The organism is Nocardioides kribbensis, from assembly GCF_015070375.1.
Taxonomy (GTDB): Bacteria; Actinomycetota; Actinomycetes; order Propionibacteriales; family Nocardioidaceae; genus Nocardioides; species Nocardioides kribbensis.
Genome location: NZ_JADCLL010000001.1, coordinates 172,354 through 1,093,193, shown reverse-complemented (window position 1 = coordinate 1,093,193; position 920,840 = coordinate 172,354). Strand labels below are relative to the sequence as shown.

Here is a 920,840-nt window from a genome sequence, read left to right as displayed (position 1 = left end):
GCAGCTCGTCGGGACGCCAGGTGGCGTCGAAGGTGATCGAGCGGCCGCGCCGCGTCAGGGCGGAGTGGTAGCGGTCGTGCTCGTCCTCGAGCTCGCCGATGAGCTCCTCGACGAGGTCCTCCATGGTGACGATGCCGGCGGTGCCGCCGTACTCGTCGGTGACGACGGCGATCTGGAGCCCGCCGCCGCGCAGCTGGTCGAGCAGCGCGGTGGCGCCCAGGGTCTCGGGCACGCGCAGCGGCTCGATCATCAGGTCGGCGGCCGTGGTGGAGCCGCGGGCCTCGAGGTCGACGGCGAAGGCCGCCTTGACGTGCAGGAAGCCGACGATGTCGTCGGGGCCCTCCTCGATGACCGGCAGCCGGGAGTGACCGGTGGCCGCGGCCACCGCGATCACCTCCGCGGCGCTCGCGCCGGCCTCGACCGACGACATCCGGATGCGCGGGGTCATGACGTCGGAGGCGTCGCGCTCGGTGAAGCGCAGGCTGCGGTCGAGCAGCGTCGCGTCGTCCTCCTCGAGCAGGCCGGCCGAGGCGGAGTGACGGATCAGGTAGGTCAGCTCGTCGGCGCTGCGCGCACCGCTGAGCTCCTCCTGCGGCTCCACGCCCATGGAGCGGATCAGGCCGTTGGCGGTGTTGTTGAGCAGCATGACCACCGGCTTGAACACGGTGGTGAACGCCGCCTGGAAGGGTACGACGGCCTTCGCGGTGGCCAGGGGCACCGCGAGGGCGAAGTTCTTGGGCACGAGCTCGCCGATCACCATCGAGAACAGGGTGGCGAGCAGGATGCCGATGACCGCGCCGACGCCGACGACGGCGGCGTCGGGCACCCCGAGGCCGCCGAGGGGCTCCTCGAGCAGCGAGCTGACGGCCGGCTCGAAGGTGTAGCCGGTCAGCAGCGTCGTCAGCGTGATGCCCAGCTGCGCGCTCGACAGGTGGGTCGAGGTGATCCGCAGGGCCTTGATGGTGGTGCCCAGGCGCTGCTCACCGCCGGCCTGGCGCTTCTCGAGGTCGTGCCGGTCCAGGTTGACGAGGGCGAACTCCGAGGCGACGAAAAGCCCGGTCCCCACGGTCAGGACCAGGCCGATGCCCAGCATGAACCACTCGTTCACGCGCTCCACCTCCTGACATCCCCAGGGCTCGGGACATGGTCGTCAGGAGGGTTCGGACTTCGTGGTGTGTCATCCATGGTGGGCCCAGCCTAACGGGCCGCGGCGGCTCAGCCGATGAGGCCGCCCATCCAGTCCTCGACGTCGCCCGAGGAGCGCGGCAGCGCGGCGGAGAGGTTGCGCGAGCCGTCGGCGGTGATGAGGATGTCGTCCTCGATGCGGATGCCGATGCCGCGCAGCTCCTCGGGCACGAGGAGGTCGTCCTCCTGGAAGTACAGACCCGGCTCCACGGTCAGCACCATGCCCTCGGCCAGGTCGCCGCGGGGGTAGACGTCGACCGAGGAGCGGCCGCAGTCGTGGACGTCCATGCCGAGCATGTGGCTGGTGCCGTGGAGGGTCCAGCGCGAGTAGACCTTGCTCTGCGGGTCGAGCGCCTCCTCGGCGCTCACCGGCAGCAGGCCCATGTCCTCCAGGCCGTGGGCCAGCACGTCCATCGCGGCCTCGTGGGCCACCAGGAAGCGCGCTCCCGGGCGCAGCGCGTCGATGCCGGCCTGCTGGGCGGTGAAGACGAGGTCGTAGAGCTCGCGCTGCACGGTGGTGAAGCGGCCGTCGACGGGCAGGGTGCGGGTGACGTCGGCGGTGTAGAGGTTGCTCCCCTCCACGCCCATGTCGAGGAGCACCAGCTCGCCGGGGGTGATCGGCCCGGAGTTCTCGATCCAGTGCAGCGTCGTGGCGTGGCGGCCGCCGCCGACGATGGAGTCGTAGCCGATGTCGTTGCCCATGGCGCGGGCCCGGCGGAAGAAGGTGCCCTCGATCCAGCGCTCGCCGTACTCCTTGACCTGGGGCCACTCGCGCACCGAGTCCTCGAACCCGAGCGTGGTGATGTCGCACGCCTCCTGCAGCTGGGCGACCTCCCAGTCGTCCTTGACCAGCCGCAGCTCGGAGGCCACGCGGGCCAGGTCGTCCTCGAGGGCGGTCTCGGCGGCCAGCATCCGGTCGACGGCGGGGGAGACCCCGCGGTGCACCCGGGTCTTGGTGGTGCCCTGGGTCAGGTCGCCCTGGAGACGGTCGATGTGGCGCACCTCGAGGCCCAGCGACGACGACATCTCGTGCAGCGAGGGACGGCGACCGGCCCACAGCTCGCCGTACTGCCGGTCGCGGAAGAACTCGTCGGTGTCCCGCGAGGAGCGGGGGCGGGCGTAGAGCACGTGCTCGTCGTCGTGGACCACCAGGACCGCGTCGCTGGTCTGGTTGCCCGAGAAGTAGGTGTGGGCGGTGTCGGGCCGGAAGCGGTAGTCGGTGTCGTTGGAGCGCACCTTGAAGCCGCCGGCCGGGAGCACCAGCCGCTCGCCCGGGAAGGCCTCGGCCAGCCGGGTGCGGCGCTGGGCGGCCAGGGCGGCCACGGGGTGCAGCGGCAGGTCGAGCTCGCGGTCGCCCCAGCCGGTGCGCATGAAGGCGGCGTAGGCCTCGGGCACGGCCGGGTCGTGCGACTCCGTGGCGGGCGTCGCGGTCGCGGTCTGCTCGGGGCTGGTGGTCTCCTCGCTCATGGGCTCACCCTACGCGCCGAGGGAGGGCGGAGCGGCTGCCCGATAGGCTGCGGGCCATGCCCGGAGCCCGTCGCGACAGTGTCGCCTTCACGGTGCTCGTCACCGTGCTGGTGGTGCTCGGCGCGCTCCCCGTGCTGCTGGTGATCGCCCTGTCGGGAGCGCCCTCGTCGCTCGTGCTGGCCACCGCGCTGGCGGCCCTGCCCGTGGTGCCCCTGGTGGCCTGCTACCTCTGGCTCGACCGCTACGAGCCCGAGCCGCGGGCCCTGCTGCTCCTGGGCCTGCTGTGGGGCGGCTTCGTGGCCACCGCGGCGGCGCTGCTGGTGCAGGGCGTCGGCGGGCTGGTCGTCGGGTTCACCGACGTCGCCAGCCTGGCGGTGGTGGCTCCGCTGACCGAGGAGGCGACCAAGGGCGCCTTCCTCGTGCTGCTGCTGTGGTGGCGCCGCGCGGAGCTCGACGGCGTCCTCGACGGGATCGTCTACGCCGGCATGGTCGGCGTCGGCTTCGCCTTCGTCGAGAACATCCTCTACCTCGCGGCGGCCTACGACGGCACCGACGGCACCGGCCCCGGCGGCACCGAGGCGCTGACCACGACCTTCGTCCTGCGCTGCCTCTTCGGCCCCTTCGCCCACCCGCTCTTCACCGCCTTCACCGGCATCGGGGTCGGGCTCGCGGTCGGCTCGCGCCACGGCGCCGTGCGTGTGGTCGCCCCGGTGGTCGGCTTCTCGCTGGCGGTCGTGGCGCACGGCGTGTGGAACGGCTCGACGCTCTACGGCTTCGGCGGGTTCGTCGTGGTCTACGTCGTGCTCATGCTCCCGGCGCTCGTCGGCCTGCTGGTCCTCGCCGTGTGGGCGCGCAGCCGGGAGTCGCGCATGCTCGCCGCCGCCCTCGGCGACGCCGCGAGCCGCGGGCTGGTGCCGGCCACCGACATCGGGTGGGTCGTCGACCTGCGGGCCCGGCGCGAGGCCCGCGCCTTCGCCCGCCGGCGCGGGGGAGCGCAGGCCGAGCGGGCCATGCGCGACTACCAGCAGGCGGCGATCGAGCTCGGTTTCCTCCATCACCGCTTCCTGCGCGGCACCCCACCGCCAGACTTCGCAGCACGAGGACAGCACTACGTCGCCCGCATCGGCGCCGTCAGGCCGTTCATCGCCTTTCCAGGACAGGTGGTTCCGACCCGATGACAGCCCCGACCGACCCCGGCGCGACGCCCGGCGGCCCCCGCCGCGGCGGATCCGACGACGCCCAGATGCTCACCGCGCTCGTGCGCCTGCGGGGTGCCCTCCAGGCCGCCGAGCTGCCCCTGGAGGTGCCCGGCGTGGAGGCGCAGCGGGCGGCGCGACGCGAGATGGTCGACCAGCTGGAGGACTACGTCATCCCGCGGGTGATGACGATCGACGCGCCGATGCTGACCGTCGTCGGCGGCTCGACCGGCGCCGGCAAGTCGACGCTGGTCAACTCGCTGGTCGGCACCCGCGTCACCCAGCCGGGGCTGCTGCGCCCGACCACCCGCTCGCCGGTGCTGGTGCACCACCCCGACGACGCCGAGTGGTTCGGCCAGGACCGCCTCCTGCCCGACCTCGCCCGGGTCGCCCACAGCACCGACGACCCCGACGCGCTGCAGCTGGTGCCCTCCGAGCTCATCCCCTCGGGCCTGGCGATCCTCGACGCGCCCGACGTCGACTCGGTCGAGGAGCGCAACCGGACCCTGGCCGCCCAGCTGCTCGCCGCGGCCGACATGTGGCTCTTCGTGACCTCCGCGGCCCGCTACGCCGACCAGGTGCCGTGGGACTCGCTGCGCGGCGCGGCCGACCGCGCCACCGCGGTGGCGATCGTGCTCGACCGCACCCCGCCCGAGGCGGTGCAGACGGTCGCGGCCCACCTGGCCCGGATGCTGGCCTCGCGGGGTCTGAAGGACTCGCCGATGTTCATCGTGCACGAGGGCCCGGTCGACGAGGCCGGCCTGCTCCCGCCGGCGCACGTGGCCGACATCCGCGGTTGGCTCGACTCGCTGGCCCACGACTCCGAGGCCCGGGCCGCGGTGGTCAAGCAGACCCTCGACGGGGCGATCCGGGCGCTCACGCACCGCGTGCACCCGGTGGCCGACGCCGCCGCCGAGCAGCTCGCCGCCGCCCGCACCCTGCGCGAGGACGTCGACCGCGCCTACGACGCCGCGGTGCTCGCGGCCACCACCGCCACCGCCGACGGCACGCTGCTGCGCGGCGAGATCCTCGCGCGCTGGCAGGAGTTCGTCGGCACCGGGGAGCTGCTGCGCTCGCTGGAGAACCGCGTCGGGTGGATCCGCGACCGCGTCGTCAACGCCGTCAAGGGCAAGCCCCAGCAGGCCGAGCGGGTCACGGTGGCGGTGGAGTCGGGCCTGGAGATGCTCGTGCTCGAGCACGCCGAGGCCGCCGCCGAGCGCGCCGAGACCGCCTGGAAGCAGCTCAACGCCGGTCAGGGCCTGCTCGACCGGCCCGACGTCGACCTGGGCCGCGCCTCGCGCGACCTGCGGCGTCGCGCGGAGGTGTCGGTGCGCGAGTGGCAGGACGAGGTGCTCGCGATGGTGCGGGCCGAGGGCGCCGACAAGCGCTCGACGGCACGCTTCCTGGCCTTCGGCGTCAACGGGCTGTCGGTGGCCCTCATGGTCGTGGTCTTCTCCAGCACCGGCGGCGTGACGGGGGCCGAGGCCGGCATCGCCTCGGGCTCGGCGGTGCTCGGGCAGAAGCTGCTCGAGGCCGTCTTCGGGGAGCAGGCCGTGCGTGGCCTCGCCGAGCGGGCGCGCCGCCGTCTCGAGGAGCGCGTGCGCACGCTGCTCGAGGGCGAGCGGGCGCGCTGGGTCGCGGTGCTCGAAGGGCTCGAGCTCGTGCCGGGCGCCGGCGAGGGCCTGCGGGTCGCCGCCCGCCGGGTCGACGACGTGCGCTACTCCGCGGCGCAGCCCCGGTCCTGACCTACTCCGCACGCGGGCGGGTGCGACCCCCTAGGGTGGTGGCGGAGTTCGACGAGACCGTGCGGGTGAGTGGGAGAAGATGACGTCCTTGCTGGAGGGGGCCAAGAAGCTGGCCACCCGGGGCACCGACATCGGGGCTCGGATCGAGGGTCTCGCCGAGGCGGCCGAGGCCGCGCGCGGCAGGCTCGACGACGCCCTGGTGCGGGAGACCGAGAAGGTCGTCGAGCGCGCCGCGGGCCGGCTGCGCCTCTCGGCCACCCACACCGTGGTCGGCATCGCCGGGGCCACCGGGTCGGGCAAGTCCTCCACCTTCAACGCCCTGACCGGGCTGGAGCTCTCCGCCGTCGGGGTCCGCCGGCCCACCACCTCCTGGGCCACCGCCTGCGTGTGGGGCAGCGACGGGGCCGAGGAGCTGCTGTCGTGGCTCGGCATCCCGCCGCGCCACCAGACGACGCGTGACTCCATGCTCGACACGCGGCGCGAGTCCAACGCCCTCGACGGCGTGGTGCTGCTCGACCTGCCCGACCACGACTCCACCGAGGTCGCGCACCACCTCGAGGTCGACCGCCTGGTCAAGCTGGCCGACATGCTGGTGTGGGTCCTCGACCCGCAGAAGTACGCCGACGCCGCCATCCACGACCGCTACCTCGCTCCGCTCGCCACCCACGAGGGCGTCATGGTCGTCGTGCTCAACCACATCGACAGCGTGCCGGTCGAGCGCCGCCAGTCGATGCTCGACGACGTGCGGCGCCTCCTCGACGCCGACGGCCTGCCCGGCGTGCCCGTGATCGGCATCAGCGCCCGCGAGGGCCTGGGGGTCGACGAGCTGAAGGCCGAGATCGGTCGGCGGGTCTCCGAGAAGGCCGCCACCCGCACCCGGCTCGAGGCCGACGTGCGCGCCGCGGCGGCCCGGCTGGAGGCCGCCGGCGGGAGCGGTCGCACGCGCGCCCTGCCCGCGGCGCGCGTGGAGTCGATGGAGTCGGCCCTCGCCGAGGCCGCCGGTGTCACCACCGTCGTCGACGCCGTCGAGCGCTCGACCCGCCTGCGCGCCGCGGCCGCGGCGGGCTGGCCGGTCGTCTCCTGGACCCACCGCTTCCGCAAGGACCCCCTCGCCCGGCTCGGGCTCGAGCTGGGTGCCGACGCCGCGGCGCTGCGCGGCAGCCGCCGGGCGGTGCCGGAGGCCAACGCCGTGCAGCGGGCCCGGGTCGACAACGAGGTGCGCGCCCTGGTCGACGACGTAGCGACCGGGCTCCCGCAGCCCTGGACGGAGTCGATCCGCCGCGCCTCGGTGGCCCGGCTGCCGGAGATCGGCGACCGTCTCGACGCCGCGGTCGGCTCCGTCGACCTCGACGCCGCCCGGATGCCCGCATGGGCCGGGGCGGTGCGGGCCCTCCAGTGGCTCCTGCTCCTCGCCGCGGGGGTCGGACTCGTGTGGAGCGTGGCCGCCGGGCTGTCGGGCTCGCTGCCCGACACCGTGGCCGTCGCCGGCATCGCCCTGCCCCTCGTGCTCCTCATCGGTGGCGTGGCCCTGGGCGTGCTGCTCGCCCTGGGCTGCCGCGGTCTGGTCGCCGGCACGGCCCGCAGTCGCGCGGAGGCCGCCGACCGGCGGCTGCGCGAGGCGGTCTCGGGGGTCTCCACCGAGCTGGTGGTGCGCCCGGTCGAGGCCGAGCTCGCGGCCTACACCCGGCTGCGCCACGGGCTCGACGCGGCCCAGCGCTGACCACGAGTCGTCCACACGGGCGCGTGACGGTCCGTCCGTCCCCAGGCCCGGCCCGAGGCGCTGCGGCGGTCGGCGCCGCGGCGTTCGCTTGTCCCCACGGGCCGCCCCGAGGCGGCGGCCACCGAGGGACGAGGAGACTGCCGTGCTGAACGAGACCATGCTGACCCTGCAGGGCTGGGTCGGGGGCGAGGTGACCCTGCGCCACGCCGGTGAGGCGCCGGTGGCCGGCTTCCGGCTCGCCGTGACCCCGCGACGCTTCAACCGCCGGTCGGGGGAGTGGGGCGACGGGCCGACGGTGTGGTACTCGGTCAACGCCTGGCGCGGCCTGGCCGACAACGTCGCGACCTCGGTGCGCCGCGGCGACCCGGTCGTGGTGCACGGGCGTCTCACCACGTCGTCGTGGGTCAACTCCGCGGGCGTCGAGGTCACCTCGATGGAGGTCGACGCCGTGCTCGTCGGCCACGACCTGACCCGTGGCACGAGCAGCTTCGCCCGCACGCCCCGCCCGGCCTCGGGCGCCGCCGGGGCCGAGGAGGCCGCGGCCGGCGACGGCGTCGCGGCCTGAGCCGCCGGCGGGGCCCGGGGTGCCCGGACGCCCGGGCGACCCCGTAGGCTCGGGGACCATGGCGGAATATGTCTTCACCCTGCGCAACGTGCGCAAGGCCCACGGCGACAAGGTCGTCCTCGAGAACGTCACCCTCTCCTTCCTCCACGGCGCCAAGATCGGCGTCGTGGGGCCCAACGGCACGGGCAAGTCGTCGCTGCTCAAGATCATGGCCGGTCTCGACCAGCCCAACAACGGCGACGCGATCCTCGACCCGCAGGCCACGGTCGGCATGCTCCAGCAGGAGCCGCCGCTGAGCGAGGGCAAGACGGTGCTGGAGAACGTCGAGGAGGCGGTGGCCGAGACCAAGGCCAAGATGGCCCGGCTCGACGAGCTCTACATGATGATGGGCGACCCCGACGCCGACCAGGACAAGGTCGCGACCGAGGCGGGCGACCTGCAGACCGAGCTCGACGCGGCCAACGTGTGGGACCTCGACAGCCGGCTCGAGCAGGCCATGGACGCCCTGCGGTGCCCGCCGCCGGACGCGATCGTCGACAACCTCTCCGGTGGCGAGCGCCGCCGGGTGGCGCTGTGCAAGCTGCTGCTCCAGCAGCCCTCGCTGCTGCTGCTCGACGAGCCCACCAACCACCTCGACGCCGAGTCGGTGCAGTGGCTGGAGGGGCACCTCAAGGACTACCCCGGTGCCGTCCTGGCCATCACCCACGACCGGTACTTCCTCGACAACGTCGCCGAGTGGATCCTCGAGCTCGACCGCGGCCAGGCCCACGGCTACGAGGGCAACTACTCCAAGTACCTCGAGACCAAGAAGGAACGTCTCAAGATCGAGGGACAGAAGGACGCCAAGCGCGCCAAGATGCTGGAGAAGGAGCTGGAGTGGGTCCGCTCCAACGCCAAGGCCCGCCAGACCAAGAGCCGCTCCCGTCTCGCGCGCTACGAGGAGATGGCGGCCGAGGCCGACCGGATGCGCAAGATCGACACCTCCGAGATCAACATCCCCGCCGGCCCGCGGCTGGGTGACATCGTCCTGGAGGCCGACCACCTCACCAAGGGCTTCGAGGGGCGCACCCTCATGCACGACCTCTCCTTCTCGCTGCCGCGCGCGGGCATCGTCGGCGTCATCGGCCCCAACGGCGTGGGCAAGACGACGCTGTTCCGCATGATCACCGGCGGCGAGGAGCCCGACGAGGGCGCCCTCAAGGTCGGCACGACGGTCAAGCTGTCCTACGTCGACCAGAGCCGCGGCGGCATCGACCCGAACAAGAACGTCTGGGAGGTCGTCTCCGACGGCCTCGACTTCGTCAAGGTCGCCAACTTCGAGATGAACTCGCGCGCCTACGTCGCGTCGTTCGGCTTCAAGGGCCCCGACCAGCAGAAGAAGGCCGGCGTGCTCTCCGGTGGGGAGCGCAACCGGCTCAACCTCGCGCTGACGCTGAAGATGGGCGGCAACCTGCTGCTGCTCGACGAGCCCACCAACGACCTCGACGTGGAGACGCTGTCCTCGCTCGAGGACGCCCTGCTCGACTTCCCCGGCTGCGCCGTGGTCACCTCGCACGACCGGTGGTTCCTCGACCGCATCGCCACCCACATCCTCGCCTGGGAGGGCGACGACGAGGACAGCGCGAAGTGGTTCTGGTTCGAGGGCAACTTCGCGGCCTACGAGGAGAACAAGATCGAGCGTCTCGGCGCCGAGGCGGCCCGGCCCCACCGGGTCACCCACCGCCGCCTCACGCGCGACTGACGAGCGACCCACCGGGTCGCCGGGCTCAGCGGATGTCCATCTCCGGGTGCCCGGCGACCAGGTGGTCGGCGACGACGTTCATGACCCGCCCGACGGCGGCGAGGTCGTCGGCGTCGGCGAGGTCGACCAGGTGCTCGCGCACGCCCGCGACGTGCATCGGGGCCGCCTGGCGCAGGACGTCGAGGCCCCGCTCGGTGAGCGAGGCGAGGATGCCGCGGCCGTCCTCGGGCGAGGACACCCGCTCGACGAGCCCGGCGCGCTCCATCCGGGCGACGGTGTGGGTGACCCGGCTGCGGCTGTGGGCCATCGCGTCGGCGAGCTGGGCCATGCGCAGGCGTCCGTCGCGCTCGGAGAGCCGCACCAGGATCTCGTACTCGGTCAGCGACAGGTCGAAGCCGCGTCGCAGGTCGTCGTCGAGCCGCGCCATGAGCAGCGTGTGGCCGACGAGGAGGGCGCGCCACGAGCGCTGCTGCGACTGGTCGAGCCAGCGCGGCTCGGCCGTCACGGGATCGCTGTCGGGCGCGGTGCGGTGCTCGGTCGTCATTCGACGGAGTCTAGGAGAGCCGCACCGCGGCCGCGGCACCCGAGACCGACTCGTGACGCACGAGCCGGCCGGGTGCCGCGGACCGGGGCGGGTCAGACGCGCTCGAGGATGAGGGCCATGCCCTGGCCGCCGCCGACGCACATCGTGATGAGGCCGGTGGTCTTGTCGTGCCAGTCGAGGCTGTTGATCATCGTGTTCTGCAGCCGGGCCCCGGTCATGCCGAAGGGGTGGCCGACGGCGATGGCGCCGCCGTTGACGTTGAGGCGGTCGATGTCGATGCCCAGGTCCTGGTAGGACGGCACGACCTGGGCGGCGAAGGCCTCGTTGATCTCGACCAGGTCGATGTCGCCGATGCTCATGCCGGCGTACTTCAGGGCGTTGCGGGTGGCCTCGACGGGGCCGAGGCCCATGATCTCGGGCGACAGGCCGCTCACGCCGGTGGAGACGATGCGCGCGAGCGGGGTGAGGCCGAGCTCGGCGGCCTTGGTGTCGGACATGATGACGACCGCGGCGGCGCCGTCGTTGAGCGCGCAGCAGTTGCCGGCGGTGACCACGCCGTCGGGGCGGAAGACCGGCTTGAGGTCCTTGATCGCGTCGTAGGTGACGCCGGCGCGGGGGCCGTCGTCGGTGCTGACCACGGTGCCGTCGGGGGTCGTGACGGGGGTGATCTCGCGGGCCCAGAAGCCGTTGTCGATCGCCTTCTCGGCGAGGTTCTGCGAGCGCACGCCGAACTCGTCGAGCTCCTGGCGCGACAGGCCGCGCAGGCGGGCGACGTTCTCGGCGGTCTGGCCCATCGCGATGTAGGCGTCGGGGAGCAGGCCGTCCTCGCGCGGGTCGTGCCAGTCCACGCCGCCCTCGGCGGTCTTCGCGGTGCGCGACTGCGCGTCGTCGAAGCGCGGGTTGACGGTGTGGGGGATGTGGTCGGAGGTGCCCTTGGCGAAGCGGGAGACGGTCTCCACGCCGGCGGAGACGAAGATGTCGCCCTCGCCGGCCTTGATGGCGTGGAAGGCCATCCGGGTGGTCTGCACCGAGGAGGCGCAGTAGCGGGTGACGGTGGCGCCGGGCACGGCGTCCATGCCGTTGAGCACGTTGACGACGCGGCCCATGTTGTTGCCCGACTCGCCGCCGGGCAGGCCGCAGCCGAGGTAGAGGTCGTCGACGGTGTTGGGGTCGAGCCCCTCGATCTTGTCCAGCGCGGTCTTGACGATCAGGGCGCTGAGGTCGTCAGGACGGAAGTCCTTGAGCGAGCCCTTGTTGGCGCGCCCGATGGGGCTGCGGGCGACGGAAACGATGACGGCCTCGGGCATGCGGGACTCCGGTCTGGTGTGGGTTACTGGCGGGTAATGCTGCCGGATCCACCCTAGACCCCTCGTCCAGCGCTCACGCGCAGGTGAGCGCGTCGGTGACCAGCGTGAGGGTGCGGGCCAGCCAGGCGCGGCGCTCGTCGTCGGGCCGCAGGAGGGCGGCGGCGAGGATCCCGTCGTAGGCCGCGACCAGCGCGTCGGCCCGCTCGGTGCTGTGGGGGCGCCCCGCCGCGGCCAGGATGGCGTCGACCACGTCGACGAGGCGGGCGCGCCAGGGCGCGAGCTGCTCGGCGATCGCGGGGTCGCGGGTGGCGGCGGTGGACAGCTCGAGGCTGACGACCACGAGGTCGCGCCGCTCGACCCAGCGCTGCATCAGGGCCATCGCCAGGTCGAGCGCCGGTCCGGGTGGTGCGCCCTCGGTGCGCGGGGGCAGCGCGGCCACCTGCGCCGCGAGGTCCTCGACATCGGCGGCCATGCTGCCGGCGACGTGCTCGGTGAGGGCGTCCCGCAGGGCCCTGCTGGTGCGCAGGTAGGCCGAGCAGCTGCCCTCGGCGATCCCGGCCTCCCGGTCCACCGCCCGGTGGGTCAGGCCGCGCAGGCCCTCGCGGGCGACCACGGCGGTCGCGGCCTCCGCCAGCTGCCGACGCCGCGGGGTCGGGTCGGGCATGGCGGCTCCTGCGGCGGGTGGTTGCTGCGGGTGGGTGTGGCGGGTGAGCGGCGACACTACCCGGCACCGTTGCGGGCCGCGGGGCTGCGGCGTACCTTCTACATCAGTAGAAGTTCTACACCTGTAGAAGGAGTTTCCATGGAACTGCTCAGCCCCGCCGCCGTCGCCGTCCTGTGGGCCGTGGTCGCCGTCGGCGTCCTCGGCGGCCTGCTCGCCGTGGGCGTGCTCGGCCAGACCGTCCTGCGCCACCGCCACGTGCGGGTCGCCCGCCACCTGGGCCTGCGCGAGTACTACGGCGGGCTCGTGCTCAGCCACTGAGCGCCGCGTCTGGCAGAGTCGCCCCGTGCGTCACCTCTACGAGTGCCAGCTGCGCTGGGCCGACCTGGACCTGCTGGGCCACGTCAACAACGTGGTCTACGTCGACTACCTCCAGGAGGCCCGAGTCGACATGCTCCGGACCCACCGCCCCGCGCGGGAGGACGGCGCCGACGCGACCGCGGGCCTCGTGGAGGGACTCGTGGTGGTGCGCCACCGGGTCACCTACGTCGAGCCGCTCACCTTCCGCTTCTCCCCCGTGCGCATCGAGTGCTGGGTCACCGAGGTCCGCGCGGCCACCTTCACGATGGCCTACGAGGTCTTCGACGAGACGCCCGAGGGGCGCCGCGTTTACGTGCGCGCCACGACCGTGCTGACGCCGTTCGTCTTCTCCGAGGAGCGACCCCGCCGTCTCACCGCCGCCGAGCGCGAGGTGCTGGCCGGCTTCCGGGAGGAGGGCGACGCCGGCGAGCGGCCGGCCCGCACCCCGGCGCGCGAGGAGGACCTGGGGCACTTCCCGCTCCAGGTGCGCTTCAGCGACGTCGACGTCTACGGCCACGTCAACAACGTGAAGTACTTCGAGTACCTCCAGGAGTCGCGCATCGCTGTGCTGGCCCGGTTGTGGGGCGCCGCGCCGGGGGAGGACTCGCGCGCCAGCCTGGTCGTCGCGCAGATCGACGTCGACTACCGCGTGCCGATCCTCTTCCGCCCCGAGCCCTACGACGTGTGGAGCTGGTTCTCCCACGTGGGACGCAGCTCGTCGGTGGTGGAGAGCGAGATCCGCGACGGCGACACCGTGCTGGCCCGGGCCCGCGTCGTGCTGGTCTTCTTCGACACCGCCACCGGTCGCTCGGTGCAGCCGAGCGAGGAGGTGCGAGCGCCGTTGCTCGCCGCCCTCGACGGCTCCTGGACCGCGCGCCCGACCGGCTGAGTCCGCCCGGGCCCTCAGCCGGCCGCCCGGAGGTCGGGCGCCGGGGCCGAGGGGGCGGGGAGGCCGATGCTCGCGTCGTGGCCGCGGAAGTTGCGCAGCCACCACGCCCAGTCCGCCGGCACCAGGCCGAAGGGGTCCTCGTGGCCCAGCTCCCGCGCGGCCCAGACCGGCCAGTGCGGGTTCGACAGGGCGGGCCGGCCCAGGAAGGCCAGGTCGATGGCCCCGCTGGCGATCGCGGCCGCGGCGTTCTGCGGCACGCCGAGGTTCCAGCTCGTGGCGACGGGGATGTCCACCTCGCGCTTGATGCGGGCGGCCCGCTCGAGCATGAAGCCCCTGTCACCGAGCGGGGGCTCGACCATGTCGTCGGTGTTGAAGCCGATGCTCACGTCGGCCAGGTCGAGCCCGTGCTCCTTCATCCAGCCGATCGCCTCGATGGAGTCCTCGAGCCGGATGCCGTCGGGGTGCAGGTCGTCGACCCCCAGACGCATGGTGAGCGGGTACTCCTCGGGCCAGACCTCGCGGACGGCGTCGAGGGCCTCGAGCAGGAAGCGCGCCCGGTTGCGCACGCTGCCGCCGTACTCGTCGGTGCGCTGGTTGGCCAGCGGGGAGAAGAAGCTCGCAGCCAGGTAGCCGTGGGCGAAGTGCATCTCCAGCCACTGGTAGCCGGCGTCGAGGGCGCGCCGCGCGGCGTCGGCGTAGCTGCGGTGCAGGTCGGCGATCTCGGCGACGGTGAGCGGGTGGACGGGGTAGGAGTGGTCGCCGCCGTAGGGGATCGCGTCGGGGGCCACACAGGTCCAGCCGTCGGGGTGGTCGGGCGGCAGCGCCTTCCACGAGCCCTGCTCGTTGACGCCTTTGTGGGGCGGCAGCTCGCTGCCCTTGCGTCCGGTGTGGCCCAGCTGGATCCCGGGCACCGCCCCCATCCGGCGGATCATCGCGGTGACCCGCGCGTGCCCCTCGACCTGCTCGTCGCTCCACAGGCCCGCGCACGACGTCGTGGTGCGGCCGTCGGGGGTGATGGCGACCTGCTCGGGGAAGACCAGCCCGAAGCCCCCGGCGGCCCGGGCGCCGAGGTACATCGTGTGGTAGTCGTCCATGCGGCCGTCGACGGAGTTGTACATCGTCATCGGTGACATCACGATGCGGTTGCGCAGCGTCACGCCCTTCAGTGCGTACGGCGAGAACAGGTCGGCCATGGGTGCCCCTCGGTCCGGCGGTCGGTGGACCTGCAGTCGACCACCCGTGCCGCCGCCCGGGTGTTTCGCCCGTGGCCGGCCCCCGTCACGTTTCCCTCACGGCCTCACGGCCTCACGGGCACAGCCCCCGGCCGGGGTCGCGCCCGGGGTGACGGGTGGGTCAGGGGCGCGGGCGGACGCCCGCGAGGTCGGACTGGTCGCGCAGCCGGCGCAGCCCGCGGTGGCGGGCCACCCGCACCGCGACGGCGCTGATGCCGAGGGCCTGGGCCGTGGTGGCGACGTCGAGACCGACGACCTCGGTGCAGGCCACGACGTCGCGCTCGCGCGGCGGCAGCCGCTGGAGCACCTGCCGCGCCCAGTCGATCGCCACGCGCGACTCCTCGGGACCCTCGTGGTGGCTCGTCTCGGGCGGGGCCTCGGTGGGGGTGGTGCCGCGGCGGGCGCTGCGCCGGTGGAGGTTCAACCCGACCCGGCGCGCGATGCCGAAGAGCCAGCCGGCGAACTCCTCGTCGTCACCGTCGAACTCCGCGATCCGGCGCGCGGCCACCAGCCAGGCCTCCGCCGCGACGTCGTCGGCGCTGACGGCGGCGTCGCCGGTGGGGCGGGTGCCGAGCCACACCACGAGCCGCCCGGCGTGGGCGCGGTAGAGCGCACGCCAGGCCTCGGCGTCGCCCGTGCGGGCACGCCGGACGAGGTCGTCGGTGGGGGTCGTCACCCGAGCGGTCCCGCGTCGCCGACGGAGGCCCGCAGGGAGCCTCGGACGGAGGCACTGACCGAGGCGCTGGCCGAGGCGCCGATCGACGGCTTCCCGGTCGTCTTCCCACCCGGCGTGCGGCTCCCGGCCCCGGGAGTGATGTCGGAGGGCGTGGGGAGGTCGCTGGGCGTCGGCACCGACGAGCCGGGCACCGACGTGCCGGGGGACCCGCCCGATGACGTCGGCCCCGACGACTGCGGCGACCCGGCGCCGTCGTCCTGAGACTGAGACGGCGGCGCCGGGCTGCTCCCGCTCCCAGGTCCGGCCGGACCGCCTGGGCGCGTCGCCCCGCCGGTGGTCGGCGACGGGGACGGCGTGGTGCCGGGCGTGCCCGGGGCGCTCGGCGACGGGGACGGGCCGGGGTCCGGGTCGCCGAGGGGTGAGCCACCCGGGAGCGCTCCGGCGAGCCAGGCGGTCGCGGTGAGCACCGCGGCCGCCAGGGCGGTCACGACCGCGACCCGCCAGCCGCTGCGCGGCAGGTCGCTCGTGCCCGTCGCCCCGCTCTCCCGGGCGAGGAGGGCCAGCTGCTCCACGAACCAGTCCTCGGGCTCGAGGTCGGGCGCCGGGACCCGCAGGTCGCGTCGGTCCATCTCGCCTCCTCGGCTCGGGCTGGGTGGTGCGCCGGCACCCTCTACCTGTCACGGCGACGGGGCGGCGTTACACGGTGCGGTCCCCGAACCTAGATCGGTGGTGCGCTCCCGCGTGGGACGTCACTCCAAGGTGTTGACCATGAACTGGGCGGCGTGGGTGACGTACTCCCAGAACTGCGCGTCCTGCTCCGGGGTGAGGTCGACCGCGTCGAGCCCGGCGCGGAAGTGGGTCAGCCAGTGGTCGCGGGCCTCGGGGGTCACGGCGAAGGGCGCGTGGCGCATGCGCAGGCGCGGGTGACCTCGGGTGTCGGAGTAGGTGGTCGGGCCGCCCCAGTACTGCACGAGGAAGAGCAGGAAGCGCTCCTCCGCCGGCCCGAGGTCCTCCTCGGGGTAGAGCGGGCGCAGCACCTCGTCCTCGGCGACGCCCTCGTAGAACGTCGCCACGATGCGCCGCATCGTCTCGAGGCCGCCGATCTCGTCGTAGAACGTCACGGGACCATCCTCGCGCCTCGGGCCGGCGGGCGGCTCACTCGGGGGCCTGCTGCCCCGCCGCGGCCGCCTTCTGCTCCTCGCGGTGCCACACCACGCGCTGGGGGAAGGGGATCTCGATGCCCTCGTGGTCGAAGCGCGCCTTGATCCGCTGGCGCATCTCGCGGGCGATGGCCCACTGCTCTCCCGGGGCGGTCTTGAGCGCGACCCGCACCGAGATCCCGTCGATCCCGAGGTCCTGGACACCCCAGACCGACGGCTCCTCGATCACGCGCCCCGTGAAGTCCTCGTCCTCCCACACGTCGTGGGCCACGTCCTCGAGCACGCGGCGGACCTTGACCAGGTCCTCCTGGTAGCCGACCTGGATGTCGAGCACCGTGCGCGCCCAGTTCTGGCTCATGTTGCCCACGCGCAGGATCTCGCCGTTGCGGACGTACCAGACGGTGCCGTTGATGTCGCGCAGTCGCGTGACCCGCAGGCTGACCGCCTCGACCACGCCCACGGCCTCGCCGAGGTCGACCTCGTCGCCCACGCCGTACTGGTCCTCGAAGATCATGAAGATGCCGGACAGGAAGTCCTTGACCAGCGACTGGGCGCCGAAGCCGATGGCGACGCCGAGGATCCCGGCGCTGGCGATGATGGGGGCGATGTTGACGCCGATCTCGCTCAGCATCATCGTGCCGACGACGGCGAGCACCAGCCCGGTGATGATCGACTTGAGCAGGCTGCCCATCGTCTTGGCCCGCTGCACCCGGCGCGTGCTCGCGGCCACGTCGGTGCGGGTGGGCGCGCCACCCGCCTTGCCGCCCCGGCCGTGGATGCGCGAGAGGCGCCCGACCCGGTCGGGCAGCACGCCGTCGGCGGCGCGCAGCACGATCCGGTCGACCGCGCGGTGGGCCAGCCAGCGGATCACCAGGCCGAGGACGAAGAGGCCGACCAGGGCCGAGGGAGCCCCGATGAGGATGTTGGCCAAGTAGGCGAGCGTGTCGTTGTCGGTCCAGTCGAGGACCGCGTCGCAGACCTGTTGTCCAGTGGCGCAGGGAGGATCGGGAGCGAAGTCGAACATGGCGCCCAGTAAACACACGTCACCGGGAGTCCTCGACCCGGCGGAGGGGGCTCGTCACCACCCCACCCACCCGTACGCCGTGCCTGCGGCCCGCGCCGCCGGCGGATGTGACCCAGTCGACCCGGTCCGCGTCCGGGTCGGCGTCGGCGAGCCGATATCCTCGTGGTGTGACGCATCACCTCGCCGCCCTGCTCCGTCGGTCCGCCGTGGTCGGCACGACCGCCCTCGTCGGTGTGCTCGGGGGCGTGGCCCTGGCCGGCCCGGCCTCCGCCGACGTGCCGGTCGGCTGGTCCGACCCCGACGCGGTCGACCCGCTGCACGCGATCCTCGTGCTCGGCGGCATCCCGCTCCTCATGCTGATCGCCCTCGTGGCGATGATCTACGTGCCGCCGCTGGTGCGGGGCGAGCGGATCGCCCCGGGGGCCCCGCCGGTGCAGAACCAGTGGATCGGCGGTCCCCGCAAGACCACCGCCGAGCTGGCCGCCCCCGACACCGACGAGTCGCAGGCCGGTGGCGCACGTGCCCGCTGGTGACCCGTTCTCCCACGCCGAGCGCGCGGCGCTCGACGAGGCCGTGCGTCGTGCCGAGGAGCTGAGCAGGGTCGAGTTCTCGGTCTTCGTCGGCAACGTCGAGGGCGAGTCGCGGGCCTTCGCCACGCGGCTGCACAACTCCCTGGTCGCCCCCTCGCGCAGCGTGCTGATCATGGTCGACCCGACGCTGCGCGTGCTGGAGATCGTCACCGGCGGCTACGTGCGCCGCACGCTGTCGGACAAGCAGGTCGAGCTGGTGGCCCTGCACATGCAGGCCGACTTCGCCACCGGCGACCTCGTGGGCGGTCTGCGCGCCGGCATCCGGATGCTCGCCGACTACGCCCGCCCGCAGAACACGCTGCACGCCGGCGCCTGAGCGCCGCTCCAGCACGGCTCGAGCACGGCTCGAGCAGCACCTGAGCACGCAGAAGGCCCCCACCGCGACGCGGTGGGGGCCTTCTGCACGCTGGCCGGGGGTCAGCCCCGGGCGTCGCGCTCCTGGGCGGCGAGGGCGCGGGCGACGTCGGCGCGGCCCTCGGCGACGTAGCGCTTGGCGGCCGGGGGAGCCGGGGTGCGCGCGAGCCAGGCGTCGGCCCGGTCGAGCAGCTCCTGGCTGGCCAGCTGGCGGGGGAACATCGCCTCGAGCGCGGTCGACGCGCGCTTGTTGCCCAGGCGGTCCCACACGTCGTCGGCGGCGGCGAGGTAGCGCTCGACGTAGGGCGCGAGCACGTCGTCCTGGCCCGAGCGCTGGAACGACATGGCCACCGAGCGCTGCGTCTCGTTGGGGGTCTCGGTGGAGACCATCGCGACCTCCCAGGCCTCGGCCTTGGCCTCCGCGGTGGGCCGGGCGGCCCGGGCGGCGGCGGCGTGCTCCTGGCCGGAGATCGTGCGGTCCCGCTCGAGCTCGGCCTCGATGCGCTCCCCGGCGTTGCCGGAGGCGGCCAGCGAGGTGACCAGCGACCAGCGCAGGTCCTGGTCGACGGCGAGACCGTCGATCTCCAGGCCGCCGTCGAGCAGGGCCTCGACGTCACCGACGGCCTGCTCGGAGCGGGCCGCGGCGGCGTAGGAGCGGGCGAAGGTGAGCTGGGCGTCGCTGCCGGGCTCGGCGGCCAGCACCAGCTCGCGCAGGCCCGACTCCCAGCGCGAGCGCAGCTCGTCGCGGTGCTCGGGGGCGGAGAAGGTCGACACGGCCTGGGCGGCGTAGGTCGGGATCCGGCTGACGCCCCAGGCGTCGGTCTCGGCGCCGATGTTGGCCAGGACCAGGGTCACGAAGTCGCGCGCGGCCATCTCGGCGTCGCGCGTCATGTCCCAGGTCGCGCCCCACACCAGCGCACGGGCCAGGGAGTCGTCGAGCTTGGAGAGCCCGTCGACCACGGTGGCCAGGGAGCGCTCGTCGAGGCGGATCTTGGCGTAGGTGAGGTCGCCGTCGTTGAGCAGCAGCAGGTCGGGCTGGGTCTCGCCGACGAGCTCGGGGATCTCGGTGAGCTCGCCCTCGACGTCGACCTCGACGGTGCGGCGCAGCACCAGGCGACCGTCGCGGTCGTCGTAGAGGCCGATGCCGAGGCGGTGGCGGCGCAGGGTGGGCCAGTCGGGGTGGGCGCTCTGGCGCACGGCCAGGCGGGTGTAGGCGCCCTCGCCGTCGAGCGCGAACTCGGGGGTCAGCGTGTTGACGCCCGCGGTCTGCAGCCACTCCTTGGCCCAGCCCGCCAGCTCGCGACCCGAGGCCTTCTCGAGCGCGGCGAGCAGGTCCTTGAACTCGGAGTTGCCGTAGGCGTGGTCCTTGAAGTACTGCCGCAGACCGGCCATGAAGTCGTCGAGCCCGACCCAGGCCACCAGCTGCTTGAGCACCGAGGCGCCCTTGGCGTAGGTGATCATGTCGAAGTTGACCTCGACGGCCTGCAGGTCGACGTTGTCGGCCGCGATCGGGTGGGTCGAGGGCATCTGGTCCTGGCGGTAGCCGGTCTGCTTGCGCGCGTTGGCGAAGCCGGTCCAGGAGTCGGTGTACTCGGTGGCCTCGACCTCGGCGTGGTAGCAGGCCCACTCCGCGAAGGACTCGTTGAGCCAGAGGTCGTCCCACCACTTCATGGTCACGAGGTCGCCGAACCACATGTGGGCCATCTCGTGCAGGATCACCGAGCAGCGGAACTCGTAGAACGAGCGCGGCTGGCGGCTGCGGGGGAGGTACTCGTCGCGCAGCGTCACGCAGCCGGCGTTCTCCATCGCGCCCATGTTGTACTCCGGCACGTAGAGCTGGTCGTACTTGCCGAAGGGGTAGGGGAAGTCGAAGGCCTCCTCGAAGAACTCGAAGCCCTGCTTGGTCAGCTTCACCAGCTCCTCGCGGTCGAGGTGCTCGACCAGCGACTGGCGGCAGTAGTGGCCCAGCGGGATGTCGCCGTGCTTGCCCTGGTAGACGTCCTGGACCTCGTGGTACTCACCGGCCACGAGCGCGGTGATGTAGGTGGACATGCGCTTGGTGGGCTCGAACTCCCAGCGCGCCGTGCCGTCGCCGAGGGCGGTGGGGGCGGGCGTGGGGGAGTTGGAGACGACCTTCCACTGCTCGGGAGCGCGCACGACGAAGGTGAAGACCGACTTCAGGTCGGGTTGCTCGAAGGTCGTGAAGACCCGGCGGGCGTCGGGCACCTCGAACTGCGAGTAGAGGTAGACCCGGTCGTCGACGGGGTCGACGAAGCGGTGCAGGCCCTCGCCGGTGCGCGAGTAGGTGCAGTCGGCCACCACCACGAGGGTGTTGGTCGCCGCCAGCCCGCTGAGCGCGATGCGGCTGTCGGCGTAGGCCGTCGCGGGGTCGAGCGACTCGCCGTTGAGCGTGATGCTGTGCACCGTCGCGTCGACGAGGTCGGCGAAGGTCTCGGCACCGGGCTCGGAGCAGGTGAACTCGATCGTGGTGGTGGAGGCGAAGGTGGTCTCGCTCGTCGTGAGGTCCAGGTCGACGGAGTACGACGAGACGTCCAGGAGGGCGGCGCGGGTGGCGGCCTCGTCCCGGGTCAGGTTGGTTCCAGGCATGCGCCGCATCCTGCCACCGGCGCGCGGGGTGACGTGCATCGCACCGTGCCGCGGGGTGCTCCACCACGACGCGGGAGGGGCCTGAGAGGCCGCCGGGACGCATGGGACGAATGTGAAAATTTGTGACGCACCGGCGTGTCGGTGCTTGACGTGGTGTTACATAGCGCCCCGTGACTCGGCTGCTGCTCCACCTCCGACCCGTCCTCGTGGGGTTCGTCGCGCTCGCGGCGGCCCTGGTCGTGCTCCCCGCGGTCTCGGTGCCACCGGCCGCGGCGGCCTCGACGTACCTGTGCACCGGCTACGCCGCGTGCAAGGACGCCGGCTACTCCCACCACGGCTACCGCACCGAGGGCAAGAAGATGTGGTGGCAGATGTACTCCGGCCACAACTGCACCAACTACGTCGCCTACCGGATGGTGCAGGCCGGCATGTCGACCACACGGCCGTGGGTCGGCGGCGGCAACGCGGAGTACTGGGGCGAGCACCTCGCCGGGCGCACCGACCAGACCCCGATGGTCGGCGCCGTGGCGTGGTGGAAGGCCAACGTGCCCGGGGCCGGGTCGGCCGGCCACGTGGCCTACGTCGAGCGGGTCATCTCCGCCACCGAGATCGTGGTCTCCGAGGACAGCTGGGGCGGCGACTTCCACTGGCGTCGCATGACCAAGGGCACCGGGTGGCCCTCGGGCTTCATCCACCTGGCCGACAAGGCCGTGGAGACCACCACCCCCGTCGACACCGAGGGGGCTGCACGGGTGGGGGAGCGGCTCACCGCCCGGACCGGCACGTGGAAGCCCGCGGCGTCGGTGGCCGTGCAGTGGCTGCGCGACGGCAAGGCCATCGCCGGGGCCACCTCGCGCACCTTCACCCCCACCCCCGCGGTGCTGGGCCACCGGCTCAGCGTGCGCGTGACCGCGAAGAAGCGCGGCTACAAGACCGGTGTCGTGCGGTCGGGGTCGACGATGAAGGTGCGGCGCGGCATCCTCGCCAACCCCTCCGCGCCCGACCTGGCGGGCACGCCGCGGGTCGGGGAGACCCTGGCCGCGGTGCGCGGCTCCTTCTCCCCGCGCCCCGACGCCACGACCGTGCAGTGGTACGCCGACGGCAAGCCGCTCGCCGACGCCACCACCGGGCGCCTCGAGCTGCGCCCCGGCCTGGTCGGTCGCACGGTCACCGCCAAGGTGCGGGCCGTGCGCGAGGGCTACCGCCCGCTGGTGGTGGCCGCCGACCCGACCACGGTGCAGCGCGGCCGGATCGGGACCGACGGGACCTTCGCGGTCACCGGCACCACGCGGGTCGGCGAGCGGCTGCGCGTGGAGCGCGGCGCCACCACCCCGCGCGACGCCGACGTCACCTACACCTGGGTGCGCGACGGCCGCCCGATCGACGGCGGCAAGGGCGCGTCGTACGCCGTGCGTGCGGCCGACGCCGGGGCCACCCTGGCGGTCCGTGCCCGGGTCACCCGCCCCGGCTACGAGCCGCGCACCCTGACCCTGCCGGCGCCCGCGCGCATCACCACCCGACCCGGGGTCGACGTCGACCCGGTCGGCGGCCCGCGCCGCGCGGTCGTCGCGGTGCGCGTGGCCGCCCCGGGCGTGCCCCGGCCCGGCGGGCGGGTGACGGTGAGGATCGGCACCCACGAGGAGTCGGCGCGGCTGGTCGCCGGGCGGGCCAGGCTGGTGCTGACGGGACTCGGCGCGGGGCGCAAGCGGGTCCGTGTCCTCTACTCCGGCACGCCCGTCGTCGAGGCGCGCCGCGTGGTCGACGCCGTGCGGGTCACGCGCTGAGCCCGCGCGCGGCCGCAGCGCGGCGGAATGTTTCGGGCGCCCGGCGCCTTGCCCCGTCATGACCACCAAGGCTGACTTCTGGTTCGACCCGCTGTGCCCCTTCGCCTGGATCACCTCGCGCTGGATCCTGGAGGTGGAGCAGGTGCGCGACATCGAGGTGACCTGGCGCGTGATGAGCCTGGGCTACCTCAACCAGGACAAGGACATCCCCGCGGAGTACCGCGAGGCCCTCAAGGACGCCTGGGGCCCGGTCCGCGTCGTGACGGCGGTGGAGCAGGCGCACGGTCGCGAGCAGCTGCTGCCCCTCTACACCGCGATGGGCACCCGGATCCACAACGAGGGGCGCGGCGTCAGCAAGGAGGTCGTCTCCGAGGCCCTGGCCGAGGTCGGGCTGCCGGCCGAGCTGGTCGAGGCCTTCGACGACGCCGGCTACGACGAGGCGGTCAAGGCCTCGCACCACCTGGGCATGGACCAGGTCGGCGACGAGGTCGGCACGCCGACCATCGCGATCGAGGGCGCGGCCTTCTTCGGGCCCGTCCTGTCGTCGATCCCGCGCGGCGAGGAGGCCGGGAAGATCTGGGACGGCGCCGTCGCGATGGCGTCCTACCCCTTCTTCTTCGAGCTGAAGCGCTCGCGGACGGCGGAGCTCGACTTCAGCTGATCGTCCGGCGGGTCGTTGGGCCTGTCGGCTCGACCTGTGGTGCGCGTGTGACGCATGATGTTTCGTGATGTCTCACGCTGATGCAGGTCGACGCAAGCTGCTCATCGCCGCCGGAGCGGGGGTGGTGGCCGTGCCGGCCATCGCCGCCCTCGCCCGCTGGGGCCCCGGCCAGGAGCCGACCACCCCGGACGGACGGCTCATGCTCTCGGCCGACGACGGCTCCGACGTCGGCGAGCTCGAGGTCGCCCTCGACGACCGCCGGCTCCGCCCGGTCGACGCCTCGGGGCGCGTCGTGCAGGACGACGGCGGTGGCGGCGCTCCCTCGGGACGCCGCGTCGCCGGCGCCGAGACCTGGAGCACCGGCCCGCTGGAGACCACGTCGTTCGCGATGCTGGGCCTCACCTGGCGCGGCAGCGACCCGGTGCTGCGGGTGCGGACCCGCAGCGGTGGTGCCTGGGCCCCCTGGCGCTCGACCCCCGCGCTGGCCGACGGCCCCGACGCCGGCGTCGAGGGCGACAGCTCGCTGCGCGCCACCGACGTGACCTGGGTCGGCCGTTGCGACGGGGTCGAGGTGGCCGTCGACGGCCCCCGCCCCGAGGACCTGCGCCTGGTGCTGCTGGACCCCGCCGGTCGCCCGACCGACGCCACCGTCGTGCCCGACGAGCCGCCCGCGACCGCCTCCGGCGGGTCCTCCGGCGCCTCCACCGTCTCCGCGACCGTCTCGTCGACCGTCTCCGCGCGGGCCGACGACGCCGCCGACGACCCCGCCGACGACCCGGGCGTGGTGCCCGCGGCGAGCACGGCCACGCTGTGGCCCAAGCTCTACTCGCGCAAGACCTGGGGCGCCGACGAGTCCTGGCGCAGCGGCACGCCGACGCGCAACGCCACGCTCCAGCAGGTGCACGTGCACCACACCGTCAACGCCAACGACTACTCCAAGGCCGAGACCCCGGCCCTGCTGCGCGGCATGTACCGCTACCACACCAAGTCGCTGGGCTGGTCCGACATCGGCTACAACTTCCTGGTCGACCGCTTCGGCCGGATCTGGGTCGGCCGTGCCGGCGGCCCGGGCCGCAACGTGCGCGGGGCGCACACCCTGGGCTTCAACGACACCTCCACCGGCGTCTCGGTCATCGGCAACTTCGAGACCGCGCGGCCCTCCAAGGCGGTCGTCTTCGCCGTCACGCGGGTCGCGGCCTGGAAGCTGGAGATGCACGGACGCAAGCCCGCGGGCACCGCCACGGTGCGCTCCACCGGCAGCGACCGCTACTCCGCGGGCGCCACGGTGAAGCTCCCGGTGATCGACGGCCACCGCGACACCAACGACACCGCCTGCCCCGGCTCGCTCCTCTACGCCCAGCTGCCGCTCATCCGCAAGCGCACCCGCAAGCGGATCGCGCGCTTCAAGGACGGCACCCTCGGGGCCTGACCCCGGCCCCGGGCCGGGTGCTCCCTAGGATCACCCCATGAGCACCGTGCTGTCCGCAGTCGCCTGGCCCTACGCCAACGGCCCCCGCCACATCGGCCACGTCGCCGGGTTCGGCGTGCCCTCCGACGTCTTCTCCCGCTACATGCGGATGGCCGGCCACGACGTGCTCATGGTCTCCGGCACCGACGAGCACGGCACCCCGATCCTCATCGCCGCCGACGAGGCCGGGGTGAGCCCCCAGGAGCTCGCCGACCGCAACCACCGCGTGATCGCCGAGGACCTCTGCGCCCTCGGCGTCAGCTACGACCTCTACACCCGCACCAGCACCCGCAACCACCACGCGGTGGTGCAGGAGCTCTTCCTCGGCGTGCACGCCAACGGCTACTTCGTCGAGCAGACCACCTACGGCGCCATCTCGCCGTCCACCGGCCGCACGCTGCCCGACCGCTACATCGAGGGCACCTGCCCCATCTGCGGCGCCGGCGGGGCCCGCGGCGACCAGTGCGACACCTGCGGCAACCAGCTCGACCCCCACGACCTCGTCGACCCGCGCTCGAAGATCAACGGCGAGACCCCGGAGTTCGTGGAGACCCAGCACTTCTTCCTCGACCTGCCGGCCCTGGCCGAGGCCCTGGGGGAGTGGCTCGACGGCCGCGAGGCCACGGGCCTGTGGCGGCCCAACGTCATCCGCTTCAGCCAGAACATCCTCAAGGAGATCCGCCCCCGCGCCATGACGCGCGACATCGACTGGGGCATCGCGGTGCCCCTCAAGGGCTGGCGCGACAACCCCACCAAGAAGCTCTACGTGTGGTTCGACGCCGTCATCGGCTACCTCTCGGCCTCGATCGAGTGGGCGCGGCGCACCGGCGACCCGGAGGCCTGGCGCCGCTGGTGGAACGACCCGGAGGCGCTGTCGTACTACTTCATGGGCAAGGACAACATCACCTTCCACAGCCAGATCTGGCCCGCCGAGCTGCTGGCCTACTCCGGCAAGGGGAGCAGGGGCGGCGAGCCGCGCGAGTACGGCGAGCTCAACCTGCCCACCGAGGTGGTGAGCTCGGAGTTCCTCACCATGGAGGGCCGCAAGTTCTCCTCCTCCCAGCGCGTGGTCATCTACGTGCGCGACCTGCTCAGCCGCTACCAGCCCGACGCCTTCCGCTACTTCGTCGCCGCCGCGGGGCCGGAGAACCAGGACTCCGACTTCACCTGGTCGGAGTTCGTGCGCCGCACCAACGACGAGCTCGTCGCCGGGTGGGGCAACCTGGTCAACCGCACCGCCACCCTCATCGCGAAGAACTTCGGCGAGCTGCCCGCGGCCGGGCCCCTGGAGCCGGCCGACCAGCGCCTGCTCGACTCGGTGGAGGCCGCCTTCGGCGTCGTGGGCGACCTCATCGGCCGGCACCGCCAGAAGCAGGCCATCGGCGAGGCGATGCGCACCGTGGCCGAGGTCAACAAGTACGTCTCCGACACCGAGCCGTGGAAGCTGAAGGGCGAGGAGCAGCGCGAGCGCCTCGCCACCGTGCTCCACGTCGTGGCGCAGTGCGTGGCCGACCTCAACCTCGTGCTCGCCCCCTTCCTGCCGTTCTCGGCCAACGAGGTCGACAAGGCCCTCGGCGGCGCCGGCACCGTGGCCCCGATGCCGCGCCTGGAGGAGGCCGAGGACCTCGACGGAGGCGCGGGCTACCCCGTGCTCACCGGCGACTACACCGGTGTGCCGACCTGGCGGCGCCACCCGATCGCGGTCGGCACCCCGGTGGCCAAGCCCTCGCCGATCTTCACCAAGCTCGACCCGTCGGTGGTCGACGAGGAGCTCGGGCGCCTCGCGCAGGCGTGAGCCGCTAGGTTTCCGGGCATGACCGCGGGCATGTACCTCCCCACCTTCTTCGTGAAGCAGAAGTTCGCCATGACGACGAACCGCTACGAGCTCTACGCCGCCGGCCCCGACGGCTCCTTCGGGCAGCTGATGGGGCTGGCGGAGCAGAAGCGGATGGCCTTCAAGGAGGAGGTCACCTTCTACGAGGACGCCTCGAAGTCGCGGGCGGTCTTCAGCTTCAAGGCCCGCAAGCGCATCGACCTCGGCTCGGGCTACGACATCGTCGACGAGGCCCGCCAGCCGCTCGGCTTCTTCAAGAAGGACTTCGGCGCCAGCCTGATGCGCTCCACCTTCCAGATCGAGGGCCCGGGCTACGCCGGCACGGGGCAGGAGCGCAGCCAGGCGATCGCGCTCATCCGCCGCTTCACCGACATCCCCTTCCTGCCGATCCACTTCGACTTCACCACCGCCGACGGCCAGCCGCTGCTGGGCGTGGAGCGCCAGGGCTCGGTGCGCGACAAGTACACCGTGCACGTGCCCGACCAGCGCGTCGACTTCCGCGTCGCCGCGGCCGTCGCCGTGGGCCTCGACGCCCTGATGCAGCGGTAGGTCCCGCGGTGGTGCTCTTCCCGCAGGCGCGGCGCGCCGTCGAGGCCGCCGCCGGTCAGCCGCGCGTCTTCGAGGCCGGCTTCGACGTCGCCGCCGCCCGGCTCGAGGCCCGCCGGCTGGCCGCCGCCCAGCCGCGCGAGGACGTCGCCGAGGTGCTCGACGTCGACGCCGGCGGCGTGCCCTGCCGGCTCTACCGACCCGCCGGGGCCCGCCCGGGCGTCGTGGTGCACGTGCACGGGGGCGGCTTCGTGATGCACGACGTCGACGTCCACGACGCGGTGGCCCGCCGCCTGGCCGACCGGTCGCGCACCGCGGTGCTCAGCGTCGACTACCGCCGACCGCCGGAGCACCCCTTCCCCGCGGCGCCCGACGACGTCAGCACCGCGCTGGCGTGGCTCGAGGAGCAGGCCGCACGGCCCGGCGACCCGCTGGGGGTCGCGGGCCCGACGTACGGCCACGGCGACAGCGCCGGCGCCAACCTCGCCCTCGTCGCGGCGCTGCGCCACCCGGGACGCTTCACGGCCCTGGCGCTGATCTACCCCTTCCTCGACCCGACCGCGTCCTTCGACAGCTACGCCACGGCCGCCGACGGCTTCGACCCCCGCGAGGCGGCCTGGTACTGGGAGCAGTACGCCGCGACCCCGGCCGACCTGGAGCACCCCGACCTCGCACCGCTGCGCTCCGAGGGCCTCGGCACCCTGCCGCCGACGCTGGTGGTCACCGCCGAGCACGACCCGCTCCGCGACGAGGGCGAGGAGCTGGCCCGCCGGCTGGCCACCGAGGGCGTGGCGGTCGTCGCCACCCGCTACCTCGGGCAGGTCCACGGCTTCTGGCGCCACGTCGACGTCTTCGACGCCGCCGAGCCGCTCATGCGCCAGGTGGCCGCCTTCCTCGAGCAGCACCGCCCCGACCAGCACCGCTAGCCCGGCGACGGGGCCGGGAGCCGCTCTGGGAGGATGCGGCCCATGCGCGTGCACCTCGGCTCCGACCATGCCGGCCTCGACCTCAAGGACCACCTCGTCGCGTGGCTGCGCGACCACGGCTACGAGCCGGTCGACCACGGCCCCTTCGTCCACGACGCCCTCGACGACTACCCCGTCTTCTGCCTCCGCGCCGCCGAGGGCGTCGCCGACGACCGCGAGCGCGGCCTCGACAGCCTCGGCGTGGTCGTCGGCGGCTCCGGCAACGGCGAGCAGATGGCCGCCAACAAGGTGCTGGGCATCCGCTGCGCGCTGGTGTGGTCGGAGGAGACCGCCCGGCTCGCGCGCGAGCACAACGACGCCCAGGTCGTCTCGGTCGGCGGGCGGATGCACACCCTGGAGGAGATGACCCGCTTCGTGGAGGTCTTCCTCGCCGAGCCGTTCAGCGGCGACGAGCGCCACGTGCGCCGCATCGGCCAGCTCGGCTCCTACGAGCAGACCCGCGAGCTGCCCCCGCTGCCGGAGTCGGCGCAGGGCCTCGGCCCCTCCGATGCCGCGCACTGATGCCTGAGGGCCACACCCTCCACCGCCTGGCGGCCGACCTCGGCGCGGCCTTCGCCGGGCGCGCGGTCGCGGTGGGCAGCCCCCAGGGGCGCTTCGCCGACTCGGCCGCCCTGCTCGACGGCCGGGTGCTCGCGGGCGCGGAGTCGTGGGGCAAGCACCTCTTCGTCGCCTTCCCCGGCGAGGTCTTCGTCCACGTCCACCTCGGGCTCTACGGCACCTTCGCCGTGCACCCCGACGTCGCCGACGTGCCCGACCCCGTGGGCCAGGTGCGCCTGCGCCTGGTGGCCGACGACGCGCGCGGCGCGGCGTACGCCGACCTGCGCGGGGCCACGACGTGCGAGCTGCTGACGCGGGCCGGGCGCGACGCGGTCGTGGAGCGCTCGGGGCCCGACCCGCTGCGCCCCGACGCCGACCCCGACCGCGCCTGGCAGCGGATCCGCCGCAGCAGGGCCCCCATCGGCGGCCTGCTCATGGACCAGACGGTGCTCGCCGGCGTGGGCAACGTCTACCGCGCCGAGATCCTCTTCCGCCACCGCATCGACCCGCTGCGGCCCGGCAGCACCCTGCGGGTGGGGCAGTGGCAGGCGATGTGGGACGACCTCGTCGTGCTCATGGCCGAGGGCGTGCGCACCGGTCGCATCGACACCGTGCGACCCGAGCACACCCCCGAGGCGATGGGGCGTCCCGCCCGCGTGGACGACCACGGGGGAGAGGTCTACGTCTACCGCCGTCACGGCCAGGACTGCCTGGTGTGCGGGGCGCGGGTGAGGACCACCGAGCTGGCCGGTCGCAACCTGTTCTGGTGCCCGGGGTGCCAGCGACGGTTCCGCTCGCGCGCGGCCGCGGCGGGCTAGCGGCGGGCGCACGGCGGTTGGGGCGTGGCGGGCGCGGTGTGGCACGATGTGGCCCGGTCCGACGGCGCTCCACCCTGCCCAGCAGAGGGCGTCACGGCCACGCGGATGTAGCTCAATGGTAGAGCCTCAGTCTTCCAAACTGATTACGCGGGTTCGATTCCCGTCATCCGCTCTCAGGGAGCGTCACGGTCCGCCGGGGCGCCTCTTGGCGGGGCGTAGCGTAGTGGCTAGCGCGCCTGCTTTGGGAGCAGGAGATCGCAGGTTCGAGTCCTGTCGCCCCGACGACAGCCACACCCCTCACCGTCCGGTGAGCAGACCCCCGATTGATAGAGGAGACACCCTGTGAAGAGCGCCGTCGAGACCTTGAGCCCGACCCGGGCCAAGCTGACCGTCGAGGTGCCCTTCGAGGAGCTCAAGCCGAGCCTCGACGCGGCGTACAAGCAGATCGCCCAGCAGATCAACGTCCCCGGCTTCCGCCGCGGCAAGGTCCCGCCGATGGTCATCGACCGTCAGGTCGGCCGTGGCGCGGTGCTCGACCAGGCCATCAACGACGCCCTGCCGAAGAAGTACGTCGAGGCGCTGCAGGAGAACTCCCTCGAGCCGCTGGCCCAGCCCGAGATCGAGGTGACCCGCCTCGAGGACAACGAGCTGGTGGAGTTCACCGCCGAGGTCGACATCAAGCCCGCCATCGACCTCCCGGCCTACGAGGGCCTCGAGGCCGAGGTCGACGACGTCGAGGTCAGCGACGAGGACGTCGAGGAGCAGGTGACCGCCCTGCGCGAGCGCTTCGGCACCCTCAGCGACGTCGAGCGCCCGGCCGCCGACGGCGACTTCGTGGTCATCGACCTCAAGGCGACCAAGGACGGCGAGGTGCTCGAGGGCGCCGAGGTGTCCGGCATGTCCTACCAGGTCGGTCGCGGCGGCATGCTCGAGGGCCTCGACGAGGCGCTCACCGGCATGTCGGCCGGCGAGGACAAGACCTTCTCCTCCCAGCTCGTCGGCGGCGACCTCGTCGGCGAGGAGGTCGAGGTCGCGGTGACCGTGACCCAGGTGCAGGAGCAGGAGCTCCCCGAGCTCGACGACGACTTCGCCCAGGAGGCCTCGGAGTTCGACACCGCCGAGGAGCTCACCGCCGACGTGCGCGAGCGGCTCGGCCGCGGCAAGCGCCTCGAGCAGGCTGCCGCCGCCCGCGACGCCGTGCTGGAGGCCCTGCTGGAGAAGGTCGAGGTGCCGCTGCCCGACAGCCTGGTCGCCGACGAGCTCACCGCGCGCCGGCAGAACATCGAGCAGCAGCTCGCGATGGCCGGCATCACCATGGCCTCCTACCTCGAGGACGAGGAGCAGACCCAGGAGGAGTTCGAGGCCGAGCTCGAGCGCCGCGTGCGCGACGCCGTCGCCGCGCAGTTCCTGCTCGACGAGATCGCCAAGAAGGAGGAGCTCGGGGTCAACCAGGAGGAGCTCTCCCAGCACCTCGTGCGCCGCGCCCAGCAGTCCGGCCAGGACCCGCAGGAGTTCGCGAACCACATGTTCCAGCACAACCACATCCCCGACCTGGTCCAGGAGATCCTGCGCGGCAAGGCGCTCGCGACCCTGGTCGAGTCGGCCGTGGTGAAGGACGCCTCCGGCAACACCGTCGAGCTGAAGAACCTGCGCCCCGACGGCACCATCGGTGAGCCCGAGGCCGAGGTCGAGGCCACCGACGAGGCCACCGAGGCCGACGCGGAGAAGTCCGAGGCCTGAGGCCGACGCCCTCGCCCGGCGACGGCACCACCCGCTGCACCCCGAGAGCCCGCCGGTCGCGACCGGCGGGCTCTCGGCGTACCCCCGTCCCCCCAGGAGAGTGCACAGGTGTGCACTGACGGGTAGCATGGGCGCCATGAGCCCCGTCCCCGTCACACCGGCGCCCGGCCCCTCGGTGCTCGACGCCGCCTCGCTGCTGTGCGAGGTGGCCGACGAGCTGGTGGTGCGCAGCGTCCGCGACACCCACGTGGCCGTGCTCGACCGGGTCCACGGCATCGGCCGTGCGGTCACCCACGGCGGGCCGGGGGTCGTGGAGCGGGCCCACCGTGGCATCGCCGGCGGGATCTACGGCGGCCTCAGCGCCGGGCTGCGCGCCGCGTCGACCGGGCTCGACCGGGTCGCCGCCACCGGGGCGGGGCCGCGCCTGGAGTCACGGCCCGAGGGCCGCTTCCTCAGCGCCGCGGTCAACGGCCTCATCGGCGACAAGCTGCTGCGTGAGCGCCCGCAGATGGCCATCCCGCTCGCGGTGCGCCGCGACGGCAGCGACGTCGAGGTCGACGAGGCCGGGCTGTCGGCGGCCTTCCCCGACGCCACCGGGCGCCTCGTGGTGTTCCTCCACGGACTGTGCGAGGACGACTCCTACTGGGACCGCGGGCGCGACGAGGGCCGCCAGACCTACCCCGAGGCGCTGGCCGCCACCGGGTGGACCCCGATCGTGCTGCGGGCCAACACCGGCCTGCCGCTGCGGGAGAACGGCGTGGCCATGACGGCGCTGCTCCAGCGACTCGTCGAGGCCTGGCCCGTGCCGGTGACGCGGATCGCCCTGGTGGGCCACTCCATGGGAGGGCTGGTCATCCGCGCCGCCGGCGCGGTGGCGGCCGACCACCCGCAGCCGTGGACGGGCCTGGTCAGCGACGTGGTCACCCTCGGCACCCCCCACCTGGGGGCGCCGGTGGCCAAGGGGGTCGGCCACGGCAGCCGCGGGCTGGGCCTGCTGCCCGAGACCGCCGCCTTCGGTCGGATCCTCGACTGGCGCTCCTCGGGCGTGCACGACCTGGTCGCGGGGCTCACCGACGACGTGCCGCCGCTGCCGCACGCCCGCTACCACCTCGTCGCCGCCACGCTGAGCGGGTCGGAGGGCCACCCGGTGGGCCGCTTCGTCGGCGACCTGCTCGTGCGCCCGCGCTCGGCCTACGGCCGCGACGCCCGCGGACGCACCCTCTTCCCCGGCGCCGACGTGCTCCACGTCGGGCGCACCGACCACTGGGGACTGCTCAACCACCCCGACGTCCACGGCGCTCTCGCCACCTGGCTGTCGTAGCCCCGGTCGGAGGGCTGACGCCGGGGCCGCCGGCGTGGCAGGCTGCGCGTCATGGATGCCGAGGCCAGCACCGCGACCGGCGCCGCCCGCGAGCTGCGCGCGGAGGCCTTCGTCGCCGCCCCGCCGGAGCGGGTCTGGGCGCTGCTGACCGATCTCGGGGCCATGGCCCGGCGCAGTCCCGAGCTCGTCAGGATGCTGCCGCTCAAGCCCGGGGGCCTGCGCCCGGGTCAGTGGTACGTCGGCGTCAACCGCCGCGGCCCGGTCGTGTGGCCCACCCGGTCGGTCGTCTCCACCGTCGAGGCACCGCGCGTGCTCGCCTGGGACACCCCGTCGAGCGGCGCGCGCTGGATCTGGGAGCTGGCCCCGGAGGCGGGTGGCACCCGGGTGGTCCACCGTCGGCCCGTGCCGCGTGCGCTGACCCGGGTCAGCGGGCTGTTCGCGAGTGCCCTGCTGGGGGGCGCGGCCGGGCACGCCGACGAGCTGGAGGCCGGCATGCGCGAGGGCGTCGAGCTGCTCCGGGTCGCCGCCGAGGGCGGCTGAGGCCCCCGCCGGAGCCCGCAGGACCCCGTCGGGTGGTCATAAATCCGCTGTCGGCGAACAGGGGTGGATAAGGCGTGGATGTGTCCGTGGCACGGGCTAGGGTCGCCAACGTGAACCAGAACTCCAGCTCCTCGGCGCACGGCCCCACGATGGGCGGGGCCGGGCTCAACGTCCTCGACGACCACATCTACCAGCGCCTGCTGCGCGAGCGGATCGTCTTCCTCGGCTCGGAGGTGCGCGACCAGAACGCCAACGCGATCTGCGCCCAGCTCCTGCTGCTCTCGGCGGAGGACCCGGAGGCGGACATCTTCCTCCACATCAACTCCCCGGGTGGCTCGGTCGACGCCGGCATGGCGATCTACGACACGATGAACTACATCCCCAACGACGTGGCGACGGTCGGCATGGGCCTGGCCGCCTCGATGGGCCAGTTCCTGCTCTGCGCCGGCACCAAGGGCAAGCGCTACGCCCTGCCGCACGCGCGCATCATGATGCACCAGCCCTCCTCGGGCATGGGCGGCTCGGCCTCCGACATCAAGATCCAGGCCCAGCAGTCGCTCCACATCAAGAAGGTGCTCCTCGACCTCATCTCCGAGCACACCGGCCAGCCGGTCGAGCAGGTCATCGCCGACGCCGACCGCGACCGCTGGTTCACCGCCGACCAGGCCCAGGAGTACGGCCTGGTCGACCAGGTCATCAAGAGCGCTCGCGAAGCCGCCGACGACGGCCGCCCGGCCCGGCAGAAGGACTGACGACATGAACTACTACATCCCGCAGTGGGAAGAGCGCACCTCCTACGGCTTCCGCCGCATCGACCCCTACGGCAAGCTGTTCGAGGAGCGCATCATCTACCTCGGCACGCCGATCAGCGACGACGTGGCCAACGCCGTCATCGCCCAGCTGCTGTGCCTGCAGTCGATGAACCCCGACCAGGACATCAGCATCTACATCAACAGCCCCGGCGGCTCCTTCACCGCGCTGACGGCGATCTACGACACGATGCGCTTCATCAAGCCCGACGTGCAGACGGTCTGCCTGGGTCAGGCCGCCTCCGCGGCCGCGATCCTGCTCGCCGCCGGCACCCCGGGCAAGCGGATGGCGCTGCCCAACAGCCGCATCCTGATCCACCAGCCCTACACCGAGGGCACCTTCGGCCAGACCTCCGACATCGAGATCCAGGCCAACGAGATCATCCGCATGCGCGAGCTGCTCGAGAAGATGATCAGCGACCACAGCGGCAAGGACATCGAGCAGGTCAGCCGCGACATCGAGCGCGACAAGATCCTCACCGCCGAGGCCGCGGTGGAGTACGGCCTGATCGACTCGGTGCTCGAGTCGCTCAAGAGCCCGGCCCTGGCCTGAGCCACCCCGCTCCACCCGGAGCGACCCGACGGCCACCCTCGTGTCACCGCCCTCGTGGCGGCGGCGGGGGAGTACCGTCGTCGGGTCGCCCCGCCCGGCCCCGCCCGGCGCCCGACCCAGCAGCACACCGCTCCACCCAGCACCCGGCAGACAGCACAGGTAGGACCCCGGCCCCGGCGCCGGCAACGAGGAGGATGACCCCGTGGCACGTATCGGTGACGGCGGCGATCTGCTGAAGTGCTCCTTCTGCGGCAAGTCGCAGAAGCAGGTCAAGAAGCTCATCGCAGGCCCCGGCGTCTACATCTGCGACGAGTGCATCGACCTGTGCAACGAGATCATCGAGGAGGAGCTCAGCGAGGGCGCCGAGGTCAGCCTCGACGAGCTGCCCAAGCCGCGCGAGATCTTCGAGTTCCTCAACTCCTACGTGATCGGCCAGGAGCAGGCCAAGAAGTCGCTGGCCGTCGCGGTCTACAACCACTACAAGCGGGTGCAGGCCGGACTCCAGCCCGTCTCGGGCAAGCACAGCAAGGACGAGGCGGTCGAGGTCGCCAAGTCCAACATCCTGGTCATCGGCCCGACCGGCTGCGGCAAGACCTACCTCGCCCAGACCCTGGCCCGCATGCTCAACGTGCCCTTCGCCATCGCCGACGCCACGGCGCTGACCGAGGCCGGCTACGTCGGCGAGGACGTCGAGAACATCCTGCTCAAGCTGATCCAGGCCGCCGACTACGACGTCAAGAAGGCCGAGACCGGCATCATCTACATCGACGAGATCGACAAGGTGGCCCGCAAGGCGGAGAACCCCTCGATCACGCGCGACGTCTCCGGCGAGGGCGTGCAGCAGGCCCTGCTCAAGATCATCGAGGGCACCACCGCCTCGGTCCCTCCGCAGGGCGGGCGCAAGCACCCGCACCAGGAGTTCATCCAGATCGACACCACCAACATCCTCTTCGTGGTGGGCGGCGCCTTCGCGGGGCTCGAGCACATCATCGAGCAGCGGGTGGGCAAGAAGACCCTGGGCTTCACCGCCGAGGTCCGCACCCAGGCCGAGCGCAAGGAGGAGGACCTGCTGGCGCTGGTGCGCCCCGAGGACCTCACCAAGTTCGGCCTGATCCCCGAGTTCATCGGCCGCCTGCCCCTCATCGCCAGCGTCAACAAGCTCGACCAGGCCGCGCTCGTGCAGATCCTCACCGAGCCCCGCAACGCCCTGGTCAAGCAGTACCAGAAGCTCTTCGAGCTCGACGGTGTCGAGCTGGAGTTCACCGACGACGCCATCAAGGCCATCGCCGACAACGCCATGGAGCGCGGCACCGGCGCGCGCGGCCTGCGCGCCATCATCGAGGAGGTCCTCCTCCACGTGATGTACGACGTGCCCTCGCGCGGCGACGTCGCCAAGGTCGTCGTCACCGGAGCGGTCGTCACCGGTGACGAGGCACCCACGCTGGTGCCCCGCGAGAGCGAGACCAAGAAGAAGAAGTCGGCCTGATCCAGGGTCGCACCCCGACGCACGAAGAACCGCCCCGGACCGTCGGTCCGGGGCGGTTCTCGTCGTGCGTGGGGCCCGCTCAGCCTTCGGTGGGCGCCGCGAGCTCGGCGCGCACCGAGATCGCGGTGGCCTCGGGGTCGCTGCGGAAGACCAGCTCGCCGGTGATGCGTCCGGTGCGGCGCAGGTCGTCGGCGGCGCGCTCGGCGGCCACCACGAGGGCCTCGGGGCCCACGACCTCGACGCGGGAGAGCTCGGCGCGCATCGAGACCTTGGCCTGCGACTTGGCGCCGCGCACGCCGATCAGGGCCTGGGCCACGGCGTCCAGCGTCGACGGGTCGGCCGCGGCCGGTGCGCCGAGGTCGAGGGCGGTGGGCCACGGCGCGTGGTGGATCGAGCCGTCGGCGTCACCGCGGGGGTGCCACCACGACCAGACCTCCTCGGTGACGTAGGGCAGGAAGGGCGCGAGCAGGCGCAGCTGCACCTCGAGCGCGAGGGCGAGCGCGGCCTTGGCCGAGGCCGCGCCGGCGCCGCCGGACTCGTCGTAGGCGCGCTCCTTGACCAGCTCGAGGTAGTCGTCGCAGAACTCCCAGAAGAACTTCTCGACCGTCTCCAGCGCCGTGGTGTAGTCGTAGGCCTCGAAGGCCTCGGTGGCGCGCTCGACGACGATCGCGAGGCGACCGAGCAGCGCGCAGTCGACGGGCTCGGAGACCTCGAAGGCGTTGAGGGTCGTGGCGCCGACGCCGCCGAGGACGAACTTCGAGGCGTTGAGCACCTTCATGGCCAGGCGGCGCCCGACCTTCATCTGGCTCTCGTCGAAGGGCGAGTCGAGGCCGGGGCGGGCCATGGCGGCGCGCCAGCGCACGGCGTCGGCGCCGAACTTCGTGAGGATCTCGTCGGGCACGACGACGTTGCCCTTGGACTTCGACATCTTCTTGCGGTCGGGATCCATGATGAAGCCGGAGATCATCGCGTGGGTCCACGGCGCGGCGTGGTGCTCGAAGTGGCTGCGCACGACGCGCGAGAAGAGCCAGGTGCGGATGATGTCGTGGGCCTGGGTGGCCAGGTCCATCGGGAAGACGCGCTGCCACAGGTCGTCGTCGGACTCCCAGCCGCCCGCGATCTGCGGGGTGAGCGAGGAGGTGGCCCAGGTGTCCATGACGTCGGGGTCGCCGATGAAGCCGCCGGCCTGGCCGCGCTGGGCCTCGTCGTAGCCGCGGGGGGCGTCGGTGGAGGGGTCGACGGGCAGCTCGGCCTCGGTGGGCAGCAGCGGGTGGGCGTAGTCGGGCTCGCCGGAGTCGTCGAGGGGGTACCACACCGGGAAGGGGATGCCGAAGAACCGCTGGCGCGAGATCAGCCAGTCGCCGTTGAGGCCGCCGACCCAGTTGTCGTAGCGGTGCTTCATGTGGGTCGGGACCCAGGTGATCTCGCCGCCGCGGGCGATCATCTCCTCGCGGATGCCGGCGTCACGTCCGCCGTTGCGCACGTACCACTGGCGCGTGGCGACGATCTCCAGCGGCTTGTCGCCCTTCTCGTAGAAGTTCGTCATGCGCTGGGTGGGCTGGGGCTCGCCGTCGAGGTCGCCGGACTCGCGCAGCTTGGCCACGACGGCCTCGCGGGCGCTGAAGGCGGTCTTGCCGGCCAGGTCGGCGTACGCCGCGGCGGCGGGCTCGCTCGCCAGCCACTCGGGGGTCTCGCGCAGGAAGCGTCCGTCGCGACCGACCACGGTGCGCACCGGCAGGTCGAGCTCGCGCCACCAGGTGACGTCGGTGAGGTCGCCGAAGGTGCAGCACATCGCGATGCCGGCTCCCTTGTCCATCTCCGCGGCGGGGTGGGCCAGCACCGGCACCTCGACCCCGAAGACGGGGCTGGTGACGTGGGTGCCGAAGAGCGGCTGGTAGCGCTCGTCGTCGGGGTGGGCGATGAGGGCGACGACGCTGGGGATCAGCTCGGGCCGGGTGGTCTCGATGTGGACCGCCTCGCCGGGCGAGCCGTCGGCGGCCACGGTGCGGAAGGCGACGCGGTGGTAGGCGCCGGCGTACTCGCGGGCCTCGAGCTCGGCCTGGGCGACAGCCGTCTGGAAGGTGACGTCCCAGAGGGTGGGGGCCTCCTGCAGGTAGGCCTCGCCGCGGGCGTAGTTGCGCAGGAACGCGCGCTGGCTGACGGTCTGGGCCTTCGGACCGATGGTCGTGTAGTGCTGCTTCCAGTCCACCGACAGCCCGAGGGTGCGCCAGAGGGTCTCGAAGACCTTCTCGTCCTCCTCGACCAGCCGCTCGCACAGCGCGATGAAGTTGGGCCGGCTGATCGGCACCTGCTTCTTGGCGTCGGGCTTGGCCGGCGGCTCGAAGTCGGGGTCGAAGGGCAGCGAGGGGTCGCAGCGCACGCCGTAGTAGTTCTGCACCCGGCGCTCGGTGGGCAGGCCGTTGTCGTCCCAGCCCATGGGGTAGAAGACCGACTTGCCGCGCATGCGCTGGAAGCGGGCGACCAGGTCGGTGTGGGTGTAGGAGAAGACGTGGCCGACGTGCAGGCTGCCGCTCACCGTCGGGGGCGGGGTGTCGATGGAGAAGACGTTCTCGCGCGGCTGGGTGCGGTCGAAGGCGTAGGTGTCGTCGGCCTTCCACCGCTGGCTCCAGGAGGCCTCGAGACCCTCCAGGGCAGGCTTGTCCGGTACGACGACGGCGCGGGTCGCGCTCGTCGTGTCGGGGGCCTGGGGCGACTGGGTCTCGGTCATGGGCCCAGATTACGGGTGCCGGTCGTCACCCTGAAATCGGTTCCCGAAACCATTAGCGCTGGTCAGCGGCACCGTCCTAGCCTGCCGGGCATGTCCGACGCGAGCGTCCGCACGACGGTGGAGCTGCTCACCGACCCCGCCGCCTTCCTCGCCGCGGCCGAGCCGGTGCTCGCCGCCGACCCGGTGGTGGCGACCGTGGTGGCCTCCGTGACCCGCCGGGCCGTCGAGGCGGCCGAGCGCGGCGAGCCCTGGACCGGGACCGGCCGGCCGTGCTGGTGGGCGCTCGTGCGCGAGGACGGTGCGGTGGTCTCCGCCGCGATGCGCACCGCGCCGCTCGCGCCCTGGCCGCTCTTCGTGCTGCCCATGAGCGAGGTCGCCGCGCGGGCCCTCGCCGGCCTGCTGCTCGAGGGGGGCGAGGAGGTGCGCGCGGCCAACGGTGCGCTGCCGGCGACCCGGGTGCTGTGCGAGGTGCTGGCGGCCGGGGGCGGGGGAGAGGTGCGGGTGCACGAGCAGACCCGGCTCTTCGAGCTGCGCGACCTCGTGGCGCCCCGGTCTCCCGAGGGCCGGCTGCGGGCCGCGACGTCGCGGGACCTCGACCTGCTGGCGGGCTGGTTCGCGGCGTTCCACGTCGACGCGGCGGCGCAGGCGGGCCGCACGCCCGAGCACGACACCGTGGACGTGGTCGACCGCGCCGAGGTGGCCCGCCGCACGGAGGCGGGTCTGCTGTGGGTCTGGGAGGACGCCGAGGGGCGCGTCGTCCACCTCACCGGCCACAACGCCCCGGCGCACGGGGTGCTGCGCATCGGCCCGGTCTACACCCCGGCCCCCCACCGCGGCCACGGGTACGCCGCCGCCGCGGTGGCCGCCGTGGCGGCGCGGGCGCTGGACCACGGGCACCGGCCCTGCCTCTTCACCGACCGGGCCAACCCGGTCTCGAACCACGTCTACACCGCCCTGGGGTTCGAGCCGGTCGTCGACATGGCCAACCTGCTGGTGGAGCCCGACGCGGGCCCGACCCGGGGCCCGACCCGGGGCCCGACCCCGGGCCCTGCGGCGGGCGGCGATCCCACCGGGGCCACCTCCTAGACTGGGAGGGCGATGACCCAGACCCCTGCGACACCCGACGTCCCCCGCCTCGCCGAGACCTTCTCCGAGGTGGAGGACGCCCTGCTCTCGCGCTGGCCCGAGACCCGCCTCGAGCCCTCGCTCGACCGGATCGCCGCCTTCACCGAGCTGCTCGGCGAGCCGCAGCGCTCCTACCCCGTCGTGCACCTGACCGGCACCAACGGCAAGACCAGCACGTCGCGGATGATCGACACCCTGCTGCGCAAGCTCGACCTGCGCACCGGCCGCTTCACCAGCCCCCACGTGGAGCGGATGAACGAGCGCATCAGCATCGACGGCGAGCCGCTCGACGACGAGGCCTTCGTGCGCGCCTTCAACGACGTGGCGCCCTACACCCACCTCGTCGACGAGGACCAGCTGCACCCGCTGTCGTTCTTCGAGACCGTGGTGGGCATGGCCTTCGCGGCCTTCGCCGACGCCCCGGTCGAGGTCGCGGTGCTCGAGGTCGGCATGGGCGGGGCCTGGGACGCGACCAACGTCGCCGACGCGGCGGTGGCCGTGGTGCTGCCCGTCGCCGTCGACCACGCCAAGTACCTCGGCGACCGGCCCGACACCATCGCCGCCGAGAAGGCCGGCATCATCAAGGCCGGCTCGCGCGTGGTGCTGGCCCAGCAGACGCCGGAGGCCGCGGCGGTGCTGCTCGCGCGCGCCGCCGAGGTCGGTGCCGAGGTCGTGCAGGAGGGCCTCGACTTCGGCGTGGCCGCCCGCACCCCGGCCGTCGGCGGCCAGGTGCTCTCGCTGCAGGGCCTCCGGGCGCGCTACGACGACGTCTTCCTCCCGCTCCACGGCGCCCACCAGGCCCAGAACGCCGCCGTGGCGCTCGCGGCGGTCGAGTCCTTCGTCGGCGGCGAGCAGCCCCTCGACGCCGACCTCGTCGGCGCGGCCTTCGCCGAGGTGACCTCGCCGGCGCGTCTCGAGGTCGTGCGCCGCAGCCCCACCATCGTGCTCGACGCCGCGCACAACCCCCACGGCGCCGAGGCCCTGGCCGCCGCGCTCGACGACTCCTTCACCTTCTCCCCGCTCATCGGGGTCGTCGGGGTCATGGGCGACAAGGACGCCGAGGGCCTGCTCTCCGCGCTCGAGCCGCACCTCTCGCACGTCGTGTGCACCCAGAGCTCCACCGACCGGGCCCTGCCCGCCGAGGACCTCGCCGAGATCGCGCGCGGCATCTTCGACGACGACCAGGTCACCGTCGTGCCCCGCCTGGCCGAGGCCCTCGACGCCGCCGCCGCGCTCGCCGAGGCCGGGGAGGCCTTCGGCGACCCGCTCGGCTCCGGCGCGGTGCTGGTGACCGGGTCGGTCGTCACCGCCGGCGAGGCCCGCGGCCTGCTCGTCAGCGAGCGCGGCACGCAGGCCCAGCGGGTGGCCCGCCGCGAGATCGACCAGCAGCTCGAGCAGGAGGACGACCAGTGAAGCGCTCGCCCAAGCGCGGCATGTGCGCCGCGATCCTCAGCCTCGAGGCGATCACCCTCGGCCTCACCACCCCGGTGCTGCTGACCCTGACCGACGTCTCCACCGGCGTCGGCCTGGCCATCGGCCTGGGGCTAGCCGTCGCCTGCGTCCTGCTGGCCGGGATGCTGCGCGCGGAGTGGGCCTACACCGCCGGCTGGGTGGTGCAGGCGGCCGCGGTGCTGCTCGGCTTCGTGGTGCCGATCATGTTCTTCCTCGGCGCGGTCTTCGCGCTGCTGTGGGGCACCGCCGTCCTTCTCGGGGTCAAGATCGAGCGCGAGCGCGCCGCGGCCTACGCCGCCCTGGAGCGCGACGGCGGACCCGAGCCGGTCTAGCCCTCCCGGGCGTCACCCCCGGGCCGCACCCGCCAGCGCGGCCAGGGCCCGGTCGAGCTCGGCGTCGGTGCAGCCGCCGAAGCCCACCACCAGCCCGGTCGCCCCCGAGCCGCGGGCGTAGTCGGCCAGCAGCGGCACGTCGAAGCCCGCGGCCCGCGCCGCGTCCTGGGCGGCCTGCGCGCGGTCGGCGTCGAGCGGCACTGTGACGTACATGCCCGCCGGGGGGCCGGCCGGCTCCCCGAGGGGCGCGAGCGCGGCCACGACGCGGGCCGCGCGCTCGGCGTACGTGCGGCGCGCGGAGCGGACGACCTGGTCGACGTAGCCGTCGCGCAGCAGCGAGAGCAGGGCCCGCTGGGCGGGCCAGGAGGCCGCGTCGTGCGTGGCGGCCCGGCGCTCGCACACGGCCGTGACCAGGTGGGCCGGCGGCACCAGCCAGCCCAGGCGCAGGCTGGGGGCGACGGTCTTGCTGGTGGTGCCGAGGTAGGCGACCCGGTCGCGGTCGAGTGCGGCCAGGGCGGGGATGGGCGCGACGTCGTAGCGGAACTCGGAGTCGTAGTCGTCCTCCACCACGACGGCGTCGGCGCGCCGCGCGGCCTCGAGCAGGCGCAGCCGGTGCGCGGCGGGCATCGGCGGACCGAGGGGGTGCTGGTGGGCGGGGGTGACGTAGGCGGCGGCGCAGCCGGCGAGGTCGTCGACGGGGGCGAGCGCGGGGAGGTCACGCACCTCGCGGCCGGTGCCGCGCACCGTCTCGACCGCGGCGCGGTAGCCGGGGTCCTCGACGCCGACCGGGCCGGGCGGGAGGACGCCCAGGAGGTGGCGGAGCCCGTCGGTGGTGCCGGCGGTGACGAGCACCTCGTCGGGGTCGAGCACCAGGCCCCGCGTGCGGGCGAGCCGCTCGGCCAGGGCCTCCCGCAGCTCCGGCAGGCCACGCGGGTCGTCGTAGCCGCGGGGCGGGAGGCTCGCCGACACCTCGCGCCACGCGCGCCGCCAGGCCGCCCGGTGGCGCGGGTCGATCCACGGGGTGCCGGCGTCGAGGCGCACCAGCGCCGGGCCGGGGGGTGCGGGAGCCGGCCGCGCGGGCGGCGGTGCGACCCGTGCGTGGAGGGCGGTGACGAAGGTGCCCGACCCGTGGCGTCCCTCCAGCCAGCCCTCGGCCACCAGCTGGGCGTAGGCCTGCTCGGCGACCGTGCGCGCCACCCCGAGGTCGGCGGCCAGGGCGCGGCTGCTGGGCAGCCGGTCGCCGGGGGAGAGGGCTCCCCGCGCGACCAGCGCCCGCACCTGGTCGCCCAGCTGCACCCCGAGCGGGTCGGCGGCGCGGCGGTCGAGGTGCACGGGCAGTGTCGTCGTCACGAGTGGCCTGCCGATCTGGTCGAGGAGTGGCACGTGTGCGAGGGCCATTCAACGGCGAGGCTGGACGTCGTGTCCACGCCTGCCCCTGCCGCCCCGCGCTCGCCCACCCCGCTCTCGCCCACGCCGCGCACCACCGTGACCCGCGGTCGCAGTCGCGCGGTCGAGGACCGCGCCGCCATGCACGCGCTGCTCCAGGACGCCCTCGTCGCCCACCTCGGCGTCGACGTGGGCGACCACCCGCTGGTGCTGCCGGTCGCCTTCGCCGTCGACCTCGACGGGCCCGACCACGACGGCACCCTCTACGTGCACGGCTCGGTCGCGGCCCGCTGGCTCACCCGCTCCGAGGGGGCGACGGTCTGCGTCACGGTCACCGAGGTCGACGGCCTCGTCACCGCCCGCTCGGCCTTCCACCACTCCATGAACTACCGCTCCGTGGTCGTGGTCGGCCCCGCCCGGATCGTCACCGACCCCGCCGAGAAGGCGCGTGCCCTGGACCTCACCGTGGACCACATGGTGCCCGGTCGCGCGGCCACGCTGCGGCCCAGCACCCGCAAGGAGGTCGCCGCCACCGCGGTGCTCGCCGTGCCGCTGCACGAGGCCTCGATGAAGGTGCGCGCCGAGGGGCCCGTCGACGACGAGGCCGACGTCGAGGCCGGCACGTGGGGCGGGCACGTGCCCGTCGTACGCCGGTTGGGGGAGGCCGTCAGCGACCCGCTCACCGACGCCCCGGTGCCCGCCGACGTGCTCCGGCGGGTCGCGGCGGGCCGGGCCTCGCTAGGGTGCGGAACATGACCCAGCGCACCCTCGTCCTGCTCAAGCCCGACACCGTCAAGCGCGGACTGGTCGGGGAGGTCCTCTCCCGCTTCGAGGCCAAGGGCCTGCGCATCGTGGCCATGGAGCACCGCCTCATCGACGCCGCGAAGGCCGACGAGCACTACGCCGAGCACGTCGAGCGCGACTTCTACCCGCCGCTGCGCACCTTCGTCACCAGCGGCCCGCTCGTCGCGCTCGTGCTCGAGGGCGACGAGGCCATCGAGGTCGTGCGCGCCCTCAACGGCGCCACCGACGGCCGCAAGGCCGCCCCCGGCACCATCCGCGGCGACCTGTCGCTGTCGAACCGCGAGAACCTCGTGCACGGCTCCGACTCCCCGGAGTCCGCCGAGCGCGAGATCGCGATCTGGTTCCCCGGCCTCTGAGCCCACCGGGGTCGCCACCCCACGAGTCACACACGCACCACGCGCCTCGGCGTGCCTGCGCCGAACCGGGCGGGGTCGTCCTTACCCTCGGGTGAGGGTCGACCCGTCCGTCGTGCCCTCCTTCCCCTGCACGGCACGAGCGCACTGCGAGGCACGAGTCATGGCGAACAGCTTCTTCGGCCGGGACATGGCCGTGGATCTCGGCACCGCCAACACGCTGGTCTACGCCCGCGGCAGGGGCGTCCTGCTCGACGAGCCCAGCGTGGTGGCCCTCAACGCCTCGACCGGCGAGATCCTCGCGGTCGGCCACGAGGCCAAGCGGATGATCGGGCGCACGCCCGACAACATCACCGCCATCCGCCCCCTCAAGGACGGCGTCATCGCCGACTTCGAGGCCACCGAGCAGATGCTGCGCTACTTCATCCAGCAGGTGCACCGGCGCCGGTCGTGGGCCAAGCCCCGCATGGTCATCTGCGTGCCCAGCGGCATCACCGCGGTCGAGCAGCGCGCGGTGAAGGAGGCCGGCTACCAGGCCGGCGCCCGCCGGGTCTACATCGTCGAGGAGCCCATGGCCGCCGCCATCGGCGCGGGCCTGCCGGTGCACCAGGCCACCGGCAACATGGTGGTCGACGTCGGCGGCGGCACGACCGAGGTCGCCGTGATCTCGCTGGGCGGCATCGTGACCAGCCTGTCGATCCGCACCGCGGGCGACGACCTCGACGCCGCGATCGTGGCGTGGATGAAGAAGGAGTATTCGCTCATGCTCGGCGAGCGCACCGCCGAGGAGGTCAAGATGACCCTCGGCTCGGCGTTCCCGCTGCCCGACGAGCCCGAGGCCGAGATCCGGGGCCGCGACATGGTCTCCGGCCTGCCGCGCACCGTCGTGGTCTCCAGCGCCGAGGTGCGCCTGGCCCTGGAGGAGCCGCTGCACGCGATCGTCGACGCGGTGCGCGCCACCCTCGACCAGACCCCGCCCGAGCTGGCCGGCGACATCATGGACCGCGGCATCGTCCTCACCGGCGGCGGCGCGCTGCTGCGCGGCCTCGACGAGCGGCTGCGCCACGAGACCGGCATGCCGGTCCACGTCGCGGAGGACCCGCTCACCTCGGTGGCCCTCGGCGCCGGCAAGTGCGTCGAGGAGTTCGAGGCCCTCCAGCAGGTGCTCGTGAGCGACCCGAGGCGCTACTGATGAGCCTGCTCGAGCGCGTGCGCACCCCCGACGGCTCCGGCCAGCCCGGCGCGTCCGGCCTGCCCGGCCGCTCCGGGTCGACCGTCCGCTCCCGCTCCGAGCGCGAGCGTCGCTGGAGCGCGGGCCGTGGGCCGCAGCGTCGTCCCTCCCGCGCCCTGCTGCTGGCGCTGGTGCTGGCCAGCACCAGCCTGATGGTGCTCGACCGCACCGGCGGCGAGGACTCCCCGCTGGAGCCGGCACGCCGCGTGGTGGGCGAGGCCCTCGGCCCCGTGGAGACCGGCGCCACCGCGGTGGTCCGCCCCTTCGCGAGCATCCCGGAGTGGTTCCGCACGCAGGGATCGCTGCGCGACGACCTCGACGCCCTCGAGGCCGAGAACTCGCTGCTGCGCGGCGAGCTGGCGACGGCCGGCCTCGACGCCAACCGCCTGGCGGAGTACGACGGGCTCACCCGCACCGCCGAGGACCTGGGCCACACGCTCGTCCCGGCGCGCGTGGTCGGCGTCGGGCCCGCCCAGTCCTTCTCCAGCACCGTCACCCTCGACGCCGGCTCCCAGGCCGGGCTCGCCCCCGACATGACGGTGGTCAACAACGACGGGCTCGTGGGCCGCGTCCTGCGGGTCACCAGCACCACCGCCACGGTCGTGCTGGTCATCGACTCCGAGTCGACCGTCGGCGCCCGCGCGGGGGAGAGCATGGAGGTCGGCTTCCTGCGCGGACGCGGCTCCTTCGGCGACGGCGGTCGGCTCGACCTCGAGCTGGTCGACGACCAGTCGGTGCCGGCGCGCGACGACAACGTCGTCACGTGGGGCAGCGACGCGGGCGCGCCGTACCTCTCCGGCATCCCGGTCGGCCGTGTCACCCAGGTCTACAGCTCGCTGCGCGACACCTCGCAGCGCGCCGTCGTCGAGCCCTTCGTCGACTTCAGCTCCCTCGACCTGGTGGGCGTCATCGTGCCCGCCGGCACCGACAGCGACCGCGCCGTCATCGACGCCGAGGGGGAGCTGCGATGAGCGCGCTGCGCGCGGCGGTGGCCGGCCTGGCCGTGCTGGTCGCCCTCGCCCTCCAGGTCGCCCTCTTCCCGCACCTGGCCTGGCAGGGCATCGTGCCCAACCTGTGCCTGCTGGTCGTCGTGGCCGCGGCGCTGACGCGGGGTCCGCAGTTCGCGATGGTGCTCGGCTTCGCCGCCGGCCTGCTGCTCGACCTGGCCCCGCCGGCCGACCACGTCGCCGGCCGCTGGGCCCTCGCGCTGCTCGTCGTGGGCTACGTCGCCGGGCTCGTGCGCCAGGACGTACGACCCACCGCGGTCACCGTGGTCGGCACCGTCGCCGCCTCGTCCTTCGTCGGCACGTCGGTCTTCGCGATCAGCGGCCTGCTGCTGCGCGACCCGGTGCTCGGGGTCGGCGACATGATCCAGGTCATCGGCGTCGCCCTGGTCTGGGACGTCCTGCTCACCCCCTTCGTGCTGCCGCCCCTCATGGCCGCCTTCCGCCGCCTCGAGCCCGGCCGGGCGGCCCTGCTGTGAGCGTGCGCCCCGGCCGTCCCACCGGCCTGACCGTCAACGGCGAGGAGCAGGCCGGCACACGGCGCAGCCGGCTGCGCCTCGTGGTCATCCAGGCCCTCGTCTTCTCCCTCTTCGCGACCCTCGGCGTGCGCCTCTACTACCTCCAGGTCGTCAGCGGCGAGCAGTACCGGACCCAGGCCGCCTCCCAGTCGGTGCGCGACATCGTCGTGCAGCCCCAGCGCGGCCTCATCGTCGACGACATGGGCCGACCCCTGGTGAGCAACCGCACCTCGTGGGTGGTCTCGGTCGATCGCACGCTGCTGGGCAAGCTGCGCGCGCGCGACCAGCGCACCGTGCTCGAGCGGGTCGCCGAGGTCAGCCGCACCCCGGTCCGTGACATCCGGCGCGCGCTGCTGACCTGCGGCGACCCCGGCAGCGTCGAGGGCTCGTGCTGGAACGGCTCTCCCTACCAGCCGGTGCCCGTGGCCGAGGACGTGCCCAAGCGCACCGCGCTCATGATCCTCGAGCAGCCCGAGGACTACCCCGCGGTGCTCGCCGAGCAGCAGACCGTGCGGTCCTACCCCTCGCCGTACGGCGTCAACCTGGCCCACGTGCTGGGCTACCTCAGCCCGATCACCGAGGACGAGCTCGACCAGGCCGAGGCCGACGACGACAGCTCGGTCAACGGCGCCTCCTCGGTCGGTCGCGCCGGCGTCGAGAAGCAGTACGACGCCTGGCTGCGCGGCATGCCCGGCTACAAGTCGGTGGCCGTCGACTCGATGGGCCGCGTGCTCGGCGACGACGGCGAGGTGCAGGCCCGCCCCGGCGACACCCTCGTCACCTCCATCGACGCGCGCGTGCAGGGCGTGGTGGAGCGCCAGTTGGCCCAGACCATCACGACCGCCCGCTCGACCTTCGACACCGTGACGGGCAAGAACTACGTCGCCGACTCCGGCGCCGCGGTGGTGCTCGAGGCCGACACCGGCCGCGTCGTGGCCATGGCCAGCCAGCCCACCTACGACCCCGAGGTCTGGGTCGGCGGCATCACCCAGAAGCAGCTCTCGCGGCTGTTCTCCGAGGCGGCCGGCACCCCGCTGCTGGGCCGCGCCACCCAGGGCCAGTTCGCCCCGGGCTCGACGTGGAAGCCGTTCATGACCGCGGGTGCGCTCACCCACGGCTACTCACCGAGCACGTCGCTGAACTGCTCCTCCTCCTTCCGCGTCGGCAACCGCGACTTCAAGAACTACGAGTCCGGCGCCTACGGCTTCATCTCCTTCGCCAAGGCCCTCGAGGTCTCCTGCAACACCTTCTTCTACCGCGTGGGCTACGACTACTGGCAGCGCTTCGGCTCCGACGTCAGCGACGTCGACGCCAAGGACCCGCTCGTGGCCGAGGCGCAGGCCTTCGGCTTCGGCTCCGAGACCGGCATCGACCTGCCCGGCGAGGCCTCGGGCCGCATCGCGGACCGGAAGTGGAAGCTGGCCTACTACGAGTCGATGAAGGACTACTACTGCGGCATCGCCGACAAGCCGCAGGACGCCGAGACCTCCGACTTCGTCTACACCTTCGCCGGGGAGTTCTGCGTCGAGGGCTTCGCCTACCGCGCCGGCGACGCGGTCAACTTCGCCATCGGCCAGGGCGACACCATCGTCACCCCGCTCCAGCTGGCCCGCGCCTACGGCGCGCTGGCCAACGGCGGCACCCTCTACGCCCCGCGCGTGGGCAAGGCCGTCGTCGGCCCCGACGGCAAGGTCATCCAGCGGATCCCGCCCCAGGTGCAGGGTCGTGTCGACCTGCCGGAGGAGACGCTGCGCTACGTCGACGAGGCCCTCAAGAACGTCACCCGCGTCGGCACGATGGCCTGGCGCATGGTCGGCTTCCCCCTCGACGAGGTGCCGATCCGCTCCAAGACCGGCTCCGCGGAGGTCTACGGCAAGCAGTCGACCTCGTGGGTCGCGTCCTACTCCGACGACTACGTCGTGGTGATGATGGTCAGCCAGGGCGGCACGGGCTCGGGCACCTCGGGCCCGGCGGTGCGCAAGATCTGGGAGGCGCTCTACGGCGTGGACGGTGAGTCGGTCGTGGCCGACGACGCCGCGATCCCCGGCACCACCCCGCCCGCGGGCCTGCCCACCTTCGCCGACGACGGCTCGATCCTGCCGCCGGTGCGGCCGACCACGGAGGAGTCCCGGTGAGCACCACCGTCCGCCCGCCCGTCCGACCGACTGTCCGACCGAGCATGCGTCCGGGCCTGCGCCCGGCCCCGGTGTCGGCGACCACGCGTCCCCGGCTGCGCTGGGCCGGCGTCGACTGGGTCCTGCTCGGCGCCGTGCTCGGCCTGGTCACCCTGGGCACCCTGCTGGTCTGGTCGGCCACGATCGGTCGTGACGACCTCACCGGGGGCGACCCCACGGCCTACCGCGACAAGCAGCTGGTCAACGTGTCCATCGGCCTGGTGCTGATGGCCGGGGTGGCCGTCTCCGACCACCGCTGGGTCCGCGTCGCGGCGCCGCTGGTCTACCTCGGCTCGGTCCTCGGCCTGGTGCTCGTGCTCGTCATGGGCACGACCATCAACGGCTCGCGCTCGTGGCTGATGCTCGGCGGCATGTCGGTGCAGCCCTCGGAGTTCGCCAAGCTCGCCGTGGTCATCGGCATGGGCCTCGTGCTCGCCGGCCGGGCCCGCGGCCGCTGGCGCTCGCGGGTCGGCGGGGTCGAGGTGGGGCTGATGCTCCTCATCGCCGCCGTGCCCGCCGCGCTCATCCTCCTCCAGCCCGACCTCGGCACGATGCTCGTGCTGACCGCGACCGTGTTCGGGGTGCTGGCGGTCTCCGGGGCCCCGCGCCGGTGGCTGGCCCTGCTCGCCGGCGGCGGCGTCACCGCCGCCGCGGTCGCGGTGGCGGCCGGGGTGCTCAAGGACTACCAGGTCGACCGCTTCATGGCCTTCACCAACCCCGACCTCGACCCGCGCGGCGCCGGCTACAACGTCGAGCAGGCCCGCATCGCCGTCGGCAACGGCGGCCTCGTCGGCGAGGGCCTCTTCGACGGCTCGCAGACCCGCTCGGGGTTCGTGCCCGAGCAGCACACCGACTTCGTCTTCACCGTGGCCGGCGAGGAGCTCGGCCTGCTCGGCGCCGGCCTCGTCATCGCCCTGCTGCTCGTCGTGCTGTGGCGGGCGCTGGTCATCGCCACCCGCACCGAGGACGTGTTCGGCCGCGTCGCCGCCGCCGGCATCGCCTGCTGGTTCGGCTTCCAGGCCTTCCAGAACATCGGCATGTGCCTGGGGATCATGCCCGTCACCGGCGTGCCGCTGCCCTTCGTGTCCTACGGCGGCTCCTCGATGTTCGCCGGCATGCTCGCCGTCGGCCTGCTGCAGAACATCCACCTGCGCGCCAGCGCGCCCCAGCCGCAGCGCTACACCGCCTCGCCCCGGGTGCGGGCCGTCCGCTGAGCCCGGTGCGCCCCTGGGGCGGTGCGGCTCAGGGCTGCACGGACAGGAACAGGAACGTCGCGAGCAGCACCAGGTGCACGAAGCCCTGGAGCGACTTGGCCCGGCCCTGCGCGATGGTGAGGCTCGAGACCACCACGGTGATGGCCAGCAGCACCATCTGCGTCGGCTCGAGGCCGAGCACGAGCGGGCCGTCGAGCCAGATCATCGCCACCGCGATGGTCGGGATGGTCAGCCCGATGGAGGCCATCGCCGAGCCGTAGGCGAGGTTGAGGCTGATCTGCACCCGGTCGCGCGCGGCGTTGCGCACGGCGGCGATCGACTCCGGGGCCAGCACGAGCAGGGCGATGAACACGCCGACGACGGCGTAGGGGAAGCCCAGGGCCGAGACGGTGTCCTCGATGGTGGGGGAGAGCAGCTTGGCCAGGCCGACCACCGCGACCAGGGCCCCGACCAGCAGGCCCAGGCTCAGCCACGCCTCCCGGGCCGGCGGCGGGTCGGCGTGGCCGTCCTCGTCCTCGTCGACCAGTCCGGTGACCCGGCCCTGCTCGTCGCTGGTGACCGGCACGAAGAAGTCGCGGTGGCGGATGGTCTGGGTGAAGACGAAGGCGCCGTAGAGCGCGAGCGAGGCGACCGCGGCGAAGCCCAGCTGCGAGGCGGAGTACTCCCGACCCGCGCCGGAGGTGGTGAAGCTGGGCAGCACCAGGCAGACCGCGGCGAGCGCCACCACCGTGGAGAGGGCCGAGCCCGTGCCGGAGGCGTTGAAGCTGACCAGGTGGTGCTTGACCGCCCCCACCAGCAGGGCGATCCCGGCGATGCCGTTGAGGGTGATCATGAGGGCGGCGAAGACGGTGTCACGGGCGTAGGTGCTCGTGCCCTCCCCGCCGCTGGTCATCAGCATGACGATCAGCCCGACCTCGATCACCGTCACCGCGACGGCCAGGATGAGGGAGCCGAAGGGCTCGCCGACCTTGTGGGCGACGACCTCGGCGTGGTGCACGGCGGCCACGATCGCCCCGACGAGGACGACCGCGATGAGCACCAGCACCGGCCACGCCTCGTGGCTGGCCCAGGTGGCGGCGAGCACCACCAGGGCGAGGACGGGCACCACGACCGTCCACTGGAACCGGCCGCGGACGCTCGTGTCGGTCATGGCACGAGCCTAGACGCGCGGACTCGGTCGGCTCCGCGGGGCTGACGTACCCTGAGACCTTGTCCGGAGCGCGTCCGGGGACCCCCGGACGCCACCACGACCCGCTGTGAGGTTGCTGCATGTCCCCGACCCTGGGCTCCGCCGGGAGCCGCGTGCTCGGCGAGAGCGTCTTCTCCCGTCTCGAGCCCTTCCTGCCGAGCGTGTCGAAGCCGATCCAGTACGTCGGCGGCGAGCTCAACTCCACCGTCAAGGCCTGGGACTGCGCGGCCGAGAGCACCGACGGCGGCGAGACCGTGCGCTGGGCGCTGATGTACCCCGACGCCTACGAGGTCGGCCTGCCCAACCAGGGCGTCCAGATCCTCTACGAGGTGCTCAACGAGCGTGACTGGATCGTCGCGGAGCGCACCTACGCGGTGTGGCCCGACCTGGAGGAGATCATGCGGCGCGGCGACGCGCAGGGGCCGATCCCGCAGTTCACCGTCGACGCCCACCGCCCCGTGCGCGACTTCGACGTGCTCGGGCTGAGCTTCTCCACCGAGCTGGGCTACACCAACATGCTCAACGCCCTCGACCTCGCGGGCATCCCGCTGCACGCCGCCGACCGCACCGACGGCGACACCATCGTGCTCGCCGGCGGCCACGCCGCCTTCAACCCCGAGCCGATCGCCGACTTCGTCGACGCCGCCGTGCTCGGCGACGGTGAGGAGGTCGTGCTGGCGATCTCGGAGGTCGTGCGCGACTGGAAGGCCCAGGGCCGCCCGGCCGGCGACATGGCCTCGGGCCGCGACGAGCTGCTGCGCCGGCTCGCGGTGAGCGGCAACATCTACGTGCCCCGCTTCTACGACGTCTCCTACGCCGCCGACGGCACGCTCGAGGCCGTCGTGCCGACCGTGCCCGGCGTGCCCCACCGCGTGCGCAAGCACACGCTCATGGACCTCGACGCCTGGCCCTACCCCGCCAAGCCGCTGGTGCCGCTGGCCGAGACCGTCCACGAGCGCTTCTCGGTCGAGATCTTCCGCGGCTGCACCCGCGGCTGCCGCTTCTGCCAGGCCGGCATGATCACGCGCCCGGTGCGGGAGCGCTCCATCGAGACCATCGGCGCGATGGTCGAGAACGGCATCCGCTCGACGGGCTTCGAGGAGGTCGGCCTGCTCTCGCTCTCCAGCGCCGACCACACCGAGATCGGCGAGGTCGCCAAGGGCCTGGCCGACCGCTACGAGGGCACCAACGTCTCGCTCTCGCTGCCCTCGACGCGCGTCGACGCCTTCAACATCTCCCTGGCCAACGAGTTCTCCCGCAACGGCCGGCGCTCGGGCCTGACCTTCGCCCCCGAGGGCGGCTCGGAGCGGCTGCGCAAGGTGATCAACAAGATGGTCACCGAGGAGGACCTGATCCGCACCGTCGCGGCGGCGTACTCCCACGGCTGGCGGCAGGTGAAGCTCTACTTCATGTGCGGCCTGCCCACCGAGACCGACGAGGACGTGCTCCAGATCGCCGACCTGGCCAAGCGGGTCATCGCCAAGGGCCGCGAGGTCTCCGGGCGCAACGACATCCGCTGCACGGTCTCCATCGGCGGGTTCGTGCCCAAGCCGCACACCCCCTTCCAGTGGGCCGCGCAGCTCGACCACGAGACCACCGACGACCGGCTGCGCCAGCTGCGCGAGACCGTGCGCGCCGACAAGAAGTTCGCCCGCGCGATCGGCTTCCGCTACCACGACGGCAAGCCCGGCATCGTCGAGGGACTCCTCTCCCGCGGCGACCGCCGCGTCGGCGCCGTCATCGAGCAGGTCTGGCGCGACGGAGGCCGCTTCGACGGCTGGAGCGAGCACTTCTCCTACGACCGCTGGATGCAGGCCGCCGCGCAGGCGCTGGCGGGCACCGGCGTCGACGTCGACTGGTACACCGTGCGCGAGCGCGGCTACGACGAGACCCTCCCGTGGGACCACCTCGACTCCGGCCTCGACAAGGACTGGCTCTGGGCCGACTGGGAGGACGCCATCGACCCCTCTTCCGACGTCGAGGTCGAGGACTGCCGCTGGACCCCCTGCTACGACTGCGGCGTGTGCCCCGAGATGGACACCGAGATCCAGATCGGCCCCACCGGGCGCCAGCTGCTGCCGCTCGCCGTCGTCTGACCCGGCGTCCTCGGAAGCGGGGTCAGGAGGCGGCGCCCAGGAGCGGGGCGTCGAGGGAGGACCCGTCGGTGATGTAGGCCACGCAGACCACCCGGTCGCCGTCCTGCGGCGGGACCTGCTCGGAGATCGGGATGAGGGTCATGCGGGAGATGTCGACGTTGGTGCCGTCGTAGCCCTCGGCGCTGGCCAGCTCGGCGCAGCCGGTGGGCTCGCCGTCGACGACCTCGGTGGCCACGACCTCTCCGTCGTGGGCCTCGGTGCAGTCGACCTCGCGGATGTCGGTGACGTTCTCCTCGGAGTCGTCGGTCAGCCCGTCGGCGGTGAGGCAGGTCCCGGCCTCGAGGTCGTCGAGGGTGGTCAGGCTGGTGCCCACGGTGACGAGGGCGACGATGCCGCCGATGAGCGCGAGGGTGCCGAGCAGGCCCACGACGATGGCGGTGACCGCGGCCCAGCGGCCCTTGGCGCGGCCCTCCTTGGTGCGGCCCAGCCCGACGAGGCCGAGGATCGCGCCGACGAAGGACAGGCAGCAGGTGAAGCTCAGCACCAGCGCCACGACGGAGAGGGTGTCGGTGCCCTGCGAGCCGGACGGGCCCGACGGGCCGCCGGGGTAGCTCTGGCCGTAGGGCCCGGCGGGCTGGGCCCCGGGCTGGCCGTACGGCGACCCCGCAGGCTGGCCGTACGGCGACCCCGCCGGCTGGCCGTAGGGGGTGGGCTGGCCGTACGGCGACGGCGGGCCGGCCGGGTCGCCGTCGGCGCCGCTCTGGTCGCCGGGGCCGTGGGGAGGTGTCGTCACGCGCTCACTGTAGGGCGCGGCGCGCCGGCGGGAGGGCGTCCTCGAGAAACACCGGACGGGCGACGTAGGCCCCCAGGACGGCCATGGGGAGCACGAGCGCGGTGAGCACGAGCAGCGGCACGGTCCAGCCCCCGGTGGCCTCGTTGAGCAGCCCCACGGCGAAGGGGCCGAGGGCGGCGAGCAGGTAGCCGACCGACTGGCTGAAGGCCGAGAGCGCCGCCGTGCCCTCGGGGGTCCGGGCGCGCAGCCCGATGAGCGTGAGCACGAGGGGGAAGGTGCAGGCGCCGACGCCGGCGACGACGGCCCACAGCGGTGCGGTCCACCACGGGCTCAGCACCATGCCCAGGTAGGCGACGGGGTAGGTGCCGATCACCCCCAGCAGCAGGGCGCGGGGGCGGCGGGTGGTGGCCATCAGCCGCGGCAGCCACAGCGACAGCGGGATGCCGGTGCCGGCCAGCAGGCCCACCAGCGCCCCCGCGGCGGTCGGCGACCAGCCGGCGTCGCGCCACAGCTGGGCGAACCAGCCGAAGATCGCGTAGGCCTGGAGCGCCTGGAGCCCGAAGCAGCCCGCCATCGCCCAGCCCAGTCGCGTGCGTGCGACGTCGAGGAAGGACACGCGCGAGCCGCCGCGCTCGACCGCGCGGTCGCGTCGCACCAGCGCGACCCACGGCAGCGCCGCGATCACCGCCAGCAGGGCCCACGTGCCCAGGCCCCAGCGGAAGCCGCCGCCGGCCTCGGAGATCGGCACGGTGAGGGTCAGCGCGAGGGTGAGCCCCACGGCGAGGGCTGCGGTGTAGAGCGAGGTGACCGGTCCGATGCGGTCGGGGAAGTGCAGCTTGACCAGCGACGGCAGCAGGACGTTGGCCATCGCCATGCCGCCCACCGCGAGCAGGGAGGCGGCCAGGAACACCACGTCGTCGTCGGTCAGCACCCGCGCGACCAGCCCGGCCGCCGCGGCGAGCAGGGTGAGCAGGGTGGTGCGGTGCAGTCCGACGCGCGCCGCCGTGGCCGGTGCGAGGGCACCGAGCACGGCGAAGGCCAGCACCGGCAGCGAGGTGAGCAGGCTGGCCTCGCCGGCCCCGAGGCCGAGGCCGCTCCTGACCTCGGCCAGCACCGGGCCGACGCTCACGGCGGCGGGGCGCAGGTTGAGCGCCAGCAGCAGCACGCCCACGAGGACGAGGGGCACGGTGCGAGCGACGCGGCGGGTGGCGGGGCGGGTGGCGGGGCGGGGGGAGCTCACCGGGCCCATGCTGGCACCGCACCCACGACGCACGACGGGCGGTGGGGGCAGGATGGGGTCGTGCTCCACGTGAGCGACCGGCAGCGTCGCGACCGCATCGCCCTGCGCCACGGCATCGACCCGGCGCGGCGTCGCGCCGACGCCGAGGACGCCACCCGTGCGGTCGCGGTGCTCCACGCCACCGAGCCCGCCACGGTTCACCTGTCGCTGCAGGCGCGGGTCGACGGGCTGCGGCGCTCCGACGTGGAGCGGGTGCTCCACGAGGAGCGCACCCTGGTCAAGCAGCTGGCGATGCGCCGGACCCTCTTCGTGCTGCCGCGCGACCTGCTCCCCGCGGCCTGGGGGAGCGCCTCCGCACGGGTGGCCGGCACCGAGCGGGCGCGCCTGGCCAAGGACGCCGAGGCCCACGGCCTGGCGGACCCGGGCGGGGGCGCCGCCTGGGTCGAGCGTGCCCGCCGGGAGGTGCTCGGCGTGGTGGCGGGCTCCGTGGAGGGTCGGCAGGCGGCCGAGGTCAGGGCCGCTGTGCCGGCGCTGGCGGCGCCGGCGCCCGTGGCGGGCGCGCCCTCGTCGTCGGTGCCCCCGACGGTGAGCCGGCTCCTGACCCTGCTGGGCGCCGAGGCCGAGGTGGTGCGGGGGGTCAACACGGGTCACTGGCGCGTCTCCCGGCCGCGCTGGGCGCCGATGGCGGCGTGGCTGGGGGAGGAGCCCCGACCGTGGTCGGCCTCCGACGGTTGGGCCGAGCTGGTGCGCCGCTGGCTCGGCGCCTTCGGGCCGGGCACCGAGGCCGACCTGGTGTGGTGGCTGGGCTCGACCAAGGGCATCGTGCGGGCGGCGCTCGCGCGCCTCGAGGCCGTGGAGGTCGCCCTCGACGGCGGAGCCACCGGGTGGCTGCTCCCCGACGACGACCTCCTCGACCACCCGCTCGACGGGGCCCGGGGCCAGGAGGTCGGGCCCTGGGCGGCGCTGCTGCCCGTGCTCGACCCCACGGTCATGGGCTGGAAGGAGCGCGCCTTCTACCTCGGTCCGCACCGCGACGCGCTCTTCGACCGCAACGGCAACGCCGGCACCACCGCGTGGTGGGACGGTTGCGTCGTGGGCTGCTGGGTGCAGGACGAGGCGGGGCGCGTGCTCGTGCGCCTGCTCGAGGAGGTCCCCGCCGCCGGGCGCGCCGCGCTGGAGGCCGAGGCCGACCGGCTGTCCGACTGGCTCGCCGGTGAGCGCGTCGGCACGGTCTACCCCTCGCCGGCGATGCGGGCGCCGGCCTGACCTCTCGTAGCCTGTGCGGGTGCGAGAGCAGCCCGAGCAGCAAGCCCCTCCGGTCCAGCGCCTGCGCATCCGCTACGCCAAGCGCGGACGCCTCCGCTTCACCAGCCACCGCGACTTCAGCCGCGCCTTCGAGCGCGCCGTCTTCCGCGCCCGCGTGCCGATGGCCTACTCCTCCGGCTTCAACCCCCACCCCCGCATCTCCTACGCCGGGGCAGCACCGACGGGATCCGCGAGCGAGGCGGAGTACCTCGAGATCGGGCTCTCCGAGGTCGTCGACGTCGCCGCGGTCCGGGCGTCGCTGGAGGAGGCGCTGCCCGACGGGCTCGACATCCTCGAGGTCGCGGTCTCTCCCGGGGGCTCGCTCGCCGACCTGCTCCAGGCCAGCCACTGGCGTCTCGACGTCGCCGCGGAGGAGTCGGACGCCGGGGCTGCGGTCGAGGCCTTCCTGGGGCAGGAGTCGGTGGAGGTCGAGCGGATGACCAAGAAGGGTCTGCGCACCTTCGACTGCCGCGCCGCCGTGCTCAGCCTCGAGGCCGGCCCCGTGACGGGTGCGGGGGTGGGGGCGCGCTCGACGCTCGACCTGGTGCTGCGCCACGGCGTGCCCTCGGTGCGGCCCGACGACGTGCTCACCGGCCTGGCGGCCGTCGGCGGCCTCCATGCGGGGCCCGCTCCGCTGCTGACCCGGCTGGCCCAGGGTCCGCTGGAGGAGTCGACCGGCACGGTCGGCGACCCGCTCGCAGCGCGGACATGACCTGGATCGACGGCCCGTGTGCGATACTCGCCACGGTCGTCGCACCGGTGGAACCTGCCGCGGACGACGACCCGACGACGTTCTCGCCGGCCCGCACTCTCGGGGTCGGCACAGTGGGTGCGACGTCGGCGCCAGACCGCGACGCGGCCCGGCAGGCTCGGTGACAGCGAGTCGGCCCCCGGCTCCGGGATCCTCCCGGGGCAGGCCCAGCGACCGCGGCAGGCGACGACGACGCGTCCAGTGACGCACCGCGGAGGGTGTCGCCGCCACCGAAGGCTTACGCGTCGTGCCCCGGACCTCCTGCGGGCCGACGTCTGACACGTCCGGGTCGCCAGTGCGCCGCCCGGGCAGAGGAGCACCACATGCCCGACGAGAACCTGGGCGAGGACGTCACCACCGACACGGGCGCCGACACGGCCCCCACCGTCACCGTGACGACCCGCAAGGCCGCGGCCAAGAAGACGACCGCGAAGAAGACGGCCGCCAAGAAGACCGCCGCCGACGCCCCCACGAAGAAGGCCGCCGCCAAGAAGGCGCCGGCCAAGCGCACCACGAAGAAGGCAGCGGCCGCCGAGCCGTCGACCCCGGACCCGGCGCCCGCCGACGTCGCCCCGGACGCCCCCGCCGAGGTGGCGGTCGACGCGCCTGCCGAGGCTCCGGGCGAGGCGCCCGCGGAGAAGCCGGCCAAGAAGGCCGCCGCCCGCAAGAGTGCCGCCAAGAAGGCACCGGCCGCGAAGAAGGCCACCACCACGACCCGCACCCGCAAGAGCGCGGCGACCAGGGCCGCGGAGGCGGCCGCCGCCGAGGCGCCGGCGCCCGAGGCCGTCGTGACCGAGGCCCCGGTCCAGACGCCCGCCGAGACCGAGGTGGCCGCGGCGCCGGCCGTGCTCTTCCAGGCGCCCGACGCCGCGAAGGCCACCAAGGCGACCGTGACCCGCCGCACCCGGGGCAGGGCCGCGGCTCCGGTGCGGACCGAGCCCACCCCCGAGCCCACCCCCGAGCCCACCGACGCGGAGACCACGGTCGCGGAGACCCCGACCGAGGTCGTGGCCGAGACCCCCGACGAGGCGGCCAACGACGCCCCCGCGCGCACCCGCACCACGACGACCACGCGCAGCCGCGGTCGCAGCCGCTCGGCCGGCGGGACCCGCACCGCCGCGCCGCAGGGGGCGGCACCCGAGGAGGACGAGCTCGAGGCCGTCGCCGCGAGCGTGGCTCCCACCACCGGGCCCGCCGACGAGGCCGACACCGCCCGGGGCGGCGCCGACGCCTCGGCCGACGACACCGACGAGCCGGACGACGCCGACGAGGCCGACGAGTCCGAGGACTCCGACGAGGACCGCTCCGAGGGCGGTGGCGGCCGACGTCGTCGCCGCCGCGGTGGCCGTCGTCGCCGCAAGTCCGGCGACGGGGGCTCCGGCCGCTCCGAGGACGACTCCGAGGACGACTCCGAGGGCCAGCACGCCAGCGGCGACGCGGAGAGGGACTCCGACCAGGACGCCGACGAGGGCTCCGCCCGTGACGGCGGCCAGGGGCGCCAGGGCAACCGGGGCGGCGGCAACCAGGGCGGCAACCAGGGCGGCAACCAGGGCGGCGGCCGAGGTGGTCAGCGCCAGGGTGGCGACACCGGCCCCCAGGAGCAGGGCGCCAAGGACGACACCGAGTCCGGCGAGGGCTCCTCGCGCCGGCGTCGTCGCCGGCGCCGCTCGGGCGACGACGGGGGAGAGCAGGGCGACGACCCCGACAACACCGTGACCCGGGTGCGCAAGCCGCGCTCGGCCGAGGACGAGATCACCGCGATCTCGGGCTCCACGCGCCTCGAGGCCAAGAAGCAGCGCCGCCGCGACGGTCGCGAGGCCGGCCGTCGCCGCGCGCCGATCGTGTCGGAGGCCGAGTTCCTGGCCCGTCGCGAGGCGGTCGACCGGACCATGGTCATCCGCCAGCGCGAGGACCTCACCCAGATCGGCGTGCTCGAGGACAAGGTGCTCGTCGAGCACTACGTCGCCCGCGAGTCGCAGACCTCGATCATCGGCAACGTCTACATCGGGCGCGTGCAGAACGTGCTGCCCTCGATGGAGGCCGCCTTCATCGACATCGGCAAGGGCCGCAACGCCGTCCTCTACGCCGGCGAGGTCAACTGGTCCGCGCTGGGCCACCGCGACGGCCAGCCCCGCAAGATCGAGTCGGTGCTGTCCTCGGGCCAGCCGGTCCTCGTGCAGGTCACCAAGGACCCGATCGGCCACAAGGGCGCCCGGCTCACCAGCCAGATCAGCCTGGCCGGCCGCTTCCTGGTCTACGTGCCCGACGGCACGACCAGCGGCATCTCCCGCAAGCTGCCCGACACCGAGCGCAACCGCCTCAAGACGCTGCTCAAGGAGATCGTGCCCGAGGGCGCCGGCGTCATCGTCCGCACCGCGGCCGAGGGTGCCTCCGAGGACGAGCTGACCCGTGATGTCGAGCGGCTCAAGGCGCGCTGGGAGGACATCGAGAAGAAGTCCAAGGGCAGCGCCCCCCAGCTGCTCTACGGAGAGCCCGACCTCACGCTCAAGGTGGTCCGCGACCTCTTCACCGAGGACTTCGCGACCCTGGTCATCCAGGGCGACGACGCCTGGGACACCGTGCAGAGCTACGTCTCGCACGTCGCCCCCGACCTCGCCGACCGCCTGCAGCGCTACGAGCCCGCCGAGCACAACGGCCACGACCTCTTCACGACCTACCGCGTCGACGAGCAGATCGCCAAGGGTCTCGACCGCAAGGTCTGGCTGCCCTCCGGCGGCTCGCTGGTCATCGACCGGACCGAGGCGATGACCGTCGTCGACGTCAACACCGGCAAGTTCACCGGCTCGGGCGGCAACCTCGAGGAGACCGTCACCAAGAACAACCTCGAGGCGGCCGAGGAGATCGTGCGCCAGCTCCGGCTGCGCGACATCGGCGGCATCATCGTCGTCGACTTCATCGACATGGTGCTGGAGTCCAACCGCGACCTCGTGCTGCGACGTCTCGTGGAGTGCCTCGGGCGCGACCGCACCCGCCACCAGGTCGCCGAGGTGACCTCGCTGGGCCTGGTGCAGATGACGCGCAAGCGCATCGGCACCGGACTGCTCGAGGCCTTCAGCGACAACTGCGAGCACTGCCAGGGTCGCGGCATCGTCACCCACGACGAGCCCGTCGAGCCCAAGCGCGACGACGAGGGTCGGCGCGGTGGCAACCGCAGCGGCGGCGGCAACGGCGGCGGCAACGGCGGCGGCAACGACGGCGGCCAGGGCGGACGCCGCTCGCGCGGCGGTCGCGGCCGCGGCCAGGACGACCAGGCCGAGCAGAGCGGCGGCCAGGGCGACGGGGGAGCCTCCAAGCCCCCCACCCCGCCCTCCCCGAAGGACATCGCGGCCATGGCGCGCCCCGAGCCGACCGAGGCGAGCGAGCCCACCGAGACGGACGAGGCCCCGGTCGCCGCGGCACCCGAGCAGCCGGTCGCCGAGCAGCCGGTCGCCGAGCAGCCCGAGGCCGAGCAGCCGGAGGCCGAGCAGCCGGAGGCCGAGCAGCCGGAGGCCGAGCAGACGACGGTGGTCACCCGCAGCCGTCGCCGCGGTGCGAGCCGCACGGCGCCCACGGTGACCGAGCCGGTCGCGGCCGAGGACCCCGTGGTCGCGCCGGTGGAGCCGACGCCGGCCCCGACGCCCGAGCCGGTGGCCCCGCCGGAGCCCGACGCGGTGAGCGAGGCCCAGGCCGCGCAGGCCCCCGCCACCACGGTGGTGACCCGCACCCGTCGTCGTACCGCGGCCCGGCCCGCCGCAGCGCCTGAGCCGACGTCGGCGGCGGAGCCCGCACCGCAGTCGGCCCCTGACCCCGACCCGGCGCCCGCGCCGGAGGCCGACCCGGAGCCGCCCGCGGCGCCGGCCGAGCCGACCGTCGTGACCCGCACGCGCACCCGCCGCGCCACCCGCCCCGCCGGCCCCCCTGCCGGTGGGACCGCCGGTGAGGCCGCTGGTGAGCAGGCCGAGGAGTCCTCGGAGGAGGGCTCGGCCGCGCACGTGCCGGTCAAGAAGAAGGGCACCCGCAAGCGCTGAGCCGGCCCGTCCGGCGCCACGGCCCGCCGGGGCGACACCGAATTGCTGTCGCCCCGGCGGGTCCGTACTATGGGTCCTCGGTGCGCTGATGCGTGCCCTTCTGTGTGGCACCACCCACGACGCCCGGCCGGTCAGGCCCGGTGCGGCGGCACGGGAGCCCCAGACCACCGACTTACCTGTCAACTGACACAGCACAACCCGACGAAGGAGACCGCGGTGTACGCGATCGTGCGCGCAGGCGCCAAGCAGCAGAAGGTTGCCGTGGGCGACGTCATCGAGATCGACAAGGTGACGACCGGGGTCGGCGAGACGCTGACGCTGCCCGTCGTCCTCGCCGTCGACGGCGAGAGCGTCACCTCCGACTCCTCGGCCCTCGACAAGGCCTCGGTGACCGTCGAGGTGCTCGGCGCCACCAAGGGCCCCAAGATCATCATCCAGAAGTACAAGAACAAGACCGGCTACAAGAAGCGCCAGGGTCACCGTCAGAAGTACACCCAGGTCAAGGTCACCGACATCTCCCTCTGAGCCTTCCCGGTCTCAGGCTTCCTGCAGCGCACACCAAAGGATTCGACATGGCACACAAGAAGGGCGCGGCGTCCACCAAGAACGGTCGCGACTCCAACTCCCAGCGCCTCGGCGTCAAGCGCTACGGCGGCCAGCTGGTCAACGCCGGCGAGATTATCGTGCGCCAGCGCGGCACCCACTTCCACCCGGGCAGCGGCGTCGGCCGCGGCGGCGACGACACCCTGTTCGCGCTGCAGGCCGGTGCGGTCGAGTTCGGCACGCGCCGTGGCCGTCGCGTCGTCAACATCGTCCCGGGCGAGTGAGCTGACGCTCCCACCTGGCACACCAGGCTCTTCCACGTTGGGCGTCCCGGACCTCCGGGGCGCCCTTCGTCGTCCGCAGCACCCCGCAGCAGCACCCCTGAGCACCACCTCTGAGCACCACCTCTGAGCACCACCACCGAGAGAAGGCACCATGGCTGTCCCCACGTTCGTCGACCGGGTCACGCTGCACATCAGCGCAGGCCGGGGAGGCAACGGTGTGGCCTCGGTGCACCGTGAGAAGTTCAAGCCCCTCGGCGGCCCCGACGGCGGCAACGGCGGCCCCGGCGGCTCGGTGATCCTGCGCGTCGACCCCGACGTGACCACGCTGCTCGACTACCACCACAGCCCGAAGCGTCGCGCCGAGCACGGCGGGCACGGCGCCGGCGCCCACCGCAACGGCGGCCACGGCGCCGACCTCGTGCTGCCGGTGCCCGACGGCACCGTGGTGGCCGACCCGCGCGGCGAGGTGCTGGCCGACATGGTCGGGCCCGGCACCGAGCTGGTCATCGCCCAGGGCGGGCGCGGCGGTCTCGGCAACGCCGCGCTGGCCTCCTCCAAGCGCAAGGCCCCCGGCTTCGCGCTGCTCGGGGAGCCCGGCGACGAGCTGGAGATCGTGCTCGAGCTCAAGGTCGTCGCCGACATCGGCCTCGTGGGCTTCCCCAGCGCCGGCAAGTCGAGCCTGATCGCCGCGATCTCGCGGGCGCGGCCCAAGATCGCCGACTACCCCTTCACCACCCTGGTGCCCAACCTGGGCGTCGTCACCGGCGGCGACACCACCTTCACCGTCGCCGACGTGCCCGGCCTCATCGAGGGCGCCAGCGAGGGCCGCGGCCTGGGCCACGACTTCCTGCGCCACATCGAGCGTTGTGCGGCGCTCGTGCACGTCATCGACACCGCCTCCATCGAGCCGGGTCGCAACCCCGTCGACGACCTCGACGTCATCGAGAACGAGCTGAGCCGCTACGGCGGCCTCGAGGACCGCCCGCGCCTGGTCGCGCTCAACAAGATCGACGTGCCCGACGGCCGCGACCTCTCCGACATCACCATCGACGACCTGCGCGAGCGCGGCCTGCGCGTCATCCCGATCTCCGCCGCCTCCGGCGAGGGCCTGCGCGAGCTGACCTTCGCGATGGCCGAGATCGTGGCCGCGGCGCGCGACGCGAAGCCCGCGGTGGAGACCACCCGCATCGTGCTGCGGCCCCAGGGCGCCGACGGCAGCGGCGACTTCACCGTCTCCCAGACCGTCGACGGCTGGCGCGTGCGCGGCACCAAGCCCGAGCGGTGGGTGCGCCAGACCGACTTCAGCAACGACGAGGCCGTCGGCTTCCTCGCCGACCGCCTCGACCGGCTCGGCGTGGAGGAGAAGCTGCTGTCGATGGGCGCCCAGGAGGGCGACGCCGTGCTCATCGGCGACCCCGACAACGCCGTCGTCTTCGACTTCAAGCCCGGCATGGACGCCGGCGCCGAGATGCTCGGTCGCCGCGGCGAGGACCAGCGCATCGACCACTCCCGCCCGGCGGCCAGCCGCCGCCGCGAGATCGACGAGGCCATGGAGCACCGCGCCGAGGGCGAGACCCGCGCCGACGTGGCGCGCCGTCTCGACGCCGAGCGCAAGGGCCAGACCTACGGGCCCTCGTCGTACGAGATCGGCGGGAGCGAGGACCCGGACTGGTCCGAGCAGGACCCCGGCCGGTGAGCGGCGGCGCCGGTCGCGAGGTCGTGCTGGCCGCGCGCCGGATCGTGGTCAAGGTCGGCTCGTCGTCGCTGACCACCGCCGCCGGCGGGATCGACCCCGAGCGGGTCCGTGCCCTGGTCGACGCGCTGGCCGCCGCCCGCGCCCGCGGCGCCGAGGTGGTGCTGGTGTCCTCAGGAGCCATCGCCGCCGGCCTGGCGCCGCTGGGCCTGGCCCGTCGTCCGCGCGGCCTGGCCGCCCAGCAGGCGGCCGCGGCGGTCGGCCAGGGCCTGCTGGTGCACCGCTACACCGAGGAGCTGCGCCGCCACGACCTCACCGCCGGCCAGGTGCTGCTCACCGCCGACGACGTCACCCGGCGCTCGCACTACCGCAACGCCTACCAGACCTTCGCCAAGCTCCTCGAGCTCGGTGTGCTGCCCATCGTCAACGAGAACGACACGGTGGCGACCTCGGAGATCCGCTTCGGCGACAACGACCGCCTCGCCGCCCTGGTCTCCCACCTCGTGCACGCCGACCTGCTCGTGCTGCTCTCCGACGTCGACGGGCTCTACGACGCCGACCCCCGCGAGCCCGGCAGCGCGCTGGTGCCGGAGGTCCACGGACTCGACGACCTCGGCGGGGTGCGGATCGGGTCCACCGGCGCCGCGGGCGTCGGCACCGGCGGCATGGAGACCAAGGTCGAGGCCGCCCGCATCGCCACCGGCGCCGGCATCCCGGTGGTGCTGACCTCCGCGGCCCGGGCCGGCGAGGCCGTCGCCGGCGAGCCCGTCGGCACGCTCTTCCACAGCACCGGCAGGCGCCGCCCGACCCGGCTGCTGTGGCTGGCCCACGCCACCGAGCCCCGCGGCACCCTCGTGCTCGACGCCGGCGCCGTGCGCGCGGTGGTCGAGCGCCGCGCCTCGCTGCTGGCCGCCGGGGTCACCGGTCACACCGGGGTCTTCCACGCCGGCGACCCGGTCGACCTGGTCGACCCCGAGGGCCGCCCGGTGGCCCGCGGGCTGGTCAACGTCGACGCCACGGAGGTGCCCGGGCTGCTCGGACGCTCCTACGAGCGCGAGCTCGTGCACCGCGACGCCCTCGTCGTGCTCTGAGCACCCACCGGCCCACGTCGCCGGTCCAGGTCGGGCTGGGGCCCGTTGCTACCTTCGGCCCCGTGCGGTGGCGAGGCGCGGTGTGGTGGCTCCTGCTGGTGGCGACCCTCGGGCCCGCCCTGCTGCTCACCGCGCTGAGGTCCACCGACCCGAGCCCCGGCTGGGCGGTGCAGGCGGTCGCCTTCACCCCCCTCGCCCTTCCCCTGTACGCCGCAGCCCTGCTGCTCCTGCTGGGCCGGGCGCTCACCGGCGGCCGCAGCGGCCGCCGCGGCCGGGCCGTCGTCGCGGCCCTCGTGGTGCTGGGCCTCGGCGGGCTGCACGCGTGGTGGTGGTCGCCGCTGGTGGCGGGCACGCCGCCCGACGCGGGCGACGGGGCGCGGGTGACGGTGATGACGGCCAACCTGCTCAAGGGGCGGGCCGACGGCGCCGAGGTCGTGCGCGCGGCGGTCGACGCCGACGTCGACGTGCTGGTGCTGGAGGAGGTCACCGACGACGTGCTGGCCGACATGGAGCGCGCCGGGCTCGACGAGCTGCTGCCCGAGCGGATCGGGGAGACCGGTGCCTCGATCGACGGCACCATGGTCCTGTCGCGGGCGCCGCTCGGCGAGGCGACCGCGGTGGACACCTTCACCCAGACCTGGGGCGTCGAGGTCGACCTCGGGGACGCGACCGTGCAGATGCTGGCCGTGCACCCCGCCGCCCCGGTCGACCCCGAGCGCTGGCACGCCGACCTCGACCTGCTGCGCGACGTCGCCCGCGACACCGACGCCGACGTCGTCGTCGGCGACTTCAACGCCACCCTCGACCACGCGCCGATGCGCCGCCTCCTCGACGACGGCTACGCCGACGCCGCCGCCGAGACCAACGCCGGCTGGCAGCCCACCTGGCCGGCCAATGGGCTGTTCCCGGTGCTCGGGGTGCCGCTTCCCACCTCGGTGGCGATCGACCACGTGCTCGTGGGCGAGGACGTGCTGGCCCTCGACACCCGCACCGTGGAGATCGGGGGCACCGACCACCTCGCCCTCGTGGCCGACCTCGTGGTCGTGGGCTGAGCGGCCCCGCCGTACCCTGGGAGGGACATGACCGCCACTCCCGTCTACCTCGACCACGCCGCCACCACCCCGATGGTGCCGGCCGCGATCGAGACCATGACGCGGCAACTGGCCGACGTGGGCAACCCCAGCTCGCTGCACGCCTCGGGCCGCCACGCCCGGCGCGTGGTGGAGGAGGCCCGCGAGCAGATCGCGCACGCGCTGGGCTGCCGGCCCGGCGAGGTCGTCTTCACCTCCGGCGGCACCGAGGCAGACAACCTCGCGGTCAAGGGCATCTTCTGGTCGCGCCGCAGCGCCGACCCGCGCCGCGTGCGGGTGCTGGCCACCGCGGTGGAGCACCACGCCGTGCTCGACCCCGTGCACTGGCTGGGGGAGCACGAGGGCGCCGAGGTCGAGCTGCTCGCGGTCGACGGCGAGGGCCGGGTCGACCTCGACGCGCTGCGCGCCACCATCGAGCGCGACCCCGCCTCGGTGGCGCTGGTGTCGGTGATGTGGGGCAACAACGAGGTCGGCACCCTGCAGCCGGTGGCCGAGGTCGTCGCGCTCGCCGCGCCCCACGGGATCCCGGTGCACAGCGACGCCGTGCAGGCCCTCGGCGCCGTGCCGCTGGACTTCGCGGCCTCCGGGCTCGACGCGATGACCGTCACCGGCCACAAGGTCGGCGGCCCCTACGGCGTCGGCGCGCTGCTGGTGCGCCGCCAGGTCGAGGTGACCGCCCTGGTGCACGGTGGCGGGCAGGAGCGCGACATCCGCAGCGGCACCATCGACACCCCCGCGATCGCGGGCTTCGCCACCGCGGTCGCGCACGCTGTGGAGCACCAGCCCGCCCACGCGGAGCGGGTGGCGGCCCTGCGCGACCGTCTCGTGGCCGGCCTGCTGGCCGCCGTGCCCGAGGCGGTGCTCAACGGCGACCCGGTCGAGCGGCTGCCCGGCAACGCCCACCTGTCCTTCCCCGGCTGCGAGGGCGACTCGCTGCTCATGCTGCTCGACGCGCGCGGCATCGAGTGCTCCACCGGCTCGGCCTGCTCGGCCGGCGTGCCGCAGGCCTCCCACGTGCTGCTGGCCATGGGCCACCCCGACGACGAGGCCCGCAGCTCGCTGCGCTTCTCCCTGGGCCACACCTCCACCGACGCCGACGTCGACGCCGTGCTGGAGGCCATCGGCCCCGTCGTGGCGCGGGCCCGGGCGGCGCGGCTGTGAAGGTCCTCGCCGCCATGTCGGGCGGCGTCGACTCCGCGGTGGCCGCGGCCCGCGCGGCCGAGGCGGGCCACGACGTCACCGGCATCCACCTCGCGCTGTCGCGCAACCCGGCGTCGTACCGCTCGGGCGCTCGCGGCTGCTGCACCATCGAGGACGCCAACGACGCCCGCCGCGCGGCCGACGTCATCGGCATCCCGTTCTACGTCTGGGACCTCTCCGAGCGCTTCCACGCCGACGTGGTGGAGGACTTCATGGACGAGTACGCCGCCGGCCGCACGCCCAACCCGTGCCTGCGGTGCAACGAGCGGATCAAGTTCGCCGCCGTGCTCGACCGGGCCCTCGCGCTGGGCTTCGACGCCGTCGCCACCGGCCACTACGCGCAGCTGCGCACGGGCACCGACGGCCTGGTCGAGATGCACCGCGCCGCCGACGCCGGCAAGGACCAGTCCTACGTGCTCGGGGTGCTCGACCAGCAGCAGCTGGCCCACTCGCTCTTCCCCCTCGGCGACACCCCCAAGCCCGCCGTGCGCGTCGAGGCCGAGCGACGCGGGCTGCTCGTGGCCGACAAGCCCGACAGCCACGACATCTGCTTCGTCGCCGACGGCGACAACGCCGGCTGGCTGCGCGAGAAGCTGGGCGACCGCGCGCCCAACCACGGCGGCGCCATCGTCGACGACGCCACGGGGGAGGAGCTGGGCCGCCACGACGGCACGTTCGGCTTCACCATCGGCCAGCGCAAGGGGCTGCGGCTCGGGGTGCCCGCCCCCGACGGGCGGCCGCGCTTCGTGCTCGACATCGAGCCGGTGGAGGGCACCGTGCGCGTCGGGCCGCGCGAGCGGCTCGCGGTGAGCGCCCTGGAGGCCGACCGCCCCCGCTGGTGCGGCACCGTGCCGCGGGTGCTGGAGGGCCCCGCGGTCACCGTGCAGCTGCGCGCCCACGGCGCCGAGCACCGCGCCCGGGTCGAGGTGCACGACGGCGACCGGGTGCGCGTCGAGCTGCTCGAGCACGCCTCCGGCATCGCCCCCGGCCAGGCCGCGGTCTTCTACGACGGCACCCGCGTCGTCGGCTCCGCCACCATCACCGCGACCACCCGGGTCGCCGCGTGAGCGCCGCATGACCGCCGCCACCGGCATCGGCTCGATGCCCGGCGACGACGCCGCCGCCGTCGCCGAGGCGACGCGCACCGTGCTGGACAGCCTTCCCGACCTGCCCCACCTCGTGGAGCTGCCCGGCCGCGGCGCCACCGCCTCGATGACCGGGCGCGGCCTCGCGGTGCTGGCCGAGCTGGGTGCCGACCTCCAGCCCGCCGGCTGGCGCCTGACCGGCGGCGGCGCCGGGGTGGACCACCGGCGCGCCCGCAGCCTGCTCGCCCAGGACCTCGACGTGCTGGAGGAGCAGGCCCAGGGCCTGTCGGGCTCCTTCAAGATCCAGGTGGCCGGGCCGTGGACCCTGGCCGCCACCGTGGAGCGGCCCCGCGGCGACAAGCTGCTGGCCGACGCCGGGGCGCGCCGCGAGCTGGCCCAGGCGCTGGCCGAGGGCGTGCGCGACCACGTGCGCGACGTGCGGCGGCGCCTGCCCGACGTCACCCGGCTCGTCGTGCAGGTCGACGAGCCCGCGCTGGCCGCGGTGCTCGACGCCCGGGTGCCCACCGCGTCCGGCTTCGGCCGCCACCGCACCGTGCACCCGCCCGAGGCCTCCGACGCCCTCGGCTGGGTGCTCGGCGCCGCGACCGAGGCGGGCGGCGAGGCGTGGGTGCACACCTGCGCCGCCGGCACACCTCTCGGACTCCTGCGCGGCGCCGGGGCCCGCGGCCTCGCCGTCGACCTGTCGCTGATGACCGCCGCCGACCACGACGCCCTCGGCGAGGCGCTCGAGGCCGGCGACAGCGTCGTGCTCGGCGTCGTGCCGACCACGGCCGCCGCGGCCGGGCCCGAGGCGGGGGAGAGGGCGCTCGTCGAGCGGGTCGAGCGCTGGCTCGACATGCTCGGGATCGACCCCGGCAGCGTCTCCGGGCAGCTGCTCGTCAGCCCGGCGTGCGGCCTCGCCGGCGCCGACGTCGCCTGGTCGCGCCGCGCGCTGGCCCTGTCGAGCGACACCGCGCGCCGCCTGAGCTGAGGGCTCCGCCGTACGACGGCCGCACCCGGGCCGCACCCGGGCGGCACGGGCAGTGACGCCACGGGCCCGGTCACCGAGGTGACCGGGCCCGTGGCGTCGAGCGGTGGGGTGCGGGCGTCAGCCCAGGTGCACCGGGGCGCCCTCGGGGCCGTCGGTGGCGAGCTCCTCGTGCTTGACGTCGAGGAAGAGCCACACGATGAGCGAGCCGACCAGGATCATCGCCGAGCCGACGAGGAAGGCCGCGGTCGCGCCGTCGGTGAAGGAGCCGAGCTGCGTGGCGGCGCCGACGACCTGCGGGATCTGGTCGCCGCTGAGGCCCTGCTGCTGCGCGGCCGCGAGCAGGTCGGGGGAGAGCTCCTCGCCCCGGCCGCTGGCGAAGTGCAGCGACACGGTGGCCAGCACGGCGAGGCCGAGGGCGCCGCCGACCTGCTGCATGGTGTTGAGCACACCCGAGCCGATGCCGCTGTCCTCGGCACGCACGTGGTGCACGGCGGTGAGGGTCAGCGGCACGAAGACCATGCCCATGCCGAAGCTCATCAGCACGATGAAGGGGAAGATCGAGGCCCAGTAGTTGAGGTCCTCGCCCACGGGCTGGCCGCCCGGCATCACGGCCTGGAGCAGGTTGGCGCTCGACTCGTCGACCGAGAGCCGCGAGAAGCCGAAGAGCGCGATCGCGGCCAGCAGCGTGCCGGTGCCGGCGATGAAGCGCGGGTCGATGCGGTTGACGAGGTTCGACGACAGGCCCGCGCCGATCACGATGCCCACCGAGAACGGCAGGAACGCGAAGCCGGTGTGCAGCGGGCTGTAGCCCACGACCTGCTGGATGAAGAGGCTGAGGAAGAAGAACATCGCGAACATCGCGGCCGGCACGAGCATCATCACCAGGAAGCTGGCCGCACGGGTGCGGTTCTGGAAGATGCGGATCGGCAGCAGCGGGTGGGCCGCACGCGACTCCACGAACGCGAAGGCCACCAGCAGCGCGACGCCGGCCACCAGCGAGGCGATGGTCCAGGTGTCGCCCCAGCCGTGGGCCTCCTCGCCGGCGCGGGTCAGGCCGTAGACCAGGCCGAGCAGACCCAGGGTGCCGGTGACGGCGCCGGGCACGTCGAGCTGGCCCTCGGTGCCCTCGGACTCGTTGAGGAAGCGCGGGGCGAGGGCGGCGGCGACCAGGCCGATCGGGACGTTGATGAGGAAGGTGAGGCGCCAGCCGTCGACGTCGACGCCGAGCAGCTGCGGCGAGATGCCGGTGAGCCAGCCGCCGAGGATGAGGCCCACGGCCGCGCCGGCGCCCGACATGGCGGCGTAGACGGCGAAGGCGCGGTTGCGCGCGGGGCCGGCCGGGAAGGTCGTGGTGATGAGCGCCAGGGCGGCGGGCGAGGCGAGCGCCGCGCCGAGGCCCTGGAGGCCACGGGCCGCGAGCAGCAGCGGCTCGTTGGTGGCGATGCCGCCGAGCAGCGAGGCGACCGCGAAGACGACCAGGCCGATCATGAAGACGCGGCGGCGGCCGTAGAGGTCGCCGAGGCGGCCACCGAGGAGCAGCAAGCCGCCGAAGGCCAGGGCGTAGCCGGTGACGATCCAGGTGAGGTTGGCCTGGTCGATGTCGAGGTCGGCCCCGATGAAGGGCAGGGCGATGTTGGCGATGGTGGCGTCGAGCACGACCATCAGCTGCGCGATCGAGATCACGACGAGGGCCCAGCCGAGGCGGAGCTGGCGCGGCTCGTGCGCCCCTGCCTGCTGGTCGGGCGGTGCGGTGTCGGTCATGGGATGTCCTTGGTCTGGTCGAGACGTGGTGGAGACGTGGTGGAGCGGGCGGGCCCGGTCAGGGTCGGCGGGTCGCCGCGGGGAGGATGATCTGGTCGATCACCCGCGTGATGGTGTCGGCGTCGGGCGCTCGCCCGAGCAGGAAGACGCGGTGCATGACGATGCCGGCCAGGGCAGGCTCCATGAGCTCGAGGTCGACGTCGTCGCGCAGCTCGCCCCGGGCGCGGGCCCGCTCCCAGATCGTGCGGGAGCCGGCGATCTTGGCCTCGAGGACGTCGCGGCGGAAGGCGGTGGCGAACTCCGGGTCGACGCTGATCGCGGTGAGGATGCTGGTGAAGTGCGAGACCGTCTCGTCGTCGGTCAGACCGCCCATCCCGCAGAAGGCGGCGCGCAGGTCCTCGCGCAGGCTCCCGGTGTCGGGCAGGTCGGGCTGCTGCTTGGCCGCCTTGAGGGCGTCGATGACCAGGGCCACCTTGCCCCCGCCCCAGCGGCGGTAGAGCGTCGCCTTCGACGCCTTGGCCCGGGTGGCGACGGCGTCCATGGTGAGGCGGTCGTAGCCGACCTCGCCCAGCAGCTCGAGGGTGGCGTCGAGGATCTCCTGCTCGCGGTCTCCCTCGACGCGCGGTCGGGTCTCGGCGGGGGTCATGGCTGCTCCACGTCTGGTCGTGCGGTCCGTTCACCTGGATGAAACGAAACGGTTCCGTTCCATCCCGAACAGCATGGCACGCCCAGGTGTTCCCGCGCCAACGCGCGGATGTCGGTCCGGCGTCCCGCGGGGGGAGGGGGGAGGGGCGGGGTGCGCGCTCAGTCGGGGCGGCGGTGCTCGGTGCGGTGCTCGGGCCGGTGCTCGGGCCGGTGCTGGAGGAGGTCGAGCACGCCCTCGGTGGCCACGCGGTTCCAGTCCTCGACCCGGCGGAACATGTAGTGCCCCACGCGGCCCATGTCGACGAGGCGGGCCGACGCCGCGACGCGGGCCGCGCGCTCGACGTACGCCGCGGTCTGACGGGCCGAGGTGATCTTGTCGCTGCGGCCGTGGGCGGCGAGCAGGTGGCGGCCCGTGAGGGCGCGCACGGGCTCGTCGGGCGGGAGCCACGGTGCGAGCGCGACCACGCCGGCGACCCGGTCGTCGTCGGCGACGTGCACGGCGGTGCGCGCGCCCATGGAGTGACCGAGCAGCACGACGGGGGTGTCGGCGAGCTCGGCACGGGCCCGGGCGAGGGCCCACCGGGCGTCGGCGATGGCGCCCGCGCCGTCGAGGTTCCACCCGCGGGCGCGGTAGCGCAGCAGCCAGGTCGACGCGCCGGCCTCGTGCAGGGCGGGGGTGATGGCCCGCTGCAGGGCCGCCACGCGGCGCCACGACGCGCTGCGACCGTCGACGACCTGCTGCGAGGTGGGCTTGCCGCCGTGGAGCATCAGCACGAGCGCCCGGGGAGCGCCCTCGACGTCGAGCCGGGTCAGCGAGGGTGCGGGGCGCTCGGCGTGCGGGGTGGTCACGGTGCTTCTTCGGTGCCGCGGCGGGGGGTGGATGGGCCCGGGGCACCCCGGACCGGAAGGGGGTGCGCCGCTGTCGGCGCGACCCGGCAGGATGGCTCCCATGACCGAGCCTGTCCCCGTGAGCGACGACGCCCGCGACGAGCACCGCCGGCTCAGCGAGGAGGTCGAGGACGCCCGCTGGCGCTACTACGTGCTCGACTCGCCGACCCTCGACGACGCCGCCTTCGACTCCCGGATGCGCCGGCTGGAGGAGCTGGAGGAGCAGTTCCCCGAGCTGCGCACCCCCGACTCGCCCACGCAGCGGGTGGGCGGCGCGGTCAGCACCGAGTTCACCGCCGTCGACCACCTCCAGCGCATGGAGAGCCTCGACAACGCCTTCTCCTACGACGAGCTCGCGGCCTGGCACGCCCGCCTGGCCCGCGACGGCGTCGACGACCCGGCGCTGCTGTGCGAGCTGAAGGTCGACGGGCTGGCCATCAACCTGCTCTACGAGCAGGGCCGCCTGGTCAGGGCGCTGACCCGCGGCGACGGCAGCACGGGCGAGGACGTCACCCCCAACGTCAAGACCATCGACTCCATCCCGCACCGCCTGGTCTTCGCCGAGGGCTTCGCGGTGCCCGAGCTCGTGGAGGTCCGCGGCGAGGTGTTCCTGCCCACCGCGGCCTTCGAGCGGCTCAACGCCGCCATGACCGACGCGGGCAAGCCGGTCTTCGCCAACCCGCGCAACGCCGCCGCGGGGTCGCTGCGCCAGAAGGACCCGCGGGTCACCGCCACCCGGGCGCTCGGCATGGTCTGCCACGGCATCGGCGCTCGGCGCGGCTTCGAGCCGGCCTCGCAGTCGCAGGCCTACGACGCGCTCGCCGCCTGGGGCCTGCCGACCAGCCCGCGGGTGCGGGTGCTCCCCGGGCTCGCCGAGGTCCGCGCCTTCATCGAGCACCACGGCGAGCACCGCCACGACGTCGAGCACGAGATCGACGGGGTCGTGGTCAAGGTCGACGACGTCTCGCTGCAGCGACGGCTCGGCTCGACCAGCCGGGCGCCGCGGTGGGCCATCGCGTTCAAGTACCCCCCGGAGGAGGTCAACGCCGAGCTGCTCGACATCCGGGTCAACGTCGGCCGCACCGGGCGCGCCACGCCGTACGGCGTGATGGTGCCGACCCGGGTGGCCGGATCCACGGTCGAGAACGCCACCCTCCACAACGCCCACGAGGTGCGCCGCAAGGACGTGCGCCCCGGCGACACCGTCATCCTGCGCAAGGCGGGCGACGTCATCCCCGAGATCCTGGGGCCCGTGCTCGCGCTGCGGCCCGAGGGGCTGGCGGAGTGGGTGATGCCCACACGCTGCCCCGCCTGCGACACCCCGCTGGCGGAGCAGAAGGAGGGCGACAAGGACCTGCGCTGCCCCAACCACGAGCACTGCCCGGCCCAGGTGCGCGAGCGGGTCTTCCACGTCGCGGGCCGCGGCGCCTTCGACATCGAGGGGCTCGGCTACGAGGCGGCCTCCGCGCTGCTCGACGCCGGGGTGATCGCCAACGAGGGCGACGTGTTCTCCCTCGGGCCCGACGACCTGCTGCGCACCGACCTGTTCACGCGCGCGGCGAAGAAGGGCGAGGAGGGCGAGCGGGTGCTGTCGGCCAACGGGCAGCGGCTGCTGAGCCACCTCGGCGAGCGCAAGCAGGTCCCGCTGTGGCGGGTGCTGGTGGCCCTCTCGATCCGCCACGTCGGCCCGACCGCCGCACGGGCGCTGGCCCAGGAGTTCGGCTCCATGGCCGCGCTGCGCGCCGCCACCGAGGAGCAGCTCGCCGCGGCCGAGGGCGTGGGGCCCACCATCGCGGAGGCCGTCATCGAGTGGTTCGAGGTGCCGTGGCACGCCGCGATCGTCGACCGCTGGGAGCAGGCCGGCGTGAGCATGGCCGACGAGCGCGACGAGTCGGTGCCCCGCACCCTCGAGGGACTCACCGTGGTCGTCACCGGGTCGCTGGAGGGCTACAGCCGCGACTCGGCCAAGGAGGCGATCCTCTCGCGCGGCGGCAAGGCCGCCGGGTCGGTGTCGAAGAAGACCGACTTCGTCGTCGTCGGCGCCAACGCCGGCTCCAAGGCCGACAAGGCCGAGCAACTCGGCCTCCCCGTCCTCGACGAGGAGGGCTTCACCCGCCTGCTCGCCGAGGGACCGCCACCCCCGGTCGACGACCAGGACGCCACGTCCCAGGCTCCGGAGGGTGCCGACGACGACGGCTGAGCCCCGGAGGGCTCTGCTCCGGCGCCGAGCCCCGGTGGTGGAGGGGGGACCGCCAGCCCTGATGGTTGAGGAGGGAGCGCCAGCCCTCTGGTGGTTGAGGAGGGAGCGCCAGCCCCCGGTGGTTGAGGAGGGAGCGCCAGCGACCGTCTCGAAACCACGGCGCCACGTGGTGCTCGAGCCGGAGTGCGAGCGACCGTCTGACAACCACCGACACCCGCGCCAGGTCCCTCTCACGCCCGCCACGCAGGCGAAGCACCTCGCGTGCCCGGCCAGCCCGCCCGAGAAGTGGCGGCATACGACCGGCCGACGGCCGCCGACGGTGTCGTTTCCCGCCACTTACCGCACGGTCGGTCCTTGCGTGCGACGCCAGCATCGGCCGCTCCCGCGGGGGCGCCGCGCGTCGCCGGCCGGCCGAGAAGTGGCGGCATACGACCGGCCGACGGCCGCCGACGGTGTCGTTTCCCGCCACTTACCGCACGGTCGGTCCTCGCGTGCGACGCCAGCATCGGCCGCCCACGCGGGGCGCCGCGCGTCGCCGGTCGGCCCGCCCGAGACGTGGCGGCGTACGACGGTTCGACGGCCGCCGCATGTGTCGTCTCCCGCCACTCACCGACGCCGACGACCGACCGCGCCGGCCAGGCGAGTCCCCGTCACGCGGCGAGCGCCGCCCCACGGCTGTGGGACGGCGCTCGCGAGCGGGTGGAGCGCAGGCTCAGGCGTTCAACTTGTCGCTGACCGAGAGCACGCGGGTGACCAAGTGGTCGAGCGCGCTGCGGTCGGTGTCGTCGAGCTCGCTGGTCTGGCCGGTGACCTTGCCGACGCCGTAGGGGTTGCCGTCGGCGAACTTCACCGGGTCGGTGTAGCCCGGGGGCACGATGATGCCGCCGAAGTGGGCGAAGGTCGTGTGCATGGCCTCCAGCGTCGTCTCCTGGCCACCGTGGAGGGTCTGGCTGGAGGTGAAGGCGGCGTAGACCTTGTCGGCCAGCTTGCCCTCGCCCCACAGCGGGCCGAGGGTGTCGATGAAGGACTGGAGCTGGCTGGTGACGTGGCCGTAGCGGGTGGGCGAGCCGAAGAGGACGGCGTCGGCCCAGTCGAGGTCGTCGGGGCTGGCGGTGGGCTTGCTCGCCTGCTCCTCCACGTGCTGCTTCCAGGCGTCGACCGACTCGACGGCCTCGCGGGGCGCGGTCTCGGCGACGTGGCGCAGCCGGACCTCGGCGCCGAGTCCCTCGGCGGTCTGGGCCAGGCGCTCGGCCATGGCGTGGGTGCTGCCGAAGCCGGAGTAGTAGATGATCGAGAGCTTGCTGGGCACGGGTGGTACCTCCGTGGGATCGCGAGTCGGTTGACCGTTCAACTTCCACGGTAGCCATCGCTCGGCGCCCCACAAGGTCCCTGCGGGTGACCCGGGGCGACGGCCCTAGGATGAGCGCCATGCCTGAGATAACCCGAGACGAGGTCGAGCACTTGGCGAACCTCGCCCGGATCGACCTGTCCGACGCCGAGCTCGACCACCTCGCCCCGCAGCTGTCGGTGATCCTGGAGTCGGTCGCCTCGATCAGCGGCGTGGCCGGTGACGACGTGCCCCCGACCTCCCACGCGCTCCCGCTCACCAACGTCTTCCGCGAGGACGTCGTGGTGCCCGGGCTGGGCGCCGAGGCCGCGCTGGCCGGTGCCCCCGAGTCGGAGCAGCAGCGCTTCATGGTGCCGCGCATCCTCGGGGACGAGCAGTGAGCGCCGACCTGACCCGCCGCACGGCCGCCGACCTGGCCGCCGACCTCGCCGCGGGCACGACCACCTCCGTCGCGCTGACCCAGGCCCACCTCGACCGCATCGCCGCGGTCGACGGCGGACCCGACGCCGGCGTGCACGCCTTCCTCCACGTCGACGCCGAGGGTGCGCTGGCGGCGGCCGCCGCCTCCGACGAGCGTCGCGCGGCGGGGTCGCCGGCCTCGGCGCTCGACGGCGTGCCGATCGCGGTCAAGGACGTCCTGGCCACCCGGGGGCTGCCCACGACGTGCGGCTCGAAGATCCTCGAGGGCTGGGTCCCGCCCTACGACGCCACGGTGGTCGCCCGGCTCCGGGCCGCCGGCCTGCCGATCCTGGGCAAGACCAACATGGACGAGTTCGCGATGGGCTCCTCCACCGAGCACTCCGCCTACGGCCCCACCCGCAACCCGTGGGACCTCGAGCGCATCCCCGGCGGCTCCGGCGGCGGCTCGGCCGCGGCCCTGGCCGCCTTCGAGACTCCGCTGGCCCTCGGCACGGACACCGGTGGCTCGATCCGCCAGCCCGGCGCGGTCACCGGCACCGTGGGCGTCAAGCCGACCTACGGCGGGGTCTCGCGCTACGGCCTCGTGGCCATGGCCAACTCCCTCGACCAGGTCGGCCCGGTCACGCGCACGGTCCTCGACTCCGCGCTGCTGCACGAGCTGGTGGGCGGGCACGACCCGCTCGACTCCACCTCGGTCGACCAGCCGCTGCCGTCGCTGGTCGACGCCGCCCGTCGCGGCGCGGAGGGCGACCTGTCCGGCGTGCGCGTCGGCGTCATCACCGAGCTCTCCGGCGAGGGCTACCAGGCCGGGGTGCAGGCGCGCTTCGAGGAGTCGCTCGAGCTGCTGGTCAAGGCCGGCGCCGAGGTCGTCGAGGTGTCGTGCCCGACCTTCGTGCACGCCCTGGCGACCTACTACCTGATCATGCCGTGCGAGGCCTCCTCCAACCTCGCCAAGTTCGACGCCATGCGCTACGGCCTGCGGGTGCTGCCCGAGGGCGTCGACTCGCCGAGCGCCGAGCAGGTCATGCGGGCCACCCGCGACGCCGGCTTCGGCGACGAGGTCAAGCGCCGCATCATCCTCGGCACCTACGCCCTGTCGAGCGGCTACTACGACGCCTACTACGGCACGGCGCAGCGGGTGCGCACGCTCATCGCCCGCGACTTCGCCGCCGCGTTCGAGAAGGTCGACGTCCTGGTCTCACCGACCGCGCCGACGACGGCCTTCAAGCTGGGGGAGAAGCTCGACGACCCGCTGGCGATGTACCTCAACGACCTCGCCACCATCCCGGCCAACCTGGCCGGCGTGCCCGGCATGTCGCTGCCCAGCGGCCTGGCCGACGAGGACGGCCTGCCGGCCGGCTTCCAGATCCTGGCGCCGGCCCTGGCCGACGACCGGATGTACCGCGTGGGCGCGGCCCTCGAGGCCGCCCTCCACGAGCGGTGGGGCGGCCCGCTGCTCGACCGCGCGCCCGCCCTGGCCGCCCAGGCCGGCCCGACCGACGCGAACGGAGCCTCCGCATGAGCACCTCCACCACCGGCGACGTCCTCGTCGACTACGACGAGGTCCTCGCCGCCTACGACCCGGCGATGGGCCTGGAGGTCCACGTCGAGCTCAACACCGCGACCAAGATGTTCTGCGGCTGCCCCACCGAGTTCGGCGCCGAGCCCAACACCCAGGTCTGCCCGACCTGCCTGGGCCTGCCGGGTGCGATGCCGGTGGTCAACGCCAAGGCGGTGGAGTCGGCGATCCGCATCGGCCTCGCGCTCAACTGCGACATCGCCGAGTGGTGCCGCTTCGCGCGGAAGAACTACTTCTACCCCGACATGCCGAAGAACTTCCAGACCAGCCAGTACGACGAGCCGATCGCGTTCGAGGGCTGGATGGACGTCCTGGTGCCGACCGCCGACGGCGGCACGGAGACGGTGCGCGTGGAGATCGAGCGCGCCCACATGGAGGAGGACACCGGCAAGTCGCTGCACGTCGGCGGCTCCACCGGCCGCATCCACGGCGCCGACTACTCGCTGGTCGACTACAACCGCGCCGGGATCCCGCTCATCGAGATCGTCACCAAGCCCATCACCGGGCTCGGTGCGCAGGCCCCCGAGGTCGCCAAGGCCTACGTCGCGCAGCTGCGCGAGCTGATTGTCGCCCTCGGTGTCTCCGACGCCCGCATGGACCAGGGCTCCATCCGCGCCGACGTGAACCTCTCGCTGGCCCCGAAGGGCTCCGGTGCGCTCGGCACCCGCACCGAGACCAAGAACGTCAACTCGCTGCGCTCGGTCGAGCGTGCGGTGCGCTACGAGATGCAGCGCCACGCCGCCGTGCTGGGCGAGGGCCGCTCGATCCTGCAGGAGACGCGCCACTGGCACGAGGACACCGGCGTGACGACGTCGGGGCGCGAGAAGTCCGACGCCGAGGACTACCGCTACTTCCCCGAGCCCGACCTGGTGCCGGTGGCACCGTCGCGCGAGTGGGTGGAGCAGCTGCGCGGCACCATGCCGGAGAACCCCCGCGCCCGCCTGGCCCGGCTGCAGGAGTCATGGGGCTTCACCGACCTGGAGATGCGCGACACCGTGGGCGCGGGCGCCCTCGGCCTGGTCGAGGAGACCATCGCCGCCGGCGCCGCACCACAGTCCGCGCGCAAGTGGTGGCTGGGTGAGATGGCGCGGCGCGCCAACGACTCCGGGGTCGAGATCGGCGCCCTCGGCGTCACGCCGCAGCACGTCGCGCGCGTGCAGGCCATGGTCGACGCCGGCGAGCTGACCGACAAGCTGGCCCGCCAGGTCTTCGACGGCCTGCTGGCCGGCGAGGGCACCCCGGAGGAGGTCGTCGCGGCCCGCGGCCTGGCCGTGGTCTCCGACGAGGGCGCCCTGTCGGCCGCGGTCGACAAGGCCATCGCCGAGAACCCCGCCATCGCCGACAAGATCCGCGACGGCAAGGTCGCCGCGGCCGGTGCGCTCATCGGCGCCGTGATGAAGGAGATGCGCGGCCAGGCCGACGCGGCGCGGGTCAAGGAGCTCGTGCTCGAGAAGCTGTCCTGAGGCGGCGGCGGGGGCGGTCCCGGGTTACGCTGCCCCCGCACCACTCATCACGCCCGCACGTGGGGGAAGCCGGTCGGAGTCCGGCGCTGACCCGCAACCGTAGGCCGTGCCGGGACCTCCCCGGGGCGGCGAGCCGGAGCACCTGCTGCGACGCGTCCTGATCATTCGCTGTCGAGGAACACGGCGGGTGGCCCGCCCCGGATCAGCTGGGGCGCCTCCCGCCGTGCGCAGCGGGAAGGAAACCCCATGCGTCACCCCCTGCGCCGCGCGAGCGCCCTCGCCGCCGCTCCCGTCCTGTCCCTGGCCCTGCTGGCGGTGCCCGGCCTCACCACCCCGGCCCAGGCCGCCGCCGGCGACCTCGACCCCGTGGCCGCGCAGCGCGCCGGCGGCTGGCTCGCGGGCCAGGTCGACGACGGCCTGCTGACCTACGACAGCTTCGGCGCGCCGTTCACCGACTACGGGCTGTCCATCGACGCCGAGCTCGCGCTCGCCGCCGTCGGCGGGCAGGACGCCACCGTCGACGCGATCGCCGCGGCCGTCGCCGAGGACCCCACGGTCTACACCGACTACGCCTACTCCTTCGACGGCGCCCAGTACGCCGGGCGCGCGGCCGGCGCCGTGGCCAAGGCCCTCGTGGGCCTCCAGGCCGCGGGGGTCGACCCGGCCACCGTCGAGGAGATCGACCTCGTCGGCGCGCTGGAGGCCCAGACCGCCGACACCGGTGCCACCGCCGGGCGCATCGCCGACGTCGCCACGAAGGACGGCGAGCCCGACCCGACCGGCGACTTCGCCAACACGCTGGGCCAGGCCTTCGCCGTGCGCGGCCTCCAGGCCGCGGGCAGCGACGAGGCCGACGCCGCCACCGACTTCCTGCTGCTCCAGCAGTGCGGGGTCGGTTTCTTCCGCCAGGACTTCGCGCCGGCCACCGCGACCGACCAGGCCTGCGGGAGCGGGGCCGACGCCAGCGTCGACGCCACCGCGCAGGCCGTGCTGTCGCTGCTGCCCCAGGCGGGTGACGCCGAGGTCGACGCCGCGCTGGCCGACGCCGCCGCCTGGCTGGCCGGCTTCCAGAACGCCAACGGCTCCTTCGACTCCGGCACCGACGCCACCGCCTTCCCCGGCAACGCCAACAGCACCGGCCTGGCCGGCTGGGCCCTCGGCGACCTCGCCGACCTCGGCGTGGGCGCGGCCAGCGCCGGCGCCGCCGCCGACGCCGCGGCCTGGCTGCGGGCCCGCCAGGTCGCCGGTGTCGGCGACTGCAACCGTTTCGACGACGCCGACCTCGGCGCCGTGGCCTACGACGACGCGGCGCTGAAGGGTGCCCGCACCGACGGGATCGTCGCGGCCGACCGTGGGCAGTTCCTGCGCGCCACCGCCCAGGCCGCGCCCGCGCTGGCCTCCTCCACCGACGCCGGCGAGGACGCCGTCGCCGCGAAGGACCTCGCCCGCAAGGGCCGCGCCCTCACCGTGAGCGTCACCGGGCTGGTCCCGGGCGCCAAGCTCTGCCTCACCGGCCGCGGCGAGACCGTGGGCGCCACCGCCGGTCGCGACGGCTCGGCCGACCTCACCGTCAACCCCGGGCGCGCCGGCACCGCCACCTACGAGGTGCGGGGCGAGAGCGGCCTCGTCGGCTCGGTCGACGTGCGCGTGCTCGGCCCCAAGACCCTCGGCGTCGACACCGCCCGGCGCGCGGAGCGGGGTGGGTCCCAGGTCGTGACCGTCTCCGGTCTCGTGCCCGGGGAGCGCACCGTGGTGACGTTCCGCGGCGCGAAGAGCGTGGCCCGCGCCGACGCGGAGGGCCGTGTCGTCACCGAGGTGCGCATCAGTGGGGCGCTGGGACTCGCGACGCTCCGGGCGAAGGGTCAGTTCGTCGACCGCTCCGGCGAGGCGACCGTCCGGGTCGTGCGCTGACCGTGCGCGCCCACACCGTCCTGCGCGCCGTCGCCGCCGCCGTCCTGACGGCGGTGGCGACGGGCCCCGCGCTGGTGCCGGCCCCGGCCTCGGCCGCGTCGTGCACCGGCGGCGAGGGCGCCAGCGCCGTCGTCGACTTCAAGGAGCTCGGCGGCGGCATCGCCCAGCTCTGCGTGCCCGGGGGCGGGGGCGACTCCGCCCAGGAGGTCCTCGAGGCCGCCGGCGTCGACCTGGCCTACGTCGCGGGCCAGGGCGACTTCGTCTGCACCGTGCAGGGCAAGCCCGCCGAGCAGACCTGCCAGCGCACCCCGCCGGCCACCGCCTACTGGTCGCTGTGGGTCTCCGACGGCACGTCGGGCTCGTGGACCTACGCGACCCGCGGCGTCTCCGGCCTCACCGTGCCCGAGGGCGGCTCGGTCGCCTTCGCGTGGGTCGACGGCAGCGGCAGCGACCAGCCCGGTGTCGCCCCGGCCCGGTACGACGGCCCCGAGGGCGGCTCCGGAGGCGGCGCCGGCTCCGGCGGGAGCGGCTCCGGGGGCTCCGGCGGCGGTTCGGCCGGCGGCGGCGCGGGTGGCCCCGCGCCCTCCGCGCCCGCGGCCACCCCGACGCCGAGCGCCACGGCCGACCCCGACGGCCCGTCCGGGACGACCGGCGCGGCCGGGTCCGACCGCTCCGGGCGCACGGGCGACCGGCGCCCCGACGAGCGCGCCCGCGACGAGGACCGCGCCGGGCGCGAGGGTCGCGGCGGGCGCGGCGAGCGCGACGACGCCTCCGCGTCGCCGAGCCCCTCGGCGAGCGGCTCGGCCGAGCCCTCGGGCGCCGAGGTGCTGGCCGACGCCGCCGCCGACTCCGCCGACGACGCCGATGCGGCCGCCGACGCGGACGGACTGCCCGCGTGGGTGGGGCTGAGCGCCGTGGCCGGGCTGCTGGCCGTGGCCGGTGTCGTGCTCGCCGTACGCCGCCGCTCCGCCGGGGGGCCGCAGGCGTGAGCCGCGGCCGTCTCGCGCGCGACCTCCATCCCGTGGCCTGGTGGCTGTGGGCGATCGGTCTCGCCGTGGCGGCCTCGGCCACCACCAACCCGCTCAGCCTGCTGCTGCTCGTGGGGGTCGCGGCCCTGGCGGTGGGCCTGCGCCGCTCCGACCAGCCGTGGGGGGCGTCGTTCCGGCTCTACGTGTGGCTCGGCGTCGCCATCGTGGTCATCCGCGTGGTGTTCCGGGTCGTCTTCGGCGGCGGGTCCAACGGCACGGTGCTGCTCGACCTGCCCGCGGTGCCGCTGCCCGAGGCCGCGGCCGGCATCGTGCTGCTCGGGCCGGTGACGCTGGAGTCGCTGCTCGCCGGCGCCTACGAGGGCCTGCGCCTGGCCACGATCGTCATCTGCGTGGGCGCGGCCAACTCCCTGGCCAACCCCAAGCGGCTGCTCCGCTCGGTGCCCCCGGCGCTCTACGAGGTCGGCACGGCGCTCGTGGTCGCGGTCTCGGTGCTCCCGCAGCTGGCCGACAGCGTGCAGCGGGTGCGCGCCGCGCAGTCGCTGCGCGCGGCGCCCGCGGCCGGGCGGGTGGGGTCGCTGCGCCGCTTCCTGGTGCCGGTGCTGGAGGACGCGCTCGAGCGCTCCCTGGCCCTGGCCGCTGGCATGGACACCCGCGGCTACGGCCGCTCCGGTGACGCCTCGCCGGCGCGTCGCCGGGTCACGGGTGCCCTCATGCTCACCGGCCTGTGCGGGGTCTGCGTGGGCGTCTACGCCGGCCTCGACCAGGAGGCGCCCCGCTGGCTGGCCACGCCGATGCTCCTGCTCGGCGTCGCGGTGGCCGTGCTCGGCACGGTCAGCGCCGGCCGGCGCGTGGAGCGCTCGCGCTACCGCCCCGACCGCTGGCGCACCCCCGAGCTGCTCGTGGTCGCCGCGGGCGTGGTCGTGGCCGTGCTCGGCCAGTGGGTCGCGCGCCAGCAGCCGCTGGTGGCGCTGCCCCGCCTCGACGCCGTGCCGACGGTGAGCCTCGCGGTGCTCCTCGGCGCCGGGGTGGCGCTGCTGGGCGCCGTGGCCAGCCCGCCGACGCGGGTCTCCGCCCCCCGGGTGGTGACGGCGTGATCGTGCTGCGCGACATCGGCTTCGCCTACGACGGCGCCGCCCAGCCCGTGCTCCACGGCGTCGACCTGGAGGTCGAGGAGGGCGAGCTGGTGCTGGTCTCGGGCCCGACCGGCGCGGGCAAGTCGACCCTGCTCGGGGTGGTGACGGGTCTGGTGCCGCGCTTCTCCGGCGGGGTGCTCTCCGGCGACGTGCTGCTCGAGGGCCGCTCGATCGTGCACGACCCGCCCCGCGAGCGCGCCCACGCCATCGGCTACGTCGGGCAGGACCCGGCCGCCGGCTTCGTCACCGACACCGTCGAGGAGGAGCTGGCCTACGGCATGGAGCAGCTCGGCCTGCCCGGCGAGACCATGCGCCGCCGGGTCGAGGAGACCCTCGACCTGCTCGGCATCGCCGACCTGCGCGGGCGCGACCTGCGCACCCTCTCGGGCGGCCAGCAGCAGCGCGTCGCCATCGGCGCGGTGCTCACGATGCACCCGCGGCTGCTCGTGCTCGACGAGCCCACCTCCGCCCTCGACCCCACGGCGGCCGAGGAGGTGCTGGCCACCCTCACCCGCCTCGTGCACGACCTGGGGGTCTCGGTGCTCCTGGCCGAGCACCGCCTCGAGCGGGTCGTGCCCTTCGCCGACCGGATGGTGCTGCTGACCGGCGACGGCGGGGTGCGGGTGGGGGAGCCCTCGCAGCTGCTCGCCACCTCGCCCGTCGCGCCCCCGCTCGTGGAGCTCGGCCGTGCCGCCGACTGGGACCCGCTCCCGCTGAGCGTGCGCGACGCCCGGCGGCGGGTGCGGGCGCTGCGCGAGCGCCTCGCGGAGCCGCCGGCCGCGCCGGCCCCGGTCGCCCCCTACGCCGCGCGCGCCGCCCGGGCCCGCGGGGTGACCGTGACCCACGGCCAGACCGTCGCCCTGCGCGAGGTCGACCTCACCCTGCTCGGCGGACGCGTGGTCGGCCTCATGGGTCGCAACGGCGCCGGCAAGTCGACCCTGCTGTGGACCCTCCAGGGCAGCCGCGCCCGCCGCGGCGGCGACCTGGAGGTCGACGGCGTCGACACCGGCCGGCTGCCGGCCGACCGGCGCCGCGGGCACGTCGCGATGCTGCCCCAGACCGCCGCCGACCTGCTCTACCTCGAGACCGTGGTCGAGGAGTGCGCGGCCGCCGACGTCGACGGCGCCCCGGGCGACTGCCGCGCGCTGCTCGACCGCCTCGTGCCCGGCATCCCCGACGACTCCCACCCGCGCGACCTCTCCGAGGGCCAGCGCCTCGCGCTCGCGCTCGCCGTGGTGCTGGTGGCCCGGCCCCGCGTCGTGCTGCTCGACGAGCCCACCCGCGGTCTCGACTACGCCGCCAAGCACGTGCTCGCCCGGGTGCTGCGCGACCTCGCCGCGGGCGGTCAGGCCGTGCTCGTGGCCACCCACGACGTCGAGTTCGTGGCCCAGGCCGCCGACGACGTGGTGGTCCTGGCCGAGGGCGAGGTCGTCTCGGCCGGCCCCGTGCGCCGGGTCGTGGCCGAGTCGCCCGCCTTCGCCCCGCAGGTCACCAAGGTGCTCGGCGCGCCCTGGCTGCGCGTCGACGAGGTCGTCGCCGCGCTGGCCGCCGGCCCCGGCGAGCCGGTGACGGCGTGAGCTCCTCGACGACCCCGCGGGTGCGCGCTCCGCAGCCGGCGCGGCCCGCCGCGGTGCCGGTCTCGCGGCGCACGGCGGCGGTGCTGGTCGTGGCCGGCGTCGCCGGGCTGCTCATGCTGCTGTGGCCGCTGCTGCTCGACGCCCCCGCGGGCGAGCGGGTCGACCCGCCGTTCGTCTTCCTGGTGCTGCTGCCGGTGGTGGTGGCGGTGGTGCTCGCCGAGGTCAGCGAGGGCGGTCTCGACCCCCGGGTGCTGGCGGTGCTCGGCGTGCTCAGCGCGGTGGTGGCCGTGGTGCGGGGCGTCTCCCCGGGCACCGGCGGCGTGGAGCTGGTCTTCTTCCTCATCATCCTGGCCGGGCGGGTCTTCGGGCCGGGCTTCGGCTTCGTGCTCGGCTGCACCTCGCTCTTCGCCTCCGCGCTGCTCACCGCGGGCGTCGGGCCGTGGCTGCCCTTCCAGATGATCTGCTCGGCCTGGGTGGGCATGGGCGCGGGGCTGCTGCCACGACGGGTGACGGGCCGCGGCGAGCTCGTGCTGCTGGCGGTCTACGCCGCGGTCGCGGCGTACGTCTACGGGCTGCTGATGAACCTCTCCAGCTGGCCCTTCCTGACCGGCGTCTACGTGCCGGGACAGGAGCTCCAGCTCGCCTTCGAGCCGGGCGCACCGGTGCTGGAGAACCTGCACACCTTCGCGGTCTACACGCTGCTCACCTCCACGGCCGGGTGGGACACCGTGCGGGCGGTGACCAACGTCGTCGCCGTGCTGGTGCTGGGCCCCGCCGTGCTGACCACGCTGCGCCGCGCCGCGCGGCGCAGCCTCGTGACCGGCCGGGTCAGCCGCTGACGCGGGACAGGAACTCCCGCAGCAGCGTGTGGACCCGGTCGGGGTGCTCGAGGGGCAGGAAGTGGCTGCCGGCGATCTCGGTGTAGGTGGCTCCGGGGATGCGGGCGGCGGCGCTGGCCATGTCGCGGGCACCGGCCAGCACGTCCCAGGTGCCGGCGACGAAGGCGGCGGGCACGCGGATGTTGCGCAGCGAGACCCGCCCGTGCTCGGAGGTGCGCAGGGCGAGGTGGAAGTACCAGCCCAGCGGGGTGGTGAGGAACTCCTTCACCGTGAGCGCGGTCGCCTCGAGGTCGTGCACCGGCAGCATGAAGCCGCTGTGGCTGAGCAGCGCCACGGCCTTCTCGCCGATCGGCAGCCGCGTCGAGATCGGGGTCAGCAGCGGGCCGGCCAGGCGCATCGCGCGCGAGACGTTGACGGTGAGCAGGCGCGCCAGCGGGTGGGGCAGGTGCAGCGGGCCGAGCATGGTGGCGAAGGTGTCGCCGGGCACGCCCGCGACGGCGAAGAGCCCCGCGACCCGCTCGGGGTGACGGAAGGCCAGCTCGTACATCGTGTTGACGCCCATCGACCACCCCATGAGCACCGCGCGGTCCACGCCGAAGTGGTCCATCACCGACAGCCCGTCCTCGACGAACTCCTCGATGCCGACGCGGTCGGTGTCGACGGGGCGGGCCGAGCCACCGGTGCCGCGGTGGTTCCACGAGATGACCCGCACGCCGCAGTCGGGCTCGAGCAGCGCCGGCCACGACCAGGGGTTGGTGCCCAGGCCGTTGCACAGCAGCACGGTGGGCCCCGGGAAGGCGCCCTCGGCGTCGTTGGTCCACGCCCGCAGGCGCGTCCCGTCGTCGGAGAGGACCTCGTGGAAGCTCAGCGAGGAGGCGGTCCCGGTGCGGGCGCGGGAGATCGGCATGACCCGATCATGCCGCAGGATCGCGCGGTGCGGGGCGTGACGTGCGACGCGCGGTTAGGCGTGGCGGGCGCCGGGACCGGCCTCGGCGGCCCGGGCACGGGCGGCGAGGAACTCCTCGACGTCGTCGCGCTCGGCGCGGGTGCGGGCCAGGGCGGTGCTCGCGACCATGGCGTTGCGGCAGGCCCGCTGCTGGGCCTCGACCGGCCAGCGGCGGGCGCGGGCGAGCGGCTGGAGGACCTGGTGGGGGATCCGGGTGCGCATGGGCGGCTCCTGTCGACGAGTCCTGCTGACGAGTCCGGGGCGGTGGGTCCGAGGCTAGTGCGGGCTCGCGACGGCCACGTCAAGGCCGTGTGTCGGGGGGATGAACCGTGCCCGCGACACGGTGTCAGGCCTTGGTCAGGCCTTGGTCAGGCCTTGGTCAGGCCTCAGTCGGGCACGGGCGCCGGCAGCGGGCGCCCGCTGCGGGTGGCGCCGATGCTGGCCACGACCACGCACGCCATGGCCAGCCACTGCGGCGTGCTCAGCAGCTCGCCGAGCACGACGATGCCGGCGAGCGCCGCCGCGGCCGGCTCCAGGCTCATCAGGATCCCGAAGACGGCCGGGCGCAGCGTGCGCAGCGCCACGAGCTCGCAGCTGTAGGGCACCACCGAGCTGAGCAGCCCCACGGCGGCGCCCACGGCGAGGACCCAGGCGCGGTCGAGGTCGCCGCGCCCCGGTCCCACGACGTACGGCGTCAGCAGGAGCGTCGCGACCAGGCTGGCCACCACCAGCCCGTCGACGCCCTCCCAGCGCCGTCCGGTCTGCGCGCTCAGCAGGATGTACGCCGCCCACGCGGCGCCGGCCAGCAGCGCGAACCCGGCGCCCGCCCAGGTGACGCCGTCGGTGTCGAGGCCGAGCAGCGCCACGCCGGCGGCGGCGAGGCCCACCCACGCCAGGTCGCGCACCCGCCGCGAGCCGAGCAGCGCGAGGCTGAGCGGCCCGACGAACTCGATGGTGACCGCGATCCCGAGCGGGATGCGCGCGAAGGACTGGTAGATCGCCCAGTTCATGGTGCCGAGCGCGAGGCCGAAGCCGAGCACCACCAGCCAGTCGCCGCGGCTGTGGCCGCGCAGGCGCGGGCGCACGACGGCGGCGAAGATCAGCAGGCTCGAGGCCAGGCGCAGCCACACCAGCGTGGTGGGGGAGACCTCGTCGAAGAGGCTCTTGGCCACCCCTGCGCCCAGCTGCACCGAGGCGATGCCCACCAGGACGAGCAGCACGGGCGAGGTCGCCACGCGCCGCACCGATGACTTCCGCCCGCTCACCGGGTCACGGTAGTGACCGACCCGTCGACGAGAGGAATCCGAGCATGTCCGAGACCGTCCTGATGGTGGGCACGCGCAAGGGGCTGTGGATCGGCCGCTCTGACGCCGAGCGCGAGGAGTGGCGCTTCACGGGGCCGCACGTCGAGACCGACGAGGTCTACTCCTGCCTGGTCGACACCCGCGAGGGCCGGGTGCGGCTGCTCGCCGGCGCCTCCTCGATGTGGCTGGGCCCGCGCGTGATCCGCTCCGACGACCTGGGGGCCACCTGGCAGGCCGCTCCCGACGGCGGCGTGCGGTTCGAGGAGCGGCGCGAGGCCGCGGTGGAGCGGGTCTGGCAGCTGGTGGCGGGCAGCGCACCCGGCGTGGTCTGGGCCGGCACGGAGCCGGGGGCGGTGTGGCGCTCGCACGACGGCGGCGAGACCTTCGCGCTCGTCGAGGGGCTGTGGGACCACCCCCACCGCGAGCGGTGGCGCGCCGGCTTCGGCGGCCAGGCCTTCCACACCCTGCTCCCGCACCCCGAGGACCCCGACTCCCTGGTCGCCGCGATCTCGACCGGCGGGGTCTACCGCACCCGCGACGGCGGTGCCACCTGGGAGCCGGCCAACCAGGGGCTGCGCGCGGAGTTCCTGCCCGAGGGCGAGCAGTACCCCGAGTTCGGCCAGTGCGTCCACAAGGTGGCCCGCCACCCGGCGCGGCCCGAGCGGCTCTACCTGCAGAACCACGGCGGGGTCTACCGTTCCGACGACGAGGGCGCCCGGTGGACCCCGATCGCCGACGGGCTGCCCTCCGACTTCGGCTTCCCTGTGGTCGTGCACCCCCACGACCCCGACACGCTCTTCGTCTTCCCCCTCGGCGGCGGCGACGGCCGCTTCCCGCCGCAGGGCCGCGCGCTGGTGTGGCGCTCGCGCGACGCGGGGGAGACCTGGACCGGTCACGGCGAGGGCCTGCCCGCGCCTTTCTGGGTCGCGGTGATGCGCGACGCGATGTGCACCGACACCCACGAGCGCGCCGGGCTCTACATCGGCGCCCGCAACGGCACCGTCTTCGGGTCGCTCGACTGCGGCGAGACGTGGCGCCCGGTGGTCAGCGACCTGCCCGACGTGATGGTGGTCCGGGCCGCGGTGCTCCCCTGACAGGACAGGCCCCGGGAACAGACACGCCCCAGGAAAGACAGAGACCCGCTCGGCCGGTGGCCGAGCGGGTCTTCTGATCTTGGTCCTGGTCGCCCCCCGGCGACCTGTCGGACTCCCCCCGGAGTCCCGGACCTGTTCACCTCGGCGTCGTGACCGCGTTCCCCCCAGAATCGCGGTGCTGCGTCGCTTCGGATCGTGGTTGTCGGTGCCGGTCCCCCCGGACCGCTCCGACAAGAAGAACACTAGGGCCGGCGGGCGAACAGGACGTCCAAGCGAAATCCACAGTTCGGCAACAAAATCGGGGGCCGGGCGGGGGAGGGGTGGCTCAGATGAGGGTGGCGCCCTCGCCGCCGCCGGCCTGCTCGTCGAAGGTCTCGTGCTCGAGCAGGTGCAGCACCGGCACCCCCAGCTTGCGGCGGGCCTGGGAGGACCAGTCGACGTGGAAGAACTCCGCGACGGCGTGGGAGCTGGTGAGGATGATCGCCTCGCGGCCGTCGACGGCCGCGACCTTGGCGGCCAGCGCGTCGACCGGGGGAGCGGTGACCAGCTCGCCGTGCACGGTGACCCCGGAGGCCCGCAGGTGGGCCAGGGTGTCGGCGAGCTCGCGCTCGCCGCGGCTCAGCGCCTCCTGCTCGACGACCTCGAGGTCGTCCTCGTCGAGGACCACGGCGGGCGAGGCGAGCGGCTCGGCGCCGCCGAGGGAGCCCATGGCCGCCTGCACCCGGGCCGGGGCGTCGTCGACGGGGAGCAGCACGTGGTAGACCACCGGCTCCTCGAGGGCCTCGTGCAGCGACCTGACCTGGGCGGCGTCGGCGGCGCTGAGCGCCTGCTCGACGAGCAGCACGACGTCGTAGTCGGGGTGGACGGTCTCGTCGGCGGGTGCGCCGCCCGGGGTCTGCGTCATCCTGCGACTCTAGTGGTCCCCGCTCAGCCCTGGAGCACGCTGTCGAGGTCGTAGCCGACCGGCTCCTCGAGCTGGTCGTAGCCGCAGGAGGCCGGGTCGCGGTCGGGGCGCCAGCGCAGGAAGTGGGCGGTGTGGCGGAAGCGGCTGCCCTCCATGTGGTCGTACTTGACCTCCAGCACCCGCTCGGGGCGCAGCGGGGTGAAGGACAGGTCCTTGCCGGCGCTCCAGCGGCTCTGGGTGCCGGGCACCCGGTCGGGGTTGGCGACCGCCCACTCCTGCCACTCGCCCCACGGGTGCTCCTCGACGGGGCACACGAGCGGTCGGAGCTCCTCGACCAGCGCGGCGCGGCGCGTCGCGGTGAAGCTGGCGCTGACCCCGACGTGCTGGAGGCGGCCCTCGTGCCACAGGCCCAGCAGCAGGCTGCCCAGCAGCGGCGCCTCGGGGGTGGAGGTCTTGTGCTCGCGGTAGCCCGCCACCACCACGTCGGCGGTGCGCACGTGCTTGACCTTGAGCATGGTGCGCCCGTTCTCGACGTACGCCGCGCCGAGCGGCTTGGCCACCACGCCGTCGAGGCCCGCGCCCTCGAACCGCTCGAACCAGCCCTGGGCCTCGGCGCGGTCGGTGGTGGTGCGGGTCAGGTGGCAGGGCCCGCCGCCGCCGACGAGGCCGGCGAGGGCCTGCTCGAGCGCCGCGCGGCGCTCGCGGAAGGGGCGGTCGACGTAGGAGTCCTCGCCCAGGGCGAGCAGGTCGAAGGCGACGAAGGAGGCCGGGGTGGTGGTCGAGAGCAGCTCGACGCGGGAGGCGGCGGGATGGATGCGCTCCTGGAGCACCTCGAACTGCAGCCGGCCCCCGGAGGCGACGAAGAGCTCGCCGTCGAGCACGCAGCGCGGCGGGAGCTGCTCGCGCGCCGCGGCGACCACCTCGGGGAAGTAGCGGGTGAGGGGCTTGGTGTTGCGCGAGGTCAGCTCGACCTCGTCGCCGTCGCGGAAGACCAGGCAGCGGAAGCCGTCCCACTTGGGCTCGAAGGAGAGCCCGCCCTGGGAGGCGGGGTCGGGCACGCCGGTGACGGCCTTGGCGAGCATCGGCCGCACGGGCGGCATCACGGGCAGGTCCACCGGGCCACCGTAGCGAGACCGGCAGGTTGTGACGCTCCTCGGCGGGGGCCCTACCCTGTGGCACCTATCCCCGGTTGGTCTGCCGGCAGGGCCCGCCTGACTTTGAATCAGGACTAGCGACGTAGGTTCGACTCCTACCCGGGGAGCATGGAGGCACCGTTGAACGACGTCACCGTCATCGTCCTCGCCGCAGGCGGCGGCACCCGGATGCGGTCGAAGACCATGAAGGTCCTGCACCCCATCGGGGGTCGCTCGATGATCGGTCACGTCCTGGCCGCGGTGGGCGCGCTCGAGCCGCGCCAGGTCGTGGCGGTGGTGGGCCACCAGCGCGAGCAGGTCGGGCCCCACATCACCTCGATCCACCCCTCCGCCGTGCTGGCGGTGCAGGAGGAGCAGCACGGCACGGGCCACGCCGTGCGGGTCGCGGTCGACGCCCTGGTCGCGGCGCAGGCGCGCCCGCAGGGCACGGTGCTGGTCGCCTACGGCGACACCCCGCTGCTGAGCGGGGAGTCGCTGCGGCGCTTCGCCGCCGACCACGAGGCCGCCCAGCGCGCGGTGAGCATCCTCTCGGGCCTGGTGCCCGACCCGTTCGGCTACGGCCGCGTCGTGCGCGACGCGCTCGGCGACGTGGTCGCGGTGGTCGAGGAGAAGGACGCCACCCCGGAGCAGCGGGAGATCGGCGAGATCAACTCCGGCATCATGGCCTTCGACGGCGACTTCCTCGTCGAGGCCCTGCCCCGGCTGCGCAACGACAACGCCAAGGGTGAGTACTACCTCACCGACCTGGTCCAGATCGCCCGCGACGGCGGGATGATGGTCGGTGCCTACGCCATCGACGACGTGCGCCAGACCGAGGGCGCCAACGACCGCGTGCAGCTGGCCGCCCTGGGCCGCGAGCTGAACCGGCGCATCGTGGAGCGCTGGATGCGCGAGGGCGTCACCGTCATGGACCCCGAGACCACGTGGATCGACGCCGACGTGGTGCTCGAGCCCGACGTGACCATCCTGCCGGGCACCCAGCTGCTGGGCGCCACGGTCGTCGCCGAGGACGCCGTGGTGGGCCCCGACACCACGCTCAAGGACTGCGAGGTCGGCACCGGCGCCCGGGTCGTGCGCACCCACGGCGAGCTGGCCGTCGTCGGGGCCGGCGCCACGGTCGGCCCGTTCTCCTACCTGCGCCCCGGCAGCCGGCTCGGCGTCGAGGCCAAGGTGGGGGCCTTCGTGGAGACCAAGAACGCCGTGCTCGGCGACGGCGCCAAGGTGCCCCACCTGTCCTACGTCGGCGACGCCGAGATCGGCGAGGGCACCAACATCGGCGCCGGCACGATCTTCGCCAACTACGACGGCGTGGCCAAGCACCGCACCACCGTGGGCCGCCACGCCCGCACGGGCTCCAACAACACCTTCGTCGCGCCCGTGAGCATCGGCGACGGCGCCGCCACCGGCGGCGGCACCGTCGTGCGCGGCGACGTGCCCGCCGGCGCCCTCGCGGTCAGCGCCGGGCCGCTGCGCGTGATCGAGGGCTGGGCCCGGCAGCGCCGCGCCGGGACCGCCCAGGCCGAGGCCGCGGAGGCGGCGCGGCCCGAGGAGCCCTGAGGCGTCGCCGGGGTGAACGAGAGGTGTCGCACACGCGCGAGGACCACGGTGGACCCGGGGTTGGGGAGCGGGGCCGGTCTGGGCCAGACTGCTCGTCGTCCCCCTTCCCGCGAGACGAAGGCAGCGCCGTGACCGGAATGAAGAAGACCACCGAGAAGAACCTGATGGTCTTCAGTGGGCGGGCCCACCCCGAGCTCGCGGCGGAGGTGGCCGAGATCCTCGGCACCGACCTCGTGCCGACCTCGGCCTACGAGTTCGCCAACTCGGAGATCTACGTCCGCTACGAGGAGTCGGTGCGCGGCTGCGACGCGTTCGTGCTGCAGAGCCACACCGCGCCGATCAACGAGTGGATCATGGAGCACCTGATCATGGTCGACGCGCTCAAGCGCGCCTCGGCCAAGCGGATCACCGTGGTCATGCCGTTCTACGGCTACGCCCGCCAGGACAAGAAGCACCGCGGCCGCGAGCCGATCTCGGCACGCCTGATGGCCGACCTCTTCAAGACCGCCGGCGCCGACCGGCTGATCGCCGTCGACCTGCACGCCGACCAGATCCAGGGCTACTTCGACGGCCCCGTCGACCACCTCATGGCGCTGCCGATCCTCACCGACTACGTGATGGAGAAGTACGGCGACCAGCAGCTGTGCGTCGTCTCGCCCGACGCCGGGCGGATCAAGGTCGCCGAGCGCTGGTCGGCCAAGCTGGGCGGGGCCCCGCTGGCCTTCATCCACAAGACCCGCCGCACCGACGTGGCCAACGAGGTCGTCGCCAACCGCGTCGTCGGCGAGGTCGCCGGCAAGATCTGCGTGCTCACCGACGACATGATCGACACCGGCGGCACCATCGTGAAGGCCGCCGAGGCCCTCATGGCCGACGGGGCCGCCGGCGTCATCATCGCCGCGACCCACGCGATCCTCTCCGACCCCGCCGTCGACCGGCTCAAGAACAGCCCGGCCGCCGAGGTCATCGTCACCAACACCCTGCCGATCCCCGAGGACCGGCACTTCGACAAGCTCACGGTGCTCTCGATCGCCCCGCTGGTCTCGCGCGCCATCCGCGAGGTCTTCGAGGACGGCTCGGTCACCTCGATGTTCGACGGGCACGCCTGAGCCAGCCCCCGGGGCGTCGCGGCTAGGGTCGCGGCGTGCGGCAGCGTGACCTCGAGACGGTGGACCGGTGCGTGACACCGGCCCGCCTCCCCGGGGCTACCCCGGGGACCACCGGCACGTCCGGGCACGGCACCGCGCGCGAGTCGCTGCGCTCCGCTGCAGGACCCCGCGCGCACGACGGGACAGGTCGAGCCACGCTGCCGCACCCCGGCGCCTCGAGCGCCGCCACCGGGTCGGGCCGGTGAGACCCGACCTGGCGAGGGCGCTGGCCGCGGGGTTCCTCGCCGGCGAGTGGAGCACCGAGGGGCTGGTGGCCAGCGGCGCCGCCGTGCTCGGGCGCCGCCCCCGCTGGCTCACGTCGCTGGCCCGCCAGGTCGTGGCCCTGCACCCGCGCCCGCCGCTCGACCGCCCCCGCGAGCTCGCGACCCTGGTGGCGAGCCGTCCCGCGGCCGCCCGGGCCGGGCGGGCGCGTCCCGTGGCGCGGCCGGTGTCGCCGACGCGGATGCTCACCAACCGCTGGCGCCTGCCGGTGCTGCACGACCTGGCCGACCTGGCCGCCCTCCTCGAGCTCGACGCCGGCGAGCTCGACTGGTTCGCCGACCCCAAGCACTGGGCGCGCACCGCCGGCGAGGCACCGCTGCAGCACTACCGGGTCTCCCACCGGGTGGCGGCCAGCGGGGGCATCCGGGTGCTCGAGGCGCCCAAGCCCCGCCTGCGCCGCCTCCAGCGGCGCCTGCTCGACGAGGCCCTCGGGCTCGTGCCGCCCCACGACGCAGCCCGGGGCTTCCGCGCCGGCGGCTCGGTGGGCTCCCACGCCGCGCCCCACGCCGGTCGACCCGTGGTGCTCCGCCTCGACCTCGAGTCGTTCTTCGCCAGCGTCACCGTCGGCCGCGTGCACGGGATCTGGCGCACCGCGGGCTACCCCGAGCCGGTCGCCCACGCGCTGGCCGGGCTGACGACCGCGGTGCTGCCGCTGGCCGCCTGGCGCGGGGTCCCGCGCCCCGCCGACCCCGGCCTGCTCGACGCCCACTGGCGCCTCGGGCGCCGCCTCGCCGCACCCCACCTGCCGCAGGGCGCCCCCACGTCGCCGGCCACCGCCAACCTCGCGGCCTTCGGGCTCGACGTACGGCTCACGGCCCTGGCCGCCGCGTGGGGCGGTCGCTACACCCGCTACGCCGACGACCTGGCCTTCTCGGGCGACGCCGGCTGGGGCCGTGGCACCAGCCGCCTCCTCGACGCCGTCGAGGAGATCGTGCGCGACGAGGGCTTCCGGCTCAACCCCCGCAAGACGGCGGTCATGCCGCGGGCAGGGCGCCAGAGCCTGGCCGGGCTGGTCGTCAACGACCGCCCGCGCGTGGCCCGCCACGAGGTCGACCTGCTCCGCGCGATCCTGCACAACTGCCGCCGCCACGGACCCAGCACGCAGAACCGCGACCAGGTGCCGGCCTTCGCCGAGCACCTGCGGGGCCGGATCGCCTGGGTGGCCCAGCACGACCCCGCGCGCGGCGCCCGCCTGCTGGCCGAGCACGGCGCGATCGACTGGACCCGCTAGCGCGGCTGCCAGCGACGGCGCAGCTCGGCCAGCTCGTGGCGCTCGCCCGAGGCCAGCGCGAGCACCAGCGACAGGCGCCGCCCGGAGCCCCAGCGCACCCGGCGTACGGCGAAGCGCGCCGCGCCGGCCTCGGGGCGGTCGGGGTGGCGGCGCCCGAAGCCGGCCGAGGCCCGCCCGGTGTCGGCCTCCTGCTCACCCTCGTCGGAGACGACCAGCAGCCGCGTGCCGTCGGCGGGCACGCCCGCGGCGAGCAGCAGCAGCCCGCTGACGCGGACCTCGGGGGCGAGCAGGTCACCGGCGTCGAGCTCGAGGGCGCTCACGGCGGGGCTCGGGCGCACGACGGTGTCGACGACCTCCTCGTGGGTGGCGGCGACGTGGTCGGCCACGAGCCCGCGCAGCAGGCCGGCGAGGGCGGTGACGTCGCGGTGGCCGGGCTCCCCGGTGCGCAGCAGCAGGTCGAGCCGCGTGTCGTCCCAGCTGGTGAGGCGGGCCAGCTCCTCGCGCTGGTCGGGGGCGAGGTCGAGCCGGCCGGGGGAGACCCGCTCGCTCCAGGCGGCGCGCTCCAGGGCCACCGGCACGGCCGCCGCGTCGAGTACGGCCTCCAGCCCGGGCCAGGCCGACCGGGTCTCGGGGGCGACCTGGGTGAGCTGGCGCAGCGCCTCGGTCTCGCAGGCGTCGAGCCCGGTGTTGGTGCGCGCGTGGGGGCCGGGGTCGAAGGGCAGCCCGAGGTGGGCGAAGAGGTCGGCGGCGGTGTCGGGCGCCTGCTCGTAGGAGCGCACCTCGAGGCTGCCGCCGACCGCGTCCAGCGCGGCGTGCAGGGCGCGCAGCGCGGCGACGGGGTCGAGCAGCCGCTGCTCGCCGGCCACGAAGTCGTCGAGGTCGCGCACGTGGGCGCGGCGGCGCACCAGCTCGCGGTGCAGGCTGCGGGCGTAGGAGAGCCGGTTGCGCAGGTAGACCACCGCGCGGACCTCCTGCACGGCGCCGGCGTCGCGGAGCCGGGTGAGCAGCGCGGTGAGGGAGTCCTCGGCCCCCGGGCGGCTCCAGGCCTCCGACGACAGCAGCACGCGGCGGGCGGGGGAGGCCACGACCTCCGTGACCAGGTCGTCGACCAGGGCCTCCCAGGCGGGGCGGTCGCGCCAGCGGTAGACCAGCGGCGTGTGACGCACCCCCACCTCGGGCTCGTCGAGCGAGAGCCCTGCGCGCGGGTAGAGCCAGCCGGCGTCGAGCAGGGCGTCGCGCTGCTCCCAGGCGTGGGTCTGGATGCGCGAGGAGCCGGTCTTGAACGCCCCGCAGTGCAGCCACAGCACCCGCCCGGTGCTCACTCCGTGACGTCCTCGGCGAACTCCGGGTGGGCGGCCACGAAGTCGGGGAAGCGGGTGCGCGCCCGGGCCCAGTCGAACTCCCAGGTGGGGTCGGGCCGGCGCCACGCCGCGCCGTAGTTGCTCTCGAGGAAGGGCTCGGGCTCGGCGGGCACCGGCACGGTGCCCGCGGAGGTCTCGCGGGAGGCCAGGGGCAGCAGGGCGGCCGCCGGCACGTCGCCCGCGGTGTGGGGCCAGACCCAGGCGCGGTCCTCGAGCACCCAGGCCGGGAAGAGGTCGATGCGGGTGCCGCGGGCCCCGATGACCTTGGAGTGCAGGGCGTTGCGCTGCTCGAAGTCGGCGTCGGTGACGCCGTCGGCGGCCAGCCGCGCGCGCAGGTCGGCCCAGGCCGCGACGACCTCGGCGAGGGTGTCGCCGGGCAGCAGCACGCCGAGGTCGGCGTCGTCGTCGTCGGCGATGACGTCGCCCTCGCGCACCAGCCCGAGCAGCGTGCCGGAGTTGGCGAAGGCCCGGTGCCCGGCGGCGTCGAGCAGCGCGGTCAGCTCGGCCACGTCGGCCCACACCGCCGGTCCCTGGTCGCGCAGGGCGCGGCGGTAGCCGTGGCCGCCGAGGGTCCAGCCGTCGAGCAGCGCGACGCAGCGGGCCCAGAAGGCGTCGAAGCGGTCGAGGGTGTCGGCCTTGCGGTGGTTCTCCCGGATGATCGACAGCTGGGCGTGGGCGCGCTTGGCGCGCTTGCGGAAGGCGAGGTCGAGCAGCACGCTGGTGCGCCGCCACGCGCTGGTGCGCTCCTCGGAGGGCACGTCGTTGAGCCGGGCACGCAGGTCGTCGTAGAGCGCCTCGTCGCGCCCGGGGTCGGCGCTGAGGGTCTCCAGGTGTCCCTGCACCTCGGCCACCAGGGCCTTGACCTGCTCGCTCATGCACCCCACCCCGTCGCCTCGATCATCGGGACAATCTAGGTGCTCGGGGCCTCGGTCCCCGCACGCAGGTCGTCGAGCCGGTCCTCCCAGTGCCGGCGCAGCACGGTCGGGAGCGACCCGGTCAGGGCCGTCTCCAGCTGCTGCACCTGGGCCGGGGAGAGCGCCACGCGGGGGAAGGAGCGCAGGCCCACGACCGCGCCGAAGGCCTGGCCGCGGCGGGCGGCCAGCAGCGGCCCCTGCTCGAGGTAGCGCGAGACCCACGGCGCGAGCAGGTCGGCCTGCTCCGGCGACCACATGCCGCCCACGAGCGCCTCGAACATCCGGTTCGAGACCCGGTCGTCGTCGGCCGCGGCGGCCCAGGCCTCCGCCTTGGCCTCGGCGGTGGGGCGCGCGGCCAGGGCCGCGGCGGCCCCCAGCTCGCCGGCCACGCTGGGGTCGGCGCGCCGCTCGGCCGCCACGAGCGCGGCGTCGGCGGCGCCGAGCGCCGCGAGACGGCCGACGACGCTCCAGCGCAGGGCCGGGTCGAGCTCGACGCCCTGGGCGGTGCGACCCGCGTCGAGCCACGCGCGCAGGAGCCCCGGGTCGTGGCTGGTGGCGGCCAGCCCCTCGGTGAGCACGATCGCCCGCTCGAGGCCCGCCGCGCCGTCGGGCGCGCCGCCCTGCGCCAGGGCGTCCAGCCCTGCGCGGCACGCGGCGGCCACGGTCTCGACCGCCTCGGCGGCCCGTGCGGGCGGCACCGACCGCACGACCACGGTGTCGAGGGTGCGGCGCAGCACGGCCTGCACCAGGGCCACGTCGCGCTCGACCGGCAGGTGGCGCGCCACCAGGGCGAGGTAGTCGTCGACCGGCAGGTCGCGCGCCTGCACCCGCTCGAAGGCCGTGGCCCACAGCACCGCGCGGGTCAGGGGGTCGGGCAGCGCCCCCAGCCCGGCGGCCACCGCGTCCCAGGAGCGGGCGTCGAGGCGCAGCCGCGCGAAGGTCTCCCCGTGGGCGTTGGGCACGACCACGTGGGCGCCCCAGCCCTCCAGCCGCACCGGGTCGTCCTCGAGGTCGACCAGGCGCGTGGCGACCTCGGCCCACGTGTGCTCGTCGTAGGCCGTGACCCTCAGCCGGTGGGGGCGCACGCCCTCGCGCCGCAGCAGCGGGTCGCCGCCCTCCTCGGGTCGCTCGACGAGGACCGTGTCGAAGCCGGGTGTGCGCAGCCACCGCTCGGCCCAGCCGCGCACGTCGCGCGGCGAGGCCTCGTCGAGGGAGGCGACGAGGTCCGCGAGGGAGGCGTTGCCGAAGCGGTGACGGGTCAGGTGGGCGTCGACCCCGCTGAGGAAGTCCTCGTCGCCGAGCCAGGTGACCAGCTGGCGCAGGCAGGAGTTGCCCTTGGCGTAGGAGAGGGCGTCGAAGTTGGCGAAGGCGCTGTCGACGTCGGGGACGTCCTCGGCGAGCGGCGCGACCGGGTGGGTCGAGCGGCGCTGGTCGGCGTCGTAGGCCGCCGGCTTGCGGCCGGCCTCGTGGGCCACCAGCGCCCCGGCGAAGCCCGCGCCCGCCTCGGCCACGCGGTAGCCCAGGTAGTCGGCGAAGCTCTCGTTGAGCCAGGTGTCCTCCCACCACCGCATCGTCACCAGGTTGCCGAACCACATGTGCGCCATCTCGTGGGCGATCACGGTGGCGCGCTGGGCGGTGGCCCGCGCGGTGGTGCGGCCGCGGGGGAGCAGCTCGTCGCGGTAGGTCACGCAGCCCGGGGTCTCCAGGGCGCCCCAGTTCTGCCCCGGCACGAACACCTGGTCGTAGGAGTCGAAGGCGTAGGGCTCGGCGAAGAGCCCGGCGTAGTGGTCGAAGCAGGCCGTGGTCGTGGCCACCAGCTCGGCGGCGTCGCGGTCGAGGTCGGCGGCCAGGGAGGCCCGGGCGTGCCACCCGAAGGGCAGGCCGGCGTGCTCCCACGTGACCGAGTGCCACGGCCCGGCGCACACGACGAGCTGGTCGAGCGGCACCGGGGGCGTGGTGGCGAAGCGCCAGCGCACGGCCGTGCCGCCAGCGTCCTCGCGCTCCTCGAGCCGGCCGTTGGCGAGCACGGTCCACCCCGCCTCGGCGGTGACGCTCATGCTCACCGGCGCCTTGAGGTCGACCTGGTCGAAGCAGGGCAGCACCCGCTGGGTGACGTCCATGCCGAGGTAGGCCGAGGCGTAGGTCGCGCCGTCGGCCGGGTCGGTGGCCAGGTGCATCCCGTCGCCGTCGCTCACGTAGGGCACCCGGGCGGTGACCCGCACCTCCACCGGCACCCCGGTGGGCAGGCCCGCGAGGGTGATCCGGCGACCGTCGTACGCCGGCTCCCGCGCGACGCCGTCGACGGCGACCGTCACGTCCTGGGCCGCGGTCAGCTCGAGGAACGTGTCGGGGGAGGCGGTCCGCAGCCGCACGGTGGTGTCGACGCCGAAGGTGCCGGCCTCCCACCCCGTGAGGTCGAGGTCCACGGTGTAGGACAGGTCGGACAGGGCGGCCGCGCGCGAGCGCGCCTCCACGAGGGTCAGCGACATGCCCGGACCCTACGACGCCGTTCTTTACGAAGGCGTGCGGAGCGGCGCCGACTCGTGGTGGAATCTGTCTAGACCAGGTTTGCCCACCCGTTGGGGTGGACACACCACGGGTCGACCCCCCGCACCAGGACCGTCACCACGGGCCGGCCCGACCCTTCGCCGCGCCCTCACGAGGAGAGCCATGTCTGTCGCCCGTCACTCGGCGAGGAACCACCCGAGAGCGGTCCGCCGCACGGCCCAGTCGGCGGTGGTGGTCGCCCTGGTCGGCGGCCTGCTCTCGGCGGCCACGACCTCGGCCGAGGCCGCGACCGAGCAGACCCTCCAGGCGGTCGACGTGCAGCTCGGCCCCGACGGCAGCATCGGCTCGCTCTCGGGCACCACCATCACCCAGGACTCCGACGGCGGCTCGGCCAGCGAGAGCCAGGACTTCGACGCCGCCGACGCCGACGACCTCCCGGTGCGCGTCTCCACGACCTACCGCCTCGACGACCGGGCCGGCACCGACCTCTCCGACATCGAGGGCGAGAGCGGCCGCGTCGTCATCGACGTCACCGTGCAGAACACCACCGTGCGGCCCGAGCGGGTCAGCTACGACGCCGAGGGCGTCTCGCGCACGCAGTACGCCCTCATCGGAGCGCCCCTGACCGTCGTGGCCTCCGCCGACCTCGGCGACGAGGGCCTGACCCAGGTGCTGACCCGCGGCGAGGACGGCACCAACGGCGTGCTGAGCCAGTCCGCCGACGGCGCCGCCCAGGTGCAGTGGGCCTCGATGCTCGCCCCGCCGCGCCTCGCGCCCAGCGCGACCTTCCGCCTCGTGATGAAGTCCGACTCGCTCAGCGTGCCCGACTTCGATCTCAGCGTGCAGCCCGGCCTGGTCACCGACACCTCGGTCGCGGCGCTGCTGGAGCAGGCCTTCGCCGACGACGCCGGCAGCACGGTGTCGATGGAGGCCCAGACCATCCAGCTCGTCGGCGACGTCAACGCCGTGCTCACCGAGGCCAGCGGCGTGCTGGGCGAGATCGAGAGCCGCCTCGGCGCCTCGGCCGACCAGCTCGGCGCCCGCACCATCGCCGAGCTGCAGCGCTCCTCGCAGGAGGTCACGGCCTCCCTCAGCGGCCTCACCACCGACCTCGACGCCCTGCGCGAGCAGGTCGGCGGCGAGCTCGGCGGCGCCACCGACTCCGCCAACGCCGCGCTCGCCCGCAGCATCGACGCCGTCAAGGCCAAGCTCGGCGACCCCGACCGGATCCCCGCTCCCCAGCCCGCCGGCACCGGCGGCGGCTGCGGCGTCGTGCTCGGCGGCAGCCTCGCCTCCGACACCGTCTACGGCCAGCTCGTGGCCGTGGCCAGCCGCCTCGAGACCCTCGGCGAGGCCGGCACGGAGTGCAGCGAGCGCATCGTCGACTCCCTGCGCGAGCAGATCGGCTCCGCCGCCGACGTCGCGACCTGCACCGAGGAGTCCACCTCCGCGGTCTGCGTGCTCTCCGCGGCCAGCCGGGCCGTCGGCGACCAGGGCGAGGTCCTCCAGGCGCTGGGCGACCGCCTCGGCGGCCGCTTCGACGAGAGCCTCGTCGACGACCTGGGCGTCCAGGTCGCCGGGGTGACCTCCCTGGTGGAGTCGGTGAAGAAGACCGCGCTCCAGGTCGACCCCACCAACCCGGGCAACCCCCTCGAGCCGCTCGACGCCGTCCTCGGCCAGCTGAGCGTCACGCTGACCAACCTCAAGAACCTCCTCGGCCCCGACGCCACCTCCGGGCTGCGCCGCCGCTTCGAGACCATCAACGCCCAGGCCGTCTCCCAGGCCGCCACCGCCCGCAGCCTCCAGGCCGACCTGGCCGCGCTGCGCGGCACCGTGTGCGCCATGGACCCCGCGGCCACCGCCGACGCGACCCTGGCCGGCCAGATCCAGACCGCCCGGGACCAGGCCGGCTGCGCCACCCCGGGCTCGACCGTCGACGCGCGCCTCGCGCCGGTCGTCGCGACCCTCGACAGCATCGCGGGACTCTCGTCGAAGGACGCCGTGGCGGTCGACTTCGCCGCGATCCAGAGCGGCGTCGACCAGGCCCTCGAGCGCGTCACCGCCGCCACCAACGCCTCCGCCGGCTCCCTGGCCGGCCGGCTCTCCAAGCTCACCGAGAGCGTCGTGTCGCTCAGCGACTCCTACGCCGCGCCCTCGTGCGAGGACGTCGACGACGCACCCGCGCTGAGCAAGCCCGTCGACCGCCTCGTCCTCACCTACACCAAGGTGGCCTGCAACCAGGACGGCCTCGAGGCCGACCTCGACGCCAGCATCGACGCGATCACCGACGGCCTCTCGGGCTCGGGCGGCGCGCTGGGCGAGGCCATCGCCGGCACCGACGCGGCCCGCATCCAGGCCAGCGGCAAGGTCAGCGAGCTCTTCGGCCGCCTCGGCCGCGGCGCCCAGCGCACCTCCGACCGGATCACCGGGCAGGGGGCTGAGCGCATCGAGGCCCAGCGCACCCAGCTCGACGCCACGGTCCGCGCGTCGGGCCTGGCCCTCGACGGTGCCGTCGGCGACGCGCTCTCCGTGCTCGACTCGACGGTCTCGGCGGCCAACCGCAGCGTCGCCGACTCCGAGTCCCGCCTGACCGAGGACCTCGGCAACGTCCTGGCCGACCTCGGCACCCGCGAGTCCGGCGGCACAGGCATCCTGGGCTCGCTGGTCACCGGGGCCACCCAGACCGCCGTGGCCAACGAGCAGATCTCCTCGGCCAACGCCCGGGCCACGCGTTTCCGCAGCGTGCGCAGCCAGGCCCTGGCCGACGTCTTCCTGCAGCAGGCCCAGATGGCGCGTGCGCTCGAGCTGCAGGAGGCCCTGCCGGCCTTCGGCCTCGACGTGCCCGAGGGCAGCGACGTGCTGACGGTCTACTCCTTCCACCTGGGCCAGGACTGAGCGTGCGCACGACCCCGCCCCGCGCCCGTCGCGCCGCCGGACTGACCCTGGCCGCCCTGGCGCTCACCACGCTGGTCGCCTGCAGCGGTGACGACGGCGGCGAGGAGCCGGCCGCCCCCGCGTCCGGTGCCGCCGGTGCCGCCCCGGCCGTCGAGCTCGACGCGGCCGGGGCCCTCGCCGAGGTCGGCGAGCCGTTGCGGGTCGGGGTGCTGGTCTCGCTGCGCTCCGCGCCGGGGGAGGGCCAGGACGTCCTCACCGCGGCCGAGGGCGCCCGCGTCGCGGCGTACCGGCTCGGGCTGGGCGGGGCCGACGTGGAGCTCGAGGTCGTCGACGACGCGGGCACGAGCGAGGGCGCGACCCGGGCGGTCGCCGACCTCGTGGACGCCGGTGTGTCCGGCATCGTCGCCGCCAGCACCGGCGAGCACCTGCAGGCCGCGGTCGACGCGGCCGCAGGGGCCGGTGTGCCCCTCCTGCTGCCCTACGAGCGCGAGCTCACCGCCCTGCCCGACGGCGTGTGGGCCACCGGCCCCTCAGGCGACGCCGTCGACCAGGCGCTCCTCGCCGCCATGGGGGAGCGCGGCCTCGAGCAGCCCTTCGTGGTCAGCGGCGACGGCGTCGACGTGGACGGCGTCGGCTCGGCCGACCGCGAGGACTACACCGGCGACGACCTCGGCGCCGTGGTGGCCCGGGCGACCCGCGCCGTCGAGGACGGCACCGCCGACAGCGTGGTCGTCGCGGCCTCGGCCACCAGCCAGGCCCAGGTCGTGGCCGCGCTCCAGGGCCGCGGCAGCACCGCGCCGGTCGTGCTGTCGCCCGAGGCCCTCAGCCCGGGCTTCGCCACGGGGCTGACCGAGGCGGGGGGCACCCCGGCCGGGGAGTTCCTCACCGTCGGCGTGGACGCCTCCGACGCCACCACCCTCGGCACGAGCCAGCGCGCCGAGGCGACCGCGTCGTACTTCTCGGCCCTGCGCCTGGCCGCCGGCGACCCGGAGCTCCAGGACCTCTTCGGCAGCGTGCCCTTCGCCGACGTGGCCGAGGGTGCCGACACCGCCAGCCACGACGCGGTGCTCGCGCTCGCGGCCGCCGCCGTGGAGGCGGGGTCGGTCGAGCCGGCCGACGTCGCGGCCGCACTCACCGGGCTCACCGTCGACACCTCCGACGGCCTGGCCGGCCCGGCCCTGGACTTCGCCGACAGCCAGGCGCTCGCGCCCGACGCCGTCGTCGCGCTCGAGGCGACCACCCAGGACCCGCAGGTCCGCCCGGTCGCGGCCACCGAGGAGGAGGCGGCGCCGCGCCTGTACTGGTTCGCGACCGCCGCCGCCGGTCGATGAGAGCGGGCCGGTGAACCGTCAGGCCCTGGGCAGTCGCTACGAGCTCGTCGACGAGCTCGGCGAGGGTGCGATGGGCACCGTGTGGCGCACGTGGGACCGCGTCGGCGAGCGGTGGGTGGCCGCGAAGGTGCTGCGTCGCGAGCTGGCCCACGACCCGCAGATCGTCGGGCGCTTCATCCAGGAGCGGGCCATCCTGCTCGCCCTGCACCACCCCAACATCGTCGAGGTCCACGACCTCGTCGTCGAGGGCGACGCGCTGGCGATCGTCATGGACCTCGTCGAGGGCACCGACCTGCGCAAGCACCTGCGCGACGTCGGCACCCTCCGCGCGCGCGACGCGGTGCGGCTGACCGCCGCCGTGCTCGACGCGCTCGACGCCGCCCACCAGCAGAGCTGCCTGCACCGCGACGTCAAGCCCGACAACGTGCTCCTGCGCGGCGTCGACGGCGACTACGACGAGAGCGACCTGCTGCTCACCGACTTCGGTATCGCCCGCCTGGCCCAGGAGTCGACCGTGCAGGCCACCGGCCTGCTCGGCACCCCCGGCTACATGCCGCCCGAGCTCTTCGTGCAGGGCAGCTTCAGCGCCGCCTCCGACGTCTACGCCGCGGGCATCCTGCTCTACGAGCTGCTCGGCGGGCGCACTCCCTTCTCCGGCTCCGGCACGGCCCACACCGTCGGCTTCCGGCACGCGTCGGTGCAGCCGCCGCGCCTGCCGGTGGCCCCTGCCCTGTGGAACGTGCTGGCCACGATGTTGGCCAAGGACCCCACGACGCGCATGACCGCCGCGGCCACCGCCCAGGCGCTGCGCCAGCTGCCCGACGAGGTGCTCGACGCCCCGCGCCTGGAGGTCCAGCCGGCCCCCGAGGAGTGGGACATCGTGCAGGGCACCATGCTGCGGGCGCCCGCGGTGCAGATCGACGCCAGTCCCGCCCACCTCGACGTGGGCGCCACCAACCTCCACGCCGACCGACCGGCCGCGGCCTTCGCCGCACCCACGAGTCCGCCCCCGTCGGCCCCGCCGTCGACTGCGCCGTCCACCCCGCCGTCCACCCCGCCGCGGCGCCGTGCCGCCCGGCCGGGCTGGGTGCCGTGGGCGGCCGGCGCGGTGGCGCTCGCCGCGGCGGCGGCCGTGACCCTGGGCGTGGTCACCGCGGGCGCCGACGACGGCGGCGGCGACGCACCGGAGGTGCCCGTCGGCGTGGCCGCCGAGGCCTCCCTCGACGGCGACCCGCTGCCGACGGGGCTGAGCATCGACCGCGAGGCCAGCTACGACCCGGCCTCCTCCACCGTGGAGCTCACCGTGACCTACTCCGCGGGTGGCTCGCCGCTCACGGGGCCCTTCCTCGAGGTGCTACCGGCCGCCGACGGCGGCGAGTGCCCCGGATCGATCTCCTGGTCGGGCGCGCAGGCGCGCGCCAACAACGTCGCCGACACCGGCGTGCTGGCCGACTGCGGCTGGGCCGTCGACGTCGGGCAGGTGCCCGCGCGCGGTGAGGTGGCCGTGACCGCGCGACTGCCGCTGGAGCTGGGCGTCGACAGCGAGGAGGAGCTCCAGGGCTGGCTCGAGGGCGCGGCCGAGGCGGGGGAGACCGCTCTGGCCCGCCAGACCAGCGACGACGCCTACCCGGTGCAGCGGCTGCGCGGCGTCGAGGTCGACGTCGCGCCCCGCGTCGACCTGCGCACCGCGGGCGGCGCGCCGGTGCAGTACACGCTCTACCCGCTGTGGGGAGGTGAGCCCGACCTGGCCCGGCCGCTCCTGGCCGCCCCCGTGACCGGCTCGGCCACCGGCGTGCTGACCGCGGTGGCCGGCGGCCTCGACGGGGTCGAGCTGGAGGGCTGCAGCGCGCTGCGCTTCTCCGGCGACGGGCTCACCGTGGTGGCCTCCTTCACCGGGCCGTGCTTCCTGCGGGCCCAGGTCGGGGAGCTGAGGGTGAGCCCCCGGGCCCGCTTCAGCGTCGAGTCGCGCGGGAGCTGACCCGCCCCGTGCGCGTCACCGTCACGCTGCAGACCCCCGCGCGGGCCCTCGACGTGCTCGTCGACTGCGACGAGTCCGGCCCCGCCGCCGAGCTCGAGCGTCGGCTGCGCGCCCTCGCCGGGGCCCCCGACGCGCCCATGGTGGTGCCGCGCGGGGGACCCACCACGCTCGACGGCGGCATCCCCACCGGACGCGGCACCGTCGCCGACCTCGGCCTCCTCGACGGCAGCCGGATCGGCTTCCTCGGCGCCGACGTCTCGCCTCCCCGGCTGGGCCGCGGTCTCCAGCTGCACGTCGTGAGCGGGCCCGACAGCGGTGCGGTCCTCCCGCTGCCGGCCGGCACGCACGAGATCGGCCGCAGCGGCGCCCTCTCCTGGGCCGACCACTCGCTCTCGCGGCGCCACTGCCGGGTGGGGGTGACGTCGGTGGCCGTCACCGTGACCGACCTGGGCTCGAGCAACGGCACCGCCATCGACGGGCGGGCCTGCCCACCGCAGGTGCCCGTGTCGTGGCGCCAGGGCGAGTCGCTGGCGGTGGGCGACTCGCTGTGCGAGCTGCGCGTCGGTGCGGGTGCGGCCGCCCTGACCGAGCCGGCCGCACCCGGCTGGCTCAGGCTCCAGCGGCCCCCGCGCGTGCGGGGCGCCGCCCACCCGCTCGCCATCGACCTCCCCCCGGCCCCGCGGGGGCGGGGGTGGCGGGGAGGTCGCACCGGGCCCAGCGACCTCGGCGACGACGTGCGGCGGCTGCTGCGCGAGGCCGTGCTGCAGGAGCAGAAGGAGGCCCGCGGGCTGCTGCCCGACCCGGCGAGCACGGTGGCCACGGTGCTGCAGCACGGTCGGCGGCTGTGGGAGCGGCGCCCCGAGGACGACGACTTCCTGGTGCTGCGCGTGGGCACCGGCCCGCGACCGGCGGGCATGGAGCTGCGCGGCGGCACCCCCGCCGACCGGCCCTGGCTGCGCGACGTGCCGGTGGCGGTCTCGCTGCGCGGGACCCCGGTCCTCGGGGTGGCCGGCCCCGGCGCGGTCGGCGACGCCGTGCTGCGCTGGCTGCTGCTGCAGCTGTGCGCCGCCCACGCTCCCGGCGACCTCGGCCTCACCGTGCTGAGCAGCCGCGCCGACGAGGCCTGGTCGTGGCTGCGGTGGCTGCCGCACCTGCGGCCCGCCGGTCCCGCGGGCGGGGCGGCGCGGGTGGGGGTCGATCCCAGCGGCCACCAGGCCCGCCTCGGCGACCTGCTGGCGACCGTGCGCCGGCGCCGTGCCGGTGAGCGCGGGGCGGCCCACGTCGTGGTCGTCCACGGCCACCGCGCCCTCGCCGACGCCCCGGGCGGGTCGGCCGCGCTGACCGAGCTGCTGCGCGACGGGCCCGCCGTCGGCGTCCACGCCGTCTGCGTCGACGAGCGCGAGGCCGACCTCCCCGAGCGCTGCTCGGCGACCCTGCTGGTCGACGCGGCCCAGCCGTCGTACGCCGCCCTGGCCCGCAGCGGCCAGGAGCGACTGCCGCGCGTGCGTCTGGAGGGCGTGGCCCCGGCGCTGGTCGACCGCGCCGCCCGGCGCCTCTCGCCGGTGCTCGACCCGGTCGCGGGTCCGCTCCTGCCCGAGCGGGTGCGCCTGCGCGACCTGCTGCCCGCCGACGCCCTCGGCGAGGCCGCCCTGGCCCGGGCGTGGGACGAGCGCGACCGTGGCGCCCCCGCGGGTGCGGTGCCGGTCGGGGTCGGTGGCGACGGCCCGGTGGACCTCGACCCGCTGGCACCCGGCGCCCACACCGTCGTGGCCGGGCTCCCCGGCACGGGGCGCACCGCGGCGCTGCTGACGATGGCGGGCGCCGCGACGCTGTCGCGCTCACCCGACGCCCTCGCCGTCGTGCTCGTCGACGGCGGAGCCGCCGCACCCGGGCGGGCGACCCTCGCCGGACTCGCGGCGCTGGCCGGGCTCCCGCACGCGCGACCCGCCGACGCCGCCGCGGGGGAGGGCCCGGTGCGCGCCGCGGAGGCCGCCCTGCGCACCGCCCGGGAGGTCCTCGTGGTGGTCGACGACCTCGACCTGCTGGAGTCGGCCTCGCCCGGCACGGCCGAGGCGCTGGCCTGGCTGGCCGGCCGCGACGCCCGGCTGCACCTGCTGGCGGCGACCGGTCGACCCCGCGCGGTGCCCGCTGCGGTGCGCTCGGTGGTGACGCGTCGCATCGCGCTGCGCCTCGACGAGGAGGGCAGCCTCGACCTGCTCGGCACCACCGCGGCCGCGGTCCTCCCGGCCGCGGTGCCGGGCCGCGCCCTCGTCGCCGGCGTGGGCGCGGGCGCCGGGGAGGCCGGCGACGAGGTGGCCGTGCAGCTGGCCTGGGTGGGCGGTCAGCCCCCGGGCGCTGCGGCGGTCACCGCCGCGGTGCACGTGCAGCCGCTGGACTGGTGGGGGCTGGGCCGGCCCGTGCCCGAGCCGCCGCGGACGGACACGACGCCCGTGCGCACCGACCTCGACGACCTCGTCGACGCCGTCGACGCCGCGGCGCGATTCGTGGGTGGCCGGGAGCCGGGCTAGACTGCTGCGGTTGCCTCGGCGAGGGACGGTCTGGAGACAGACCTCCGTGATCGACGCGGTCGGCTGCCTCATCGCGCCGTGCTGTGCGTCTCGGTCCCGTCCTCCGGGCGACCACACGCACGCACCACCTCCACACCGCACGAGCCGACCGCACAGGAGAAGCAGCATGTCTGCCGAGAAGATCACCGCCGAGTCCCGCACCGAGTTCGGCAAGGGCGCCGCCCGCCGGATCCGCCGCGAGGACAAGGTCCCCGCCGTCGTCTACGGCCACGGCATGGACCCCCAGCACATCACGCTGCCGGGCCACGAGACCATGATGGCGCTCAAGCACGGCGGCGCCAACGCGCTGCTCGAGCTCTCGATCGACGGCAAGACCCAGCTCGCGCTGACCCGCGAGGTGCAGATCGACCCGATCAAGCGCCACCTCGAGCACATCGACTTCGTCGCCGTCACCAAGGGCGAGAAGGTCACCGTGCAGGTGCCCGTCACCATCGTCGGCGAGGCCGGCCCCGACACCCTGGTCGTCACCGACACCACCGAGATCGAGCTCGAGGCCGAGGCCACCAACATCCCCGAGACCATCGAGGTCTCCGTGGAGGGCCTGCCCGCCGGCACCCAAATCCTCGCCTCCGAGCTCACCCTCCCCTCGGGCTCGACCCTGCTCCTCGACGGCGAGACGCTGGTCGTCAACGTCACCGAGCAGATCAGCGCCGAGGCCCTCGAGGCCGAGCTGGAGGAGGCCGAGGCCGAGGCCGGCATCGAGCGCGAGGAGTCCGACGAGGAGCAGGCCGAGGCCGAGGCCGCCGAGGGCGACTCCGCCGAGGGCTCCGAGGACTCCTCCTCCGAGGAGTGAGCGAGACCTCCGAGGTCTGGCTGGTCGTCGGGCTGGGCAACCCCGGCCCGACGTACGCCGGTCACCGCCACAACATCGGCTACCTCGTCAACGACGAGCTGGCCCGTCGCATGGGTGCGTCATTCCGCGCGCACAAGACCGGGCGCGCCGACGTCGTCGAGGGACGACTCGGTGCGCCCGGCACCCCGGCGCCGCGCGTCGTGCTCGCCCGGCCGCGCTCCTACATGAACGAGGTGGGCGGCCCGGTCAAGGCGCTCGCGTCGTTCTACAAGGTCGCTCCGGCGCGCATCGTGGCGATCCACGACGAGCTCGACATCGCCTTCGACACGATGCGGGTCAAGCTGGGCGGTGGCGACAACGGCCACAACGGCCTGAAGTCGATGCGCTCCTCGCTGGGCACCGGCGACTTCCACCGCGTGCGGGTCGGGATCGGCCGGCCCCCGGGTCGCCAGGACGTCGCCGACTTCGTGCTGTCGAACTACTCGACCGCGGAGCGCAAGGTCCTGCCCTTCGGCGTCGACCTGGCCGCCGACGCGGTCGAGAGCCTGGTCACCGAGGGCCTCGAGCGCACCCAGCAGCGGTTCAACTCCTGAGGCGGGCCCCGGTAGGGTCACGGCCGTGACCTTCGACCCCGGTACCCCGCCCGCCGCCTCCGCCACCGACGACCACGTGCTCGCCACCTGGCTGGCCGAGGTGGCGGGACGCCGCCTCCTCCAGGTCCGCCAGGAGGGCCTCGAGGGTCGCGAGCTCAAGGACGCCGGGGACCGGGCGGCCCACGAGCTGCTGATGAGCCTGCTCGCCGAGCTGCGGCCCGGCGACGCCGTGCTCTCCGAGGAGGGCAAGGACGACAAGGCCCGCCTCGAGGCCGACCGGGTGTGGATCGTCGACCCGCTCGACGGCACCCGCGAGTTCTCCGAGCCCCCGCGCGACGACTGGGCCGTGCACGTGGCCCTGTGGGAGCGCTCCGCCGACGGCGGCGACCTGACCGCCGGCGCGGTCGCCCAGCCGGTGCTGGGGGAGACCTTCACCACCGGCGAGGCCCCCGCCGTGCCCGCCTCGAGCTCCGAGCGGCCCCGGATCGCGGTCTCGCGCAGCCGCCCGCCGGCCTTCGTGCAGGCCCTGGCCGAGGAGATCGGCGCCGAGCTCGTGCCGATGGGCTCGGCCGGGGTGAAGATGATGTCGGTCGTGCGCGACGTGGCCGACGCCTACGTCCACGCCGGCGGGCAGTACGAGTGGGACTCCGCCGCCCCGGTCGCCGTGGCGCGGGCCGCGGGCCTGTTCACCTCACGCGTCGACGGCAGCCCGCTGGTCTACAACCAGGACGACGTCTACCTGCCCGACGTCGTCGTGTGCCGCCCCGAGCTGTCCGAGCGGATCCTGGCCTTCATCGCCGCCCACGGCACCGAGTGAGCCCGCGGCACGTCCTGTGGGACGCCGACGGCGTCCTCCAGTCGCTGCCCGGCGGCTGGGAGCGCGCCGCCGCGCCCTGGCTGGGTGAGCGTGACGAGGCCTCCGAGGCCCTGCTGCGCGAGGCCGTGGCGGTGGAGCGCGAGGCGCTGGTCGGGCGCAGCGACTTCCTGGCCGACCTCGCCGGCGTCCTGGAGCGCCACGGCGTCGACGTGCCCGCCCGCGACCTCCACGCCGCCATCTGGCTGGCCACCGAGCCCGACGCCGCCTCGTGGGCCGTGGTGGAGCGGGTCCGCGCCGCGGGCCACGGCGTCCACCTGGGCACCAACCAGGAGGCCCACCGTGCCGCCCACATGCGCACGGTGCTGGGTTACGACGAGCGCTTCGACGTCAGCGTCTACTCCTGCGACCTCGGCGTGGCCAAGCCCGACCCGGCCTACTTCGAGCGGGCGGTCGCGATGATCGGTGCCGACCCCGACGACGTGGTCTTCGTCGACGACCGCGCCGACAACGTCGCGTCCGCGTGCGGGGTCGGCCTGCGCGGGGTGCACTGGACCATCACCGACGGCCACGAGCGGCTCGTCTCGCTGCTGCGCGGGGCCGGGGTCCGCCTCGGCCAGGCGCGGCCGCACGGATGAGCCGCCCGCCCCGGGCGGTGGTGCGGCTGGCGGGACTGCTCGCCGTGGTCTGCCTGCTCGCCCTCGCCGCCTCGCGCCTCTACGCCCCCGAGCGGGTGCTCGACCTGACGCCGGGCGCCGACTACGTCGCCGCGCCCACCCCGCCGGAGCGTGCCCGCTCGGCCGGGCAGCTCGTCGAGCAGCGCTGGCTGACCCGCACGGCGCGGGCCACCGGCATCCCGGTGCCCGCGCTGCGCGCCTACGCCGACGCCCAGCTCGCCGACCCCGGCTGCCGGGTCGGGTGGACCACCCTGGCCGGCATCGGCTGGGTGGAGTCGCAGCACGGCACGCTCGGCGGTCGCACGCTCGGCGCCGACGGGCGCTCCTCGAGCACGATCCTCGGCCCGGCGCTCGACGGGTCGGGCGGGTTCGCGGCCATCCGCGCCACCGGCGGGTCGGCGCGCTGGCACGGCGACACCGTGTGGGAGCACGCCGTGGGGCCGATGCAGTTCCTGCCGACCACGTGGGAGCCGTGGGGGGCCGACGGCGACGGCGACGGCGCGGCCGACCCCCGCGACCTCGACGACGCCGCGCTCGGGGCGGCGCGCTACCTGTGCGCGGCGGGCGAGGACCTCACCGGTCTGGAGACCTGGGAGGCGGCGGTGCTGACCTACAACCGCTCGCGCGAGTACGTCGACGCCGTGCACGCCGCGGCGTCGGCGTACGCCCGGGCCGCCGGGGGTTGACGGCCCCCGCGACAAAGAAGGTGCCCTGCGGGCGCGCGTGCCGGACAATGGCTCGTCGTGGGTCACGTGGATGTCGCCGGGGTGCGCTACGAGCTGCCGGACGGGCGGGTGCTGCTCGACGACGTGTCGTTCCGGGTGGGCGAGGGGGCCAAGGTCGCGCTCGTCGGCGCCAACGGCGCGGGCAAGACGACGCTGCTGCGCCTCATCACGGGCGACCTGGTGCCCCACGCCGGGGTCGTGACCCGCTCCGGCGGTCTCGGCGTGATGCGGCAGATGGTCGGCAAGGACCTCGGCGAGGCCCCCACGGTGGCCGACCTGCTGCTCAGCGTGTCGAGCCCCCGCGTGCGCGCGGCGGCCGCCGAGGTCGACCGCCTCGAGCTGGCGCTGATGGAGAGCGACGACGAGGCCACGCAGATGGCCTACGCCACGGCGCTGGGGGAGTACGCCGACGCCGGGGGCTACGACGCCGAGGTCACCTGGGACGTCTGCACCACCGCGGCGCTGGCCGTGCCCTTCGACCGCGCGAAGTACCGCGAGCTGGCGACCCTCTCCGGCGGGGAGCAGAAGCGCCTCGTGCTCGAGCTGCTGCTGCGCGGGCCCGACCAGGTGCTGCTGCTCGACGAGCCCGACAACTACCTCGACGTGCCGGGCAAGATCTGGCTGGAGCAGCGCATCCGCGAGTCCGACAAGACGATCCTCATGATCAGCCACGACCGCGAGCTGCTCGACAACACCGCCACCCGCGTCGTGACCGTCGAGCTCGGCGCCGCCGGCAACACGGTGTGGACCCACCCGGGCGGCTTCTCCTCCTACCACCAGGCGCGCAAGGACCGGTTCCTGCGCTTCGAGGAGCTGCGCCGCCGGTGGGACGAGGAGCACGCCAAGCTCAAGGCGCTCGTGCTGCGCTACAAGATCAAGGCGGAGTACAACGACGGCCTGGCCTCGCAGTACCGCGCGGCGCAGACCCGGCTGCGCAAGTTCGAGGAGGCCGGACCGCCGGCCGACCAGCCCCGCGAGCAGCAGGTCACGATGCGGCTCAAGGGCGGGCGCACCGGCAAGCGCGCCGTCGTCTGCGAGGGCCTGGAGCTCTCCGGTCTGATGCACCCCTTCGACCTCGAGGTCTGGTACGGCGAGCGCGTGGCCGTGCTCGGCTCCAACGGCTCGGGCAAGTCCCACTTCCTGCGCCTGCTCGCCGCGGGCGGCACCGACCCCGACGTCGAGCACCGCCCGGTGGGCGACGTGGTCATCGAGCCCGTGCGCCACCGCGGGCTGGCCCGCCTGGGGGCGCGCGTGCGGCCGGGCTGGTTCGTGCAGACCCACGACCACCCCGAGCTGGTCGGGCGCACGCTCGTGGAGGTGCTGCACCGCGGCGACGAGCGCCGCGCCGGCATGGGGCGCGAGCAGGCCGCCCGGGTGCTCGACCGCTACGAGCTGGCCCACGCCGCGGAGCAGCGCTTCGAGTCGCTCTCCGGCGGGCAGCAGGCCCGCTTCCAGATCCTGCTCCTCGAGCTCTCCGGCGCCACCCTGCTGCTGCTCGACGAGCCCACCGACAACCTCGACGTGCAGTCGGCCGAGGCGCTGGAGGAGGGGCTGGAGGCCTTCGAGGGCACGGTGCTGGCCGTCACCCACGACCGCTGGTTCGCGCGCGGCTTCGACCGGTTCCTGGTCTACGGCGCCGACGGCGACGTCTACGAGTCCGACGGGCCGGTGTGGGACGAGGGCCGCGTGGAGCGCGCCCGGTGAGCGAGACCGCGGCGTCGGGCGCGCTGACGGTGGTGGAGGTCGACCCCTTCGACCCGGGGTCCTTCGACCCGTGGCACGCGACCTACGAGGCCGCCCAGCGTCACGGGCACGAGGAGCTCGCGACGCCGTGGCGGCGCGAGGAGCTGCGCCTGCAGCTGCAGGGTCAGGTGTCGGGCGCGAGCCGGACCCGGCGGGCGAGCGCCTACGCCGGGCTGGTGGGCGGGGAGGTGGTGGCCACGGGGTGGATCGGCGCGAGCCTGCGCGACAACCTCGAGACCGCCGAGGTCGAGGTGGGCACCGCCCCGGCGCACCGGCGCCGCGGCCACGGCTCCGCCGTGCTCGAGCACCTGCTCGGGGTCGCACGCGAGCGCGGGCGCAGCGTCGTGCAGGCCCGGACCTGGTGGCCTGCGGGGGCCGCGGACCACGGGGCCGCCGAAGCGGGGCCGGCGTTCCTGCGCCGCCACCGCTTCGAGCTGGGCCTGGTCGAGGTGCTGCGCACGCTCGAGCTGCCCGTCGACCCCGACCGCCTGGCGGTCCTCGCCGAGCAGGCGGCCACGCACCACCCGGACCACACGCTGCGCTCCTTCGTGGGGCCGGTGCCCGAGGAGCTGCTGCGGGGGTGGGCCGAGGCGAGCGCCCGGGTGGAGTCCGACGCCCCGACCGGCGACCTCGACCGCGAGCCCGGGACCGCCGACCCCGCCGGGGTGCGCGAGGCCGAGGAGGTGCAGCGCCGTCAGGGCCGCACGAGGATCGGCACCGTCGCGCTCGACGCCGACGGCGACGTGGTCGCCTACACCGACCTGGTCACCGGCAGCCACGAGCCGGGCCGGGCCTTCCAGTGGGGCACCCTGGTGCGCCGGGAGCACCGCGGCCACCGGCTCGGGCTGGCGGTCAAGACGGCCAACCTGCGGCTGCTGCAGTCCACCGACCCCTCCGTGCGCCGCGTGCTGACCTGGAACGCCGACGCCAACGCGCCGATGGTGGCGGTCAACGACGCCCTCGGCTTCCGCGCGGCCGAGGGAGCCGGCGCCTTCCAGCGCCGACTCCCTCGTGGTGACCGACCTCCCAGTGACTGACCTCCGGTCGCGACGGGGTCAGGAGGTGGTGGCGTCGGAGTCGAGCTCGAGGTCGGTGGTCTGCTCCTCGCCGTCGCGCACGTAGGTCACGGTGACGGTGTCGCCGGGGCGGTAGGAGCGGATGGTGGCGATGAGCGAGTCGGAGCCCGAGATGGCGGTGTCGTCGATGCGGGTGATCACGTCGCCGGCCTGCAGGCCCGCGTCGCCCGCCGTCGAGCCGTCGCCGATCTCCTGCACCTGGGCGCCGTCGACGACGGCCGCGGTCGAGCCGCCCTCGGCGCGCACGTCGCTCACGGTGATGCCGAGCCGGGCGTGGGTGGGCGTCTCGCCGTCGACCATCTGCTCCACGATCGGCATGACCTCGTCGATCGGGATCGCGAACCCGAGGCCGATCGAGCCGCCCTCGGCGGTCTCGCCGAAGGGCGAGCTCGAGCCGCTGCCGGCGGTGCGGATGGAGGAGTTGATGCCGACGACGTGGCCGTACATGTCGACCAGCGGGCCGCCGCTGTTGCCGGGGTTGATCGCCGCGTCGGTCTGCACGGCGGGGTAGGCGGTGGTGTTGCCCTCGCTGTCGGAGCCGACGTCGACGGGGCGGTCCAGCGCGCTCACGATGCCGCTGGTGACGGTGGCGTCGAGGCCGTAGGGCGAGCCGATGGCCACGACGCCCTGCCCGACCTGGAGGTCGTCGGAGGAGCCGATGGTGGCGGGGGTCAGGCCGCTGACGTCCTGGGCCTGGATCACGGCGGTGTCGGTGAGCGGGTCGGTGCCGACGATCTCGGCCAGCGCCGTCGAACCGTCGTTGAAGTCGACCTGGATGGTGCCCGAGTCGCCGGCCACCTCGACCACGTGGTTGTTGGTGAGGATCTGGCCGTCGGAGCTGAGCACGATGCCCGAGCCGGAGCCGGACTCCTGGGCACCCTGCACCTCGATCTTGACCACCGAGGGCAGCACCTCCTGGGCCACCTGCTGCACCGTGCCCTGCTCGCCGGGGTCCTCGGGGGTGTCGACCACCTGCGAGGTGGTGCTCGCCGTCGAGGCCCCGGACGCCGACCCGCCCGTGGCGTCGTCGCTGAGCGAGGACCAGACCGCCGCACCGCCGAGACCGGCGCCGCCGCCCACGACGAGCGCGGCGGTGAGCAGGCCGGCCGCGAACACGGTGCGCCCGCGCCGAGGCCGCTCGGCCACGGCCGTCGACCCGGCGTAGGGCGGGGGCGGCGGCGGGCCGGCCGGGGCGGACCAGGCCGGCTGGTCGGGGCGGGTGGGGCCGGCGGGCTGCTCGTCGCGAGGGAAGTCGTTCATGGTGACGACTGTGCTCAGCCACCCTGTGACCAGGCTGAGACGGCCCTGTTGGCGGGGGAAGAAGCCGGCACGGGACGGACCCTTGTGGCTGACTGTGCTCTCGGTCACAATCTGGGCCATGAGTGCCACGGCGACGCCCGAGACCACGTCCTCCCGCCCCGCCCCCACGGCCGTCTTCGTCGACGACCGGCTGGCCCACTGGGCGTCGGTGGACCCCGACGGCGAGTGCATGACCTACCTCGGCCGCACCTGGACGTGGTCGCAGTGGCACGACCGGGTGCGTCGCGCCGCGGGGGCGCTGCGCGACCTCGGCGTCGGTCGCGGCGACGTCGTGGCCTTCCTCGACAAGAACCACCCGGCCTGCGTCGAGGTCTCCCTCGCCGCCGCGATGCTGGGCGCGGCCAACGCCGTCGTCAACTGGCGCCTGGCGCCCGACGAGGTCGACTACGCCGTCAACGACTCGGGGGCCACGGTCGTCGTGGTGGGCTCCGAGCTGGTGCCGCTGCTCGAGCGGGTGCGCGAGCGGCTGACCGGCGTGGAGCACGTCGTCGAGGTGACCACCGACGGGGCCGAGGGCGACGCCTACGAGGCCATGCTGGCCGCCGCCACCCCGGTCGACCGCGACCCGGCCGTCACGCCCGACGACACCTGCCTGGTGCTCTACTCCTCCGGCACGACCGGGCGCCCCAAGGGGGTCATGCTGACCCACGCCAACATGGTCGCCCACACCGTCAACGCCCACGACGGCTGGGAGTTCGAGCCCGGTGACAAGTCCATGGTGGCCATGCCGCTCTTCCACGTCGGCGGCTCGTCCTACGTGCTCTTCGGCATCCACGACGGCATCCCCAGCGTGATGACCCGCGAGCCCGACGGCGCGTCCCTGGCCGGGGCGATCATGGCCGGCGCCAACCGCACCTTCCTCGTGCCCGCCGTGCTGGCCCAGGTCCTGCAGGCGGGCCCCGACGCGGTCAAGCTCTTCGGCGCGCTGCGCACCTACACCTACGGCGCGGCGCCGATGCCGCCCCCGCTGCTGCGCGCGGCGATGCAGGCCTGGCCCGACACCGACTTCATCCAGGTCTACGGCCTCACCGAGGTCGCGGGCGTCGCCACCCACCTCATGCCCGAGGACCACCGCGACCCCGAGCACCCGGAGCGGCTGGTCTCGGCGGGGCGCCCGGTGCCCGACGTCGAGGTGCGCATCGTCGACCCGGCCACGCTGGAGGACCTCCCGGTGGGCGAGCACGGCGAGATCTGGCTGCGCACGCCGCAGCTGATGAAGGGTTTCCTGAACAAGCCCGAGGCCACCGCCGAGGTCGTCACGGCCGACGGCTGGTTCCGCACCGGCGACATGGGCCGGGTCGACGACGGTGGCTACGTCTTCGTCGAGGACCGGCTCAAGGACATGATCATCTCGGGCGGGGAGAACATCTACAGCCCTGAGATCGAGCGCGTGCTGGCCGAGCACCCCGCGGTGATGGAGGTCGCCATCATCGGGGTGCCCGACGACACCTGGGGCGAGGCGGTCAAGGCCGTGGTCTCGCTCAGGGAGGGCGCCTCGGCGACGCCGGAGGAGCTCATCGCCCACTGCCGCGAGCACCTCGCGCACTTCAAGTGCCCCAAGTCCGTGGACATCCTCGACCTGCTCCCGCGCAACCCCACGGGCAAGATCCTCAAGCGCTCGCTGCGCGCTCCCTACTGGGAGGGTCGCGACCGGGCGGTCAACTGACCGCCCGGCCGGTCGCGCTCAGGGGTTGTCGTCGTCGAGCTGGGAGAGCTGGGTGGCGCCGTTGAGGGCGATGTCCGGCGTCTTGAGCGTGGCGTTGCTCCAGGCGTCCTCGAACTTCATCAGGTTCTGCCCGGTGGTGCGGGCCATGTCGAGGAGGTCGTCGAGCAGGTCCCCGAAGCGCCCCATCGACACGATGAGGTCGTCGACGAACTTCCCGATCTTGGCGGCGAGGCTGGCGACCTTGGTCGTCAGGGACCGGATCGCGTCGGGGGCGAAGACCACGGAGAGGAACTTCACCACCGCGGAGCCGATGGCGCCCACGATGTCGGCGATCGTGTCCCGGACCGTCGACCGCACGCCCCCGACCACTCCTCCGGCGGCCTCCACACCGCCGGCCAGCCCGGTGACCATCACGGCCATCGCGTCGAGGGTGAGCGCGAGCCCGTCGGCGGTGGTGCCGTAGGCCGTGCCCGCGAGGCCCCAGGAAACGCGGCCGACGTCGTGGACCGTGTCCGCGTGGTCCCTCACGAGGTCCGCACAGTGCCCGCAGCCGCCTGGGCTGACCGGAGGAGACCGTCGTGGAGAACCGCACCATCCGCTCGACGCCGCTGTGGCGCCTCATCATCCTGGTGCTGACGGTGGCGGCGCTCGCGGCGACCGTGGTCAACGTCGCCGGTGGGGCCGGGGTGGGCGTCCTGGTGGCCCTCGGGGTCCTCGACCTCCTGCTCCTCGCCGGGCTGTGGCTCTTCGCGACCGTGGCGGTCGAGGTCGACGCCGCCGAGAACACCTTCTCGGTGTCGATGTTCGGGCGCACGCAGACCCGCTCGCTGGACGCCCCGGCCCGGGTGGACGTGCGGTGGGTCAACGTCGGCAACCTCGCCCAGCTGCGCTTCCGGGTGACGCGCCCCGACGAGGCGCCGCTCTCGGTCGCCACCCCGATCCTGGGCGACGCCCCCGAGCTGGCCCGCCAGCTGCGCGGGGCCATGGCGCGCAACCCCGACCTCCCGGCCGACGACTTCACCCGCGACAAGCTGACCACCGACGGGGCGATCCGCCGCGGTCTGTGACGGTCCGCGGGGCGCCCAGCCCTCGGACCCGACACCGGCCGTTCACCTGGCTGCGACAGCCTCCGCCCCGTGAGCGACACGACGAGCACCGCCCCGACGAGCGCCCTGCGCCGCGGCGCGGCGGCGCCCGCCCCCCGGACCCTGGTCGACGTCTTCCGCACCACGGTGGCGACCTTCCCGGACGCCACGGCCCTCGACAGCGGCGCGGAGCAGCTGACCTACCTCGAGTTCGCCGAGGCCGCCGACGAGGTGGCCGACGAGCTGGCCTCGCTCGGCGTGGGCCGCGGCGACAGGGTCGGGGTCCGCCTGCCCAGCGGCACGACCGACCTCTACATCGCGATCATGGCCACCCTGCTCGTGGGCGCGGCCTACGTGCCCGTCGACGCCGACGACCCCGACGAGCGGGCCCGGCTGGTCTTCGGCGAGGCCGACGTCGCCGCCGTCGTGGGCGCCGACCTGGCGATCGAGCCACGCCGCGCGGCCGCACCCCGCGAGCGCGAGGACCCGGCTCACGACGACGACGCCTGGGTCATCTTCACCTCCGGCTCCACCGGCACCCCCAAGGGCGTGGCCGTGAGCCACCGCAACGCCGCGGCCTTCGTCGACGCCGAGTCGCGGATGTTCCTCCAGGACGACCCGATCGGCCCGCACGACCGGGTGATGGCCGGGCTCAGCGTCGCCTTCGACGCCAGCTGCGAGGAGATGTGGCTGGCCTGGCGCTACGGCGGCACGCTCGTGCCCGCGCCCCGTGCGCTGGTCAAGAGCGGCATGGACGTCGGGCCGTGGCTGGCCGCCAACCGCATCACCCTCGTCTCCACCGTGCCCACCCTGGTCAGCCTCTGGCCCGACGAGGCCCTCGAGCGCGTGCGCATGGTCATCCTCGGCGGCGAGGCGCTGCCGCCGGAGCTGGCCGCCCGGCTGGCCCGCGAGGGCCGGGAGGTGTGGAACACCTACGGCCCCACCGAGGCCACCGTGGTGGCCTGCGGCGCCCTCGTCGGCGCCGAGGGGCCGGTGCGGATCGGGCTGCCGCTCGACGGCTGGGACCTCGCCGTCGTCGACGCCGACGGTCACGAGGTGCCGGTGGGGGAGACCGGCGAGCTGATCATCGGCGGCGTCGGGCTGGCCCGCTACCTCGACCCGGTCAAGGACGCCGAGAAGTACGCCCCGATGCCGACGCTGGGCTGGGAGCGGGCCTACCGCTCCGGCGACCTCGTGGTCCACGACCCGGCCGGCCTGCTCTTCGGCGGCCGCGCCGACGACCAGGTCAAGCTCGGCGGTCGCCGCATCGAGCTCGGCGAGGTCGACTCGGCGCTGCTCGCCCTGCCCGGGGTCGTCGGGGCGGCGGCCGCCGTACGCCGCTCCCGCACGGGCAACCAGCTGCTGGTCGGGTACGTCACCGTCGACGAGCGCTACGACGCGGCCGCGGCGGTGGCCGCGCTGCGCCGCGACCTGCCGGCGGCGCTCGTGCCGCGCCTGGCCGTCGTCGACGACATCCCCACCCGCACCTCGGGCAAGGTCGACCGCGACGCCCTGCCGTGGCCGCTCAGCGCCGTGTCGCCTCAGGAGTCGGGGCTGACCGGCACCGCCGCGCGGATCGCCGAGCTGTGGAACGAGGTGCTCGGCGCCTCGGTCACCCGCCGCGAGGAGGACTTCTTCGACGTCGGCGGCGGCAGCCTCACCGCCGCGCAGGTCGTCACGCTGCTGCGCCGCGAGCACCCCGACGTCGCGGTCGGCGACGTCTACGACCACCCGACGCTGGGCGGGCTGGCCGACTTCGTCGACTCGATGGACGCCGGCGTCGACAACGCCCAGGACCGGCTGGTGCCCCCGATCCCGCTCAAGACCCAGGCCGGGCAGGTGGCGGCGGTCGTGGCGCTGCGGGCGCTGGCCGCGCCGCGGTGGGCGGTGTGGCTGCTGGCCGCCAGCACCCTGGTCCACGACCTGCTCGACGTCGGGGGGCTCCCCACCGCCCCGTGGTGGCTGCTGGGCCCGGCCGCCCTGCTGGTGCTGACGCCTCCGGGCCGGATGGTGCTGGCCGCCGGCGCGGCGCGGCTCTGGCTGCGCGGCATCACCCCGGGCGACTACCCGCGCGGCGGCAAAGTGCACCTGCGGGTCTGGGCCGCCGAGCGCATGGTCGACCAGCTCGGGGCCACCGCGCTCAGCGGCGCCCCGCTCATCACGTGGTACGCCCGGCTGCTCGGCGCCCGCGTGGGCCGCCACGCCGACCTGCACTCGGTGCCACCGGTCACCGGCTTCCTGCGCCTGGGCGCCGGCTGCTCGGTGGAGCCGGAGGTCGACCTCACCGGCTACTGGGTCGACGGCGACGTGCTCCACCTCGGCGAGGTGAGGGTGGGCCGGCGTGCCCGCGTCGGCACCCGCTCGATGCTCTGCCCCGGCGCCCGCGTCGGCGACGACGCCGAGGTGGCGCCGGGCTCCGCCGTCGTCGGTGTCGTGCCCGACGGGGAGTTCTGGTCCGGGGCCCCGGCCACCCGGGTCTCGGGCGCCGCACGCGGGCCCTGGTCGGAGCGCCCGGCGAGCTCGGCGGCCTGGGTCGTGGCCTACGCCGCCGTGGCGGTCGCGCTCGGCCTGCTCCCGGCGCTGGCCGTCGGGGCCGGAGCCCTGGTGGCGCTGCTGGGCGCCGACCTGTCCGCCGGCACCGTCACCGGACCCCTCGACCTGCTCGGCGCGCTGCTGCCCTGGCTGGTGCCGGGCACGCTGGTGGGTCTGCTCGTGCTGGCCGCCCTCGTGCTGGGCGTGGTGCGCCTGGCGGCGCTCGGGCTGAGCCCGGGGGTCTACCCCGTGCGCAGCCGCGCCGCCCTGGGCGTGTGGGCCACGGTGCGGGTCCTCGACGAGGCCCGCACGTGGCTCTTCCCGCTCTACTCCTCGACGCTCACCCCGGCGTGGCTGCGCCTGCTCGGCGCCCGGGTCGGCGCCGACGTCGAGGCCTCGACGGTGCTCATGGTGCCGGCGCTGACCACCGTCAACGACCTGGCCTTCCTCGCCGACGACACCCTCATCGGCGGCTACGAGCTCGGCGGGGGCTGGCTGCGCGTCGAGCGGGTCAAGATCGGCAAGCGGGCCTTCGTCGGCAACTCCGGCATGGCCGCCCCGGGTCGCAAGGTGCCCAAGCGGGCACTGGTCGCGGTGCTCTCGGCCGCGCCCAACCGCAAGACCGCGCGCGCGGGGGAGTCGTGGCTGGGCAGCCCGCCCGCGGCCCTGCGGCGTACGACGGGCGCGGGCGACGACGCCCGCACCTACGCCCCGCCGACCCGGCTGCGGGTCGCGCGCGCCCTGTGGGAGGCGGCGCGCGTGGTGCCGCTGGCCTGCACGGTGCTGCTCCACGCGGTGGTCGGGCTGCTCGCCCTCGCCGCGGCCGGCGCGGTCACGGGGCCGGGCGGGGGAGCGGCGGTCCTCGTGGTGGTCGTCCTCGCCCTGGTGCCGCTGCTGGTGGCCGGCGGCCTCGTGGCGGCCGCGCTCGCCACCGCGACGAAGTGGCTGCTGGTGGGTCGTCACCGCAGCGGCACCCACCCGCTGTGGAGCTCCTTCGTGTGGCGCAACGAGCTGGCCGACACCTTCGTGGAGGTGGTGGCCGCGCCGTGGTTCGCCCGGCTGGCCACGGGCACGCCCCTGCTCACCGCGTGGTTCCGCTCGATGGGCTCCACCGTGGGCCGCGGGGTGTGGTGCGAGACCTACTGGCTGCCCGAGGCCGACCTGGTCGAGCTCGGCGACGGGGCCACGGTCAACCAGGGCAGCGTGGTGCAGACCCACCTCTTCCACGACCGGCTGCTGGCGACCGACCGGGTGCGGGTGCGCCGGGGCGGCACGCTCGGGCCCAACTCGGTGATCCTGCCCGCGGCCAGCATCGGCCGGCACGCTACGGTCGGCCCGGTGTCCTTGGTGATGAGGGGTGAGTCGGTGCCCGACAAGACGATCTGGATCGGCAACCCGATCGGCCCGTGGGCCGCCGGCGAGGCCTCCTCGTGAGGGGCCTGCCGACCGCCGACGACTACCTGCCCGGCCACGGCGACCCCGCCTACGCCGTGCGCCACTACGACCTCGACCTGACCTACGCCGTCGAGGGCAACCGGCTCACCGGGCAGGCCACGCTCTCGGTGAGGGTGCTCGGGGCGACCCGGCGGCTCGTGCTCGACCTGGCCCACCTGCGCGTCGACAAGGTCCGTGTCACCGGTGCGCGGCTGGCCAAGCACTCCGCCCGCTCGGGCCGGGTCGTGCTGACCCTCGACGACGAGGTCGCCCCCGACACCCTGCTCACCGTGGTCGTGCGCTACTCCGGCAGCCCGCGGCCCGTGGTCGAGCGCCACCTCGGCGACGCCGGCTGGGAGGAGCTGACCGACGGCGTCATCGTGGCGGCCCAGCCGCACGGGTCTCCGACCTGGTTCCCCTGCAACGACCGCCCCGACGACAAGGCGTCCTACCGGATGACCTTCCGCGTCACCGCGGGCTACCACGTCGTCGCCAACGGCGTGCTGCGCGAGCACCGCCGGGGCGGGTCGAGCGAGACGTGGGTCTTCGAGCAGTCCGAGCCGATGGCCACCTACCTGGCCACGGCCCAGATCGGGCGCTACACCGACTGGCAGCTCCTGGGGCGTCCGGCCTCGGGCACCCCGCTGCGGGTGGTCGCGCCCGAGGACCTCGACGAGGACGACTACGTCGCCGCCTTCGGCCGCCAGCACGAGATGGTCGAGGTCTTCGAGCGCCTCTTCGGGCCCTACCCCTTCGACGGCTACGCCGTGGTCGTCACCGCCGACGACCTCGAGATCCCGCTGGAGAGCCAGAGCCTGTCGACCTTCGGGCGCAACCTCGTGCGCGGCGACTGGGACGCCACCCGCCTCATCGCCCACGAGCTGGCCCACCAGTGGTTCGGCAACGCCGTCACCCTGCGCCGGTGGCGCGACATCTGGCTGCACGAGGGCTTCGCCTGCTACAGCGAGTGGCTGTGGTCGCAGGAGTCCGGCGGCGAGAGCGCCGACGAGCACGCCCGCCACCACCACGCCCGGCTGGCCGAGCTCGACCACGACCTGCTGCTGAGCGACCCGGGCCCGGAGCTGATGTTCGACGACCGGGTCTACAAGCGCGGCGCGCTCACCCTCCACGCGCTGCGGCTGACGGTGGGCGACGAGGCGTTCTTCGCCCTGCTGCGCTCCTGGGTGGCCGAGCACGCCGGCGGCTCCGTGGTCACCGACGACTTCCTGGCCCACGCCGGCGCCGCCACCGGCCACGACGTCGCCGCGCTGCTGCACCCCTGGCTCCACGAGACCGCCCTGCCCGACCTGCCGGCCTGAGGCCGCCGGCCCGAGGTTGCCGGCCGAGGCTGCCGGGCCACGCTCAGCGGTGCTCGCGCCACCGGACCTCGACCGGCCGCGCGGGCAGCACCGCGAGGGTGCCGGCCCAGCCGGGCGGCAGCGGCAGGGCGGTGGTCCAGGCCTCGTCGGCGCGCACGGAGGCCGGGTCACGGCGCAGGCCCTCGCCGGTGGCCTTGAGCACCGCCTCGGCGCGCGTCCACGCGGCGCGGTCGGCCAGCCCCGCCGGCGTCGGGCCGACACCGGGGTCGGGCTCCACGTCGACACCGAGCCGCAGCCCGGTGCCCTCCGCGCGGGCCAGCACCACGAGGCCCGCGGCGTACGCCAGTGACAGCGCACCACCGGCGGTGCGCGGGCGGCCGTGGTCGGTGCCCGCGCAGCGCGGGCACAGCCGCGTGACCGGGCCGGCCAGCGACTCCGCCGCGGCGCGCAGCCCGGCCCGGTCGAGGCCGGGACGCCACAGGGCGTCGACGCGCACCAGCACCGCGGGCGCGCTCACGCCCGCAGCGGCAGGCCCAGGGCGCGCAGGTCGGCGCGCAGGGCGTCGGCGTCTGTGAAGACCAGCCCGCGCATGCCCAGCGCGCTCGCAGCCGCGACGTTGTCGGCGCGGTCGTCGACGAAGGCCAGGCGTGCGAGGGGCAGCCCGGCGCGCCGCTCCACGACGCGGTAGACGCGGGGGTCGGGCTTGGCCACGCCCTCGGTGCCCGACACCACGACGTCCTCGAGCAGGCCCAGCACGTCGAAGAGGCGCGGTGCGTGGGGGTAGAGCTCGTGGGACCAGTTCGTCAGCCCCCACATCGGCACCCCGGCGGCGTGCAGCTCGCGCAGCAGGTCGGCGGTGCCGGGCACCTCGCCGCGCAGCGAGGCCGCGAAGTGGCGCCGGTAGGAGCGGGCGTGCTCGGCCCAGTGCGGGTGCGAGGCGGCCACCGCGGCCTCGGCGTCGTCCCAGGACCCGCCGGCGTCGCAGCCGTGGTTCCACGCCATGAAGTCGAAGTCGTCGGCGGCCAGGAAGCGGGCGGCCTCCTCGGCGCCGACGCCGGCCGCGATCGCCGCGGAGGCGTCCCAGTCGACGATGACGTTGCCCAGGTCCCAGACGACCCCCGCCGGCGGGCCGGCGGGGGTCGTGGGTCGTGCGGGGGAGGGGGCCAAGGTCAGGCCCAGCGCTCCGAGGCGGGGACGAAGTCGAGGGTCCGGTCGCCGGTGTAGATCTGCTTGGGCCGGGCGATCTTCTGCTCCTTGTCCTGGACCAGCTCGAGCCACTGGGCCAGCCAGCCGGGGGTGCGGCCGATCGCGAAGAGCACGGTGAACATCTCCGGGGGGAACTGGAAGGCCTCGTAGATCAGCCCCGAGTAGAAGTCGACGTTGGGGTAGAGCTTGCGCTTGATGAAGTACTCGTCCTCGAGCGCGATCTTCTCCAGCTCCTTGGCGATCTCGAGGAGCGGGTTGACCCCGGTGACCTCGAAGACGTCGTCGCAGGCCTTCTTGATGATCGTGGCGCGGGGGTCGAAGTTCTTGTAGACCCGGTGGCCGAAGCCCATCAGCCGCTCGTTGCCGTCCTTGACGCCCTGGATGAAGGCCGGGATGTTCTCCTTCGACCCGATGCGCTTGAGCATGCGCAGCACGGCCTCGTTGGCGCCGCCGTGCAGCGGGCCGTAGAGGGCGCCGACGCCCGCGGCGACCGCAGAGTAGGGGTCGACCTGCGAGGAGCCGACCGAGCGCACGGCGTTGGTCGAGCAGTTCTGCTCGTGGTCGGCGTGGAGGATGAAGAGCACGTCGAGGGCCTTGACCAGGCGCGGGTCGGCCTCGTACTTCGACTCGCTCATCTTGAAGAGCATGGAGAGGAAGTTGGCGGTGTAGCTGAGGTCGTTGTCGGGGTAGACGTAGGGCTTGCCCTGCGCGTGGCGGAACGACCAGGCGCCCAGCGTCGGCATCTTCGCGATCATGCGCACGATCTGCATGTGCCGGTTGTCGGCGTCGCTGATGTTGCGGGCGTCGGGGTAGAAGGTCGACAGCGCGCCCACCGAGGCCATGAGCATGCCCATCGGGTGGGCGTCGTAGCGGAAGCCCTGCATGAAGGTCTTCACGTTCTCGTGGACGAAGGTGTGGTAGGTGATCTCGTGCACCCACGCGTCGTACTCCGCCTTGGTCGGCAGGGCGCCGTGGATCAGGAGGTAGGCCACCTCGAGGAAGGACGACTTCTCCGCCAGCTGCTCGATGGGGTAGCCCCGGTACTCCAGGATGCCCTTCTCGCCGTCGATGTAGGTGACGGAGCTGCGGCAGGACGCCGTGTTGACGAAGCCCGGGTCGTAGACGGCCAGGCCGGGGGTGTCCTCGGCGGTCTTGATCTTCCCGAGGTCGGCGGCCTTGATGGTGCCGTCGAGGATCGGGACGTCGTACTCCTGTCCGGTGCGGTTGTCACGGACGGTCAGAGAATCAGTCACGCGTCTTAACGTATCCGTCGTCTCGTGACACGCGGAACCCGGTGTCCACGACCCGGGTCGCGAGGCCACCCCTGCGGGTGAGCGACGGGCGCCACGCGGTGCCCGCCCGGGGCGTTTTGACCCCGTCGCCCGCGCGCGCCTACCCTGAGTGGTCGCGACTCCTGCCGCGCCCCGTCACAGCCGTCCCCGGCTGCCGGCGAGGTGCAGTCCCGGAGGCCACCAGCCGGTCCCGACCGGCGGCGAGCCGGGCCGTGTTCGTCAGAAGCCGCAGCTCCACCCCCCGCCAGGCTCCACCTGGCGGTCCCCACGAACGAATGAGAGTAGATCAGCCGTGCGCACGTACAGCCCCAAGCCCGGTGACATCACCCGGGAGTGGCACGTCATCGACGCCACCGACATCGTCCTGGGCAAGCTCGCCGTGACTTCCGCGAACCTGCTCCGCGGCAAGCACAAGGCGATCTTCGCCCCGCACGTCGACACCGGTGACTTCGTCGTCGTCATCAACGCGGAGAAGGTGTCCCTGTCGGGCACCAAGAAGACCACCAAGATGGCCTACCGCCACTCCGGCTACCCGGGCGGTCTCTCGGCCACCCCGATCGGCGAGCTCCTCGAGAAGGACGCCCGCAAGGCGATCGAGAACGCCGTGTGGGGCATGCTCCCCAAGAACAAGCTCGGCCGTCAGATGCTGAAGAAGCTGAAGGTCTACAGCGGCCCGACCCACCCGCACGAGGCCCAGAAGGCCGTTCCGTTCGAGATCACCCAGATCTCCCAGTGAGCAGTGGCTCCTTCAACTTCCATGCAGAAAGCTGAGTGAGGATTACCGTGGCTGAGACCACCAACGAGGTCGAGGAGACCTTCGAGACCGACGAGCGCGGCGTTGCCTACAGCTCCGAGAGCGCCCCGTCGGCCGACGCCCCCGAGCGTCCCGCGACCATCGCCCCCGCCAACGCGACCGGCCGTCGCAAGGAGGCCGTCGCCCGCGTCCGCCTCGTGCCCGGCACCGGTGTGTGGACCGTCAACGGCCGCACGCTCGACTCGTACTTCCCGAACAAGCTGCACCAGCAGGTCGTGAACGAGCCGTTCGCCACCCTGCAGCTCGAGGGTCGCTTCGACGTCATCGCCCGCATCCACGGCGGCGGCATCACCGGCCAGGCCGGCGCCCTGCGCCTCGGTGTGGCCCGCGCCCTCAACGCCATCGACGTCGAGGCCAACCGCCCGACGCTGAAGAAGGCCGGCTTCCTGACCCGCGACGCGCGCGTCATCGAGCGCAAGAAGGCCGGTCTGAAGAAGGCGCGCAAGGCGCCCCAGTTCAGCAAGCGCTGATCCGCGCCGACGTGGTGGCTCCCACCGGGCCCCTCTTCGGCACCGACGGCGTCCGTGGCCTGGCCAACGGCGGTGTGCTCACCGCCGAGCTGGCCCTGGGCCTCGGAGCGGCCGCCGCCCGTGTCCTCGTCGATCATGGCGAGTTCACCGGGCGGCGGCCGCTCGCCGTCGTGGGCCGTGACACCCGCATCTCCGGGCAGTTCCTCGAGCACGCCGTCGTGGCGGGCCTGGCCTCGGCCGGGGTCGACGTGCTGCGCCTGCGCGTGCTGCCGACCCCCGGGGTCGCGTTCTTCACCGACTCCCTCGGCGCCGACCTCGGCGTCGTCATCAGCGCCTCGCACAACGCGATGCCCGACAACGGCATCAAGTTCCTCGCCCGCGGCGGGGTCAAGCTCGACGACGACCTCGAGCGCGAGATCGAGGCGCAGCTGGGCCGCACCTGGGAGCGCCCGACCGGCTCCGACGTCGGTCGCGTGCGCCCCTACGCGCCCACGGTGGAGGAGTACTCCGCCCACCTGGTGCGCACCCTCGACACGCCGCTGGCGGGCCTGCGCGTCGTGCTCGACTGCGCCCACGGCGCGGCCAGCGAGGTCGGGCCCCGTGCCCTGGCCGACGCCGGCGCCGACGTCGTGACCATCGGTGCGGAGCCCGACGGGCTGAACATCAACGACGGCTACGGCTCCACCCACCTCGACCGGCTGCGGCGCGCGGTCGTGGACGAGGGCGCCCACGCCGGCTTCGCCGTCGACGGCGACGCCGACCGGTGCCTGGCCGTCGACGCCACCGGCGCCGTGGTCGACGGCGACCAGGTCATGGCCGTGCTCGCCCTGTCGATGCAGGAGCGCGGACGCCTGGTCGACGACACCCTGGTGGCGACCGTGATGAGCAACCTCGGCCTGGTGCGCGCCCTGCGCCCGGCCGGCATCACCGTGCGCCAGACCAAGGTCGGCGACCGCTACGTGCTCGAGGACATGCGCGCCGGCGGCTACTCCCTCGGCGGCGAGCAGTCGGGCCACGTGATCATGAGCGACCACGCCACCACCGGCGACGGCCTGCTGACCGCGCTGCACGTGTGCGAGCGCATGGTGAGCACCGGGCGCAGCCTGCGCGACCTCGCCTCGGTGATGACCCGCCTGCCGCAGGTGCTGGTCAACGTGCCCGAGGTCGACCGCGCGCGCTGCGACTCCGACCCCGAGGTGGCCGCGGCCGTGGCCGCGGAGTCGGCCGACCTGGGCGAGGAGGGTCGGGTGCTGCTGCGCCCCTCCGGCACCGAGCCGCTGGTGCGGGTCATGGTCGAGGCGCCCACCCCCGAGCGGGCCTCGGCGGTGGCCGAGCGCCTCGCCGACGTGGTGCGCCGCCGCCTCGCCCTGGCCTGAGCGGCTAGAGCTTGCGCAGGCGCACGTAGCGCACCGAGTGGTCCTTGTCCTTGCGCAGCACGAGCGTGGCCCGCGAGCGGGTCGGCAGCACGTTCTGCACCAGGTTGGGTCCGTTGATGGCGTCCCAGATGCGCTCGGCCTCCGCGACGGCCTCCTCGTGGGTCAGCGCGGCGTACTTGGCGAAGTAGGACCCGGGGTCGCGGAAGGCGGTCTCGCGCAGCCGCAGGAAGCGCGAGACGTACCAGTCGCGGATCGTGGTCGTGCCGGCGTCGACGTAGACGCTGAAGTCGAAGAAGTCGCTCAGCGTCAGCCCCGTGCGTCCGTCCTCGCGGGTGCGGGCGGGCTGCAGCACGTTGAGGCCCTCGATGATGACGATGTCGGGGCGGCTGACGACGACCCGCTCCTCGGGCACCACGTCGTAGACCAGGTGGGAGTAGGTCGGCGCCTCCACCTCCTCCTTGCCCGACTTGATGTCGACCACGAAGCGCAGCAGGGCGCGGCGGTCGTAGGACTCCGGGAAGCCCTTGCGCTGCAGCAGCCCGCGCCGCTCGAGCTCGGCGTTGGGGTAGAGGAAGCCGTCGGTGGTCACCAGCGCGACGTGGGGGTGCTCGGGCCAGTGGGCCAGCATCTGCTGCAGCACGCGCGCGGTCGTGGACTTGCCCACGGCCACCGACCCGGCCAGGCCGATCACGAACGGCGTGCGCGGCGGGGTGCGGCGGTGCAGGAAGCCCTCCTGCTCGCGGTGCAGGTCGCCCGCGGCGCCGACGTAGAGGCTGAGCAGGCGCGAGAGCGGGAGGTAGACGTCGCGGACCTCGTCGATGTCGAGGTTGTCGCCCAGGCCGCGCAGGCGCCGCACCTCCTCGGCGGTCAGCGGGCTCTCGGTCTCCTGGGCCAGCGCGGCCCAGGCGGAGCGGTCGAGCTCGATGTAGGGGGAGGTCTCCCGCCCGGTGTCCTCGTGACCGTGGTGGCCGCTGTGGGCGTGGTGCCCGTTGGACGACCGGGTCGCCCCCTGGTTCGGCATGGACCTCATCCTTGCAGCCGCCGCGCCCTGCACGACGGAGGGCCCGCCCCTCGATAGACTCTCGGCCCATGTGCGGGATCGTGGGATACATCGGAAGCAGGCCCGCCCAGGACGTGGTGGTCGAGGGGCTGCGTCGTCTGGAGTACCGGGGCTACGACTCCGCGGGCATCGCGCTGGTCGACGACGGGGCGCTGGCCACGCGCAAGCGCGCGGGCAAGCTGGCCAACCTGGAGAAGCTCGTGGCCGAGGAGCCGCTGCCCGCGGCGGGCCTCGGCATCGGGCACACCCGGTGGGCCACCCACGGCGCCCCCAACGACGTCAACGCCCACCCCCACGTCGGGGCGAGCCGTCGCGTGGCCCTGGTGCACAACGGCATCATCGAGAACTTCGCCGACCTGCGCGCCCGCCTCGAGGCCGACGACCACGTGCTGGTCTCCGAGACCGACACCGAGACCGTGGCCCACCTGCTGGAGCTGCAGGTGGAGTCGGGCGAGGACCTCACCACCGCGATGCAGCGCGTCTGCGCGATGCTCGACGGGGCCTTCACGCTCGTCGCGGTCGACGCCCACGACCCCGACCGGGTCGTCGCGGCGCGGCGCAACTCCCCGCTCGTCGTGGGCCTGGGCGAGGGGGAGAACTTCCTCGGCTCCGACGTCGCCGCCTTCATCGAGCACACCCGCGAGGCCCTCGAGCTGGGCCAGGACCAGGTGGTCACCCTGACCCGCGACGGCGTGGACGTGACCGGCTTCGACGGCCGCCCCGCCGAGGCCACGCAGTTCCACGTCGACTGGGACCTCTCGGCGGCCGAGAAGGACGGCCACGACTGGTTCATGCGCAAGGAGATCTTCGAGCAGCCGCGCGCGGTGGCCGACTCCCTGCTGGGTCGTCGCACCCGCTCCGGCGCGCTCCAGCTCGACGAGATGCGCCTGTCGGACCAGGAGCTGCGCGACATCGACAAGATCATCATCATCGCCGCCGGCACGTCGTTCTACGCCGGCATGGTCGCCAAGTACGCCATCGAGCACTGGTGCCGGATCCCGGTCGAGGTCGAGCTGTCCTCGGAGTTCCGCTACCGCGACCCGATCCTCGACTACTCCACCCTCGTGGTGGCCATCAGCCAGTCCGGGGAGACCGCCGACACCCTCCAGGCGATCCGCCACGCGCGCTCGCAGCGCTCCAAGGTGCTGGCGATCTGCAACACCAACGGCTCGACGATCCCGCGCGAGTCCGACGCCGTGATCTACACCCACGCCGGACCCGAGATCGGGGTCGCCTCGACCAAGGGCTTCCTGACCCAGCTGGTGGCCTGCTACCTCCTCGCGCTGTACCTCGCGCAGGTCAAGGGCACCCGCTACGGCGACGAGATCACCCAGGTGATGGAGCAGCTCGAGGCCGTGCCGGACCAGATCGAGGCGGTCCTGGGGCGCTGCGAGCAGGTCTACGAGCTGGCCCGCACCCACGTCGGCACCCGCTCGGTGCTCTTCCTGGGCCGCCACGCCGGCTACCCCGTGGCCCTCGAGGGTGCGCTCAAGCTCAAGGAGCTGGCCTACCTCCACGCCGAGGGCTTCGCCGCCGGCGAGCTGAAGCACGGCCCCATCGCCCTGGTCGAGGAGGGCCTGCCGGTGCTGTGCGTCGTGCCCCCGCGCGGGCGCGACCAGCTGCACGGGAAGATGCTCTCGGGCATCCAGGAGGTGCGCGCCCGCGGCGCGGTCACGATCTGCCTGGCCGAGGAGGGCGACGCGACCATCACGCCCTACGCCGACGTGCTGATCCCGCTGCCGCGCGTGCCCGTGCTGCTGCAGCCGCTGGTGGCCGTCGTGCCGCTGCAGCTCTTCGCCTGCGAGCTGGCCTCGGCGATGGGCCACGACGTGGACCAGCCCCGCAACCTGGCCAAGTCGGTCACCGTCGAGTGAGCGGGCGGCGGGGGAGCGGGCTACGGGGGACCGGGGCGGCCACGTCGTGGCGGTGATCGGCGTCGGCATCGACGTGTGCGACATCGAGCGCTTCGGCGCCTCGCTGACCCGCACCCCGGGTCTGCGCGAGCGGCTCTTCACCCCCGGAGAGGCCGGGCGCTCCCTGGCCTCGCTCGCGGCGCGCTTCGCCGCGAAGGAGGCGCTGGCCAAGGCCCTCGGCGCGCCGGTCGGCCTGGGGTGGCACGACGCGGAGGTGGTCTCGGAGTCCTCGGGACGCCCGCTGATGCAGATGCGCGGGTCGGTGCTCGCCCGCGCCCACGAGCTCGGCGTCGCCTCCGTGCACCTCTCGCTGTCCCACGACGCCGGCATCGCCTCGGCCGTCGTGGTGCTGGAGTCCTGAGCCGGGTCGTCGTCGCACGACGGCGTGATTCGTGGTTTGATCGCCTCGTGGCGACGATTGCCGTCGTCAGCGCGCCCATGACGCATGGATCCGTAGGAGATGAACCCCGATGACGACGCATCCGACGAGGCCTCCGACGACGGGTCCGACCGCGGTCGAGGGCGCCGGGCTCGACGCCCGGGCGCGCGAGCTCGACCGCGCCCACGTCTTCCACTCCTGGTCGGCCCAGGGGGCCCTGTCGCCGATGGTGGTGGCCGGCGGGCTGGGGTCACGGGTGTGGGACCACGAGGGCCGCAGCTGGCTCGACTTCTCCTGCCAGCTGGTCAACGTCAACATCGGCCACCAGCACCCCAAGGTCGTGGCCGCGATCCAGGAGCAGGCCGCGAGCCTCGCGACGGTGGCGCCCTCCACGGCGGCGCTGGTGCGCGGCGAGGCGGCGCGCCGGATCACCGAGCGGGCGCCCGCAGGGCTCGACAAGGTCTTCTTCACCAACGGCGGTGCCGACGCCGTCGAGAACGCGATCCGGATGGCGCGCCTGCACACCGGACGCGACAAGGTCGTCTCGACCTACCGCTCCTACCACGGGAACACCGGCGCCGCGGTCGTCGCGACCGGCGACTGGAGGCGGGTGCCCAACGAGTTCGCCCGCGGGCACGTGCACGTCTTCGGGCCCTACCTCTACCGCAGCGAGTTCTGGGCCACCACGCCCGAGGAGGAGGGCGAGCGCGCGCTGCAGCACCTGCGCCGCGTCGTCGAGAGCGAGGGCCCCTCGGGGATCGCGGCGGTGCTCCTCGAGACGGTGCCCGGCACCGCCGGCGTGCTGGTGCCCCCGCCGGGCTACCTCGCGGGCGTGCGCGCGCTGTGCGACCGCCACGGGATCGTGATGATCCTCGACGAGGTGATGGCCGGCTTCGGGCGCACGGGCGAGTGGTTCGCCCTCGACGCCCACGACGTCGTGCCCGACCTGATCACCTTCGCCAAGGGCGTCAACTCCGGCTACGTGCCGGTCGGCGGCGTCGTGATCGACGAGGAGGTCGCGGCCTCCTTCGACGAGCGCGTCTTCCCGGGCGGGCTGACCTACTCCGGCCACCCGCTGGCCGCGGCGTCCATCGTCGCCGCGCTCGACGCCATGGCCGAGGAGGGCATCGTCGACCACGCCCGCCGCATCGGCACCGACGTGCTCGGGCCCGGCCTCGCCGCGCTCGCCGAGCGCCACCGCGTGGTGGGCGAGGTGCGCGGCGTCGGCGTCTTCTGGGCCCTGGAGCTCGTCGCCGACCGCGCCACCCGCGAGCCGCTGCCGGCGGCGAGCATGGCCCGCGCCAAGTCCGAGCTGCTCGCCCGCGGTCTGCTGCCGCTCACCGCCGACAACCGCATCCACGTCGTGCCGCCCTGCGTCGTCACCGACGACGAGGTCGCCGAGGCCCTCGAGGCCTACGACGCCGTCCTGACCCTGCTCGACGAGGAGTGACCGTGACCCTGGACCCGACCGACCTGCCCGTGCTCGACCACTGGGTGGGCGGCGCCGCCTGGGCGGGGGAGTCGACCCGCACCCAGCCGGTCACCGACCCGGCCCTCGGCGTCGCGACCAAGCACGTGCGCCTCGGCTCGACCGCCGACGTCGACCACGCGGTCGAGGTGGCGCGCGCGGCGTACGAGACCTGGGGGGTGGCGTCGATGGCGGCGCGCCAGCAGGTGATGTTCCGCTTCCGCGAGCTCTTCACGGCGCGTCGCGAGGAGCTCGCCGAGATCCTCACCGGCGAGCACGGCAAGGTGCTCTCCGACGCCCTGGGCGAGATCGCCCGCGGCCTGGAGGTGGTGGAGTTCGCGTGCGGCATGCCGCAGCTGGTGAAGGGCGCCTACTCCGAGAACGTCTCCACCGGCGTCGACGTCTACTCGCTGCGCCAGCCGCTCGGCGTGGTGGGCGTCGTCAGCCCCTTCAACTTCCCGGCCATGGTGCCGCTGTGGTTCTTCCCGATCGCGATCGCGGCCGGCAACACCGTGGTGCTCAAGCCCAGCGAGAAGGACCCGAGCCCCGCGGTGTGGATGGCCGCGCTGATGCAGGAGGCCGGCCTGCCCGACGGCGTGCTCAACGTCGTGCACGGCGACAAGGAGGCCGTCGACGCGCTCCTCGACCACGACGACGTCGCGGCGGTCTCCTTCGTCGGGTCCACGCCGATCGCGCGCTACGTCTACGAGCGCGGCACCGCCGCCGGCAAGCGCGTGCAGGCCCTGGGCGGGGCCAAGAACCACATGCTGGTGCTGCCCGACGCCGACCTCGACCTGGTGGCCGACGCCGCGGTCAACGCCGGCTTCGGCTCCGCCGGGGAGCGCTGCATGGCCGTCTCGGTCGTCGTGGCGGTCGACTCCGTCGCCGACGCCCTGGTGGCCAAGGTGCGCGAGCGCATGGCCACCCTGCGCACCGGTGACGGCCGTCGTGCCTGCGACATGGGTCCGCTCATCACCCGCGAGCACCGCGACAAGGTCGCGGGCTACCTCGACGTGGCCGTCGCCGACGGTGCCGACGTCGTCGTCGACGGCCGCGGGGTCGAGGTCGACGGCGAGCCCGACGGCTTCTGGCTCGGCCCCTCCCTGGTCGACCGGGTGCCGACGACCTCGGCGGTCTACACCGACGAGATCTTCGGACCGGTGCTCTCGGTGGTGCGGGTCGGGGGCTACGAGGAGGGGGTCGCGCTCATCAACGCCTCGCCCTACGGCAACGGCACGGCGATCTTCACCCACGACGGAGGCGCCGCGCGTCGCTTCCAGCGCGAGGTCGAGGCCGGCATGGTCGGGGTCAACGTGCCGATCCCGGTGCCGGTGGCCTACCACTCCTTCGGCGGCTGGAAGGCCTCTCTCTTCGGCGACACCAAGGCCTACGGCACCCACGGCGTGGACTTCTACACCCGCGAGAAGACGGTCACCAGCCGCTGGCTCGACCCCAGCCACGGCGGGGTCGACCTGGGCTTCCCCCGCAACTCCTGACCGCGGCGCCCGACCGCGACTCCCGCGCCGCGTGGCACGGCGTGGCTAGGGTCGGGCCATGAGGAGCGCCCACACCGTCGAGCAGGTCCGTGCCGCCGAGGCGGCCCTCATGGCGCGGCTGCCCGAGGGCGCGCTGATGCAGCGGGCCGCGACCGGCCTGGCCCACGCGGTGGCGAGGCTGCTCGGTGCGTCGTACGGCGCACGGGTGCTGCTGCTCGTGGGGTCGGGCGACAACGGCGGCGACGCCCTGTGGGCCGGCGCCCACCTCGCCCGCCGCGGCTGCGGGGTCCACGCGCTGCTGCTGTCGCAGCGCGTGCACGCCGAGGGCCTCGCCGCGCTGCGGGCCGCCGGGGGACGGGTGGTGGACGGCATGGCCCCGCTGGCCGGTGCGGACTACGACGTGGTGCTCGACGGCGTGGTCGGCATCGGCGGTCGACCCGGCCTGCGCCCCGAGGCGGTGGCCGCCCTGGAGGCCGTGCGCGGTGTGCCCGTGGTGGCCGTCGACACGCCCTCGGGCGTCGACGTCGACACCGGCGAGGTCGACGGCGCCCACGTGCGCGCCGACCTCACCGTCACCTTCGGCACGCTCAAGGCGGCGCACCTCGTCGACCCGGCCGCGGCCGCCTGCGGACCGGTGCACCTGGTCGACCTCGGCCTCGACCTGCCCCCCGCCGACCTCGAGGCCCTCCAGCCGGCCGACGTCGCCGCGCTGCTGCCGCGCCCGGCGCCCGACGCCCAGAAGTACACCCGCGGCGTCGTCGGCGTGCGGGCCGGCTCGGCGACCTATCCCGGCGCAGCCCTGCTGTCGGTCGCGGGCGCGGCCACCGGCCTGGTCGGCATGGTGCGCCACGTGGGCGACAGCGCCGTCACCGACCGGGTGCGCGAGGCCCACCCCGAGGTCGTCGGACCCGGCCGGGTGCAGGCCTGGGTGGTCGGCTCCGGGGGCGGCGAGGCCGCCGGCGAGGAGCTGCGCGCGGCGCTCGCCGACGGGGTGCCCGTGGTCGTCGACGCCGACGCCCTCGCCCACGTCGAGGGCCCGCTCGGCGTGCCGGCGGTGCTCACTCCCCACGCCGGGGAGCTGGCGGCGATGCTGGGGGAGGAGCGCGCCGCGATCGAGGCCCGCCCGCTGCACTTCGCCCGCCACGCGGCGGCGGCGTACGACGCGGTGGTGCTGCTCAAGGGCCGCCACACGCTCGTCGCCACCCCCGCCGGACGGGTGCGCTCGACCACCACCGGCACGCCGTGGCTGGCCACGGCGGGCGCCGGCGACGTGCTGGGCGGGCTCGTGGGCGCCCTGCTCGCGGCCGGCCTCGACCCCTTCGACGCCGCCTCGGTCGGGTCGTGGGTGCACGGCGCCGCGGCCACCGTGGCCGCCGACGGCGGGCCGCTGGTGGCCCTCGACGTCGCCCGGGCGGTGCCGGGCGTCGTGCGCGCGTGCCTCGCCGTGTGAGGCGTCGGCGCGCGGTGGTGGGAGAATGTCCGCGATGACCCCGTCGCCCTCCGCCGCGCCCGAGCCCGGGCCCCCGCACCCCGAGATCGTCGTCGACCTGGCGGCGGTCCGGCACAACGTGGGCGTGCTGCGCGCGCAGGTCGCGCCCGCGGCGCTCATGGTCGTGGTCAAGGCCGACGGCTACGGCCACGGCATGCTCGAGGTCGCCCGGGCGGCCCGTGGGTCCGGCGCCGACTGGCTCGGCGTGGCCACGCTGGAGGAGGCGGCCGCGCTGCGCGCCGCCGGTGACCGGGGCCGGCTGCTCACCTGGCTCACCGTGCCCGCCGACGACCACGCGGGCGCCGTCGCCGCCGACGTCGACGTCACCGTCTACGACCTCGACCAGCTCGCTGCGGTGTCGGCCGCGGTGTCACGGGCGGGCCGTCCGGCGCGGCTCCAGCTCAAGGTCGACACCGGCCTGTCGCGCGGCGGCTCCACCGCCGCCGCCTGGCCCGCGCTGGTCGCCGCGGCCCGGGCCGGCGAGCGCGACGGGTCGTGGCGCGTCACCGGCGTGTGGTCGCACCTCGCGTGCAGCGACGAGCCCGACCACCCCGCCAACGCCGCCCAGGAGGCCGCCTTCCGCGAGGCGGTCGCTCTCGCAGAGGCCGCCGGGCTGCGCCCCGAGGTGCGGCACCTGGCCAACTCCGCCGGCGCCCTGCTGCGCCCCTCGGCCCGCTTCGACCTCGTGCGCTGCGGCCTGGCCGCCTACGGCCTCGACCCCGCCCCCGGGCACACCCCCGACCTCGGGCTGCGCCCGGCGATGACCGTGCGCTCCCCGCTCGCCCTGGTCAAGCAGGTCCCGGCCGGTGCCGGGGTCTCCTACGGCCACCGCTGGGTCGCCCCCGCCGCCACGACCCTCGGCCTGGTGCCGGTGGGCTACGGCGACGGGGTCCCGCGCCACGCCTCCGACCGGGCCGAGGTCGCCGTGGCCGGCCACCGGGTGCCCGTGCGCGGCACCGTGTGCATGGACCAGCTGGTCGTCGACCTCGGCGCGCCCGCGGGCGCGCCCGGTGCCCGGGCCGGCGACGAGGCCGTGCTGATCGGCCCGGCGCCGGCGCCCAGCGCGCAGGACTGGGCCGAGGCGTGCGGCACGATCAGCTACGAGATCGTCACCCGCCTCGGCGGGCGGCTGCACCGGCGCCACACCGGGGCCGTGCCCGAGGCCGACCCGGCCCCGACCGTCGTACCCGTCCTCGAGCCGCAGGAGACCGCATGAGCGCCCGCAGCCGCATCTGGCAGTTGGCGGCCGGGGCCGCCGGCGCGGCGGCGGCCGGCACCGCCGCCGTCAGCGTCGCCCGCTACCGCCGGGTCATGGCCCGCCACGGCGCCGGCGACACCGTGCGCTTCGGCTCGCTGCGCTCCCCGGCGCGCACGGTGGTCGCCGACGACGGCGTGCCGCTGCACGTCGAGGTCGACGAGTACGCCGCGCCGCGCGGCCAGCTGGGCCGCGGGTCGGGCGAGCCGCCGTTGACCGTCGTGTTCTGCCACGGCTACGCGCTCAACCTCGACTGCTGGCACTTCCAGCGCGCGGGCTACCGCGGCCTGGTGCGCAGCGTCTACTACGACCAGCGCTCCCACGGCCGCTCCGGACGCTCCCCGCGCGGCAACGCCACCATCGACCAGCTCGGCCGCGACCTGCGCCAGGTGCTCGACGAGGTCGTGCCCGAGGGCCCGGTGGTGCTCGTGGGCCACTCGATGGGCGGCATGTCGATCATCGCGCTGGTCGAGCAGTTCCCCGAGCTGGTCGGCGACCGCGTGGTCGGCGTCGGCCTCATCGCCACGACCGCGGGCGGGCTCGACCCCAGCCGGCTGCTGCTGCCGCTGGTGCCGACCCCGCTGGGCAGCCGGGTGACCGGCTCGGCGGTCAAGACCCTGGCCCGCGGGCACCACCTGGTCGACCTCGCGCGTCGTCTCGGGCGCAGCTTCGCGACGGTGGCCACCGACGTCTTCGCCTTCGGCGACGACGTGCCGGCCTCCTACATCAGCTTCGTCGACGACATGCTCAGCGCGACACCCTTCGCGGTGGTCGCGGAGTTCTTCCCGAGCTTCAAGGGCCTCGACAAGTTCGACAGCGTGGAGGTGCTCCAGCAGGTGCCGGTCTCGATCGTGTGCGGCACCGCCGACAAGCTCACCTCGGTCGGCCACAGCCGCAAGCTGCACGAGCGCATCGAGGGCTCGCGGCTGCTGGAGTGCGAGGGGGCGGGCCACATGGTGATGATGGAGCGCCACGACCACGTCAACGCCGAGATCGACCAGCTCGTGGCCGCCGCGACCGAGCAGGTGTCGCGCCGATGACGCTCACCGTGCGCCAGGTCGGCCCGGAGCACGCCCGCGAGGTGCTCGAGGTGGTGCGGGCGGCGTTCTCCGCGCGACCCCCTCTCGACCCGCCGGCCGACGCGCTCGGGGAGAGCGTCGAGACCATCGCCGAGAGGCTCAGCCGCGTCGGCGCAGGCGGCGGGGGCCTGCTGGCCTGCCTCGACGGCGAGCCCGTCGGTGCCGTCGTGCTCGACCCGGTCGGCAGCACGACCTACCTGCGCCGCTTCGCCGTCAGCCCCGACCACCAGGGCCACGGCATCGCCGGGGCGCTCATCGAGGCCGCGGTGGAGGCGGTCGAGGCCTCCGGCACGGGCACCGACGACCTCACCGTCGTCGCGCGCGAGGAGCTGCCCCGCACGGTGCGCTTCTGGGAGCGCCAGGGCTTCAAGGAGATCCTGCGCTACTCCCCGCACGTCGAGATGCGCCGGCCCCTGCGTACGGCGGTCTGGGCCGCGCCGACCGCGGAGGCCATGCGCGGGATCGGCCGCTCGCTGGCCGGCCAGCTCACGCGGGGCGACCTCATCGTGCTCACCGGCGAGCTGGGGGCCGGCAAGACGACCTTCACCCAGGGCCTCGGGGCGGGGCTGGGCGTGCGCGGCGGGGTGACCTCGCCGACCTTCGTCATCGCCCGCGTGCACCCCTCGGAGGTGGGCGGTCCGCAGCTGGTGCACGTCGACGCCTACCGCCTGGGCGGCCTCGACGAGCTCGACGACCTCGACCTCGACACCTCGCTGTCCGACGCGGTGACGGTGGTGGAGTGGGGCGCGGGGCTGGCCGAGGGCCTCAGCGAGTCGCGCCTGGAGATCAACATCGTGCGCGACCTCGACCCCGAGGGCAGCGAGGACCCGCGCCGGGTGGAGATCACGCCGGTCGGCCCGCGCTGGCACGCCCTGTCCTTCCGCGCCCTCGGCTGATCCCGGGTCGGTCCGCGGGCTGGGCTAGCCTCGGGCGCGTGCTGCTGACCTTCGACACCTCCTCGCCCCAGGTCTGCGTGGCCCTCCACGACGGCGACGACGTCGTGGTCGACCTGGTCTCCGAGCGCACCATGAAGCACGGCGAGCAGCTGGCCCCGCTCATCGAGCGGGCCCTGGCCCAGGCCGGCATCGTGCGCCAGGACCTCACCGCGATCGGGGTCGGTGCCGGCCCCGGGCCCTTCACCGGGCTGCGGGTCGGGCTCGTCACCGCGCGCACGCTCGGCTTCGTGCTGGAGCTCCCGGTCTACGCCGCCTGCTCCCTCGACGTGCTGGCCGTCGAGGCCGCCGACACCCTCGGCGAGCGGCTGGCCGGCGGCTTCGTCGTGGCCAGCGACGCCCGGCGCAAGGAGGTCTACCTCGCCTCCTACGACGCCGACGGCGCCCGCCTCGAGGGCCCGGTGGTCGACAAGCCGGCCGTGCTGGCCACTGACCGGCCTGTGGTGGGCGAGGGCGGCGCGCTCTACCCCGAGGCCTTCCCCGCCGCGCTCGGGCCGCAGCGGCCCGGTGCGGGCTGGCTGGCCCGCGCCATCGCCGAGGAGCGGGTCGAGCTGATGGACCCCGAGCCGCTCTACCTGCGCCGCCCCGACGCGGTGGCGCGCGCGGTGCCCGCCGCCCCCGCGACCCCGTGACGGGCCCGTGAGCGGCGCCCTGGTGCGCCGCGCGGTCCCCGGCGACCTCGACGCGGTGGCCGGGCTCGAGCGCGAAGGGCTCGGCGACGACGCCTGGAGCGAGGCGCTGGTCGCCGCGGGCCTCGCCGGCGACCTGCCCACCGTCGTCTACCTCGTGGCGCAGGACGGCTCCGAGGTGGTGGGCCACGCCGTGGTCAGCCTGCCCCTGCCGGCGACCGCTGCCGCCGACCCGGGCCTCGACCCGGACCCCGACACCGACCCCGATCCCGCCGAGCTCCAGCGGATCGCGGTGGCCGCCGACCGGCGCCGCGGCGGGCTGGCCAGCGCCCTGCTGGAGGCCGTGGCGGCGCTGGCCCGCGAGGCCGGCGCCGAGCGGCTCCTGCTCGAGGTGCGCGAGGACAACGCCGGCGCCCGGGCCTTCTACGCCGCCCGCGGCTTCGGCGAGATCGCGCGCCGGTCGCGCTACTACCGCGACGGCACCGCCGCGGTCGTGCTCGAGCGCGCGCTCGTGGGGCCCGAGACGAAGGTGTGGACCGTCTCGTAGCCCAGCGAGGCGTAGACGGCCAGTGCCGGGGCGTTGTCGGTGTAGACGCCCAGCGTCACCACGTCGGCCAGGGCCAGGCCCGCGCGCGTGAGCGACGTCGACACCGCCCGGCCCAGCCCGCGGCCGCGCTCCCCGGGCAGCACGGCCACCCCGCGCAGGTGCCCGCTGCCGTCGGGCTGGGCGGCCAGGGCGCCGACCGCCACCAGCGGGCGGCCCGGCCCGGGGCGGCGTACGCCGTGCCAGGTGAGGACGCCCGGGGTGTCGGAGCGGGCGAAGGACCCGGGGTTGGCGGCGTCGAGCACGGCGTCGACCTCCTCGGGGTGCGCGAGGCCGAGGTCGACCACCTCCGGGGTCGGCGCGAGCGGCACGTCGCCGCGCCGGGCCCGCATCCAGTGCCACGTCCACGGGTCGACCTGGCGCCACGGCGCCGGCACGACGTGGGCCGAGCGGGCCTCCACGCTGAGCCGCCCGGGCACCGGCGACGTGGCGGCGGCCAGCGCCAGCACGGGGCCGAGCAGGGCCGGGGGACCCACCGCGGTCACGACGTCGGCCGGTCCGCCGGGTCGACCGCCCGGCCCCCACCACGCGGCCGCGGTGGGCCCGGCGAGCCACGCCCGCCGCACCCCCGCGCGCGGCACCTGGTGGTGCAGCAGCGCCGCGCCGCAGCCGGCGTAGAGCTCCTCGACCGACACCTCCCGCGCCGGCTCGCCCGTCGGCCCCTCCCCGACGCCGCCGTCCACCCCGACCCCGACCCCGACACCCTCGTCACGCACCCCGCCATGCTGGCACGCGGCCCCCGGCGCGCGACGGGCACAATGGGCGCGTGGAGCACACCGACGGACCCCTGGTGCTGGGCATCGAGACCTCCTGCGACGAGACCGGGATCGGCATCGTGCGCGGGCGCACCCTGCTCGCCGACGCGGTGGCCAGCAGCGTCGAGGAGCACGCCCGCTTCGGCGGCGTCGTGCCCGAGGTCGCGAGCCGGGCCCACCTCGAGGCCATGGTGCCGACCATCGAGCGGGCCTGCGAGACCGCAGGGGTCGCCCTGCACGAGGTCGACGCGATCTCGGTGACCCACGGTCCGGGCCTCGCCGGCGCCCTGCTGGTCGGGGTGGCCGCGGCCAAGGCCCTCGCGCTCGGCCTCGGCAAGCCGCTCTACGGCGTCAACCACCTGGCCTCCCACGTGGCCGTCGACCAGCTCGAGCACGGCGCGCTGCCCGAGCCCTGCGTGGCGATGCTGGTGAGCGGGGGCCACTCCAGCCTGCTGCGGGTGGCCGACGTGACCGGCCACGACGACGGCATCGTCTCGATGGGCTCGACCATCGACGACGCCGCGGGGGAGGCCTTCGACAAGGTCGCCCGGCTGCTGGGCCTGCCCTTCCCCGGGGGTCCCCACGTGGACCGGGTCGCCCGCGAGGGCGACAGCGTGGCCATCGACTTCCCCCGCGGCCTCACCGCCCGCAAGGACCTCGAGCGGCACCGCTTCGACTTCTCCTTCTCCGGGCTCAAGACCGCGGTGGCGCGCTGGGTCGAGACCCGTGAGCGCTCGGGGGAGCCGGTGCCGGTGGCCGACGTGGCGGCGTCCTTCCAGGAGGCGGTGTGCGACGTGCTGGTGCGCAAGGCGCTCGACGCGGCGGCCAGCGAGGGCATCGACGACCTGCTCATCGGCGGCGGGGTCGCGGCCAACTCCCGGCTGCGGGCGCTGGCGGAGTCGCGCGCCGAGACCCTGGGCATCCGGGTGCGGGTGCCGCGGCCCGGCCTGTGCACCGACAACGGCGCGATGGTGGCGGCCCTCGGCGCCGAGATGGTCGCCCGCGGCCGCACGCCCTCCTCCCTCGACCTGCCCGCCGACTCCTCGCTGCCCGTCACCGACGTCCTCGCCGGCTGAGCGTCCGGGGCACCGCCTAGGCTCGGGCCACCGGCGCCGCTCGGCGCCACCCCGACCGGAGGAGAACCATGCAGCAGGTGAAGGCCGTCGTCGCACGGGCCAAGGGACAGCCCGTCGAGGTCACCACGATCAACGTGCCCGACCCCGGGCCCGGCGAGGCCGTGGTCAAGATCCAGGCGTGCGGGGTGTGCCACACCGACCTGCACTACCGCGAGGGCGGGATCAACGACGACTTCCCGTTCCTGCTCGGCCACGAGGCCTCCGGCGTCGTCGAGGCCGTCGGTGACGACGTCACCTCGGTGGCCCCCGGCGACTTCGTCGTGCTCAACTGGCGTGCGGTGTGCGGCCAGTGCCGCGCCTGCGAGCGGGGCGAGCCGCAGTACTGCTTCGCCACCCACAACGCCACCCAGAAGATGACGTTGGCCGAGGGCGACGACGCCGGCACCGAGCTCAGCCCCGCGCTGGGCATCGGCGCCTTCGCCGAGAAGACCCTGGTCGCGGCCGGCCAGTGCACCAAGGTCGACCCGTCGGCCCGTCCGGCCGCCGTCGGCCTGCTCGGCTGCGGGGTGATGGCCGGCATCGGCGCGGCCATCAACACCGGCGCCGTGGGCCGCGGCAGGTCGGTCGCGGTCATCGGCTGCGGTGGCGTGGGCGTGGCCGCGATCGCCGGCTCCGCGCTGGCCGGCGCGAGCCCGATCATCGCCGTCGACATCGACGCCGGCAAGCTCGAGACCGCCAAGGCCCTCGGCGCCACCCACACAGTCGACTCCTCGACCACCGACCCCGTCGAGGCGATCAAGGAGATCTGCGCCCAGACCTACGCCGGGGCCGAGGGCGCCGACGTCGTCATCGAGGCCGTGGGCCGCCCGGAGACCTGGAAGCAGGCGTTCTACGCCCGCGACCTGGCCGGCACCGTCGTCCTGGTCGGCGTGCCGACCCCCGACATGACCGTGCCCGAGCTCCCGCTCATCGACGTCTTCGGCCGCGGCGGCGCCCTGAAGTCCAGCTGGTACGGCGACTGCCTGCCCAGCCGCGACTTCCCGATGCTCGTCGACCTCTACCAGCAGGGCCGTCTCGACCTCGACGCCTTCGTGACCGAGGAGATCGGCATCGACGACGTCGAGGCCGCCTTCGCCAAGATGCACGACGGCGGCGTGCTGCGCTCGGTGGTGATCCTGTGAGCGGCGCTGCCGGAGGAGTGCGCATCGACCACGCCGTCTCCAGCGGCACCTTCAGCCTCGACGGCGAGACCCACCAGGTCGACAACAACCTCTGGGTCGTCGGCGACGACACCGAGTGCGTCGTCATCGACGCCCCCCACTCGGTCGACGACATCCTGGCGCTGGTGGGCGAGCGCACCGTGCGCGCGATCCTGCTGACCCACGCCCACGACGACCACTCGCGGGTGGCGCCGGCCCTGCGCGAGCGGGTGGTGGCGCCGATCATGCTGCACCCCGACGACAAGCCGCTGTGGGACCTCACCCACCTCTCCGAGGACGGCCAGGGCCACCTGTGGGACGTCGACCTCGGCGACGGCTTCGAGATCCTCGTCGGGGGCACGGTGCTGCGGGCGCTGCACACGCCGGGCCACGCGCCGGGCGCGGTCTGCTTCCACGCCCCGGCGCTGGGGTGCGTCTTCACCGGCGACACCCTCTTCCAGGGAGGTCCGGGGGCCACCGGCCGCTCCTACAGCGACGAGGACGTCATCAAGGCCTCCATCCGCGAGAAGCTCCTGGCCCTGCCCGACGAGACGGTGGTCCACACCGGTCACGGCGACGACACCACCATCGGCGCCGAGCGCGCCGGCCTGGCGGGCTGATCCCGCTCCACCCGCGGCCCTCGCCCACTCGGGCGAGGGCCGACGGGGGCGGCCTGGGTAAAGTCGTGAGGTCCCCCCAGGAGGTGCACGGTGCAGCAGCAGGTGCAGCACGACCCCGGTCCCGACCAGGCGACCGGCACGAGCGTCACGCCGACCCAGGACGCGACGACGACCCTTCCCCCGGTCGCCCTCGCCCCGGTCGACGACCCGGAGTGGGAGTCGGCGTGGAGCACCTACTGGGCCGCGCTCGAGTCGGGCGACCGCCACGGCGCCCTGGCCGTCGTGCGTGAGCGCCACGAGGGCGGGGCCGCCCCCATGGAGGTCATCGAGCGGCTCGTCGTGCCGGCCCAGGCCCGCATCGGCGACCTCTGGCTGACCGGTGGGTGGAGCGTGGCCCAGGAGCACCAGGCCACGGCGATCAACGAGGGCCTCGTGCACTGGCTGGGCTCCTTCGCCCCCGAGGCCGACGCCTCGGCGCCGCTGGTGATCGTCTCCTGCCTCGAGCACGAGCGCCACGCGCTCCCGGCGCTGATCGTGGCCGAGTCGCTGCTGCTCGCGGGCTACCGCGTCACCTACGTCGGCGGTGACCCCGAGCCCGCCGGGCTCCTGCACGACATCCTCAGCCTCAAGCCCCGGGCGGTGCTCTTCAGCGCCTCGCTCACCTCCTCGCTGGCCGGGCAGAAGTCGCTCTTCAGCTCCATCCGGGCCATCGGCATCCCCGTGGTGGTGGGCGGCCAGGCCTTCGGGGGCGACGAGACCCGCGCCCTCGCGCTGGGCGCGACCGCCTACGCCGCCACCCCGGGCGAGGCGGCGCGGGTCATCGACGCCCTCCCGCCGCGCGTGCCGCAGACGGGCCCCGCCGAGGCCGGGCCCGCCGACGTGGAGGCCGCCTGGATCGCCGACTACCACCACGAGATCGCGCCCTACGTCGTGCGCGCGATCGCCGCCCGCCACGACGTCGCGGTCGGGGCGCCCTCCAGCGCCCCCGACTGGTGGACCGACTTTCCGGGCTACGTCGACCACGTCCTCGGCTGCCTCGCCGCCGCCCTCGTGGTCGGCGACGAGACGATCATGATCGAGGTGCGCGACTGGCTCGAGCGCGTGCTCGAGGCCCGCCACGCCCCCGACGGCCTGGTCGCCGAGGTGTGGGGCCTGCTGGCCGAGCCGCTGCGCGGCCACCCCCTGGCGAGGGTCCACCTGGCCGGGGCGGCGCCGGGGCACGTCCCGGGGCAGGTGCCGGGCTAGAGGGGGCGCACCAGCAGGGCGGTGCCCTCGCCGGCCACACGGGTCATCACCAGGGTGGCCTCGCCGTCACCCTGCAGCGCGAGCCGCTTGCGCAGCTGCTCGGGCACCACGTCGACGCCGCGCTTCTTGATGGTCAGCCGGCCCACGCCCCGCTCGCGCAGCGCCACGCGCAGCTGCTTCTCGCGGTAGGGCAGCTCCTCGACCACCTCGTAGCCGCGCGCGAACGGCGTACGGGTCGCGGAGTCGGAGGTGAGGTAGGCGATGTGGGGGTCGAGCAGGCCCGCGTCGTCGCCGGCGTGCGCCGCGGCGACGGCGGTGACCAGCCCGGCGCGCACGACGGCGCCGTCGGGCTCGTAGAGGTAGGCCCCCAGGGACCGCACCGGAGCCCCGGGGTCGTCCTCGTCGGTGAGCGTGGCCAGGCCGCCGTCGCCGATGACGGTGGCCCGGCGGCGGGTGGTGGCCAGCCGGCCCGCCCACAGGGCGGCCTCCTTGACCTCCCCGTGGTCGCTGACCCACTCGGCCTCGACGCCATCGGGCACGAGGTCGTGGGGGATCCCGGGCGCGACCTTGACGCACGCGTCGCGGCGCAGGAGGCCCTCGACGAACGACCAGGGCGGCGTCCAGTCGTCGACGTCGAAGGTGCGACCCCGTGCGGTGCGCCGCGCCGGGTCGGCGAAGGCGACGTCGAAGGGGGAGGTGTCGACCGTGGTGGCGTCGGCGACGACGGTCGCGCCGTCGAGGCCCAGCGCGGCCAGGTTGGCCCGCGCGACCTCGACCCGCACCGGGTCGAGGTCGACCCCCGCGCACACGATGCCGGCCCGGGCACCCGCCATCAGGTCCCCGCCGATGCCGCAGCCCAGGTCGACCAGCGAGATCGCCTCGAAGGCGCGCAGCCGGGCCGCGCGGTGGTCGGCGACGGCGCGACGGGTCGCCTGCTCCAGGCCGTCGGGGGTGAAGTAGAGCAGCCGGGCCTCCTCACCCAGCTTGGCCTCGGCGCGGCGGCGCAGCGTGGCCTGGGTGAGCGCCGCGGCGACGTGGGCGGGGTCGGTCCCGGGGTGGCGCCGGCGCAGCGAGGCCGAGACCCGCAGCGGGTCCGGCGTCGCGGGCTCGGCCGCGAGGACGGCGACCGCCTCGGCGAGCAGGGCCTGGCCGTCGTCGGTGAGCAGCCACCGCAGGTCGTCGAGGTCCATGGCCGCGATCCTGTCAGGCCGTCCGGGTGCCGGCGCAGCCGCGGGGGACCCCGGCCCTGGCACTCAGGGTGAGCGAGTGCTAGTTTCAGGGTTGGCACTCTCCCCGTGAGTGTGCCAGCCACCCGCAGCGCAGCGCGACCCCCGCGACGGCGTGCCACGCGAGCGGTGGACCCAGACGTGCACCACCCGCCATCAAGTAGTGACGAAAGTGGAGGTCGACATCGTGTCGGTCAACATCAAGCCCCTCGAGGACCGCATCGTCGTCAAGACGCTCGAGGCCGAGCAGACCACGGCTTCCGGCCTGGTCATCCCGGACACCGCCAAGGAGAAGCCCCAGGAGGGCGAGGTCGTCTCGATCGGCCCCGGCCGCATCGACGACAAGGGCAACCGCGTCCCGCTCGACGTCGCCGTCGGCGACAAGGTCATCTACAGCAAGTACGGCGGCACCGAGGTCAAGTACGCCGGCGAGGAGTACCTCATCCTCTCCGCCCGCGACGTCCTCGCCGTCGTCTCCTGACGCACCTGGCATCCCGGCCGGCAGTTCTGCTGCCGGCCGGGTCCAGTCGCGTCAGGGCCAGTGCTTGAAAGCCTCGTGCTTCTAAGGAGAACGCATGCCCAAGATTCTTGAGTTCGACGAGAGCGCCCGCCGCGCCCTCGAGCGGGGCGTCGACGCCCTCGCCAACGCCGTCAAGGTGACCCTCGGCCCCAAGGGCCGCTACGTCGTCCTCGACAAGAAGTGGGGCGCGCCGACCATCACCAACGACGGTGTCACCGTCGCCCGTGAGATCGAGCTCGACGACCCCTTCGAGAACCTCGGCGCGCAGCTGACGAAGGAGGTCGCCACCAAGACCAACGACGTCGCCGGTGACGGCACCACCACCGCCACCGTGCTCGCCCAGGCCATGGTCCACGAGGGCCTGCGGGCCGTCGCGGCCGGCGCCAACCCGATGGGCCTCAAGCGGGGCATGGACCTCGCCGCGGCCGCCGTCGGCGACGCCCTGCGCGACGCCGCCCGCGAGGTCGACTCGGTCGAGGACATGGCCTCCGTGGCCACGATCTCGAGCCGTGACAAGGTCATCGGCGACCTGCTCTCGCAGGCCTTCGACAAGGTCGGCAAGGACGGTGTCATCACCGTCGAGGAGTCCAACTCCATGGGCACCGAGCTCGACTTCACCGAGGGCATGCAGTTCGACAAGGGCTACCTGTCGCAGTACTTCGTCAGCGACCCCGAGCGCATGGAGGCCGTCCTCGACGACCCCTACATCCTCCTGCACCAGGGCAAGATCTCGGCGATCGCCGAGCTCCTGCCGCTGCTGGAGAAGGTCATCGCCGCCGGCAAGCCGCTCTTCATCCTCGCCGAGGACGTCGAGGGCGAGGCCCTCTCGACCCTGGTCGTGAACAAGATCCGCGGCACCTTCAACGCCGTCGCGGTGAAGAGCCCCGCCTTCGGTGACCGCCGCAAGGCGATGATGCAGGACATCGCGACGCTGACCGGTGGCGAGATCGTCGCCCCCGAGGTCGGGCTCAAGCTCGACCAGGTCGGCCTCGAGGTGCTGGGCCAGGCCCGCCGCATCGTGGTCACCAAGGACAACACCACCATCGTCGACGGCGCCGGCGACGCCGCCGCCGTCGAGGGCCGCGTCAACCAGATCAAGGCCGAGATCGAGAACACCGACTCCGACTGGGACCGCGAGAAGCTCCAGGAGCGCCTCGCCAAGCTGGCCGGCGGTGTCTGCGTGATCAAGGTCGGCGCCGCCACCGAGGTGGAGCTGAAGGAGAAGAAGCACCGCATCGAGGACGCCGTCTCCGCGACGCGCGCCGCGATCGAGGAGGGCATCGTCGCCGGTGGCGGCTCGGCCCTCATCCACGCGGTGTCCGTGCTCGAGGGCGACCTCGGCCTCACCGGCGACGAGGCCGTCGGCGTGCGCATCGTGCGCAAGTCGGCCGACGAGCCGCTGCGCTGGATCGCCGAGAACGGTGGCGTCAACGGCTACGTCGTCACCACCAAGGTCCGCGAGATGGGTGTCGGCAACGGCTACAACGCCGCCACCGACACCTACGGCGACCTGGTCGCCCAGGGCGTGCTCGACCCGGTGAAGGTGACCCGCTCCGCGCTGGTCAACGCCACCTCGATCGCGGCGATGCTGCTGACGACCGAGACGCTCATCGTCGAGAAGCCCGAGGACGAGGACGACGCCCCCGCTGGCGGCGGCCACGGTCACGGGCACGGCCACTGAGCCGCTAGGCACCACCTGATCCACCGGCGGCGCCGGGTCCCTCACGGGGCCCGGCGCCGTCGTCGTCGGTGCCGGTCAGCAGGGTCGGGGTCGGGTCAGCCGCAGTCGGGCGTGACCGCCGGGCGCTCGACGCCGCGGAGCAGCCACACGGTCCGACCGGTGTCGCCGCAGCCCGCACCGTGCGCGACGTACTCGCTCCCGACGAGGTCGGCCAGCGCCGCACCACCGGCCGGGCTCCAGGTGGTGAAGTCGACCCACTCCACGATCCACGTCGGACGCTCCGGTCCGGCGACCACCGCGGCGAGCTCGGCGAGGTCGGGGTCGAGAGTGCGCATCGGCAGGCTCCACAGGTGCTCGTACGGCGAGGCCATGCTGCTCGCCAGCTGGAGGTCGGCACGCCCCCCGAAGACGACCATCGTGTCGTCGGGCGCGGCGGCCCGCCCGACGGCCTGCCCGGTGCGCACCTCGTCGAACTCCTGCAGCCCGCTGGCCTGGATCACGACCCACCCCAGCAGGCAGACGACGGTGGAGGCGGCCGCGCCGAGGATGACCGCCCGCATGCGCAGGCCGCGCCGCGACCCGTGGCGCACCAGCAGGGCGGCGCACAGCGCGGTGGCCGGGAGCAGGGCCAGCAGGTAGTCGCGCCAGAAGCTGCCGCCGAGCACCAGCGCGGTGAGGTCGAAGAGGACCAGGGTGGCGGTCGCGGCGGTGAGGGCGGGGTCGCCGGCCCACTCGCCGCGCACGTGCACCACGAAGCCGGCGACGATGAGCAGCATCCCGGCTCCGACAGCGCTGAGCACGAGGGTGGCCAGCCGCGTCGCGGGCTCGCCGGTGGCCTCGCCGGCCAGCGCCGCGGCGGCGTCGGAGCGGAAGCCGTAGACGGCGTACCAGAGCACGTCGAGGCGCACGCCCTGCGACCACGCCCACGCCACCGTGGCGGCCACGGGGGTGGCGGCGCCGGCGAGCCCGGCGAGTGCGAGGCGGGCGAAGGTGCCGGGGGCGACGGCCCGGGTGAGCAGGGAGGCGAGGAGGAGCGCGCCGGCGAAGGCCAGGCCGCCGGCGAGGTTCTGCTTGAAGCCGACCGCGGTGCAGGCGAGCACACCGGCCAGGAAGGCCAGGGTGGCGGAGTCGCGTCGCAGGGCGAGCAGCGAGAGCCAGCAGCCCGCCATCACGAAGGGCACGCCGAGGAGCTCGCCCTTGACCGCGACGGCGTCGATGAGGGTGTTGGCGCTCATCGCGGCCACCGCGACCGCCACCCACCCGGCGGCGCGCTCCCCGGCCACGAGCCGGGCGGTGCGGGCCGCGGCCACCACCAGCAGGGCGGCGGCCAGCGCGCCCAGCACCCGGATGAACAGCGGCCCCCCGAGGAGGTCGGAGAGCCGGAAGACCTCGATGAGCAGCGGGGGCCGGTCGACGAAGTAGCGTCCGTAGACGCTGTCGGGGGAGGGGTCCCAGGAGCGGGCGACCAGCAGGAAGCCGGCCTCGTCGGCACGCACGGGCCGCGAGAGACCGGGCAGGCGCAGCAGCACGACGAGCACGGCCGCCAGCGGCACCGTCCAGCGTGACTCGACCGCCGCGCCCACGCGGTGCACCACGCGGTGCACCACCGACGACGGCGGCAGCGCGCGCGCAGGTGCCGTCGTCATGGGCGACAGCCTCTCAGGCCGGGGGCCGCCCACGTCGCACCGCAACGCTGCGAGCAGCCGTTGCACGCCCGAAACATCCCCGATCCCTCCCGGCAACGCGCGGCGGCGAGCGTGGGCGACATGCTGTGGAGAGTGCGCACGACCATGCCCGACCGTCCCGGCGGTCTCGCCCGTCTGGCCCAGCGCTGCGGCGAGGCGGGGGTCAACATCCTGGGTCTGCAGATCTTCCCGGGCGCCGACGCCGTGACCGACGAGCTCGTGATGCGCACCCCCGAGGGATGGGACGTCCACGACCTCGCGCTGCTGGTCGAGGGGTCGGGGTGGACCTACGTGTCGGCCACCCCGTGCTCGGCGGCGGCCCTCTCCGACCAGCCGACCCGCTACGTCCAGGCGGCGCGCACGATCCTGGCCCGCCCGACCTCCTTCCCCGAGGTGGTCGCCGGGCTCTTCGACGCCGAGTCCGACCCCGCGCCGGGTGAGGGTCCGCCGCAGGACTCGCTGGAGCTGACGGTCGGTGACGTGCAGGTGCAGGTGCGCCGGGCGGCGCCCTTCACCGAGACCGAGCGCGCCCGCGGCGCGGCCATGGCCGACCTGGTCAGCGACGTGCTCCAGCGCAGCCGCGAGTCGGCGGCGATCGGCACGACCAGCCCGGGTCGACGCCTGGGCGGAGGAGCGACCCCCGAGTACGCCGTGGACGGGACGTCGGTCTCGGCCGTGCTCGACGGCGCCGTGGTGGGCCTGGCCACGGTGCACGACCCGGTGCCCGGTGACGACGGGGCGGTCGTGCGCCCGGTGGCGCTGCGGGTCGACCCCGGCTTCCAGCGCCGCGGCATCGGCACGCGCCTGCTCGTCGACGCCTCGCGGCTGGCCCACATGCTCGGCGCCGACGAGATCCTGCTCACCACCCGCTCCGACAACCAGGCGGTGCTGCCGATGGTGCTGGCCGCGGGCATGCGGGGGCGGATCAGGATGGCCGCCGACGTCCTCACCGTGCGGGTGCCCGTGCGCGACCTGAGGCCGCTCCCGGGCTGAGCCGCGGGTAGGCTCGAGGCGTGGAGCTCCCTGACAAGTTCGCCGCCCTCGGGCTGACCTACGACGACGTCCTGCTGCTGCCGGGTCACTCCGACCTCGCGCCGTCCGACATCGACACGACCTCGCGGCTGACCCGCGAGATCTCGCTCAAGGTCCCGCTCGTGAGCGCGGCCATGGACACCGTCACCGAGTCGCGCATGGCCATCGCCATGGCCCGCGAGGGCGGTCTCGGCGTGCTGCACCGCAACCTCTCCATCGAGGACCAGGCCTACCAGGTCGACCTCGTCAAGCGCACCCAGACCGGGATCATCTCCAACCCCGTCACCATCGGGCCCGACGCGACGCTGGAGGACCTCGACCGCATCTGCGGGGAGTACCGCGTCTCCGGCCTGCCCGTGGTCGACACCGACAACCGCCTGCTGGGCATCATCACCAACCGCGACCTGCGCTTCACCCCGGTCGCGGAGTGGGCCACGACCAAGGTCGACGAGATGATGACGCCGATGCCGCTCATCACCGGCCACGTCGGCATCTCGCGCGACGACGCCACGCTGCTGCTGCGCAAGCACAAGCGCGAGCGGCTCCCGCTGGTCGACGACGAGGGCCGCCTGGCCGGCCTGATCACCGTCAAGGACTTCGTCAAGGGCGAGCAGTTCCCCCACGCCTCCTACGACGGCGCCGGGCGGCTCATGGTCGGCGCTGCCATCGGCTACTTCGGCGACGCCTGGGAGCGGGCGACCACCCTGGTCGAGGCCGGGGTCGACGTGCTGGTCGCCGACACCGCCCACGGCAACGTGCGCCTCCTGCTCGACATGGTCGCGCGCCTCAAGGGCGACCCCGCGACCCGCCACGTGCAGGTCATCGGCGGCAACGTCGCGACCCGCGAGGGCGCGCAGGCCTTCGTCGACGCCGGCGCCGACGCGGTCAAGGTCGGCGTGGGCCCGGGCTCGATCTGCACCACCCGCGTCGTGACCGGGGTCGGCGTGCCCCAGGTGACGGCGGTCTACGAGGCCTCGCTGGCCTGCGCCCCCGCCGGCGTCCCGGTGATCGCCGACGGCGGCATGAAGCACTCCGGCGAGATCGCCAAGGCGATCGTGGCCGGGGCCGAGTCGGTCATGGTCGGCTCGCTGCTGGCCGGCTGCGAGGAGTCGCCCGGCGACCTGGTCTTCGTCAACGGCAAGCAGTTCAAGGCCTACCGCGGGATGGGCTCGCTCGGCGCGATGTCGAGCCGGGGGAAGAAGTCCTACTCCAAGGACCGCTACTTCCAGGCCGAGGTCACCAGCGACGACCAGATCGTGCCCGAGGGCATCGAGGGCCAGGTGGCCTACCGTGGTCCGCTCTCGGCGGTGGCCCACCAGCTCATCGGCGGGCTCAACCAGTCGATGTTCTACGTCGGCGCGCGCACCATCCCCGAGCTGCAGGACAAGGGCCGCTTCGTGCGGATCACCTCGGCCTCGCTCAAGGAGAGCCACCCCCACGACGTCCAGATGACCGTCGAGGCCCCGAACTACACCGGTCGCTGATCCGCCGGGCCTCCTGCGCGTCGGGGCCCCGGCGCACCTCTAGTAGCCTTCCCCGGTGACCGAGATCGAGATCGGCCGGGCCAAGCGCGCCCGGCGTGCCTACTCCTTCGACGACATCGCGATCGTGCCCTCGCGGCGCACCCGCGACCCCGAGGAGGTCAGCACCCACTGGCAGATCGACGCCTACCGCTTCGACCTCCCGGTGCTCGCGGCGCCCATGGACTCGGTGATGTCGCCGGCGACCGCCGTCGCGCTGGGTCGCCTCGGCGGCCTCGGCGTCCTCAACCTCGAGGGCATCTGGACCCGCTACGAGGACCCCGAGTCGCTCCTGGCCGAGGTCGCGGGGCTGGAGGGCGTCGACGCCACCCGCCGGATGCAGGAGATCTACGAGGAGCCGATCAAGCCCGAGCTCATCACCGAGCGGCTGCGCGAGGTGCGCGAGGCCGGGGTGACCGTGGCCGGCTCACTCTCGCCGCAGCGCACCAAGGAGTTCGCCAAGGCCGTGGTCGACGCGGGTGTCGACATGTTCGTCATCCGGGGCACGACGGTCTCGGCCGAGCACGTCTCCAGCCAGGCCGAGCCGCTGAACCTCAAGGAGTTCATCTACGAGCTCGACGTGCCCGTGATCGTGGGCGGCTGCGCGACCCACCAGGCCGCGCTGCACCTGATGCGCACCGGTGCCGCCGGCGTGCTGGTCGGCTTCGGGGGCGGGGCCGCCCACACCACCCGCACCGTGCTCGGGATCGCCGTGCCCATGGCCAGCGCCGTGGCCGACGTGGCCGCGGCGCGCCGCGACTACCTCGACGAGTCCGGCGGGCGCTACGTCCACGTCATCGCCGACGGGTCGATCGGTCAGTCCGGCGACGTCGCCAAGGCCATCGCCTGCGGGGCCGACGCGGTCATGGTCGGCTCTCCCTTCGCCCGCGCCACCGACGCGCCGGGCCACGGCTTCCACTGGGGCACCGAGGCCCACCACGCCGAGCTGCCGCGCGGTCGGCGCGTGCAGTTCGAGACCGTCGGCACCCTCGAGGAGATCCTCTTCGGCCCCTCGCGCGTCGCCGACGGCACGATGAACCTCATCGGCGCCCTCAAGCGCTCCATGGCGACCACGGGCTACACCGACGTCAAGGAGTTCCAGCGGGTCGGGGTCGTCATCGGCTGAGGCGTGACCAGGCTTTCCCGGCCGAAGGCTACCGAAGGGTAGTCGCGGAGACCGCAGTCACATACTCTCGGTACATGAACGCCGCGAACCCCAGTCCGGCCGGCGGCCCGCTCGTCGAGGGCCCGCACGACCCCGAGCACGACCCGACCGCGTCCTACGCCCTCGAGCCCGACTACGTCGCCTCGCTGACCCAGCGCATCCTGGCCACCTCGGGGGAGACGGTGCCGGTGCGCTCGCCCCTCGACGGGGCGCCGCTGGCCCACCTGCCGCAGTCGAGCGAGGCCGACGTGGCCGAGGCGTTCGTCCGCGCCCGCCGGGCCCAGGTCGCCTGGTCGCGCACGAGCCTGGAGCACCGCTCGGCGATCCTCATGCGGCTGCACGACCTCGTGCTCGACCGCCAGGAGGAGATCCTCGACCTGATCGTGCTGGAGTCGGGCAAGGCCCGCAAGCACGCCTTCGACGAGCCCCTGCACATCGCGCTGACGGCGCGCTACTACGCCCGCACGGCCCACGACCACCTCGACACCCGGCGCAAGGCCGGCGTGGTGCCGGTGCTGACGCGGGTCGAGGTCAACCGGGTCCCCAAGGGCGTCGTCGGCATCATCTCGCCGTGGAACTACCCCTTCACGATGGCGCTGTGCGACGGCCTGCCGGCGCTGATGGCCGGCAACGCGGTGGTGGCCAAGCCCGACAGCCAGACCATGCTCACCGCGCTGCTGGGCGCCCAGCTGCTGGAGGAGGCCGGCTTCCCGCGCGACCTGTGGCAGGTCGTCTCGGGGCCGGGCTCGGTGGTCGGCACGTCGATCATCGCGAAGTCCGACTACGTCTGCTTCACCGGCTCGACGGCCACCGGCACCCGCGTGGCCCAAGCCTGCGCCGAGCGGCTCATCGGCTGCTCGCTGGAGCTCGGCGGCAAGAACCCCATGCTGGTGCTGCGCGACGCCGACGTGGAGCGCGCCGCCGAGGGCGCCGTGCGCGGTGCCTTCTCCAACGCCGGCCAGCTCTGCGTCTCGATGGAGCGGCTCTTCGTGGCCGACCAGGTCTACGACCGCTTCGTGGAGCGCTTCGTGGCCCGCACCCAGGCGATGACGCTGGGAGCCACGTTGGCGTGGGAGAACGACATGGGCTCGCTGATCTCCGCCGACCAGCTCGAGACCGTCACCCGTCACGTCGAGGACGCCGTGGCCAAGGGCGCCCGCGTGCTCACCGGCGGACGGGCCCGCCCCGACCTCGGCCCCTTCGTCTTCGAGCCCACCATCCTCGAGGGCGTGACCCCCGAGATGACCTGCTTCGGCCAGGAGACCTTCGGCCCGGTGATCTCGCTCTACCGCTTCCACGACGAGTCCGACGCCGTGGCCCGGGCCAACGACGGCGACTACGGCCTCAACGCCTCGATCTACAGCCAGGACGGCGCGCGCGCCCGTGAGCTGGCCCGGCGCGTGCGCTGCGGCACGGTCAACGTCAACGAGGCCTTCGCCGCGACCTTCGCCAGCGTCGACTCCCCGATGGGCGGCATGCGCGCCTCGGGCATGGGTCGGCGCCAGGGCAGCGAGGGCATCCACCGCTACACCGAGTCGCAGTCGGTCGCCACCCAGCGGCTGCTGCGGTTCTCGCCCGTGCTGGGCATGTCGGAAGAGACCTACGCGAAGGTGATGACCCTCAACCTCCGCCTGATGAAGAAGCTGGGGCGCGCCTGATGGGCAAGCACGTGGAGCACGACTACGACGTCCTGGTGATCGGCAGCGGCTTCGGCGGCTCCGTCACCGCGTTGCGACTGACCGAGAAGGGCTACAAGGTCGGCGTCATCGAGGCCGGGCCGCGCTTCGAGGACGACGACTTCGCCTCCGGCACCATGGACCTCAAGCGCTACTTGTGGGCCCCGGCGCTGGGGATGTACGGCATCCAGCGCATCGACGCCGTCCGCGACACCCTGATCGTGGCCGGCGCGGGGGTCGGCGGCGGCTCGCTGGTCTACGCCAACACCCTCTACGAGCCCCTCGAGCAGTTCTACGCCGACCCGCAGTGGGCCTCGATCACCGACTGGCGCGAGGAGCTCGCCCCCTACTACGACCAGGCCAAGCGGATGCTCGGCGTGGTCGAGAACCCCGTGCGCACCCCGGCCGACGAGGTCATGGAGAAGGTCGCCGGCGACATGGGCGTGGCCGACACCTTCCACCCGACGCCGGTGGGGGTCTTCTTCGGCGGCCCCGGCCAGGAGCCGGGGGAGAAGGTCGCCGACCCGTTCTTCGGGGGCGAGGGCCCCGACCGCAACGCCTGCCTCAACTGCGGCGAGTGCATGTCGGGCTGCCGCCACAACGCCAAGAACACCCTGGTCAAGAACTACCTCTACCTCGCGGAGAAGAAGGGCGCGCGGGTCATGCCGCTGACCACGGTGACCCGGGTCAGCCCCCGCGACGGCGGCGGCTACGACGTCGCGGTCAAGTACACCAAGGCCAAGCGCGCGACCGCCCGCACGACCCGCACCCTGACCGCCGAGCACGTCGTCTTCGCCGCCGCCTCGCTCGGCACCCAGAAGCTGCTGCACCGGATGAAGGACGAGGGCCACCTCCCGGGCCTGTCGGACCGGCTCGGCTACCTCTCGCGCACCAACTCCGAGTCGATCCTCGGCGCGATCGCGCCGGCCTCCGACCCGACCGACTACTCCTACGGCGTCGCCATCACCTCCAGCTGGCACCCCGACGAGCACACCCACATCGAGCCGTGCCGCTACGGCAAGGGCTTCAACACCATGGCGATGATGCAGACCGTCCTCACCGACGGCGACGGCGAGGGCCCGCGCTGGCGCACCTGGCTCAAGGCGATGTGGACCGAGAAGGCCAAGCTCCTCGAGCTCTACGACCTGCGCCACTGGTCGGAGCGCACCGTCATCGCGCTGGTGATGCAGAGCCTCGACAACTCCATCACCACCTACGGCAAGCGCGACCGGCTCACCGGGCGCTGGCGGATGACCTCGCGCCAGGGTCACGGGGCGCCCAACCCGACCTGGATCCCGGTGGCCAACGAGGCCGTGCGCCGCATCGCCGGCGTGCTCGGCGGCACTGCCGGCGGCAACATCGGCGAGCCGTTCAACATGCCGCTCACCGCCCACTTCATCGGGGGCTGCGCCATCGGCGAGAGCAGCGAGACCGGCGTCGTCGACCCCTACCAGCGCGTCTACGGCCACCCCGGCCTCCACGTCGCCGACGGGTCGGCGATCAGCGCCAACCTCGGGGTCAACCCGTCGCTGACGATCACCGCCCAGGCCGAGCGCGCGATGGCGCTGTGGCCCAACAAGGGCGAGGCCGACCGCCGCCCGCCCCTGGGGGCCGGCTACGAGCGCGTCGCCCCGGTCGAGCCGCGCTCGCCCGCCGTACCTCCGCAGGCGCCGGCGGCGCTGCGGCTGCCGATCGTGGGGGTCAGCTGAGGGTGCCTGTCTAGACCGCGCGCGGTTCTGGCAGGAAGTCCTGTCAGCCCCGTAACCCGGCCTCGGGGGGCTCGTTGAGGTGAGCAGACCCGGCAGTCATGCTCCCTCCCAAGGCCGGGTCAGTGGTCCAGGCGCTGTCCAACAGAGGCGTGGACGATCAGGGCCCGGCCAACCCTCCCTCCCCGGCCGGGCCCTGGTGCATTTCCCCCTCCTGCGCACGCTCGTCCGGGGCCGAGACCGGCGCGACGGCACGGTGCCGGGCCTCGATAGGCTGGGTCCATGAGTGACGAGACGCCCGGGCTGCCCGACCACGACCTCGTGCTGGTGGTCGACTTCGGCGCGCAGTACGCCCAGCTGATCGCCCGCCGCGTCCGCGAGGCGCGGGTCTACTCCGAGATCGTGCCGCACCACGTGCCGGTGGCCGAGATGCTCGCGCGCCGGCCGAAGGCGATCATCCTCTCCGGCGGGCCCTCCTCGGTCTACGCCGAGGGCGCACCGAGCATCGACGCCTCGCTGTTCGAGGCCGGCGTCCCGGTCTTCGGGATGTGCTACGGCTTCCAGCTCATGGCCTCCGGCCTGGGCGGCGAGGTTGCGCGCACCGGCGCCCGGGAGTACGGCCGCACCGCCGTCTCGGTCGCCGAGCCCGGCACGCTGCTGGCCGACGTGCCCGCCGAGCACACCGTGTGGATGTCGCACGGCGACTCCGTCACCGCCGCCCCCGCCGGCTTCTCGGTGCTGGCCTCCACCGCGACGACGCCGGTGGCGGCCTTCGAGAACGTCGACGCCGGCTTCGCCGGCGTGCAGTGGCACCCGGAGGTGCTCCACACCGAGCACGGCCAGCAGGTGCTCGAGCACTTCCTCGTCGACATCGCCGGCTGCCGCCAGACCTGGACCATGGTCAACATCGTCGAGGAGCAGATCGAGTCGATCCGCGCGCAGATCGGCGAGCGCGGCCACGCGATCTGCGGGCTCTCCGGCGGCGTCGACTCCGCCGTGGCCGCCGCGATCGTGCAGCGCGCGATCGGCGACCGGCTGACCTGCGTCTACGTCGACCACGGCCTCATGCGCCAGGGCGAGACCGAGCAGGTCGAGCGCGACTTCGTCGCCGCCACCGGCGTCGACCTCAAGGTCGTCGACGCCGAGCAGCGCTTCCTCGACGCCCTCGCCGGCGTCACCGACCCCGAGGAGAAGCGCAAGGTCATCGGCCGCGAGTTCATCCGCGTCTTCGAGGCCGCCGAGGCCGAGGTGCTGGGCGAGGCGGTGAAGGAGACCGGTGAGACCGTCGCCTTCCTCGTGCAGGGCACGCTCTACCCCGACGTCGTGGAGTCCGGCGGCGGCGCCGGCGCCTCCAACATCAAGAGCCACCACAACGTGGGCGGACTGCCCGACGACCTCGAGTTCGAGCTCGTCGAGCCGCTGCGCACGCTGTTCAAGGACGAGGTGCGCCTGGTCGGCGAGCAGCTCGGCCTGCCCCCCGAGATCGTCTGGCGCCAGCCCTTCCCCGGGCCCGGCCTGGGCATCCGCATCATCGGCGAGGTCACCCGCGCCCGCCTCGACCTGCTGCGCCAGGCCGACGCCATCGCCCGCGAGGAGATGACCGCCGCCGGCCTCGACCGCGACATCTGGCAGATGCCCGTCGTGCTGCTCGCCGACGTGCGCTCCGTCGGCGTCCAGGGCGACGGCCGCACCTACGGCCACCCGGTCGTGCTGCGGCCGGTCACCTCCGAGGACGCCATGACGGCCGACTGGGCGCGCCTGCCGTACGAGGTCATGGAGCGGATCTCCACGCGCATCACCAACGAGGTCGAGGAGGTCAACCGGGTCACGGTCGACATCACCTCCAAGCCCCCGGGCACCATCGAGTGGGAGTGAGGGTCGTGGGCGCGAGGCCGCACCGTGCTGCCGGATGGATCGCGTCCCTGGGCGCGGCGGTCCTGCTCCTGACCGGGGCGCTCGTCCCGCCCGCCTCCTCGAGCGACCCGACCGACCCGACCGACCCGGTCGCGGTGTCGGAGCCGGACACCGCGGCGCAACCGTGGACGGAGGAAGAGGGTCTGCTGGTGAGCACCGGCGACACCGAGATCAGCCTCGCCACGGTCACCCGACCCGGTGACCGCCGCCAGATCGACGTGGGCGTGGGCCCCTACCGGGCGGCACTGCGCAACTGGTCGCCCGACGGGCGCTACCTCGTGCTCGACGCCGGCGGCCCCGAGCGGGAGCGTCAGGTGGTGCTCGACCCGGTTTCGCTCGAGACCCACCCGGTCCCGCTGCGCGATCGCTACGGGCAGGGCATCGTCTGGGAGGACCCTGACCACCTGCTCATCGTGCGGGTCGTGGATGGGGTGGTCACGGTCGACCGGCACGAAGTCGGCTCCGCGTCGGCGCCGGAGCCGGTGTCGCGGACCGGCGTCGAGGTCGACGCCTCGGTCGTGACGCTCTCGCGCGCCGGCCTCCTCGCGACCGCCCACGGGGCCGCAGGGGCCGCGCCGTCGGTGCGGATCGTCGACACCCGGCCCGGCCCCGCCCCCGAGGCCGCCTACGATCTCGCCGCCCGCACACTCAGCTGGTCACCCGACGGGGACCTGCTCGTGGTGGACAACGCCGAGGGCACCTACCTGGTCGACCCCACGGCCGAGGAGCCCCGGCGGCTCGACCTCCCCGGCGAGCTCGACACCGTCTTCTGGTCACCGTCGGGGCGGTGGCTCGTGGCCTTCGGCAGCGAACCGGGCTCGGCGCGGGTGGTGGACGTCAGCACGGCTCAGGACTGGGCCTGGCCGGAGCTGCCGGTCAGCCCCTCGTTGAGCATGGTCTCGTGGCAGCCCGTGCCCGCGTGCACCGTCGCCGGCACCGGAGGCGACGACGTGCTGCGGGGCACCGCGGGAGACGACGTGGTGTGCGCCGGCGCGGGCGACGATGTCGTGCTCGCCGGTCCGGGGCACGACACGGTGCGTGGCGGCCTGGGTCGTGACCGGCTCAGCTTCGCGACCAGCGGCCGTCGCGCTGGGGTGCGGCTGCGCGAGTTCGCGGCCGAGGCCGACGGCACGACCCACGTCTTCGAGATCGAGGAGGTTCTCGGCAGTGTCCACGACGACGTCCTGGTCGGCTCGCCGGGCGACGAGCTCCTCGCGGGCGGCGCCGGGGACGACGCGCTCGACGGCGCGGCCGGGGACGACCGCCTCCGGGGAGGTGAGGGTGAGGACACCGCCGCCTACGGCGTCGTGTTGCCGGGCCGCTACACCGTACGGCGCATCGAGGTCGACCTCGGCGCGGGCTCCTCACGGGGCGCCGACGGCGAGGACGAGCTCGACCACGTCGAGAACCTCACCTCCTTCGCGCAGCTGGGTCGACTGGCCGGTGACGGGGAGGACAACGTGCTGGCCTCCGACGGCCGGTCCACCCTGGTGCCCCGGGGAGGGGACGACGTCGTGGCCGGGTACGGAGCGGTCAGCTGGGCCGGCGCCCCGCGGGCAGTGAGGGTCGACGTCACCCGTGGCGTCGCGACGGGCTGGGGCACGGACCTGCTGGCGAGCTTCCCCGAGCGCGACGACCCGCCGTCGGTCCTGCACATGACGCGGTTCGACGACGAGGTGGTGGTCACGACGCAGGCCGTCGTGCTGGGGGCAGGTGACGACGCCGTCGTCCGCCTGCGCGGTGGCGAGGTCGCCGGTGGTCCGGGGCGGGACAGGGTGGACCTCAGCCCGTTGGGTCGCGGTGCCCTCGTCTACGCCCACCCCTTCCAGCTCCAGCGCTCCCGGCTGTACTCCGAGTTCGTCCTGGGGCGCGAGGAGGTCGTGGTGGACGACGTCGAGGCCGTGCTGATGAGTCCCCACGACGACGTGCTCCTCGGGGGGCCGCGCCTGGTCCGGGGAGGCGCGGGGGACGACTTCCTCCTCGGCACCGGCTGGGCCGAGAGGCTCGGAGGGGGCCCCGGAGCGGACGTGGTGGTCGGCAAGCGCGGCATCGACCGGATCGACGGCGGATCCGGCACGGACGACTGCCGCGCGGACCGCAGGGACACCGTCGTCCGGTGCCCGTGACCGGCGACCCCCGCCTGACCCGCACGTGCCAGGCGTACGCCGCTCCCCGGGCCATGGCGCATGGCCCGACCGGGTCATTTCGCCCCGCAGCGGCTGACAGCGCCCCCGCGAGCGCCTAACGTTCTTCTCGAGCCGCTGGTGACCCGAGACGCCAGCGGTTCACTACGTGCGAAGAGGCCCCCGGCAGCAGCCGGGGGCCTCTTCTGCGTCCTGCATCCGTCGCGCGGGCTAGCCTGTCGGCCGGTCGTCGGTCAGGCGTTGAAGGTGTCGGGGTCGGAGTCGTCGGGCACGACGTGCACGGCGGCCTCCTCGGCCGAGGCCGCGGCGCCGTCGATGCCGACGTCGTCGCCCACGAGCTCTTGGTCGACGTCCTCGCCGAGGCCCTGGTCGGGGTCGACCAGGCGGCCCGCGCGCTCGTCGCCGACCTCGCCGTCGTCGAGCTGGTCGAGGCGCACGTCGGGATCGGCGTCGGCCTTCTCCGCCTGCTCGTAGGGGTCGGCCTCCGGCACCTCCTGGGCCACGCGCTGGTCGAGGGTCTCGCCGGTGGCCTCCTCGTAGGGGGTGTTGCCGAAGCCCTGGGCGGCCGAGTACTTCTCCGGCGGGGAGTAGCCGCGGTCGAGCTCGTCGGCGACGTCGGGGTCGCCGAGGTCGTCCATGTTGGTGGGCTGGTCCTCGTCGTCGACGGAGTAGTCGCCGTAGGTCTCGGCGTCGGTCGTCGGGTCAGGAGTGCTCTCGGTCATGGCCCCACCGTAGGCCGCCCCACGGCGTGGTCAGGTCACCCGAAGGGACCCCGGGCCCGACGCGGGGCCGACCCGGGGCCGACCTCACGACGGCTCAGGCGGGCGCGATCAGCTCGGTGCGCTCGGCGGCCACGATGACGGCACCCACGAGGCTGGCGCGGTTGCCGAGCTCGCTGGCCAGGACGGGCGTCAGGGCGGCCGCGTCGAGGGCGTGGCGGCGCAGGCCGACCCGCGCGGGCTCGAGCACGAGCTCGCCGGCGCGGGCCATGTCGCCGCCGACGACCACGATGTCGGGATCGAGCAGGTTGACGATGCTGGCCAGCCCCCAGCCCAGGTGCAGCCCGACGTCCTCGAAGGCGCGCTGGGCGGCGACGTTGCCGGCGAGGGCTGCGTCGACGATCTCCTCGATGACCGCGCCGGGCAGCTGGCCGCCCATCATCGACTGCACCGTGCCGATGGAGGTGTAGGCCTCCAGACAGCCGCGGCTGCCGCAGCGGCACAGCGGGCCCTGCTCGTCGAGGGTCAGGTGCCCGATCTCCCCGGCGCTGCCGTGGGCGCCGCGGAAGAGCTCGTTGCGGATGACGACGCCGGCGCCCACGCCGGAGGAGATCTTCACGAAGACCGAGCTGCGGTGGCCGCGGCCCACGCCGCGGCGGTGCTCGGCGAGCGCCCCCAGGTTGGCGTCGTTCTCGACCAGGGCCGTGGCGCCGAAGACCTGCTCGGCCGCGGTGCGGGCGTTGACCCCGACCCACGACGGCAGGATCGCGGAGGACTGCACGACGTCGGCGGTGACGGGGGCCGGCAGGCCCAGCCCGACGGTGCGCAGGGTCGGCCCGCCCGGGAGCATGCCGAGGAGCATCTCGTGCGCGCAGTCCAGCGCGGCGCGGTGGTCGAGCCCGGAGTGGAGCGGGCGCCGCTCCTCGTGGAGGAGCCGGCCGGCGAGGTCGCCGACGGCGACGGCGACGTGGCTGTGGCCGAAGTCGACGCCGGCGACGACCCCCGCGGTCTCGGCGAGCCTCACCGAGGACCCGCGCCGGCCGCTGCCGGGCGCGATGGCGACGAGCCCGGCCGACGACAGGTCGCGCAGGATGTTGGACACCGTGGCCGGGGCCAGCCCGGTGGTGCGGGCGAGCTCGGCCTGCGTGTACTCCGCGGGCAGGGCGTCGACGTCCTCGCCGGCCACCGCGGGGTCGACGACGCCGAGCCCCCGCAGGACGTCGAGCACGCGGTGCTGGTTGGCGGTGCGCAGCGTCGACGTCGACCCGGGGGCGGCGTCGAGGCGCTGTCTGGTCATGGGCGGAACTGTGCCTCGGGTCACAGCTTGTGGTCAAGACGTGAATGATCAACGTGCGAGTAACGAGTTATGACCATCTTTGCGTTCACTACTTGACGACAAGTCTGTGACGGCTGACACTCGACCCAGTCAACCCGGCGGCGTGCCCGCCCCAGTCGAGGGAGAACCATGTCCACACCCCTGCACCGCCTCGCAGCCTTCGGTGCTGTGCTCGCCATCGGCACCGCCGGCCTCACCGCCTGCGGCGCCAACGACGCCGAGAGCGGCTCCGACGGCGGCGGCGACAGCGCCTCCGGCGGCACCATCGCCCTGCTCCTCCCGGAGTCCAAGACCACCCGCTACGAGGCCTTCGACAAGCCGCTCTTCGAGGCCGCGGTCGCCGAGCTGTGCTCGGACTGCGAGGTCGACTACTACAACGCCGACCAGGACGAGGCCAAGCAGGCCCAGCAGCTCACCAGCGCGCTGACCGCCGGCGCGTCCGTCGTCGTGCTCGACCCGGTCAACGGCGCCGGCGCCACCGGCATGGTCCAGGAGGCCCAGGGCCAGGACGTGCCGGTCATCGCCTACGACCGCTTCATCGACGGCGCCGACTACTACATGTCCTTCGACAACGAGACCGTCGGCCAGATGCAGGCGGAGGCCCTCGTCGAGGCCGTCGGCGACACCGGCAACATCCTCATGCTCAACGGTGCGCCCAGCGACCCCAACGCCGCGCAGTTCAAGGCCGGCGCCCACAGCGTGCTCGACTCCAGCGGCGTCACCATCGCCGAGGAGTACGACAACCCCGACTGGAGCCCCGAGAACGCCCAGCAGTGGACGACCGACCAGCTGAGCAAGTACGACCCCAGCGACATCCAGGGCGTCTACGCCGCCAACGACGGCCAGGCCGGCGGCGTCGTCGCGGCCCTGACTGGCGCCGGCGTCTCCTCCGACGAGCTGCCCCCGATCACGGGTCAGGACGCCGAGGTCGCCGCGATCCAGCGCATCCTCGCCGGTGAGCAGGAGATGACGATCTACAAGCCCATCCCGATCGAGGCCGAGACGGCCGCCGAGGTGGCCGTGGCCCTGGCCCAGGGCGAGGAGCCCGCGTCGACCAGCGAGACCGGCATCGACCAGAGCGACTACGAGGGCGTCACGTCCTACATCTTCGACCCGATCGTCGTGACGGCCGACAACGTCGCCGACACCGTCATCGCCGACGGCTTCTACTCCGCCGCCGACATCTGCACCGGCGACTACGCCGCTGCGTGCTCGGAGGCTGGCATCTCCTGATGAGCGCCACGACGACGGAGAAGCCGGTCACGGGACAGACCGTCCTGTCCCTGACCGGCATCAACAAGAGGTTCGGGGCCGTGCAGGCCCTCACCGACGTGCACCTGGAGGTGGCGGCCGGCGAGGTCGTCGCCCTCGTGGGCGACAACGGTGCGGGCAAGTCGACCCTGGTCAAGGTCATCTCGGGGGTCTACCAGCCCGACGAGGGTGACATCACCTTCGCGGGCCGCAAGATCTCGGTCGGTGGCCCGTCCGACGCCCAGGCGCTGGGAATCGCGACGGTCTTCCAGGACCTGGCCCTGTGCGACAACCTCGACGTCGTCGCCAACCTGTTCCTGGGCCAGGAGCGCCTGCTCGGGCCGGTGCTCGACGAGGTCACGATGGAGAAGGAGGCGTGGCGCCTGCTGCGCACCCTCTCCGCCAAGATCCCCTCGGTCCGCATCCCCATCGCGGGGCTGTCGGGCGGTCAGCGCCAGACGGTGGCGATCGCCCGCAGCCTCGTGGGCAACCCCAAGCTCGTCATGCTCGACGAGCCCACCGCGGCCCTCGGTGTCGCGCAGACCGCGGAGGTCCTGAACCTCGTCGAGCGGCTGCGCGAGACCGGGCTCGGGGTCATCCTCATCAGCCACAACATGGCCGACGTCCAGGCCGTGGCCGACCGCATCGTGGTCATGCGCCTGGGCCGCAACGCCGCGGAGTTCCGCACCGAGGAGACCACGACCGAGCAGCTGGTCGCGGCCATCACCGGCGCCTCCGACAACGTGGTCGCCGCGCGCGCCAGCCGGCGTGCCGGCACCACCGACACCACCGAGGGAGCGGGCCAGTGAGCGCCACGACCGACGAGACGCAGTCGGCCGTCGCCGCCGACATCGCCGACGAGCGGCTCATCCAGAGCCAGGGTCTCGGCGGCCAGGCCCGCGCGGTCTGGAACCGGCTCAAGGGCGGTGAGCTCGGCATGCTGCCCGTGGTCATCGGGCTCATCGTCATCTCGCTGGTCTTCTACTCCCAGGAGCCGACGTTCCTGTCGTCGAAGAGCCTGGTCAACATCACGCTCTTCGCCGCACCGGTCGGCGTCATCGCGCTGGGCATCGTGCTGGTGCTGCTGCTGGGGGAGATCGACCTCTCGGTCGGCTCGGTCTCGGGCTTCGCGGCCGCCTCCATGGCGGTCCTCGTCGCCAACAAGAGCCAGTCGCTGATCGTCGGCATGATCGCCGGCATCCTCATCGGCACCCTGATCGGCTCGGTCTACGCCCTGCTCTACACCCGCCTCGGCGTGCCCAGCTTCGTGTTCTCCCTCGCCGGCCTGCTCGGCTTCCAGGGAGCGCTGCTCTACGTGCTGGGCGACCAGGGCACCATCGTGCTGCCCACCGACTCGGGCCTGCGGCAGTTCGCCCGCGAGCGCTTCCTCAGCGACGGTGCGGCCTACGTGCTGCTCGCGGTGGTCGTGCTGGCCTACGTCGGCTCGCAGCTGCTGCTGGTGCGCCGGCGCAAGGCGGCCGGCCTGACCCCGCCCAACCTCACCATGGTCGGCATCAAGGCGGTGCTCCTCGCGGGCGGCCTGGGCTTCCTGACCTACTACCTCGGCATCGACCGCGGGTGGGGCTACCTGTTCGTGCTCTTCGTGGCCCTGGTCGTCGTCATGGACCTCATGCTGCGCAAGACCACCTGGGGTCGCCACGTCTACGCCGTGGGCGGCAACGAGGAGGCGGCCCGTCGCGCCGGCATCAAGGTGGGCCGGATCTACTTCTCGGTCTTCGCCGCGACCTCGACCTTCGCGGCCCTGGGCGGCATCCTGCTGGCCGGTCAGCTCACCTCGGTCTCGCAGAGCAGCGGCACCACCGACACCAACCTGACCGCGATCGCGGCCGCGGTGATCGGCGGCACCAGCCTCTTCGGCGGCCGCGGGTCGGCATACTCCGCGCTGCTCGGCATCATCGTGCTCCAGGCCATCCAGAGCGGCCTGAACCTGATGAACGTCGACTCCTCGGTGCGCTTCATGGTCACCGGTGCGGTCCTGCTGCTGGCGGTCGCGATCGACTCGGTCTCGCGCCGGGTGCGCTCCTCCAGCGGACGCGGGTAGCGGCCCCGGCCCCGCCCCACCCGCACCACCGCCGACGGGCGGGACCCTCCCGGGGTCCCGCCCGTCGGCGCGTCCGCACCCGGGCGCCCGCGCCCGGCTCAGTCCCGCTCGACCTCGAGGCGCGTGCGCGGCAGGCCGGCCGGGTCGTGGTCGCGCAGCCAGGCCACCAGCTGCTCGCGCACGTGGCAGCGCAGGTCGAAGAGCGTGCCGGCGTCGACGGCGGTGACCAGCACCCGCACCCGCACGAAGCCGGCGACGGCGTCGGTGACCTGCAGCAGCGAGACGCGCCCGTCCCACAGCTCGCCGGCCGAGGCCATGACCCCCGGCAGGGCCTCGCGCATCCGGGCGGTGTCGACGCGCCAGTCGAGGTCGAGCTCGACGGCGCCCAGCAGCTCGGAGTTGCGGCGCGTCCAGTTCTGGAAGGGGGTGGTGGTGAAGTACGTCGAGGGCAGCACCATGCGACGGTCGTCCCAGAGCCGGACGACGACGTAGCTGAGGGTGATCTCCTCGATCCAGCCCCACTCCTCCTCCACGATCACGACGTCGTCGATGCGGATGGCGTCGCTGAAGGCCAGCTGGATGCCGGCGAAGACGTTGGCCAGCGTGGACTGCGCAGCCAGCGCGGCGACCACCGAGATGAGGCCGGCGGAGGCCAGGACGCTCGCGCCGATGGTGCGCACCCCCGGGAAGCTGAGCAGGATCGCGCCGAGGGCGACCACCACCATGAGGGCCACGGTGAGACGGCGCAGGATGAGCACCTGGGTGCGGACGCGGCGCGCGGCCCGGTTGTCGCGCACGTCGGTGCGGGCGCGGCCCAGGCCGAGGTCCTGGAGGAAGAGCAGCACCACGGTGACCAGCCAGGCCGCGGCGATGATCCACAGGGTCCGCCCCGCCAGGACCGCGGCGTGCCACCACACCTCGTCGTCGCCGCGACGCCGCACGCCGGCCACCCAGCCGTTGAGGGCGATGACCAGCACGAGCACCCGGTAGGGGACCCGGGCCTGGCGGAAGAGCCGCTCCCCGGGCGGCCAGCGTCGCTGCACCAGGCGCGCGACCACGTGGGTCAGCACGATGAGGGCGAGGGCGCCGAGCAGGGCCGACCCGCCGGCGATGAGGGCGTTGGTCCACGAAACGCGCATGGGTCATCGTGCCCGGTCCGCGGCCGGCCCCGCGGGCGGGGTCAGCGGGCGGCGTACAGGGTCGTGCGCTCGGTCACGGGCCGGTCGATGCCGGCGCCGATCTCCACCAGCTCGGCGACCGTCTTGGCCGAGCCGTGCTCGGAGCCGGCCATGCGCGAGATCGTCTCCTCCATCAGGGTCCCGCCCAGGTCGTTGGCGCCCGCGCGCAGCATCGCGCGGGTGCCCTCGACGCCGAGCTTGACCCAGGAGGTCTGGATGTTGTCGATGCGCCCGTGCAGCAGGATCCGCGCCATCGCGTGCACGGCGAGGTTGTCGCGCAGCGTGGGGCCGGGGCGGGCGACGCCGGCGAGGTAGATCGGTGCGCTCGTGTGCACGAAGGGCAGCGGCACGAACTCGGTGAACTCCGCGGCGCCGTGCTCGCGCGCGGTGTCCTGCACCCGGCTCAGCACGCGCAGGTGGTTGACCCAGTGGCGCGGGTTGTCGACGTGGCCGTACATCATCGTCGAGGTCGTCGGCACGCCCACGCGGTGGGCGGTGGAGACGATGTCGATCCAGGTGGAGGTGGGCAGCTTGCCCTTGGTGAGCACCCAGCGCACGTCGTCGTCGAGGATCTCCGCGGCCGTGCCCGGCAGCGACCCCAGGCCGGCCTCGCGGGCCTTGATGAGGAAGTCCTCGGTCGACAGGCCCGTGCGGGCGGTGCCGTTGAGCACCTCCATGGGGGAGAAGGCGTGCACGTGCATCTGCGGCACGCGACGCCGCACGGCCCCCACCAGCTCGACGTAGGCCGACGCGGGCAGCTCGGGGTCGATGCCGCCCTGCATGCAGACCTCGGTCGCGCCGAGGTCCCAGGCCTCCGCGGCCCGGTCGGCGACCTCGTCGAGGGACAGCGAGTAGGCGTCGGCGTCGGTGCGCCGCTGCGCGAAGGCGCAGAAGCGGCAGCCGACGTAGCAGACGTTGGTGAAGTTGATGTTGCGGTTGACGACGTAGGTGACGGTGTCGCCCACGACCTCGCGGCGCAGGTCGTCGGCCAGCCGGCAGACCTGATCCAGCAGCGGGCCCTCGGCGGTCATGAGGGTGAGCGCGTGCTCGTCGGACAGCCCGCCGGGGTCGGCCTCCGCGGCCCGCAGCGCGGCGGACCCCTCGGCGTGCAGCACCGCGGGGGCACCGTCGATCAGCGAGGTCGACCCGGCTGCGTCGCGCACCGACTCCCAGTCGCCGTAGACCGCGGCGAAGTCGGAGCGGCGGTCCTCGCTGCGGCCCTCGGTGTCGATGCTGGCGTGCAGGTCGGTGCGCCCGGTGCTGGTGGTGAGCGAGGCCGCCCCGCCGTCGGGCTCCTGCCACACCCGCCCCTCCGGTCGTACGCCGACCTGCGCCAGACCGGCCGCGGGCCCGTCGGGCACCGCGAGCGCCGCGACGTGGGCGCTGACCCGCGGGTCGAGCCACGGGCTGCCGCCGCCGAGACCGGCCCGGACGTGCTCGGGGTGCACGGTGAGCCGGGGCGCCAGCTCGAGGCCGGCCGCCGCGGTGTGGGCGCGCAGCCGCTCGAGGGTCGGCCACGGGCGCTCGGGGTTGACGTGGTCGGGGGTGAGCGGGCTGACCCCGCCCCAGTCGTCGACGCCGGCGTCGAGCAGGGCGCGGCACTCCGCGGAGCCCTCGGAGGCGTCGACCAGGTTCGGCGGGGCCTGCACCCGCATGCGGGGGCCCATCACCAGGCGGGTCACCGCGATCGCGGCGCGGTACTCCTCCAGGCCCAGGTCGTCGCGGTGACGCATGGCGGTGTCGGGCTTGGCGCGGAAGTTCTGCACGATCACCTCCTGCACGTGGCCGTAGGCCTTGGCCACCCCGCGCAGCGCGAACACCGTCTCGGCGCGCTCGCGCAGGGTCTCGCCGATGCCGACGAGCAGCCCGGTGGTGAAGGGGATGGAGAGACGACCGGCGTCCTCGAGCACCCGCATCCGCACGGCGGGGTCCTTGTCGGGGGAGCCGAAGTGGGCCAGCCCGCGGGTCTCGAAGAGCCGTCGCGAGGTGGTCTCGAGCATCATGCCCATCGAGGGGCTGACCGGCTTGAGCCGGTTCATCTCCTCCCAGCTCATCACCCCGGGGTTGAGGTGGGGCAGCAGCCCGGTCTCCTCCAGCACCCGCACGGCCATCGCGCGCACGTAGGCCAGGGTCGAGTCGTAGCCCTGCTCGTCGAGCCACTGCCGCGCCTCGGGCCAGCGCTCCTCGGGGCGGTCGCCGAGGGTGAAGAGCGCCTCGAGGCAGCCCAGCTCGGCGCCGCGGCGGGCCAGGTCGAGGATCTCGTCGGGGGAGAGGTAGAGCGGTCGGCCCTCGCGCTGGAGGTGGCCCGGGCTCTCCACGAAGGTGCAGTAGTGGCACCGGTCGCGGCACATCGTGGTGACCGGGATGAAGACCTTGGGCGAGTAGGTGACCACGCCCGGGCGCCCCGCGGCGAGCAGCCCGGCGTCGCGCACGGTGGCGGCGGCCGCGCAGAGCCGGTCGAGGTCGGCGCCGGTGGCGGCCAGCAGCACCGACGCCTCCTCGACGTCGAGCGCCGCCCCGCGCTCGGCGCGCGCGAGGGCGCGGCGTACCTGCTGGGGGGTCGGGTCGGGGTCGGGTCTCGGGGCGGTGCGCTCAGCCATCACCGAGAGGCTATCCCGCGCCCCCTGCGGGCCCGGCGCTCAGGACACCCGCTCAGGACACCCACTCCTTGACCTGGGCGATCGTGGCGGCCGGGTCGGCGGAGGCGGGGGTGACCGAGAGGTTGGTGACGCCGGCCTCGCGGAAGGCGGCGATGCGCTCCTTGACGTAGGACTCGGGGCCGACCAGGTTGCCCGCGCGCAGCCACTCCAGCGGCACCAGCGCCTCGGCCTCCTTCTTCTTGCCCTGGAGGTAGAGCTCCTGGATCTGCTCGGCCTCCTGCTCGTAGCCGTACTGGCGCGCCAGCTCGTTGTAGAAGTTCTTGCCCTTGGCGCCCATGCCGCCGACGTAGAGCGCGTAGGTGGGGCGCATGAGGTCGAGCATCCCCTCGACGTCCTCGCCGATCGCCACTAGGCCGCCGGCGCTGACCTCGAGGGGCGCCAGGTCGGCGGAGCGCTTGGCCCGCCCCTGCGCCAGCGGCTCGCCCCAGACCTCCTGGGCCTTCTCGGGGTGGAAGAGGAAGGGGAGCCAGCCGTCGGCGATCTCGGCGGTCATCCGCACGTTGGCGTGGCCGAGCGCTGCCACCCACAGCGGCACGACCGGGCGCTCGGGGCGCGTCAGCAGCTTGAGCGGCTTGCCGAGCCCGAGGCCCTGGTCGGCGGGCAGGGGCAGCGTGAAGACCTTGCCCTCGTGCACGAGGGGCTCGCGGCGCAGCCCCAGCCGCAGGATCTCGATCATCTCGCGGGTGCGGCCGAGCGGCTTGTCGTAGGGCAGGCCGTGGAAGCCCTCGATGACCTGGGGTCCCGAGGCGCCCAGGCCGATGACCGCGCGGCCGCCGGAGACGTTGTCGAGGCCCGCCGCGGTCTGCAGCATCGCCCCCGGGGTGCGGGAGTAGACGTTGAGGATGCCGGCGCCGATCTCGATGGTCTCGGTCTTGGCGGCGAGGTAGCCCATCAGCGTGGGGGCGTCGAACCCGTAGGGCTCCGCGACCCAGACCATGTCGAGACCGGCCTTCTCGAGCGCGACGACCTGGTCGGCGGCCTCGCGCGGGTTGCCGGAGTAGACGAGGGGCATCGACAGCTTCATGGGTCTCCTGGGCCTGGGGCCGGGCCGGTCCCGGCGGCGACGCTCGCGACCCTACCGTGACAGCGGTGCTGTCACCATCGGTGCGTCGGCGCTCAGTCGGTCATGCCGGTGGCGCGGCCCAGGGAGCCGGCCAGCAGCTCGGAGTACTCCGTGGTCAGGTGGTCGGTGTCGCGGTAGGACAGCGTGCCGCCGATGACCACCGGGCACTCGCCCTGGTAGCACAGCCACGGGGTCGGGTCGACGACCTCGGCGTCGGCCAGGAGGGCCGACTTCACCGCGACGTCGCCGAGGATCTCGGCGCGCTCGACGGGCTGGAACATGCAGTCGCCGAGGCTGGGGGTGCCGGTGGTGAGGCACTCGCCGGGGTCGATGCCCGACTTGGGCACGTCCTTGATGAGCAGCACCCGCTCGGAGGCGGCGTGCAGCTCGTCGAAGAGCTCGTCGTAGCCCTCCTCCAGCACCGGGGCGACCCGCTCGATCGTGGCGGCGAGCTCGCCGTCGATCCACACCCCGTTGACCGGGGGCGAGGAGGAGACGATCGTGAGGTCGGGCTGCAGGGCCTCGACCTGGTCGACCACCCAGTCCTGGAAGCCGGTGCACTCGGTGAAGACCCGGCGCTCGTTGAGCGGCGCCACCGGCACGTGGGCGGCCGGGCACTGCGGCTTGACCAGGTAGTAGGCCCTCCAGCCGTTCTCCACCGCGATCCGCTCCACGGCCGGGATCCAGGCACGGGCGTGGGAGTCGCCGGTGACCACCACGGTGCGCTCCCCGTCGGGGTCGCCGCGCAGGCAGAGCTCCTGCACGTCCTCCTCGTAGTCGCACGCGCCGACGTCGGCCACGCTGTCACGCAGGGTCAGCAGGTTGGGGTCGAGCTCGCTGGGCACCGCCATCCGGTCGCGCGCGGCGTTGACCGAGGCCCGCACGAGGGCAACGGTGCTGTCGGCGCCCGCGGGGTCGGCCACCGCGATCGCGGGCACGTCGCCCTGGCCCGTGCGGGCCTCGATCCACTGCCACCCGCCGACGCAGGACGCGGCGACCACGGCCAGGCTCAGCGGGTAGAGCAGCAGCGGACGGGGGGCCACGAGCAGCCGCGGGGGCAGTCCCTGCCGGAAGGGCGTCTCGACGAAGCGGAAGGTCAGCGCGGCCAGGCTCAGCACCACCAGCAGCACCAGCGCGCGCTCCGCGCCGGTCAGGGGGCGCAGCGCCCACTCCTCGGCGAGGATCAGCGCCGGCCAGTGCCACAGGTAGAGGGAGTAGGACCAGTCGCCCAGGACTCGCACCGGGCGCCAGGTCAGCAGGGCCCGGACCGGGTCGTGGCGGGGGCCGGGCCGGATGCCGGCGAGCAGCAGCGCCACCGTGCCGAGCACCGGCAGGAGCGCGGCCCACCCCGGGAAGGCCGTGGCCGAGGAGTAGAGGACGCAGGCCAGCCCCACCGCGAGCAGGCCGCCGGCACCGAGCAGCGGCACCGCCAGGGCCGGCATCCGCTTGCGCAGGCGCGGCGCGGCGAGCGCGGCCAGCGCGCCGGCGCCGAGCTCCCAGGCCCGCCCGAGGGTGGAGTAGTAGGCGCTGCCGGAGTCACCGGCCGTGCCCGCCACCGACCAGGCGAAGCTGGCCGCGGTCAGCGCGACCAGCACGACGGCCAGGGTGCGCTCGGGCAGCCGGCGCTCGTCGGAGCGGGTGACCAGGCGCACCGCGAGGGCGCAGACCACGAGCAGCACCGGCCAGACGACGTAGAACTGCTCCTCGACCGCCAGCGACCAGTAGTGCTGCATCGGCGACGGGGGACCGTCCTGGGCGAAGAAGTAGTCACCCTGGTCGGCGAAGCGGACGTTGGCGGCGAAGAGGGTGGCCCAGACGGCGTCGACCACGACCTCGCGCGCGTCGATGAGACTCATCCACGCCACCGAGGCCAGCACGGTGAGCGCCGTGACCAGCGTGGCGGCGGGCAGGATCCGCCGGGCCCGGCGCGACCAGAAGGCGGTCAGCGAGACCGTCTCGCCCCGGCGCATCTCGCGGAAGAGCAGCCCCGAGATCAGGAAGCCGGAGACGACGAAGAAGACGTCGACCCCGACGAAGCCGCCGGGCAGGAAGGGGACACCGGCGTGCGCAGCGATGACGACGAGCACGGCGACGGCGCGCAGGCCCTGGACATCGCTGCGGTATCGACTCGCCACCCCTGAGCTCCTGCGCGGTTGAGGGGCCGACGGTACCAAAACCTGATGACGAGTACGGCGTCCTCGCTGCCACTGGCACACTCGCTCGCGTGACCAGCCAGCCCGCCGCCACGTCCGAGACCGCCACCGACCACGACGCCGACCCGGGCGCCGGCACGGTCCGCCACCGCATCGCCGTGGTCGGCGGCACGGGGCCGCAGGGCAAGGGGCTCGGCTACCGCTTCGCGCGCGGCGGCCACGACGTCGTGCTGGGCTCGCGCGCCGCCGACAAGGCCGAGGCGGTCGCCGCCGAGGTGGCCGACCGGCTCGTCGGCGTGGAGGGCGCCGGGACGGTCACGGGCGCCACCAACGCCGACGCCTGCGCGGGCGCCGACCTCGTGCTGCTCGCCGTGCCGTGGGACGGCCACGACGAGCTGGTCGCCACCCTCCCGCTGGCCGGGACGACGGTGATCTCCTGCGTGAACCCGCTGGCCTTCGACAAGCGCGGCGCGCACGGCCTGGTCATCGACGGCGGCGAGGGGTCGGCCGCGGAGTCGGCCCAGCGCATCGTGGGGGACTCGGCCACCGTGGTGGGCGCCTTCCACAACGTCTCGGCGGTCTCGCTGTGGGGCGACGACGACGTGCTGGCCCACGAGGACGTCCTGGTGGTCGGCGACGTCAAGGAGGCCAAGGAGACCGTCATGGCGCTGTGCGCCAGCGTCACCGGGCGGCCCGGCATCGACGCCGGCAAGCTGCGCCTGGCCCGCCAGGTCGAGCCGCTCACCGCCGTGCTGATCTCGATCAACCGGCGCTACAAGATCCACTCCAGCATCAAGGTCACCGGCTTCTAGCCCGTCAGCCGGCCAGGCCCTCCACCACCTCGGCCCCGGGCAGGTCGGCCAGCAGGCGACCCGGCAGCAGCACCTTGGAGCGGCGCACGCCGGAGCCGACGACGGCCACCTCGACGTCCAGCACCCGCGCGTCGACCAGCAGCCGCCAGCCGGCCGGCAGGCCGATCGGCGTGATCCCGCCGTGCTCCATGCCCGACTCGGCCACCGCGCGCTCCATGGGCAGGAACGACGCCTTGCGCACGTCGAGGGTGCGTTTGACCAGGCCGTTGACGTCGGCGCGGGTGTCGGCGCGCACCACGCAGGCGGCGACCCGCTCCTCCCCGTCGCGGCGCCCGGCCACCAGGACGCAGTTGGCGCTGGCCTCCAGCGGCACCTGGTGGGCCTCGCTCAGGGCCGCGGTGTCGGCCAGGTCGGGGTCGATGGCGACCACGCCGACACGCTCCGCGCCCGGCAGCGAGGCCAGGGCGCGGGCCACCGGCGCGGCGAGCAGGTCGGGGTGGTCGAGGGCGGGCGAGGGCGACAGGGTGCCGACGGGGGAGAGGTCCACGGCCCCATCCTGCCCACCGCCCCTCACGCGTCGTTCACCTCGGGGTCACCGCGCGGACGGAGGTGCCACGCACCGTCGAGGTCGTGACCACCGTGTCCCTGCCCGTCCGTCGTCCCCGCACCCTGGCCGTGACCCCCGCCGTCGTGGGCCACCGCGGCGCCAGCGGCACCTGGCCCGAGCACACGCTCGAGGCCTACCGCGCCGCGATCGCGATGGGCGCCGACGACATCGAGCTCGACCTGGTCGTGAGCGCCGACGGCGTGCTCGTGGTGCGTCACGAGAGCGACCTGGCCCGCACCACCGACATCGCCGCGCGCCCCGGGCTGGCCCACCGCCGCAGCACGCGGGTGGTCGACGGCGAGGAGGTGACGGGCTGGTTCGCCGAGGACCTCCCGCTCTCGGAGCTGCGCACGCTGCGGGTGGTCGAGCGGATGCCCGGGCTGCGCCCGGCCAGCGCCGCCCACGACGGCCGGCTCCCGGTGGCGACGCTCGACGACGTGCTGGAGATGGTGGCCGCGGAGTCGTCCGCCCGGGGCCGCTCGATCGGGGTCATGATCGAGCTCAAGGACGCCGCCTGGTCCGCCTCGCGCGGGCTGCCGCTCGACACCGCGCTGGTCGCCACGCTGCGGCGCCACGGCGTCGACACGCCGCGCTCGCGGGTGACGGTGATGTCCTTCGAGCCCACGATCCTCCAGCAGCTGGCCGGCCAGGTGCGGGTGCCCCTGGTGCAGCTGCTCGACCGGCGCGACCGACGCCCCGCCGACCTCGCCGCGGCCGGCGACCCGCGCACCTTCGGCGACCTGGCCAGCCCCGCGGGCCTGGCCCTGGTGGAGCGCTACGCCGACGGCGTCGGCGCCCACCACTCGCTGGTGGCCGCCGAGGCGCCCGGCGGTCGCGGCATGCGCCCCTCCACCCTGGTGGCCGACGCCCACCGCGAGTGGCTGACCGTCCACGTGTGGACGCTGCGGGCCGAGAACCACTTCCTGCCGGCCCCCTTCCGCCGAGGCGAGGAGGCCGGGGAGCGCCCCGCAGCGCACGGCGACCTCGGCGGCTTCGTGGAGCTGCTGCTCGAGCTCGGCGTCGACGGGCTGATCACCGACCAGCCCGACGCGGCGGTGGCGGCCCGCGAGGCCTGGCTGGCGCCGGTCGGCGTACGCGTGCCGGCCTGAGGCCGCCGCTCCGCCGGGGCGGGGGCCAGGGTCACCCGGCGGGGTGAGAGCGCCGCCGCGGGCTTGACCCCGGGCTCCGGGGGCGGCTTCGGTGGGCCGATGGCCGACTCCTCCGCAGCCACCACGACCGCGCTCCCCGACGACGGGGACCTCACCCGGTCGATCACCGGGAGGCTGCTGTTCTTCTACGTCCTCGGCGACGTGCTCGGCTCCGGCATCTACGTGCTCATCGGCGCCGTCGCGGGTGCGGTCGGGGGCGCCTTCTGGATCGCCTTCGCCGTCGGGGTGTCGGTCGCGACGATCACCGGGCTGGCCTACGCCGAGCTGGTGACGAAGTACCCCCAGGCCGCCGGCGCCGCGCTCTACGTCAACAAGGCCTTCCGCAGCCCCGCGCTGACCTTCCTCGTCACGATCTCGATGCTCTCGGCCACCTTCGCCGCGGCCGGGTCGCTGGCCACCGGCTTCTCCGCCTACTTCGCCGAGGTGTGGGAGCTGCCCCCGGGCCTGCTGGTGGCGCTGGTCTTCATCCTCGTGCTGGCGGTCGTCAACTACATCGGCATCACCGAGTCGGTCGTGGCCAACATGGTGATGACCGTCGTCGAGATCGCCGGTCTGGTCATCGTCGTGGTCATCGGTGTCGTCTACGTCGCGCAGGGCGACGCCGACTTCGGCACGCTCACCGAGTTCCGGGCCGACGGCGACCCCGTGCTGGCGATCGTGGCCGGCGTCGCGCTGGCCTTCTTCGCGATGACGGGCTTCGAGAACGCCGCCAACGTCGCCGAGGAGACCATCGACCCGGCCCGCACCTTCCCGCGGGCCCTCGTCGGCGGCATGGTCGTCGCCGGCGTGATCTACGTGCTGGTCGCCGTGACCGCGGCCCTGGTCGTGCCCGTGGCCGACCTGGCCTCCTCCGACGCCGCCCTGCTGGAGGTGGTCGAGGCCGGCGTGCTGCCCCTGCCCGTGGGGCTGCTCAGCGTGGTCTTCGCCGTGATCGCCATGGTCGCGATCACCAACACCACCCTGGTCTCGGTGGTCACGCAGTCGCGCATCCTCTACGGCATGGCGCGCGAGGACGTCGTGCCGGGCGTCTTCGCCCGCATCCACTCCAGCCGCCGCAGCCCCTGGGTCGCGCTGAGCTTCGCGGCCGTCGTGGTCTGCTCCCTGCTGGTCGTCGGCGCCCTGCTCAACCGCGCCGGCGTCGGCGTCGACGTGGTGGCGCGGCTGGCCACCGTCACGGTGGTCTTCACCCTCTTCATCTACGGCCTGGTCATCCTCTCCGCGCTCAGGCTGCGCGGCCACGACGAGGCCGACGACACCTACACCGCCCCCACCGCGCTGCTCGCCGTCGGGATCGTCGGCAACCTGGTGCTGCTGGCCTACGTCGTGTACGACGACCCCACGTCGCTGCTGTGGTGCGGCGGGCTGCTGGCCGTCGGCCTGGTGCTCTACGTCGTGGAGCGCCTGGTCGGTCGCCGCGACCGGCCGCACGGCCGCGCCCGGGGCGAGTCCACCGTCGAGCCCCGCACCTGAGGCCCGCCCCCCACCAGCCCCCAGCACCACCGGACGCCCGAGGAGGCCCCCGTGCACGTCATCGTCGCCACCGACGGCTCGCAGCAGTCGCTCGACGCCGCGCGCCACCTGCGCTCCTTCGCCGACCCGGCCAGGATCACCGACGTCACGGTGCTGGCGGTGGTGCGTCCGCTCGCCGCGGTGGCCTTCGCCGACGACCTGGCCCCCGCCGACCGCACGCGGGCCGAGGGGGAGTCCTCGTCGTTCCGGGCGGCCGCCGAGAGCGCCGTGCGCGTCGTGGCGGCGGAGCTCGACGGCTGGGGCCCCACGGTCCGCACCAGCATCCGCAGCGGCTCGCCGGCCCAGGAGATCACCAAGGCCGCCTCGGCGCTGGGAGCCGGCCTCGTGGTCGTCGCCGCGGGCGGTCGCGGGCTGAGCCGCACCGTGCTGCTCGGCAGCACCGCCCAGCGGGTCCAGCACTCCGCGCCCTGCCCCGTGCTGGTCGTGCGCCCTGTGCCGCGGCCCCGCGCGCCGCGACCGTAGGCTGCGCGGCATGGAGATCCTGCGGCTGGTCCTGCTGTTCGTGCACATCCTCGGTTTCGCGGCCCTCCTCGGCGGCCTGCTCGCGCAGGCCCGCGAGCCGCACAAGCGGGTCAACGAGCTGATGCGCGACGGCGCCGGCACGGCCGTCCTGGCCGGGATCGCGCTGGTCGGCGTGCTCGAGGCCGGCGACACCGACGTCGACCACGCCAAGATCGGGGTCAAGCTGGTGGTGGGCCTGGTCATCCTGGGCCTGGTGATGGCCAACCTGCGCAAGGAGCGCATCGCCCAGGGTCTGTGGGCGGCGCTGCTGGGGCTCACGGTGCTCAACATCGCGGTCGCGGTCTTCTGGTCGCCCGCCCACGGCTCCTACTGAGCCGACCGCGGCGTCGGCGCTGCCCGACCACGCCGACCGCGGCCGTAGGGTGGAGGGCAGCATGAGCATCCCGTTCCCCCTTCCTGGTCTCGAGTCCGTCGCTCCCGAGGAGCCCCGCACCACCCGGCGCGGCCCCACGCGCGAGGAGCTGCTCGAAGGGCTCAACGAGCCCCAGCGCGCGGCCGTCGTGCACGAGGGCGCGCCGCTGCTGGTCGTCGCCGGCGCCGGGTCGGGCAAGACCCGCGTGCTCACCCGCCGCATCGCCTGGCTGATCCAGGAGCGCCGTGCGCACCCCGGCTCGATCCTGGCCATCACCTTCACCAACAAGGCCGCGGCCGAGATGAAGGAGCGCGTCGAGGAGCTGGTCGGCAAGCGCGCCCGGATCATGTGGGTCTCGACCTTCCACTCCGCCTGCGTGCGCATCCTGCGCAAGGAGGTCGACAAGCTCGGCCTGAAGTCGAGCTTCTCGATCTACGACGCCGCCGACCAGAAGCGGCTGATGTCGCTGGTGGTCGCCGACCTCGAGCTCGACCCCAAGCGCTACCAGCCCGGCGCCCTGCTGCACTGGGTGTCGGACCACAAGAACGAGCTGCGCGACGCCGAGGCGGCCACGGCCCTGGCCACCAACAACCTCGAGCAGACCTACGCCGCCGCCTACACCCTCTACGAGCGACGCCTGCGCGAGGCCAACGCCCTCGACTTCGACGACCTGATCATGTCGACGGTGCACCTCCTCCAGCGCTTCCCGGAGGTCCGCGAGACCTACCGGCGCCGCTTCCGCCACGTGCTCGTCGACGAGTACCAGGACACCAACCACGCGCAGTACGCCCTGGTCCACCAGCTGTGCGCCGAGCAGCTCGACGACGCCTCGCTCGCCGACCCGACCTCGACCGTGGAGCCCGCTGAGCGCGTCGAGCCGGCCGAGCTGATGGTCGTCGGCGACGCCGACCAGTCGATCTACGCCTTCCGCGGCGCCAACATCCGCAACATCCTGGACTTCGAGGAGGACTTCCCCGACGCCACCTCGATCCTGCTGGAGCAGAACTACCGCTCCACCCAGACCATCCTCACCACCGCCAACGCCGTCATCGGCCACAACAAGGGCCGCAAGCCCAAGCGGCTGTGGTCCGACGCCGGCGACGGCGAGCGGATCGTGGGCTACGTCGCCGACGACGAGCGCGACGAGGCCCGCTTCGTCTCCTCCGAGATCGACACCCTCGTCGACCAGGGCGCGCGGGCCTCCGACGTCGCGATCTTCTACCGCACCAACGCCCAGTCGCGGGTCTTCGAGGAGGTGTTCATCCGCACCGGCCAGCCCTACAAGGTGGTCGGCGGTGTGCGGTTCTACGAGCGCCGCGAGGTGCGCGACGCCCTGGCCTACCTGCGGCTGCTGGCCAACCCCGACGACCAGGTCTCGCTGCGCCGGATCCTCAACACCCCCAAGCGCGGCATCGGCGACCGGGCGGTGGCGTGCGTCAACGCGCTCGCCGAGCGCGACCGCACGACCTTCTGGGAGGCGCTGCGACGCGCCGAGGAGGCGCCCGGGCTCGCGACCCGCTCGCTGGGCAGCATCCGCGGCTTCGTGGCCATGATCGAGGAGCTGCAGTCGATGGTCGACGGCGGCGAGCGCGCCGACGTCGTGCTCGAGACCGTGCTGGCCCGCTCGGGCTACGTCGCCGCCCTGGAGGACTCCGACGACCCGCAGGACGCCACGCGCGCGGAGAACCTCGCCGAGCTCGTCGCAGTGGCGCGCGAGTTCAGCGACGACCCCGTGGCGGGCCCCTCGGCCGACCCCGCCGACGTCGACGCAGGGCAGGTCGCGCCCGGTCTGCGCGACTTCCTGGAGCGCGTCGCGCTCGTGGCCGACTCCGACCAGATCCCCGACACCGACCCCGACGACCCCGACGACACCGGCGTGGTGACCCTGATGACCCTCCACACGGCGAAGGGGCTGGAGTTCCCGGTGGTGTTCCTCACCGGGCTCGAGGACGGCGTCTTCCCGCACTCGCGGGCCCTCGGCGACCAGCCGGAGCTGGAGGAGGAGCGACGCCTGGCCTACGTCGGCGTCACCCGCGCCCGCGAGCGCCTCTACCTCTCCCGCGCCGTGGTCCGCTCGGCCTGGGGCGCGCCGTCGCACAACCCGGCGTCGCGCTTCCTCGACGAGATGCCGGTCGACCTCGTCGACTGGCGCCGCACCGAGGCCGCGCAGACCCAGTGGTCGCGACCCGACCTGGGCGGCTCCTACGGCGGCGGCCTGGGCTCGCCGACCGCGGCCGGTCGCCGCAACTTCTCCTCCGCCGCGCTGCGCGCCGACGCCGCCGCCAAGTCGCGGCCGGCGCGCGAGGTGCCGTCGCTGGAGCCGGGCGACCGGGTGCAGCACGACTCCTTCGGCCTCGGCTCCGTGGTGGCGGTCGAGGGCGTGGCCGACAAGTCGGTGGCCTCGATCGACTTCGGCTCGCAGGGCGTCAAGCGGCTGCTGCTGCGCTACGCGCCCGTGCAGAAGCTCTGAGGCCGAGGCCGGCGGCCGGGTCCTGGGGCGGGCACGTGAGGTGCGGGGCCGAGCCCGGCCCTGGCGGTGCTACGGCGTGACGCCGTTGACCGAGAGCGCCTCGTAGGGGTCGACCGGGTCGCCGCCGCCGGGGCGGACCTCGAGGTGGAGGTGGGGGCCGGTCACGTTGCCGGTCGAGCCGACGGTGCCGATCTGCTGGCCCGCGGTGACGGTCTCGCCGGGGGAGACGTCGATCGAGGTCTGGTGGCAGAACCACAGTTCAGTGCCGTCCTCGAGGGTGAGGACGGTCTTGTTGCCGTAGGCGCCGTCGTAACCGGTCGAGGTGATCGTGCCGTTGGCGATGGCCACGAGGGGCGTGCCGGTGGGGGCGGCGAAGTCGAGGCCGGTGTGGTACGTCGCCCACAGGCCGTACTCGCCGTAGCGCGCGGTGAGGCGGTAGCCGCTGAGCGGCAGGACCCACTGGTTGGCCTCGATCTTCTTCGACTGCACCTCGGCGGCGTTGGCGAGGGTGCGCAGCTCGGTGTTGCGCTCCGCGGCCTGGGCCTCGGCGGCCTCGACGAGCCGCTCGTCGGCGAGGTCGCCCAGCGCGTCGCGGCTGGAGTCGCGCGAGATGCGCTCCTCGCGGTCGAGGCCCACGACGCCACCGCCGCTGGAGCCGGTGAGGGCGCTGCTGGGGCCGACGGGCGCCGCCTCCTGGGCGGCCAGGTCGGTGTCGGTGGCGGTGACCGCGCCGCCCACGGAGACCGCGAGCGCCGCGATCCCCACGAGCACCGGCACCGAGGGCATCCGGCGCAGGAGCGCGCTGCGGTCGCCGGCGTGCTTGACGGCCTTGCGCCTGCCCGCGGTGCGGAGCTCGGCGGTCTCGGGGTGCGACAGACCCGGGCGCGCCGGCGTCAGCGGCAGCAGCTCGGTCGGGTCGGAGGCGAAGGAGGTGGTGTGGTCGACCGGCTCGAGGTCGGCGAGGATCCGGTCCACCGTGCCGGCGTCGAGACCCGGGCCGGTGTCGAGGCGCCCGGCGGACGCGGTGACCGGCTCGACGGTGACGACCGGGGCCGGGCGGGCCACGCGGCGGCCGACGTAGGGCGCCGCCGGTGCGGCGGTCGTCGCGGCGGAGTCGACGGGCACGGTCGCCACGCGACGGCCGCGGTAGGCCGGGGTGACAGCCGGGGTGTCCGCTGGGGTGTCAGGGGTCCCGAGATCGCTGCGGCTGGTGCCGGTGGGTGCGACTCGGTGATGACCCATGAAGCAGTGACTCCCGTGATCGACGGTGGTGGGGGGCGCCGGACCTGGCGGCCGGCCCACCCTTTCAGGTGGTCGGGGGCGAACGAGCCAAGACTGTAACGGACCCGGTGCAGCAGGCGGAACTCGGCGCCGTGACAAATGTGGACGACGGCGGCCCGTCACCGCATGACCTCGGTCACGTCGCGCCCCCGCGCCCTCGTGCCGCGGCCCGCGACGGGACTAAGGTGCCGGAGGCCTCCGCCCGTGCTCACGCGGGAGCGGACGGTCGTCGGGCCCAGGCTCGCCCAGGCTCGTCCAACGACTCAACCAAGGCGCCCTCACAGCGCAGCACACTAGAGAACTGGTGGATCAGTGGACCTGATGGAGTACCAGGCGAAGGAGCTCTTCGCCAAGCACGGCGTCCCGGGGACTCCCGGCATCGTCGCCAACACCCCCGCCGAGGCCCGCGAGGCCGCCGAGAAGCTCGGCGTCTGCGTGGTCAAGGCGCAGGTGAAGGCGGGTGGCCGCGGCAAGGCCGGCGGCGTCAAGCTGGCGAAGACCCCCGACGAGGCCGAGCAGCACGCCCAGGCCATCCTCGGCATGGAGATCAAGGGCCTGACGGTCAACCGGGTGCTCATCGCCCCCGCGGCCAGCATCGAGGAGGAGTACTACTTCTCCTTCCTGCTCGACCGCGCCAACCGTCAGTACCTCTGCATCGCCAGCGTCGAGGGCGGTGTCGAGATCGAGGAGGTCGCGAAGACCAACCCCGACGCCGTCAAGCAGATCGCCATCGACCCGGGCACCGGTGTCGACGAGGCCAAGGCCCGCGCGATCGTCGCCGAGGCGGCCTTCCCCGAGGCGCTCACCGACCAGGCCGTGCAGACCGTGCTCGCGCTGTGGAAGGTGTTCGTCGAGGAGGACGCCACCCTCGTCGAGGTCAACCCGCTGGCCCGTCTGGCCGGTGACCGGCTCGAGGCGCTCGACGGCAAGGTCTCCCTCGACGAGAACGCCGAGTTCCGCCACGCCGAGCACGCCGACTTCGAGGACAAGGCCGCGGCCGACCCGCTCGAGGCCAAGGCCAAGGAGAAGGGCCTCAACTACGTCAAGCTCGACGGTGCCGTGGGCATCATCGGCAACGGCGCGGGCCTGGTCATGTCGACCCTCGACGTGGTCGCCTACGCCGGCGAGAAGCACGGCGGCGTCAAGCCGGCCAACTTCCTCGACATCGGCGGCGGCGCCTCGGCGCAGGTCATGGCCGACGGCCTCGACGTGATCCTCAACGACGAGCAGGTCAAGAGCGTCTTCGTCAACGTCTTCGGCGGCATCACCTCCTGCGACGCCGTGGCCAACGGCATCGTGGGCGCCCTCGACATCCTCGGCGACGAGGCCACCAAGCCGCTGGTCGTCCGCCTCGACGGCAACAACGTCGAGGAGGGTCGCCGCATCCTCCAGGAGAAGAACCACCCGCTGGTGACGCTCGTGGAGACGATGGACGGCGCGGCCGACAAGGCCGCCGAGCTGGCGAACGCCTGAGAACGGGACTGAGAGCGATATGTCGATCTACCTCAACAAGGACAGCAAGGTCATCGTCCAGGGCATCACGGGCGGGGAGGGCACCAAGCACACCGCCCTGATGCTGAAGTCCGGCACCAACGTCGTGGGCGGCGTCAACGCCCGCAAGGCCGGCACCACCGTGACCCACACCGCCGCCGACGGCTCCAGCGTCGAGCTGCCCGTCTTCGGCTCCGTCGAGGAGGCCATGAAGGAGACCGGCGCCGACGTGTCGGTCGCCTTCGTGCCGCCGGCGTTCACCAAGGACGCCTGCCTCGAGGCCATCGACGCGGGCATCGGCCTGCTCGTGGTTATCACCGAGGGCGTGCCGGTGCAGGACACCGCCGAGGTGTGGTCCTACCTCCAGGGCTCCAGCAACCACGGCGGCACCCGGATGATCGGGCCCAACTGCCCGGGCATCATCACCCCGGGCGAGGCCCTGGCCGGCATCACCCCGGCCACGATCTCGGGCTCCGGCCCGGTGGGCCTGGTCTCGAAGTCGGGCACGCTGACCTACCAGATGATGTTCGAGCTGCGTGACTTCGGCTTCTCGACCGCCATCGGCATCGGCGGCGACCCGATCGTGGGCACCACCCACATCGACGCCCTCGCGGCGTTCGAGGCCGACCCCGACACCCGCGCGATCGTCATGATCGGCGAGATCGGCGGCGACGCCGAGGAGCGCGCGGCGGCGTACATCAAGGACCACGTGACCAAGCCGGTCGTCGGCTACGTCGCGGGCTTCACCGCTCCCGAGGGCAAGACGATGGGCCACGCCGGCGCCATCGTCTCGGGCTCCTCGGGCACGGCGCAGGCCAAGAAGGAGGCCCTCGAGGCCGTGGGCGTCAAGGTCGGCAAGACGCCGTCGGAGACCGCCCAGCTGATGCGGGAGATCCTGCAGGGTCTCTGACCCCGGACTCACCCCGCGTACGCCACGAGCGGCCCGTCCCCTGCCGGGGGCGGGCCGCTCGTGCGTGCGGGCGGACGCCGTCAGCTGGCGAAGACCTCCATCGCGGCCGCCACCTCGCGCACGGCGGTGTCGCTCTGAGCGGCGGCCTCGGCCGGGCTGGAGCCGGCCGGCACGGAGGGGCCGGTCACCAGCGAGACCAGCACCGCCCGACCCACCCTGACCACGTGCAGGACCTGCGGCGGGGCGGCGTCGGCGCCCGTGGTGCTCCGGACGACCACGCCGGCCTGCTCGCCCAGGTCGCTGGCGACGACCGCGGTCTCGACGGCGGTGCCGGTGGCACCCGTGTCGACGGGGCAGTCGCGGTGGAGCGCGAGCACGTCGTCGGCGTAGGCGCGGGCGTCCTCGGCGCGGGCGAAGACGGCCAGGTTGCGCAGCCGGAGGTCGTCGCGGTCGCTCCACCCGGCCCGGACGAGGTCGGTGCGACCGGGGGGCAGCGCCACCTCGCGCCCGCACGCGGCGAGGGTCAGCGGACCGACCGCCCGGGAGAGCTCCTGGAGTCCCGGCTGACCGCTCCCGGCGGCGGCGTCGTCGGGGTAGCCCGCGGTGAGCGGGAAGCCGTCGGGCACCCGGTCGCCGGCCGTCGTCGCGTCGGCGTCGGTCGCGCCGGGCGGCTGCGAGCAGGGGTCGGCGGCGAAGACGCACAGCGAGGAGACCACGAGGGCCGAGGTGCTCTGCGCCAGCTCCCGGGTCTGCTCGACGACCTGCGCGTCGCCGGCGCCGCCGAACGTGGTCGACGTCGCGAGCACGGCGTTGCCGACCGTGACGAGCTGCACGAGCTCGCCCTCCCCGGCGTCGCCGGAGCGCTGGACCCAGACCACCGAGCCCTCGCCGAGGTCGGAGACGAGCGGGTCGGCCGAGCCGCAGCCGTCCGCGAGCGCCGCCTCCTGGGCCGCGAGCACCTCCCGCGCGGCGTCGTCGTCGGCGTAGAGCAGCAGGCCGCGCTGCACGCCGCCCTCGGAGCCCGGCGCGTTGGGTGCGTCGAGCTGCACGGCGTCGACGGCCCGCACGGGGGCCTCGGCGGTGTAGGCCCCGCCCTGGCAGCCCCGCACCGGCGGGTCGGGAGCGAAGCCGGGCACGACCTCGGGCTGCTCGCTCAGGCCCCGCAGACCCGCGCCGAGCGGGAAGTCGGCGGGCACGCCGGTCACCCAGTCGACGTCGCCCGGCGCCGGGGTGGCGGTCGGGCTCGGCGCCGCCGGGTCGAGGCCGGCGGTCTCGGCGCCCCGGGTGGCCAGCGCGAGCGGCGTGGCGACGAGGAGGGCCGCAGCGGCGCCGGCGGCGGCTGTGAGGGCGCGGTGGCGGCGGCGCAGCCGGTCGCCGCGGCGGCGTACCTCGGACGCGGGCAGGGGGTGCACGGGGGCCTCCTCGGCCAGGAAGCGGGTGAAGAGGTCGGCGGGATCGGTGGGCTCAGGCATGGTGGGCTCCCTCCTGGAGGCCGTCGTCGTCGGCGAGCAGGGCGGCGAGAGCGGCGCGGCCCCGGCTGAGCCGCGCCTTCACCGTGCCCTCGGGCACCCCGACCTCGCGGGCCACCGCCCGCACCGGCAGGTCGGCGATGTGGTGCAGCACCAGCGCCTGGCGCTGCGCCTCGGGCAGGCGTCCCAGCGCCGCGACCAGCGCGACGTGGGCCTCGCTCGGTGGCGGGGCGGCGACCGGCGCGGAGACGGCGCGGTCGGCGGGGCGGCGACCCAGCACGGTGCGGCGCCAGCGGCTCACGGCCAGCCGGTGGGCGGTGGTGCGCACCCAGGCCTCGGGGTGGTCGGCCCGGTCGAGCCTGCGCCGGTGCGCCCAGGCCCGCACGAAGGCCTCCTGCACGCACTCCTCGGCCTCGTCGCGGCTGCCGATCATGGCGTGGACCTGGCCGACCAGCCGGGCGTAGGACGCGGCGTAGAAGTCGTCGAACTCGCGTTCGTCCATGGCGTCTCCGTCCCGTGCCCGCGCTCGTCGCGTGCTCCCGTGTCGCTGCTGTCCCGGGAGTGGTACGCGCGGCGGGGCCGTGCGGTTGCACGACACGCCGCACCCGTGCGGAGCGGCTCTCAGTCGGCGCGTCGGGGGGCCGGCTGCTCGGCCAGCCGCTCGGCGGCGCGCTCGGCGAGCGCGAGGAACGCGCCGCCCGCCATGGTGGCGTCAGGGCCGGGCACGAAGCCGATCTGGCTGACCGCCGTGCCGCGCCGCAGCAGGGCGACGACGAAGCGCACGGAGGTGTCGTCGGAGACGTCGACGGTGACGTCCCAGACGTCGAGGGAGCGCTCGGGACCGGTCTGGGAGGTCACGGTGACCACGTCGGTGCCCAGGTCGCGGTCGGCGCAGCTGGCCATCCTCGAGCGCACCTGCTCGACGAGGGCCCGCGCCTGGGGCACCGGCAGGGACCCGACGGTCTGCGTCAGCCCGAACGACGTGGGCAGCCGTCCACCCGGCACGAGGAACGTGCGGGTGCGGCTGTCGCTGAAGCGCGCGCCGCGGAAGTCGCCGACGAAGCTGGTCTGGTCGCAGCGCGTCGCCGCGTCGTTGTCGCGGGCGCGCTCGGGCTCGGTGCCGACCCAGGGGCGGGTGACCGAGCCGACCGGGGGCAGGTCGACGGCCGAGAGCAGCGAGGGCACCTCGCCGACCGGCAGGGCGTCGGCGGGGCTGAGCCGCGCCCGGGTGGTGCAGGCCCCGCCGTCGGTGAGGTCGCACAGACCGTCGACGGCGCCCCCGAGCAGCCGCGCCTGGTCGAGCAGGTCGTCGGCGGAGGTGCCGCGGCGCTGGGAGGCGGTCACCGTGACGATGCGACCGGTGCGGGCCACGCCGGCGACCACCGTGCGCGTCGGCGCGGCCCAGTCGCGCAGCACCAGCAGCACCGCCTCGTCGCCGACCCCGTCGACGCGCTGGGTCGAGATCAGCTGGGCCCGGGGCTCGTCGCAGCCGGCGAACCAGCCGGCGGCGCCGTCGTAGGCGGCCCGGGCGGCCCGGTCGGTGCGGGAGGACTCGGCGAGCTGCCAGGCCGAGCGGGGGGCCTCCTGCCCGCGCGGGCGGTCCCGGAAGGCGCGCACCAGGGCGACCGTGCCCTCGGGGTCGGCGTACCGCGCCCCCTGGCAGGGCAGCACCAGGCCGTCGCCCTCGGTGCCGTCGGTGGTCGCGGCCTCGCGCCAGCCGCCGCCCGGCAGCCGTGCGGCCACCTCCTCGGCGCCGAGGAGCGCGGCGGCCTCGAGCGGCTCGGGCTCGGGCGTGGGGGAGTCGGTCGGCGCGTCGTCGGCGGGGTTCTCCGCGCCGGGGGCGACGGAGTCGCCGGGCGCGGCCACGGCGTCGCGCTGCAGCGTGGGCCTCACCCCGGCCGTGTCGGTGACCAGTGTGCCCGTCAGCAGCAGGGCGCCCACGACCAGCGCCGCGCCCACGCCGGTGTGCGTACGCCGCCGCGCGGCCCCGGTGCGCCGCACGATGGTCGGGCGGGGCCAGCGGGCCTCGGCGACGACCTCGGCCAGCGGCTCGAGCGCGGTGCGCACCAGCGGCGTGGGCAGGTCGCGCAGCAGCCCGAAGCGCGCCGTCGCGCTCTGCAGCTCCCGCTCGGCGTCGGCCGGGGGGATCCCGACCTCGCGGGCCAGGTCGGTCATCGACAGCGACGCCAGGTGGGCCAGCAGCAGCACCCGGCGCTGCAGCAGCGGGAGGCCGGCCAGCGCCTCCAGGGTGGCGGCGGCCTCGGGGTCGAGGCCCTTCTCCTTGTGGAAGGGCCGCGTGGTGTGGCGTCGCAGCGCGTGCGACCAGGCGACGGGGCGCACCCAGGCCTCGGGGTCGGCGCTGCGCGAGACCTTGCGCCAGTGGTGCCAGGCGGCGACGAAGGCGTCGCGCACCGCGCGGCGCGAGGCGGCCAGGTCCCCGGTGAGCGCGTAGGTCTGCAGCAGCAGTCGCGCGCGTGCGTCCTTGTAGAACGCGTCGAAGTCGGTGGGGTCCGCCATGGCGTCGTCCAACGTAAGCGATCCGCGGTGAGGCCCGCCAACCCGAGCGGCGCGTCACCGGCGTGGCGCTCGCCACCCGCGCCGAGGGCCCGCGCCGCTCGGCGTGGGACCGACGCGACGCCGGGGGGCGGGGTCAGGATGGTCGGGCCATGACCTCGCTGCTGCCCGACTCCTCGACCGCGCGCCGCACCCCCGGCGCCACCGGCCGGCGCCCGGCGCCCGGCGGTGCCCACCGCCGACCGCTCGTGCTCACCGCCACCCTCGGCGGCGCCGTGGCAGCCGGTGCGACCCTGCTGGTGTGCCTCGCGGTGGCGGTGATCGGGTGGTTCCTCACCGACGCCGGCGCCCACGGCGAGCCGCACGACGCCCTGCGCGTCGGCGCGCTGGCGTGGCTGACGGCCCACGGCTCGGGCGTGGTGGTCGGCGGGGTCGCGGTCACCGCCGTCCCTCTCGGGCTCACGGCCCTGTGCGCCTGGTCGTGCTGGCGGGTCGCGCTGCGCGTCGGCGACGCGGTGTCGGGGCACGGCCCCGACGCCGACGCGATCAGCGACGGGGAGCGCGACTGGACCGTGCCGGTGGCCGCGCTGCTCTTCACCGTCGCCTACGCCGTGGTCGCGGTGGGGGTCGTGACCCTCGCCGCCACGGCGACCACGGCGCCCGCGACCACCCCGGTGCTGGGCTGGGTCCTCGGCCTGGGCCTGCTGGTGGCGACCCCGGCCATCGCGGTCGCCTCGGGCCGCGCCGCCATCTGGGCCCCGGCGGTGCCCCCGGTGCTGCGCCACGCGTCCCGGGTGGCGCGCCGGCTGCTGGTGACCTGGCTGGCCCTCTCCGCGGCGGCCTTCCTCCTGGCCCTCCTGGTCGACCTCGACACCGCCGCCAACGTGCTCTCCCAGCTGCACACCGACGCCGGCGACGCCACCGCCTTCTCGGTGGCCAGCCTGGCCGTGGTGCCCAACGCGGTGCTCTTCGCCGCCTCCTACCTCGTGGGTCCGGGCTTCACCGTCGGCGTCGGCACCCTGGTCTCGCCCTCCGCCGTCGTGCTCGGCCCGCTGCCGATGTTCCCGCTGCTGGCCGCCCTGCCCGACACCGGACCGACCCCCGCCTGGACGGTCGCCCTCGTCGCGCTGCCCGCCCTCGTGGCCGCGGTCGTCGCCGTGCAGGCCCAGCGCCGGGCACCGACCCTGCGCTGGGACGAGGGCGCGCTGCGCGGCTGCGCCGGGGGAGTGGTGGCCGGTCTCGTGCTCGGCCTCCTCGCCTCCCTCGCGGGCGGCGCCGTCGGCCCGGGCCGCATGCGCGACGTGGGCCCGCTGGCCCACGAGCTGACCGTCCACGCCGTCACCGCCTTCGGTCTCGGCGGCCTGGTCGGCGGGCTGCTCGTCACCGCCTGGCAGCGTCACCGGTCGCGCAGCCTCGACGGCGAGGCGCCGGCGCCCGTCGTCGGCCGCCCCTGGGCGTCGCGGCTGCGCCGCTCCCCGCGCCCGCGCCGCTGAGCGCGGGCTAGAGTCCGGCCGTGTCCTCCCGTCTCGTCGTCCTCGTGTCGGGCTCCGGCACCAACCTCCAGGCCCTCCTCGACGCGTGCGCCGACCCGGCGTACGGCGCCGAGGTGGTCGCCGTCGGCGCCGACCGCGACGGCATCGAGGGGCTGGCCCGTGCCCGGCGAGCGGGGGTGCCGACCTTCGTCCACCGCGTGGGCGAGCACGCCTCGCGCGAGGACTGGGACGCCGCCCTCACCGACGCCGTCGCCGCCCACGAGCCCGACCTGGTCGTGCTGGCCGGCTTCATGAAGCTGGTCGGGGCGAGCTTCCTGGGCCGCTTCGGCGGTCGCGTGGTCAACACCCACCCGGCGCTGTCGCCGTCGTTCCCGGGCATGCACGGCCCGCGTGACGCGCTGGAGTACGGCGTGAAGGTCACCGGTGCGACGCTCTTCGTCGTCGACGCCGGCGTCGACACCGGGCAGATCGTCGCGCAGAGCGTCGTGCCGGTCGAGGACGACGACGACGTCGCGCGCCTCCACGAGCGGATCAAGACCGCCGAGCGCGCGATGCTCGTCGACGCGGTGGGCCGCATCGCCCGCGAGGGCGTGGTGGTCGAGGGCCGTCGGGTGCGCTTCGGCGGCTGAGTCCTCCTATGATGGGCGCACACGACTGGCGCAGGTGGGACCACCACCGGGGAGTGCCCCGCTCGATCCACGCGGGGGCGAGTGCATCGACCGCCTGGGTGCCCTCATCGACTCGACCGACGAACCGATGAGGAGCAACCCCTCCATGAGCGACATGCGCGTCCCGATCCAGCGGGCCCTGGTCTCCGTCTACGACAAGTCCGGGCTCGAGGAGCTCGCCCGCGGCCTCCACGAGGCCGGGGTGGCCCTGGTCTCCACCGGTGGCTCGGCGGCCCTGATCGAGGGGCTGGGCCTGCCGGTCACCAAGGTCGAGGACCTCACCGGCTTCCCCGAGTGCCTCGACGGCCGGGTCAAGACGCTGCACCCCAGGGTGCACGCGGGCATCCTGGCCGACCGCCGTCTCGAGACCCACGTGGCGCAGCTGGCCGACCTCGGCGTGGAGCCCTTCGACCTGGTCGTCTCCAACCTCTACCCCTTCACCCGGACCGTCGCGTCCGGCGCCTCGCCCGACGAGTGCGTGGAGCAGATCGACATCGGCGGGCCCTCGATGGTGCGCGCCGCGGCCAAGAACCACCCCTCGGTCGCGATCGTCACCTCGCCGCAGCGCTACGCCGACGTGCTCGCCGCCGTCGCCGCGGGCGGCTTCACCCTGGAGGAGCGCAAGGCGCTGGCCGCCGAGGCCTTCGTGCACACCGCGTCCTACGACGTGGCCGTGGCCTCGTGGATGGGCAGCGTGCTCACCGACTCCTCCCGCGGCACCGGCTTCCCGGCCTGGATCGGCGCGACCTGGGAGCAGGCCTCGGTCCTGCGCTACGGGGAGAACCCGCACCAGCCGGCCGCGCTCTACCGCAGCGGCCACGGTGCGGCCGGACTGGCCTCGGCCGAGCAGCTGCACGGCAAGGAGATGTCCTACAACAACTACGTCGACACCGACGCCGCCCGCCGTGCGGCCTACGACTTCGCCGAGCCCGCGGTGGCGATCATCAAGCACGCCAACCCCTGCGGGGTGGCGGTCGGGGCCGACGTCGCCGAGGCCCACCGCCGTGCCCACGCCTGCGACCCGGTCTCGGCCTTCGGCGGCGTGATCGCCGCCAACCGCCCGGTGACCGTGGCGATGGCCCAGCAGGTCGCCGAGGTGTTCACCGAGGTGATCGTCGCGCCGGGCTACGAGGACGGCGCCGTCGAGGTGCTCCAGGGCAAGAAGAACATCCGGATCCTGGTGTGCGAGCCGCTGGAGCGCGGCGGGGTGGAGACCCGCCCCGTCAGCGGCGGCCTGCTGGTGCAGGAGCGCGACTCCTTCCAGGCCGAGGGCGACGACCCGTCGGGCTGGACGCTGGCGACCGGCGAGGCGGCCTCCGAGGAGGTCCTCGCCGACCTCGCCTTCGCCTGGCGGGCGTGCCGCTCGGCGAAGTCCAACGCCGTCCTTCTGGCCCGCCAGGGCGCCTCGGTGGGCATCGGCATGGGTCAGGTCAACCGCGTCGACTCCTGCCGGCTGGCCGTCGAGCGCGCCAACACCCTCGGCGAGGGCGAGGACCGCGCCCGCGGCGCCGTGGCCGCCTCCGACGCCTTCTTCCCCTTCGAGGACGGCCCCCAGGTGCTCATCGACGCCGGCGTCACGGCCATCGTGCAGCCGGGCGGCTCGGTGCGCGACGAGCTCACGGTCGAGGCCTGCAAGGCCGCGGGCGTGACGATGTACCTCACCGGCACGCGGCACTTCTTCCACTGACCCCAACCTCCGTGCGCCTCCCCCCGGGTCTGCTCCCACCCACCCGTCTCGAGCGCGACCTCGCGCTGCAGTGCGTCCTGTCGGCCTTCGCCACCGGCTCCTTCCTCACCGGCACCGCGGTGTTCTTCACCCAGGTCGTGGGCCTCTCGGGGGCCCAGGTGGGCCTGGGGCTGTCGGTCTCGGCGGGGGTCGCGCTGGCGCTCTCGGTGCCCCTCGGCCGGGTCAGCGACCGGGTCGGCGCGAAGCGGCTGTGGGTGCTCGCCTCGGTGCTGGAGGCCCTGCTCTACTTCTCGTGGCCGGCGGTCGGTGGCTTCGTGCTCTTCGTGGCCGTGCTCGCCACCCTCGCCGCCGTCGAGACCGCGGCGCGCTCCGCACGCGAGGTCTACCGGATCAGCGTCTTCCCCCGGGAGACCCGCGTGCGGGCGATGGCGTACATGCGCGCGGCCCGCAACGTCGGCTACACCCTCGGGGCCGGGGCCGGTGGCGTCGCGCTGGGCATCGGCACGCGCGAGGCGATCGTCGCCGTCCCGCTGCTCACCGGCGCGCTGCTGCTGCTCAACGCCGCGATGGTCTCGCGGCTGCCGTCGGTCGCCCGGCCGGTGGTGGTGCGGGGCCCGCTCGAGCAGGCCGGCCCCGCCGCCTACCGCAACCCCGGCTTCGTGGTGCTCGCGTTGTGCAACGGCGTCCTGGGGTCCAACCAGGTGCTGCTCAACGTGGTGGTGCCGCTGTGGCTGGTGGAGCGCACCGACGCCCCGCAGACGCTGCTGGCGTGGCTCTTCGGCACCAACACGGTGCTGGCGGTGCTGCTGCAGGTGCGCGCCTCACGGGGCTCCGACACCGTCGCGGGCGCGCTGCGGGCCGTGCGGTGGTCGGGGTGGGCCTTCGTGGCCTCCTGCCTCGTGCTCAGCGTCACCCACGAGACCGCGGGCTGGGTCTCGATCGCGCTGCTGTGGGTCGGCCACGTCACGATCACCGGCGCCGAGCTGTGGCAGTCGGCCGCGTCGTGGGGGTTCGCGGCCGAGCTCTCCGACCACCGCCGTCTCGGCGACTACCAGGGCGTGTGGGGCATGGGCATGCAGGTCGAGGCGATCGCGTTCCCGGCGCTCTACACCTTCCTCGCCCTCGAGGTCGGCACGCCGGGGTGGGCGCTCATCGCGGGCATCGCGGTGACGGCCGCCGTCGTCTCCCACCCCGCCGCCGGCGCCGCGCAGCGCCACCTCGAGCGCGTCGGCGCACCGGTCGGGCGCTGAGGCGTCCGCGTCCCTAGACTGGCGGTCGTGACGGCACAGAGGCTGGACGGCAGCGCCACGGCGGCGGCGATCAAGGACGAGCTGAAGGCCCGGGTGGCGGCCCTGCGCGAGCAGGGCGTCGTGCCCGGCCTCGGCACGGTGCTCGTCGGCGACGACCCCGGGTCGCGGTGGTACGTCGGCGGCAAGCACAAGGACTGCGCCGAGGTCGGCATCGAGTCGATCCGCGTCGACCTGCCCGCGACCGCGACGCAGGAGGAGATCGAGGAGCACGTCGCCCGCCTCAACGCCGACCCCGCGTGCACCGGTTACATCGTGCAGCTGCCCCTGCCGCGCGGCATCGACGAGAACCGCGTGCTCGGCCTGGTCGACCCCGCCAAGGACGCCGACGGCCTCCACCCGACCAACCTGGGCTGGCTGGTGCTCGGCACGGAGGCGCCGTTGCCCTGCACGCCGTACGGCATCGTCGAGCTGCTGCGCCGCCACGGCGTCGAGATCGCCGGGGCCCACGTCGTGGTCGTCGGACGCGGGGTCACGGTCGGTCGCCCGCTGGGCCTGCTGCTGACCCGGCGCAGCGAGAACGCCACCGTGACGCTGTGCCACACCGGCACCCGCGACCTGGCCGCCCACGTGCGCGAGGCCGACGTCGTGGTCGCAGCCGCCGGCGTGCCCGGCATCATCACCGCCGACATGGTCAAGCCCGGCGCCGCGGTGCTCGACGTCGGGGTCTCGCGCGTCGACGGCAAGATCGCGGGCGACGTCGCCGACGAGGTCTGGGAGGTCGCCGGCTGGGTCTCGCCCAACCCCGGCGGCGTCGGCCCGATGACGCGGGCGATGCTCCTGTCGAACCTGGTCACGATGGCCGAGAAGGCCACGGTCTGAGGTGACCCTGATGAGCCGGCCACAGCCCGCGGGGGAGGAGCAGCCCCCCGCCCACCTCGACGACGTGCCGCCGGTGCCGTCGGCCGAGGAGGTCGCGGCCGAGCTCGAGGCCGTCGCGGATCCCGCTGACCCGGCTGACCCGGCCGACCCGGCCGACCCCGCCGACCCGGCCGACCCCGCGGCCCCCGTCGGCAAGGAGCCCGAGGACCGACGTCACCCCTCCACCGTCGGCGGCCTGCTCTACCTCTTCGTCCTCGCTGCCGGTGCCACCGGAGTCTTCATCGCCTGGTCCGGCGACTGGCGCCTCGGCGTGCGCTGGATCGGCGGGGCGCTGGTCGGTGCGGCCACCTTCCGGCTGGTGCTGCCGCGACGCGACGCCGGCATGCTCGCCGTGCGCCACCGGCTGCTCGACTGCCTCCTGCTCGGCGGCGTCGGGGCGGTGCTGCTCTTCCTCGCCCAGACCATCCCGAACCAGCCGGGCACCTAGCCCACGAGGGCCCGCCCGGATCGCTCCGGGCGGGCCCTCGTGGGTGTGCGCGGGATGCTCGCGCGTCAGTGGCTCAGATGAGTCCGAGCTCGGTGACCGCGGCGCGCTCGTCGGCGAGCTCCGCGGTGGAGGCGTCGATGCGGGCGCGGGAGAAGTCGTCGATCTCCAGGCCCTCCACTATCGACCAGTCGCCGTCCTTCGTGGTGACCGGGAAGGAGGAGATGAGGCCCTCCGGCACGCCGTACTCGCCCTGCGAGCGCACGGCCATGGAGACCCAGTCGCCCTCGGCGGAGCCGTAGAGCCAGTCGCGCGCGGCGTCGATGGTGGCCGAGGCGGCCGACGCGGCCGAGGAGGAGCCGCGGGCGTCGATGATCGCCGCGCCGCGCTTGGCCACGGTGGGGATGAAGGTGCTCTCGATCCACTCCTGGTCGCCGACGACCTCGGCGGCGTTGCGTCCGCCGACCTGGGCGTGGAAGAGGTCGGGGTACTGGGTGGCGGAGTGGTTGCCCCAGATGGTCATGTGGCTGATGTCGGTCACCGCGGCGCCGGTCTTGGCCGCCAGCTGCGAGATCGCGCGGTTGTGGTCGAGGCGTGTCAGCGCCGAGAAGCGCTCCTGCGGGATGTCGGGGGCGTTGGTCATCGCGATGAGGGCGTTGGTGTTGGCGGGGTTGCCCGTGACACCGACGCGCACGTCGGAGGCCGCAACCTTGTTGAGGGCCTTGCCCTGGGCGGTGAAGATCGCGCCGTTGGCCGAGAGCAGGTCGCCGCGCTCCATGCCGGGGCCGCGGGGGCGGGCACCGACCAGGAGGGCGAGGTTGACGCCGTCGAAGATGGTCTCCGCGTCGTCGCCGATCTCGACACCGGCCAGGCCCGGGAACGCGCAGTCGTCGAGCTCCATGACGACACCCTCGAGCGCCTTGAGCGCGGGGGTGATCTCGAGCAGGCGCAGCTCGATCGGCTGGCCGCCGGTCAGCGCACCGCTGGCGAGGCGGAAGAGCAGGCTGTAGCCGATCTGGCCGGCGGCGCCGGTGACGGCGACCTTCAACGGGGTGGGGCTCACGAGATCTCCTTGACGAGGTCCTGGGGCGGTCTGGCTTCCGACGCTAGCAGCGGCGCGGGGCCCAGCAGCAGCGGGGTTCGCGCCCTGGGGGAGCATGGGCGCCATGCGTCTGCGCCGCGGCCGTCCCCCCGCCCACCCCTCCCGTCGCGGTGCGGGCGCCGCGGTGGTGACGCTGGCCGCCGTCGCCGTCCTCGGCGGCTGCTCCTCCTCGGCGCCGCTGAGCCCGCCGACGGGCGTCGACCTGCTGACGGTGCCCACGCCCACGCCCGACCCCGACGACTTCGTGGAGCGCGTCGACAACCCGTGGTTCCCCCTGGAGCCGGGCGCCGTCGCGACCCTGGCCGCGCCGACGACGCCGACCGGCGCGCAGGGCCCCGGGCTCGAGGTGACCCGCAGCGTGAGCGCCGGGCCCGACGTCGCCGGTGTGCCGACCACGGCCCTCACGACCGTGACGACGGGCCGGGGCGCGGGCGGCGGCCGCGTGGTCGACCTCTTCGCGCAGGACGTCGACGGCAACGTGTGGTGGATGGCCAGCGCCGGGGGCGGGCCCGACTTCGAGGCCGGGGTCGACGGCGCGGAGGCCGGGCTGTGGATGCCGGCGCAGCCGCGGTACGGCGACGGGTGGCTCGCCGTCGGGGGCACGGCTGGCACGCCCGTGGTCGTCACCGTGGTCGCGGTCGACCAGGACCTCGCGCGCCCCGGCGGCTCCTCCGACGACGTGGTGGTGCTCCAGGTCGAGAGCCGCAGCGGCACCCGCGTCGACTCCTACGCCCCGGGAGACGGGCTGGTGCGCAGCGACGCCGGTGAGGACGAGGTCGTCCTCACCGGCGTCGGGTGAGCGTCGAGCGGGTGGGTCGGCGGGTGGGTCAGGGACGGATCTGGGTGCGGCCGTCGCCCTCGTCGGGCCACTGCCCGCCGGCCTGACCGGCCTGACCCGTCTGCCCGGTCTGCCCGGTGGTCGGCCCCCAGCCCTGCTGGCCGGTCTGCTGGCCGGTCTGCTGGGGCGCCTGGGGCTGCTCGAGCGGCTTCCACTGCCCGGCGACCGGGTCCCACTGCCAGCCGTCCTGGATGATCGGTGCCGGCTCGGGCGCCCAGCCCTGCTGGCCCTGCTGGCCGCCCTGGGCCCAGCCGCCCTGCTGGGCGCCCTGGGACCAGCCCTGCTGGCCACCCTGCTGGGCGACGGGCTGCTGGGCCCTGGCCGGGCGGGAGAAGCTGAGGCCCGAGCCCTCGACCGGGTCGGCGTCGCGACCGAAGAGCGCGGGGTAGGCCAGGCCGCCGGCCACGGCACCGAGCAGGGGCGCCACGATGAAGACCCACAGCTGCAGCAGCGGGTCGACCCCGGAGAAGAGCGCGGGCCCGATCGAGCGCGCGGGGTTGACCGACGTGCCGGTCAGGGGGATGGCCACGAAGTGGATGACCGCCAGGGTCAGGCCGATGACGAGCGGCGCGAAGGCGGCGTTGACGCTGCTGCGGCGGTCGGTGACCGCGAGGACGACGAAGACGAAGAGCGCGGTGAGCACGATCTCGACCAGCAGCGCCGCCCAGAGGGCGTAGCCGGTGCCGTCGTCGCCCCAGCTGTTGGCGGCCAGGCTGGTGTCGAAGGCCTCGAAGCGGTCGTTGCCGAGCGCGAGCACGAGCAGCACGAGGGCGCCGATGATGCCGCCGACGACCTGGGCGCCGGCGTAGCGGCCGGCCTCGGCCCACGTCATCCGCCCGCTGACCGCGGCCGCGACGGAGACGGCGGGGTTGAAGTGCCCGCCGGAGACGCGTCCCACGGCGTAGGCCATGACGGTGACGGCGAGGCCGAAGGAGAGGCCGACCGAGAGGATGTTGGCGTCGCCGAACCCGCTGCTGCTGGAGGCCAGCACGAGCGAGCCGCAGCCGACCAGGACGAGGACGGCGGTGCCGAGCGCCTCGGCGGCCAGCTTCTGGGCGGGGGTGCCGTCGGGGGCGGAGGGTGCGGTGGCCGCCGGGGTGACGGCCTCCGAGGACGTGGGGTCAGGGGATGTGGCCATGCCCGGAGTCGTCCCCCCGCGGCGACCCGACCAAACCCGCCGGCGCACCCCCGACGGGGTGACTAGACAGCCGCCGGCTGACAGGCTGGGCGGGCCCGGACGGTGCGACCCGTGGTCGCCGACGCGTCGGGTATCTTGACATCAAGAATTCTTCCAGCTCCTGAGGAGTCGCCGCACACCATGGCCACCATCATCTACACGCACACGGACGAGGCGCCGCTGCTCGCGACGTACTCCTTCCTCCCGATCATCCAGGCCTACGCCGCTCAGGCGGGCGTCGAGGTCGAGACGCGTGACATCTCCCTCGCCGGCCGCATCATCTCGCAGTTCCCCGAGCGGCTGACCGAGGAGCAGCGGGTGGCCGACCACCTCGCCGAGCTCGGCGAGCTGGCCACCAAGCCCGAGGCCAACATCATCAAGCTGCCCAACGTCTCGGCCTCGGTGCCGCAGCTCAAGGCGGCCATCAAGGAGCTCCAGGAGCAGGGCTACGACCTGCCGGCCTACCCGGAGAGCCCGCAGACCGACGAGGAGAGGGAGATCCGGGCCCGCTACGACAAGACCAAGGGCTCCGCGGTCAACCCCGTCCTGCGCGAGGGCAACTCCGACCGGCGCGCCCCCGCCTCGGTCAAGGGCTACGCCAAGGCCCACCCGCACCGCATGGGCGCCTGGAGCGAGGACTCGCGCACCAACGTCGCCACCATGGGCAAGGACGACTTCTTCTCCAACGAGAAGTCGGTGGTCATCGAGGCCGACGACACCCTGCGCATCGAGCACGTCGCCGCCGACGGCACCGTGACGGTCCTCAAGGAGTCGGTGCCCGTGCTGGCCGGCGAGGTCGTCGACGGGACGTTCATGAACGTCGCCGCCCTGCGGCGCTTCCTCACCGAGCAGATCGCGCGGGCCAAGGCCGACGACGTGCTCTTCTCCACCCACCTCAAGGCCACGATGATGAAGGTCTCCGACCCGATCATCTTCGGCCACGTCGTGCAGGCCTTCTTCCCCACGCTCTTCGAGCAGTACGGCGAGCAGCTCGCCGCCGCAGGCATCTCGCCCAACGACGGGCTCGGCGCCCTGATGTCGGCCGTGGCCGACCTCCCCGACGGCGACGCCGTCAAGGCCGCGGTCGAGGCCGGCCTGGCCGACGGCCCGAAGCTGGCCATGGTCGACTCCGACAAGGGCATCACCAACCTGCACGTGCCCTCCGACGTGATCATCGACGCCTCGATGCCGGCCATGATCCGCACCTCGGGCCACATGTGGGGCCCCGACGGCGAGGAGGCCGACACGCTCGCCGTGATCCCCGACTCCTCCTACGCCGGCGTCTACCAGACCGTCATCGACGACTGCCGCGCCCACGGCGCCTTCGACCCGGCGACCATGGGCTCGGTGCCCAACGTCGGCCTGATGGCCAAGGCCGCCGAGGAGTACGGCTCGCACGACAAGACCTTCGAGGTGCCGGCCGCCGGCACCGTGCGCGTGGTCGACGGCTCGGGCGCGACCCTCATCGAGCACACCGTCGAGCCGGGCGACATCTGGCGTGCCTGCCAGACCAAGGACGCCCCGATCCGCGACTGGGTCAAGCTCGCCGTCACCCGCGCCCGCGCCACCGGCGCCCCGGCGATCTTCTGGCTCGACGAGCAGCGCGCCCACGACGCCAACCTCATCGCCAAGGTCCGCGAGTACCTCCCCGAGCACGACACCGACGGCCTGACCATCGAGATCATGGCGCCCGCCGAGGCCACGGCGTACTCCCTGGAGCGCATCCGCCGCGGCGAGGACACCATCTCGGTGACCGGCAACGTGCTGCGCGACTACAACACCGACCTCTTCCCGATCCTCGAGCTCGGCACGTCGGCCAAGATGCTCTCGGTCGTGCCGCTGATGAACGGCGGCGGCCTCTTCGAGACCGGCGCCGGCGGCTCCGCCCCCAAGCACGTGCAGCAGCTGGTCAAGGAGAACTACCTGCGCTGGGACAGCCTCGGGGAGTTCTTCGCCCTGGCCGCCTCCTTCGAGCACCTGGCCGGCTACGCCGACAACGCCCGCGCGCAGGTGCTGGCCGACACCCTCGACCGCGCCACCGGCACCTTCCTCAACGAGGACAAGTCGCCCACGCGCCGCGTCGGCGGCATCGACAACCGCGGCTCGCACTTCTACCTGGCCCTCTACTGGGCCCAGGAGCTGGCCGCGCAGACCGACGACGCCGACCTGGCCGAGAGGTTCACCGCGCTGGCCACCACGCTGGCCGACGCCGAGGACACCATCGTCGGCGAGCTCAACGGCGTGCAGGGCAGCCCGGCCGACATCGGGGGCTACTACCGCCCCGACGCGGCCAAGGCCGACGCCGTCATGCGCCCCTCGCAGACGCTGAACGACGCGCTGGCCACCCTGGCCTGACGTCCCGCCGCACCCGCGCTCCACCGGCCGGGCCGGTCCTGTCGTACGACGGGGCCGGCCCGGTCGTGCGTCGGGAGGAAAACCGGTCGATCGGCGTCGGTGCCGGCGCGTAGCGTGCGGGGCGATGACCAGGACCAGCCTCGCCGAGCGCGACACCACCACCCCGTCCGCACCGACGAGGCCCTCGACCTCCGACCCCTCCCGCCGCGTCGACTGGCGTCGCCTGCGGGGCCCGGTCGCCACCGTGGCCCTGACCGCCTCGGTCCTGGCGGCCCTCGGCCAGACCCTCGGCACCGTGGTCGCCGGTCGGCTCGCCGCCGACCCCGTCGTCGCCCTCGTCGGGGCGCTCGCGCTCTGCGTGGTCGGCGCGGCCCTGCTCGACGCCGTCGGGCGCACCCTGTGGGCCGGGGTGGTCGACCGCGCCGAGGGCGCGCTGCGCGCCGACCTGCTCGACGCGGCGCTGCACCAGCCGCTGGCCCTGCTCTCGGAGCAGGCGGTCGGCGAGGTGCTCGACCGCGTCGACGACGACACCCACGAGGTCGGCACCCTCGTGCGCCGCCAGGTGTGGGACGCGCTGCAGACCGCCTTCGGCGTGGTGCCGCTGTGGGTCGTGGCCGGGCTCACCTGGTGGCCCGCCTGGCTGCTCTTCCCGCTCTTCGCGGTGGCCGCGGTGCTCGTGGTCCGTCCGCTGCTTCCCGAGGTCTCGCGGCGCAAGGTCGTCGAGGAGATCGCGTGGACCGACCAGGCCGCGGCGATGGAGGAGGGGGTCGCCGGGCGCGACGACCTGCGCACCAGCCTGGGCCAGGCCCACGTCGTGCGCCGCTGCGCCGAGCTCTCGGCGCGGGTGCACGAGCGCCTCGACCGGGTGCTCCAGGTGGAGACCCGCGTGGCCCGGCGCGCCGGCGTCCTGCTGCACGCGCTGCTCGCCGCCACGGGCGTGGTGGGCGTGGCCCTGGTGGTCGACGGCGGGCTGTCGGTCGCCAGCCTCGTCACCCTCTTCCTGGTCACGACCCGCTTCACCGGTCAGATCGCCACGCTGGCCCAGCACCTGCCCGACCTCCAGGCCGGACTCGGCGCCCTGATGCGGCTGCGCCAGCTGCTCGACACCGAGCCGGAGCCGGTCGGCGGCGCCCCGGTGCCGACCGGGCGCCTCGACCTCGAGCTGCGCGACCTGCACTTCTCCTACGCCGAGGGCTCCTTCGCCCTGCGCGAGGTCGACCTGCGCGTGCCGGCGGGCCGCACGTGCGCCCTGGTGGGGCGCACCGGATCGGGCAAGTCGACGCTGGCGGCGCTCGTCTCGCGCGCGGTCGACCCCGAGCCGGGCACGGTCCTGCTCGGGGGAGTCGACGTGCTCGACCTCGACCTCCAGCAGCTGCGCGCCGCGGTCGGCGTGGTCACCCAGCGCACCGAGATCCTGGCCGGCACCCTGGCCCAGAACGTCGCGCTCTTCTCCGACGTGCCCCGCGCGCGGATCGAGGCAGCGATCGCCGAGCTGGGCCTCGAGCCGTGGGTCGCGGGTCTGCCCGACGGTCTCGACACCGCGCTGGGCCCCGGCGGCACCACCTTGTCGGCGGGGGAGGAGCAGCTGGTCGCCTTCGCCCGGCTGCTCGTGCGCGACGTGGCCGTGGTGGTGCTGGACGAGGCCACCGCCCGCATGGACCCGCTCACCGAGTCGCTCGTCGTCCGTGCCGCCGACCGGCTGCTGGCCGACCGCACGGGCCTGCTCGTCGCCCACCGTCTCTCCACCACCGCCCGTGCCGACCTCGTGGCCGTGCTGGAGGCGGGCCGTGTGGTCGAGCAGGGCCCGCGCGCCGTGCTGGCCGCCGGCCCGGGCCGCTTCCGCACCCTGCTCGACGCCGGCGGCGAGGACGCCCTGCAGGCCGCGCAGCCGGGGGACCCGGGGGGCCTGGGCCGGCCGGGCACGTCGGCGGAGTCGGCGGAGTCGTCGGGGTCGGAGTCGTCGGGGGCCCCGGTCGCGACCGCGGTGGGCGGGCGTCGGCGCAGCGGCCCGCCGCCCGCGCTGCCCGAGGTCGGGGGCGGGCGCAGCCTGGCCGGCGGCATCAGGCACGCCCTGGCGATCCGGCCCGCGTGGGGCCTGGTCGGTGCGGCCCTGTTCCTGCTGGCCTCCCTGACGGGGGCCTACGGCGCGGCCACCGGCTTCGTGTGGGGCCGCCTGGTCCAGGGCCTCGAGCAGGGCGACGCGACGACGGGCACGACCGTGGGCCTGACGGTGGTGCTCGTGGCGGCGCTCATGGTCGCGCCGCTCATGCTGGCGGAGGCCTTCCGCCGCTACCCCCGCTGGTGGATCGAGGTCATGCTCCGGGTGCGCATGGCGGTGCTGGTCGGGCAGACCGGCCAGGAGCGCCTCACCCGCACCCCGCCCGGGGAGGTGGTGGCCCGCGCCATGGACGCCGACCGTTTCGCGCGCTACGCCGACCGGTGGGTCGACTTCGTCAACGGCCTGATCATCATCGTCGTCACCACCCTGCTCTCCGGCAGCCCGCTGGCGGGCGCGGTGCTGCTCGCGGTGATGGTGGCCTCGGCGCTGGCCTCCTCGGTCGGTCGTCCGATCGCCGGGCGCTCCGCGGCCGCGTCGTCGGCGGCGCGGGCCCGCTTCGGCCGCTCCCTGGTCTCGGCCCTGGAGTCGAGCCGCACGGTCAAGCTCGCCGCGGCGACCCCGGCCGTGCACGCCCACCTGCGCCACGTCGACGGCGGACGCGTCGAGGCGGCGGTGCGCGAGCACCGGGTGCAGGCCGTGCTCGACGGCGTGCCGGTGGTCATGGTGCAGTGCGGCGTCGTGGCCGCCTGGGCCGTGCTCGTCGCGGGTGGCTGGGACCTCGCCACCGCGCTGCTGGTCGCCAACGCCGTCAACGGCTTCGACTGGTTCGGCCGGGTGGCCGGGTCGGTCATCACCGAGGCCCCCGGCACCCGCGCCTGGCAGCAGGCGACCAGCCGGCTCGCCGGCGGCGTCGACCTGATGGACCTGCCCCCCGGCGTCGACCTCGTCGCCGGCGCCGCCCCCGAGCCCGCCCCCAGCGACCGCGTGCCGCTGCGCCGTCTCGAGCTGCGCGGCGTCGACGCCGTGCACGACGACGGCACCCGGGGCGTCGTAGGGGTCGACCTGACCGTCGAGGCCGGCGAGCTGGTGCTGGTGCTCGGGCAGGTGGGCTCGGGCAAGTCCAGCCTGCTCGCCGCGCTGGCCGGGCTCGTCTCCCACACCGGCTCGATCCGGTGGAACGACGTGGAGGTCGACGACCCGCAGCTGTTCCTGCGACCGGGGCAGGTCGCGCACGTCGCCCAGGTGCCGCGGGTGCTCTCGGGCACCTTCGACGACAACGTGCGGCTGGGCCACGCCCGCGGTCTCGACCGCGCCGTCGTCGACGCGCGGCTGCAGGCCGACGTCGACGAGGCCGGCGGCCCGCACGCCGTGGTCGGCCACCGCGGGGTGCGCCTCTCCGGCGGTCAGGTCCAGCGCCTGGCCCTGGCCCGGGCGCTGGCCGCCGACACCGAGCTGCTGCTGGCCGACGACGTCTCCAGCGCCCTCGACGCCGCCACCGAGATCGAGCTGTGGACGGCCCTGCGCGGTCGCGGCACGACCGTGCTGGGCGCCACCTCCAAGCAGGCCGCCCTGGCCGAGGCCGACCGCGTGGTCGTGCTGCTCGACGGGGAGGTGGCCGAGGTGGGCCCGTGGCGCGAGCTGTCGTCGCGCTGGGCCCACCTGGCCGGCTGAGCCGGCGGCGGCCGGCTGGGTCCCCGCAGGTCTGGCACGCTGGTGGCTCCGCCCGTCCCGCCCGTCGAGGAGCCCCCGTGCGTCGTACCGTCCGCGCAGCCGACCGTGTGCCCAGCCGTGTGCCCAGCCGCCTGCCCAGCCGCCTGCCCAGCCGTCTGCCCGCCCTCCTGGCCGGCTGCGTGCTCGCGGCCTCGCTGACCGCCTGCTCCGAGGAGCAGGTGCGTGACGCGGCCTCCGACGCCGCGGGCGACGCCGCCTGCTCGGTGGCGCGGGAGGCGATGGGGCAGGTCGCCGACCAGGCCGGTGCGGTGGCCGACCGGATCGGCGCCGACCCCGCCGCCGCCGAGCGGGAGCTGACGGCGCTGCGCGACACCCTCGCCGCGGCCGAGGACAACCTCGGCGGGGAGACCAGGGCGCGCCTGGAGGAGGCCCGCACGGCCCTCGACGGGCTGGCCGCCGAGGCCGAGCAGCACGCCGAGGGCACGCCCGTGGACCGCGCCGCGGTGCAGCGCGAGCGTGAGCGGCTCAGCGAGGCCGTGCAGGGGCTGCGCGAGGTCTGCTGAGGCCGTGGACGCCTCCCGGCGTGAGACCTCTCACGATCCACGGCGATCGGCGTCCCAGGAATAGCCGCGGGCGCCGCCGGGGTTGGAGCATGGAGTCACCCCCGACTTGGATCGATCGAAGGCTCTCCCCATGACGACCCCCGCTCCCGCCCCCGAGCGCACCGGCGCCCACCCGCGCTACGCGCTGGCCGTGCTGGCGCTGGCCCTCGGCGGCTTCGCGATCGGCACGACCGAGTTCGTGACCATGGGCCTGCTGCCCCAGATCGCCGAGGGCATCGGCGTCTCCGAGCCCACCGCGGGCCACGTGATCTCCGCCTACGCCCTGGGCGTGGTCGCCGGGGTGCCGGTCCTGTCGTTCTTCGCCGCGCGGCTGCCCCGGCGCGGCCTGCTGGTGGGACTGATGGGCGCCTACGCGCTCTTCAACGTGCTCAGCGCCCTCGCGACCGGCTACGGCATGCTCACCGCCGCCCGCTTCCTCGACGGTCTGCCCCACGGCGCCTACTTCGGCGTCGCCTCGCTGGTCGCGGCCGAGCTCGCGGCCCCCGACAAGCGCGGCCGGGCGGTGGCCGCGGTGATGCTGGGCCTCTCGGTGGCCAACGTGGTGGGCGTGCCCGCCGCGACCTTCGTGGGGCAGAACCTCGGCTGGCGCGCGGCCTACGTCGGCACCGCGGTCATCGCCGCCCTCACCATGGCCCTCGTCCTCGCCTTCGTGCCCTCCCGCCCGGGCGACCCGGAGGCCACCGGCGCCAAGGAGGCGCGCGAGTTCTTCGGCTCCAGCCAGGTCTGGCTGACCATGGCGGCCGGGGCGATCGGCTTCGGCGGCATGTTCGCGGTCTACTCCTACATCGCCACCACCGTGACCGACGTCGCGATGCTCGGCTCGGGCACCGTGCCGGTCTTCCTGCTGGCCTTCGGCCTCGGCATGGTCGCCGGCACGTGGGTGGCGGGCGAGCTGGCCTCGTGGTCGGTGTTCCGCTCGCTGATCGTCTCGGGCGTCGGCTCGGGCGTGCTGATGCTGGCCTTCTGGGCCGTGGCCCCCTACGGCTGGTTCCTGCTGCCCGTGGTCTTCCTCATCACCGCCGTGGGCTCGATCCTCGTCGTCAACCTCCAGCTGCGGCTGATGGACGTGGCCGGTGACGCCGTCACCCTGGGCGCGGCCATGAACCACGCGGCCCTCAACGCCGCCAACGCCCTGGGCGCCTGGCTGGGCGGCGTGGTCATCGCCGCCGGCTACGGCTACCGCGCCCCCGCGCTGGTCGGTGCGGCGCTCTCGGTGCTGGGCGTGGCGATCCTGCTGCTCGCCTCCTGGCACGACAAGCGCGGCGCGGGCCGCACCCCCGTCGACGTGGGTGCCGGCGAGGAGCGCTCCTACGCCCCGGTGTCGAGCCGGTCGTAGAGGACGAGGTCGGCCCGCCCGTCGCGCACGAGGGCGCCGAGCCGCTCGACGCCGTAGGTGGTGAACCCGGCCTGCTCGATCACCCGCCGCGAGGCGGTGTTGCCGGTGGCCGCGGCGCAGCTGACCCGGCGCACCATGAGGTCGTCGAAGGCGTGGCGCGCCACGGCGCGCAGCGCCCGGGTCGCCACGCCCGTGCCGCGGGCGTCGGGGTGGGTCCAGTAGCCGATCTCGCAGGTGACGTACGGCGTCAGGGCGAACCACCCGACCGAGGCCAGTGCACGGTCGGGCTCGGCGGGGTCGACCACGGCCCAGTTCACCGCGCCGCCGGTGGCGAGCCGCTCGGTGACGTCCTCGAGCCAGGCCCGCGCGTCGCGGTCGGTGTAGGGCGCGGGCAGCTGCCCGAGCCAGCGCTGGCTCTCGGGGTCGCTGCACGCCTCGACGACCCGCGCGACGTCGGTGTCGCGCCACGGCCGCAGCAGCAGCCCGTCGGCCTCCAGCGTCGGCACCTCCAGCCAGCGGGTGCGCGGCCGGCGCGGGTCGGTGCTGCGCAGCGTGCCGACCCAGGCGTCGTGGAGCTCGCCGCGCTGGGGCAGCCACGCCCGCAGCGAGCCGTCGACCTCGAAGCCCAGGCGCCACGCGGTCTTGCGCGAGGCCCAGTTGCCGCGCTCGGCCCACCAGACGACCGTGCGCAGGCCCTGCTGCTCGAAGCCCCAGTCGAGGAGCACCCGCAGCGCCTGCTCGACGGCCCCGGTGCCGCGCACCCACGGGTGGGCGGCGTAGGCGACCTCGGCGCGGTCGCTGCCCTCCGGGCGCAGCGACGCGCTGCCGGCGTACCGGCCGTCGACCTCGACGACGAAGCCCCACTCGCTGCCGTCGGCCCAGCCGGCGGGCATGACGCGGCCCACGAAGTCCTCGGCCATCTCGCGGGTGTAGGGGACCGGCACGGTGGTCCAGCGCTGGGTGAGGGGGTCCTGGCACTGCTCGAGGCAGCCCTGGGCGTCCTCGGGGCGGTGGCCTCGCAGCACCACGGTCCGGCCGCCCTCGTGCGAGGTGAGGACGGGGGCGGCGCTCGGCGATGGTGGCGGGGTCATGGCGCGCACCCTGCCAAGCGGGCCGGTGCTCGGGCAACCGGGTTGTGGGGCCGGGGGAGGACCCGGGCCGGCGTCGGGGAGAATGGGCCCATGCCCGCCACGACCGAGCCGGACGTCGCCGTCCCCAGCGCCCCCACCGGGGGCGCGCGCCCCCGGGTCCTCTCCGGGATCCAGCCGACCGCCGACTCCTTCCACTTCGGCAACTACCTCGGCGCGACCCGGCAGTGGGTCGACCTCCAGCGCGACCACCAGCCGTTCTTCTTCATCGCCGACCTGCACGCGATCACCGTCGAGCAGGACCCCAAGGTGCTGCGCGAGCGCTGCCTGCGCGCCGCGGCCCAGCTGCTGGCGATGGGCGTCGACCCGGCCCGCTCGGCGATCTTCGTGCAGAGCCAGGTGCCCGAGCACGCCCAGCTCGGCTGGGTGCTGCAGTGCCTCACCGGCTTCGGCGAGGCGCGGCGCATGACGCAGTTCAAGGACAAGTCGGCCAAGGCGGGGGAGGGGGCCGCGTCGGTCGGCCTGTTCACCTACCCCGTGCTCCAGGCCGCCGACATCCTGCTCTACCGCCCCCACTACGTGCCGGTGGGCGAGGACCAGCGCCAGCACCTCGAGCTGACCCGCGACCTCGCCCAGCGCTTCAACCACCGCTACAAGAAGACCTTCCGGCTGCCCGAGCCCTACATCCTCAAGGCCACGGCCAAGATCGCCGACCTGCAGGACCCCACCGCGAAGATGTCGAAGTCGGCGTCCTCGCCGGCCGGCATCGTGGAGATGCTCGACGACCCCAGGGTGAGCGCGAAGAAGATCCGCTCGGCCGTGACCGACTCCGGCTCCGAGGTCCGCTTCGACCCCGAGGAGAAGGCCGGCGTCAGCAACCTGCTCACGATCTACTCCGCCCTCACCGGCGAGGCGGTCTCCGCCCTGGAGGAGCAGTACGCCGGGCGCGGCTACGGCGACCTGAAGAAGGACCTGGCCGAGGTGGTGGTCGACTTCGTGACGCCCTTCCGCGAGCGCACCCTGGAGCTGCTCGACGACCAGGCCCACCTCAGCGCCGTGCTCGAGCAGGGCCGCCAGCAGGCGGCGGAGGTCGCCGAGGCGACCCTGCGCGACGTCTACCAGCGGGTCGGGTTCGTCGCCCCGTCCCGCTAGGGTCGCACCGTGATCACGATCGGCGTGGCGGTGGCGATCCCGGAGCCCTGGGCCAGCGAGCTCCAGGACTACCGGGCCTCCGTCGGTGACGCCACCGCGGCCATGATCCCGACCCACATCACGCTGGTGCCGCCGACCGACATCGTCGACGGCGAGCTCGAGCAGGTCTCCGACCACCTGCGCTCGGTGGCCGACGGTCTCGACGGCTTCCGGGTGCACCTGCGCGGCACGGGCACCTTCCGCCCCGTCTCGCCGGTCGTGTTCGTGATGCTCGCCGAGGGGATCTCGCAGTGCGAGCAGCTGGCCGAGGCCGTGCGCCGGGGGCCGCTCGACGTCGACCTGAGCTTCCCCTACCACCCCCACGTCACGGTCGCCCACCACCTCGACGACGAGCGGCTCGACCGCGCCTTCGCCGAGCTCGCCGACTTCGAGTGCACCTTCGACGTGACCGACTTCCACCTCTACGTCCACGACGAGGCCCACGGCTGGCGCCCGCGCCACGAGTTCGTGCTCGGCGCCGGCGCGCAGGCCCGCTGATGGCCTCCGTCGTGCAGCGGGCCCAGGACGCCCTGCGAGGGCTGCGCCGGCGGCGCCCGGGCGTCGACCACGTCCTGCTCATGCAGGAGCACTACGGCGCGGTCAAGGCCGGCCAGCAGGCCGGCGCCGTGACGTACTTCGGGTTCCTGTCGGTCTTCCCGATCCTGGCCCTGGCCCTCTTCGTCGTCGGCTACGTCTCCCAGGTCTACCCCGGCGCCAACCAGGACCTGCGCGAGGCGATCGACCAGCTGCTGCCCGGGCTGATCGGACAGGACGAGGGCCAGGTCTCGCTGGCCGACATCCGCACCTTCTCCGGCTGGGCCGCCGTCATCGGCCTGGCAGGCGTCCTCTACTCGGGCCTCGGGTGGCTCTCCGCCCTGCGCGACGCCCTCCTGGTCGTCTTCGAGACCCCCACCCGCGAGCTGCCCGGCTTCGTGGTGGGCAAGCTGCGCGACCTCGTGACCCTGGTGGTGCTGGGCTCGGTGCTCCTGCTCTCGGTGGCCGTCGCCGGCCTGGTGAGCGCGTTCTCGACCGTCATCCTCGACGCCCTCGGCCTGGGCGAGGAGCTGTCGTGGCTGGTGCGGCTGCTCACGGTGGTCTTCGGCCTGGCCGCCAACACGGTGCTGTTCTACGCGATGTTCCGGCTGCTGGCCGAGCCCCACGTGCCCGCGCGCTCGCTGTGGCAGGGGGCGCTGCTCGGCGCCGTGGTCTTCGAGGTCCTCAAGCAGCTCTCCGGGGTGCTGCTCGCCGCCACCCGCGAGCAGCCGGCGGCCCAGGCCTTCGGGATCGCACTGATCCTGCTGGTGTGGATCAACTACTTCTCCCGCCTCGTGCTCTACGCCGCGGCCTTCGCCTTCACCACGCGCGCCGCGCGCGCAGCCCGGGTCGCCGAGCCGGCCGACCCGGTGCAGGGCCCGCCGCTGGCGTCCGCGGGTGCGCTCGACGGCACCGCCCGCGCCGGTGAGGCGGCGGGCTCGCGGGTCCGGCCCTTCGTGGCCGGGGCCGCCACCGGCGCGGCGGCGCTCGCCGTCGTGCTCAGGACGACCAAGGGGGAGGACCGATGAGGTTCGAGCGCAAGCACGGCTGGCTGCTGGTGGGGGTGGCGGTGTGGAACGTCGTGACCTACGCGATGTTCACCCGCAACCTCTGGTCGGCGCACGCCTCGGGGGAGGACCGCCCGACCGGCTACTGGGTGGCCCACACCGTGCTGATCGTGGTCAACCTGGTCATCGCCGTCGTGCTGGGCCGCCTCGGCCTGAAGGCGCTGCGGGCCCGCGCCCAGGACTGACCGGCAGACCGGCACCCGCCCACGACGAAGGGCCCCGACCGCTCGCGGTCGGGGCCCTTCGTGTGGTGGTGCGGGGGACTCGGTGGTGCTCTCAGTGGCCGTTGCGGATCGCCGTGCGCAGGTCGCGGTTGAGCTGGGAGATCACGTCGAGCGGGATCTCCTTGGGGCACGCCGCGGTGCACTCGCCGATGTTGGTGCAGCCGCCGAAGCCCTCGTGGTCGTGCTGGGCGACCATGTTGACCACGCGCTCGTCGCGCTCGGGCTGGCCCTGGGGGAGTCGGCCGAGGTGGGTGATCTTGGCGCCCATGAAGAGCGAGGCCGACCCGTTGGGGCAGGCGGCGACGCAGGCGCCGCAGCCGATGCAGGTGGCGACGTTGAAGGCCTTGAGTGCGTCGGCCTGCGGCACCGGGGTGGCGTGGGCGTCGGGCGCAGCACCGGTGTTGACCGACACGTAGCCGCCGGCCTGGATGATCCGGTCGAAGGCCGAGCGGTCGACGATCAGGTCCTTGATCACCGGGAAGGCGCTGGCACGCCAGGGCTCGATGGTGATCTCCTGGCCGTCCTTGAAGGACCGCATGTGCAGCTGGCAGGTCGTGGTGACCTCGGGGCCGTGGGCCTGACCGTCGATCATCAGGTCGCACGAGCCGCAGATGCCCTCACGGCAGTCGTGGTCGAAGGCGACCGGGTCCTCGCCCTGCTCGTTGAGCTGCTCGTTGAGCACGTCGAGCATCTCCAGGAAGCTCATGTCCTCGGAGATGTCCTGCACGTGGTACTGGTGCATGGCGCCGGCGGCGGTGGGGTTGGCCTGCCGCCAGATGTTGAGGGTCAGGTTCACTTGTAGCTCCGCTGCTTCATCTCGATGGCCGTGTAGAGAAGGTCTTCCTTGTGCAGCACCGGCTGGCCGGCGTCGCCGCCGAACTCCCAGGCCGCGACGTAGGCGAACTCGTCGTCGTGGCGCAGCGCCTCGCCCTCGTCGGTCTGCGACTCGGCGCGGAAGTGGCCGCCGCAGGACTCGCGGCGGTTGAGGGCGTCGATGCACATGAGCTCGCCGAGCTCGATGAAGTCGGCGACGCGGCCGGCCTTCTCGAGGCTCTGGTTCAGGCTGTCGGCCGTGCCGAGCACCTTGAGGTTGCTCCAGAAGTCGGCCTTGAGCTCGCGGATCATGTCGATCGCCTTGCGCAGCCCGGGCTCGGAGCGCTCCATGCCGCAGTACTCCCACATGATGTGGCCCAGCTCCTTGTGGTAGCTGTCGGCCGAGCGGGTGCCCTGGATGGAGAGCAGCTTCGCGATCCGGTCCTCGACGGACTTCTTGGCCTCGGCCACCGCCGGGTGCGACTCGTCGATCGGCGCGAAGGGCGCGTGCGCGAGGTAGTCGCGGATGGTGTTGGGCAGCACGAAGTAGCCGTCGGCCAGGCCCTGCATCAGCGCCGAGGCGCCGAGGCGGTTGGCGCCGTGGTCGGAGAAGTTGGCCTCGCCGGCGACGAAGAGCCCCTCGAGGTTGGACTGGAGGTCGTAGTCGACCCACAGACCGCCCATGACGTAGTGCACGGCGGGGTAGATCCGCATCGGGACCTCGTAGGGGTTCTCACCCGTGATCCGCTCGTACATGTCGAAGAGGTTGTCGTACTTGGCCTCGATGCCGTCCTTGCCCAGGCGCGCGATGGCGTCGGAGAAGTCGAGGTAGACGCCGCGGCGGAAGTCGCCGACCATCGGGCCGACGCCGCGGCCCTCGTCGCAGACGTTCTTGGCCTGGCGCGAGGCGATGTCGCGGGGCACCAGGTTGCCGAAGGAGGGGTAGATCCGCTCGAGGTAGTAGTCGCGGTCCTCCTCGGGGATGTCGCGCGGGTCCTTGTCGCAGTCCTCGGCCTTCTTGGGCACCCAGATGCGGCCGTCGTTGCGCAGCGACTCCGACATCAGGGTCAGCTTCGACTGGTGCTCGCCCGAGACCGGGATGCAGGTCGGGTGGATCTGGGTGTAGCAGGGGTTGGCCATGTAGGCGCCCTTGCGGTGGGCCCGCCACGTCGCGGTGACGTTGCAGCCCATGGCGTTGGTGGAGAGGAAGAAGACGTTGCCGTAGCCGCCGGAGGCGAGCACGACCGCGTCGGCGAGGTGGGTCTCGATCTCGCCGGTGGCCATGTCGCGGGCGATGATGCCGCGGGCCTTGCCGTCGACCATGACCAGCTCGAGCATCTCGTGGCGGGTGAAGGTGGTGACGGTGCCGGCGGCGACCTGGCGCTCCAGGGCCTGGTAGGCGCCGATGAGCAGCTGCTGGCCGGTCTGGCCGCGGGCGTAGAAGGTGCGCGAGACCTGCACGCCGCCGAAGGAGCGGTTGTCGAGCAGGCCGCCGTACTCACGGGCGAAGGGCACGCCCTGGGCGACGCACTGGTCGATGATGTTGGTGCTGACCTCGGCCAGGCGGTAGACGTTCGACTCGCGCGAGCGGTAGTCGCCGCCCTTGACGGTGTCGTAGAAGAGGCGGTGGACGGAGTCGCCGTCCTCCTTGTAGTTCTTCGCGGCGTTGATGCCGCCCTGCGCGGCGATGGAGTGCGCCCGGCGCGGGGAGTCCTGGTAGCAGAACGACTTCACGTTGTAGCCGGCCTCGCCGAGCGTGGCCGCGGCCGCGCCGCCGGCGAGCCCGGTGCCGACGATGATGACGTTCAGCTTGCGCCGGTTGGCGGGGTTGACCAGCGCGTTGGAGAACTTGCGGTTGGTCCAGCGCATCGCGATGGGGCCGGTCGGCGCCTTCTCGTCGACGAGCGGCGCACCGGGCGTGTAGTAGCCGTGGGCGTCGTCGGACTGCTGCTGCGACGGCTGGTTGAGGTACGTGTCGGTGGTTGCCATGGAGGGGCTCCCTTTACTCGATGACGCCGAAGAGGGTGAACAGGGGGACCAGCGAGAATCCGCCGGCGACGACCACGGCGACGACCCAGCCGGCCAGGCGTGCCCGGGAGCGGGCGGCGACGGTCTGGGTGAAGCCGAGGGTCTGCATCGCGCTGAAGGTGCCGTGGTGCAGGTGCATCGCCAGCGCGGCCATCGCGACCAGGTAGATGAGCGTCATCCACCACAGGTCGAAGGTGTCGACCATCAGCTGGTAGGGGTTGTTGGTCTCCCCGCCGGCCGGGTTGATCTTCACGATCGAGAAGTTGAGCAGGTGCCACACGAGGAACGCCAGGATCGTCAGGCCGCCCCACCGCATGGTCCGCGAGGACAGCGAGGAGTTGCGGCGCTTGGCGACCTGGTACTTCACCGGCCGGGCGTCGCTGGCGCGCTTCCACAGCGCGAACGCCGAGGCCACGTGGACCACCAGCGCGGCGATGAGGCCGAGACGCAGGATCCACAGCAGGCCGCTCTCGGGGAGCAGGGGCTCCCCGATGGTGCGCAGGTGCTCGGCGTACTCGTTGAACGACTCCTCGCCACCGAAGGCCTTGAGGTTGCCGTACATGTGCGCGAGGACGAATCCGATGAACACCAGCCCGCTGGCGGCCATCAGGATCTTCAGCGTGATCGTCGAGCGCGAAGCGCGCGCTCCTCTGACGAGAGTCGGGGTTGCCACATCACAAACGCTACCCCCCATCTGGGGGGTGAGTTCCATCGTGGCGTGTGACATATCCCCCGTCGACGGGACCCGCCGGCCCTCAGGACCGGCTCAGGCGCCGCTCAGGGTGGGTTCAGACCCCGTGCGCGGGGCGGGCGCCCGCGTGACCCCGGGCCAGGCGGTCCAGGTGGCCGAGGAGCTCGTCGGCGGCGTCGGTCCACGAGCGGTCGAGCGACAGCTCGCGGCCCCGATGACCGAGCAGGGCGCGCCGCGGGTCGGCGGCCACCGCCGCCACCGCGCGGGCCAGGGCCCCGGGACGGTCGGGGTCGTAGAGCAGGCCGGTCTCCAGTGGCAGCACGAGGTCGCGGGCGCCCCCGCTGCGCGGCGCCACCAGGGGCAGCGCGCTCGCGGCGCCCTCGCGCAGCGCGTGGCAGCAGGTCTCCTCCTCGCCGGGGTGCACCAGGACGTCGAGGGAGGCCAGCGCTACGGTGAGGTCGCCGGTCGACAGTGCGCCGGTGACCTTGGCCGCGGGCAGTCGCTCGCGCAGCCAGTCCTCCTGCGGCCCGGTGCCGATGACGACGGGTCGGATGCCCGGCACGTCGGCCAGCTCGGCCAGCCGCCGCACCCCGTGGCGCTTGTGCAGGCTGCCGACGTAGCCGACCACCACCAGGGGGCCGCGGGCCGAGCGCGCCCGCGCCCAGTGGTCGTGGAGCCACGGGTCGCGCAGGGCCGGGGTGTAGGCGCGGGCGTCGACCCCCGGCAGCCACGTGCCGGCGGTGACGCCGAGGGAGGAGAAGCGACCGGCCAGCCAGGGGGCGGTGACAAGGAGGTGGTCGGTGCGCTCGGCGACCGTGCTGCGCCAGCGCTCCCAGGTCAGGTCGCGCGGCGGGGTCTGCTGCACGACCAGGGAGGGCACGCCTGTGCGGTGGGTGTGCTTGAGCGCCTTGCGACCGATCGTGCCCGGCCCCGTGACCTGCACGACGTCGGGCGCGAACGCGTCGAGGGCCGCCCGGACCTGGCCGCCCGGCCTGGTCAGCGCGCTGACGCGCACGACCCGGGCGCCGCGGTAGGTCGCCAGCCCTGGCCCGCTCGCGACCACCACCACCTGGTGGCCACGGTCGACGAGACGGTCGACCACCGCCCTGACCGTCGTGGTGGTGCCGTCGACGGCGGGCAGGAAGGACTCGGAGACCACGGCGATCCGCATGCGCCCACGGTGGGCCCGCCGGACGACGGCACCGCGACGGGCGCGCGGCCTGAGGGTGAACACCGCCCCGGGGACGGGTCGGGGTCGAAAAGGTCACACTCGGTGGCCGCCGTCACGTCGCGTCCCTAGGGTGCCGCCATGACTGAAGTCGAAGGCGGTCTCGACGAGCCCGCGGAGCTCGAGCCCGAGCAGGGCGCGCTCGACCTGGCCGACGCCGGCGACCGGTGGGAGCGCGCCGACTGGGAGAGGGCCGCGGCCGGCGTGCTGCGCAAGGCGCGTCGCCTCGGCGAGGACGACCCCGACGCGCTCGTGTGGGAGCGGCTGACCCGCACCACCCTCGACGACATCGCGGTCACCCCGCTCGGCACCTCCGACCTGCTCGACGGGCTCCGGACCGAGGGCCGCCCGCAGCGCGCCGGGGACTGGGACGTGCGCGCCCACCTCGACCTGCCCGCCGGCGCCGAGGCCAGGGCGGCCAACGAGACCCTCCTGGTCGACCTCGAGGGAGGCGTCACCTCGCTGTGGCTGTGCGCGGCGCCCGACGCCGACCTCGCCACCGCCCTCGACGGCGTGCTGCTCGACCTCGCGCCCGTCGTGCTGGAGGCCCGCGGCGACGCGACGGCCCAGCAGGCGCTGGCCGAGAACTTCCTCGCCCACGCCGGCGAGCGCGACCTCGCCGCGAGCACCAACCTCGGCGCCGACCCCCTCGGCGCGGCCCTGCGCCACGGCACCGGCCCGGGCGCCGACCCGGCCGGCGAGGTCGACCTCGCCCCGCTGGTCGCCGTGGCCCGTGCCGCCCACGAGCGCGGGCTGCTCGGCGTGGTCGTCGACGCCACCGCCGTCCACGACCGCGGCGCCTCCGACGCCCAGGAGCTCGGCTGGTCGATGGCCGTGGCCGCGGCCTACCTGCGGGCGCTCACCGGGGCGGGCCTCACCGTCGCCCAGGCCGCCGGCCTGGTCGAGGTGCGCTACGCCGCCACCGACGACCAGTTCGCCACCATCGCCAAGCTGCGCGCGGCCCGCCGGCTCTGGGCGCGGGTGCTGGAGCTCAGCGGCGTCACCGACGAGGAGCGGCTGCGGCTGGCCCAGCGCCAGCACGTCGTGACCAGCCGGCCCATGATGAGCCGCTACGACCCCTACGTGAACATGCTGCGCACCACCGTGGCGGCGTTCGCCGCAGGCGTCGGCGGGGCCGAGGCCGTCACCGTGCTGCCCTTCGACAGCCCGCTGGGCCGCCCCGAGGCCCTGGGCCGCCGCATCGCCCGCAACACCTCCGCGCTGCTCGTCGACGAGGCCCACGTCGCTCACGTCGCCGACCCCGCCGGCGGCTCCTACGCCGTGGAGAAGCTCACCGACGACCTCGCCGTCGCCGGCTGGGCCGAGCTCGGCCGCACCGAGGAGGTCGGCGGAGCGGCGGCCGCCCTGGCCGACGGCTCGCTGCTGGCCCGCGTGGCACGGACCGTCGAGCGCCGCGACGACGAGGTCGCCCGCCGCCGGCGACCCCTCACCGGGCTCACCGAGTTCCCCCAGGTCGACGAGGTCCTGCCCGAGCGCGAGCCGGTCACCCCCGACTCCGCGTCGGGCTGGGTCGGCGTGCGCCCCTACGGCGCGGCCTTCGAGGCGCTGCGCGACGACCCGCCGACGGCCCGGGCCTTCCTGGCGACCCTCGGCCCGGTGGCCTCGCACACCGCGCGGGCCACCTTCGCCACCAACCTGCTCGCCGCGGGCGGCGTCGGCGTCGACGTCGCCGGGGCCACCGCCGACGTCGAGGCGCTGCTCTCGGCGTACGACGGGCAGCGGGTGGCGGTGCTCGCCGGCAGCGACGCGACCTACGCCGCCTGGGGCACCGCCGCGGCCCGCGCCCTGCGCGAGGCCGGCGCGCGCCACGTCGTGGTGGCCGGCAAGCCCCTCGACGGCACCGACGACGCCTGCGCGCTCGGCGTCGACGCCCTGTCCTTCCTGACCCGCACGAGGGAGCAGCTCGCATGACCGTCCCGACCAGCTTCGCCGGCCTGCCGCTCAGCGGCCGTGGCACCACGAGCGCGCCGCACCCCGAGGCGCGGCCCTGGACCTCGCCCGAGGGCATCGAGATCCGGTCGCAGTACACCGAGGCCGACCTCGAGGGCCTCGACGCCCTCGACACCTACCCCGGCCTGAGCCCGTTCCTGCGCGGGCCCTACCCGACGATGTACACCACCCAGCCCTGGACCGTGCGCCAGTACGCCGGCTTCTCGACCGCCGAGGAGTCCAACGCGTTCTACCGGCGCAACCTGGCGGCCGGCCAGAAGGGGCTCTCGGTCGCCTTCGACCTGGCCACCCACCGCGGCTACGACTCCGACCACCCGCGCGTGCGCGGCGACGTGGGCATGGCGGGCGTGGCCATCGACTCCATCTACGACACCCGCACCCTCTTCGACGGCATCCCGCTCGACGAGATGTCGGTGTCGATGACCATGAACGGCGCCGTCCTGCCCGTGCTGGCGCTCTACATCGCCGCCGCCGAGGAGCAGGGGGTGGCGCCGGAGCAGCTCGCGGGGACCATCCAGAACGACATCCTCAAGGAGTTCATGGTCCGCAACACCTACATCTACCCGCCGGCACCGTCGATGCGGATCATCTCCGACATCTTCAGCTACACCTCGGCACGCATGCCGCGCTTCAACTCGATCTCGATCTCGGGCTACCACATCCAGGAGGCCGGGGCGACCGCCGACCTCGAGCTGGCCTACACCCTCGCCGACGGCGTCGAGTACATCCGCGCCGGGCTCGGCACCGGCATGACCATCGACCAGTTCGCGCCCCGGCTGTCGTTCTTCTGGGCCATCGGGATGAACTTCTCGATGGAGGTGGCCAAGCTGCGCGCGGCCCGCGCGCTGTGGGCCCGGCTTGTGCGGCAGTTCGACCCGCAGAACCCCAAGTCGCTGAGCCTGCGCACCCACAGCCAGACCAGCGGCTGGTCGCTGACCGCCCAGGACGTCTACAACAACGTCCAGCGCACCTGCATCGAGGCGATGGCCGCCACCCAGGGCCACACCCAGTCGCTGCACACCAACGCCCTCGACGAGGCGATCGCGCTGCCCACCGACTTCTCGGCCCGCATCGCGCGCAACACCCAGCTGCTGCTGCAGCAGGAGAGCGGTACGACGGGCACGATCGACCCCTGGGCGGGCTCCTACTACATCGAGCGGCTCACCCACGACCTGGCCGAGAAGGCGTGGGCCCACATCCAGGAGGCCGAGCGCGCCGGGGGCATGGCGAAGGCCATCGAGCAGGGCATCCCCAAGATGCGCATCGAGGAGGCGGCCGCCCGCACGCAGGCGCGCATCGACTCCGGGGCGCAGAAGGTCATCGGCGTCAACACCTACCGTCTGGCCGCGGAGGACAGGCTCGACGTGCTGCGCGTCGACAACGACGACGTCTACCGCCAGCAGATCGCCAAGCTCGAGCGGCTGCGCGCCGAGCGCGACGACCGGGAGGTCGAGCGCACCCTCGCGGCGCTGACCCGCTCGGCCGAGCAGGGCCCGGCCACCGACGGCTCCCTCGACGGCAACCTGCTCGCGCTGGCCGTCGACGCCGCGCGCGCCAAGGCCACCGTCGGGGAGATCTCCGACGCGCTGGAGAAGGTCTACGGGCGCCACCAGGCGGTCATCCGTACGATCTCCGGGGTGTTCAGGGACGAGTCGGGCAGTGGCGACGGGCCGGGCGCCGGCAAGGTGCAGCAGGTGCTCGACGCGACCGCCGACTTCGAGGAGGCCGAGGGCCGTCGCCCGCGCATCCTGGTGGCCAAGATGGGCCAGGACGGTCACGACCGCGGCCAGAAGGTGATCGTCTCGGCCTTCGCCGACATGGGCTTCGACGTCGACGTGGGGCCGCTGTTCTCCACGCCCGAGGAGGTCGCGCAGCAGGCCGTGGACGCCGACGTGCACATCGTCGGCGTCAGCTCGCTGGCCGCCGGCCACCTCACCCTGCTCCCGGCGCTGCGCGAGGCGCTGGCCGAGCAGGGACGGCCCGACATCATGGTGGTGATCGGGGGCGTGATCCCGCCCGACGACGTGCCCACGCTTCAGGAGATGGGCGCGGCCGCGGTGTTCCTGCCCGGCACCGTCATCGCCGAGTCGGCCCTCGACCTGCTGGCCCGGCTGCGCGAGCAGCTGGGCCACTGAGGCCGGGCCCCGTGCCCGTCGACGTCGAGGCCCTCGTCCAGGGCGTCCGGGCCCAGCGGCGCGCCGCGGTGTCGCAGGCGATCACGCTGGTCGAGAGCTCGCGCCCGCAGCACCGCCGCCAGGCGCGCGAGCTGCTGACCGCGCTGGCCGAGGGCTCCGGCGACCCGGCGGGCGGCGCCGGGCCGGGCGTGGTGCGGGTGGGCGTCTCCGGCGTGCCCGGCGTCGGCAAGTCGACCTTCATCGAGGCCCTCGGCACCCGGCTGACCGCCGCCGGCCACCGCGTCGGCGTGCTCGCCGTCGACCCGTCCTCGGTGCGCACGGGCGGCTCGGTGCTCGGCGACAAGACGCGGATGGGCCGCCTGGCCACCGACCCGGCCGCCTTCATCCGGCCCTCGCCCTCGGCGGGCACCCTCGGCGGCGTCGCCCGGGCCACGGTGCAGGCCATGGCGGTGCTCGAGGCCTCCGGCCACGACGTGGTGCTGGTCGAGACCGTCGGCGTGGGGCAGTCGGAGGTCACCGTGGCCGGCATGGTCGACACGTTCCTCTTCCTCACCCTCGCCCGCACCGGCGACCAGCTCCAGGGCATCAAGAAGGGGATCCTCGAGATCGCCGACGTCATCGCGGTCAACAAGGCCGACGGCGACCGCGAGCAGGAGGCCCGCGCCGCCGCCCGCGACCTCGCCGGCGCGCTGCGCATGGTGCGCGGCGCGGGGGAGTGGGCCCCACCGGTGGTGACCTGCTCGGCGCTGGAGGGCACCGGCGTCGACGACCTGTGGGAGCGGGTGCTCGACCACCGCGCGCACCTCGGCGAGGCGGGGCTGGCGGCCAAGCGCGCCGAGCAGCAGCTCGACTTCACCTGGGCGATGGTGCGCGACGAGCTCGACCAGCGGCTGCGGCTCTCGCCCGGCGTGCGCGCCCTCCGCGCCGAGGTCCGCGCCCAGGTGCTCGCGGGCGAGCTGCCCGCCACCGTGGCCGCCGACCGGCTGCTCGCGGCGTACGACGGCGACCGCGACGGCCGGGACGACGACCGGCACCGGTCGGGCGGACACCCGCCGGGCACCGACGCCCGGTGAACTAGCCTGCACCCGATGTCCTCCGACGGCCCCACTGCTCCCACGACCGCGTCAGCGGTGATCGCCGCCTCCGTCGCCGCCCACCGTGACGCGCTCGTCGCCCTGCGCCGCGACCTGCACGCCCACCCCGAGCTGTCGTGGGCCGAGACGCGCACGACCGAGGTCGTCGCGGCGCGGGTCGCGGCCGCCGGCTGGGAGGTCGAGCTGCTGCCGCAGACCGGCCTGGTCGCCGAGCTCGGGCCCGACGACGGGGAGCCCGCGGTGGGCCTGCGCGCCGACCTCGACGCGCTGCCCGTGCAGGAGGACACCGGCCACGACTGGGCCAGCACGACACCGGGCGTGGCCCACGCCTGCGGCCACGACGTGCACACGACCTCGCTGGTCGGCGCCGCGCTCGCGCTGGCCGAGGTGCACCGTGCGGGACTGCTGCCCGGACGGGTGAGGCTGTTCTTCCAGCCGGCCGAGGAGGTCATGCCCGGGGGAGCGCTGCACCTGATGAAGCTGGGCCGCCTCGACGGCCTCTCGCGCGCCTTCGCCCTGCACTGCGACCCCGCCGTCGACGTGGGGCAGGTCGGGCTGCGCCTCGGGGCGCTGACGAGCGCCACCGACAAGGTGGAGATCCGGCTGCGCGGCACCGGCGGGCACACCTCGCGCCCCCACCTGACCGGCGACCTGACCTTCGCCCTGGCCAAGATCGTCACCGAGCTGCCCGCGATCCTCTCGCGCCGCCTCGACCCGCGCGCCGGGGTCAGCGTGGTGTGGGGCATCGTCAACGCCGGCTCGGCCGCCAACGTCATCCCGGGGCGCGGTCTGGTGGCCGGCACCATCCGCATCCGCGACGCCGTGGCCTGGGCCGACTGCGAGAAACTGGTGCGCGAGGTCGTCCACGACGTCGTGCGGCCCTACGGCGTCACCGCCGACCTCGACTACCAGCGGGGGGTGCCCCCGGTGGTCAACGAGGCCTCGGCCCACCACGTGCTCACCGGGGCGGTGCACGACGTCCTCGGCCCCGAGGCGGAGGTGCTGGCGCCGCAGAGCCTGGGCGGCGAGGACTTCGGGTGGTACCTCGACCGGGTCCCGGGCGCCATGCTGCGCCTCGGCACGCGCACCCCGGGCGGGCCCACCTACGACCTGCACCAGGGCAACCTCCAGGTCGACGAGCGGGCGATCGGGGTCGGCGCGACGATGCTCGCGGAGGCCGCGGTGCGCAGCTTGGTCACCGACAGGTAACAACCTCACGAAATTCGGCTCGCGGGGCGCACAAGGCGTCCGGGCCCACCTAGGGTGACGCGATGTGCCCCGCGCTGCGGGGTGCCAGTCACGAACCCAGGAGGATCGCCGTGAAGAAGACGGCCCGAATCGCTGCGGTGGCCACCATGGTCGCCCTGTCCCTGTCCGCGTGCGGCGAGCGCGAGACCGACGCCGGCGAGGACCCCGCGTCGACGCCGTCCGAGAGCACCTCGGAGTCGGCCTCGGCCGACCCGAGCCAGCAGTTCCCCGACTTCAAGGCCTGCATGGTCTCCGACTCGGGCGGCTTCGACGACAAGTCGTTCAACCAGACCTCCCGCCAGGGCCTGCGCGACGCGGTCGAGGCCTACGGGATGCAGGAGGCCGACATCGAGTCGAACGACCCCTCCGAGTTCAACGACAACATCAACGAGCTGGTCAGCCAGGGCTGCAACTCGATCACCACCGTCGGCTTCCTCCTCGGCGACTCCACCCTGGCCGCCGCGAAGAAGAACAAGGACGTCGACTTCTCCATCGTCGACTTCGCCTACACCGACGACAAGGGCGACAACACCGCCCCGGCCAACGTCAAGGGCCTCACCTTCAACACCGCCGAGCCCTCCTTCCTGGCCGGCTACACCGCCGCGGCCTCCTCCGAGTCCGGCGTCGTCGGCACCTTCGGCGGCCTGAACATCCCCACGGTCACCATCTTCATGACCGGCTTCGTGCAGGGCGTCGAGCGCTACAACGAGGACACCGGCTCCGACGTGCAGGTCATCGGTTGGGACCCCGAGTCCGCCGAGGGCTCCTTCACCAACGACTTCGAGGACAAGAACCTCGGCCAGTCGACGGCCACCGAGATGATCAACCAGGGCGCCGACGTCATCTTCCCGGTCGCCGGCCCCGCGGGCCTCGGTGGCCTGCAGGCCGCCCAGGACAACGACGTCAAGGCGATCTGGGTCGACACCGACGGCTGCGTCTCGGCCGAGGAGTACTGCGACGTGCTGCTGACCTCGGTCATGAAGGGCATGGACGTCGCCGTGCAGGACGCCGTGCTCGCCTCCGCCGAGGACGAGTTCTCCAACGAGGTCTACGTCGGCACGCTGGAGAACGAGGGCGTCAAGCTCGCCCCGTTCAGCGACGACGTCGACGAGGAGCTCCAGGCCACGATCGAGGACCTCAAGCAGCAGATCATCGACGGCGAGATCACCGTCGGCTGACACGCCGCGCCACCGGCCGGTCCGGCCGACCAGCACCACACCAGCAGCACACCAGCAGCACAGCACCACCTCCGACAGGTCGGGGCGGGGACCCCGCCCCGACCTGTCGGGTCTAGGGTCGTCCCCCGGCCATCTCGGGGGAGCGGCCGACGTACGTCGTGAGGGAGTAGATGGAACTCGAGATCAGGGGCCTGACCAGGCGGTTCGGCTCCTTCACCGCCAACGACGGCATCGACCTCACGATCAGGCCCGGTGAGATCCACTGCCTGCTCGGCGAGAACGGCGCCGGCAAGTCCACGCTGATGAACATGCTCTACGGCCTGCTCGACCCCTCCGAGGGCGAGATCCTGGTCGACGGGGAGCCGGTGGCCTTCGCCTCGCCGGCCGACGCCATCGCCGCCGGCATCGGCATGGTGCACCAGCACTTCATGCTCGTGCCGCCCTTCACCGTCGCCGAGAACGTCATGCTCGGGCGCGAGCGCACCCGCGGCCTCGGCGTGCTCGACCGCAAGGCCGCCTCACGGCTGGTGCGCGAGCTCTCCGAGCGCTACCGGCTCGCCGTCGACCCCGAGGCCCTCGTGGAGGACCTCCCCGTCGGCGTGCAGCAGCGCGTCGAGATCATCAAGGCGCTGGCCAACGAGGCGAAGGTGCTCATCCTCGACGAGCCGACCGCGGTGCTGACCCCGCAGGAGATCGACGAGCTCATGGGCATCATGCGCGAGCTGCGCGCCCAGGGCACCTCGATCATCTTCATCACCCACAAGCTGCGCGAGGTCCGCGCCGTCGGCGACCGGATCAGCGTCATCCGCCGCGGCAAGGTCGTCGGCACCGCCGAGCCCACCGCCAGCGAGGCCGAGCTGGCCGAGATGATGGTCGGCCGCTCCGTGCAGCTGGTCGTCGACAAGGCCGCCGCCGCGGTCGGCGAGCCGGTGCTGGAGGCCCGCAACGTCACCGTCATCGACCCCCGCGGCCACCAGGTCGTCAAGGACGTCTCCTTCGTCGCCCGCGCCGGTGAGGTGCTCGGCATCGCCGGCGTGCAGGGCAACGGGCAGACCGAGCTGATCAAGTCGCTGCTCGGGCTCGTGCGTCCCGACGCCGGCGAGATCTGGCTCGACGGTCGCGACATCAGCCGCCACGGCCCGCGCCAGAGCCTGGAGGACGGCATCGGCTACGTGCCCGAGGACCGCTCCCACGACGGCTACGTCGGCTCCTTCAGCGTGCGCGAGAACCTCGTGCTCGACCTCTTCCGCAGCGAGCGGTTCGCCAGCGGCCCCGCGCTGCGCCTGGGCGCCATCGAGGCCAACGCCCGCCAGCGCATCGAGGAGTTCGACATCCGCACCGAGACCATGGAGACCCCCGTCAGCGCGCTCTCGGGCGGCAACCAGCAGAAGGTCGTCGTGGCCCGGGAGTTCTCCCGCCCGCTCAAGGTGCTCATCGCCTCCCAGCCCACCCGCGGCGTCGACGTCGGCTCCATCGAGTTCATCCACAAGCGCATCGTCGAGGAGCGCGACAAGGGCACGGCGGTGATCATCGTGTCGACCGAGCTCGACGAGGTCTTCGCGCTCTCCGACCGGATCGCGGTCATGTACGACGGCCGCATCGTCGGCACCGCCACCCCCGACATCCCCCGAGAGGAGATCGGCCTGATGATGGCCGGCGCCACGGACACCGACCAGGCCGGGGCCACCGGCGCCACCGGCGCCGGCACCCACGGCACCGGGGGAGGAGCGGCATGAGCGACCCGCAGAAGGGCCCCGCCGCCCCGCCCGTCGTCGACCCCGAGCGGGTCGACCCCCACGAGGCCGCCGCGGCGCCGCGCCGGCGCTTCGACGCCTCCGCCTTCGTGCCGACCGTCGTCGACAGCGTGCTGGCCGTCGTGCTGGCGCTCGTGGTCGGCGCGGTGCTCATCGTGTTCTCCACCGAGCGCGTGCTGGGCTCGCTGCCGTACTTCTTCAGCTATCCCTGGGACTTCTTCCGGTTCGCCGGCGAGGCGGTCGGCGACGGCTACGCCGCGCTGGTCAACGGCTCGCTCGGCGGCGCCGACGCCCTCACCCGCACCCTCAACCGCGCCGCCCCGCTCATCTGCGCCGGCCTGGGCGTGAGCCTGGCCTTCCGTGCCGGGCTGTTCAACATCGGCGCCCAGGGCCAGATGCTGGTCGCGGGCCTCGCCGCGGGCTACGTCGGCTTCACCTGGGACCTGCCCACCGGGCTGCACGCGCTCGTGGCGCTGCTCGCGGCGCTGGTGGCCGGCGCGCTGTGGGGCGGGGTGATCGGGCTGCTCAAGGCCCGCACCGGCGCCCACGAGGTGATCACCACGATCATGCTCAACAACGTCGCCCGCTTCGTGGTGCTCTACTTCCTCGGTCTCGAGGCCTTCCAGCGCCCCAACAGCGACAACAAGCTCTCCCCGCCGGTCGACGACAGCGCGACCTTCCCCGCGATCGGCAACCTGCACCTCGGGATCGTGCTGGCCGTGCTGGCCGCCCTCGTCGTGTGGTGGCTGCTGGAGCGCAGCACGCTGGGCTTCGAGATGCGCGCCGTCGGCGCCAACCCCGACGCCGCCCGCACCGCCGGCATGAGCGTGCCCCGCGTCTACGTCACCGCGATGACGCTGGCCGGCGTGCTGGCCGGGCTGGCGGTCACGATGACGGTGCTGGGCCAGCAGAACTCGGTGACCGACCAGGTCGCCGGCACCGTGGGCTTCGACGCCATCACGGTCGCCCTGCTGGGCCGGGCCACCCCCGTCGGCACGGTCCTGGCCGGTCTGCTCTTCGGGGCGCTCTCGGCCGGAGGCCTGTCGATGCAGGGCGCCGCCGGCATCGCCCCGGAGCTCTCGCAGGTGCTCCAGGCGCTCATCGTGCTGTTCGTCGCCGCACCGGCCCTGGTGCGCGGCATCTTCCGGATCAAGGGACGCGGGCAGGGCTCCAGCGTCGAGGCGAAGGGATGGGGAGGATGAGCGTCGTCGACGCCCCCGCACGCAGCGAGGCCCCCGAGGAGCAGGTGCGCGACCGGGCCGACGTGCGCCGTCAGGTGCGGCTGGTGGTGGTCTTCGCCCTGGCCGCCGCGATGGTGCTGCTCTTCCGGCTCACCACCGACAGCTTCTCGGTCACCTACCTGCTCGAGGCCCAGCGCTCGGCCGACAGCCAGCCGCGCTCCCTCGACGGCTCCCTGGTCAACTGGGTCGCCCTGGTGCTCGCCCTGGCCGGCGTGGTGCTCGCCGCCCTCAACCGCGTGCCCCGCGGCGGACTCGGGCTCCTGCTCTACGTGCTGGTCGGGCTGTCGTTCTACGTCGCCTTCATGGCGTGGGCCTTCGCCGACCAGGGCGAGGGCTTCCAGGCCTCGATCTCCAACCCGATCCCCGGCACGATCAGCATCGCCACCCCGCTGGTGCTCGGCGCACTGGCCGGCGTGGTGTGCGAGCGGGCCGGCGTCATCAACATCGCCATCGAGGGCCAGTTCCTCGCCGGCGCCTTCTCGGCCTCGCTCTTCGCCAGCATCGCGCTGTCGTCGCTGGCCTTCATCCCGCTGTGGCTGTGCGCGCCCTTCGGCCTGCTCGGCGGCGCGCTCGCCGGCATGCTCGTCTCGGCGATCCTGGGTCTCTTCGCGCTGCGCTACCAGGTCAACCAGGTGGTGCTCGGCGTCGTCATCGTCGCCTTCGCCACCGGCCTGACCGGCTTCCTGCTGGGCCAGATCCCCAGCGAGAGCACCGGTCGCCTCAACAACCCCGACCCGCTCGAGCCGCTGGCCGTGCCCGTGCTCAGCGACATCCCGGTGATCGGCCAGGCGCTCTTCGAGCAGACGATCCTGGTCTACCTCACCTACGCCGCGGTCGTGGTCGTCGCGCTGCTGCTCTTCCAGACCCGCTGGGGCCTGCGGGTGCGCGCGGTCGGCGAGCACCCCAAGGCCGCCGACACCGTGGGCATCAAGGTCAACCGGCTGCGCTGGCAGGCGGTGCTCTTCGGCGGCCTGCTGGCCGGTCTCGGCGGCGCCTACTACACCGTCGGCAGCTCCGGGGCCTTCGACAAGGAGATGTCGGCCGGCACGGGCTTCATCGCCCTCGCCGCGGTCATCATGGGTCGCTGGCACCCGGTCTGGGCCGCGCTGGCCGCGGTGTTCTTCGGGTTCATGCGCAACCTCGGCACCCAGCTGAGCCTGGTCGACCGGATCCCCGGCGACCTGATCGGCGCCCTGCCCTACCTCGCCACCGTCATCGTCGTGGCCGGCTTCGTCGGACGGGTGCGACCACCCGCCGCCGACGGCGAGCCGTTCGTGAAGGCCTGACGTGGCCGCCCCCGACGTCCTGGACGTCCCGGACTCCCCGGACGGCTTCGACTGGGCGGCCCTGCGGGCCGTCGCGGTCGAGGCGGCGACGCACGCCTACGCCCCCTACTCCCGCTTCGCGGTGGGCGCGGCGGCGCGGGTCGACGACGGGCGCACCGTGGCCGGCTGCAACGTCGAGAACGCGGCGTACGGCGTGACGCTGTGCGCGGAGTGCGGCCTCGTGGGCCAGCTGCACCTGACCGGCGGGGGCCGGCTGACGCACTTCGTGTGCGTCAACGGCGACGGCGCGGTCATCATGCCGTGCGGGCGCTGCCGCCAGCTGCTGTTCGAGAACGGCGGTCGTGAGCTGCAGCTGTGGACCGTCTCCGGGCTGCGCACCATGGCCGAGGTGCTGCCGGATGCCTTCGGACCCGACGACCTGTCCTAGGGTGCCGGTCCCAGCCCAACGGTGACGGCGACGGAGCCGTCGACAAGGAGCCCCACGTGAGCAAGCACGACGCGGTCGAGGTCATCACGACCAAGCGCGACGGCCAGCGCCTCAGCGACAGCCAGGTCGACTGGGTCGTCGACGCCTACACCCGCGGCGAGGTCGCCGACGAGCAGATGTCGGCGCTGGCGATGGCGATCCTGCTCAACGGCATGGACCGCGCCGAGATCGCCCGCTGGACCGCCGCGATGATCGCGTCGGGGGAGCGCATGGACTTCTCCTCGCTCTCGCGGCCCACCGCCGACAAGCACTCCACCGGTGGCGTGGGCGACAAGATCACCCTCCCGCTCGCCCCGCTCGTCGCCGCCTGCGGCGTGGCCGTGCCGCAGCTCTCGGGTCGCGGCCTGGGCCACACCGGCGGCACCCTCGACAAGCTCGAGTCGATCCCCGGCTGGCGCGCCGCGCTGTCGAACGAGGAGATGATGGCCCAGCTGGAGTCGGTCGGCGCGGTCATCTGCGCCGCCGGCGACGGGCTCGCCCCGGCCGACAAGAAGCTCTACGCCCTGCGCGACGTCACCGGCACGGTCGAGGCGATCCCGCTCATCGCCTCCTCGATCATGAGCAAGAAGATCGCCGAGGGCACCGGCGCCCTGGTGCTCGACGTCAAGGTCGGCACCGGGGCGTTCATGAAGTCCGTCGACCGGGCCCGCGAGCTGGCGGAGACGATGGTCGCCCTCGGCACCGACGCCGGCGTGCGCACGGTCGCCCTGCTCACCGACATGTCGACCCCGCTCGGCCTGACCGCCGGCAACGCCCTCGAGGTGGGCGAGTCGGTGGAGGTCCTCGCCGGTGGCGGACCCGCCGACGTCGTCGAGCTCACCGTGGCGCTGGCCCGCGAGATGCTCACCGCGGCCGGCGTCACCGACGTCGACCCCGCCGACCGGCTCGCCGACGGGTCGGCCATGGACGCCTGGCGGGCCATGGTCGCCGCCCAGGGCGGCGACCCCGACGCCACGCTGCCGGTGGCCCGCGAGCAGCACGTCGTCACCGCCCCGGCCGACGGTGTCCTCAGCCGCCTCGACGCGATGGCCGTGGGCATGGCCGCGTGGCGCCTGGGTGCGGGCCGTGCCCGCAAGGAGGACCCGGTGCAGGCCGGCGCCGGGGTCGTGTGGCACGCCCGCCCGGGCGACGCCGTGCGCGCGGGCGAGCCGCTGCTCACGCTGCACACCGACGAGCCGGCCCGCTTCGAGCGCGCCCTGGCCTCGCTGGAGGGCGGCTACGACGTCGTGCCCGCCGGCACCGAGGTCGCCGTCGGCCCGATCGTCATCGACCGCGTGGGATGACCCCCGACCCCACCGGCACGCCGGCCGGCACCCCGGCCGGCACCCCGGCCACGGGCCTGGGCCCGCGCGCCGCGGGTGCGCTGGTCTTCGGCTCCTCGGCGGCCGTGCTCGTGGTCGAGCTGGTGGCGCTGCGGCTGCTGGCGCCCTACCTCGGGCTCACCCTCGAGACCAACACCGTGGTCATCGGGATCGCGCTGGCCGCGATCGCCCTCGGCTCCTGGGCGGGCGGTCGCGCCGCCGACGTCGTCGACCCGCGGCGCACCCTCGGCGCGCTGCTGGCCGTCTCGGGGGTGGTCGTGGCGCTGACCCCCCTGCTGGTGCGCAGCGCCGCCGAGCTCGACTCGGGCGGACTGCTGCTGCCGACCGCGACGCTGACCATCCTCGTGCCCGGCGCCCTGCTGGCGGCGGTGACGCCGATGGTGACCAAGCTGCGGCTGACGACCCTGGCCGAGACCGGCACGGTCGTGGGCCGGCTCTCCGGGCTCGGCACCGCCGGGTCCATCGCCGGCACGGTCGTGACCGGGTTCGTGCTGGTCTCGACGGTGCCGGTCAGCACGATCCTGGTGGGTCTCGGCGTGCTGCTCGTGCTCGCGGGGGTCGCGGCCGACTGGCGTGTGCGCGGCTGGCGCGCCGGCGCGGCCGCCCTCCTGCTGGTCGGCGCCGCGGGACTCGGCGCCGCCGTGGCCCCCGGCGGCTGCGACGTGGAGACGACCTACCACTGCGCGGTCGTCGAGGACGACCCGGAGCGGCCCGACGGCCGGGTGCTGGTGCTCGACGGGGTGCGCAACTCCTACGTCGACCTCTCCGACCCGACCTACCTCGACTTCGAGTACGTGCAGGCCGCGGCCACGGTCGTCGACACCGCCTTCCCCGCCGGCGAGGCCCTCGAGGCCTTCCACCTCGGCGGCGGCGGGCTGACGCTGCCGCGCTACCTCGCCGAGGTCAGGCCCGGCACCTCGAGCGTGGTCTCCGAGATCGACGCGGGGGTGATCGAGGTCGACCGCGACCGGCTCGGGCTCGAGACCGGTCCCGACCTCGAGGTGCGTGTCGAGGACGGGCGCTTGGGCCTCGACCGGCTCGCCGACGACAGCCGCGACCTCGTGGTGGGCGATGCCTTCGGAGGGGTCTCCGTGCCGTGGCACCTCACGACGGTCGAGGCCGTCGACGACGTGCGCCGCGTGCTGCGGCCCGACGGCGTCTACGTCATGAACCTCATCGACCACGGCCCGCTGGCCTTCGTGCGGGCCGAGACGGCGACGCTGCGGGAGGTCTTCGACCACGTCGCCGTGCTCGCCCGGCCGGCGGCCTTCGCCGGCACCGCGGGCGGCAACGTCGTGGTCGTCGGCTCCGACCGGCCCCTCGACCTCGCGGCGCTGGCGGCCGGCCTGGAGGGCCGCGACCTGGCGTGGGAGGTGCGCGCCGACGCCGACCTCGACGCCTTCACCGGCGACGCCGAGGTGCTCACCGACGCCTTCGCCCCGGTCGACCAGCTGCTCACGCCGTACGGCAGCGCCTGAGCGCCGCCGCGCGGGCTCAGCCCTCGAGCAGGAGGACGACGGTCTCGGCCACGCAGGCCGGCTTGGGCTCGTCCTCGATCTCGACGACGTGGCGCAGGGTGATCTGCTTGCCGGCCGGGAGGTCGGTGACCTCGCCCATGGTGACCGTGAGGCGCACCCGCTTGCCCACGCGGAGGGGGTTCGGGAAGCGGACCTTGTTGACGCCGTAGTTGAGCTTGGCCCCGGGGGTCTCGAGCGCGAAGACCGAGGAGCCGAGCCACGGGATGAGCGAGAGCGTGAGGTAGCCGTGGGCGATGGTGCCGCCGAAGGGACCCTCGGCCGAGCGCTCGACGTCGACGTGGATCCACTGGTGGTCGCCCGTGGCGTCGGCGAAGGTGTCGACGCGCGCCTGGTCGATCTCGACCCAGTCGCTGGTGCCGAGCTCCTCGCCGGCGGCGGCGGAGAGCTCGTCGAAGGTGCTGAAGGTGCGCATGGGGGGCCTCTCGTGGCGGGTGGCGGTCGTGGCGCCGGCCGCGACCGGACACCGTCTGGGGACCCTAGCGCGCCACCCGGCGCTCCGGTCGTGGGTGGCGGTGCGGGAGGATCGGGGGGTGACCGCACCGACCGCAGCGACCGCCCGCCCCACGCCCACCCACGACCAGGTGCGGCGCGCGCCCAAGGTGCTCCTGCACGACCACCTCGACGGCGGCCTGCGCCCCCAGACGATCCTCGAGCTGGCCGCCGAGGTCGGCCACGCGCTGCCCGCCGACTCCGCGGAGGCGCTCGGGGCGTGGTTCGCCGAGTCGGCCGACTCCGGGTCGCTGGTGCGCTACCTCGAGACCTTCGACCACACGGTCGCGGTCATGCAGCACGGCCCCGCGATCACCCGGGTCGCGCGGGAGTGCGTCGAGGACCTCGCCGCCGACGGCGTGGTCTACGCCGAGGTCCGCTACGCCCCCGAGCAGCACGTCGACGCCGGGCTGACCCTCGACGAGGTCGTCGCGGCCGTGGCCGAGGGCTTCGCGCAGGGCGTCGCCGCCACCGGCGGGCGCATCGTCGTGCGCCAGCTGCTCACCGCGATGCGCCACCAGGCCCGGTCGATGGAGATCGCCGAGCTCGCCATCGCCTGGCGCGACCGCGGTGTCGCCGGCTTCGACATCGCCGGAGCCGAGGCGGGCTTCCCTCCCACCCGCCACCTCGACGCCTTCGAGTACCTCCAGCGCGAGAACGCCCACTTCACCATCCACGCCGGCGAGGCCTTCGGGCTGCCGTCGATCTGGGAGGCCATCCAGTGGTGCGGCGCCGACCGGCTCGGCCACGGCGTGCGGATCGTCGACGACATCGCCGTCGCCGACGACGGCTCGGTCACCCTGGGCCGGCTGGCCTCCTACGTGCGCGACCAGCGGATCCCGCTGGAGATGTGCCCGGCCTCCAACGTGCAGACCGGCGCGGCGGCCTCGATCGCGGAGCACCCGATCAAGCTGCTCACCGACCTGCGCTTCCGGGTCACCGTCAACACCGACAACCGGTTGATGAGCCGCACGTCGATGACCGCGGAGATGACCTCGCTGGTCGACGCCTTCGGCTACGGGCTCGACGACCTGCAGTGGTTCACCGTCAACGCGATGAAGTCGGCCTTCCTGCCCTTCGACGAGCGTCTCGCGATCATCGACGGGGTGGTCAAGCCCGGTTACGCCGCGCTGGCCGCCGAGGCCTGAGCCGACCGCGTCGGCAGCACGACGAACCAGGGTCGCCGCCAACGGCCGAGGGGGAGTGCGGCGTCGGCGTAGGCGTCGCGGGTCAGGGTGCGCACCGTGCCGGACCCGGGGTCGTAGACCCCCAGGCGGGCCGCGGGCCCGTCGCCGTCGCGTCCCACCGCGAGCAGCACGTGGCGCGGCAGCCACCGGTCGCCCACGTAGAGCGCGGCCGGGCCGTGGCCGACCGCGCGCAGCAGGTCCTCGAAGCGGCCGCGGGCGCGGCGCACCCCGTGGGGGCCGCGGGGCAGCGCGCGGGCGACGGCCCACGGGGGAGTGCCGACGGCGCGCGGCCACGGCGCCTGCAGGGCACCGGTCGCGTCCCGCGCCCCGGTCAGCCGTCGGTGGGCGGCCAGCACCTCCGCGCCGAAGCGGGGCAGGGCGCGCTCGGCGTACGCCGGGTCGGCCAGCATGCGTGCCACGACCACCACCGCCGCGCCGCAGGAGCGCTGGTCGGGCTGGCGCAGCGCGGGCCCGAAGGGCAGCGGGGCGCCGCCGGTCACGGCGCCGGCGCCCCGGCCCGCAGGGCGTCGACCACGGCCACGGCCTCGTCGGGGGAGACCGGGCGGCAGCCCTTGGCCACGGCGTCGGCCACCACACCGCGCTGGGCGCGGGCCAGGGCCAGCCCCCGGCGTACCAGCACCAGCGGCGGCTTGCGGTGCTCGCGCAGGTCGCGGGTCAGGCGCAGCCAGAAGGTGAGCGCGGCCGAGCGACGGATGCACAGTGCCGCGCCGAGGATCCCCGCCTCGCGGGCCGGGCCCACGACGTCCTGGGCGAAGATCCCCTCGGCGAGGAAGAGGTCGCCGCCGCCGAGGTCGAGCATCCGGGTGCCGGTGCGGCCGTCGTGGGCGATGTCGTAGACCGGCACCTCCGCGCGCCCGTCGCGGCACAGCGCGACCATCGCCTCCAGGGCGTCCTCGGGCAGCCAGGAGTCGGGGTGGTCCCAGTCGACGATGCCGGCGTTGGCGCCCTCGGTGATCCGCGGGAGCGTGGGGTCGCCCCCGGACTTGTAGAAGTCGTCGAGGCGCAGCACGGGCAGCCCGATCCGCTCCGCGAGTCGCGACTTGCCCGACCCGGAGGGGCCGGCGAGGACGATCACCCGGGCACGCACCGGCCCATTGTGCCGCCTGGCGCGGGGCGTCGGTGTTTCGGGGGCGGGCCCGGCGGGCAGGAGGGCCCCATGGTGGAGAAGAGGACCGCGCTCGGCGTCGCGGCGGGTTTCGTGGCGGGCGCGGTCGTGGTCGTGACGGCGACGGCCGTCGCCGGCGGGGGAGAGGCTCCCGTCGCCGACCCGCCCGACGTCTCCCCGCGCGTCTGCGCCCAGGTGCTCGACACCTCCCTGCTGCGCAGCCTCGACTGGCAGGCGCCGGGCGTCGAGGCCACCGGCGACCTCGTGGCCGGCGGCTGTCGCCTGCGCGCCTACGACGTCGGCTCGATCGGGGTCCTCAGCGTGCCGGTCGTCGTCGAGGAGGAGCCCGAGGAGTCCGGCTCCACCGGGTCCTCCACCGGGTCCTCCGCGGGGCCCGCCACGGAGGCCTCCGGCTCGCCCTCGACCGACACCGGGTCGGCGGCCCCCGAGAGCGACGAGGAGGCCGCCCAGCGCACCTGGGACGAGGCGTGCGCGTTGATGCGCTCGCGCGGCGAGACGGTGGAGTCGCCGGTCGTCGGCCTCCCCGCCGACCTCGAGGCCTGCGGCACCCTGCTCGACGGCGACGACCCGACGGGCGTCTCGCGGGTGTGGTTCCGCGAGGGCAGCGCCGTCGTGCGGGTGACCCTCACCGCCGCGCGCCCGGTCGACCCGGTCGCCGCGCGGCAGGCCGTCGCCGACGTGGTCACCGCCACCCGCAGCGCCCTGGCCGCCGCGGACTGACCCCGCCAGGCGAGCCTCCCACGCGAGCCCGCACGCGACGACGCCCCGGCTGTGGGCCGGGGGCGTCGCTGACGTCGCTGCTGTCGGGGTGAGTGACCCGGGTCAGACGCCCATCGGGTGCCAGACCGTCTTGAGCTCCAGGAAGTCGGTCATGGTGTCGAGCCCGGGCTCGCGGGTGAAGTCGGGCTCGGCCGCCGGGGCGCGACGCACGCGCTTGAGGTTGTCGGCCGCGGCCACCTCGAGGTCGCGCGCCAGCTCGGTCTGGCCCGCGGTGCCGAGCAGGTCGAGGGCGTTGACGTCCATGTGCGAGGCCAGCCACGGGCCGAGGGTCGCGGCCGACCCGGTCAGCACGTTGACCACGCCGCCGGGCACGTCGGAGGTGGCGAGCACCTCGGCGAGGGTCACCGCCGCCAGCGGCCGGGAGTACGACGACACGACGACCGCGGTGTTGCCCGTGACGACGACCGGCGCGATCGCGGTGACCAGCCCGAGCAGCGAGGACCGCTCGGGGGCGAGGACGGCGACGACGCCGGTGGCCTCGGGGGTGGTGAGGTTGAAGAACGGCCCGGCGACGGGGTTGGCGCCGCCGACCACCTGGGTGATCTTGTCGGCCCAGCCGGCGTACCAGACCAGCCGGTCGACGGACTCGTCGACCACGCGCTCGGCCTTGCTCGCCGAGAGTCCCTCGGACTGCACGACGGCCTGCACGAACTGCGGGCGGCGGTCCTCGAGCACCTCGGCGACGCGGTAGAGCACTTGGGCGCGGTTGTAGGCCGTGCGGCCCGACCAGGGACCGAAGGCCTTGCGGGCGGCGACGACTGCGTCGCGGGCGTCCTTGCGCGAGGCGAGGGCGGCGTTGGCCACGAAGGCTCCCTTCGCGTCGGTGACCTCGTAGGTGTAGCCGGACTCCGATCGGGGGAAGGCGCCCCCGACGTAGAGCTTGTAGGTCTTGCGCACGTCGATGCGGTCGCTCATCGCTGTCCTCCCTCGAGGTAGGCCGCGAGGCCGTGACGGCCGCCCTCGCGCCCGTAGCCGGACTCCTGGTAGCCGCCGAAGGGGCTGGTGGGGTCGAACTTGTTGAACGTGTTGGCCCACACCACGCCGGCGCGCAGCCGGCTGGCGATCTCCAGGATGCGCGAGCCCTTCTCCGACCAGATGCCGGCGGAGAGGCCGAAGGGGGTGTTGTTGGCCTTCTCGACCGCCTCGGAGGGGGTGCGGAAGGTCAGCACCGACAGCACGGGGCCGAAGATCTCCTCGCGGGCGATGCGGTGGGCCTGGGTCACCCCGGTGAAGACCGTCGGGGGGAACCAGAAGCCCCGCTCGGGCAGCTCGCAGGCCGGCGACCAGCGCTCGCCGGAGACCTCCTGCTCGCCGATGTCGGCCAGCTCGCGGATGCGGGCGAGCTGGGCGGCGGAGTTGATCGCGCCGATGTCGGTGTTCTTGTCGAGCGGGTCGCCCAGGCGCAGGGTCGACATCCGCTCGCGCAGCCGGTCGAGGACCTCCTCGGCGATCGACTCCTGCACCAGCAGGCGCGAGCCGGCGCAGCAGACGTGGCCCTGGTTGAAGAAGATGCCGGTGACGATGCCCTCGACGGCCTGGTCGACGGGGGCGTCGTCGAAGACGATGTTGGCCGCCTTGCCGCCCAGCTCGAGCGTGACCTTCTTGGAGGTGCCGGCCACCGTGCGGGCGATGGCCTTGCCGACCGCGGTCGAGCCGGTGAAGGCGACCTTGTCGACGCCGGGGTGGGCCACGAGGGCCTGGCCGGTGGCGCCCGCGCCGGTGACGATGTTGACGACGCCCGCGGGCAGGTCGGCCTGCTGGCAGATCTCGGCGAAGAGCAGCGCGGTCAGCGGCGTCGTCTCGGCGGGCTTGAGCACCACGGTGTTGCCGCAGGCCAGGGCGGGCGCGACCTTCCACGCCAGCATCAGCAGCGGGAAGTTCCACGGGATGACCTGGCCGGCGACGCCGAGCGGGGTCGTGCCGTAGCCCGCGTGCTCGAGCTTGTCGGCCCAGCCGGCGTAGTAGAAGAAGTGCGCGGCGACCGTCGGCACGTCGACGTCGCGCGACTCCTTGATCGGCTTGCCGTTGTCGATGGTCTCCAGCACGGCCAGCTCGCGGCTGCGCTCCTGGATGATCCGCGCGATGCGGTAGAGGTACTTGGCCCGCTCGCGGCCGGGCATCCGGCCCCACACGCGCTCGTGGGCCTTGCGGGCGGCCTTGACCGCGGCGTCGACATCGGCGTCGCTGGCCTCGGCGACCTCGGCGAGGACCTCCTCGGTGGCGGGGTCGACGGTCTTGAAGGGCGTGCCGTGGCCGTCGACGAACTCTCCGCCGACGAAGAGGCCGTAGGTCGCCTTGATGTCCACCACGGCGCGCGACTCGGGCGCGGGGGCGTAGTCGAAGGGGCTGCTGGGTGTCATGGGATCAGTCCAGGGTGAAGTAGTCGGGGCCGGAGTAGCGGCCGGTGCGCAGCTTGGTGCGCTGCATGAGCAGGTCGTTGAGGAGCGTCGAGGCGCCGAAGCGGAACCAGTCCGGGTCGAGCCAGTCGGCGCCGGCGACCTCGTTGACCATCACGAGGTACTTGATCGCGTCCTTGCTGGTGCGGATGCCGCCCGCGGGCTTCACCCCGACCATCTGGCCGGTCTGGCGGCGGAAGTCGCGCACGGCCTCCAGCATCACCAGCGTCACGGGCAGGGTGGCGGCGGGCTGCACCTTGCCGGTCGAGGTCTTGATGAAGTGGGCGCCGGCCAGCATGGCCAGCCAGGAGACCCGGCGGACGTTGTCGTAGGTCTGCAGCTCGCCGGTCTCGAAGATCACCTTGAGGTGGGCGTCCTCGCCGTCGGCGCGGGCGCAGGCCTCGCGCACGGCCACGATCTCCTCAAAGACCTGGAGGTAGCGGCCGGAGAGGAAGGCCCCACGGTCGATGACCATGTCGATCTCGTCGGCGCCCGCCTCGACCGCGTCGCGGGTGTCGGCGAGCTTGATGTCGAGGGCCGCGCGACCGCTCGGGAAGGCGGTGGCCACGGCGGCCACGTGCACGCCGCTGTCGCCGAGGGTCTCCTTGGCGGTGGCGACCATGTCGGGGTACACGCACACCGCGGCCGCCGACGGGCACGCCGGGTCGGCGGGGTCGGGGCGCACGGCCTTGGCGGCCAGCGCACGCACCTTGCCGTGGGTGTCGGAGCCCTCGAGGGTGGTGAGGTCGACCATGCGGATGGCCAGGTCGAGCGCCTGCTCCTTAGCCGTGGTCTTGATCGAGCGCGTCGCCAGCGACGCGGCCCGGGCCTCGGCGCCGACCTGGTCGACGCCGGGGAGCCCGTGGAGGAAACGGCGCAGCGCCGCGTCGGACGAGGTGACGTCCGCGAGGCCGCTGCCGCCGGTCGGCGCGGTGGCAGCCGACGAGGCAGTGATAGGCATGAGGGCAGCATAGGGTTGCGCGCCGTCGGTGCCCCAACCGGCGACCGGGCCCCACCGGGCCCCGCAGCGAGCGCACGCGGAGGAGAGTCACGTGGTCGACGAGAGCGTCGAGGTCCAGCGCTTCCCGCCCAGCAACGGCAGGTTCACCGGCTACCTCGGTCTCGCCATCGGTCCGGCCGTCCTCGTCCTGGCCGGCGTGTACGGCGGTCTGGGCCCGGCGCTCGTCGTGGGCGTCGCGCTGTTCGAGGTCGTGGTGTGGCTGGTCATGCTGCGCCCGGCCGTCTGGGTCGAGGGCGACGTGCTGGTGCTGCGCCACCTCGTGCGCACCGACCGGGTGCCGCTGGCCGCGGTCACCAGCGTGGTCGTGCGCCACGTCCTGGCCGTCTTCGCCGGTGAGCGCCGCTTCGTCTCCCCGACCATCGCGCGCAGCTCGCGCCAGCTCATCGGCGAGGCACGTGCGGCCCGTCGGGGAGGTCGCCCCAGCAGCTGGCTCAGCGAGGTCACCGCGCCCGCGGGCAAGGGCGTCGACCAGGCCGACTTCGTCGAGCAGCGGCTGCGTCACCTGGCCGAGCAGGCCCGTCTGGCCCGCGGGGTGGCGGCCCGCTCGCCCGAGCAGGAGGCGCTGCTCGGCGAGGCCCGACGCAGCACCAGCTGGCCCTGGGTGGGCGTCGTCGTGGTGCTCGCCGTCGCCCTCGTCGTGACCCTGCTCGTGTGATCCCGACGCCGTGACCGCGCCCGGCCGCGGCTACAGCCCCGCGGCGGCCGCGAGGTCGGTGCGGACGGCGTCGAGGCGTCCCGCGGCGACGATGCGGGCGGCCGCGACGGCATCGGCCACGTCGTCGTCAGGGCCGGCCTCCACGGGCACGACCACCTCGAGGTAGCACTTGAGCTTGGGCTCGGTGCCGCTGGGGCGCACGACCACGCGCGCGCCCTCGGCGAGGCGGTAGCGCAGGCCCTCGGTGGGCGGCAGGCCGCCGGCGGGCGGAGCGGCGAGGTCGTCGACCGCCTCCACCGCGAGGCCGCCGAGCACGGTCGGCGGGGTGGAGCGCAGCGTCTGCATCGCCCGGGTGATGACGCCGAGGTCCTCGACGCGCACCGAGAGCTGGTCGGTGGCGTGCAGGCCGTGGCGGCGCGCGATGTCGTCGAGCAGGTCCAGCAGCGTGCGGCCCTCGGCCTTGGCCCCGGCGGCGATGTCGCACAGCAGCAGGAGCGCCGAGACGCCGTCCTTGTCGCGCACGTGCTCGGGGTCGCAGCAGTAGCCGAGCGCCTCCTCGTAGCCGAAGGCGAGGCCGTCGACGCGACCGATCCACTTGAAGCCGGTGAGGGTCTCGACGTAGGGCTGGCCGGCGGCAGCGGCCATGGTGCCGAGCAGGCTGGAGGAGACGAGGGAGGTGGCGTAGGTGCCGTCGCGACCCGAGCGCAGCAGGTGGTCGGCGAGCAGGGCGCCGACCTCGTCGCCGCGCAGCATGCGCCAGCCCTGCGGGGTCGGCACGGCCGCCGCGCAGCGGTCGGCGTCGGGGTCGTTGGCGACCACGAGGTCGGCGTCGACGCGGGCGGCCAGCTCCATGGCCAGGTCCATGGCGCCCGGCTCCTCGGGGTTGGGGAAGGCGACGGTGGGGAAGTCGGGGTCGGGCTGCTCCTGCTGCTCCACCACGCGGGGGGCCGCGAAGCCGGCCGTCTCCAGCACCGCGGCGACCGAGGTGCCGCCGACGCCGTGCAGGGGGGTGTAGACGATGTCGAGGTCGCGCGGCCCGTCGGCCACGAGGGCGGCGGTGGTGTCGAGGTAGCGGTCGACGACCTCCTCGCCCAGCACCCGCCCGGGGCGACCGCGGGGCACGTCGGCGACCCGGCCGACCGCGGCGATCTGCGCGGCGATGGCGGCGTCGACGGGGGCGACGATCTGGCTGCCGTCGCCGAGGTAGACCTTGTAGCCGTTGTCCTCGGGCGGGTTGTGGCTGGCGGTAATCATCACGCCGGCGGCGCAGCCGAGCTCGCGGATGGCGTAGGCCAGCACGGGTGTCGGCAGGGGGGCGGGCAGCAGGTGGGCCTCGAAGCCGGCGCCGGTCATCACCTCGGCGGTGTCGCGCGCGAAGACGTCGCTGTTGTGCCGCGCGTCGTAGCCGATCACCACGCCGCCGCGCGCCCCCGTCTCCCGGAGGTACGCCGCGAGGCCGGCGGCCGCCCGCGTCACCACGACGCGGTTCATCCGGCGGGGCCCCGCACCCAGGGCGCCGCGCAGGCCGGCCGTGCCGAACTCCAGCGTGCCGTCGAAGCGGTCGGCCAGGTCGCCCTGTGCCGCCGCGTCGCCCGCCTCGGCCGCCGCCACGACCGCGTCCAGCTCGGCCCGGGTGGCCGGGTCGGGGTCGTCGGCGCTCCAGGCGCGGGCGAGGTCGAGCAGCGTGGCGAGGTCGGGGCGGGTCATGGGGCTGACGCTAGTGCGTGGCGACCGGCGGTCCTAGCCGGGCCGGTCCGGCGCCGCGGGCGCTCAGGAGCCGCAGCGACCACCCGGCGCCGACACCGGGTCCGACGCGGCCCGGAAGCCGGTGGCCCAGGCGCGCGCCACACTGCCGGCCACCCCGTCGGCGTCGGTGAACTCCAGGCCGAAGCGGTCCCAGCCGCCGCCGCGGCGGGCCTGCGAGACGCGTGCGAAGACGTAGTAGTCGCCGGGCCCCACCTGCGCGGGCAGGGCGCTCCGCTCGCCCCACGCCACGGTGTCGCGCTCGCCGCGGGGAGGCGCGGTGCCGCGGGCCATGCCGGTGTAGGACACCTGCCCGGGCGGGCGGCGACTGATCGACTGCCCGGAGACCTCGACCCCCCGCAGCCCCCCGAGCACCAGGCGCTCGACCGTCGCCGGGGCGCTCACCCGGAACGACTCCCAGACCACGTAGGGCTTGCGGGCGGGCGCGCACCGGGTGCTCGTGCCCCGGTCCAGGGTGACGGCGGTCGAGCGGGCGGGGGGCGCCGGGTCGCTCGGGGTGGGCGTGGCCGCCGAGGACGCGGCGGGAGCGCCGGGCCCGCCCGACCCGTCCTGGCCGCCGCCACTGCTGCAGGCGGCGGTGACGCCGACGAGGAGGGAGAGCAGGGCGACCAGGGGACGACGGGGCACGACCGGATGCTGCCCCTCGCCGGCGCGGGGAAACCGGGTCCCCCTCACGCCCGCTCAGGCGTCGATGCTGCTCATGTCGCCGTAGCGCTCGCCCACGACGGCGTCGCGCGGCACGGCGCGCTCGAGGGCCTCGAGGTCGGCGGCGTCGAGGGAGACCGCGACGGCCCCGGCGTTCTCCTCCAGGTAGCGCACGCGCTTGGTGCCGGGGATGGGGGCGACGCCGAGGGTGTCGTCGCCCTGCGCGAGCACCCAGGCGAGCGCGAGCTGGCCGGGGGTGCAGCCCTTGGCCTCGGCGATCCCGCGGACCTTCGCCACGAGCGCGAGGTTGGCGCGCAGCCCCTCGCCGTTGAGCCGGGGGAAGTACGCCGTGCGACGCGAGTCGCCCTCCTCCAGCTGGCTCTCGTCGGTGATCGCGCCGGTGAGGATGCCGCGACCCAGCGGCGAGTAGGGCACCAGGCCGATGCCGAGCTCGCGCAGCACGGGGAGGATCTCGTCCTCGAGGTCACGGGTGAACAGGGAGTACTCGGTCTGCAGCGCGGTGATCGGGTGGGTGGCGTGGGCGCGGCGGATCGTGGCGGCCGAGGCCTCCGAGAGGCCCAGGTGGCGGACCTTGCCGGCCTCGACGAGCTCGGCCATCGCGCCGACGGTCTCCTCGATCGGCACGGTCTTGTCGACACGGTGCTGGTAGTAGAGGTCGAGGTGGTCCACACCGAGCCTGCGCAGCGAGGCGTCGCAGGCTGTGCGCACGTAGTCGGGCCTGCCGTTGATGCCCAGGCGGGTGCCGTCGGGCAGCCGCTCGTTGCCGAACTTCGTGGCCAGCTGGACCTCGTCGCGGCGTCCGGCGATGGCGCGGCCCACCAGCTGCTCGTTGGTGAACGGGCCGTACATGTCGGCGGTGTCGAGGAAGGTCACGCCGAGGTCGAGGGCGCGGTGGATGGTGTCGACGCCGGTCTGCTCGTCGCCGGTGCCGTAGAACTCCGACATGCCCATGCAGCCCAGGCCGAGGGCGGAGACGGTGAGGGGTCGACCCTCGTGGGAGGCGGTGCCGAGGGTGCGGGTCGGGATGCTCGCGGGGGTCGGGGCGGAGGTGCTCATGGGTCCACCCAAGCGCGGCGGTCCAAGCCGCGCGTGCGTCAGCGCGCGCCGAACAGGTCCAGCTCCGCCGCGAGCTCGACGAAGAGCGCCTGGTTGAGGGCGAAGGCCGCCTGCACCTCGGCCACGACCGCCTCCTGCTGCGCCTCGTCGAGGTCGAGCCCGTCGAGGCGCAGGCGGTAGGCGTCCTTGTACGGCTTGGGCCTCGGTACGGCGTCGAAGCGGTAGAAGTCCGTGCCGCGGCCCCCGAGGTCGAAGGTCCGGTCAAGGGTGCGGCCGATGGCCTGGCCCCCGGAGAGGTCGCCGAGGTAGCGGGTGTAGTGGTGGGCCGCGAAGCCGGCGCCGCCGGCCACGCCGGTGCTGGCCTCGATGCGGCGCTCGTAGGCCGCGACCGCGGGGGAGTCGACCTCGCGGGGCCCACCGGGCGCCCAGTGCTCCAGGTCGGCCTCCAGCGCGGCCGACCGCTCGAGGTCGGGGTCGTGGACCGCGACGACACCGGGGTGGTGCAGGTGGGCGCGGGCGGTGCGCTCGAGCGCGGCGTACACGCGCTGTAGCCGCAGCAGGTAGGCGGTGTAGCCGGCGGCGTCGACCCCTCCCTCGAGCAGGCGGGTGACGAAGACCGAGGCCTCGGCGGCGCGGTGCTCGGCCATCGACCCCTCGCGCATGCGCGCCGACAGCGTGCTCACGCGGGCAGGTCGGACGCGGGCACGTCGGGAAGGGGGTGGGCGCGCAGCATCGCCGCGGCCATGGCCACCAGGTTGGCGACGAAGGCGTCGGTGTCGAGGCGCTCGCGCCGGGGGGAGTCGCCGCCCAGGGCCCGGGCGCGGTCGCCGATGGCGCGCAGCACGAAGCCGGTCATCAGGGTCAGGCGCTCCTCGCGCAGCGCGTCGGGCAGCGCCGGCATCCGCTCGACGATGAGGGCGTAGACCTCGTGGCCCCCGGTGCGGGCCAGCGCCTCCTCCACGCCGTCGAGGGCGCGGGCCTGGTCGTCGGCGATGAGCTCCGCGACGATCATGAGGTAGCAGCGCCCGCGCCAGTCGCCCTCGGCCACCTCGACGCTGGGCCGCACGACGGCCTCGATCGCCGCACCGAGGTCGTCGTCGGGCCGCTCGCGCGCCACGGCGAGCAGCTCGCGCTCACGCGCGGCGAGGACCTCGGTGAACTGGTCGAGCACCGTGGTGAGCAGGCCGGCGCGCGAGCCGAAGTGGTAGTGCACGGCGCCCCGGTTGCGCTGGCCGGCCTGGCGGGTGATGTCGAGCAGCGAGGCGTTCTGCACGCCGTGGTCGGCGAAGGCCCGCGTGGCCGCCTCGACCAGTCGCGCCCGGGTCTCGCGACCCGAGGACAGGTCGCCGGTGGGGTCGGGTGTCTCGCCGGTCGTCTCGTCGGGGGCCATCAGATCCGCGGGACGATCGTGGAGAGGAGGTCTCCCATCCGGCTGGCCGCGGCGCGGCCGGCCTCGAGGACCTCGGCGTGGTCGAGCGGCTCGCCGCTCATGCCGGCGGCGAGGTTGGTGACCAGGCTGATGCCGAGGACCTCCATGCCGGCCTCGCGCGCGGCGATGGCCTCCAGGGTCGTGCTCATCCCGACCAGGTGGCCGCCGATGGCGCGGACCATCCCGATCTCGGCGGGGGTCTCGTAGTGCGGTCCGGGGAACTGGACGTAGACGCCCTCGTCGAGGCTCGGGTCGATCTCGCGGCACAGCGCGCGCAGGCGCGGGGAGTAGAGGTCGGTGAGGTCGACGAACCGCGCGCCCTCGATGGGGGAGCGGCCGGTGAGGTTGATGTGGTCGCTGATCAGCACGGGCTGGCCGGGGCTCCAGGTCTCCTTGAGCCCTCCGCAGCCGTTGGTGAGCACGATCGTGGAGCAGCCCGCGGCGGCCGCGGTGCGGACCGGGTGGACGACGGCCGGCACCCCCTTGCCCTCGTAGTAGTGGGTGCGCGAGAGGAACACCAGCAGGTTGCGCTCGCCCGAGCGCACCGAGCGGATCGTGCCGGAGTGGCCGGCCACCGCGGCGGGGTTGAAGCCGGGCAGGTCGGTCGTGGCGATCTCGGCGGTGGCCTCGCCGAGCGCGTCCACCGCGGGGAGCCAGCCCGAGCCGAGCACCAGGGCCACGTCGTGGCGCTCGACGCCGGTCAGGTCGGCGAGCTTCTGGGCGGCGTCGGTGGCCAGGGAGTAGGCGTCGTCGTTCACCGGCCCAGCCTATGCGTGCCGCGACCCGTCGCGAGCCAGGGGCCGCGCCCGGGGAGCTACAGGCCGGAGGAGCGGCAGGGGCGTCGGCGCAGGGCGGCGACGTAGTCGGCAGGGGCGTCGGCGGCCTCGGCGGCGTCGGCCAGCACGCCGAGGTAGGAGGCGGAGGGCAGGCCGCCCTCGTAGGCGTCGAGGACGTAGGCCCAGGTGACCTGCTCGCCGGTGAGCGTGGAGACCCGCACCCGGGTCTTGCGGTAGAGGCCGGTGTCGGCCTGCTCCCAGCCGTCGAGGCTGCTCTCGTCCTCGCGGGTGACGTCGTAGACGGCCACGAAGACCTGCTCGAAGGGGTCCTGGACGATGGTGGGCAGGGCGCCGTCCCAGCCGTGCTCCTCGCCACCGAAGGTCAGCCGCCAGCCCTCCAGCCAGCCGGTCGTGCGCAGCGGCGAGTGGGGGCAGCGCTCGCCCATGCGGGCGGGATCGAGGTTGCTCCCGTAGGCGGCGTAGAGCGTCACGTGACGAAGAGTAGTGCCGGGTGCCCGCCCGCCTTGGGCCGACCTGCGCGCGAGCCCTAGGGTGGAGCCCGTGAGCACGCACTTCGATGTCCTCGTCCTCGGCGCCGGTCCCGGCGGCTACGTCGCCGCGATCCGCGCGGCCCAGCTCGGCAAGAAGGTCGCCGTGGTGGAGGAGAAGTACTGGGGCGGTGTCTGCCTCAACGTCGGGTGCATCCCCTCCAAGGCCCTGCTCAAGAACGCCGAGCTCGCCCACGTGCTGACCCACGAGAAGGCCAAGTACGGCATCGAGGGCGACGCCACCATGGCCTTCGGGCCCACCCACAAGCGCAGCCGCCAGGTCTCCGGCGGCATCGTCAAGGGCGTCCACTTCCTGATGAAGAAGAACAAGATCACCGAGATCGACGGCTGGGGCACCCTCACCGGCGCGGTCGACGGGGGTCAGGGCGTCGACGTCAAGGACAAGGACGGCAACGTCACCTCCTACACCTGCACCGACCTCATCGTCGCCGCGGGCGCCAAGACCCGGCTCATCCCGGGCACCTCGCTCAGCGAGCGGGTCGTGACCTACGAGGAGCAGATCCTCACCGACCAGCTGCCCGGCTCCATCATCATCGCCGGCTCCGGTGCGATCGGCGTGGAGTTCGCCTACGTGCTGAAGAACTTCGGCGTCGAGGTGACCATCGTGGAGTTCCTCGACCGCATGGTGCCCACCGAGGACGCCGACGTGTCCAAGGAGCTGCTCAAGCACTACAAGAAGCTCGGCGTCGACGTGCGCCTGTCGACCAAGGTCGAGTCGATCGAGGACTCCGGCGACCAGGTCTCGGTGACGGTGTCGAAGGACGGCCAGCAGGAGGTCCTCAAGGCCGACAAGGTCATGCAGGCCATCGGTTTCGCCCCGCGCGTCGAGGGCTACGGCCTCGAGGCGGCCGGTGTGGAGCTCACCGAGCGGGGAGCGATCGCCGTCGACGGGCGGGGTCGCACCAACGTCGAGCACGTCTACGCCATCGGCGACGTCACCGGCAAGATGATGCTGGCCCACGCCGCGGAGGCCATGGGCATCGTGGCCGCCGAGACCATCGCCGGCGCGGAGACCATGGAGATCGACTTCGACATGATCCCGCGGGCGACCTACTGCCAGCCGCAGGTGGCCTCGTTCGGCTACTCCGAGCAGCAGGCCAAGGACAAGGGCTACGACGTCAAGACCTCCACGTTCCCCTTCTCGGCCAACGGCAAGGCGCAGGGTCTCGGCGACGCGGTCGGCTTCGTGAAGGTCGTCGCCGACGCCGAGCACAACGAGATCATCGGTGCCCACCTCATCGGCCCCGACGTGACCGAGCTGCTGCCGGTGCTGACCCTGGCCCAGCAGTGGGACCTCACCGCCGACGAGGTGGCCCGCAACGTCTTCGCCCACCCGACGCTGGGTGAGTCGGTGAAGGAAGCCGTGCACGGCATCGCCGGCCACATGATCAACTTCTGACCGAGCCCGCCAGCGCGAGGAGCACAGCCATGCCCGACCGGACAGTCGACAAGGTCGTCATCATCGGCGGTGGTCCCGGGGGCTACGAGTCCGCGCTGGTCGCCAGCCAGCTCGGGGCCGAGGTGACCGTGGTCGACACCGACGGTCTCGGCGGGTCGGCGGTCATCACCGACTGCGTGCCGAGCAAGACCCTCATCGCCACCTCCGAGCTGATGACCGAGGTCGCCGGCGCCGCCGAGCTCGGGGTCAACTTCCACGACGTGGAGGGCGACGCGGCCACGACGCTCAGCGTGGACCTGGCCCGGGTCAACACCCGGGTCAAGGCCCTCGCCGCCGAGCAGTCGGTCGACATCGGCCGCCGCCTCGACCGCGAGAACGTCACGGTGGTGCGCGGCCGCGGCCGCCTCGACGGTCCCGAGCGCGTCGTGGTGACCGGCCCCGACGGCTCCGAGCAGACCCTCGAGGCCGGCGCCGTGCTCATCGCGACCGGCGCCTCGCCCCGCACGCTGCCCAGCGCCCAGCCCGACGGCGAGCGGATCCTCACCTGGGAGCAGGTCTACGACCTCACCGAGGTGCCGACCGAGCTGATCGTGGTCGGCTCGGGCGTGACCGGGGCCGAGTTCGCGTCGGCCTACCTCGCTCTCGGGATCCCCGTCACCCTCGTCTCCTCGCGCGACCGCGTGCTGCCCGGCGAGGACGCCGACGCCTCGGCCGTGCTCGAGGAGGTCTCCAAGCGCCGCGGCATGAAGGTGCTCTCCCGCTCGCGGATGGAGTCGGTGACGCGCGACGGCGACGTCGTGACCGTGACGCTCACCGACGGCCGCAGCGTGCAGGGCTCGCACTGCATCCTCGCGCTCGGCTCGGTGCCCAACACCACCGACCTCGGTCTCGAGGACGCCGGCGTGCGGCTCAAGGACGGCGGCTTCGTCGGCGTCGACCGCGTCTCGCGCACCACCGCCCGCGGGGTCTACGCCGCCGGCGACTGCACCGGTGTGCTGATGCTCGCGTCGGTGGCGGCCATGCAGGGCCGGATCGCGATGTACCACTTCCTCGGCGACGCCGTCGCGCCCCTGGACCTCAAGAAGGTCGCCTCCAACGTCTTCACCGCCCCCGAGATCGCCACGGTCGGCTGGTCGCAGCAGGCCGTCGACAACGGGGAGATCACCGCCGAGGTCGTCATGCTGCCGCTGTCGGGCAACCCGCGGGCCAAGATGCAGGGCGTGCGCGACGGGTTCGTCAAGCTCTTCTGCCGTCCCGGCACCGGCATCGTCGTCGGCGGCGTGGTGGTCGGTCCGCGGGCCAGCGAGCTGATCCACCCGGTGTCGCTGGCCGTGGCGGAGTCGATCACCGCCGACCAGCTCGCGGCCACCTTCACCGTCTACCCCTCGATGAGCGGGTCGATCGCGGAGGCCGCCCGCCGGCTGCACCGCGTCTGACCCGCGCCCGACCCGTGTCCGGGCGGCGTCCGACCGGGAGCGGCCGGGGCGCGGCCGGCCTCAGAGCCGGTCGAGCAGGACCTTGAGCCGCTCGATCTCCGCGGTCTGGCCCGCGGAGATCTCGGTGGCGATCTCGTTGACGCGCTGGTCGGAGCCGTCGGCGAGCACCGCCTCGGCCATCGTGACCGCGCCCTCGTGGTGGCGGATCATGTCGGTGAGGAAGAGCCGGTCGAAGTCGACGCCCTCGGCCGCGGCCAGGGCGTCGAGGTCGTCGGAGCCGAGCATCCCGGGCATGGCCCCCATGCCCTCCATGCCCTCCATGTCGTGACCCTCGTGCCCCGCCGCGGAGTCGCCCGACACCGCCTCGGTCATCTCCGCCAGGTCGGACTCGTCGGGCACCGGGAGGCCGCGGGCGTCCAGCCACGCCGCCATCTCGAGGATCTCGGGGCCCTGGCCTGCCGCGATGCGGTCGGCCGCCGCGAGCACGGCCGGGCTCGCAGCCCGGGTCTGCGCCAGGTCGACCAGCGTCAGCGCCTGCGCGTGGTGGGGCACCATCTGGGTCAGGAACGACGCGTCGTCGGCGTCGACCCCGGCGGGCAGCTCGGCGGCGGGGGAGCCCGCGGGGGCGTCGGACGCGCCCCCCTCCGGCGTCCCCGAGGCGCCGTCGTCGGAGCTGCACCCCGCGAGGCCCAGCGCGAGCACGGCGGCGGCCGCGGCGATCGACGTACGGTGCAGGACAACGACCCGAGTCATGGATCCAGCACATCACAGGGTGGCGCGATCGGGCCACAGCGGCCAAGATTCTCCTGACCCACCCCTCCGCGGCACCCGCGGAGGGATTCGACACTCGGACGAAGGGCCCACCCCCCGTGACACCACCCACCCCCCGCCGCACCCGCGCCGGGCTCGCGCTGCTCTCGCTGGCCCTCGGCGCCGGCGCGGTCGCCGGCCTCACGATCACCGGCGCCGGCTCGGCCTCCGCCGAGCGCACCGACCCGACCTGCACCCCCGCCGAGCGCGCGGACCTGCGCGCCGCCGGCGACAACTTCGACGACGCCTGCGCGCTGCCCGGCCAGGCGCTCGCCGGTCTCGACTCCTACGAGGCCACCGCCGACCAGGGCGAGGTCGACAAGAGCAGCAACGTGCGACAGATCGCCCGCAAGCCGCTGGTCGGCTCCTTCACGCCGGAGAACGGCGGCGTCGGCAGCGACCTGGCCTTCCAGGGCAAGTACGCCTACGACGGCAACTACAACGGCTTCGCGGTCTTCGACATCTCCCGCCCCACCGAGCCGAAGCGCGTGGCCCAGGTCGAGTGCCCCGGCGGTCAGGGCGACGTCTCGGTCTACCGCGACGTCCTCGTGCTGAGCGTCGACTCCAGCCGCAGCGACGACTCGTGCAGCAGCGTCTCGCAGTCGGCCGAGGAGGAGTCGTCGTGGGAGGGTCTGCGGGTCTTCGACATCTCCGACCCCGCCGCCCCGGAGTACGTCGCGTCGGTGGAGACCGACTGCGGCTCGCACACCCACACCCTCGCGCCGTCGAAGTCGGGGGAGCGGCTCTTCGTCTACGTGTCCTCCTACGGACCCAACGACGCCTTCCCCGACTGCCAGACCCCGCACGACCGCATCAGCATCGTCACCGTGCCCGTGTCCGACCCCGCCGGGGCGGAGCTGCTCCGCACGCCGAGGCTGTTCCCCGGCGGCGGCAACCCCGGCAGCGGCGTGCCCGGCGGCAACAGCGCCACGAGCGGCTGCCACGACATCACCGCCTACCCGCAGAAGGACCTCGCCGCGGGGGCCTGCATGGGCGACGGCATCCTGATGGACATCAGCAAGCGCGCCGAGCCCCGCGTCATCGACCGGGTCCGCGACGAGCGCAACTTCGCCTTCTGGCACAGCGCCACCTTCAACAACGCCGGCACCAAGGTCGTCTTCACCGACGAGCTCGGCGGCGGCGGTGCGCCGACCTGCAACCCCGGCACCGGCCCCAAGCGGGGCGCCAACGGCATCTACGACATCGTGCGTCGCGACCTGGAGTTCCGCAGCTACTACAAGATCCCGCGCACCCAGGCGCTCACCGAGAACTGCGTGGCCCACAACGGCTCGCTGATCCCGGTGGAGGGCCGCGACATCATGGTGCAGGCGTGGTACCAGGGCGGCTTCTCGGTCTTCGACTTCACCAACTCCCGCAAGCCGGTCGAGATCGCCCACTTCGACCGCGGAGCCATCTCCGACACCGAGCTCGTGCTCGGTGGCTCCTGGTCGACGTACTGGTACAACGGCCACATCTACTCCAGCGACATCACCCGCGGCCTCGAGGTCTTCGCCATCGACGACCCGCGCGTGAACAAGGCCAAGAAGGTGCGCATGGGCACCTTCAACGCCCAGTCGCAGCCGTCCTACAACGGCTGACCGCACCACCCCGCACGGCACCGCACCGCACCGAGCGGGCTTGAGACGCGCCCGGTCCTCCTGTGAGGATCGGGCGCGTCCTGCCTGCCTCCACCCCCCCGGGAGTCCCTGTGCGCCACCCCCGCCCCGCCCGTGCCCACCCCGCGCGCCGCCTGAGCGGCGCCGGCTCCCTGCTGTCGGCCGCCCTGCTGTCGGTGGCCCTGCTGTCGGTGGCACTGATGTCGGTCGCCCTGCCGACGCGCGGTGCGGCCGCCGAGGAGGGGGAGCGGAGGGCCCCGATCGGTGGCGTCGACCTGGCCGGGCGCGGCTACGGCCACGGCGTCGGCCTGTCGCAGTGGGGCGCCGAGGGCGCCGCACGCCAGGGCCTCGGGGCCCAGCGGATCCTGCGCTTCTACTACCCCGGCACCGGCCGGGGCACGGTCGGCGGCGACGTCAGGGTGCTGCTCTCGGCCGACACCAGCGACGACGTCGTCGTGAGCGCGCGTCGGGCCCTGACCGCGACCGGGTCGGCGGGCTCCGCGCGCACCTGGCGGCTCGCCGAGGCCCGCCCCGAGGCGAGCCGGTGGCGGATCACCGCCGCCGCCGACGGTGACAGCCTGGTCTCGTCGCAGACCTCCGGCGGCCCCTGGAAGCGGTGGCGGGTGCTGCCGGGGCAGGCGCAGTTCGCGGCCGGGGGAGCGCCGGTGCGGCTGCACACGCCCGCGGGCGCCGTGGACTACCGCGGCGCGCTGCGCTCGGCGGCCTCCGGGTCGGGCCGCGACACCGTCAACGTCGTCGCGCTGGAGTCCTACCTGCGGGGCGTGGTGCCGGCCGAGGTGATCGCCTCGACCTGGGACCCCGACGCGATCCGCGCCCAGGCCGTCGCCGCCCGCACCTACGCCGCCTTCGAGCGCGCCGCCGCACCGGGCTCGCGGCACTACCAGCTGTGCGACACCGCCGCCTGCCAGGTCTACGGCGGCTTCTCCGCCGAGCACCCGCGGGCCGACACGGCGATCCGGGCCACCGCGCGCCAGGTGCGCACGAAGGACGGGAAGCCGATCTTCGCGCAGTTCTCGGCCAGCAACGGCGGCTGGACCCGGGCCGGATCCTTCGGCTACCTGCGGGCGAAAAGGGACCCCTACGACCCGTGGCGCGGCAACCCCTACGTGCCGTGGCCCGAGGGCACGGTGCGGATCAGCGACGAGGCGCTCGAGCGGGCGCTGCCGCAGATCGGCGAGCTCACCGGCGTGGAGGTCACCCGCCGCGACGGAGACGGCCCGCGCGGCGGTCGCGTCGTCGAGGTGCGCGTGAGTGGCACCGACGCCTCCAGCACCGTGAGCGGTGACCGGTTCCGCTCGTTCTTCGGGTTGCGCTCGGACTGGTTCTGGCTCGTCTGAGCCTCCTCCCGCGAACTACCCCGGCGTAGTTCGCGAAGAGCCCCGCGGGGCCGGTGGGTCGTGTGGTGCCATCGGGTCATGCTGTCCCGCCGACCCCGCGGTCGTGCGCGCGTCGCCCTGCTGCTCGCCGCCGTCGCCGTGCCCCTGCCCGCCCCGCTCGCGGCGACGCCGTCCGCGTCGGCCGCGTCGGCCGCCGACACCTGGACCGTGCCGCCCGACGCCGTGCTGACCCTCACCGGCCACGGCTACGGTCACGGTCACGGCATGTCGCAGTACGGCGCGGAGGGCGCGGCCCGCCAGGGCCTGGACCACCGCGAGATCCTCGACTTCTACTACCCCGACCTGACCTGGGGCCGGCGCGCCGGACGCATCGACGTGCTCGTCGGCGCCGACACCACCGACGACCTCGTCGTGCGCGCCCGGCCGGGGCTGACGCTGCGCGACACCGCGACCGGTGAGCTGACCCTGCTGCCCGACAAGGGCGCCTCGCTGTGGCGGGTGCAGCAGGCCGCCACCGGGGCCACCCGGGTCTCCTTCCGCACCGACCGATGGCGGCGCTGGCGCGAGCTCGAGGGCGACGGGGAGCTCGCCGCGGGCGGTCAGCCGCTCACCCTGGTGACGCCCGGCGGGGACCAGCAGTACCGCGGTCGGCTGCGTGCCGCCACCGTGACCCCGGGCTCGGCCGCCCGCGACACGGTCAACGACCTGCGCCTGGAGGCCTACCTGCGCGGCGTGGTGCCGCGCGAGGTGCCGGCGAGCTGGTCGCCGGCCGCCGTGCGGGCCCAGGCGGTGGCGGCCCGCACCTACGCCGCCTACGAGCGGCTCCACCCCCGCGGGGGCCACTTCGACGTCTACGACACCACGGCCTCTCAGGTCTACGGCGGGGTCGGCTCCGAGCACCCCGCCTCCGACGCCGCGATCGCCGACACCGCCGGCCAGGTGCTGCTCGCCGACGGGTCGCCCGCCTTCACGCAGTTCTCCTCGAGCAGCGGGGGATGGACCTCGGCCGGCTCGGTGCCCTACCTGGTGGCCCGGGCCGACCCGTACGACGACTGGGCCGGCAACCCCGTGCACGACTGGTCGGTGCGGCTGGCCGACGAGACCCTGGAGCGGCGCTGGCCCGCGGTCGGCGACCTGCGGGGCGTGCGGGTCACCGCCCGCGACGGCAACGGCGAGTGGGGCGGTCGCGTCACGACCCTCGTGCTGAGCGGGACGCGGGGCTCGGTCACGGTGAGCGGCGACGGGTTCCGCTCCGCGCTGGGCCTGCGCTCGACCTGGTTCACCGTCGCGGTGTCGTGACCGCGCGGGGGCCCGCGCGCAGCGCCGCGCGCACCCCGAGCCCGGCCAGCAGCGCCCAGAACGCCGCTCCCACGCCGAGCACGACGACGCCGGAGGCGGCGACGAGGAAGGTGACGGCCGCGGCCTCACGCTGCTCGCTCGCGCCCAGGGCGTCGCTGGCCGAGGCGGCGAACGTGCCCAGCAGCGCCAGACCGGCCGCGGCGGGCACCACCGCGCTGGAGGAGGCGGCCACCAGGGAGGCCAGGGCGGCGCTGGCCACCGCCAGCGCGAGGTAGGCCACCGCCGCGGTGACGGCGGCGACCCAGCGGCGCTCGCGGTCGGGGCCGGCCTCGGGGCCGGCCGCCAGGGCCGCGGTGATCGCGGCCAGGTTGACCGCGTGGGCGCCGGCCGGGGCGCCGACCACGGTGGCCACCCCCGTGACCGCCATCGACTCGCGCCACGGCACGGCGTAGCCCTCGGCGCTCATCACCGCCACCCCGGGGAGGTTCTGCGAGGCCATCGTGACGACGTAGAGCGGCAGCGCCAGGCCCACCAGGGCCGGCAGCGTCCACGTCGGAGCGGTGAGGTCGAGACGCGGCAGCAGGTCGCCCGCGGCGAGCCGGGCGCCGTCGCCGGCGGTCACGTCGACCACGGCGACGACCAGCGCGGCGCCCAGCGCCGCGGGCGCGGCCCACCGGCGGGCCGCGCGCAGCAGGACCAGCCACACCACGACGACCGGCGCCACCGCCCACGGGTCGGTGGCGAGCGCCGTCACCGGCGCCAGGCACAGCGGCAGCAGCACCCCGGCGAGCATCGCCCGGGCGAGCGCGGGCGGCACCCGGGCGACCAGGTCACCCAGCCGCGGCCACGCCGCGGTGAGCAGCACGAGCGCGCCGGTGGCGACGAACGCGCCCACCGCCGCGGGCCAGCCGCCCACGGCACCGCCGGTCGTGGCCAGCAGCGCCGCGCCCGGGGTCGACCAGGCCAGGGTGAGCGGGATGCGGTGACGCAGGCTGAGCCAGAGCATGCCCAGCGCCTGCGTGACGCAGAGCGTCAGCAGCCCGGAGGCGGCCTGGGTGGGCGAGGCGCCGACGGCCACCAGCCCGGCCAGCACGACCGCGAAGGAGCTGGAGAAGCCGACGAGGGCGACCACCACACCGGCCAGCACGGGGCTGCCGTGGGCGGGCGCCTCCGGGGCGTCGTCGGTCGTGGTCGGCACCGGGGCCTCCTCGCCGCGCTAGGGTTCCGTATACAGAACCCTAGTCGGAGGGAGCCGCCCGTGGCGGACCAGGTCCACCGCCCGGGCGCCGAGGCCGGTGCGCGGGTGCGCGCCGTACGCCGCGCGCGCGGGCTGTCGCTGGCCGCGCTGGCCGAGGCCGCCGGCGTGGGCAAGGGCTCGCTCTCGGAGCTCGAGACGGGGCGCCGCAACCCGACCCTCGACACGCTGTACGCCCTCGCGGGCCCGCTCGGTGTGCCGCTGGCCGCCCTCGTCGAGGACCGCGACGGGGTCGCGGTGGCCGACCCGGATCTGGAGACCGTGCGGCTGCACCTGCTCGCCGAGGCCGACCGCACGGTGGAGGTCTGGCTGCTGCGCATGCCGCCCGGCGGTCGTCGCCGCTCGCCGGCCCACGCCCCGGGCACCCGCGAGCGCCTGGTGGTGCTGACCGGCTCGTGCCGGGTGGAGCCGGGCGACGACGCCCCCCTGGAGCTCGCCGCGGGCGCCACCGCGGAGTGGGCGGCCGACCGGCCGCACGCCTACACGGCGGGTGCCGGCGGCATGACGGGCGTCGACGTCATCACCACGCCGGCGCCCGCGACGCCCGGGGGCTAGCCGACCCGCTGGAGGAAGGCCAGGACCCGCTCGAGGAGCAGGTCGCTCGCGGCGGGGTCGTGGTCGACCGAGGAGGCGTCGGTGAAGAGGTGGCCCGCGCCGGGGTAGAGGAAGAGCTCGACCTCGTCCTGCGCGGCGGCCAGGGCGCGGCAGTCGTCGACGTCGCCCCAGTCGTCGTGCTCCATGACGTGCACCTGCGCCGGCAGCCCGCTCGGCCAGGGCGACCCGAGCGCCTCCGGCGGCACGCTGCCGTGCAGGAGCAGCGCCCCGCGGGCGCCGGGCCGGGTCTGGGCCAGGGTCTGCGCCGGCATCAGCCCCAGGGACATCCCGGCCCACACCACGTCGTCGGGCAGGTCGGCGGCGGCGTCCAGGCCGCGCTGACGCACGACGTCGAAGCCGGTCGAGCGGGCGTGGGCCACGCCCTCGTCGAGGTCGGTGAAGGTCGCCCCGGCGTAGAGGTCGGGGGCGGTGACCTCGTGACCGGCTGCGCGCAGCCGGTCGGCGAAGGCGTGGAAGCCGGGCGTCTGCCCGAGGGCGTGGTGGAAGAGGACGACGTGGGTCATCGCCCGACCCTAGGCCAGCACGACGACCAGGTCACCGCCCTCGACGGCCTGGGTGCCCGACAGCGCCACCCGCTCCACCGTGCCGTCGACGGGGGCGGTGATCGCCGCCTCCATCTTCATGGCCTCGATGGTGGCCACGGTGTCGCCCGCGGCGACGCGGTCGCCCTCGGCCACGACGACGCTCACGACGCCCTGGAAGGGGGCCGCGACCTGGCCCGGCTTCGCCGGGTCGGCCTTCTCCACGGCCGCGGCGTCGGCCGAGACCGAGCGGTCGCGCACCGGGATCGGGCGCATCTGGCCGTTGATGGTGCACATCACCGTGCGGATGCCGCGCTCGTCGGGCTCGCCGATCGCCTGGACGCCGAGGATGAGCTTCTTGCCCTCCGCGATCTCCACGGTGTGCTCCTCGCCGCGGCGCAGCCCGTAGAGGAAGTCCAGGGTGGACAGCACCGAGAGGTCGCCGTAGGTCGAGCGCGACTCGCGGAACTCCTTGGTCGGGCCGGCGAAGAGCAGCTCGTTGAGGGTGTCGCGGCGGGTGCGCTGGCTGACCTCGCCGTCGAGGCCCAGCCCCGCGGCCTGCTCGTCGGTGAGCTCCTCGGCCGGCGCCTGGTAGGAGCGACCCTCCAGCGCCCTGGTGCGGAACGGCTCGGGCCAGCCGCCGGGCGGGTCGCCGAGCTCGCCGTGCAGGAAGCCGATCACCGAGCCGGGGATGTCGAAGGAGGCCGGGTCGGCCGCGAACTCCTCGGGGTCGGCGCCCGCGGCGACCAGGTGGAGCGCGAGGTCGCCGACCACCTTGGAGGACGGCGTCACCTTCACGACCCGGCCCAGGATGTCGTTGGCCGCGGCGTACATGTCCTCGATCTGCTCGAACTTCTCGCCCAGGCCGAGCGCGATCGCCTGCTGGCGCAGGTTGGAGAGCTGGCCGCCGGGGATCTCGTGGCGGTAGACCCGCCCGGTGGGCGCCGGCAGGCCCGACTCGAAGGGGGCGTAGACGCGGCGCGTGGCCTCCCAGTACGGCTCGAGCGCGTTGACCGCCGCGAGGTCGAGGCCGGTCTCGCGCGCCGAGAAGTCGGTGCCGGCGACCAGCGCCGAGATCGGCGGCTGCGAGGTCGTGCCCGCCATCGCGGCGGTCGCGGCGTCGACCGCGTCGACCCCGGCGTCGATGGCGGCCAGCAGGGTGGCCAGCTGCCCGCCCGGGGTGTCGTGGGTGTGCAGGTGCACCGGCAGGTCGAAGCGCTCGCGCAGCGCGGTCACCAGCGTGCGGGCCGCGGGGGCGCGCAGCAGGCCGGCCATGTCCTTGATGGCCAGCACGTGGGCGCCGGCGTCGACGATCTGCTCGGCCAGGCGCAGGTAGTAGTCGAGGGTGTAGAGGTCCTCGGCGGGGTCGGAGAGGTCGCCGGTGTAGCACAGCGCGACCTCGGCCACCGTGGTGCCGGTGGCGCGCACGGCCTCGATGGCCGGGCGCATCTGCTCCACGTCGTTGAGGGCGTCGAAGATCCGGAACACGTCGATGCCGGTGGCGGCGGCCTCCTCGACGAAGGCGTGGGTCACCGCGGTGGGGTAGGGGGTGTAGCCGACGGTGTTGCGCCCGCGCAGCAGCATCTGCAGGCAGATGTTGGGCACCGCCTGGCGCAGCTGGGCCAGGCGCTCCCAGGGGTCCTCGGCGAGGAAGCGCAGCGACACGTCGTAGGTCGCACCGCCCCAGGCCTCCAGCGACCACAGCTGGGGGGTGGTGCGGGCGACGTGGCCCGCGACGGCGAGGAGGTCCTTGGTGCGCACCCGGGTCGCCAGCAGCGACTGGTGGGCGTCGCGGAAGGTGGTGTCGGTGACGGCCACCCCGGTGCGCTCGCGCAGGTCGCGGGCGAAGGCGTCGGGCCCCAGCGCCAGCAGCTGCTGGCGGGTGCCGTCGGGGGCGGGCACCGACAGGTCGACCCGCGGCAGCTTGGTGCGGGGGTCGAGGGTCACCGGGGCCTCGCCGTGGGGCTTGTTGACGGTGACGTCGGCGAGGTAGGCCAGCAGCTTGGTGCCGCGGTCGCCGGAGGCGCGTGCGGTGAGCAGCTGCGGGTGGGTCTCGATGAACGACGTGGTCACCCGGCCCGCGGCGAAGTCGGGGTCGTCGAGCAGCGCCTGGAGGAAGGCGATGTTGGTGGCGACACCGCGGATGCGGAACTCCGCGACGGCGCGGCGCGCGCGGGCCACCGCGGTGGGGAAGTCGCGACCGCGGCAGGTGAGCTTGGCCAGCATCGAGTCGAAGTGGGCGCTGACCTCGGCGCCGGAGTAGGTCGTGCCGCCGTCGACGCGCACACCGGCGCCGCCGGGGGAGCGGTAGGTGGTGATGGTGCCGGTGTCGGGCCGGAAGTCGTTGGCGGGGCTCTCGGTGGTGATGCGGCACTGCAGCGCGGCGCCGCGCAGCTGCACGGTCTCCTGCGACAGCCCGAGGTCGGCGAGGCTCTCCCCGGAGGCGATGCGCATCTGCGACTGCACGAGGTCGACGTCGGTGACCTCCTCGGTCACGGTGTGCTCGACCTGGATGCGGGGGTTCATCTCGATGAAGACGTAGTTGCCGTCGGGGTCGAGGAGGAACTCGACGGTGCCGGCGTTGCGGTAGCCGATCTCGCGGGCGAAGCGCACCGCGTCGGCGCACATGCGATCGCGCAGCTCCGGGTCGAGGTTGGGCGCCGGGGCGATCTCCACGACCTTCTGGTGGCGTCGCTGCACCGAGCAGTCGCGCTCGAAGAGGTGCATGACGCCGCCCTGGCCGTCGGCGAGGATCTGCACCTCGATGTGGCGCGGCTCCACCACGGCCTGCTCGACGAAGACGGTGGGGTCGCCGAACGCGGCCTCGCCCTCGCGCATGCAGGTCTCGACGGCCTCGCGCAGCCTGGCCGGGTCGTCGACGCGGCGCATGCCGCGCCCGCCGCCACCCGCCACGGCCTTGACGAAGAGCGGGAAGGGCAGCTCCTGGGCGGCCTCGACGAGGGCGTCGACGTCGGTCGAGGGCTCGACGCTGGCCAGGACGGGCACGCCCGCCGCCTTGGCGGCGGCGATGGCACGGGCCTTGTTGCCGGTCAGCTCGAGGACGTCGGCGGTGGGCCCGATGAAGGTGATCCCGGCGTTGGCGCAGGCCTCGGCGAGGGCGGGGTTCTCCGAGAGGAAGCCGTAGCCGGGGTAGACCGCGTCGGCGCCGGCCTGGACCGCCGCGGCCACGATCGCGTCGGGGTCGAGGTAGGTGCGCACGGGGTGGCCGCGCTCGCCGATCTCGTAGGCCTCGTCGGCCTTGAGCCGGTGCTCCGAGCCCCGGTCCTCGTAGGGGAACACCGCGACGGTCTCGGCCCCGAGCTCGTACGCCGCACGGAACGCCCGGATCGCGATCTCGCCGCGGTTGGCCACCAGCACCTTGGAGAACATGCCCGGAGGGTACCGACGTCGGTGTGTCAGCCGTGTGACTCGTCCACCAGGAGGAACTGCTCCAGCAGCCCGGGCCGGGCGGAGGCGGCGAGCCGGACGGCGAGGGCGCGCGGCACGTCGGCCACCACCACCGACTGCCGCCCACCGGCGGTCGTCGCGACCAGCGAGCACAGGCCGGCGCGCCGCTGCAGCCACGTGGCCCGCAGCGTCCACCCGATGACCGCCTCGCGGGCGAGCACGTCGCGGCGCCGCACCACGCTGCCGCGGCGCGCCACGAGGTGGCGCGCGGTGAGCGCGTGGCCCAGCGAGCGGGCGCGGTCGCGGCCCAGCAGGGCCCCGCCCACGAGCAGCGCGGGCACGAGCGGCAGCAGCCACGACGACGTGCCCGGGAGGTCGGCGAGCACCACCGCCACCACCAGGCCCGCGAGCACGAGCGCCGGCGCGCAGGCGCGCACCCACGCACGACGCGTCGCCTGCGGACCGTGCGGCACCAGCGGCCCCATGACCGGCTCGGCGTCGCCCACCACGGCCGCGGCCGTCGCGGCGACCACGGCGTACGGCGCGGGCGGGGTGAGCAGGGCGCTGGCCGCGCCGCCCTCGCCCCGCAGCCCGGTGACGATCGCGCTGAGCCCGGCGCCGCCGGCCAGGCGGAGCCCGACCGGCTCGGTCAGGGTGACGCCGTGCAGGCGCGCGTCGTCGAGGCTGGTCTCCCGGGTGGTGAGCAGGCCGCGCACCAGGTGCCAGCTGGCTCCCGACCGCCGCAGCGAGAAGCCCCAGTAGGACACCAGGTAGGCCACGACGGCGAGTCCGGCGACGACCACGAGGCCGAGGCCCACGGCGACGGCCGCGAGGGCCAGCAGCGGTGCGGTGGCGACGTCGCGGGCCACGCCGTCGACGTCGATGCGGTCGAGCCCGCCGAGGACCTGCAGGAGCTGCAGCCCACCGCCGACGACGGCGGCGGCGAGCACGAGCCCCGCGCTGGTGAGCGGGGCGTAGCGGGCCCAGGCGGCGTCGAGCACGAGCACGGGCGGCGCCGCGGGCGCCGGGGGCCGCGACCGGCCCTCGGCGTCGAGGTCCCCCTCGGCGCCCGGCGCGGAGGGGGCCGCGCGCAGCAGCTCGTCGCGCAGCCGGCGGGCCCGCTCCACGGGCAGCCCGTCGAGGTCGAGCTGCTCGTCGTCGTCGCTGGAGGCCGTGCCGGTGCCGACGCGCATCGTGGTCAGGCCCAGCACGCGGTGCACGGGGGAGGCGGTGAGGTCGACCGTGCGCACCCGGTCGACGGGGGTGGAGAGCACGTGGCGCTCGAGCAGGCCGCGACGCAGCTCGACGCGGTCGTGGGCGACGCGGAAGCTGGTCGTGAGGTAGCGCAGCACCCCCAGGGCCACGGGCACCGCCACCCCGAGCAGCTGCCACGACGAGCCCGCCGCACTGCCGGCGAACCACACGCCGACGAGCACCGGCAGGAAGCGCACGACCTCCTTCACCGGGTGCACCAGCAGCATCCGGGGGTCGAGGCGCTGCCACTCGGACTCCGCCACCACCGGCTCCACCACCGGCTCCACCACCGGCCCCACCACCGGCCCCACCACCGGCTCGGGCACCGGCTCCGGCTCCGCCTCGCTCACGTCGCGTCGCCGCCGGCGGCCTCGGCGCGCAGCGTCAGCTCGTCGACGAGGCGGCGGGCACGGTCGCGCTCGAGGCCGGAGACCCGCAGCGCCCCGGCCGCCGAGGCCGTCGTGACGGTGACGGTGGCCAGCCCGAAGGCCCGCTCGACCGGGCCGACGACGTGGTCGACGGTCTGGATCCGCGAGAGCGGCGCGACCCGTTGCTCCAGGCTCCACCACCCGACCTGGGTGTAGACCGCGGTGTCGGTGACCTCCCACCGGTGCACCGCCCAGCGCCACCGCGGCACGACCAGGGCGTACGCCGCGACCGCGGCTCCCAGCAGGGCCACGCCCCACCAGGTGACGTCGACCGCGTCGACCAGGGCCACGACGACCACCACGAGGGCGGCGGAGACGAGCCCCTCGAGGAGGGTCTCGACGGTCCACATCGTGCGGGCGCGGGGGCTGACCCGCTGCGAAGGAGCTCGCAGCTCGGGATGCGGGTCGGGCTGCGGGTCGGGCTGCAGGTCGGGCTCGTGGGGCACGGGTCCGACGCTACCGACCGACCCCCTCGGCGCCCGCCGGCTCAGTCCTTGAGCTCGCAGATCACGGCGCCGTTGGTGACGGTGGCGCCGACCTCGGCCTGCAGGCCGGTCACGGTGCCGGCCTTGTGGGCCTTCAGCGGCTGCTCCATCTTCATCGCCTCGATGACCACGACGGTGTCGCCCTCGGCGACCTCCTGGCCCTCGGCGACCACGACCTTGACCACGGTGCCCTGCATCGGGCTGGTGACGGCGTCGCCGCTGGCGGCCGCGCCGGCCTTCTTGCCGCCCGCCCGCTTCGGCTTGGCCTTGCCCCCGCCGCCGGCGGCCGCGGCGACGCCGCCGAGCCCGCCGGGCAGGACGACCTCGAGGCGCTTGCCGCCGACCTCGACGACGACCTTCTGGCGCTCGGCCTCCTCGGCCGCCTCGCCGGCCTCACCGGAGTAGGGCTCGATCCGGTTGTCGAACTCGGTCTCGATCCACTGGGTGTAGACCTCGAAGGAGCCCTCGCCGGTGGGGGTGGAGGCGCCGACGTAGGCCGGGTCGGAGACCACGGCACGGTGGAACGGGATGACGGTCGGCATGCCGTCGACCACGAACTCCTCCAGCGCGCGGCGCGAGCGCTCGAGGGCCTGGGTGCGGTCGCGGCCCGTGACGACGAGCTTGGCGATGAGGGAGTCGAAGGAGCCGGGGACGGTCTGGCCCGACTCGTAGCCGCCGTCGACGCGCACGCCAGGTCCGCTGGGCGGCGCCCAGGCGGTGAGGGTGCCGGGCGCGGGCATGAAGTTGCGCCCGCCGTCCTCGGCGTTGATGCGGAACTCGATGGAGTGCCCGCGGATCTCGGGGTCGTCGTAGCCGAGCTCCTCGCCGGCGGCGATGCGGAACATCTCGCGCACGAGGTCGATGCCGGTGACCTCCTCGGAGACGCAGTGCTCGACCTGGAGGCGGGTGTTGACCTCGAGGAAGGAGATGGTGCCGTCCTGGGCGACCAGGAACTCGCAGGTGCCTGCGCCGTAGTAGCCCGCCTCGCGCAGGATGCGCTTGGAGGACTCGTAGAGCTCGGCGAGCTGCTCCTGGCTCAGGAAGGGCGCGGGCGCCTCCTCCACGAGCTTCTGGTTGCGCCGCTGCAGGGAGCAGTCGCGCGTGGAGACCACCACGACGTTGCCGTGCTGGTCGGCCAGGCACTGGGTCTCGACGTGGCGCGGCTTGTCGAGGAACTTCTCGACCAGGCACTCGCCGCGCCCGAAGGCGGTGACCGCCTCGCGCACCGCCGACTCGTAGGCGTCGGGGATCTCCTCCAGGGTGCGGGCGACCTTGAGGCCGCGGCCGCCACCGCCGAAGACGGCCTTGATGGCCACGGGCAGGCCGTTGTCGCGGGCGAAGGCGACGACCTCGTCGGCGTCGGCCACGGGGTCCTTGGTGCCGGGGGCCAGGGGCGCCTCGGCCTTGTCGGCGATGTGCTTGGCCTTGGCCTTGTCGCCCAGGGCCTCGATGGCGGCCGGCGGGGGACCGATCCAGATCAGCCCGGCGTCGAGCACGGCCTGCGCGAAGTCGGCGTTCTCGGCGAGGAAGCCGTAGCCCGGGTGGACCGAGTCGGCGCCGGAGCGCTGGGCCACGGCGATGATCTTGGCGATGTCGAGGTAGGACTCGGCCGGGGTGGCGCCCTCGAGGGAGTAGGCCTCGTCGGCCATGCGCACGAAGATGGCGTCGCGGTCGGGCTCGGCGTAGACGGCGACGCTGCCGATGCCGGCGTCCTTGCAGGCCCGGATGACCCGGACCGCGATCTCGCCCCGGTTGGCGATGAGCACCTTCTGCAGCGGCGTGGTCTCCGGCACCTGTCACTCCTGGGTGTCTGTGGTGGGGGTGGTGGGTTCTGGCTGTCCTGGGTGGGGCTCCGCAGGGGTCCTGCGTCGTCCTCGGCACGGCTCCGGCCGCACCTCGTGCGCAGGCTATCGCCCGCTCCGCGCCGGCGTCGGCGAGGTCTGTCCTCCGGACTCCTTCGCCCGGTCCGGGGGGCGGCCGCCCACGTGGTTAACAGACGCTAACCGCGCGGCTAGCATGGACGACATGACCGCCGTCACGTCCTCCGTCCCCGCCGGCCTCCAGGGCTCGGCCTTCGAGCTCTCCCGCGAGCACGAGGAGTTCCGCCGCAGCGTGCGCGACTTCGCGCAGGCCCAGATCGCCCCCCACGCCGCGCAGTGGGACCGCGAGCACCACTTCCCGGTCGACGTGGTGCAGCAGATGGGCGAGCTGGGGCTCTTCGGCCTCACCGCGCCCGAGGAGTTCGGCGGGGCCGGCGAGGACGGCGACTTCACCAGCCTCTGCGTGGCGATCGAGGAGATCGGGCGCGTCGACCAGTCGATGGGCATCACCCTGCAGGCCGGTGTGGGCCTGGGCATCAACCCGATCCTCACCTACGGCACGCAGGAGCAGAAGGAGCGCTGGCTGCCCGCGCTGGTCGCCGGGGAGCAGCTCGCCGGTTTCGGCCTCACCGAGCCCGGTGCGGGCTCCGACGCCGGCGCCACCGCCACCCGCGCGGAGCTGGCGGGGGAGGAGTGGGTGGTCAACGGCGCCAAGCAGTTCATCACCAACTCCGGCAGCGCGATCACCTCGCTGGTCACCGCCACGGCCCGCACCGGCACGCGCGAGGACGGCCGGCCCGAGATCTCCGCGATCATGGTGCCCGCGGGCACGCCGGGCTTCACCGCCGAGAAGGCCTACGACAAGCTCGGCTGGCACGCCTCCGACACCCACCCGCTGTCCTTCGACGACGTGCGGGTGCCGGCCGACCACCTGCTGGGCGAGCGCGGCAGGGGCTACGCCCAGTTCCTCGCCACCCTCGACGACGGGCGCGTGGCGATCTCCGCGCTCTCGGTGGGCTGCATCCAGGCCTGCCTCGACATGGCGCTGGCCTACGCGGGGGAGCGCCAGACCTTCGGCGGCCCCATCGGGCGCAAGCAGGGCGTGGCCTTCCAGCTGGCCGACCTCGAGGTCATGCTGCACGCCAGCCGGATGCTCACCTACCGCGCCGCGGCGATGAAGGACGGTGGCGCGCCGTACCGCGACTTCAAGCAGGCGGCCGCGGTGGCCAAGCTCTACTCCACCGAGTCGGCGGTCACCGCGACCCGCATCGCGACACAGGTCTTCGGTGGCTACGGCTTCATGGAGGAGTACCCCGTGGCGCGGTTCTACCGCGACGCCAAGGTGCTCGAGATCGGCGAGGGCACCTCCGAGGTGCAGCGGATGCTCATCGCGCGGGGCCTGGGCCTGCCGGTGGAGTGAGCCCCGTGCGGCGGGCCCCCTACACCCGGCGCCACGGGCGGGCCACCCCAGGGGGGTGAGCCACGCCACGCGGGCGGGGGAGTAGAACTAGCGGGTTCCCGACTCGGAGGTATCCCCCGTGGTTCCGTCGTTCCTCGCCCGCGAGAAGACCGTGGCCCCGCCCGGCTTCAACCGCTGGCTCATCCCCCCGGCCGCCTTGGCCGTCCACCTCTGCATCGGCCAGGTCTACGCCACCAGCGTCTACAAGAGCGCCCTGGTCGAGCACTTCGACTCCAGCCTCACCGCCGTGGGCGTCTCGTTCTCGATCGCGATCGTGATGCTCGGCGTCTCCGCCGCCCTCTTCGGCACGTGGGTGGACCGCAACGGTCCGCGCGCCGCCATGTTCGTCTCCGCCTGCTTCTGGGTCACCGGCTTCCTCGTCGGCGCCCTGGGCATCGCGATCGGCAGCATCTGGGTCTTCTACCTCGGCTACGGCGTGATCGGCGGCATCGGTCTCGGCATCGGCTACATCTCGCCGGTCTCGACGCTCATCAAGTGGTTCCCCGACCGTCCCGGGCTGGCCACCGGCATGGCGATCATGGGCTTCGGCGGCGGCGCGCTCATCGCCAGCCCGCTGAGCGGCGAGCTGCTCGCCGCCTACGACCCCTCCTTCAGCGCCACCGAGAACCCGTTCGCCGACGGCCAGGCCCTGGTGCTGCTCTTCCTCACGCTCGCCGCGCTCTACCTGGTCTTCATGATGTTCGGCGCCTTCACCATGCGTGTGCCGGCCGACGACTGGCGCCCCGACGGCTTCGACCCCTCGACGGTCAAGCAGAAGAGCCTCGTCACCACCGACTCGGTCTCCGCGGCCAACGCGATCAAGACCCCGCAGTTCTGGCTGCTGTGGACCATCCTGTTCTGCAACGTGACCGCCGGCATCGGCATCCTCGAGCAGGCCGCGCCGATGATCCAGGACTTCTTCCGCGACGGGGCGACGAGCACGGTCTCGGTCGTGGCCGCCGGCGGCTTCGTCGGCCTGCTGTCGATCTTCAACATGGCCGGTCGCTTCGTGTGGTCCTCGACCTCCGACGTCATCGGGCGCAAGGGCATCTACTTCGTCTACCTCGGCCTCGGCCTGGTGCTCTACGTGCTGCTCGCCACCGTCGGCAGCAGCGCCACCGCGCTCTTCGTGCTGCTGGCCGCGGTCATCATCAGCTTCTACGGCGGCGGCTTCGCCACGATCCCGGCCTACCTGCGCGACCTCTTCGGCACCTACCAGGTCGGCGCCATCCACGGCCGGCTGCTGACCGCCTGGTCGGCCGCCGGTGTCGCCGGGCCGCTCATCGTCAACTCGGTGCTCGACAGCCGGGGCACCCCCGGTGAGCTCGTGGCCGGCGACTACCGCCCGGCGCTGTTCATCATGGTCGGCCTGCTCGCGGTGGGCCTGCTGGCCAACGCGATGGTCCGCCCCGTCGCCAGCAAGTACCACGAGCCGCGCGCGGCCCGTGCCACCGAGAGGAGCAACGCATGAGCGCCCGGATCGTCGTCGCCTGGGCCCTGGTCGGCGTCCCGCTGGCCTACGGCATCGTCGAGACCGTCCGCAAGGCCTCGGCGCTCTTCACCGGCTGAGGCCGGCCGGACCCTCCGGACCTTCCGGACCTTCCGGACCCCTCCGGAACCGTACGGCCGTCGGGCCGGGGAGCACGTCGCTCCCCGGCCCGACGTCGTCGTGGCCTAGCCTGGACCCATGGGCGAGGGTCGCGAGCGGGTCCTCGCCGAGGTCGGCAGGTTCCTGGCCGTCGGCGGCCTGGCCACCGTCGTGGCGCTCGTGCTGTTCAATCTCCTGGTCCACGGCTTCAACACCGGCGAGCACGCGCTGCTGCCCGACCAGCCGGTGCTGGCCTACGTCGTCGCCAACACCGTGGGCATGGTCATCAGCTACCGCGGCACGCGGAGCTGGGCCTTCCGCGACCGCCCGCCGCGCCAGGCCGACGGGGGCCGCTCGGCCTTCGTCGTCATCAACGTGGCGACCATGGCCCTGCCGGTGCTGTGCCTGGTGGTCAGCCGCGACGTGCTCGGCCTCGACGACCCGGTCTCCGACAACGTCGCGGCCAACGTCATCGGCCTGGCCCTCGGAGTCGGTGCGCGGTTCTACCTCTTCCGCACCTTCGTCTTCCGGCGCCCGATCGGGCTCGGCGACATCTACCCCGCCGAGGAGACCCTCACGGCCGCGCCCACAGGTCGGTCCACGACCGACCCAGCGCCGCCGTCAGCTCGCGGAGGAGCGGCAGGCTGACGCCCACCACGTTGTGGTGGTCGCCCTCGATGCCGGTGACGAAGGCGCCGCCCAGGCCGTCGACGGTGAAGGCGCCCGCGACGTGCAGCGGCTCGCCGGTCGCGACGTAGGCCGCGATCTCGGCGTCGCTGACCTGCGCGAAGTGCACGGTCGTCGACGCGGTCGCCCCGGTCGAGCGCCCGCTGGCGAGGTCGCGCAGGTGGTGACCGGTGCGCAGCACCCCGGTGCGCCCGCGCATGGCCTCCCAGCGCGCGACGGCCTCGGCGGGGGAGTGGGGCTTGCCGAGCGCCCGGCCGTCGAGCTCGAGCACCGAGTCGCAGCCGAGCACGAGGGCGTCGGCGGGCACCTCGGAGCCCGTCGACCCGGCCCGCTCGGCCACGGCGTCGCACTTGAGGCGGGCGAGTCCGAGGGCGAGCTCGGCAGCGGGCAGGCCGTCGAGCACCGACTCGTCGACGCCGCTGACCACGACCACGGGATCGAGGCCGGCGCTGCGCAGCGTGGCGAGTCGGGCGGGGGAGGCACTGGCCAGCACGAAGGTCACCGCACGAGCCTAGAGGCCGGCTGGCGACCGCGCGGCCGGCTTCGCCCCCGGCGGGCGGGGCCCGACCATGCCCTAGGCTCCCGGCCATGCCGGAGCGACCCCCCGCCGCCGCCCCCGTCGCGGTGGTCATCGAGGACGACCCCGACGTCCGCGACCTCATCGACATCGTGCTCACCCAGGCGGGCCTGACCACGGTGCTCGCCGGCAACGGCTTCGAGGGCATCGACGCGGTGCGCGCGCACGCGCCGCTCCTGACGACCCTCGACGTCAACATGCCGGGCCTCGACGGCTTCGCGGTGGCGCGCCGGCTGCGCGAGCTGAGCGGCACCCACGTCGTGATGATCTCGGCCATGGCCGAGGACGGCGACGCCGCGGCGGGTCTGCAGGCCGGCGCCGACGACTACCTGGTCAAGCCCTTCCGCCCGCGCGACCTGCGGGCCAAGGCCGACGCGCTGGTCGCCGACGCGGCGGGCCTCGCCGCGCGCACACCGCCCGGGGTCCTGCTGCCGGCGACGCTGGAGCTCAACGGCCTGGTGCTCGACACCGCCACCGGAGCGGTCGAGCTCGACGGGCGGCCGGTCGAGCTCGGCGCGCACGAGCGCACCCTGCTCACGACCCTGCTCTCGACCGGCCGTCGGGTGCGGGGCAAGGCCGACCTGGTGCTCTCGGTGCGCGGCGACCGGCCGGGCCCCACGGTGGTCGACGACGACGACCGGCAGGGCCTCGACGCGTGCGTCGAGGCCCTGCTCCACCGGCTCGGGGACACCGGCGACCGGCCCCGTTTCGTGGAGGCCGTCGGCGAGGTCGGCTACCGCTGCGCCGAGCAGCGCTGAGCCGGGCCGCGCGTGGGCTCAGCGCGGCAGCGCGCTGGCCCGCCAGCCGCCCGGCCCGTGCGGCGGGTTGCGCCGCACCAGGCGGGCCGGGGCGCTCCACTCGGGGCGTCGCGGCGCCTGCGCCGGCTCCGAGCCGGCGCCGAGGGCGGAGACGACGGCCACCAGGGCCGCGATCTCCTCCGGCGTCGCGTCGGGCGTGACGACCCGCAGCACGGGGGCCGCCGGCTCCTGCTCGGCGCTCACAGCGGGATGTTCCCGTGCTTCTTCGCAGGCAGGGTCTCGCGCTTGGAGCGCAGCAGGCGCAGGGCCCGGACGACCTCGACGCGGGTCTCGTGGGGCGTGATGACCGCGTCGATGTAGCCACGCTCGGCGGCGATGTAGGGATTGGCCAGGGTGGTGTCGTACTCGTCGATGAGCTCGGCACGACGCGCCTCGACGTCGCCGCCCTCCTTCTCGACGGCCTTGAGCTCCTTGCGGTGCACGATGTTGGCCGCGCCCTGGGCGCCCATCACCGCGATCTGGGCGGTGGGCCACGCGACGTTGATGTCGGCGCCGAGGTGCTTGGAGCCCATGACGTCGTAGGCGCCGCCGTAGGCCTTGCGGGTGATGACGGTGATGAGCGGCACCGTCGCCTCGGCGTAGGCGTAGATCAGCTTGGCGCCGCGGCGGATGATGCCGTTCCACTCCTGGTCGGTGCCGGGCAGGAAGCCGGGCACGTCGACGAAGGTCAGCACCGGGATGTTGAAGGCGTCGCAGAAGCGGACGAAGCGCGCGGCCTTCTCCGAGGCGTCGATGTCGAGGGTGCCGGCGAACTGCATCGGCTGGTTGGCCACGACGCCCACCGAGTGTCCCTCGACGCGGCCGAAGCCGACGATGAGGTTGGGGGCGAAGAGCTCCTGGACCTCGAGGAACTCCTCGTCGTCGACGACCGCCTCGATGACGGTGTGCATGTCGTAGGGCTGGTTCGGGGAGTCGGGGATGATCGTGTCGAGGGCCAGGTCGAGCTCGGAGGGCTCGAGGTCGGCGGGGTCGTCGAAGGTCGGCGACTCGTCGAGGTTGTTCTGCGGCAGGAACGACAACAGCGCCTTGACGTACTCGATCGCGTCGGCCTCGTCGGAGCCCATGTAGTGGGCGTTGCCCGACTTGGTGTTGTGGGTGCGCGCGCCGCCGAGGTCCTCCATCGAGACGTCCTCGCCGGTGACGGTCTTGATGACGTCGGGCCCGGTGATGAACATGTTGGAGGTGCCGTCGACCATGATCGTGAAGTCGGTGACCGCGGGGGAGTAGACGTGGCCGCCGGCGCAGGAGCCCATGATCATGGAGATCTGCGGGATGACGCCCGAGGCGTGCACGTTGCGGCGGAAGATCTCGCCGTAGAGGCCGAGGGAGACCACGCCCTCCTGGATCCGGGCGCCGGCACCCTCGTTGATGCCGATGATCGGGCAGCCGGTCTTGATGGCGAGGTCCATCACCTTGGTGATCTTCTCGCCGTAGACCTCGCCCAGCGAGCCGCCGAAGACGGTGAAGTCCTGGGAGAACACGCAGACCTGGCGACCGTCGATGGTGCCGTAGCCGGTCACCACGCCGTCGCCGTAGGGGCGGGTCTTCTCCAGGCCGAAGGCGGTGGAGCGGTGCCGGGCCAGCTCGTCGAGCTCGACGAAGGAGCCCTCGTCGAAGAGCTGCTCGATGCGCTCGCGCGCGGTCTGGCGGCCCTTGGCGTGCTGCTTCTCGACGGCCTTGGCCGAGCCGGCGTGCACCGCCTCGTCGAGACGGCGGTCGAGGTCGGCCAGCTTGCCCGCGGTGGTGTGGAGGTCGATGCCTGTCTCCTGAGAGGGGACGTCGGTGCCCTCGCCTGGCTGTGCGCTCACGTGTATCCGGCCTCCTGATCTGGCCCGTCGAGTGGTCGTGCGTCAATGTAGTGCCCGTGACCCCGGACACCGCCGAGCGCCCACCCCACGAGCCGGAGCGGCTCCCGCTCGACGCCCCGCTCGACCCGGCCGCGCTCGTGGTGCCCGGCCTGAGGGTGGAGGTGGTCGCCTCCACGCCGTCCACCAACGCGCTGGTCGCCGAGCGGGCCCGCGCCGGCGAGGCCGAGGGGCTGGTGGTGGTGGCCGAGCACCAGACCGCGGGCCGGGGACGCCTCGACCGCGGCTTCGAGATGCCGGCGCGCACCTCCCTGCCCTTCTCGGTCCTGCTGCGCCCGCGGGTGCCGGCGCAGCAGTGGCCGTGGCTGCCGCTGCTGACCGGGCAGGCGGTCGCCGCGACCTTGCGCGCCCACGGCTTCGAGGCCGGGGTGAAGTGGCCCAACGACGTGCTGTGCGCCCCCGCGGGCGGCGAGCGCAAGCTGGTCGGGATCCTGGTCGAGCGGGTCGAGGGTCCCGCCGGTGCGGCCGCCGTGGTCGGGATCGGGCTCAACGTCGGGACCCCTGCCGACCGGCTGCCGGTCGCCACGGCCACCTCGCTGGCGCTCGAGGCCGACCGGCTCGGCCTCCCGGTGCCGACCCGCGCGGCCCTCCTCGTCGACCTGCTCGCCACGCTGCGGGAGTCCTACGACACCTGGCAGGGCGGCGGCGCCGGCGCGGCCGAGCGGCTGCGCGCGTCGTACGCCACCTCCTGCGTGAGCGTCGGCCGGCGCGTGCGCGTCGAGCTGCCCGCGGGGCGGACCCTGCTGGGGCAGGCGACCGGGGTCGACGAGCAGGGTCGCCTGGTGGTCGCGGGACCCGACGGCGAGGTGGCCGTGGGGGCCGGCGACGTGGTGCACGCGCGCGCCCTGTGAGGTGGCCCGACCGGTGCGCGCGGGTCGCCCGCAGGTGACATGATCGTGTGGTGGCCATCTCGCAGAAGCTGCTCAACGACGGGGAGTCCGTCGTCCTCAGCACCCGCACCCACCCCAAGGCGCTGCTGCTGCCGCTGCTGACCCTCGTCGTGCTGCTCGCCGTCGGCGTCGCGGCGCAGGTGCTGCTCGAGGGCGAGGTGGGCCGCGTGGCGTCGCTGGTCGTGTGGGCGCTGGTCGCCGTGGCCGCGCTGTGGTGGGTGCTGCGCCCCTTCCTGGTCTGGCTCACCGCCTCCTACACCTTCACCGACCGTCGTCTCATCACCCGCACCGGCGTCGTGACCCGCCGTGGCCACGACATCCCGCTGTCGCGGATCAGCGACGTGGCCATCGAGCTGCACCTGGTCGACCGGCTCCTGGGCTGCGGCACGCTGATCATCAGCGACGCCAGCACCCACGGTCAGGTCGCGCTGCCCGACATCCCCCACGTCGAGGAGACCCACCGCCGCCTCAACCTGCTCCTGCACGACCTGCACGAGCCGCGCTCGCGGGCCGACGGTGCGTGAGCCGGGGCCGAGCAGGCGACCGGGCGACCTGGAGCGGGCGATCATGGGCGACGTGCCGGTGCTGACCTCACCCGAGCTGGCCGAGCACGCCGGTGTCTCGCTCGAGCAGGCCCGCCGGCTGTGGCGCGCGCTGGGCTTCCCCGAGCACCCCGCCGACGAGGCGGCCTTCATGGGCGCCGACTCCGAGGCGGTGGGCGTCCTGCTGGAGGTGGTGCGCTCCGGGCTCATCGACTTCGACCTCGCGGTCAACCTCACGCGTGCGGTGGGGCAGACGATGGCGCGCCTGGCCGACTGGGAGGTCTCGGCCCTGGTGCAGCACGTCGAGGAGATGGACGCCGACGAGGCCGGCCCCGGGGCCCGCGTCGACCTGGCCCTGCAGGTCGTCGAGGACTTCTCCAAGCCCTTCGAGTCGATGCTGATCTATGCGTGGCGCCGCCACCTGGCCGCCGCCGCGGCCCGCATCGAGGCCCTCGGCGCCACCGACGAGGACCTCCACACGACCACGCTCACCGTCGGCTTCGCCGACATCGTGGGCTTCACCGCCCTGAGCAACACCCTCACCGAGGAGCGCATCGGCGACCTCGTGGAGCTCTTCGAGGTGCGCTGCGCCGACGTCGTGGCCACCCAGCGCGGCCGGGTGATCAAGAGCATCGGCGACTCGGTGCTCTTCGTGAACGACGACCCCATCCGGGCCTACGACACCGCCGAGGGGATCATCAACGTGATCGGTCGCGACCCGCGGATGCCCGACATCCGCCTCGGCCTGGCCAGCGGGTCGGTGGTGATGCGCCTGGGCGACGTCTTCGGCCCGCCGGTCAACATGGCCGCGCGGCTGACCGCGGTGGCCCGGCGCAACCGGATCATCATCGACGCCGCGACGGCTGCGGTGCTGCCGGAGGACCAGTTCGAGACCCGCCGTCTGCCGGCCCGACCGGTGCGCGGCTTCGGTCTCGTCGAGCCGGTGGCCGTTCGTCGCCACTGAGCATTTCTTCAGTCCCCCCAGTGTGACAGTTTCCTGCCACTGTCATTTTGCGGCATTTCCTTACTTTCGCCCGGGTCGCTTCGTACGGTTGTCCCGTGTACAGCGTTCAGGACGTCTCCCTCGACCCCGAGACCCGCCGCGCGTGGAAGGGGGACGACGAGATCACCTTCTCCCGCAAGGAGTTCGATCTCGTCCTCGCCCTCATCTCCCGCCCCGGCGAGATCGTCACGCGTGAGCAGCTGATGCGCGAGGTGTGGCACACCAGCTTCTGGACCTCCTCCAAGACCATCGACGTCCACCTGGGCTGGGTGCGCCGCAAGATCGGCGACAACCCGCGGCGCCCGCACCTGATCACCACCGTCCGCGGCAAGGGCCTGCGCTTCGAGCCGCAGCCGCCTCCCGGCCACCCGGCCGCGGGCGGCGAGGGTGCGCAGCCGGTGGCCCCGATCGTCATCGACGCCGACGTCGCGACCGACTGCGCCGACGGCCCGGCCGCCCCCGGTGTCGGGGCTCCCGAGATGGCCTACCGCGCTCCCGAGGCCGACCGCGTGTCCGCCGCGGAGCGCCCCGTGGTCGCCTGACGGGGGCGTCTCCTAGGGTTGGGGCCGTGCCCCAGTCCGCTCCCGTCCTCGCCGTCATCGGCGGTGGCCAGCTGGCCCGGATGATGGCCCAGCCCGCCATCGCCCTGGGTCTGCCGCTGCGCCTGCTCGCCGAGGCCGAGGGTGTCTCCGCCGCGCAGGTCGTGCCCGACCACGTCGTCGGCGACTACCGCGACCTCGCCACGCTGCGCCGCGTCACCGACGGCTGCCCGGTGGTCACCTTCGACCACGAGCACGTGCCGACCGAGCACCTCCACGCGCTCGAGGCCGACGGCGTCGCCGTGCGACCCGGCCCCGACGCCCTCGTCCACGCCCAGGACAAGGCCGTGATGCGCACGCGCCTGGCCGAGCTGGGCGTGCCGTGCCCGCGCAACGCCGTCGTGGCCTCCCCCGACGAGGTCGAGGCCTTCGGCCTGCCCTGCGTGCTCAAGACCACCCGCGGTGGCTACGACGGCAAGGGGGTGTGGTTCGTGCGGTCGCTCGAGGACTGCGCCGAGCCGCTGCGCGCCGCCGCCGAGGGCGGCGTCGGCCTGCTGGCCGAGGAGCTCGTCGACTTCCGCCGCGAGCTCTCGGCCCTCGTGGTGCGCTCGCCCAGCGGCCAGGCCGCGGCCTACCCCGTCGTCGCCTCCACCCAGCGCGACGGCATCTGCCACGAGGTGGTCGCCCCCGCCCCCGACCTCGACCCGGAGCTGGGCGGCCAGGCGCAGGAGATCGCGCTGCGCATCGCCGGAGAGCTCGGTGTCACCGGGGTGCTGGCCGTGGAGCTCTTCGAGACCAACGACGGGCGGATCCTCGTCAACGAGCTGGCCATGCGCCCGCACAACACCGGTCACTGGACCCAGGACGGCGCGGTGACCTCCCAGTTCGAGAACCACCTGCGTGCCGTCATGGACCTGCCGCTGGGCTCGCCGGCCCCCCGCGCGCGCTGGACGGTGATGGTCAACATCCTCGGCAGCGACGACACCGAGGTGGGACGGCTGTGGGACGGCTTCCCCCACGCCCTGGCCCGCGACCCCCACCTGCGCGTGCACCTCTACGGCAAGGACCTGCGCCCCGGGCGCAAGGTCGGGCACGTCAACGCCTACGGCGTCGACCTCGAGGACTGCCTGGAGCGGGCGCGGCACGCCGCCGCCTGGTTCCGCGGCGACCTCGGCAACGAGAGCGAGTAGACCCGTGACCGACACCCCCACCGGCACCCCCACCGGTCCTGCCACCGGGCGGCCCGCCCCGCGCGTCGGCATCGTGATGGGCTCCGACTCCGACTGGCCGGTGATGCAGGCCGCCGCGGAGGCGCTGGCCGAGTTCGAGGTGCCGCACGAGGCCGACGTGGTCTCCGCGCACCGGATGCCCGAGGAGATGCTCGACTACGGCCGCCGCGCCCACGAGCGCGGCCTGTCGGTGATCATCGCCGGCGCCGGCGGCGCCGCCCACCTGCCCGGCATGCTCGCCGCGGTCACGCCGCTGCCGGTCATCGGGGTGCCGGTGCCGCTGAAGTACCTCGACGGCATGGACTCCCTGCTCTCCATCGTGCAGATGCCCGCCGGCGTGCCGGTGGCCACCGTCGCGGTGGGCGGTGCGCGCAACGCCGGCCTGCTCGCCGTGCGGATCCTGGCCGCGACCGACCCGGTCCTGCAGGAGCGGATGCGCGACTTCCAGGCCGAGCTGCGCACCGCGGCCCACGCCAAGGGCGAGGTCGTGCGCCGCGAGGCCGCCCCCCGTCGCCTCGGCTTCTGACCCGACCGTGCCGAGGTCGGGGGACGGCGCGGGGCGCCTGCTCGGCGTCGACGTGGCCCGCTGCCTGGCCCTGGTCGGCATGGTGGCGACCCACGTCGTCGACCCGCGCGACCCCGACGGGTCGCTCAGCGCGGCGCAGTGGCTGGCCGGCGGACGGGCCTCGGCGCTCTTCGCGGTGCTCCTGGGGGTCAGCCTCGCGCTGACGACCGGGCGCCGCGAGCCGGTGCAGGGGCGCGAGCGCGCGGCGCGGTCGGCGGGCGTCGTGGTCCGCGCAGTGCTGATCGGGCTGCTCGGGCTCGCGCTCGGCGAGCCCGACTCGGGGCTCGCGGTGATCCTCACCTACTACGCCGTGCTCCTGCTGCTGGCCCTGCCCTTCCTGGGGCTCCGCCCGCCCGCGCTCCTGGGCCTGGCCGCCGCGTGGGTGGTGGCGGCGCCGCTCTTCTCCTACGTGCTGCGCGCCGAGCTCGCCCCGCGCGGCGTCGCCAGCCCGACCTTCGCCCAGCTGGTGGCGGACCCCACCGGGCTGCTGGCCGAGCTGCTGTGGACCGGCTACTACCCGGCGGTGCCCTGGCTGTCCTACGTGCTGGTGGGGCTGGCCCTGGGCCGTCTCGACCTCGCCCGGCGCGCGGTCGCGACGGCGATCGTGCTCGGCGGGCTGGTCCTCGCGGTCGGGGCCAGCGCCCTGGCCGGGGCCCTGGTGGCACGCACCGACCTCACCGCCGCGCAGCTCGACGAGGCCGCCGGGGGCATGTTCGGCACGACGCCGCCCGGCGAGCCGGGCTGGCTGGTGGCCGCGGCGCCGCACAGCTCGACCACGCTCGACCTGCTGCAGACCACCGGCAGCGCGGGCCTGGTCCTGGGGCTGTGCCTGCTGCTCGACGCCACCCTGGTGCGCCACGGCCTCGACGTCGCCCGTCGCGCGGTCGGCATCGTCTTCGGCGCCGGGACGATGGTGCTCACGCTCTACTCGCTGCACGTGCTGCTGCGCACCGACCGGCTGTGGCCGCCCGAGGAGTCCTCGGCCTACCCCGCCCACCTCCTCGTGCTGCTCGGCATCGGCGCGCTCTACGCCGCCGCCGGGCGCCGTGGCCCCCTCGAGCAGCTGGTCTCCCTGGCCTCCCAGGGCGCGGCCCGACTCGTGCGCGGTCGCCCGGGCCGCCCCTCGGGCCGCCCCTCGGACCGCCCCTCGGCCGGCCCCTCAGACGGCTGAGCCGCGCCGGCGCCACTCGATGGCCGGGCAGGTGTCCATCACCATGGCCACGCCGGCGGACCGGGTGCGGCGCAGGGCCGCCTCGTCGACCACGCCGAGCTGCAGCCACACCCCGCGCGCCCCGACGGCGACCGCTTGGTCGGCCACCTCGCCGGCGAACTGCGAGCGACGAAAGACGTCGACCACGTCGAGGGCGAAGGGCACGTCGGCGAGGGTGGGCCAGGCGGGCTCGCCCAGCACGACGAGACGCCCGTCGGCGGCGGCCGGGTGGACCGGCACGATCCGCTTGCCGCGCTGCTGGAGCAGGTGGGCGATGGCGTACGCCGTACGGCTCGGGTCACCGGAGAGTCCGACGACGGCCCAGGTGTCGCACGCGTCGAGCATGAGGTCGACCGAGGCGGCGTGCTGCCAGTCGCCGGTCAGGGGGGCGCCGGGGAGGGGGGCGTCGGAGGTCACACCGCAAGCCTAGGTCGCGGGGTGCACGTGCGTCCTACCTCCGAGTAACCTCGGATGCTATGACGTCCAACTATCCCCTCTACGCCCTGTCCGAGGAGCACCAGGCGATCCGCGAGGCGGTGCGCGACCTGTGCGACGCCAAGGTCGCCCCCCACGCCGCCGAGGTGGACGAGCAGGCCCGCTACCCCCACGAGGCCGCGGCCGCGCTGCTCGCCGCCGACTTCCACGCCCCCCACGTGCCCGAGGAGTACGGCGGTGCCGGTGCCGACGCCCTCGCGACCGTGCTGGTCATCGAGGAGGTGGCGCGCGCCGACGTGTCGGCCTCGCTGATCCCGGCCGTCAACAAGCTGGGCTCGCTGCCGGTGCAGATCGCCGGCTCGGAGGAGCTGAAGAAGAAGTACCTCGGGGCGCTGGCCCGCGGCGAGGGCGGCTTCTCCTACTGCCTCTCCGAGCCCGAGGCCGGCTCCGACGCGGTGTCGATGAAGACCAAGGCCGTGCGCGACGGCGAGGACTGGGTGCTGAACGGCACCAAGCGGTGGATCAGCAACGCGGGGGAGTCGGAGTACTACACGGTGCTCGCGGTCACCGACCCCGAGAAGCGCTCCAAGGGCATCTCGGCCTTCGTCGTCGAGAAGTCCGACGAGGGCGTCTCCTTCGGCGCCCCCGAGAAGAAGCTGGGCATCAAGGGCAGCCCGACCCGCGAGGTCTACCTCGACCACGTGCGCATCCCCGCCGACCGGATGATCGGCGCCGAGGGCACCGGCTTCGAGACCGCCATGAAGACCCTCGACCACACCCGGGTCACGATCGCTGCCCAGGCCGTAGGCGTCGCCCAGGGCGCGCTGGATTACGCGCTGCAGTACGCCAAGGAGCGCGAGCAGTTCGGCAAGGCGATCGCGGAGTTCCAGGGCCTGCAGTTCATGCTCGCCGACATGGGCATGAAGATCGAGGCCGCCCGCCAGATGACCTACGCCGCCGCCGGCCGCTCCGAGCGCGGCGACGCCGACCTCACGTTCTTCGGCGCCGCGGCCAAGTGCTTCGCCTCCGACGTGGCCATGCAGGTCTGCGTCGACGCGGTGCAGGTGCTGGGCGGCTACGGCTTCACCAAGGACTACCCCGTCGAGCGCATGATGCGCGATGCGAAGATCACCCAGATCTACGAGGGCACCAACCAGGTGCAGCGCATCGTCATGGCCCGGCAGCTCCTCGCGGGGGTGCAGAGCCAGCTCTGAGCAGGAGGTCGTCATGACCCGCAGCACCACCCCGTCGTCGACGGTGATGTCCCGCGCCGACCTGGCCTTCCAGCTGCACGAGTGGCTGCGGGTCGAGGACCTCCTCACGCGCGAGCGGTACGCCGAGCACTCGCGCGACACCCTCGACGCGGTGCTCGACCTGGCCGAGACGGTGGCCACGCGCCACTTCGCGACGCACAACAAGCGCAACGACCAGGAGGAGCCCCGCTTCGACGGGGAGCGGGTGCACCTGCACCCCGAGGTGGAGGAGGCGCTGGCGGTCTACTCCGCCAGCGGCTTCACCGGCGCCACCTTCGACGAGGAGCTCGGCGGCCTGCAGCTGCCCCAGGTGGTCGCCTCGGCGGTGGCGGCGTGGTTCCAGGCCGCCAACTGCGGCACGGCGGGCTACCCGTTCCTCACCCAGGCCAACGCCCACCTGCTGGTCGCCCACGGCAGCCCCGAGCAGGTCGAGCGCTTCGTGCGCCCCATGCTCGAGGGCCGGTTCTTCGGCACGATGTGCCTCTCCGAGCCGCAGGCGGGCTCCTCGCTGGCCGACGTGACCACGACCGCCACCGAGCAGCCCGACGGCACCTTCCGGCTGCGCGGCAACAAGATGTGGATCTCCGGCGGCGACCACGAGATGGGCGAGAACATCGTGCACCTCGTGCTGGCCCGCACCGCGGGCGCGCCGGCCGGGGTCAAGGGCATCTCGCTCTTCCTGGTGCCCAAGCACCTGGTGGCCGACGACGGCTCGCTGGGCGAGCGCAACGACGTCGTGCTGGCCGGGCTCAACCACAAGATGGGCTGGCGCGGCACCACCAACACCCTACTCAACTTCGGCGAGGGCGCCCACCGTCCCGGGGGCGAGCCGGGCGCGGTGGGCTACCTCGTCGGGGAGCAGCACCGCGGCCTGGCGCTGATGTTCCACATGATGAACGAGGCCCGCGTCGGCGTCGGGCTCGGCGCGGCCGCCCTGGGCTGCACCGGCTACCTCAAGGCCCTCGCCTACGCCCGCGAGCGCACCCAGGGCCGCCCCGTCGGCGCCAAGGACCCCGCCTCGCCGCCGGTGCGCCTGGTCGAGCACGCCGACGTGCGCCGGATGCTGCTCACGATGAAGGCCTGGGTCGAGGGCGGTCTCGGCCTGGTGCTCTACACCGCCCGACTGGTCGACGAGGAGCAGACCGCCGAGGGTGCCGCGGCGCGCGAGGAGGCCCACCGGTTGCTCGAGGTGCTCACACCGATCGCGAAGTCGTGGCCCTCCCAGTGGTGCCTGGCCGCCAACGACCTGGCCATCCAGGTGCACGGCGGCTACGGCTACACCCGCGAGTACGACGTCGAGCAGCACTACCGCGACAACCGGCTCAACCCCATCCACGAGGGCACCCACGGCATCCAGGGCCTCGACCTGCTCGGGCGCAAGGTCGTCGCCGAGGGCGGTGCGGGCCTGCGCCTGCTCGCCCGCCGGATCAGGGAGACGACCGACGCGGCCGCGGCCCGCGGGGGCGACCTGGCCCAGGACGCCGCGGCCGTGCAGGCCGCGGCCGACCGGCTGGTCGCGGTCACGGCGACGCTCTGGTCGGCGGGCGACCCCCGGGTCAGCACGGCCAACTCCTCGGCGTACCTGGAGGTGGCGGGGCACGTGGTGGTCGCGTGGCTGTGGCTGCAGCAGGCGATGGCCGCCGACGGCGACAGCGACCTGCACGCCGGCAAGCGGCACGCGGCGCGCTGGTTCGTGCGCTGCGACCTGCCCCGGGTGCACCCGCAGCTCGACCTGCTCGAGCGACTCGACCGCACGGTCCTCGACGTCGAGGACGCCTGGCTCTAGGTCGGCACCGGCCGGTGACCGACCGGTGACCGGCCGGTCGCTAGCGTCGGCGCCATGACCCAGCAGACGCTCTCGATCCAGACCCCCGACGGCACCGCGGAGGCCTACCTCACCGGTGAGGACGGCCGCCCCGGCGTGCTGATGTACGTCGACGCCATCGGCCTGCGCCGACAGACCCGCGACATGGCCGACCGCATCGCCTCGTGGGGCTACGTCGTGCTGGTGCCGCACGTGTTCTACCGCGACGGCTCGGCCGCCGACCTCGAGCCCGAGGGCGACCTGCGCGAGGACGGCGCCCGGGAGGCCTTCTTCGCCTCCGGGGTCATGGACCGCATCGCCGCCCTCACCCCCGACCGGTCGGGCCCCGACGCCGACGCCTGGGTGGCCACGCTGCTCGAGCACGCCGGGGACGGCCCGATCGGTGTGATCGGCTACTGCATGGGCGCGCGGCTCGCGCTGAGCACCGCCGGGCAGTTCCCCGGCACCGTCGGCGCGGTCGGCGGCTTCCACGGCGGAGGACTGGTCACCGACGAGCCCGACAGCCCGCACCTGGCCGTGGCCGCCTCCACCGCGGAGTTCGTGCTCGGCCACGCCGACCAGGACGCCTCGATGCCGCTGGAGGCCGTCGAGACCCTCGAGCGGACCCTGCAGGAGGCGGGTCGCCCGCACCTCAACGAGGTCTACGCCGGCGCCGCGCACGGCTACTCGATGGCCGACACCTCGATGTACGACGAGCAGGCCGCGGAGCGCCACACGAGCGAGCTCCGGGCCCTCCTCGAGCGCACGATCGCCCCGGCCTGAGGCGTGCGCGGGAGCGGCACCCCTTCGGGTGATGGGACCCCCGGAGGGCCGCAGTACGTTCGATCCATGGCCACTCCCAACCTCAAGTACACCGTGCCCGGCATGAGCGACGAGGACGCTGCACGCGTCGTCGAGCTGGTCCAGGGCCGCCTCTACGCCTGCAACGACCTGCACCTGACGCTCAAGCACGTCCACTGGAACGTCGTGGGTCCCCACTTCATCGCCGTCCACGAGATGATCGACCCCCAGGTCGAGACCGTGCGCGGCTTCGCCGACGACCTGGCCGAGCGCATCGCGACCCTCGGCGGCTCGCCCAAGGGCACCCCCGGCTCGCTGGTGGAGAACCGCACCTGGGACGAGTACAGCATCGGTCGCGCCACCACCCAGGAGCACCTCGGTGCCCTCGACCTGGTCTACCAGGGCGTCATCTCCTCCTACCGCGACGGCATGAAGGAGCTCGACGACCTCGACCTGGTCACCCAGGACATGTTCATCGCCCAGATCAACGAGCTGGAGCTCTTCCACTGGTTCGTGCGCGCCCACCTGGAGGACAAGTCGGGCGGTCTGTCGACCGCCGGCGCCACCTCCGAGACGCAGGCCGCGGCGGCCGCCGGCTGAGCCACGCCCCCTCGACGCCGACGACCCCCCGCCCTCCTGGGCGGGGGGTCGTCTGCGTCCGGTCCGGGTCCGGTCGAGGGACGGGGCCGGATCAGCGCGGGAAGACCCGCGGCACCTCGGAGGCGCGGGAGGTGAAGACCGGCGTGCGCTTCTCCTTGAACGCCGCCACCCCCTCCTTGCCGTCGCCGATCGAGGTGTGGAACATCGCGAGGGTGTCCGACAGGTGCGCGTCGAGCGGCTCCGGGGCGGCGCTGTTGCGGTAGACCAGCTGCTTGGCCAGGGCGAGCGCCACGGGGGAGCGGTCCTTGACGAAGGAGCGGGCCAGCTCCTGGGCGGCCGGCAGCAGGTCGTCGGGCTCGTGCACCGAGCGCAGCAGCCGGCCCTCGAGGGCCTGCTCGGCGGTGAGCACGTCGGCGGAGTAGACCCACTCCAGCGCCTGCTGCACCCCGACGATGCGGGGCAGGAACCAGCTCGAGCATGCCTCGGGGACGATGCCGAGCCGGCCGAAGACGAAGCCGACCCTGGCCCGGGTCGAGGCCAGGCGCAGGTCCATGGCCAGCGTCATCGTGGCGCCGATGCCGACCGCCGCGCCGTTGATGGCCGCGATCACGGGCTTGGGCAGGGCGTGGATGGCCAGCGTCACCTTGCCGCCGGTGTCGCGCAGGCCGTCCTGGTAGGGCTCCTGGTCGTAGCGCTCGCGCAGCTCCTCGGGGGTGACGTCGAGGGACTCGTCGAGCCCGAAGACGTTGCCCTCGGCCGAGAGGTCCATGCCCGCGCAGAAGGCGCGACCGGCGCCGGTGACGACCACGGCGCGCACGGCGTCGTCGTGGGCGTCGACGGTGAAGACCTGGAGCAGCTCGCGGGCCATCACCAGGTCGAAGGCGTTGAGCTGCTCGGGGCGGTGCAGCGTCAGGGTCGCGACCCCGTCGTCGTCCACGCTCCAGGTGAGGGTCTCGTAGCTCACGAGGTGGCTCCTTCCGGCAGGCCCGAGGGCGTGCACAGGCTGTCGTCGATGCTGTCGGTGTCGTCGTCGATGATCGCCTGGAACATCTGCCGCGAGCGCTCGGGGTCCCAGGTGACCGCGAGGTCGCTGATCGGCACCGAGCAGGTCAGACCGTTGTCCCCGTTGACGCGGGTCATCGCCGAGGCCCACATCGCGGCCCGGGCGGGGTTCATGCCGTCGCCGAAGGTGACCGTCTCGGTGGCGGCGAGGTTGAGCCGCCAGTAGCGCACGGGGTTGAGCACCGACCAGGGCGAGACCACCTCGCGCCCGATGGACGCGACCACCTCGCGCTGCTGACGGGCGCGCTCGATGTCGCCGAGCCCGCTGGTGTGCCGCGAGCGGGCGTAGCCCAGGGCGGTCACGCCGTCGGCCTCCTGACAGCCCTTCTCGATGTCGAGGTTGGCCAGCGGGTCGTCCATGGCCTGCCGGGGGCAGATCTCGATGCCGCCCACGGCGTCGACGAGGTCGACGAAGCCGCCGATGCCGATCTCGACGTACTCGTCGACGCGGATGCCGGTGTTCTCCTCGATGGTCCGCGTGAGCAGCCTCGGGCCCCCGAAGGCGTAGGCGGCGTTGATCTTCGTGGTGCCCGACCCGGGCACGTCGACGAGGGAGTCGCGGGGGATCGACATCAGCAGGTTGGGCCCGGAGCCGGTGTGCAGCAGCAGGATCGTGTCGGTGCGCTGCCCGCTCGCGTCGCCCGTGCCGTACTCCTTGCGCTCCGCGGCGCTCAGCCCCTGGCGCGAGTCGCTGCCGACGAGCAGGTACGTCGTGCCCGGCTGCTCCGCCGGGCGCTCCCCGCGGGGCTCGAAGGCCACCTTGTCGACCTTGGTCCAGGCGAAGACCGGCACGGCGACCAGGTAGACCACCCACAGCAGCACCAGGGCCAGCACGTAGCGCGCGCGGAAGCGCGGACGTCGGCGCCCCGAGGAGGCCGCGGCCGGCGGCGGCGCGACCGGGGCCCGGGGCGGCGGGGTGGCCGCGCGGGGCTGGTCACGGGGCTGGTCGCGGGGCTGGTCACGGGGTCGGGCCCGCATGACCCGGGTCGCCTCGTCGTCGGGGGCGCCCGACCCGGCGGCGGGGGAGGCGGGCCGGGGCTGGCGTCGCACCGGCCGGGTCGCGTCGGGGTCGCTCGCCCCCTGTCCGCCGTAGAGCCAGTCGAAGCGCTTCTCGTCGTCGCCGCCGCGGCCGGGCCCGTCTGCCATGGGGAGGACGCTACGCGATGGGCCGACCTGGCCGGGCACGGCGCGTCGGGGCCCGTGTGACTCCTGAGGCTGGTGATACTGGCCGACAGCACTGGACCCTTCCCCACCAGTCCTGAGCAGGAGAGAGACACCTCGATGCCACCCGTACCTTCCCCCGGGTTGCTCGACGGCCAGCCCCGTCCGAGCGCAGCCGACCGCGCGGCCCGCGTGCGCTTCCGCCGAGCGCTCGCGCTGATGGCCATGACCCTCGTCGTGCCGGGCTCGGCGCAGCTCGTCGCCGGCGACCGCCGCATCGGCAGGATCGCCGTGCGGATCTGGCTCGGCACGCTGCTCACCGTGCTGGTCGTCGGCCTGGCCGTCGCGATCCACCCCGGCCTGGCCCTGCAGATGGCCGTGAGCCCGGCCGTGCTGCTCGTGCTGCGGGTGCTGCTCATGGTGGGTGCCGTGGCCTGGGCCGCGCTCTTCGTCGACGCCTGGCGCATCGGCCAGCCGCTGACGCTCTCGATGAGCCACCGCCGCGCGGTGGTCGGGGTCAACGGCCTGCTCTGCCTCTCGGTCGCCGGCACCATGCTCTTCGGCGCCCACGTGGTCGCCGTGCAGCGCGACTTCATCGTCACGATGTTCGCCTCCTCCACCGTCACCGACGCCCACGACGGCCGCTACAACGTGCTGCTCATGGGCGGCGACTCCGGTGCGGGGCGCTGGGGCCTGCGCCCCGACTCGATGACGGTGGCCTCCATCGACGTCGAGACCGGCCGCACCGTGCTGGTCGGCCTGCCCCGCAACATGGCCGACTTCCCCTTCGCGCCGGGCTCGGTCATGGACGAGCAGTTCCCCGACGGCTTCGACTGCGACGGCTGCTACCTCAACGGCGTGAGCACCTGGGCCGGTGACAACACCGAGCTCTTCGGCGACTCCGAGAACCCCGGCGTCGACGCCACCGTCTCGGCCGTCGAGGGCATCACCGGGCTGCGGATCAACTACTGGGCCATGGTCAACCTGCAGGGCTTCAAGGACCTCGTCGACGCCGTCGGCGGCGTCGAGCTCACCGTGCGCTCCCCGATCCCGGTGGGCGGTCTCGGCGACGACGTCACCGGCTACATCGAGCCCGGCACGCGCACCCTCGACGGCTTCGAGACGCTCTGGTACGCCCGGGCCCGCGAGGGCTCCGACGACTACTCGCGCATGGCGCGGCAGAAGTGCGTCATGAACGCCATGCTCCAGCAGGTCAGCCCCCAGGTCGCGGTGCGCAACTTCGAGTCCATCGCCGCCGCCTCCTCCGAGATGGTCTCCACCAACCTCCCGGCCTCCGAGCTCGACACGTTCATGCAGCTGGCGCTGAAGGCCCGCGGCCAGAAGGTCTCGACCCTCTCGCTGGTGCCGCCGATGATTGACACCGCCCACCCCGACGTCGAGGAGATCCAGGCCAAGGTGGCCGCCGCCGTCGCCAAGGCCGAGGGCACTGCGCCGGCCGGCTCCGGCGCGGGCGGCTCGGGCGGCTCGGGCGGCTCGGGCTCGACGAGCCCCGTCGACGGTCCCGTGACCGGTGGCTCGGTGGGCTCGCTGAGCGGGGGCTACGCCGCCAACCAGGCCCAGGACCTCGGCGCCGCCTGCTGACCTAGGGTGACCTCCGTGCCCGAGACCCCCGCCCCCCGTGTCGTGGCGGTCGTCGTCACCTTCAACCGCCTCGCGCTGCTGCGCGACCTGGTCGACCGGCTGGCCCAGGTGCCGGGCCTGGCGCAGGTCCTGGTGGTCGACAACGCCTCCACCGACGGCACCGGCGCCTGGCTGGCCGGGCGCGAGGACGTGCGCGCCCGCACGCTGGAGGACAACCGCGGCGGCGCCGGCGGCTTCCACGACGGCCTGGCCTGGGCGCTCGAGGAGGGCGCCGACCTGGTCTGGCTGATGGACGACGACGGCCTGCCCGACGTCGAGGCGCTGCCGCTGCTGCTCGAGCACCGCGACCTCGACTTCTGGGGCCCCGTCGTGGCCGCCCACGACGACCCGCGCCGCCTGGTCTTCCCGATCCGTCTGCCCGGCGGCACCCGGGTGGTCCACGCCATGGACGACGTCGAGGCCGCCGCCACCGACGGCCTGCTGCCCGACGTGGTCATCCCCTTCAACGGCGTGCTGGTGACCCGCGCGCTGGTGGAGCGCATCGGTCTGCCCCGCGCGGAGTTCTTCATCTGGGGCGACGACGTGGAGTACCTGTGGCGCGCCCGGCGCGCCGGCGCGCGCGTGGCGACCGTCGTCGGGGCGCGGGTCCTGCACCCCGCGACCGATGCGCTCGGCACCCCGATGGCCTTCGGCCGCACGACGTACAACCACAGCCCGAGCGACCTGAAGCACTACTGCATGGCGCGCAACAACCTGCTCAACCTGCGCGACTACCGTGGCTGGCCGCACGCGCTGGCCTTCGTGGCCAAGACGGTGTGGTTCTACTCCTTCACCCGCCCGCAGCCGGGGCGGCTGCTGCTGAGCGCGCGGGCGATGCTCGCCGGGCTGCGCGGCGACTTCACCGGACACCGGAGGTACCTGTCGTGACCACCCCGTCCCACTCCTCCAGCGCGTCCGGCCGGCCCGGCCCGCCCGCCGAGAGCGTGGCGGTGGTGGTGGTCACCTACAACCGTGCCGAGCTCCTCGTCGGCATGCTGCGGGGGCTGGCCGCGCAGGAGCACCGTCCCGACGCGATCGTGGTCGTCGACAACGCCAGCACCGACGCCACGGCCGACGTGCTCGCGGGCGCCGGCGCCGACCTTCCGGGCCTCGCGCCGCTCACGGTCGTGCGCAGCGAGGAGAACCTCGGGGGCGCCGGCGGCTTCCACCTCGGGCTGCGCACCGCCCACGCCCTGGGCCACGACCGGTTCTGGCTGATGGACGACGACGTCGTGCCCGCGCCCGACTGCCTGGCGGTGATGATGGCCGTCGACGAGGACTGCCTCGCCGCGGTGCGCGAGGACTCCTCCGGGCGGCTGTGCGAGAAGGCCGCGCTGCGCTTCGACCTGACCCGTCCCTGGGCGGTGAAGCCCAAGACGGCGATGGTGGAGACGACCTACGGCACCCGTGCGGCGATGCCGGAGCGGGTGGAGGTGGAGAACGTCGCCTTCGAGGGCTTCATGGTGCGGCGCCGCGTCGTCGACCGGATCGGGCTGCCCGACCCGTCGTACTTCATCTTCTACGACGACGTCGACTACGCGCTGCGGGCCCGGGAGGCGGGTGCGCACATCTGGGCGCTGCGCGACGCGGTGCTCGTGCGCCAGCTCGACTTCGACCAGCAGCACGACCTGGCCGGGTGGAAGGGCTTCTACATGTACCGCAACCTCTTCGTCGTGCACCTGCGCTACGGCGAGAACGCCCTCGTGCGGGCCAAGCCGTGGCTGGTGACCCTCGGCGTCGTGCTGCTCAGCCCCCTGCGCGGCGGGCGGGCGGAGGCGCGCAACGTGATCCGTGCCATGCGCGCCGCGCGTGGGATGCGGGCCCGGCCCTCGTCGTCCGTAGACTGACCGATCGTGTCGACACCTGATCACTCCCAGCCCGACCTCGTCGTCGTCGGCTCCGGCTTCTTCGGCCTGACCGTCGCCGAGCGCTGCGCCCGCGAGCTCGACCTCAAGGTCCTCGTCCTCGAGCGCCGCGACCACATCGGCGGCAACGCCTACAGCGAGATCGACCCCGAGACGGGCATCGAGGTGCACAAGTACGGCACCCACCTCTTCCACACCTCCAACGAGCGGGTGTGGGAGTACGTCAACCGCTTCACCGACTTCACCGGCTACCAGCACCGCGTCTTCGCGCGCTACCAGGGCCAGGTCTACTCCTTCCCGATGAACCTCGGGCTGATCAACCAGTTCTTCGGCAAGGACCTCAGCCCCGACGAGGCCCGCGCGCTCATCGCCGAGCAGGCCAGCGAGATCGACACCGCCGAGGCGACCAACCTCGAGGAGAAGGCGATCAGCCTCATCGGGCGCCCGCTCTACGAGGCCTTCGTCAAGGGCTACACCGCCAAGCAGTGGCAGACCGACCCGACGCAGCTCAGCGCCGACATCATCACGCGGCTGCCGGTGCGCTACACCTTCGACAACCGCTACTTCAACGACACCCACGAGGGCCTGCCCGTCGACGGCTACACCGCGTGGCTGACCCGGATGGCCGACCACCCGAACATCGAGGTGCGCCTGTCCACCGACTGGTTCGACGTGCAGGACGAGTACAAGGGCAAGGTGCCCGTCGTCTACACCGGACCCGTCGACGAGTACTTCGGCAACGTCGAGGGCCGCCTGTCGTGGCGCACCATCGACCTCGAGGCCGAGACCCTCGACGTCGACGACTACCAGGGCACCGGCGTGGTCAACGCCAACGACGAGCACCTGCCCTACACCCGCACGCTGGAGTTCAAGCACCTCCACCCCGAGCGGACCTACCTGCCCGGCAAGACCATCGTCGTGCACGAGTACTCCCGCTTCGCCGAGGAGGGCGACGAGCCCTACTACCCGGTCAACACCGCCGAGGACCGCGCGAAGCTGCTCGCCTACCGCGACCTGGCCAAGGCCGAGCCAATGGTCCTCTTCGGAGGCCGGCTCGGCACCTACAAGTACCTCGACATGCACATGGCCATCGGCTCCGCGCTGTCGATGGTCGACAACAAGCTCGCGCCGCACTTCTCCGAGGGTGCGCCGCTGACGAGCGGAGGAGTGGACGCATGAGCACCACCACGGGCACGACCCCCACCACCGCCTCGACCGCCGCGGCGGGCGGGGCCGGCACCAGCACGCGGCTGCTGATGCGCCAGGTCCTGCCGCTCGACGGCGACCTCGACGTGCTGCCGCTCTACGTCGACACCGAGCCCGCCGTCCTCGACGCCGACAAGTACGAGATCGGCACCAACCGCAACGCGCGCGAGCTCAACGCCGCGTCGATGCGCCAGAGCACCCGCTCCGGGCGCCGGCTGCACCCCGACCAGATCGAGTCGCGCACCGCGCTGCGGGTCACCAGCGGGGAGTCGCTGTCCTTCGGCACCTACTTCAACGCCTTCCCCGCCAGCTACTGGCGGCGCTGGAGCGTCGTGTCGGCGGTGCGCCTGACCGTGCGCCTGCGTGGTCGTGGCGCCAGCCTGGTCGTCTACAAGTCGATGGCCCGCGGCAACTCCCAGCGCGTCGACGCGGTCACCACCGGTGACCAGGACGGCGGCACCTTCAGCTTCGACCTGACCCTCAAGCCCTTCGTCGACGGCGGCTGGTACTGGTACGACGTGCTCGCCGGCGACGACGACGTGGTCGTCGAGTCGGCCGAGTGGACCGCCGAGGTGCCCGCCGAGCGCGCGCAGCACGGCACCGTCGACATCGCCATCACCACCATGAACCGCCCCGACTTCTGCGCCGAGCTGCTCGTGCAGATCGGCGAGGACGACGCGCTGCGCCCGCTGCTCGACGAGGTGCTCGTCATGGAGCAGGGCACCGACCTGGTCAGCGACTCCGAGCACTTCCCCGCGGCACGCGAGGCCCTCGGCGACACGCTGCGGGTCATCGAGCAGGGCAACCTGGGCGGCTCGGGCGGCTACGCCCGGGGCCAGCTGGAGTCGGTGCGCAAGGGCACCGCGACCTACACGATGATGATGGACGACGACGTCGTCTGCGAGCCCGAGGGCATCGTCCGCGCGGTCACCTTCGGCGACCTGGCCCGCCGGCCCACCATCGTGGGCGGCCACATGTTCAACATCTACTCCCGCTCGCGGCTGCACAGCTTCGGCGAGATCGTGCAGCCGTGGCGCTTCTGGTGGCAGTCGGCGCCGGGCGTCTTCCACGACTGGGACTTCGCCGCGCGCAACCTGCGCTCCTCGCGCTGGCTGCACCAGCGCATCGACGTCGACTTCAACGGCTGGTTCATGTGCCTCGTGCCCCGCCAGGTGCTCGAGGAGGTCGGCCTCTCGCTCCCGCTGTTCCTCAAGTGGGACGACTCGGAGTTCGGGCTGCGCGCCAAGAAGGCCGGCTACCCCACGGTCACGTTCCCCGGGGCGGCCGTGTGGCACGTGCCGTGGTCGGACAAGAACGACGCCCTCGACTGGCAGTCCTACTTCCACTACCGCAACCGCCTGGTGGCGGCCCTGCTGCACTCGCCGTACCCCAAGGGCGGGCGGATGGTGCGCGAGAGCCTCAACCACCAGATCGCGCACCTGGTCTCGATGCAGTACTCCACCGCCGAGCTGCGGCTGCGCGCCCTCGAGGACGTCTTCGCCGGCCCCGAGGCCCTGCACGCGCAGCTGGCCACGAAGCTGCCCGAGGTGCGGGCCTTCGTGAAGCAGTTCCCCGACGCCCAGCTCGAGGTCGACCCCGACGCCTTCCCCTCCGTGCGCCGGCAGAAGCCGCCGCGCAAGGGCCGCGACGACACCGGCGTGCCCGGTCGCAAGGCGACGCTGCTGGCGGCCGCGCTCATGCCGCTGCGCCAGCTGCGCCCGGTGCGTGAGCTCTCGCGGCGCCACCCGGAGGCGGAGGTGCCGGCGATGGACGCCAAGTGGTACCGCCTGGCCAAGTACGACTCCGCGGTCGTGTCGATGAACGACGGCACGTCGGCGGCCTTCTACCAGCGCGACCCCGAGCGCTTCCGCGACCTCATGAAGCGCACGCTGGAGAGCCACGACCGGCTGCGCCGTGAGTGGCCGCGCCTGGCCGAGGAGTACCGCGCCTCGCTCGGCGCGATCACCTCGCCGGAGGCGTGGGAGGAGACCCTGCGGCCGTGGCGCGGGACGAGATGAGCGAGGCCTCCTCGACGGGCGCCGCGCTCGAGGAGCCGCGCCCGCACCGTCGGGTCGACGCCGACCTCGCCCCTCCGACCGCGCGGTCGGGGCTGCTGGGGGTCTTCCAGAACCGCTACCTGCTGCGCCTGCTGGTGCGACGCGAGATCAGCGCCCGCTACTCCGGGTCGTTCCTGGGCCTGCTGTGGTCCTACATCAACCCGCTCAGCCAGTTCCTCATCTACTACTTCATCCTGGGCAAGCTGCTCGACCGCGGCACCGAGAACTTCGCGGTGCACGTCTTCTCGGCGCTCATCGTCGTGCACTTCTTCATCGAGACGTTCAACGCCGGCACCCGGTCGATCGTGCGCAACAAGTCGCTGGTGCGGAAGATGGCGCTGCCGCGCGAGATGTTTCCCGTGGCCTCGATGCTGGTCTCGCTCTACCACGTGGCCCCGCAGGTCGTGATCCTCTTCGTCGTCTGCCTGTTCTACGGCTGGGTGCCCGATCCGATGGTGCCGGTCGCGCTGGCGCTGGCGCTGGGCATCATCATGCTGCTGGCGACGGCGCTCGCGCTGCTCTTCAGCGTGGCCAACGTCTACTTCCGCGACTTCGCCAGCGTGGTCAGCATCCTGACCAACTTCGTGCGCTTCGGCGTGCCGATGATCTACCCCTACGCCGTCGTGGAGGAGCGCTTCGGCTCCTTCGCGCAGTACTACATGCTCAACCCGCTCGCCGAGGCCGTGCTGCTGGTGCAGCGCGCCTTCTGGGTCGGCACCACGCAGGACCCGAGCGCCACCGCGGCCACCGAGCTGCCCGACCACCTCTTCACCCGCGGCCTGGCCATGGTGGGGGTCTCGCTCGTGGTGCTGGTCATCGCCCAGCTGGTCTTCACCCGCCTGGAGAACAAGATCCCGGAGCGCCTGAATTGAGCTACCCCGCCGACACCTCCATCGTGGTCGACCAGGCCACCAAGTCCTTCACGCTGCGCTACCACCGCACGTTCAAGCAGGTCACGGTGGCCATGCTCAAGGGCCACCAGGTCAGCGACACCTTCCAGGCTGTCGACGACGTCTCCTTCACCGTCGAGCAGGGCGAGTCGGTGGGCCTGATGGGTCTCAACGGCTCGGGCAAGTCCACGCTGCTGAAGATGATCAACGGCGTGATGAAGCCCGACTCCGGGCGGGTGCTGACGCGGGGCCGGATCGCGGGGCTGATCGCCACCGGCGCCGGCTTCCACCCGCAGCTCACCGGCCGGGAGAACGTCTACCTCAACGCCGCCGTGCTGGGCATGACCGAGCGTGAGACGGCCCGCAAGTTCGACGACATCGTGGAGTTCGCCGACATCGGACGCCACCTCGACTCCCCGGTCGGCAACTACTCCTCGGGGCAGTTCGCCCGGCTGGGTTTCGCGGTCGCGGTGCACGTCGACTCCGACATCTTCCTGGCCGACGAGGTGCTGGCGGTGGGGGACAAGCCCTTCAAGAAGAAGTGCCTCGAGCGCATGCAGGAGATCCGCGACTCCGGTCGCACGCTGCTCTACGTCAGCCACGCCGCGTCGTCGGTGCGCAAGATGTGCGACCGGGTGATCGTGCTGGAGAGCGGCAAGGTCGGCTACGACGGCGAGGTCGGGCCCGGCATCAAGTACCTCAAGTACGACGCCGGCACCGACGAGGAGGAGCAGGACGAGGAGCTCGGCGCCGACATCTGAGCCCCGCGACACGAACCCCCGCAGCCCCCCGGCTGCGGGGGTTCGTGCCGTCCGGGGCAGGTGCGACGACTTGACAAATCTCGGATCGACCGGCGTGTCGAGTGGAAATTACAGCGTTGTAGTTACTCACTTCCCGTGGCGTGCCCCCTGTGACGCGTGTGAAAGTTGCGCACCGTGTGAACTTCCCCGCGCACTGGAGTACCCCCATGTCACCCAGCAGGTCCCGCTTCGTCACCCTCTGCCAGCAGCTGCTGGCCCTCGGGGTGGTGCTCGCCGTGCTCACCCCCGCCGCCAGCGTCATCAGCCTCGACGTCGTGCGTCAGGCCCCCGAGGGCAGCCGCGCCGCGGGCCTCACCGGCCCCGCGCTGCTGACCCCGCCGCGCACGGCGGCGGCCAGCGACCTCGCGGCGTACGCCCGGGGCGCCCAGGAGGCCACCGCGGTGCCCACGGCTCCCGTCGACCCCGACGTGCGCGAGTACGCCCTGACCCCGCCGGCCGGCAGCAGCGCCCGCGCGGGCACGCTCGCCGCCCGGGCGGCGCAGGGCCCCGCCGGCACCCGGATCACCAGCGCGCCGCAGCGCGTCACCGGCTACGGCGCCGTCGGCGTCACCTGGCAGCACGGCGAGCAGGTCGACGAGGACGACCTGGCCCTCGTGGTGCGGACCCGCACCGACGGCCGCTGGGGGGCCTGGAGCGACCTGGAGTACCACGACGACCACGGGCCCGACCCCGACAGCGCCGAGGCGCGGCGGGCCCGCCCGGGCACCGACCCGGTGCTGGTGGGCACGGTCGACGAGGTGCAGGTGCGCGTCGACGTGGCCCGCGGCACGGCCGCGCCCGACGACATGAGCCTGTCCGTCATCGATCCCGGAGAGGCCGCCGACACCGTCGCCGAGCGCCCCGCGCTCGACACCTCCACCCTGGACGGCCCCGCCACCCCGGGTGTCGCCGCGCCCGCGCCCGAGACGGCCGGGGCCGCGGGGGAGGAGCAGCTGGCGCTCAGCGCGGCGGAGGCGACCCCGCGCCCGCAGATCTTCTCCCGGGCCCAGTGGGGCGCCGACGAGCGGATGCGCTCGGCCTCCTCGCTGCGCTACGGCGAGGTGCACGCCGGCTTCGTGCACCACACCGTCAACGCCAACGACTACACCCGCGAGCAGGTGCCGGCGCTGATCCGCGGCATCTACGCCTACCACACGCGCTCGCAGGGCTGGTCCGACATCGGCTACAACTACCTCGTCGACCGCTTCGGCCGGATCTGGGAGGGCCGCTACGGCGGCATCGACCGGGCCGTCGTCGGTGCCCACACCCTGGGCTACAACGACTACTCCTTCGCGATGTCGGCCATCGGCAACTACGACGTCGCCCAGCCCTCGCAGGCCGTGGTGCAGGCCTACGGCGCGCTCTTCGCCTGGAAGCTCTCGCTGCACGGCGTCGACGCCTCCTCGGGCTCCCAGCAGGTCGGCTCCAAGCGCTTCCCGGCGATCAACGGCCACCGCGACGCCGGGTCGACGGCCTGCCCCGGTCGCTACCTCTACGCCCGGCTGCCCGAGATCCGGCGGCTGGCCGCCGCGACGCAGACCGGCTTCGCGGGCCGACAGCTCGACTCCAACCTCGCCGACACCGCCCACCCCGACGTGGTGCTGCGCCGGGCCTCCGACGGCCGGCTCCTCGTGCTGCCCACCGGCGGGCTGACCCGCCTGGCCAAGCCCCGCGCCGTGGCCGGCGACTGGAGCTCGGTCGACGCGGTGGTGGCCTCGCCCGACCTCACCGGCGACGGTCTCGCCGACCTCGTGGCGCGCTCGGCCGACGGCACGACCGGCGTGCGCGCCGGCGACGGGGCGGGCGGGTTCGCCGCGGCTCCCCGGTCGCTGACGGCCCTGGCCGGCCACGACCTGCTCACCGCGGCCGGCGACCTCGACGGCGACGGTCGTGCCGACCTGCTCGCGCGCCAGGACACCACCGGGCGCCTCGACGCCTTCCTGGGCAACGGGGCCGGCGGCTTCCGGCGCGTCGACACCGGTCTCGTGCTCGCCGCGAGCGACCTGCTCGCCGCCCCCGGCGACCTCGACGGCGACGGCGTGGCCGACCTGGTCGTCCGCGACGCCGCCGGTTCGGCGACGTTGCACCGCGGGGTGCGGTCCGGCACCGGTGCGGTGTCCTTCGCGGCCGCCACCCGCCTCGCGGGCGACTGGAGCCGCTGGGACGTCGTCACCGCGGCCGGCGACTGGAACCGCGACGGTCGCGCCGACCTGCTGGTGCGCCGCGCCGGCGGTGCCGGCTTCGTGATGCCCTCGCGCGGCGACGGCGGCTTCGGCCACGTGCTCGGCCCGATCGACCGGGTGGCCGGCCTCGACGGGATCGTCTCGGGCGCCAGCCTCACCGGCGACGCCGCGCCCGACGTCCTCGCCCGCCGCGGCGACGCCCTGGTCGTCCTGGCCAACCCGGGCACGGTCGACACCGCCCCGCTCGTCGACACCGGCGTCCGGGTGCCCGGCGCCGACGCGGTGATGAACGTGGGCGACTGGGACGGCGACGGCCTGGGTGACGTGGTCGTGCGCAACGCCGCCACCGGGGTGCTCATGCTGCGCCGCGGCGACGGCCAGGGCCGTCTCGGCAAGGCGCTGCGGATCGGCACCGGCTTCAAGGACGTCGGGCTCCTGGCCGCCGTGGGCGACACCACCGGCGACGGCCGTCCCGACCTCATGGGCCAGCCGCGCGGCGGGTCGATGCGCATCTACCCCGGGGCCGGGCTCGACGGCCTCGGCGAGAGCTACGTGGCGCGCAGCGCGATCACGGCCACCCAGCAGGTCGGCGCCGGGCTGTGGGACGCCGACGGCGCTCCCGACAGCCTGCTGCGCAACGGCTCACGGCTGACGCTCTACCCCGGCAACGGGCCCGGCGGGCTCACCGACCCCCGCACGCTGGGACTCGACGTCACGGCGTACGACTGGGTCGTCGGCGTGAGCGACGTCGGCCTCACCGGCCACCCCGACCTCGTCGTGCGCGAGAAGCGGACCGGCTACCTGTGGCTGCTGCGCGCCAGCGCCGACGGGTTCGAGCCCCGCCGCTTCCTCGCCGAGGGGATGGGCGACTACGACCTGGCGGGGTGACGCGTCGAGGTGCGCTCCGCGGCCGCCACGGCCGCGAGCCGCTCCTCGGCACCACCCACGACCAGGACCAGCGAGCCGCGGCGCGCGAGCGGCTCGGTGAAGGTGACGATCCCCGGTGGGGAAGCCGGGTTCGTCACCGAGAGGAGGCGGCCGCCGTCAGGGAGTGCACTCCCGGCGGCGGCCGCTCTCCACAGCTCGCCCTGCGTGACCGGGGCGCCCGACCCGACCAGGGCGGCGTCGTCGTCCTGGGCGGGGTCCCAGGCGACGAAGGAGTCGGGCTGCGACCAGACGTCCACGCCGACGTCGTGGACCCCGGCCGGGAGCGGGTCGGCGAAGCGGACCCCCATCGGGCGCAGCGAGCAGGCCAGCACCGGCACCTCGTCGGCGTGGACCGCCCAGCGCTCCAGCCCCGCCGGACCGCAGACGACCGCGTCGGCGGGACCGTCGCCGGTGAGGTCCACGGCGAGGCCGACGTTCCAGGCCGCGCCGAGGAGCACAGGCGTCAGCCAGTGGGCCGGCAGGTCGACCCGCAGCACCTGTCCCCGCTCCAGGTCGTGCTCCTCGACCAGCAGCGAGGACACCTTCGCGACCCAGTTGGCGTACGTCGTGACCGACAGCTCCACGCGCTCACCCGGGTGCTGGTCGGGCCCGTCGCCCGGGCGCTCGTCGTAGTAGGTCAGCAGCGGACGGCCCGGCTCGTGGCGCAGCAGGTCGCTCAGCAGGGCGGCGAAGGTGGTCACCCGATCCAGCCTAGGCACCGGGGCCGGTGACCTCGGCCACGCCCTAGGGTGAGGCCCCATGAGCGCCCCGGGCACCGACGTGCCGAGCACGCCCCCTGCACCCCTCGACCACTTCTGGGCGGTGGTGCCCGCCGGTGGTGCCGGCACCCGGCTGTGGCCCCTGTCCCGCGCCGCGGCGCCGAAGTTCCTGCGCGACCTGCGCGGCCAAGGGCGCACGCTGCTCCAGGAGACCGTCGACCGGCTCGAGCCGCTCGCCGAGGACCGCTTCGTCGTCGTCACCGGCGCCGCCCACCGCCCGGCGGTGGTGCGCCAGCTCCCGCAGGTGGCCGCCGAGGCCGTGCTCGCCGAGCCGACGCCGCGCGACTCGATGGCCGCGATCGGCCTGGCGGCCGCGCTGCTGGAGCGCGCCGACCCCGACGCGGTGATGGGCTCCTTCGCCGCCGACCACGTCATCACCGAGCCCGACGTCTTCGCCGCCGTGGTCACCACCGCGGTCGAGGTGGCCCGCGACGGCTGGCTGGTGACCATCGGCATCGAGCCGACCCACCCGTCCTCGGCCTTCGGCTACGTGCAGCAGGGCGAGGACCTCGAGGGCCACCCCGGCGCGGCACGGGTGGCCTCCTTCGTGGAGAAGCCCTCGCCCGAGGTCGCGGCCGGCTACCTCGCGAGCGGCGGCTACCGGTGGAACGCCGGCATGTTCGTCGTCCGCCCCGGTGTGCTGCTGGACCTGCTGGCGCAGTGGCACCCGCAGTTCGCCGCCGACCTGCGCGCGATCGCCGCCGACGGCTCGCGGCTGGAGGAGCTGTGGCCGGGCCTGCCCCGCATCGCGGTCGACCACGCCGTGGCCGAGCCCGCGGCCGCGGCGGGCCGGGTGGCGACGGTGCCCGCCGGCTTCGGCTGGGAGGACGTGGGCGACTTCGACTCCCTCGCCGCGCTGCTCGGCGCCGACGCGGCGACGGGGCCCGTGGTGCTGGGCGACGCCTCGCTCGTGGAGGCCGTGGACAGCACCGGCCTGGTGGTGCCCTCGGGTCGGCTGGTCGCGGTCGTCGGGCTCGACGACGTGGTCGTCGTCGACACTCCCGACGCCCTGCTGGTGACCACGCGGGCCCGGGCCCAGGAGGTGAAGGCGGTCGTGGCCGCCCTCACCGAGTCCGGCCGGGCCCGGCTGACCTGAGCGCGCGGCCCCGGGTCACATGCCGTTGGGCTCGGGGCTGTCGAAGTAGGGGTACTCGACCATGAAGGCGTCGAGCGCGGCGCCGCTGGGGCCCGAGCAGTACTGGAAGGCGCCGACCTGCTTGGTCGTGTCGGTCTCGCCCTGGCCGCCGGCCGACCAGTGGGTGAAGGCGACGTGCGCGTCGTCGGGAAAGGCGTCGCCGTCCTCGGAGGTCCAGGGCGCGGCGATGAACTTGTCGCGCTGGTTGCTGGTGCCCTCGTACTTGTCGGCGATCGCGCGGATCTCGGTCATCGCCTCGTCGTCGTCGGCGATGGTCTCGTCGTACCACAGGATCGTGTAGCCGTGCTCGAGGTTGTGCACCAGGGCCTCGAGGGCGGGGCGGTCGTCGGTGTAGACCTTGCGCGACATGGTGGCGGGGGCCTCGCCCGCGATGTTCCAGTGGGCGCCGAAGGCCGGGGGGCTGGTCTTGTAGTCGACCGTGGTGCCGTCGGGCACGTGGTCCTGGACGCCGTCGGCCTTCTTCGTGGTCACGTCGGTGCACGCCGAGGCGGGCGCGCCGATCTCGGAGACCGCGAGGTCGGCGTACTCCCGCTTGTCGAGCCACCCGGTGACGGGGCCCCACACGGCGGCACCGATGAGGGCCAGGGCGATCGCGGCGCAGACACCGACGATGACGAAGCCCTGGCGCTTCTCGGCGCCCTTCTGGGACTTGCGGATCGCGTCGATCTTCGCCTGGCGGTCTGTCTTGGCGGGCTTGGCCACGGTGCTGGTGTCCCTCGGTGCTCGGAGTGCGGGTGCGCGGGTCGGTGCGGGTCCCCCTCTCGGGTGAGCCTGCCGGGTGAGTCTACGGACCCGGCGGGCGCAGGTGGGCCTCGGCGGCCCGATCGTCACCGAGCGGTGACCCCGGCGGCTCCACCAGCCAGCCGTGGGCGAAGGCGAGGGCGGCCAGGGCGGGGTGGGCCGGCGCGCGCAGGCCTCCGTCGGGACCGGGACGCGGCCGTCGGCCGGTGACGAGCCCGACGGCGTCGGCCAGCTCCTCGGCGGTGGCCGGAGCCCCGAAGGGAGCCCGGTCGGCCGGGTCGCCGGCCAGGGCCCGCACCACCGCCTCGCGGGCTCCGAACCCGAAGAGGTCGCCGCCCTCGGGACGCACCAGCGTGCGGGCACCCGGGCCGTGGTCGTCCGGGGGGAGGACGAGGTCGGCCCGGCCGCGCACCACGGCCACCGGACGGGCGCCGAGCTTGCCCTGCGCCAGCTCCGCGGCGCCGGCGATCTCGTCGGCGACCGCGGGCAGCGTCACGGCCAGCTCGTTGCCGTGGGCGTCCACGCGGCCGGCGTAGTCCTCGGCGACGCGCAGGCCGGCCGCCCCCACCGCGATGTCGGTCTGCCCCTCGCGCCAGGCGCGGCCGGCGGTGTCGGTGACGACCACGGCCACGTTGCGGCCCGAGCGGCGCCGGACCTCCTCGCGCAAGCCGCGCGCCGAGCGGTCGGGGTCGAGGGGGAGCAGCACGACCGAGCCGCGCGCGACGTTGGAGGCGTCCACCCCGGCCGCGGCCATGGTCAGCCCGTGGCGGGTCCGCACGATGCGGGTCGGGCCACGACGTGCGACCACCCGCACGGTCTCCTCGGCCACGGCCTCCTCGCGCCCGCCGACGCGCACCCGGCCCTCGGCCTTGCTGACGACCTTGCTGGTGACGACCAGGACGTCGCCGTCCTGCAGCGCGACCAGGGGCAGCAGCAGTCCGACGAGGTCGTCGCCCGCCCCGACCTCGGGCACGCCGTCGGGGGCCACGACGCTCAGGGCACCGCCCGCGGCAGCACCGCTCACGGGCGGGGGGCGGCCACCAGGGCCAGTGCGGCCGCGACCATCCGGGCCGTCGCGTCGACGTCGGTCATCATCAGCGGCACGGCCTCGGCGGCCAGCCCGGCCTCGCGCAGCGCGGGGAGGGCGTCGGCGTCGGCGGAGTCGACCAGCCAGCCGTCGATGACCCCGCCGGCGGAGCGGGCGCCGTAGTGCAGCCCGACCGCCCGGGCGCTGACCTCGACACCGATCGCGGGCAGGACCTGGGCCGCCATGCCGCGCACGTGGGTGCCGCCGACGATGGGGGAGAGGCCGACCACGGGGGCGGCGGTGGCGCGCAGGGTCTCGCGGATCCCGGGCACGCCGAGGATGGTGCCGACCGACACGACGGGGTTGGAGGGGGGCACGAGCACGAGGTCGGCCTCGGCCACGGCCTCCACGACGCCGGGGGCCGGGCGCGCCTCGTCGAGGCCCACCACCACCACGGCCTCGGCCGGCACCGAGGCGCGCAGGCGGACCCAGTACTCCTGGAAGTGCACGACGCGCCGACCGCTCGGCGCCTCGGCGTCGGCGATCGCCACGTGGGTCTCGACCCGGTCGTCGCTCATCGGGAGCAGGCGGACGCCCGGCCGCCAGCGTCGGCACAGCGCCTCGGTGACCTGGGAGAGCGGGTAGCCGGCGTCGAGCATCTGCGTGCGCACCAGGTGGGTGGCCACGTCGCGGTCGCCGAGCCCGAACCAGGTCGGCTCCACGCCGTACTCGGCCAGCTCGGTGCGCACGCTCCACGTCTCCTCACGCCGACCCCAGCCGCGCTCGGGGTCGATGCCGTCGCCGAGGGTGTACATGACGGTGTCGAGGTCGGGGCAGACCTTGAGGCCGTGGACCCACAGGTCGTCGGCGGTGTTGGCCACCACGGTGACCCGGGCGTCGGGGGCGACCCCGGGCAGCAGCCCCTCGGCGATGCCGTGGAGCAGGCCCTGGAGGAAGCGGGCCCCGCCCATGCCGCCGGACAGGACGGTGATCTCGCGCATGGCTCCACTGTGCCGCACCCCGGTCCCGGACCGCGCGGCAGGCACGGGCGGGTGGCCCGTCATGGCCCGTCCGGGCCATGCCCGGCAGCCGGTCGGTCGTGGTGCGCGCGCGGGATGGTGCCATACCAGAACCGGGCTTGACTTACGGTGCACGACAGGCATGTAATTCCCGCAGTGTTGTTCACGGTTCCACCTGGTCCCCGGCCCGGCCGCAGCCGCGGGCAGCACACCCCCACGAGCAACACCTCATGCACCACCAGAGCAATGCAGGGTCGAAAGGGCGAGCGCCGTGAGAGAACTCTTTCTCCTCGAATCCGACGCCGACGAGGCGGGCTGGCAGGAGCGTGCACTCTGTGCGCAGACCGACCCGGAGGCTTTCTTCCCCGAGAAGGGGGGATCGACCAGGGAGGCCAAGAAGGTGTGCCTCACCTGCGAGGTCCGAGACGACTGCCTCGAGTCGGCGTTGATGAACGACGAGCGCTTCGGCATCTGGGGCGGGCTCTCCGAGAGGGAGCGCCGCAAGCTGAAGAAGCGCGCAGTCTGAGTGCAGGCCCCGGTCCTCGACCGGGGCCGCTCTCATTTCGGCGTCCCCTCCGCGGCGGTTAGGGTCTGCGGTCGTGCCCGCCTCGGAAAGCCCTGCCGTCGTCGCCCTCGTGGTCAGCCACGACGGAGCGCGCTGGCTGCCCGCGGTCGTCGACGGCGTCACGGGCCAGACCCGGCCCGTCGACCGCGTCGTGGCCGTCGACACCACGAGCCGCGACGACAGCGTGGCCCTGCTCGAGGCCGCCTTCGGGCCGGTCCACGTGGTGCCGGGCTCGACGTCCTACCCCGCCGCGGTGCGCGAGGGCCTCGCCCGGGTCGACGCCGGACCCCACGGCGCCCCCGGCACCGCCCCCGACGACTGGGTCTGGCTCCTCCACGACGACGCCAACCCCGACCCCGGCGCCCTCGAGGCCCTCCTCGCCGCGGCGGCCGAGCACCCCGAGGCCGCGGTGCTGGGCCCCAAGCTGCGCGAGTGGCCCTCGCTGCGACGTCTCCTGGAGGTCGGCGCGACGATCTCGGGCACGGGGCGCCGCGAGACCGGTCTCGAGCGCGGCGAGTACGACCAGGGCCAGCACGACCAGGTGCGCCGGGTGCTGGCCGTCAACACCGCGGGGATGCTCGTGCGCCGCTCCGTGCTCGACGAGGTGGGCGGCTTCGACGAGCACCTCCCGATCTTCGGCAACGACCTCGACTTCGGCTGGCGCGCCGCCGCCGCCGGCCACCACACGCTCGTCGTGCCCAGCGCCGTCGTCTTCCACGCCGAGGCCGCCCACCGGGGGCTGCGCCGCACGCCCCTGACCGGACGCCACACCCACTACCAGGAGCGGCGCGCCGCGCTGTGGACCCTGCTGGTCAACTCCGACCACCGGCTGTGGCCCCTGCAGGCGCTGCGCCTGGCCCTCGGCACGCTGCTGCGCGTCGTGGGGTTCCTGCTGGTGCGGGCGGTGGGCGAGGCCCTCGACGAGCTCGCCGCCCTGGTCAACATCGCCGCCCGGCCGCGGGCCGTGCTGGCCGCCCGCCGCGAGCGCCGTGAGGCCCGCACCGCCCCGTCGGAGGAGGTGCGCGGCCTCCTCGCGCCGCGCTGGCTGCCCTACCGCCACGGCCTCGACGCCCTCTCCGACCTCCTCGCCGCCGCCACCGACCAGGCCGCCGACGTCGCCGAGCGGCGGCGCGCCGCCGCGGCCGAGCTCGACCCGGCCTCGTTCGCCGCGCGGCGACCGGCCGAGGACGACGAGGACGCCCCCTACGCCGACACCGGTGTCGTCGCGCGCTTCGTCACCAACCCCGTCGCGATCGTGCTGACCCTGGTCGTGCTCCTCGCCGTGGTGGGAGCGCGCGAGGCCTTCGGGTCGGTCGTGGGCGGCGCGCTCTCGCCGGTGCCCGACGCGGTCGGCTCGTGGTGGCGCCTGCACACCGAGTCGTGGCACGCCATCGGCCAGGGGACGGCCGTGCCCGCTCCGCCGTACGTCGCTCCGCTCGCGCTGCTGGGCGGCCTGCTGCTCGGCTCGCCCGCCGCGGCGCTGAGCGCGGTGCTGGTGCTGGCGGTGCCGGTGGCGCTGTGGGGCTCGTGGCGCTTCCTGCGCGTCGTGGGACGCCTGGTCTCGCCGCGCGGGATGCCGCGCTGGCTGCTGCTGTGGGGGTCGACGGCCTTCGCGCTCGTGCCCGTGGCCAGCGGGGCCTGGGGCGCCGGTCGCCTCGGGCCGGTCGTGGCCGCCGCGCTGCTGCCGTGGCTGGCCCACGCCGCCCTCGGGTTCGCCGACCCGGCGCCCGACCGCCGCTGGCGCGCGGCCTGGCGCAGTGGTCTGCTGCTCGCCCTCGTCACCGCCTTCGGTCCGGCGGCGTGGCTCTTCGCCGCCGTCCTGGGCGTGGTGGTGCTGCTGTGCGCCGCGCTCCTGCTCCGCGCGGTGGTGCGCGACCGCTCGGTCTGGGGCCCGCCGGTCACCGCCCTGCTCGTGCCGGTGGTGCTGCTCTCGCCGTGGTGGGTCGGCGCGCTGCGCGAGGGCGCGGGCGCCGGCCTGCTGCTCGAGCCGGGCCGCCTCCCGCACGCCGCGCTCGGGGGGCTCGACCTGCTGGCCGGACGGGTCAGCGACCTCGGCGCCCCGGTGGCGCTCGGGCTCGTGCCCGCCGTGCTGGCCGGGCTCGCGCTGGTGCCGCGCGCGACGCGGGTGCCGGTGCTGGTGTGCTGGCTGGCCGCCGCCGTCGCGGCCCTGCTCGCGCTGGGCCTCTCGTCGGTCTCGTTCGCCCTGGCGGCCACCTCGACGCCGGCCGGCCTCGGTGCGCTCGTCGTGCTGCTCCAGGGCGCTCTCGTCACCGCGACCGTCCTCGGGGCGATGGGGGCCTGGGAGTCGGTCAGGCACGACGCCCGGGGCGTGCTGCGGGCCGGCGTCCTGGCGGGCGCCGCGCTGGCCGCGCTCGTGCCGCTGGCCACCCTCGGGTGGTTCGTGGCGGGGCCCGAGGACGCCCTGGCCGACTCCGTCGACGACGACATCCCGGCCTACATGGTGCAGCGCGCCGAGCTCGGCCCCGAGCACGGCATCCTGGTGCTGCGCGGCGACGTGTCGCAGGGCCTCACCTACTCCGTCGTGCGCGGCGACGGCACGACCCTCGGCGAGGACGAGGTGCTGGCGCTCAGCGGGGGCGACGGCAGCCTGGCCGCCGACGTCCGCGAGCTGACCGCCCGCCCGACCCCCGCCGTCGTCGACGCGCTCGCCGGGGAGGGGATCGAGTACGTCGTGCTGCCCTCGCCCGCCGACGGCGACGTCGCCGCCGACCTCGACGCCACCGGCGGCCTGGTCCAGGCCAGCGCCGAGGACCGCTCGACCCGCGCCTGGCGCGTCGCCCGCGCGCTCGACCCCGACGCCCTCGACGGGCCGCGCTCGTGGCTCCACGTCGCGCTCCTCGGCGTGCAGCTGCTCGGTGCGGTGGCGGTCGTGGTGCTCGGCGCACCCACCCGTGAGAGGAGGCGAGCGCGATGAGCGGTCGCAGGTCGGAACAGGTCCGAGGCGGACGCCTGGCGCCCACCGTCGTCCTGGCGGGCGTGCTGCCGCTGCTGGTGCTGCTGTCCGCGCTCGCGGTGGGTGGTCCCGACGAGGTGGCCGCACCGGGGGCCCAGCCACCGTCCGAGGCCGCCCTGACGCGCAGCACCCTGGTGTGCCCGCGAGCCGCCGACGGCGGCCGGGTCGTGGTCGGCAGCGACGCCGGCGCCCCCGGCACGGTGGTCGCGGGCGAGGAGGAGGTCGAGGTCGGCGACGGGGTCACCGCCGGGCTCGACGACGACGGCAGCGTCGAGGTCACCGGCGAGGGCGAGAGGGCACCCGGCCTGGTCGCCGGGCGCTCGGCCCGCGACGCGACGAGCGCGGTGGACTGCCCGCCGCCGTCCTCCGACCAGTGGTTCACCGGCGTGGGCGCCGGCGGGGCCCACACCTCCGTGCTCGAGCTGCACAACCCCGACGGCGGCCCGGCCGTCGCCGACGTCGCCGTCTACAGCCAGTCCGGCGCCCTCGACGCCGAGCGGCTGCGCGGCGTCGCGGTGGGGCCCGGACGCACGCTGCGCCTCGACCTCGCCGAGCTCGTCCCACGCCGCGAGGAGCTCACGCTGCGGGTGACGACCGACCGGGGCCGCATCGCCGCCACCGTCGTCGACTCCTTCGAGGAGCTCGGCGCAGCCGCGGCCTCCCGGGAGTGGCTGCCCTCGCAGGCCGAGCCCCGCACCGACAACCTGCTGCTCGGGGTGCCGGCCGGTGACGGTCGCCGCACCCTCGTGGTCGCCAACCCCGGTGACGACGCGGTCAGGGTGCAGGTGGGGATCGTGACCGCGCAGTCGGTGTTCGCCCCCGAGGAGCTGCCGGAGCTCGTCGTCGACCCCGGCAGCGTCAAGGTGGTCTCGCTCGGTGCCCTGCTGTCGTCGCCGGCGGCCGACGGCGCCCTGGGCCTGGCGGTCACCTCCTCCGCACCCGTCACCGCCACGCTGCGGTCCTACGTCGACGGCGACCTCGCCGAGACGGTCGCCGGGCCGCTGGTCACGGGCGCTACCGCGGCCGTCGTGCCCCCGGGCCCCGGTGGGGCCGAGCTGGTCCTGGGCGGCGCCGCCACCGCCGGCGTGGTCGAGGTGGAGGCGTGGGACGCCGAGGGTCGACCGCTGCGCACCCGGCGGACCGAGGTCGGCCCCGACCGGGGCACGAGCCTCGCGCTGCCCACCGGCGCCGTGCTGGTGCGGGTGGTGCCCTCACGTGCCGAGGTCGTCGCCTCCCTGCTGCGCGCCGGCCCCGACGGGTCGGTGGTGGTGCCGCTGCGCGACCTCGTGCGCAGCGCACTGGTCCCCGCCGTACGCCCCGGGCTCGGCTGAGGCGGACGGCGCGGCCGGCGTCAGTCGTCGAGGTCGGAGTACCTCGGGTCGACGTCCTCCGCCGCCATGCCCAGCAGGTCGGCGACCTGCTCCACCACGACGGTGAGCACGAGCGCCTCGAGCTCCGAGCGGGTCTCGGCGCGGTGCTCGATCGGCCTGCGGAAGACCACCAGACGGGCCGGGCGCCCGCCGCTGGCGGGCACGAGGGTCGAGAGCGGCACGGTCTCGCTCGTCCAGTCGTCGGGCACCTGGGGGGTGTCCTCGACGCCGTACTCGACCAGGCCGAGGCGGTCCTGCCAGCGCTCGTCGATCTCGCTGACGATGTCGACGACGAGCCGGTCGAAGCGCTCCCGCGCGGTGCGCACGGCGACCGTGCCGGGCCGCTGCGGCATCACCGCGGGACCGCGCATGCCGCGGCCCCGGCGGTCGCGGCGACGCGGTCCGCCGCGGGTGGTCTCAGGCGTCGGGGGAGGCACGGGGCGAGCCTAATCCGATGCGCACCGGTGGCGGGGTAGCGTCACCGCGTGACCTCCGCCCGCCGCTGCTCCCGCACCGCGTGCGGCCGGCCCGCCGTCATGACCCTGACCTACGTCTACGCCGACCAGACCGCCGTCCTGGGCCCCCTGGCGACCTACGCCGAGCCGCACGCCTACGACCTCTGCGAGGCCCACAGCGAGCGCCTCTCGGCCCCGCGCGGGTGGGAGGTGCTGCGCCTGCAGCGCGACACCGTCGACCGCGGCCCGTCGAACGACGACCTGCTCGCGCTCGCCGACGCCGTGCGCGAGGCCGCCCGGCCGGCGCCGCGCCGCCCGGCTCCCGAGGTCGTCGGCGATCCCCGGCAGCAGACCTCCGAGTCGGGCTCCGGACGCGAGACCGGCCGCAAGGGTCACCTGCGCATGCTCACGACCGACCACTGAGCCCGGCCCACCGGCTCCCGGGGCCGCTCGGTCGTCGTGGCCCGTGCTCGGCCCCTGCGCAGACCCACGGTTGCCACGACTAGGCTCCGGTCATGCCCTCGACCCTCGACGCCGCTTCGATCGCGGCCGTCTTCAAGGCCTACGACGTGCGCGGGACCGTGCCCGACCAGATCGACGAGGAGCTCGCCCGGGCGGTGGGGCGCGCCTTCGTGGAGGTCGTGGGGGCCACGACCGTCGTCGTCGGGCACGACATGCGACCGAGCTCGCCGGGCATGGCGGGCGCCTTCGCCGAGGGAGCGAGCGAGGCGGGCGCCGACGTCGTCCACATCGGGCTCGCCTCGACCGACCAGCTCTACTTCGCCTCGGGCCACCTCGGGCTGCCGGGCGTGATGTTCACGGCGAGCCACAACCCGGCCCAGTACAACGGGATGAAGCTCTGCCGCGCGCACGCCGCGCCCATCGGGCTGGAGACCGGGCTCGCGGAGATCCGCGACCGGGTCCTCGCGCCCGACGGGCCGCTCACCGCCTCGACCGGCTCGATCAGCGAGCACGACGTGCTCGAGGCCTACGCCGCGCACCTGCTCTCGCTCGCCCCGGTCGGCACCGGTGGTCGGGGTCGCCCGCTGCGCGTGGTCGCCGACGCCGGCAACGGCATGGCCGGCCACACCGCCCCCGCCGTCTTCGAGCGCCTCGGCGCCGACGTCGTCGACCTGGTGCCGATGTACTTCGAGCTCGACGGCACCTTCCCCCACCACGAGGCCAACCCGATCGACGCGGAGAACCTGCGCGACCTCCAGGCCCGGGTGCTCGCCGAGGGCGCCGACGTCGGGCTGGCCTTCGACGGCGACGCCGACCGCTGCTTCCTCGTCGACGAGCGCGGCGTGCCCGTGCCGCCCTCGGCGGTCACCGCCCTCATCGCCGCCCGCGAGCTCGCCAAGGAGCCGGGCGCGACGGTCATCCACAACCTCATCACCAGCCGGGCGGTGCCCGAGCTGGTCACGCGCCTGGGCGGCACGCCGGTGCGCACCCGCGTCGGCCACTCCTTCATCAAGGCCACGATGGCCGAGACCGACGCGGTCTTCGGCGGCGAGCACAGCGGCCACTTCTACTTCCGCGACTTCTGGCGGGCCGACTCGGGCATGCTCGCCGCCCTGCACGTGCTCGCCGCGCTAGCGGAGACCGACCGGCCGCTGTCGAGCCTGCTGGCCGACTACGACCCCTATCCCGTCAGCGGCGAGATCAACTCCACCGTCGCCGACCCCGTGGCCGTGATGGCCGCCGTCGAGGCGGCGTACGCCGAGCGACCCGGGGTCACCGTCGACCGGCTCGACGGGCTGAGCGTGACCCATGCCGACTGGACCTTCAACGTGAGGCCGTCCAACACCGAACCGCTCCTCCGGCTCAACGCCGAGGGCAGGGACGAGGAGACCATGAGCACCATCCGCGACGAGGTCCTGGGCCTGATCCGTGGGGGAGGGGCGCTCTGATGGCGCTCGACCCCTCGCTGCTGGCGATCATCGTGTGCCCAGCCTGCCGCTCCGACCTGACCGAGACCCCCGCCGACGCGGGGGCCGTCGAGCTGGTCTGCCAGGGCTGCGGGCTGGCCTACCCGGTGCGCGACGACATCCCCGTGCTGCTCGTCGACGAGGCCCGCACGCCGTGAGCTGGTTCGACGAGTCCCGGCTCGACGACGAGGCCGCCCTCTCGACCGCCGACCTGCGCCTGCGCGGGCTGGCGGAGTCGGGCGCGCGGGTGCGTCGCGAGGCGGGCGAGGCCGCGGCCGCCCTCGACGAGGCGGTCGTGCGCAGCCAGGAGTTCTCCCGCCCGCGCGCCGTCATCGCCGCCGGCCCCGACTCCCGGCTCCTGCGCGCCGTGCTGGAGCCGTGGTGCCCCGTGCCGTTCGTGGCGTGGGCCGGCCCGTCGCTGCCGGGCTGGGCGGGCAGCCTCGACCTCGTTGTCGTGCTGGCGCCCGACGGCGGCGACCCGGGCACGAAGTCGGCCCTGGCCGAGGCCGTGCGCCGCGGCTGCCAGGTCGTCGTGGCCTGCGCGCCCGGCTCGAGCGTGGCCGAGCACGCCGCCGGCCGCTACAGCACGATCCTCCCCACCGCGACCACCGACCAGCTGGCCATCGCCGTGGTCATGCTCACCTACCTCGACCGCGTCGGCCTGGGCCCGCGCGCCGACGCCGACAGCGTCGCGGAGGCGCTCGACGCGGTGGCGATCGCCTGCTCGCCGCACCGCGACATCGCGGTCAACCCCGCCAAGATGCTGGCCATCGCGCTGGCCGACGCCAACCCGGTCGTGTGGGGCGGCTCGGTGCTCGCCGCCCGCGCGGCGCGCCGGCTCGCGGAGTCGCTGCGACGCGCCACGGGGCGCAACGCGTTGGCCGGCGACGTCGAGCAGCTGCTGCCCGTGCTCGAGGCGGCGCGCCCGCGCGACGTCTTCGTCGACCCCTTCGCCGACGGCGGCGGCGACCTGCGCCCGATCCTCATCGTGCTCGACGACGGCAGCGACGACCCGCTGGTGGGCGAGCAGCGCGGCCGCCTGACGGCGGCCGCCGACGCCCGCGGCGTGCGGGTGGAGACCGTCACCACCGAGGCCACCACCGAGGTCGCGCGCTACGCCTCGCTGCTGCTCTCGGGCAGCTACGCCGCGCAGTACGTCAGCCTCGGCCTGGTCGACGACTGACCGAGGCGGCCGCATGACTGGACGGGCGACCACCCGCGACCCCTGGTTCGACAACGCCAAGATGGCGCTGGTGACCCTGGTGGTGCTCGGCCACTCCTGGGTGCTGCTGCCCGAGAGCGGGCTGCGCGACCACCTCTACGACTTCCTCTACGCCTGGCACGTGCCGGCCTTCGTGTTCGTGACGGGCTACCTCTCGCGCTCCTTCACGTGGAGCCGGCGGCGTCTGTGGCAGCTGGTGCGCACCGTGGCGGTGCCCTACGTGCTCTTCGAGTGCGCCCTGGCGCTCTTCCGCATCTACGTGGGGGGTGAGGAGCTGGAGAACCTCTTCCGCGACCCCCACTGGCCGATGTGGTACCTCTCGGCGCTCTTCTTCTGGCGCCTGCTGACCCCGGTGTTCACCGCGCTGCCGGCCGCGGTGGCGATCGCCGTCGCCGTGGTGACGAGCCTGGCGGCGGGGCTGTGGGCGGGCGACACCCTCGACATGGCCCGCGTGCTGGGGCTGCTGCCCTTCTTCGTGCTAGGGCTCGCCGCGACCCCGCAGCGGCTCGAGCGTCTCCGCACGCCCTGGCTGCGGCCGGTGGCCGTCGTGGCCTTCGTCGCGGCCTGGGTGCTGACCACCTGGACCGACACCTGGGCCTCCACGGAGTGGTACTACTACCGCGCGCTCTACGGCGAGCTCGACGTCAGCGACACCCGGGCCTTCCTCACGCGCTCGGTGCTCCTGGTCAGCGGCACGGTGCTGGCCTGGTCGTTCCTGGCGCTGGTCCCGCGGCGCGGGGGGTGGTTCACACGCATGGGCGCCTGGACCCTCGTGGTCTACCTCTTCCACGGCTTCGCCGTGAAGGGCGCCGAGTACGCCGGCTACACGGGGTGGACCGCCGACCACCCCTGGGTCGGCCTCGTGCTGACCTCGGCGCTGGCCGTGGCGCTGGCGCTGCTGCTCGCCTCCCCGCGGGTCGCGCCGGTGCTGGGCCACGTGGTCGACCCGTTCGGCTTCGCCGAGAAGCGCGTCGACCGGGCCGCCGACGTCGCGGTGGCCTCGCAGGAGGCGGAGGTCATCGCCGGGGCCGTCGCCGACGCGGCGGCCGACGCGGCCCGGGAGGCCCGTCCGCGACGCTAGGGTGAGCGCGTGCCGAGCCACCGACCCGCCCCCGCCCTCGCCGCGCCCCGCGCGGCCCGTCAGACCGACGAGCCGCGCCGGTGAGCGGCGGGCTGTTCGCGCTGCTCGACGACGTCGCCGCGCTGGCCAAGCTGGCCGCCGCCTCGGTCGACGACGTGGGTGCCGCTGCGGGGCGGGCGAGCGTGAAGGCCGCCGGCGTGGTGGTCGACGACACCGCGGTGACCCCGCAGTACGTGCAGGGCGTCGCGGCGCAGCGCGAGCTGCCGATCATCCGCAAGATCGCGATCGGCTCGCTGCGCAACAAGCTGCTCATCATCCTGCCGGCGGCGCTGCTGCTCTCGCAGTTCCTGCCCTGGGTGCTCACGCCCGTCCTCATGCTGGGCGGTGCGTTCCTCTGCTACGAGGGCGCGGAGAAGGTCTGGGAGAAGCTCAGCGGTCACGGCGGCGCTCACGGGGCCGACCCGGCCGCCTCGGGCTCGCCGGAGGAGCTGGAGCGGACGATGGTCGCCGGGGCCATCCGCACCGACCTGATCCTCTCGGCCGAGATCATGGTCATCTCGCTCAACGAGGTCGCCGAGGAGGCCTTCGTCTCCCGCGCCCTGATCCTCGTCGTGGTGGCCATCGGGATCACCGTGCTGGTCTACGGCGTGGTCGCGCTCATCGTGAAGACCGACGACGTCGGGCTGAGCCTCACCCAGCGCTCCTCGGCCGCCGCGCAGAAGGTCGGTCGCGCCCTGGTGGCCGGCATGCCCAAGCTGCTCACCGTGATCTCGGTCGTCGGCACCGCGGCGATGCTGTGGGTCGGCGGCCACATCCTGCTCGTCGGTGTCGACGAGCTCGGCTGGCACGCGCCCTACGACCTGGTGCACCACCTGGAGGAGGGCGCCCACGACGCGCTGGCCGCCGTCGGCGCCGTCGCGGGCTGGCTGGTCAACACCCTGGCCTCGGCCCTGGTGGGGCTGCTGGTGGGCGCGGTGGTCGTGGCGGTGCTCCACGTGGTGCCGGTGAAGCGGCTGCTCGGGAATTCCTGAAACTTCTCGGCCCCGCCTACCCTGGCAGGGTCCGCGTGGGAGATCCCGACGATGCGCAGATGCGCGACGCAGACCTGGCTCCACCCCTCCTGAGGAGACACACCGATGGACTTCAAGGTCGCCGACCTTTCCCTGGCCGACTACGGCCGCACCGAGATCCAGCTGGCCGAGCACGAGATGCCCGGCCTCATGGCGATGCGCGAGCGCTACGGCGACGCCAAGCCGCTGGCGGGTGCCCGCATCACCGGCTCGCTGCACATGACCATCCAGACCGCGGTGCTCATCGAGACCCTCACCGCGCTCGGTGCCGAGGTCCGCTGGGCCTCCTGCAACATCTTCTCCACCCAGGACCACGCCGCGGCCGCCGTCGCGGTGGGCCCGCACGGCACGCCGGAGGACCCCCAGGGCGTCCCGGTCTACGCGTGGAAGGGCGAGACGCTCGAGGAGTACTGGTGGTGCACGCAGCAGGTGCTGCAGTGGCCCGCCGGTGCCGACGGCCAGCCCCGCTTCGCCAACATGATCCTCGACGACGGCGGCGACGCCACCCTGCTGGTGCACCTCGGGGTCGACGCCGAGAAGAGGGGCGAGGCGCCCGACCCGGCCTCGGCCACCAGCCACGAGCAGCGGATCATCTTCGAGGCGCTCAACGCCAGCCTCGCCGAGAGCACCGACCGCTGGACCCAGATCGCCGGTGAGATCAAGGGCGTCACCGAGGAGACCACCACCGGTGTGCTGCGCCTCTACGACATGATGCGCGAGGGCTCGCTGCTCTTCCCGGCCATCAACGTCAACGACTCGGTGACCAAGTCGAAGTTCGACAACAAGTACGGCTGCCGCCACAGCCTCGTCGACGGCATCAACCGCGCCACCGACGTCCTCATCGGCGGCAAGGTCGCGGTCGTGTGCGGCTACGGCGACGTCGGCAAGGGCTCCGCGGAGTCGCTGCGCGGCCAGGGCGCCCGCGTCATCGTGACCGAGATCGACCCGATCTGCGCCCTGCAGGCCGCCATGGACGGCTACCAGGTCGCGACCCTCGACGACGTGGTCGACACCGCCGACATCATCATCACCGCGACCGGCAACAAGGACGTCGTGACGGTCGAGCAGATGCAGCGGATGAAGCACAACGCGATCCTCGGCAACATCGGCCACTTCGACAACGAGATCGACATGGCCGGCCTGGAGTCCTTCGAGGGCGTCGTGCGCAAGAACGTCAAGCCGCAGGTCGACGTGTGGACCTTCCCGGCCGCGGGCGAGCGCGACGAGCACGCCATCATCGTGCTTTCCGAGGGGCGCCTGATGAACCTCGGCAACGCCACCGGTCACCCGAGCTTCGTCATGTCGAACTCCTTCACCAACCAGGTGCTGGCCCAGATCGAGCTCTACACCAAGCCCGTGGAGTACCCCACCGGGGTCTACGTGCTGCCCAAGCACCTCGACGAGGAGGTGGCCCGCCTGCACCTCGACGCCCTCGGCGTGCGGCTCACCACCCTCAGCGACAAGCAGGCGGCCTACCTCGGCGTGGACGTCGCCGGTCCCTACAAGTCGGAGCAGTACCGCTACTGAGCAGGAGCGGGCGGGCCGGCACCACGCCGGCCCGCCCGCGCCCGTCAGGGTGCAGGATGGAGCCATGAGCCAGGCAGCGAGCCCGAGCGACTACACCACCAAGGGGCGGGTCCTCGTCGTCGACGACGACGCGTCGCTGGCGGAGATGCTCACCATCGTGCTGCGCCAGGAGGGCTTCGACAGCCGCATGTGCACCCGCGGCGACCTGGCCGTGGAGCAGTTCCGCGACTACCGCCCCGACCTCGTGCTGCTCGACCTGATGCTGCCCGGCAAGGACGGCATCGACGTGTGCAAGGAGATCCGCGCCGAGTCCGGCGTGCCGATCGTCATGCTCACCGCCAAGGGCGACACCGTCGACGTCGTCGTCGGGCTCGAGTCGGGCGCCGACGACTACGTCGTCAAGCCCTTCAAGCCCAAGGAGCTCATCGCCCGGATCCGGGCGCGGGTGCGTCGCTTCGACGCGACCTCCCAGGCCGAGACCCTCGACATCGGCGACCTGTCCATCGACGTCGCCGGCCACGCCGTCACCCGCGGCGGTGCGCCCATCAGCCTCACGCCGCTCGAGTTCGACCTGCTGGTCTGCCTGGCCCGCAAGCCCTGGCAGGTCTTCACCCGCGAGGTGCTGCTCGAGCAGGTCTGGGGCTACCGCCACGCCGCGGACACCCGGCTGGTCAACGTGCACGTGCAGCGGCTGCGCTCCAAGGTCGAGCACGACCCGGAGAACCCCGAGATCGTCGTGACCGTGCGGGGTGTCGGCTACAAGGCCGGCACGGCCTAGGGCCGACGTGGCCTCCTCCTGGGCCCGCCTGCCGGCGGCCTCCCGCCTGCCGGTCGGGCTGCGCCACGCGCTCACCTTCTGGCGCCGCTCCATCCAGGCCCGCGTGGTGGTCAGCACGGTCCTGCTCTCGGCCGCCGTGGTCGGCGTGGTCGGCTGGTTCCTGCTCCAGCAGACCCGCGACGGGCTGCTGGAGAACCGTGTCGACGCCGTGCTCGCCGAGGTCGGCAGCGAGACCGGCGAGGCCGACGAGCGGCTGCAGGCCGCGATCAACCTCAACCTCGACGCCGTCGGCCAGCAGCGCGACCTGGTGCAGCCGATCATCTCGCGCGGCGAGACCCGCGGTTTCGCGGTGGTGCTGGCGGGTCCGGTCGGCGCCGACCCGACGGGCGCGGGCGCGACGTACACCCCCTGGCTCGACCGCGACAGCGTGCCCGACTCCCTGGTGCGGCACTTCGCGACCTCCTCCAGCATCGCGTGGACCTACACCGAGCTCACCCGCCTCGACGAGCGCGGCGAGGCGGTCTCGAGCGAGCCGGGGGTCGTGGTGGGCTCGCAGGTGCGGCTGCCGGCCGACGGTGAGACCTACACCCTCTACTTCCTCTTCCCGCTCAGCGAGGAGGAGGACACCCTGGCGCTGGTCACCCGCGCCCTGCTCACCGCGGGCGCGCTGCTGCTGGTGCTGGTCGCCGGCGTCACCTGGCTGGTGACCCGGCAGGTCGTCACCCCGATCCGGCTCGCACGGCGCGTGGCCGAGCGGCTCGCCGCGGGTCGCCTCCAGGAGCGCCTGCGCGTCACCGGCGAGGACGACCTGGCGCGGCTGGCCACGTCGTTCAACCAGATGGCCTCCAACCTGCAGCGCCAGATCCGCCAGCTCGAGGAGCTCAGCCGCGTGCAGCGCCGCTTCGTCTCCGACGTCTCCCACGAGCTGCGCACGCCGCTCACCACGGTGCGCATGGCCGGCGACGTGCTCCACGACGCCCGCGAGGACTTCGACCCCGTCACCGGTCGCGCCGCCGAGCTGCTGCAGACCGAGCTCGACCGCTTCGAGACCCTCCTGGTCGACCTGCTCGAGATCAGCCGCTTCGACGCCGGCGCGGCGGTGCTCGACCTCGACGACGTCAACCTCGTCGACGTCGCCCACCGCGTGGTGGAGGCCACCCGCCCCCTCGCCGCCCAGCGCGACGTCGTGCTGCTCGTCGAGGCCCCCGACCACCCCTGCCTCGCCGAGGCCGACGTACGCCGGGTCGAGCGCATCGTCCGCAACCTGGTCACCAACGCCATCGACCACGCCGGCGCGCGCCACCCGGGCGGGCCGGTCGAGGTGGTCGTGCGCGTCGCCGCCGACGACCACGCCGCCGCCGTCGCGGTGCGCGACCACGGCGTGGGCCTGGCGCCGGGGGAGTCGGCCATGGTCTTCAACCGCTTCTGGCGCGCCGACCCCGCCCGCGCCCGCACCAGCGGCGGCACCGGCCTGGGGCTGTCGATCTCGCTGGAGGACACCCACCTGCACGGCGGCTGGCTCCAGGCCTGGGGCCGCCCGGGGGAGGGGGCGCACTTCCGCCTCACCCTGCCCCGCCACGCCGGCGCGTCCCTGCGCCGCAGCCCCATCGTGCTCATCCCCGACGACGCCGTGGAGACGGTGTGATCCGCCCAGTGACCCGCCCAGTGACCCGCCCAGTGACCCGCCCAGTGACCCGCCCGGTGACCCGCCCGGTGACCAGCCGGGCGCGCGCGCTCCTCGCCGTGCTCGCGCTGCTGCTCGTCGGGCCGCTGGCCACCGCCTGCGTCGGGCTGCCCGACGAGGGCCCGGTCGTCGAGGCCGGCACGGGGTCGAGCACCTCCGACGAGGGCGCCGCCCCGGCGATCGACCCGCCCGCCCCGCAGCCGGGCATGTCGGCGGCCGAGGTGGTGGAGGGCTTCCTCGCGGCCATGCAGGCCAGCCCCATCGACACCGCCACGGCCTCGGAGTACCTCACCCGCGAGGCCGCCGCGGCCTGGAACCCCCAGCAGGCGACCATCACCTACGACGACCGCCAGCTGCCCCAGGGCAGCACCCGCGTCGTGGTCGCGCTCACCGGCGCCGCCGAGCTCGACGCCCGCGGCGCCTGGCAGGGCCGGCTCTCGGCCGCGCGCTCCCAGCTGGCCTTCACCGTGCGCGTCGAGGACGGCGACCTGCGCATCAGCGACCCGCCCGACGCGCTCGTGGTGCCCGACAGCTGGTTCGACCAGCGCTTCCGGCAGGTCTCGCTCTATTTCGTCGACCCGCTGGCGGAGATCCTGGTGCCCGAGCCCGTCTACGCCCCCGTCGACGACACCTTCGCCAGCTCCCTGGTCGAGGGCCTGGTCGAGGGCCCCGGCCGCGGCGCGTCGGGGGTGAGCAGCACCTTCCTGCCCCCGGGCCTGGAGGTCGACCTGTCGGTGCCGGTCTCCGAGGACGGCGTGGCGCAGGTGTCGCTCACCGGTCCCGCGACCCCGCCGACCTCCGAGCGCGAGACCGAGCTGCTGCTGGCCCAGCTGGCCTGGACCCTGCGCCAGGACCCCCGCATCGAGGCGGTGCAGCTCAGCGTCAACGGCCAGCCCGTGCGGCTGCCCGGCGGCGACGGCCGCTTCAGCGTCACCGAGGGGGCGCTCTACTCCCCGGTCGGCTTCCAGTCCAGCTCGCTGCTCTACGGCCTGCGCGACGGCCTGCTCGTCTCCGGCGGCCCCGACACGCTCGCGCCGGTCGACGGCCCGCTGGGCTCGCGGGCCGTGGGCGTGTCGAGCGTGGCGGTCAACCTCACCGCGACCACGGTGGCCGGCGTCGTCGACGGCGGCACCTCGCTGGTCACCGCGCCGGTGCGCGGCTCGGGCAAGGTGGTGCGCGTCGTCCCGGGCGCCACCGACCTGCTCACCCCCGCCTGGGACCACAGCGACCGGCTCTGGCTGGTCGACCGCGGCCCCGACGGCGCCGACGTCTCCGTGCTCGTGGGCGAGCGCCGCCGCAGCGTCACCGTGCCGGGCGTGAGCGGCTCCGACGTACGCCGCTTCCTCGTCTCGCGCGACGCCAGCCGGGTCGTGGCGGTGGTGCGCGGTCCGCAGCGCGACCGGCTGCTGGTCTCGCGGGTGCGCTACGACGACCGCGGCCAGGTGCTGCGGGTGACCCGACCGGTCCAGCTGCGTCCCGACGAGGGCAGCCGGGGCCGCATCGTCGACGTCGCCTGGCGCAGCCCGACCAGCCTGGCGGTGATGCAGCGGCTGGGCCCGGAGACCACCCGCGTCGGGGCCGTCGGCGTCGACGGGTCGCCCCCGGGGCCCGAGGGGCTGTCGGTGACCCTCGGACGCGCGTCGGGGCTGGCCGGGTCGCCGGTGACCGGGGAGGTCCTCTACGCCCTCACCCCCGACGGGCTGGTCGACCTCACCGGCCTGCCGACCGCGGCCCGCCCGCTGGCCGACGGGGTCGGCTCGCTGGCCTACGTCGGCTAGCGCGGCGCGACCCGCGGGTCCTCCACAGGCCGGCCCTGCCGCGCTTGCCCGCCGCCCTCGTGGCTGGTGCGATCGTGGGGTGCTGCTGCGCGACGCCGTCACCGACCTGCTGCTGGGCAGCAGCTGCGTGGGCTGCGCGCGCCCGGGGCGGCTGCTGTGCGCGCCCTGCGGCGCGACCCTGCCCACCGCGGCCGCGGTGACCTGGCCCGACCCGGTGCCGCCCGGGCTGGTGACCCCCTGGGCGTGCGGCGCCTACGCCGACCTGCTGCGCGAGCTGGTGCTCGGGCACAAGGAGCGCGGGCTGCTCTCGCTGCGCGTCCCGCTGGGGCGGCTGCTCGCGCGGTCCGCGGCCGCCTCCCTGCGGTCCGGTCCCGGGGTGTCCGGCGCTGCGGGCGCGGTGGTCGTGCTCGTGCCGGTGCCCTCGCGCCCCGCCAGCGTGCGGGCCCGCGGGCACGACCCCACGCTGGCCATGGTGCGCGTGGCCGCGGCCGCCCTGCGCGGCGGGGGAGCGCGGATCGAGGTGGCGCCCCTGCTGCGCACGCGCCCCGGCCTGGTCGACCAGGCCGGCCTCGGGGCCGCCGAGCGGGCGGCCAACCTCGCCGGGTCGCTGACCTGCCCCACGCCGGGGCTGCGCCGCCTCGGCGTACGCGTGGGGGCGCGCCGGGTGTGCGTCGTGCTGTGCGACGACGTGCTCACCACGGGCGTCACCGCGCGGGAGGCGCAGCGGGCGCTGGAGGCCGTCGGCCTCGGCGTGGCTGCGGTGGCGACCGTCGCCGCGACCCGCCGCCGGGCTCCGGCTCCTCGGGGCCGATCCGAAGAGTTTGCTGAACTCGACCGATCGTCCCTTTCGTCGGGTCCCGGCCTCCCCTAGTGTCTCGTCATGGAGTCCGCCCGGGTCCGTGGTTGCGTCGCAAGGACGCTCCGGTCAGCCCGGACGCGTCAGCGGCAAGCCGATGCCAGTCGCAGGCGAAACGGTCCACGTAAGTCGTCGTCCGGGGGTCCGCCTCCGGCGCGGCGACGAGCACGGTGCGGCTTAGTCGTAAGTCCTGCCTCGTCCCGGCCGTCAGATGCGGCCGTCGGCGGGAGAAGGCCGGTAGTGGCAGAGAAGCTGCGGAAGCCTCAGCAGGCGAGTGTGGGGTCGAAGACCAGGTCGGCCGGGCGGACTCCATCCCTGGGGCGAGAGCCCGTCTCGCGCACCGGGGCCCGCGGGCCCCGGGCGTCCGCCTGCCCCCAGGAGGGCGTGCCCAGGAGCTGAGCAACACCAACGGCGCGCCCCCGGGCGCGCACAAGGAGGTTCACATGGAAGTTGTGGTCACCGGACGTCACTGCGAGATCAAGGAGGGTTTCCGGAGTCACGTCTCCGAGAAGCTCGCCCGGCTCGAGAAGCACGACCACCGGATCATGCGGGTCCACGTGGAGGTGGACTGCGAGCCCAACCCCCGGCAGCACGACCGGGCCGTCCACGTCGAGCTCACCGCCTTCTCCAAGGGCCCCGTCATCCGCGCCGAGGCCGCGGCCGACGACAAGATGGGTGCCCTCGACCTCGCCCTCGACAAGATGGCCGCCCAGATGCGCCGCGCCGCCGACCGGCGCCGGGTGCACCGCGGCCGCCGCACCCCGGTCTCGGTGGGCCAGGCCCTCGCCGACGTCACCGAGCCCGAGACCCTCGCCCCCGACGACGAGGCCGTGCAGAAGCGGCAGGTCGGCCCGATCACCGTCACCGGCGACGGACCGCTCGTCGTGCGCGAGAAGACCCACCCGGCCAGCCCGATGACCCTCGACCAGGCGCTCTACGAGATGGAGCTCGTGGGGCACGACTTCTACCTCTACGTCGACAAGGACAGCGAGCGGCCCGCGGTCGTCTACCGCCGTCGCGGCTACGACTACGGCGTCATCTCCCTCGATCTCGGGAAGGACCTCGGCCAGGACTGAGGTCCGCCCGCCCCGAGCACCCGACTACCTGGTCCGTCCGGGCCCCGCGAGGGGCCCGGACGTGCCATGATGCGCTCGTGCCAGACCCCACCCCAGCCCCCCGTGAGGACGTCCGGGTCATCGTCGTCGACGACCAGGAGCTCTTCCGCCGGGGCCTGACCATGCTCCTCGCGATCGAGGACGGCATCGAGGTGGTCGGCGAGGCCGGCGACGGCGTCGAGGGCACCACGGTCGCCTCGACCGTCGCGCCCGACGTCGTGCTGCTCGACGTGAGGATGCCCAAGCGCTCGGGCATCGAGGCCTGCCTGGCCATCAAGGAGGCCGTGCCGTCGGCCAAGATCATCATGCTCACGGTCTCCGACGAGGAGGCCGACCTCTACGAGGCGGTCAAGAGCGGCGCCTCGGGCTACCTGCTCAAGGACTCCTCCATCGAGGAGGTCGCCCAGGCCGTCCGGGTCGTGGCCGACGGCCAGTCCCTCATCTCCCCGTCGATGGCGGTCAAGCTCATCGACGAGTTCAAGCAGATGTCGCGCCCCGAGCGCGAGCACGTGCCGGGCCTGCGCCTGACCGAGCGCGAGCTCGAGGTGCTCCGGCTCGTGGCCAAGGGCATGAACAACCGCGAGATCGCCCGCAACCTGTTCATCTCCGAGAACACCGTGAAGAACCACGTGCGCAACATCTTGGAGAAGCTCCAGCTGCACTCGCGCATGGAGGCGGTCATGTACGCCGTGCGCGAGAAGCTCCTCGACCTGCCCTGAGGCCCGTGACCGACTCGCTGTCGCGGGCCCAGGCCCGCCGGATCGCGCTGGCCGCGCAGGGCTTCCTCGACCCGCGGCCCGCCGTGCCGACCATGCGCACCTTCCAGCGCACCCTGCAGCGCACCGGCGTGCTGCAGGTCGACTCGGTCAACGTGCTTCAGCGCGCCCACTACATGCCGCTGTGGTCACGCATGGGCGCCTACGACACCGACCTGCTGCGCCGTGCCTCCGAGCAGCGCCCGCGCCGGGTCGTGGAGTACTGGGCCCACGTGCAGGCCCTCATGCCGGTCGAGCTGTGGCCGCACATGGCCCACCGTCGTGCGCACTACCGCGCCCGGCGCGGCAAGTGGAGCGTGCTGGAGGAGAACCCCGGCCTCGAGGCCGACGTGCTGGCGCGGCTGGCCGCCCACGGCGCCGCCACCGCCCGTCAGGTGGCCGGCTGGCGCGGCGACGCCGGCCCGGAGAGCCGCGACCACTGGGGGTGGAACTGGTCCTCGACCCGGAGGGTCCTGGACTACCTGTTCACCACCGGCGAGGTCGCCATCGCCGGGCGCACGCGGCAGTTCGAGGTGCTCTACGACCTGCCGGAGCGGGTGCTGCCCGCGGAGGTCCTCGCGCTGCCGACGCCGCCCGTGGCCGAGCAGCACCTCGAGCTGGTGCGCCGCGCCGCGCGCTCCCACGGCGTGGCGACCCAGCGCTGCCTCATCGACTACTACCGGATGCACGTCGACCAGGTGCGCCCCGCGGTCGAGACGCTCGTCGAGAGCGGCGAGCTGCTCCCCGTCGCCGTGGAGGGCTGGGCGCGCCCGGCGTACCTGCACGTCGACGCGCGGCGGCCCCGTGCGGTGCGGGCCCGCGCGCTGCTGAGCCCCTTCGACCCGCTGGTGTGGGAGCGCGAGCGCACCGAGCGGCTCTTCGACTTCCACTACCGCATCGAGATCTACGTGCCCGCGCACCTGCGGCGCCACGGCTACTACGTGCTCCCCTTCCTGCTCGGCGACGAGATCGTCGCGCGGGTCGACCTCAAGGCCGACCGCCGCGCAGCCGGGGGAGCGGGACTGCTCCGGGTGCCCGCGGCGTGGGCCGAGCCCGGCGCCCCGGAGGAGACCGCCGCCGAGCTCGCGGCCGAGCTGCGCGCGCTGGCCGGCTGGCTCGGCCTGGCCGACGTCGTCGTGGGCGAGGTCGGGGACCTCGCGGGTGAGCTGCGCTCGGCCCTGGCCGGTTAGGGACGAGCCACCCCCCTGGGTAAGGTGGATCCGCCTGTGACTACCGCTAGGCCCCAGCTAGGAGTGAACCCCGGTGCCCGTGATCCTCGACAAGCTCCTTCGCATCGGCGAGGGCAAGATCCTCCGACAGCTCGAGGCGGTCGCGAAGGCGGTCAACGCCATCGAGGAGGACTTCGAGGCGATGAGCGACGCCGAGCTCCAGCACATGACCGTGGAGCTCAAGGAGCGACTCGCCGCGGGGGAGACGCTCGACGACATCATGCCCGAGGCCTTCGCCACGGTCCGCGAGGCCTCGCGCCGCGTCACCGGCATGCGCCCCTTCGACGTGCAGGTCATGGGCGCCGCGGCGCTGCACCTGGGCAACATCGCCGAGATGAAGACCGGTGAGGGCAAGACGCTGGTGGCGGTGCTCCCGTCGTACCTCAACGCGCTGGCCGGCAAGGGCGTGCACGTGGTCACGGTCAACGACTACCTGGCCAAGTACCAGTCCGACCAGATGGGCCGCATCCACCACTTCCTGGGCCTGACCACCGGCGTGATCCTCCCCGACATGCGCCCGGCGCAGCGGCGCGAGGCCTACGCCTGCGACATCACCTACGGCACCAACAACGAGCTCGGCTTCGACTACCTGCGCGACAACATGGCCTCCTCCATCGAGGACTGCGTGCAGCGCGGCCACTTCTTCGCCGTGGTCGACGAGGTCGACTCGATCCTCATCGACGAGGCCCGCACCCCGCTCATCATCAGCGGCCCCACCCAGGACGAGGTGAAGTGGTACGGCGAGTTCGCCAAGATCACCCGCCGCCTCGAGCGCGACGTCGACTACGAGGTCGACGAGAAGAAGCGCACCATCTCGGTCCTGGAGCCGGGCATCACCAAGGTCGAGGACCACCTCGGCATCGAGAACCTCTACGAGTCGGCCAACACCCCGCTGATCTCGTTCCTCAACAACTCCATCAAGGCCAAGGAGCTGTTCCACAACGACAAGGAGTACGTCGTCATGAACGGCGAGGTGCTCATCGTCGACGAGCACACCGGCCGCATGCTCGCGGGGCGCCGCTACAACGACGGTCTGCACCAGGCGATCGAGGCCAAGGAGGGCGTCCAGGTCCGCGAGGAGTACCAGACGCTGGCCACCGTCACCCTGCAGAACTACTTCCGCCTCTACGAGAAGCTCTCCGGCATGACCGGCACGGCCATGACCGAGGCCTCGGAGTTCGACAAGATCTACAAGCTCGGCGTGGTCCCGATCCCGACCAACCGCCCCATGGCGCGCATCGACCAGGGCGACCTGGTCTACCGCACCGAGGAGGCCAAGTACGACGCCGTCGCCGACGACATCCGCGAGCGGCACGAGAAGGGCCAGCCGGTCCTGATCGGCACGGTGTCGGTCGAGAAGTCCGAGCACCTGTCCAAGAAGCTCACCAAGCTGGGCATCGCGCACTCGGTGCTCAACGCGAAGGTCCACGCCGACGAGGCCAAGATCGTCGCGCTGGCCGGTCACAAGGGCGCCGTCACGGTCGCCACCAACATGGCCGGGCGAGGCACCGACATCATGCTCGGCGGCTCGGTGGAGTTCCTCGCCGACGAGGCGCTGCGCAAGCAGGGTCTCGAGCCCACCGGCGAGACCGCGCAGGAGTACGACGCCGCCTGGCCCGGCACCGTGGAGCGCATCCGCGAGCAGGTCAAGGCCGAGCACGACGAGGTCAAGGAGCTCGGCGGCCTCTACGTCGTCGGCACCGAGCGCCACGAGTCGCGCCGCATCGACAACCAGCTGCGCGGTCGCTCCGGTCGCCAGGGCGACCCGGGGGAGTCGCGGTTCTACCTCTCCCTCGAGGACGAGCTGATGCGGCTGTTCAAGTCCGAGTGGGTCGACCGGGTGCTGCAGGTGCTGCGGATCCCCGACGACGTGCCGATCGAGAACAAGCGCGTCACCGGCGCCATCGCCAACGCCCAGGGCCAGGTCGAGTCGCAGAACTTCGAGTCCCGCAAGAACGTCCTCAAGTACGACGACGTCATGGACCGCCAGCGCCAGGTCATCTACGGCGAGCGTCGCGAGGTCCTCGAGGGCGCCGACCTCGCCGAGCAGGTGCGCACCTTCCTCGACGACGTGGTCACCGGCTACGTCACCGGGGCCACGCAGGACTTCTCCGAGCAGTGGGACCTCGAGCAGCTGTGGACCGACCTCGGCCAGATCTGGCCGGTGGGCGTCACCATCGCCGACCTCGAGCAGCAGGCCGGCAGCCGCGAGGACATCGACCGCGACGACCTCGTCACCGCGCTCAAGGCCGACGCGCACGCCGCCTACGACGAGCGCGAGGCCCAGGTCGGCAGCGAGGTCATGCGCGAGCTCGAGCGGCGGGTGCTGCTCTCGGTGCTCGACCGCAAGTGGCGCGAGCACCTCTACGAGATGGACTACCTGCGCGAGGGCATCTACCTGCGCGCCTACTCCCAGCGCGACCCGCTCGTGGAGTACCAGCGCGAGGGCTTCGACATGTTCGCCGCGATGATGGACGGCATCAAGGAGGAGGCCGTCGGCTTCCTGTTCAACCTCGAGGTCACCGTCGAGGAGGAGCCGGCGGCCCCCGTGCTCGGCGTGGCCGAGGGCCTGCGCTCGCCCGTGACCGCCGGCGCCCCGGCGCAGGAGGAGTCCGAGGCCGAGGCCGCCGCGCGGCCGCACATCCGGGCCAAGGGCCTGGAGCCCACGACGCCGCAGCGACTGGCGTACTCCGCGCCGGCCGAGGACGGCGAGGCCGAGGTCGTCAGCGGGCCCGCTGGCGACGACGAGTTCGCCGGCACCGGGCGCAACGCCAAGTGCCCCTGCGGCTCGGGCAAGAAGTTCAAGCAGTGCCACGGCGCGGAGGGTGGGCCCACGGGCCTGACCACCCGGGTCAACGGCTGAGCCGGCCCGGCCCGGCCCGTCGGGGCCGGGCTCACGCGAACTCCAGGGCCGTGCAGGTCCAGCGGCCGCGGCGCTCCTCGAAGCGCGCCGCGACCGCGCGGGAGCGGGCGCCGTACCGCACGTGGGCGCTGACCTCCATCACCCCGGGCCGCACGTCGCTGGCGTGCACGCTGCGCACCTGCGGACGCACGGGCTGGACCCGGGCCACCCCGGGCTGGTGGTCGCCGGCGCGCGCCACGAGCAGCGCCCGGCGTGCGAGGTCGAGGTAGACCTGACGGTCGGTCCAGCACAGCAGCTGGGAGACCGGCCGGTCGCCGCCCACGATCTCCACCACCGCCTGGACGTAGCGCCACGCCCAGCGCTCGGCCTCGCGGCGGGCGCGCTGGTCGATGCGGTGGACCGACGCGGGCGAGGCGGTGGCGGGTCGGGTGCTGCGCGGTGCGGTGGGCGGCAGGTCGTCGGGGGCCAGGTCGAGGGCGAGGGTGCCCTGCACGGCCTCCACCGGCACGGTGGCGCGCAGCGGCACGACCGTGCTGTGACGGGCGCTGTGACGGGTGCTGGGCCGGCTGCTGGGCCGGCTGCTGGTGCTGCGGGCGACGGATCCGGTCATGGCGGTGCTCCTCACTGACCCGGCGTCGGGCCGGGGCTCGTCGGGGGTGCGGGCAGCACGAGGCGCTGGCCCGGGTGGATGAGGTCGGGGTCGGGCCCGACCACGCTGCGGTTGGCCTCGTGGACCCGGGGCCAGGCGGCGGCGACGGCGGCGGGCGTGGCCGGTCGGCCCGCCCGCTCCAGCGCCGAGGCGGTGAGGGTCCAGAGGCTGTCACCGGGGGAGACGGTCACGGACGCCGGCGCGGTGCCGCCGAGGCGGGCCGCGAGCGTGCCGACCGCCCGCTCGGGCAGGGGCAGCCCGGTGAGCAGACGCTCGTCGGCGGGGCCGCGGCCCGGTGCGGTCTGGGCGGTCTGGGCCTGGCCCTGGCGCCCGGGCACGTCGGCGCCCGGTGCGGCCGTGGCGGGCACGAGCGTGCCGGCGGCGGTCGTGCCCGCCAGGGCGAGCCCGCACGCCGCGAGCACCCAGCGGCGGGCCACGTCGGGCACGCCGCGGGTGCGGTGGCCGGCCCGCCCGCGCAGCACGTCGGTGACCACGGCCGTGGTCGCCAGGAGCGCCCACCAGCCGCATCCCAGCAGCGCCAGGCTGCAGCCGGCCACGAGCAGGTCCTCGAAGCCCCGGTCGGCCCAGACGGCGGGCCGCACCACACCGGACAGCAGACCGGGCAGCAGACCGGGCAGCAGGGCTGCGGTGAGCGCCACGGTGGTGGCGGCCACCAGGACCCACACCACGGTGCAGCGGACGATCGACGACGAGGACATCCCGAGAGACCTTTGCGTTTGCGTCTGTTTGCATCATTTGACGTCGATTGCGTGGTCTAGTCAACCGTCGCTCCACAGGCGGGTGGGGCAGGATCTTCCTCGTGTCCTGGGAGGAGCAGCTCTTCGCGGTGCTCGACGACCTCGAGCAGCAGGCGGAGGCGGCCTACGACGCCGAGCGGGTCGTCGAGCTCGCCGACCGTGCCCGGGCGGAGTACCAGCAGGTGACGCTGGCCAGCCGGCTCATGGCCTCGGTGGGCCTGCCGGTGGCGCTGGAGGTGCGCGGGGTCGGAGCGGTCACCGGGGTGCTCGAGCGGGTGGCGGCGGACTGGGTGGTGGTCGGCGGTGCGGCCCAGGACTGGGTGGTGCTCACCCGGGCCGTCGACGTCGTGCGCGGTGCCTCGGCGCGCTCGGTGCCCGAGGTGGCCTGGTCACCCGTCTCACGGCTCGGCTTCGGCTCGCCGCTGCGCCGACTCGCCGACGCGCGCGAGCGCTGCCTGCTGCACCTGGTCGACGGAGCCCGGCACGAGGGCGTGCTCCAGCGGGTCGGGTCGGACTTCGCCGAGGTCCTCACCGGGGTCGACCGGACGGCGCTGGTGTCCTTCGCCGCGCTGGCGGCGGTCCAGAGCCGCGACTGACGCCGGCGGGCCCGCTCAGGTGGCGTCGACGTCGTACGGCGGGAGCTCGCCGTCGGCGAGGGGCCGGAGGCCGGGCCGCTTGGGGCGCTTCTCCTCCTGCTCGGCCTCCTCCATCGCCTCCATGATGTGCTTGCGCACGATCGCGCGCGGGTCGAGGTCGCGCAGCTCGAGGTCGGAGAACTCGGGGCCGAGCTCGTCGCGGAGCTCGTCGCGCGCGGAGTTGGCGAACTCCTTGGCCTTGCGCACCATCTGCCCGGCCTGCTTGGCCAGGTCGGGGAGACGGTCGGGGCCGAAGACGAGGATCGCGACCAGCGCGATGACGGCCAGCTCGGCGAATCCAGGCACGGACTAGAACTTAGCGGTCGGGGTCAGGCCGAGCTGCATGCCGGCCAGTCCTCGACCGCGGCCGGCCAAGCGGGTCGCCACGGCGGTGAGGACCTCCGCGGCCGGGGCGGTCGGGTCGGCGTCGACGATCGGCTTGCCGACGTCGCCGCCCTCGCGCAGTGAGACGTCGAGGGGGATCTGGCCCAGGACGGGCACGTCGTAGCCGAACCGCGACGACAGGGTCTCGGCGACCCGGGCGCCCCCGCCGGAGCCGAAGATCTCCAGCCGGTGCTCGGTGCCCTCCGCGGCGCAGTGCGGGCAGGGCAGGAAGCTCATGTTCTCGACCACGCCGACGACGCGCTGGTGCATCATCGAGGCCATGGTGCCCGCGCGCTCGGCGACCTCGGCCGCGGCCTCCTGCGGGGTCGTCACGACGACCACCTCGGCCCCGGGCAGGTGCTGGCCCAGCGAGATGGCCACGTCGCCGGTGCCGGGCGGCAGGTCGAGCAGGAGCACGTCGAGGTCACCCCAGTAGACGTCGGCGAGCATCTGCACCAGGGCCCGGTCGAGCATGGGTCCGCGCCAGGCCACGACCTGGTCGCGGCGCGGCTTGAGCATGCCGATCGAGATCACCGACACCCCCGACGAGGTCGGCACCGGCATGATCAGGTCGTCGACCTGGGTGGGGCGGGAGTCGGCGACGCCGAGCATCGCCGGCACGGAGTGGCCGTAGATGTCGGCGTCGACCACGCCGACCTTGAGGCCCTGCTTGGCCATGGCGAGCGCGAGGTTGACGGTGACCGACGACTTGCCGACCCCGCCCTTGCCCGAGGCGATCGCGAACACCTTGGTGAGCGAGCCGGGCTGGGCGAAGGGGATCTCGCGCTGGGCCTTGCCGTCGCTGAGGATGTCCTTGAGGCCGGCGCGCTGCTCCGCGGTCATCACCCCGAGGGTCAGGTCGACGCCCGAGACGCCGGGCACCTTCGTGACGGCGGCCGTGACGTCGCGGTTGATGGTGTCCTTGAGCGGGCAGCCTGCGACGGTGAGCAGCACCGTGATGCTGGCCAGACCCGTGTCGTCGACCGTCACCGAGTCGACCATGCCGAGGTCGGTGATCGGGCGCTTGATCTCGGGGTCGTTGACCGTGGCGAGCGCGGCGTTGACCTGGTCGACGAGGGAGGTGCTCATGATCCCCGATCCTAGGCGAGGGGTGGTGCGGGACGGTCGTCGCCCGCCACCCGGTCGCCGGATCGCTCCCCGGGCCGGTCGCTGGCCCGGTCACCGGCCCGGTCCTCGAGCTCGTGCAGCAGCGAGCGCAGCTCCGAGCGCAGGAAGTCGCGGGTGGCGACCTCTCCCACCGACATCCGCAGCGAGGCGACCTCGCGGGCGAGGAACTCCATGTCGGCGTGGGCGCGCGCGTTGGCCTGCCGGTCCTGCTCGGCGACGACCTTGTCGCGCGTCTCCTGGCGGTTCTGCGCCAGCAGGATCAGCGGCGCGGCGTAGGAGGCCTGGAGGCTGAGCATCAGGGTGAGGAAGATGAAGGGGTAGTCGTCCCAGCGCAGCTCCGGGGGAGCCAGCAGGTTCCACACCACCCACACCACGACGAAGAGCGTCATGTAGATGAGGAACTTCGCGGTGCCCATGAAGCGGGCGAACTGCTCGGCGAAGACCCCGAAGGTGTCGGAGTCGTAGGACGGGCGCCGCACCAGCTGGCGGCGGGTCTCGGTGGGGGTGTCGAGGCGCGCGCGACGGCTCTCAGCCACGAGCGACCCCCCGGCGACGTCGCGGCCGCAGGCCCTGGTCGCGCCAGTTCTCCGGCAGCATGTGGTCGAGCAGGTCGTCGACCGTCACCGCGCCGAGCAGGTGACCGTTCTCGTCGACGACGGGCGCGGCCACCAGGTTGTAGGTCGCCAGGTGGGCCGCCACCTGGTCGATGGTGGCCTCCGGGGGAAGGGTCTCCATCGAGTCGTCGAGGGCTCCCGCGACCAGGGTCGAGGGGGGCTCGCGCAGCAGCCGCTGGATGTGGGCCACCCCCAGGAAGCGGCCGGTCGGCGTCTCCAGCGGCTGACGGCACACGTAGACGAGGGCGGCCAGCGACGGCGTGAGGTCGGGGTTGCGCACGTGGGCCAGCGCGTCGGCGATCGTCGCGTCGGGCCCGAGGATCACCGGCTCGGGCGTCATCATCGCCCCCGCGGTGTCCTCGACGTACGACATGAGGCGCCGCACGTCCTCGGCCTCGTCGGGCTCCATCAGCTCCAGCAGGGTGGCCGCGGTCTCCGGCGGCAGCTCGGCGATCAGGTCGGCGGCGTCGTCGGGCGACATCTCCTCGAGCACGTCGGCGGCGCGCTCGTCGCCGAGGTGGCTGAGGATCTCGACCTGGTCCTCCTCCGGGAGCTCCTCGAGCACGTCGGCGAGACGCTCGTCGTCGAGGGCGGCGACCACCGCCGAGCGGCGCTCGACGGGCAGCTCGTGGATCATCGTGGCCGCGTCGGCGGGTCGCAGCTCGTTGAGCGCGGCGACGAGGTGCGTCGCGCCCTGGGCCTCCTCGCGCAGCGTGAGGCCCTCGACGTCGCGCCACTCCACGACGTGGGTCTGACCCTTGCGGCGCAGGGCCTTGGCCGGCTCCTGCACTGCCACCCGGCACAGCACCCAGTCGCGGTTGCGGGCCTGCTCCATCGCCACGTCGTAGACCGTGCCGGTGACCCCGGAGCCGGCGATGCGCACGGTCTTGTCGAGCATCTGGCCCATGACGAGGGTCTCGGTGGAGCGCTGCTCGAAGCGGCGCATGTTGAGCAGCCCGGTGGTGTAGACCTGGCCGCTGTCGATGTGGGTCACCCGGGTCATCGGCACGAAGATCCGGCGCCGGCCGAAGACCTCGACGACCAGGCCCAGCACGCGCGGCTGGCTGGTCTCGGAGCGCACCGACACCACGAGGTCGCGCACCTTGCCGACCTGGTCGCCCTGGGGGTCGAAGATCGGCAGCCCGACGAGGCGGGCGGCGTAGACGCGGGAGGGGGCGGAGCTCACAGGAGGAGGCTAGTGCCCCGGTCGGGGTCGGGGCGGTGGCAGCATGGGCGGGTGCCTCCCGAGCAGCCCCGCGATCCCCGGTCGGCCCGCCCGGGCGGTGGGAGGGTCGTGCTCCACGTGGGCCTGCCCAAGACCGGCACGACCTGGCTGCAGGCCCTGCTCGCCGCGCACCGCGACGAGCTGCGGGCCGGTGGCGTGGTCTACCCCTTCGTGCGGCCGGGGGCGATGTTCCACGGCGCCGTCGAGGTGAGGGGGAGCCGGGCCCGGTTCGGGCTCGCCGCCGAGCAGGTCGAGGGCGCGTGGGCCGCGGTCTGCGCCCGCGCGGGGGAGTTCCTCGACGCCGGTGGCCGCACCGCGGTGATCAGCCACGAGGTGCTGGGGGGCGCGGCGCCCGACCAGGTGGAGCGGGCGCTCGCACCGCTGGCCGGGCGGGAGGTGCACGTGGTCGTCACCGCCCGCGACCTCGGCCGCCAGGCCACGGCGCACTGGCAGGAGGAGGTCAAGCTCGGCGCCACCTGGTCCTTCGCCGACCTCGAGCGCGAGCAGTTGCGCGCCGACACCGGCCGCGAGCCCGCCGGCCCCGACGACGGCGGGTCGCGTCCCCACTTCTGGCACGCCCAGGACCTCGTCGGCGCGCTGCAGCGCTGGACCGCGCGGCTGGGGCCCGACCGCGGACACCTGGTCCTCTGCCCGCCGCCGGGGGCGCCGGCCGCCGTGCTGTGGGAGCGCTTCGCCGAGGCGGCCGGGGTCGACCCCGCACTGGTCGACCCCGGGCTGTCGCTGCCGGGCAACGCCTCGCTGGGGGCGCCCGAGACCGCGCTCCTGCGGGCGGTCAACCGGGCCCTGGGCGACCGTCTCGATCCCCGAGCCCGCGCCCGCGTCGTGAAGCAGGGATACGCCGAGGGCGAGCTGGCCGCCACCGGCTCGGCGCGGCCGCTGGCACCGGCCGGGCTGGCCGAGGTGCTCGTGCCCGCCACCCGGGCCTGGCTCGACGAGGTCGCGGCGGCGGGCTGGTCGGTGCACGGCGACCCGGCCGACCTCGACCCGGTGCTGGCCCCACCCGGCGACCCGACGCCCGACGTGGAGGCCGTCGCCGGCGTCGACCCGGCCGCGGTGGCGCAGCGGCTCCTCGACGCCGCGGGCGCGGCCGGGGAGGTCGCCGTGCGCCCCCGGCGCCGGTGGTGGCGCTGACCCGCGCCGCGGGGCGGCGGCGCGGTCGGGACGCGGTGCTACGGTGCTCCCGCGCCAGATCGGCTCCATCTCCCCGGGAGGCCCGTTGAGCAGTCGAGTCGTGCTCCACGTGGGGACGATGAAGTCCGGGACGAGCTACGTGCAGTCCATCCTCGGCGGCCACAAGCAGGAGCTGCTCGCCTCGGGTGCCGAGTTCGTCGGCGGCTTCGGCGTCCAGACCCGCGCGGTGCGCCGCATGCTGCGCCTTCCCGAGGCCCCGCGGCGCAACCGGGCCCGCTGGCTCGACCTCGCGGCCCGGGTCCACGCCTCGCCCGCGGAGGTGTCGGTGGTCTCGATGGAGTTCCTCGGGTTCGCCACCGAGGCCCAGGTCGAGGAGCTGGTGAGCCCCCTGCGCGGGCTCGAGGTGAGCGTCGTCGTGACCGTGCGCGACCAGCTGCGCGCCGTGGCCGCCCAGTGGCAGACCTTCACCCGCAACCAGGGCAAGGACGACTGGGCCAGCTACCTGCGACTCATCGAGGACCCCGAGGGCGGCTCGCGGGCCCACCGGGTCTTCCACCGGGCCCAGGACGTGCCGGTCGTGGTGGCGCGGTGGGGCGACCACCCGGCCGTGGCCGGCGTCGGGCTGGTGACCGTGCCGGGCCACGCGCCCGCCTCGGAGCTGTGGCGGCGCTTCGCCACCGCCGCGGGTCTCGACGCCTCGATCGCGGACCCGTCGGTGGCCCGGCGCAACGACTCGCTCGGCTACGCCTCCTGTGACGTGCTGCGCCGCGCCAACACCCTGCTCACGGGGCTGCCCGGCCCGGTCTACCGCGCGCTCGTGCGGGAGGCGGCGCTCGGCCCGCTCGGCGCGCTGCGCGCCCTGGAGGAGCGTCCGGTCCTCGACCGCACGGCCGCCGCGGCCGCCGCGCGGCGCAACGCCGACATCCGGGCGCTCGTCACCGGCGGGCGCGTCGGCCTGACGGGTGACCTCGAGGACCTCCCGGTCGACGCCGACCCGTCCGACTACCCCGACGCCGTGAGCCCCCCTGACCCCGCCCACGTGCTGCGTGCCGCCCGGGCCCTGCACGAGCACGCGCGGTCCGCGCTGGTCGCCGCGACGGGGGCAGGGTCGGTCGACCCGGTCGACCCGGTCGACCCGCCCGGCCCGGGAGACGAGGTCGACCGCCTGGTGGCCGAGTCGGCGGCCCTGCTGCGCGCCGTGGCCGGGACCCGGTGACCCGGGCATGCTTTACCCTGCTGGGGTGAGCGACCGCGGACGACGACGCCGGGCCCTCCTGCCGTCGGCAGGGGCCCTCCTCGTCGTGCTCCTCGCCGGCTGCGGGTCCGACAGCGGGTCGGCCGGCCCGGCCGAACAGGCCACCGACCCGTCGCCGTCGTCCTCCACGTCGACCTCCACCTCGACCTCCACCTCGCCCTCCGGCTCGGGCCTCCCGGAGTGCGACGCGGTCTGGGTGGCGGGCCAGGACCTGCCACGCGGCTACGCCGGGTGCGTGCAGGACGGTCGGGTCGAGGATCCGGAGCGCCGTCGCTGCGAGTTCGGCCAGACCATCGTGGAGCACGCGGGCCGGTTCTACGCCGTCCCCGGCAACGTCGTCAACGAGACCGAGAGCCTCGCGCAGAGCCCCGAGTACCGTCGGGCCCTGCGCAGCTGCCAAGGCTGATCAAGGGTGCGAACGCCTGCCGTCGGCAGGCGAACGACCCGCCATCGCGGGTCGGGAAATGGAGCAAGGATGTTTGTACGCCGGATGCTGGTGGGCGCCCTCGTGGGCCTGCCGCTGCTGCTGAGCGGTGCGGTCGCCGTGCCGAGCCAGGCCGCGCCCAGCGCCACCGCCGCGTCGGTCGAGGTGTCGTCGGTCGACCGCTACGCGTCGGCCTCGGGCCCGTCGCGGCAGCGGGCGGGCGGCTACACCGTGCCCCAGGGACTGCTCTTCAACAACCCCCTCAACGACCGGTCCCACGTCATCAACAAGCACATCCGCGAGGCCATCGCCCGCACGCCCGCGGGCGAGCGGATCCGGATGATCACGTGGAACTTCAAGAGCGAGCTCTTCGTGCGCTCGCTGCGCGCCGCGCACCAGCGCGGCGTCAGCGTCCGCGTCATCATGTCGGGCGGTCTGGCCGCCCAGCAGCAGCCCGACGGGTCCTACCGGACCCTCAAGCGGGCTCTCGCGGTCGGCAACAAGTCCCGCAAGGCGGGCATGCGCAGCTGGTTCCGGGTCTGCAACAACTCCTGCCGCGGCAAGGCCGGCACGGGCATCGTGCACTCGAAGTTCTTCCTCTTCAGCAAGGTGGGGAAGTCGCGACACGTCGTGATGCAGGGCTCCGGCAACCTCACCGAGTCGGCGGCCAACAACCAGTGGGACGACCTCATCACGCTCGCCGGGCGGGAGAAGACCTACCGGGGCTACGAGCGCATCTTCACGCAGGCCTCGCGCGACAAGCTGCACCGCCCGACGTTCGACACCTTCGCCGAGGGTGACTACCGCTCGTGGTTCTACCCGCGCCTGGGGCGCTCCGACCAGGTCGTGGACATGCTCGGCAAGACCCGGTGCAAGAACGTGCGGAAGGGCTTCGGCATCAACGGCCGGACCCAGATCCGGATCATGCAGTCGGTCTTCAACGGCCTGCGCGGCGAGGCGGTCGCCCGGGCGATCCGCCAGAAGTACAACGCCGGGTGCAACATTCGCATCAACTACTCGGTGATGACGCCCAACGTCCGCGACATCCTGGGCCCCGTGCCGCGGCGCCACATCGTGCAGGACCCCGACGGCGACGGCGTCTACGACCGCTACCTGCACATCAAGTCGATCGCCATCAGCGGCAACTACGGCGGCAGCCGTGGCGACCGGATCGTGCTCAACGGCTCGGCGAACTGGTCGGGCTCGAGCCTGAAGTCCGACGAGCAGGGCATGATCATCACGCGCGACGGCATCGTGCGCCAGTACATCTCCTGGGCCAACACGCTGTTCGCCAACCCGCCGGTCAGCCGGGTCGTGGCCGGTCGTGCGGCCACCGACGTCGATCCCTACGCCAAGGCGTGGCTGCTGACGCAGTGATGTCCGGGACGTCTGTGACGTGAGTGGCGGGCGGGGCGCGAGAGGCGCCTCGCCCGATCGCGGGACGTGGGGGACCGGGGGAGGTTAGCCTTCCCCGGTCCCCCCTCCTCTTCCCCGAGTCGGAGCACGTCATGCGCCTTCCCCTGCGCCCGCACGCCCCCACGGGTGCTGTGGTCGTCCTGGCCGCCCTCGTCGTCCTGGTGGCCACCCTGCTGGCCGGCGCCGGCACGGTGGCCCGGGCCGCGGACGAGCCGCGGTCCGCAGGCGCCTCGGCGAGGTCGGCCGCGGTCACCGCCGTCGACGCACCGGCCCGCCGGGCGCCCGCCGTACGCCGGGTCGCCGCCGGCGGCGAGCACTCCTGCGAGATCCGCGGCGACCGCACCCTGTGGTGCTGGGGACGCAACACCTACGGCCAGCTCGGCCTCGACCGCACCGGCCCCGGCACCGCGATCCCCGAGCAGGTGGGGGGATCGACCGCGTGGGCCACGGTGTCGGCCGGCGGCGCCTCGACGTGCGCCACCCGCACCGACGCCAGCCTGTGGTGCTGGGGCGTCAATCACCGCGGCCAGCTGGGCGACGGCACCCGCGACGTGCGCCTGGAGCCCACCCGGGTGGCCGGCAGGCAGTGGAAGCAGGTCTCGACGGGCTGGTTCCACACCTGCGCGACCCGCGCCGACAGCACCCTGTGGTGCTGGGGCGACGACTCCGCCGGTCAGCTGGGCGTGCCGGGCGACCAGGACCGGACCACGCCCACCCGGGTGCCCGGGGCGGACTGGAAGCGCGTCTCGGTCAACGGCTGGTCGACCTGCGCGGTCAAGGGCGACGGCTCGCTGTGGTGCTGGGGTCGCAACCTCTTCGGCCAGCTCGGCGTGGGCGACAACCGCGACCGTGCCGAGCCGACCCGCGTCGGCACCGGCGCCACGTGGAGCGGGGTGTCGGTCTCGTGGACCCACGCCTGCGCCCGCACCGGCGCCGGTGCGGTGAGCTGCTGGGGTCGGGGCGACCAGGGCCAGCTCGGCACGGGCGCCCTCGCCGGGTCCACCTCGCCGGTCGCCGTGGCCGGTGGCCACGTCGCCAAGCGGGTGGCCGTGGGCGAGGGCACCTCCTGCCTGATCGACGACGCGCAGCGACGGTGGTGCTGGGGCTCCGACGTCTACGGCCAGCTCGGTGACGGCTCCGCGCCCGGTGGGAGCAGCCCGGTGCCGGTCGTCGGCCCCGGCACCTGGACCGACCTCAGCCTGGGCTGGCTGCACGGGTGCGCCCGCACGAGCGAGGGCCAGCGCGCCTGCGTCGGCAACGACGAGCGCGGCCAGACCGCCGTGCCGGGGACCGCCGCGCGGCAGGCTCCGAGCACGAGCCCGCCGACGGTGACGCGCCGCGAGGGACCGCTCAGCTTCCGCATCGCCACCTTCAACACCGTCGGCAACGGCCACACCCGGCCCTACGCCCACGACGACCAGCTGGCCCCCGCGCGCATGCGCGCGGAGTGGACCGCCCGCGCGCTGCGCACCCTCGACGCCGACGTCGTCGGCGTGCAGGAGCAGACCGCCGAGCAGCTCGCGGCGATCCTCGCCGCCGGCGAGGGCGAGTACGCCAGCTTCCAGACCCCGGCGTCCGGCGACCTGGGTGTCGAGTCGGCCCTGCTGTGGCGGCGCGACGTGTGGAAGCCGGTCGAGCGCACCGTCATCCGGACCCAGTTCATCAGCCGCGAGCTCGACCGGCCCGTCGTGCTCCTCGAGCACCGCGCCACGGGGCGACGCATCTGGGTGATGGCCGTCCACAACGCGCCCTGGGAGTACCAGGCCAAGCGGGACAAGGCCGTGCGCGCCCAGCTGGCCCGGATCAACGAGCTCGAGGCCACCGGCGTGCCCGTCTTCTACGTGGGCGACATGAACGAGAAGGAGACCATCGTCTGCAAGGTCATGGCCGGCACCACCCTGCGCAGCGCGACCGGAGGGCGCTACGCCGACGGCCGCTGCACCCCGCCGCGCGGCACGATGCGCGTGGACTGGCTCTTCGGTCCCGGCGACGCGACCTGGGACGGGTATGCTCCGAGCCGCATCCCGCTGGTGAGGCTGGCGACGGATCACTGGGTGCCGGTCTCCCGCGTCACGCTTCCCTGACGCTCCCGTCCGGCCGGTGCCCCACCCGACGACCTCTCGGAGGAGCATGCCCATGGCGCGACGACTGGTGCTGCACATCGGCTCGATGAAGTCCGGCACGAGCTTCGTCCAGAACGTCCTGGGCCACCACCGGGAGCGTCTCGCCGAGTCGGGCGTGCTCTTCGCCGGCAGCCGCTGGCGCGAGCAGGTGAAGGCCGTGCGGGAGCTGATCGAGCGCGGCGGGCCGGGCCAGCGTCCGATGCCGGTCGACGGGTCCTGGGCCGCCGTCGTCGAGGACGCCAGCCGCTGGGAGGGCACCGCAGTCGTCTCGATGGAGTTCCTCGGCCCGCGCAGCGAGGCCAAGATCGAGCAGATCCTCGCCGCCTTCCCCGACACCACCGTCGAGGCGGTGATGACGTGTCGCGACCTGTCGCGCAACATCCCGGCGATGTGGCTGGAGTCGATGCAGAACGGCTCGTCGGCGACCTGGCCCGACTTCCTGGCGGCCGTGCGCGACCGCGACAGGGACTCCCCGATCGCGCGCAACTTCTGGCGCCACCAGGACCTCCCGGTCATCGCGGAGCGCTGGGCGCGGGTGCTCGGCGAGGGTCGACTCACCCTGGTGACGGTGCCGCCCTCGGGCGCGCCCCACGACCTGCTCTGGCGGCGCTTCGCCGAGGTGCTCGGCGTCGACCCCTCGGGCTACGACCTCGAGGTGCGGTCCAACCGCTCCATCGGTCCGGCCACGGCCATGGTGCTGCGTCGCCTCAACGAGAAGATGGTGGTGGACGGAGCGGTCCCGCAGGGCTACGACCGGTTCGTGAAGCACTCCCTGGCCAAGCGCGGTCTCGTGGCCCGCACCCCCCTCGAGCCCCGGCTGGGCCTGGACGAGGAGTGGGTGCGCGAGGAGGCGCACGCGCAGGTCGAGCGCCTCGCCAGCGCCGGGCACCGCGTGGTGGGCGACCTCGAGGACCTCCGACCCGTGCGGGTGCCGGGCGTGCACACCGATGAGATCTCCGCCGAGGACCAGCTGGCCGCCGCCGTCGACGGGCTCGAGCTGCTCGTGCGCGAGTGGGGCCAGAGCGAGCGCAAGCAGCGCCGCGCGGCGCGCCGGCAGGGCTCCGGGCCGGCCGGTCGGGGCGAGGAGGACTGATGGCGCTCCTGCGCCGCCGCTCCTCGGGGTCCGCGGACCCGTCGGACCCCTCGCGCCCGCTCCCGGCGCCGGAGGACCCCGCCGACCCTGCCGACCTCTCCCACCTGGTGTCGGCCGCCCCCGAGGGCCAGCTGCCGAGCGTGGCGGTGATGACCATGGCCCGCGACGAGGGCGCCATGCTGGGGCGCTGGGTGCGTCACTACGGCGCCCAGGTCGGCGCCGAGCACGTCTACGTGGTCGACGACCAGACGACCGACGGGTCCACCGATGACCTGGCCGGGCCGGTGCTGCGGATCCCCCCGCTGCGCAAGCGCGGCTTCGAGCCGTCGCGGATGGAGGTCATGGCGGGGCTCTCGGCCGGGCTGCTCGCGGCCTACGACGCGGTGGTGTTCTGCGACACCGACGAGTTCATCGTGCCCGACCCCGACCACCACGCCTCGCTGCTCCACTACGTCGCGGCGCGGCCCGGGCGGCAGGCGGTGGGCGTCACGGCCCTCAACGTCGTCCACGACGTCTCCCGCGAGGGGCCGCTGCGCGACGACGCCCCCGTGCTCTCGCAGCGCGCGCTGGCCAAGTTCGCGCCCCTCATGTGCAAGCCGAGCCTGAAGTGGGTGCCCGCGCGCTGGGCCCACGCCTCCCACGGCATCGAGTGCCCCTACGCGGTCGACCCGGAGCTGTTCATGTTCCACCTCAAGTTCGCCGACCGCGACCACCTGGCCGACGCCGCGGCCAAGCGGCACGCGGCGTTCCGCGACGACGGCCGCGCAGCGCGCACCAGCTGGGAGCGCCCGGCCGACGAGATGGTCGACCTGCTCGACGAGATCACCGCCGACATCGACCTCGAGCAGGTCGAGCGCTTCCGTCCGCGACCGGCGCGCCTGGAGCGCATCGTGCAGCGCCAGGGCGCGATGTGGCGCGCGACCGGCGCCGGACAGGTGCAGGCGATGCGCAGCCAGCCGCTGGTGCGCGTGCCCCGGCGCTTCCGCGACCTCGTGTGAGCCGACGTCGCGGGGGCGCCCGCGACTGGTAGGTTCGCCGTTCCACGACGGGGGAGGGAGTACGACGGTGCCACGGCTGCCCGAGGTCGTCGACGTCGATCGTGCGGGCCTCCTGCTCGGCGACAGCGACGACGTCCTCCTCGACGTGCTCCTCGACGGTCGTCGGGTCTGGTCCCTGTGGACCGAGCGGGTCGCGGGTCGCACGCCCTCGCCCTCGGGGCCGCCCGGTGCGGTCGCGGTGCCCTGGCCGCGCGAGCTGGCCCAGGCCCTCGACGGGCCCGTGCGGATGACGGTCTCCTGCGGCGAGACCGTGCTGCTGGACCGCGAGGTCGTGATGGGGCCCGGCCCCGACCGTGTGCGCCTGGTCGACCGGGAGGGCCGCGACCTCGTCGTCGACAACCACGGCCGGCTCGCCGTCGCCTTCGGCGACCAGGGGGAGGAGGCGACCGCGCTGCTCCTCGACGCCACGGCCCGGCTGCTCGCCGACCTCGAGGAGGCCGGCGTGGAGCCCTTCGTGGCCTACGGCACCCTGCTCGGCGCCGTGCGCGAGGGCAGCTTCGTCGGGCACGACAACGACGTCGACCTGGCCTACCTCAGCTCCCACGAGCACCCGGTGGACGTGATCCTCGAGTCCTACCGGGTCCAGCGCCACCTGATCCGCGCCGGCCACGACACCACCCGCTACAGCGGGGCCGCCTTCCGTGTCGACCTGACCGTCTCCGACGGCACCCGACGCACCATCGACGTCTTCGCCGGCGCCCTCGTCGAGGGTCACCTCATGCTCATGGGCGAGCTGTGGGTGCCCTACGACCGCTCCGCGCTGCTGCCGCGGACCTCGGTGGTCCTGGAGGGGCGCTCGCTGCCGGCCCCGGCCGACCCGGAGGCCCTCCTGGCGGCGACCTACGGCCCCTCCTGGCGGCGGCCCGACCCCGCCTTCGCCTACGCGCCCCCGGCGGCCACGACCCGCCGTCTCGACGGCTGGTTCCGCGGCACCCGCGCGGCGCGCAACCACTGGGACCGGCGCTACTCCGACGCGGTCCACCACGGCCCGGTCCGCAAGCCGCACGACCTGGCCCGCCTGCTGCACCGGCGCGAGGCGGAGGACTGCGAGGTCGTCGACGTGGGCTGCGGGCGCGGTCAGGACGCCGTGTGGCTGGCCCGGCGGGGTCACCCGGTGCTGGGGCTGGACTTCTCGCCCAACGGGTTCGCCCGGCTCCACGCCCGCTCGCAGGAGGAGGGGTGGGGCGCCGACTTCGCCTCGATGAACCTGCTCGAGCTGCGTCAGGTCATGCTCTGGGGAGCGCGCCTGGCCCGTCGCGAGGGCCCCCGGGCCGTCCTCGCGCGTCATGTCGCCGACGCCACCAGCGACCGTGGCCGACGACACCTGTGGCGTCTGGCCGCGATGGCGCTGTCCGGCGGCGGGCGCCTCTACCTCGAGTTCGTGCTGCCGCCGGCCGACCCGCCCCTGCCGCAGCACCTGCTGCTGCACGGCCTCGATCCCGACCAGGTGCGCTCGGAGGTCCTCGCACGCGGCGCACGCGTCGTGGAGGAGGCAGCCGTGGACGTCACGCACACCGGTCAGCCGCCCGCCGGCGGCATCGAGGACGAGACCCCGCTGCGGGGGTACCGCATGGTGATGGAGTGGAGAGCATGAACGCACCCGACGAACGCCCCGACCCCGCGCCGGCCGGCCCGGTCGACCGGCTGCGCCGGCTGGCCCCCGGGCTGCGCTCGCGCCCGGCCGCCGCCGGCGAGGGCCCCGACGGGCTCGAGGCCCTGCGGGCACGCGTGGCGGACCTCGAGGAGGAGGTGGGCGAGCTGCGCCGGCTCAACCTCCGCCTGGCCGAGCTGACCGACGTCGTGCAGGAGCTCCTGCTGCCCCTGGCCTCCAGCGACCCGGCCCGGGCGCAGGAGGTGCTCGACCGGTACTCCGCCGAGCTCGGCAGATGAGCCGTCGGGCCTTCCTGCACATCGGCCTGCCCAAGACGGGCACCAGCTACCTGCAGGCCGGGTGGTGGTCGCACCGTGCCGCGCTGCTGGAGGCGGGTCTGCTGCTCCCCGGGCGGGCCAAGCGCGACCACCTGCTGAGCTCCCTGGTCGTGCGCGAGGACCCTGGCGTACGCCGCCGCGGGCCCGGCGCGGCCGAGGCCTGGGACGTCGTCCTCGCCGACACGGCCACCCACAGCGGCGACGTGCTGGTCTCGCACGAGTTCTTCTGCGCCGCCAGCGCCGCCCAGGCGCGCCGCGCGGTGGAGGCTCTCCCCGCCGACGAGGTCCACGTGGTGGTGACCGCCCGCGAGCCGCTCTCGCTCTTCGCGTCGAGCTGGCAGGAGCACCTGAAGAACCGCGGCACGACGGCCCTGGCCGACTACGGACGAGGCGAGTCCGAGGACCCCCGCGACGTCTGGGACTGGCGTGCCCTCGACCTCGGGCTGGTGCTGGAGCGCTGGGGCGGTGCGGTGCCCGCGGAGCGGGTGCACGTGCTCCCCGTGCCGGGACGCGACCAGCCGCGGGAGGACCTGTGGCACCGCTTCGCCGCGCTGCTGGACCTCGACCCCGCGGTGGTCGACACCAGCGGACGCTTCGCCAACACCGGCATGGGCGTCGTCGAGGCCGAGACCCTGCGACGGGTCAACGCCGCGCTGAGCGGTCCCTGGAGTGCCCAGGACCGGGGGAGGTGGCTGCGCAGCCACCTCGCCGACCAGCTGCTCGCGCCCCGCGCGGGCGAGCCCTTCTGGCCCGGCGAGGACCAGGTCGCCGACTGCCGCGCCCGCGGGCTGCGGGCCGTGGCGGCGGTGCGCGCGGGCGGCTACGACGTCCGGGGCGACCTCGACTCGCTGCTCGTGCCCGACGTCGTGCCGCCGCGTCGCCACCCCGACTCCGTGACCGACGCCGAGGTCGCCGAGGTCGCCGTCGCGCTGGTCGCCGATCTCGTCGGCGAGCTGCGCGACCGCGCGGCGCCGGACCCCGCCTCGAGCACCGGGCCCGCTCCGGCCGCCGGCCCGACCGGCCCGGCGCCCGGTCGCGCCCGCCGTGCGGTGCGCCGGCTGCTGCGCAGGCGCGTGGTCGGGTGAGACCCGGCCCGTGCTGTGGCGTTCCCCACAAGTGACCCTAGGCTACTGACGGGTTACTTTGGGTCCGACGACCGACGCCGCCGCGTCGCCGCGCCGAGACGAAGGAGCACGTGCCGATGGCCCGCCTGTGCCAGACCGAGGGACTCACCGAGGACCAGTCCGAGATCCTGAAGGCCGTCCGCTCCTTCGTGGAGTCCGAGATCCTCCCCGTCGCCACCGAGCTCGAGCACGCCGACGAGTACCCCACCGACATCGTCGAGGGGCTCAAGGAGCTCGGCGTCTTCGGCCTCATGATCCCCGAGGAGTACGGCGGTCTGGGCGAGTCCCTGCTGACCTACGCCCTGGTCGTCGAGGAGATCGCCCGCGGCTGGATGAGCGTCTCCGGGGTCATCAACACCCACTTCATCGTGGCCTACCTGCTCATGCACCACGGCACCGAGGAGCAGAAGCAGAAGTACCTGCCGCGGATGGCGACCGGCGAGGTGCGCGGGTCGTTCTCCATGTCGGAGCCGGGCCTGGGCTCCGACGTCGCGGCCATCAAGACCAAGGCCGTCAGGACCGACGAGGGCTACGAGATCACCGGCCAGAAGATGTGGCTGACCAACGGCGGCTCCTCGACCCTGGTCGCGCTGCTCGTCAAGACCGACGAGGGCGCCGACTCGGTCTACCGGAACATGACCACCTTCCTGGTCGAGAAGGAGGCCGGCTTCGGGGAGACCGCCCAGGGCGTCACGGTGCCGGGCAAGATCGAGAAGATGGGCTACAAGGGCGTCGACACCACCGAGCTGGTGCTCGAGGGTCACCGCATCTCGGCAGACCAGATCCTGGGCGGCGCCCCCGGCCAGGGCTTCTACCAGATGATGGACGGCGTCGAGGTCGGTCGCGTCAACGTCGCGGCCCGCGCCACCGGCGTCGCCAACCGCGCCTTCGAGCTCGCCATCGCCTACGCCCAGCAGCGCGAGACCTTCGGCAAGCCCATCGTCGAGCACCAGGCCATCCTGTTCCGCCTGGCCGAGATGGCGACCAAGGTCGAGGCCGCCCACGCGATGATGGTCCGCTCGGCGCGGTCCAAGGACGGCGGGCAGCGCAACGACGTCGAGGCCGGCATGGCCAAGTACCTCGCGGCGGAGTACTGCAACGAGGTGGTGGAGGCGTCGTTCCGCATCCACGGCGGCTACGGGTACTCCAAGGAGTACGAGATCGAGCGGCTCTACCGCGAGGCGGCGTTCCTGCTGATCGGCGAGGGCACCGCCGACATCCAGAAGATGATCATCGGCCGGGCCGTGCTGAAGGATTATCGGCTGCGCTGAGCGGTGACCTAGGGTCTCGCGACATGGCGCAGCGGGTGGTCCTCCACGTCGGTCTGATGAAGTCCGGCACGAGCTTCGTGCAGGACCTGCTCTTCGCCGCCAAGGCGGAGCTGGGTGCGCACGGCGTGCTCGTGCCGGGCGCGGGCTGGGGCCGCCAGGTCGCCGCGGTCAAGGACGTGCTGTCCGCGAGCCCCGGGCGCCCGTGGCGCCGGATGGTCGACGAGATCGACGGGCACGACGGCACCGCGGTGGTGTCCATGGAGTTCCTCGGCCCCGCGGGCCCCGACCAGGTCGACCGCGTGGTGGGAGCCTTCGGCGGCGGCGCCGTCGTGGACGTGGTGGTGACCGCCCGCGACCTCAACCGCTCGGTCGCCTCGCTGTGGCAGGAGACGATCCAGAACGGCCGCAGCTGGGGCTGGGACGAGTACGTCGCCGACGTGGCCGCCAAGCGGCCCGGGCGCGGCGCCGGGGTCGGCGACCGGGTCACCGCAGGAGGCACGTTCTGGCGTCAGCAGCACCTGCCGCGCGTCGTCGACTCCTGGTCGCGCGCGGTCGGGCACGACCACGTGCAGGTCGTCACCGTGCCGGGACCCGGCGCACCCCGCGACACCCTGGCGCACCGCTTCGGCGAGGTCCTGGGCGTGGCGGTGCCCGTCCACGAGGGCACCGGTGGCGCCAACGCCTCCCTCGGGCTGACGTCGACCCTGGTGCTCCAGCGCGTCAACCGGCTCCTCGACGCCCAGGGCCTCACCTTCCCGACCGGGGCCAGGCTGCGCAAGCAGGTGCTCGCCAAGACGGTGCTGGCCGCGCGCCGGGCCGAGGAGCCGCGCCTGGGTCTGCCGGTGGCGCCGTGGGTGGTCGAGCAGGCGGCCGACACCGTGGCGGTGCTGCGGGACGCCGGCACGAGGCTGGTCGGCTCCTGGGAGGACCTGACCCCCGTCGAGGTCCCCGGGGTCCACCCCTCCAGCATCGACGACGTCGAGGTGGGCGAGGCCGCCCTGGTCGCGCTCGCGGGTCTCGTGGCCTCGCAGGTGGTGGACTGACGCCGACGCCGACGCCGGGTGTCAGCAGGTCTCGACGACGCCCTGCACCTGGTAGGTCGTGCGCACGGGCCGGTGGTCGGACAGGGTGACGGCCGGCACCGAGCTCGCCAGGGGCGTGATGCCCGACCCGCCGTGCAGCAGGTAGTCGATGCGGCCGCGCAGGTTGACCGAGGGGTGCGTGAAGCCGGGCCCGGCGCCCGAGGAGGGCCAGCTGTCGACCATCGTGGCCGCCAGCGTGCGCATCGGCGCCGAGGTCGGGTGGGCGTTCATGTCGCCGCCCAGGACCTTGGGCAGCGGGTCGGCGGCCATGACCTGGTTGATCGCGCGGGCCTGGGCCATCCGCGAGGGCTCGGAGCGGTTCTGCAGGTGGGTGCTGTAGAGGCTCACCGGCACGCCGTCGACGTCGATCGTGGCGTGCAGCAGGCCGCGCTGCTGCATGCCCTTGCCCGGCAGGAACGGGAGCAGGCGGTTGGCCGACTCCTCGATGGGGAAGCGCGAGAGGATCGCGGTGCCGTACTGACTGCCCCCGCTGCGCAGCACGTTGGCCCCGAAGGCGTTCTGCATGCCCAGCTGCGCGCCGAGGATCCCGGGCTGGTCGGTGCGCCGCGAGAAGGCACGGTTGCGGTCGACCTCCTGGAGCAGCACGACGTCGGCGGCGGTCGCGGCGATCGCGCGGGCGTAGTCGTCGAGCTGCAGTCCTCGTCCGCTCGCGAAGCCGGACTTGATGTTGTAGGACAGCACGGTCAGCTCGCGCTCGACGGTCTCGGGCTGGCAGGTCGTGCGCTCCTCGACCTGGCGCGCGAGGCGTCGCACCGGCAGGGCCGTCTGCCGGTCGGGCACGGCGGTGCCCGGCTCCAGGGCGGCGCGCAGCTGCCGGGCCCGCTGCCCGGGGGCGGGCTCGATGGCGGCGGGGGCCTCCAGCACGTCCTGGGTCGGGCGCGTGGTGGCCGCCACGGGAGCGGTGGGCGTGGTGCCGGCCTCGGCCGCGCGCAGGTCGGCGCCGCCGTCGTCACCGGGGGGCAGCCCGCCGGTGAGGGCCAGGACGAGCGCCACGCTGGCCAGCACGGCCGCCACCGGCAGCAGCGTCAGCAGGGGACGCGGGCCCGGCGCGAGGTGGCGGGGGTCGTCGGTCGGCGGGAGGGACGGCACGGGGGAAGTGTAGGCGGCCCACCGCCGGGGCGTGACGAAACCCACGGCGGGCACCCGGCCGCCCGGGTGCGGCGTGCGCCACCATGGCGTGCGACACCGCGAGCGGGTGCACGACGACGCCCGACGCCCGAGCCAGAGGAGAGCCCATGCAGTTCGGCCGCAGCTACGAGGAGTTCGAGGTCGGAGCGACCTACAAGCACTGGCCCGGCAAGACCGTGACCGAGTACGACGACCACCTGTTCTGCCTGCTCACGATGAACCACCACCCGCTGCACCTCGACGTCAACTACGCCGGGGAGACCACGCAGTTCGGCAAGAACGTCGTCGTGGGCAACTACGTCTACTCCCTGCTGCTGGGGATGAGCGTGGCCGACGTCTCCGGCAAGGCGATCGCCAACCTCGAGGTCGAGTCGCTGCGCCACGTGGCGCCCACCTTCCACGGCGACACCCTGTACGGCGAGACCACGGTGCTGGGCAAGACGGAGTCGACGAGCAAGGACGACCGTGGCGTCGTCCACGTCGAGACCATCGGCTACAACCAGGACGGCAAGGTCGTGTGCGTCTTCCGGCGCAAGGTGATGGTGCCGAAGGAGAACTACCTCACGCAGCGCGGTGGCGAGCAGCCCGGGCGCCCCGTGCCGCAGCCGGACAAGAACTGGGCCGGACCACAGGCCTGACCCGCGGCGTTCCGCTGCCGGCGACGGGCGGGGTGGGGCACCATCCCCACCATGGCCCGCACCGCACCACAGCTGAGGCGTCGCACCGCCGCGCCCACCGCCCGGGTGGCCGGGACCGCCCCGGCCACCCGGCTGGGCACCCGTCCGCCCCGGCCGGGCGAGCGCCTGCGCTACCGGTTCGACAACTCGATGGCCCGCGGCACGCCGGCGCTGGTCGGCTGGCTGGCCGCGGTCACCGCCGTGCTGGTCGTGGCCTTCGCCGCGGCCGTCAGCCTCCTGGGCCTGCGCGGCGCCGACGACCCGGTCGCCGACCGCAGCTTCGCCGACGAGGTCTTCTCCGCCCTGCTGCACGCCCTCGACCCCGGCACCGTGGCGGGGGAGGAGCAGGCGCCGTGGCGGCTGGTGGCCGCCATGCTCCTGCTCACCGTGGCCGGGCTCTTCGTGGTCTCGGCCCTCATCGGCGTCATCGCCGCCGGGATCGACGCGCGGCTGGCCGACCTGCGCCGCGGGCGCTCCATCGTGCTCGAGCGCGACCACACCGTGGTGCTCGGCTGGTCGGACTCGGTGTTCACGATCCTGCGCGAGCTGGCCCTGGCCAACGAGAGCCGGCGACGACCCGTGGTGGTCGTGCTCGCCGACCGCGACAAGGTCGAGATGGAGGACGAGATCCGTGCCAAGGTGCCCGACCTGCGCGGCACGCGGGTGGTGTGCCGGTCGGGCTCGCCGATGGACGTCGACGAGCTCGCGGTCAGCAGCCACGCCACGGCGCGCTCGGTCATCCTGCTGGCGCCCGACTCCGACGATCCCGACAGCGAGGTCGTCAAGACCCTCCTGGCGCTGACCCACGAGGGCTCCGAGGGGCCCCGGATCGTGGCCGAGATCCGCGACCCGTCCAACCTCGAGGTCGCCCGGCTCGTCGGCGCCCGGCGCACCTCGCTGCTCGACATCCGCGAGACGGTGGCCAAGCTGGTCGTGCAGACCTCGCGCCAGTCCGGTGCCGCCGCGGTCTACACCGAGCTCTTCGACTACGACGGCGACGAGATCTACTTCCTCGCCGACCACGGGCTGGCGGGCGCGACGTACGAGGAGGCGCAGCTGTTCTACGAGCGGGCCACCGTGATCGGCCTGCTGGACGGCGGTGTCACGCGCCTCAACCCGCCGCCCTCGGCCCTGGTCGGCACGGCGACGCTCATCGTGGTGGCCGAGGACGACGGCGTGCTCGCCGGCGCCGAGGTCGCCCGGACCCGTCCCGACCCCGCGGTGCTCGGCGTCGAGGACGGCACCGACGCCCACCCCACGCGGGCCCTGCTCCTGGGGTGGAACGAGCGCGCCCCGATCATGCTGCGCGAGCTCGACCACTACGCCGAGCCGGGCTCGACGCTGACCGTGGTGACCACCCACGGCGACCCGGTGCTGCCCGCCGACCTCGAGCACCTCGCGGTGAGCGTCGTGCGCGCCGGCACCACCGACCGCGCCGTGCTGGAGCAGCACGTCGTGGAGGGCCTCGACCAGGTGCTGGTGCTGTGCTACTCCGACCACCTGGACGCGCAGGCCGCCGACGCCCGCACGCTGGTCACGCTGTTGCACGTGCGCGACATCCTCTCGCGCCGGGAGCACCAGACCGCGGTGGTCAGCGAGATGATGGACGACCGCAACCGCCTGCTCGCCCAGGTCGCCGACATCGACGACGTCGTGGTGAGCGGCGAGATCGTGAGCCTCATCGTCACCCAGCTCTCCGAGGACGGTCGGCTCGAGGACGTCTTCGCCGAGCTGCTCGGCTCCGAGGGCAGCGAGGTCTACCTGCGCCCGGCCCACTGGTACGTCGCACCCGGCGCGCCGGTCGCGTGGGCGAGCGTGGTGGCCGGTGCGTCGCGCCGCGGCGAGACCGCCCTGGGCTGGACGTCGACAGCGCTGGCCGTGCGGGGCGAGGACTTCGGGGTCCGGCTCAACCCGGCCAAGTCCGACCTGCTCACGGTGCTCCCCGGCGACCGCGTGGTGGTGCTGGCCGAGTCGTGACCGCCCGTGACCGCTCCGGGGCCGCGTCGGGGCCGCCTCGGGGTCGGCTGACAGGATGACGCCATGGGCGACGTCTGGCTGGTGCGGCACGGGGAGACCGAGTGGAGCCGGGAGGGTCGGCACACCTCGACCACCGACCTGCCGCTGCTGCCCGAGGGCGAGGAGGTCGCGGCCGGCCTCGCCGGGCGGCTGCGGCGCGACTTCGCCCTGGTGCTGAGCAGTCCGCGGCTGCGCGCGCGGCGCACGGCGGAGCTGGCCGGCTGGGCCTCGGCCGAGGTCGACGACGACCTGCGCGAGTGGGAGTACGGCGACTACGAGGGCGTGACCACCCCCGCGATCCGCGAGGACGTGCCGGGCTGGACGGTGTGGACCCACGGTTGCCCCGGCGGCGAGGACGCCGCCGACGTGTCGCGGCGCCTCGACCGGGTCGTGGCGCGGGCGCGGGGCGTCGACGGCGACGTGCTGCTCTTCGCCCACGGCCACTCCCTGCGCGCCCTGGCGGCGCGGTGGCTCGACCTCCCGGTGGCCGACGGCCGGCTGCTGCGCCTCGACACCGCCACGGTCTCGGTGCTCGGCCACGAGCGGGAGACTCCCGTCGTCCTGCGGTGGAACGCCTGAGCGGCCCTTGACGGCCCTCGGCGGCCCTCGGCGGCCCTTGACGGCGGGGCCCGAGGCGGTCACCGTGGCTGCGTGCCGCTCTCCGCAGCCTGCCCCCGCTGCCCGGCCCCCGTCGCTCCGCTGCCCGCGGAGCAGGGCCCAGGGCTCTGGTCCTGCCCCGAGCACGGCGCCGCCGCACCGCTGTGGCGCCCCTCGGAGGTCGGCTACGCCGACTTCACCGACCACCTCGAGATGGCCGGCGACCTGCCCAGCCTCCTGCCCTGGCCGCTGGGTCCCGACTGGTCGGTGACCGGCTTCGGGGTGGTCGCGGCCCGACCGGGGGTCGCGCGGGCGGTGCTCACCGCCTGCACCGGCACCACGGAGGCCGACGGCCCGGTCGACGTCGTGGTCGTCACCGAGGAGGCCGGCACCGGCCTCGGGGCGCGTGTGGCGGGCGCACCCCACACCGACCCGGGCTACGAGATCGGGGGAGCCGCGCCGGTGGTGCGGCTGCGCGTCGAGGGCCAGCAGGTGCCGCTGTGGGCGGTCTCGACCAGCGCGGCCGACGGCGAGTGGGACCGCTCGGTGCTCGCGGGGGAGGCCCACGGGAGGTGGCTGTGGGTGGTCGTGCGGCCCGCACCGGCGGTGCTCCTCCTGCACGGCGAGTGGCACCTGCGCGACGTCTCCGCGCTCGGCCCCGGACTGGTCGAGCTGCCCTTCGGGGGGCCGGCCCCCGCCTGGTGAGCCGCGGCGGGGGCAGCAGGGGGCGGGTCAGGCGTCCTCGGGCACCACGGCCCCGCCGACCGTCAGCGCCGCGACGGCCGTGGTGAGGGGCACGGCCAGCACCAGCCCGACCGCGGAGGCCAGGGTGCGCACGATCTCCACCCCGATGGACTCGTCGGCCAGCAGCTCCAGGAAGGGCCGGTCGTAGAGGCTGAGCAGCATGAGCACGGCCAGGCCGGTGCCGGCGTAGGCGAAGACGATCGTGTAGATCGTCGAGGCGATGTGGTCGCGCCCGATGCGCATGGCGCTGCCGAAGAGCTGGCGCCGCGAGAGCTCCGGCGCCGCGGCGCGCAGCTCCCACACCGCCGAGGACTGGGTGATCGTGACGTCGTTGAGCACCCCGAGCCCGGCGATGATCACCGCGCAGGCCAGCACGCCCTGGCTGTCGAGGGCGGGGGCGTAGGTCGCGAGCACCTCCCCGGTCTCGTCGCTGATGCCCGAGAGCCGCGCCGCGCCGACCGCCCAGACGCCGAGGAGGGCGGTGGCCCCGATGCCGGCCAGGGTGCCGAGCAGGGCCGCGCTGGTGCGCAGCGAGGGGCCGTGGGCGAGGTAGAGGACGACGTACATGATCGCGGCGGAGCCGACGGCGGCCACGGCCCAGCCCGACCCGCCGGCGAGCAGCGCCGGCAGCAGGAAGCGGGCGATGACCAGCGCGGCCAGGCCCAGGCCGACCAGCGCGAGGAGTCCGCGCAGCCGGGCCACGAGGCCGACCAGCACCACGAAGGCGCCCGCGAGCAGCCCCAGCGGCAGGGTGCGCTCGACCCCGGCGAAGCCGTAGCCCACCTGGCCGTCGGGCGTGCTGGAGGCCGGCAGCCGGATGAGACGGACCGTGTCGCCGGCCACGAGGCCCGAGCGGCCGACGTAGGGCGGGACGCCGAGGGTGACGTCCTCGCCCCCGACGTCGGCGGTGAGGGTGTCGCAGTCCTCCGGCGGCGGCTCGCGCGAGCCCTGCTCGCCGTCGACCAGGACCGGGCAGGAGGGACCGACGTCGACGACGGGGGCGGTGAGGGTGGTGGTGCCGCTGCGCAGGAAGTCGACCTCCTCGGGCGCGTCGGAGGCCGCGGGCCACAGCACGACCAGCCCGACGAGGGTGACCACGGCGCCCACGGCGAGCAGGCCCAGCAGCACCGCCCGCGCCCGCAGGCCCACGTCGAGCGCCGGGGGAGGTCCGCCGTGGGAGTGACCGTGGCCCGACTCCACGGCCGCGGCGGTGGCGGCGGGGGAGCGGGGCGGCGTGCGGTCGGCTCGGTGACTCCCCATAGGCGTCATCATGCCCGGACGCGACGGCCCTGTCGGTGGGGTGGTCCTAGGGTGGGGGCGTGCGCATCGACCTCCACACCCACTCGCGGGCCAGTGACGGCACCCAGTCGCCCGACGAGCTGGTGCGGGCGGCGGCGGCCGCCGGCCTCGACGTGGTGGCGCTCACCGACCACGACACCGCCGAGGGCTGGGCCGAGGCCGAGCGCGCCGCCGCCGACGTCGGCATCGGGCTGGTGCGCGGCATGGAGATCAGCACCCGCCACGAGGGCCAGTCGGTGCACCTGCTGGCCTACCTGCCGGACCCGACGTACCCGCCGCTGGCCGAGGGGCTCACCCGCATCCTCGAGGGGCGGGTGTCGCGCGTGCCCGACGTCGTGGCCCGCCTCAACGCCCTCGGCATCGAGATCACCGAGGCCGACGTCGCCGCCGTCTCCGGCGACAGCGCCGCCAGCGGCCGGCCCCACGTGGCCGACGCCCTCGTGCAGCGCGGCGTCGTCGGCGACCGCACCGAGGCCTTCACCCGCTTCCTCAACCCCGGCCGTCCCGCCTACGTCGACCGCTACGCCGCGCCGCTGACCGACATGATCGACGCGGTGGCCGGCGCGGGCGGGGTCAGCGTGATCGCCCACCCGTGGGGCCGGCGCAGCGACGAGCGCCCCGACGCGGCCACCCTGGCGGCGCTGGCTGAGCGCGGCCTGGCCGGCATCGAGGTCGACCACCAGGACCACGCGCCGGCGGCCCGGGAGCGGCTGCGCGCGATCGCGACCGACCTCGGCCTGGTCGCCACCGGGTCCAGCGACCACCACGGCACGGGCAAGGTCGACCACGACCTGGGCTGCCACACCACGCCCCCCGAGCAGCTGCACCGCCTGCTCGAGCTCGCGGCCGCGGCCGCGGCCCGCTCGGGCCGCGCGACCCCGCAGCCGCTCCTCCTGCCCTGACCGGGCCGGTCAGCGCCGGCCCAGGCCCTGGAAGCGCTGCAGCACGCCGCCGGGCACGACCCGGGCCAGCGCGGTGATCGCCTTGTACTGCGCGCTGGGCACCGAGAGGCTGCGGCCGCGGTCGTAGTCGGCGAGCGCGTCGCGCACGAGCCGGTCGGCCTCGAGCCACAGCAGGTCGGGCGCGGAGCCGCGCGAGACGTCCATGCGCGCGTGGAACTCGGTCCTGACGAAGCCCGGGCACAGCGTCATGACCCGCACGCCGCGCGGGGCGTACTCGTGGGAGGCCCAGGCCCCGAACTGGTTGACCCAGGCCTTGGCGGCCGAGTAGGTGCCGCGCGGCAGGAAGGCCGCGACGCTGGAGACGTTGACGATCCCGCCGTGGCCACGCTCGGCCATCGGCCCCAGGGCGGCGTGGCTGAGCCGCAGCACCGCGGTGACGAGCACGTCGAGCATCGCGGTCTCGGCGTCGGCGGAGTTGTCGAGGAAGCGGTGCTTGAGGCCGAAGCCGGCGTTGTTGACCAGCAGCTCCACGGGGCGTGCGGGGTCGGCCAGCCGCTCCTCGACGCGGAGCAGCTGCCCGCGGTCGGCGAGGTCGGCGGTGAGCACCTCGACCGCCACCCCGTGGGCGGCGCGCAGCTCGGTGGCGACCCCCTCGAGGCGGGCGGTGTCGCGGGCGACGAGCACGAGGTCGTGACCGCGGGCGGCGAGCTGCTCGGCGAAGGCGCGGCCGATGCCGGCGGTGGGTCCGGTGACGAGGGCGGTGCCCGCGGGGCGGTCGGGCTGCGGGGAGGACATGGCGACCAGTGAAGCAGGCGCGGGGCAGCAGGCCGACGACAGCAGGACCGTGACAGCAGGCGGGTGACGGCAGGCGAGCGTCCGACACGGGCGGGCCCGCGTCCGGCATGATGGGCGGTGATGACCACGACACTCGCGATCGCCAACCAGAAGGGCGGCGTCGCCAAGACCACCTCGGTCGCCTCCATCGGTGCGGCGCTCGCCGAGCTGGGCCACACGGTGCTGCTGGTCGACCTCGACCCCCAGGCCTGCCTGACCTTCTCCCTGGGCATCGACCCCGAGGTGCTGGAGCTGTCGGTGCACCACGTGCTCACCCAGGGCGTCGACCCGCTCGAGGTCGTCATCGAGACCGACGACGGCGTCGACCTGCTGCCGGCCACCATCGAGCTGGCGCGGGCCGAGGCCGACCTGTTGACCCGCACCGGGCGCGAGCACGTGCTGCGCGGGGTGGTCGAGGCCCTCGAGGAGGCCGACGCCGGCTACGACTGGGTGCTGCTGGACTGCCCGCCCTCGCTGGGGGTGCTCACCGTCGCCGCCCTCACCGCCGCCGACGGGGTGCTGGTGCCGCTGCAGTGCGAGACCCTGTCGCACCGCGGCGTGGGCCAGCTGCTCGACACCGTGCACGACGTGCGCCGCTTCACCAACCGCGACCTCGAGGTCTGGGGCGTCCTCCCCACCCTCTACGACGGGCGCACCAACCACGCCCGCACCGTGCTCGAGACCATCTCGCAGACCTACGACCTCGAGGTGGTCGAGCCCCCCATCCCCAAGACGATCAAGTTCGCCGAGGCGCCCGCCGCCGGCCGCTCCATCCTGGCCACGAGCCGCACGAGCAAGGGCGCCCAGGCCTACCGCGCCGTCGCCGCCAACCTGGTGACCCGCTCGCAGCGCCCGAGGGCGACGGCCTGAGATGACCGGCCGGCTGACCGGGAGCGGCCGGGGCGGCCCGCGCTACGGGCGCCTCGCCGCCCTCGGCTCCTCGCTCCTCGTCACGGCCGTGGCCGTCCTCGGCGGCACGGGCGTGCTGCCCTCGTCGGCCGAGGAGGAGGCGCCGGTCGTCGCGCTCGAGAGCGCTCCACCGCGGGCGGGGGCCGAGCCGGAGCCGGAGGCCGAGGACCCGGCGGTGGCCGGCGCGCCCGCGGCCGCGTGGGGTGAGGGCGCCGCCGCGCTGCGGCGGGCGATGGATACCCTGCCCGCGCGCTCGGGCAGCGGGCGGCGCGTGGTCTTCAGCGAGTCGCGCCAGCGCGTCTGGCTGGTCGAGGGCTCCGGCGCGGTGGCGTCGACGTACCTGGTCTCGGGGAGCCTCACCGACAACCTCGACCCCGGCACCTACGAGGTCTGGTCGCGCTCGCTCGACGCGATCGGCATCGACGACTCCGGCACGATGCGCTACTTCGTGCGCTTCACCCGTGGCCCGAGCGGTGCCGCGATCGGCTTCCACGACATCCCGGTCGACGACGGCGAGCGCGTGCAGAGCCGCCTCGACCTCGGCACCCCCCAGTCGCACGGGTGCATCCGGCAGCAGCGCTCCGACGCGCGGCTGATGTGGGCCTTCGCGCCGCTGGGCACCGAGGTCGTCGTCACGGCCTGACCGGCCTGCACCCGGGACGCCGCACGGCCCGCCGGCGGACCGGCGGGCCGTGCGTGGTGCTGCTGGCTCAGGCGGTCTCGGCCGCGGCCTGGGCCGAGCCCTCGCCCTGGCCGCCCTGGCCGGAGCCGCCGCGGCTGCGGCGGCGGCGACGGGTGCGGGGAGCACCGCCCTCGGCGGAGCCCTCGGGCGCGTCGGTGGCGGGGCCCGTCGTCGGCGCGGCGCCCGCAGCGGAGCCACCGGAGTCGCCACCGCGCGAGCGGGTGCGGCTGCGGTTGCGCGCGGGGCGGTCTCCGCGGTCGCCCCCACGGTCGCTGCGCTCGCCGCCACGTCCACCGCGGTCGCCGCCCCGCTCCTCGCGGGGCTTGCGCTCGACCGGGGCGGGGTCGACGACGCGGCCCTTCGTGCCGGCCGGGATGCCGAGGTCGGTGTAGAGGTGCGGAGAGGTGGAGTAGGTCTCGGCCGGCTCGTCGAAGGGCAGGTCGAGGGTCTTGTTGATCAGCTTCCAGCGCTGCACGTCGGCCCAGTCGACGAAGGTGATCGCCGTGCCGGTCGCACCCGCCCGGCCGGTGCGGCCGATGCGGTGGACGTAGGTCTTGTCGTCCTCGGGGCAGGTGTAGTTGATGACGTGGGAGACGCCGCGCACGTCGATGCCGCGGGCCGCGACGTCGGTGGCGACGAGCACGCGGATCTTGTCCTCGCGGAACTTGGCGAGGGCCTTCTCGCGGGCGACCTGGGCCATGTCGCCGTGCAGCGGGCTGGCGCTGAAGCCGCGCTCGGCGAGGTCGTCGGCGATGCGCTGCGACTGCCGCTTGGTGCGGGTGAAGACGATGATCTTCTCGGCGTCCTCGGCCTGGAGCACGCGCCCGATGATCTCGGGCTTGTCGAGGTCGTGGGCTTGGTAGATGAACTGCGCGGTGGCCGGCACGAGGGTGGTGTCGTAGGAGGACTCGGCGCGGATGTTCATCGGGTGGCGCATGTGGGTGCGGGCCAGGGCGACGATCGCGGAGGGCATGGTGGCCGAGAACAGCATGGTCTGGCGGGTCTCGGGGGTCATCCGCAGGATGCGCTCGACGTCGGGCAGGAAGCCCAGGTCGAGCATCTCGTCGGCCTCGTCGAGCACGAGGGCGTGCACGTGGGAGAGGTCGAGGGCCCGGCGGTTGGCCAGGTCGATCAGTCGCCCGGGGGTGCCGACGACGACGTCGACGCCGGCCTCGAGGGCCTCGAGCTGGCCGTCGTAGCCCACACCGCCGTAGACGGTGAGGACGCGCAGGCCGCGGTCCTTGCTGGCGATGGCGAGGTCGCTGGAGACCTGGAGGGCCAGCTCGCGGGTGGGCGCGACGATGAGCGCCTGCGGCTTGCCCTGCGGGATCTCGGCGTAGTCGGGGTCCTTGGGGGCGACGCTGCGCTGCAGCACCGGGATGCCGAAGGCGAGGGTCTTGCCGGTGCCCGTGCGGGCCTGGCCGATCAGGTCGGTGCCCATGAGGGCGACCGACAGCGTCATCTCCTGGATGGCGAAGGGGGTGGTGATGCCGGCGCGCTCGAGCGCGTCGCAGATGTCGGGGAGGACCCCGAGCTCTCGGAACGTGGTCAGTGGTCTCATCGCTTTCGTGAGCCCGGCGCGGGTGAGGGGCCGGGAGTCCGGATGCGGCGGACTCGTCGGGCTGCCCCAGTCAGCGGTGCAGGTAGCTCTCGACAGCGTCAGCCGCGCACATACGTGGGCCGCTCGCGCCCGGCGGGCACGGCGCCCTGCGCCCGAGTCTATCGGTAGGGTGCGACCATGCCCCCATCGACAGACCGGCCGGACCCGGCCGGCGCCCCGGGCGGCGAGGACACCCCGCTCGCGCTCGACGACCCCGCCTACCGCGAGGCCGTCGTCGAGCTGCTCGGGGCCATCGCCTACGGCGAGATCTCCGCCTTCGAGCGGCTGGCCGAGGACGCCAAGCTGGCCCCCCGGCTGGAGGACAAGGTGGCGGTGGCCGGCAAGGCCGCGGCGGAGTTCACCCGCGTCGCCCCGCTGCACGAGCGGATCACGGCGCTGGGCGCCGACCCGTTCGCCGCGATGGCCCCCTTCCGCGAGCCGATCGAGCTCTTCCACGAGCACACCGCGCCGGCCGACTGGTACGAGGGTCTGGTGAAGGCCTTCGTCGGCGACGGGCTGGCCGACGACTTCTACCGCGAGATCGCCGCCTTCCTCGACACCGACACCCGCGACCTCGTGCTGGCCTCGGTCGAGGAGACCGGTCACGCCGCCTTCGTCGTCGACCGGGTGCGCGCGGCCATCGCCGCCGACCCGCGCCTCGGCGGCCGGCTCGCGCTGTGGGGCCGTCGGCTCATGGGGGAGGCCCTCACCCAGGCCCAGCGCGTGGCCGCCGAGCGCGACGCCCTGTCGTCGCTGCTCGCCGGCGGCGCCGACGTGCCGGGGCTCGACCTCGCCGCCATCGGGCGGATGTTCACCCGGCTGACCGAGCGGCACACCGAGCGGATGGCCGAGCTCGGCCTCGAGAGCTGAGCGAGGTCCGGGCGCTCAGCGAGCGGCGCGGTGACGCGTGCGCTCACCGCGCAGCAGGGCGAGGGTGAGCGACACCCCGATCGCCGAGGCCGCGAGCTGCCAGGCGTGGCGCCACCAGTCGAAGCCGGTCACGGCCCGGTCGTAGACCGCGCCGTGCGCCAGGGTGCCCAGGGCCGCGGCGGCGATGCCGGCCAGCACGACCAGCCACAGCGGGGAGTCGTCGCGGCCACCCCGCGCGACCCAGAGCGCCAGCAGCGCCACGACGGTGCCACCGACGAGGGACCACAGGATCGCATCGACGTCCACGACGCTCATGGTCCTCCTCCGTGGGGGGCCGGGGCAACGGGCACCCGGCCCCTCCTCGCGATCAGCTGCGGAAGCCGACCTGTCCGGCGACGCTGTTGCCGATCTCGACGTAGGCCAGCTTGGCGGCGGGCACGATGACCGTGCGGCCCTTGCTGTCCCGGAGCGTGACGACGCCACCGGCGTCGACGGCGGTGGCGACGAGCTGTCCGATGGCCTCGGCGCTCTCGTCGGTCTCCACGACCAGCTCGCGTGCTGCCTGCTGGATGCCGATCTTGACCTCCACGGGTCCTCCTGTGAGTCGTCTGGGTGGTGCGGTGGGGTGTGCGGGGACGTGCAGGCTCGATGCTCCCACCCGGGTGGGGATCAGGCCTCGTCGGCCTTGGGGTAGCCCCGGATCCCGCGCCAGGCCAGGCCCGCCACGAGCGCCGCGGCGTCGGGTCGGTCGATGCCGCCGGCCTCGGTGAGCCAGAACCGCGCGCTGACCTGCGCCATTCCCACCAGCGACACGGCCAGCAGACGCGAGGCGGGGTCGGGCAGCGCCGTGTCGTCGCGGATCACCTCGGCGATGAGGGTGGCGCACTCGGTGGTCACGCGGTCGACGTGCTCGCGCACGGCGGGCTCGTTGGTGAGGTCGGACTCGAAGACGAGCCGGAAGGCGCCCGACTCGGCGGCGACGTACTCGAAGAACACGTCGATCGCGGCGGCCACGCGCTGCTTGTTGTCCTGCGTGGACAGCAGCGCCTGGCGGCAGTTGTCGATGATGGCGTCGCAGGAGGAGTCCAGGAGCGCGAGGTAGAGGTCGAGCTTGCCGGGGAAGTGCTGGTAGAGCACCGGCTTGGAGACCCCGGCGCGCTCCGCGATGTCGTCCATGGCGGCGGCGTGGTAGCCCTGCGCCACGAAGACCTCGAGGGCCGACCCCAGCAGCTGGGTGCGACGCTCGCGACGCGGCATCCGGCCCCCGCGGGGACGGGCCTGGTCGACGTCGGCGCGCGCCGTGTCGGAGGGGTGCTGGCCTGTGGTCACGCGGTGCTCCTGCTCGCTGAGGTCCCGCGGCGCCCGGCGCCGCACTCGTGCAGGGCGCGATGCTACCCGCAGGTCACCTCGGTCCGGATGACGGGACGCGGCGCGGCAGCCGCCCACCGGGCCGGGAGCATGGCCGGGAACACGCGTGGGCGTCGAAGCGTTCTGACCCTCGTCCACCACCGACCGTCCGAGGAGCCCCTGTGTCCTTCCCAGCTCTCGTGGAGCCGGCCCCCGAGCTGACCATCGACGAGGTCCGCCGCTACAGCCGCCACCTGATCATCCCCGACGTGGGGATGACGGGGCAGAAGCGCCTCAAGAACGCCAAGGTGCTCGTGATCGGCGCCGGCGGCCTCGGCAGCCCGGCCCTGCTCTACCTCGCCGCCGCCGGCGTCGGCACCCTCGGGATCGCGGAGTTCGACGAGGTCGACGAGTCGAACCTGCAGCGCCAGATCATCCACACCCAGTCCGACATCGGGAAGTCCAAGGCGGTCTCCGCCAAGGAGTCGATCGCCGAGGCCAACCCCTACGTCGAGGTCGTCCTGCACGAGGAGCGCCTCGACAACGACAACGTCATGCAGGTCTTCGAGGGCTACGACCTCATCGTCGACGGCACCGACAACTTCGCCACCCGCTACATGGTCAACGACGCGGCGTACTTCCTGGGGATCCCCTACGTGTGGGGCTCCATCTACCGCTTCGACGGCCAGGCGTCGGTCTTCTGGCCCCAGGCCGAGCTCGAGGACGGCACCAGCGCCGAGGCGCCCTGCTACCGCTGCCTCTACCCCGAGCCCCCGCCGCCGGGCATGGTGCCCAGCTGCGCCGAGGGCGGCGTCCTGGGCGTGCTCTGCGCCGCGATCGGCTCGATCCAGGTCAACGAGGCCATCAAGGTGCTCACCGGCATCGGCGACCCCGCCGTCGGCAAGCTGGTCATCTACGACGCCCTCGAGCTGGAGTGGCGCAAGCTGAAGGTGCGCAAGGACCCGAACTGCGCGCTGTGCGGGGAGAACCCCACCGTCACCGGCCTCATCGACTACGACGCCTTCTGCGGCGCCATCTCCGAGGAGGCCGCCGACGCCGCCGCCGGGTCGACCATCTCGGTGACCCAGCTCGAGCACATGCTCAAGGAGCGCGAGGAGGGCAGCCGCGACTTCGTCCTGGTCGACGTGCGCGAGCCCAACGAGTACGAGATCAACAGGATCCCCGGCTCGGTGCTGATCCCCAAGGGCGACTTCCTCAACGGCTCGGCCCTCGAGCAGCTGCCGTCGGACAAGCAGGTCGTCATGCACTGCAAGTCCGGCGTGCGCTCGGCCGAGACGCTGGCCATCGTCAAGGGCGCGGGCTACTCCGACGCCGTGCACGTGGGCGGCGGAGTCGTGGCCTGGGTCAACCAGATCGACCCGAGCCAGCCGTCGTACTGACCCCCGGCGCACCCGCCGGGTGAGCCTGCAGCGGCGCCCGTCCCCGGCCCGGGGGCGGGCGCCGCTGCGCGTGCGGACCCCAGCGCCGCCTGGCCCGTCCGGGCCAGGCGCGTGACCCGGACGGGCCATGGTCGTTGGAGGAGTACCCAACCGTGTCGTGGGTCACCTCCGCGTGGCCGCGACCCACCACAGGAGGCACCCAGCCCGATGAGGACCCCGACCCCCCGCACCACCCGCCCCGGCTCGCGCCGGGCCGCCGCCGTGGCCCTGCTCGGCAGCGCCGCGCTCGGCACCGCCCTGGCCACCTCGACGACCGCGTCGGCGCAGACCGACCCCGGCGCCTTCGCGCCCGCCGCCGAGGCCACCATCACGCCGGGCACCCAGATGTACACCGAGGGCGCCCAGTGCACCTCCAACTTCGTCTTCGACGACGCCGCCGGCAACCTCTACGTCGGCTACGCCGCCCACTGCGCCGGCACCGGCGCGGCCACCGACACCGACGGCTGCCTCGCCGACTCGCTGCCGCTGGGCACCCGCGTCACCTTCAACGAGGGCGGCAGCCTGCTCGGGGAGGGCACCCGGCTCGGCGCAGGCACCCTCGCCTACTCCTCGTGGGACACCATGGACCGCATCGGCACCAGCGACGCCAACACCTGCGCCTACAACGACTTCGCCCTCGTGCGGGTCGACGTCGCCGACGTCGGCAAGGTCAACCCCTCGGTGCCGTTCTTCGGGGGCCCCACCGGCATCGACACCGACGGCACCGCCGCCGGCGATCGGGTCCACTCCTACGGCAACTCGAGCCTGCGCGGTGGCCTCGAGCTGCTCTCGCCCAAGACCGGGGCGAGCCTGGGCGACGACCCGGCCACCGACGGCTGGACCCACCCGCTCTACACCGTCACCCCGGGCGTGCCCGGCGACTCGGGGTCGGGCTTCCTCAGCGCCGACGGCACCGCGGTGGGCACGCTGTCGACCCTCGGCCTGGCGCCGCTCCCGGCCTCGAACAACATCGGCGACCTGGCCAAGGAGCTGGCCTTCGCCCAGCAGCACTCCGGCATCGACGGCCTCGACCTCGTGCTCGGCACCGAGCCCTTCGATCCGGTGCTCTGAGGCCGGTGCCCCGAGGCGGCCAGCCGCCGCCGATCCGACGACCCCGTCCGCGTAGCCGGACGGGGTCGTCGCTCGTTGGGGGGTCATGTCCCTCTCCCGAGCGAGCCTGCGTCCCTCCCGCCCCGCCCTCGCCCCGGCGCTCGCGACGCGCCCCCTGCTGGCCCTGCTGGCGCTGCTGGCGCTGCTGGCCCTGGTCGCCGGCCTGGTGGTCACCCCGGGCGCCGAGGCCGCCGACCGGCGCGCGCGGGTCACCTCCTGGGCGCCGGCGGAGACCGCGACGATCCACCCCGGCGTGCAGATGTTCACCTCCGGTGCGCAGTGCACCGGCAACTTCGTCTTCACCGACGCCCGGGGCGGGGTCTACGTCGGCTACGCCGCCCACTGCGCCGGCCTCGGCGAGGCCACCGACACCGACGGCTGCAGCACCGCCTCGGTGCCGCTCGGCACGCGGGTGCGCTTCGCGACCGGCGCCACGCTCGCCGGGGGCGGCACCACGCTGGGGCGCGGCCGCCTGGCCTACTCCTCCTGGCGGGCGATGCGCGCCGCGGGCACGAGCAACGCCGACGCCTGCGCCTTCAACGACTTCGCGCTGGTGAAGGTCGACGCCGCCGACGTGCGCGAGGTCAACCCGTCGGTGCCGTTCTCCGGGGGCCCCGTGGGCCTGGCCGAATCCTCGCCGGCGGCCGGCGAGGTGGTGCGCAGCTACGGCCAGTCGAGCCTGCGCCCGACCACGCTGCTCTCGCCCAAGGTGGGCACGTCGCTGGGCGCGACCAGCCCGTGGAGCTCCGACGTGCTGACGCTGACGCCCGGTGTGCCGGGCGACTCGGGCAGCGGCTTCCTCGACGCCGAGGGCCGGGCCTTCGGCACGCTGTCGACGATCGCGCTCGCGCCGCTGGCCGGCACCAACGGCCTGGGCGACCTGGCCCGCGAGCTGGCCTTCGCCCGGCGCACCTCGGGCATCGACGGCCTGCGGCTCGCCGCCGGCACCGAGCCCTTCCGCCCGCCGCTCTGATCCCGGCCCGGGCACGGCCCGGACCCCCGGCGCGCCACAATGGCGGGGTGCGCCACCCCGAGGACTACGTCGAGGCCGTGCTGGCCTGCGTCGAGCAGGTGCCGCCCGGGCGGGTGACGACCTACGGCTCCATCGCCGAGGCGGTGGGGCGCTTCGGCCCGCGGCGGGTGGGCAACGTGATGGCCGAGCACGGTGGTCCGGTGCCGTGGTGGCGCGTCGTGCGCGCCGACGGCACGCTGCCGCCGAGCCACCAGGGGGAGGCCGTGGCGCGCTACCGCGAGGAGGGCACCCCGACCCGCAGCACGGGGGCCGGCGCGCTGCGCGTCGAGCTGGCCTCGGCGTACTGGAGGCCGCCGGACTGCTCCGGTGGACACCGGATCGGCTGACCGGCCGGTAACCGCAAGACTGGCGAGGTGCTCTACCGCGTGCTCCACTCCGTCGTCCCCCCGCTGGCCCGCGCCGTGTGGCGGCCGAGGATCGAGGGGATCCACCACGTGCCGCGCTCGGGCCCGGTGATCCTGGCCAGCAACCACCTCAGCTTCATCGACTCCGTCGTCATCCCGGTGACCGCGCCGCGCAAGGTGGTCTTCCTGGCCAAGTCGGACTACTTCACCGGCACGGGGCTGCGGGGGAGCGCGCAGCGGGCGTGGTTCGAGGGTCTGGGCATGCTGCCCGTGGACCGCGACGACCCGCGGGCGGCCCTGGCCAGCCTCGACGTCGCGCTCGAGGTGCTCGGTCGGGGCGAGGCCTTCGGGCTCTACCCCGAGGGCACCCGCTCACGCGACGGCCGGCTCTACCGCGGGCGCACGGGGGTGGCCCACCTCGCGCTGACCGCCGGGGCGCCCGTGGTGCCGGTCGGCCTCGTCGGCACCGACCGGCTGCAGCCGGTGGGGAGCTCCTGGCCGCGCCTGGCCCGGGTGACGGTGCGCTTCGGGGAGCCGATCGTCGCCGGCGACCGGTTCGCGGGGATGTCGTCGGGGCGCGCCCGGCGCGAGCTCACCGACGAGGTCATGAGGGCGGTGGCCGCCCTGTCGGGCCAGCAGGAGGCCGGGGCCTACAACGAGCGGACCCCGACGGCCTGACTGCGGGGTCCGCCTGGCGGAACGCCCGTCCACATGACGGACAGACGGTAACCGTTGTGTTTCAGGACACGGTTCGCTGAAGATCGTCAGACATTCTGACGATCCACCGCGACGACCTCCTGTCGCGGAGGCCCCCACGACAGGAAGCGAATCCCCTTGCGCCACCGCACCCTCGCGAGCCTGAGCACCATGGCTGTCGCTGCGACGACCCTCGCGCTCCTCGCCCCCGTTGCCACCGCCGAGCCCTCGGGCCCGAGCGGGTCCTCCGCGCTGACGTCCGCCGCCGGCGGCCGGGGCGTCACCCCCGACCAGAGCGCCGCGCGCCCGAGCACGGCGGCCGCCGCGAAGCTCGCCGCCGCCGCCGAGTCGTTCGGCGAGCCGATCACGATGCCCTCGTCGTACCCCGCCCAGCCGACCCTGGAGGAGCCCGCGCCGACCGTGCCCGACGCCACCTCGGTCAACGGCACCATCTCCTACTCCGACCTCGCCCCGCGCCTCAACGAGCTGATGGCCTCCAGCGACCGGATCTCGACCCAGCTGGTGGGCACCTCCACCGAGGGCCGCGACCTCTACCTGGTCACCCTCACCGCGCCCGAGACCGAGGCTCAGACCGCCCAGCAGACCGCGTGGCGCGAGAAGATCCGCACCTCGCCCGAGGCCGCGGCCGCCGACGCGGACCTCGCGGCCGGCTACAAGACGCCGATCTGGTTCAGCGCCAACATCCACGGCAACGAGTGGGAGGGCACCGACGCGGCCATGCAGGTCATCGAGGACCTCGTCGCCGCCCCCGAGGAGGAGGTCGGCGAGATGCTGGCCGGCCACCGGCTCTACTTCTCGCTCTCGCTCAACCCCGACGGGCGCACCAAGGCCACCCGCGCCACGGCGCTGTCGCTGGACCCCAACCGCGACATGATCACCAGCAAGACCCCCGAGTCGGTCTCCTTCGTCAAGACCGCGCAGGCGCTCCAGGCGCTCTACGCCGCCGACTTCCACGGCTACACCGGCGTGCTCCAGGTCGAGCCCTGCGGCCCGCCGCACGGCGAGAACTACGAGTACGACCTCTTCATCCCGCACGGCTACGCCGTCGCGCGCCAGGTCGAGGACGACGTCGTCGCCGCCGAGATCCCGGGCAACACCTACTACGACCCGGCGACCGACGACGACACCACCGAGAACACCGGCAAGATCAAGATCCCCTACCGCGACACCCCCGACGGCTGGGACGACTTCCCGCCGATCTTCACCGCGCAGTACGCCGCCTTCCACGGCGCCGTCACCAGCACCGTCGAGCTGCCCAAGGGCCGCACCTCGACCCCCGGCACGCCCTTCGCGTCGGTGACGACGCCCGAGGACGCCGTCATCAACACCGCGGTGGCCAAGCAGACGATGGAGTCGATGGTCGACTACGTCGTGGCCAACGACGACGCGATGCTGGCCAACCAGATCGAGATGTTCCGCCGTGGCGCGGCCGGCGCCCCCAAGGAGTCGCTGACCACCGAGACCGTCGACGCCGTCGAGGGCCCCGACGAGTGGAAGCCGCTGTGGGACTCCGTCGACGACCAGGACCCGGTCGTGCTCCCGCGCGCCTACGTCATCCCCGTCGGTGCCGCCCAGCGCTCGCGCAGCGACGCCGCCCGTGTCGTGCAGCAGCTGCTCTTCAACGGCGTGGAGGTCGGCACGCTCGACCGCGCCACGACCGTCGACGGCACGACCTACCCCGCCGGCTCCTACGTCGTCGACATGCACCAGCCGCTGCGCGGCATGGCCAACGTGCTGCTCGACCTGGGCTCCGACATCTCCGACAAGGTGCCGTCGATGTACGACATCTCCGCCTGGAGCTACTCCTACCTGTGGGGGGCCACCGTCGACAAGGTCGGCCTCACCACCGACGCGCCGCTCGGCGTCACCACGCCGGTGACCGACGCGACCCCGACCGGCTCCGTGCCGGCCGAGGGCCAGCACCTCGTGCTCGACGTCGCGGGCGTCGCCGACTTCCAGGCGCTCAACGCGCTGCTGGAGGAGGGCGTGACCGTCTCCATGCTCGAGGACGGCTCCGCCGTCGTCGGGCCCGAGGACCGTGCCGCCGCCGCCGCCGTCGCCGAGGACCTCGGCGTGCGGTTCACCCGCGCCCGCGCCGCCGACCTCGACGCCCTCGACGACGAGGCCACCAAGGGGCTCGACGACCTCACCATCGCCTACACCGGCACCCAGGACGACAAGCTCTCGCTGCTCGAGCTCGGCTTCGACGACCTCGTGCCGGTCACCGCGGCCGGCCTGGCCACCGACGCCTCCGTGCTCGCCGACGCCGACGTGCTCTGGGTCGGCGGGGCGCTGAGCTTCACCGAGGCCCAGGCGCCCGGCCTGACCGCGCTGGAGGCCTGGCTCGACGAGGGCCACGGCGTCGTGGGGCGCGGCACGGCCGGCTACAACGCCGCCGCGCTGCTCGGCCTCGTCTCGGCCACCCCGGTCGCCGGCAACCGCTCCGGCAACGGGATCGTCGCGGTCGACACCCCGGCCGGCTCGGCGCTCGCGCCGTACGCGCAGGAGGCGTCGTTCATCTACCCCGCGCTGTCCTTCGCCAGCCTCGGCGAGGGCACGACGGCCGAGCAGACCTACGCCGCCGACCCGCTGCTCGCGGGTCACTGGCGCCCCACGGCCGAGGGCAGCCCGGTGGGCGGTCCGGCCGAGGCGGCCGGCAAGGCCTCGGTCATCTCCGGTGAGGCCGCCAGCGGCGCCAAGGGCATGGTCTTCGGCACCTCGGTGTTCTTCCGCACCCACCCCAAGGGCGGGCTGAGCCAGGCCGCCCGCGGCCTGTTCTGGGCCGCCCCCGCCGGCGAGGAGGTCGCGCCGGCCAAGGCGACGTCGACCACGCGCCTCACCGCGCGCAAGGCCGGCACGGTCAAGGCCTCGGCCACCGTGCGGCTGTCCTTCAACTTCGGCGAGGCCGTGGGCACCGTGCAGCTGCGCGAGCGCGGCGAGGGTGTCGTGCGCACCGTGCGGATCACCCGCGCCGACGAGGGCTCCAAGAAGGTGACGGTGCGCCTGGGGCGCGGTCGTCACGTGCTGCGGGCGGTCTTCCCGGCCACCGAGCAGGTCGAGCGGAGCGCCTCGCGCACCGTGGTGGTGCGCCTGCCCTGACCCGGGCGCGCACCGCGACGCAGGCAGGACACCGGGAGCCGGCACCCCACGCGGGGTGCCGGCTCCCGGCACGTCCGCTCAGGCCTGCTGGAGGCCGGGGCGGCCCGCCTCGACCACGAAGGACTGCCGCGTCGACACCGGGGCGCCGGGGCGGCGTACGTAGGGCAGGACCTTGAAGTCGGCGCGCAGGCTGTCGCGGCCGATCTCGGTCATGACGTAGCCGCGCTGGCTGTTGGCGAACCTGATGTGCGGGTTCTCGCGCAGCTGGGTGTCGGTCGCGGCGGTGGTGTCGGAGCCGTCGCCGCCGCTGGTGACCGAGGAGCACACGAGCTCGGCCGCGCGCACGGCCGAGTCGGGGTCGTCGAAGTCGGCGAGCACGTCGTTGGCGTAGTGGCGGTGCACGTCGCCGGTGAGCACCACGGTGTTGGCGTCGGCCGGCAGGGCGTCGACGAGGCGCTGGCGGGCGGGGGCGTAGCCGTCCCAGCCGTCCATCGACAGCGACCGCGTGGGGCCGGCGGTGAAGTCGCGGCGGGCGAAGAAGACCTGCTGGCCCAGCAGGTCCCAGGTGGTGGTGGAGGCGGCGAGACCCTCGACGAGCCACCGCTCCTGGGCGTCGCCGCAGAGGGTGCGCGAGGGGTCGAGCGCCTCCTGGCAGTCGACCGCGGTGCCGTCGCCGCAGGCCTGGTCGTCGCGGTACTGCCGGGTGTCCATCATGTGGAAGGTGGCCAGGTCGCCCCACTGCACGCGGCGGTAGAGCTGGAGGTCGATGCCCTGCGGCACCGACGTGCGGCGCAGCGGCATGTTCTCGTAGTAGGCCTGGAAGGCGGCGGCGCGACGGGCCAGGAAGCCCGGCTGCGGCACCGCCGGCTTCTCGGGTACCTCGTCGGCCCAGTTGTTGTCGACCTCGTGGTCGTCCCACACCACGACCCAGGGTGCTGCGGCGTGGGCGGCCTGCAGGTCGGCGTCGGTCTTGTACTGCGCGTGGCGCTGGCGGTAGCCGGCCAGCGTCTCGGTCTCGGGGCCCTCGTGGTCGCGCACGTTGCCCGGCGCCACGACGTAGTCGTCCTTCGTGTACTCGTAGAGGTAGTCACCGAGGTGCAGCACCAGCTCGGGCTGCTCCTCGGCCAGGCGCCGGTAGGCGGTGAAGAAGCCGTGCTCGTACTGCGAGCAGGAGGCGAAGGCCATGCTGAGCGAGGCCGGCGAGGAGTCGTACGCCGGGGCCGTGCGGGTCAGGCCCGCGGGGGAGACCCACCGCTCGGCCGCGAAGCGGTACCAGTAGGGCCGGGCGGGCGAGAGGCCCTGGACCTCGACGTGGACGCTGTGGCCGGCGTCGGGGCCGGTGCGGGCCACGCCGCGGCGCACGACCCGGCGGAAGCGCTCGTCGGTGGCGACCTCCCACCGCACCGCGACCTCGCGGGCGGGCATGCCGCCCAGGCCGTCGGCGGCCAGCGGCTCGGGGGCCAGCCGGGTCCACAGGACGACCCCGTCGGGCAGCGGGTCGCCGGAGGCGACGCCGAGGGTGAAGGGGTCGCGGCTCAGCGGCCGGGCCGGGGCGGCGGCGGCCCCGGGCAGCCAGGCGGCGGGGGCCAGCGTGCCGGTGAGGGTGGCACCGAGCCCGACGCCGGCGCCGAGGGCGGTGCCCACGACGGCGCGGCGGGTGGGGCCGGCGAGGGCGGGGCCGGTGAGGGCAGGGCGGGGTGAGGCGTTCATCTGGGTGCTCCCGAGAGGGTGGTGCGGATGTCGGCGCGGCTCACGCTGTCGACCCCGGGGGCCCTGGCGGTGGCCCGGTGGTGACGGGTCGGGGGCGGGCGCGCGAACGGCTGTCGGCGCCGGGTGCTGAGATGGGGCCCGTGACCCGCCCGCCCCGCCCGGACCGTCCGGCCACCCCGCGCTACCACCTCGTGCACGAGCACGCGGAGGCCCCGGTGCCGCGCCTCGACGCCGAGCAGCAGCGCGTGGTCGACCACGCCGGCGGGCCGCTGCTGGTGCTCGCCGGGCCGGGCACGGGCAAGACCACGACGCTGGTCGAGGCGATCGTGCGACGCGTCGACGACGGGGCGCGGCCCGACGAGGTGCTGGCGCTGACCTTCTCACGCAAGGCCGCCGACCAGCTGCGCGACCGGGTCACGGCCCGGCTGGGGCGCACCATGGCGACGAGCCTGAGCTCGACCTTCCACTCCTTCGCCTACGCGCTGATCCGGCAGTACGCGCCGGCGGAGCTCTACGACGCCCCCCTGCGTCTGCTGAGCGCCCCCGAGCAGGACGTCGTGCTGCGGGAGCTCCTCGTCCCGACCCCCGAGGCCGTGGCCTGGCCCGAGGGGCTGCAGCGGGCGCTCGGCACCCGCGGCTTCGCACGCGAGGTGCACGCCGTGCTGTCGCGGGCCCGGGAGAAGGGGCTCGACGGCGCGGAGCTGGCGCACCTCGGGCAGGTCCACGGCGCCCCCGAGCTGACCGCGGCCGGGCTCTTCCTCGACCAGTACCTCACGGTGCTCGACACCCAGGGCGCCACCGACTACTCCGACCTGATCCGGCGGGCGACCCTCGAGGCTGAGGTCCACCGCGAGGAGCTGAGGCGCCGCTTCTCCCACGTCTTCGTCGACGAGTACCAGGACACCGACCCCGGTCAGGTGGCGCTGCTGCGAGCGCTGGCCGGCGACGGTCGCGACCTCACCGTGGTGGGCGACCCGCACCAGTCGATCTACGCCTTCCGCGGCGCCGAGGTGCGCGGCATCCTCGACTTCCCGACCAGCTTCCCGCGCCGCGACGGCAGCCCGGCCGAGGTCGTCGCGCTGCGCACCACCCGACGCTTCGGCCCGCGGCTGCTCGTCGCCTCCCAGCGCGTCGCCGGGCGCCTCGGGCTCCCCGGCAGCATCGACGAGCAGGCCCGCGAGGCCTTCCTGCACCCGGTGGCCGAGCCCGGTCGGCTCGGCGAGGGCCGCGTCGTCGTGCGCACCTTCGACACCGACCGGGCCGAGTCCGAGCACCTCGCCGACCTGCTGCGGCGCGCCCACCTCGAGGACGGTGTGGCGTGGGACGACATGGCGGTGCTCGTGCGCTCGGGCCGCACCTCGCTGCCCCCGCTGCGCCGGGCCCTGGGGGCGGCCGGGGTGCCGGTGGAGGTCGCCAGCGACGAGGTGCCGCTCGTGCGCGACCCCGCGGTGCTGCCGCTGCTCGACGCGCTGCGCGCCGTGGTCGACCTCGGGGTCGCCGACCCCACCGCGCCCGACCACCTCGACCCCGGCCGGGTCGAGGCGCTGCTCGTGGGACCGCTGGGCGGTCTCGACGCCGGCGACGTGCGCCGGCTGGGCCGTCAGCTGCGGGTGCGCGAGAAGCACCGGGCGCTGACCGAGGACCGGGCGCCCCGCCCCTCCCGGGAGCTGGTGCGGCTGGCCCTGGTCGAGCGGGGGTTCCTCGACGGGCTCGAGGGGGGCGAGGTCACCCGGGCCCGGGCCCTGCACGCGCTGCTCGCCTCCGCCCGCGACGACCTCGCGGCCGGCGTGAGCGCCGAGGAGCTGCTGTGGGGCCTGTGGTCGGGCACCGGCTGGCCGGCCCGGCTGCGACGCGCGGTCGAGCAGGGCGGGGCCCCGGCCCGTCGCGCCCACCGCGACCTCGACTCGGTCTGCGCCCTCTTCGACGTCGCCGCGCGCGCCGAGGAGCAGCGCGACCACCGCGGCGTCCGCTCCTTCCTCGCCACCCTGGTGGCCCAGGAGATCCCGGCCGACACCCTCGCCGAGCAGGGCACCCGGGGCGCCGCCGTGCGGCTGCTGACGGCCCACCGCTCCAAGGGGCTGGAGTGGCGCCTGGTCGTGGTCGCCCACGTGCAGCAGGACGCCTGGCCCGACCTGCGGCGGCGCACCACCCTGCTGCAGGCCGACCGCATCGGCGAGGGCGAGCTCGTGCCGCCGGTCTCCGCGCGCGAGCTGCTGGCCGAGGAGCGTCGCCTCTTCTACGTCGCCTGCACGCGCGCGCGGCAGCGGCTCGTGGTCACCGCCGTCGCCTCCCCGGAGGACGACGGCGAGCAGCCCTCCCGCTTCCTCGACGAGCTCGGCGTCAGCGTCGAGGCCGTGGTGGGACGACCCGAGCGCCCGCTGTCGATGGACGGCCTGGTGAGCGAGCTGCGACGCACCGTTGCCGACCCCGCGACCACGCCCGCGCTGCGCGACGCCGCCGCGCGACGGCTGGCGCGGCTCGCGGGGGAGAGCGCCGGCACCCGGCCGCTCGCCCCGCACGCCGACCCGGCGAGCTGGTGGGGCACCCGCGCCGCCACCCGCTCGGTGCAGCCGGTGCGCGACCCCGACCGGCCGGTGCCGATCTCGGCGAGCGTGCTCGAGGCCCTCCAGACCTGCCCGATGCGGTGGTTCCTGGAGCGCGAGGCCGGGGGAGCGGCCCGCTCCCACCAGTCGGCCAACCTGGGCAAGATGCTCCACGCCCTGGCCGAGCGCGTCGCCACGGGGGAGCTGGCGGCGGGGCCCGACGACGTCGACCTGCTGATGACCCACGTCGACGCGGTGTGGGGCCGCCTGGAGTTCCGCACCCCGTGGTCGCGGGCGCGCGAGCACGCTCGGGTGAGGGTGGCGCTGGCGCGCTTCCTGCGCTGGCACCACACCAACGCCCGGCGGCTGCTGCAGACCGAGGCGCGCTTCTCCACCGTGGTCGACCTCCCCGACGGCGAGCAGGTGCTGCTCAACGGCTACGCCGACCGTCTCGAGCTCGACCACGACGGGCGCGTCGTCGTGGTCGACCTCAAGACCGGGCGCACCGCCCCCTCGACCTCCTCGGTGCAGGAGCACGTGCAGCTCGCCCTCTACCAGTACGCCGTGGACAGCGGCGCCGTCGACGCGGTGCTGCCCGAGGAGGGGCACGGCGTCGCCGGCGGTGCCGAGCTGGTGCAGCTGGGCGCCCTCGACGACACCGAGCACGCCGTCGTCCAGCCGCAGGACCCCCAGCCCGCCGGCAGCCGGGGTCGCGAGGCCCTGCGCGACAAGCTCGCCCACGGCGCGGTGATGCTGCGGCGCGAGTCCTTCCCCGCCGTGGTGGGCCAGCACTGCCGCGACTGCGACTTCGTGGCGATCTGCCCGATCAAGGGCGCCGGGGCGGTGACCGCCTCGTGAGCGCGATCCCGCCGATCCCCCCGACCCCCGGCACGGGCCGCGCGTCGCTGCGCATCGACACCCCGGCCGACCTGCAGCGGGTGATGCAGACCGACTACGCGCCCAGCGACCAGCAGTGGGCCGCGATCTCGGCCCCGCTGGCCCCCGGCGTGGTCATCGCCGGCGCCGGGTCGGGCAAGACCACCCTCATGGCGGCGCGGGTGGTCTACCTCGTCGTCACCGGGCAGGTGCGCCCCGAGCAGGTGCTGGGCCTGACCTTCACCACCAAGGCGGCCAGCGAGCTGCGCCAGCGGATCCGGGCCGCGCTGCGCACCGCGGGCGTGCTCGACGAGCCGATGACACGGGGCGGCGCGCGCGACGACGACGCCGTCGAGGAGGTCCTCGAGCCCAGCGTGCTCACCTACAACGCCTACGCCGCCAACCTGCTCACCGAGCACGGCCTGCGCATCGGCCACGAGCCCGACACCCGCGTCATCACCGACGCCGCGCGCTACCAGCTCGGTGCCCGCGTCGTGGAGCGCTTCACCGGCGACATCCACCAGCTCACCGACCACCCGCCCACCGCGATCCAGAACCTCCTCGCTCTCGACAGCGCCATGAGCGAGCACCTCGTCGGCCCCGACGACGTCCGCCGGGTGGACGCCGAGGCCCGGGCGGGGTTCGCGGCCGCCCTCGCCGCGGAGCGCGCCGGCAAGGACCGCACGACCTACCGCAAGCCCGTCGAGGCCGCACTCTCGGCCATCGACCGTCGCGGCGAGCTGCTCGAGCTCGTGGCCGGCTACCGTCGGCTCAAGGCCGAGCTCGGCCTGATGGACTTCTCCGACCAGATCGAGCTGGGGGCGCGGCTGGCCAGCGAGCAGCCCGACGTGGGCCTCGCGCAGCGCGCGGCCTTCCGGGTCGTGCTGCTCGACGAGTACCAGGACACCTCGGTCGCGCAGGCGACCATGCTCTCCCGGCTCTTCTCCGGGCCCGACGAGGCCCGCGGCCGAGGGCACGCCGTCACCGCGGTGGGCGATCCCAACCAGGCGATCTACGGCTGGCGCGGCGCGTCGGTGTCCAACATCCTCAACTTCGCCGACACCTTCCCCGCGGCACGCGGGGGCGCGGTGCCGGTGCTGCCGCTGACGGTCAACCGGCGCTCCGACGCGCGCATCCTCGAGGTCGCCAACGCGCTGGCGGCCCCCCTCTACGAGCGCTACGACCAGGTGGAGCCGCTCCAGGCCAAGCCCGGCGCGGAGCCGGGCGTCGTGGGCGCCGAGGTGCTCGAGACCCACGCCGACGAGCTGGCCCGCCTCGTGGAGGACGTGCAGGCGGTCCACGGCGGCGAGCGCGGCACGACCTGGAGCGACATCGGCGTGCTCACCCGCGACAACGCCCACGCCGCCGAGGTCTTCGACGCCCTGTCGGGGGCCGGGGTGCCCGTCGAGATCGTCGGTCTCTCCGGCCTGCTGCGGCTGCCCGAGGTGGCCGAGGTGGTCGCGGTGCTGCACCTGCTCCACGACGTGACCGCCAACGCCGCGCTGCTCACGCTGCTCACCGGGCCGCGGTGGGCGATCGGTGCGCGCGACCTGCGCCTGCTGGGCCAGCGCGCCGACGAGATCGCCGGCCGGGGCGGGCGGGGCGCCGAGGCCGGCTCGGTGACCGACCACCTGCTCGACATCGCCGACGGCATCGACCCCGCCGAGGTGGCCTGCCTCGACGACGCCCTGGCCGACCCCGGCGACCTGCCGTTCTCCGAGGAGGCCCGCGAGCGCTTCGCGCTGCTCGGCGCGGAGCTGCGCCTGCTGCGCTCGCACGTCGGCGAGCCCCTGCTCGACGTCGTGCGCCGCATCGTCGACCTCACGGGCGTCGACGTGGAGCTCGCCTCCGCCGTCGACCCGGCCGCGCTCTCGCGGCGCGATAACCTCGACCTCTTCGTGCGCGCCGTGGCCGACTTCCAGGCCGTCGACGGCGACGTGGGCCTGCCGGCGCTGCTGGCCTACCTCACCGCCGAGGACGACCAGGGCAACGGCCTCGACGTCGCCACGCCGACCCTGGCCGACTCGGTCAAGCTGCTCACGGTGCACCGCTCCAAGGGTCTGGAGTGGCACGCGGTCTTCCTCGTCGGGGTCTGCGAGACCCGCTTCCCCTCCAACCGCTCGCGCACCCTGTGGACCTCCTCGCCCAGCGTGCTGCCCGCCCCGCTGCGCGGCGACGCTCCGGACCTGCCGCAGCTCGCCGGCCACGACAAGGCGGCCCTCGACGCCTACCGCGCCGACACGCGCGCCCACGACGCCGAGGAGGAGCTGCGCCTGGGCTACGTCGCCTTCACCCGCGCCGCGCACGTGCTGTCGGTCACCAGCTACTGCTGGACCTCTCGCACGACCCCCTTCGGACCCTCGGCCTACCAGCGGGTGGTCGCCGAGAGGGTCGAGGCCTGGGGAGAGCCGCCGCGGCCGTGGCGGGAGAAGCCGGTGAAGGGCGACCCCAACCCCTACGACGCGGTCGACCCGTCGCGCCCGTGGCCGAGCACGGCCGTGGGCCGCGAGGCAGCCCTGCGCCGGGAGGCGGCCGAGCGGGTGCGCACGGCCGTGGTGGGCGCGCCCGACCTCGGCCTCGACATGATCGAGGCGGCCCGGGTCGCGGAGTGGGACGCCGAGCTCGACCGGCTGCTCGCCGAGGCCCGGCGCGACCGCTCCGAGCACGTCGCGGTCCCGCTGCCCTCGAGCCTGTCGGCCACGGCGGTCTCCCGGCTGCGCGAGGACCCCGAGGCCTTCGCCCGCGACCTGGCCCGTCCGATGCCGCGCCCGCCCTCGGCCGCGGCCCGCTTCGGCACCCGCTTCCACGCCTGGGTCGAGGCGCGCTTCGGCCAACAGGACCTCTTCGACTACGGCGACCTGCCCGGGCGCGCCGACGCCGGCATCGACGACGACGCCGACCTCGAGGCGCTGGTCGCGACCTTCGAGTCCGGTCCCTTCGCCACCCGGGTGCCCCACCAGGTGGAGGCCCCCTTCGCCCTGGTGCTGGCCGGTCAGGTCGTGCGCGGGCGCATCGACGCCGTCTACGCCGAGCCCGACGGGGGCTGGCTGCTGGTCGACTGGAAGACCGGTCGCGCCGAGGCCACCGACCCGTTGCAGCTGGCGCTCTACCGCCTGGCCTGGGCCGAGCTCCACGACGTGGCGCCCGAGCAGGTGCGCGCCGCGTTCTACCTCGTGCGCACCGGCAGCGTGGTCGAGCCCGCCGACCTGCCCGGCCGCGAGGAGTTGGAGGCGCTGCTCAGCCCGTCGCGGTGAGCGCGGCCCCGGCCCCGCGGCCCTGCAGCCGACGCAGCACGGCGAGCGCGGCGGACCGCCCGGCGCGGTTGGCGCCGATGGTGCTGGCCGAGGGCCCGTAGCCGACCAGCTGCACCCGCGGATCGGTCACGACGGTGGTGCCGTCGACGGCGATGCCGCCGCCGGGGCCGCGCAGACCCAGGGGCGCGAGGTGGGACAGCTCGGCGCGGAAGCCGGTGGCCCACAGGAGGGCCTGGGCCGGCTCGAAGGACCCGTCGGCCCAGCGGAGACCGTCGGGCTCGATGCTGCGGAACACCGGCCGTCGCTCGTAGGCGCCGAGCGCGGCCGCCGCCTGCTCCTGGGGGCGCAGGGCCAGCCCGGTCACGCTCACCACGCTGGCGGGCGGCAGCCCGCGGCGTACGCGCTCCTCGACCAGGGCGACCGCGGCGCGGCCGGCCTCCGGGGTGAGGTCGTCGGTGCGCCAGACCGGGGGGCGGCGGGTGACCCAGAGGGTGTCGGTGACCGGGGCGAGCTCGCCGAGCAGCTGCACCGCGGAGGCCCCGCCGCCGACCACGACGGTGCGCCTCCCGCGCAGCGCCTCGGGCCCGCGGTAGTCGTGGGTGTGCAGCTGCAGCCCGCGGAAGGTCCGCGCGCCGGGGTAGGCGGGCACGAACGGTCGGCTCCACGTGCCGGTCGCGTTGACCAGGGTGCGGGTCGTCCAGGTGCGGTCGCCGGCCACGACCCGCAGTGGGCCGCCGGGGTCGTCGGGGTCGGCCGGCTCGACGCGCTCGACGCGCACCGGCCGCACGACGGGCAGGGCCTGCTCACGCTCGTAGGCGGCGAACCACGCGGGCACGACCAGGTTGGCCCGCTCCTCGCCGGGCCGCGGAGCGGGGGAGTCGGGCAGGTCGGCCACGCCGTGCACGTCGCGCATGGTCAGGGTGTCCCAACGGTGCTGCCAGGCACCGCCGGGCGCGGTCTCGGCGTCGAGGACGACGTGGCGCAGACCGAGCCGGCGCAGGTGGTGGGAGGCCGACAGGCCGGCCTGGCCGGCGCCCACGACCACCGCGTCGAGGAGGGTCCCGGGCGCTGCCATGCCGGGAGAACGCCGCGACGGGCCCGAGGCTTCCCGGGTTGTCCGGGCGGCCTAGGGTCGCTGCGTGACCGCTCCCCACACACTGCTGACCGTCGACGCGCACGACCGGGCGTCGGTGCGCAGACGTGACGAGGCCTGGCTCGAGCAGCAGTGGGCCGACCCGGCGACCCGGGTGCTGGTGGTGGCGGGCGCGCAGGTGCGCCCGCGGGGCGGCCGGATCGACTGGGTGCGACCCGACGAGACCCCTGACGGGCTGCGGGTGCTGCTGGGCGAGCGCGACGACCGGGCGTGGTTCGCCCTGGTCACCGACCGTCCCGACCCCGACGAGCCGGGGTGGGCCGGGCTGCGCGACCTGCTGCCGCTGCTGGCCGGCGACGCACCGGAGTCGCGCGCCGACGCCCCGCTGCTCTTCCACGCCCTCGGCATCGCCGAGTGGTTGGCCGTGACCCGCTTCTGCCCCCGCGACGGCACCCCGCTGGAGCCTCGCGCCGCCGGGCACGAGCTCACCTGCCCTCGCTGCGGGCGCACCCAGTTCCCCCGCACGGACGCCGCGGTGATCATGCTGGTCACCCACGGCGAGCCCGGTGCCGACGACGAGCTGTGCCTCCTGGGGCGCCAGCGGGTCTGGCCGCGCGGACGCTTCTCGACTCTGGCGGGCTTCTACGAGCCCGGGGAGAGCCTCGAGGACGCCGTGCGCCGCGAGGTGGCCGAGGAGACCGGGGTCGAGGTGGGCGAGGTGTCCTACTTCGGCAACCAGCCCTGGCCGATGCCCGCGAGCCTCATGGTGGGCTTCGTGGGCCGCGCCACGAGCACGCGGATCGAGGTCGACGAGGTCGAGATCGAGGAGGCGCGCTGGTTCACCCGCGCCCAGATGCTCGAGGAGACCCGCGCCGGCACGCTCGTGCTGCCCGGCGGGGTCTCCATCAGCCGCTCCCTCGTGGAGCACTGGTACGGCGGGCCGCTGCCCGGCCAGTGGTGAGCCGGCCGGGCGGGTGGTCCGCCGTCGCGCTCAGGCCAGCGCGGCCAGCTTCTCCTTGACCTGCGCCAGCGAGGGGTTGGTCTGGGACGTGCCGTCGCTGAAGACCAGCGTGGGCACGGTCTGGTTGCCGTTGTTGGCCTGCTCCACGATCAGCGCCGCGTCGGGCTGCTGCTCGATGTCGACGACGTCGTAGGAGATGCCCTCACGGTCCAGCTGGCTCTTGAGGCGGTGGCAGTAGCCGCACCAGGGGGTGGAGTACATCGTGAACGAGCTCATCTGGGACTGTCGCCTCCGACATCTAGGGTGGTCACGACGCCCGAGGTGGGCGTCGTCGTACCTGTCGTCAACCAGCCTGCCCCAGGAGTTGTTCCCCTCGTGACCCGCCCCGCCGACCTCCTCGACGCCCTCGATCCCGAGCAGCGCCAGGTCGCCGAGACGCTGCGCGGACCGGTGCGCGTCCTCGCCGGCGCGGGCACCGGCAAGACCCGGGCCATCACCCACCGCATCGCCCACGGCGTGGCCTCGGGGGTCTACGTGCCCACCGAGGTCCTGGCGGTCACCTTCACCACCCGCGCGGCGGGGGAGATGCGCCAGCGGCTGCGGGTGCTGGGCGCCGGGGGAGTCCAGGCGCGCACCTTCCACGCCGCCGCGCTGCGCCAGCTCCGCTACTTCTGGCCCCAGGTCCAGGGCACCGAGCTCCCGGCGCTCACGGAGTCCAAGATCCCCCTGCTCGCGGGCGCCGCGCGACGCCACCGCATCAACGCCGACCAGGCGCTGCTGCGCGACCTGGCCTCGGAGGTGGAGTGGGCCAAGGTGAGCAACGTCCACCCCGACGACTACGCCCGGGTCGCCACCCAGCGCGGCCGCACGGTGACCGGCCACGACGCCGAGACCGTGGGACGGATCTTCTCCAGCTACGAGGAGGTCAAGCGTGGGCAGGGCCGCATGGACATGGAGGACATCCTGCTGCTCACGGCCGGGCTGCTCGCCGAGGACGAGCGGGTCGCGGCCCAGGTGCGCCGCCAGTACAAGTGGTTCGTCGTCGACGAGTTCCAGGACGTCTCGCCGCTGCAGTCGGCCCTGCTCGACCTGTGGCTGGGCGGTCGTGACGAGCTGTGCGTGGTCGGCGACCCCGCCCAGACCATCTACTCCTTCGCCGGCGCCGACGCGCGCTACCTGCGCGAGTTCCCCCAGCGCCACCCCGGCACGACGTCGGTGGAGCTGGTGCGCAACTACCGCTCCACCCCGCAGGTCGTGGGTGCGGCCAACACGCTGCTGGCCGGGTCGGGCAGCGAGGGCGTCTCGCTGCAGGCCCAGCGCCCGGGCGGCGCCGCCGTGCGCTACGCCCCCCACCCCGACGAGGTCGCCGAGGCCGAGGCCACCGCCGCCCGCATCCTTGCGCTGCGCGAGAGCGGCCACCCGATGTCGGAGGTCGCGGTGCTCTTCCGCATCAACGCGCAGTCCGAGGCCTACGAGGAGGCGCTCTCGGCGCGCTCCATCCCCTACGTCGTGCGCGGTGCGGCACGGTTCTTCGACCGCCCCGAGGTGCGCGAGGCCGTCACCCGCCTGCGCGGCACCGCCCGCTCCAGCGCCGAGGTCACCGACCCCGACGAGATCGTCGAGGTCGTGCGGGCCACGCTGGCCGCGATGGGCTGGACCGACCAGCCGCCCACCGCCCGCGGGCAGACCCGCGACCGGTGGGAGTCGTGGCAGGCCCTCGTCGACCAGGCCGCCGAGCACGCCGGCCAGCCCGGCGCCTCCCTCGGGGCCTTCGTCGACGACCTCGACCGCCGTGCGGCCGAGCAGCACGCGCCGGTGGCCGACGGGGTCACGCTGGCCACCTTCCACGCCGCCAAGGGCCTGGAGTGGGACGCCGTCTTCCTGTGCGGCCTGCAGGACGGCACGATGCCGATCACCTACGCCGAGACCCCCGAGGCGGTCGAGGAGGAGCGCCGCCTGCTCTACGTCGGCATGACCCGCGCCCGCGCGGAGCTGAGCCTGTCGTGGTCGCTGGCCCGCAACCCCGGCGGCCGGGCCTCGCGCAAGCCCTCGCGCTTCCTCGACCCGCTCCTGCCCGACCAGTCGCGCCCGACCGGCGGGCCCGGCCGCGCCCGCAAGGCGATGACCTGCCGCGAGTGCGGCCAGCCGCTGTCGACCGCGGCGGAGAAGAAGACCGGACGCTGCGTCGACTGCCCCGCCTCCTACGACGAGGCGCTCTACGAGCGGCTGCGCGACTGGCGTCGCGAGCGGGCGGGGGAGGAGAGCGTGCCGGCCTTCGTGGTCTTCAGCGACGCCACCCTGCAGCTGGTCGCCGAGCTGCGCCCGAGCACCCCCGAGGCGCTGCTGCGCATCAGCGGGATCGGCCGGTCCAAGGTGGAGAAGTACGGCGAGGACGTGCTCGCCCTGCTCTCCTGACCCGCCCCGCGCGGCCCCTCGGCGGCCCCTCGGCAGGCCCTCGGGGGCGCCCCGCCAGCCCTGCTCAGCGGGCCACGGAAGAAAACCCGGAAATAGTCATAAAATGGTTTGCTCCTTACAGGAGCAGCCCGGTAGTTTCCTCACCACACGACCAGCAGCGCACCACGGCCCTGACGAAGCCGGCGCACGACGCACCGAAGGAGGTGGCCCCGATGGCCAGCAACAAGTTCTGGATGACGGCTCAGACCCCGTCCCGCTCCGCCCTGCCCGTCCGCGGCCGCACGATCGCCTTCACCGCGTCGACCCAGGGGACCACTGTGTCCTCCGCCGCCGTGTCCTCCGCCGTCGTGTCCGTCGCCGCCGAGCGCCAGGGCGTCGTCGCGGGCGATCTGGCCTTCGGCCACGCCTGCATCCCGGGTCCCCTCGCCTGGAGTCCACCGATCTGTTGATCCTCGACAGCTCGGCAGCCTCCAGGCCGCGGAACCCGTAACCCGGGATCCGCGGCCTTTTGCATTCCCCCAGGACCCCGGGAACCCCGGGCCCCACGAACCCCCGCACCACCCAGCGACCGGTCAAGGACAAGGAGGTGACACACATGACCATCAGCGACCTCCACCGCCACGAGACGGTCGAGCCCACCCTGGGTCTGCTGCACGACCGCGCCGTCGACGTCGACGACGCACTCATGCCGTGCCGCACGAACAACCCCGAGCTCTGGTTCGCCGAGACCCCCCAGGACGTCGAGCACGCCAAGGCCCTCTGCGGCAGCTGCCCCGTCAGGCACCTCTGCCTCGACGGTGCGCTGCAGCGGCGCGAGCCCTGGGGCGTCTGGGGCGGCGAGCTCTTCCTCCAGGGCGTCGTCATCCCCCGCAAGCGGCCCCGTGGCCGTCCTCGCAAGAGCGAGGTGGCGGCCTGACCGCCGGCACCGTCCTGCTCCACCCCGACCGCACGACCCGGCACCACCCGAGACCCGAAGGATCCCGTGATGTACCCGCTCAACGACCACCTGGCCCGAGCCCAGGTCACCTCCCGCCTCGACGAGGCGCAGCGTCAGCGCCGCGGCCACGAGCTGGCCCGGGTGCACCGTCGCAGCCGGCGAGCCGAGCGCGCCGTCCAGCAGGCCCGCACCGCCCTCGCCCGCGCGCTCTGAGCGCACCGACCCGACCAGGAGGCACCACGACCATGACCACCCCGACCACGACCCGGCTCGACGCCGCGATCCGCGCAGGCAGCCACGCCGACCCCCGCACCGCCACCCACAGCGACCCGAACCGGAGCACCACGATGAATCTCATGCACGAAGAACTGGCACGCATACAAATGTCCGAGCGCCTGGGAGAGGCGCACACCCGCCGCGACCAGCGCCTGGCCAAGGCCAAGCGGCTGGCCCGCCGCTCCGAGGCGGCCGCGCAGCAGGCGCGCCTCGCCCTCGCCCGCGCGCTCTGAGCGCACGCGGCACACCGACCCGAGCCGGGCACGACCTCGTCGTGCCCGGCTCGGGCGCGTGCGACAGGTCTAGGGTCGGGGGATGAGCACCACCTGCGACCTGTGCGGCACCGTCGAGGACGACCCGCAGCGGCTGCTGGCCTGGACGGTGTCGTTCGAGCGCGGCCGCCGCCAGGACCTCTGCGTGACCTGCGCGCGCCGCCACCTGCGCGCCCTGGAGGGCAAGCTCGACTCCGAGCACTGGTAGACGCCCCGGCCGGGCGCGCGCCCCCGGGACCCTCCGCGGGATCGTCACGTCGTGACCCGTCGGTGTCCGAGCGGCTGGTGGAGGTCTCGGGCAACCCGCCCCGGACGGTCGGTCCCCGCGAGCGCTGCCGCCAGGCGGGGGCTGTGTCCCGTCCCCGGCCGGCCGGCCCGGGAACGGGCGGCGTACGACGGGTCGAGGGCGCCCGGAGGTGTCGTCTCCCGCCACCCACCGCGCGCTCGGTCACCGCGAGCGCCGCCGGCCCCGGCATGCGGTCGCGCCTGGCGTGCCCGGCCGGCCCGCCCGAGAAGTGGCGGGACACGACCGGTCGAGGGCGCCCGGAGGTGTCGTCTCCCGCCACTCACCGCACGTTCGGTCACCGCGAGCGCCGCCGGCCCCGGCATGCGGTCGCGCCTGGCGTGCCTGGCCGGCCGGCCCGAGAAGTGGCGGGAAACGACCGGTCGAGGGCGCCCGGAGGTGTCGTCTCCCGCCACTTAGCGCACGTTGGGTCACCGCGAGCACCGCCACCGCCGGCCCCGCCGCGCGGGGCTGGGTCACGTCCCCGTCGGCCGGCTCGGGAAGTGGCGGGATACGACCGGTCGAGGGCGCCCGGAGGTGTCGTCTCCCGCCACTCACCGCACGTTCGGTCACCGCGAGCGCCGGCCCCGCCGCGCGGAGCTGGGTTACGTCCCCGGCCGGCCGGCCCGAGAAGTGGCGGGATACGACCGGTCGAGGGCGCCCGGGGGTGTCGTCTCCCGCCACTTGCCGCACGTTCGGTCACCGCGAGCGCCGCCAGCGCCGGCCCCGCCACGCGGGGCTGCGTCACGTCGCCGGCCGGCCGGCCCGGGAAGTGGCGGCCTACGACGGGTCGAGGGCGCCCGGGGGTGTCGTCTCCCGCCACTCACCGCACGTTCGGTCACCGCGAGCGCCGTCAGCGCCGGCCCCGGCACGCGGTCGCGACTGGCGTGCCCGGCCGAGTCGCCTGTGAAGTGGCGGCGTACGACCGGTCGAGGGCCGCGGCAGGTGTCACCTCCCGCCACTCACCGACGCCGTCCCGGTCAGCCCACCTGCGCGCCGTCCCAGGAGCAGCCGCACCGCGGGTGCCGCAGCCAGCGACGGCTCCGGCAGGAGAGCAGCTCGTCGACCTCGACCGTCGTCGACCACGTCGACGGCGTGCCGCCGTCGAGGTAGGTGACGACGTCGCGCACGGCCCACGACACCGCGAGGTGCAGCAGGGCCGGGTCGAGCGGGGCGACCGGCGCCGGCGCGGCGGCGACCTGCTCGAGCACGAGCCCGCGCCGGGGGTCGTGCTCGGCCCGGGCGGCGTCGACGCACCGCAGGCAGGCGGTGACCCCCGGCTCCACGAAGGGGCCCACGACCACGCCTTCGGGGCCACCGACGACGAGCAGGTGCGGCTGCGCCTCCTGCAGGAGGGGGTCGAGACCGGGCCGGGCCGGGGGGCCTGCGCTGAGGCGGAGCACGACGTCGGGCCTGCTCGCCGGGGCTCGTGCGGCGCGCGTCCGTCGGGCCCGGCCCCCGCCGGCTCCCCGGCCCTCGCCGGAGTCGGCGACCCCCGCCCCCGCCTCGCGCAGCAGTCGGACGGCGAGGTCGGTGGCCGCCACCGGCACGGTGTCACCGCCCTCGACCGCCACCACGGCCTCCGAGCGCCGCTGCAGCAGCAGCGCCGCGGCGTCGCCGTGGGCCGCGAACGCCGCGGCCACGGCCCCGGGACCCGCGGTGCCGGCGCCGGCGGCGTCGAGCAGGTCGGCGTCGACGACCAGGCCCGCCCCGACCAGGGCGGTCAGCGCGCGCACGCCCTCGGGCGTCGTGGGAGTCGGCGGGGTGCGGTCGCGCAGGGCGGCGAGGAGCCGGAGTACGTCGGGGTGGTCGGGGAGCACGACCCGCCGTGGCTCGTCGAGACCGACCTGGAGGCGGCCGGCCTCACGGGTCGCGACGACCAGGCCGGGCAGCAGCGTCGGCCGCCGGGGAGGGACCGGCGCGCCCGACGTCCGGGGGCGGGCGGCCGGGGGAGAGGAGGAGTCGGGGTGCACGCGACGTTCCTACCCCGCCTGCGTGCGGCCCGTTGGTGGCCCTCCACAGGCTCCGCGCGGGCGCGTCGGCCGCTATGTTCGGGGCCATGACCGACCTCACCTCGGACCAGCCCGCGACCTACGAGCACCTGCGCGTGGAGCGCCCGCGCGAGGGCGTCGCCCTGCTGGTGCTCGACAACCCCGAACAGCGCAACGCGATGACCGAGGAGATGACGGCCTCGTGGGTGCGCGCGGTCGACGACCTCGCCGGTGACGCGTCGCTGCGCGCGGTGGTCGTCACGGGGGAGGGCTCGGCCTTCACCTCCGGCGGGGTCACCAGCTGGCTGGCCAGCGAGCCGGAGGCCGGGGTCGACCGCCACCGCACCCGGATGATGGCCTTCTACCGCGCCTGGCTCTCGATCCGGCGCCTGGAGGTGCCCACCTTCGCCGCGGTCAACGGCCCGGCCATCGGTGCCGGGCTCTGCCTGGCCCTCGCCTGCGACGTGCGGTGGGCCGCCCGCGGGGCGCGGATGGGCGTGCCCTTCCTCAAGCTCGGGCTGCACCCGGGCATGGCCGGCACCTGGCTGCTGCCCGACGTCGTCGGTCCGGCCGCTGCTCGCGACCTCTTCCTCACCGGGCGCCTGGTCGAGGGCGACGAGGCGCTGCGACTCGGCCTGGTCTCGCGGGTGGTGGAGCAGGAGACGTTCCTGGAGGAGGTGCTGGACGCCGCGGCCGGCGTGGCGGCCTCCGCCCCGGTGGCCGCGCGGCTGACCACCCTGGCCCTGCGCGGCGGCCACGCCGACCTCGAGCACGCCCTGCAGTGGGAGGCGCTGGCCCAGCCGGTCACCATGGCCACCGAGGACCTCCAGGAGGGCATCCGCGCCGTCCAGGAGAAGCGGCGCCCGCACTTCCAGGGTCGCTGAGCATGGCCGAGCACCCCGCCGGGACCGACGACGAGGCCTACGCCGACGGCCCGGTCGCGGCCCTGCGCCGCATCGCCTTCCTGCTCGAGCGCGGTCGGGAGGACACCTACAAGGTCAAGGCCTACCGCGGGGCCGTGGCCACGCTGCTCACGATGGACGACGACGAGGTCGCCCGGGCCGTCGACGAGGGCACGCTCACCGACCTGCCCGGCATCGGCTCCAGCACCGCCGCGGTGGTCTCCGACGCCGTGCGCGGGGTCCGGCCGGAGCGGCTGGCGCGGCTGGAGGCCGAGCACGCGGGACCGCTGGCGACGGGCGGGCAGGAGCTGCGCGCGCTGCTGCGCGGCGACCTGCACTCCCACTCCGACTGGTCCGACGGCGGCTCGCCGATCGAGGAGATGGCCTTCACCGCCATCGAGCTGGGCCACGAGTACCAGGTGCTGACCGACCACTCGCCGCGGCTGAAGGTGGCCCGCGGCCTCAGCGCGGAGCGGCTGGCCCGACAGCTCGACGTGGTCGACGCGGTCAACGACCACCTCGGGGGGCCCGCCGGCGGCTTCACGCTGCTCAAGGGCATCGAGGTCGACATCCTCGACGACGGCTCGCTCGACCAGACCGACGCGATGCTGGCGCGCCTCGACGTACGCGTGGCCAGCGTGCACTCCAAGCTGGCCATGGACGGCGACGCGATGACCCGACGCATGGTGGCGGCTGTCGGTCAGCGCTGGACCAACGTGCTCGGCCACTGCACCGGCCGGCTGGTGACCGGCGGGCGGGGGACCCGCAAGGAGTCGCAGTTCGACGCCCGGGCGGTCTTCGAGGCCTGCGCCGAGCACGACGTCGCGGTCGAGATCAACTCCCGCCCGGAGCGCCGCGACCCGCCGACCCGGCTGCTGGAGCTGGCCCGCGACATCGGCTGCCTCTTCTCCATCGACAGCGACGCCCACGCCCCGGGCCAGCTCGACTTCCTCGACCACGGCGCCGAGCGCGCCGAGGCCGCCGGGATCGACCCCGAGCGGATCGTGACGACCTGGCCCCGGGAGCGCCTCCTCGCCTGGGCGGGCGCCAAGGCTTAACTTGTCGTCCATGTCACCGCCGCCGACGAGCGACCCCGCGGGCTCGCGGGCGCGCCCCGACGTGGAGGTACGCCGCTCGACGCGGCGCCGGCGCACGGTCTCGGCCTACCGCGACGGCGACCGGATCGTCGTGCTCGTGCCCGACACCCTCTCGCCCAGCGAGGAGGCCGAGTGGGTGGAGACCATGCTGGCCCGCCTCGAGCGCGCCGAGCGCCGCCGCCTGCCCAGCGACGAGGAGCTGCGGACCCGGGCGGTGTCGCTCAACGACCGCTACCTCGGCGGCATGGCCGTGCCCGACACGGTGCGGTGGGTGGAGAACCAGAGCTCGCGCTGGGGCTCGTGCACGCCGGGCGACCGCTCGATCCGGCTCTCGGCGCGGCTTCAGGGGATGCCGGCGTGGGTCATCGACTACGTGCTGGTCCACGAGCTGGCCCACCTGCTGGAGCCCGGCCACGACGCCCGCTTCTGGGCGTGGGTCGACCGCTATCCCCAGGCCGAGCGGGCCAAGGGCTACCTGCTGGGCTGGTCGGCCGCGGCGCGGGTCGAGCCGCCCGCCGACGGCAGCGCCGACGGCGTCGACTGACCCGCCGGGTCCGACCGACCCGACGGGCCGGCCCGGTGCAGGGCGCGGGCCACGAGGGCCGCGATGTCGGGGTCGGGTCGCCCGTCGGGGCCCGACGGCAGCCCGTCGACCGGCCACCAGCGCAGGTCGAGCGACTCCTCGCTGACCGCGACCTGCGCGCCGGGGGCGGCCACGGCGACGAAGCGCACGTCGAGGTGGTGCACGAGCACCCCGTCGCGCGGGCCGCAGAACGGCACGGGGTGCTCGCTCAGCTCCACCGGCACCGGGTCGAGGGACAGGTCGCCCAGCCCCGACTCCTCGGTGGCCTCGCGCCGCGCGGCGCCGGCCAGCGTGGTGTCACCGGGCTCGCAGTGGCCGCCGAGCTGGAACCACTCCTGGGCCTTGGCGTGCAGCGTGAGCAGCACGTGGGCGCGGTCGTGGTCGAGCACGAGCGTGCTGGCCGTGAGGTGGTCGGGCCGGCAGCCGCGCTCCAGACCGTCGGGGTGGGCGCGCAGGTGGGCGACGTAGCGCACCCGCAGCGCCTCCTGGGCGGCGTCGGGCGCCGCCCAGGCCTCGAGGGCCGCGAGCGCGTCGGCGTGCAGGCTCACGCCGGGGTCGGGCCCTCACCGGGCTGGTCACCGGGCTGGTCACCGTCCGGCAGGTCGCCGTCGAGGAGCTTGGCCAGCTCGGCGTCGAAGTCCGACTCGCTGATCTCGGCCGGGGCGGCGGCGCCCTCGCGGAAGCCCAGCGGGTCGTCGAGGTCGGCGGCGCTCGGCAGCAGGTCGGGGTGCATCCACACCCCGTCGCGGGCCTCGGTGCCCTGACGCGTGCGCAGCGAGCCCCACAGGGTGGAGGCGTCGCGCAGCCGGCGCGGGCGCAGCTCGAGGCCGACCAGCGAGGCGAAGGTGTCCTCGGCCGGGCCGCCGGCCGCGCGGCGGCGGCGTACGGCCTCCTGCATCTTGGCCGCGGCGGGCATGCGCTCGGCGGTGGCCTGCCCGACGACCTCGTCGACCCAGCCCTCGACGAGGGCCAGCGTCGTCTCCAGGCGCAGCAGCGCGGCCTCCTGGGCGGGGGACTTGGGCATGTCGAAGAGCCCGCCCTCGAGCAGGCGCTGCATCGACTCGGGGTCGGTGGGGTCGACGCCGCGCATCTGCTCCTCGATGCGGCTCTGGATCGCCTCGGCGTTGATCTCGATGCCGCGGGCGTAGGCGGTGACGGCGCCGAGCAGGTGCTCGCGCAGCCACGGCACGTGGGCGAAGAGCCGCTGGTGGGCGGCCTCGCGCAGCGCGAGGTAGAGCAGGACGTCGTCGGTGCTGACGTCGAGGCCGGCGGCGAAGGCCTCCACGTTGGCCGGCACGAGGGCGGCGCGCCCGGCGGCGCCCAGGGGCAGGCCGACGTCGGAGGCGGTGAGCACCTCGGAGGCCAGCGCGCCCAGGCCGGAGCCGACCTGGCTGGCGAGCATGACGCCCACGGCCTTGCCGATGATCCCGAGGAGGGGGCCGGAGGCCGCGCGGGCCTCCTCGGGCAGGGCGGAGCCCAGCGAGTCGACGGTCTGCTTGGCGACCGGCTCGACGAGCACCTTCCACACCTCGACGGTGCCCACCAGCCACTCCGCGCGGCTCCAGGCGGCGGTCGAGGTGACGCCGGAGGGGAAGGCGGTGGTGTCGTCGAGCCAGTGGTCGGCCAGGCGCACGGCGTCGGCCACGGCGTCCTTCTGGCGCTGCGTGGGCGAGGGGTCGGGCTGCTGCGCGACGGCCTTGCGGGCGGTGTCGAGGGCGACGTCCCAGTTCAGCGGGCCGTCGTAGGGCTGCATCATGGCCTGGATCTGGCCGAAGAGCTGGTTGAGGTCGGGCGTGCCGCCGGGGCCGCCCATGCCGGGGAACCCGCCGGGGAACCCCGGGAAGCCGCCGGCCCCGCCCGCGCCGCCACCGCTCGCTCCGGAGCCGCCGGTGCCGAAGCCGAACCCGAAGCCGCCGGGCGTGGCGCCGCCGCCCCCGCCCATCCCGCCGAGCTGGTTGAAGAACTGCTCGAACGGCGTGCCCTTGAACGGGTTCTGACCGCTGTCGTCAGGGCCGTTCCCGGAGTCGTTCGGGGTGTCGCCGGAGTCGTTGCTCATGGCCCCACGGTACGCCGTGAGCCCCAACCCGCCGGCGGTGAGGAGGACAGTGAGTAGGGTCGCGTCCATGGCTCACCCCGCCGTCCGCCTGGCCGCCCTGCGCGAGGACCCGCTCGACGTCACCGAGGTGCTCGACGCCCTCGACGACCCGACCTCGGGGGGCCTGACCCTCTTCGTGGGCCGCGTGCGCGACCACGACCACGGCGCGGGTGTCGTCGGACTCGACTACAGCGCCCACCCCACCGCCCTGGCGCGGCTCGAGGCGGTCTGCGAGCAGGTCGCCGCCGACCACGACGTCCAGGCCGTGGCGGCGGTGCACCGCACCGGGTCGCTGGCCATCGGCGACATCGCCGTCGTCGTGGCCACGGTCGCCGCCCACCGCGGCGACGCCTTCACGGCCTCACGGGCGCTGATCGACACGCTGAAGGCGGAGGTGCCGATCTGGAAGCACCAGCGCTTCGTCGACGGCACCGACGAGTGGGTCGGCACCCCCTGAGCGGTGCCCGGGCGACCACTGCCCGAGCCGGCGCCCGGCGTTTCGGCGCCGCCGCGGCCCGCGGGCGACCTACCCTGCACAGGTGGAGATCCTGCTCTGGCTGGCGCCTGCCGCCGTCGTCGCCGTCCTGGCCATGGCCTGGGTCGGCTGGGTGGGTCGCGAGCCGCGTGAGCAGGTCGACCGCGAGGCCGCCCTCGAGCGCATGGCCGGCGCGCTGGCCCGGCCCGACCGTGCCGGCTACGCCGCCCCCGCCCCGGAGCGCGACCGGAGCACCGGCATCGCCGTGCGCCCCTCGCGCGCGCCCCGTGGGCCCGCGGCCTCGCAGCGCCCCGGCGAGTCGCGCCGGGCGTCCTGACCCGAGCGCCCGACCGACCGGGTGGTCTGCCCTGGCTCGCGGCACGCGAGCCGGTGGACGGGACGGTTGGTGAGCAATGAGACAGTTGGCGCCATGACCCAGCGCTCCATCGCCGCGCTCATCGCCGCGCCGCTGGTCCTCGCGCTGTTCCTCGTGACCTCGCTGGTGCGGCTGCCCTTCGGCACCTACGCCCCCGGCACCACCGTCGACGTGCTCGCCCAGCCCGAGGGCAACGAGACGATCCAGGTGCGCGGCGCCAAGACCTACCGCGACACCGGCCAGCTGCGCATGACCACCGTCTCGGTCTCGGCCGCGGCACCTCCCGGCCAGACCGGCGGGTCGAGCCTCTTCACGCTGCTGCGGGCCTGGGCCGACCCCGAGGACGCCGTCTACCCCTACGACTTCATCCACCCCGACGACGAGAGCGCCGAGGAGGACCAGCAGCAGGGCGCCATCTCGATGGTGACCTCCCAGGACGTCGCCACCGCCGTGGCCCTGGAGAAGCTCGGCTACGACGTCGAGCGCGCCGTGAAGGTCTACTTCGTCGACGAGGGCACCCCCGCCGAGGGCGTGCTCGAGCCGCTGGACATCATCCGCAGCGTCGGCGGGGAGCCGGTGCGGACCCCGCGTCAGCTCGTCGCCGCCGTCTCCGGCGCCGAGGCCGGCGAGCCGCTGGCCGTCGTCATCGAGCGCGACGGCCGGCGCCGCGAGGTGAGCATCACCCCGGAGGAGGTCGAGGGCCAGCCGCGCATCGGCGTCGTGCCCGGCGAGGGCTACCGCTTCCCCTTCGAGGTCTCGGTGGCCATCGACCCCAAGATCGGCGGCCCCAGCGCCGGGCTGGTCTTCAGCCTGGGCATCTACGACACCCTCACCGAGGGCTCCCTGACCGGAGGGGAGGTCATCGCCGGCACCGGCACCGTCGCCCTCGACGGCTCGGTGGGCCCCATCGGCGGGATCCAGCAGAAGATCGCCGGCGCCGCCGACGACGGCGCCACCCTCTTCCTCGTGCCCCCGGACAACTGCGAGGAGGCCCTCGGCGCCGACGTCGACGGCATCCGGCTGCTGCGCGCCGACACCTTCGACTCCACCCTCGCGGCGATCCAGGACTGGGTCGAGGACCCCGACGCCGCCCTTCCCAGCTGTGAGGACGTGCCCGATGACGCCTGAGGACCCCCTTCCCGGTGGTGACGTTCCCGGTGGCGACCTTCCCGACGACCTGCTCGACGACCTGAGCGACCTCGACGTCGACCCCGCGCTGGCCGCCGCCGTGCTGGAGATCGAGCAGCACGTCGCCACCAGCGGCTGGGACCAGCCGGCGCACCTCTTCGCCCTCGTCGACACCGGCCAGCTGGTCGAGCACGAGCCGGCGCTGGCCGCGGCCATGGGCCTCGACGCCTCCACCGAGCAGGGCTCGCTGACCGCGATCGAGCAGGACCAGCTGCGCCCCGACCAGCTGCTCGAGCAGGTGCTCGAGACCATCGTGTGGCCCGCCGACGTGGCCGGCTGCGCCGCGGTCGTCGAGCGCTTCGTGCTGCCGCCGGGCGCCGACGCCGACGTGCCGTCCGACCCCGACGCGGCGGCCGAGTTCGCCCGGACCCACCCGGAGCGCCAGGAGCTGCGCATCGCCGCGGGGGTGACCCGGCACGGGTCGGCGTACTGCGCGATGCGCTTCCGCAGCCACGACGACGACTCCAAGGTGGTCGGGGGAGCCGACCTCGTGCCCGCACTCGTCGAGCTGCTGGCCGCCACGCTCCTCGAGGACCCCGGTGAACCGGGCGCCGACCCGGCCCCGGGCTCCGCGCCGGACCCGGCCGACACCAGCAGCGACACGAGTACCGACATGAGCAACGACCGCAGTGACGAGAGGGACCCACGGTGAGTGAGACGTACGACGAGGAGCAGCAGGGCTCCCCGCCGCCCAGGCCACGGAGTCGATCGCGCGCGCTGGTGATCACCGGCGCGGTGCTGGTGGTGGCGTTCTTCGCGCTGACCGCCTTCGCCAGCTTCTACACCGAGCGGCTGTGGTTCGGCTCGGTCGGCTACACCTCGGTGTTCACCACCGTGCTGTGGACCCGGGTCGGCATGTTCGCGGTCTTCGGGCTGCTCATGGCGCTCGTGGTCTGCGTCAACGTGGTGATCGCCTTCCGCACCCGCCCGCTCTTCGTGAGCATGCCCGACCAGAACGGCCTCGACCGCTACCGCGAGGCCGTCAACCCGATCCGGCGCTGGCTCGTGCTGGCCGTCGGCGCGGTGCTGCTGGTCTTCGCCGGCACCTCGGGCGCGGGGCAGTGGCGCACCTTCATGCTGTGGCGCAACGGCGGCGAGTTCGGCTACGACGACGAGCACTTCGGCCGCGACGCCGGCTTCTTCGTCTTCGATCTCCCGTGGCTCCACTACCTCGTCGACTTCGCGATGGCGACCTTCGTGGTCGCCCTGCTCGCCGCGGCGCTGACGCACTACCTCTACGGCGGCATCCGGCTGCAGGTGCCCAGCGAGCGCCTCACCGGCGCGGCCCAGGCCCAGCTCTCGGTGCTCCTCGGGCTCTTCGTGCTGGCGAAGGCGGGCGACTACTACCTCGACCGCTTCGACCTGGCCACCGACGCCGGCGGGCTGATCACCGGCATCACCTACACCGACGCCAACGCCGTGCTGCCGGCCAAGAACATCCTCATCGGCATCTCGGTGATCTGCGCGGTGCTGTTCTTCCTCAACGTGTGGCGCCGCACCTGGACGCTGCCGTCGGTGGGCATCGCGCTGCTCGCGCTGTCGGCGGTGCTGCTGGGCATCATCTGGCCCGGCATCGTCCAGCAGTTCCAGGTCAACCCCTCCGAGGCCGACCGCGAGGAGGAGTACATCCAGGCCAACATCGACGCCACGCGCACGGCGTACGACCTGGAGGACGTGCAGACCACCGAGTACCAGAGCACCGCCACCGCCGACGAGGGCAACTTCTCGCAGGTCAACGGCCAGGTCACCTCGGTGCCGCTCATCGACCCGCGGCTGGTGCGCGACACCTTCGAGCAGACCCAGCAGGGTCGCGCCTACTACTCGGTGGCGCCCGTGCTCGACGTCGACCGCTACGAGATCGACGGCGTCGACCGCGCGCTCGTGCTCGGCGTGCGCGAGCTCGACCAGTCCGGCATCCCGGCCGGCGACCGCAACTGGTCGAACCTCCACACCACCTACACCCACGGCAACGGCCTGATCGCCGCCTTCGCCAACCAGCGCACCGCCACCAACGCACCCGTCGCGGCCAGCGAGGACAACGACGGCGGCATCGTGTGGGCCGAGGGCAACCAGGCCGGCCAGGACACGCTGTCCAACCTCGGCGACGAGGGCTACGAGAGCCGGATCTACTTCGGCGAGCAGAGCCCCGACTACTCGGTGGTCGGCAAGGCCGAGGCCGACGACGCCGACGTCGAGCTGGGCCTGGCCAACGACAGCGAGACCGACCAGCGCACCACCTACGACGGCGACGGCGGCGTCGACATCGGCAACACCTTCGACCAGCTGATGTTCGCGGTGAAGTACGGCGAGCCGAACTTCCTGCTCTCGGGCCGGGTCAACGAGAACTCCAAGGTGCTCTACGACCGCAACCCCAGCGAGCGGGTCCAGAAGGTCGCTCCCTGGCTGACCATCGACAGCGACGCCTACCCGGCGCTGATCGACGGCCGCGTGCAGTGGATCGTCGACGGCTACACGACCACCGACCGGTTCCCCGGTGCGGAGAAGGAGTCGTTCGCCACGATGATCGACGACTCGCTCCAGGACAACGTGGGCCTGCAGCCGATCCCCACCGACGAGATCAACTACATGCGCAACGCGGTCAAGGCCACCGTCGACGCCTACGACGGCACCGTGACCCTCTACGAGTGGGACACCGAGGACCCGATCCTGCGGGCCTGGGAGGGCGCCTTCCCGGGCACCGTCCAGCCCTACGACTCGATCTCCGACGAGCTCATGGAGCACCTGCGCTACCCCGAGGACCTGTTCAAGGTCCAGCGCTACCAGTTCGCCCGCTACCACGTCACCGAGGCCAACGACTGGTACCAGGGCAACGACCGCTGGGAGGTGCCGGAGGACCCCAACTCGGCCTCGACCAGCCTGCAGCCGCCCTACCGGCTCTTCGCCAACCAGGACGGCAGCACCACCAGCGAGGGGGAGTGGTCGCTGACCTCGGTCTTCGTGCCCTTCGAGCGCAACAACCTCGCCTCGTTCATGTCGGTGGACTCCGACGCGACGTCGGACACCTACGGCCAGCTCAGCGTGCTGGAGCTGCAGGACCAGACGACGCCCGGACCCGGGCTGATCGCCAACGAGTTCGCCCAGGACGAGGGCGTGCGCGACGCGCTGCTGCCCTACTCCCAGGGCACCTCGGACCCGATCTTCGGCAACCTGCTCACGCTGCCGGTGGAGGACGGCCTGATCTACATCGAGCCGGTCTACGCCGTGCGCTCGGCGTCCAGCTCGGGCTACCCGATCCTGCAGTTCGTGCTGGTCTCCTACGGCGACGAGGTCGGTGTCGGTCGCAGCCTCACCGACGCGCTCCAGGTCGCCCTCGGCGTCGACGACACCGAGCTGCCCGACCCGGTCGACCCCGGCGGCAACGGGGGCGGCGGCAACGGCGGTGGCAACGGCGGCGGGGAGGATCTCACCGTCGACCAGCAGATCGCCCAGCTGCTCGACCAGGCCCAGGAGGCCTTCGACGCCGCCGACGCCGCGCTGGCCGAGCAGGACCTCGCGGAGTACCAGGCGCAGAACCAGGAGGCCCAGGACCTCATCAGCCAGGCCATCACCCTGGCCGAGTCGCGCCCCGGCGGCGTGGGCGGCTCCGACAGCTCCGACGGCTCCGACGGGGGCGACACCGCGGGCGACGAGCCCTCGGCCGACGCCTCGGCGAGCCCGTCGGAGAGCGCCTCGCCGACCTCCTGAGGCAGCACCAGCAGCACCCGATCGGGGCCCGGACGACGTCGTCCGGGCCCCGATTTGTGCCTCCCGGGCGACGTCTGTAATGTTCTGTTCACCGGCGCGGGGTGGAGCAGCTCGGTAGCTCGCTGGGCTCATAACCCAGAGGTCGCAGGTTCAAATCCTGCCCCCGCTACAAAGAACAGGGCCTGATCTGCGGAAACGCAGATCAGGCCCTGTTGCTTTTCGCCTCGATTCCCGATCTACTCCCTACTTATCGCCGCGATAGTCGTTCGTGAAGACCACGGAGGGCTCATCGACGTCGGGTCCGCCAGGGTCAGGTCTCGTCGTGCTTGCTCCGCGCAATCTCGCGCGAACTCGCGCCGCAGTCGTTAATGTGGAGCTAGACGCTGCAGGGTGTCCTCGGGCTTGGGGGAAGAGTTGATGGCACGTACGCACATGGAGGCGCTTGACGCCGAAGTGGTGGCTCATCGCCTCACCGATCAGTTGGCTGAAGCTGGAGGCAGGGCTATACGCCTCGATGGTGACGGCGAGCCGAGTTTGGTCCTCGTTCACCCGCACATCGGACTAGTCGCTGTGGATGTCGATTCATCCGACGCAGCAGTAGGTGACCAGACGCCATTTCTCATTCTTAATGAGAAGGTGCACACCCTGCGACGGACGTTGCGGATCGACGCCGCAGTACCTATTGGACGGGTGGTGCTGTACGACAAGAATGAGATTGATGCGCCTGTCCGTGGCATAGGCGGTCGGACCAGTATCAGTCCCAAGCAACTGGTCGACCTGTCTTGGATGGATTCCTTGGCGGCTCAGCCTCTGGGGGATCAACTCGAAGCTGAGATTTTGGGGCTTCTGGAGCCAGCTTTCACCTTCACAACGACGTTCCGAAGTAATTCAAGCGACGAGGGAAGGCATGAGCGCGAAGCGTTCCGCGTCACCTTGGACGCCAGGCAGGCCGCCATCGCACAAAGAGACGATCTCGACGTAGCGCTCATACAGGGGCCGCCGGGGAGTGGTAAGACGCTCGTTCTCGCGTCACGCGCGCGTTGGCTTGCGGCCCGCCATCCGGGCTGGCGGATCAAGCTTCTCTGTTACAACAATGCGCTGGTGCCATACCTGCAGAGTCTCGTCGACGCGCATCCAAACGTCGACGTGAAGACCATGTGGCCACTGGCGCAAGAGTTCGGCGTGCGATTCTCGTTTGAGTCGGACGGTGCCAACTATCGGTCGTTAGCTGAGGCAGCGAGGTTCAGGCGGCCCCCTATCGCAGATGCGATCCTGATCGACGAAGTGCAGGACTTCCGACCGTCATGGCTCGCAATCGCTTACCAAGCGCTAGCACCGGACCGTGGTGGCTTGGTGATGGCCGGTGACAGCGCGCAGTCCCTGTACGGGAATTACGATCTCCCAGCCATACTGAAGGAGCGTGGCGTTGAGGAGCTGAAGCTCGAGCGCCCCTATCGGAGTACGCGCAACATCCTTGGAGCAATCGGTTGTCTCAACGATGAGTTCTCGATTGCGTCGCTCGACCAGGCTCCCGACGGTGAGCCGGTAGAGCTAATCTGGGCGAACTCTCCGGTAGAGCAGGCAAAAGCAATTGCTTGGGAAACACAACAGATGCTTGTCAGTGGGGACCGGAAGCCTAGGGACATTGCAGTGGTGATTCCGAGGTATAAAGGTACTCTCGCCTTTATCTGTCCCGCCCTGGAAGCGTTGTCCATCCCCTTCACGACCGTGATCACCAAAGAAGACAAGAAGACTTTTAACCGCACCGCGGACACGGTGAAGATCATCACGCCACACTCCGCGAAAGGTCACGAGTTTCCGGTCGTATTTATGTTTGGCCTAGACACGCTGAAGGCATTTGACCCGACTGATGTGGAGTCGGTGAACGTGGGAAGAGGGGGTTTCGTGGGTGCTACCAGAGCCAAGGATCAGCTGCTCATCACCTACACGAAGCACAACAGTTACCTAGACATCCTGAGCACCGACGAGACCTATGTCCGGCGATGGCTCTGGCCCGACCAGTACGACGGGGTTGAGACCAATGGCTGAACTGATCGTCTACGACTATGTAGGGCCCGGTGAGCAGTTGACTGCTGAGACGATTGCCAAAGTACTGCCGGATTCCTGGCTGATCATTGCGGGGCGAGCGTTGCCAACCGCGCAGAAGGACGATGTCGACCTGCTCGTAGTTGGTGAGAACCGCATCTTCGTCCTGGAGCAGAAGCACTGGGGCCCAAAGGTGACGGTCGACAACGGGGGTTGGTGGGTCAAAGGTGCGCTGCGGCCAAGCCCCATCGGCCGGAATACGCAGATCGCCAAGATCCTCGCGGGCGTACTGAAGACTGCTGTTCCCGGCTACTCGGCCGCGTCGAAGGGCGCCCACTTGGTCGAGGCACGCGTCGTCCTTTCATACCCGGACCTCGTACTCGATACTGACGCCTACCCATACGACGACTCGCAGATTATGCTCCTCGACGAGGTTGCGGCGAATCTGCAGGCGGTCGATGCCGGAGCTACCAATCTCTATACGGTTCGAAACCAGCTGGTTGAGTTTCTCGGCGGGTTGTCCGTGCGCGCAGCCAAGCCCGACTTCTTAGGTCCCTTCGCAGTTGACACCGAGGTTGAGGGCGTTGGACGTTCACGGGTCTTTCGAGGCAAGGACGTCGACGGCGACCCCGTCTTGCTGCGCGCCTACCCGATGGACGGCTGGGGCCCGGGAGTAGACCCGAAGCAGCTGGTGAAGCATGAGCGTCAGGCAACCAAGCAAATTGCAGACATCCAGCGCTCATGGAGCGTCGAGGCCACCTTCGAAGACGACGCTAGGCGCTGGATCATCCTTCCTTTCAGACCCACGTCCAGTGTGTCGCTCGCGCGCCATGCCGCTGCGAAACATCTCAAGGTCACAGATGGCGAGGGTCTCACCGAGAGGGCCGCCAACATCGTCTTTGACGCGTTTGACGGGCTGGCGGAAGTTCATGCCAAGGGCGTCGTTCACCGCGGGCTGATGCCCGACAGGGTCCTGGTCGGCAAGAACGACCGGGTCCTTCTGCGCGACTTCTACCTCGCGCACGCCGATTCCCAACTGACAGTCGGTCCGATCGTCGCCGACACGGTGGACCGGTCGGTGCCGTACCGCGCGCCCGAGACCGAAATATTGATTGGTGCTGCAACCGAGAAGTCTGACGTTTACGCACTCGCTTTGAGCCTGCTTTGGTGGATCAATGGGGACGTCTCGGTCAAGGACGACGCCATCAAGTCGCTGGCTAGCTCGGTCGGAGACTTTGGTCCCGTGACCGAAATGCTTCTCTCATGCGTCGCGGAGAAGGCGGACGATCGGCCCAGTGCAGCCGACGCAGCTGATCAGTTGCGCGGGCTGGTGCACCCGCCTCCACCTCCCGAAGAGCCGCTCAGCCCCCCGCCCGCCAGCGACCAAACACACAACGTGTTCGCGGTCGGTGGCACAGTCGACAACGGTCGCTACCAGATCGAGCATGCCTTGGGACACGGTGGATTTGCGACCTCCTGGCGCGCTCTTGACACCAAGCTGGGGGTGACCCGGGTCATTAAGCAGTACACGGACCCGGGCGCGACGTGGCAAGTGAAGCAGGAGTTCGACGCCGCGCAGAAGCTCAACCACGCGCGCTGTGCTCGTGTCTGGGACTGCTCGCCAGAGCCGCCGATCTATTTGGTCGCGGACTTCATCGAGGGTCAGAGTCTTCTTAATTTCGGTCAGAAGGGCACCGCCTCGGAAGAGGACTATCGCCAGATCGCACTCGACGCGCTTGATGGCCTCGCCTATATGCACGGCGAAGGAAGCCTTCACCGCGACATCAGTCCGACCAACATCATCGTGAAGGACGACGGCCGGGCCGTGCTGATCGACTTCGGTTTGGCCATCGCGCGCAGCGATGCGGTAACGGTGGTGGGCACTCCGGCCTTCATGGCCCCTGAGGTGGTCGGGTCAGGGAAGTGGTCGGTGTCTGCAGATGTCTATGCTCTCGGGGCGAGTCTGCTCAAGGTGATGCTCAACCGGTCCCCTTTCAGAGAGGGGGACAAGTCGACGCTCGAGCCGCTGACACCCGAAGAGGAGGAGACCTGGGGACCCAATGGGGTTGCGATCCTCAAGGCGCTCTTCAAGCTGGTTGCGCCGAACCCGGAGGACAGGCCGCCATCGGCCCAGGAGTACGCCACCTACCTTCGCACGGTCGCTGCCCCTCAGGTGGAAGCAGGCAAGCCAAACGTCAACCCAACGGTTCTGAACCTACGACGCCTCTACCGAGGCAGCGTCGTTGGCAATGCCGGCAATCGTGGCCTGGACGACGACTTCGCACGCCACACATACGTGGATACACGGCTCGACACGTTTCTGACTCCGAGCGTTCTCGCCGGTGATCTAGATGTGGTCCTCTTAACCGGCAATCCGGGCGATGGCAAGACCTCATTCCTGTCGACCTTGCGTGACTACCTACTTGAGGTCGGTGCAGCAGATGTCACACCGTTGACCGCGGCCGGTTGGCGGATGCAGCTCGGGAATCGCACGTACGCCGCGGTGTATGACGCGAGCGAGGCCAGGGACGGCAAGACTTCGGACGAGATCCTCGCCGCGGCTCTTGAGGGGGGTGCAGAGCACACGGCACTCATTGCCATCAACGATGGCCGGCTTCTGAATTTCTTCTCGCAGTACTCCGACGTCTACCCCGAGTGCTATGTCGCAGTCGACCGCTACTCGCGGGATCTGCCAAATCAGAACCCACGGATCGCCATTGTCGACCTCAAGCGGCGCTCCGTTGCTCCCATCGACTCGGACGATGGTCTTGCGGGCAGGGTTCTCGACACATTTGTCGCGGACAAGCTCTGGACCGCATGCAAGAGCTGCACAGCGCGTAGTGTCTGCCCGATATTCGCCAACCGAAATCTGTTGAAGGGGCCTGGCAAGAAGCCACTTCTTGAACTCGTTTCGATCTCTCACCTGCGCCGCAAGCGCCGCGCTACTTTTCGCGACGTCCGGTCAGCCATGGCATGGACCATCACGGCAGATCGTGGGTGTGAAGATGTACACGAGGCAGTTGCCGATGGCCGGGATCTGCGGATGGCGGACGACGCGATGGCGTTCGACCTTGCATTCCAGGACGGCAACCCGGACTACCTCGTTGCCGAGTGGGCGACGGTCGACCCCAGCGTGCTTGCCGCTCCAGGTGTCGAGCGCGCGCTGCGGGACGGGACGCTTGGCCTAGAAACGGTTCGCCGTCCAGGCTCGGAGAACCGACAACTCTTCTTCGACGGCGCCTCAAAGAGTCCGGTGGGCCGGGCCGAGGTTCGTGCCTATCGTTACTTCGACGAGTTCGTGGGAGCGCTCGCCAGACGCATCGATATCGATCACGTCCGTAAGGAGGTGCTTCTGGGGCTCAGCCGAGTGCTTGGGGCGCATGGATACCAAGGCGACGCGCTCGCCCTTCGTGACGGGGAGAGTTCTGGCTGGTCGGTTCTTCGGGAGATTCCGGCAGAGGAGTTCTCATTGGATCCCCTCGCTGCGGACGCGGAGTACGTCGAGCAGCAACCCGACGGCCTGCGGCTTTCCCACAAACTCGGCAACCTGGTCCTCACGCTCGACTCCTACGAGCTGGTCCGGCGTGCCGCTGACGGCGAAGTGCTCGGCGATGTGGGCTCGGATGCGGTGAAGTTGGAGCTAAGCGCCTTCGGAAATCTATTGCGCACGACACCAGCGCACCGAGTCCTGGTCGTCGACCCTGCAGGGCGGGGTGACACGGTGAGTGTCGCTGCCGGCGTGATTACGCGAGAGGGAGCAGAGGGATGAAAATCGAGCTTCCCAAGGACCTTCGTACGTTCGCATTCCGCGAGCTAACGGTCATCGAGCCCAACGACACTGATGTCGAGCGCATGCTGACGCAGATTTTCGAGATGGCGATCAAGCAGGGGCGCACTGCCGGGAACGTAGTTGCGGCCAAGCAGTACGACGAGAAGCGCACTTCCTTGGCTTCCACTGACCACCTTGTGGGATTCGATGATGTGCGTGGACGCGCAGTCCTGGACGGATGGCTGAGGGCTTCGGTGGTCGAGATGGGGCGAGCGGGCCGCACGCGCGCAACGGAGCAGATGCAATACGTACGCCCTCGGACGGTCGCGGTTTTCCGGTCTGGCTTCCCCGGCCGCGGTCGCCATCGCGGTGCCGACTTAGTCGTCTACCGCGAACTGCTGCGCGAAGTCATGGCGCGACGTCCCGACGAGGGAGAGGGGAAAGCGAAGGTTTGGATTAACGAGCGTTTTCGGGCTGCGTTCGGACCCGGCGTCGTCTTCAGTGACCCACCCAAGTGGGCAGCCACCTACGACGGCAACGCTGATGTCGACATCAACGCGCTGTTGTCGCTCTACTTTCTGGAGGAGTTCGAGGCCAAGTCGGCCGCGCCGGGCAAGGACGTCGCCTACGACTCGCCCGTGCCTGCGGCGACTCGCCCATTGGGCACCGACGTACTTGACTACATTGAGGCTTACGGGGATCGAGCGCCATCCCTTGTGATGTCTCAGCACCTTGCGGCACTGATAGGGCTGAGACTGTTTCAGCTCCCGCTCCGCGGCGCTCATGCCACGCGCTCCCTCATCGAGACTGGTGAGCTCCCAGCCGACATGACTGACGCTGCCGCAGCGAACCCCTTAGAGCTGTATGTCGACTTCACCGGCGAGAAGGGCTCTCGGTCGGACCTGCTTGCTCGTGAGTGCGTGCAACGTGACCTGGACGTAACGCGTCAAGCTTTTTGGGACAGGATGTATTGCCTCTCGCTTCGCACGGCTCCAGCGGTCCGTCCGATCTTTGATGACAACGCGCTTGCGCCAGCGGAGAAGATCGCTCAACTCGTGAGCGCGAGGAGTTCTGGTGCGGTCGTCGCCCACCTTGAGTACATGCTGTCGCTCATTCAGAACGAGAACGTCCAGACTGACGACGAAGACGCTCCTCCGTTCCTGAGCGCCATGGCGGCCGATCCCCGCCCCATCACTGAGCGGGTGGCAGATGTGCTTGTCGAAGCCCTCAAAAAGCGGGGCTACGAGAACGCATTTAAGTGGTTCTGGTCGACCGGAGGACTCGAGACCGACGTAGGGATCCTCACCGGCACCAAGGGCGTGAAGTCATCCTGGTCTTACGCGCCGTCAGACACCCTCCTAGCGTCGCTGCTTTCCGTGGCCTTCGCCCGGCAAGGTGGCGGTGCTGCGCAGGCGGAGCTGACTATCGAGGCCGTGCTTGCTCAGTTTGAGCGGCGGTTCGGCCTCATAGTTGACCGACCGCCGGCTGCACTGGCCACGGCTGAGAATCGGGCCGCGGCCGCGAAGAACTTCGAGGCCTTCAAGTACCGGTTGCAGCTGCTGGGAGTATTCGACGGTCTAAGCGATGACCTCAATGCTCAGCGTGTTCGCAATCCGCTTATCAACCTCATGGAGGATGAATGAGAACCTTGGTGCAGGAGGCGCTCGCGGATCGCATTGTTGAATCGGTGGCAGGCGCCGAGTCGGGGCACTGTATGCGCGTCGACGACATTGTCGAAGAGGATGCCCTGAAGCTGGCAGCACTTGTAAGAGGGAAAGTCGACTCGGATAAGTTCCGTGTCGCAGTCCTTGCCTCGCAAGAGCACGGCGAAGGAACTGTCACGGTCGAGACAGCGGTGGGGATCCGCAACGATAAGTCGCACGTCGTTGTGCTGTTGGTCCCTCCGGGTGAGGCCCACGCTGCCAGCTCGCTGGACAACTCGTTCGAGCGGCTCTCGCTAGTTGATGAGCTTGCGGAGGTAGCTGTCGACCTCAAGACCAGAGTGGCCTCTCGATGGCCAGAATTGCCTGTGACCGCCCTGTTGCGGAAGGTCCGAGTGCCGATCGAGGCGAGACTCGATTTCCTTGCTGCAGTCCTGGAGGATGACCAGGAAGCTGCCTTCGGGCGTGAGCTCTGGCGTGTCGGCCTGATCGTCGACAACTCCGAACCGGCACGTATTCGGGCCAACCTTGACTGGAACGCAGCGCTAGTTTCCAACGTCGCCAGGCCGGCCGTCGCAACAGCGACCGTCCGGGAACGTCTGCGCAAGGTTCGTGTCGCGCAGGGTGATGTGTTCGAGAAGATCGTCAGTGTGCTTAGCCCGTCGGTGGGTGACCTGCGCAACACGATCGACTGGACCCGCCGGCTCTTCGCAGACAAGGGGATTACCCTCGCCGATATCTCGCTCGACAACGAGGTCGAGTCAGCACTGGTCGATCTTCAGATGGAGAGCTTCACAAAGGCGGACGGCTCCGTCGAAAGCTTCAGCAAACTGCAGTCGTCGGACGGCGCGCTCTTTGTGAAGACTTCTGAGGGAAACCCGAGTTCGGTCGGGCTCAAGTGGAAGACCAAGCCAGGCAAGCCGACCGAAGTCGCAAACTGGCTTCTCGAGCTCGTTCCTCCGGTCGATCTCCGTGACGACGAGGCATCGTCGACCTTAGAGATGAAGGTCAAGGGCGCTCGGATGTCGGGTGCGCTGAAGCTCGACCTCGGTGCCGACGACCTTGCGGCCGGAGCGCTATTCGTTGTGCGCATCACCGCGCTCGATGCGAATGGCACGCCGATGCTGCTCGCCGACGGTACGCCGGCGGTCAGTGACAGTGACCAATTCGAGATCATCATTGAAGAGTCCCTCACCGAACGATCGCCGCGGAAGACGTCGGCAAGTTCCCTTGCTGATGCCCAATTGCGCGCAGTGCTTGCCGGCGCGGCCGGCACAGAGGTCGACATGCCCGCGTGGGACTTCGAAGGCTCCGTCTTTTCGGTCAGGATTGGGAAGCACTTAGGAGCCCAGATCAGGATCGCGTCGACCCTGGTCCAGCTGCAACGTCGGCTGATCGCCGATCCCACGATCACTGGCCTCGAGGCGACCTCCGACTTCGGAGAACCCATCGACCCGGCAGATGCCAAGGTTCTCCGCAATGAGCTGCCGACAGCCTTCGCGAAAAAGCGCAAGGAGCTGTTCATGCTCCTCGGGCAGGGGAAATCCCAGGACGTGCCCGAAGTCTTCGGGTGGGACGCCGCAGCCCGTCAGCTCGCGATCGAATACACACAGAGCTACAAGCGGGCGCTGGATGCGGCTGAAGGCGACACACGTGACACGCTTCTCCGCCTAGATACGCTATCGTTGGAGGTCGGGACCTCGGTTGGCATCGAGCGCGCTGTCGTCGTGCCGGCTGTTCATCCGCTTCGAGTCGGCTGGATCGCGGCTCACCACGGTATTGTCGAAGCGTGGTGCACCGATCTCATCGCTCTCGGCAGCGCCAAGGCGCGGCGCCTAGTTGTGGACGACGACTTGTTCGCGCGTGTCCAGCCAGCAAACCTTCCCTTCACAGCCCTCAATTCGGCTGGGAATGCGCTTGTCTATTTCGATGAGGTCGCCTTCGGGTCAGCCGTTCTCCTCGAACCAGGTCTTGGGGCGCCCGAAGCGGTGGCTTCGGCGATCTATCGAGCACTGGGCCTTCCGCGCGAGTCTGCAGCGCTGACATCGGCGTCGGCGATGGTATCGAGTCGACTGAAGGACTTTCGGCGTACGCACCCCGAGAGTGAGGCGCTTCGCATCGCGGTGATGAACCCAGGAGACGGCGAAGTAGTCGGCCTGGCCGTCGAGTCGCTTCTAGAAGTACGAACTGAAAGTGACGAGGTGGCGTCGGCGGCTCCGCCTAGGGTGGAGGTCGTCGGATACGGCCGGCGCGCCGGTTTCGCATCTCCCTTGCCGCGTCTTGCTGAACTTCAACGAACGCTCCAGCTCGCCCAGGTGCCTGGTCAGCAAAGCCACTTGGCGCCACCGCTGGGCATTGCGATCCGTGAACCAGAAGCACTCGTCGAGTCCGAGCACGCCAACCACGTTGCTCTCATCCAAGACATCGCGGAGCTACAGCTGTCGAAGGCTGTTGAGGAAGGGTCCGACCGTTTCACCAGCTTCCACGACCTGCTCACGCCGGTCATCACAACGCGAGTTGATCGCGACGGCAAGCCCGGCTGGGTCACGTCTCCTGCGCTCTCGTCAACCCCGGATGCAGCGGGTCGCGCGGTTGTAGAAGCCCACAAGTCACACCAGTTGGCGTTGGGCAACAGTCTCGGATACGGAGCCCCGCCGGCGTTGCTGATCGGCATCGAGCCCGATGGATTGCAGGCAATCCGGGTGCTTCACGAACTGTCGGACTGGGTGATGACTCTTGATCGATTCGTCGGACTCGACCTGTACGAAGATCCGCTCACTATTGGGCTGGGCAGCCAGAGCTACATGCTCGATTATGCGCCCGACTTCATCGAAGGGCTCAGCCACAGGCTGACAGTTACGACGAAACATCGTGCTGAGGTTGACCGGATCTTGGAGCGCGCGATGGACGAGCTCGGCCTCGATGCCGTCAATCAGTCAGTGACTCCGATCATCGATAACCTGCTCGCGATCTCGGGCAGGCTCGTGTTGCGGCTTCAGGGGAGTGATTCCTTCGCGCGGGAGGCTGTGAGCCTGGCCGCGCTGATTGCTCATCTGAATGCTCGGCGGAAGCTCGAGGACACCATCATCGTCCCGGTGGACTCTCACGACGAGATCTTCGGCCGAGCCGCGCGAGAGCCGGACCACTCGGCACGGAGGTGCGACCTCTTGCTCGTGCGAGTGCAGCGCAACGGGCTTCGTATCGAGTGTGTTGAGGTGAAGTCCCGCAAAGCCGCTGCGCTGCCGACTCAGCTTGCCGACGACATTGTCGACCAGCTAGCGGCGACCAAGAAGTTGCTCGTGTCACGCTTCTTCGCGACCGACCCTGCCCGCGTCGACGCGACTCTCCAACGCGCTCGCCTAGCCGGGATGCTGCACTACTACGCGGACCGAGCCGTCGTGAGCGGCACGTTGCCCGCGGATAAGCTCGCCGACGTACACAAACTCATCGATCGCCACCTTGAAGGCAGCACTCCGGTGGAGATCTCGATGCACGGCTACGTCATCAGCCTTCACGGGGCGGCCGGCATTCCGGCCCAGCACCGGCAGGTGCCGATCGCCGTCCTCACCGCGGCAGATCTCGGCCAGGCGGGCTTCTCCACGAAGTTCGATGCGGACCGCGAGTCGCCTGAGGACTTCGTCCCCGAGACGCCGAGGAAGGAAGATAGTGATGGGGCGCCCGCCGAAGAGGTTGCTCCCGCGCTCGGCGCTACGCCAACCGAAGCCGAGTCACAGCCCGAGCCCGCGCCGGCGGCGAAGCCCAGCCCGACCGTTCTCGGTCCCGAGTCCAAACCCGCCGCGGGACAGCCTGACGGGGTCGACGTCGTACTAGGCAAGGACGGCCAAGGGTCGGATGTTGTTTGGTCGGTGGCTACTAAGGGCAGCCCGCACGCCTTCGTGGTCGGCATCCCCGGCCAGGGCAAGTCGGTGACGACGCGACGAGTGGTGCGGCTCTTCTCCGAGGCCGGCCTACCGGCCCTGCTGCTCGACTTCCACGGCGACATGGCAGCTGACCCGCCGAAGGGGGCCAGCGTTCTCGATGCGAGTCAAGGTCTGCCGTTCAGCCCCTTCGAAGGCGTCTTGACAACTGGCCCGGTGCTGAACGCGTTGGCGTTCGAGACAGCTGAGATCGTGGCTTACGTGGCTGGGCTCGGAGAGATTCAGCAATCGCACGTGTACAAAGCGATCCAAGAGGCGTACGTCGGGGTCATCAACGGGGAATCGCCTCAGGCGCCGACTGTCGAACAGTTCGCCGACACGCTAGAAATTGTCGAGGCCGCAGCGAAGGGCAAGCACGCGCGTGAGCGCATCCGCCCGCTGACGGACTTCGGTTTATTCGCTGGTAACGCTGCCGGTACTTTCGATCCCCGCGAGGGCGGCATGGTGATTGACGTCAGCTCCATCACTTTGGAGCAGGTCCAGCTCGCGGCCGGCGCCTTTATGTTGCGCAAGATCTACCGCGACATGTTCCAGTGGCCGCAGGACGGCACGCTCAAGCTCGCCGTCGTCCTCGACGAAGCGCACCGACTCGCGAAGGATGTGACCCTTCCCAAGCTCATGAAGGAGGGACGGAAGTACGGCGTAGTGATCGTGGTCGCGAGCCAGGGTGCCGCGGACTTCCACAAGGACGTGGTCGGGAACGCCGGTACCAAGATCATTTTCCGGACGAACTTCCCAGCAAGCAAGCAGGTCGCCGGCTATCTCCGCGGTAGATCGGGGCAGGACCTCAGTATGGAGATCGAGAAGCTCGGTGTGGGTCAAGCTTACGTCTCGACGCCAGACTCACCGCAGGCTCGCAAGACTCACATGGAGCCCTGACAGGGCGTAGGCTAATGAGATTGCAGCAAGTTCAGACTGTATGTGGGGTTGGCTTCTCGTCGGGCTCGGGTAGAACCATGATGTCGGCCGCCCGGGTCGGCGCGGTCTTGCGACCCAGGTACTTTGCGGTGACGTTGATGTCCGCGTGGCCGAGCTGGTTCGCGATCTCGGCCAGCGGTGCACCCGCCTCGTCGAGCCACGAGGCAACGGTGCGGCGGAAGGTGTGTGTTCCTGCCCATTGGACGTCCGACGCCTCGAGCACGCGGCGCATCGCCTTGCTGACGTTGTTCCGGTCTCGGGACGCGCCAGCCTTGGTCGCGAAGTAGGTGACGCCGAACACCAGCCCGGTCCGACCGTGCAGGTCTGCCCGTTCCTTGAGTCGTTGAGTGAGCCCTGCGCTCATGCCGAGGGGACTGCCCCCGCTTTGGTTGATGCTTAGCGGTTGCGGTGTTCAGGCCGTGCCTGCGGCCGCGTAGATCATCTCAAACTCGACCGGGGTGAGCCGGCCAAGACCGCGCTGTCGACGTCGGCGGTTGTACTTCGTTTCGATCCAGCGGGACTGCTGCACCATCCGGTGTCAGGTTCGGCTAAGCCGCGTTGGTGGCGGTCGGGAGCATGATCAGCTCGTATTCGACCGGGTTCAATCGGCCGAGGGGGGCTTGTCGGCGCCGGCGGTGGTAGGTCCTCTCGATCCAGGTCACGATCGCGATTCGCAGCTCCTCTCGGGTGGTCCAGGGCCTGCGGTCGAGGACGTTCTTCTGGAGCAGCGCGAAGAAGCTCTCCATGGCTGCGTTGTCGCCGGCAGCGCCGACGCGGCCCATCGAGCCCTCCATCTGGTGCCGGTTCAGCGCGAGGACCAGTTTCCGGCTGCGAAGCTGACCGGGTTCAAACAGTCGATGCAACACCGGCTCGTTGGTCTCGGCGACCACGGCCTACGGCGCGGGTCGGCTCTCGCCCGACCGCAGCACCCTCTTCGACGTCACCTACTCGCGGGCCGACGCGGTCGCCTACGACGCCGACACCGGCGAGCGGCGCACCATCGACGCTCCCTGGCGCCACTTCTCGCTGGTGGCCTTCAGCGACGACGACACTTTCTTCGGCCTCGCGCAGCGGATCCGCCTCCGCGACGTGGTCGACCCGGTGCGGGCCCAGCAGGTCGTCTCCTGCGAGGTGGCGACGCTGCAGTGCACACCGGTCAGCCCGGTCGTGCGCACCCACGACGCGGCGGCGGGCCGCTGGCCGACCTTCGTCACCGAGGGTGGCAGGGGCGGCCAGGGGTGAGCGGCCACGGGCCAGCGGCGGGTCTGGCCCCTTGGGGTGGGCGGCCGGTGCGGCCCCGGGTGGTTGGGTGGGAGGCATGCGCATCTTCTTCACCGGCGGCAGCGGCAAGGCCGGACACCACGTGGCCCCCTACCTCGCGGCCCAGGGCCACCAGGTCACCAACGCCGACCTCACCCCGCTCGGGCACCCCGACGTCACCGACCTGCGGGTCGACCTCACCGACGCGGGGGAGACCTACTCCGCGATGGCCGGCGTGCCGACGCAGGCCGACTTCGACGACCCCGACCTCGACCTGACCCGCGGCTCGGCCTACGACGCGGTGGTGCACTACGCGGCGATCCCGGCGCCGATGATCCGCGCCGACGCGGCGACGTACGAGATCAACGTGCTGAGCACCTACCACGTGCTCGAGGCCGCGACCCGGCTCGGCATCCGCAAGGTCATCTTCGCCTCCTCGGAGACGACGTACGGGATCTGCTTCGCCCAGGGCGAGCGTAAGCCGCTCTACGTGCCCGTCGACGAGGAGCACCCGGTCGTGCCGGAGGACTCCTACGCGATGTCGAAGGTCTCCGGCGAGGTCACCGCGCGCTCCTTCCACGCCCGCAGCGGCGCCGACATCTACGGCCTGCGCATCAACAACGTCATCGAGCCCCACGAGTACGCCGAGATGTTCCCGGCCTTCCTCGAGGACCCCGCGCTGCGCCGGCGCAACGTCTTCGCCTACATCGACACCCGCGACCTGGGCCAGATGACCCAGCGCTGCCTGGAGACCGACGGGCTCGGCTTCGAGGTCTTCAACGTCGCCAACGCCGACATGTCGGTCGCCGCGACCACCGACGAGGTGATCGAGCGCTTCTACGCCGGTGTCGAGGTGCGCAAGGAGATGGGCCGCGACGAGACCTTCTACTCCATCGACAAGGCCCGCCGGATGCTCGGCTACGAGCCGGAGCACTCCTGGCGCGACGTGCTCGACGACCCGCGCGCCTGAGGCCGGGCGGCCGCGCCGGCACGGGTCACCTCGGCACCTGTCGGCCCGGACCCGCACCTGTCGGCCCGTGCGTGGGCCGACAGGTGCGGGTTTCGCCGGCCGGCTGGCGAAACCCGCGGCCGCGCGACCCCACCCTGGATGCCGCAGGGGTCCGGCGGGTGGCCTAGATTGCGGCCCTGTGAGTGCTCAAGCCCCGTCCGCAGTCATCTTGGTCCGCGCCGCGAAGTTCCTGCCCAACCCGGCGACGGCGGCCGACAACGCCTTCCAGTCCGAGGCCCCCGAGGGCGAGCCCGACGAGGTGATCTCGGCCCGGGCGGTGGCCGAGATGGACGCGGTGGCCGACGCCCTGCGCGGGGCCGGGGTGCGGGTACACGTCTTCGAGGACGACGACCACACCCGCCCCGACAGCGTCTTCCCCAACAACTGGCTCTCCACCCACGCCGGCGGCGTGGTGGGGGTCTACCCGATGTACGCCTCCAACCGTCGTCACGAGCGGCGCTCCGACGTGCTGGAGATGCTGAAGTCGAGCTACCGGGTGCAGACGATCATCGACTACTCCGGCCTCGAGCCCGACGGCATCTTCCTCGAGGGCACCGGCGCGATGGTGCTCGACCACGTCTCGCGGGTGGCCTACACCGCGGTCAGCCACCGCGCCGACACCCACGTGCTCGAGCGCTTCTGCACCGACTTCGGCTACGAGCCGATGGCCTTCGACGCCGTGGACTCCGCGGGCGTGCCGGTCTACCACACCAACGTCATCGCCTGCATCGGCACCGACGTGGCCCTCATCGCGCTGGAGATGATCCCCGACGTCGCGCGCCGCGAGCAGGTGCGCGAGCGGCTCACGGTCAACGGCCGGCGCGTGGTGGAGCTGACCGAGGAGCAGGTCAGGGAGTTCGCCGGCAACGCCGTCGAGCTGTGCGGTCGCACCCCCGAGGGCCGGCGGCGCTACGTGATGGCCATGTCGGCGCGGGCGCGGCGCAGCCTGCGCCCCGAGCAGGTCGCGGCGATCGAGGAGTCCTGCGAGATCGTCGCGGTCGACATCCCGACCATCGAGCTGGCCGGCGGGTCGGTGCGCTGCATGATCGCCGGGGTCCACCTCGACCGCCGCCCGCCCGGGGTGGAGACCGAGCCGACCGCCGCGGTCGAGGCGATCGACGAGGACCCCCACACCGCCGACGGCCGCGACGTGGCCGGCGACGCCTGAGCCGGTCTCACTCCAGGGGGCGCAGCTCCTCGGCGTAGGACAGCGACACCCGGCGCAGGACGCCGGCGTCGCTCACGGCGTACTGCCCCATGCGCCACAGCGGCGGGCTGTAGGCGTGCACCGAGACCGAGCCGCGCTCGGCGCCGTTGAGCCGGTGGATGTGGTCGGGGCCGAAGGAGAAGACCCGCCCGGCGCCGACGCGCGTCTCCAGGGCGCCGGCGGCGAGGGTGAGGTTGTTCTCGACCAGCTCGCCGCTGACCACGGCGACCGCGCCGGAGGAGGTGTCGTGGTCGTGCCAGCCGGTGTCGTTGTCGGGGGTCCAGCACAGCAGCCACACGTCGACGTGGGCGTCGCGGTGCAGGGAGGCGAAGACCCGCTCGTCGTCGTCGAAGCCCACCAGGTGGGCCCACGAGGCGGGGTCGGCGGCGATCCCCGCGGCCAGGCGCGCCAGCTCGTCGGGCGTCAGGTCGCGCCCGGGGAGGTCGGTCAGCGCGAGCGGGTCGCGTACGACGTCGGGGATCGCGGCGGCGTCCTGGGCGGGCAGCGGCCGGTCGGTCGGCAGTGCGGTCATGACGGGCCCTCCTGGGGTCGGTGGTGGCGGGGGTCGGGATCGGGGACGGCCTCGGCGGCCGCGGCGGGAGCGTGCGGGCCGAGCAGGCGCCGCGGGTTGACGACGCGTACGGCGTGGGTGGCCGCCTCGCCCAGCAGGTGGGCCAGGGGCTCGGCGTAGGGCCGGTCGGAGCCGAGCACCAGCGTGTCGACGCCCAGCGCGCGCACCACCGCGTCGAGTGCACGCGGGCCGTAGGAGGAGGTGTCGACGAAGAGGTCGGGGTCGACCGGGGCGGGGTCCCCGCCGCGGGCGGCGTGGCGCTCGTGGTGCAGCGGCGCGAGACCCGCGGCGGCGGCGAGCACGACGCGCAGCCCGGGGTGCCGGGCGCGCACGCCGGCGGCGTGCCAGGCCCACCACGCGGCGTGCAGCTGGGCGGTGTAGTCGACCACCGGGGCCCACCAGCCCGGCGCGTCGGCGGGGGAGGCCGCGACCGGGCCGGGGTGGACCAGCACCGGCCGGTCGGCCGCCGCGGCCACCGCGAGCACGTCGCCGAGCCGGTCCCAGCCCTGCGGGGTGCCCAGCGACGTCGCCGGCAGCTGCACCCCGACGAACCCGCCGCGCACCCCGCAGACGGAGCCGCCCGGGCGGGGAGCCAGCCGGGCGGCGAGGTCCTCGAGGTCGGGGTCGACGTCGGCGACCGAGGCCCACGCGGCGAAGTGGCCGGGCAGGGCGGCGGCCCCGTCGTGCCACGCGGCGAGCAGCTCGTCGGCCTCGGACCGGGGCAGCGACTCGACGCCCAGCGGCGCGGACAGCGACACGCAGGCCAGGCCGGTGCCCGCGGCCCGGTCGGCCGCGACCCGGCCCGCCACGTCGTGGTCCGCGGCGCGCACGTCGTACGGCGCCTCGGCGGCGGTGTGGAGGGTCCAGCCGCGCAGGTAGGGCGGGCGGGAGCGGGCGCGGAGCCGGTCGAGGAGGGGCTCGGGCCACAGGTGCTGGTGCACGTCGACGGCCGGCGGCACGGCGCTGCTCGGCACGGCGCTGGTCGGCGCGGCGCTGGTCGGCACGGCCGGGCGCTGGACTGGGGGCACGACGACTCCTCGGGCGGGTGGGCGACCCAAAGTAGACCAGATGACTCGACTTAAGGGGAGGTGGTCCGCGTGTCGGTCGGGAACAGGGCGGCCGCCCGAGTCGTTGAAAGTTGCATGAAGAAGATCGGGTTCCTGTCCTTCGGCCACTGGACGCCCTCGCCGCAGTCGCAGACGCGGTCGGCCTCCGACGTGCTGCTGCAGTCCATCGACCTCGCCGTGGCCGCCGAGGAGCTAGGCGCCGACGGCGCCTACTTCCGGGTGCACCACTTCGCCCGCCAGCTCGCCTCGCCCTTCCCGCTGCTGGCCGCCGTGGGCGCGCGCACCAGCCGCATCGAGATCGGCACCGGCGTCATCGACATGCGCTACGAGAACCCGCTCTACATGGCCGAGGACGCCGGCTCCGCCGACCTCATCTCCGGCGGCAGGCTTCAGCTCGGGGTGAGCCGCGGCTCACCGGAGCAGGTCGTCGACGGCTACCGCTACTTCGGCTACCAGCCCCGCGAGGGCCAGGACCACGCCGACCTGGCCCGTGAGCACACCGCCGTGCTGCTCAAGGTGCTCGAGGGGGAGGGCTTCGCCGAGCCCAACCCGCGACCGATGTTCCCCAACCCGCCCGGGCTGCTGCGCCTCGAGCCCCACTCCGAGGGGCTGCGCGAGCGCATCTGGTGGGGCGCCGGCACCCGCCAGACCGCCGAGTGGACCGCCCGGCAGGGCATGAACCTGATGAGCTCGACCCTGCTCAGCGAGGACACCGGCGTGCCCTTCCACGAGCTCCAGGCCGAGCAGATCGAGCGTTTCCGCAAGGCGTGGGCCGACGCGGGCCACGACCGCACCCCGCGCGTCTCGGTGAGCCGCAGCATCTTCCCGGTCGTCTCCGACCTCGACCGCGCCTACTTCGGCGGCCAGGGCTCCGGCGGCGACCAGGTCGGCTTCCTCGACGGCGGCAAGGCGCGCTTCGGCAAGACCTACGCCGGGGAGCCCGACCGGCTGGTCGAGGAGCTGGCCCGCGACGAGGCGGTCGCGGCCGCCGACACGCTGCTGCTCACGATCCCCAACCAGCTCGGCGTCGACTACTGCGCCCACGTGCTCGACACGCTGCTCACCGAGGTCGCCCCCGCGCTCGGCTGGCGCTGAGGCGGCGGGCGGACGGGCCCCCGCAGGGCCGGGGCGGCGTGGGAACCGACCCGGGGGCGGCCGCGTCGGAGAGGCTGGCGACCACGCCCTACTCGAGGAGAGCGATGACCCGCACCCGCGCCACCGTCCCCCGTCCGATCGCGGCCCTGGCCGCCCTCGCCGCCGCCGGCCTGCTGGCCGGGTGCGGCGGCGAGGGGAGCGAGCAGGCCACCGACCCGGCTCCGGCCCCGTCGACCACGGCCGGCACGACGCCGGAGCCGGGAGAGGTCCCCGAGCAGGTCCCCGAGCAGGTCGAGGTCGACGCGCCCCCGGCCGGTGAGCTCGACCCGGAGCTGACCCTCGACGGCGACGCCCTGGTGCTCACGACCTACGGCAGCAGCGGCTGCCCGGCCGAGGTCACCGCCGTGCGCGCGCTCGACTCCGACACCCTGGAGGTCGACGTCGACGCCACGGTGCCGAAGGGGCAGCTGTGCACCGCCGACCTCGGACCGAACCCCAGCCCGCTCGAGCTGCCCGACGACGTCGCGTCCGCCGCCGTGGTCGACGCGGTCGTGACCACCGTCGAGGACACCGGCAGCAGCACTGTGCTGGTGACCCTCGGCGCCGGCGCGCCGGCACCGGGGGAGTAGCCGGTCGCGCCGGCCCGGCGAGGCGTCAGCGCGCCCGCAGGCGGTCGGCGAGGTCCACCAGTGAGGTGACGGTGAGGTCGGCGGGAGCGGCGTACGCCGGGTAGCGCGATCCGCGGCGGTCGACCCACGCCGTGCGCAGCCCCGCGCGCCGGGCGCCGTCGACGTCCCACGGGTGCACCGCCGCGAGCAGGGCCTCGCCGGCGTCGCCGACACCGCAGGCGTCGAGGGCGTGGAGGTAGGAGCGGCGGTCGGGCTTCCAGGCGGGGGCGTCGTCGACCGACAGCGTGCGCTCGACCAGGTCGGCCACACCGGCGCGCCCGAGCAGGGCCTCGGCGGTCGCGGCGGGGCCGTTGCTCAGGGTGACGACCCGGGTGCCGAGGGCGGTGAGGGCGCGGATCCCGTCGGCCACGTCGGGGTGCGGCGGGAGTCCGCGCACCGCCTCCAGCACCTGCTCGGCCGTCGCGTCGGGGTCGGCGACCCGGCCGTGGGCGCGCACCAGCAGCGACTCGCGGGCCAGCTCGCCGAACGACGGGTGCGCCCCGGCGGCGGTGAGGGCGAAGGCGTCGCGCAGCAGGCCCGCGAACCACGGCTCGGCCTCGTGCTCCTGCAGCCCGGCCGCGGCGAACGCCGCGCCGAGCGGGGAGAGGTCGGACAGCGTCTCGTTGACGTCGAGGACCACGAGGGCGGGGAGCGGGGGGAGGGACACCGGGGTCTCCTGGGTCACGTGGTGGGTCGGGTGGCGGGTCAGGTAGCGGGTCGGGCGGCGGGTCAGGTGGCGGGGGAGTGCAGGCGGCGCCCGGCGGCGTGGAGCAGCGGCACGGCGCGGGCGACGAGGTCGTCGGTCATCCGGGTCAGCGGCCCCGACACCGACACCGCCATCCACGAGGTGGGTCCGGGACCGACCGCGACGGCGACGCAGCGCACCCCGGCCTCCTGCTCCTGCTCGTCGAGGGCGTAGCCGCGCTCGCGCACCAGGGCGAGGTCGGCCAGCAGGTCGGCCTCGGTGGCCAGTGTGTGCTCGGTCTGCGGGGCCAGGCCCACGCGTCGCACGTGCTCCAGTGCCCGGTCGTCGTCGAGCTGGGCCAGCAGGGCCTTGCCGACCCCGGTGGAGTGCAGGTCGACCTGGCGACCGACCTCGGTGAACATCCGCATGGTGTGGCGCGAGGGCACCTGAGCGACGTACTGCGCGCGGGAGCCGGAGAGCACGGCGAGGTTGGCGGTCTCGCCCAGGGCGTCGACGAGCCCGGAGAGCACGCCCTCGGTGTCGACGCCGACGGTGGAGCCGGCGGTGGCGCCGAGGGGCACGAGGCGGAAGCCGAGCGCGTAGCGGCGGTTGGGCATCTGGCGCATGTAGCCGCGGTCGACCAGCGTGCGCAGGAGGCGGTGCGTCGTGGGCACGGGCAGGTCGGTGGCGGCGGCGATCTCGCCGATGGTCAGGTGCCCGCCGCGACCCGCCACGACCTCGAGCAGGTCCAGGGCCCGGTGCACCGACTGCACCCCGCCCTGCTTGCCCGACTGCGGGTCTTGCTGCGCGTCTTGCTGCGCGTCCCGCTGCGGGTCCTGCTGCGCGCGAGCCTCCGGTGCCGCCACGACGGTCTCCCTCCGGGTGGTTGACATCACACAGGCGCACTGCCTAGTTTCGTGATGAGAACCAAGCGTTCCACAATGCGGAAAAACTGACAAGAGTGCTCTCACCCGGGCACTCCGGCGAGACGGACGACGAGGGAGCGGCATGGCGGACGAGACCAGCGGGCAGACGGGACACCGGGACGGACGGGTCGAGGTCGGCGGCCTCAGCGTCGCCGAGAGCCTCCACCGGTTCCTCACCGAGGAGGCGCTGCCGGCGGCCGGGGTCGACCCCGACGCGTTCTGGGAGGGCGCCGGCGAGGTCGTCCACGAGCTGGCCCCCCGCACCCGCGAGCTCCTCGCGCGCCGCGACGAGCTGCAGGCGCAGGTCGACCAGTGGCACCGCGACCACCCCGGCACCCCCGACGCCGAGGCCTACACCGCCTTCCTCACCGAGATCGGCTACCTGCTGCCCGAGCCCGAGACGGTCGAGGTGACCACCTCCGGCGTCGACGACGAGGTCGCGCTCACCGCCGGTCCCCAGCTGGTCGTGCCGCTGCTCAACGCCCGCTTCGCCACCAACGCCGTCAACGCCCGCTGGGGCTCCCTCTACGACGCCCTGTACGGCAGCGACGCCGTCCCCCGCGAGGGCGACCTCGCCCCGGGCGAGGAGTACAACACCGTGCGCGGCGACGAGGTCATCGCCCGCGGTCGCGCCCTGCTCGACGCGCACTTCCCCCTCGCCGGCGGGTCGCACGTCGACGCCACCTCCTACGCCGTGGACGGCGACGGGCTGGCCGTCACCGTCGGCGGCGGCGAGGTGCTCCGCCTGGCCGAGCCGGCCCAGCTGGTCGGCCACCGCGGTGAGGCCTCGGCACCCGAGGCCGTCCTGCTGGTGCACCACGGCCTCCACGTGGAGATCCAGGTCGACGCCCAGGACGCCGTCGGCGCGACCGACCGGGCCGGCGTCAAGGACCTGCTGCTGGAGTCGGCGGTCTCCACGATCATGGACCTCGAGGACTCCGTGGCCGCGGTCGACGCCGAGGACAAGGTCGTCGGCTACCGCAACTGGATGCGGCTGATGGACGGCACCCTGGCCGAGGAGGTCACCAAGGGCGGGCGCACCTTCACCCGCGCCATGAACCCCGACCGCACCTACACCGGGCCCGACGGCGGCGAGGTCGTGCTGCCGGGCCGCTCGCTGCTCTTCATCCGCCAGGTCGGACACCTGATGACCTCCGACGCCGTGCTCGACCGCGAGGGCCGCGAGGTGCCCGAGGGCATCCTCGACGCCCTGGTCTGCGCGGTCGGCAGCATGCGCGACCTGCGCGGGCAGTCGCAGCTGGCCAACTCCCGCACCGGCTCGATGTACGTCGTGAAGCCGAAGATGCACGGACCCGACGAGGTGCGCCTGACCGTCGACCTCTTCGAGCGCGTCGAGCGCGTGCTCGGCCTCGAGCCGCTGACCATCAAGGTCGGCATCATGGACGAGGAGCGGCGCACCACCCTCAACCTCAAGGCCTGCATCGAGGTCGCCCGCGAGCGCGTGGTCTTCATCAACACCGGCTTCCTCGACCGCACCGGCGACGAGATCCACACCTCGATGCTCGCCGGGCCCGTCGTGCGCAAGAACGACATGAAGGGCGAGACCTGGATCAAGGCCTACGAGGACAACAACGTCGACGTCGGCCTGGAGTGCGGCCTGCTCGGCCACGGCCAGATCGGCAAGGGCATGTGGGCCGCCCCCGACAGCCTGGCGGCGATGCTCGAGGCCAAGGTGGGTCACCCGCAGGCCGGCGCGAGCTGCGCCTGGGTGCCCTCGCCGACCGCCGCCACCCTCCACGCCCTGCACTACCACCAGGTCGACGTGCGCGCCCGCCAGGAGGAGCTGCGCGCCGGCGGCCGCCGCTCCAGCCGCGCCGACCTGCTCACCGTGCCCCTCGGCGACCCCACCGGCTGGAGCGCGGAGGACCGCCAGGCCGAGATCGACAACAACATCCAGAGCCTCCTGGGCTACGTCGTGCGCTGGGTCGACGCCGGCGTCGGCTGCTCCAAGGTGCCCGACATCACCGGCGAGCCGCTGATGGAGGACCGCGCCACCTGCCGGATCTCCGCCCAGCACGTCGCCAACTGGCTGCACCACGGGGTGGTCAGCGCCGAGCAGGTCGACGAGACCCTGCGCCGCATGGCCGCCGTGGTCGACGAGCAGAACGCCTCCGACCCGACCTACACGCCGATGGCGCCGGCCTTCGACGGCGAGGCCTTCCTCGCCGCGCGCGAGCTGGTCACCGAGGGCCTGGCCCAGCCCAGCGGCTACACCGAGCCGATCCTCCACCACCGCCGCGCCGCCCGGAAGGCGCAGGCCGACACCCCCACGACGCAGGAGAGCACTCGATGAGCCTGGACCTGGACACCGCCCGCCGCATCGTCGCCGGCACCCGCGCGCACGCCGCCGAGGCCGGCTTCAAGCCGATGACCGTCGTCGTGCTCGACGACGGCGGCCACGTGGTCGCCGTCGAGCGCGAGGACGGCTCCTCGATGGGCCGCTTCGAGATCGGCTTCGGCAAGGCCCACGGCGCCCTGGCCCTGGGCATGGGCTCGCGCTCGATCATGGCGCGCGCCGAGCAGCAGGCCTACTTCGTCGCCGCGGTCACCTCCGCGGTCGGCGGGGCGCTCGTGCCCGTGCCCGGCGGGGTGCTCGTGCGCGACGCCGACGGCGCGCTCCTGGGCGCCGTCGGGGTCACCGGCGACACCTCCGACAACGACGAGGCCGCCGCGGTCGCCGGCATCGAGGGTGCGGGCCTCACCGCCCAGCCCGACTGAGGTCGCCGGCGCACCGGCGCCCGGCCCACCCCGGCCCACCCCACAGCGGCACCCAGCAGGCACCCCCCAGCAGGCACACGAGCACGGAGGACGAACGATGACGACGACCACGGAGCCCGGGCCCACCGCGGCCACGGCGGCGGGGATCGAGGCCGTCGCCGAGGTGGCGCGCCGGCTGCTGCCCGCCGACGGGGTGATCAGCGACCACGCCCGGCTGCGCACCTACGAGTGCGACGGCCTGGCGCACTACCGCGTCACCCCGGCGCTCGTGGTCATGCCCGAGGACACCGCCCAGCTGGCCGCCGTCGTCCGTGCCTGCGCCGAGCACCGGGTGCCCTACGTCGCCCGCGGCTCCGGCACCGGCCTGTCCGGCGGCGCGCTGCCGCACGCCGAGGGCGTCCTGGTCGTGACCTCCCGGATGCGCTCCATCACCCAGATGCGCCCCGAGGACCAGCGCGCCGTGGTCGACCCCGGCGTGATCAACCTCGACGTCACCCGCGCCGCCACCCCCCACGGGTACTACTACGCCCCCGACCCCTCCAGCCAGCAGATCTGCTCCATCGGCGGCAACGTCGCGGAGAACTCCGGCGGGGCGCACTGCCTGAAGTACGGCTTCACCACCAACCACGTCGTCGGCGCCGACTTCGTCACCTCCGACGGTGACGTCGTGGCGCTGGGCGGCGACGCTCCCGACACGCCCGGCTACGACCTGCTCGGCGCCGTCGTCGGCTCCGAGGGCACCCTCGGTGTGGTCACCTCCACCACGGTGCGGCTGACCCGGCTGCCCGAGGAGGTGCGGACGATCCTGGTCGGTTTCGCGACCACCGACCAGGCGGGCGCCGCCACCTCGGCCATCATCTCCGCGGGCATCGTGCCCGCAGCGATCGAGATGATGGACGCGCTGGCCATCGAGGCCGCCGAGGCCGCCACCCACTGCGGCTACCCCGAGGGCGCCGGCGCCGTGCTCGTCATCGAGCTCGACGGCGCCTCGGGCGAGGTCGAGGCGGAGTACGCCGAGGTCGAGCGCTTCTGCGCCGAGAACGGCGCCTTCGAGCAGCGCCTAGCCACCGACCCCACCGACCGCGCCCTGATCTGGAAGGGCCGTAAGTCCGCCTTCGCGGCCGTGGGCCGCATCAGCCCCGACTACATCGTCCAGGACGGCGTCATCCCGCGCACCGCCCTGCCGGAGGTGCTCACCGCGATCGCCGAGCTCTCGGCCTCCTCGGGCGTGCGCGTGGCCAACGTCTTCCACGCCGGTGACGGCAACCTCCACCCCCTCGTGCTCTTCGACGACGCCGTCGAGGGCGCCGGCGAGGCCGCCGAGGAGGTCAGCGGCGCCATCCTCGACCTCTGCATCCAGCACGGTGGCTCCATCACCGGTGAGCACGGCGTGGGCATGGACAAGGCCAAGTACATGCCGCGGATGTACACCGACGAGGACCTCGACACCATGCAGATGGTGCGCTGCGCCTTCGACCCGCAGAACATCTCCAACCCCGGCAAGGTCTTCCCGACCCCGCGGCTGTGCGGCGAGGTGCCCGGACGCCACAAGGGCGCCCACCCGCTGCAGGACGCCGGCCTCGCGGAGGTGTTCTGATGAGCGCCCCCACCCTCGACACCACGGCCCGCGAGGCCCTGGCCTCGGCCTGCGCCGCGGTGGCCGACCCCGACGGGCGCGACGGGCACGACGACGTCGACGGCGTGCGCCCCGGCCTCGTGGCCCGACCCACCGACGTCGCGCAGGTGGCCGAGGTGATGCGCGTGGCCACCGCCCACGACCTGGTCGTCGTGCCGCGGGGCCGCGGCACCAAGCTCACCTGGGGGGCCCCGCCCACCCGCGCCGACGTCCTCCTCGACCTCGCGGGCCTCGACGCCGTGCTCGACCACCAGGCCGGCGACCTCATCGTCGCCGCGCAGGCCGGGGCCCGGCTCAGCGCCGTGCAGGAGGTGGCCGGCTCCGCCGACCAGCGCCTGGCCCTCGACGAGACCGTGCCCGGCACCAGCATCGGCGGGCTGCTGGCCACCAACACCAGCGGCCCCGGACGCGTCGCCGTCGGCAGCGCCCGCGACCTGCTCATCGGCGTCACCGTGGTGCGCGCCGACGGCGTCGTGGCCAAGGCCGGCGGCCGCGTGGTGAAGAACGTCGCGGGCTACGACCTCGGCAAGCTGCTCATCGGCTCCGTGGGCACCCTCGCGGTCGTCGTCGACGCGACCTTCCGGCTCCACCCGCGTCCGGCGGCCCACACCTGGGTCAGCGCCCCGGCCGCCACCCCGGCCGAGGCGCAGCGCCTGACGCAGGCCGTGCTCCACGCCCAGGCCGTGCCCGGCGCGATCGAGGTCGAGTGGCCCCGCGACGCGCAGGGCACCGGCGGCGTCGTGAGCGTGCTCCTCGAGGGCCGCGAGGACGGCGTCGCCGCCCGGGCGGCCACCGTGCGCGGCCTGCTCGGCGCCGCGGCCTCGGAGTCGACCGACGCCCCGGCCGCGGGCGCGGCGTACCCCTGGGACACCGCGGCGCGCGGCGACGAGCGCTCCCTGGCCCTCAAGTGCACCTTCGCGCTCTCCGGCCTCGCCGACGTGCTCGGCGCGGCCGAGCGCGCCGGGGCCCGCGTGCGCGGCTCGGCCGGCGCGGGCGTCGTCTACGCCGCGCTGCCGCCCGGCACCGGTGCCGAGGAGGCACGCGCCGCCGTCGAGGGCCTGCGCCGCGCCACCACCGCCCGCGGCGGCAGCACCGTCGTCGTCGACGCCCCGGCCCACCTCAAGGCCGGTCTCGACGTGTGGGGACCGGTGCCGGCGCTCGACCTCATGCGCCGCGTGAAGGACCAGCTCGACCCTGACCACCGGCTCGCGCCGGGCCGCTTCGTGGGAGGCATCTGATGACCGACACGTCCAGCAACGACACCCGCGCCGGGGGCGACCCCCGCCCGCGGCAGGGCGAGACCCTGGGGGAGATGGGCGGCATCGTCGACCTCGGCATGCCCGCCCCCGGCGGCGCCTTCGACGACCACAACCCGCCCGACTCCGCCCTCATCGGCGACTGCGTGCACTGCGGCTTCTGCCTGCCGACGTGCCCCACCTACGCGCTGTGGGGCGAGGAGATGGACAGCCCCCGCGGGCGGATCTACCTCATGAAGCAGGGCCTCGAGGGCGAGCCGATGACCGACTCCATGGTCGAGCACTGGGACGCCTGCCTGGGCTGCATGGCCTGCGTGACCGCGTGCCCCTCGGGCGTGCAGTACGACACCCTCATCGAGCAGACCCGCAACCAGGTCGAGCGCCACCACGAGCGCAGCGCGGGGGAGAAGGCCCTGCGCGGGCTGATCTTCGCCCTCTTCCCGCACCCCAGGCGGCTGCGGCTGATGCGCGGGCCGCTGCGCGCGATGCAGGCCACCGGCCTCGACCGTGCCCTGCGCCGCACCGGCCTGCTGGAGCGGATGTCGCCCCAGCTGGCCGCGATGGAGAGCCTCGCCCCGCGGCTGGGCCGCCCCGAGCCGCTGCCGCCCTACATCGACGCGATCGGGCAGCGCCGCGCCGTCGTCGGCCTGCTGACCGGCTGCGTGCAGGGCGCCTTCTTCCCCGGCGTCAACTCCGCCACCGCCCGCGTGCTGCGCGCCGAGGGCATGGACGTCGTGGTGCCCCAGGCCCAGGGGTGCTGCGGCGCCCTGTCGGCCCACAACGGGCGCGAGGAGGAGGCGCAGGACTACGCCCGCCGCCTCGTCGACGCCTTCGACGTCGCCCGGGTCGACTACGTCGTGGTCAACGCCGCCGGCTGCGGCTCGACGATGAAGGAGTACGCCGCGCTGCTGGCCGACGACCCGGCCTACGCCGAGCGCGCCCGCTCCTTCGCCGACAAGGTGCGCGACGTCTCCGAGATCCTCGACGAGCTCGGACCGGTCGCCCCCCGCCACCCGCTGGAGATGAGCGTGGCCTACCACGACGCCTGCCACCTCTCCCACGCCCAGGGCGTGCGCGCGCAGCCGCGGCGCCTGCTCGAGGCCATCCCCGGCCTGGAGCTGAAGGAGATCGCGGAGGCCGAGCTGTGCTGCGGCTCGGCGGGCATCTACAACATCATCAACCCCGAGCCGGCCCGCGAGCTCGGCGACCGCAAGGCCGCCAACATCGTCGCCACCGGCGCCCAGGTGCTGGTGACCGCCAACCCCGGCTGCCTCATGCAGGTCACCTCGGCCATCGAGCGCTCCGGGCACCCGATGGGCATGGCGCACACCATCGAGGTGCTCGACGCCTCGATCCAGGGCGCCGGCGCCGGCGTCTTCGCCCCGACCCCGGCCGCTCGCTGACCCCACCGTCGCACCGCTGACCCTCCGCACCACCCCGTCCTGGGCTCCGTCCCCGGATCCGTCCCCCACTGCCGCACCCTCGGGAGCCCGCATGTTCCAGCAAGACCTCCAACCCGTCGGCGACTCGCTCGCCCTCAGCGCCCTGTGCGCGGCGCTGCCGCTGCTCACGCTCTTCGTGCTCCTGGGCGGGCTCCGCCTCCAGGCGTGGCTGGCCGGCCTGATCTCCCTCGGCGTCGCCCTGGTCGTCGGCGTCGCCCTCTTCGGCATGCCCGTCGGCCAGGCCGCGCTCGCGGCCTTCGACGGGGCGGCGTTCGGGTTCTTCCCGATCCTGTGGATCGTCATCAACGCGATCTGGGTCTACAACCTCACCGTCGCTTCGGGCCACTTCGACGTGCTGCGGCGCTCCTTCGAGAAGGTCAGCCCCGACCAGCGCATCCAGGCCATCATCATCGCCTTCTGCTTCGGCGCGCTGCTCGAGGCTCTCGCCGGCTTCGGCACCCCGGTGGCGATCACCGTGGTGATGCTCATGGCCCTCGGCTTCCGCCCGATCAAGGCCGCCGCCGTCGCGCTCATCGCCAACACCGCCCCGGTCGCCTTCGGCGCCCTGGCCACCCCCATCGTCACGCTCGCCTCGGTCACCTCCGCGGTCAGCGACGACCCCCGCCTCACCGTCGACGGCCTCGGCGGCATGGTGGGCCGCCAGACCCCGATCCTCGCCGTCATCGTGCCGCTCATCCTGGTGCTGGTCGTCGACGGCCGCCGCGGGCTCAAGGCCACCTGGCTGCCCGCGCTGGTCTGCGGCGGCGCCTTCGCCGTCGCGCAGTTCGTGGCCGCCAACTACATCTCGGTGCCGCTGGCCGACATCGTCGCCGCCCTCGTCGGCGCCGCCGCCGTCGTGCTGCTGCTGCGGGTCTGGACGCCCGCCGACGTGCTGACCGCCGAGCAGGCCGCCGCCGAGGACGACGAGGTCGAGGACGCCCGCGCGACCTCGACCCGCCGGGGCCCGAACGGCCTCTCGACCACCGTCACCGCCTCCACCGGCCGCGGCGCCCCCTCCGGAGGGGGCGCGACCAGCGGCCCCGGCGGCACCTCGCCGGGATCGCGCGCCGGGGAGGCGCCCCGCGACAGCGGCGCCGACGTCGCCAAGGCCTACGCGCCCTACCTCGTGATCATCGCGATCTTCTCGATCGTCAGCATCCCCGCCGTGGTCGACGCGCTCGCCAAGGAGCCGTTCACCTACTCCTTCGCCTGGCCCGGCCTCGACATCACCAACCCCGCCGGCGACCCGGTGGCCACGCTGTTCAAGCTCAACTGGCTCCCGGCCGCGGGCACGCTGATGATCCTCGCCGGTGTCATCACCGCCGCGATCCTCAAGGTCTCGCCGGGCGAGGCCGCCCGCACCTACGTCAAGACCTACGTCGAGCTGCGCTCGGCCATCGTCACCGTCATGGCCGTGCTGGGCCTGGCCTACGTCATGAACCTCTCGGGCCAGACCACCTCGCTGGGCGCCTGGCTGGCCGGCGCCGGTGGGGCCTTCGTGCTGCTCTCGCCGATCCTCGGCTGGATCGGCGTGGCCGTCACCGGCTCCGACACCTCCGCCAACGCGCTCTTCGGCGCGCTGCAGGTGCAGACCGCCCGCGAGGCCGGTCTCGACCCGCTGCTCATGGCCGCCGCCAACACCTCCGGCGGCGTGCTCGGCAAGATGGTCAGCCCGCAGAACCTCGCCATCGCCGCCGCCGCGGTGGGGATGGCCGGGCGCGAGGGCGACATCTTCCGCAAGGTGATCGGCTGGAGCCTCGGGCTGCTCCTGCTGGTCTGCGTCATCGTCGGGCTGCAGTCCACCCCGGTGCTGGGCTGGATGGTGCCCACCAGCTGACCCGCGCGCCGCGGCCGGGCGTGCCGCGGGTCAGTCGACCCGCGGCACGACCCGGTCGGCCTCGAGCCGGTCGAAGAGGTCGAGGAAGGCCTGGAGGGTGGAGCGGTAGCCGGTGAAGCCCGCGGCGCGGCTGCGGGCCAGGTCGGTGAGGCACTCCATGTCGCGGCCCAGGTCGCCGTCGGTGTGCCACCACGACGCCACCCGGTCGAGGTCGGGCTCGGCGAGGCCCTCGCGCTCGGCCAGCGCCGTCCACACCGGACCCGCGTCGGCCATCTGCTGCTCGAGCGGCCGGGGCCGGTCGGCGTACCCCTCGGGCTCGACGCCGAGGCGGGCGGCGAGGCGGGGCCAGAGCCAGCGCCAGCGGAAGACGTCGCCGTTGGCGGTGTTGAAGGCGGTGTCGGCGGCGGCCGGGGTCGTGGCGGCCCAGTGCATCTGCTCGGCCAGCAGGCCGGCGTCGGTCATGTCGGTCAGGCCGTCCCACTGGGTCTGCGAGCCCGGGAAGACGAAGGGCCGCCCCAGCTCGCGGCACACCGCGGCCTGGGCGGCGAGGGTCTGGCCCATGTTCATGGCGTTGCCCAGGGCGTAACCGATGACGGTGTGGGCGCGGTGCACGCTCCAGGTGAAGCCGTCCTGCCCGGCGGCGACGAACAGCTCGTCCTCCTGGGCGTAGTAGAAGTTGGGGTAGGGCAGGCGCTCCTCGTCCTCGTGGAAGGGCGTGTCGGGCACCTCGCCCTGGCCGTAGGCCTCGAAGGGGCCGAGGTAGTGCTTGAGGCCGGTCAGCAGCGCGACGTGGCGCACGGAGCCGGCGGGCCGCACGGCGGCGAGCACGTCGCGCACCATGGCGGCGTTGACGCGGATGTTCTCGGCCTCGGTGTCCTGGCGCGCCCACGCGGTGAGGAAGACGTGGGTGGGGCGGTGCCCCTCGAGCGCGGCGGCCAGGGCCGCGGCGTCGGTCAGGTCGGCCTGCACGGGCTCGACACCGGGCACGTCGCTGGCCGAGCGCCGGGAGAGCCCGAGGACCTGCCAGCCCTGGTCGACGAGCAGCCGGCTGAGCGCGGAGCCGGCGATGCCGGTGGCGCCGACGACGAGCGCGGTGCCCGCGTCGTGGCCGGCGGGGCCCTCGGCGGGGTCGGCGGTGGGGAGGTCGGTGGTGGTGTCCATCCCACCGACGGTAGGCGCCCCGACCAACCGGGCCGGGCCCGGCTCAGCGCGGTGCGGCGGCGACGTGACCGGGGTCGCGCTGCACCGACCCGGGACGTACGCCGACCGGCGCCACGACGGCCGCGGGTCGCAGCAGCCGCCCGGTCAGCTCGGTGGGCACGAGCCGGAAGAGCATGGTGCGCGGGCCACCGGGCCACGGCGCGGGATCGCCGTGGTCCTCGGCCCCGGGGGAGCCGGGCACGCCGGTGAGCACGTGCTCGGTGGTGCCGCGGGCGACCACGCTCCAGCCGCTGCGGGTGCGCGGGTCGGCGTCGTCGACCTCGAAGACGACCTCGAGGCCGGGCAGGTGCACGCCGAGGCGGCTCCAGGAGGCCGTGCGGAACCACACCGCGTGGTCGTGCACCCGGTGGTTGAGGGGCAGCAGCACGGCCCTGCCGCCGAGCACGCAGGCGAGCCGACCGACGGGCTGACGGGCCAGGTGCTCCCAGCACTCACGAGCGGTCAGGTCTCGCAGGGTGGGCTCGGGGGCGAGGTGGGCGGCGGGGTCGCTGGGGTGGTCCATGGGGGCTCCTGGCCTGCGGCGGCGTGCGGGGGCGTGCGGGGACGTGCGCTAGTCCACCGTCGCGGCGAGGGTCGTGCCCAGGGGCGAAGGTCCGCCGCGCGCGGGACCGGAGACCCCCGTGCCCGGTCCCGCGCCGTCGCGGCCGGCGAGCGGCCGGACGCGGGAAGCAGGGACCTTGGACCCTGTCGGGGGTGTGACAGCTGGGCTGGGATGGACCTCGTCGACGGGGGTCGGCGTCAGCCGCTGCGACGCCAACGAGCCTCGAGATCTCCCCGGTCCGGCCCGAGGGGCCCCCGTCGGCCCCCCGACCACGCCCCCCGACCACGCCCCCAGGAGCAGCGATGACCCTCACCGAGCTGGTGCACCGCCGACGTCGTCGGCGTGCGGCGTCGCTGCGGTCCCGCGGCTCCCTGGCCTGGGCGCTGCACCCGGCCACCTCGCCGCTGGAGGTGGCCGCCGCGCTGCGCGAGCTGCCGGGTCGTGACCTGGCCCGCCTGCTGGCCCAGCCGGTGCCCGAGCACGCGACACCGGGCTACGCCGCCAGCGTGGGGGCCCTGCACGAGCTGGTCGCCGCCGAGGTGCAGCGCCGCCGGCCCCTCTCCCCGGTGGGGAGCCGGGCGGCGCCGACCTGAGACCGTCCGGTCAGGAGCAGGTGGCGCCGAAGGCGGCGATCTCCTTCTCCAGCTGGGCGATCCGGGCCTCGGTGTTGTTGTCGTAGGCCGGGGTCGGCCCGGGCACCTGCCAGAAGCTGGGCAGGTAGACCTCGCCGTAGGTGGCGCCGGAGGTGCGCAGCCGGTCGAAGACCCGCGTCCAGTCGTAGCCGTCGGGCTGGATCATCTGCAGGCCGCGCTCGACCGGCTTGGCCCAGATCCTGTCGAACTGGCCCTCCACCGTCATGTCGGGCGAGCCCCACTCACGGGTCTCGTCCCAGCCGTTGGCCTGCACGAAGAACCGGTCGCTGTCGGCGCCGACCAGGCTGACGACGTGGTCGGCGAGCGCGGCCGACTGCCCGCCCGAGAGGGGTCCGTAGCCCGAGAGCGGGAGCTCCACGGCCAGGTCGCCCGAGGCGAGGGAGGCGGCCACGTCGACCAGCTCGCGGTGGCCCTGGAGCCACGCCGCCTGCGTGTAGCCGGCGGCGGCGCGGACCTCGGCGCCGTGGTTGAGCTCGGCCCAGTCCAGGCCGTACCAGGACAGGTGCAGCAGGTGGACGTCGTGGGCGCGCGACCAGGCGGCGAGCTTGCGGGCGTAGGCGGCGTACTCACGCAGGAAGACGTCGTTGGTGCCGGTCGTGGAGTCCCAGGGCAGCGGCACGCGGGCACCGTCGACCAGGTAGCTCGCGGCACCGGCGTCGAAGACGCGGGCCGGGGTGTGGGCGCCGGCCATGAAGCGGATCGAGAGGGCCTTGCCGGCGCCGCGCGCGATCTCGTCGGCGAGGTCGAGCACGGGGTGGGTGGTCTGGGTGCCGGTCAGGTCGACGGCGTCCCACGGGAAGCGCACCGAGAAGCCGACGACACCGGGCAGGGCCAGCGCGGCCTCGATGCGCGGGCGCAGCCGCTCCAGGTCGGTGACCGAGGAGACCTGGTAGAGCACCCAGGTGCCGCAGGACTCCTGCGCGAGGTCGGTGGTGACCGGGGTGGGAGCCGTCGGGGTCGGCGTGGGTGTCGAGGTGGGGGTCGGGGTGGGCGTCGCGGTGGCGGTCGGCGTCGGCGTCGGCGTCGGGGTCGGGGTCGCGGAGGCCGTGGGCAGCGTCAGGTCGGCGGTGTAGGCCAGGTAGCGGTCCCTGAGGGGGTACGACGTGCGCACGACCAGGCGGTAGGAGCCCGCGGCCACCCGGCCGGAGATGCGCACCGGGCTCGTGCCGGAGTCGCTCATCACCACCGAGCCGTCGGGTCGGCGCAGCGACACCGTCAGCGTCGGCGGGGTGACGCGGGCCGCGCGCCGGGCCAGGCGGCCGGAGTCGCGGCGCAGCTCGACGTCCACGCGGGCCGCGAGCGTGCCGGCCGGCGTGTCGACGTCGTAGGAGCGCGACGGGCTCTGGCTGGTGAGCCGACCCGACAGGTCGGCCGACCAGCCGGGCGAGGAGGAGGCGCCGACGAGCAGCGAGGCCACGACGGCGGTCAGGAGGGTGAGGACACCGACGAGGGCACGGCGCGTGCGGGCGCGCGGTCGTGCCGGGGGGGTGCTGGGGGGCATGGGGGAGCTCCTGGGCGTGGGTGGGGACCACGACCACCGCGGGACCTGCGACGGGGAGGAGGGTGCCTCCGGGGGAGTGCGGGGGCCGTGGGACGCCGGCGGGGGGGCCGGGCGCGGACCACCGGGTCGGTCCGTGCCCCTAGAGCATCGGCAGCCCCCGCGGCCGATCCATCAGCAAAGTGGGGTAATCAGGGCCGCGTGGGACCCATGACCCTGGACAAGAGCGTGGGGGAGGTCTCCGGATTTTGCTCTGGATCACCGATCTGGAGGATCGGCCGGCACCTCGGAGCACGGGGCCTCGGAGCACGGGGCCTCAGAGCACGGGGCCGACGGTGGTGAGCTCGGGGTGCCGGGCCGCCCAGGCCTCGACGGTGTCGGTGCGCAGGGCCTCCCACAGGGTGTCGGCCCGGGCGCGGTCGAGGTAGACGACGCTCTCGGCGCCCTCGCGGCCCAGCCCCGACACCGGGGCCGAGAGGTAGGTGATGTCGTCGCTGGTCATGCCGCGCAGCTCGGTGAGCAGCGCCCGCATGTCGGAGACCTCCCAGCCGCTGTCGACGGTGACGTTGCGGGTGACGGTGTCGAGCAGGTCGTAGACGTCCCAGGGAGCGGGCCCGCCCAGCTCGCGCAGCGCCCCGCGGGCGAGGTTGCGCGCGACCGCCAGCTCGCGGCGGATGCGGTCGAGGTCGCCGCCGGGCAGGCCGTAGCGCTGGCGCACGTAGAGCAGCGCCTGGCGCCCGTCGAGGGTCTGCCGGCCCTGCGCCCACACCACGTCGTGCCGGGTGTCGGTCACGGTGCGGGGCACGGTGACGGTGACCCCGCCGACGGCGTCGATGATCGAGCCGTAGCCGGTCCAGTCGGTGATGGCGACGTGGTCGACGCGCAGGCCGGTGAGCTCCTCGACGGTGTGGACGGCCAGGCGCGGTCCGCCGTAGGAGTAGGCGGCGTTGATCTTGTGCGGGCCCCAGCCCGGCACGTCGACCCAGGAGTCGCGGGGGAAGGCGACCACCGAGGCGCCGTCGCGGTCCCCGTCGACGTGGACCAGCATCATGACGTCGGAGCGACCCGCGCCCGGGATCCAGCCCTCGAGGTCGGCGCCGGTGCCGGTGGTGAGGCCGTCGGCGCGTCGGTCGGTGCCCATGACCAGGATGTTCATCGAGTCGGCCGCAGGGCTGCCGCTCGGGCGCGGGGGGCGGTCCTCGAGCCCGGCGAAGACGCCGTCGACGCGGTCGACCTGCCCGGCCAGGTGGGCCTGCACGACCAGCAGGGCGCCCACGACGGCGAGCACCGTGGTGAGCGCCGTGCAGCCCACCATGATGGCGGCGCGGGCGCGGCGGCTGGCGCGGGGGACGGCCCCGGGAGCGGTGGGGTCGGCCGGTGCTCCAGGGCTCGGGGGAGCGTCGTGAGCGGTCGTCATGGGGCGAGCCTCCGCCGCTGGGGCACCCCGTCGGCACGGCCCTCGCGGGGGTCCTCAAATGTGGGGAGCGGGCGCGACGCCGCCGGGGGTCCCCACAATGAGGCAAAAGGCCCTGCGCGGCCCGGGGGCGCCGGAGGGTCGCTGGTCGTATCGCCCTCGTGGCCCGACACCGGATCGAACGACAGCGCACCCACGGCGAGCAGGCCGTGCTCATCGCCGCGGCCCTGCTCACCCTCGCGCTGGTGCTGACCACCTGCCTGGCCCTGGCGGCGAGCGCCCGCGGCGCCGAGCCCGCGGCGAGCGCCGCACCGGCCCGGCTGGCCGCGGCGGCCCCGCCGGACTTCCTCGGCACCCTGGCCGGGCCCTCGCAGGCGGCGATGTACCCCTCCGGCCTCGAGGTCGACGCGGTCCACGACCGGCTCGTCGTGGCCGACACCGGCCGCGACCGCGTGCTGTTCTACAGCCGCACCGGCACCAAGCTCGGCGGCTTCGGCACCTACGGCACCGAGCCGGGCCAGATGGCCAGCCCGCGCGACGTGGCGGTCGACGAGGCCGGCGACGTCTACGTCGCCGACGCCGAGAACAACCGGATCCAGAAGTTCACCGCCACCGGCACCTTCCTGTGGCAGCGCGGCGGCCTCGGCACCGGCAACGAGACCCTCAACACCCCCATCGGCGTCACCTGGGACGCCGCCAACGACGTGCTGCTCGTCGCCTCGACCGGTCAGTCGCTGGTCAAGGCCTGGGACGCCGACGGGGTCTTCCGCTGGAAGTCGCCCACCGGCACCGCGCTGGGCGCAGGCGGCATCCGCGACGTCGCCCGCGGCCCCGACGGCCGGATCTGGCTGACGGCCTACAAGCAGCACCAGGTCAAGGCCTACGACGTGTCCGCGGCCGGGGTGTGGGCGAGCACCACCCCCGCGGTCGTGCTCGGCGACGGCGTCGCCTCGGGCAGCGGCGAGGGCCAGCTCAACTTCCCCTACAACACGGTCTGGTCCGCCGACGGCGACACGATCTACGTCTCCGACACCGGCAACGGGCGCATCGCGCGCTGGGACCTCTCCGGTCCCACGCCGCAGTGGCTGCCGCCCTTCGGCGGGCGCTGCTCCAACCACCCGCAGCCCTGCGAGGACCCGCCGGTCGACGCGGGTCTGTTCAACCACCTGCGACGCGTGGCCGTCGACGCCGACGGCGCGGTCTACGGCGCCGACTTCTGGGGCGGCGGCCTGGAGGTCTTCAGCCCCGCGGGCGCCTCGGTGCGCTCCATCGAGGGCGCCGAGGCACCGGCCCCCGGCTTCGCGGAGGCCTACGCCGTCGACGTCGCCCCCAGCGGCCAGGTCTACGTCATGGACCGCCTCAACCACCGCATCCAGCGCTTCCGCCCCGACGGCACGTACGTCGACCGGGTCGGTGCCCGCGGCACCCAGCCGGCGACGTTCTCCTGGCCCGAGGGCGTGACGACCGGGCCCGACGGCTCGGTGTGGGCCGTCGACACGCGCGGTGACCGCATCGAGCGCTTCGCCGCCGACCTGTCGCCCACCGGCGTGCCGTCCTACGGCTCCACGGGCAGCGAGACGGGCCGCTTCAACTACCCCTCCAACGCCGACGTCGGCGCCGACGGCGTGGTCTGGGTGGCCGACACGCGCAACCACCGACTGCAGACCTTCGACCCCGCGAGCGGCACCTTCGCCACCGTCGGCTCCCAGGGCACGGCCCCCGGACAGCTGCAGGACCCCATGGGCGTGGCGGTGACGCCGAGCGCGGTCTACGTCGCCGACACCGGCAACGACCGGGTGCAGAAGCTCGCCCTCGACGGCACGCCGCTGGCCTCCTTCGCCACCGGCCTGCTCGGCCCCCAGGGCCTGGAGGTCGCCCCCGACGGCTCGGTCTGGGTGGCCGACACCGGCAACAGCCGCCTGGTGCACCTCTCGGCCGACCTCGTCGACCTCGGCGACGGCTTCGGCTCGCGCGGCAACGGCGACACCCAGTTCTTCGACCCCCACGACCTCGCCTTCGGCAACGACCGGATGTACGTCGCCGACACCTACAACGACCGCGTCCAGGTCTTCGCCGCCCCCGGCCCGGTCGACCCGCCGCAGGAGCCGCTGAGCCCGGTCTACCGCGACCAGCTCTCCGACCCCGGCGGTCGCGCCCCGGTCTACCCCGCCGGCCTCGCCGTGGTCGACGGCACCTGGTACGTCGCCGACTCCGGCGGCAGCCGGGTCGTGACCCTCGACCCCGCCACCGGCACCGTCACGCCGCTGACCACCACCGGCCTCACCGACCCCCGCGACCTCGAGCTCGACGCGGCCGACCCCACCGCGCTGTGGGTGACCGACACCGGCGGCAACCGCGTCGTGCGCCTCTCGCGCACCGGCCAGCAGCTCGGCACCATCGGCGGGCTGACCCAGCCCTACGGCCTGGCCAACGACGCCACCCGGGTCTACGTCGCCAACACCTACGCCAACAGCGTGCGGGCCCTCACCCGCGCCGGGACGACGGCCTGGACCCAGACCACCTGCGGCGGCACCGCCTTCTCCCGCCCCCGCGACGTCGGTCTGGCCGACGACGGCCGGGTCCTGGTCGCCGACACCGACAACGACCGGATCGTGGTGCTCGAGGCGGCCACCGGCGCCTGCGTGCGCACCTTCGGCACCCGTGGCACCGGGGCGGTGCAGTTCAAGTCGCCGCGCAGCGTCACCTCCGACGGCGCCGGCGGCCTGTGGGTGGCCGACGCGCTCAACTACCGCGTGCAGCACCTCACCGCCACGGGCGGCTCGCTCGGCGCGACCCCCGTCGCGGCCTACGGCGACGGGGCCCAGCAGTTCCGCTCGCCGCACTGCGTCACCCGCCTGCCGGGCACCACCGAGGTCGCGGTGTGCGACACGTTCAACTTCCGGCTCGCGGTCTACGACGGCGCCGGCGCGTCCCCGGCGTACGACCGGACGGTGGGGGGCACGGGGCCGACCGCCGGCGGCTTCAACGGCGCCTTCGCGGTGGCCTACGGCCCCGACGGCTCGCTCTACGCCGCCGACTGGTTCAACCACCGCATCCAGCGCTTCGCGCCCGACGGCTCCTACGTCTCGCAGTGGGGCGGCTACGGGCCGCAGAACGGCTCGCTGATCTTCCCGCGCGGACTGCTCGTCACCGCCGCGGGCGACGTCGTGGTCACCGACAGCGAGAACAACCGCATCGACGTCTTCACCGCCGCCGGCGCCTTCGTGCGCCAGGTCAAGCCCCCGGCCGGCACGACCCTGAGCCGCCCGCACCAGACCGCGCTCGACGGCAGCGGCGGCTTCTGGGTCGCCGACACCAACAACAACCGCGTCGTGCACCTCGCCTCCGACGGCGTGCTGCTGGGCACGTTCCCGGTCACGGGCGCCGCGGCGGCCAGCAGGCCCGAGGGCGTCGCGGTCGACGCCGACGGCACGCTGCTGGTCTCCAACACCCAGAACAACCGCGTCGAGCGCTACTCCACCGCCGGCGCCCTGCTCGCCACCGTGGCCGCCTCGGGCACCGGCAGCGGGCAGGTGCGCAAGCCCGGCGGCCTCCTGGTCACCGGCACCGGCGCCGACCGGCGCCTCCACATCGCCGACGCCGGCAACGACCGCGTGGTCGTGCTCGACGCCACCGGCGCGGTCGAGACCGCCTTCGGCTCCACGGGGTCGGGCAGCGGTCAGCTCGAGCAGCCCCGCGGGGTCGCCGTCGACCCCACCGACGGCGACCTCGCGGTGGCCGACTACGGCAACGACCGGGTCTCGCTGTGGGACCCCCAGGGCACCCCGCCGCCGCCCGACACCACGGCCCCCGGCGTGACGCTCACGTCGCCGGCCGCGGGCGCCTCGCTCCCGGCGGGCAGCGTCGCGGTCACCGGCACGGCCACCGACGACACCTCGGTCGCCGGGGTCACCGTGGCGGTGCAGCGCGCCGACGGCAGCTGGCTCCAGGCCTCCGGGGCGTGGGGGAGCGCGCGCCAGGAGCTCGACGCGACCCTCGCCGCCCCCGGGTCCACCTCGACCGGCTTCTCGCTGTCCTTCGTCGCCGGCACCGCCGGCGGCCACACCGTGAGCGTCACCGCCCGCGACCAGGCGGGCAACCCGGCCACCGCGACCCGGTCCTTCACGGTCGCGGGCGCCGACACCGGAGCGCCCGACACCGTCGTGACCTCCCCGGCGCAGGACGCGGTCGTGGCGCCGCCGACGCTGTCGCTGACCGGCACCGCCAGCGACCCCGCAGGCGGGTCGGGCGTCGCCTCGGTCACGGTGCTGGTCAAGGACCGCGACACCGGGCTGTGGCTCAAGGCCGACGGCAGCTGGGGGAGCACCACGGCGGGCGCCCAGCGCCTCGCCGACCTCGCGGCCCCCGGCGCCGCGAGCACCGGCTGGTCGCTCGACGTGCCGCTGGCGACCGGGAGGTACCTGGTCACGGCCCGGGCCCGTGACGGTGCCGGCAACCAGGACGCCACCCCCGCCTCGCGGCAGGTCACGGTGCGCGCGAGCGACAGCGTGGCCCCCGACGCCACCGTCACCAGCCCGGCCCAGGGGGCGCGGGTGCCGCTCGGGGCCGTCCCGCTGCGCGGCGGCGCCTCCGACGACACCGGGGTCGCCACGGTGCTGCTGGCCGTGCAGGACACCGTGTCGAAGGAGTGGCTGCGCCCCGACGGCAGCTTCGGGGCGTCCTACCGCACCGTGACCGCCGTCCTCGCCGCCCCCGGTGCGACGAGCACCACCTGGGCCTTCACCTTCCAGCCGCCGCTGGCCCGGACCTACGCCGTCACCGCCATCGCCCGCGACGCCGCCGGCAACCAGGACCCCACCAAGCCCCGCAGCACCTTCACCGTCACCCCGTGACGGCGCCGCCCGCCCGCCCCGGCGGCACCTGCACCCGACACCACCACGAGGACCCGATGCCCACCACCCGCCGCACCCCCGCACCGCTGGCCGTCCTGGCCGCCCTGGCCGCCCTGGCCGGGCTGGTGCTCAGCGCCGCCCTCGTCGTCGCGGCCCCCGCCTCGGCCGGCCCCGCCGACCCGGGGCCGGTGCTCGGCGGGCCGCTGCACGCCGAGATGTACCCCTCGGGGGTCGAGACGGCGCCCGACGGCACGGTCGTGGTCGCCGACACCGGCAACAACCGGGTCGCGCGCTACACCGCCGACGGCACGCTCGTGTGGTCGGTGGGCACCTTCGGCGCGGGCACCGGACAGTTCGACAACCCCCGCGACGTGGGCGTCGACGACCAGAACAACGTCTACGTCGCCGACACCCGCAACAGCCGCATCGTCAAGCTCTCCCCGAGCGGTGCCTGGCTGGGCTCCACCACCGGGCCCGCCACCGCCTTCTCCTTCCCCCTCGGGGTATCCGCGAAGGGCGACAAGGTCTACGTCGGCGACACCGGCCGCGCCCGCGTCGTCGTGCTCGACGACGACCTGGCGGTCCTGCAGACCGTCGTGGCCAACGGTGCCTGCACGAACATCAACGACAACCGCGACGCGCAGGCCGACAGCGCCGGCAACATCTACGTCGCGGGCTACAAGACCAACCAGGTCGTGAAGTTCGCCCCCGACGGCACCTGCCTCGCCACGTGGGGCGGCACCGGCACCGCGGAGGGCAAGTTCCGCACCCCCTACGGCATCGCCACCGCCCTCGACCCGGTGACGGGCCAGGAGCTGGTCTACGTCGCCGACGGGCTCAACAACCGGGTGCAGGTCTTCACCACCACCGGCACGTTCGTCACCGCCTTCGGCAGCTACGGCGAGCCCACCACCGTGGGCACGTTCACCACGATGCGACGTGTCGCGGTGGCCCAGGACGGCAGCGGCGACGTGTGGGCCGCCGACCTGTGGGGCGACCGGGTCGAGCGCTGGACGCGCACCGCCACCGGCTTCGCCTACGACCGCACCATCGGCGCGGTGATGCCCGAGGCCACCTCCACCGCGGTCTTCCACGAGCCGCGCGGCATGGCGCTCGCACCCGACGGCGACCTGTGGGTCTCCGACACCGTGCACCACCAGTTCCGACGCTTCGACGCCTCGGGGTCCCTCGTCGGCCACTGCGGCCAGCGCGCCGCCGAGGGCACCCAGCTGGGGCAGTTCAACTGGCCCCGCGGCCTCGCCGTCGACCCCGCCACCGGCGACCTGTGGGTGGCCGACACCAAGCAGCACCAGCTGCAGGTGCTCGACGAGGGCTGCACCGGCATCGGCTTCGTCAAGAACGCCCCGGCCGGCGCCGACACCCGCTCCTTCAACTGGCCCTACGACATCGCCATCCGCGCCTCCGACCGCTACGCCTTCGTCGTCGACACCCAGAACCACCGCATCAAGGCCTACGACGTCGCCGGCGCGGTCTTCGGCACCGACAACAAGGGCCCGCTGCCCGTGCACGTCTTCGGCTCCCGCGGGGCCGGTGCCACCAACTTCCGCTTCCCCAGCGCGGTGGCCGTCGGCCCCGACGGCCACGTCTACGTCGCCGACCGCGGCAACAACCGGGTGCAGGAGCTGACCTACTCGCCGGCCGCGGGATTCGCGCCCGTGCGGAGCTGGACCGCGGGCGGCACGCTCGACGCCCCCGAGGGCGTCGGCGTCGACCCCACGGGTCGTGTCGTGGTGGCCGACAGCGGCGACGACGAGATGGTCGTGCTGGCGCCCGACCGCAGCCTCGAGGCCACCGTCGGCGGCCTGCACCACCCCTCGGCGGTCGAGGTCGGGCCCACCGGCACCATCTACCTCGCCGACACCTACGCCGACGTCGTGCGCACTTACACGATGGGCGCGTCGCCGCCCCCCGACACGACCGCACCGAGCGGTGCCCTGACCTCGCCCACCGCGGGCCAGCAGGTGCCCGTGGGGCCGGTGACCCTGACCGGCACCGCGAGCGACGACCGCTCCGTCGCGGCGGCGTACGTCGCCGTGCGCCGCGGTGACACCTCCACGTGGCTGCGCCCCGACGGCAGCTGGGGCGCGTTCACCTGGGTGCCCACCACCCTGGCCGCCCCGGGCTCGACCTCGACCGGCTGGTCGCTGGGCCTCACCCTGCCCAGCGCGACCGGCTACGCCGTGCAGGTGCGCGTCGACGACGCCAGCGGCAACCAGAACCCGACGCCGCGACCGGCGACGTCCTTCACCGCGACCAGCGGCGGCAGCGACACCGCCACGCCGGTCGTGACCCTCACGGCGCCCACCGCGGGCGCCTCCCTGCCCGCGCCGGTGAGCATCACCGGCTCCGCCACCGACGACCGGGGGGTCGCGTCCGTGAAGCTCGGCATCAAGCAGTCCTCGACCGGCCTGTGGTGGAACGGCACCACCTGGCAGGCCGCGGCCACCAAGGTCAGCGCCGTGCTCGCCACGCCCGGCGGCGCCTCGACGACCTGGTCCTACGAGCTGGCCGGGGTCGCCCCGGGCGGCTACGGCTTCTCCACCGACGCCACCGACACCGCGGGCCGGCTCGCGACCGGCACGGGCAAGCCCGGCTGGCGGTCGTTCACGGTGACCCCGTGAGCGCCCCGGTGAGCACGGCGCGGCGTCGGGTGCCCTCGGTGGTGCTGGCGCTGGCGGTCGTCGCCGCGTGTCTGGTCTTCGTGGGCCTGAGCAGCCCGCCGGCGCAGGCAGCGTGGAGCGCCCCGGCGCTGGTGCGCTCGATCAGCGGCAACGGCCGCCCCGGTGTCTTCCCGTGGGGGGTCCAGGTCAATCCCGTCAGCGGCGAGGTCGTGGTGGGCGACTACCTCAACAACCAGGTGCGCCGCTACACGCCCGCCGGACGGGTCCTCGGGTCGTTCTACCGCGCCAACGCCACGGGCCAGCCCTACTCGATCGGCATCGACCCGCGCCAGGGCGACATCTACGTGCCGGAGATCGCCGACGGCCAGCCGGGCAACAAGGTCGCGCAGTACAGCAAGGACGGTGCGTTCCTGCGCCAGCTGACCCTCAACGGCATCGACTACCAGGCCTGGATCAGCATCGACGGCGCGGGCAACCTGGTGCAGGCCGACAGCCACTACGCCAACTCGCTGACCAACCCGCCCGCCGTGCGGGTCTGGCGGCTCTCCGACGGGCGCAACACCCGTACCTTCAACGTGCTCCCGCCCGGCACCACCAGCAGCACGATCCCTCGCATCTACGGCGTCGACACCGACGCCTCCGGCAACTTCTGGCTCACCGACACCTTCAACAACCGCATCCTCAAGTACTCGCCCACCGGCTCCTACCTGGCCACCTACGGCGCCGGGCTGCTCGGCGGCGACGCACGCGGCATGGCCGTCGACGACGCGCGCAACCGGCTCTACGTCTCGGTGCCCACCACCGGCGTGGTCGAGGTCTTCGACCTGCAGGGCAACCACGTCGACACCCTCGGCGCCGGGGCCGGCACCGGCCCGCTGAACCTGGGCAGCCCGCGCCAGCCCGCGGTGGCGCCCGACGGCACGGTCTACGTCGCGGAGTACGGCAACGCCCGTGTCCACCGCTTCACCGCCACCGGCGAGGACGCCGGCTTCTTCCCGCGCCCCGCCCAGCCGGCCGTCGCCGGCCAGCTCGGCGAGCCGCGTGACGTCGACGTCGACGACCAGACCGGCGACGTGTGGGTGGCCGACTCGTGGAACCAGCGCTTCCAGCGCTTCGCCCCGACCGGTGCCTTCATCGGCACCTGGGGCACCCGCTCGGCCTCGCCGACCTACGGCATGAACTACCCCCGCGGGATCGGCGTCGACCCCGTCAGCCGGCGGGTCTGGGTGGCTAACCAGCGCGGGCACCACATCAAGCGCTACGAGTACGACGGCAGCTTCGTCGACCAGCTCGGCAGCGCCGAGAGCGACTCGGCCGACCCGGGCTCCTTCCGGTGGCCGCTCGACATCGAGTTCCAGGCCGGGCGGGCCATCGTGACCGACCGCAACTCCAGCAAGGTCAAGATCCTCGACGCGGCCTCCGGCACCGAGATCGGCCAGATCACGCGGGCCGGCAACCACGGCGGCGCGATCGACCCGGCCACCGGCAACGTGTTCCTCGCCGACGGCACCAAGGTCTACGTCTACAACCCCACCGGCACCACCCTGCTGACCAGCTTCGGCACCTCCGGCACCGGTGACGGGCAGTTCCGCCACATCTGGGACATGGTCGTCAGCAACGGCGTCCTCTACGTCACCGACGACCTGGCCTCGCGGGTGCAGGCCTTCACGACCTCGGGCACCTTCCTGGGCAAGTGGGGCGGCTACGGCCAGGGCGCCTACCAGTTCAAGAACCCCTCGGGCATCGCCACCGACGACGAGGGCCTGCTCTACGTCGCCGACGCGGGCAACGACCGCGTGATGGTCTTCGACCCCGCCAGGGCCCGCGGCGGCAGCGCCTGGCCGCCGCCGACCACGACCCTGGCCTACCCGGGTCAGGGCGCCACCGTGCCCGCCCGGCCGGTGCGCTTCAGCGGCACCGTGACCGACGAGACCGGGGTGGCCTCGGTGCAGGTGGCGGTGCAGGACACCGGCACGGGGCTGTGGTTCGACGCGGGCAACTCGACCTGGTCGACCACCCAGACCTGGGCGCTGAGCCCGCTGGTCGGCGACACCGCCCGGAGCATGACCTGGGCGTGGAGCTTCATCGGCGTGGAGTACTCCGGCAGCTTCCACGCCGAGGTGCGCGGCGTCGACGTCGCCGGCAACGCCTCGCCCGCGACCTCCGTCGACTTCACGGTGGTGCCCGAGACCACCACCGACACCGTGGCCCCGGAGACGGTGCTCACCAACCCCTCGCCCGACGACAGCGTGGCCATCGAGCCGCCGCTGGTGGTGTCGGGCGACGCGGCCGACGACACCGGCGTGGAGTCGGTGGAGGTCAGGATCCGCCGCAGCGGCACCGGGCAGTTCCTCCAGCCCGACGGCTCGTTCTCGACGACCGCCGCCTGGCTCCCGGCCGCGCTCTCCGACCCCTCCACCGGCTCGACCGCGTGGAGCTGGTCGTGGGCCGACCCGTCGCCCGACGGCTACGAGGTCGCCACCCGCGCCACCGACGTGCTGGGGGCCGGTGCCGTCGCCGTGGTCGGCTCCTTCACGCTCACCGGCGTGCTGCCGCCCGACACCACGCCACTGGTGCTCTCGGACTCCCAGCCGGCCGCCGGGTCCACCGTGACCGCCGACGCCGCCACCCTCGGCGGCACCGCCACCGACGACCGCGCGGTGGCCTCGGTCGACGTCGCCCTCAAGGACAAGACCACGGGGCGGTGGCTGCGCCCCGACGGCTCCTGGGGTGCCTTCAGCTGGCTGCCGGCGGCGCTGGCCCCGCCCGGCGCGGCGAGCACCACGTGGTCGCGCCCCTGGGCCGCGGCCCCGGGGTCCTACGGCTACCAGCTGCGGGCCTCCGACGCCGCCGGCAACCCCACCACGCAAGCCTTCCGCTCCTTCACCGTCGCTCCCTGAGGAGGTCGTCACCGTGTCCCGTCCCACCCCGTCGCGCCGGCGGCGCCGAGGCGCCGCAGCCCTCGTGGCGGTCGCGGCCGCCCTGGCGGCGGTCGCGGCCGGCACGCTCAGCCTGCCCGCGCCCCCGGCGCACGCCGCGGTCACCGCCACCTGGGTGCGCCAGATCGGCGGTCCGGGCCACGCCGGGCTCTACGCCTGGGGCGCGGCCACGGCCCGCGACGGCTCGATCCTGGTGGGCGACTACAACAACTACGACGTCAAGCGCTACTCACCCGACGGCGAGCTGCTCCAGGTGATCGGGGGCAAGGGGAGCGGGCCGGGGCAGACCAACCAGCCGTACGGCCTGGCCGTCGACCCCACGTCCGGCGTCCTCTACGTCGCCGACACCGTCGCGCGCGAGATCGAGGTCTACGACCCCGACGGCACACCGCGGGCGACGTGGGACATCGACCCCACCGGGGGCTACTACACGACACGGCTCGCGGTGAACCACGACGGCTGGGTCTACGCCGTCAACTCGCAGAGCATCAGCCGGACCAGCCCGCACACCGTCAACGTCTACGACCGCACCGGGGCCTTCCTGTTCCGCTTCGGCCGCACGGGCACCGGGCCGGGGGAGACCCTCGGCCTGCGCGGGATCGCGATCGGCCCCGAGGAGCAGGTCTTCGTGCTCGACGCGGGCAACCGCAGGGTGCTCGTCTTCGACCGTGACGGCGCCTACCTGCGCACCTTCGGCACGCCGGGTGCCGGACCCGGCCTGCTGGGCGGCGACCTGCGCGGGCTCGCCCTCGACCTCGACAACGGCTGGGTCTACGTCAGCGACGCCTCCGACGGCACGGTCGAGAAGCTCACCCTCGACGGCACACCGGTGGCCACCCTCACCGTGCCGGGCCCCGACCCGGGCACCACCGGCGGGCCCCGGGAGCTCACCGTGGGGCTCGACCACGCGCTCCACGTCATGGACTACACCGGTCAGCGGGTGCTGGTCTTCAGCCCGTCGGGTGCGCTGGTGCGCGAGGTGCCGGCGGTGCCGGAGCCCGCTCCGCCCGGCGGCTTCAACCAGCCCGAGGGCGTCGCGGTCGACCAGGGCACCGGTCAGGTCTTCGTCGCCGACACCTTCAACCACCGCGTGCAGCGCTTCGGGCGGGCAGGGGGCTACCAGACCTCCTGGGGCTACCGGGGCCGCGGCACGGGCACGGCCATGGACTACCCCCGCGGCGTCGGGGTCGATCCCGCCGACGGCACGGTGTGGCTCAACAACACCCGCTCGGCCGACGTCAAGCACTACACCGCCGACGGTGGCCCCCTCGGCTCCTTCGGCAGCCAGGGAGCCGCTCCCGACCAGCTCTACTACTCCCGCGGGATCCACGTCGGCACCGACGGGCTCCTCTACGTGCCCGACTCCGGCAACCGTCGCCTGCAGGTGCTGACCCGCTCCGGCGAGCTGGTCTGGTCGGCGCCGTGCGGCCAGGGCGCCCTCACCGGCAACTACGTCCTCTTCGGCTGCACCTCGGTCGACCGCGACGCCGCCGGCAACGTCTACGCCGCCGCACCCACCGAGGACGTGGTCTACAAGTTCTCCTCCACCGGGGTGCTGCTCGCGAAGCTCGGCAGCCACGGCACGGGGCCCGGGCAGCTCGACGGCGCCTACGGCGTGGCCGTGCGCGGCGACCGGCTCTTCGTGTCCGAGACCGACAACAACCGGATCAGCGTGCTGAGCCTCGACGGGGTCTTCGTGGGCTCCTTCGGCGGACCCGGCCGCGCCCACGGCCGCTTCCGACGGCCCACCGCGCTCGCCCTGGATCCCCAGGGCCGGCTCTACGTCACCGACACCGGCAACGACCGGGTGGAGGTCTTCCGTGTGTCCTGACCCGCTGTCCCACTCCCACGCCCCCCTCGAGACGGCGTCAGGGCAGGTCCACGCCCTCGCCGCCGCGCCGCTGCCCGAGGACGCCTCGCCCGCCGCGCGGCTGCGCGCTCGCGCTGGCCGCCACGTGGCCTGGGCCCGCCGCGACGGTCTCGGCCGCCTCGTGGAGGAGGACGGGCTCGACCCGCGCGAGCGGCTGGCCGGGGCGGTGTCGGCGTACCGGTGGCGGCGGGCGCACCCGCGCCCGGCCGGCTCGGCGCGCGCGGTGCTCGTGGTGGGGGTGCAGCGCTCGGGCACCAACATGGTCGTGCGCGGCATCGAGCGCGACCCCTCGGTCGAGGTGCACAACGAGAACGACCGCCGCGCCTTCGCCCGCTTCCAGCTGCGCGACGACGCGGTGGTGCGCGGCGTGGTGGGCGACAGCCGCCACGCCGTGGTGCTGCTCAAGGCGCTGTGCGACAGCGACCGCACCGCACAGCTGCTCGACCGGCTCGGGCCGGAGAGCCGGGCGGTGTGGGTCTACCGCGACGTCGACGGTCGCGCCGCCTCGGCGGTCGCGAAGTTCGGCGACGTCAACCGCCGCGTGCTGGCCGAGGTCGCCGCCGCGGCGGCCGAGGGGCGCCGGACGGGCCGCTGGCAGGAGCGCGGCCTCTCGCCGGCCTCCCTCGACCTGGTGCGCTCCCTCGACCCGGCCCGCCTCGACCCGTGGTCGGCCGCGGCGCTCTTCTGGCTGGTGCGCAACCGGCTGCTGCTCGAGGGCGGCCTGCACCGGCGCCGCGACGTGCACGTGGTCTCCTACGAGCGGACCGTCGCCGACCCCGAGCCGTCGATCAGCGCGATGGCGCGCTTCCTCGGCCTCGAGCCGGCCCCGGGGCTGTGGTCCCACGTCGACGCGCGCAGCGTGCGTCCGCGCCGCCTCGACCTCGACCCGCGCGTGCGCGCGGCGTGCACGGCGCTGGAGACCGAGCTGGCCGCCGCGGCCGACGTGTCGCTGCGCCGGCAGGCCCCGCGAGGCCCCCGGCGGTGAGGGTGGGTCCTGGGTCGGTCGCCCCCGCGACCGCGGTCGCGGTGGCGCCCCCGACCGGCACGCGCGGCGTGGCCCGCCAGAGCACGCTCAGCGGCTCGGTGGCCACCCTCGCCCTCGGCGCCGGGCTGCTGCTCGACGTCGCGGCGGCCGCCGCCTTCGGGGCCGGCCGCGACACCGACGCCTTCGTGGCCGCCGCGCGGCTGCCGCTGGCCGGCACCGCCGTGCTCCTCCTGCTCGGCAACCAGGTGCTCGTGCCGACCTTCGCCACCTGGGCGGTGACCCTCGAGGCACGGCGGATGCGACGCCTGGTGACGGGCACCCTGCTGGCGGCGGTGGGCATCGGCGCCGCGCTGGCCCTGGCCCTCGGCGCGCTCGGGCCGCTGCTGGCCCGGGTGCTGGCGCCGGGCTTCGACGCCGAGCAGACCGCGCTCACCGCCTCGCTGCTGTGGGTGATGGTCTGGACGCTGCCGCTGGCGGCCGGCTGCGAGGTGCTGCGCTCGTGGTTCAACGCCCGCGCCCAGGTCGTGGTGCCCGCCGCCATGACGGTGGTGATGAACCTGGTGGCCGCCGGCCTGGTGCTCACCTGGCCCGGTGACGTCCGGGTGCTGCCGCTGGCCTACGTCGTCGGCTCGGCCTGCCAGCTGCTGCTGGTGCTCGCCTGGGCGGTGGTGCGGGGCTTCCGGGTGGCCCGCCCGCGCTGGCGCGACCCCGAGCTGGTGGCGCTGCCGCGGCTGCTGGCCCGGCCCTCGACCGCGGCCGGGCTCAACCCGCTCGCCCGCGTCGCCGAGACCGCCATCGCGTCCTTCCTGGCCCCCGGGTCGGCGACGGTGCTGCACTACGGCAACCGGCTGGTCTCCGCCGTCGGCGGCACGGTGCTCTTCCGCTCGGTGATGGTCGCGGTGCTGCCGCGGCTGACCCGGGCCCAGGTCGCGGGCCGCCGCGACGAGGCCGCCGCCCTGGCCACCCTCGGCCTGCGGCTGATGGTGGCGGTCTCGCTGCCGCTGACCGCGCTCACCGTCGTGCTCGCCGTGCCGGGCGTGGAGCTGCTCTTCGGCCTCGGCCGCTTCGGGGAGTCCGACGCCCGGCTGCTGGGGCTGTGCGTGGTCGTGCTCGCGCTGTCCTTCCCGGCCTCGGCGGTGCAGCGGGCGCTGCTGGCGCCCTACTACGCCGCGCGCGACACGCGCGTGCCGCTGCGCAACGCGGTCGTCGGCGTCGCCGTCGACCTGGCGCTGCTGCCGGTGGCGGTGCTGCCCCTGCTCGGCACGGGCTACGAGGTGCTCGGCGTCGCCGCCGCCTTCGTGGCCGGCAACGTCGCCAACGTGGTCCACGCCCACCACTGCCTGGTGCGCTCCGAGCTGCCCCGACCGCGGCTCGACGCCGCGGCGCTGCGCGGGTCGGTGCTGGGGGCGCTCGCCGTCGCCGCGGCCGCCGGCGCGGCCTGGGCGCTCGGCGGCGGTCTCGCCCCGCTGCTGCCGGGCTCGGCCCTGCGCCTCGTGGTCGCGGGCGCGGCCGGCGTCGTGGTCCTCGTGCTCACCGTCGTCGTGCAGCGCCGTGCCTCGGGCGGCGGCCGCCACCGGCGCACCGGGGGGGCCGGGTCGTGACCGGCCTGGTGGTCGGCCTCGGCGTGGTGCTCCTCGTGGGCCTCGCGCTGCGGCGCATCGACCTCTTCGTGCTCGTCGTCCTGCTCGTGCGCACCTCCCTCGACGCCGTGCGGGTGCCGGGGCCGGCCGGCCTCGACCCCGCCGCGCTCCTGGGCATCCTGCTGCTGGGCACCGCCTCGACCTGGCTGCTCGCGACCTGGCGCCGCGAGGGCTGGCCGCGGCTCTCCCCGCTCGCCCTGGCCTCGCTGGCCTTCGCCGGGGCCGGCCTCGTCGGCGTCGCGGTGGCCCCGGCGTACGCCGTGGCGCTGGTGGAGTGGACCCGGCTGGCCAGCATCGCGGTGACCCTGCTGGTGGTGGAGCGCCTGGCCGCCTCCGCGGCCTTCCGGCGCCGTCTCGTGCTCGTGCTGCTGCTGGCCGCGGTGGTGCCGCTGTCGACGGCCGCGGTGCAGGTCGTGCGCGGCGAGGGCCTCTTCGAGGCGGGCGGCTTCGACCGAGCGGTCGGCACCTTCACCCACCCCAACCCCTTCGCGGCCTACCTCTCGATCGTGGTCGTCGTGGCGCTGGCCCAGGTCGTGCACCGCAGCGAGACCCGGCTGCGCCTGGTCTGCGCCGCCGTGGCCGTGCTCGCCTCGCTCGGCCTGCTGGCCACCTACACCCGCGGCGCCTGGCTGGCCGCCCTGCTGGGCGTCGCGGTCGTGGTGGCGCTGCGGCAGCGCCGGCTGCTCCTCGGTGTGGCCGGGGCGCTGGTCGTCGTGCTGCTGCTCGTGCCCGGCATCGCCCAGCGCTTCGGCGACCTCGGCGACGAGGAGAGCCTGCGCGGCGAGCCGGGCAACTCGTTGACCTGGCGCTTCGAGTACTGGTCGGAGGCGCTCGACCTGGCCTCGGAGAGCCCCGTCACCGGCATCGGTCTCAAGCAGGTCGCGGGGGAGAGCCTCGAGGGCAAGCAGCCCCACAACGACTTCCTGCGCGCCTACGTCGAGATGGGCCTGCTCGGGCTGCTCGCCTTCACGCTCTTCGTGTCGCAGCTCGTGCGCACCGCCGTGCGCGGCTGGGCCCGCACCCGGGGCGGCCCCGTCGCCGACCGCGCCCTGGCCGCGGCCTTCGCGGGGGTCGCCGCGGGCTACGTGCTGATGAGCGCCGTGGCCAACCTGATGTCGCAGGTCGTGGTCGGGGTCTACCTCGCCGCGCTGGCCGGCTGCGTCTCGGCGCTGGTGCAGCGCGGCACCGACCCCGCCCTCGACCCCGCCCTCGACGCCGCCCTCGACGGCGGACCCGTCCCCAATAACGAGCAGCGCCGGCCGTCTCGCGCCGAGGAGGACCCCGTCGGCGGCACGGTGGAGCCCGGCACCGGCCGTCGCGTCAGCGCGGCCGGGGAGGCCGTCACCGGGGGAGAGTGAGATGCGCGTCCTGCACGTCAACAAGTTCCTGCACCGCCGCGGCGGGGCCGAGGGCTACATGCTCGACCTGGCCGAGCTGCAACGGGTCGACGGCCACGAGGTCGCCTTCTTCGGGATGCAGCACCCCGACAACGACGTCGCCTCGGTCGGCCGCCCACCGCGCCACGTGGAGTTCGACCCGGCGCCCTCCGGCACGGTCGCCCGCCTCGGGCTGCTCGGGCGCATGGTCTGGTCGGTGCCCGCGGCCCGCGGCATGGCGGCGGCCATCGAGGAGTTCCGCCCCGACGTCGTGCACGCCCACAACGTCTACCACCAGCTCTCGCCCTCGGTGCTCCACGCGGCCTCCTCGCGCGGGGTGCCGGTCGTGCTGACCCTGCACGACTACAAGCTGGTCTGTCCGACCTACCGCTTCCTCGACCATGACGCGCCCTGCACCGCGTGCGTGACGCGCGGCCCGTGGGAGGCCGCCCGGCGCTCCTGCCAGGGCGGCTCGCGCGCGGCCAGCGCCGCCGCGGCGCTCGAGGTCGACCTGCACCGCCGCTTCGGGGCCTACGACGCCGTCGACCGCTTCCTGGCTCCCAGCCGGTTCCTCGGCGACCAGGTGGCCGCCGCCGGCGTGCAGGCGGGGCGCGTGCGCGTGCAGCCCAACTTCGCGGTGCTCGGTGCGCCTCCGGAGGGCCCGCCCGCCGATCCGCGGCTCGTGGTGGCCGCGCGCCTGTCCAGCGAGAAGGGCGTCGACACCCTGGTGCGCGCGGTGGGCGCCCTCGACCTCACCGCGGCCGGGGTCGCCGGGCCCGCCGGCGGCGCCGGGCAGCCCGCCGGCCCGGTGCTCGACGTCGCCGGCGACGGGCCCGCCCGTGCCGAGCTCGAGCGGCTCGCCGCGGCCGTCGCCCCGGGTCGCGTGCGCTTCCACGGGCGTCTGGCGCGCGAGGAGCTCCACGCGCTGATGGCCGGCGCCACCGCGTCGGTCGTGCCCTCGCGCTGGCACGAGAACCAGCCGCTGTCGGTGTTGGAGTCGCAGGCCCTCGGGGTGCCGGTCGTGACGACCACGCTCGGCGGTCTGCCGGAGCTGGTCGACGAGACCACGGGCTGGCTCGTGCCGCCCGACGACCCCGCCCGGCTCACCGAGGTGCTCGGCGCGGTGCTCGCCGACCCCGCCCGCGCCAGGCGGCGCGGCCTGGCCGGGAGGGCCCGGGTCGCCCGCGACCACGACCCCCGCACCCACCTCCGCTCCGTCGTCCGGCACTACCAGGAAGCAGGCGCGTCATGACCGTCGTCTCCAGCCGCCCCGGCACGCCCCTCACCCTCCCCGCCCCGAGCGCGCCGGGAGCCGCCGGAGCGCCGGCGGGCCCCCGTCGCGACCCGCGCGGCCCGCTGCGCATCGCCATGATCGGGCAGCGCGGGCTGCCCGCGCGCGCCGGTGGCGTCGAGCGCCACGTCGAGGAGATCGCCACGCGGCTGGCCGCCCGGGGCCACCACGTCACCGTCTACTGCCGACCGGGCTACGCCGAGCGCACGACCCGCAGCTACCACGGGGTGCACCTGGCCTCGCTGCCCACCGTGCGCCACGCCGGGGGAGAGGCCTTCGTGCACAGCGCGCTCAGCGCGCTCGTCGCGGCCGGCGCCCACCTCGACGTCGTGCACTACCACGCCCTGGGTCCCGGCCTGTTCTCCCCGCTGACCCGCTCGCTGAGCCGCGCCGCGGTCGTGCAGACCGTGCACGGCCTCGACGACCAGCGCGACAAGTGGGGCGGTGGGGCGCAGCGCGTGCTGCGTGCCGGCCGGACCCTGTCGGCCCACGTGCCCGACGAGGTGGTGGTGGTCTCCCGCGCGCTCGCCGACCACTACCGCGACGAGCTGGGCCGCTACACCACCTACATCGGCAACGGCGTGCCCGTCGTACCGACCGCCGACCTCGGCCTCCTCGCCGGCCTCGGCCTGCGCCCGGGCGGCTACGTCGCCTTCGTCGGGCGCCTGGTGCCGGAGAAGGACCCGCTCGGCCTGGTGCGCGCCTTCCGCGACGTCGCGACCGACCAGCGGCTCGTGCTGGTCGGCGACAGCAGCCACACCGACGCCTACGTCGAGCAGCTGCGCGCGGCCGCCGCCCTCGACCCCCGCGTGCTCCTCGTCGGGTACCAGTACGGCGCCCACCTCACCGCCCTGCAGGCCGGGGCCACGCTCGTCGCCCAGCCCTCGCTCCTGGAGGGCCTGCCGATCGCGCTGCTCGAGGCCGCCGCGCACGCCCGGCCCGTCGTGGCCAGCGACATCGCCCCGCACCTGGAGATCCTCGGCGGCTCCGCCCCGGGGCGGGCCGTCTTCCGTGCCGGCGACGGCGACGACCTGCGCCGGGTGCTGCAGAGCGAGCTCGACCGGCCGGCCGCCACCCGTCAGGCCGGCGCCGACCAGCTGCGTGCCGACGCCGTGCGCCGCTACGACTGGGACGTCGCCACCGACCTGCTGGAGGCCGTCTACCGCCGCGCCCGCGCCCGTCGCCAGGGACCGGTGGGCCCGGTGGGTCCTGGGGCCGCGGTCCGGGCCCCCGCGCTCAGCGGATAGGGCCGGGGGAGCGCACCAGGACCGGCGCGGCCCCGACGTCGGACCCCGCGGGGAGCCGGCGACCGGTGGCTGCGCGCAGCCGCCACGCCCGCGGCGCGGGGCTCGGGCCGGTCTCCGACCACACCACCGCCCGCCACGGCCGCGGCGACCCGGCCGGCCCGGCGAGCCACCGCACCCCGCGCAGCCCGCGCCGCTCCCGCACCGGGGCCACGGTGCCGGGCCGTGCGCCGGCGAGCGCCCGCGCGAGCACAGCCCAGCCGCGTCCGGCGGGCAGCACGCGGCCGTCGGGGCGGGTCAGACCACGGAAGACCTGGGCGTCCGCATCGGGGGTCCAGGCCACGGGCAGCTGCACGACCACGCGCACCCCGGAGCCGAGCAGCAGCGCGGTCGAGCGCCACAGGTCGTCGGCCTGCCGGCGGGCGTCCCACCGCGGGCCCGGCCAGGCGGTGCCGACCTCCCACGCCTCGACGCGGGCGCCCGACGGGAGAGCGCCGCGCACGGCCCGCAGCGCCTGGGCCAGCGCCTCGGGGGCCTCGTAGAAGTGCAGCTGGTAGGCGTCGACGACCCCCTCGCGCACCAGCGCGAGGGCGTGGCGCCAGGTCTGCCGGGCCCGCCGGGCGGCCTCGCTGCGCAGGACCGCCGCGAGGCCGTCACGCCCCCCGACCCGCTCGACCGCGGGCCACCGGCTGGCGCCGCCCTCGATGCGGCGCCCGTAGTGGAGCCGGTACGCCGCCAGGGCGGCCCGGTCGCGGTCGCGGGCCAGCAGCCGGGCGGCCAGCACGACGCCGTACCCGGTGCTGGACAGACCGGAGTCGAGCACCCGGGCGCGCGGGTCGGCGGCGCGCACGACGGGCGCGACCCGGCGCACCAGCCGGTCGTAGGCGGCGGGGGAGGCGGCCCAGAAGCCGGGCACGTCGGTCTCGTTCTCGATCGCCCACACGTGCACGCCCCGCGCGGCGTAGCGCTGCACCACCCGCCGCACGAGCGCGAGGTAGGCGTCGAGGTCGCGCGGCGGGGTCGAGGTCTGCTTGCCGGCCGCCTCGTCGCCGACCCGGCCGGGGGGCAGCGGCACCCGCGGCGGGGTCGTGCCCCAGCACTGGCCGGTGCGCAGCTTGAGCATCGGGGCGTGGCCGAGGGTGACCGCGTCGGAGACCAGCGCGTCGAGCCGGGTCCAGTCGAGGACCCCGGGGCGGGGCTCGACGTCGCACCACTCGACCTCGGCGAAGGTGAGGCCCGCGGGGAAGTCGGCGACGTAGTCGAAGGTGCCGGGCTGGGCCCGGCTCCACTTCAGGCCCAGCCACCCGGCCGCGCCCGCCCTGACCCGGGCGTCGGGGTCGACCGGCAGCACCGGGGCGGGGGTCGCGGAGCCGGTGGTGGTGGGCCGGCCCCCCGGAGCGCCCGGCGTCGCTGTCGCACCGGGCAGCGCGGTCGGCGCGGCCGGCTCCCGGGCGGCGGGGTCGGTGCCGCCGCAGCCGCCCAGCGCGAGGGCGACGACGAGCAGCACGACCGGTGACGTAGCCCGACCCGGTGACGCGGCCCGACCCGGTGACGCGGGCCGACCCGGCGCCGCGCGGACGCCCCCGGGGGCCCGGCGCCGGCTCACCGTCCCGGGGCGCCGGGGCGCAGCCGGTAGCCGTAGCGCCGCAGGGTGCCCCGGGTGAGGGCGGTGACGGCGCGCTGCTGTGCCTGCGGCATCGAGCGGCGCCACTCGTCGTCGAGGGTGAGCGGCACGAGGCCGCTGCGCATGCGCGCGGGGTTGCCGGCGACGGTGTGGTGCACCCCGAGCCGCGCCACGCCCGGCTCGGGCAGCAGCGCGCCGAGGTCGCCGCCGTCGAGCCCGAGGGTGCGCAGCACCCGGTCGAGCTGCTCGCGCGGCTGGGCGAGCAGGTCCTCGTAGGTCAGCCGCACGTAGCGCGCGGACCCGGCCGGCACGAGGGTCTCCATGCCGCGGTTCCACAGCAGCCACAGCGCCGCGCTCTTCCACGCGCCCCGCCGCTCCATCAGGGCGCCCGCACCGAGGTCGGGCTGGGCCCGCACACGGGTCCAGGAGTACGCCGCGGCGCGCGGGTCGCGCACCAGGTGCACCACGAGGGGCTCGACGTCCTCGAGGGCGTCGAGCACGGCGGCGTAGGTGGGCAGCTTGGAGGAGTCCACGACCACCGAGGCCCCGGCCACGGCGGCGGCCGCGGCGTAGAGACGCCCGGTGAGGCGCTCGAGCTCGCCGTCGGGGCGCAGGGAGACCCGCGCCCGCTGGTGCACGACGTGGGTGGGCAGCGTGCGCAGGCGGGTGCGCGCGGTGAGCTCGGCGTGCATCCGCTCGGCCAGGGCCCGTCGCTCCGTGCCGGGTCCGGGGCCGAGGGCGAGGTCGAGCACCTCGCCCCACCACGGACAGGCCGAGAAGGAGGCGCCGCACCCGCAGAGGCGGTCCTGGAGCAGGCCGCGCTCCCACACGAAGCGCATCTCGCCGACGCTGACCCAGCCGTCGACGCCGCCGAGCAGGTTGGCCAGCACCGTGCTGCCGCTGCGCCCGGTGCCGGCGACGTAGAGCACGCGGGTCGGGCCGGTGGTGGGCCCGGTGGTGGGCCCGGTGGTGTGGCCGGTGGCCGGCCGCGGGTCCGCGGCGGGCTCGACGCTCATCGCCGACCGACCGGGGTCGGGGTGCGGGGGCCGTCGTGCTCGGGGTCCTGGTCCGGGGTGTCGGCCTCGGTGGCGGTCGGGGTGGCGGGCGGGGTGGAGGCGGAGCGCCGGCGGCGCGCCCGCCGGGTCTCGCGCCGGGGCGTCGACGCGGGCCCGGGCGCGCCCCTGGCCGGCGCCGGGTCGGGCCCCGAGCGGTGGGTGCGCGGTCGGTCGCGCAGCAGGCCGGCGGCCAGGACCACGGCGGCGGCCAGGGCCAGGCCGCCGACGGCGCCCGTCACCCCCGCGCGCACGAGCAGGGTGCGGCGGCTCTCGGTGACGGGAGCGCCGACGTCGAGGGTCTCGGGCTGCACGGCGGCGTCCTGGCGCACCAGCACGGCGTCGAGCTCCGCGCGGGCGTCGGCGCGCAGGGCGCGGGAGCGCTCGACCTCGTCCTGCACCGGCTCGTAGCGGTCGACGGCGGTGCCGATCCGGGCCAGGTCGGTCTCGGCGCGGTCCAGGGCCTCCTGGAGCGCGGCGGCCCCTGCGCCGGCCACCGTGCCGTTGGCCAGGCCGGTGGTCAGCGCGACCCGCAGCTGGGTCGCCTCGCTCTCCTTGGCGCGGTAGGCCTCGATCGGCAGCAGCAGCCCCGAGCGCTCGGTGAGCCCCTCACGGCGCTCGAGCGCGTCGGTGTAGCGGGCGTCGGCGCGGTCGAGCCGGGCCTGGGCGATGCCCACGGGCGCGACGTAGAGCTCCTGGGCCGTGCTGCGCACGAGGGCCTCGACGACGGCCGCGACGTCGGTGCCCGGCGGGGTGCGCACCTCGACGTCGAGCAGGTTCGAGGTGCCGACGCGCTCGGCGGTGACGTCGCGGTCGACGACCAGCTCGACGCCGACGGCGTCGCCGGCGTCCTGCACCGCGGTCTCCGAGACCAGCGCCGAGCGGAAGGCCTCGACGGCCTGGGCCACGGCCGAGGCGCTCGTGTCGGTCTCGGGCACGACCACGGCCACGGTGGCCAGCGAGGTCGCGCGCGGGGAGTCGTCGGCGTGCACCCCCACCCACAGCGCGGCGCAGAGCACGGGGAGGACGACGAGGAGCCACCGGGCGCGGCCGGCGGCGGTGAGGAGCTCGGTCAGCTGCATGGCGCCGAACCTAGGCAGCGATCAGGGTCCCCGACCCCGCCCCGACGGGCCGTCACCACTCTTGGGGACGTGCCCGCCGGGCCCCGCTGCACGGCGTCGCGGCTCGCTTGACTCCGAGGGTCAGAACGTCCACCCGAGGAGCCCCATGACGTCGTACGCCGCAGCCCGGCCGACCCGTCCGGCCCGGCCCGACGCCCGCGGTGACGCGGGGCCGCTGTTCGTGCTGGGCGCGCCGCGCTCGGGCACCAGCCTGGTCTACCGCGCGCTGGCCCTGCACCCGCGCTCGGGCTGGGTCAGCAACTACCACCGCCGGCTCCCGGCGCTGCCCGAGCTGGGGGCCCTGGGCCGCGTGGCCCGCCTCGCGCCCGAGCGGCGCCGCGCGGTGTGGTTCGGCCCCGGGGGCGACGACGCCTACCGCTACGCCTCGCGCCGCAGCCTCGCCGAGCGGTTCTTCCCGCAGCCGGTGGAGGGCGAGCCGGTGTTCGTGCGCCGCGGCGCCGTGCCCGGCGCCGCCCCCGGCGACCCCACCGTCGACGTCGCGGGCCTCGTGCGCGACCTGGAGCGGCTGCGCCGCAGCGCCGGCGCCGCGGTGGTGGTCTCCAAGCGCATCGACCACAACCGCCGGGTGCCGCTGCTGGCCGAGGCCTTCCCGCGGGCGCGCTTCGTGGTCGTGACGCGCGACGGCCGTGCCGTCACGCGCTCGCTGACCGGCGTGGACTGGTGGCCCGACCTGGAGCTGTGGTGGGACGGCGGGGCGCGGGTGCTCGACCGGGTAGCGCAGGGCGCCGACCCCGCCGAGCTCGCCGCGCGCCACTGGCTCCACGAGACCGAGGCCCTCGACGCGGGGCTGGCCGGGCTCGACCCGGGCCGCGTGCGCCACGTGGGCTACGAGGAGCTGGTCCGCGATCCCGTCGCGGTCCTCGGCGCGACCGCCCGCTTCGCCGGGCTGGGCGAGGACGGTGCGTGGGCCGAGGAGCTGCGCCAGCTGAGCTATCCCGACCGCAACCGCTCGACGCGCGAGGTGCCGGTGGGCGTGGCCCGCATCCTCGCGCCGTCGCTGGCCCGTCACGGCTACCGGTGAGGGGCCGACGGTGAGGGCGAGACCGGTCTTCGTGCTCGGCACGGGGCGCTGCGGGTCGACGCTGGTGCACGAGGTGCTGGCGCGCCACGAGGACACCGGCTTCGTGACCAACCTCGACGACCTCGGCGTGCTGCGCAGCCGCCGTGTCCACAACGTCGCCTGGCGGCGCCTGCCCGCCGGGGTGACCCGCAAGGGCGGGGCGCGCTTCGCGCCGAGCGAGGCCTACCGGCTGCTGGCCCGCGAGGTGTCCCCCCTGCTCGTCGACCCCGCGCGCGACCTCACCGCCGCCGACGCCACCCCGTGGCTGCGGCGTCGGCTGGTCGACCTGGTGGAGGACCGGGCCGAGACGCTGGGCGCCCCGGTCTTCCTGCACAAGCTCACCGGCTGGCCGCGCGCCGGCCTGCTGCTGGAGTGCTTCCCCGACGCGCTGGTCGTCGAGGTCGTGCGCGACGGTCGCGCGGTGGCCAGCTCGTGGCTGCAGATGCCGTGGTGGGACGGCCACCGCGGCGCCGGCGGGCTGCTCTTCGGCCCGCTGCGCCCCGACCTGCACGAGCTGTGGCGCGAGCACGGCGAGAGCTTCCCGGTGCTCGCGGGCCTGGCCTGGCGTGCGCTGATGGAGGCCTACGACGACGCGCGCGCCCTCGCCCCGGCCGGGTCCTGGATCCGGGTGCGGCACGAGGACGTCGTCGCCGACCCGCGCGGCACGCTCGGCGCGGTGCTCGACCACGTGGGGCTGGCGCCGAGCCGGCCCTTCGAGCGGGGACTGGCCCGCCACCACTTCGACCCGGCCCGCTCGGAGGCCTTCCGCGACGACCTCGCCACCGGGGACGTCGCGGCCCTGGACAAGGTGCTGGACGCCCAGCTCCTCGCCCTCGGCTACCGCTGACACCCCGGCGCCGCGGCGTCCCTCGCACCAGGAGCAACCATGACCGACCCGTCCGAGACCCGACCGCGCGCTGCGCGCCGTACGCCCGGGCGGCGCAGCCGCCTGCGCGTCGCCACCGCCCGCCTCCTGCTCGCCCTCACCGTGGCGCTCGCCCCGGCCCTGCTGGTCGTCACCACGACCGGCTCGACCGCCGACGCGGCGGTGGCCTCGGGCCAGCAGCCCCGCTTCCTGCGCTCCATCGGCGGCCAGGGCCGCCCGGGCGTCTTCGCCTGGGGCGTGCAGTACAACCCCGTGACCGAGGAGGTGCTGGTCGGCGACTACCTCAACTTCTCGGTGCGCCGCTACGACAAGCAGGGCAACCCGCTGGGCGACTTCTACCGGCCCAACCCGCTGGGCCAGCCCTACAGCATCGCCACCGACCCCACCGACGGAGCGGTCTACGTCGCGGAGCTCAAGGACAACCCGCTCACCGCCGCGATCGCCAAGTACGACAAGGCGGGCAACTTCCTCTACACCGCCGACGCCAGCCTGAGCTCCTCGACCGGCAACCGGTTCCGGGCCTTCTACCCCGTCTGGATGACCGTGGAGGAGGACACCGGGGACGTGTGGGTGCTCGACAGCCACTACCAGAACCTCTCGGTGACCGCGAACACCCTCGACGAGGCCAACCCGCCGCGCCTGCTGCACCTGCACTTCAACGACGCCACCCGGACCGTCGACGAGCTCGGCTCGTGGGCCATCACGCCCCCGGGCACGTCGGAGACCAACCAGGCGCGCGTCTACGGCATCGACATCACCGACGACGACCAGATCTACATGACCGACGCCTGGAACCGCCGGGCCTACGTCTACGGGCGCGACGGCACCTACCTGTCGACCTTCGCCACGACCCAGACCGGTGGCGACAACCGCAGCATCACCGTCGACGACGCCTCGGGCCGGGTCTACCTCGTCGACGCGGAGAACTCCGACATCGACGTCTTCCGCCGCGACGGGTCCTACGTCGGGAGCTTCGGCGGCGAGGGGGAGGGCCCCGGCCAGTTCTCCGGCGGCGGGCGCCAGGTCGACGTCGACGACGAGGGCAACGTGTGGGTCGGCGACTTCGGGGGCTTCGAGGTCGAGAAGTACACCTCCGGCGGCACCCCGCTGCTGCGGGCCCCGAGCCCGTCGCGGCGACCTCCGGTGGGCATGCTCGCGCAGCCGCGCGACGTGTCGGTCGACGACGCCACCGGCGACGTGTGGGTGGCCGACGCCTGGGCCCAGCGCTTCCAGCGGTTCAGCTCCACCGGCGCGTCCCTCGGCGCCTGGGGCCGCCGTGGGCCGGGCGGCGCCTTCGACATGAACTACCCGCGCCACATCGCGGTGCAGCCGCCGACGGCCACGACCCCGAAGCGGCTGTGGGTGGTCAACGAGCGCGGCCACCACCTCCAGGTCTACAACGCCCCGACCACCGCCGGCGGTACCCCGACCTACGTGCGCCAGGTGGGCGAGATCGGCTCCGACGACACCGACAACGGCCACTTCCGCTGGCCCGGCGACGTGGAGTTCTACACCCGCCCCGACGGCCGGCAGGTCGCGATCATCACCGACCGGATGGCCTCCAGCGTCAAGATCCTCGACGCCGTCACCTTCGCCGAGCTCGACGCCAGCCCGACCGTGGACGACCCCGACGCCAACTTCATCGCCGTGCGGGGCAGCGGCACGGCGGTCGACCCGGCGACGGGCAACATCTACATCGGGGCGGGCACCCGGGTGCGCGTCTTCGACCAGGCCGGCAACGAGCTGGCCTCCTACGGCGCCTCCGGCACCGCGCTCGGCCAGTTCCGCGACATCGCCGACCTCACCTTCTGCGGCGGCCAGGTCCACATCGTCGACGAGCAGGCGGCCAAGGTCACCGTGATGGACCCCGACGGCACGTTCGTGACCCGCTGGGGCTCCACCTACGGCCAGGACCCCTACTCCTTCCGCGGCCCTGCCGGCATCGACTGCGACGGCCAGGGCCGGGTCTACGTCGCCGACTCGGGCAACGACCGGATCCAGGTCTACGACACCGGTGCCGCGCGCACCTACGAGTCGACCGCGCCGTCGGCCCCGGTGGTGAGCGCCCCGGCCCAGAGCAGCGTGCTGCCGCTGGCCTCGGTCACCCTCACCGGCACGGCCGCCGACAACCAGTCGGTCGGCAACGTCGAGCTGTCGGTGCAGGACGCCGACACCGGGCTCTACTGGAACTCCTCCGACGCCAGCTGGGACGCCGCCCCGACGTGGTCGATCGCCTCGTGGACCTCAAGCGCCGCGCCCGCGACCTCGGTGTCGTGGCGCTTCGTCTTCCCCGGGGTCGGCGCCCGTGGCCGCTACCTGACCACCGTGCGGACCCTAGACCACAACGGCAACGTCAACGCCGGGTCCGCGGTCGTGCGCTCCTTCGCCATGACCGGCGCCACCCCGCCGCCGCTGCCGCCGCCCACCACCAACGACACCACGCGCCCCGACGGCACGCTGACCTTCCCCGCCCCACCGCCGGCTCCTGCGGCGGCGCTGCCGCTGGGCACGGTGCGCTTCGCCGGCGCCGCGACCGACAACGTCGGCGTCGCCGGGGTGCGCCTGGCCCTCAAGGACAACGCGACCGGGCGCTGGTGGAGCGGGAGCGGGTCGACCGGCTTCTCCACGGGGTACACGTCGTGGCCCGCGACGCTGGACGCGCCCGGTGCGACGAGCACCGGCTGGTCGTGGGAGTGGACGCCACGGGCGGCCGGCTCCTACACGATCACCGTGGAGGCGCGCGACGCCGCCGGGCTCATCGACGGCTCCCGGCCCTCGGTGCCCTTCACCGTGACCACGGAGGCGCCCGACACCGTCGCCCCCGACACCACGATCACCTCGCCGGAGGCGGGGGCGAGCCTGCCCAGCGGCAACGTCGCGCTGAGCGGCACCGCCACCGACGACCGCGCGGTGGCGGGCGTGCGCCTCGCCATCACCGACGGCTCCGGCCGCTCGTGGAACGGCACCGCCTTCACCACCGCGCCGGCCACCGTGGCCGCGACCCTGACGGGCTCGGGCACCCCGTCGGCCACCTGGGGCTACACGCTGCCGGGAGCACCGGCCGGCTCCTACGCCGTCACCGCGACCGCGACCGACGCCTCGGGCACGCCCGACACCGACCCGGCCACCCGTTCCTTCACGCTGAGCGGGGCGCCCGACACGACCGCACCGGTGGCACGGGTGCTGGCACCCGCCGCCACCAACGCCACCGCGTCGATGCCCTCGGTGGTGCTCTCGGGCGACGCCACCGACGCCGTCGGGGTCACCTCGGTGCGCGTCGCGCTGCAGGACACGGTCAGCAAGCTGTGGTGGAACGGCAGCGGTTGGGGTCCCTACACGACCGTCGCCGCCGGGGTCTCGCCCGGCGTGCCGACGGCCACCTGGGCCTACACCTTCGCCCCGCCCTCGGCGGGCCGCTACGGCTACCAGGTGACCGCGGCCGACGGGGCCGGCAACGTCTCCGCCCGCACGGCCTGGCGCACGGTGACCCTCCAGTGACCCTTTCAGTGACCCTCCCAGCGACCCTCGGTGGCCCTCGAGGGCGCTCGGACGACGCTCGCGTGGCCGCCGATGCTCGGACGACGCTCCCGTGGCCGCCGGCGGTGCGCCGGTGACCCGGAGCGCCTGCCGGGCCCGCTCACCGGCCTGACCGCCCGCCCTGACCCGGGCCCACCCCTCTGGGGGGAGGGGGGTCACCCGACCACGACGCCCCACCCCGCTCACGCAGCGGGGTGGGGCGTCGTCGTTCCCGGGCCCCTCGGCGCCGTCGGAGGATCGATCCAGCGGTGCCAGCCGCCCGGCTCGGCGCGGTGCCCGCGGGTGCGGCCGCTGTGCACCGCGCGACGGTGCCCGCGCTGACGGCGCCACGTCGGTCGGTCCACGCTCGTGGCCTCGCAGGCCCTCCTGGGGTGATCGGCCGTCGGATCGACGGAGGACCGCCAGCGACCGGCGACCGGCGGCCGGGGGCACCGGGGTGCCGGTGGCGTCGGGGCCGTCGTGGGCTCGCGTGTCCTCGGCGGGCCGAGGTCCTTTCGGGTTGGACGAACGTTCGATCAACCCAGGACCGTCAGCGACCCGCGACCCGCGACCCGCGACCCGCGACCCGCAGCCCGCGGCTGGCGGCCCGGTGGTGTCGGTGGCGTCGTGGCTGTTCGTGGGGCTGCGTGTCGTGGGCGGGCCGAGGTGCTTCTGGGTTGAACGAACGTTCGATCAACCCAGGACCGTTGCCGACCAGGGGGCGGGGCAGGCGGGGGAGGGGTGTCGGTGGGGGCGTCGCCCGGGCTGCTGGTGTCCTGCGCCCGGAGCGGGTCGGGGCACTGCCGGTGTGGACGAGCCTCCGGTCGACCCTTGCCCGCCCCGGGACCGCCGACCGCCGACCGCTCCGCACCCGAGCGGGTGGCGGCCGTGGCGGGTGCGCACGCGTCAGTAGGCGCCGCGGCGGCCGACGACGGCGCCGAGGGTGCGCAGCAGGATCGAGGCCTCCAGACGCAGCGACCACTGGTCGACGTAGGTCAGGTCGAGTCGGACGCTGTCGTCCCACGACAGGTCGGAGCGGCCCGAGACCTGCCACAGGCCGGTCAGCCCGGGCTTCACCCGCAGGCGTCGTCGCGTCCGCTCGTCGTAGGCCTCCACCTCCGAGGGCAGCGCGGGCCGCGGTCCGACGAGGGCCATGTCCCCGCGCACGACGTTCCACAGCTGGGGCAGCTCGTCGAGCGACCAGCGCCGCAGCACGGCACCGACCCGGGTGACGCGGGGGTCGCGGCGCATCTTGAAGAGCACCCCGTTGCCCTCGTCGAGGTGGGCGACGGCCTCCAGGCGCAGCTCGGCCGCGACCTCCATCGAGCGCAGCTTCAGCATGATGAAGGGACGCTCACCGCGCCCCACCCGCACCTGGCGGAAGAGCGCGGGGCCGGCCGAGTCCAGCCGCACGGCGAGCACGAGCCCCAGCAGCAGCGGCAGCACGCCCAGCAGCAGCAGCAGCGCGGCCGCACGACCTGCGAGGTCGCAGGCCGCCCGGCAGGCCCGCGTGGCCTGCGAGCCGAGCCACCGCTCCCCGGCGGCGAGGTCGGCGGCCAGGTCGGCGCCGAGGTCGGCCACCAGCTCGGGCAGACCCTCGGGCACCAGGTCGGCCAGTCCGACGTCGACGAGGCCGACGTCGACCAGCCCCGCGTCGACCAGCCCCACGTCGACCAGCCCCACGTCGACCAGCCCCACGTCGACCAGACCACCGTCCGCCGCCCTGTCGACCCGGGCGAGCTCCGCCCTCGGTGACCCGGGCTCGGGCCCGGCGTGCTCCAGCTCGATGCTCGACATCTGCTACCCCCTCGAGTCGCCCTCACGGGCCGCTCATCGCGCTCCACGCTAGGGAGGGCTCTGGGGGTGGGCATCCCGCAAATACGGCACATCCGCGGGCCGCCCCGACGCCGGCTCAGCCCACGGCGGAGTACCACCCGACACGGTGGGCGATGCCGACCGCGGAGAGCTGGGAGGAGACCCCGAGCTTGGCCAGGATCGACTTCACCTGGGTGCGCACCGTGGCCTCGGAGACCACCGACTCGCGGGCGATGTCGCGCACCAGCGAGCCGCGCATCAGCCCCTGGAGCACCTCCTGCTCGCGCGTGGTCAGCAGCTCGAGACGCCGGCGGAGGTCCTCGTGGTCGTGGCGCTGCTCCTGCCACAGGCGCAGCAGCTCCTCGCGCTCGCTGACCTGCAGCACGGGCAGCCCGTGGTGCAGTCGTCGCACGACGGCGAGCAGGTCGTTGAGCGGCCGGGTCTTGCTCACGACCTGGCGCGCCCCGAGCCGCACGCACTCCCCCCACGTGGCACGGTCGGGCGAGGAGGTGACGACGACGACCGGCGTGCCGGTCGCGGCGATGGTGCGCACGACGCGGGCCGCCTGGCCCAACGGCCCCGGGTCGAGCCCGATGAGCACCATCCGCGGACGCAGCCGCGCCAGGGTGCTCGACAGCTGCCCGGGCGCGCCGGCGACGTCGTCCAGGCGCACCCGGCGCGCGTCGTAGCCCTCCACCCCGAGCGCGAGCTCGAGCGACTCGGCGAACAGGACGTGGTTCTCGATGATCAGCACGCGGAACCCACTCCGCGGCACGACAGACTGACTCACTGGGCCCCCCTCCAGCAATCGGCACCACGCGGGCTCTCCCGGTGCGTGCGACTGGTCGGAGCCTAGGAACGGCCCTCAGGGTCCTCACAGGGACTTAGGTCCCTACCCAAGCTTGACGAGTCGACCGGTCGGTCCGACGCACGCCTGCGCCTGCGCGTGCCCAATAGTCAGGATGCGGGGGTGCGACGCCCGACCGGCGACCCGTCCACACTCCACTGTGGGCCTGTGACCTGCACAGACGCCGTCGTCTGCCCCACGAGACCCGCCGGCCCAGCCGCTTGCGCCGCCCCTCCCCGCTGCCGGGGAGGCGGGCGGTGGTGACGCCCTTCGTCGCGGAGGCGACGTCACGACCCGCCCCGTCGCGGCCCGGGGTGCTGGTCGTCGCCGACGAGGGTCTCGTGGCGGAGACGGTGGCCTCGGCGCTGCGACGGCGCGGCTTCCTCACCGAGCACGTCGTGCTCGGCTCCGCCGCCGAGCACGGCCGGCCCGACGTCGTGCTCGTGGTGGCCGACGTGGGCAGTCCACGGCGGCTCGGCGCGCTGCGCACCGCCGTCGCCGGTGTCGGCACGCCCTGGGTCCTGGTGACCACGACCGAGCGCGGCCCGTGGTGGGGCGCGGCCCTCGAGGCGGGCGCCAGCGAGGTCGTGGAGGGCACGTCGTCGCTGCGCGAGGTCGACCTCGCCCTGCGGCTGGCCGCGGCCGGGCACCGGTCGGTGGAGCCGCAGACGGTGGCCGAGCTGGTGGCCGCGTGGTCGCGCGTCAGGCGGGAGCGGACGTCGGTCGAGCGGCGGATCGCGCAGCTCTCGCCGCGCGAGCTGGAGGTGCTCGACTCCCTCTTCGCCGGCACCAGCGTGGCCGAGATCGCCGTCGCCGCCGGGGTGTCGGAGGCGACCGTGCGGACGCAGGTGCGCGCGGTGCTGCGCAAGCTCCACGTGCGCTCCCAGCTGGCCGCGGTGGCGCTCTACGCCGCGGTCCTGGAGGACTCGTGAGACGGCGTCGGGAGTGCCTCAGAGGGGCACCGACCACCGCACCACGACACCACCGGCCACGGCCTGCGGGTCGTCGCTCGCCCCGGCCTCCAGCCGGGCGCCGCCCGCCGAGCCGTCGTCGCGGGGCACCACCTCCGCGGTCATCGACCCGCCGCGCCGCCGTGCGCGCTCGGCCATGTTGGACAGGCCGCTCCGCTCGGCGCGGGGCGTGAGGTCGACGGCCCCGATGCCGTCGTCGGCGACCTCGACGACGAGCCACCCCTCCCGCACCGCGACGTGCACGTGAGCGGTGCCGGCCCGCCCGTGCCGCACGGCGTTGGCGAGGCTCTCCCGCACCACCGCGGCCACGTCCTGGGCCAGCGACTCCTGGGTCACGTGCTCGACCGGGCCGGCGAAGGTCGTCGCCGGGGGCACGGCGAAGCCGACCGTCGTGCCGACGACCTCGGCCACCCGTCCGCGCAGCGAGGTGGGACGGGAGGTGGCCCCCAGCGAGAAGATGCTCTGCCGGATCTGGCTGATGGCCGCGTTGACCTCCTCGTTCATGAGAGCGATGCGGTCGGCCACCGGCCCGGGGCCGATCTGGAGCACGACGGCGTCGAGCCCGAGCCCCGCGGCGAAGAGGCGCTGGATCACGTGGTCGTGGAGGTCGCGGGCGATGCGCTGCCGGTCCTCCACCAGACCGAGGCGCTCGCGGGTGGCGCGGACCTCGGCCTGGGCCAGCACGACCCCGAGCTGGGCGGCGAAGGCCTCGGCCATCTCGATGTCGCGGCGCAGGAAGCCGCCCTCGCCCCGCTCCCGGGCCAGCACCAGCGCCGCGACCCCGCGGTCCTCGATGACGAAGGGCACCGCGAGGGCGTGGCCGAGCTCGCCCATGCCGCGGTAGCCGTGCGGCGAGAGCTGGTCGACGCCGTCGGCGGCCGCGGCGACCCCCGAGGTCACCGCCTTGCCGGCGAGCGTGCCGCGCACGGGCAGCACCAGGCCGATCGAGGCCTCGGCCGCCAGCCCCACCGCGTGGGTCGTCACGAGGGTGGCCGGGTCGTCCCCGGGCGCGGTCACCGCGGCCACCGCGGCGCCGGCCAGGTCGCGGGCGCCGGTGAGCAGGGCGGTGACCTCCTCGCCCTCTTGCACCGACAGGTCACGGGAGGCCTGGGCCAGCACGGAGGACCACTGCTCGCGGTAGGCGAGGTCGTCGAAGAGCCGGGCATTGGTCATGGCGATGCCCGCGGTGACGGCGAGGGCGTGCACGAGCTCCTCGTCGTCGGCGGTGAAGGTGCCGGTGCGCTTGGCGGTGAGGTAGAGCGTGCCGAGCAGCTGCTGGCGGGGACGGATCGGCACCACGAGCAGTCCGCCCTCCGGCTCGTGCAGCTCGGGCGTGCCGCACGAGCAGTGCGGGGCGCAGGCGGCGACCAGGCCGTGGGGGTGGCCGGTGGCCATCACGTCGGAGAGCAGGCGCTGCCGGTCCACCGCCCCGCCCAGGGAGCCGGTCACGCCCTCGTCGACCGCATGGTGCACGAAGTCCTCGAGCTCGCCGTCGTCGTCCCACACCACGAGCCAGGCGTAGCGGGCGTCGACCAGCTCGGCGGCCACCGAGCACACGCGGCGCCGCACCGTGGGCAGGTCGAGCGCCGTGACGAGGTCGTGGTTGGCGCGCACGAGGGACTTGAGCCGGTCCCGCGCGCCGATCAGCTCCCCGGCACGGTCGACCAGCTGCAGCAGCAGCGAGTCGAAGCCGAGTGCCGGCACCTCGTCGTTGTCGTCGCGATCCATCCGTCCCCCCGGCCGTGGAGCGCCATCATGCACCGCGGGAGAGGACCTGTGTCGGGACTTTGGTCCCTGGTCGACGGCTGTCGTCTGGGTCACACTGTGTGCCGGGAGCACCACGTGCCCGTTCTCGGCCGACCTGAGGGGGGATCGCCGTGACCACACTGTTTCTGCTCGACGACCACGAGCTCGTACGACGGGGCCTGCACGACCTGCTGGAGAGCGTCGAGGGCTACTCCGTCGTGGGGGAGGCCGGCAGCGCCGCCACCGCGATGGCGCGCATCCCGGCGCTGAGACCCGACGTGGCCATCCTCGACGCCCGGCTGCCCGACGGCACCGGCATCGAGGTCTGCCGCCACGTGCGCGCGGTCGACCCGAGCATCGCCTGCCTGATGCTGACGTCCTACGACGACGCCGAGGCGCTCTACTCCGCCGTGCACGCCGGGGCGGCGGGCTACGTCCTCAAGCAGGTCACCGGCACCGAGCTGCTCGACGCGGTGGCCGTGCTGGCCGCCGGCGGCACGCTCATCGACCCCGCCCTGGTGCGCCGGGCCGCGGAGCGCACGCCGGCGCCGCGGCGCGAGGTGCCGGCCGAGCTGCGGACGCTGACGGCGCAGGAGCGTCGGATCCTCGACCTGATCGCCGAGGGCCTCACCAACCGCCAGATCGGCGACCGCATGTTCCTGGCCGAGAAGACGGTGAAGAACTACGTCTCCAACGTGCTGGCCAAGCTGGGCCTGCAGCGACGGGCGCAGGCGGCCCTGCTGGCCAACCGGCTGCTGGACGACCGCCCCCAACGCGTGGGCTGAGCCCACTCGGCCCGGCTCAGCCCAGCACCGAGGTGACGACGCCCGCCTCGACCTCCCAGCGCCGGTCCAGCCGCACGGCGTCGAGCAGGCGCCGGTCGTGGGTGACCAGCAGCAGCGCTCCCGTGTAGGACTCCAGGGCCTGCTCCAGCTGCTCGATGGCCGGCAGGTCGAGGTGGTTGGTGGGCTCGTCGAGCACCAGCAGGTTGACCCCGCGCGCCTGGAGCAGCGCGAGGGCGGCCCGGGTGCGCTCGCCGGGGGAGAGGCGCCCCACCCGGCTGGTGACCTGGTCGGCCTTGAGGCCGAACTTGGCCAGCAGCGTGCGCACCTCGGCCTGGCTCCACTGCGGCACCAGCGCCTCGAACGCCGCTCCGAGCGGCTGGTCCTCGGCCAGGCCGGAGCGCGCCTGGTCGATCTCTCCGACCGCCACGCTCGCGCCCAGCGAGGAGCGGCCGGAGTCGGGCTGGTCGTGGCCGAGCAGCAGGCGCAGCAGCGTGGTCTTGCCCGCGCCGTTGGGCCCGGTGATGCCGATGCGGTCGCCGGCGTCGACCTGGAGCGTGACCGGTCCGAGGCGGAAGTCGCCGAGGGTGCGGGTCGCGGCGTCGAGGCTGGCGACGACGGCGCTGGAGCGGGGCGCGGCGGCGATCTCGAGCTGGAGCACCCACTCCTTGCGCGGCTCCTCCACCTCGTCGAGACGGGCGATGCGCGACTCCATCTGCCGCACCTTCTGCGCCTGCTTCTCCGAGGACTCCGACTGGGCGCGGCGGCGGATCTTGTCGTTGTCGGGGCTCTTGCGCAGGGCGTTGCGCACCCCCTGGCTGCTCCACTCGCGCTGGGTGCGGGCGCGGGACACGAGGTCGGCCTTGGTGGCGGCGAACTCCTCGTAGGCCTCGCGGGCGTGGCGCCGGGCGACGGCCCGCTCCTCGAGGAAGGCGTCGTAGCCGCCGTCGTAGACCGCCACCTGGTGCTGGGCCAGGTCGAGTTCCGCGACGCGGGTCACGCAGCGCGCCAGGAACTCGCGGTCGTGGGAGACCAGCACGACCCCGGCCCGCAGCCCCCGCACGAAGCCCTCGAGCCGTTCGAGGCCCGCCAGGTCGAGGTCGTTGGTGGGCTCGTCGAGGAGCACCACGTCGAAGCGGCTCAGCAGCAGGGCGGCGAGCGCGACCCGTGCGGCCTGTCCTCCCGACAGGGCGGTCATCGGGGTGTCGGCGCCGAGGTCGAGGCCGAGGTCGGCCAGCACCGCCCCGGTGCGGTCCTCGAGGTCGGCCGCGCCGCTGGCCATCCAGTGGTCGAAGGCGGCGGCGTAGGCGTCGTCGGCCCCGGGCGCCTGCGAGCCCAGGTCGGCCGCGGTGGCCTCCATCCGCTCGGTCGCCGCCGCCGCGCCCGTGCGTCGCGCAAGGTAGGCGCCGACGCTCTCCCCGGGCACGCGCTCGTGCTCCTGGGGCAGCCAGCCCACGAACGCGTCCGACGGCGCGGTCGAGACCGAGCCGGCGAGGGGGGCGTCGTGCCCGGCCAGCAGGCGCAGCAGCGTCGACTTGCCGGCGCCGTTGGCGCCGACGACCCCCACCACGTCGCCCGGCGCCACGGTGAGGTCGAGGCCCTCGAAGAGCGTGCGGTGGGCGTGGCCCCCGGCCAGGTCCTTGGCGACGAGGGTTGCACTCACCCGGGGAGCCTAGCCAGCGGCCGACCGGTCGGTGGCGCGGGCCTGGTCACCCCTACAGGTGGCCTGGTAGTCCTGACCCCGTGGCGCGCACGACCGCGCCCACGAACCCGTCCACGAAAGGTCCACCGTGACGTCTCGACCCGACTCCGCCGGCGAGCACCTGCCGCCGCACGTGATGGTGCTCTTCGGGGCCACCGGAGACCTGGCGGCCCGCAAGCTCTTCCCCGGCTTCTACCGCCTCGCCGAGGACGGCCGCCTCCCGGCCGACTTCCGCCTCATCGGCAGCGGGCGGCACTCCCCGGGCAGCGACGAGGAGTTCCGCGACCGCGTGCGCCAGGGGCTCGAGGACGTCGTCGAGCACCCCGACGCCGAGATCCTCGACGACCTGGTCTCGCGGGTGAGCTTCCAGACGTCCAACGCCGACGACGGCTCCGACCTCGCCGCTGCGGTGCGCCGTGCCGAGGAGGAGCTCGACGCCGACGTCGAGGACGTGCGCCGCCTCATCTACCTCTCGGTGCCCCCCGGCGCCATGCAGGGCATGATCGCCATGCTGGGTCGCGAGCGGCTCACCGAGCGGGCCCGCCTGGTCATCGAGAAGCCCTTCGGGCTCGACCTCGAGACGGCCCGGGAGCTCGACGCCAGCCTCAAGGAGGTCGTCGACGAGGACCAGGTCTTCCGCATCGACCACTTCCTGGGCAAGGAGGCCGTGCAGAACATCCTCGCCCTGCGCTTCGCCAACGGGCTCTTCGAGCCGGCGTGGAACCGCGAGACCGTCTCCTCGGTACAGATCGACGTGCCCGAGGCGCTCGGCCTCGAGGGTCGGGGCAGCTTCTACGAGTCCACCGGGGCGCTGCGCGACATGGTCTCGACCCACCTCAGCCAGCTGCTCGGCTTCGTGGCGCTGGAGGACCCCGTCGACTTCGACGCCGGCACCCTGCGCGACGCCAAGTCGGCGGTCTTCGCCGCCATGCGCCCCCTCGACCCCGCGCGCGTGGTCTACGGGCAGTTCGAGGGCTACCGCGACGAGGACGACGTCGCCGACGACTCCGAGGTGGAGACGTTCGTGGCCATCGAGGCCTTCGTCGACAACGACCGGTGGCGCGACGTGCCGTTCTACCTGCGCACCGGCAAGGCGCTGGCCGAGGGCAGGCGCACCATCACGCTGCGGCTGCGCACTCCCGCCACCAAGATCTTCTCCAACCAGGCCGGCTGCAACGACCTGGTGCTGGAGCTCACCGACGACCCCAAGATCACCGTGGAGCTCCAGGCCAAGAGGCCCGGACCCGACATGGAGCTCGTCGAGGCCCGGCTGCGTCTCGACCTGGTCGACGACGTGCCCGACGGCGACCCCCTCGAGGCCTACGAGCGGCTGCTGCTCGACGTGCTGCGCGGCGACCAGACCCTCTTCACCCGCTCCGACGAGGTCGACCGGCTGTGGCAGGTCGTGCAGCCGGTGCTCGACAACCCGCCGTCGGTGCAGCCCTACGAGAAGGGCTCGTGGGGCCCGCAGGCCGCGCTCGACCTGCCGCAGGGCGGGTGGCGGCTCGGTGGCTGAGGTGCCCCACGGCGGCGGCCCGGCCGACGCCGAGGGGTTCGTCGCCATCTCCGACCACGGGCTGATCGGCGACCTGCGCTCCTGCGCGCTGGTCGGCACCGACGCCACGATCGACTGGTTCTGTCCGCGCCGCTTCGACTCGGCCAGCGTCTTCGGGGCCCTGCTCGACCCCGGCAAGGGCGGCGCGTGGCGCATGGAGCCCGTCGACGGGGCGACGACGACCCACCAGTTCTACCTCCCCGACTCCACGATCCTCGTCACCCGCTTCCTCACCGAGCAGGGCGTCACCGAGGTGCACGACTTCATGCCGGTCGTCCGGCCGCACGACCCCGACCACCGCCAGCGCGTGGTGCGCCGGGTGGCGTGCGTGCGGGGAGCCACGCGCATCCGGATGGAGATGGCGCCCCGCTTCGACTACGGCCGAGTCGTGCCGGAGGTCGAGGAGACCGACGGGGGAGTCCTGCTGACCGGCGCCGACCTGCGCCTCGGCGTCACCTCCACCGCCCCGCTTACCACCGACGAGGGGTGCGTGCGGGCCGACCTCACGCTCGAGGGAGGCGAGGAGGCGCTCTTCGTGCTCCACGTGCTCGACGACGACCAGGACCTCCCGACGGGCGACTGCGACGACACCGCCGCGCTCTTCGACGCCACCGCCCGCTTCTGGCGCGACTGGCTCTCCCAGTCCACCTACACCGGCCGGTGGCGCGAGATGGTCGACCGCTCCGCGCTGACCCTCAAGCTGCTGACCCACGAGCCCACCGGGGCGATCATCGCGGCTCCGACGACCAGCCTGCCGGAGAAGATCGGGGGCGAGCGCAACTGGGACTACCGCTACGTGTGGATCCGCGACGCCGCCTTCAGCCTCTACGCCCTGCTCCGCCTCGGCTTCACCGACGAGGCCGGCGCGTTCATGGGCTGGCTCTCCGACCGGCTGCGCAGCGACGGCGCCGGCGACGACGAGCTCGGCCCGCTGCGCGTGCTCTACGACATCGACGGCGAGGTGCCGGTGGAGGAGCACGAGCTCGACCACCTCCGCGGGCACCTCGACTCCCGGCCGGTGCGGGTCGGCAACGCCGCCGTGGGTCAGCTCCAGCTCGACATCTACGGCGAGCTCATCGACTCGGTCTACCTCTACAACAAGTACGGCACGGGCATCAGCTACGACGCCTGGACCGACCTGACGCGTGCCCTGACCTGGCTGATGGACAACTGGGAGCGCGACGACGCCGGCATGTGGGAGATCCGCGACGACCCCCAGGCCCACACGACCTCACGGCTGATGTCGTGGGTCGCCATCGAGCGGATGATGCGCATCGCCCGCCAGCGCGGGCTGCCCGGCGACCTCGCCGGCTGGGGCGAGGTCCGTGACCGCATCTTCACCCGGATCATGGAGCACAGCTGGGATCCCGAGGTCGGGGCCTTCATGCAGTCGGAGGGCTCCGACACCCTCGACGCGGGGGTGCTGCTCATGCCGATGGTGAAGTTCGTGGCCCCGGACGACCCCCGGTTCGTGTCCACCCTGGCCGAGGTCGAGCGCCGCCTGGTCTCCGACAGCCTGGTGTTCCGCTACGACCTCGACGCCACCAGCGACGGTGTCGACGGCGACGAGGGCACCTTCTCGCTCTGCTCGTTCTGGTACGTCGAGGCGCTCACGCGGCTCGGTCGCATCGACGAGGCGCGGCTGGCGCTGGAGAAGATGTTCACCTACGCCAACCACCTCGGTCTGTACGCCGAGCAGGTCGGGCTGGCCGGCAACCAGCAGGGCAACTTCCCGCAGGCCTTCACCCACCTCTCGCTCATCAGTGCCGCGCTCAACCTCGACCGCAGCCTGGGGTGAGCCGATTCGTGCCCGCGGGGCCGCAGCGACTAGGCTCGCTCACCGAAAGGGAGTAGTCCCCAACAGCTGCGTCGACACACTGCCCCGCCTCGCGGCGGGACCGGTGCAGCGGGCCAGCCGGCGAGAGCCGGCGGGCGGACGAGACTTTCGACCAGTGCCACGACCCGTCAACCGGTCGCGCCTGGTCGAAGGCGCGTCCGGCTCCCTGGCGCTTCCTCGGCCCGGCGCGGAGAGGAACCCATGGAAGCCTTCCTGATCAGCACCGCCGTCATCTTCGTCGCCGAGCTCGGCGACAAGTCCCAGCTGATGGCGATGACCTTCGCCGCGCGCTACCGCGCGCGCGACGTCCTCATCGGCATCACCGTCGCCACGGCCATCGTCCACCTGGCGTCGGTGGGCATCGGCTACTTCATCGGCGACGCCTTCGCCGAGTACCAGGACACCATCGCCATCGTCGCCGGTGTGGCCTTCCTCGGCTTCGCGCTGTGGACGCTGCGCGGCGACGAGCTCACCGAGGAGGAGGCCGACAAGGCGCGCAAGAGCCAGGGCGCGGCGATCCTCGCGGTGGGCGTGGCGTTCTTCCTCGCCGAGCTCGGCGACAAGACCATGCTGGCCACCATCACCCTGGCCACGCGCGAGGGCTGGTTCGGCACCTGGATCGGCAGCACGCTGGGCATGGTGGCGGCCGACGCGCTGGCCATCGTGGTCGGCGCCATGCTCGGCAAGAAGCTGCCGGAGAAGGCCATCACCTACGGCGCCGCCGCAGCCTTCGCCGTCTTCGGGTTCCTGCTGATCGCCGAGGGGGCCGGTCTCGTCGGCGCCTGATCGCGACCGGCTGCCGGTCCGTGTCGCGCAGCGGTCCGGACCACCCGGCGCCACCTGTGCGAAAACGCCACGGACGCGGCCCCGCGTCCACTAGCGTCGTCCTGTCCCTCGGGGGGTGGGGCAACGCGTCATCACCGTCGATGAGGAGAGCCCGGTGTCACCACGTCTACGCGCCGCGATCGCGCGTCGCAGGCTCGACCTGCACCTGGGCTACGGCGCGCTCGCGCTGGGAGCCCTGGCCTTCGTGTGCGTGCTGGTGACCTCGCTGGTCATCACGCAGGTCGCGCCCACCCTGGTCGCCCCGACCGCCGCCGGGCCCGAGCAGGAGGTCATCGGCGCCGAGGTGCTGCGGCCCCTCGACGCCCCGGTCACGCCGTCGGCCCCGGTCGGGGACGACGACGCCCCGCGCGAGCCCGCGCGGGGCGACCGCTCCGGTGCCCCGTCCGCGGGGGGCTCCGACCGGAACGCCCCCGAGTCCGAGGCGGGGTCCGAGGCAGGGTCGGTCACCGGGTCCGCCACCGGATCCGATGTCGGGACCGGAGTGACGGGCGCCGGCGTCGAGCCGGCCGCCCCCGCGACCGACCAGCCCGCCGACGACGGCACCGACCCGGTCCGGTCCCCGCAGCAGGCGATCGGGGCGGAGGCCGGCACCGGAGCCCAGCCCGCCCAGCCCGCCCAGCCCGACGGCGGCCAGCCCGTGCCGGGCAACGGCAACGGCAACGGCCCGTCCACCTCGCCGGGTGACAACGGCAACGGCAACGGTCCGTCGGCCTCGCCGGGCGACAACGGCAACGGCAACGGCAACGGGGGGAGCAGCCCCGGCAAGGGCCACGGCGTCGTGTCGGTGATCGTCGACCCCGTGGTCGAGGTGATCGTCGACGAGGTCGACGACGTGGACGGCGACGACGGGCTCGACCCGGTCGTCGACCCGGTGCTCGGCGGGCTGCCCGACGTCGTCGACGAGGTCACCGACGTGGTGGACGCCCTCGAGCCCGACCCGGCTCCTGTCGAGGCCGACCCGGAGCCGGCCCCCGAGACGGAGCCGGCCCCCGAGCCCGAGACCGCTCCCCAGCCCGAGACCGCCCCGGAGACCGAGGACGCCCCCGAGACCGACGACGCACCGGCGCCGGGGTCCGACGACGCGCTCCAGCCCGACGCCGCGGTGCTCGGTCGCTCCTGACCCGGCACCCCGGCCCGCACGCACGAAGGCCCCCTCCCGAGGGAGGGGGCCTTCGCACGTCGCGGGTCGGTCAGCGGGACTTCTTGTAGACCTTCACGCTCACGCGGAACTTCTTGCCCTCGTCGCGCGGGGTGCCGCCGCAGGAGTAGATGCTGCCGCCGCCGCAGTCGGCGAAGCGGGTGGAGGCGTTGACGGTGGAGACCACGGCCTCGCGCACCTTCCTCGCGGAGAACGGGAGGACCACGCTGCCGCGACCGTCACGGTTGAGCCGGATCGCCTTCTCCACCCAGGCGCCACGGGTGTTCTTGACCGTCAGGTAGGCGGCCGGTGAGGTCCTGCCCGCAGGGCCGTCGACGGTGATCTTCGCGCGCCACCGGCCCGACTCCAGCGAGCCGCCCGGCACCGCCGCGAAGTTGCGCGCCGCGAGGTGGTTGAGGGTCGCCACGCCGGAGGCGGTGCGCTGGTCCTCGGTGAGCTTCCAGGTCTTGCCGATCTTCGCCGAGGGCCAGCTCCCGCCCTCGGGGTAGAAGCGCCCGGGGGCGACGTTGGCGCCGACGTAGCGGTTGTAGACGGCGCGGAAGCCGCCCCGGCTGCCCAGGACCCGGGTCAGCGCCTTGGTGGAGTAGGTGCGGCCCGCGCCCTTGAACTGGCCGGCGCCGTTCCACACCTTGCGCACGATGCCGGCGCCGTAGCGGACGGTGAGGTACTCCCACCAGGTCCAGTTGCCGTACTGCTGGAAGTTGGAGACGCCCGAGACGTCCATCGAGTAGCCGGGGCGCTGCACCTGGCTGGCGACGAGGTAGCTGCGGTTGTCGTTGACGTCGTCGGCGAAGCGCTCCTCGATCCACGTCGCGGTCGACTCCTTGAACCAGCGGTCGTCGAGGTAGTCGTAGCCGAACTGGATGGCGTGGAAGAACTCGTGGGCGGCCGTGACCCGCAGGCTGTCGCGCGGGGGCGCGGAGAACTGGTCGCGCGAGAAGTCGTTGTCGAGCACGCAGAAGCCGGTGGCCAGGCGCGGCTTGCCCTTGCGGACGTACTCCGGGGCGCAGTAGCCGTAGAGGCCCTGGCTGCCGACGTCGGCGAGGTAGACGTCGAACTTGCCGTTGCCGCCGTTGTTGCGGCCCTTCACGAAGCCGTCGCTGACGGGCTTGCGGTAGCCGAGCTTGCCGACCTCGAAGCGCCACACCTTGTTGAGCAGGGCCAGGTTGCGGTTGACCCAGGTCATGCCGGGCGGGGCGTCGGCGGTGGTCGGCACCCAGTGCAGGCAGAAGTTGCCGGCGCACTTCTTCTTCGACCGCACGGTGTAGCCGTCGCCGTAGACGTCGCCGGCACCGTCGGTGGGGCGGGCGAGCAGGGCCTCGGCGGCGGTGCGCTCAGGGCCCCGGAGGTGGTCGAGGCGGGCGAAGAGGTCGGTCAGCGCGAGGGTCGCGTCGACGCGTCGGACGCCGTCGGAGGGGGCGGCGTCGCCGGTGACCAGGTCGCTGGCGGTGGCGAGCGCGGCTCGGGCCTTCACAGCGGTCGCGTCGCGGTCGGCGGAGGCCACGCCCGCCGTGGCGGCGCGGGGCGCCGTCACGGTGGGGGTGGTGGCCGAGACGGCGGGCGCGGCGGTGAGGGCCGTGCTCAGCGCCACCACGGCGGCGGCGAGGGTACGGCGCATGGGGGAGTCCTCATCAGGTCGGGGAACGGGCCCGGTCAGCCTGCCCCGTGTCGAGCGCTGGGCAAACCCGACGCGCTGGTCGCCTCAGGAGGTGCCGGAGATCTTCTCGATCAGTGCGGTCGTGGAGATCGCCGGGGTACGGGGGAGGTAGACGACCTCGCAGACGTCGCGGAACTCGTCGAAGCGTCCGGCCCAGTCGTCGCCCATCACCAGCACGTCGGCGCCGAAGCGCACGATGTAGTCGCGCTTGAGCTCGAGGCTCTCCTCGAGGAAGACCTCGTCGACCGGCTTGAGGGCGGCCACGATGGCCAGCCGCTCGCCCTCGCTGAAGACCGGCTCGCGACCCTTCTTGCGCAGGTTCAGCGCGTCGGCGGAGACGCCGACCACGAGCCGGTCCCCGAGACCCGCGGCCCGCTCGATGACCCGCAGGTGGCCGACGTGGAACACGTCGAAGGTGCCGAAGGTGATCACCGTGCGCGGGCGCTCGTCGTGCGGGGCCACGGTGCTGGTGGCGGTCTCGTGGTGCGCGGGCATGGGCGGCAGTCTCGCACCCGACGGGGGTAGGTGAGAATCGTGTGCGAGATGACGACACCGACGAGCACCGCCACGTCCGAGGCCACCGGCTCCGGCCCCTCCGGCCTGCCCCTGCCCTCCGTCGACCCCGGCGCCGACGCCCTGCGCCGCCAGGGCCTGCGCCGGATGCGGGTGGTGGCCGGCTCCCTGCTCGCCTTCGCGGCCGTGGTCTACGTCCTCACGCTGGGCCAGGACGGCTTCTGGGGCTTCGTCAACGCCGGCGCCGAGGCCTCGATGGTCGGCGCCATCGCCGACTGGTTCGCGGTGACCGCGCTCTTCCGTCACCCCCTCGGCCTGCCGATCCCGCACACCGCCCTCGTGCCGCGACGCAAGGACGAGCTCGGCAAGGGCCTCGAGGAGTTCGTGGGGGAGAACTTCCTGCAGGAGTCCATCGTGCGCGAGCGGATCGGCGCCGCCGAGGTCTCGGCGCGCGTGGGGCGGTGGCTCTCCGACCCCGACCACGCCCGGTCGGTGGTCGACGAGGTCTCCGAGGTCGTCGCGACCGGGCTGGCGAAGGTCAAGGACGAGCACGTGCGCGCCGTGGTCCAGGACGCGCTCGTGCCCCGCTTCCACGAGGAGCCCATCTCGCCGTTGCTGGGCAAGCTGCTGGAGGAGGTCATGCGCGACGACCTCCACCACGGCGTCGTCGACCTGGTCCTCGACGAGCTCCACGGCTGGCTGCTGGAGAACCCCGAGACCGTCTCGCAGGTGCTGGAGGAGCGAGCGCCCTGGTGGGCCCCGCCCAGCATCAACGAGAAGATCACCGGGCGCATCCACCTCGAGCTGGTGCGCTGGGTCGCGGACATCCGCGACGACTCCGAGCACCGGGCCCGTCGGGCCCTCGACTCGATGCTGGTCCAGCTGGCGCACGACCTCCTCGACGACCCCGAGACCCAGGAGCGCACCGAGCGGCTCAAGGACCGCCTGCTCGACCAGCCGCAGGTCGTCGCGACGGCCGTGTCGCTGTGGGACGCCCTGCGTCGGGTGCTCACCGCGTCGCTCCAGGACCCCCAGGGGGCGGTGCGCGAGCGACTGCTGGCCGAGGTGGCCCGCTTCGCCCGGCGCCTGGGCGAGGAGCCCGACCTGCGCGCCTCGCTCGACTCGACGATCGCCGATGCCGTCGTGTTCGCCGTCGACCGCTACGGCGACGAGGTGACCACCATCATCTCCAGCACCATCGCGCGCTGGGACGGCAAGGAGGCCGCCGACCGCATCGAGCTGCACGTGGGGCGCGACCTGCAGTTCATCCGGATCAACGGCACGGTCGTCGGCGGGCTCGTCGGCGTGCTGATCCACGCCGTGAGCGTGCTGATCGGCTGACCCGCGGGGCCCGGGCGGTCCGGGCGGCGGCGGGTGGTTGACTGGCGTCGTGCCCAAGCCCGTCGACGTCCCCATCCGTGACCAGGTGATCCGGCTCGGTCAGTTCCTGAAGCTGGCCGATCTGATCGACAGCGGGGCCGAGGCCAAGGAGGTCGTCGCGGCCGGCGACGTGCGCGTCAACGGCGAGGTCGACACGCGTCGCGGGCGCCAGCTCAGGGCCGGAGACGTGGTGGAGCTGCGCGGCCGGGCCGCGCGCGTCGCCGACGGGGGCGCCTTCGACGACGGGCTGCCCTGGTAGGACCCGGGCAGGACCCTGGTGGGACGGGAGGAGCGCGGCCCTCGCCACGCGCCCCGGGTCAGGCCCGCACGACGCAGTGCGGTCCGAGGTCGGCCAGGGACGACCACCCCGCTCCGGCCAGGGTGAGGTCGAGCTCGGCCAGCAGGGAGCGCAGCACGTGCTCCACCCCGGCCTGCCCGCCGAGGGCGAGGCCGTAGAGGTAGGGCCGCCCCAGCAGCACGGCCTCCGCGCCCAGCGCGAGGGCCTTGAGCACGTCGGGCCCCGAGCGCACCCCGGAGTCGAAGAGCACGCACAGGTCCGGCCCCACGGCCTCGGCGATGGCGGGCAGCACGTCGAGGGAGGCCACCGCCCCGTCGACCTGGCGTCCGCCGTGGTTGGACACCACGATGCCGTCCATGCCGTGGTCGCGGGCCAGCCGCGCGTCGTCGACGTGCTGGATGCCCTTGAGCACGATCGGGCCGGCCCACCGCTCGCGCAGCCAGGCCAGCCGGTCCCACGACAGGCCGGGGTGGGGGAAGACCGAGGCGAAGGCCATGCCCGCGGCGCCGGGGTCCTCGGACGCCGGCCGCTCGAGGCGGCGGGTGAAGACCGGGTCGCTGGTGTAGTTGGCGATGCCCTCGCCGGCCAGGAACGGCAGGTAGCCGCGGTCGAGGTCGGCGGGCCGCCACCCCAGCAGGGTGGTGTCGACGGTGACGACCAGGTGGGTGTACCCGCCGCGGTGCGCCCGGTCGAGGAAGCTCTCGCACAGCTCGGGGTCGGAGGGCCAGTAGAGCTGGTACCACCGGCTCCCGTCGCCGGAGGCCCCGGCGGCCTCCTCCAGGGAGTGGCTGGCCTGCGTGGAGTGCACGTAGGTGAGCCCCAGGGCGGTCGCCGCCCGTGCGCTCGCCAGCTCGCCGTCGGGGTGGGCGAGGGTCTGCACCCCCACCGGGCCGAGCAGCACCGGTGCGGCCATCGACGTGCCCAGCACGGTGGTGGCGAGGTCGCGCCGGGCGTGGTCGCGCAGCATCCGCGGCACGATCCGCCACCGCTCGAAGGCGGCCACGTTGGCGCGGGCGGTGGAGCCGCCGCCCGCGCTGGGCACGACGTAGCCCAGCGCGGCCGGCTCCAGCACCTCGGCGGCCCGCGCCTCCAGCCCCGCGAGGTCGGTGGTGATCGCGGGGGTCTGGCCCAGGAACATGCCCTGGGCGTAGATCGCGGTCTGGTGGTCGCCGAAGTGCGTCACGGTCGCCGGTGGCGCGGGGTCGTCAGGAGACCGCGAGCAGGTCGACGACGAAGATCAGCGTCTCGCCCGGCTTGATGACCCCGCCGGCGCCCCGGTCGCCGTACCCGAGGTGCGGCGGGATGACGAGCTTGCGCCGACCGCCCACCTTCATGCCCTGCACGCCGGTGTCCCAGCCGGAGATGACCTGGCCGATGCCGAGGCGGAAGCGCAGCGGCTCGCCGCGGTTGTAGGAGGCGTCGAACTCCTCGCCGGTGGAGTGGGCCACGCCGACGTAGTGCACGGAGACGGTCTGGCCGGCGGCGGCCTCCTCGCCGTCGCCCACCGTGAGGTCGGTGATCTCGAGGTCCTTCGGCGGCTCGAAGTCGGGGAAGTCGATCTCGGGCTTGTCCATGGTGCTCGGTGTCCTCTCGGTGACCTGGTGGCCGGCCCGGTCGGACCGACCGTGGGAGCCTAGCCACCGCGTGTCCCGACCGCGTGCACCGACCGCGCCAGGCGTGCGGGGGACCGTAGGGACACCGGGGTAGGGTCGCGGCGCGCAGGCAGCAGCCGCGCGGCACCGGAAGGACCCCGCGACGCGGGACCGAGAGGGGTGGGCCGTGGCCCAGCACGACGAGCACGGCGCGAGCGACGGCGCCGACGCCCCCGACGGCGCCGACGACTCCGGGCCGGCCCGCCGTCCCCGGCGCCTGCCCGTGTGGCAGGAGTCCATCCTGCTGCTCGTCATGGCCCTCGCCCTGGCGCTGGTCGTCAAGACCTTCTTCGTGCAGGCCTTCTACATCCCCTCGGGCTCCATGGAGCCCGGGCTCGTGCTCAACGACCGCATCCTCGTGCAGAAGGTGTCCTACTGGGGTGGCGGGGACCCCGAGCGCGGCGACGTGGTCGTCTTCGAGGACCCGGGCGACTGGCTCGGCCCGCAGGAGGACGTCGGACCCGGCAACACCCTGACCTCCGTCATGAGCCGCATCGGTCTCTACCCCACCGGCGGCCACCTGGTGAAGCGCGTCATCGGCGTGGCCGGCGACGTCATCGTGTGCTGCGACGACGACGGCCGCCTCACGATCAACGGCGTGCCGCTCGACTCCTCCGACTTCACCCGCAACCGCGCCGACTGCGACGGGCCCATGGTCAACCAGTGCCGCTCCGACTGGGAGGTGGGACCGGTCCCGGAGGGCAGCGTCTTCGTGATGGGCGACCACCGTGACGACTCCGCCGACTCCAGCTTCCACATCTGCCGCAACCCCGACACCGGCTGCGAGGAGGGCGACGAGTACGTCCCCACCGACCTGGTGGTCGGCAAGGTGCTCGCACGGGTCTGGCCCGCCGACCGGTTCTCGGTGCTGCACCGGCCCGAGGCCTTCGACGCCCTCGACCAGGCCCTCCAGGACTGATCCCGGCGTCGCCGCGCCCCGGCCGGCGCGGGTCGGGGTCAGGCCTGGTGGACGTAGCTGTCGAGCTGGTCGCGCTCGAACTGCAGCTGGCCGATCTTGTGCTTCACGGCGTCGCCGATGCTGACGACGCCCACGAGGCGGCCCTCCGCGACGACGGGGACGTGCCGGATCCGGCGCTCGGTCATGGTCGTCATGAGCGCGTCGAGGTCGTCCTCGGGGGTGCAGGTCTCCACCACGGCGGTCATGATCGCGCCGACGGTGTTGTCCACGACCGTGCCGTCGGAGTGCAGGTGGCGCACGACGTCGCGCTCGCTGACGATGCCGTCGAGCGCGGTGCCGTCGGAGCTGACCACGACGGCTCCGATGTTGTGCTCGGCGAGCAGGGCGAGCAGGGTGCGCACCCCGGCGTCGGGCGCGACGGTGACCACGGGGGCGGGGGCCTTGGCGGCCAGGATCTCGGCGACGTGCATGCGCTCTCCTCGGGTCGGCGTGAGCCGACTCTACGAGTGACGCAGGTCACCTGACCAGGTCGACGGTCGGGCCTACTGGTCGTAGACCGGGCCGTCGTCGGCCACGCGGGCGCGTCGGACCCGCAGGTCGGAGACCGACCCCGGCCCCGAGCGGGGCCAGTCGGGGTCCTCGGTGCCCTCGGGGTCGTCGCGCAGCGAGGCCAGGAACGACAGCGCCGGCTCGTGGAGGTGTCCGTTGGAGGCCAGGGCGTTGCCCCCGAAGGGGCCGTCGGTGCCGTCGAGGGCGGTGAAGCGGCCGCCGGCCTCGCGCACGATCACGTCGAGGGCGGCCATGTCGTAGACCTCGAGCTCGGGCTCGGCGGCCAGGTCCACGGCGCCCTCGGCGAGCAGCATGTAGGACCAGAAGTCGCCGTAGGCCCGGGTGCGCCAGCAGCGGCGGGTCAGCGCGAGCATGTCGTCGAGGCGGCCGCGCTCCTCCCAGCCCGAGAGCGAGGAGTAGGACAGCGAGGCGTCCTCGAGCCGGCGCACGTCGGAGACCTGGCAACGGGTGGCCTTGAGCAGGCTCCGACCGGTCCACGCGCCGTTGCCGCTGGAGGCCCACCAGCGTCGCTGCAGCATCGGCGCCGAGACCACCCCGAGCACCACCTCGTCGTCGACGACCAGCGAGATCAGGGTGGCCCACACCGGCACGCCGCGCACGAAGTTCTTGGTGCCGTCGATGGGGTCGATGACCCACCGGCGCTGGCTGTGACCGGTGGAGCCCTGCTCCTCGCCGGTGATGGCGTCGCGGGAGCGGACCTTCGACAGGGTGCGCCGGATGCTCTCCTCGACGGCCTGGTCGGCGTCGGTGACCGGGGTGAGGTCGGGCTTGCTCATCACGTGCAGGTCGAGCGCCTTGAAGCGGTCGGTGGTCAGCGAGTCGGCGTCGTCGGCGAGCACGTGGGCCAGGCGCAGGTCGTCGGTGTAGTCGCGGTGCACGGTGTCAGAGGAGGTGGCCACGGAGGACAGGCTACGGTCCGGCGGCGCGCGCGGGTGCCGCGACCACGCCACCGGGCCCCGGCGAGGGGCGCGGCGCGCTCACCAGTCGTGGTGGCTGCGGGCCGCCAGCAGCCGGCGGAACGACTCCACGCGCTCGACGTCGGCCTGCCCGGCGGCCACCGCCTCGTCGAGCCCGCACTCCGGCTCCTCGGTGCCGTGGGTGCAGCCCCGGGGACAGTCCTCGGTCATCTCGTCGAGGTCGGGGAAGGCCTCGATGAGGTGCTCGGGCTCGACGTGGGCCAGGCCGAAGGAGCGGATGCCGGGGGTGTCGATGATCCACCCGCGGTCGTCGGGGTCGCCGGGGTCCGACGGCGGGAGCGCGAGCATGTACGCCGAGGTCGAGGTGTGCCGCCCGCGGCCGGTGACGGCGTTGACGTGGCTGACCGCGCGCCCGGCGTCGGGCACGAGCGCGTTGACCAGGGTCGACTTGCCCACGCCGCTGTGGCCGACCAGCACGCTGGTGCGCCCGGCGAGGCGCTCGCGCAGCACGCCGACGTCGCCGCCCCGCTGCGTGACGACCCACGGCACGCCGAGGGCGCGGTAGGTGGACAGGAAGGCCTCGGGGTCGGCCAGGTCGGCCTTGGTCAGGCACAGCAGGGGAGCCATGCCGGCGTCGTAGGCCGCGACGAGGGCGCGGTCGACCAGGCCGGTGCGCGGCTCGGGGTCGGCCAGCGCCACCACGACCACGAGCTGCTCGGCGTTGCTGACGATCACCCGCTCCACCGGGTCGTCGTCGTCAGCGGTGCGGCGCAGGGTGGTGAGCCGCTCGGTCACCTCCACGATGCGGGCCAGGCTGCCGTCGTCGCCCGAGGTGTCGCCCACGACCCGCACGCGGTCCCCGACGACCACCCCCTTGCGCCCGAGCGGGCGGGCCTTCATGGCCATCGCCCGGTGCTCGTCGACGAGGAGGGTGAAGCGACCCCGGTCGACGGTGACGACCCGTCCCTCGACGGCGTCGTCGTAGGAGGGCCGCTCCTTGGTGCGCGGGCGGGTGCGGCGCCGTGGGCGCTCGTAGTGCTCGTGGTCGTGCTCGGAGTAGCGCCCGCTCACGCCGCGGCCCCCCGGGTCACCGGAAGAGGTCCGACCAGAAGCCGGCGAAGTCGGGGAAGGTCTTGCCGGTGGTGGCGACGTCCTCGACCAGCACACCGGGCACGGCCGCCCCCACGATCACCGCGGCGTGGGCCATGCGGTGGTCGGCGTAGGTGTGGAACGTGCCGCCGTGCAGCGGCGCCGGGCGGAGCGACAGCCCGTCGGCGTGCTCGCTCACGTCGGCGCCCAACGCCGTCAGCTCGGTCGCCAGGGCCGTGATCCGGTCGGTCTCGTGGTGGCGGATGTGGGCGATCCCGCGCAGGTGGGACGGGGTCGTGGCCAGCGCGCAGAGGGCGGCGACCGCCGGGGCGAGCTCGCCGACGTCGTGCAGGTCGTGGTCGATGCCCAGCAGCGCCGTGGGACCGGTCACGCGCAGGCCCGCACCGCCCAGCTCGACCTCGCAGCCCATCAGGGCCAGGATCTCGCGCAGCGCGTCGCCGGCCTGGGTGGTGCGGCGGGGCCAGTCACGCACCGTCACCGTGCCGCCGGTGACGGCGGCGAGGGCCAGGAAGGGCGCGGCGTTGGACAGGTCGGGCTCGACCGTCCGGTCGACCGGGGCCACCGGTCCGGGCGCGACGCGCCAGCGGTCGGGCTCGCTGTCGTCGACCTCCACGCCGTGCTCGCGCACCATCGCGACGGTCATCTCGATGTGGGGCAGCGACGGCACCGGCTCCCCGTCGTGGCGTACGTCGACGCCGCGCTCGTAGCGCGCCCCGGCGAGCAGCAGGGCGCTGACGAACTGCGAGGACGAGGAGGCATCGAGGAGCACCGTGCCGCCGTGCACGGCGCCGGCGCCGTGCACGGCGAAGGGCAGCGCTCCGCGCCCGCCGTCGTCGACGTCGGCGCCGAGGGCGCGCAGCGAGTCGAGCACCCCGCCGACCGGGCGGGTGCGCATGTGGGGGTCGCCGTCGAAGGTGACCGTGCCGTCGGCGAGAGCGGCCACCGGGGGCACGAAGCGCATGACCGTGCCGGCCAGGCCGCAGTCGACGTGGGCCGGGCCGCGCAGGTCGCCGGGCGTCACGGTCCAGTCCTCGCCGGTGGTGTCGACCGTGGCGCCGAGGCCGGTCAGGGCCGCCGCCATGAGCGTCGTGTCGCGCGAGCGCAGGGCGCGGCGCACGACCGACGGTCCATCGGCGATCGCGGCCAGCAGCAGGGCGCGGTTGGTGATCGACTTGCTGCCCGGGAGCGACACGACCGCCTCCACCGGGCCGGTCGCGCGCGGGGCGGGCCACAGGTCGGTGGGGCGGTCGGGTGCGGTGCGGTCGTCGGCGGCCTCGTCGGGGGTGGTCCTCACCCGCGTGAGACTACCGAGACCCGGTGTCGCTGCCTCGGTCAGGAGACCTTCGCCTTGGCCACGCGGGCCTCCTGGCGCGCCGCGGTCGCGATCAGCTTGGCCTGGTGCTTGGCCTCGCGGCGGGTGTCCTTGGCGACGCGGCGCGCGCGGTAGGCCACGCCGGGCTGGCCGTCGGTGTCGCCGGCGGCGATGATGAGGCCGCCGATGAGCGAGAGGTTCTTGAAGAACTGCAGCGTGTGGGTCTGCTTGGCGGCCGGGTCGGTCTCCGACCAGAAGGGGTGGCCGGCGATGGTGGTCGGCACCAGGGAGGCCACGAGGACGCCGGCGCCCAAGCGGGGGGCGCGACCGGTGGCCAGCGCGAGCGCGGCGCCGATCTGCACGCCGGCGTTGAGCCTGACCAGGGTCGCGGTGTCGGTGGGGATGGGAGCGCCGGGCACGGCCTTGCGCACGGCGGGCACGACGCGGTCGGTCACGCGGGCCGCCTTGGGGGCCAGGGCGGAGGAGTTGCGCAGCGCGGTCTGGGCGCCGTAGACGACACCGGCGGCGAGGAGGGGACGGGCGATCAGTCGGCTCAGGCTCATGGGCCCTTCCTACCGCACCGTCGCCGCCGACGTCCTCACCCCGAGGGTGGCGGGGAGTGCCTACAGTGAGCCCCATGTGCGGCAGGTACGCGTCGAGTCGACGCCCCGAGGACCTGGTCGACGAGTTCGAGGTCGCCGACGCCCTGCTGGCCGCGCCCCTCGACCCCGACTGGAACGTCGCCCCCACCAAGGAGGTCTACGCCGTGCTCGAGCGCCCGGCGAAGGAGGACCGCCCGCAGGTGCGCCAGCTGCGTGCGCTGCGCTGGGGGCTGGTGCCGTCGTGGGCCAAGGACCCCGCCATCGGAGGCCGCATGATCAACGCGCGCATGGAGACGGTGGCCGAGAAGCCCGCCTTCCGCCGCGCCTTCGCCGCCCGCCGCTGCCTGCTGCCCGCCGACGGCTACTACGAGTGGTACGCCACCCGTGCGACGTCACCCGGGGGGAAGGCGCGCAAGCAGCCCTTCTTCATCCGCCCCCGTGACGGCTCGGTGCTCGCCATGGCGGGTCTCTACGAGATCTGGCGCGACCCCGACCGGGCCGACGACGACCCCGAGCGCTTCCGCTGGACCTGCACCGTGCTGACCACCGCGGCCGAGGACGCCTTGGGCCACATCCACGACCGGATGCCCCTGATGGTGCCGCGCGAGCGACGCGACGCCTGGCTCGACCCCTCCGGTGGCGGTGCGGGTGACCCGCGCGACCTGCTCGTGCCGGCCGCCCCGGGCGAGCTCGAGGCGGTCGCCGTCTCGACCCTGGTGTCCAACGTGCGCAACAACGGCCCCGAGCTGGTGCGACCGCTGCCCCTCGAGGACGTGCCCGACGACCTGCGCGAGCAGGACGGCCGGTGACGCGTCGGTGACGAGGACCGAGCGACGGATCGCCACCCCGCACGGCGAGGCCAGGCTGGTCACCGACCGCGCCCCCAAGCCCCGCGCGAGCCTGCTGCTCAGCCACGGCGCGGGCGCGGGCATCGACACCTGGGACCTCGAGCTGCTGGCCGACCGACTGCCGCGACGAGGCTTCACCGTCGTGCGGCTCGAGCAGCCCTGGAAGGTCGCGGGCCGCCGGATCGCCACGCCGCCCCCGACGCTCGACGAGGGGCTGGTCGCGGGGGCCGACGCCCTGCGCGGACGCGTGCCCCTGCTCATCGGCGGCCGCTCGGCCGGGGCGCGCTCGGCGGCACGCTGCGCCCGGGGCCTGGGCGCGGTGGGGGTGCTGGCGCTGTCGTTCCCGCTGCACCCGCCCGGTCGCCCCGAGCGCTCGCGCCTGCCGGAGCTGCGCGGGGCCCGACTGCCGCTGCTGGTGGTGCAGGGCGAGCGCGACCCGATGGGCCGCCCCGAGGAGCTGCCCCCCGACGTCGAGACCGTCGTCGTGCCCGGTGGCGACCACGGACTGAAGGTGCCGGCCCGCGCCGCCCTCGGCCAGGAGGAGGCGGGCGAGCTGGTCGTCGACGAGGTCGTGGCCTGGCTGGGCAGGGTCGTCGGGGGCTGAGCCTCCCCGCGACCGCCGCGAGGCGGCCCCGCGGGTGGAACCGAGCGTCGGCACGGGGAATGGGCGGCAGGGGCGGGGCGTTCCACCTGACGTGATCGCACTTCTGGAACCTCCCGCCACGCGGCCGTCCCGCGACCCGCGGCCCACCGCCGAGGGCCTAGTCTGGGACGCGATGACCGACACCTTCGAGAGCCCGGCCGATGCGCCGGTCGACCTCGCCACCGAGACCGAGACCGAGCGTTCCGCGCGCTTCGAGCGCGACGCCCTGCCCTTCCTCGACCAGCTCTACTCGGCCGCGATGCGCATGACGCGCAACCCCGCCGACGCCGAGGACCTGGTGCAGGAGACCTTCGCCAAGGCCTACTCCTCCTTCCACCAGTTCAAGCCCGGCACCAACCTCAAGGCCTGGCTCTACCGCATCCTCACCAACACCTTCATCAACACCTACCGCAAGAAGCAGCGCCAGCCGCAGCAGTCGATGTCGGAGGACGTCGAGGACTGGCAGCTGGCCCGCGCGGAGTCGCACACCTCCACCGGCCTGAAGTCGGCCGAGACCGAGGCGCTGGAGCACCTGCCCGACTCGCAGGTCAAGGACGCCCTGCAGCGCCTGCCCGAGGAGTTCCGCCTCGCGGTCTACCTCGCCGACGTGGAGGGCTTCGCCTACAAGGAGATCGCCGAGATCATGGAGACGCCGATCGGCACCGTGATGTCGCGACTGCACCGCGGCCGTCGCCAGCTGCGCGACATGCTCACCGACTACGCCCGCTCGCGCGACCTCACCGCAGCGGCCCGCCTCGAGGGGGAGAAGGCATGACGCAGGAGCACGCCGGGCACGACCACGCCGGCCCCGAGGAGGTGTCGGCCAGCGACTGCGCCGACTACCTCGAGCAGATCGTCTACTTCATCGACAACGAGCTCGACGCCGCCGACTGCGCCGCCGTGCAGGTGCACCTCGACACGTGCAACCCGTGCCTGGAGAAGTACGACCTCCAGCGCACCGTCAAGCAGATCGTGGCCCGCTCCTGCTCGGAGTCGGCGCCCGACGAGCTGCGCCAGCGCGTGATGCTGCGCGTGCGCGAGGTCCAGCTGCGACTCAGCGAGTCCTGAGCCGCCCGCTGCGACGCCCCGAGGGCCGTCGTCGGGCTCACACCCAGGGCGCGTACGCCGGCTCCGGCAGCGGACCGCTCGTGCGGTCGCGCGCGGCCTCGTAGCCCGCGCCCACCTCCAGCAGCGTCCGCTCGCTGCCCGCGGTGCCCCAGAAGGACACCGCCACGGGCAGGCCGGCCGCCAGCTCGGTCGGCACGGTGAGCAGCGGGTAGCCCGCGATCGCCGTCGGCCCGCTGCACGAGCCGGGGAAGACCTCGGGGTTGACCAGGTCGATCGGCCCGGCCGGGGCGTAGGACGGCGTCACCAGCGCATCGAGGCGGTGCTCGCCCAGCACGTGGTCGATGCCGTCGGTGCGGGTCGCCAACAGGTTGCGCCCCCGGGCGGCGCGGTGCTCCGCGCCGCCGACCTGCGGCGCCTCGAGCGCCCGCTCGAGCAGCGACTGCCCGAAGTGCGCCAGCTCCGTGCCGGCGTGGGCGGTGTTGAACGCCACGAGCTCGGCCAGGCTGCGGGGCACGTCGCCCTCCCGGGTGGCGAGGTAGGCCTCCACGCCGTGCCGGAACTCCGCGAGCAGCACGAGCAGCTCGTCGGCGCCCACCTGCTCGCTGCGGGCGTCGAGCCCGCTCAGGTCGGTGCCGTCGACGATCTCCGCGCCCTCCGCGGCCAGCAGCGCCACCGCGCGCTCCGCGGCGGCGTCGGCGTGGGGGGAGTAGCCCCAGTAGGTCGCGCGCGGCACGCCGATCCGCTTGCCGGCGAGCCGGCCCGGCACCGCGTGGGCGGCGTGCGGGTCGCGCGTGGTCGCGCTGAGCACGTCGAGCAGGGCCGCGGCCTGGGCCACCGTGCGGGTCAGGGGGCCGGGGGAGTCCTGGGAGGCGGCGATCGGCACCACCCCGCGCGTGGGCACCGCACCGACGGTGGGCTTGAGGCCGACGCAGCCGTTGAAGGCCGCCGGGCAGGTGATCGACCCGTCGGTCTCGGTGCCGACGGCGAAGTCGGCCAGGCCGGCCGCCACGGCCGCCCCGCTGCCGGAGCTCGACCCGCCGGCCGACCGGTTGAGGGCGTGGGGGTTGCGCGTCAGGCCGCCGTACGCGCTCCAGCCGGAGGTCGACGACTCGTCGCGGAAGTTGGCCCACTCCGAGAGGTTGGTCTTGCCGAGCACGACCATGCCGGCGGCGCGCAGCCGCTCGACCAGGTCGGCGTCGCGGCGCGGCGGTGGCGCGTCGGCGAGCGCCAGCGAGCCGGCCGTGGTGGGCAGGTCGTGGGTGTCGACGTTGTCCTTCACCAGCACCGCCTGCCCGTGCAGGGGCCCGCGCGAGCGGCCCTCGGCGGCCTCGGCGTCGAGGCGGGCCGCCTGTGCGAGGGCCTCGGGGTGGGGGGTGCAGACGGCGCGGACGAGGTGGTCGACCTCGGCGGCGTGCGCGAGCAGGCGATCGACGCCGGCCTGGGAGGAGTGGTCCATGCCGCGATCCTGCCGGACCCCGGGAAGCAACGAACCCCCGGCCGGAGGCTCGGGGGTCCAGTGCACGGTGCCTGCGCTCAGGCGTTGGGGCGCTTGCCGTGGTTCGCGCCCTTCTTCTTGCGAGCGCGGCGCTTGCGGCCGGTCTTGCCCATGGTGTTCTCCTCGTCGAATCGGTGGCGACCCGTCGAAGGGCCAGGAGGCAGTCTCTCAAATCGTGCGGCGCCGGGGAAATCGGGTCCGGGTCACAGCCTGGACAGGAAGCGCTCCGGGTCGACCACGACCCGCGTCACCTCGCCCGAGGCGAGGACCTTGCCGACGGGCTCGCCGTCGGGACCCAGGTGACGCGCCGAGACGGCGAGGCGGTGCAGTCGCCCGTCGGCGTAGGCCGAGGTCGCGCTGACCCGCACCCGGCGACCCACCGCCGAGGCGGCCAGGTGCTCCAGCGACACCCGGGTCCCGACGCTGGTCGACCCGGGCGCGAGCACCGGCTCCAGGGCCGCGCACGTGGCGGCCTCGCACCACGCCAGCAGGCGGGGCGTGGCGAGCACGGGCAGCGAGCCCGACCCCAGCGAGGCGGCGGTGTCGTCCTCGCCGACGGTGAAGTCGAGCTCGGCGTGCAGGGTGGTCATCAGGGCTCCAGTCGGTAGGCGATGAGGTCGACCTCGGGCAGCGGGCGCCAGTCGCGCCCCGGGTCGCGCACGAAGCCCAGGGTCTCGTAGAGCCGGTGCGCGGTCGTCATCGCGGTGAGGCTGGAGATGACCACGGCCCCTGCGCCGAGCTCGCGGGCCCGGTCGACGGCGTGACGCACCAGCGCCCGCCCGACCCCGCTGCCGTGGGCCGCGGGGTCCACGGCCAGCATCCGGAACTCCCCCTCGCCGTCGCGGGCCACCTCGCGCCACGGTGAGCCGGGCGGGCACACGGTGACCGACCCCAGCACGCGCCCGGCTGGCCCGACCGCCACCCAGAGCTCGGCCTCACGGTGCCGCGGGCCGGCGTCGCCCAGCCGCGCGACGTAGGGGTCGTCGGGCCCCCGCGTGAAGGGGGCGTACGCCGCGAGCGTCACCTCGCCGACGGCCGGCAGGTCCTCGTCGCGGGCCCGCCGCAGCGTCCAGTGCGGCCCGGGCCCGGCCGCGTGGCCGGCCACTCAGATGCCGAAGGTCGCGCGCGGGTAGGCCGCGTCGACGTCGGTGATCACGTTGACCAGGTAGGGCACGCCGGAGGCGAAGGCCCGGTCGAGCGCCGGTCCGATCTGACGCGGGTCGGTGACCCGCTCACCGGCGCCGCCGAGGGCGCGCACGACCTCGTCGTACCTGGTCTGCGGGGCGAGGTCGGCGGCCACGTCGTAGCCGTAGAGCATCTGCATCGGGCCCTTCTCCAGCCCCCACGCGGAGTTGTTGCCCATGACCATCACGACCGGCAGCCCGTGGCGCACCAGGGTGTCGACGTCCATCAGCGAGAAGCCGGCCGCGCCGTCGCCGAGCAGCAGCACGACCTGGGCCGAGGGCCGGGCGATCCGTGCCGCGATCGCGGCGCCCAGGCCGGCGCCCAGGCAGCCGTAGGGCCCGGGGTCGAGCCACCCGCCGGGGCGCTGCGGCTCGACGAACTTGCCGGCGAAGCTCACGAAGTCGCCGCCGTCGCCGATCACGACGGCGTCGTCGGCCAGACGAGGCACGAGCTCGCCGTAGACGCGGGCGGGGTGGATGGGGTCGGCCTCGGCGCCGAGGAGGGCCCGGTCGCGCTCCGTGGCGCCGCGCACGGTGTCCTGCAGCCCGCCCACCCAGGCGCTGCGGTCGGGGCGGTCGTGGCGCTCGAGCGCCACGAGCAGCCCGTCGAGCACCGAGGTCAGGTCGCCCGAGACCGACGCGGCGAGGTCGGCGTGGGTGGAGACCTGCCCGGCGGAGTCGGCGACGTGCACGACCCGGGCCGGGGTGGCGCCGTCCTTGCCGCCGAAGACGCCGTAGCCGAGACGGAAGTCCAGCGGGGTGCCCACGACGACCACGAGGTCGGCGCCGCCGAGCGCGGCGCCGCGGGCCTTGGTCACCAGCAGCGGGTGCCCCCCGGGCACGAGCCCGCGACCCATGCCGTTGGTGATGGCGGGCAGGCCCGCCTCCTCGACCAGCCGCAGGGCCGCCACCTCGGCACGGTCGGCCCACACGTCGGTGCCGAGCACGAGCACGGGGCGCTCGCTGGCGGCCAGCAGCGCCGCGATCCGGTCGATCGCGTCGGTGTCGGGGGCCTCGCCCCGGCCCGCACCGACCGTGGGCAGGGAGCCCGACGCGGAGGCGAAGAACTCGTCCATCGGCACGTCGACGAAGACCGGGCCGCGGTGGCTGGACCCCGCCGCGCTGAAGGCCTCGTGCATGCCGCCGAGCACGTCGCCCGCGGTGGGCAGGGTGCGCGCCAGCTTCGAGACCGACGCGACGATCGGCGGCTGGTCCAGCTCCTGGAGGCTGCCGCTGCCCCACCGGTTCTGCGGGGCCCGGCCACCGACGACCACCATGGGGGAGCCGGCGAACTGCGCCTGGGCGATGGCGCTCACGCCGTTGGTGACGCCGGGCCCCGCCGTCAGCACCGCCAGGCCGGGCACCCGGGTGAGCTTGCCCGTGGCCTCGGCCGCGAAGGCCGCGGTCTGCTCGTGGCGCACGTCGAGCAGGCGCATCGGCGGGTCGGCCTTCACGGCCCCGTCGTACATGGGGAAGACGTGCGCGCCCGAGAGCGTGAACATCGTCTCGACGCCGTGGGCTCGGGCCACCGCCACGGCGAGCTGGCCGGCGTGGCCCTCGAGGTGGCCCTCCGGATGCGCGTCGGGGCTCGCGGGCTGCTGCGGGTCGGGTGTGGTCTGCGTCATGCCCGCAGGTTACCCACGGGTCACCCAGGGCGTCAGTCGCGCAGGAAGTGCGGGTTGCTGGCCCGCAGCGCCTCGACGACCACCAGCAGCAGGTCGGAGCGGACCGCCGGCGGGCGCGGGCCCAGCGCGAGCTGGAGGTAGAGGGCGCGGAGGAAGGCTTCGGCGTTGCCGCCGCGCAGGAAGGGGTCCTGCTCGCCGTGCACGGCGCGCTCCCCGGCGGCCGACGCGAGGCGGTTGATCCAGGGCTCGAGGATGCTCAGCGGCACGACGTCGCGGCGCAGCACGCACAGGGTGGTGTGGGCCAGGCGGTCCTCCTCGCCGTGCGCGAAGAGCGCGTCGACGGGCATGAGCACCCGGTCGGCCACGACGTCGAGCACGACGGTCAGCTCGGCCTTGCCGATGTGGGGGGACGCGGCGAGCGCCCCGAGGGCGTCGGCGCCGTGGGCCACCGCGTGGGCCCATCCCTTGCCCGGCACGAATCCGCGCAGGTCGCGCTCGCGCAGCAGCCAGGTCGCGATCCGGTCGCCCCAGTCGAGCACCTTGCCGCCGGAGACCAGTGGTCGCTCGTTGTCGCGGGCGATGCACTCGGCGAGCACCAGCACCGAGAAGCTGCGGCGGAAGACCGAGTCGGTGCCGACCTCGCCCAGCCCGGTGGTCAGCCCGGCGGCCATGCCGTCGCCGAGACCGGCCAGGAGGTCGTCGTAGACGCCCCGCTCGACCCACGTCGCCAGCGTCGGGTAGGCCGTGCCGTCGCGGGTCTCGGGGTCGGTGTCGCCGAGCATGCGGGTGAGCTCCGCGGTCAGGTCGTCGAGGGGGCGGTCCGACGGCACCGCGAGGCCGTCGGCGTGCACCTGTCTCCAATACGCGCCCGACATGGCTGTCATCCTGCCAAACTCCCCGGGGTCCGCGCACGGTCGGGGGAGGGCCCGACCGGTCGGTCCGGCGGGCCCGCGGGGAGGGGCGGGCCCGGTGGGCTCCCGGTGCGGGCCAGGTGTGCACGGGCTCACGGCGCGACCGCGTGCCCGCCCGTCGGACGTCGGGGCCGACGGTGCGCACGGCCCCGCCGCTCGCCGTAGGCTCGGCGGGTGCCGTCGATGAGCGAGCTGGTCCGGAGCCACACCGACCTGGGGCCCGACGACGTCGCGTGGCTCCAGCTGCTCCAGGCCGACTGGCAGATCATCGCCGACCTGTCCTTCGCCGACCTCGTGCTGTGGCTGCCCGACCGCGAGGGCAGCGGGTTCTGGGCGGTGGGGCAGATGCGGCCCACCACCGGCCCGACGTCCTACGTCGACGACGTCGTGGGCACCTTCGTGCCCCGCGGGCGACGCCCCCTCCTCGACGCGGCGTACGCCGAGCAGCGCCTGGTGCGCGAGGGCGACCCGGAGTGGCGCGACGACGTGCCGGTGCGGGTGGAGAGCATCCCGGTGCGTCGCGAGGGCCGCGTGATCGCGGTGGTCACGCGCAACACCAACCTGCTCGGCGTGCGCACCCCCAGCCGCCTGGAGCTCTCCTACCTGCAGACCGCGGCCGACCTGACCCAGATGATCGCGGGCGGCTGGTTCCCCGCGCAGGGCCAGCGCAGCGACCACGCCGACTCACCGCGCGTGGGCGACGGCTTCCTGCGCGTCGACGCCCAGGGCCACGTCGTCTACGCCAGCCCCAACGCGCTGTCGGTCTTCCGCCGTCTCGGTCTCTCCGGCGACCTGGCCGGGCTCGCGCTGCCCGACCTGGTGCGCGAGCTGGTGCCGTCGCGGCGCCGCCCCGACGAGGAGACCCTCAGCGCGGTGATGGGCGGCCGCACGCACCGCGACACCGAGTTCGGCACCGACGAGGTCACGCTGATCGCACGTGCCATCCCGCTGCGGCCCCAGGGCACCCGGATCGGTGCCCTCGTGCTCGTGCGCGACGTCAGCGACCTGCGCCGGCGCGACCGCGAGCTGGTGACCAAGGACGCCACGATCCGCGAGATCCACCACCGCGTGAAGAACAACCTGCAGACCGTGGCCGCCCTGCTGCGCCTGCAGGCCCGCCGCATCGGCTCGCAGGACGCCAAGGCCGCGCTGGAGGAGGCCGTGCGGCGGGTCGGGACCATCGCGATCGTCCACGAGACGCTCAGCCAGGCCGTGGAGGAGACGGTGCTCTTCGACGAGATCGCCGACCGGCTCTGCGCCATGGTGACCGACGTCAGCGCGGTCGGCAGCAGGGTGAGGGTGCGGCGCACGGGCAGCTTCGGCGAGCTGACCTCGGAGTCGGCGACCGCACTGGCCATGGTGCTGACCGAGCTGTTGCAGAACGCGGTGGAGCACGGCTACGAGGTGCCCGACGAGCACCCCGCCGGGCTGCGCTCGACCGAGGAGATCCTCGCCGGCGGGCTGCTGGGAGAGGTCAGCGTGGGGGTGCACCGTGCTGCGGGCCGGCTCCACCTGGTCGTGGACGACGACGGCCGTGGCCTGCCCGACGGCTTCGACCTGGAGGGATCGACCAACCTGGGTCTCTCCATCGTGCGCACGCTCGTGGAGTCGGAGCTCGGTGGTCGGCTCGAGATGGGGCCGGTGCCCTCGAACCACGGCACCCGTGCCGTGGTCGACGTCCCCCTCGACCCGCTGACCTGACCGGCCCTGTGGCGGTGCGGTGGGTCAGGCGCTGGGTCAGGCGGTGCGGACGCGGGCCCGGGCGTTGCGGCGCTTCAGCGCACGACGCTCGTCCTCGCTCAGACCGCCCCACACGCCGTGGTCCTGGCCGGCCTCGAGGGCCCAGGCGAGGCACTGCTCGCGCACGTCGCAGCGTCGGCAGACCTGCTTGGCCTCCTCGATCTGCAGGATGGCCGGGCCGGTGTTGCCGATCGGGAAGAACAGCTCCGGATCCTCGTCGAGACATGCTGAACGGTGACGCCAGTCCATGGCTGGGCGATCCCTCTTTTCCTCAAGCGAAATGTGCAGGCCAGGGGCAACGCAAGCCTGCGGCAGCGCCCGGTGCGATGGCACCACGAAGTGGACTCGGCCACGAGCGCTCCGCACACACTGACAACTTTTGGACCGTTAAACAAGCCAAATCGCTGGTCTCCTGCGTCACAGGCGTCCCGTGTGGAGGGGGCGCACTAACCTCGGCGTCGTGACCCGATCCGAGAACCCGCCGCCGCTGGTCGTCGCGGCCTCCCTCGCCGCGGTCGAGGGGCTGGTCCTGCTGCTCCTCGCCGGCGCCCAGCTCGCCGACCTCTCCGAGGGGCGCACCACGATGGGATGGACCGTGGCGGCGTTCTTCGCGCTCTTCGGCGTGGCCGTCATCGCCTGCGCCTGGGCGGTGACGCGGGGGCAGGCCTGGACGCGGGGTCCGATCCTGCTGACCCAGCTGATCGCCCTCGGGCTGGCCTGGAGCTTCCGGGGCACCCAGCTGATCGCGCTGGGCCTGGTCGTCGTGGCCGCCGTCGTGCTGGCCGGCATGCTGCACCCCGCGAGCCTCGAGGCCCTCGCCGACGACCCGATGCGCGAGGACTGAGCGGCCCCGGGGCAGCGCCGGGGGGGGCGCGGGGAGGGCTCAGTCCTGCTCCTGCAGCGAGCGCCGCAGGTGCTCCAGGGTGCGGTTGAGGAGCCGGGAGACGTGCATCTGCGAGACGCCGATCTCCTCGGCGATCTGCGACTGGGTCATGTTGCGGAAGAAGCGCAGCAGCAGGATCTTCTTCTCGCGCGCGTCGAGCTGGTCGAGCAGCGGCTTGATCGACTCGCGGATCTCGACGTGCTCGAGGCCCGCGTCCTCGATGCCGATGGCGTCGAGCATCGTGGCGGCCCCGTCGTCGGAGTCGTCACTGGCGTCGAGGGAGAGGGTGGAGTAGGCGTTGCTGGACTCGATGCCCTCCACGATCTCCTCCACCGTGCACCCGATGCACTCGGCGAGCTCGCGGGCCGTGGGGGAGCGGCCGAGGGTCTGGGTCAGCTCGGCGGTCGCGGAGCCGATCTGCATGCGCAGCTCCTGGAGCCGCCGCGGCACCCGGATCGCCCAGCCCTTGTCGCGGAAGTAGCGCTTGATCTCGCCGATGATCGTCGGCGTGGCGTAGGTCGAGAACTCCACGCCCCGGTCGGAGTCGAAGCGGTCGATGGACTTGATGAGCCCGATCGTGCCCACCTGCACCAGGTCCTCGAAGGGCTCGCCGCGGTTGCGGAAGCGCCGTGCGCAGTGCTCGACGAGCGGCAGGTGCAGGTGCACCAAGGCGTCCCGCGCGCTCTCGCGACCGGCCTCGCTGCCCTGCTGGTCGTGGAAGGCCAGGAACAGCTCGGCGCTGCGCCGGCGGGTGAGCTCGACGCCCGCGCGCCGGGCGTCGGTCGCCTCGCTCGCCGCGCTGGGGGCGGGGTCGTCGTCCGGGAGGGGGTGGTCCATCTCAGAGGCCGGCTCCCAGGTGCGTGGAGCGCAGCGTGAGCGCGACGGCGAGCTCGCCCTCGGCGATCCGCACCCCGACCTCGGAGGCCAGCGTGTCGAGCACCTGCCAGGCGAAGCTGTCGCGGTCGGGCTCACCGGCGTCGGCGGCGCCCACGGACACCGACACCGTCAGCTCGGCGGGGCGCAGGTAGAAGCGTCCGACCAGGTCGGCCCCGGCGTCGGCCTCGGGCAGCACCAGCGCGCACGCCTCGCCCACCGCGATGCGCAGGTCCTCGATGTCGTCGATGGTGAAGTCGAGGCGCGCGGCCAGCGACGCCGTCGTCGTGCGGAGCACCGACACGTAGGCGCCGTCCGCGGGCAGTCGCAGCTCGACGTCGGAGCGGTCGCGGATCGGGTCGATCGTCGGACCGGGCTGGGACATGGGGCCGTCCTTCGTGGCAGGTGCGGAGGAAGTGGTCGAACTCTAGGTGACGCGGTGGCTCCCCGGGTGGGAGGCCGTCCGGTGCTCGGCTGGTGCTCGGCTGCGCCCCATGTGTGCCGCCTGGAACGCCAGCGAGGCCGGTCCCGGGGGTCTACCCCGGGACCGGCCTCGACAAACGGTCGGCGGCGCCCGCCGCGGCGGCGGCGGCGCGCCGGCTGCGTCGCTCAGGCCTTCTTGGTCTCCCAGAAGATCTCGGCGATCTCGTCGATCTTGGCCAGCAGCTGGTCGGCCACGTCGGCGTCGAGGGCGCCCTTGGCGCCGGAGGCGCCGGCGAGCTTGGTGGCCTCGTTGACCAGCACGTGCAGCTGCGGGTACTTCTCGAAGTGCGGGGGCTTGAAGTAGTCGGTCCACAGCACCCACAGGTGGTGCTTGACCAGCTCGGCGCGCTGCTCCTTGATCAGGATGGCGCGGGTGCGGAAGTCGGGGTCGTCGTTGTCGGCGACCTTGGCGATGATGCCCTTGATCGACTCGGCCTCGATGCGGGCCTGCGCGGGGTCGTAGACGCCGCAGGGCAGGTCGCAGTGGGCGGAGACCTCGACGGTGGGTGCGAACAGTCGCGCGAACATGCGGTTCCTCTCGTGGTCCTTCAGGGGTCTGCTGAGCTCGGCTGCGACACTACTCCGCGTGTCGCGTCCCGCACGAGGTGTCTCCCCCTCGAGCCACCCCATCGGGTGGCTCGCTCGTGCCCGCGGTGGGTTGCCCGGCCCGGGTCGCCCCGGGTGGGCCCTGGTGCGCGGGGCGTCGATGGCGCCCACGCTGCGCGGGGGCGACCGGCTGCTGGTGCTGCACGGCGCGCGGGTCGTGCCGGGGCGGGTGGTGGTCGCCCGGCTGCCCGACGGCACGCTGGCGGTCAAGCGCGCCGTGGAGCGGCGTACGACGGCCGGCGGCTCGCCCGGCTGGTGGCTGCTCAGCGACGACCCGTCGGTGGGCGTCGACTCCCGGCACCGCGGGCCCGTCGCCGAGGACCAGGTGCTGGCCGTGGCGCTGTGCCGCGTCTGGCCGCGTCCCTGCCTGCTCAGGGCGGGTGCAGGGCCCGACGCCGCTGCCTCGCGGGCGCTGTGACGTAGAGCATTGCGGACGCCGGCGTCCTGTATTCGTGCGCTGTGCCAGACTGGCGGGACAGCCCTCCGGGCGTCACGGCTCCGCGGCAACCCCTCGCGTCGAGCAGTGGTCCCGGGCACGATCCGGCCCATCCGACTCGTCCTGGAAAGTCCTGTGATGACTGCTTCTCCCACGTCTCCTGCCACCACCACCGCCGCCGCCGGCCCTGCGGGCCACGGCCCGTCGGCCTCGCCGTCGCACCCGCGGGCCGGAGACCCCGTCTTCGACCTGCACCTCGGCGGCAAGATGTCCATCCAGTCCTCCGTGGCCCTGGCCGGCGCGGAGGAGCTGTCGCTGGCCTACACCCCCGGCGTGGCCCTGGTGTGCGAGGCGATCGCGGCCGACCCGGCGCTCACGCAGCACTACACCTGGGTGCCCAACACGGTCGCGGTCGTCACCGACGGCACCGCCGTGCTCGGCCTGGGCGACATCGGGCCGGCCGCCGCCATGCCGGTGATGGAGGGCAAGGCGGTGCTGTTCAAGCAGTTCGGCGGCGTCGACGCGGTGCCGATCTGCCTCGACACCACCGACACCGAGGAGATCATCGAGACCGTGGCCCGGCTGGCGCCGAGCTTCGGCGGGGTCAACCTCGAGGACATCTCGGCTCCCCGCTGCTTCGAGATCGAGGACCGGCTCAAGGAGATGCTCGACATCCCGGTCTTCCACGACGACCAGCACGGCACCGCCGTGGTGGCGCTCGCCGCCCTGACCAACGCCCTCACGCTCACCGGCCGCGACCCGGGCAGCACCCGGGTGGTCATCTCCGGCGCGGGGGCGGCGGGCGTGGCGGTGGCCAAGATCCTGCTCGAGGCCGGCATCACCGACCTCGCCGTGACCGACCGCAAGGGCGTCATCCACTCCTCGCGCGGCGACCTCACCGCGGTCAAGCGCTCGCTGGCCGAGCTCACCGCAGACGTCACGGGCCGCACCGGCTCGCTGGCCGACGTGCTCGACGGCGCCGACGTCTACATCGGCGTCTCCGGCGGCACGGTGCCCGAGGAGCACGTCGCCACGATGGCGCCCGACGCCATCGTCTTCGGTCTGGCCAACCCCACGCCTGAGGTGCACCCCGAGGTGGCCCGGCGCCACGCGCGCGTCGTGGCCACCGGACGCTCCGACTTCCCGAACCAGATCAACAACGTGCTGGCGTTCCCCGGCATCTTCCGCGGCGCCTTCGACGCCCACGCCACGGCCATCACCGAGGGCATGAAGCTGGCCGCGGCCCGCGCGCTCGCCGACCTGGTGGGCGAGGCGCTGACCGAGGAGTACGTCATCCCCTCGCCGTTCGACCCGCGCGTCGGCCCGGCCGTCTCTGCCGCGGTCGCGGCCGCCGCCCGGCAGGACGGCGTCGCACGCCGCTGAGACGGCGTGCCCCGTCCGTCCAGCCACTCCCCGTTAGGTTGTCCCCATGTTCGCCGTCTACGCCGACCGCTTCTCCTCCGACGACCCGCTCTCCGCCCTGACGGTGGGGGAGCGGCCCGACCCCGAGGCCCCCGACGGGTGGACGACGGTGACGGTCAAGGCCGCCTCGCTCAACCACCACGACGTCTGGTCGCTGCGCGGGGTGGGCCTGCGTGAGGAGGCCCTGCCGATGATCCTGGGCTGCGACGCGGCCGGACTCGACGAGGACGGCAACGAGGTCGTGGTGCACGCGGTCGTCAGCGACCCCGCGTGGCGCGGCGACGAGACCCTCGACCCGCGCCGCTCGCTGCTCTCCGAGCGGCACCAGGGCACCTTCGCCGACAAGGTCGTCGTGCCCCGCGCCAACGTCGTGGCCAAGCCCGCCTCGATGTCCTTCGAGGAGGCCGCCTGCCTGCCCACCGCGTGGCTCACCGCCTACCGCATGCTCTTCACCCGCGGCGGCCTCGTGGCCGGTGACACCGTGCTGGTGCAGGGCGCGGGCGGCGGCGTCGCCACCGCCGTCATCACCCTCGCCCGGGCTGCGGGCCTCAAGGTGCTGGCCACCAGCCGCGACGAGGGCAAGCGGGCCCGTGCGCTGGAGATCGGCGCCCACGAGGTCTTCGAGTCCGGGGCGCGCCTCCCGGTCAAGGTCGACGCCGTGATGGAGACCGTCGGCAAGGCCACCTGGGCCCACTCGGTGCGCGCCCTCAAGCCGGGCGGGCGCATCGTGGTCTCGGGCACGACGTCGGGGGCCGACCTCGACGACGCCGAGCTCACGCGGATCTTCTTCCTCCAGCTCAGCGTGGTCGGCTCGACGATGGGCACCCGCGACGAGCTCGCGTCCCTGGTCTCGCTGCTCGACGCCACCGGCACGCGCCCGCTGATCGACCGGGTGCTGCCCATGGAGCAGGCCGCCGACGGCTTCGCCGCGATGGCCGGCGGCGACGTCTTCGGCAAGATCGTCTTCACCCGCTGATGGCTCGCACCCACCTGCTCACGGGCGCCGGGGCGGGCATCGGCGCCGAGCTGGCCCGGCGCCTGCGCGCGCGTGGTGACGACCTGGTGCTGGTGGCGCGCTCCGAGGCGAGGGCCGAGGAGCTCGGTGTCGAGCACCCGGGCGCGACGGTGCTGGTGGCCGACCTCTCCGACGCTGCCGCCCTCGAGCGGCTGGAGGGTCGCCTGCCCGCCCGGCTCGACTCCGTCGTGCACGCGGCCGGCGTGGTGGAGCTCGGTGCCGTCGCCGACCTGACGGCCTCGGCATGGACCGAGCAGCTGGCGGTCAACCTGGTGGCCCCGGCGGTCCTGACCCGCCTCGCGCTGCCGGCGCTGCGCGAGGCGCGCGGCACGGTCGTGCTGGTCAACTCCGGTGCCGGGCTGTTCGCCCACCCGCAGTGGTCGGCCTACGCCGCCTCCAAGCACGGCCTGAAGGCCCTCGCCGACGCGCTGCGCGCCGAGGAGGCGCAGCACGGTGTGCGGGTCACCTCGCTGTTCCCGGGACGCACCGCCACCGCGATGCAGGAGAAGGTGCACGCCCAGGAGGGCAAGGACTACGACGCCTCGCGCTGGATCGACCCCGTCACGGTGGCCGAGGCCGTGGTGGGCGTGCTCGACCTCCCGCAGGACGCCACGCTGACCGAGCTGGTGCTCAAGCCCCGAGCCTGAGCCCCGGCCCCGAGCCCCGGGCCGGCCGCTGCGGCCGCGGGACCCCTCAGGGCCGGGAGGTCCAGTTGAGCGCGCCCACCAGCACCATCCGCAGCTGGGTGCGGGCGTTCTCGACGACGAGCTTCTCGGCGCCCGGGCGACCCACGGCGTGGAGGGTGTTCTCGGCGAAGGCGACCATGGCCGTGACGATGAGCCCCGACAGCACGCGCAGGTCCTCGGTCGACCAGCGGTCGGTGCCGGGCAGCCGGGCGAGGTCGGTGGCCAGCTCGCGCTCGCACAGCTCGATCTCGTGGCGGATCGCCTCGCGCACCAGCGGCGGCCCTGCGGTCCGCTCTCGGGCGATGAAGGCGAAGTGGGAGCGCTGGCGGTGCACGTGCTCGTCGAGGATCCCGATGGAGTCGTCGACGATGTCCATCCAGCCCGGTGCCCCGCCCTCGCGTCCCTGCCGCACGTCGCGCAGCATGGCGCGCAGCGACTCGAAGGACTCGTCCACGAGAGCCATGCCGAGGTCCTCGATGGAGTCGAAGTGGCGGTAGAAGCCGGTCGGCACGATGCCGACCTGCTTCGACACCTGGCGCAGGGAGAGCGCGACCAGGCTGCTCTCCTCGAGCAGCGCCAGGGCGGCGTCGAGGATGGCGCGTCGGGTGCGCTCCTTGCGCTCGCCGCGGGTCTCGGTCATCCCCCGATCCTAGGCCACCGTCGCAGCGTGCTCCGACCTCGCGCGCGCCGGAACCCCGGGGCCCGGGCGGGAGCACATGTGTGCACCGTCACGCGGGTCGCGCGCGACCGCCAGGAGAGGGGTGGGCGGCGTCACCCGCCGTTCCGGTTGACCTCGCGGCGCCGACCCCGGAGACTTTGAGTGAACAATCGTTCACCCAAACTGACGGGAGCAACTCCGATGAGCATCACGGGCTCCATCCTCCGGTCCCGCGCCGTCGCCGCCCTCACCTCGCCCCACGGCGTCGACCGCTTCCTGGAGCAGGTCAACCCGATGTGGGCGGCCCACGAGGTGCGCGCCCGCGTCGTCGAGGTCCGTCGCGAGACCGACGGCGAGCACCCGGTCGCCACGATCGTGCTCCAGCCGACGAGCACGTGGCGCGGACACCGTGCGGGCCAGTACGTCCAGGTGGGCGTCGACCTGCCCGGAGGTCGCCGCACGACCCGCTGCTTCTCGGTCTCCTCGCCCGCCTCGGCGCCGGGGGAGCGGATCTCGCTCACGGTGCGCTCGCACGCGGAGGGCGTGGTCTCGCGGTTCCTGGTCGAGCAGGCCCGCCCGGGCCTCATGGTCCACCTGGGCCAGGCCGAGGGCGACTTCGTCATGCACGAGAGCCCGGCGACGCCGACCAACAACCACCTGCTCTTCATCACCGGCGGCTCGGGCATCACCCCGGCCATGTCGATGGTGCGCACCCTGCTGCGCGACGGCTACGACGGCCGGGCCCACCGCAAGGTGACCTTCCTGCACTACGCCCGCAGCGCCGAGGACCAGATCTTCGCCGCGGAGCTCGCCGAGATCGCGGCGGGCGACAACCACGTCGACGTGCACCTGGTGCACGAGACCGACGGTGGCCGCTTCTCCGAGGACGCCCTGCGCGAGCTGGTGCCGGCCTTCCAGGACACCGACACGTGGGCCTGCGGCCCGGCCGGCATGATCGAGCTGGTCCAGGCGGCGTACGCCGGGAGCCCCCGGCTGCGCGTGGAGTACTTCAAGCCGCCCATGACCGCGTCGGGCACGGCCGAGGGTGAGGTCTCCTTCGCCCGGTCGGGCCAGCAGGCCGCCAACACCGGTGCCTCGTTGCTGGAGCAGGCCGAGGCGCTCGGCCTGCGGCCCGAGTTCGGCTGCCGCATGGGCATCTGCTTCTCCTGCACCTCCCGCAAGACCGAGGGCACCGTGCGCAACGTCGTCACCGGTGCCGAGTCCTCGCTGCCCGACGAGGACATCCAGATCTGTGTCTCCGCCCCCGTCGGCGACTGCGTCGTCGACCTCTGAGGAAGGACCGCACCATGACCGCCACCCTGAACGAGACCACCGAGACCACCGTGACCACCGCGACCACGAGCGGAGCGAGCGCCGCCCGCGCCGAGCGCCCCGTCGTGCCCGGCGACGCCGCGTTCCACCGCCTCACCGCGGCCCAGCTCAAGGACTTCGGCGACGAGATGGACGCCATCCGCCAGCGCGTCCTGGCCTCGCTGGGCGACGAGGACCGTGACTACATCCACCGCGTCGTGAAGGTGCAGCGGGGCTTCGAGGTCGCCGGGCGCGCGCTGTTCTACGTGCCGCCGGCGTGGCCGCTGGCCGTGGCCGCCCTCAGCGTGTCGAAGATCCTCGACAACATGGAGATCGGCCACAACGTCATGCACGGGCAGTACGACTGGATGAACGAGCCCGGTCTGAGCTCGCGCATGTACGAGTGGGACAACGTGTGCCCCAGCGACCAGTGGAAGTACTCCCACAACTACATCCACCACACCTACACCAACATCCTGGGCAAGGACCGTGACATCGGCTACGGCATCCTGCGCATGGACGACGACCAGAAGTGGCACCCCTACTACCTGGGCAACCCGGTCTACGCGGCGCTGCTCATGGTCTTCTTCGAGTGGGGCGTGGCCATGCACGACCTCGAGGTCGAGAACCTCGTCGCCGGCAAGCGCACGCTGGAGGAGAACAAGAAGATCTACCCCGGACTGATGCGCAAGGTCCGCAACCAGGCGCTGAAGGACTACCTGCTCTTCCCGGCCCTCACCGGCCCCCTCTTCCCGATGACGCTGGCCGGCAACGCCGTGGCCAACCTGGTGCGCAACGTGTGGGCCTTCAACATCATCTTCTGCGGGCACTTCCCGGCCGGGGTGGCGACCTTCTCCGAGGAGGAGTGCGAGGACGAGTCGCGTGGCCACTGGTACTACCGCCAGCTGCTGGGCTCGGCCAACATCACCGGCGGCCGGCTCTTCCACGTGATGACCGGCAACCTGTCGCACCAGATCGAGCACCACCTCTTCCCCGACATCCCCGCCCGCCGCTACCCCGAGATCGCCGAGGACGTGCGCGAGATCTGCGAGCGCTACGGGATCGACTACAACACCGGGCCGCTGGGGCGTCAGCTGGGCAGCGTGGCCAAGAAGATCTGCCGCTACGCCCTGCCCGACTCCCCGTCGGACCTCAAGGCCCTGGTGCCCGGCTTCCTGCGCCGCCGCCTGGCCGCGTGAGGCTGCTCGGGCCACACTAGGGACCATGACCGGGCCCATGAAGGACCAGCTGAGCAAGAGCGAGATCCGCAAGGACGCCCTCCAGGGCGCCGTGGAGGCGACCGCGACGACCGTCGGTGAGGTGGCGACCATCCTCACCGGCGCCGTCAAGGACGTCGCCGGCGCCCTGGGCGGGCTCGCCACCGAGGTCTTCGAGCTGCGCGACGCCGCTCGTCGTGCCTCGGCGGAGCACGTCGAGCCCGTCCCCGAGGTCGACGAGCGGTAGTCCGGCACCCGCCCGCACGACGAAGGGGCCCGATCCGTCACCGGATCGGGCCCCTTCGTCGTGCCGCTCAGTCGTCGGGGTCGTCGAGACGGGCCAGCCAGGTCGAGAACCGCTCCACGGCGGTCTCGAACTCCGGGTGGGTGTCGGTGAACTCCTGGAGCCGCTCGGCCAGCCACGCCAGGGTGACCTCCTCGTCACCCCGACGCCGCTCGAGCTCCTCGATCCCGCGGTCGGTGAAGTACATGTCAGGCGAACGCGCGGTCGAGCAGGTCCTTCTGCTCGGCCATGTGGCGCTTGACGGTGCCGACCGACGGCGAGGACGACTCGGCCCGCGTGACGGCCTCCACCTGGGCGTCGACGCCCGGCCAGACGTTGAGGGCGTAGTGGGGCCACGGGCCGTTGTTGAGCGGCTCGTCCTGCACCCACCGGACCTGCTTGAGGCGGGGGAAGCGGGCGATCTCGGCCCGGATCTCCTCCTCGGGGCGTGGGTAGAGCTGCTCCACGCGGGCGATCGCGAAGCGCTCGGCGCCCTCGCGCTTGGCCCGGTCGACCATGAGGTCCCACGTGACACGGCCCGAGCACAGCAGCAGCGTGTCGACCTTCTCGGGGTCGGCCTCGGCGTCGGGGATGAAGGGCCGGAAGGACCCCTCGGTGAACTCCTCGGGCCGGGAGGCGGCCTCCTTGCGCTTGAGCATCGACTTCGGCGTGAAGACGATGAGCGGGCGGTGGGTCGAGCCCAGCGAGTGCTGCCGCAGCAGGTGGAAGTACGACGCGGGCGTCGAGGGCTGGGCGACGACGAAGGCCTCGTCGGCGGCCATGGTGAGGAAGCGCTCGATGCGCGCCGAGGAGTGGTCGGGGCCCTGCCCCTCGTAGCCGTGGGGGAGCAGGAGCACGACGCCCGACTCCTGGCGCCACTTGGTCTTGCCCGAGCTGATGAACTCGTCGATGACGGTCTGTGCGCCGTTGACGAAGTCGCCGAACTGCGCCTCCCACAGCACGAGCGCCTCGGGACGGGCCACGGAGTAGCCGTACTCGAAGCCGAGCGCGGCGTACTCGCTGAGCAGCGAGTCGTAGAGGTAGAAGCGGGCCTGGTCCTCGGTGAGGTTGGCCAGCGGCGTCCACTCGTTGGCGTTGACCCGGTCGATGATCGTGCCGAAGCGCGACACGAACGTGCCGCGGCGCGAGTCCTGGCCGGCCAGGCGGACCGGACGGCCCTCCATGAGCAGCGAGCCGAAGGCGAGGATCTCGCCGGTGCCCCAGTCGATGGGGCCCTCGGTGATGGCCTTGGCCCGGCGCTGGAGCTGGGGCATGACCTTCGGGTGGACCGTGAAGCCGTCGGGCGGGGTGACGTAGGCGTCGGAGATCCGCTTGAGCACCTCGAGGGTGACCGCGGTCTGGGTCTCCCCGGCGGGCTTGTCCGGGTAGTCCGGCACAGTGGTCCACTCCGAGGGCTGGCCGGTGGCCTCGCGCACCTCGGTGAACACGCGCTCCAGCTGCTGCTGGTAGTCGCGCAGGACCTGCTCGGCCTCCTCGATCGTGATGTCGCCACGACCGATGAGCGACTCGGTGTAGAGCTTGCGCACCGAGCGCTTCTGCTCGATCAGGTCGTACATCAGCGGCTGGGTGTACGACGGGTCGTCGCCCTCGTTGTGGCCACGGCGGCGGTAGCACACCAGGTCGATGACGACGTCCTTGTTGAAGGCCTGGCGGTACTCGAAGGCCAGTCGGGCGACGCGGATGCACGCCTCGGGGTCGTCGCCGTTGACGTGGAAGATCGGCGCCTGGACCATCCGGGCCACGTCGGTGCAGTAGAGCGAGGAGCGCGACGAGCCCGGCGAGGTGGTGAAGCCGACCTGGTTGTTGACGACCAGGTGGATCGTGCCGCCGGTGCGGTAGCCGCGCAGCTGGGACAGGTTGAGCGTCTCGGCCACCACGCCCTGACCCGCGAACGCCGCGTCGCCGTGCACCAGCAGGGGCAGCACGGGGTAGGCCGCGCCCTGGTCGAGCACGTCCTGCTTGGCGCGCGCGATGCCCTCGAGCACCGGGTCGACCGCCTCGAGGTGGGAGGGGTTGGCGGCGACGGAGACCTTGATCTTCTCCCCGGTGCCGGACTCGAACTCGCCCTCGGCGCCGAGGTGGTACTTCACGTCACCGGAGCCCTGGACCGTGCGCGGGTCGATGTTGCCCTCGAACTCGCGGAAGATCTGGGAGTAGTTCTTGCCCACGATGTTGGCCAGCACGTTGAGCCGGCCGCGGTGGGCCATGCCGATGGCGACCTCGTCGAGGCCCGACTCGGCCGCGGCCTCGCAGATCTCGTCGAGCACGGGCACCGTGGTCTCGCCGCCCTCGAGGCTGAAGCGCTTCTGCCCGACGAACTTGGTCTGCAGGAACGTCTCGAAGGCCTCGGCCTGGTTGAGCTTGAGCAGGATGCGCAGCTGCTCCTCGCGCGGCGGCTTGGTGTGGGGCACCTCGACGCGCTCCTGGATCCAGCGGCGCTGCTCGGGGTCCATGATGTGCATGTACTCGATGCCGGTGGTGCGGCAGTAGGAGTCGCGCAGGATCCCCAGGATCTGGCGCAGCTTCATGAAGCGACGGCCCGAGCCGCCGAAGGAGCCGGTCGCGAACTCGCGGTCGAGGTCCCACAGGGTCAGCCCGTGCGACTCGACCTCGAGGTCGGGGTGGCTGCGCTGGCGGTACTCCAGCGGGTCGGTGTCGGCCATCATGTGGCCGCGCACCCGGTAGGCGTGGATGAGCTCGAGGATGCGCGCCTGCTTGGAGATCTCGTCGTCGTGCGACGTGGAGATGTCCTTGCTCCAGCGGATCGGCTCGTAGGGGATGCGCAGCGACCGGAAGATCTCGTCGTAGAAGTCGTTGCCGCCCAGCAGGAGGGCGTGCACGCGCTTGAGGAACTCACCCGACTGCGCGCCCTGGATGACGCGGTGGTCGTAGGTCGAGGTCAGCGTCATGACCTTGCTGATCCCGTTGCGGCTGATGGCCTCGTCGGAGGCGCCCTGCCACTCCGGGGGGAGCTCCATGGCCCCGACGCCGATGATGGCGCCCTGGCCCTTCATCAGGCGCGGCACGGAGTGGCTGGTGCCGATACCGCCGGGGTTGGTCAGCGAGATGGACGTGCCCTGGAAGTCGGCGACGGTGAGCTTGGCGTCGCGCGCCTTGGCGACGATGTCCTCGTAGGCGGTCCAGAAGCCGGCGAAGTCCATGGTCTCGGCGGCCTTGATGGCCGGCACGAGCAGCTGACGGCTGCCGTCGGGCTTGGGCACGTCGATGGCCAGGCCCAGGTTGATGTGGGCGGGGGTGATCAGGTTGGGCTTGCCGTCGACGGTGTCGAAGCCGACGTTCATCTCCGGCATCGACTTCACCGCCTGCACCAGGGCGTAGCCGATCAGGTGGGTGAACGACACCTTGCCGCCGCGGGCGCGGGCGAGGTGGTTGTTGATGACGGTGCGGTTGTCCCACAGCAGCTTGACCGGCACGGAGCGCACGGAGGTGGCGGTGGGGACGGTCAGCGACACGTCCATGTTCTGCGCCGTGCGCGCGGGGGCGCCGCGCAGGACGGTGTAGGTGGGCTCGTCCTTGGCCGGCGACGGCTCCGCCGGGCGCGACTCCTTCGGCACCGGGCTGCTGGTGCCCTGGGCGGGCTCGGCGGCCTTGCCGGCCGGCCGCGGCTTGGCGACCGGGGCGGGGGAGTCGGAGCCCTTTGCAGCAGCCGGAGCGGCGGCCGGAGCCTTCGCCGGGGCGGGCGCCGCGGCCTTCTCCGGAGCCTTCTCGGGAGCCTTCTCGGCGGGCGTCGCGGGGGCCTTCTCCGGCGCCTTCTGCTGCGCCTTCTGCGCGGACCCCGCGGCCGCGGCACCGTTGCTGGCGCCGTTGCCGTTGCCGAGCACGGCCTCGGCGCCGCCGTTCTTGAAGAACGTCACCCACGTCGCGTCGACGCTCGAGGGGTCGGCCTGGTACTGGTCGTGCATCTCCTCGACCAGCCACTCGTTGGCGCCGAAGTCCGCAGGCGGCTCCGTGGTGGTGGTGGGGTGTGGAGACTTGTTGCCAGGGGACTGCGGCACGACTTGCTTCGCCTCTTCCGGGAGCGCGCGGGGTGGGTGGTTTTCCGTGGTCCAGGCTAGTCCCCCGACCCGGCAAATGCCGAGGTTGAGGTCACCTTTCGGGCAGGGTGTTAGCCGCACCACACCCGGCCCGGGGTCACGGGGCGACGCGCGCCCCGCCACCACGGCGGCCACGAGAGGACGACGACCCGATGATGCCCCTCCCACCCACGGTCCCCGGCGTGTCGCCGAGGCCGCCCGGGCGCGCGCACCGAGCACGGTCCCCACGTCGGGCCGCCGGGGCGCTCGTCCTCGCCCTGCTGCTGACGACGGGGGCCTGCACCGACGAGGCCCCCGACGGCGGTGACCCGCCCGCCGCCGGCGCGTCGTCGGCCCCGGCGGCCACCGGCCCCGCGTCGGCGCCCGTGGTCGTGCGGACCGGGGAGGTCGTCGGACGGCTGCCGGCGGCCCGCCGCGAGGGTGTCGTGCAGCGGGTCGGCCAGGTCGTGGCCGACTGGTACGCCGCGGCCTTCCTCGACGGTCCCTGGCCCCGCTCCGACGTCCGTGACGCCTTCCCCGGCTTCACCGCGGGGGCGCGCGAGGCCGCGCGGGCGGAGCGGGCCCGCACCAGTGCCGCCTCGCTGGGCGAGGGGGTCGACGCGGTCCGTGCCGCGCGGCAGCGGGTCGTGGTGGACCTGCTCGCCCACGGCGGGCGCGTGCGCGGCGCCACCGCACGGGTGCTGCTCGACTACGTGCCGCTCAGCGGCGCCGACGAGCAGGTCGCGCGACGCGTGCAAGGACGGCTCTCCCTGACCTGGGACGGCGACGCCTGGCGGGTCTTCGCCTACGACCTGACCCAGGGGCGCCTGGCGCGTGCCGGGGAGGGCGCACGATGACGGGCTCGCGGGAGCAGGTCGGGAGGTCGGCCGGCGGGGCCGCGCGACGCGGCTGGCGCCGGGTGGTGCTGGCCGCGGTGCTGGTGCTGGCCGCCCTCACGGTGCCCGGCTCGGCGGTGAGCAGCCCGCAGGCGGTGCTCGTGGAGGTGCGGCGCGCCCAGGCGGTCGACCTGACCCCCGACGTCGTGTGGATCCTCGCGGTGGGCTCCGACGCGCGGCCGGGTGAGGACATGACCCGGGTGCGCGGCGACGCCCTCCAGCTCGTGGGCCTCGACACCCGCACCGGCGCCGCCGCGTCGATCGGTGTGCCGCGCGACTCCTACGTGCCGATCCCCGGCTTCGGCTCCGACCGGGTCAACGCCGCGCTGACCTACGGCGGCCCGCAGCTGCTCGCCCGCACGGTCGGCGACCTCGTCGGCATCGAGCCCGACTACGTGGTGGTGACCCGCTTCCCCTTCTTCGAGGACATGGTCGACGACATCGGCGGCATCGAGGTGGACAACCCGCGCGCCTTCTCCGACCCCGACCTCAAGCCCCTCGGCTTCGAGGCGGGCCGCATCCGCCTCGACGGCTACGGCGCGATGGCCTTCTCCCGGATCCGCAAGGGTCTCGCGGGCGGCGACTTCGACCGCTCCGCCAACCAGCAGCGGGTGCTCCGCGGGATCCACGCCGCGATCGCGGAGCGCGCCGACCGCCCGGGCTTCCTCGAGCGCGGCGTCGCCACGGTGCTGCGCCACACCGCCACCGACGCCTCTCCGGTCGAGCTGTTCCGCCTGGCACAGGCGGTGGCGCAGGTCGACCGGCGCAGGATCACGACGTGCGTGGTGCCGGGCGCCCTGGGGCAGGTCGGAGAGGCCAGCGTCGTGCTGCCCTACGTGGCGGTCGCCCGGAGGCTCGGCGACGCCGCCCGTCAGGACGCGACCCTGCCCCGCGGCTGCTGAGCCGCAGCGGCGTCGCGCTCAGACCAGCTCGATCTCGGCACGCACCGTGGTGCCGCGCGAGGTGTCGTAGGACCACCGCCTGCTCAGGCCGGCGACCATCATCAGCCCGCGCCCGGAGTCGGAGTCGAGGTCGGGTGGTCGCACGACGGGCAGCGACGCGCCCCCGCCGTCGGCCACCGAGATGACCAGGTCGTCGCCGCGGGTCTCCCACGCGACCTCCAGGGCCGGCCGGGCCCCGCCACGTCCGTGCCGGACGCCGTTGGCGACCAGCTCGCTCACGATGACGCACGCGGTCTGCACGGTGACACGGTTGACCCCGGCGGCCTCGAGCTGGTCACCGAGCCGGTGCCGGGCCTCGGTGACGGAGTCGACGGTGAAGGGCAGGGCGAGCTGCGCCCTGACCGGCGGCCGCACCGGCTCAGGCGACGGCACCCGGGGCGCCTGACGGGTCGGGCTCCTCGTCGTCGGGCGACTCCCGGTAGGGGAGGGCGACGACGGTGAGCATCCTCTGGGCCAGGGTGTCGCGCCGGGCGACGAGCTCGACGGACCCGCCGGCGCGTCGGGCCTGCGACATGGCCTTGGCCAGCACGCCGATCGCGACGCTGGGGAGGTAGTCGACGTCGCTGAGCTCGATCACGACCCGGCCGGTGTAGTCGGCGGAGTGTGCGGCGATCTGGTTGCGCAGCGTCATGACGGCGTACTCGTCGATGCTCCCGCTCACGGTGAGGACACCGGAGTCGAGGGTGCTGGTGAAGGGGCGCTCCTGCATGGTCCAACGATACCCGCACCGGAGCCGGCGCGAGGCTCCCCCGGGTGGGTGTGCGCGACGGTGCCGGACACGGCGACGCCGGGGCGGCGGTGCCGCCCCGGCGTCGGGGTGCTGCTGGTGTGCTGCGGGGTGTCGCGTGAGGTGCTGCGCGGGTCAGCGCGGGTCAGCGCGGGTCAGCGCGGGTAGATGCGTGAGCCGGCCCAGCCGACGTCGATCAGGTCGATGACGCCGGGGATCCGCACGGAGATGGCGCTGACCTCGGTGCCGTAGAAGTTGCTGCCGCCGGCGGGGATGCGGCCGAAGGTGATGACGCCGTTGTCGCCGAAGAGCACCTGGTCGCCCAGCGACAGGTCGTCGGGCTTGATCGACTCGCCGTCGAGCAGGATATCGCCGACCTTGACCTTCACGGTGCGGGCGACCTTCGTGCCGGCGCCCTTGCCCAGCAGGTCGATGCGCGAGCCGATGCCGGTGATGACCAGGCCGGCCGAGGGGATCTCGAGCCGGCCGAGCTTGCTGGCCACCATGGACCGAGCGCGCCCTCGGGCGAGCTGCTCGCCGGAGTACTCGTACTCCAGCCCGGTCAGGGTGACCAGGCCCCCGAGCAGCACCTGGGCCTGCTCGACGGTCTTGGTGCGGACGTCGCCACCGGTGCCCTCGCAGGGGATGGTCTGGGTGCCGATGCCGCCCATGTGGAGCAGGTCGTTGCCGGCGAAGAGGTCCAGGCCCATGACGGTGGAGCGGAAGACGCCCGAGCGCACGGGGCTGGAGATGCGGGTCTTGGCGCGGCCCAGCTGCAGCGTCGTCACCGAGTCGTTGGCCGCCTCGCTGGGGTCGACGTCGATCTTGAGCGCATAGGTCTCCGAGGTCGCGAAGGTCTTCCCGACCGTGCCGCCGGAGCGACCGAGCCCGATCGAGCCGAGGCCGGGGATCTCGACGGTGTTGCCCGCGACCGACGACAGCAGCTCGACGAGCTGGTCGACGACCTGGGAGACGGGGGCGGTGGCGTCGTTGACGATGTCGAGCAGGTCGGCGAGCGGGGTGCCCTCGACCACCGTGTCGTCGTAGTCCAACGAGATGCCCTCGAAGCCGAAGGAGTGGTCGGTGCCGTAGGCGCCGGCGGCGCCGCGGGCGTCGACGGCGGAGCGGTCGTAGAAGGAGTCGGCGACCGAGCGCAGCCCCTCGATCTTGAGGGTCGGGATGGCGAGGTCGTCGACGACCTCGCCGCCGATGGCGATGTCGGCGATGGTGTTGATGCCGCGCACTCCCGTGCGACCCGCGGTCTCGTAGGTCTCGTAGCTGCTGGTGCTGGGGGAGAGGTGGACCAGGTCGTTGGGGACGGGGAGCGTGTCGGTGCTGAGCAGCGAGCCCACGACGTCGGAGAGTCCGGCGGTGCGGGTGCAGGGCTGGTTGGCGCGGGCGTCCTTGAGGCTCTTCAGCTCCACGCCGCCCAGCAGCACCTTGGTGCCGTAGACGTTGGCCTTCATGCCGAAGTCGGTCAGCCGGCGCTCGGCCCGGGCGGAGGGGCCGTCCTCGGCCGTGGCGGTCGTGGGGGTGGTCAGGGTGCCGGCGAGGCCGGCGGCGCAGACCGCGGAGACCGCGACCGCCCGTCGAAGGGTCGTCTTCACTGTTCCTGCTTTCGTCAGCGAGTGGGGGCCGGCCGGGAGGGGCGTGTGAGGCCGTGCGGCCGCGTGCGCCTCCCGGGCCGAGGGACCCCGAGACCCCTCGTTGCTGAGTGAACGCCGGGCTGACGTGGAAGTTAGGTCACACGTCCGGGCGGTCCAGACCACGAGGGTCCCGCGCCCGGGGAGAACCGGGCGAGACGAGAGAAAGGTGTGCCCCCGGCAGGATTCGAACCTGCGGCACCTGGTACCGGAAACCAGTGCTCTATCCCCTGAGCTACGGAGGCGCTCACGCCGACCAGCGGCGCGGTTCCGAACCCTACAACCAGGCCGGCCCGGCGTCGAAGCGGGGCCGCCCCGGGCCCGCGAGACCGTGGTCGGGCGGAGCGCCCGACCTCGTTACCCTTGACCGGTGACTCCCGAGCAGCTCTCCGCCACCATCGTCGACGTCCTGTCGGCCCTCGTCGACGAGGGCTCGCTGACCCTCCCCGAGGGCGTCCCGGCCAGCGTCACGGTGGAGCGACCCCGGCAGAAGGGGCACGGTGACTACGCCACCAACGTCGCGCTCCAGCTGGCCAAGAAGGCCGGCACCCACCCGCGGGCCCTGGCCGAGCTGGTCGCCGCGCGCCTCGGTGCGGTCGACGGCGTCGGCGAGGTCGAGATCGCCGGGCCGGGCTTCCTCAACATCACGGTCGAGGCCGGTGCCCAGGGCCGCGTCGCCCTCGACGTGCTCGCGGCCGGCGACCGCTACGGCGCGAGCCACGCCTTCGCCGGCGAGAGGATCAACCTCGAGTTCGTCTCCGCGAACCCCACCGGCCCCATCCACATCGGCGGGGTGCGCTGGGCTGCTGTCGGTGACGCCCTGGGTCGGATCTTCACGATGACCGGCGCCGAGGTCACCCGGGAGTACTACTTCAACGACCACGGAGCGCAGATCGACCGGTTCAGCCGCTCGTTGCTGGCCAGCGCGCAGGGACGGCCCGCGCCCGAGGACGGCTACGGCGGCCAGTACATCCACGACATCGCGGCGGCCGTGGTGGAGCAGCGGCCCGAGGTGCGCGACCTCGACGACGAGAAGGCGCAGGAGGTGTTCCGCGCCGTCGGTGTCGACATGATGTTCGCCGAGATCAAGGCCAGCCTCCACGACTTCGGCGTCGACTTCGACGTCTACTTCCACGAGGACGACCTGCACCGCAGCGGGGCAGTGGAGCGGGCCATCGCGCGGCTCACCGAGATGGGCAACACCTACGAGGCCGACGGCGCCGTCTGGCTGCGCACCGAGCAGTTCGGCGACGACAAGGACCGGGTGATCATCAAGTCCGACGGTCAGGGCGCCTACATCTCCGGCGACCTCGCCTACTACCTCGACAAGCGGGAGCGCGGCTTCGACCGCTGCCTGATCATGCTGGGCGCCGACCACCACGGCTACGTCGGTCGGATGATGGCGATGTGCGCCGCGTTCGGCGACCGGCCGGGGGAGAACCTGGAGATCCTCATCGGCCAGATGGTCAACCTCCTCAAGGAGGGCGAGCCCGTGCGCATGTCGAAGCGGGCCGGCACGGTCATCACGCTGGAGGACCTGGTCGGCGCCATCGGCAAGGACGCCGCGCGCTACGCCCTGGCCCGCTACAGCTCCGACTCCAACATCGACCTCGACCTCGACCTGTGGGCCAAGTCGGGCAACGACAACCCGGTCTACTACGTGCAGTACGTCCACGCGCGCGTCTCGGGGATCCTGCGCAACGCCGCGGCCCTCGGCCTCGAGCCCGGCGACGCGATGCACCTGCTCACCCACGAGCGGGAGGGCGAGCTGCTGCGTGCGCTCGCCGAGCTCCCGCGCGTGGTGGCCAGCGCGGCCGAGCTGCGCGAGCCCCACCGGGTCGCGCGCTACCTGGAGGACACGGCGGGGGTCTACCACCGCTTCTACGACAGCTGCCGGGTGCTGCCGCTCGGCGACGAGGAGCCGAACGACCTGCACCGCGCCCGGCTGGCCCTGGTGGCGGCCACCCGGGTGGTCTTCGCCAACGGCCTCGGCCTGCTCGGCGTGAGCGCCCCGGAGCGGATGTGAGGGCGCACGAGGCCGGCTGGGCCCACGCCGAGGGGCCCCGCGGTCCCTCGTGGCTGCGTGAGCCCAGCGACCCCAACGACCTGGTCACCCACCTCTGGTCGAGCACCGCGCGCAAGAGCGACGGCGTGCTCGAGGTCGGCGGGGTCGCGCTGAGCGACCTCGTGGCCGAGCACGGGTCCCCGGCGTACGTGCTGGACGAGGCCGACTTCCGGGCCCGGGCCCGGGCCTTCCGCGACGCCTTCGCCGACTACGACGTCTTCTACGCCGGCAAGGCCTTCCTCAGCATCGCCGCCGCGCGCTGGATCGCCGAGGAGGGCCTCGGCCTCGACGTCTGCTCGGGCGGCGAGCTGAGCGTCGCCGAGCGCGCCGGCTTCCCGATGGCGCGCGTCGAGCTGCACGGCAACAACAAGACCGTCGGCGAGCTGGAGCGCGCCGTGCGCCTGGGCGTCGGCCGGGTCGTCGTGGACTCCTTCGACGAGATCGAGCGGCTGGCGGCGGTCGTGGCCCGCGAGGGACGGCCGGCGCGCGTGATGGTCCGGGTGACGGCGGGCGTGGAGGCCCACACCCACGAGTACATCGCCACGGCCCACGAGGACCAGAAGTTCGGCTTCTCCATCACCTCCGGTGACGCGCTGGAGGCGGTGCGCCGCGTGCTCGACGCCCCCGGGCTCGAGCTCCTCGGCCTGCACTCCCACATCGGCTCGCAGATCTTCGACTCCGCCGGCTTCGAGGTCGCGGCCAAGCGGGTGCTGGCCCTGCACGCCCGGGTCGCGACCGAGCTCGGCGCGACGATGCCGCAGATGGACCTCGGCGGAGGCTTCGGCATCGCCTACACCACGCAGGACGACCCGGCCGAGCCCGCGCGCCTGGCCGCGGAGATGTCGGCGATCGTGGCCCACGAGTGCCGCGCGCTGGGGATCGCCGAGCCCCACCTGTCGATCGAGCCCGGCCGGGCCATCGCGGGCCCCGCGATGTGCACGGTCTACGAGGTCGGCACGGTCAAGGCGGTGCGGCTCGACGGGGGAGCGGTGCGCACCTACGTCTCCGTCGACGGCGGCATGAGCGACAACATCCGCACGGCGCTCTACGACGCCGACTACTCCTGCACGCTCGCCTCGCGCGTCTCCGACGCCCCGCCCGTGCTCGCCCGTGTCGTCGGCAAGCACTGCGAGGCCGGCGACATCGTGGTCAAGGACGAGTTCCTGCCCGGCGACGTCGCCCCCGGCGACCTGCTGGCCGTGCCCGGCACCGGCGCCTACTGCCGGTCGATGGCCTCCAACTACAACCACGCGCTCCGCCCGCCCGTGATCGCGGTGCGGGACGGGGTCGCGCGCGTCGTCGTACGACGCGAGACTGAGGACGATCTGTTGGCAACCGACGTGGGTGGTCTCGAGTGAAGGAGAGCGACAAGTCGCTCGGTGTGGCGGTGCTGGGCTGCGGCTCGGTCGGGTCGCAGGTGGTGCGGCTGCTCCAGGAGCAGGCGGGCGACCTCGCGGCGCGCGTGGGCGCCCCGGTGGAGCTGGTGGGGGTCGCCGTACGGCGCCTCGACGCGGCGCGCGAGGTCGAGGTGCCCGAGGGGCTGCTGACCACCGACGCCGCGGCGCTGGTGGCCCGTGACGACGTCGACCTCGTGGTCGAGGTCATCGGCGGCATCGAGCCGGCCCGGGGCCTGATCCTCAGCGCCCTGGAGCACGGCGCGAGCGTGGTCACCGCCAACAAGGCCCTGCTGGCCGAGGACGGACCGACCCTCTTCGAGGCCGCCGAGAAGGCCGGGCGCGACATCTACTACGAGGCCGCGGTGGCCGGGGCGATCCCGATCCTGCGCCCGCTGCGCGAGTCGCTGGCCGGTGACACGGTCACCCGGGTGCTCGGCATCGTCAACGGCACGACCAACTTCATCCTCGACAAGATGGACACCTCGGGCGCCGGCTTCGGCGACGCGCTCCAGGAGGCCCAGGACCTCGGCTACGCCGAGGCCGACCCCACCGCCGACGTCGAGGGCTTCGACGCCGCGGCCAAGGCCGCGATCCTGGCCTCGCTGGCCTTCCACTCCCGTGTCACCGCCTCCGACGTGCACCGCGAGGGCATCTCCGAGGTGACCGCGGCCGACGTCGCCTCGGCGCGCGACATGGACAGCGTGGTCAAGCTGCTGGCGATCTGCGAGCTGCGCCCGGGTGCCGACGGCGGCGAGGACGCCGTGGCGGTGCGCGTGCACCCGGCCATGATCCCGCGCTCCCACCCGTTGGCCTCGGTGCGCGAGGCCTACAACGCGGTCTTCGTGGAGTCCGAGGCCGCGGGCCAGCTGATGTTCTACGGCCCCGGCGCCGGGGGGTCGCCGACGGCGTCGGCGGTGCTCGGCGACCTCGTGACCGTCGCCCGCAACCGCCTCGCCGGCACCCGCGGGGCCGGGGAGTCGGCCTACGCCGCACGCGCCGTGCTGTCGATGGGCGAGAGCCGCACCCGCTACCACGTGGCGATCGACGTCGACGACCGCGCCGGCGTGCTCGCCACGGTCGCGCTGGCCTTCGCCGAGCACGACGTGTCGATCCAGACCGTGCGCCAGGAGGGTCGCGGCGACGACGCCCAGCTGGTCGTGGTGTCCCACGAGGCCACCGACGCCCAGCTCAGCGCCACCGTGGCGCACCTGAGGACCATGGACATCGTGCGTGACGTCACCTCCGTCATGCGTGTCGAAGGAGTTGCGGAATGACGACCACGGCCCCCAGGACCCCGGTCCGCACCCACCAGTGGCGCGGGGTGATCGAGGAGTACCGCGACCTGCTCGACCTCCCCGAGGGCACCCCGGCGGTGACCCTGCGCGAGGGCGGCACGCCCCTGGTCCACTCCGGCTGGCTCTCCGGCCTCACCGGCGCCGAGGTCCACCTCAAGGTCGAGGGCGACAACCCCACGGGGTCCTTCAAGGACCGTGGCATGACCGCCGCGATCTCGGTGGCCAAGCACCAGGGCGCCGAGGCCGTGGTCTGCGCCTCGACCGGCAACACCTCGGCCTCGATGGCCGCCTACGCCGCCAAGGCCGGCCTCAAGCCGCTCGTGCTCGTGCCCGAGGGCAAGATCGCCGCCGGCAAGATGGCCCAGGCCATCCTCCACGGCGCGCAGGTCATCATGGTGCGCGGCAACTTCGACGACTGCCTGGCCATCGCCCAGGGGCTGGCGAAGGACTACCCCGTCGCCCTGGTCAACTCCGTCAACCCGGTGCGCCTCGAGGGCCAGAAGACCGCGGCCTTCGAGATCGTCGACTTCCTCGGCGACGCCCCTGACTTCCATCTGCTGCCGGTCGGCAACGCCGGCAACATCTCCGCCTACTGGCTCGGCTACCGCCAGTACGCCGAGCAGGGCGTGGCCACCCGCCGCCCGGTCATGCGCGGCTTCCAGGCCGAGGGCGCGAGTCCCCTGGTGACCGGGTCGCCGTTCCCGGCCCCCGAGACGAAGGCCACCGCGATCCGCATCGGCAACCCCGCGTCCTGGCACCTCGCGGTCGCCGCTGCCGAGGAGTCGGGCGGTCGCTTCGCCGCGGTGAGCGACGAGCAGATCCTGGCCGCCCAGCGGCTGCTGGCCACCCACGACGGCGTCTTCGTCGAGCCGGCCTCGGCGGCCGGCGTGGCCGGTCTGCTGCAGGAGCTCGAGGCGGGGGAGTCCTACGCGGGCGCGACGGTGGTCGTCACCGTGACCGGCCACGGGCTCAAGGACACTGCGACGGCCCTCGAGGGTGTGGGTCCGCTGGTCGACACCGTGGTCGACGCCGACGTCTCCTCGGCGGCGCAGGCCGCCGGCCTGGCCTGAGGGCGGCGTGACCCGCTTCGTCGACGGGCCCGTGCACGTCTCGGTGCCGGCCACCTCGGCCAACCTCGGCCCCGGCTTCGACTCCCTCGGCCTCGCGCTCGACCTGCGCGACGAGCTCAGCGCGGAGGTCGTGGCCTCGGGCCTGGAGGTGGTCGTCGAGGGCATGGGCGCCGCCGACGTGCCGCGCGACGAGACCCACCTGGTGGTGCGCTCGATGCGGGCCGCGCTGGGCCTCATGGGCGCCGAGCCGCCGGGGCTGCGCCTGACCTGCCGCAACGTCGTGCCGCACGCCCGCGGCCTCGGCTCCTCCTCGGCCGCCATCGTGGCGGGCGTCAGCCTGGCCCGCGCGCTGGTGGCCGGCGGCTCCCTGCTGATCGACGACGACGCGCTCTTCCGTCTCGCCGCCGAGATCGAGGGCCACCCCGACAACGTCGCCCCGGCCTTCTACGGCGGCTTCGTGATCTCCGGTCACGACGACGAGGGGTTCTACGCCGTCACCTCGCCGGTCGACCCGCGGGTCGGCGCGGTGGTGCTCGTGCCGCCGACCCCGCTGTCGACCGAGGTCGCCCGGGGCCTGCTGCCCGCCGCGGTGCCCCACGCCGACGCCGCCGCCGACGCGGGGCGCACGGCGCTCCTGGTCGCCGCGCTGGCCAGCCAGCCCGAGCAGCTGCTGCGGGCCACCCGCGACTACCTGCACCAGGACTACCGCCGGCCCGCGATGCCCGACTCGGTGGCGCTCGTCGACGTCCTGCGCGCCGACGGCGTGCCCGCGGTGGTCTCCGGCGCCGGGCCGACCGTGCTCGCCTTCGCGGAGGCGGGCCGCCCGGCCGCGGTGCGTGCCGTGCTCGACCGCGCGCCGCGCGGCTGGGAGGCGTCCTACGTCGCGGTGGACCGTGACGGGGTCCGCGTCTCCTGATCCCCGGCCCCGCGGGGCCGACGCGGTGCTACATTGACCGCACGCCGCAGCTCTCTCGGCCGGCACCGGGGGCATCGTCCCCAGCCTGCTCGGCCTCTCGGGCGCGGAACCTCCCCCGATCCCCGTCCTCACCGGCGGATCGTCCGCACGACCGGATCCCGGCCGTCGGACGCCCCACGGGGGAGCCAGACCCTCGGTCGCCGGCCTCTCCGCGCCCGGCCGAGGACCCCGCATCGATACGTGGCAAGGACCCTCACGTGACGGACACCCCGGACCCCACCTCGCCCGCGCCCGCAGGTGGCGACGCCCCCCGCAAGCGCGGAGGTGGGCTCAACTCCATGCTGCTCGCCGACCTCAAGGCGCTGGCGGCCGGCATGGGCGTCGCCGGCGCGGGCGGGATGCGCAAGGCTCAGCTCGTCGACGCGATCCGCTCGGCCCAGTCGGCCGGTGCGGCCGGCCCGGCGGCGGACGCTCCCGCCCAGACCCCGCCGCGCACCACGCGCTCGCGGCGTACGGCGAGCGCCGGCGAGACGGCCGCCCCGTCGGACGGCGCACCGACCGCCAGCGTGCCGACCGACGGTGCGGCCGCCGACGCGGCGCCCGCTGCCGCCGCCGACGCCGGCCCGGGCGGCACGACCCAGGTGCGCCAGGAGAGCCGCTCGGCCCGGGTGCGCGAGCGGCGTGCCGAGCGCGCCGCCACCGGGTCGGCCGACCAGCCGGCCCCGGACGCTCCGGCCGCGCGACAGCAGGACCGCCAGCAGGACGGGCAGCAGGACCGGCAGGAGGACCGGCAGCAGGACCCTCAGCAGCGCGGTCAGGACAAGCAGGCGGGCCGTGGCCAGCAGGACCAGGACCAGCAGGGCAAGCAGTCCGGCAAGGGACAGCAGGACCAGCAGGGCAAGGACCACCGGGGCCAGGCCGGCAACGACCAGGGCGGCAAGGACCGGCAGCAGGACCGCCAGCAGGGCAAGGACCAGCGCGGCCAGGGCGGCAACGACCAGGGCGGCAAGGACCGGCAGCAGGACCGCCAGCAGGACCGCCAGCAAGGCAAGGACCAGCGCGGCCAGGGCGGCAACGACCAGGGCGGCCAGGGCGGCAAGGACCAGGCCGGCCAGAACCGCGACGGGCAGAACCGCGACGGGCAGAACCGCGACGGGCAGAACCGCGACGGGCAGAACCGCGACGGCCAGGGCGCCGACCAGCAGGACGACGAGGGCGGCACGGGACGCAACCGCCGCCGCCGGGGACGTGACCGCGAGCGGGGTCCGCGCGCGGCGGGCGGCGGGCGCAACGAGCCCGACACCCAGGTGCTCGACGACGACGTGCTCGTGCCGGCGGCCGGCATCCTCGACGTGCTCGACAACTACGCCTTCGTCCGCACGAGCGGCTACCTGCCGGGCACCGACGACGTCTACGTGTCGTTGTCGATGGTCCGCAAGTTCGGGCTGCGACGCGGTGACGCGCTCGTCGGGCAGGTGCGCCAGCCCCGCGAGGGCGAGCGCAAGGAGAAGTTCAACCCGATGGTGCGCATCGACTCCGTCAACGGCGCCGAGCCCGACACGGCCCGCCACCGCGTGGAGTTCGCCGCGCTGACGCCGGTGCACCCCGAGGAGCGGCTGCGGCTCGAGACCGGCCGTGCCGACGTCGTGGGCCGTGCCCTCGACCTCACCGCCCCGCTGGGCAAGGGGCAGCGGGCGCTGCTCGCGGCCCCGGGCCGTGCCGGCCGCACGACGGTGCTGCAGTCGGTGGCGCGCTCGGTGAGCACCAACAACCCCGAGTGCCACCTGATGGTCGTGCTCGTCGACGAGCGTCCCGAGGAGGTCACCGACTTCGAGCGGTCGGTGAAGGGCGAGGTCATCGCCTCGACCTTCGACCGCCCGCCGAGCGACCACACGATGGTCGCCGAGCTCGCGATCGAGCGGGCCAAGCGGCTCGTCGAGCTCGGCCACGACGTCGTGGTCCTGCTCGACGGACTGACCAGGCTGGGGCGCGCCTACAACCTCTCGCTGCCCTCGAGCGGGCGGGTGCTGCCCGGTGGCGTCGACGCCGCCGCGCTGCACCCCACGACGCGGTTCTTCGGCGCCGCCCGCAACGTCGAGGACGGCGGCTCCCTCACGATCCTCGCCACGGCGGTCGTGGAGAGCGGCTCCCCGATCGACGAGCTGATCTTCGAGGAGCTGGCCGGCACGGCCAACGCCGAGATCCGGCTGCGCACCGACCTGGCCGACAAGCGGCTGCTCCCGGCGGTCGACGCGGCGCGGTCGGGCACGCGGCGCGAGGAGCTGCTCATGGGCGCCGAGGAGGTCGACATCGTGTGGGCCCTACGTCACGAGCTGGCCGCCCTCGAGCCGCAGGCCGCCCAGGAGCTGCTGCTGGAGCGCCTGCGCGGCACCTCCACCAACATCGAGCTGCTCATGCAGGTCCAGCGCACCACCGCTGCGGCTCCCACCGGTCGCGGCCGGGCCTGAGCGCCCGCGGCCGCTGGTCCGGGCCCTCACCGGTCCGGACCAGCGGCCCCCGTGTGGCCGGGGGAGGGACGTTCCGGCGCGCGCCGGGCCGGGGACGGCTACGCTGACGGCTCCCCTCGACCCGTCCTGCCGTGCAACTCCCGAAAGGTTGACCACGTGGCCCGCATCCTGGTGGCCGACGACGACGTCGACATCCGAGAGCTCGTCGAGTTCAAGCTGAGCATGCTCGGTCACGAGATCACCGCCGTCGGTGACGGCGCGGCCGCGGTGGCCGCCTGCCAGGCCTCGCGCCCCGACCTCGCCGTGCTCGACGTCATGATGCCGGGGGTCTCGGGCCTCGACGCGATCAAGTCCATCCGGGCCGACCCGTCGCTGGCCGATCTGCCCGTCATCCTGCTGACCGCCCGGGCGCAGGAGTCCGACGTCGAGTCGGGCTTCGACTCCGGTGCCGACGACTACATCACCAAGCCCTTCAGCCCGCGCGAGCTGGCGTCGCGTGTGGAGGCCCTGCTCACCCGCACCCGATGAGGCGGAGCGGGGCGCACGCCGTGAGCGTCGAGGACCTCGTCGGCCTGGCGGTGCGCCGGCTGCTGGTCGTCGTGGCGGCCCTGGCCGTGGTCGCGGTGGGCGGGATGCTGCTGGCCGCCCAGGCGGTGTCGCGGGTGACCTCGGAGGTGACTCCCGCGGCGGAGGCCCACCAGGAGGTGCTCCAGGACCTCACCGACCTGGAGTCCGCGGTGGGTGCGTGGGCGCGCAGCGGCGACGCGGCGGCGCTGGAGGACTACCGCGAGGCCGCCGCACGCCTGCCCGGCCACGAGCGGGACGTCGCCGACTTCGCGGCCTCCGAGCCCGACCTCCAGCCGCTCCTGGCCTCGGAGCTCGAGGCCGGGCAGCGCTGGCTGGACCAGTACGCCGACCCGCGCGCCGCCGCCCCCGGCGGACCCGAGACCTTCGACCCCGCGCGCTTCGCCCTGGGCCAGGACCTCTTCTCCCGCTACCGCGCGGAGCACGCCGTCACCGCGCGGGCCTTCGACGACCTCACCGCGCAGGCCCGCACCCGGGCCTGGTGGCTGGTGGGCGCGACCATCGCGGCGACCCTGCTCCTCACCGCCCTGGCCGGACTGGTGGTGACGCGCGCGCGCCGCGACCTGCGCCGCGACCTCTCCCGGCCGTTGCAGGACCTCGAGACGGTCGTGCAGGACATGGCCGCGGGTCGCCTTGAGGTGCGGGCCGGCGACGCTGGCACTCGCGAGGTCCGCGCCGTCGCGGCGGCGCTCAACGAGCTCGCCGACGCCCAGGCCCGGGCGCGGGCCGTGGAGGCCCACATCCACGACGAGCTGCGCGAGCTCGACACGGCGCGCGAGGACTTCGTCTCCAACGTCTCCCACGAGCTGCGCACGCCGCTGACGACGATCAGCGGCTACCTGGAGATGGTGGCCGAGGAGTTCGAGGACGCGATGGGGCCCCGTCACCAGCGCATGCTGGAGGCGACCACGCGCAACGTCGCCCGCCTGCGGCTGCTGATCGACGACCTGCTCACGCTGTCGCGGGCCGAGGCACGCAGCACGAGCCTCGAGCAGGGCGACGTGCGCCTGCTGCTGCGCGACGTGCTCACCGACGTGGCCATCACGGCGGCCGGTCGCGACCTGCGGGTGGAGGTCGAGGAGCCGGAGGACCCGCTGTGGGTGCTCATGGACCGCGCGATGCTGGCGCGGGCCTTCCTCAACGTGATCGGCAACGCCGTGAAGTTCAGCCGGCCGGGCTCGGTGGTGACGGTGGCGGCCAGCGCGCACGAGGCCATGGTGCGGGTGACGGTGAGCGACAGCGGCATCGGCATCCCCGCCGACGAGGTCGACCAGCTGGGAGGCCGCTTCTTCCGCGCCTCCAACGCCGTCGACAACGAGATCGCCGGCACGGGCCTCGGGCTGCGCATCGTGCAGACCATCGTCGACAAGCACGGCGGCGACGTGCGGATCACCTCGGAGGAGGGGCGCGGCACCACGGTGGTGGTGCGCCTGCCCGAGCGCTCGGCGCACCAGGGAATTGGGACGCCGGGCCCGACGTTGGCACAATGACCACCTGGCACCGGTTCACGTCCGCGCATCCCGCGCCGACGACCCGGCGCCCTCCCGGAGACGGGAACAGGAGATGAGGACAGCATGAAGAGCGACATCCACCCGACCTACGTGGACACCCAGGTCACCTGCACCTGCGGCGCCCAGTTCACGACCCGCAGCACCAAGGAGTCCGGCGAGATCCGCGCCGACGTGTGCTCGCAGTGCCACCCCTTCTACACCGGCAAGCAGAAGATCCTCGACACCGGCGGCCGCGTCGCCCGCTTCGAGGCCCGCTACGCCAAGGCTGCCAAGAAGTAGTCCTCCTCGAGCGCCGGTCCCCGTCCACCGTGACGGGGGCCGGCGCTCGTGTCGTACCACCAGGTTCTCCAACCCACGCCGCACCAGCACCGCTCACAGCACCCGGGAGGCTCCGTGTTCGAGGCAGTCGAGGGCATGCTCGGCGAGCACGCCGAGCTCGAGCGCCGGCTCGCCGCGCCCGAGACCCACGCCGACGCCCGGCTGGCCAAGCGCCTCAACCAGCGCTACGCCGCCCTGTCCTCGGTCATCGCCGCCTGGCGTGAGTGGACCGGTCTGGGCGAGGACGCCGAGGCGGCCCGCGAGCTCGGCGCCGAGGACCCCGCCTTCGCGGCGGAGGCCGACGAGTTCCTGGCCCGGCGGGTCGTGGCCGAGGAGCGGCTGCGCCGCCTGCTGGTGCCCCGCGACGCCGCCGACGACAAGGACGCCCTGCTCGAGGTGAAGTCCGGCGAGGGCGGCGAGGAGTCGGCGCTGTTCGCCGGCGACCTGCTGCGGATGTACACCCGCTACGCCGAGACCCGTGGCTGGGCGCTGGAGGTCCTCGACGCCACCGAGTCCGACCTGGGCGGCTACAAGTCGGTCACCGTGGCGGTGAAGGCCAAGGGCACCCCGGAGCCGGGGGAGGCGCCCTACGCCCTGCTGAAGTTCGAGGGCGGCGTGCACCGCGTCCAGCGGGTGCCGGTCACCGAGTCGCAGGGCCGGGTCCACACCAGCGCCGCCGGGGTGCTCGTGCTCCCCGAGGCCGAGCAGGTCGACGTGCAGCTCGACGACAACGACCTGCGCATCGACGTCTTCCGCAGCAGCGGCCCGGGCGGACAGAGCGTCAACACCACCGACTCCGCGGTGCGCATCACCCACGTGCCGAGCGGCATCGTGGCCAGCTGCCAGAACGAGAAGTCGCAGCTGCAGAACAAGGAGCAGGCACTGCGCATCCTGCGGGCCCGGCTGCTGGCCGTGGCCCAGGAGGCCGCCGACGCCGAGGCCAGCGACGCCCGTCGCAGCCAGGTCCGCACCGTCGACCGCTCCGAGCGGATCCGCACCTACAACTACCCCGAGAACCGCATCTCCGACCACCGCACCGGCTACAAGTCCTACAACCTCGACCAGGTGCTCGACGGCGCCCTCGAGCCCGTCATCGCCTCCAGCGTCGAGGCCGACCTGGCCGCGCGGCTCGCCGCGCTCGAGGACTGAGGTGTCCAGCCCCGGGCCCGACCGGCCGCGCCGCGAGGTGCTCGCCGCGGCCAGCACGCGCCTGCGCGAGGCGGGGGTGGCCTCGCCCGAGCACGACGCCGACGCCCTGCTGGCGCACGTGCTGGGCACCACGCGCGGCCGGCTGGTGCTCGTCGACCGGGTCGGTGGCCCGGCGCTCGCGGCGTACGACGCCCTGGTGGCGCGCCGCGCCTCGCGCGAGCCGCTGCAGCACCTCACCGGCACGGCGGCGTTCCGCCACGTCGAGCTGGCCGTCGGCCCCGGGGTCTTCGTGCCCCGCCCGGAGACCGAGCTGCTGGCCGGGTGGGCGGTCGACGCCGCCCGCGCGGTGCTGGCGCAGGGCCGTGAGCCCGTGGTGGTCGACCTCTGCACGGGCTCCGGCGCCATCGCCCGCGCGCTGGCCGACGAGGTGCCCGACGCGCGGGTGCACGCCGTCGAGCTCGACGAGGGCGCCCACGCCTGGGCCGAGCGCAACCTGTCGGGCACCGGGGTGGAGCTGCGCCGCGGCGACATGGCCACGGCCTTCGAGGACCTGCGGGGCACCGTCGACGTGATCAGCTGCAACCCGCCCTACGTGCCGCTGGAGGCGTGGGAGTCCGTGGCCCCCGAGGCCCGCGACCACGACCCCCACCTGGCGCTGTTCTCCGGCGACGACGGGCTCGACGCGATGCGCGTGCTCGCGGTGCGGGCGGCCCAGCTGCTGCGCCCCGGTGGCGTCGTGGGCGCCGAGCACGCCGACGTGCAGGGGCAGTCCGCGCCGGCCGTCTTCGTGGCCGCCGGGCGGTGGGCCGACGTGCGCGACCACACCGACCTGGCAGGGCGTGCGCGCTTCACGACCGCGAGACTGGCACGATGAGCGGCGATGACTGACAAGCTGCGCTACGCCACCACCACCGACGAGGAGCGCGAGGAGGCCGTCGAGGCCGCGACCCTCGCCGTCCAGCGCGGCCTGCTGGTCGTGCTGCCCACCGACACCGTCTACGGCATCGCCGCCGACGCCTTCGACCCGGCCGCGGTCCGCGAGCTGCTGGCCGCCAAGGGGCGGGGTCGCGAGATGCCACCGCCGGTGCTGGTCAGCTCGGCGACGACGATCGACGCGCTGGCCACCAAGATCCCCGGCTACGCCCGCGCCCTGGTCGAGGCCTTCTGGCCCGGCCCGCTCACCCTGGTGTGCCACCAGCAGGGCTCCCTCCAGTGGGACCTCGGTGACACCCGGGCCACCGTCGCGCTGCGCATGCCCGACCACGAGCTGACCCGGGAGGTGCTCGAGCGCACCGGCCCGCTGGCCGTCAGCTCGGCCAACAAGACGGGGATGCCCGCGGCCACCGACGCCGACCAGGCCGAGGAGATGCTCGGTGAGGACGTCGCCGTCATCGTCGACGCGGGGGAGTCCCCGGTGGGGGAGAGCTCCACGATCGTCGACGTCACCGGCGCCCAGGGTCGGGTGCTCCGGCTGGGCGCCCTCTCGCTGGAGCAGCTCAACGAGGTGCTCGAGCCGCTCGGTGCGACCCTGACCCACGGGGACTGACGAGAGCCGTGCGCGAGTACGTCCTGGTCTTCCTGGTCGCCGCTGCGGTCACCTACCTGCTCACCGTCATCGCCCGCGAGATCGCCCTGCGCACGGGTGCCGTCGCCCGGGTGCGCGACCGCGACGTCCACGACGAGCCGATCCCCTACCTCGGGGGGCTGGCCATGCTCGGGGGCCTCGTCGCGGCCTACCTGGTGGCGCGCGAGCTGCCGTTCCTCTCCGCGAGCGGCGCCTTCGTCTTCCGCGACGCCGGCATCGTGCTCATCGCCGGCGCGCTGATCTGCGCCGTCGGCGTCCTCGACGACCTCTTCGAGCTCGACGCGCTGACCAAGCTCGGCGGCCAGGTGCTGGCCGCCGGCTTCCTCATCGCCTTCGGGGTGCAGTTCTACTTCTTCCCGACCACCGCCGGCACCGTGTTCTCCCTCGACCCCGCCCAGGGGGCGCTGCTCACCGGCTTCGTGGTGGTGGCGACCGTCAACGCGGTCAACTTCGTCGACGGTCTCGACGGGCTGGCCGCCGGCGTCGTGGGCATCGGGGCGCTGGCCTTCTTCGCCTTCTGCTACCAGCTCACGGTGGCCAACAACGCGCCTCGCGCCACCACGGCGGCCCTGCTGGCCGTGGCCCTGGCCGGCGCGTGCGCCGGCTTCCTGCCCCACAACTTCAACCCCGCCCGCCTCTTCATGGGCGACAGCGGGTCGATGCTCATCGGGCTGGTCCTGTCGGCCTCCGCGGTGACCCTCACCGGCCAGTTCGCCGGCGCCGACATCTCCCAGGGCGCCTCGGGCGGTCAGGCCAGCCTGCTGCCGACCCTGCTGCCGCTGCTGCTGCCGATCTCCATCCTCGTCATCCCGCTGCTCGACCTGGTGCTGGCGGTGGTGCGCCGCACCCGGGCCGGCCGCTCGCCCTTCGCCCCCGACAAGCAGCACCTGCACCACCGGCTGCTGGAGATCGGGCACTCGCAGCGGCGCGCGGTCTTCATCATGTGGCTCTGGGCCGCGCTGGTCGCCTTCGGCACTGTGCTGGCCAGCCTCTACACCGGCGCCTGGGTGCTGGTGGTGCTCCTCGTCGCCACCGCCGCCACCGCGGGACTGACCTTCCTCCTGCCCCGTGTGCACCGTCCGGCCGGCGTCACGGACCCCGTCTGACCTGCGGTTTGGGTCCCCGGGGAGGCCTTGTGATAGTTTTCACGAGCGCGGTCACGACCGCGCAGAACGCCTCTCGACCCCCGCTCCCGCCCCCAGAGAACGGCCGCCGACGATGACGACCGAGTCGCAGCAGGACCCGCGCACCAGCGTGGCCCCCGTGCTCCTCGGAGGCGCGGCGGTCTCGGTGGGAGCCGGCGTGGTCCTGGCCGGCCTGGGTGCCGTCGTCTCCGGGGCCCCGGCGGCCTACGGCGCGATCGTGGGTGCTGGCGTCGTCGTCGCGGTCTTCGCGCTCGGGTCCCTGGCCGTCGACGCGGTGGCCACCGTCGCGCCGGGGCTCACCCTGGTCGTGGCGCTGACGACCTACCTGCTCCAGGTGGTGGTCGCCGGCCTCGCCTTTCTCGTGCTCGCCCGCAGCGGCGCGCTGGACGGGGCCCTGTCGGCCCCCTGGGCCGCGGCCGGAGTGGTGGGCGGCACCCTGACCTGGGTAGTCGCGCAGATCGTCCTGACCACGCGGCTGAGGATCCCTGTCTACGCCCTCACGGACTCGTCCTCCATCGACGTCCACGATGACCGGACGTCCGCGTCCGGTGCCGCCCGGGCGGGTGATCGCTGACCCATGGCGGCTGCTATTGTCCGACGCGCGATGGCTCCTGAAGACTCTCCTTCCGGGCAGAGCGACCCCGACCCCACCACGTCCCCCACGGGAGACGTGCAGGGCGACCCGTGGCTGGCCTTCGGCTACCTGGTCTCGGGGGTGCTCGTCTACGGCGGGATCGGATGGGGGCTCGACCGGTGGTGGGGGACCCAGTTCCTCGTCGTCGTCGGCATCCTGACCGGCATCACCCTGGGCCTCTACCAGACCTGGGCGCGGTTCCGACCGCAGCCCTACGTCAAGCCCGGCGCCCAGCCCGACACCCGGGACCACGCCCCGCACCACGAGCAGCAGCCGCACGACCAGCAGGCGCAGCAGTGACGCACCCGTTGACGCAGACACAGGAGACACGTTGAGCAGCCTCATCCCCGCCAGCGAGGGTTTCACCCCGCCGGGTCCCGCGGACTTCGACCTGCCCGGAATCGGCGGCGACTTCGGGTCCTACGAGTTCCTCGGCCAGACCCAGCTGCTGGCCGTCACCAAGCCCATGCTCCAGCTCGTGCTGGCCGCGGTGCTCGTGTTCGGCTTCTTCTACCTCGCCTCGCGCAAGCGGGCGATGGTGCCGGGCAAGCTGCAGTTCGTGGGCGAGGAGGCCTACGGGTTCGTCCGCAACTCGATGGCGCGCGACATCATCGGCAGCCACGACTTCATGCGGTTCGTGCCGTACCTGTTCGCGCTGTTCTTCTTCATCCTGCTCAACAACCTCTTCGCGACGATCCCCTTCATCCAGTTCCCGACCTTCTCCCGCGCGGGCATGGTCTACGGGCTGGCCGCACTGAGCTGGATCATCTACAACGCGGTAGGCATCAAGAAGCACGGCTTCCTGGGCTACCTCAAGCTCCAGTCGGTGCCGGCCGGCCTCTCCGGGCCGATCCTGGTGCTGCTGGTGCCGCTGGAGTTCATGTCGAACATCCTGGTCCGCCCGGTCACGCTGGCGCTGCGTCTCTTCGCGAACATGTTCGCGGGCCACCTGCTGCTGATCCTCTTCGCCCTCGGCGGCGAGTACATCCTTGCCGAGATGTCCCTGGCCTACGCGCCGGTCGGCGTCCTCGCCTGGGTGCTCTTCATCGCCATCGCCTTCCTGGAGCTGCTGGTGCAGTTCCTCCAGGCCTACGTCTTCGTCCTGCTGAACGCCATGTACATCCAGGGCGCGCTCGCCGACGAGCACTGATCTCCACCCGCACCACCGGCTCCACCCACAGTTGCACCACCCTGAGATAGAACAACCGAAAGGAAGATTGCCGTGGAAGGCACTCTGAACGGCTCGCTCAACATGATCGGCTACGGCCTGGCCGCCATCGGCCCGGGTATCGGTATCGGCCTGATCTTCGCCGCCTACATCTCCGGTGTGGCCCGTCAGCCGGAGGCCCAGGGCCGCCTGCAGTCGATCGCCATCCTGGGCTTCGCGCTCGCCGAGGCGCTCGCGATCATCGGTATCGCCCTCGCGTTCGTTCTCAGCTGACGACCTCGCCGCTCACGTAGGACCTCGGAAGGACTAGCCCATGCAAGCACCGTTCGCACCCCTCGTGGTGAGGGCCTCCGCGGCGGAGGGCGAGCTCAACCCGCTCGTTCCGCACCTCGTCGAGATCGTCCTGTCGCTGATCGTCTTCGGCATCCTCTTCTTGCTCGTCAAGAAGTTCGTGGTGCCGTCGTTCGAGAAGACCTACGCCGATCGCACCCAGGCGATCGAGGGTGGGCTGGCCGCTGCCGAGACCAAGCAGGCCGAGGCCGACGCCAAGCTGGCCGAGCTCGAGCAGCAGCTCAGCGAGGCCCGGCACGAAGCCGCGCGCATCCGTGAGGAGGCCCGCGAGCAGGGCGCCTCGATCATCTCGGAGATGCGCGAGCAGGCCCAGACCGAGGCGACCCGCATCGTCGACAACGGCAAGGCCCAGATCGAGGCGGAGCGCCAGCAGGCGGTCACCTCGCTGCGGGCCGAGGTCGGCGCCCTGGCGACCGGCCTGGCCGGTCGCATCGTCGGCGAGAGCCTCGAGGACGACGCTCGCCAGAGCCGTGTCGTCGAGCGCTTCCTGGCCGACCTCGAGTCGGGCTCGGCCCCGGCCGGCGGGAGCGGGGTCAACTGATGTCGCACTTCCGTGGAGCCTCGGTCGACGCGGTCGCCACGCTCATCGACGAGCTGGGCACCTCCGTGTCCGGCTCGTCCGAGCGTGCCGCCACCGTCGGTGACGAGCTCTTCTCGGTCGCGGCGACCCTGCGCGGCGAGGGCGCCCTGCGGCGCTTCGTCACCGACGGCTCGATCCCGGCCGAGGCCCGCACGGGCATCGTCGGCGAGGTCTTCGGATCCCGCGCCGGGGAGGAGACCCTGGGTCTGCTCCGCTCGGCGGCCTCGCGCCGCTGGACCTCCTCGGGCGACCTGCCCGACGCGCTCGAGCATCTCGGCGTCGTCGCGGTGGTGACCTCCGCCGGCAACGACGCAGGTCGCCTGGCCGACGAGCTCTTCGCCCTGGCCCAGGCCGTCAAGGACAACCCGTCGCTGCGCGACGCGCTGTCCGACCCCGCCCGCTCGGTCGACGACAAGCGTGCCTTGGTCGACGACCTGCTGCGCGGCAAGTCGCTCGGCGCCACCGCCGCGCTGGCAAAGCAGTCGCTCGCCGGCACCTACCGGACCGTCGGGGTCGCCCTCGCCGAGTACCAGAAGGTCGCCGCCGAGGTCCACGGCCAGGGCGTGGCGACGGTGCGCGTGGCCCGGGAGCTCTCCGCTGCCGACCGCGAGCGCCTGACCGAGGTCCTCTCGCGCCAGTACGGCCGTCCGGTCCACCTCAACCTGGTGGTGGACCCCTCGGTCATCGGCGGGGTGAAGGTCGAGATCGGCGACGACGTCATCGACGGCACCGTCTCCGCTCGCCTCGACGACGCCCGCCGCCGCATCGCCGGATGACCACCCGCCGGTCACCCTTGGGAGAGACCGGCACCCCGCACCACCGCTCCACCCGCGACCAGTCGCCCCAGACCGCCTGAAGCAAGAGACAAGAGAGAAGGCACCAAGATGACGGAGCTCTCCATCCGTCCGGAGGAGATCCGCGACGCGCTGCAGAAGTACGTCGCCGACTACCAGCCCGACGCCGCCAGCAAGGAAGAGGTCGGCACCGTGGCCCAGGCGGGTGACGGCATCGCCCGCGTCAGCGGCCTGCCCTCCGCGATGGCCAACGAGCTCCTCGAGTTCGAGGACGGCACGCTCGGCCTGGCCCTGAACCTCGACACCCGCGAGATCGGTGTCGTCGTCCTCGGTGACTTCGACAAGATCGAGGAGGGCCAGACGGTCCGCCGCACCGGCGAGGTGCTCTCGGTGCCCGTCGGCGACGGCTACCTCGGCCGCGTCGTGGACCCGCTCGGCACCCCGATCGACGGTCTGGGCGAGCTGGAGACCAGCGGTCGTCGCGCGCTCGAGCTGCAGGCGCCCTCGGTGGTGCAGCGCAAGTCGGTGCACGAGCCCCTGGCCACCGGCATCAAGGCGATCGACGCCATGACGCCGATCGGCCGTGGCCAGCGCCAGCTGATCATCGGTGACCGCGCGACCGGCAAGACCACGGTCGCGATCGACACGATCATCAACCAGAAGCAGTACTGGGAGACCGGCGACCCCGACAAGCAGGTGCGCTGCATCTACGTCGCCATCGGCCAGAAGGGCTCGACCATCGCCTCGGTGCGCGGCGCCCTCGAGGAGGCCGGCGCGCTGGAGTACACCACCATCGTCGCGGCCCCCGCGTCGGACTCGGCGGGCTTCAAGTACCTCGCCCCCTACACCGGCTCGGCCATCGGCCAGCACTGGATGTACGAGGGCAAGCACGTCCTCATCGTCTTCGACGACCTGACCAAGCAGGCCGAGGCCTACCGCGCCGTGTCGCTGCTGCTGCGTCGCCCGCCGGGCCGCGAGGCCTACCCCGGTGACGTCTTCTACCTGCACTCCCGCCTGCTGGAGCGCTGCGCGAAGCTGTCGGACGAGATGGGCAAGGGCTCGATGACCGGTCTGCCGATCATCGAGACCAAGGCCAACGACGTGTCGGCGTTCATCCCGACCAACGTCATCTCGATCACCGACGGCCAGATCTTCCTGCAGTCGGACCTGTTCGCGGCCAACCAGCGCCCGGCCATCGACGTCGGCGTCTCGGTGTCGCGCGTGGGCGGCTCGGCGATGACCAAGGCCATGAAGGGCGTCACCGGCTCGCTGAAGGTCGACCTCGCGCAGTTCCGCGCGATGGAGGCCTTTGCGATGTTCGCCTCCGACCTCGACGCGGCCTCGCGCCAGCAGCTCGACCGCGGCCAGCGCCTGATGGCCCTGCTCAAGCAGCCGGCCTACTCGCCGTACCCCGTCGAGGAGATGACCGCCTCGCTGTGGCTCGGCACCAGCGGCCGTCTGGACAAGGTCCCCACCGACGACGTCCTGCGCTTCGAGAACGAGTTCCTCGACTACCTGCGTCGCTCGCACGACGGCATCCTCGCCACCATCCGCGAGACGCTGAAGTTCGAGGACGACACCGAGCAGTCGCTGATCGGTGCCTACGAGTCGTTCCTCGACCAGTTCGAGACCTCGGACGGCTCCTCGATCAAGGTGGGCCACGAGGCCCCCGCCGAGGCCCTCGAGGACGACGAGCTCGGCCAGGAGCAGATCGTCAAGCAGAAGCGGGGCTGACCGATGGCCCTGTCGCTGCGTGAGTACCGCGCGCGGATCAAGTCGACGGAGTCGATGAAGAAGATCACGCGCGCCATGGAGCTCATCGCTGCGTCCCGCATCATCAAGGCGCAGCAGCGGGCGCAGGCGGCCGCGCCGTACGCCCGCGAGCTCACCCGCGCGGTCTCGGCGGTGGCGACGTTCTCCAACGTCGACCACCCGCTGACCCGCGAGGAGGAGAACCCCCAGCGCGCCGCGGTCCTGATCGTCACCAGCGACCGGGGCCTGGCCGGGGCCTACTCCGCCAGCGTGCTCAAGGAGGCCGAGCGCCTCTCCGAGCGGCTGCGCGAGGAGGGCAAGGAGATCGACTTCTACATCTGCGGTCGCAAGGGCGAGGCGTTCTACAAGTTCCGCCAGCGTCCGGTGGTGCGGTCGTGGACGGGCTTCTCGGACCAGCCGTCCTACGACGTCGCGGCCGAGGTGGGGGAGGCGCTCATCGAGTCCTTCCTCAAGGAGCAGGGCGAGGAGGGCGACGTCGACGAGGTGCACGTGGTCTACACGCGCTTCGTGTCGATGCTGACCCAGGAGCCGACCGCGACGCGGCTGCTCCCGCTCGAGGTGGTGGAGGCCGCTGACGACGACACCCCGTCCGACGCCGACCTGCTGCCGCTCTACGAGTTCGAGCCCTCGCCCGAGGCCGTGCTGGACGGGCTGCTCCCGCAGTACGTCCAGAGCCGGATCTTCTTCTGCCTGCTGCAGGCGGCGGCCTCCGAGCTCGCCGCCCGCCAGAAGGCCATGAAGTCCGCCACGGACAACGCCGACGAGCTGATCAAGAAGTACACCCGGATCGCCAACCAGGCCCGCCAGGCTGGCATCACACAGGAAATCAGCGAGATCGTCGGTGGCGTCAACGCCCTGGCCGACGCCAACGCTTCCCACGAGTGAACAGAGCTGAGTGAGAGACATGACTGCAATCGTTGAAGAGACCCAGACCACGGCGTCGGGGAGCACCGGTCGCATCGCTCGGGTGACCGGCCCCGTCGTCGACGTGGAGTTCCCCGTCGACGCGATGCCCGACATCTACAACAAGCTCACGGTCGACCTGACCCTGGGCGGCGAGACCAAGACGCTGATCCTCGAGGTCGCACTGCACATCGGCGACGGCATGGTCCGCGCCATCTCGATGCAGTCGACCGACGGCCTGGTGCGCGGCGCCACCGTCACCGACAGCGGCGAGCCCATCACCGTGCCCGTCGGCGACATCACCAAGGGTCACGTGTTCAACGCGACCGGTGACGTCCTCAACCTCACCGAGGGCGAGGAGTACGAGGTCACCGAGCGCTGGGGCATCCACCGCAAGGCCCCCGCCTTCGACCAGCTCGAGTCGAAGACCACGATGTTCGAGACCGGCATCAAGGTCATCGACCTGCTGACGCCCTACGTCAACGGCGGCAAGATCGGCCTGTTCGGCGGCGCCGGCGTGGGCAAGACCGTGCTCATCCAGGAGATGATCGCCCGCGTCGCCAAGGACCACGGCGGTGTGTCGGTGTTCGCCGGTGTCGGCGAGCGCACCCGCGAGGGCAACGACCTCATCGCGGAGATGGAGGAGGCCGGCGTGCTGGGGCAGACCGCCCTGGTCTTCGGCCAGATGGACGAGCCGCCGGGCACCCGCCTGCGCGTGGCCCTCTCGGCCCTGACGATGGCGGAGTACTTCCGCGACGTGCAGAACCAGGACGTGCTGCTCTTCATCGACAACATCTTCCGCTTCACCCAGGCCGGCTCGGAGGTGTCGACCCTGCTGGGCCGCATGCCCTCGGCCGTGGGCTACCAGCCCAACCTGGCCGACGAGATGGGTCAGCTCCAGGAGCGGATCACCTCGACGCGCGGTCACTCGATCACCTCGCTGCAGGCGATCTACGTGCCCGCCGACGACTACACCGACCCGGCGCCGGCCACGACGTTCGCCCACCTCGACGCCACCACGGAGCTCTCGCGCGAGATCGCGTCGCTGGGCATCTACCCCGCGGTGGACCCGTTGACCTCGACCTCGCGGATCCTCGATGCCCAGTACATCGGGCAGGAGCACTACGACTGCGCCATCCGGATCAAGGCGATCCTGCAGCGCAACAAGGAGCTCCAGGACATCATCGCGATCCTCGGTGTCGACGAGCTGTCGGAGGAGGACAAGATCATCGTGTCCCGCGCCCGTCGCATCCAGCGCTTCCTGTCGCAGAACACCTACGTCGCCAAGCAGTTCACCGGCATCGAGGGCTCGACGGTGCCCGTCAAGGACACCATCGAGGCGTTCAACAAGATCGCGGACGGCGAGTACGACCACGTGGCCGAGCAGGCCTTCTTCATGTGCGGCGGTCTGGACGACGTCGAGGCGAAGTGGGCCGAGATCCAGAAGAGCCTCTGATGGCGTCGTCCGACACCGGCCTGCAGGTCGAGCTCGTCGCGGCCGACCGGACCGTGTGGTCCGGCGAGGCCTCGATGGTCATCGCCCGCACGGTCGAGGGCGACGTGGGTGTGCTGCGCGGTCACGCGCCGCTGCTCTCGCTGCTCACCGACGCCGTCGTGGAGATCTCGGCGCCCGAGGGCGTCGTGGTCGCCGCGGTCGACGGGGGCTTCCTGTCGGTGGCCGGTGACCGGGTCTCCGTCCTCTCCGAGCACGCCGTGCTCTCGGAGGAGATCGACGTCGACAACGCCCGGACCGAGCTGGACGAGGCTCGTGGCCTGCCGACCAGCGACGAGGCCGAGCAGCGGATCCGGCGGGCCGAGGCCCGCATCCGTGCGGTCGAGAAGGCCCGCTGAGGTCCAGCACCTCCCTGCACGTCACAGCACGACCCCGCCACGACCCGAGGCACCCACCCCAGTAGGGTGAGGGCCTCGGGTCGTTGCTCTTTCAAGCGCAGGGTGGGGGTGGGCGGATGCCGCTGTGGCAGTGGCTTCTCGACGCACTCGGGCTGCTGCTCCTCCTCGCGCTGCTCTACGCCGTCGCCCTGGTGGTGCGCCGCCGGCTCATCTCCCGCGACGGTGGGACCTTCGAGCTGAGCCACCGGGTGCGCACGGAGCGCCCGGGTCGCGGTTGGCTGCTCGGCATCGGTCGCTACTCGGGGGAGACCCTCGAGTGGTTCCGCATCTTCTCCCTCTCACCGCGTCCCAAGCGCGTGTGGCAGCGCGAGGACCTCGAGCTGGTCGGTCGTCGCGAGCCCGACGGCACCGAGCAGGTCTCGCTCTACCCCGACCACGTCGTCGTGTGCTGCGACTCCCCGGCGGGGCAGGTCGAGCTCGCCCTCGCCCCGGCCTCGCTGACCGGCTTCCAGTCCTGGCTCGAGGCGAAGCCCCCGGGCGCGCAGATGCCGTGACGACCACGACGATCCCGGCCGACCCCACCGTGCGTCGTGCCCGCAACGCCGTCGGTCTCAGCTTCGCCCTCAACGGCTTCCTCTTCGCCTCGCTCGTCTCCCGCATCCCCGACCTGCGCTCGCGCCTCGACCTCGGCAACGGCGACCTCGGCCTGCTCCTGCTGGCGATCGCGGCGGGGTCCGTGCTCGCCCTGCCCAGCACCGGGTGGCTCATCGGGCGCTGGAGCCCCGGCGCCGTGCTGCGCGCCGGTGCCCTGGTCGACGGCACGGGGCTGCTGCTCGCCGCGTGCGGGGCGTTCTGGCTCGAGTCGGTGCCCGTCGCGGCGGTGGGCCTCTTCGTGCACGGTGTCGGCATCGGCGTCTGGGACGTCTCCATGAACGTCGAGGCCGCCGAGGTCGAGCGTCGCCTGGCGCGCACGGTCATGCCGCGCTTCCACGCCGGCTTCAGCCTCGGCACCATCGGCGGCGCCGTGCTCGGCATCCCGATGAGCGGCCTCGGCGTCGCGATGCCGGTGCACCTCGGGGCGGTCGTGGTCGTGGCCGTCGTGCTGGCCGTGCGCGGAGCGTCCGCGTTCCTGCCTCCCGAGGCCCCCTCTGCGCGCGGCGAGGGGCGGCCGCGCACGGCGTGGTCGGAGCCCCGCACCCTGGCCCTGGGGGTCATGGTGCTGGCCTTCGCCATGGTGGAGGGCACGGCCAACGACTGGCTCGCCCTGGCCCTCATCGACGGCCACGACGTGCCGCGGTGGCTGGGAGTCGCCGGCTTCGCGACGTTCGTCACCGCCATGACCGCGGGGCGGCTGCTGGGCACGTCGCTGCTCGACCGCTTCGGTCGCAGCCGGGTCCTGTGGGCGAGCGCTGCGGCGGCGGGCGCAGGGACCCTGCTGACCGTGCTCGCCGAGCCGCTGCCCCTGGTCGCCCTGGGCATCGTGGTGTGGGGCCTGGGCGCCTCCCTCGGCTTCCCCGTCGGGATGAGCGCGGCCGCCGACGACCCCGCCCGGGCGGCGGCTCGGGTGAGCGTGGTCTCGACGATCGGCTACGGCGCGTTCCTCGCCGGACCCCCGCTGCTCGGCCAGCTGGCCGACGTGGTCGGGACGCTGCACTCCCTGCTCGTGGTGGCGGTGCTGATGGTGCCCGCGGCCGTGGCCGTGCTCGCCACCCGGGAGCGCGCGGTGTGAGCGAGGTCGCTGCCACCGCTGCGTGACCAGGGGCCACCTGCCCGGTTGGAGAGGGCGGAGGACAGGATCTCGGCCTGCCCCTCGCCCCGTCTCGACGTCCCCCCGGGAGTGACCATGAGCCTCGTCTGCGACAGCTGCCGCCACGACTGGCACGGCATGACCTGCACCCACACCGCGGTGGTGCGCAACGGCTGGTGGCTCCAGCGCGAGGAGTGCCGGTGCACGGGGGAGCCCGGCGCCGGCGCGCCGCGCGGCTAGGCCGGGTCGCCCAGCTGCTCCTGCACCGAGACGACGAGGGTGACCACGAGGTCGAGGTAGGTGTCGGTGCGCGCTGAGCCGTCGAGGGGGAAGGTGCCGACGGGCACCTCGAGCACGGCGTGCTCGACGGCCTCGGGCGCGGGCCAGGCGGTGAGCTCGGGCTCGGCCACCTCGGACACCACCAGGTGGAGGTTGATGTCCTCGATCAGGGCCCGGCGGCGCTGGTACTCCGGGTCGGCCTGCAGCCGGAGCAGGGCTTCCTCGAGGTCGGGGTCGCGCGCCAGCACCACGCCGAGCGTCGGGTCGACGCCGAGGTCGAGCCCGCCGAGCGCATCGGCGTCCCAGTCGGTGTCGACGCGGTCGGGCACCTGCGTCGTGCGCCACTGCAGCAGCACGTCGGGGCCCGCGAGGTCGTCGAGGCGCTCGTCGCCCATGCCCGCCTCGAGCAGGAGGGCGGCCTCGCGCCACGCCCACTCGCGCGAGGACAGGGGCTGCCCGGCGGCGAGCACCCGGTCGTGGGTGCCGCGGCCCGCCGCGACCACCGCGGCGGCGACGAGCTCGGCCGGCTCGGCGACCTCGTCGGGCACCTCGACGCGCTGCGCGTCGGGGTCGAGCACGACGGTGCACCTCACCACCAGCTCGCTGACCAGGGCGTCCAGCTCGTCGGCGAAGCCCAGCGTCTCCTCGACGTCGGCGGCGAGCAGCGCCTCCTCGAGGCGGGCCACGCCCGCGGCGTCGACGCGACCGCCGAGCAGGTCGACCAGGGACCAGAAGCGGTCGGGGGACAGCTCAGCCACGCTCGCCCCCGGGCACCCAGAGCACGTCGCCCTGGTGGCGGTTGGCGTGGCGGGCCAGGATGAACAGCAGGTCGGAGAGCCGGTTGAGGTAGGTGATGGCGACCTTGTTCATGGTCTCGCTGTGCTCGGACCAGGCGGCCCAGGCGGAGCGCTCGGCGCGACGGACGACGGTGCGGGCGACGTGGAGCTGGGCTGCTCCCTCGGTGCCCCCGTTGAGGATGAAGGACCGCAGGGCGGGCAGGTCGGCGTTGTAGGCGTCGCACCACTGCTCGAGGCGGTCGACGTAGTCCTGCTCGATGCGCAGCGGCGGGAACTCGGGGTCGGCCACGACCGGGGTGCAGAAGTCGGCCCCGACGTCGAAGAGGTCGTTCTGGATCCGGGTCAGCAGGGCGACCACGTCGTCCTCGAGACCGCCGCGGGCCACGGCGACGCCGATGGTGGCGTTGGCCTCGTCGACGTCGGCGTAGGCGTGGAGCCGGGGGTCGTTCTTGGAGGTGAGGCTCATGTCCCCCAGGCGGGTCTCGCCGGCGTCGCCGGTGCGGGTGTAGATCCGGGTGAGGTTGACCATGGAGCGAGCCTATCGGCCCCCTCGGCCCCCTCGGCCCGCCCGGCGCCTCCTCGGGCGCGCCGGTCCGACCTGGGCCCGGCTAGGTTCGCAGGCATGAGTCGTCGCGTGACCTGGCCCCTGCTGCTCGCCCTGCCCGGGCTCGTGCTGGCGGTGGCCGGGCTCTTCCACCCCCACGGTCTCAGCTACGACACCTCGTGGCGCTGGTTCGCGCTGCACGTGCCCGGGCTGCTGGTCTTCCCCCTCGTTGGCGCCGCGCTCGCCGCCCTCGTGCGGGGCCGGCGCGACCCGGTGTCGTGGGTGGTGCGGCTGACGGCCTACGTCTACGCCACCTTCTACTCCGCGCTCGACGTGATCAGCGGCATCGGCGCCGGCTGGGTGACCCACGAGCTCGGGCCCGGCGTGCCCCGCCCGCCCGCGGTGAGCCTGATGTTCCGCATCGGCACGCCGCTGGGCGAGATCGGGTCGTGGGCCCTGCTGGCGTGCGTGGCGGTGCTCGCGGCCGACCAGCTGGCGCGGCTGCGGGTGCCCGCGCTGGTGGGCCTCGTGCTCCTGCCGGGTGCCTACCTCGTGCACATCGGGCACATCTTCGCCCCGGAGGGCGTCGCGGGCATGGCCCTCATCGGCCTCGCCACGGGGGCCCTCGCGGTGGTCCAGGACCGTGCGTCGGGGTCCGCGGCCGCCTCCGGTTGAGGCTTCACCTACCGACACGTCGCAGAAAGTCACCCGATCGGTGCAACCGGACGCCCGCCGGAGGCGTCAAGGTAGGTGACAGCGGCGCCGACGGCGGCGCCGCGGCTCGGGAGGCAGGGCGACGATGGACATCACCACCGACGGACCCACGCTGGCGCTGCACGGCGACTTCGACGTGCGGAGCACCTTCCGGGTGCGCACGGCGCTCTACGACCACCTCGACGCCCACGGCCAGGTGGTCGTCGACCTCACCGACGTCGACACCGTCGACGTGACGGCGCTGAAGGTGCTCGCCTTCGCCACCCGGCAGGCCTCGATCGAGGGCCACCACCTCGTGCTGCGGGGCGCGGGGCCCGCCGTACGACGGCTGCTGCACCTCTCCCACCTGATCCGCGTCGTCGACCTCGACCGCGTCACGGCCTGAGGCGGGGGCCGCCCCCGGCGGTGGCGGGTGTCACATGTGCCACACCGGACGCCGGTTACCAAGCGGTAGATCTCGCCCTACCCTCAGTCCATGACCGAGAAGGACAAGCCCTGGGTGATGCGCACCTACGCCGGGCACTCCACCGCCACGGCCTCCAACGCGCTCTACCGCACCAACCTGGCCAAGGGGCAGACCGGGCTCTCGGTCGCCTTCGACCTGCCGACCCAGACCGGCTACGACCCCGACTCGGTCATGGCCCGAGGCGAGGTCGGCAAGGTCGGCGTGCCGGTGCCGCACCTCGGCGAGATGCGCAAGCTCTTCCGAGACATCCCGCTGACCTCGATGAACACCTCCATGACCATCAACGCCACCGCGATGTGGCTGCTGGCGATGTACCAGGTCGTGGCCGAGGAGCAGGCCGGCGCGGCGCCCGGTGGTGAGGTCACCCCCGAGGACGTCGCGGCGCAGCTGGCCGGCACGACGCAGAACGACATCATCAAGGAGTACCTCTCGCGGGGCACCTACGTGTTCCCGCCCGAGCACTCGCTGCGCCTGATCAGCGACATGATCGCCTACACGGTCCACCAGATCCCCAAGTGGAACCCGATCAACATCTGCAGCTACCACCTCCAGGAGGCCGGCGCGACGCCGACCCAAGAGCTGGCCTACGCGCTGTGCACCGCGATCGCGGTGCTCGACCAGGTCAAGGAGTCGGGCCAGGTCTCGGAGGCCGACTTCGGCAAGGTCGTCGGCCGGATCTCCTTCTTCGTCAACGCCGGGGTGCGCTTCATCGAGGAGACCTGCAAGATGCGGGCCTTCGTCGAGCTCTGGGACGAGATCACCCGTGAGCGCTACGGCGTCGAGGACCCCAAGATGCGCCGCTTCCGCTACGGCGTGCAGGTCAACTCCCTCGGCCTGACCGAGGCCCAGCCCGAGAACAACGTGCAGCGCATCGTGCTGGAGATGCTCGGGGTGACGCTGTCGAAGAACGCCCGCGCCCGCGCCCTGCAGCTCCCGGCCTGGAACGAGGCCCTCGGCCTCCCGCGCCCGTGGGACCAGCAGTGGTCGCTGCGGCTGCAGCAGGTGCTGGCCTTCGAGTCCGACCTGCTGGAGTACGACGACATCTTCGACGGCTCCCACGTCATCGAGGCCAAGGTGGCCGAGCTCGTCGCCAGCGCCCGTGCCGAGATCGACCGCGTGCAGGCCATGGGCGGGGCGATCGCCGCGGTCGAGTCGGGCTACATGAAGCAGGAGCTGGTCTCGGCCCACGCGGCCCGCCGCGGGCGCATCGAGAACGGCGAGGAGAAGATCGTCGGCGTCAACGTCTACGAGACCACCGAGCCCTCGCCCCTCACCGCCGACCTCGACGGCGCCATCATGGCCGCCGACCCCCAGGCCGAGCAGTCGGCGCGGGCCTCGGTCGAGGCCTGGAAGGCCGAGCGCGACGAGACGGCGGTGGCCGAGGCGCTGGCCGCCCTGGCCGCCACGGCCAAGACCGACGAGAACCTCATGCCGGCCACCCTGGCCGCCGCCCGCGCCGGGGCGACCACGGGGGAGTGGGCCGGCACGCTGCGCGAGGTCTTCGGCGAGTTCCGGGCCCCCACCGGCGTGAGCGGCGCGGTCGGTGCGGCCGAGGCCGGCACGGAGCTGTCGACCGTGCGCGACCGGGTGCGGGCCACGGGCGAGGAGCTGGGCGGGCGCCTGCGCCTGCTCGTCGGCAAGCCGGGGCTCGACGGCCACTCCAACGGCGCGGAGCAGGTCGCCGTGCGCGCCCGGGACGCGGGCTTCGAGGTCGTCTACCAGGGCATCCGGCTGACCCCCGAGCAGATCGTGTCGGCGGCCGTGGCCGAGGACGTCCACTGCGTGGGCCTCTCGATCCTCTCCGGCTCGCACATGGAGCTGGTGCCGGCCGTGCTCGACGGGCTGCGCGAGGCCGGCGTCGACGACGTGCCCGTCATCGTCGGCGGGATCATCCCCGACTCCGACGGCCGCCGCCTGCGCGAGCTGGGCGTGGCCGCGGTCTACACGCCGAAGGACTTCGGTCTCACCGAGATCATGGGCGGCATCGTCGACGTGATCCGCGAGGCCCACGGGCTCGGCTGACCGCCCGGCGAGATGAGGTGAGGCTACCCTCACCTCGTGCTAGCGTGGTCGTCGTGAGCAAGAAGGCGAAGGGCAAGGGCGCGAAGGTCGCCAAGCTGCCCAAGACCAAGTGCTGCGTCTCCAAGTCCAAGTGCGGGCGCTGCCCGCTGCGGATGCTCAAGGAGGGCACCCTGCCCGAGGGGTATACGGTCAAGCGTCGCGAGCTGGTCAGGGTCGACGGCAAGAAGGTCAGCAAGAAGAAGCTCGCGAAGGCGGCCTGACCCTCCTCACGCCCCGCGGCCACGTCGTCCGTCCGTCCCGCGCCCGCCAGGAGGCACCGTGCCCGCCGCCCGTTTCGTCGAGCAGCTCAACGCCCAGATCGGCAACGAGCTCGCCGCGCACAACCAGTACCTCGCCTGCGCGGTCTACTACGACGCCGAGACGATGCCCCAGATGGCGGCGTTCTTCTACGGCCAGGCGCTCGAGGAGCGCGAGCACGCCATGATGATGGTGCAGTACCTCCTCGACACCGACTCGCCGGTGACGATCCCCGGCGTGGACGCGCCCGTGCCGACCTTCGACGACGTCGTGGCGCCGGTCGCCCTCGCCCTGGAGCAGGAGCGTCGCGTGACCGAGCAGATCAACGCGCTGCTGCGCACCGCGCGCGAGGAGTTCGACTTCGCCTCCGAGCAGTTCATGCAGTGGTTCATCAAGGAGCAGGTCGAGGAGGTCGCGACGATGTCGGACCTGCTCGCCGTGGTGCGCCGCAACGCCGACGACATCGACGACATCGAGGACTACGTCGCGCGTGAGCAGAGCGCCGAGGGCGCCGACCCCACGGCCCCCCGGGCCGCCGGCGCCTGATCCGGCGCGCCCTGTCAGCGGCGTGCGAGCCAGCGCAGGACCGCGCGCTGCACCTGCGCCGACTGGGCCTCGAGGGGCAGGGCGCTGCCGGCGCCGCGGACGGTGCGTACCGCCACCGCAGGGCTGGAGGAGAACCGGTCGGCCTGGGCCGCGGCGGAGTCGGCGTCGAAGCGCCGGTCCTCGCTGCCGTGGAGGAGGAGCACGGGCTCCGCGATCCGGTCGGTCGTGGCCAGGGAGGCGCCCAGCGCCGAGGCCAGGCTGGCGACGTCGCCGCACGGCACGGCGTTGCGCCGCTCGGCGGCCGCGCGCTGGACCGCGGCGGGCGCGGAGGAGAACAGCAGGTCGCGGAAGTCGCGGGCGCTCGCGCCGTACGCCGTGTAGCCGCCGGCGCTCGCCAGGCAGGCCGACGACTGGCGCACCGCCTCGTCGAGGGCGCGACGGGTCGCGCCCGTGTCGGACCACGACATCAGCACCAGGCCGTCGACGTCGGTGAACTCCGCCGCCTCGAGCTGGGCGATCGCGGCGCCGGTGCCGTGGCCGTGCACGACGACCTTCGCGGCGTGCAGGGGAGTGCTCCCCACCGGGCCCGCGGTGAAGACGAAGCGCCCGCTGCGCAGGTGCTGCACGACCTGGTGGAGCATGGTCGCCTGGGCGCCGAGGCAGGTGGCGTCGCCGTCGGGCAGCGGGCTGGCGTCGTAGCCGAGGCGGTCGAGCACCAGCGAGGTCTCGCCGCGCCGGGCCAGTGCCGCGGCGTAGTCGAGGGCGGGTCGTCCGGGCATGCGCCAGAACCACGACCCGGTGCCGGCGTCGTGCACCAGGACGTTGACCCGGGTGCTGCCGGTCTGGCCGAGCACGTCGCGCCGGGGTCCGACGAGACGGGCGCGCACGGCGTAGGCCTCGCCGTCGGCGAGGCAGGGCACCGAGGTCTCGTTGAGGTTGCGCAGGTCGAAGCGCACCGGGTGGGACACGACGCGGTCGGCCCCGGTGCGCGCGACGCCGGAGCCGTCACCGACCGCGGCGGTGCCGGCCGCGACCGGCAGGAGCACCGCCGCGACGACGGTCAGGACGAGGGCGAGCGCCGGCAGCGGGCGGCGGCCCGTCGGGCGCGACGTGCGGGGGAGCGACATGTGTTGAACATAATTCAACAAGGGCCGTGGTGGCGTACTGACGGTATGTGACGTCGCCGACGTCCGCCCGCCTCGACGGGCACCGCACGGGGTCGCGGTGGTCCACACTGGGGGCGTGCAGCGCGTGGTCGTGGTCGGGGCGGGGGTCGTCGGGCTCACCTGTGCCCTGCGCCTGCTCCAGGCCGGGCACCGCGTCGACGTGGTCGCGCGGGACCTGCCGCTCGAGACGACCTCGGTGGTGGCGGCGGCGCTCTGGTACCCCTACCGCGCCGGTCCGCGGGAGCGGGTGAGCGGGTGGGCGGCGACCAGCCGCGAGGAGCTGGTCGCCCTCGCCGCGGCCGACCCCGACGGGGAGCGGACCGGTGTGCGTGTCGTCGTGGGCACCGAGGTCCTCCGCGCGGCGACGCCCGATCCCTGGTGGGCCGGCGCGGTGCCCGACCTGTCGCGGCCCACGGCGGCGGACCTGCCGGCCGGCTTCGTCGACGGCTACCGGTTCGCGGCACCGGTGGTCGAGATGCCGCGCTACCTCAGGTGGCTGCAGCGCGAGGTGCTGGCCGCGGGCGGCTCGCTGACGCGGCTGGCGCTGAGCTCCCTGCCGGCGAGCGGCCCGCACGCAGCGCTGGTGGTCGACTGCGCGGGGCTCGGTGCCCGGCTGCTGGCCGGCGACCTCGCGGTGACCCCGGTGCGGGGCCAGGTCGTGCGGGTCGCCCGGACCGGGGTCGACCGGTGGTGGCTCGACGGCGCCGGACCGACGTACGTCGTGCCCCGGGCCGACGACGTGGTGGTGGGCGGCACTGCGGAGGAGGGCGTGTGGGACCGCACGCCGTCGCCCGCGACGGCGGCCCGCCTGCTGGAGCGGGCGGAGGCCCTGGTGCCGGGGATCTCGGCGGCCCCGGTGCTCGGGCACGCCGTGGGGCTGCGGCCGGCCCGACCGCACGTGCGCCTGGAGCGGGTGGGCGACGTGGTCCACTGCTACGGCCACGGAGGCGCCGGCGTCACGCTCTCCTGGGGGTGCGCCGACGAGGTCGCCGCCCTGGTGTGACCGAATCGGCACGACCCACGGATCAGGCGGGACGCGTCACGCGTCCCCCGCGGCCTATTGTCGCTGCGTGGAGGATCGACCACCCGACGAGAGCGCTCTCATGCGCGGGGTCTTCGAGGCGTCGCCCGACGCCATCGTGGTCATCGACGCCGACGGTCGGATCGTGCGCGCCAACGCCCAGTGCTCGGCGGTCTTCGGGCACGACCCTGACGACCTGCTGGGGGAGCCCGTCGAGGTCCTCGTGCCGCCGCGGCTGCGCGAGGCCCACCCCGCGCGACGCGGGGCCTTCACCGGCGGTGGCGGCGCCCGGGCCATGGGGCTGCTGCAGCTCGCGGCGGTGCGCGCCGACGGCACCGAGTTCCCGGCCGAGATCTCGCTGGCGGCGGTCTCCCACGACGGGGAGCCGCTGACCTGCGCCACGGTGCGCGACGTGACCGCGCGCCTCGCGCTGCAGCAGGAGTCCGACCGGGTGCGCGAGGAGCTCCTGGCCACGGTCTCCCACGAGCTGCGCACCCCGCTGACGTCGATCATCGGCTACACCGAGCTCCTGCTCGACCTCGGCGAGAGCCAGGTCGGCCCGGCGGCGCGCCGGATGCTGGCCATCGTGGAGCGCAACGCCAACCGCGAGCTGCGGCTGGTCAACGACCTGCTCGACCTGGCCTTCCTCGACGACCGCGAGCACATGGACGCCGAGCCGGTCGACCTCGTCGAGGTGGTGCGAGCCGCCGTCGACGGGGCGCGGGTCGGTGCCCGGGGCCGGGGTCTGGAGCTCTCCTCGACGCTCGCGGCGGGCGTGGCCCCGGACGGGGCGCGTGCCCTGCTCGTGACCGGCGACGAGCAGCGGCTCGGGCAGGTGCTCGACAACCTGCTGTCGAACGCCGTGAAGTTCACCGCTCCCGGCGGGCGGGTGCTCGTCGACTGCGCGCCGCGCGAGGGCGACCTGGCCCTGAGCGTGAGCGACACCGGCACGGGCATGGAGGCCGTCGAGGTGCCGCGGATCTTCGACCGGCTCTACCGCTCGCCGCGGGCGGTGCGCGACCAGGTGCCGGGAGCGGGCCTCGGTCTGTCCATCGTGGACAGCATCGTGCGGGCCCACGGGGGCCGGATCGAGGTCGACAGCGAGCCCGGGGTCGGCACGACGGTCTCGGTGCTGCTCCCGGCGCGCGTGGAGCCGGTGGCCTGAGCGGCGCGGGCGCTCCGGGTCAGCCCGGGGGTCGGCCCGGACCCTCGCGCAGCGCCTCGTCGAGGGGCAGCACCCGCACGACGGCGGCCGCGGGCACGGGGCCGTAGACGTGGGGGAAGGTCTCGGCGTCGGCCCGACCGGGCTCCACCGGCTCGTCGACCACGTCGCAGCCCAGCAGCGCGGGGTCGATCTCGAGGAGCACCAGGGCGTCGGGGCAGTCGGCGTAGAAGCGCTCGTGGACCCCGCGCCACTGGTCGGCGCGGCTGGCGTGGACGAAGCCCTCCTGCTCCAGGCTCACGCCGCGGGTGGAGGTCGTGTAGGTCCCCGACTCCCGGGCCGCCTCCCAGTCGGTCGCGAGCGCCACGTGGAACAGCCGGGACGCACCGGCAGCGGAGGTCGTCACGCTCAGAACAGCCGGTGGGTGGGGTCGTCGACGCCGCGCAGGGCGTCGTAGTCGACGAGGGCGCAGGCGATCCCGCGGTCGGTGGCCAGCACCCGGGCCTGGGGCTTGATCTCCTGGGCGGCGAAGATGCCGCGCACCGGCGCGAGCAGCGGGTCGCGGTTGAGCAGCTCGAGGTAGCGGGTGAGCTGCTCGACGCCGTCGATCTCCCCGCGCCGCTTGATCTCGACGGCGACGCTGCGGCCCTCGGTGTCGCGGCACATCAGGTCGACCGGCCCGATGGCGGTCGGGAACTCGCGGCGCACCAGCGTGAGCCCGGGCGAGAGGGTGGCCGGCTGCTCGGCCAGCAGCACCTGCAGGTGCTTCTCCACCCCGTCCTTCTGCAGGCCGGGGTCGACCCCGAGGTCGTGGGAGGAGTCGTGGAGGACCTCCTCGATGAGGATCCGCAGGGTGTCCTCGGGCCCCTTGGCGCTCGCGCGGCTGCGCACCGTCCACTCCACCTGGCCCTCCTCGGTGGTGGCCTCGCGCAGCGTGCAGGGCGGTGACATCCAGTTCAGCGGCTTGTAGGACCCGCCGTCGGAGTGCACCAGCACCGACCCGTCGGCCTTGATCATCAGCACCCGCGTGGCCATCGGCAGGTGCGCCGTCAGCCGTCCGGCGTAGTCGACCTGGCAGCGCGCAACGACGAGTCTCACGGGCCAGGAATCTACAGTGGCGACCGTGCCCGACCACCCGCCGCTCCCCCCGGCCTGGCGCGTGCGCCACGCCCGCCCCTCCGAGCTGCGGCAGCTGGCCGCCGTCGAGGACAGCGGGGGCGCCCTCTTCCGCGCGCACCTGGGGGAGGACCTGCCGGCCGCGCTGCTCGCCCCGGCGCCCTCCGGGCTCGACCGCGCGGCCCTGCCCGGCTGCGTGCTCGTGGCCGTGCACGGCACAGACCAGGAGGTGGTGGGGTTCGCCCACGTCGTGGACCACGACCACGAGGAGCCGGGGGCGGTCCACCTCGAGCAGCTCTCGGTGCTGCCGTCGCACGGTCGCCGCGGGATCGGCACGGCGCTGGTGCGCGCAGCCGAGGAGGAGGCACGCTGGTGGGGCGCCGGGCTGATGACGCTGACCACCTACCGCGACCTGCCGTGGAACGGACCCCTCTACGCCCGCCTGGGGTACGCCGAGCAGGCGCGGCCGCCGGCGTACGTGGCGCGCGCGCTGGCCGCCGAGCGGGCCGCGGGCCTCGACCTCGGGGGCGCCGTGGCCGCGGGTCCGAGGGTCGCGATGTCTCGCCGGCTGGGACGTCGTGGGGCCTGAGCGGGTCTGGATCGTTCAAGTTACCGGTGAGTGAACTAGTTCACGGCCCGGGTCGGTGACGCGTGCCATGATGCCGCCCATGACGAGCCTCGAGACCACTCCCGACACCTCCGCCGACGCCGGCCGCGACTTCACCGCCATCGGCGTGGTGGGGCTCGGGACGATGGGCGCCGGCATCGCGGAGGTCTTCGCCCGGCACGGCTTCGCGGTCGTCGGCGTCGAGCTGAGCGAGGAGAGCGTGGCGCGCGGCCGGCAGTACCTCGAGCACTCCACGGGACGTGCGGTGCGCCGCGGCAAGTTGACCGAGGAGGAGCAGGCCGAGCTGCTCGGCCGGGTCACCCTGACCACGTCGCTGAAGGACCTGGCCGACGTCGACCTGGTCGTCGAGGCCGCGGTGGAGTCGATGGCGACCAAGCAGGCGATCTTCCGCGAGCTCGACGCGATCGTCGGTCCCGACACGGTGCTGGCCACCAACACCTCCTCGCTCTCGGTCACCGAGCTCTCCAGCGCCACCTCGCGCCCGGGCCGCGTGGTGGGCGTGCACTTCTTCAACCCCGCCCCGGTGCAGAAGCTGGTCGAGGTGGTGCGCACGGTCGTCACCGAGCCCGCGGTGCTCGACGACGTGCAGGCGCTGCTCGGCCGCCTGGGCAAGAGCCCCGTGGTCTGCGGCGACAAGGCCGGCTTCATCGCCAACACGCTGCTCTTCGGCTACCTCAACCACGCCGCCTCGATGTTCGAGGGCCGCTACGCCTCGCGCGAGGACATCGACGCCGCGATGCGCTTCGGCTGCGGCTACCCGATGGGCCCGCTGGCCCTGCTCGACCTGATCGGCCTCGACACCGCCTACGAGATCCTCGAGACGATGTACCGCCAGGGCCGCGACCGCCTCCACGCGCCCACCCCGATCCTCAAGCAGATGGTCACCGCCGGCCTGCTGGGCCGCAAGACCGGGCGCGGCTTCTACACCTACGAGGCCCCCGACAGCCCGGTCGTGGTCGCCGACGCCGCGACCCCGTCGGCCGACGAGCTGCCGCAGCTGCGCCACGACATCCGCCGGGTCGGCGTCGTCGGCACCGGCACCATGGCCAGCGGCATCGTGGAGGTCTTCGCCAAGGCCGGCTACGACGTGCTCGTCGTGGGCCGCTCGGCCGACAAGGTCGACGGCGTCAGCGCCACCGTCACCCGCAGCTTCGACAAGCAGATCCAGCGCGGGCGGGCCACCGAGGAGGCCAAGGCCGAGGTGCTGGCCCGCATCAGCGGCACCACGAGCCTGGAGGACCTGGCGAGCGTGGACCTGGTGGTCGAGGCCATCGCCGAGGACCTCGCCGTCAAGACCACCCTCTTCGAGAACCTCGACGAGATCTGCAAGCCGGGGGCGATCCTGGCCACCACCACCTCGAGCCTGCCCATCATCGCCATGGCCACGGTGACCAGCCGGCCGCAGGACGTCGTCGGCATGCACTTCTTCAACCCCGCCACGGTGATGAAGCTGGTCGAGGTGGTCTCCACGGTGGCCACCTCCGACGAGGTCACCGAGACCACGCGGGCGCTGTGCGCGGCCGTGGGCAAGGTCGCGGTCTCGTGCGGCGACCGGGCCGGCTTCATCGTCAACGCCCTGCTCTTCCCCTACCTCAACGACGCGGTGAAGATGCTCGAGGCCCACTACGCCACCGCCGACGACATCGACGTGGCCATGAAGCAGGGCTGCGCCCTGCCGATGGGTCCCTTCGAGCTGCTCGACGTCGTGGGCAACGACGTCTCGCTGGCCATCCAGCGCGAGCTCTACCTCGAGTTCCGCGAGCCGGGCTTCGCCCCGGCCCCGCTGCTCGAGCACCTGGTCACCGCCGGCTACCTCGGCCGCAAGACCAAGCGGGGGTTCCGCGACTACTCCGCCCGCTGAGGCCGCGGCGCAGGGCGGCGGGCGAGGGGCCGGTGGTCCCTCGGGGGCTCCGTACAGTGGGGACATGGAGTACCTCCTCGTCCTCGCCCTGGTCCTCGGTGCCATCGCCGTCGCGGCGCTGGCCGGGCGGGGCCACCAGCGCAAGGTCCTCGCCGCCAAGGAGGCCGAGCTCGCGCCGGTGCGCAGGCTGGCGGCCGAGGACGTGACCGCGCTCGGGGTCGAGCTCCAGGAGCTCGACCTCGAGCTGGCAGGCCAGCCGCTCGACGCCGGCGCCAACGCCGACTACCAGCGCGCGCTCGACGCCTACGAGTCGGCCAAGGCCGCCGCCGACGCGATGGAGCGGCCCGACGACGTCCGCCACGTCACCGAGATCCTCGAGGACGGGCGCTACGCCATCGCCTGCGTCCAGGCCCGCGTGGCCGGCGAGGCGCTGCCCACGCGCCGTCCGCCCTGCTTCTTCGACCCCCGCCACGGGCTCTCGGTGACCGACGTGCCCTGGACGCCGACCGGGGGAGCCCAGCGCGACGTGCCGGCCTGCGCCCTCGACGCCGAGCGGGTGGGCGCCGGTGCCGACCCCGACATCCGCAAGGTGATGGTCGGCTCCCAGCGGGTGCCCTACTGGCAGGGCGGCCCGGCCTACCAGCCCTACGCCCGCGGCTACTTCGGATCGTTCACCACCATGGACTTCATGTTCATGGGCCTGATGTTCGGCGCCTTCGGAGGCTTCGACGCCATCGGTGAGATCGGCGAGGGCCTGGGCGAGGCCGTCGGCGGCGTCGGCGAGGGCCTCGGCGACATGTTCGACGGCTTCGACTTCTAGCCCGGTCAGGACGGCAGGGTCAGGCGCACGGTGGTGCCCCCGCCCGGGGTGTCCTCGACGAGGAGCCGTCCGCCGTGCAGCGACGCGATCCGCGCGCAGGTGGCCAGCCCGATGCCGTGACCGTGGTCGGGGTCGCTCCCGTCGCGGCCGAACATGTCGAGCACACGCGTCCTTTGGGAGGCCGCGATGCCCCGGCCGTTGTCGACCACGGCCAGCTCGTGACCCTGGGGGGTCGCCGCCGAGGTGACGACCACCCGCGGTGCGCGGTCGGGCGAGCGGAACTTCACGGCGTTGGCGAGGAGGTTCTGCAGCAGCTGGCGCAGCAGCGCCGGGTCGGCCCGCACCGTCGGGGCCGCCAGGTCGCGCTGCACGAGGCCGTGCGCGGCCGTGTCGCCGAGGTCGACGACGACCTGGTCGAGCACGTCGTCGAGGGCCACGTGCTGCCGCTCGACCACGTGGCCGCCGACGCGGGCGTGGCGCAGCAGGGCGTCGAGCAGGTCCATCATGCGCCCCGACGCCTGGTCGGCGCGTCGCAGCAGCTCGCGCCCGCGGGGGCCGAGGGCTCCGGCGTACTCGTGGTCGAGGATCTCCAGCCAGCCGGTGAGCACGGTCAGCGGGCCGCGCAGGTCGTGGGAGGCGACCGCGGCCACCTGCTCGAGGTCCTGGTTGGAGCGCTCGAGCTCGGTGGTGCGGGTGGCCAGCTCGCCGAGCAGGTGCTCGAGGCGGGCACGGTCCTCCATCTGGGCGCTCACGTCCTCGACGTGCGCGACGACGTGGATGGGCGTGCCGTCGTCCTCGCGCACGACCGCGGCGGTGACCTCCACCCAGACCAGGTGACCGGCGGCGTGGCGCCAGCGCTGCAGCAGCCGGGAGGACTCCTGCTCGCCGCTGAGGCAGCGCGCCGACTCGACGGCCGCGACCGCCGCGTCGTCGGGGTGCAGCACGTCGCTCGAGGCCAGCGCGCGCAGCGACTCCGCGTCGCGACCGAGCAGGGCGCACAGGGCGCGGTTGACACGCAGGAAGCGGCCCTCCACCGAGAGCAGGGCCATGCCGAGCGGGGAGCTGTCCATCGTCATCCGCCACCGCTCCTCGGCCCGGGCGAGGGCGCGCAGCGCGGCGTGGGCCGCGCGGGCGTCGTGGTCGGCCAGGACGTCGCCGGGCGTCGGTGCCGGGGCCAGGGCCTGGGAGTCGACGACCGGGGCCCTCACGAGGCCGAGCCCGCCCGGGCCGGCGTACGCCGCCCCAGCGTCTCGACCGCCGACACCAGGCCGGCCCCGCTGAAGGGCTTGTCGAGCACCTCGTCGACGCCGGCGGCGTAGGCCGCGGCGTGGTCGCGGCGCGCGGTGACCATGAGCAGCGGCAGGTCCCGGAGCGCCGGGTCGCTGCGCACCGCCCGCGTCAGTCCCAGGCCGTCGAGGGTCGGCATCATCCAGTCCAGCACCACCGCGTCGAAGCCGCCCGCGAGCAGCCGCCGCAGGCCGCAGCGACCGTCGGGCGCGAGCTCCACGTCGTGCCCGGCGCGGCCGAGGAAGATCTCCATCAGCGTCGACAGGTCCGGGTCGTCGTCCACCACCAGGATGCGCATCGTTCGGGTCCGTCCCCCCTCGGACGGGCGGGCCTCGCGCCCGCCTCGTCCTCCCCATCGGCCGTCGGGGTGGGGACCTGAGGCACGCCGACGGGCGACGGGATCCGGCGCGGCCCGCTGCTAGGTTGCCGCCCATGTCGCACCGTCCCCCCGCCCGGAGCCCCCGCGCGGCCGTGCCCCCGCTCCTCGTCGTGCTCCTCGTGCTCCTCGGTCTCACCGTCGGGCCCCTGCTCGCTGCCGCCCCGGGCGGCGCCTCGGGTGCGGGCACCGGCGCACCGACGGCGGGGGAGCGCACCGTCGAGGAGCCGTCGGCACCCCCGGCGCTCCCGGCGGCGACCGACGTCGACTACCAGCTCGGTGGGGTCGACGAGGTGCCCGACCACGTGGGGATCGTCGTGCGCGACCGCACCGAGGAGCCGGCCGGGGTCTACGACGTCTGCTACGTCAACGGCTTCCAGACCCAGCCCGACGCGCGGCGCTTCTGGCGCGAGCGCTGGTCGCTGGTGCTCAAGGACGACCGGGGCCGACCGGTCGTCGACTCGGCTTGGGGGGAGTGGCTGCTCGACCTGCGCACCGCCTCGAAGCGCGAGCGCGTGGCCCGCATCGTGGGGCGCTGGATCGACGGCTGCGCCCGCGACGGCTTCGAGGCCGTCGAGCTCGACAACCTCGACTCCTTCCTGCGCAGCGACGGGCTGCTGCGCAGGGGACAGAACCTCGCGCTCGCGTCGCTGCTCGTCGAGCGCGGCCACGCCGCCGGCCTGGCGGTGGCCCAGAAGAACCTCGCCGGCTACGACGGCACCCGCATCGGCTTCGACCTCGCGGTCGCCGAGGAGTGCGGACGCTACGACGAGTGCGACGCCTACACCGAGGTCTTCGGCGACCAGGTCGTGGTCGTGGAGTACCGCGACCGGGACTTCGAGGCGACCTGCGCCGGCTTCGGGGACGCGCTGCCGGTGGTGCGCCGCGACCGCCCGCTGCGACCGGCCTATGACCCGCGGTGGTGCTGACCGGCCACCTGCCGCGTCCCCCTGCCCAGCCGGTCGACCAGCCGGTCGACCAGCCGGTCGATCAGCCGTCGCTCTGGCGGGCGCGGTAGGCCGCGACGGCGTTGCGGTTGCCGCAGGTGGTCGAGCAGAAGCGGCGCGAGCGGTTGCGGGAGAGGTCGAGCACGACACCGTCGCAGTCCTCGTCGGCGCAGACGCCCAGCCGCGACATCTCGTCGGTGCGGATCACGTCGATCATCGCCATCGCGGTCTCGACGGTGATCCGGGTGACGAGCGGCGCGTCGGGCAGCACGGCGTGCACGTGCCAGTCGTAGGGCTCGTGCCGCACCAGCTGCGGCAGCGCCCGGGCCTCGCTCAGCATCGCGTTGACCAGCTCGACGGCGTGGTCGCGCTCGGCGGTCAGCAGCTCGCGCAGCACCGGCCGCAGCGCGCGCACGGCGTCGAGCTCGGCGCGCGTGCGGTCGTGGCGCCCGGAGTACTCGAAGTCGGCGAGGAACCGGTCGAGGTCGGCGACGCTCTCCAGCGTGTCGGGCGGCTCGGCGGAGTTGGCGAGCACCACGGCGGACTGGAGCGACATCTCGGTGTCATGGGCGAAAACCACGTTGACAGGTTACCCGACGGCCCGTAGCGTCATGGATCATGACGACGATGACTCATGACGCCACCCGGTCGGCCGGCGGTCCCGCCGGTGGCTCCCGCCTGGCGTCGGGGCTCGTGCTCGCCGTCGTCTCGGCGACCGCCTTCGGTGCCTCCGGCGCCCTGGCCCGGGGCCTGCTCGACACCGGGTGGACCCCGGGCTCGAGCGTGCTGGTGCGGGTGGGGCTCGCCGCCCTCGTGGTGCTGCCCTTCGGGCTGGCCTCGCTGCGCGGGCGGTGGTCGCTGCTGCGGCGCAACGCCGCCCTCGTGGTGACCTACGGCGTGCTCGCCGTGGCCGGTGCGCAGTTCTGCTACTTCTCCGCGGTGCAGCACATGCAGGTCGGGCCGGCGCTGCTCATCGAGTACACCGCGCCCGCGGCCGTGGTGGTGTGGCTCTGGCTGCGCCACGGCCAGCGCCCCGGGCCCGTCACGCTGGTGGGTGCGGCGCTCGCCGCCGCCGGCCTGGTGCTGGTGCTCGACCTGCTCTCCGGCGCCGACCTCAGCGTGGCGGGCGTGCTGTGGTCGCTGGGGGCGATGGTCGGGGCCGCGTCGTACTTCGTGATCTCCGCCGACGAGGGCAACGGGCTGCCTCCGCTGACCCTGGCCGCCGGCGGCCTGGTCGTCGGGGCGGCGGTCCTGGGCCTGCTGGGCCTGGTCGGTGTGCTGCCCATGGCCGGGTCGACGCGTCCGGTCACCTACGGCGGCACGACCGTCGACTGGTGGCTGCCGCTGCTGCTGCTCGGGCTGGTGACGGCCGCCCTGGCCTACACCACCGGCATCGCGGCCGGGCGTCGCCTGGGCTCGCGGCTGGCCTCCTTCGTCGCCCTCCTCGAGGTGCTCGCCGGCGTCGGCTTCGCGTGGCTGCTCCTCGACGAGCTGCCGCGCCCGGTGCAGCTGGCCGGCGGCCTGCTCATCCTGGCCGGCGTGGTGGCGGTCAAGCTCGGCGAGCGGGGCGTCGTCCGGGTCGAGCCGACGCCGGCCTGAGGCGACCCGGGGCGCGCGGGCCAGATCCGCAGATCGCCTGAAGCCCGCCGCCGGTCGACCTACGATGAGCGGGTGAGGACACCGGGGCGCCGTGACCGGGCCGCCACCGCCGCAGCCGGCGTGCCCGTCGATGCCCGGCTCGACGACGCGCTGGCCGTGGTGGGGTCACCGGTCGCCGACGGCGCGGGCGACGTCGTCGTGCCGACCTCCGGTGTCGCGGCCGACGTCGACCCGGGCCGCGACGCCGAGCGTGCGGCGCTGCGCGCCGCGGAGGTACGTCGTTACCGCCTGCCCGAGCTGACCCGGCTCCCGGAGCTGCGCGCCATCGTGGAGCTCGCCGCGCAGGTCTGCGAGGCGCCGAGGGCGATGCTGACCTTCTTCACCGACTCCGAGATGCACCAGCTGGCCACCCACGGCTTCCGGGTCGGACCGGTCCCCAACCACGCCTCGGTGTGCCACCGCGTGCTCCACGACCCGGTGCCGCTGATCGAGGCGGACCTGGCGGCGCAGGGGGAGTGGAGCGGCTACCCGGCCGTGGAGATGGACCCGCCCGCGCGGCTGTACGTCAGCCAGCAGCTGCGGACCCCCGCGGGCGTGCCCTTCGGCTCGCTCTGCGTCCTCGACTCCGCGCCGCGTGAGCTCGACGCCGCCCAGCGGGCCGCCGTGGCCAACCTGGCCGAGCGTGCCGTCGACGTCCTGGAGCTCGCCCTGCGCTCCCGACAGCTCGACGAGGCGCTCGCCGAGGTCAGTGCCTCGCACGACGAGCTCGAGCGGTCGAACGCCCAGCTCGCGGCCTACGCCGGACAGGTCACCCACGACCTGCGCAACCCGCTCTCCGCGATCGCCGCCTCGCTGGAGCTGATGGAGGACGTGGTGGCCGCGGGCGGACCCGACGGGCCCGCACAGCTCAGCGCCCTGGTGGTGCGCGCGCGGCGCAGCGCCCACCGCATGGAGGCGCTCATCTCCGACGTGCTGTCCTTCGCGGGCATCGGCGGGGAGCTCGAGCTCACCGAGGTCTCCCTCGAGCGCCTGGTGGCCGAGGCGCGCGAGGACCTGGCGACCGAGCTGGAGGGCGCCTCGGTCGAGGTCGGCCCGTTGCCGCACGTCCGCGCCGACGCGGTGCAGCTGCGCGTGGTGCTCCAGAACCTCCTCGGCAACGCCGCCAAGTACGTCGCACCCGGCGCGACCGCCCGCGTCGAGGTGCGCACCGAGCCCGCGACCGACCCGGGCTCGGTGCGGCTCGTGGTGGTCGACCACGGCCTGGGTGTCGCCGAGGCCGACCGCGACCGCGTCTTCAAGCCGCTCGAGCGCGTGCACACCGCGGTGGCCGGCACCGGGATGGGTCTGGCCACCTGTCGGCGCGTCGTCGAGGCGCACGGCGGCGCGATCGGTCTCCGGGGCACTCCCGGCGGGGGCGCCACCGTGTGGCTCGAGCTGCCCGATGCCGTCCTGCCCGTAGTGGGGGACTGACCCGCCGCTCGCCGGCGGCGGTCGAGGGCCGGCCGCCAGGACCGCGGTGGTCGAGGAGGGAGCGCCAGCGACCGTCTCGAAACCACGGCCCCGCACGGTGGTTGAGGAGGGAGCGCCAGCGACCGTCTCCAAACCACAGCCGCACGGTGGTTGAGGAGGGAGCGCCAGCGACCGTCTCGAAACCACCCTCGCGACAGCGCAACCCTCTCCACAGATCCACCGGCAGACCTAGTCATCGAATACCTGTTCGAATAAACTAGGTCCATGCTCCTCGACCTCGACACCACCGGCACCGTGGTCGACATCGAGTCCCTCGAGGCCGACGACGTCCTGGAGTACGCCGCCGACACCGCCCGCTCCGTACGCGCCGCCGAGCGCCGCACCCTGCGCGTCATGGCCCGCTGGGGAGCCCTCAACCCCGACCAGGCCTACGCCTGGTCAGTGCCCGGGATGATCCGCCACGGCCTCGACGAGTTCGCCGCCGAACCCCTCGCCCTGGCCATGGACATCTCCCCGGTCAACGCCGGCTGCAACCTCGCCGAAGTCATGGAGCTGGTCCACCGCCTGCCCCGGGTGTGGGCGATGGTGGAGGACCTCACCCTCCCCGGCTGGCGGGCGCGGCGGATCGCCTCCCAGACCCAGGTGTTGAACGACACCGGGGCCGCGTTCGTGGACCGCAAGGTCGCCGCCCTCGGCCCCCGCGCGCAGAGCCTGGGTGCGCGACGCATCGAGCTGCTCGTCGCAGAAGCCGCGGCCAGGCACGACCCCCACGCCAAGGCCGCGCTGGAGGAGAAGGCCCGCGGCGGGTGGAACGTGCGCCTCACCCACGACATCGACCGCGGATCCGCGTCCGGCACCTCGTGGTTGGAGGTGCTCGGTGACACCCAGGACCTCACCCGCTTCCACGACCTGATCTGCGCCACCGCCGCCGAGCTCGGCCGCCACCAGACCTCGACCGGAGCAGCGGTGGAGTCCCTCGAGGTCCGTAAAGCCAGGGCGATCGGGGTCATCACCGACCGCGCCCAAGGCCTCGCCGCCCTCGACTCCGTCGAACCCACCACCGCCAAGGAACGGGTGGTCTACGTCCACCTGCGCCCCGAGGACCTCGCACGCGCCGACACCATCGCCGCCCTCGACACGGCCCGCATGAGCGGAGAAGAACCCGCGCTGGAGGAGCCAACGCCGCCCACCGAGGCCCCGGCCGAGGAGCCCCCGCCCGACCCGCGGGACCTGCCCACCCCCACCGACCACGAGACCGTCCCCGCCGGACAGACCACGACCCCGGTGGCCGAGCAACGATCGCAGCGAGCGTCTCGAAGCCACCCCACCACCGAAGAGCAGCCCACCGACGAACAGTGCGCGGACGACCCGTATCGCACCACCGGACCCGCCCTGCGCCCCACTGCGGTCCACCGCCACCACGAGACCAGCCACCTCTCCCAGATCGACCGCACCGGCCCACCACCGGGCACCGCGGTCGTCGAAGGCCTCGGGGTGGTCTCCACCACCACCCTGCGCCGCTGGCTCCTGGGCACCAAGGTGTTCGTGAGACCCGTCATCGACCTCGACCCCACCACCGCCGGCGCCGTCGACCGCCACGACCCACCACCCTGGATGCGCGAACACGTCGTCATCCGTGACTCGAGATGCGTGTTCCCCGGCTGCACCGTGCCCTCACGCCGCTGCGACCTCGACCACATCACCCCCTACCGACCCCTCGACCACGGCGGTGAGTCGGGCCAGACCTACCCCTCCAACCTCGCGCCGCTGTGCCGCCACCACCACCGGCTCAAGACCACCGGCTCCGCAGGTTGCCCACCCTGGAGTTACCACCGGCATCCCGACGGCACCTACGCCTGGACCAACCCCCACGGCTGGACCACGCTCGTCCGCACCGGCTGAGCGGGGTGCGGCCCGGGGGACCGGTGGGGCTAGCGGGCGTCCTGGCGTCGTACGAAGACCTCGCGGGTCAGCATCAGCACCGCGGCCGCGGTGGGGATGGCCAGGAGCGCGCCCACCACGCCGAGCAGGGCGGCGCCCACCAGGGCGGCGATCACGGTGACGGCACCCGGGACGTCGACGGAGGAGGCCATGACCCGGGGGTAGATCACGTAGTTCTCGATCTGCTGGTAGACGACGTAGAAGACCACGCAGATCAGGCCGGTGCGCACGTCGGTGGCGAAGGCGATGGCGGTGACGATCGTGGCGCCGATCGTCGCGCCGATCATCGGGATGACGTCGAGCAGGGCCACGACGAAGGCGAGCGCCACGGCGTACTCGCCGAGGCCGACGGCGAAGAGGAAGACCAACGACGTGAGGCCCGCGCAGAGGGCGACGAGGAAGGCGCCCGACACGTAGCCCCCGATGCTGGCCACAATCCGGTCCCCGAGGCGGGTGACCCGGTCGCGACGCGAGGCGGGGGCCAGCTTGTAGAGCGCGCCCTTGGTGGTCTCCAGCGCGGAGAGGAAGTAGAGCGTCAGCACCAGCACGATGAAGAGGTTGAAGAGGGCGCCCAGCAGCGCGATGCCGAAGCCGAGCACGCCGCCGAACAGGCCCGTGACGAAGTCACCGCCGGCGACGTAGTCCTGGGCCTTCTCGACGATCTGGTACTCCTCGTCGAGCTTCTGGATCTTGGGGTTCTGCAGCAGCTGGTCGAACCACACCGGGGCGTTGGCGGTCAGCGAGGCGACCTGGTCGGTGATGACCGGCACGATCGCCACCACGAAGAGGGCGATGGCGCCGAGGAAGACCAAGGTCACCACCAGCACCGCCCACGAGCGGCGCAGCCCGCGGTGCTCGAAGAACTCCACCGCCGGGTTGAGGCCGGCGGCGATGAACAGCGCGACCACCACCAGCAGCAGCGTGGAGCCGATGGCCAGCAGCGTCGTGCCCAGCCAGTACGCGGTGACGAAGCCCAACCCGCCCAGGAACCCGATGAGGTACGGCGCCGTGCGGTCCAGCGGCGCCCCGGGGGTGCCGAGGTGCTCGGGCCCGCCGACGAGCCCCTGCCGCTTGCCCTTCTGCGGCACGCCGGTGACCGGCAGCACCTCGGGGGCCGGCGCCGCGGCGGCCGGGTCGACGACCGGCCCGGCCGTCGTCGGGTCCGCGCCGGGCGCCGGCGGGTCGGGCTGGTCGCTCACTCGTCCTCGTCGTCCTGACCGAAGCCGGCGACGACGTCGCGCAGGCTCGCCAGCTGGGCGGTGATGCCGTCGCGGCGCTTGGCCAGCCGGGCGACCTCGGTGCGCAGCATGGCCAGCTCGCGCTCGACCTCGGCGGTGGCCGAGGAGGTGATGGAGTCGGCCTGGGTCTGGGCCGAGGCCACGACCTGCTCGGCCTCGCGGCGCGCGCGGGTGACCACGGCGTCGGCCTCCGACTTCGCCTGCTGGCGCTGGGTGGCGGCCTGGGTGGCGGCCTCCTGCGCCCGGGCCTCGGCCGCGGCGGCGCGCTGCTCGGCCTCCTCGACCAGCTTGCGGGTCTCGGCCATCGCGCTGCTGTGGTGGTCGGTGGCCTCGCGGGCGAGCCGCTCCTTCTCCACCGCGAGGGTGCGGCGTGCCTCGGTGACCTCGCGGTCGGCGGCGGCACGAGCCTGCTCCACCTCGCGCTGGGCGCCCGTGCGCATCTCGGTCGTCTCCTGCTTGGCGGCCAGGCGCAGCTGGTCGGACTCCCGCTTGGCCGAGGCCATCAGGTCGGCGGCCTCGCTGCGGGCCAGCTCGCGCTCCTGCTCGGCGTCGGCGAGCGTGCGGGCGCGGTGCTCGTCGAGCTCCTTGAGCTGCACCATGCGCATGTCCTCGGCCTCGCGCTGGCCCTCGGTGCGGATCTGCTTGGCGTCGCGGGTCGCCTGGGCGCGGATCTCGTCGGCCTCGCGCATCGCGGTGCCGCGGATCTCGTCGGCCTCCTCCTCGGCGAGGCGGAGCATGGCGCTGGCGCGGCCCCCGAGACCGGCGTAGGAGGGGGTCTCGTTCTCCTTGACTTGCTGCTCCAGGCTGGCCAGGCGGGCCTCGAGCTCGACGACGCGCCGCTCGGACTCGCCGAGGCTGCCGGCGAGTCCGGCCTTCTCCGCGGCCAGCTGCTTGACCTTGGTGTCGACGGCCGCGGTGTCGTAGCCCCCACGGCGCACGACGGGGAAGGTGATGCTGGCGCCGGCGCGGGCGGGAGCCGCCTGCGGGCGGGCGGGCGGTGCGGGCGGGGCCTGCTGCGTCTGCGGGGCCGCCGGAGCGGTGCCCGGGCGCTGTCCGGCCGGGGGGGCCTGGCGCGGCGCCTGACCGGTCGCGCGACCAGGGGCCGACCCGGGAGCGTTCGTGGCCACCGGGATCACCTGGGTCTTGTCGGCGTCCTGGGAACGGCGCTCCGAGTCGTCGTCGAAGATGGACAGGCCCTGGTCGCTCATGGGTGGAAACCTCTTCCGGGTGGTGGGGGCTGGTGCCTCCCCATCCTCCCGCATGCGAGGCCCCGAACCCACCCCGACGCGGCGTGGCTCAGCGTTTACTCAGCGCGTGTCGGGGTGGGCCGGGTCGACGGGCCTCCTCAGACGCCGCGGAAGCGGTTGATCGCGTCGATGTGCCGGGCCCGCATCTCGGTGTCGCGCACGCCCAGGCCCTCCTCGGGGGCCAGCGCGAGGACGCCGACCTTGCCCTGGTGGGCGTTCTTGTGCACGTCGAGAGCGGCCTGGCCGACCTCCTCGAGGCCGTAGGTCCGCGACAGCGTCGGGTGGATCATGCCCTTGGCGATGAGGCGGTTGGCCTCCCACGACTCGCGGTAGTTGGCGAAGTGCGAGCCGATGATGCTCTTGAGGTTCATCCACAGGTAGCGGTTGTCGTACTGGTGCATGTAGCCCGTGGTGGAGGCGCAGGTGACGATGGTGCCGCCCTTGCGCGCGGCGTAGACGCTGGCGCCGAAGGTCTCGCGGCCGGGGTGCTCGAAGACGATGTCGACGTCCTCGCCGCCGGTGAGCTCGCGGATCCGGGCCCCGAGGCGGCGCCACTCCTTCTGGTCCTGGGTGTGCTCGTCCTTCCAGAACTGCCAGTTCTCCTCCGAGCGGTTGATGATGTGCTCGGCGCCCATGGCGCGGCAGATGTCGGCCTTCTCCTCGTTGGAGACCACGCAGATCGGCGTGGCGCCACCGTTGAGCGCGTACTGCGTCGCGAAGCCGCCCAGGCCGCCCGAGGCGCCCCAGATGAGGACGTTGTCGCCCTGCTTCATGCCCGCGCCGTTGCGCGAGACCAGCTGGCGGTAGGCGGTGGAGTTGACCAGGCCGGGGGAGGCGGCCTCCTCCCAGGTCAGGTGGGCCGGCTTGGGCATGAGCTGGTTGGACTTCACCAGCGCGACCTCGGCCAGGCCGCCGAAGTTGGTCTCGAAGCCCCAGATCCGCTGCTCGGGGTCGAGCATCGTGTCGTTGTGGCCGTCGGGGCTCTCCAGCTCCACCGACAGGCAGTGCGCGACCACCTCGGCGCCGGGCTTCCAGGAGTTCACGCCGGGGCCGGTGGCGAGCACGACGCCGGCCAGGTCGGAGCCGACGATGTGGTACGGCAGGTCGTGACGCTTGGTCAGCGGCGAGATCTTGCCGTAGCGCTCGAGGAAGCCGAAGGTCGAGACCGGCTCGAAGATCGAGGTCCACACGGTGTTGTAGTTGATCGCCGAGGCCATCACGGCCACCAGCGCCTCGCCGGGGCCGAGCTCGGGGAAGGGCACGTCGTCGACGTGCAGGGACTTGCGCGGGTCCTTGTCGCGGCTGGCGACGCCCTCGAACATGTCCTGCTCGTCCTTGTGCACCGTCACGGCGCGGTAGGACTCGGGCAGGGGCAGGTGGGCGAAGTCTTCGCTGGCGGTGTCGCCGGCGAGGACGGCGTCGAGGATGTTCTGCACGTCGGCTCCTGTGCGGGGTCGGGGAGGTGCGGGTGACGGCGTCAGACCCGAGGGCGGGCCGACGTCTGGCGAACATTACTGTCCGGTAACCGGTCAGGCGACCGATGTGTTGGAGGTCTCAGCCCCGCTCAGGGTGGCGGGCCGAGGTGGGCGGGCGGTTGGTGGCGCCCGCCGAGCAGTGCGGTGCGGTGCGGTGCGGTCAGTGCGCCGGGCGCGCGGCCGGCTCCACCAGCTCGACGAGCACGCCGCCGGCGTCCTTGGGGTGCACGAAGTTGATGCGGGAGTCGGAGGTGCCGCGGCGCGGCTCGTCGTAGAGCATCCGCAGGCCCCGCTCACGCAGGACCGCGCTGACGGCCTCGACGTCGGTGACGCGGTAGGCGACCTGCTGGCAGCCCGGGCCGGAGCGGTCGAGGTACTTGGCGATGGTGGAGGTCTCGTCGAGCGGCGCGAGCAGCTGCACGCACGACCCGGAGTCGCCCACGGCCATCATGGCCTCGCGCACGCCCTGCTCGGCGTTGGTCTCCTCGTGGGCCAGGCGCATGCCGAAGGTGTCGCGGTAGAACGCGATGGCCTCGTCGAGGTCGGGCACGGCCATGCCGACGTGGTCGATGGCGGTGAAGAGGTGGTCGGGGATGCCGAGCGGGCTGGCGCCGCTGTCCTGGGTCTGGCTCATGGCGTCATGGTCGTACGCCGCGCCGCGCGCCGCGACCGCTTGTGACGCGCGCCTCACGAGGTGGGGACTCGGACACCCTCGCCCCCGATGTGACTCGTCGGTATCTTGCTCGCATCGGGCCCGTCTCCGCCGGTCCGAGCACCGACCCGCTGGAGGAACCCATGTCCGACCACGCCGCCCCGTCGAGCTCGCCGACCGTCATCGTCGCGGGAGCCCGCACCCCGATCGGCCGTCTCCTGGGAGGGCTGAAGGACCTGAGCGCCGCCGACCTCGGTGGGGTCGCGATCAAGGGCGCCCTCGAGAAGGCCGGCGTCTCCGGCGACCAGGTCGACTACCTCATCATGGGCCAGGTCATCCAGGCCGGCGCGGGTCAGAACCCCGCCCGCACCGCCGGTGTGGCCGCGGGGCTGCCGATGAGCCTGCCCTCGATCACCATCAACAAGGTCTGCCTCTCCGGTCTCAACGCCATCGCGATGGCCGACCAGATGGTCCGCGCCGGCGAGGCCGACGTCGTGGTGGCCGGCGGCATGGAGTCGATGACCAACGCCCCCCACTTCCTGCCGAAGTCGCGCGAGGGCATCAAGTTCGGCGACGTCAAGCTCGTCGACTCGATGGCCTACGACGCCCTCTTCGACCAGTTCACCTCCCAGGCGATGGGTCTGCTCACCGAGGAGCGCAACGCCGCCGACGAGAACCTCACCCGCGAGGAGCAGGACGAGTTCTCCGCGCTGTCGCACCAGAAGGCCGCCGCGGCCTGGAAGAACGGCGTCTTCGACGAGGAGGTCGTGCCCGTCTCGATCCCGCAGCGCAAGGGTGACCCGGTCGTCGTCTCCGCCGACGAGGGCGTGCGCGGCGAGACCACCGCCGAGTCGCTCGGGCGCCTGCGTCCCGCCTTCTCCAAGACGGGCACCGTCACGGCGGGCTCGGCCTCGCAGATCTCCGACGGCGCCTGCGCGGTCGTGGTGATGAGCAAGGCCAAGGCCGAGGAGCTCGGGCTGGACTACCTCTGCGAGATCGGCGCCCACGGCATGGTCGCGGGCCCCGACTCCACGCTGCAGCTCCAGCCGGCCAACGCCACCGCCCTGGCCTGTCGCAAGGAGGGCATCGAGCCCACCGACCTCGACCTCGTGGAGTTCAACGAGGCCTTCGCCGCGGTCGGCATCTCCTCGGCGCGCGCCCTGGGCCTGCCCGACGAGAAGGTCAACGTCAACGGCGGCGCGATCGCGCTCGGCCACCCGGTGGGCATGTCGGGGGCACGCGTGGTGCTGCACCTCGCCCTCGAGCTCAAGCGGCGCGGCGGCGGCACCGGCGCGGCCGCGCTCTGCGGCGGCGGCGGCCAGGGCGACGCCCTGATCGTGCGCGTCCCGAGCAGCTGAGCCCCGACGCCCCGCGACCCGGGGGTCGGCGCCGTGCGGCGTCGGTCCCCGACCTGGTCGCGGCCGCCCGCGAGGGCCAGCCCCGGGCGGTGGCCCGGCTGATCTCGATGGTCGAGGACGAGTCGCCCGCGCTGCGCGAGGTGATGGCGGCGCTGGCCCCGCACACCGGCCGCGCCCAGGTCGTGGGCCTGACCGGCTCGCCCGGGGTGGGCAAGTCGACCTCCACCAACGCGCTGGTCACGCGGCTGCGCGCCGCGGGCAAGCGGGTCGGCGTGCTCGCGGTCGACCCCAGCTCGCCGTTCTCCGGCGGTGCGCTCCTCGGAGACCGGATCCGGATGTCGGACCACGCCTCCGACGCGGGCGTCTACATCCGCTCCATGGCCGCCCGCGGCCACCTCGGCGGCCTGGCCTGGAGCACACCGCAGGCGATCCGGGTGCTCGACGCCGCCGGGTGCGACGTGGTGCTCGTCGAGACCGTGGGCGTCGGCCAGAGCGAGGTCGAGGTCGCGGCGCGCGCCGACACCACGCTGGTGCTGCTGGCCCCCGGCATGGGCGACGGCATCCAGGCCGCCAAGGCCGGCATCCTCGAGATCGGTGACGTCTACGTCGTCAACAAGGCCGACCGCGACGGTGCCGACCAGGTGCGCCGCGACCTGCGGGGCATGCTGTCGATGGCCGACCGCCCCGCCGGCGCCTGGCGGCCCCCGGTGGTCGCCACCGTCGCGTCGAGCGGCGACGGCGTCGACGAGGTCGTCGCCGAGCTCGACCGCCACCACGCCTGGCTGCACGAGACCGGCGAGCTGCGGCGTCGACGTACGCGTCGGGCGCGCGAGGAGGTCGTCGCGATCGCCGTCACCGCGCTGCGCCGCAGCTGGGGCGACGTCGACGGACGCTCCGAGCTCGACGCGCTCGCCGAGGCCGTCGCCGCGGGGGAGAGCGACCCCTACGCCGCGGCCGACCGGCTGCTCGGCGCGCCTGCCCCGTGACGGGTGTGGCTGCTGGTAGGCATGTGCCGTCCTGTGGACGCGCGGCGCCGAGTCGCTGACGTCCGCCGCTCACCGCTCGAGAACAGACAGGTTGGTCGACGATGAAGAAGGTGGTCATCGCCCTGGTCGTGGTGTTCCTGGGCTTCTGGATGTTCACCGACCCGCGCGGGCTGGCCGACGCCGCCGGCGGCGCCGGGGGGCAGATCGCGGCCTGGACCGGCGACTTCTTCTCCGCGCTCATCAGGTTCGTCGGCGAGCTGGGCTGAGCCGTGGGTCTGCTCCGCAGCTGGGGCGACCCCCAGATCCACAAGCACCTCCTGCGCGACGAGGGCGAGGTCATCGTCGACGAGGTGCTGCACCACTGGACGGCCTACGTGCGCCCGGTGCTCGAGGGGGTGCTCGGTCTCGTGGTGCTCGTCGGGGCGGCCTTCGTGCCGATGGGTGCCGCCTGGGTGCTGCTCGTGGCGGCCTTCGTGCTGCTGCTGCGGGCCGGGTGGGGAGTGCTGCGCGAGCACCGCGACCGCTTCGTCATCACCAACATGCGCGTCTTCCGCGTCCACGGGGTGCTCTCGAGCAACCTCGCCACCATGCCGCTGAGCCGCATCCTCGACATCACCGTCGTCAAGCCGCTGCACGGGCGGCTGCTCGGCTTCGGCCACTTCGTCTTCGAGTCGGCGGCCCAGGAGCAGGGCCTGCGCGACGTGAGGTACGTCGGTCGCCCCGACGAGCGCGACCTCGCGATCCAGCGCGTCGTGCAGCGCTCCGGCCTGCGCGGCCCGCGCGTCAACTGAGACCGGCCTTCCCTAGGATTGGCCCCATGACGCAGCAGCCGTTCTCCCGCCCCGGTGCCATCGACCTCTCGGCCCTCAAGCGGCCCGCGCCCGCGGCGCCGGCCGCGCCGGCCGCTCCCGGGGCCCCGGGCGGTGCCGGGGGCCCGGCCGCGGGCGGCGGGGGTGGCTCGTCCTACGCCGTGGAGGTGACCGAGGAGAGCTTCCAGGCCGTCGTCGAGCAGTCGATGACCGCGCCGGTGCTGCTCGTCTTCTACTCCCGCACCCGCATGCCCGAGAGCGGCCAGCTGGCCGACGACCTTGCGACGCTCTCGGCGGAGTTCGAGGGCCGCTTCCTCGCCGGACTCGTGGACATCGACGCCGCCCCCGGCATCGCCCAGGCCATGCAGATCCCCTCGATCCCGCTGGTCGTGGCCGTGCTCGACGGCCGCCCCGCGCCGCTCTTCCAGGACGTGCTGCCGCTCGAGGAGCTGCGCACCGCGCTCACCCAGGTCGTGCAGCAGCTCACCGCCCAGGGCATGACTGGTCGCCACCAGCCCCGCGGTGCCCAGGCCGAGCCCGGCGCGGAGGGCGAGGAGGAGCCCGCCGTCGACCCCCGCTACGCCCCGGCCCAGGACGCCCTGGCCGCCGGCGACGTCGACCGGGCGGTCGCGGAGTACCAGAAGCTGGTCTCGGCCAACCCCGCCGACGCCGAGGCCGCGGCCGGCCTGGCCATGGCCACGGTCCTCCAGCGCACCCAGGGCGTCGACGAGGCCGCCGTGCGCGCCGACGCCGACGCGCGCCCCGACGACGTCGACGCGCAGACCCTCGTCGCCGACCTCGACCTGGTGCTGGGACAGGTCGACGAGGCCTTCGCGCGGCTGGTCGAGCTGGTGCGGCGTACGACGGGCGACGAGCGCACCGCCGCGCGCGAGCACCTCCTCGGGCTCTTCGCCGCCGTGGGCAACGACGACCCGCGCGTGCTGCGCGGGCGCCAGGGCCTCGCCAACGCCCTCTTCTGAGGGGCGAGGAGCCGGTGACCCCGCTGGGCTTCGGGCAGGGCGTGGCCTACCTCGGCCGCGGCTTCGCCATGTGGCGGCGCCGGCCCGGGCTGATGGCCCTCGGCATGGTGCCGGCGCTGATCGTGCTCGTCGTGGTGGTCGCCGCGCTGGTGGGGCTGCTGCTCACCGTCGACGACCTGGTGGGCTGGGCCACGCCCTTCGCCGACGGCTGGGCCGAGGTCGCCCGGGTCGCGCTGCGCGTCGGGCTCGGGGTGCTGGTGGTGCTGGGCTTCCTGCTGGTCGCCTCGCTCACCTTCACCGGCCTCACGCTGGCCGTCGGCGACCCCTTCTACGAGCGGATCTGGCGCGAGACCGAGACCATGCTCGGCGGCGAGGCGCCCGGAGACGGGCTGGGCTTCTGGCGCTCCGCGCGCGATGCCGGCGTGCTCGTCGGGCTGGGCCTGGTGACCGGCCTGCTGGTGCTGCTGATCGGCCTGCTGCCCGTGGTGGGCGCCGTGGTCGGCGCCGTGCTCGGGGTCGTGGTCTCCGGGCGGCTGCTGGCCGCCGAGCTGGTCTCGCGGCCCCTGGAGGCCCGCGGCATCGACCGGCACGGGCGGCGGGCGCTGCTGCGCGAGCACCGTGCCGCGCTGCTCGGCCTCGGCACCGCCACCCAGCTGTGCTTCCTGGTGCCCCTGGGCGCCGTGGTCGTCATGCCGGCCGCGGTGGTCGCCTCCACCTGCCTGGCCCGCGACGCCCTCGACGCCGCAGCCGCCCGCCCGGTGGGCGGCTGAGGAAGCTCGTCCACAGCCCAGGCGCAGCGTGCTAGCGAGGGTCCTCCGCCTCGGCGACGATGGGGCATGCCTCTGGACCGCGACGAGCTCGACCACCTGCTCGACCGCGTGCAGGACCGCACGGTCTCGCGCCGGCAGATCCTGGCTCTCGGCGGCGCCGACCACGACATCGCCCGCCTGGTCCGGCGACGTGAGCTCGTGGCCGTGCACCCCGGTGCGTTCGTGGCGCACACCGGGGTGCCCACCTGGCGCCAACGGGCGTGGTGTGCGGTGCACGCACGCTGGCCGGCCGCCCTGGCGCGTGAGTCGGCGCTGCCCGGACCGCCGGCCGACGCCCCGATTCAGATCGCGGTCGACCTCCGCCGCACGGTCAGGCCGTTGGCCGGTGTCGTGGTGCACCGCACGGCGGACCTGGAGGGTCGCGTGCTCTGGCAGGCGACTCCGCCGCGGGTCCGGCGCGAGCACGCGGTGATCGACGTGATCGCCGGGGACGACCCTGCCCGCCACTTCGGCGTGCTGGCCGCGGCCTGCCACGACCGGCAGACCACCCCCGAACGCGTCAGGGTGGCGCTCGACGCCCGGGGGAGGGTGCGTGGTCGCGAGGTCATCGAGGCGATGCTGGACGACCTGACCGCGGGTGCCTGCTCCACCCTCGAGCGGGCGTTCCGCGAGCGTGTCGAGTCGCCCCACGGTCTCCCGACGGGCGCCCGCCAGGTCCGTGCCGGTGCAGGCGAGGTCGCCACGGTGCGCGACGTGGAGTACCTGGGGCTCGGCCTGGTGGTCGAGCTCGACGGACGGGCGTTCCACGCCGACCGTGCCGCCTGGGACGCCGACCACCAGCGCGACCTCGAGGCACTCGTCTCCGGGCGGAGCACCGTGCGGCTCACCTGGGGCCAGGTGACCACAGCGCCGTGTCGCACCGCGGGGCAGTTGGCCCGGTTGCTGCGCCGCGCTGGCTGGTCAGGCGCGCCACGACGGTGCCCGCGGTGCCCGTCGGGCGAGGCGCCGCCCCGTTGACTCGTGGATCGCACGCACCTGGTGCGTGGGATCCACGAGCGGTCGGTGCCCGAGCGGCTCGTCCGCCCTCAGCGGCCGCTCTCGGTGTACGCCGGGGCGCCGGTGGGGTCGGCGACGCGGGCCAGGGCGGCCTCGACGCGGCGGGCGGTGAAGTCGGCGCAGTGCTCGCGGACCTCCGCGGGGGTGCAGAACTGCGCGGAGCGGATCTCGCGGGCCTGCTCGACGATCGAGGCGGTGATCGAGGCGGGGTGGACGCCGCCGTCGTAGACCAGGCAGAGCGCGTCGTCCCACCCGCTCCACGGGGGCAGCCAGTCGGTCAGCAGCAGCTCGCCGGCGGGGATCTGCAGCGCGAGCTCCTCCTCGACCTCGCGGGTGACGGCCTCGCGGGGGGCCTCGCCGACCTCGACGACCCCGCCGGGCAGGTCCCAGTCCTGCTTGTAGGTGAGGCGGCACAGCAGCACGCGCCCCTCCTCGTCGCGCACCAGCATCTGGCTGATGGCGCGCTTGCGCGGGAGGAAGGAGTTGAGCAGCTCGCGGAAGCCGGCCGGCTCGTGCACCGGGGTGTCGGTGGCCAGGCGGGCGTAGACGACCCGGTCCACGGGCCCGCCGTCGACGGTCACCCCGCGCATCACGCCCTCGCGGCGCATGCCCGACCAGGTGGCCAGACGCTGGCCGCCCTCGTCGTCGGGGTCCACCAGGGCCTCCACCCGCGGGTGGTCGACCAGGGCGGCGGCGACCTCGCGGCGCACGACGTCGACGTTCTCCCCGGGCTCCCAGCTGATCCGGGCCACGCCCTCGGCGACGGTCGCGACGCTCGGCTGGACGGTCGGTTCCTGGCTCACCGGGCCAGCCTAGTCAGGCCCCGGGAGGAGCGACCGCCCAGCCGCGGGTGTCGCCGCCGGTCGGTCGCGGTCAGGCGAAGTCGGCCTTGCGGATGAGCGCGTGGATGCCGGTGGTGCGGTCCACGACCTGCGAGCACTGGAAGTCGGCGGCCGCCGAGAGGTAGGCGTAGGCCACCGGACCGGCCATGCCGCGCTCCTCGACGAGGAAGGCCAGCGCCTGCCGCACGGCGTCCTTCATGGCCAGGTCGAGGCTGGTGGCGTTGCCGCCGCCTTCGGGGCCGTCGGGGTCGCTGAGGCCGATGGGGATCCAGAAGTCACGGTTCTCGGCGAAGGGCTGCTCGAAGGCCTGGGCGGGTGCGCCGCGGCTGCCGCGCTTGACCACGCTCAGGCGCAGCGTGGGACGCAGCGAGCCCTCCATCGCGGTCAGCGCGACCTCGCCGTCGCCCTGGGCCATGTGCGGGTCGCCGGCGAAGAACATCGCCCCGGCGACCTGCACGGGCAGGTAGAGCGTGGAGCCGACGGTGAGGTCGTTGATGTCGATGTTGCCGCCGGCGTAGGTCGGCGGCACCGAGTCGACCAGGGCGGTCGTGTCGCGGGCGACGCCCATCATCCCCAGGAACGGGTGCAGGTCGAAGCCCACGGGCACGTCGCCGGGCAGGCGACCGCGCAGCCCGCCGCGGGACCTCACGACCTCGGTGAAGACGCTGATGTTCCCGCCCTCGTTGACGTACGCCGCGTGCGCCGGGTCGCCCACGAACCGCTCGGGGTACTCGCCGGGCAGCGCGCCCTTGCCGTGGCGGTTGGAGACCACGCCGTAGGGCACCCGCAGGGGCAGGTCGAGCACGTCGACGCGCAGGACGTCGCCCGGCTCGGCGCCGCGCACCGCGACGGGCCCGGTGACGACGTGGGGTCCGGGGCCGTCGTGCGGGGTGCGGGCGGCCACCTCGACGGCGTCGCGCAGCACGTGGCGCTCAGGCACGCCGAAGGAGCCGAAGTACTCGCGGGGGTCCTGGCCCTGGTCCTCGAGCAGGCCCTCGTGGGAGAGGGTGTCGAGGGTGACCACGTCGCCGGAGGAGACCACGGCGACGGGCTCGCTGAGCCGGTTGGGCAGCCGGCCCCACAGCACCTCCTCGGCGCGTGCCCGCACGTAGCGACCGCGCGTCGGACCCGTGCCGGGCTGCAGCACGCGGACCGGCCCGCGGGGCCCGCCCGCCGGCGCCCGACGTCCGGGTGTGGCACCCGCCGCGACGCTGGTCGCGCCGAGGGCCCCGGCGCCGACGGCGCCCGCGGCCGCCCCGCGCAGGAGGGCCCGTCGGGCGAGGGAGGACAGGTGGTCAGGGGTTCCCGAGACGGTCATGACCACCAACCCACCAGGTGCGTGTTACCCGCCCGTGTCGGAGCGTCACGGGCGGGTAACACCTGGCCCGGGTCAGGGCCGGCGGCGCAGCCAGACGGTCGCGAGCGGCGGCACCACGACGTCGGCGTGGGCCGGCTGACCGACGTGCTCGCCCGGCACGGCCGTGACCGAGCCGAGGTTGCCGACGCCGGAGCCGGTGTAGCCGCTGGAGTCGGTGTTGAGCACCTCCTCCCACTCACCGGCCGCGGGCAGGCCGAGCCGGTAGTCGTGGTGGGGGATCGCGGAGAAGTTCGTCACGCAGACCAGGTCGGCCGCGCCCTCGCCGCCGTGGCGCACGAAGGAGAACGTGTTGCGGCCGGCGTCGTTGGCGTCGATCCAGCGGAAGCCGCTCGGGTCGTGGTCGAGCGCCCACAGCGCCGGGGTGTCGACGTAGGTGCGGTTGAGGTCGCGCACCAGGGAGTGCACGCCGCGGTGCTCGGGGTGGTCCAGCAGCCACCAGTCGAGCTCGCGCGACTCCGCCCACTCCGACTCCTGGCCCATCTCGGCGCCCATGAACAGCAGCTGCTTGCCGGGGTGGGCCCACATGAAGCCGAGGTAGGCGCGCAGGTTGGCCAGCTGCTGCCAGCGGTCGCCGGGCATCTTGCGCAGCAGCGACCCCTTGCCGTGCACGACCTCGTCGTGGCTGATCGGGAGCACGTAGTTCTCCGACCAGGCGTAGACGAGGGAGAAGGTCATCTCGCCGTGGTGGTGGGCGCGGTGGACCGGCTCGTGGGCGACGTAGTCGAGCGAGTCGTGCATCCAGCCCATGTTCCACTTGAAGCCGAAGCCCAGACCGTCGGCGGAGGTCGGGCGGGTCACGCCGGGCCAGGAGGTCGACTCCTCGGCGATGGTCACGATCCCGGGCACCCGCTTGTAGGCGGTGGCGTTCATCTCCTGCAGGAACTGCACGGCCTCGAGGTTCTCCCGCCCCCCGTGGACGTTGGGGGTCCACTCGCCCTCCTCGCGGGAGTAGTCGAGGTAGAGCATCGAGGCGACGCCGTCGACGCGCAGCCCGTCGGCGTGGAACTCCTCGAGCCAGTAGATCGCGTTGGCGTAGAGGAAGTTGCGCACCTCCGGCCGCCCGAAGTTGAAGATGTGGGAGCCCCACTCCTTGTGCCAGCCGCGCTGGGGGTTGGGGTCCTCGTAGAGCGGGGTGCCGTCGAAGCGGGCCAGCGCCCACTCGTCGGTGGCGAAGTGGCCGGGCACCCAGTCGAGGATGACGCCGATGCCGGCCTGGTGCAGCCGGTCGACGAGGCGGCGGAAGCCGTCGGGGTCGCCGAAGCGGGAGTCGGGGGCGAAGTAGGAGGTGACGTGGTAGCCCCACGAGCCGCCGAAGGGGTGCTGCATCACCGGCATCAGCTCGACGTGGGTGAAGGCGAGGTCGGCGAGGTAGCCGACCAGGTCGTCGGCCAGCGCGTCGTAGTCCCACATCGAGCCGTCGTGGTGCTTCTTCCACGACGCCAGGTGCATCTCGTAGACGCTCATCGCCTCGGCGACCGGCTGCTTGGCGGCCCGCGCCTCCATCCACTCCTGGTCGGCCCAGGTGTGGGTCGACTCGTAGACCTTCGAGGCGGTCGCGGCGGGCACCTCGGCCCACGCCGCCATCGGGTCGGCCTTCTCCAGCCAGCGGCCCTCGGCGGTGAGGATAGCGAACTTGTACGCCGTGCCGCTGCCGACGCCCGGGACGAAGAGCTCCCAGACCCCCGACGTGCCGAGCTGGCGCATCGGGTGCTGACGACCGTCCCAGCCGTTGACCTCCGAGATCAGCCGCACGCCGCGCGCCGCGGGTGCCCAGACCGCGAACGACGTGCCGGACACCCCGCCCTCGTAGTGGCGCACGTGGGCGCCGAGCACGGTCCACAGCAGCTCGTGGCGGCCCTCGTTGATGAGGTGGAGGTCCATCTCGCGCACGGTCGGCAGGAAGCGGTAGGGGTCGTCGACCTCGTGCGGCTCGCCGTCGTAGGCGACCAGCAGCCGGTAGTCGGGCACCTCGTCGACGGGGAGCACACCGACCCAGACGCCCTCGTGCTCGTGGGTCAGCGCGGTCTCGCCCCAGGCGCCGCGCACGGTGACGCTGGAGGCGAGCGGCCTCAGCGCGCGCACCGTCACGCCGCCGGGGCCCGGGTGGGCGCCGAGCACCGCGTGCGGGTCGCCGTGCTGCCCCGAGACGAGCAGGTCGAGCTCCTCGGTGGGGACGGGGACGGGGTGCTGGCTCTGCGGGGTCATGCCGCTCCGATCTCAGCCACGGCCGCGAGCGGGATGTCCACCCAGGCCGGACGGTTGCGGGTCTCGTAGACGGTCTCGTAGACCGCCTTGTCGGCGAGGTAGGCGGCGAGCAGCACGTGCTCGGCCTCGCTCATGTCACCACCGCTGTAGGCGGTGAGGAAGTGGTTGCGGCTGCGGTGGGCCCACTCGGCGGCGCGCACGCCGCGCTGCTCGGCGCCGGAGGGGTCCTCCTCCAGCAGCTGGCGCTCGACCACGCGCGGGGCGTAGTCGAAGGAGCGCAGCATGCCGGCGACGTCGCGCCAGGGGGAGTCGGGCAGCAGCCGCTCGTGCAGGGGCTTGGCCGGCTCGCCCTCGAAGTCGACGATCTTCCAGCCCTTGGCGGTGCGCAGGGTCTGGCCCAGGTGCAGGTCGCCGTGCACGCGCTGCACCTCGACCTCGCCGAGCGAGGCGACGCGGTCGTAGGCGGCGCGCAGGCCCGCGGCGTGGGTCGCGAGGCCCGGCTGCACCGCGGTGGCCGCCTCGAGCCGCGCGGTCATGGCCGCACCGATCCCCGCGGTCTCCTCGGCGCCCAGCACCCGGGTCGGGAACTGCTCGGCCAGCAGGGCGTGGATCTCGCGCAGGGCCTCGCCGAGCCGGGTGGCCTCGCCGGCGAAGTCGCCACCGACCTCGTGGGCGTGCAGCTCGGGGTCGGCGAAGAGGTTGCGCACGCTGGACAGGGCGAGGTCCCAGCCGTCGCTGGCGGTGCGGAGGAACTGCTGCAGCATCGCCAGCTGCACCACCGCGCCCGTGCCGCCGTCGGCGGTCTCGTCCATCCAGTCCAGCCAGCCGTAGAGAGCGGCCACCTTGTCGCTGTCGGAGCGGGTGAGGACCTCGTGCACCTGGATGTCGGGGTTGACGCCCACGGTCACCTTGCGGAAGACCTTCATCAGCGAGTCCTCGCCGTAGGCCACCGAGGAGTTCGACTGCTCACCGGAGAAGAGCGTGGAGTGCACGTCGGTGTCGAGCTCGTGGCCGGGCAGCCGGTGGAAGGCCATGGTGCTGCGCTCGTCGGTCATGTTGCCGCCGGGGCGCGAGGCGGCCTGGTGGAAGGAGCGCAGCCAGCCCGCCATCGCACGGCGGTCGTGGAGCGCGTCGTAGGCGTGGACCCAGCCCAGGCCCGGCTCCTCCCACCAGCCGATGAAGGCGTGGTCGAGGCGGGGCTCGGGGTCGGTGTAGAAGGCCAGCGGCACCTGGTAGAGCTCCACGGCGTCGGGCGCGTCGGCGGCGACGTCGGAGTAGGTCAGCTCGACGAGGTGCACCGCCACGGTGGGCGGGCCCTCCACCTGGCCGGGCAGGATCCCGATGCGGCGGATCGCGCTGACCGCGAAGGGGCGGCCCTTGCCGGCGAACCAGCGGGTGCGGCCCAGGTAGTCGACGAAGACCTGGGGGTCCAGGTGGGTCGGGGGCGTGGTCGGGGGCGTGGTCGGGGGTGTCGTCGGGTCGCTCACAGCAGCTGTCCCTCGTGCGGCTTGTCGCTCGGTGTCAGGCGGAACCAGTAGAACCCGTAGCCGGCCAGGGTCAGCAGGTAGGGCAGCTCGCCGATCTCGGGGAAGGAGACCCCACCCAGCAGCTCCACGGGCCGGCAGCCCTCGTAGCGGCGCAGGTCGAGCTCGACCGGCTGCGGGAAGCGGGAGAGGTTGTTGACGCAGAGGATGGTGTCCTCGGTGCCGTCGTCGGCGACGTGGGTGCGCACGTAGGAGAGCACCGTGGAGTTGGAGCCGCCGAGGTCGTGGAAGTCGCCGAGACCGAAGGCCGGGTGGTTGCGACGCGCGTGGATCATGCGGCGCGTCCAGTGCAGCAGCGAGGAGGAGTTCTCCAGCTGCGCCTCGACGTTGACCGACTCGTAGCCGTAGATCGCGTCCTGCACCACCGGCAGGTCCAGGCGGCCGGGGTTGGCCGAGGAGAAGCCGGCGTTGCGGTCGGAGGTCCACTGCATCGGGGTGCGCACGCCGTCGCGGTCGCCGAGCCAGATGTTGTCGCCCATGCCGATCTCGTCGCCGTAGTAGAGCACCGGGCTGCCGGGCAGCGAGAGCAGGAGCGCGTTGAAGAGCTCGATCTGGTTGGTGTCGTTCTCCAGCAGCGGCGCCAGCCGTCGGCGGATGCCGATGTTGGCCTTCATGCGGGGGTCCTTGGCGTACTCCGACCACATGTAGTCGCGGTCCTCGTCGGTGACCATCTCCAGGGTCAGCTCGTCGTGGTTGCGCAGGAAGATGCCCCACTGGCAGTTGTGGGGGATCGCCGGGGTCTGCTCGAGGATCTCCGAGATCGGGAAGCGCGACTCGCGGCGCACGGCCATGAAGATGCGCGGCATCACCGGGAAGTGGAAGGCCATGTGGCACTCGTCGCCGCCGGACTCGAAGTCGCCGAAGTACTCCACCACGTCGTTGGGCCACTGGTTGGCCTCGCACAGCAGCACGCGACCCGGGTAGTGCTCGTCGACGTAGGACCTGACGGTGCGCAGGAAGTCGTGGGTCTCGGGGAGGTTCTCGCCGTCGGTGCCGGGGCGCTCGTAGAGGTAGGGCACGGCGTCGAGGCGGAAGCCGTCGAGGCCCATGTCGAGCCAGAACGACATGGCCTCGATCATCGCCTCGTGGACCTTCGGGTTGTCGAAGTTGAGGTCGGGCTGGTGGGAGAAGAAGCGGTGCCAGAAGTACTGCTGGCGCACGGGGTCCCAGGTCCAGTTCGAGGGCTCGGTGTCGACGAAGATGATGCGGGCGTCGGAGTAGAGCTCGTCGGTGTCGGACCAGACGTAGAAGTCGCCGTAGGGGCCGTCGGGGTCGGAGCGGCTGGCCTGGAACCACGGGTGCTGGTCGCTGGTGTGGTTCATGACGAAGTCGATGATCACGCGGATGCCGCGCTCGTGGGCCTGCTCGAGGAAGTAGCGGAAGTCCTCGATCGAGCCGATCTGGGGCAGCACGCCGGTGTAGTCGGCGACGTCGTAGCCGCCGTCGCGCAGCGGGCTCGGGAAGAACGGCGGGATCCACAGGCAGTCGACGCCCAGCCACTCGAGGTAGTCCAGCTTCTCGACCAGGCCGCGGAAGTCGCCGGTGCCGTCGCCGTTGGAGTCGCGGAAGGAGCGGACCAGCACCTCGTAGAACACGGCGGTCTTGAACCAGTCGGGCGTGGAGTACGCCGCCTCCCCGGCGTCGACGCCGGAGCTGGTGTGGCCGTCCTCGACGGGGTCGGCGCCCAGCGGCGGACCCTCGGGCGCCGGTCCGGGGCCGTCGTGCTGGTCCTCGACCGGGTCGGTGCGGGTCTCGGTGCGGGTCTCAGGGCGGGTGTCGGGGCTGGTGCTCATGCGGTCCTCCTGACGGAGAAGACGTGGGCGGGCTCGTGGTGGGGGTCGAGGCGCACGTAGTTGTGCTGGCTCCAGGTCCAGGCCTCGCCGGAGATCTCGTCGGTGACGAGGAAGGAGTCGCCCCACTCCATGCCCATCGCGGGCAGGTCGAGGTGGACGGTGGTCTCGCGGGTGGCGTGGGGGTCGAGGTTGAGCACGACGAGCACCGTGTCGTCGCGACCGGCCCCCGCGGCACTGCCCGGGGGCACCTGCTTGCTGTAGACGAGCACGTTCTCGTCGTCGCTGGCGTGGATCACCACGTTGCGCAGCTGCTGGAGCGCGGGGTGGGCGCGCCGGATCTCGTTGAGCCGCGTGAGGTACGGCGCGAGCGTGCGGCCCTCGGCCTCGGCGCCCTCCCAGTCGCGGATGCGGATCTGGTACTTCTCCGAGTCGAGGTACTCCTCGCTGCCGGGGCGCACCGCGACGTGCTCGTAGAGCTCGTAGCCGGCGTAGACCCCCCACGTGGGGGAGCTGGTGGCGGCCAGCGCGGCGCGGATCTTGAACGCGGCGGGGCCGCCGTACTGCAGGAAGCCGTGGAGGATGTCGGGGGTGTTGACGAAGAAGTTCGGCCGCATCATGTGGTCGGTCTCCGAGGACAGCTCGCGCAGGTAGTCCTCGATCTCCCACTTGGCGGTGCGCCAGGTGAAGTAGGTGTAGGACTGGTGGAAGCCGACGGCGCCCAGCCCGCGCATCATCGCCGGGCGGGTGAAGGCCTCGGCCAGGAAGAGCACGTCGGGATCGGTGCGGCGCACCTCCTTGAGCAGCCACTCCCAGAAGGCCACCGGCTTGGTGTGGGGGTTGTCGACCCGGAAGATCCGCACGCCGTGGGCCATCCAGTGCCGCACGACCCGCAGCACCTCGCGGCAGATGCCGCGGGGGTCGTTGTCGAAGTTGACCGGGTAGATGTCCTGGTACTTCTTCGGCGGGTTCTCGGCGTAGGCGATGGTGCCGTCGGCGCGGGTGGTGAAGAACTCGGGGTTGGTGGTCACCCACGGGTGGTCGGGCGCCGCCTGGAGCGCGAGGTCGAGGGCGACCTCGATGTCGAGCTCGCGCGCGCGGGCCACGAAGGCGTCGAAGTCCTCGAGCGTGCCCAGGTCGGGGTGGATCGCGTCGTGGCCGCCGTGCTTGGACCCGATCGCCCACGGCGAGCCCGGGTCGTCGGGGCCGGGGGTCAGGGTGTTGTTGGGTCCCTTGCGGTTGACCTCGCCGATGGGGTGGATCGGGGGCAGGTAGAGCACGTCGAAGCCCATGGCCGCGACCGCGTCGAGCCGCTTCGCCGCCGTGCGGAACGTGCCGCTGGTGACCGCTCCCGTGGTCTCGTCTCGGGTCGCGCCCTCCGAGCGCGGGAAGAACTCGTACCAGCTGCCGAAGAGCGCCCGGGGGCGGTCGGCGTAGAGCGGGAAGGGGCCCTCGACGGTGACCAGCTCGCGCACGGGGTGGGCCAGCAGCACCGCCTCGAGGGCGGGGTCCTGGAGGGCGGCCAGGCGTGCCTCGACCGGGCGCTGCTCGTCGACCGCGGCGGCCAGACCGGCCGCCACCAGCTCGGCGCCCCGACGGTCGTCGGCGGCCAGGTGCTCGCGCACCTGCTCGAGCAGCAGGCGGCCCTCGGTGAACATCAGGTCGACGTCGACGCCGGCGGGCACCTTGAGGCCCGCGGCGTGCTGCCAGGTGGCGATCGGGTCGGACCAGGCGTGCACCTCGAAGGACCAGGCGCCACCGGCGTCGGGGGTCACCCACGCCTCGTAGTGGTCGGGCGTCGTGGGGTGCTTGGCCATGCGCACGGGGGCGCGGCGCTCCCCGTCGGGGCCGACCAGCACCACCTCGGCGCCGAGCTTGTCGTGGCCCTCGCGGAAGACCGTGGCCGACACCGGCATCGGCTCGCCCACGGTGGCCTTCGCGGGGAGCCGACCGAGGTCGACGAGGGGCATGACGTTCATGACTGGGATGCGTCCGACCATGCGTCCACCCAACCGGCCGGCCCGCGGCGTTGCAAGGCAGGAGACGCGTCGACACCCCTGCGGGTGACCGCAGGGGTGTCGACGTACGGCGGCGGGCCCGGGCCCGCGCGACTCAGCGGGTGAAGACCTGCAGCTCCGCGGCGTGAACGATCGTGCCGCGGTCGGAGGCCGTGGCGCAGTCGGTGTCGTTGAGCGGGTCGGCGTCGGACTCACCGGCGTAGCCGGCGAAGCCGGTGCACTGGTTCTCCAGGGTCACCAGGCGCACGGCCGAGGCCTGGACAGCGCCGATGCGGAAGCTGCGCATGGTCTGGTCGGGCGCCACCGGGCGGGGGCGCCTGCCCGGGAAGGCGTCGGCCTGCGACACGAAGACCCGCTTCCAGGTGGCCCGCGGGCCCGAGCAGCCCGAGGTGCACACCTCGATCGCGAACTTCCGCAGCGCGGTGAAGCGGGAGCCGGAGTCGGGGTCCTCGTCGACGGCCAGCGGCAGCGCCTCGGGGTCGGCCGGGGCGGGGGTCAGCAGGGCGCTGACCTGGACCCGGCGGATCGTGTGCCGGCCGCCGGCGAGGTCCACCGACACCGAGGGGCGGGAGACGTCGACGTTCTGCGTGGTCACGCCGCCCCAGTTGGTGGCCTCGGTGCCGTCGATGAGGAAGGCGGCGTTGCGCGAGCCCTCGGTGGCGGCGAGGACCGTGGCGCCGGACGCCTTCGCGGCGAGGTTGGTGGCCCCGCCGATCCGCACGGTCTGGGCACCGGGGCGCACCGTCATGGTGAAGCGGCGGAAGCCCTGCTTCTCCGAGACCGCGAGCATCTCGTAGCGGCCCGGCACGAAGGCGGCGGTGTCCCGCAGCCGTCGGGTCGACCGGGACAGGTCGGCCACCGGGGTGGCGCGGGCCTCGTAGTGGCCGACGTAGACCTCGGTGTCGGGAGCCGCACCGGTGAAGCGCACGGCGCCGTTGCGCTGGCGGGGGGAGGCGAAGCTGGGCACGGTGGCCTCGGAGTCGGCGTCGGGCACCGAGGCGCCCTCGCCCATGCCGCGCTGGGCGAAGGCCTTCCACATGACGGCCTGGTCCTTGCCCTCGAAGCGCATCCGGTCGGCGGCCAGCATGGCGTCGCGGGCGTCGAGCATCGAGGTGGCGCCCTGCTGGAGCAGGAAGGAGTCGAACATCAGCTGGACCCAGCGGCGGTTGCCCGGGCACAGGTTGGCCGGCAGCGGCGAGACGGTCTGGTCACCCTGGGCGCAGCGCAGCTGGAGCCGCTCGTCGGCGTAGGGGAAGCGGTCGTCCCACTTGCGCACGAGCGCCTGGCGCACCGACCACTGGGTGCCGTTCCAGATCTCCCCGTCGGCGTGGACCTCCGCGCCGGTGGTGTCGAAGCCGTAGTCGGAGTAGTTCAGCGGGTTCTCGTCGATGGAGTAGTCGCGGATGGCCACCGACGTGTTGCCGGTGGCGTAGACGCCGACGGCCCAGATGTTGCCGCCGTTGTCGTAGCCGTGGCTGAACTGGTACTCCGCGGCCACCAGGTCGCTCCACGACTCACCCATCGCGCCGCCCTGCTCGGAGGTCAGGCCCTCGTCGGGCCCGGCGACCATCCGGTTGCTGATGGCGTGGGTGTACTCGTGGCCGACGATGCCCATGTCGAGCCCGCCGTCGGTGCAGGGGGCGTAGAAGGCCCCGGCGATGGGCTGGAAGAGGTACTGGTTGGTGATGCCGGGGATGCCGTCCTGCAGGGCGATCTGGTTGGCGTTGTCGCGCCCGAGGCCGGTGAGGTACGTCGCGCCCGTGAGGGCTCCGGCCTGGGCGTTGCCGATCTCCTGGTCGCCGCCGACGCCGCCGCGCCCGTGGTTGTCGAGCTGGAGGTTGTAGTTCTCCTCGGTGAAGCCGAGGTAGTAGGAGTAGTCGTGCATGCGGTTGTGCGAGACGAACAGGTTGCCCACCGAGGCGTCGATGTCGTTGCCGCCCGGCACGAGCTGGGCGGGATCGCACCGGGAGTTGTTCCAGGCGTCGGTGAACTCGGTGGTGTAGTCACGGGTGGGGGAGACCGGTGCCTGGAAGAAGCCGCCCGGGGTCAGCGGGCTGCCCCAGGCCTCGTGGGTGTTGGCGTTGTTGCCCACCGTGGTCAGCGTCGGCACGGTGCCGCCGACGGTGTCCCACGGCCCGACCGCGGCGGGGTTGCGGAAGGGGCCGGTCGGCGTGGTGCAGCCGGCGCCCTGGACCCAGCAGCCGATGACGGAGTTGGTCGGTGTGGCCTCGCCGAGGCTGGTCATGGCGGGGTTGGCGGTGAAGTAGCGCCAGCGCGGGTCGGGCAGGCCGGTGCCGGTCTCGGGAGCGCCCTCGTCGCTGGTCGAGACGGTCAGGGCGTACTGCCCGACGACCACCGAGGACGCGTCGAAGGGGCACACCTGCACCGAGTAGACCCCGGCCGGGATCTCCTCGGAGGTGTAGGTGAGCACCTCGGGGCTGGTCAGCAGGTCCTGGGCCAGCAGCAGGTCGCCGTCGGGGCCGAAGAGCTTGACGGTGAGGTCGTCGACCGGCGCGGCGATGCCGACGGCGTTGATGGTCCGCGTCAGGTCGTCGCCGAGCTCGAAGGTGTGCATCGGCCCGCATGCGGTGGCGGTGACGGAGCCGGTGAAGACGTCGTCGTACATCGCGTTCTCGACCTGGTTCTGCCGCACGAGGACGTCGCCGGTGACGGCGTCGACCAGGGAGGTGTAGGCGAAGGCGTCGCCCGCCTCGGTGTCGACGACGTTGGCCTCGAGGACGGGGCGCACGGAGCCGTCGGGCATCGGGAGGGCACGCAGGCGCACCTGCTGCTCCTGGGCGAAGCCCGGCACCTGCAGCCGGGTCCAGCCGCCGGAGACGGAGTCGACGACGTCGTCGACGAGTCCGGTGTCGAAGGTGGGGCGCACGTCGCGGGCGGCGGCCACCCAGCCCTCGAGCGGGCTGAGCGAGGCCGCCGGGGGCGCGGCGGTGGTGCGCGCGAGGGAGGAGGAGACGTAGGCGACGGTGCCGTCGGCGGCGATGCCGACGGTGACCAGGCCGCCCCGGGCGGGGGCCAGCCCGCCGAAGTCCTGGCGCAGGAGCACGGCGCGGGCCGCGGTGTCGGGCATCGCCTGGTCGTTGACCAGCACCAGGCCGGCCAGGTCGGCGGCGCGCAGCCCGAAGAGGCCCGCGTGGTCGGCCAGCCAGGCGCGGGCGGTCTGCACGGGGGTGCCGGTGTCGGGGCCGAGGACGCCGTCGGCGGGCAGGATCGAGGACGGCGTGCCGGAGGCGTTCCACCGCAGGTCCACGTCGCCCAGCGCGGCGACGGCGGCGCGCTGCGAGGCCAGGGGCGCGACCGCGTCGCGCACGTCGAGGTCGGCCAGCCCGGCGACCGGGTCGCCGAGGGTGACCACGTCGTCGGGGTGCAGGGCGGGGTCGGCCGTGGCCGCGACCGGGGAGGTGCCGGCCACGGCCGGCAGCTGCGTGAGACCGGGCAGCACGGCCGCGGTCAGCAGGGCGAGGGCGGCCGTGGTGCGACGGCGCCTGGCGGGAGGTGTCATGGCCAGCACAACGGCGGGTGCGGGCCCGACGTTATGCGCGGGCACGCCACAAAACACGAACGTGACACGGCGCCGCCGGGCGGTCCCACCTCGACGGCGCCTCTTGGAACGATCAAGTCCAGCCGCTACCTTGCCGGGATGCGCGCCATCCGCCGGTTCACCGTCCGTCCCGTGCTGCCCGAGTCCCTCGCTGCGCTCGGCGAGCTCGCGGGCAACCTGCGCTGGTGCTGGCACCCGCCGACGCAGGACGTGTTCGCCGCCGTCGACCCCGCCCTGTGGGAGTCCAGCGGTCGCGACCCGGTCCGCCTGCTCGGTGCGGTCTCGCGGGCCCGCCTCGACGCGCTGGCCCGCGACGAGGCCTTCCTGGGCCGACTGGAGCAGGCCCGTGCCGACCTCGCGGCCTACCTCGGCTCGCAGCGGTGGTACCAGCGGGCCACCGCGAGCGGCTCGCTGGAGGGTCCGCGCGCGGTCGCCTACTTCTCCCCGGAGTTCGGGATCACCTCGGTGCTGCCGCAGTACTCCGGGGGCCTCGGCATCCTGGCCGGCGACCACCTCAAGGCCGCCAGCGACCTCGGTGTGCCGGTGGTGGGCGTCGGCCTGCTCTACCGCCACGGGTACTTCACCCAGGCGCTGTCGCGCGAGGGGTGGCAGCAGGAGACCTACCCGGTGCTCGATCCTGACGAGCTGCCGATCTCCCTGCTGCGCGAGCCCTCGGGGGAGCGCGCGCTCATCAGCCTGGCCATGCCCGACGGACCCGAGCTGCTCGCCCGGATCTGGGTGGCCTCGGTCGGACGGGTGCCGCTCCTCATGCTCGACACCGACGTCGAGGGCAACCCCGAGCACTACGTCGACGTCACCGACCGCCTCTACGGCGGCACCAGCGAGCACCGCCTGCGCCAGGAGCTGCTGCTGGGCGTCGGCGGTGTGCGCGCCCTGCGCGCCTTCGCCCGCATCACCGGCCACCCCGCTCCCGAGGTCTTCCACACCAACGAGGGCCACGCCGGCTTCCTGGGCCTGGAGCGCATCCGCGAGCTCACCGCCGACCCCGCCGGACCGGGGCTGGACTTCGACACCGCGCTCGAGATCGGCCGCGCCTCCACGGTCTTCACCACCCACACGCCGGTGCCGGCCGGCATCGACCGCTTCTCGCGCACCCTGGTCGAGCAGTACTTCTCCGACGCCGGTCCGACCCCCGGGGTGCCGGTGGAGCGCGTCCTCGCCCTGGGCGCCGAGGACTACCCCGGCGGCGACGCCGGCGTCTTCAACATGGCCGTCATGGGCTTCCGCCTGGCCCAGCGCGCCAACGGCGTCTCGCTGCTGCACGGCGAGGTCAGCCGCGGCATGTTCCACGGCCTGTGGCCGGCCTTCGACGAGGCGGAGGTGCCGATCGGGTCGATCACCAACGGCGTGCACGCCCCGACCTGGGTGGCCCGGGAGATCCTCGAGCTGGCGGCCGGCGAGGGCGCCGACCCCGACGGCGACGACACCGAGGCCTTCTGGGCGGCGGTCGACACCGTGCCGGCGGAGCGGATGTGGGCGGTCAAGCGGCAGCTGCGCGAGCGGCTGGTGCACGAGGCGCGCCGGCGACTGGTCGCCTCCTGGGAGCACCGGGGCGCCTCGCGCGCCGAGCTCGGCTGGGTGGACTCCGCGCTGGACCCCGACGTGCTGACGGTGGGCTTCGCCCGCAGGGTGCCGTCGTACAAGCGACTCACGCTGATGCTGCGCGACCCGGCCCGCCTCACGCGGCTCCTGCTCGACCCCGACCGCCCGGTGCAGCTGGTGATCGCGGGCAAGTCGCACCCCGCCGACGACGGCGGCAAGCGGCTGATCCAGGAGCTGGTGCGCTTCGCCGACGACCCCGCGGTGCGGCACCGCATCGTCTTCCTGCCCGACTACGACATCGCCATGGCCCAGCCGCTCTACCCCGGCTGCGACGTCTGGCTCAACAACCCCCTGCGGCCCTACGAGGCCTGCGGCACCTCGGGGATGAAGGCCGCGCTCAACGGCGGGCTCAACCTCTCCGTCCTCGACGGGTGGTGGGACGAGTGGTACGACGGGGAGAACGGCTGGGCCATCCCGTCGGCCGACGGCGTGGAGGACACCGAGCGCCGCGACGACCTCGAGGCCGACGCGCTCTACACGCTGCTCGAGAACGAGGTCGCGCCCCGCTTCTACGACGTCGACGCCGCCGGCGTGCCGACCCGGTGGGTCGAGATGCTGCGCCACACGCTGAAGTCGCTGGGGCCGAAGGTGCTCGCGACCCGCATGGTGCGCGACTACGTGCGCACCCTCTACGCCCCGGCCGCGGCCACCTCTCGGGCGCTGGGCGCCGAGGAGTCGGGGGCCCGGGAGCTCGCGACCTGGAAGACGCGGGTCCGCGCGGCGTGGCCGGGCGTGCGCGTCGAGCACGTGGAGTCCAGCGGGGTCGGCGACGCCCCCGAGGTGGGCGCGGTGCTGAGCGTGCGCGCCTTCGTGGCCCTCGGCGACCTGGCGCCCGACGACGTCACCGTGCAGCTGGTGCACGGCCGCGCCACCGGCGAGGACGAGCTGGTCGACACCGTCACCGTCGACCTCGCCGTCGGCGAGACCTACGAGGGGGGCCGCCACCGCTTCGACGGCGAGGTCGTGCTCGACCACTCGGGGCCCTTCGGCTACACCGCGCGGGTCGTGCCGCGGCACCCGCTGCTGGCCTCGGTCGCCGAGCTGGGCGTGGTGGCCCTGCCCTGACCTCCGGGTGCGTCCGGGCCGCGGCGGCTACTCGGTCTGCTGGAGCACCAGCACCGAGCGGCTGCCCAGCACCAACCCGTCGCCGGCCTTGACGGCGGTGCCGACCGGCAGCTCGACGTCGGTGCTCACCACGACCTCCCCCGCGCGCACCCAGTCGTTGACCGGCAGCTCGATGCGGCTCGGTCGCGAGCTGGAGTTGAGCCAGATCATGAACGAGCTGTCGAACTGCTGCTGCCCGCGCGGGCCGGGGGAGCGCAGCGGCGCGCCCGACAGGAAGAGGGCGACCGTCTTCAGACCGTGGTCGTGCCAGTCGGCGTCGGTCATCTCCCGGCCCGTCGGGTGGATCCACGCGAGGTCCTTCGGACCGCCGCGGATGGTGGGTCGCCCCTCGAACCAGTGCCGCTGGCGCAGCGCGGCGTGGTCGCGACGCAGCCGGAGCGCGGCCTTCGTGACGCGCAGGACGTCGAGCCAGGCGTCGTCGTCGGACCAGTCGATCCACGACAGCTCGTTGTCCTGGCAGTAGGCGTTGTTGTTGCCGCGCTGGGTGCGCCCGCGCTCGTCGCCGGCGGTGATCATCGGGACGCCGTTGGACAGGCAGAGCGTGGCCATCATGTTGGCGGCCTGACGCCGGCGCAGCTCGAGCACCTCGGCGTCGTCGGTGTCGCCCTCGACGCCGTGGTTCCAGGAGCGGTTGTTGTCGGTGCCGTCGCGGTTGTCCTCGCCGTTGGCCTCGTTGTGCTTGTGGTCGTAGGACACGACGTCGCGCATCGTGAAGCCGTCGTGGGCGGTGACGAAGTTGACCGAGTTGTAGGCCGAGCGGCCGTCGTCGGCGTAGAGGTCGGACGAGCCGGCGAGCCGGGTCGCGACCCGGTGGATGCCCGAGGACTGTCCCCGCCAGAAGTCACGGATGGTGTCGCGGTACTGGTCGTTCCACTCCACCCACGGCGGGGGCATCCGGCCCACGAGGTAGCCGTCCATCGAGGCGTCCCACGCCTCGGCGATGAGCTTCACGTGGCGCAGGATCGGGTCCTGGCCGATGGCGGTGAGCAGCGCGCAGCGCATGTCGATGTCGTAGCCGGTGCGGGTCAGCGCCGACATCAGGTCGAAGCGGAAGCCGTCGACGTGCATCTCGGTGACCCAGTAGCGCAGCGAGTCGAGGATGAGCCGCAGCGCCTGCGGGTCGTCGGTGTTGACCGTGTTGCCGCAGCCGGTGACGTCCCAGTAGGTGTCGACGAAGGTCGACGCCCCGGTCTTGTCGTCCACGGTGGGCTTGACCCGCTTGTAGAAGCCGCGGTCGTCGAGGCCGCGGAAGGACAGCGTGGGGCCGAGCGGCCCCGCCTCGGCGGTGTGGTTGTAGACGACGTCGAGGATGACCTCCAGGCCGGCCTGGTGGAAGGCCTTGACCATCTTCTTGAACTCCACCACCTGCTCGCCGCGGTCGCCCGTGGCGGCGTAGGCGTGGTGGGGGGCGAAGTAGCCGATGGAGTTGTAGCCCCAGTAGTTCGACGCGCCGCGCTCGGTCAGGCCGGGCTCGGAGACGAACTCGTGGATGGGCAGCAGCTCGACGGCCGTGACCCCGAGGTCCTTGAGGTAGTCGATGACCGCGGGGTTGGCCAGGCCGGCGTAGGTGCCGCGCAGCCACTCGGGGACCCGGGGGTGCAGCTGCGTCATGCCCTTGACGTGGGCCTCGTAGATCACGGTGTCGCGCCAGCGGCGCCGCATGGGCGCGTCGCCCTCCCAGTCGAAGGAGGTGTCGACGACGACGCTGCGCGGCACGTGGGGCGCGGAGTCCTCGTGGTCCTGCTCCGACGGCGCGCCGCGGACGTAGCCGAAGGTCGCGGCATCGGGGGTGTAGTCGCCCGAGACCGCCAGGCCGTAGGGGTCGAGCAGGAGCTTTGCGGGGTTGAACCGCATGCCGCGCTCGGGGTCCCACGGGCCGTCGACGCGGTAGCCGTAGCGGGTGCCGCGCGGCAGGGCGGGCAGGGCGCCGTGGAAGATGCCCAGCGACCGCTCGGTGAGCGGGTAGCGGGTCTCCACGTCCGGGCCGGGCCCGTCGGGGCCCTCGGGGCCGTCCTCGAAGATGCAGACCCACGCCTCGGTCGCCGCCGGGGCGTAGACCGCGAAGTTGGTCGACTCCTGGCTCCAGGTCGCGCCGAGGGGCCAGTTGCGGCCGGGCCAGACCGGCGAGGTCTGGCCGAGGTGGGTCCACTTGGTCGGTGTCACGGCATGCATCATCGCCGATGGTGGCAGCATGCCGGAGGACTACCGCCCAAACCCGGGCCCAGCACCGACCGCAGCACCGACCGCAGCACCGACCGCAGGACGACCGCAGGACGACGACAGGGAAAGAGGACGACGATGGGTGAGCTCGTGCGGCTGGAGGTCGCCGACGGCGTCGGCACCATCCGGCTCGACCGGCCGAAGATGAACGCCATCAGCGTGCAGGTGCAGGAGGAGATCCGCGCCGCGGCCGCCGAGGCCACCGACCGCGACGACGTGCGCGCCGTCGTCGTCTACGGCGGCGAGCGCGTCTTCGCCGCCGGCAACGACGTCAAGGAGATGGCCGACATGTCGCACGTCGACATGGTCAAGCGGTCGGGCCCCCTGCAGTCGGCGGTCACCGCGGTGGCCCGCATCCCCAAGCCCGTCGTCGCCGCCGTCACCGGCTACGCCCTCGGCGGGGGCTGCGAGCTGGCCCTGGCCGCCGACGTCCGCTTCGCCGCCGACGACGCCGTGCTCGGCCAGCCCGAGGTGCTGCTGGGCATCATCCCCGGCGCCGGCGGCACCCAGCGGCTCAGCCGCCTGGTCGGCCCGAGCCGCGCCAAGGACATCATCTTCACCGGACGCTTCGTGAGGGCCGAGGAGGCGCTGGCCATCGGCCTGGTCGACCGGCTCTACCCCGCCGCGTCGGTCTACGAGGAGGCCGTGGCCTGGGCGCGCCAGTTCAGCACGGCAGCGGCGTACGCCGTGCGCGCGGCCAAGGAGTGCGTGGACCGCGGCCTGGAGACCGACCTCGAGACCGGCCTGGAGATCGAGCGCCAGCAGTTCGCGGCGCTCTTCGCCACCCGCGACCGCGAGATCGGCATGACCTCCTTCGTGGAGCAGGGCCCGGGCAAGGCGGTCTTCGAGGGGCGCTGAGCCCGCTGAGACCACCGGACCCCCTCGGGGCCGGTGTGCCATCCTTCCCCGAGGATCCGACCGACGAAGGAGTCACCCGTGGCACGACTGGCCGACCGACTGGGCAACCGACGGGGCAAGCGGAGCGAGACCGCGACGCAGGAGGAGACGACCGCGGCCGAGAGCCCGGCGCGCGCGCCGCGGCGCGACCGTGGCGCCGCCGTCGCCGCCGTCCGACTGCGCCTGGCCCAGGTGGTGTGGGCGGTCTTCGTGCTCTGCGCCCTCGCCCTGGCGGTCGGTGCGCTGCTCATCGCGGTCGACGCCAACCCCGACAACGGACTGGTGTCCTTCGTGAAGGAGACCGCCGACGCCGTCGACCTCGGGGTCTTCTCCCGCGAGGACGGCATCATGAAGTTCGACGGACAGAACGCCGGCACCAAGAACGCCCTGGTCAACTGGGGCCTCGGGGCGGTCGCCTACCTCGTGGTGGGCCGCGTCCTCGAGCGCGTCATCCGTCCCTGAGCAGGGCCGCAGAGCGACGCAGGACCCTGACAGCGACGCTGTCAGGCATGTGAGATAGCCAACCAGTGAGGCGTGTACCGCCGGAAGTGACTCGGCGGTAACCTCGAGGTCACATCGAGTGCACAGGAGGGGCCGTCCAGGCCATCTGCCATGAACATCATTGTCTGTGTGAAGTACGTGCCCGACGCCACTGCCGACCGGCAGTTCGAGTCGGACAACACCGTGGACCGCGTAGGCGTCGACGGGCTGCTCAGCGAGCTCGACGAGTACGCCGTCGAGCAGGCGCTGCAGCTCAAGGAGAAGGCCGGCGACGACACCACCGTCACCGCTCTCTGCGTCGGCCCCGACAAGGCCGTCGACGCCGTGCGCAAGGCGCTGCAGATGGGTGCCGACAAGGGGATCCACGTCACCGACGAGGCCATCGCCGGCTCCGACTACATCGCCACCTCGCTGGTGCTGGCCAAGGCCATCGAGAAGGCCGGCTCGGAGCAGGCCGTCGACCTGGTCATGTGCGGCATGGCCTCGACCGACGCCTCGGGCAGCGTGATCCCGGCGATGCTCGCCGAGCGTCTCGACCTGCCGCAGGTGACCTTCGCCTCGGTCATCGAGACCCAGGGCGACCAGATCCGGGTCAAGCGCGACTCCGACACCGCCACCGAGGTCATCGGGGCCACCTTCCCCCTCGTGCTGTCGGTCACCGACCAGACCGGCGAGGCCCGCTACCCCTCCTTCAAGGGGATCATGGCGGCGAAGAAGAAGCCGATGGAGACCTGGTCGCTGTCCGACATCGGCGTCGACGCCGGCGAGGTCGGCCTGTCGGTCGCCTGGAGCGAGGTCGAGGACACCACGGCCCGCCCGCCGCGCACCGCCGGCGAGATCGTGACCGACGAGGAGGGCTCGGGCGCCACGGCGCTCACGGGCTTCCTCGCCTCCAAGAAGTTCATCTGAGGACGAGGAGCACACACCCATGACTGAGGTCCTGGTCGTCGTCGACCACGTCGACGGCGCTATCCGCAAGCCGACCTTCGAGCTGATCGCGCTGGCCAAGCGCCTCGGCTCGCCCTCCGCGGTGTTCTTCGGCGGAGCCGACGCCTCCGCCGCGGCCGCCGAGAAGCTCAAGGCCTTCGGTGCCGACAAGATCTACGTCGTCGACGACGCCGAGATCAAGGGCTACCTGGTGGCTCCCAAGGCCGAGGCGCTGCAGCAGCTGGTCGAGAAGACCTCGCCCGCCGCGGTGCTGCTGGTCTCGGGCTACGAGGGCAAGGAGGTGGCCGGTCGCCTGGCCATCAAGACCGGCTCCGGGCTGATCACCGACGCCGTCGACGTCGAGGACGGCGGCGTGACCACGCAGAGCGTCTTCGCCGGCAACTACACCGTCAAGGCGAAGGTCACCAAGGGCACCCCGATCATCACGGTCAAGCCCAACTCCGCCACCCCCGAGGAGACCGCGGGCGCCGGTGAGGTCGAGCAGTTCGCCGCCACCGTCTCCGACGCGGCCAAGAAGGCGCAGATCGTCGCCGCCCAGCCGCGCCAGGCCACCGGTCGCCCCGAGCTGACCGAGGCCGCGATCGTGGTCTCCGGTGGTCGTGGCACCGGCGGCGACTTCGCCCCCATCGAGGGCCTGGCCGACGCTCTGGGCGCGGCCGTGGGCGCCTCGCGCGCCGCGGTCGACTCCGGCTGGATGCCCCACAGCTTCCAGGTGGGCCAGACCGGCAAGACGGTCTCGCCGCAGCTCTACGTCGCCAACGGCATCTCCGGCGCGATCCAGCACCGCGCCGGCATGCAGACCTCCAAGACCATCGTGGCGGTCAACAAGGACGAGGAGGCGCCGATCTTCGAGCTCGTCGACTTCGGCGTCGTGGGCGACCTGCACGCGGTGCTCCCCGCCGCGACCGAGGAGATCAACCAGCGCAAGGGCTGAGCCCGACCCGCGTCAGCGGGCCCGCACGACACCGCCAGGGGCGGCCCCCACCCGGGGGCCGCCCCTGGCGTGCGTCCGGCCCGCGAGAGCGACCGGTCGCGACGGGCGCCGGCACGCTCCGCGCACTAGCCTCGCGCCATGAGCACGGGTCACGAGGTCGGCGGGGTCGGCGGGGTCGACGGGGTCGGCGGGGCGGACGAGCGGACGGTCGAGCAGGTCCACGAGGTGGCGCGGCGGGCGCGCGCCGCGAGCCACCCGCTGGCCCTGGCCACCCGGGCCCGCAAGGACGCCGTGCTGCACGCGATGGCCGACGACCTGCTCGCGCGCGCCACGGAGGTGCTGGCGGCCAACGCCACCGACGTGGCTCGCGCCGAGGCCGCCGGCACGCCGGCGGGCATCGTCGACCGGCTGCGGCTCACCCCGGAGCGGGTCGCGGGCATGGCCCAGGGCCTGCGCGACGTGGCCGCGCTGCCCGACCCGGTGGGGGAGGTCGTGCGGGGCGGCACGCTCGCCAACGGGCTCGAGCTGCGCCAGCTCCGGGTGCCGTTCGGGGTCGTCGGCATGATCTACGAGGCGCGCCCCAACGTCACCGCCGACGCCGCGGGCATCTGCCTGAAGTCGGGCAACGCCGTGCTGCTGCGGGGCAGCTCGAGCGCCCGGGCCAGCAACGCCGCGCTCGTCGAGGTGCTGCGCGACGCGGTCGCTCGCGCCGGCGGCGGCGAGATCGACCCCGACGTCGTCCAGCAGGTGCCGGGGGAGACCCGCGGCTCGGTCACGGCCCTGATGCGGGCCCGCGGCCACGTCGACGTGCTCATCCCGCGCGGTGGGGCCGGTCTGATCGCCGCCGTGGTGGAGGGCTCGACCGTGCCGGTGATCGAGACCGGCGTCGGCAACTGCCACGTCTACGTCGACGCCGCGGCCGACCTCGACAAGGCCCTCGCGATCGTGCTCAACGCCAAGACCCACCGGCCCAGCGTCTGCAACGCCGCCGAGTCGCTGCTGGTGCACGCCTCGCTGGCCGACACCTTCCTGCCGCGGGTCGTGCGCGCCCTGCAGGACGCCGGGGTCACGGTGCACGGCGACCCGGTGGTGGCCCGCCTCGACGGCGTCGTGCCCGCCACTGACGAGGACCACGCCGCGGAGTACCTCTCCCTCGACATCTCCGCGGCCGTGGTCGCCTCGGTGGAGGAGGCGGTCGACCACGTGCGCCGCTTCTCCAGCGGCCACAGCGAGGCCATCGTCACCGAGGACCAGGGTGCGGCGCGCCGCTTCGTGGCCGCCGTCGACTCCGCGGCCGTGCTCGTCAACGCCTCCACCCGCTTCACCGACGGCGGGGAGCTCGGCTTCGGCGCCGAGATCGGCATCAGCACCCAGAAGCTCCACGCACGCGGGCCCATGGGGCTGCCGGAGATGACCTCGACCAAGTACGTCGTCACCGGTGACGGCCACGTGCGCTGAGCCCGGAGCCCGACCGGTAGGCTGTGGGGCATGACCGCCGCTCAGCTCGTGCAGAACCTCGTCCTCGTCGCCTCCGAGGAGGAGCACGAGATCAACCACCTGCTCTCCTGGGGCATCGGCGTGCTGACCCTCGGCATCCTGCTGGGTCTCGCCTTCGCGCTGGCGGCCTTCGGCGCCGGGCGCGAGCACAGCTGAGCAGCATGAGGCTGTCCCGATGACCGTCGGCCCCGGCGTACGGCGCCGCCGCGTCGGCGTCATGGGCGGCACGTTCGACCCGATCCACCACGGGCACCTCGTGGCGGCCTCGGAGGTCCAGGCCTGGTTCGACCTCGACGAGGTCCTCTTCGTGCCCACCGGCGACCCGTGGCAGAAGTCCGACCGCGACGTCTCGCCGGCCGAGGACCGCTACCTGATGACGGTCATCGCCACGGCGGCCAACCCGCGCTTCAACGTCAGCCGCGTCGACATCGACCGCGACGGGCCGACGTACACGATCGACACGCTGCGCGACCTGCGCGCCAGCCACCCCGACGCCGACCTCTACTTCATCACCGGCGCCGACGCGCTGGCCGACATCTTCACCTGGCGCGACGCCGAGGAGCTCTTCTCCCTGGCGCAGTTCGTCGGGTGCACGCGGCCGGGCTACGAGATGGACGCCCAGACGCTGGCCGCCATCCCGGCCGACCGCGTGACGATGGTGGAGATCCCCGCCCTGGCGATCTCCTCCAGCGACTGCCGCGACCGCAAGCGGCGGGGCGAGCCGGTCTGGTACCTCGTGCCCGACGGGGTCGTGCAGTACGTCGCCAAGCACGACCTCTACCCCCAGCAGACCCCGCGGCGCACCGCCGACCACCCCGAGCCCGACCTCACCCACGACCTGTCCGGAGCCCCATGACCGCCACCGACCACGCCCTCGAGCTCGTGCACGCCGCCGCGCGCGCCGCCTCCGACAAGCTCGCCCAGAAGATCGTCGCCTTCGACGTCAGCGAGCAGCTGGCCATCACCGACGCTTTCGTCATCGCCTCGGCCACCAACGACCGGCAGGTCAAGGCCATCGTCGACGCGGTCGAGGACGCCCTGCGCGAGATCGGCGCCAAGCCGATCCGCCGCGAGGGCGAGCGCGACGGCCGCTGGGTCCTCATCGACTACGGCGAGGTCGTCGTGCACGTGCAGCACGAGGAGGAGCGCGACTTCTACGCCCTCGAGCGGCTCTGGCGCGACTGCCCCGCGATCGCGCTGCCGGCCGACGTCACCTCCCCCCAGCGTTGAGCGCTGCCGCCCCGCGGCGGCTGGTGCTGCTGCGCCACGGGCGCACCGCCTGGAACCACGCGCGCCGGGTGCAGGGCCACGTGGACGTCGAGCTCGACGAGGTGGGCCACCAGGAGGCCCGTGCGGCCGCTCCCGAGGTCGCCCGGCTGCGTCCGAGCCTGCTGTGGAGCTCCGACCTGCTCCGCGCGCGCCAGACGGCGTCCTACGTCGCCGCCGCGACCGGTCTCGAGCCGTCCTACGACGAGCGGCTGCGCGAGTTCCACCTCGGCGAGCGCCAGGGCCTGACCCACGAGGAGTACGCCGCGGCCGACGCCGAGGAGTTCGCGCTGTTCCGGCTCGGGCACTACGACGCCGCCCCGGGCGCCGAGCCGACCCACGAGGTGGGGGAGCGCATGCGCGCCGCGCTCGGTGACCTGCTGGCCGCTCTGGCGCCGGGGGAGTGCGGGGTGGCCGTGACCCACGGGGCCGCCGCTCGCGTCGCCGTCGGCGCGGTGCTCGGGTGGCCCGCGGGGCAGTTCCGCACGCTGCGGGGGCTGGGCAACTGCGGCTGGGTCGAGGTCGTGGAGCACCCGGCCGGTGGCCTTGCGCTCGACGCCTACAACCGCGTCGCCGCAGGTCAGGGCGCCTGACACGTCGACCACCGCGCCCGCGCGACGCGCGGGCGACACCCGGATTTCACATCCGGGAAGACGTGTGGCTAGTATTCCGGACGTCGCCGAGGCGGGGGAACCCGGCTCGAGACGGCGGGGCTGTGGCGCAGCTGGTAGCGCATCTGCATGGCATGCAGAGGGTCAGGGGTTCGAGTCCCCTCAGCTCCACCGACACGAACGAGGCGGATCCCACCGGGGTCCGCCTCGTTCGTCATTTCTCCCCCTCGTGGGTGACTGCGCGGGGTGACGCCTTGTCGACCCCGGTGAAGTGGATCACTCTGTGGAGATATACCTCGACACCGTGTTGAGGTTCTTTCCTCAGGAGGCGTCATGACCACCATCCACCCCGACGGACCCCGACCCGTCAGCAGCCAGTCGCTCGACGGCGAGCCCGGCGAGGTCGTCGACTGGACCGACCTCGGGCGCAGCATGTGGGACTTCCTCACCGGTCGGCAGGCGGCGATCCACTACCGCTTCGAGGACATGGCCGTGGAGGTGCCGCGCGACACCGGCTCCAACGCCCCCCGCGCCACGTGGAAGGTCCACGGCACCCTGACCATCACCACGACCGACGCCGCCGTCTCGCCCGCCTCCACCACCGGGGAGCGCTGAGCGGTGGCGGTGAGGGTCGCGGCCGACCTCGAGGTCAGGCTGCAGCGCGGCGGGGGTGACCCCGGGGGCGAGGACGACGTCGTGCTGCACCTGCGCGGCCACGACAGCCGGCTGACGCTGGAGGTCAGCGACCCGGCCGCCTTCGCAGGATCCGCCGACGCCCCGGCCGTGCGTGCCTTCGCGGAGTCGCTCGCCGCGAGCGGCGTCGTCGTCCGCGTGGTGCACGACGGGCAGCTCCTGGTGTGCCTCGGCGCGGTCAGGGCGCCGTGGTGGCAGCGGCGGGCCACCGGCTCGGCCCGGATCCGTCTCGGCAGCCTCCGCGGCGCGGTGACCTCGGCCCGCGCCCGCGCCCGGCGGGCCCCGGCGGTGCTGCCGAGCGCCTCCCTGCTGCCGCCGACCACGATGTGGCCGATCGCCCCGACCTTCGCCCGGCGCTCGCGCCGGCGGGTGACGGGCACCCACGACCCGGCCCGCGGCGGATCGGCGCGCCTGGTGCTGGTGCGCGAGGACGTCTGGGGAGGCGAGCGGCAGCCGATCTTCTGGCTCGGCGACGGCGTCACCATCGGCTCCGACCCCACCTGCGACGTCGTGCTGCGCGGCCTGGCGCCGCTGCACGCCCGGGTCGAGCACGACGAGGAGGACGAGTACGTCGTGCGCGCGGTCGACGGCGACGTGCGGGTCCACGGCGCGCGCGTGCTCGGGTCGGTGCTGCGCAGCGGTGCCCGCGTCGACCTCGGGCCGCACCACCTGGCCTACTACCGCGAGGAGCACGCTGACCACGGTCGGCCCTACTACGGTCGCATCGGCGGCGAGCTGGGCCGCCAGCGACCCCAGCCCCCCGGCCCCCGGCCGGCCGTTTAGGTCAGCCTCACCTTTCTGGAACCGTTCCAGAGAACCTGCTTGAGTGGGGACACCACCGAGGAGAGGAACCACCCATGACCGACGTCCTGCACAGCGAGACCACCCACGTCGCCCGCCCGCCCTTCACCGCCTCCGAGCGACTGGCGGCCCACCTGCAGCAGATGAGCGTCGACCTCATCGACCTGCACGTGCAGGGCAAGCAGGCCCACTGGAACGTCGTCGGCCTGAACTTCCGCGACCTGCACCTGGCCCTCGACGAGGTCGTCGACGCCGCCCGCGAGTTCTCCGACACCGTCGCCGAGCGCATGCGCGCCATCTACATCACCCCCGACGGGCGCTCGGCGACGGTCGCCGCCCAGACGAGCCTGCCGCAGTTCCCCGCGGGCGAGGTCAACACCGCCGACACCGTCGACCTCATCACCGGCGCGATCTACGCCACCACCGGCACCGCGCGCCGCATCCACGACGAGGTCGACGCGGAGGACCCCACCACCGCCGACATCCTCCACACCGTCATCGAGCGCCTCGAGCAGCTGGCCTGGATGATCGACGCCGAGAACCGCGTCGCCGGTCGCAGCCTGCCGCGCCCGCTGCACGGCTGAGCGGGCTCGGGAGCGGCTAGCGCCTGGGGACGGGAGCGGCGCCGAAGCGCATCGCGAAGTCCTCGGCCACCGCGCTGGTGACCGAGGAGGCGCCGCGCAGCCAGGCCAGCGCACCCTCGGGCTCGACGGTCCACCGGGCCCGGGCGGGGCGCACCCGCCCGGTGGCCCGGATCGGGCTGGCCACGGTGACGCCGTCGCGGGTCTGCACCACGTGGGAGCGCAGGGGCAGCGGCAGTCGCAGCCCCGGCAGCCGCCGGGGCACGGTCTCGACCGAGGCCAGCGGCCCGTCGTCGGTGCGTGCGCCGATCCGGTCGGGCGCGGGGGAGGAGAAGCTGGCCAGCTCCTTGGGGATGCCCCACAGGCCGCGGCCGCCGGTCCGCGAGACCTCGCTGTCGACCCAGATGTCGGTGATCGACAGCGCCAGCCCCCGGCCGTGGCGCACCACCACGGCGGCGAGCAGCTCGTCGTAGGCCAGCAGGCCCCGCTCGTCGTAGCGCACGAAGGCGGTCGCCGCGAGTGCGCGGCCGCGCAGCACCACCGGCCGCACGCCCGCCGGCAGTGCGGGCAGGTCGCCGACGGGCACCGCCCAGGCGGTGAGCCGCCCCGTGCCGGTGAGGTCCCAGGGCTCGGGCGGGTAGGCGCCGGCCGGCTCGGCCGCGCTCACGACACGTCCTCCAGCTGCGACCAGTCGACGCGGGCGGTGCGCTCCTGGTACTCCTGCACCCGCCCGGGCCAGTTGGTGCTGATCCGGCCGCCCTCGACGTACCAGCTCGAGCAGCCGGCCCAGGCGCTGCGCGCCAGCCGGGTCTGCATCTCCTCGTCGTAGGCGTCGTAGACCTCCGCGCGCGGGGCGACCCCGCGGGCGCGGCCGTCGGCGATGCCGCGGGCGACCTGGGCGATCCACCCGGCCTGCGCCTCCATCATGGTGATGATCGAGCTGCCCCCCAGGTTGGTGTTGGGCCCGTAGACGCAGAACAGGTTGGGGAAGCCCGCCACGCCCACGCCGAGGTGGGCGCGCGCGCCACCGCGCCACTGCTCGGCGAGGGTCCGGCCGCCCGGGCCCACGACCTCGACGCCGTCGAGGAAGCGGGTCGCGGCGAAGCCGGTGCCCCAGATCACGACGTCGACCTCGTGGAGCACGCCGTCGGCGGTGCGCACGCCGGTCGGCTCGACGGCGGCCACGGCGGTGTCGACCACCTCGACGTGGTCGCGGTCGAGCGCGGGGTACCAGTCGTTGCTGAACAGCAGCCGCTTGCACCCGATCGGGTAGTCCGGCACGAGCCGGGCCCGCAGGGCGGCGTCGCGCACCTGGCGGCGCAGGTGCAGCCGCCAGACCGCCCGCAGGCCGCGGTTGATGGCCGGCGTCAGCGGCGACTCCCCGACGAGGGCGGCGTTGAGCCGCTCGGTGAGCCAGAACCACGAGCGCCGCTCGGCGCCCATCAGGGCCGGCACCCGGTCGAAGACGCGGTGGTGCCGCTCGCCCCACTCCTGGTCGGGCTTGGGCACGACGTAGGGCGCGGAGCGCTGGAAGACCGTCAGCGCGCCGACCCGGTCCACGATGCCCGGCACGAACTGGATGGCGCTGGCGCCGGTGCCGACCACGGCCACGCGCTTGCCGGTGAGGTCGACGTCGTGGCGCCACTGCGCGGAGTGGAAGGACGGGCCCGCGAAGGAGTCGGCGCCCGGCAGGTCGGGCACGACCGGCTCGGAGAGCTGACCGGTGGCGGTCACCACCACGTCGGCCTCGTACGTCGCGCCCTCGGCCGTCGCCACGGTCCAGCTCCGTGCCTCCTCCGACCAGCGCAGCGAGGTCACGGTGCGTCCGGTCTCCACGTGGTCGAGCAGCCCCTCCCGGGCCGCGGTCTCGCGCAGGTAGGCGAGGATCTCCGGCTGGGTGCCGTAGCGGTGCCGCCAGTCGGTCTTCACCGCCCACGACCAGGAGTAGAGCGGCGAGGGCACGTCGCAGGCGGCCCCGGGGTAGGTGTTGTCGCGCCAGACGCCGCCGGCGGCCTCGGCCCGCTCGAGCACGGTGACGTCGGTGAGGCCCCGCTCGCGCAGGGCGCGGACGACGCCGAGGCCTCCGAAGCCGGCTCCGACCACGACGACACGGGGGACACGGGGAACACGGGGGACACGGGGGCCCTGCGCGGGCGTGCTGGTGACCATGCCCCGACGCTAGGGCGCCGGTTGCCGCCGGGGGAGCGGTCGGGGAGGATCGGCTTGATGATTCCGGACAACCTGCCCGCCCCCGCGGCCGCCGACTGGGACTTCCCGCGCTCGGCCCTCGGGGTCGCGCTGCTCGTGCGGCACGCGGTGCGCGCCGGGCTGGCCCCCGAGGCCGCCCTGGCCGGCACCGGCCTGGCGGTGGACCACCTCGAGGCGCCGGGGGCCGTGGTGACCGCCGCGCAGGAGCTGCGGGTGGTGCGCACGCTCCAGCGGCACCGCCCGGGGTCGGGGGCCGAGGTGGGGGCGTCCTACGACGCGAGCACCTTCGGGGTGCTCGGGCTGGCCCTGCTCTCCAGCCGCACCGTGCGTGACGCGGTCGAGGTGGCGCTGCGCTACGTCGACCTCAGCCACGCCTTCGCGATCCCACGCGCCGGGCTCGTCGACGGCCGGCTCGTGGTCGACCTCGACGGGTCGGGGCTCCCGGCCGACGTGCGCGCGTTCCTCCTCGCCCGCGACGCCACCGCCGTCGACACCGTCCTGGCCTCGCTGGTGCCCGGGGGCGTGGGCGCCCGGCTGAGCCTCGGCGCCGACCGGGCCCGCCTCGAGGTCGACGCAGCCGAGCTCGCCCGTCCGCTGCCGCGCCCCACCGGTCGCGCCGCCGCGCAGGTCGACCGGCTCGCCGAGCAGCTGTGCCTGCAGGCCGTGGCCCGCCGGCGCGAGCGCACCGGAGTGGCCCAGGAGGTGCGCGTGCTCATCACCCAGCGCCTCGCGGCCGGAGCGCCGATGCCCGAGGTCGCCTCGGCCCTCGGGCTCAGCGAGCGCACGCTGCGGCGCCGGCTGGGAGCCGCGGGCACGACGTACCGCGAGCTGCTGGAGGAGGTGCGGGCCCCGCTGGCCGCCGAGCTGCTGGGCGCCGGGCTGCCGGTGGCCGAGGTGGCGCGGCGGCTGGGCTACGCCGAGACCGCGGCCCTCACCCACGCGCACCGACGCTGGGCCGGCGGACCCCCGTCGAGAGCGCGCCGGGAGCACCCTGCGTTCACCCAGAGGTCACCGCGACCCCACCTGCAGGCCCCCTCCCGCACCACCTGACCTTCCTAGGGTGCGGCCGTCGCCCGCGGACACCGCGGGCCACCACGACGATCGATCATGGAGAGCCCATCCCGATGACGACCACCCCCACCACCCCGGTCAGCCCGATCAGCCCCACCGCCGCGGACGCGCCGACCGCGCGCCGCAGCCTGCCGCTCGTGCCCGTGCCCTCGGGCACCCGCCACGGCTCGCGCAGCTACGCCACCTGCTTCTTCCGCTGCGGCCTGGCCTGCGACCACCCCGAGCCCAACCAGACCGGCCACGGCCACGTCCAGGACGAGATCGTCAAGGCCGTCGCCCGCCGCTCCGTGCTCAAGGGCGCGGCGACCACCTCCGGCGCGCTCGTGCTCGGCGGCCTCACCGCCGGCGCCCTCGGCGGCGCGGCGGCCGCGGCGCCCACGGCCCCCGGCGCTCCCTCGGCCAAGCCGATGGGCGGCGACCTGGCCCGCGCGGCGTTCGCCCCGGTCGGGCCCAACAAGCGCGACGCCGTGACCGTGCCCCGCGGCTTCGACCACTCCGTGGTCATCAGCTGGGGCGACCGGGTCGTGGCCGGCGCGCCGCGCTTCGACGCCTACGCCCAGACCCCGGAGGCCGCCAAGACCCAGTTCGGCTACAACTGCGACTACGTCGGCGTGCTCCCGCTGCCCGGCAAGGGCGGCAAGGGCGGCAAGGGCAAGGGCGGCCAGCAGTACGGCTACCTGGCCCGCGACTTCGACCAGGCGCTCCTGGTCGTCAACCACGAGTACACCGACGAGAACCTCATGTTCCCGACCGGCGTCTACACCGCCGACCAGGTCAAGGCCATCGCCATGGCCAGCCACGGCATGTCGGTGGTGCAGATCAAGCGCGCCAAGGTCGACGGCGACTGGCTGCCGGTCAGCGACCTACGGCGGGCCCGCTACAACCGCCGCCTCCACATCGACACCACCTTCGTGGTCGACGGGCCCGCCGCCGGCGACGAGCGCCTGCGCACCAGCGCCGACCCGACCGGCACGAAGGTGCTCGGCACCCTCAACAACTGCGCCGGCGGCACGACGCCGTGGGGCACGGTGCTCTCGGGGGAGGAGAACTTCAACCAGTACTTCGACGCCCCCGACGGCCTCGACGAGCGCTACACCGCGCAGTACGCCCGCTACGGCATCAGCGGCAAGGGCAAGGGCTGGAACACGGTGGACCCGCGCTTCGACCTCAGCGCCGAGCCGCACGAGCCGCACCGCTTCGGCTGGATCGTCGAGGTCGACCCCTTCGACCCCGACAGCGCCCCGCGCAAGCACACGATGCTGGGCCGCTTCAAGCACGAGGGCGCCAACGTCGTCATCGCCGAGGACGGCCGCGCCGTGGCCTACATGGGTGACGACGAGCGCGGTGACTACCTCTACAAGTTCGTCTCCGCCGGCACCTTCGACGACGCGGGCTCCGAGCGGGCCAAGCGCCGCAACCTGCGCCTGCTCAGCGCCGGCACCCTCTACGTCGCGCGCCTCACCGGCGACGGCGCCGAGGACGGCGTCTCCGACGGCACGGGCGAGTGGATCCCGCTGTGCAGCGACACCGAGTCCTTCGTCGAGGGCATGTCGGTGGCCGACGTGCTGCTCTTCACCCGCCTGGCCGCCGACAAGGTCGCCCCGACCCGGATGGACCGCCCCGAGGACGTCGAGCCCAACCTGGTCAACGGCAAGGTCTACGCCGCGCTGACCAACAACTCCAACCGCGGCACCGCCGCGCTGCCCACCGACGAGCCCAACCCGGTCGGCTCCTCGATGGTCCGCGCCTCGCTCGGCGCCCCGCTGACGCAGGCCTCGGGCAACCGCAACGGCTACGTGCTGGAGATGACGCCGGGCAGGGGCGGCCACGCGGGCACGACCTTCACCTGGGACCTCATGCTGGTCTGCGGCGACCCCGCGGCGCAGGAGACCTACTTCGCCGGCTTCGACAAGTCGCAGGTCAGCCCGATCAGCTGCCCCGACAACGTCACCTTCTCCGACGACGGCTCGCTGTGGATCTCCACCGACGGCAACGTGCTCGGCTCCAACGACGGCGTCTTCCGGGTGCCGACCTCGGGACCCGACCGCGGCAAGGTCGAGCAGTTCGTCACCGTGCCGCGCGGCGCGGAGGCCTGCGGGCCGCTGGTGACCGACCGCAACCGGTCGCTGTTCTTCGCCGTGCAGCACCCCGGCGAGGCCGACACGGCCACCTTCGAGGCCCCGCAGAGCACCTGGCCCCACACCGACGACTTCCCGCGCCCGTCGGTGGTCGTCGCCTTCCGCCGGGCCTGACGGCGCTCCTCGCGCCCGCCCGGAGCGGCACCGGGCGGGCGCGGGGCGCTCACGTGATGGTGAGGCCGCCGTCGACCGCGAGCGTCTGGCCGGTGACGTAGCCGCCGGCCGGCGAGGCCAGCCAGACCACCGTGGCGGCCAGCTCGGCGGGGTCGCCCTTGCGTCCTGCCGGGATGCGCTGCTGCATCGACTCGAGGTAGCCCTCGGGGTACTGCTCGGTCATCTCGGAGGCGAAGAAGCCCGGGGCGATGGCGTTGACCCGGATGCCCTTGCGTCCGGTCCACTGCTGGGCCAGGTCGCGCGTGAGGCCGATGAGGCCGGCCTTGGACGCGGCGTAGGCGGCCTGGGGGAGACCCGCGGTGGTGAGGCCGAGCACCGAGGAGATGTTGATGATCGACGAGCCGTGGCCCATCACCCGTCCGCAGGCCTGGGCCATCCAGTAGCAGCCGTTGAGGTTGACGTCGATGACCCCGCGGAACTGCTCGGGCGTCTCGCGCGTGGCGGGCACGGCGGTGCCGATCCCGGCGTTGTTGACCAGGACGTCGACGTGGCCGAACTCCTCCACGGCCAGCGCCACGAGCCGGTCGCACGACGCGGGGTCGGCCACGTCGGTGGCCACCGGCAGCGCCGTGCGGCCCGCGGCGCGCACGAGGGCGGCGGTCTCCTCGAGGCGGTCCACCCGCCGGGCGCCGAGCACGACGTCGGCGCCGGCCTGGGCCAGGGCCTGGGCGAAGGCGACCCCGAGGCCGCTCGAGGCGCCGGTCACGACGGCGACCCTGCCGTCGAGGCGGAACATGTCGGAGACGGTGCGCGGGCGGTCGGAGGAGGCGTCGGTCGTGGTGGGGTCGGTCATGGCGTGATCGTAGGCACACCGGGGCCGTCGGTGGCCTAGGGTCCGAGGCGTGCGCCACGACCTCACGATCCCCAGCCACGGCACGTCCCTCGCGGCCTGGCACGTCCCGGCCACCACCGACGCCTGGGCCGGGCCGGCCGGGCGACCGGTCGTCGTCATGGCCCACGGCTTCGGCTGCACCCGCGACTCGGGCCTGCTGCCCTTCGCCGAGCGCTTCGCCGCGGCCGGCGCCGACGTGGTGCTCTTCGACTACCGCGGCTTCGGTGCCTCGGCGGGGGAGCCGCGCACGCTGGTGGACCACCGGCGCCACCGCGAGGACTACGCCGCGGTCGTGGCGCACGTGCGCGGCCTGCCCGGCCTCGACCCCGAGCGGGTGGTGCTGTGGGGCAGCTCCTACTCCGGTGGGCACGTCGTCGCCGTGGCTGCCGACGACCCCCGGATCGCGGCGGTCGTCTCCCAGGGCGCCGCCATGGACGGGCTGGCGGCGGTGCGCGAGATCCTGCGCTACGCCGGCCCGCGCCAGCTGCTGCGCCTCACCGGTCACGCCCTGCGCGACGCGGCCGGCCACGCGCTGGGCCGCCCCGACCACCGCATCGCGGTCGTGGGCGAGCCCGGGTCACTGGCCGCGATCACCTCCCACGACGGCGTCGACGGCTACGCCGCGATCGCCGGACCCGGCTTCCGCAACGACACGCCGGCGCGCGCGATCCTCCCGATCGCGACCAACCGGCCCGTCGCGCGCGCCCGCCGGCTGCGGGTGCCGCTCTTCCTGCTCGTGGCCGCCGACGACACCATCGCGCCCCCGGCGGCGGTCGAGCGCGTGGCCGAGCGGGCCCGGGGCCGGGTGGTCGTGGAGCGCCTCGACGTGGGGCACTTCGACATCTACCTCGGCGAGCCCTTCGAGCGCTCCGTGGCGGCCCAGGTGGAGTTCCTCGGCTCCGTCGTGGGGCGCTAGGATGAGGCCATGACCACGTCGGCCCTGCTTCTCGGCCAGCCGCGCTGATCCTCCACCGATCGCGCGGCCACCCCTCCCTGCGAGGGGTTTTTTCATGTGGCGACACCGCCAGCACCAGCACCAGCACCAGGACCAGCACCGGCCCGGCCGTCAGGGCCAGCACCAGGAGACCACGATGACGCAGGACCGCACCACGCACGCCGAGACCGAGGCGGCGACGTACGACGTCGTGGCGACCGAGGAGAAGTGGCAGCGGGTCTGGGAGGAGCTCGACCCCTTCCGGGCCGACGACGACTCCCCGCGCGAGAAGCGCTACGCGCTCACGATGTTCCCCTACCCCAGCGGCGACCTGCACATGGGCCACGCCGAGGTGTTCGCGCTGCACGACGTCATCGCGCGCTACTGGCGCATGCGCGGCTTCGAGGTGCTCGACCCGATGGGCTGGGACTCCTTCGGCCTGCCGGCCGAGAACGCCGCGATCCGCAACGACGAGCACCCGGCGACCTACACCTACGCCAACATCGAGACCCAGGCCGCCTCGATGCGCCGCTACGGCCTGGCCTTCGACTGGTCGCGCCGGCTGCACACCTCCGACCCGGAGTACTACCGCTGGACGCAGTGGCTGTTCCTGAAGTTCCGCGAACGTGGCCTGGCCTACCGCCGCAAGAGCCCGGTCAACTGGTGCCCCAACGACCAGACGGTGCTGGCCAACGAGCAGGTCGTCGACGGCGCCTGCGAGCGCTGCGGCGCGGTGGTCACCAAGCGCGACCTGACGCAGTGGTACTTCAAGACCACCGAGTACGCCGAGCGGCTGCTGACCGACCTCGACCAGGTGGCCGACCGCTGGCCGAACCGCGTCGTCACCGCCCAGCGCAACTGGATCGGCCGCTCCGAGGGCGCCCACGTCGACTTCGCCGTCGAGGGCCGCGAGCAGCCGGTCACCGTCTACACCACCCGCCCCGACACCCTCTTCGGCGCGACCTTCATGGTGGTCGCCGCCGACGCCGACCTGGCCGCCGAGCTGGTCAGCGACGCGCAGCGGCCGGCCTACGAGGCCTACCTGGAGGAGATCCGCAGGGCCTCCGACATCGAGCGGCTGGCCACCGACCGGCCCAAGAGCGGCGTCGACCTCGGGGTCACCGCGACCAACCCGCTGACCGGCGAGCGGCTGCCGGTGTGGGCGTCGGACTACGTGCTCGCCGACTACGGCACCGGCGCCATCATGGCCGTGCCCGCCCACGACCAGCGCGACCTCGACTTCGCCCGCGCCTTCGACCTGCCCGTGCGCCGCGTGGTCGACACCGGCGAGCCCGACCCCGCCGAGAGCGGCGTCGCCACCAGCGGCGACGGGGCCTACGTGTCCTCCGGCGAGCTCGACGGCCTCACCGACAAGGCCGCCGGCATCAGCCGCGCCATCGAGCTGCTGGAGGAGCGCGGCACCGGCACCGGCACGGTCAACTACCGACTGCGTGACTGGCTGCTGAGCCGGCAGCGCTTCTGGGGCTGCCCGATCCCGATCATCCACTGCCCCTCCTGCGGCGAGGTGCCCGTGCCGGAGGACCAGCTGCCCGTCGAGCTGCCCGAGCTCAAGGGCGCCGACCTCAAGCCCCGGGGCGTCTCCCCGCTGGCCGCGGCCAGCGAGTGGGTCGACGTCGCCTGCCCGACCTGCGGCGGCGCGGCGAAGCGCGACAGCGACACGATGGACACCTTCGTCGACTCCTCCTGGTACTTCCTGCGCTTCACCTCGCCGGGCTACACCGAGGGGCCCTTCGACCCCGAGAAGCTGCGCGAGTGGGGGGCGGTCGACCAGTACGTCGGCGGCCTCGAGCACGCCGTGCTGCACCTGCTCTACGCCCGCTTCTTCACCAAGGTCCTGCACGACATGGGCATGCTCGACTTCGTCGAGCCCTTCGAGGCGCTGCTGGGCCAGGGCGTCGTGGTCAACCAGGGCCGCAAGATGAGCAAGTCGCTGGGCAACGGCGTCAACCTCGGCGAGCAGCTCGACGCCTTCGGCGTCGACGCGGTGCGCCTGACGCTGGTCTTCGCCAGCCCGCCCGAGGACAACATCGACTGGGCCGACGTGTCCCCGTCGGGCTCGCAGAAGTTCCTCCAGCGGGCCTGGCGCCTCAGCGGCGACGTCACCTCGGCGGCGGGCACCGACCCGACCGGCGGCGACGCGACGCTGCGCTCGCAGACCCACCGCACGATCCGCGACGCCGCCGAGCTGGTCGAGGGCCACCGCTTCAACGTGATGGTGGCCCGCGTGATGGAGCTGGTCAACGCCACGCGCAAGGCCGTCGACACCGGCTGCGGCCCGGCCGACCCGGCGGTGCGCGAGGCCGTCGAGACGGTCGCGCAGCTGCTGTCGCTGGTCACGCCGTACGTCGCGGAGGAGATGTGGGAGCGGCTGGGCCACGAGCCCACCGTCGCCCAGGTCGCCTGGCCCGAGGTCGACCCCGCGCTGCTGGTGGAGCAGTCGGTCACCGCGGTCGTGCAGGTGCAGGGCAAGGTCAAGGCCCGCCTGGAGGTCGACCCCGGCATCGACGGCGAGGCCCTGGAGGCGCTGGCCCTGGCCGACGCCGACGTGCAGCGTGCCCTCGACGGGCGCGAGGTGCGCAAGGTCGTGGTGCGGGCCCCGAAGCTCGTCAACATCGTGGTCTGAGCGCGTGCCCGCCGGTCGCGTCGTCGTCGTCACCGACTCGACCGCCAGCCTCCCCGGGGAGCTGGCGGCCGGGCTCGGGATCGTCGTGGTGCCGCTGCAGGTGGTGATCGGCGCCAGCGCCTACGACGAGGGCGAGGCCGAGGGCGAGGCGACCCCGGCCCTGGTCGCGGCGGCGCTGCGGGAGTGGACGCCGGTGTCGACCTCGCGCCCCTCGCCCGAGCTGCTGCTCGAGACCTACGAGCGGGCCGCGCGCGGCGGGGCGGAGGCGATCGTGTCGGTGCACCTGTCGGGTCAGATGAGCGGCACGGTGGAGTCGGCCCAGCTGGCCGCGCGCCGGGCGTCGGTGCCGGTGGAGGTGGTCGACACCGAGCAGGTCGGCATCGGCACCGGCTACGCCGCCCTGGCCGCCGCCCGTGCCGTGGCCGGCGGGGCCGACGCCGTGACGGCCGCCGCGGCCGCACGCGAGCGCGGCCGCACCACCACCTCGCTGTTCTACGTCGACACGCTGGAGTACCTGCGCCGCGGCGGGCGCATCGGCACCGCCGCGGCACTCTTCGGCGGCGCGCTCGCGGTCAAGCCGCTGCTCCAGATCGCCGAGGGTCGGGTGGCGCCGCTCGAGCGCGTGCGCACCTCCGGCCGCGCGCTGGGTCGCCTCGAGGAGCTCGCGGTGCAGGCGGCCACGGCGGCCGGCGGACCCGTGGAGGTCTCGGTGGCCCACCTGGCCAACCCCGAGCGCGCCGCCCAGCTGGTGGAGCGGCTCGCCGGACGGCTCGACGTCGAGCTGGCCGGCGAGGAGATCTCCTGCGGCGAGCTCGGCGCCGTGCTCGGGGCCCACGTCGGGCCCGGCATGATCGCGGTCTGCGTCGCTCCCCGCTGAGGTCCCCACGCGCCCGAGGCCGGTCGCGGGGGCGCCCACCTCTCATGCACAGGGCGCCGCGGATACTCGCCGGTCCACAGGCGGCCTCCGGTCGCCGCGACGGGCCGCGGTGGCTTCGTAGCGTGCCGGCATGCGCACCCGACCCCGCCCCGAGCACCAGGAGGCCGTCGCCCGTCGGCTGGCCCTGCTGACTGCCGAGCTCGACGCCGCGCGTGCCGCCGGCGGGGAGCAGCCGTGGTGGGACGGGCACACCCGGGTCGCCGGGGAGCAGCCACCGCTGCGGCTGGTGCCGGCGCCGACGGAGGGCCGGGAGCCCGGCCCGGGGCGGTGGCCCGGGGCCGCCCCTCCTGCGGACGGTGCCGCGGCCCCTGCTGCGGCCGCTGATGCGGACGCTGCGGTGGGCGGTGCGGTGGGCGGTGCGGTGGTCGTGCCGGTGCCGGGGCGACACGCCGCGAGGCGCTCGCGGGTCGGGGTGCGACGGTCCTGGGCCGCGCGCCTGCCCGCGGTCCCGCTGCAGCCGGGCCACGTGGCCGCCCTCGCGCTGATGGTGGCGGCGGCGCTGGCGCTCACGTGCTGGTGGGTCGTGCGGTCCGACCCGGTCGTGGAGGCTGCGCCCGCCGCTGCGGCCGGGCCCGAGGCGGCGCCCTCTCCGCTGGTCCCGACCACGCCCGAGGCGTTCGGCGCCGCCCCGACCGGCGCGGTCGGGGCGGAGGCGTCGGGGCAGGCGTCGGGGCAGGCGTCGGGGGAGGCCGCCACGGTCACCGTGGACGTCACCGGCAAGGTGCGCCGACCCGGCATCGCGGTGCTCGAGGCGGGCTCGCGGGTGGTCGACGCCCTCGAGGCCGCGGGCGGGGCCCGCCCCGGGGTCGACCTGGCGGGGCTCAACCTGGCTCGTGTGCTCGTCGACGGGGAGCAGGTGGTCGTGGGGGTCGCGGCCGTGGCCGCACCCGCCCCGGCGGCGGCCCCCGGCGCGGTCCCCGGGCCCGAGGCGGGTGCGCCCGTGGCCACGGTGAGCCTCAACACCGCCACCCAGGCCGAGCTGGAGGCCCTGCCCGAGGTCGGGCCGGTGACGGCGCAGGCCATCCTCGCCTGGCGCGAGGAGCACGGCGGCTTCACCTCGGTGCAGGAGCTGCTCGAGGTCGACGGCATCGGCGACGCCACGCTGGCCCAGATCGCCCCCCACGTGACCCTCTGAGGTGCGCGACCCCCGGATGGCCCTGGTGGGGCTCGCGGCGTGGACCGGCGCCCTCGCCGGCACGCTCCTCACGCTCGGCTGGGCGGCGCTGATGCTCGCCGCGGCCCTCGTCGGCGGGGCCGCGCTGGCCCGTCGCCGCCCCGGCACCCGTGCGCTCGTGGCGGCGCTGCTCAGCGTGCTGGTCGCCGTCGGGGTCGTCGCGGTGCTGCGGGCCGCGGTCGTGCGCGACGGGCCGGTGGCCGACCTCGCCGCCGAGCGTGCGGTGGTCGACCTGGAGGGCACGGTGGTCAGCGACCCGCGCCCGGTGCAGGGCGCCTTCGAGGAGCAGGTGGTCGTGCGCCTCGACGTCGACCGCGTGGTCGGGCGTGGTCGGGCGTGGCGGCTCTCCGCGCCCGTGGTGGTGCTCGGCGGCGCCGACTGGGCCGCGGTGCCGCTCGGTGCGCGGGTGAGCACCAGCGGGCGGCTGGCCCCCTCCGACTCCCGCGGCGGCGACGAGGTCGCGGCGCTGCTGGTCGGCGCCGACGCGGTGGCCACCCTCGAGGGCCCCGACGTGTGGTGGCGCGGCGCTGCCGGCGTACGGGCCTCGCTGCGGGCGGCGGTCGAGCACCGTCCCGCGGCCCAGCGGGTGCTCGTGCCCGCGCTGGTCGTGGGCGACGACGCCGGCCTCGACCCCGGGGTCGCCGAGGACTTCCGCACGACCGGGCTGACCCACCTGACCGCGGTGTCCGGCACCAACCTCACGCTCGTCGTGGGGTTCGTGCTCCTCCTGGCGCGCTGGGTCGGGGTGCGCGGGCGCTGGCTGGTGGTCGTCGGCGCCCTCGGCATCGTCGGCTTCGTCCTGCTCGCGCGCACCGAGCCCAGCGTCGTGCGCGCGGCTGCGATGGGGGCGGTGGGGCTGCTGGGCCTGGGTCGCAACGGCCGGCAGCGCGGGTTCCGGGCCCTGGGCGTGGCGGTCACCGCGCTGCTGCTCGTCTCGCCCGGACTCGCGACCACGGTGGGGTTCGCGCTGTCGGTGCTCGCGACGGCCGGCATCCTGGTGCTGGCCCCGCCCTGGCGCGACGCGCTGCGGCGCTGGCTGCCACGGTGGGCGGCCGAGGCGGTGGCGGTGCCGGCCGCGGCCCAGCTGGCCTGCACGCCGCTGGTGGCCGCCGTCTCCGGCCAGGTCAGCCTGGTCGCGGTGGTGGCCAACCTGCTGGTGGCCCCTGTCGTCGGCCCGGCGACGGTGCTCGGCCTCGTGGCCGGGCTGGTCGGGTTGGTCTGGCCGGGGCTGGCCACGGTGATCGGCACCCTGGCCGCGTGGTGCGTGGCCTGGATCGTGCTGGTCGCCCGCCGCGGGGCCGACCTCCCCACGGCGGCCGTCGCCTGGGGCACCGGCCCGCTGGCGCTCGTGGTGCTGACCCTCGCCTGCGCCGCCCTGGCGCTGCTGGCACCCCGCGTGCTGCGCAGCCGGGCACTGGGGCCGCTCGCGGTCGGCGTCGTGGTCCTCGTCGCGCTGGTGCGGCTCCCGACGCCCGGGTGGCCGCCGCCGGGCTGGGTGCTGGTGGCCTGCGACGTGGGCCAGGGCGACACGCTGGTGCTGCGCACCGGCCCGGGGGCCGCGGTGGTGGTCGACGCCGGCCCCGACGCCGCGGCGGTCGACCGCTGCCTGACCGACCTGGGGGTCGAGCAGGTGCCGCTGGTCGTGCTCACGCACTTCCACGCCGACCACGTCGACGGCCTCGCCGGCGTGCTCGAGGGCCGGCGCGTCGACCGCGTCGAGGTGACCTCCGTGCCGGACCCGCCCGGCGGTGTGCAGCACGTGCAGGAGGTCGCTGCGGAGCACGGCGTCGCGGTGTCGACCGTGGCCCACGGCGCGACGTCGCGGGTGGGCGAGGCCACGCTGCAGGTGCTGTGGCCACCGGTGCCGGCCCCGCCGGTGCGCTCCGGGGCCAGCGCCGCCAACGACGCGAGCGTCGTGCTGCTCGTCGAGGTGCGCGGGGTGAGGATGCTGCTCACCGGCGACCTCGAGCCCACCGGCCAGGCGGTGCTCGCCGCGGCCCTGCCGGGCCTGCGCGCCGACGTGCTCAAGCTGCCCCACCACGGCAGCGCCCACCAGGACGAGGCCTTCCTGGAGTCGCTGGCGGCCCGCCTGGTCCTGGTCTCGGTGGGGCAGGACAACACCTACGGCCACCCCTCGCCGCAGGTCGTCTCCGACCTGGAGCGCACCGGTGCGCGGGTGCTGCGCACCGACCTCAGCGGCGACCTGGCCGTCGTCGTCGACCCCGACGGCGCTCTCGGCACCCTCACCCACGAGCCGCTCGGCCCGGCCTCGACCGCGGAGCCGGGCGGCGCCGGCGATCGCTGAGCCCCGCGCGCACGCGGTCGGCCCAGCCGCCCGCACGCGCTGTCCCCGGGCTGTGGCAGGCTCGACCCACCATGGCCGCCGCATCGTCCTCGACCCGCTCCGCCGCCCGACCCGCCGGGGGTCGGGGGCCGAGCGCCGCCGACGTCCTGGGCCGGGTCACCCTGGTCACCGGCAAGGAGGAGTTCCTCGGCGAGCGCACCGTCGTCGCCGTGCGCGCCGCGGTCAGGGCCCACGACCCCGAGGCCGAGCTGGCCGACTCGCCCGCCGCCGACCTCACCCTCGCCACCCTGGGGGAGATGTCGGCCGCCTCGCTGTTCTCCAGCACGCGCTGCGTCGTGGTGCGGGCGCTGGAGCACCTCCCGGAGGAGTCGGTGGCCGGCCTGCTGGCCTACGCCGCCGACCCGGTCGAGGACGTCGCGCTCGTGCTCGTGCACGGCGGCGGCGCGAAGGGGTCGGGCGTGCTGGCCAAGCTGCGCAAGCTGCCCGCGGTGACCGAGGTCAAGTCGGCCGAGCTGCGCGCCTCGGAGTACCCCTCGTTCGTGGCCGCCGAGGTGCGCTCCCACGGGGCGCGCATCGACCAGGAGGCGGCCTCGGTGCTGGTGCAGGCCGTCGGGCAGGACCTCCGCTCGCTGGCCGCCGCGGCCCACCAGCTCACCAACGACTTCCTGGGCGAGAACCTCACCGTCGAGAAGGTCAAGCAGTACTTCGGCGGCCGCGCCGAGGCCAAGTCCTTCGCCGTCGCCGACGCCGCCTTCTCCGGCCACACCCGTGCCGCGCTCGAGGAGCTGCGCTGGGCCCTCGACAACGGCGTGGCCTCGGTGCTGGTGACCTCCGCCTTCGCCGGCAGCGCGCGCGGCCTGGCCCGGCTGCGCTCGGCACGAGGTCGCGGCGAGGCCGACCTCGCGCGCGAGGTCGGCGTGCCCCCGTGGAAGCTGCGCACCCTGCGCGACCAGCTGCGCGGGTGGGACGACGACGGTCTGGCCCGCGCGATCCGGGCGGTCGCGCGCGCCGACGCCGACATCAAGGGCGCCGCCAGCGACCCGTCGTACACGCTGGAGCGGCTGGTGCTGACGATCACCGGCCTGCGCACGCAGCGCTGAGCGGGACCGCGCGGTCGGGCCGCGCAGCTGGGCCGGAGAACGACGAAGGCGCCACCCCGGTCCGGGGTGGCGCCTTCGTGGTGGACCGGCTCAGAGAGAGGCGGTCTTCTTGGCGATGGCCGACTTGCGGTTCGCCGCCTGGTTCTTGTGGATGACGCCCTTGGAGGCGGCCTTGTCGAGCATGCGCGCAGCGTCGCGGCCGGCGGTGACGGCGGTGTCCTTGTCGCCGGCGTCGGCGGCGGAGCGGAACTTGCGGACGGCGGTCTTCAGGCCGGTCTTGACCGCCTTGTTGCGCTCGTGCGCCTTCTCGTTCTGCTTGTTGCGCTTGATCTGGGACTTGATGTTCGCCACGGATGTGCCTTCGCTTCGAGTCGACGTGTGGTGGTCTGGTGCTGCAGGTCTGCGGTGCGGTCGGCGCAGGCTGCGGCCAGACACGCGACGAGCAAGATTAACAGCGGCGCTCCTGGCCCCCCAAATCGCACCACCCGCACCTCGGGTCACACCCCCAGGCGCCGCGCCGCGCCGCCGAGGAAGCGGGCCGACTCCCGGCGCCGGAAGTCCGCCAGCCCCGGCAGTCCGACGTCACGGGCGGTGTGGGCCCGCAGCGCCAGGTGGGTGCCGAGGCCGGCCAGCACCCCCGTCACGACGTCGTCACCGGCGCGGACCAGGGCGGGCGAGGAGGCCAGGGAGTCGTCGAACCACGGCCGGTCGACCCGCTCGAGCCGGGCCAGCAGCGGGTCGGTCCAGGCCGGCCCGACCCCGAAGGCGCCCCAGTCGAGGAAGACCACGCCGCCGTCGGGGCGCACCAGCAGGTTGTCGTCGCGGATGTCGAAGTGGACCACGTGGTCGACGGGCTCGAGGCGCACGCGGGCCAGGAGCCCGGCCAGCGCGTCGCGCTCGCGGCGGACCCAGGCGGGCACGGCGCGGGCCGGGAGCTCGTCGAGGCGCTCGACGGACTGCGCCCACTCGGCCATGACCCGGCCCAGGTCGTGGGGTCCGGGCGCGTAGAGCGCGGGCTCCCCGGGCAGGGGCGGGCCGGGCACCGGCAGGTCGACGACCCGCTCGGCCATGATGGCGACGAGCCGGTCGGTGGCCTCGAGCAGGGCGGCGGCCTCGGCGTCGTCGTCGAGGTCGGGGTGGCGACCCTCGACGTCCTCGAGCACGAGCGCCACCCAGCCGGCGTCCCCGCCGTGCTCGGCGTCCCCGTCCTCGTCGTAGGAGGCCACGAGGTCGGCCCACAGCGGGCTGGAGCCCAGCAGCCCGAGAGCGTCACGCTCACGCCGGAAGAGGGTCGGGGTGTGGGGGTTGAGCTCGGCCCCGACCGCCTTGACGAAGGCCCGGCGGCCCGAGGCGCAGGCCACCCGGGCCGCGCACCCCGGCGACATGCCGCCGACCTGGTCGGCGTGGGCCACCACCGGCGAGCCGAGGACGTCGTCCACCCAGCGACGCACGCGCACGGGCACGTCGACCCACGACCGTCGGCTGCCCACGGCGCGCGGGCTCACCTCGCCCTCACCGCGGGACCGGTCGCGGGGCTGGTCACGGGACTGGTCACGGGGCTCACTCCCACCCGCGCCGCTCGCTGAGCCAGTGCCAGCACACGTCGCCCTGCCACCACTGCGCCTCGCGCAGGTGGGGGGAGGTCGGGGGCACGGGGTCGCCGGAGGACTTGAGGAAGTAGCCGGTGACCAGGGCGAGCACGATGTCGACGGCCTCGGGGGCGACGCCGGCGAAGGTCGGGTGGGTGGCGAGCACGGCCTCCACGTCGAGTCCGTCGCCGCGGGGCCCGATGAGCAGCAGCAGGGAGTCGATCCACGGCGCCCCCAGCGCCGGCCAGTTCCAGTCGCAGACCAGGACGCTGCCGTCGGGGCGCACCAGCAGGTTGTCGTCGCGCACGTCTGTGTGCACCAGGGTGCTGCCGGCGGTCACCTCGCGGAAGCGCCCGGCCAGGAGCGCGGCCTCCTCGCGGTGGCGCAGGTCGGGCAGGCTGCGCCGCAGGCTGTCCCAGTACGCCGGGAAGCCGGCGAACTCGGTGGCGAAGTCGGCGGCGCCCGCGACGACGGCCGGGCCGTCCGGGGCCGCGGTCAGCGTCTCGGCGGCGCGGGCCAGGGCCGCCAGCGCGGCGTCGAGGTCGGCGGGGGTCCACGGCCGGCGGGGCGCGCGCGCCTCCACGTGCTCGATGGCCAGCACCACCCAGTCGCCGTCGTCGTGGACCCACCGCAGCCGCGGCGCGGGGGTGGCCGCGGGCAGGGCGGCCAGCGTGCGGGCCTCCGCGCGGTAGGCCTCGGCGAAGGGCCGCTGGGCCTTGACCGAGGCCGCCTTGACGAAGTGGCGGCTGCCGTCGGCGCACACCAGCACCGAGGCCATGCCGGGGGTGAAGCCGGCGCGCTGGGAGCGGGCCTCGACCACGGGGGAGCCGAGGCGCCGCTCCACCCGGGCGCGCAGGGCCGGGGGCAGGAAGGACCACTCGACGCGCCGCGCCGTGCGGCCGTGGGGGATCGTCGTGGGGTGCACGCGGCCATCCTCGGCCACCGGGCCCGTCGGCGGCGACCCACCCCGCGAGGGGAGCCGGGCGTCGTGCCGCGAGCGGAGGGTGGGGCCATGACCACCGTCGCAGAGCTGCTCGTGGAGTCCCTCGCCGACCACGGCGTCACCCAGGTCTGGGGCGTGGTCGGCGACGCGCTCAACCCCGTCACCGACGCGATCCGGCGCGAGGAGCGCCTGGAGTGGATGGGGGTGCGCCACGAGGAGGTCGCGGCCTTCGCCGCCGGGGCCCAGGCCCAGCTCACCGGGCGGCTCGGCGTCTGCATGGGCACGGTGGGCCCGGGGGCGATCCACCTGCTCAACGGGCTCTACGACGCCAAGAAGTCAGGCGCCCCCGTGCTGGCCATCTGCGGGCAGGTGCCGCGCGGCGACATGGGCAGCGACTTCTTCCAGGAGGTCGACAACGACACCCTCTTCGCCGACGTCTCGGTCTTCTGCGAGACCGTCACCAGCACCGAGCAGCTGCCCGGGCTCATCGAGCGGGCCGGCAACGCCGCCCTCCAGCACCGCGGCGTGGCCGTGCTCACCCTGCCCGGCGACGTCGGCGAGCTCGACCTGCCCTCCGGCACGCCGGTGCCGCGCCTGGTGGCCCGCCCGGCGCTCGCCACGCCCGACCCCGACGCCCTCGCCGAGGCCGCCACCGCCCTCGAGTCGGCCTCCGCGGTGACCCTGCTGGTGGGCGCCGGCGCGCGGCACGCCCGCGCGGAGGTGCTGCGGCTGGCCGAGCGGCTCTCCGCGCCGATGGTGCTCTCGCTCAAGGCCAAGGAGGGGCTGGAGGAGGACAACCCCTACGAGGTCGGCCAGTCGGGCCTGCTGGGCAACCACGCCTCCGAGGTGGCCTTCTCCGGCTGCGACGTGCTGGTGCTCCTCGGCACCGACTTCCCCTACACCGGCTTCCTGCCCGAGGGGAAGACTGTCGTGCAGGTCGACCTCGACGGCGCCCGGATCGGCCGGCGGATCCCGGTGCAGCACGCCGTGGTCGGCGACGCCCGTCTCGCCGTCGAGGGCCTGCTCGCCCGGCTGTCGGCCAAGCCCGACCGGTCTCACCTGGAGTCGGCGCGCTCGTCGTACGACGCCTGGCGCGAGCGGCAGCAGCGCCTCACCGACCCCGACCACGACCGCAGGCCCCGCGGGCTGCTGCGCCGGCGGGTCGACAACCCCGACGCGCTGATCCGCCCCGAGCTGCTGGCCGCGGCCGTGGACCGCCACGCCGCGAGCGACGCCGTCTTCACCACCGACACCGGCATGGCCACCACCTGGCTCGCGCGCTTCGTGCGCATGTCGGGCACGCGCCGGCTGCTCGGCAGCTACAACCTCGGCTCGATGGCCAACGCCATGCCGCAGGCCCTGGGCGCCCAGGGCCTCGACCGGGGCCGCCAGGTGGTGGCCTTCTGCGGTGACGGCGGTCTGTCGATGCTGATGGGCGACCTCATCACGGCCGTCTCCCACGACCTGCCGGTCAAGCTGGTGGTCTTCGACAACGGCCGCCTGGGCATGGTCAAGCTGGAGATGGAGCAGGCGGGGCTGCCCGAGTTCGGCACGGTGCTGCACAACCCCGACTTCGCCGCGGTGGCGCGGGCCGTGGGCCTGCACGGGGTGCGGGTCACCGACCCCCACGACGTCGACGAGGCCGTGCGCGAGGCGCTGGCCCACCCCGGGCCCGTGCTCCTCGACGTGGTCACCAACCCCGACGAGGTGGCCGTGCCGCCGACGCCCACCGTCGCGCAGGGCTGGGGCTTCGCGCTGGCCAAGACCACGGAGTTCGTCGCCGCTCCGGAGTGACCTCGCGGCACGGGTTTCGCGCCTGTGGCGGCGTTGGGGACAATGGGCGCACCATGGCACCCACCCCTCTGCCGCAGCCCGGCCAGACCGCGCCCGCGATCATCCGCAACTTCTGCATCATCGCGCACATCGACCACGGCAAGTCGACGCTGGCCGACCGGATGCTGCAGCTGACCGGCGTGGTAGACGAGCGCGCCGCCCGGGCGCAGTACCTCGACCGCATGGACATCGAGCGCGAGCGCGGCATCACCATCAAGAGCCAGGCCGTGCGCATGCCGTGGACGGTGCCGGCGGCCAACGAGCAGGGCGCCGAGGCCGGCGACTACGTGCTCAACATGATCGACACGCCGGGCCACGTCGACTTCACCTACGAGGTCTCGCGCTCCCTGGAGGCCTGCGAGGCCGCGGTCCTGCTGGTCGACGCGGCCCAGGGCATCGAGGCGCAGACGCTGGCCAACCTCTACCTCGCCATGGGCGCCGACCTGCACATCATCCCGGTGCTCAACAAGATCGACCTGCCCAGCGCCAACCCCGAGAAGTACGCCGCGGAGCTCGCCGGGCTGGTCGGCTGCGACCCCTCCGACGTGCTGCGGGTCAGCGCCAAGACCGGCGTCGGCGTGGCCGACCTGCTCAACGAGATCGTCAAGCAGACCCCGCCGCCCGTGGGCGAGGCCGACAAGCCCGCGCGGGCGCTCATCTTCGACTCCGTCTACGACACCTACCGCGGCGTGGTCACCTACGTCCGCGTCATCGACGGCGAGCTCAGCCACCGCGACCGGATCAAGATGATGTCGACCGGCGCCACCCACGAGCTGCTCGAGCTCGGCGTGATCAGCCCCGAGCAGGTCAAGGCCGACAAGATCGGTGTCGGCGAGGTGGGCTACCTCATCACCGGGGTGAAGGACGTGCGCCAGTCGCGCGTCGGTGACACCGTCACCACCCAGCACCACGGCGCGACCCAGGCCCTGGGCGGCTACAAGCACCCCAACCCGATGGTCTACGCCGGTCTCTACCCCATCGACGGCGACCAGTTCGGCGACCTGCGCGAGGCGCTGGAGAAGCTCCAGCTCAACGACGCGGCCCTGACCTACGAGCCGGAGACCTCCGGCGCGCTCGGCTTCGGCTTCCGCCTGGGCTTCCTGGGCCTGCTGCACATGGAGATCACCCGCGACCGCCTCGAGCGCGAGTTCAACCTCGACCTCATCTCCACCGCCCCGAACGTGGTCTACGAGGTCGTCATGGAGGACGGCACCGAGCTGACGGTGACCAACCCCAGCGAGTACCCCGAGGGCAAGATCGCCGAGGTCCGCGAGCCGGTGGTCAACGCCACGATCCTCAGCCCCTCGGACTACATCGGCACGATCATGGAGCTGTGCCAGACCAAGCGCGGCACGCTCAAGGGCATGGACTACCTCTCCGAGGACCGTGTCGAGATGCGCTACACGCTGCCGATGGGCGAGATCGCCTTCGACTTCTTCGACCACCTCAAGTCCAAGACCAAGGGCTACGCCTCGCTCAACTACGAGCGCTCGGGCGAGCAGGCCGCCGACCTGGTGAAGGTCGACATCCTGCTCCAGGGGGAGCCGGTCGACGCCTTCTCCGCCATCGTCCACCGCGAGGCGGCCTACTCCTACGGCGTCATGCTGGCCGGCAAGCTCAAGGACCTCATCCCGCGCCAGCAGTTCGAGGTGCCGATCCAGGCCGCCATCGGCGCCCGGGTGATCGCGCGGGAGAACATCCGCGCCATCCGCAAGGACGTCCTGGCCAAGTGCTACGGCGGCGACATCACGCGCAAGCGCAAGCTGCTGGAGAAACAGAAGGAGGGCAAGAAGCGGATGAAGATGGTCGGCCGCGTCGAGGTCCCCCAGGAGGCGTTCATCGCCGCGCTGTCCAACGGCCCGACCGTCGCCGGCGAGAAGACCGGCAAGAAGTAGGTGCGGGCCCGGTGAGGCCACGGCTGCCCGCCGAGGTCACGGCCTTCGCCTCGCGAGGGCCCGACTGGGCGGCCTTCGTCGAGCGGCTGCCGCGGCTGGTCGAGGAGCTGGCCGGTGCGTGGGAGCTCGCCGCCGACGGCGAGTCCCGCGCCGGGCACTGCTCGTGGGTGCTGCCGGTGCGCACCGACCGCGGGGCGCCGGCGGTGCTCAAGCTCGCCTTCCCCGACGAGGAGTCCGAGCACGAGGCGCTGGTGCTCCAGCGCTGGGGCGGGCGCGCGAGCGTGCGGCTGCTGCGGGCCGACCCGCACCGTCGCGCGCTGCTGCTGGAGCGCCTGGAGGACCGCGACCTCACCGAGGCCTGGGACGTCGAGGCCTGCGAGGTCGTCGGCGGGCTCTACGCCGCACTCCACACGCCGGCCCCGCCGCAGCTGCGCACCCTCGCGTCGTACGTCGAGCCCTGGAGCGAGCGGCTGGCCGGGCTGCCGCGCGACGCCGGGGTGCCGCACCGCCTGGTGGAGCAGGCCGTCGCGCTGGGCCGCGACCTGCTGGGGGACGCGGCGGCCGTCGGCACCACGATCCACACCGACCTGCACTACGCCAACGTGCTGGCGACCTCCCGCCCCGACGGGCCGGAGTGGCTGGCGATCGACCCGAAGCCGGTCAGCGGCGACCCGCACTACGAGGTGGCGCCGCTGCTGTGGAACCGCTGGGAGGAGGTCCTGGCCTCCGGCGACGTGCGCGACGCGGTGCGCCGCCGCTTCCACACCACCATCGACACCGCCGGTCTCGACGAGGACCGCGCCCGCGACTGGGTGGTGGTGCGGATGCTGCACCAGGCCCTGTGGGCGGTGGAGGCGGGCTCGCCCGACCCGGAGTGGCTGACCCGCTGCATCACGATCGCCAAGGCCGTGCAGGGCTGAGCCGGGTTACCCTCGGGGCAGGACACCAGCGCAAAGGGGGACGACGGTGACCGATCAGGACCAGTCGCAGGACCAGTCGCAGGACCAGTCGCAGGACCAGTCGCAGGACGCAGCGGGCGATGCGGGCGACCGCCCGGCGGGTGACGTCGGGGCGCGGGCCGCGGCGCTGCGCGCGGAGCTGGCGACGCGGCGCGAGGCCAGCGGGCTGCTCGCCGAGGCCACGCGCGTGCGCGACACGGCCGTGGCCGAGGCCGACGACCTCGTGCGCGAGGCCCAGGAGCTGGCCACCACGCTGGTGGCCGAGGCCCGCGCCGACGCCGAGCGCGAGCGCGACGCCGCGGCGGAGCAGGCCCGCAGCACGGTGGCGGAGGCGGAGGCGACGGCCACCCGGGTGAGGCAGGAGGCCGAGGCGGAGGCCGTCCGGGTGCGCGACGAGGCCGAGGCCGCGCGCGCCGAGGCCCGCCGTGAGGCCCGGGCCGAGGCCCTCGCCGAGATGGCCCAGGTGCGCCAGCAGGCCGAGCGACTCATCGCCGGGATCGACTCCGACCTGCGCGGTCTCGCCACCACCCTGGCGAGCGCCAGCACGGTGGCGCTCGCGGTGACCACCGCGGCCGCCGAGCTCGACGCCGCCGTCGGCTCCGACCTGCAGGCCGACACGACCGACACGGCCGACACGGCCGACGCGCCCCAGGGCGCCGACGCGGTCACCGACGGCCCCTCCGGCCCGGGGACCGAGGTCACCGCGCTGCCGGTCGTGGGTCCCGACGACCACGCTGCCGACGACCTCGCTGCCGACGACCACGCTGCCGACGACCACGCTGCCGACGACCTCGCTGCCGACGACCTCGCCGACGACGGCGACGCAGCGTCCGGGTCCACCTCCGGCGCCGACACCGCCCCCGGCCCGGTGCCCGTGGGGGAGGACGAGGCCGTGGCGCCCGAGCCCGAGCCGGCGACGGGCCCGTCGTCGCGGACCGCGTCGACCGCCCGTGCCACGGGCGGCGAGCAGGACGACCTCGACCAGGCCCTCACGGGTGCCCGCCCGTTGGGCTGGCTCTTCCGCGGCCACTGAGACGCTGTCGGCCGCGGCGCAGGCGGTGCCCTCGGCGCCTCCAGCACCCGGGGCGCCCGGGCGTGACTAGCCGCAGGTCGGTGCGACGGGGCTGGTCGAGGGGTCGAGCGGTCGCACCGTGATCGAGTCGACCACGGTGCCCTCGGGCACGCCCTGGAAGAGCTGCATCTCGATCGGACGCACCTCGAAGGCCGTCAGGCAGGTCCACACCCCGGTGACGACCGCCACCAGCTGACCGTCGACGCCGCGCAGGATGGCCTGCACCAGGGCCTGCGGGATGTCGGCGCTGCCCACGGTGAGGTCGGCGTTGACGACCGTGCGGCTGGCGTTGAGGTCGCTGGCCAGGCCGGTGGCCGAGGCGGTGGAGCTGTCCTGGTCGGTGGCGGCGGGCTGCCAGGCGACGTCGCGGTAGTCGAGGTCGACCGCGGCGACCTCCCCGACGTCGACGCCGACGGGGAAGTAGAGCCCGTAGATCTCGCCGGGGGCCAGGTCGGTGACGGTGCAGCAGGCGTCCTGCCCGACCATGGCGCTGGCGCTCCAGGTGCCGAGGGACACGTCGTCGCGGTCGAAGGCCTCGAGGGTGACCTCGGCGGTGCGCAGCGTGCGGTCCTCCTCGTTGCGCACCAGCACCGAGAGGAGGCCGTCGGTGACGGCCCACTCGCTCGTGGTCAGCACGTCGGGCGCCTCGGCCGCGCCCGAGGCGGGGGCGTCGGCCGCGCCGGCCACCTGGGCCCGCAGGTCGGCGCAGCCGCCGAGGGCCAGCAGGAGAGCGGGCAGCAGGAGCGCCACCAGGAGGCGGGCCGGCTGGGTGCGCATGTGTTCCCCCGAATCACCGTCGACACGCGTGGACCGGCACCCATGATGCCCTCGCGGGTGTAGCGACAAACCATCCGGGGTAGCGTCGGAGCACGATCATGGCGATCGGGAGGACGTCCCGGTCGCAGTCCGGGGGGATGATGTTCGACGTCGCGCGTGCCGTGGTGGCCACACCGACGCGCGCCCTCCCGCCCCGCGAGCGCCCTGTGGGCGCGGGGGCGCTGTGGTTCGCCACGCACGCCGTGAGCCTGAAGGCCGGGCAGACCGTCGTGCTGCTGGCCCTGGCCGCGGCCCTGGTGCCGGCCGACCTCGGGGTCGTCGCCCTGGCCACCCTGGTCTCGAGCGCCGTGGCGCTCGTCAGCGGTCTCGGGGCCTCCGCCGCCCTGGTGCGCTGGGAGGGCGACGTCGACCGGGCCGCCCGCTCCGCGGTCTCCCTCGCGCTGGCCTCGGGCGTTGCGGCGACGCTCGCGGTGTGGGTCGCGGCGCCGGCGCTGGTGTCCGCGCTGGGGGCGGGGCCCGCTGCCGTGGGCCCGGTGCGCGGGCTCGTGCTGACGGCGCCGCTGGTCGCGGCGGCCATGGTCACCCTCGAGCTGATGCGCCGCCGTCTGGCCTTCGGCCGCCGGGTGCTGCCCGACGTCGCGGCCTCCCTGCTGGGGGCCGCGCTGGCGGTGTGGCTGGTCGGGCGTGGCTGGGGCGTCGCAGCGCTGGTGGCCGGTCAGGTGGTGCAGGGCGTCGCGGTGCTGCTGCTCGCCTGGTGCGTGCACCCGCCCGTGCGCCCGGGGTGGCACGCCGACGACGTGCGCGGCCTCCTGCGCTTCGGGCTCCCGTGGTCGGGGGCCCACCTGCTCGAGCTCGTCCAGGTCAACCTCGACTACGTCGTGGTCGCCCACCTGCTCGGCGCGGTGGCGCTGGGCCACTACTCGCTGGCCTTCCGGGTGGCGGCGGTGCCCTACCTCCTGGTGGCCGTGGTCCTCTCCAGCGCCGCCTTCCCCGTGCTGTGCCGCCGGCGCGGCGCGGAGTTGCGGGCCACGGTGTCGGACCTCGCGCGGCTCTCGCTGGTGCTGCTCCTGCCCGTCTGCGGGCTGCTGGCCCTGCTGGCCGACCGCCTGGTGCTGCTGGGACCCGCGTGGGCCCCGGCCGTGCCGGTGCTCCGGGTGCTCGCGGCGTACGCCCTCGCGGCGGGGCTGCTCCACGTGACGCTGACCGTGCTGCACGCCATGGGCCGTCCCGGCGAGGCGGTGCTCGCGCGGCTGGCCCACCTGCTGCTCCTGCTGCCGGCGCTGCTCCTGCTGGCTCCCGCCGGGGTCGTGGCCGTCGCCGCGGCGCAGGTCGTCGTGGCGGCGGCCGTGCTCCTGGCGGCCCTCGCGCGCGTCGGCTCGCTCCTGGGGGAGGGTCGGACCCGATGACCCTCATGCTCCGGGAGGCGCCCAGCGCCCTGCTGTCGGTGGGGCGCCCCCGTCGGCACGACCCGTCGCGGCGGACCGGGCCGGCGTGGCTGCACACCGTCGTGCCGGTCCTGCTCGCCCTCCTGGGCGGCGTGTCGGTGGGTCTCGCCCCGGGCCTGACCGGCCTGGTCGTGCTGGCCGTCGTCGTGCTGACGCTGCTGCTGGGCCAGATCGAGATCGCCGCCCTGGTGGTCGTGGCGGCGTCGGTCTTCGAGGACTACCTGGTCTTCGTCTCGCCCGCCGCCACCAAGACGCTGGCCGTGGTGGTGGTGGTCGCCTGGGCCGTGCGCCGGGCCGCGCGCCCCTTCCACCACGCACCGCGCAGCCCCGTGATGGTGTCGGCCGGCGTGCTCGCCGTCGTGCTGCTGCTGTCGACCCTGGTGACCGGCTCCGACAGCGAGGCGGTGGCCACCCTGGGTCGGTGGGCCGGCTTCCTGGCCGTGCTGGTCGTGCTCGCCGACTGCCTGCGCGGGCGCCTGGCGCCCACCGTGCTCGCCGAGGTCTACGTCGCGTCCTGCGCCCTGGCGGCCCTCTGCGCCCTCGTGGTCTTCCCCTCCGCCGACGGCGACCGCCGGGTCGGCGGGCCGGTGGCCGACCCCAACGACTTCGCCTTCTACCTCCTCGCCGCGGTGCCGCTCGGCCTGGCCGTGCGCGCGGAGAGCCGCCGGCCCCGCGCGTGGGACCTCGCCACGGTCGTGTGCGCGGTCGCCCTGGCCGGCACCTACTCCCGCGGCGCCGTGCTCGGGCTGCTGGTCGCCCTGGCCGTCGCCGTCGTGGTGCGGCTGCTGCCGTGGCGCGCCGTCGGAGCCCTGCTGGTGGTCGTGGTCACTGCGGTCGCCTTCACGGCGTCGGTCAACGCCGACCTGGTCAGGGTCAGCTTCGAGCAGAAGCAGGCGGTGGCCCAGGAGAACGTCTCCCAGCGCCTCGAGCTGTGGCAGCAGGCCGCCCGGATGACCCTCGACGCGCCGCTGCTCGGTCACGGCCCCGGGTCCTTCGCCGAGGAGCACCAGGACTACGCGGGCGACGCCGGGGCCTCCGTGGCCGACCTCGACACCGCCCACAACACCTATCTCGAGGTGGCGGCCGAGCTCGGTCTCCTCGGCCTGCTGGCCCTGCTCGCGGTGCTCGTGACCGCCTTCGCCGGTGCGTGGGCTCGCTGGCGGCGCGACCGCTCGCCGCTGGCCGCGGGGGTGTGCACCGCGCTGGTGGGCACCGGGGTGGCCGCGTCCTTCCTCAGCGAGCAGTTCTACCTCCCGCTGTGGCTGCTGGCGGCCCTCGCCGTCGCGGTGTCCGTCGGCGACCGCGCACCCGCGCGGCGACCACCGCGCGTGCGCCGCGCCCGATGAGGCCTCCCGACGGGGTCCGCCCGCCGAGCTCGGCTGTTCCCGCTGCGCCCGCCGTGCCCGCCGAGCACCGGTGGCGCGGCCGGGTGGTGCACGTGCTGACCCAGCCGGGGGGCGGACCGGCCGACCACGTGTCCGCGGTGGCGGCCGCCATGGCTCGACAGGGGATCGAGGTGCACGTGGTGGGTCCGGAGTCGCCGCGCTCGGAGGCGGTGCGGGCGGCGGGGGCCGCCTGGCACACGGTGGCGGTGACCTCCAAGCGGGACGCCGCCGGGGCCGTGGCGCTGGCGCGGGTCGTGCGCGGCCTGCGGCCCGATGTCGTCCACCTCCACGACCGGCGGGCGGCCTGGGTGGGCCGCCTCGCCGCCCCCGCCCTGCAGGCGGGCGTGGTGCACACCGTGCACGGGGTCGCCGACGGCCTGAGCGACCTCGTGGCGGGCAACGCCCTCGTCGGCCCGCGCCGGCGGCGCGACGACCTCTACTACGTCGCCGGCGAGCGGTGGGCGACCCGGTGGTCGGCCCGGTGGACGCGCACGCGCGTGGTCACGCCAAGCCGGGCCGTCGCGGACTTCCTGGTGCACCGCGTCGGCGTGGACCCCGACCTGCTCGACGTCGTGCCCAACGGCGTCGAGGTGCCGCCCGTCGGCCCCGTCGGACCCGTCGGCCCCGGACCCGCCCGGGCGCCGGCCCTGGTGTGGGCCGGCCGGCTGGTGACGGCCAAGCGGCCCGGCGCGCTGCTCGACGCGGTCGAGCGGGTGTCGGGGCTGGGACCGGTGGTGATCGCGGGGGAGGGGCCGGAGCGCGACCTCCTGCTGCGCCGCGTGGCGGCGACCGGCTGGCGTGGCCCGGGCGGCGTCGAGGTGGTCGGGCAGCTGCCCGACCTCGCCCCCGCGCTGGCTGCGGCCGACGTCTACGTGTCGACCTCCGCGGCCGAGAACCAGCCGCTCGCGATGCTCCAGGCCATGGCCCACGGTCTGCCGGTGGTGGCGACCGCCGTCGGCGGTGTGCCGGAGGTCGTGCGCGACGGGGTCGAGGGCCTCCTGGTGCCGGTCGACGACCCCGACGCCCTGGGGGCTGCGCTCCGGCGCCTGCGTGACGACCCGCGGCTGCGGCGGCGGCTCGGCACGGCCGCGCGCGAGCGGGTGGCGGCCGGGTGGACCCGGTCGCACTGCGTCGCAGGACTGCTGCGGACCTACGGCCGGGTGACGGCGTGAGGGTGCTGGTCACGATCGCCGAGATGGGACCGGGCGGCGCGGAGACGCTGGTCGCGGAGATGGCCGCCCACCTGGCCGCCGAGGGCCACCAGGTCAGCCTGGCCAGCAGCGGCGGCTTCCGCGAGCGGGAGGTCGCCGGGATCGGCGGTGTCGACACGCTGCGCGTGCCGCTGCGACGCGACACGGCCCTCGACCGCGCGCGCTCCGTCGTACGCCTCGCGGCGCACGCCCAGCGCCTGCGCCCCGACCTGGTCCACGCCCACAACGTCCGGGCCACCCTCGTCGCCCGGATGGCGACCTATCCGGCGGGTGGACCTCCGGTGCTGAGCACCGTGCACGGCCTCCCGCCGCAGAGCTACCCCCGCGCCGTCGGGGTGCTGACCCGCTGCGCCGACCACGTCGTGGCCGTCTCCGACTCCGTCGCCGACGACCTCGTGGCGGCCGGGCTCGACCCGCAGCGGCTCTCGGTCATCGAGAACGCCGTGCGGGTGGCTCCGGCGGCCCGCGCCGGCGACCGGGTCGCAGCGCGGCGCGACCTGGGGCTCCCCGAGGGGGGACCGGTGGTGCTCTGCCTGGCCCGGCTGGCCGGGCCCAAGCGCCAGGACCTGCTGGTCGAGGCCTGGGCCGAGCGCAGGGCCCAGCACGGGGACGGGCGCGCGCACGGGGAGGCGCTCGGCACCCTGTTGCTGGTCGGCGAGGGGCCGCATCGCCGAGCCCTCGAGCAGCAGGTCGCCGACGCCGGGCTCACCGCGAGCGTGCGCCTGCTCGGCGAGCGCGCCGACGTGGCGCGACTGCTGGCCGCGGCCGACGTCCTGGTGCTCCCCAGCGACCGCGAGGGCCTGCCGATGGCCGTGCTCGAGGCCATGGCGGTCGGGGTGCCCGTGGTCGCCAGCGACGTGGGCGGCCTGGCCAGCCTGGGCGATGCGGTGACGCGGGTGGCGCCGGGCTCCGCGCCCCGGCTGGCGGCCGGCCTGCACGAGGTGCTCGCCGGCGGCCGCGCGGTCACGGAGCGCACGGCGCGGGCCCGTGGGCTCGTCGACGCGCGTTTCGCCACGGCGACCATGCACGCGGCCTACCGTGACCTCTACCGCAGGCTGCTGACGGGTTTGGGTGGTGCGCTCGGGTGGTAGACATTTCAAGCGGTGGCCGCACCAGGGTGCCACCGTGCAGCACTCCGCTCGGGGGCGTGCGGGGCCGGGAAGATCTCCTGGCCACGGGTGAGGACGGTCGGGCAGGACCGACCGCGGAGAGCGTGGGCATGGAGCTGCGAGACATGGGGGCCGCCCTGTGGCGCCAGCGTCTGCTGGTGGCCGTGGTGGTGGTGGTCACGGCGATCGGCGTCGCGGTGGGGGTGTGGTCCTCGACCAAGACCTACACCGCGACCGCGACGGTGTCGGCCGCCCCGGCGCCCGGAGCGCCCGCCCCGGCCGAGCTCGACGACCTGCGCGCGACCCTGGCCGAGACCGCCACGACGCCCGAAGTGCTGCGTCAGGCCGCCACGCGCGCCGGGGTCGACCGGTCGGTGGGGGAGCTGCTCGACGAGGTCGACGCACGCTGGGTCGAGGGCACCCAGCTGATCGAGATCACCGTCGCCGACCCGTCGGCCCGCGACGCGGCGGGCCTGGCCAACGCCGCGTCCTTCACGCTGCAGCAGAGCGACCCCACCGGGGCCTTCGAGTTCACCGACGTCGACCCCGCGGTCGAGCCGGCGACCTACTCCAGCCCCGACCTCCCGCTCGCCATCGGCGTCGGCGTGCTGCTGAGCCTGGTGCTCGCGGTGGTCTCGGCCCTGGCCCGCGACCGCCGGACCTACACGGTCAAGGACGCCCAGGGCGTCGAGGCGGCGCTGCGCGCCCCTGTGCTCGCCCACGTGGCCCCACCTCGGTCGCCGACCCTGCAGGCCATGTTCACCGGCACGCCGGCCGCCGACGTCTTCCGCCGCCTGCGCCTGTCGCTGGAGGCCTCGCAGCGGGCGCACCCGCCGCGCCTGGTCGTCGTCACGGGGGTGACGACGGGCGACGTCAACGCCTGGCTCGGCGCCAACCTGGCCATCTCCCTGGCCTCGGCCGGTCGCCGGGTGCTGCTCCTCGACGGGCGGCTCGCGACCCCCGCCGACGAGCTCCTGCCCGAGGAGCCCGACACCCCCGGTCTCCACGACGTGCTGCGCGGCACGCCCTGGGAGCGAGCGGTCAGCCCCGGCCCCGTCGACGGCCTCAGCGTGCTGCCCCCTGGTCGCGCGCCCGCCTCCGACGCGGGCGCCGAGCCGGGCGACCTGCTCGAGCGGAGGTTCGGGGCGCTGGCGGAGGCCCTGACCCGCGCCTTCGACGTCGTGGTGGTCATCGCCCCCTCGCTGGAGGAGCGCGACGACGCGCTCGTCATGTCCGCGGGCGGCTCGCTGCTGCTCGGGGTCGTGGAGGGCGTCATCAGTCCCGAGGCGCTGGCCGCCTACGCCGACCGGTTCGTCGTGGCCGGCGTGCGCCTGGCCGGCACCGTGCTCGTCGGGCACCGCGCCGAGGCGGTCGCGCTCTGAGCGCCGCGACCGCCCCCGTCGGGGCCACGCCGGGCCGTCCGCACGTGCTGCACGTCAGCGTGCCGACGAGCGAGGGCACGGCCGAGGTGCTGCTGGGCTACGTGCGCGAGCAGCTGGCCCGGGGCTGGCGGGTGAGCGTGGCCTGCCCCTCGGAGGGCTGGCTGGGCTACGCGGCCCGCGAGGCCGGCGCCGAGGTGGCGTGGTGGCGCGCCGGTCGCGAGCCCGGCGTCGCGACCCTGGAGGAGACCGCCCGTCTGTCCGCGCTGGTCACCAGGCTCGGTCCCGACCTGGTGCACCTGCACAGCTCGAAGGCCGGCCTGGCCGGTCGGCTGGCGGTGCGACGGCGCGTGCCGACCGTCTTCCAGCCCCACGCCTGGTCCTTCCAGGCCGGGTCCGGCACGTCGAGCCGGCTGGCGCTGCGGTGGGAGCGCTTCGCCGTGCGGTGGACCGACCAGGTCGTGTGCGTCGGCGAGGGGGAGCGGCTCGTGGGCGAGGCGGCGGGCGTGCGCGCCGAGGTGACCGTCGTGCCCAACGGGGTCGACCTGCGACGCTTCGGCCCCACCAGCCCCGAGGACCGGGTCGAGGCGCGTGCGCGCCTGGGCCTGCGCGAGGCCCCGACGGTCGTGTGCGTGGGGCGGCTGAGCCACCAGAAGGGCCAGGACGGGCTGCTCGACGCCTGGACGTCGGTCCTCGAGGCCGTGCCGGGTGCCCAGCTGGTGCTCGTCGGCGCCGGGCCCGACGAGGCCGACCTGCGCCGGCGTGCCAGCGGCCTCGGCGGGGTCGTCTTCGTCGGCGCCCGCGTCGACGTGCCCGACTGGCTCTCGGCGGCCGACGTCGTGACCGTGCCCTCGCGCTACGAGGGCATGGCCCTCGCGCCGCTCGAGGCGATGGCGAGCGGACGCAGCGTCGTGGCCACCGACGTGCCGGGGATCGCCGAGGGCGTGGTCGACGGTGTGGGGGCCCTCGTGCCGCCCGGCGACCCGGACGCCCTCGCCGCGGCTCTCGTCGAGCGACTCCTCGACCCCGCGCGGGCCGACGACGAGGGGTGGGCGGGCTACGACCACGTCAGCGCCGAGCGCGACGCCGCCGAGGCCGCCCGGCGCGTGGCCCGCCTGTCGCTGAGCCTGATGGCGTCGCGCAACCGCGCCTGAGCGGGAGCCCGACGGCCCGTCGGTGCCGGGTCAGGCGCCGCGACGCACCGACTCGGGCGACCCCTCGGAGCCCCGCTGCCCGGTGGGCGGTCGCTGCGCGCCGTCGATGCGACGTACGACGGCCGGGTCGACGGTGACCTCGGCGGTCCGGTCGTCCCCCGTCCCGTGGTCGGCGGTCGTGGGGCCGACCGAGGCCGGCGTGGCCGCGGGCTGGGGTCGCACGAGCGTGCGCGCGGTGCGCACCACGATCTTGACGTCGCCCCACAGCGACCAGTTCTCGATGTAGTAGTTGTCGGCCCGCACCCGGTCGTCGATGGAGGTGTCGCCCCGCAGGTCGTTGACCTGCGCCCAGCCGGTCAGGCCCATCGGCACCCGGTGACGGTGGCCGTAGCCCCGGGTCTCGCGGGAGAACTGCTCGACGAAGTAGGGCCGCTCGGGGCGCGGGCCGACCAGGCTCATGTCACCGCGCAGGATGTTGACCAGCTGGGGCAGCTCGTCGAGACCGGTGCGGCGCAGGAAACGGCCGACCGGGCCGATGCGGTGGTCGTTGTCGATGTTCCACGCCGTGGCGCTCTCGGAGGGGTCGGCGGGCTTCATCGAGCGGAACTTCATCAGCTCGAAGGTGCGACCGCCGCGGCCCACGCGCACCTGGCGGAAGATGACGCCCGGCCCGGTCTCGAGCCGGACCGCGAGCGCGATGCCGAGCATGAGGGGGGCGAGGGCGGCCAGGGCGGCCGCCGACAGGGTGGCGTCGAAGCACCGCTTGACGAGCAGGGCGTGGGGCCGCACCCGCCAGCGACGCAGCCGCACGACGGCGACGTCGCGCACGACCTCGATGCGGCTGGGGCGGTCGAGGCCCATCATCTCGTAGAAGCGCGGCACCACGAAGACCTGGTGGTCCTGGCTCTGGCAGTAGCGCACCAGGGCCAGCGCCCGCTCGTCGGGCGCGTTGCCGAAGGCGAAGATGACGTCGTTGACGTCGAGGGCCCGCATCGCGTGGGGCAGGTCGCCGAGCGCGCCGAGCAGGGGCACGGGCAGGTCGAGGGCGGTCTCGACGTCGTCGTCGACGAACCCCACGGGGTGCAGCCCGAGGCTGCGGTCGGCGAGCAGGGCCGTCGCGAGGCGCCGGGCCACGCCGTCGGTGCCGACGATGACGACGGGGTGCGAGAGCACACCGCGCCGGCGCCCGGCCCGCACGAGCGTGTACGCCACCCCGCGCAGGGTCGCCAGCAGGCCGAGCGTCGTGGCCGCGAAGGCCGCGACCGGGCCGAGCACCGCTCCGCCGTCGCCCACGTCGAGGCCGCTGGTGGCCAGCAGCAGGAGCGTGGAGGCGAGGGCGGTCAGGCAGAGGGCCGGCAGGTCCTCCAGCACCGACAGCACGAGTCGTGAGCGCTGGAGGCTGAGGCCCCGGCTGACCACGGCGCCGCCGACGGCCGCGCACAGCACGGTGACGAGCGTGACGGAGTCGGCGACGGCGAGACTGGCGCCGGTGACGGCCAGCAGGTCGGCGGCGATGAGCAATGGTGTGACGCTGGCCAGTCCTGGCACGACGTCGTCCATGTGAAGACGCATGTAACTGATACCCCCCGGTATGACACCACCCAACCTATCCCGGCTGGCCCGGTCGAAACCAGCAGGGTGCGTGACGTGTCACACGGCGTGGCGCCGCGTGCCGGATCCCGGACTGGCACGATGGGGACGTGGCGGTGGTGCGGTCGGTCAACGTGGGTCGTCCCCGCGCGGCGCCGTGGGCGACCACGGGGCGCACCTCCATCGACAAGACCCCGGTCGTGGGTCGGGTGCGGGCCACGGCGGCGGGGCTGGTGGGCGACGAGGTGTCGAACCGCCGCCACCACGGGGGTCCTGACAAGGCCGTCTACGCCTACGCCCGCGAGGCGATCGACGACTGGGCCGCGGAGCTGGGCCACGACCTGCCCGACGGGCAGCTGGGGGAGAACCTCACGCTGAGCGGGCTCGACGTCGACGCCTGCGAGATCGGCGAGCGCTGGGAGGTGGGGGAGGTCGTGCTGGAGGTGCGCTCGCCCCGCACCCCGTGCCGCACCCTGAGCGGCTGGATGGACCACTGCGGGCTGCCCGCCGAGGCCTGGCTGCGGCGCTTCACCGAGCGGGGCCGCCCCGGCGCGTACCTCAGGGTGCTGGGGGAGGGGACGCTGGCCGCCGGTGACGAGGTGCGGGTGCGCCACCGGCCCGGGCACGGCGTGACCGTCGCGCTGATGTTCCGGGCCGTGCACCTCGACCGGACGCTGCTGCCCCGACTGCTGGAGGTGCCCGACCTGGTGCCGGAGGCGCGGCTCGCCGCCGAGCGCTGGGCCGCCGGGGGCGCGCTTCCCGGGTAAAGCCTGACCCGACACGGACCGCCTGGGGGGATCCGGTTACTGACGGGTCACGACGTGACGTAGGTTACGGACACTGTCGTCGTCCACCGCAGGAGAGCGTCAATGCCCGCCACCATCGACCCCGGCTTCGTCGATCACCTCACACCCAACGTCGCCCTGCTGTTCCTCGACCGGGTGGCCACCTCGCCCGACAGCGAGGCCTACCGGTTCCCGGTCGGCGAGGCCTGGGAGTCGGTGACCTGGCGCCAGACCGGCGAGCTGGTCTCCCGGCTCGCCGCCGGCCTGCTCTCGCTGGGCATCGAGCCCGAGCAGCGCGTCGGCATCGCCTCGAGCACGCGCTACGAGTGGGTCCTGGCCGACCTCGCGATCATGCTCGCGGCCGGTGCGACCACGACGGTCTACCCCACGACCAACAGCGAGGACACGGCGTACATCCTCAGCGACGCCGAGTGCCGCGTCGTCTTCGCCGAGGACGACGAGCAGCTGGCCAAGATCGCCGAGCACCGCGGCGAGCTCCCGGCCCTCGGCACGGTCGTGACCTTCGACGGTGCCGCCGACGGCGAGGGCGTGCTCAGCCTCGACCAGCTCGCCGCGCGCGGCGACGCCTACCTCGCCGAGCACCCCGACGTCATCCGTCGCACCGCCGAGGCGATCCCGGCCGACCAGCTGGCCACGCTGATCTACACCTCGGGCACGACCGGGCGCCCCAAGGGCGTGCGCCTGCTGCACCGCGGCTGGGTCTACCAGGGTGCGCTCATCAAGGAGCAGGGGATCCTCGACGAGACCGACCTGCAGTTCCTGTGGCTGCCGATGGCCCACTCCTTCGGCAAGGTGCTGCTCTCGGCCCAGCTCGCCTGCGGGTTCGCCACCGCCATCGACGGTCGCGTCGACCGCATCGTCGACAACCTCGGCGTCGTCAAGCCGACCTTCATGGGTGCGGCCCCCCGCATCTTCGAGAAGGCCCACGCCCGCATCGTCACCATGCAGGCCGCGGAGGGTGGCGCGAAGGAGAAGATCTTCACCAAGGCCTTCGAGGTCGGCACGACCGTCGACCGCCTCAAGCGCGAGGGCAAGTCTGTCCCGCTGGCGCTGCGGGTGCAGCACGGCCTCTTCGACAAGCTGGTCTACAGCAAGGTCCGGGAGCGCTTCGGCGGCCGCGTGAAGTTCTTCATCTCCGGCTCCGCCGCCCTCAACTCCGAGATCGCCGACTTCTTCCACGCCGCCGGCATCCTCATCCTCGAGGGCTACGGCCTGACGGAGAACTCGGCGGGCGCGGCGGTCAACCACCCCGACGACTACCGCATCGGCAGCGTCGGCAAGGCCATGCCCGGCAGCGAGATCCGCATCGGGGAGGGCGACGAGATCCAGATCCGCGGCCCCCACATCATGGCTGGCTACCACAACCTGCCCGAGGAGACCGCCAAGGCGTTCACCGAGGACGGCTGGCTGCGCACGGGCGACAAGGGCAGCCTCGACGCCGAGGGCTTCCTGACCATCACCGGGCGGATCAAGGACCTCTTCAAGACCTCGGGCGGCAAGTACATCGCCCCCTCGGCGATCGAGGCCAAGTTCAAGGCCCTGTGCCCCTACGCCAGCCAGTTCCTGGTCTTCGGCAACGAGCGCAACTTCGTGGTCGCCCTCATCACCCTCGACCCCGACGCGATGGCGACGTGGGCCGAGGAGAACGGGATGTCGGGCGCCTCCTACACCGACATCGTGCGCTCGGAGAAGGTCCGCGCGATGGTCGGGGGCTACGTCGACCAGCTCAACGAGCGGCTCAACCGCTGGGAGACCATCAAGAAGTGGGACCTGCTCGACCACGACCTGACCATCGAGTCCGGCGAGCTGACCCCCTCGATGAAGGTCAAGCGCAACGTGGTGGAGAGCAACAACTCCGAGAGGATCGCCTCCTTCTACTCCTGAGCGCAGGCTCCCCACAGGGGGCGCACAGGCAGGACGACTCGAATGGGTGCCGGCGGGAGACCGCCGGCACCCGTTCCGTCTTCCGAGGAGAGCCATGACCCCGCACCAGCGCCACGACCACCACCATGACCACCAGGGCGACCTCGAGGACCACGACCTGGGCCTGAGCCACGACCTGCCCCGGATCGTGGAGCGCAACCGTCTCGGGCGGCGCCGCTTCCTCGCCGCGGTGGGTGGCGTGGGCGCGGCCACGGCGCTCGCGGCGTGCTCCGCCGACGCCGACTCGACGAGCAGCGCCGGGAGCAGCACCGCGGGCGGCACCCCGCCGGAGGGCGGGCCCGGCGGCGCGGCGCCCGCCGGGTCCGAGGTGGAGGTCGCCGGGGGCGAGATCCCCGAGGAGACCGCCGGTCCCTACCCCGGCGACGGGTCCAACGGCGTCAACGTGCTGACGGAGTCGGGGGTCGTGCGCTCCGACATCACCCGCAGCTTCGGCTCCGCCTCGGGCGTGGCCGAGGGGGTGCCCACGACGCTGCGCCTCAAGGTCTACGACCTCACCGGCGACGAGGCCGAGGTGCTGTCGGGGGCGGCGGTCTACGTGTGGCACTGCGACCGCGACGGGGAGTACTCGATGTACTCGGAGTCCATCGCGGAGGAGAACTACCTGCGCGGGGTCCAGGAGACCGACGAGAAGGGCTGGGTGGAGTTCACCACCATCTTCCCCGCCGCCTACTCGGGTCGCTGGCCCCACGTGCACTTCGAGGTCTACCCCAGCCTCGAGGACGCCACGAGCGCCTCCAACAAGCTGCGCACCAGCCAGCTGGCCATCCCCCAGGACGTCGCCGACGCCGTCTACGCCGAGGCCGAGGGCTACGAGCAGAGCGTCACGAACATGGCCCAGACCAGCCTCGACAGCGACAACGTCTTCTCCGACGGCTACTCGCTGCAGCTGGCGAAGGCGACCGGGTCGGTGGCCGAGGGCTACACCCTGACCCTCAACGTCCCCATCTGAGCCCTCCGGGTCCGAGCCGCCGCCGAGCCGCCCGGGCCCCGGGTGGGAGGATGGCCAGATGCCCTCCGCCCTGCCCGACGGCGATCCCGTCCCCGCCGACGGGTCCCTGCCCGAGGCCGCCCTGGCCGGTCTGGGCCGTCGCCCGTTCGGCCTCTACGTCCACGTGCCCTTCTGCGCCGTGCGCTGCGGCTACTGCGACTTCAACACCTACACCGCCGAGGAGCTCGGCCCCGCCGGGGGCGCCCCGGGGGCCTCGCGCTCGACGTACGCCGCCGCGGCGGTGGCCGAGGTCCGGCAGGCGCGACGGGTCCTCGGCGAGGTCGACCTGCCCGTGTCGACGGTCTTCTTCGGCGGCGGCACCCCCACGCTGCTCGACCCCGACGACCTCGGGGCGGTGGTGCAGGCGGTCGCCGAGGAGTTCGGGCTGGCCCCCGACGCCGAGATCACCACCGAGTCCAACCCCGACAGCGTCGACGCCGCCGACCTGGCTCGGCTGCGCGAGCTGGGTCTCAACCGCGTCTCCTTCGGCATGCAGTCGCAGGTGGGCCACGTGCTGCGGGTGCTCGACCGCACCCACGACCCCCGCCGCGTGCCGGCGGCGGTCGCGTGGGCCCGCGAGGCCGGCTTCGAGCAGGTCAGCCTCGACCTGATCTACGGCACCCCCGGGGAGAGCCTGGAGGACTGGGCCACCTCGGTCGACGCGGCCCTGGCCTGCGAGCCCGACCACGTCTCGGCGTACTCGCTCATCGTCGAGGACGGCACCGCCCTGGCCCGCCGGGTGCGCCGCGGCGAGCTGCCGATGCCCGACGAGGACGACCTGGCCGACAAGTACGCCCTCGTCGACGAGCGGCTGGTCGCGGCCGGGCTGGGGTGGTACGAGGTGTCGAACTGGGCCCGGGGCATGCCGGCCAGCGGAGCCCACCGCTGCCGCCACAACGAGCTCTACTGGACCGGGGCCGACTGGTGGGGCGTCGGTCCCGGCGCCCACTCCCACGTGGGGGGCGTGCGGTGGTGGAACGTCAAGCACCCCGTCGCCTACGCCGAGCGGATCGGCGCCGGGCTGAGTCCGGCTCACGCGCGCGAGGTGCTCTCACCGGAGGACCGTCGCGTCGAGCGGGTGCTGCTGGAGCTGCGGCTGCGCGAGGGCCTCCCGCTCGACGTGCTCGACGACGCCGGCGCCGCCGCCCTGCCGGGGCTGCGCTCGCGGGGCCTCGTGCGGCTCGAGGGCGACCGGGTCGTGCTCGAGGACGCGGCGCGCCTCGTCGCCGACGGCGTGGTGCGCGACCTGCTCAGCTGACCATGCGGATGGTCAGCGGGTAGCGGTAGAGCTCGCCGCGCGCCGAGCGCACCGAGCCGATGACGGTGAACACCAGCCAGACCAGCCCCACCACCGGCAGCAGCAGGAAGCCCACCAGCGCCAGGGCGAGCACGAGCGACACGACGCCGTAGATGAGGATGGAGAGCTGGAAGTTGAGGCTCTCGACCGACTGCTGTCGCACGTAGGGCGAGGTGCCGCCCTTGAGGAGCAGCACGAGCAGCGGGCCGAGGAACGACAGGGCCACGAAGGCCGCGACGAGGGCCGACCAGTGCGCCGCACCGCCCCAGGTGCGCTCGTCGGGGGTCAGGCCGTCGGGCCCCGGGGTCTGACCGTAGGGCGTCTGACCGTAGGGCTGCTGGCCGTAGGGCGGTTGGCCGAAGGGCGGCTGGGACATGGGGCCTCCTGGTGCCGGTCGCGGTCAGTCGACCGTGACGAAGTCGATCAGCTCCTCGACCCTACCGAGCAGGGCCGGCTCCAGGTCGTCGTAGGAGGCCACCTTGCCCAGGATGTGCTTCCAGGCGCGCGCGATGTCGGCCTGGTCGCGGTGCGGCCAGCCGAGGTGCTGGCACACGCCCTTCTTCCACTCCACCGAGCGCGGGATCGTCGGCCAGGCCGCCAGCCCCAGGCGGTCGGGCTTCACCGCCTGCCAGACGTCGATGAACGGGTGGCCGACGATCAGGACGTGCTTGCCCACCGCCGAGCGCGCGATGCCCTGGGCGATGCGGCTCTCCTTCGACCCCGGCACGAGGTGGTCGACCAGCACGCCCACGCGCCGCTGCGGCCCGGGCCTGAAGTCGACCAGGTGGTCGGCGAGGTCGTCGACGCCGCCGAGGAACTCCACGACGACCCCCTCGATGCGCAGGTCGTCGCCCCAGACCTTCTCCACCAGCTCCGCGTCGTGGCGGCCCTCGACGAAGATCCTGCTCTGCCGCGCGACACGCGCCTTCGCCCCCGGCACGGCGACCGAGCCCGACGCGGTGCGCGTCGGGGCGGCGGGGGCACCCTTGCGGGCCGGGGCCACGAGGATGACGGGGCGCCCCTCCAGCAGGAAGCCGGGGCCCAGGGGGAAGGTGCGCCGCCTGCTGCGGCGGTCCTCCAGCGTCAGCGTGTGCAGGTCCCGGTCGACGGCGACGATCTCGCCGACCCAGTCGGTGGTGACCTCCTCGACCACTGCTCCGAGCTCGGCGGGCGCCTCGACCGCGCGGCCCCGCTTCGGGGCGCGCCAGTCGCCGGAGAGCACGTCGCCGCCGTACCGATCACTCATCGCAGCAGGCTAGGACGCCCGTCGCCGCGCGTCGGCCCGGCGCGCCGGTCAGTGCTGGGTGTCGGGTTCCTCACCGTCGTCGTCGCCGTCGGACTCCGCGGCCGGCTTGCCGTCGTGGAGGAGGTCGCCGGCGTCCTCGCCGGCGGGCAGGCCCTCCGCGAGGGGGTTGTCGTCGCCGGGCACGAGGTCCTCGGGCAGCTGGTCGTCGGAGATGCCGGTCGTGGGCTCGTCGGGGGTCTCGCTCATGGGGCGACGCTAGTGCGCGGGCGGGCGGGCGGTCGACCGCCCGGCGGGGTGGTGACGGGTTGGGACCGGGGAGCGGGTCAGACGAGGGGGAGCCGGCGCGGGGTGCGCGGCAGCTGGGAGTAGCCGCGGGCGACCGCGTCGGCGAGGGTCGCGGCGGGGTAGGGCCACGACCCCGTGGCCAGGGCCTCGGCCTCGGGCACGCCGCGGGCCACCAGGTCGCGGATCTCGGTGGCCACCAGCCCGATCTCGTTGCGCTGGACCTCGACGAAGTCGCGGTCGACCGGCGACCCGTGGCCGGGCACGACCACCGAGCGAGCGGTGGTCAGCGACAGCACGACGTCGAGGCTCCAGGGCCACTCGAGCGGGAACGAGTCGGCGCCGTACGCCGGCACCGCGCCGTCCCCGGCACCGGCGGGCGGCGCCTCCTCGACGAGGTCGCCGGCCAGCAGCACGTCGGCGTCGGGCACCCGCACCACGAGGTCGCCCGCGGTGTGACCGCGCCCGGGGTGGACCAGCTCGAGGGCGCGGTCGCCCAGGTCCAGCACCGCGGCGGAGGAGAACACGTGGTCGGGCACGACCACCTCGGTCGCGTGGACCTCCTCGGCGTGCTCGCCGCGGTAGTCGCCCGTGCCGCGCCGGGCGGCCTCGGTGAGCAGTGCGGCGGCCGTCTCGTGGGCGTGCACGGGCAGGGGGCCCCAGGCCTCGAGGAACGCCCCGGTGCCGAAGGCGTGGTCGTAGTGGTCGTGGGTGGTCACGACGGCCACCACCTCGCCCCGGCCGAGCGCACGGACGTCGTCGACCAGCGCGCGGCCCGAGGCCAGCGACCCGTGCGTGTCGACCACCACCAGGCCGCGCTCACCGCGCACCACCGTGACGTTGACGTCGCACCACGCGCGCCGTGAGACCCAGACGCGGTCGGCGATCTCCTCGAAGCCCATCGGCTCAACCTAGCCGGGCGCGGGGCGCGGGGCGCGGGGCGCGGGGTGCGGGGCGCGGAGCGCGCTGCGCAATTGCGCTGGTTGAGAAGGCTGGGGCCGTCGGGGTGGTCTCCGATCACGCAGACCGGCGAGCCCCGAGGCGTGCGCGCTGCGCAATGGCGCTGGTTGAGCAGGGTGTGGCCGTCGGGGTGGTCGCGGATGACGCAAACCGGTGGGCGTCGAGGGGTGCGCGCTGCGCAATTGCGCTGGTTGAGCAGGCTGGGGCCGTCGGGGTGGTGTCGGATCGCGCAAACCGGTGGGCGTGGAGGCGTGAGCGCTGCGCAATTGCGCTGGTTGAGCAGGCTGGGGCTGCCGGGGTGGTCGCGGATCACGCAAACCGGTGAGCCCTGCGCCCTGCCCCCTCCGCAATTGCGCTGGTTGAGCAGGGTGGGGCCGTCGGGGTGGTCGCGGATCACGCAGACCGGTGGGCCCCGAGGCGTGGCCGCCACGCAATGGCGCTGGTTCGGCGGCTCAGGACCCCGGCTGTCCGCTCCGACCGGGCGATCCCGACCGCGCGAGGGTCGGCGGGGTCAGCAGATGCCGGCGCCGAGCTCGCGCCGCAGCATCGCGGCCAGCTCCACGGGCGAGCGCGCGGCGCGGGGGAAGACCAGGCGGGTGACGTGGGCGCCGGCGTCGTCGATCCAGCGCACGTCGACCCCGCCGGCGGTGAGGTCGGCCAGCTCGGCGGCGATGAGGCGCTCGACGGGCACCCCGGCGGCGAGGGCGACCGAGGCGCGCAGCTCCTCGGGGTGGCAGCGGCCCGCGTGCTCCACGCAGCGCTGCAGGTAGCCGCGGTTGAGCGCGTGGGCGGGTGCGGCGTACTCCTCGACCGGCACGGCCAGCGAGGTGCCGGCGCCGTCGGGGCCGGTGAGCTGGAGGGCCACCTGCTCGGGCACCAGGCGCACGACCTGCCGCTCGTCCTCGCAGCAGGGGCAGGCCTCGAGGCCGGCCAGGGCGAGGCGGCCCGAGACCGTCACCGAGGGCGGGCGCGCGCCGGCGGGGCCGGCGAGGGCGCTGTCGACGGTGAGCACGGCCCCGGCGCCACGGGCGGCGGCCAGGGCGAGGTCGCCGTCGGGGGAGCAGGTGAAGGTCGGCACGCCGTCGCGCTCGGCCATGCCCAGGGTGTCGTCGCGCAGCACGTCGGGGGCGCCCTCGACGACCAGACCGGCGTCGGTGGCGCACGACAGCACCGCGCGCGCCTCGGCCGCGACCAGGAAGGGGTCGTGGAGGGGACGGGTCGAGCTCTCGGCGGTCATGCTGCCTCCGATCGGCGGGCGGTCCTGGGGCGGACGCCGTGACGGGTGGTCGTAGTTAGGTGAGCCTAACCTACCCGCGTCCTCCGGGGGAGGGGCTCTCCGAGTCGGGTCCGCCACACGCGCCGGAGCACGGACGCCCGGCGGCCCGACGCGGGCCACGCCCGGGCTGCCGTGAGGGGCCCGACCTTGTAGAGTTGGCACTCCACGGAATCGAGTGCCAATCGAGCGCGGCCGGGTGCCAGGGGCCCCGGACCGGGCCGGCGGGAGGAGGCGGGATGCAGGAGGACCGCAGGCTCGCCGTGCTGCGAGCCATCGTGGAGGACTACGTCGCCACCGACGAGCCCGTCGGCTCCAAGGCGCTCGTCGAGCGGCACGGGCTGGGCGTCTCCTCGGCCACCGTGCGCAACGACATGGCCGTGCTGGAGGACGAGGGCTACATCACGCAGCCCCACACCAGCGCCGGCCGCGTGCCGACCGACAAGGGCTACCGGCTCTTCGTCGACCGGCTCACGACGGTCAAGCCCATGAGCACCGCCGAGCGGCGGGCCATCTCCACCTTCCTCGACGGCGCCGTCGACCTCGACGACGTCGTGCAGCGCAGCGTGCGGCTGCTCTCCCAGCTGACCCGTCAGGTGGCCGTGGTGCAGTACCCCACGCTGTCGCGCTCCACCGTGCGCCACGTCGAGCTGGTCTCGCTGGGCGCCCACCGGCTGCTCGTCGTGCTGATCCTCAGCACTGGGCGCGTCGAGCAGCGCGTGGTCGAGCTCGAGGGGGAGCTCGCCGACGAGGAGCTGGCCGAGCTGCGCTCGCTGGTGCTGCGCACCGTCACCGGCGCCACCATCGCCGAGGCCCTCGTGGCCCTGCGCGCCTTGGGCGAGGCCGGCGAGCCCGACGGCCGGGGCCCGAGCGCAGCCACCGTGCAGGTGGTCGAGGTGCTCGTGGACTCGATGAGCGACCACCGCAACGACGCCCGCGTCGCCGTCGGCGGCGCAGCGAACCTCGCGAGGTACGGCGACAGCTTCGACTCGGCCGTGCGCCCGCTGCTCGAGGCCCTCGAGGAGCACGTCGTGCTGCTCAAGCTGCTGGGGGAGTCGGGCACCGGCGGCCTCGTCACGGTGCGCATCGGCGCCGAGGGCCCCTACGAGGAGCTGTCCTCGACCAGCGTCGTCTCCACCGGCTACGGCCCCCGCGAGGAGTCGCTGGCCACGCTCGGCATCGTGGGTCCCACCCGCATGGACTACCCGGGCACGATGGCCGCGGTGCGCGCGGTCGCCCGCTACGTCTCCCGCATCCTCGACGAGGCCTGAGCACGCCCTCACCGGCCCGGCCCGCGGGCCCGCCCCGCACCCGGGCGCCCCCGAGCGCCCGCGCCCCACCAGACCAGCACGCCAGACCAGCACGCCAGAGCACGACGCACGACCAGCACGCACCACCCGGACGACGACGAAGGACCATCAGTGAGCCAGGACCTGTACGACCTCCTCGGGGTCGCCCGCGACGCGGACGGCGACGCGATCAAGAAGGCCTACCGCCGACTGGCGCGCCAGCTGCACCCCGACGTCAACCCCGACCCCGAGTCGCAGGAGAAGTTCAAGCAGGTCTCGATGGCCTACGAGGTGCTCTCCGACCCGCAGAAGCGCTCCTCCTACGACCGCGGCGCAGACCCCTTCGGTGGGGGCGGGCAGGCCGGCTTCGGGCAGGGTGCCGGGTTTTCCTTCACCGACATCATGGACGCGTTCTTCGGAGGCGGCGGTCAGGGCGGTGGCCAGGGCCGTGGTCCGCGCCCGCGCGTTCGTCGGGGGCAGGACGCGCTGATCCGCCTCGAGGTCGACCTCGCCGACGCCGCCTTCGGCGTCACCCGCGAGATCAAGGTCGACACCGCGGTGCTGTGCTCGACCTGCCACGGCGACGGCGCCGCACCGGGCAGCCAGCCGGTGCCGTGCGAGACCTGCCGGGGCCAGGGCGAGGTCGCCCAGGTGCAGCGGTCGTTCCTCGGCGAGATCCGCACGCTGCGCCCCTGCGCGGCCTGCCGCGGCTTCGGCACGATCATCCCCGACCCGTGCCGGGAGTGCTCCGGCGACGGCCGGGTGCGCTCGCGTCGCTCGCTGACGGTCAAGATCCCTGCGGGCGTCGACACCGGCACCCGCGTGCAGCTGACCGAGCAGGGCGAGGTCGGGCCGGGCGGCGGCCCCGCCGGTGACCTCTACGTCGAGATCCACGTGGCCGAGCACCCGACGTTCCGCCGCCACGGCAACGACCTCCAGTGCACCGTCACGGTGCCGATGACGGCGGCCGCGCTCGGCACCACGATCACGCTGCCGACCCTGGAGGCCGACGTCGTGGCCGACCCTGACGAGCCCACCGAGCTGGAGACCAGCTTCGAGATCGAGGTCCGCCCCGGCACCCAGTCGGGCACCGAGCAGGTGCTGCGCGGCCGCGGCGTGCCAGGACTGCGGGGCGGCCGGGGCGACCTCGTCGTCACCATCGCCGTCGAGACCCCCGGTCGCCTCGACGCGCGGCAGGAGGAGCTGCTGCGCGAGCTCGCCGCGCTGCGGGGCGAGGAGGCCCCCACGGGGTCGGTGCGCCCCGGCACCAAGTCGGTCTTCGGCCGCCTGCGCGACGCCTTCAACCCGCACTGAGCCGGTCGTGACGCTGCCGGTGCACCTCGTCGAGACCCTCGCCCACGCCCGGGTGGGGGCGCCCGTCGCGCTCGAGGGCGACGAGGCCCACCACGCCGTCGCCGTACGCCGGATGCGTGTCGGTGAGCGTCTGGTGCTGACCGACGGCCGCGGACGCAGTGTCGTGGCCGCCGTGACGGCCACGGCCAAGCGGTCGCTGGAGGCCGTCGTGGAGGAGGTGGCCGACCACCCCGAGCCCGCGCCGTCGGTCACGGTGGTGCAGGCCCTGCCCAAGGGCGACCGGGGCGAGCTGGCCGTGGAGGTGCTGACCGAGGTCGGCGTCGCGGAGGTGGTGCCCTGGGCCGCGGCGCGGTCGGTCGCGGTGTGGAAGGGCGAGCGGGCCGAGCGGTCGCTGGCGCGCTGGCGGGCCACGGCCCGGGAGGCCGCCAAGCAGGCGCGCCGCCCCTGGCACCCGCAGGTCGCCCCGCTCGCGCGCACCGAGGACGTCTGCGCCCTGGTCGCGGCCGCCGACCTGGCCGTCGTGCTGCACGAGGAGGCCACCGAGGCGCTCTCGGCGCTGAGCGTGCCGGCCGCCGGGCGCCTCGTCGTGGTCGTCGGCCCCGAGGGCGGCCTGACCGAGGAGGAGGTCGCGGCCCTCGTCGCGGCCGGCGCCCGCTCGGTGCGCCTGGGCGCCGAGGTGCTGCGCACGTCGACCGCGGGGCTCGCCGCGGTCGCGGCACTGCTGGCGGCCACGCCTCGCTGGGGCTGAGCCCCACCACCTCGCGGGGCCGACGTCAAGTTGGGTACTCGCGCTGTCGGCGGGGTACCGTCCCCGTCGTCTCCGCCGCCCTGGGCGGACTTCCCCCGGTTCTGTCCCGGCGCGGGCTCCGGAGACGGCTCGACCCCGGCCTCGATGTGTGAGGCCGGGGTCGAGCGCCGCAGACGGTCCGGACCCGGAAAAGGCCCCCACGCCACGAGGCCGGAGCGTCTGCCCTGGTGCTTCGGAGTCGTGCTGCCGGTGGATTGGTCAGCCGACGGTGAAGTCCTTGGAGTCCTCGGTGGGGCCGGGGCCCTCGCCGCCGGCGTCGTCGGTCGACGCGACGAAGGTGTAGTCGCCGGGCTCCAGCGAGGACAGGTCGACCTCGGTCGTCCACGGGAAGAGCCGGCCCATGAAGCCGTCGGCGGTGGCGAACCCGTCGAGCACGACCTCGCCGGAGGCGTCGCGCACCTCCCACGGCACGGTCGCCTCGAAGGAGCTGGCCAGGCCCGAGGCCGTGACCGTGCCCGACAGGGTCGCGCCCTGCTCGGGCGCCGTGACGTTGACCAGGCCCAGCACCGAGAGCTGCGGGGCCTGCTTGACGCCCGCGGAGGTGTCGACCCCGAAGAGCGTGGAGGGCTCGCCGTCGAGCTCCGCGCGCAGCGGCGCCCGCTCCTGCTGCACCCCCTGCAGCGTGTAGACCACCTGCTGCACCGCGAGGCGGGCCTCGCGCGCCGACAGGCCGCCGCGCTCGGCCCACGAGGCGTCGGGCAGGGAGACCACGAAGGCGTCGCCGTCGTAGGAGACGGAGGAGAAGGTGCCGGCGGGCACGAGCGAGCGGTAGTCGGGGTCGGTGGCCTCGCCGGTGGTGACGAGGTCGGCGGCGGCCTGGAGCGGGTCGCCGGAGACCTGGTGGAACTCGCGGAACAGCCGCGGGCCCTGCGGGGCGTCGGCCACGAAGTAGGTCGGCACCGTCTCCGAGCCGGGGTCCTGGCTCGGCTCCTCGGAGGCGCTGGCGGTCGGGGCGCTGGCGCTGGGGGAGGTGGTGGGCTCCTCGCTGCCGCTGGGCGACTCCGAGGGGGTCGTGGAGGCGGTGGCGCTGTCGGAGGCCGTCGGGTCGCCGGCGGTGTCGTCGTCGGCGCCGCAGCCCGCGAGCACGCAGGCACCGAGGGCGAGGGTGCCACCGACGGTGGCGAGACGGGTCCAGGGGGAAGCGGTCATGGGTCCATCCTCGGGGTGGGAGCCGGTCCAGCGCTGGAGGCGGGGGGCTCGCGTGTCGGGTCGGTGCTGGTGCGGGGTCGGCGCAGGTGAGACGCTCGGGGCGCCCCCGGGGTTGCGCCGGAGGCACGACCGAGCGGTCCCGCCGGGGCCCGACGTACCCCACCGATGGAGGGCCCCGTGGCCGACTGCCTGTTCTGCAAGATCGTGGCGGGGGAGGTGCCGGCCGAGGTGGTGCACGTCACGGAGCGCACGGTGGCCTTCCGCGACCTCAACCCCCAGGCGCCGACCCACGTGCTCGTCGTGCCGCGCGAGCACCACGCCAACGCCGCCGAGCTGGCCGCGGGCGACCCGCAGGCCTCGGCCGAGCTGGTGACGACCGCGGCCGCGGTGGCCACGGCCGAGGGCCACGACGACTACCGCCTGGTCTTCAACACCGGCGCCGACGCGGGTCAGACGGTCTTCCACACCCACCTGCACCTGCTCGCGGGTCGCTCGATGACCTGGCCGCCCGGCTGAGCCGGTCGGCGGGGCGGACCCGGGCCGGCGCGCCCGGTCAGCCGGGCAGGACGGCGAGCACGAGGCGCAGCACGTAGAAGAAGACCGGCAGGCCGAAGACCACGAGCATCACCCAGGCGGTGATCTTGTGCAGCGGCTTGCTGGGGTCGAGCGAGCCCGCGAAGTCGAGCAGCGCCCCCTCCTGCGTGTGGTGGGTCAGCCCCATGCCCCGGGCGTGGCCGGGGAGGTGCTGCCCGGGGAACCAGTACGGCTCGGTGTCGTCGTCGTGGTCGTCGGGGTCCTCGTCGGGCCACTGCTCGACGTGCGCGTCCGGACCGGCCATGCGCCCACCGTACGCCGCGCCCGCGGCTCCCAGCGAGGAACCCGCTGGGCTGGTCGGGCGGCGCGCCGTACGATGGAACGGCCGCACCGCCGACCACGAGAGGCGCCCCGACCGGGGCATCCATGACCGAGAGCACCCCCCGCGACCTCGACGCCCCGCAGAGCCCGTCCGTCGCCCACCAGACCCGGCACACCGTGGTCGTCCCGAACAGCATCAACATGGTCAGCCTCCTGGGGGCCGGCGACGAGCACCTCGCCCTCATCGAGCGGGCCTTCGACGCCGAGATCCACGTGCGGGGCAACCGGATCACCTTCCTCGGCGAGCCCGGCGAGGTCGCGCTGGCCGAGCGGCTGCTCGACGAGCTGGTGACGATCATCCGCACCGGCCAGGGCGTCACCGGCGAGACCGTCGAGCGCGTGCTCGGCATGCTGCGCGCCGAGACCACCGAGCGCCCCGCCGACGTGCTGAGCATGAACATCCTCAGCAACCGCGGTCGCTCGATCCGGCCCAAGACGCTGAACCAGAAGCGCTACGTCGACTCCATCGACAAGCACACCATCACCTTCGGCATCGGCCCGGCCGGCACGGGCAAGACCTACCTCGCCATGGCCAAGGCCGTGCAGGCGCTGCAGTCGAAGGAGGTCACCCGGATCATCCTGACCCGTCCGGCCGTCGAGGCCGGCGAGCACCTGGGCTACCTGCCGGGCACGCTGAGCGAGAAGATCGACCCCTACCTGCGCCCGCTCTACGACGCGCTGCACGACATGATGGACCCCGAGTCGATCCCCAAGCTGCTCGCGGCCGGCACCATCGAGGTGGCGCCGCTGGCCTACATGCGCGGTCGCACCCTCAACTCCTCCTTCATCATCCTCGACGAGGCGCAGAACACGACGCCGGAGCAGATGAAGATGTTCCTGACCCGGCTGGGCTTCGGCTCGAAGATCGTGGTCACCGGCGACATCACCCAGACCGACCTGCCGGGTGGCACGAAGTCGGGGCTGCGGATCATCGAGGGCATCCTCGACGGCGTCGAGGACATCTCCTTCAACCGCCTCACCAGCAGCGACGTCGTGCGCCACAAGCTGGTCGGCAAGATCGTCGCGGCCTACGACGAGTTCGACGCCCGCACCGAGAGCGCACGCTCCGAGCGGTCCCGCGCGGGCCACCCCGGGCGGTGAGCGAGATGAGCATCGAGGTCCTCGACGAGTCCGGCCGGGGCCTCGACGTGGCGCACCTGGCCGCGCTGAGCCGCTACGTCATGGACGCCATGCGGGTGCACCCCCTCGCCGAGCTGTGCATCAAGGCGGTCGACGAGGACACCATCGCCCAGCTCAACGAGCAGTGGATGGAGAAGGAGGGCCCCACCGACGTGCTGGCCTTCCCGATGGACGAGCTGCGTCCGGGGCTGGTCGACGAGGAGCCCGAGGAGGGCGTGCTCGGCGACCTGGTGCTGTGCCCGGTGGTCGCGGAGCGGCAGGGCGAGACGGCCGGGCACGGCACGCTGGCCGAGCTGGAGCTGCTGACGACCCACGGCATCCTGCACCTGCTCGGCTACGACCACGCCGAGCCCGAGGAGCACCGGGAGATGTTCGGTCTCCAGGACCAGCTCCTCGCCGGCTGGCGCTCGCGGTGACACGGCGGTGACCTCGGGCGATCTCGGGCTGCTGGCGACGGCGGCCGCCCTGGTCGTCCTCGCCGGCGTGTTCTCCGCGGCCGAGGCCGCGCTCGCGTCGTTCTCCCGCGCCCGGGCCGAGGAGCTGCTCGCCGAGGGGCGCCCCGGCGCGCGCCGGCTCGTCGTCCTGCTCGAGGACCCGCCGCGCTACCTCAACACCGCTCTGCTGCTGCGGCTGCTGTGCGAGATCTCGGCCATCGTGCTGGTCGCCGACCAGATCGACGAGGCCTACGACGGCGCGTGGTGGCGCAGCGTCGTCACGGCGATCCTCGTGATGCTGGTGGTCTCCTTCGTCGCCGTCGGGGTGGCCCCGCGCACGGTGGGACGCCAGCACGCCGAGACCGTGGCGCTGCTGTCGGCCGGCCCGCTGGCCGTCATCACGGGTGTCCTCGGCCCGCTGCCGCGGCTGCTGATCGCGGTCGGCAACGCCATCACCCCGGGGCGGGGCTTCCGGGAGGGTCCCTTCTCCACCGAGACCGAGCTGCGCGAGCTCGTCGACCTGGCCGAGGCGTCCTCGGTGATCGAGACCAGCGAGCGCAAGATGATCCACTCCGTCTTCGAGCTCGGCGACACCACGGTGCGCGAGGTCATGGTGCCCCGCGGCGACGTGGTCTTCCTCGAGCGCCACAAGGACCTGCGCCAGGCGCTCTCGCTCTTCCTGCGCTCGGGCTACTCCCGCGTGCCCGTGGTGGAGGAGAACGTCGACCACATCGTCGGCATGGCCTACCTCAAGGACATCGTGCGCCGCGACTTCGAGGCCCCCGAGGTGGCGCTCACCCAGCGCATCGACGAGGTGATGCGCCCGGTGCACTGGGTGCCGGAGTCGAAGCCGGTCAACGCGCTCCTCACCGAGATGCAGGCGCGGCGCCAGCACGTCGCGGTGGTCGTCGACGAGTACGGCGGCACTGCCGGGCTCGTCACCATCGAGGACATCCTCGAGGAGATCGTCGGGGAGATCACCGACGAGTACGACGTCGAGGAGGTCGAGGTGGAGGTGCTCGGCGACGACGTGTTCCGGGTCTCCTCCCGCTATCCCGTCGACGACCTCGACGAGCTCTTCGGCCACCGGGTCGAGGAGGAGGACGTCGACTCCGTCGGCGGCCTCATGGCCAAGCACCTCGGTCTGGTGCCGATCGCCGGCTCCGAGGTCGAGGCCCACGGCCTGCGCTTCACCGCCGAGCAGACCACCGGGCGGCGCAACCGGATCGGCACCGTGCTGATCAGCCGCGTGCCCCCGCAGGACCCCGCCCACGACGACGAGGAGCACGATGACTGAGCCCCGCACCGAGGAGACCTCCGCCGAGGACCGCAAGCTGGTGACCCTGGCGCGCGCCACCCGGGCCCGCACCGGCGCCGCGGAGGGCGCGGCGGTCCGCGACTCCGACGGACGCACCTACGCCGCCGCGACGGTGGCGCTGCCCTCGCTGGCCGTGTCGGCCGTCGGGGTCTGCGTGGCGATGGCGGTGGCCTCGGGCTCGAAGGGGCTGGAGGCCGTCGTCGTGCTCACCGACGCCGACGCGGTCGCCGACACCGACCTCGCCGCCGTGCGCGACCTGGCCGGGGCCGGGGTCGTGGTCCACCGCGGCGACGCCCGCGGCACCCTGCTGGGCACCACGACCACCTGAGCCGCGCCGGGGCCGGGGTCACGGGGCCGCGGCCCACCACGCGTGCAGGTGGTGCACGGGACCGTGGCCCGTGCCGACCTCCAGCTCCGGCCCGTGCTCGATGGCGCCGCGGAGCCAGGTCTTGGCCGTGCGCGCCGAGCCGGCCCAGTCGGCCGTGCGGGCCAGCAGGGTGGCCATCGCCGCCGACAGCGAGCAGCCCGTGCCGTGGGTGCCGGTGCTCGCCAGCCGCCGTCCCGGCAGCTCGAGCAGGCCGCCCGGCACCACCGGCGTCGCGGCGGCGTCCACGAGGGCGTCGGGACAGCCGGCCTCCCCGCCGCGGTCGCAGGCGCTGCGCGCCAGGTGCCCTCCCTTGGCCAGCACGACCGCGCCGGTGCGCGCCGACAGCTCGGCCGCCTGCGCGAGCGCTCCCGACCAGTCGGGTGCCGCGGGCCGGTCGACCAGGACCGCCAGCTCGGCGAGGTTGGGCGTCAGCAGGTCGGCGCGGGCGCACAGGTCGCGCACGGCGGCCTCGGCGTCGGCGTCGAGGAGCCGGTGGCCGCTGGTGGAGACCATCACGGGGTCGAGGACGACCAGCGGAGGGGCGACGCGGTCGACCCAGGCCGCGACCTCGCCGACCACGTCGGCGCGGGCCAGCATGCCCACCTTGACCGCGTCGACGACGATGTCGTCGGAGACCGCGTCGAGCTGGGCGCGCAGGAAGGACGGCGGGGGCACGTGCACGGCGCGCACCCCGTGGGTGTTCTGCGCGGTGAGGGCGCTGAGGGCGGCCATGCCGTAGCCGCCGTGGGCGGCGATGCTCTTGAGGTCGGCCTGCACGCCGGCGCCGCCGCTGGGGTCGCTCCCGGCGATGCTGAGCACGCGGGGCAGGTCCCTGGCGCGCAGGCCCGGTCGCGCCCGGCGCCCCGCGGTGGTGACGGGGCGGCTCACGGGGTGCCCCAGGCGGTGACGAGGGCCGCGGCGGCGCGGCGCGGGTCGGGGTCGGCGCAGACGGCCGCGACGACGGCGGCCCCCGCGGCGCCCGCACCCCGCACGGCGGCGAGGTCGCCTGCGACGACGCCGCCGATCGCCACGCAGGGCAGGCGCCCGGCCGCGGCCACGACGGCGGCGAGGCCGGTCGCGCCGGTCACCGGCGGGTGGTCGGCCTTGGTGGTGCTCGCGCGGAAGGCGCCGACCCCGAGGTAGTCGACCGTGCCGGGCGGCAGGTCGCCCGCGCGGGCGGCCAGCGCCGGGGTGGGGGTGGTCAGCCCGACCAGCGCGTCGGGGCCGACGAGGCGGCGTACGAGGTCGACGGGCAGGTCGCGCCGGCCCACGTGCACGCCGTCGACCGCGAGGCCGCGGGCCCGCGCGGCGAGCAGCACGTCGACGCGGTCGTCGACCACCAGGCGCGCCCGGTCGCGGCACAGCTCGGCCACCTCGCCCAGCAGCTCGAGCACCTCGCCGTCCGGCTCGGTCTTGGCGCGCAGCTGCACCCAGCGCACCCCGCCGTCGAGGGCGGCGGCCACCGTGGCCACCACGCCCCGCGGCCGGCAGGCACGGGTGTCGGCGACCAGCAGGACGCCGCCGGGGCGCCACCGGGCGGGGTCGGGCCGGATCGGGTCCGGCCGGATCGGGTCAGGCTGGATCGGGCGTGGCTGGTCCACGGCGACATCCCTTCGCTAGTGCGAGCTAGATCAGGTTCGACGGGTCTGCTCTCAGCCCGCGTCGGCGGGCACCCCGTGTCGTCCGCCACGGTACGACGGGAGGCGACACGGACCCGACTCCCGGGCGACACGACCCGGGAGTAACGTGCGGCGGGTGGCTGAGAGCGGTGCTTGGAGACAGCATGAGGAGGCGGTCGCCCGCCTGCTGACGTCGTACGCGGACCTGGCGCCCGACGCCCCCGTGCGGCTGGCCAAGCGCACCTCCAACCTGTTCCGGCCCCGCACCGCGACCACGTCACCGGGCCTCGACGTGTCGGGCCTGACCGGCGTGATCGAGGTCGACCCCGGGCGGCGCACCGCCGAGGTGCAGGGCATGTGCACCTACGAGGACCTCGTGGCGGCCACGCTGGCCCACGGGCTCGTGCCCGAGGTGGTGCCGCAGCTGCGCACCATCACCCTCGGTGGCGCGGTCACCGGGCTGGGCGTGGAGTCGACGAGCTTCCGCCACGGGCTGCCCCACGAGTCGGTGCTGGAGATGGACGTGCTCACCGGCGCCGGCGAGATCGTCACGACCCGACCTGGTGAGGACCTCTTCGACACCTTCCCCAACTCCTACGGCTCGCTGGGCTACGCCACGCGGCTGCGGATCTCGCTGGTCGCGGTGCCGTCCTTCGTGGCCCTGCGCCACGTGCGCTTCGCCGACGCGAAGGAGCTGGCGGCGGGGATCGCGGCCGTGGTCGGGTCGGGGGAGCACGACGGGGTGCGGGTCGACGGTCTCGACGGCGTCGCGTTCTCCCCCGACGAGCTCTACCTCACGCTGGCCACCTTCACCGACCGACCCGGCGGTCCGGCGTCGGACTACACCGGCCAGCAGGTCTTCTACCGCTCCCTGCAGCAGCGCGAGCACGACGTGCTGACGACCGAGGACTACCTCTGGCGCTGGGACACCGACTGGTTCTGGTGCTCGGGGGCCTTCGGGGTGCAGCGCCCCGTCGTACGACGCCTGTGGCCGCGGCGCTGGCGTCGCTCCGACGTCTACCACCGCCTCGTCGGCCTCGACCAGCGCCTCGGCCTGGTCGACCGCCTCGACGCCCGCGCGGGCCGACCGCGGCGCGAGCGGGTGGTGCAGGACGTCGAGGTGCCGGTCGAGCGGCTGCCCGACTTCCTGGCGTGGTTCGACGACGAGGTCGGCATGCGCCCGGTGTGGCTGTGCCCGCTGGTCTCCCGCGGCACCAGCGGCGGCGGGCGCTGGCCCACCTACCCCCTCGAGCCCGGTGAGACCTACGTCAACGTCGGCTTCTGGGGCACCGTGCACGTCGGCGACGACGCCGACGACGGCCCGACCAACCGCGCCATCGAGGCCGAGGTGCACCGCCTCGGCGGGCACAAGTCCCTCTACTCCGAGGCCTTCTACGACCGCGAGACCTTCGACCGGCTCTACGACGGGGCGCACCTGGCCGCCGTCAAGGCCCGCGTCGACCCCGACGACAGACTCACCCACCTCTACGACAAGGCGGTGCGCAGGCAGTGACCGGCTCCACGACATCCACCCTCACCATCGGCCAGGCGGTCGAGACCCTGCTGCGCGACGGCATGCCGGTGCGGTTCCGGGCCTACGACGGCTCCGTCGCGGGCCCGCCCGACGCCGAGCTCGGCCTCGAGCTGCGCACCCCGCGCGGGCTGTCGTACCTGCTCACCGCGCCCGGCGACCTGGGCATGGCGCGCGCCTACGTCTCCGGCGACCTGGTCGTGCACGGCGTGCACCCCGGCGACCCCTACGCCGTCATGCGGCTCCTGCAGAACCACCTGCGCTTCCGCAAGCCCACCCCCGGTGAGCTCGTGACCCTCGTGCGCGGGCTCGGCCTGGGCCACCTCAAGCCGCCGCCGCCCCCGCCGCAGGAGCACCTGCCGCGCTGGCGGCGCGCCGTGGAGGGCCTGCGCCACTCGCTGACGCGCGACGCCGAGGTCATCAGCCACCACTACGACGTCTCCAACGCCTTCTACCGCCACGTGCTGGGCCCCTCGATGGCCTACACCTGCGCCGTCTACCCCGACGCCGACGCCTCGCTGGAGGAGGCGCAGGCCGAGAAGTTCGACCTCGTGTGCCGCAAGCTCGACCTCAGGCCGGGACAGCGCCTGCTCGACGTGGGCTGCGGCTGGGGAGGCATGGTGCGCCACGCCGCCCGGGAGTACGGCGTGAAGGCGCTCGGTGTGACGCTGTCGCGCGAGCAGGCGTCGTGGGCCAAGGAGGCCATCGACCGCGACGGCCTGGGCGACCTCGCCGAGGTGCGCCACAGCGACTACCGCGAGGTGCTCGAGACCGACTTCGACGCGGTCAGCTCGATCGGGCTGCTCGAGCACGTCGGCGTGCGCAACTACCCGGCGTACTTCTCCTTCCTGCGCGAGCGGCTGCGCCCCGAGGGCCGGCTGCTCAACCACTGCATCACCCGCCACGACAACGCGGTCACCGAGACCGGGGCGTTCATCGACCGCTACGTCTTCCCCGACGGCGAGCTGACCGGGTCGGGCACGATCATCGCCACCGCCCAGGACGCGGGGCTGGAGGTCGTGCACGAGGAGAACCTGCGCCGCCACTACGCGATGACCCTGCGCGACTGGTGCGCCAACCTCGTCGAGCACTGGGACGAGTGCGTGGCCGAGGTCGGCGAGGGCACGGCCCGGGTGTGGGGGCTCTACATGGCCGGCTCGCGGCTCGGCTTCGAGCGCAACGAGATCCAGCTGCACCAGGTGCTGGCGGTGCGCACCGGCGAGGACGGCTCCGACGGATTGCCACTGCGGCCCACCTGGTGACTAACCTCGTCCGGTGAGCACCCGCGCCCAGCAGTACGCCGCCGTGGTGCTGCGTCGCGAGCAGCGCAGCGACCACCTCGTGCGCCTGGTCCTCGGCGGGCCCGGTCTGGCCGGGTTCGTCTCGACCGGCGTGCCCGACGAGTGGGTGGGCCTCGTGGTGCCGGGCCAGTTCCAGAGCCGCTACTACACGGTGCGCTCCTGGGACGGCACCGAGCTCGTGCTCGACGTCGTCGTGCACGACGTCGGCCTGGTCACCGAGTGGGCGGCACGGCCGGCCGAGGAGCTGGTGGGGGAGACCGTGACGGTCACCGAGCCCAAGGGCTCCTTCGCCATGCCGGCGGGAGCGGCCTGGCTGATGCTGGTCGGCGACCTCACCGCCCTGCCGGCCATGGCCCGCATCGCCCAGACGACCACCCGGGCCGACGGCGTGAGGGCCGCGGTGCCGACCCGGATCTGGGTCGAGGTGCCCGAGGTGCCGACCGGCTACCTGCCCGAGGGCCTCGACGTGACCTGGCTGCCGCAGCCCGGCGAGGGCCGCTCCCGGCTGGCCGAGGTCGTCGAGGAGCTGGACTGGCCCGCCGACGAGGGATACTTCTGGATGGCGGGGGAGTCCTCGCAGATGCGGGCGATCCGCAAGCACCTGATGCGCGAGCGGTCGCTGCCCAGCACGGCCTACGACGTGATGGGCTACTGGCGCGGAGGCGCCACCCGTCAGCCACGCGCGGTCGACCCCGGCCCCATCTGGCGGGCCGGCAAGGCAGCGGGCAAGACCGACGAGCAGATCTGGGCCGACTACGACGAGGCGCGACATGAGTGAGACCCCCACGACCCCCGGCAGCAGGTCGGGCCGCACGTCCGGCGAGCGCCTCGACGACCACCGCGCGGGCGGCGGTGCCGACGGGAACGCCGGCTTCCGCAGCGGCTTCGCCTCCTTCGTGGGTCGCCCCAACGCCGGCAAGTCCACGCTGACCAACGCGCTGGTCGGCTCGAAGGTGGTCATCACCTCCTCCAAGCCCCAGACCACCCGCACGGTGGTCCGCGGCATCGTGCACCGCACCGACTCCCAGCTCGTGCTGGTCGACACCCCGGGGCTGCACCGCCCCCGCACCCTGCTCGGCGAGCGGCTCAACGACCTGGTCAAGACCACGCTGGCCGAGGTCGACGTCGTCGCCGTCTGCTTCCCCGCCAACGAGAAGATCGGGCCCGGGGACCGCTTCATCGTCGCCGAGATGGCCAAGGTGCGTCGCACGACCAAGGTCGCCATCGCCACCAAGACCGACCTCGCCACGCCCGAGCAGATCGGTCAGCACCTGCTCGACATCGCCGCGCTCGGCGCCGAGACCGGCATCGAGTGGGCCGAGATCGTGCCGGTCTCGGCCCAGGCCGGCGACCAGGTCGAGCTGCTCCAGGACCTGCTCGTCGCGCTGCTGCCGACCGGCCCGCAGCTCTACCCCGACGGCGAGCTCAGCGACGCCCCCGAGGAGGCGATCGTGGCCGAGCTGATCCGCGAGGCCGCCCTCGAGGGGGTGCGCGACGAGCTGCCGCACTCCATCGCCGTCGTGGTCGAGGAGATGGGGCTGCGCGAGGACCGCCCCGAGGACCGCCCGCTGCTCGACATCCACGCGTCGGTCTTCGTGGAGCGCGACTCGCAGAAGGGGATCATGATCGGCCACAAGGGCTCGCGCCTGCGCAAGGTCGGCTCCGACGCCCGCGTGCAGATCGAGGCGCTGCTCGGCACTCCGGTCTACCTCGACCTGCGCGTCAAGATCGCCAAGGACTGGCAGCGCGATCCCCGCCAGCTGCGCCGGCTCGGCTTCTGAGCCCGCCGCCGCGGAGCCGGTCCGTCGGACCGGTCAGTCCGGCACCCAGCACAGGCCGTAGGTCTGCCCGTCGGCCCACTGCTCGGCGGTGGGCCACTCGTAGCCCCAGCGGAAGCTGAGCGGGTCGGCCGCGGCGTCGCGCCCGGCGTCCTCGCACGGCGCCTCCCCCCGGGTGCGCACGGTGTCGACCCCCGGGTAGGCGCCGGTGCCGAGGTCGACCACCGAGATCGCCCGCCAGGAGTGCGGGCGCGAGCACACGACGCGGGAGAAACCGGCGGTGCCCGGCTCGGCGGTGCCGCACACGCCGTAGCGCGCGCGACCGGCCTCGGTGTCCAGCACGCCCGCGAGGACCCCGGTGAGCGGAGCGAGCCGCTCGTCGGCGGCCAGCGCGATGACGTCGCAGCGGTACCAGTCGGCGCCGGCGTCGGACTCCTCCACGGTGGGGGTGAACCACACCGCGCGCAGCATGCTGAGGCGGCGGTCGGCCTGCGTGCCGCCGAGGAAGCCGGCCAGGCGCTCGGGGCAGGTGCGCGCCACGGCGGCCTGGACCCGGTCGGAGTCGATGGCCAGCAGGTGGCCCCCCGCGAGCGCGTCGACGGTGCCGACGGCGAAGGTGCGCGCCGTGTCGCCGCCGCAGTCCACCGGGCGGGCGTCGACGGTCGGCGCCAGGGCCGCGGCGTACGACAGGCGGTAGCAGGCGCCCTCCGCGGGCCGCGCCACCGGCTCGGCGGTCGGGGGAGCGGTCGGGGTCGGGCTCGCCGAGGCCGACCCGGGGCCCGACGGTGTCGGGGAGGACGACGGCTGCGGGTCGCCGGAGCCGCCGCTGCACGCGGCGAGCAGGGGGAGCACGAGGGCGAGGGCGCCCAGACGGGTGCGCAGGCGGCGCAGGCGGGTCACCGGTCGGTCCTCGCCCAGCACACCGAGCGGCGGTTTCCGCCGTCCCACTCGGCCTCGTGGAAGTAGGTGTAGCCGTACTCGTAGGTGGGCGGGTAGCCCAGCCACGCCCCCACCGACTCCGAGCAGAAGTCGCGGGAGCGGACCTCGGAGAGCCGGTCGCCGGGATAGGGGTCGCCGGCCTCGCCGAGCTTGATGGTGGTGACGGCGCGCCAGGTGTGGGGCTCGCTGCACGGCACCCGCGGCGACCCGGCGACGGTCGCGCCGTCGGCGCAGACCAGCCACCGGTCGTCGACGCGTCCGGTCAGCAGGCCCTCGGCGGTCTCGGGGAGCTCGACGTACTCCTCGCTCTGCTCGCTGCCACCGACGAGGTCGCACCGGTACCACCGCGCGCCCTCCTCCCAGGCGGCCTCGGAGGGGCGGAACCACGCCCACGCCACCACGGTGCGCATGACGGTGCTCTCGTCGGCGCCGAGGAAGGCCATCTGCTGGGCCGAGCAGGTGTCGTAGGCGAAGGCACCCAGGCGCGGGTCGTCGTAGGCGGCGTCGGAGAGCTCGTCGGGCAGCGGGCCCACGGCGTAGGTCTGGGCGGTGTGCGGCTCGGAGCAGTCGACGGTGCGCGTGGCGTCGGAGGGCTGCGCGACGTCGTCGGGGGTGAGCACGCGGCACGCGCCCAGCTCGGGTGCCTCGACGGCGTCGACCTGGGCGGGGTCGACCTCGGGGTCGGCCTGGGCGCCCCCGCTGCAGGCGCTCAGCAGCGCGGCGAGGGCGAGGGCGGCCAGCACGGCGGTGGGCCCGGGGAGCGGGCGCCGTCGGGGGACCAGAGAGGCGTGGGGCAGCGGTGCGTCGGGCAACGCGCTCCTCCGGTGCTGGTCTCGGCCCGGCACGACGCCGGGTGGTGGGTCGGACACCGGGATGCTACCGGTGGGGGCGCCGGCGAGGGGCGGGAGTGGCTCAGGCGTCGGGCGACACCAGGGCGGCCAGCGTGGCGCCGAGCTCGTAGGCCGCGTCGCGGGCCCGTCGGTCGACGTCGCCGACCACCTCCAGCACACCGGCCGCCTGCCGCCACGGCAGCGCCCCGGTGATCGTGAGCACCGACCGGGTCGCGCCGGTGGTGTCGTAGCGCCCGTGCACCCACAGCCCGAAGGGCGTGCTGGCGCCCGCACCGGAGGCGGCGGAGCCGTCCTCGGACAGCGAGCCGCCGACCTGCAGGAAGACGGAGTCGAAGAAGTGCTTGAGCGCTCCCGACATGTAGCCGAAGTTGGCCGGGGTGCCGAGCACGAGGCCGTCGGCGGCGAGCACGTCCTCGGGGCTCGCCGACAGCGCGTCGCGCACGACCACCTCGACGCCGGTGACCTCCTCGTCGTGGGCCCCGGCCTCGACCCGGTCGGCCAGCTCCGCGACGACGGAGGTGGGGGCGTGGTGCACGAGGAGGAGCCGGCTCATGGGCCGACCGTAGCGACCGGTCGCCGCGCTGCGGGGGTGCGGCAGCGCCGCGGGCACTAGCGTGCTGCCCGTGAGCTCCCTCCCCGACCTGCCGGCGCTGCGGCTGCTGGTCGACGTGGCCCGGCTGGGCAGCATCGGCGCGGCCGGACGCGCGGCGGGGATCTCCCAGCAGAGCGCGTCGGAGCGGCTGCGGGCGGTCGAGACGCAGACCGGGCTCTCGCTGGTGCAGCGCTCCACCAGCGGCTCGACCCTCACCGCCCACGGTCGCCTGCTCGTGGAGTGGAGCCAGGACCTGCTCGACCGGGCCGACGAGCTCGACCTCGCCGTGCGCACCCTGCGCTCGGAGGGCACCCGCGAGCTGCACGTCTACGCGAGCATGACCACCGCGGAGTTCCTGCTCCCGCGCTGGCTCGTGCGGCTGCGCCAGCAGCGCGCGGCCGGCACGGTCGCGCCGGTCGCGGTCAGCCTCCACGCGACCAACTCCGAGGCGGTGGTCGCCGCGGTGCGCGACGGCAGTGCCGGGCTCGGGTTCGTCGAGGGGCCCGTCGACCTGCACGGGCTGGCCACCAGGCCGGTGGGCACCGACGAGCTGGTGCTGGTGGCGGCGCCCGACGACCCGTGGGCGACGAGGCGCACCCCGCTGCCGGCCGCCGGGGTCGCGGCGCGGGCGCTGACCACCCGCGAGCCGGGCTCGGGCACCCGCCGTGTGCTGGAGGACGCCCTGGCCGCGGCCGGTCACGTGGCCTCGGCGCCGGAGGTGGAGCTGACCACCAACGCCGCGGTGCTGGCCGCCGTGCGGGCGGGCAGCCCGCCGGCCTTCCTCAGCCGCTGGGCGGTGCGCCGCGACGTCGAGGCGGGCGATGTGGTCGAGGTCGCCACCACCGGGCTCGACCTCCACCGGGTGCTGACCGCGGTCTGGCAGGGCAGCTCCCGACCGCCGGCGGGGCCGGTGCGGGACCTGCTGGCCATCGCCGCCGGCCCGGGCGAGGCCCGGCGCTAGCCGGTCCAGCCCTGGCGGTGCGCCCAGGCCACGGCCTGCGTGCGCCGGCTCACCCCGGTCTTGGCGTAGACCTGGCGGACGTAGGTCTTCACCGAGTTGACGCTCACGAAGAGCGCAGCGGCGATCTCGCTGTTGGACAGCCCCCGGCACAGGAGGACGAGCACCTCCGACTCGCGGCCCGACAGGCCCGGGAAGGCGGGCGGGCCGGCCAGGGCCGGCACGGCGTCACCGCGGTGCACGGCCTCCACCGCCACGACCAGCTCGGCCGCGGGGGCGGTCTTGGCGACCCAGCCGTCGGCGCCGGCGTCCAGGGCGCGCTCGACCGCCGAGGCGTGGGTCTGCCAGGTGTGCACCAGCACCGGCACACCGGCCCCCCGCGCCAGCCAGGCCAGCAGGCGGGCCTCGTGCCCCGGTCCGGGCGTGAACGGGTCGCACAGCACCACGTCGACCCCGGCCAGGGCGTCGGACCGATCCACGGCGTCCTCGGGGAGGAGGTCGACCACGACGCGGTGGCGGTAGGGCGTCAGCATCCCGACCAGCCCCGCAGCCACCAGCTCCGACTCCGCCAGCACCCCGACGCGCAGCGGGCGGGGCCGACGCCGTGGGGCACGAGGAGGTGGTGCGGTCACGGACGGGAACCTAACCGCGAGGCGCACGGCAACGACACGGGTACGCCTCGCCCGGAGGGGTGAAATTTCCGTGAAACCGAGCGGCGGGCGCCCGCTGCCCCGGTCGCGGCTCGAGCCGTGAGACGACAGTGTCGCGCGGCCGGGCCCTCCCCGGCCCTGGGTTATGGTGGTGGCCTCATGACGCGACAGCCGCTCCTCCTTCGCTGCCGCAGCGAGGTCTGAGCCAGAGCCGGACCCCCTCGCTGCGGAGTGCACCAGTGCGCGCCGGCCGCCCACGGCCCCACCCAGCGAGGACCTGACCATGAGCAGCACCCGGATCGACCTGAGCAACACCCACAACGCCCAGCGCCCCAGCGGCATGCCGGTGCACCGCTACGAGGCGTTCCAGCCCGTCGACCTGCCCGACCGCACCTGGCCCACCCGCAAGATCACCCACGCCCCGCGGTGGCTCTCCACCGACCTGCGCGACGGCAACCAGGCGCTGATCGACCCGATGACCCCGGCGCGCAAGCTGGAGATGTTCGACCTGCTCGTGCGCATGGGCTACAAGGAGATCGAGGTCGGCTTCCCGTCGGCGAGCCAGACCGACTTCGACTTCGTGCGCCAGCTGGTGGAGGGCGACCGCATCCCCGACGACGTCCGCATCTCGGTGCTGACCCAGGCCAGGGAGGACCTCATCGAGCGCACCGTGGAGTCGCTGGTGGGCGCCGACCGCGCCACCGTGCACCTCTACAACGCCACCGCCCCGCTGTTCCGTCGCGTCGTGTTCGGGGTGACGCCGCAGGAGTGCACCAGCATCGCGGTGCGCGGCACCGAGCTGGTGATGAAGTACGCCGAGCAGCACCTGGGCCGGGCCATCGAGGAGTTCGGCTACCAGTACTCCCCGGAGATCTTCACCCAGTCCGAGACCGACTTCGCCCTGTCGGTGTGCGAGGCGGTCTCCGACGTGTGGCAGCCCGAGCCGGGCCGCGAGATCATCCTCAACCTGCCGGCGACCGTCGAGATGTCGACGCCCAACACCTACGCCGACCAGATCGAGTACTTCTCCCGCGGCCTGACCCGGCGCGAGGTCAGCGCCATCTCGCTGCACCCGCACAACGACCGGGGCACGGCGGTGGCCGCCACCGAGCTGGCGTTGATGGCCGGTGCCGACCGCGTCGAGGGCTGCCTCTTCGGCCACGGCGAGCGCACCGGCAACGTGTGCCTGGTGACCCTGGGGATGAACCTCTTCAGCCAGGGGATCGACCCCCAGATCGACTTCGCCGTCGGCGGCGGCATCGACGAGGTGCGCCGCACGGTGGAGTACTGCACCCAGCTGCCGGTGCACCCGCGCCACCCCTACGCCGGCGACCTCGTCTACACCGCCTTCTCCGGGTCGCACCAGGACGCCATCAAGAAGGGCCTGGAGGACCTCGACCGCCAGGCCGCCGAGCAGGGCCGCCCGGTCGGGGAGATCCGCTGGGAGGCGCCCTACCTGCCCATCGACCCCAAGGACGTCGGTCGCACCTACGAGGCCGTGATCCGGGTCAACAGCCAGTCCGGCAAGGGCGGGGTGGCCTACGTGCTCAAGGCCGAGCACAAGCTCGACCTGCCCCGCCGCGCGCAGATCGAGTTCAGCCGCGTGGTCCAGGAGCGCACCGACGCCGAGGGCGGCGAGATCACGCCCGACGAGATCTGGGCCGTCTTCCGCGCGGAGTACCTCGACCGGGAGGCCCCGCTGCGCCTCGACGCGGTGCACACCAGCTCCGCGGCCGGCGAGAAGGACGCCCTCGACGTGAACGTCTTCGTCGACGGGCAGGCCCAGTCGCTGCACGGCACCGGCAACGGCCCGCTCTCGGCCTTCTGCGACGCGATCAACGCGCTCCCGCAGGACTGGGACGTGCGGATCCTCGACTACGCCGAGCACGCGCTGACCGCCGGTGGCGACTCGCTGGCCGCGGCGTACGTCGAGTGCTCGGTGCGCGACCGCATCCACTGGGGCGTCGGCGTGGACGCCAACATCGTCACGGCCTCCCTGCAGGCCGTGGTGAGCGCCGTCAACCGCGCAGGCTGAGTCAGGCCGGCACCGGCCGGTGGCCCGGGTCGCCCACGGGGCGGCTCGGGCCGCCGCTGTGCAGCAGCGGCAGCCGCACGGTGAAGGTGGCGCCCTCCAGGTGGGCCGAGCGCACCCGGATCCGACCGCCGTGGGCCTCGACGATGGCGGCCACGATGGCCAGGCCCAGGCCCGTGCCCTGGATCGCCTCGGTGTGGGCGGTGGAGCTGCGGAAGAAGCGCTTGAAGAGGTCCTCCTGCTCGTCGAGCGGGATCCCGAGACCGGTGTCGGTGACGCTGAGCACCGCCTCGTCGCCCTCCTGGGCGAGCCGGGCGCGCACGACACCGCCGTCCTCGGTGAACTTCATCGCGTTGCTGACGAGGTTGACCATCACCCGCTCGAGCTGCGGGCGGTCGCCCAGCACGTGCAGCGGGCCCGTCGGGGTCTCGAAGGTGACCGTGAGGTCGCGCCCGGCCAGCAGCGGCTGCACGGAGTCCTCGACCAGGCCCAGGCAGGCGGCCAGGTCGACCTCCTCGCTGCGCCAGGTCACGTCGTCGCTGTCGAGGCCGCTGAGCATGAGCAGGTCGTTGCACAGGGCGATGAGGCGCTCGCCGTTGCGCGCGATGGTCTCGAAGAGGCGCAGCTGCTCGGGCAGCGGCTCGACCACGGAGCCGTCCTGCAGCATCTCGGTGAAGCCGACGATGCTGGTGATGGGGGTGCGCAGCTCGTGGGACACGGTGGAGACGAACTCGGTCTTGGCCTCGTCGAGGGCGCGCAGCCGCTCGACGGCCGTGCGCTCCTTGTCGAGCGCCGCGGCGAGCATGTCCTGGCTGCGGCGCTGCTGCGTGACGTCGCGCCCCACGCAGAGGTAGCCGACGCCGGTCGACAGCGAGGGGTCGGTCGCGCTCAGGGTCACCGAGATCACCCGGGGACTGCCGTCGCCCCCGACGAAGGTCCACTCGCGGGCGCGGGTCTCCCCGCCACCGGCCTCCGCCACCAGGGCGGCGAAGGCGGCCCGCAGGTCGGTGGCGCCGGTGCGGGCCAGCAGCTGCTCGCGGTCGAGCAGGTCCACGAAGCGGCGACCGACCACCTCGTGGGGCTGGTGGCCCAGCAGCTGCACGGCGCCGGTGTTGACCACCTCGATGCAGCCCTCGGGGCTCAGGCCCAGCAGGGCGGTGCCGATCGGGGCCTGCATGAGGTGGCTGACCAGCCCCGCACTGGCGCGCTCGGTGGTGACGTCGATGCCGGTCATCACCCCGAAGGCCGGGAAGCCGTGCTCGTCGCGCACGACGTTGCTGCTCCACACGATGCGGCGCCGCTCGCCGCTGCGGGTCAGGGCCTCGCCCTCGCGGACCACCGGGGCACCGGAGCGGTTGGGCCACACGAAGAGGGCGTCGAGGTCGCCGCTGTCGGGGGCCAGGCCGGTCTCCCCGACGAGGCGGCCGATCAGCTCGGTCTCGCCGTAGCCGGTGGCCCGCGTGGTGGCCGCGTTGACGCGCACCACGCGGCCGCTGAGGTCGGTGACCAGGATGAGCGCGTCGGTGGTGTCGAGGGTGGCGCTGGTGAGCTTCTGCGCGGCCTCGAGCTGGCGTCGGGCGCTGTGCTCGCGGGAGACGTCGAGCAGCTGGGCGGAGTAGATTAGCCCCCCGTCGAGCTCGCGGTCGATCACCGCCAAGGCCACGTCGACGCGCGCTCCCTCGCGACCGGTCACCCCCACGGTGGACTGCCAGCTGCGGATGCGCCCGGTGCTCAGCCCCACGACGAGGTCGGGCAACGACTGGGGGGTGACCAGCAGCCCGCCCAGGTCACGACCGAGCAGGCTCTCGCGGCCCGCGCCGAGCACGGCCGCGGCGGCGTCGTTGATGTCGACGACGACCAGGTCGGCGCCCTCGGCGCGCAGCAGCACCTGGCCGAGCAGCGACTCGGTGAAGTTGCGCCGGAAGAGCAGGCCGTCGGAGCGGATCCGCTCGAGGAGCTCGGCGCGCTGGGCGACCACGATGGCCAGGGGCAGGGTGATGAGCACCGCGCAGACGAGGTAGCCCTGGGCGAGCGTCGCCGCGGCGAGGCCACCGAGCGCGGCCGCGTCGGCGGCGTTGCCGAGCGGCCCCCACCCGAGGTCGGTGACGTAGGTCGTCAGCACCGCGAAGCCGGCCAGCTCCACGGTGACCGTGCGGAGGTCGAAGCGCAGGCCGGCCCAGGCCAGCAGCACGAAGGGCACGAAGGCCAGCGGGAGCGACTGGGCGGGGGAGAAGACGACCAGCGTGGCGACCAGCAGGGCCGCCACGTGCACCGCCAGCTCCTCGCTGCGCCCCCGCGGACGGCGACGCGTCGTCGCCGCGAGCGCGATCGGGGCGATCACCAGGGTCGAGGCGGCGTGGGCGGCGAGCACCGAGACCGCGGCCTCGCCCGGGGACCCGCCCGGCGCCAGCGTGGCCACCGTGAGGGCGGCACCCGCCGCCACCGTGGCCCCGCCGGCCAGGGCGGCGAGCACCAGCCGCACGAAGTCGTCGGCGCCCGCGAGCCCGGGGGGCCCGCCCGCCCGGCCCCGTCCCAGGCGCAGCACGAGGCCCGCGACGAGGGCCTCGGCGGCGTTGGCGGCGCCGAAGGCGGTGGCGACGTCGAGGGGACGGCCCCCGGTCACGTTGGCCGCCGCGGTCACCACCACGAGCGCGGCCACCGTCAGCGGCACGGCCAGCCGGCCCGGACGGGCGCAGGCCACCAGCACGACCGCGATGCCGGCGGCCGGCCACCAGGACGCCACCGGGCGGTCGGCGGGGGCGAGCTCGACCGCCCCGACCGCTGCGGCGTAGGTCGCCACGAGCAGCAGCACCGACGCCCTCAGGGTCAGGGGTCGACCGCCGTGCTCGCTCATGGCGGGCATTCTCCCCGGTGCCGGAGCCGCTCGCAGTACATTCGCGCCATGTTGGTCTCCGAGCGGATCGGTCAGTTCTTCCTCGAGGGCGAGTCGGGCCGCGACCGCCTCGAGTACACCGAGTACGGCGGCGGCGACTCGTGGGTCGTGCTGATCCACGGCCAGCTCATGCCCCGGCGCATGCAGCAGCCGCTGGCGCGCGCGCTGGCCGCCGAGGGCCTCCACGTCGTCACCGTCGACCTGCTCGGCCACGGCCGCTCCGACCGGCCCGCCGACCCGCTGGCCTACTCCATGACCGCCTTCGCCGAGCAGGTCGTGGCGCTGCTCGACCACCTCGGCGCGCCGCAGGCGGTCGTCGGAGGCACGTCGCTGGGGGCCAACGTCTCGCTCGAGGTCGCGGTGGAGGCCCCCGACCGGGTGCGCGGCCTGATCCTCGAGATGCCCGTGCTCGACAACGCCGTCGAGGCCGGCATCCTGGCCTTCGCCCCGGTGCTCTTCGCCGCCCGCTTCCTGCCCTTCACCGTCAACGGGGTCCGGCGACTGACCCGCCCCGTGCCGCGCGGCCTGGTGCCCTTCTGGGTCGGGATCGTGCTCGACACCCTCGACCAGCGCGCCGACAGCGTCGCCGCCGTGGTGCACGGCCTGTTCTTCGGCCGCGTGGCGCCCTCCTCCCGGCAGCGCCGCGCCATCCAGGCGCCGGCGCTCGTGGTGGGCCACCCCGCCGACCCGATCCACCCGGCCGCCGACGCGGCGATGCTGGCCGCGGAGATGCCCAACGCCACCTTCGTGCGGGCCCGCAGCATCCTGGAGTGGCGGGTCGCCCCCGCCCGGCTGGACCGGGCGGCGGCCGACTTCGCGACCGCCTGCTGGCGCAGCCCCCGCGCCTCGCGCCGCACCCGCCCGCGCCCGGGCGCCTGAGCGCCGGGCGACCCCGGGGCGGGCACAATGGGGGGCGTGCCCCTCTACCGCGACGAGGCGATCGTCCTGCGCACCCACAAGCTGGGGGAGGCCGACCGCATCATCACCCTGCTGACCCGCCACCACGGCCGGGTCCGCGCGGTGGCGAAGGGCGTGCGGCGCACCGCCTCCAAGTTCGGCTCGCGGCTGGAGCCCTTCACCCACGTCGACCTCCAGCTCGCCGAGGGGCGCAACCTCGACACGATCACCCAGGCCGAGACCCTCGACCCCTTCGCCGCGGGTGTGGGGCTGGACTACGAGCGCTACACCGCCGGCACCGTCATGCTCGAGACCGCCGAGCGGCTGGCCACCGAGGAGCGCGAGCCCTCGCTGCAGCAGTTCCTGCTGCTCGTGGGCGGGCTGCGGGCGATGGTCTCGGGCGACCGGGGGCCCGGGCAGGTGCTCGACTCCTACCTGCTGCGCTCGCTGTCGGTGGCCGGCTACGCCCCGTCCTTCCACCACTGCGCCCGCTGCGGCGTCGAGGGCCCGCACCGCTGGTTCAACCACGCGATGGGCGGGGTGCTCTGCGCGACCTGCCGGGTGCCCGGGTCGGCCAGCCCCGCGCCGGCCACGCTCGAGCTGCTCGGCTCGCTGCTGGCCGGTGACTGGCCGGCCGTCGCCGCCGCCGACGCCCGCACCCGCAAGGAGGCCAGCGGCCTGGTCGCGGCGTACCTGCACTGGCACCTCGAGCGCGGGCTGCGCTCGATGGAGCACGTCGAGCGGTGAGCCGGGACCGGTGCCCGGGCCCGCGGGTCCTAGGGTCTGCTGCGTGAAGCGCGACGTCCGTCCCCCGACCCCGCACCCCTCGGGCGCCCGGCCCCCCGCCGTGCCCCGCGAGCTGGTGCCCCGCCACGTCGCGGTGGTCATGGACGGCAACGGGCGCTGGGCCAAGGAGCGCGGCCTGCCCCGCACCCGGGGCCACGAGGCGGGGGAGTCCTCGCTCTTCGACGTGGTCGAGGGCGCGATCGAGATCGGCGTCAAGGCGGTGTCGGCCTACGCCTTCTCCACCGAGAACTGGTCACGCTCGCCCGACGAGGTGAAGTTCCTGATGGGCTTCAACCGCGACGTGATCCGCCGCCGGCGCGACGAGATGCACGAGCTGGGCGTGCGGGTGCGGTGGGCCGGTCGCACCCCGCGGCTGTGGCGCTCGGTGGTCAAGGAGCTGCAGGTCGCCGAGGAGCTGACCCGCGACAACGACGTGCTGACGCTGACCATGTGCGTCAACTACGGCGGACGCGCGGAGCTGGCCGACACGGCCCGCTCCATCGCCCGTGAGGTCGCCGCAGGACGCCTCGACCCCGAGCGGATCACCGAGAAGACCTTCGCCCGCCACCTCTACGTGCCCGAGCTCTCCGACGCCGACCTGGTGTGGCGCACCTCCGGGGAGCAGCGGCTGTCGAACTTCATGCTCTGGCAGGCCGCCTACGCCGAGATGGTCTTCACCGACGTGCTGTGGCCCGACGTCGACCGCCGCGCCCTGTGGCGGGCCATCGAGATCTACGCCTCGCGCGACCGCAGGTACGGCGGGGCGCTGCCGAACCCGACCGAGGGCTAGCGCGGGCTCACGGCGACGACAGCCGCGCCCGCACCACACGGGCGGCCTCGGCCACGACCTCCTCGACCGGTGGGGCGACGTCGACCACGGCGCCCTGCTCGTCGGGGTCGAGCGCCTCCAGGGTCTCCAGCTGGCTGTCGAGCAGCGAGGTGGGCATGAAGTGCCGCTCGCGGCGCGCCATCCGCTCCCGCAGCACCGCCGGGTCGGTGTGGAGGTGCACGAAGAACACGTCGGGCGCGCCGGCGCGCAGCCGGTCACGGTAGGACCGCTTGAGCGCGGAGCAGGTCACCACGCCGGGCCGACCGGCCTCGACGTCGCTGCGCAGGGCCACGGCGATGCGGTCCAGCCACGGCTCGCGATCGGTGTCGGTCAGGGGCTCACCGGCCTCCATCTTGGCGATGTTGGCCTCGGGGTGGAGGTCGTCGCCCTCCACCATCGGCCAGCCCAGGTCGTCGGCGAGGCCGCGGGCCACCGTCGACTTCCCCGTCGCCGAGACGCCCATGACGACGACCTGGAGCGGGGTGCGCGGCGCCTCGACGGGCGCGGGGTCTAGCGGCAGGCCGGACACGTGCCGAAGATCTCCAGGGTGTGGCTGACCTCGCCGTAGCCGTGCTCGGCGGCGATCGCGCTGGTCCAGCGCTCGACGGCGGGGCCCTCCACCTCGACGGTGCGTCCGCAGGAGCGGCACACCAGGTGGTGGTGGTGGGTGGTCGAGCAGGCGCGGTAGATCGCCTCGCCGTCCTCGCTGCGCAGCATGTCGATCTCGCCGGCGTCGGCCAGGCGCTGCAGCGTGCGGTAGACGGTGGCCAGGCCGACCGCCTCGCCGCGGTTGCGCAGCAGCTCGTGGATCTCCTGCGCGGAGCGGAAGTCCTCGAAGGAGGCCATCGCCTCGCTCACGGCACGACGCTGGCGGGTCGGGCGCAGTGCGGGCTTCGCGGCGGGCTCCTGGTCGGTCTGGTGAGCGGTCTGCTGGTCGGCGCGGTCCGTCGTCGGCGGCTCAGTGCTCGTCATGGGGCTCAGTGCTCGTCATAGTGCCTCCCGTGCGGCGCGTGGCGGTGTCCGTCGTGAACGTAGTCGACGTGGTCGCCGTGGGGCACGGCGACGTGCCCGCAGTCGGGCCCGTGGTCGTGGTCGACGTGCTCCTCGTCGTGGCGGTGGTCGGCGGGCCCGGGCACGACCTCGGGGCACAGGGGCGCGACCGCGCCGTCGGGGGCGTCGGGGTCCACCGGGAAGGGCGCCCGCAGCTGCTCGCGGTGGCGCAGCCACACCCCCACCGGCCAGGTGGCCACGAAGCCGGCCAGGGCGAGCAGCACGATGGTCGGCCCGGGGGAGACCGAGGTGCCGGCCGGCACCAGCGCCGAGATCACCAGCCCGCCCAGCGACGCGACGGTGCCGAGGGCCATGGCCGCGACCAGGGTGGTGCGGAAGGAGCGGGTGAGCTGCTGGGAGGTGGCCACCGGCACCACCATGAGCGCCGAGACGAGCAGCAGGCCGACCGTGCGCATGGCCACCGTGACGCTCACCGCGGCCATCACCGCCACCAGCAGGTTGTAGGCCCGGACGTTGAGGCCCGCCACGCGGGCGAACTCCTGGTCCTGGGCCACCGCGAAGAGCTGCGGGGAAAGACCGACACCGAGGATCACGACGACGGCAGCCAGCACCATCGTCGTGACCACGTCGGCCACGGAGATCGTGGTGATCGAGCCGAAGAGGAAGGTCTGGAGCCGCGAGGCGCTCTGGCCGCCGAGCCCGGTCAGCAGCACCCCGCCCGCGAGGCCGCCGTAGAAGAGCAGGGCGAGCGCGACGTCGCCGTTGGTGTGGCCGCGCTCGCGGATCACCTCGATCAGCACCGCGCCGAGAACCGCGACCACCACGGCCGTCCACGTCGGGGACGTGCCGGTGAGCAGGCCGAGGGCGACGCCGGTGACGGCGACGTGGCCGAGGCCGTCGCCCATGAGGGCCAGGCGCCGCTGCACCAGGTAGGTGCCGACGACCGGGGCGGCGAGCCCGACGAAGACCGCGGCGATGAGGGCGCGCTGCATGAAGGGCAGGGAGAACAGCTCGAGGGTGCTCATCGGTGGTGCTCCTCCGGGTGGGTCCCGAGCGGTGAGGCGACGTGGGGCGCGTGGTCGTGACGGGCGCGGTCACGGTGCGTGGCGTGGTGGTGGGAGTGGGCCTCGCCCAGCCAGGGCTGGTGCACCTCGTGGTCGGCCAGGGGGGTGCCGTCGTAGACGACGCGCCCGTCGCGCATCACCACCGCCCGGTCGACCAGGGGGGCCAGCGGGCCCAGCTCGTGGGCGACGAGCACGACGGTGGCGCCGCGCTCCTTCAGGCGCGCCAGCGACGCGGCGAGGGCGTGCTGGTTGGGCAGGTCCACCCCGGCCGTGGGCTCGTCGAGGAAGAACAGCTCCGGCTCGCCGGCCAGCGCCCGCGCGATGAGCACGCGCTGCTGCTGGCCGCCGGAGAGCTGCGAGACGCCGTCGCGCGCCCGGTCGGCCAGGCCGACCACCTCGAGCGCGTCGGCGACGGCGCGGCGGTCGGCGCGCCCGAGGGGGCGCAGCAGGCGGCGGCGGGTGAGCCGCCCGGAGGCCACCACCTCCCACACCGACGCCGGCACGCCCGAGGCGGCGCCGGTGCGCTGCGGCACGAAGCCGACGCGGCGCCACTCGTCGAAGTGCTCCAACCGGTGGCCGAAGAGCTCCAGACTGCCCGTCGTCAGCGGTCGCAGGCCGGTCAGCGCCCGCACGAGGGTGGACTTGCCGGAGCCGTTGGCGCCCATGAGCGCCACGAAGTCGCCGCGCGACACCGTCAGGTCGATGCCGCGCAGCACCGGGCGACCGGCGATGGCCACGGCGCCGTCGACGAGTCGCACCACGGCCTCGAGCCCGGGGCCGACCGTGTGGTCGGCCCCGGGCTCGGGCGCTGGCGTCGGTGCGGCCGGGCTCGTGGGGGTCACCGGCACCCGTTGGCGGTCCGGAGGGCCGCGAGGTTCTCACGCATCAGGGAAAGGTAGTCCTCGTCGGCGGTCTCGTCACTCAGGCCCTCCACCGGGTCGAGCACCGCGGTCTCGATGCCCTTGTCGCGGGCCAGCGACTCGCTGAGGGCGGGGGAGACCAGGCGCTCGGAGAAGACCGTGGTGATGCCGTCCTCGTCGATGATCTGCTGCAGGCGGGCCAGGTCGGCCGGCGTGGGCTCGGCGTCGGGGGAGAGCCCGGCGATGGGCTCGACCTCGATGCCGTACTTGCCGAGGTAGCCGAAGGCGTCGTGGGAGACCACGATGGTCGAGCGCTCGCAGTCGGCCAGGCCCTCGGACAGCTCGCCGTCGAGGCTCTCGAGGTCCTCGCGCAGGGTCGCGGCGTTGGCGGTGTAGGTCTGCGCGCCGTCGGGGTCGATCTCGGCGAGCTGCTCGGCGACGGCGTCACCGAGGTCGGCCAGACGCACCGGGTCGAGCCAGAAGTGGGGGTCGAGGTCGCCGTGGTCGTGCTCCTCCTCCGCGTGCTCCTCCTCGGAGTGGGCGTCGTCCACGTGCTCCTCCTCGGAGTGCTCCTCCTCGGAGTGGGCCTCCTCGGAGTGGGCCTCGTCGGAGTGGGCCTCGTCGGAGTGCTCGTCGGCGAAGGGCTCGAGGCCGACCACCTCGGCGGCGTCGAGCGTGGCGCCCTCGGCGTTCTGCTCGACGGCGGCGTCCACGGCCGGCTGGAAGTCGGCCTCGTAGACGACCAGGTCGGCGCCGGCCACCTCGGCGGTCTGGCCGACGCTCAGCTCGAGGTCGTGGGGCTCGCCACCGGGCTTGGTGAGGTTGGCGACCTCGGTGCGGTCGCCGGCCACGCGCTGGGCGACGAACTGCAGCGGGTAGAAGGCGGCGGCGACCGTGACGTCGCCGTCGTCGGAGGCGGTGCCGGTGTCGTCGGAGAAGGCGGCGCACGAGCTCAGCGCGAGGGCGGCGACGCCGGCGACCGCGGGGGCGAGCAGCCGCTGTCGGACGGGGCGGGTGGCTCGGGTGGCACGCGAAGTCATGAGAACGATTCTCGACCCGCTGAGAACGATTGTCAAAATCGTCGGCCGGGGCTGGCCTAGGGTCGGGGTGTGATCGTCGTCAACCGCTTCCGCGTCGCCCCCGAGGAGCAGGGCTCCTTCCGCGTCGCGCTCGAGACCGCCCGCGACGCCCTCGCGGCGCGACCCGGCCACGTCGGCGCGACGATCGGCCGCAACGTCGACGACCCCGGGCTGTGGGTGCTGACCACGCGGTGGGAGAACGTCGGCGCCTACCGCCGCGCGCTGTCGTCGTACGACGTGAAGCTGCACGCCGTGCCGGTGCTCTACCGCGCCCTCGACGAGCCGAGCGCCTACGAGGTCGTCGAGCCCGGGACCGACCTCAATGTCGAGCGGACCCGATCGCTAGGCTGAGCGCTTCGTCGAGGACCGGCAGCCAGCCGGTCCGTGAGAGCAGGAGCACCCGTGGCCAAGCCGCCCCCGTCCACCGTCGACAACGTCGTCTCCCTCGCCAAGCGGAGGGGTTTCGTCTACCCCTGCGGTGAGATCTACGGCGGCACCCGGTCGGCGTGGGACTACGGCCCGCTGGGCGTGGAACTCAAGGACAACATCAAGCGCCAGTGGTGGAAGTCCATGGTGCAGATGCGCGACGACATGGTCGGCCTCGACTCCAGCGTGATCCTGCCCCGCCAGACCTGGGAGGCCAGCGGGCACGTCGACACCTTCAGCGACCCGCTGACCGAGTGCCAGTCGTGCCACAAGCGCTACCGCGCCGACCACCTGCAGGAGCAGTACGCCGAGAAGAAGGGCATCGACGACCCCGACACGGTCGACATCGCCACCCTGGCCTGCCCCAACTGCGGCACCCGCGGCGCCTGGACCGAGCCGCGCCAGTTCTCCGGGCTGCTCAAGACCTACCTCGGCGTGATCGAGGACGAGTCGGGCCTGCACTACCTGCGCCCCGAGACCGCCCAGGGCATCTTCCTCAACTTCGCCAACGTCGTGACCAGCCAGCGCATGAAGCCGCCCTTCGGCATCGCCCAGATCGGCAAGAGCTTCCGCAACGAGATCACCCCCGGCAACTTCATCTTCCGCACCCGCGAGTTCGAGCAGATGGAGATGGAGTTCTTCGTCAAGCCCGGCGAGGACGAGGAGTGGCACCAGTACTGGATCGACGCCCGCACGCAGTGGTACGTCGACCTGGGCATCGACCCCGACAACCTGCGCCACTACGAGCACGCGCAGGAGAAGCTGAGCCACTACTCCAAGCGCACGGTCGACATCGAGTACCGCTTCCGCTTCGCGGGCTCGGAGTGGGGCGAGCTCGAGGGCATCGCCAACCGCACCGACTTCGACCTCTCCACCCACGCCAAGCACTCCGGCCAGGACCTGTCGTACTTCGACCAGGCCGCCGGCGAGCGCTACACGCCCTACGTCATCGAGCCCGCGGCCGGGCTCTCGCGCAGCCTGATGACCTTCCTGGTCGACGCCTACGTCGAGGACGAGGCCCCCAACACCAAGGGCGGCGTCGACAAGCGCACGGTGCTGCGCCTCGACCCGCGCCTGGCCCCGGTCAAGGTGGCCGTGCTGCCGCTGAGCCGCAACGCCGACCTCTCGCCGAAGGCCAAGGACCTGGCCACGGAGCTGCGCCGCAACTGGAACGTCGACTTCGACGACTCCGGCGCCATCGGCCGGCGCTACCGCCGCCAGGACGAGATCGGCACGCCCTACTGCGTGACCGTCGACTTCGACACCCTCGAGGACGGCGCGGTCACCGTGCGCGAGCGCGACTCGATGTCGCAGGAGCGCATCAGCCTCGACGGCATCACGGCCTACTTCGCCCAGCGTTTCGTCGGTTGCTGAGCCGCCCGCTGTGCACAATGACCCGATGACCGCTCGTCCGCTGCTCCGCCGCCCCCGCCTGGCCGCCTTCGCGGTCCTGCCCGTGCTCGCCCTGGCCACCGCCGGGTGCAGCGGGACCGACGAGGCGGCGGGGCCGTCGGAGGCGTCCGGCGCCCCCTCCACCAGCACCAGCGCCTCGGCGGGTGCCTCGGCCTCGGCCGAGGGCGAGCCCTACCTGCCCGTGCCCGACGACGTCGAGCTGACCGGGCAGGGTTCGGCGCTCTCGCTGGGCGACGAGGCCGTCGTGGCCTACGAGCCCGACCAGAAGAGCGTCGGGGTCCTCGACATCACCGTCGAGAAGGTCCAGCGGACGACGTTCGAGAAGTCCTTCCAGGGCTGGGAGCTGACCAAGCAGGTGCGCACGGCCACGCCCTACTTCGTGCAGGCCACCGTGGCCAACGTCGGCGACAGCGACCTCGGCGGACGCCGGGTGCCGCTCTACGCCGTCGACGACGCCGACGTGCTCGTCGAGTCCTCGTCGTTCGTCAGCACCTTCACGCCCTGCCCGAGCACGCCGCTGCCCAAGAAGTTCCGCAACGGCGACGAGGAGAAGGTCTGCCTGGTCTACCTCGTGCCCGACGGCGGCTCGCTGGAGGCGGTGAGCTTCCGGCCCACCGAGGACTTCAACCCGATCACGTGGTCGGGGCCCGTCACGACCGTCGGCAAGGGCTCCGCCGGTGGCAACAAGGGCTCCGCCGGTGGGGGCAAGGGCTCCGCCGGCGGTGGCCAGGGCGGCGGCGACGGCTGATTTGGGGCGCTCGGCGGGCGCGGCGGACAATGGTCCGGTGACGACGACCGCCCAGCCGACGCGCCCCCACCCGGGGCTGACCCTCGGGTCGCTGCGGGTCGACACCCCGGTGGTGCTCGCGCCCATGGCCGGCATCACCAACGCCGCCTACCGCCGGCTGTGCGCCGAGCAGGGCGCCGGGCTCTACGTCTGCGAGATGATCACCAGCCGCGGCCTCGTCGAGGGCGACCAGCACACCCGCGACATGCTCGTCTTCGACGAGCTGGAGACCACGCGCTCGGTGCAGCTCTACGGCACCGACCCCGTCTACGTCGGGCGGGCCGCCGAGATCCTCTGCGCCGACTACGGCGTGGCCCACATCGACCTCAACTTCGGCTGCCCCGTGCCGAAGGTGACCCGCAAGGGCGGCGGCGGTGCGCTGCCCTGGAAGCGCGGCCTGCTCGCGCGGATCCTCGAGCAGGCGGTGCGGGCCGCCTCGGCGTACGACGTGCCCGTGACGATGAAGACCCGCAAGGGCATCGACGAGGACCACCTCACCTACCTCGACGCCGGCCGGATCGCCCAGGAGTCCGGCTGCGCAGCGATCGCGCTGCACGGGCGTACCGTCGCGCAGGCCTACTCGGGGCAGGCCGACTGGGACGCCATCGGCGAGCTCGTGGCCCACGTCGACCTGCCGGTGCTCGGCAACGGCGACATCTGGGAGGCCGGCGACGCGCTGCGCATGGTCGAGCACACCGGCGCCGCCGGCGTGGTCGTGGGGCGGGGCTGCCTGGGCCGTCCGTGGCTCTTCCGCGACCTGGCCGCGGCCTTCGCCGGCGACGTGCCGGCCGAGGGCTTCCGTGCGACGCTGCCGCGCCTGGGCGAGGTGCGCGACGTCATGCGCCGCCACGCCGAGCTGCTGTGCCAGCACATGGGCGAGGAGCGCGGCTGCAAGGAGTTCCGCAAGCACGTGTCGTGGTACCTCAAGGGGTTCCCGGCCGGTGGCGACCTGCGGCGGGCGCTGGCCCTGGTGGAGACCCTCGACGGGCTCGACCAGCTGCTCGCCGAGCTCGACCCCGACGCGCCCTTCCCGGTGGCCGAGCTCGGCACGCCCCGGGGGCGCCAGGGCTCGCCGCGGGCCCGGGTGGTGCTGCCGGAGGGCTGGCTCGACGACGCCGACGGGGCCGGGTGCGCGGTCGCCGAGGACGCCGACGCGGGCTCCGGCGGCTGATCCGGCGGGTCTCCCGCGTCGCGTCGTGGCGGCCGGGTCGGCACGGTCGTGACCGGTGACACGTCAGTTTTTACCCGCGACGGTTGGTCGCCTGCTGTCCGCCTGTGCTTCACTCGACAACTCCGCCGCCCTGCCTACCGCAGGACGGCGTCGTCATGCCGGGCGACCGCCCGGCAGGAGCCAGCAACAGCAAAGGATCAGCGCTGTGGCAGATCATCGCCACAAGCGGGACGCCAATGCCCGCAGCACCACCCGACGTCCGCGTCCCCGCGCCGCCCTCGTCGCCGGACCCGTCGCCCTCCTCGCCACCTCCGCGGTCGTCGCCCTCGGCGTCGCCACCGCCGACCCCGGCACGGCGCCCCTGCAGCAGGCCGGCACCTCCGACCTCGCCGAGGCGGTCCAGCCCACCGACGTCGCCGCCCTCCAGGCCTTCGCCGAGGGCCGCGGTCTGTCCCGCGACGCCGACCGCACGGCGGCCTACCGCGTCGAGCGGGGCCTGACGCTCTCCAAGCCCACCGCGGCTGAGCGGATGATGACGCCCGCCGCCGTCCGCGCCGCGGTGGCCGGCGCCGACCAGCCCCGGTGGAGCACCGCCCCCCTCAACCTGTGGACCGGTCCCACCGGCCAGGCCGGCCAGACCGGTGTGCTCGACGAGGGGAAGAAGGTCCTCGTGACCGGGCGCGCTCTCGGCGACCGGGTCGAGATCGTCGTCAAGGGCTCGGCCCGCTGGGTCACCGCCGGCTACCTCTCCGAGGACAAGCCGGTGGCCGAGGAGGCCGGCGACGTCGCCTCCGCCCGCAGCGTCGGCTCCGCCACCTGCACCAACGGCACGTCGGTGCCGAGCGGGGTCAGCCCCAACATCGCCGCGATCCACGAGGCGGTGTGCGCGGCCTTCCCGTCGATCACCACCTACGGCACCTTCCGCAGCGACGGCGAGCACGCCCAGGGCATCGCGATCGACATCATGGTGTCGGGAGACCTCGGCTACCAGGTGCGCGACTTCGTCCAGGCCAACTACCAGGAGCTGGGCGTCAACTACATCATCTACTCCCAGCAGATCTGGTCGGTCGACCGCGCCTCCGAGGGCTGGCGGGCGATGGAGGACCGTGGCTCGGTCACGGCCAACCACTACGACCACGTCCACGTCACGACCTACTGAGCGCCGCTAGAGTCGGGCCGGTGCCCCGGCTCCTCGACTCCGACGACCTGCTCGAGCGCTACGACGCGTCGGCGCGCGAGCGGGTCGTGGCGGAGCCGCCGAAGCGGGTCGACGCCCCCGAGCGGACCCCCTTCGAGCGCGACCGCGCCCGGGTGGTCCACGCCGCGGCGTCGCGCCGGTTGGCGGCGAAGACCCAGGTGGTGGGTCCCGAGACCGACGACTTCGTGCGCAACCGGCTCACCCACTCCCTCGAGGTGGCCCAGGTGGCCCGCGACCTGTCACGCGCCCTGGGCTGCCACCCCGACATCGCCGAGACCGCGGCGCTGGCCCACGACCTGGGTCACCCGCCCTTCGGTCACAACGGCGAGCGGGTGCTGGCCGACCTCGCCGCCGAGTGCGGCGGCTTCGAGGGCAACGCCCAGACCCTGCGGCTGCTGACCCGGCTGGAGGCGAAGTCGGCCGACGCCGAGGGGCGCTCGGTGGGCCTCAACCTCACCCGGGCCACGCTCGACGCCTGCACCAAGTACCCGTGGGCGCGCGGGGCCGGGCCGGGGGGAGCCGCCGACCCGAAGTTCGGGGTCTACGCCGACGACGCGCCGGTCTTCGCCTGGCTGCGCGCCGGTGTCGACGGTCCGCGCCGCTGCGTGGAGGCGCAGGTGATGGACCTCGCCGACGACGTCGCCTACAGCGTGCACGACGTGGAGGACGGCATCGTGGTCGGGCGCATCGAGCTCACCGCGCTCGACACCGCGGCGGTGTGGCAGACGGTGCGCGAGTGGTACCTCCCCGAGGCCGACGACGACGAGCTCGACGACGTGCTCGCGGGGCTGGTCGCGCAGGCGAGCTGGCCCAGCGCGCCGTACGACGCGAGCCGGAGGTCGCTGGCGGCGCTGAAGAACCTCACCAGCGACCTGATCGGCCGCTTCTGCGGGGCGGTGCAGGCGGCGACCTTCGCCTCCGGGCCGGGCGCCCTCGTGCGCCACGGCGGCGACCTCGTGCTGCCCGGGCGGACGCTGCTGGAGATCGCGGTGCTCAAGGGCGTGGCCGCGTACTACGTGATGCAGACCGACGACCGGCTCGCCGTCATGGCGCGCCAGCGCGAGGTGATGGCCGAGCTGGTGGCGCTGGTGGCCCACCGCGGCCCCGACGCCCTCGAGCGGGCCTTCGCCGACGACTGGGCGGCGGCGCCCGACGACGCGGCCCGGCTGCGGGTGGTCGTCGACCAGGTCGCCTCGCTCACCGACGCCAGCGCCGTGGGCTGGCACCGCCGGCTCCTGGGTCGTGGCTAGGGTCGGTGCCGTGCGCGAACCCCTCGTCTGGCTGCCCTTCGACGTCTCCGAGCTGGGCGAGGCCCCGGCCGGGCTGCGCTACGAGCGGGTCGACCCGACCCGCGAGGTGCCCGACAGCGTCGGTGACGTGCGGTTCTACGTGCCGCCCTACCAGCTGGGCTCGGGCATCGTGGAGGTCATGGAGCGCATGTCCTCCCTCGAGGTCGTGCAGCTGCTCACCGCCGGGGTCGACGCCGTGCGCGGCCGCGTGCCGGACGGGGTCACGCTGTGCAACGGGCGCGGGATCCACGACACCTCGACCGCCGAGCTCGCGCTGACCCTCACGCTGGCCTCGCTGCGCGGCGTGCCCGACTTCGTGCGCGCCCAGGAGCGGCGCGAGTGGGCGGCCGGCTGGCGCCCGTCGCTGGCCGACAAGCGGGTGCTGCTGGTGGGTCACGGCGCCATCGGCCGGGCCATCGAGGCCCGCCTCCTGCCCTTCGAGTGCGAGGTGGTGCGGGTGGCCCGCGCGGCGCGCGAGGAGCCCGAGGGCCACGTCCACGGCTTCGAGGAGCTGCCGGACCTCGTGCCCGACGTCGACGTCGTGGTCCTCGTCGTGCCGCTGACCGAGGAGACCCGCGGCCTGGTCGACGCCGACCTCCTGGCCCGCATGAAGGACGGCGCGCTGCTGGTCAACGTCGCGCGGGGCGCGGTGGTCGACACCGACGCGCTGCTCGCCGAGCTGGCCTCGGGGCGGCTGCGCGCGGCCAGCGACGTCTTCGAGGACGAGCCGGTGCCCTCCGACAGCCCGCTGTGGGAGACCCCGGGCCTGCTGATGACCCCGCACGTCGGTGGGGCGAGCAGCGCGATGTGGCCCCGGGCCCACCGCCTGGTGCGCGAGCAGCTGCGGCGCTTCGCCGCCGGCGAGGAGCTGGCGAACGTGATGTCGGGGGAGTACTGACCCGGCCGTAGGATCGACCCGTGGTGGGCCGGATCCGAGACGACAGCATCGCCGAGGTGCGTGAGAAGGCCCGGATCGACGACGTCGTGTCGCAGTACGTCACGCTGCGCAACGCCGGCGGTGGCTCGCAGAAGGGCCTGTGCCCCTTCCACGACGAGAAGTCGCCCTCCTTCCACGTCACCCCGGCGCGCAACTTCTTCCACTGCTTCGGCTGCCAGGAGGGCGGCGACGTCATCACGTTCGTGATGAAGATCGACGGCCTGGGCTTCGGGGAGGCCGTCGAGCGGCTGGCCGACAAGTACGGCGTGCAGCTGCGGCGCGAGGAGGGCGACGAGCGCGACAACCGTCCGCGCGGCCCGTCCCGCACCCGCCTGGTGGAGGCCCACCGCGAGGCGCAGGAGTTCTACGCCGAGCAGCTGGCCACCCCCGAGGCGCTGGTCGCCCGTCAGTTCCTCGCCGAGCGCGGCTTCGACCAGGCCGCCGCCGAGCAGTTCGGCATCGGCTTCTCCCCGCGGGGCGGCGACGACCTCTTCAGGCACCTGCGCGCCAAGGCCTTCAGCCAGGAAGAGCTGGTCACCGGCGGCCTGGTGGCCGTGGGCCGGTCGGCCTACGACCGCTTCCGGGGCCGGCTGATGTGGCCGATCCGCGACGCCAGCGGCGACACCATCGGCTTCGGCGCGCGGCGCATCCTCGACGACGACCGCATCGACGCCAAGTACCTCAACACCTCCGAGACCCCGATCTACAAGAAGAGCCAGGTGCTCTACGGCATCGACCTGGCCCGTCGCGAGATCGCGCGGTCCTCCCAGGCGGTGATCGTCGAGGGCTACACCGACGTCATGGCCTGCCACCTGGCCGGGGTCGGCACGGCGGTGGCGACCTGCGGCACCGCCTTCGGCGAGGACCACTCGCGGATCCTGCGGCGCTTCCTCGACGACCACGAGGAGTTCCGCGGCGAGGTGATCTTCACCTTCGACGGCGACGCGGCCGGGCAGAAGGCCGCCCTGCGGGCCTTCTCCGGCGACCAGAACTTCGTCTCGCAGACCTACGTCGCGGTCGAGCCCTCGGGCAAGGACCCGTGCGACCTGCGCGTCGCCGACGGCGACGCCGCCGTGCGCGAGCTGGTCGCGCGACGGGTGCCGCTCTACCGCTTCGTGCTGACCAACGTGGTCGGCAAGTACGACCTCGACCGCGCCGACGGCCGCATCGACGCCCTGCGTGAGGGCGCCCGGCTGGTCTCGAGCGTGCGTGACAAGTCCAAGGTCGACGCCTTCGCCCGCGAGCTGTCGCAGATGATCGGCGTCGACCCCGACGAGGCGCGCGCCGAGGTACGCCGCGCCGCCCACCGCCCCGCCCCGGCAGCCGGCGGGCGGGGGCAGGACCGCCGGGCCGACCGGTCCCCGGCCGCGGCCGACAGTGCCCCCGCCGCGCCTCGACGCCAGGTGCCCGACCTGCGTGACCCCCGCTTCACCTTGGAGCGCGAGACGCTCAAGCTCGTCGTGCAGCACCCGATGGCGATCGGCCGCACCACCGCCGACATCGGCGCCAACGACTTCACCCACCCGACCTACCGCGCGGTGTGGGAGCTGGTCGAGCAGGCCGGCGGCACCGCCACGGGCGCCGGCGACCCGGCCTGGGCGGCCCGCCTGCGCGACGCCGCGAGCGACCCCGAGGTCTCCTCGGCCGTCTCCGCGCTCGGCGTCGAGCCGCTGCTCACCGAGAAGGAGCCCGACGCGGCCTACGTCGGCCACCATGTCTTCCGCCTCCTCGAGCTCACGACGATGCGCCGCATCGCCGAGGTGAAGTCACGACTGCAGCGCACCAACCCGGTGGAGGACGTCGAGGCCTACAACCGGATGTTCGGCGAGCTGGCCGCCCTCGAGCAGCACCGTCGGGCCCTGCGCGACCGGGTGATGGGCGCGTGAGCCTCGCCGGGGCGCTGCGCGGAGCGTTCCGCCCGTGGTGGCGCACCCGCGCCGACGGTCCCCGGCCCGACCTCCAGGTGGGCCGCGGCGAGCGGCTGCTGGCCTGGGCCCGCACCGACGACGGTCGCGACGTCGGTGGCACCCGCGACGCGCTCTACGTCTCCGTCGACGGCTCCCGCTCCGCGCGACTGCGCTGGGAGCGGGTGGACGCGGCCGACTGGGACGCCGAGACCTCCACGCTGGCCGTGACCGAGGCCGACGACGCGGGTCGCACCGACGCACGCGTCGTGCACCGCTTCCGCCTCGACGACGGCGCCCGCCTGCTGGAGCTGGTGCGCGAGCGGGTCACGGCGAGCGTGCTGCTGCAGCGCCACGTGCCCCTCGCCGGCCGACGCGGGGTGCGGGTCGTGGCCCGACGCGCCCCCGGCGGCGGCTCCGGGGTCACCTGGGTCTTCCAGTACGACGAGGGCGTGGACCCCACCGATCCCGTCGTGCAGGCCGCGGCGGCCGAGGCGCTGGCCTCGGCGCGGAACGCCGTCGGGCTGGGCTGAGGTGGCCGTTCCGCACGGTCCGCCGGGTCGAGGGAGGCCGATTTCACCTCGCCGACCACGCTTGCTAATGTGTGCGCGCTGCACCGATCCCCTGTAGCTCAACTGGCAGAGCATTCGACTGTTAATCGGAGGGTTGTTGGTTCGAGTCCAACCGGGGGAGCAGAGAGAAGGCCCCGGCCCGCGTGATGCGGGCCGGGGCCTTCTGCGTCTCCTGGGTCCGGTCAGCCGGGCTGGGTGCTCGGGTCGACCTCGTCGCCCGTGCCGGGCACGGCCGGCGGGGTGGGCTCGACGCGCGGGGTCGGCGTGGCGCCGGGCCGCCCGCCCTCACCCGGGGCGGGGGGAGCCGGCGGCGCGGGGTGCTCCCCGCCGTGCGGGGCCGGGACCGGCGCAGCGCCGTCCTCGGACGCCTCGCCCGGGGCCGGGAGGGTCGCCGTGCCGGCCTCGCAGAGCGGGCCGCCGGGGGCGGGAGCCGGAGTGGTCGCGGGAGGCACGGGCACCCCGTCGCCGGGCGCCGGCCGGCCGTCGGCCCCCGGCGTGGCGGCTCCGCCGTCGGTGGAGTCCTCCGCCGGGGCGTCGGCCGGTGCATCGGTCGGTGCGACCGGGGTGGTGACCGAGCTGCCGTCACCGGTGGCGCCGGTGGGGCTGCTCCCGCTCGACCCGGAGCCGCCCGCGAGGGCCGGCACCCCCAGGCCGAGCACCAGTCCTGCCACGGCTCCGGCAGCGAGCCCGGCCACGAGGCGCGAGCGGGGGGCACGGGTGCGACCGGCGGGGAGCGGGGCGGTGTGCGGGCCACCGGCCGACCAGGCGCCGACGCTCAGCGGCTGGGTGTCGTCGTGCCAGGAGTCCTGCGGGCGGGGGTGCTGGGGCTGGGTCATCGGGTGCTCCTTCGTGTGGTGGTCGGATCGGGCCGATCCGTGGGGCTCGCTCGGTGCGGTCAGGGGCGCCGCGGCCGTCCGGGTTCGCCCGGGGTCGCGGGGTGGGCCCCGTCAGGGGCGTGGGCCGGGTGCGTCGTCGCGGCCGCCGGGTCCGCCGGGCCCACCGCCGATGAGGTCGCGCAGCTCGGCGAGCGCACGGTCGGGCGCGGGCAGGGCTGCGGCGAAGGCGCTGCGGTCGACGGCCTGGGCGACGCGGGGCGGCCCCCAGGCGCTCAGGGCCGAGGTGAGGACCCAGGCGACGGCGAGGGCGGCGAGGCCCGCGCCCACGGCGGACAGCAGCGTTGCAATGAGTCCGCGACCGGTGCGCAGGGCTCCGACGACGGCGAGCACGACGGCGAGGACGACCAGCAGGTCGACCAGGCCGAGGGAGGACAGGTGCGGCACGGGCACTCCTGGGTCGGGGACGGAGGGGGCCCGCCGGGTCGAGGACCGGGCGGTGCGGCTCTCGGGGCCACGAGGAGCACTCTGTGCGGCGTACCTGCGGGCCACCTGAAGACGGCGGCCGCTCGCGGACTTCTTGAGGTGGTCTTCAGGTCGGCGACGGCACACTGTCGGGGTGCCGACCCGTGACGCTGCCGCTCGACTGCTCGTGGTGGAGGACGACGACGTCATCCGCGAGTCGCTGGTGAGGTCGCTGCGCTCGGAGGGCTATGCCGTGCGTGCGCTGCCCGACGGCGGCGCGCTCGAGGAGGAGCTGGCCGCCCACCGCGTCGACCTCGTGGTGCTCGACTGGATGCTCCCGGGGCGCGACGGCCCCGAGCTGGTGCGCGTCGTGCGACGACGCAGCGACGCCGCGGTGGTGATGCTCACCGCCCGCGAGGCCGTCGAGGACCGCCTGCGCGGCTTCGAGGTCGGTGTCGACGACTACCTGGCCAAGCCCTTCGTCGTGGAGGAGCTGCTCGCCCGGGTGCGGGCGGTGCTGCGGCGCACCGGCGCCGTGGCCACCACGATCGAGATCGACGACCTGGTCGTCGACGAGGAGGCGGCGCGGGTCACGCGCGGCGGCCACGACGTCGCGCTCACCGCCACCGAGCTGCGCCTGCTGGCCCACCTGGCCCGTCACCGCGACCGGGTCCTCTCGAACGCCCAGATCCTCAGCCAGGTGTGGGGCTACGACGACTACGCCGACAACCTCGTGCAGGTGCACCTCAGCGCCCTGCGCCGCAAGCTGGAGGCCCACGGACCGCGGCTCATCCACACCGAGCGCGGGCTGGGCTACGTGCTGCGGGCGCCCCGGTGAGCGGCCCCGGCGGCGCGCCGGGCCTGCGCACCCCGTCGTTGCGGCGGCGGGTGACGCTGGTCGTGGTGGCGCTGGTGGCCGTGCTGCTGGTGGTGCTGGTCGCCGCCACCGAGCTGGCGCTGCGCGAGCGGCTCGACGACCAGCTGCGCCAGCGCCTCGTCGAGCGCGCGGGCGTGGCCGACGCCCTGGTGGGTGAGGTCGACGACCGCGACCTGGCCCGCCGCCTGGAGGGGGAGGGCGTGTCGGCCGTGGTGCGCACCGCCGACGGCGAGGTGTTCGCCGAGGGGCCGCTGGCCGGGGCGGCCGGCGTGGCCCCGGGGGACGGTGAGGACGCCACAGGAGGCTCCGGAGGCACGGGAGGCGACTCGAGTGAGGGCGGGGGGCCGGCCGACGGCGGGCCCCGGGGGCCCGCCACGGTGCCCAGCCCGCTGCGGGGCGACCCGGGTCCGCCCGACCCGCCGGGCGCGACCCCCGCGGTGCAGGAGAGCGGCGACCTGCTCACGGTCTCGCGCAGCCTCGCCGACGGCAGCACGCTGCTGCTGCTCGCCGACGCCAGCGACGTCCGCGAGACCGTCGCCCAGGTCAGGCTGGTGCTGCTCGTGACCGCGGTGGCGGTGCTGCTCGCCACCGCCCTCGTCGTGCCGCTGGTGGTGGGCGGGGCGCTGCGGCCGCTGCGCCGCATCACCGACGTGGCCCGCAGCATCACCCGCGGCGACCGCGGGCGGCGGCTGCGCCCGACCGCGCCCGGCACCGACCTCGGCCGCACCGCGCTGGCCTTCGACGAGATGCTCGACGAGGTGGTGGGCGCCGAGGCCCGAGCGGTCGACTCGGAGGCCCGGCTGCGCGACTTCGTCTCCGACGCCGCCCACGAGCTGCGCACCCCGGTGACCGGCATCCGCGCCGCCGCCGAGCACGTGCTGCGCACCGACCCGCCGCGCGAGGAGCGCGAGCAGGTGCTGGTGGACCTCATCCGCGAGGCCCAGCGCGCCGGCCGGCTCGTCGACGACCTGCTGCTGATGGCACGCATCGACCGCGGTCTGGCCCTGGTCACGGGCCCGGTCGACCTGCGGTCGGTGGCCGAGGAGGTGGCGAGGTCGCCGCGGCCCGGCCCGGCGGTGGTCAGGGTGGCGGGCGGCCCGGTGGTGGCCGCCGCCGACCGCGACCGGGTCGTGCAGGTGCTGGGCAACCTCGTCGACAACGCCGTGCAGGCCGGCGCGCGTCAGGTCGAGCTCCGCTCGTTCTACGACGGGGACGCGGCGGTCGTGGAGGTCGTCGACGACGGCCCGGGCATCCCCGCGGCCGACCGCGAGCGGGTCTTCGACCGGCTCGTGCGCCTCGACCCCGCCCGCGAGCGCCGGGCGGGCGGCTCTGGCCTCGGGCTCTCGATCGCCCGCGGCCTCGCCCGCGCCCACGGCGGCGAGCTCGTCTGCCGCGAGCCCGCCGGCGGCGCGGGCACCCGGATGCGGCTGACCCTGCCCGCGGGAGCGACCGCGGACGGGCCCGTGGGCGCGGCGACCACCCCGCGCGGGTGAGCCGGGGAGCCCCGGCGCGGGGTAGACCGGAGGCATGAGCTATCCCCTGAGCCGCCTCATGTCCACCGCCACCGCCGGCTACGGCGCCTTCGCCCTGCTCAAGCCCGACCACCTCGGCTCGGCCATGCAGGCCGGCCGCTCCGAGCGGGGTGGCTACGACGTGCTGGCCCGCACCTACGGCGTGCGCGACCTCGGCATCAGCGCCGCCGGCGCACTCGGGCGCTCCGACAAGGTCGTGCGCACCGCGATGCTGCTGCGCATCGTCGGCGACCTGGGCGACTGCGCGATCCTCGCCGCCAAGGCCCCCGACTCCCAGGTGCGCAGCAAGGTGATGGCCGTGACCCTCGGCTGGGCGGCCCTGAACACGGTCGCGCTGGTCGTCGACGGGCGACGCGCCGCCTGATCCTCGCCGGCGGGAGCGCCGGGCCCGCGCGCCCGCCGGCCCGGCGTCGCCGCTAGCGTCTGTCGCCGACGAGGAGGCGACCGTGACCGACGACCGCGCCGTGGGCGCGCCCACCACCCTGCACCTGCGGGCAGCCGGGGTCAGCGTGCTGCTGGCCCACCACCCCGACGTCGACCACGGCGGGCCGTGGGTGGCCCACTGGGGCGCCGACCTGGGTCCGCTCGACCAGGAGGCCCGGGACCAGGTCGTGCGTGCCGGGCACCGCGAGCTGACCCCCAACACCGTCGACGAGCTGCGTCCGGTCGGCCTGCTGCCTGAGCACGCCTCGGGCTGGCCCGGCACCCCCGGCCTGCGCGGCGCGCGCGCCGACGGCGCCGACTGGTCGCCCGTGCTGCGGGTGCGCGCGGTGTCGACCACCACGGCGGACCCGGCGGACCCGGCGGACCCGGCGGACCCGGCGGACACGGCGTCGCCGGGCGGCAGCGCGACGTACGAGCTCCTCGACGCGGTGGCGGGGCTGGCGGTGCTGCTCGAGGTGGAGCTGCTGGCCAGCGGGCTGCTGCGCACCCGGGCCACGGTGACCAACACGGGGGAGGGCGACTACCGTCTCGACGCGCTGGAGCCGGCGCTGCCCGTGCCGACCCGGGCCGGGGAGCTGCTCGACCTCACCGGGCGCCACGCACGCGAGCGCAGCCCCCAGCGGCGCCCGGTCACCGTGGGTGCCCACGTGCGCGAGGGCCGCCGCGGACGCACCGGCACCGACGCCACCCTGCTCACCGCCCTCGGCGAGCCCGGCTTCGGCTTCCGTCGGGGTGAGGTGTGGGCCACCCACGTCGCCTGGTCGGGCGACCACCGCAGCCGCGTGGAGCGGGCCACGACCGGCGTGACGCTGGTCAGTGGCGGCGAGCTGCTGCTGCCCGGAGAGGTCCGCCTGGCGCCGGGGGAGTCCTACGCCGCGCCGTGGCTCTACGGCAGCCACGGCACCGGCCTCGACGAGGTCACCGCACGCATCCACACCCACCTGCGCTCGCGCCCGCAGCACCCGAGGCGACCCCGCCCGGTCACCCTCAACACCTGGGAGGCGGTCTACTTCGACCACGACCTCGAGGTCCTCACCGAGCTGGCCGAGCTGGCCGCCGGGGTCGGGGTGGAGCGCTACGTGCTCGACGACGGCTGGTTCCTCGGTCGGCGCGACGACACCGCCGGCCTCGGCGACTGGTACGTCGACCCCACGGTCTGGCCCGACGGCCTCGACCCGCTCATCGGGCGGGTGCGCGCGCTGGGCATGGAGTTCGGGCTGTGGGTGGAGCCGGAGATGGTCAACCTCGACTCCGACCTCGCCCGCGCCCACCCCGGGTGGGTGCTGGGCACCGGCGGACGGGTGCCGGTGGCCTCGCGCCAGCAGCAGGTGCTCGACCTCGCCCACCCGGACGCCTTCGCCCACGTCCTGGAGCGCCTCGACGCCCTGCTCACCGCGCACGACATCGCCTACCTGAAGTGGGACCACAACCGCGACCTCGTCGACGCCGGCAGCGGCCCCGCGGGCGCGGCGTCGGTGCACCGCCAGACGCTGGCCTTCTACGCGCTGGTCGACGAGCTGCGCCGCCGGCACCCCGGCGTCGAGATCGAGTCGTGCTCCTCGGGCGGTGGCCGCATCGACCTCGAGGTGCTCGAGCGCACCGACCGGGTCTGGGCCTCGGACTGCATCGACCCCCTCGAGCGCCAGGGCATCCAGCGCTGGACCTCGCTGCTGGTGCCCCCGGAGCTGCTCGGCGCCCACATCGGCTCCGCGCGCTCCCACACCACCGGACGCACCCACGACCTGTCCTTCCGCGCCGGCACCGCCCTCTTCGGCCACCTCGGCATCGAGTGGGACCTGCGCGAGGCCACCGCGGCGCAGCGCGAGGAGCTCGCGGCGTGGGTGGCGCTGCACCGGCGGCTGCGCCCGCTGCTGGCCACCGGCACGACGGTGCGCTCCGACCACCCCGACCCCGCCACGCTCGTGCACGGGGTCGTCTCGCCCGCGGCCGACCACGCGGTCTACGCCGTCGTCGCGACCGCCGGGCCGACCACGTGGCCGCCCGGCCCGGTCACGCTGCCCGGTCTCGACGCGGCGTCGACGTACGACGTGGCGGCGCTGGCGCCCGGCGACGTCGTGCACGGCCCCGGCTACTCGCCGCTGCCGTGGTGGTCGACCGGCCTGCGCCTGACCGGGCGGGTGCTCGACACCGTCGGGGTCCAGGCCCCGGCGCAGGACCCCGAGCACCTCGTGCTGATCGAGGTGCGCCGCGTCGGGTAGCCGGTGCGGGGCGGGGGGTCAGTCGAGGGCGAACTGGATGCGGCGGATCTCGCTCGAGATCGGCGCGAACAGCTCGCGGCGGATCCGGTTGTGCTCCTCGTCGAGGTCGTAGACGCGGTAGGCCTCCGCGTCGGCGAAGTCGGCGGTGAGCACGTAGCTGGCGTTGCCCTCCCGCAGGCCCAGGTCGAGACCGGTGCGCATCTCGAACGCGACCCCCTCGACGCGCATCGCCGCGATCGCGTCGAGCGCGGCCTGCGCCTGCTCGCGCGTCGCGTCGTCCCGGAGCACTCCCACCACCACGTTGCGGATCATGGGCCCATCGAAGCAGGGCCGGTGGTCCGGGCCTCGCGGGGCCCCCGGACCGGGCGGGGCGCCTGACGTCGGCGGGAGCGCGGCGTCGGTAGAGTGCGCGGCTGGACGGGCGCGATCCTCGACCGTCCGCACCGTGGGGCGGTAGCTCAGCCGGTCAGAGCAGAGGACTCATAATCCTTGGGTCGTGGGTTCGAGCCCCACCCGCCCTACGTCAGCGAGCCCCCGGGACCGTGAGGTCCCGGGGGCTCCGCCGCCGCTGCGGCACGGAGGCGCTGCGCCGCCTCGGCGGCGCGGTGGGCTCAGCTGTCGGCGCCGCGCCCGGTGGAGGCCTGGAGCCGGTCGATGTGCTCGGAGGCCTCGGCCTTGGTCAGGTCGGCGGGAAGCGTCTCGCCGGCCTCACGGGCCAGGGTGTCGAGGTAGCTCTTCTGGGCGCCGGTGATCGGCTCGTCGCCGGTCACCCAGTCGTTGGGGTCCTTCTCGGCGTTGGTCGGGCTGGGGTTGTCGGCACCCAGGACCTCGCCGTCGGGCACGCCGCTCGGGGTCTGCTCCGTGCCCTGCTCCGGGGCCTGGTCGTTCGAAGACATGTTCGATGAGGTCATGGGCCCACGCTACGTCGGGGCGCCGGCGGACCCCAGACCCCGAACGGGTGAGGGCGTCGACCCCGGCGGGGTGATCGGGCAGGGTGCTATTTTCCGCCGGGGGTGGTGCGAGCCGTGCCGGTGCACCGGCCCGACAGGAGCAGGCCGACCGGACCGAGGGAGAGGCGCCGCGTGGAGGACGTGTCACGTGAGCCCGGTGCCGTGCCGGCCCACCCCGGGTCCCCGTCGCCCCCGGCGCCCCGACGCGGACGCCGGCGGGCCAGCAGCCGACCGGCCCTCGCCCGGCGTACGCGGCGGGCCCGTGCCTCCGCCTCGCCCTCCGCCTCGCCCTCCACCCAGCCTCCCACCCGCCGCCGCGGCGGCGCCCGCGCCGACCGGCGCCGGCGCCGCGCCGAGGGCCTGCCCGGCACGCTCGGGGTGACGCTGCTCGGCGCGCTCGTGCCGGGGGCCGGCTTCCTCTACACCGGACGCCGCCTGCTCGGGGCCCTGGTGCTGCTGCCGGTGCTGGCCCTGCTGGGAGGCGCGGCGTGGTACGTCGGGCGCGACCTGCGCGCCCTGCTCGCCTTCGCCGTCGACCCCACCCGCCTCACCATCGCCGCGGTCGTGCTGGTCCTCGGCCTCGCGACCTGGGTGGCCGTGGTCTACCTGACCTACCGCCAGGTCAGGCCCCCGAGCCGACCCCGGTGGCACACGGCGGTCGGCCACGGGTTCGTGCTGGTGCTCTGCCTCGCGATCGGCGCGCCCTTCGCGGTGGCGGCGCGCTACGCCCAGGTGCAGGCCGGGCTGGTCGGCACCGTCTTCGACGACGACCGCAACGAGAGCGCCACCGTGCCGACCGACGTCACCGAGGAGGACCCCTGGGGCGGGCGGGAGCGGGTGACCGTGCTCCTGCTCGGCGGCGACGGCGGCGAGGGTCGCACCGGCGTGCGCACCGACACCGTGATCCTGCTGAGCATGGACACCACCACCGGCCGCGCGGTCACGGTGAGCCTGCCGCGCAACCTGATGAACGCGCAGTTCCCCGAGGGCAGCCCGCTGCACGACCTCTACCCGACCGGGTTCAGCGGGCCCGAGGACGACGGCTTCTACATGCTCAACGCCATCTACGGACAGATCCCCGAGCGTCACCCGGGCATCCTGGGAAAGAGCGACAACGAGGGTGCCGACGCCCTCAAGCAGGCCGTCGAGGGCAGTCTCGGGGTGCCGGTCGACTACTACCTGCTGGTCAACCTCAAGGGCTTCGAGGACGTCGTCGACGCCATCGGCGGCATCACCGTCAACGTCAACGAGCCGGTCGCCATCCAGGGCAACACCGACCTGGGCATCCCGCCGGTGGACTACATCGACCCCGGCCCCGACCAGGAGCTCGACGGCTTCCACGCGCTGTGGTTCGCCCGCGGGCGCTACGGCTCCGACGACTACGAGCGCATGGACCGCCAGCGCTGCGCCGTCGACGCCATCATCGAGGCCGCCGACCCCATGACCGTGCTGCAGCGCTACCAGGCCCTGGCCGAGACCGGGCAGGAGATCGTCTCCACCGACATCCCGCGACGGATCGTGCCGGCGCTGCTCGACCTCGCCCTGAAGGTCAAGGACGCCAAGGTCAAGTCGGTCGTCTTCCGGCCCTCCGAGCGGTTCTTCTCCGGTGACCCCGACTTCGACTACATGCGCCAGGTCGTGGCCAAGGCCCTCGAGCCGCGCTCGCGACCCGGGCTGGGCAAGAAGGACCCCGGCCGGGCCGAGGACCCCGAGGACTCCTGCGCCTACGCGCCCGCCGACGGCACCGACGCGACCGGCAGCACCGACACGGCCGCGTCGTACTGACCCGGGCGGTCCCGGCGGGGCCTCAGCGGTGCCCGGCGACCGCGTGGGGCACGTAGCCGGAGCCGAGCTCGTCGAGCTCCTCGTCACTGAGCTCGAGGTCGACCGCGGCCACGGCGTCGGTGAGGTGGTGGGCCTTGGTGACACCGACGATCGGCGAGCTGACCACGGGCTGGTGCAGCAGCCAGGCCAGCGCGACCTGCGCCGGCGCGACGCCGCGTCGCTCGGCCAGGGCGAGCACCGTGGCGACGATGTCGGCGTCCTCGTCGCGGTAGAGCGTGCCGCCGAACTCGTCGGTCTCGGTGCGGGAGGTCTCGGTGTCCCAGGGGCGGGTCAGCCGGCCCCGGGCCAGCGGGCTCCACGGGATGACCCCGACCCCCTGGTCGGCGCAGAGGGGGAGCATCTCGCGCTCCTCCTCGCGGTAGAGGAGGTTGTAGTGGTCCTGCATCGACACGAAGGGCGTCCAGCCGTGGGTGCGCGCGACCTCCTGGGCCTTCGCGAACTGCCAGGCGTACATCGAGGAGGCGCCGAGGTAGCGCGCCTTGCCGGAGCGGACCACGTCGTGGAGCGCCTCCATGGTCTCCTCGATCGGCACCTCGGGGTCCCACCGGTGGATCTGGTAGAGGTCGACGTAGTCGGTGCCGAGGCGGCGCAGCGACGCGTCGATCTCGTGGAGGATCGCACCGCGCGAGAGGCCGGCCCCCTGGGGCCCGGGCCGCATGCGGCCGTGGACCTTGGTGGCGATCACGACCTCCTCGCGACGGGCGAAGTCGCGCACGGCGCGGCCGGTGATCTCCTCGCTGGAGCCGCCGGAGTAGACGTTGGCAGTGTCGAGCACCGTCACCCCCGCCTCCAGGGCGTCGCGGATGATCGCCCGGCCGGCGTCCTCGTCGAGCACCCACGGGTGACCGCCCCGCGACGGGTCGCCCCAGCTCATGCACCCGAGGGTGACGACGGAGACCTCGAGGCCGCTGCTGCCGAGTCGTGTGTAGCGCATGGGCCCATCCTGCGACGGGCCCCCAAGCCGGCCCGGTGTGGACTCGGTGCGAGTGGGACACCGGTGGCGCGTGGTCAGCGCGGGGTGGCGAAGGTGCTCGTGGTGCCGTCGTCGTGGATCACCAGCCCCGAGCGCCCGGGGCGCTGCCGCAGCCACGCGAGCGCGTCGGGGCCCAGGGCGTAGGCGCAGGTGGCGTCGACGTCGGCCTCGGTGAGGGTCGGGGCCACCACCGTCACCTGCCGCACCCCGCGGGCCGTGCGGCCGGTGCGCCCGTCGAGCAGGTGTGCGCCGCGGTGGGTCGTGCCCGAGGTGGCGACCGCGCCGTTGCCGACCGGCACCACGGCGAGCAGCCGCGACGCGTCGCGCGGGTCCTCGACGCCGACCCGCCACAGCGGCGTACGCCGGCTCCGGGTGCGGCAGAGCACGTCGCCGCCGCCCGACAGGCACCAGTCGGTGCCGGCCAGCGGCTCCAGCGCGCGGGCCGCCCGGTCGAGGGCCCAGCCCTTGGCCACGCCCGTCGGGTCGAGACGCACGCGGCCCGCGGCGTCGGGCAGGCGCAGCGTGAAGGCGCCGCCGGAGTCGCGGGCGGCGTCCTCCCCGAGGGCGAGGACCTCGGCCAGCTCCGGTGGGCACTGCGCCAGGGAGACCTCGCCGCGGTCCAGTCGCGAGACCCAGGAGTCCTCGCGCCAGGTGCTCAGCAGCGCGTCGCTGCCGCGCAGGCTCGTCATGACCGCCGACCAGGCCTCGCGCGCGGCCGGGTCGTCGGGGTCGGCGGCGTGTGGCCCCCGCAGCGCGAGGCTGACCGGCAGGCCCATGACGTGGTCGACGTGGCGGCGCGTCGGGCCGGGTGCGGTGGCCGCGGGGGCGCTCACAGGCCGGCCTGGTCGAGTGCGTCCTGCAGCGAGCCGAGGTAGCCCTGGCTGGTCACGGTGGCGCCGCTGACCATGTCGATCTCGGCGCTCTGGGCGTCGAGCGTCTCCTGCACCAGCACCGGCAGCGCGTAGGCGTTGATCTCCTGGTCGTGGCCGTTGCCGGAGGGGTACTGCAGCACGTCGACCCCGGTGATCGCGCCGCCGCCGTCCACCGTGAGCTGCACCTGCACCGGCCCCCACTGGGTCTGCACCACGCTGCCGGTCACCGTGCTCGACCCGCCGGAGCCGCCCGAGCCGGCGTCACCTCCTCCCGCCCCTGCGCCGGTCGACCCACCGGTGGTGCTCCCGCCGGTGGTCCCGCCCGTGGTCGTGCCGGCGGTGCTCGTGGTGGTGGCGCTGTAGGAGGGGAGGGCCGCGGTGGTGCTGGGGCCCTCCAGCGAGGTGCGGTAGCCCAGGAGGAGCACGACGGTCGACAGCGTGCTGAGGGCCCACAGGGAGATGCGTCTCATCGGGTCACCACCGGAAGGTCTCGAGATGGACGTGGTCGGGGTGCGCGCCCGCGGCGCGCAGGCTGGCCAGGACGGAGTCGTTCCAGCCGTCGGGGCCGCAGACGAAGACGTCGCGCTCGGCGACGTCGGGCACGAGGCGGAGCAGGGCCGTCGCGTCGTCGACGGGCGGCACGCCGTCGCCGAGCCAGGAGCCGGGAGCCCGGCGGGGGCCGGGGAGCCCCACGAGGCGCAGGCCGCGCTCACGGGCCAGCACGGCGAGCTCGGCGCCGAGCAGCGGCTCCCGGGCGTAGCGGTGGAGGACGACCACGTCGCCCGGGGCCTGGTCGAGCCCCTCGGCCAGCGCGCGCAGCGGGGTGATGCCCACGCCCGACCCCACCAGGAGCACGCCCCGGCGGGTGCGGGCGCGCGCGGTGAGGCGTCCGAAGGGGCCCTCGACGAGCACGCGGGTGCCTGGTCGCAGCGAGGCGACGGCGGCGCTGCCGTCACCGAGCGCCTTGACCGTCAGGCGCAGGCTGCGCCCGTCGGGGGCGGCCGAGAGCGAGTAGGGGTGGGCGCGCGACCAGCCCGGGCCGGTCAGGAAGCGCCACAGCAGGAACTGCCCGGCCTCGACCCGCAGTCGGTCGAGGCGTCCGGTGAGGTAGACCGACACCGCGGCGTCGCCCTCCGCCACCACCGAGGTGACCCGGAGGTCCAGGCGCCAGGAGCGCCACAGCGGCAGCGCCACGCGCCACACCAGGACGGCGCCGGCCGCCGCCGCCCAGGCGCTCCACCAGTAGACGGTGGCCGCGGTCGAGGCGAGCAGCTCCTGCCCGGTCCACAGCTGGTGGGGCAGCGCGAGCCCGACCCCGAGGTAGGCGTAGAGGTGCAGCAGGTGCCACGACTCGTGGCGCAGCCGGGAGCGCGCGGCGCGGACGCTGGTGATTACGACCATGACCAGGCAGACCAGGCCGGCGAGCGCGAGGAGCATGCCCGGGTAGTCGACGGTGAGGTCCCAGGCGGTCGCCGGAGTGGCGAGCAGGTCCCCGGCGGCGTAGCCCCAGACGATCAGACCGACGTGGGCCAGCACGAGGTCGAAGGACACGAAGCCGACCACGCGGTGCAGCGGTGCCAGTCGGTCCTGGCCGAAGGCGCGCTCGAGCCACGGCAGCCGCGCCATGAGCAGCACCTGCGCGAGCAGCAGGTCGGAGCCGACCAGCCCGACGAGGCGGCCGCTGGAGAGCAGCCCCGTCTCCCAGCCCGCCAGGTCCTGCACCCCTCCGCCGGCGACCCACCAGTAGGTGACGACGAGCAGGCTCAGCCAGAGCGCCGCCACGGCCGAGGTCCGGACCGCGGCATCGACGCGCGCGGCCCGGGTGTCGAGCGCCGCGGACGTGCTCGGGACCCCCTGCGGTGCCGGGGGAGCGGCGAGGGTGGTCACGTGGCCGATCCGCTCGCGTCGTCGTCGGTCGTGGCGCCGGGAGTGGCGACGTCGGGCGCGGTCCCCCCGGGAGCGGTGCCGTCGGGTGCCGTGCCGTCGGGCAGGGTGCCGTCGGGAGCGGCGGGGAACCCTCCCGCGGGGCCGTCGCCGTCGGGGCCACCCTGAGCGGGGAAGCCACGGTCCTCGCCGTCGCCGGGTCCGTAGCCCGACGGCGCGCCCGGCACGCCGGTGCGGTCGCCGTCGGGACCGGTCGCCCGGCCCACCGCGAAGCCGCCCGCGGCCGAGCCCAGCAGCAGCAGTGCGGCGAGCGCGCCGGCGGCGGCCACGCGTGCGCCGCGCCGCCGGGGGAGTCGCTCACGCCACGGGCGGCGGGTGGACGGGGGCGCGGCGGCAGCGGTGCCCGTCGGGGTGCCCGTCTCGGCGCTCGTCTCGGCGCTCGTCTCGGCGCTCGGAGCGGGGGCCTCGGGCGGGCGTGCGGCGGCGAGCGGTGCGGTGGGCGCCGCGGGGTCGGTGGGCTCCCAGCGCGAGCCGCTGGGGGTGGGCCGGTCGGTGCCGGATCGGTCGTCGCTCACGGTGGTGTCCTCTCGCCAGGTCTGCGACGTCGCTCGACGTCTCACACCGAGGACCCTCGCCGGGGCGGCTGGCAGCACCACCGGCACCACCTGTGCGTCACCTGTGAGCCACCGACGGGATGTCGTGCTGGTGCCCGGGACCGGTGTGCGGCACAATGGGGCGCACAACTACACGAGTGTCATTCGTGCGACCGACATCTGACGACGAGACCGCTGGGGAAGGCGTAGCTCGCGCCGCAGATGAAGGAGGTCACGGTGACCACACAGACTGCCACCCGTAATTCGACGAGGGGCGTGCTCTACGTGCACTCAGCGCCCTCGGCGCTGTGCCCGCACGTGGAGTGGGCCGTCGGCGGAGTGCTCGGTGCCGCCGTCAGCCTCGACTGGACGCCGCAGCCGGCGCAGTCGGGCACGTACCGAGCCGAGCTGTCCTGGGCAGCCTCGGCCGGCAGTGCTGCCGCCATCGCCTCGGCGCTGCGCGGCTGGAACCACCTGCGCTTCGAGGTCACCGAGGAGCCCACCAGCGCCACCGAGGGCACCCGCTTCTCCTACACCCCCGAGCTCGGCGTCTACCACGCCGTCACCGGGCTGCACGGCGACATCATGATCCCCGAGGACCGGCTCAAGGCCGCGGTCGTCAAGGCCGCGCTGGGCGAGGTGACCCTGCTGACCGAGATCGACAAGCTGCTCGGCAAGCCGTGGGACGACGAGCTCGAGACCTTCCGCCACGCGGGCGACGGCGCGCCGGTGCGCTGGCTGCACCAGGTCGTCTGAGGCCGGCGGGCTGGTCGCCCACGCCGGTCCGGCACCCCGCAGGGCCGACGCCGTGAGGTCCCGCCGAGCCCGGTGCGGCGCGAGCCGTCGGGTCAGCCCGGCAGGCGCAGGCGGAAGCGGATCGGCTTGATGAAGCCGTCGTGGATCTCGTCGACGTTCTGCAGCGTGAGCTTGCCGCGCAGCGTGAAGCGGCCCGGCACGGTCGCGGTGCGGCAGAAGCGGACCGAGTCCACCCCGGTCTTCGGGTCGGCGCCCTTGAGCAAGGCGCCGGCCGCGACCCGCTCGCCCCGCCGGTCGACCAGGAACGTCTCCAACGCCCACTGGTCGAAGCGCGGCTTCACCTCCACCTCGTAGCGGTAGCGGTAGTCGTGGCAGCCCTTGCGCAGGATGCCGTCGCCGCGCTCGATCTGGGCGAAGCGGGCGAAGCCCTCGTGGCCCGGGTGCGCCGGCGCCGGCGCAGCGGGCCCCAGCACGGCGGCGCCCAGCGCCGTGGCCGCCGCGACGGCCAGTGCGCCCGCGCGTGGGCCTCGGGCGGCGCGGGCGCGGCGGGTGGACGGGCGGATCAGCGCGAGCGTGGTGGCGGGCATGGGGGTCGACCTCCCGGGTGGTCGTCGTGTGACGGTCGTCTCCCCAACGTGCCACGGGCGCCACGGTTACGCGACACGCCCCCGGATCGTGGGACGACCCGGGGGCGTGCTGGTGCGCGCTGGTGCGTGCGGGGGCGCGGCGGGGTGCCGACGAGGAGCCTCAGAGCGGGATGTTGCCGTGCGCGCCGTGGCGTACGCCGACGCTCTGCACGGCCTCGTCGATGGCGCGCGCGATCATGCTGCGGGTGCGCTCGGGGCTGACGACCTCGTCCACGACCCCGATCTCGACGGCCTTGTCGACGCCACCGGCGATGCGCTCGTGCTCGGCGGCGAGCTCGGCCTCGACCTGGGGACGGATCTCCACCGACACCTCGGCGAGCTTGCGCCGGTGCAGGATGCGCACCGCGGCGACAGCGCCCATGACCGCGACCTCGGCCCCGGGCCAGGCGAACACCTTGGTGGCACCGAGCGAGCGGGCGTTCATGGCGATGTAGGCGCCGCCGTAGGTCTTGCGGGTCACCAGGGTCACCCGGGGCACGACGCACTCGCCGAAGGCGTGCAGGAGCTTCGCGCCGCGACGCACGACGCCGTCCCACTCCTGACCGACACCGGGCAGGTAGCCGGGCACGTCGACGAGGACGATGAGGGGCACCCCGAAGGCGTCGCACATGCGCACGAAGCGGCTGGCCTTCTCCGCCGACAGCGAGTCGAGGCAGCCGCCGAGGCGCAGCGGGTTGTTGGCCACGACACCGACGGTGCGCCCGCCGAAGCGGCCCAGGGCGGTGACGATGTTGGGCGCCCACCGGGCGTGGAGCTCCTGGGCGGTGCCCTCGTCGAGCACCGACTCGACCAGCGGGTGCACGTCGTAGGCGCGCTTCTTCGACTCCGGGAGCAGGGCCGCGAGGTCGCGGTCCTCGACGTCCTCGACGCGCAGGCTGCCCTGGGCGCCGAGCAGCGAGGCCACGCCGCGGGCGCGCTCGAGGGCCTCGGCCTCGGAGTCGGTGAGGATGTGCACGACGCCGGAGCGGCGACCGTGCGGCTCGGGACCACCGAGACGCAGCATGTCGACGTCCTCCCCGGTCACCGAGCGCACGACGTCGGGCCCGGTGACGAAGATGCGTCCCTCGGGGCCGAGGACGACCACGTCGGTCAGCGCCGGGCCGTAGGCCGCGCCGCCGGCCGCGGGGCCGAGCACCACGGAGATCTGCGGGATCTTGCCCGAGGCCTGGGTCATCACGTGGAAGATGCGGCCCACGGCGTGCAGGGAGAGCACGCCCTCGGCCAGGCGCGCTCCACCGGAGTGCCACAGGCCCACGATCGGCACGCCGTCGGTCATCGCGCGGTGGTAGGCGTCGACGACCACGCGGCAGCCCACGTCGCCCATCGCCCCGCCCATGACGGTGGCGTCGGAGCAGAACGCGACCACGGGCGAGCCCGCGACCTTGCCGATGGCGGCGAGCATGCCGGAGTCGCCGTCGGGGGTGAGCAGCTCCATCGAGCCCTCGTCGAAGAAGGCGGTCAGGCGCAGGACCGGGTTGCGGGGGTCCTGGTCGCGGGGGAGCTTCGCCGGCTTGGCGGGCGCGGCCTGGACGCTCATCGGTAGGTCCCGAACGCCACGGCGACGTTGGCGCCGCCGAAGCCGAAGGAGTTGTTGAGCGCCGCGATGTCGCCGTCGCGCAGGGTGCGGGCGGTGGTGGCGATGTCGAGCTCGACCTGCGGGTCGAGGTCGTCGAGGTTGATCGTCGGCGGCACCAGACGGTGGTGCAGCGCCAGCACGGTCGCGATCGACTCCAGCGCGCCGGCGCCGCCGAGCAGGTGGCCGGTCATCGACTTGGTGCTCGTGGTGACGACCTCCGAGGCGTGCGAGCCCATCACCGCGTGCAGCATCAGGCCCTCGGCGATGTCGCCCTGCGGGGTCGAGGTGGCGTGGGCGTTGACGTGGACGATGTCGGCGGGGCTGATGTCGGCCTCGAGCAGGGCCCGCTTGATCGCGCGGGTGCCCCCACGACCCTCGGGGTCGGGCTGGGCGATGTCGTGGGAGTCGGCGGTGATGCCGGCGCCGAGCACCTCGGCGTAGATGCGCGCACCGCGGGCGCGGGCGTGCTCCTCCGACTCCAGCACCAGCACGCCGGCGCCCTCGCCGAGCACGAAGCCGTCGCGCCCGGTGTCCCAGGGACGGGAGACGGTGGTGGGGTCGCCGCCCTCCTCGCTGCCGGTCTTCGACAGCGCCATCATGTTGGCGAAGGCCGCCATCGGCAGCGGGTGGATCGCGGCCTCGGTGCCGCCGGCGACGACGACGTCGGCGCGGCCGAGGCGGATCTGGTCGATGGCCAGCGCGATGCTCTCGTTGCCCGAGGCGCAGGCGGAGACCGGGGTGTTCACGGCGGCGCGGGCGCCGACGTAGAGGCTGATGTTGGCGGCCGGCGCGTTGGGCATGAGCATGGGCACCGCCAGCGGGGAGACGCGGCGGGGGCCCTTCTCCTTGAGCACGTCGTAGTTCGACAGCAGCGTGGTGACACCGCCGATGCCGGAGGCCATCGCGACGCCGAGGCGGTCGCGGTCGAGCTCGGCGTCGAGGAGGCCGGCGTCGGCCCACGCCTCCATGGCCGCCACCATCGCGAACTGCGAGGAGCGGTCGAGACGCCGGGCCTTGACCCGCTCGAGCACCTCGGTGGGCTCGACGGCCACGCGACCGGCGATCTTGACCGGCATGTCCGCGGCCCACTCGTCGGTCAGGCGCCGGACGCCGGAGCGGCCGGCGACGAGCGCGTCCCAGGTGGTGGCGACGTCGCCACCGACGGGGCTGGTGGTGCCGAGCCCGGTGACCACGACTCGGGTGCGGGCGGATGGCGCGGATGTCATCGTCAGGGTGTCCTCACGTGCGGGAAGGGACGCGTCGGGCGGTGCTGCTGCGCCCGCCCGACGCGGGTGGTGCGGGGCGGCCCCGGGGTCCGGGGCCGCCGTGGTGCTGCTGCGTGCTGCTGGGGTGGTGCTGGGGTGGTGCTGCTGCGTGCTGCTGGGGTGGTGCTGGGGTGGTGCTGCCGGTCAGGCGGAGGCGCGCTCGATGAACGCGACGGCGTCGCCGACGGTCTTGAGGTTCTTGACCTCGTCGTCGGGGATGGACACGCCGAACTTCTCCTCGGCGGCCACGACGACCTCGACCATCGAGAGCGAGTCGACGTCGAGGTCGTCGACGAAGGACTTGTCGAGCTGGACGTCGTCGGCGTCCACGCCGGCGACCTCGTTGACGATCTCGGCGAGGTCGGCGCGGATCTCTTCGGTGGTGGGCATCGCGTGATTCCTTCTCTGTGGTGGCCGCGGGAGGTCCCCGCGGGGGTTCGGGTGGTGCGTTCGGGTACGTCGGGGGCGTGTGGTCGGGCCCCTGCCGGGCCCGCGCGGGGCCGGTCAGGGCCGGTCAGGGGATGGTGACGACCTGCGCGGCGTAGGAGAGCCCGGCGCCGAAGGCGATGAGCAGCGCGAGGTCGCCGGAGCGGGCGTCGCCCTCGGCCACCATGCGGTCCAGCGCCAGCGGCACGGAGGCGGCGGAGGTGTTGCCCTGGTCGACGATGTCGCGGGCGATGCGCACGTCGGCCGGCAGCTTCATGGCCCGCGCCATGGTGTCGGTGATGCGGTTGTTGGCCTGGTGGGGCACGAAGCAGTCGAGGTCGTCGACGGTGATCCCGGCCCGCTCGACGGCCTCCAGCCCGGTCTTGGCCATCTGGAAGGAGGCCCAGCGGAAGACGGCGTTGCCCTGCATCACCAGGTGCGGCACGCGGGGCTCCTCGGAGGTGAGCGCCTGGTGCCAGTCCTCGCGGGTGCGGATGAGGTCGTACTGCTCGCCGTCGGAGCCCCAGACGACCGGGCCGATGCCCGGGGTCTCGCTCGGTCCGACGACCACGGCGCCCGCGCCGTCGGCGAAGATGAAGGCGGTGCCGCGGTCGGTGGGGTCGGTGATCTCGGAGAGCTTCTCGACCCCGATGACCAGCACGTGCCCGGCGCTGCCGCCGCGCACGAGGTCGGAGGCCAGGGCGACGCCGTGGCAGAAGCCGGCGCACGCCGCGGAGATGTCGAAGGCCGGGGCGTGGTCGGTGCCGAGCTCGTGGGCGACGGCGGTGGCCAGCGACGGCGTGCTGAGGTGGTGGCTGACGGTGGCGACGATGACGCAGCCGATGTCGCCCGGCTCGAGGCCGGCGCGCTCGACGGCCTGGCGGGCGGCGCCCACGGCCATCACCTGCACCGTCTCCTCCTCGGTGGCCCAGCGCCGCTCGCGGATGCCCGAGCGCTGCTGGATCCACTCGTCGGAGGAGTCGATGGCCTCGACGACCTCGGAGTTGGGCACGACCCGCGAGGCGCGGTAGGCGCCGACGCTCTTGATGGCGGCGTGGGCGGCGCCCTGGGCGGTGCGCAGGCCCGTGGTGGCGGCCATCAGCTGGCGCCGTGGGGGTGCAGGCGCAGCAGGGGCTGACCGGGGGAGACCAGGTCGCCGTCCTCGACGAGCCACTCCACGACCTGGCCGCCGTGGTTGGCGGTGACGACCAGCTTGTCGCGCGAGCTGGCGACCTCGCCGATCACCGCGCCCGCGGCCAGCTGGTCGGTGGCGCCGGCCGCCTCGTCGCGGTGGAAGGTGCCCTTGGTGGGGGAGACGACCATGCGCCAGGTGGGGCTGTTCTCCATGCCCGCGGACTCGCCGTGCTTGTCGCAGAAGGCGCGTGCGTCGTCGAGCTGGTCGGGGGTCTTGAGCGCGAAGGTCTCCACGCCCTTGAGCGCCCGCTTGGCGATGCCGGTCAGGGTGCCGGCCGGCGGCATCTCGAGGATGCCGGTCACGCCGAGGTCCTCCATGGTCTCCAGGCACAGGTCCCAGCGCACCGGGTGGGAGATCTGCCCGACCAGGCGGCGCAGCACCTCGCGACCGTCGTGGACGACCTGCCCGTCGCGGTTGGAGATGACGCGGGTGCGGGGGTCGTGGGTCGACACGGCGCGGGCGAGGTGGCCGAGGTGGCCGACCGCGGGCTCCATGTGGTGGGTGTGGAAGGCGCCGGCGACCGAGAGCGGCACGAGGCGGGCCTTGGCCGGGGGATCGGCCTTGAAGGCCTCCAGCTGCTCCAGGGTGCCCGCGGCGACGACCTGGCCGGGTCCGTTGTCGTTGGCGGCGGTGAGGCCGTGCCGGGCCAGGCCGGCCAGCACCTCCTCGCGGTCGCCGCCCAGCACGGCGGTCATGCCGGTCGGGGTCGCGGCCGAGGCCTCGGCCATGGCCTTGCCGCGCTCGCGCACCAGCACCATGGCCTGCTCGGCGGTGATGACGCGGGCGCCCGCCGCGGCGGCGATCTCGCCCACGGAGTGACCGGCCACGGCCCCGATGCGCTCGAAGGCGTCGCCGGGGTGCGGGAAGAGCGCGAGCGCCGTGACCAGACCGGTCGCCACCAGCAGCGGCTGGGCGACCTTGGTGTCGCGGATGGTCTCGGCGTCGGCGTGGGTGCCGTAGTCGACGAGGTCGAGGCCCGCGACGGTGGAGAGCCACTCGAAGCGGGCGGCGAAGGTGGGGTCCTCGAGCCAGGGGGTGAGGAAACCGGGCGACTGGGCTCCCTGACCGGGAGCGACGATGACGAGCACACCCCCACTCTGCCGGGGCCCGGGGCCGGGACCCACCTGCGGCGCGCACCAAGTGCGCGGCTCAGAGTTGTAGGAACCCGACAAATCCGGTTTACAGATGTGTCGTGGTGTCCGACGCCGGTCGTGCCGGGGTCCGCCGACCCGACTGCCGCCCGAGCACCAGCGCCATCTCGAGGGTGAAGGCGTCGCGCGGCTCGCCGGGCGCGTAGCCCGTGAGGTCGGCGACCTGGCGCAGCCGGTAGCGCACGGTGTTGGCGTGGACGAAGAGCGCCCGCGCGGCGCCCTCGATGGAGCCGCCGGCGGCGAGGTAGGCCGCGAGGGTCTCCACCAGCGTGCCGCGAGCCCCGACCAGGCGGAGGTAGACGTCCTCCACCAGGTGGCGCCGGGCGTGGCCGTCGCCCACCAGCACCCGCTCGGGCAGCAGCTCGTTGGCCAGCACGGGGCGCGGCGCCTCGGGCCAGCCGCTGGCGGCGCGCAGCGCCGAGACCGCGGCCCGGGCCGAGACGTGGGCCTCCGCGAGGCTCCCGGCGACGGGCCCGACCACGACCGGTCCCTCGCCGAAGAGCCCGACGACCACGTCCGCGGCGGCGCGGGGGTCCTCGACGCCGCCCAGGATGACGACGAGCCGCTCGCCCTGCACGGCGCACAGGGCGTCGGTGCCCGCGGCCCGGGCCCGTCGGCGCGCCTCGTCGAAGAGGTCGGTCTCGGTGCGTCGCGCCGGCGCCGACCCGAGCACGACCACGACCCGGCCGCGCGCGGTCCACCCGAGGGCGCTGGCGCGGGACAGCACGGTCTCGTCGGCCTCGGCGCGCAGCACCGAGTCGACGACCAGCGCCTCGAGGCGGGCGTCCCAGGCGCCGCGGACCTCGGCGGCGCGCGCGTAGACCTCGGCGGTCGCGAAGGCGATCTCGCGGGCGTAGCGCAGCAGGGCGGCGTGCACGTCGACCGCCTCCTCGGGCTCCAGCACGCTGTCGACGTTGCTCTCGACGACCTCGATCGAGAGCCGCACCAGGTCGACGGTCTGGCCCAGGGTGATGACGCCGGCCAGGGTGCGGGGCGCGGCCTCGAAGATCGACCCGGCCAGCGCCGGCCCGGAGCCGGGGGTCCCGCCGTCGGCGCCGTACCACTCCACGAACCCGCGCACGCCCGCCTGCACGATGAGGCCGACCCAGGAGCGGTCCTCGGCGCTGAGCTCGCGGAACCACGGGACGGAGGCGTCCATGCGCGCCGTGGCGGCGGTGCTGAGGGCGCCGGTGGCGCGCAGCAGGCGCGCCGCGGCGCGGCGCCGCTGCTCCGAGGGGTCCGCGGCGGCAGGGGGCACGCCCCGAGGCTAGTGCCCCCGCGCAGGTGAAATCAGCGGCGGGCCGGGCGGTTGTGCTGCGTGGGCCGCGGGGCGTCTGGTTGAATCCCGCACAACGTCGCAGCCCCGGGAGGTCCCGCGTGACGGCACCGCACCACGAGGTCCAGCACCTCACCATCCACGGCCACCGCCGCGCCTTCGTCAAGGTCGGCAGCGGGCCGGTCGTCCTGCTGCTGCACGGTCTGGGCTGCGACCACACCACGTGGTCGCCGGTCATCGACACCCTGGCCGAGCGCTACACCGTGCTGGCGCCCGACCTGCTGGGTCACGGCGCCTCCGACAAGCCGCGCGCCGACTACTCCGTGGGTGGCTACGCCAACGGCATGCGCGACCTGCTCACGGTGCTGGGCATCGACAAGGTGACGGTGGTCGGCCACAGCTTCGGCGGCGGCGTGGCGATGCAGTTCGCCTACCAGTTCCCCGAGCGCACCGAGCGGATGATGCTGGTCGCCTCCGGGGGGCTCGGGCCCGAGGTCTCGCCGGCGATCCGCGCGATCACGACGCCCGGCTTCCACCAGCTGATGGGCGTGCTCACGCTGCCCGGCGTGCGTCACGTGGGCGTCGCCGGCATGCGCACCCTGGCCGCGGCGCCGCTGCCCGGCACGAGCGACCTCGCCGAGGTCGCCGACATCTACGACTCCTTCAAGGATCCCCGCGCCCGGGCCGCGATCCGCCAGGTCGTGCGCGCGGTCGTCGACTGGCGCGGCCAGCTCGTCACGATGGCCGATCGGGCCTACCTCACCGAGGCCATGCCGATGAGCGTGGTCTGGGGCAGCCACGACCGGGTGATCCCGGTCAGCCACGCCGACAACGCCGCGTCGCTGGCGCCCAAGGCCAGCGTGGAGGTGATCGCGGGGGCGGGGCACTTCCCCCACAAGGACCACCCCGAGCGGTTCGCCGCGATCTTCGACGACTTCGTGCGCACGACCCGGCCCGCGGTCTACAGCCGGGCGCGGTGGCGACGGCTGCTCGCCAACGGTCCCGCCGCACCGGTCAGCCCGGTGCACGCGGTCGCCACGGCCTGAGGCCGCGCCGGGCGCGGTGGCGCGTGCCGGGCCCGGAGCGGTGCCGACGCCGCGAGGGGCGTGCGGGCCGAGGCCCGCACGCCCCTCGGGTGCCGTGCTGGTGCGGTGACGCTCAGGCGTCGCCGCCCTCCTGCTTGCGTCCGGCGACCGCGGTCGGGTCGTCGATGCGGTACTGCGCGAAGGCCTTCTCGACCTGTGCCGGGTCGATCTCGCCCGCGTCGGCCAGGGCCTGCAGCGTGCGCACCACCACCGACTCGGCGTCGATGTTGAAGAAGCGGCGCGCGGCGGGCCGGGTGTCGGCGAAGCCGAACCCGTCGGCACCGAGCACGCAGTAGTCGCCGGGCACCCAGCGCGCGATCTGCAGCGGCACCGCGGCCATGAAGTCCGAGACGGCCAGGAACGGGCCCTGCGACCCGGCCAGCTTGTCGGCGACGTACGCCGTGCGCTGCGGCTCGCCGGGGTGCATGAGGTTCCACTGCTCGGAGGCGACGGCGTCGCGGGCCAGCTCGTTCCACGACGTGACCGACCACGTGTCGGCCACGACCCCCCAGTCCTCGCGCAGGATCCGCGCGGCCTCCTGGGCCCACGGGAAGCCGACGCCGGAGGCGAGCAGCTGCACGCGGGGTCCGTCGCCCTCGCCGGTGGACACCTTGTGGATGCCCTTGAGGATGCCCTCGACGTCGACGTCCTCGGGCTCGGCCGGCTGCGGGACCGGCTCGTTGTAGACGGTGAGGTAGTAGATGACGTTCTCGCCGTCGGGGTGCTCCTCGGTGGAGCCGTACATCTGCTCCAGCCCGGTCTGCATGATGTGGCTGATCTCGTAGGCGAACGCCGGGTCGTAGTGCTTGATCGCCGGGTTGGTGGTGGCGAGCAGCGGCGAGTGGCCGTCGGCGTGCTGCAGGCCCTCGCCGGTCAGCGTGGTGCGACCGGCCGTGGCGCCGATGAGGAAGCCCCGGGCGAGCTGGTCGGCCATGGCCCAGATCGAGTCGCCGGTGCGCTGGAAGCCGAACATCGAGTAGAAGATGTAGAACGGGATCATGTGCTCGCCGTGCGTGGAGTAGGCCGAGCCCGCTGCGGTGGCCGAGGCCATGGCGCCGGCCTCCGAGATGCCCTCGTGGAGCATCTGGCCCTGCGTCGACTCCTTGTAGGAGAGCAACAACTTGCGGTCGACCGACTCGTAGCGCTGGCCGCCCGGGTTGTAGACCTTGGCGCTGGGGAACATCGCGTCCATGCCGAAGGTGCGGTACTCGTCGGGGGCGATCGGCACGAGGCGCTTGCCGATCTCGGGGTCCTTCATCCAGTCCTTGAGCAGGCGGACGACGGCCATGGTCGAGGCCACCGAGTTCTTGCCCGAGCCCTTCTTGAGGTCGGCGTAGACCTTGTCGGCCGGCAGCGTCAGGGGCTTGGCCCGCAGCACACGGCGCGGCACCGAGCCGCCGAGCTGGCGACGGCGCTCCATCATGTAGTCGATCTCGGGGGACTTCTCGCCGGGGTGGAAGAACGGCGCGGCGCCGGTCTCCTCGTAGGACCGCTCGAGGTCGCGGTCGGAGATCGGCAGGTAGAGCCGGTCGCGGAACTTCTTGAGGTCCTCGGGGGTCAGCTTCTTCATCTGGTGCGTGGCGTTCTTGCCCTCGAGGGCGTCGATCGTCCAGCCCTTGATGGTCTTGGCCAGGATCACGGTGGGCTGGCCCACGTGCTTCTTGGCGGCGTCGAACGCGGCGTAGACCTTGCGGTAGTCGTGGCCGCCGCGCGGCAGCTTCTGGATCTGCTGGTCGCTCATGTGCTCGACCATGGCCCGCAGGCGCGGGTCGCCGCCGAAGAAGCTCTCGCGGACGTAGCCGCCGTCCTCGACCGAGTAGGTCTGGAAGTCGCCGTCGGGGGTGGCGTTCATCTTGTTGACCAGGACGCCGTCGACGTCGCGGGCCAGCAGCTGGTCCCACTCGCGGCCCCAGACGACCTTGATGACGTTCCAGCCGGCGCCGCGGAAGTTGGCCTCGAGCTCCTGGATGATCTTGCCGTTGCCGGTGACCGGGCCGTCGAGCTGCTGGAGGTTGCAGTTGATGACCCAGGTGAGGTTGTCGAGCTCCTCGCGGGCCGCGACGCGGATCGCGCCCAGCGACTCGGGCTCGGCCATCTCGCCGTCGCCGAGGAAGGCCCACACGTGCTGGTTGTCGGTGTCCTTGATGCCGCGGTTCTGCAGGTAGCGGTTGAAGCGCGCCTGGTAGATCGAGTTGATGCCGGTCAGACCCATCGAGACCGTCGGGAACTCCCAGAAGTCCGGCATGAGGCGCGGGTGCGGGTAGGAGGGCAGGCCCTGGCCCGTGCCGTGCTGCACCTCCTGGCGGAAGCGGTAGAGCTGCTGCTCGCTGAGCCGGCCCTCGAGGTAGGCGCGTGAGTAGATGCCGGGGGAGGCGTGGCCCTGGATGTAGATCTGGTCGCCGCCGCCGGGGGCGTCCTTGCCCTGGAAGAAGTGGTTGAAGCCGACCTCGTAGAGGCTCGCCGAGGACTGGTAGGTGGCGATGTGGCCGCCGACCTCCAGGCCCTTGCGGTTGGCGCTGGAGACCATCACCGCGGCGTTCCACCGGATGAAGGCGCGGATGCGCCGCTCGGCCTCCTCGTCGCCGGGGAACCAGGGCTCGCGCTCCGGCGGGATGGTGTTGATGTAGTCGGTGCTGCGCAGGGCGGGCACGCCGACGTTCATCTCCCGGGCGCGCTCCAGCAGCCGGAGCATGACGTAGCGCGCGCGCTCGCGGCCGCGCTCGTCGACCATGGAGTCGAAGGAGTCGATCCAGTCGTGGGTCTCGTCCGGATCGATGTCGGGCAGCTGGGTGGGCAGGCCCTCGTGGATCACGGCGCGGGCCGAGCCCGCACGTGCGGTGCCCGCGGTGGCGGGACCGGTCGAGGAGGTGCCGGACGGGGTGGATGAGTCATCGGTCACTCGCTCATCGTGGCACGCCGTCCCGACCGGCGAAATCTACCCGCGAGTACGCCGGAAAAGGGTTCGCTGAGCGTCACGGGACGTCCGTTGACCGGACCGCCGGCGTCCTCACCCTGGTCACTGGCTTGCGCGCGGGCCCGCACTCCGCTGGACTACTCCTCATCCGTGGCCGGACCGACGGCCCCGGAGCCCACAGACTGGAGGACTCAGTGAGCTCGACCGCGGGTGGCGGGTCCACCCAGACAGGCCCCACGACCGGGACCACGACCGACGACGGCACCACTGCCGACACTCCGGCGGCACGGCTCGGCTTCAGCGCGGGCATGGTCATCCAGGAGCTCGGCTGGGACAACGACACCGACGACGACCTCCGGGTCTCCATCGAGGACACCATCGACGCCGACATGGTCGACGGCGACCACGGCAACGTGGTCGACGCCGTCGTGCTGTGGTGGCGCGCCGACGACGGCGACCTCGTCGACGGGCTCGTCGACTCCCTCACCGACCTGGTCGGCGGCGGCTCCATCTGGCTGCTCACGCCGAAGGTCGGACGACCGGGCTCGGTCGACGCCGCCGACATCGCCGAGGCCGCGCCCATCGCGGGCCTGGCCCAGACCACGACCGCCGCGGTGAGCAAGGACTGGGCCGCGACGCGCCTGGTCGCGCCGAAGACCCCCGCCTGAGCGGGCCGCCGGCCACCCCCGGCTTCCCGCACGACCGAGTCGTCCTGGTGGGTGAACCGGCGGCGCGCGACGCGTCGTACGGTCCGCTCACCGGGGCGGCACCGCCCCGACCGGCTCCCGCGGCCGGATGCCCAGGTCGCCTGTGGACGGCCAGACAGGAACGCCCCGTGCTCCAGAAGATCATGACCGGTGTCTCCTCGGCCGGCATGTCGGTGAAGGTCCTCGGTCGTGCCGGGGTCATCAAGCCCTACTCGCCGGTGGTGCTGGCCCGGCTGGCCAGGACGCTCACGCAGTGGGGCCCGGGGCCCGCGGGCGGCTTCGCCTCGCTGGCGATCCGCGACCCCCACGCGACCGGGCTGGTCGACGAGATCGGCTCCCTGACGTGGGAGCAGCTGCACCGTCGCTCCAACGCCCTCGCGCGAGCGCTGGCCGACCTGGGCGTGGGCGAGGGCGACGGCGTCGCGATCATGTGCCGCAACCACCGCTACTTCCTCGACGCCAGCATCGCCGTCGCCAAGCTCGGCGGTGACGCGATCTACCTCAACACCGCCTTCGCCGGACCGCAGCTCGTGGAGGTCCTGGAGCGCGACCGGCCCACCGTGCTGGTCCACGACGAGGAGTTCGCCGAGATGGTCGCGGCGGCCGAGGTCGCCCACACCGTGCTGGCCTGGACCGAGCAGGGCTCCGAGCCCGGGCAGCCGACCGTGGAATCCCTCGTCGCGGCCCACGACGACGGCGACCTCACGGCCCCCGAGCGCCACGGCCGCACGATCATCCTGACCTCCGGCACCACCGGCACGCCCAAGGGCGCTCCGCGCAGCGAGGCCGGCGTCGACGCCGCGGTCGCGCTGCTCTCGGGGATCCCGCTGAAGCAGGGCTGGCGCACCCACGTCGCCGCGCCCCTCTTCCACACGTGGGGCTTCGCCCACATGGCCCTGGCCATGCTGCTCGGCTCCACCCTCGTGCTCACCCGCCGCTTCGACCCCGAGGCCAGCCTCGAGCTGCTCGCGGCCGAGGAGTGCGACTCCTTCGTGGTCATCCCGGTCATGCTGCAGCGCATCCTCGCCCTGCCCGAGGAGGTGCTCGAGCGCCACGACCTGACCCGCCTCGAGGTCGTCGCCTCGTCGGGCTCGGCGCTGCCCGGCGACCTGGCGGTGACGTGGATGGACCGCTTCGGCGACAACCTCTACAGCACCTACGGCTCCACGGAGGTCGCCTACGCCTCCATCGCCGGCCCGCGCGACCTGCGCGCGGCCCCGTCGTCGGCCGGCCACCCGCCGTACGCCACGGTCGTGAAGATCCTCGACGAGCAGGGCCGCGAGCTGCCCGCCGGCGAGGCCGGGCGGATCTTCGTGGGCAACGGGCTGCTCTTCGAGGGCTACACCGGCGGCGGTCACAAGGAGGTCGTCGACGGGCTGATGTCGACCGGCGACGTGGGGCGCTTCGGCGAGGACGGCAGGCTCTACGTCGAGGGCCGTGACGACGAGATGATCGTCTCCGGCGGCGAGAACGTCTTCCCCAAGGAGGTCGAGGACTGCCTGGCCCGCCACGAGCACGTGGTCGAGGCGGCGGCCGTCGGGGTCGACGACGACGACTTCGGCAAGCGGCTCAAGGCCTTCGTGGTGGTCGACGACTCCTCGGTCAGCGAGGACGACCTGAAGGGCTGGGTGAAGCAGAACCTGGCCCGCTACAAGGTGCCGCGCGAGATCGTGCTGCTCGACGAGCTGCCGCGCAACTCCACCGGCAAGGTCCTCAAGCGCGACCTGGCGAAGCGGGACGCATGAGCGCGACCGCGGTGTCGGCGTCCCCGTCGGCGGATGGGGCCCCGGGTCTGCGGCTCGGGGGCCCGGCGCCCGACTTCACGCTGCGCGACCAGTTCGGCCAGGACGTCACGCTGTCGTCCTACCGCGGCACCAAGGCGGTGGCCATCCTCTTCTACCCCTTCGCCTTCTCCGGGGTGTGCACCGGCGAGATGGCCGGGGTGCGCGACCGGCTCGCGGAGTTCATGACCTTCGACAGCGAGGTCCTCGCGATCTCCTGCGATCCGACCTTCGCCCTGCGAGCCTTCGCCGACGCCGACGGGCTGAACTTCCCCCTGCTCTCCGACTTCTGGCCCCACGGCGAGGTCACGCGGGCCTACGACGTCTTCGACGAGCGCAAGGGCTGCCCCCGCCGCTCCTCCTACGTCGTCGACAAGGAGGGCCTGGTGCGGTGGGCGGTGCACAACGCCAACCCCGAGGGCCGCGACCTCGACGAGCACGTGCGCCAGCTGCAGGCCCTGGCCTGAGCGGTCCCGCCGTGGCGCGGTGGGGGAGGCTGGGGGTCCACCCCCGCTGCACCGAGGAGAGACCATGACCCACCCGCGCCGCGCCCTCGTCGTCGTCGACGTCCAGCAGGAGTACTTCGAGGGAGTGCTCGCGATCCAGGCCCCCGACCGCGACCGCACCCTCGCCCAGGTGCTCGCGGCCCTCGACACGGCCGCGGAGGCCGACCTGCCGGTCGTCGTCGTGCAGCACGAGCTGCCCGAGGGCGCGCCGGTCTTCGCCGTGGGCAGTCGGAGCTGGTCGCTGCACCCGGAGGTCGAGCGCCGGCTCGACCCGTCGTGGCTGCGCGCAACCAAGGACAAGGCGAGCGTCTTCGCCGGCACCGACGTGGCCGGCTGGCTGGCCGAGCGCGACGTCGACACCGTGACGATCGTCGGCTACATGACCAACAACTGCGACCTCGCCACCGCCGTCGGCGCCGAGGAGCTCGGCCTCACGGCCGAGGTCCTCTCCGACGCCACGGGCGCCATCCACCTGGCCAACGAGGCCGGCGAGGTCTCGGCCGAGCAGCTGCACGCCACCGTGATGGTGCTGCTGCACTCCAACCTCGCGGCCGTGGCCACGACGGGCGACTGGGCCGCGGCCGTCGCCGCGGGGGAGGCCCTGCCCGTCAGCGACCTCGGCACGTCGGCCACGCGGGGTCGCGCGGTCTTCGGCGGCTGACCGGGCCGGGCTGGTGGGCGCAGAGGGGATCGAACCCCCGACCTGCTCGTTGTAAGCGAGCTGCTCTACCGCTGAGCTATACGCCCCCGCGCCCCGGTCGCACCGAGGCGGGCACAGACTAGACGAGACCGTCGCCGGGCGGTCGACGCCCTCCGGACCAGACCAGTCGGAAACCGGGTCCGATCCGGGCCCATCCGCCACGGCCAGGGCTCCGAACACGTAGTGGCCTGCCTCACACGAGGCGACTGGATCCCTATGGAGGGGCTTTCGCATGAGCGACACCAGCAGAAGGAAGTTCATCGCCGCGGCCGGAGCCGGCACCGCGGCGACCGCCGTGGCCGGCGGCGTGACCCTGGCGACCGGCGGCAGCGCCGCTGCCGCCCGCCCGCGTCCGGGCACCGCGAAGGAGGCCGTCGTGGCCTACGTCGAGAACCACCGCTCCGACCGCCTGACGATCCTCGTCGGCGAGCGCGAGATCGAGGTGCGCGACCGCGACCTCGTGACCCGCATCCTCAACGCAGCAGGAGGCAACTGATGTCGTCGCACCGCGAAGCACCGGAGATCGCCAAGGACCCCGCGGCCGACGGCACCGACACCTACGCGTTCGTGAGCCCGGAGAACCCGAACAAGGTCATCCTGATCGCGAACTTCATCCCGCTGCAGCAGCCCAACGGTGGCCCGAACTTCTACGAGTTCGCCGATGACGTGCAGTACGAGATCCACGTCTCGAACAAGGGCACCTCGGAGCCCGACATCACCTACCAGTTCCGCTTCCGGACCCAGGTGCGCAACCCCAAGACGTTCCTCTACAACACCGGCCAGATCACCAACATCTCCGACGAGGCCTGGAACCGCCCGCAGTTCTACACCGTGATGAAGGTGCAGGGCGGCCGCAAGCAGGTCATCGGGCGCAACCTGCCCGTGCCCCCGGTCAACGTGGGCCCGCGCAGCACGCCCAACTACGGCGACCTGGCCGACCAGGCCACCCACCGCCTCGGCAACGGCCGCAAGGTCTTCGCGGGCCAGCGCGCCGACGCCTTCCACGTCGACCTGGGCAGCATCTTCGACCTCGGTGCCCTGCGCCCCTTCAACGAGGCGCACGTCATCTCCATGCCGGAGATGAACGGCGTCAACTCGGTGCAGTCCTACAACGTGCACACCATCGCGCTGCAGGTGAACATCACCGAGCTGACCCGTGACGGCTCCAAGCCCGACGACGTGATGGACCCCAAGTCCGTCATCGGCGTGTGGGCCACCGCCAGCCGCCGCAAGTCGCGGATGTGGAACGCCAACCAGGGCAAGTACACCGGCATGGGCCCGTGGCAGCAGGTCTCGCGCCTGGGCAACCCGCTGTTCAACGAGGTCATCGTCCCGATGGCCGAGAAGGACAACTGGAACGCCAGCCCGGTCACCGCCGACAAGCGCTTCGCCAAGTACGTCGCCAAGCCCGAGCTGCAGGGTCTGCTCCCGGCGCTCTACCCGGGGGTCTTCCCGAACCTGGCGGCCTACGACAAGCCGCGCGCCGACCTCGACGCGATCCTGCTGACCGGCATCCCCGAGGGTGTCGTGCCCGGCTTCCAGAACTACACCGGGCCGGTCAAGGCCGACATGCTGCGCCTCAACGTGGCGGTGCCCCCGACGGCTCCGGCCGACGAGAACCCGATCGGCCTCGTGGCCGGCGACGCCGCGGGCTTCCCCAACGGCCGCCGCCTCGGCGACGACGTGGTGGCCATCGAGCTGCGGGCCGTGGCCGGTGCCACGATCCCGCTGGTCGACCCGTCCTACGAGCCCGACGCGGCCGCCGGTGCCCTCACCGACGGCACCAGCAACACCAACGCGCCGCTGCTCGACCGGTTCCCGTTCCTGGGCCTGCCCGGCGGCGGCTACCAGACCGAGCCCGGCACCACGCAGGCCTCGTGACCACCCCCGCGTCGGTCGAGAACCCGCACGCCGGGCAGGGCTCGGTCCTGCTCGACATCGGGGGTGACGTCGGGGCCCTGGTGGTCACCATGCCGGCGTCGATGCTCGACGTGGAGGTGGAGATCAAGCCGGTCGGCGCCGACTTCGACGAGCCGGCCGACCACCCGCACGACCACGGCCACGGCCACGGCCACGACCACGGCCACGGCCACGGCCACGGGAGGCACCCGCACGTCGCGGTCGTCGCCCGTCCGGTGCCCGGCGGGGGCTCGGTGCCCTCGCTGGTCTACCCCGACCTCGTCGGGGGCTCCTACGACCTCTACGTGAAGGACACGACCGACATCGTCCTGACCGTCGAGGTCCCCGGGGGGTCCGTCGCCACCGCGGAGTGGCCCGGAGCCTGAGCGCTCCTGCGCGACCACGGCGCCCGTGCGGGCGCGAGCACGACGTACGACGGCCGTCCCGGTCCACCCGGGGCGGCCGTCGTCGCGTGCCCCCACGGTGTGGACCCCGGCCGACGGGTGTCGGTGGGACGGGGCACAATCGGCCCCGCACCCACCACAGACCAGCACGGCGAGCGGCGACGGAGGACGCAGCGTGGCAGCAACCGGATCCGGGCCGGGCGTCGCCGAGCGCCTCGCCGGCCGTCACGTCCTGCTGACGGGGGTCACCGGCTTCGTCGGCGAGGCCCTGCTGCGGCTGCTGCTGGTCGAGGTGCCCGACGTCCGGGTCAGCGTGCTCGTGCGCCCCAAGGGCTCGACGTCCGCGGCCGCGAGGGTCGCGACGCTGCTGGGCAAGCCGGTCTTCGCCCCGGCGGTGGAGGTCGCCGGCGGGGTGGAGCCCCTGCTGGCCGCGCGCGTCGGCGTCGTGGCCGGCGACCTCTCCGACGTGCCCGCGCTGCCCGACGACCTCGACGCGGTCGTCCACTGCGCGGGCGACGTGTCCTTCGACCCGCCGGTCGACGCGGCCTTCACCACCAACGTCGTCGGCACGCGCGACCTGCTCGCCCGGCTGCGCGAGGCCGAGGAGCGCGGCGACGGCCGTGCCGTGCACTACGTCCACGTCTCCACCGCCTACGTCTCCGGGCGGCGCAGCGGCACGGTGCCCGAGGGACCGGTGGCCCACGACGTCGACCTCGAGGCCGAGCTGGCGTGGGGGCTGGCCCAGCGCGAGGAGCTCGAGCGGCGCTCGCGCGACGCCGACCGGCTCGAGGCCCAGCGGCGGCGCGCCGAGCGCGAGCACGGGCGCGCGGGGCTGCTCACGGCGGCCGCGGCCAGCGAGGCCGCGCGACGGCAGTGGGTCAAGGACGAGCTGGTCCGCGTGGGCAGCGAGCGGGCCCGCAGCCTGGGCTGGACCGACTGCTACACCTTCACCAAGGCCCTCGGCGAGCGTGTCGTGGAGCAGCACGCCCGCACCCACCCGGTGTCGGTGGTGCGCCCCAGCATCATCGAGTCGGCGCTCGCCAGCCCCCACCCGGGCTGGATCGAGGGCTTCAAGATGGCCGAGCCGCTGATCCTCGCCTACGGGCGAGGAGAGCTCCCGGAGTTCCCCGCCGCGGCCGACACCATCGTCGACATCGTGCCGGTCGACCACGTGGTCGCGACCCTGGTCGCGGTGCTGGCGCACCCGCCGGCCGCGGGCGAGCCGGCCTGGTTCCACGTCTCCTCGGGCCACCGCAACCCGCTCACCTTCCGCCGGCTCTACGAGCACGTGCGTGCCTACTTCGACGCCCACCCCTTCCAGGCGGGGTCGCGGGGCGCGAGCCCGCTGCCCGACTGGCGCTTCCCCGGGGCCTCGGCGGTCGAGCGGCTGCTGACCACCAGCGAGCGCGCCCACCGCGTCGCGGAGTCGGTCGTGGGCCGCGCCCCGCGCAGCGACCGCACCCGCGACCTGGCCCGCCGGCTGGAGCAGCAGAAGCAGCGCCTGGAGTTCCTGCGGCGCTACCTCGACCTCTACCAGGAGTACGCCCAGGCCGACCTGCGCTTCTCCGACGAGCGCACCACCGCGCTGCGCCTCTCGCTGTCGGCGGCCGACCAGGAGCGGTTCGCCTTCGACACCGCCGCCGTCGACTGGCGGGTCTACGTCGAGCAGATCCACTGCCCGGCGGTGACGGCGCCGATCCGACGCCTCGACGAGATCCGTGCCCGGCGCGCCCGGTCCACCCCGGCGCGCGCCGGCGGGCTGCGCCCCGTGCCGGCGGCGGAGGGCGCGGGCGCCCCGGGGGTCGCGGCGTTCTTCGACATGGACGGCACGCTGCTGTCCTCCAACGTGGTCGAGACCTACCTGTGGATGCGCCTGCAGGAGCTCTCGGCCGGTGAGCGCGCCGGGGAGCTGGGCCGGGTGCTGGGCCGGGTGCCCGGGCTGCTGCGCGCCGAGCGACGCCAGCGCGGGGACTTCCTGCGCGCGGTCTACCGCGACTACGAGGGCGCCGACCGCGCCGCCCTCGACCGGGTCGCCGACGAGCTGCTCACCGACCACGTGCTGGCCCGGCTCTCGCCCGAGGCGGCGCGCCGGATCCGCGAGCACCGTCGTGCGGGTCACCGCACGGTCCTCATCACCGGGGCCGTGCGTCCGCTCACCCGCCCGCTCGCGCCGCTCTTCGACCACGTCGAGGCCGTCGACCTCGTGGTCGACGACCAGGGCCGCTGCACCGGCCACCTCGTGTCCTCCCCGCTGGTGGGGGAGTCGCGCGCCGCCTTCATGCAGGCGTGGGCCGCCGAGCACGACGTCGACCTGACGGCCTCCTACGCCTACGCCGACTCCCACTCCGACCTGCCGCTGCTGGCCGCCGTCGGCAACCCGGTCGCCGTGCGGCCCGACGTCCCGCTCTACCGCCACGCGCGTCGTCAGGGCTGGAGCATCGTCGACTGGGCCAGCCCCGCCTCGGCCGGTCGCTCGCTCAACCCCGCGGGAGGCCGCCGGTGATGCTCGCGCTGGAGATGTTCCGCTCGCTGCCGCGCCACGTGGCCGGCCGTGCCGTCGGCGGCCGCGTGCCCGGACTGCTGTCGGGCTTCGCCGCCCCGCTGCGACTGGTCACCCGCGAGGCACCGCGCGTGGACCGCCCCGGCTGGGCCCGGCTGCGCACCCGCGTCTCGGGCATCTGCGGCTCCGACCTCGGCGCGCTCTCGGGGCGCACGAGCCTCTACTTCTCCGCGGTGTCCTCGCTGCCCTTCGTGCCCGGCCACGAGGTCGTCGCCGAGCTCCTCGACGACTGCGAGGACCTGCCGGCCGGCACGCGCGTGGTGCTCGACCCGGTCCTGGCCTGCGCCACCCGGGGCGTCGAGCCGTGCGAGGCCTGCCGGGTGGGTGCGACCAACCGCTGCTCGCGCATCACCGTCGGCCACCTCGCGCCCGGGTTGCAGACCGGCTTCTGCCGCGACACCGGCGGCGGCTGGGGCCAGCAGCTGGTGGCCCACCGCAGCCAGCTGCACCCCGTGGCCGAGGGTCTCGACGACCACCAGGCACTGCTGCTCGAGCCGTTGGCCTGCGCGGTCCACACGGCGCTGCGCGCCGGCGTGTCCTCGGGCGACCGGGTGCTGGTCAGCGGCGCCGGCGCGGTCGGGCTCTTCGCCACGCTCGCCCTGCGCGAGCTCACGCCCGCCGGGCACGTCACGGTCGTGGCCAAGCACCCCCACCAGCGCGAGCTGGCCCTGGCGCTGGGAGCCACCGACGTGGTCGCGCCCCGCGAGGTGCTGCGCCGGGTGCGGCGTACGACGGGGGCCTTCCAGGTCAGCCCGCAGCTGCACGCGCCCTACCTGCTCGGCGGCGTCGACGTGGCGATCGACGCGGTCGGCTCCCGCGGCTCGCTCGAGACGGCGCTGCAGGCCACCCGCGCCGGCGGGCGCGTCGTGCTCTCGGGCATGCCCGCCGCGGCCGACCTGTCGGCGGCGTGGTTCCGCGAGCTGGAGCTGGTCGGCACCTACGCCTCGGCCGCCCGCGAGCCCCTGCACGGGGCCGAGGGCGGTGCGCGGGCCGGCCGCGCGGCGTTCGACCTCGCCGCCGACCTCGCCGCCCACGACGCCGTCGCCCGCATCGCCGGGTCGGTCGCGACCTACCCGCTCCACCGCTGGCGAGAAGCTCTCGACCACGCCCACGCCGCCGGCCGTCTCGGCACGGTCAAGGTGGCCTTCGACCCGAGGAGAACCGACTAGTGCCCCGTCCCGGATTCGTCCTGGAGGTCGACGACCGCACGCCTCCGCTCCTCGTGCACGAGGGCCTCGGCTTCCGGCTCGAGGACTTCCCGCAGGGCACGCGCGTGGTCTACCCGCCCGAGTCGCTGCCGGCCGTGCGCGACGTGGAGGCCGCGATCACCGACGCCCTGCTCCACCCGCTGGGCTCCGACCCGCTGCCCGAGCGCCTCTTCCCGGGCATGCGGCTGACCATCGCCTTCGACGACGTCTCGCTGCCGCTGCCCCCGATGCGCGCCCCCGACATCCGCCAGCGGGTGATCGAGCAGGTGCTCACCCTGGCCGCGGAGGCCGGCGTCGACGACGTCGAGATCATCGCCGCCAACGCCCTGCACCGCCGGATGACGACGGCGGAGCTGCGCCACATCGTCGGTGAGCGCGTCTTCCGCTCCTTCCACCCCCAGGGCAAGCTCTACAACTTCGACGCCGAGGACCGCGACAACCTCACCCACCTCGGCACCACCGACGAGGGCGAGGACATCGAGATCAGCAAGCGGGCCGCGGAGTCCGACCTGCTGGTCTACGTCAACGTCAACCTCGTGGCCATGGACGGAGGGCACAAGTCGGTCGGCATCGGCCTGGCCTCCTACCGCTCGCTGCGCCACCACCACAACCCGCGCACGATGGTGCACTCGCGCTCCTTCATGGACCACAAGAAGTCGGCGATGCACCACTCGGCGTGGCGCATCGGGCGGGTGATCAAGGAGCACGTGGCGGTCTTCCAGATCGAGACCACGCTCGACAACCAGGTCTTCCCGGCGCCCTTCGACTTCCTCATGAAGCGTGAGTGGGAGTGGTCGCTGCGCGACCAGGCCTCGATGCTCGCGGCCCGCCGCGGGCTGGCGCTCGCCCCCGCGAAGCTGCGGCACAAGATCTTCCACGACCTGCGTGCGCCCTACGGCCTGACCGGCATCGCCGCCGGCGAGGTCGAGGCGGTCCACGAGCAGACCCTGGAGCGGGTGCACCGCCAGCAGCTGGTGGAGGTCGACGGAGCCTCCGACGTGCTCGTGCTCGGGGTGCCGTTCCTGGGCCCCTACAACGTCGGCAGCTCGATGAACCCCGTGCTCGCCACGTGCATGGGGCTGGGCTACTACTTCAACTCCTACCGCAACCACCCGGTGGTCCGCCGCGGCGGGGCGGTCATCCTCTACCACCCCCTCGACGAGGGCTTCAACCAGCTGCACCACCCCTCCTACGTCGACTTCTACGAGGAGGTGCTCTCCGAGACGACCGACCCCGTGGTGCTCTCGGAGAAGTACGAGCGGCAGTTCGCCGAGGACGACTGGTACCGCCACCTCTACCGCACCTCCCACGCCTACCACGGCGTCCACCCGTTCTACATGTGGTACTGGGCGGCGCACGCGATGGACCACGTCGGCGACGTCGTGTGGGTCGGTGGCGACCGCCGGGTCGCCGCGCGGCTGGGCTTCCGCGCCGCGTCGACGCTGGCCGACGCCCTCGAGATGGTGTCGGGCTCGGTGGGCTCGAGCCCGTCGATCACCTACCTCCACAACCCGCCCCACCTCGTCGCCGACGTGCGGGTCTGAGCGGCGGGGCGAGGGAGACAGCGATGGGTTTCGTCAGCGAGGGTGTCGACGACGTACGCCGCACGGCGCGCGGCTGGCGCTGGGGGAGGCGGGCGCAGGTGCCGCGCTCGGCCGAGCCCTACGTGCCCGCGGCGCGCCCGCGGGTGTTCCCCTCCGACTGGTCGCGCCGGCCCTCGGCCGTGGCCGCCCGCGAGGTGGCGCAGCGCGGCGGGCTGGAGCCGCTCTTCCGCAGCCAGGTGCGCACCCGCGTGGAGGGCCTCGACGTGCTCGAGCGGGTCGAGGGCCCGGTGATCTTCGTGGCCAACCACGCCTCCCACCTCGACACCCCGCTCATCCTGCTCTCGCTGCCCGACGCGTGGCGGCGGCGCACGGCGGTGGCCGCCGCGGCCGACTACTTCTTCGACACCTGGTGGCGCGCGGTGGGCTCCTCGCTGCTGTTCAACACCTTCCCGATCGACCGGCGCGGCGGCACCCTCACCGCGACGCCCGGCGAGGTGCTGGCCGACGGCTGGAGCCTGGTCATCTACCCCGAGGGCACCCGGTCGACCGACGGCTGGATGTCGGGCTTCCGGATGGGCGCGGCCTGGCTGGCCCACGAGCACGGCGTGCCCGTCGTGCCGGTGGCCCACCGCGGCACCTTCGCGGCGATGCCGCGCGGCCAGGGGTGGCCCGGTCGCGGACGGCGCCAGCTGACCGTGCGCTTCGGCGAGCCGCTGCGACCGCGCGAGGGCGAGTCGGTGCGCGACTTCGCGCCGAGGGTGCGCGACGCCGTGGCCGCGCTGCTCGACGAGGAGACCACCACCTGGTGGGAGGCCCGGGGGCGTGCCGCCCGCGGCGAGACCCCCGACCCCTCGGGCCCCGCGGTGGCCACCTGGCGGCGGGTGTGGGCCCAGACCGACTCCCCGCCGACCGAGCCGACCTCGTCGCGACGCCTGGCCGTCTGGCGGCGCTGACCCGGCGCCGACCCGGCGTCTGCAGGGTGCGCCTCACCCCTGCGGCCCGTCGTGGATGAGAGTGCCCTCATCCGAGGCTCATGGCGGCCTCACCCCCGGCCGTCAGAGTCTTCCTCATCACCCGCCGGACCATCCGGCGGACCCACGAGAGGAAGCACCATGAAGAAGATCGCCACCATCGGCTCGCTCACCCTGGCCTCCGCCCTCACCGGCGGTCTGCTGGCGTTCCAGGCCCCGATCGCCAACGCCGACGACGCCTTCGCCAAGCGTGACGAGGACACCGCCGACGTCGTGATGAGCGTCGACGACGACGATGACGACGACACGGGCAACCGCGACGACGACACCAACGGCGACAACACCGGCGGCACCAACACCGGCGCCAGCAAGTCGACCAACGACGGCACCAACAGCAACTTCACCAAGGCCAGCCGCGACCGCGACGTCTCGCGCAGCGACAAGACCAAGGACTTCACGCGCGACGGCGGCGACCGCACCCGCGACTTCTCCGCCAACCAGACCAACGACGCCTCGCGCAACGACACCCGCGGCTGACGGTCCGGGCCCGCGGACGACGGAGGGGACGAGATGAGCAAGCCGAGCACCTGGGGCCTGGGCGAGGGCGACCCGATCACCCGCGAGCTGACCGCGATGCGGCTGCTCGGGGGCGGGTCGTCCTACGAGGCCTACCTGGCCTTCGACGAGATCACCTACGCCCCGGTGGTGGTGAAGATCGTCCGGCCGGCCAAGGTCGAGGACCGCTCGAGCATCCGCGGCCTGCGCCGTGAGATCGAGGCGCTGGCCGTCGTCAACCACCCCGCCGTCGTCCGCGGCCTGCGCCACGAGCTGGAGGGGGAGCGGCCCCACCTGGTGCTCGAGCACCTCGACGGGCCCCGCCTGTCCTCGCTCGTACGCCGCTACGGCCCGCTCCAGCCGCAGCAGTACCTGCCGCTCGGCATCGAGGTCGCCTCGGCGCTGCACTACCTGCGCCACCTCGGCTGGACCCACCTCGACGTGAAGCCGAGCAACATCATCATGGGCGCACCCGCGCGCCTGATCGACCTCTCGGTGGCGCGCCCGCTGGCCGCGGCCGAGACCCTCGACCACGTCATCGGCACCGACGCCTACCTCGCCCCCGAGCAGGCCGACCCGCCCCGCACCGGCACCCCCGGACACGCCAGCGACGTCTGGGGGCTGGCCGCGACCCTCTTCGAGGCGGTGGCGGGCTACCGCGCCTTCGACGACGGCGACCTGACCTCCGACGACGTGCGGGTGCGCTACCCGCAGGTGTCCCAGGACCCTTACCGGCTCCCCGACGCCGTGCCCGCCGACGTGGCCAAGATCGTCTACGCCGGTCTCGAGAAGCGGCCCGAGGACCGTCCGCTGCCACACGAGGTGGCCGAGGCCCTCGAGCCGGTGCTCGCCGCCCAGCCGCGGGCCCGGCTCGCGGGCTGGAAGGTGCGCTGAGACGCGGCGTACCCGCCCCGTCCGCACCACGCTCCGCACGATCCTCCGCCAGTCCCCCCTCCACCGCGCCGCGGCGGGAGGCCCCTGTCCCCGGGCCCCCCGCCGCGGTTCTCGTCGTGGGGACGGGCGGGCTCAGGGCACGAAGCGGTAGCCCATGCCCCGGACGGTCTCGATGGTCGGGGCGCCGAACTTCTTGCGCAGGTAGCCGACGTAGACGTCGACCACGTTGGAGCCGGGGTCGAAGTCGAAGCCCCACACGTGGTCGAGCAGCTGCTCGCGGGAGAGCACCTGGCCGGCGTTGAGCATGAAGATCTCGGCGAGGGTGAACTCACGCGCCGAGAGGTCGACCTGGCGTCCGTCGACGGTGGCGCGGCGCGTGCGCACGTCGAGCGCCACCCCGCCGGCCTCGACCACGTCGCCCGAGCGGCCCCCGCCGCCCTCGTTGCCGGGGGCCTGGCGCAGGCGCAGCCGGATGCGCGCCTGGAGCTCGGCGAAGCGGAAGGGCTTGGGCATGTAGTCGTCGGCGCCGTTCTCCAGCGCGGTCACGGTGTCGCCCACCGAGTCGCGCGCGGTGAGCACGATGACCGGCATCCGCGATCCCTGGGAGCGCAGCTGGTCGAGCACCTCGAAGCCGTCCATGCCGGGCAGGCCGATGTCGAGCACCATGAGCTCGTAGTCGCCGCTCAGGGCGTGGTCGAGCCCGCCGGGGCCGTCGCCCACGACGGTCGCCTGGTGGCCGTCGGCCTTGAGACCCTTCGCCACGAACGACGCGATGCGCGCCTCGTCCTCGACGATCAGGATGCGGGCCACGAGTCCTCCTGGAGGGCCCTCACGGGCCGCGTGTCGGTGTCGGTGCTGGTGCTGGTGCTGGTGACGGTGGTGGTGCGGGTGGTGCCGTCGGGCCCGGTCACGGCCCGCAGGGCGGGCAGCGTCCGGGTGGCGGTGACGTCGGGTGCGCCGTGGGAGCGCGAGGGCAGCACGAGGGTGAAGCGCGCGCCGTGCGGCTCGGCGTCGTCGAGCTCGACGCGTCCGCCGTGGCCCTCCGCGATGGCGGCCACGATCGACAGGCCCAGCCCGAAGCCCTCGTCGCCCTCGGGCACGGCGCTGCGCCCGAAGCGGGTGAAGACCAGCTCGCGGTCGCCGGCGGGCACGCCGGGCCCGGTGTCGCGCACCCACAGCCGCACGTCGCGCCCGTCGTACGACGAGCCCAGCGCGACCTCCGCGCCCGGGCGGGTGTGCTTGACCGCGTTGTCGGCCAGCTGGAGCACCGCCTGGGTGACGCGCTGCTCGTCGAGGTCGACCTCGACCTCGGCCGCGGCGTCGAGGCGCCAGGCACGCTCACCGAGGGCACTGGCCTTGGACAGCAGGTCCTCGGTGAGCCGGCCGAGCTGGACCGGGCCGGTGGTGACGAAGTCGGGCCGGTCGCTCTTGGCCAGCAGGATGAGCTCCCCGACGAGGCGCGCCATGCGGTCGACCTCGTCGAGCAGCAGGCCCTTGGTCTCCTCGACGTCCTCGCGGGAGCCGACGTCGAGGAGCTCGAGGTGGCCGCGGAGCACGGTGAGCGGCGTCTTGAGCTCGTGGCCGGCGTCGTCGAGGAAGCGTCGCTGGCCGGCGAAGGAGTCCTCGAGCCGGTCGAGCATGCCGTTGACGGTGAGGGTGAGCGCGGTGATGTCGTCGTTGCCGCGCACGGGCACGCGCCGCGACAGGTCGGTGTCGCCGATCTCCTCGGCGGTCAGCCGCAGGGTGCGCAACGGCGCCAGCAGCCGGCCCGACTGCCAGAAGGCGAAGGCGATGACCGCGAGCAGCGACAGCAGCGCCACGATGCCGTAGGTGCGCATGGTGTCGAGCAGCTCGGCGCGGTCCTCGTCGAGGTAGACCACGACGACCAGGGCGCCGGTCGAGGGCCCGCTGGCGTCGGGGGCCACCGCGTCGGAGCCGGCCAGCGTGATCGGCTGGGAGGCGATGAGCACCTCGCCCTGCGCGGTGTCGAGGGTGGTCGACCCGCCGCCGGTGACCAGGGGAGCGGTGGCCGCGCGGAAGCCGGGGTCGTAGACCAGGTCGTCCTCGGGGAAGCTCACCTTGGGGCCGTCGCCGATCCAGCCCACCAGCAGCTCGTCGTCGTCGGGGACGTTGCGGCCCATGAAGAGGTCGATGAGCGGGCGGATCGCGGGGAAGGCCTCACCGGTCTCGGGGTCGCGGCCGTCGGCGACGAGCCGGGCGAACTCGTCGAGCTCCTGGTCGACCTCCTCGGCCGACTGCCGGTCGAGGCGCTGGCTCTCGATGGCGTAGACGATGAAGCCGGCGCCCGTCAGCGCGAGCGCGACGAGCAGGGCCACGGTGGCGGTGATGCGCACCCGCACCGAGACGCCCGACCGGCGTGGTCGGGCGTCGGTCGCGGTGCGGGGCGCGTCAGTCGTCGTCATCCCCGCCGTCGTCGTCCCCGTCGTCCCCGTCGTCCCCGTCGTCCCCGCCGTCATCGGTGTCGTCGTCCCCGTCGTCGTCCCCGTCGTCACCGCTGCCGGGGCCGCTGTCGTCGTCGACCTCGCCGGGTCGTGGCGCGACCACGTCGACGCCACCGGAGTCGTCCCCGCGCTCGTCGGAGTCGTCGTCGCGGTCGTCCGACCGGTCGTCGGAGCGCTCGTCGTCGGACCGCTCTCCGCCGCGGTCGTCGCCGGCGGCGCGGGCGGGGTCGGTGTCGGGCGAGGCCGCCGGGGAGATCACGACCGGGTCGCGGGGAGCCGGGCCGTCACTGGAGTTGGCGGCCAGGGAGCCCGCGACGTAGCCGCCCACGGGCAGCAGCAGCGCCAGGGCGACGACGACCTTCCACACGATGTTCATGACGAGGACGATCCTGCCTCATCGTGGGTCGGGCGTGAGACCGCGATGAGAGGGTTCTCATCCTCACCACCCCGGCGCCCTGCTGCCGGCACGACCACCGGGCGCGGGGGAGCGACCGCTCGTCGCGCCCGGCGCGTCGGGCCAGCGGCGAGGCAACCTGGTCTCACTAGAGTGGCCCGCGTCACTCCCCGTCCAGGAGGGTCCAGGAGACTCGTCCGCCCGGCGTGCCGCCGGGCGACCAGCCAGGAGGTCCGATGTTCGTCCCGTTCAGCGTTGCCGACTTCATCGAGCGTGCCGAGGGGGTGTACGCCGACCGCGTCGGCGCCGTCGACGAGCCGCAGCAGCCCGCGACCCCGCTGGGTGACGGGGGCCGCCTCACCTACGGCGAGATGGCCGCCCTGGCCCGCCGGCAGGCCGCGAGGCTCGACGAGCTCGGCATCGGCGTGGGCGACCGGGTCGCGGTGGTGAGCCACAACAGCTCGCGGCTGCTCACGTCGTTCTTCGGCGTCGCCGGGTCGGGTCGCGTGCTGGTGCCGGTGAACTTCCGGCTGCGCCCCGACGAGGTGAAGTACATCGTCGAGCACTCCGGGGCGCGGGTGCTCTACGTCGACCCCGAGCTCGACGAGGCGCTGCGCGAGGTGACCGCGGAGCACCGCTTCGTGCTCGGCGACGACGACGACCTCTACGCCCCCGAGGGCGCCGAGCCGCGGGCGTGGGAGCACGACGAGAACGCCACGGCCTGCATCAACTACACCTCGGGCACGACCGCGCGGCCCAAGGGCGTGCAGATCACGCACCGCAACATCTGGACCAACGCCGTCACGTTCGCCATGCACGTCACGCTCAGCGACCGCGACGTCTACCTCCACACGCTGCCGATGTTCCACGCCAACGGCTGGGGCATGCCCTTCGCCACCACCGGCCTGGGCATCACGCAGGTCGTGATCCGCAAGATCGACGGTGCGGAGATCCTGCGGCGCGTCGAGGAGCACGGCGTCACGGTGATGTGCGCGGCCCCGGCCGTGGCCGCCGCCGTGCTGGAGGCCGCCCAGGAGTGGGAGGGCGAGATCCCCGGGCGCGACAAGGTGCGCATCATCATGGCCGGCGCCCCTCCGCCGACGAAGACCGTCGCCCGGGTCGAGGAGGAGCTGGGCTGGGAGTTCATCCAGATCTACGGCCTCACCGAGACCTCGCCGCTGCTCACCGTCAACCGCTCGCGCGCCGAGTGGGACCACCTCGGCGCGGAGGAGCGCGCCGGTCTGCTGACCCGCGCCGGCGCACCCGCGCTGGGGGTGACCCTGCGCATCGACGACTCCGAGGAGGGGGCCGGGGAGGTGCTGGCCCGCTCCAACGTCGTGCTCGAGGGCTACTGGGAGCAGCCCGAGGAGTCGGCGCGGGCGCTGGCGGGCGACTGGTTCCACACCGGTGACGGCGGTGTCATCGGCGAGGACGGCTACCTCACCATCAGCGACCGCAAGAAGGACGTCATCATCACCGGCGGCGAGAACGTCTCCTCGATCGAGGTCGAGGACGTGCTCTTCTCCCACCCCGCGGTCTCCGAGGTCGCCGTCATCGGCGTGCCCAGCGAGAAGTGGGGCGAGACGATCAAGGCGCTCGTGGTGCTCGGCCCCGGCGGCGAGGCCACCGAGGCCGAGCTGATCGCGTGGTGCAAGGACAAGGCGGCCGGCTACAAGGCCCCGACGTCGATCGAGTTCCGCGACGAGCTGGCCCGCACCGCGACCGGCAAGCTGCAGAAGTTCAAGCTGCGCGCGCCGTACTGGGAGGGTCGCGACCGCCAGGTCAACTGAGGGCCCGACCAGCGGGTCGATCGGCGGGTCAGGAGGAGGCGGCGACGTCGAGGACGACCTCGAACTCCAGCAGGTCGGCGCCCGAGGAGACGGGGTCGCGGCGCTCGCCGCCCTCGCCCCCGTGCACGGCGCCGGCCTGGCCCTCGCGCCAGGCGGCGAAGGCCTCGTCGTCGGCCCAGTGGGTGACCACGAAGTAGCGCGACTCCCCGGCGACGGGGCGCAGCAGCTGGAAGCCGAGGAAGCCGGGCGTGCCGTCCATGCGATGGGCGGCGGCGCCGAAGCGCTTCTCGAGCTCGGCACCGGCCTGCGGCGGCACGGAGATGGCGTTGATCTTCACGACGGGCATGCGCCCAGCCTAGGACCGGTCGCACAGGAGTCGGATGCCCGTCACCGGGCGTACGCCGGATAGCCTCCCGCCCATGCCCTCGCCCCTCTCCCTGCGCGACGTCGTCGACCTGCTCCACGGGTGGTACCCGCCGGCCACGGCCGACGACTGGGACCGTGTCGGCCTCGTGCACGGTGACACCGCGCAGCCCGTTGCCCGGGTGATGCTGGCCGTCGACGCGACGCTCGAGGTGGCGCAGGACGCCGTCGCCTGGGGCGCCGACCTGCTGGTCGTGCACCACCCGCTCTTCCTCCACGGCGTGCACGGCTTCACCACCGAGACGCCCAAGGGGCGCACGCTGATGACCCTGGCCCGGGGCGGCTGCGCCCTGCTGGCCGCCCACACCAACGCCGACCAGGCCGCGGGCGGGGTCTCGGAGGCGATGGCGCTCGCGCTGGGCCTGGAGGACCTGCGCCCGGTCCTGCCCGCGCCCGCCGCCCCGCTGGACAAGCTCACCGTCTACGTGCCGGCCGCCGACGCCGACCGGGTGCGCGCCGCGCTGGCGGAGGCCGGCGCCGGGTCGGTGGGGGCCTACGAGCACGCGTCGTTCTCCTCCGTGGGCGAGGGGCGCTTCCGGCCGCTGCCCGGCGCGCGCCCGGCCATCGGCACGGTGGGCCAGTTCGAGGTGACCTCCGAGGTCAACATCGAGGTCGTCATGCCGCGCAGCCGTCGCTCCGAGGTGGTCGGGGCGATGCTGGCCGTGCACCCCTACGAGGAGGTCGCCTACGACGTCGCCGAGATCGTCGACGCCGGCGTCGGTCTCACCGGCACCGGCCGGATCGGCACCGTGGCCGAGACGACGCTGCGCGACTTCGCCGACGTGGTCGCCCGGGCCCTGCCGGCCACGGCCCAGGGCGTGCGGGTCGCCGGCGACCCCGACCGCGTCGTACGCCGCGTCGCGCTGTGCGGCGGGGCCGGCGACTTCCTGCTCGACCGGGTGCGCGGCAGCGACGCCGACGTCTACGTCACCAGCGACCTGCGCCACCACCCGGCCGGGGAGTTCCTCGAGCACGACGGCCCGGCCCTGGTCGACGTGGCCCACTGGGCCGCGGAGTGGACCTGGCTGCCGGTGCTGGAGAAGCGTCTGCGCGCGGCGCTGGGCGATACGGTGGAGACCCGCGTGAGCACGCGATCGACCGACCCCTGGACGTTCCGCACGGAGCGTCCCGACACCAGGAGCACCCCCTGAAAGCCGACCCGTCCGCCCAGCTGAAGCTCCTCGACCTCCAGGAGCTCGACGCCCGCGCCGACCAGCTGCGCCACCTGCGCTCCCACCTGCCCGAGCTGGCCGAGATCGCCGACCTCACCACGCAGCGCAAGCAGCTCGACGACCAGGCCCGCGACGCACGGATCGTGGTCGACGACCTGCAGGCCGAGCAGGCCAAGGTCGACGCCGACGTCGAGCAGGTCAAGGCCCGCCGCACCCGCGACCGCGACCGGATGGACCAGGGGCTCATCACCAACCCCAAGGACCTCGAGCGCATGGGCCACGAGCTGACGTCCCTCGAGCGACGCATCGCCAGCCTCGAGGACGACGAGCTGGAGGTCATGGAGCGCCTCGAGCAGGCCCAGGCGACCCTCGACTCGCTCACCGCCCAGGTCGAGACCATCGACACGCGCCTGGCCACGCTCACCGAGGCGCGTGACGAGAAGGCCGGCGTCATCGACACCCAGCTCGTCGACGTCGAGGCCCAGCGCGGCCCGTCGGTCGAGGGCCTGCCCGAGGACCTGCTGGCGCTCTACGAGAAGCTGCGCACCCAGAAGGGCGGCGTGGGCGCCGCACGGCTGCACCAGCGCCGCTGCACCGGCTGCCAGCTCGGCATCGACAACGCCGAGATCGCCGTCATCCGCTCCACCCCCGCCGACACCGTCGTGCGCTGCGAGGAGTGCTCGCGCATCCTGGTGCGCACCGCCGAGTCGGGCCTGTGACCGCTGCTCCCACGCCGGCGCCCCGCCGGGTGGTCGTGCAGGCCGACGGCGGCTCGCGGGGCAACCCCGGGCCGGCGGCCTACGGCGCCGTGCTCACCGACGCCGACACCGGCGAGGTCGTCGCCGAGGACGCTGCGCGCCTGGGGGTGGCGACCAACAACGTCGCGGAGTACTCCGGGCTGATCGCGGGCCTGCGCCTCGCCCGCGACCTCGCGCCCGGCGCCACGGTCGAGGCGCGGATGGACTCCAAGCTGGTCGTCGAGCAGATGTCGGGGCGCTGGAAGATCAAGCACCCCGACATGGTGCCGCTGGCGGCCGAGGCGAGGACGCTGGCACCGGCGGGCACGACGTACACCTGGGTGCCGCGGGCGCAGAACGCCCACGCCGACCGGCTCGCCAACGAGGCGCTCGACGGTCGGCGCGACGGCGTCACCGTGGCTCCGGGGTACGCCGGGGCGGGGGCGCCGGCCCTGGAGCACGACGAGTCGCTGGTGGAGGAGGTCGAGCGCTCGGCACCCGCGCGCGGCTGGTCGGGCCCCGGCGGCCCGCCGACGACCCTGGTGCTGCTGCGCCACGGCGTCACCCCGCACACCGCGGCCAAGCGCTTCTCCGGCGGTCTCGGCGGCGACAACCCCGGGCTGAGCGAGGAGGGCCGCGCCCAGGTGCGCGCCGCCGCCGACTGGCTCAGCGGGCTCGGTGACCGGGTCGACGCCGTCGTCGCCTCGCCGGTGCGCCGCACCCAGGAGTCGGCCGCGATCGTCGCCGAGCGGCTCGGCCTCCCGGTCGAGACCGAGGCCGGCTTCGCGGAGATGGAGTTCGGTGCCTGGGACGGCCTGACCTTCGCCGAGGTCGCCGAGCGCGACCAGTCCGGTCTCGACGCCTGGCTCGGCTCGCTCGACGTGCCGCCGCCCGGCGGGGAGTCCTTCGCGGTGGTGCAGGAGCGGGTGCTCGCCGGTCTCGGTCGGGTGCTGGAGCAGCACGCCGGGCGCACCGTGGTGGTGGTCAGCCACGTGACGCCGATCAAGACGCTGGTCGCGCACGCCGTCGACGCGCCCCTCGGTGCGGTCTTCCGCATGGAGCTCTCGCCGGCGTCGATCTCGGTGCTGTCGTTCTACCCCGGTGACGAGCCCTCCGCCCCCCGCGGCTCGATGCGGCTCTACAACGCCCTGCCCCCCGGCGACCAGGCCAGCCTCGACCCCGGTCGCTGGTAGCCGCTGGCGCGGGCGCCGCTGGCGGTGGCCCGTCGTCTGCCGCCACTGCTGGGCGGCAGGCGCCGGGGTCGGCTGTCGAGGGTGTGCTGGTGCGGCGGGCCGAGTTATCTGCCGGGGCGTCTCGCCCCGGGTGGGTCGTGGTGGTCGCCGATGTTGCCGGGTCGGCAGCGTGCGTGAAGTGGCGGCAGACGACGGGTCGGAGGGGCGTTGGCCTGTCGTTTGCCGCCACTTCTGCGTGGGCGGGGCCGCCGGGTCGCCCGTCGTTCGGTGTCGGGGGTGCGGGCCGCGTGCTGCTGCGGGTTGCGGCGCCGGGTGGCTGGTGGTGACCGCCGCTGTTGCCGGATCGGCGGCGTGCGGGAAGTGGCGGCAGACGACGGGTCGGAAGGGCGTGGGCCTGTCGTTTGCCGCCACTTCTGAGTGGACGGGGCCGCCGGTCGGACGTCGTCCGGGTCTCGGCGGAGCGGGCCGGGTCCTGCTGCGGGTGGCGGCGCCGGGTGGCTGGTAGTGGACGCCGCCACCGGGTTGATGGCCCGTGGGTACCTGGCGGCACACGCCAGGTCGGAGGGGCGTGGGCTCGTCGTACGACGCCACGTCCGGGTGCTCGTCCACAGGGTGCCGCCGTGGACGGGAACGACGGGCTCGGAGTGGGCAGGATCCGGGGGTGTCCAGCCTCGCGAGCGGTCCCGCCCCCGACGGTCCCGACGAGCCCGACGCCGGGGCCGTGCGGGGGCGACGGCGCGGGGTCGGGTGGCGTCAGGTCGCGCACGGCCTGCACGTGCCGGCGTCGGCCGGGGACGACGACGAGCTGGCCGCGTGGCTGCTGCTGGTGCCGCCGTCGGGCGGACTGACCCATCTCACCGGCGCCGCGGCGCGGGGCTGGTCCCTGCCACCGCTCCCCGCCGGTCTGCCGGTGGTGGTCTGCATGGGCCGGCGTGACGTGCGTCCGGCCCGCCCCGGGCTGCGCACGATCCGCCTGGCGCGGCCGCGGGTCGAGGACGTGCGCGGACTGAGGGTGGCGCCCGCGCTCGACGTGCTCCTGGCGTGCGAGTGCGACCTCGCGCTGCTGGACCTGGTGGTCCTCGTCGACGCCGCGCTGCGCGAGGACGCCTCCTGCCTCGACGGGCTCGCGAACCTCACCGGGCGCCGGGGCCTCCCGGCGCTGCGTCGCGCCGCCGCGCTGGCCGACGCCGGGGCGGAGTCGGCGTGGGAGAGCGTGCTGCGGGTGCTGCACCACGTGTGCGGGGCGGAGGTCGCGAGCCAGCACGAGGTGCGCGACGACTCCGGCCTGGTCGCCCGCGGCGACCTGTGGCTGGTCGGCACGACCGTGCTGCACGAGTACGACGGAGCCCACCACCGCGAGGCGCCCCAGCACGCCGACGACCTGCGCCGCGACCGCCGCCTGGCCCGCGCCGGGTGGTCGCGCCGCGCCTACACCTCGGGCGACCTCGTCGGGCGGCCCGGCGCCGTGGTGCGCGACGTCGACCTGGCCCTGGGGCGCGAGCACGACCCGGCGGCGGTGCGCGCGTGGACCTCGCTGCTGCGCGAGTCCTGCTTCACCCCCGCGGGGCGCCAGCGACTCGTCGAGCGGCTGGTGCTCTCGCCGGTCGGGCGTGCTGCCGTGCGCTCCGTCGGGTGACCGGCCGACCTCGCTGCTGAGCACCCCGTCGGCATCCGACGGAAGCGGCCGACCGAGCGCCGTGCGAGCAGCACCGTGCCGACCGCACGCGTGACCCTGAGCCCTGGACGCAGGGGGCGACAGGCGAGCCCCACGGTCTCCCGGCGCAGCGGCACCGGGCCCCGATGGGCTCGCGGCCGGTCAGAGCGCGGCGACGACCACGTCGAGGCGGGTGCCCTGGGGTCCGGGGGCGCCGACCTCGACGGTCCAGCCGAGGTCGTGCAGCGCCTCGGCGAGCCGCGCCGGGGTGCGGGGGTTGGCGCCGTCCTCGAGCAGTCCGCGCACGAGGCGGCCCTTCGTGGCCTTGTTGAAGTGGCTGACCACCTTGCGCACCCCGCCGACCTCGTGGAGCACGCGCACGGTGGCCACGCGGCGCGCCTCCTCGGGTGAGGGGCGCCAGAAGGCGGCGTACGTCGAGGACCGCAGGTCGACGAGCAGGCCGTCGCCGACGGCGTCGAGCACGGCCGGGCCCAGCGCCTCGCGCCAGACCCCGGCGACGGGGCCGAGACCGGGCAGCGAGGTGCCACCGGAGAGCCGGTAGGGGGGGATCCGGTCGGCGGGGCGCACCAGGCCGAAGACGCTGGAGACGACCGCGAGCCGGGTGGCGGCGCGGCGCCGGGCGGCGGGGGAGAGGGTGGCGGCGTCGAGCGCGTCGTAGACGACCCCGGCGTAGACCTGGTCGGCGCGCGCCGTGGGGCTCTCGCGCAGGCGCCGGTCGAGGTCGACGAGGTCGAGCTGGGTGGAGCCGACGTCGAGGGTGCGGGCCGCCGCCTCGGGATCGCCCTCGCACAGGGCGACCAGGGCGTCGACGACGCGCTCGCGGGCGGGGGTGAGCGAGGGGGAGGAGAGGGACCCGAGGTCGAGGGGCTTGCCACGCCGCGGCGCGGTCTTGCCCTCGCTGGGGGGCAGCAGCATCAGCACGTCGCTATGGTGCCTGCATGCCCAGCAACCGCGTGGTCCGGGTCCGCTCCTCCGACGACGGGGTGGCCGCGACCCGGCTGCGCGCCGGGATCGACCGCATCCGCGAGGAGCTGGAGGTCACCGAGGCCTTCCCGGCCGAGGTCGAGGAGGCCGCCGCGCGCGCGGCCGCGGCGCCCCGGCTGCCCGACCTCGACCGCACCGACCTGCCGCTGCTGACCATCGACCCCGAGGGCGCGCGCGACCTCGACCAGGCGCTGCACCTCGAGCGCAGCGACGACGGCGGCTTCGTCGTGCACTACGCGATCGCCGACGTCGCGGCCTTCGTCACCCCCGGCGACCCCGTCGACGTCGAGGCCCACCGCCGCGGCGAGACCCTCTACGCCGCCGACGCGAAGGTGCCGCTGCACCCGCGGGTGCTCAGCGAGGACGCCGCCTCGCTGCTGCCGGGGCACGTGCGGCCCGCGCTGCTGTGGACGATCACCCTGAGCGCCGAGGGTGAGCGCACCGACGTCGTGGTCGAGCGGGCCCGGGTGCGCTCGACCGCCCAGCTGTCCTACGAGCAGGCCCAGGCCGCGATCGACGACGGCAGCGCGGCCGACTCGCTGCGGGTCCTGGCCGAGCTCGGCCCGATCCGCCTGGCGCGCGAGGCCGCGCGCGGCGGGGTGTCGCTGCCGCTGCCCGAGCAGGAGGTCGACGTCGACGGCGAGACCTGGCGCCTCGAGTTCCGCCGGCAGCTGCCGGTGGAGGAGTGGAACGCCCAGCTCTCCCTGCTCACCGGCTTCGCGGCCGCCGCGCTCATGGTCTACGGCCGCGTCGGCCTGTTGCGCACGCTGCCGCCGCCGGACCCGCGCGACGTGCAGCGGCTGCACCGCACCGCCCGCGCGCTGGGTGTCGAGTGGCCCGCCGAGCAGCTCTACCCCGACTTCGTCCGCTCCCTCGACCCCTCGCTGCCGGCGCACGCCGCGATGGTCGTGGCCTGCACCCGGCTGCTGCGCGGCAGCGGCTACGTCGGCTTCGACGGCGAGGTGCCGGCCGACCCGCAGCACGCGGCGCTGGCCTCGGAGTACGCCCACGTCACGGCGCCGCTGCGCCGCCTGGGCGACCGGTACGCCGGGGAGGTGTGCGTCGCGCTGTGCGCGGGGGAGGACGTGCCCGCGTGGGTGCTGGCCGAGCTCCACGAGCTGCCGCGCACGCTGCAGCGTTCGGGCCAGCTGGCCGGCCGCTACGAGCGGGCGGTGCTCGACCTGGTGGAGGCCGGGGTGCTGGCCGGGCGCGTGGGCGAGGAGATGGCCGGCGTGGTCGTCTCGGTCGACGACGAGGGCCACCGGGGCACCGTCGTGGTGGCCGACCCCGCCGTGGAGGCCACGGTCACGGCGGCGGGCGAGCTGCCGCTCGGGGCCGACGTACGGGTCAGGCTGGAGAGCGCCGACGTGGCGACCGGGAGCGTCGGGTTCGCGCTGGTGGAGTGAGCGGCGCCGTCGCGGGAGCGTCGCGGGGCGAGGTAGGCCGGCCCCCGGGTCTGCCGCGTCTCGTGCCGGGGGGAACGCGAGCCGCGTCGCAGCCACCCGGGGGGCCGTGGGTCCTACTCTCCCCAGCGCGCGGGGGCGATCACTCCTCCGATCGGACATTTCCGGCCGGGGACCCGGTCAGAAGCGTCCCGACGGGGCTCAGGTGTCGCGGCGCGGGCGCTCGTAGTCCGACGGCTCGCTGTCGATCATGAAGCCGCGGTCGGCCTTGATGCCCTCGACCATGCGGTGCAGCCAGTCCTCGTCGGAGGTCTCGATGTCGCGCTGGGCCAGCTCGCCGCGCAGGTAGTCGAGCAGCTCGGTCTGGCCGGTCGCGTAGGCGACCGAGGTGGAGTCGACCGCGGCCTGCAGGTCGGCGTCGTAGGTGGCCATGGGGTTCCTTCCGTCGGCGCCGCCGGTCGGCGGCAGGTGAGCAGTGTGACGTACGTCGGGGCGGTGCGCTCAGGCGGTGGTGCCGGGCTCCAGCCGCGCACCGGGCTCGAGCACCACGCCCTCGCCCACCGTGCACTCGCGGCCGAGCAGCACGACGTGCTCGGGGTCGGGCCGCGAGGCCGTCCCGCGGGGCGCACCGACCATGGCGCCGACCTCGACGCGGCAGCGCACGTCGACGACGGCGTCGTGCACGGCGCTGCGGGCACCGACCACGGAGTCGGCGAAGAGCACGCTGTCGGTGACGATCGCGCCCTCCTCGACGACCACCCCGGGCCCCAGCACGCTGCGGTGCACCGACCCCGCGACCTGGCAGCCCGGGGAGACGAGGCTGTCGACGACGTCGGCGCCGTCGCGCAGCCGCGCCGGCGAGCGCTGCGGCTGGCGGGTGAGGATCGGCCAGTCGGCGCGACCCAGCACCCCCTGGTCGTCGAGGAGCAGGTCGTGGTGGGTGCGCAGGTACTTGTGGGGCTCGCCCAGGTCGCGCCAGTAGCCGTCGAGGGCCAGCGCCCGGGTGCGGCCCCGCTCGACCAGCCGCGGCACCAGGTGGTCGCCGAAGTCGTCGAGCCCGGAGTCGCCGGCCGGGCTGTCGGCGCCGAGCTCGCGGTGCAGATCCTCGAGCACCGCCACCAGCACGACCGGGTCGTAGGCGATGACCTCGGTCGAGACCACCGAGGTCGCGGGCTCGTCGGGCTTGTAGGCGAAGCCGGTGACGAGGCCGTCGTCGTCGGCCTCGACGACCCCGTGGTCGCCCGCCTCGGAGGGGTCGACCTCGCTGGTGAGCAGGGTGCACTCGGCGCCGCGGTCGAGGTGGGCGGCGACGAGCTCGGCGTAGTCGTAGGTGTAGACGTGGTCGGCGCTCATCACCAGCAGCACGTCGGCGCCGAAGCCGGCGACCTGGTGGCGCAGCCGGTAGAGCTCGTCGGCGTTGCCCCGCGCGAAGCCCTCCTCGTCGAGGCTGCCGGTGCCCTCCTCGGGCATGAGCAGCCGCAGGCCGCCGCGGGTGCGGTCGAGGTCCCACGGGCGTCCGTTGGCGACCTCCTCCTCGAGCGTGCCGCCCTGGAACTGCACCGAGAGCCACACGTCGCTGATGCCGCTGTGGGTGAGGTTGGACAGCGGGAAGTCGACGAGCTGGAGGACACCGGCCACGGGCAGCGCGGGCTTGGCGCGCTCCCGGGTCAGCACGTCCATGCGCCCACCGGCGCCGCCGGCCTGGACGATCGCGAGCACGCGGGGTCTGGTCATGGGTCACCCAAGCACGGACGCCGTCTCGTGCGCGAGGCCCCCCGGGGTGGTGCGGGCACCCCCTGCGCCGCGGCCCCGCCCGGGACGCGGCGCGGTCTCGGCTCAGGCCCCGGCGGACAGCCGGTACCGCACGACGCGGCGGCGCAGGGTGGGGGAGGAGACGACCTCGTAGCCGGCCTCGAGGAAGACCTGGAGGAGCCCGACCGACGCCTCGTCCCAGATGACGGTGCGCCCCGGGGCGGGCTCGATCGGGTAGCCCTCGAGGACGTGGGCGCCGACCTGCGCGCCGTACTCGACGGTGGCCGCGGCGAGCTCGTAGGTGAGACCGGTCCTGCGCCAGCCCGACCGCACCACGAAGCAGGTCACCGACCAGACGCCGGACAGCTCGGGGTCCTGACGCATCCAGGGCTGCTTGCGGCTCCAGATGCGGGGGTAGTGCTCCCGCGGCTCGATGGCGACCCAGCCGGCGGGCTCGCCGTCGACGTAGCCGACGAGGCCGGAGGTCGGGCCGTCGGTGCCGCAGGCGGTCTGCGCGACCAACGCCGCCTCCCGCTGCTCCTGGGTGGTGTCGCGCCAGATCCAGCCCGGCGCCTTCAGGCCCTGGCAGCGGCACCTGCTCGCCCCGCCCGTCGCGAACACGGCCGCGACGTCCTCGGCGGAGGCGCGGTGGGCCGGGAGCCAGGTGAACTCGGGCATCTCGCGACCCTAGGACCTCCGCGTCCCGGGGTGAAGGGGCACTCGAGCAGCAGCGGGCCCCGGGGGTGCGGACGGGCTGGCCTGTAGGCCGGGTTCTGTGCCGGCTCGCGCCGGCGGCGACCATCCATCTACGACTGCCGTTGCCGACAGCCTCCAGCGGTCTACCCGTGCACTCGGGCGGGTCACCCTCAGACGTGCACGCGTGCGGGGCCTCGCGGCTCCGCACTTCTTGACCTTGCTCCAGGTGGGGTTTGCCTAGCCGCCCCGGTCGCCCGGGGCGCTGGTGGTCTCTTGCACCACCGTTTCACCCTTACCGCCTCGGGCCGGAGCCCTCGGCGGCGGTCTGTTCTCTGTGGCACTGTCCCGCGGGTCACCCCGGGTGGGCGTTACCCACCACCACGCCCTGTGGAGCCCGGACCTTCCTCGGCGCCTCCCGAGGGAGACGACGCGGTCGCCCGGCCAGCCCGTCCGCAGGAGAGAACGTACCGTGGGGGCGTGTCCTCCGACGACCTGGTGCCCCCGCCCCTCGTGTTCCCCGGCCAGACCGGCGCGGAGTCGGCCTACCGCGTCGCCCACGACCTGCTCGTGCGCCGCGCGCCGGCCGAGGCGCTCGCCGTGCTCGAGCCCGCGCTCGCCCTCGACCCGACCAGCTCGGGGCTGCGGACCCTGCGCGCCTGGGCGTACCTGCTGCGCGCCCAGCTGACGAAGGCCGAGGCCGAGCTGGCCGGCCTGGTGGAGGAGAAGCCCGACGACCTGTGGGCGCGCCACGCGCTGGGGCGCGCCCTGGAGCGCCAGAGCCGCCTCGCCGACGCCCTGCCCCACCTGCGGCTGGCCGCGGCGATGTCGGGCGACCCCGAGCACGAGGTCGCGGTGCTGCGCGTCGAGCGGCGCCTCGCCGAGGCCGGCGAGCGGTCCTTCGACGACCTGACCTGACCCTGACCTGACCCGGCCTCGGGGCCCGGGGTGGGTCAGCCGTCCTCGCGGTCGCCGCGGGACGTCGGGGCCGTCGCGACCGCGGCGTGTCCGGAGTAGCGCGGCGCCACCTCGCGCAGCGCCTCCAGCACCACCCGCACCGCGGCCCGCTCGGCCTGGTCGGCGCGGGCGAGCGCGGCGATGCGCCGGGTCTGCACGGGCGCGGCGGTGGGCAGCAGCACCGGCCTGCCCGCCCCCGAGCCGGCTCCCGGGCCCGTGTCACCCAGGCGGGCGGCGTGGCGCGGCAGCAGGGCGAGGCCGTGCCCGGCGCCCACGAGCGCCTGCTGGGTGCGGAGGTCGGCGAAGCGGTGCGTCACCTGCGGCGCCGGCGCGCCCGCGGCGGCGAACCACGCCAGCAGCGCCCGGTCGAAGGGCCAGCCCGCCGGCACCCCGATCCAGGTCTCGGCGCGCACGTCCTCGACCTCGACCGGCCGGGTGGTGCCGGCCAGGGGGTGACCGGGCGGCACACCCACGTCGAGCGGCTCCTCGACCAGGTCGACCACCCGCACGCCGCGCCGTCGCCACAGGGCCTGCGACACCGCGCCCGACCACGCGCCGTCGACCGACGCGCGGTGGGCCAGGACGACGTCGGCGAGGTCGGTGCGCGCGGCGTACTCGTCGCCGTGGAGGTCGGCCTCGACCACCTCCAGCTCCAGACCGGGGTGGCGGGCGAGGGCGGTGAGCAGGTGGGGGAGCAGACCCTGCGCGGCGGTGGGGAAGACGCTGAGCCGCACGGTGCCCCGCACCTCGCCGTGGTAGTCGTCCCACCGGGCCTGCACGCGCTCGAGCGCCTGCTCGACCTCGCCCGCGGCGTCGCAGAGCACCCGGCCGGCGTCGGTGAGCTCGACGCGGCGACCGACCCGGCGCAGCAGGCTGGCGCCGGCCTCGCGCTCCAGGGTCTTGAGCTGCTGGGAGACCGCCGTGGGGGTCAGGTGGGCGCGCCGGGCCACCGCGGTGACGGTGCCGAGCCGCTCGAGGTCGCGCAGCAGCCCCAGCCGCCGGACGTCGAGGTGGCGCGGGGGCGGGGCCTGCCCGGTCGGGACGTCCATGAAGGAAGACTACGCAGTAGCTGCAGCACGATGACATGGATCTTCACGGTGGGAGGCCCCAGGCTGGGTGCATGACCCTCACGCACGTCCCGCGCCGGGTGGACCGCCGGTGACCCGCCGCGACGCCCTGCTCGCCGTGCTCGTCTCGGTCTGCTGGGGTGTGAACTTCCTGGCCATCCACGCCTCCCTGGAGCACTACCCGCCGATGTTCCTGGTCGCGCTGCGCTTCGCCGTGATCGCGCTGCCCACGCTGCTGCTGGTGCGGCGCCCGCAGGTGCCCGCGCGCTGGCTGGTCGGCTACGGCGTGGGCTTCGGCGTGCTCCAGTTCGTGTTCCTCTACGCCGGCATGGCCGCCGGCATGCCGGTCGGGCTGTCCTCGCTGGTGCTCCAGGCCTCCGCTCCCTTCACGGTGCTGATCGCGGCGGCGTGCCTGGGCGAGCGCCCCTCCCGCGCGACCTGGATGGGCATCGCGGTGGCCCTGACCGGGCTGCTGGTGATCGCGGCCTACCGCGGCCTGACGGTCTCGCTGCTGCCGACGGTGCTGGTGCTGCTGGGGGCGCTGGGCTGGGCCCTGGGCAACATCGCCTCGCGTCAGGCCCAGGCCCAGGCCGCGCCGGCGGGCGCCTCGCCCTTCGCGCTCATGCTGTGGATGACGGTCGTGCCGCCGCTGCCGATGCTGGCGCTCTCGCTCCTGGTCGAGGGGCCGGACCGGATCCTCGCGTCGCTCGGCTCCGCCGTGGGTCCGGGCGCCGCGCCCGAGGCGGCCGCGGCCAACCTGGGCCTGCTCTACACCGTGGTCGTCGGCACCCTGGTCGGCAGCGGGCTGTGGACGCTGCTGCTGCGGCGCAACCCCTCGAGCGCGGTCGCGCCCTTCTCGATGCTGGTGCCGGTCACCGGCATCACGACCGCGTGGCTGGTGCTGGGGGAGACCCCCGCGCTGGCCGAGGTGCTCGGCGGGGTGCTCGTGGTGGGGGGTGTGCTGCTGCCCCACGCGTGGCGCCGGCGCCGGGGCTCGCGTGCGGCGGCGGGGGCGGGCTCAGGGGTGGGTGAGGACCTCGGCGCCGTCGGCGGTGACGAGGAGGGTGTGCTCGAACTGCGCCGAGCGCCGTAGGTCCTTGGTCGCCACCGTCCAGCCGTCGTCCCACATGGTCCACTCGTGGGTGCCGAGGTTGAGCATGGGCTCGATGGTGAAGGTCATGCCGACGTTGATGACGTCGTCGTAGTGCGGGTCGTCGTAGTGCGGCACCACGAGCCCGGAGTGGAAGTGGGTGCCGATGCCGTGGCCGGTGAACTCGCGGACCACGCCGTAGTCGAAGCGACGGGCGTAGGTCTCGATCACCCGGCCGATGACGTTGAGCCGTCGGCCGGGCTTGACCGCCTTGACCGCCCGGTCGAGCGCCTCGCGGGTGCGCTCGACCAGCAGCCGCGACTCCTCGTCGACGTCGCCGGCGAGGAAGGTGGCGTTGGTGTCGCCGTGCACGCCGTCGAGGTAGGCGGTGATGTCGATGTTGACGATGTCGCCGTCCTCGACCACGCGGCTGTCGGGGATGCCGTGGCAGACGACCTCGTTGACGCTGGAGCACAGCGACTTGGGGAAGCCGCGGTAGCCGAGCGTGGAGGGGTAGGCGCCGTGGTCGCACAGGAACTCGTGGCCGAGGCGGTCGAGCTCGTCGGTGGTGACCCCGGGCTGCACCGCCGCGCCGACGGTCTCGCGGGCCTGGGCGGCCAGGCGGCAGGCCGCGCGCATGCGCTCGATGGTCTCGGCGTCCTTGACCTCGCTGCCCTCGAAGGGCGCGGGGGCGGGGCGGTCGACGTACTCGGGGCGCGCGATGTGGGCGGGCACCGGGCGGCGCGGGCTGACGGCGGCCGGGGTCACGGGGGCGGCTGCGGGAGGGGTCACGGGCGTGAAGTGTAGTTTCGCCCCCATGGCTGACAGCGACGGCGAGTACTGGTTCAACGTCAAGCTCCACCGGGTGGAGACCACCGAGGACCTGAGCCCCAGCAAGGACCGGCTCGGCCCCTACGCTACGCGGGCCGAGGCCGAGCGTGCCCTGGAAAAGGCCGCTCAGCGCAACGAGGACTGGGACAGCGACCCGGACTGGAACGACGACGCCCCCGCCGCCGGCGGGGACCCCCGCTGACGGTGGCCTCCGGCTGGGGCGGGGGGCGGGGCCGGCCCGGTCGCCCGCCGCGCCGCGCGGACGCCGCCTCCCCGTGGCCCTTCGTAGGCATGGCCGGCATGGCCGCGGTCTTCTTCCTGTACGCCGCGAGCGGCCCGGTCACGCCGTGGTGGGGCCAGGCCCTGCTGCTGGCCTTCTGGGCCCTCCTGCTACTGGTGGCCGCGGCCTGGTGGAGCCTGCACCCCACCTGGGTGCCGTGGGTGCCGGTGGTCGGCTTCGTGGTGCTCTTCGCGACGGTCGTCGCCGGCGCGGCCTGGTGGGGCTGGGCGGACTAGCCCCCCCGACGGGGCCGCCCCGGGCTCAGGCGTCGGCCGTGGTCGCCGTGCCCGCCCCCGGGTCGGGCTCGACCTGCTTCACCGACAGCCGGGTCAGGCGCGCGCCCTCGCGGCCGGTGACGACGAGGGTGTGCCCACCGACGGCGAGGTCGTCGCCGACGTCCGGGATGCGCCCGAGGCGGTGCAGCACGTAGCCCGCGGCCGTCTCGTAGGGTCCGTCGGCCAGCTCCACGCCGGTCTGGGCCGCGAACTCCTCGATGGTCAGCGCGGCGTCGACCTCGCCGTCGTCGGAGGTGCGCTGGTGGGTCGCGGGGTCGTCGTACTCGTCGTCGATCTCGCCGACCAGCTCCTCGACCAGGTCCTCGAGGGTGACGATGCCGTCGGTGCCGCCGTACTCGTCGACGACGACCGCGAGGTGGGCCCGCTGCTTGCGCATCCAGGTCAGGGTGGGCAGCACCCGGTTGGTGCCGGGCAGGTGGGTCACCGCGCGCAGGTGCTGCTCGACGGTGTCGGTGGGGTCGTCGGGGTCGGCGCCGAAGAGGTCGCGCACGTGCACGAAGCCGCGGACGTCGTCGACGTCGCGCCCGATGACGGGGTAGCGGGAGAAGGGGTTGTCGCGGATCGTGGCGAAGGCCTGGGCCACGGTGTCCTCGACGCGCAGCACCGTCACGTCGGCGCGGGGTCGCATCACCTCCACCAGCGTGCGGTCGCCGGCGTCGAAGACGTCGACGAGGATCTGGCGCTCGCTCTCGCCGAGGCCCTCGTGCTGGTCGACCATGTAGCGCAGCTCGTCCTCGCTCATCTCCTCCGAGGCCGCGTGGGGGTCACCGCCGACCAGGCGCACCACGGCGTCGGTCGACTTCGAGAGCAGCCAGATCACCGGGCGCATGAGGTTGGCGAAGCGGTCGAGCGGCGGCCCGACGACCAGGGCGACGCCGGCGGAGCGCTGCAGCGCGATGCGCTTGGGCACCAGCTCGCCCAGCACGAGGCTGACGTAGGCCACGACGAGGGTGAGCAGGACCAGCGCGGCGGTGTCGGCCGCCGCCTCGGGCAGGCCCGCGCTGACGAGGAACGGCGCGAAGTCGGGCGCGAGCGTCGAGGCGCCGTAGGCGGCGGAGAAGAAGCCGGCCACGGTCACGCCGATCTGCACGGCGGCGAGGAAGCGGTTGGGCTGGCGCGCGACGTGGGCGACGCGTCCGGCGCGCCCGCCGCGCTTCTCGAAGTCGCTGACCTGGCTCTCGCGCAGGGAGACCAGCGCGATCTCGGTGCCGGCGAACACCCCGCCGACGAGCACGAAGGCCAGCACGAGGGCTGCGTTGATCAGGGTCTGTTGGTCCACCGGGTCTCCTGGTGCGGGGGCGAGGTGGTGCCGAGCGTGCCTCATCGCCCCAAGGGGTGACCCGGGTGCGGCCGGGGTCGGGCCGGGGTCGGGCCGGGTCCGGTCAGGCCGGGTCCGGTCAGGCCGGGGTGACCCGCAGCACGACGTCGTTCCCGTCGCCGTTGTCGGTGGTCAGCAGCAGCGCGCCGCCCGGCGCCTGGGTGACCTGGCGGATGCGGCCGTGCTCCTTGAGCGCCGCGGGGGAGCGGACCTTGCGCAGGTCACCCCGCGCGTCGAAGGTCAGGAAGAGCACCTCGGTGTCCTTGAGCACCGCCACGGCCAAGGCTCCCCGCAGGGCGCCCCACTGCTTCCCGCGCACGAAGGTCGCACCGCACGTGGCGACGGTCGAGGGGCCCGAGCGCCACCGTGCGGCGACCTGGGTGCCAGGCAGCGACCGGTCGGTCATCGGCACCTGCTCGTTGTAGCCGGGGACGGGGTGCCAGCCGTAGTCGCCGCCGTTGCGGAGCCTGTTGACCTCGTCGTCGCGGAAGCTGCCCTGCTCCACCGACCACAGGCTGCCGTCGGCGCGCTGGGCCAGGCCCTGCACGTTGCGGTGTCCGTAGGTGTGGACGTAGCGCTTGCTGCGCACCTTCGCGCGGGGGAAGGGGTTGCCCGGCCACGGGGCCCCCGTGCGGCGGTCGAGGCGCAGGGTCTTGCCGCCCAGCGAGGTCAGGTCGCGGGGGTTCGTGCCGACCGCGGCGTCACCGGTGCCGACGAGCAGCGACCCGTCGCGAGCGATGAGGAGGCGGCAGCCGCCGTGGCGCCCGGAGGAGGCGGGCAGGCCCTTGAGGAGCACCTTGGCGCGGGTCGCGGTGGTGGCGGCGTCGTCGAGGGTCCAGGCGACGACGCGCACGTCGTGGCCGCCGCCGGCGGTGGTGGCGCCCTGGCAGGTGTAGATGCGGCCGTTGTCGGCGAAGCGCGGATCGACCTCGAGACCCATGAGGCCGGTCTCCCCGGAGACCCAGACCTGGTCGGAGGGGAAGTCGACGTCGCGGGTCTCGCCGCCCTCGACCACGGTGAGGGCCGCGCGGTCGCGCTGGGTCACCAGGAGCCGTCCCTCGCCGATGGAGCGGACGTCCCACGGGTGGTCGAGACCGGAGGCCACCCGCGACACCGTCAGCCGCGGCACGGCCCGGGGGGCGGCGGCGGGGTCGGGGTCGGTGTGAAGGTCGGCGGTGCTCCCGGGAGCCGCGGTGCGGGAGTCCGTGGGGCCGTGGCCGTCGGGCGTCGCCTGTGCCGCCTGGGCGGTCGGTGCCGCGGGGGCGAGGAGCGCGGCGGCGAGCACGGCGGCGGCGCACGCGCTCAGGCGGCTGCCGCGGTGGGCGGGACCGCCGGCGGGGCGGGCGGGGCGGCGCAGTCCGAGAGGGGCCATGGCGCCACGCTACGGCGGGACCCGCCCGGAGGCACCCACCCGATCGGTGGATGTCGTGTGGAGGAGCGCCCGCCGGGCGCTGCGGCGCCGGGTGTCGTGTTACCGAACCGGTGGGGTCGTGTCACCGCTGCGTGGACCGGCCGTGGGCCTGACGTCCGTAGTGTTCTACCCATCAGCCGGACCTTCCGGGGGGACGGACCGGCTGCCGACGGAGAAGGCGACGGAGGGTCGCGCGCTCCCGGGGGACCACGTGGCTGGGGGGCCACAGCGCCCCCGTCGTCGGACACACGAGGACAGCCCGCACGACGTTCCGGGGGGAGCGGCGCGCGGGCTGTCTCGCGTTGCCCGGACGTCCTGCCCGGAGGTCGCGTCAGAAGGTGTGCTCGGGGCCGGGGAAGGTGCCGCCCCTGACGTCGGCGGCGTAGGCACGGGCCGCGTCGAGCATGACGCCGTGCAGGTCGGCGTACTGCTTGACGAAGCGCGGCATCCGCCCGGTGCGCAGCCCCAGGGCGTCCTGCCACACCAGCACCTGGCCGTCGCACCCGGGGCCGGCCCCGATGCCGATCGTGGGGATGCCCAGCGCACGGGTGACCTCTGCGGCGACGTCGCCGGGCACCATCTCCATGACCACCGCGAAGGCGCCGGCGGCCTCGACCGCCCGCGCGTCGGCCAGCACCCGGGCGGCGGTGTCGCCGCGGCCCTGCACGCGGTAGCCGCCGAGGGTGTGCTCGCTCTGCGGCGTGAAGCCGATGTGGGCCATCACCGGCACGCCGCCGCGGGTGAGCAGCTCGATCTGGGGCGCCATCTCGGCGCCGCCCTCGAGCTTCACGGCGTGGGCGCCCCCCTCCTTCATGAAGCGCACGGCGGTGTCGTAGGCCTGCTGCGGCGAGCCCTGGTAGGAGCCGAAGGGCAGGTCGCCGAGCACCATCGCCCGCCGCGCCGAGCGGGCCACGGCGCGGGTGAGCGGCAGCAGCTCGTCGACGGTGACCGGCAGCGAGGTCTCGTTGCCGAGCACGTTGTTGGACGCGGAGTCGCCGATGAGCAGGACGTCGATGCCGGCCTCGTCGAAGGTCTGCGCGGAGTACTGGTCGTAGGCGGTGAGCATCGTGATCCGCTCCCCGCGCTGCTTCATCTCGCGCAGGTGGTGGGTGCGCACGCGTCGTGCCGGGGCGGGTGCGGCGGCTGCGGTGGACGTGGTGGGCGTGGTGGGTGCGGCCGGGCCGGTGCCGTAGGGCGCGGGCTCCTCGGACGCGGCGGGCGACGGCACGGACGGGTCGGGCGACCCGGGGCTGGGCGTGCTCATGACGAGCTCCTTCGGCTGCGATCTCGCGGCTCCCGGATGGAGTCCACGGACTGCTCCCAGGCTAGGGGCGCGAGGTGGTCGTGCGGCAGGTGCGCGAGCGGGTGGTGGTGCTCACACCGACGCCGCCCGACGTCAGGTGACGGGCCGGCCGGCCGCGTCGGCCGCGGCCTCGAGCTCGGCCACGACGATGCGCCGCATGCCGAGCATGGCCTGCATCGCGGCTCCGGCCCGCGCGGGGTCGGCGTCGGAGAGCAGCTCGCCGAGCCGGTCGGGCACGACCTGCCAGGACAGCCCGAAGCGGTCGGTCAGCCAGCCGCACCGCGACTCCTCCCCGCCGTCGCCGAGGCGCTCCCAGTAGTGGTCGACCTCGGCCTGGTCGCGGCAGGCGATGCTGAAGGAGACCGTGGGGGTGAATCCGGCGTGGACCGGCCCGCCGTTGATCGCGCGAAAGGTGAGGCCGTCGAGGGTGAACTCGCCGGCCATCACCGTGCCCGCGGGCATCGGGGCGCCCTCGCCGTACCGCGACAGGTGGCCGACGGAGGACCGGGGGAAGATCGCGGTGTAGAAGGACGCCGCCTCCTCCAGCTCGTGGTCGAACCACAGGCAGGGGGTGATGCTGCCGGTGGGCGTGGGGCCGGTGGAGGTGCCGGCGTCGGTGCTGATGCTCATGCCGGGGGAGACCACGGCGGGGCGGGGAAGTCATCGGCGCCGGCGTCGGTAGGTTCCTCCCCATGCGCGTCTTGGTCTCCGGCGGTGCCGGCTACATCGGGTCCCACACCGTCCTCGCCCTCATCGAGGCCGGCCACGACGTCGTGGTGGTCGACGACTTCTCCAACAGCAAGCCCACGGTGGTGGCGCGGCTCGAGGCGCTCTCCGGGCGCCACGTGCCGCTGCACGCGATCGACCTCACCGACGTCGACAAGACCTCCCACCTCTTCGCGGTGGAGGAGATCGACGCGGTGATCCACTTCGCGGGCTTCAAGGCCGTGGGGGAGAGCGTCGCGAAGCCGCTGGAGTACTACCGCAACAACCTCGACTCCACCTTCTCCCTCGTCGAGGCCATGCGCCGCCACGACGTGCACCGCCTCGTCTTCTCCTCCTCGGCCACCGTCTACGGCGACAAGGCCCCCCTGCCCTTCCACGAGGACTACGCCGACCTCAGCGCCCTGAGCCCCTACGGCCGCTCCAAGGTGATGATCGAGCACGTGCTCTCCGACGTCGCGGCCGCGACCCCGGGCCAGCGCACGGCGCTGCTGCGCTACTTCAACCCCGTGGGCGCCCATCCCTCGGGCGACCTCGGCGAGGACCCGCAGGGCATCCCCAACAACCTCATGCCGTTCATCGCCCAGGTCGCGGTGGGCCGGCGCGAGCGGCTCTCGGTCTTCGGCGACGACTACCCCACCGACGACGGCACCTGCGAGCGCGACTACATCCACGTCATGGACCTCGCCGCCGGCCACGTCGCCGCCCTGGAGCACCTCGACGACATGGCCGAGCCCGCGCGCGCCTTCAACCTCGGCACCGGGCACGGCACCAGCGTGATGGAGCTCTTCCACGCCTTCGAGCGGGCCGTGGGCCGCGAGCTGCCCTACGAGGTGGTCGGCCGGCGCCCCGGCGACCTGCCCCGCATGTGGGCCGACGCCACCCGGGCCCGTGAGGAGCTGGGCTGGGAGGCCACCCGCACCGTCGACGAGATGTGCGCCGACACCTGGTACTGGCAGTCGCGCAACCCGCACGGCTTCCCCGACGGCACCCGGCGCTGAGCGGTCCGGCCGGGGAGGTCCCCGGCGCGGGCATCCCTAGGATGGGCGCCGTGGACTTCTACTCGGCCTACGCCCAGGGCTTCGCGCGGGTCGCGGCCTGCACGGTGCCCGTCGCGATCGCCGACCCGGCGACCAACGCCGCGCGGGTGCTCGAGCAGGCCCGGGCCTGCCACGACGACGCCGTGGCCGTGGCCGTCTTCCCCGAGCTGTGCCTCTCGGGCTACTCCATCGAGGACCTCCTGCTGCAGGACGTGCTCCTCGAGGCGGTCGAGGACGCGATCGAGACCGTGCGCGCCGGGTCGGTCGACCTGCTGCCGGTGCTCGTGGTCGGTGCCCCGCTGGTGCACGGCACACGGGTGCTCAACTGCGCCGTGGTGATCCACCGCGGCCGGGTGCTGGGCGTGGCTCCCAAGTCGCACCTGCCGACCTACCGGGAGTTCTACGAGCGGCGCCACTTCGCCCCCGGCGACGACCGGCGCGGCGCCACGCTGCGCCTGGGCGGCCGTGAGGTGCCGCTGGGACCCGACCTGCTCTTCACCGCCGAGGACGTGCGCGGGCTGACGCTGCACGTCGAGGTCTGCGAGGACATGTGGGTGCCCGTGCCGCCCAGCGCGGAGGCCGCCCTCGCCGGTGCCACGGTCCTGGCCAACCTCTCCGGCAGCCCGATCACCGTCGCCCGTGCCGAGGACCGCCACCTGCTGGTGCGCAGCGCCAGCGCGCGCTGCTCCGCGGCCTACGTCTACGCCGCCGCCGGCCAGGGCGAGTCGAGCACCGACCTGTCCTGGGACGGCCAGACCCTCGTGCACGAGTGCGGCGACCTGCTGGCCGAGGGCGAGCGCTTCGCCCGGGGCCCCGTGCGCACCGTGGCCGACGTCGACCTCGACCGGCTGCGCCAGGAGCGGTTGCGCCAGGGCACGTTCGACGACAACCGCCGCACCCACGCCGAGCGGGTGGAGGCCTTCCGCACCGTCTCCTTCACCCTCGACCCGCCCACCGGCGACGTCGGGCTGCGCCGCGCCGTCGACCGCTTCCCCTTCGTGCCCAACGACCCCGCGCGCCTCGCGCAGGACTGCTACGAGGCCTACGCCATCCAGGTCTTCGGCCTCGAGCAGCGCCTCACCGCGATCGGCCAGCCCCGGGCGGTCATCGGCGTCAGTGGCGGCCTCGACTCCACCCACGCCCTCATCGTGGCCGCGCGTGCCATGGACCGCCTCGGGCGACCGCGCAGCGACATCCACGCCTTCACCATGCCGGGCTTCGCCACTGGCGACGTCACGAAGTCCTACGCCACCCGGCTGGCCGCCTCCCTCGGCGTCACGTTCGAGGAGCTCGACATCCGCCCGGCCGCCGAGCAGATGCTGCGCGACCTCGACCACCCCTTCAGCGACGGTGCGCCCGCCTACGACGTGACCTTCGAGAACGTCCAGGCCGGGCTGCGCTACGACTACCTCTTCCGCCTGGCCAACCACCGCCGCGGCATCGTCGTCGGCACCGGCGACCTCTCCGAGCTCGCGCTGGGCTGGTGCACCTACGGCGTCGGCGACCAGATGTCGCACTACAACGTCAACGCCGGGGTGCCCAAGACCCTCGTGCAGCACCTCATCCGGTGGGTCGCCGACAGCGAGCAGTTCGACGAGGAGACCAACGCCCTGCTGCGCGAGATCGTGCTCCAGGAGATCACCCCCGAGCTCGTGCCGACCACCGAGGGCGAGCGGCCGCAGGCCACCGAGGACACCGTGGGCCCCTACCCGCTCCAGGACTTCACCCTCCACCACGTGCTGCGCCTGGGCATGCGCCCCAGCCGGGTGGCGTTCCTCGCGTGGCACGCCTGGCGCGACGCCGACGCCGGTCAGTGGCCCGCCGGGCACCCGGTCGAGCGGCGAGCGGCGTACGACCTGCCCGCCGTGCGGCACTGGCTGGAGGTCTTCGTGACCCGCTTCTTCGCCAGCCAGTTCAAGCGCTCCGCACTGCCCAACGGGCCCAAGGTCAGCGCCGGCGGCACGATGTCGCCGCGCGGTGACTGGCGCATGCCCTCCGACGCCTCGGCCGTCGCGTGGCTGGCCGAGATCGAGGCGCACGTCCCGCGCTGAAGTGCTCGCGACGCGCCGGTTGAGGACTCCACGACCTTAGCCCCGCCTTAGCGGATCCATGGTTCGCGGTTAGCGCAGGTCGCGACAGTCTCTTCCTCGTCAGCACGAGACGAGGAGACACGGACATGAAGAAGGCCCTGCTGGTCGTCGCGACGGTCGTCGTGGTCGTGCTCGTCGGAGGCGGCGCCTGGGCGATGCTCGGCGGCGGCACCGACCTGCAGACCCGAGGCACCTGCGGCAACGCGACCTACGAGCTCAGCGCCGAGGACGACGACGACAACCTCGAGGTGAACTTCGAGCTCCAGTCGGCCAGCGCCGGCGAGGCCTGGGAGGTCGTCGTCGCGCAGGACGGCACCGCGCTGTTCTCCGGCGAGCGCACCACCGACGAGGACGCCGAGCTCGACGTCGACGTGCTCGGCGACGAGGACGCCGACGCCGTCTTCAGCGTCGTCGCCACGCCCCAGGGCGGCGAGGCCTGCACCGTCGACCTCGACTGAGGCGACCGCCCCTCCCGCACCCCACGGCTCCGCCCACACCACCCGGCTCCACCCGCACCACCCGGCTCCACCCACCCACCCATCCCTGCAGCACCCGTCCCAGGAGGACCCACCATGATCAAGCGCACCGCCGCCCTGCTCGCCACCACCGCCCTCGTCGCCGTCCCGGCCACCACCCTCGTGGCGGCTCCCGCCCACGCCGTCGAGCGCGGCGGGGTCTGCGGCGACGGCCGCTTCTCCCTCGACGTCGAGACCGACGACGGCCAGTACGAGATCCAGGGCGACCTCGACAACGTCAAGGCCGGCTCCCGCTGGAAGCTCGTGCTCAAGCAGGACGGCAAGGTCATCTTCAAGGACACCCGCCGCGCCGACAACGAGGGCGACATCGACGTCGAGCGCACCCGCCCCAACACCGCCGGCAAGGACACCTTCCGCTTCATCGCCACCCGCGTCGGCGGCAGCCCCACCTGCTCCACGAAGGTCACGCTCTGACCTGACGGCACCTCGCGCGCGGCAGCGCGCACGGCACCACCACGACGGGGCCGCTCCTCCGGGAGCGGCCCCGTCGTCGTGCTGCCCGCGCCGCTCGTGCCTTCCGTGCGCCCTAGGTCGGGGGACCGAGCTCGACCCGCACCCGACCGCCACCGGCGGGGGAGCGCTCCAGGGCCAGCGAGCCGCCCGACTCCTCCGCGGTGCGCACCGCGATGGCCAGCCCCAGGCCCGTGGACCCCGCGCCCGAGGTGCCGCGGGCGGTGACGTCGACGCCGTCGGGGAAGCCGCTCCCGGCGTCGTCGACGAGGAGCAGGACCCCGCCGCCGGGACGTGGGGCCAGCTCGACGTGCAGGTCGGCGCCGTCGGGGGTGTGGGAGAAGACGTTGTCGAGCAGCACGTCCACCAGCGCCTGCAGGTCCTCCTCGGCCGCCCGCACCCGCGCCGGCACGGCGCCACCGGCGCCGAGGTCGGGGTCGACGACCAGCACGAGGGCGCGGCCCTGGTCCTCGGCCAGCGCCTCCCAGAAGTCGGTGCGTTCGGTGACCACCGCGACCGCGTCGGCCTCGGGCACCAGGCCCTCGCGCTGCGAGCGGCGGGCCTCGCGCACCACGTGGTCGACGGTGGCGTCGAGCTCGTCGAGGTCGGCGCCGAGCCGCTCGCGGTCGCCGGGGTCGGTCAGGGAGTCGACGCGCAGGCGCAGCGCCGTCATCGGCGTGCGCAGCCGGTGCGACACGTCGGCGACCGAGTCTCGCTCGCGGGCGAGCAGCACCTCGATGCGACCGACCAGCCGGTTCATCGCGCCCGCGAGCTCGCGCACCTCGAGCGGCCCGCTCGGGGTCACCGGGTCGGGCCGCCGGCGGTCGCCCAGCTGCCCGGCGTACGCCGCGAGCGCGCGGACGGGCTGCACGAAGCCGCGCCCGATCCGGTCGGCCAGGGCGAGGGCGGCCAGCAGCAGGACCAGCCCGAGGGCCACCAGCGCGAGGTAGATGCGCAGGATGCCCGACTCCAGGCCGGGGGCCTCGACGCGGACCCGGATGACCGGGGTGTTGCCGGGGGCGGCGGTGTTGCCGCTGAGCGAGACCGGCACCAGGAACTCCGCACCGCCCGCGACGTCGTCGACGCGGGCCAGGCCGGTGTTGCGGGTGGCCACGACGCGCCGGGTGGCCGCGCCCGACTCGGGCACGGAGTAGCCCTGGGGGTGGTCGGCGTCGGGTGGGTAGAACACGGTCGTGGTGGTGCCGGTGCCGCGGTTGACCAGGCCGAGGTAGACGCTCACGGCGCCCGGGTCCTGCCCCGCGACGACCGTCTCGGTGGCCTGCACCTCCAGCGCGGCGCGGGAGAGCCGGTCCTCGAGGGCGTAGCTGCGCAGCAGCAGACCCATCGGCACGAGCATGGCGAGCAGCACCATCGACACCGCGGCGGCGACGGTGAGGGTCAGGCTCCGGCGCATCGGCTCAGACGTCGCCGGGGTCGGTGCCGGTGCCGGTCACGGCCCGGGGCGTGACCTCGGGGGCGGCGAGGCGCACCCCGACGCCGCGCACGGTGTGGAGGTAGCGCGGCTGCGAGGCCGACTCGCCGAGCTTGCGGCGCAGCCACGACAGGTGCACGTCGACGGTCTTGTCGGAGCCGCCCCAGGCCTGGTTCCACACGTCGGTGAGGAGCTCCTTCTTGGTGACCACCTCGCCCTCGCGCTCGGCGAGGTGGCGCAGCAGGTCGAACTCGCGCGGGCTCAGGTCGACCGGGGTGCCGTCGAGGGTCGTGCGACGGGCCGCGACGTCGATCTCCAGCCCGCCGACCACGAGCGACGTGCGCGGCGCCCGCGCCCCGGAGCCGACGCGTCGCATGACCGCGCGGATGCGGGCCTCGAGCTGGGCGGTCGTGTAGGGCTTGACGACGTAGTCGTCGGCACCGGCGTCGAGGCAGCTCACCAGCGTGGGGTCGTCGTCGCGGGCGCTGGCCACGATCACCGGCATGTCGCTGACCGAGCGCAGCATCGAGAGCACCTGCGTGCCGTCGACGTCGGGCAGCCCGAGGTCGAGGATCACCAGGTCGGGGCGGGTCTCCACGGCCATGCTGAGGCCCTGCATGCCGGTGGGCGCGGAGGAGACGGCGTAGCCGCGCTCGCCCAGCGAGCGCATCAGCAGCGGGCGGATGCGCGCGTCGTCCTCGATGATCAGCACCTGCGCCACACCGCCGAACCTAGGCCATCGCACCGCCCTCGACGCTCACCCCGCCGGACCGTGGTCGCCGCGGCGTCTTAGCGTGGCCTTAACCCCGGCTTGGGGTGCCGCTGGGGACAGGACGGGGCGGCATCCGGGACCATGGGGGTGTGGACACGCGGACCGAGCACGGCGACTGGCGCCGGGTGGTGGGCTACGCCCTCGCCTGGGGCCTGGCCGCAGCGCTCGCCGTGACCATCGGTGTGCTCGCGGTGACCTCGCTGGGCGACAGCATCCGCGGCCGCGGCCCCCTGGGCAGCAACGAGCTGATCCGCAACGCCGAGCAGGACGACGACGCCCCCTACGACCCGCAGGGCGAGAGCATCCGCACGGTCGTGCGTGACGAGTTCGGCGGCTTCGTCGTGGAGTGCCAGGGGTTCACCGCCATCGGCGTCGAGCCCCGCCCGGCCCGGGGGTGGACGACGGTGAGCTACGAGACCGGTCCCGACGACGACGTCGACGCGATCTTCACCAGCGGCGCCCGCTCCATCGAGGTCGAGGTCTTCTGCAACGCCGGCGTGCCGACGGTGGCCGAGATCGAGCGCAAGACCCTCCCGTCGCAGGCCGACACGGGCTGAGCACTGTCCGCCTGAAGCGTCACGGCGGCGTTCCTCGCCGCCGAGGAACGAGGATCCACGCATGAGCCGACCAAGTGACGACCCTGCTGCCGATCTCCTGAGCGCCGTCGCGCTGTGGGGCAACCGAGGCGCCCTGGTGCTCTTCGGCCTTGGCACGATCGTCCAGCTGGTCGCACTCCTGCTCGTCACACCGGATGCTCGCGGCGCGATCTACTTCCCCATGGCGCTGGGTGCGTTGGCGTTCGTCGCAGCCCTCGTGACAGAAGTGAGGCGATGGCGTCGGCGGTCCTCCACCGGGGCGTAGGCCCGCGTCGCGGGTGGTGGTTGCGCGCTGCGCCGCGCAGGAGCGATGGCGGGGCGGGGCCCGCCCGGTCGGGATGGCGCCGTCGGAACCCGAGACTGTCTCGTCCCGGGACCGAGCACCAAGCCGGGGCGGAGCGCCGGCGCACGCTCGGGCGTGGTTGGCGCAGCGTGGCGCTTCTCCCGTCGCGAGTGGGGAGCGGAACAGGCAGCGGCCACACATTCTTCGGGGGGCCACCGTGCAAGATCCCAGGCTCTCCGCCCTTCAGCCTCACACGCGGTCGCCCAGCCTCGGAGGCGACAGTGACGGGCCCCGAGCGCCCTATCGGGCGCCTCGTCGTCGGTCAGACGGTGGAACCGATCCGACGGGCGCTCCGTGGGCGCTATGGGCGTGCAGGTCGACCACGCATGAACCTTGCGCCCTGGCTGTCGTCACGGTCTCGTCGGCTCTCGTGGCCGTCGGGCTCGGCGCCCGCGTGGTGCTGGGTGACGTTCCCGGCGGCACGCCGACCGCGGGGGGGCCTCGTCGAGGTCAACGAGGACGTCGACGCCGGCGCGATGGAGCCGACCCGACAGCGACCTGCTGCGCGAGGGTGACCCGAACTCGCCTCTTGATGGCGGACAAGTCGGGGGCGGGTCCGGAGGCGGGGGACCGCCTCAGCGGCACCTGGTACACCGAGGAGGCGTGCTCGTCGTGACCGACGTCCGGCCGAGTCTCTGAACGTTCCGGGCCGACCCCGGACGCAGACCGTGCTCGGGCGCTCCCGGTCGTCGCCGGCATCGCCGGCAGCGGCGGCGCTGGAGCAGCTCGCGCCCCTGATCAACCTCACGGCGCGGATCTGTAGGCTCCGCCGCATGGGCAAGCAAGAGGACTTCGTACTCCGAGCGCTCGAGGAGCGCGACGTCCGCTTCGTGCGGCTGTGGTTCACTGACGTGCTGGGCTCGCTCAAGTCGGTCGCGGTCGCGCCGGCCGAGCTCGAGGGCGCCTTCAGCGAGGGCATCGGCTTCGACGGCTCGGCCATCGAGGGCTTCGCGCGCGTCTACGAGGCCGACATGCTGGCCAAGCCCGACCCGTCGACCTTCCAGATCCTGCCGTGGCGCAGCGGCGACGGCCCGGCCACGGCGCGGATGTTCTGCGACATCCTCATGCCCGACGACTCCCCGTCGTACGCCGACCCGCGCTTCGTGCTCAAGCGGACCCTGTCGAAGGCGGCCGAGAAGGGCTTCACCTTCTACACCCACCCCGAGATCGAGTTCTACCTCTTCAAGGACATGCCCGGTCGCGGCGAGGAGCCGGTGCCGGTGGACCGCAGCGGCTACTTCGACCACACCGCGCAGTCCGAGGGCGCCGACTTCCGCCGCGAGGCGATCACGATGCTGGAGTCGATGGGCATCTCGGTGGAGTTCAGCCACCACGAGGCCGGCCCCGGCCAGCAGGAGATCGACCTGCGCTACGCCGACGCGCTCTCCACCGCCGACAACATCATGACCTTCCGCACCGTGATCCGCGAGGTGGCGCTGAGCCAGGGCATCTGGGCCAGCTTCATGCCCAAGCCCTACACTACCCACCCCGGCTCGGGCATGCACACCCACGTCTCGCTCTTCGAGGGCGACGAGAACGCCTTCTACGAGGCCGGCTCGCAGTACTCCCTCTCGCGCACCGGACGTCAGTTCATCGCCGGCATCCTGCGCCACGCCCCCGAGATCTCCGTGATCACCAACCAGTGGGTCAACTCCTACAAGCGGATGATGTTCGGCGGCGAGGCCCCCTCCTACATCTGCTGGGGCCACAACAACCGCTCGGCGATGATCCGGGTGCCGATGTACAAGCCCAACAAGGGCCAGTCGACCCGCATCGAGCTGCGCACCATCGACGCCGCCTGCAACCCCTACCTCGCCTACGCCGTGGTGCTGGCCGCCGGCATGAAGGGCATCGAGCACGACTACGAGCTGCCCCGCGAGGCCGAGGACGACGTCTGGTCGCTCACCGAGCGCGAGCGCACCAGCCTGGGCATCGCCCCGCTGCCGAAGAACCTCAACGACGCGATCACCATCGCCGAGGACTCCGAGCTGCTGGCCGACACCCTCGGCGAGAGCGTCTTCGACTTCTTCCTGCGCAACAAGCGCGCCGAGTGGGACGAGTACCGCGGCCAGGTCTCGGCCTTCGAGCGCGACCGGATGCTGCCGGTCATCTGAGCCCGGCCCGACCGCCCGTCCGCACCAGTCGCGCCACCCGCACCACCCGACCGACGGAGAGGACTCCCGATGTCCCGCGCAGCCGACCCCGCTCCCGACACCGCTCCCGACACCGCGCCCACCGGCGCGCGCCGCCGGCCCCGGGTGCTCGTGGTGCAGCACCAGGAGGACTGCCCGCCGGCCCTGGTCGGTCGCTGGCTGGAGGAGGCCGGCGTCGAGCTCGACGTGCGCCACCCCTACCGCGGCGACGCGCTGCCCGCCGACCTCGCCGCGCACGACGCGCTGCTGGTGCTCGGGGGGTCGATGGGTGCCGACGACGACGCCGACCACCCGTGGCTGGCCCCCACCAAGCAGCTGGTCCGTACGGCGACCCGCGCCCAGACGCCCGTGCTCGGGGTGTGCCTGGGCCACCAGCTGGTGGGCCGGGCGCTCGGCGGACGCGTGGACCGCAACCCCCGCGGCCAGCAGGTGGGCCTGGTCGAGACCGGCTGGACCGCCGCCGCGGCCGACGACGCCCTGGTCGGCGCGGTGGCCCCCGGGGCGCAGCGCGGGGTGCACTGGAACGACGACCTCGTCGTGGAGCTGCCGCCCGGCGCGGTGGTGCTCGCCCAGACCCCGGCGGGGGAGGCACAGGTCGTGCGCCACGCCCCCGGCGCCTGGGGGGTGCAGCTGCACCCCGAGGTGGACGCCGCGGTGGTGCGCGCGTGGGCCGTCGGCGATGCCGAGCGCCACGCCGCCCGCGGGGTCGACCAGGCCGCGGTGATCGCCGAGGTCGACGCCGCGCGGGCCGAGCTCGACGCGGCCTGGCGCCCGCTCGCGCAGGCCTTCGCCGACGTCGCGGCGGGCGAGCCCGAGGCGGCGCGGCAGCGGTGAGCGGCCCGCCGGCGGCACCCGCCCCGCAGAACCTCTCCCGGCTGGGCTTCCTCGACCCGCAGGCCGCCCGCGAGGGGCTCGCCGCGCTGGGGGAGGCCGCCGAGCCGCTGCTGGCCATCGTGGCCGGCACGGCCGACCCCGACCAGGCCCTCGCCGGGCTGGTGCGCCTCGTCGAGGGCCTCGACGACCCTGCCGCGATGCTGCGCGAGATCGCCGACGACGAGGGCACCGCGATGCGCCTGCTCAGCGTGCTCGGCGCCAGCACGGCCCTGGCCGAGCACCTCGCGCGCCACCCGGAGCACTGGACCGAGCTGACCGACCCCGCGATCGGGTGCACACGTCCCGCGGCGTACGCCCTGCGCGAGGACATGCTGCGCGTGGTGGGCGCCGACCCCGCTGACCCCACGCCGACCGCCACGGTGGTCGACCCGGTGGCCGTCGACGCGCTGCGCGTGGAGTACCGCCGGGTGCTGCTGCGCCTGGCCGCGCGCGACCTCTCCCACCACCTCGGCGTCGACGACGTCGCCGCCGAGCTCTCCGACCTCGCCGCCGCCACCCTGGAGGCCGCCCTCGCCGTCGCCCGCCAGCGCGTGGGGGAGGGCGCAGGCCTGGCCCGGCTCGCCGTCATCGCGATGGGCAAGTGCGGGGGCCACGAGCTCAACTACGTCTCCGACGTCGACGTGGTCTTCGTCTACGAGGCCGTCGAGGGCGCCTCCGACAACGCCGCCAACCGCGCCGCGACCCAGCTGGCCGCCCACCTGATGCGCATCTGCTCCGACCCCACCGGCGAGGGCGAGATCTGGCCCGTCGACGCCAACCTGCGCCCCGAGGGCAAGTCGGGCCCGCTCGTGCGCACCCTGGCCAGCCACGAGGGCTACTACCAGCGCTGGGCCAAGACCTGGGAGTTCCAGGCGCTGCTCAAGGCCCGCCCGGTGGCCGGCGACCGCGCGCTCGGGCGCGCCTACGTCGACACGATGGGCCCGCTGGTGTGGACCGCGGTCGAGCGGGAGGGCTTCGTGGAGGAGACCCAGGCGATGCGCCGCCGCGTCGTCGACCACATCCCCAGCCGCGAGGCCGAGCGCCAGCTCAAGCTCGGCTCGGGGGGCCTGCGCGACGTGGAGTTCGCGGTGCAGCTGCTGCAGATGGTGCACGGTCGTGCCGACCCCTCGATCCGACCGCCCACGACCCTGAGCGCCCTGGCCCGGCTGACCCGCGGCGGCTACATCGGCCGCGAGGACGGTGAGGCCCTGCACGAGGCCTACGCCTTCCTGCGCACCCTGGAGCACCGGATGCAGCTGCACCAGCTGCGCCGGCTGCACGTCGTGCCGGCCGACGAGGCCTCGATGCGCCGGCTCGGGCGCAGCATGGGCTATCTGCGCGACTCCGCGACGGCCCTCGACAAGGAGTGGCAGCACCACCGACGCGAGGTGCGCCGGCTCCACCAGAAGCTGTTCTACCGCCCGCTGCTCGGCGCCGTGGCGCTGCTGCCGGGCGAGGAGGCCCGGCTCTCGCCGGAGGCCGCCCGCGCCCGCCTCGCCGCCCTGGGCTACCTCGACCCCGAGGCCGCGCTGCGCCACCTCGAGGCGCTCACGGGCGGGGTCTCGCGCGCCGCCAACATCCAGCGCACGCTGCTCCCGGTGATGCTGCAGTGGTTCGCCGAGGGCCCCGACCCCGACGCCGGGCTCTTCGGCTTCCGTCGCATCAGCGAGAGCCTCGGCGGGTCGCCGTGGTACCTCCAGACCCTGCGCGACGAGGGCCAGGTCGCCGAGCGACTCGCCCACGTGCTCGCCACGTCGCGCTACGCCACCGCCCTGCTCGAGCGCGAGCCGCAGGGGGTGCGGATGCTGGGGGAGTCGCTGGCCCCCCTGGCCGCCGAGGCGCTCAGCGAGGAGATGCTCGCCGGAGCCGCCCGCCGCGAGGACCCCGACAAGGCCGTGCGGGCGGTGCGGGCCATCCGGCGCCGCGAGCTCTTCCGCATCGCCGCCGGCGACCTGCTCGGACTCACCGACGTCACCGAGGTCGGGGCCGGGCTCTCCCGCCTCACCGACGCCACCCTGGAGGCCACGCTGGCGGTCGCCGGCGCCGCCGTACGCCGCCAGCGCCGGCTCGACGCGGCGCCCACCCGGCTGGCGATCGTGGCGATGGGGCGCTACGGCGGCTTCGAGCTGTCCTACGGCAGCGACGCCGACGTGATGTTCGTCCACGAGCCCGAGCCCGGCGCCGACCCCCATGTCGCCTCGACCTACGCCCAGGCCGTGGCCAACGAGGTGCGCCGGCTGCTGGCGGCCCCCGGCCACGACCCCGCCCTGGTCGTCGACGCCGACCTGCGCCCGGAGGGCAAGCAGGGCCCGCTGGTGCGGACCCTCGACTCCTACGCCGCCTACTACGCCAAGTGGTCGGCGGTGTGGGAGTTCCAGGCGCTGCTGCGCGCCGACGCGGTGGTCGGCGACGAGGGCGTGCGCCGGCGCTTCGAGGAGCTCGTCGACCCGCTGCGCTACCCCGCGCAGGGCCTCTCCGACGACGACGTGGTCGAGGTGCGGCGGATCAAGGCCCGCGTCGACCAGGAGCGGCTGCCCCGCGGCGCCGACCCCGCCACCCACCTCAAGCTCGGCCGCGGTGGGCTGGCCGACATCGAGTGGACCGTGCAGCTGCTGCAGATGCGCTGGGCCGGCACCGTGCCCGGGCTGCGCACCTCGCGCACGCTGCCCGCGCTCGCCGCGGCGCGCGACGCCGGGCTGGTCTCCACCGACGACGCCGACGCGCTCACCGAGGGCTGGCGCCGGGTCAGCCGGATCCGCAACGCCATCACCCTGGTGCGGGGCGGCCCCAGCGACCAGCTGCCGCGCGACCCCCGCGAGCGCGCCGCCGTGGCGAGCATCCTGGGCTACCCGCCGAGCGGCTCGGAGGAGATGCTCAACGACCACCTGCGCCAGACCCGGATCTCGCGCTCGGTGGTGGACCGCGTCTTCTGGGAGTGAGCCCGGCGGAGCGCCGACGGGTGAGGACGCGCGGCGGGGAGGTGGCTAGCGTCGGGACCATGACCACCACCCCCGAGAAGGCCACCCGACTCCTCCAGCTGCACCGTGACCCCGCGCTGCTCACGGTCGTCAACGTGTGGGACGCCATCAGCGCCCGCGTCGTCGCCGACACCCCCGGCACGCAGGCGCTCGCCACGGCGAGCCACTCGATCGCGGCCTCGTGGGGCTACGAGGACGGCGAGAACATCCCGCTCGACCTCATGCTGGAGGCGGTCGGGCGCATCGTCGCCACCACCGACCTGCCCGTCACCGCCGACCTCGAGGGAGGGTACGGCGACGCCGCCGCCACCGTCCGCCGCGCGATCGGCGTGGGCGTGGTGGGCGCCAATCTCGAGGACCAGCTCCGCCCGGTCGACGAGGCGGCCGCGCAGGTCGCCGCCGTGATGGAGGCCGCCCGCGCCGAGGGCGTGCCCGACTTCGTGCTCAACGCCCGCACCGACGCCTTCGTGCTCGGCGGCGACCGCGACCCCGAGGAGATCCTGCGCGACGCCGTCGAGCGCGGCCGGGCCTACCTCGACGCCGGCGCCCCGCTGGTCTTCGTGCCCGGCCCGCTCACCGAGGAGCAGGTGACGACCCTGGTCGAGGCCTTCGGTCCGCAGCGCCTCACCACCATCGGCCTGCCCGGCACGCCCTCCCTGGCGCGCCTGGAGGAGCTCGGCGTCGCGCGCGTCTCCTACGGCCCGATGTCGCAGCGGGTCGCCCTCACCGCGCTCCAGGAGCTGGTCGAGGAGGTCCACCGCGGCGGCGGCGTGCCGTCGTCGATGCGCCCGCTGAACTGACCGAGCGCCCGCCGGACCGACCGGCGCGGCGCCCTGCTCCTCGGGGGCGTCGCGCCCGCGGGCGCCCCGCTCGGCCTCAGCCCGGCGCGGGCAGGGTGTCGGCGGACCCGACGCGCCACACGGCGAGGCCGTGCAGGCCCAGCTCGGCGGCGAGGTCGCGGCGCACGGCGTAGGACCGGGCGTCGGACCACCAGAGCCGGGTGCCGTCGGAGAGCCGCGCGGTCCACTCGCCCTCCGCGGCCCGCCAGCGCGCGGTGGCGCCGTCGGCCTCGACCAGCTGGCGCGCCCGTCGCACCAGCACGGTGTGGCCGGTGCCGCGCCGCGGCCAGGTGTAGCCGTAGCCGGCGACGCCCAGGTCGAGCATCGCGGCGGGCACCTGCTCGAGCGCCGCGGTCACGCTGCGGCGCTGCCAGTCCAGTCCGCCGACCGGCCCCGGCCCCGACCAGGTGGGTCCGTGCTGGTCGTAGGTCATCAGCTGCACGAGGTCGACGACGTCGGCGACCTCCCCGAGGCGGTAGCCGCCCTCGAGGTAGCCCTCCTGTGACGTGCGCGCGGAGACGTCGACCGACAGCGCCGCGGACTGCGGCAGGCGGGCGCGCAGCGCCTCCAGCAGCGAGACCAGCCCCCGGCCGTGGCGACGGCGCATCGACTCGAGGTCGACGTTGACGCCGTCCCAGCCCTGGTCGGCCACGACGCGCGCGACGATCCGCGCCACGTGGCGCACGTGCGCCGGCTCGAGGAGCAGACGGCCCACGGCGCGGGTGTCGAAACCGCCGAGGCGGTTGCTGTAGTTGCTGAGCACCAGCTCCGCGCGCAGGCCCTCGGCGTGAGCGGTGCGCAGGAGCCGGGTCATGTCCGCGGTCGGACGCCCCACCCCGTCGCCGTCGGCGTGGAGGCCGACACCGGCCACGGTGAGGGTGTCCAGGCCCGCGGCGTTGCGTGCGACGAGACGGTCCGAGGCGCTGCCCACGGCGTACCCCGTGACCACCAGGCCGGGGTCGTCCGCGGCGGGGGCCGGGGGCTCCGCCGCGGGGGCCGGCGCCGTGAGGGTCAGCGGGAGCAGGAGCGCGAGGAGCGCGGTCAGGACGGGTGTGGCGCGGGCGACGGGTCGGTGCACCGCCCCAGGCTCCCACGAGCCGGTCCCCGCGCGGTCTAGGTTGGCGGGGTGAGCGAGGACGCGAAGCGGTTCGGGTGCGTGGTGCTGGTCGACCGGCGGGGGTGGCTGCTGCTCCAGGAGCGCGACGAGCACCCGCGCATCGACCCCGAGAAGTGGGGCCTGTGCGGGGGCCACCTCGAGCCCGGCGAGGGCTGGGCCGAGGGCGCGGCGCGCGAGCTGGCCGAGGAGACCGGCATCGTGGTGGCGCCCGAGGAGCTGCGCCTGCTGCGGGAGCTGCAGGTGCACCACGCGGCCTACGGCACCACCGACCCGGTCGCGGTCTTCGTGGCCGCCACCGACCTCACCGACGACGACGTCGTGCTGGGGGAGGGGCGCCGGATCGTGTTCGTCGAGCCCGAGCAGGCCCGGAGCCTCGACCTCGGGGGGAGCGCGAGCATCGCCGTGCCCGAGCTGCTCGACTCCGCGCTCTACCGCGAGCTCGGCGCGGGGGTGTGGTCGTGAGCGCCGCCCGCGGCGGGCGCGCCGGCGCGCCCGTGCCCCGGGTGCACGCCGTGCCCGGGCCGGGCGCCGAGGACGTCGTGGTGGCGACCGGCGGCCGGCACGAGGGCGCGGTCTACACCGGCACCGCCGACGGCGCGCTGTGGCGGGTCTCCCACGACGGCTCCCACCTCGAGCGCGTGGCCCGCACCGGCGGCCGGCCCCTCGGCCTCGAGATCGACCCCGACGGCCGGCTGCTGGTCTGCGACGCCCACCGCGGCCTGCTGCGGGTCGACCCCGCCACCGGCACCGTCGAGCCGCTGCTGGCCGAGGTCGGCGGACGGCGCATGGTCTTCTGCAACAACGCCGCGATCGGCGACGACGGCACCGTCTGGCTCAGCGACTCCTCCACCCGCTTCGGCATCGAGCGGTGGAAGGACGACCTCGTGCAGGACACCCGCACCGGGCGGCTGCTGCGCCTCGCCCCCGACGGCTCGGTCACCGTGGCCCTCGACGGGCTGGCCTTCGCCAACGGCGTGGCGCTCGCCGCCGACGGGTCCTACGTCGCGGTCGCCGAGACCGCCGCGCGCACCGTGGTGCGGCTGTGGCTGACCGGTCCGCGTGCCGGCAGCCGCGACCACCTGGCCACCGACCTGCCGGGCTACCCCGACAACATCGCCCGCGGCAGCGACGGGCTGGTCTGGGTCACGATCGCCAGCCCCACCGACCCCGTCGTCACCCGGCTCCAGCAGGGCCCGACCTGGCTGCAGCGCGCCGCCACCCGGCTGCCCGCCCCGCTCCAGCCCCAGCCGGCCCGCACGCTGCGGGTGCAGGCCTACGACGACGCGGGCCGGCTCGTGCACGACGTCGACGGCGACGCGGGCGGCTACCACATGGTGACCGGCGTGCGGGAGCACGAGGGCCGGGTGTGGCTGGGGAGCCTGCACGAGTCGGCGATCGCGGTGGTCGACCTGTGAGGTCGTAAACTCGGGCCCATGGGACTCCTCGAGCAGATCACCGGACCCCGCGACCTGCGCGACCTGGCCGACGACGAGCTCGACGCCCTGGCCTCCGAGATCCGTGACGTGCTCGTCGCGACGTGCGCGCGCACCGGGGGCCACCTCGGCCCCAACCTCGGCGTGGTGGAGCTGACCCTGGCCGTGCACCGGGTCTTCGACAGCCCCCACGACCGCGTCGTGCTCGACACCGGCCACCAGTCCTACGTGCACAAGCTGCTCACCGGCCGCGCCGGGGACTTCGACGGCCTGCGCCAGGAAGGTCGCCTCTCGGGCTACCCCAGCCAGGCCGAGTCGCCCCACGACATCGTCGAGAACTCCCACGCCTCCACCGCGCTGTCCTACGCCGACGGGCTGGCCAAGGCCTACGCCATCCGGGGCGAGGACCGCCACGTCGTCGCGGTCATCGGCGACGGCGCGCTCACCGGCGGCATGGCCTGGGAGGCGCTCAACAACATCGCCGTCGCCCAGGACAGCCGGCTGGTCATCGTGGTCAACGACAACGGCCGCTCGTACACCCCCACGATCGGCGGCCTGGCCACCGCGCTGACCTCGCTGCGCACCAACCCGCGCTACGAGCAGCTGCTCGACCAGGTCAAGAAGCGGCTCAACTCCGTGCCGGCGGTCGGCGGCGCGGCCTACGACGCCCTCCACGCGGTGAAGAAGGGCCTCAAGGACGCCCTCGCCCCCCAGGGCCTCTTCGAGGACCTCGGCCTGAAGTACGTCGGCCCCGTCGACGGCCACGACCGCGCGGCCATGGAGCACGCGCTGGCCCAGGCCAAGCGCTTCGGCGGCCCGGTCATCGTGCACGCGCTCACCCGCAAGGGCTTCGGCTACGACGCCGCGGAGCGCCACGAGGCCGACCAGTTCCACTCCCCGGGGCCCTTCGACGTCGACACCGGCGAGGAGAACCCCAAGGGCCGCATCTGGACCGACGTCTTCGCCGACGAGATCGTCCACATCGGCCAGCGCCGCAAGGACGTCGTCGGCATCACCGCAGCGATGATGCACCCCGTGGGCCTCCACCACTTCCAGGCCCGCTTCCCCGAGCGCACCTTCGACGTCGGCATCGCCGAGCAGCACGCCGCCACCTCGGCCGCCGGCCTGGCGATGGGCGGCCTGCACCCGGTCTTCGCCGTCTACGCCACCTTCCTCAACCGCGCCTTCGACCAGGTGCTGATGGACGTCGCGCTGCACCGCTGCGGCGTCACCTTCGTGCTCGACCGCTCCGGGGTCACCGGCGACGACGGCGCCAGCCACAACGGCATGTGGGACATGTCGATGCTCCAGCTGGTGCCGGGGCTGCGGCTGGCCGCGCCCCGTGACGCGACCCGGCTGCGCGAGCTGCTCAACGAGGCCGTGGAGGTCGACGACGCCCCCACGGTGGTGCGCTTCCCCAAGGGTCCGCCGCCCGAGGACGTCGCGGCCGTCGACCGGGCGGGGGGCGCCGACGTGCTCGTGCGCTCCGGTGCCCGCGACGTGCTCATCGTCGGCGTGGGCTCGATGGCGACGACCGCGGTGCAGGTGGCCGAGCGGCTCACCGCCCAGGGCATCGGCGTCACCGTCGTCGACCCCCGCTGGGTCAAGCCCGTCGACCCCGCGATCGTCGACCTGGCCCGCGAGCACCGTCTCGTGGTCAGCATCGAGGACAACGGCGTGGTCGGCGGCTGTGGCGCCGTGCTGCTGCAGACCCTGAACGAGGCCGGTGTGACCACCCCCGTGCAGCTGCACGGCGTGCCCCAGGAGTTCCTCGACCACGCCAAGCGCGGGGTGATCCTCGAGCGCATCGGCCTGACCCCGCAGACCCTGGCGCTGGGGATCGTGGAGCGCATCTCCGCCCTCGACGGCCCCGCGGCCGCTGCGGAGCCCGTCGAGCCGGTCGCGCCCGTCGAGCCGGTCGAGCGCAGCGCCGAGGGCTCGCGGTAGGCGGTGGCGAGCAGCGGTCCGACCCTCCCCCGGGGGGGTAGGGACCGCCCGGTGGCGGCGGTGGTGGTCGCCGATCCACCGCGCGACCCGCCCGGGGGACGCTCGCGACGAGCGCGGGTGGTGCTCTACGGTCTCCGGGTGAGTCGCACACGCACCGGTCTCCTGCGCACCAAGTCGATCGAGCAGTCGCTGGCCTCGGGGGACGACCCCGAGTTCGCGCTGAAGAAGAACCTCACCGCCCTCGACCTCACGGTCTTCGGCGTCGGCGTCGTGATCGGCGCCGGGATCTTCACCCTCACCGGCCGGGTCGCCGCCGACTACGCCGGGCCCGGGGTGGTGTTCTCCTTCGGCATCGCCGCGATCTGCTGCGCGCTGGCCGCGCTCTGCTACGCGGAGTTCGCCTCGACGCTGCCGATGTCGGGGTCGGCCTACACGTTCTCCTACGCCACGCTCGGCGAGCTGGTGGCGTGGATCATCGGCTGGGACCTGCTCCTGGAGCTGATGCTCGGAGCGAGCGTGGTGGCCCAGGGCTGGAGCACCTACTTCGTCACGCTCCTCGACCAGCTGGGCGTCACCTGGCCCGCCTCGCTCGGCCCCGACGCCACGTTCAACCTCGCCGCCTTCCTGCTGGTGGCCGTGCTCGGCGCCCTCATCGCCTTCGGCATCAAGGAGAGCCTGCGCGTCAACCTGGTGCTCGTCGCGGTCAAGCTCTTCGTGGTGCTCTTCGTCATCGTGGCCGGCCTGTTCTACATCGACGGCAGCAACTACACCCCCTTCGTGCCCGACGCCGCCGGCACGGCCGAGACCGGTGGCACCTGGCTGACCGCCCCGCTCGTGCAGCTGCTCTTCGGCATCGAACCGCAGGTCTACGGCGTCCTGGGCGTGGTGTCGGCGGCCTCGGTCGTCTTCTTCGCCTACATCGGCTTCGACGTCGTCGCCACCACCGCCGAGGAGGCCCGCAACCCGCAGCGCGACCTGCCCCGCGGCATCCTCGGCTCGCTGGCGATCTGCACGGTGCTCTACATCGCCGTCGCCCTGGTCATCGTGGGCATGGTCAACTACCGCGACATCGACCCCGAGGCCGCGCTCGCCCGGGCCTTCATCGACCGCGGCCAAGACGGCATCGGCACGCTCATCTCGGCCGGCGCCGTGGCCGGTCTGACCACCGTGGTCATGACGCTGATGATCGGGGCCGTGCGCGTCTTCTTCGCGATGGCCCGCGACGGCCTGCTGCCGGTCAAGCTCGCCCGCGTCGACCGCCGCACCGGCACCCCGCTCACCATCACCATCGGCATCGTCGTCGTGGTGGCCCTGGTCGCCTCCCTCACACCGATCGGCAAGCTGGAGGAGATGGTCAACATCGGCACGCTGACCGCCTTCCTCCTGGTCTCGCTGGCCGTGCCGGTGCTGCGTCGCAGCCGCCCCGACCTCGAGCGCTCCTTCCGGGTGCCGCTCTCGCCGGTGCTGCCGGTGCTCTCGGCCCTGATCTGCTTCTACCTGATGCTCAACCTGAGCGCGGAGACCTGGCTGCGCTTCCTGGTCTGGATGGCGCTCGGCTTCGCCCTCTACTTCGTCTACGGCCGCAGCCACGCCAAGCTCGGCCGCGCCGAGGCCGGCGCCGCGGCGCGCGACTGAGGCCGCCGGGGGAGGACCTCCGGCCCTGGCCCGGGCCCGGGCCCGGCGGGTAGGACGTCCACCGGGACGCCCGGACGTCCCGGGACGGAGGACCAGCCGTGAGCGGCACACCACCACCGTGGGACGCGGCCGCCGCCTGGGTCACCGACGGTGGGCTCGAGACCGACCTGATCTTCCACCACGGCGTCGACCTGCCCGGCTTCGCGGCCTTCCCGCTGGTCGACGACGAGCGCGGACGCGAGCTCCTCGAGCACTACTACCTCGGGTACGCCGACGTGGCCCGCCGGGTCGGGGCCGGGCTGCTGCTCGAGACCCCCACGTGGCGCGCCGGCGCCGAGTGGGCCGCGTCGCTCGGCCACGACGTGCACGCCGCGGCGGGCCTCAACCACCGGGCCGTGGACCTGGTGCAGGCCCTGCGTGGGCGACTGACCGACCTGCTCGCCGTGCGGGTCGTCGGCACGATCGGGCCGCTGGGCGACGGCTACGTCGCCGGTGAGCGGCTCGATCCCGACGACGCGGCCAGCCGCCACCTGCCGCAGGTGGCCGCCCTGGCGGGGGCCGGCGTCGACGCGGTGACGGCGTACACCCTGACCGGGGCCGCCGAGGCGGTCGGCGTGGTGCGCTCCGCGCGCTCGGTCGGTGTGCCGGTGGCGGTGTCGTTCACCGTCGAGACCGACGGCACCCTGCCCGACGGCACCGCCCTGGCCGACGCGGTGCGCCGCCTGGAGCGCGAGGCGCCCGCCGACGGCTACCTCGTCAACTGCGCCCACCCCGACCACGTGGCGCGGGCCCTCGACGGCGGCGACGACGGCGGCGGCGGCTGGCGCCACCGGGTCATCGGGCTGCGCCCGAACGCCTCGACGCTGAGCCACGCCGAGCTCGACGCCGCCGAGACCCTCGACGAGGGGGACCTCGACCTGCTCGTGGACCGCACCGAGTACCTCCGGCAGCGGCTCCCGGCGCTGCGGGTGCTCGGCGGCTGCTGCGGCACCGATGTCTCCCACGTCGCCGCGCTGTGGGCAGGCCCGCCGGGTCGCGCCCTGCTGGGGGCGCGCTGAGCGCGGCCGCCGGCCGGGCCCGCTGTGGGTGGGGTCACCCGCCCGCGGTCCGCGGCACGGGCGGCCACGACGAGGGGTCGGCGGGGGGAATACCGTGGTCCGCTACGGTGCTCGGGCCACCGACACCCGGCCCGCCTGCCCGGCGGGCCTCCGCCTCTGCGCCCGTCGCAGACCGTGCCGAGAGGACGCCGTGCCTGCCGAACCCCGCCTGGTGCACATCGTCGACGACGTGCCCGAGCTCGACGGCTCGCCCGAGCACCTGACCATGGTGCTCGTGCTCGACGGCTTCCTCGACGCCGGCAACGCCGCCGCCCGCGCCGCGCGCCACCTCGTGGACCTCGAGGAGGACGGCCTCCACGGCCCCCCGGCCGTCCCCTCGTCGAGCCGGGTGGTCGCGACCTTCGACGTGGACCAGTTCCACGACTACCGCGCCCGCCGCCCCGCGATCTCCTTCGTACGCGACCACTACGCCTCCTACGACGCCCCGCGCCTCGTGGTGCGGCTGCTGCGCGACAGCGGCGGGACGCCGTACCTGCTGCTCCAGGGACCCGAGCCCGACAACCGGTGGGAGGCCTTCTCCCGCGCCGTGCGCGAGGTCGTCGAGCGCTTCGGGGTGACCCGGGTCGTGTCGATGGGCTCGGTGCCGATGGCCGTGCCCCACACCCGGCCCGTGGCGCTGACGCACCACGCCAACGACCCCGAGCTGCTCCTCGGCGCCACCAGCCCGTGGCGCGGCGAGCTGCGCGTGCCCAGCAGCGCCCAGGCGCTGCTGGAGGTCAGGCTGGGGGAGTGGGGCCACCCCGCGCAGGGCTTCGTGGCCCACATCCCGCACTACCTCGCCCAGCTCGACTACCCCCGCGCCTCGGCCGCCCTGCTCGAGCAGGTCGAGCTGGCCGGACGCCTCACCCTCGACCTGTCGGTGCTGCACGCGGAGGCCGAGCAGCGCGAGGAGGAGATCACCGCCTACCTCGCCGACAACGCCGAGGTCGACGACGTCGTGCAGGCCCTCGAGCGGCAGTACGACGCCTTCGAGCGCGCCGAGGAGTCGGGCGGCAACCTGCTGGCCCCCGACGAGCCGCTGCCGACGGGTGAGGAGATCGGCCAGCAGTTCGAGCAGTTCCTGGCCGGTCTGGAGGAGCCCGACGACCCGGGCCCCGACGTGGCGGGGCCCGACACCACCGGGCGGGACTGAGCGTGCCGCGCGACGCCCGGGAGCTGGTGGCGCTCCTCGACCTCGAGACCATCGACGACAACCTCTTCCGCGGCGCGGTCCAGGAGTCGAGGCTGCCGCGGGTCTTCGGGGGCCAGGTCGCCGCGCAGGCCCTCGTGGCCGCCCAGCGCACCGTCGACCCGGCCTACGCCGTGCACTCGCTGCACTCCTACTTCCTGCAGCCCGGCGACACCACGACGCCGATCATCTACGACGCCGAGCCGCTGCGCGACGGTCGCTCCTTCGCCACCCGCCGCGTGCTGGCGCGCCAGCACGGCCGGCCGATCTTCGCCCTGACCGCCGACTTCCACCGCCCCGAGCCCGGCCGCGAGCACCAGTCGCGGATGCCCGACGCGCCGCCGCCGCAGGAGTGCCTCGACCCCACCACGATGCTGCGCGAGGGCGACCGCTCCTGGGAGGAGTTCGAGGTGGCCGACCTGCGCTACGTCGGCAGCTCCCACGACCTGCTGCCCCCCGACCCCGAGCACCCGGGCCGCCAGCGGCTGTGGCTGCGGGTGCGCGAGCAGCTGCCGGAGGACCCCTTCCTGCACGTCGCGGCCTTCACCTACCTCTCCGACATGAGCCTGATGGGCGCCGCGCTCAGCCCCCACGGCCTGCGGCTGGGCTCGCGCGGCACGCTGGTGGCCTCCCTCGACCACGCCGTGTGGTTCCACCGGCCCTTCCGCGCCGACCAGTGGTGGCTCTACGACCAGGTCTCGCCGGCCGCCCAGGGTGGACGAGGACTGGTCAACGCCCAGGTGTTCACCCCCGACGGCACCCTCGTGGCGTCGGTGGCCCAGGAGGCGCTGCTGCGCCCGGTGGAGAAGGAGACGACATGACCAGCGGGCTCGTCCCCGACCCGGAGGCCGCGGTCGCCCACCTGCTGGGCCTGCTCGACCTGGAGCGGCTCGACGACGACCTCTACCGCGGCGCCACCGTCGACTACGGCCGCCCGCGGGTCTTCGGCGGCCAGGTGGCCGCGCAGGCGCTCATCGCGGGCATCCACACCGTGCCGGAGGGCTTCGAGGTGCACTCGCTGCACTCCTACTTCCTGCTGCCGGGCGACCCGCACGTGCCGATCGTCTTCGACGTCGAGCGCATCCGCGACGGCCGCTCCTTCCTGACCCGCCGCGTGGCCGCCCGCCAGCACGGGCGCCCCATCTACTACCTCACCGCCAACTTCCACCGCGCCGAGGAGGGCTTCGACCACCAGGACGCGATGCCCGAGGTCCCGGCGCCCGAGCAGGGTGTCGACCTGCTCTCGCAGATGGCCTCGCGCGGCGACGGCGAGGGACCCAAGCTGGCCCGCGAGTGGGGTGCGGTCGAGGCCCGCTCGATCGGCACCTCCGGCCACGGACTGGCCGAGGACCCGCTCCACCCTGCTCGCGCCCAGCTGTGGTTCCGGATGGCGGCGGCGCTGCCCGACGACCCGCACCTCCACCTGGCCGCGTTCACCTGGGCCAGCGACATGAGCCTGCTGGGCGCCACGCTGGCCGCCCACGACCGTCCGGCGGGGGTGCAGATGGCCTCGCTGGACCACACGGTGTGGTTCCACCGGCCCTTCCGGGCCGACGAGTGGTGGCTCTACGACCAGTGGTCGCCGTCGGCCCACGGCGCGCGGGGTCTGGCCATCGGCAGGGTCTTCACCCGGGACGGACTCCTCGTCGCCACGGTGGCCCAGGAGGGCCTGATCCGGCCGCCCCGCGGCTGACCCGTGCACGGCGCTGGTCCAGAGGGCTATACCATTACATCGCTGTAGTTCGTGACAGACACGCCGAGACCGTGGTTTCGTGTGTCTACTCGTGTGACGGTTGACGACTCCTGGGGCTGATGAGCGCGAGGCACAGCGACGTGCCTCGTCGCGTCCGGCGGTCGCGACGTCCTCCGCGCCCACCCCGAGGACGTCCTCACCATGCCCCCCTGGTCCCCCCTCCCGTCCGAGCCCCGTGCTGTCCGTGGCCGCCCCCGGTCCACCCGCGTCCTGCTGGGCGCCACCGGCCTGGCCCTGGTGTGCCCCACCCTCGTGCTCGCCGCGCCCGCGGGTGCGGCGCCGGACACGGCGTACGAGGTGCCGTTCCCGTGCGGCCAGACCTGGACCGGCACGACACGGTCCAGCCACAGCCCCAGCTCGCGAGCGATCGACTGGAACCGCACCGATGACGTCGACGACCCGGTCGTCGCCGCCGCACCAGGCGTCGTCACCACGGCGGCGCCCACCGGCACCTCCGGCTACGGCCACTACGTCGTCATCGACCACGGCGGCGGGGAGAGCACCCTCTACGCCCACCTCAACGACGTCGTCGTCGTGACCGGTCAGAGCGTCGACCAGGGCGCCCAGATCGGCACCCTGGGCTCGACGGGCAACTCCACCGGCCCCCACCTGCACTTCGAGGAGCGCCAGGACCGCTCGGTGATCGAGGCGTGGTTCCACGGCGCCCCCTTCGTCTACGGCAGCACGGTCGACTCGCAGAACTGCGTGGACGTGCCGCTGGCCGGCAACTTCGCCGGCGACGCACCCGCGGAGCTGGCGGTCTACCGGCGCGCGGACACCTCGGAGTTCCGGATCCAGCGCCCCCGTGCCAAGCCCCGCGTCGTGCGGCTGGGCACGTCGACCGACGACCCCGTGGTGGGTGACTGGGACGGCGACGGGCTCACCAACCCGGGCGTACGCACGCCGTCGACCAATACCTTCACGCTGAAGACCGGGGCCGGGCTCACCACGGTCGTGCTCGGCAACGCCACCGACGAGCCCGTCGCCGGCGACTGGGACGGCGACGGCCTGTGGGAGGTCGGCGTGTGGCGCGCCAAGACCGCGCAGTTCCGGATGCGGGCCGCCGACGGCACGGTGTCGACCGCCGTCCTGGGCGACGCCGACGACGTCCCGGTCACCGGCGACTGGGACGGCAACGGCACCACCGACCTCGGCGTCTACGACCAGGCCACCGCGACCTTCACGCTGCGCCGCGTCGACGACGACGGGCTGGCCTGGACCGCCGACGTGGCCTTCGGCGAGCCCGGCGACCTGCCCGTGGTGGGCGACTGGGACGGCAACCTGCGCACCGACGTCGGCGTCTGGGACCCCGCCACCGCGACCTTCTCCGAGCGTCGGGCGACCTCGCCCACGGCCGCTCGGGCCACGGTGCAGGACCTGAGGTTCGGCCGGGCGCGCTGAGGGCTGGCCCGGCGAGCCAGGCCGGGCCTGGACCAGGGTCGGGCCGGCCGGGGTGCCGTCGGTCGGGATGCTGTCGGTGGCGGGACTGTCAGTCGGCGGCGAGGCGGGGGTAGTCACTCCTGCGTCGGGGGTCGTCGGGGGCGACCGCGTGGGTCCGCCCCCACGCGAGGAGCGCGTCCAGCACCGGCAGCAGGTCGCGTCCCGCGGGGGTGAGCGCGTAGCCGCCCCGCGCGCCCGCCGTGTTGCCCGCTGCGTCGCCCGCGGTGTCGGAGGTGCGTCGCACGACGCCGGCCGCCTCGAGCGAGCGCAGGCGCGCGGCGACCCGGTCGCGGGGCGCCCCGGTGCCCCGCACGATGTCGGTGAAGCGCCCGCTGCCCATCGCCAGCTCGCGCACGACCAGCAGCGACCACCGCTCGCCGACCACCTCGAGCGCCGCCGCGGCCGGACAGGGCCGCCCCGGCAGCGAGTCGAGCGCGACGTGGGTCGTTGCAGGGGTCGAGTCGGGGGTCGCGTCGAGGGTCGCGGCCGACGGGGGGACCGGTGCGGCGATCGGAGACTCGTTCACCGGTCCCGGTCCCTGCCCTCGGCGACGGCCGGCCGGGCGCGCCGGGGCGCGCGACGGGGTGTCCAGGAGGTCCTCACCTGTGTACTGTCCTGCGGTGTGAGTTTGAATGTCAAACCGTCCTCCGGTCACGTCCTCACGGGCCGGGAGGCCGGGGCGCGGGCACTGCCCGTCGTCGCACTGGGCACAGCCCTGGTCCTGGTCACCTACGTCACCCCGATGGCCACGCTGCCTGCAGCGGCCGCCGACCTGGGTGCCGGTCCCGCCGCGCAGGCGTGGGTGCTGAGCTCGATGAGCGTCGGCCTGGCCGGAGCCCTCCTCGCCACCGGCGTGCTCGGCGACGCCCTCGGCCGACGCCGGGTCTACCTCGCCGGCCTGGTGGCGGTCGGTGCCGGTGCCCTCGTGTGCGGCCTGGCCCAGGAGCCGCTCCTGCTGATCGGGGCCCGCGTCGTGCAGGGCGTGGGCGGCGCCGCCGTGCTCGCCTGCGGGCTGGCCCTGCTCGCCCACACCCACGCCCCGGGGCCCGCGCGGGCCCATGCGACGTCGGTGTGGGGCGCCAGCGTCGGGCTGGGCATCGCCACCGGCGCCCTCCTCGCCGCCGCACTCGACCTCGGGTCGGGATGGCGCGAGACCTACGTCGTCACCGCAGCGCTGGCCGCGCTGCTGCTGCTGCCCTCGGTGCGGGCGCTGCCCGTCTCCACGCCCGCGGCGCGGCGCGTCGACCTGCCCGGGCTCGCCCTGCTGGTGCTCGGCATGTCGTGCCTGGTCGCGGCGCTGACGGAGGGGCGTGACGGCGTCGACGGCCCGGTGGTCGGCCTCGTCGTCGGTGGGGTCCTCGCGCTGGCGGCCATGGTGGTCGTCGAGCGGCGCGTGCGCGAGCCGCTGGTGGAGCCCGCGCTGCTGGCGCACCCGCGGTTCCGGGCGGCGACCGGGGGATCGCTGGTGCTCGGCCTCGGGATGATCGGCATCTCGTCGTACGTGCCGACACTGGCGCAGGCCGGGCTGGGGGAGAGCCTGTGGGTCGGCAGCCTGCTCGTCGTGGCCTGGGCCGCGGCGAGCGTGGTGGCCTCGCTGCTGGTGCGCCTCGTGCGCCACCCGCTCGAGGGCGGCAGGCCCGTGGCGGTGGTGCTGCTCGTCGTGGCCGGTGGGCAGATGATCGGCTTCGGGCTCGACGAGGGCTCCGCGGTGACCCGGGTGGCGCTCGCCATGGTGGTCTCCGGGCTGGGCACCGGGGTCCTCAACGCGCTGCTCGGGCGCGAGGCGGTCGCCAGCGTGCCGCCCGAGCGCGCCGCCATGGGCTCGGGCGCCAACAACACCGCCCGCTACCTCGGCGCCGCCTGTGGCATCACCCTCACCGTGACCCTCGCGGCGCACGCCGGGTCGGGCGACACGGCACCGGCCGCGCTGGTGGCGGGCTGGAACGTCGCCGTCGTCGTGTCGGCCTCGCTCACGGTGCTGGGTGCCGCCGCCATCGCCGTCCTGGGTCGGCCCCGGACGTGAGCGCGCCCTCCTCGCCGGGGCGAGGAGGGCGCGCTCTGCTGCCACGACCGGGCCTGGTGACCGGGCCTGGTGACCGGGCGTCGTCACCGGGCGGGCGGGCTCAGATCTCGGAGCTGCGTCCCACCACGTGCGGGGCGCCGGACCGCGGGTTGGTCAGCGCGAACGCGATGCCGTCGTCGAGCACACGGGTGCCGAGCTCGACCGAGACCGGCAGCAGGATCGGCTTCTTGAAGGCCGCGTCGACGCGCACCGCGTCGGGCAGCCGGTTCTCGATCGCGGCCACGCAGCGCGCCAGGCTCCACATGCCGTGGGCGATCTGGCGCGGGAAGCCCAGGGCCTTGGCCGTCCACGGGTAGAGGTGGATCGGGTTGTGGTCGCCCGAGACGGCGGCGTAGCGGCGGCCCAGGTCGCCGGGCAGGCGCCAGACGGTGCCGTTGGGCGAGGTGTCGGGGAAGGAGGACCCGCCCGGTGCGTCGGCGTCGCCGCGTCCGCGGCGCAGGTAGGTCGAGGTGCTCTCCCAGACCAGCTCCTCGCCCACCCGTGCCTCGGCCACGAACTCGTAGACCGTGCCCTTGGGATGGGGGCGGGGGGCTCCCACGCTGGTCGTCACGGCCAGGCTCTCGCCCACCGCGACCGGCCGGTGGCCGGTCACCGCGTTCTCCAGGTGCACCGTGCCGATGGCGGGTGCGGGGAACGACGGCTCGGTCATGATCGCCATGTGCAGCGGGAAGGCGAGCATGTGGGGGTAGGTCAGCGGCGCGGTGTCCTTGCGCGGGAAGCCGCAGACCTCGGCGTAGGCCTCGACGTGGGCCCGCTCGACGGTCACCGGCGGCCGGGTGAAGGTGAGGCCGGAGAAGGACGACGCCGGCCCCTTCCTCACGCCGGGCAGGGAGCCGACGACGGGGATCGACGGGAGGGCGGCCCTGAGCAGCGTGGGCACGGCCCCGGAGCCGGGGGTGACCAGGCGGGGGGACTGCGGCGCCCCGGTGCCGGCCACGTCAGGCCCCCAGCATCATCTGGCCGCACACGCGGACCACGTTGCCGTTGACGGCGCTCGACGCGGGGTCGGCGTACCAGGCCACGGTCTCGGCGACGTCGACGGGCAGACCGCCCTGCGACATGGCGTTGAGGCGCTGACCGACCTCGCGGGTCGCGAACGGCACCGCCGCGGTCATCTGCGTGATGATGAAGCCCGGCGCCACGGCGTTGACGGTGATGCCGTCGGTGAGCTCGCCCTTGAGGGAGTCGACGAGGCCGATGACACCGGCCTTGGAGGCGGCGTAGTTGGTCTGGCCGACGTTGCCCGCGATGCCCGCGATGCTCGCCACGCCGACGATCGAGCCGTGGGCGTTGACGACGCCCTGGTCGAGCAGCTCGCGGCTGATGCGCTCCGGGGCGGTGAGGTTGACGGCGATGACCGACTCCCAGCGGTCCTCCGACATGTTGGCGAGCTTCTTGTCGCGGGTGATGCCGGCGTTGTGGACCACGACGTCGACGCCGCCGTGCTTGTCCTTGAGGTGCTGGGCGATCCGCTGCGGGGCGTCCTTCGCGGTGATGTCGAGGGTCAGCCAGTCCCCGTCGAGCTCGTTCATGAGCTTCACCAGGCCGTCGGCGGCCTGGGGCACGTCGACGCCCACGACGGTGGCGCCGTCGCGGTGCAGGACCCGCGCGATCTGCTCGCCGATCCCGCGGCTGGCGCCGGTCACGAGGGCCACCTTGCCGGCGAGCGGACGGGTCCAGTCGGTGACCGCGGGCGCGTCGGTCGAGCCGGTGGCGCCGATGCGCACGACCTGGCCCGACACGTAGGCCGACTTGGGGGAGAGCAGGAAGCCCAGCGTGCTGGCGACCGACGCCTCGGCGCCCTCGGCGACGTAGACCAGCTGCACCGTGCCGCCGCGACCGATCTCCTTGCCCAGGCTGCGGGTGAAGCCCTCCAGGGCGCGCTGCGCGACGCGCTCGCCCCCCTCGAGGAGCTCCGGCGGGGTGCCGAGCACGACGACGCGCGGGCAGACCGCGAGGCTGCGCATGAGCGGGGTGAAGAAGTCGCGCAGGGCGACGAGCTGGTCGGAGGACGTGAGGCCGGTGGCGTCGAAGACCAGGCCCTTGAGCCGGGATCCCTCGGCCGGGGCGTCGGTGCTCTCCACGCCGAGCTGGGAGAGGATGCCGCCGAGCGACTCGGCGAGGCGGCCGCGTCCCCCGAGGGCGACGACGCCGTCGACGAGCGGAGCGCCCTCGACGTACCGCTCGAGCTTCATGGGGGCGGGGAGGCCGAGGTTCTTGACCAGCAGCTTTCCGAGCGGGGACTGCGAGAAGCTCTGGTACTTGTCGCTCATGCGGGTGGTCCTCCGTGTGGTGGTGGGAGATCGTGGGGCACGGTCATGCAACCCGATGTGTAACTCAGCGTCCACACATCGTGACGTGCCCCTCACAGGCTTCACTGCGAGGCCTGTCGACGCAAGGATGACCCTATGCAACCCACCACTCGTCGCGTCGCCGTCATCGGCGGCAACCGCATCCCCTTCGCCCGGTCCAACACGGTCTACTCCGACGCGTCGAACCAGGACATGCTCACCGCCGCCATCGACGGCCTCGTGACCCGCTTCGGCCTCGAGGGCGAGCGCCTCGGCGAGGTCGTGGCCGGGGCGGTGCTCAAGCACAGCCGTGACTTCAACCTCACCCGCGAGGCGGTGCTGGGCTCCAAGCTCTCCCCCGAGACCCCCGCCACCGACATCCAGCAGGCCTGCGGCACCGGTCTCCAGGCGGCGATCCAGGTCGCGAACAAGATCGCCCTGGGTCAGATCGACGTCGGCATCGCCGGAGGCTCCGACACCACCTCCGACGCACCGATCGCCGTGGGGGAGGGCCTGCGCAAGATCCTCCTCGAGGCCAATCGGGCCAAGGACCTCAAGGGTCGCCTCGCGGCCCTGGCCAAGGTCCGTCCCGGTGACCTCGTGCCGAGCATCCCCCAGAACGGCGAACCCCGCACCGGGCTGGCCATGGGTGACCACGCCGCGCTCACCGCGCTGGAGTGGCAGGTGGGTCGTGAGGAGCAGGACGCCCTCGCCGCGACCTCCCACCAGAACCTCGCCAAGGCCTACGAGGCCGGCTTCCTCGACGACCAGATCACCCCCTTCCGCGGTCTCGAGCGCGACCAGAACCTGCGCCCCGACTCCTCGGTGGAGAAGCTGGCCAAGCTCAAGCCGGTGTTCGGCAAGGGCGAGGCCGCGACGATGACCGCGGGCAACTCCACCCCGCTGACCGACGGCGCCTCGGTGGTGCTGCTCGCCTCGGAGGAGTGGGCCGAGGAGAAGGGCCTGCCCGTGCTGGCCTACCTCACGGCCTACGAGACCGCCGCGGTCGACTACGTCCACGGCGGCGAGGGCCTGCTGATGGCCCCTGCCTACGCGATGGCGCGCATGCTGCAGCGCGAGGGCCTGAGCCTGCAGGACTTCGACTTCTACGAGATCCACGAGGCGTTCGCCTCGCAGGTGCTCTCCACCCTCAAGGCCTGGGAGGACCCGGTCTTCTGCAAGGAGCGCCTGGGTCTCGACGCCCCGCTCGGCTCGATCGACTGCTCCAAGCTCAACGTCAACGGTTCCTCGCTCGCCGCGGGTCACCCGTTCGCCGCCACCGGCGGGCGGATCGTCAACGTCCTCGCCAAGCTGCTCGCGGAGAAGGGCAGCGGTCGGGGAGTCATCTCGGTATGTGCTGCCGGCGGTCAGGGCGTCACCGCGATCCTCGAGCGCCCCTGACGCTCCACCGCACACGCGCCAGGCCCGTCCGACGCTCGTCGGGCGGGCCTGGTGCTGTGGGGGTCCCGCGACCTAGACGCCGAGCGACGCCATGGCCAGCGCGGAGGCGACGAGGTACTGACGCACCTGCTCCGGCGAGATCTCGCCGACGGTGGGGATGCCCGGCGCTGCCTCCTTGACGAGGATCCCGACCCGCGCGAGCTGCAGTGCGCCGAGGCCGCTGGCGTACAGCGTGTTGGCCAGCAGGGTCGGATCGCCGACACCGAAGGCACCGCGTCTGGTGCCGTCCTCCAGGACTGTGGAGAGCACGGCCAGGCACGTCGAGATGCCCCGACCCAGGCGGAAGAGGGCACCCTCGGAGATCTCGTCGAGCAGCTCGGGGCCGGAGCGCCGCATGAGGGCCTGGGCGCAGTCGACGAAGGCCGGGTGGGCCAGTCCGTAGTCGACGAAGGCGCCGACGATCAGCTGCAGACGCTCCCGTGGCTCGTCGCCCGAGGCGGCGGCCGCCTGGAGCGCGGCGTGGAGCTCCTCGAGGTAGCCCACCAGCGTGAGGGCGAAGAGCTCCTCCTTGCCGGTGAAGTGGCGGTAGACGATCGCTCGGTTGATGCCGACGGCCTTGGCGATGTCCTCGATCTGGGCGTCGCGCACCCCGCGCTGGTCGAAGAGCGCGCGGGTCGCCGCGATGATCTCCTTCTCGCGGGCGCGCCGGCGCGCAGCCGCGGCGGATCGCCGTCCGTCCGTCTCTGAGGCAGTGACCATCCCCGTATCGTACGACTGGTGCAACTCTCAGTTGCACGGCTGTGACGGGACCGTCAGTCCTCGTCGTGCGGTGGGTCCGGATCTGGTCGGGCAGCCGTGGCCCGGCGGCGGGTCCTGCCCCAGCCTGATGGTGCGGCGTGTGCTTCGGACCGGTCCTCCGAGGCGTCGTGCGTGCCCGGCGCGCCGCCGGACGTGGAGGACTCGCGCGAGCCGGTCTCCGACAGACCCGTCGGTGGGAGGAACTCCGGTCGGCCGTCCGAGCCCGTCCGCACCTGCCACGGTGTGTCGTGGATGGTGCGGTGGTGGTGGCCGCAGAGCAGGGCCAGGTTGCCCAGGGCGGTGGGGCCGCCGTCGGCCCAGTGCTCGACGTGGTGGGCGTGGCACATCACCGGGGGGCGTCCGCAGCCGGGGAAGGTGCAGTGCGTGTCGCGAGCCACCAGGGCGCGCCACAGCGAGGCCGAGACCACGCGCGCCTCGCGGCCCAGGTCGAGCACGGCGGACTCCGCGCCGAGGACGGCGGGGATGACGGTGGCGTCGCACGCCATCCGCCGCACCGTGCCGGCGCTCAGCGTGAGGCCGTCATCGGTCTCCCCGCCGCGCGTGGCGCCGGCGGCGTCCCGCAGCTGCTCCCAGGGGATCGTGACGCTCACGCGGGTGCGCTCGCCGTGCGATCCGGGCACCGCGTCGGTGTCGAGCGCGTGCTGCGCCACCTGCACCAGGGCGTCCCAGGTGCGGGCGCCGTGGTCCCGGGGGTCGCTGAACCGCTCACCGGTCTGCGGGTCGACCGACGGGGCGGGGGCGGTGAGCGGCAGCAGCGCCTGGCGCAGGACCGCGGCGTCCTCGGCGCTCCCGCGCCCGCGGACCCTGACCCCGCCCGCGCCGTCGTCGCTGATCGACAGGAACCGACGGCGGTGGGACGCACGGGCCAGACGGTCGCGCTCACGCTCACGCTCTCGGGCCGCGCGCCCGGGGTCCACCTCGTCGACCACGCGTACGGCGGCCCGCGCGAGGTCGGTCGCGTGGAGGTGGTCGGCCTTTTCCAGCAGCGAGGTCTCGGCCCGCGTGCGCAGGGCGGTCTCGTCGGGCAGCTCCTCGACGGCGTCGATCACGAGGGCGGCCTGCTCGGGGCTGACGGTGCCGGCGACGAGGGCGGCCAGCGTGGCCGCCCGGTCGCCGACCAGCTCGTGGGCGTGGGCGACGGCCTGGCGACCCTGGGAGACCCGGAGACCGGCGACGTGGGTCAGCCAGTCGGCGGTGGAGCCCCAGCCCAGGCTGCGGCGGGCGAGGTCGCGACGGTCGATCTCCACGAGGATGCGCGCCTCGGCGGCCCGCAGCGCCGACCGGGCCGCGACGAGGTCGAGGGCGCTCGCCAGCAGGTCGTCGTCGCCGAGCACGTCCCAGGGCGCGTCGGCCAGGGCGCCGAGGGCGGCCCGTGCCCGCGCGGCGAGGGTCTCGGGTGGCCGCGTCGCGGCCGAGGTGAGGGCGGTCATGGACATGGCCACAGCCAACCGTCCACGCCGTCCGCGAGGGCCGATGGTGGATGCACCTGGGGAGCATCGACGCCACGACCGCGGCTGTGGACGCCTCGTGGTCAGCGGAGGAGACCGACACGGTGGTGGGCCGGGCTCGGTGGGGTCGGGGCTTCTTCCTCGCGCGTCGCCGGGTCAGGAGGCGGTGGAGAGCTCGACCTCGAAGGTCGTGGCCCTCGCGAACTCGTCCAGCGAGGTGAGGCCGATCGTCGTCGTCGCTCCGGACTCCACCAAGGACAGGCCGGTCAGCGTGCCCAGCCTCTGCTGCCCGCCGACGGCCGTGACCTCGACGCGGACGTCGGCAGCGTCCTCGCCGTCGTTCGTGACGCGGATCGAGCCCGTGAAGTACCCGAGCGACTGGTCGTTGGTGACCCTCAGGTCGGTCCACGAGTAGCGCCTTGCGTCGCCGCCGGAGGCCGAGCGCAGCTCGTCGGCCCCGACCGTGTCGGTCGTGGTGACCTCCTCGACGTCGGTCGGGTCCCGGTCCGCCCCGCCCCCGGCGGGCCCCGTGCACCCGCCGCTCAGGAGGACGGCGCCGACGAGGCCCGCCGCCACCACGATGGGCGGCATCCTCATGGTGTGTGCCCCTCTCGGAAGTGCGCCCGCACGGCGGCGATCGTGTCGGCCTGCGCGGCGCCCTTGTCGTCGCGGTAGCGCACGACCCGGGCGAAGCGCAGCGCCAGCCCGCCGGGGTAGCGGGTCGAGCGCTGCACACCGTCGAGCGCGATCTCGACGACCTGCTCGGGGCGCACGTGGACCACGTGGCCCTCGCGGTGGGTCTCGAGGCCCAGGAACCGCTCGGTCTGCCAGGCCAGCGTCTCGTCGGTCATGCCCTTGAAGGTCTTGCCCAGCATCACGAACCCACCGGCGCCGTCGGCGGCGCCGAGGTGGATGTTCGACAGCAGGCCCGTGCGGCGACCCGAGCCCCACTCCGCGGCGAGCACGACGAGGTCGAGGGTGTGCACCGGCTTGACCTTGACCCAGCCGGCGCCGCGGCGGCCCGCGTCGTAGGAGGACGACAGCGACTTCACCACCACCCCCTCGTGGCCGGCGGCGACGACCTCGGCGGCGAAGTCCTGGGCCTGCTGCTCGGAGGGCCCCGCGAGGCGGGCCACCCGGTGCTCGGCGGGCACGAGCGCGTCGAGCGCGGCGAGTCGGGTCTCGAGGGGCTCATCGAGCAGGTCGCGGCCGTCGAGGTGGAGGATGTCGAAGAAGTACGGCGTGACGTGGAGCCCGTCGTCGCTGGCGCCCTGGGCCGTGCGCGAGGCGGTGTCCTGGAAGGCGCGCGGTCGACCGTGCTCGTCGAGCGAGAGGGCCTCGCCGTCGAGGACCACGCTGTCGGCGTCGAGGGCCAGGGTCACAGCGACGACCTCGTGCAGCCGGTGGGTGATGTCGTCGAGGGAGCGGGTCGCGACCACGACCTCCCCGCCGCGGCGGTGCACCTGCACGCGGATGCCGTCGAGCTTGGTGTCGACGACCACGCCACCGCCCACGGCCCCGGCCTTGACCAGGCCCGCCGCCACGTCCGGCGCCGAGGAGGCGAGCATGGGCAGCACCGGCCGCCCCACCTCGAGCCCGAAGCCGGCCAACGCGTCGGCGCCCCCGGTGAGGGCGGCGACCCCGGCGGCCACGGTCGAGCCCGCCAGCATCGCCGCGCGGCGCACGTCGGCGACCGGCACCTGCGCGACGGCGGCCACGGCCTCCTGCACGACGGCGTCGAGCGCGCCCTGCCGCACCTCGCCGGTGACGGCCCCGCGCAGCCAGACCTGCTCCGCGGCGTCGGCGCGCCCGAAGAGGTCGGCGACGGCGGCGGCGCGAGCCGACTGCGAGCCCGGGCCCGCGAGCGCCGACAGCGCCGCGAAGGCCCGGTCGACCTCGACCACGTCGAGCCCCGCCGTCTGGGCGGGCCGCGGCAGGTCGGCGACCGACCTCCACCCGAGACCGGTGCGACGCTGGCGCAGGGAGCCCGCGAGGTAGGTGACCACGACGTCGACCTCGTCGGGCCGGGCGTGGTCGAGCCGGCGCAGGAGTGCGGCCAGGGCCTCGACCTTCGCCTTGCGGGAGCGGGTCGCGGACACCGCCTCGGAGGTGGCGACGACGTCGGCGAGCAGCATCCCCCCATTGTGTCGGCCCCCACCGACACCGCCTCACCCCGACGAGGGCCCGCGGGTCGACGTCCCTCGGTCCGGGCGTGCACCGTCGGCGCACTGGCGTAGCGTCGTGCCCGTGAGCGAGTCGTCGGCGACCAGCGGCGGGCAGGTCCGGGTGTGGCGCCCGGCCTGGGCCTGTCCGGCGGCGCGGGTGCTGCGGCTGCACAAGCGCGGCGGCGGCGACCCGACCTACCGCATCGACGGTGAGCGGCACTGGCGCGGCATCCGCACCCCGGAGGGGCCCGCGACCCTGCTGGTGCACCCCCGCCCGGGGCTGGGCGAGGTGCACGCCGAGGCGTGGGGGCCCGGGGCGTCCTGGGCCCTGGAGTCGGTGCCGGCGATGCTGGGCGCCGACGACGACTGGTCGGGTTTCGAGCCCCGCCACCCCGTCGTGGCCGAGGCCCGCCGCCTCCACCCCGACCTGCGCCTGGGCCGCACCGGCCTGGTCATGGAGGCGCTGGTGCCGGCGATCCTGGAGCAGAAGGTCACCGGCCAGGAGGCGTTCGCGGGCTTCCGGATGCTCGTCCACCGCTTCGGTGAGCGCGCGCCGGGTCCGGGGGAGCAGCTGCGGCTGTGGGTGCAGCCGCCACCGGAGCGGCTGCGCGCCATCGCCTCGTGGGAGTGGCTCCAGCTGCACGTCGACCCCCAGCGCTCGCGGACCCTGGTCACGGCCGCGCGCGTGGCCGACGCCCTCGAGCGCACGGCCACCCTCGCCCCGGAGGAGGCCGACCGGCGGCTCCGGACGTTGCCCGGCATCGGGGTGTGGACGAGCGCGGAGGTCCGCCAGCGCGCCCACGGCGATCCCGACGCCGTCTCCTTCGGGGACTACCACGTGGCCAAGGACGTGGGGTGGGCGCTGACGGGCGAGCCGTTCGACGACGAGGCCATGGCGGCGTACCTCGAGCCGTGGCGTCCCCACCGGGGGCGGGTGCCGATGCTGCTGGGGGCGGCCGGCCTCCACCGGCCGCGCCGCGGCGCGAGGATGGCGCCGCGCACCCACCTGCCCTCCCGCGTCACCCGCCCCTGAGCGGTGGGGTGTGCCGCCGCGGCGGGCGGGCGGGGAGGGGTCAGCCGGCCAGGCGCTCCAGCGCGTCCTGGTCGATGACGGTGATGGTGCGCTGGCGCACCTCGATGACGCCGCGACGCGAGAGCGAGGCCAGGGCCTTGTTGACCGTCTCGCGCGCCGAGCCCACGAGCTGGGCGAGCTCCTCCTGGGTGAGCTGGTGCTCGACCCTGAGGTGGCCCTCGTCGGTGGTGGTGCCGAACTTCGAGGCCAGGTGGCGCACGGTGCGGGCCACGCGGCTCGGCACGTCGGCGAAGGCGAGGTCGGAGACGGTGTCGTTGGAGCGGCGCAGCCGGCGGGCGAGGTCCTGCAGCAGCGCCACCGCGATCGCCGGGTCGCGCTCGAGCTCGCGGTCGAAGACCTCCCGCTCCAGCTCCAGCAGGTGCGCGCGGGTGATGGCGGTGACCGTGGCGCCGCGCTCGCGGCCGTCGAGCAGGGCCATCTCGCCCAGCATCTCGCCGGGGCCCACCACCGCCAGGATGGTCGGGCGCTCGTCGCGGTTGGCGCGGGTGACCTTCAGCGCCCCCTCGCGCACGAGGTACATCGTCTCGTGCCGGTCGCCCTGGGCGAACAGCGTGGCGCCGCGCTCCACGACGACCTCGGTCATCAGGGGGAGCAGGGCCGCGACGGCGCCGAGGTCGTCCGGTGTGGTGGGGCCGGGGTCGAGCGGGGTCACGGGTCCTCCGAGAGGCAGGGAGTCGGGCACGTCACCACATGATCGGACACGACGGGGGGTCGAGGCGAGCGGACGCCGGATGAGGTACGCCACTCCCGCTCCCCGGCCCCTGCCCCCGGGGGCCCGACGCGCCGGTCCGCGGGGTAGGAGGACGGTTGCTGCGACTCCGTGTCACACTCACGTGAGCCGAGTCACACCTGCCGGAGGACCGATGAGCACCGACCTCGACCTGCTGCGCACCGCCGACCGCGAGTCCGCGGCCGCCTTCTTCGCCGCGGCCCCCGCCGAGGGTCTGGTCGCCGCGGTCGCCGCGACGCCCGACGACCGGCTCGTCGAGCTCCTCGGGCGCCCCCAGGTCCGCGCCGCCGCCGTCACCGGCATCCTGCGACGCCTCGACGAGTACGCCGACCCCGCGCGGCTGGCCGACCTCAAGGGCTCGGTGCGCTTCGAGCTGACCACCAGCGACGGCGGGGTCGAGACGCGGGGCCTGTCCTTCGCCGACGGGGTCGTCGAGCCGCTCGTGGAGGTGTCCGCCCTCGGGCCGGACCCCGCGGGGGCCGACGTCGTCCTGCGCAGCACCCTGCTGCGCTTCGCCCGGCTCGTCACCGGCCAGGGCAACGCGGCCCTCGACCACCTCGCGGGCCACCTCGAGGTCGAGGGCGACGCGATGCTGGCCCTGGGCGTCGGGGGCCTGTTCCGGGTGCCCGGTCACGACGAGGTGGCCGTCGACCTCACCGCCCTCGACCCGGTCGAGGTCGCCACGGCGGTCGCGGAGGCGGGCACCGACCACCTGCGCTCGGTCATGGCCGGCGGCTTCCGGCCGGTCGTGCTCGACGAGGTCTTCCGCCGCCTGCCCGACTTCGTCGACGTGGGCCGCGCCTCGCGGCTGCGCGTGGCCGTCGGCTTCCGCCTGGCGGCCAGCGGCGACCTCCCGGCCGACCGCTACCTGGTGCGCATCGACCGCGGGCACACCACCGTGGAGCGCACCGAGCCCGGCGACGACGGTCGTGACGGTCGTGACGCCACCATCGTGTGCGAGGCCCACGACTTCCTGCGCCTGGCCACGGGCCAGCTCAGCGTCATGACCGGCGTGCTCCGCGGCCAGCTGAAGGTCCGCGGCGACCGGGCCAAGGCGCTGCAGCTCGCCGGGGCCATCGACTTCCCGAGGGCCGTCCCGCAGCGCGCCCGGCGTTGAGGCCCCGGGCGGCCCGGTCCGGAGCGGCCCGGCCCCGAGCGCCCCGGCCCCGCGCGGGCGAGCGGTCGAGCCGGCGGAGCGGCGCGCCTCAGAGCAGCGGGCGCAGCGGGCGCAGCACGAGCTCGGTGAACTTGCGGTGCAGGTCGCGGGCCTCCCACTCGCCACGGGTGAGCTCGAGGCTGTTGGACTCGTCGACCATCCAGATCTCCTCCAGCGTCTTGGCCAGCGACTCGTCGATGACCTCGACGTTGACCTCGTAGTTGCCCGAGAGGCTGAGCCGGTCGATGTTGGCGGTGCCGACCGTGGTCCACGTGCCGTCGACGGTGGCGGTCTTGGCGTGCACCATCGCGTCGCGGAAGCGGAAGATGCGCACCCCGGCGTCGAGCAGCTGGGAGAAGTAGCCGCGCGAGATCCAGTCGGCCACGATGTGGTTGGACTTCAGCGGCACCAGCAGCCGCACGTCGACCCCGCGGCGCGCGGCGGCTCGCAGGGCGTCGACGAAGTCCTGGTCGGGGATGAAGTAGGCCTGCGTCATCCACACGTTGCGGCCGGCTCGGTTGATGGCCTCGAGGTACATCGACCGGATGGGGAACATCCACAGCCGCGGCACGTTGCGCTGGATCCGGATCCGGGGCTCCCACACCGAGCTGGTCTCCAGCAGCAGCGGCCGCTCGCTCACGCCGATGAGGCGACGGCGGTTGAGGTTCCAGAAGTCGGCGAAGGCACGCTGCAGGTCCCACACGCCGGGGCCGGTGATCCGCACGTGGGTGTCGCGCCACTCGGTCTCGTAGGCGTCGCCGATGTTGTAGCCGCCCACGAAGCCGACCGTGCTGTCGACGACCAGGATCTTGCGGTGGTCGCGGCCGTAGCGGCGGACGTCGAAGAAGCGCCAGCCGGCGGCGTAGACGGGGTAGCGCAGCACCTTGACCTGGCGGGGGAAGCGCTTGAAGACGGGGGAGACGACCAGGTTGGCGAACCCGTCGTAGATGCAGTAGACGTCGACGCCGCGGTCGGCGGCCGCGACGAGCGCGTGCTTGAACCGCTCGCCGGTCTGGTCGCCCTTCCAGATGTAGGTCTCGAAGAGGATCTGCCGCTCGGCGCCCTCGATGGCCGCGAGCATGTCCTCGTAGAGGTCCTGGCCGTAGGTGTAGGTCGTCACCGCGCCGTCGCCGATGTCCACCGTGCGCGGCGGCGTGGTCGGGAAGGGCTTGGGGTGCTTGCCGCGGCGGCGGTAGGAGTCGACCAGCGACATCGCGACCGCGATGACCAGGGGCACGCCGAAGACGCTCAGCAGGGTCCGGCGCAGCAGGGTGACCACACGGTCGGCGACGCTCGGCGGTCGCGGTCTCACGGGGACAACCTAGCGTCACGGTGGGGAGTGTCGGTGGCCGGTCGTAGGCTCGCAGCATGCGACCCGTCACCGATCTCGAGCGCCGCGTGGCCCCCTTCAAGGTCGTCTCCGACTACGAGCCCTCCGGAGACCAGCCGACCGCCATCAAGGAGATCACCCGCCGCATCAACGACGGGGTCGAGGACGTCGTCCTCCTCGGTGCCACCGGCACGGGCAAGACGGCCACCGTGGCCTGGGTGGCCGAGCAGGTGCAGCGTCCCATGCTGGTGCTCCAGCCCAACAAGACGCTGGCCGCGCAGTTCGCCAACGAGCTGCGCCAGCTCTTCCCCGACAACGCGGTCGAGTACTTCGTGAGCTACTACGACTACTACCAGCCCGAGGCCTACGTGCCGCAGACCGACACCTACATCGAGAAGGACTCCTCGATCAACGAGGAGGTCGAGCGGCTGCGTCACTCGGCCACCAACTCGCTGCTGACCCGGCGCGACGTCATCGTGGTCTCGACGGTCTCCTGCATCTACGGCCTCGGCACCCCGCAGGAGTACGTCGACCGGATGCTGCGGCTCAAGGTCGGCGAGGAGCGCGACCGCGACTCGATCCTGCGCCAGCTGGTGGAGATCCAGTACACCCGCAACGACATGTCCTTCACCCGGGGCACCTTCCGGGTGCGCGGCGACACCCTCGAGATCTTCCCGGTCTACGAGGAGCACGCGATCCGCATCGAGTTCTTCGGCGACGAGATCGAGCGGCTCATGAGCCTGCACGCCGTCACCGGCGAGGTGCTCACCGAGGACACCGAGCTCTACGTCTTCCCCGCGACCCACTACGTCGCCGGCCCCGAGCGCATGGAGCGGGCCATCAAGGGCATCGAGCTGGAGCTGGAGGACCAGCTCGCCGCCTTCGAGAAGCAGGGCAAGCTGCTCGAGGCCCAGCGGCTGCGCATGCGCACGACCTACGACGTCGAGATGATGCGCCAGGTCGGCTCCTGCTCCGGCATCGAGAACTACTCGATGCACATGGACGGGCGCACCCACGGCTCGGCGCCCAACTGCCTGCTCGACTACTTCCCCGAGGACTATCTCCTCGTCGTCGACGAGTCCCACGTGGCGGTGCCGCAGATCGGTGGCATGTACGAGGGCGACATGTCGCGCAAGCGCAACCTCGTCGACCACGGCTTCCGCCTCCCCAGCGCCATGGACAACCGGCCGCTGCGGTGGGAGGAGTTCCTCGAGCGGATCGGTCAGACGATCTACCTCTCCGCGACACCGGGCGACTACGAGCTGGACAAGGTCGGCGGCGACACCGTCGAGCAGATCATCCGCCCGACCGGCCTCATCGACCCCGAGGTGGTGGTCAAGCCCACGAAGGGCCAGATCGACGACCTCATCCACGAGATCCGGCTGCGGGCGGAGAAGGACGAGCGCGTCCTGGTCACCACGCTGACCAAGAAGATGTCGGAGGACCTCACCGACTACCTCCTCGACGCCGGCATCCGCACCCGCTACCTCCACTCCGAGATCGACACCCTCAAGCGCATCGAGCTGCTGCGCGACCTGCGTCTGGGCGACTACGACGTGTTGGTCGGCATCAACCTGCTGCGCGAGGGCCTCGACCTGCCCGAGGTGTCGCTCGTCTCGATCCTCGACGCCGACAAGGAGGGCTTCCTGCGCTCCGACAAGTCGCTCATCCAGACCATCGGCCGAGCAGCGCGCAACGTGTCGGGCCAGGTGCACATGTACGCCGACAAGATCACCCCCTCGATGGAGATGGCGATCGAGGAGACCAACCGCCGCCGCGACAAGCAGATCGCCTACAACAAGGCCCACGGCGTCGACCCGATGCCGTTGCGCAAGAAGATCGCCGACATCACCGAGATGCTCGCCCGCGAGGACGAGAACACCCAGGCGCTGCTCGAGACCTGGGCCGGCACGGCCGCCAAGGGGCGCGCCGGCGGTGCGAAGGTCCGTCAGCCCACCCCGGTGCTGGGGGAGAAGGCCGCCGGCACCCACGCCCCCGACGTCTCGGGCATGCCCAGCGCCGACCTCGCCCAGCTCATCCAGGACCTCACTGAGCAGATGCGCACGGCGGCGGCCGAGCTGCAGTTCGAGGTCGCGGCGCGCATGCGCGACGAGATCTCCGACCTCAAGAAGGAGCTGCGGCAGATGATGGAGGCCACCAAGTGAGCTTGGCGGGCACCGACGTGGCGGCGGTCGTGCGCGAGGTGCAGGTGACCCTCGACGCCACCGACCCCCGTGCGCTGGCCGGGTTCTGGCGCGCCGTGCTGGGCTACGTCGACGACGAGCCGCCCGCCGGGTTCGACACGTGGGAGGCGGCCTTGGAGGCCTGGGGCGTGCCGCCCGAGGAGCGGGGGCGGGCCTGGGCACTCCACGACCCCACCGGCAGCGGCCCGCGGCTGTTCTTCCAGCGGGTGCCCGAGGCGAAGACCACGAAGAACCGCGTGCACCTCGACGTGCGGGCCGCGCCGGGTCTCAGCGGCGAGGCGCGCATGGCCGCACTCGAGGCCGAGTGCGAGCGCCTGGTCGCCCTGGGCGGCAGCCGGCTGCGGCGTGTGGAGGCCGACGGCGCCGACGAGGGCATCATCGTGATGGCCGACCCCGAGGGCAACGAGTTCTGCCTCGACTGAGCCCCGTCCCCTTCCCTGCCTCCTGCTCCGACCGCAGCCCCGCCCACAGCTCCCAGCACCGGTCCGTCCGCCGCCCGACCCCTGGTGCGGCGCCGACGGCACGGCGGAGCAGGATGGGGGAGTGAACCCGACCGTCGAGCCCACGCTCCGCGCGGCCCTCCCGGTGTGGACCGTCGGCCTGCTGATCTACCTGCTGGCGGTCTTCCACCGCTCCTCCCTGGCGGTCGCCGGCCTGGCCGCGACCGAGCGCTTCGACATCTCCGCGGCCCAGCTGGCCACCTTCACCATGCTGCAGCTGCTCGTCTACGCCGCGATGCAGGTGCCGGTCGGGCTGCTCGTCGACCGGTTCGGCTCACGCAGCGTGCTGCTGACCGGCGCCGTCGTGCTCTCCGCGGCCCAGGCCGGCTTCGCACTGGCCGAGACCTACCCGCTGGCGCTGCTGGCGCGCTTCTTCGTCGGTCTCGGCGACGCCATGACCTTCATCTGCGTGCTGCGCACCCTCGCGATGTGGTTCGCCCCGCGGCGCATCCCGCTCATCACCCAGCTGACCGGCACGCTCGGCCAGGTCGGCGCCATCGGGGCGGCGGTGCCCATGACCTGGGCGCTCTCGACGGTGGGCTGGACGCGGGCCTACCTGTTCACGGCCTCCCTGGGCGTCATCCTGGCCCTCGTCGGCCTGGTCGTGCTGCGCGACACCCCCGATGCGCGCAACCTGCGCGGCGCCGCCCTGTCACCGAGCGCCGTGCGCCGCAGCCTGGCCGCCTCGTGGGCCCACCCGGGCACGCGCCTGGGCTTCTGGATCCACTTCTCCACCCAGTTCAGCGCGACCACCCTGAGCCTGCTGTGGGGCTACCCGTTCTTCGTGCGCGGCGAGGGGCGCACGCCCACCGAGGCGGGCGTCCTGCTGACGCTGCTCGTCGTCGCCGTGGTCACCGGCGGGCCGGTGCTCGGCTGGCTCGTGGGTCAGCACCCCTGGCACCGCTCGACGATGGCCCTCGTGGTGGTCACGGCGATCGCCGCCACCTGGACCGTCGTGCTGGCCTGGCCGGGGGAGGCGCCGTTCGGCGTGCTGGTCGTGCTGGCCCTGGTCTGCGGGGTGGGTGGTCCGGCCTCGATGATCGGCTTCGACGTGGGGCGCACCTCCAACCCCGCCGAGCGGCTGGCCAGCTCCACCGGCATCATCAACGTGGGCGGCTTCCTGGCCAGCCTGCTGCTGGTCGTGGCCATCGGTCTCGTGCTCGACTGGCGCACCCCGGGGGCGAGCACGTCCTACACCCCGGAGGCCTTCCGGTGGGCGATGGCGCTGCAGTACCTCCTGTGGGGCCTCGGGCTGGTGCAGATCACCCGCTACCGGCTCCGGGCCCGTCGCGTCATCGACCGCGAGGCCCTCCAGGCCGGGGCGCTGCCGTGAGCGAGGAGCGGGCCCCGCTGACCGACGACGGTCACCACGTGGTCATCGACGGGCGCCGCTGGCGCGCGACCGACCCGATGGTGCCCGAGGAGCGTCGCGCCGAGCTGCAGCGGGTGCTCATGGCGTGGCGCCGCGACGTCAGGCGCACCCGCGGCACCGCGGAGGAGAAGCGCTCGCGCGCCGGCGTCCAGGCCGCCAAGGTCGCGCTCGGCGAGCGGGGCGAGCCGTGGTGGGAGCAGAGCGACGCCGAGCGGCGCGCCCGCTGGGAGGCCCACGTCCCCACGCCCGACTGAGCGTGTGCCCCTGGCCCGAGGGCGCTGCTACCTCGACGACGGGCCGGCGTCAGGGCGCAGCCAGCGCGCCAGGAGGGGCGTGAGCAGCAGGATCACCACGAGCCGCAGCACCTGCACGGCCAGCACGTAGGTGACGTCGGCGCCGCTGTCGACCGCCGTGGCCAGGACCGCGAAGAGGCCGCCCGGGGTGGTCGCGAGGTAGGCGGTGAGCCCGTCGACCTCCGTGGTGCGCGCCAGCACCGCGCCCATCGCCGCGGTCGAGACCACCAGGCCCGCGATGAGCACCAGCACGACCGGCAGCATCCTGGCGATGGAGCGCAGGCTCTCGCGGGTGAAGCGCAGCCCGACCTGCACGCCGATCAGCAGGTAGCCCACCCACTGCACCACCACCGGTACGCCGGCAGCGCCGAGCCACCCGGTGGCGGCGAGCACCGCCGCGACCAGCATCGGCCACAGCAGCACGCCCGTCGGCACGGGCAGCGCGCGGGCCAGGGCCAGCCCGAGCACGAGCGACACCAGCACGAAGCCGGTCTCGGTGACCAGCGCACCACCGTCGCTGCCCGCGCCACCTGCGGCGCCGGCGCCGCCGGGCCCGCCCACTCCGCGCGCGGGGGCGAAGACGACGCTGGTGACCAGCGGCATCGCCAGCAGCACGACGAGCACCCGGAGGTACTGCACGACGGTCACGACGCGCTCGTCGGCGCCCAGGTCGCGCGCCACGGCGACGATGCCCGACGCGCCGCCGGCGATGAGGGCGAAGGCGCCGGTGACGGGGGAGACGTCGCGCCGCAGCGCCAGCAGCCGCCCGGCGCCCAGACTGAGGGCGAGGGTGCCGAGGGTGACCAGGGCGATGGGCAGCAGGTCGCGACCCGCCTGCTGGAGCGCGGCCACGCTCACCATGGCTCCGATGGTGACGCCGATGACGCCCTGCCCGACGCGGAAGGCCGCCGGCGGCACCCGCAGCTCGGTCGGGGAGGTCAGGGCGTGCGCCATGCCGCCCAGGAGCGCCCCGAAGAGGACCGGGGAGGGCAGCCCGAGCGCGCCGAGGGCGAGGCTGACGGCCGCGGTGACGGCGAGCACCAGCACCGCGGCCCGCAGGGCCGACCGCGGTCGTCCGGGCCCGGGGGCGGCGCTCAGCGGGGGATCACCGAGAACAGCACCTGCCGCTTGACCATGGCCCAGATGATGAGCACCACCACGGTGTGGATCAGGGTGCCCTGCCAGAAGCTCATGCGGTCCAGACCGGGCACGTTGGCCACGGCCAGTGCGAAGAAGACGTGGACGATGAAGACGTAGAGGCTGGCCTGCCCCATCGGGATCCACAGCCAGCCGATGGCCTTGTCGATGGGCTTCCAGCAGGTGGTGAGCACCGCGAAGGCCACGACCACCACGAGCACCAGGTCGATGAGCCGCCCGGGCTGGAGGAAGACGCGGATGTAGAAGTTCTCCAGCAGCCAGGCGTAGCTGTCGGCGGGCAGCGGGGCCGGGGCGGGTCCGCCGTGGGCGTTGCCCCACCAGATCCAGGCCAGCACGGCGGCGTAGCCCACCACGAAGGCCGCGGTCGCCACCTTCCCTGGCCGCGTCGTGAGCACCCGGGTGATCTGGCGCCGGTAGTAGCCCACCACGAGGCCGTGGGTGAAGGCGACCTGCCAGATGAGCAGGGGGAAGACGGCCTCGAACTGCGAGGGCAGCCAGTGCGGGTCGTCGATGGTGGCGTAGACGTAGCCCGCCCACGACACCGCGAGGACCACCCACCACATCCGGCGCCGGATCAGCCACATCAGCGCCGGCAGCAGCAGGCTGAGCACGACGAAGAGACCCATGATGTTGAAGACCCACGGCCCCATCTCGAGCAGCAGCAGCTGGCGGATCGCGTAGCCGGGCGGGGGGTAGTCGAAGAGCCGCGGGAAGTTCGCGTAGAGGTCGTAGACCTGCCCGGCGACGGCGCCGCCGTTCTCACCCGTGCCGCGGTCGGTGAAGGTGGTGATGTCGGAGGCGTCGACGAGGGGGAGGCGGCCGAGCAGGTAGACGAGGACGACGACCACCAGGGCCACGACGTACTGCTTGCGGGCGCGCTTGAGCATCACGACCGCCGTGGCGCGCTCGCCGAGCTTGCGCACGGTCGGCTCGTAGATCATGCCCAGCACGACCCCGGAGAGCAGCACGAACATCTCGGCGCCGGTGATCGCCCCGATGGCCTTGAGCGACACGAACGAGTACGGGCTGTCGAGCTCGATGTGGGTGACCACCACGGTGATGATGATCATGCCGCGCAGCAGGTCGAGCCGACGGTCGCGCGGGTCGTGCTCGTCGGGGTAGCGCCACGACGGGAGGAAGCGGCCGGCGAACCCGGCGAAGAGGAACAGCGCCGCCAGCAGCACGGCGCACAGCACGATCCAGTCCAGCTCGTTGCCCAGGTCGGTGCCGAGCACGCGGCCCTGGGCACTCGCGGTGTTGGCGGTCTCGAGGTCGAGCACGTTGGTGACCGGCCCCAGGTCGACGCCGGCGGCGCGCAGGTCCTCGCGCAGCGGGCGACCCAGGCCGTCGACGGTGGCGCGCCAGTCGACGGTGCGCCCGCCCGCCTCGTCCTCGGGGCGCTCGACCTCCAGCCAGGTGAGCGCCGCCACGAGGGGGCGCTCGGGCAGGGCGGCGAGCACCTGGCGCCACCAGTCCTGCTTGACCTCGCGGGACCCGGCGCCGCCGGCGTCGGGCACCCACAGCGCCGCGGTGTCGAGCAGCACGGGGGTGTCGCCGGGCGCGGCGAAGCGGTCGTAGAACGACTCGCGGGAGGTGTCGTCGGCGTAGCCCCACGTCTCGTCGAGCCGGGCCTCGAAGGAGCCGGCGGCCGGCACCTCGTTGACCCCGTCGGGGCCGGCGGGCTCGGTCTCGGTGCCGCCGAAGGAGAACAGCGACAGCCCGACCCAGTCGACGGCCTCGTCGCCGGGGTAGTAGGGCGCGTAGGGGTCGTCGGCCTCGTCGAGGGTCCCGTCGCCGTCGGTGTCGAGCACGTCGACCTCGACCTGCCCCGAGGGGTCGACCGCGCGGGCCGACGCGCCGAAGGGGTAGCCCGCTCCGTAGGAGGGCGACCAGACCATCGCGGCGTGCTCGGTGGCCTCGTGCACGGCGTCGGCGACGGTGCGGAAGGCCTCGACGTACGCCGTCGGCTGCTGGCCCCAGGGGGTCCAGGTGCCGTTCATCTCCGGGGCGAAGCGCACGAGCACGTAGCTGTCGTAGGCGCGGTGGAGCTCGACCAGCGCGTCGGCCAGGTCGTCGGCGTCGTCGGCGCCGAGGTCGGCCAGGGCCTCGTCGGGCTCCAGGGTCAGCACCGCCACGGCGCCCTGCGTCGCCGCCTGCTCCCCGAACTGGCGCAGGTACGTCGCGTCCTCGGCTCCCAGCGGGTAGGACACCCGTTGGGAGTACAGCGACGGCGTCTCGCCGAGACGGCGGGAGTAGTCGGCCGGCAGGTCCTGGGCCCAGTCCAGCGTCGGACCGAACCACGGTGCTCCCGCGGCCGGGGCGGGCACCGGGTCGTCGTCGCGCCCGGCCGACGTGCTGGCCCCGGCGGCCCGGGGCACGAGCAGACCCGCCAGGAGGCACGAGAGGAGGCAGACCGCCACGGCGGAGAGGACGGCACGGAGCGCGGCGGCGGGCCGTCGCCCGCCCGGGAGGAGGGTCATGGGGGTCCGATCAGGTCAGCGCAGCCAGGGCGGCCGCATCCGGCGTCGGCGGATCGAGAGGGCGACCATGGCCGCGGCGAGCAGGACGACCACCGCTGAGATCGCCCCGAGGGCGAAGGGCGGGACGCCGCCGTCCTGGGGCCCGGCGGCCTCGTCGTCGGTCTCCGACGTGGGGCTGGCCGCGGGGGAGCGGTCGTCCCCGTCGAAGTCGCCGCCGTCGGCGCGGTCGGGGTCGGTGCCGCTGGTGGTGCCCGCCACGGGACCGAGGTCGTAGCCGCTGTCGAGGAGGTCGGTGCGGAAGGCCCGGGCGATGGCGGGGTTGGCGGTGAGGCCCCACTCGACCACGTTGCCGATCTCGGGCTCGTCACGCTCCTGCTCCAGCCAGAGCACCCCGCCGAGTCGCGGTCGCTCCTCGGTCGCGGCGAGCACCTGGCGCCACCACGGCCGCTGGATGGCCAGGGCGTCGGGGCCGTCGGCGCGGGGGTTCCACAGCGCCGACGTGGTCAGCAGGAAGGGCTGGTTGGGGGTGCCGGCGAAGCGGACGTAGAAGGTCTTGCGCCCCAGGTCGTCGCCGTAGCCGAAGCGCTCCTTGAAGCGCTCGTCGAGCTCGTCGGGCGCCGGCACCGTGTTGGCGCCGAACTGCTGGGTCACGCCGTAGCGCAGCATCGTCAGGCCCACCCAGTCCACGACGTCGTCGCCGGGGTAGTAGGGGCCGTAGGGGTCGTCGGCCTCGGTGACCTGCCCGTCGCCGTCGGTGTCGAGCACCCGACGCGCCGCGGGACTGATCGCGGGGGCGTCGGCCGAGGTCGTCGTGGAGTTGACCGCGCGGTCGAAGGGGTAGCCGGCGCCGTAGGCCGGGGCCCACACCATGGCGGCCTCGTCGGTGGCCGCGTGGACGCCGTCGGCCACGGTGGTGAAGGCGCGCACGTAGTCGCGCGGCTGCTGGCCCCACGCGGTCCAGGAGCCGTTCATCTCCGGTGCGAAGCGCACCAGGAACGTGCTGCCGTCGGCCTCGGCCAGGTCGGCCAGCAGCCCACCGAGGCGCTCGGCGTCCTGGGCGTCGGGCTCGGTGAGGGAGGTCGGCTGGAGCGTCACCACCGCGACGGCGCCCTCGTCGGCGGCCTGGTCGGACAGGTCGGAGATGGCCTCGTCGGTGCTGTCGTTGAGGGGGTAGACGAACGAGCGCCCGAAGAGCGACACGTCGGTGCCCAGCCGGTCGACGTAGGCCTCGGCGGTGTCGGTGCGCCAGTCGAGGTCGGGTCCGAACCAGGGCGCACGCGGGTCCGGCTCGATGGCGGCGTGGGCGGGCGCGACCGACGTCGCGAGCAGCCCGCCGGCCAGGACGGCCGCGGCGCCCGCTGCGAGACGTCCCGCGAGCGCGGTCACGACAGGTCGCATCGCATGCTCCAGTGGTTGCGGCCGTCGGCGCTGTGGAACGACAGGTCCGTGAGCGAGGCCAGGGCGAGCGCCAGCCCACGACCCGACTCGGCGTCCTCGTCGGGCATCGTGACGCGGCTGAGGTCGATCGCCGCGGGCTCGCCGTTGTCGGCGAGGTCGATGAGCACCTCGGCGTCGGTCACGCCGAGGGTGATCGTGAAGCGCCGGCCGTCGCCGCGCTCGTCGGCGGCGGGGCGCCCCGCGTCGACCTCGAAGGCGTGCTCGATGACGTTGGCGAGGATCTCGATCACCGCCATCTCCACCCGCATCCGCTCGGCGACCGGCACCTCCTCGTGCTGCTGCCACAGGTGCTCGAGCAGCACGTGCACGAGGTCGAGCATCTCCTCGCTCGCCGGTGCCGAGAGCTCCAGCCGGTCGGGGAGGGCCTGCAGCGTCGAGGACTCAGTCATCGAAGGCCCCGTCGACGGTGTCGCGCGGACGCAGGATCTTGGTCAGGTTGGTCAGGTCGAGCACCGTCAGGACGGCCTCGGTGGGGCGCGCGATCCGCAGGTCGCCGCCCTGCTGGCGGGTCGACTTCACCCCGCCGATCAGCGCGCCGAGGCCGGAGGAGTCGATGAAGCTGGTGTCGGCGAGGTCGACCACGATGCGGTGCGTGCCACCGGCGACCAGGTCGGCCAGCACGCTCTTGAGCTGGCGGGCGGCCACCATGTTGAGGCGTCCCTCGGGGCGGACGACACCGATCCCGCTGGCGGTGGTGTCGACGTGGAACTCGGTCATGCTGCTCCCTCTGCGTGGCTCTGCCCGGAGGCCCGGTCAGGCGTGTGGCTGGTCGTGTGCGTGCTGCTGGTCGTGGGTTCGGTCGGGCCGGCGGGCGCCGGCGGTGCGTCGACGGGCTCGAAGCCGCGGTAGCGCGCGGCCTTGATGATGACGGAGAAGATCGCGAGGTCGAAGGCGACCCACAGCAGGTTGAGCACCGTGCCGACACCGCCGGCCTGGCCCGCGGCGAGTCGCGCGACGCCGACGACGCTGGCCACGACGAGCGCACCCATCGCGATCAGCTGCGGTCGCACCAGGTGCCAGGCGGGTCCGGTCGGGCTGCGCTTCTCCTTGGGGGTGACGGCGAAGTCGAGGGAGCGGCCCATCACGACGTTGCCGAAGGCGGAGGTGAAGGCGCGGATCCAGGTCGGGAAGAGGGCGAGGGAGTACTGCTGCCCGCGCCAGGTCTTGCGGCCGTTGGCCACGACGAGGAACAGCAGCTGGTTGACGACCAGGAACGGCACGAGGCGGATGAAGAAGTCCGAGCTCAGCGCCTGCACCGGCAGCACGCCGAAGACGAGGTAGATCACCGGGGCCGCCAGGTAGACGATCGCGGCGAAGCCCGACAGGTAGCTCCACATGGTGGAGAAGTACATGAGCCGCTGGCCCCACGTCAGGCGCCGCTGGGTGAGCGGGTTCTCCCGCATCATCACCTGCATGGTGCCCTGGGCCCAGCGCAGCCGCTGGGTCAGCATCGTCTCGAGGTCCTCCGGGGCGAGGCCGAAGGCGAGGTTCTCGTCGTGGTAGGCCGACTTCCAGCCCAGGCCGTGCATCCGCATGCAGGTGGCCATGTCCTCGGTGACCGAGATCGTCGCCATCGGCATCACCGCCTGCGCCTCGCCGTGTCGGTCGACGTTGACGGAGTCGACGAGGGCCTGCACCGAGTCGATCGCGCCCAGCGGGGACCAGTCGCGGTGCGACATGCGCTCGAGCACGCTCTGCGGGTCGACGAGGCTGCCGTCGCCCTCGCCGGACTGCTCCTCCAGGGCGGCGATGGCCTCGAGGTCTGCGGCCATCACCTCGAGGTCGGAGGCCACGAGCCGACGGCGGACCTCCTCGACCGTGCGCTGGAAGTCGTAGGTGACGTCGAACATCGCCTCGCCGCGCCCCAGCCGCTCCCGGGCGTCCTTGACCGCCTGCTCGACCTCGCCGAGGGCGTCACGCACGAGGGTCTCCTCGCGCGGGGTCTGGCGGCGTGCCTTCTTGATGACCGACTCGCCGTAGTACAGGTTGCGCCACACCTTGAGCGCCATCTCGTCGGCGTAGCGCACGACGCCGATCTGCATGAGCGCGTCGCGGCGCAGCACGGCGTTGGAGCCGCAGAAGAAGGCGGCGTTCCAGCCGTCCTTGCCGGCCTGGATCGGGCCGTAGAACAGCGGCGCCTGGCTGCCGAGCGGGTCGTCGTCGGGCACGTTGACGAAGAACTGGTTGGTCTGGACCAGCCCCATCTTCTCGTCGCGGAAGTAGCCCAGGGTGCGGTCGAGGATCTGCGGCTCCGGCACCTGGTCGGCGTCGAGGATGAGCAGGAACTCGCCCTCGGTCTGCTCGAGGGCGTTGTTGAGGTTGCCCGCCTTGGCGTGCCGGGGCATGTCGACCCAGTCCTGCGAGCGGGTGATCCAGCCGACCCCGGCGGCCTCGGCCGCCGCGCGCATCTCCGGGCGGTTGCCGTCGTCGAGGATCCAGGTCTCGTGGGGGTAGCGGATGTCCAGCGCCGCCCGGGCGGTGGCCATGACGAGGTCGATGGGCTCGTTGTAGGTCGTGATGAGGACGTCGACCGTCAGGCCCTCCTCGGGCAGCGGGGGCTCGCCGCGCTCCTTGAGCCGCCACATGCCGAGCCCGAACAGCAGCGAGTCGACCAGGCTGTAGGTCTCCGCGACGACGAGCGGCACGGCCAGCCACCAGGCGTCCCAGTTCACCGAGAACAGCCACCGCCACACGACGTAGTTCAGGCCGAGGATGGCCGTCACCAGGACGATGGACCGGATCAGCAGCAGCCGGCGGGTCATGGGCTGTCCTCCTGCGAGGGCGAGAGGGGCGCGGGGGAGGGGGCGTAGTAGACGGCGACCGCGGTCACGTCGTCGAGGGGGGTGCGCTCGCGCGCCAGCAGGGCGATCCCGGCGAGCAGCGAGTTGACGTCGTCGTGCGCGGCGACGAGGGCGCCGATCGGCTCCCACCAGCGCACCTGCTCGTCGACGAGGTCGAGCAGGCCGTCGCTGAACATCAGCACGCGGTCGCCGGGCTCGAGCTGCACGTCGAGCTCGCCCCAGTGGTCGTCGGGCAGGACGCCGATCGGCGCGTCGGAGCCGCCGAGGCGCACGACCTCGCCGTCGGGCCGGACCACCAGGCACAGCCCGCTGCCGGCGTCGACGTAGCGCAGGTAGCCGTCGTCGAGGTCGATGGCGGCCTCGAAGAGGGTCACGAAGGACTCCGTGCGCTCGAGGTCGGCCATCAGGCTGCGCGCGACCTGGGTCACGGTGACCCCGAGGTCGACGCCCGCGACGACGGCGGAGTGGGTGCCGCGCAGGGCCGAGCGGACCCCGGCCCCCACCAGCGCGGCTCCGGTGCCCTTGCCCATGACGTCGCCCAGGCCGAGGTGGGCCACGCCCTGGGCGATGCCGTAGTCGTAGAAGTCGCCGCCGACGGCCAGGGAGGGCAGGCACATCCCGTTGATGGTCCAGGAGTCGGAGCTGAGGGCGCGCGCGGGCAGCATCGAGGACTGCACCCAGGTCGCCTGGGTCATCTCGGTGGAGGCCACGAGCTCCTGCTGGGCCCAGGCGGCCATGTCGTCGAAGGCGGTCAGCCGCTCCGCGTCGAGGCGGCGCGGGCGGGTGTCGTAGATGGCGAACGTGCCCACGACGTTGCCGGCCGGGTCGAGGATCGGCTGGGCGGCGTAGAACCGGATGCCGAGGTCGGTGACCGCCGGGAGGTGGGCGAAGCGCTCGTCGAGGGAGGCGTCCTCGACGATCATCAGCGCGCCGCCGGCGTGGGTCTCGTCGCACAGGCAGTCGACGCGGGGCAGCTCGCGACCGGGCAGGCCGTACATGCCGGGGAAGAGGGCACGGTCGCCGTCGAGCACGGTGACGCTGGACATCGGCACGTCGAAGACCAGGTGGGCCAGCCGGGCGATGCGGTCGAAGCGCTCCTCGGGGCGGTCGAGCTGGAGCCCGAGCGACTCCACGGCCCGCTGCCGACGGTCCTCCTTGGCCGCGTCGAGCGCGTGCGGCATCGCGGTGGTGCTCCCCATGTGTGTCGAACCCTTTCAGGGCTGTGTCCCGAATGCGCCAACTCTGTCACGTCACAGGCGCCTCGCGTGTCACAACCTAGGAAGTCGTCGGCCGCTGCCGCATCCCCCGTTCGGCCACCGGGCCGCCCCTCGCGCGGCGGGCGCCGACCCGGTGCACGGGTGCGGCGACGCGGCTCCGGACGACGCGATAGCGTGGCACCGACGTCGAGTCGAGGGGGTCGAGCGTGTCGAAGGGTCAGCGCGTCGTGGTCGTCGAGGACGACCCCGACATCAGCGCCACGCTGGTGATGGTGCTCGAGCGCACCGGGCTCGAGGTCCACGCCACGGACCGCGGTGAGCGGGCCGTGGAGCTGGTGCGCGAGCTGTCGCCCGACCTGGTGACCCTCGACCTCACCCTGCCCGACATGGACGGCACCGAGGTGTGTCGCCGGCTGCGGGAGTTCAGCGACGCCTTCATCATGATGATCACCGGTCGCAGCGACGAGATCGACCGGCTCATCGGGCTCGAGGTCGGCGCCGACGACTACATGGCCAAGCCCTTCTCGGCCCAGGAGGTCCGGGCTCGGGTGGCGGCGCTCCTGCGTCGGGCGCGCTCGGCGGTCGAGGCGCCCCCGCTCAGCATGGACGCCGGCGGCGGCCTGACCCTGCTGCCCAGCGCCCACACCGCCACCCTCGACGGCGCCCCGCTGCCCTTGACCCCGGCGGAGGTCGACCTGATGGCGGCGTTCGCGAGCCGGCCGGGGGAGACCTGGACGCGTGGTGAGCTCGTGCGCACCGTGTGGCAGGGCGAGTTCATCGAGTCCGACTTCCTCGTCGACGTCCACGTCGGCAACCTGCGGCGCAAGCTGCGCCGCGCCGGCAGCAAGCGCAGCTGGATCCGCACCGTCGACGGCTCGGGCTACGTCTACGACCCGTCCTGACGGGCGCCGCGGTTGACGGTGAGCCCCACCAGGCGCGCAACCACCAGCGCGACGTAGAGCACGCCGGCCAGCATCTCGATCATCACGAACGAGCGCGCGTGGGGCAGCACGGGCACGACGTCGGAGAGGCCGACGCTGGTGAGGGTCGAGAACGACAGGTAGAGCAGCTCGAACCACGCGCGGTCCTGCGCCGGGCCCGTGCCGACGAACGACCCCGGCCAGACCACCTGGAGGGCTGCGTAGACGTAGGCGAAGCCCCACGCCACGACCGTGAAGGCCGCGCCGGTGGCGAAGAGCTCGTCGCGGGTCACCCGGTCGTCGTGGAAGAGGTAGCGGATCATGCTGTAGGAGACGTAGAAGTAGAACGGTGCGTGCAGCAGGGCCGAGACGAGCACCACCCAGGCGGTGTCGGGCGTCGCGGCCTCGAGCACGGTGAACACCATCGCCGGGGCGCCCACCACCAGGGCGATCCAGTTCAGCGCCGGGGTGCGGCGCACGGCCCACAGCGCCAGGCCGACGACGGCGATCTGCACCACGCCGATGAGCGCGCGCCCCACGACGCTGCCGTCGAGGAACGGGTAGGCCAGGATCGCCACCAGCTGGGCGCCGAGGAGCACCCCCGAGGGCTGGTCGCCGAGCACGGGCCGGAGCCGGTGCCGGTCGTCGGGGTCCACCTCGCCGCCCGGGGTCGGCCGCGTGACGCGCTCCCGACTCACGGGAGGTGGGCCTGCTTCCGCTCGAGCTTGCGGGTCACCGACGCGACCGTCTCCTCGCGGGTCAGCAGGACCCGCGCGTAGTTGACGAACGTCGCCGCCATCACGATGGCCGGCCACGGGAAGGCGGGGTCGAAGCCCGGGCCGCCGAGGCCGAGCGAGGCCCACACCACCCAGCAGACCAGGGTCGGGCCGAGGAAGCCCAGCAGCGCCTGGCGGCGCTCCGCGTCGTAGGCCGCCACGGCCCGCGCGTGGATCTGGGCCGGGGTGAGCGCACCGGGGCGCCCGGCGGGGACGCCCGGCCCCGCGACCTCCAGGACGGGCCGCTGCGGCAGGAGGTCGGCGAGGAGCGGGGGCACCTCCCCGAGCGTGCGGAGCCCGGAGGCCCTCGCGGAGCGCTCCTCGAGGTCGGCCGGGTCGAGACGCCCGTCGGCGTAGGCCTCCGCGAGCACGTCCTGCACGACCGAGCGGTCGCGGTCGGAGGCGCGCAGGGCCGCGTGCTCGGGCAGGCGCGGGTCGTGGGCGAACGACGACCAGACCCCGGAGACATCCACGCGCGTCATCCTAGGCCCGCCCGACGGGGGAGCCGGCCGGTCCGTGCGGCCCGGCGCGAGGTCGCTGGCGCGACACGGCGAACGGGAGGACCATCGGACCGTGACCTCGACCGACGGGAACGCCGCGACCCCAGGGGCCGTCGTGACCTGCGACCTGGTCGTCGTCGGCGCCGGCCCGACGGGCCTCTTCGCGACCTACTACGCAGGCTTCCGTGGGCTCCGGGTGGCTCTCGTCGACTCCCTGCCCGAGCTCGGCGGCCAGGTCACCGCGATGTACCCCGAGAAGCTCATCCTCGACGTCGCGGGCTTCCCCGCCGTGCGCGGACGCGACCTGGTGAGCGCCCTGGTCGAGCAGGCGGCCGGCGCCGACGCCGTGCACCTGCTCGGACGCACGGCCTCGACCCTGGTGCACGGCGAGGACGAGGTGGTGGTCGGGCTCGACGACGGCACACAGGTGCGCGCCGGCGCCGTGCTGGTGACGGCGGGGATCGGGCGCTTCGCCCCGCGCCCCCTCGCGGCGGGTGAGGGCTGGCTGGGGCGCGGGCTGGAGTTCTTCGTGCCGACCAGCGAGCCCTACGCCGGGCGCGACGTGGTGGTCGTCGGCGGCGGTGACAGCGCGCTCGACTGGGTGCTGCACCTGGAGCCCGTGGCCCGGTCGGTCACCCTCGTGCACCGGCGTACGGCGTTCCGCGCCCACGAGCGCACCGTGGCGCAGGTGCGGGCCTCCTCGGCGCGCGTGCTGACCGACGCCGAGGTCGTCGCGCTGCGACCGGTCGAGGGGGAGGCCGGCCGGCCGCTGGCCGAGGTCGACGTCGCGCGGGGCGAGGCCCGGGCCGGGACGCGCGAGGTGCTGACGCTGCCGTGCCAGGCGGTGGTGGCGGCGCTCGGCTTCGTCGCCGACCTCGGTCCGCTCCAGGGCTGGGGACTGGGCGTCGAGCGGCGCCACGTGGTGGTCGACGCGGCCATGCGCACGTCGCTGCCGCGGGTCTTCGCCGCCGGCGACGTGGCCGAGCACCCCGGCAAGGTCCGGTTGATCGCCACCGGCTTCGGGGAGGCGGCGACCGCGGTCAACAACGCGGCGGTGGTGATCGACCCGGCCGCCTCGACCTTCCCCGGCCACTCCAGCGCCCTCGGCTGAGGAGCGGCCCCGGGTCCGTCTAGGCTACCGGTGCGTAGCCCGCCGGGTCGCGCGTCGTCGTCGAGAAGGGTCGGGACACGAATGCGGGTGGCCTTGCTGTCCTACCGCTCCAAGCCGCACTGCGGGGGCCAGGGCATCTACGTCCGTCACCTCTCGCGCGAGCTGGTGGCCCTGGGGCACACCGTCGAGGTCTTCTCGGGCCAGCCCTACCCCGAGCTCGACCCGGGCGTGGCGCTGACGAAGGTGCCGAGCCTCGACCTCTACCGCGAGACCGACCCCTTCCGCGTGCCCCACCTGCGCGAGTTCCGCGACCGGGTCGACGTGGAGGAGTTCGCCACGATGTGCGCCGCGGGCTTCCCCGAGCCCAAGACCTTCAGCACGCGGGTGGCGCGGCTGCTGCGCGAGCGCGCCGACGAGTTCGACATCGCCCACGACAACCAGGTGCTGGGCTACGGCATGCTCGACGTGGAGCAGGTCATGCCGCTCATCACCACGCTGCACCACCCGATCACCTTCGACCGCCGCATCGACCTCGAGGGCGCCACGCACCCGTGGCGCAAGGTGACGCTGCGCCGCTGGTACGGCTTCCTGCGGATGCAGGGTCGCGTGGCCCGCAGCGCCCGCCGGATCCTCACGCCCTCGGAGACCTCGCGGCGCGACATCGCCACCGACTTCGGCGTCGACCCCGCCCGCATGCAGACCATCCTGCTCGGCGTCGACGACGTCTTCGTGCCGCCGACCGAGCCGCGCGTGCCGGGCCGCATCCTGGCCATGGCCAGCGCCGACGCCCCGATGAAGGGCATCGCCACGCTGCTGGAGGCCTTCGCCAAGCTCCGCACCGAGCGCGACCTCGAGCTGGTGCTGGTGACGCGTCCTCAGCCCGGGGGCCGCACCGAGCAGCTCATCGACCGGCTCGCGATCGGAGACGCGGTCTCCTTCGTCCACGGCGTCTCCGACGAGGAGCTGGTGCGGCTGATGGGCTCTGCCGAGCTCGCGTGCGTGCCCTCGCTCTACGAGGGCTTCTCGCTGCCGACCGCCGAGCTCATGGCGTGCGCGACGCCCCTGGTCGTCTCGCGGGCCGGCGCCATCCCCGAGGTCGTGGGACCCGACGGCGAGTGCGCCGACCTGGTCGCCCCGGGCGACGTCGGGGAGCTCGAGGCCGCCCTGGCCGCGCTGCTCGACGACCCCGAGCGCCGCGCGAGGATGGGCGCCGCCGGGCGCCGACGGGTCGAGGAGATGTTCAGCTGGCGGGCGGTCGCGGCCACGGTGGCCGAGGCCTACGACGAGGTCGTCGCCGCCTGGAGGGCCGAGGGGCCCATGCCGTCCACCGGCCGCAAGGGCCGCCGCAGCAGGAGGAACGCACGTGCTGACCGTTGACTTCGACCGCCTGGGCCTGCGCCCCGGCGACCGCGTGCTCGACATGGGCTGCGGCGCCGGTCGCCACGCCTTCGAGATGTACCGCCGCGGCGGCGACGTGGTCGCCTTCGACCAGGACGCCGACGAGCTGGCCGGGGTGCGCGAGCTCTTCGTGGCCATGCGCGAGGCCGGTGAGGTGCCCGAGGGCGCCGAGGCCGACGTCAAGGAGGGCGACGCCCTGCAGCTGCCCTTCGCCGACGGGGAGTTCGACCGCGTCGTCGCGGCCGAGGTGCTCGAGCACATCCCGGCCGACATCCAGGCCATCGAGGAGCTCGTGCGCGTGCTGCGGCCCGGCGGCACCCTGGCGGTCTCGGTGCCGCGGTGGTTCCCCGAGGTCGTCAACTGGAAGCTCTCCGACGACTACCACAACGTCCCGGGCGGCCACATCCGCATCTACTCCGACAAGGAGCTGATCGGCAAGCTCGCCAACGCCGGGCTGGCCTTCGAGGGCAAGGACTACGCCCACGGCCTGCACTCGCCCTACTGGTGGATCAAGTGCGCCGTCGGCGTGCGCAACGACGACCACCCCCTCGCCAGGGCCTACCACCGGCTGCTGGTGTGGGAGATCATGAAGCAGCCGCGTGCGCTGCGCGTGGCCGGCCGGGTGCTCGACCCGCTCATCGGCAAGAGCATGGTGCTCTACTTCCGCAAGCCGTCGGCGGCGCATGTCTGAGCGGCTGCCGCACGTCGACGGCGTGCTCAGCCCGGGCCAGGTGGCGCAGACCGCGGCCAGCATCGCCCGGATGCAGGAGCCCGACGGGGCGATCCCGTGGACGACCGGCGAGCACGTCGACGTGTGGAACCACGTGGAGGCCGCGATGGCGCTGCTCGTGGGCGGCGAGGTCGAGGCCGCCGAGGCGGCGTACGACTGGGTGCCGCGCTGGCAGCGCGCCGACGGATCCTGGCCGATGAAGATCGTCGCCGGGCAGGTCGAGGACGACCGCGGCGAGGTCAACATGAGCGCCTACCTCGCGGTGGGCCTGTGGCACCACTGGCTCGTGCGCCACGACGCGGCGTACGTCGCGACACTGTGGCCGGCCGTGCGCGCGGGGCTCGACTGGGTGGTGGCCCAGCAGCTGCCCTTCGGCGGCCTCAACTGGACCCCCGACGACCAGGGGGCCCTGCTGGCCGGGTCGTCGAGCGTCTACCAGTCGCTGCGGGCCGGCGTCGCGCTCGCCGAGCTGCTCGACGACCCGCAGCCGGAGTGGGAGCTGGCCGGCGGCCGGCTCGGACACGCCGTGCGCCACCACCGCGACCTGTTCCTGGACAAGTCCACCTTCTCCATGGACTGGTACTACCCCGTCCTCGGCGGTGCCGTGCGAGGGCCGGCCGCCTCGGCGCTGCTCGCCTCGCGCTGGGACGACTTCGTCGTGCCCGGGCTGGGCATCCGCTGCGTCGACACCAACCCGTGGGTCACGGGCGCCGAGACGTGCGAGCTCGTGCTCGCCCTCGACGCGGTCGGCGACCACGGGGGCGCGCTGCGGCTGCTGGGCGACATGCAGCACCTGCGTCACGAGGACGGCAGCTACTGGACCGGCTGGGTCTTCGGCGACGACGTCCACTGGCCCGGTGAGCAGACCACCTACACCGCCGCCGCCGTGCTGCTGGCCGTCGATGCGCTGGGGGAGACCTACGGACACGCCACCCCGGGCTCGGGGATCATGCGCGGCACGTCGCTGGCCCCGCACTTCGCGGAGATCGCGCTGGAGTGCGGGTGCCCGTCGCCCGACTCAGCCGACCGGCTCGCCCGCCCGTCCTGAGTCGCGCCGCAGCACCCGCATCGAGCCGACGGTCTCCACCTCGCTGAAGGCACCGCCCGCCAGCGCCCGCTGCACGACGTGCCAGGGCGCCTGGCCGCCGTCGGCGGGGTCGGGGAAGACGTCGTGCACCACCAGGAGCCCGCCGGCCTCGACCCAGGGCGCCCAGCCGCTGTAGTCGTTCTGGGCGTGCTCCTCGGCGTGCCCGCCGTCGATGAAGACCAGCGACAGCGGGGTGCGCCAGTGGCGCGCGACCGTGGTGCTGGCCCCGACCACCGCGACGACGAGGTCCTCGAGCCCGGAGCGCTCCAGGGTGCGCCGGAAGACCGGCAGCGTGTCCATGCGACCGGTCTCGGCGTCGACCAGGCTCGCGTCGTGGTGCTCCCAGCCGGCCTGGTTCTCCTCCGAGCCGCGGTGGTGGTCCACCGTGAAGACCACCGCCTGCGGCCCACCGACCTCCCGGGCAGCGGCGGCGAGGTGGATCGCCGACTTGCCGCAGTAGGTGCCGACCTCGAGCACCGGCCCGTGGGGCAGGCGCTCGAGGGCGCGGCGGTGGAGCAGCAGCCCCTCGTCGAGGGGCATGAAGCCCTTCGCCGCCCGGGCGTGGTGCTGCCAGTCGGCTCCGGTCGGGTCCTGCGCGGTGGTGGGCACCGCTGGAGGCTAGCGCCGCGCCGGTGGGGCCGCGGAGCCGGTGGGGCTCACACCGCGGCGAGCATGTCCTCGACGCGGCGGCTGAGGTCGCCGATGCTGAAGGGCTTGGTGACGTAGGCGTCCGCGCCGGCGGCGAGGCCGGCGGCGATGTCGTCGCGCGAGGAGCGGGCCGAGACCATGAGGATCTGCGGCGAGCCCGCCGAGGGCTGCGCCTTGAGTAGCCGGGCCAGCTCCAGGCCGTTCATTCCGGGCATGCTGACGTCCATCACGACCAGGTCGAAGGAGCCGGCGCTGACCTCGACCATGGCGTTCCACGACTCGGGCACGCTCTCGACCTCGTGGCCGTTCATCTCGAGCACCGTCGACAGCAGCTCGCGCACGTCGCTCTCGTCCTCGACCACCAACACCTTGGCCATGCCGGCCCTCCCTCGTCCAGACGTTTCTCGGCGGAAGACCGCCCCCCTGAGACGAGCATGACACCGGTCGCCTGACTCGTCACGTCGAAGTGTCGAGCCACCCGTGAAGAGGTCGTGAAGACGCCTGGTCAGACGGGTGCCCGTCGATCGGTGACGTGTCACGGGTCACGCGGGTCGCGAGTCCTCCTCGCCGGCCGCCACGGCCGGTGCCAGCGCCCTGCGGTGGCGGGCCCAGTGCCAGTGCAGGAAGCGGTCCACCGCACGCACGACGGCCACCGAGCGCACCGAGGGCAGGACGTCGAAGGCGTGCTGGGCGCCCGGCAGCTCGGCGTAGACGACCGAGCGGCGCGAGGTCCGGCGCAGCGCCTCGACGAAGAGCCGCGCCTGGTCGACCTGCACCAGGCTGTCGAGGCGACCGTGCACGACGAAGAAGTCGGGGGCCTCGGGCCCCACCCGCAGCAGCGGCGACCCGGCCTCGAAGGGCTCGGGGTCCTCGCGCCAGCGCCGGCGCAGGATCCGGGGTCCGAGGAAGCGGTCGCGCATCTGCACGGCGCTGCGCAGGCCGGTGGCCCCGGCCAGGTCGTAGACGCCGTAGTGCGGCACCGCGACCTGCACGGAGGTGTCGGCGTCCTCGAAGCCGGGCTGCCAGGCGGGGTCGCCGGGCGTCAGGGCCGCGAGCGCGGCGAGGTGGCCGCCGGCCGAGCCCCCCGTGATCGCGACGTACGACGGGTCGCCGCCGTAGGCCGCGATGTGCTCGTGGACCCACGCCAGCACCTTCTTCACGTCGACGATCTGCGCCGGGAACGGGTGCTGCGGCGCCAGCCGGTAGTTGGGGGCGACGCAGACCCAGCCGCGGGCGGCGAGGTGCTGCATCAGCGGGATGCCCTGGGTGTCCTTGGCGCCCAGCGTCCAGCCGCCGCCGTGGACCTGCACCAGGACGGGAGCGCCGCCCTCGGGCAGGCCGGCGGGGCGCTCGACGGCTGTGTAGACGTCGAGCAGGCCGCGCCGGCCCAGGGTGTCGTCGTAGGCGATGTCGCGCTCCACGTGCACCCCGGGCTCGCGCATGCGGAAGGGGTTGAGCAGCCGCCGCCACGGCACGCGCACGTCGCGGGGGACCTCGGTGTCGATCTCGTCGAGGTAGTCGACGCCGAGGGCGTCGACCAGGGCGCGGTCGGCCACCCCGCGCGCCTGCGCGCTCGTGCGCAGCATCCAGGCCAGGCCGGCGGCGTTGGCGAGGGCCAGCAGCGCGCCGGTGCGGGTCAGCCCGCGCCGACGGGCGTGGCGGGCGGTGTCGGCGGCCGTGGCCGCGAGCAGGTGCGGGGCGAGCTCGCTGGTGCCCCAGCCGGCCAGGAAGACCGGCACGGCCGTCCTGAAGCCCGGCACCGGGCGCAGCGCGTTGGCGACGAGCGCCGCGGTCAGGAGCTGGCGGAGCCGGAAGAGCATGGCCCCGATGTTAACGATCGGTAACCGCCCGCGGGGCGGGTCTCGTCAGGGGGCGGGCCGCAGCTTGTCCTCGAAGAAGCCCAGCACGCGGTCGACCGCGCCCTGGTCGCGGTGCAGCGTCAGGGTCGCGTGCTTGCGTCCGGGCAGGTCGATGCGCACGAAGCCCTCGCCCAGCTCGCGGGTGAGGGTCTCGAAGCGGGTGCCGGTGGCGACGTCACCGTCGTACTGCACGCCGAGCACCTGGCAGCCGCCGGCGACGCGCTCGCGCACCGCCGCGAGGTCGGAGGGGGAGAGGTTGACGTCGCCCGCGCGGCGGCGGCCGACGGGGAAGGGTGCGGAGGGCTGGCAGACCACGGGCGCCGCGACGGAGGTGTCGACCATCATGGCCAGGGCGAAGCCACCGGTGAAGCACATGCCCAGCGCGCCGACGCCCGGCCCGCCCAGCTCCGCGTGCAGGTCGCGGGCCAGGCTGCGCAGCCACCCGGCGACCGGGGTCGTCTCCCCGGTGGCGAGCTTCGTGAACTCCCGGCTCACGCACACCTGGCGGAAGGCCCCGGCGACCGAGCGGGCTCCGATCGGGGCCCCGGGCGTGCCGAAGAGGTGGGGCATGACGACGGTGAAGCCGGCCGCCACCACCTCCTCGCCGAAGGCGATGACCTGCGGGGTGAGCCCAGGGATCTCGTGGATCACCACGACGCCGGGGCCGCTGCCCTTGCGGTAGGTCGGGTGGGTCGTGCCGTCGGCGGTGTGCTCGCCGAGGGTCCAGGAGTCGAGGAGGGTCATGACCGGCAGTATGGCCTCCGTGGGGCCGGGCGGGTGGGGCCCACGGCGCCGCAGGGTCCGGCCCGAGGGGGGAGCCCCGGGCAGAGCGGTGCTGCCTAGGGTCGGTGCATGCCGGACACCGACCCGTCGCGCCACGTGCGCCTCGTGCTGCCCCACCAGCTCTTCGCCGCGCACCTCGACGCTCCGGCCGGCACGGTCTTCGTGCTCCTCGAGCACGACCTGCTCTTCCGGCAGTACCGCTTCCACGCCCAGAAGCTGGTGCTCCACCGCGCCTCGATGGTCCGCTTCGCCGAGCGGCTGCGCGAGGCCGGCCACGAGGTCGAGCACGTCGAGACCTCCGCCTCCGCCACGAGCCACGACCGGCTCGTCGACTGCCTCGACCGGCTGCGCCCGACGCAGGTGAGCGTCTACGACGTGGTCGACGACTGGCTCTCGCGCGACCTCACCGCGGCCCTGGCCGACCACGGCTACGAGCTGCGCTCCGAGGACGTCCTGGAGACACCGTGCTTCCTCACCTCCCGCGCCGACGTCGACGAGCAGGTCGGCAGCGGCGGCCGGACCGCGCGCATGCAGCACTTCTACGCCTGGCAGCGCCGCCGTCTCGACGTGCTGGTCGAGGGCGACCAGCCCGTCGGGGGCCAGTGGTCCTTCGACGCCGACAACCGCAAGAAGCTGCCCAAGCAGCACCCCGTGCCCGCCGTCGCCCGGCCCGGCGCCGACGGCGGGCCCGAGCGGCACCCGGCCGTGGCTGACGCCATCGCCTGGGTCGGCGAGGAGTTCCCCGACGCCCCCGGCGACGCGGCGGCCTTCGCCTGGCCGACCTCGCACGACGAGGCGGAGGCGATGCTGGAGGAGTTCCTCGCCGAGCGCTTCACCGAGTTCGGGCCCTTCGAGGACGCGATCTCCCGCGAGCACCCGTGGGTGTTCCACGCCCTGCTGACCCCGGGCCTGAACATCGGGCTGGTCACCCCGGCCCACGTGCTGGAGCGGGCGCTCGACGTCGGGTCCTCCGAGGAGGTGCCGCTGGCCTCCCTCGAGGGCTTCGTGCGCCAGCTCATCGGCTGGCGCGAGTACATGCGCGCCACCTACGTCGTCCACGGGCGCCGCATGCGCAGCGGCAACCGGCTGGCCCACACCCGGCCGCTGGCCGAGGGCTGGTGGACCGCGCGCACGGGGCTGGCTCCGGTCGACCTGGTGCTGGAGCGGGTGCTGGCCCACGGCTACGCCCACCACATCGAGCGCCTGATGGTGCTCGGCAACGCGATGTGCCTGCTGCGCGCCGAGCCCGATGCCGCCTACGAGTGGTTCATGGAGATGTTCGTCGACGCCTACGACTGGGTGATGGTGCCCAACGTCTACGCCATGAGTCAGTTCGCCGCGGGCGAGGCGATCACCACCAAGCCCTACGTGTCGGGGTCGAACTACCTGCGCAAGATGTCGGACCTGCCGGCGGGGGAGTGGCGCGAGGACTGGGACGCGCTCTACTGGACCTTCGTGCGCGACCACCACGACGTCTTCGCCGGCAACGCCCGCTCGCGCATGATCGCCAACCTCTACGACGGCCTGGACCCGTCGACCAAGGCCGCCCACACCCGGCGCGCCCACCGGTGGCTGTCCTGATGGCGCGGCTGCACTCCCTCGAGCTGCTGCCCGACGAGGCGGGCCAGGCCGCCGTACGCCGGCAGTGGCAGGCCCTGCGCGACGCCGGGCTGCCCTCCCAGCTCGACCACCGCGGCGCCTCCAACGCCGCCCACGTCAGCGTGGTGGAGGCCCCCGCGCTGTCGAGCGACGCCCTCGACGTGGCGACGGCGCGCCTGGGCTCGCTGCTGCCGGTGACGGCCGTGGTCGGTGGCGTCCTGCTCCTCGGCGGCGGGGGCGGCCGCGTGGCCCTGGCCCGCCCGGTGCAGCTGAGCGACGACGTGGTGCGCCGGGTGCTGGCGGTGCGGGTGCACGTGCCCGAGCGCCGCCACCACGGCTGGGTGCCCCACCTGACCCTCGCCCGGGGTCTCGACCGGTCCGACGTGCCCCGGGCCCTGGAGGCCCTGGGCGACCACGACGCGGCCCTGGAGCTGCGGCTGGCGTCGCTGCGCCACTGGGACCCCGACGCGGGCGAGGTCACCGACCTCGCCCGCTGAGGACCCGCCGTCCCGGGGGTGCTGGTCAGACCCCGGCCGGCTCCGGCTCGCGGACCGGCTCGGGGGTGTCGCCGACGGGGGCTCCGCGACGCGGCGCGTGGTAGGCGTCGACGTCGAGGATGCCCTCGCGGCGGGCCACGATGGTCGGCACGAGCGCCTGGCCGGCCACGTTGGTGGCGGTGCGCATCATGTCGAGGATCGGGTCGATGGCCAGCAGCAGCGCCACGCCCTCCAGCGGCAGGCCCAGGGTGGTGAGGGTCAGCGTCAGCATGACGACGGCGCCGGTGAGACCCGCGGTGGCGGCGGAGCCGACCACCGACACGAAGGCGATGAGCAGGTAGTCCTGCACGCCGAGGGTGATGCCGAAGATCTGCGCCACCGTGATCGCGGCCAGCGCGGGGTAGATGGCCGCGCAGCCGTCCATCTTGGTGGTCGCGCCGAGCGGCACCGCGAAGGAGGAGTACTCCTGCGGCACGCCGAGGTTGCGCGTCGTCACCTGCTGGGTCAGCGGCATCGTGCCCACCGAGGAGCGCGAGACGAAGGCCAGCTGGATCGCGGGCCAGGCGCCGGAGAAGAACTTCACCGGCGACAGGCCGTGCAGGCGCAGGATGACGGGGTAGACCACGAACATCACCAGCAGGCAGCCGACGTAGACGTCGACGGTGAAGACCGCCAGCGGCGCCACCAGGTCCCAGCCGTAGGTCGCGACGGCGCGGCCCAGCAGGCCGAGGGTGCCGAGCGGGGCCAGCTTGATGATCCACCACAGGACCTGCTGCACGACGGCCAGCGCCGAGCGCATGAAGCCCAGGAACGGCTCGGCCTTCTCGCCGGCCTTCAGCGAGGCGGCGCCCACGACGAGGGCGACCACCACGATCTGCAGCACGTTGAAGGACGCGGCGCCCTCCTCGATCTCCAGGCCGAGCACGTTGGCCGGCACCAGGCCGGTGAGGAAGTCCAGCCACGAGCCGCTGGTGCCCTCGTACGTCGCGCCCGCGGCCGAGACGTCGGCGCTGCTGCCGGGGTTGGTGAGCAGGCCCAGCGTGATGCCGATCGTGACGGCCACCAGCGACGTGATCGCGAACCAGACCAGCGTCTGCGTGGCCAGCCGCGCGGCGTTGGAGACCTCGCGCAGGTTGGTCACGCTGACCACGATGGCGGCGAAGACCAGCGGCGGCACGGCCGCGGTGAGCAGGCCGACGAAGGTGCTGCCGATGGTGTCGAGGGTCGTGGCCAGCCAGGCCACGTCCCAGGTGCGGGCCACCAGGCCCAGGACGACGCCGAGCACCAGGCCGAGGACGATCTGGGCCCAGAACGGGGTTCTGCGGACCGCCGAGAGTGCGTGCTTCACGGGACTGCCTTTCCGGAGGGGACTCCTGCCCAACCGGTCGGCGGCCCGCACGATTCCTGCGGCCCGGGTGGTGCGCCGCACAGTCGGCCCCGGGGCAGGAGGTCCGGCGCGCGGGGCGGCTAGAGCACCGCGTGGGGGCTGAGCACGCCGGCGGGGTCGAAGGTGCGTCGCAGGGCCCGCTGCACGTCGAGGGCGACGGGGTCGAGCTCGCGGGTCAGCCAGTGCCTCTTCAGCGTGCCCACGCCGTGCTCGCCGGTGATGGTGCCCCCCAGCGCGAGCGCGGCCTCGGTGATCCGGTCGAAGGCGCGCATCGCGGTGGCGCGTCCGTCGGGGTCGGTGTGGTCGTAGACGATCGTGGGGTGCAGGTTGCCGTCGCCGGCGTGCCCGAAGACGCCGATGGTCAGGCCGAGCTCGTGGGCGACGGCCTCGACCGCGCCGATCAGGTCGACCACCCGGGCCCGGGGCACGCAGACGTCGTCGAGCAGCCAGTCGCCGCCGCGGTCGGCGGCCAGGCGCTCGAGCGCGGGCAGGGCGAGGCGTCGCGCCTCGAGCAGCATCGCCGCCTCCTCGGCGTCGTCGCTGCGCGCCACGTCGACGGCCCCGGCGCCGGTGCAGTGCGACTCCACCTGCTCCAGCAGCGCCGCCGCCCCGGGCCCGGCGTCGTCGGACTGCACCAGCAGCAGGGCGGCGACGTCGCCGAGGCCCATGCCGGCGTGGGCGTCGACGGCCCGCACCGTGGTGCGGTCGAGCACCTCCAGCAGCGAGGGGGTCAGCCCGGCGGCCGCGATCCGGGCCACCGCGTCGCCGGCCGAGGCGAGGCGGTCGAAGGAGGCCACGAGGGTCTGCGGTGCGGCGGGCGCCGGCAGCAGGCGCACGGTGATCTCCGTGACCACGCCCAGGGTGCCCTCGGAGCCGACGAAGAGGCTGGTGAGGTCGTAGCCGGCCACGCCCTTGACCGTGCGGGTGCCGGTGCGCAGGACCCGGCCGTCGGCGAGCACGACCTCCAGGGCCTCCACGAAGTCGCCGGTGACGCCGTACTTGACGCAGCACATGCCGCCGGCGTCGGTGGCGACGTTGCCGCCGACCGTGCAGAAGGCGACCGACCCCGGGTCGGGCGGGTAGAACAGCCCGGCACCGGCCGCGGCGGAGCGCAGGTCGCCGGTGACGACCCCCGGCTGCACGACCGCGAGCCGCTCGACGGGGTCGACCTCCAGCACGCGGTCCATCCGGTGCAGCGACAGCACGGCGCTCCCGGCCGGCGCGTTGGCGCCGCCCACCAGGCCGCTGCCGGCGCCCCGGGGCACGACGGCCACGCCGGCCGCCGAGGCGGCGCGCAGGCAGGCCTGCACCTCGGCGGTGCTGCGCGGGGCGAGCACCACCGACGGCGTGGCGCGCTCGGTGAGCCGCGACTGGTCGTGGGCGTAGCCCGCGACGACGTCGGGGTCGTCGATGAGCACTCCGGCAGGCAGGGCGTCCCAGGTCATGTGCCGACCGTACCCACAGCGGTCGGGGCCGACCTCGGCGTCGGGCGGCCGGGCGGGGCCGTCGCGCGCGGCTAGGGTCGGCCCATGCCGATCCCCGAGCCGCTCTCGCCCGAGGAGCAGCGGGTGCTCGGCGCGCTGCTGGAGAAGCAGGTGACGGTGCCCGCGTCGTACCCGCTCTCCCTCAACGCGCTGCGCACCGCCTGCAACCAGACCTCCAGCCGCGACCCGGTGGTGGCCTACGACGAGCAGCAGGTCGAGCAGGTGGCGCGCGGCCTCAAAGACCGCGGGCTGGTGAGGATCGTCTGGTCCGACTCCGGTCGTCGCACGCTGAAGTACCACCAGGTGCTGGAGGAGGAGCTCGACCTCGGGCCCGACGAGCGCGCGCTGCTGACCGTGCTGCTGCTGCGGGGGGTGCAGGCCCCCGGCGAGCTCCGCACCCGCACCGAGCGGCTCCACCCCTTCGCCGACCGCGACGCCGTCGACGCGTGCCTGCTGCGCCTCGCCGCGCGGGAGCGGCCCCTGGTGCGCGAGGTCTCTCCGCGCTCGGGCCGGCTCGACAGCCGGTGGGCCCACCTCCTGGGGCCGGTCGAGGCCGACACGACGGCGACCGGTGGACCGGCCGCCGCCGGCCCCGACGAGCGGGAGTCGGTGCTCGCCGACGGCCCGGAGGCGCGCGACGAGCGCGTCCGCGCCTCCTACGACGCACTGGCCGAGCCCTACGCCGCCCGCTTCGCCGAGGAGTACGCCGAGGGCGCCCACGGCCCCCTCGGGCTGGAGACGTGGCTGCTGGGCCGGGTCGTCGCGCTCGCCGACGGCCGACCGGTCGTCGAGGTCGGCAGCGGGCCCGGCCACACCACCGCCCTGCTGCGCTCGCTGGGCGCGGACGCCTCGGGGGTGGACCTGTCCCCGGCGATGGTGGCCGAGGCCCGGCGTCGCTTCCCCGACGGGGCCTACGAGGTCGGCGACCTGCGGCGGCTCATGCGACCCACGACGGCGCCCGGGTGGGGCGCGGTGCTGGCGTGGTACTCCCTCATCCACCTCGCGCCCTCCGAGCTCGACGACGCCGTCGCCGCCCTGGTGCGGCCCCTCGCGCCCGGCGGTCACCTGGTGCTGGCGCTCCAGGCGGCCTCCGCCGCGGGTCCCGCGGTGCGCCGCACCAACTCCTGGCTCGAGCGCGAGGTCGACCTCGCCCTGGTGCTCCACGAGCCGGCGCGCGTGCTCGCCGCGGTCCGGGCCGCGGGTCTGGTCGACGTCGAGTGGTACCACCGAGGGCCCTTGCTCCACCACGGCGAGACCACCGAGCGGCTCTACGTGCTCGCCCGCCGGCCGGGGTAGCCCGGGGTGGTCGGGGGTGGTCCGCCGCCCGACCCACCCGCCGGGGGCGGGCGCGGGGCTGGCTAGCGTGGGTGCCATGACCTCCGCCGGCTCCGACCACGACGGGCCCGGCACAGGCACGGAGCCCGAGCCGGGAGCCCCGGCCTGGCTCGCCGACGACGCCGATCCCGAGTACCACCTCGACGGGCGGGCCTACCCGCTCACCGACCGTCGCTTCCGCGACGTGGTCGGCTCCTTCGCCTCCGGGCTCACCGTGGTCACCGCGGACACCCCCGAGGGGCCCGTGGGCGTGACCTGCCAGTCCTTCGCCAGCGTCTCCCTCGACCCGCCGCTGGTGCTGGTGGTGCTGGCCCGGTCCTCCCGCGCGTGGCCCCGCGTCCGCGAGGCGGGCCGCTTCTGCGTCAACGTCCTCGCCGAGCACCAGCAGGAGCTGTCCACCCGCATGGCCAGCCGCGGCGTGGACAAGTTCGCGGGAGTGGGCTGGACCGCGTCGCCCACGACCGGGGCGCCCCGGCTCGACGGCGCGGTCGCCCACGTCGACTGCGCGATCGACGCGGTCCACGAGGCCGGTGACCACGACGTGGTGGTCGGGCGCGTGCTGGCCCTCGCCGAGGGGCCCGGCGGTGCGGACGCCCCGCCGCTGCTCTTCCACCGCGGCGCCTACCGCCGGCTGGGCTGACGCCGGCCCGGGTCGGCTAGGTTCGTCGTCGTGATCGCCCTGCCCGGCCACGGCTTCGTCATGCTGTCGATGCCCAAGTGCGCCTCCACCACCCTCGTCACGAGCCTCATGGGTCGCGCCGAGGTGATGATGCGGATCAACCCGCGCCTCAAGCACATGAACGCGCGCACCTTCACCAACCGGATGGCGCCGGTGCTCCAGACCGGCGGCTACCAGCGCGACGACTACGAGCTGGTCTCGCTGTTCCGCGAGCCGGTGGCCTGGCTGGAGTCGTGGTGGCGCTACCGCCAGCGCCCCGCTCTGCAGGACGACGACAACTCCCGCGCGGCCAACTCCACCGCCGACGTCAGCTTCGACTCCTTCGTCGGCGCCTACCTCGACGGCGCACCGGGCGCGCTCAAGGGCCGCCAGGCCCGCTTCATCGCGCTCTCGGCCGACCTCGACATCGCCGTCGACCGCCTCTTCGCCCTCGAGCGCCCCGACGTGTGGGAGGGCTGGATCGCCGAGAAGATCGGCGAGCCGCTGGAGGTCACCATGAAGAACTGGTCGACCTCCACGAGCCGGCCCGACCTCAGCCGCGCCCTGCGGCGCCGCCTCGAGGACCACCTGCGCCCCGAGCTGGAGATCTACGAGCACCTGCGCGCCGAGGGCCAGTGGGCCCCGCCGCGCGGCCACGTGCCCGGGCGCTGAGCCGCCGAGCGGTCGCCGAGCCGTCGCCGGGCCCGGCTGTCGACCCGGCCCGGACGGTCCCGGCGTACGGCGTGGGGGTCAGTCGCGCGCGGTGAGCACGAGCGGGGGCCCGTCGGGGGTGATGGCCACGGTGTGCTCGGAGTGGGCGCCGCGCGACCCGTCGGCGCTGCGCAGCGTCCAGCCGTCGGGGTCGGTGACGATCTCGTCGGTCGTGTGGAGGAACCACGGCTCGATCGCGATGACCAGACCGGCCTTGAGCCGCAGTCCGCGACCGGCGCGGCCGTCGTTGGCGATGTGGGGCTCGCCGTGCATGGTGCGCCCCACGCCGTGCCCGCCGAACTGGGTGTTGACGCTCAGCCCGGCCTCGTGGGCCACGGCCGCGATCGCGGCCGAGATGTCGCCGACGCGGTTGCCGACACGGGCGGCGTCGATGCCCGCGGCCAGGGCCCGCTCGGTGGTCTCGATGAGCGTCAGGTCCTCCGGCCTCGGGGTGCCGACGACGACGCTGAGCGCGGAGTCGGAGACCCAGCCGTCGACGGCGCAGGCGAAGTCGACGCTGAGCAGGTCGCCGTCGCGCAGGGTGTAGTCGTGGGGCAGGCCGTGGAGCACGGCGTCGTTGACCGACGTGCAGAGCACCTTGCCGAAGGGCGAGGCGCCGAACGACGGGTGGTAGTCGATGTAGCACGACTCCGCCCCGCGCTCGCGGATCATGTCGTGCGCGACCCGGTCGAGCTCCAGCAGGTTCACCCCCACGTCGGCGACCTCGCGCAGGCGGGTCAGCACCTCGGCCACGAAGCGCCCCGCGGGTCGCATCTGCTCGATCTGGGTGGGCGTGCGCAGCTCGATCACGGGGTCGAGCCTAGGCGCGCCCCGGGAGACGGGCGGCCCGGGGTCCCGGGCCGCGCACCGCTCGATCGTCCCGCCGCGGGGCGGGCACCACGCGGTCGGGTCGCCACCGCGGGCGCGCCGGGTGGCGTCGCTGCTCCGCGACCGGCCCGCGCGGTTCCGAACGGGACCTCACCGCGCGGTGGCCGACCGGGCAGAAGTGGCGGGAGACGACAGGTCCAGCAGGTGCGGAGCGGTCGTTCGCCGCCACTTCTCGCGCGCGCCGCCCCGCGGCGGGAGGCACTGCGGCGCGGGGCGTGGTTGGAGCCCACTGACCGGCCCGGGGGCCGACCGGGCGGAAGTGGCGGGAGATGACAGGTCCAGCAGGTGCGGAGCGGTCGTTCGCCGCCAGTTCTCGGGCGGGCCGGCCAGCCGCGGAAGCGCTGCCGTGCGGGGCGTGGTTGGAGCCCGGTGAACGTCCCGGTGACCCGTCCGATTGCAAGTGGCGGAAGACGACCGATCCGGCGGGTGCCGGCCGGTCGTTCGCCGCCACTTCTCGGGCGGGCCGCCCTGCCGCGGGAGGCACTGCCGCACGGGGCGTGGTTGGAGCCAGGTGAACGTCCCGGTGGCCCGTCCGGGCGGAAGTGGCGGGAGACGACCGGTCCAGCAGGTGCCGACCGGTCGTACGCCGCCACTTCTCGCCGCGGGCCGCCCCGCGGCGGGAGGCACTGTGGCGCGGGGCGTGGTTGGAGCCCACTGACCGGCCCGGTGGTCGACCGGGCGGAAGTGGCGGGAGACGACAGGTCCAGCAGGTGCGGAGCGGTCGTTCGCCGCCACTTCTCGCCGCGGGCCGGCCCGCGGCGGGAGGCACTGCGGCGCGGGGCGTGGTCGGAGCCCGGTGAACGTCCCGGTGGCCCGTCCGGGCGGAAGTGGCGGGAGACGACCGGTCCAGCAGGTGCGGAGCGGTCGTACGCCGCCACTTCCCGGGCGGGCCGCCCGGCGGCGGGAGGTGCTGCCGGGCGGGGCGTGGTTGGAGCCCGCTGACCGGTCCGGTGGCCGACCAGGCGGAAGTGGCGGGAGACGACAGGTCCAGTGGGTGCCGACCTGTCGTACGCCGCCACCCCCACCGTTCACCCACGCGGCGAGGGCCGCGAGCGGGTCACCAGCCCCGGGCGCGCCACTCCGGGATCGACGCGCGCTCGGCGCCGAGGGTCGAGTCGCCGCCGTGGCCGGGGTAGAACCACGTCTCGTCGGGCAGGGCGTCGAACAGCTTGGTCTCGACCTCGTCGACGAGCTGGGCGAAGGCGGCCTCGTCGCCGAAGGTGTTGCCCACGCCGCCGGGGAAGAGCGAGTCGCCGGTGAACAGGTGGGGCCGGCCCCCGGAGGGGCGGTCGTCGTAGACCAGCGCGACCGACCCGGGGGTGTGGCCGGCGATCGGCACGACCTGCAGGGTGCAGTCGCCGACCGCGACGGTGTCGCCGGCCCCGACCCGGCGGGTCACGGTGACGCCGGTCTGCTCGGTGACGGCGTCGGCGTCGGGGGTGCCGACGACGACCTCGGCCCCGGTGGCGGCGACGACCTCCGCCAGCGCTCGGTGGTGGTCCCAGTGCTGGTGGGTGGTGACGACGGTGTCGAGGCCGGCCTCACCGACGAGGCCCAGCAGCGTGGCGGCGTCGGCGGCGGCGTCGACGAGCACCTGCTCCCCGGTGTGGCGGCAGCGCAGCAGGTAGCAGTTGTTGGACATCTCGGGGTCGACGGCGACCTTGGTGATGACGAGGTGGGCCAGCTCGCGGGTCTGGGCGGGGCCGCCGGGGGAGACGTCGCCGTCGTAGTCCGAGGGGGCCGGGGTGTCGCTCGGTGGGGTCATGTCCCCATCCTGCCGCGCCGGCGGGTGCCCCCCGTGAGCGGGCTCACCCGGCGCGGGCGGCTCCGCTGCCCATCGGGGTGTGGCCCCGCTGTCGGTGGTGCGTGAGATGGTGGCCGGACGTGCCGACCCGCCCCTGCGGCGGACGCCGACGTACCATGACGAACGTCTGTTCGACTCCTCCACGCCACCAGGACGGGACTCCAGTGCAGGACCAGCTCATCATCCGGGGTGCTCGCGAGCACAACCTGAAGGACGTGTCGCTCGACCTTCCCCGCGACTCGCTGATCGTCTTCACCGGTCTCTCGGGCTCGGGCAAGTCGTCGCTCGCCTTCGACACGATCTTCGCCGAGGGCCAGCGTCGCTACGTCGAGTCGCTCTCGGCCTACGCCCGCCAGTTCCTGGGCCAGATGGACAAGCCCGACGTCGACTTCATCGAGGGCCTCTCGCCCGCGGTCTCGATCGACCAGAAGTCGACCTCGAAGAACCCCCGCTCGACGGTCGGCACGATCACCGAGGTCTACGACTACCTCCGCCTTCTCTACGCGCGCGCCGGGCGCCCCCACTGCCCGACCTGCGGCGCCCCCATCGAGCGGCAGACCCCGCAGCAGATCGTCGACCGCGTGCTGTCCCTGGAGGAGGGCCGGCGCTTCCAGGTCCTCGCACCGGTCGTGCGCGGTCGCAAGGGGGAGTACGTCGAGCTCTTCCGCCAGCTGCAGACCCAGGGCTTCTCGCGCGCCCGCATCGACGGCGAGACCCACTCCCTCGACACCGTCCTGTCCGACGGACCGAAGCTCGACAAGCAGAAGAAGCACACCATCGAGGTCGTGGTCGACCGGCTGGCGGTCAAGGAGTCCTCCAAGCGGCGCCTCACCGACTCCGTGGAGACCGCCCTGGGCCTGGCCGGCGGCCTTGTCGTGCTCGACTTCGTCGACCTCGACGCCAAGGACCCCGGGCGCGAGATGAAGTTCAGCGAGAAGATGGCGTGCCCCAACGACCACCCCATCGACACCGACGACCTCGAGCCGCGGTCGTTCTCGTTCAACTCGCCCTTCGGCGCCTGCCCGGCCTGCAGCGGCCTGGGCACCAAGCTGGAGGTCGACGCCGAGCTCGTCGTGCCCAACCCCTCGGCGACGCTCGGCGAGGGCGCCATCCAGCCCTGGGCCGGCGCCCACGTCGCCGACTACTTCCTGCGCCTCATGGACGCCCTGGGCGACGAGCTCGGCTTCGACCTCAACACCCCGTGGGAGGACCTCTCGGCGCGCTCGCAGAAGGCGCTGCTCGACGGCCACGCCACGAAGGTCCACGTCGTGACCCGCAACCGCTACGGGCGCGAGCGGGCCTACTACGCCGACTTCGAGGGCGTGCGGGGCTACGTCGAGCGCCGCCACCGCGAGGCGGAGTCCGACACCAGCCGCGACCGCTTCGAGGGCTTCATGCGCGAGGTGCCGTGCCCCACCTGCCGCGGCAGTCGGCTCAAGCCGGTCTCCATGGCGGTGCTGCTCGGCGGTCGCAACATCGCCGACGTCTGCGCCCTGCCGATCAACGAGGCCTCGGAGTTCCTCGGCTCCCTCGAGCTCTCGGCCCGTGAGCGCCAGATCGGCGAGCGGGTGCTCAAGGAGATCCAGGAGCGCCTGCAGTTCCTCCTCGACGTCGGGCTCGACTACCTCTCCCTCGACCGACCGTCCGGGTCGCTCTCGGGCGGCGAGGCGCAGCGGATCCGGCTGGCCACCCAGATCGGCGCCGGTCTCGTCGGCGTGCTCTACGTGCTCGACGAGCCGTCGATCGGGCTCCACCAGCGCGACAACCAGCGCCTCATCGAGACCCTCGTGCGGCTCAAGGACCTCGGCAACACCCTGATCGTGGTGGAGCACGACGAGGACACCATCAAGGTCGCCGACTGGGTCGTCGACATCGGTCCGGGGGCCGGCGAGCACGGCGGCCAGGTGGTGCACAGCGGCACCGTCGAGGACCTGTACGCCCACCCCGACTCGATGACCGGCCAGTACCTCTCCGGCCGTCGTGAGATCCCGGTGCCTGCCCGCCGTCGCCCGCGCACGGTCGGGCGCGAGCTCAAGGTGCTCGGCGCCCGCGAGCACAACCTGCGCGACGTCGACGTGACGTTCCCGCTCGGCGTCTTCGTCGCCGTCACCGGCGTCTCGGGCTCGGGCAAGTCCACCCTGGTCAACGACATCCTCTACACCTCGCTGGCCAAGCAGCTCTACAACGCGCGCACCCTCCCGGGCCGCCACCGCGCGATCACCGGCCTCGAGCACGTCGACAAGGTCATCCACGTCGACCAGTCGCCCATCGGCCGAACGCCGCGCTCCAACCCCGCCACCTACACGGGCGTCTTCGACCACGTGCGCAAGCTCTTCGCCTCCACCCCGGAGGCCAAGATGCGCGGCTACCTCCAGGGCCGGTTCTCCTTCAACGTCAAGGGCGGGCGCTGCGAGGCGTGCTCCGGCGACGGCACCATCAAGATCGAGATGAACTTCCTGCCCGACGTCTACGTGCCGTGCGAGGTCTGCCACGGCGCGCGCTACAACCGCGAGACCCTCGAGGTGCACTACAAGGGCAAGACCATCGCCGAGGTCCTCGACATGCCGATCGAGGAGGCCGTCGACTTCTTCGCCGCCGTGCCGGCCATCGCGCGCCACATGAAGACCCTCGTGGAGGTCGGGCTCGGTTACGTCCGCCTCGGTCAGCCCGCGACGACCCTCTCGGGAGGCGAGGCGCAGCGCGTCAAGCTCTCCGCGGAGCTGCAGAAGCGCTCCACCGGCCGCACCGTCTACGTGCTCGACGAGCCGACCACCGGTCTGCACTTCGAGGACATCCGCAAGCTGCTGCTGGTGCTGGGCCGCCTGGTCGACCAGGGCAACACCGTCCTGGTCATCGAGCACAACCTCGACGTCATTAAGACCGCCGACTGGCTCGTCGACATGGGCCCCGAGGGCGGGTCCCGCGGTGGCGTGGTCGTCGCGGAGGGCACGCCCGAGAAGGTCGCGACGGTCGAGGCCAGCCACACCGGCCGCTACCTCCGCCCGCTGCTCGAGGGCAAGGAGGCCACACAGCCACGTGGTCGCCTCGCGGCGTCGGAGGCCCCGGCCCCGGCGCGTGCCACCCGCCGCCAGGCCGCCACCCAGGTCGCCAACGACCGCGCCGCTGCCCGCGCGGCGAAGCCGGCCAAGGCGACCACCGCCAAGAGGACGACCGCCAAGAAGACGGCCGCCAAGAAGTAGGGAGCCTCGGAGGTCGGGAGCCGCGGCGGTGGCCGGGGCCACCGGTCGCCGGTCCCTGGGTCGGTCCTCAGCCGCTCCACAGACCGCCTGGCTACCCTCGCGCTCAACCACCCGCCGTCACGAGAGGACGACGACCATGACCAGCACCGAGCCCGCCCCCGCCGACACCGGGAGCACCCTCGACCCCACCACGACCACCCGCCGCGGTGGCCTGACCCGGCGCCGCGCCCTCGGCGGCGTCGCGGGGATCGGGGTGGCCCTGCCGGTGCTGGCCGCCTGCGGCGGCGAGGAGGAGGCGGCCAGCGACCCCGCCGCCGACCTCCCGGCCGGCGCGAGCCTGACCCCCACCGCCGACGTGCCGGTCGGGGGTGGCGCGATCCTCTCCGAGGAGGAGGTCGTGGTCACCCAGCCGACCGAGGGGGAGTTCAAGGCCTTCTCCGCGGTGTGCACCCACCAGGGCTGCCTGGTCTCCCAGGTCTCGGCCGACGGCATCGTCTGCACCTGCCACGGCAGCGTCTTCGCCCTCGACACCGGCGAGCCCACCGACGGGCCCGCCACCGAGGCGCTGGCGGCGGTCCCGGTCACGGTGTCGGGCGACGAGGTCACGCTCGCCTGACGGCGCGCCCCGTCGCCCCGCGGGGCGCCCGCCGGCGCGGACCGTCGGTGGGCGACCGTAGGGTTGAGGCGTGCCGTCCCGATCCGCCCGACCCTCCCGCGGCCCGCTGTCCTACCGGCCCGAGCCGGGGTCGATCCCCACCCAGCCGGGGGTCTACCGGTTCCGCGACGCGGCCGGCCGGGTGATCTACGTCGGCAAGGCCAAGAACCTCCGCGCGCGGCTCTCCTCGTACTTCCAGGACATCGCCAACCTCCACCAGCGCACGGCCACCATGGTCACCACCGCCGCCGGGGTGGAGTGGACGGTGGTCAACACCGAGGTCGAGGCGCTCCAGCTGGAGTACTCCTGGATCAAGGAGTACGACCCGCGCTTCAACGTGAAGTACCGCGACGACAAGTCCTACCCCTGGCTGGCCGTCACCGTCGGCGAGGAGTACCCCCGCGTCATGGTCGGGCGCGGCGCCAAGCGGCGCGGCACGCGGTACTTCGGCCCCTACAGCCACGCCTGGGCGATCCGCGAGACCGTCGACATCCTGCTGCGGGTCTTCCCGATGCGCTCGTGCAGCAACGGCGTCTTCAAGCGCTCCGCCCAGATCGGGCGCCCCTGCCTGCTGGGCTACATCGACAAGTGCTCCGCGCCCTGCGTGGGCAAGGTCAGCGCGGAGGAGCACCGCGCGATCGTCGACGACTTCTGTGACTTCATGGGCGGGCAGACCCGGCCCTTCACGCGTCGCATCGAGAAGGAGATGTACGCCGCCTCCGACGCCATGGACTTCGAGAAGGCGGCTCGGCTGCGCGACGACCTCGGGGCGATGCAGCGGGCGCTGGAGAAGCAGGCCGTCGTGCTCGGCGACGGCGCCGACGCCGACGTGATCGCCTTCGCCGAGGACCCCCTCGAGGTCGCGGTGCAGGTCTTCTACGTGCGCGGCGGCCGGATCCGCGGCCAGCGAGGCTGGGTCGCCGACCGCGTCGACGAGGGCGGCACCGCCGAGCTGGTCGACGACTTCCTGCTCCAGCTCTACGCCGGAGCCGGCCGCGACGCGCAGGGCGACGCCATCCCGCGCGAGATCCTGGTGCCGGCGCTCCCGCCCGACCTGGCCACCTTCGAGGAGCTGCTCGGCGACCTGCGCGGCGGCAAGGTGCAGATCCGCGTGCCGCAGCGCGGCGACAAGAAGACGCTGCAGGAGACCGTGGCCAGCAACGCCCGGCAGTCGCTGGCGCTGCACAAGACCAAGCGCGCCAGCGACCTCACCACCCGCAACCGTGCGCTGGAGGAGATCCAGGACGCCCTCGACCTCGACGACGTGCCGCTGCGCATCGAGTGCTACGACGTCTCCAACCTCCAGGGCACCGAGGTGGTGGCCTCGATGGTGGTCTTCGAGGACGGCCTGAGCCGCAAGGGCGAGTACCGCCGCTTCGTCATCAAGGGCGTCGACGGCCAGAACGACGTGGCCTCGATGCACGAGGTCATCACCCGGCGCTTCCGCCGGCTGCTCGACGAGCAGGCCCGCTCCGAGGTGCGCCCCGGCGACGCGGGCGACCCCTCCAGCGGCCCGATGCTGGTCGATCCCGAGACCGGCCGTCCCCGCAAGTTCGCCTACGCCCCCGGCCTCGTCGTCGTCGACGGCGGGCCGCCCCAGGTGGCGGCCGCCCAGCGGGCCCTGGACGAGCTCGGGATCGACGACATCCCCGTCTGCGGCCTGGCCAAGCGCCTGGAGGAGGTCTGGCTGCCGGCCCAGGAGGACCCGGTCATCCTGGCCCGCTCCTCCGAGGGTCTCTACCTGCTCCAGCGGATCCGCGACGAGGCCCACCGCTTCGCCATCAACCACCACCGCTCGCGACGCTCCAAGAGCATGGTCGAGAGCGCCCTCGACGACGTGCCCGGCCTGGGAGAGGTGCGCCGCAAGACCCTGATGAAGCACTTCGGGTCCCTGAAGAAGCTGCGCGAGGCCGAGATGGAGGAGATCGCCACCGTGCCGGGCATCGGCCCGCGCACGGCCGCGGCCATCAAGGACGCCGTGGCAGCGGCGTCCGCCAAGGGCGGCACCAAGGTCGGTGACGGGGGCGGCGGGGGCACCGCCGCGCCCGGTGCCGGCCCGACCTACAGCGTCAACACCGCCACGGGCGAGATCATCGAGGAGTCGTGATGGAGCAGGTCGGTCCCGAGCGGGGCGAGCTGGTGGTCGTCACCGGCATGACGGGGGCAGGCCGCAGCACTGCGGCCAAGGAGCTGGAGGACCTCGGCTACTTCGTCGTCGACAACCTCCCGCCGAGCCTGGTGCGCGAGGTGGTGCGCCTCGTCGACGACAGCCAGGGCCTCAGCCAGCCGATCGCGGTGGTGGTCGACGTGCGCTCGGGGTCGTTCTTCGCCTCGCTGCGGGCCAACCTCGCCCACGACTCGGTGGGCCGGCGCACCACCCTGGTCTTCCTCGAGGCCACCGACGAGGTGCTCGTGCGGCGTCAGGAGGCCGCGCGCCGCCCCCACCCGCTGCAGGGCTCGGGTCGCCTGCTCGACGGGCTCCAGCGCGAGCGCGAGGTGCTGGCCGACCTGCGCGGCGACGCCGACCTGCTCATCGACACCTCCGCGCTCAACGTCCACCAGCTCACGGCCCGGATCTCGGAGGCCTTCGGCACCCCCGACTCCACGGCGCTGCGCATCCGGGTCATCAGCTTCGGCTTCAAGTACGGCATCCCCGTCGACGCCGACTTCGTCGCCGACATGCGCTTCCTGCCCAACCCCCACTGGATCCCCGAGCTGCGTCCGGGCACGGGGCGCGACCCCGAGGTCGCGGGCTACGTCCTGTCCCGCGACGGCGCCGAGGAGTTCCTCGACGCCTACGTCCCCCTGCTCACCGGAGTGGCCGAGGGCTACCTGCGCGAGGGCAAGCGCTTCATGCGCGTGGCCATCGGGTGCACCGGTGGCAAGCACCGCAGCGTGGCGATGACCGAGGAGACCACCCGTCGCCTGGTCGAGGCCGGGCTCGACGCCACCGCGACCCACCGCGACCTGGGGCGCGAGTGACACCCCCCTCGCGCCGCGACCACGACCGCGCCCAGTCGGTGGTCGCCCTCGGTGGCGGCCACGGACTCTTCGCCTCCCTGCAGGCGCTGCGGCGCCTGGTGGGCGAGCTGGTCGTCGACGACCTCACCGCCGTGGTCACGGTCGCCGACAACGGTGGCTCCTCGGGCCGCCTGCGCGGCGAGTTCGGCGTGCTGCCCCCGGGCGACCTGCGCATGGCCCTCGCCGCGCTGTGCGGCGACGACGAGTGGGGTGCGACCTGGTCGAGGGTGCTGCAGCACCGCTACGCCGGCGACGGCGAGATGCGCGGCCACGTCACCGGCAACCTGCTCATCGTGACCCTCTGGGAGCTGCTCGGCGACCACGTGCAGGCCCTCGACTGGGTCGGTCGGCTGCTCGGCGCCTCCGGCCGCGTGCTGCCGATGGCGCTGACGCCCATGGACATCACCGCGCGCGTGCGCGGCCTCGACCCGGGCGCGCCCGACGCCCTCACCACGGTGCGCGGGCAGGTCGAGGTCGCGACCACGGCCGGCGTCATCACCGCGGTCGACCTCGACCCGCCGGCCCCCGAGGCCTGCCCGGAGGCGGTCGCCGCCGTGCGCGCCGCCGACTGGGTCGTGCTGGGCCCCGGCTCGTGGTTCACCTCCGTCATCCCGCACCTGATGGTGCCCGACCTGCGGCGGGCGCTGGTGGAGACCGAGGCCCGGGTCGTGGTCGTGCTCAACCTCGCCGAGCAGCCGGGGGAGACCGGCGGCTTCGGACCGGTGGACCATCTGGCGGTGCTCGCCGAGCACGCCCCCGACCTGCGCATCCACACGGTGCTGGCCGACGCCCGCCAGGTGGGCGACGAGCCCGGCGAGCGGGCGCTCCTCGAGCAGCAGGTGGCCGCCCACGGAGCCCGTCTCGTGGTGGGTGACGTCGCCCACGACGACGGTTCCCCACGCCACGACCCCGACCGCCTGGCGGCCTGCTTTGAGAGCGTGATGGCCGACTCCTGAGGCTTCGGGGGCCCTCGTCCCGGTGCCCGCGGTGATTGACTCGCGTGCGAGGATCGGGCCATGGCGATGACGGCACAGGTGAAGGCCGAGCTGGCCAGCACCCAGATCACCAAGACCTGCTGCCGCAAGGCCGAGGTCGCCTCGATGCTCCGCTTCGCAGGCGGTCTGCACATCGTGAGCGGGCGGATCGTCGTGGAGGCCGAGCTCGACACCGGCGCCGCGGCCCGCCGGCTGCGCAAGGACATCGCGGAGGTCTACGGCCACGCCTCCGACGTGGTGATGGTGCAGGGCAACGGCATCCGCAAGGGCAGCCGCTACATCGTGCGGGTGGTGCGCGACGGCGAGTCGCTGGCCCGCCAGACCGGACTGCTCGACCAGCGCGGACGTCCCGTGCGCGGTCTGCCCCCGGCGGTCGTCGCCGGTGGCGGCTGCGACGCCGTGGCCTCCTGGCGCGGGGCCTTCCTGGCCCACGGCTCGCTCACCGAGCCCGGGCGGTCCTCGTCGCTGGAGGTCACCTGCCCGGGGCCCGAGGCGGCGCTCGCGCTCGTCGGCGTCGCCCGCCGCCTGGGCATCCAGGCCAAGGCCCGCGAGGTGCGCGGCGTCGACCGCGTGGTGATCCGCGACGGCGACGCCATCGGGCAGCTGCTGACCCGCCTGGGCGCCCACGAGTCGCTCATGGCCTGGGAGGAGCGCCGCATGCGCCGCGAGGTGCGGGCCACCGCCAACCGCCTCGCCAACTTCGACGACGCCAACCTGCGCCGCTCGGCGCGCGCGGCCGTGGCCGCCGGTGCCCGGGTCGACCGTGCGATGGAGATCCTCGGCGACGAGGTGCCCGACCACCTCAAGATGGCCGGCACCCTCCGCCTCGAGCACAAGCAGGCCTCCCTGGAGGAGCTGGGGCAGCTCCACGAGCCGGTGCTCACCAAGGACGCCATCGCCGGGCGCATCCGGCGGCTGCTCGCGATGGCCGACAAGCGGGCCGAGGAGCTCGGCATCCCCGACACCGAGGCCTCGCTGACCCCCGACATGCTCGCCGACGAGGGCTGAGCAGCACCGTCCGTGCGCCCCCACGGTTACCCGCACGTACGACGGGACGCTCGGCGCCGCCGGGGTCGCTACCCGCTAGGGTCGACGGCGGCCGTCACGCCGTCTCGGCCGACGTGCCCGCAGAGCTGATCCACCACGCTGAACCATCCCTGATCCACCCGAGTACACCGTCCTCTCCAGAGCAGGAGCTCCACCCGTGACCGTTCGCGTAGGCATCAACGGTTTCGGCCGCATCGGCCGCAACTTCTTCCGCGCCGTCCGCGCCTCGGGCGCCGACATCGAGATCGTGGGGGTCAACGACCTCACCGACAACGCGGTGCTCGCCCACCTGCTGAAGTACGACTCGATCCTGGGCCGCCTCGACGCCGACGTCTCCAGCACCGACTCCGCGATCGTCGTCGGAGGCACCGAGATCCACGCCTTCGCCGAGCGCAACCCCGCCGACCTCAAGTGGGGCGAGATCGGTGTCGACGTCGTGGTCGAGTCGACCGGCTTCTTCACCGACGCCACCAAGGCCAAGGGCCACCTCGACGCCGGGTCCAAGAAGGTCATCATCTCGGCGCCGGCCTCCAACGAGGACATCACTGTCGTGATGGGCGTCAACCACACCGACTACGACGCTGCGCAGCACCACGTCATCTCCAACGCCTCGTGCACCACCAACTGCCTGGGCCCGATGGCCAAGGCCCTCAACGACGACCTCGGCATCGTCAAGGGTCTGATGACGACCATCCACGCCTACACCGCCGACCAGAACCTCCAGGACAACATCCACAAGGACCTGCGTCGCGCCCGCGCCGCGGCCCTCAACGTGGTGCCGACCTCGACCGGTGCGGCCAAGGCGATCGGCCTGGTGCTGCCCGAGCTCAAGGGCAAGCTCGACGGCTACGCCCTGCGCGTGCCCGTGCCCACCGGCTCGGCCACCGACCTGACCTTCGAGGCCTCGCGCGAGACCACGGTGGAGGAGGTCAACGCGATCATCGAGAAGGCCGCCGACGGCCGCTTCCTGAAGTACTCCACCGACCCGATCGTCTCCAGCGACATCGTCACCGACCCCGCGTCGTGCATCTTCGACGCCCCGCTGACCAAGGTCATCGGCAACCAGGTGAAGGTCGTCGGCTGGTACGACAACGAGTGGGGCTACTCCAACCGCCTCGTCGACCTCATCGGCTACATCGGCGAGACCCTCTGACGTGAGCGACCTCTCCTCCCTCGGTGACCTGCGGGGCAAGCGGGTCCTGGTCCGCTCCGACCTCAACGTCCCGCTCGAGGGCGACGCCGACCAGCAGCGCATCACCGACGACGGCCGCATCCGTGCCAGCGTCCCCACCATCCGCTCGCTGGCCGAGGCCGGCGCGCGGGTGGTGGTGACCGCGCACCTCGGCCGCCCGAAGGGTGCCCCCGAGCAGCGCTACTCGCTGGCCCCGGTGGCCGAGCGGCTCGGCGAGCTGCTCGGCGCCGACGTCGCCTTCGCCACCGACACCGTCGGTGAGAGCGCCCGCTCCACCGTGGCCGGGCTCGAGGACGGCGAGGTCGCCCTGCTGGAGAACGTGCGGTTCAACGCCGGCGAGACCAGCAAGGACGACGCCGAGCGGCGGGAGTTCGCCGAGCAGCTCGCCGGGCTCGCCGACGCCTTCGTCTCCGACGGGTTCGGTGTGGTGCACCGCAAGCAGGCCAGCGTCTACGACGTCGCCCAGCTGCTGCCCCACGCGATGGGTGACCTGGTCGCCACCGAGATCGACGTGCTGCGCCGGCTCACCGACACCCCGGAGCGCCCCTACGTCGTGGTGCTCGGCGGCTCCAAGGTCTCCGACAAGCTCGGGGTGATCGACAACCTGCTGGGCAAGGCCGACAAGCTCCTCATCGGCGGCGGCATGGTCTTCACCTTCCTCGCGGCCCAGGGCCACGAGGTCGGCAAGAGCCTGCTGGAGCAGGACCAGCTCGACACCTGCCGGGAGTACCTCGCGCGGGCCGCGGAGTCGGGCGTGGAGATCCTCCTGCCCGGTGACATCGTGGTCGACACGACCTTCCCGACCGGCGAGGCCACCCCGCAGCCCAGGGTGGTCGCCGCCACGGCGATCCCGGCCGACTGCCTGGGCCTCGACATCGGCCCCGCCTCGGCGGCCGACTTCGCGGCGGCGCTCTCCGGGGCGCGCACCGTGTTCTGGAACGGCCCGATGGGCGTCTTCGAGGTCGCGGAGTTCTCCGACGGCACACGCGCGGTCGCCCAGGCACTGACCGAGGTCGAGGGCCTCTCGGTGGTCGGCGGGGGTGACTCCGCCGCGGCGGTGCGCACCCTCGGCTTCGACGAGTCGGCCTTCGGCCACATCTCCACCGGCGGTGGCGCGAGCCTCGAGTACCTCGAGGGCAAGACGCTCCCCGGCATCGACGTCCTGGAGGACTGAACCGTGCCCACGACACGCACCCCGCTCATGGCGGGCAACTGGAAGATGAACCTCAACCACCAGGAAGCGGTAGTGCTGGTCCAGAAGCTGGCCTGGACGCTGCAGGACAAGCGCCACGACTTCGGCGAGGTCGAGGTCGTCGTGGTGCCGCCCTTCACCGACCTGCGCTCGGTCCAGACCCTGGTCGACGGCGACCGCCTCTCCGTGCGCTACGGCGCCCAGGACGTCTCCACCCAGGACTCCGGCGCCTTCACCGGTGAGATCTCGGCCGCGATGCTGGCCAAGCTCGGCTGCTCCTACGTCGTCGTGGGGCACTCCGAGCGCCGCGAGCACCACGGCGAGACCGACGCCGTGGTCAACACCAAGGCCCACAAGGCGCACGCCGCCGGCATGGTCCCGATCGTGTGCGTGGGCGAGGGCCTCGAGGTGCGTCGCGCCGGGGAGCACGTCGCGCACACCCTCGCCCAGGTCGACGGCTCGCTCGCGGGCTTCACCGCCGAGCAGGTCGCCGGGCTGGTCGTGGCCTACGAGCCGGTCTGGGCCATCGGCACCGGCGAGGTCGCCACCCCCGAGGACGCCCAGGAGGTCTGCGGGGCGATCCGGGCCCGGGTGCGCGAGGTCCACGGCGACGCCGCGGCCGACGGTCTGCGGGTGCTCTACGGCGGCTCGGTCAAGGCCGGCAACGTCGCGGGGATCATGGCCAAGGACGACGTCGACGGCGCCCTCGTGGGCGGCGCGAGCCTGCAGGTCGATGAGTTCAGCGGCATCTGCCGCTTCTCCGACATGCCGGTCCTGTGACCCGGCTCGCGTGACGTAGGATTCCCGACTGTGGATCTAGTCTTCACCATCGTCCTGGTCATCACGAGCGCGCTGATGATCCTGCTCGTCCTGCTGCACAAGGGCCGCGGAGGCGGCATGTCCGACATGTTCGGCGGCGGCGTCTCCAGCTCGCTGGGGGGCTCGTCGGTCGCCGAGCGCAACCTCGACCGGCTGACGGTCGGCATCGGCATCATCTGGTTCGCCACCGTGATCGCCCTGGGCCTGCTGCTGGCCTACCAGGCCTGACCCCGAGAGCTGAGGAGACCGCACATGGCTGGAGCAGGGAACGCTATTCGTGGCAGCCGGGTCGGCGCCGGCCCGATGGGTGAGGCCGAGCGGGGTGAGGCGGCGCCGCGACAGGCGGTGACGTACTTCTGCTCCCACGCCCACAGCTCGGTCGTGACCTTCTCGGTCGAGGCGACGGTGCCCGACTCCTGGGACTGCCCCAAGTGCGGTCTGCCCGCCGGGCGCGACTCCGAGAACGCTCCGCCGGCGACCAAGATCGAGCCCTACAAGACCCACCTGGCCTACGTGAAGGAGCGGCGCTCCGACCAGGAGGCCGCCGACATCCTCGACGAGGCGCTCTCGCTGCTGCGCCGCCGCCGCAAGTCGGGCGACCTGATCTTCTGAGCCCGCGCCACGGGCCCACGCAGACCACGAGGCCGGCCGCTCCCGAGGGGAGCGGCCGGCCTCGCGTGCGTCGCGTGCCTCGGTCGCACGCGCCGGCTCAGACCGCGGAGGCGGCCTCGCGGTCGAGGAACCAGGTGGTCTCCTCGCGTCCGGAGACCCCGACGGCGGGGATCTGCTCCACGGCTGCGTCGCCGAGGGCCTGCGCCACGGCGCCGGCCTTGGCCTCGCCGCTCACCAGGAACCACACCGCGCGGGCACGGCGCAGGGCCGGGAAGGTGAGCGAGACCCGCTGGGGCGGCGGCTTGGGGGAGTCGGGGACGGCCACGACGTCGCGGTCCTCGACCGCGAGCGCGGCCTGGCCCGGGAAGAGCGAGGCGACGTGCCCGTCGGGGCCCATGCCGAGCATGACCACCTCGAGCTCGTCGGCGCCGTGCGCGGCGAAGGTCGCGGCGTAGGCCTCGGCGGCGGCCTCGACGTCGTCGGCGTCGGCCGTCGAGGGCATCTCGTGCACCTGCTCCTCGGGCACCCCCACCGCGTCGACGAAGGCGCGGCGTGCGGCGCCCGCGTTGCGCTCCTCGGAGTCGGGGGCCACGAAGCGCTCGTCGCCCCACCACAGCACGACCCGGGACCAGTCGACCTCGGACGCCGGCGCCAGCTGGGCCACCGCCTCGTGCACGTGCCCGGCGATGGTGCCGCCGGTCAGCACGACCTGCGGCACCCGGCCGGCCCGCTGGGCGTCGGCCAGACGGCCCAGCAGCTCGCCGGCCACGGCGGTGGCGAGGACCCGGGGGTCGTCGTGCACCTCGACCCGCGGCTCGGTGCTCACCGCAGGGCTCCGCTGACCGCGCCCAGCTCCCCGGGGCCCGTCACGTGCAGGCGCAGCACCGGGCGCCCCTTGTCGGCCAGCACGCTGCCGTCGCCGACGGCCTGGGCGGTGAGGAACTCGTGGAACGTGAAGGGCCGGTCCGGCACCGCCAGGTCGGCGACGGGGTCGCCGGTGACCTGGACGTAGACGCCGGTGTCAGGTCCGCCCTTGTGGTACTGCCCGGTCGAGTGCAGGAAGCGCGGGCCCCACCCGAAGGTCACCGGCCGGCCGGTGCGCTCGGCCAGCGCGTCGCGCACGTCGGCGAGGGCGGCGTCGCGGTGGCGGTCGAGGTAGGCCTGGACCGCGACGTAGCCGTGCTCGCCGTCGAGGTGTCCCAGCAGCGCCTCCACGGCGCCCGCCACGGTCGTCGTGCCCTCGGGCAGCCAGCCCTCGCTGGCGTAGACCGACACGGGCCCGTCGACGAAGACCGGCGTGGGGGAGGCCCCCCCGCCGTCGAGCATCTCGCGGGCCGCGGCCTTGGCGCTCTCCACGTCGGGCTGGTCGAAGGGGTTGATGCCGATGACGCGTCCGGCGACGGCGGTGGCGTACTCCCACAGCAGCATCTGCGCGCCGAGACCGGCGTCGACGTGGGCGCCCCAGCCGGAGGCCGGTCGGGCGGCCTCGGCCGCCGCGGCGTCGGGACCGAAGGTCACGAGCACCTCGTCGGCGCTGGAGGGCGAGAAGTTCGGCGCCGCGACGGAGCCCACGACGACCGGGAGGATGCCCTTGCCGTCCTTGCCCGTCGACTCGGCCACGAGCTGCTCGGCCCAGTCGCCGAAGCCGGGGTACGTCGACCCCGCGTCGGCCAGCACCAGCTTGTCGGCCCCCGCGAGGTTGGCCGCACCGAGCAGCGCGCCGAGCCGCAGGCCGGGGTTGTCGACCCCGTCGGCCTCCAGCGCCGGGCGCACCGCCTCGGCCTGGTCGAGCAGCCGCGCGATGTCGGCGCCGGCCAGGCCGCTGGGCACGAGACCGAAGGCCGTGAGCGCGGAGTAGCGCCCGCCTACCTCGGGGTCGGCCAGGAACACGCGGTAGCCCGCGTCGCGCGCCGACTCCTCCAGGGGCGAGCCGGGGTCGGTCACGACCACGATCCGCGTGGCCGGGTCGATCCCGGCGTCGGCGAAGGCCTTCTCGAAGGCGCGGCGCTGGCTGTCGGTCTCCACCGTGCCGCCGGACTTCGACGACACCACGACCACGGTCTCGGCGAGCCGGTCCTCGAGCGCGGCGCGCACGAAGTCGGGGTCGGAGGAGTCCAGGACGACCAGCTCGACGCCGGCCTCGCCGCAGATGACCTCGGGGGCCAGCGAGGAGCCGCCCATGCCGCACAGCACGACCCGGGAGAGCCCGGCCTCGCGGTGCTCGACCTGGAGCGCGGCGATGTCGTCGACCAGGCCCCGCGACTCGGTGGACAGCGAGACCCAGGCGAGCCGCTTGCCGGCCTCGTCCTCGGCGGCCGGGCCCCACAGGGTCCGGTCGCGCGCAGCGATGCCGGAGGCGACCCGGTCGGTCACCAGCTGCTGCACGAGGTCGGCGTAGGCCCGCTCGTCGCGGTAGCCGAAGGAGAGCGAGAAGCCTTCACCCTCGGTGGCGCTCCAGGCCGTCACTTCGCGGCCTGCTGCATCTGGCCCTTCACGGTCTCGACCAGCTCGGTCCACGACTTCTTGAACTTGTCGACGCCCTCGTGCTCGAGCACGACGAGGACGTCCTCGAAGTCGATCCCGACCGAGGCCAGCGAGGCGAAGACCTGCTCGGCCTCGGCCCTGCGGCCGCTGACCTTGTCGCCCTCGACCTCGCCGTGGTCGGCGAAGGCCTGCATGGTCTTCTCCGGCATGGTGTTGACGGTGCCGGCGACCACGAGGTCGGTGACGTAGAGGGTGTCGGGGTAGTCGGGGTTCTTGACGCCCGTGGAGGCCCACAGCGGGCGCTGCACGGTGGCGCCCGCGTCGGCCAGCTGCTTCCAGCGGTCGCTGGCGTGCACCTCCTCGAAGGCGGCGTAGGCCAGGCGCGCGTTGGCCACGGCGGCGCGGCCGCGCAGCGCGAGGGCCTCGTCGGTGCCGATGGCCTCGAGCCGCTTGTCGACCTCGCCGTCGACGCGGGAGACGAAGAACGAGGCGACCGACTGGATGCCCGACAGGTCCAGGCCCGCGTCGCGGGCCTGCTCGAGCCCGCTGAGGTAGGCGTCCATGACCTCGCGGTAGCGCTGCTCGCCGAAGATCAGGGTGACGTTGACGCTGATGCCCTGGGCGACCACGGCGGTGATGGCCGGCAGGCCCTCCTTGGTGGCGGGGATCTTGATGAGGGCGTTGGGCCTGTCGACCGCGGCCCAGAGGGCCTGGGCCGAGGCGATGGTGCCGGCGGTGTCGTTGGCGAGGTCGGGCTCCACCTCGATGGAGACCCGACCGTCGGCACCGGACTCGTCGGCCACGGGGGCGAGCACGTCGCAGGCGTTGCGGACGTCCTCGGTCGTGAGCTCGAAGATGACCTTGTCGACGTCGTGGCCCGCAGCGACGAGCCCGCGGACCTGCTCGTCGTAGCGCTCGCCGTCGGCGATCGCGCCGGCGAAGATGGTCGGGTTGGTGGTCACGCCTACCACCGAGCTCTCCTTGACCAGCTCGGCCAGGTTGCCGCTCTCGATGCGCTCGCGCGACAGGTCGTCGAGCCAGATGGACACCCCCGCGTCGGCGAGGGCCTTCAGACGATCACTCATGGGTTTCTCCCTGTGCTGGGTGGGGCCGGGCGGTGCCGGGTGGGGCCGGCTGCTGCCGGGTGGTCGGGTGCGGGGTGGGCGCTCGCGCGCTCAGGAGCCCGTGACGGTGCGGAAGCTGTCGCGCGCGGCGTTGGCCACGGCCTCGCCGGTGATGCCGTACTCGTCGTAGATGCGCTGGTAGTCGGCCGAGGCGCCGTACTGGTCGATGGAGACGATGCGGCCGTGGTCGCCGACGTACTCGCGCCAGCCCTGCTTGACGCCGGCCTCGACGGAGACGCGGGCCTTGACCGTCGTGGGGATAACGCTCTCGCGGTAGGCCTCGTCCTGCTCCTCGAACCACTCCACGCAGGGCATGGAGACGACGCGGGCCTTGATGCCGTCGGCGGCGAGGAGCTCGCGCGCGGCGACCGCGACCTGGACCTCCGAGCCGGTGCCGATCAGCACGACGTCGGGCACGCCGCCCTCGGCCTCGAGCAGGACGTAGGCGCCGCGCGTCACGCCCTCGGCGCCGGCGTAGCCGTCCTCGTCGCGGGGGAAGACCGGCACGTTCTGCCGGGTCAGGGCCAGCGCGGCGGGGGTGTCGGTGCGCCCGAGGATGTGCAGCCACGCCGCCGCGGTCTCGTTGGCGTCGGCCGGTCGGATGACGTCGAGGCCCGGCATGGCCCGCAGCGCGGCCAGGTGCTCGATCGGCTGGTGGGTGGGGCCGTCCTCACCGAGACCGATGGAGTCGTGGGTCCACACGTAGGTGACGGGCAGCTTGCTCAGCGCCGCCACGCGCACCGCTCCGCGCATGTAGTCGGAGAAGGTGAGGAACGTGCCGCCGAAGACGCGGGTCAGCTTGTCGGCGGCGATGCCGTTCATGATCGCGCCCATGCCGTGCTCGCGGATGCCGAAGTGGAGCACGCGGCCCTGGTGGGGGTCGGCCTTCCAGTCCTCGGTGTCGCGGCTCACGGGCAGGAAGGACGGCGCGTCCTCGATGGTGGTGTTGTTGGAGCCGGCCAGGTCGGCCGAGCCGCCCCACAGCTCGGGCATGCGCGCCGCGACGGCGTTGATGACCTTGCCGGAGGCCGAGCGGGTGGCGACGCCCTTGGCGTCGGCGGGGAAGACCGGCAGCGCGTCGGCGAGGCCCTCGGGCAGGCTGCGCGACTTCAGGCGGTGCAGCAGGGTCGCGCGCTCGGGGTGGGCCTCGGCCCAGGCGCGGTAGCGCTCGTCCCACTCCTCGCCCCACGCGGCGCCGCGCTGACGCAGGCCACGGGTGTGCTCGAGCACGTCGGCGGGCACCTCGAAGCGCTGCTCGGGGTCCCAGCCGAGCACCTTCTTGGTGGCCGCGACCTCCTCGTCGCCCAGGGCGCTGCCGTGGGCCTTCTCGGTGCCCTGGGCCGACGGGGCCGGCCAGGCGATGATCGTGTCGAGCACGATGAGCGAGGGCTTGTCGGTCACCTCGCGGGCCGCGACGACCGCGTCGTGCAGGGCCGGCACGTCCTCGGCGTACTCCGCGCCGCCGTGGGTCCAGTCGACGTTCTGCACGTGCCAGCCGTAGGCCTCGTAGCGCTTCGCGACGTCCTCGGTGAAGGCGATGTCGGTGTCGCCCTCGATCGAGATCCGGTTGCGGTCGTAGATGACCGTGAGGTTGCCGAGCTCCTGGGTGCCGGCGATCGAGGAGGCCTCGCCGCTCACGCCCTCCTGGAGGTCGCCGTCGCTGCACAGCGCGTAGACGTGGTGGTCGAAGAGGCCCTCGCCGGGGGCGGCGTCGGCGTCGAGCAGACCGTGCACGCGGCGGGCCGACATGGCCATGCCGACGGCGTTGGCGACACCCTGGCCCAGGGGCCCGGTGGTGACCTCGACGCCGGCGGTGTGGCCGAGCTCGGGGTGGCCGGGGGTCTTGGAACCCCAGGTGCGCAGGGCCTTGAGGTCCTCGATCTCGAGGCCGAAGCCGCCGAGGAAGAGCTGGGTGTAGAGCGTGATGGAGGAGTGGCCGCAGGAGAGCACGAAGCGGTCGCGGGCGATCCACTCGGGGTCGGCCGGGTCGTGGCGCATGACCTTCTGGAAGAGCAGGTAGGCCACCGGCGCCAGGCTCATGGCGGTGCCGGGGTGGCCGTTGCCGACCTTCTGCACGGAGTCCATCGCCAGCACGCGCGCGGTGTCGACCGCCTTCGCGTCCAGCTCGGTCCAGTCGAGGGCGGGGGTAGTGCTCACAAGGGTCCTTCCGGCGGGATTCGGGGGCGCCGACACCGCGAGGAGCGGGTCGACACGTGCCTCAACAGCGAGGTCGCGCAGGCGATTCCGAGCCTACTCACCCCCGGCGGTAGACTCCTACCGGCACCAGCGCTGGTGGACCGTGGCCCGTCGGCCCTCCGCCCCGAGCGCCCCCACCCACCCCGAGGACCTCCGTGACGCATGTCGGCCAGTCGGCCTCTGCCGCAGGGCAGCAGGGCGCAGACCCCGCCGGCGGCGCGGCCCCCGACGGCCGCGCGACCTGGCGGGACGTGGTGGCGGCGTACGTCGGTCTCACCAAGCCCCGGGTGATCGAGCTGCTGCTGCTGACCACCGTGCCGGTGATGTTCTACGCCGCCCGCGGCGTGCCGGAGCTGGGACTGGTCGTCTGGACCGTCCTGGGCGGCACCTTCTCGGCGGGCTCGGCCTCGGTCTTCAACTGTGTCTACGACCGCGACATCGACGAGCAGATGCGCCGCACCCGCCGCCGCGCGCTGCCCCGTCACATCGTGACCCCGCGCTCGGCGCTGGTGTTCGGCACCGTGCTCGGCGTGCTGTCGACCGTGATCCTCTACCTCGGGGTCAACGCGCTCTCGGCGCTGCTGTCGGTGACCGCCATCGCGTTCTACGTCTTCGGCTACACCATGCTGCTCAAGCGGCGCACGACCCAGAACATCGTCTGGGGCGGCATCGCGGGGTGCTTCCCGACCCTCATCGGCTGGACCGCGGTGACCGGGTCGCTGTCGTGGACGCCGGTCGTGCTCTTCATGGTCGTCTTCTTCTGGACCCCGCCCCACACCTGGGCGCTGGCCCTGCGCTACCGCGAGGACTACGCCCACGTCGACGTCCCGATGCTGCCGGTGGTCAAGCCGGCCCGTGAGGTCGGCCGCCAGATCGTGCTCTACAGCTGGGTCATGGTCGCCACCTCGCTGCTGCTGTGGCCCGTGGCCGGCACGGGCCCGTTCTACCCGGCCGCGGCCGCCGTGCTCGGCGCGGTCTTCCTGCTCGAGGCCCACCGCATGTGGGGACGCACGCGCGGCACCGAGGACCTGAGCGTGATCCAGCCGATGCGGCTGTTCCACTCCTCGAACCTCTACCTCTCGCTGCTCTTCGTGGCCGTCGCGCTCGACCCGCTGCTCAGCTTCTGAGGCCTCCCCGACCGGGGCCCGCCGGTGCGGCCCCCTCGGGAGGCGTCGACCGCTGCGAGGCCACCGCGGGCCGACTGCGCAGGTCGTCGTCGCGTGCCGGACGTCGCCGGCCAGCACCCGGTCGCGCGCACCACGCCACGTCCCGTCGCGGGACGAGGTCGACCGCCACGGCCGCGGCGGGCGGACGGGCCGTCGTGCGCGAGGATCAGCGGCCGGAGCCGACCGGCTCGCGCAGGTCGTCGGAGCCGAGGTCGGCGCCGAGGGCCACGGGGTGCGGGTGCCGCACGGTCAGCAGGGCCCAGGTGACGGAGGCCGCGATGAGGGCCGAGCCGAGCACGTGGAAGGCCACGAGCACGACGGGCAGGTCGGTGAAGTACTGCACGAAGCCGATGAGCCCCTGCGCCAGCTCGATCACGAGCAGCAGCGCCACCGCACGGCGGGTGCGTCGGGGCGCGCCGGTGGCGTGGACGGCGAAGAGCAGGCCGATGGTGAGGCCGAGGAGCAGGAAGACGCTGTCGGCGTGGAGCTGGCTGACCGACTCGGGGTCGAGGCCGTTGCGCTTCGCGTCGAGGTCGCCGGCGTGGGGCCCGGACCCGGTGACGACCGTGCCGACGTAGAGCACGGCCCAGGCCGCGGCGAAGGTCGCCCAGGCCAGCGCGACCACGGGCCCGCGGACGGCGGGGCCGACCCCGTCGACGACCTGCAGGAACCGGACCGAGAGGCACACGATGGCCAGCGAGAGCAGCAGGTGCAGCGAGACGACCCACGGGTTGAGCCCGGTCAGCACGGTGACGCCGCCGATCACGGCCTGCAGCGGGATGCCCAGGCCCATGAGCAGTGCGAGGTTGCGCAGCCGGCGGTCGCCGCTCTGCACGGCGGCCACGAAGGTCGCCACGGCGATCGCGGCGAGCACGAAGGTCAGCAGCCGGTTGCCGAACTCGATCGCGGCGTGCAGCGTCAGCTCGCCGTGGGGGGTGTAGGACCCCTCGAAGCACTCGGGCCAGGTGGGGCAGCCCAGCCCCGAGGCCGTCAGCCGCACGGCCGCGCCGGTGACCACCAGCACGGCGTTGGCCACCAGCGAGGCCCAGCCCAGGGGTCGCACGTAGCGCCCCAGGCCGGAGGGGCGGGCGGAGGACTCGGTCATTCCCACGTGAACGTCCTTGCGGTCGCGACGGTGCCGACGACGGTCCACGCCGCGAGCACCAGGAGGGCCGGCCAGGCGACCTGGCCGTCGATGAGGGCGTCGCGCATGGCGCCGCCGAGGGCCCCGGAGGGCAGCCAGCCGACGACCTCGCCGAACCCGCCGTACGCCGAGGCGGGCAGGACGACGGCGCCGCCGGCCATGAGGAGCAGGTAGACGAGGTTGGCGGCGGCCAGGGTCGCCTCCGCCCGCAGCACCCCGGCCACGAAGAGGCCGAGGGAGGCGAAGGCCGCGGTGCCGAGCACCACGGCGAGCACGCTGCCGGTGACGGCGCCGAGCGCGGAGCCGTCGGCGCCGGGCACGGGGCGCCAGCCGAGGGCCAGGGCGACCGCAGCGATCACCGCGACCTGGAGCACCTCGACGAGGAGCAGGGCGAGCACCTTGCCGGCCAGCAGGCCCGAGCGCGGCAGGGGCGAGGTGCCGAGCCGCTTGATCACGCCGTAGCGCCGCTCGAAGCCGGTGGCGATGGCCAGCGAGGTGAAGGCGGTCGACATGACGGCCAGCGCCAGCACCCCGGGGGTGAACACGTCGACGGGCGTGGCCTCGAGGTCCAGCCCGACGCGGTCGGCGGCCAGGACGCCGCCGATGAGCACGATGACCGGGATGACGACGGCCAGCAGCAGCTGCTCGCCGTTGCGCAGCGTGAGCCGGGCCTCCATGCGCGCCTGGGCGAGCACCTGCCGGCCCAGGGGAGCGGCGCCCGGCCGGGGCACGAAGGTGCCCGTGGCGGCGGGCACGGCCCGCTGGGTGGCGCTCATGGCGTCAGCTCCCGTCCGGTGAGGTCGAGGAAGACGTCCTCGAGCGTGCGGGTGCCGAGGGTCAGCGACTCCGGCAGCACCGCGTTGTCCTCGCACCAGCGTGACACCCGGGCCAGCGTGGAGGCGTCGGCCGGCCCGGTGACCTGGAGGCTGAGGGAGTCGAGCAGCCGCACCTCGGTGCCCGGACCGAGGGCGGCGGTGAGCGACTCGGGGGCCCCCGGGGGGAAGGGGCGGGTCACCACGAGCCGGATCGTCGAGACCGCGCCGCCCCGCGTGAGCTCCAGCGGGGAGCCGGAGACGACGAGGCGGCCGTGGTCGATGATGTGGACGAGGTCGGCGAGCCGCTCGGCCTCCTCCATGTAGTGGGTGGTGAGGACGACGGTCACGCCGTCGCCGCGCAGCTCCTCCAGCAGGTCCCACACGGAGCGACGCACGGCGGGGTCCATGCCGGCCGTCGGCTCGTCGACGAAGACCAGCTCGGGCCGCCCGACCAGGGCCAGCGCGAGGCCGAGACGCTGCTGCTGACCGCCCGAGAGGCGGCGGTAGGGGGTGCGCCCGCACTCACCGAGGCCGAGACGCTCCGAGAGGAGCGCGGGGTCGAGCGGGTGGGCGTGCAGCGCCGCGACGTGGCGCAGCATCTCCATGGCCCGCACCCCGCTCCACGCGCCGCCGCCCTGGAGCATGACCCCGATGCGGGGGAGCAGCTCGCGTCGGTCGCGCACCGGGTCGAGCCCCAGCACCCGCACGGTGCCGGCCTGCGGCCGCCGGTAGCCCTCGCAGGTCTCCAGCGTGGTCGTCTTCCCGGCGCCGTTGGGGCCGAGCACGGCGGTGACGGAGCCCCGCGGCACGCGCAGCGAGAGGGAGTCGACGGCGGTCTTGTCGCCGTAGCGCATCACCAGGCCGTCGACCTCGACGGCGGGGGCGTCGAGCGGATCGGCGGCGGGCACGCCCCCAGTCTAGGAAGCCGCACCCCGTGGCGACGAGGCGAGGTCGCCTCGCCGCGGCGGGGTGCGTGCGGCGGTGCCCTACCGTTGCCGTCCGTGAACCCCTTCGTCCTCGGTGCGGTGGTCGTCCTCGGCCTCGCCGTCGCCGTCCTGGCCGTCGTGCTCGTGGTGCGCGACGTCGCCGTGCGCCACAGCGACCTGCTCTTCGGCCTGATCGCGCTCCTGGAGCTGGCCCTGCTGGTGCAGCTGGTATCCGGGTCGGTGGCCCTGGCCGGCACGGAGCGCGACGTCGAGGGCGTCACCTTCGTCGCCTACCTGGTCACCAACCTGCTCGCGCTGCCGATCGGGGCCTTCTGGGCCCTCGCCGACAAGACCCGCGTGGGCGGGGCGGTGGTGCTGGTGACGGTGCTCACGGTGCTCGCCCTCCAGCTCCGCCTGGTCTCGATCTGGGCGGGGGCCTGAGGTGCGCGACCCCGCGCTCTCCTCCGGCGCCGGTCGCGTGCTGGTCGCGGGCTACGCCGTCTTCGCCGTGGCGGCCACGGGGCGCTCGGTGCTGCAGCTGGCCACCGAGCCGGGCCGCGCGCCGCTGGCGTACTCGCTCTCGCTGCTCGCCGCTGTGCTCTACGTGCTGGCCACGACCTGCCTGGTCGTGGGCGGCGCCCGTGCGTGGCGGGTGGCCGTGGTGGCCTGCTCGGTCGAGGCGGCCGGGGTCGTCGCCGTCGGGGCGCTGAGCCTGGTCGCCACCGACCTCTTCCCCGACCGGACGGTCTGGTCGCACTTCGGCCAGGGCTACGGCTTCCTGCCCCTCGTGCTGCCGTTCGTGGGGCTGTGGTGGCTGCGCCGCACCCGCCCGGGGGCGCACCCCGGCAGGTAAGGGTCGCCTTCCTTGAACGGCCTCCGGCATTAACGGCACACTGGCGTTGTGGAATTCGACGAGACCTCCCTGCGCAGCGGCGAGCAGCCGCGCGGCGGGGACCAGACGACGCGTCAGCGCGTCGCGCGGTCGATCCTCGTCAACGGCGCCTCCACCGCCGTGGCGCTCGCGGAGCGGCTCGACCTGACGCCGGCCGCCGTGCGCCGCCACCTCGACCAGCTGGTCGAGGAGGGCGCGGTGGAGTCGCGCGAGGCCCGCACCGCCACCCGGGGCCGGGGCCGACCCGCCCGGGCCTTCGTGCTGACCGAGCGGGGCCGCGAGGGCTTCGACCAGCAGTACGACGACCTCGCCGTCCAGGCCCTGCGCTTCCTGTCCGAGACCGGGGGCGATGACGCCGTGCGCGAGTTCGCCGAGCGCCGGGTGGGCTTCATCGAGGAGCGCTTCGGCGTCGTCGAGGCCGCCCACCCCGAGCTCAGCCCCGCGCAGGTGCTCGCCCGGGTGCTCTCGGAGGAGGGCTACGCCGCCGCCGTGCGCGACGTGCCGGTGGGGGAGCAGCTGTGCCAGCAGCACTGCCCGGTGAGCCACGTGGCCCACGAGTTCCCCCAGCTGTGCGAGGCGGAGACCGCGGCCATCGGCCGCGTGCTCGACCGCCACGTGCAGCGCCTGGCCACCATCGCCCACGGCGACGGGGTCTGCACCACCTGCATCCCCGACCTCCCGCAGCAGCACGACCCGCAGGACCCAGACCAGCAGCAGGCCTCCGGCCTCGCGCGCACCACCAGCCAGCAGTCCGCAACCAAGAAGGAGCAGGTCAGCTCATGACGACCATCGACGAGCGCAACCCCGAGCTCGAGGGCATCGGCCGCTACGACTTCGGCTGGGCCGACTCCGACGTCGCCGGCGCCACCGCCAAGCGCGGCCTCTCCGAGGAGGTCGTGCGCGACATCTCCTCCAAGAAGAGCGAGCCGCAGTGGATGCTCGACCTGCGCCTCAAGGGCCTCAAGCTCTTCGGCCGCAAGCCGATGCCGAGCTGGGGCTCGGACCTGTCGGGCATCGACTTCGACAACATCAAGTACTTCGTGCGCTCCTCGGAGAAGCAGGCCGCGACCTGGGACGACCTCCCCGAGGACATCAAGAACACCTACGACAAGCTCGGCATCCCGGAGGCGGAGAAGCAGCGCCTGGTCTCCGGCGTGGCCGCGCAGTACGAGTCGGAGGTCGTCTACCACTCGATCCGCGAGGACCTCGAGGAGCAGGGCGTGCTCTTCCTCGACACCGACACCGCGCTCAAGGAGCACCCGGAGCTCTTCCAGGAGTACTTCGGCACCGTGATCCCGGTCGGCGACAACAAGTTCGCCGCGCTCAACACCTCGGTGTGGTCGGGCGGCTCGTTCATCTACGTGCCCAAGGGCGTCCACGTGGACATCCCGCTCCAGGCCTACTTCCGCATCAACACCGAGAACATGGGCCAGTTCGAGCGCACGCTGATCATCGTCGACGAGGACGCCTACGTGCACTACGTCGAGGGCTGCACCGCGCCGATCTACTCCTCCGACTCGCTGCACTCCGCGGTCGTGGAGATCATCGTCAAGAAGGGCGGCCGCTGCCGCTACACGACCATCCAGAACTGGTCGAACAACGTCTACAACCTCGTCACCAAGCGCGCCACCTGCGAGGCCGGCGCGACCATGGAGTGGGTCGACGGCAACATCGGCTCCAAGGTGACGATGAAGTACCCCGCCATCTACCTCATGGGCGAGCACGCGAAGGGCGAGACGCTGTCGATCGCCTTCGCCGGCGAGGGCCAGCACCAGGACGCCGGCGCCAAGATGGTGCACGCCGCCCCGCACACCTCCTCCTCGATCCTGTCGAAGTCGGTGGCCCGCGGCGGCGGCCGGACCTCCTACCGCGGCCTGATCCAGGTCAACGAGGGCGCCCACGGCTCGAAGTCCAACGTGCTGTGCGACGCGCTGCTGGTCGACCAGGTCAGCCGCTCCGACACCTACCCCTACGTCGACATCCGCGAGGACGACGTCTCGATGGGCCACGAGGCCAGCGTCTCCAAGGTCTCCGACGACCAGCTCTTCTACCTGATGAGCCGCGGCATGGAGCAGGACGAGGCCATGGCCATGATCGTGCGCGGCTTCGTCGAGCCGATCGCCAAGGAGCTGCCGATGGAGTACGCCCTCGAGCTCAACCGCCTCATCGAGCTGCAGATGGAGGGCGCGGTCGGCTGAGCCGGCCCCACCCACTCCCTGCGCAGCCGCAGCGACCGACGTACCCACCAGCACCAGGAAGACACTTTTCGTGACTGTGACCGATGCTGCCCGCGAGAGCGTGGCATCCGCCCTCGAGGCCGACCAGGTGGTCAGCCACCTCAACCCGCCCGCGTCCTACGACCTCGCCGACCACCCGGTGCCCACCGGGCGCGAGGAGATCTGGCGCTTCACGCCGCTCAAGCGGCTGCGCGGGGTGCTCGAGGGCACGCCCTCCGACGACCGCCTGACGTGGGACACCACGCTGCCCGACGGCGTCACCGTGAGCACGATCAGCACCGCCGAGGCGCGCGCGCTCGGTGAGCTGGCGCCCAACGACCGTCCCTCGGCGCTGGCCGTCGAGCTCGCCGGCGGGGCCACGCTCGTCGACGTGCCGGCTGAGCTGGAGACCGACGGACCCGTGCTGATCGACCTGCACGGCGAGTCGGCCGACCAGCTGGTCTGGGGCCACCTGGTGATCCGCGTCGGCGCCTACGCCAAGGCCACGGTCGTGCTCACCCACACCGGCTCCGCGCGCTACTCCGCCACGACCTCGGTGCTCGTGGGCGAGGGCGCCCAGGTCAACGTGCTGACGCTCCAGGACTGGGACGACGACGCGGTCCACCTGGGCCGCGACGCCATCCGCGTCGGTCGTGACGCCACCGTGCGCCACACCGCGGTCTCCTTCGGCGGCGACCTGGTGCGCCTGCACGCCAACGTCGAGTACGACGGCCCCGGCGGCGACGCCGAGCTGCTCGGTCTCTACTTCGCCGACGCCGGCCAGCACCTCGAGCACCGCCTCTTCGCCGACCACAACGCCCCGAAGACCAAGAGCAACGTGGTCTACAAGGGCGCCCTGCAGGGCGAGGGCGCGCACGCGGTGTGGATCGGCAACGTCCTCATCCGCAAGGTCGCCGAGGGCATCGAGACCTACGAGGAGAACCGCAACCTGGTGCTCACCGACGGCTGCCAGGCCGACTCCGTGCCGAACCTCGAGATCGAGACCGGCGAGATCGAGGGCGCCGGCCACGCCTCGGCCGTCGGCCGCTTCGACGACGAGCAGCTGTTCTACCTGCGCTCGCGCGGCGTCTCCGAGCCGGAGGCGCGCCGCCTGGTGGTGCACGGCTTCTTCAACGACCTCGTCCGCAAGGTCGGCGTGCCCTCGGTGGAGGAGAAGCTCCTCGCCACCGTCGAGGAGGAGCTGTCGAAGAACGTCCTGCAGGAGCTGTCCTGATGGGCTTCACCCGCGCCTGCGCGCTCGACGAGATCCCGACCGACGAGGGCTTCGCCGCCACCGTCGACGGCGTCGACGTGGCGCTGGCCCGCGAGGGCGAGGAGGTCTTCGCCCTGCAGGACCTCTGCTCCCACGCCGCCGTCGCGCTGAGCGAGGGCGAGGTCGCCCCGGGCGCCGGCGGGCAGTGCCAGATCGAGTGCTGGCTGCACGGCTCCCGCTTCGACCTGCGCACCGGCAAGCCCACCGGCTTCCCGGCCACCGAGCCCGTCGCGACCTTCCCCGTGGAGGTCCGCGACGGTGAGGTGCACGTCGACGTCACGACGACGCTGAACGGCGTCAAGCCGGCCTGAGCCGGCACCCCACCACTTCCGACCCGGCTCCTCCGAGCCACCCCACCAGGAGAAGGACCACACATGAGCACGCTGGAGATCAAGGACCTGCACGTCTCGGTCGACACCGAGGACGGGCCCAAGGAGATCCTCAAGGGCGTCACGCTGACCATCGGCGACAACGAGACCCACGCGATCATGGGCCCCAACGGCTCGGGCAAGTCGACCCTGGCCTACTCGATCGCCGGGCACCCCAAGTACACCGTCACCGGCGGCACCGTGACCCTCGACGGTGAGGACGTCCTGGCCATGAGCGTCGACGAGCGCGCCCGCGCCGGACTCTTCCTGGCCATGCAGTACCCCGTGGAGGTGCCCGGCGTCTCGGTGTCGAACTTCCTGCGCACCGCCAAGACCGCCATCGACGGCGAGGCCCCCAAGCTGCGCACGTGGGTGAAGGACGTCAACGGCGCCCTCGAGCGGCTCAACCTCGACCCGTCCTTCGGCACCCGCTCGGTCAACGAGGGCTTCTCCGGCGGCGAGAAGAAGCGCCACGAGATCGCCCAGCTCGAGCTGCTGGCCCCCAAGGTCGCCGTGCTCGACGAGACCGACTCCGGCCTCGACATCGACGCGCTCAAGATCGTCTCGGAGGGCGTCAACCGCTTCCGTGAGCAGGAGGGCAAGGGCGTGCTGCTGATCACGCACTACACCCGCATCCTGCGCTACATCACCCCCGACTACGTGCACGTCTTCGTCGACGGCAAGGTCGCCGACCAGGGCGGCCCGGAGCTGGCCGACCAGCTCGAGGCCGAGGGCTACGACAAGTACGTCAAGGCGGCGGTCTGACCATGTCGAGCCAGACCGCGGCGCGCCTCGACGGCCTCCTGCCCGAGCTGGAGGTGATCCGCGCCGACTTCCCGATCCTGTCGCGGACCCTGGCCGACGGCCAGCCGCTGGTCTACCTCGACAGCGCCAACACCTCGCAGAAGCCGCAGTGCGTGATCGACGCGATGGTCGACCACCTCGAGCGGCACAACGCCAACGTCGCCCGCGCCATGCACCAGCTGGGCGCGGAGTCCTCGGAGGCCTTCGAGGCGGCCCGCGACAAGGTGGCGGCCTTCATCGGCGCTCCCAGCCGCGACGAGGTGCTCTTCACCAAGAACGCCTCCGAGGCGCTCAACCTGGTGGCCAACACCCTCGCGTGGGCCCGCGGCCCGCTCGAGGTGGGCGAGGGCGACGAGATCGTCATCACCGAGATGGAGCACCACTCCAACATCGTGCCGTGGCAGCTGCTGACCCAGCGCACGGGCGCGACGCTGCGCTGGTTCGGGCTGACCGACGAGGGCCACCTCGACCTGTCGGCCGTGGACGACCTCATCACCGAGCGCACCAAGGTCGTCTCGCTGACCTGGGTGTCGAACATGCTCGGCACGGTCAACCCGGTCGCGGCGATCACCAAGCGCGCCCACGAGGTCGGCGCCCTCGTCGTGGTCGACGCCTCCCAGGCCGCCCCGCAGCTGCCGATCGACCTCGCGGCCATGCCCGAGGACGAGCGGCCCGACTTCCTGGCCTTCACCGGCCACAAGGTCGTCGGGCCCACCGGGATCGGCGTGCTCTGGGGTGCCCGCGCGGTGCTCGAGGCGCTGCCGCCGTTCCTCGGCGGTGGCGAGATGATCGAGACCGTGCGCATGGAGTCCTCGACCTACGCCGGGATCCCGCACAAGTTCGAGGCCGGCACCCCGCCGATCGTCGAGGCCGTGGGCCTGGGCGCGGCCGTCGACTACCTCTCGGCCGTGGGCCTCGACGCGGTGCACGCCCACGAGCAGGCGCTGACCGGCTACGCCCTCGAGGGCCTGGCCACGGTGCCCGGTCTGAGGGTGCTCGGCCCGCTCGACGCCCGCGAGCGCGGTGGCGCGATCTCCTTCGAGATCGACGGGGTCCACCCCCACGACGTCGCGCAGGTGCTCGACGTGCGCGGCATCGCCGTGCGGGCCGGCCACCACTGTGCGCGACCCGCCCACGCCCGCTTCGGTGTGCAGAGCTCCACGCGCATGTCGTCGTACCTCTACACGACGCCGACGGAGATCGACGCGCTCGTGGAGGCGCTGCACTACACGCGCAGCTACTTCAAGCTCTGAGCCCGCACCACCCCGCACGACCCCGACCCGATCACCCCACACCGACCCCGGAGGGAGGCGGCCCGATGAGTGCCGAGCTCGACTCGCTGTACCAGGAGATCATCCTGGACCACTACAAGAACCCGCACCACAAGGGACTGCGCGACCCCTACGAGGCCGAGGTCCACCACGTCAACCCGACCTGCGGTGACGAGGTGACCCTGCGCGTGCACGTCGCCGACGGGGTCGTCGCCGACGTCTCCTACGACTCGGTGGGCTGCTCGATCTCGCAGGCCTCGGCCTCGGTGATGACCGACCTCGTCATCGGCAAGCCGGTCGCCGAGGCGATGGCGGTCCACGAGGAGTTCCTCGCCCTGATGCAGGGCAAGGGCACCGTGGAGCCCGACGAGGAGGTCCTCGAGGACGGCATCGCCTTCGCCGGTGTCGCCAAGTTCCCCGCTCGCGTGAAGTGCGCCCTGCTGTCGTGGATGGCCTGGAAGGACGCCACGACCCGTTCCCTGGAGGAGACCCCATGACCGAGACCTCGCCCACCCCCGACCACGCCGACCTCCCCGACGTGCCGGAGGCCGCCGCCGGCGGCGTCGGCACCTCGACGGTCAGCAAGGACGACGTCTACGAGGCGATGAAGGACGTCGTCGACCCCGAGCTCGGCATCAACGTCGTCGACCTCGGCCTCGTCTACGACCTGCACCTCGACGAGCGCAGCAACCTGGTCATCGACATGACGCTGACCTCGGCGGCCTGCCCGCTGACCGACGTCATCTCCGACCAGACCGACTCCGCCCTCGAGGGCCTGGTCAACGACGTGGCCATCAACTGGGTCTGGATGCCGCCGTGGGGGCCCGACAAGATCACCCCCGACGGCCGCGAGCAGCTGCGCGCCCTCGGCTTCAACGTCTGAGCCGAGCGCTGGGGCCCCGCCCTCGACCCCGCGCCCTCACCGAGGGCCGCTGCGGTCGGGTGGCGGGGTTTGCGCTGTCCGGGACGGGTGCGGGGCTCGTGGGCTGCTGACGTGGCGCAATTGCTGAGGTCCGGTGGGGTCGGGTGGCGGGGTTTGCGTGGTTCGGGGTGGGTGCGGGGCTCGTGGGCTGCTGAAGTGGCGCAATTGCCGAGCAGCCGACGGGCCGGCGGGCCGCCTGCGTAGGCTCCGGACATGACCGGCACCGACGACCCCGAGGCCCTGCCGCCTAGCACCGAGGGGTTCGTGCCCGACCACCCCGAGGTGCGCGCCTTCTGGGAGCGCGCCCGGGTCCACGCCCGTCTCAACGTCGCGCCGACCTACTTCGGCCCCACCACCCTGGAGGTGGTGCCGCCGCCGGCGTGGTCCTTCGGGTCCACCCCGGAGCAGGCCGACGCCCTGCTGGCCCTGGTGCTCGACGGCACCAAGACGGCCACGGCCAGCGCGGCCGAGGAGTACGGCGAGGAGCCGCTGCCCCGACCGGGTCAGCTCGGCATCCTCCTCGACGGTCGCGGTCGTCCGCGGGCGCTGGTGGAGACCACCGCGGTGGAGGTCGTCGCCTTCGACCGCGTCGACGCCGAGCACGCCCGCCTCGAGGGCGAGGGCGACCGCAGCCTCGCCCACTGGCGCGAGGTGCACGAGCGCTTCTTCGCCGAGACGGCCGGCCCCGGGCGCGGCTTCGACCCCTCCATGCCGGTGGTGCTCGAGCGGCTGCGGGTGGTCTGGGCCGAGCCCGACGGCCCCGGCGGCCGGTGAGCGGCCCGGGCGGCGCCGTGGCGCGCGGCACCGGAGCGGAGACGGTCCTGGTGCCGCTCTCCCGGCTCGAGCGCTGGGTGGTCAACTTCCGCGCCCGCCACGGCGCGACGGCCCTCGCGGTGGCAGGAGGCGCGCTCACCGGGGCGGCGGAGGACTCCTCCACCTTCACGGCCCGACTGCCCTTCGACGCGGCGTACGCCGGCCTGCCCGACCCGGGCGCCTTCGCGGCCGTGGCCACGACGCCCGACGACTGGGGCCTGCTGCTGGTGCGCAAGGGCGGCTTCGCGGTGGCCCGGCTGAGCGGCGGGGCCACGGTGGCCTCCAAGGTCGGCCAGCGGCACGTGCAGGGCCGCACCAAGGCCGGCGGACAGAGCCAGCAGCGCTTCGCGCGCCGCCGTGACAACCAGGCCCGTCAGGCCTACGAGGCCGCCGCCGACCACGCGGCCCGGCTGCTCGGCGACCTGCGCGGTCCGCTCGTGGGCGGCGGCGACCGCACGGCGGTCGAGGAGGTGCTCGCCGACCCCCGCCTGCGTCGACTCGTACCGGTCGAGCCGTGGCTGCCGGTGCCCGACCCCCGGCGGGCCGTGCTCGAGCAGGCGGCGCGCGACGCGGCGGCCGTGCGGGTCACGGTGGTCAACGCGGCCGCCGGGCCGGTGGAGGCGACATGAGCACCCGGCTGCTGCTGCTCGCCGACACCCACCTGCCGAAGCGGGCCAGGGCGCTGCCCGAGGAGCTGTGGGACGCGGTCGCGCGGGCCGACCTGGTCGTGCACGCCGGCGACTGGGTGGAGGTCGGCCTGCTCGACGAGCTGGAGGAGCGGAGCACCCGACTGGTGGGCGTCTGGGGCAACAACGACGGCCCCGCCCTGCGGGCCCGGCTGCCCGAGGTGGCGCGGGTCGAGGTCGAGGGCCTGCGCCTCGAGGTGGTGCACGAGACCGGCGACGCGCGCGGCCGGGAGCGGCGCTGCGACCTGGCCCACCCCGACACCGACCTGCTGGTCTTCGGCCACAGCCACGTGCCGTGGGACAGCGTCACCGAGGGTGGCATGCGGTTGCTCAACCCCGGGTCGCCCACCGACCGGCGCCGCCAGCCGCACTGCACCTACGTGACCGCCACCGTCGCCGCGGGGGAGGTCCACGACGTCGTGCTGCACCGGCTGCCACCACGGGTGCCGTCGGGTCGGTCCCCGCGTGCACCCGCGCGCCGCGCCTGATCTGCCGTCCTCCTGGCCCCGCAGGCCCTAGTCTCCCCAGCATGTGGCAGCCCGAGCCCGGCTGGCACCCGCTCCCCGGAGGCTCCGGCGCCTCCACCGTGGGGGCGTGGCGCGCGGTCCGCGGCGACCAGCCGGTGGTGGTGAAGCGGCTCGCCGCGCCCGTCGACGACGACCCGCCGGAGCTGTCGGACCCCCACCACTTCGCGTACTGGCGCCGCGACGCCGACGTGGCCGGCGCGCTCGTGGTGGACCGTGCTCCGGGCCTGCGACCCCCCGCGGTCTGCGACGTGGAGGAGGACCCCGACGGCATCACCCTGGTGCGGGAGTGGGTCGAGGACGCCGCCGTCAACGGGCTCTTCGCCGCGCACGCCATGGGCCGCTTCGCCGGGGCCGACCTCCCCGACCTGCCGTGGCTGGCCCGCGACCAGCTGCGCGACCGGCTGCGCCGCACCGAGCGCCGCGGCGGCTGGCCGACGCTGGCCCGCACGACCGTCGCCGACGTGGCCGACCACCTGTGGCGGCGGCGGGTGGTCTTCCTCGACGCCGTCGACGCGCTGCCGCAGGTCGCCCAGCACGGCGACCCGACACCGGCCAACCTGCCGGGCCGAGCCGGCGACGAGGTGGTCGCCATCGACTGGGGCAGCCTCGGCCGCGGGGCGGTCGGCGCCGACCTCGGCTACTACGCGCTCTCGGCGCGCGAGGAGTTCGAGCCCCTGCTCGACGCCTACCTGCTCGGGCTCCCCGCGGGGGTCGCGACCCGCGACCAGGCGGCGCTCGGTGCTCGGGTGACCGCGGTCTTCACCGCGCTCAGCCGCGCCGAGTGGGCGCTGGCGCGCGTGGCCGGGGGAGAGGGCGCCCTGGCCGGCAAGTACCGCCACCCCGCCGTCGCACCCCACCTGCGCGCCCTCCAGCGCCAGTTCCCCCTGGTCGAGGCGCTCCTCCAGCACTGACGGCGGCGCCCACGGAGCCGCCGGAGGCCCTCAGAGGTCGTCGGTGGCGAAGGTGTCGCAGTCCTCCAGCGTCCCGCCGGCGTAGCCGACCCCGAACCAGCGTTGCCGTGAGGCCGACGAGCCGTGGGTCCAGCTCTCCTCGTCGACGGTGCCCTGGGCCTGCTGCTGGATCCGGTCGTCGCCGACCGCGGCGGCCGCGCCGAGGGCCTGGCGGATGTCGTCGTCGGTGAGCTCCGCGACCAGCACCTGCCCGGAGGAGTCCTCGGTCGTCGTGGCGGCGTGCGCCCACATGCCGGCGTAGCAGTCGGCCTGGAGCTCCAGTCGCACCGAGTCCGACCGCGGGCCCTCCTGGGTGCGGACCCGTCCCATCGTGCCCAGCAGGTTCTGGACGTGGTGGCCGTACTCGTGAGCCAGCACGTAGGGCTCCACGAAACCGCCGTCGGGTCCGCCGAGCTGGTCCTCGAGCACCTGGTCGAAGAAGGCGGTGTCGAGGTAGATCGTCTCGTCGGGCGGACAGTAGAACGGCCCCACGGCCGAGGTCGCCTCGCCGCAGCCGTCGGTCGCGACCGACCCGGTGAAGGTCACCAGCGCCTGCTCGGCACGGAACCGCGAGCCGAGCTGCTCGGCCCAGAAGTCGGTGAGGGAGTTCTCCACCGCCACGCGGGCGCAGTCGGCGGAGGCGTTGGCGTCCTCCCCGGTCTCGCACCCGGCGTAGCGGTCGGTGCCGGCGTCCATCCGGCTCGTGTCGTACGCCGAGGAGCCCGCACCGCCCGGGTCGGACCCCCCGCCCCCGACGCACTGGGTCAGCACCAGGACGAGCACCACCAGCACCACGGCGCCGATCCCGCCGCCCCCGACCAGCCCGCCCGGCAGCGCACTGCCCCCGCCGCCCCCGCCGCCCCCGCCGCCCAGCGCGCCGCCGAGCGGTCCTCCGGAGCGGGACGCACGACCGCGGCCGCGGTCGCGGGTGCGTCCGGTGTCGAGACGGGCCTTGGGGTTGAAGCGCATGGCGGGGCTCCTGTGTCGCATCGCACCCCGGGCGGAGGCGCTGGTGGTCGGGACGGCCCGCGCGCGGACCTAGACTGGTGACCCTATGATCACCGCCCACCAGCTCGAGGTCCGCGCCGGAGCCCGGCTCCTCATGGAGGACGTGAGCTTCCGCGTCGCCGCCGGCGACAAGGTCGGCCTGGTCGGTCGCAACGGCGCCGGCAAGACCACGCTCACCAAGATCCTCGCCGGCGAGGCGCTCCCCGCCGCCGGCAGCGTCACCAGCTCCGGCGACGTCGGCTACCTGCCCCAGGACCCGCGCACGGGCGACCCCGAGGTGATGGCGCGCGACCGGATCCTCAGCGCCCGCGGCCTCGACGACGTGGTGCGGCGGCTGCGCGACGCGGAGGAGCAGATGGCCTCCGAGGACCCGGCCGTGGCCGACAAGGCGATGCGCCGCTGGAGCCGCGCCGACGCCGAGCTGCACGCCGGCGGCGGCTACGCCGCCGAGTCGGAGGCGGCCACCATCGCCGCCAGCCTCGGCATCGAGGAGCGGCTGATGACCCAGCCGCTGAAGACCCTCTCCGGCGGTCAGCGCCGCCGCGTCGAGCTGGCCCGCATCCTCTTCTCCGGCGCCGAGGTGCTCATCCTCGACGAGCCCACCAACCACCTCGACGCCGACTCCATCGTGTGGCTGCGCGACTTCCTCAAGGCCCACAAGGGCGGCTTCATCGTGATCAGCCACGACAACGCCCTGCTCGAGGAGACCGTCAACAAGGTCATGCACCTCGACGCCAACCGTGCCGTCATCGACGTCTACAACATGGGGTGGCGCCACTACCTCACCCAGCGCGAGACCGACGAGAAGCGTCGGCGCCGCGAGCGGATGAACGCCGAGAACAAGGCCAAGACCCTCACCGACCAGGCCAACAAGATGCGGGCCAAGGCCAGCAAGGCCCAGGCCGCGCAGTCGATGCTCAAGCGTGCCGAGAAGATGATGGCCGGCATCGAGGGCGAGCGCGCCGCCGACAAGGTGGCCCGCATCCAGTTCCCCGCCCCGGCCGCCTGCGGCAAGACCCCCCTGACGGGTCAGGACCTCTCCAAGGCCTACGGGTCGCTGGAGGTCTTCACCGGCGTCGACCTGGCCATCGACAAGGGATCGCGCGTGGTCATCCTCGGCCTCAACGGCGCCGGCAAGACCACGATGCTGCGGATCCTGGCCGGCGTCGACCGCTCCGACACCGGCGAGGTCGTGCCGGGCCACGGGCTCAAGCTGGGCTACTACGCCCAGGAGCACGAGACCCTCGACACCAGCCGCACGGTCCTGGAGAACATGCAGAGCGCGGCCCCGCAGCTCACCGACACCGAGGCCCGCAGCGTGCTGGGCTCATTCCTGTTCTCGGGCGACGACGCCAACAAGCCCGCCGCGGTGCTCTCGGGAGGGGAGAAGACCCGGCTCGCGCTGGCGAGCCTCGTGGTCTCCAGCGCCAACGTGCTGCTGCTCGACGAGCCCACCAACAACCTCGACCCGGCCTCCCGCGAGGAGGTGCTGGCCGCGATCCGCACCTACGAGGGCGCGATCATCCTCGTCACCCACGACGAGGGCGCGGTGCGCGCTCTGGAGCCCGACCGCGTGCTGCTGCTGCCCGACGGCGACGAGGACCTCTGGAACGACGGCTACGCCGACCTGGTGTCGCTGGCCTGACCTCCGGCCCGGCGACGCGGTGTCGGCGGGGGTTCCTAGACTCCGGTCATGACCACCGCCCCCGTCGTCCCGCTCGACCCCGACCTGCTCGCCGCGGCCCACCTGCGGGTCGACCGCACCGGACCGGTGGTGACGGTGACCCTCGACCGGCCGGAGGCGCGCAACGCGCAGACGCCCACGACGTGGCGGGCGCTGGCCGCGGTCGGGGCCTCCCTCGACGACGAGGTGCGCGTCGTGGTGCTGCGCGGTGCGGGCGCGAGCTTCTCCGCCGGCCTCGACCGCTCGATGCTCGACCCCACGCGGTCGGCGCCGGGCGTGGAGTCGGTGGTCGACCTGCTGGCCATGGACGACGCGGGCATGTCGGCGACCATCGACGACTACCAGCGCGGCTTCACCTGGCTGCGCGACCCGCGCTGGGTCTCGGTCGCGGCGGTGCAGGGCCACGCCATCGGTGCCGGCTTCCAGCTCGCCCTCTCCTGCGACCTGCGCGTGCTCGGCGACGACGCCCAGCTGTGCATGAAGGAGGCCGCCCTGGGCCTGGTGCCGGACCTCACGGGAACAAAACCCCTGGTCGAGGCGGTTGGCTACGCGAGGGCGCTGGAGATCTGTGCGACCGCCCGGGTGGTGCCGGCCGAGGAGGCCGTCAGCATCGGTCTCGCGCTGGCGGCCGTGCCGACCGACCAGCTCGACGACACGGTCGCGCACCTCGTCGCCGCCCTGGTCGCCCCGATGAGCGGGGCGGTCCGCGAGGCCAAGGCCCTGCTGCTCTCGGCGTCGAGCACCCCGCTCGAGGAGCAGCGTCGTCTGGAGCGCGAGGCGCAGGGTCGCCGGTTCCGCGAGCTCGCGGCGCTGGCCGGGGCCTGACCCGGGCCCCAGGGGCCTGACGGAGACGAGAGAAGGCGAGCGTGTCGGGGATGATGGGAGCAGGCGCCTCGTGGCGCAACCTGCGCGCTGACCGCAGCGTGATGGACAACCGCATCGAGGGACGCACGGTGCGCCGCGTGCTCGGCTTCGCGCGCCCCCACCGGCGCCTGATCGGCGTCTTCCTGCTCTTCACCGTCATCGACGCCGCCACCGTCGTGGTGACCCCGCTGCTGGTGCAGCGCATCGTCGACGACGGCATCCTCGCCGACGACCGCTCGGTGGTGACGGTGCTGGCGCTGGCCATGGCCGGCTTCGCCGTCTTCAGCGCGGTGCTGAGCGTGCTCAGCGCCTGGCTCTCCTCGCGCATCGGCGAGGGCCTCATCTACGACCTGCGCACCCAGGTGTTCGCCCACGTGCAGCGCCAGTCGATGGCCTTCTTCACCCGCACCCAGACCGGGGCCCTGGTGTCGCGGCTCAACAACGACGTGATCGGCGCCCAGCGCGCCTTCACCTCCACGCTGTCGAGCACGGTGTCCAACTCCATCGCCGTGGTCGTCGTGGGCATCACCATGCTCGCCCTCAGCTGGCAGGTCACGCTGCTGTGCCTGGCCATGTTCCCCCTGCTCTTCGCCGCGTCGCGGTGGGTGAGCAGCCGGCTGGCCGGCCTGACCCGACGCCAGATGGACGGCAACGCCAGCCTCGGCAACGTGATGACCGAGCGCTTCAACGTCAGCGGCGCGATGCTGCTCAAGCTCTTCGGGCGCCGCGGCGAGGAGGACGAGCTCTTCGGCGAGAAGGCCGCCGTCGTGCGCGACCTGGGGGTGCGGATCTCGCTGATCACCCGCATCTTCGGGGCGGCGATGATGCTCGTGCCCGCGCTCGCCACCGCCCTGGTCTACGGCGTGGGCGGCCAGCTGGCCATCAGCAGCCAGCTCACCGTGGGCACGCTCCTGGCCCTCGCCACGCTGCTCCTGCGCCTGCTCGGGCCGCTCCAGGGTCTCTCGAACGTGCGCATCGACGTCATGACCGCGCTGGTGAGCTTCGAGCGTGTCTTCGAGGTGCTCGACCTGCCGTCGCTGATCGAGGAGCGGCCCGGAGCGGTCGCGCTCCCGCCCACGGCGTCCCGGGTCGAGTTCGACCGGGTCTCCTTCACCTACCCCGGGGGCGACCGCATCTCGCTGCGCTCCCTCGAGGCGGTCTCCCGCACCGAGGAGCACGACCCGGTGCAGGTGCTGCACGACCTCAGCTTCACCGCCGAGCCCGGCCGGATGGTCGCGCTCGTCGGCCCCTCGGGCGCCGGCAAGACCACGGTCACCCACCTCGTGGCCCGCCTCTACGACGTCGACTCCGGCACGGTGCGCGTCGACGGCCACGACGTGCGCGACGTGACCCTCCAGTCGCTGGAGGACGTCGTCGGCTACGTCACCCAGGACGCCCACCTCTTCCACGAGACGATCCGGGCCAACATGGTCTACGCCCGGCCCGACGCAGACGACGAGGCCATCTGGGCCTCGCTGGAGGCCGCGCAGATCGCCGGGCTCGTGCGTCGGCTGCCCGACGGTCTCGACACCGTGGTCGGCGACCGCGGCTACCGCCTCTCCGGCGGGGAGCGGCAGCGCCTGGCCATCGCCCGGCTGCTGCTGAAGGCTCCGTCGGTGGTGGTGCTCGACGAGGCGACCGCCCACCTCGACAGCGAGTCGGAGGCGGCCGTGCACCGCGCCCTCGACGCCGCGCTCGAGGGGCGCACGTCCCTGGTCATCGCCCACCGGCTCTCGACGATCCGTCAGGCCGACCTGATCCTGGTGCTGCACGAGGGTCGTATCGTCGCCCGCGGCACCCACGACGAGCTGCTGGCGGAGGGCGGGCTCTACGCCGACCTCTACCGCACCCAGTTCGTCGACGACACCACCTCCGACACCGCAGGAGTCTGACCATGGACCTCGGTCTGCGCGACACCGTCCACCTCGTCACGGGCGGCTCCCGCGGCCTGGGTCGTGCCACCGCGGAGGTGCTGCTCGCCGAGGGCGCCCGCGTGGTGGTCTCCGGCCGCAGCCAGGACTCCCTCGACGCCGCCCTGGCCGCCTGGCGCGACGCCGACGCGAGCATCCAGGACCGTGTGGTGGGGGTCGCGGCCGACAACGCCGACGCCGACACCCCGGCGCGGCTGCTCGACGCGGCCCGCACGGCCTGGGGCCGCGTCGACGGCGCGCTGATCAGTGTCGGCGGGCCGCCGAAGGGTGCGGTGACCGACATCGACGACGCCCAGTGGACCGACGCCTTCGCCTCGGTGTTCCTCGGCGCGGTGCGGCTCGCGCGCGAGGTCGGGGTGGCCCTGCCGGCCGGGGGAGCCCTGGCCATGGTGCTCTCCAGCAGCGTGCGTCAGCCGCTGGCCTCGATGGCGGTCTCCAACGGGCTGCGGCCGGGGCTCGCCATGGTCGCCAAGACGTTGGCCGACGAGCTCGGGCCGCGCGGGGTGCGGGTCAACGGCCTGCTCCCGGGGCGGGTCGCCACCGACCGTCTCGTCGAGCTCGACGCCGCCACCGGCGACCCCGACCGTGCCCGCGCCGCCGCCATCGCGTCGATCCCGCTGGGCCGTCAGGGCGACCCGGCGGAGTTCGGTCGCGCCGCCGCCTGGCTGCTCTCACCGGCCGCCTCCTACGTGAGCGGCGTCATGCTGCCCGTCGACGGCGGCCTGCTCCGCACCCTCTGACCGGCCCTCGCCGCCCCGGTCGGGGGCGAGCCACCGGCTCAGGCGTCCTCGCGCTGACGCTCCCGCTCGGCGGCCTCGCGGGCCTCGGCCTCCGCGCGCATGCGGGCGTAGGGGTGGTTGGTGCGCTTCTCCTTGCGCACCTTGGGGGGCTTCGGCCCTCCGGCCGCGGGCCGGTCGCCGCTGCGCCCGCCGCGCCACTCGTCGTAGGCGAGGTAGAGGAAGCCGAAGATCGCCAGCAGCCCGAAGAACCACCACTGCAGGCCGTAGAAGAAGTGGGGACCGTTGTCGAGCTCGGGCAGCTCGACCGGCTCCAGCGCGGTGGCCGGGGCGGGGTCCTCCGAGCGCAGCTCGACGAACCCGTCGTAGACCTCACGCTGCTGGGCCTGCCCGATCGCCTCGGCCGAGACGGCCCGGGTGGCGTTGTCGACGACCGCCGTGCTGTCGCCGCTGCCGTCGGCGCGCACGTAGCCGGTCACCGTCACCTCACCCGCGGGCGGGTCGGGCACGTCGGCGGTGTCGAGGCCACGCGCGTCGGTGGCCATCCACCCGCGGTCGACCAGCAGCGAGGTGCCCGAGTCGGTGACCAGCGGCACGACGACGTCGACGCCCGAGGCGCCGTCGCGGGTGCGGTAGCGCACGATGACGGTGTCGTCGGTGTCGTAGGTGCCGGTGGCGCTCACGACACGCCACTCGTCGGCCTCGCCGACCTCGGTGTCGGTGCCGAGCACCTCGCCCACCGGTGCGGGGGCCTGGTCCTCGTTGGCCCGGACCACGGCGTTGCTCTCCTTGCGGTCGTCGAGCCGGTGGAACTGCCACTGGCCCAGCCACCACGTCGCCGTCGCGACCACGACGATGGCCAGCGCGAAGAGGGCCCACCGTCGGCTGAGGAGGAAGCGGAGCGAGCGCACACCCCGAGGCTATCGGGCCGCTCCACCCCGCCGGGCACCCCGCGGGGCGGTGCGCCCCGCCCGCGTGACAGGCCCCACGTAGGGTGGAGGCATGGCACTCACCTTGTTGGAGGACCGGTACGGCCGCGTCGCGACCGACCTGCGCGTCTCGCTCACCGACAAGTGCAACCTGCGTTGCTCCTACTGCATGCCGGAGGAGGGTCTCGACTGGCTGAGCAACGACAAGCTGCTCACCGACGACGAGATCGTGCGCCTGATCGGGATCGGCGTGGAGCACCTCGGCATCGAGGAGGTGCGCTTCACCGGTGGCGAGCCGATGGTGCGTCGCGGCCTGGTCGACATCGTGCGGCGCACCCGCGCGCTGGGACCCGACCTCGGCATCTCCATCACCACCAACGCGCTCGGTCTGGCCCGCAACGCCACCGCGCTGGCCGAGGCCGGCCTCGACCGCGTCAACGTCAGCCTCGACACCGTGCGTGCCGACACCTTCCGCGAGATCACCCGCCGCGACCGGTTCCACGACGTCGTCGCCGGCCTCGCCGCCGCTCAGCAGGCGGGCCTGGGACCGGTCAAGGTCAACGCCGTCCTGCTGCGGGGCCAGAACGACGACCAGGCCGCCGAGCTGCTCGCGTGGTGCCTCGAGCGCGGCTACGAGCTGCGCTTCATCGAGCAGATGCCCCTCGACGCCCAGCACGGCTGGACCCGTGAGGGCATGATCACCGCCGACGAGATCTTCGCCGCCCTCGAGCGGTCCTTCACGCTGACCCCGGCCAGCGAGCCGCGTGGCAGCGCCCCCGCGGAGCTCTTCACCGTCGATGGCGGACCGGGCACCGTCGGGGTCATCGCGTCGGTCACCCGCCCGTTCTGCGGCGACTGCGACCGGGTGCGTCTCACCGCCGACGGCCAGGTGCGCAACTGCCTCTTCGCCCGCGAGGAGTCCGACCTGCGCCTGGCGATGCGCGAGGGGGCCTCCGACCGCGAGCTGGCCGACCGCTGGGTCATCGCCATGCGCGGCAAGCTCGCCGGCCACGGCATCGACGACCAGAGCTTCCTGCAGCCCGACCGCCCCATGTCGGCCATCGGGGGCTGAGCCCGGACCCGGGCCCCGTCGAGCGCGGGGGTGCCCCGGTCGTCCCAGGGCGGCGACGGGTCGGCTCAGACGGGCTGGTGCGGCTCCACGTCGCGCAGGAACTGCCGTGCGGCGAGGAAGTCCGACAGCGATCCGCGGTGCTCGTCACAGGCCAGCCACGTCTTGCGGCGCTCGGCGGTGTGGAGCTTGGGGTTGTTCCACAGCAGCGCCCACGCCGCTGTGCTCCGGCACCCCTTGGCGGAGCAGGTGTCGGGGTCCGGGCCGCCCATCAGAGCTGCCGGCGAGCGCCGGACTCGAGCTCGGGGGCGCCGTAGGCGGTGTCGCGCAGGGCGAAGCCGTCGGAGCGGGTGGCGGTGGCGTTGGCCATGACCACGGCGAGGTAGGGCAGGATCAGGGCGCCGGCGATGAGGAACGGCCACAGCCAGTCGGCCCCGGCCAGGCCGGCGATGACGGCCCCCACGAAGCACAGCGAGCGCAGGCTCATCGACAGCAGGTAGCGCTTCTGGCGCACCGCGATGTCGGCGTTGCGGCTCTCCGCGGCGGTGGTGATGCGGACGGCGTCGTCGGTGCGTGTGCGGTCCCGGGCCATGACTCCCATCGTACGTCGGGAGGGGTGAGCACCCGACCCGGTGCGCAGGCCCTAGCATCGGCCCACGGCCCGGCCCGCCGCTGCGGCCCCGCCACTGGCCCCACCACCGAGCCCGGCTCCGACCCGCGCAGCCCGGCACACCACCCACGGAGGCACCATGAGCAACCGCACCTACCGCGTCACCGAGATCGTCGGCACCTCGCCCGAGGGCATCGACGCGGCCATCCGCAACGGCGTCGAGCGGGCCGGCAAGACCCTGCGCCACCTCGACTGGTTCGAGGTGACCCAGGTGCGCGGACAGGTCAAGGACGGCCAGGTCGAGCACTTCCAGGTCGGCATGAAGGTGGGTTTCCGCCTCGAGGACGAGTGACCCGGCCCGCACCGCAGCAGGCCCGCGGGTGACCCACGCCGCTCCGCGCGGCGTAGGTCTACCCCGCGGTAATCGCTAGCGTCGGGCGACGTGAGCGAAACGACACCGGCCCCGGCCCCCCACGGCGACCCCACCGAGCCGCCCGCCCGCGAGCCCCGCTCGGTCCTGGTGACCGGTGGCAACCGCGGCATCGGCCGTGCGATCGCCGAGGCCTTCCTGGCCCAGGGCGACAAGGTGGCGGTCACCACCCGCAGCGGAGGCGCCCCCGAGGGCGCCCTCGACGTGCGCTGCGACGTCACCGACGCCGCAGCGGTCGACGCCGCGTTCACCGAGATCGAGGCCGCGCACGGCCCCGTGGAGGTGCTGGTGGCCAACGCCGGCATCACCGCCGACACCCTGCTGCTGCGGATGTCGGAGGACGACTGGTCGAGCGTGATCGACACCAACCTCACCGGCTCCTTCCGCCTGGCCAAGCGCGCCGCCAAGGGCATGCTGCGCCTGCGTCGAGGGCGGATCATCCTCATCTCCTCCGTGGTCGGCCTCCTGGGATCGCCCGGCCAGGTCAACTACGCCGCCTCCAAGGCCGGCCTCGTCGGCATGGCCCGGTCGCTGGCCCGCGAGCTGGGGTCGCGCTCGATCACCACCAACGTGGTGGCGCCCGGCTTCATCGAGACCGACATGACCGCGGCGCTCCCCGAGGAGCAGCAGGCGGAGTACAAGGCGCGCATCCCGCTCGGACGCCTCGGCGCCGCCGAGGAGGTCGCGCAGACCGTCACCTGGCTGGCCGGGCCCGGTGCGGCGTACGTCACCGGCGCGGTGATCCCCGTCGACGGCGGCCTGGGCATGGGGCACTGACCCCCGCCCCGCCCCACCAGCAGCGCCCCCGCCGGCGTCCCGGCACCCCCCAGCAGACCAGCAGCGCGCGGCCCCCACGGCCGCGGCGCACCGGACCACAAGGAGCACACGATGGGCATTCTCGACGGCAAGCGGATCCTGGTGGCCGGGGTGACGATGGACTCCTCCATCGGCTTCGCCACCGCCAAGGTCGCCCAGGAGCAGGGCGCCACCGTGCTCATCTCCAACTTCGGGCGCGCGCTCAACATCACCAAGCGCATCGCCAAGCGGCTCCCGGTGGAGCCGCCGGTCCTCGAGCTCGACGTCACCGACCCCGACCACCTGGCCCGCCTGCCCGAGCTGGTCGGCGAGCACGTCGACGGCCTCGACGGCGTCGTGCACTCCATCGCCTACGGCAACCCCGAGACGCTGCTCGGCGGCAAGTTCATGTCGGGCCCCTGGGAGGACGTGTCGCAGGCCGTGCAGGTCTCCGCCTACTCCCTGAAGTCGCTCACCGACGCGTGCCGGCCGCTGATGGGCGGAGGCGGCTCGGTCGTCGGGCTCACCTTCGACGCCACGGTGGCCTGGCCGGCCTACGACTGGATGGGCGTGGCGAAGGCGGCGCTGGAGTCCTGCTCGCGCTACCTGGCCCGCGACCTGGGCCCGGAGGGCATCCGGGTCAACCTGGTGGCCGCCGGACCGCTGAAGACGCTCGCCGCCAAGGCCATCCCCGGCTTCGAGGACCTCGACCAGATGTGGTCGACCAAGGCGCCGCTGGGCTGGGACAACACCGACCAGGAGCCCACCGCCAAGGCCGTGGTGGCCCTGCTGTCGGACTTCTTCCCCGCGACGACCGGCGAGATCGTCCACGTCGACGGCGGCTTCCACGCGATGGGCGGCTGAGCCCGCCCACCCGGTAGCGTCGCGCGGGTGACTTCCCTCGTCGAGATCCGGGTCCTGGAGGGACCGAACCTCTACTTCCCCCGGGCGGCCATCAAGCTGACCCTCGACATCGCGGCCCTCTCGGCCGCGCCCGACGCCACCGCGGCCCGCTTCGCGCGGCGCATCGGTCTGCGCAACGCCCGGCCGGGCTCGGCGCACTCGGGGTTCCGGCAGCGCTTCGCCCTGCGGGCGGTGGGCCGCCTGGTGCGGGCGATCGCCGTCGAGAGCGGCACGTCGCGCCTGGCGGTGCGGGTGCGGCCCAGCAGCGACCCGGAGCGGATCGTGGTCGCCTACCCCTGGGCCCACCGCGAGCGGGCCCAGGAGATGGGTCGCGCCGTCGCCGCGGTGCTCGACGCGCTGCCCGACGCCGACTCCACCGTCGATCTGGAGGAGGCGGTCAGCGCCGCGGCCCGGCAGGTGGCCGCGAGCCCCGCCGGCGCCCCGCCGCACACGATCGTGCCGCGGATCCCCGTCGTGGCGGTCACCGGCACCAACGGCAAGACCACGACCTCGCGCATGGTCGCCCACATCGGCCGCACCTGGGGCAAGCTGGTCGGTTGGTCCAACACCGACGGCATCTACATCGACGGCGAGATGGTCGAGGCCGGCGACTACTCCGGCCCCTCCGGGGCGGGCCGGATCCTGGCCCACGAGCAGGTCGAGCTCGCCGTCACCGAGACCGCCCGCGGCGGGATCCTGCTCAAGGGCATCGGGCTGACCCGCAACGACGTCTCGGTGGTCACCAACGTCTCGGCCGACCACCTCGGGCTCCACGGCATCGACACCCTCGACCAGCTCGCGGAGGTCAAGGGCGTGGTGCCGCGCATCACCCGGCGCAGCGGCTGGGCGGTGCTCAACGGCGACGACCCCCGCGTGCTGGCCATGCGCCACGAGATCAAGGCCCGGCCGTGGGTGTTCTCCCGCGACCCCGACTCCCCGGCCATCCGCGAGGTGCTGTCGGTGCGCGGGCGCGCCACGACCGTCATCGACGGCTGGGTCTGCGTGCTCACCGCCAGCTCCGACCCCGACCCGCTCGTCGAGCTGGTCGAGGTGCCGATGACCCTGGCCGGCCTGTCGCGCTTCAACGTCGAGAACACCCTGGCCGCGGCCTCGGCGGCCCTGGCCGTGGGGGTGCCCCGCGACGTGGTGGTCGAGGGGCTGCGGACCTTCCGCCCCGACGCCGAGCACAACCCGGGGCGGATGAACTTCTTCAGCGTCGGGGAGGTCTCGGTCGTCATCGACCTGGCCCACAACGAGGCCGGCCTCGAGGCGCTCTTCGAGATCATGAACGGCGTGCGGGCGCCCGGCTCGCGGCTGCTGCTGGGCCTCGGCGTCGTGGGCGACCGCACCGACGAGCTGATCGAGAAGCTGGGCGAGATCGCCGCCCGCGACAGCGACGTCGTGGCCATCGGCCACAAGGAGAAGTACTTCCGGGGGCGCACGGCCGCCGAGCTGGAGGACCTGATGCGCGGCGGGGCCGAGCGGGTCGGGGTCACCGGGGTGCCGGCGTACCCGACCGAGGTGGCCTGCCTCTCGGCCCTCGTGGGGCAGGCGCTGCCCGGCGACGTCGTGGGGCTGATGTGCCACGCCGAGCGCGAGGAGGTCTACGCCTGGATCGCCGAGCAGGGCGGCACGCCCGACTCCGCCGGGACGCTGGCCGCCAAGGTGCGCGCGGCAGCCCTCCCGTCCTCCTAGCCCGCGGTGGCAGGATCGTGACCGAGACCACAGCTCGTCACGACCGGAAGGCACTCCATGCGCAGCACCATGCAGGACGACCAGCTCACGATCGGCGCGGTGCTGCGGCACGCGACCACCGTGCACCCCGACTCCGAGGTGGTGACCGCCACCGCCGGGGGCACCCGTCGCCGCACCTACGCCGAGCTCGGTGAGCGGGTGGGCCGGCTGGCCAACGCGCTGCGCGCGCTCGGTGTCGAGGGCGACCAGCGCGTGGCCACCTTCCAGTGGAACAACGCCGAGCACCTCGAGGCCTACCTGGCGGTGCCCTCGATGGGGGCCGTGCTGCACACCCTCAACATCCGACTCTTCCCCGAGCAGCTGGTCTACGTCGCCAACCACGCCGAGGACCAGGTGGTCATCGTCGACGACTCGCTCGTCGGTCTGCTCGCCCCGCACGTCGCGGAGCTGACCACGGTGCGCCACGTGCTCGTGGCCGGCCCCGAGGCCGCCTCGGCCGACCTCGCCTCGCTCGGGGCGGGCGGGGCCGAGGTGCACCTCTACGACGACCTCCTCGCCGCGCAGCCGGCTGCGTTCGACTGGCCCGAGATCGACGAGCGCGAGGCCGCGGCCATGTGCTACACCTCGGGCACCACCGGCAACCCCAAGGGCGTCGTCTACAGCCACCGCTCTGCGTGGCTGCACTCCCAGGCGGTCAACACCGGCAACGCCGCGGGGCTGTCCTTCGAGGACCGGGTGCTGCCCATCGTGCCGATGTTCCACGCCAACGCCTGGGGCCTGGCCTACTCGGCCCTGATGGCCGGGGCGTCGCTGTGCATGCCCGACCGCTGGCTCCAGGCCGAGCCGCTGGTGCGGTTCATCCGCGAGAGCCGGCCGACGGTCTCCGGCGCGGTGCCGACGGTCTGGAACGACGTGCTGGGCCACCTCGACCGCCACGACGACGTGCGTCTCGACTCGCTGCGGCTCATCCTCTGCGGGGGCTCGGCGGTGCCGGTCTCGCTGCAGCGCGCCCTGCAGGAGCGCCACGGGCTGCTCGTGCGCCAGGCCTGGGGCATGACGGAGACCTCGCCCGTGGCCTCGGCCGGCATCCCGCCGCTCGGCGTCGACGAGGAGCGGGCCTGGGCCTACCGCGGCACCCAGGGCCGCCTGCTCTGCGGCGTCGAGGGGCGCATCGTCGCCGACGACGGCACGGTCCTGCCCCACGACGGCGAGGCCGTCGGCGAGCTGCAGGTGCGCGGGCCGTGGGTCACCGGTGCCTACTACCGGCCCGAGACCGACGAGCAGGCCGACGCGGCCGGGAAGTTCGACGCCGGCTGGCTGCGCACCGGAGACGTCGGCACGATCGACGGCCTCGGCTACATCGCCCTCTCCGACCGCGCGAAGGACGTCATCAAGTCCGGAGGCGAGTGGATCAGCTCGGTCGACCTGGAGAACGCCCTGATGGCCCACGACGCCGTGGTCGAGGCCGCGGTGGTCGGCATCCCCGACGAGAAGTGGCAGGAGCGACCGCTCGCCTCGGTCGTCGTGCGCGAGGGGGCCACGGTGACGCCGGCCGAGCTGCGGGAGTTCCTGTCGGCCGACTTCGCCAAGTGGCAGCTGCCCGACGCCTGGGCCTTCATCGACCAGGTGCCGCGCACCTCGGTCGGCAAGTTCGACAAGAAGGTGCTGCGCCGCCGGTACGCCGACGGGGAGCTCGAGGTCGACCGCTGAGGATCCCCACCACCGCGGAGGCGGTCGCGGCCTCGGTGGCCTGCGCCCGCCGGCTCGGGCTGCCCGCCGACGACCCCGTCGTGGTGTCCGACGGCTACAGCGTGCGGGTGCACCTGCGGCCCGCTCCCGTGCTGACGCGCGTCGTCACGCGGGGGCGGGTGCTGCGGGGCGACCCGCGCCCGTGGATGGAGCGCGAGGTCGCGGTGGCGGCGTACGCCGCGCGGCGCACCGACGTCGTGGTGCCGCCGTGTCACGACCCGGGACCGCACGAGGTCGACGGCCTCGAGGTGTCGCTGTGGTCCTGGGTGGAGGTGGTGCCGGGCACCGTGGCGCCGCAGGAGGTGGCGCTGAGCCTGCACGCGCTGCACCGGGCGCTGGCCGACTGTCCCGTGCCGCTGCCGCCCCTCGCGGGCCCGCTCGCCGACGTCGACGCGGCCCTGCGCGTCAGCGACGACCCGGTGCTCCACGGCGCCGCCGCCGTGCTCCTGCCCCGGGCGCTGACCTGGCCCCGGCGCCCGCTCCACGGAGACGCCCACGCCGGCAACCTGCTGCCGACCGCCGACGGGCCGCGGTGGACCGACCTCGAGGACGTCTGCGCGGGTCCCGTCGAGTGGGACCTGGCCTCGCGCACCCACGACGAGCGGACCCGTCGGGCCTACCCCGGCCACCTCGACGTCACACGGCTGCAGGAGTGCCGCGACCTGCGCACCCTCCAGGTGCTGGCCGCCGTGCTGCTCGACGACCAGCCCGACGAGGGGCTGCGAGGCCGGCTCGAGGCCGACCTGGCGCCGGTGCTCGCCGCTGCCGAGGCCACCGGGCGCCCGGGGGCCGGGCCTCAGGCCTCGCTGGGCACGTAGTCGGGGTCGGCGGCCGGGGCGTCGGCGGAGACCCCGGAGCCGGCCTGGGCGTGGGGCGACCAGTTCTCCAGCTCGGTCATCACCTCACCGTGCTTGTCGACGCAGATGACGACCAGGTCGCCACGGTTGGCCCGGCTCATCGCGTGGCGCACCGCCTCGATCTCGTCGAGCACGACCTCGACCTGCTTGCAGCGGCTGCCCTCGGCCATCGCCGAGCGGACGCCCTCGGTCACCAGGGCCGACACGTCGCCGCGCTCGCGCCCGCGCAGCTGGGCGTCCTCACGCACGATGACGACGTCGAAGTGCTGGGCCGCGATCTCGCCGAGCTCGCGCATGTCCTGGTCGCGGCGGTCGCCGGCGGTGGCGATGACGCCGATCCGCGAGGGACGGGCCAGCTCGTGCGAGCCGGCCATCGAGTCGCCGACACGGTCCACGAAGTCGCCGAGCGCACGCATGCCGGGAGCGTTGTGGCAGTAGTCGACGATGACGTTGACGCCGTTGACCTCGACCTCGTTGAGCCGCCCGGGGGAGAGGTAGTAGTTGGTGGAGAAGGTGCGCAGGCCCTGGCGGATGTCGTGCAGGGGAGCGCCGGCGGCGAAGGCCGCGGCCGCGGCGGCCAGCACGTTCTGCACGTTCATGCGCGCGCGGCCGTTGAAGGTCGCCGGCAGCAGGTGCGTCCAGGCCAGCTGCATCTCGCGCGGGCCGTGCTTGACCACGATCATCTCGCCGCGCTCGGAGCTGTTGAGCACCAGCGCCTTGCCGCCACGGCGGCAGTGGGCGTCGATCATGTCGCGCACCTCGCTGCCGGGTTCCTCCATGGAGATCCACACGACCTGGCCCGAGCAGCGCCGGCGCATGTCGCGCACCAGCGGGTCGTCGGCGTTGAGCACCGCGTGACCGTCGCGGGGCACGGCCTCCACGAGGACCGCCTTGACGTCGGCGAGCTGCTCGACGGTGTCGATGCCGCGCAGGCCGAGGTGGTCGGGCTGCACGTTGAGGACGACCGCGACGTCGTTGCGCTCGTAGCCCAGACCCTCGCGCAGGATGCCGCCGCGGGCCACCTCGAAGACCGCGAAGTCGACGCGGGGGTTCTGCAGGACCATCCGGGCCGAGCGCGGTCCGGAGGCGTCGGAGCGGATGAGCAGCCGCTCGTCGATGACGACGCCGTCGGTGGAGGTCATGCCGACCTTGCGGCCCATGCCCTTGAAGATGTGGCTGATCATCCGCGAGGTGGTCGTCTTGCCGTTGGTGCCGGTGACGGCCACGATCGGGATCCGCGACTGGGCGCCCGGCGGGAAGAGCATGTCGACCACCGGCTTGGCGATGAACTGCGGCTCCCCGATGGTCGGGTGGGTGTGCATCCGGAAGCCGGGAGCGGCGTTGACCTCGCAGATCGCGCCGCCGGTCTCGCGCACCGGCTCGGTGATGTCGGGGCAGATGAAGTCGATGCCCGCGATGTCGAGGCCGACCATGCGGGCGGCCTCCTCGGCGATCTCGACGTTCTCCGGGTGGGCCTCGAAGGTGCGGTCGATCGAGATGCCGCCGGTGGACATGTTGCCGGTGAGCGCGAGCTTGACCATGGTGCCGGCAGGAGGCACGTCGGACATCTCGAAGCCCTGCTCGCGCACCAGCTCGACCGCGGCGGCGTCGACCTTGATCCGGGTGAGCACCTTCTCGTGTCCCACGCCGCGGCGGGGATCGGCGTTGGCGTCGTCGACGAGCTGCTCGACGCTGGAGGTGCCGTCACCGGTGACCGAGGCCGGCACCCGCTCGGCGATGGCCGCGACCTTGCCGTCGATGATGAGGCAGCGGTAGTCCTTGCCGGTGATGAGCGACTCCACGATGAGCACCCCGCGGCGCGACTCGGCGCGCGCGACCTCGTAGGCCTCGCGCACCTCCGCCTCGTCCTGCAGGTCGAGGCAGACGCCCCGGCCGTGGTTGCCGTCGAGCGGCTTGACCACGACGGGGTAGCCGATGCGCTGGGCCGCGCGCACGCACTGCTCGACGGTGCGCACCGACTCCTGCTTGGGCACCGGCAGGCCGGCCGCCCCCAGCAGCGTGGTGGTGAGGTCCTTGTCGCTGGCGATGTCGACGGCGATCGCCGAGGTCGCCGAGGTCATCGTGGCGCGGATCCGCTTGGCGTGGACGCCCTGGCCCAGCTGCACCAGCGAGTACTGGTTGAGCCGGATCCACGGGATGTCGCGGGAGACGGCCTCGTCGAGGATGGCCTGGGTCGACGGCCCGAACGCGGTGCGCTGCGCACGCCGGATGAACTCCTCCAGGGAGGTGTCCCAGTCGAACTCGGGGTCGGCCTCGACCAGGTGGTTGACCAGCCGCACCGCGAGACGCCCCGCGGCCAGGCCGACCTGCTCGTCGATGTAGCCGTAGACGACGTTGTAGACGCCCGGGCGTCCCTTGACCATCCGGGTCTTGCCGCGGCGTACGTCGTGGCCGACGACCTGCTGCAGCGCCAGGGCGCAGTGCTCGGCGACGTGGCCCAGCCAGGTGCCCTCGTGGAGCCGCTCGACGAAGCCGCCGCGGCGACCGCGGGAGCAGGAGTGCTCGCGCAGCCCGGGCAGCATCTGCAGCAGCGTCTCGGTGAACCCCGGCACGGTGTTGGTGGGGAACTTCTCGAGCACCCCGAGGTCGACCACGAGGTGGATCGCCCGGTCGTAGGACCAGACGTTGGCGCCGCGGTAGACCCGCGTCTCGAGGATCGAGAGATCGGGCGTGGGGCGTTCGGTCATGAGGGTGCTCCGTCCTGGCTGCGGTCCGATGCGTGGTCGGTCGACTTCTTGGACTTCTTGGCCTCGCGCGCCTGGCGGCGCTTGAGGGTGGAGGGGGAGGCGTCGCCGGCGGCGATGTCGCGCGCCATCTGGCGCAGGTCCTTGCCGGCCTCGACCAGCTCGGCCTCCTCGGAGGGGTCGACACTGGCGCGCGGGGGCACGAGGGCGCGGGCGGTGAGGTCGAACGCCGCACCCTCCGGCAGCACGTGCAGCACGACGCCGCTGGCCAGCAGCGGCGCCGAGCGCTTGGCCTCGTAGGCGTTGGTGACGATGTGGGAGCCGTCCATCACGGTGACGGCGCCGCGCCCCAGCACCCGCAGCACGTCGCGGTCGGTGCCCGTGGCCTCGTCGACCTCGTGCTCGACGACGGCCGCGGTGTCCTCGTCGACGCCGATGCCCAGCAGCTGGGGCGACTGCGCCACGATCATCAGCAGGCGGCCGTAGCGGCTGCGCTGCTCGAAGTGCTGGTCGATCACCACCGACTGGAGCAGGCCCAGGCCCGCCGCGACCTGCGTCATCCGCTGCTTGGGCGTCGTGCCGCCCACGCCGAAGGCCACCATGTGGCTCGACTGGATGCTGGCGCCGGCCGAGGTGCCGGCCACCACGGTGCCGGCCCGGTGCGCGGCGACGATGGCGTCGCCCACCGGGGTGCCGCAGACCATGGAGGACAGCTTGAGCTGGTTGCCGCCGGTCATGAAGATGCCGGTGGCCTTGCCCAGCGCCTCGACCAGGTCGGGGTCCTGGGCCTCCTCGCGCGACTCCGGTCGCACCGTGACGACCTCGGCGGCGCCCTCGCGGCGGAACAGCGCGTCGTAGACCTCGACGACCTCCGGGCCCAGCGAGGAGGCGGTCGGGATCACCGCGATCCGCGCCTCGGGCCCGCCGGCGGCGGCCACGAACTCGCGCAGGATGGTGCGGCGACGCAGCTTGTCCTCGGCACCGCCGATGATCATCAGGGGTCCACGGGGCATGGGCGCAACGCTAGGGCATGCGGTGTTGAGCCCGACCCTCGCGCCTGTCACGCTGACTCGCGTGACCGACAGCACCCCCCGACGCCTCGTCGTGATGCGCCACGCCCGCGCCGAGCACAGCGGCCCCTCCGACCACGAGCGCCGCCTCACCGACGGCGGCGCCGACGACGCCCGTGCCGCCGGTGCCTGGCTGGCCGGCCTCGGCCTCGAGCCCGACCACGTGCTGGTCTCCGCCGCGCTGCGCACCCGCGAGACCTGGGAGGCCGTCGCCGAGGGCGCCGGCTGGGACGACGACGCCACCCACGACGAGGGGCTCTACGCCGCCGGGCCCGAGACCGCCCTCGACCTGGTGCGCCAGTCCCCGGCCGACGCGCTCACGGTGGTCGTGGTGGGCCACAACCCGACCATGGCCACGCTGGCCCAGCTGCTCGACGACGGCGAGGGCGACGAGGAGGCCAGCAACGACCTGGCCGGCGGCTTCCCGACCTGCGCGGCCGCCGTGCTCGAGGTCGACGACGACTGGGCCGACCTCGAGGAGCAGTCGGCGCGGCTGCTGGCCTTCCACGTGTCGCGGGCCTGAGCCGGGGCCCGGACCCGCCGCGGGGACGGCGTCGGCGAGCGGCGGTGCTTCCCCGGCGCGGGCTCAGACCGGGGGAGCGGGGGTGACGATGCCGACGGCGGCGTCGGCCGCCTCGACCTCCTCGCGGGTGATGCCGAGCAGGTACATGATGGCGTCGAGGTAGGGCACGTTGACCGCGGTGTCGGCGGCGTCGCGCACCATCGGCTTGGCGTTGTAGGCGATGCCCAGCCCGGCGGCCGCGAGCATGTCGAGGTCGTTGGCCCCGTCGCCGATGGCGATCGTGGAGCCCACGTCGACGCCGACCTCCCCGGCGAACTCCCGCAGCGCCTGCGCCTTGGCGGCCCGGTCGACCACGGCCCCGACGATGCGACCCGTGAGCCGACCGTCGACGATCTCCAGCTCGTTGGCCCGGGCGAAGTGGATGCCGAGCTCGGCGGCCAGGCGGTCGGTGATCTGGGTGAAGCCGCCCGACACGATCGCGAAGCGGTAGCCGAGCCGGCGCAGCGTGCGCACCATGGTGCGGGCGCCGGGAGCCAGCTCGACGGCCTCGTAGACCTCGGCGAGGGCGGTCTCCGGCACACCCTCGAGCAGCGCGACCCGGGAGCGCAGCGACTCCTCGAAGTCGAGCTCGCCGCGCATGGCGCGCTCGGTGACCTCCGCCACCTCGGCCTCGCAGCCCGCGTGGGCCGCGATCATCTCGATCACCTCGCCCTGGATGAGGGTGGAGTCGACGTCCATGACGATCAGGCGCATGCCGTGGCGCAGGATGTCGGCCGGCTGCACGGCCACGTCGAAGCCCTCGCGCGAGGCCTCCGTGGCCAGCACGGTGCGCAGGGCCCGCGGGTCGGCGCCCGAGACGTGCAGCTCGATGGCGGTCACGGGGTAGCGCGCCATGCGCTCGATGCGGTCGATGTTGGCCCCGGAGTCGGCGATGCGACCGGCGACGGCGGCCATCGCCGTGGCCCGCAGCGGGGCGCCGATCACCGTGACGTGGACGCGCCCGGAGCGACGCGAGGGGTTGTCGCCGGTGCCCTCCTCGACCTCGACGTCCATGTCGAGGCCCCGCGCGGTCTGCTCGACGGCCTCGCGCAGGCGGCGGGCGTCGCGCGGCACCGTGACGAGCACGCCGAGCACGAGCCGCCCGCGCAGGACGATCTGCTCGACGTCGACGACCTCGACGCCGGCGCGCGAGAGCGTGGAGAAGACCGCCGACGTGACACCGGGCCGGTCGCGGCCGGTGAGGGTGAGCAGGAGGGTCTCGGGGCGCGTCTGGTCCATGGCGGGCACGAGGCTAGCGGAGCCGCGGCCTCACGCCGGCGGCCAGACCTCCGGTGAGCAAGCCGCCACCAGCGCCCGCCGCCCGGCCCGCTCCAGCGGCGTCAGCGCGTCGCGGCGCGCCTGCGCCTCCGCGGCGCTGATCGCCCCGCCGTCGTCGACCAGGGCCAGGTCGACGACCGCCACGGCCTGGAGCCCGCGCGCCGCGAGCTCGACGCAGCGGGCCGGCACGCCGTCGGGCGCGCTGAGCGGAGTCCGGTGGCGCAGGTTCATCAGGTGGTCGGCCACCTCGGGCCGCCAGCGGGCGACCTCGAGCCGGGCCAGGGCGTCGGCGGCCGCGAGCAGCTCCTGGCGCAGGGCCCGGTCGGCCTCGCCGACGTCGGGCAGCTGCCGGCGTACGGCACGGTGGGCGACCCAGGTCGTCGCCGCGCCCACGGTGACGGGCACCAGCCCCACGTCGGCGCCCGCGACCACGACGGCCTCGCCGGCCTCGACCGCCTCGGTGTTGAAGCCGGCGGGGCCGCCGAGGCCCACGAGGTCGCCCTCCACCGGGAAAGCCGCCCCGAACGACGTCGCACCCTCGGCCCGCAGCCGGGCCAGGCCGCCCAGCAGCGTCTCGGTGCCGGTGCCGGTGCCGGTGCCGCGCGAGGTGTCGGCCGGAGCCCCCAGGCCGAGGTGGCCCAGGCCCGCCACGGCATGGGTGGCCTCGTCGCCGATGACGGCGTCGAGCAGCAGGTCGGTCACCACCTGGCCGCGCAGCCAGGCGGTGCCCCACCAGGCCAGGCGGGCGGAGACGGGGAGGTCGGTGCTCACGGCGCCCGAGGCTACGCCGGGGCCGGGGAGGCGCACGGATAGGGTGACGCCATGGCTGCAGTGCTGGAGTTCGCCGACGTGACCGTCACCCGCGGCCAGGCCACCCTGCTCGACGCGGTGAGCTGGACGGTGGAGGAGGACGAGCGCTGGGTCGTGCTCGGTCCCAACGGCGCGGGGAAGACCACCCTGCTCCAGGTCGCCTCCGCCCAGATGCATCCCACCACCGGTGTCGCGGGGATCCTCGAGGAGGTGCTCGGCACCGTCGACGTCTTCGAGCTGCGACCGCGCATCGGCCTGACCAGCGCGGCGCTGGCCGAGCGGATCCCGCGCTCGGAGCGCGTCCACGACGTCGTGGTCTCGGCCTCCTACGGCGTGCTCGGGCGCTGGCGCGAGGCCTACGACGAGCTCGACCACCAGCGCGCCACCGACCTGCTCACCGAGCTGGGCGCCACCCACCTGGCCGACCGCACCTTCGGCACCCTGAGCGAGGGCGAGCGCAAGCGGGTCCAGATCGCGCGCTCGCTGATGACCGACCCCGAGCTGCTGCTGCTCGACGAGCCGGCCGCGGGGCTCGACCTCGGCGGCCGGGAGGACCTCGTGTCGACGCTGTCGGTGCTCGCCATGGACCCCGACTCGCCGGCCACGGTGCTGGTCTCCCACCACGTCGAGGAGATCCCGCCGGGCTTCACCCACGCCCTGCTGCTGCGCCAGGGCCGGGTCGTGGAGGCCGGCCTGCTCGAGCACGTGCTCACCGAGGACAACCTGTCCACGGCCTTCGGCATGCCGCTGACCGTGACGACCAGCGACGACGGTCGCTGGGCCGCCCGGCGGCGCACCCGGGCCAGATGAGCGCCGGGTAAAGAGCCCTCCGATAGGGTCGGGCCATGGACTGGCTGAGCGAGCACGCGTGGGCGGCCTGGCTGGGGGTCGCGGCGCTCCTCGGCGTGGCCGAGATGTTCAGCCTCGACCTGGTGCTGCTCATGCTGGCCGTCGGCGCCATCGGCGGTGGCGCCGCCGCCGCCCTCGACGCCCCCGTGGTCGTGCAGGTGCTGGTCGCCGCCGCCACCGCGCTCGGCACGCTCACGCTGGTGCGCCCGCCGCTGGTCAAGAAGCTGCACAGCGGCCCCGAGCTGAGCATGAGCCACGGTCGCCTCGTCGGCACCCAGGGCCTGGTGCTGCAGACCATCTCGGGGCTCCAGCCGGGTCGGGTCAAGCTGGCCGGCGACGAGTGGAGCGCGGCTCCCTACGACGAGACGCTGGTCATCGAGCCCGGCGCCACCGTCGAGGTGCTCGAGATCCGCGGCGCCACGGCCTACGTCCACCCGGTGCCGCAGCTCGACCGCTGAGCGCCGTCCCCGGACGTCACGCCCCGGACGTCCCTCCCCGCAACGCCCCACCCGAGCACAACCCGCCCCGAGCCGAAGGAGCCCCCATGGGTCCCGTACTCCTCGTCCTGCTGGTGGTCGTGCTGCTGCTGGTCGTCGTGATCCTCGCCAAGACCGTGCGCATCGTGCCCCAGGCCCGCGCCGGCATCGTCGAGCGCTTCGGCAAGTACAAGCAGACGCTGCCCGCCGGCCTCAACATCGTCGTGCCCTTCATCGACAAGGTGCGCTACCTCATCGACATGCGCGAGCAGGTCGTGAGCTTCCCGCCGTCGTCGGTGATCACCGAGGACAACCTCACCGTCGACATCGACACCGTCATCTACTTCCAGGTGATCGACCCGGTCGCGGCGACCTACGAGATCGCCAACTACATCCAGGCCGTCGAGCAGATCACCCAGACCACGCTGCGCAACATCGTCGGCGGCATGGACCTCGAGCAGACCCTCACCAGCCGCGACTCGATCAACTCCGGGCTGCGTGGCGTGCTCGACGAGGCCACCGGCAAGTGGGGCATCCGCGTCGGACGGGTCGAGATCAAGAGCATCGACCCGCCGGCCTCCATCAAGGACACGATGGAGAAGCAGATGCGCGCCGACCGCGACAAGCGTGCCGCGATCCTCACCGCCGAGGGCCAGCGCCAGGCCTCCATCCTCACCGCGGAGGGTCAGAAGCAGTCGGCCATCCTCTCGGCCGAGGGCGACCGGGAGTCGCAGATCCTGCGGGCCCAGGCCGACCGCGAGGCCGCGATCCTGCGTGCCCAGGGCGAGGGCCAGGCCATCCAGACGGTCTTCCAGGCCATCCACGACGGGCGGCCCGACCAGTCCCTGCTGGCCTACCAGTACCTCCAGATGATGCCCAAGATCGCCGAGGGCGACGCCAACAAGGTCTGGATCGTGCCGAGCGAGATCGGCAAGGCCCTCGAGGGCCTCGGCTCGACCATGAACGACCTGCGCGGGATCCCGACCGAGGTCGACGGCCCGCTCAAGCGCGTCGACATGGGCCCCAGCGAGCCCCAGGTGCCGACCCCGGCGTCGACGGCGTCGGGCAGCAACCCCGTGGTCCAGGCCGCGATCGCGGAGGCCGACGCCGCCGCGCAGACCGGCAGGCGCGCGGCGCAGCCCACCGACGAGCCCACCGCTCAGCCTCCCGGACAGCCGTCCGGCAACCCCGCCGACGTCCCGACCGAGACCCCGGCCGCGCCGGAGGCACCTCCGCTGTCGTGACGCCCTTCGAGCTGGCCGCGATCCTCCTGGCGGGGGTCGCGGCCGGCACCATCAACACCGTCGTCGGCTCCGGCACCCTGGTGACCTTCCCGACCCTGCTCGCCTTCGGCGTGCCGCCCGTGACGGCCAACGTCTCCAACAACATCGGCCTGGTGCCCGGCTCGATCTCCGGGGCCATCGGCTACCGCCGCGAGCTGCGCGGCCAGCGGGCCCGGGCGCTGCGGCTGGGGCTCGCCTCCCTGCTGGGCGGTGCCGCGGGCGCGGTGGCGCTCCTGCTGCTGCCCGAGGACGCGTTCTCGGCCATCGTGCCGGTGCTGATCGCCCTCGGCGTGGTGCTGGTCGTCGTGCAGCCCGTCCTGTCCCGCCGGGTCGCGGCCCGGCACGAGCGCGCCGGCACCGAGCGGCCGGCGCGCGCCCGCTGGGTGTGGCCCGCCGTGCTCGGCACCGGCGTCTACGGCGGCTACTTCGGCGCCGCCCAGGGCGTGCTGCTCATGGGCGTGCTCGGCCTCGGCGTCGACGACGACGTGCAGCGGCTCAACGCGCTCAAGAACGTGCTCGCAGCCATCGTGAACGCCGTGGCCGGGCTGGTCTTCGTGGTCGCCGCCGACGTCGACTGGCGCATCGTGGCCGTGCTCGCCGTGGGCTCGACCATCGGCGGACAGCTCGGCGCGCGGGTCGGGCGCCGGCTGCCCCCGTGGGCGCTGCGCGGCGTCATCGCCGTCGTGGGCGTCGTCGCCCTCGTCGCCCTGCTGCTCGGCTGAGCGTCCCCGGCGTACGGGGAGGGGCGGGCGGTCAGGACGCGGGGCGCTGACCGGCGCGGGTGCGGGCCGCCCGGCGCCGGGGGTACGCCGAGCGCACCTCCATCGCCAGCGCCGGGTCGTTGCTGGTCACCAGCCAGGCGCGACCGGGCCGCATCCAGTAGTGCAGCGACTCCTCGGTGTCGACGGTCCACACCAGCAGCGGCAGGCCGCGGCGCCGGGCGAAGGCGGCGACGCCGCACCGGGCGATGGTGTGCTTGGCGACCACGAGGTTGGCCCGCGAGCGCACGTAGCGTGTGCGCGGACGCAGCTCGGAGAGCCGGATGCGCACCTGCCGGGCCCACGGCAGGCCCGCGACGCGCCGGCCCAGCGAGAGACCGACCAGCAGGTCGTGGCCGGTGTCGTCGGCCCAGTCGCGCACCGCGCGCACGGCCTTGTCGTCGAGGGTGGTGACGATGAGGTTCTCGGCGCCCAGCACCTCGACGGCCATCCGGGTGGCGGCCACCTCGTAGGTCGCGGCGGGGTGGCCGTAGGCCGCCGAGGGCGAGGTGAACTTGAGGTCGATGTGGGCCCGGGCCCGCCCGACCAGCGAGGTGAGCACCTCGTCGTAGCGCAGGAAGTGCGGCGCCCGGGCCGCGAACTCCTCGAAGGTCAGCTCCCCGACCCAGCGCCGGCGGCCCTCCACCCACAGCCAGTCGTCGTGGAAGAGCACGAGGGTGCCGTCGGCGCAGCGCTGCACGTCGAACTCCACGAAGTCCACGTCGAGGGCCAGCGCCTGCTCGAGGGCGGGCCGGGTGTTCTCCAGCTCCCGGTCCCCGCCGGCGCCGCAGCGGTGGGCGCTGACCAGCACGGGCTCACGGGTCCTCACCGGGCAAGCCTGACATCCCCCGGCGGGTGGACGCGCGACGACCCGCCCGGCGGACCGGGCGGGTCGTCGCGTCGTGGGTCACGTGCCCCGCGGGGCTGCGACCTCGGGACTGGGACCTCGGGGTGGGTCAGACCGTCTGGAGCGGCTCCGTCGGGTGGGGCGCCACGTCGTTGGCGCCGCGCTCGGCGCGCACGGCCTCCTCGATGCGCTTGCCGGTGTCGGCGTCGACGGCCTTCCAGTACTCGAAGGCCCGCTCGAGGATGGGCTCGCTGACCCCGCCGAGCAGGTGGCCCGCGACGTTGCCGACGAAGCGCTCGCGCGCGGCGTCGTCCCAGACCTCGCGCACGAGGGCGCCGGCCTGGCCGAAGTCGTCGTCCTCGGCCCGCAGCGTGTAGGCCTGGCGCACGAACTCGCCGTCGGCCTCCCACCCGTCCTCGGCCGGGCCGGTGAGGTCGGAGTAGGGGTCGTCGTAGGTGTTGGGGGCGTACTTGGAGCGGTCGCCCGTGTGGTCGTAGGCCATCGGGCCGTCGAACTGGTAGGTGTAGGCGCCCTCGACGCGGTGGCGGTTCACCGGCAGCTGCTGGTAGTTGGGCCCGATGCGGTAGCGGTGGGTGTCGGCGTAGGCGAAGACCCGGCCGAGCAGCATCTTGTCGGGGGAGAAGCCGATGCCGGGCACGATGGCCGACGGCTCGAAGGCGGCCTGCTCGATCTGCGCGAAGTGGTTCTCCGGGTTCTTGTTCAGCGTCATGCGGCCCACCTCGTGCAGCGGGTAGTCGCTGTGCGGCCACACCTTGGTGAGGTCGAAGGGGTTGAAGCGGTAGGTCTTCGCCTCGTCGTAGGGCATCACCTGCACGTGCAGGGTCCACGACGGGAACTCGCCGGCGTCGATGGAGTCGAAGAGGTCACGGCGGTGGAAGTCGGCGTCCTCACCGGCGATCCGGTTGGCGTCCTCCTGGGTCAGGCACTCCACGCCCTGGTCGGACTTGAAGTGGAACTTCACCCAGAACTTCTCGCCGGCCTCGTTGTACCAGAGGTAGGTGTGGCTGCCGTAGCCCTGCATGTGGCGCCACGAGCGCGGCACGCCGCGGTCGCCCATGAGCCAGGTGACCTGGTGGGCCGACTCGGGGTTGAGGGTCCAGAAGTCCCACTGCATGTCGTTGTCGCGCAGGCCGTTGGCGCCGCGGCGCTTCTGGCTGCGGATGAAGTGGGGGAACTTCATCGTGTCGCGGATGAAGAAGACCGGGGTGTTGTTGCCGACCAGGTCCCAGTTGCCCTCGGAGGTGTAGAACTTCAGCGAGAAGCCACGGGGGTCGCGCCAGGTGTCGGGCGAGCCCATCTCGCCGGCGACGGTGGAGAAGCGCGCGAGCATGTCGGTCGAGGTGCCGGGCTTGAACATCGCGGCCTTGGTCCACTGGGTCACGTCGGCGGTGACCTCGAAGGTGCCGAAGGCACCCGAGCCCTTGGCGTGCACGTTGCGCTCCGGCACGCGCTCGCGGTTGAAGTGGGCCATCTGCTCCACGAAGTGGTGGTCGTGGAGGAGGATCGGCCCGTCGGGACCGAGTGTCAGGCTGTTGCGGTCGCTCGGCGCGGGCGCGCCGGTGCCGGTGGTGGATCCGCTGGTGTTGCCGTGGATCGAGCCGAGTGTCTCGGTCATGCGTGTCATCTCCCGTGGGGTGGTCGGATCGCGCGAGGCGTCCTCCCATCGTGTCGCGGATGTGGAACGAGTCAAGGAAGTCACCCTCATGAGTGGGGTCGACCGGTCCCGTCGGCTGGGCGCGGTCTCCTGCGGCCGGGGTCCGCCGTCACCTACGCTGCGCACGTGCCCGACGTCCACGACCTCGCCGCCGGCTGGCGCTCGGGCACCGGGCGCAGCCAGCTCGTCGCGCTGGGCGTGCTGATGGGGCTCGTCGCGGCGTCGTTCGCGGTCTCCTCCACCGCCTACACGCTGGTGCCGCTGAGCACCTACTTCGTGTGGGTCCTGCTCGGCATGCTGCTGCTGCGCTTCCGCCCGCTGGTGGTGCTGACGGTCTGGACGGTGAGCGCCGCCGTCGCGGCGGTGCTGCTCGACGGAGGCTTCGACACGGTGCGCACCTCGGGCTGTGTCGCCCTGGTGCTGGCCTCGACCCTGGTGCTCTACCAGTCGAGCCTCCAGCGCAGCGGCCTGCCGGGCCCGCTGGGCGAGGCGATGCTCTCCGACCTGCGCGACCGCCTCCAGTCGCAGGGCACCGTGCCGCCGTTGCCCGAGGGGTGGCGGTGCCAGACGGCCATGGTGGCGGCCCACGGGGTCGGCTACGCCGGCGACTTCATGGTCGCCGACCTCAGCGAGGACGAGCACCACCTCGAGCTCATCCTGGTCGACGTGTGCGGCAAGGGTGTCGCCGCCGGCACGGCCGCGCTGCAGTTCGCCGGAGCCCTCGGCGGTCTCATCGGCGCGCTGCCGCCGCGCGCCATGCTCGCCGCGGCCAACGACTTCCTGCTGCGACAGGAGTCCGACGAGACCTTCGCGACCGCGGCCCACGTCTACGTCGACCTGCGCACGGGCCGCTACTCCGTGCTCAGCGCCGGTCACCCCCCGGCGCTGCGCTGGACCGCCGGCGAGGGGGAGTGGACGGTCGACAACGCACGGGGCATGGCCCTCGGCATCCTGCGCCGGCCCGACCTGGAGGCCAGCGAGGGCGTGCTCGGGCCGGGTGATGCCCTGCTCTTCTACACCGACGGCGTCGTCGAGTCGCGCGACGTCGGTCTCGACGAGGGCATCGCCTGGCTGCGTCGCGCGGCGGCCTCGGCGGTGGCCCCGGGCTTCGAGGGCGCGGCGCGGCGCATCCTGCGCCAGGTGGAGCGCGGCGACGACGACCGCGCCGTGCTGCTCCTCGACCGCTCCTGACCACCGGGCTCGGGCCCGAGGGGTGGGCCGCGGCGCAGGCCGGGCACCCAGACTCGACCCATGCCCGAGCTGCCCGAGGTCGAGTCCGCCCGCGCCGTGATCGAGCGCTCGGCGCTGGAGCGGCGCATCGTGTCCGTCGACGACACCGACTCCTACGAGTGCCGCCCGCACGCCCCGGGCGAGATCGCCTCGGCCCTGGTCGGTCGCCGGCTGACCGCGGCCCGTCGCCGGGGCAAGGCGATGTGGTGCGAGACCTCCGGGGCGGGCCGCTCACGCACCCCCGGTCCGCTCCTGGGCATCCACCTGGGCATGGCCGGACGCATCCTCGTCTCGCCCGCCCGCGGCGACGAGGCCGGCCAGCGTGAGGCCGACACCGGTGGTGACTACGTCGGCTCCGGCCCCGAGCGTCCGGGCGACCGGGGGCCGCAGAAGCCCGAGTGGTACCGCTTCACCCTGGGGTTCGACGACGGCGGCTCGCTGCGCCTCTTCGACAAGCGCCGCCTCGGTCGCGTGCGCCTCGACCCCGACCTCGACGCGCTGGGCCCCGACGCCGGTGAGGTCGGCGTCGCCGACTTCCGCCGTCTCGTGGGCCGCGGCACGGCCCCGCTGAAGGCACGGCTGCTCGACCAGGGGACGCTCGCGGGCATCGGCAACCTGCTCGCCGACGAGGTGCTGTGGCAGGCCCGCCTCGACCCCCGCCGCCCGGCCCGCGAGCTCGACCACGACGAACTCACCGAGCTGCACGCGGCGCTGCGCTCCGGCGTACGACGAGCGCTGCGGCTCGGCGGGGTCCACACCGGGGAGGTCGTCGCGCACCGCCACGCCGGCGGCCACTGCCCGCGGTGCGGTGCGGAGATGCAGCGCGCCACCGTGGGTGGTCGCACCACCTGGTGGTGCCCGCAGGAGCAGGACTAGCCGGTCACCATCCCTGGCTCCGGGCGCGCCTGCGGGTGAGGGCCAGCGCCACACCCGCCGCGAGCGCGCCCAGCGTGCCGAGCACCTCGTCGCCGAGGGTGTCCTCGTAGGCCGTCTCCACCTCGGTGCCGTGGCGGATGAACGTGAGCCACTCCCCGGCCTCCCACGCGATCGCCAGCACCGCCCCGATCCCGGTGACCACGAGCACGACCTGCCAGCCCCGCGGCAGCGTGGATGCGACCAGGAGGCCCAGGCCGCCGCACAGCAGGGCCCAGTTGACGAGGTGGTTGGCGTCGTCCCACCACACGACGGCGTCGTAGAGGTCGAGGCTGTTGCCGGTGACGTCGACCAGGAAGGGCAGCATCACCAGCGTCGTCGCGGCGTACGGCGCAGGCGCCCGGTCGGCGGCGGGGCGGCGGCGGGAGGCGAGCCACCAGACGGCCGGCACCACCAGCATCAGCACGGGGTAGGCCAGCAGCCGTGCACCGAAGGCCTTGCCCTCGAAGCGCTCGATCCCGGGCACCCACTGGGCCACGGCCAGCTGCCCCACCGTGAGCAGCAGCACGAGCACCGGCAGCAGACGGTGGAGGCGGTGGCCGGGGCCGGGGACCGGTGTCGTGGTGGGTGTCGTGGTGGGCGTCGGGGCGGCTGGCATGACGGCATCCTGGCCGGAATAGCGCGCCGGGCGCATGGGTTGGGATACTCAGTACGCATTTCAACTATCTCGCGGCACCAGCAGGTCAGGAGTCCCCGCCATGCAGTCCCAGGTCCAGCCCCAGGTCCAGCCCCAGGTCCAGATCGGCCTCTTCAGCGTCGGCGACGTCACCACCGACCCCACCACGGGCCGGACCCCCACCGAGCACGAGCGGATCAAGGCCCAGGTGCGGATCGCGCGCAAGGCCGAGGAGGTCGGGCTCGACGTCGTGGCCGTGGGCCAGCACCACAACCCGCCCTTCGTGGCCTCCTCGCCGACGACCACCATGGCCTACATCGCCGCCCAGACCGAGCGGATCCTGCTGTCGACGTCGACGACGCTGATCACGACGACCGACCCGGTGCGCATCGCCGAGGACTACGCGACGCTGCAGCACCTCACCGACGGACGCATGGACCTCATGCTCGGGCGCGGCAACACCGGCCCGGTCTACCCGTGGTTCGGCAAGGACGTGCGCGACGGCATCGAGCTCGCGGTGGAGAACTACGCGCTCCTGCACCGTCTGTGGCGCGAGGACGTCGTCGACTGGCAGGGCCGCCACCGCACCCCGCTGCAGGGCTTCACCGCCACGCCCCGTCCGCTCGACGGCGTGGCGCCCTTCGTGTGGCACGGCTCGATCCGCAGCCCCGAGATCGCCGAGCAGGCGGCCTACTACGGCGACGGGTTCTTCTCCAACCACATCTTCTGGCCCGCCTCACACACCCGCCAGATGGTCTCGCTCTACCGCCGACGCTTCGAGCACTACGGCCACGGCCGCGCCGACCAGGCGATCGTGGGCCTCGGCGGCCAGGCCTTCATGGCCCGACGCAGCCAGGACGCGGTGCGACGGTTCCGGCCGTACTTCGACAACGCCCCGGTCTACGGGCACGGCCCCTCGCTGGAGGACTTCGCCGCGCAGACGCCCCTCACCGTCGGGTCGCCGCAGCAGGTGCTGGAGCGCACCCTGGGCTTCCGGGAGTACGTCGGCGACTACCAGCGCCAGCTCTTCCTGCTCGACCACGCCGGTCTGCCGCTCGACGTCGTGCTCGAGCAGCTCGACCTGCTCGGTGAGATCCTGCCCGACCTGCGGGCCGGCTACGCCGCGATGCGGGCCCCGGGCGTGCCCGACGCGCCCACCCACGCCGCGCGGGTGGCGGCCGCCTCGCCCGCGGGCGAGGCGGCCCGCGAGGAGGTGTCGGCGTGAGCCGGGCGACGCGCCTCGTGGTCGTCAGCGCCGGCCTGTCCGTGCCGTCGTCGACCCGGCTCCTGGCCGACCGGCTCGCAGGGGCCACCGTCGAGGCGCTCGGGCAGGGGGGCGAGGGGCCGGTGGAGGTGACGGTCGTCGAGCTGCGGCCGCTGGCCCACGCGCTGGCCGACCGCCTGCTCACCGGGTTCGCCGGCGACGAGCTCGGCGCGGCGATCGACGCCGTCGGCGGTGCCGACGCCCTGATCGTCGTCACGCCGGTCTTCGCGGCGTCGTACTCAGGGCTCTTCAAGACCTTCTTCGACGTGCTCGAGCCCGACCTGCTGGAGGGCACCCCGGTGCTCGTGGCGGCCACGGCCGGCACACCGCGTCACTCGCTGGTGCTCGACCACGCGCTGCGCCCGCTCTTCGGCTACCTGCGCGCCGTGGTCGTGCCGACGGGGGTCTTCGCCGCGAGCGAGGACTTCGGGTCGCCGGGCCTGCAGGAGCGCGTGGAGCGCGCGGCAGGGCAGCTCGCGGGCCTGGTCTCGCCCCGGCGCGGGCTCCGAGCCGTGCCCCAGCGCCGCGACGAGCTGGTCGACCCGGTGCCGTTCGCCGAGCGGCTGCGTGCCGCCGGCCAGCTGCCCGGCGGCTGACCTGCCGCCCGTGGGCGACCCGCCGGCCCTGGAGACGCAGCACGGCCCCGCGGCGGGGCCGCGGGGCCGTGCGGTGCGGACGCGGGGGCTCAGTGCTGGTAGGTGCCCTGCACGATGGCCCGCCCGGCGGTCTTGAACGCGAGGTTGAACGAGACCACGGTCGCGCTGGCGTCGGAGTCGACGCCGAGGCTCTCCTCGGTCACCGCGTGCACCACGAAGTAGTAGCGGTGCACCTGGTCGCCCTGCGGCGGGGCGGCGCCGGTGAAGGCCTTGGTGCCGGCGTCGTTGCGGCACATGAAGGCCGAGCCGGGCAGCTCCGCGCCCTCGCGACCGATCCCGGCGGGCAGCTCGGTGCAGTCGGCGGGGAGGTCGACGAGCACCCAGTGCCAGAAGCCCGACGGGGTCGGGGCGTCGGGGTCGAAGCAGGTGACGGTGTAGCTCTTGGTGCCCTCGGGCCCCTGCTCCCACGACAGGTGCGGCGAGGAGTCCCCGGCGGAGGCCACCTGGTCGTCCTTCAGCGGGGCGCCCTGCGTCACGTCGTCGCTGGTCACCGTGAAGGACGGCACCTTCGGCAGCAGCTCGTAGGGGTCCGGGCTCACCGGTCGGTCCAGGGACATGCGTCGTCTCCCATCAGTAGGCGCACCTGCGGCTGTTCCACAGGAGTCGTTCGATGTTCAACCTAGTCCGGCCCCCGAACCCAGGTCACCAGCCCGGAGGGGGGAGCGGCGACAATGGGCGGGTGGACGACTTCCCGACCTACCTCTCCGGCCTGCGCCTGCACGATCGGCGCGTCGTCGTCGTGGGGGGCGGGCACGTCGCCCAGCGACGCATCCCGCTGCTCATCGCCGTCGGCGCCCGGGTCGTGGTCGTCTCACCCGACGTCACCCCCGCGATCGAGGGGCTCGTCGGCGGAGGAGAGGTCACCTGGCACGCCCGGGGCTTCGACGACGCCGACCTCGACGACACCTGGTACGCCGTGGCCGCCACCGACGACCAGGCCGTCAACGAGCGGGTCTCCGCCGCGGCGGAGGCCCGCCGGGTCTTCTGCGTGCGCGCCGACGACGCCATGCAGGCCACGGCCTGGACGCCGGCGGTCGGTCGCCACGACGGCGTGACCGTGGCGGTGCTGGGGCAGCGCCAGCCCCGCCGCTCGGCGCTGGTGCGCGACGAGATCGTCGAGGCGCTCCAGGCCGGCACCCTCGGCGCGGTGCACGAGCGCGGCGAGCGCACCCCGGGCGTCGTCCTGGTCGGCGGCGGGCCGGGGGACCCCGACCTGGTCTCGGTGGCCGGGCGCAAGGCGCTGATGGAGGCCGACGTGGTGGTGGCCGACCGGCTCGCCCCCCGCGAGCTGCTCGGCGACCTGCCGCCCGACGTGGAGCTCATCGACGTCACCAAGCTGCCGCGCGGCCGCGCGGCGGCGCAGGAGGAGATCAACCGGGTCATCGTGGAGCGGGCCCTCGCCGGGCAGCGGGTCGCCCGCTTCAAGGGCGGCGACAACTTCGTCTTCGGCCGCGGCTACGAGGAGGTCATCGCCTGCCGCGAGGCCGGCGTGCCCGTGCGGGTCATCCCGGGTCTCAGCAGCTCCATCGCGGTGCCGGCCGTCGCGGGCATCCCGGTGACCCACCGCGGGGTCGCCCACGAGTTCACCGTGGTCTCCGGCCACCTGCCGCCCGAGCACCCCGAGTCGCTCACCGACTGGAAGGCCCTGGCCCGCCTGCACGGCACGGTCGTCGCGCTCATGGCCGTGCAGAACGCCGGCGCGATCGCCGCCGCCATGGTCGACGGCGGCCGCGACCCCCGCACGCCGGTCGCCGTCGTGTGCGACGGCACGATGCCGGGGGAGCGCACCGTGCTGAGCCGCCTGGGGACCCTGGCCGCCGACCTGGCCGCGCAGGAGGTCAAGCCGCCCGCGATCATCGTCATCGGCCCGGTCGTGGCCGTGGCGCACCCCGAGGCCTACCCCGACGTGCCCCTCGTGCTCGACCGGCCCGACGCCCACACGGTGCCGCCGCGCGGCGACGGCCTGGTCTGATGGCCACGCTGGTCGAGATCGAGGACCCGGCCGACCCGCGGCTGGCCGACTACCGCGACCTGCGCGACGTCGAGCTGCGCAAGGCGCTCGAGGCCGAGCACGGCCTCTTCCTCGCCGAGGGCGAGAAGGTGGTGCGGCGCTCGGTGGAGGCCGGCTTCGAGCCGCGCTCCTTCCTCATGGCGCCGCGGTGGCTCGAGGGTCTCGGCGACGTCCTCGCGACGACCGACGCGCCCTGCTACGTGCTGTCGGAGGCCCTCGCCGAGCAGGTCACGGGATTCCACGTGCACCGTGGCGCTCTGGCGTCCCTCGAGCGGCGTCCGCTGCCCAGCGTCGAGTCGGTGGTGGCCGGCGCGCGCTCGGTCCTGGTACTGGAGGACCTCGTCGACCACACCAACGTCGGCGCGATCTTCCGCTGCGGCGCCGCGCTCGGCTTCGACGCGGTGCTGCTGGCCCCGCGCTGCGCCGACCCGCTCTACCGCCGGTCGATCAAGGTCGGCATGGGTGCGGTCTTCACCCTGCCCTGGACGCGGGTCGACGACTGGGCCACGGCGCTGCCGAGCCTCTCCGAGCTCGGCTTCACCACCGTGGCCCTCACGCTCGCCGACGACGCCACGGAGGTGGAGCAGGCGGTCGCCGGGCTCGACAAGGTGGCGCTGGTGCTCGGCTCCGAGGGCCACGGGCTCTCGCCGCGGTGGGAGCGCGCGGCCGACCGTCGCGCGGTCATCCCCATGGCCGCCGGGATCGACTCCCTCAACGTCGCCGCGGCCACGGCCGTGGCCTGCTACGTCACGGCGCGCCGCTCGTGACCTGGCCCGTGCGGCCGGACCCGACGGCCTGGGTGGGAGAGGGCCGTCAGGACCCGGCGGGCCAGTCGAGGGGGTAGTCCTCGACCGCCCGGTCGTGCTCCTTCTGGAGCCGCTTGCGCACCTTGGTGGGCAGCCGGTCGCCGAAGACGGTGCCCCGGGTGTGGTCGGTCTCGTGCTGCAGGCAGCGCGCGAGCAGGCCGTCGCCGGTGAAGGTCACGGGCTGGCCGTCGAGGCCCTGGCCGGTGACGGTGGCGAGGTCGGGGCGGGCGCACTCGACGAAGGCGCCGGGGAAGGAGAGGCAGCCCTCGTCGGAGTCGTCGAGCTGGCGCTCGCGCCCCTCGGGCAGCGTCACCTCGGGGTTGCACACCACGCCGACGGTGCGCTCGCCCCGGGCGTCGGGGCAGTCGAAGACGAAGACCGCCACGTCCTCGCCGATCTGGCAGGCGGCCAGGCCCACGCCGTCCGCGGCGTACATCGTGGCGACCATGTCGGCCACGAGCGCGCGCAGGTCCTCGTCGAAGGACGTGACGGCCTGCTGGGGGCGGTGCATGACCGGTGTGCCCCAGCGCGTGACGGGCCGGACGGTGCCTCCGGCGGGCAGGGGGCCGAAGGGTGCGTGCTCGGGCGGGGCGGTCTGCTCGGACATGGCCTCGATCCTAGGAGCGAGGGCCCGGGGGAGCGGAAACCGCGTTGTGACCGGTCGCATGGGACGAGGTGTAGCGCTGGGTGTAACTGGCAGTTACATTTGGTCCATGGACCTGACCAAGAGCTTGCGACCCGGGGGGAAGCACGGCGTCTCCTCCCAGGAGTCGCGCGACCCCATCGGCCTCGCCGTGGCCGCCCTCAACAAGCTGGCGCAGAGCGACCTGATCGACCGCATCGGTCTGCGCCGGCCCGCCGAGCAGGCGGTCTTCACCGCCACCCGCAACGGCTTCAAGACCGCCACCGCGGCCAGTCGCACCTTCGCCCGGGCCGGCTCCCGTGCGACGCCGGGCGTGCGCGTGCCGGCGGCCGCGCCGAAGGGCGTCTTCGACCTCACCCCGACCGAGGACGAGCAGATGCTCGTCGACGTCGTCTCGGAGTACGCCGCGGAGGTGCTGCGCCCGGCCGCCACCGAGGCCGACGACGCCTGCGCGGCCCCCGAGCCGGTGCTGAAGGCCAGCCTGGAGATCGGCCTGCCGATCCTCGGCGTGCCCGAGTCGCTGGGCGGCATCTCCGAGGAGCGCTCGGCCATGGCCGGCACTCTCGTGGCCGAGGCGCTCGCGAAGGGCGACATGGGCCTGGCCGTGGCCGCGCTCGCCCCTGGAGCCGTCGCGACCGCGCTCGGTCTGTGGGGCAGCGAGGAGCAGCAGCAGACCTACCTGCCCGCCTTCGCCGGCGACGAGGTGCCGGCCGCAGCCCTGGCCCTGACCGAGCCCGCCGTGCTCTTCGACGTGCTCTCGCCGAGCACGACGGCGCGCCGCAGCGGCGAGGGCTTCGTGCTCGACGGCGTCAAGAGCGCCGTGGTGCGGGGCGCCGAGGCCGAGCTCTTCGTGGTGGGCGCGTCGCTGGAGGGCAAGCCGGCCCTCTTCCTCGTGGAGTCCTCGGCCGACGGCCTCGCCGTCGAGGCCGACCCCTCCATGGGCGTGCGCGCCGCCTCCCTCACCCGGCTGAGCCTGTCCGGGGTCTCCGTGCCGGCCGGCGCCCTGCTGGGCTCCGCCGACGGCACCACCTACACCGAGTGCGTGCGTCTGTCCCGCCTCGCCTGGTGCGCCCTCGCCGTGGGCACCGGCCAGGCCGTGCTCGACTACGTCACGCCCTACGTCAAGGAGCGCGAGGCCTTCGGCGAGCCGATCGCCCACCGCCAGTCGGTGGCCTTCATGGTCGCCAACATCGCGATCGAGCTCCAGGCCATGCGCCTGCTCACCTACAAGGCCGCCGCCCGCGCCGCCGCGGGCAAGGACTTCACCCGCGAGGTCGCGCTGGCCCGCCGCTCGTGCAGCGACCGGGGCATGCAGATCGGCCTCGACGGCGTGCAGCTGCTCGGTGGTCACGGCTTCGTCAAGGAACACCCCGTCGAGCGCTGGTACCGCGACCTCCGCGCGGTCGGCGTCATGGAAGGAAGCGTGCTGGTCTGATGATCAACCTCGACGACCCCAAGAAGCTGCGCCCGCTGGCCAGCCAGGCCCACCAGGTCGCCATGAACATGCTGCGACCCATCTCGCGCAAGTACGACCGCGCCGAGCACGAGTACCCCCAGGAGCTCGACATGCTCGCGGCGATGATCGACGGCCTCTCGGAGTCGGGCGCGAGCTCCGGCGCCGGGGCCTCGGGCGTGCGCCGCGACGAGAAGGAGGAGAAGGCCGGCGTCAAGAACGGCACCAACCTGGCCTCGGTCATGTCGATCCAGGAGATGTGCTGGGGCGACGTGGGACTGCTGCTGTCGATGCCCCGCCAGGGTCTCGGCAACTCCGCCATCGCCAGCGTCGCCGACGACGAGCAGCTCGAGCGTTTCGACGGCGTCTGGGCCGGCATGGCCATCACCGAGCCCGGCACCGGCTCCGACTCGGCCAACATCAAGACGACCGCCGTCCTCGACGGCGACGAGTACGTCCTGAACGGCGAGAAGATCTACGTCACCGCCGGTGGCCGCGCCGACCACATCGTGGTCTGGGCGACCCTCGACCGCGACCTGGGCCGGGCCGCGATCAAGTCCTTCGTGGTGCCCAAGGGCACCCCGGGCATGCGCGTCGACCGGCTCGAGCACAAGCTCGGGATCCGCGCCTCCGACACCGCGACGATCATCTTCGAGAACTGCCGGGTGCCGAAGGAGAACCTCCTGGGCTCTTCGGAGGTCGACGTCAAGCAGGGCTTCGCGGGCGCCATGGCGACCTTCGACAACACCCGCCCGCTCGTCGCGGCGATGGCGATCGGCTGCGCCAAGGCGTCGCTCGACCTGACGCGCGACCTGCTCGAGCAGGCCGGCGTCGTCATCGACTACGACCGCCCCGCCGTCACCCAGTCGGCCGCCGCGGCGAAGTTCCTCCAGATGGAGGCCGACTGGGAGGGCGCGCGCCTGCTCACCCTCCAGGCGGCCTGGATGGCCGACAACCGCGAGCCCAACAGCCTGGAGGCGTCGATGGCCAAGGCCAAGGCGGGCCGGGTGGGCTCCGACATCACGCTGAGCTGTGTCGAGCTGGCCGGGTCCATCGGCTACAGCGAGGCCGAGCTGCTCGAGAAGTGGTCGCGCGACTCCAAGATCCTCGACATCTTCGAGGGCACGCAGCAGATCCAGCAGCTCATCGTGGCCCGCCGGGTCCTGGGGCTGAGCAGCGCCGAGCTGAAGTGAGCCCGTGCCCGCGCCGCCACGGCGGCGCGGGGACACGGCGGAGGCCGCGCACCGGTCGAGGGGGGACCGACGGTGCGCGGCCTCCGTGCGTCACGGGCCGTGCTGGCTCAGGAGGCGGACGACCCGGAGGAGCCCTCGTCGGTGACCGGCGCGTCGGCGGTCTTCGGCGGCGCGTGGTCGATGGCCTCCGCGACCACCGCAGGGCTCGGCACCGCGCCGGCGGCGGCGTCGGCGGAGGCCGGCGTGGCCGCCGACTTCGTGGCGGTCGACGGCGACTTCGCCGCGGCCGTCTTCGCCGTCGCCGTCTTCTTCGCCGTCGGCGCCTTCGTGGCGGCGGCCTTGGTCGCCGCAGACTTCGTGCCCGCGGTCTTCGTGCCCGTGGTCTTGGTGGCAGAGGTCTTCTTCGTTGCCGGGGTCTTCTTCGCCGGGGCCTTCGTCGCGGCAGTCGTGGTCGCGGGGGAGTCCTCCGACGCGGCCGCGCGTGCCGGCAGCTTGTCGCCCGGGCCGTCGCTCGACGAACCGGCCGTGGCGTCGGCGGCTCCCATGGAGGCGGTCCTGGCGACGTCGGCCGGGGTCGCGTCGACGTGCTCCGGGTCGGCTGCGGCATCGATGGACGTCTCGGGAGCCGACGAGGCGGCAGTCTTCGTGGCCTTCGTGGCCGGGGCCCTCTTCGCCGAGGCCTTGGTCGCCGGGGCCTTCTTCGCCGGGGCCTTGGTGGTCGGGGCCGCCGGAGCGTCGGACGTCGTGGCAGCCGCCTTCGCGGTGGGGGTCTTCTTGGCGGAGGCCTTCTTCGCCGGGGCGGCCGGGTCGGGCACGGCGGTCTTCGTCGAGGCTGTCGGCTTCGCGGGGGCCTTCTTCGCGGCGCTCTTGCCCGCCGCGGACTTCTTCGTGGAGGTCTTCGCCGCCGGTGTCCTCGTGGCGGGGGACTTCGCGGCCGGCGCGACCGGGTCGCCGGCGACCTTGCCCGAGGCCGCGGGGGTCGGGGCGGGCCCGGTGGGCACCGAGGTCGACGCGGGGACCGCCGCCTCGGTGGGGGCCGGCGCAGTGCCGGCCGCGCCCTTGCGTCCGGGCACCAATGACGTGACGGTCCCGGCAGCCTTGCCGGCCACGTCGAGCGGCAGCTTGGCCACTCCCTTCACGGCATCCTTCACGCCGCCGGCGGCGCCGGCCGCCGCACCCGCGGCCGCGCTCGTCACCTCGCCGGTGAGGTCCTTGATCTTGCCGAGCTTCTTGCGGGCCACGTGAGCCTCCTGTGGTGTCGGTCGTGCGGTTACCGTCCGGTATACCGCGATCCGACCACCCTCGCCTCACCCCGGGGGCGCCCGCCCGACGGGCAGACTGCACCCATGGCTCCGACCGACGCCGGCGCAGAGCGCCGTACCGACCTGATCGTCTCGACCCTGGGCGACGCCTTCGCGCCGCTCATGAAGGCCGACCCGACCGCGTTCCGCGGGAAGTACCGCAAGATGGCCTCCGACCCGCACGCCTTCTACCGCGGCACGGCGTGCCTGTTCTACGCCGACGTGACCGGCGACGGCGAGCACGGGGGCGACCCCTTCAGCGACGAGCGCAGCGGCCGGATCTGGGTCCACGGCGACCTGCACGTGGAGAACTTCGGCACCTACCTCAACTCCGACGGTCGCCTGGTCTTCGACGTCAACGACTTCGACGAGGCCTACCTCGGGCGCTTCGTGTGGGACCTGCAGCGCTTCGCGGCGTCCCTCGCCCTGGTCGGCTGGCAGAAGGCGCTGCCCGAGGACGACGTGCGGCGCCTGATCGGTCGCTACCTGCGGGCCTACCTCGCCCAGGTCGACGAGTACCGCCGCAGCGACGAGGACGACTTCGCCCTGCACCTCGACAACACCGAGGGCCCGATCCACGCCGCGCTGGTCGACGCGCGCCAGCAGCGTCGCGCCGAGCTCCTCGACGCCAACACCCACCGCTCCGAGGGCAGCAGGGTCTTCCTCGACGACCGCTCCGTGCGCCGCCTCGGGCAGGCCGAGCGCCGCACGGTGGAGCGGGCCTACGCGCTCTACCTCGAGTCGATCCCCGAGGACCGCCGATCCGACCGGGCGCTCTTCTACGACCTGCGCGACGTCGTCGGCAAGTCGGGCTTCGGCATCGGCAGCGCCGGTCTGCCCGCCTACAACCTGCTCATCGAGGGCGCCAGCCAGGCCCTCGACAACGACGTGATCCTGTCGATGAAGCAGGCCAACGTGCCCGCGATCAGCCGCTTCGTCGACACCAGCGCGGTCGAGTCCTACTTCCAGCACGAGGGCCACCGCACCGTGGTCAGCCAGCGCGCGCTGCAGGTGCACACCGACCCGCTGCTGGGGTTCACCGAGGTCGACGGCACCGGCTACGTCGTCGCCGAGGTCTCGCCCTACGAGGTCGACCTCGACTGGCGCGACCTCACCGAGCCCGACGACATCGCGCACGTCGTCGACCTGCTCGGGCGCGCGACGGCCAAGATCCACTGCGCCTCCGACGAGGACAGCGACCAGGACCTCGTGGACTTCCAGGTCGAGGAGGCGATCGCGGCCAGCCTCGAGGGCCGCCGCCGCGAGTTCACCTCCTGGGTCACCGACTTCGGGCTGTCCTACGCCGACCAGGTGCGCGACGACCACGAGCTCTTCGTGCGGGCCTTCCGCGAGGGCCGGATCGGCGTCTCCTCGACCTGATCCGCCGCGACGTCAGCCCCTACATCAGGCCCGACGCCGACGCCGACGCCGACGCCGACGCCGGCGTCGGGGCCGGGGTCGCTCAGCGCGCGACGATCGCGGAGCCGGTGGACGGCGTGGCCACCAGGTGGGCCGGCTCCCGGAAGCCGTCGGCCACGAAGCGGGCGTCGATCGCGCGGGCGACGGCCTCGACACGGTCGGCGGGCACCACGGCCACGCTCGAGCCTCCGAAGCCGCCGCCGGTCATGCGCGCGGCCAGTGCGCCGGCCTGCACAGCGGTCTCGACCGCGGCGTCGAGCTCGGGGCAGGAGATCTCGAAGTCGTCGCGCATCGAGACGTGGGAGGCCAGGAAGCAGCGGCCGACCTGACCCCAGTCGCCCGCGGCGAGGGCACCGACCACCTCGGTGACCCGCGCGATCTCGGTGACGACGTGGCGCGCGCGCCGGCGCAGCCGCTCGTCGTCGAGGAGCTCCACGGCCTGCGCGGTGGCCTCGCGCAGCGTGGGCACGCCGAGGCGGCGCGCGGCCTCCTCGCAGTCGGCGCGGCGCGAGGCGTACCCGCCGTCGACGAGCGCGTGGCTGACCCGCGTGTCGGTGACCAGCAGCACGAGGTCGGCCGCGGCCAGGGGGAGGGCGACGTCGCGGGTCGAGCCGTCGGCGAAGTCGACGAGCAGCGCCGTGCCCGCGGCGGCGTGGACCGAGACGGTCTGGTCCATGCCCCCGGTCGGGGCGCCGACGACCTCGGTCTCGGCGCTGATGGCCGCGGCGACCAGACGGCGTCGGCCCTCGGGGTCGAGGTCCACCCCGAGCAGCGCCAGCGCCGCTGCCCCCACCGCGCACTCCAGGGCCGCCGAGCTCGACAGCCCGGCGCCGAGGGGCACGGTGGAGTCGACGAGGACGTCGAGGCCCGTGACGTCGAGGCCCTCGCGGCCCAGCGCCCAGACCACCCCCACGGCGTAGCCGGCCCAGCCGGCGTCGAGGTCGGGACCCAGGTCGGCCAGGCGGCCCTCCCACAGCCCCTCGGCCTGCAGGCTGCCCACCCGCAGCCGGTCGTCGTCGCGGGGCCGCACCGCGGCGTAGGTGGCGTGGGGCAGGGCCACCGGGAGCACGAGTCCGGCGTTGTAGTCGGTGTGCTCGCCGATGAGGTTGACCCGGCCGGGCGCGCGGGCGACCACCGTCGGCTCCGCGCCGAAGCGTGCGGCGAACGCGGCCGTGAGGGTCGTGGTGAGCGCCTCGGGGGCGCCGGGGTCCAGGAACGACATGAGCGTCAGCCTATGGGAGCGCAAACATGTCCGGTGACCCCTCGCCGGCCCGGTCCTCGGGGCCCCGCGACATACTGGCTCGATGGACGAGCAGCTGATCGACCTGGCCCACCAGATGTTCGACCTTGCCCGCGAGGGGCACACCGAGCGCCTGCTGGCCTACGTCGAGGCGGGTGTGCCGGTCGACCTCACCGACGCCGCGGGCAACACCCTGCTCATGCTCGCCGCCTACCACGGCCACGCGGCCACGACCTCGGCCCTGGCCGCTCGGGGCGCCGACGTGGACCGGCTCAACGACCGGGGCCAGTCCCCCCTCGCCGGGGCGGTGTTCAAGGGCGAGGACGACGTGGTCGCGGCCCTGCTCGCCCTCGGGGCCGACCTGGACGCGGGGAGCCCCACCGCCCGCGCCACGGCCGAGATGTTCGGCCGCGACCTCGGCTAGGGGCCCGCGACGCGCCCGGCCCCGGCCCGGCGTCGGCACCGGCGCGTAGCATCGCGCCCCGTGCGCTTCCTCTCCGACGCGGCTCCGCCGTACGACCTGACCTACGACGACGTCTTCATGGTGCCCCGCTCCTCGGCGGTGGCCAGCCGCTACGACGTCGACCTCGCCACCGATGACGGCACCGGCGCCACGCTGCCGCTGGTGGTCGCCAACATGACCGCCATCGCCGGCAAGCGGATGGCCGAGACCGTGGCACGTCGCGGCGGTCTCGTGGTCGTGCCCCAGGACATCCCGATCCCGGTGGTGGCCGACGTGGTGCGCTACGTCAAGGAGCGCCACCACGTGCTCGACACCCCCATCGTGCTGGGGCGCCACCAGACGGTGGCCGAGGCGCTGTCGCTGATCCCCAAGCGCGCACACCGCGCCGCCGTCGTGGTCGAGGACGGGCGTCCCGTGGGGGTCGTGTCGGAGGCCGACTGCACCGACGTCGACCGCTTCGCCCAGGTGGGCGACGTGATGAACACCGAGCCGGTGACCATCGCCGCGGGCAGTGACCCGCGTGCGGCCTTCGACGCCATCGACCGGGCCCGCGCGGCCGTGGCCGTCGCGGTGCACCCCGACGGCACCCTCGCCGGGGTGCTCACCCGCACCGGCGCGCTGCGCGCCACCGTCTACACCCCGGCCGTGGACGCGACCGGCGGTCTGCGGATCGCCGCGGCCGTCGGCGTCAACGGCGACGTGGCCGGCAAGGCCGCCGACCTGCTGGCCGCGGGCGTGGACTGCCTCGTCGTCGACACCGCCCACGGCCACCAGGACCGCATGGTCGACGCGCTGCGCGCCGTGCGGGCGCTCTCGCCGCAGGTGCCGGTGGTGGCCGGCAACGTGGTGTCGGCCGAGGGCACCCGGGCGCTGGTCGAGGCCGGCGCCGACGTCGTCAAGGTCGGTGTGGGTCCCGGCGCCATGTGCACCACCCGGATGATGACGGGGGTGGGGCGCCCGCAGCTGAGCGCCGTGCTCGACTGCTCGGCGGCCGCGCGCGACCTCGGCGCGCGGGTGTGGGCCGACGGCGGCGTGCGGCACCCGCGCGACGTGGCGCTGGCGCTGGCGGCCGGTGCCTCCAGCGTGATGATCGGCTCCTGGTTCGCCGGCACCCACGAGTCGCCGGGCGACCTGGTGACCGACTCCGACGGCCGGGCCTACAAGGTCTCCTTCGGCATGGCCTCGGCGCGCGCCGTGGCCCACCGCACCTCGACCGAGTCGGCCTTCGACCGCGCCCGCAAGGGGCTCTACGAGGAGGGCATCTCGTCCTCGCGGATGTACCTCGACCCGGCCCGTCCGGGGGTGGAGGACCTCATCGACCAGATCTGCTCGGGCGTGCGCTCGGCGTGCACCTACGCCGGTGCCGCGTCGCTGGCCGAGCTGCGCGAGCGCGCGGTCATCGGCGTGCAGTCGGCCTCGGGATACGCCGAGGGGCGCCCGCTGGCCACCAGCTGGTGACCTGCGGGCGCCCCTGACGCGCGCTCGTCGTGCTGCGGGTGCCGCTCGTCAGGCGCCCGGGGTGCGCGCCGGGTCGGCCACCATCCCGGACGCCGTGCGGGGCGCCGGGTCGGGCGCCGCGTCGGGGTCCTTCTCGGTGGAGAGCACGAAGTCGTCGCCGTGCTCGGTCACGCCGGCGACCACGGCGCTCTCGACCGCCTCGACGGCGTACTGGCGGCGGACCACCAGCGGGTCGGTCGAGAGGTCCTTCACCAGCGAGACCGCCAGGCCGATCATGACGACGACGAAGGGCAGCGCCGCCACGATCGTGATGGTCTGCAGCCCGGTGAGGGCGTCGTCGCCGCCCACCAGCAGCATCACCGCGGCGACGGCACCGGTGGCCACGCCCCAGAAGACCACCGTGGGTCGGCGCGGCTCGGTCGTGCCGCCCTCCGAGAGGGTGCCCATGACGATCGAGGCGGCGTCGGCGCCGGAGACGAAGAAGATCGCCACCAGCACCATCACGACGACGCTGGCCACCGTGGCCAGGGGGAACTGGTCGAGGGTGGAGAAGAGCTGCGACTCGGCCGCACCGTCGCCGAAGACGTCGATGCCGCTGTCCTGCAGGTCGATGGCCGTGCCGCCGAAGACGCAGAACCACAGCAGGCTCACCGCGCTCGGCACCAGCAGCACCCCGGTGACGAACTGGCGGATGGTGCGACCGCGCGAGATGCGGGCCAGGAACATGCCGACGAAGGGGGTCCAGGACACCCACCACGCCCAGTAGAAGACGGTCCAGGACTGCAGCCACTCCTGCGTCTCGGCCCCCTCGGCGCCGGTGCGGGCGGCCATCATCGGCAGGTCGCCGACGTAGCTGCCGATCGAGGTCGGCACCAGGTTGAGGATGAACACGGTCGGGCCGACGACGAAGACGAAGAGCGCCAGCGCCACGGCGAGCACCATGTTGATGTTGGAGAGCCACTGGATGCCCTTGGCCACGCCCGAGACGGCCGAGAGCACGAAGGCCACGGTGAGCACCGCGATGATGCCCACCAGCACGCCGTTGCCGACCGGACCGATGCCGGCGACGATCTCGAGCCCGCTGCGGATCTGGATCGCGCCCAGGCCGAGCGAGGCGGCGGAGCCGAAGAGCGTGGCGAAGATCGCCAGCATGTCGATGACCTTGCCGCCCTTGCCGCGGGCGTGACGGCCCAGCAGCGGCTCGAAGGCGGCGGAGACCAGCTGCACGCGGCCCTTGCGGTAGACGCCATAGGCGATGGAGAGACCGACGACGGCGTAGATGGCCCACGGGTGCAGGGTCCAGTGGAACATCGTGGTGGCCAGCGCCGTCTGGGCGGCCTCGGGGTTGCCCGCCTCGCCGGTGCCCGGGGGAGGGGTGGTGAAGAAGGTGAGCGGCTCGCTGACGCCGTAGAACATCAGGCCGATGCCCATGCCGGCGCTGAACATCATCGCGATCCACGAGATGGTCCGGAACTCGGGCTCGTCGTCGTCACGGCCCAGGGGGATCCGGCCGTACTTGCCCAGGGCCAGCCACAGCACGAACACCACGAAGGAGCTCGTGGTCAGCACGAACAGCCAGCCGGTGTTGGTCATCACCCAGGTCAGCGCGTCGCTGGAGGCCGAGGCCAGGGAGTCGGTGCTGACGAAGCCCCAGACCAGGAACGCGACGGCCAACGCGGCCGTGACGCCGAAGACGGCCTTGTCCAGGCCGGGGCGGGCCGGACGCCCCTCCTCGACCGGGCGGTCGAGGGCGGGGTGGGTCTCGATGTGCTGCGGGATCACGGCCCCCGTGGGGGACTCGAACGCGTCGCGGGCGCGCGGGGCGCGCTCGGTCTCCGCTGGTGTCGGCGTGGACTTCGGTCGCTCTTGCTGTGTCGTCACGGGTCTCGGCGCGGGGACGCCGCCTCCTCGGTCGATCGGGGCAGTGGGACGGGCCCGACCCGCGCGGTGCGCGAGAATCGGACATTCGACCATGTCAGGCCGCGCGCTGCGAGCACAACCCGGCTCACCCCTGCGGGCGATGTCCGACCGGTGACGTCCGGTCAGCGGATGCCGGCCCGACCGACGGTGCGACCCGGGCCCGTGGTGCGACCGGGTCCGTCAGCCGCGCGAACTGCGCTCCGTGCGGCCCCGCACGATGCCGATGAAGGTCTGGATCCGCTCGTCGTCGCGGTCGAGCCTCCAGGCCAGCCCGACACGGGTGGCCGGCAGGTCGACCACGGGCCGGTACGCCGTGTCCTTGCGGCGCAGCAGGCGGGCGACCGACATCGGCGCCAGCAGCACCCCGGTGCCGGCGGCGACGGTCTCCACCGCCTCGGGCAGGCTCATCGCCGGCCACGCCAGCTGCGGCGCCTCCGGCCGCCAGCCGCTCACGTGGGGCCGCACCAGCTGCTCCTCGGCCAGGTCGGCCAGCTCCACCTCGTCCACAGCCGTCACGACGTGCTCGTGGCCGACCACCACGACCGGCACCTCCTCGTAGAGCGGGATGCAGTGCAGGGCGTCGCGGTCGACGGGCAGTCGCACCAGCGCCATGTCGAGCGTGCCGTCGCGCAGACCCTGCTCCTGCTCCGGCTCCTCCACCGGCACCAGCTCGAGCGGCACGCGGGAGCGGCGGCGCCACGTCTCGGCCCACTTGTCGGGGGTGGCCCCGGTGACGAAGCCGACGCGGAAGGGGGTGGTCATGGGCCCGAGGGTACGGGTCAGCCGCTGGCCCCGAACTGCTCGACCCTGATCCCCGTCGCGCGCATCCCGGCCTCGCCGAGCAGCCGGGTGGCGAAGGAGGCGAAGCCGGCCGACCCGCACACGTAGGCCCGGTCGACACCCTCCACGAGGTCGCGCACCTCGTCGACGTACGGCGGCGCCGCCACCCGCACCGACCCGTCGGCGCCGGTGAGGTTCTCGCGCGTCAGCGCCACGAGCGCGCCGGCGGCGCCCAGCTCCTCGGCGTAGGGCAGGGCGGCGCGGGTGCGCCCGACCGCGACGACGCGGAGCCGGTCGGACACCCCGAGCCGCCGGGCGTGGCGCAGCATCGCCACGGCCGGCACGACGCCGGTGCCGCCGACGACGCACACGGCCGGCACGAGGTCGCCGGCCCCGCCCCAGGTGAACCAGCCGCCGATCGGCCCGCGCAGCTCGAGCACGTCGCCGACCTCGAGCACCTCGTGGAGGAAGCCGGAGACCTCACCGCCGGGGAGGTGCTCGACGAGCAGCTCCAGGAGCGGGTCGCCCGGGTCGGAGGCCACGGAGTAGGACCGCTGGGCGGTGTAGCCGTCGTCGGCGCGCAGGCGGACCACGTAGTGCTGCCCGGGGAGGTGGTCGACGCGGTCGGCGACCTCGAGGCGCACCCGCAGCAGCGCCGTGCCCTCGTGCACCACCTCGACCGCGCGGCCGGTGGTCCAGCGACCGACCGGGGCGGCCGCGGTGGAGGCGGTGCTCACGGGTCGCCCTGGTAGCGCTGCTCCAGCCACGGGTCGCCGCGGTCGTGGTAGCCGTTGGCCTCCCAGAAGCCCGGGCGGTCACGGTCCATGAGCTCCAGGCGGGTGACCCACTTGGCCGACTTCCAGAAGTACAGGTGGGGCACCAGCAGGCGCACCGGACCGCCGTGCTCGGCCGGCAGCGGACGGCCCTCGTGCTCCCAGACCACCCACGCCCTGCCGCCGCGCAGGTCCGCCAGCGGCAGGTTGGTGGTGTAGCCGGTCGTGGCGTGCGCCATCACGTGGGTGGCCGACGCCGTGGGGCCGGCGGCGTCGAGCAGCACGTCGACGGACACGCCGGTGAAGCTGGTCTCCAGCATCGACCAGGTCGTCACGCAGTGGATGTCCCCGTCGTACGTCGAGCCCGGCAGCGCGTGCAGCTCCTCCCAGCTCCACGTGGTCGACCGCTCGACCTCGCCGTCGACGGTCAGCGACCAGCGGGCGGGGTCGACGACGGGGGCGACCTCGGCGGTGAGCACCGGCCAGTCGCGGCCGGTGTCGTACTGCCCCGGGGGCAGGCGGTCGGGACGGCCCCGGCGCGGGCGGCCGCTGAAGCCTCGGGTGACGGGCACGGGTGCTCCTCGGACGGGTCGTGGGACGGCGAGCAGGCCCCATCCTGCCCCGCCGCCCCACGCCCGCGCCGGTGGGCTCAGCCGCCGGCGGGCACGACGTACACCACGACCTCGTCCAGGACGTCTGTGCCGCGCACGAAGTCCAGCTCGGCGACCTCCGCCCCCACGACGAGGTCGGCGGTGCTCCCGGTGTCGTCGCCGCCACGGCGGCGGTCCACCACGCGGTCCTCCTCGTCACCGTCGTCGTCACCGTCGTCGGAGTCGTCGTGGTCCTCGTCACGGGTCTCGAGCTCGATCTCGGTGTCGTCGGTGACCAGGCCCGTCAGCGTGTCGGTCCCCGATCCGACCACGAGCCTGCCCGTGACGGCGTCGAAGGAGACGATCGCCCCGACGAGGTCGTCCTCGTCCTCGTCGTGGTGGCCGTCGCCGTCCCGGTCGCCGTCGCAGGCGTCGTCGTCGTGGTCGTCGCCGTCCTCGTCGAGACGCCCGTCGTCGTCGGAGTCCTCCTCGCCGTCGGGCGTGCCGTCGTCGTCGGAGTCGGAGTCGTCGGAGCCGAGTCCGAGCTCGTTCTCGTCCTCGTCGGCGACGCCGTCGGAGTCGGAGTCGTCGTCGTCCTTCGCGCAGGGCTCGCGGGCGTCGTCCTCGTCCTCGTCGGCCACGTCGTCGCCGTCGGAGTCCTCGTCGCCGTCGAGCGTGCCGTCGTCGTCGGTGTCCTCGTCACGCGGGTCGGAGCCGCGCGCCTTGCCGCGCAGCTCGTCGGCGTCGTCCTGGCCGTCGCCGTCGGTGTCCTCAGCGCGCGGGTCGGTGCGCTCCTGCGACTCGCGGCGGTTGCTGAGGCCGTCCTTGTCGGCGTCTCCGCGGGCGTCGCCGGCCTCGGTCGGGTCGAAGCCGTGACGGCGCTCGTAGCGGTCGGACATGCCGTCGCCGTCACGGTCGCGCGGGGCGGCGTCGGCGGTGGTGGCGAGGCCGGAGACGGCGAGGACGGCGACCGCGGTCGCCGCCAGGGTGCGGGGGATCGGCATGGGGGAGCCTTCCGGGAGGTGTCGCTGGACAGGGGGTCCCCCTCCCGGTCGGCCCCGCCCGGCCCGGGGTGAGGACTTCGCCGGCAAAGCCTCACCCCGGTGCCGCCCGGGGTCGCGCCTCTCAGCCGTCGAGCGCCCGGCGCACGCGGGGGGCGACCTCGGTGCCCAGCAGCTCGATGCCGTGCAGGAGGTTGTGGTGCGCCAGACGGATGTTGGTCATCTGCAGCGAGATCCGGTCGACGCCGCCGAGGTCGGCGTCGATGCGCAGCATCTTCTGCGCCACCGTCTCGGGGGAGCCGATCAGGAAGGCCCCGTCGGGGGCGACCGTGGCGTCGTACTGCGCGCGTCCCGGGGCACCGAACCCTCGCTCGCGGCCGATCGTGGTGAACATCTCCTGCCAGCCGGGGTAGAAGTCGTCGGCGGCCTGCTGGTCGCTGTCGCCGACGAAGCCGAAGCAGTGCAGGCCGACCTTGAGGGTTGCCGGGTCGTGGCCGGCGCGGCGCCCGGTCTCGCGGTAGAGGTCGACCAGCGGCTTGAAGCGCGCGGGCTGCCCGCCGATGATCGCCACCATCAGCGGCAGGCCCAGGCCGCCGGCGCGGGCGAAGGACGACGGGGTGCCACCCGCCCCGACCCAGATCGGGAAGGGGTCCTGCACGGGCCGGGGGTAGACGCCCTGGCCGGTCAGGGCGGGGCGGTGCCGGCCCGACCAGGTGACGTGCGGCTGATCGCGCAGGCGCAGCAGCAGGTCGAGCTTCTCGGCGAAGAGCGAGTCGTAGTCGTCGAGGTCGAGACCGAAGAGCGGGAAGGACTCCACGAAGGAGCCGCGCCCGACGACCAGGTCGATGCGACCACCGGAGACGAGGTCGAGGGTGGCGAACTCCTGGAACACCCTGACCGGGTCGCTGGCGCTGAGCACCGTCACGGCGCTGTTGAGCCGGATGTCGCGCGTGCGTGCCGCGGCGGCGGCCAGCAGCACGGCCGGTGCGGAGTCGAGGTACTCGCTGCGGTGGTGCTCCCCGATGCCGTAGCTGTCGAGGCCGACCTGGTCGGCCCGCTCGACCTCCTCCAGCAGGTGCGCCACCCGCTCCTGGGGGCCGATCTGACGACCGGTGTCGGGGTCGGTGACCACCGAGACGAAGCTGTCGATGCCGATCTTCACGCCGGGACCTCTCCTGCTGCTGCGACGACGACCTTGCCCACCACGTGGCCGTCCTCGACCAGGCCGTGGGCCCGTCGCAGCGTAGCGGCGTCGATCGGCGACAGGACGGTGGTGGCGGTGGAGCGCACACGACCGGCGTCGACGAGGTCGGCGACGCGGTCGAGCAGGTCGTGCTGGCTGCGCTGCTGCTCGCCGCCGGTCAGCGCGCGGGTGAACATCAGCTCCCAGTGCACCGAGAGGCTCTTGGGCTTGAGCGCGGCGATGTCGAGCACCTCGGGGTCGTCGATGGCGACGATCTCGCCGAAGGGGTCGAGGACCTCGGTGTAGAGCTCGAGCTGGCCGGGCTGCTCGACGCGGCTGGTGAAGACCCAGGCGACGCCGTCGGGAGCGGCGAGGCGCACCTGGTCGAGCAGGTCGTCGGCACGGTGGTCCACGACGGCCGCTGCGCCCAGCTGCTCCACCCAGGCCCGGGACTCGGCCCGTGACGCCGTGGCCACCACCCGCACACCGGGCAGCAGCTCGCGCACCAGCTGGAGCACCATCGAGCCGACGCCGCCGGCGGCTGCGGGCAGCAGCAGCGTGCCCTGGCTGGCCTCGTGGAGGCGGAGCTTGTCGAAGAGGCCCTCCCACGCGGTGATCGCGGTCAGCGGGAGGGCGGCGGCCTCGGCGAAGCCGAGGGTGGAGGGCTTGCGTCCCACGAGGCGCTCGTCGACCGCCTGGAGCTCGGCGTCGGAGCCCTGCCGCATCAGGTGGCCGGCGTAGTAGACCTCGTCGCCGACCGCGAAGAGCTCGACCGCGGAGCCGACCTCGACCACCACGCCCGCCGCGTCGTAGCCGAGCACGCGCACCCCGTCGGGACGCTCGTCGGCGCGGTCATCGGGGATCGCGCCGCTGCGCACCTTGGTGTCGACGGGGTTGACCGACACCGCCCGCACCTCGACGAGCAGGTCGCGCGGGCCCACCTCGGGGCGGGGCAGCTCGACGTCGACGAGCGACTCGGGGTCGGTGACCGGGAGGCACCGACGCAGTCCGACGGCGCGCATGGTCGCACCGGGAGCGGTCGTGCCGGGCGTGGTGCCGGGCGCGCTCGACGGGTCGGGGGTGACGGCGGGGCTCTGTTCGCTCATGGCCCCGAGGATGCCCGGCGGCCGGTGAGCGCGGGTCAGCCGCCCGTCGTGGCCGCGGCCCGCCGGGTGCGCGAGCGGCGGGGTGCGACGGCCTCCGGGGCGATCAGCACGGGGCAGGTGGCGTGGTCGAGCACGGCCCGGGCGACCGGCCCGAGGTGCGACCCGACCGGCAGGAGGTGGTGCCGCCGGCCGACCACGACGAGGCCGGAGCGGCCCGCCGCGTCGAGCAGGGCCTCGACCGGGGGCTCGGGGCGCACGTGGAGCACCACCGGCACCTCGGGGAAGCCCGCGCGCAGGGGCTCGACGGCCGCCTCCAGCTCCCGGCGTGCGCGGCCCTCCCAGTCGGCGCGCACGGTGGTGTCGATGACGGGGGACCAGAGCCCACGGGCCCACCAGGAGTGCACCACCCGCAGGCTCGACCCGCGCTCGCGGGCCAGCTCGAAGGCCGTGCGCAGGAGCGGCTCGGCCTCGCCCGCGTCCTGCACGCCCACGGTGACCACCGAGGCCGCGCCGGCCGGGGGCCGTCGCCAGCCGGTGGGCACCGAGACGACGGGCACCGCGGCCCGGGCCGCCACGCCGTTGAGCGTGGAGCGGGTCAGCACGTGGTGCAGCCGGCCGGACGTGCGGCGCTCGAGCACCAGGAGGGCGCCACCGCGCCCCTGGTCGACCAGGTCGTGGACGAGCCCGCCGGAGTCCAGGCGCTCGCCGGTCACGACCGTGCCGGGCCCCCCGAGGTCGCGCGCCAGCCGGACGGCGCTGCTGACGGTGTCGTCGGCGGCGGCGTAGACGTCGGCGAGGAGCTCGGGATAGCCGTTGGCCGCCCCCGCACGCACGACGTGCACGACGTGGACGGGGGCGTGGTGGCGCTCGGCCTCCTGCACCGCGAAGGCGACCGCGCCGGCAGCGCCCTCGGCGCCGACGGCCACGACGATCGTGTCGTCGGGCCGGACGGGCGCGGTCTGGTCGGTGGGGCGGGTGCTGTCCATGGTGGCGGGTCCTCCCGGGTCGGTGACGGGCCTGTCCCGTCACCCCCACGCTCCTCGCTCACCGCCCGTCGCGGACCTGTCCCAGGGCCCCGGTCCGCGGGACCTTCGCCCCTGCGGGTCGGGGGCCGGCCGCGGCAGGCTCGCAGCATGGACACAGCCAGCGCACCGACCGGGCCGGCGGCTGCCGGGGAGCTCACGAGCGAGGAGTGCTGGGAGCGGCTGGCCCGGCACGAGCTGGGACGTCTGGCCTACCGGCTGGTCGACGAGGTCCACCTGGTGCCGATCAACTACGTCGTCGACGACGGGGCGCTGCTCTTCCGCACCGCGGCCGGCGGCAAGCTCCTCGCCGCGGCCCTGCACTCGGAGGTGGCGCTCGAGATCGACTGGCACGACACGTCGTCGGCGTGGTCGGTCGTGGCCCGCGGACGGCTGCGCCGCCTCGACGAGCGCGAGGAGCACCGGCTCGACGCGGAGGTGCGCCAGAGCTGGCTGGAGGGCCCGACGTACGACGTCGTGGAGCTGCGCCCCACCGTGGTGACGGGCCGCTCCTTCCAGCTGCGGGCCAGGCCCGCGGAGCTGGCCGACGCCGACTGAGCCGGCTGCCCACCGACGGCACGGAGCCGCAGGTCCGAGGACCTGCGGCTCCGTGGTGGTGCTGGGGTGGTGCTGGGGTCGTCGCTCAGTCGAGGTCGAAGCGGTCGAGCTCCATGATCTTGGTCCAGGCCTTGACGAAGTCGCCCACGAACTTCTCCCGCGCGTCGTCGGCGGCGTAGACCTCCGACAGCGCCCGCAGCTGCGAGTTGGACCCGAAGATCAGGTCGACCGGCGTGGCGGTGAAGCGCACCTCGTCGGTGGCGACGTCGCGGATCTCGTAGACGTTCTCCTCCGACTCCGAGGCCTTCCAGCGGGTCCCGGGGGACAGCAGGTGGGTGAAGAAGTCGTTGGTGAGCACGCCGGGCCGGTCGGTGAGCACGCCGTGGGCGGTGCCGCCGACGTTGCCGCCGAGGGCGCGCAGACCGCCCACCAGCACGGTCATCTCGGGCGCGGTGAGGTCGAGCATGTAGGCGCGGTCGACCAGGAGCACCTCGGGCTGGGTCTTCTCCCCGGGGCGCAGGTAGTTGCGGAACCCGTCGGCGCGCGGCTCGAGCACCCGGAAGGAGTCGGTGTCGGTCTGCTCCTGGGTGGCGTCGGTGCGACCGGCGCGGAACGGCACGGTCACCTCGACGCCGGCGTCGGCGGCGGCCTTCTCCACCGCGGCGGAGCCGGCGAGCACGATGAGGTCGGCCAGCGAGACCTGCGCCCCGCCCGCGGCGTTGAAGTCGCTGCGGACGCCCTCGAGCACGCCGAGCACGCGCTCGAGCTGCTCGGGCTGGTTGACCTCCCAGCCGCGCTGCGGCTCGAGGCGGATGCGGGCGCCGTTGGCGCCGCCGCGCTTGTCGGTGGAGCGGAAGGTCGCGGCCGAGGCCCATGCCGTGGCGACGAGCTCGGAGACCGTCAGGTCGGTGGCCAGCACCGCCTGCTTGAGGCGGGCGACGTCGGCGTCGGAGACCAGCGGGCCCTCGACGGCCGGCACGGGGTCCTGCCACAGCTGCGGCTCGGCGACCTCGGGGCCGAGGTAGCGGCTGATCGGGCCCATGTCGCGGTGCAGCAACTTGTACCAGGCCTTGGCGAAGGCCAGCGCGAACTCCTCGGGGTTCTCCAGGAAGTGCCGCGAGATCTTCTCGTACGCCGGGTCCACGCGCAGCGCGAGGTCGCTGGTGAGCATGGTGGGCCTGCGCCGGGGGGCGTCCTCGGTCGGGCCGGGGATGACGTCCTCGGCGTCCTTGGCCACCCACTGGTAGGCGCCGGCGGGGCTCTTCTCCAGCTCCCACTCGTAGCCGAACAGGAACTCGAAGTAGTCGTTGCTCCACTGCACCGGGGTGCGGGTCCAGGTGACCTCGAGGCCCGAGGTGATGGCGTCAACGCCCTTGCCGGAGCCGAACTGGCTCGTCCAGCCCAGGCCCTGCTCCTCCAGCGGCGCGCCCTCGGGCTCGGGGCCCACGAGGTCGGCGTCGCCGGCTCCGTGGGTCTTGCCGAAGGTGTGGCCGCCGGCGATGAGGGCGACGGTCTCCTCGTCGTTCATCGCCATGCGGGCGAAGGTCTCGCGGATGTCGCGGGCCGAGGCCAGCGGGTCGGGGTTGCCGTTGGGGCCCTCGGGGTTGACGTAGATCAGGCCCATCTGAACGGCGCCGAGCGACTCGTGGAGCTCGCGCTCGCCGGTGTAGCGCTCGTCGCCCAGCCAGGTGTCCTCGGGGCCCCAGAAGATCTCCTCGGGCTCCCAGACGTCCTCACGGCCGAAGCCGAAGCCGAAGGTCGGCAGGCCCATGTCCTCGAGGGCGACGTTGCCGGCGAGGACCAGCAGGTCGGCCCAGGAGACCTTGGTGCCGTACTTCTGCTTGACGGGCCACAGCAGGCGGCGGGCCTTGTCGAGGTTGGCGTTGTCGGGCCAGCTGTTGAGCGGGGCGAAGCGCTGGCCGCCGTCGCCGGCGCCGCCGCGACCGTCGTAGATGCGGTAGGTGCCGGCGGCGTGCCAGCTGAGACGGATCATCAGGCCGCCGTAGTGGCCGAAGTCGGCGGGCCACCAGTCCTGCGAGGTGCGCAGCACCTGGGTGACGTCCTGCTTGAGCGCGTCGACGTCGAGGCCGGCGAAGGCCTGCTTGTAGTCGAAGTCCTCGCCCAGCGGGTTGCTCTTGGTCGAGTGCACGTGCAGCACCGAGAGGTCGAGGGAGTTGGGCCACCAGTCCTTGAGGCCGTGCGGGCGTCCGCCGGTCTTCGGGGTGGGGGAGTCGATGACCGGGTTCTCGCTCTCGCTGCCCTGCGCGGTGGCGCCGTCGTGCATGACGGGGCAGCCCTGCTCGGCCTTGCGGTCGACGCCCTGGGGGCTGACCGGGGCGGTGTCGCCCTGCGCGGCGCTCTGGTCCTGGTTGTCGCTCATCTGGAACCTTTCGGGAGTGGCGGTCACTGAGGTGATGGCTGGTGGTGGCTGCTGATCGGGGTCAGGCGGGGCGCGCGGCCGCGCACGCGGGGCAGGTGCCCCAGTAGACGACCTCCGCCTCGTCGACCTCGAAGCCGTGGTCGTCGGAGGCGGTGAGGCACGGCGTGTGGCCCACGGCGCAGTCGACGTCGCCGATGGCGCCGCAGCTGCGGCACACGACGTGGTGGTGGTTGTCGCCCACGCGCGCCTCGTAGCGCGCGACCGAGCCCGAGGGCTGGATGCGGCGCACGAGCCCGGCGCCGGTGAGCGCGCGCAGGACGTCGTAGACCGCCTGGTGGGAGACCTCGCCGAGGTCGGCCCGCACCGCGTTGATGAGGGTGTCGGTGTCGGCGTGGGGACGCTGGTGCACCGCGGCCAGGACGGACACCCGCGGCCTGGTGACCCGCAGCTGCGCAGCGCGCAGCCGGTCCTCGACGGTGGGGGAGGTGCTCATGCGCCTACTCTGGCGGCTTTTCTGGATCGAATCAAGATCTGATGGCCGGTCGGCGTGTCCTCGGTCCCGACTCCGCAGGACCTTGGTCCCGACTCCGCGGCGGGTCCTACGCCGGGCGCCCCACCCGCCGATCGGGGCGTCGAGGGCACGCGAGGGCGGCCCGGGAGGAGACACCAGCCATGCGGCAGCAGCGGATCAGGCCCACCGGGGTCGAGCACACCTTCGCCGAGGACCGGATCATCGTGTCGAAGACCGACACCCGGGGTCTGATGACCTACGTCAACCAGCTCTTCGTGGAGATGAGCGGCTACGAGGAGGCCGATCTCGTCGGTCGCCCGCACAACCTCATCCGCCACCCCGACATGCCGCGCGCGGTCTTCCGGCTGCTGTGGGAGCGGGTGGGTGCGGGGGAGGAGATCTTCGCCTACGTCGTCAACCTGCGCGCCGACGGCGGGCACTACTGGGTGCTCGCCCACGTCACCCCCACCGTCGGGCCCGACGGCACCGTGGTCGGCTACCACTCCAACCGCCGCACCGCCTCACGGGGCGCGCTCGACCAGGTCCGCCCCCTCTACGCCGCGCTCGTCGCCGAGGAGGCCCGCCACGCCAGCAGCCCGGAGGCGCTGGCCGCGTCCTCGGCCCTGCTGGACGACCTGCTCGCCCGCCGCGGCACCACCTACGACGAGCTGGTCTGGTCGCTCGACGCCGCTGCGGCCCCGACCGAGGGGGCGGCGGCATGACGCTCCTCGACGACGGTCCTGTCGGGGCCGCGCACCCCGCCGACCCGGCCGAGCCCGCCGACCCGGCAGCCGCCCTGGCCGCCGAGGCGGCGGCGTACCGCTCGGCGCTGCTGGCCCTCACCGCCGTGTGCCGGGCCGCGGCCCGCGGCGACCTGGAGCCCCGGGTCGGCGTGCTCGGCGACGCCCCCGAGCTGCGCGAGGCCCGCTCCGCTCTCAACGACCTGCTCGACCTCACCGACGCCTTCGTGCGCGAGGCCTCGGCGTCGCTGGAGTTCGCCAGCGACGGCCGCTTCTACCGCACGTTCCTGGTGCGGGGGATGGTCGGCTCGTTCCGCGCCGGCGCCGGCACCATCAACGCCGCCACCGCCTCCATGGCCGCCTCCCACGACGAGCTCGCGGCGCAGGACGCACGCCGTCTCGAGCTCGCCGACGCCTTCGAGCGGGCCGTGCTCGGCCTCTCCGACCAGGTCGCCGCCGCGTCGACCGAGATGGAGTCGACCTCGCGCAGCCTGGCCGCGACGGCCGAGGGCACCGCCACCCGGGCGGAGGTCGTCGGCGACCAGGCCGTCACCGCCTCCGACGCCGTCACCATGGCCGCGGCCGCCGTCGAGGAGCTCGCGAGCACCGTCGGGGCCATCGAGGCCCAGACCAGCAGCGCCGACGAGGTCGGCGTCGCGGCCTCGGCGGAGGCCGCCGCCGCCCAGCAGACGGTGGCCGGTCTCGTGAAGGCCTCCCAGGAGATCGGCGACGTGGTGCGCGTGATCAGCGAGGTCGCCGCCCAGACCCGCCTGCTCGCCCTCAACGCCACGATCGAGGCGGCGCGGGCCGGCGAGTCGGGCAAGGGCTTCGCCGTCGTCGCCTCCGAGGTCAAGAACCTCGCCGCCCAGACCTCCGAGGCGACCGTGCGCATCGAGGACCAGGTCGGGGAGATCCGCGCGGCCGCCACCGAGGCCGTCACCGCCATCGAGACGATCTCCGGTGGCGTGCGCGGGATGGGGGAGAGCCTGTCGGTCATCGCCGGCTCCGTGGGCGAGCAGCGGCTGGCCGCCCAGGAGCTGAGCAAGACCACCTCGCGGGCCGCCTCGGCGGTGACCGCGGTGACCGGCGAGGTCGCCACCATCACCGACGACACCCGCACCACGAGCACGGGAGCGGTCGAGATGACCAGCGCCTGCCTGGAGCTCTCACGCCTCGCCACCGACCTGCGCACCCACGTCGCCGACTTCCTGGAGCAGATCCGGTGACGCCGGGGGGACGACGCGGACGGGCGTCGCGATGACGCCGGGCCCCGGTGGGCCGGGTCTCGGCCGCCGCTGCCGTCGATGCGGTCGCGGAGCCCGGGAGGAGGCATCCTCTCCGTCGTGAGCACGCCGCCACCCCGCCGCTACGGCGCGGCCTTCGTCCTCCCGCTGGCAGCACTCGTATGGGCCGCGCAGGTGGGTCACCACGGATCGGCCACCGGCGCGGACCTGCTCGTCGTGGCCGCCGTCAGCGGCGCGACGGGTGCCGCCTGGCAGCTGCTGCACCGCCGCGACCTGGTCGACCGTCTGACGCACTTCGCGGCGGCCTTCACGGTCGTCGCCGTCTGCTTCCTCGGGGTGGTGGCGTGGGACAGCCCGGTGTCGGCCCCCCTCGGCGGAGGGGTCGGACTCGGCGGGGTCCTCACCGGGCTGGTGACCACCGAGCAGTGGCAGCGCGGACGCGACCGACGTCGCGCCCGACGCACGACGCCGCAAGGCCCCCGCCAGCCGCACGGCACCGCGGTCGACTGAGCCCGCAAGACGGGTCCGGTCACGCCGTGGCGTGACACCGGTGCCACAGCATGGTCACCGTCGTCCGCGCGGCGGGCCACCGAAGGGCGGGTCCCGCGCCGCCGGCGGTGCACCGGGGTGCACCCGGCACCCTGGGGAAATGACAGAAGGCCCCGTGGAGCCGGGGCCTTCTGAGTGTCCGAGGGGGGACTTGAACCCCCACGCCCTAATACGGGCACTAGCACCTCAAGCTAGCGCGTCTGCCAATTCCGCCACCCGGACGAGTGCGGTGGAACAGTAACAAAGCGTCGGCCGAAGTCCCGCATCGGGCCCCACCCCCACGAGGGGTCGGCCTCCGGGGCCCTCGGTGACATGCTGGGCGCCATGGGCAACCCCTCCTCCGAGCACCCCGACACGCACCCCGACACGCACCCCGGGACCGAGCACGACCCGGCCGGCGAGGTCGTCGAGATCTGTCGCGACCTGATCCGGATGGACACCTCCAACTACGGCGACGCCGAGGGTCCTGGCGAGCGCAAGGCGGCCGAGCACGTCGCAGCCCTGCTCGACGAGGTCGGCATCTCCTCCCGGCTCTACGAGTCCGAGCCGGGCCGCACCAGCGTGGTGGCCCACTGGGGCGGAGACGGCGCGCGCGACGACGCCCTGCTGCTGCACGGCCACCTCGACGTCGTCCCCGCCGCGGCCGAGGACTGGCAGGTGGACCCCTTCTCCGGGGAGGTCCAGGACGGGTACGTGTGGGGCCGCGGCGCGGTCGACATGAAGGACTTCGACGCCATGCTGCTCAGCGTGGTCAGGGCCCGTGCCCGCGCCGGGCGGGTGCCCTCGCGCCCCGTCGTGCTGTGCTTCACCGCCGACGAGGAGGCCGGGGGCCACAAGGGCGCCGAGGTGCTCGTGCGCGACCACCGCGAGGAGTTCGCCGGCGTCACCGAGGCCGTGGGCGAGGTCGGCGGCTTCAGCACCACGGTGCGGGGCCGGCGGATGTACCTCATCGAGGCCGCCGAGAAGGGCATGGCCTGGATGCGGCTCACCGCCCGCGGCCGGGCCGGGCACGGCTCGATGCTCAACACCGACAACGCCGTCACCCGGCTCAGCGGCGCCGTGGCCCGCATCGGCGCCCACGAGTGGCCGGTGCGGCTCACCCCGACCATGCAGGTGCTCCTCGCCGCCGTCGGCGACCTCGCCGGGGTCGAGGCGACCCCCGAGAACGCGCCGCGGCTGATCGAGGAGTTCGGCGGAGCCGCACGGATGCTCGGCGCGGTCATCAGCAACACCACCAACCCCACCATGCTGGGGGCGGGCTACAAGGTGAACGTCATCCCGACCGAGGCCACCGCCCACGTCGACGGCCGCTTCCTGCCCGGCTTCGAGGACGAGTTCTTCGCCACGCTGGCCGAGCTGACCGGCGAGGGCGTCGAGATCGAGTTCCTGTCGCACCAGCAGCCGTGGGAGACCCCCTACGACGGCGACCTGGTCGACGCGATGACGCGATCCCTGCTCGCCGAGGACCCCGACGCCGTGGTGGCGCCGTACCTGATGAGCGGCGGCACCGACGCCAAGCACTTCCGACGCCTGGGCATGCGCTCCTACGGCTTCGCGCCGTTGCGGCTGCCCGACGACCTCGACTTCACCGCGCTCTTCCACGGCGTCGACGAGCGGGTGCCGGTCGACGCGCTGGAGTTCGGGGCGCGGGTCTTCGACCGCTTCCTCGACGACGTCTAGGCCGCCGGACCGGCCAGGAGGGGCTCAGGCGGTGCGGACGGCCTTGATGATCTTGCGCCGCAGGATGACGCGGCGGGTGCCGTCGGAGCCGATCCGCACTCGGTCGAGCTCCCAGCCGCCGTGCTCGGCCCGCTCGACGAGCAGCTTGGTGACGACGTTGCGCGAGAAGTGACGGTCGAAGGTCACCTTGTCGAACTCCCACTCGACGGGCGACCACGAGGTACGTCGGTGCAGGGGCGCGCGGCTCACGGGGCCTCCTGGTGAGGTGGCGGGCGGTCTGGAGTCAGTCGGCGGAGACGTCGTCGAGAGCATCGGCGATCTCGGACGGGAGCGCGAGACCCTCGATGTCGAGGGCGACCCGCAGCTGTGCCGCCGTACGTGCTCCCACGATAGGCGAAGTGACCCCGGGCCGGTCGCGGACCCACACCAGGGCCACCTGCAGCGGCGACCAGCCGAGGCCGTCGGCGGCGCGGCAGACGGCGCCGACGATGCCGGCGGCCCGCTCGTCGAGGTAGGGGTCCATGTAGGGGGCGTACTCGTCGACCGCGGCGCGCGAGTCGGCCGGGATGCCCGTGCGGTACTTGCCGGTCAGCACGCCGCGCGCCAGGGGCGACCACGGCAGCACACCGAGGCCGAGCGCCTGCGCGGCCGGGAGGACCTCGTCCTCGATCCCACGGTGGAGCAGGGAGTACTCCACCTGGGTCGAGGCCAGCGGCACCCGCCCGGGCACGGCGCGCTGCCACGTGGCGGCCTGCGCGGTCTGCCAGCCGGTGTAGTTGCTCACGCCGACGTAGGACGCGCGTCCGGAGGTCACGGCCAGGTCGAGGGCGTGCAGCGTCTCCTCCAGCGGCGTCCCGTCGTGCCAGGTGTGCACCTGCCACAGGTCGACGTGGTCGACGCCCAGGCGCTCCAGCGAGGCGTCGAGCCCGGCCAGCAAGGCGCCGCGCGAGGTGCTGACCCGCACGCCGCCACGGTGCGCCTCGAGGCCGCCCTTGGTGGCCAGCACCACCTCGTCGCGCCGCACCACGTCGCCCAGCAGCGAGCCGAGCAGCCGCTCGGAGCGGCCCTCGGTGTAGACCGGCGCGGTGTCGACGAGGGTGCCGCCGGCCCCGACGAAGGCGACCAGCTGGTCGCGGGCCTCGTGCTCGTCGGTGTCGCGGCCCCAGGTCATCGTGCCGAGGCCGAGGCGGGAGACCTGCAGGCCGGTCAGACCCAGGGAGCGCTGCTGCATGGCGACAACCTAGCCAGTGGCCGACGCCACGCACGGCGCGCCACGACGGTGGTGGTCGAGAACACCGGCGTCCGACGGGCCTAGAGTCCTCCACCGTGCAGGAACTCCTCCAGGCCATCGTCCTCGGCGTCATCCAGGGACTCACCGAGTTCCTGCCGATCTCCAGCAGCGCCCACCTGCGCATCTTCCCCGAGCTCTTCGGCTGGGGCGACCCGGGCGCGGCGTTCACGGCCGTCATCCAGGTCGGCACGGAGCTCGCGGTGCTCATCTACTTCCGCAAGGACATCTGGCGCATCGCCACCACCTGGCTGCGCTCCCTGGTGCGTCCGGAGTACCGCGGCCACCTCGACGCCCGCATGGGGTGGTTCATCATCGTCGGCTCGCTGCCGATCGTGCTGCTCGGCGTCGCGCTCAAGGACGTCATCGAGCGTGACTTCCGCAGCCTGTGGATCATCGGCACGACGCTGGTGGTGCTCGGTCTCGTGCTGGGCCTTGCCGACAAGCTCGGCCGCACCGACAAGCGCATCGAGCAGATCACCCTGCGCGACGCCGTGCTCATGGGGCTGGCCCAGGCCGCGGCCCTCGTGCCCGGCGTCTCCCGCTCGGGGGCCACGCTCTCGATGGGCCGCCTGCTCGGCTACGACCGCGAGGCCGCCACCCGCTACGCCTTCCTCCTGGCCATCCCCGCGGTCGTCGGCGCCGGGGTCTTCCAGCTCCGCGAGATCCCGGGCGGCGACAACCCCTACGGCTGGACCCCGACCATCGTGGCCACCGTCGTCTCGTTCCTGGTCGGGTACGCCGCCATCGCGTGGCTGCTGCGCTACGTCTCGACCCGGTCCTACACGCCCTTTGTGGTCTACCGCGTGGTGCTGGGCACGGCCGTCCTGGTGCTGGTCGCCACCGGCGTGCTGGCCGCCTGAGCCGGCCGGCCGTCGGCGGGGGCCCGCCTCACAGCCAGCCGGAGCGCTTGAAGAACATCCACAGCAGCCCCGAGGTCAGCGCCATCAGGCCGAGCGCCATCGGGTAGCCCAGGGCCCAGTGCAGCTCGGGCATGTGGTCGAAGTTCATGCCGTAGACCCCGGCGATGAGCGTGGGGGCCGCGACGAGCCCGACGCCGGCGGAGATCTTGCGCATGTCGTCGTTCTGCTGCACCGAGATCTGGGCGGTGTGGGCGTCGAAGGCCGTCGACAGCAGCGCGTCGAGGGTGTCCACCGACTCCGCGGCGCGCACCAGGTGGTCGGAGACGTCGCGGAAGAAGGGGGCGGCGTCGTCGTCGATGCCGTCGACGTCGCCGTAGGCGAAGCGCCGCATCGGCTCGCGCAGCGGCATCACGGCACGCCGCACCTCGGCGATCTCGCGCTTGAGCGTGTAGATCCGGGCGGCGTCGCGGGTGCGCACGTCGGAGAAGACCGACGCCTCGACCTCGTCGACGTCCTCCTGCAGCGAGTCGACGACCGCGATGTAGGCGTCCACGACCCGGTCGGCCACCGCGTAGACCACCGCGGAGGGGCCGTGGGTCAGCACCGACTCCTTCGACTCCAGGTAGCGCCGCGCCGACTGCAGCTCCGATCCCTGCCCGTGGCGGACCGTGACGATGAAGTCGGCGCCGACGAAGAGGCTGATCTCGCCGGTCTCCACGGCGTCGTCCTCGTCGACGTACCAGAGCGTCTTGAGCACCAGGAAGAGGCTGTCGCCGTAGACCTCGAGCTTGGGCCGCTGGTGGGCCTTGACGGCGTCCTCGACGGCCAGCGGGTGCAGCCCGAAGGCGACCGCGACGTCCTCCAGCTCGTGCTCGGCGGGCTGGTGGAGCCCGACCCACACGAAGTCGCCCGGCTGCCGCACCGCGGCACGCATCGCGTGCAGCTCCTGGGGGCCGCAGTCCACCGGCACGCGCGAGCCGTCACGGTAGAGCGCACTGTCCACGATCACCGGCACACGGTAGGCCACGGCGGCCGGGCCGTGGGAGCGGCTGTCTAGGCTCGGCGCCATGGCAACCGTGATCCTCGTCCGCCACGGCCGCACGACGGCCAACGCCTCCGGCGTGCTCGCCGGGCGCACCCCCGGCGTCAAGCTCGACGACACCGGCCGCGCGCAGGCCGAGCGGGCCGGGGAGCGCCTCGCCCCGGTGCGCCTCGCAGCGCTCGTCACCAGCCCGCTCGAGCGCTGCCGCCAGACCGCCAAGGCGCTCCTGGCCGCCCAGGCCGGCGAGGTGCCGACGCTGAGCGAGAAGGGCATCAGCGAGTGCGACTACGGCGAGTGGCAGGGCCGCGCCCTCAAGGACCTCGCCAAGGAGAAGCTGTGGAAGGTCGTGCAGTCGCAGCCCTCGGCGGCCGCCTTCCCCGGCGGTGAGTCCATGGCGACCATGCAGGCCCGCTCCGTGGCCGCCGTGCGGCGCCACGACGCCGCGATCGAGGCCGAGCACGGCCCCGGCGCCGTCTGGGTGGCGGTGAGCCACGGCGACATCATCAAGTCGGTCCTGGCCGACGCCCTGGGCATGCACCTCGACCTCTTCCAGCGCATCAACGTCGACCCCGCGTCGATCTCGATCGTGCGCTACACCGACAGCCGGCCCTACGTGCTCGCCACCAACACCCACGCCGGCGACCTGGGCTGGCTGGTGCCGCCGAAGAAGGCCCGCGGGTCCCGGCGTACGTCGGACGCCGCGGTGGGTGGGGGAGCGGGTCCCGGCGACGTTGCCGGGCAGCCCTAGGGTGGAGCACATGCCTGTCGTCCACGGATTCGACCCGCCCGAGCGGTTCGTCACGGGCACCGTCGGTCCGCCCGGTGCCCGCACGTTCTTCCTCCAGGCCCGCAGCGGCGCCCGCGTCGTCAGCGTGGCACTCGAGAAGCAGCAGGTCGCGGCGCTCGCCGAGCGCATCGACGAGCTGCTCGACGACGTCATGTCGAGCGATCTCAGCGACGCCCTGGTGCCCGCGGTGGCGCCGATCGGCACCGAGGACACCGCGCCGCTGGAGCAGCCGATCGACGAGGAGTTCCGCGCGGGCACGATGACGCTGTCGTGGGACCCCGACGACGAGCGCGTCGTGATCGAGGTCTTCCCCTTCACCGAGGCCGCCGTCGTCAGCCCCGAGCAGGTCGACGAGGACTTCGAGGAGCCCGAGCCCGACGAGGTGCTGCTGGTGCGCCTGCCCGCCGGGCAGGCCCGCGCCTTCGTCAAGCGCAGCGAGCAGGTCCTCGAGGCCGGTCGTCCGAGCTGCCCCTTCTGCGGCAACCCGATGGACCCCGAGGGCCACCTGTGCGTGCGGGCCAACGGGTTCAAGCGGCGCGAGCCCTGACCCGAGGCGTCTGACCACCGTGGAGACCTCCGACCCGCTCGACGTGCTCGAGTCGGCCGAGCTCGTGCTCGAGGGCCGGATCATGCCGGCGTCCAACGCGACCTTCCTCGGCACGGTCGGCAGCACCCGCGTGGTCTACAAGCCGATCGCGGGGGAGAAGCCGCTCTGGGACTTCCCCGGGGCCACGCTGGCCCACCGCGAGGTGGCGGCGTACCTGGTCTCCGAGGCCACCGGGTGGGGCGTCGTGCCCCGCACGTGGCTGCGCGGGGGCCCGCACGGCCCGGGCATGGTGCAGCAGTGGCAGGAGCCCGACGCCGAGCAGGAGGCGGTGACGCTGGTGCCCGAGGGCGAGGTGCCGCCGGGCTACCTCCACGTCTTCGACGGCCTCGACGCCCGCGACCGGCCGATCGCGCTGGTCCACGAGGACACCCCGGCCCTGCGACGCATGGCGGTCTTCGACGTGGTCGTCAACAACGCCGACCGCAAGGGCGGCCACGTGCTGGAGATGGCCGACGGCCACCGCTTCGGCGTCGACCACGGCATCGCCTTCCACCACGAGCACAAGCTGCGCACCGTGCTCTGGGGCTGGGTCGGCGAGCCGCTCACCGACGAGGAGCGCTCCGCGGTCACGGCGGTGCGCGAGGGGCTGGCCGGTGCGCTGGGAGCGTCGCTGGCGCCCCTGCTCACCGACCTCGAGATCGACTGCATCGCGCGCCGCTGCGACCGCCTGCTGCACCGGGGGGCCCTGCCGGCGCCGCGCGGCGAGCACCCGGCGATCCCCTGGCCGCCGTTCTGAGGCTCGCGCCGTCCCGGGGCGCGCGCCCACCGCGCCCGACGTCGTGCCGAACGGCACCGTCCACCAGCGCCGTCGACCCGACTGGCTAGAGTGCGCGGCATGCGTGCCTGGCCTGCCCCGGAGATCCCGACCCTCCCCGTGAAGGGCCCTGCGGTCGCCCTCCACGACACCCCGCGCGGCGAGCTGGTCACCACCACGCCGACCGGCGCGGCCCGTCTCTACGTCTGCGGCATCACGCCCTACGACGCCACGCACATGGGTCACGCCGCCACCTACGTCGCCTACGACCTGCTCAACCGGGCCTGGCGCAGCGCCGGCCACGACGTCACCTACGTGCAGAACGTAACCGACGTCGACGACCCGCTCCTGGAGCGCGCCACCAAGGTGCACGTCGAGTGGACCGCGCTGGCCGAGCGCGAGACCGAGCTCTTCCGCCAGGACATGACCGCCCTGCGCGTCCTGCCCCCGGCCGAGTACGTCGGCGCCGTCGAGTCGATCCCCCTCGTGGTGGCCCTCGTCGAGCGGCTCCAGGCCGCCGGTGCGGTCTACCGGGTCGAGGACGACCTCTACTTCTCGGTCACCGCCGACCCGGCCTTCGGCGAGGAGTCGGGCCTGGACCGCGAGGCCATGCTGCGGATCTTCCCCGAGCGCGGCGGCGACCCCGACCGCCCCGGCAAGCGCGACCCCCTCGACTGCGTCGTGTGGCGCGGGGAGCGGGAGGGCGAGCCGTCGTGGCCCAGCCCCTTCGGCCCCGGCCGCCCGGGCTGGCACGTGGAGTGCACCGCGATCGCCATGGAGCACCTCGGGGGGGCCTTCGACGTGCAGGCCGGCGGCAGCGACCTGGTCTTCCCGCACCACGAGATGTGCGCCGGTCACGCCCAGGTCGCCGAGCCGGGCACGCCCTTCGCCCAGGTCTACTCCCACGCCGGGATGGTGGCCTACGACGGCGAGAAGATGTCGAAGTCGCGCGGCAACCTGGTGTTCGTCTCCGCGCTGCGCAACAGCGACGTCGACCCGATGGCGATCCGCGCGACCCTGCTGCGCCACCACTACCGCAGCGACTGGGAGTGGACCGACGCCGAGCTCTTCGACAACGTCGACCGCCTCGCCGAGTGGCGCAAGGCGATCGCCCTCGGGGCCGGCGCACCGGCCGAGCCGGTCGTCACCGAGGTGCTCGCGGCGCTGGCCGACGACCTCGACGCCCCGCGGGCGCTCGCCGCCGTCGACGCGTGGGTCGACGCCACCCTCGGCACCCACGGCCTGGCCGACACCTCCGACCCCGACGCGGCGCGCAGCGTCCACGTGCTGCTCGACGCCGCGCTCGGCCTGGCCCTCTGAGCCGGCCCCGGCCGGCGGGCGGGGCGGTCAGTCGCCGTCGGTGCGCCGCTTGAGGTAGCGCTCGAACTCCCGCGCGATCGCCTCGCCCGAGGCCTCGGGCAGGTCGGTGGTGTCGCGGGTCTCCTCCAGGGAGCGCACGTAGTCGGCGACGTCCTCGTCGTCCTCGGCCAGCTCGTCGACCCCGCGCTCCCAGGCGCGGGCGTCCTCGGGCAGCTCGCCGAGGGGGATCGAGACCTCGAGCAGGTCCTCCAGCTGGCCGATGAGCGCCAGCGTCGCCTTGGGGCAGGGCGGCTGCGCGACGTAGTGGGGCACGGCCGCCCAGTAGGAGACCGCCGGCATGTCCACCCGCACGCAGGCGTCCTGGAAGACGCCGACGATGCCGGTGGGGCCCTCGTAGGTGGACTGCTCGAGCTTGAGGCGGTCGACCAGCTCGGGCTCGGTCGCGGTGCCGGTCACGGGGATCGGGCGGGTGTGGGGGGTGTCGGCGAGCAGGGCGCCGAGGGTCACCACCAGGTTGCCGCCCAGCTCGTCGCAGGCCGCCAGCAGCTCGGCGCAGAACTGGCGCCAGCGCATGTTGGGCTCGATGCCGCGGATGAGGATGACGTCGCGGTCGAGGTCGGGCGGGGAGGCCACGGCGATCTGGGTGGTGGGCCAGGTCAGGCGACGGTGGCCGTGCTCGTCGACCCCGACCAGCGGGCGGTTGACCTGGAAGTCGTAGAAGTCCTCGGGGTCGACCGCCCCGACGATGCGGGCGCCCCACACCCGGATCAGGTGGTCCACGACCGAGGAGGCGGCGTCGGCGGCGTCGTTCCATCCCTCGAAGGCAGCGATGACGATGGGGTCCACCAGCTCGGAGCCGTCCTGGATCTCGATCATCGAGCCAGCCTAGGAGACGGGTGAGGATTTCGTCCGGTCCGCGGACCGGTGTCACGATCTGGGAATCCTGTCCGGCCCTCGGACGCTGTTCCTACGCTGGCCAGACCGCCCGCGCACGCCCGGCCACCGTCGTCCGGGTCGAGCGCGGCGCCCCCCGAGAGGAGCTGCGTTGCCCGAGCCCGAGGACACCTCCGTCGACTGGCGTCCCGACGCCACCGAGGCGCTCACCCGCGCCCTGCAGGAGCGGATCCTGGTGCTCGACGGCGCGATGGGCACCGCGATCCAGCGCGACCGGCCCGACGAGGCCGGCTACCGCGGCGAGCGCTTCGCCGACTGGCCCAGCGACCTGGTCGGCAACAACGACCTGCTCACGCTGACGCAGCCCGACATCATCGCGGGCATCCACCGGGAGTACCTCGAGGCCGGCGCCGACCTGCTCGAGACCAACACCTTCAACGCCAACGCCGTCTCGCTCTCGGACTACGGCATGGCCGAGCTGGCCCGCGAGCTCAACCTCGAGGCCGCGCGGCTGGCCCGCCGCGTCGCCGACGAGGTGGCCACCCCGGAGCGGCCGCGCTACGTCGCGGGTGCGCTCGGTCCCACCACCCGCACCGCCTCCATCTCCCCGGACGTCAACGACCCGGGCGCGCGCAACGTCTCCTACGACCAGCTCGTCGAGGCCTACCTCGAGGCCGCCCGCGGCCTCGTCGACGGCGGGGCCGACCTGCTGATGGTCGAGACCATCTTCGACACCCTCAACGCCAAGGCCGCGATCTTCGCCCTCGAGACCCTCTTCGAGCAGACCGGGCGCCGCTGGCCGGTCATCATCTCCGGCACGATCACCGACGCCTCGGGGCGCACGCTGTCGGGCCAGGTCACCGAGGCCTTCTGGGACTCCGTGCGCCACGCCCGACCGATCGCGGTCGGCCTCAACTGCGCCCTCGGGGCCAGCGAGATGCGCCCCTACGTCGCCGAGATCTCGCGCATCGCCGACACCTTCGTGTCCTGCTACCCCAACGCCGGGCTGCCCAACGCCTTCGGCGAGTACGACGAGACCCCGGAGCAGACGGCCGCGGTCGTGGGGGAGTTCGCGGAGGCCGGCTTCGTCAACATCGTCGGCGGCTGCTGCGGCACCACCCCGGCCCACATCGCGGCCATCGCAGGCGCCGTCGAGGGACGCACCCGCCGCGAGGTGCCGTCGGTGGCCCCCGCGCTGCGCCTCTCGGGCCTCGAGCCCTTCACCGTCGACTCCTCCAGCCTCTTCGTCAACATCGGCGAGCGCACCAACATCACCGGCTCGGCCCGCTTCCGCAACCTCATCAAGGCCGGCGACTACGACGCGGCCCTGTCGGTCGCCGCGCAGCAGGTCGAGAACGGCGCGCAGGTCATCGACGTCAACATGGACGAGGGCATGATCGACGGCGTCGCGGCCATGGACCGCTTCACCAAGCTCATCGCCAGCGAGCCCGACATCAGCCGGGTGCCGGTGATGGTGGACTCCTCGAAGTTCGAGGTCATCGAGGCCGGCCTGAAGAACGTCCAGGGCAAGGCCATCGTGAACTCGATCTCGATGAAGGAGGGCGAGGACGCCTTCCGCGCCCAGGCCCGCCTGTGCCGCAAGTACGGCGCCGCCGCGGTGGTCATGGCCTTCGACGAGGACGGCCAGGCCGACAACCTGGAGCGCCGCAAGGCCATCTGCGAGCGCGCCTACCGGATCCTGGTCGACGAGGTCGACTTCCCGCCCGAGGACATCATCTTCGACCCCAACGTCTTCGCGGTGGCCACCGGCATCGAGGAGCACGCGTCCTACGGGCTGGACTTCATCGAGGCCACCCGCTGGATCAAGCAGAACCTCCCCGGGGCGAAGGTCTCGGGCGGCATCTCCAACGTCAGCTTCTCCTTCCGCGGCAACAACCCGGTGCGCGAGGCGATCCACGCCGTCTTCCTCTTCCACGCCATCGAGGCCGGTCTCGACATGGGCATCGTCAACGCCGGCGCCCTGGTGGTCTACGACGAGGTCGAGCCCGAGCTGCGCGAGCGCATCGAGGACGTCGTGCTCGACCGGCGCCCCGACGCCGCCGAGCGCCTGCTGGAGATCGCCGAGGAGCACAACCGCGCCGGCGAGGCCGTCGAGGCCGTCACCGAGGCCTGGCGCGAGCTCCCGGTGGGGGAGCGCATCACGCACGCCCTGGTCAAGGGGCTCGACGCCCACGTGGAGTCCGACACCGAGGAGCTGCGCCGGGAGATCGCGGCGCGCGGCGGTCGACCGATCGAGGTCATCGAGGGCCCGCTGATGTCGGGCATGGACGTCGTCGGCGACCTCTTCGGCGCGGGCAAGATGTTCCTGCCGCAGGTGGTGAAGTCGGCGCGCGTGATGAAGAAGGCCGTGGCCTACCTCATCCCGTTCATCGAGCAGGAGAAGCTCGACAACCCGGCGCTGGCCACCGCCAAGGAGACCAACGGCACGATCGTCATGGCCACGGTCAAGGGCGACGTGCACGACATCGGCAAGAACATCGTCGGTGTGGTGCTGCAGTGCAACAACTACGAGGTCATCGACCTCGGCGTCATGGTGCCGGCGCAGAAGATCCTCGACACCGCCCAGGAGGTCGGCGCCGACATCATCGGGCTGTCGGGCCTCATCACGCCCTCGCTGGACGAGATGGTCAACCTGGCCACCGAGATGCAGCGCCAGGGCCTGACCATCCCGCTGCTCATCGGCGGGGCCACCACCTCGCGCGCCCACACCGCGGTCAAGGTCGACCCCCGCTACGACGGACCGGTCGTGTGGGTCAAGGACGCCTCGCGCTCGGTGCCCACCGCGGCGGCGCTGCTGCACGAGACGCGCCGCGAGGCCCTGCTGGCCGACGTCAAGGCCGACTACGACTCCCTGCGCACCCGTCACGCCGGCAAGAGCGAGCGTCGCCTGCTGCCCTACGACCGGGCCCGCGCCGACGCCACCCCCGTGGACTGGAGCGGCTACGACGCCCCGGCGCCGCGCCGCCCCGGCGTCCACGTGCTCGAGGACTACGACATCGCCGAGCTGCGCGAGTACATCGACTGGCAGCCCTTCTTCAACGCCTGGGAGATGAAGGGGCGCTTCCCCGACATCCTCAACAACCCCGCCTCGGGGGAGACCGCGCGCAAGCTCTACGACGACGCACAGGAGATGCTCGACCGCATCGTGGCCGAGAAGTGGCTCACCGCGCGCGGGGTCTACGGGCTGCTGCCGGCCAACGGCGACGGTGACGACACCGTCGTGTGGGCCGACGAGGAGCGCACCGAGGTGCGCACGGTGCTCCACCACCTGCGCCAGCAGGGCGAGCACCGCGAGGGCGTGCCCCACCGCTCGCTGGCCGACTACGTCGCCCCCCGCGAGACGGGCATCGCCGACCACGTCGGCGGCTTCGCGGTCACCGCCGGCATCGGCCTGCCCGAGCGCGTCGAGGCCTACAAGGCCGAGCACGACGACTACAGCGCGATCCTGCTGGAGTCGCTGGCCGACCGCCTCGCCGAGGCCTTCGCCGAGCGTCTGCACCAGCGGGTGCGCACGGAGTTCTGGGGCCACGTGCCCGAGGAGCAGCTGAGCAACGAGGACCTCATCGCCGAGAAGTACTCCGGCATCCGCCCCGCGCCGGGCTACCCGGCCTGCCCCGACCACACCGAGAAGCTGACCCTGTGGGACCTCCTCGACGTCGAGAAGACCACCGGGATCACCCTCACCGAGTCGATGGCGATGTGGCCCGGTGCGTCGGTGTCGGGCTGGTACTTCAGCCACCCGCAGTCGCAGTACTTCGTCGTGGGTCGCCTCGGTCGCGACCAGGTCGAGGACTACGCCGCGCGCAAGGGCTGGTCGCTCGCGGAGGCGGAGCGGTGGCTCTCGCCGAGCCTGGGCTACGACCCCGATGACTGAGGCCGACCTCGTGCGCTCCGCCGGACGGGGCCGCGGCGGAGCCCTGCCCGCGGCGGTCCTGTGGGACATGGACGGCACGCTCGTCGACACCGAGCCCTACTGGATCGCCACGGAGCACGCGCTGGCCGCGGAGCACGGTGCGACGTGGACCCACGAGGACGCGATGCGGCTGGTCGGCAACGACCTGCTCGACTCGGCGGTCTACATCCGCGAGCGCATGGGCCTCGACCTCACCCCCCGCGCCATCGTCGAGCGCCTGCTCGACGGTGTCGTCGAGCAGGTGCGCGTCGACGTGCCGTGGCGGCCGGGCGCCCGCGAGCTCCTCTCCGCGACACGCGCGGCGGGGCTCCCGACGGCGCTGGTGACGATGTCGTGGACCCGCTTCGTCGAGCCGGTCGTCGATGCGCTCCCGGAGGCCAGCTTCGACGTCGTCGTGACCGGCGACCAGGTCGAGCGGGGCAAGCCCCACCCCGACCCCTACCTGCTCGCGGCCGAGCGGCTGGGGCTCGATCCCGCGCACTGCCTGGCCGTCGAGGACTCCGCCACCGGCGCCGCCTCGGCCGCCGCGGCCGGGTGCTCGGTGCTCGTGGTGCCGCACCACGTGGCGGTGCCGCCCGGGCCGCGCCGGGTCTTCCGCGACAGCCTGCACGGGCTCGGGGTCGACGACCTCGCCGCCACCCACGCCGCAGCCGGGGCGGAGCGGCGTGCCCGCTGAAGCCGCTGGCACCGACCGGCGGCCGACCGGGTCGACCCGTCCGGGTCGTACCGGGGTCCTAGTACCAGAGGACAGTGGCGCTGCCCCCCTCGCGTCGGTCAGATTTACCTCACCTCGGGGACGCCACTCGACTCCGCGGAAGCGGAGGAGAGCAGCGGTGCCGGCCCGGATCAGTCTCGTCGTCACGTCCTTATGCATGGTGGGCGCAGCGGCCCTCGCCACCGCACCTGGTGCGGCGGCGGGTGACGGCGAGACTGATCGGGGAGGCTGCCGCGGTGACAGCACGTCGAGCTACAAGCTCCGTGTCAGCGCCGACGGCAACGGGCGCCTCACCGTCGTCGGCAGCGTCTTCTCCGAGGACGACGACGTCTGGGAGTGGCGCATGCGTCACAACGACGACTTCTCGGCCAAGGGCGAGGTGCGCGCCAAGGACGCCGACCGGTCCTTCCGCATCTCGCGGTCGATGATCGACCTCGGGGGTGCCGACGACATCGAGTTCCGGGCTGAGAACACGGCGAACGGCGTGATCTGCAAGGGTGAGGTCATCTTCTGACCGAGCCCGCTGTCACGATCTGAGGACCATGAGGCTGCTGCGCCACCCCGTCGTCGGGTTCCTCCTCGTCAGCGGCGCCCTCCTGGTCGTCATCGCGGTCGTCGCGGGACGCCTCGCGGACCGCGCCGCCGAGGAAGGCGCGTTGGCCGAGCGCCGGGCGACCAACCGCCTCGTCACGACCGCCCTGGTGGAGCCCTACCTCAAGGAGCGTCTGTTCCCCGGCAGCAGCAAGTCGCTCCCCGGCACCCTCGACCGCTTCGACCGGGAGATGCGGCAGCTGGTGACCAACAGCCCGGCGCGGATCGAGGCGCTGACGGTGCGCGCCGCCGACGGCACGGTCGTCTACGCCCCCGACCTCAGCCTGATCGGACAGGTCTACCCCCTCACCGCCGCCGAGGAGGCGGCACTGCTCGACGGAGGCACGGGATCGGCGCCGGCGGGGGATCGGGCCCCCCTGGTGCCCGCCGGACCCGACGGCTCCCCGGAGGACCTGGTCCAGGTCTTCACCGGGAGCCAGACGCCGCAGGGACGGCAGGTGCTCGTCGAGGCGTTCTACGACGTGCAGGACATCGAGTCGCGGCGCGCGGAGATCTACAACGCCTACCGCTGGATCACCGTGGGCCCCTTCCTCCTGCTCGTGGTGATCGTCACCTGCCTGCTGACCCTCCTCACCCGCCAGCTCCGCACGGCGTCCCGCGACCGGGAGCGGTTGCTGCGCTCGGCGATCAGCGCCTCCGATGCGGAGCGGCGCCGCATCGCACGCGACCTGCACGACGGCGTGGTGCAGGACCTCGCCGGCACCGCCTTCTCCCTGTCGGCGCTGAGCCGTGACCCGGCGACACCCACCCGGGCCCGCGACCTCCTGGAGGACACCGGTGTGGCGCTGCGCGACAGCCTCAAGGCGCTGCGCTCGCTGCTGGCGGAGATCCACCCGCCCGACCTGCACGCGCGCGGGCTGGCCGCCGCGCTGTCCGACCTCGTGGCTCCCGCCGAGGCCGCGGGCATCGAGGCCACCGTGGCCGTGCACGACGACGTGGCCCACGCGCCCGACGCGGAGGTGGCGCTGGTCTGGCGCGTGGCGCAGGAGGCCGTGCGCAACGCCATCCGGCACTCCGCCGCCGGGAGGCTCTCGGTGGAGGTCGGCGCCGCGCCCTCCGGGCTGGTGCTCGAGGTGGCCGACGACGGCGTCGGGTTCGACCCCGAGGCGGTCCGCGACCGCAGCAGCTACGGCCTGCGCGGCCTGCAGAGCCTCGTCGAGGACACCGGCGGCTCCCTGGTGGTCGACAGCGCGCCCGGCGAGGGCACCCGCGTCCTGCTGAGGGTCGAGCGGTGAGCGACCACGTGCCCGCGGTGCCCGTCGTGCGGGTCGTGCTCGTCGACGACCACGCCGTGGTGCGGCACGGTCTCTCGCAGCTGCTCTCGGCGAGCGCCGGGGTCGAGGTGGTCGGGTCGGCCGCCGACGGCGCCGAGGCCGTCGACCTCGCACGACGGCTGCGACCCGACGTCGTGGTGATGGACCTGCAGATGCCGGGGGTCGACGGCGTGCAGGCGACCCGCGCGGTCGTCGCCGAGGGGCTGGCCGAGGTGCTGGTGCTGACGTCGTTCTCCGACTCCGAGCGCATCGTCGCGGCCCTCGACGCGGGTGCGGTCGGCTACCTGCTCAAGGACGCCGACCCCGACGTGCTCGTGGCCGGGGTCCACGCGGTCAGCCGCGGGGAGTCCCCCCTCGACCCCCGCGCCGCGCGCCAGCTCCTCGGCTCCCGGCAGCCGTCCGGGGGCCGCCTGCCCGGGACGGGTGGTCCCGGCGTGCCACCGCCCGGGGGCCGCGCGAGCACCCCGGCGGGGCTGACCCGCCGCGAGCTGGAGGTGCTGGGACTCGTCCGCGCCGGTCTGGCCAACAAGCAGATCGCCCGCCGCCTGGGCATCACCGACCGCACCGTCAAGGCCCACCTGACCCGGGTCTACGCCGCGATCGGCGTCGTCGACCGCACGCAGGCCGCGCTGTGGGCCGAGCGTCAGGGCGTGGAGGTGCCGGGGGCGTCCTCGGACACCTGAGCCGACACGGCGTCGGAGGGCTCCACGACCGGCAGCGGCGGGGGAGTGCCCCCGAAGGCCGGGCAGAGGGCCTGGTGGGCGCACCACGAGCACAGCCGTCCGGGGCTGGGCAGCCACTCCCCGCTCTCGCGGGCGCTGCGGATCGCGGCCCAGATGGCCTCCACCTTGCGCTCGGTGGCGACCAGGTCGGCCTCGTCGGGCTCGCAGCGGACGATCTCGCCGTTGCCCAGGTAGACCAGCTGCAGGACCTTCGGCACGACCCCCCGCGTGCGCCACAGCACCAGGGCGTAGAACCGCATCTGGAAGAGCGCACGGGCCTCGAAGCCCTCGCCCGGGGAGCGTCCGGTCTTGTAGTCGACCACGCGCAGCGCGCCGTCGGGCGCCACGTCGAGCCGGTCCACGAAGCCCCGCAGCAGCAGCCGCGACTCCAGGACGGTCTCGACGTAGACCTCGCGCTCCGCCGGCTCGAGCCGCGTGGGGTCCTCGAGGGTGAACCACCGGTCCAGCACCACGCGGCACGACGCCAGCCAGGCCGCGGCCTGCGGCCCCTCGCGGTCCTCGAAGAGCTCGGCGAGGCCCGGCTCGGCCTCGACCAGCGCCTCCCACGTCGGGTCGACCATCGTGCGCGCGCGGTCGGGGGTGCGCTCGGCGGCCGGCAGGTCGAAGAGGTCCTCCAGCACCTTGTGCACCAGCGTGCCGCGCACGGCGTCGACGCTGGGCGGCTCGGGCAGGCGGTCGATGGTGCGGAAGCGGTAGAGCAGGGGGCAGGTGGTGAAGTCGCCGGCCCGGCTGGGCGAGAGCGCGCCCACGACCTCGACGCCGTCGACCGGTGTCGAGAGCCGCTCGGCGGGGGAGGCGGCGACGGTCGGGACGGTGGGGCTGGCCATGCCGGGCAG

816 protein-coding genes, 10 tRNA genes, 1 other RNA gene, 1 pseudogene and 2 riboswitches (1 of these 830 running past the window's edge) are annotated in these 920,840 nt (G+C 74.0%); of the genes and pseudogenes, 534 read left to right on the top strand and 294 right to left on the bottom strand.

Annotated features, from left to right (window positions below):
* On the bottom strand, positions 1-1,108 hold the 5' portion of the coding sequence (locus tag IR170_RS04970) for a hemolysin family protein (RefSeq protein WP_193661392.1). It extends 236 nt beyond the left edge of the window; the window shows 1,108 of its 1,344 coding nt (coding positions 1-1,108); it begins with the start codon at positions 1,106-1,108; its stop codon lies off the left edge, out of view.
* Positions 1,109-1,215: 107 nt separating this feature from the next.
* Positions 1,216-2,652 (bottom strand): aminopeptidase P family protein, encoded by a 1,437-nt coding sequence (locus IR170_RS04965; protein ID WP_193661391.1) that lies wholly within the window; start codon positions 2,650-2,652, stop codon positions 1,216-1,218.
* Positions 2,653-2,708: 56 nt separating this feature from the next.
* Between IR170_RS04965 and IR170_RS04960 the strand changes: the two genes are divergently transcribed.
* The 5 genes from IR170_RS04960 to ettA all read left to right on the top strand — a co-directional run bounded on the left by IR170_RS04960 (position 2,709) and on the right by ettA (position 9,619).
* A complete protein-coding gene (locus IR170_RS04960; RefSeq protein WP_193661390.1) occupies positions 2,709-3,830 on the top strand; it encodes a PrsW family intramembrane metalloprotease in 1,122 nt (373 codons plus the stop codon).
* Positions 3,827-5,593 carry a dynamin family protein gene (locus IR170_RS04955; protein WP_227488412.1) on the top strand — a complete coding sequence of 589 codons (1,767 nt, stop codon included), beginning with the start codon at positions 3,827-3,829 and terminating at the stop codon, positions 5,591-5,593. Before IR170_RS04960 ends, IR170_RS04955 begins: the two co-directional genes overlap by 4 nt.
* Before the next feature lie 79 nt (positions 5,594-5,672).
* Positions 5,673-7,313, top strand: coding sequence for a GTPase (locus IR170_RS04950; RefSeq protein WP_193661389.1), 1,641 nt, complete (start codon positions 5,673-5,675; stop codon positions 7,311-7,313).
* Positions 7,314-7,455: 142 nt separating this feature from the next.
* Positions 7,456-7,878, top strand: coding sequence for a single-stranded DNA-binding protein (locus tag IR170_RS04945; protein ID WP_251534165.1), 423 nt, complete (start codon positions 7,456-7,458; stop codon positions 7,876-7,878).
* Between the two features lie 58 nt (positions 7,879-7,936).
* Positions 7,937-9,619, top strand: a complete 1,683-nt coding sequence (gene ettA, locus IR170_RS04940) for an energy-dependent translational throttle protein EttA (RefSeq protein ID WP_056863723.1) — start codon at positions 7,937-7,939, stop codon at positions 9,617-9,619.
* A gap of 25 nt (positions 9,620-9,644) precedes the next feature.
* On the opposite strand, the gene IR170_RS04935 is transcribed toward ettA, so the two are convergent.
* The 3 genes from IR170_RS04935 to IR170_RS04925 form a co-directional block, all read right to left on the bottom strand.
* Positions 9,645-10,163: a MarR family winged helix-turn-helix transcriptional regulator gene (locus IR170_RS04935; RefSeq protein WP_200919018.1), complete on the bottom strand. Its 519-nt coding sequence runs from the start codon at positions 10,161-10,163 to the stop codon at positions 9,645-9,647.
* 92 nt (positions 10,164-10,255) lie between these two features.
* Positions 10,256-11,470: an acetyl-CoA C-acetyltransferase gene (locus IR170_RS04930; protein WP_056903595.1), complete on the bottom strand. Its 1,215-nt coding sequence runs from the start codon at positions 11,468-11,470 to the stop codon at positions 10,256-10,258.
* Between the two features lie 73 nt (positions 11,471-11,543).
* Positions 11,544-12,134 carry a TetR/AcrR family transcriptional regulator gene (locus IR170_RS04925; RefSeq protein ID WP_193661388.1) on the bottom strand — a complete coding sequence of 197 codons (591 nt, stop codon included), beginning with the start codon at positions 12,132-12,134 and terminating at the stop codon, positions 11,544-11,546.
* A gap of 138 nt (positions 12,135-12,272) precedes the next feature.
* On the opposite strand from IR170_RS04925, the gene IR170_RS04920 reads away from it, so the two are divergent.
* Together IR170_RS04920 and IR170_RS04915 are read left to right on the top strand one after the other, a co-directional pair.
* Positions 12,273-12,452, top strand: coding sequence for a hypothetical protein (locus IR170_RS04920; RefSeq protein WP_193661387.1), 180 nt, complete (start codon positions 12,273-12,275; stop codon positions 12,450-12,452).
* Between the two features lie 25 nt (positions 12,453-12,477).
* A complete protein-coding gene (locus IR170_RS04915; protein WP_193661386.1) occupies positions 12,478-13,380 on the top strand; it encodes an acyl-CoA thioesterase in 903 nt (300 codons plus the stop codon).
* A 14-nt stretch (positions 13,381-13,394) separates the two neighbouring features.
* Here IR170_RS04915 and IR170_RS04910 read toward each other — a convergent pair whose 3' ends face one another.
* The 4 genes from IR170_RS04910 to IR170_RS04895 all read right to left on the bottom strand — a co-directional run bounded on the left by IR170_RS04910 (position 13,395) and on the right by IR170_RS04895 (position 17,472).
* The gene (locus IR170_RS04910; protein ID WP_193661385.1) at positions 13,395-14,573 is read right to left on the bottom strand and encodes an oxidoreductase; all 1,179 of its coding nucleotides are present in this window, start codon (positions 14,571-14,573) and stop codon (positions 13,395-13,397) included.
* Positions 14,574-14,733: 160 nt separating this feature from the next.
* Entirely contained in the window at positions 14,734-15,288 is a 555-nt protein-coding gene (locus IR170_RS20205) for an RNA polymerase sigma factor (protein ID WP_193661384.1), read from the bottom strand.
* A 749-nt stretch (positions 15,289-16,037) separates the two neighbouring features.
* Positions 16,038-16,409, bottom strand: a complete 372-nt coding sequence (locus IR170_RS04900; RefSeq protein ID WP_156697838.1) for a globin — start codon at positions 16,407-16,409, stop codon at positions 16,038-16,040.
* A gap of 34 nt (positions 16,410-16,443) precedes the next feature.
* The gene (locus tag IR170_RS04895; RefSeq protein WP_193661383.1) at positions 16,444-17,472 is read right to left on the bottom strand and encodes a mechanosensitive ion channel family protein; all 1,029 of its coding nucleotides are present in this window, start codon (positions 17,470-17,472) and stop codon (positions 16,444-16,446) included.
* A 167-nt stretch (positions 17,473-17,639) separates the two neighbouring features.
* Here IR170_RS04895 and IR170_RS04890 point away from each other — a divergent pair, with 167 nt between their 5' ends.
* Both IR170_RS04890 and IR170_RS04885 read left to right on the top strand, forming a co-directional pair.
* Positions 17,640-18,005, top strand: a complete 366-nt coding sequence (locus IR170_RS04890) for a hypothetical protein (protein ID WP_056863732.1) — start codon at positions 17,640-17,642, stop codon at positions 18,003-18,005.
* Positions 17,992-18,378 carry a DUF5130 family protein gene (locus IR170_RS04885; RefSeq protein WP_056864551.1) on the top strand — a complete coding sequence of 129 codons (387 nt, stop codon included), beginning with the start codon at positions 17,992-17,994 and terminating at the stop codon, positions 18,376-18,378. Before IR170_RS04890 ends, IR170_RS04885 begins: the two co-directional genes overlap by 14 nt.
* A gap of 101 nt (positions 18,379-18,479) precedes the next feature.
* On the opposite strand, the gene pepN (IR170_RS04880) is transcribed toward IR170_RS04885, so the two are convergent.
* Entirely contained in the window at positions 18,480-21,023 is a 2,544-nt protein-coding gene (gene pepN, locus IR170_RS04880; protein ID WP_193661382.1) for an aminopeptidase N, read from the bottom strand.
* Between the two features lie 170 nt (positions 21,024-21,193).
* On the opposite strand from pepN (IR170_RS04880), the gene IR170_RS04875 reads away from it, so the two are divergent.
* The 16 genes from IR170_RS04875 (at position 21,194) to clpX (ending at position 36,106) form a co-directional block, all read left to right on the top strand.
* Positions 21,194-22,807 carry a CHAP domain-containing protein gene (locus tag IR170_RS04875; RefSeq protein ID WP_193661381.1) on the top strand — a complete coding sequence of 538 codons (1,614 nt, stop codon included), beginning with the start codon at positions 21,194-21,196 and terminating at the stop codon, positions 22,805-22,807.
* 58 nt (positions 22,808-22,865) lie between these two features.
* Positions 22,866-23,468 (top strand): mycothiol-dependent nitroreductase Rv2466c family protein, encoded by a 603-nt coding sequence (locus IR170_RS04870; RefSeq protein WP_193661380.1) that lies wholly within the window; start codon positions 22,866-22,868, stop codon positions 23,466-23,468.
* Between the two features lie 67 nt (positions 23,469-23,535).
* The gene (locus IR170_RS04865; protein WP_193661379.1) at positions 23,536-24,897 is read left to right on the top strand and encodes an N-acetylmuramoyl-L-alanine amidase; all 1,362 of its coding nucleotides are present in this window, start codon (positions 23,536-23,538) and stop codon (positions 24,895-24,897) included.
* A gap of 37 nt (positions 24,898-24,934) precedes the next feature.
* Positions 24,935-26,731: a methionine--tRNA ligase gene (metG, locus tag IR170_RS04860; RefSeq protein WP_193661378.1), complete on the top strand. Its 1,797-nt coding sequence runs from the start codon at positions 24,935-24,937 to the stop codon at positions 26,729-26,731.
* An 18-nt stretch (positions 26,732-26,749) separates the two neighbouring features.
* Positions 26,750-27,319 carry an LURP-one-related/scramblase family protein gene (locus IR170_RS04855; protein WP_056863738.1) on the top strand — a complete coding sequence of 190 codons (570 nt, stop codon included), beginning with the start codon at positions 26,750-26,752 and terminating at the stop codon, positions 27,317-27,319.
* Positions 27,320-27,327: 8 nt separating this feature from the next.
* A complete protein-coding gene (locus tag IR170_RS04850) occupies positions 27,328-28,242 on the top strand; it encodes an alpha/beta hydrolase (protein ID WP_319804908.1) in 915 nt (304 codons plus the stop codon).
* A gap of 42 nt (positions 28,243-28,284) precedes the next feature.
* Positions 28,285-28,803, top strand: coding sequence for a ribose-5-phosphate isomerase (locus IR170_RS04845; protein ID WP_193661377.1), 519 nt, complete (start codon positions 28,285-28,287; stop codon positions 28,801-28,803).
* The gene (locus IR170_RS04840) at positions 28,803-29,657 is read left to right on the top strand and encodes an Fpg/Nei family DNA glycosylase (protein ID WP_193661376.1); all 855 of its coding nucleotides are present in this window, start codon (positions 28,803-28,805) and stop codon (positions 29,655-29,657) included. Before IR170_RS04845 ends, IR170_RS04840 begins: the two co-directional genes overlap by 1 nt.
* A gap of 101 nt (positions 29,658-29,758) precedes the next feature.
* Positions 29,759-29,829: transfer RNA gene (locus IR170_RS04835), tRNA-Gly, on the top strand.
* 37 nt (positions 29,830-29,866) lie between these two features.
* Positions 29,867-29,939, top strand: a tRNA-Pro gene (locus IR170_RS04830).
* A 60-nt stretch (positions 29,940-29,999) separates the two neighbouring features.
* Positions 30,000-31,397, top strand: a complete 1,398-nt coding sequence (gene tig, locus IR170_RS04825) for a trigger factor (RefSeq protein ID WP_193661375.1) — start codon at positions 30,000-30,002, stop codon at positions 31,395-31,397.
* Between the two features lie 136 nt (positions 31,398-31,533).
* On the top strand, positions 31,534-32,718 hold the full coding sequence (locus tag IR170_RS04820; protein ID WP_193661374.1) for an esterase/lipase family protein: 1,185 nt from the start codon (positions 31,534-31,536) through the stop codon (positions 32,716-32,718).
* 51 nt (positions 32,719-32,769) lie between these two features.
* Positions 32,770-33,258, top strand: coding sequence for an SRPBCC family protein (locus IR170_RS04815; protein ID WP_193661373.1), 489 nt, complete (start codon positions 32,770-32,772; stop codon positions 33,256-33,258).
* Between the two features lie 149 nt (positions 33,259-33,407).
* Positions 33,408-34,010, top strand: coding sequence for an ATP-dependent Clp protease proteolytic subunit (locus IR170_RS04810; protein ID WP_056864552.1), 603 nt, complete (start codon positions 33,408-33,410; stop codon positions 34,008-34,010).
* Between the two features lie 4 nt (positions 34,011-34,014).
* Complete coding sequence (locus IR170_RS04805) at positions 34,015-34,620, top strand: ATP-dependent Clp protease proteolytic subunit (protein ID WP_056863745.1); 606 nt, start codon at positions 34,015-34,017, stop codon at positions 34,618-34,620.
* 202 nt (positions 34,621-34,822) lie between these two features.
* Positions 34,823-36,106: an ATP-dependent Clp protease ATP-binding subunit ClpX gene (gene clpX / locus IR170_RS04800; RefSeq protein ID WP_056863746.1), complete on the top strand. Its 1,284-nt coding sequence runs from the start codon at positions 34,823-34,825 to the stop codon at positions 36,104-36,106.
* A 79-nt stretch (positions 36,107-36,185) separates the two neighbouring features.
* Here clpX and valS read toward each other — a convergent pair whose 3' ends face one another.
* Complete coding sequence (gene valS, locus IR170_RS04795) at positions 36,186-38,834, bottom strand: valine--tRNA ligase (RefSeq protein ID WP_193661372.1); 2,649 nt, start codon at positions 38,832-38,834, stop codon at positions 36,186-36,188.
* A gap of 90 nt (positions 38,835-38,924) precedes the next feature.
* Between valS and IR170_RS04790 the strand changes: the two genes are divergently transcribed.
* The 3 genes from IR170_RS04790 to IR170_RS04780 are packed head-to-tail and all read left to right on the top strand — an operon-like array spanning position 38,925 to position 41,743.
* Complete coding sequence (locus tag IR170_RS04790; protein ID WP_193661371.1) at positions 38,925-39,920, top strand: GNAT family N-acetyltransferase; 996 nt, start codon at positions 38,925-38,927, stop codon at positions 39,918-39,920.
* A 12-nt stretch (positions 39,921-39,932) separates the two neighbouring features.
* Complete coding sequence (locus IR170_RS04785; RefSeq protein WP_193661370.1) at positions 39,933-41,372, top strand: bifunctional folylpolyglutamate synthase/dihydrofolate synthase; 1,440 nt, start codon at positions 39,933-39,935, stop codon at positions 41,370-41,372.
* Positions 41,369-41,743, top strand: coding sequence for a DUF4233 domain-containing protein (locus IR170_RS04780; protein ID WP_228942296.1), 375 nt, complete (start codon positions 41,369-41,371; stop codon positions 41,741-41,743). Before IR170_RS04785 ends, IR170_RS04780 begins: the two co-directional genes overlap by 4 nt.
* A 12-nt stretch (positions 41,744-41,755) precedes the next feature.
* Here IR170_RS04780 and pdxR read toward each other — a convergent pair whose 3' ends face one another.
* Entirely contained in the window at positions 41,756-43,141 is a 1,386-nt protein-coding gene (gene pdxR / locus IR170_RS04775) for a MocR-like pyridoxine biosynthesis transcription factor PdxR (protein WP_193661369.1), read from the bottom strand.
* A 21-nt stretch (positions 43,142-43,162) separates the two neighbouring features.
* On the opposite strand from pdxR, the gene IR170_RS04770 reads away from it, so the two are divergent.
* The 7 genes from IR170_RS04770 (at position 43,163) to rodA (ending at position 50,427) form a co-directional block, all read left to right on the top strand.
* Complete coding sequence (locus IR170_RS04770) at positions 43,163-43,885, top strand: pyridoxamine 5'-phosphate oxidase family protein (protein WP_319804907.1); 723 nt, start codon at positions 43,163-43,165, stop codon at positions 43,883-43,885.
* Positions 43,882-44,289 (top strand): nucleoside-diphosphate kinase, encoded by a 408-nt coding sequence (gene ndk, locus IR170_RS04765; protein WP_193661368.1) that lies wholly within the window; start codon positions 43,882-43,884, stop codon positions 44,287-44,289. Before IR170_RS04770 ends, ndk begins: the two co-directional genes overlap by 4 nt.
* A gap of 160 nt (positions 44,290-44,449) precedes the next feature.
* On the top strand, positions 44,450-45,478 hold the full coding sequence (locus IR170_RS04760; RefSeq protein ID WP_056863751.1) for a rod shape-determining protein: 1,029 nt from the start codon (positions 44,450-44,452) through the stop codon (positions 45,476-45,478).
* The gene (mreC, locus tag IR170_RS04755) at positions 45,478-46,488 is read left to right on the top strand and encodes a rod shape-determining protein MreC (protein WP_193661367.1); all 1,011 of its coding nucleotides are present in this window, start codon (positions 45,478-45,480) and stop codon (positions 46,486-46,488) included. Before IR170_RS04760 ends, mreC begins: the two co-directional genes overlap by 1 nt.
* Entirely contained in the window at positions 46,485-47,000 is a 516-nt protein-coding gene (gene mreD / locus IR170_RS04750) for a rod shape-determining protein MreD (protein WP_056863752.1), read from the top strand. The genes mreC and mreD overlap by 4 nt, the downstream gene beginning before the upstream one ends.
* The gene (mrdA, locus tag IR170_RS04745; RefSeq protein ID WP_319804906.1) at positions 46,997-49,174 is read left to right on the top strand and encodes a penicillin-binding protein 2; all 2,178 of its coding nucleotides are present in this window, start codon (positions 46,997-46,999) and stop codon (positions 49,172-49,174) included. The genes mreD and mrdA overlap by 4 nt, the downstream gene beginning before the upstream one ends.
* Positions 49,171-50,427: a rod shape-determining protein RodA gene (gene rodA, locus IR170_RS04740; RefSeq protein ID WP_251534084.1), complete on the top strand. Its 1,257-nt coding sequence runs from the start codon at positions 49,171-49,173 to the stop codon at positions 50,425-50,427. Before mrdA ends, rodA begins: the two co-directional genes overlap by 4 nt.
* A gap of 28 nt (positions 50,428-50,455) precedes the next feature.
* Here rodA and IR170_RS04735 read toward each other — a convergent pair whose 3' ends face one another.
* The gene (locus IR170_RS04735; protein WP_193661366.1) at positions 50,456-51,577 is read right to left on the bottom strand and encodes a calcium:proton antiporter; all 1,122 of its coding nucleotides are present in this window, start codon (positions 51,575-51,577) and stop codon (positions 50,456-50,458) included.
* Between the two features lie 119 nt (positions 51,578-51,696).
* On the opposite strand from IR170_RS04735, the gene IR170_RS04730 reads away from it, so the two are divergent.
* Complete coding sequence (locus IR170_RS04730) at positions 51,697-53,712, top strand: TIGR03960 family B12-binding radical SAM protein (RefSeq protein WP_227488411.1); 2,016 nt, start codon at positions 51,697-51,699, stop codon at positions 53,710-53,712.
* A 22-nt stretch (positions 53,713-53,734) separates the two neighbouring features.
* Here IR170_RS04730 and IR170_RS04725 read toward each other — a convergent pair whose 3' ends face one another.
* Together IR170_RS04725 and IR170_RS04720 are read right to left on the bottom strand one after the other, a co-directional pair.
* Complete coding sequence (locus IR170_RS04725) at positions 53,735-54,505, bottom strand: hypothetical protein (protein ID WP_193661365.1); 771 nt, start codon at positions 54,503-54,505, stop codon at positions 53,735-53,737.
* Positions 54,506-54,509: 4 nt separating this feature from the next.
* Entirely contained in the window at positions 54,510-55,754 is a 1,245-nt protein-coding gene (locus tag IR170_RS04720) for an MFS transporter (protein ID WP_406603370.1), read from the bottom strand.
* 51 nt (positions 55,755-55,805) lie between these two features.
* On the opposite strand from IR170_RS04720, the gene IR170_RS04715 reads away from it, so the two are divergent.
* The 11 genes from IR170_RS04715 (at position 55,806) to IR170_RS04665 (ending at position 69,807) form a co-directional block, all read left to right on the top strand.
* Complete coding sequence (locus IR170_RS04715; protein ID WP_193661364.1) at positions 55,806-57,011, top strand: winged helix DNA-binding domain-containing protein; 1,206 nt, start codon at positions 55,806-55,808, stop codon at positions 57,009-57,011.
* Positions 57,012-57,030: 19 nt separating this feature from the next.
* Positions 57,031-57,762, top strand: a complete 732-nt coding sequence (locus IR170_RS04710; protein WP_193661363.1) for a TIGR03936 family radical SAM-associated protein — start codon at positions 57,031-57,033, stop codon at positions 57,760-57,762.
* A 362-nt stretch (positions 57,763-58,124) separates the two neighbouring features.
* Positions 58,125-61,829, top strand: coding sequence for a ribonuclease E/G (locus IR170_RS04705; RefSeq protein WP_193661362.1), 3,705 nt, complete (start codon positions 58,125-58,127; stop codon positions 61,827-61,829).
* A gap of 216 nt (positions 61,830-62,045) precedes the next feature.
* Entirely contained in the window at positions 62,046-62,354 is a 309-nt protein-coding gene (gene rplU, locus IR170_RS04700; protein WP_056863758.1) for a 50S ribosomal protein L21, read from the top strand.
* A 47-nt stretch (positions 62,355-62,401) separates the two neighbouring features.
* Positions 62,402-62,656 carry a 50S ribosomal protein L27 gene (rpmA, locus tag IR170_RS04695; protein ID WP_056863759.1) on the top strand — a complete coding sequence of 85 codons (255 nt, stop codon included), beginning with the start codon at positions 62,402-62,404 and terminating at the stop codon, positions 62,654-62,656.
* A gap of 151 nt (positions 62,657-62,807) precedes the next feature.
* Entirely contained in the window at positions 62,808-64,352 is a 1,545-nt protein-coding gene (gene obgE / locus IR170_RS04690; RefSeq protein ID WP_193661361.1) for a GTPase ObgE, read from the top strand.
* Positions 64,349-65,440, top strand: a complete 1,092-nt coding sequence (gene proB / locus IR170_RS04685) for a glutamate 5-kinase (RefSeq protein ID WP_193661360.1) — start codon at positions 64,349-64,351, stop codon at positions 65,438-65,440. Before obgE ends, proB begins: the two co-directional genes overlap by 4 nt.
* A gap of 62 nt (positions 65,441-65,502) precedes the next feature.
* Positions 65,503-66,492, top strand: a complete 990-nt coding sequence (locus IR170_RS04680) for an endonuclease/exonuclease/phosphatase family protein (protein WP_193661359.1) — start codon at positions 65,503-65,505, stop codon at positions 66,490-66,492.
* 27 nt (positions 66,493-66,519) lie between these two features.
* On the top strand, positions 66,520-67,692 hold the full coding sequence (locus tag IR170_RS04675; protein ID WP_193661358.1) for a cysteine desulfurase family protein: 1,173 nt from the start codon (positions 66,520-66,522) through the stop codon (positions 67,690-67,692).
* Entirely contained in the window at positions 67,689-68,798 is a 1,110-nt protein-coding gene (gene mnmA / locus IR170_RS04670) for a tRNA 2-thiouridine(34) synthase MnmA (protein ID WP_319804904.1), read from the top strand. The genes IR170_RS04675 and mnmA overlap by 4 nt, the downstream gene beginning before the upstream one ends.
* Positions 68,799-68,805: 7 nt before the next feature.
* Complete coding sequence (locus IR170_RS04665; RefSeq protein WP_193661357.1) at positions 68,806-69,807, top strand: uroporphyrinogen decarboxylase/cobalamine-independent methonine synthase family protein; 1,002 nt, start codon at positions 68,806-68,808, stop codon at positions 69,805-69,807.
* A gap of 117 nt (positions 69,808-69,924) precedes the next feature.
* On the opposite strand, the gene IR170_RS04660 is transcribed toward IR170_RS04665, so the two are convergent.
* From IR170_RS04660 to IR170_RS04650, 3 genes are all read right to left on the bottom strand, one after another.
* Positions 69,925-71,568: an MFS transporter gene (locus tag IR170_RS04660; protein ID WP_193661356.1), complete on the bottom strand. Its 1,644-nt coding sequence runs from the start codon at positions 71,566-71,568 to the stop codon at positions 69,925-69,927.
* A 58-nt stretch (positions 71,569-71,626) separates the two neighbouring features.
* The gene (locus IR170_RS04655) at positions 71,627-72,214 is read right to left on the bottom strand and encodes a TetR/AcrR family transcriptional regulator (RefSeq protein WP_193661355.1); all 588 of its coding nucleotides are present in this window, start codon (positions 72,212-72,214) and stop codon (positions 71,627-71,629) included.
* Positions 72,215-72,372: 158 nt separating this feature from the next.
* Complete coding sequence (locus IR170_RS04650) at positions 72,373-73,062, bottom strand: alpha/beta hydrolase (RefSeq protein WP_319804903.1); 690 nt, start codon at positions 73,060-73,062, stop codon at positions 72,373-72,375.
* Between the two features lie 100 nt (positions 73,063-73,162).
* Here IR170_RS04650 and ligA point away from each other — a divergent pair, with 100 nt between their 5' ends.
* On the top strand, positions 73,163-75,301 hold the full coding sequence (ligA, locus tag IR170_RS04645; protein ID WP_227488410.1) for an NAD-dependent DNA ligase LigA: 2,139 nt from the start codon (positions 73,163-73,165) through the stop codon (positions 75,299-75,301).
* A 712-nt stretch (positions 75,302-76,013) separates the two neighbouring features.
* On the opposite strand, the gene wrbA is transcribed toward ligA, so the two are convergent.
* Positions 76,014-76,610 (bottom strand): NAD(P)H:quinone oxidoreductase, encoded by a 597-nt coding sequence (gene wrbA, locus IR170_RS04640; protein ID WP_319804902.1) that lies wholly within the window; start codon positions 76,608-76,610, stop codon positions 76,014-76,016.
* Between the two features lie 119 nt (positions 76,611-76,729).
* Between wrbA and gatC the strand changes: the two genes are divergently transcribed.
* The 8 genes from gatC to IR170_RS04600 all read left to right on the top strand — a co-directional run bounded on the left by gatC (position 76,730) and on the right by IR170_RS04600 (position 86,560).
* Positions 76,730-77,029: an Asp-tRNA(Asn)/Glu-tRNA(Gln) amidotransferase subunit GatC gene (gene gatC, locus IR170_RS04635; protein WP_056863767.1), complete on the top strand. Its 300-nt coding sequence runs from the start codon at positions 76,730-76,732 to the stop codon at positions 77,027-77,029.
* On the top strand, positions 77,026-78,591 hold the full coding sequence (gatA, locus tag IR170_RS04630; protein ID WP_193661352.1) for an Asp-tRNA(Asn)/Glu-tRNA(Gln) amidotransferase subunit GatA: 1,566 nt from the start codon (positions 77,026-77,028) through the stop codon (positions 78,589-78,591). Before gatC ends, gatA begins: the two co-directional genes overlap by 4 nt.
* Positions 78,588-80,111, top strand: coding sequence for an Asp-tRNA(Asn)/Glu-tRNA(Gln) amidotransferase subunit GatB (gatB, locus tag IR170_RS04625; RefSeq protein ID WP_193661351.1), 1,524 nt, complete (start codon positions 78,588-78,590; stop codon positions 80,109-80,111). The genes gatA and gatB overlap by 4 nt, the downstream gene beginning before the upstream one ends.
* Positions 80,112-80,357: 246 nt before the next feature.
* On the top strand, positions 80,358-82,022 hold the full coding sequence (locus tag IR170_RS04620) for a YbbR-like domain-containing protein (RefSeq protein ID WP_193661350.1): 1,665 nt from the start codon (positions 80,358-80,360) through the stop codon (positions 82,020-82,022).
* Between the two features lie 2 nt (positions 82,023-82,024).
* A complete protein-coding gene (locus tag IR170_RS20200; RefSeq protein WP_193661349.1) occupies positions 82,025-83,011 on the top strand; it encodes a hypothetical protein in 987 nt (328 codons plus the stop codon).
* Positions 83,008-84,105: an energy-coupling factor transporter transmembrane component T gene (locus tag IR170_RS20195; RefSeq protein WP_193661348.1), complete on the top strand. Its 1,098-nt coding sequence runs from the start codon at positions 83,008-83,010 to the stop codon at positions 84,103-84,105. The genes IR170_RS20200 and IR170_RS20195 overlap by 4 nt, the downstream gene beginning before the upstream one ends.
* Complete coding sequence (locus tag IR170_RS04605) at positions 84,102-85,721, top strand: ABC transporter ATP-binding protein (RefSeq protein WP_193661347.1); 1,620 nt, start codon at positions 84,102-84,104, stop codon at positions 85,719-85,721. The genes IR170_RS20195 and IR170_RS04605 overlap by 4 nt, the downstream gene beginning before the upstream one ends.
* A complete protein-coding gene (locus tag IR170_RS04600; protein ID WP_251534017.1) occupies positions 85,718-86,560 on the top strand; it encodes an ECF transporter S component in 843 nt (280 codons plus the stop codon). Before IR170_RS04605 ends, IR170_RS04600 begins: the two co-directional genes overlap by 4 nt.
* On the opposite strand, the gene IR170_RS04595 is transcribed toward IR170_RS04600, so the two are convergent.
* The 3 genes from IR170_RS04595 to IR170_RS04585 all read right to left on the bottom strand — a co-directional run bounded on the left by IR170_RS04595 (position 86,550) and on the right by IR170_RS04585 (position 88,771).
* Positions 86,550-87,467: an alpha/beta fold hydrolase gene (locus IR170_RS04595; RefSeq protein ID WP_193661346.1), complete on the bottom strand. Its 918-nt coding sequence runs from the start codon at positions 87,465-87,467 to the stop codon at positions 86,550-86,552. The two genes, IR170_RS04600 and IR170_RS04595, sit on opposite strands and share 11 nt — an antisense overlap.
* A 54-nt stretch (positions 87,468-87,521) precedes the next feature.
* The gene (locus IR170_RS04590) at positions 87,522-87,728 is read right to left on the bottom strand and encodes a hypothetical protein (RefSeq protein ID WP_193661345.1); all 207 of its coding nucleotides are present in this window, start codon (positions 87,726-87,728) and stop codon (positions 87,522-87,524) included.
* Between the two features lie 164 nt (positions 87,729-87,892).
* Positions 87,893-88,771, bottom strand: coding sequence for an EamA family transporter (locus IR170_RS04585; RefSeq protein ID WP_319804901.1), 879 nt, complete (start codon positions 88,769-88,771; stop codon positions 87,893-87,895).
* A 44-nt stretch (positions 88,772-88,815) separates the two neighbouring features.
* On the opposite strand from IR170_RS04585, the gene IR170_RS04580 reads away from it, so the two are divergent.
* The gene (locus tag IR170_RS04580; protein WP_193661344.1) at positions 88,816-89,904 is read left to right on the top strand and encodes a WD40/YVTN/BNR-like repeat-containing protein; all 1,089 of its coding nucleotides are present in this window, start codon (positions 88,816-88,818) and stop codon (positions 89,902-89,904) included.
* Between the two features lie 325 nt (positions 89,905-90,229).
* Here the strand turns inward: IR170_RS04580 and IR170_RS04575 are convergent, their stop codons facing one another.
* The gene (locus IR170_RS04575) at positions 90,230-90,808 is read right to left on the bottom strand and encodes a hypothetical protein (RefSeq protein WP_193661343.1); all 579 of its coding nucleotides are present in this window, start codon (positions 90,806-90,808) and stop codon (positions 90,230-90,232) included.
* Positions 90,809-90,831: 23 nt separating this feature from the next.
* The gene (locus IR170_RS04570) at positions 90,832-91,923 is read right to left on the bottom strand and encodes an ATP-dependent DNA ligase (RefSeq protein ID WP_193661342.1); all 1,092 of its coding nucleotides are present in this window, start codon (positions 91,921-91,923) and stop codon (positions 90,832-90,834) included.
* Positions 91,924-91,990: 67 nt separating this feature from the next.
* Between IR170_RS04570 and IR170_RS04565 the strand changes: the two genes are divergently transcribed.
* The 4 genes from IR170_RS04565 to IR170_RS04550 all read left to right on the top strand — a co-directional run bounded on the left by IR170_RS04565 (position 91,991) and on the right by IR170_RS04550 (position 96,180).
* Positions 91,991-92,069, top strand: a tRNA-Gln gene (locus IR170_RS04565).
* Position 92,070: 1 nt separating this feature from the next.
* Positions 92,071-93,519 (top strand): bifunctional UDP-N-acetylglucosamine diphosphorylase/glucosamine-1-phosphate N-acetyltransferase GlmU, encoded by a 1,449-nt coding sequence (gene glmU, locus IR170_RS04560; protein ID WP_193661341.1) that lies wholly within the window; start codon positions 92,071-92,073, stop codon positions 93,517-93,519.
* 128 nt (positions 93,520-93,647) lie between these two features.
* A complete protein-coding gene (locus IR170_RS04555) occupies positions 93,648-94,628 on the top strand; it encodes a ribose-phosphate diphosphokinase (RefSeq protein WP_425572632.1) in 981 nt (326 codons plus the stop codon).
* 241 nt (positions 94,629-94,869) lie between these two features.
* Positions 94,870-96,180, top strand: a complete 1,311-nt coding sequence (locus tag IR170_RS04550; RefSeq protein ID WP_193661340.1) for a reverse transcriptase family protein — start codon at positions 94,870-94,872, stop codon at positions 96,178-96,180.
* Here IR170_RS04550 and IR170_RS04545 read toward each other — a convergent pair.
* The 3 genes from IR170_RS04545 to pepN (IR170_RS04535) are packed head-to-tail and all read right to left on the bottom strand — an operon-like array spanning position 96,177 to position 100,944.
* On the bottom strand, positions 96,177-97,502 hold the full coding sequence (locus tag IR170_RS04545) for a hypothetical protein (protein ID WP_193661339.1): 1,326 nt from the start codon (positions 97,500-97,502) through the stop codon (positions 96,177-96,179). The genes IR170_RS04550 and IR170_RS04545 overlap by 4 nt on opposite strands.
* On the bottom strand, positions 97,499-98,416 hold the full coding sequence (locus IR170_RS04540; RefSeq protein ID WP_193661338.1) for a hypothetical protein: 918 nt from the start codon (positions 98,414-98,416) through the stop codon (positions 97,499-97,501). Before IR170_RS04540 ends, IR170_RS04545 begins: the two co-directional genes overlap by 4 nt.
* A 35-nt stretch (positions 98,417-98,451) precedes the next feature.
* Complete coding sequence (gene pepN, locus IR170_RS04535; protein WP_193661337.1) at positions 98,452-100,944, bottom strand: aminopeptidase N; 2,493 nt, start codon at positions 100,942-100,944, stop codon at positions 98,452-98,454.
* Between the two features lie 181 nt (positions 100,945-101,125).
* Here pepN (IR170_RS04535) and IR170_RS04530 point away from each other — a divergent pair, with 181 nt between their 5' ends.
* The 11 genes from IR170_RS04530 (at position 101,126) to IR170_RS04480 (ending at position 116,137) form a co-directional block, all read left to right on the top strand.
* Complete coding sequence (locus IR170_RS04530; protein ID WP_193661336.1) at positions 101,126-103,858, top strand: hypothetical protein; 2,733 nt, start codon at positions 101,126-101,128, stop codon at positions 103,856-103,858.
* Between the two features lie 2 nt (positions 103,859-103,860).
* A complete protein-coding gene (locus tag IR170_RS04525) occupies positions 103,861-105,189 on the top strand; it encodes an ABC transporter substrate-binding protein (protein WP_193661335.1) in 1,329 nt (442 codons plus the stop codon).
* Positions 105,190-105,199: 10 nt separating this feature from the next.
* Positions 105,200-107,167 (top strand): serine/threonine-protein kinase, encoded by a 1,968-nt coding sequence (locus IR170_RS04520; protein WP_193661334.1) that lies wholly within the window; start codon positions 105,200-105,202, stop codon positions 107,165-107,167.
* An 8-nt stretch (positions 107,168-107,175) separates the two neighbouring features.
* Complete coding sequence (locus IR170_RS04515) at positions 107,176-109,695, top strand: FHA domain-containing protein (RefSeq protein WP_193661333.1); 2,520 nt, start codon at positions 107,176-107,178, stop codon at positions 109,693-109,695.
* A gap of 166 nt (positions 109,696-109,861) precedes the next feature.
* Positions 109,862-110,548 (top strand): 50S ribosomal protein L25/general stress protein Ctc, encoded by a 687-nt coding sequence (locus tag IR170_RS04510; RefSeq protein WP_056863790.1) that lies wholly within the window; start codon positions 109,862-109,864, stop codon positions 110,546-110,548.
* Positions 110,545-111,141 carry an aminoacyl-tRNA hydrolase gene (pth, locus tag IR170_RS04505; protein WP_193661332.1) on the top strand — a complete coding sequence of 199 codons (597 nt, stop codon included), beginning with the start codon at positions 110,545-110,547 and terminating at the stop codon, positions 111,139-111,141. The genes IR170_RS04510 and pth overlap by 4 nt, the downstream gene beginning before the upstream one ends.
* Before the next feature lie 25 nt (positions 111,142-111,166).
* Positions 111,167-111,958, top strand: a complete 792-nt coding sequence (locus tag IR170_RS04500) for a 3'(2'),5'-bisphosphate nucleotidase CysQ (protein ID WP_193661331.1) — start codon at positions 111,167-111,169, stop codon at positions 111,956-111,958.
* Positions 111,955-112,593, top strand: coding sequence for an HAD family hydrolase (locus IR170_RS04495; protein WP_193661330.1), 639 nt, complete (start codon positions 111,955-111,957; stop codon positions 112,591-112,593). Before IR170_RS04500 ends, IR170_RS04495 begins: the two co-directional genes overlap by 4 nt.
* The gene (locus tag IR170_RS04490; RefSeq protein WP_193661329.1) at positions 112,590-113,318 is read left to right on the top strand and encodes a lytic murein transglycosylase; all 729 of its coding nucleotides are present in this window, start codon (positions 112,590-112,592) and stop codon (positions 113,316-113,318) included. Before IR170_RS04495 ends, IR170_RS04490 begins: the two co-directional genes overlap by 4 nt.
* Before the next feature lie 57 nt (positions 113,319-113,375).
* Complete coding sequence (locus tag IR170_RS04485; RefSeq protein WP_193661328.1) at positions 113,376-115,061, top strand: ABC-F family ATP-binding cassette domain-containing protein; 1,686 nt, start codon at positions 113,376-113,378, stop codon at positions 115,059-115,061.
* Entirely contained in the window at positions 115,058-116,137 is a 1,080-nt protein-coding gene (locus tag IR170_RS04480; RefSeq protein ID WP_193661327.1) for a GNAT family N-acetyltransferase, read from the top strand. Before IR170_RS04485 ends, IR170_RS04480 begins: the two co-directional genes overlap by 4 nt.
* An 18-nt stretch (positions 116,138-116,155) precedes the next feature.
* Here IR170_RS04480 and IR170_RS04475 read toward each other — a convergent pair whose 3' ends face one another.
* Complete coding sequence (locus IR170_RS04475; RefSeq protein WP_193661326.1) at positions 116,156-117,436, bottom strand: S1C family serine protease; 1,281 nt, start codon at positions 117,434-117,436, stop codon at positions 116,156-116,158.
* A 118-nt stretch (positions 117,437-117,554) separates the two neighbouring features.
* Between IR170_RS04475 and IR170_RS04470 the strand changes: the two genes are divergently transcribed.
* Complete coding sequence (locus IR170_RS04470) at positions 117,555-119,162, top strand: long-chain-fatty-acid--CoA ligase (protein WP_193661325.1); 1,608 nt, start codon at positions 117,555-117,557, stop codon at positions 119,160-119,162.
* Positions 119,163-119,180: 18 nt separating this feature from the next.
* Here the strand turns inward: IR170_RS04470 and IR170_RS04465 are convergent, their stop codons facing one another.
* Positions 119,181-119,690 (bottom strand): hypothetical protein, encoded by a 510-nt coding sequence (locus tag IR170_RS04465; RefSeq protein ID WP_193661324.1) that lies wholly within the window; start codon positions 119,688-119,690, stop codon positions 119,181-119,183.
* Between the two features lie 50 nt (positions 119,691-119,740).
* Here IR170_RS04465 and IR170_RS04460 point away from each other — a divergent pair, with 50 nt between their 5' ends.
* The 3 genes from IR170_RS04460 to IR170_RS04450 all read left to right on the top strand — a co-directional run bounded on the left by IR170_RS04460 (position 119,741) and on the right by IR170_RS04450 (position 125,532).
* Positions 119,741-120,229 (top strand): hypothetical protein, encoded by a 489-nt coding sequence (locus tag IR170_RS04460; protein ID WP_193661323.1) that lies wholly within the window; start codon positions 119,741-119,743, stop codon positions 120,227-120,229.
* Positions 120,230-120,298: 69 nt separating this feature from the next.
* Entirely contained in the window at positions 120,299-124,213 is a 3,915-nt protein-coding gene (locus IR170_RS04455) for a Pls/PosA family non-ribosomal peptide synthetase (protein WP_193661322.1), read from the top strand.
* Positions 124,210-125,532, top strand: a complete 1,323-nt coding sequence (locus IR170_RS04450) for a M1 family metallopeptidase (protein WP_193661321.1) — start codon at positions 124,210-124,212, stop codon at positions 125,530-125,532. Before IR170_RS04455 ends, IR170_RS04450 begins: the two co-directional genes overlap by 4 nt.
* Before the next feature lie 43 nt (positions 125,533-125,575).
* On the opposite strand, the gene IR170_RS04445 is transcribed toward IR170_RS04450, so the two are convergent.
* From IR170_RS04445 to IR170_RS04435, 3 genes are read right to left on the bottom strand one after another with little or no spacing between them, the layout of a single operon-like run.
* The gene (locus IR170_RS04445; protein ID WP_193661320.1) at positions 125,576-126,049 is read right to left on the bottom strand and encodes a 4'-phosphopantetheinyl transferase family protein; all 474 of its coding nucleotides are present in this window, start codon (positions 126,047-126,049) and stop codon (positions 125,576-125,578) included.
* On the bottom strand, positions 126,046-126,699 hold the full coding sequence (locus tag IR170_RS04440; protein ID WP_193661319.1) for an HAD family hydrolase: 654 nt from the start codon (positions 126,697-126,699) through the stop codon (positions 126,046-126,048). Before IR170_RS04440 ends, IR170_RS04445 begins: the two co-directional genes overlap by 4 nt.
* Before the next feature lie 2 nt (positions 126,700-126,701).
* The gene (locus IR170_RS04435) at positions 126,702-127,991 is read right to left on the bottom strand and encodes a citrate synthase (protein WP_056863803.1); all 1,290 of its coding nucleotides are present in this window, start codon (positions 127,989-127,991) and stop codon (positions 126,702-126,704) included.
* 331 nt (positions 127,992-128,322) lie between these two features.
* On the opposite strand from IR170_RS04435, the gene rplM reads away from it, so the two are divergent.
* Genes rplM through glmM form a run of 3 tightly spaced genes read left to right on the top strand, consistent with a single transcriptional unit; the run spans position 128,323 to position 130,690 of the window.
* Entirely contained in the window at positions 128,323-128,766 is a 444-nt protein-coding gene (gene rplM, locus IR170_RS04430) for a 50S ribosomal protein L13 (protein WP_056863804.1), read from the top strand.
* 41 nt (positions 128,767-128,807) lie between these two features.
* On the top strand, positions 128,808-129,314 hold the full coding sequence (gene rpsI / locus IR170_RS04425) for a 30S ribosomal protein S9 (RefSeq protein ID WP_374108206.1): 507 nt from the start codon (positions 128,808-128,810) through the stop codon (positions 129,312-129,314).
* A gap of 11 nt (positions 129,315-129,325) precedes the next feature.
* The gene (gene glmM, locus IR170_RS04420) at positions 129,326-130,690 is read left to right on the top strand and encodes a phosphoglucosamine mutase (protein WP_251533950.1); all 1,365 of its coding nucleotides are present in this window, start codon (positions 129,326-129,328) and stop codon (positions 130,688-130,690) included.
* Positions 130,691-130,694: 4 nt separating this feature from the next.
* Here the strand turns inward: glmM and coaA are convergent, their stop codons facing one another.
* On the bottom strand, positions 130,695-131,711 hold the full coding sequence (gene coaA / locus IR170_RS04415) for a type I pantothenate kinase (protein WP_082500185.1): 1,017 nt from the start codon (positions 131,709-131,711) through the stop codon (positions 130,695-130,697).
* A 68-nt stretch (positions 131,712-131,779) separates the two neighbouring features.
* Between coaA and glmS the strand changes: the two genes are divergently transcribed.
* The 10 genes from glmS to IR170_RS04365 all read left to right on the top strand — a co-directional run bounded on the left by glmS (position 131,780) and on the right by IR170_RS04365 (position 142,958).
* Positions 131,780-133,624, top strand: a complete 1,845-nt coding sequence (gene glmS, locus IR170_RS04410) for a glutamine--fructose-6-phosphate transaminase (isomerizing) (RefSeq protein ID WP_193661318.1) — start codon at positions 131,780-131,782, stop codon at positions 133,622-133,624.
* A gap of 46 nt (positions 133,625-133,670) precedes the next feature.
* A complete protein-coding gene (locus IR170_RS04405; RefSeq protein ID WP_193661317.1) occupies positions 133,671-134,024 on the top strand; it encodes a holo-ACP synthase in 354 nt (117 codons plus the stop codon).
* A 109-nt stretch (positions 134,025-134,133) separates the two neighbouring features.
* Positions 134,134-135,492: an aspartate aminotransferase family protein gene (locus tag IR170_RS04400; RefSeq protein WP_193661316.1), complete on the top strand. Its 1,359-nt coding sequence runs from the start codon at positions 134,134-134,136 to the stop codon at positions 135,490-135,492.
* Between the two features lie 2 nt (positions 135,493-135,494).
* Complete coding sequence (locus tag IR170_RS04395) at positions 135,495-137,006, top strand: CoA-acylating methylmalonate-semialdehyde dehydrogenase (RefSeq protein ID WP_251533943.1); 1,512 nt, start codon at positions 135,495-135,497, stop codon at positions 137,004-137,006.
* 58 nt (positions 137,007-137,064) lie between these two features.
* Positions 137,065-138,456 (top strand): NAD(P)H-hydrate epimerase, encoded by a 1,392-nt coding sequence (locus IR170_RS04390; RefSeq protein ID WP_193661314.1) that lies wholly within the window; start codon positions 137,065-137,067, stop codon positions 138,454-138,456.
* A gap of 34 nt (positions 138,457-138,490) precedes the next feature.
* Complete coding sequence (gene alr, locus IR170_RS04385; protein WP_193661313.1) at positions 138,491-139,711, top strand: alanine racemase; 1,221 nt, start codon at positions 138,491-138,493, stop codon at positions 139,709-139,711.
* Positions 139,708-140,790 (top strand): alpha/beta fold hydrolase, encoded by a 1,083-nt coding sequence (locus IR170_RS04380; protein ID WP_193661312.1) that lies wholly within the window; start codon positions 139,708-139,710, stop codon positions 140,788-140,790. The genes alr and IR170_RS04380 overlap by 4 nt, the downstream gene beginning before the upstream one ends.
* Complete coding sequence (tsaE, locus tag IR170_RS04375) at positions 140,787-141,725, top strand: tRNA (adenosine(37)-N6)-threonylcarbamoyltransferase complex ATPase subunit type 1 TsaE (protein WP_056863811.1); 939 nt, start codon at positions 140,787-140,789, stop codon at positions 141,723-141,725. The genes IR170_RS04380 and tsaE overlap by 4 nt, the downstream gene beginning before the upstream one ends.
* A gap of 38 nt (positions 141,726-141,763) precedes the next feature.
* Positions 141,764-142,414: a tRNA (adenosine(37)-N6)-threonylcarbamoyltransferase complex dimerization subunit type 1 TsaB gene (gene tsaB, locus IR170_RS04370; protein WP_193661311.1), complete on the top strand. Its 651-nt coding sequence runs from the start codon at positions 141,764-141,766 to the stop codon at positions 142,412-142,414.
* Positions 142,415-142,421: 7 nt separating this feature from the next.
* Positions 142,422-142,958, top strand: coding sequence for a GNAT family N-acetyltransferase (locus IR170_RS04365; protein ID WP_319804900.1), 537 nt, complete (start codon positions 142,422-142,424; stop codon positions 142,956-142,958).
* On the opposite strand, the gene IR170_RS20190 is transcribed toward IR170_RS04365, so the two are convergent.
* Positions 142,880-143,731 carry a GNAT family N-acetyltransferase gene (locus IR170_RS20190; protein ID WP_193661310.1) on the bottom strand — a complete coding sequence of 284 codons (852 nt, stop codon included), beginning with the start codon at positions 143,729-143,731 and terminating at the stop codon, positions 142,880-142,882. The genes IR170_RS04365 and IR170_RS20190 overlap by 79 nt on opposite strands.
* Positions 143,732-143,781: 50 nt before the next feature.
* Between IR170_RS20190 and tsaD the strand changes: the two genes are divergently transcribed.
* From tsaD to IR170_RS04340, 4 genes are all read left to right on the top strand, one after another.
* On the top strand, positions 143,782-144,846 hold the full coding sequence (tsaD, locus tag IR170_RS04355; protein WP_193661309.1) for a tRNA (adenosine(37)-N6)-threonylcarbamoyltransferase complex transferase subunit TsaD: 1,065 nt from the start codon (positions 143,782-143,784) through the stop codon (positions 144,844-144,846).
* Positions 144,847-144,914: 68 nt separating this feature from the next.
* A complete protein-coding gene (locus tag IR170_RS04350; RefSeq protein ID WP_193661308.1) occupies positions 144,915-146,027 on the top strand; it encodes an S-(hydroxymethyl)mycothiol dehydrogenase in 1,113 nt (370 codons plus the stop codon).
* The gene (locus tag IR170_RS04345) at positions 146,024-146,665 is read left to right on the top strand and encodes an MBL fold metallo-hydrolase (RefSeq protein WP_251533912.1); all 642 of its coding nucleotides are present in this window, start codon (positions 146,024-146,026) and stop codon (positions 146,663-146,665) included. Before IR170_RS04350 ends, IR170_RS04345 begins: the two co-directional genes overlap by 4 nt.
* Before the next feature lie 90 nt (positions 146,666-146,755).
* Positions 146,756-147,910, top strand: coding sequence for a cobalamin B12-binding domain-containing protein (locus tag IR170_RS04340; RefSeq protein WP_193661307.1), 1,155 nt, complete (start codon positions 146,756-146,758; stop codon positions 147,908-147,910).
* Here the strand turns inward: IR170_RS04340 and IR170_RS04335 are convergent.
* Positions 147,907-149,100, bottom strand: a complete 1,194-nt coding sequence (locus IR170_RS04335) for a class I SAM-dependent methyltransferase (RefSeq protein WP_193661306.1) — start codon at positions 149,098-149,100, stop codon at positions 147,907-147,909. The genes IR170_RS04340 and IR170_RS04335 overlap by 4 nt on opposite strands.
* A 223-nt stretch (positions 149,101-149,323) precedes the next feature.
* Between IR170_RS04335 and groES the strand changes: the two genes are divergently transcribed.
* Positions 149,324-149,617: a co-chaperone GroES gene (gene groES / locus IR170_RS04330; protein ID WP_056864570.1), complete on the top strand. Its 294-nt coding sequence runs from the start codon at positions 149,324-149,326 to the stop codon at positions 149,615-149,617.
* A gap of 94 nt (positions 149,618-149,711) precedes the next feature.
* A complete protein-coding gene (gene groL, locus IR170_RS04325) occupies positions 149,712-151,337 on the top strand; it encodes a chaperonin GroEL (protein WP_056863819.1) in 1,626 nt (541 codons plus the stop codon).
* A 95-nt stretch (positions 151,338-151,432) separates the two neighbouring features.
* Here groL and IR170_RS04320 read toward each other — a convergent pair whose 3' ends face one another.
* Positions 151,433-152,983, bottom strand: coding sequence for a hypothetical protein (locus IR170_RS04320; RefSeq protein WP_193661305.1), 1,551 nt, complete (start codon positions 152,981-152,983; stop codon positions 151,433-151,435).
* A 144-nt stretch (positions 152,984-153,127) separates the two neighbouring features.
* Here IR170_RS04320 and IR170_RS04315 point away from each other — a divergent pair, with 144 nt between their 5' ends.
* The 7 genes from IR170_RS04315 (at position 153,128) to IR170_RS20185 (ending at position 164,161) form a co-directional block, all read left to right on the top strand.
* Positions 153,128-154,015, top strand: coding sequence for a GNAT family N-acetyltransferase (locus tag IR170_RS04315; RefSeq protein WP_264674738.1), 888 nt, complete (start codon positions 153,128-153,130; stop codon positions 154,013-154,015).
* Positions 154,016-154,035: 20 nt separating this feature from the next.
* A complete protein-coding gene (gene guaB, locus IR170_RS04310; protein WP_193661303.1) occupies positions 154,036-155,538 on the top strand; it encodes an IMP dehydrogenase in 1,503 nt (500 codons plus the stop codon).
* Between the two features lie 55 nt (positions 155,539-155,593).
* Positions 155,594-156,700 (top strand): GuaB3 family IMP dehydrogenase-related protein, encoded by a 1,107-nt coding sequence (locus IR170_RS04305; RefSeq protein WP_056863822.1) that lies wholly within the window; start codon positions 155,594-155,596, stop codon positions 156,698-156,700.
* 74 nt (positions 156,701-156,774) lie between these two features.
* Positions 156,775-158,397 (top strand): succinic semialdehyde dehydrogenase, encoded by a 1,623-nt coding sequence (locus IR170_RS04300; RefSeq protein WP_193661302.1) that lies wholly within the window; start codon positions 156,775-156,777, stop codon positions 158,395-158,397.
* A complete protein-coding gene (locus IR170_RS04295) occupies positions 158,397-160,124 on the top strand; it encodes a GMC family oxidoreductase (RefSeq protein ID WP_227488409.1) in 1,728 nt (575 codons plus the stop codon). Before IR170_RS04300 ends, IR170_RS04295 begins: the two co-directional genes overlap by 1 nt.
* A gap of 279 nt (positions 160,125-160,403) precedes the next feature.
* Positions 160,404-161,996, top strand: coding sequence for a glutamine-hydrolyzing GMP synthase (gene guaA / locus IR170_RS04290; RefSeq protein ID WP_056903665.1), 1,593 nt, complete (start codon positions 160,404-160,406; stop codon positions 161,994-161,996).
* Positions 161,997-162,184: 188 nt separating this feature from the next.
* Entirely contained in the window at positions 162,185-164,161 is a 1,977-nt protein-coding gene (locus tag IR170_RS20185; RefSeq protein WP_193661301.1) for a calcium-binding protein, read from the top strand.
* Between the two features lie 251 nt (positions 164,162-164,412).
* On the opposite strand, the gene IR170_RS04280 is transcribed toward IR170_RS20185, so the two are convergent.
* Both IR170_RS04280 and IR170_RS04275 read right to left on the bottom strand, forming a co-directional pair.
* On the bottom strand, positions 164,413-164,901 hold the full coding sequence (locus IR170_RS04280; protein ID WP_056863826.1) for a DUF5709 domain-containing protein: 489 nt from the start codon (positions 164,899-164,901) through the stop codon (positions 164,413-164,415).
* Positions 164,902-164,995: 94 nt separating this feature from the next.
* Positions 164,996-166,195 (bottom strand): ROK family protein, encoded by a 1,200-nt coding sequence (locus IR170_RS04275; protein ID WP_193661300.1) that lies wholly within the window; start codon positions 166,193-166,195, stop codon positions 164,996-164,998.
* Between the two features lie 168 nt (positions 166,196-166,363).
* Between IR170_RS04275 and IR170_RS04270 the strand changes: the two genes are divergently transcribed.
* The 3 genes from IR170_RS04270 to IR170_RS04260 are packed head-to-tail and all read left to right on the top strand — an operon-like array spanning position 166,364 to position 169,547.
* The gene (locus tag IR170_RS04270; protein WP_056863828.1) at positions 166,364-167,467 is read left to right on the top strand and encodes a substrate-binding domain-containing protein; all 1,104 of its coding nucleotides are present in this window, start codon (positions 166,364-166,366) and stop codon (positions 167,465-167,467) included.
* Positions 167,467-168,294, top strand: a complete 828-nt coding sequence (locus tag IR170_RS04265; RefSeq protein ID WP_056863829.1) for an ATP-binding cassette domain-containing protein — start codon at positions 167,467-167,469, stop codon at positions 168,292-168,294. The genes IR170_RS04270 and IR170_RS04265 overlap by 1 nt, the downstream gene beginning before the upstream one ends.
* Positions 168,291-169,547 carry a sugar ABC transporter permease gene (locus IR170_RS04260; protein WP_193661299.1) on the top strand — a complete coding sequence of 419 codons (1,257 nt, stop codon included), beginning with the start codon at positions 168,291-168,293 and terminating at the stop codon, positions 169,545-169,547. The genes IR170_RS04265 and IR170_RS04260 overlap by 4 nt, the downstream gene beginning before the upstream one ends.
* Before the next feature lie 98 nt (positions 169,548-169,645).
* Here IR170_RS04260 and IR170_RS04255 read toward each other — a convergent pair whose 3' ends face one another.
* From IR170_RS04255 to IR170_RS04240, 4 genes are all read right to left on the bottom strand, one after another.
* On the bottom strand, positions 169,646-170,686 hold the full coding sequence (locus tag IR170_RS04255; protein WP_056863831.1) for a mechanosensitive ion channel family protein: 1,041 nt from the start codon (positions 170,684-170,686) through the stop codon (positions 169,646-169,648).
* A 41-nt stretch (positions 170,687-170,727) separates the two neighbouring features.
* A complete protein-coding gene (locus IR170_RS04250) occupies positions 170,728-173,325 on the bottom strand; it encodes a bifunctional FO biosynthesis protein CofGH (RefSeq protein ID WP_193661298.1) in 2,598 nt (865 codons plus the stop codon).
* Positions 173,326-173,377: 52 nt separating this feature from the next.
* On the bottom strand, positions 173,378-174,409 hold the full coding sequence (locus IR170_RS04245) for an LLM class F420-dependent oxidoreductase (RefSeq protein WP_193661297.1): 1,032 nt from the start codon (positions 174,407-174,409) through the stop codon (positions 173,378-173,380).
* Between the two features lie 92 nt (positions 174,410-174,501).
* The gene (locus IR170_RS04240) at positions 174,502-176,583 is read right to left on the bottom strand and encodes an acyltransferase family protein (protein WP_193661296.1); all 2,082 of its coding nucleotides are present in this window, start codon (positions 176,581-176,583) and stop codon (positions 174,502-174,504) included.
* Positions 176,584-176,672: 89 nt separating this feature from the next.
* Here IR170_RS04240 and npdG point away from each other — a divergent pair, with 89 nt between their 5' ends.
* On the top strand, positions 176,673-177,413 hold the full coding sequence (gene npdG, locus IR170_RS04235) for an NADPH-dependent F420 reductase (protein WP_082500187.1): 741 nt from the start codon (positions 176,673-176,675) through the stop codon (positions 177,411-177,413).
* Positions 177,414-177,417: 4 nt separating this feature from the next.
* On the opposite strand, the gene IR170_RS04230 is transcribed toward npdG, so the two are convergent.
* Positions 177,418-177,960: a YbaK/EbsC family protein gene (locus IR170_RS04230; RefSeq protein WP_056863834.1), complete on the bottom strand. Its 543-nt coding sequence runs from the start codon at positions 177,958-177,960 to the stop codon at positions 177,418-177,420.
* Between the two features lie 83 nt (positions 177,961-178,043).
* On the opposite strand from IR170_RS04230, the gene IR170_RS04225 reads away from it, so the two are divergent.
* The 5 genes from IR170_RS04225 to pcrA all read left to right on the top strand — a co-directional run bounded on the left by IR170_RS04225 (position 178,044) and on the right by pcrA (position 184,063).
* Positions 178,044-179,129 (top strand): glycerophosphodiester phosphodiesterase family protein, encoded by a 1,086-nt coding sequence (locus IR170_RS04225; RefSeq protein WP_162242270.1) that lies wholly within the window; start codon positions 178,044-178,046, stop codon positions 179,127-179,129.
* A 99-nt stretch (positions 179,130-179,228) separates the two neighbouring features.
* Positions 179,229-180,659, top strand: coding sequence for an APC family permease (locus IR170_RS04220; RefSeq protein WP_056863836.1), 1,431 nt, complete (start codon positions 179,229-179,231; stop codon positions 180,657-180,659).
* A 51-nt stretch (positions 180,660-180,710) separates the two neighbouring features.
* Positions 180,711-181,181 carry a universal stress protein gene (locus IR170_RS04215; RefSeq protein ID WP_056903672.1) on the top strand — a complete coding sequence of 157 codons (471 nt, stop codon included), beginning with the start codon at positions 180,711-180,713 and terminating at the stop codon, positions 181,179-181,181.
* A 10-nt stretch (positions 181,182-181,191) separates the two neighbouring features.
* Entirely contained in the window at positions 181,192-181,554 is a 363-nt protein-coding gene (locus tag IR170_RS04210) for a hypothetical protein (protein WP_193661295.1), read from the top strand.
* A 61-nt stretch (positions 181,555-181,615) separates the two neighbouring features.
* The gene (gene pcrA, locus IR170_RS04205) at positions 181,616-184,063 is read left to right on the top strand and encodes a DNA helicase PcrA (RefSeq protein ID WP_193661294.1); all 2,448 of its coding nucleotides are present in this window, start codon (positions 181,616-181,618) and stop codon (positions 184,061-184,063) included.
* Between the two features lie 69 nt (positions 184,064-184,132).
* Here pcrA and IR170_RS04200 read toward each other — a convergent pair whose 3' ends face one another.
* Entirely contained in the window at positions 184,133-185,188 is a 1,056-nt protein-coding gene (locus tag IR170_RS04200; protein ID WP_319804899.1) for a M23 family metallopeptidase, read from the bottom strand.
* A gap of 468 nt (positions 185,189-185,656) precedes the next feature.
* On the opposite strand from IR170_RS04200, the gene sucC reads away from it, so the two are divergent.
* Both sucC and sucD read left to right on the top strand, forming a co-directional pair.
* A complete protein-coding gene (gene sucC, locus IR170_RS04195; RefSeq protein ID WP_056863841.1) occupies positions 185,657-186,817 on the top strand; it encodes an ADP-forming succinate--CoA ligase subunit beta in 1,161 nt (386 codons plus the stop codon).
* A gap of 19 nt (positions 186,818-186,836) precedes the next feature.
* Positions 186,837-187,745, top strand: coding sequence for a succinate--CoA ligase subunit alpha (gene sucD, locus IR170_RS04190; protein ID WP_056863842.1), 909 nt, complete (start codon positions 186,837-186,839; stop codon positions 187,743-187,745).
* Between the two features lie 80 nt (positions 187,746-187,825).
* On the opposite strand, the gene IR170_RS04185 is transcribed toward sucD, so the two are convergent.
* The 3 genes from IR170_RS04185 to IR170_RS04175 form a co-directional block, all read right to left on the bottom strand.
* The gene (locus tag IR170_RS04185) at positions 187,826-189,217 is read right to left on the bottom strand and encodes a hypothetical protein (RefSeq protein WP_193661293.1); all 1,392 of its coding nucleotides are present in this window, start codon (positions 189,215-189,217) and stop codon (positions 187,826-187,828) included.
* Positions 189,210-189,716: an RNA polymerase sigma factor gene (locus tag IR170_RS04180; protein ID WP_056863844.1), complete on the bottom strand. Its 507-nt coding sequence runs from the start codon at positions 189,714-189,716 to the stop codon at positions 189,210-189,212. The genes IR170_RS04185 and IR170_RS04180 overlap by 8 nt, the downstream gene beginning before the upstream one ends.
* Positions 189,717-189,835: 119 nt before the next feature.
* Complete coding sequence (locus IR170_RS04175; RefSeq protein ID WP_193661292.1) at positions 189,836-191,731, bottom strand: SigE family RNA polymerase sigma factor; 1,896 nt, start codon at positions 191,729-191,731, stop codon at positions 189,836-189,838.
* Between the two features lie 149 nt (positions 191,732-191,880).
* Between IR170_RS04175 and IR170_RS04170 the strand changes: the two genes are divergently transcribed.
* From IR170_RS04170 to IR170_RS04145, 6 genes are all read left to right on the top strand, one after another.
* Entirely contained in the window at positions 191,881-193,221 is a 1,341-nt protein-coding gene (locus tag IR170_RS04170) for a cell division protein PerM (protein WP_193661291.1), read from the top strand.
* Positions 193,222-193,241: 20 nt separating this feature from the next.
* On the top strand, positions 193,242-193,850 hold the full coding sequence (gene purN / locus IR170_RS04165; protein WP_193661290.1) for a phosphoribosylglycinamide formyltransferase: 609 nt from the start codon (positions 193,242-193,244) through the stop codon (positions 193,848-193,850).
* A gap of 11 nt (positions 193,851-193,861) precedes the next feature.
* Positions 193,862-193,957: riboswitch (ZMP/ZTP riboswitch) on the top strand.
* A gap of 38 nt (positions 193,958-193,995) precedes the next feature.
* Positions 193,996-195,576 (top strand): bifunctional phosphoribosylaminoimidazolecarboxamide formyltransferase/IMP cyclohydrolase, encoded by a 1,581-nt coding sequence (purH, locus tag IR170_RS04160; RefSeq protein WP_193661289.1) that lies wholly within the window; start codon positions 193,996-193,998, stop codon positions 195,574-195,576.
* An 11-nt stretch (positions 195,577-195,587) separates the two neighbouring features.
* Positions 195,588-196,826 (top strand): MFS transporter, encoded by a 1,239-nt coding sequence (locus IR170_RS04155; RefSeq protein WP_156697845.1) that lies wholly within the window; start codon positions 195,588-195,590, stop codon positions 196,824-196,826.
* Between the two features lie 27 nt (positions 196,827-196,853).
* Entirely contained in the window at positions 196,854-197,705 is an 852-nt protein-coding gene (locus IR170_RS04150) for a bifunctional methylenetetrahydrofolate dehydrogenase/methenyltetrahydrofolate cyclohydrolase (RefSeq protein ID WP_193661288.1), read from the top strand.
* A gap of 10 nt (positions 197,706-197,715) precedes the next feature.
* Positions 197,716-198,192, top strand: a complete 477-nt coding sequence (locus IR170_RS04145; RefSeq protein ID WP_193661287.1) for a DUF3017 domain-containing protein — start codon at positions 197,716-197,718, stop codon at positions 198,190-198,192.
* Positions 198,193-198,265: 73 nt separating this feature from the next.
* On the opposite strand, the gene IR170_RS04140 is transcribed toward IR170_RS04145, so the two are convergent.
* Entirely contained in the window at positions 198,266-199,252 is a 987-nt protein-coding gene (locus IR170_RS04140; RefSeq protein ID WP_056863850.1) for a malate dehydrogenase, read from the bottom strand.
* A 103-nt stretch (positions 199,253-199,355) separates the two neighbouring features.
* Here IR170_RS04140 and IR170_RS04135 point away from each other — a divergent pair, with 103 nt between their 5' ends.
* Positions 199,356-200,090: a hypothetical protein gene (locus IR170_RS04135; protein WP_193661286.1), complete on the top strand. Its 735-nt coding sequence runs from the start codon at positions 199,356-199,358 to the stop codon at positions 200,088-200,090.
* A gap of 28 nt (positions 200,091-200,118) precedes the next feature.
* Here IR170_RS04135 and IR170_RS04130 read toward each other — a convergent pair whose 3' ends face one another.
* Positions 200,119-201,267, bottom strand: a complete 1,149-nt coding sequence (locus IR170_RS04130) for an MIP family channel protein (protein ID WP_227488406.1) — start codon at positions 201,265-201,267, stop codon at positions 200,119-200,121.
* A gap of 180 nt (positions 201,268-201,447) precedes the next feature.
* Here IR170_RS04130 and IR170_RS04125 point away from each other — a divergent pair, with 180 nt between their 5' ends.
* The 4 genes from IR170_RS04125 (at position 201,448) to IR170_RS04110 (ending at position 209,350) form a co-directional block, all read left to right on the top strand.
* Complete coding sequence (locus IR170_RS04125; protein WP_193661285.1) at positions 201,448-203,661, top strand: NADP-dependent isocitrate dehydrogenase; 2,214 nt, start codon at positions 201,448-201,450, stop codon at positions 203,659-203,661.
* A gap of 124 nt (positions 203,662-203,785) precedes the next feature.
* Complete coding sequence (locus IR170_RS04120) at positions 203,786-207,391, top strand: ATP-binding cassette domain-containing protein (protein ID WP_193661284.1); 3,606 nt, start codon at positions 203,786-203,788, stop codon at positions 207,389-207,391.
* Positions 207,392-207,468: 77 nt separating this feature from the next.
* Positions 207,469-207,954, top strand: a complete 486-nt coding sequence (locus tag IR170_RS04115; RefSeq protein WP_193661283.1) for a hypothetical protein — start codon at positions 207,469-207,471, stop codon at positions 207,952-207,954.
* A gap of 130 nt (positions 207,955-208,084) precedes the next feature.
* Complete coding sequence (locus IR170_RS04110) at positions 208,085-209,350, top strand: MFS transporter (RefSeq protein WP_193661282.1); 1,266 nt, start codon at positions 208,085-208,087, stop codon at positions 209,348-209,350.
* On the opposite strand, the gene IR170_RS04105 is transcribed toward IR170_RS04110, so the two are convergent.
* Positions 209,323-210,441 (bottom strand): GNAT family N-acetyltransferase, encoded by a 1,119-nt coding sequence (locus tag IR170_RS04105; RefSeq protein WP_193661281.1) that lies wholly within the window; start codon positions 210,439-210,441, stop codon positions 209,323-209,325. The two genes, IR170_RS04110 and IR170_RS04105, sit on opposite strands and share 28 nt — an antisense overlap.
* Positions 210,442-210,531: 90 nt before the next feature.
* Here IR170_RS04105 and trpS point away from each other — a divergent pair, with 90 nt between their 5' ends.
* Genes trpS through IR170_RS04085 form a run of 4 tightly spaced genes read left to right on the top strand, consistent with a single transcriptional unit; the run spans position 210,532 to position 213,415 of the window.
* Positions 210,532-211,590, top strand: a complete 1,059-nt coding sequence (trpS, locus tag IR170_RS04100) for a tryptophan--tRNA ligase (protein ID WP_056863857.1) — start codon at positions 210,532-210,534, stop codon at positions 211,588-211,590.
* A 9-nt stretch (positions 211,591-211,599) separates the two neighbouring features.
* Positions 211,600-212,127, top strand: a complete 528-nt coding sequence (locus IR170_RS04095) for a 2'-5' RNA ligase family protein (protein WP_193661280.1) — start codon at positions 211,600-211,602, stop codon at positions 212,125-212,127.
* Positions 212,127-213,191, top strand: coding sequence for a YihY/virulence factor BrkB family protein (locus tag IR170_RS04090; RefSeq protein ID WP_193661279.1), 1,065 nt, complete (start codon positions 212,127-212,129; stop codon positions 213,189-213,191). Before IR170_RS04095 ends, IR170_RS04090 begins: the two co-directional genes overlap by 1 nt.
* Complete coding sequence (locus IR170_RS04085; protein ID WP_056903686.1) at positions 213,188-213,415, top strand: SCO4848 family membrane protein; 228 nt, start codon at positions 213,188-213,190, stop codon at positions 213,413-213,415. The genes IR170_RS04090 and IR170_RS04085 overlap by 4 nt, the downstream gene beginning before the upstream one ends.
* Positions 213,416-213,506: 91 nt before the next feature.
* Here IR170_RS04085 and IR170_RS04080 read toward each other — a convergent pair whose 3' ends face one another.
* The 4 genes from IR170_RS04080 to IR170_RS04065 all read right to left on the bottom strand — a co-directional run bounded on the left by IR170_RS04080 (position 213,507) and on the right by IR170_RS04065 (position 218,157).
* Complete coding sequence (locus IR170_RS04080) at positions 213,507-214,250, bottom strand: succinate dehydrogenase/fumarate reductase iron-sulfur subunit (protein WP_056863861.1); 744 nt, start codon at positions 214,248-214,250, stop codon at positions 213,507-213,509.
* Positions 214,247-216,256: a fumarate reductase/succinate dehydrogenase flavoprotein subunit gene (locus IR170_RS04075; protein WP_193661278.1), complete on the bottom strand. Its 2,010-nt coding sequence runs from the start codon at positions 216,254-216,256 to the stop codon at positions 214,247-214,249. Before IR170_RS04075 ends, IR170_RS04080 begins: the two co-directional genes overlap by 4 nt.
* A 13-nt stretch (positions 216,257-216,269) precedes the next feature.
* On the bottom strand, positions 216,270-216,968 hold the full coding sequence (locus IR170_RS04070) for a succinate dehydrogenase cytochrome b subunit (RefSeq protein WP_056863863.1): 699 nt from the start codon (positions 216,966-216,968) through the stop codon (positions 216,270-216,272).
* Positions 216,969-217,083: 115 nt separating this feature from the next.
* Positions 217,084-218,157, bottom strand: coding sequence for a glycosyltransferase (locus IR170_RS04065; protein WP_193661277.1), 1,074 nt, complete (start codon positions 218,155-218,157; stop codon positions 217,084-217,086).
* Positions 218,158-218,295: 138 nt separating this feature from the next.
* On the opposite strand from IR170_RS04065, the gene IR170_RS04060 reads away from it, so the two are divergent.
* From IR170_RS04060 to IR170_RS04010, 11 genes are all read left to right on the top strand, one after another.
* Positions 218,296-220,146, top strand: coding sequence for a methylmalonyl-CoA mutase family protein (locus IR170_RS04060; protein WP_193661276.1), 1,851 nt, complete (start codon positions 218,296-218,298; stop codon positions 220,144-220,146).
* Positions 220,143-222,320, top strand: a complete 2,178-nt coding sequence (gene scpA, locus IR170_RS04055; RefSeq protein WP_193661275.1) for a methylmalonyl-CoA mutase — start codon at positions 220,143-220,145, stop codon at positions 222,318-222,320. Before IR170_RS04060 ends, scpA begins: the two co-directional genes overlap by 4 nt.
* Before the next feature lie 11 nt (positions 222,321-222,331).
* Positions 222,332-223,393, top strand: coding sequence for a methylmalonyl Co-A mutase-associated GTPase MeaB (meaB, locus tag IR170_RS04050; protein ID WP_193661274.1), 1,062 nt, complete (start codon positions 222,332-222,334; stop codon positions 223,391-223,393).
* Positions 223,394-223,408: 15 nt separating this feature from the next.
* Positions 223,409-224,623 (top strand): amidohydrolase, encoded by a 1,215-nt coding sequence (locus tag IR170_RS04045; RefSeq protein ID WP_056863868.1) that lies wholly within the window; start codon positions 223,409-223,411, stop codon positions 224,621-224,623.
* A 110-nt stretch (positions 224,624-224,733) separates the two neighbouring features.
* On the top strand, positions 224,734-225,840 hold the full coding sequence (locus IR170_RS04040) for a BMP family lipoprotein (RefSeq protein WP_056903692.1): 1,107 nt from the start codon (positions 224,734-224,736) through the stop codon (positions 225,838-225,840).
* Positions 225,841-226,010: 170 nt separating this feature from the next.
* On the top strand, positions 226,011-227,576 hold the full coding sequence (locus IR170_RS04035) for an ABC transporter ATP-binding protein (protein ID WP_193661272.1): 1,566 nt from the start codon (positions 226,011-226,013) through the stop codon (positions 227,574-227,576).
* Positions 227,573-228,796 carry an ABC transporter permease gene (locus tag IR170_RS04030; RefSeq protein WP_193661271.1) on the top strand — a complete coding sequence of 408 codons (1,224 nt, stop codon included), beginning with the start codon at positions 227,573-227,575 and terminating at the stop codon, positions 228,794-228,796. The genes IR170_RS04035 and IR170_RS04030 overlap by 4 nt, the downstream gene beginning before the upstream one ends.
* The gene (locus tag IR170_RS04025) at positions 228,793-230,121 is read left to right on the top strand and encodes an ABC transporter permease (protein WP_156718109.1); all 1,329 of its coding nucleotides are present in this window, start codon (positions 228,793-228,795) and stop codon (positions 230,119-230,121) included. The genes IR170_RS04030 and IR170_RS04025 overlap by 4 nt, the downstream gene beginning before the upstream one ends.
* A gap of 1 nt (position 230,122) precedes the next feature.
* Positions 230,123-230,548, top strand: a complete 426-nt coding sequence (locus IR170_RS04020; protein WP_319804898.1) for a cytidine deaminase — start codon at positions 230,123-230,125, stop codon at positions 230,546-230,548.
* 56 nt (positions 230,549-230,604) lie between these two features.
* Positions 230,605-231,891 (top strand): thymidine phosphorylase, encoded by a 1,287-nt coding sequence (locus IR170_RS04015; RefSeq protein ID WP_056903694.1) that lies wholly within the window; start codon positions 230,605-230,607, stop codon positions 231,889-231,891.
* On the top strand, positions 231,888-233,408 hold the full coding sequence (locus tag IR170_RS04010) for a fused MFS/spermidine synthase (protein ID WP_193661270.1): 1,521 nt from the start codon (positions 231,888-231,890) through the stop codon (positions 233,406-233,408). Before IR170_RS04015 ends, IR170_RS04010 begins: the two co-directional genes overlap by 4 nt.
* 16 nt (positions 233,409-233,424) lie before the next feature.
* Here IR170_RS04010 and IR170_RS04005 read toward each other — a convergent pair whose 3' ends face one another.
* A complete protein-coding gene (locus IR170_RS04005) occupies positions 233,425-233,880 on the bottom strand; it encodes a MaoC family dehydratase (protein ID WP_056863875.1) in 456 nt (151 codons plus the stop codon).
* Positions 233,881-233,998: 118 nt separating this feature from the next.
* On the opposite strand from IR170_RS04005, the gene IR170_RS04000 reads away from it, so the two are divergent.
* A complete protein-coding gene (locus tag IR170_RS04000; protein WP_319804897.1) occupies positions 233,999-235,105 on the top strand; it encodes an adenosine deaminase in 1,107 nt (368 codons plus the stop codon).
* On the opposite strand, the gene IR170_RS03995 is transcribed toward IR170_RS04000, so the two are convergent.
* On the bottom strand, positions 235,078-235,644 hold the full coding sequence (locus IR170_RS03995) for a hypothetical protein (RefSeq protein ID WP_193661268.1): 567 nt from the start codon (positions 235,642-235,644) through the stop codon (positions 235,078-235,080). The genes IR170_RS04000 and IR170_RS03995 overlap by 28 nt on opposite strands.
* Positions 235,641-236,252: an ATP-binding protein gene (locus tag IR170_RS03990; protein ID WP_193661267.1), complete on the bottom strand. Its 612-nt coding sequence runs from the start codon at positions 236,250-236,252 to the stop codon at positions 235,641-235,643. Before IR170_RS03990 ends, IR170_RS03995 begins: the two co-directional genes overlap by 4 nt.
* 69 nt (positions 236,253-236,321) lie before the next feature.
* On the opposite strand from IR170_RS03990, the gene IR170_RS03985 reads away from it, so the two are divergent.
* Positions 236,322-237,011, top strand: a complete 690-nt coding sequence (locus IR170_RS03985; protein WP_193661266.1) for a hypothetical protein — start codon at positions 236,322-236,324, stop codon at positions 237,009-237,011.
* 102 nt (positions 237,012-237,113) lie between these two features.
* On the opposite strand, the gene IR170_RS03980 is transcribed toward IR170_RS03985, so the two are convergent.
* The 3 genes from IR170_RS03980 to deoC are packed head-to-tail and all read right to left on the bottom strand — an operon-like array spanning position 237,114 to position 240,428.
* A complete protein-coding gene (locus tag IR170_RS03980) occupies positions 237,114-237,986 on the bottom strand; it encodes an aldehyde dehydrogenase family protein (protein ID WP_056863880.1) in 873 nt (290 codons plus the stop codon).
* Positions 237,983-239,431: an aldehyde dehydrogenase family protein gene (locus tag IR170_RS03975; RefSeq protein WP_056903698.1), complete on the bottom strand. Its 1,449-nt coding sequence runs from the start codon at positions 239,429-239,431 to the stop codon at positions 237,983-237,985. Before IR170_RS03975 ends, IR170_RS03980 begins: the two co-directional genes overlap by 4 nt.
* A 4-nt stretch (positions 239,432-239,435) precedes the next feature.
* Positions 239,436-240,428 carry a deoxyribose-phosphate aldolase gene (deoC, locus tag IR170_RS03970; protein ID WP_193661265.1) on the bottom strand — a complete coding sequence of 331 codons (993 nt, stop codon included), beginning with the start codon at positions 240,426-240,428 and terminating at the stop codon, positions 239,436-239,438.
* Between the two features lie 91 nt (positions 240,429-240,519).
* On the opposite strand from deoC, the gene IR170_RS03965 reads away from it, so the two are divergent.
* Positions 240,520-241,143 (top strand): hypothetical protein, encoded by a 624-nt coding sequence (locus IR170_RS03965; protein WP_193661264.1) that lies wholly within the window; start codon positions 240,520-240,522, stop codon positions 241,141-241,143.
* A 30-nt stretch (positions 241,144-241,173) separates the two neighbouring features.
* On the opposite strand, the gene IR170_RS03960 is transcribed toward IR170_RS03965, so the two are convergent.
* The 7 genes from IR170_RS03960 to IR170_RS03930 form a co-directional block, all read right to left on the bottom strand.
* Entirely contained in the window at positions 241,174-242,850 is a 1,677-nt protein-coding gene (locus IR170_RS03960; protein WP_193661263.1) for a phospho-sugar mutase, read from the bottom strand.
* Positions 242,851-242,913: 63 nt separating this feature from the next.
* The gene (locus tag IR170_RS03955; RefSeq protein WP_193661262.1) at positions 242,914-243,534 is read right to left on the bottom strand and encodes a hypothetical protein; all 621 of its coding nucleotides are present in this window, start codon (positions 243,532-243,534) and stop codon (positions 242,914-242,916) included.
* 54 nt (positions 243,535-243,588) lie between these two features.
* On the bottom strand, positions 243,589-244,629 hold the full coding sequence (locus IR170_RS03950; protein WP_193661261.1) for an aldo/keto reductase: 1,041 nt from the start codon (positions 244,627-244,629) through the stop codon (positions 243,589-243,591).
* A gap of 38 nt (positions 244,630-244,667) precedes the next feature.
* Positions 244,668-245,312, bottom strand: coding sequence for a biliverdin-producing heme oxygenase (locus IR170_RS03945; protein WP_319804896.1), 645 nt, complete (start codon positions 245,310-245,312; stop codon positions 244,668-244,670).
* A complete protein-coding gene (locus IR170_RS03940) occupies positions 245,309-246,019 on the bottom strand; it encodes a TetR family transcriptional regulator (RefSeq protein WP_193661260.1) in 711 nt (236 codons plus the stop codon). Before IR170_RS03940 ends, IR170_RS03945 begins: the two co-directional genes overlap by 4 nt.
* Positions 246,019-246,816, bottom strand: coding sequence for a purine-nucleoside phosphorylase (locus tag IR170_RS03935; protein ID WP_056863891.1), 798 nt, complete (start codon positions 246,814-246,816; stop codon positions 246,019-246,021). Before IR170_RS03935 ends, IR170_RS03940 begins: the two co-directional genes overlap by 1 nt.
* 56 nt (positions 246,817-246,872) lie before the next feature.
* Positions 246,873-247,325 carry a gamma-glutamylcyclotransferase gene (locus tag IR170_RS03930; protein WP_056863892.1) on the bottom strand — a complete coding sequence of 151 codons (453 nt, stop codon included), beginning with the start codon at positions 247,323-247,325 and terminating at the stop codon, positions 246,873-246,875.
* Between the two features lie 70 nt (positions 247,326-247,395).
* Between IR170_RS03930 and lpdA the strand changes: the two genes are divergently transcribed.
* Both lpdA and IR170_RS03920 read left to right on the top strand, forming a co-directional pair.
* Entirely contained in the window at positions 247,396-248,802 is a 1,407-nt protein-coding gene (gene lpdA, locus IR170_RS03925; protein WP_056863893.1) for a dihydrolipoyl dehydrogenase, read from the top strand.
* A 29-nt stretch (positions 248,803-248,831) separates the two neighbouring features.
* The gene (locus IR170_RS03920) at positions 248,832-250,238 is read left to right on the top strand and encodes an NAD(P)H-quinone dehydrogenase (protein WP_193661259.1); all 1,407 of its coding nucleotides are present in this window, start codon (positions 248,832-248,834) and stop codon (positions 250,236-250,238) included.
* Between the two features lie 60 nt (positions 250,239-250,298).
* Here IR170_RS03920 and IR170_RS03915 read toward each other — a convergent pair whose 3' ends face one another.
* Entirely contained in the window at positions 250,299-250,991 is a 693-nt protein-coding gene (locus tag IR170_RS03915; RefSeq protein ID WP_193661258.1) for a DUF305 domain-containing protein, read from the bottom strand.
* A 116-nt stretch (positions 250,992-251,107) separates the two neighbouring features.
* Here IR170_RS03915 and IR170_RS03910 point away from each other — a divergent pair, with 116 nt between their 5' ends.
* From IR170_RS03910 to IR170_RS03900, 3 genes are all read left to right on the top strand, one after another.
* Positions 251,108-252,646: an LVIVD repeat-containing protein gene (locus IR170_RS03910; protein ID WP_319804895.1), complete on the top strand. Its 1,539-nt coding sequence runs from the start codon at positions 251,108-251,110 to the stop codon at positions 252,644-252,646.
* Positions 252,647-252,756: 110 nt separating this feature from the next.
* Positions 252,757-254,022 carry a SpoIID/LytB domain-containing protein gene (locus tag IR170_RS03905; RefSeq protein ID WP_193661257.1) on the top strand — a complete coding sequence of 422 codons (1,266 nt, stop codon included), beginning with the start codon at positions 252,757-252,759 and terminating at the stop codon, positions 254,020-254,022.
* A 78-nt stretch (positions 254,023-254,100) separates the two neighbouring features.
* Complete coding sequence (locus IR170_RS03900; RefSeq protein ID WP_193661256.1) at positions 254,101-255,321, top strand: SpoIID/LytB domain-containing protein; 1,221 nt, start codon at positions 254,101-254,103, stop codon at positions 255,319-255,321.
* Here IR170_RS03900 and IR170_RS03895 read toward each other — a convergent pair.
* Positions 255,302-256,519, bottom strand: coding sequence for a benzoate/H(+) symporter BenE family transporter (locus IR170_RS03895; RefSeq protein ID WP_193661255.1), 1,218 nt, complete (start codon positions 256,517-256,519; stop codon positions 255,302-255,304). The two genes, IR170_RS03900 and IR170_RS03895, sit on opposite strands and share 20 nt — an antisense overlap.
* A 60-nt stretch (positions 256,520-256,579) precedes the next feature.
* Here IR170_RS03895 and IR170_RS03890 point away from each other — a divergent pair, with 60 nt between their 5' ends.
* Positions 256,580-257,131: a helix-turn-helix domain-containing protein gene (locus tag IR170_RS03890; protein WP_193661254.1), complete on the top strand. Its 552-nt coding sequence runs from the start codon at positions 256,580-256,582 to the stop codon at positions 257,129-257,131.
* Here IR170_RS03890 and IR170_RS03885 read toward each other — a convergent pair.
* The 5 genes from IR170_RS03885 to IR170_RS03865 are packed head-to-tail and all read right to left on the bottom strand — an operon-like array spanning position 257,128 to position 265,080.
* Positions 257,128-257,694 carry a dienelactone hydrolase family protein gene (locus IR170_RS03885; protein WP_193661253.1) on the bottom strand — a complete coding sequence of 189 codons (567 nt, stop codon included), beginning with the start codon at positions 257,692-257,694 and terminating at the stop codon, positions 257,128-257,130. The two genes, IR170_RS03890 and IR170_RS03885, sit on opposite strands and share 4 nt — an antisense overlap.
* Positions 257,695-257,703: 9 nt before the next feature.
* The gene (locus IR170_RS03880) at positions 257,704-261,102 is read right to left on the bottom strand and encodes a pyruvate carboxylase (RefSeq protein WP_193661252.1); all 3,399 of its coding nucleotides are present in this window, start codon (positions 261,100-261,102) and stop codon (positions 257,704-257,706) included.
* Between the two features lie 26 nt (positions 261,103-261,128).
* Complete coding sequence (locus IR170_RS03875; protein WP_193661251.1) at positions 261,129-262,724, bottom strand: PH domain-containing protein; 1,596 nt, start codon at positions 262,722-262,724, stop codon at positions 261,129-261,131.
* Positions 262,721-263,248: a PH domain-containing protein gene (locus tag IR170_RS03870; RefSeq protein ID WP_251533788.1), complete on the bottom strand. Its 528-nt coding sequence runs from the start codon at positions 263,246-263,248 to the stop codon at positions 262,721-262,723. Before IR170_RS03870 ends, IR170_RS03875 begins: the two co-directional genes overlap by 4 nt.
* Before the next feature lie 41 nt (positions 263,249-263,289).
* Positions 263,290-265,080, bottom strand: a complete 1,791-nt coding sequence (locus IR170_RS03865; protein ID WP_193661250.1) for an acetyl/propionyl/methylcrotonyl-CoA carboxylase subunit alpha — start codon at positions 265,078-265,080, stop codon at positions 263,290-263,292.
* Between the two features lie 232 nt (positions 265,081-265,312).
* Between IR170_RS03865 and IR170_RS03860 the strand changes: the two genes are divergently transcribed.
* The 4 genes from IR170_RS03860 to IR170_RS03850 all read left to right on the top strand — a co-directional run bounded on the left by IR170_RS03860 (position 265,313) and on the right by IR170_RS03850 (position 268,802).
* On the top strand, positions 265,313-266,527 hold the full coding sequence (locus IR170_RS03860; RefSeq protein ID WP_193661249.1) for an acyl-CoA dehydrogenase family protein: 1,215 nt from the start codon (positions 265,313-265,315) through the stop codon (positions 266,525-266,527).
* A 118-nt stretch (positions 266,528-266,645) separates the two neighbouring features.
* Complete coding sequence (locus IR170_RS03855) at positions 266,646-268,037, top strand: OFA family MFS transporter (protein WP_193661248.1); 1,392 nt, start codon at positions 266,646-266,648, stop codon at positions 268,035-268,037.
* Positions 268,034-268,135 (top strand): MFS transporter small subunit, encoded by a 102-nt coding sequence (locus IR170_RS20555; RefSeq protein WP_414855733.1) that lies wholly within the window; start codon positions 268,034-268,036, stop codon positions 268,133-268,135. The genes IR170_RS03855 and IR170_RS20555 overlap by 4 nt, the downstream gene beginning before the upstream one ends.
* Before the next feature lie 118 nt (positions 268,136-268,253).
* Positions 268,254-268,802 carry a GtrA family protein gene (locus IR170_RS03850; RefSeq protein WP_056863906.1) on the top strand — a complete coding sequence of 183 codons (549 nt, stop codon included), beginning with the start codon at positions 268,254-268,256 and terminating at the stop codon, positions 268,800-268,802.
* Here the strand turns inward: IR170_RS03850 and IR170_RS03845 are convergent.
* Entirely contained in the window at positions 268,729-269,343 is a 615-nt protein-coding gene (locus IR170_RS03845) for a Maf family protein (protein ID WP_251533786.1), read from the bottom strand. The genes IR170_RS03850 and IR170_RS03845 overlap by 74 nt on opposite strands.
* A gap of 86 nt (positions 269,344-269,429) precedes the next feature.
* On the opposite strand from IR170_RS03845, the gene IR170_RS03840 reads away from it, so the two are divergent.
* Complete coding sequence (locus tag IR170_RS03840; RefSeq protein WP_056863909.1) at positions 269,430-270,176, top strand: response regulator transcription factor; 747 nt, start codon at positions 269,430-269,432, stop codon at positions 270,174-270,176.
* A gap of 18 nt (positions 270,177-270,194) precedes the next feature.
* Here IR170_RS03840 and IR170_RS03835 read toward each other — a convergent pair whose 3' ends face one another.
* Positions 270,195-270,419, bottom strand: a complete 225-nt coding sequence (locus IR170_RS03835; RefSeq protein ID WP_251533785.1) for an acyl-CoA carboxylase subunit epsilon — start codon at positions 270,417-270,419, stop codon at positions 270,195-270,197.
* Positions 270,416-271,993: an acyl-CoA carboxylase subunit beta gene (locus IR170_RS03830; RefSeq protein ID WP_251534343.1), complete on the bottom strand. Its 1,578-nt coding sequence runs from the start codon at positions 271,991-271,993 to the stop codon at positions 270,416-270,418. The genes IR170_RS03835 and IR170_RS03830 overlap by 4 nt, the downstream gene beginning before the upstream one ends.
* Before the next feature lie 107 nt (positions 271,994-272,100).
* Between IR170_RS03830 and IR170_RS03825 the strand changes: the two genes are divergently transcribed.
* The 7 genes from IR170_RS03825 to IR170_RS03795 all read left to right on the top strand — a co-directional run bounded on the left by IR170_RS03825 (position 272,101) and on the right by IR170_RS03795 (position 278,040).
* Positions 272,101-272,952: a biotin--[acetyl-CoA-carboxylase] ligase gene (locus IR170_RS03825; protein WP_193661246.1), complete on the top strand. Its 852-nt coding sequence runs from the start codon at positions 272,101-272,103 to the stop codon at positions 272,950-272,952.
* Between the two features lie 50 nt (positions 272,953-273,002).
* A complete protein-coding gene (locus tag IR170_RS03820; protein ID WP_056864584.1) occupies positions 273,003-273,515 on the top strand; it encodes a PH domain-containing protein in 513 nt (170 codons plus the stop codon).
* 43 nt (positions 273,516-273,558) lie between these two features.
* Positions 273,559-274,497, top strand: coding sequence for an adenylate/guanylate cyclase domain-containing protein (locus IR170_RS03815; protein ID WP_056863912.1), 939 nt, complete (start codon positions 273,559-273,561; stop codon positions 274,495-274,497).
* Between the two features lie 95 nt (positions 274,498-274,592).
* Positions 274,593-275,078: a winged helix-turn-helix domain-containing protein gene (locus IR170_RS03810; protein ID WP_193661245.1), complete on the top strand. Its 486-nt coding sequence runs from the start codon at positions 274,593-274,595 to the stop codon at positions 275,076-275,078.
* Between the two features lie 26 nt (positions 275,079-275,104).
* Entirely contained in the window at positions 275,105-276,265 is a 1,161-nt protein-coding gene (locus tag IR170_RS03805; protein ID WP_193661244.1) for a 5-(carboxyamino)imidazole ribonucleotide synthase, read from the top strand.
* A 4-nt stretch (positions 276,266-276,269) separates the two neighbouring features.
* Positions 276,270-276,830: a 5-(carboxyamino)imidazole ribonucleotide mutase gene (gene purE, locus IR170_RS03800; protein ID WP_268778347.1), complete on the top strand. Its 561-nt coding sequence runs from the start codon at positions 276,270-276,272 to the stop codon at positions 276,828-276,830.
* Positions 276,831-276,837: 7 nt separating this feature from the next.
* Entirely contained in the window at positions 276,838-278,040 is a 1,203-nt protein-coding gene (locus IR170_RS03795; protein ID WP_193661243.1) for a heparan-alpha-glucosaminide N-acetyltransferase domain-containing protein, read from the top strand.
* On the opposite strand, the gene IR170_RS03790 is transcribed toward IR170_RS03795, so the two are convergent.
* The gene (locus tag IR170_RS03790) at positions 278,029-278,496 is read right to left on the bottom strand and encodes a CoA-binding protein (RefSeq protein WP_319804894.1); all 468 of its coding nucleotides are present in this window, start codon (positions 278,494-278,496) and stop codon (positions 278,029-278,031) included. The genes IR170_RS03795 and IR170_RS03790 overlap by 12 nt on opposite strands.
* 59 nt (positions 278,497-278,555) lie before the next feature.
* Here IR170_RS03790 and IR170_RS03785 point away from each other — a divergent pair, with 59 nt between their 5' ends.
* The 4 genes from IR170_RS03785 (at position 278,556) to IR170_RS03770 (ending at position 282,972) form a co-directional block, all read left to right on the top strand.
* Positions 278,556-279,728, top strand: a complete 1,173-nt coding sequence (locus IR170_RS03785; protein WP_193661242.1) for an acyl-CoA dehydrogenase family protein — start codon at positions 278,556-278,558, stop codon at positions 279,726-279,728.
* A 13-nt stretch (positions 279,729-279,741) separates the two neighbouring features.
* A complete protein-coding gene (locus IR170_RS03780) occupies positions 279,742-281,553 on the top strand; it encodes an acyl-CoA dehydrogenase (protein ID WP_193661241.1) in 1,812 nt (603 codons plus the stop codon).
* A 54-nt stretch (positions 281,554-281,607) separates the two neighbouring features.
* Positions 281,608-282,354, top strand: a complete 747-nt coding sequence (locus IR170_RS03775; protein WP_193661240.1) for a dienelactone hydrolase family protein — start codon at positions 281,608-281,610, stop codon at positions 282,352-282,354.
* 66 nt (positions 282,355-282,420) lie between these two features.
* Complete coding sequence (locus tag IR170_RS03770) at positions 282,421-282,972, top strand: Dps family protein (RefSeq protein WP_056863941.1); 552 nt, start codon at positions 282,421-282,423, stop codon at positions 282,970-282,972.
* 91 nt (positions 282,973-283,063) lie between these two features.
* On the opposite strand, the gene IR170_RS03765 is transcribed toward IR170_RS03770, so the two are convergent.
* Positions 283,064-283,936, bottom strand: a complete 873-nt coding sequence (locus tag IR170_RS03765; RefSeq protein ID WP_056863942.1) for a crotonase/enoyl-CoA hydratase family protein — start codon at positions 283,934-283,936, stop codon at positions 283,064-283,066.
* The gene (locus IR170_RS03760) at positions 283,933-285,180 is read right to left on the bottom strand and encodes an LCP family protein (RefSeq protein ID WP_227488404.1); all 1,248 of its coding nucleotides are present in this window, start codon (positions 285,178-285,180) and stop codon (positions 283,933-283,935) included. The genes IR170_RS03765 and IR170_RS03760 overlap by 4 nt, the downstream gene beginning before the upstream one ends.
* A gap of 135 nt (positions 285,181-285,315) precedes the next feature.
* On the opposite strand from IR170_RS03760, the gene IR170_RS03755 reads away from it, so the two are divergent.
* From IR170_RS03755 to IR170_RS03720, 8 genes are all read left to right on the top strand, one after another.
* A complete protein-coding gene (locus IR170_RS03755) occupies positions 285,316-286,797 on the top strand; it encodes an LCP family protein (protein WP_193661239.1) in 1,482 nt (493 codons plus the stop codon).
* Positions 286,798-286,812: 15 nt separating this feature from the next.
* A complete protein-coding gene (locus IR170_RS03750) occupies positions 286,813-287,724 on the top strand; it encodes a glycosyltransferase (RefSeq protein ID WP_193661238.1) in 912 nt (303 codons plus the stop codon).
* Complete coding sequence (locus tag IR170_RS03745; protein ID WP_193661237.1) at positions 287,721-288,683, top strand: glycosyltransferase family 2 protein; 963 nt, start codon at positions 287,721-287,723, stop codon at positions 288,681-288,683. The genes IR170_RS03750 and IR170_RS03745 overlap by 4 nt, the downstream gene beginning before the upstream one ends.
* A 6-nt stretch (positions 288,684-288,689) precedes the next feature.
* Positions 288,690-289,880, top strand: a complete 1,191-nt coding sequence (glf, locus tag IR170_RS03740; protein WP_056863946.1) for a UDP-galactopyranose mutase — start codon at positions 288,690-288,692, stop codon at positions 289,878-289,880.
* Positions 289,877-291,925, top strand: coding sequence for a glycosyltransferase (locus tag IR170_RS03735; RefSeq protein ID WP_193661236.1), 2,049 nt, complete (start codon positions 289,877-289,879; stop codon positions 291,923-291,925). Before glf ends, IR170_RS03735 begins: the two co-directional genes overlap by 4 nt.
* Positions 291,907-292,836: an ABC transporter permease gene (locus tag IR170_RS03730; protein ID WP_228941912.1), complete on the top strand. Its 930-nt coding sequence runs from the start codon at positions 291,907-291,909 to the stop codon at positions 292,834-292,836. Before IR170_RS03735 ends, IR170_RS03730 begins: the two co-directional genes overlap by 19 nt.
* Positions 292,833-293,615, top strand: a complete 783-nt coding sequence (locus IR170_RS03725) for an ABC transporter ATP-binding protein (RefSeq protein ID WP_056863947.1) — start codon at positions 292,833-292,835, stop codon at positions 293,613-293,615. The genes IR170_RS03730 and IR170_RS03725 overlap by 4 nt, the downstream gene beginning before the upstream one ends.
* 206 nt (positions 293,616-293,821) lie before the next feature.
* The gene (locus IR170_RS03720; protein WP_193661235.1) at positions 293,822-296,725 is read left to right on the top strand and encodes an FG-GAP-like repeat-containing protein; all 2,904 of its coding nucleotides are present in this window, start codon (positions 293,822-293,824) and stop codon (positions 296,723-296,725) included.
* Here the strand turns inward: IR170_RS03720 and IR170_RS03715 are convergent.
* Positions 296,707-297,465, bottom strand: a complete 759-nt coding sequence (locus IR170_RS03715; RefSeq protein WP_193661234.1) for a TIGR03089 family protein — start codon at positions 297,463-297,465, stop codon at positions 296,707-296,709. The two genes, IR170_RS03720 and IR170_RS03715, sit on opposite strands and share 19 nt — an antisense overlap.
* A 58-nt stretch (positions 297,466-297,523) precedes the next feature.
* Here IR170_RS03715 and IR170_RS03710 point away from each other — a divergent pair, with 58 nt between their 5' ends.
* On the top strand, positions 297,524-298,639 hold the full coding sequence (locus IR170_RS03710; protein WP_193661233.1) for a mannose-1-phosphate guanylyltransferase: 1,116 nt from the start codon (positions 297,524-297,526) through the stop codon (positions 298,637-298,639).
* A gap of 15 nt (positions 298,640-298,654) precedes the next feature.
* Here the strand turns inward: IR170_RS03710 and IR170_RS03705 are convergent, their stop codons facing one another.
* From IR170_RS03705 to cofD, 3 genes are all read right to left on the bottom strand, one after another.
* Positions 298,655-299,401: a DUF3105 domain-containing protein gene (locus IR170_RS03705; protein WP_056863951.1), complete on the bottom strand. Its 747-nt coding sequence runs from the start codon at positions 299,399-299,401 to the stop codon at positions 298,655-298,657.
* 82 nt (positions 299,402-299,483) lie between these two features.
* Positions 299,484-300,464 carry a coenzyme F420-0:L-glutamate ligase gene (gene cofE / locus IR170_RS03700; RefSeq protein WP_082500201.1) on the bottom strand — a complete coding sequence of 327 codons (981 nt, stop codon included), beginning with the start codon at positions 300,462-300,464 and terminating at the stop codon, positions 299,484-299,486.
* Positions 300,461-301,468, bottom strand: a complete 1,008-nt coding sequence (cofD, locus tag IR170_RS03695; RefSeq protein WP_193661232.1) for a 2-phospho-L-lactate transferase — start codon at positions 301,466-301,468, stop codon at positions 300,461-300,463. The genes cofE and cofD overlap by 4 nt, the downstream gene beginning before the upstream one ends.
* A gap of 289 nt (positions 301,469-301,757) precedes the next feature.
* On the opposite strand from cofD, the gene IR170_RS03690 reads away from it, so the two are divergent.
* The 3 genes from IR170_RS03690 to IR170_RS03680 all read left to right on the top strand — a co-directional run bounded on the left by IR170_RS03690 (position 301,758) and on the right by IR170_RS03680 (position 306,356).
* Positions 301,758-302,012 carry a WhiB family transcriptional regulator gene (locus IR170_RS03690; protein WP_056863953.1) on the top strand — a complete coding sequence of 85 codons (255 nt, stop codon included), beginning with the start codon at positions 301,758-301,760 and terminating at the stop codon, positions 302,010-302,012.
* Positions 302,013-302,085: 73 nt separating this feature from the next.
* On the top strand, positions 302,086-304,986 hold the full coding sequence (locus IR170_RS03685; protein WP_193661231.1) for a glycosyltransferase: 2,901 nt from the start codon (positions 302,086-302,088) through the stop codon (positions 304,984-304,986).
* Positions 304,983-306,356 carry a DUF5719 family protein gene (locus IR170_RS03680; protein ID WP_193661230.1) on the top strand — a complete coding sequence of 458 codons (1,374 nt, stop codon included), beginning with the start codon at positions 304,983-304,985 and terminating at the stop codon, positions 306,354-306,356. Before IR170_RS03685 ends, IR170_RS03680 begins: the two co-directional genes overlap by 4 nt.
* A gap of 20 nt (positions 306,357-306,376) precedes the next feature.
* Here IR170_RS03680 and IR170_RS03675 read toward each other — a convergent pair whose 3' ends face one another.
* Positions 306,377-306,832 (bottom strand): metallopeptidase family protein, encoded by a 456-nt coding sequence (locus tag IR170_RS03675; RefSeq protein ID WP_056863956.1) that lies wholly within the window; start codon positions 306,830-306,832, stop codon positions 306,377-306,379.
* 48 nt (positions 306,833-306,880) lie between these two features.
* Between IR170_RS03675 and IR170_RS03670 the strand changes: the two genes are divergently transcribed.
* From IR170_RS03670 to secA, 15 genes are all read left to right on the top strand, one after another.
* A complete protein-coding gene (locus IR170_RS03670; protein ID WP_056863957.1) occupies positions 306,881-307,273 on the top strand; it encodes a DUF3499 domain-containing protein in 393 nt (130 codons plus the stop codon).
* 92 nt (positions 307,274-307,365) lie between these two features.
* Positions 307,366-308,760 carry a phosphomannomutase/phosphoglucomutase gene (locus IR170_RS03665; RefSeq protein ID WP_193661229.1) on the top strand — a complete coding sequence of 465 codons (1,395 nt, stop codon included), beginning with the start codon at positions 307,366-307,368 and terminating at the stop codon, positions 308,758-308,760.
* Complete coding sequence (locus IR170_RS03660; protein ID WP_193661228.1) at positions 308,760-308,936, top strand: Trm112 family protein; 177 nt, start codon at positions 308,760-308,762, stop codon at positions 308,934-308,936. The genes IR170_RS03665 and IR170_RS03660 overlap by 1 nt, the downstream gene beginning before the upstream one ends.
* The gene (locus IR170_RS03655) at positions 308,933-309,961 is read left to right on the top strand and encodes an SIS domain-containing protein (RefSeq protein ID WP_193661227.1); all 1,029 of its coding nucleotides are present in this window, start codon (positions 308,933-308,935) and stop codon (positions 309,959-309,961) included. The genes IR170_RS03660 and IR170_RS03655 overlap by 4 nt, the downstream gene beginning before the upstream one ends.
* A gap of 13 nt (positions 309,962-309,974) precedes the next feature.
* A complete protein-coding gene (locus tag IR170_RS03650) occupies positions 309,975-311,081 on the top strand; it encodes an acyltransferase family protein (RefSeq protein WP_193661226.1) in 1,107 nt (368 codons plus the stop codon).
* Between the two features lie 80 nt (positions 311,082-311,161).
* Positions 311,162-312,112: a DUF808 domain-containing protein gene (locus IR170_RS03645; protein WP_193661225.1), complete on the top strand. Its 951-nt coding sequence runs from the start codon at positions 311,162-311,164 to the stop codon at positions 312,110-312,112.
* 105 nt (positions 312,113-312,217) lie between these two features.
* Positions 312,218-313,678, top strand: a complete 1,461-nt coding sequence (ahcY, locus tag IR170_RS03640) for an adenosylhomocysteinase (protein ID WP_193661224.1) — start codon at positions 312,218-312,220, stop codon at positions 313,676-313,678.
* A 64-nt stretch (positions 313,679-313,742) separates the two neighbouring features.
* Positions 313,743-314,456, top strand: coding sequence for an MtrAB system response regulator MtrA (gene mtrA / locus IR170_RS03635; RefSeq protein WP_056863963.1), 714 nt, complete (start codon positions 313,743-313,745; stop codon positions 314,454-314,456).
* A 7-nt stretch (positions 314,457-314,463) separates the two neighbouring features.
* Positions 314,464-316,101 (top strand): MtrAB system histidine kinase MtrB, encoded by a 1,638-nt coding sequence (gene mtrB, locus IR170_RS03630; protein ID WP_193661223.1) that lies wholly within the window; start codon positions 314,464-314,466, stop codon positions 316,099-316,101.
* A 56-nt stretch (positions 316,102-316,157) separates the two neighbouring features.
* The gene (locus tag IR170_RS03625; RefSeq protein ID WP_193661222.1) at positions 316,158-317,918 is read left to right on the top strand and encodes an LpqB family beta-propeller domain-containing protein; all 1,761 of its coding nucleotides are present in this window, start codon (positions 316,158-316,160) and stop codon (positions 317,916-317,918) included.
* Between the two features lie 79 nt (positions 317,919-317,997).
* Positions 317,998-318,789 carry a ComF family protein gene (locus IR170_RS03620; RefSeq protein ID WP_193661221.1) on the top strand — a complete coding sequence of 264 codons (792 nt, stop codon included), beginning with the start codon at positions 317,998-318,000 and terminating at the stop codon, positions 318,787-318,789.
* Between the two features lie 428 nt (positions 318,790-319,217).
* Positions 319,218-319,850 carry a ribosome hibernation-promoting factor, HPF/YfiA family gene (gene hpf / locus IR170_RS03615; protein ID WP_193661220.1) on the top strand — a complete coding sequence of 211 codons (633 nt, stop codon included), beginning with the start codon at positions 319,218-319,220 and terminating at the stop codon, positions 319,848-319,850.
* A gap of 77 nt (positions 319,851-319,927) precedes the next feature.
* Positions 319,928-320,608 carry a response regulator gene (locus IR170_RS03610; protein WP_056863968.1) on the top strand — a complete coding sequence of 227 codons (681 nt, stop codon included), beginning with the start codon at positions 319,928-319,930 and terminating at the stop codon, positions 320,606-320,608.
* Between the two features lie 5 nt (positions 320,609-320,613).
* Entirely contained in the window at positions 320,614-321,834 is a 1,221-nt protein-coding gene (locus tag IR170_RS03605; protein WP_319804893.1) for a winged helix-turn-helix domain-containing protein, read from the top strand.
* Between the two features lie 73 nt (positions 321,835-321,907).
* Complete coding sequence (secA, locus tag IR170_RS03600; RefSeq protein ID WP_056863970.1) at positions 321,908-324,736, top strand: preprotein translocase subunit SecA; 2,829 nt, start codon at positions 321,908-321,910, stop codon at positions 324,734-324,736.
* Between the two features lie 31 nt (positions 324,737-324,767).
* Here secA and IR170_RS03595 read toward each other — a convergent pair whose 3' ends face one another.
* Positions 324,768-325,346, bottom strand: coding sequence for an Rv3235 family protein (locus IR170_RS03595; protein ID WP_193661219.1), 579 nt, complete (start codon positions 325,344-325,346; stop codon positions 324,768-324,770).
* Between the two features lie 11 nt (positions 325,347-325,357).
* Positions 325,358-326,104 (bottom strand): LysM peptidoglycan-binding domain-containing protein, encoded by a 747-nt coding sequence (locus IR170_RS19300; RefSeq protein ID WP_227488402.1) that lies wholly within the window; start codon positions 326,102-326,104, stop codon positions 325,358-325,360.
* Between the two features lie 101 nt (positions 326,105-326,205).
* Here IR170_RS19300 and IR170_RS03585 point away from each other — a divergent pair, with 101 nt between their 5' ends.
* Positions 326,206-326,739, top strand: a complete 534-nt coding sequence (locus tag IR170_RS03585) for a hypothetical protein (RefSeq protein WP_193661218.1) — start codon at positions 326,206-326,208, stop codon at positions 326,737-326,739.
* Positions 326,740-326,754: 15 nt separating this feature from the next.
* Here the strand turns inward: IR170_RS03585 and IR170_RS03580 are convergent, their stop codons facing one another.
* The 4 genes from IR170_RS03580 to IR170_RS03565 are packed head-to-tail and all read right to left on the bottom strand — an operon-like array spanning position 326,755 to position 330,090.
* Entirely contained in the window at positions 326,755-327,084 is a 330-nt protein-coding gene (locus IR170_RS03580) for a sec-independent translocase (RefSeq protein WP_056863973.1), read from the bottom strand.
* 3 nt (positions 327,085-327,087) lie between these two features.
* Positions 327,088-328,251, bottom strand: coding sequence for an Mrp/NBP35 family ATP-binding protein (locus tag IR170_RS03575; RefSeq protein ID WP_193661217.1), 1,164 nt, complete (start codon positions 328,249-328,251; stop codon positions 327,088-327,090).
* An 11-nt stretch (positions 328,252-328,262) separates the two neighbouring features.
* Positions 328,263-328,826: a DUF1003 domain-containing protein gene (locus tag IR170_RS03570; protein ID WP_193661216.1), complete on the bottom strand. Its 564-nt coding sequence runs from the start codon at positions 328,824-328,826 to the stop codon at positions 328,263-328,265.
* On the bottom strand, positions 328,819-330,090 hold the full coding sequence (locus IR170_RS03565; RefSeq protein ID WP_193661215.1) for a magnesium transporter MgtE N-terminal domain-containing protein: 1,272 nt from the start codon (positions 330,088-330,090) through the stop codon (positions 328,819-328,821). Before IR170_RS03565 ends, IR170_RS03570 begins: the two co-directional genes overlap by 8 nt.
* Positions 330,091-330,141: 51 nt before the next feature.
* Between IR170_RS03565 and IR170_RS03560 the strand changes: the two genes are divergently transcribed.
* From IR170_RS03560 to IR170_RS03505, 12 genes are all read left to right on the top strand, one after another.
* Positions 330,142-331,281, top strand: coding sequence for a hypothetical protein (locus IR170_RS03560; RefSeq protein ID WP_193661214.1), 1,140 nt, complete (start codon positions 330,142-330,144; stop codon positions 331,279-331,281).
* A 100-nt stretch (positions 331,282-331,381) separates the two neighbouring features.
* Positions 331,382-332,497, top strand: coding sequence for a hypothetical protein (locus IR170_RS03555; protein WP_193661213.1), 1,116 nt, complete (start codon positions 331,382-331,384; stop codon positions 332,495-332,497).
* Positions 332,498-332,522: 25 nt separating this feature from the next.
* Positions 332,523-332,942, top strand: coding sequence for a hypothetical protein (locus IR170_RS03550; protein ID WP_193661212.1), 420 nt, complete (start codon positions 332,523-332,525; stop codon positions 332,940-332,942).
* Positions 332,943-333,011: 69 nt separating this feature from the next.
* Positions 333,012-334,337: a phospholipase D-like domain-containing protein gene (locus IR170_RS03545; protein ID WP_193661211.1), complete on the top strand. Its 1,326-nt coding sequence runs from the start codon at positions 333,012-333,014 to the stop codon at positions 334,335-334,337.
* A gap of 131 nt (positions 334,338-334,468) precedes the next feature.
* Positions 334,469-336,460 (top strand): endonuclease/exonuclease/phosphatase family protein, encoded by a 1,992-nt coding sequence (locus IR170_RS03540; RefSeq protein ID WP_193661210.1) that lies wholly within the window; start codon positions 334,469-334,471, stop codon positions 336,458-336,460.
* Positions 336,461-336,512: 52 nt separating this feature from the next.
* Positions 336,513-337,592 (top strand): hypothetical protein, encoded by a 1,080-nt coding sequence (locus IR170_RS03535; RefSeq protein ID WP_193661209.1) that lies wholly within the window; start codon positions 336,513-336,515, stop codon positions 337,590-337,592.
* Positions 337,592-338,590 (top strand): glycosyltransferase family 2 protein, encoded by a 999-nt coding sequence (locus tag IR170_RS03530; RefSeq protein WP_193661208.1) that lies wholly within the window; start codon positions 337,592-337,594, stop codon positions 338,588-338,590. Before IR170_RS03535 ends, IR170_RS03530 begins: the two co-directional genes overlap by 1 nt.
* Before the next feature lie 67 nt (positions 338,591-338,657).
* On the top strand, positions 338,658-340,244 hold the full coding sequence (locus IR170_RS03525; protein WP_193661207.1) for a class I SAM-dependent methyltransferase: 1,587 nt from the start codon (positions 338,658-338,660) through the stop codon (positions 340,242-340,244).
* Positions 340,241-340,540 (top strand): DUF6752 domain-containing protein, encoded by a 300-nt coding sequence (locus IR170_RS03520; protein WP_193661206.1) that lies wholly within the window; start codon positions 340,241-340,243, stop codon positions 340,538-340,540. The genes IR170_RS03525 and IR170_RS03520 overlap by 4 nt, the downstream gene beginning before the upstream one ends.
* Complete coding sequence (locus tag IR170_RS03515) at positions 340,537-341,664, top strand: hypothetical protein (RefSeq protein ID WP_193661205.1); 1,128 nt, start codon at positions 340,537-340,539, stop codon at positions 341,662-341,664. The genes IR170_RS03520 and IR170_RS03515 overlap by 4 nt, the downstream gene beginning before the upstream one ends.
* Before the next feature lie 116 nt (positions 341,665-341,780).
* On the top strand, positions 341,781-342,974 hold the full coding sequence (locus IR170_RS03510; RefSeq protein ID WP_056863987.1) for an acyl-CoA dehydrogenase family protein: 1,194 nt from the start codon (positions 341,781-341,783) through the stop codon (positions 342,972-342,974).
* 23 nt (positions 342,975-342,997) lie between these two features.
* The gene (locus tag IR170_RS03505; RefSeq protein ID WP_193661204.1) at positions 342,998-344,017 is read left to right on the top strand and encodes a hypothetical protein; all 1,020 of its coding nucleotides are present in this window, start codon (positions 342,998-343,000) and stop codon (positions 344,015-344,017) included.
* Positions 344,018-344,038: 21 nt separating this feature from the next.
* On the opposite strand, the gene IR170_RS20180 is transcribed toward IR170_RS03505, so the two are convergent.
* Positions 344,039-345,166, bottom strand: a complete 1,128-nt coding sequence (locus tag IR170_RS20180; RefSeq protein ID WP_193661203.1) for an endonuclease/exonuclease/phosphatase family protein — start codon at positions 345,164-345,166, stop codon at positions 344,039-344,041.
* Between the two features lie 83 nt (positions 345,167-345,249).
* Here IR170_RS20180 and IR170_RS03495 point away from each other — a divergent pair, with 83 nt between their 5' ends.
* From IR170_RS03495 to IR170_RS03480, 4 genes are all read left to right on the top strand, one after another.
* On the top strand, positions 345,250-345,843 hold the full coding sequence (locus IR170_RS03495) for a MaoC family dehydratase (protein WP_324251266.1): 594 nt from the start codon (positions 345,250-345,252) through the stop codon (positions 345,841-345,843).
* A 51-nt stretch (positions 345,844-345,894) separates the two neighbouring features.
* The gene (locus IR170_RS03490; RefSeq protein ID WP_193661201.1) at positions 345,895-347,859 is read left to right on the top strand and encodes a CASTOR/POLLUX-related putative ion channel; all 1,965 of its coding nucleotides are present in this window, start codon (positions 345,895-345,897) and stop codon (positions 347,857-347,859) included.
* A 63-nt stretch (positions 347,860-347,922) separates the two neighbouring features.
* On the top strand, positions 347,923-348,477 hold the full coding sequence (locus tag IR170_RS03485; protein WP_056863992.1) for a histidine phosphatase family protein: 555 nt from the start codon (positions 347,923-347,925) through the stop codon (positions 348,475-348,477).
* Between the two features lie 72 nt (positions 348,478-348,549).
* Positions 348,550-349,200 (top strand): DUF6758 family protein, encoded by a 651-nt coding sequence (locus IR170_RS03480; protein WP_193661200.1) that lies wholly within the window; start codon positions 348,550-348,552, stop codon positions 349,198-349,200.
* Positions 349,201-349,227: 27 nt separating this feature from the next.
* On the opposite strand, the gene IR170_RS03475 is transcribed toward IR170_RS03480, so the two are convergent.
* On the bottom strand, positions 349,228-350,499 hold the full coding sequence (locus tag IR170_RS03475) for a YibE/F family protein (protein WP_227488401.1): 1,272 nt from the start codon (positions 350,497-350,499) through the stop codon (positions 349,228-349,230).
* Between the two features lie 59 nt (positions 350,500-350,558).
* Here IR170_RS03475 and IR170_RS03470 point away from each other — a divergent pair, with 59 nt between their 5' ends.
* Positions 350,559-351,440, top strand: coding sequence for a PHP domain-containing protein (locus IR170_RS03470; RefSeq protein WP_056863994.1), 882 nt, complete (start codon positions 350,559-350,561; stop codon positions 351,438-351,440).
* A gap of 9 nt (positions 351,441-351,449) precedes the next feature.
* Here the strand turns inward: IR170_RS03470 and IR170_RS03465 are convergent, their stop codons facing one another.
* Positions 351,450-352,235, bottom strand: a complete 786-nt coding sequence (locus IR170_RS03465) for an SDR family NAD(P)-dependent oxidoreductase (protein WP_193661199.1) — start codon at positions 352,233-352,235, stop codon at positions 351,450-351,452.
* A gap of 120 nt (positions 352,236-352,355) precedes the next feature.
* Between IR170_RS03465 and IR170_RS03460 the strand changes: the two genes are divergently transcribed.
* Entirely contained in the window at positions 352,356-353,144 is a 789-nt protein-coding gene (locus IR170_RS03460) for a ParA family protein (RefSeq protein ID WP_193661198.1), read from the top strand.
* Position 353,145: 1 nt separating this feature from the next.
* The gene (locus tag IR170_RS03455; RefSeq protein WP_193661197.1) at positions 353,146-353,826 is read left to right on the top strand and encodes a L,D-transpeptidase; all 681 of its coding nucleotides are present in this window, start codon (positions 353,146-353,148) and stop codon (positions 353,824-353,826) included.
* A gap of 67 nt (positions 353,827-353,893) precedes the next feature.
* On the opposite strand, the gene IR170_RS03450 is transcribed toward IR170_RS03455, so the two are convergent.
* Positions 353,894-355,426, bottom strand: coding sequence for a DEAD/DEAH box helicase (locus IR170_RS03450; protein WP_193661196.1), 1,533 nt, complete (start codon positions 355,424-355,426; stop codon positions 353,894-353,896).
* A 177-nt stretch (positions 355,427-355,603) separates the two neighbouring features.
* Between IR170_RS03450 and IR170_RS03445 the strand changes: the two genes are divergently transcribed.
* Positions 355,604-356,335, top strand: a complete 732-nt coding sequence (locus IR170_RS03445; protein ID WP_056863998.1) for a ferritin-like fold-containing protein — start codon at positions 355,604-355,606, stop codon at positions 356,333-356,335.
* Between the two features lie 15 nt (positions 356,336-356,350).
* Here the strand turns inward: IR170_RS03445 and IR170_RS03440 are convergent, their stop codons facing one another.
* The 3 genes from IR170_RS03440 to IR170_RS03430 form a co-directional block, all read right to left on the bottom strand.
* Positions 356,351-356,650: a hypothetical protein gene (locus IR170_RS03440; RefSeq protein ID WP_193661195.1), complete on the bottom strand. Its 300-nt coding sequence runs from the start codon at positions 356,648-356,650 to the stop codon at positions 356,351-356,353.
* A 52-nt stretch (positions 356,651-356,702) separates the two neighbouring features.
* Positions 356,703-356,924, bottom strand: a complete 222-nt coding sequence (locus IR170_RS03435) for a DUF3107 domain-containing protein (protein WP_056864000.1) — start codon at positions 356,922-356,924, stop codon at positions 356,703-356,705.
* An 80-nt stretch (positions 356,925-357,004) separates the two neighbouring features.
* On the bottom strand, positions 357,005-357,592 hold the full coding sequence (locus IR170_RS03430) for a TetR/AcrR family transcriptional regulator (RefSeq protein ID WP_056864596.1): 588 nt from the start codon (positions 357,590-357,592) through the stop codon (positions 357,005-357,007).
* A 272-nt stretch (positions 357,593-357,864) separates the two neighbouring features.
* Between IR170_RS03430 and moeZ the strand changes: the two genes are divergently transcribed.
* The 6 genes from moeZ to IR170_RS03400 all read left to right on the top strand — a co-directional run bounded on the left by moeZ (position 357,865) and on the right by IR170_RS03400 (position 365,424).
* A complete protein-coding gene (gene moeZ / locus IR170_RS03425) occupies positions 357,865-359,082 on the top strand; it encodes an adenylyltransferase/sulfurtransferase MoeZ (protein ID WP_193661194.1) in 1,218 nt (405 codons plus the stop codon).
* A gap of 207 nt (positions 359,083-359,289) precedes the next feature.
* Positions 359,290-360,192 carry a hypothetical protein gene (locus IR170_RS03420; protein WP_227488400.1) on the top strand — a complete coding sequence of 301 codons (903 nt, stop codon included), beginning with the start codon at positions 359,290-359,292 and terminating at the stop codon, positions 360,190-360,192.
* 85 nt (positions 360,193-360,277) lie between these two features.
* Complete coding sequence (locus tag IR170_RS03415; RefSeq protein ID WP_227488399.1) at positions 360,278-361,204, top strand: hypothetical protein; 927 nt, start codon at positions 360,278-360,280, stop codon at positions 361,202-361,204.
* A gap of 47 nt (positions 361,205-361,251) precedes the next feature.
* Positions 361,252-361,590 carry an MGMT family protein gene (locus tag IR170_RS03410; protein WP_193661192.1) on the top strand — a complete coding sequence of 113 codons (339 nt, stop codon included), beginning with the start codon at positions 361,252-361,254 and terminating at the stop codon, positions 361,588-361,590.
* A 27-nt stretch (positions 361,591-361,617) separates the two neighbouring features.
* Positions 361,618-362,286, top strand: a complete 669-nt coding sequence (locus IR170_RS03405) for a lysophospholipid acyltransferase family protein (protein ID WP_193661191.1) — start codon at positions 361,618-361,620, stop codon at positions 362,284-362,286.
* 189 nt (positions 362,287-362,475) lie between these two features.
* Complete coding sequence (locus IR170_RS03400) at positions 362,476-365,424, top strand: M14 family zinc carboxypeptidase (RefSeq protein WP_193661190.1); 2,949 nt, start codon at positions 362,476-362,478, stop codon at positions 365,422-365,424.
* 78 nt (positions 365,425-365,502) lie between these two features.
* On the opposite strand, the gene IR170_RS03395 is transcribed toward IR170_RS03400, so the two are convergent.
* Complete coding sequence (locus IR170_RS03395) at positions 365,503-367,134, bottom strand: alkaline phosphatase D family protein (RefSeq protein WP_193661189.1); 1,632 nt, start codon at positions 367,132-367,134, stop codon at positions 365,503-365,505.
* Positions 367,135-367,274: 140 nt separating this feature from the next.
* On the opposite strand from IR170_RS03395, the gene IR170_RS03390 reads away from it, so the two are divergent.
* Positions 367,275-370,535 carry an ATP-dependent helicase gene (locus tag IR170_RS03390; protein WP_319804892.1) on the top strand — a complete coding sequence of 1,087 codons (3,261 nt, stop codon included), beginning with the start codon at positions 367,275-367,277 and terminating at the stop codon, positions 370,533-370,535.
* Positions 370,532-373,807, top strand: coding sequence for an ATP-dependent helicase (locus tag IR170_RS03385; protein ID WP_319804891.1), 3,276 nt, complete (start codon positions 370,532-370,534; stop codon positions 373,805-373,807). The genes IR170_RS03390 and IR170_RS03385 overlap by 4 nt, the downstream gene beginning before the upstream one ends.
* Here the strand turns inward: IR170_RS03385 and IR170_RS03380 are convergent.
* Positions 373,791-374,882, bottom strand: a complete 1,092-nt coding sequence (locus IR170_RS03380) for an FAD-dependent oxidoreductase (RefSeq protein ID WP_193661187.1) — start codon at positions 374,880-374,882, stop codon at positions 373,791-373,793. The genes IR170_RS03385 and IR170_RS03380 overlap by 17 nt on opposite strands.
* Positions 374,883-374,946: 64 nt before the next feature.
* Here IR170_RS03380 and nudC point away from each other — a divergent pair, with 64 nt between their 5' ends.
* The gene (gene nudC / locus IR170_RS03375) at positions 374,947-375,861 is read left to right on the top strand and encodes an NAD(+) diphosphatase (RefSeq protein ID WP_056903766.1); all 915 of its coding nucleotides are present in this window, start codon (positions 374,947-374,949) and stop codon (positions 375,859-375,861) included.
* Between the two features lie 30 nt (positions 375,862-375,891).
* Here nudC and IR170_RS03370 read toward each other — a convergent pair whose 3' ends face one another.
* Entirely contained in the window at positions 375,892-376,137 is a 246-nt protein-coding gene (locus tag IR170_RS03370) for a mycoredoxin (RefSeq protein WP_056864009.1), read from the bottom strand.
* 99 nt (positions 376,138-376,236) lie between these two features.
* Between IR170_RS03370 and IR170_RS03365 the strand changes: the two genes are divergently transcribed.
* From IR170_RS03365 to IR170_RS03340, 6 genes are all read left to right on the top strand, one after another.
* Positions 376,237-378,276, top strand: coding sequence for an ATP-dependent DNA helicase UvrD2 (locus tag IR170_RS03365; RefSeq protein ID WP_193661186.1), 2,040 nt, complete (start codon positions 376,237-376,239; stop codon positions 378,274-378,276).
* A 212-nt stretch (positions 378,277-378,488) separates the two neighbouring features.
* Entirely contained in the window at positions 378,489-378,725 is a 237-nt protein-coding gene (locus tag IR170_RS03360; RefSeq protein WP_193661185.1) for a hypothetical protein, read from the top strand.
* 146 nt (positions 378,726-378,871) lie between these two features.
* Positions 378,872-379,192, top strand: coding sequence for a WhiB family transcriptional regulator (locus IR170_RS03355; protein ID WP_056864012.1), 321 nt, complete (start codon positions 378,872-378,874; stop codon positions 379,190-379,192).
* A gap of 69 nt (positions 379,193-379,261) precedes the next feature.
* Positions 379,262-379,426 carry a hypothetical protein gene (locus tag IR170_RS03350; RefSeq protein WP_165699037.1) on the top strand — a complete coding sequence of 55 codons (165 nt, stop codon included), beginning with the start codon at positions 379,262-379,264 and terminating at the stop codon, positions 379,424-379,426.
* Positions 379,427-379,458: 32 nt separating this feature from the next.
* Positions 379,459-379,722 (top strand): hypothetical protein, encoded by a 264-nt coding sequence (locus tag IR170_RS03345; RefSeq protein WP_193661620.1) that lies wholly within the window; start codon positions 379,459-379,461, stop codon positions 379,720-379,722.
* Between the two features lie 82 nt (positions 379,723-379,804).
* Entirely contained in the window at positions 379,805-379,969 is a 165-nt protein-coding gene (locus tag IR170_RS03340) for a hypothetical protein (protein WP_165699038.1), read from the top strand.
* A 1,055-nt stretch (positions 379,970-381,024) separates the two neighbouring features.
* Here the strand turns inward: IR170_RS03340 and IR170_RS20175 are convergent.
* Positions 381,025-382,017: a TOMM precursor leader peptide-binding protein gene (locus IR170_RS20175; protein WP_193661184.1), complete on the bottom strand. Its 993-nt coding sequence runs from the start codon at positions 382,015-382,017 to the stop codon at positions 381,025-381,027.
* A gap of 86 nt (positions 382,018-382,103) precedes the next feature.
* Here IR170_RS20175 and IR170_RS03330 point away from each other — a divergent pair, with 86 nt between their 5' ends.
* From IR170_RS03330 to IR170_RS03320, 3 genes are read left to right on the top strand one after another with little or no spacing between them, the layout of a single operon-like run.
* Positions 382,104-382,919, top strand: coding sequence for an enoyl-CoA hydratase/isomerase family protein (locus IR170_RS03330; RefSeq protein ID WP_193661183.1), 816 nt, complete (start codon positions 382,104-382,106; stop codon positions 382,917-382,919).
* Between the two features lie 2 nt (positions 382,920-382,921).
* Entirely contained in the window at positions 382,922-383,995 is a 1,074-nt protein-coding gene (locus IR170_RS03325; protein ID WP_193661182.1) for a PHP domain-containing protein, read from the top strand.
* A gap of 10 nt (positions 383,996-384,005) precedes the next feature.
* The gene (locus IR170_RS03320) at positions 384,006-384,578 is read left to right on the top strand and encodes a M48 metallopeptidase family protein (protein WP_056864016.1); all 573 of its coding nucleotides are present in this window, start codon (positions 384,006-384,008) and stop codon (positions 384,576-384,578) included.
* Here the strand turns inward: IR170_RS03320 and IR170_RS03315 are convergent.
* Complete coding sequence (locus IR170_RS03315; RefSeq protein WP_193661181.1) at positions 384,506-385,165, bottom strand: NUDIX hydrolase; 660 nt, start codon at positions 385,163-385,165, stop codon at positions 384,506-384,508. The two genes, IR170_RS03320 and IR170_RS03315, sit on opposite strands and share 73 nt — an antisense overlap.
* Positions 385,162-386,673 carry a zinc-dependent metalloprotease gene (locus IR170_RS03310; RefSeq protein ID WP_227488398.1) on the bottom strand — a complete coding sequence of 504 codons (1,512 nt, stop codon included), beginning with the start codon at positions 386,671-386,673 and terminating at the stop codon, positions 385,162-385,164. Before IR170_RS03310 ends, IR170_RS03315 begins: the two co-directional genes overlap by 4 nt.
* Before the next feature lie 67 nt (positions 386,674-386,740).
* On the opposite strand from IR170_RS03310, the gene IR170_RS03305 reads away from it, so the two are divergent.
* The 10 genes from IR170_RS03305 (at position 386,741) to IR170_RS03260 (ending at position 404,749) form a co-directional block, all read left to right on the top strand.
* The gene (locus IR170_RS03305; RefSeq protein WP_056864017.1) at positions 386,741-387,169 is read left to right on the top strand and encodes a molybdenum cofactor biosynthesis protein MoaE; all 429 of its coding nucleotides are present in this window, start codon (positions 386,741-386,743) and stop codon (positions 387,167-387,169) included.
* A gap of 82 nt (positions 387,170-387,251) precedes the next feature.
* Positions 387,252-387,524, top strand: coding sequence for a hypothetical protein (locus IR170_RS03300; protein ID WP_056864018.1), 273 nt, complete (start codon positions 387,252-387,254; stop codon positions 387,522-387,524).
* Positions 387,525-387,617: 93 nt separating this feature from the next.
* Positions 387,618-388,691: a YlbL family protein gene (locus tag IR170_RS03295; protein ID WP_056903771.1), complete on the top strand. Its 1,074-nt coding sequence runs from the start codon at positions 387,618-387,620 to the stop codon at positions 388,689-388,691.
* Positions 388,681-389,403: a PPA1309 family protein gene (locus tag IR170_RS03290; protein WP_227488397.1), complete on the top strand. Its 723-nt coding sequence runs from the start codon at positions 388,681-388,683 to the stop codon at positions 389,401-389,403. The genes IR170_RS03295 and IR170_RS03290 overlap by 11 nt, the downstream gene beginning before the upstream one ends.
* Complete coding sequence (locus tag IR170_RS03285) at positions 389,400-392,456, top strand: UPF0182 family membrane protein (RefSeq protein ID WP_193661180.1); 3,057 nt, start codon at positions 389,400-389,402, stop codon at positions 392,454-392,456. The genes IR170_RS03290 and IR170_RS03285 overlap by 4 nt, the downstream gene beginning before the upstream one ends.
* A gap of 95 nt (positions 392,457-392,551) precedes the next feature.
* Positions 392,552-392,625 (top strand) — tRNA-Met (locus IR170_RS03280).
* A gap of 248 nt (positions 392,626-392,873) precedes the next feature.
* Positions 392,874-394,505 carry a 3'-5' exonuclease gene (locus tag IR170_RS03275; protein ID WP_193661179.1) on the top strand — a complete coding sequence of 544 codons (1,632 nt, stop codon included), beginning with the start codon at positions 392,874-392,876 and terminating at the stop codon, positions 394,503-394,505.
* Positions 394,498-398,271: a protein kinase domain-containing protein gene (locus IR170_RS03270; protein WP_193661178.1), complete on the top strand. Its 3,774-nt coding sequence runs from the start codon at positions 394,498-394,500 to the stop codon at positions 398,269-398,271. The genes IR170_RS03275 and IR170_RS03270 overlap by 8 nt, the downstream gene beginning before the upstream one ends.
* Positions 398,268-399,914 carry a methylation-associated defense system protein MAD7 gene (gene mads7 / locus IR170_RS03265; RefSeq protein WP_193661177.1) on the top strand — a complete coding sequence of 549 codons (1,647 nt, stop codon included), beginning with the start codon at positions 398,268-398,270 and terminating at the stop codon, positions 399,912-399,914. Before IR170_RS03270 ends, mads7 begins: the two co-directional genes overlap by 4 nt.
* 8 nt (positions 399,915-399,922) lie before the next feature.
* Positions 399,923-404,749: an ATP-binding protein gene (locus tag IR170_RS03260; RefSeq protein WP_193661176.1), complete on the top strand. Its 4,827-nt coding sequence runs from the start codon at positions 399,923-399,925 to the stop codon at positions 404,747-404,749.
* 31 nt (positions 404,750-404,780) lie between these two features.
* On the opposite strand, the gene IR170_RS03255 is transcribed toward IR170_RS03260, so the two are convergent.
* Together IR170_RS03255 and IR170_RS03250 are read right to left on the bottom strand one after the other, a co-directional pair.
* Positions 404,781-405,152, bottom strand: coding sequence for a site-specific integrase (locus IR170_RS03255; RefSeq protein ID WP_193661175.1), 372 nt, complete (start codon positions 405,150-405,152; stop codon positions 404,781-404,783).
* 184 nt (positions 405,153-405,336) lie between these two features.
* Positions 405,337-405,627 (bottom strand): annotated as a pseudogene (locus IR170_RS03250) (integrase core domain-containing protein); the annotation flags it as partial.
* Positions 405,628-405,661: 34 nt separating this feature from the next.
* On the opposite strand from IR170_RS03250, the gene IR170_RS03245 reads away from it, so the two are divergent.
* The 3 genes from IR170_RS03245 to ctlX all read left to right on the top strand — a co-directional run bounded on the left by IR170_RS03245 (position 405,662) and on the right by ctlX (position 408,225).
* Positions 405,662-406,030: a hypothetical protein gene (locus tag IR170_RS03245; protein ID WP_193661174.1), complete on the top strand. Its 369-nt coding sequence runs from the start codon at positions 405,662-405,664 to the stop codon at positions 406,028-406,030.
* Positions 406,031-406,106: 76 nt separating this feature from the next.
* Positions 406,107-407,018 carry an NAD-dependent epimerase/dehydratase family protein gene (locus IR170_RS03240; protein ID WP_193661173.1) on the top strand — a complete coding sequence of 304 codons (912 nt, stop codon included), beginning with the start codon at positions 406,107-406,109 and terminating at the stop codon, positions 407,016-407,018.
* Between the two features lie 178 nt (positions 407,019-407,196).
* Positions 407,197-408,225 (top strand): citrulline utilization hydrolase CtlX, encoded by a 1,029-nt coding sequence (gene ctlX, locus IR170_RS03235; protein WP_056864033.1) that lies wholly within the window; start codon positions 407,197-407,199, stop codon positions 408,223-408,225.
* Positions 408,226-408,232: 7 nt separating this feature from the next.
* On the opposite strand, the gene IR170_RS03230 is transcribed toward ctlX, so the two are convergent.
* Together IR170_RS03230 and IR170_RS03225 are read right to left on the bottom strand one after the other, a co-directional pair.
* Positions 408,233-408,796: a cysteine dioxygenase gene (locus IR170_RS03230; protein ID WP_056864034.1), complete on the bottom strand. Its 564-nt coding sequence runs from the start codon at positions 408,794-408,796 to the stop codon at positions 408,233-408,235.
* On the bottom strand, positions 408,793-409,863 hold the full coding sequence (locus IR170_RS03225) for an amidohydrolase family protein (protein WP_319804890.1): 1,071 nt from the start codon (positions 409,861-409,863) through the stop codon (positions 408,793-408,795). The genes IR170_RS03230 and IR170_RS03225 overlap by 4 nt, the downstream gene beginning before the upstream one ends.
* 114 nt (positions 409,864-409,977) lie before the next feature.
* Here IR170_RS03225 and IR170_RS03220 point away from each other — a divergent pair, with 114 nt between their 5' ends.
* Both IR170_RS03220 and IR170_RS03215 read left to right on the top strand, forming a co-directional pair.
* Complete coding sequence (locus IR170_RS03220; RefSeq protein WP_193661172.1) at positions 409,978-410,997, top strand: LLM class flavin-dependent oxidoreductase; 1,020 nt, start codon at positions 409,978-409,980, stop codon at positions 410,995-410,997.
* A gap of 104 nt (positions 410,998-411,101) precedes the next feature.
* Positions 411,102-411,626: a hypothetical protein gene (locus IR170_RS03215; protein ID WP_193661171.1), complete on the top strand. Its 525-nt coding sequence runs from the start codon at positions 411,102-411,104 to the stop codon at positions 411,624-411,626.
* Between the two features lie 25 nt (positions 411,627-411,651).
* On the opposite strand, the gene IR170_RS03210 is transcribed toward IR170_RS03215, so the two are convergent.
* Positions 411,652-412,332 (bottom strand): haloacid dehalogenase type II, encoded by a 681-nt coding sequence (locus tag IR170_RS03210; protein ID WP_193661170.1) that lies wholly within the window; start codon positions 412,330-412,332, stop codon positions 411,652-411,654.
* 62 nt (positions 412,333-412,394) lie between these two features.
* On the bottom strand, positions 412,395-413,216 hold the full coding sequence (locus IR170_RS03205; protein ID WP_319804889.1) for an IclR family transcriptional regulator: 822 nt from the start codon (positions 413,214-413,216) through the stop codon (positions 412,395-412,397).
* Positions 413,217-413,358: 142 nt separating this feature from the next.
* Between IR170_RS03205 and IR170_RS03200 the strand changes: the two genes are divergently transcribed.
* The 6 genes from IR170_RS03200 to IR170_RS03175 all read left to right on the top strand — a co-directional run bounded on the left by IR170_RS03200 (position 413,359) and on the right by IR170_RS03175 (position 422,186).
* Positions 413,359-415,590, top strand: a complete 2,232-nt coding sequence (locus IR170_RS03200; protein WP_193661168.1) for a malate synthase G — start codon at positions 413,359-413,361, stop codon at positions 415,588-415,590.
* Positions 415,587-416,015 (top strand): GlcG/HbpS family heme-binding protein, encoded by a 429-nt coding sequence (locus IR170_RS03195; RefSeq protein WP_193661167.1) that lies wholly within the window; start codon positions 415,587-415,589, stop codon positions 416,013-416,015. Before IR170_RS03200 ends, IR170_RS03195 begins: the two co-directional genes overlap by 4 nt.
* Before the next feature lie 97 nt (positions 416,016-416,112).
* Positions 416,113-417,612 carry an FAD-linked oxidase C-terminal domain-containing protein gene (locus tag IR170_RS03190; RefSeq protein ID WP_193661166.1) on the top strand — a complete coding sequence of 500 codons (1,500 nt, stop codon included), beginning with the start codon at positions 416,113-416,115 and terminating at the stop codon, positions 417,610-417,612.
* A complete protein-coding gene (locus IR170_RS03185) occupies positions 417,612-418,889 on the top strand; it encodes an FAD-binding oxidoreductase (RefSeq protein WP_193661165.1) in 1,278 nt (425 codons plus the stop codon). Before IR170_RS03190 ends, IR170_RS03185 begins: the two co-directional genes overlap by 1 nt.
* Complete coding sequence (gene glcF / locus IR170_RS03180; RefSeq protein ID WP_227488396.1) at positions 418,889-420,310, top strand: glycolate oxidase subunit GlcF; 1,422 nt, start codon at positions 418,889-418,891, stop codon at positions 420,308-420,310. Before IR170_RS03185 ends, glcF begins: the two co-directional genes overlap by 1 nt.
* 91 nt (positions 420,311-420,401) lie before the next feature.
* Positions 420,402-422,186 carry an L-lactate permease gene (locus IR170_RS03175; RefSeq protein ID WP_193661164.1) on the top strand — a complete coding sequence of 595 codons (1,785 nt, stop codon included), beginning with the start codon at positions 420,402-420,404 and terminating at the stop codon, positions 422,184-422,186.
* Between the two features lie 30 nt (positions 422,187-422,216).
* On the opposite strand, the gene IR170_RS03170 is transcribed toward IR170_RS03175, so the two are convergent.
* Both IR170_RS03170 and IR170_RS03165 read right to left on the bottom strand, forming a co-directional pair.
* A complete protein-coding gene (locus tag IR170_RS03170) occupies positions 422,217-423,347 on the bottom strand; it encodes an SDR family oxidoreductase (RefSeq protein ID WP_193661163.1) in 1,131 nt (376 codons plus the stop codon).
* Between the two features lie 43 nt (positions 423,348-423,390).
* Positions 423,391-423,909, bottom strand: a complete 519-nt coding sequence (locus IR170_RS03165) for a pyridoxamine 5'-phosphate oxidase family protein (RefSeq protein ID WP_193661162.1) — start codon at positions 423,907-423,909, stop codon at positions 423,391-423,393.
* A 341-nt stretch (positions 423,910-424,250) separates the two neighbouring features.
* Here IR170_RS03165 and IR170_RS03160 point away from each other — a divergent pair, with 341 nt between their 5' ends.
* Positions 424,251-424,541, top strand: coding sequence for a hypothetical protein (locus IR170_RS03160; protein WP_193661161.1), 291 nt, complete (start codon positions 424,251-424,253; stop codon positions 424,539-424,541).
* 10 nt (positions 424,542-424,551) lie between these two features.
* Here the strand turns inward: IR170_RS03160 and IR170_RS03155 are convergent, their stop codons facing one another.
* Both IR170_RS03155 and IR170_RS03150 read right to left on the bottom strand, forming a co-directional pair.
* Complete coding sequence (locus IR170_RS03155; RefSeq protein ID WP_193661160.1) at positions 424,552-426,102, bottom strand: hypothetical protein; 1,551 nt, start codon at positions 426,100-426,102, stop codon at positions 424,552-424,554.
* 313 nt (positions 426,103-426,415) lie between these two features.
* A complete protein-coding gene (locus IR170_RS03150; protein ID WP_193661159.1) occupies positions 426,416-427,516 on the bottom strand; it encodes an LCP family protein in 1,101 nt (366 codons plus the stop codon).
* A 158-nt stretch (positions 427,517-427,674) separates the two neighbouring features.
* On the opposite strand from IR170_RS03150, the gene IR170_RS03145 reads away from it, so the two are divergent.
* The 9 genes from IR170_RS03145 to IR170_RS03105 are packed head-to-tail and all read left to right on the top strand — an operon-like array spanning position 427,675 to position 446,356.
* The gene (locus tag IR170_RS03145; protein WP_193661158.1) at positions 427,675-432,366 is read left to right on the top strand and encodes an SMP-30/gluconolactonase/LRE family protein; all 4,692 of its coding nucleotides are present in this window, start codon (positions 427,675-427,677) and stop codon (positions 432,364-432,366) included.
* Positions 432,367-432,422: 56 nt separating this feature from the next.
* On the top strand, positions 432,423-435,008 hold the full coding sequence (locus tag IR170_RS03140) for an Ig-like domain-containing protein (RefSeq protein WP_193661157.1): 2,586 nt from the start codon (positions 432,423-432,425) through the stop codon (positions 435,006-435,008).
* Positions 435,005-437,908, top strand: a complete 2,904-nt coding sequence (locus tag IR170_RS03135) for an Ig-like domain-containing protein (RefSeq protein ID WP_193661156.1) — start codon at positions 435,005-435,007, stop codon at positions 437,906-437,908. Before IR170_RS03140 ends, IR170_RS03135 begins: the two co-directional genes overlap by 4 nt.
* Positions 437,909-437,921: 13 nt before the next feature.
* A complete protein-coding gene (locus IR170_RS03130) occupies positions 437,922-439,778 on the top strand; it encodes a 6-bladed beta-propeller (protein WP_193661155.1) in 1,857 nt (618 codons plus the stop codon).
* Positions 439,768-440,802: a sulfotransferase family protein gene (locus IR170_RS03125; RefSeq protein WP_193661154.1), complete on the top strand. Its 1,035-nt coding sequence runs from the start codon at positions 439,768-439,770 to the stop codon at positions 440,800-440,802. The genes IR170_RS03130 and IR170_RS03125 overlap by 11 nt, the downstream gene beginning before the upstream one ends.
* Positions 440,799-442,403, top strand: coding sequence for a lipid II flippase MurJ (locus IR170_RS03120; RefSeq protein WP_193661153.1), 1,605 nt, complete (start codon positions 440,799-440,801; stop codon positions 442,401-442,403). Before IR170_RS03125 ends, IR170_RS03120 begins: the two co-directional genes overlap by 4 nt.
* A complete protein-coding gene (locus IR170_RS03115; RefSeq protein WP_193661152.1) occupies positions 442,400-443,800 on the top strand; it encodes an O-antigen ligase family protein in 1,401 nt (466 codons plus the stop codon). Before IR170_RS03120 ends, IR170_RS03115 begins: the two co-directional genes overlap by 4 nt.
* A gap of 1 nt (position 443,801) precedes the next feature.
* Positions 443,802-445,070 (top strand): glycosyltransferase, encoded by a 1,269-nt coding sequence (locus tag IR170_RS03110; protein ID WP_193661151.1) that lies wholly within the window; start codon positions 443,802-443,804, stop codon positions 445,068-445,070.
* Positions 445,067-446,356: a glycosyltransferase family 4 protein gene (locus IR170_RS03105; protein WP_193661150.1), complete on the top strand. Its 1,290-nt coding sequence runs from the start codon at positions 445,067-445,069 to the stop codon at positions 446,354-446,356. Before IR170_RS03110 ends, IR170_RS03105 begins: the two co-directional genes overlap by 4 nt.
* On the opposite strand, the gene IR170_RS03100 is transcribed toward IR170_RS03105, so the two are convergent.
* The 3 genes from IR170_RS03100 to IR170_RS03090 form a co-directional block, all read right to left on the bottom strand.
* A complete protein-coding gene (locus tag IR170_RS03100) occupies positions 446,346-447,860 on the bottom strand; it encodes a hypothetical protein (protein WP_193661149.1) in 1,515 nt (504 codons plus the stop codon). The genes IR170_RS03105 and IR170_RS03100 overlap by 11 nt on opposite strands.
* A gap of 95 nt (positions 447,861-447,955) precedes the next feature.
* Positions 447,956-448,993, bottom strand: coding sequence for a sulfotransferase (locus IR170_RS03095; protein ID WP_193661148.1), 1,038 nt, complete (start codon positions 448,991-448,993; stop codon positions 447,956-447,958).
* On the bottom strand, positions 448,990-450,111 hold the full coding sequence (locus tag IR170_RS03090; RefSeq protein ID WP_193661147.1) for a hypothetical protein: 1,122 nt from the start codon (positions 450,109-450,111) through the stop codon (positions 448,990-448,992). Before IR170_RS03090 ends, IR170_RS03095 begins: the two co-directional genes overlap by 4 nt.
* A 145-nt stretch (positions 450,112-450,256) precedes the next feature.
* On the opposite strand from IR170_RS03090, the gene IR170_RS03085 reads away from it, so the two are divergent.
* From IR170_RS03085 to IR170_RS03075, 3 genes are read left to right on the top strand one after another with little or no spacing between them, the layout of a single operon-like run.
* Positions 450,257-451,192 carry a sulfotransferase family protein gene (locus tag IR170_RS03085; RefSeq protein WP_193661146.1) on the top strand — a complete coding sequence of 312 codons (936 nt, stop codon included), beginning with the start codon at positions 450,257-450,259 and terminating at the stop codon, positions 451,190-451,192.
* Between the two features lie 10 nt (positions 451,193-451,202).
* On the top strand, positions 451,203-452,078 hold the full coding sequence (locus IR170_RS03080; protein WP_193661145.1) for a sulfotransferase family protein: 876 nt from the start codon (positions 451,203-451,205) through the stop codon (positions 452,076-452,078).
* A 39-nt stretch (positions 452,079-452,117) separates the two neighbouring features.
* Entirely contained in the window at positions 452,118-455,615 is a 3,498-nt protein-coding gene (locus IR170_RS03075) for an Ig-like domain-containing protein (protein WP_193661144.1), read from the top strand.
* A gap of 924 nt (positions 455,616-456,539) precedes the next feature.
* On the opposite strand, the gene IR170_RS03070 is transcribed toward IR170_RS03075, so the two are convergent.
* Together IR170_RS03070 and IR170_RS03065 are read right to left on the bottom strand one after the other, a co-directional pair.
* Positions 456,540-457,430, bottom strand: coding sequence for a sugar transferase (locus IR170_RS03070; protein WP_227488395.1), 891 nt, complete (start codon positions 457,428-457,430; stop codon positions 456,540-456,542).
* A 115-nt stretch (positions 457,431-457,545) separates the two neighbouring features.
* Positions 457,546-458,202, bottom strand: a complete 657-nt coding sequence (locus IR170_RS03065) for a response regulator transcription factor (protein WP_228942452.1) — start codon at positions 458,200-458,202, stop codon at positions 457,546-457,548.
* 353 nt (positions 458,203-458,555) lie between these two features.
* Between IR170_RS03065 and IR170_RS03060 the strand changes: the two genes are divergently transcribed.
* Positions 458,556-459,227: a response regulator transcription factor gene (locus IR170_RS03060; RefSeq protein ID WP_193661143.1), complete on the top strand. Its 672-nt coding sequence runs from the start codon at positions 458,556-458,558 to the stop codon at positions 459,225-459,227.
* Positions 459,228-459,245: 18 nt separating this feature from the next.
* On the opposite strand, the gene IR170_RS03055 is transcribed toward IR170_RS03060, so the two are convergent.
* A complete protein-coding gene (locus IR170_RS03055) occupies positions 459,246-460,994 on the bottom strand; it encodes a GAF domain-containing sensor histidine kinase (RefSeq protein ID WP_193661142.1) in 1,749 nt (582 codons plus the stop codon).
* Positions 460,995-461,143: 149 nt separating this feature from the next.
* Here IR170_RS03055 and IR170_RS03050 point away from each other — a divergent pair, with 149 nt between their 5' ends.
* Positions 461,144-461,797, top strand: a complete 654-nt coding sequence (locus IR170_RS03050; protein ID WP_056903812.1) for a response regulator — start codon at positions 461,144-461,146, stop codon at positions 461,795-461,797.
* 16 nt (positions 461,798-461,813) lie between these two features.
* On the opposite strand, the gene IR170_RS03045 is transcribed toward IR170_RS03050, so the two are convergent.
* Positions 461,814-463,457, bottom strand: a complete 1,644-nt coding sequence (locus IR170_RS03045) for an ABC-F family ATP-binding cassette domain-containing protein (RefSeq protein ID WP_193661141.1) — start codon at positions 463,455-463,457, stop codon at positions 461,814-461,816.
* 127 nt (positions 463,458-463,584) lie between these two features.
* Here IR170_RS03045 and zwf point away from each other — a divergent pair, with 127 nt between their 5' ends.
* From zwf to IR170_RS03025, 4 genes are all read left to right on the top strand, one after another.
* The gene (gene zwf, locus IR170_RS03040; protein ID WP_319804888.1) at positions 463,585-465,012 is read left to right on the top strand and encodes a glucose-6-phosphate dehydrogenase; all 1,428 of its coding nucleotides are present in this window, start codon (positions 463,585-463,587) and stop codon (positions 465,010-465,012) included.
* Positions 465,005-466,849, top strand: a complete 1,845-nt coding sequence (locus IR170_RS20170) for a glycoside hydrolase family 15 protein (protein ID WP_193661140.1) — start codon at positions 465,005-465,007, stop codon at positions 466,847-466,849. The genes zwf and IR170_RS20170 overlap by 8 nt, the downstream gene beginning before the upstream one ends.
* 240 nt (positions 466,850-467,089) lie before the next feature.
* Positions 467,090-467,674 carry a TMEM165/GDT1 family protein gene (locus tag IR170_RS03030; protein ID WP_193661139.1) on the top strand — a complete coding sequence of 195 codons (585 nt, stop codon included), beginning with the start codon at positions 467,090-467,092 and terminating at the stop codon, positions 467,672-467,674.
* Between the two features lie 154 nt (positions 467,675-467,828).
* The gene (locus IR170_RS03025) at positions 467,829-468,854 is read left to right on the top strand and encodes a hypothetical protein (protein WP_193661138.1); all 1,026 of its coding nucleotides are present in this window, start codon (positions 467,829-467,831) and stop codon (positions 468,852-468,854) included.
* Between the two features lie 70 nt (positions 468,855-468,924).
* Here the strand turns inward: IR170_RS03025 and IR170_RS03020 are convergent, their stop codons facing one another.
* Both IR170_RS03020 and IR170_RS03015 read right to left on the bottom strand, forming a co-directional pair.
* Entirely contained in the window at positions 468,925-470,511 is a 1,587-nt protein-coding gene (locus IR170_RS03020) for an MXAN_6640 family putative metalloprotease (protein WP_193661137.1), read from the bottom strand.
* 84 nt (positions 470,512-470,595) lie between these two features.
* Complete coding sequence (locus IR170_RS03015) at positions 470,596-471,045, bottom strand: adenylyltransferase/cytidyltransferase family protein (protein ID WP_193661136.1); 450 nt, start codon at positions 471,043-471,045, stop codon at positions 470,596-470,598.
* A 48-nt stretch (positions 471,046-471,093) separates the two neighbouring features.
* Here IR170_RS03015 and IR170_RS03010 point away from each other — a divergent pair, with 48 nt between their 5' ends.
* Complete coding sequence (locus IR170_RS03010) at positions 471,094-472,404, top strand: DUF445 domain-containing protein (protein WP_193661135.1); 1,311 nt, start codon at positions 471,094-471,096, stop codon at positions 472,402-472,404.
* Positions 472,405-472,453: 49 nt separating this feature from the next.
* On the top strand, positions 472,454-472,702 hold the full coding sequence (locus tag IR170_RS03005; RefSeq protein ID WP_193661134.1) for an RNA-binding S4 domain-containing protein: 249 nt from the start codon (positions 472,454-472,456) through the stop codon (positions 472,700-472,702).
* 58 nt (positions 472,703-472,760) lie between these two features.
* Here the strand turns inward: IR170_RS03005 and IR170_RS03000 are convergent, their stop codons facing one another.
* Both IR170_RS03000 and IR170_RS02995 read right to left on the bottom strand, forming a co-directional pair.
* Positions 472,761-473,924: a lactate 2-monooxygenase gene (locus IR170_RS03000; protein ID WP_319804887.1), complete on the bottom strand. Its 1,164-nt coding sequence runs from the start codon at positions 473,922-473,924 to the stop codon at positions 472,761-472,763.
* A gap of 22 nt (positions 473,925-473,946) precedes the next feature.
* A complete protein-coding gene (locus tag IR170_RS02995) occupies positions 473,947-474,315 on the bottom strand; it encodes an FKBP-type peptidyl-prolyl cis-trans isomerase (RefSeq protein ID WP_056864078.1) in 369 nt (122 codons plus the stop codon).
* Between the two features lie 205 nt (positions 474,316-474,520).
* On the opposite strand from IR170_RS02995, the gene lepB reads away from it, so the two are divergent.
* Complete coding sequence (gene lepB / locus IR170_RS02990; RefSeq protein ID WP_319804886.1) at positions 474,521-475,312, top strand: signal peptidase I; 792 nt, start codon at positions 474,521-474,523, stop codon at positions 475,310-475,312.
* 38 nt (positions 475,313-475,350) lie between these two features.
* Here lepB and IR170_RS02985 read toward each other — a convergent pair whose 3' ends face one another.
* The 5 genes from IR170_RS02985 to IR170_RS02965 form a co-directional block, all read right to left on the bottom strand.
* Positions 475,351-475,782, bottom strand: a complete 432-nt coding sequence (locus IR170_RS02985) for a CBS domain-containing protein (RefSeq protein ID WP_193661133.1) — start codon at positions 475,780-475,782, stop codon at positions 475,351-475,353.
* Positions 475,783-475,854: 72 nt separating this feature from the next.
* Positions 475,855-476,781: a histidinol-phosphatase gene (gene hisN / locus IR170_RS02980; RefSeq protein WP_319804885.1), complete on the bottom strand. Its 927-nt coding sequence runs from the start codon at positions 476,779-476,781 to the stop codon at positions 475,855-475,857.
* A gap of 78 nt (positions 476,782-476,859) precedes the next feature.
* Positions 476,860-477,870: a ribosome small subunit-dependent GTPase A gene (rsgA, locus tag IR170_RS02975; RefSeq protein ID WP_193661132.1), complete on the bottom strand. Its 1,011-nt coding sequence runs from the start codon at positions 477,868-477,870 to the stop codon at positions 476,860-476,862.
* A gap of 16 nt (positions 477,871-477,886) precedes the next feature.
* Positions 477,887-479,203, bottom strand: a complete 1,317-nt coding sequence (gene aroA / locus IR170_RS02970; protein ID WP_406603369.1) for a 3-phosphoshikimate 1-carboxyvinyltransferase — start codon at positions 479,201-479,203, stop codon at positions 477,887-477,889.
* A gap of 38 nt (positions 479,204-479,241) precedes the next feature.
* A complete protein-coding gene (locus IR170_RS02965; RefSeq protein ID WP_193661131.1) occupies positions 479,242-479,784 on the bottom strand; it encodes a DoxX family membrane protein in 543 nt (180 codons plus the stop codon).
* Between the two features lie 74 nt (positions 479,785-479,858).
* On the opposite strand from IR170_RS02965, the gene IR170_RS02960 reads away from it, so the two are divergent.
* The 4 genes from IR170_RS02960 to rsrA all read left to right on the top strand — a co-directional run bounded on the left by IR170_RS02960 (position 479,859) and on the right by rsrA (position 482,382).
* Positions 479,859-480,632 carry an SOS response-associated peptidase gene (locus IR170_RS02960; protein ID WP_193661130.1) on the top strand — a complete coding sequence of 258 codons (774 nt, stop codon included), beginning with the start codon at positions 479,859-479,861 and terminating at the stop codon, positions 480,630-480,632.
* 7 nt (positions 480,633-480,639) lie between these two features.
* Complete coding sequence (locus IR170_RS02955) at positions 480,640-481,275, top strand: alpha/beta hydrolase family protein (protein ID WP_193661129.1); 636 nt, start codon at positions 480,640-480,642, stop codon at positions 481,273-481,275.
* A 172-nt stretch (positions 481,276-481,447) separates the two neighbouring features.
* Entirely contained in the window at positions 481,448-482,089 is a 642-nt protein-coding gene (locus tag IR170_RS02950; RefSeq protein ID WP_193661128.1) for a sigma-70 family RNA polymerase sigma factor, read from the top strand.
* Positions 482,086-482,382 carry a mycothiol system anti-sigma-R factor gene (gene rsrA, locus IR170_RS02945; RefSeq protein WP_056864086.1) on the top strand — a complete coding sequence of 99 codons (297 nt, stop codon included), beginning with the start codon at positions 482,086-482,088 and terminating at the stop codon, positions 482,380-482,382. Before IR170_RS02950 ends, rsrA begins: the two co-directional genes overlap by 4 nt.
* A gap of 37 nt (positions 482,383-482,419) precedes the next feature.
* Here rsrA and IR170_RS02940 read toward each other — a convergent pair whose 3' ends face one another.
* The 6 genes from IR170_RS02940 to IR170_RS02920 form a co-directional block, all read right to left on the bottom strand.
* Positions 482,420-483,838: an amidase family protein gene (locus tag IR170_RS02940; protein ID WP_193661127.1), complete on the bottom strand. Its 1,419-nt coding sequence runs from the start codon at positions 483,836-483,838 to the stop codon at positions 482,420-482,422.
* Between the two features lie 77 nt (positions 483,839-483,915).
* Positions 483,916-483,990, bottom strand: coding sequence for a 50S ribosomal protein bL37 (locus IR170_RS20510; RefSeq protein ID WP_369759046.1), 75 nt, complete (start codon positions 483,988-483,990; stop codon positions 483,916-483,918).
* 90 nt (positions 483,991-484,080) lie between these two features.
* A complete protein-coding gene (locus IR170_RS02935) occupies positions 484,081-484,467 on the bottom strand; it encodes a thioesterase family protein (RefSeq protein WP_056864088.1) in 387 nt (128 codons plus the stop codon).
* Positions 484,467-484,982, bottom strand: a complete 516-nt coding sequence (locus IR170_RS02930) for a GNAT family N-acetyltransferase (RefSeq protein WP_193661126.1) — start codon at positions 484,980-484,982, stop codon at positions 484,467-484,469. Before IR170_RS02930 ends, IR170_RS02935 begins: the two co-directional genes overlap by 1 nt.
* Positions 484,983-486,686 carry an acetolactate synthase gene (locus IR170_RS02925; protein WP_193661125.1) on the bottom strand — a complete coding sequence of 568 codons (1,704 nt, stop codon included), beginning with the start codon at positions 486,684-486,686 and terminating at the stop codon, positions 484,983-484,985.
* 32 nt (positions 486,687-486,718) lie between these two features.
* Positions 486,719-487,561 carry a DUF2785 domain-containing protein gene (locus tag IR170_RS02920; RefSeq protein WP_056864090.1) on the bottom strand — a complete coding sequence of 281 codons (843 nt, stop codon included), beginning with the start codon at positions 487,559-487,561 and terminating at the stop codon, positions 486,719-486,721.
* A 210-nt stretch (positions 487,562-487,771) separates the two neighbouring features.
* Between IR170_RS02920 and IR170_RS02915 the strand changes: the two genes are divergently transcribed.
* Positions 487,772-489,298 carry a histidine kinase N-terminal domain-containing protein gene (locus IR170_RS02915; protein ID WP_193661124.1) on the top strand — a complete coding sequence of 509 codons (1,527 nt, stop codon included), beginning with the start codon at positions 487,772-487,774 and terminating at the stop codon, positions 489,296-489,298.
* Positions 489,299-489,334: 36 nt separating this feature from the next.
* Here the strand turns inward: IR170_RS02915 and IR170_RS02910 are convergent, their stop codons facing one another.
* Complete coding sequence (locus IR170_RS02910; protein ID WP_027863177.1) at positions 489,335-489,586, bottom strand: WhiB family transcriptional regulator; 252 nt, start codon at positions 489,584-489,586, stop codon at positions 489,335-489,337.
* Between the two features lie 211 nt (positions 489,587-489,797).
* On the opposite strand from IR170_RS02910, the gene IR170_RS02905 reads away from it, so the two are divergent.
* Entirely contained in the window at positions 489,798-490,181 is a 384-nt protein-coding gene (locus IR170_RS02905) for a hypothetical protein (RefSeq protein ID WP_056864092.1), read from the top strand.
* Between the two features lie 39 nt (positions 490,182-490,220).
* Here the strand turns inward: IR170_RS02905 and IR170_RS02900 are convergent, their stop codons facing one another.
* From IR170_RS02900 to sodN, 3 genes are all read right to left on the bottom strand, one after another.
* Positions 490,221-491,057: an RNA polymerase sigma factor SigF gene (locus tag IR170_RS02900; RefSeq protein ID WP_056903830.1), complete on the bottom strand. Its 837-nt coding sequence runs from the start codon at positions 491,055-491,057 to the stop codon at positions 490,221-490,223.
* Position 491,058: 1 nt separating this feature from the next.
* Positions 491,059-491,478, bottom strand: a complete 420-nt coding sequence (locus tag IR170_RS02895) for an ATP-binding protein (protein ID WP_056864094.1) — start codon at positions 491,476-491,478, stop codon at positions 491,059-491,061.
* A gap of 224 nt (positions 491,479-491,702) precedes the next feature.
* Positions 491,703-492,104, bottom strand: coding sequence for a superoxide dismutase, Ni (gene sodN / locus IR170_RS02890; protein WP_056864095.1), 402 nt, complete (start codon positions 492,102-492,104; stop codon positions 491,703-491,705).
* 163 nt (positions 492,105-492,267) lie between these two features.
* Between sodN and IR170_RS19285 the strand changes: the two genes are divergently transcribed.
* The 4 genes from IR170_RS19285 (at position 492,268) to IR170_RS02870 (ending at position 495,702) form a co-directional block, all read left to right on the top strand.
* A complete protein-coding gene (locus IR170_RS19285; RefSeq protein WP_374108196.1) occupies positions 492,268-492,600 on the top strand; it encodes a S24 family peptidase in 333 nt (110 codons plus the stop codon).
* Positions 492,601-492,885: 285 nt separating this feature from the next.
* Positions 492,886-494,001: an NAD(P)-dependent malic enzyme gene (locus IR170_RS02880; RefSeq protein WP_227488591.1), complete on the top strand. Its 1,116-nt coding sequence runs from the start codon at positions 492,886-492,888 to the stop codon at positions 493,999-494,001.
* A gap of 46 nt (positions 494,002-494,047) precedes the next feature.
* Complete coding sequence (locus IR170_RS02875) at positions 494,048-495,016, top strand: zinc-binding dehydrogenase (RefSeq protein ID WP_056864097.1); 969 nt, start codon at positions 494,048-494,050, stop codon at positions 495,014-495,016.
* Positions 495,016-495,702 carry an SDR family oxidoreductase gene (locus IR170_RS02870; RefSeq protein WP_193661121.1) on the top strand — a complete coding sequence of 229 codons (687 nt, stop codon included), beginning with the start codon at positions 495,016-495,018 and terminating at the stop codon, positions 495,700-495,702. Before IR170_RS02875 ends, IR170_RS02870 begins: the two co-directional genes overlap by 1 nt.
* Before the next feature lie 46 nt (positions 495,703-495,748).
* On the opposite strand, the gene IR170_RS02865 is transcribed toward IR170_RS02870, so the two are convergent.
* On the bottom strand, positions 495,749-496,381 hold the full coding sequence (locus tag IR170_RS02865; protein WP_056864099.1) for a TetR family transcriptional regulator: 633 nt from the start codon (positions 496,379-496,381) through the stop codon (positions 495,749-495,751).
* 219 nt (positions 496,382-496,600) lie between these two features.
* On the opposite strand from IR170_RS02865, the gene IR170_RS02860 reads away from it, so the two are divergent.
* The 3 genes from IR170_RS02860 to IR170_RS02850 are packed head-to-tail and all read left to right on the top strand — an operon-like array spanning position 496,601 to position 499,174.
* Positions 496,601-497,692, top strand: coding sequence for a flavin reductase family protein (locus tag IR170_RS02860; RefSeq protein ID WP_193661120.1), 1,092 nt, complete (start codon positions 496,601-496,603; stop codon positions 497,690-497,692).
* Positions 497,693-497,706: 14 nt separating this feature from the next.
* Positions 497,707-498,909, top strand: coding sequence for a fatty acid desaturase family protein (locus IR170_RS02855; RefSeq protein ID WP_193661119.1), 1,203 nt, complete (start codon positions 497,707-497,709; stop codon positions 498,907-498,909).
* A 25-nt stretch (positions 498,910-498,934) separates the two neighbouring features.
* Positions 498,935-499,174, top strand: a complete 240-nt coding sequence (locus IR170_RS02850; RefSeq protein WP_227488392.1) for a hypothetical protein — start codon at positions 498,935-498,937, stop codon at positions 499,172-499,174.
* Between the two features lie 67 nt (positions 499,175-499,241).
* Here the strand turns inward: IR170_RS02850 and IR170_RS02845 are convergent, their stop codons facing one another.
* Both IR170_RS02845 and IR170_RS02840 read right to left on the bottom strand, forming a co-directional pair.
* Entirely contained in the window at positions 499,242-499,418 is a 177-nt protein-coding gene (locus IR170_RS02845) for a DUF6104 family protein (protein ID WP_165699040.1), read from the bottom strand.
* Between the two features lies 1 nt (position 499,419).
* A complete protein-coding gene (locus IR170_RS02840) occupies positions 499,420-503,247 on the bottom strand; it encodes a multifunctional oxoglutarate decarboxylase/oxoglutarate dehydrogenase thiamine pyrophosphate-binding subunit/dihydrolipoyllysine-residue succinyltransferase subunit (RefSeq protein ID WP_193661118.1) in 3,828 nt (1,275 codons plus the stop codon).
* A 221-nt stretch (positions 503,248-503,468) separates the two neighbouring features.
* Between IR170_RS02840 and IR170_RS02835 the strand changes: the two genes are divergently transcribed.
* A complete protein-coding gene (locus IR170_RS02835) occupies positions 503,469-504,122 on the top strand; it encodes a hypothetical protein (protein ID WP_193661117.1) in 654 nt (217 codons plus the stop codon).
* On the top strand, positions 504,119-505,063 hold the full coding sequence (locus IR170_RS02830; protein ID WP_193661116.1) for an LCP family protein: 945 nt from the start codon (positions 504,119-504,121) through the stop codon (positions 505,061-505,063). The genes IR170_RS02835 and IR170_RS02830 overlap by 4 nt, the downstream gene beginning before the upstream one ends.
* Before the next feature lie 18 nt (positions 505,064-505,081).
* Here the strand turns inward: IR170_RS02830 and IR170_RS02825 are convergent, their stop codons facing one another.
* The 4 genes from IR170_RS02825 to IR170_RS02810 all read right to left on the bottom strand — a co-directional run bounded on the left by IR170_RS02825 (position 505,082) and on the right by IR170_RS02810 (position 507,738).
* Positions 505,082-505,495 (bottom strand): ATP-binding protein, encoded by a 414-nt coding sequence (locus tag IR170_RS02825; RefSeq protein WP_193661115.1) that lies wholly within the window; start codon positions 505,493-505,495, stop codon positions 505,082-505,084.
* On the bottom strand, positions 505,482-505,832 hold the full coding sequence (locus IR170_RS02820; protein WP_056864105.1) for an STAS domain-containing protein: 351 nt from the start codon (positions 505,830-505,832) through the stop codon (positions 505,482-505,484). Before IR170_RS02820 ends, IR170_RS02825 begins: the two co-directional genes overlap by 14 nt.
* A 173-nt stretch (positions 505,833-506,005) precedes the next feature.
* Positions 506,006-507,457, bottom strand: coding sequence for a hypothetical protein (locus IR170_RS02815; RefSeq protein WP_193661114.1), 1,452 nt, complete (start codon positions 507,455-507,457; stop codon positions 506,006-506,008).
* A 208-nt stretch (positions 507,458-507,665) separates the two neighbouring features.
* Positions 507,666-507,738 (bottom strand) — tRNA-Arg (locus IR170_RS02810).
* Positions 507,739-507,863: 125 nt separating this feature from the next.
* Here IR170_RS02810 and argS point away from each other — a divergent pair.
* The 26 genes from argS to IR170_RS02680 all read left to right on the top strand — a co-directional run bounded on the left by argS (position 507,864) and on the right by IR170_RS02680 (position 533,038).
* A complete protein-coding gene (argS, locus tag IR170_RS02805) occupies positions 507,864-509,519 on the top strand; it encodes an arginine--tRNA ligase (protein ID WP_193661113.1) in 1,656 nt (551 codons plus the stop codon).
* Complete coding sequence (lysA, locus tag IR170_RS02800) at positions 509,516-510,916, top strand: diaminopimelate decarboxylase (RefSeq protein ID WP_193661112.1); 1,401 nt, start codon at positions 509,516-509,518, stop codon at positions 510,914-510,916. The genes argS and lysA overlap by 4 nt, the downstream gene beginning before the upstream one ends.
* A complete protein-coding gene (locus tag IR170_RS02795; protein ID WP_056864109.1) occupies positions 510,913-512,229 on the top strand; it encodes a homoserine dehydrogenase in 1,317 nt (438 codons plus the stop codon). The genes lysA and IR170_RS02795 overlap by 4 nt, the downstream gene beginning before the upstream one ends.
* Positions 512,226-513,320, top strand: coding sequence for a threonine synthase (gene thrC, locus IR170_RS02790; RefSeq protein ID WP_193661111.1), 1,095 nt, complete (start codon positions 512,226-512,228; stop codon positions 513,318-513,320). The genes IR170_RS02795 and thrC overlap by 4 nt, the downstream gene beginning before the upstream one ends.
* Before the next feature lie 7 nt (positions 513,321-513,327).
* Entirely contained in the window at positions 513,328-514,236 is a 909-nt protein-coding gene (gene thrB / locus IR170_RS02785) for a homoserine kinase (protein WP_193661110.1), read from the top strand.
* A gap of 257 nt (positions 514,237-514,493) precedes the next feature.
* Positions 514,494-516,704, top strand: a complete 2,211-nt coding sequence (gene rho, locus IR170_RS02780) for a transcription termination factor Rho (protein ID WP_193661109.1) — start codon at positions 514,494-514,496, stop codon at positions 516,702-516,704.
* Positions 516,705-516,860: 156 nt separating this feature from the next.
* On the top strand, positions 516,861-517,232 hold the full coding sequence (locus IR170_RS02775) for a response regulator transcription factor (RefSeq protein ID WP_082500230.1): 372 nt from the start codon (positions 516,861-516,863) through the stop codon (positions 517,230-517,232).
* A gap of 20 nt (positions 517,233-517,252) precedes the next feature.
* Positions 517,253-518,779, top strand: coding sequence for a sensor histidine kinase (locus IR170_RS02770; protein WP_193661108.1), 1,527 nt, complete (start codon positions 517,253-517,255; stop codon positions 518,777-518,779).
* A gap of 84 nt (positions 518,780-518,863) precedes the next feature.
* Positions 518,864-519,079 carry a 50S ribosomal protein L31 gene (rpmE, locus tag IR170_RS02765; protein WP_056864114.1) on the top strand — a complete coding sequence of 72 codons (216 nt, stop codon included), beginning with the start codon at positions 518,864-518,866 and terminating at the stop codon, positions 519,077-519,079.
* Between the two features lie 114 nt (positions 519,080-519,193).
* Positions 519,194-520,267: a peptide chain release factor 1 gene (gene prfA, locus IR170_RS02760; RefSeq protein ID WP_193661107.1), complete on the top strand. Its 1,074-nt coding sequence runs from the start codon at positions 519,194-519,196 to the stop codon at positions 520,265-520,267.
* Between the two features lies 1 nt (position 520,268).
* Positions 520,269-521,141: a peptide chain release factor N(5)-glutamine methyltransferase gene (gene prmC, locus IR170_RS02755; protein WP_193661106.1), complete on the top strand. Its 873-nt coding sequence runs from the start codon at positions 520,269-520,271 to the stop codon at positions 521,139-521,141.
* A 6-nt stretch (positions 521,142-521,147) separates the two neighbouring features.
* Positions 521,148-521,813 carry an L-threonylcarbamoyladenylate synthase gene (locus tag IR170_RS02750; protein WP_056864117.1) on the top strand — a complete coding sequence of 222 codons (666 nt, stop codon included), beginning with the start codon at positions 521,148-521,150 and terminating at the stop codon, positions 521,811-521,813.
* An 8-nt stretch (positions 521,814-521,821) separates the two neighbouring features.
* Positions 521,822-522,958: a glycosyltransferase family 4 protein gene (locus tag IR170_RS02745; protein WP_193661105.1), complete on the top strand. Its 1,137-nt coding sequence runs from the start codon at positions 521,822-521,824 to the stop codon at positions 522,956-522,958.
* A 112-nt stretch (positions 522,959-523,070) separates the two neighbouring features.
* Entirely contained in the window at positions 523,071-523,571 is a 501-nt protein-coding gene (locus tag IR170_RS02740; RefSeq protein WP_193661104.1) for a hypothetical protein, read from the top strand.
* Positions 523,572-523,601: 30 nt separating this feature from the next.
* Positions 523,602-523,931, top strand: coding sequence for an AtpZ/AtpI family protein (locus IR170_RS02735; RefSeq protein WP_156697861.1), 330 nt, complete (start codon positions 523,602-523,604; stop codon positions 523,929-523,931).
* Positions 523,932-523,962: 31 nt separating this feature from the next.
* Entirely contained in the window at positions 523,963-524,781 is an 819-nt protein-coding gene (gene atpB / locus IR170_RS02730) for a F0F1 ATP synthase subunit A (protein WP_193661103.1), read from the top strand.
* 102 nt (positions 524,782-524,883) lie between these two features.
* A complete protein-coding gene (gene atpE / locus IR170_RS02725; protein WP_193661572.1) occupies positions 524,884-525,072 on the top strand; it encodes an ATP synthase F0 subunit C in 189 nt (62 codons plus the stop codon).
* 40 nt (positions 525,073-525,112) lie between these two features.
* Positions 525,113-525,691 carry a F0F1 ATP synthase subunit B gene (locus tag IR170_RS02720; RefSeq protein ID WP_193661102.1) on the top strand — a complete coding sequence of 193 codons (579 nt, stop codon included), beginning with the start codon at positions 525,113-525,115 and terminating at the stop codon, positions 525,689-525,691.
* On the top strand, positions 525,691-526,506 hold the full coding sequence (locus IR170_RS02715) for a F0F1 ATP synthase subunit delta (RefSeq protein WP_193661101.1): 816 nt from the start codon (positions 525,691-525,693) through the stop codon (positions 526,504-526,506). Before IR170_RS02720 ends, IR170_RS02715 begins: the two co-directional genes overlap by 1 nt.
* A gap of 108 nt (positions 526,507-526,614) precedes the next feature.
* On the top strand, positions 526,615-528,258 hold the full coding sequence (atpA, locus tag IR170_RS02710; protein WP_056864124.1) for a F0F1 ATP synthase subunit alpha: 1,644 nt from the start codon (positions 526,615-526,617) through the stop codon (positions 528,256-528,258).
* Positions 528,259-528,261: 3 nt separating this feature from the next.
* Positions 528,262-529,182, top strand: coding sequence for a F0F1 ATP synthase subunit gamma (locus tag IR170_RS02705; RefSeq protein WP_193661100.1), 921 nt, complete (start codon positions 528,262-528,264; stop codon positions 529,180-529,182).
* A 19-nt stretch (positions 529,183-529,201) separates the two neighbouring features.
* Positions 529,202-530,656 carry a F0F1 ATP synthase subunit beta gene (gene atpD, locus IR170_RS02700; RefSeq protein ID WP_056864126.1) on the top strand — a complete coding sequence of 485 codons (1,455 nt, stop codon included), beginning with the start codon at positions 529,202-529,204 and terminating at the stop codon, positions 530,654-530,656.
* Entirely contained in the window at positions 530,656-531,051 is a 396-nt protein-coding gene (locus IR170_RS02695) for a F0F1 ATP synthase subunit epsilon (protein WP_056864127.1), read from the top strand. The genes atpD and IR170_RS02695 overlap by 1 nt, the downstream gene beginning before the upstream one ends.
* 116 nt (positions 531,052-531,167) lie before the next feature.
* Positions 531,168-531,605 (top strand): DUF2550 domain-containing protein, encoded by a 438-nt coding sequence (locus tag IR170_RS02690; RefSeq protein ID WP_056903841.1) that lies wholly within the window; start codon positions 531,168-531,170, stop codon positions 531,603-531,605.
* Positions 531,602-532,780 carry an MFS transporter gene (locus tag IR170_RS02685; RefSeq protein WP_319804884.1) on the top strand — a complete coding sequence of 393 codons (1,179 nt, stop codon included), beginning with the start codon at positions 531,602-531,604 and terminating at the stop codon, positions 532,778-532,780. Before IR170_RS02690 ends, IR170_RS02685 begins: the two co-directional genes overlap by 4 nt.
* A 114-nt stretch (positions 532,781-532,894) precedes the next feature.
* Positions 532,895-533,038 carry a hypothetical protein gene (locus IR170_RS02680; RefSeq protein ID WP_193661099.1) on the top strand — a complete coding sequence of 48 codons (144 nt, stop codon included), beginning with the start codon at positions 532,895-532,897 and terminating at the stop codon, positions 533,036-533,038.
* Here IR170_RS02680 and IR170_RS02675 read toward each other — a convergent pair.
* Both IR170_RS02675 and IR170_RS02670 read right to left on the bottom strand, forming a co-directional pair.
* Positions 533,035-533,835, bottom strand: a complete 801-nt coding sequence (locus tag IR170_RS02675; RefSeq protein WP_193661098.1) for a hypothetical protein — start codon at positions 533,833-533,835, stop codon at positions 533,035-533,037. The genes IR170_RS02680 and IR170_RS02675 overlap by 4 nt on opposite strands.
* Complete coding sequence (locus tag IR170_RS02670; RefSeq protein WP_193661097.1) at positions 533,828-534,403, bottom strand: cob(I)yrinic acid a,c-diamide adenosyltransferase; 576 nt, start codon at positions 534,401-534,403, stop codon at positions 533,828-533,830. Before IR170_RS02670 ends, IR170_RS02675 begins: the two co-directional genes overlap by 8 nt.
* Positions 534,404-534,496: 93 nt before the next feature.
* On the opposite strand from IR170_RS02670, the gene IR170_RS02665 reads away from it, so the two are divergent.
* From IR170_RS02665 to IR170_RS02645, 5 genes are all read left to right on the top strand, one after another.
* Complete coding sequence (locus tag IR170_RS02665; protein ID WP_193661096.1) at positions 534,497-535,093, top strand: hypothetical protein; 597 nt, start codon at positions 534,497-534,499, stop codon at positions 535,091-535,093.
* 124 nt (positions 535,094-535,217) lie between these two features.
* On the top strand, positions 535,218-535,517 hold the full coding sequence (locus IR170_RS02660) for an STAS domain-containing protein (protein ID WP_056864133.1): 300 nt from the start codon (positions 535,218-535,220) through the stop codon (positions 535,515-535,517).
* A gap of 90 nt (positions 535,518-535,607) precedes the next feature.
* Positions 535,608-537,620, top strand: a complete 2,013-nt coding sequence (locus tag IR170_RS02655; protein WP_193661095.1) for a protein meaA — start codon at positions 535,608-535,610, stop codon at positions 537,618-537,620.
* Between the two features lie 53 nt (positions 537,621-537,673).
* On the top strand, positions 537,674-537,880 hold the full coding sequence (locus tag IR170_RS02650) for a hypothetical protein (protein WP_082500337.1): 207 nt from the start codon (positions 537,674-537,676) through the stop codon (positions 537,878-537,880).
* 58 nt (positions 537,881-537,938) lie between these two features.
* Positions 537,939-538,463, top strand: a complete 525-nt coding sequence (locus IR170_RS02645; protein ID WP_056864136.1) for a ferritin — start codon at positions 537,939-537,941, stop codon at positions 538,461-538,463.
* A 14-nt stretch (positions 538,464-538,477) separates the two neighbouring features.
* On the opposite strand, the gene IR170_RS02640 is transcribed toward IR170_RS02645, so the two are convergent.
* Positions 538,478-539,590 (bottom strand): alpha/beta hydrolase, encoded by a 1,113-nt coding sequence (locus tag IR170_RS02640; RefSeq protein ID WP_193661094.1) that lies wholly within the window; start codon positions 539,588-539,590, stop codon positions 538,478-538,480.
* A gap of 115 nt (positions 539,591-539,705) precedes the next feature.
* On the opposite strand from IR170_RS02640, the gene IR170_RS02635 reads away from it, so the two are divergent.
* Both IR170_RS02635 and IR170_RS02630 read left to right on the top strand, forming a co-directional pair.
* The gene (locus IR170_RS02635; RefSeq protein ID WP_193661093.1) at positions 539,706-540,632 is read left to right on the top strand and encodes an FAD-dependent oxidoreductase; all 927 of its coding nucleotides are present in this window, start codon (positions 539,706-539,708) and stop codon (positions 540,630-540,632) included.
* Between the two features lie 67 nt (positions 540,633-540,699).
* A complete protein-coding gene (locus IR170_RS02630; RefSeq protein WP_193661092.1) occupies positions 540,700-541,815 on the top strand; it encodes an ATP-binding protein in 1,116 nt (371 codons plus the stop codon).
* Positions 541,816-541,834: 19 nt separating this feature from the next.
* Here the strand turns inward: IR170_RS02630 and IR170_RS02625 are convergent, their stop codons facing one another.
* Together IR170_RS02625 and nucS are read right to left on the bottom strand one after the other, a co-directional pair.
* Entirely contained in the window at positions 541,835-542,218 is a 384-nt protein-coding gene (locus tag IR170_RS02625; RefSeq protein WP_319804883.1) for a DUF952 domain-containing protein, read from the bottom strand.
* A gap of 2 nt (positions 542,219-542,220) precedes the next feature.
* Positions 542,221-542,910 (bottom strand): endonuclease NucS, encoded by a 690-nt coding sequence (gene nucS, locus IR170_RS02620; protein WP_056864142.1) that lies wholly within the window; start codon positions 542,908-542,910, stop codon positions 542,221-542,223.
* Between the two features lie 25 nt (positions 542,911-542,935).
* Between nucS and IR170_RS02615 the strand changes: the two genes are divergently transcribed.
* The 3 genes from IR170_RS02615 (at position 542,936) to IR170_RS02605 (ending at position 546,237) form a co-directional block, all read left to right on the top strand.
* Positions 542,936-543,517, top strand: coding sequence for a GNAT family N-acetyltransferase (locus IR170_RS02615; protein WP_319804882.1), 582 nt, complete (start codon positions 542,936-542,938; stop codon positions 543,515-543,517).
* A gap of 79 nt (positions 543,518-543,596) precedes the next feature.
* Positions 543,597-545,417, top strand: coding sequence for a 3-hydroxyacyl-CoA dehydrogenase family protein (locus IR170_RS02610; RefSeq protein WP_227488391.1), 1,821 nt, complete (start codon positions 543,597-543,599; stop codon positions 545,415-545,417).
* Between the two features lie 64 nt (positions 545,418-545,481).
* Complete coding sequence (locus IR170_RS02605; RefSeq protein ID WP_193661091.1) at positions 545,482-546,237, top strand: hypothetical protein; 756 nt, start codon at positions 545,482-545,484, stop codon at positions 546,235-546,237.
* Between the two features lie 5 nt (positions 546,238-546,242).
* Here IR170_RS02605 and IR170_RS02600 read toward each other — a convergent pair whose 3' ends face one another.
* Both IR170_RS02600 and IR170_RS02595 read right to left on the bottom strand, forming a co-directional pair.
* Positions 546,243-547,445 carry a sensor histidine kinase gene (locus tag IR170_RS02600; RefSeq protein WP_193661090.1) on the bottom strand — a complete coding sequence of 401 codons (1,203 nt, stop codon included), beginning with the start codon at positions 547,443-547,445 and terminating at the stop codon, positions 546,243-546,245.
* Entirely contained in the window at positions 547,442-547,822 is a 381-nt protein-coding gene (locus IR170_RS02595; RefSeq protein ID WP_193661089.1) for a response regulator transcription factor, read from the bottom strand. Before IR170_RS02595 ends, IR170_RS02600 begins: the two co-directional genes overlap by 4 nt.
* Positions 547,823-547,956: 134 nt before the next feature.
* On the opposite strand from IR170_RS02595, the gene IR170_RS02590 reads away from it, so the two are divergent.
* The gene (locus IR170_RS02590; RefSeq protein ID WP_193661088.1) at positions 547,957-548,829 is read left to right on the top strand and encodes an endo alpha-1,4 polygalactosaminidase; all 873 of its coding nucleotides are present in this window, start codon (positions 547,957-547,959) and stop codon (positions 548,827-548,829) included.
* 61 nt (positions 548,830-548,890) lie between these two features.
* Here IR170_RS02590 and IR170_RS02585 read toward each other — a convergent pair whose 3' ends face one another.
* Positions 548,891-549,427, bottom strand: a complete 537-nt coding sequence (locus IR170_RS02585) for a CGNR zinc finger domain-containing protein (RefSeq protein ID WP_056864147.1) — start codon at positions 549,425-549,427, stop codon at positions 548,891-548,893.
* Positions 549,428-549,465: 38 nt separating this feature from the next.
* Between IR170_RS02585 and IR170_RS02580 the strand changes: the two genes are divergently transcribed.
* From IR170_RS02580 to IR170_RS02570, 3 genes are all read left to right on the top strand, one after another.
* On the top strand, positions 549,466-550,446 hold the full coding sequence (locus IR170_RS02580; protein WP_193661087.1) for an EamA family transporter: 981 nt from the start codon (positions 549,466-549,468) through the stop codon (positions 550,444-550,446).
* A gap of 72 nt (positions 550,447-550,518) precedes the next feature.
* Complete coding sequence (locus IR170_RS02575) at positions 550,519-551,916, top strand: sensor histidine kinase (RefSeq protein ID WP_193661086.1); 1,398 nt, start codon at positions 550,519-550,521, stop codon at positions 551,914-551,916.
* Between the two features lie 264 nt (positions 551,917-552,180).
* The gene (locus tag IR170_RS02570) at positions 552,181-553,818 is read left to right on the top strand and encodes an HNH endonuclease signature motif containing protein (protein WP_193661085.1); all 1,638 of its coding nucleotides are present in this window, start codon (positions 552,181-552,183) and stop codon (positions 553,816-553,818) included.
* 29 nt (positions 553,819-553,847) lie between these two features.
* Here the strand turns inward: IR170_RS02570 and IR170_RS02565 are convergent, their stop codons facing one another.
* The 4 genes from IR170_RS02565 to mce form a co-directional block, all read right to left on the bottom strand.
* Positions 553,848-555,056 carry an AI-2E family transporter gene (locus tag IR170_RS02565; RefSeq protein WP_319804881.1) on the bottom strand — a complete coding sequence of 403 codons (1,209 nt, stop codon included), beginning with the start codon at positions 555,054-555,056 and terminating at the stop codon, positions 553,848-553,850.
* Complete coding sequence (locus IR170_RS02560; RefSeq protein ID WP_193661084.1) at positions 555,053-556,303, bottom strand: coiled-coil domain-containing protein; 1,251 nt, start codon at positions 556,301-556,303, stop codon at positions 555,053-555,055. Before IR170_RS02560 ends, IR170_RS02565 begins: the two co-directional genes overlap by 4 nt.
* A gap of 137 nt (positions 556,304-556,440) precedes the next feature.
* Complete coding sequence (gene ccrA / locus IR170_RS02555; RefSeq protein WP_193661083.1) at positions 556,441-557,778, bottom strand: crotonyl-CoA carboxylase/reductase; 1,338 nt, start codon at positions 557,776-557,778, stop codon at positions 556,441-556,443.
* Between the two features lie 199 nt (positions 557,779-557,977).
* Positions 557,978-558,451 (bottom strand): methylmalonyl-CoA epimerase, encoded by a 474-nt coding sequence (gene mce, locus IR170_RS02550; protein ID WP_056903856.1) that lies wholly within the window; start codon positions 558,449-558,451, stop codon positions 557,978-557,980.
* A 161-nt stretch (positions 558,452-558,612) separates the two neighbouring features.
* Here mce and IR170_RS02545 point away from each other — a divergent pair, with 161 nt between their 5' ends.
* From IR170_RS02545 to IR170_RS02515, 7 genes are all read left to right on the top strand, one after another.
* Positions 558,613-559,827 (top strand): acetyl-CoA C-acetyltransferase, encoded by a 1,215-nt coding sequence (locus tag IR170_RS02545; protein ID WP_056864155.1) that lies wholly within the window; start codon positions 558,613-558,615, stop codon positions 559,825-559,827.
* Positions 559,824-560,813 (top strand): methylmalonyl Co-A mutase-associated GTPase MeaB, encoded by a 990-nt coding sequence (gene meaB / locus IR170_RS02540; protein WP_193661566.1) that lies wholly within the window; start codon positions 559,824-559,826, stop codon positions 560,811-560,813. Before IR170_RS02545 ends, meaB (IR170_RS02540) begins: the two co-directional genes overlap by 4 nt.
* Before the next feature lie 101 nt (positions 560,814-560,914).
* Positions 560,915-561,079, top strand: a complete 165-nt coding sequence (locus IR170_RS02535) for a hypothetical protein (RefSeq protein WP_156697866.1) — start codon at positions 560,915-560,917, stop codon at positions 561,077-561,079.
* A 3-nt stretch (positions 561,080-561,082) separates the two neighbouring features.
* Complete coding sequence (locus tag IR170_RS02530) at positions 561,083-561,604, top strand: PH domain-containing protein (protein ID WP_193661082.1); 522 nt, start codon at positions 561,083-561,085, stop codon at positions 561,602-561,604.
* Positions 561,605-561,630: 26 nt separating this feature from the next.
* Entirely contained in the window at positions 561,631-562,602 is a 972-nt protein-coding gene (locus IR170_RS02525) for a co-chaperone YbbN (protein ID WP_193661081.1), read from the top strand.
* 14 nt (positions 562,603-562,616) lie between these two features.
* On the top strand, positions 562,617-563,372 hold the full coding sequence (locus IR170_RS02520) for an EI24 domain-containing protein (protein WP_251533445.1): 756 nt from the start codon (positions 562,617-562,619) through the stop codon (positions 563,370-563,372).
* A gap of 66 nt (positions 563,373-563,438) precedes the next feature.
* Positions 563,439-564,389, top strand: coding sequence for a hypothetical protein (locus tag IR170_RS02515; RefSeq protein ID WP_193661080.1), 951 nt, complete (start codon positions 563,439-563,441; stop codon positions 564,387-564,389).
* Between the two features lie 68 nt (positions 564,390-564,457).
* Here IR170_RS02515 and IR170_RS02510 read toward each other — a convergent pair whose 3' ends face one another.
* The 7 genes from IR170_RS02510 to IR170_RS02480 form a co-directional block, all read right to left on the bottom strand.
* The gene (locus IR170_RS02510; RefSeq protein WP_193661079.1) at positions 564,458-565,231 is read right to left on the bottom strand and encodes an NUDIX hydrolase; all 774 of its coding nucleotides are present in this window, start codon (positions 565,229-565,231) and stop codon (positions 564,458-564,460) included.
* A 70-nt stretch (positions 565,232-565,301) separates the two neighbouring features.
* Positions 565,302-566,588 (bottom strand): acetamidase/formamidase family protein, encoded by a 1,287-nt coding sequence (locus IR170_RS02505; protein WP_193661078.1) that lies wholly within the window; start codon positions 566,586-566,588, stop codon positions 565,302-565,304.
* A 72-nt stretch (positions 566,589-566,660) separates the two neighbouring features.
* Positions 566,661-568,853: a 1,4-alpha-glucan branching protein GlgB gene (glgB, locus tag IR170_RS02500; RefSeq protein WP_193661077.1), complete on the bottom strand. Its 2,193-nt coding sequence runs from the start codon at positions 568,851-568,853 to the stop codon at positions 566,661-566,663.
* Positions 568,850-570,340: a maltokinase N-terminal cap-like domain-containing protein gene (locus IR170_RS02495; protein WP_193661076.1), complete on the bottom strand. Its 1,491-nt coding sequence runs from the start codon at positions 570,338-570,340 to the stop codon at positions 568,850-568,852. The genes glgB and IR170_RS02495 overlap by 4 nt, the downstream gene beginning before the upstream one ends.
* Positions 570,337-572,190 (bottom strand): maltose alpha-D-glucosyltransferase, encoded by a 1,854-nt coding sequence (gene treS, locus IR170_RS02490; RefSeq protein ID WP_082500235.1) that lies wholly within the window; start codon positions 572,188-572,190, stop codon positions 570,337-570,339. Before treS ends, IR170_RS02495 begins: the two co-directional genes overlap by 4 nt.
* Complete coding sequence (locus tag IR170_RS02485) at positions 572,187-574,187, bottom strand: alpha-1,4-glucan--maltose-1-phosphate maltosyltransferase (protein WP_193661075.1); 2,001 nt, start codon at positions 574,185-574,187, stop codon at positions 572,187-572,189. Before IR170_RS02485 ends, treS begins: the two co-directional genes overlap by 4 nt.
* Positions 574,188-574,299: 112 nt before the next feature.
* Positions 574,300-577,725: a M36 family metallopeptidase gene (locus IR170_RS02480; protein ID WP_193661074.1), complete on the bottom strand. Its 3,426-nt coding sequence runs from the start codon at positions 577,723-577,725 to the stop codon at positions 574,300-574,302.
* A gap of 138 nt (positions 577,726-577,863) precedes the next feature.
* On the opposite strand from IR170_RS02480, the gene glgP reads away from it, so the two are divergent.
* The gene (gene glgP, locus IR170_RS02475) at positions 577,864-580,452 is read left to right on the top strand and encodes an alpha-glucan family phosphorylase (RefSeq protein WP_193661073.1); all 2,589 of its coding nucleotides are present in this window, start codon (positions 577,864-577,866) and stop codon (positions 580,450-580,452) included.
* A 27-nt stretch (positions 580,453-580,479) separates the two neighbouring features.
* On the opposite strand, the gene glgX is transcribed toward glgP, so the two are convergent.
* Entirely contained in the window at positions 580,480-582,675 is a 2,196-nt protein-coding gene (gene glgX / locus IR170_RS02470; RefSeq protein ID WP_319804880.1) for a glycogen debranching protein GlgX, read from the bottom strand.
* A gap of 135 nt (positions 582,676-582,810) precedes the next feature.
* On the opposite strand from glgX, the gene IR170_RS02465 reads away from it, so the two are divergent.
* From IR170_RS02465 to IR170_RS02405, 13 genes are all read left to right on the top strand, one after another.
* Positions 582,811-583,590, top strand: coding sequence for an enoyl-CoA hydratase/isomerase family protein (locus IR170_RS02465; RefSeq protein ID WP_193661072.1), 780 nt, complete (start codon positions 582,811-582,813; stop codon positions 583,588-583,590).
* A 78-nt stretch (positions 583,591-583,668) separates the two neighbouring features.
* Positions 583,669-584,091, top strand: a complete 423-nt coding sequence (locus tag IR170_RS02460; protein ID WP_319804879.1) for a hypothetical protein — start codon at positions 583,669-583,671, stop codon at positions 584,089-584,091.
* Between the two features lie 150 nt (positions 584,092-584,241).
* Complete coding sequence (locus tag IR170_RS02455; RefSeq protein WP_056864167.1) at positions 584,242-585,039, top strand: electron transfer flavoprotein subunit beta/FixA family protein; 798 nt, start codon at positions 584,242-584,244, stop codon at positions 585,037-585,039.
* A 19-nt stretch (positions 585,040-585,058) separates the two neighbouring features.
* Positions 585,059-586,012, top strand: coding sequence for an electron transfer flavoprotein subunit alpha/FixB family protein (locus tag IR170_RS02450; RefSeq protein ID WP_056864168.1), 954 nt, complete (start codon positions 585,059-585,061; stop codon positions 586,010-586,012).
* 138 nt (positions 586,013-586,150) lie between these two features.
* Positions 586,151-587,470 (top strand): glutamate-5-semialdehyde dehydrogenase, encoded by a 1,320-nt coding sequence (locus IR170_RS02445; protein WP_193661071.1) that lies wholly within the window; start codon positions 586,151-586,153, stop codon positions 587,468-587,470.
* Between the two features lie 30 nt (positions 587,471-587,500).
* A complete protein-coding gene (locus IR170_RS02440; RefSeq protein ID WP_156697867.1) occupies positions 587,501-587,665 on the top strand; it encodes a hypothetical protein in 165 nt (54 codons plus the stop codon).
* Positions 587,666-587,684: 19 nt separating this feature from the next.
* Positions 587,685-588,365, top strand: coding sequence for a nicotinate-nucleotide adenylyltransferase (gene nadD / locus IR170_RS02435; protein WP_193661070.1), 681 nt, complete (start codon positions 587,685-587,687; stop codon positions 588,363-588,365).
* Positions 588,362-588,739, top strand: a complete 378-nt coding sequence (rsfS, locus tag IR170_RS02430; RefSeq protein ID WP_056864171.1) for a ribosome silencing factor — start codon at positions 588,362-588,364, stop codon at positions 588,737-588,739. The genes nadD and rsfS overlap by 4 nt, the downstream gene beginning before the upstream one ends.
* Positions 588,736-589,368, top strand: coding sequence for a histidine phosphatase family protein (locus tag IR170_RS02425; RefSeq protein WP_193661069.1), 633 nt, complete (start codon positions 588,736-588,738; stop codon positions 589,366-589,368). The genes rsfS and IR170_RS02425 overlap by 4 nt, the downstream gene beginning before the upstream one ends.
* A 116-nt stretch (positions 589,369-589,484) precedes the next feature.
* Positions 589,485-589,557, top strand: a tRNA-Ala gene (locus IR170_RS02420).
* A gap of 162 nt (positions 589,558-589,719) precedes the next feature.
* Complete coding sequence (locus IR170_RS02415) at positions 589,720-590,001, top strand: hypothetical protein (protein WP_227488389.1); 282 nt, start codon at positions 589,720-589,722, stop codon at positions 589,999-590,001.
* 9 nt (positions 590,002-590,010) lie between these two features.
* Positions 590,011-590,862, top strand: coding sequence for an FHA domain-containing protein (locus tag IR170_RS02410; protein ID WP_193661068.1), 852 nt, complete (start codon positions 590,011-590,013; stop codon positions 590,860-590,862).
* A gap of 74 nt (positions 590,863-590,936) precedes the next feature.
* Positions 590,937-591,464 carry a Dps family protein gene (locus tag IR170_RS02405; RefSeq protein WP_056864174.1) on the top strand — a complete coding sequence of 176 codons (528 nt, stop codon included), beginning with the start codon at positions 590,937-590,939 and terminating at the stop codon, positions 591,462-591,464.
* A 16-nt stretch (positions 591,465-591,480) separates the two neighbouring features.
* On the opposite strand, the gene IR170_RS02400 is transcribed toward IR170_RS02405, so the two are convergent.
* The gene (locus tag IR170_RS02400; RefSeq protein ID WP_193661067.1) at positions 591,481-592,128 is read right to left on the bottom strand and encodes an acetoacetate decarboxylase family protein; all 648 of its coding nucleotides are present in this window, start codon (positions 592,126-592,128) and stop codon (positions 591,481-591,483) included.
* On the bottom strand, positions 592,125-593,630 hold the full coding sequence (locus tag IR170_RS02395; protein ID WP_193661066.1) for a flavin-containing monooxygenase: 1,506 nt from the start codon (positions 593,628-593,630) through the stop codon (positions 592,125-592,127). The genes IR170_RS02400 and IR170_RS02395 overlap by 4 nt, the downstream gene beginning before the upstream one ends.
* 57 nt (positions 593,631-593,687) lie before the next feature.
* Between IR170_RS02395 and IR170_RS02390 the strand changes: the two genes are divergently transcribed.
* Together IR170_RS02390 and IR170_RS02385 are read left to right on the top strand one after the other, a co-directional pair.
* Complete coding sequence (locus tag IR170_RS02390; protein WP_193661065.1) at positions 593,688-594,719, top strand: AraC family transcriptional regulator; 1,032 nt, start codon at positions 593,688-593,690, stop codon at positions 594,717-594,719.
* 74 nt (positions 594,720-594,793) lie between these two features.
* Entirely contained in the window at positions 594,794-596,992 is a 2,199-nt protein-coding gene (locus tag IR170_RS02385; protein ID WP_193661064.1) for a PhoX family protein, read from the top strand.
* A gap of 49 nt (positions 596,993-597,041) precedes the next feature.
* Here IR170_RS02385 and IR170_RS02380 read toward each other — a convergent pair whose 3' ends face one another.
* Positions 597,042-597,845, bottom strand: coding sequence for an SDR family NAD(P)-dependent oxidoreductase (locus IR170_RS02380; RefSeq protein ID WP_193661063.1), 804 nt, complete (start codon positions 597,843-597,845; stop codon positions 597,042-597,044).
* Positions 597,846-597,894: 49 nt separating this feature from the next.
* Between IR170_RS02380 and IR170_RS02375 the strand changes: the two genes are divergently transcribed.
* The 6 genes from IR170_RS02375 (at position 597,895) to holA (ending at position 606,978) form a co-directional block, all read left to right on the top strand.
* A complete protein-coding gene (locus IR170_RS02375) occupies positions 597,895-598,800 on the top strand; it encodes an alpha/beta hydrolase (protein ID WP_193661062.1) in 906 nt (301 codons plus the stop codon).
* Positions 598,801-598,975: 175 nt separating this feature from the next.
* Positions 598,976-601,462, top strand: a complete 2,487-nt coding sequence (gene leuS, locus IR170_RS02370; RefSeq protein ID WP_193661562.1) for a leucine--tRNA ligase — start codon at positions 598,976-598,978, stop codon at positions 601,460-601,462.
* 4 nt (positions 601,463-601,466) lie between these two features.
* On the top strand, positions 601,467-602,339 hold the full coding sequence (locus IR170_RS02365; RefSeq protein WP_193661061.1) for a DegV family protein: 873 nt from the start codon (positions 601,467-601,469) through the stop codon (positions 602,337-602,339).
* Between the two features lie 130 nt (positions 602,340-602,469).
* On the top strand, positions 602,470-603,534 hold the full coding sequence (locus tag IR170_RS02360) for a ComEA family DNA-binding protein (protein ID WP_193661060.1): 1,065 nt from the start codon (positions 602,470-602,472) through the stop codon (positions 603,532-603,534).
* A gap of 1 nt (position 603,535) precedes the next feature.
* Entirely contained in the window at positions 603,536-605,878 is a 2,343-nt protein-coding gene (locus IR170_RS02355; RefSeq protein ID WP_319804877.1) for a ComEC/Rec2 family competence protein, read from the top strand.
* A gap of 71 nt (positions 605,879-605,949) precedes the next feature.
* A complete protein-coding gene (holA, locus tag IR170_RS02350; protein ID WP_056864183.1) occupies positions 605,950-606,978 on the top strand; it encodes a DNA polymerase III subunit delta in 1,029 nt (342 codons plus the stop codon).
* A 90-nt stretch (positions 606,979-607,068) separates the two neighbouring features.
* On the opposite strand, the gene rpsT is transcribed toward holA, so the two are convergent.
* The 3 genes from rpsT to IR170_RS02335 all read right to left on the bottom strand — a co-directional run bounded on the left by rpsT (position 607,069) and on the right by IR170_RS02335 (position 609,492).
* Positions 607,069-607,329: a 30S ribosomal protein S20 gene (gene rpsT, locus IR170_RS02345; protein ID WP_056864184.1), complete on the bottom strand. Its 261-nt coding sequence runs from the start codon at positions 607,327-607,329 to the stop codon at positions 607,069-607,071.
* A gap of 146 nt (positions 607,330-607,475) precedes the next feature.
* A complete protein-coding gene (locus IR170_RS02340) occupies positions 607,476-608,483 on the bottom strand; it encodes a phosphotransferase (RefSeq protein ID WP_193661059.1) in 1,008 nt (335 codons plus the stop codon).
* Between the two features lie 55 nt (positions 608,484-608,538).
* Entirely contained in the window at positions 608,539-609,492 is a 954-nt protein-coding gene (locus IR170_RS02335; protein WP_193661058.1) for a phosphotransferase family protein, read from the bottom strand.
* A gap of 87 nt (positions 609,493-609,579) precedes the next feature.
* Here IR170_RS02335 and IR170_RS02330 point away from each other — a divergent pair, with 87 nt between their 5' ends.
* Genes IR170_RS02330 through IR170_RS02315 form a run of 4 tightly spaced genes read left to right on the top strand, consistent with a single transcriptional unit; the run spans position 609,580 to position 615,230 of the window.
* A complete protein-coding gene (locus IR170_RS02330; protein ID WP_193661057.1) occupies positions 609,580-611,304 on the top strand; it encodes a thiamine pyrophosphate-dependent enzyme in 1,725 nt (574 codons plus the stop codon).
* 53 nt (positions 611,305-611,357) lie between these two features.
* Positions 611,358-613,238, top strand: a complete 1,881-nt coding sequence (gene lepA / locus IR170_RS02325) for a translation elongation factor 4 (RefSeq protein WP_056864187.1) — start codon at positions 611,358-611,360, stop codon at positions 613,236-613,238.
* 11 nt (positions 613,239-613,249) lie between these two features.
* Positions 613,250-614,158, top strand: coding sequence for an aminoglycoside phosphotransferase family protein (locus tag IR170_RS02320; RefSeq protein ID WP_193661056.1), 909 nt, complete (start codon positions 613,250-613,252; stop codon positions 614,156-614,158).
* A 46-nt stretch (positions 614,159-614,204) separates the two neighbouring features.
* Positions 614,205-615,230: an ATP synthase F0 subunit B gene (locus IR170_RS02315; protein ID WP_193661055.1), complete on the top strand. Its 1,026-nt coding sequence runs from the start codon at positions 614,205-614,207 to the stop codon at positions 615,228-615,230.
* Positions 615,231-615,296: 66 nt separating this feature from the next.
* Here IR170_RS02315 and IR170_RS02310 read toward each other — a convergent pair whose 3' ends face one another.
* Positions 615,297-616,046, bottom strand: coding sequence for a hypothetical protein (locus IR170_RS02310; RefSeq protein ID WP_193661054.1), 750 nt, complete (start codon positions 616,044-616,046; stop codon positions 615,297-615,299).
* Positions 616,047-616,183: 137 nt separating this feature from the next.
* Between IR170_RS02310 and IR170_RS02305 the strand changes: the two genes are divergently transcribed.
* From IR170_RS02305 to IR170_RS02280, 6 genes are all read left to right on the top strand, one after another.
* On the top strand, positions 616,184-617,452 hold the full coding sequence (locus tag IR170_RS02305; protein ID WP_193661053.1) for an oligosaccharide flippase family protein: 1,269 nt from the start codon (positions 616,184-616,186) through the stop codon (positions 617,450-617,452).
* Positions 617,449-618,837: an O-antigen ligase family protein gene (locus IR170_RS02300; protein ID WP_193661052.1), complete on the top strand. Its 1,389-nt coding sequence runs from the start codon at positions 617,449-617,451 to the stop codon at positions 618,835-618,837. The genes IR170_RS02305 and IR170_RS02300 overlap by 4 nt, the downstream gene beginning before the upstream one ends.
* A complete protein-coding gene (locus IR170_RS19785; RefSeq protein ID WP_264674737.1) occupies positions 618,834-620,048 on the top strand; it encodes a glycosyltransferase family 4 protein in 1,215 nt (404 codons plus the stop codon). The genes IR170_RS02300 and IR170_RS19785 overlap by 4 nt, the downstream gene beginning before the upstream one ends.
* On the top strand, positions 620,045-621,178 hold the full coding sequence (locus IR170_RS02290; protein WP_193661050.1) for a glycosyltransferase: 1,134 nt from the start codon (positions 620,045-620,047) through the stop codon (positions 621,176-621,178). The genes IR170_RS19785 and IR170_RS02290 overlap by 4 nt, the downstream gene beginning before the upstream one ends.
* 128 nt (positions 621,179-621,306) lie before the next feature.
* Entirely contained in the window at positions 621,307-622,578 is a 1,272-nt protein-coding gene (locus IR170_RS02285) for a hypothetical protein (RefSeq protein ID WP_193661049.1), read from the top strand.
* 44 nt (positions 622,579-622,622) lie between these two features.
* Positions 622,623-623,729 carry a glycosyltransferase gene (locus tag IR170_RS02280; RefSeq protein ID WP_319804876.1) on the top strand — a complete coding sequence of 369 codons (1,107 nt, stop codon included), beginning with the start codon at positions 622,623-622,625 and terminating at the stop codon, positions 623,727-623,729.
* Positions 623,730-623,759: 30 nt separating this feature from the next.
* Here IR170_RS02280 and IR170_RS02275 read toward each other — a convergent pair whose 3' ends face one another.
* Positions 623,760-625,289, bottom strand: a complete 1,530-nt coding sequence (locus tag IR170_RS02275) for a sugar transferase (protein ID WP_193661048.1) — start codon at positions 625,287-625,289, stop codon at positions 623,760-623,762.
* Between the two features lie 140 nt (positions 625,290-625,429).
* On the opposite strand from IR170_RS02275, the gene IR170_RS02270 reads away from it, so the two are divergent.
* From IR170_RS02270 to hemW, 4 genes are all read left to right on the top strand, one after another.
* Positions 625,430-626,086, top strand: a complete 657-nt coding sequence (locus IR170_RS02270) for an MOSC domain-containing protein (protein WP_319804875.1) — start codon at positions 625,430-625,432, stop codon at positions 626,084-626,086.
* A 102-nt stretch (positions 626,087-626,188) separates the two neighbouring features.
* A complete protein-coding gene (locus IR170_RS02265) occupies positions 626,189-628,009 on the top strand; it encodes an AMP-dependent synthetase/ligase (RefSeq protein WP_193661047.1) in 1,821 nt (606 codons plus the stop codon).
* Positions 628,010-628,103: 94 nt separating this feature from the next.
* Positions 628,104-629,018: an intradiol ring-cleavage dioxygenase gene (locus IR170_RS02260; RefSeq protein WP_193661046.1), complete on the top strand. Its 915-nt coding sequence runs from the start codon at positions 628,104-628,106 to the stop codon at positions 629,016-629,018.
* 58 nt (positions 629,019-629,076) lie between these two features.
* Entirely contained in the window at positions 629,077-630,315 is a 1,239-nt protein-coding gene (gene hemW / locus IR170_RS02255; RefSeq protein WP_193661045.1) for a radical SAM family heme chaperone HemW, read from the top strand.
* Here hemW and IR170_RS02250 read toward each other — a convergent pair.
* The 5 genes from IR170_RS02250 to IR170_RS02230 form a co-directional block, all read right to left on the bottom strand.
* Positions 630,308-630,730 (bottom strand): DUF4870 domain-containing protein, encoded by a 423-nt coding sequence (locus IR170_RS02250; protein ID WP_082500244.1) that lies wholly within the window; start codon positions 630,728-630,730, stop codon positions 630,308-630,310. The two genes, hemW and IR170_RS02250, sit on opposite strands and share 8 nt — an antisense overlap.
* 24 nt (positions 630,731-630,754) lie before the next feature.
* A complete protein-coding gene (locus tag IR170_RS02245; protein WP_193661044.1) occupies positions 630,755-631,600 on the bottom strand; it encodes a DUF3097 domain-containing protein in 846 nt (281 codons plus the stop codon).
* A gap of 48 nt (positions 631,601-631,648) precedes the next feature.
* The gene (locus tag IR170_RS02240) at positions 631,649-631,846 is read right to left on the bottom strand and encodes a hypothetical protein (RefSeq protein WP_193661043.1); all 198 of its coding nucleotides are present in this window, start codon (positions 631,844-631,846) and stop codon (positions 631,649-631,651) included.
* Positions 631,847-631,923: 77 nt separating this feature from the next.
* The gene (locus tag IR170_RS02235; RefSeq protein ID WP_193661042.1) at positions 631,924-632,784 is read right to left on the bottom strand and encodes an MBL fold metallo-hydrolase; all 861 of its coding nucleotides are present in this window, start codon (positions 632,782-632,784) and stop codon (positions 631,924-631,926) included.
* 569 nt (positions 632,785-633,353) lie between these two features.
* Positions 633,354-634,079 carry a hypothetical protein gene (locus IR170_RS02230; protein WP_193661041.1) on the bottom strand — a complete coding sequence of 242 codons (726 nt, stop codon included), beginning with the start codon at positions 634,077-634,079 and terminating at the stop codon, positions 633,354-633,356.
* 275 nt (positions 634,080-634,354) lie between these two features.
* Here IR170_RS02230 and hrcA point away from each other — a divergent pair, with 275 nt between their 5' ends.
* The 3 genes from hrcA to IR170_RS02215 all read left to right on the top strand — a co-directional run bounded on the left by hrcA (position 634,355) and on the right by IR170_RS02215 (position 637,466).
* On the top strand, positions 634,355-635,386 hold the full coding sequence (hrcA, locus tag IR170_RS02225; RefSeq protein ID WP_056903889.1) for a heat-inducible transcriptional repressor HrcA: 1,032 nt from the start codon (positions 634,355-634,357) through the stop codon (positions 635,384-635,386).
* Positions 635,387-635,536: 150 nt separating this feature from the next.
* The gene (gene dnaJ / locus IR170_RS02220; RefSeq protein ID WP_193661040.1) at positions 635,537-636,718 is read left to right on the top strand and encodes a molecular chaperone DnaJ; all 1,182 of its coding nucleotides are present in this window, start codon (positions 635,537-635,539) and stop codon (positions 636,716-636,718) included.
* Between the two features lie 7 nt (positions 636,719-636,725).
* A complete protein-coding gene (locus IR170_RS02215; protein ID WP_193661039.1) occupies positions 636,726-637,466 on the top strand; it encodes a 16S rRNA (uracil(1498)-N(3))-methyltransferase in 741 nt (246 codons plus the stop codon).
* A 258-nt stretch (positions 637,467-637,724) separates the two neighbouring features.
* Here IR170_RS02215 and IR170_RS02210 read toward each other — a convergent pair whose 3' ends face one another.
* Positions 637,725-638,675: a Gmad2 immunoglobulin-like domain-containing protein gene (locus IR170_RS02210; protein ID WP_056864207.1), complete on the bottom strand. Its 951-nt coding sequence runs from the start codon at positions 638,673-638,675 to the stop codon at positions 637,725-637,727.
* A gap of 177 nt (positions 638,676-638,852) precedes the next feature.
* On the opposite strand from IR170_RS02210, the gene IR170_RS02205 reads away from it, so the two are divergent.
* Positions 638,853-639,191, top strand: a complete 339-nt coding sequence (locus tag IR170_RS02205) for a histidine triad nucleotide-binding protein (RefSeq protein ID WP_251533339.1) — start codon at positions 638,853-638,855, stop codon at positions 639,189-639,191.
* Between the two features lie 37 nt (positions 639,192-639,228).
* Here the strand turns inward: IR170_RS02205 and IR170_RS02200 are convergent, their stop codons facing one another.
* Complete coding sequence (locus IR170_RS02200) at positions 639,229-639,513, bottom strand: hypothetical protein (protein WP_193661038.1); 285 nt, start codon at positions 639,511-639,513, stop codon at positions 639,229-639,231.
* A gap of 122 nt (positions 639,514-639,635) precedes the next feature.
* On the opposite strand from IR170_RS02200, the gene IR170_RS02195 reads away from it, so the two are divergent.
* The 4 genes from IR170_RS02195 to IR170_RS02180 are packed head-to-tail and all read left to right on the top strand — an operon-like array spanning position 639,636 to position 642,810.
* Positions 639,636-640,691: a PhoH family protein gene (locus tag IR170_RS02195; protein ID WP_193661037.1), complete on the top strand. Its 1,056-nt coding sequence runs from the start codon at positions 639,636-639,638 to the stop codon at positions 640,689-640,691.
* 5 nt (positions 640,692-640,696) lie between these two features.
* Positions 640,697-641,146: an rRNA maturation RNase YbeY gene (ybeY, locus tag IR170_RS02190; RefSeq protein ID WP_193661036.1), complete on the top strand. Its 450-nt coding sequence runs from the start codon at positions 640,697-640,699 to the stop codon at positions 641,144-641,146.
* A gap of 7 nt (positions 641,147-641,153) precedes the next feature.
* A complete protein-coding gene (locus IR170_RS02185) occupies positions 641,154-642,461 on the top strand; it encodes a hemolysin family protein (RefSeq protein ID WP_193661035.1) in 1,308 nt (435 codons plus the stop codon).
* On the top strand, positions 642,454-642,810 hold the full coding sequence (locus tag IR170_RS02180) for a cytidine deaminase (RefSeq protein WP_193661034.1): 357 nt from the start codon (positions 642,454-642,456) through the stop codon (positions 642,808-642,810). The genes IR170_RS02185 and IR170_RS02180 overlap by 8 nt, the downstream gene beginning before the upstream one ends.
* An 18-nt stretch (positions 642,811-642,828) precedes the next feature.
* Here the strand turns inward: IR170_RS02180 and thiD are convergent, their stop codons facing one another.
* Both thiD and thiE read right to left on the bottom strand, forming a co-directional pair.
* Positions 642,829-643,737: a bifunctional hydroxymethylpyrimidine kinase/phosphomethylpyrimidine kinase gene (gene thiD / locus IR170_RS02175; protein ID WP_319804874.1), complete on the bottom strand. Its 909-nt coding sequence runs from the start codon at positions 643,735-643,737 to the stop codon at positions 642,829-642,831.
* A complete protein-coding gene (gene thiE / locus IR170_RS02170; protein ID WP_319804873.1) occupies positions 643,734-644,450 on the bottom strand; it encodes a thiamine phosphate synthase in 717 nt (238 codons plus the stop codon). The genes thiD and thiE overlap by 4 nt, the downstream gene beginning before the upstream one ends.
* A riboswitch (TPP riboswitch) is annotated at positions 644,441-644,536 on the bottom strand. (Overlaps the previous gene by 10 nt.)
* 68 nt (positions 644,537-644,604) lie before the next feature.
* Between thiE and IR170_RS02165 the strand changes: the two genes are divergently transcribed.
* From IR170_RS02165 to era, 4 genes are read left to right on the top strand one after another with little or no spacing between them, the layout of a single operon-like run.
* Complete coding sequence (locus IR170_RS02165; RefSeq protein WP_193661033.1) at positions 644,605-645,981, top strand: FAD-binding oxidoreductase; 1,377 nt, start codon at positions 644,605-644,607, stop codon at positions 645,979-645,981.
* The gene (locus IR170_RS02160) at positions 645,978-647,261 is read left to right on the top strand and encodes a class I SAM-dependent methyltransferase (RefSeq protein ID WP_251533325.1); all 1,284 of its coding nucleotides are present in this window, start codon (positions 645,978-645,980) and stop codon (positions 647,259-647,261) included. The genes IR170_RS02165 and IR170_RS02160 overlap by 4 nt, the downstream gene beginning before the upstream one ends.
* A gap of 13 nt (positions 647,262-647,274) precedes the next feature.
* Positions 647,275-648,078 (top strand): siderophore-interacting protein, encoded by an 804-nt coding sequence (locus IR170_RS02155; RefSeq protein ID WP_193661032.1) that lies wholly within the window; start codon positions 647,275-647,277, stop codon positions 648,076-648,078.
* On the top strand, positions 648,071-649,081 hold the full coding sequence (gene era, locus IR170_RS02150; RefSeq protein WP_193661031.1) for a GTPase Era: 1,011 nt from the start codon (positions 648,071-648,073) through the stop codon (positions 649,079-649,081). The genes IR170_RS02155 and era overlap by 8 nt, the downstream gene beginning before the upstream one ends.
* 33 nt (positions 649,082-649,114) lie before the next feature.
* On the opposite strand, the gene IR170_RS02145 is transcribed toward era, so the two are convergent.
* The 3 genes from IR170_RS02145 to IR170_RS02135 form a co-directional block, all read right to left on the bottom strand.
* Positions 649,115-649,978: a septum formation family protein gene (locus IR170_RS02145; RefSeq protein ID WP_319804872.1), complete on the bottom strand. Its 864-nt coding sequence runs from the start codon at positions 649,976-649,978 to the stop codon at positions 649,115-649,117.
* Positions 649,975-650,829, bottom strand: coding sequence for a septum formation family protein (locus tag IR170_RS02140; RefSeq protein WP_227488388.1), 855 nt, complete (start codon positions 650,827-650,829; stop codon positions 649,975-649,977). Before IR170_RS02140 ends, IR170_RS02145 begins: the two co-directional genes overlap by 4 nt.
* 100 nt (positions 650,830-650,929) lie before the next feature.
* On the bottom strand, positions 650,930-651,421 hold the full coding sequence (locus IR170_RS02135; protein WP_193661030.1) for a flavodoxin family protein: 492 nt from the start codon (positions 651,419-651,421) through the stop codon (positions 650,930-650,932).
* A gap of 70 nt (positions 651,422-651,491) precedes the next feature.
* Here IR170_RS02135 and IR170_RS02130 point away from each other — a divergent pair, with 70 nt between their 5' ends.
* On the top strand, positions 651,492-652,421 hold the full coding sequence (locus tag IR170_RS02130; protein ID WP_193661029.1) for a LysR family transcriptional regulator: 930 nt from the start codon (positions 651,492-651,494) through the stop codon (positions 652,419-652,421).
* On the opposite strand, the gene IR170_RS02125 is transcribed toward IR170_RS02130, so the two are convergent.
* Positions 652,418-653,050 (bottom strand): response regulator transcription factor, encoded by a 633-nt coding sequence (locus tag IR170_RS02125; protein ID WP_193661028.1) that lies wholly within the window; start codon positions 653,048-653,050, stop codon positions 652,418-652,420. The two genes, IR170_RS02130 and IR170_RS02125, sit on opposite strands and share 4 nt — an antisense overlap.
* A gap of 301 nt (positions 653,051-653,351) precedes the next feature.
* Between IR170_RS02125 and leuA the strand changes: the two genes are divergently transcribed.
* A complete protein-coding gene (leuA, locus tag IR170_RS02120; RefSeq protein ID WP_193661027.1) occupies positions 653,352-655,103 on the top strand; it encodes a 2-isopropylmalate synthase in 1,752 nt (583 codons plus the stop codon).
* A gap of 1 nt (position 655,104) precedes the next feature.
* On the opposite strand, the gene IR170_RS02115 is transcribed toward leuA, so the two are convergent.
* Positions 655,105-657,954 (bottom strand): ATP-binding protein, encoded by a 2,850-nt coding sequence (locus IR170_RS02115; protein ID WP_193661026.1) that lies wholly within the window; start codon positions 657,952-657,954, stop codon positions 655,105-655,107.
* 48 nt (positions 657,955-658,002) lie between these two features.
* Between IR170_RS02115 and IR170_RS02110 the strand changes: the two genes are divergently transcribed.
* From IR170_RS02110 to IR170_RS02100, 3 genes are read left to right on the top strand one after another with little or no spacing between them, the layout of a single operon-like run.
* A complete protein-coding gene (locus tag IR170_RS02110; RefSeq protein WP_193661025.1) occupies positions 658,003-658,872 on the top strand; it encodes an alpha/beta fold hydrolase in 870 nt (289 codons plus the stop codon).
* A gap of 36 nt (positions 658,873-658,908) precedes the next feature.
* Complete coding sequence (gene recO, locus IR170_RS02105; protein WP_193661024.1) at positions 658,909-659,637, top strand: DNA repair protein RecO; 729 nt, start codon at positions 658,909-658,911, stop codon at positions 659,635-659,637.
* A gap of 43 nt (positions 659,638-659,680) precedes the next feature.
* Positions 659,681-660,466: an isoprenyl transferase gene (locus IR170_RS02100; protein ID WP_193661023.1), complete on the top strand. Its 786-nt coding sequence runs from the start codon at positions 659,681-659,683 to the stop codon at positions 660,464-660,466.
* Positions 660,467-660,473: 7 nt separating this feature from the next.
* Here IR170_RS02100 and IR170_RS02095 read toward each other — a convergent pair whose 3' ends face one another.
* From IR170_RS02095 to IR170_RS02075, 5 genes are read right to left on the bottom strand one after another with little or no spacing between them, the layout of a single operon-like run.
* The gene (locus IR170_RS02095; RefSeq protein WP_319804871.1) at positions 660,474-661,034 is read right to left on the bottom strand and encodes a gluconokinase; all 561 of its coding nucleotides are present in this window, start codon (positions 661,032-661,034) and stop codon (positions 660,474-660,476) included.
* The gene (locus IR170_RS02090) at positions 661,016-661,477 is read right to left on the bottom strand and encodes a Fur family transcriptional regulator (protein WP_193661022.1); all 462 of its coding nucleotides are present in this window, start codon (positions 661,475-661,477) and stop codon (positions 661,016-661,018) included. Before IR170_RS02090 ends, IR170_RS02095 begins: the two co-directional genes overlap by 19 nt.
* Before the next feature lie 5 nt (positions 661,478-661,482).
* On the bottom strand, positions 661,483-662,541 hold the full coding sequence (locus tag IR170_RS02085) for a metal ABC transporter permease (RefSeq protein WP_193661021.1): 1,059 nt from the start codon (positions 662,539-662,541) through the stop codon (positions 661,483-661,485).
* Positions 662,538-663,422, bottom strand: coding sequence for a metal ABC transporter ATP-binding protein (locus IR170_RS02080; RefSeq protein WP_251533313.1), 885 nt, complete (start codon positions 663,420-663,422; stop codon positions 662,538-662,540). The genes IR170_RS02085 and IR170_RS02080 overlap by 4 nt, the downstream gene beginning before the upstream one ends.
* The gene (locus IR170_RS02075) at positions 663,419-664,480 is read right to left on the bottom strand and encodes a metal ABC transporter substrate-binding protein (RefSeq protein ID WP_193661020.1); all 1,062 of its coding nucleotides are present in this window, start codon (positions 664,478-664,480) and stop codon (positions 663,419-663,421) included. Before IR170_RS02075 ends, IR170_RS02080 begins: the two co-directional genes overlap by 4 nt.
* Before the next feature lie 69 nt (positions 664,481-664,549).
* Here IR170_RS02075 and IR170_RS02070 point away from each other — a divergent pair, with 69 nt between their 5' ends.
* The 10 genes from IR170_RS02070 to IR170_RS02025 all read left to right on the top strand — a co-directional run bounded on the left by IR170_RS02070 (position 664,550) and on the right by IR170_RS02025 (position 674,337).
* Entirely contained in the window at positions 664,550-664,870 is a 321-nt protein-coding gene (locus tag IR170_RS02070) for an antibiotic biosynthesis monooxygenase family protein (protein ID WP_056903905.1), read from the top strand.
* A 51-nt stretch (positions 664,871-664,921) separates the two neighbouring features.
* A complete protein-coding gene (locus IR170_RS02065) occupies positions 664,922-666,319 on the top strand; it encodes a glycine--tRNA ligase (protein ID WP_056864226.1) in 1,398 nt (465 codons plus the stop codon).
* 25 nt (positions 666,320-666,344) lie between these two features.
* The gene (locus IR170_RS02060) at positions 666,345-667,106 is read left to right on the top strand and encodes a hypothetical protein (protein ID WP_193661019.1); all 762 of its coding nucleotides are present in this window, start codon (positions 666,345-666,347) and stop codon (positions 667,104-667,106) included.
* A 37-nt stretch (positions 667,107-667,143) separates the two neighbouring features.
* A complete protein-coding gene (gene dusB / locus IR170_RS02055) occupies positions 667,144-668,316 on the top strand; it encodes a tRNA dihydrouridine synthase DusB (RefSeq protein ID WP_319804870.1) in 1,173 nt (390 codons plus the stop codon).
* Between the two features lie 205 nt (positions 668,317-668,521).
* Entirely contained in the window at positions 668,522-669,475 is a 954-nt protein-coding gene (locus IR170_RS02050; protein WP_193661017.1) for a hypothetical protein, read from the top strand.
* A gap of 20 nt (positions 669,476-669,495) precedes the next feature.
* A complete protein-coding gene (locus tag IR170_RS02045; protein WP_319804869.1) occupies positions 669,496-670,764 on the top strand; it encodes a deoxyguanosinetriphosphate triphosphohydrolase in 1,269 nt (422 codons plus the stop codon).
* 10 nt (positions 670,765-670,774) lie between these two features.
* Positions 670,775-671,701 (top strand): 2-hydroxyacid dehydrogenase, encoded by a 927-nt coding sequence (locus IR170_RS02040; RefSeq protein ID WP_193661016.1) that lies wholly within the window; start codon positions 670,775-670,777, stop codon positions 671,699-671,701.
* 20 nt (positions 671,702-671,721) lie between these two features.
* Positions 671,722-673,626 (top strand): DNA primase, encoded by a 1,905-nt coding sequence (gene dnaG / locus IR170_RS02035; RefSeq protein ID WP_193661015.1) that lies wholly within the window; start codon positions 671,722-671,724, stop codon positions 673,624-673,626.
* Positions 673,623-674,177 (top strand): hypothetical protein, encoded by a 555-nt coding sequence (locus tag IR170_RS02030; RefSeq protein WP_227488386.1) that lies wholly within the window; start codon positions 673,623-673,625, stop codon positions 674,175-674,177. The genes dnaG and IR170_RS02030 overlap by 4 nt, the downstream gene beginning before the upstream one ends.
* An 87-nt stretch (positions 674,178-674,264) precedes the next feature.
* Positions 674,265-674,337 (top strand) — tRNA-Asn (locus IR170_RS02025).
* Between the two features lie 61 nt (positions 674,338-674,398).
* On the opposite strand, the gene IR170_RS02020 is transcribed toward IR170_RS02025, so the two are convergent.
* Positions 674,399-675,052, bottom strand: a complete 654-nt coding sequence (locus tag IR170_RS02020) for a hypothetical protein (protein WP_193661014.1) — start codon at positions 675,050-675,052, stop codon at positions 674,399-674,401.
* 111 nt (positions 675,053-675,163) lie between these two features.
* On the bottom strand, positions 675,164-675,496 hold the full coding sequence (locus IR170_RS02015; RefSeq protein WP_193661013.1) for a hypothetical protein: 333 nt from the start codon (positions 675,494-675,496) through the stop codon (positions 675,164-675,166).
* A gap of 172 nt (positions 675,497-675,668) precedes the next feature.
* Here IR170_RS02015 and IR170_RS02010 point away from each other — a divergent pair, with 172 nt between their 5' ends.
* From IR170_RS02010 to IR170_RS01995, 4 genes are all read left to right on the top strand, one after another.
* A complete protein-coding gene (locus tag IR170_RS02010; protein ID WP_319804868.1) occupies positions 675,669-676,352 on the top strand; it encodes a response regulator transcription factor in 684 nt (227 codons plus the stop codon).
* Complete coding sequence (locus IR170_RS02005; RefSeq protein WP_193661011.1) at positions 676,349-677,884, top strand: sensor histidine kinase; 1,536 nt, start codon at positions 676,349-676,351, stop codon at positions 677,882-677,884. The genes IR170_RS02010 and IR170_RS02005 overlap by 4 nt, the downstream gene beginning before the upstream one ends.
* 34 nt (positions 677,885-677,918) lie before the next feature.
* A complete protein-coding gene (locus tag IR170_RS02000) occupies positions 677,919-678,287 on the top strand; it encodes a hypothetical protein (protein ID WP_193661010.1) in 369 nt (122 codons plus the stop codon).
* A gap of 82 nt (positions 678,288-678,369) precedes the next feature.
* A complete protein-coding gene (locus IR170_RS01995; RefSeq protein WP_319804867.1) occupies positions 678,370-680,586 on the top strand; it encodes an alpha-galactosidase in 2,217 nt (738 codons plus the stop codon).
* An 18-nt stretch (positions 680,587-680,604) separates the two neighbouring features.
* Here the strand turns inward: IR170_RS01995 and IR170_RS01990 are convergent, their stop codons facing one another.
* The gene (locus tag IR170_RS01990; RefSeq protein ID WP_193661009.1) at positions 680,605-680,898 is read right to left on the bottom strand and encodes a Dabb family protein; all 294 of its coding nucleotides are present in this window, start codon (positions 680,896-680,898) and stop codon (positions 680,605-680,607) included.
* Between the two features lie 135 nt (positions 680,899-681,033).
* On the opposite strand from IR170_RS01990, the gene IR170_RS01985 reads away from it, so the two are divergent.
* Positions 681,034-681,107 (top strand) — tRNA-Ile (locus IR170_RS01985).
* A gap of 90 nt (positions 681,108-681,197) precedes the next feature.
* Here the strand turns inward: IR170_RS01985 and IR170_RS01980 are convergent.
* Entirely contained in the window at positions 681,198-681,497 is a 300-nt protein-coding gene (locus IR170_RS01980) for a DUF3072 domain-containing protein (protein ID WP_056903923.1), read from the bottom strand.
* A gap of 171 nt (positions 681,498-681,668) precedes the next feature.
* On the opposite strand from IR170_RS01980, the gene IR170_RS20165 reads away from it, so the two are divergent.
* Positions 681,669-683,321, top strand: a complete 1,653-nt coding sequence (locus tag IR170_RS20165; RefSeq protein WP_193661008.1) for an LCP family protein — start codon at positions 681,669-681,671, stop codon at positions 683,319-683,321.
* A 22-nt stretch (positions 683,322-683,343) separates the two neighbouring features.
* On the opposite strand, the gene IR170_RS01970 is transcribed toward IR170_RS20165, so the two are convergent.
* The 5 genes from IR170_RS01970 to IR170_RS01950 form a co-directional block, all read right to left on the bottom strand.
* On the bottom strand, positions 683,344-684,315 hold the full coding sequence (locus IR170_RS01970; RefSeq protein WP_193661007.1) for an aldo/keto reductase: 972 nt from the start codon (positions 684,313-684,315) through the stop codon (positions 683,344-683,346).
* Between the two features lie 74 nt (positions 684,316-684,389).
* Positions 684,390-685,187 carry an FAD:protein FMN transferase gene (locus IR170_RS01965; protein WP_319804866.1) on the bottom strand — a complete coding sequence of 266 codons (798 nt, stop codon included), beginning with the start codon at positions 685,185-685,187 and terminating at the stop codon, positions 684,390-684,392.
* Complete coding sequence (locus IR170_RS01960; RefSeq protein ID WP_193661006.1) at positions 685,184-685,696, bottom strand: FMN-binding protein; 513 nt, start codon at positions 685,694-685,696, stop codon at positions 685,184-685,186. Before IR170_RS01960 ends, IR170_RS01965 begins: the two co-directional genes overlap by 4 nt.
* A 4-nt stretch (positions 685,697-685,700) precedes the next feature.
* Positions 685,701-687,113: a ferredoxin reductase family protein gene (locus tag IR170_RS01955; protein WP_193661005.1), complete on the bottom strand. Its 1,413-nt coding sequence runs from the start codon at positions 687,111-687,113 to the stop codon at positions 685,701-685,703.
* Complete coding sequence (locus tag IR170_RS01950; RefSeq protein ID WP_193661004.1) at positions 687,110-687,685, bottom strand: hypothetical protein; 576 nt, start codon at positions 687,683-687,685, stop codon at positions 687,110-687,112. The genes IR170_RS01955 and IR170_RS01950 overlap by 4 nt, the downstream gene beginning before the upstream one ends.
* A 255-nt stretch (positions 687,686-687,940) precedes the next feature.
* Here IR170_RS01950 and IR170_RS01945 point away from each other — a divergent pair, with 255 nt between their 5' ends.
* The gene (locus IR170_RS01945) at positions 687,941-688,459 is read left to right on the top strand and encodes a DUF3145 domain-containing protein (RefSeq protein WP_251533247.1); all 519 of its coding nucleotides are present in this window, start codon (positions 687,941-687,943) and stop codon (positions 688,457-688,459) included.
* Between the two features lie 92 nt (positions 688,460-688,551).
* Here IR170_RS01945 and IR170_RS01940 read toward each other — a convergent pair whose 3' ends face one another.
* The 7 genes from IR170_RS01940 to IR170_RS01910 form a co-directional block, all read right to left on the bottom strand.
* Positions 688,552-689,046: a hypothetical protein gene (locus tag IR170_RS01940; protein ID WP_193661002.1), complete on the bottom strand. Its 495-nt coding sequence runs from the start codon at positions 689,044-689,046 to the stop codon at positions 688,552-688,554.
* A gap of 160 nt (positions 689,047-689,206) precedes the next feature.
* Positions 689,207-690,643: an acyl-CoA carboxylase subunit beta gene (locus IR170_RS01935; RefSeq protein ID WP_193661001.1), complete on the bottom strand. Its 1,437-nt coding sequence runs from the start codon at positions 690,641-690,643 to the stop codon at positions 689,207-689,209.
* Positions 690,640-691,908 carry a beta-ketoacyl-ACP synthase II gene (gene fabF, locus IR170_RS01930; protein WP_056903929.1) on the bottom strand — a complete coding sequence of 423 codons (1,269 nt, stop codon included), beginning with the start codon at positions 691,906-691,908 and terminating at the stop codon, positions 690,640-690,642. The genes IR170_RS01935 and fabF overlap by 4 nt, the downstream gene beginning before the upstream one ends.
* 183 nt (positions 691,909-692,091) lie before the next feature.
* Entirely contained in the window at positions 692,092-692,337 is a 246-nt protein-coding gene (locus IR170_RS01925; protein WP_056864248.1) for an acyl carrier protein, read from the bottom strand.
* Between the two features lie 124 nt (positions 692,338-692,461).
* Entirely contained in the window at positions 692,462-693,472 is a 1,011-nt protein-coding gene (locus IR170_RS01920; protein WP_056864249.1) for a beta-ketoacyl-ACP synthase III, read from the bottom strand.
* Entirely contained in the window at positions 693,472-694,656 is a 1,185-nt protein-coding gene (locus IR170_RS01915) for an acyltransferase domain-containing protein (RefSeq protein WP_193661000.1), read from the bottom strand. Before IR170_RS01915 ends, IR170_RS01920 begins: the two co-directional genes overlap by 1 nt.
* Positions 694,657-694,747: 91 nt before the next feature.
* The gene (locus IR170_RS01910; RefSeq protein WP_056864251.1) at positions 694,748-695,977 is read right to left on the bottom strand and encodes a PucR family transcriptional regulator; all 1,230 of its coding nucleotides are present in this window, start codon (positions 695,975-695,977) and stop codon (positions 694,748-694,750) included.
* A gap of 119 nt (positions 695,978-696,096) precedes the next feature.
* Between IR170_RS01910 and IR170_RS01905 the strand changes: the two genes are divergently transcribed.
* On the top strand, positions 696,097-697,041 hold the full coding sequence (locus IR170_RS01905) for an alpha/beta fold hydrolase (RefSeq protein WP_193660999.1): 945 nt from the start codon (positions 696,097-696,099) through the stop codon (positions 697,039-697,041).
* Between the two features lie 112 nt (positions 697,042-697,153).
* Here the strand turns inward: IR170_RS01905 and aceE are convergent, their stop codons facing one another.
* On the bottom strand, positions 697,154-699,979 hold the full coding sequence (gene aceE, locus IR170_RS01900; protein ID WP_193660998.1) for a pyruvate dehydrogenase (acetyl-transferring), homodimeric type: 2,826 nt from the start codon (positions 699,977-699,979) through the stop codon (positions 697,154-697,156).
* Positions 699,980-700,188: 209 nt separating this feature from the next.
* Between aceE and IR170_RS01895 the strand changes: the two genes are divergently transcribed.
* The 4 genes from IR170_RS01895 to IR170_RS01880 all read left to right on the top strand — a co-directional run bounded on the left by IR170_RS01895 (position 700,189) and on the right by IR170_RS01880 (position 703,649).
* The gene (locus IR170_RS01895) at positions 700,189-700,662 is read left to right on the top strand and encodes a DUF3052 domain-containing protein (protein WP_082500250.1); all 474 of its coding nucleotides are present in this window, start codon (positions 700,189-700,191) and stop codon (positions 700,660-700,662) included.
* Between the two features lie 167 nt (positions 700,663-700,829).
* Positions 700,830-702,446, top strand: coding sequence for an AMP-binding protein (locus tag IR170_RS01890; RefSeq protein WP_319804865.1), 1,617 nt, complete (start codon positions 700,830-700,832; stop codon positions 702,444-702,446).
* Positions 702,443-702,949: a peroxiredoxin gene (locus tag IR170_RS01885; protein ID WP_193660997.1), complete on the top strand. Its 507-nt coding sequence runs from the start codon at positions 702,443-702,445 to the stop codon at positions 702,947-702,949. Before IR170_RS01890 ends, IR170_RS01885 begins: the two co-directional genes overlap by 4 nt.
* Before the next feature lie 64 nt (positions 702,950-703,013).
* On the top strand, positions 703,014-703,649 hold the full coding sequence (locus tag IR170_RS01880) for an isochorismatase family protein (protein WP_193660996.1): 636 nt from the start codon (positions 703,014-703,016) through the stop codon (positions 703,647-703,649).
* An 11-nt stretch (positions 703,650-703,660) separates the two neighbouring features.
* On the opposite strand, the gene IR170_RS01875 is transcribed toward IR170_RS01880, so the two are convergent.
* Positions 703,661-703,735: transfer RNA gene (locus IR170_RS01875), tRNA-Val, on the bottom strand.
* Between the two features lie 185 nt (positions 703,736-703,920).
* Between IR170_RS01875 and IR170_RS01870 the strand changes: the two genes are divergently transcribed.
* The 9 genes from IR170_RS01870 to IR170_RS01830 all read left to right on the top strand — a co-directional run bounded on the left by IR170_RS01870 (position 703,921) and on the right by IR170_RS01830 (position 713,723).
* Complete coding sequence (locus IR170_RS01870; protein WP_056864256.1) at positions 703,921-704,184, top strand: hypothetical protein; 264 nt, start codon at positions 703,921-703,923, stop codon at positions 704,182-704,184.
* A complete protein-coding gene (locus IR170_RS01865; protein WP_193660995.1) occupies positions 704,184-705,569 on the top strand; it encodes a DUF4331 domain-containing protein in 1,386 nt (461 codons plus the stop codon). The genes IR170_RS01870 and IR170_RS01865 overlap by 1 nt, the downstream gene beginning before the upstream one ends.
* Positions 705,566-705,973, top strand: coding sequence for a hypothetical protein (locus IR170_RS01860; protein WP_193660994.1), 408 nt, complete (start codon positions 705,566-705,568; stop codon positions 705,971-705,973). Before IR170_RS01865 ends, IR170_RS01860 begins: the two co-directional genes overlap by 4 nt.
* Before the next feature lie 193 nt (positions 705,974-706,166).
* Positions 706,167-708,494 carry an HAD-IB family hydrolase gene (locus tag IR170_RS01855; RefSeq protein ID WP_193660993.1) on the top strand — a complete coding sequence of 776 codons (2,328 nt, stop codon included), beginning with the start codon at positions 706,167-706,169 and terminating at the stop codon, positions 708,492-708,494.
* Positions 708,494-709,720 (top strand): zinc-dependent alcohol dehydrogenase, encoded by a 1,227-nt coding sequence (locus IR170_RS01850; RefSeq protein ID WP_193661546.1) that lies wholly within the window; start codon positions 708,494-708,496, stop codon positions 709,718-709,720. Before IR170_RS01855 ends, IR170_RS01850 begins: the two co-directional genes overlap by 1 nt.
* Entirely contained in the window at positions 709,720-711,303 is a 1,584-nt protein-coding gene (locus IR170_RS01845; RefSeq protein ID WP_193660992.1) for a lactate racemase domain-containing protein, read from the top strand. Before IR170_RS01850 ends, IR170_RS01845 begins: the two co-directional genes overlap by 1 nt.
* A 23-nt stretch (positions 711,304-711,326) precedes the next feature.
* Positions 711,327-712,256, top strand: coding sequence for a lysophospholipid acyltransferase family protein (locus IR170_RS01840; protein WP_193660991.1), 930 nt, complete (start codon positions 711,327-711,329; stop codon positions 712,254-712,256).
* A gap of 159 nt (positions 712,257-712,415) precedes the next feature.
* Complete coding sequence (locus tag IR170_RS01835) at positions 712,416-712,811, top strand: hypothetical protein (protein ID WP_193660990.1); 396 nt, start codon at positions 712,416-712,418, stop codon at positions 712,809-712,811.
* Between the two features lie 33 nt (positions 712,812-712,844).
* A complete protein-coding gene (locus tag IR170_RS01830; protein WP_193660989.1) occupies positions 712,845-713,723 on the top strand; it encodes a serine/threonine-protein kinase in 879 nt (292 codons plus the stop codon).
* A 132-nt stretch (positions 713,724-713,855) separates the two neighbouring features.
* On the opposite strand, the gene IR170_RS01825 is transcribed toward IR170_RS01830, so the two are convergent.
* From IR170_RS01825 to IR170_RS01815, 3 genes are read right to left on the bottom strand one after another with little or no spacing between them, the layout of a single operon-like run.
* Positions 713,856-714,533 (bottom strand): response regulator transcription factor, encoded by a 678-nt coding sequence (locus IR170_RS01825; RefSeq protein WP_056864264.1) that lies wholly within the window; start codon positions 714,531-714,533, stop codon positions 713,856-713,858.
* Positions 714,518-716,146, bottom strand: a complete 1,629-nt coding sequence (locus IR170_RS01820; RefSeq protein WP_193660988.1) for a sensor histidine kinase — start codon at positions 716,144-716,146, stop codon at positions 714,518-714,520. Before IR170_RS01820 ends, IR170_RS01825 begins: the two co-directional genes overlap by 16 nt.
* Positions 716,133-716,561: a hypothetical protein gene (locus IR170_RS01815; protein WP_193660987.1), complete on the bottom strand. Its 429-nt coding sequence runs from the start codon at positions 716,559-716,561 to the stop codon at positions 716,133-716,135. Before IR170_RS01815 ends, IR170_RS01820 begins: the two co-directional genes overlap by 14 nt.
* Before the next feature lie 254 nt (positions 716,562-716,815).
* Here IR170_RS01815 and IR170_RS01810 point away from each other — a divergent pair, with 254 nt between their 5' ends.
* On the top strand, positions 716,816-718,369 hold the full coding sequence (locus tag IR170_RS01810) for an AMP-binding protein (RefSeq protein ID WP_193660986.1): 1,554 nt from the start codon (positions 716,816-716,818) through the stop codon (positions 718,367-718,369).
* Positions 718,370-718,397: 28 nt separating this feature from the next.
* Here the strand turns inward: IR170_RS01810 and IR170_RS01805 are convergent, their stop codons facing one another.
* On the bottom strand, positions 718,398-718,715 hold the full coding sequence (locus tag IR170_RS01805) for an antibiotic biosynthesis monooxygenase family protein (RefSeq protein WP_193660985.1): 318 nt from the start codon (positions 718,713-718,715) through the stop codon (positions 718,398-718,400).
* Between the two features lie 73 nt (positions 718,716-718,788).
* On the opposite strand from IR170_RS01805, the gene IR170_RS01800 reads away from it, so the two are divergent.
* From IR170_RS01800 to IR170_RS01785, 4 genes are all read left to right on the top strand, one after another.
* A complete protein-coding gene (locus IR170_RS01800; RefSeq protein WP_193660984.1) occupies positions 718,789-719,943 on the top strand; it encodes a Nif3-like dinuclear metal center hexameric protein in 1,155 nt (384 codons plus the stop codon).
* Positions 719,886-720,683 (top strand): zinc ribbon domain-containing protein, encoded by a 798-nt coding sequence (locus tag IR170_RS01795; protein WP_319804919.1) that lies wholly within the window; start codon positions 719,886-719,888, stop codon positions 720,681-720,683. The genes IR170_RS01800 and IR170_RS01795 overlap by 58 nt, the downstream gene beginning before the upstream one ends.
* Complete coding sequence (locus IR170_RS01790; RefSeq protein ID WP_193660983.1) at positions 720,680-721,894, top strand: bifunctional RNase H/acid phosphatase; 1,215 nt, start codon at positions 720,680-720,682, stop codon at positions 721,892-721,894. Before IR170_RS01795 ends, IR170_RS01790 begins: the two co-directional genes overlap by 4 nt.
* A 661-nt stretch (positions 721,895-722,555) precedes the next feature.
* Positions 722,556-723,530, top strand: coding sequence for a hypothetical protein (locus tag IR170_RS01785; protein ID WP_193660982.1), 975 nt, complete (start codon positions 722,556-722,558; stop codon positions 723,528-723,530).
* A 180-nt stretch (positions 723,531-723,710) separates the two neighbouring features.
* Here the strand turns inward: IR170_RS01785 and yaaA are convergent, their stop codons facing one another.
* Positions 723,711-724,484 (bottom strand): peroxide stress protein YaaA, encoded by a 774-nt coding sequence (gene yaaA / locus IR170_RS01780; RefSeq protein ID WP_227488385.1) that lies wholly within the window; start codon positions 724,482-724,484, stop codon positions 723,711-723,713.
* A 23-nt stretch (positions 724,485-724,507) separates the two neighbouring features.
* On the opposite strand from yaaA, the gene IR170_RS01775 reads away from it, so the two are divergent.
* On the top strand, positions 724,508-725,959 hold the full coding sequence (locus IR170_RS01775) for an RNB domain-containing ribonuclease (RefSeq protein WP_193660980.1): 1,452 nt from the start codon (positions 724,508-724,510) through the stop codon (positions 725,957-725,959).
* Between the two features lie 198 nt (positions 725,960-726,157).
* Here the strand turns inward: IR170_RS01775 and IR170_RS01770 are convergent, their stop codons facing one another.
* From IR170_RS01770 to rnpB, 4 genes are all read right to left on the bottom strand, one after another.
* Entirely contained in the window at positions 726,158-726,388 is a 231-nt protein-coding gene (locus IR170_RS01770; RefSeq protein ID WP_056864272.1) for a hypothetical protein, read from the bottom strand.
* 69 nt (positions 726,389-726,457) lie between these two features.
* Positions 726,458-727,690, bottom strand: coding sequence for a glucose-1-phosphate adenylyltransferase family protein (locus tag IR170_RS01765; RefSeq protein ID WP_193660979.1), 1,233 nt, complete (start codon positions 727,688-727,690; stop codon positions 726,458-726,460).
* A 102-nt stretch (positions 727,691-727,792) separates the two neighbouring features.
* Positions 727,793-728,386, bottom strand: coding sequence for a GNAT family N-acetyltransferase (locus tag IR170_RS01760; protein WP_193660978.1), 594 nt, complete (start codon positions 728,384-728,386; stop codon positions 727,793-727,795).
* A 68-nt stretch (positions 728,387-728,454) separates the two neighbouring features.
* Positions 728,455-728,853, bottom strand: an RNA gene (gene rnpB / locus IR170_RS01755) — RNase P RNA component class A.
* A gap of 28 nt (positions 728,854-728,881) precedes the next feature.
* Here rnpB and IR170_RS01750 point away from each other — a divergent pair.
* Positions 728,882-729,319 carry a tetratricopeptide repeat protein gene (locus IR170_RS01750; protein WP_082502852.1) on the top strand — a complete coding sequence of 146 codons (438 nt, stop codon included), beginning with the start codon at positions 728,882-728,884 and terminating at the stop codon, positions 729,317-729,319.
* Between the two features lie 35 nt (positions 729,320-729,354).
* Here the strand turns inward: IR170_RS01750 and IR170_RS01745 are convergent, their stop codons facing one another.
* Positions 729,355-730,407 carry a LysR family transcriptional regulator gene (locus IR170_RS01745; RefSeq protein ID WP_193660977.1) on the bottom strand — a complete coding sequence of 351 codons (1,053 nt, stop codon included), beginning with the start codon at positions 730,405-730,407 and terminating at the stop codon, positions 729,355-729,357.
* Between the two features lie 109 nt (positions 730,408-730,516).
* Here IR170_RS01745 and IR170_RS01740 point away from each other — a divergent pair, with 109 nt between their 5' ends.
* On the top strand, positions 730,517-731,518 hold the full coding sequence (locus tag IR170_RS01740) for an EamA family transporter (RefSeq protein WP_193660976.1): 1,002 nt from the start codon (positions 730,517-730,519) through the stop codon (positions 731,516-731,518).
* On the opposite strand, the gene map (IR170_RS01735) is transcribed toward IR170_RS01740, so the two are convergent.
* Positions 731,444-732,307 (bottom strand): type I methionyl aminopeptidase, encoded by an 864-nt coding sequence (gene map, locus IR170_RS01735; RefSeq protein WP_319804864.1) that lies wholly within the window; start codon positions 732,305-732,307, stop codon positions 731,444-731,446. The two genes, IR170_RS01740 and map (IR170_RS01735), sit on opposite strands and share 75 nt — an antisense overlap.
* A gap of 25 nt (positions 732,308-732,332) precedes the next feature.
* Here map (IR170_RS01735) and IR170_RS01730 point away from each other — a divergent pair, with 25 nt between their 5' ends.
* Together IR170_RS01730 and IR170_RS01725 are read left to right on the top strand one after the other, a co-directional pair.
* Positions 732,333-732,548: a hypothetical protein gene (locus IR170_RS01730; protein ID WP_193660974.1), complete on the top strand. Its 216-nt coding sequence runs from the start codon at positions 732,333-732,335 to the stop codon at positions 732,546-732,548.
* Between the two features lie 89 nt (positions 732,549-732,637).
* Positions 732,638-732,862, top strand: coding sequence for a hypothetical protein (locus tag IR170_RS01725; protein WP_193660973.1), 225 nt, complete (start codon positions 732,638-732,640; stop codon positions 732,860-732,862).
* 25 nt (positions 732,863-732,887) lie between these two features.
* On the opposite strand, the gene IR170_RS01720 is transcribed toward IR170_RS01725, so the two are convergent.
* The 4 genes from IR170_RS01720 to IR170_RS01705 all read right to left on the bottom strand — a co-directional run bounded on the left by IR170_RS01720 (position 732,888) and on the right by IR170_RS01705 (position 737,584).
* On the bottom strand, positions 732,888-734,201 hold the full coding sequence (locus IR170_RS01720) for a hemolysin family protein (RefSeq protein ID WP_193660972.1): 1,314 nt from the start codon (positions 734,199-734,201) through the stop codon (positions 732,888-732,890).
* Positions 734,202-734,319: 118 nt separating this feature from the next.
* Positions 734,320-735,612 carry a PQQ-dependent sugar dehydrogenase gene (locus IR170_RS01715; RefSeq protein WP_193660971.1) on the bottom strand — a complete coding sequence of 431 codons (1,293 nt, stop codon included), beginning with the start codon at positions 735,610-735,612 and terminating at the stop codon, positions 734,320-734,322.
* A 370-nt stretch (positions 735,613-735,982) separates the two neighbouring features.
* Positions 735,983-736,915 carry a 3-methyl-2-oxobutanoate hydroxymethyltransferase gene (panB, locus tag IR170_RS01710; protein WP_193660970.1) on the bottom strand — a complete coding sequence of 311 codons (933 nt, stop codon included), beginning with the start codon at positions 736,913-736,915 and terminating at the stop codon, positions 735,983-735,985.
* 132 nt (positions 736,916-737,047) lie between these two features.
* Complete coding sequence (locus IR170_RS01705) at positions 737,048-737,584, bottom strand: VOC family protein (RefSeq protein ID WP_193660969.1); 537 nt, start codon at positions 737,582-737,584, stop codon at positions 737,048-737,050.
* Between the two features lie 62 nt (positions 737,585-737,646).
* On the opposite strand from IR170_RS01705, the gene galE reads away from it, so the two are divergent.
* The 4 genes from galE (at position 737,647) to IR170_RS01685 (ending at position 741,757) form a co-directional block, all read left to right on the top strand.
* Complete coding sequence (galE, locus tag IR170_RS01700; RefSeq protein ID WP_056864283.1) at positions 737,647-738,678, top strand: UDP-glucose 4-epimerase GalE; 1,032 nt, start codon at positions 737,647-737,649, stop codon at positions 738,676-738,678.
* Between the two features lie 41 nt (positions 738,679-738,719).
* Positions 738,720-740,768, top strand: a complete 2,049-nt coding sequence (locus IR170_RS01695; RefSeq protein WP_227488384.1) for an NAD(+) synthase — start codon at positions 738,720-738,722, stop codon at positions 740,766-740,768.
* A gap of 125 nt (positions 740,769-740,893) precedes the next feature.
* Positions 740,894-741,265, top strand: coding sequence for a hypothetical protein (locus tag IR170_RS01690; protein WP_193660967.1), 372 nt, complete (start codon positions 740,894-740,896; stop codon positions 741,263-741,265).
* 114 nt (positions 741,266-741,379) lie between these two features.
* A complete protein-coding gene (locus IR170_RS01685; RefSeq protein WP_056864285.1) occupies positions 741,380-741,757 on the top strand; it encodes a hypothetical protein in 378 nt (125 codons plus the stop codon).
* Between the two features lie 112 nt (positions 741,758-741,869).
* On the opposite strand, the gene IR170_RS01680 is transcribed toward IR170_RS01685, so the two are convergent.
* Together IR170_RS01680 and IR170_RS01675 are read right to left on the bottom strand one after the other, a co-directional pair.
* A complete protein-coding gene (locus tag IR170_RS01680; RefSeq protein ID WP_193660966.1) occupies positions 741,870-743,207 on the bottom strand; it encodes a sensor histidine kinase in 1,338 nt (445 codons plus the stop codon).
* 4 nt (positions 743,208-743,211) lie between these two features.
* Positions 743,212-743,946 carry a response regulator transcription factor gene (locus IR170_RS01675; protein WP_193660965.1) on the bottom strand — a complete coding sequence of 245 codons (735 nt, stop codon included), beginning with the start codon at positions 743,944-743,946 and terminating at the stop codon, positions 743,212-743,214.
* A gap of 140 nt (positions 743,947-744,086) precedes the next feature.
* Here IR170_RS01675 and IR170_RS01670 point away from each other — a divergent pair, with 140 nt between their 5' ends.
* The 6 genes from IR170_RS01670 (at position 744,087) to IR170_RS01645 (ending at position 751,740) form a co-directional block, all read left to right on the top strand.
* Entirely contained in the window at positions 744,087-744,554 is a 468-nt protein-coding gene (locus IR170_RS01670; protein WP_193660964.1) for a hypothetical protein, read from the top strand.
* A gap of 61 nt (positions 744,555-744,615) precedes the next feature.
* The gene (locus tag IR170_RS01665) at positions 744,616-744,858 is read left to right on the top strand and encodes a hypothetical protein (protein ID WP_193660963.1); all 243 of its coding nucleotides are present in this window, start codon (positions 744,616-744,618) and stop codon (positions 744,856-744,858) included.
* Positions 744,859-745,709: 851 nt separating this feature from the next.
* A complete protein-coding gene (locus IR170_RS01660) occupies positions 745,710-747,050 on the top strand; it encodes a glutamine synthetase family protein (protein ID WP_056864289.1) in 1,341 nt (446 codons plus the stop codon).
* 69 nt (positions 747,051-747,119) lie between these two features.
* On the top strand, positions 747,120-747,923 hold the full coding sequence (locus IR170_RS01655; protein WP_193660962.1) for a type 1 glutamine amidotransferase: 804 nt from the start codon (positions 747,120-747,122) through the stop codon (positions 747,921-747,923).
* The gene (locus IR170_RS01650; RefSeq protein ID WP_193660961.1) at positions 747,920-750,901 is read left to right on the top strand and encodes a bifunctional [glutamine synthetase] adenylyltransferase/[glutamine synthetase]-adenylyl-L-tyrosine phosphorylase; all 2,982 of its coding nucleotides are present in this window, start codon (positions 747,920-747,922) and stop codon (positions 750,899-750,901) included. Before IR170_RS01655 ends, IR170_RS01650 begins: the two co-directional genes overlap by 4 nt.
* A 59-nt stretch (positions 750,902-750,960) precedes the next feature.
* Positions 750,961-751,740 (top strand): isocitrate lyase/PEP mutase family protein, encoded by a 780-nt coding sequence (locus IR170_RS01645; protein ID WP_193660960.1) that lies wholly within the window; start codon positions 750,961-750,963, stop codon positions 751,738-751,740.
* Between the two features lie 76 nt (positions 751,741-751,816).
* On the opposite strand, the gene IR170_RS01640 is transcribed toward IR170_RS01645, so the two are convergent.
* On the bottom strand, positions 751,817-752,857 hold the full coding sequence (locus IR170_RS01640; protein ID WP_193660959.1) for a glycosyl hydrolase family 18 protein: 1,041 nt from the start codon (positions 752,855-752,857) through the stop codon (positions 751,817-751,819).
* 48 nt (positions 752,858-752,905) lie between these two features.
* Here IR170_RS01640 and IR170_RS01635 point away from each other — a divergent pair, with 48 nt between their 5' ends.
* The 9 genes from IR170_RS01635 (at position 752,906) to IR170_RS20160 (ending at position 763,351) form a co-directional block, all read left to right on the top strand.
* Positions 752,906-753,358, top strand: a complete 453-nt coding sequence (locus tag IR170_RS01635) for an NUDIX domain-containing protein (RefSeq protein WP_193660958.1) — start codon at positions 752,906-752,908, stop codon at positions 753,356-753,358.
* A complete protein-coding gene (locus tag IR170_RS01630; protein ID WP_251533152.1) occupies positions 753,355-754,311 on the top strand; it encodes an SMP-30/gluconolactonase/LRE family protein in 957 nt (318 codons plus the stop codon). Before IR170_RS01635 ends, IR170_RS01630 begins: the two co-directional genes overlap by 4 nt.
* Positions 754,312-754,329: 18 nt before the next feature.
* On the top strand, positions 754,330-756,276 hold the full coding sequence (gene dxs, locus IR170_RS01625) for a 1-deoxy-D-xylulose-5-phosphate synthase (RefSeq protein ID WP_193660957.1): 1,947 nt from the start codon (positions 754,330-754,332) through the stop codon (positions 756,274-756,276).
* Positions 756,277-756,414: 138 nt separating this feature from the next.
* Positions 756,415-757,911, top strand: a complete 1,497-nt coding sequence (locus IR170_RS01620; RefSeq protein ID WP_056904288.1) for an amino acid permease — start codon at positions 756,415-756,417, stop codon at positions 757,909-757,911.
* Between the two features lie 98 nt (positions 757,912-758,009).
* Positions 758,010-758,969, top strand: a complete 960-nt coding sequence (locus IR170_RS01615) for a homocysteine S-methyltransferase family protein (protein ID WP_193660956.1) — start codon at positions 758,010-758,012, stop codon at positions 758,967-758,969.
* 190 nt (positions 758,970-759,159) lie between these two features.
* The gene (locus IR170_RS01610; RefSeq protein ID WP_319804863.1) at positions 759,160-760,161 is read left to right on the top strand and encodes a PAC2 family protein; all 1,002 of its coding nucleotides are present in this window, start codon (positions 759,160-759,162) and stop codon (positions 760,159-760,161) included.
* Positions 760,162-760,163: 2 nt separating this feature from the next.
* Positions 760,164-761,018 carry an acyl-CoA thioesterase gene (locus IR170_RS01605; protein WP_193660955.1) on the top strand — a complete coding sequence of 285 codons (855 nt, stop codon included), beginning with the start codon at positions 760,164-760,166 and terminating at the stop codon, positions 761,016-761,018.
* Entirely contained in the window at positions 761,015-761,890 is an 876-nt protein-coding gene (locus IR170_RS01600; RefSeq protein WP_056864297.1) for an acyl-CoA thioesterase, read from the top strand. Before IR170_RS01605 ends, IR170_RS01600 begins: the two co-directional genes overlap by 4 nt.
* Positions 761,891-762,091: 201 nt before the next feature.
* Positions 762,092-763,351, top strand: coding sequence for a M23 family metallopeptidase (locus IR170_RS20160; RefSeq protein WP_193660954.1), 1,260 nt, complete (start codon positions 762,092-762,094; stop codon positions 763,349-763,351).
* Between the two features lie 88 nt (positions 763,352-763,439).
* On the opposite strand, the gene IR170_RS01590 is transcribed toward IR170_RS20160, so the two are convergent.
* Positions 763,440-763,916 (bottom strand): winged helix-turn-helix transcriptional regulator, encoded by a 477-nt coding sequence (locus IR170_RS01590; RefSeq protein ID WP_319804862.1) that lies wholly within the window; start codon positions 763,914-763,916, stop codon positions 763,440-763,442.
* Between the two features lie 96 nt (positions 763,917-764,012).
* Here IR170_RS01590 and IR170_RS01585 point away from each other — a divergent pair, with 96 nt between their 5' ends.
* Positions 764,013-765,413, top strand: a complete 1,401-nt coding sequence (locus IR170_RS01585) for an MFS transporter (protein WP_193660953.1) — start codon at positions 764,013-764,015, stop codon at positions 765,411-765,413.
* Between the two features lie 100 nt (positions 765,414-765,513).
* Here the strand turns inward: IR170_RS01585 and IR170_RS01580 are convergent, their stop codons facing one another.
* Both IR170_RS01580 and IR170_RS01575 read right to left on the bottom strand, forming a co-directional pair.
* The gene (locus IR170_RS01580) at positions 765,514-766,410 is read right to left on the bottom strand and encodes a MaoC/PaaZ C-terminal domain-containing protein (protein WP_319804861.1); all 897 of its coding nucleotides are present in this window, start codon (positions 766,408-766,410) and stop codon (positions 765,514-765,516) included.
* A gap of 1 nt (position 766,411) precedes the next feature.
* The gene (locus tag IR170_RS01575; protein WP_193660952.1) at positions 766,412-767,746 is read right to left on the bottom strand and encodes a 3-oxoacyl-ACP reductase; all 1,335 of its coding nucleotides are present in this window, start codon (positions 767,744-767,746) and stop codon (positions 766,412-766,414) included.
* 135 nt (positions 767,747-767,881) lie between these two features.
* Here IR170_RS01575 and IR170_RS01570 point away from each other — a divergent pair, with 135 nt between their 5' ends.
* Positions 767,882-769,165 carry an acetyl-CoA C-acetyltransferase gene (locus tag IR170_RS01570; RefSeq protein ID WP_193660951.1) on the top strand — a complete coding sequence of 428 codons (1,284 nt, stop codon included), beginning with the start codon at positions 767,882-767,884 and terminating at the stop codon, positions 769,163-769,165.
* Positions 769,166-769,237: 72 nt separating this feature from the next.
* On the opposite strand, the gene IR170_RS01565 is transcribed toward IR170_RS01570, so the two are convergent.
* The 4 genes from IR170_RS01565 to IR170_RS01550 all read right to left on the bottom strand — a co-directional run bounded on the left by IR170_RS01565 (position 769,238) and on the right by IR170_RS01550 (position 773,567).
* Positions 769,238-769,924, bottom strand: a complete 687-nt coding sequence (locus IR170_RS01565; RefSeq protein WP_193660950.1) for a TetR/AcrR family transcriptional regulator — start codon at positions 769,922-769,924, stop codon at positions 769,238-769,240.
* 53 nt (positions 769,925-769,977) lie between these two features.
* Positions 769,978-771,420 carry an HNH endonuclease signature motif containing protein gene (locus IR170_RS01560; protein WP_193660949.1) on the bottom strand — a complete coding sequence of 481 codons (1,443 nt, stop codon included), beginning with the start codon at positions 771,418-771,420 and terminating at the stop codon, positions 769,978-769,980.
* A gap of 168 nt (positions 771,421-771,588) precedes the next feature.
* A complete protein-coding gene (locus IR170_RS01555) occupies positions 771,589-772,029 on the bottom strand; it encodes a hypothetical protein (protein ID WP_193660948.1) in 441 nt (146 codons plus the stop codon).
* Positions 772,026-773,567 carry an ATP-dependent DNA ligase gene (locus tag IR170_RS01550; protein WP_193660947.1) on the bottom strand — a complete coding sequence of 514 codons (1,542 nt, stop codon included), beginning with the start codon at positions 773,565-773,567 and terminating at the stop codon, positions 772,026-772,028. The genes IR170_RS01555 and IR170_RS01550 overlap by 4 nt, the downstream gene beginning before the upstream one ends.
* A 112-nt stretch (positions 773,568-773,679) precedes the next feature.
* Between IR170_RS01550 and IR170_RS01545 the strand changes: the two genes are divergently transcribed.
* Entirely contained in the window at positions 773,680-774,630 is a 951-nt protein-coding gene (locus IR170_RS01545) for a DNA-3-methyladenine glycosylase family protein (RefSeq protein WP_319804860.1), read from the top strand.
* Between the two features lie 40 nt (positions 774,631-774,670).
* Here IR170_RS01545 and IR170_RS01540 read toward each other — a convergent pair whose 3' ends face one another.
* On the bottom strand, positions 774,671-775,342 hold the full coding sequence (locus IR170_RS01540; RefSeq protein WP_193660946.1) for a Crp/Fnr family transcriptional regulator: 672 nt from the start codon (positions 775,340-775,342) through the stop codon (positions 774,671-774,673).
* Between the two features lie 211 nt (positions 775,343-775,553).
* On the opposite strand from IR170_RS01540, the gene IR170_RS01535 reads away from it, so the two are divergent.
* Complete coding sequence (locus IR170_RS01535; protein WP_193660945.1) at positions 775,554-776,537, top strand: SCP2 sterol-binding domain-containing protein; 984 nt, start codon at positions 775,554-775,556, stop codon at positions 776,535-776,537.
* 88 nt (positions 776,538-776,625) lie between these two features.
* On the opposite strand, the gene IR170_RS01530 is transcribed toward IR170_RS01535, so the two are convergent.
* Positions 776,626-777,888 (bottom strand): phospholipase D-like domain-containing protein, encoded by a 1,263-nt coding sequence (locus tag IR170_RS01530; RefSeq protein WP_193660944.1) that lies wholly within the window; start codon positions 777,886-777,888, stop codon positions 776,626-776,628.
* A 56-nt stretch (positions 777,889-777,944) separates the two neighbouring features.
* On the opposite strand from IR170_RS01530, the gene uvrB reads away from it, so the two are divergent.
* The 4 genes from uvrB (at position 777,945) to IR170_RS01510 (ending at position 782,236) form a co-directional block, all read left to right on the top strand.
* On the top strand, positions 777,945-780,071 hold the full coding sequence (gene uvrB, locus IR170_RS01525) for an excinuclease ABC subunit UvrB (RefSeq protein WP_193660943.1): 2,127 nt from the start codon (positions 777,945-777,947) through the stop codon (positions 780,069-780,071).
* A 2-nt stretch (positions 780,072-780,073) separates the two neighbouring features.
* Positions 780,074-780,532: a VOC family protein gene (locus IR170_RS01520; RefSeq protein ID WP_227488383.1), complete on the top strand. Its 459-nt coding sequence runs from the start codon at positions 780,074-780,076 to the stop codon at positions 780,530-780,532.
* A gap of 121 nt (positions 780,533-780,653) precedes the next feature.
* Complete coding sequence (locus IR170_RS01515) at positions 780,654-781,943, top strand: MFS transporter (protein WP_319804859.1); 1,290 nt, start codon at positions 780,654-780,656, stop codon at positions 781,941-781,943.
* A complete protein-coding gene (locus IR170_RS01510; protein ID WP_319804858.1) occupies positions 781,940-782,236 on the top strand; it encodes a hypothetical protein in 297 nt (98 codons plus the stop codon). Before IR170_RS01515 ends, IR170_RS01510 begins: the two co-directional genes overlap by 4 nt.
* A gap of 27 nt (positions 782,237-782,263) precedes the next feature.
* Here IR170_RS01510 and IR170_RS01505 read toward each other — a convergent pair whose 3' ends face one another.
* From IR170_RS01505 to IR170_RS01475, 7 genes are read right to left on the bottom strand one after another with little or no spacing between them, the layout of a single operon-like run.
* Complete coding sequence (locus IR170_RS01505; RefSeq protein WP_319804857.1) at positions 782,264-783,322, bottom strand: AbrB family transcriptional regulator; 1,059 nt, start codon at positions 783,320-783,322, stop codon at positions 782,264-782,266.
* A 47-nt stretch (positions 783,323-783,369) separates the two neighbouring features.
* Positions 783,370-785,913: an OpgC domain-containing protein gene (opgC, locus tag IR170_RS01500; RefSeq protein ID WP_193660942.1), complete on the bottom strand. Its 2,544-nt coding sequence runs from the start codon at positions 785,911-785,913 to the stop codon at positions 783,370-783,372.
* Positions 785,914-785,928: 15 nt separating this feature from the next.
* The gene (locus IR170_RS01495; protein ID WP_193660941.1) at positions 785,929-787,311 is read right to left on the bottom strand and encodes a glycoside hydrolase family 26 protein; all 1,383 of its coding nucleotides are present in this window, start codon (positions 787,309-787,311) and stop codon (positions 785,929-785,931) included.
* Positions 787,296-787,760 (bottom strand): ATP-binding protein, encoded by a 465-nt coding sequence (locus IR170_RS01490; RefSeq protein WP_193660940.1) that lies wholly within the window; start codon positions 787,758-787,760, stop codon positions 787,296-787,298. Before IR170_RS01490 ends, IR170_RS01495 begins: the two co-directional genes overlap by 16 nt.
* Positions 787,753-788,088, bottom strand: a complete 336-nt coding sequence (locus tag IR170_RS01485; RefSeq protein ID WP_056864314.1) for an STAS domain-containing protein — start codon at positions 788,086-788,088, stop codon at positions 787,753-787,755. The genes IR170_RS01490 and IR170_RS01485 overlap by 8 nt, the downstream gene beginning before the upstream one ends.
* Positions 788,085-790,133: a glycosyltransferase gene (locus tag IR170_RS01480; RefSeq protein ID WP_193660939.1), complete on the bottom strand. Its 2,049-nt coding sequence runs from the start codon at positions 790,131-790,133 to the stop codon at positions 788,085-788,087. The genes IR170_RS01485 and IR170_RS01480 overlap by 4 nt, the downstream gene beginning before the upstream one ends.
* A complete protein-coding gene (locus IR170_RS01475; protein WP_193660938.1) occupies positions 790,130-791,371 on the bottom strand; it encodes a PP2C family protein-serine/threonine phosphatase in 1,242 nt (413 codons plus the stop codon). The genes IR170_RS01480 and IR170_RS01475 overlap by 4 nt, the downstream gene beginning before the upstream one ends.
* 224 nt (positions 791,372-791,595) lie before the next feature.
* Between IR170_RS01475 and IR170_RS20155 the strand changes: the two genes are divergently transcribed.
* Complete coding sequence (locus IR170_RS20155) at positions 791,596-792,291, top strand: response regulator transcription factor (RefSeq protein WP_319804856.1); 696 nt, start codon at positions 791,596-791,598, stop codon at positions 792,289-792,291.
* On the opposite strand, the gene IR170_RS01465 is transcribed toward IR170_RS20155, so the two are convergent.
* Both IR170_RS01465 and IR170_RS01460 read right to left on the bottom strand, forming a co-directional pair.
* Positions 792,276-793,007, bottom strand: a complete 732-nt coding sequence (locus tag IR170_RS01465) for a potassium channel family protein (RefSeq protein WP_319804855.1) — start codon at positions 793,005-793,007, stop codon at positions 792,276-792,278. The genes IR170_RS20155 and IR170_RS01465 overlap by 16 nt on opposite strands.
* Entirely contained in the window at positions 793,004-793,558 is a 555-nt protein-coding gene (locus tag IR170_RS01460) for a DUF1707 SHOCT-like domain-containing protein (protein ID WP_319804854.1), read from the bottom strand. The genes IR170_RS01465 and IR170_RS01460 overlap by 4 nt, the downstream gene beginning before the upstream one ends.
* Before the next feature lie 100 nt (positions 793,559-793,658).
* On the opposite strand from IR170_RS01460, the gene IR170_RS01455 reads away from it, so the two are divergent.
* The 4 genes from IR170_RS01455 (at position 793,659) to IR170_RS01440 (ending at position 797,872) form a co-directional block, all read left to right on the top strand.
* A complete protein-coding gene (locus IR170_RS01455; protein ID WP_319804853.1) occupies positions 793,659-794,696 on the top strand; it encodes an NAD(P)/FAD-dependent oxidoreductase in 1,038 nt (345 codons plus the stop codon).
* A gap of 81 nt (positions 794,697-794,777) precedes the next feature.
* On the top strand, positions 794,778-796,073 hold the full coding sequence (locus tag IR170_RS01450) for a glycosyltransferase family 4 protein (protein WP_193660936.1): 1,296 nt from the start codon (positions 794,778-794,780) through the stop codon (positions 796,071-796,073).
* Positions 796,060-796,785: a class I SAM-dependent methyltransferase gene (locus IR170_RS01445; protein WP_193660935.1), complete on the top strand. Its 726-nt coding sequence runs from the start codon at positions 796,060-796,062 to the stop codon at positions 796,783-796,785. Before IR170_RS01450 ends, IR170_RS01445 begins: the two co-directional genes overlap by 14 nt.
* Positions 796,778-797,872 (top strand): prenyltransferase, encoded by a 1,095-nt coding sequence (locus IR170_RS01440; protein ID WP_193660934.1) that lies wholly within the window; start codon positions 796,778-796,780, stop codon positions 797,870-797,872. Before IR170_RS01445 ends, IR170_RS01440 begins: the two co-directional genes overlap by 8 nt.
* Here the strand turns inward: IR170_RS01440 and IR170_RS01435 are convergent.
* The 4 genes from IR170_RS01435 to IR170_RS01420 all read right to left on the bottom strand — a co-directional run bounded on the left by IR170_RS01435 (position 797,843) and on the right by IR170_RS01420 (position 801,162).
* Positions 797,843-798,520, bottom strand: coding sequence for a class I SAM-dependent methyltransferase (locus IR170_RS01435; RefSeq protein ID WP_228943106.1), 678 nt, complete (start codon positions 798,518-798,520; stop codon positions 797,843-797,845). The two genes, IR170_RS01440 and IR170_RS01435, sit on opposite strands and share 30 nt — an antisense overlap.
* 47 nt (positions 798,521-798,567) lie before the next feature.
* Positions 798,568-798,936 (bottom strand): response regulator, encoded by a 369-nt coding sequence (locus IR170_RS01430; RefSeq protein WP_056864320.1) that lies wholly within the window; start codon positions 798,934-798,936, stop codon positions 798,568-798,570.
* 165 nt (positions 798,937-799,101) lie between these two features.
* Complete coding sequence (locus IR170_RS01425) at positions 799,102-800,379, bottom strand: alpha/beta hydrolase (protein ID WP_193660933.1); 1,278 nt, start codon at positions 800,377-800,379, stop codon at positions 799,102-799,104.
* A 45-nt stretch (positions 800,380-800,424) separates the two neighbouring features.
* Positions 800,425-801,162, bottom strand: coding sequence for a dienelactone hydrolase family protein (locus tag IR170_RS01420; RefSeq protein WP_193660932.1), 738 nt, complete (start codon positions 801,160-801,162; stop codon positions 800,425-800,427).
* Positions 801,163-801,270: 108 nt separating this feature from the next.
* Between IR170_RS01420 and IR170_RS01415 the strand changes: the two genes are divergently transcribed.
* Positions 801,271-802,782, top strand: coding sequence for a cryptochrome/photolyase family protein (locus tag IR170_RS01415; RefSeq protein ID WP_193660931.1), 1,512 nt, complete (start codon positions 801,271-801,273; stop codon positions 802,780-802,782).
* Positions 802,782-803,297, top strand: a complete 516-nt coding sequence (locus IR170_RS01410) for a 2'-5' RNA ligase family protein (protein WP_193660930.1) — start codon at positions 802,782-802,784, stop codon at positions 803,295-803,297. Before IR170_RS01415 ends, IR170_RS01410 begins: the two co-directional genes overlap by 1 nt.
* 25 nt (positions 803,298-803,322) lie before the next feature.
* Here the strand turns inward: IR170_RS01410 and IR170_RS01405 are convergent, their stop codons facing one another.
* Both IR170_RS01405 and IR170_RS01400 read right to left on the bottom strand, forming a co-directional pair.
* Complete coding sequence (locus IR170_RS01405; protein WP_056864325.1) at positions 803,323-804,645, bottom strand: dicarboxylate/amino acid:cation symporter; 1,323 nt, start codon at positions 804,643-804,645, stop codon at positions 803,323-803,325.
* A 119-nt stretch (positions 804,646-804,764) separates the two neighbouring features.
* Positions 804,765-806,129 (bottom strand): FAD-binding oxidoreductase, encoded by a 1,365-nt coding sequence (locus IR170_RS01400; RefSeq protein ID WP_193660929.1) that lies wholly within the window; start codon positions 806,127-806,129, stop codon positions 804,765-804,767.
* An 84-nt stretch (positions 806,130-806,213) separates the two neighbouring features.
* On the opposite strand from IR170_RS01400, the gene IR170_RS01395 reads away from it, so the two are divergent.
* The 3 genes from IR170_RS01395 (at position 806,214) to IR170_RS01385 (ending at position 808,833) form a co-directional block, all read left to right on the top strand.
* Positions 806,214-807,464: a DUF480 domain-containing protein gene (locus IR170_RS01395; protein WP_193660928.1), complete on the top strand. Its 1,251-nt coding sequence runs from the start codon at positions 806,214-806,216 to the stop codon at positions 807,462-807,464.
* Positions 807,465-807,540: 76 nt separating this feature from the next.
* On the top strand, positions 807,541-808,143 hold the full coding sequence (locus tag IR170_RS01390; protein ID WP_193660927.1) for a flavin reductase family protein: 603 nt from the start codon (positions 807,541-807,543) through the stop codon (positions 808,141-808,143).
* Between the two features lie 30 nt (positions 808,144-808,173).
* Positions 808,174-808,833: a sulfotransferase family protein gene (locus tag IR170_RS01385; RefSeq protein ID WP_193660926.1), complete on the top strand. Its 660-nt coding sequence runs from the start codon at positions 808,174-808,176 to the stop codon at positions 808,831-808,833.
* A gap of 78 nt (positions 808,834-808,911) precedes the next feature.
* Here the strand turns inward: IR170_RS01385 and map (IR170_RS01380) are convergent, their stop codons facing one another.
* Positions 808,912-809,682, bottom strand: coding sequence for a type I methionyl aminopeptidase (gene map / locus IR170_RS01380; protein ID WP_056903990.1), 771 nt, complete (start codon positions 809,680-809,682; stop codon positions 808,912-808,914).
* 1,135 nt (positions 809,683-810,817) lie between these two features.
* The gene (locus IR170_RS01375; protein ID WP_193660925.1) at positions 810,818-811,525 is read right to left on the bottom strand and encodes an MBL fold metallo-hydrolase; all 708 of its coding nucleotides are present in this window, start codon (positions 811,523-811,525) and stop codon (positions 810,818-810,820) included.
* Positions 811,526-811,728: 203 nt separating this feature from the next.
* Here IR170_RS01375 and uvrA point away from each other — a divergent pair, with 203 nt between their 5' ends.
* From uvrA to IR170_RS01325, 11 genes are all read left to right on the top strand, one after another.
* A complete protein-coding gene (gene uvrA, locus IR170_RS01370; protein WP_319804852.1) occupies positions 811,729-814,764 on the top strand; it encodes an excinuclease ABC subunit UvrA in 3,036 nt (1,011 codons plus the stop codon).
* Between the two features lie 136 nt (positions 814,765-814,900).
* Positions 814,901-815,380, top strand: a complete 480-nt coding sequence (locus tag IR170_RS01365; RefSeq protein WP_193660923.1) for a Rieske (2Fe-2S) protein — start codon at positions 814,901-814,903, stop codon at positions 815,378-815,380.
* Between the two features lie 70 nt (positions 815,381-815,450).
* Positions 815,451-817,526, top strand: a complete 2,076-nt coding sequence (gene uvrC / locus IR170_RS01360; protein ID WP_193660922.1) for an excinuclease ABC subunit UvrC — start codon at positions 815,451-815,453, stop codon at positions 817,524-817,526.
* The gene (rapZ, locus tag IR170_RS01355; RefSeq protein ID WP_056864332.1) at positions 817,526-818,401 is read left to right on the top strand and encodes an RNase adapter RapZ; all 876 of its coding nucleotides are present in this window, start codon (positions 817,526-817,528) and stop codon (positions 818,399-818,401) included. Before uvrC ends, rapZ begins: the two co-directional genes overlap by 1 nt.
* The gene (locus IR170_RS01350) at positions 818,398-819,396 is read left to right on the top strand and encodes a gluconeogenesis factor YvcK family protein (protein ID WP_251533092.1); all 999 of its coding nucleotides are present in this window, start codon (positions 818,398-818,400) and stop codon (positions 819,394-819,396) included. The genes rapZ and IR170_RS01350 overlap by 4 nt, the downstream gene beginning before the upstream one ends.
* A 60-nt stretch (positions 819,397-819,456) precedes the next feature.
* On the top strand, positions 819,457-820,443 hold the full coding sequence (gene whiA, locus IR170_RS01345) for a DNA-binding protein WhiA (protein WP_056864334.1): 987 nt from the start codon (positions 819,457-819,459) through the stop codon (positions 820,441-820,443).
* A 196-nt stretch (positions 820,444-820,639) separates the two neighbouring features.
* On the top strand, positions 820,640-821,635 hold the full coding sequence (gene gap, locus IR170_RS01340; RefSeq protein ID WP_193660921.1) for a type I glyceraldehyde-3-phosphate dehydrogenase: 996 nt from the start codon (positions 820,640-820,642) through the stop codon (positions 821,633-821,635).
* 1 nt (position 821,636) lies between these two features.
* Positions 821,637-822,848 carry a phosphoglycerate kinase gene (locus IR170_RS19260; RefSeq protein ID WP_319804851.1) on the top strand — a complete coding sequence of 404 codons (1,212 nt, stop codon included), beginning with the start codon at positions 821,637-821,639 and terminating at the stop codon, positions 822,846-822,848.
* A 27-nt stretch (positions 822,849-822,875) separates the two neighbouring features.
* Positions 822,876-823,646 (top strand): triose-phosphate isomerase, encoded by a 771-nt coding sequence (tpiA, locus tag IR170_RS19255; RefSeq protein ID WP_056864337.1) that lies wholly within the window; start codon positions 822,876-822,878, stop codon positions 823,644-823,646.
* Between the two features lie 30 nt (positions 823,647-823,676).
* Entirely contained in the window at positions 823,677-823,913 is a 237-nt protein-coding gene (gene secG, locus IR170_RS01330) for a preprotein translocase subunit SecG (protein WP_056864338.1), read from the top strand.
* Between the two features lie 24 nt (positions 823,914-823,937).
* Complete coding sequence (locus tag IR170_RS01325) at positions 823,938-824,297, top strand: RNA polymerase-binding protein RbpA (protein ID WP_056864339.1); 360 nt, start codon at positions 823,938-823,940, stop codon at positions 824,295-824,297.
* 97 nt (positions 824,298-824,394) lie between these two features.
* Here IR170_RS01325 and pgl read toward each other — a convergent pair whose 3' ends face one another.
* From pgl to tkt, 4 genes are all read right to left on the bottom strand, one after another.
* A complete protein-coding gene (gene pgl / locus IR170_RS01320; protein WP_193660920.1) occupies positions 824,395-825,123 on the bottom strand; it encodes a 6-phosphogluconolactonase in 729 nt (242 codons plus the stop codon).
* Positions 825,120-826,763: a glucose-6-phosphate isomerase gene (locus IR170_RS01315; RefSeq protein ID WP_193660919.1), complete on the bottom strand. Its 1,644-nt coding sequence runs from the start codon at positions 826,761-826,763 to the stop codon at positions 825,120-825,122. Before IR170_RS01315 ends, pgl begins: the two co-directional genes overlap by 4 nt.
* The gene (gene tal / locus IR170_RS01310; protein ID WP_193660918.1) at positions 826,760-827,866 is read right to left on the bottom strand and encodes a transaldolase; all 1,107 of its coding nucleotides are present in this window, start codon (positions 827,864-827,866) and stop codon (positions 826,760-826,762) included. The genes IR170_RS01315 and tal overlap by 4 nt, the downstream gene beginning before the upstream one ends.
* 90 nt (positions 827,867-827,956) lie before the next feature.
* Positions 827,957-830,062, bottom strand: a complete 2,106-nt coding sequence (tkt, locus tag IR170_RS01305) for a transketolase (RefSeq protein WP_193660917.1) — start codon at positions 830,060-830,062, stop codon at positions 827,957-827,959.
* Between the two features lie 194 nt (positions 830,063-830,256).
* On the opposite strand from tkt, the gene IR170_RS01300 reads away from it, so the two are divergent.
* Positions 830,257-831,228: a heme o synthase gene (locus IR170_RS01300; RefSeq protein WP_193660916.1), complete on the top strand. Its 972-nt coding sequence runs from the start codon at positions 830,257-830,259 to the stop codon at positions 831,226-831,228.
* A gap of 205 nt (positions 831,229-831,433) precedes the next feature.
* Here the strand turns inward: IR170_RS01300 and IR170_RS01295 are convergent, their stop codons facing one another.
* From IR170_RS01295 to IR170_RS01285, 3 genes are read right to left on the bottom strand one after another with little or no spacing between them, the layout of a single operon-like run.
* Positions 831,434-832,372 carry a COX15/CtaA family protein gene (locus IR170_RS01295; RefSeq protein ID WP_193660915.1) on the bottom strand — a complete coding sequence of 313 codons (939 nt, stop codon included), beginning with the start codon at positions 832,370-832,372 and terminating at the stop codon, positions 831,434-831,436.
* Positions 832,369-833,187, bottom strand: a complete 819-nt coding sequence (locus tag IR170_RS01290) for an ABC transporter permease (RefSeq protein ID WP_193660914.1) — start codon at positions 833,185-833,187, stop codon at positions 832,369-832,371. Before IR170_RS01290 ends, IR170_RS01295 begins: the two co-directional genes overlap by 4 nt.
* Entirely contained in the window at positions 833,184-834,134 is a 951-nt protein-coding gene (locus IR170_RS01285; RefSeq protein WP_251533081.1) for an ABC transporter ATP-binding protein, read from the bottom strand. The genes IR170_RS01290 and IR170_RS01285 overlap by 4 nt, the downstream gene beginning before the upstream one ends.
* Positions 834,135-834,227: 93 nt before the next feature.
* Here IR170_RS01285 and IR170_RS01280 point away from each other — a divergent pair, with 93 nt between their 5' ends.
* The 14 genes from IR170_RS01280 to IR170_RS01215 all read left to right on the top strand — a co-directional run bounded on the left by IR170_RS01280 (position 834,228) and on the right by IR170_RS01215 (position 844,835).
* The gene (locus IR170_RS01280; RefSeq protein ID WP_193660913.1) at positions 834,228-834,593 is read left to right on the top strand and encodes a hypothetical protein; all 366 of its coding nucleotides are present in this window, start codon (positions 834,228-834,230) and stop codon (positions 834,591-834,593) included.
* Between the two features lies 1 nt (position 834,594).
* Complete coding sequence (locus IR170_RS01275) at positions 834,595-835,005, top strand: hypothetical protein (protein ID WP_193660912.1); 411 nt, start codon at positions 834,595-834,597, stop codon at positions 835,003-835,005.
* 48 nt (positions 835,006-835,053) lie between these two features.
* Positions 835,054-835,827, top strand: coding sequence for a helix-turn-helix transcriptional regulator (locus IR170_RS01270; protein ID WP_193660911.1), 774 nt, complete (start codon positions 835,054-835,056; stop codon positions 835,825-835,827).
* The gene (gene sufB, locus IR170_RS01265) at positions 835,824-837,242 is read left to right on the top strand and encodes a Fe-S cluster assembly protein SufB (RefSeq protein WP_193660910.1); all 1,419 of its coding nucleotides are present in this window, start codon (positions 835,824-835,826) and stop codon (positions 837,240-837,242) included. Before IR170_RS01270 ends, sufB begins: the two co-directional genes overlap by 4 nt.
* Before the next feature lie 70 nt (positions 837,243-837,312).
* The gene (gene sufD / locus IR170_RS01260) at positions 837,313-838,494 is read left to right on the top strand and encodes a Fe-S cluster assembly protein SufD (RefSeq protein ID WP_193660909.1); all 1,182 of its coding nucleotides are present in this window, start codon (positions 837,313-837,315) and stop codon (positions 838,492-838,494) included.
* Positions 838,494-838,844 carry a non-heme iron oxygenase ferredoxin subunit gene (locus IR170_RS01255; protein ID WP_056864350.1) on the top strand — a complete coding sequence of 117 codons (351 nt, stop codon included), beginning with the start codon at positions 838,494-838,496 and terminating at the stop codon, positions 838,842-838,844. The genes sufD and IR170_RS01255 overlap by 1 nt, the downstream gene beginning before the upstream one ends.
* Positions 838,845-838,907: 63 nt before the next feature.
* On the top strand, positions 838,908-839,666 hold the full coding sequence (gene sufC, locus IR170_RS01250; protein ID WP_056864351.1) for a Fe-S cluster assembly ATPase SufC: 759 nt from the start codon (positions 838,908-838,910) through the stop codon (positions 839,664-839,666).
* A 2-nt stretch (positions 839,667-839,668) separates the two neighbouring features.
* Positions 839,669-840,958 carry a cysteine desulfurase gene (locus IR170_RS01245; protein ID WP_193660908.1) on the top strand — a complete coding sequence of 430 codons (1,290 nt, stop codon included), beginning with the start codon at positions 839,669-839,671 and terminating at the stop codon, positions 840,956-840,958.
* 65 nt (positions 840,959-841,023) lie between these two features.
* A complete protein-coding gene (gene sufU / locus IR170_RS01240) occupies positions 841,024-841,473 on the top strand; it encodes a Fe-S cluster assembly sulfur transfer protein SufU (RefSeq protein WP_056864353.1) in 450 nt (149 codons plus the stop codon).
* Entirely contained in the window at positions 841,470-841,859 is a 390-nt protein-coding gene (locus IR170_RS01235; RefSeq protein ID WP_056864354.1) for a metal-sulfur cluster assembly factor, read from the top strand. The genes sufU and IR170_RS01235 overlap by 4 nt, the downstream gene beginning before the upstream one ends.
* Positions 841,860-842,111: 252 nt before the next feature.
* A complete protein-coding gene (locus IR170_RS01230; protein WP_193660907.1) occupies positions 842,112-842,672 on the top strand; it encodes an ASCH domain-containing protein in 561 nt (186 codons plus the stop codon).
* A 50-nt stretch (positions 842,673-842,722) separates the two neighbouring features.
* Entirely contained in the window at positions 842,723-843,340 is a 618-nt protein-coding gene (locus tag IR170_RS01225) for an acVLRF1 family peptidyl-tRNA hydrolase (protein ID WP_319804849.1), read from the top strand.
* Positions 843,337-843,885: a metallophosphoesterase family protein gene (locus tag IR170_RS01220; RefSeq protein ID WP_056904002.1), complete on the top strand. Its 549-nt coding sequence runs from the start codon at positions 843,337-843,339 to the stop codon at positions 843,883-843,885. The genes IR170_RS01225 and IR170_RS01220 overlap by 4 nt, the downstream gene beginning before the upstream one ends.
* 41 nt (positions 843,886-843,926) lie before the next feature.
* A complete protein-coding gene (locus tag IR170_RS01215) occupies positions 843,927-844,835 on the top strand; it encodes a hypothetical protein (RefSeq protein WP_056904003.1) in 909 nt (302 codons plus the stop codon).
* Between the two features lie 30 nt (positions 844,836-844,865).
* On the opposite strand, the gene ypfJ is transcribed toward IR170_RS01215, so the two are convergent.
* A complete protein-coding gene (gene ypfJ / locus IR170_RS01210; protein ID WP_193660906.1) occupies positions 844,866-845,843 on the bottom strand; it encodes a KPN_02809 family neutral zinc metallopeptidase in 978 nt (325 codons plus the stop codon).
* Between the two features lie 85 nt (positions 845,844-845,928).
* Between ypfJ and IR170_RS01205 the strand changes: the two genes are divergently transcribed.
* From IR170_RS01205 to IR170_RS01190, 4 genes are read left to right on the top strand one after another with little or no spacing between them, the layout of a single operon-like run.
* Complete coding sequence (locus IR170_RS01205; protein ID WP_056904005.1) at positions 845,929-847,527, top strand: ABC-F family ATP-binding cassette domain-containing protein; 1,599 nt, start codon at positions 845,929-845,931, stop codon at positions 847,525-847,527.
* A 48-nt stretch (positions 847,528-847,575) separates the two neighbouring features.
* A complete protein-coding gene (locus IR170_RS01200; protein WP_193660905.1) occupies positions 847,576-848,391 on the top strand; it encodes an enoyl-CoA hydratase/isomerase family protein in 816 nt (271 codons plus the stop codon).
* Positions 848,392-848,441: 50 nt separating this feature from the next.
* Positions 848,442-850,322 (top strand): ABC transporter ATP-binding protein, encoded by a 1,881-nt coding sequence (locus tag IR170_RS01195; protein ID WP_193660904.1) that lies wholly within the window; start codon positions 848,442-848,444, stop codon positions 850,320-850,322.
* Positions 850,323-850,324: 2 nt separating this feature from the next.
* A complete protein-coding gene (locus IR170_RS01190) occupies positions 850,325-851,101 on the top strand; it encodes an SDR family oxidoreductase (protein WP_193660903.1) in 777 nt (258 codons plus the stop codon).
* A 38-nt stretch (positions 851,102-851,139) separates the two neighbouring features.
* Here IR170_RS01190 and IR170_RS01185 read toward each other — a convergent pair whose 3' ends face one another.
* A complete protein-coding gene (locus IR170_RS01185) occupies positions 851,140-852,009 on the bottom strand; it encodes an SURF1 family cytochrome oxidase biogenesis protein (RefSeq protein ID WP_193660902.1) in 870 nt (289 codons plus the stop codon).
* Positions 852,010-852,100: 91 nt separating this feature from the next.
* Between IR170_RS01185 and moaA the strand changes: the two genes are divergently transcribed.
* Positions 852,101-853,099: a GTP 3',8-cyclase MoaA gene (gene moaA / locus IR170_RS01180; RefSeq protein WP_193660901.1), complete on the top strand. Its 999-nt coding sequence runs from the start codon at positions 852,101-852,103 to the stop codon at positions 853,097-853,099.
* Positions 853,100-853,164: 65 nt separating this feature from the next.
* Here moaA and IR170_RS01175 read toward each other — a convergent pair whose 3' ends face one another.
* Entirely contained in the window at positions 853,165-853,368 is a 204-nt protein-coding gene (locus IR170_RS01175; RefSeq protein ID WP_193660900.1) for a hypothetical protein, read from the bottom strand.
* A complete protein-coding gene (locus tag IR170_RS01170; RefSeq protein ID WP_056904009.1) occupies positions 853,368-853,688 on the bottom strand; it encodes a DUF3099 domain-containing protein in 321 nt (106 codons plus the stop codon). The genes IR170_RS01175 and IR170_RS01170 overlap by 1 nt, the downstream gene beginning before the upstream one ends.
* Before the next feature lie 157 nt (positions 853,689-853,845).
* On the opposite strand from IR170_RS01170, the gene IR170_RS01165 reads away from it, so the two are divergent.
* The 6 genes from IR170_RS01165 to IR170_RS01140 all read left to right on the top strand — a co-directional run bounded on the left by IR170_RS01165 (position 853,846) and on the right by IR170_RS01140 (position 860,096).
* Positions 853,846-854,058 carry a dodecin gene (locus IR170_RS01165; protein WP_056864366.1) on the top strand — a complete coding sequence of 71 codons (213 nt, stop codon included), beginning with the start codon at positions 853,846-853,848 and terminating at the stop codon, positions 854,056-854,058.
* A gap of 165 nt (positions 854,059-854,223) precedes the next feature.
* On the top strand, positions 854,224-854,913 hold the full coding sequence (gene fabG, locus IR170_RS01160; RefSeq protein WP_227488487.1) for a 3-oxoacyl-ACP reductase FabG: 690 nt from the start codon (positions 854,224-854,226) through the stop codon (positions 854,911-854,913).
* A gap of 111 nt (positions 854,914-855,024) precedes the next feature.
* On the top strand, positions 855,025-855,795 hold the full coding sequence (fabI, locus tag IR170_RS01155; protein ID WP_193660898.1) for an enoyl-ACP reductase FabI: 771 nt from the start codon (positions 855,025-855,027) through the stop codon (positions 855,793-855,795).
* A 27-nt stretch (positions 855,796-855,822) separates the two neighbouring features.
* Positions 855,823-857,529, top strand: a complete 1,707-nt coding sequence (locus tag IR170_RS01150) for a Mur ligase family protein (RefSeq protein WP_056864368.1) — start codon at positions 855,823-855,825, stop codon at positions 857,527-857,529.
* A gap of 57 nt (positions 857,530-857,586) precedes the next feature.
* Positions 857,587-859,239, top strand: coding sequence for a fatty acid--CoA ligase (locus IR170_RS01145; protein WP_193660897.1), 1,653 nt, complete (start codon positions 857,587-857,589; stop codon positions 859,237-859,239).
* A 35-nt stretch (positions 859,240-859,274) separates the two neighbouring features.
* A complete protein-coding gene (locus IR170_RS01140) occupies positions 859,275-860,096 on the top strand; it encodes a phosphotransferase (protein ID WP_193660896.1) in 822 nt (273 codons plus the stop codon).
* Here the strand turns inward: IR170_RS01140 and cphA are convergent.
* Together cphA and IR170_RS01130 are read right to left on the bottom strand one after the other, a co-directional pair.
* Entirely contained in the window at positions 860,075-862,843 is a 2,769-nt protein-coding gene (gene cphA / locus IR170_RS01135; protein ID WP_056904014.1) for a cyanophycin synthetase, read from the bottom strand. The genes IR170_RS01140 and cphA overlap by 22 nt on opposite strands.
* Positions 862,840-863,853, bottom strand: a complete 1,014-nt coding sequence (locus IR170_RS01130; RefSeq protein ID WP_056904015.1) for a cyanophycinase — start codon at positions 863,851-863,853, stop codon at positions 862,840-862,842. The genes cphA and IR170_RS01130 overlap by 4 nt, the downstream gene beginning before the upstream one ends.
* 61 nt (positions 863,854-863,914) lie before the next feature.
* Here IR170_RS01130 and IR170_RS01125 point away from each other — a divergent pair, with 61 nt between their 5' ends.
* A complete protein-coding gene (locus tag IR170_RS01125) occupies positions 863,915-864,433 on the top strand; it encodes a SixA phosphatase family protein (RefSeq protein ID WP_251533063.1) in 519 nt (172 codons plus the stop codon).
* 63 nt (positions 864,434-864,496) lie between these two features.
* Here IR170_RS01125 and serB read toward each other — a convergent pair whose 3' ends face one another.
* On the bottom strand, positions 864,497-865,711 hold the full coding sequence (gene serB, locus IR170_RS01120) for a phosphoserine phosphatase SerB (protein ID WP_056864373.1): 1,215 nt from the start codon (positions 865,709-865,711) through the stop codon (positions 864,497-864,499).
* A 30-nt stretch (positions 865,712-865,741) separates the two neighbouring features.
* Positions 865,742-866,521, bottom strand: a complete 780-nt coding sequence (locus tag IR170_RS01115) for a hypothetical protein (protein WP_193660894.1) — start codon at positions 866,519-866,521, stop codon at positions 865,742-865,744.
* Positions 866,522-866,572: 51 nt separating this feature from the next.
* Here IR170_RS01115 and IR170_RS01110 point away from each other — a divergent pair, with 51 nt between their 5' ends.
* From IR170_RS01110 to IR170_RS01095, 4 genes are all read left to right on the top strand, one after another.
* Positions 866,573-867,370, top strand: coding sequence for an ABC transporter ATP-binding protein (locus IR170_RS01110; protein ID WP_056864374.1), 798 nt, complete (start codon positions 866,573-866,575; stop codon positions 867,368-867,370).
* Between the two features lie 35 nt (positions 867,371-867,405).
* On the top strand, positions 867,406-867,867 hold the full coding sequence (locus IR170_RS01105) for an NfeD family protein (protein WP_056864375.1): 462 nt from the start codon (positions 867,406-867,408) through the stop codon (positions 867,865-867,867).
* A gap of 86 nt (positions 867,868-867,953) precedes the next feature.
* Positions 867,954-869,129, top strand: a complete 1,176-nt coding sequence (locus IR170_RS01100) for an SPFH domain-containing protein (RefSeq protein WP_193660893.1) — start codon at positions 867,954-867,956, stop codon at positions 869,127-869,129.
* Positions 869,126-869,890, top strand: a complete 765-nt coding sequence (locus tag IR170_RS01095) for a sulfite exporter TauE/SafE family protein (protein WP_056904018.1) — start codon at positions 869,126-869,128, stop codon at positions 869,888-869,890. The genes IR170_RS01100 and IR170_RS01095 overlap by 4 nt, the downstream gene beginning before the upstream one ends.
* A gap of 31 nt (positions 869,891-869,921) precedes the next feature.
* On the opposite strand, the gene IR170_RS01090 is transcribed toward IR170_RS01095, so the two are convergent.
* Together IR170_RS01090 and IR170_RS01085 are read right to left on the bottom strand one after the other, a co-directional pair.
* Positions 869,922-870,755, bottom strand: coding sequence for a glycerophosphodiester phosphodiesterase (locus IR170_RS01090; RefSeq protein ID WP_193660892.1), 834 nt, complete (start codon positions 870,753-870,755; stop codon positions 869,922-869,924).
* A 127-nt stretch (positions 870,756-870,882) separates the two neighbouring features.
* A complete protein-coding gene (locus tag IR170_RS01085; protein WP_056864379.1) occupies positions 870,883-872,409 on the bottom strand; it encodes a catalase in 1,527 nt (508 codons plus the stop codon).
* A 165-nt stretch (positions 872,410-872,574) separates the two neighbouring features.
* Here IR170_RS01085 and IR170_RS20150 point away from each other — a divergent pair, with 165 nt between their 5' ends.
* The gene (locus IR170_RS20150; RefSeq protein WP_193660891.1) at positions 872,575-873,639 is read left to right on the top strand and encodes a PP2C family protein-serine/threonine phosphatase; all 1,065 of its coding nucleotides are present in this window, start codon (positions 872,575-872,577) and stop codon (positions 873,637-873,639) included.
* A 60-nt stretch (positions 873,640-873,699) separates the two neighbouring features.
* Positions 873,700-874,554 carry an Fpg/Nei family DNA glycosylase gene (locus IR170_RS01075; RefSeq protein ID WP_193660890.1) on the top strand — a complete coding sequence of 285 codons (855 nt, stop codon included), beginning with the start codon at positions 873,700-873,702 and terminating at the stop codon, positions 874,552-874,554.
* 4 nt (positions 874,555-874,558) lie between these two features.
* Here the strand turns inward: IR170_RS01075 and IR170_RS01070 are convergent, their stop codons facing one another.
* Positions 874,559-875,209 (bottom strand): hypothetical protein, encoded by a 651-nt coding sequence (locus IR170_RS01070; RefSeq protein ID WP_227488382.1) that lies wholly within the window; start codon positions 875,207-875,209, stop codon positions 874,559-874,561.
* Between the two features lie 100 nt (positions 875,210-875,309).
* Between IR170_RS01070 and IR170_RS01065 the strand changes: the two genes are divergently transcribed.
* Together IR170_RS01065 and IR170_RS01060 are read left to right on the top strand one after the other, a co-directional pair.
* Complete coding sequence (locus IR170_RS01065; RefSeq protein WP_193660889.1) at positions 875,310-876,452, top strand: LLM class flavin-dependent oxidoreductase; 1,143 nt, start codon at positions 875,310-875,312, stop codon at positions 876,450-876,452.
* Positions 876,449-877,087 (top strand): FMN reductase, encoded by a 639-nt coding sequence (locus tag IR170_RS01060; protein WP_193660888.1) that lies wholly within the window; start codon positions 876,449-876,451, stop codon positions 877,085-877,087. Before IR170_RS01065 ends, IR170_RS01060 begins: the two co-directional genes overlap by 4 nt.
* 89 nt (positions 877,088-877,176) lie before the next feature.
* On the opposite strand, the gene IR170_RS01055 is transcribed toward IR170_RS01060, so the two are convergent.
* A complete protein-coding gene (locus IR170_RS01055) occupies positions 877,177-877,704 on the bottom strand; it encodes a YbhB/YbcL family Raf kinase inhibitor-like protein (RefSeq protein ID WP_056864385.1) in 528 nt (175 codons plus the stop codon).
* A gap of 122 nt (positions 877,705-877,826) precedes the next feature.
* Here IR170_RS01055 and cobA point away from each other — a divergent pair, with 122 nt between their 5' ends.
* Together cobA and IR170_RS01045 are read left to right on the top strand one after the other, a co-directional pair.
* Positions 877,827-879,119, top strand: a complete 1,293-nt coding sequence (cobA, locus tag IR170_RS01050) for a uroporphyrinogen-III C-methyltransferase (RefSeq protein ID WP_319804845.1) — start codon at positions 877,827-877,829, stop codon at positions 879,117-879,119.
* Complete coding sequence (locus IR170_RS01045; RefSeq protein WP_193660886.1) at positions 879,119-879,925, top strand: TrmH family RNA methyltransferase; 807 nt, start codon at positions 879,119-879,121, stop codon at positions 879,923-879,925. The genes cobA and IR170_RS01045 overlap by 1 nt, the downstream gene beginning before the upstream one ends.
* A 46-nt stretch (positions 879,926-879,971) precedes the next feature.
* On the opposite strand, the gene def is transcribed toward IR170_RS01045, so the two are convergent.
* Complete coding sequence (gene def / locus IR170_RS01040) at positions 879,972-880,571, bottom strand: peptide deformylase (protein ID WP_193660885.1); 600 nt, start codon at positions 880,569-880,571, stop codon at positions 879,972-879,974.
* Between the two features lie 106 nt (positions 880,572-880,677).
* Between def and IR170_RS01035 the strand changes: the two genes are divergently transcribed.
* The gene (locus IR170_RS01035) at positions 880,678-882,042 is read left to right on the top strand and encodes an acyl-CoA dehydrogenase family protein (protein ID WP_082502891.1); all 1,365 of its coding nucleotides are present in this window, start codon (positions 880,678-880,680) and stop codon (positions 882,040-882,042) included.
* Positions 882,042-883,253, top strand: a complete 1,212-nt coding sequence (locus IR170_RS01030; protein WP_193660884.1) for an acyl-CoA dehydrogenase family protein — start codon at positions 882,042-882,044, stop codon at positions 883,251-883,253. The genes IR170_RS01035 and IR170_RS01030 overlap by 1 nt, the downstream gene beginning before the upstream one ends.
* A gap of 107 nt (positions 883,254-883,360) precedes the next feature.
* On the opposite strand, the gene IR170_RS01025 is transcribed toward IR170_RS01030, so the two are convergent.
* Entirely contained in the window at positions 883,361-884,494 is a 1,134-nt protein-coding gene (locus IR170_RS01025) for a hypothetical protein (RefSeq protein ID WP_193660883.1), read from the bottom strand.
* Between the two features lie 105 nt (positions 884,495-884,599).
* Here IR170_RS01025 and IR170_RS01020 point away from each other — a divergent pair, with 105 nt between their 5' ends.
* Positions 884,600-885,934, top strand: a complete 1,335-nt coding sequence (locus IR170_RS01020) for a DUF2252 domain-containing protein (protein ID WP_193660882.1) — start codon at positions 884,600-884,602, stop codon at positions 885,932-885,934.
* 82 nt (positions 885,935-886,016) lie between these two features.
* Here the strand turns inward: IR170_RS01020 and galK are convergent, their stop codons facing one another.
* Complete coding sequence (gene galK / locus IR170_RS01015; RefSeq protein WP_193660881.1) at positions 886,017-887,195, bottom strand: galactokinase; 1,179 nt, start codon at positions 887,193-887,195, stop codon at positions 886,017-886,019.
* 82 nt (positions 887,196-887,277) lie between these two features.
* Here galK and IR170_RS01010 point away from each other — a divergent pair, with 82 nt between their 5' ends.
* Positions 887,278-887,637: an ankyrin repeat domain-containing protein gene (locus tag IR170_RS01010; protein ID WP_056864392.1), complete on the top strand. Its 360-nt coding sequence runs from the start codon at positions 887,278-887,280 to the stop codon at positions 887,635-887,637.
* 60 nt (positions 887,638-887,697) lie between these two features.
* Positions 887,698-889,134 carry a GuaB1 family IMP dehydrogenase-related protein gene (locus IR170_RS01005; RefSeq protein WP_056864393.1) on the top strand — a complete coding sequence of 479 codons (1,437 nt, stop codon included), beginning with the start codon at positions 887,698-887,700 and terminating at the stop codon, positions 889,132-889,134.
* 48 nt (positions 889,135-889,182) lie between these two features.
* Here the strand turns inward: IR170_RS01005 and IR170_RS01000 are convergent, their stop codons facing one another.
* From IR170_RS01000 to IR170_RS00965, 8 genes are all read right to left on the bottom strand, one after another.
* Positions 889,183-890,916, bottom strand: a complete 1,734-nt coding sequence (locus IR170_RS01000) for a BCCT family transporter (protein WP_193660880.1) — start codon at positions 890,914-890,916, stop codon at positions 889,183-889,185.
* A 318-nt stretch (positions 890,917-891,234) separates the two neighbouring features.
* Positions 891,235-891,816 (bottom strand): LysR substrate-binding domain-containing protein, encoded by a 582-nt coding sequence (locus IR170_RS00995; RefSeq protein WP_193660879.1) that lies wholly within the window; start codon positions 891,814-891,816, stop codon positions 891,235-891,237.
* A 17-nt stretch (positions 891,817-891,833) separates the two neighbouring features.
* The gene (locus IR170_RS00990) at positions 891,834-892,571 is read right to left on the bottom strand and encodes an FAD-binding oxidoreductase (protein WP_319804844.1); all 738 of its coding nucleotides are present in this window, start codon (positions 892,569-892,571) and stop codon (positions 891,834-891,836) included.
* Entirely contained in the window at positions 892,568-893,179 is a 612-nt protein-coding gene (locus IR170_RS00985) for a sulfite oxidase-like oxidoreductase (protein ID WP_193660878.1), read from the bottom strand. The genes IR170_RS00990 and IR170_RS00985 overlap by 4 nt, the downstream gene beginning before the upstream one ends.
* A 77-nt stretch (positions 893,180-893,256) precedes the next feature.
* Entirely contained in the window at positions 893,257-894,201 is a 945-nt protein-coding gene (locus tag IR170_RS00980; RefSeq protein WP_193660877.1) for a hypothetical protein, read from the bottom strand.
* Between the two features lie 121 nt (positions 894,202-894,322).
* Positions 894,323-895,360 carry an Atu2307/SP_0267 family LLM class monooxygenase gene (locus IR170_RS00975; protein WP_193660876.1) on the bottom strand — a complete coding sequence of 346 codons (1,038 nt, stop codon included), beginning with the start codon at positions 895,358-895,360 and terminating at the stop codon, positions 894,323-894,325.
* Entirely contained in the window at positions 895,357-896,487 is a 1,131-nt protein-coding gene (locus IR170_RS00970) for a zinc-binding alcohol dehydrogenase family protein (protein ID WP_227488381.1), read from the bottom strand. The genes IR170_RS00975 and IR170_RS00970 overlap by 4 nt, the downstream gene beginning before the upstream one ends.
* A 35-nt stretch (positions 896,488-896,522) precedes the next feature.
* Complete coding sequence (locus tag IR170_RS00965) at positions 896,523-897,473, bottom strand: universal stress protein (protein WP_193660875.1); 951 nt, start codon at positions 897,471-897,473, stop codon at positions 896,523-896,525.
* Positions 897,474-897,620: 147 nt separating this feature from the next.
* Here IR170_RS00965 and IR170_RS00960 point away from each other — a divergent pair, with 147 nt between their 5' ends.
* Positions 897,621-898,067: a pyridoxamine 5'-phosphate oxidase family protein gene (locus IR170_RS00960; RefSeq protein ID WP_193660874.1), complete on the top strand. Its 447-nt coding sequence runs from the start codon at positions 897,621-897,623 to the stop codon at positions 898,065-898,067.
* Between the two features lie 85 nt (positions 898,068-898,152).
* Here the strand turns inward: IR170_RS00960 and katG are convergent, their stop codons facing one another.
* Together katG and IR170_RS00950 are read right to left on the bottom strand one after the other, a co-directional pair.
* Entirely contained in the window at positions 898,153-900,447 is a 2,295-nt protein-coding gene (gene katG / locus IR170_RS00955) for a catalase/peroxidase HPI (RefSeq protein ID WP_193660873.1), read from the bottom strand.
* Positions 900,448-900,508: 61 nt separating this feature from the next.
* Entirely contained in the window at positions 900,509-900,940 is a 432-nt protein-coding gene (locus IR170_RS00950; protein ID WP_193660872.1) for a Fur family transcriptional regulator, read from the bottom strand.
* Positions 900,941-901,119: 179 nt separating this feature from the next.
* Here IR170_RS00950 and IR170_RS00945 point away from each other — a divergent pair, with 179 nt between their 5' ends.
* The 3 genes from IR170_RS00945 to IR170_RS00935 all read left to right on the top strand — a co-directional run bounded on the left by IR170_RS00945 (position 901,120) and on the right by IR170_RS00935 (position 903,452).
* Positions 901,120-901,680, top strand: a complete 561-nt coding sequence (locus tag IR170_RS00945) for a PAS domain-containing protein (protein ID WP_193660871.1) — start codon at positions 901,120-901,122, stop codon at positions 901,678-901,680.
* A complete protein-coding gene (locus IR170_RS00940; protein ID WP_193660870.1) occupies positions 901,677-902,924 on the top strand; it encodes a methyl-accepting chemotaxis protein in 1,248 nt (415 codons plus the stop codon). Before IR170_RS00945 ends, IR170_RS00940 begins: the two co-directional genes overlap by 4 nt.
* Positions 902,925-903,041: 117 nt before the next feature.
* Positions 903,042-903,452, top strand: a complete 411-nt coding sequence (locus IR170_RS00935) for a hypothetical protein (RefSeq protein ID WP_193660869.1) — start codon at positions 903,042-903,044, stop codon at positions 903,450-903,452.
* Positions 903,453-903,627: 175 nt separating this feature from the next.
* Here the strand turns inward: IR170_RS00935 and IR170_RS00930 are convergent.
* Positions 903,628-903,713: transfer RNA gene (locus IR170_RS00930), tRNA-Leu, on the bottom strand.
* Between the two features lie 102 nt (positions 903,714-903,815).
* Here IR170_RS00930 and IR170_RS00925 point away from each other — a divergent pair.
* Positions 903,816-905,171: a M20/M25/M40 family metallo-hydrolase gene (locus tag IR170_RS00925; RefSeq protein WP_193660868.1), complete on the top strand. Its 1,356-nt coding sequence runs from the start codon at positions 903,816-903,818 to the stop codon at positions 905,169-905,171.
* Between the two features lie 24 nt (positions 905,172-905,195).
* On the opposite strand, the gene IR170_RS00920 is transcribed toward IR170_RS00925, so the two are convergent.
* Positions 905,196-905,420, bottom strand: coding sequence for a DUF5703 family protein (locus IR170_RS00920; protein ID WP_193661619.1), 225 nt, complete (start codon positions 905,418-905,420; stop codon positions 905,196-905,198).
* 34 nt (positions 905,421-905,454) lie between these two features.
* Positions 905,455-906,402, bottom strand: a complete 948-nt coding sequence (locus tag IR170_RS00915; protein WP_193660867.1) for an aldo/keto reductase — start codon at positions 906,400-906,402, stop codon at positions 905,455-905,457.
* A 95-nt stretch (positions 906,403-906,497) separates the two neighbouring features.
* Here IR170_RS00915 and IR170_RS00910 point away from each other — a divergent pair, with 95 nt between their 5' ends.
* On the top strand, positions 906,498-907,322 hold the full coding sequence (locus IR170_RS00910; RefSeq protein ID WP_193660866.1) for an undecaprenyl-diphosphate phosphatase: 825 nt from the start codon (positions 906,498-906,500) through the stop codon (positions 907,320-907,322).
* A 28-nt stretch (positions 907,323-907,350) separates the two neighbouring features.
* On the opposite strand, the gene corA is transcribed toward IR170_RS00910, so the two are convergent.
* A complete protein-coding gene (gene corA / locus IR170_RS00905; protein ID WP_227488380.1) occupies positions 907,351-908,391 on the bottom strand; it encodes a magnesium/cobalt transporter CorA in 1,041 nt (346 codons plus the stop codon).
* On the opposite strand from corA, the gene IR170_RS00900 reads away from it, so the two are divergent.
* The 4 genes from IR170_RS00900 (at position 908,390) to mshC (ending at position 911,832) form a co-directional block, all read left to right on the top strand.
* Positions 908,390-909,112: a histidine phosphatase family protein gene (locus IR170_RS00900; protein ID WP_056904047.1), complete on the top strand. Its 723-nt coding sequence runs from the start codon at positions 908,390-908,392 to the stop codon at positions 909,110-909,112. The genes corA and IR170_RS00900 overlap by 2 nt on opposite strands.
* A 10-nt stretch (positions 909,113-909,122) precedes the next feature.
* The gene (locus tag IR170_RS00895) at positions 909,123-909,698 is read left to right on the top strand and encodes a DUF3090 domain-containing protein (RefSeq protein WP_193660865.1); all 576 of its coding nucleotides are present in this window, start codon (positions 909,123-909,125) and stop codon (positions 909,696-909,698) included.
* 19 nt (positions 909,699-909,717) lie between these two features.
* Entirely contained in the window at positions 909,718-910,494 is a 777-nt protein-coding gene (locus tag IR170_RS00890) for an SCO1664 family protein (protein WP_193660864.1), read from the top strand.
* 99 nt (positions 910,495-910,593) lie between these two features.
* On the top strand, positions 910,594-911,832 hold the full coding sequence (mshC, locus tag IR170_RS00885; protein WP_193660863.1) for a cysteine--1-D-myo-inosityl 2-amino-2-deoxy-alpha-D-glucopyranoside ligase: 1,239 nt from the start codon (positions 910,594-910,596) through the stop codon (positions 911,830-911,832).
* 27 nt (positions 911,833-911,859) lie between these two features.
* On the opposite strand, the gene IR170_RS00880 is transcribed toward mshC, so the two are convergent.
* A complete protein-coding gene (locus tag IR170_RS00880; RefSeq protein ID WP_056864408.1) occupies positions 911,860-912,708 on the bottom strand; it encodes a PAC2 family protein in 849 nt (282 codons plus the stop codon).
* A gap of 169 nt (positions 912,709-912,877) precedes the next feature.
* Between IR170_RS00880 and metH the strand changes: the two genes are divergently transcribed.
* The 5 genes from metH to IR170_RS20145 all read left to right on the top strand — a co-directional run bounded on the left by metH (position 912,878) and on the right by IR170_RS20145 (position 919,944).
* The gene (gene metH, locus IR170_RS00875; RefSeq protein WP_193660862.1) at positions 912,878-916,621 is read left to right on the top strand and encodes a methionine synthase; all 3,744 of its coding nucleotides are present in this window, start codon (positions 912,878-912,880) and stop codon (positions 916,619-916,621) included.
* Positions 916,614-917,336 (top strand): HAD family hydrolase, encoded by a 723-nt coding sequence (locus tag IR170_RS00870; RefSeq protein WP_227488379.1) that lies wholly within the window; start codon positions 916,614-916,616, stop codon positions 917,334-917,336. Before metH ends, IR170_RS00870 begins: the two co-directional genes overlap by 8 nt.
* Before the next feature lie 157 nt (positions 917,337-917,493).
* Complete coding sequence (locus tag IR170_RS00865) at positions 917,494-917,889, top strand: hypothetical protein (RefSeq protein WP_156697888.1); 396 nt, start codon at positions 917,494-917,496, stop codon at positions 917,887-917,889.
* 28 nt (positions 917,890-917,917) lie between these two features.
* On the top strand, positions 917,918-919,222 hold the full coding sequence (locus tag IR170_RS00860; RefSeq protein WP_193660861.1) for a sensor histidine kinase: 1,305 nt from the start codon (positions 917,918-917,920) through the stop codon (positions 919,220-919,222).
* The gene (locus tag IR170_RS20145; protein WP_319804842.1) at positions 919,219-919,944 is read left to right on the top strand and encodes a response regulator transcription factor; all 726 of its coding nucleotides are present in this window, start codon (positions 919,219-919,221) and stop codon (positions 919,942-919,944) included. The genes IR170_RS00860 and IR170_RS20145 overlap by 4 nt, the downstream gene beginning before the upstream one ends.
* Here IR170_RS20145 and IR170_RS00850 read toward each other — a convergent pair.
* A complete protein-coding gene (locus IR170_RS00850) occupies positions 919,905-920,831 on the bottom strand; it encodes a RecB family exonuclease (RefSeq protein ID WP_193660860.1) in 927 nt (308 codons plus the stop codon). The genes IR170_RS20145 and IR170_RS00850 overlap by 40 nt on opposite strands.
* Between the last annotated feature and the right edge of the window lie 9 nt (positions 920,832-920,840).

Excerpts from the sequence above, each read along its gene's own strand:
- IR170_RS04965 (WP_193661391.1), bottom strand. The coding sequence starts at position 2,652 with ATGAGCGAGGAGACCACCAGCCCCGAGCAGACCGCGACCGCGACGCCC.
- IR170_RS04960 (WP_193661390.1), top strand. The coding sequence starts at position 2,709 with ATGCCCGGAGCCCGTCGCGACAGTGTCGCCTTCACGGTGCTCGTCACC.
- IR170_RS04955 (WP_227488412.1), top strand. The coding sequence starts at position 3,827 with ATGACAGCCCCGACCGACCCCGGCGCGACGCCCGGCGGCCCCCGCCGC.
- IR170_RS04950 (WP_193661389.1), top strand. The coding sequence starts at position 5,673 with ATGACGTCCTTGCTGGAGGGGGCCAAGAAGCTGGCCACCCGGGGCACC.
- ettA (WP_056863723.1), top strand. The coding sequence starts at position 7,937 with ATGGCGGAATATGTCTTCACCCTGCGCAACGTGCGCAAGGCCCACGGC.
- IR170_RS04935 (WP_200919018.1), bottom strand. The coding sequence starts at position 10,163 with ATGACGACCGAGCACCGCACCGCGCCCGACAGCGATCCCGTGACGGCC.
- IR170_RS04930 (WP_056903595.1), bottom strand. The coding sequence starts at position 11,470 with ATGCCCGAGGCCGTCATCGTTTCCGTCGCCCGCAGCCCCATCGGGCGC.
- IR170_RS04925 (WP_193661388.1), bottom strand. The coding sequence starts at position 12,134 with ATGCCCGACCCGACCCCGCGGCGTCGGCAGCTGGCGGAGGCCGCGACC.
- IR170_RS04920 (WP_193661387.1), top strand. The coding sequence starts at position 12,273 with ATGGAACTGCTCAGCCCCGCCGCCGTCGCCGTCCTGTGGGCCGTGGTC.
- IR170_RS04910 (WP_193661385.1), bottom strand. The coding sequence starts at position 14,573 with ATGGCCGACCTGTTCTCGCCGTACGCACTGAAGGGCGTGACGCTGCGC.
- IR170_RS04895 (WP_193661383.1), bottom strand. The coding sequence starts at position 17,472 with ATGTTCGACTTCGCTCCCGATCCTCCCTGCGCCACTGGACAACAGGTC.
- pepN (WP_193661382.1), bottom strand. The coding sequence starts at position 21,023 with ATGCCTGGAACCAACCTGACCCGGGACGAGGCCGCCACCCGCGCCGCC.
- IR170_RS04870 (WP_193661380.1), top strand. The coding sequence starts at position 22,866 with ATGACCACCAAGGCTGACTTCTGGTTCGACCCGCTGTGCCCCTTCGCC.
- IR170_RS04865 (WP_193661379.1), top strand. The coding sequence starts at position 23,536 with ATGTCTCACGCTGATGCAGGTCGACGCAAGCTGCTCATCGCCGCCGGA.
- metG (WP_193661378.1), top strand. The coding sequence starts at position 24,935 with ATGAGCACCGTGCTGTCCGCAGTCGCCTGGCCCTACGCCAACGGCCCC.
- IR170_RS04855 (WP_056863738.1), top strand. The coding sequence starts at position 26,750 with ATGACCGCGGGCATGTACCTCCCCACCTTCTTCGTGAAGCAGAAGTTC.
- IR170_RS04845 (WP_193661377.1), top strand. The coding sequence starts at position 28,285 with ATGCGCGTGCACCTCGGCTCCGACCATGCCGGCCTCGACCTCAAGGAC.
- IR170_RS04840 (WP_193661376.1), top strand. The coding sequence starts at position 28,803 with ATGCCTGAGGGCCACACCCTCCACCGCCTGGCGGCCGACCTCGGCGCG.
- IR170_RS04820 (WP_193661374.1), top strand. The coding sequence starts at position 31,534 with ATGAGCCCCGTCCCCGTCACACCGGCGCCCGGCCCCTCGGTGCTCGAC.
- IR170_RS04815 (WP_193661373.1), top strand. The coding sequence starts at position 32,770 with ATGGATGCCGAGGCCAGCACCGCGACCGGCGCCGCCCGCGAGCTGCGC.
- IR170_RS04810 (WP_056864552.1), top strand. The coding sequence starts at position 33,408 with ATGGGCGGGGCCGGGCTCAACGTCCTCGACGACCACATCTACCAGCGC.
- IR170_RS04805 (WP_056863745.1), top strand. The coding sequence starts at position 34,015 with ATGAACTACTACATCCCGCAGTGGGAAGAGCGCACCTCCTACGGCTTC.
- valS (WP_193661372.1), bottom strand. The coding sequence starts at position 38,834 with ATGACCGAGACCCAGTCGCCCCAGGCCCCCGACACGACGAGCGCGACC.
- IR170_RS04790 (WP_193661371.1), top strand. The coding sequence starts at position 38,925 with ATGTCCGACGCGAGCGTCCGCACGACGGTGGAGCTGCTCACCGACCCC.
- IR170_RS04785 (WP_193661370.1), top strand. The coding sequence starts at position 39,933 with ATGACCCAGACCCCTGCGACACCCGACGTCCCCCGCCTCGCCGAGACC.
- pdxR (WP_193661369.1), bottom strand. The coding sequence starts at position 43,141 with ATGGCCCTCGCACACGTGCCACTCCTCGACCAGATCGGCAGGCCACTC.
- ndk (WP_193661368.1), top strand. The coding sequence starts at position 43,882 with ATGACCCAGCGCACCCTCGTCCTGCTCAAGCCCGACACCGTCAAGCGC.
- IR170_RS04760 (WP_056863751.1), top strand. The coding sequence starts at position 44,450 with ATGGCGAACAGCTTCTTCGGCCGGGACATGGCCGTGGATCTCGGCACC.
- mreC (WP_193661367.1), top strand. The coding sequence starts at position 45,478 with ATGAGCCTGCTCGAGCGCGTGCGCACCCCCGACGGCTCCGGCCAGCCC.
- mreD (WP_056863752.1), top strand. The coding sequence starts at position 46,485 with ATGAGCGCGCTGCGCGCGGCGGTGGCCGGCCTGGCCGTGCTGGTCGCC.
- IR170_RS04735 (WP_193661366.1), bottom strand. The coding sequence starts at position 51,577 with ATGACCGACACGAGCGTCCGCGGCCGGTTCCAGTGGACGGTCGTGGTG.
- IR170_RS04730 (WP_227488411.1), top strand. The coding sequence starts at position 51,697 with ATGTCCCCGACCCTGGGCTCCGCCGGGAGCCGCGTGCTCGGCGAGAGC.
- IR170_RS04720 (WP_406603370.1), bottom strand. The coding sequence starts at position 55,754 with ATGGGCCCGGTGAGCTCCCCCCGCCCCGCCACCCGCCCCGCCACCCGC.
- IR170_RS04705 (WP_193661362.1), top strand. The coding sequence starts at position 58,125 with ATGCCCGACGAGAACCTGGGCGAGGACGTCACCACCGACACGGGCGCC.
- rpmA (WP_056863759.1), top strand. The coding sequence starts at position 62,402 with ATGGCACACAAGAAGGGCGCGGCGTCCACCAAGAACGGTCGCGACTCC.
- obgE (WP_193661361.1), top strand. The coding sequence starts at position 62,808 with ATGGCTGTCCCCACGTTCGTCGACCGGGTCACGCTGCACATCAGCGCA.
- IR170_RS04675 (WP_193661358.1), top strand. The coding sequence starts at position 66,520 with ATGACCGCCACTCCCGTCTACCTCGACCACGCCGCCACCACCCCGATG.
- IR170_RS04665 (WP_193661357.1), top strand. The coding sequence starts at position 68,806 with ATGACCGCCGCCACCGGCATCGGCTCGATGCCCGGCGACGACGCCGCC.
- IR170_RS04660 (WP_193661356.1), bottom strand. The coding sequence starts at position 71,568 with ATGACCGACACCGCACCGCCCGACCAGCAGGCAGGGGCGCACGAGCCG.
- IR170_RS04655 (WP_193661355.1), bottom strand. The coding sequence starts at position 72,214 with ATGACCCCCGCCGAGACCCGACCGCGCGTCGAGGGAGACCGCGAGCAG.
- ligA (WP_227488410.1), top strand. The coding sequence starts at position 73,163 with ATGACCGAGCCTGTCCCCGTGAGCGACGACGCCCGCGACGAGCACCGC.
- gatC (WP_056863767.1), top strand. The coding sequence starts at position 76,730 with ATGCCTGAGATAACCCGAGACGAGGTCGAGCACTTGGCGAACCTCGCC.
- gatB (WP_193661351.1), top strand. The coding sequence starts at position 78,588 with ATGAGCACCTCCACCACCGGCGACGTCCTCGTCGACTACGACGAGGTC.
- IR170_RS04620 (WP_193661350.1), top strand. The coding sequence starts at position 80,358 with ATGCGTCACCCCCTGCGCCGCGCGAGCGCCCTCGCCGCCGCTCCCGTC.
- IR170_RS04595 (WP_193661346.1), bottom strand. The coding sequence starts at position 87,467 with ATGCCGATCTCCCGCGCCCGCACCGGGACCGCCTCCTCGCTGAGCTTC.
- IR170_RS04590 (WP_193661345.1), bottom strand. The coding sequence starts at position 87,728 with ATGCGCACCCGGATCCCCCACCAGGTCCTCCAGCCGCTCGCCCGCGCC.
- IR170_RS04580 (WP_193661344.1), top strand. The coding sequence starts at position 88,816 with ATGTCCGAGACCGTCCTGATGGTGGGCACGCGCAAGGGGCTGTGGATC.
- IR170_RS04575 (WP_193661343.1), bottom strand. The coding sequence starts at position 90,808 with ATGACGCAGACCCCGGGCGGCGCACCCGCCGACGAGACCGTCCACCCC.
- glmU (WP_193661341.1), top strand. The coding sequence starts at position 92,071 with ATGGAGGCACCGTTGAACGACGTCACCGTCATCGTCCTCGCCGCAGGC.
- IR170_RS04540 (WP_193661338.1), bottom strand. The coding sequence starts at position 98,416 with ATGAGCGAGCAGGTCAAGGCCCTGGTGGCCGAGGTGCAGGGACACCTG.
- pepN (WP_193661337.1), bottom strand. The coding sequence starts at position 100,944 with ATGTCGCTGACCCTCGTGGAGGCGCGCTCGCGCGCGGCCGCCCTGTCC.
- IR170_RS04530 (WP_193661336.1), top strand. The coding sequence starts at position 101,126 with ATGTCTGTCGCCCGTCACTCGGCGAGGAACCACCCGAGAGCGGTCCGC.
- IR170_RS04510 (WP_056863790.1), top strand. The coding sequence starts at position 109,862 with ATGTCTGCCGAGAAGATCACCGCCGAGTCCCGCACCGAGTTCGGCAAG.
- IR170_RS04490 (WP_193661329.1), top strand. The coding sequence starts at position 112,590 with ATGAGCCGCCCGCCCCGGGCGGTGGTGCGGCTGGCGGGACTGCTCGCC.
- IR170_RS04475 (WP_193661326.1), bottom strand. The coding sequence starts at position 117,436 with ATGAACGACTTCCCTCGCGACGAGCAGCCCGCCGGCCCCACCCGCCCC.
- IR170_RS04470 (WP_193661325.1), top strand. The coding sequence starts at position 117,555 with ATGAGTGCCACGGCGACGCCCGAGACCACGTCCTCCCGCCCCGCCCCC.
- coaA (WP_082500185.1), bottom strand. The coding sequence starts at position 131,711 with ATGCCGAACCAGGGGGCGACCCGGTCGTCCAACGGGCACCACGCCCAC.
- glmS (WP_193661318.1), top strand. The coding sequence starts at position 131,780 with ATGTGCGGGATCGTGGGATACATCGGAAGCAGGCCCGCCCAGGACGTG.
- IR170_RS04400 (WP_193661316.1), top strand. The coding sequence starts at position 134,134 with ATGACGACGCATCCGACGAGGCCTCCGACGACGGGTCCGACCGCGGTC.
- IR170_RS04390 (WP_193661314.1), top strand. The coding sequence starts at position 137,065 with ATGAGGAGCGCCCACACCGTCGAGCAGGTCCGTGCCGCCGAGGCGGCC.
- alr (WP_193661313.1), top strand. The coding sequence starts at position 138,491 with ATGACCCCGTCGCCCTCCGCCGCGCCCGAGCCCGGGCCCCCGCACCCC.
- IR170_RS04380 (WP_193661312.1), top strand. The coding sequence starts at position 139,708 with ATGAGCGCCCGCAGCCGCATCTGGCAGTTGGCGGCCGGGGCCGCCGGC.
- tsaE (WP_056863811.1), top strand. The coding sequence starts at position 140,787 with ATGACGCTCACCGTGCGCCAGGTCGGCCCGGAGCACGCCCGCGAGGTG.
- IR170_RS04350 (WP_193661308.1), top strand. The coding sequence starts at position 144,915 with ATGCAGCAGGTGAAGGCCGTCGTCGCACGGGCCAAGGGACAGCCCGTC.
- IR170_RS04335 (WP_193661306.1), bottom strand. The coding sequence starts at position 149,100 with ATGGACCTCGACGACCTGCGGTGGCTGCTCACCGACGACGGCCAGGCC.
- groL (WP_056863819.1), top strand. The coding sequence starts at position 149,712 with ATGCCCAAGATTCTTGAGTTCGACGAGAGCGCCCGCCGCGCCCTCGAG.
- IR170_RS04320 (WP_193661305.1), bottom strand. The coding sequence starts at position 152,983 with ATGACGACGGCACCTGCGCGCGCGCTGCCGCCGTCGTCGGTGGTGCAC.
- IR170_RS04315 (WP_264674738.1), top strand. The coding sequence starts at position 153,128 with ATGCCCGACCGTCCCGGCGGTCTCGCCCGTCTGGCCCAGCGCTGCGGC.
- IR170_RS04300 (WP_193661302.1), top strand. The coding sequence starts at position 156,775 with ATGAACGCCGCGAACCCCAGTCCGGCCGGCGGCCCGCTCGTCGAGGGC.
- IR170_RS04295 (WP_227488409.1), top strand. The coding sequence starts at position 158,397 with ATGGGCAAGCACGTGGAGCACGACTACGACGTCCTGGTGATCGGCAGC.
- guaA (WP_056903665.1), top strand. The coding sequence starts at position 160,404 with ATGAGTGACGAGACGCCCGGGCTGCCCGACCACGACCTCGTGCTGGTG.
- IR170_RS04280 (WP_056863826.1), bottom strand. The coding sequence starts at position 164,901 with ATGACCGAGAGCACTCCTGACCCGACGACCGACGCCGAGACCTACGGC.
- IR170_RS04275 (WP_193661300.1), bottom strand. The coding sequence starts at position 166,195 with ATGACCAGACAGCGCCTCGACGCCGCCCCCGGGTCGACGTCGACGCTG.
- IR170_RS04270 (WP_056863828.1), top strand. The coding sequence starts at position 166,364 with ATGTCCACACCCCTGCACCGCCTCGCAGCCTTCGGTGCTGTGCTCGCC.
- IR170_RS04265 (WP_056863829.1), top strand. The coding sequence starts at position 167,467 with ATGAGCGCCACGACGACGGAGAAGCCGGTCACGGGACAGACCGTCCTG.
- IR170_RS04255 (WP_056863831.1), bottom strand. The coding sequence starts at position 170,686 with ATGCGCGTTTCGTGGACCAACGCCCTCATCGCCGGCGGGTCGGCCCTG.
- IR170_RS04250 (WP_193661298.1), bottom strand. The coding sequence starts at position 173,325 with ATGGCTGAGCGCACCGCCCCGAGACCCGACCCCGACCCGACCCCCCAG.
- IR170_RS04245 (WP_193661297.1), bottom strand. The coding sequence starts at position 174,409 with ATGAAGCTGTCGATGCCCCTCGTCTACTCCGGCAACCCGCGCGAGGCC.
- IR170_RS04220 (WP_056863836.1), top strand. The coding sequence starts at position 179,229 with ATGGCCGACTCCTCCGCAGCCACCACGACCGCGCTCCCCGACGACGGG.
- IR170_RS04210 (WP_193661295.1), top strand. The coding sequence starts at position 181,192 with ATGGAGATCCTGCGGCTGGTCCTGCTGTTCGTGCACATCCTCGGTTTC.
- pcrA (WP_193661294.1), top strand. The coding sequence starts at position 181,616 with ATGAGCATCCCGTTCCCCCTTCCTGGTCTCGAGTCCGTCGCTCCCGAG.
- sucD (WP_056863842.1), top strand. The coding sequence starts at position 186,837 with ATGTCGATCTACCTCAACAAGGACAGCAAGGTCATCGTCCAGGGCATC.
- IR170_RS04185 (WP_193661293.1), bottom strand. The coding sequence starts at position 189,217 with ATGCCTGAGCCCACCGATCCCGCCGACCTCTTCACCCGCTTCCTGGCC.
- IR170_RS04180 (WP_056863844.1), bottom strand. The coding sequence starts at position 189,716 with ATGGACGAACGCGAGTTCGACGACTTCTACGCCGCGTCCTACGCCCGG.
- IR170_RS04175 (WP_193661292.1), bottom strand. The coding sequence starts at position 191,731 with ATGGCGGACCCCACCGACTTCGACGCGTTCTACAAGGACGCACGCGCG.
- IR170_RS04170 (WP_193661291.1), top strand. The coding sequence starts at position 191,881 with ATGACCTCGCTGCTGCCCGACTCCTCGACCGCGCGCCGCACCCCCGGC.
- purH (WP_193661289.1), top strand. The coding sequence starts at position 193,996 with ATGAGCGACATGCGCGTCCCGATCCAGCGGGCCCTGGTCTCCGTCTAC.
- IR170_RS04145 (WP_193661287.1), top strand. The coding sequence starts at position 197,716 with ATGAGCCGGCCACAGCCCGCGGGGGAGGAGCAGCCCCCCGCCCACCTC.
- IR170_RS04135 (WP_193661286.1), top strand. The coding sequence starts at position 199,356 with ATGCGTCTGCGCCGCGGCCGTCCCCCCGCCCACCCCTCCCGTCGCGGT.
- IR170_RS04130 (WP_227488406.1), bottom strand. The coding sequence starts at position 201,267 with ATGGCCACATCCCCTGACCCCACGTCCTCGGAGGCCGTCACCCCGGCG.
- IR170_RS04125 (WP_193661285.1), top strand. The coding sequence starts at position 201,448 with ATGGCCACCATCATCTACACGCACACGGACGAGGCGCCGCTGCTCGCG.
- IR170_RS04120 (WP_193661284.1), top strand. The coding sequence starts at position 203,786 with ATGACCAGGACCAGCCTCGCCGAGCGCGACACCACCACCCCGTCCGCA.
- IR170_RS04110 (WP_193661282.1), top strand. The coding sequence starts at position 208,085 with ATGACGACCCCCGCTCCCGCCCCCGAGCGCACCGGCGCCCACCCGCGC.
- IR170_RS04105 (WP_193661281.1), bottom strand. The coding sequence starts at position 210,441 with ATGACCCCGCCACCATCGCCGAGCGCCGCCCCCGTCCTCACCTCGCAC.
- trpS (WP_056863857.1), top strand. The coding sequence starts at position 210,532 with ATGCCCGCCACGACCGAGCCGGACGTCGCCGTCCCCAGCGCCCCCACC.
- IR170_RS04090 (WP_193661279.1), top strand. The coding sequence starts at position 212,127 with ATGGCCTCCGTCGTGCAGCGGGCCCAGGACGCCCTGCGAGGGCTGCGC.
- IR170_RS04085 (WP_056903686.1), top strand. The coding sequence starts at position 213,188 with ATGAGGTTCGAGCGCAAGCACGGCTGGCTGCTGGTGGGGGTGGCGGTG.
- IR170_RS04075 (WP_193661278.1), bottom strand. The coding sequence starts at position 216,256 with ATGGCAACCACCGACACGTACCTCAACCAGCCGTCGCAGCAGCAGTCC.
- IR170_RS04065 (WP_193661277.1), bottom strand. The coding sequence starts at position 218,157 with ATGCGGATCGCCGTGGTCTCCGAGTCCTTCCTGCCCGCCGTCGACGGC.
- IR170_RS04060 (WP_193661276.1), top strand. The coding sequence starts at position 218,296 with ATGACTGAAGTCGAAGGCGGTCTCGACGAGCCCGCGGAGCTCGAGCCC.
- scpA (WP_193661275.1), top strand. The coding sequence starts at position 220,143 with ATGACCGTCCCGACCAGCTTCGCCGGCCTGCCGCTCAGCGGCCGTGGC.
- IR170_RS04045 (WP_056863868.1), top strand. The coding sequence starts at position 223,409 with ATGTCCTCCGACGGCCCCACTGCTCCCACGACCGCGTCAGCGGTGATC.
- IR170_RS04035 (WP_193661272.1), top strand. The coding sequence starts at position 226,011 with ATGGAACTCGAGATCAGGGGCCTGACCAGGCGGTTCGGCTCCTTCACC.
- IR170_RS04030 (WP_193661271.1), top strand. The coding sequence starts at position 227,573 with ATGAGCGACCCGCAGAAGGGCCCCGCCGCCCCGCCCGTCGTCGACCCC.
- IR170_RS04025 (WP_156718109.1), top strand. The coding sequence starts at position 228,793 with ATGAGCGTCGTCGACGCCCCCGCACGCAGCGAGGCCCCCGAGGAGCAG.
- IR170_RS04010 (WP_193661270.1), top strand. The coding sequence starts at position 231,888 with ATGACCCCCGACCCCACCGGCACGCCGGCCGGCACCCCGGCCGGCACC.
- IR170_RS04005 (WP_056863875.1), bottom strand. The coding sequence starts at position 233,880 with ATGCGCACCTTCAGCACCTTCGACGAGCTCTCCGCCGCCGCCGGCGAG.
- IR170_RS03985 (WP_193661266.1), top strand. The coding sequence starts at position 236,322 with ATGGTGGAGAAGAGGACCGCGCTCGGCGTCGCGGCGGGTTTCGTGGCG.
- IR170_RS03980 (WP_056863880.1), bottom strand. The coding sequence starts at position 237,986 with ATGAGCGACCGCATCGACGTGCGCAAGACCTACAAGCTCTACGTCGGG.
- IR170_RS03975 (WP_056903698.1), bottom strand. The coding sequence starts at position 239,431 with ATGACACCCAGCAGCCCCTTCGACTACGCCCCCGCGCCCGAGTCGCGC.
- deoC (WP_193661265.1), bottom strand. The coding sequence starts at position 240,428 with ATGCCTATCACTGCCTCGTCGGCTGCCACCGCGCCGACCGGCGGCAGC.
- IR170_RS03960 (WP_193661263.1), bottom strand. The coding sequence starts at position 242,850 with ATGACCCGCCCCGACCTCGCCACGCTGCTCGACCTCGCCCGCGCCTGG.
- IR170_RS03950 (WP_193661261.1), bottom strand. The coding sequence starts at position 244,629 with ATGAGCACCTCCGCCCCGACCCCCGCGAGCATCCCGACCCGCACCCTC.
- IR170_RS03940 (WP_193661260.1), bottom strand. The coding sequence starts at position 246,019 with ATGGCCCCCGACGAGACGACCGGCGAGACACCCGACCCCACCGGCGAC.
- IR170_RS03920 (WP_193661259.1), top strand. The coding sequence starts at position 248,832 with ATGCCCGACCGGACAGTCGACAAGGTCGTCATCATCGGCGGTGGTCCC.
- IR170_RS03915 (WP_193661258.1), bottom strand. The coding sequence starts at position 250,991 with ATGACTCGGGTCGTTGTCCTGCACCGTACGTCGATCGCCGCGGCCGCC.
- IR170_RS03900 (WP_193661256.1), top strand. The coding sequence starts at position 254,101 with ATGCTGTCCCGCCGACCCCGCGGTCGTGCGCGCGTCGCCCTGCTGCTC.
- IR170_RS03885 (WP_193661253.1), bottom strand. The coding sequence starts at position 257,694 with ATGACCCACGTCGTCCTCTTCCACCACGCCCTCGGGCAGACGCCCGGC.
- IR170_RS03880 (WP_193661252.1), bottom strand. The coding sequence starts at position 261,102 with ATGTTCTCCAAGGTGCTGGTGGCCAACCGCGGCGAGATCGCGATCCGG.
- IR170_RS03860 (WP_193661249.1), top strand. The coding sequence starts at position 265,313 with ATGACCGCCGTCACGTCCTCCGTCCCCGCCGGCCTCCAGGGCTCGGCC.
- IR170_RS20555 (WP_414855733.1), top strand. The coding sequence starts at position 268,034 with ATGAGCGCCCGGATCGTCGTCGCCTGGGCCCTGGTCGGCGTCCCGCTG.
- IR170_RS03850 (WP_056863906.1), top strand. The coding sequence starts at position 268,254 with ATGGGCGAGGGTCGCGAGCGGGTCCTCGCCGAGGTCGGCAGGTTCCTG.
- IR170_RS03840 (WP_056863909.1), top strand. The coding sequence starts at position 269,430 with ATGCCGGAGCGACCCCCCGCCGCCGCCCCCGTCGCGGTGGTCATCGAG.
- IR170_RS03815 (WP_056863912.1), top strand. The coding sequence starts at position 273,559 with ATGGGCGACGTGCCGGTGCTGACCTCACCCGAGCTGGCCGAGCACGCC.
- IR170_RS03785 (WP_193661242.1), top strand. The coding sequence starts at position 278,556 with ATGACGTCCAACTATCCCCTCTACGCCCTGTCCGAGGAGCACCAGGCG.
- IR170_RS03780 (WP_193661241.1), top strand. The coding sequence starts at position 279,742 with ATGACCCGCAGCACCACCCCGTCGTCGACGGTGATGTCCCGCGCCGAC.
- IR170_RS03775 (WP_193661240.1), top strand. The coding sequence starts at position 281,608 with ATGACCCAGCAGACGCTCTCGATCCAGACCCCCGACGGCACCGCGGAG.
- IR170_RS03770 (WP_056863941.1), top strand. The coding sequence starts at position 282,421 with ATGGCCACTCCCAACCTCAAGTACACCGTGCCCGGCATGAGCGACGAG.
- IR170_RS03760 (WP_227488404.1), bottom strand. The coding sequence starts at position 285,180 with ATGGCAGACGGGCCCGGCCGCGGCGGCGACGACGAGAAGCGCTTCGAC.
- IR170_RS03755 (WP_193661239.1), top strand. The coding sequence starts at position 285,316 with ATGCCACCCGTACCTTCCCCCGGGTTGCTCGACGGCCAGCCCCGTCCG.
- IR170_RS03735 (WP_193661236.1), top strand. The coding sequence starts at position 289,877 with ATGAGCACCACCACGGGCACGACCCCCACCACCGCCTCGACCGCCGCG.
- IR170_RS03720 (WP_193661235.1), top strand. The coding sequence starts at position 293,822 with ATGTCACCCAGCAGGTCCCGCTTCGTCACCCTCTGCCAGCAGCTGCTG.
- IR170_RS03710 (WP_193661233.1), top strand. The coding sequence starts at position 297,524 with ATGAGCGCCCCGGGCACCGACGTGCCGAGCACGCCCCCTGCACCCCTC.
- cofD (WP_193661232.1), bottom strand. The coding sequence starts at position 301,468 with ATGCGCGAGATCACCGTCCTGTCCGGCGGCATGGGCGGGGCCCGCTTC.
- IR170_RS03680 (WP_193661230.1), top strand. The coding sequence starts at position 304,983 with ATGAGCGGTCGCAGGTCGGAACAGGTCCGAGGCGGACGCCTGGCGCCC.
- IR170_RS03665 (WP_193661229.1), top strand. The coding sequence starts at position 307,366 with ATGCCCTCGACCCTCGACGCCGCTTCGATCGCGGCCGTCTTCAAGGCC.
- IR170_RS03660 (WP_193661228.1), top strand. The coding sequence starts at position 308,760 with ATGGCGCTCGACCCCTCGCTGCTGGCGATCATCGTGTGCCCAGCCTGC.
- IR170_RS03650 (WP_193661226.1), top strand. The coding sequence starts at position 309,975 with ATGACTGGACGGGCGACCACCCGCGACCCCTGGTTCGACAACGCCAAG.
- ahcY (WP_193661224.1), top strand. The coding sequence starts at position 312,218 with ATGGACTTCAAGGTCGCCGACCTTTCCCTGGCCGACTACGGCCGCACC.
- mtrA (WP_056863963.1), top strand. The coding sequence starts at position 313,743 with ATGAGCCAGGCAGCGAGCCCGAGCGACTACACCACCAAGGGGCGGGTC.
- hpf (WP_193661220.1), top strand. The coding sequence starts at position 319,218 with ATGGAAGTTGTGGTCACCGGACGTCACTGCGAGATCAAGGAGGGTTTC.
- IR170_RS03595 (WP_193661219.1), bottom strand. The coding sequence starts at position 325,346 with ATGACCGGATCCGTCGCCCGCAGCACCAGCAGCCGGCCCAGCAGCCGG.
- IR170_RS19300 (WP_227488402.1), bottom strand. The coding sequence starts at position 326,104 with ATGTCCTCGTCGTCGATCGTCCGCTGCACCGTGGTGTGGGTCCTGGTG.
- IR170_RS03575 (WP_193661217.1), bottom strand. The coding sequence starts at position 328,251 with ATGAGCACCTCCCTCGTCGACCAGGTCAACGCCGCGCTCGCCACGGTC.
- IR170_RS03545 (WP_193661211.1), top strand. The coding sequence starts at position 333,012 with ATGTTTGTACGCCGGATGCTGGTGGGCGCCCTCGTGGGCCTGCCGCTG.
- IR170_RS03540 (WP_193661210.1), top strand. The coding sequence starts at position 334,469 with ATGCGCCTTCCCCTGCGCCCGCACGCCCCCACGGGTGCTGTGGTCGTC.
- IR170_RS03535 (WP_193661209.1), top strand. The coding sequence starts at position 336,513 with ATGGCGCGACGACTGGTGCTGCACATCGGCTCGATGAAGTCCGGCACG.
- IR170_RS03530 (WP_193661208.1), top strand. The coding sequence starts at position 337,592 with ATGGCGCTCCTGCGCCGCCGCTCCTCGGGGTCCGCGGACCCGTCGGAC.
- IR170_RS03520 (WP_193661206.1), top strand. The coding sequence starts at position 340,241 with ATGAACGCACCCGACGAACGCCCCGACCCCGCGCCGGCCGGCCCGGTC.
- IR170_RS03515 (WP_193661205.1), top strand. The coding sequence starts at position 340,537 with ATGAGCCGTCGGGCCTTCCTGCACATCGGCCTGCCCAAGACGGGCACC.
- IR170_RS03510 (WP_056863987.1), top strand. The coding sequence starts at position 341,781 with ATGGCCCGCCTGTGCCAGACCGAGGGACTCACCGAGGACCAGTCCGAG.
- IR170_RS03505 (WP_193661204.1), top strand. The coding sequence starts at position 342,998 with ATGGCGCAGCGGGTGGTCCTCCACGTCGGTCTGATGAAGTCCGGCACG.
- IR170_RS03495 (WP_324251266.1), top strand. The coding sequence starts at position 345,250 with ATGGCGTGCGACACCGCGAGCGGGTGCACGACGACGCCCGACGCCCGA.
- IR170_RS03490 (WP_193661201.1), top strand. The coding sequence starts at position 345,895 with ATGGCCCGCACCGCACCACAGCTGAGGCGTCGCACCGCCGCGCCCACC.
- IR170_RS03485 (WP_056863992.1), top strand. The coding sequence starts at position 347,923 with ATGGGCGACGTCTGGCTGGTGCGGCACGGGGAGACCGAGTGGAGCCGG.
- IR170_RS03475 (WP_227488401.1), bottom strand. The coding sequence starts at position 350,499 with ATGGGGAGTCACCGAGCCGACCGCACGCCGCCCCGCTCCCCCGCCGCC.
- IR170_RS03465 (WP_193661199.1), bottom strand. The coding sequence starts at position 352,235 with ATGTCCTCCCCGCAGCCCGACCGCCCCGCGGGCACCGCCCTCGTCACC.
- IR170_RS03460 (WP_193661198.1), top strand. The coding sequence starts at position 352,356 with ATGACCACGACACTCGCGATCGCCAACCAGAAGGGCGGCGTCGCCAAG.
- IR170_RS03455 (WP_193661197.1), top strand. The coding sequence starts at position 353,146 with ATGACCGGCCGGCTGACCGGGAGCGGCCGGGGCGGCCCGCGCTACGGG.
- IR170_RS03450 (WP_193661196.1), bottom strand. The coding sequence starts at position 355,426 with ATGAGACCACTGACCACGTTCCGAGAGCTCGGGGTCCTCCCCGACATC.
- IR170_RS03445 (WP_056863998.1), top strand. The coding sequence starts at position 355,604 with ATGCCCCCATCGACAGACCGGCCGGACCCGGCCGGCGCCCCGGGCGGC.
- IR170_RS03440 (WP_193661195.1), bottom strand. The coding sequence starts at position 356,650 with ATGAGCGTCGTGGACGTCGATGCGATCCTGTGGTCCCTCGTCGGTGGC.
- IR170_RS03430 (WP_056864596.1), bottom strand. The coding sequence starts at position 357,592 with ATGCCGCGTCGCGAGCGTCGCACCCAGCTGCTGGGGTCGGCCCTCGAG.
- IR170_RS03420 (WP_227488400.1), top strand. The coding sequence starts at position 359,290 with ATGAGGACCCCGACCCCCCGCACCACCCGCCCCGGCTCGCGCCGGGCC.
- IR170_RS03415 (WP_227488399.1), top strand. The coding sequence starts at position 360,278 with ATGTCCCTCTCCCGAGCGAGCCTGCGTCCCTCCCGCCCCGCCCTCGCC.
- IR170_RS03400 (WP_193661190.1), top strand. The coding sequence starts at position 362,476 with ATGGCTGTCGCTGCGACGACCCTCGCGCTCCTCGCCCCCGTTGCCACC.
- IR170_RS03395 (WP_193661189.1), bottom strand. The coding sequence starts at position 367,134 with ATGAACGCCTCACCCCGCCCTGCCCTCACCGGCCCCGCCCTCGCCGGC.
- IR170_RS03380 (WP_193661187.1), bottom strand. The coding sequence starts at position 374,882 with ATGGCAGCGCCCGGGACCCTCCTCGACGCGGTGGTCGTGGGCGCCGGC.
- IR170_RS03370 (WP_056864009.1), bottom strand. The coding sequence starts at position 376,137 with ATGAGCTCGTTCACGATGTACTCCACCCCCTGGTGCGGCTACTGCCAC.
- IR170_RS03360 (WP_193661185.1), top strand. The coding sequence starts at position 378,489 with ATGGCCAGCAACAAGTTCTGGATGACGGCTCAGACCCCGTCCCGCTCC.
- IR170_RS03355 (WP_056864012.1), top strand. The coding sequence starts at position 378,872 with ATGACCATCAGCGACCTCCACCGCCACGAGACGGTCGAGCCCACCCTG.
- IR170_RS03350 (WP_165699037.1), top strand. The coding sequence starts at position 379,262 with ATGTACCCGCTCAACGACCACCTGGCCCGAGCCCAGGTCACCTCCCGC.
- IR170_RS03345 (WP_193661620.1), top strand. The coding sequence starts at position 379,459 with ATGACCACCCCGACCACGACCCGGCTCGACGCCGCGATCCGCGCAGGC.
- IR170_RS03340 (WP_165699038.1), top strand. The coding sequence starts at position 379,805 with ATGAGCACCACCTGCGACCTGTGCGGCACCGTCGAGGACGACCCGCAG.
- IR170_RS03330 (WP_193661183.1), top strand. The coding sequence starts at position 382,104 with ATGACCGACCTCACCTCGGACCAGCCCGCGACCTACGAGCACCTGCGC.
- IR170_RS03325 (WP_193661182.1), top strand. The coding sequence starts at position 382,922 with ATGGCCGAGCACCCCGCCGGGACCGACGACGAGGCCTACGCCGACGGC.
- IR170_RS03320 (WP_056864016.1), top strand. The coding sequence starts at position 384,006 with ATGTCACCGCCGCCGACGAGCGACCCCGCGGGCTCGCGGGCGCGCCCC.
- IR170_RS03310 (WP_227488398.1), bottom strand. The coding sequence starts at position 386,673 with ATGAGCAACGACTCCGGCGACACCCCGAACGACTCCGGGAACGGCCCT.
- IR170_RS03305 (WP_056864017.1), top strand. The coding sequence starts at position 386,741 with ATGGCTCACCCCGCCGTCCGCCTGGCCGCCCTGCGCGAGGACCCGCTC.
- IR170_RS03295 (WP_056903771.1), top strand. The coding sequence starts at position 387,618 with ATGACCCAGCGCTCCATCGCCGCGCTCATCGCCGCGCCGCTGGTCCTC.
- IR170_RS03290 (WP_227488397.1), top strand. The coding sequence starts at position 388,681 with ATGACGCCTGAGGACCCCCTTCCCGGTGGTGACGTTCCCGGTGGCGAC.
- IR170_RS03275 (WP_193661179.1), top strand. The coding sequence starts at position 392,874 with ATGGCACGTACGCACATGGAGGCGCTTGACGCCGAAGTGGTGGCTCAT.
- IR170_RS03270 (WP_193661178.1), top strand. The coding sequence starts at position 394,498 with ATGGCTGAACTGATCGTCTACGACTATGTAGGGCCCGGTGAGCAGTTG.
- mads7 (WP_193661177.1), top strand. The coding sequence starts at position 398,268 with ATGAAAATCGAGCTTCCCAAGGACCTTCGTACGTTCGCATTCCGCGAG.
- IR170_RS03255 (WP_193661175.1), bottom strand. The coding sequence starts at position 405,152 with ATGAGCGCAGGGCTCACTCAACGACTCAAGGAACGGGCAGACCTGCAC.
- IR170_RS03240 (WP_193661173.1), top strand. The coding sequence starts at position 406,107 with ATGCGCATCTTCTTCACCGGCGGCAGCGGCAAGGCCGGACACCACGTG.
- IR170_RS03230 (WP_056864034.1), bottom strand. The coding sequence starts at position 408,796 with ATGACCGCACTGCCGACCGACCGGCCGCTGCCCGCCCAGGACGCCGCC.
- IR170_RS03220 (WP_193661172.1), top strand. The coding sequence starts at position 409,978 with ATGAAGAAGATCGGGTTCCTGTCCTTCGGCCACTGGACGCCCTCGCCG.
- IR170_RS03215 (WP_193661171.1), top strand. The coding sequence starts at position 411,102 with ATGACCCGCACCCGCGCCACCGTCCCCCGTCCGATCGCGGCCCTGGCC.
- IR170_RS03200 (WP_193661168.1), top strand. The coding sequence starts at position 413,359 with ATGGCGGACGAGACCAGCGGGCAGACGGGACACCGGGACGGACGGGTC.
- IR170_RS03195 (WP_193661167.1), top strand. The coding sequence starts at position 415,587 with ATGAGCCTGGACCTGGACACCGCCCGCCGCATCGTCGCCGGCACCCGC.
- IR170_RS03190 (WP_193661166.1), top strand. The coding sequence starts at position 416,113 with ATGACGACGACCACGGAGCCCGGGCCCACCGCGGCCACGGCGGCGGGG.
- IR170_RS03185 (WP_193661165.1), top strand. The coding sequence starts at position 417,612 with ATGAGCGCCCCCACCCTCGACACCACGGCCCGCGAGGCCCTGGCCTCG.
- glcF (WP_227488396.1), top strand. The coding sequence starts at position 418,889 with ATGACCGACACGTCCAGCAACGACACCCGCGCCGGGGGCGACCCCCGC.
- IR170_RS03175 (WP_193661164.1), top strand. The coding sequence starts at position 420,402 with ATGTTCCAGCAAGACCTCCAACCCGTCGGCGACTCGCTCGCCCTCAGC.
- IR170_RS03170 (WP_193661163.1), bottom strand. The coding sequence starts at position 423,347 with ATGGACACCACCACCGACCTCCCCACCGCCGACCCCGCCGAGGGCCCC.
- IR170_RS03165 (WP_193661162.1), bottom strand. The coding sequence starts at position 423,909 with ATGGACCACCCCAGCGACCCCGCCGCCCACCTCGCCCCCGAGCCCACC.
- IR170_RS03160 (WP_193661161.1), top strand. The coding sequence starts at position 424,251 with ATGACCCTCACCGAGCTGGTGCACCGCCGACGTCGTCGGCGTGCGGCG.
- IR170_RS03155 (WP_193661160.1), bottom strand. The coding sequence starts at position 426,102 with ATGCCCCCCAGCACCCCCCCGGCACGACCGCGCGCCCGCACGCGCCGT.
- IR170_RS03150 (WP_193661159.1), bottom strand. The coding sequence starts at position 427,516 with ATGACGACCGCTCACGACGCTCCCCCGAGCCCTGGAGCACCGGCCGAC.
- IR170_RS03140 (WP_193661157.1), top strand. The coding sequence starts at position 432,423 with ATGCCCACCACCCGCCGCACCCCCGCACCGCTGGCCGTCCTGGCCGCC.
- IR170_RS03110 (WP_193661151.1), top strand. The coding sequence starts at position 443,802 with ATGCGCGTCCTGCACGTCAACAAGTTCCTGCACCGCCGCGGCGGGGCC.
- IR170_RS03105 (WP_193661150.1), top strand. The coding sequence starts at position 445,067 with ATGACCGTCGTCTCCAGCCGCCCCGGCACGCCCCTCACCCTCCCCGCC.
- IR170_RS03095 (WP_193661148.1), bottom strand. The coding sequence starts at position 448,993 with ATGAGCGTCGAGCCCGCCGCGGACCCGCGGCCGGCCACCGGCCACACC.
- IR170_RS03090 (WP_193661147.1), bottom strand. The coding sequence starts at position 450,111 with ATGCAGCTGACCGAGCTCCTCACCGCCGCCGGCCGCGCCCGGTGGCTC.
- IR170_RS03085 (WP_193661146.1), top strand. The coding sequence starts at position 450,257 with ATGACGTCGTACGCCGCAGCCCGGCCGACCCGTCCGGCCCGGCCCGAC.
- IR170_RS03075 (WP_193661144.1), top strand. The coding sequence starts at position 452,118 with ATGACCGACCCGTCCGAGACCCGACCGCGCGCTGCGCGCCGTACGCCC.
- IR170_RS03070 (WP_227488395.1), bottom strand. The coding sequence starts at position 457,430 with ATGTCGAGCATCGAGCTGGAGCACGCCGGGCCCGAGCCCGGGTCACCG.
- IR170_RS03055 (WP_193661142.1), bottom strand. The coding sequence starts at position 460,994 with ATGGATCGCGACGACAACGACGAGGTGCCGGCACTCGGCTTCGACTCG.
- IR170_RS03030 (WP_193661139.1), top strand. The coding sequence starts at position 467,090 with ATGGAAGCCTTCCTGATCAGCACCGCCGTCATCTTCGTCGCCGAGCTC.
- IR170_RS03020 (WP_193661137.1), bottom strand. The coding sequence starts at position 470,511 with ATGCGCCGTACCCTCGCCGCCGCCGTGGTGGCGCTGAGCACGGCCCTC.
- IR170_RS03015 (WP_193661136.1), bottom strand. The coding sequence starts at position 471,045 with ATGCCCGCGCACCACGAGACCGCCACCAGCACCGTGGCCCCGCACGAC.
- IR170_RS03010 (WP_193661135.1), top strand. The coding sequence starts at position 471,094 with ATGACGACACCGACGAGCACCGCCACGTCCGAGGCCACCGGCTCCGGC.
- IR170_RS02995 (WP_056864078.1), bottom strand. The coding sequence starts at position 474,315 with ATGGACAAGCCCGAGATCGACTTCCCCGACTTCGAGCCGCCGAAGGAC.
- IR170_RS02985 (WP_193661133.1), bottom strand. The coding sequence starts at position 475,782 with ATGCACGTCGCCGAGATCCTGGCCGCCAAGGCCCCCGCCCCCGTGGTC.
- IR170_RS02965 (WP_193661131.1), bottom strand. The coding sequence starts at position 479,784 with ATGAGCCTGAGCCGACTGATCGCCCGTCCCCTCCTCGCCGCCGGTGTC.
- IR170_RS02960 (WP_193661130.1), top strand. The coding sequence starts at position 479,859 with ATGTGCGGCAGGTACGCGTCGAGTCGACGCCCCGAGGACCTGGTCGAC.
- IR170_RS02950 (WP_193661128.1), top strand. The coding sequence starts at position 481,448 with ATGACCGACACCTTCGAGAGCCCGGCCGATGCGCCGGTCGACCTCGCC.
- rsrA (WP_056864086.1), top strand. The coding sequence starts at position 482,086 with ATGACGCAGGAGCACGCCGGGCACGACCACGCCGGCCCCGAGGAGGTG.
- IR170_RS02940 (WP_193661127.1), bottom strand. The coding sequence starts at position 483,838 with ATGGACCACTCCTCCCAGGCCGGCGTCGATCGCCTGCTCGCGCACGCC.
- IR170_RS02935 (WP_056864088.1), bottom strand. The coding sequence starts at position 484,467 with ATGACCACCCTGCACGCCGAGCTCGACTTCACCGTCGGCGAGGACGAC.
- IR170_RS02925 (WP_193661125.1), bottom strand. The coding sequence starts at position 486,686 with ATGACGCAGACCACACCCGACCCGCAGCAGCCCGCGAGCCCCGACGCG.
- IR170_RS02920 (WP_056864090.1), bottom strand. The coding sequence starts at position 487,561 with ATGTCGGGCGCGTATTGGAGACAGGTGCACGCCGACGGCCTCGCGGTG.
- IR170_RS02910 (WP_027863177.1), bottom strand. The coding sequence starts at position 489,586 with ATGGACTGGCGTCACCGTTCAGCATGTCTCGACGAGGATCCGGAGCTG.
- IR170_RS02900 (WP_056903830.1), bottom strand. The coding sequence starts at position 491,057 with ATGGACCACCCCCTCCCGGACGACGACCCCGCCCCCAGCGCGGCGAGC.
- IR170_RS02895 (WP_056864094.1), bottom strand. The coding sequence starts at position 491,478 with ATGTCCCAGCCCGGTCCGACGATCGACCCGATCCGCGACCGCTCCGAC.
- sodN (WP_056864095.1), bottom strand. The coding sequence starts at position 492,104 with ATGTTCGCGCGACTGTTCGCACCCACCGTCGAGGTCTCCGCCCACTGC.
- IR170_RS02880 (WP_227488591.1), top strand. The coding sequence starts at position 492,886 with ATGTCCATCCAGTCCTCCGTGGCCCTGGCCGGCGCGGAGGAGCTGTCG.
- IR170_RS02875 (WP_056864097.1), top strand. The coding sequence starts at position 494,048 with ATGTTCGCCGTCTACGCCGACCGCTTCTCCTCCGACGACCCGCTCTCC.
- IR170_RS02870 (WP_193661121.1), top strand. The coding sequence starts at position 495,016 with ATGGCTCGCACCCACCTGCTCACGGGCGCCGGGGCGGGCATCGGCGCC.
- IR170_RS02865 (WP_056864099.1), bottom strand. The coding sequence starts at position 496,381 with ATGACCGAGACCCGCGGCGAGCGCAAGGAGCGCACCCGACGCGCCATC.
- IR170_RS02860 (WP_193661120.1), top strand. The coding sequence starts at position 496,601 with ATGAGCATCACGGGCTCCATCCTCCGGTCCCGCGCCGTCGCCGCCCTC.
- IR170_RS02855 (WP_193661119.1), top strand. The coding sequence starts at position 497,707 with ATGACCGCCACCCTGAACGAGACCACCGAGACCACCGTGACCACCGCG.
- IR170_RS02850 (WP_227488392.1), top strand. The coding sequence starts at position 498,935 with ATGACCGGGCCCATGAAGGACCAGCTGAGCAAGAGCGAGATCCGCAAG.
- IR170_RS02845 (WP_165699040.1), bottom strand. The coding sequence starts at position 499,418 with ATGTACTTCACCGACCGCGGGATCGAGGAGCTCGAGCGGCGTCGGGGT.
- IR170_RS02830 (WP_193661116.1), top strand. The coding sequence starts at position 504,119 with ATGACGGGCTCGCGGGAGCAGGTCGGGAGGTCGGCCGGCGGGGCCGCG.
- IR170_RS02820 (WP_056864105.1), bottom strand. The coding sequence starts at position 505,832 with ATGCAGGAGCGCCCCTTCACCAGCACCCTCGACTCCGGTGTCCTCACC.
- thrC (WP_193661111.1), top strand. The coding sequence starts at position 512,226 with ATGACGACCACGGCCCCCAGGACCCCGGTCCGCACCCACCAGTGGCGC.
- rpmE (WP_056864114.1), top strand. The coding sequence starts at position 518,864 with ATGAAGAGCGACATCCACCCGACCTACGTGGACACCCAGGTCACCTGC.
- IR170_RS02750 (WP_056864117.1), top strand. The coding sequence starts at position 521,148 with ATGACTGACAAGCTGCGCTACGCCACCACCACCGACGAGGAGCGCGAG.
- IR170_RS02740 (WP_193661104.1), top strand. The coding sequence starts at position 523,071 with ATGACGACCGAGTCGCAGCAGGACCCGCGCACCAGCGTGGCCCCCGTG.
- IR170_RS02735 (WP_156697861.1), top strand. The coding sequence starts at position 523,602 with ATGGCTCCTGAAGACTCTCCTTCCGGGCAGAGCGACCCCGACCCCACC.
- atpE (WP_193661572.1), top strand. The coding sequence starts at position 524,884 with ATGATCGGCTACGGCCTGGCCGCCATCGGCCCGGGTATCGGTATCGGC.
- IR170_RS02720 (WP_193661102.1), top strand. The coding sequence starts at position 525,113 with ATGCAAGCACCGTTCGCACCCCTCGTGGTGAGGGCCTCCGCGGCGGAG.
- IR170_RS02715 (WP_193661101.1), top strand. The coding sequence starts at position 525,691 with ATGTCGCACTTCCGTGGAGCCTCGGTCGACGCGGTCGCCACGCTCATC.
- atpA (WP_056864124.1), top strand. The coding sequence starts at position 526,615 with ATGACGGAGCTCTCCATCCGTCCGGAGGAGATCCGCGACGCGCTGCAG.
- IR170_RS02705 (WP_193661100.1), top strand. The coding sequence starts at position 528,262 with ATGGCCCTGTCGCTGCGTGAGTACCGCGCGCGGATCAAGTCGACGGAG.
- atpD (WP_056864126.1), top strand. The coding sequence starts at position 529,202 with ATGACTGCAATCGTTGAAGAGACCCAGACCACGGCGTCGGGGAGCACC.
- IR170_RS02695 (WP_056864127.1), top strand. The coding sequence starts at position 530,656 with ATGGCGTCGTCCGACACCGGCCTGCAGGTCGAGCTCGTCGCGGCCGAC.
- IR170_RS02690 (WP_056903841.1), top strand. The coding sequence starts at position 531,168 with ATGCCGCTGTGGCAGTGGCTTCTCGACGCACTCGGGCTGCTGCTCCTC.
- IR170_RS02680 (WP_193661099.1), top strand. The coding sequence starts at position 532,895 with ATGAGCCTCGTCTGCGACAGCTGCCGCCACGACTGGCACGGCATGACC.
- IR170_RS02670 (WP_193661097.1), bottom strand. The coding sequence starts at position 534,403 with ATGGTCAACCTCACCCGGATCTACACCCGCACCGGCGACGCCGGCGAG.
- IR170_RS02665 (WP_193661096.1), top strand. The coding sequence starts at position 534,497 with ATGAGTCGTCGCGTGACCTGGCCCCTGCTGCTCGCCCTGCCCGGGCTC.
- IR170_RS02660 (WP_056864133.1), top strand. The coding sequence starts at position 535,218 with ATGGACATCACCACCGACGGACCCACGCTGGCGCTGCACGGCGACTTC.
- IR170_RS02655 (WP_193661095.1), top strand. The coding sequence starts at position 535,608 with ATGACCGAGAAGGACAAGCCCTGGGTGATGCGCACCTACGCCGGGCAC.
- IR170_RS02640 (WP_193661094.1), bottom strand. The coding sequence starts at position 539,590 with ATGTCGCTCCCCCGCACGTCGCGCCCGACGGGCCGCCGCCCGCTGCCG.
- IR170_RS02610 (WP_227488391.1), top strand. The coding sequence starts at position 543,597 with ATGACGAGCCTCGAGACCACTCCCGACACCTCCGCCGACGCCGGCCGC.
- IR170_RS02605 (WP_193661091.1), top strand. The coding sequence starts at position 545,482 with ATGGAGTACCTCCTCGTCCTCGCCCTGGTCCTCGGTGCCATCGCCGTC.
- IR170_RS02595 (WP_193661089.1), bottom strand. The coding sequence starts at position 547,822 with ATGCGCATCCTGGTGGTGGACGACGACCCGGACCTGTCGACGCTGATG.
- IR170_RS02590 (WP_193661088.1), top strand. The coding sequence starts at position 547,957 with ATGTCGCACCGTCCCCCCGCCCGGAGCCCCCGCGCGGCCGTGCCCCCG.
- IR170_RS02580 (WP_193661087.1), top strand. The coding sequence starts at position 549,466 with ATGACGACGATGACTCATGACGCCACCCGGTCGGCCGGCGGTCCCGCC.
- IR170_RS02570 (WP_193661085.1), top strand. The coding sequence starts at position 552,181 with ATGCTCCTCGACCTCGACACCACCGGCACCGTGGTCGACATCGAGTCC.
- IR170_RS02560 (WP_193661084.1), bottom strand. The coding sequence starts at position 556,303 with ATGAGCGACCAGGGCCTGTCCATCTTCGACGACGACTCGGAGCGCCGT.
- mce (WP_056903856.1), bottom strand. The coding sequence starts at position 558,451 with ATGAGCCAGACCCAGGACAGCGGCGCCAGCCCGCTCGGCATCCCCGAC.
- IR170_RS02545 (WP_056864155.1), top strand. The coding sequence starts at position 558,613 with ATGTCCGACCACGCCGCCCCGTCGAGCTCGCCGACCGTCATCGTCGCG.
- IR170_RS02535 (WP_156697866.1), top strand. The coding sequence starts at position 560,915 with ATGAAGAAGGTGGTCATCGCCCTGGTCGTGGTGTTCCTGGGCTTCTGG.
- IR170_RS02525 (WP_193661081.1), top strand. The coding sequence starts at position 561,631 with ATGACGCAGCAGCCGTTCTCCCGCCCCGGTGCCATCGACCTCTCGGCC.
- IR170_RS02515 (WP_193661080.1), top strand. The coding sequence starts at position 563,439 with ATGCCTCTGGACCGCGACGAGCTCGACCACCTGCTCGACCGCGTGCAG.
- IR170_RS02505 (WP_193661078.1), bottom strand. The coding sequence starts at position 566,588 with ATGACCGTCTCGGGAACCCCTGACCACCTGTCCTCCCTCGCCCGACGG.
- glgB (WP_193661077.1), bottom strand. The coding sequence starts at position 568,853 with ATGACCCCGCAGAGCCAGCACCCCGTCCCCGTCCCCACCGAGGAGCTC.
- treS (WP_082500235.1), bottom strand. The coding sequence starts at position 572,190 with ATGAGCACCAGCCCCGACACCCGCCCTGAGACCCGCACCGAGACCCGC.
- IR170_RS02485 (WP_193661075.1), bottom strand. The coding sequence starts at position 574,187 with ATGGTCGGACGCATCCCAGTCATGAACGTCATGCCCCTCGTCGACCTC.
- IR170_RS02480 (WP_193661074.1), bottom strand. The coding sequence starts at position 577,725 with ATGACACCTCCCGCCAGGCGCCGTCGCACCACGGCCGCCCTCGCCCTG.
- glgP (WP_193661073.1), top strand. The coding sequence starts at position 577,864 with ATGCGCGCCATCCGCCGGTTCACCGTCCGTCCCGTGCTGCCCGAGTCC.
- IR170_RS02465 (WP_193661072.1), top strand. The coding sequence starts at position 582,811 with ATGGGTGAGCTCGTGCGGCTGGAGGTCGCCGACGGCGTCGGCACCATC.
- IR170_RS02455 (WP_056864167.1), top strand. The coding sequence starts at position 584,242 with ATGAACATCATTGTCTGTGTGAAGTACGTGCCCGACGCCACTGCCGAC.
- IR170_RS02450 (WP_056864168.1), top strand. The coding sequence starts at position 585,059 with ATGACTGAGGTCCTGGTCGTCGTCGACCACGTCGACGGCGCTATCCGC.
- IR170_RS02445 (WP_193661071.1), top strand. The coding sequence starts at position 586,151 with ATGAGCACGGGTCACGAGGTCGGCGGGGTCGGCGGGGTCGACGGGGTC.
- IR170_RS02440 (WP_156697867.1), top strand. The coding sequence starts at position 587,501 with ATGACCGCCGCTCAGCTCGTGCAGAACCTCGTCCTCGTCGCCTCCGAG.
- nadD (WP_193661070.1), top strand. The coding sequence starts at position 587,685 with ATGACCGTCGGCCCCGGCGTACGGCGCCGCCGCGTCGGCGTCATGGGC.
- rsfS (WP_056864171.1), top strand. The coding sequence starts at position 588,362 with ATGACCGCCACCGACCACGCCCTCGAGCTCGTGCACGCCGCCGCGCGC.
- IR170_RS02415 (WP_227488389.1), top strand. The coding sequence starts at position 589,720 with ATGACCACCATCCACCCCGACGGACCCCGACCCGTCAGCAGCCAGTCG.
- IR170_RS02405 (WP_056864174.1), top strand. The coding sequence starts at position 590,937 with ATGACCGACGTCCTGCACAGCGAGACCACCCACGTCGCCCGCCCGCCC.
- IR170_RS02395 (WP_193661066.1), bottom strand. The coding sequence starts at position 593,630 with ATGGTCACCAGCACGCCCGCGCAGGGCCCCCGTGTCCCCCGTGTTCCC.
- IR170_RS02390 (WP_193661065.1), top strand. The coding sequence starts at position 593,688 with ATGATTCCGGACAACCTGCCCGCCCCCGCGGCCGCCGACTGGGACTTC.
- IR170_RS02385 (WP_193661064.1), top strand. The coding sequence starts at position 594,794 with ATGACGACCACCCCCACCACCCCGGTCAGCCCGATCAGCCCCACCGCC.
- IR170_RS02380 (WP_193661063.1), bottom strand. The coding sequence starts at position 597,845 with ATGACCGACCCCACCACGACCGACGCCTCCTCCGACCGCCCGCGCACC.
- leuS (WP_193661562.1), top strand. The coding sequence starts at position 598,976 with ATGACGCAGGACCGCACCACGCACGCCGAGACCGAGGCGGCGACGTAC.
- IR170_RS02360 (WP_193661060.1), top strand. The coding sequence starts at position 602,470 with ATGCGCACCCGACCCCGCCCCGAGCACCAGGAGGCCGTCGCCCGTCGG.
- holA (WP_056864183.1), top strand. The coding sequence starts at position 605,950 with ATGGCCGCCGCATCGTCCTCGACCCGCTCCGCCGCCCGACCCGCCGGG.
- IR170_RS02330 (WP_193661057.1), top strand. The coding sequence starts at position 609,580 with ATGACCACCGTCGCAGAGCTGCTCGTGGAGTCCCTCGCCGACCACGGC.
- lepA (WP_056864187.1), top strand. The coding sequence starts at position 611,358 with ATGGCACCCACCCCTCTGCCGCAGCCCGGCCAGACCGCGCCCGCGATC.
- IR170_RS02310 (WP_193661054.1), bottom strand. The coding sequence starts at position 616,046 with ATGCGCACCCAGCCGGCCCGCCTCCTGGTGGCGCTCCTGCTGCCCGCT.
- IR170_RS02305 (WP_193661053.1), top strand. The coding sequence starts at position 616,184 with ATGATGTTCGACGTCGCGCGTGCCGTGGTGGCCACACCGACGCGCGCC.
- IR170_RS02300 (WP_193661052.1), top strand. The coding sequence starts at position 617,449 with ATGACCCTCATGCTCCGGGAGGCGCCCAGCGCCCTGCTGTCGGTGGGG.
- IR170_RS19785 (WP_264674737.1), top strand. The coding sequence starts at position 618,834 with ATGAGGCCTCCCGACGGGGTCCGCCCGCCGAGCTCGGCTGTTCCCGCT.
- IR170_RS02285 (WP_193661049.1), top strand. The coding sequence starts at position 621,307 with ATGGAGCTGCGAGACATGGGGGCCGCCCTGTGGCGCCAGCGTCTGCTG.
- IR170_RS02275 (WP_193661048.1), bottom strand. The coding sequence starts at position 625,289 with ATGGACGACGTCGTGCCAGGACTGGCCAGCGTCACACCATTGCTCATC.
- IR170_RS02265 (WP_193661047.1), top strand. The coding sequence starts at position 626,189 with ATGCCCGCCACCATCGACCCCGGCTTCGTCGATCACCTCACACCCAAC.
- IR170_RS02260 (WP_193661046.1), top strand. The coding sequence starts at position 628,104 with ATGACCCCGCACCAGCGCCACGACCACCACCATGACCACCAGGGCGAC.
- hemW (WP_193661045.1), top strand. The coding sequence starts at position 629,077 with ATGCCCTCCGCCCTGCCCGACGGCGATCCCGTCCCCGCCGACGGGTCC.
- IR170_RS02250 (WP_082500244.1), bottom strand. The coding sequence starts at position 630,730 with ATGTCCCAGCCGCCCTTCGGCCAACCGCCCTACGGCCAGCAGCCCTAC.
- IR170_RS02245 (WP_193661044.1), bottom strand. The coding sequence starts at position 631,600 with ATGAGTGATCGGTACGGCGGCGACGTGCTCTCCGGCGACTGGCGCGCC.
- IR170_RS02240 (WP_193661043.1), bottom strand. The coding sequence starts at position 631,846 with ATGAGCGAGACCCCCGACGAGCCCACGACCGGCATCTCCGACGACCAG.
- IR170_RS02235 (WP_193661042.1), bottom strand. The coding sequence starts at position 632,784 with ATGGGCTTCGAGGAGATCGCCGACCGCGTCTGGGTCTCACGGCGCGCG.
- IR170_RS02230 (WP_193661041.1), bottom strand. The coding sequence starts at position 634,079 with ATGACCGCCGAGAGCTCGACCCGTCCCCTCCACGACCCCTTCCTGGTC.
- hrcA (WP_056903889.1), top strand. The coding sequence starts at position 634,355 with ATGCAGGAGGACCGCAGGCTCGCCGTGCTGCGAGCCATCGTGGAGGAC.
- IR170_RS02210 (WP_056864207.1), bottom strand. The coding sequence starts at position 638,675 with ATGACCGCTTCCCCCTGGACCCGTCTCGCCACCGTCGGTGGCACCCTC.
- IR170_RS02200 (WP_193661038.1), bottom strand. The coding sequence starts at position 639,513 with ATGGCCGGTCCGGACGCGCACGTCGAGCAGTGGCCCGACGAGGACCCC.
- IR170_RS02195 (WP_193661037.1), top strand. The coding sequence starts at position 639,636 with ATGACCGAGAGCACCCCCCGCGACCTCGACGCCCCGCAGAGCCCGTCC.
- ybeY (WP_193661036.1), top strand. The coding sequence starts at position 640,697 with ATGAGCATCGAGGTCCTCGACGAGTCCGGCCGGGGCCTCGACGTGGCG.
- IR170_RS02180 (WP_193661034.1), top strand. The coding sequence starts at position 642,454 with ATGACTGAGCCCCGCACCGAGGAGACCTCCGCCGAGGACCGCAAGCTG.
- era (WP_193661031.1), top strand. The coding sequence starts at position 648,071 with ATGAGTGAGACCCCCACGACCCCCGGCAGCAGGTCGGGCCGCACGTCC.
- IR170_RS02135 (WP_193661030.1), bottom strand. The coding sequence starts at position 651,421 with ATGAGCCGGCTCCTCCTCGTGCACCACGCCCCCACCTCCGTCGTCGCG.
- leuA (WP_193661027.1), top strand. The coding sequence starts at position 653,352 with ATGAGCAGCACCCGGATCGACCTGAGCAACACCCACAACGCCCAGCGC.
- IR170_RS02115 (WP_193661026.1), bottom strand. The coding sequence starts at position 657,954 with ATGAGCGAGCACGGCGGTCGACCCCTGACCCTGAGGGCGTCGGTGCTG.
- IR170_RS02110 (WP_193661025.1), top strand. The coding sequence starts at position 658,003 with ATGTTGGTCTCCGAGCGGATCGGTCAGTTCTTCCTCGAGGGCGAGTCG.
- IR170_RS02090 (WP_193661022.1), bottom strand. The coding sequence starts at position 661,477 with ATGACGAGCACTGAGCCGCCGACGACGGACCGCGCCGACCAGCAGACC.
- IR170_RS02085 (WP_193661021.1), bottom strand. The coding sequence starts at position 662,541 with ATGAGCACCCTCGAGCTGTTCTCCCTGCCCTTCATGCAGCGCGCCCTC.
- IR170_RS02075 (WP_193661020.1), bottom strand. The coding sequence starts at position 664,480 with ATGACTTCGCGTGCCACCCGAGCCACCCGCCCCGTCCGACAGCGGCTG.
- IR170_RS02060 (WP_193661019.1), top strand. The coding sequence starts at position 666,345 with ATGACCGCTCGTCCGCTGCTCCGCCGCCCCCGCCTGGCCGCCTTCGCG.
- IR170_RS02020 (WP_193661014.1), bottom strand. The coding sequence starts at position 675,052 with ATGACCCAGCCCCAGCACCCCCGCCCGCAGGACTCCTGGCACGACGAC.
- IR170_RS02000 (WP_193661010.1), top strand. The coding sequence starts at position 677,919 with ATGAGCTATCCCCTGAGCCGCCTCATGTCCACCGCCACCGCCGGCTAC.
- IR170_RS01990 (WP_193661009.1), bottom strand. The coding sequence starts at position 680,898 with ATGATCCGCAACGTGGTGGTGGGAGTGCTCCGGGACGACGCGACGCGC.
- IR170_RS01980 (WP_056903923.1), bottom strand. The coding sequence starts at position 681,497 with ATGACCTCATCGAACATGTCTTCGAACGACCAGGCCCCGGAGCAGGGC.
- IR170_RS01970 (WP_193661007.1), bottom strand. The coding sequence starts at position 684,315 with ATGCGCTACACACGACTCGGCAGCAGCGGCCTCGAGGTCTCCGTCGTC.
- IR170_RS01960 (WP_193661006.1), bottom strand. The coding sequence starts at position 685,696 with ATGAGACGCATCTCCCTGTGGGCCCTCAGCACGCTGTCGACCGTCGTG.
- IR170_RS01940 (WP_193661002.1), bottom strand. The coding sequence starts at position 689,046 with ATGCCCGCCACCACGCTCGCGCTGATCCGCCCGTCCACCCGCCGCGCC.
- IR170_RS01935 (WP_193661001.1), bottom strand. The coding sequence starts at position 690,643 with ATGAGCGTCCAGGCCGCGCCCGCCAAGCCGGCGAAGCTCCCCCGCGAC.
- fabF (WP_056903929.1), bottom strand. The coding sequence starts at position 691,908 with ATGACATCCGCGCCATCCGCCCGCACCCGAGTCGTGGTCACCGGGCTC.
- IR170_RS01925 (WP_056864248.1), bottom strand. The coding sequence starts at position 692,337 with ATGCCCACCACCGAAGAGATCCGCGCCGACCTCGCCGAGATCGTCAAC.
- IR170_RS01920 (WP_056864249.1), bottom strand. The coding sequence starts at position 693,472 with ATGGCCGCCACCACGGGCCTGCGCACCGCCCAGGGCGCCGCCCACGCC.
- IR170_RS01885 (WP_193660997.1), top strand. The coding sequence starts at position 702,443 with ATGAGCGCGACCGCGGTGTCGGCGTCCCCGTCGGCGGATGGGGCCCCG.
- IR170_RS01880 (WP_193660996.1), top strand. The coding sequence starts at position 703,014 with ATGACCCACCCGCGCCGCGCCCTCGTCGTCGTCGACGTCCAGCAGGAG.
- IR170_RS01870 (WP_056864256.1), top strand. The coding sequence starts at position 703,921 with ATGAGCGACACCAGCAGAAGGAAGTTCATCGCCGCGGCCGGAGCCGGC.
- IR170_RS01865 (WP_193660995.1), top strand. The coding sequence starts at position 704,184 with ATGTCGTCGCACCGCGAAGCACCGGAGATCGCCAAGGACCCCGCGGCC.
- IR170_RS01850 (WP_193661546.1), top strand. The coding sequence starts at position 708,494 with ATGCTCGCGCTGGAGATGTTCCGCTCGCTGCCGCGCCACGTGGCCGGC.
- IR170_RS01840 (WP_193660991.1), top strand. The coding sequence starts at position 711,327 with ATGGGTTTCGTCAGCGAGGGTGTCGACGACGTACGCCGCACGGCGCGC.
- IR170_RS01835 (WP_193660990.1), top strand. The coding sequence starts at position 712,416 with ATGAAGAAGATCGCCACCATCGGCTCGCTCACCCTGGCCTCCGCCCTC.
- IR170_RS01830 (WP_193660989.1), top strand. The coding sequence starts at position 712,845 with ATGAGCAAGCCGAGCACCTGGGGCCTGGGCGAGGGCGACCCGATCACC.
- IR170_RS01820 (WP_193660988.1), bottom strand. The coding sequence starts at position 716,146 with ATGACGACGACTGACGCGCCCCGCACCGCGACCGACGCCCGACCACGC.
- IR170_RS01815 (WP_193660987.1), bottom strand. The coding sequence starts at position 716,561 with ATGAACATCGTGTGGAAGGTCGTCGTCGCCCTGGCGCTGCTGCTGCCC.
- IR170_RS01810 (WP_193660986.1), top strand. The coding sequence starts at position 716,816 with ATGTTCGTCCCGTTCAGCGTTGCCGACTTCATCGAGCGTGCCGAGGGG.
- IR170_RS01805 (WP_193660985.1), bottom strand. The coding sequence starts at position 718,715 with ATGCCCGTCGTGAAGATCAACGCCATCTCCGTGCCGCCGCAGGCCGGT.
- IR170_RS01800 (WP_193660984.1), top strand. The coding sequence starts at position 718,789 with ATGCCCTCGCCCCTCTCCCTGCGCGACGTCGTCGACCTGCTCCACGGG.
- yaaA (WP_227488385.1), bottom strand. The coding sequence starts at position 724,484 with ATGCTGCTGCCCCCCAGCGAGGGCAAGACCGCGCCGCGGCGTGGCAAG.
- IR170_RS01775 (WP_193660980.1), top strand. The coding sequence starts at position 724,508 with ATGCCCAGCAACCGCGTGGTCCGGGTCCGCTCCTCCGACGACGGGGTG.
- IR170_RS01770 (WP_056864272.1), bottom strand. The coding sequence starts at position 726,388 with ATGGCCACCTACGACGCCGACCTGCAGGCCGCGGTCGACTCCACCTCG.
- IR170_RS01765 (WP_193660979.1), bottom strand. The coding sequence starts at position 727,690 with ATGACCAGACCCCGCGTGCTCGCGATCGTCCAGGCCGGCGGCGCCGGT.
- IR170_RS01760 (WP_193660978.1), bottom strand. The coding sequence starts at position 728,386 with ATGCCCGAGTTCACCTGGCTCCCGGCCCACCGCGCCTCCGCCGAGGAC.
- IR170_RS01745 (WP_193660977.1), bottom strand. The coding sequence starts at position 730,407 with ATGGACGTCCCGACCGGGCAGGCCCCGCCCCCGCGCCACCTCGACGTC.
- IR170_RS01730 (WP_193660974.1), top strand. The coding sequence starts at position 732,333 with ATGGCTGACAGCGACGGCGAGTACTGGTTCAACGTCAAGCTCCACCGG.
- IR170_RS01725 (WP_193660973.1), top strand. The coding sequence starts at position 732,638 with ATGGCCGGCATGGCCGCGGTCTTCTTCCTGTACGCCGCGAGCGGCCCG.
- IR170_RS01715 (WP_193660971.1), bottom strand. The coding sequence starts at position 735,612 with ATGGCCCCTCTCGGACTGCGCCGCCCCGCCCGCCCCGCCGGCGGTCCC.
- panB (WP_193660970.1), bottom strand. The coding sequence starts at position 736,915 with ATGAGCACGCCCAGCCCCGGGTCGCCCGACCCGTCCGTGCCGTCGCCC.
- IR170_RS01705 (WP_193660969.1), bottom strand. The coding sequence starts at position 737,584 with ATGAGCATCAGCACCGACGCCGGCACCTCCACCGGCCCCACGCCCACC.
- galE (WP_056864283.1), top strand. The coding sequence starts at position 737,647 with ATGCGCGTCTTGGTCTCCGGCGGTGCCGGCTACATCGGGTCCCACACC.
- IR170_RS01695 (WP_227488384.1), top strand. The coding sequence starts at position 738,720 with ATGGGCGCCGTGGACTTCTACTCGGCCTACGCCCAGGGCTTCGCGCGG.
- IR170_RS01690 (WP_193660967.1), top strand. The coding sequence starts at position 740,894 with ATGAAGAAGGCCCTGCTGGTCGTCGCGACGGTCGTCGTGGTCGTGCTC.
- IR170_RS01685 (WP_056864285.1), top strand. The coding sequence starts at position 741,380 with ATGATCAAGCGCACCGCCGCCCTGCTCGCCACCACCGCCCTCGTCGCC.
- IR170_RS01680 (WP_193660966.1), bottom strand. The coding sequence starts at position 743,207 with ATGCGCCGGAGCCTGACCCTCACCGTCGCCGCCGCGGTGTCGATGGTG.
- IR170_RS01665 (WP_193660963.1), top strand. The coding sequence starts at position 744,616 with ATGAGCCGACCAAGTGACGACCCTGCTGCCGATCTCCTGAGCGCCGTC.
- IR170_RS01660 (WP_056864289.1), top strand. The coding sequence starts at position 745,710 with ATGGGCAAGCAAGAGGACTTCGTACTCCGAGCGCTCGAGGAGCGCGAC.
- IR170_RS01655 (WP_193660962.1), top strand. The coding sequence starts at position 747,120 with ATGTCCCGCGCAGCCGACCCCGCTCCCGACACCGCTCCCGACACCGCG.
- IR170_RS01645 (WP_193660960.1), top strand. The coding sequence starts at position 750,961 with ATGACCACCACCCCCGAGAAGGCCACCCGACTCCTCCAGCTGCACCGT.
- dxs (WP_193660957.1), top strand. The coding sequence starts at position 754,330 with ATGGGACTCCTCGAGCAGATCACCGGACCCCGCGACCTGCGCGACCTG.
- IR170_RS01600 (WP_056864297.1), top strand. The coding sequence starts at position 761,015 with ATGACCAGCGGGCTCGTCCCCGACCCGGAGGCCGCGGTCGCCCACCTG.
- IR170_RS20160 (WP_193660954.1), top strand. The coding sequence starts at position 762,092 with ATGCCCCCCTGGTCCCCCCTCCCGTCCGAGCCCCGTGCTGTCCGTGGC.
- IR170_RS01575 (WP_193660952.1), bottom strand. The coding sequence starts at position 767,746 with ATGAGCGACAAGTACCAGAGCTTCTCGCAGTCCCCGCTCGGAAAGCTG.
- IR170_RS01570 (WP_193660951.1), top strand. The coding sequence starts at position 767,882 with ATGCAACCCACCACTCGTCGCGTCGCCGTCATCGGCGGCAACCGCATC.
- IR170_RS01565 (WP_193660950.1), bottom strand. The coding sequence starts at position 769,924 with ATGGTCACTGCCTCAGAGACGGACGGACGGCGATCCGCCGCGGCTGCG.
- IR170_RS01560 (WP_193660949.1), bottom strand. The coding sequence starts at position 771,420 with ATGTCCATGACCGCCCTCACCTCGGCCGCGACGCGGCCACCCGAGACC.
- IR170_RS01555 (WP_193660948.1), bottom strand. The coding sequence starts at position 772,029 with ATGAGGATGCCGCCCATCGTGGTGGCGGCGGGCCTCGTCGGCGCCGTC.
- IR170_RS01550 (WP_193660947.1), bottom strand. The coding sequence starts at position 773,567 with ATGCTGCTCGCCGACGTCGTCGCCACCTCCGAGGCGGTGTCCGCGACC.
- IR170_RS01535 (WP_193660945.1), top strand. The coding sequence starts at position 775,554 with ATGAGCACCGACCTCGACCTGCTGCGCACCGCCGACCGCGAGTCCGCG.
- uvrB (WP_193660943.1), top strand. The coding sequence starts at position 777,945 with ATGCGACCCGTCACCGATCTCGAGCGCCGCGTGGCCCCCTTCAAGGTC.
- opgC (WP_193660942.1), bottom strand. The coding sequence starts at position 785,913 with ATGACCCTCCTCCCGGGCGGGCGACGGCCCGCCGCCGCGCTCCGTGCC.
- IR170_RS01495 (WP_193660941.1), bottom strand. The coding sequence starts at position 787,311 with ATGCGACCTGTCGTGACCGCGCTCGCGGGACGTCTCGCAGCGGGCGCC.
- IR170_RS01490 (WP_193660940.1), bottom strand. The coding sequence starts at position 787,760 with ATGACTGAGTCCTCGACGCTGCAGGCCCTCCCCGACCGGCTGGAGCTC.
- IR170_RS01485 (WP_056864314.1), bottom strand. The coding sequence starts at position 788,088 with ATGACCGAGTTCCACGTCGACACCACCGCCAGCGGGATCGGTGTCGTC.
- IR170_RS01480 (WP_193660939.1), bottom strand. The coding sequence starts at position 790,133 with ATGACCCGCCGGCTGCTGCTGATCCGGTCCATCGTCCTGGTGACGGCC.
- IR170_RS01475 (WP_193660938.1), bottom strand. The coding sequence starts at position 791,371 with ATGGGGAGCACCACCGCGATGCCGCACGCGCTCGACGCGGCCAAGGAG.
- IR170_RS01450 (WP_193660936.1), top strand. The coding sequence starts at position 794,778 with ATGCGGGTGGCCTTGCTGTCCTACCGCTCCAAGCCGCACTGCGGGGGC.
- IR170_RS01440 (WP_193660934.1), top strand. The coding sequence starts at position 796,778 with ATGTCTGAGCGGCTGCCGCACGTCGACGGCGTGCTCAGCCCGGGCCAG.
- IR170_RS01430 (WP_056864320.1), bottom strand. The coding sequence starts at position 798,936 with ATGGCCAAGGTGTTGGTGGTCGAGGACGAGAGCGACGTGCGCGAGCTG.
- IR170_RS01425 (WP_193660933.1), bottom strand. The coding sequence starts at position 800,379 with ATGCTCTTCCGGCTCCGCCAGCTCCTGACCGCGGCGCTCGTCGCCAAC.
- IR170_RS01420 (WP_193660932.1), bottom strand. The coding sequence starts at position 801,162 with ATGACCCTCCTCGACTCCTGGACCCTCGGCGAGCACACCGCCGACGGC.
- IR170_RS01415 (WP_193660931.1), top strand. The coding sequence starts at position 801,271 with ATGCCGGACACCGACCCGTCGCGCCACGTGCGCCTCGTGCTGCCCCAC.
- IR170_RS01410 (WP_193660930.1), top strand. The coding sequence starts at position 802,782 with ATGGCGCGGCTGCACTCCCTCGAGCTGCTGCCCGACGAGGCGGGCCAG.
- IR170_RS01400 (WP_193660929.1), bottom strand. The coding sequence starts at position 806,129 with ATGACCTGGGACGCCCTGCCTGCCGGAGTGCTCATCGACGACCCCGAC.
- IR170_RS01395 (WP_193660928.1), top strand. The coding sequence starts at position 806,214 with ATGCCGATCCCCGAGCCGCTCTCGCCCGAGGAGCAGCGGGTGCTCGGC.
- IR170_RS01390 (WP_193660927.1), top strand. The coding sequence starts at position 807,541 with ATGACCTCCGCCGGCTCCGACCACGACGGGCCCGGCACAGGCACGGAG.
- IR170_RS01375 (WP_193660925.1), bottom strand. The coding sequence starts at position 811,525 with ATGACCCCACCGAGCGACACCCCGGCCCCCTCGGACTACGACGGCGAC.
- IR170_RS01365 (WP_193660923.1), top strand. The coding sequence starts at position 814,901 with ATGACCAGCACCGAGCCCGCCCCCGCCGACACCGGGAGCACCCTCGAC.
- rapZ (WP_056864332.1), top strand. The coding sequence starts at position 817,526 with ATGGAGCAGGTCGGTCCCGAGCGGGGCGAGCTGGTGGTCGTCACCGGC.
- whiA (WP_056864334.1), top strand. The coding sequence starts at position 819,457 with ATGGCGATGACGGCACAGGTGAAGGCCGAGCTGGCCAGCACCCAGATC.
- tpiA (WP_056864337.1), top strand. The coding sequence starts at position 822,876 with ATGGCGGGCAACTGGAAGATGAACCTCAACCACCAGGAAGCGGTAGTG.
- IR170_RS01325 (WP_056864339.1), top strand. The coding sequence starts at position 823,938 with ATGGCTGGAGCAGGGAACGCTATTCGTGGCAGCCGGGTCGGCGCCGGC.
- tal (WP_193660918.1), bottom strand. The coding sequence starts at position 827,866 with ATGAGTGATCGTCTGAAGGCCCTCGCCGACGCGGGGGTGTCCATCTGG.
- IR170_RS01295 (WP_193660915.1), bottom strand. The coding sequence starts at position 832,372 with ATGACCGAGTCCTCCGCCCGCCCCTCCGGCCTGGGGCGCTACGTGCGA.
- IR170_RS01290 (WP_193660914.1), bottom strand. The coding sequence starts at position 833,187 with ATGAGCGCCACCCAGCGGGCCGTGCCCGCCGCCACGGGCACCTTCGTG.
- sufB (WP_193660910.1), top strand. The coding sequence starts at position 835,824 with ATGACGACCATCGACGAGCGCAACCCCGAGCTCGAGGGCATCGGCCGC.
- IR170_RS01255 (WP_056864350.1), top strand. The coding sequence starts at position 838,494 with ATGGGCTTCACCCGCGCCTGCGCGCTCGACGAGATCCCGACCGACGAG.
- sufC (WP_056864351.1), top strand. The coding sequence starts at position 838,908 with ATGAGCACGCTGGAGATCAAGGACCTGCACGTCTCGGTCGACACCGAG.
- IR170_RS01245 (WP_193660908.1), top strand. The coding sequence starts at position 839,669 with ATGTCGAGCCAGACCGCGGCGCGCCTCGACGGCCTCCTGCCCGAGCTG.
- sufU (WP_056864353.1), top strand. The coding sequence starts at position 841,024 with ATGAGTGCCGAGCTCGACTCGCTGTACCAGGAGATCATCCTGGACCAC.
- IR170_RS01235 (WP_056864354.1), top strand. The coding sequence starts at position 841,470 with ATGACCGAGACCTCGCCCACCCCCGACCACGCCGACCTCCCCGACGTG.
- IR170_RS01230 (WP_193660907.1), top strand. The coding sequence starts at position 842,112 with ATGACCGGCACCGACGACCCCGAGGCCCTGCCGCCTAGCACCGAGGGG.
- IR170_RS01220 (WP_056904002.1), top strand. The coding sequence starts at position 843,337 with ATGAGCACCCGGCTGCTGCTGCTCGCCGACACCCACCTGCCGAAGCGG.
- IR170_RS01215 (WP_056904003.1), top strand. The coding sequence starts at position 843,927 with ATGTGGCAGCCCGAGCCCGGCTGGCACCCGCTCCCCGGAGGCTCCGGC.
- ypfJ (WP_193660906.1), bottom strand. The coding sequence starts at position 845,843 with ATGCGCTTCAACCCCAAGGCCCGTCTCGACACCGGACGCACCCGCGAC.
- IR170_RS01205 (WP_056904005.1), top strand. The coding sequence starts at position 845,929 with ATGATCACCGCCCACCAGCTCGAGGTCCGCGCCGGAGCCCGGCTCCTC.
- IR170_RS01200 (WP_193660905.1), top strand. The coding sequence starts at position 847,576 with ATGACCACCGCCCCCGTCGTCCCGCTCGACCCCGACCTGCTCGCCGCG.
- IR170_RS01195 (WP_193660904.1), top strand. The coding sequence starts at position 848,442 with ATGATGGGAGCAGGCGCCTCGTGGCGCAACCTGCGCGCTGACCGCAGC.
- IR170_RS01190 (WP_193660903.1), top strand. The coding sequence starts at position 850,325 with ATGGACCTCGGTCTGCGCGACACCGTCCACCTCGTCACGGGCGGCTCC.
- moaA (WP_193660901.1), top strand. The coding sequence starts at position 852,101 with ATGGCACTCACCTTGTTGGAGGACCGGTACGGCCGCGTCGCGACCGAC.
- IR170_RS01175 (WP_193660900.1), bottom strand. The coding sequence starts at position 853,368 with ATGGGCGGCCCGGACCCCGACACCTGCTCCGCCAAGGGGTGCCGGAGC.
- IR170_RS01170 (WP_056904009.1), bottom strand. The coding sequence starts at position 853,688 with ATGGCCCGGGACCGCACACGCACCGACGACGCCGTCCGCATCACCACC.
- IR170_RS01165 (WP_056864366.1), top strand. The coding sequence starts at position 853,846 with ATGAGCAACCGCACCTACCGCGTCACCGAGATCGTCGGCACCTCGCCC.
- fabI (WP_193660898.1), top strand. The coding sequence starts at position 855,025 with ATGGGCATTCTCGACGGCAAGCGGATCCTGGTGGCCGGGGTGACGATG.
- IR170_RS01145 (WP_193660897.1), top strand. The coding sequence starts at position 857,587 with ATGCGCAGCACCATGCAGGACGACCAGCTCACGATCGGCGCGGTGCTG.
- cphA (WP_056904014.1), bottom strand. The coding sequence starts at position 862,843 with ATGACCGAACGCCCCACGCCCGATCTCTCGATCCTCGAGACGCGGGTC.
- IR170_RS01130 (WP_056904015.1), bottom strand. The coding sequence starts at position 863,853 with ATGCCCCGTGGACCCCTGATGATCATCGGCGGTGCCGAGGACAAGCTG.
- serB (WP_056864373.1), bottom strand. The coding sequence starts at position 865,711 with ATGGACCAGACGCGCCCCGAGACCCTCCTGCTCACCCTCACCGGCCGC.
- IR170_RS01110 (WP_056864374.1), top strand. The coding sequence starts at position 866,573 with ATGGCTGCAGTGCTGGAGTTCGCCGACGTGACCGTCACCCGCGGCCAG.
- IR170_RS01105 (WP_056864375.1), top strand. The coding sequence starts at position 867,406 with ATGGACTGGCTGAGCGAGCACGCGTGGGCGGCCTGGCTGGGGGTCGCG.
- IR170_RS01100 (WP_193660893.1), top strand. The coding sequence starts at position 867,954 with ATGGGTCCCGTACTCCTCGTCCTGCTGGTGGTCGTGCTGCTGCTGGTC.
- IR170_RS01085 (WP_056864379.1), bottom strand. The coding sequence starts at position 872,409 with ATGACCGAGACACTCGGCTCGATCCACGGCAACACCAGCGGATCCACC.
- IR170_RS01075 (WP_193660890.1), top strand. The coding sequence starts at position 873,700 with ATGCCCGAGCTGCCCGAGGTCGAGTCCGCCCGCGCCGTGATCGAGCGC.
- IR170_RS01070 (WP_227488382.1), bottom strand. The coding sequence starts at position 875,209 with ATGCCAGCCGCCCCGACGCCCACCACGACACCCACCACGACACCGGTC.
- IR170_RS01065 (WP_193660889.1), top strand. The coding sequence starts at position 875,310 with ATGCAGTCCCAGGTCCAGCCCCAGGTCCAGCCCCAGGTCCAGATCGGC.
- IR170_RS01055 (WP_056864385.1), bottom strand. The coding sequence starts at position 877,704 with ATGTCCCTGGACCGACCGGTGAGCCCGGACCCCTACGAGCTGCTGCCG.
- IR170_RS01045 (WP_193660886.1), top strand. The coding sequence starts at position 879,119 with ATGGCCACGCTGGTCGAGATCGAGGACCCGGCCGACCCGCGGCTGGCC.
- def (WP_193660885.1), bottom strand. The coding sequence starts at position 880,571 with ATGTCCGAGCAGACCGCCCCGCCCGAGCACGCACCCTTCGGCCCCCTG.
- IR170_RS01035 (WP_082502891.1), top strand. The coding sequence starts at position 880,678 with ATGGACCTGACCAAGAGCTTGCGACCCGGGGGGAAGCACGGCGTCTCC.
- IR170_RS01030 (WP_193660884.1), top strand. The coding sequence starts at position 882,042 with ATGATCAACCTCGACGACCCCAAGAAGCTGCGCCCGCTGGCCAGCCAG.
- IR170_RS01020 (WP_193660882.1), top strand. The coding sequence starts at position 884,600 with ATGGCTCCGACCGACGCCGGCGCAGAGCGCCGTACCGACCTGATCGTC.
- galK (WP_193660881.1), bottom strand. The coding sequence starts at position 887,195 with ATGTCGTTCCTGGACCCCGGCGCCCCCGAGGCGCTCACCACGACCCTC.
- IR170_RS01010 (WP_056864392.1), top strand. The coding sequence starts at position 887,278 with ATGGACGAGCAGCTGATCGACCTGGCCCACCAGATGTTCGACCTTGCC.
- IR170_RS00995 (WP_193660879.1), bottom strand. The coding sequence starts at position 891,816 with ATGACCACCCCCTTCCGCGTCGGCTTCGTCACCGGGGCCACCCCCGAC.
- IR170_RS00980 (WP_193660877.1), bottom strand. The coding sequence starts at position 894,201 with ATGCCGATCCCCCGCACCCTGGCGGCGACCGCGGTCGCCGTCCTCGCC.
- IR170_RS00970 (WP_227488381.1), bottom strand. The coding sequence starts at position 896,487 with ATGAGCGAACAGAGCCCCGCCGTCACCCCCGACCCGTCGAGCGCGCCC.
- IR170_RS00965 (WP_193660875.1), bottom strand. The coding sequence starts at position 897,473 with ATGGACAGCACCCGCCCCACCGACCAGACCGCGCCCGTCCGGCCCGAC.
- IR170_RS00960 (WP_193660874.1), top strand. The coding sequence starts at position 897,621 with ATGGACACAGCCAGCGCACCGACCGGGCCGGCGGCTGCCGGGGAGCTC.
- katG (WP_193660873.1), bottom strand. The coding sequence starts at position 900,447 with ATGAGCGACAACCAGGACCAGAGCGCCGCGCAGGGCGACACCGCCCCG.
- IR170_RS00950 (WP_193660872.1), bottom strand. The coding sequence starts at position 900,940 with ATGAGCACCTCCCCCACCGTCGAGGACCGGCTGCGCGCTGCGCAGCTG.
- IR170_RS00945 (WP_193660871.1), top strand. The coding sequence starts at position 901,120 with ATGCGGCAGCAGCGGATCAGGCCCACCGGGGTCGAGCACACCTTCGCC.
- IR170_RS00940 (WP_193660870.1), top strand. The coding sequence starts at position 901,677 with ATGACGCTCCTCGACGACGGTCCTGTCGGGGCCGCGCACCCCGCCGAC.
- IR170_RS00925 (WP_193660868.1), top strand. The coding sequence starts at position 903,816 with ATGGGCAACCCCTCCTCCGAGCACCCCGACACGCACCCCGACACGCAC.
- IR170_RS00915 (WP_193660867.1), bottom strand. The coding sequence starts at position 906,402 with ATGCAGCAGCGCTCCCTGGGTCTGACCGGCCTGCAGGTCTCCCGCCTC.
- IR170_RS00900 (WP_056904047.1), top strand. The coding sequence starts at position 908,390 with ATGGCAACCGTGATCCTCGTCCGCCACGGCCGCACGACGGCCAACGCC.
- corA (WP_227488380.1), bottom strand. The coding sequence starts at position 908,391 with ATGGCGCCGAGCCTAGACAGCCGCTCCCACGGCCCGGCCGCCGTGGCC.
- IR170_RS00895 (WP_193660865.1), top strand. The coding sequence starts at position 909,123 with ATGCCTGTCGTCCACGGATTCGACCCGCCCGAGCGGTTCGTCACGGGC.
- mshC (WP_193660863.1), top strand. The coding sequence starts at position 910,594 with ATGCGTGCCTGGCCTGCCCCGGAGATCCCGACCCTCCCCGTGAAGGGC.
- IR170_RS00880 (WP_056864408.1), bottom strand. The coding sequence starts at position 912,708 with ATGATCGAGATCCAGGACGGCTCCGAGCTGGTGGACCCCATCGTCATC.
- IR170_RS00870 (WP_227488379.1), top strand. The coding sequence starts at position 916,614 with ATGACTGAGGCCGACCTCGTGCGCTCCGCCGGACGGGGCCGCGGCGGA.
- IR170_RS00860 (WP_193660861.1), top strand. The coding sequence starts at position 917,918 with ATGAGGCTGCTGCGCCACCCCGTCGTCGGGTTCCTCCTCGTCAGCGGC.
- IR170_RS00850 (WP_193660860.1), bottom strand. The coding sequence starts at position 920,831 with ATGGCCAGCCCCACCGTCCCGACCGTCGCCGCCTCCCCCGCCGAGCGG.